The following is a 904749-nucleotide window of genomic DNA, read 5'->3' as shown; positions in this document are numbered from 1 at the left end:
ACGCTCAGATTTTTTCTGAGCGTTATTAGTATACTATTTTAATACCCTAATTAAATTAAACATCTTTTAGGCTGATTAATGAACATTTTTCAGTTTATATTCATGAGTGATTTTATGCTGCTTGTATACGCGTTTAAAACCGTTTCGTTCATAAAATAACTTCGCTTCGTCCGTGTCTGTATAGAGAACGAGACTGTCATAATAATTCTCTGCATAGTGAATAATTTCTTTTAAAAGTCGTTTGCCTATACCCCTTCTGCGAAACTGAGCTGAAACATAAAACCTCCTTACTCTTCCAGCGTTAACATACTGGCTGTAAGGATTTTGATTAAGGCCGGCTACGCCAATTAATTTGTTTTGTTCACCGTAAACTCCCCACAATTTTTCGCCTGTTTTGTTAAATACGTTTTGCCCGTTTTTATACTCCGCTACTAGCCTAGTAAGAAAGAAAAAGCCTTCCTCCTGGCTTTCTATCAACAGCTCTTTTATATCATGCTCCATAAGATACGTTAGCCTGATGATTCTCATATATCTCCTCTCCGTTCAGCAGGTGTCTTGTCTATTTCGATAGAATGCTTGTTATACATTAATGCTGCCATGCCTGTTAGAGCTGTCAATAGCAAAATGAAGCTTGAAAATAGATACACAAACCTTACCCCAAACAGATCGGCTACTGTCCCGACAAATGCGATGGAAAGTATAAACACCGCCTGTACAAGAGTTGATTTTGCCGCTATTACTTTAGGAAGCATCCCATTGCTGCAGGTATTTTGATAAATGGTTTCCTGAGCTACGTCTCGAAGCTGATAGGCAGGACCCATCATTATCAAGAGTACTAAAGCCAGATACGGGTTCGTTACTAGACCGTAAAAACCGGTTAAAACAGCATAACTGATTGAGCCTGCGAACATAAAAAGCAAAAGCCTTCCTTTTACCATAGAGGAGATTCGATACACAATAATTCCTCCGACTATGCTTCCAAAATAATACGCACCGTTTATATACCCCCACCACGCTTCTCCTTTTCCAAGCACTTCTTTCACAAAAGAAAGAGTAATAGCTCCAATCCAAATGCTTCCAACGAGTGATTCAATTATTTCCATTATAACGAGTGCTCTAATACGTTTATGTATCCATAAAAAACGCCATCCTTCCATTAGTTTTGCTACGCTTCGCTTTTCTGGTTGTTTATATGTGTGGGCTTCTTTTATAAACAGCAAGCAAACAAATGAGATCAATAGAAGACCTACCGTTATAAATAGAGACTGAGTGAATCCCGTTAAAGACAAAACGAAACCACCAAGCGACCACCCGGCAAATAGAAAAGTTTGATCAATTGTTGAAAGCAAGCTATTTGCCTGCATTCTTTGACTGTCACTCACTAAGCTGCGGACAACCGACGTTTTAAAAATAGTAAAAAAACCGTTAAAAAAAGAAATGATCCCAACAATGACAAAACACATCGCTAGTACTGTGACTGTAAATTCTTGTGTGAGTAGCATATACAATCCAGCGAGCATTCCTATTTGCATAACCTGTACAGCCCGCATAATATGAATAGATTTATATGTATCAACTAGTAGAGGTACGCTAAGGCCACTAAGGAGGCGAGCAAGCAAGCTCGTCATCGTAATCATCGATGCAAGAGCTGTTGAACCGGTGTTTTGATTTATATAGGAAGTGAGGGCCATTGTATAAAGAACAAAACCTACATTTGTGGTTACTTGACTTGCTGCTAAAAAATAAAAACGCTGAGTCAATTTTTTCTCCTTTCTGTTAGACATAACATGCAAAGGGATAATATATTTTGTTAATTTTTACCTTTCTAAACTATAACACTATTTGACGAAATCCAAAACTATCTATAATTTAGTAGATGGAGGTTTTTATGTTTAAATATAGTTTTCTTATTGTTCTTATTGCTTTTTTACTTATTAACTTTAACGGTCAGGAAAATCAAATTATAGGAGGCAAAATAAAAAAGGAACGAAGTGAGGTTTTCTTTGGCGAATACGACAGCTTTACGGGCCGCTACTCCCGGAGCATTAAACTCAAAAAAGGCGTAACCTACGCTTTTACGCTATCTAAAAACACCAAAAGCGGAGACCTGTCCCTGTACGTAGAAGATCCAAAACAGACACGATTTTTTGAAATGACTAATAACTCTCTTTCTTTAACACCTGAAAAAACGAGGAGATATCGTATTAATTTTGTAGGCTCTGAGCATAAAGGCTCTTTTCAGCTTTACTGGAAAAGCAGTAATCAAAAAGAGAGCGAAAAATTTGTGTAATACCATTTTAGACAACGCTTAAACGAGGAGGAATGGTTTATGATCATTAATCAAGCTGTCCTGTATACCCACTTATTGGACACAATGAAGGATTTTTATGTAAATTCTCTCGATTTTCCATTAACCGCCGCTTCACCGCGTTCTTTTTCCATCAAGGTTGGTGAAAGTGAGCTAACCTTTAAAGAAGGCTCTCTACATACAAAGCCCTTTTACCATTTTGCTTTTAATGTTCCAGCAAACCGCTTTATGGAAGCAAAGAAATGGGCTACTCAGAGAGTCTTCCTCAATACAGAAGAGAAGAAAGATGAGATTTATTTTGAAGCATTTGATGCTCATTCGTTTTATTTTGAAAATCCTGCTCATAATATTGTTGAATACATTTCCAGATATTCAGACTGCCCACCATCCAACGACCCCTTTTCTTCTAAGTCGCTTTTAAGCATAGGAGAAATCAACTTGACAACGCCTCATGTCCGCTCTGTAGGGACACAGCTTATTAACTCCGGTATCACCGTGCGCAACAACAGGCCGTTAAACGAGACCTTTAACTTTTTAGGAAGCGGCAGTGCATTTTTTCTTGTAGGGGCGCCTAAAAGACGGTGGTTTTTTTCGGACCGAGACTCTGAAGTTCATCCATTAACGGTGAAGGTCAATCATTCTTTAACAGTTGCGCTGGACGAAAAAGGAATGCTGAAGATTACGCAATAAATGATTGTTTTTTTAATATAGCCATGTAACAAGCGAACTTGTTACGTGGCTGTTTTTGTTCAAAATTCAGCACATACTCCCCCTATAGGTTTTGTATATAGTTTTCGATGTCCTTTCTATTCATCAGCATAAAAACCTTGCAATCCTCATCGTTTCTAAGCTTTTCAAACCGTTTTCTCATCTTTTTTTGCCGCTCTCTGTACGTCGTAAGAATAAATGTAAAAAATGACCAATCTACTTTTTCAGGACATCCTTTTGCCATATCTTCACGCGTTTTTCTTGCATATACAATCCTCCGCTTTATCACTCGGTACACACAAACGATTAGCGGAAGCTCTAAATAAATAATGGTATCTGCACGCTTCACTCGCAGGTCATACGAATTGCTGTAGTTCCCGTCGATAATCCAGCTGTCTTTTTTTACAATGTGCTCCTGCAATTCTCTAAAACTATCATTGTCTCTTTCCGTCCAGCCCGGCTGCCAATACAGGCTGTCTAAATGATGTACTTCTAGATCAAGCTTTTTCCCTAATTTCTTGGCAAATGTGGACTTTCCTACTCCTGGAGAAACGCCCATTACCAGCACTCTTTTCATCTCATCACCTTACCTTTTTAAAAAATAAAGCTAATTGAAGAGAAGGCAACTGTTTATACTGACTCGGTGTACTAAAAGCAGACTGCTGTATAAAGAAGCTTCATGTTAACAATTTTATTCGCATAATTTTCAGATAACATATAAACATTCATCATAAATTTCTGTATTCCTTCTTGCTTTGTAGTAAATAGGTTGCTTTTATTAATCGTTTCCTTTACCTTAAATGTGAGTATATAAAAGTAAGGTGAAAAAAATGAATGCATCTATGCTAAAGAGATTTTTACGAAACCTCGGGATTTTTATTTATATTGTCATCGCAGCTATTAATATTTACTTAACGAGAAATGACTTGGGCGATATGCTTACTCGCCTTGTGCTGTTGACTATTTTACTTCCTTTGTTTTTTAGTTTTGTGTATGCGTTAGGAAAATCACATTTTAAAAGACAAGAAGAGCTCGCTGAACAAGAGAAGAAAAAAGAGTAAAAAAAGCCTTTTATAGAGGGGGATTCCCCTTTCTAAAAGGCTTTTACTTTTTTTCATATAACTGAACATTAACTACATCAGGATTAACGTGATACTGCTTGGCAAGTTGATTTACGACTTGCTGAACCTCCTTCTTCTTATAGGAAGAAAGTTGTTCGGCGGGCAGAAGAACCAGAACTTGAGCTTCCGCATAGTCATTCAGCACTCTAACCTCTTGAAAACCATACTGCGTCAAAGCTGATTTTAACTCTTTTTCAAAGTCGGTGCTTTCTTTTGGGACAGCTATGGAGAACTGATTGTAAGAAACTAGCGAAACCTCTTTCTCTTCAGGCTTTGTATACACCGCCCAAGCAGTTGTCAGCACTGTGACAGCAATACCAACATTCAATATCCACACTTTCATACCATGAACGCCCCTTTTAATCGAGTTTGTTCATGATATGAAAAAATTTATTGGTTCATGCGTTATCTTCCTAGCCATCCTCCGTCTACGGCAAGCAAGTGTCCGTGAATATAAGCAGACGCATCAGATGCTAAAAAGACGACCGCTCCTTTAAAATCATCTAAATGTATATTTTTACAATTCTTTCTTACACTAAGAACTACTGATAAATAAAAGGTGGGAAGATGAATGAATCAAATTATATTATGGGGGATTCTTGTTATTCCATGGTTTTTACTGCTGCTCCTTGATAAACAGCGTGTTAAACGATTTTTTACTGTAGGGTTGTTTGCTGCATTAATGATGACAATCGCCTATCAAGTAGCAGAAAAAATGCACTGGTGGACGGTTCAAGAAAACGTATTTTTTCTTACTAGCATGGGAGCAACGATTTATTGCCTTCATATTGTGATTACGATCTTTGTCTTTTACCTTACGTATCCCGGATTTATCTTGTACATAATTGTTAACGTGATTTTGGATTTGATTCATGGTTATGTTATTGTTCCTTTTCTCGCTAAAATCGGGCTTTATAATCTGTATGATATCAGTCATTTTGGGCTTTTCCTTGTCATGACTACTGTAGCCATTATCCTTTACTTGTTTCAACGGCTGCTTTACTTTATATTTGAGGAAATCCCTGCATAAAAAGCCACAGCAAACGCTATGGCTTTTTAATCAATAAAAAAATGGAATAACCGTATCTCCGCGAATCGGTTCAACAGCCGCATGAAACCGAATTCGCAAACTTTTTGAAGTTTCGATGTCAGAGGCATCCATGACGTGAAAATGAATGTGGGGTTCGGATGAATTGCCGGAACTTCCACACCTTCCGAGCAGCGTTCCTTTACGAACCACGTCTCCTTTTTTCACAGAAACCGATCCTTTCTTCAAATGTGCAAGCACACTGTATTCTTTTCCTTCATGCTCAACGATAACGTGATTTCCTAAAGGCCTCTTTTTATTCGTGTGTCCAATTTCATTATCTTCTTGATCATCAACTGCTGTGATAACGACTCCTTCAAGCGGCGCTACAACTTTTTTTCCATAGGCATAGTAATCTTCGTTTTTCATTCCATCATTTTTATAGCTTTGCTTTCCTTTTCGCACGACTAAATCATACGCATACCTTTGGTTTTCGACTGGATGATGATAGTTCAACACCTCATGCTTTCCTCCCCAATAGACAAACCATTCGCTTTGAATCGGCATCGTATATTTGTTTGTACTCCATCGATCTCTCTCTGGCAATGATTCTATAGGAGCAATCACAAGTGCTTGTATAATGTCATGTTCATCAAACATGACGCTGATGAATTTTGTCTGCGTAGAATTTAACCAAATAAACTGCTCAATTTGAGGAGTTAAATAGAGATTTGTTTCTAGTCTGTAGAACTGTTCTCCTTGATTAAACGTTTTGCTCTGCTCTAAAAATTGCTGAAGCGAAACTTGACGTTTAAATTCTTCGCTTACACAATCATAAAGCTTCTTAAAGTCCCCTTGTGCAAATAAAGTTCCAAACTCTTCTCTGATGTTCACTTTTCTCTCTGTATCTATCATTGTAATCCACCCTTTTATATGTATTTCAATTTGTTTGAATTATCTATAAGTAATACGTTTTACGTTATAAAAAGGTTTCATTTTCCAGTTATTCTATTTCAAAATCTTCTTCTATGCCGTATTTACAATTTTCTCAATCCATTTTATACTTATTTTACAAATATTTGAAAAGAGGTGCAGCATGATGAAAATAACTTTAAATAAGAAAATCAAGCTGCCCCGAGTATGTGTTTTTGGCGCTTAGCTTTTAAGAGGAGATCATACAATGAAAGTAGCATTAGTACGTCATTACAAAGTAAACAAAGGGCTTCCAGAAAACCACCGCTTATCCACCGATGAACTAGTGGCTTGGTTTCAGGAATATGATGAATCAGATATTACGTATGGAGAGACTGATTTGAATAATATTGAATGGAAACGCTGTTTTTCAAGCGATATGCCGCGAGCACACAAAACGGCAAAGCATATTTATAAACAAGAGATCACTCTTCTTCCGGAACTTAGAGAAATACCTATGCCTATTATTCCAGTAAAATTTAAACTTCCTTTTATCCTCTGGGTATTGCTGTTTCGCATGTCCGGACTCATCAACAAACAAGCTCGTAAAGATATGGCTGAGACTAAGAGAAAAGTAGCAGCAGTGCTAGATCGCGCTATTTCCGAGTCAGAAGACGATTTGCTGATTGTCAGCCACGGAGGAATTATGAAGTTTATGCGTAAAGAACTTATAAAACGCGGCTTTAAAGGGCCTCGGTTTGATATTGCTGTTAACGGAAAGCTTTATCTTTTTGAAAAGCAATAGAATGAAACTTACTTGAAAAAGTCGCAGAGACTACTCTCTGCGACTTTTTAATAACCATTTTCTTCAATTGTTAATGCTTCACGCAAAGCGATATCTTTTCGGATATTATGAGCGATTTCACGCGTGATTTCTCCTTTTTCATAAAGTTCTTGCACCGTTTCCCGCTCGGTATGAAACGCTTTATAACATAAATCTCTCGTTGCTTTTTTACGTTTGCGTGAATTATACTCCGTACTCTCTTTTCTAAGTCTTGCCATGGATCTATGGTATTCACTAATGATAGCAAGTGAAATCATTCGATTTTCTTCGTTCATATTTTCTTTAATGACCTTTATTGCTTCTTCCATCATTTGAATACGTACTTTGTTCACTTTGCTTCTTCTTCGCAAACTTTGTTTTCTTAAAGCCTGCTTATTCGGTGAAAAAATTCGGACTAATAATAATAAAACTTTTTTAAACCTCATCCAGCTCACCAATAATTTGTACCTTACACGATTGGTTACAGCCATTTCAAGCTTGTGCGTATGTTCCAAACAAATATACGCTGTCTCACGGTCTATTTTTTCCTCTTTTAATAGCTTTTCCACCAATTTCCCCTTGGCCTGAAGAGCCAGCAATCGAATTTCTTCTTCATACTGTTTGTTTTCAGAGGCTTCTAAAGGATGAGTTTTAACAATGATGTTATTAATCGTTGTATTATACGTTGAAATTAACGAAAGGGCTGCTCCACGATTTTCCTCGGTCATTTCTCTTTTTAACCGCTGAATAGCAGCTTTGTGCACTTTGATGCGTGCTTTAACCTCTTTTGTATTGCGCTCAGACTTCTTCGGCGCCTTTTCTGTTTTCGCAATAACAGGTAAAAGAATGCTTGCCGCAACTAAGGTTAACAATATAACGCCTGCTGCTAGAAAAATAATCAGAGAGCGTTCCGGAAAATCACTGCCGTTATCAAGCGTATATGGAATCGAAAACGCTCCGGCTAACGTAACAGCTCCTCGTACACCTGAAACCGTAATAATGCCAATAGACCGAGGCTCAGGTTTTAGATGCTTGTTATTTTTGTAATACCAGCCTACTGACCATGACACCATCACCCAAATAAATCGTAGTACAAGCAAAAAGACAGTAATAATCAAAATATAAAGAAGCACTTGTCCATTATTAAAGTTTGGATCTTGAATAATTGCTTTCGCCACTTTTGGTATTTGCAGACCAAGCAGTACAAACACCAAGCCATTTAACAAATATAAAATAACCGTCCAAGTACTTTTTGATACTACTTTAAGCTGCTGGTTAGGTGATTCCTCTCGGTCGCGCTCAATCGCATGCACAATGCCGCCTGCTACAACTGCCAAGATTCCTGATAAATGAAAATGCTCAGCAATGTAGAAGACAACAAATGGAGTTAGAATTTGTATTAACATATGAATCGTAATATCTTCCATTCCTAAACGTCGAACAAGTACACGCAGTCTGATAATCAGAAAAGCGATAAATGCTCCTACAAACAAACCGCCCAGCGCTACCCAAAGGAACTGAAATGTAGCATCTACTATCGAAAAGACGCCCGTTACGGTAGCAGCTACTGCTACTTGAAACGCTACAAGACCAGAGGCATCATTCATCAGCCCTTCGCCTTCCAGCAAATGCATAATTCGCTTAGGCAGCTTTACTCGACTCGCCATAGCTCCAACTGCCACTACATCTGTTGGGGACAAAATAGCGGCTAGTGCAAATGCAGCCGGTAACGGAATGGAAGGAATGAGCCAATTGATTAGATATCCCCCTACTGCCACCGTTACAAAAACCAGTCCCAGCGCTAGTAATAAAATAGGTGTACGAAGCTTCCAAAGAGCAGCTCTTGACACGTTTTTTCCGTCATTAAATAATAGCGGGGCAATAAATAAAATAAAAAATAATTCAGGCTCCAAATGGACATCTCCGCCAAATGGCAAGATAGCAAGCCCTGCTCCCAAAGCTATTTGAACTAATGGAACAGGAATAAATGGTACAAAATGATTAATGATATTAGATAGACCAATCAAAGCCAATAAGACTAATATCGTCAGAAAAAATTCCATAAAAACAATCGACTCCTACTTCTATTTACATCCTTTTAAAGTTTCACGTTATCTCTTTTCGTTCATTTTATAGTGTTTAGTTTACGCTTTTTCTGCCAAAAAATGTTGCGGGTTATTAAAAAGTGCTCTTTCTTTTCGGTAAGTTTATTTCTACGGAGATTAAGGGAACAGTATACATGATATTCTTTATTTACCATATAAATCAGCTCATCAAACTTTTATAAAGGAGGTGTTCCCTTATCCGTTTCAACGGGGTAAGGAGATAAATTTGGAAACAGTAAATGTCATCTTATTCATCGTATTAATCATATTAACAGCCTTTTTTGTTGCAACGGAATTTGCCGTCATTAGGGTACGGTCGACTAGAATCGACCAGTTAATTGAAGAAGGAAACCGGAACGCTTTAGCAGCAAAAAAAGTAGTATCAAATTTAGATGGTTATCTTTCAGCCACACAGCTGGGCATTACGGTTACCGCACTAGGTCTAGGCTGGATAGGTGAACCTACGGTAGGTCATTTATTAGAGCCGCTTATTGACATGCTTCCTTTTGCTACATCACTTTCGCATGTTATATCTTTTGTTCTTGCTTTTTCGATTGTCACATTTTTAAATGTGGTAGCTGGAGAACTTGCACCCAAAACGGTGGCGATTCAAAAAGCCGAACAAGTGACGCTGTTATTTTCCCGTCCCCTTATTCTTTTTTCTAAGTTACTTTATCCGTTTATTTGGCTTTTAAACCACTCAGCCAGAGGCGTTGTCGGATTATTTGGCCTGAAGCCAGCTTCTGAAAATGAAGTAGCTCATAGTGAAGAAGAGCTTAGAATTATTTTATCTGAAAGCTATGAGAGCGGTGAAATTAATCAATCGGAGTTTAAGTTCATGAATAATATTTTTGAATTTGATAATCGTACGGCTAAAGAAATCATGGTGCCTCGTACAGAAATTGTTAGCGTATCAGCAGATGAAACGATAGAAGAATTCTTAAAAATGGCTAGAGTAGAGCAATATACTCGCTATCCAGTAGTTGTAGATGGAAACAAAGATCAAGTGGTGGGATTAGTTAATATTAAAGAAATATTAGCAGATTACATAAAAGAAGATGATATTAAACCACGTACCGTGCAAACGTATATGAAACCCATCATTCAAGTTATTGATTCCATCGCCATTTACGACTTATTGCTTAAAATTCAAAAAGACAGAATTCACATGGCCATCTTAATAGACGAGTACGGAGGAACAACAGGGCTTGTAACGGTAGAAGATATTTTAGAAGAAATTGTTGGTGAAATTCGTGATGAATTTGATGATGATGAAATACCGGACGTACACAAAATTAATGAAAATCACTACGTACTAGATGCGAAGGTGTTGATTGAAGAAGTAAATGATTTACTCGGAACAACTATTGAACAAGAAGATGTTGATACCATTGGCGGCTGGATGCTGACCGAAAAGTTTGATCTTGCTAAAGGTGATAGCATCAAAAACGAAAGTTTTTCATTTAAAGTCATTGATATTGAACATCACCATATTAAACGAATCGAAATAACAAAGGAAAAAAGTACGGATCCCAGCTGATTATCCGTACTTTTTTTGATGCTCTTTTTTCATTTGCAAGTACTCTTTATTCTCTCGTACCTCCTTCCATTTTTTCATAAAAATAGCCGCCGATTCTGCTTTTTGTTCATCAATTTGCCGTTCGTTACGCTCTCCGTCTTTGCTGTATTTCTTTCCGCCTTTGTAGTTCGCGTAGCGCCTCGATCGCGTGTATCCCATTTGGAGAAATTTCCGGGCCATGTCCATTCCAACAAAATCGCTTTTTTCTTTGTAGGTTAAAAAAAGTTGATAGATAGCATCCGCGGATTCCTCAGCAATTTCTGGTGTTCGAAAACGCCAATGAGGAAGAATTTCACTTTTATAGGGCTCAACAAGGAGAACTCCTTGTTCTCCTTTTCCTACTCTATATTTTTCAGGATGTTTTCTAAAATCGATATGTTCAAAGTCAAGTGAATAATCAAATGCCACAGCTCTCCCCTCCTTTTTGATCTCTACCCTTTACAAATGAATGATAAAACTTTTCTTAAAGAAGTTTTTCACATGCAGGTGCGGGTAATAATAGGTGGATAAGTATGGCTAACTTTTTTCTTCATACTAAAAGAAGTCCGAACTTATTAAATCATGATACGGGAGATTTCGTTATGTCAATAAAGCTACAGCAAAACCGAATAAAAGCTAATTTTTGGATCACTCCTGCTTTATACGGCATTATTGCTTTTGTCTTAGCTACTATTAGTACATTTTTAGATCGATATTTAACAGCTCATAAACAGTGGTTAAAATTAGTTCCTTCCGTGTTTCTAACGGATAAAGAGCTTGCTCATACTATTTTGAGCTCAGTATCAAATTCCTTATTAACGATGACGACGATTACCTTTTCTTCTGTTTTAGTGGTACTGACTACGTTTGTAGGTCAGTTTTCTCCTAGAACGATTCAAAATTTTAATACAGATGCCAAAACTCAGCGCGTGCTTGGTACTTTTATCGGTGGATACGTATACGTGCTTGTACTGCTCATTCAAGTTCGCAGCAACCAAGTCAGCAATACCTTTATTGTTCCTTCATTAGCCATCGTGGTAGCATTCATTTGCCTAGGGATGTTTGTATTTTTGATTCACCACGTCATTAACTGGATTAAAGTCGGAAATTTAATTTCAAACATTGCAAAAAAAACGATGCTTACCATTGAAGAGCGACGGCTAGAACAACAAAAGACCCCTGACTCAAAAAATGAAAAGCAGCTTAATTTTGATAGTGAAGAGGCGCTGCAAATCAAAAGCAACAAACAAGGCTATATTCAATATATTGAACTGAACCATTTAACAGCACTAGCAACCCGATCAAATGTCATTGTTAAACTTGCAAAAGCACCCGGCGAGTATGTAGAAGCGGATACCCCCCTGTTAACGGTGATCAATCACAATCAATCGTTAGATCAGGAAAAATTTCTTCACTGTTTGTTTATTACAAATGATCAAGAATCGATTCAAGATGTGAAGTTAGGGATTCAGAAGCTGAGTGAAATTGCATTGAGAGCTATCTCACCCGCTATTAATGATCCTGAAACAGCCATTAACTGCATTGAACAGCTCACGCAAGTGTTTATCAAACTTGGACAAAGCTATTCTTCTTCTCCTTATTATTGCGATGAAAAAGGATGCATTCGCGTCATGCTAGAAAAACCTTCTTTTATGGATTATTTGTACAAAGCGTTCTATCAAATTCGTCATTATGGAAAAGAAGATGTTTCCGTGATGTCTGCCGTCATTAAGGCATTAACCGTAATCGCTGAAACAAATCGCTCTGCCATCAAAAACGACGTCTGGTTTTTTTCTTCCTATATCGCAGAAGGGCTGCAAAAACAAGAGTGGCTTAAAATGGACAAAGAGTTTCTTAATCAGCTGCTCAAAAACCTTGCAAAAGCTTGTGAAAAAAAAGGCGCTTCTATGGTGATAGAATAAAAAAACAAAAAACGCCGCTCATCAACTGAGCGGCGTTTTTTTACGATATAAAGTGCTCTACCTCTTCTCTCTTTTTCACTATTATAAGTTTATCGTTATATGACGTACGAAGGATATGCAAAATTTCAGGTTTGCTTTGCTTTTCAAAATTCGCATTCTACTGAAACATTTTAATGAAAATAGAAAACGTCGGTGCGTAATTTACTTTTTCTATTTTAGCTTTTTGCAGAACATACCTTTTGATAATAAACCATATTCTTTTTAGATAATGGGTATCAAGAAAAATAATAAGGTCCGCTTCATTAAAACTTTCATTTACCCACGTATAGTGTACACCTTCTATAATCCATTCCTTTGAAGATGCAATATGATGTAAACACTTTTTTCTGCCTTCTTCACTTCTTCTTTTATCTCCTTCATATGTTCGTTCCCACATAATATTATCAAGTTCGTAGTGAGGAACTTTTAATCTATGGGACAATAACCGGGCAAGAGCTGTTTTTCCACTTCCAACGGATCCAACGATATGTATCTTTTTACATGGAGCTCTTTGAATACTTCATCTCTCCCTACTTCAAGCCTGTTTTTTTACACATATTGTATCATTCAAGTTCTTTTTCTCTAATGCAAACCAGAACGTTTTATGCTAGTATTTTATGGTACTTGACTGACAAAAGGAGTGAAAACACAGTGCCTAAAACCCTTTTTGGAAAACTTACGCTGTTTTGGATTGGACTATTTTTATTAATTACAGGTCTATTTTTTTATTATAAATATACAAACCAAGGGTTTACCGCTGCAGATTTATTCTTTCGCGTCTCTCCTCCCTTAGCTACTATTGGCTTCCTTTTAAGCGCAGCCGGACTATATGAAGAACGAGGAAAAAACAAGCTAATTCCTCTCGTTGTACTCACCATTAGTTTTATCATGCTTTGCCAAGCAGGCTATCACTTTATCCATATGCATACTCCACCGCCGCGCCCCTGACTTTGTCTCATTCTCATTTATAAAAAAGCTCTTCGTTTAGTATATTAAACGAAGAGCTTTACTCTCTATTCAAATAAACGCACAAGCTTTTTTGTATAGGGATGCCTGTTTTTATCAAATAGCTTTGCACGGTCAAATTGATCGATAACCTCGCCTTGCTGGATAACCATCATGCGGCTGCTCATAAATTTTACTGCTGCTAAATCATGCGAAATAAACAAATAAGATAGCTGAAGCGTCTCCTGCAAATCTTTTAATAAATTTAAAATTTTTGCCTGTACCGTAACATCAAGACTCGCTGTTGGTTCGTCTAATAGCACCAGAGACGGACCTACGCTAATGGCACGCGCAATCGCTACACGCTGAAGCTGTCCACCGCTGAGTTCATGAGGATAATTCAACGCATATTCTGCGCTAATCCCGACTTTTTCTAACAAATAAAAAGCGATTTCTTTTTCGTTTCTGCTCACATGAGATAAAAATGAAGGAACGATTCGCTGCTGCCGCAAAGGCTCGAGCAAAGAATCGATGATTTTTACTTTTGGATTAAAAGAAGCCGCGGGGTTTTGAAAGACAACTTGCATGCCCAGACGAGCTTGCTGCAGTTTTTTTCCTGTTAACCTGTGAAGAGGTTTCTCTGCAAACCATACTTCTCCCTGCTGAATTTCTGTTAACCTTAGCACACTTTTTACAAGCGTACTTTTTCCGCTTCCACTTTCTCCAACAATCCCTACGCATTCTCCTTTATCAATATGCAGGGAAACATTATTTAGCGCTTTAACGTCTTTATACTGTTTCACCAGCTGCTTGACGCGTAATATACTTTTTTCTTTCATACTTCACTCCTATATTAACACTTTTTTCTGCGTATCTAACAATCGATCAGGCGTTTTCTGTAAAGAAGGAATAGCGTTAAAAAGTTTTTTTGTATAAAAGTGATCCGGAGCGTGAAACAGAGATTCGATACTGTTTTCTTCCACGATCTCTCCTGCTAACATAATGGCTGCTCGGTCTGCATATTTCCGCACATGACGCAAATCATGGGTAATAAACAAAATGGCACAGCCTGTTTCTTCTTTCAGCTTATGCAGCAGCTGAAGAACTTCAGCTGCTGACACGCTATCTAAAGCCGTGGTTGGTTCATCTGCAATAATCAAGGCAGGCTTCATCACCAGCGCTAAAGCAATCGCTGCTCGCTGAAGCTGTCCTCCGCTCAGCTGAGAAGCATAGCTTTTATATACGCGTTCATCCGGTAGATTCACAGCTTTTAGAGCCTGAAAAATGGCTGCTTTCCTGTCTTTTTTAGACAGCTTACTATGTGTACGAATCGTTTCATCAAACTGCTTTCCAATTGTTAAAAAAGGAGTAAAAGCGCTTCGATAATCTTGAAAGATATACGAAATATCTTTTCCAAGGATAGGCGCATATCCTTCCTGCTTAAAAGTAATAGAGCCTCCTTTAAGCGTGACACCTGACGGCAGCAGTCCTCCTATCGAAGCAGCAGTGATACTTTTACCGCTTCCGCTTTCTCCAACGAGCGCCATCCACTGTCCTTGCTCGATTGTAAAAGAAACGTCTTTTACGATTTGTTTTGTTTTATTATGAATGGCTAGATGCTTTACTTCTAAAACGATGACGATCACCTCTTTTATCGATTAACTTGATATTTCCCTCGAATATATTCACCTAAAGCTGTAAACGTCAGCACCAATAAAATAATGGCCAAGCCTGGTATCAACATTAGTTGCGGAGCATTGTAAAAGTAGGCCCTGCCTTCATTTAGCATCGTTCCCCATTCCGGAGTAGGCGGCTGAGTCCCTAGTCCAATATAGGATAATGAAGCCATCATTAAAATAATTTTCCCTATATCCAGCGTAGCAAGAACAAGAATATGTCTTCCCACGTGAGGAAGAAAGTGGCGCAGGATTAAAGGTAGTGTTCCCACTCCGTTTAATTTAGCGATCAGCACATATTCTTTTGACTTTTCTTGAAGCACAATACTGCGCACTACCCTTGCATAACTAACCCACTTTACAATAACCATCGCAGCAATTAAGTTAAATAATCCAGGCCCTAGCATTCCGCTTAAGACGATGGCTGCAATATAGTCAGGAAAAGCTAAAAAAACGTCTACAATTCTCATTAAAAAGCGGTCTATTTTTCCTCCAATATACGCTGAAACTAAGCCAACAGGTACTCCAATCAAAAGAGAAAGAGCTAAGACAAGAAAACTAGTCCCAATTGTGGTCTGAGCTCCAGCTACGATTCGTGAAAAGAGATCTCTGCCTAAGTGATCAGTTCCTAACCAGTGATCACCGGTGGATTTTTGAAGCCGGTCTTGCATATTGACTTGTGTGGGATCCATCGGTGCTAGCTGACTTCCAAACATACAAAATAAAATAAGCGCAATACCACACACGCTTATCACTACAAAAGGAAGCTGCGGCTTTTTCACGTTTTATCCCCTCCCTTTACATAGAGCTGGGGATTTACATATTTGTAGCTCAAATCCACAAGTGAATTAATTAAAACAACAAACAGGCCCATCCACAAAATATATCCTTGAATGACAGGATAATCACGATTCATAATCGCATCAATAACTAATTTTCCAATGCCAGGATAAGCAAAAAGCACTTCAATAATGACCGTTCCTCCAAGCAAATTGCCTAAGCTCGTCCCTAAAATGGTAAGGATTGGCGTTAAGCTATACCGGAACGCGTGAAAAATAAAAATGCGACTTTCACTTATTCCTCTTGCTCGAGCGGATCGTACAAAATCTTGTTTCAGTCCTTCTAGCAGACTAGCTCTAATCATTCGCATATACACAGCGGACATGGCAAAACCAAGCGTTAAAGAAGGCAGCACAAGATGAGCTGCTGTGCCTGTCCCCATCGAAGGAAGCCATTGAAGACGCACGGAGAACAGCTGTATAAACAAAAGACCGAGCCAGAAGCTGGGAATAGACGCTCCAATTAAGGAAATACTTCTGCTGAGATAATCAATCCACTTATTCTGGTATAGTGCTGACAGCGTGCCGAGTGGCACAGCTATTAGCAGCATCACAACCAAAGATGCAGCTGTCAAGCGCAGCGTAGCCGGAAACTTCTCGGCTAATTCATCGATGACAGGCTCTTTTGTCATATATGAAGATCCTAAATCAAACTGAAAAAAGCGCTTCAGCCACTTTACATATTGAATATATACGGGTTCATTAAACCCTAGCTCTGTTCGCAAACTATTTATTTGTTCCTCAGAAACTGCCACATCATCTACGCGGAGCATTTGCTTAACTGGGTCTCCTGGAGCCAGCTTCATCAAAACAAAGCTGAGAAACGATAGGATAACTAAAAAAATGAGTAATTCTATTATTCTTTTACCAATTAATTTCATATCTATTTCACATCTAAATCCTTTGTTATCACATAGTATTCACTTTTGGTTGTAACCCAATTTTTCACATTGTCTCTATAGGCCACAAAATTATTCGGATGAACAATCGAAGAGTGCAGCGTTTCTTTTTCTGCTATTTCTCCTGCTTGTCTTGCTAACTCATTGCGCTGTTTTTGATCAACTGTTTTATTGAGTTTATTAATAATGGAAGTTAATGCTGGTTCATGGAAATGACCTACATTAAATGCTCCTCCCTCCATGTAAAGAGCATTAAAGAAGTATCCTGCATCTCCTCGCGGCGCGGTTACTAGACTATATGTAACGATTCCCCAATCATTTTTTGTTGTCATATACTCGTCCATATTTTCCACTTGTTGAATGTCTATTTTTACACCAATCTTTTTTGCTTCTGACTGAAGCATTTGTGACATTAAAGGCATTTCTGGACGATAAGGATATGTAACGAGCTTAAAAGAAAGCTGTTTTCCATTTTTTATTGCTTTTCCATTCTTGAGTATATAACCGGCTTTTTCTAAATATGTTTGAGCCTCACTTGGTCCATAGGTTTTCGTTTTAGGATCGTTCGAAAAATCCAAGCTATCTAAAAATGGACCTGCTGCTGGTGACCCTTGACCTGCGAGCGCTGTATCGACAACATCTTTTGGATTTAACAATACATCAAACGCTTTTCTCACATTTTTATCTTTAAACGCTTCTTGCCTTGAATTATAAAAAAGCATTTGATTTCTCAGGCTCGGCTGTATATCTACTACAATAGAAGAATCTTTTTTTAACGTGTTTAAGCTTTCAATAGCCGGACGGTATACAATATCGGCTTCACCTGATTGTAAAGCGGACGTTCGTGCATTTTCATCATCATTAAATGTTAACACAACTTCATCCAATTTTGGTTCCCCGCCCCAGTATTCTTTATATTTTTTTACTTTCATTTCATTATCCGGTTTAAACGAAGCTACTTTAAATGGCCCTGTTCCCACGGGTTTACTTTTTGTATCTGGAGCATCTACATCAATAATTGCTGTGTTTGGATGAACAAGTTCAGAAGGCAGCGTGGCAAGCGGCTCTGTTGTTGTAATGGTTAAGATTTGGCCACTGGCTTTCATTTCTTTAATTTTAAGTGCACTTTTCATTGCTTCGCTTTCTTTTATCGTTCTTTCTAACGAATGTTTCACGGCTTCAGCATTCAGATCCTTGCCATTTTGAAACGTAATCCCGGCTCTAATCTCAAACACCCAGGTCGTCCCATCATTTTCTGTTTTCCACTTTTTTGAAAGCCACGGTTCAATCTGTAATTGCTCATTAACTTTTACTAACGTTTCGGCAATACCGGCTCGTACAGTTGTATAATTTAACTGTGGATCGAGCGTGTCACTTGGAAAATTCGATACAAAAGTAAGTGATTTCTTTTCACTCTTTTCTTCGGTACTCGCAGAGTTAGCCGAACATGCCGCTAGCACACCTATCGCAGCAAGCGTTAAGCATAGCAAACTTATCCTTTTTCTCATATAAACCCCTCCTTTATTCAAAACTATCTTTCTTTTATGTACGGTTTTTAACTATAACTTCCCCCTTTTAAATCGTAACGATTATTATTATCATAAAAAGTTTAATTTGTTTGCCTTACTTTGTCAACAAAGGTTTTTAAAGGATATAGGCGCTCTAACACTTGTTTTCACCCATTATGATGATTAAATTTATTAATAACGCATACAAATGAGCATAAAAAAACAAAGCCTTCTCGAGGCTTTGTTTTTTTATGCAGCGTGTTTTTTTCTTTTATATTTCCACATCATATATCGATAACGAATCGTGCAGCCTATACAATATCCCATCAGCGCTACACCAGCAGCAAGAATCACCATTATACTAAATACGTAGCCGACAAGCGTATAACCCATTAAAAAGAAAATGAAAGCAACCCCCATACATATCGTTGCAATCCATTGGTTAAAAAGCTGCTGATCCCGGTCTTCCATTTGATAAGAAGAAGCAGGCTTTTTGAGAAGCGTTTTCCCTGCCATAATTACGGGATTACGCTTTGTTGCAAGTGTGACTACTCCAACGAGAAAAGGCAAAAGTAAAAGCCACTTTGCCGCAAGTAAAGCGATCAAAACCGTTATAACGATAAAGAGTTGATTAAGCTGAACTAATGGTTTGGGAATGCTCATGGAACTCCTCCTTCTTAAAACCTATTATACAAATTGGTTTACTAAATTAAAAGAAAAAGCACTCCAAATGAGCGATAAGACTCATACAAAAAAGTTACATAATTTCACTAACGTACTTTAAGATCAGTATCGTAAATAAAATCAAGACAACGTATCGTAAAGAACGAATTCGACGTTGAAGAAGACGTTTTACATGCCTTTTATTACGCATATGGGTTCTCCCTTTCGTATATTGAATTGTCTCTAGACACACTTATATCATACTTTTTGGGAGAACACCAACGTCAGAAAAAATTGCCAAGAACCACAGCATTATGCGCTTAGAAAGCCTTTTCCAATTACATCTCGTACATCGTGTACAATCACAAATGCTTCATCATCAATTTTTTTAATCAGCTTTTTAAGTTTAATAAGCTCTTGTTTATTAATGACCACATACAAGATTTCTTTTGATTCTTTTGTATAGTTCCCTCGACCGTTTAGAATCGTTACTCCGCGATCAAGCTGTTCATTGATTTGATCCGCTACTTCATTTTTGTTGCTTGAAATAACGGTAACGGCCTTTTTGGCATCGAATCCTTCAATAACGAAGTCAATTACTTTTGTTGTAATGTACAGCATGACGATTGTAAATAGTAGCTTTTCGATTCCAATAATAAAATAAGAAGCCAATACCACTAGCAAATCAACCATTAAAAGTGCATGACTGACTTTCCAGTTTAAAAACTTATTTAGGATTCGAGCAATAATGGCTGAACCTGCTGTTGTTCCACCAACTCGCAAAATCATCCCAATTCCAACGCCTAGCAGTACACCGGCAAAAACCATGCCAATGAGCTCTTCATGAAGATGAAGACCCCATCCTTCAGTTACGTGAAGAAAAATAGATGTAGCGATAATCGTAATCATCGTATAGACGATGGTTTTTTTCTCTAAAAATTTATACCCTACGATAAGCAAGATACCGTTTAAAATAAAGTTAGTGATGCCCGTTGAAAGATGCGTTGTATAATATAAAATAATTGATATACCCGTAACGCCGCCTTCACCTAGTCCTATTGGAATGACGAACATGTTAACTGCAAGTGAAAATACAAACGAACCTATTAATAAAAAGATGACATCTTTTACTGTTTTACTCATCGATTAAACCCTCCTCGGCATAAAAATTCACATAAAAAAGCCCCTTCTCCAAAAGAGAAGAGACGCTTATGTTTAGTTTTTATGTTACGTATTCTTAAATTGCCATGTATGACTATAATATGTTCACATACGTTTGTCAAACGGAAAGTTTATGCATTATGTGTAACCAAGACGATGAGTCATTTATCTTTTATGTATACTAGGAATGTTTTAATTTATTTAAACAAAGACGGATGCAGGAATTAGTTGACTCAATTAATTCTTTATCGCCTTTTTTCAATCGAATTTCTAACGCGCGTTGAAAATAGTGATGTGCTCTGGAAACAACCCGCTGATCAAGTAAACATTTTCCATAATGCTGATAGACAAAGTCTTCATATATGTGAAGGTCTTCATCTGCTTTTAATTGTTCAATGAGTAGCTGAAACGTTTCATTCGCTTTATCCCACTGTTCTTGCCAGTGATATGTATGTCCAAGTCGGATCGTATTCAAAAATTCACCTATTGTATCGGCATGTCGGTCATATAGATAAATGGCCAGCAGCAGATGTCTTTCACTGCTCGTTAATTCTCCAAGTATGCGCTCATATACACCAATATGTCCATATGTTTTAGCAGCGGCACACTCATCCTCTTCTTCGAGAGCTCGTTTCTTCAAATAGATAATTCCCTGCTTCATTTGGTGTGGGTTAACCGGAACTTCTCGAAGCTGTTCATTAAATCGATAACTCATATTAAACGGAAGATCTCTGATGTTCATGCACGCTCCTTTCATGTGGCACATCAGCAAACATACTTTCATGACCGCTTGCTTATGGTCCATTGGATGTAGGATTCTTTCCATTTTGATACGTTTACGCGATTTACAGGAAAGCTCAGCAAAAGTGCTGAGCTGTCGGTTCTTATTATTTTACTTATATATCCATTTTATCACAAAAAATACTACCGTAAAGATGCTCAGGCAGTCTTCATATAAAAAAATGGTTTTTTATCAATAAAAATGGTTTTATGCTCTTGAAAGCCTATACGCTGATACAATTTTTTGGCTTCTACGTTATTATATTCAACGTTTAACGATAAAAACATCTTACGCTTTTTGGCTTCTTGCTTGGCTACATTTAAAAGAGCCGTTCCTATCCCTTTTCCGCGGTAAGCTTCATCTACACATAGAGAGTCAATATAATAATCTCCATGTTCAGTTTCTATATCAATTTCCCACGCTGGATTATTAAGTTTAGCACGTACAAAACGCTTAACTGGTTCATAAAGCGTTTGTAACATACTTCCTTCGTAGCAAAGCATAAGTCCAACTACCTTCTCATCGACTTCTGCGACTGTAATATGATGATAGCTATAGCGATTCTTCTCAGACAGAATAAACGCTTTAAGTCTTAAAAGCGCTTCTTCATTCGTTGTAGCCGCCGTATGAGAGCGTGCAATACTGCCAAGCATGTCATAAAGTAATTCCGTTACAGCAGAAGCATCTTCTTTTCTTGCTTTCCTTATTTTCACGATTTTCAAACTCCCTTTATTCTCTTCGCTTGCTTTATTTGCAGCAAGACTTCTTACCTATCTACTTTAACACGAAAAAGAAAAGAAAGAAAAAATTAACTCCTAATCTTCCTTTCATTGTATAATTAATGTATATTTTCAAATGAATGGATGATGACTATGAAAAAACGCCGTCAGCAGAAAGATAATACGATGAGCGGGAGAGAACTTATAGCGGAGGTTCTTTTACAAGTGCCTCAGCTGCTCATATGGCCCGTGCGTCTTCTTATACGAATTGGTCGTTCTTTGTTGGATGGTATTTAGCCACTCCTATACAAACACTTACTGAACTCAAAAAAAAAAAGAAATTCAGCAGTTACTGAATTTCTTTATTAGTTTTTTGCTTTTTTGTATCCTGCTTCTTGTGCATCTTTTTCGGTACAAAACCAAATGACGTTGTTCATGGTTTGGTTGTAGTGTGCCCCTGTTGGCACGTGATAAATTTTAGAGTTTTGATTTCCTTTTATTTTACCTTCACAGCTTTCGGCAGATTGTGTATCTTTTTGATTAAAAGAAGACTGATTTTTTACAGCATCCGTATTATACCCTTTTTCCTGGGCATAGTTTTCAATGCTCCAGATTCCTTTTTCGCTTTTTCGAGCCAGCTCCTGTATTTTCTTAAATTCATCTACGTACTTTGTATTAGGAGGAAATACTGCTACGCGGGCTAGCCCTTTTGCTAGCAGCTCTTCATTATACAGCTCATTGTCTATCCATACATAAGCAAGCAAACGTCCATATTGATCACGCTCTTGCACATCAAATTCAAGGGTAATTTCCTGTCCTTCTAGTCTTTTTTTGGTGTAAGCAGATGCTTCAGGACCAAAGGGCTGTACGCCTAGTTTGGGATGCTTTGTTTCGGGGGTATCAACAAGAAGTAGTCGCACGCGATCTCTCTTTCCGTTCAGCATTTTCACTTTAAGCGTATCACCGTCCACTACTCTTTCTACCGTAGCTGCCTCACCTACTACGTCTTCACGACTTGCTTTAGAAGGACTATGATCGTTTTCTTGATCTGATGAACCTTCTACTTGAACTGCTTGTTTCGTATCGGTAGAAGATGTGGTTGAATGACTTGCCTGTTCATCGCTGCATCCAGTAAGAAGCAGCATAAACGTCGCAAGCATCGCGTAAATAATTGCTTTTATTTCTTTCAAAACCCGGGTCCTCCTTTAACACGTTCCCTATCTACTATATAAAAGTAAAATGATTTTATAAATAGTGTAAATCACCTAAAAACAAAAACTCGTGAAAATACCTTTCACGAGTTTTTTCGTGCAACTGTTATAAAAATTGCTTACCTGTTTTAAAGTCATTCTTTTAAATAGCATCTATTTTATTTTTATCTCACGAACACATTTTTCGTTTTAGTGTATCCAAATTTTTAATCATGAGGATATTTTACACTACAAATACATTTATCGTCTACCGGCTTATAAGAATAAGGAATAGCCGCACAAATAGAATAAGTGTGAATATTTCAATATAATAACCGGCTACCATGATTGCTATATTTTTGTAACATAAATAAGAGCCCTCATTAACAATAGCTAATAGGGCTCTTCAAACCTTTGTTATTACGATCGAATTTTTTGTTTGCGCATCCACTGGGTAGCGACCCACTTTTCTCCTTTTATAACAGGAGCTCCCCCATGGAGAGTACGGTCATTAAGTTCAGCATCACTATAAAAATATTCAAAGTACACGGCCATTCCTTTTGTCGGAGATACGGAAAGACCCAGCTTAGGAAAATAAGTTTCTCCTCCTTCTTCGACATCGTTTAAGTACATAACCAATGTACTAATACGGTTATTTTTAGATGCTTTACTTTCAGAAGTGAAATAATCGTGATGGGCTTTGTATTCTTGATCAGGCAAGTATTTTAAAATTTGAAGACCTTCAGCATATTCAATAGATGGTCCCATTATTTTAGAAAGTCTTCTTTCGATTTGATGTACAAGCTCGTTTTCGCTTTCGTCAAAAAACATGCCGCTGCTCGTTCGAATACTGTTTACTTCACGTGCAGCACCAATTTTTGATCGCTGCATTTTATCTTTGGATAGCTGTATAAGTTCGTCACATTCTTCGTTACTTAGTACATTTCCTAAAACTAAAACAAGAGGCTCTTCAAATCGAGCAACAATATTAATCTCTCTGTCTTCTAATTTAATTTTATTCCCTGTATGATTAAAAATCGTTTGTTCTTTCGTCAGTAAAGATGTATTAGTTGGAATCATCTTTTATCGGCTCCTCGAAATAGCTATTTTCCAATTTTTTACCCCCATTATATGTAAACGCTTACTAATAAGAATTATATCACGAATACGAAGTAAATTCTGCTAGCAAAGGAAATAAATAAAAAGAAGCCCCTTATATAACGAAGCTCCTTCATTTTTTCTTATAGATTTCACATGTAGTTTAAATACTTTAACTGTCTAAAAAACTCTTTTAATATAGAGCATCCGTATCAAAGGCTGCCTAAAATCATCGGTACACAAGTTCTTTTTTACTTAAATCAAGCATTTGTGCTGTAGAAGCATGAATTTCGTTAAAAAGCGCTGGATTTTCTACCAGTGACAAGCCGTAAGAAGGAATCATTTCTTTTATTTTTGATTCCCATTCTTCTATATGCTGCGGGAAACACTTTTCCAGCACTTCAAGCATGACATGAACGGCAGTCGAAGCACCTGGCGAAGCCCCGAGCAATGCAGCAACGGAACCATCAGCTGAACTCACAACTTCGGTACCAAATTGAAGAGTTCCTTTACCTCCGGCTTCCGTATCTTTGATTACTTGTACACGCTGACCCGCTACGACGATATCCCAGTCTTCGCTTTTTGCGTTTGGAATAAACTCGCGAAGTTCTTCCATACGCTTTTCATTTGACAACAGCACCTGCTGAATCAAGTATTTCGTTAACCCCATCTCTTTGACGCCTGCTGCTAACATCGTTAAGATATTATTCGGTTTTACAGAATTGATTAAATCCAAATTTGAACCCGTTTTTAAGAACTTTGGTGAAAATCCGGCAAAAGGTCCAAACAGCAGTGTTTTTTTGCGGTCGATATAGCGTGTATCAAGGTGCGGAACCGACATCGGCGGAGCGCCAACCTTTGCTTTTCCGTACACTTTCCCGTGATGCTGCGCTACAACTTCGGGATTATTGCATACCATAAATAATCCGCTTACCGGGAATCCTCCAATATGCTTGGACTCAGGAATACCCGTTTTTTGGAGTAAAGACAGACTTCCGCCTCCTCCTCCGATAAAAACAAAGTTCGCCGTGTGATATTCCTGTTTGCCGCTATGAATATCATGTACTTTTACTTCCCACGAGCCGTCTGCGGTACGTGTCAGATTTTCAACGCTGTGGTTATAGTTTATTTCTACGCTTTTACTTTTTAAATGTGTAAACAACATACGAGTTAAAGCTCCAAAGTTCACGTCCGTCCCTGAGTCGATTTTAGTTGCCGCAATTGCTTCAGTCGATGTACGGCCTTTCATAACAAGCGGCATCCATTCTTTTAGCTTTTCAGGACGATCCGAATACTCCATCCCTTGAAACAATGGATTATTTGATAGCGCTTCAAAACGTTTTTTCAGAAAGGATACGTTCTTTTCTCCTTGTACGAAACTCATATGAGGGATTGGCATAATAAACTCTTGCGGATGATGAATTAAATTACTGCTTACAAGATATGACCAAAACTGTCTTGAAAGCTGAAACTGTTCATTAATCCTCACTGCTTTCGTAATATCTATAGATCCGTCAGCTTGTTCAGATGTATAGTTCAACTCGCACAGTGCAGCATGGCCAGTCCCTGCGTTATTCCATTCATTCGAGCTTTCTTCTCCTGCATCTGCGAGTTTCTCAAATACTTTGATTTCCCATTCCGGCGCTAACTCTTTTAGTAAAGATCCCAACGTTGCGCTCATCACTCCGGCCCCAATTAAGATAACGTCTGTTTTTTTATATACATTGCTCATCACAATCTTCCTTATCTTTTATATTTTAAAAAAGCACCTTTTAGCAACACGCCTGTTCTACCTGACTCTCTACAGATTAAGTATGTCTGACAAGTTATCTGTCTTACATAATGGGCGTTTTTATACATACCCTTTCGTCTTGTCCTTTTTTAACATGCTCAATATCACTTCAGCGGTTTCTTCAACTGCTTTACCTGAGACATTAACAATAGGACAGCCAATGCGCTTCATAATTTTCTCAGCATAGTCCAGCTCTTCAAGGATTCGATCTACATTGGCATAATTGGCTTGAGACGCTAAACCTAAATTTTTTAATCGTTCTTTTCGGATTTCATTGAGCTTATCCGGTGTAATAACTAAACCAATACATTTATTTTTCGGAATAGTGAAAAGTTCATCAGGAGGCGTCACTTCTGGAACTAAAGGTATATTCGCTACTTTAAGACTTTTATGAGCTAAATACATAGAAAGTGGCGTCTTAGATGTTCTCGAAACACCAATCAACACTAGATCAGCTCGCTTGATACCTCTGAAGTCTTGTCCATCATCATATTTAACAGCAAATTCAACTGCTTCTACTCTTCGAAAATAGTTATCGTCTAACTTTCTCGTTAATCTCGGTTGAAGATTAGGCTTTTTATCAAAGGTTTGGCTAAAGGCTCTCATAAGAGGGGTCATTAAATCAATAGCTACAATTCCTTCTTCTTGTGCCTTTTGGTCAAGATACTGTTTTAAAGGTGGGATGACGATAGTATACGCAATGATGGCCTGGTTACACCTTGCTTCAGCAATGATATTATCAATATTTCCCTCATCTTCTACGTAAGAAGTATTTTGAATTTCAATATCTTCTCCACTAAATTGAGTTAAAACTGCTTTTACCATCAGCTCAGCCGTTTCACCTACTGAGTCGGAAACTATATAGACAATTTTTCTTTTATTCACATTAAATCTTCCTATTCTTTGATTTTAATAGTTTAATAACGCTAGTATTTTTCATTTAGCAGCTTACAAGATACACAATTTAATAGTAATGAATAGACAAATATGCTGGTCACTATGATTATAAACACTTTAACAAAACAATTAAATTAAGAATTTATGTCATACTAATTATAAAATAAAGCTAAATATGTTATACTATTTTCATTAAATGTTATATTAGCATTAAATATACGGAGATACAATCCCTTTTCTGCGCATTTTATAAAAAGTTTGAAGAAAGAAAAAGTTTAGATTTTAAAATATTTTATGCTTTGGCATGGTGGCACTCATCAGGGCTGAGAGGCGTTTTGCAGGGATAGTTACGAGGATAGTTATATAATTATGTTGTTTATAACATAATTTTTAAGTTATAGAAGATTTATTCTTGGCTATTCTTTTTAGCTAAGAGTGCTATAACTAAAAATAATGAACGGTTTACTTTTCACCTTATGTATACTAAAAACACCGCCTAAAAGACGATGTTTTGAATAGTTGGTTATAATGCATTGTCGTGAAATAGATTCATTTTTATAAAACGGGATTACTTCTAGCAGATTTTTGCAATAAAAGTTTAGAAAGATAATGAGATACGCCGTTTTCGTCACAGTTAAATTTCGTTACGTCATCGACAATTTCTTTAATATGATCCGGCGCATTTTTCATCGCTACGGCATAGCTGGCAAACTGAAACATTGGTAAATCATTGTTGCTGTCGCCAATTGCTAGAATGTCTTGCTCGGGCAAATTAAAATGTTTTAGCATTTGCTGAATTCCCGTTGCTTTATTTACGTTTGCCACCATCACTTCAACATTGTGTTTAGATGAAGTAGAAGTTGTAAAATCGATTTCTTTTTTAAGTTCTTCAAGCTCCTCTTTCCATTTATCGATATGCTCGTGCGTTCTTGCAAAGAAATAGAACTTTGAAAATTCACTTCCTTCTACGGAATCTTTCCAGTCAATCTCTTCTTTTATCGCTTGTTTACGAGAAAGCCATTCGTTAATTTCCACACTGTCTGGCTTTGGCTCTCTAATTTCATTTTCAACATATGGCTGATCTTGTTTTAACGTCACGCGAGGTGTGCCATACGGGAAAAGCTCGTAGTATACCTTGTTCGCTCTTGCTTTTTCAATAATAGTTTCCACCAATTGAAGTGAAAGCGAGTGCTGAAAGACTGCTTCTTTTCCTACGTACCCTGCCATACCATTTGACGTGATAAATCCATCCACTTGAAAGCCTTCAGGAACTAACTCTTCTATTTCATCAAACGCTCTTCCCGTAGCAATAAAAACAAAAATTCCCTGTTTTCGTAATTCGTCAATGGTTTCTTTTGTTTGAATACTTACTTTGTTGGAGCGATTTAATATCGTACCGTCCATATCTAAAAAAATTGCTTTAGGTTTTAACAACATATTTATTCCCCCTATTTGTAAAAAGAGTGTACTTGGCAAGTATAAACTTTTCCATTTTCAAACTCAATGAATGTACTTCGCTTTTCTCTTTTATAAAGCTACTATAATACTCTCCTTACATCTAAAATTGTACAAGCGCTATAAAGAAAGAATTTTAGATTTGCAATAAGCCTTTATATACTAATAGTTGGTTAGACTAATTTGATATAAAACAGCATCCACAAAAACGAATTTTCCTTTTAGCCTTTAGAGTATCGTTCAAAAAAGATATAATAAGAGTGTTACAGATTAAATACATACAGAGGAGGTCAACATGAACGAACCATCCAATTTTTCTCCTTACCTTATTAAACAAATCAGCGATGCGATCGATGACAATATCAAAGCAAAGTGCATAGACTTTTTATATGATTCTCATTCGTTCTTTTCGAATGAAAAAAATTTTATAGAAGACTACATTTTAAATATATTGCAAGATACGTTTGTTTTAGAGAATAAATTAATAAATCCTAAGGAAATAAGAAACCCGGCCTACAAAAGAAGACAATCAAATAAGAAAAACTGGCTGCAAACGTTAAAAAAAGATATTAAAGCCCAAAAGCCTAATCCTATTTTTGAAGACATTGAATTGGCCAAAAAAGTGATGGATAAAAAAGTGGATACCGAACACTTAAAAAAGCTGTTTGGCGTGGAAAAGCCTGAAGATATTTTAAAGATAAAGTTAAAAGAAGTAGAGACATGGGCTAAAAGTAAAAAAACAAATATTACCGATTTTCCTTATTTAGATTCAAAGATGAATTATCAAATAGAGAAAGCATTTCACACGGACTTTACTTTTTTAATTGCTGAAATCATATTAGAAAAATACAATGGAAATTTGAGTAACTGGATTGATAAACGATTGAATTCGTGGGTAGAGGCCCCTATCTTCTCAAATGAAAGTCACTCTCTTAAAACCAATATGGAAGTTAAAACAAACTCCCAAGAAGTCGTTTTATATAATGACTATAAAGTTGATGAAGAATATTTCATTCGCACCATTATCCCTGTCAATGATAATCAAACGGTTCTCTCCAAACGAAATATGGTTTTAGACCCAAAAGATTCTCAAATTATCCAGTTTGCTCTTTCACAGCGCGACGAGATGTTTTATAAAGAAAAAACGGTGACTCTTGATTTAGCGGATATCGTTAAAGAAATTTATAATTCAAAAGGTGTAAAAAACTATGAAGCGGTTGAAGCCCGCATTATGAAAATTGCCAGATACCACGTAGAAGGTGTAGCGAAGAAAAAAAATTCCAGAGATACAAAATTTGCGATAAACTTCTTCCAAAAAGCTGTTATTGAAACCGATGAAGTAACGGGCAGACGATATGCAACCATCGTATTTAGCGACGATACGCATCAAGGCTTTTTAAATCAGCAGTTTGTACAAATTTACAGTGACGTTATTAAAAAGTTTAAAGATAATTCGCTGTCTTCTTTACTGCTGTATGCATTTCAAAAAGAGCGATTAGATTGTTATTTACAAGAGAAGTCTTACACTCATTTTTACCCGTATCAATATTTTGCTTCAAAAGTTCGTTTTCGTTCAAAGAAAATTGATGTCAATCTAAAATTAATTAATGAATCTCTAGCAGAGTTTGTTAGCAATCAAGTACTGATCCAAAGTTATCAGCAAAAACTTCAAGGATTTGAAATCTCTTTTATTCCTCTTCAAAATTATGAAATTCAAGACTATTTTGGAGGAGAACATAGAGAAACATTGGAAGGGTAAATTGTTCCCTTCCTTTTTTATCTGATATTTTGCCACTTTCAGCTTATAAATACAAAATATCCCTCTAATTTTATTTCATAGTTTGGAAGTTTTGTCATTTTTAACGTACTAACCAGAAGCTTTTGCCGTTTTTTACGTACCTCTTCGCTTCTTTTGCCGTTTTTAGCGTACTAATTACTACCTTTTGCTGTTTTTGACGTACCACTCTGATTCTTTTGCCATTTTTGACGTACTAAATTCATTTTATTTACTCGTAATCACTTATTAATTGTTAATTATTCTCTTTTTTTCGTAAAACAATCCTACCTTTTGCCGTTTTTTACGTACCCTTTCACTACTTTTGCCGTTTTCTGCGTACTAAACATTGCTTTTCCCTTTATTATTGCCTTTTCAAACCCCATTTTTTATTTTTGTCGCAGCATATATAAAGCTTTTGCCATTTTTGACGTACCAAACGATAACTTTTGCTGTTTTTGTCGTACTACTAGGTCGTTTTTGACGTTTTTCACGTACTAAAAATAGCTTTTGCCATTTTTGACGTACTAATGAAATTCATTGTGTTATTTACAACGATCAGAAAAGTGGTTTTTTCCCCTTTTTTTAGGTGAATCGAGGTAGCTTTTGCTGTTTTTAGCGTACCATTCTTCACTTTTGCTATTTTTAGCGTACTATACTGAGACTTTTGCTGTTTTTTACGTACTAAAACGCATAAAGTTTTTTTTGATTTTTACTGATCGTAACAAACACTGTTCTACCGGCGCTTGCTTGCTTTTGCCGTTTTTGTCGTACTAAAAAACCTATACGCTGAACCCCTTGATATGACAGCATTCTTTGAACCTTTTGCCGTTTTTATCGTACTACTCGTTCGTTTGCGATTCTGTTTCTTATTGATATAATTTTCACAAGGTATTCTTTGTTATTTTACCCTAATAAATTATTGTTGATATGAAATAGATTGGAGGGATTCTCATGATAAAAAAAGAATTTGCGAAAATTGGAAAACAAATTATTCGCCAATTGTCTAGCACCGTAGAAAAATATAAAGATATTGAAGATCACATGGACCTAGACGCTCATGGGAACCCTACAATCAAAACAGTGGCAGAACATCACCGTTTATCTAAATCTCAAATTTCACAATTAATTTTTTATCACTTCCTTCACGTTGATGAAAGAGGTATTATTTGTGATGTTTCTGAAAAAGAGATTGCAGCCGCTTTGAATTGTACAGTTCGAACAGTTCGCAACAACAATGTAGCATTAGCAGAAACAGAATTAATTTCCTATTCTCGCAGCGGCAAAGGAATCAATATTTGTATTGTTCCCTACCCTCAATATTTTGAAGAACACGGCTTTGGGTTTATGGAATTAGAATATACTCGCTTTGAAGAACTTATTCTAATTGAAAACGTAAATGCCCTTCGCTTAGAGCTGCGCAAAGAATTGGTTTATGACAACGATACGATTAAGCGTCAGTTTAATCCTGGAGAAAACACTTCAAAAATTAGCTTTAATGACTATAAAATTTTTACGCCGAAATATACTCACTACAAGGGTATGATGCAAAAAATAGCTGAAACCCAGACGAGCGCATTTAAAACCGTTGTCCAAGGATCTACTATTTTCTTTGTTCTAAAAGACGGAGCTAAAAATGGCAAGATGTCAAAACAAGAAAAGAAAGATCAATACGATGCGGCGATTCGACGTACTATTGAAGAGACTTTTGTAAAATTATCTGGATACAGCACAGATTCTACAGGAATTGTTATGTCTTCATTCCAAAACGAAGACATCGCTGATTTGGTTCAGCTTTCTTTTGAATATGGTATTAAACGAGTGAAGTCTGCCCTTTATTCTCTGATTGAACAGGCCTTCTTCAGCCATGATGCTCAAGTCGTTGAAAATTACGGCGGGAAAATCCGTACGCTCATTCGAAAAGAGCTTTCAAAAAATCTTCAAGATCAAGTCCCTGCCGAACTTACAGCTTCATAAGGGGCTTCTTTGGCATGCCTTTTTTTTATTTTCTCTCCTTTTTCCTCTCTTTTTGATACAAATAGTACAAACAAACACTCATTTTTTCAGCTCTCCAATTCCATTATCCTATCTATATAAACGTAATGAGTGCAAATGAAGGATATTTCTTGTGTATAACTACGGAATATTGCTAAAAAAATACCTTCATACTTATCCACAAAAGAAAGAAAACATATTCAATTAATGTTATATCATCCTCTTTGTTATTAAAAACATCCCTTTTATTTTTTTATTAACGATGATTTCCAGGTTATTTACTCTTTAACACGACGATTTTTATCCACAATGGAAATAATTCATACTTTTAATAGAAATCTTCATACTATGAATTTTAAAATCCGTCTATTGCAGAAGAAAAAACATAGTGAATAAAATAGTTTCCATATCTATTGTTATAAAAAACATCCTTTAGCTAAAGGATGCTGTTCACAAAAAAGGTCTATTTTCCACACAGTTATTTATTGAAAAGTAATTTCCTCTCTAACCCTTGATATCATTGGGTTTTTACAGGATTTTTCTTTCTTTAATATCTGTATATAATGTTTGTTAATAAGATCTATACTAATCTCTGCTATAAGATTTTATTTAATATTTGTATAAAGAAATGTTTTAAAAATATCTATACCTGAGGATTTTCACTTTTTCTAAATTAAGGAGTTTTCATTACATATACCAAATACAAATAAATTAAAATAAAACAAAACAATAGTTCAAACGCCTCTTAATAAATTCTAGTAGTATATTTTTAAAAATAAATTATACTATTCAGTAGAGAAAATTTTATAAAGCAAGAAAGGGACTTAGTCATGAAAGACATACAGTGGGTACAGCAAACTTTATTTAATACCGGTAAGTGGATTGACATTAGTGAAGTAATTATAAAGATTATCTTGATTTTTATTATTGCTCAAATCGTTATCCGGTTTGCTCGTAGTGTAATTAATAAAATCTTTGATTTCAGATTTAAAACCAAGCTGCTGAGGTACAACGAACGTAAAGAAATAACGCTGAAAAAGCTTTGTCTGAGCATTGTCATGTACGTCGTGTATTTTATTGTACTTATCACATCTTTAGAAGCAATCGGAATTAATATGAAAGCTCTTTTAGCTGGTATTAGCGTAGCAGGATTTATTACAGGCTTAGGTGCACAAAATTTGATTAAAGATATTTTAAACGGTTTTTTTATTCTATTTGAAGATCAATTCTCAGTAGGAGATCACGTATCCATAAATGATACGAAAGGAACTGTTGAAGAAATTGGATTGCGCACGACAAAAATTCGCGGAGTTGACGGAGAGTTTTACTTCTTTGCTAATAGTAACATTACAAAAGTAGCGAACTATACGCTCGGTGAAATTCCCGAAGTACATAACCCTGAACAAATAAAAACTCGTGAAGAATAGCTTCACGAGTTTTTATTTACGACAGTTGTAAAGAATTGATCGTATGATGTAAGGTGATAATCTGCTTCGATGTCGTTATTTTGAAATGCACATGTTTTGATTCCAAGTTCACGGGCAGGTTTTAGATCAAGCTCGCGGTCTCCAATCACTAAATCGAGCTGATACTTATCGTGAAGATAGGCATAAGCGCCGCTATCAGGCTTTCGTTTATAGCCATCATCTTTTGTAATAATCTCCGTAAAATGGTGCTCCATATTAAAAAATGCCAGAATATCAAGAGTAGACTGTCTAGATTTATGCGTAACAATTACATTTGTATCCGCAAAGCTCAGTACGTCTTCTACGTGAGGAAAAGCAGGCTTATCTTTAGGGTTAATTTTCTGTTCGAGCACATGGAAGTGGTTATCAAACAAAGACTTTTCAATATTGAAATGCTTAATTGCTACGTCAGAAGATATTTTCATCTGCTTTAAAATATCTTCTTCTGAGATTGTTTGATCTGTTAGTAATTCTTTGAATGCTTTTACAATCGTTGGATAGGTATCAAAGATGGTTCCATCAAAGTCCCATAAAATATTCATTTTCACTGTCTCTCCTTTTTAAAAACGTAACGATTATACCAAATTTTTCATTGCTTGTCAGTGAATCATTTTATCGTCGTTGCATTTAAAGTAAAAAAACTCGTATAAAACGAGTTTTTTTACTTTATTAGCTGCTGCTGCACCCACTCCCGCAGCTAGAGCTTGAACAGCTGCTGCCGCTGTCATGATGGTGATGACCTCCATCGTTGTGGTGATGGTGGCGGTTGTCTTCCCAGGGGCTTGAACAGCTATACCCGCTGTAAGAGGCTGTATCTCCCGCATACATCGTCTTTTTATATAGCAGCAGCTCATTCATATGGCTTGAAAAGTTGGTGACTTTGTAGAGAGAATAAAAAACAAAGCCTTGAAGAAGAAGTTCGTTTGATACATTTCCTTTTTTAGCCGCTTTTTTAAAATAAGTTGATCCGCCTGCTTTTTTTCTTTTTCGTGCAGCAGTGACTTCTTCTTTTAACGTTTGAATCAGGGTTCTCTGCTGTTTTTCCCATTTGGCGTTTCTTAAAAAATAGCGATCTAGTAATTCATCTTCTGACAATCTTTGAAAATCTTGAAGCGTACTTTTATCAAGCGGATGCTGAAAAAATTTCCCCCAAAGCAGTCGGCTGTTACCCGTTATGTCAAACAAATGAGCATACATCCAATCAAAGAACGCTCGCTTATTCGGCTGTGGGGATGGAATTGTCTCTACATTTGGCTGGTGATGCAAAAAGCGGTTGAAAAAACGGTCTGTAAAACGTTCATAATCCACTGTAAACATAATCATTTCATGCCATACTTCATCCACTTTTGCACTAAACATCGGTACATCTTTGATGACTGCATTTAATAAAAAGTAGCGCTTCATCTCAAAAAACGTCCATTCCACTTCATCGTCTTTTGTATTTTTCCCTTTCATACGCTGTTTCACTTGCTGAACATAGGCTATCGGTAAAGAATCTTCTAGTGAATGAACAATATCTTCAAAACCATTACCTTTATGTATTCCGAGCTCATCTGGAAGCTCCTCTTTATACAAGCGAAATCCCCTTGGCTTTCCAATCCCTTTAATAATCAAAGCTAAAAGAATTACCGCTCCTACTATAATTGCTGCTATCATCTTCTTCCCCCTATACCGCGTCTATATATTCAATATTTTACCACATTCGTAAAATACAAAAAAAGAGCTCAATTAACTTGAGCTCTCGTCATCATCGGGTATCTCGTCTACCTTTTCTACTTTGACTAGACCTTTCGTGCTATATTCAAGATCAAAGTATGCTTTAACGATATCTCCTTTTTTCAAATTGCTTGGAATCGGTTCATTTAAATTTTTATCGGAAAATTTAATGCCCGTTCCTTCTTTTGTTGTTCCGCTGTATGTACCATTTTCGATTTTTTCAATAGTAATATAATACACTCGATATTTGTGCGCTTCCTCGTCGCCCTTTGCTTTTTCTTTAACGGTTTCTTGTTCAGGAAGCTTACTCAGTGTTTCTTGGGCCTGTTCAGAAGTCGGCTCTGCTGATCGATTTATGAATTGCATCACAACTAACACTAAACATATAACTACTAAAACTAATAATAATATCTTTTTTGCTGATAAAGACAATGAACTGTGCCTCCTTACACCTTTATGTATATCATGCTGCACACAAGAGATTATACACGATAAAGGATTAGAAATTGGGATAAATTCTATAAAAATAGTAAAAATATGAGAAAGTACCTAGAATTTTTTACGTTTTTCTGTACTTTTTTGAGATAAAAAAGAACTTTGGTACCTTATCCTTAAATTGTAACTGATTTGCTTCATTTTCGAAAAGAGTTTTGCCTATTTTGTCGTAAAAAAGTCATAATAAGAAGGAATATCACACCATATTGTCGAACGTATGTATATACTTATAATGAACTGCCGAACTGCTTTTCTCTACCCTCATTGTTGAGGCAATATGGCAACTGAAACAGCTTGCTGTTAAATTCAGATTACACATCTATACTCAGGAGGTGGAATGCAAAATGATGTTTGCACTTATTGTTGTGGTTGGTATCGTAGCACTTGGCGTAGCTAGCTTCTACGTCATTAAGCGGCCTCAAGGAGCTGTTGATCCTGAGGATCGCAAACCGCTTGTTTCTGTAAACGGGCATGTTAAATTTGCAGAAGGAATTAATCAAATTTCTATATCTAAAATTGACATGTACGATCAGCGTCTTGTTATCAATCAAGTAGCTATTATTCCATTTAACCGTATTCAACGAGCAGAATTTTCAAAGGTTGTCAAAAATGAAAAAGGCCTTCACGGAGCTCCTGTTCAACGCTATTTCGGTGAGTTAACCATTCATTTCACAGATAAGAACGGGCAAGAAACCTACATTCGCTGTGAAACACCGAAAAGAAATCAATTTCACCTCATCTACCAGTACGATTTAATGAAAAGACAATTAAATAAGCGTCTTGGTCTTGAAGATCAGCAGCCTTACCTTACTCTCCAAGAACCATACGAACTATAAGAGAAAACCTCCCTTTTTCACATATTATTTCACTTCCCTGTACATACTAGAAGCGAAACTGAAAATGGGAGGTCATTCCAATGGATTTTGTCCGTTTTTTGCAATATTTTTGTTCAATCGCCGGCGCTCTATGCTTAGCGTTTACCTACTATCACATGTTCAAGCGTGACGCTCCGGTTAAAAAAGAAGAATCACAACAAGGTGGAACTGACTAACGTTCACCTTGTTTTTTGTTTCCAGGCATGTGTACTTCGCATTTTGTGGTTGAAAGTTAGATTACTTTAATCATTTGTAAAATCACGGGTGATTTTTCTAAAGGAATATCCTCTGTGTTAATGATAAGAAGTCCTTCTTGGACGCTGTAATTGGAGGAAGGCTGTAACACACCGTTTATGAATAGATTACTGTATGAGTAGCTCTCAGGATCTAATATATGCTGAGCGCCGTATTCTTTTAACGCATCTTGATCTGTAAAGATGCGCTTGCTGCCTCCGGCTACCGTATAGTATTCAAAGATGCGAACTTTTTTCGGGAATATATACCTAAATTCCTGCTGAGGCAACACGGGAAGCTTAACAAAAGGTGTTGAACAAGAGGGTGCATACTGATCGCAGCCGTAAGATTTTTTCTTCAAGAAAAACTCTCCTTCACAGATGTACTTAGTTTAGTTATAGTTTTTAAGAATTAAATTTATGCCATTAAACCTATTCCTCAGAAGGAACAAATGCATATATTGAAGGATAGAACATGAAAGGAGGTAACACATTTATGCCTCTTCAAATTATGAAACTCGCTATAGCCGCTACTACCACTGTAACAGCCAGCCCAACCGTCTCACGCTTTTTCTATGCAGCCACTGCTACAACTACGGGTGCAGCTACTTTAACAATAGATGCCGCTGACTTTTTTGGTGATACAGGTGGCGCGGCTACTGCACTTCCAGCTTTAGCTACGGATAACAGCTATTACAATGTGTATATCAACGGCGTTTTACAAATGGCTGGCCTTTCCACATATACGCCAGGAGCTACAGGTGTCGGTTCTTTAGCTATTACTGTTCCTGCAGGATCTAGCATTTTAACAGGTTCTCCTATAGTTTTGGAAGTTGTTAACTTTGCTCCTGATTCTACAACTGATGTACAAACTTAAAAATAACTTGCTATCGTTTTATTTTAAAGCGTAATCGCGTGTAAGATATATAAAATCTCAGTTTTACAGAAATTTAGTATCACAATAAAAGCTTCTGCGCTACATCCGCAGAAGCTTTTATCATTGTTATTTATTTAATTCAAAACGCCCAGTTCCCTTTTCTAAACACAGGCTCGCTTGTACCGTCAGCTTTAATGCCGTCGATGTCCATTTCAGCTGAGCCAATCATGAAGTCAACGTGGGTGATGCTGTCGTTTTAGAGTGGAAAATTAGGGTTCTGTGACCAATTCGTGACCACTGTGTGACCAAAAAATTTAGGCTCTTAAGCTTGTTATTAAAGGTTTCCTTATGCTGAAGATATTTAACTTAATAAAAGGATTTTCCACTTAAAAGTATACTAGTCGCTGATAGCAGCTATAGTGATTGCGGTTTATATAAGCATATAATTCCTCATCCATCTTCTACTCCTCGTCATGTTCACAATCAAGTTTCCAGTGGAAATAAGCATTTTTAGCTAAACGATGCTGGTTATTTAGCACCGTTCTCTGTTGAGAGATGAAATTTTCTAATTGATGTAAAAGTGTTTCTACGAGTTCATTGAAATCGCTTGATAAAGCTGTTCCTTCTATTGAAATTTCCAATCCTTTAATTTTAGGAAGATTAACAAATCCAATTGATGTAAGTGGTATTTGTTTTCCTAAAATACCCTTTTTGTCAAACTTTATGGCTTTATTTCCAACTTGTTGAACTAATAATTCGTGGACATTAAGTTCTCCATTTTTAACACTGACATGGATTACAACCCCATCTTCTTTTATCTCATCCTTTGTATAAACTCGCTTAAATAATTCATTATATCTACCTAACTGCCTTCTAAAGCCTCTTAACTCTTGTGACAACCCTCTTCTGGGATTTTCCTCCTCTATTAATGGCATTCTAAACCATCCCCCTTTTTTTTAACTTAATAATTTATTCAACGACCTAATGTTTTTCACCTTCACCTTAAAAAGTTTTTTTTAGACTTAGATAACATTTTGTTCAATTCTAATATCAATAATATAAGTTAATTGCAAAGTCTCAATATTCAATTGGTTACATCCAAATCTGTTACTCATTTCATCAGAGAAGGTGGAATTACCTGTCACGTATTAAGATGCACGAAATATATCCTTGCTTAGCAAAAGCGTTACCTTCTTGAATTTCTTAGACAATCATAGCTGCTCGTTCAAACTCTCCAAATAAGCTAAAAATATTGAAAAACAACCTGCCTGATGGCGTGTCTTCTACTACTCACATTACCTTTATTCCTCTAGCGAATAGAGCCTTAACAGTTATAATAATTTCAAACTACTGACCTTGAATTTACAACTAATTTATTGACTGCCAGTAATGACTTAAGCACATTAATTAATTTAGGCTTATAGGTTTTATTTGTGACCTTCCCCTTAGATACATACTCGCAACCTTTCACTTGTAGAGATTGGATTCAACCACTTAAAAACATATCAATTCTACAGCAGGTGTAAAATCATCAAGGTTCATAGGTGTAATTAAGAATAAGCATGTGTGAGCATACAAAAAAGACATCCAAAAATGGATATCTTCTTTAATTTTATTGAAAAAAATTAAATTCTATAAATCATTCAAACTTTAATTTACTGTACCAAGTTTAATTAACCTTTCTTGGAGATATGTTCTCAAGCAAACTGGAGTAACGGCAAATTGCATCAAATTTGTTTTAAAATTATTCTTTCCAATTTGGAGTGGTAAATTTCTTTTTTCTATATTAAACTCATTAGGTTCGTTCATTTCTTGAATAATCTTTTTATATAATTCTAGTAAAATTTCTTCTATATACTTGCCTCTTGAATTGTTTAAAATATCCGCCTTTATATGATTTATTTCGAGTTCCATTTCTTCTTCCGTCACCTCGTACGGATTAATCGTAATGTTTCTTAGCATTTCTATATTTAAATTTGAAAACTTCTCCACCATAGTTAATTGTTTAATTTTTGATAAGGTTTTTAACTTTTTCAAATCTATTGAAAATCTTCTACCTTCTTGTAAATCTTTGTTCTTTTTATTTATTTGAATTGAATACCAAGCATTTATAATAACTATCTCTTCTAACCTATCAAATAGGTTTTGGACGTAATAATCCTTTAATATAGCATAATCCTCCAAATCTTTCCCAATAGATTTATTGGTGATACGGGAATGTGCTTCTAAAAAGCCCTCTAGGACGCTGACATTAGCATATAGATTTTCTATGGCATAACAAGGAGTTTCATATATTTCTCTTCCTAGTTTATTTACTTTATTAAAATCTCTATCAACAAAATATAAAGATATATTCTTAATTTCTACAAAATCAAACTTTATTTTATTAAATAACTTGATAACGTTATCCCTATTTCCACACCCTTTAGAAAATAGCCCCTTATTAATTGAGTGCATCTCTAACCACGTTCTAATTCGATTTGGATAATATTTAAAGTCATCTTTTCCTTCATAAAAACAAAATATAGTTTCATCTATTCCATGTTCTTTTTTTGATTGTACTAACTCTTGAAAAATAACCTCGATAGCATCCAACTCTCCCAGCATATCTTCAACTAGGTCACCCACACGCTCGATTCCGCTTTGGTTTTCTAATTCTGATATCATAGGGAATCACTCTACCTTGGTGTTACGATTTTTTTTTGTTTTAAATCTATTTAAGTCTTTGGCAAACACTTCAAATTCATTTTTAAATATAAATGGTGAGTGAGTGGTTGATATCAATAATGCTATTTTCCCCGAATTATATATGTCTTTGAGTATTCTTTTCTGCCATGCAATTGAGAGTGACAACTCTGGTTCGTCAATAATGTATATCATTGGTTTAGTGTCTTCTAAGTACAGTTCAGAAAAAATAGAGAGTATTTGTTTCTCCCCAGAAGATAGTTCGGAAAATGAAATTGGATTGTTATCTTCCAAATCATTAATTCTTATTCTAGGGGAAATTTCATCGTAAACTAATTCTTTATTAATGAGATATTTATTACAAACATCTTTAAATTCTTTAATTTTATTATCAATTTCCCTTTGGCTATCATATATTTTTATTAATTTATATATATAATATTCTAAGAACTCTTTATTGCTGTATTCACTAGTATTAAGGTTAGTTAAGAAATCATTCAACTTATCGTATTCTTTTATATTCTCTTTACCAATTCGTCCCAAAATAATCTTAGTTTTTTCCATCGTTATTTCTTTTCTCTGATTCTCAGAGATTGCCAATGTACTGTCACTTAGTAAATCACCTAATATCTCACCATTTATTTTGGAGTGCGTCTCAAATGCTTCTTTAGTTAGCCTGTTTGTAAGCCTGTTAATCCTTGATTCAACATCTTTTAATCCAAATTTTAAACTACTTTCTTCAAATTTCCCTTCAAATTCAATATCATCAGTGTATATCTCCCTTAATTCTGCTTCAACCCTTCTAAAAGTTGGTAGATATTTCACATGTTCTTTTAGATTTTCTTCTATTTTCTCATAACTTTCAGTATAACTATCTTTTAAATGATTTAAATATTTGTTGGCTCTCTTAATATCTTCCTTAGTATATTCTTTTTGATTCTTTAAATTTCTAAGATAAAACCGTATTACTTCTTCTGAAACCACTTCATCTTCCCTGAACATCACATAATCATGTAAAGTTTCTGGAAGATTCTTCTTGTTTGATAAGTATTCTGTGAAAAAATATTTTTCACTATAATTCTTTATCCATGAACTATCTTTCAAGTTCTTGTTTTTATTTTTCCTAATACTGACTACGTTATTGTTACCAAAGTCTAATTCAACCTTTTCAAAAGGCAGTTTATTAAGCGTTTCAGAATCCCTATTTAAAGCCGCAACGATTATTTTTATAATTGTCGTTTTTCCGTGACCATTCTCAGCAACAAAAATATTAATTTGTTCTTCAAAATTTATCTCATAGTCGTACTTGTTAAATAATCCTCGTATTTTTATACCTTTTAACGAACTCTCATTTTTAAATTCTTTTTTTGCGTTTATTCTTTGAATAATATCGTTTGCTAAGACATCATCTATTTCGGTCAAATCTTCAAATCCATATTCTCTACATATTATTCCGAATTCTTCATTGTCTACGTTTAATAAACGCTTAAAATTATCAATTAACATAAAAAACCTCCCCCTACTAAATTCAAAATATTGTATTCCAACAAAATTGTTACCATTTTGACTTGAGATTTCAGTCTACTTTTGAATTAAGTAATTAATATTTATTAAAATCTTATTAGATTTAAACACACGAACTAAAATCTACAAAACTTCAGCATCTACAAGGTCTATTCATTGTAAACCAAGCTCCACTCCTATATTTAATTTTAACTTTCCGATGAGTACTAGAACTATTACATATTGTACAATATTTTAGTCTTAATCTTTTATAAGCTTTACATGGACGTAATGTCGTTTGTTCGTCGCTTCTCACGTAAATTAAACTCTTCCCAATTACTTTTTTGTAAACATTCTTATTTTCCTCCGCACCATGATGAGGAGCTGTTACTATAGATTTTTCTTTTAAGTACACCTTGTTACTTTTTCTCCTTCCAGTAAATACAAAGTTTGAATCCGAGCAGAATAAAACATTTGGAAACTTTTTTCTTTCATACTTAAAAACTAATCCCATCCTATTTATTAGGGTTAAATCTAGGATTAAAGCTCCTAAGGACTTATATGGTCTTATTACTTTTACTTCTTCGCAATTTAAACCTATTAATGGATAGTTATGAACCTTATACTCTTTATGCCAGTGATTATACTTAAACCATCTTATTGTAGATTTCCCTTTCCTCTGCCTGCAAGCTTCCAACAGTTTCTTAATCCTGGGAAGAATTTTTGTATACACTTTTCGTAAATTAGCTCGCATTCTATAAGTCTTTTTTCTTTTATTGGTAGATACTGAAATCCCATCTTCTTCTTTAAAATCTTCTATTTCAGATAGTAACTCTTCATCATTCTCGTCTTCATATTCCGACTCATAATTATCAAAAAGGGCAGAGTATTCATCCAAATATCCTTCCGCTCCTGCAAATATACTAGGCAACCAAATTTCATTAATATCTATAGTTGATTTAATTAAACCTATTACACCGTTTAGGTGGTCTTCATCATAATGCGTACAAATAAGTATCTCTATATCCTGCTCTCCTATTTCTTCCTTTACCATTGCAGTTATTCCACTTTCATTAAATCCTCCATCAACTACATAATTATATTTATCATCTTTTAAGATGAACGAGTCTCCTTTTGAGACTGGCAAAGCAATAAATTCCATTAATAAATTTCCCTTTCCAAATTTATTAGTTATATAACCTTCCTCTGTTTAATTTATAAGGAGGTACTCTTTGTGCCACTTCATGTACTCTTGTTGACCCTCGTTCATCTCAATATTCATATTTTCATTGATATTAAGAAAAATCCTTGTGCCTTCATCTAAATAATCAGAAATTATAATTTTACCATCAGTATCAAAGCTGATATATCCCTTATCAAACAAAGCATCATGATTTGGACAAAGTAACAATCCATTATCAATATCTAACCGCTCTTGATGATTGGCTTCATTCCATGGTTTAATGTGGCTTGCTACTAAGAATTGTTCATTTGTAACACCACATAACCTGCATTTATTTTCAATTGCTAAAAGTCCTTTTTTAAAAGCAGATTGACCAATTCTAGATTTAATTACTTGTTCTCTTTCAGTTTCTGTTATGTCATCACTAATAAGATTTTTCATGTCGCTCTCAACACTAACTTTACTTTTTATGATGTCATGGCTATTATTCCATAGTTTCTGTAGTGTAATTGCATGTCTTTGTGATAGGAGGTAATTTGTTTGAGTTCTTTGTCTCAGTATAAGTAAATCTTTTAAAACAGGATGTTCAAGAAGGGATAATCTGTTTATAAATCCACCCTCCCACTTTACCTGTAAAACTTCCAATTCCACCGCTAAATATGGATTTTTCCACTCATCGGTATACCAGTAATTTTGCGCAGTTTCGTCATTGGTTCTTTCTACAGGCAAACTTATTACTTTAGCTTTAGCTAGTATTCCACCTGTGCCTCTATTATTTCCATCTGACCTCCACAAAAAGACTTCATCATCTAATTCAATTTTATCTAAAAAATGTTCTTGCCTTAATGACCACCAAATATACTTATGATTTTTAATGTAAGTATCAACATCAAAAAATCTTGGGTTTCCTTGAAATATCCATGTATTCATTGCACTCATTCCTTTATAGTACTGTTAGCTTAATTACAATACTAACTACTTAAATTTGTTCTCTCTATGCCATTTCATATACTGCTGCTGGCTTTCTTTCATTCTAATATTCATAGTTTCATTGATATTAAGGAAAAGCTTAGAATATTTATCCAAACTACTTGAAATTAAAATCAACCCATCTTTGTCAAAACTAATATGTCCTTTATCAAATAAAGCATCATGATTTGGACATAGTAGCAATCCGTTATTTACATCTAACCGCTCTCGATTATTTGATTTACTCCAAGGTTTGATGTGGCTTGCTACTAACAATCGTTTATCCGAGACACCGCATAGTCTACATTTCTTTTCTATAGCTAAAAGAGTCCTTTTAAAAATTGACTGTCCTATGCGTGCTTTAACAATCCAATCTTTTTCAGTTTTATCTAAGACAATTTGTGTTTCTAAGTCTTTCTGAAGTTTTAGAAAGCTCGTATTATGTAGGGGATTCACTTTCTCGAGTAATATGTTTACTTGTGAATCATCTAGGGGAAAAAACCTTCCATAATTTTTCAATTTTGATGAAATGGCTGCTTTTTCTGTTTGATTTGGAGAAGGTTTAAACTCAATGGATAATTCCTCTAGTAATGCCATGTTAACTTCTAAAGGAGTATCTAATATCATTGATTTATCTGGATTGCCAAAAACAATTACTTCATTCTCCTGGACGCTCTTCCTTAACAAGTGAGGATTTCTATAATTCCTCATGATTGAATTATCCTTTTTTGCTTTTTGAATTTCCAAAACCTCTGCCACTTCGTAAAATGCAGTGATACAGACCTTATCTTCTATGCTTCTGTTAAAAAAAAGAAAATCGCCTTTTAAAACTTGAGTTTTTAAAGTGTTCCCTCTGTTCTCTTTATCTCCATAAGTGTACTCTGAGAAAAGCGGGTCTTCTTCCCCTTCATTATCTTTTGGGTCTATATATTGGATTAGATAACTCGTCAAAGCATGCTCTCCCATCCGATTTAGAATTTTCTTAAACGAAGTCTGAACTGATTACTGTAAACAGATAACTTGTACTTTTATGGTCATCTAGGAATATTATACCACATCCTTTTGCATAAATATTATAAGATAAGAACAGGTGTTAAAACCTGTCCCCATAACCTATTATTCTATAAGCAATTTGTCTGTAACAAACAATAAAATCAAAGTTTTATTAAAAGTTGTGAGGCTATATTTTAAACTTTAGCGCAATCTAGTCGAACGCTACAAGAAAAAAAAGAGCCTCTCCAAGAGACTCTTCATTTAAATTAATCGTTTCTAATTCTTTTAAATAATTCAAGAGGGTGTTCTTTTTTTAATAGGATTTCTTACTTTAATAACTTATCCCATTCCTTACTTTCCTGTTCCTTTGTACAACCTAATTCATATTCAACCTTATCCATCAGCTCTTCTGCTTTAACTTCCCTTTTCAACTCTTCTCTAATAATCGTATCAAGCTTCATATGTTCCATAGCTTTATCACCGTATTTTTCTTCATACTCCTGAATCTCATCTTGAATATCTGCCATTGCCGCTTCATATTCATCTTCTCTATCAAAATTCTTAGAAGACTCAACATGTGGTTTGGCTACTACTTTTTTAACTTGCTGTTGGTCTTTAGAAACTTGAGTTTGCTTGGTTTGTTCTGTAGTAGTCAATTCTTGATGTTGTGCAGCATTCACATAAAGTTTACCACTATTATCATTCTCTTTCTTAATACTTCTTCCACTTCGTTGTTCTTTTTTGATGTTCTCTAAATCAATATTACTCATACCATGTAATTGGATATGAATCTTTCTAATACAGTCCACATATCTATCACTTTTAACTAAGGCTTGGTTTGGAGTTAGCTCCCTCCGCATTTCCATTTCCTCATTTTGTGCAATCAATTCATCTTCAGTCATATTAAATATTTCTAACAATTCTTTTGTATCTTCACCAATAGTTAAGTTCCTATTCTTAGGCTCTAAACTCCTATCATGCTTCTTTTGAGCATTTTCTACAACATAATTAAGCAGCTTGCTGTGGTATGCCTGTTCATTGTTAATCGAATTGAATGCATCAGCCTCAGAAGGATAATGTGCCTTAATAAACTCTTCAAAAGCATTTTTTTTTATAACTTTAATTTTTAATACTTCATAGATATATTGCAATAGCATTGCATTTCCATTAGCATCTTCTATATTCTCAAGATATTCAAGCCACTCAGCATTAAATACTTTAACTCTCTGGGTGTTCTTTAAATTAAGTGCTTCCCAAATATTTATTCTATGCTTTTTGAGCAATTCTACTTTAGCATTATTGATGTCATTTGCAGTATCCTTTTGTATTTGAATTGGCTCTTTTGAATTCTTCACTTTACCTTTCCATGAGGAAATAACTTTAATCAGATTCAAATCTTCTGCTTGGTCTAGTACAGTTTGTAAATGTCCTCTAACAACATTTTTTATCGTATATGCTAGGTCGTGGAATATCTGCTTTTCTCCACTCTCAATGATTCCTAATTCCATCATAAATTCATTGTATGGCTTGAGTGCTTCTTCACTGTATATCCCCTTCATAATATCTTGTTCAGAAGGTGATATAACTCCAAAGTGGGTCGCCCAAGCATTCATAGTTCTCGGCTTATCGTCTACATCAGCTATCTTACTCATCACCATAAGTGCTAAATGCATCGAGTGTGCGGGTGCTTGTCCTTTATTGAATTGGCGTCTGTCTTCTTTCTTAACCTTTTCTTTTCTTTTTTTATCTGTGTAAATGATTCGTTCTCTACCTCTTCCTTCACCCGTTTCTTTCACCACCTCATAATAGCATTTCATTTCTTTTATGAGGGATTCAAATTGCCGCTTATTCAAATTCCCTTTATTCTTTTTCAATGAGTTTATCTGATGGGGTGTAAACTTCTTAACAGCATTTGCTAGTGTCCATTTTTTCGCCACTTTATTACCTACTTTCTACATGTTTTTATTGTTGAATTTGACAATCAATTTCTGTGCAAGATTTGTCTTTATATATAATGTTAATATATATAGACAAATCTTGCACTGTTTATTTACTCTAGATTGGTTATAGTTTTACTAATTGTTTTAAGAGTTTTTAGTATTACTTTTTTGATTGATGCTATTTAATTCTATTTATTATTTATGATGTTTTATTGTGATAAGCAGTTTTTAATAAGTAAGAGCGTTGAGCGTTTCGAGACTTACTTTAGAAATGCTTATTGTTAAGGTGTTTTTAATGGATAAAACTCACGAAAAATCCGTATCGTATCGGAATATTTTACACCGTGTTGGTGTGATTGCGGGTGCTACATCGTCTTGAAGCAGAGAGTATATAATATGTTAAAATACACCACTCATCTCTGAATACCATCCCTTCTGCCTTCATAATGCCTTCAGATTATATGCCTTAAAATCCCAAACAGTGAGTAGTTGCCATTAAATACTTCATTTCGTAAAATAATGTTATATAAAGAAAGGAGTTAAAGCATGCCAACTTTTCAATATGGAACTACAGCTATTGAGTATGACATCGAATATACCGACGATAAAAAAGACGTATCTATCATTGTTGAATGGATGGAAGGTATTCGCATCGTAACTCCTAAAGGCATTACCAATAAACAACTTGAAGGAATTATACAAAAAAAAGCCCCTACTATTTTCAATAAGTTAAGAGAGATAAATGAGATAACAGAGCCACCTTTGCCAAAAGAATTTATCAGCGGTGAAAAATTTTCATATTTAGGGCGTAACTATCGATTAAAAGTATACAAAGAAAATGGATTAGAGAAAGCTGATTTAGCCTTTATGAGAGGAAGGTTTATTGCCACTGTTCCTTCTAAGATGGATAAAGTTGAAAAGAACAAACAGCTGCTTCAGTTGTTTAAGGATTGGTATCTTGAACATGGCACAGTGAAATTACAGTCGCGTTTAGAGCTATATTGCGCGAAGATGGGAGTTACTCCTCATAACGTTCAGTTAAAGGAACAAAAGTTTCGTTGGGGAACTTGTACATCAAATGGTAACATCTATTTAAACTGGAGAATTATCATGTCACCAATTTCTATTATAGACTATGTATTAGTACATGAATTAGCACATTTAAAGTATATGAATCATAGCAATGACTTCTGGAACTTTGTACGCTCCATCTTGCCTGATTACGAACAGCGTAAGGAATGGTTACGAGTAAACGGTCCTACTTTAACATTGGAATAGAAAAAAAGCCATCTGATTGAGATGGCTTTTTTTCTATTTTCTATAATGTACTACAGCCAAATCTATTAGTTGCTGTGTCAAACTTTCAAGTTTATCTTTTGGACAAGGGCTAACACGTAGTTGTTTCTTTATCTTTTTACGTATCTCACGCTTTACATCCTCTTTTTTTGTCCACTCCACAACTGTTTCTTCTAAAATAGTGTCTGTGATAAGATGGGTTAATGCTTTTAAGTCTTCTATATCCTCATAAGGAGGCATTTCGTTCTCCAACATCTGGTAAAATGGATACTGTTCACGAGTAAAACCATGTTCTTGACTCTTGTCTGCTGTATTACGCATATCATTTACAATATTGCGAAGTTCTTCTAGCATTTCCTCAATATCAGTTTGACGTTCTTTACGTCTTTGAAGTAATTCTTCAAGTCGCTCTTTTAAAGATGTATAATATACTGGGTTTTCTTCTAGCTTAACTCTAATCTCGTGACGAATAGCGTGTTCCATTTCGGCTGCTTTACCTTCTGGTGTTTTCTGTTCCTCTATACGTTTTTCAAACTTGCTGGAAAGAATGTCTATTGGCTCATGAACAACGTCAATTCCCACTGCTGCAAGATGCTCTTCTATAAGTTGCTTTACTTTCTCTCCGCAGTCACTGATATCCATCTTTTCTTCACGATAACGAGACTTAGCTAGCTGTCGTATCTTTCCTAAAAACTTTAAGTCCCCAATATAATCATGCGCTTTCGAGCTTGGCATAACCATATCCATACTTTCAGAGAATTTTTTAAAAGCTGTATCAAATTCATCCCGTATATCTTCTGGTTCTAACATTTGCAAACAAGATTCTAGATTATCTTTAGAAATATAGTCAAAAAAACGCATTGCAGCACGATGACGAGATTGTAACCTTGGTATTTCAGTATCAATACTTTGTAATGCCCCCTGTACGTCTTCCTGATTAAAGATAGCAAGTGCTTGTTCAAGGAACTTTGATACACCATAATAGTCTACAATCAAGCCATATGTCTTTTTATCATATGTACGATTTGTACGAGCAATAGCTTGAAGAAGGTTATGCTCCTTAATGGGTTTGTCTAAGTACATAACTTGTTCAATCGGGGCGTCAAACCCTGTGAGCAACTTATCACATACAATAAGGAAACATAGTTTATCATCAGATATTGGCTTCTTAAAACGAGCAATGATTTCTTTTTCTTCATCTTTAGATATATGATGTCTTTGAAGATGTTCTTTATCATTATGGCGTGCCGACATAATGATTTTCGACTCGTAATTACTTAACTCGTCTAACACCTCTTTATAAATGACTGCTGCCTCACGACTAATGGCTACAACTTGTGCTTTAAATCCGTTGGGTTGAATGCGGGTTTCATAATGCTCAATCATATCTAACACAATACGCTTAATCCGTTTACGTGAAGAAATAACAGCTTCTTCTGTCGCATACTTCTTCTTAATCCGTTCTCGGTCTTCTTCCCTGTATTCACGGAATTGTCTCTCAAATAGGTCGTCTAAGGAATCTCCTTGTACATGCAGGTCAACCATTCTTGCTTCATAGAAAATCGGAAGAGTTGCACCGTCTTCAACTGCTTGTTCAATAGTGTACTTATCAATATAAGGTCCAAAAGTTCGCTTAGTACTCTTATCTTCCTTATCAATAGGTGTACCTGTAAACGCTAAATAACAAGCGTTTGGCATGGCACTCTTCATCGTAGTTGCTAATCCGCCATACTGGGAGCGGTGGGATTCATCAATCATAACGAAGATATTCTCAGTTGTAGATAAGTCTTTAAATTCCTTTGTCTCTGCATCCTCTTGAAACTTCTGAACCAATGTCATGATAGTAGAGCCTGTACCTTGTTGAAGTAATTGCCTTAGTTGTGTAACCGTTTCAGCTTGTTGAGGATTGGAGAAACCACATCGACGAAATGTGTTTGTGATTTGGTCATCCAAGTCTTTACGGTCTGTTACTACAACAATGGTAGGATTTTTTAATTCTTTAATTCGTCGTAACTTAACAGCGAGGTATACCATTGTAAGAGATTTTCCGCTTCCTTGTGTATGCCATACAACGCCACCACGCTGGGTTTTATCTTCTGTATGTAAGATACGATTAATTGCTTTGTTTACAGCACGGAACTGCTGGTAGCGAGCAAGTTTTTTAATCGTTCGTCCTTCAACTGGCTCGTATATAATAAAATTGCGAATTAAATCTAGCAGGCTCTCCTTCGTGAGCATCCCAGTTGTTAGGATGTCCTGTGGTGTTGGGGAATCTCCTAGTTCAGCAACTGTGCTTGGATAAGGGTCTTTCCACTCACCATAATGCTGTACTTTTGCACCAATTGTCCCTGCTCTTGCACGGTCATTACTTGTGACAATCATAAATTGGTTGTAATGGAATAACTGCTCATGAGAGTTTTGATAACGGATAAGCTGTCTTACACCTTCGCCAATTTGTTCGTCTGGCTGCAGCATAGGACTTTTACATTCAATAATGACCAATGGTATCCCATTAACAAAAACAATAAGGTCAGGGCGAATGTTACCTTGTGCATTACTAATTGTGAACTGCTCCACAACAATAAATTCATTGTTTTCCGGCTTTTCAAAATCAATAAGCTTAACTGTCTGATTCTTTTTCCCTTTACCGAGGTCCTGTTGAATAGAAATCATGTTTACTATCATTTCATGAAACTTCTGATTTGCTTCCATTAAACTAGTTGATTCAATATGAGTGATAGAGCGAATGACTTTCGTTAGGTTTGTGTCAGTAAGCCAAGGATTTAATCGTAAAATGGCTTGGGTCAAACGTTCCTTTAATATGATTTCACCTCTGGTTTCTCTTTCAGAATCAATAAAAGGACTATGAAGGTGTTCATAGCCTAGTTTTTTTAATTGTGTAATCAAGCTGTTTTCTACTAACTCTTTTTCGTTCCATTTTTGTTTATTCATGACTATCTCTCCGATAACTCTTCTCTTTATCTTTCCTATACATCATGTACTGCATTAAAGAAGAAGGAAAGAAATGCCTAGCAGTATACTTTTGGCGTTCGTAAGTATGTATCCTACTAAAAATAAAGTCCTCAATATGTTCTAATGAAAAGGTTAAGAAAGTTTCTGTACTTTGAACCTCATATTCCGAAACAACGAGTTTCAAAAATTGTTTCCCATCATATTGCAACATAAAGTTACTTTCATTCTGCGTGAGCATTTCTTTTACCTCGAGTTCTGCAAAGCCTATTCTGTTAAGGGCATACTTCACTTTATGGTTATTAAAAGTTTTAGTGAGATTGGGTCTAGGTCCTGTTTTCACTTCACATAGCACTCCTGCTATGTCATATTCCTTTAAACAACTAAATAACTCCTCATCCCAATCATCGATACTACCACCTATTTTTTCTTTTACATATGGTAAACGTACTGCAAGTAAATCAGCATCTCCATTTCGATTATGCTGTGTTTGATGGTAGACAAAGTTATCTAATACAAAGAAACCGTTTAAACGTAAATACCAATATGCGAGTTCTTCCCCATAGTTTTTCATCCTTCCATCTCCTTATATCCCTTGAATACCTACAAATTATTTTTCTCCCTCAGTAAGAGAGGAAAAGGTCATATCTGGGTCGCCTTAGCTTTGCCCATTTTCACACGGACTTCTCCTACTAAAAGAGATTGCATAAGACCTTTTCTTATATCCCTTAGATGGATTAATCGCTTTAATTCTTTTTGTGCCTTTTTTTCGATATTATCTATAATCATTGTAACTTGCTTTTGTTCTAATTTTGAAGGAACTGCTATCTTAATTTTCCTTAAATTTTGCTGTGTTAGTTTTAATCTCGTAGCCCCTTGAATAGATAGATAAGGGGTAATGTCCCTATGCTCAAGAAATCTATATATCCATTCATTTGTTACACTATTTTTAGCTTTAAGTACATGAGCATGATTATTAACCCAACTTTTCTCTCTTACAATATTTGTCATTGACCATTCTCTAAATTTTTTAAAATGGTCTCCATCTTCCCCAATTAGTACAATTTCTTCATCGAATATAAAGTCATTAATATAATCTACAACACCTGTTGCTCCATAATAAGGAACTTCCCCTTGTATGTTTTCCCTAACTTTTTTACTAAGAGGAACACGTCTACTATCTAGTATTTCGCAACAATCTTCTATTGTAACAATTTCCCATTCGTCAGGAATCTTCCCAATCTCTGTTTGCTTAAATTTGGTATGGTCGATTCCTTTTGTAAATAATTGCTGCATTATGCCGACTTTTATTTTTTTGGTTTGGTCTATAATAGCTTCTGTTTTTTTTATTGATTCATCGATAGAAGAAAGAACTGAAACGATTCTTCGTTGTTCCCCTTTTGAGGGAAAAGGGATTTCAAGTTCCCTTATAATTTGTTGACTAATATTGGGCTGCGCTCCTCCAGCACCTAAAGCAGTAATTTTATCCTTGTTGGAAGTTAGTACATAATATAAAAATTCTGGTTCAATTTCCTCTTTTGTAATCAGCGCACAGCAAGCTTGGTTAGTTGCAGCTTCAATTTTTGTAATAGAAGTTTTACCAATGGTTGCGCCATACATAGCCATTAAAACAGCGTTTTTAGGGATAAGTTTAGCAGAGGATTGTTGTAATGCTAAATTTGTAATCTTTTCTTTAGTCTCAAAGATATACTTCTGATTCAATTCTCCTGTCTTTATCCAAGGTATCGTACCTTTTTCATAATACTCTTTTTTAGAACGTGAAGGAGTTCCACCACTTGTTGTCTCACAAACATCCTTAATTTTTTTTATTGTCCAATCAACGGGAAGGAGTCCAATAGTTGTTTTTTTCATATCACTCACAATATCCCAACTCCTTCAAGTACCCATACATAAGCATTTCAATTTCTTCCCGCTCTTTCTCCAACTTGCGCAGTTCAACTATTGTTTCAGCTACATCAATTTGTTCTTCCTCTTCTGTTGTGTCAATATAGCGAGCAATGTTTAAGTTATAGTCGTTTTCACGAATTTCTTCTATGTCTACTGAACGACAATACTTCTCCACTGCTTCATATTTGTCATAAGCCGCTACAATTTTTTTGATATCTTGGTCACGCAATATATTTTGGTTCTTCCCTTCTTGATAGTCTCTAGAACCATCTAAGAAGAAGACTTTATTTTTACGCTCTTTTGACTTGTTACGGTTTAGAATAAGGACACACGCTGGAATACCTGTTCCATAGAATAAACTTGAAGGTAATCCAATTATTGCCTCAATTAGGTCTTCTTCTATAATATCGTTACGAATTGTTCCTTCTGCTCCTCCACGAAAGAGAATACCATGAGGCATGACTACTCCAGCTTTCCCTTCGTGGTTTAGTGTAGTAACCATATGTTGAATAAACGCATAGTCTCCTGCCGTTTTTGGTGGTAATCCAAAGCGGAAACGACCATACTGGTCACTCTCTGCATCTTCACGTCCCCAGTTTTTTAAACTAAATGGCGGGTTAGCAATAACACGGTCATACAGAATAAGTTCTCCTTCTTCAAGTAATTTCGGGTCACGAATTGTATCTCCCTTTTCAATACGATGGTCGCTTAATCCATGCAACAGGAGATTCATTTTGCAAATAGCCCATGTATTAAGATTTCTTTCCTGTCCATGAAGAACAAGGTTACGAGGATTTCCACCTTTTCCTTTAATATAGTCTACAGATTGGATAAGCATACCGCCAGAACCTGCTGTAGGGTCACATACACGCATTCCTTCTTCAGGCTTAATTAGTTTAACAATCAATTCTACTACTTTACTTGGTGTGTAGAATTCTCCACCCTTTTTCCCTGCATCATCAGCGAACTGCTTAATGAGATATTCATACGCACGACCAAGCATATCTGGTTCTGGTAGGTTATCATTACTTAAGTCAATTTTTGAAAAATGTTGAATCAATTGAACTAAAAGATTGTCAGGTAACTTTCCTTTATCGTTAAAATCAATGTTTGCTAGTACCCCTTGTAACGATGCATTCTCTTCTTCTAGTTTTTCAAAAGCCTTATTAATAGCATCACCAATATCTTGTGTCTTGGAGCGGATATCATCCCATCTTGCTCCTTCTGGAACGAAGAATTGGTGTTCATCACGGTCGTACCACCCGTAATCATCTTTCTCTTCCTCTTCAATGCGTTTTGCTGTTTCCACGAATACATCATTCAGGCGTTTGAGAAATAGTAATCCGAATATATAGTTCTTATAATCAGAAGAGTCAATACTTCCTCTTAGTATATTTGCAGATTCCCATAAATGGGATTCAAGTTGTTGTAACGTCAATTTGTCCATGTTCTTTCCTCCATTGATACTCTATCTGTATCCACGTATTTGTGGATAAGGTTGTCTAGCTTCTACTATACCAAAATGAGGACATTATAACTATGCTTTTTCCTAATGGTAGAATTCTGTGTAGAATAAAGCTTTTAACACTAGAACTAATAAAAGCAATATTTTATTAGTCAGCTATCGTTTCGGAAGGTTTGTGACGTGTATGTATACCTACTATAGGTTATGCTTACAGAAAGAAGGCTGTAATATGTGGAAACTACCGCCCCTCTGCTTATCCTTCACTTTGAAAGGAAGAAGAGCATCCATATTAGACTCTCTTTCATCGTTGCTTATTCTACAGAAATTAGGCTCATATCAACATTTAAAACTTTCTCAAGTCAGGGTAAAACATTAGCTAAATAAGATTCATTAAACCTTTACATATTTTCTTTAATCCCTGTATGTTAAAATTACCTAAGGAAGCCTTTAATTACTACTAGCTTAAGAGCAATACAGGAGGCTCTTAAGATGCAAGGAAGTGTAAAAAAAGATAAAACAACAGGGAAATATTATTTCATAGTAGATATTGGTAGAGACGAACTAACAGGTAAACGAAGACAAAAGAAGAAACGTGGCTTTACAACGAAGAAAGAAGCGGAAAAAGCTTTAGCAGTTGTACTAAATGAGTTAAACTTAGGTACTTTTATAGAACCACAGCTAATTGATTTAGATAGTTTTATAAAGGAATGGTTTATAGAAAGACAGACACAGTTAGCTAAAAGTACATTAAAGAACCATCAGTGCTTATATCGAAATCACCTTAAACCTAAGTTAGGTCATTATAAGCTACAAGATTTGAATCCAATCGTTCTTCAAAAGTTTACTAACAGTTTGGTGGCTGATTCTTCTCTTAGTCACAATTCTATTCGGAAGCTTTTATTCCTAATGAATCAGCTGATGAAGAAGGCACATGGTTTAAAGCTCATCTCTGAGAACCCATTAATGCATGTGAATATACCAAGAGAAGTAAAATCAGAAATGAGCATTTGGGATTTGAAACAAGTAAATTACTACATTGCTAATGCTAAACAAAATAGATATTACACAATTGTTCTTATGGCTCTGCTTACTGGGATGCGAAAAGGAGAAATCCTAGGGCTACGATGGAGAGATATTGATTTTGAAAAACAGGTTATCTATATTAGACAAATCTATGACGGGTATGCAAAAGAACTTAAGGTGGGGGCTAAAACAGCGTCTGGTGTACGTTCTATTCATATTCCTGATATGCTTGTTAATCAATTGAAAAAAGAGCGTAAGAAAGTATTAGCTAATAAACTTAAACAAGGTATAGCCTATAATGATTATGACTTAGTGAACTGTACAAAGTTTGGCAACCCCTTAGATTCATCTACTTTATCGAAGAGATTTAAGAATCATGCTAAAAAACTTGGACTACCTGTGATACGATTTCATGATTTACGTCATACGCATGTAACAATGCTAATTCAGCAAAATGTGAATGTGAAGGTTATCTCCGAACGTGTTGGACACTCTTCCATTCAAATCACATTAAATCAATACAGCCACGTCTTGCCGAGTATGCAACAAGAAGTGGCTGATAAATTGAATACCTTATTCGTTAATATGTGACCAGCTTGTGACCAATCAAAAGGTTAAGGTGGTTAAAACCCTATTACATCAAGGTTTAATTCAAAACGCCCAGTTCCCTTTTCTAAACACAGGCTCGCTTGTACCGTCAGCTTTGATGCCGTCGATGTCCATTTCAGCTGAGCCAATCATGAAGTCAACGTGGGTGATGCTGTCGTTTGCTCCGTTTTGTGATAGCTCTTCTTTAGACATCGTTTTTCCACCTTCTAAACAGAAGGAATACGAGCTGCCGATGGCTAAGTGGTTGGATGCATTTTCGTCAAACAGCGTGTTGTAGAAAATGATGTTTGACTGAGAAATTGGCGATTGATGCGGTACTAAGGCTACTTCTCCTAAGTATTTGGCACCTTCATCTGTTTCAATTAGGTGCTTTAACGTTTCTTCGCCTTCTTCTGCTTTTACATCAACAATTTTTCCGTTTTCAAATGTTAGCGTGAAGTTTTCAATTAAGTTTCCTGCGTAGCTAAGCGGTTTTGTGCTCGTTACTTGACCATTTACGCCGTCTTTTTTTGGAAGTGTGAATACTTCTTCTGTTGGCATATTGGCCATAAACGAGTTGCCGTCTTCATTAACACTGCCTGCGCCAACCCAAATATGTTTGTCAGGAAGCTCAATTGTTAAATCTGTTCCTGGCGCTTTATAGTGAAGCTTAGCAAATCTCTTTTCATTTAAAATGTCTACTTTTGTATGTAATGAAGCGTTGTGCTCTTCCCATGCGGCTACTGGATCTTCTTGATCTACGCGCACAGATTTAAAAATAGCTTCCCACAGTTTTTCTTGCTGCTGCTCTTCTGGAACGTCAGGAAATACTTTAGCTGCCCAGTCTTTTGAAGGAACAGCTACGATGGACCAGCTGATTTTATCGGATTGGATCGCTTCACGGAATTTTTTCATTGCTTTTCCGCTTACTTTTTGGAACGCAGCAATACGTTTGCCGTCTACTCCTTTTAGTAAGTCAGGACCGCTTGAAATTACAGATAAAACAGCGCCTCCGTTTTTCACAAGCTCTTCTCTTGCTTGAGCTTTCCAAGCAGGAAATTCATTAAATACAGATTCATCCGCTTTTTCGTATTTCAAACGAACTAAATGATCGTCATGCCAGTCTACATCAACAGACTTTGCTCCGGCTTCGTACGCTTTTTTCGCAATTTCACGAACAAAATCAGCGGAAGAAATATCGGCATTAATGTTTAATACTTGCCCTTTTTGAATGTTTACCCCGACTTTTACAGCCAGCTCGGCGTACTTTTCAATATTGCGCTCAAACTGTTCCATAATTTATCTCCTTTACGTATATATTCTAACGACTTTATTGTATCATGAATAAAACATCAATTAAAAATCCTAGCCTATAGTTTACATAATATAATTACGTTATTTTACAGCAAAAGTTTGTTCTCGAAGAATCAGAACAAACTTTTGTCTTTCACAGATTCAGTTTTGTAGCCGAGCCGCTTCGAAATGTTCTTGCCTATATCAACCATGCGTTCTTGAAGATACGTTAATCGCTCATTTGTCATACGCATGGTAGCACCGGAAATGCTGACTGCGGCAACGACTTGACCAAGGTGATCAAAAATAGGCGCTGCGATGCAAGTAATTCCGTATTCATTTTCTTCTAAATCCAGCGCATATCCTTTTTGTTTTACTTCTGAAAGTTCTCGAAGAAAGCTTTCTTCATCTGTAATGGTGTGATCGGTATGAGCTGGTAAGCCTTTTCTTTCAAGAATGCTTGTTACCGTGTTAAGCGGTAAAAAAGCTAGGATAGCTTTACCGACAGACGTACAGTGCATAGGCGCTCTTTTCCCCACTTTTGAATGCATGCGCAGCGTCTGATTGCCTTCTAATTTTTCAATATACACTACTTCACCTTGATCGTAGACAACAAGATGAATAACTTCATTTGTTTCACTTTCAAGTTCTTGCAAAAACGGCTTTGCTTCCGTTCGTAGATCAATAGAATCTAAAAGTTTTGAACTTACTTCTAAAAACTTATACCCAAGCTTGTACCGCCCGTTTTCTTGATCTTGTTCAATATAGCCGTACTGAGCAAGAGTAGTTAGAATACGGTATACGGAGCTTTTGTTGATGTCCATTTGCTTTGCAATTTCTGTGACGCCTACCCCTTCTCTTTCCATGCTGACAATTGTGACGATATCCAACGCCCGGCTTACAGACTTCACCATATTTTCTCTCTCCATTTTTTTCTCTCCTTTATGTGTCGTGTTACTGCCGGGCATTTTTTATCACTCTTATACGTTTACACGTTCTTTCTCTGCAGCAAACGGATTTTGGAGGGTTCCAATTTCTCGGATGGTGCATTCAATGACATCGTTTGCGCTTACCAGCTCCGCGCCGACCGGACTTCCTGTTAAAACCACATCTCCCGGCTTAAGGGTCATAACAGTAGAAAGGTAAGCGATCATTTGCTCAACGGAAATAATCATTAAATCTGTCGAGCTATTTTGTTTTTCAACGCCATTTAAAAACGCTTTTACATGAATGGATTTAAAATCAAGCTCCGTTTCGATTACGGGGCCAAGAGGCGTAAATGAATCAAAGGATTTTCCAATAGTCCAGTGCCCGTCTTTATGAAAATAATCCGGAGCCGTTACATCGTTTCCAATTGTATACCCAAATATATAGTCCAGCACGTCTTCTTTTGCGATGTTCTTCGCTTCTTTTCCAATAATAACTGCAAGCTCGGATTCAAACTTGACGTGCTTAATCGCAGTTGGAATGACAATGGCCTCGTTTGGACCGATCACAGAGGATGTGGGCTTAAAAAAGAAGACAGGAATAGAAGGCACTTCTCTTGGCAGCTCCGACTTTGCAGCTGCATAATTTGCGCCTATTCCAATAATTTGATTCGGCTCTAAAGGAGCCAAAAGCCTTACTTCACTCGGTGAAAAAGTCTGCCCTGTATAGTCCCATTTCTCAAATATATTTCCTTTAATGACGCTGATCGTATCCTCTTTTAGTACACCTGTATGACGGCTATCTTGTACAGCGAACCTTACAAATTTCATAACATAGCTCCTTTTCCCATTTGCTTGATTTTAATAAGAATAGTAGATAGTCAGATTCTGAAGGTGTAAGTACAGCCTGCCATCCCTATGCTGACAGGCCGTTTGTTTTACTGTTTTATAGCTGCTTTTGCCTTTGCTTCGATACGGCGGCGATGTAAAATGGGCTCCGTATAGCCGTTTGGCTGATCATAGCCTTGAAATACTAAATCGCAGGCTGCCTGAAAAGCAATGGATGCGCTGTAGTTCGGTGCCATTGGCTGATACAGAGGATCATTTTCATTTTGTTGATCCACTACTTTTGCCATTCGCTTGAGCGTCTCCGTTACTTGTTCTTTTGTACAAATTCCATGATGAAGCCAGTTAGCTACGTGCTGACTGGAAATACGAAGCGTTGCCCGGTCTTCCATTAGCCCTACATTATTAATATCCGGTACTTTTGAGCACCCTACTCCTTGGTCGACCCATCTCACTACATACCCAAGTATTCCTTGAGCGTTGTTGTCGAGCTCCTGCTGAATTTCATCTTTGCTCCAATTTGGTTTTTCTGCCACAGGAATTTGCAAAATGTCATCTTGTAAATCAGCAGACTGAGTAAGCAATTCGTTTTGAACATCTCTTACATCAATTTGATGGTAGTGAAGAGCATGAAGCGTTGCTGCGGTTGGTGAAGGCACCCATGCCGTATTCGCTCCTGCTTTTAAATGCCCCACTTTTTGTTTAAGCATTTCCGCCATCATATCCGGCATTGCCCACATTCCTTTTCCGATTTGAGCGCGGCCTTGGAATCCGCTTGCTAAGCCTACATTTACATTAGACTGCTCGTAGCCTTGAAGCCATTTAGACGCTTTCATATCATTTTTACGGATAACAGCGCCCGCTTCCATTGAGGTATGAATTTCGTCACCTGTTCGATCCAAGAATCCAGTATTAATAAAAGCCACTCGGTCTTTTACTTCTTTGATACACGCTTTTAAATTAAGCGTCGTGCGGCGCTCTTCGTCCATTACGCCAATTTTAATCGTATGACGCTCAAGCCCTAGCATATCTTCAATTGAATTAAATAACGTGTTGGCAAAAGCCACTTCTTTGGAGCCGTGCATTTTCGGTTTAACGATATAGATAGAGCTCTTTTTAGAATTTTGATACGTGCCGTTTTTAAGCAAGGTGTGTTTGGCAATTAAACTAGTAATCACGCTGTCTAAAATACCTTCATAGATTTCGTTGCCGTTTCGATCTAAAACAGCGCTGTTTGTCATTAAATGCCCAACGTTTCGAACAAACATAAGCGAACGGCCGGACAGTGAAATCTTTTTCTTGTCGGGAGAAACATAAGTACGGTCTGGATTTAAACGCCTTGTCATGTTTTGACTTCCTTTTTTAAAAGTAGACGTCAAATCACCTTTCATTAATCCTAGCCAGTTGCGGTAAACATCTACTTTATCTTCTGCGTCTACTGCCGCTACTGAATCTTCACAGTCCATAATCGTCGTAAGAGCTGCTTCCATTAAAATATCTTTTACACCCGCATCGTCTGTTTTGCCAATCGAATCCGTACGATCAATTTGAACTTCAAAATGCAGGCCGTTGTTTTTGAATAAAAGAGCATCAGGGCTTTCTTCTTCTCCTTGATACCCTACAAATTTCTCTTCTTCCTGTAATTCTGTTAAACTGCCATCGTTTAATTGAGCGACAAGCCTTCCATTTTCAAGGCTGTACTGAACCACTTCCGCATGAGAAGACTGAACGAGCGGAACAATTTCATCAAGAAAATTCTTCGCAAACGCAATAACTTTTTCTCCTCGAATTGGATTGTAAGAACTCGTGCGCGAAGCTCCATTTTCTTCACTGATTGCATCAGTGCCGTAAAGAGCATCATATAGACTTCCCCAGCGTGCATTAGCAGCGTTAATAGCGTACCGGGCATTATTTACAGGTACAACAAGCTGCGGTCCTGCCTGGTAGGCAATTTCGCTGTCTACTCCTTCTGTACCAATAAGGAAATCGTCTGTCTTGTCTTCTAAATAGCCAATTCTCGTTAAAAACGATTTGTATTCGTTAAAGTCACCGTCAGGATTTTCTTGATGCCACGCATTAATTTGAGCTTGCAGCTGATCACGCTTTTCTAACAAACGTTTATTTACGGGTGTTAACTCGGTTACTAACGCTTCAAAATAAGACCAAAAATTTTCTGTACTTAGGCCGCTGTCCGGGAGAGCTTCCTCATTGATAAATTGATAGAGAACTGGAGCTACTTTCAGATTTCCAACTTGTTTGTAGTTTGTCACCGTCTGTTTCCTCCTCTTACTTCTTTACATTTTTAGATTTGGACGCGCTTTTATTTCTTTTTGCCAAAATGGTTAAGACGAACATATGCGGTGCTGTTTCTTATTGCGAAACAGCGTTTTATTTTTGTTAAAAAAATCATATCATCGAGCGAGTGTATTTTCAAGAATTTTCTAAAAATATTCTACTTTTTTCATTTCTTTTTTGACTTCAGCGCAGCGGCTCGGACTTGGAAAAAGCTTTCCTGCATTTAATAGATTTTTAGGATTAAATACTTCTCGTATATTCGTTTGTGCTTGAATTTCATCTTCATTGAAAACAAATCGCATTTCTTCTTTTTTTTCAATGCCCACGCCGTGTTCGCCGGTAATCGTTCCTCCTACTTCTGCACATATTTGCAAACATGCGCTTCCGGCGTCGAGTGCTTTTTCAGTTTCCCCTGGCTTTCTAGCATCAAATAATACAAGCGGATGTAAGTTCCCGTCTCCGGCGTGAAAAATATTGGCAATGCGAAGGCCAGATTCTTGGCTAATTTTGTTAATTCGCTTCAGCACTTGAGGCAGTTTGCTTCTTGGAATAACGCCGTCTTGTACGAGATAGTCAGGGGATATGGCTCCCATCGCTCCAAATCCTGTTTTACGATTTGCCCACCACCTCGCGCGCTCTTCTTCACTTTCAGCTACTTTCACTTCCCGTACGTTTTGTTTTTTACATACGTCTAAAATACGAAGGATTTGCTCTTCAATACCGGCTGAAATGCCGTCTACTTCAATTAATAAAAGAGCTTCAATATCTCTAGGGTGTCCGACTGGAAACGCAGCAGCTTCCACTCCTTCAATGGCGGTTTTATCCATCATTTCAAGCGCAGCAGGCACAATGCCGGCTGATATAATGTCTGATACCGCTTGACTGCCGTCTTCTACGCGGTCGAAATAGGCAAGAACCGTTTGTTTTGCTTCGGGGTTTTTCAAAATGCGCACCGTAATTTTTGTAACGATTCCTAACGTTCCTTCTGATCCCGTTAAAAGTCCTAATAAATCATATCCCGGTTCATCTGGAATACCTTGCTTGCCAAGTTCAATCACATCTCCATTTGGAAGCACCACCTCTAACCCTAAAATATGGTTGGTAGTTACCCCATATTTAAGACAGTGTGCCCCTCCTGCGTTTTCCGCTACATTTCCGCCAATGGTGCAGCAATATTGACTCGAAGGATCAGGTGCATAATAATATCCTTTTTCAGAGATTGAATTGGTTAATCTAAGATTAATAAATCCCGGCTCTACAACGGCACGCCTGTTTTCATAGTCGACGCTAAGAAGGCGCTTCATTTTCACTAAACTAATAACCACTTCATTATTAAGAGGAATCGCTCCCCCGCTTAGACCTGTGCCTGCTCCTCTTGCAAGAAAAGGCAAATCATGTTCATTGCAGTATTTAACAATGCTAGAAACTTCTTTCGTATTTTGAGGAAATACCACCGCTTTAGGCAAATGTCTATGAATAGTAAACCCATCGCAGTCGTACGCAAGCAAATCTTCTTTATGATGCAAAATAGAATGAGCATCTACTAGTTGAGAGAGATTTTTTACGTGAAGATCTTTTATTCTATTTTTCTTCAACACGATGTGCTTCCTCCTCTTCTTTTTGATAGGCCCACTCCAAAAGCTGTACCGTGTGAACAATTTGCTGACTTCGTCCATATTTTTTTACTCCTACTGCCATCTGCAGCATACATCCTGGGTTTCCCATTGAAATCATTTCTACGTCATGAGGCACGTGTTCCATTTTACTTTGAAGCACAGCCCCCGCCATATCAGGATTTGTTAAATTATAAATTCCTGCACTTCCACAGCATCGGTCCGCATTAGCCATATGAACCATTTCCACTCCCGGAATAGAAAGCAAAATATCTCTTGGTTCTTTCCTAACTCCTTGACCATGAGCTAAATGACAAGCATCGTGATACGTAATGCGCTTATGCAGCTTTGCCTGCGGGGGGCGATATCCCGTATCGTGAAGGTATTTTGAAATATCCTGGACTTTTTCAGCAAAGACTTCGGCTTTTTCAAGCCACTCTTGCTCTTCTTCTCTAAATAGTTCAGGATACTCTTTTAACATGCAGCCGCATCCTGCAGCGTTTACAATAACAGTGTCCGCATGTTGAAAAGCCTCTATATTTTTTTTGGCAAGCTGTCTTCCCATGTCTCGGTCTCCTGCATGAACGTGCAAAGCACCACAGCACGTTTGAGAGGGAGGAATAACAACGTCGTTTCCATTTCTTCTTAATACATTAAGAGTCGCTTCATTAATATCACTGAACATGACGTCCATGATGCAGCCGGTTAAAAAAGCCACTTCTGCTTTTCTTTCGGCTTTTGCTTTTAGAACGCGTTTCTTTCTATATTTTTTTCGAACAGAACGGGTAATTTTAGGCATTACATGTTCCATTTCTGCTAGATGTACTGGCATCATATTTAACATGCCAGTTGTGCGCATCACTTTTTGTATTCCGCTTTTTTGATACAGCTTCAATAAGCTTCCTGCAGCTTCTAAGCGATGAGAGTGAGGAAAAAGTCCCTTTAGAAAAAATTTGCTGATCATGCCTTTCCATCCCGTCAAAGGCATCGCCTGACGAATTTGGCCGCGAGCTTCTTCAATGAGTCCGCCAACGTCTACATTTGCAGGGCAAGCAGTTGTACAGGCCCGGCAGTCCAAACAGGCAAAAACAGGGTCTATAAACTGTTCATTCACGCTTATTTTTCCTTCTGCTACCGATTTGATAAGGTGCACGCGTCCTCTTGGTGAATGCTGTTCTTGCCCCGTTATTTCATAAGTAGGACAAGACTCCAAGCACATTCCGCAGTGTACACAATCCGCCCATTTTTTTTCGTCTGGCGCGTCTTTCCACAAATAATTGCTAACGCTTTGACATGGAGCATCTTTGATATCCGCTTTCGCTGAATTCACTTAGATTCCTCCTATAAATCGTTTATAGTTAAGCACATTTTTAGCGTCCACCTTCGCTTTAATTCCTGCTAGTAACGGAAAATGAGAAGGTTTTTCTCCCCATACATTTACTTTTTGACGCAGTATAAAAGGCAAATGTTTAACGACCACATATCCTCCGTACGTTTTAGCAGTTTCAGTAAATGAAGTGATAACGGAAAGAATGGCTTCTTCTGAGCCCTTTATGTAGACCGAACAAAGACCGTGTCCAACTCCTCCGTGTGCTTTTATCAGCATTGGACGGGACGTTTTTAATGCAGTACTTTTGTTTATTACATTGAGTACATTCATATTTGGTACGCCAATTTTTAGCACGGCTTCCGTTTCCTCTTCGGAAGAACAGTGTGCACCATTTGGACTAATGTTACTAAAAAATCCCCAAAATACCTCGGCTTCTTTTTCCTGCAGTACTTTTAAAATCGTATCAGACGGCTGAATGTTTTTGATGTAATTCTCTTGATAATGAACGGAACTTTCCACATCTTCAAAGCTAATTACAAGCGTAAACAAATGCTGCCCTATTATATCTTCAGCTAGAGAAGGACTTAATAATTCCAAGGAAACGGGCTCTATCATGGAGTCTAGGACTTTGCTAACAAAAGCATGGATTTCTTCGATGTTGCTCTTTGAAAAAGAAAGAAAAAGAACGCTTTGATATTTAGGCAGCGGACGCAGCTTTAACGTTATTTCGGATATAACGCCGAGCGTTCCCATTGAACCAATAAACAGCTTATTCATATCGTAACCAGCCACGTTCTTGACGACTTTTCCTCCGGAACGAACAATGGTTCCATCTGAATATACGACTCTCATGCCGATTACTGCATCTCGAGCTGATCCATAAGACAAGCGCTTTGGACCACTTTCATTCGCTGCAATAACCCCGCCAATGGTAGCGTAGTCTCCTAGAGCTGGATCAAGTGAAACTTGCTGATTGTACGTTTTTAAATACGTTTGCAGCTCTCCAAACGGCGTACCAGCTTTTACAGTAACCGTCATATCACCTACTGTATGTTCAACAATTCCGCTGTATTCAGTCAGCGAAAGCAAAAGGTCTGCTGTGTCTATAAGCCCGCCAAACCCTTTTTTTGTACCGTTCCCTTCAATGACGACTTTTTTTCCGTGTTCCGTCGCATACTTTAAAACGGCTGCTATTTCTTGTTCTGAAGTTGGCTTAACATGCAGAGACCCGTTATTTCCAAGGAAGTGATTCATATGCTGTTCTTCAAGTGTGGAAGGATGAGATAAAATGGATTTTAAATGACCTGGAAGCTTCGACGTACTCAATAAATTGACTCCTCTCGTTTTGTAATAGCAAACACCGTTTCACTAATAACATAAAGAAGTGCCATATATAATACGACTAAAAGTAGTAGATTAATAAGAAGAATAATTAGTAGAAAAGATGAAAAGATATATTTCAAGCGCTTACAATCATTAAATCACCTATTCTTGGGATTTTCAACCAGTATTTTCTTCTTATCAACAAAAAAATGTCCGTTTTTTAGAAAAAAAGTTTCTTTTAGTACTTGCCTATCACAAAAGGATTAGAATATAATGTAAGCGAATTCATTTTTACATAAGTCATCAGATGACCTTATCATCGTAGCTTTAATGGTTTCGTTTTACTAAATTCGTAGTTCACTAATTTGAAAATGAGGTGTTAGTTATGACATGGACACAGCAGTTCACTCCTGTAGGAAACAGCGTCATTTGGTCTTCATTAATCGCTTTGATTCCTATTCTTTACTTCTTTTGGGCTCTGGCTATTAAACGAATGAAAGGTTATATGGCTGGGATTACAACTTTACTGGTCGCACTTGCCGTTGCAATACTTGCTTATAAAATGCCGGCTAGCATGGCTTTTATGTCAGCAAGTCAAGGAGCTGTATACGGTATACTGCCGATTGGATGGATTATCATTACATCCGTTTTTCTTTACAAACTAACCGTAAAAACCGGTCAGTTTGATATTATTCGTACCTCTGTCGTATCTATTACAGAAGATCGCAGACTTCAAGCTTTGTTAGTTGCTTTTTCGTTTGGAGCCTTTCTTGAAGGTGCTGCTGGTTTTGGTGCACCTGTTGCGATTTCAGCAGCTTTGCTTGTAGGCCTAGGTTTTAATCCGCTGTATGCCGCGGGCTTATGTTTATTAGCAAACACAGCACCCGTTGCTTTTGGTGCAATCGGTATTCCTATCACGGCTATGGAAGGTCCTACTGGAGTAGCGGCAATGGAAATCTCTAAAATGGTAGGCCGCCAGCTTCCTTTTATTTCTGTATTTATTCCGCTGTATTTGGTTTTTGTAATGGCAGGATTTAAGAAAACAGTAGAAGTACTCCCTGCTATTCTAGTATCAGGCATCTCTTTTGCCTTTACCCAGTTTGTCAGCTCTAACTTTTTAGGACCGGAACTTCCCGATATTTTATCGGCACTCGTTTCACTTTTTGCGCTCGCTATTTTCTTAAAATTCTGGAAACCGAAAACAACGTTTCGCTTTCAATCTGAAAAAGCAGCACATGAAGTAGCTTCCGCTTCAGCTGAGCCAAGAGAAACTCAAGATCAACCCGCATTCACGGGGGCTCAAATTGCAAAGGCGTGGTCACCTTTTTTAATTTTAACGATCTTTATTTCTATATGGGGAATTCCTCAAATTAAAACCGCTTTGACAGGACATTATGAAGGAGCTAACGCTTTTTTGAGCGCTATCAATTCCATCGGACATTATTTAACGTTTATGCCAGAAGTACCTTGGTTAAATAATTTAATTTTAAATGGAAATGGAGAACCGATTGCGGCAGTGTATAAGTTAGAATTACTAGGCGCTGCCGGCACAGCTATCCTGTTGTCTGCTGTTGTCACAAAATTTATCGTCAACATCTCTTGGAAAGAATGGTTTATTACGTTTAACGAGACGTGCAAAGAATTAGCGTTGCCGCTGCTTACCATTATGTCAGTTGTAGCATTTGCTTACGTGACAAATGCTTCTGGAATGAGTACAACCTTAGGACTGCTGCTAGCTAAAACAGGCGCGTTATTTCCCTTTTTCTCTCCTGTACTCGGCTGGCTTGGTGTTTTTATTACAGGATCAGATACATCAGCCAACTTATTGTTCGGCAACTTGCAAAAAATCACGGCTACGTCTATTGGAATGGATCCGCTTCTTGCGCTTGCAGCAAACTCTTCTGGTGGAGTAACCGGTAAAATGATTTCACCGCAGTCCATCGCTGTTGCCTGTGCTGCGGTTGGGTTGGCTGGAAAAGAGTCCGATTTGCTTCGTTTTACGGTGAAGCACAGCTTATTTTTACTACTGATTGTCTGCGTATTAACATTTTTACAATCCAATGTATTATCGTGGATGATTCCTTAATCAAAAAAGCTTCCGCAGCTAGAGGTGACCCTCTGCACGGAAGCATTTTTCTTTTAGTTAAGATCGATTGATGGCATATACAACAAATAAAACTATATCTAGCAAAATCATCACAACACCGACAAGTAGCCAGATGTTTCCTTGAGTCTTTTTCTCTCCATCTTGCATTTCAAACGCTCGAATAGCAAATACAATTCCAAGCGTAAACACAAGGAAAAAAAGCTGACGGTAATCAAAAAACGACAGTACGACAAAAATTAAGGTAAAAAACACCATAATCATTTCTAAAATTCGATAAGGCTGCTTTTGACATGCTAATAATAGTTTCATTTCTTGACCTACTTTCATCCCGTTTCTAATAGCGTTATTTTACTATTAATTTTAAATGAGATGTTAGTGTTTCGAGCACTGTTCACTGTTTTGTAACAAAAAAGCGTACGTTAGTTAAACGCACGCTTCTTTTTTTATTCATTTACATTTGGATTCATCGGGTTATCCATCCCTGTTTTATCTTGAATTTTTTTATAGATAAAATACGTGTAGACGGCAATTAAAATGGAGAATGCCCACGTAACGGCCTGACGGAATACAATCATGTTCCCGTACCCTTCTACTCCGTACTTTTGAATCAATACGTATTTTACGATTGCTAAAAATACATAGCGACCTGCGAACAGTACTGTAAGCCAGTTCATCATTTTGAATAAATCGGGCTGGTGGAAGAGTTTTAGAGAGTCTTCTCGCTTATAGCCCATTAAGTAAGCCGTATCTACAAAGAAGTACAAACCAATTGGCTTTTTTATCACAATGGTAAACAGAACAACTACAGCCAGTCCAATCATAAAGTATACTTGATTGTTTAACATCGTTGCTGCGTTTCCTGAAATTAAATCAATAATGGTACGTGCCAGTAGCGTAATGACAATAAACAATCCTGTTACGTTAAACTGGCGATCTTTAATAAATGTATAAATGGTATACACAAACGCTGGTGCTGTTGAAAGCAAAATGGCATAGTAATCACCAATAATGTCTTTTCCTTGATTCCATATTAGGTAAGGAATAGCGATATAAAAAAGTAAATCAAACCATACTCGTTTTGTATTGTTCATATATAACTCCTTTAAAAACGTTGTTCCTGCTATTATATGGGATACTACGCAAGAAAAAAAGGCTTTTACCTGGAATGTTATGAAATTTTAATCATTTATGTTTAGATCCAAAGCGACAGGGAAAACGATTTCTAGAAAGACTTCAAGAATTATAAACATCGAAACACTTGAGCAGCAATACATGTGCCACAAGTGAAAAATGCTGAAAGGATTGATTCATTATCGCACTTCACCTAACGTACACGTCAGAAATGGAAAAGGCCATGCAGCTTTCTCACGGCGTGGGGTATGCTGAATATAGCCGTAAACTAGACAAACGTCTACAGGTGGAAAAAGAACGAGAAAAAGATTATCAGGCTAGCAAAGATATACTGCGTGATATTAACCAGCATCGATAATAAAAAGCCGCTTGCTACTCTTGGTAGCAAGTGGCTTTTTATTTACAAATGAACCAAAATTATACATAATAAGGAAGTGCGTGTATCAAAGAAAGGAACTTACTTATTATGATGGAAAAATTACTTATTATTTGTGTATTTGTAGGAATTATTCACATGATTGAAACACTAGCCTACTCTGTGAGACTTGCGGGCTTGAAAACTGGAAAACTAGTCGTGGCCCTATCTCTTTTTAATATTATTGTCATCGTTTCAAGAACAGCTAATATGGTGCAAGCTCCGCTGACCGGCAAATTAGGAGATGCGGTCCAGTCTAAAGAAGATTTGCCCCTTCTACTTCATCAGCTTCAAACTATCTTGGTCGCGGCTTCTATTGGGACAATCGCAGGTGCTCTTTTAATTCCTAGCTTTGTATCGATCTTCTCCCGCATGATTTCACACTTAGAAGTAGCGGGATCTGTACCCAAAATGATGAAAAACATTGCTTCCATACATACGCTGGAAAAAGCAAAAAAACACGTGAAGCGTCCTAGGTGGATTATGCTGTCTCAGCTGCGAATAGGCGGAGTGCCCAAGCGGTTGCTTCTTTTGAATTTAATGGCTACGACTATTTATACAGTAGGTGTTCTTTCCACTCTTTATGCTTCTACGCTCGAGCCTACCCTTTCTAAATCAATTCTGATGTCTTCTGGTCTTATTAACGGACTAGCGATGATTACCCTTGCTGTGTTTGTAGATCCGCAAGTAGCCATTTTAACTGAAAAGGTAATGAAAGGTGAATCTACTAAGCAATCTATGAACAAAATGGTTGGTACACTCGTCATCTCTCGTTTATGCGGGACAGTATGTGCCCAGATCCTCTTAGTCCCCGCTGCTCTTTATATTGCGTGGATTTGCAAATTAATTCCTTAGAAAAAAGACTTCGTTTCAGAAGTCTTTTTATACATATTCTACTTTTTTGTATCTATAAACAGCAGCGATTAAAAGAAAAAAACTGCTCATTAACGTAATAGCTACGGTATAGGTGACACTTTGTGACCAGTGCAATTGTTCAAGCAGACGAGCGGCGTATTGTGACAGCGCTGCAGGACTCCACTTTAATTGATTCGTAAACAAATTACTCGAAAATGAAAGTAACGCAATGATCAAAATGCTTACTCCAGCAATCCCTCCGCTTTGTAAAAGGAATGTTCCAGCTGCCACTAAAACGGACAAGATAAAAATCAGCCACAGGCTGTATAAAAGAAAGCTAACTAGCATATGAGTCCAATCCACATATGAAAATAAAAGATTTGTATAATACCATGCTGCTATATAGCTTATAAACGTTGAGCCAATGACCAGTACGATTTGCGCAGCCCATTTACTCATAATGTATTGAATGACGCTCACCGGTCTCATCATAACAAGTACAGCCGCATGATTTTGTCGTTCATTTGAAATCATATTCATGCTTGCGAGTACAATCAGTAAGGTCCCTATTGTGCTATATTGTGAAAGGACACCTTGCATTACTTCTTGACCGGTGGGCGTAGGAAGTTGAATAATTGCTCCTTTTGGTAAATTCCCTGCCATGTTAATGATTTGTGGCATATAATAATTCGTTAAAGGCTGTGTGATGCCTAGTAAAATTAGAGAGATTGGCAGCCAAATTCCTTTGCCGTTCGCAAATAATTCATGCAGTTCCTTTTTAAATAAGACTCCAAATGTATTCATTTGTTCATCACCTCTAGATACACATCTTCGAGAGAATGCTGTTTTCGTTCAAATAAAACAAGGTTTGCTTGTTGATCAACAAGCAGTTGAAGCAGCTGCTGGTGCTGAGATGTATCTTTTACACTTACAGTGGCTTTATAAGGAGAATGAAACAGCACCTGTTCACTTGGCAGACTGCTAAGTGATGCAGGGAGCTTTTCTTCTGTTTCAATCGTAAAAGTAGGAGACGTAAACTCTTGGCGCAGCGAACTCTTTGTTCCATTCCATTTCATACGTCCGTTTTTAATCATGATAATGTTATCGCATATTTGTTCTGCATCATGCAAAATATGGGTTGAAAATAGAATGGATGTATCCTTCTTTAATGCTTCGATAATCATTAGGACATCTTTTCTGCCTTCAGGATCCAAAGCCGAAACGGGTTCATCTAAAATTAGCAGTTCAGGTTTATGCAACAAGGCTTGCGCTAAGCCCAAACGTTGTTTCATTCCTCCAGAAAAGCCAGCAATTTTCTGCTTTTCCTTTCCTTTTAAACCTACAGTTTCAAGTACTTCATCTATTCGTTGGGAAAGCACATTCTTTGAAATATTAGATAAAAGACCTAAAAAAGTTAAATACTGCTGAGGCGTCATCCAATTAAAAAACGTAGGATGCTGTGGCAGAAAGCCAACAAATGACCGTACGTCTTGATGTTGTTTATCTTCAAAAGAAATTTTCCCTTTATTAGGTGCCGTAAGACCTGCAATCATATGCAGAGTAGTTGTCTTACCTGCACCATTAGGCCCTAACAATGCTACACATTTTCCTTTATCGAGATTAAATGAAAGGTTATCTACAACGGTTATATTGCGGTACGTTTTTGTCAGTCCTTCTACTTGCATAAACATCTTCGTTCCACCTCACTGTTTTTTACGTCCTAAAACAAAATATAAAACGGGACCGACTGTACTTACACATAAAATGATGAGTCCCCATAACCATTTTGGTCCGTTTGTCTCTTCTTGCTTTATGCAGCTTATCAATGCTGGAATCATTAAAAATAATTGTAATAATAGAATTGGAGCAATTAACAACCAGTTAATTTCATTCATTTATATCCCCCTTTTTTTTCGTGCTGGAAGCCAAATAATAAAAAACCAATAAAAAAGCGTTGGCATTGGAATTTGAATCAGTCCCCATATTCCCCAAAACCATGGATGGGCGCCGCGTTTTTTTGCATTGATAAAAAGGAGAAAGCTTTGAAGAAGAAGAAATGGCGAAATAAACAGAACCAAAATCCATTTTTCATTCATTATAAAAACATCTCCTTTTTCCGTTTATAGTGAAAGACGATAAAAGAAATAGGAGCAACAATGATCCCGATCACTTCAATGGCGATAAATAAGGCAGGTATTTGTAAAATAGCCGTTGCCATTACTGTTAAAATAACAAGTGCTGTTAATGTAAATAAGCATAACTCTTTCCGGAAAGCTTTTTTCTGCTTTTGTTTTTCAATAAGAAGTTGTTCTTTAATTACATGAAGAGAAATATGTTCATGACTTGCTAAACTCTCTAGCTGCTCCCAATCTTTTTTTAAAGAATGCAAGGGCTGATTGTCATTTTCTTCTCTCATTCTTTCCACTCCTTTCTCAGTATGTTTACTCCTTTATTTACTCTTGATTTGACCGTTCCTGCTCGCATATTCAGCATATGGGCAATCTCATCGTATGTGTATCCGTAATAATGTCGAAGCAAGACAGGAATTCGAAAGCGCGAATCGAGTTCATTAAAATCGGAAAACATCTCGCTCCATTCCACTCCTTTGTATTTAGCTTTCCACTGAAGCTGATGCGATAAAGACTGCTTTATTCGCTGAAGACTGCTTTTTTCACGTTTTTGCTTACGCAAATAATCCATGTACAGTCTTGAAGCAATGGATATCATCCAAGTCGAAAACTTTGCTTCATTTTTGTATGAAGAAAGATTCACGTAACACTTCATCATTGCTTCCTGACACAATTCACTGCATAAGTCCTCATCTAATGTCAGCTTTAAAAGGTATTTATATAAAAATGAATGATAGCGCTGAAATAATAATGAAAAGGCATCATCATCACCTTGTAATGCTTTTTGGACAAGGATGAAATCATCTTGTTCCAAAGCGGTCACCCCTCCTTTTTGTTTCATCACCTATATGACGCTTTAGCAATTGAAATCGTTCATTTTTTATATAAAAAAAACGCCCCGCAGGACGTTTTTATTTAGTACGAAGCATTTTTAATCCTTCTTCATCTTCTTCTAATGAATAGACTTCATCGTTTTTAGCGAATAAAACACCGTGGAAGATTTGAAGATCATCATCACAGGCCTCGCAAAATTCCTTTTCGCCTTCGTTCCAAAAGCTAAAGAGCGCTAGTTCATCACTTCGCACGCTTGCATATTTTTGATGAAATTCATAAATCATCATCGCGTAGTAGCGAAGCGCTTCTTCTTTTTTTTCAAATTCAATGGTTTCAATAATATCTTTTTCCCAGCCTTCTAAAAACAGCCAAGGTTCACAATCACTTTTTATTTTATGAACTCTCCATTTATCTGTCATGATTGAACATCTCCTTACTTACAGCTTACTTCTAAAAATTCTCTTTTCCTTATTATTCAGCAAAAATAACTTTGAATCAAGTAAAACGGAAAAAAACGCCTATTTTCAGGAAATAGACGCCAACAAGGTAGCTTAATTCGAACATCTTTTTTATATTAATAATAGCTCCTTAAACTATAAGGAACTAAACTGCCCGTATAGTACTGGGTAACAGGAGGGAAAACGCCGGCTGAAGGCGTAATTTTCCCCCACCAAGATGGTTTTTTGCCCCACCAGTTATCCATCGCTCCATCAGGTGACACGACAAATCCAATTGGACGTGCAAAAGAAGGTATAAAATACGGATAAAACGAATACTGAAAAGGCGTGTAGAAAGAAGAGTAAAACATCTCTCCTTATCCGTTTCCGAAGCCGTTTTGATCAGAACCATCCGGATCGAGCGTATTTGTATTAGAAAGTCCTGAATTTGTATTTACACAAATTCCTGTATTTGAAGACCCTGAACCTTGTGCAGTTTTACTGTTGCTTTTTGGAGAAACATAGTACGTGTCGCCAAACGTAACGACTCCTCCTGTAACGTTTGGAATCACTACATGGTTAATAACAATCGGCATTATCCTCACCCTTTTTATTTTCATCGTGATGTAATATATGAACGATTTATCAAAAGGGTTATAAATTAATGGATATAAATAAAAAATCCCCTTGCAGAATGGGGTATTTTTACGCTTTTACCTCTTTTTTAGAATGACTTAATTCATCTCGCAGAATATCAAAATCTCGTTCTGCTACTTCTTCAATCTTAGTATACAATTCACTCTCTGTTAAAAGTCCTTTTTCTTCAAGTAATTCGACAAGAGCCTTAAACTTGATTCTAGATAAAAGCATTTCGTTTACCGTGCTCTCTGTTGGCTTTTCATTTTTCACTTGTTCTTTTTCTTTAACAGGTTCTTGCTGCAGCTTCACCCTGAAAACAATATTTGTATGCTCTGTAATTTCAGGTGACTGATAAAATGTGCTATGCGAAATGTTTTTTAATGTTAGCGTTTCTTTTGTCTCCATATTTGTTACTTCAAAATACGGATCCTCAAAAAATGCATCATATTTATCATAAGCTGCTTTGCCTACAACCGAAAAAGAAAAGTTTAGCCTTTTCAACTCTTCACCTGTATTCGCATCAGTAATCATTTTTTCTTCAAACATATCAACGTGAAAATTTACGTTATTAATCATTAGTTGTGTCAATTCAATCGCCTCCTTCTTTATTAATACGACACGGAGTGACAAGTTCCCTGTTTTTTTATATAAAAAAACATCTCCCAAAAATGGGGATGTTTTTCAAGGAGCTAGAAAAATGCTTTTTTTTAGCTTTACAATTCTTCTTCTGCTTTGTCGTATTTGCGTTCGTGCGCCGTATCTTCTTCGTTATCACGAATGGTTTTTTGGAGCACAAAAGCAGACATGGTTAAGTATAAAGTTCCAACGGCATAATAACCTTTTACTGGTAATGATGCATCTAAGGTATAAATTCCTATAAACATAGCTAATAGTGCTGTAATGAAAGCTGTCCATGCTAAAAATGTAAAAGCTGCTGTATTACGCTTTTTCATCGTATGACCTCCTCTTTTCCTTTTTCTGTTAAGCGTCGCTTTCATTTTACATTGTAAAATAATTGTTGTCATGGGTATTTATAGTCAGTTACCCTTTTAATCAGAACAAGAAACGGAAGAATTTAGGTCTTACATCCTATTTTTATCTCAGAGCTTTTTCCCGAAGTGATTGTATATAGAAATTCTATTTAAAAGTACGTTTATTCGTTCTCATTGAGAAGTAGAAGACATTGTTTGTAAAGTTCAGTTAATCATTTCTATTACAACAAAAAAATCATCGCCGAGACGATGATTTTTTGTTTAGCCTTCAAAGTATTCTTTATAAAAGCCGCCGACTTGGCTAGTGTTATCAACAACAAAATAAAATTCTTCTGTTTCGTTTTTTACATCATATGTTTTTCCTGCTGTTAAAACATTTTCAACCACGAATTTTTTTGCATCTGTATGTATGCATTTTACTTGTTTAATTGTCGGACGATCGTTCCATTCTAAATGAATCATGTATGTACACTCCTTTGTTTTCATTCAAGATTCATTTTATCTTACTTGAAGTAAAAAAGAAACGGAGCGAATTTAAAAATTAAAAAATTCGCTCATGCACTTTTTTTTTGGCAACTGTTGCTTGTACAAACTGTGCCGTTTGTGCAACAATTGTGTCTTTATCAAAATCCATCGACGCAACATGGTAAGAGTTTCGAAGCATGTGCTGTCTTTTTTCTGCTGATTGAATATGGTTTAAGATATAAGCTGAATTCTCAGGGGGTACTACGTTATCAACGGTTGATGTTAGTACTAAAGCCGGGCACGTTACATAAGGTAAGCGTTCTTTTGTTTCGTCCATTAAAGAAAGCAGCTCACGCATAGAGCGCACTGGTACTTTGTCGTACGTAATTTCATGTACGTTTGGATCCTTAATATCAGGATGATCTTCTTTTAAATAACGAGGCGTATGACGAGAGCGGTAAGGCTCCATTGAAGGAATGGACGTCATAGCCGGATTGATTGCAATAACTCCGTCAAGATCTAATCCTTGGCTTGCTGTATGAAAGGTGAGAGTGCCTCCCATGGACTGACCCAAGATAAATACATGACGGCATTCTTGCTTCAAACGCTGATACCCATTTAAAAAGTCTTGCTTCCATTCCTCGTACGTTGTTTGTTCAATATCATAGTAGTGAGTACCATGTCCCGTTAGTCGCAAACCGTACACAGTAAAACCTTTTTCAGCTAATTCTTTTCCGATATATTCCATACTTTGAGGAGTCCCCATAAATCCGTGAGAAACAAGTATACCAATGTCGTTGCCTTTATAATAAAAAGATTCTGCGCCTTGAATTACGTCATAACGTTCCATTTTCTTCACCCTTTATCACAAATTTTCTGACTAAATGAACTATCTTTATAATACACCTATAATTCCTATAAGTCAACTGGGGTATTTATTTTTTTACGATTCAAAAAGAACGAAGCAAGAATTATCTCTTGCTTCGTTCTTTTTGAATATGTGGAAATACTAGCTCAGCAAACGTATACGCTTCTTCTAGATGCGGGTAGCCTGATAAAATAAACGTATCAATTCCTAGCTCTTTGTATTCTTTTAAACGATCCGCTACAATTTCAGGACTTCCAACAAGAGCGGTTCCAGCTCCTTCTCGTGCTAAGCCAATTCCAGCCCATAGATTCGGAGCAATCTCCAGTGCACTTCGATCTTTTGTGCCGCTGTGCAAACTTGACTGTGTTTTTTGGGCAGTGGAGTCAAATGAGGCAAACTTATCTTGAAACGCTTTGATCGTATCATCATTAACATGTTTAATTAATTTATCTGCAGATTCCCACGCTTCGTCTTCCGATTCTCTTACAATAACGTGGAGGCGAATACCAAAACGAATGTCCCTACCTTCGTTTGCAGCTTTTTCTTTCATCTCATCAATTTTTGTTTTAATCACTGCGGGTGGCTCTCCCCATAACAAATATACATCTGCATGCTTTGCTCCTACTTCTTTTCCTGCTGGAGAAGATCCACCAAAGTACAGCGGAGGATACGGTTTTTGGACAGGAGGCGATGGAATGTACGCGCCTGTTACATCAACATGTTTTCCTTTATAATCCACTTTTTTTCCTGCCATTACATCTCGCCAAATCGTTAAAAATTCATCTGTTAACTCATAGCGTTTATCATGACTTAAATAGTTACCGTACGTTGCTTGCTCCACAGGATCTCCTCCCGTCACAATGTTCAACATAAGTCGGCCGTTTGACATTTGATCGAATGTCGAAGCCATCCGTGCTGAAAGTGTGGGAGACATGACACCCGGGCGAAGTGCAATTAAAAACTTCAGTCGGTTCGTAACGGAAGCAAGTGCCGATGCAATCACCCATGAATCTTCACAATTTGAACCAGTAGGCAACAAAGCGCCGTCATATCCTAGATAATCCAGCCCGTGTGCGATTTGCTTTAAGTAGTGAATGTCACTTGTTCTGCTTCCTTCGGTTGTGCCTAGATAATGTCCGTCGCCTGCTGTAGGGAAAAACCATAAGATGTTCATTTCCATTTCCTCCTAAATATTCTCGTATTCTATATAAAGCGTTTTCATATTGTTTGTTCAATTCTTGTCCGCTAATTACAGAGATGCATTTTTATATTAGCGTATGTAATACAACTCTTTTTATTTATTAAATTAGTAAAATCATAATACCTCTTTAACCTATATGTCAAGTATGAATTGAGATAAAAAAACAAGAATTAAAAGTAATTCTTGTTCGCTTTATTTCCTCATACGTGAAGCCATCGCATTAGCAAGGGTTGATTTTGTTGATATATTTTCAAACGATAAACCTAAATGAGAAGCGGTAATCGCGATTTCAGGACGTACCCCAGAGATCGTTGATTCTACACCTATTAATTTTAATGCATCAATCAGCTGGAAAATCTGATGAGCAACCATCGTATCAACAATAACCACTCCTGAAATATCAATATAAAGGTGATTCACTTGCTGTTCAGCGCAGCGAGTTAGCGTATTTTCTAAAATTCGGCGCGCTCTTGCTGTGTCGATATCCCCAACAAGCGGAAGAATCGCAATATGATCGCTCAATGGAATAACTGGGGAACTCAGCTCATTAATCAGCTCTTTGTGTGCTTCAAGCAACCGCCTTGAATGCTGATGGTGCTCTTCAACAAATTTATAAACGGTGATATCAAACACGCGTACAATCAATTCGTTCCATTCGTCTAGTTCTTCTTGCGTAATATCTTGCTCATACTCTTCTACAAATTGATTTAAATATGTTAAATACTGTTTTCTAACTCGGAAAAATTCTCGAATAATATAATGAATAGGCGTTCTTACATGCTCTCCGTCTTCCGCAATCTTTAAAATCCACGTTTCAAATGAATCAAAAAATTCTTTTTCACTTTTTATAAATACATCGGCTATGTATAAATGAAATTCATTATTTTGACCTTTTAATACTGAAATGACTTCCGGATGAGTAGATGCATAAACCGATTCTGGGTCATTGTCTTCAATGCTTTCATACCATTCTTCCGTCAGTTGATCTGCATGTTTTAAGAAAAACATTCGAAGTGCTTCATTTTTATTCAAAACGATTCCCCTTTCCATACCAGCTACTACCATCATTATAATTCAACTTTTTCCCCCTTACTAGTTTTATAAAAAGAGAAGAAAGAAAATTTTTTAAAAAAATACGTGTAGTTTATGATTTTATGCTACATTGAAAATGGCTATAAAAACAAAAAGGAGTTTTCAAATGATACGAACGTTAGCTCTTACGAACGATGACAAACTTGTGAAACATATACAATTAGATCAGATTCACGACCCCTCTATTCAGTACTATTGGATTGACTTTAACTGCCCTTCTGAAGAAGAAGCGCTGCTGCTTCAATCATCTTTCCACTTTCATCCGTTAGCGATTGAAGATTGCTTTCATTTTCTGCAGCGTCCAAAACTCGATTATTATGAAGGATACAGTTTTTTTGTCCTTCATTCGTTAAATCGTCAAACGTTAGAAGCTGAAGAAGTTGACCTTTTTATCGGCGAAAATTATATGGTTACTTTTCATTTTCACCCGTCAGCTGCAATTGATAAAGTATGGGAAAAGCTGCTTCATACACCTTCGATTCAAGAAAAAGGGATAAGCTATCTTGCGTATTCTGTGATGGATAAAGTGGTAGATGAATATTTCCCCACTGTATATCAGATTGAAGATGAGCTGAATGATATAGAAAACATAGATGCAAAGAAATCCATCTCTGTTTTAATGGAAGATGTATTTACACTTCGAAGTGATTTGCTAAAAATCAGAAGAACCATTTTGCCTATGCGCGATTTATTGTACCGTGTTATAAATTCTGAGCGCCTAGATGTTCATCCTGAACAAAAAAGGTATTTTAAAGATGTCTATGACCACTTATTAAAATTAGCCGATATGATTGAATCAAATCGGGAAATGACGTCTGATATGCGCGATAATTATCTTTCTCTTAATTCAAACCGTATGAATTCAATTATGATGACACTGACTGTTATTTCATCTATCTTTATTCCCCTTACCTTTATCGTTGGCGTATACGGAATGAATTTTGAAAATATGCCTGAGCTAAAGTGGCACTATGGCTATTTCTTTGTGCTTGGCTTCATGGGACTGATAACACTTGGATTAATTCTATGGTTCAAGCGAAAAGGCTGGTTTAATACTGATAAAGAGTAGAAAGATTGAGACATAACGAAATCAATCAAATATAAAGACGAACAAATTGGATAAATGAGCTAGTGCTGTCAATTTCCGCGCAAGACTTCGCTTTTCGCGGGCGGCCGATGAGCCTCCTCGTCGCTTACACTCCTGCGGGGCCTCACCTGTTCAGCTTTTCCTGCAGGAGTCTTCGCCTTGCCTCTAATTAACAGTTATTACATACGGTAAATCTACGTTCACCATCACAATGAAAAAATCCGAACGAGTTGAATTCTCCATTAAGAATCTCGATTGATTGTTCGGATCTCCTTTCAACGAAAATACGTTTTTCCAGCTTCTTTTCTATGGAAAGATAACTAGTTATTTCCCGAAAATATCCATAAAATAATGTGCTTACGTTTCCTTTTTCTAAAAAGTTTCATAAGATAGTGAAAATAATGCTCAGAAAGGAGGCTGACGTAGTGGATACTAAAGGCGAACACTTGCTAATGGATGCGTTCGAATGCGATGAAGTGATATTAAACGACCCCTCACTTTTAAGGAGAATTCTTGTTGAAGCTGCACTAAATGCAGAGATGGAAGTTTTGCACTGTTACTTTCACCAGTTTACGCCCCAAGGCATTACAGGCATTCTCGTATTAGCTACCTCTCACTTGTCTATTCATACGTGGCCGGAGGAAAACTACGCTTCATTAGATTTTTATACGTGCGGAGACAAAGAAATAATTGAAATTGGTTATGCGTTGCTGAAGCAATTAGCTTCAAAAAAAGCTGTTGTGTATTCGATTTCTCGCGGAATTCAACACGCCGAAACTCCAACAAAAAATCGTCAGCATGCTGAAAGCACTCGTCTCCTCAATCGTGGAGATGACTCAGATCACGTTAGTCTACAGCAGATCTTATCAGGCCAGCATGACATTTTGTTTCATCAAAAAAACCGTATTCAAGATATTCAGCTGATTAAAGCATCTGATATTCGAATGTATTTGGATGAACAGCTGCAATTTAGTTCATTAGATGAACATGCGTACCATGAAGCTCTTGTACATCCTATCTTTGCAGCTTCCTTAAATCCTCGCCGTATTCTTATTCTGGGCGGTGGAGATGGTTTGGCTTTACGAGAAGTCCTTAAATATAAAGAAGTTAAAGAAATAGACCTTGTAGAAATAGATGCTGACGTTGTAAATGCTGCGATGAATGTAGAAGAATTAAAGAAGTTAAATCAACGCTCATTTGAAGATTCTCGTGTCACCGTTCATATTCAAGATGCTGTTGACTACCTCTCTTTGAATTCAGCGTGTTATGATATTATCATTATCGACTTTCCTGATCCTACTAACAAAAAAATAAGTGCGCTTTATACAAAAGAATTTTACGCACTTCTCCAACGTTCACTATCGCGCAGCGGCTTAGTCGTGTGTCAGTCAAATTCTCCTAGAGACACACCTATCGTTTTTTGGAGCATTAATAAGACGATGAAAGCTTCTCAGTTTTATACGTTGAGCTACCACACCATTATTCCCTCTTTTGGAGATTGGGGTTTTCACATCGGCTCGAAAACACCTTTGCCTGCCCCGATACTATCTACTGATGTTTCATCTACTACGCTGCCACCAGACTTTACTAAGCTAATGCGTTTTTCTCCCCATTCTCTTTCTAAAAAACAGTTTGCAGTTGTGAACTCTGCTGAGCATTTGGTTCTGCATAAAATATTTAAAAAAGAAGGCTTATATTTGTAAAAAAGAAAGCTTGGCTTATACATTCCTTTTCTTTTGACATACTAAAACAGTCTCGTCACCACTGTGCAACAGAAAGGATTGTTATGAGAAAAATTTCGGTTTTTGTTATCTTAGTGCTAACTGTTATTTTCCCTTCCCCCGCTTTTAGCCAAGTGAAAGTGCCAGTCCTGATTTACCATTCTATTGATGCCTACACAGGCCACGGGGAAAAAGAACTGTATGTGACGCCTGAAAATTTCGAGAAACAGCTTCTTTATCTTAAAAAGCAAGGATATACGCCGCTAACATTTGAAAAATGGCAGGAACTAAAGCGTGTGAAAAAACCTATATTTATTACATTTGACGATGGATATAAAAATAATCTTACTATCTTGCCTATTTTTCAAAGAGCAGCCAGCCCTCAATTTCATCCAGCGGCTACAATTTTTGTGATTTCAGATTTTATCGGCCGTCCCAACCGTTTGTCGCCAGCGGATTTAAAAAAATTTGTTGATTCAGGTTTTTTTTCTATTCAGTCTCATACCGCTACTCATCCGGATTTAACTAAGACGAAAAATTTATCCTATGAGCTAGCTGATTCAAAACGAAAAATTGAAGCCATTACGAGCAGGCCAGTTATTGCTGTTGCTTACCCCTATGGAAAGGTCAATAGCCGCGTAGTCGACGAAACAAAAAAGAATTATACATTTGGTCTTTCAACGATTCCAAATTTTTTTACTGAAAGCGGACAAAAGAATGAAAACTATCTTATTCCTCGTCTGTACGTCACGTATTCTACAACGATTGAAGATTTTGCTAAGCTGCTAAAAGGAAGCTAGGAGAGGCTAGGACAAAAGTATTTTAGTTAAAGGAAAATCCGAACGATGAATTGAGATTCTTGATAAAGAATCCAACTCGTTCGGATTTTTTATTGATAGGGTGAACGCAGGTTTTATGTATGTGAATGCTTTTAGCTGATGATTGGAGGGCAAGACGAAGACTCCTGCGGGAAAAGCGGAACAGGTGAGACCCCGCAGGCGCATAAGCGACGAGGAGGCTCACCGGCCGCCCGCGGAAAGCGAAGTCTTGCACGGAAATCAACAGCGGTGTCTCAAGCGATTTAGCTCATTTCTCCTATTTGTTCGTCTTTAGGTGAGATGAATGTAGTTTATGTCTCAGCCTCTTTTAAAATTTTGTTATTTCTAGTCCTCGCTCTTGCTGCCATTCAGCATAAAAAACTTCGCTGTATTCCTTTATTTTCTTGATTGCAAGCTGTTTTTTTAACCACTTTTCATCTACGTTGGCTTCTTTTAAATTGCCAGGCACTACTTTTCCATCCATGATTAAAGCGATAGGTAAATTGGTTTGAGAATAAGGGATGTTTAAATCATTTTTCGTTGGAGGGCCGAATTCGTGTTTAGGAGCGACGCTCACCTCTCCATTTGTTTCTAAAATGACGTATTCTGCTTCATACAGTGAAAAATACCCTTGCTGTCTCATTAGATGCTGAAGCTGATTCAAGTCCAAGTTGTTTTTCTTAAGCTCTTTATAAAGAATTTTCCCTTTATAAATAATCATTGAAGGCTTTCCTTCAAGAATTCCCCTAAACCCTGTAAAGGTTTGAGATAGCTTTGTCACTGCGTAGATCAAAAGCCCCCAAATCAAAACGCTATAAAGAATTTCAGTTAACTCTACTCCTTTTTCAAGAGCTGCATCCCCCACAATATTTCCCAGGACAAGCGTTGTAATAAAGTCAAACGGAGTGATTTGAGCAAACTGTGTCTTACCTAAAAGCTTCAGCATAATAAATAGCGCTAAAAATCCACATATCAGTTCAATCGCAATATCTTTATACATTGATACCCTTCCTCTATAGCAAGCATGTTATAGTATCAGTTTGTATCATATGTGAGAGTGATAAACCTGACTTTTGATTTTTCTTTCCTTCGTTCTCTAGTTATAGAACTTTTGATTAAACTTTTTTCTTACTTGCATAGGTTTCTAACGTTGCATATTGATTAAAAATGGATGCGGCTGCTTTTTTCCCTACATATCTAAGGTGCCATGGTTCGTATTTATAGCCGGTAACCTGCTCTTCGCCTTCAGGGTATCGAATAATGAATCCGTATTGATAGGCATTTTTTGAAAGCCAATGAGCTTCTGGTGTATCAGCGAAGCAGTCTGCTGCAGCACACATTCCACTTCCTCCCGTGACATCGATTGCTAGTCCCGTTTCGTGTTCACTTGTTCCAGGATAGGCGCTATAGGTGCGTGCTTGTTCTTCACCGTCTCGCGTTGCATAAAATGCAAAAAGCTCTTTTTGACGCTCGTAAGATCGATAACCGGATACACCAAGTAAGCTGATTCCCTCTTTTTCGGCATCTCGGAAAAGTTCTTCAAGTGCTTGTGCCGCAGACTTTCTAAGCATTCGTTTTTCTATTTTTTCGTTGAAGATAAATGGAACGTCAGCATAGACTAAATCGGAAGGCTGATAGGATTCAGGAAGCTGATGCTTTTTATTAACTAAAGCCGTAACGGATTCGGGATTCGCTATTACCACTGTTTCGTCTACATTAGGTTTCGTTAAAGATGAAGAAGCTGATGAGTTTTCTAGTTTTTGAGCCTGTCCATTTTTTGTAAATTCTCTGGCAGGCTTTGATGAAGAATTGTTTGTTCCGCACCCTGCTATCATCAGCGTAAAAGCTAAAGAACAAATAAATAAAAAGTATTTCATGATGTCTTACTCCTTTCAAACGGCTTTTGATGGGCTACAAAAGCCTGTAAAGAAAGGATAAAATATAAATGTTTCTGTTTGTTATTCAGTTGTTTCAAACTTGTAAACACTCTTAAAAAAATTTAAGGTGTAAAAAATAGAAATGAGGCTGAGACATAACGAAATGAACCCAACCCACAGACGAACAATCTGGATACACGATCTGGACTGCTTGCTCGAACGCTGTTGCTTTCCGTGCAAGGCTTCGCTTTCCGCGGGCGGCCGATGAGCCTCCTCGTCGCTCATGCTCCTGCGGGGTCTCATCTGTTCCGTTGTTCCCGCAGGAGTCTTCGCCTTGCCCTCCAACCAACAGCTAGAAGCACCTGCGTTCACCATGATTATAAAAAAAACACGAACTATTTATCCATTTTTGATAGATAGTTCGTGTTTCACTTTAATGAAACTACTTTTGTCTCAGCCTCATTTTAAAAAGATAATATACGTATGAACTTGATTTTGCGTAAAGCTCGATGCAACTAGTTTACTTCCTGATTGACTCCAGGCAAGCTGATCTGCAGCATAGTCTAAATTTACGTTTAAGTGTGTAACATCTCCTGTTAATCCATCTGCTATGAATATCCCTTTATCTCCCTCTTTTTCAGAAATAAAGTTATAAGCTAATTTCGAACCGTCGGGAGACCAGCTTACACCAAAAATTTGAGTGGACAGAGCAAGCTGAAAAGCTTCGGATCCTTTTAAATCTGTGATAGACAGCGTTCTCGTTTGGGCATCTTTTTGCTGAACGAGCGCTAATTGTTTTCCGTTTGGAGACGGGATAATAGAAACCACATTATCTCGGATTTTTTCAGGGTCCGTCTGTTCGTTATGAAGAAAAAAAAGCTGGTTGTTTACACCAATATAATAAATGCCACCTATTCCTTTAACTGCATCTAAGATTCGATCGTCTCTGTGCAACAGAGGTTCTGCTTCTCCTTTTACATTTGCTTTAGAAAGCTTTCCTTCCATTGTAATAAACATTACTTCTGAATTATTAAGCCACTCTCCGCTTGATGGATAGAGAAGAACATTCTTTATTTTAACTGTTTTTTTTGTTTGAACGTTCATTATATAACCAAATGTATCTTCGCCTTTTGCTACTTTGTAAAAAAGAAATTCACCATTCGGAGAAAGCTTTGCCGCATGTTGAATTTCATTGCTTGGATGCAACACAAAAGTAGACTTGTTTTTTAGATTATAAGTAGCTAGATTCTGTGCATATACCTTTTTGGGACCGAAATCGTTCGAACGAAATTGTTTGTTTTTTTTACTAACAATCATTGTGTTTTCGTTTAAAAATTGAAACGCCCTTACGCCGTTAATATCCTGAACGTCTTTCACTTCTATTTTTCCATCTTTATCTACTTCGTCCAATACAGTAATTTTCTTGTCGGGTTTTTCAACGGTTTCTCTGCGGCTTTCTTTTTGTCCGCATGATGCTAAAATAAGAAAAGTGCTTGCTATACATATCATTAATCTATACCGTTTCAATAACGGTTCACTCCTTTTAGCTAACTCATTTCTCTGTTTTCAAAGGAAACGACACTTTGAAAATCGTCCATTTAGAATCAGAATGATGCAGCTTGATAACGCCTTTTTGCTTTTCAGTTAAATCTTTGGCTAATGCTAAGCCAAGGCCTGTACCTCCGGATAAACGCGACCGATCTTTATTTACGGTGAAAAATGGTTGAAATAATTTTTCTTCTGCTTCGGGTGGAATCCCTATCCCGGTGTTAGCTACATCTACAATAATAGAATTCTCTAAAGTATAAGACGTTACTTCCACTTTTCCGCCTGGTTCATTATATTTAATAGCATTGTCAATTAAATTGATAAAAATGTGTATTAAGCTTTCACGATCAGCCCAAACAACTGCTTCTTTTATATTTGTATGAAGAGTCAAATCAAATTTAGCTGCTTTTCCTTTCATACGATCGCATATGTCTTCTAGAAGCCGCTTCAATTCAACTTGCTCTGGCCGCTGCTCGAAATCATATTTCTCAAGCGCTGAAAGTTTTAAGATTTTATCTACCATTTCATGAAGGCGATTCGTTTCTTTACGAATATTTTGCACGCCGTCTTCCGTAAGTTGAGGATCATCTCGATACATATCAAGTAAGTCAACATAAGCTTTGATCGATGTTAAAGGCGTCTTAAATTCGTGGCTGATGTTACCGATAAACTGCTTTTGCTGCTGTTCAAGAGACTGCAGTTTCGAAATAGCGAACTCAAGCTTTCTTTTTTCTTCATTCATTTGATCGATATTTTTTTCAATCGACGTACTCATAAAAAACAAGCCTTGACTGAGCTCCCCGAGTTCATCGCGCCGTTTGAACGGCAGGTCGGTTAAATAACGACCTTTTCGAATCTGCTGTGAAGTTTTTTGAAGGCTAGCAATAAGCGAAGCAATGCGGTAAAAATAAGCGTAGCCAATAAAAAAAGCTGCTGCTGCTGCAATCGTTCCCCAAGTACGAAATAGGTGCCTAATGTCAGCTATAAACTGCTGATTATTTTTTAGGGAATGGTCAAAACGAATGGCTCCAATAAATTGATTATCGATTGACACAGGTGCAAAGTAAATAAGGGAAGAACCCGAGATTTGATAGGCTATTTTTCCTTTCAAAGCATAGCTAAGCGTATCAGAAACATCCACATCTTTTTGGCCGATGGGAATAGAGCTTCCTGCTTCCTGTCCTTTTTGATTATATAGGACTGTTTGCATTCCGCTTTGTGATGCAATCGAAGATGCAAGACGCTGTCCTTTTTGCTGAAGAAAAGAATCTGTATTCAAAGACGGGTCACCGGTTACATAACTTTGATGAATCGTCTGCTCGGCTGCTTTGCTTTTTTGAATAAGTTCACTTTCTAGCTGATCACGCTGATTTGTCTCAATTCCTTTTAACACAAGTACGCTCAGTACGGTTACTGTTAAAATAATTAAAAAAGCAAGAACGAGCCCCATCTTAGCTTTTAGGCTGATTTTCATTCATTGATCCCTGCTGTCGCTTTATATCCAACCCCATATACCGTTTGAAGCAAATAAGGCTCTGCTTCTCCTACTTTTTTTCGAAGGCGCTGCATGTGAATGTCTACCGTACGTGTACCGCCTGCATAATCCATCCCCCAGACAAGATCTAGTAAATCTTCTCGTGTGTATACTCTCTCTAAATTGGCAAGTAATAAAGCAATAAGATCAAACTCCTTTGGTGTAAGCTTAACTAACTCATTGGCAACATGTAACGTGCGCTGAATTAAGTTCACCTTCACTTTTCCCACCGTGATTTCTCCCACAGCTTCAGGAGCTTCATTTTTTTCTATTCGCCGAACAAGCGCTTTAGCTCTAGCTACAAGTTCTCTTACATCAAACGGCTTGGTCATGTAATCATCAGCGCCTAACTCTAAACCTAGAACTTTATCGACGATATCATTTTTAACCGTTAACAAGATAATCCCCATTCCTCTTCGATTCTCAAGTTTTCGACATACTTCATAGCCGGTTAATTTCGGCATCATCACATCTAATATCATCACGTCAGGTTGAAAGCTTTTTACTTTTTTAAGTGCTTCTTCACCGTCAGATGCTGTGTCTACAATATATCCTTCGCGCTTGAAAGCATAAGATACCGCTGTAGCAATACTTTTTTCATCATCAACTACTAAAATCCTTTTATTCAATGTATCACGTACTTTCATTTGATATTTCTATTCGTCTATCTTATCAAACAGCTTTCCCAAAAACATCTCCAAGTTGTTTCGAAATTGTAAACAAAAATAAATAGATTGAGACATAACAAAATCAATTCAATCTAAAGACGAATAAATGGGGTCAATGAGCTTGACTGCTCGCTACACCGCGGTTGATTTCCGTGCAAGGCTTCGCTTTCCGCGGGCGGCCGCTGAGCCTCCTAGTCGCTTGCGCTCCTGCGGGGTCTCACCTGTTCCGCTTTTCCCGCAGGAGTCTGCGGCTTGCCCTCCAATCAAGCGCTAGAATAAACTAAACAGATGAAATCTATGTTTACCATGAACATAAAAAAATCCGAATAAAGTTGATTTTCCTTGAAAAATCTCGATTCATCGATCCAATTTTCTTTCAGCTAAAATCATGTTGTCTTAGCTTTTTATTAGCGTTATTATTCATTTGTAAAAGGCAGGATTTTATGAGTATTCAAATATTGATGAAGTAGATCTATACGCTGCTCGCTGCTAATAAAACCAATGTATCCATCCGGTCTAATAACGTATAGAGCATCTTTTTGAAGCCCTGCTTTCTTTAAGTAAGGGTTCCAAGAAAACTCGTGCAAGGAGAAGTCTTTTTCTTGCATGCTCTTTTTTAGCTTCTCTGCTGCTGTTCCATAGACATGTATTTGCCAGTTTAAAGACTGCAAAGATTCAAAATTCCCTTCTACATAAGGTAATCGATCACCACTTTGCACATTTTTCCCTTGTCCGCTGCTTAGGTCACTATTTCGATACTTAATGCGGATTTGAGATAAAATCGTAAATGCTTTGTGACGGGGATAAGGGAAACGAAATAAAAAGGATAGTACAGGCGGAAAGATATGCTTTCTAAAAAATTGACTCGTTTTATCTCGTGCCACCATTCGCTTAAAAGCGCGATCAGTTGTATTTACAAGCAGCTCTGCAAAAGGCAACCTTTCTTCTTCGTATGTATCTAATATGGAAAGTGCCGCTTTGCGTTGAAGGACAGCTGCTAATTTCCATGAAAGGTTGATTGCATCTCCAATTCCTGTGTTCATTCCTTGTCCGCCTGCAGGACTATGAATATGGGCCGCATCTCCACTTAGAAAAATACGTCCCTGTCGGAAACGACTTGCTACTCTGTGATGGATATGATATGTCGAGAACCAATTTATACCCTCAACCTGGGCACCAAATGTTCGTTGAATAAAAGCGTGAATGTTTTCAGCTTTTACATCGTTTTGATCCTCAAAAGCTGAAGGAATAATGCCGATCATTCGATACGTTCCTTTACTTCTAACAGGCATACAAATCAAAAATTCTTCATTACTAAATGAAATACTGATTTTTTGATCCTTCATCACTTCACCAGAGCCGTGAACATCCATCACATAAAAATGCTGTTTATATTTTTCTCCTTTAAATTCTATCTTCAGTTGTTTACGAACTGTACTGTGTGCTCCGTCACATCCACAAATATATTTAAAATAAGCGGTTTCCTCTTGCTGAGCTTTTAATAAAGCTTTTACCCCTTCTCCGTGTTCAGCTAGAGATAGTAACTCTGTCTTCCATTCTACTTCAATCCCAAGATTTTTTAATTTTTCAAGCAGAAACCGCTCGTGGTCATCCTGTGGAAATGTAAGAACAAAAGGAAAAGGACTTAATCCTTCTCCTAAAGATCCTAGATGAACTTTTGCTTTTATTTTCTTCTTTACTCGGACATATACATCTTCCATCTTAATCCCGCGTTTTATGACTTCATCTGCAAAACCGAACTGCTGATAAAATTCAAGGGTTCGCGGTAAAATAGCCATTGCCCGGGAGGCTTGCCCAGGCCCGGCGCTTCTGTCAATAATTCGAAAAGGAATGTTATGTCTGGCTAAATTGTAGGCCATAACGAGGCCAGTAGGGCCGGCACCAACGATTAAGATTTGTGGATTCATCATCATCTCTCCTTTTCATTCAGTTACAGTATCTTTTATATTGAGCGAGACTCCTCTTTATTTACAGAAGATACAGGTAAAGCAGAAGCAAACAGAGCACATAAACTTATTAAAGAGATAAGAGCTAGAGCAGATACAGAATGATTCCATGTCAGATGTTCTCCAAAGAAAAATAATTCTCTTACGCCATCTACCATAAATCTCATTGGCAGCAATGGATAAATCCACTCTCTATAAAAATCAGGCATAATTTCCGGGGCCATTGAAAGCAAAGGTGCGCCAAAAAATAGAACAATAACGAAAATCGGGAGTCCCTTTAGTCCTAGCCATGAAAGTACGGCTGATATCAAGGTGAAAAAACTGAAGTAAGCAATAGCTAAGAATAGTGCTGTATCCAAAAATGAAGGAACGCTTATTCCAACTACTTCAGCCAGCCACGATAACCCGAAACCAGCAGCTAAAGCAAGTATAACCCCAATGATTACGACTCCTACTTGGTTAACGATTTTCTCTTTACGAGAAGAAAACGTGATTTTTTGGATGCTGAGGAAGACAATTGCGGCACCGGCTATACTTGCCATCCACAGCGGCTGAAATAATGAAACGGGAGCATTTCCGTTGACACTATGAGTCCCTGTTTCGTTTACGTTTATCACTGTCTTTTGAATCGGTGCAGCGAGTGCTAATGCTTGGTTTGCACTTAGTTGCGTTCCGTTTTGTTCAAATCTTTTCACTAGCTGCAAGCGCATATTTTCATTCATCTTATCGACTGACCCGTTTAGCACCTGACTTGCTAGTGTTGAAGCAGCTGTATTCATTCCTTGATTCACTAATAATCTAATAGCAGGTGCATCAGGCTGAGCCGTCTGAAGAGTCGCCTGTTTTTTGGTGAAATCTTTTGGAATGATAAGCGCCCCATAGTATTTTTGATTATTTAACCCTTTTTCAACTTCTTTAGTATTTGGGACAAAAATCCATTTAATTAAAGATTGTTCAGTACTTGCCCGCTTCATATTTTGTTCCATTTGATTTCCTATATTTACATTACCCTTTGCTGGAACTGTCATTCCTTCGTCAGCATTTACGAATGCAATTGGCAAATTCTTAGGTGCTGAGCTTGCCGAAGGAATTAAGGTTAGAATAAAGATAAAAATAACAGCTACTACTATAATTGGTGAAAAATATATAAGCTTTTGATTACCTAATTTCATATAGATCTCCCCTTTATGTTTTAAGGATATACACGTTAACGAAAAGATAATGTACATGATGTTGATTAGTGATCACTATGTAAATTATAATGAATTTACCTGTATTCTCAATATGCAATAATAGCGGGAATGTCGATTACTTAACACAAAGCATATAACTGTTCATTATTAAAGAAAAAAGTAGGTGTTTAAAAGCTGTGGGGAATTCAAAAACAGATCGCAGAATTATTCGAACGAAAAGATTTATCCGAGATGCTTTGACAGAATTAATGGAGGAGAAAGGGTTTGAAGGCGTAACGGTCAGGGATTTGACGAAAAAAGCGGATATTAATCGCGGAACTTTTTATTTACACTACCAAGACAAATACGATTTGCTTGAAAAAAGCGAAAATGAAGTCATTCAAGAGATAAAAGAATTTATCAAAAAAGCAAATCCAAATGAGATTGTGTCTGCTAATTTGAAAGAACAGCCTTTACCGTTTATTATTGCACTTTTTGAATATATTCAAGAAAATGCGCGTTTTATGCAGGTTATGCTTGGTCCAAAAGGAAATCCTGGATTTCATCTTAAAATTAAAGAGGTCATGAAAACCAATATCCTGGAAAAATTAGAGCTTATGGATAATAAAACGCCTCCGCTTGTTCCACTTGAACATTTAATGTCTTATGTAACGTCAGCGCACCTTGGAGTCATTCAGCACTGGCTAGAACAAGATATGAAGCAGTCACCGCGAGAAATGGCTCTGACACTCGCTAGCATGACTTTTTTGGGTCCTGCTTATGTTGCAGGCATTAAGCGAACATAAAAGAACCTGCTATTCTCTAAGAAAATAGCAGGTTCTTTTTATTAACCTTCTAGTAATAAAGATTCTGGATCTTCTAATAGTTCTTTAACAGTAGCTAGGAAGCTTACGGCTTCTTTGCCGTCAACGATACGGTGATCGTAAGAAAGTGCAATGTACATCATCGGACGATTTTCGATACGCTCTTCATCAATTGCTACCGGACGAAGCTGAACTTTATGCATTCCTAAAATCCCAACTTGAGGCCCGTTTAAAATTGGTGTAGACATTAATGAACCGAATACGCCGCCGTTTGTAATTGTGAACGTTCCACCTTGTAAATCTTTTAATGCTAATTTGTTGTCGCGCGCTTTTTTCGCCAAATCAACGATAGATCCTTCGATACCAGCGAATGTTTTGCGGTCAGCATCACGTACAACTGGAACAACAAGACCGTCTGGAGCTGACACAGCAATACCGATATCATAGAATTTTTTAATTAATAACTCGTTTCCTTGAATTTCAGCATTTAATAATGGATACTTTTTAAGTGCTGCTACTACTGCTTTTGTAAAGAATGACATAAAGCCAAGTCTTACGTCGTGCTGTTCAAAGAATTTGTCTTTGCGTCGTTTGCGAAGAGCCATAACAGCAGTCATATCTACTTCGTTAAACGTTGTCAGCATAGCCGCTGTTTGCTGAACTTCAACAAGACGTTTGGCAATTGTTTGACGACGACGTGACATACGTTCGCGTTCAACAGGTTTGTCGCTATTTTCACTTGCCGCTGGAGACGGAGATACCGGGTTAGCTGGCTTACTTGCTTGTGCCTGCTGCTTTTGCTCATTTGATTTTTGGTCTGCATACGAATCAATATCATGTTTGCGCACACGGCCAAGAGGATCAGTAGTTGGCACTTGATCTAGCTTAATCCCGCGTTCTCTTGCTGCTTTGCGCGCTGCAGGAGAAGCAATTAGCCATTGTTTTTGATTTCCTTGCTGAGGCGCTTCAGCTGCTGGCGCTACTTCTTCAACAGTTTTTTGCTGAGCTGGAGCCGCTTCTTGTTTTGGTGCTTCCTCTGCTGGTTTTTCTTCAGCTTTTGGTGCTGCTGGTGCTGAAGCTCCTTCTTTCGCTTCAAGACGTGCAATTGTTTCACCAACTTGCACCGTGTCGCCTTCGCCAGCAAGAAGTTCCGTTAACACACCAGAGTCTTCAGCTGTAATTTCAACGTTAACTTTATCTGTTTCAAGTTCAACGATATAATCGCCTTTTTCAACGAAATCTCCTACTTGTTTTAGCCACTGTGCAACTGTTCCTTCAGAAATTGATTCTGCTAATTCCGGTACTTTAATCTCTCCCATGGTTCATTCCCCTTCCTTATCGTGTAACAACGTCGTTAGCAATTTCATTTTTAGTTAATGCATCTTGTAAAATACGTTCTTGTTCTTGTCTGTGAACTGTTGGATCTCCTTCAGCTGGACTTGAGCGTCTTGTGCGACCGATGTAGTCAACAGTAGCTCCTTCTGGTGCTACTTCACGCAGTCGATCTTCTACATAGTTCCATGCGCCCATGTTTTCCGGCTCTTCTTGTAACCAGACAATCTCTTTTAAATTTTTATAGCGAGCAAAGATTTCAGCAATTACGCGTCTTGGGAACGGATAAATTTGTTCTAGACGAAGAACGTGTAGCCAATCTTTATCATCTTCTGCTTTGTTTAAGCGTTCCGTTAATTCACTGCTGATTTTTCCGCTGCACAGAACGATTCGTTCAACTGCATCTTCTTTTTTGCCTAATCCAGGCTGTTCTACTACTAAGCGGAAAGAGCCTTTCGTAAACTCTTCAAGGTTTGACACACTAAAAGCATTACGAAGCAAACTTTTTGGTGTCATAACTACTAGCGGTCTTACTTCTTCGCGCTGTAAAATGGCAGCTTGTCGTCGAAGTAAGTGGAAATATTGCGCAGCGCTTGTTACGTTTGCGATTGTCCAGTTGTTTTCACCAGCTAGCTGTAAATAACGTTCTAGACGAGCGCTTGAGTGTTCTGGCCCTTGACCTTCATGGCCGTGTGGCAGCAATAAGACCATTCCAGATTTTTGTCCCCATTTAGCACGGCCTGCTGCAATAAACTGGTCAATAATAACTTGACCTGCATTGGCAAAATCACCGAACTGTGCTTCCCAAAGAACAAACGTTTCAGGAGCAAATACATTATAGCCGTATTCAAATCCAAGAACGGATCCTTCTGATAATGGACTGTTACGAATATCAAAGGAAGCGCTTACGTTCTTCATTGCGTGTAGTGGTGAGTAAACATCCCCTGTCTTATGATCATGAAGAACAAGATGTCTATGTGCAAACGTACCACGTTCAGAATCTTGGCCTGTAATACGAATTGGCGTGCCGTCTCTTAAAATCGTAGCAAATGCAAATGCCTCACCCAATGACCAATCTACGCTTTCATTTTCTTCAAACGCTTTGGCACGTTTAGATAAGATGCGATCAAGTTTTGGGAATACGTTAAATCCTTCAGGATATTTCACTAGCTCTTGATTCACTTCAAACAGCTCTTCTTTTGTAACAGATGTATCAATATCTGAAATTCCTTTGAAGACTGCTTGTGGCATTTCCATAATTCTATGTTGTTTTTCAGCTTTTGGCGGTACTTTCTCATAAGCTGCTTTTAACTTCGCTTGTAACTCTTCATTAATTTGATCTGCTTGACCGCTTTGAATAACGTTTTGTTCTTCGAGCTGCTTTGCATACATAGCACGAACGGTTGGACGTTTTGTCACAATTTCATACATCTTCGGCTGCGTTACAGACGGTTCATCCATTTCATTGTGGCCAAATCGACGGTATCCAATTAAATCAATCAAGAAATCTTTGTTAAAACGTCTGCGATACTCATAAGCAAAATAAGCAGCAGCTAAACAGGCTTCCGGATCATCCGCGTTTACGTGAACAATTGGAATTTCAAACCCTTTTGCTAAGTCACTTGCATATTTTGTTGAACGAGAATCGACGCTTTCTGTTGTAAATCCAATCATGTTGTTAGCAATAATGTGGATTGTTCCACCTGTTTGATAACCAGTCAATTGATTTAAGTTCAGCGTTTCTTGTACTATACCTTCACCAGGGAACGCAGCATCTCCGTGAATTAAAATCGCGAACGATTTTTTCACATCTTGTTTTGGGTATCCATTCACATCACGCTCATCTTGAGCTGCTCTTGTAAACCCTTCCACAACCGGATTAACAAACTCCAAGTGACTAGGGTTGCTAGCCAATGTCAAACGAGCTCGAACTGTGTTCTCTGCTTTAATTTGTTTGTCGGCACCCAGGTGATATTTTACGTCTCCCGTCCAGCCATAGTTGATACCGATTGAACCTTCTGAAGGAACTAATTCCTTGTTAGGTGCATGCTGGAATTCTGCAAAAATCATTTCATACGGCTTGCCTAATACGTGTGCTAATACATTTAAGCGTCCACGGTGAGCCATACCAATATTGACCGTTTTGGGGCTTGTTTCCACTGAGCGTGCAATCAGTTCATCTACAAGTGGAATTAGCATATCTACGCCTTCAATAGAAAAGCGTTTTTGTCCGACAAATGTACGGTGTAAAAATTGTTCAAAGCCTTCTACTTCTGTTAAACGCTTTAATACAGAAGTTCTTTTCTCATTTGAAAGAGGTTGGAAAATAGCACCTGACTCGACCATATCAGTCAGCCACTTATTCTCTTCCATGTTATGTACGTGATGGAATTCAAACGCAATGGTTTTTGTGTAGACATCTGTTAAATAGTTAATTGCATCTAAACCATTTTTGACGTGTGATGGCGCATTCGTACATAAAATATCAACCGGAATTGATTTTAAATCTTCTTGCGTTAAATTGTAATCTTCCAAGTGAAGCAAGACAGGATCTTTCTTCTCGCTTTCAAGAGGCTTAATTGACGCGTATAGATGACCATAAGCACGGATGTTTTCCGCTAGCTTAATAGCCGATGCAATTTTAGATGTGTTAGCTGAAGGTGCAGCCTGTGCGTATTCAGCTTGCTGAACCTGCTCACTTTCGTTTAATGGAGGAGCACCCCAATAATCAAATAATTCTTTTAAGTCTGGATCTACTAGATCTGACTGCTCTTCATATAACTCATACTGTTCTAATACATAGCCATAGTTCGGACCCAAAAATCCTTGCCAAGGCTCCCCTCTATTCGACGTTTCGTTACCCATGATAAAACCCCCAACGAGTTATAATAATTGTCGTACTCAACAATCTTTCCATTTTGAATGTCGATTACCTTATCGTCTGACATCTTTACAACGAGTGATAAATCTCACTGCGTGTGTATCTGATATCTGCTTATATTTTACCACTCTTTTACTCGTCAATCAAAATGAAATCGCTATATTTCTTTAATTTTTTTTACTTTTTTAATAGTCTTACTACTTTTTGAAAGCGTTTTATAAGTAAAGCTGATTAAAGGTCGAATCAGGTGTTAATTAATTGTTATTGACCTAGCTTTTGGCAAAATTAAATTGCTTGAAATATATTTTATGACCATTAAAAAAAGAAGCAGCGTTTTGCTTCTTTTTTTAAAACTCATCTACGATTTTTTCAACGTCTTTAAAATAACCATCATCTACTTCTGTAAGCTTGCTGCTTTTCGCCGCTTCGAGTAAATGAGTGAACCAAGTTAGTTCTACTTTCAAATGCATAATCGTGCGCATAATGATCGACAGATTTGCAATGGAATGATCCACCTTTTTAACTTGGTACAAATTTTGCATTTTTTCTAAATAAGCTGCCGTTTCCTCAATCTTTTTTTCTAAAGCAGAAGCCACTTTTTTTTGATCGACGTAAGAAGTAAATGAAAGAGCAGCATAAACAGGTCTATGCATATGCTCTTTTTTTAACAGCTGTTCAAAATAAAGGCGCTCAAATTCTTCTCTTCCTGCATCCGTGATAGAATAAACGGTCTTTTCAGGTCTGTTCGTCTCTCGAATCACATCGACTACTTTCACCAACTGATCTTTTTCGAGCGTATCAAAAGCGTAATATAAAGAACCGCTTGCAAGTTTAATATAGTGCTTCATTTGTCTTTCATTAATGGTTTGCTGAATTTCATAAGGGTGCTTATTTCCTTCCATTAATAAGCCCAGTATGACTAATTTAACACTCATAACACCTTTCACCTCTTGACATGCATCTTATTTAGTAAAAAAAGCACGAATAAATTCGTGCCTTTTCTATTTTTGAGCTGCAGGTTCCTTAGCTTCTACCCGCTTTTTAGGGGGAACTTCCACTCGTTCATTTCCCATTAAAAAGACAGTAATAATAGCTACTGCAATTGGAATAAGAGCAAGCATAAATGCATACGTGATCGATGTAGACATAGCATCAACAATCTTATCTAATATTTGAGGCGGAATGCTGTTTCGAGCGCTTGATTGAAAAACTGCACTCGGATCTCCTATTTGAGAGAATGCTCCTTGAGATCCATTTCCCATCCCTTGAAAATTGCGCTGCAGCTCATTTGTAAATGTATTGCTTTGAATCGTTCCAAAAATCGTAACTCCCAGCGTCATTCCTAAGGAACGCGCAAATGAGTTTGTGGAGTTGGCAGAACCTCTAAACTGTGGATCCAGCTTATGCGTTGACGAAGTTGGTAAAAGAGAAAAGCTAAATCCTACGCCAAACCCAGTCAAAATCATGAATACCGTTAGCATCCAACGAGGTGTATCAGGTTCCATTGTTCCTAATAAAAACATTCCTACTGCAAATGAAAAAACGGACATAATCATTAAGTTTCGAAAGCTTGTTTTTGTTAGAAAAATCCCGCCGATCGCACTTCCTGCTACCGACCCTAACATCATCGGAGTTAAAATTAAACCTGCATTTGTAGCAGAACCTCCGTAAACAGCTTGAACGAAAATAGGAATAAATACTGTTAAAATAATAAACGTTGCTCCGTATAAGAAAGCGAGAATTTGTGATGTTGCAAACAAACGGCGTTTGAACATCCAAAACGAAATAATCGGCTCTTGCGCGCGTTTTTCCACAAAAAAGAAGAGTGATAGCGCCACAGCAAAGATAGCAAAAAGAGATAAAATTTGCGGAGAAGACCACTCGTACTCTTTTCCTCCAAGCTCAAGAGCAAACATTAAACTGACTACTGAAATTACAAGAGTGGCTGCACCAGCCCAGTCAATTTTTTGTTTTTTATGACTTTTTGATTCTTTATAAAAGCGCACAATAAAAAATAACGATAAAAGTCCAATCGGCACGTTCACATAAAACACCCAGTGCCAGCTGATGTATTCCGTAATGTAGGCACCAAGAAGCGGACCAAATACGCTTGCTGAGCCGAAAACGGCACCCAATAATCCCGTCATTTTCCCGCGCTTTTCGGGAGGGAAAATATCAAATACAATGGTAAAAGCAATCGGAAGAAGCGCTCCTCCTCCAATTCCTTGAATCGCCCGGTAAATACTTAGCTGCACAATGCTTTGCGCTAGGCCACACAATGCAGATCCAAGTAAAAATACCGTCAATCCAAAAATAAAAAACCGTTTACGGCCGTACATATCAGATAGTTTACCAAATATCGGCATACCTGCCATCACGGCAACCATATAAGCGGACGTAACCCAAACAAACTTATCTAACCCGCCTAGATCAGAAATGATTTTCCCCATAGCCGTCGCTACGATGGTATTATCCATGGCTGACATGAAAATACCGAGCAGCAATCCTGCTACGATAAAACGAATATTTTTTTCTGATGAAACCATTTCAGTTCCTCCTTTCGCGTCATCTTTTTGATGAACAGAAATGATAGCTACTTAAATTATTATATTCAAATTTGAGTATTTTACAATCTTAAATGTGCTTTTTTAGAAATAAACATAAGAAAAGCGTAATGGGTCCATTACGCTTTTACTGTGAGCTGAGGCTCTAATTCAATCTCAACATTTCCTTGAATGGCTCTTGAAATCATACAGGATGTTTCTGCTTTTTTTATAAGTCGACTGATTTTTTCTTCTTGAGCCGCAAATTCAGATGTGATGATAACATGAGGTTTATGAATAATTTTTTCGTATGTGAATACACCATTCGTCACGTCCACAATAGCTTCTGATTCCATCGTTAAAGCCTCCTGACGGATTCCGCTTCTTTCGAACATCGCTGCAAGCGTGATGATGTAGCACGTGGCTGCTGCCCCTAGCAGCATTTCATCTGGATTTGTTCCCACTCCTGGTCCGTCCATTTCTGGTGGAATGGAAATTTTTGTTTTTAATTGTCCCGATTCAATTGTACCTACTTCATTTCGGCCTCCTGGCCAATTTGCTTGCAAATGAAAGTGATGTTTTGCCATAGTTAATCCTTCTTCCTTCTATATAATGATGTGTACCTAGCGTACCCTTTTTATGTATAAAATAAAAATGTTCTGCTTGTCACAGCAAAAAGACTGCTAAACAGCGCAGTCTTCGTTTTTTCTAGCTTAAAGGTACTTTCTTTTCGCTTTCAACGAAAGCTTTGATTAATGATGGCAGCCAGTCCTGCAGGTTTGTAAATGAATATCCCCAAAAGCTAGCTTTTTCATTGCTCATCGTCCAAGAATGATCTACTCCGTAAGGAGAACTATTTTCGTCTGTTAAACGAGAGGTTGTTTTTGCTGTTTTATTCGCTGCTTGTTCAATATATGAAAATAAATTTTTGAGCGAAATGGTACCATTTGCACAAGCGTTAATCGGCCCTTTTAGCTTCTGCTCTGCACACCAGACTAAAAATTCACCTGCTTCTTCCTGTGAAATAAAGTTCATTTCTGCTTCGATAGCCGGTACACCAATTTCTTCTTCATGCATAATTTTTTCTACGTGAAAACGTAAACGATCCGTATAATCATCTTTTCCCATTACAATTGGAAAACGCACGGCCGTTACCGAAAACGGTGCTTTTTGAAAGAATACAGCCTCGGCTTGGCGCTTTCCTTCTTGGTAGGAAATATTTTCACGACGTGTATATGAAATGGGATACTTGTATGGATCGAAATCTTCTTCATAACACGTTTTTTCTAAAGAACCGTATACTGAAAGAGTTGAGGTTAGTACATAGTGACTCGTACTATGACGAAAAGCTTCAACAGCAATAGCTGCGCCGTGTGAAGAATAACATATTTGATCGAAGATAACATCCCATTTTCGTCCTCGTGTTGTTTCGATTACAGAATCTTTTTCTACACGATCAAGAAAAATTCGATCAACTCGGTTGCCGAAATCATCCGGCGTTTTACCTCGCGTTGCTAACGTAACCTTTACTCCTTTAGAGAGCAACGTCTGAACTAAATTTTTTCCAAAAAAACGAGTTCCACCTAGCACAAGTGCTGTTTTCATCCTTTTCTCCACCTTTCGTATTTAATATGGATAACTATACCATTATTATCCAACTTTTTTGTTCATAAAGCTATAAATCTTTTCGCTTATTTTTTTGTATTTCCCCCTATTTTTTCGCCGCTGTCGTGTTAAGATGTACATATCTAACCAAAAGGAGCGAGAGTGATGAATCCTTCTCCACTTCCCCTTAACGAACGCCTTGCTGCTCTTGATATTATTCGGGGTATTGCTTTGTTAGGCATTTTCTTGGTGAATATCCCTGCTTTTGCTTCTCCGATATTTATTTTTCAACTGTACGATGTTCCTTATGAGTATAAAGGAGTAGATGCTTACATTGATTTATTCCTGCTGCTGTTTGTTCAAGGAAAGTTTTTTACGATTTTTTCTTTTTTATTTGGACTTGGATGCGGAATCTTTTTGCATAGAGCTGAAGAAAAGCATTACTTTGCCGCTGCTTTATGGTCAAGAAGAATGGCTTCCTTGCTATTAATCGGGCTTTTTCATCTTGTCTTTTTCTGGTATGGAGACATTTTGCATGTGTATGCTATTGGCGGTTTTTTAATGTTGTTTTTTTATAATCGAAAAACCAAGACAATTTTGCTGTGGGCAATAGGCTTGCTATGCTTTTTTTATCTTTTGGCTTGCATGCAGTTTTTTACTCCAGCACACGTCTTGCAGGAGGCTCAGCGGGAGTATAAAGTTTTACATGAACATGCCTCAACTCAATATTTATCCACCTACAGGCAAGCAGACTATTTATCTTGGCTGCTTTATCGTTTGAATGTTGAAGTGGTGCCTATGCTATTAAATCTACCGTTTTCTATCTTTCCCGTATTTTCTATGTTTTTATTTGGCTTATATACTGCTAAAAAAGGATTAGTACATAATATCGAACAAAATCGTTATTTTTTTAAGAAAATTCAGTTAATAACAGGTGCAGCAGGTTTTACTTTAACTATCATTCTTGCTATCTTAAAACTAGAAATTTTAAAATATGGACTCTATCAGCAGGCGGCCATTCACCTTTTTACAAGTTTGAGCGGCATTTTTCTATGTTTTTTTTATCTTACCACTTTACTGTTATTCCTGCAATTTTCTCCTTACGCTTGGATGCTAGGTCTTTTTAAGTATAGTGGAACAATGGCATTAACAACTTACCTTAGCCAAACTTTAATTTGCCTGTGGATGGTTCGATCCTTTGGTTTATACGGAACTCTTACCTTAGCAGAAAGCACGATTGTTTGTCTCATTATATATACACTCCAGCTTTTTTTTAACAAGTGGTGGCTTTATTATTTCTATTACGGTCCGTGTGAATGGTTATGGCGGAGCTTTACATACCGATCTTTCCGGCCTCTCAGACGGAATAGAAAATCTTCAGCTTAACAGCAAATCGGCCTTCAAGTTTGAAAGCCGATTTGTCTCCTTTACTGCAAAGGCGGTATGGTTATTCGTTTAATTCCATTTGTCTCAAATTCTCGTATATAATCCATTTCTCGATGGAAAATTTGCATAAAAACTTCATTTTTTATTTCTTTAATGGGTCCTATTTGTTCTATCACATCTCGCTTGGCCATGCGATAGGCTAGCGCTTCCCAAAACACTTCGTTATCGTATTCTCCAATAATATCTTGAAGAGAATCTTCATGTTCTTCTGTAAACATAATCTCACTGTTTAGCGAGTGAAAAGGTCCTTTTTCAAGGAAAGGCTCTGCGTGAGAAAACATTTGTTTTTCTATATCCGTATATTCTTGTGCATGCTCATCTTCCACTCCAGAACATGCTGTGACCATCCAGTTACCTAAATAAATTAAATCAAGCAGTTGAAAAAAGTGCGTCTCAGATAGTTGAAGTTCAATATCGTTTTTTACAGGAGCTTTTGACATAAGCGCGGATCTCTCCTTTAATTTTGAGGGTAGTTGCTACTAAATAAAATAGCTAAAAGGGTTAGTATGCAGGCTAGCAGGAAAACTGAAGAAATGGCTTCACCTCTTTTCTGTAGTGTAAAAATAGAGGTACTGACATCCAAAGAAGTGAATACGAAGGGTGTAAACTTATCATAATCGAAATAAAGACAAGATACAAGACTTTTTTACTAAATTTTCTGACTATTTTCGTCATAAATACCTATTTTTGTTTTGTTTATACTAGAAAGGTCCGAAAATTGTGTGCTGAGCTGCTCAAAATAAAAAAGCGCTGAACCAGGCGCTTTAACGGTGTAAAAAAATAGATAAACCAATAAAAAAAGCAGCTAAAATAAAATCAAAAATCCATTGCCACTTCTCACGTTTTAACAATACGTGCTCTACTCCTGATAACAGCGAACTTATACTAACCAAAACAAAAATAAAGCTTAATTGGTTAAACGAAAATTTAGTGACAAAATTTGATACAAGTATGACTGCTACGGTGATGAACAGTGCCATTTGACTTATAAGTACCCATTTAATTCTCTGTTTATATCCGTCTTTTAAAGCTTGTAATAAATCGTTGCTGATCACTCTCGCTAAACCCCTTTTGTATTCCTATCGTCAAAAGTAAGAACGCAGCAAAAAACGCTTATCTGCATCTTAACTACTTAGCAAAACTAGCTATTAAATCGAAACATAAATATCAACTTGACTGTACTCAGGATCAATACAGCGTTCATCATATAATTCAAAATCTATTTTATAGGCACGGTGATTTTTTTTAGCCCACTCGCGAATATAAGCCCAAGCTTCTACGACTACCTGTCTAGCTGGCCCGACAGCTGTTGTAAACACCATGTATTCACCTCCTGGGATGATGAACTCTCTCATATCATCTTTCAGTTCGCCGCCGGGTAAAACTTCATATCCAAGAGCAAATGTAAAATCCATTTTTTGATTGTATTCAAATTCTGTATAAAGAGCAAATGTATTACCATTTACTTTATTGGCGATTTTATTAGCTAACTGTTGTTTATAAAAAGTCTGCCAGTGCTCAGGAATAAGACCTGTGCCCGTTTCTTCCACAGGTTCATCTGTTCGAATAGGCACTCCTACAACAGTAAATTCATTTACCTTGACTACTTTTTGACTTACAACTAAGTCAGTCAACATATTGAGCCCCCTTAATTCTTCTTTTTCTGTAGTTACAATGAGGGAAATACTTCTTAATATGCATTTTATTTGTATTCAAAGAAAACGTCAACCTTTTATGCAAATCCCTTAACGAAGGGGCTGAAGATCATTCTTCTAAGCTATAAAAAAACGATTCTATTTTCTTTGTACACATCATACGTATAAGATACCCCTAATTTACAATAGAGTGAGGTAAAAAAATGAAGATCATTGAACTTGCCGAATTCATTAAAACAAGTAAAAAAACAACTAAACTTGCTCTCTCCTCTTCTACAGTACAGTATACATTAGAAACAGATGATTTGAAAATTGAATTAAAAACAGGCGGCACGAATAAGCGAATCGTGTTTTTTCGCATCTTCTTAAAAGGAACATACAAGGATTGGATTTGTTATCACCGGAACGAACATCATATTTACGAATTGTATCAAAATATTTCTTTATCCCCTCAACTGCAAAAGCAGCTTTTGTACGCTATTGCATCATAAAAAGAGCTGGCTTAGTTAGCCAGCTCTTTTTATTTATGCTGTAGCTTTGTAAATGAATGTTTGTGCGGCTTCACATGTAATTTTCCCTTTGTCCATTGAATCCCTCTATATAAATAGTACGAGCACCAAAAAACTGCTGGAACGATAAGTACGTAGGCAACGACACTATTTGTAAAGAAAGAAGAATCTATAGAACGAAGCAATCGATAGGTCTCATTTAATATACATATATGCACTACATAAATGCCAACTGAATTTTTCCCAACCTTTGAAAAGAATGAGTTTTTACCAAGACTTGGACTGCTCAATACGAATAAAAACAATGATGCGGATAAAAAGATTGTAGAAATAAAATAGTCTCCGGGCTTGCTGTGCTGGATGTTAACCAACCAGTAACGCTCGACGATCTCTAGCGCTGAAAACACAAAAAAGCTGGCTAAATAAATCATTGGCCTTACGTTTAGTACTGACAGAATTTGCTTGCCATAAAGGGCAAACATAGCTCCTAATACTGTATAGAACAAACCAAAGAACAGGGCATCTCTCGTTTGAAAAGAAAGTGGAAAAAATAAAGAATAAGACTGCCCAAATAACCCAGTTACATATAATACGGTGCTGATAAGCATTAATAAGCCAATCTTTTTCCATCGTTGAAATAAGAAAACGATGACAACAGCCCAAATTAATGCAATCAAGTACCAAAGCTGAAATCCACTTGTGTCACTTCCATAGTAAAAAATATCTTTGAATGTGATGGATGATGTTAAATAATCAGCTACTGCACCTTTTCGCTCTGCTAACGTTCCGTGGTTCTGAAATAAGCGCAGAACTACACCAAACAATAAATAAAAGATGAACCAACATGCATAAAGCTTTGAAATATTCCACGTGTATTTTTTTAAGTATGCAGAAGGCTTTGGATGTTTTTGAATTTTATTCATAAACAAATACCCTGATACAATAAAGAAAAAAGGAACCGCGAATCGTGCAAATGTGTCAACAATGACATCTAGCACATTTTCCTGGTTCCCTAAAAAGAAATCGTCATGTGATGGATTAACATGAATACAAACCACAAACACTGTAGCAAAAAACTTAATAAAATCAATTGAATAATTACGTTCCATCTTGTTGTCAGCTCCTTAAAATAAACTCGAGCTCTATTTTAGCATAATTATCCAAACGAGAAAGAGATTTTGGTAAAATTAACCTTATAGTCATGAAAAAAATTTCTTAACTTCCAATATTCTAGTCTTGTTTACTTGTATGATGTCTTTCAATATTCCAAATAAGTGATTCTAAAGAACTACAAAACAAAAAACAGATTACGCGTAACCGGTTTTTAAATTAACATTTTCCATGCAAACTTATTATCTTGTTTAATATCGACTTCTTTTTCATGCAAAGCCTGCACATGCTGTTTAATTTGTTTGAGAAACAGCATTACTTCCCCGCTTGATACGGCAGCTGAGTTGAGAGATAACGAATGTTTTTTAGCAATTTTTAATTCCTCGGTTTCCACCGAAATACTCACGTGGCGAAATAAGTGCCAAGGGTAGTAAACTGTTTTAAAAGATTTTGAGAAATAAATTCCTTTAGAACAAACGGTAATCCCCTCGGTTTTTTGAAGAGGATATGTATTTAAATGAGCTACAATTTTTTCTTTAGCAGGTAAATAGAGCCTGTTTCGCATCTCTTTTTCAACTTCTTCACATAGTTGCCCTTCTACCGACAACACATCTTTTGGATCAGGGGTTTGATGAATTTGAAAAGATGAACAAATAGAAGTTAATTCTTTTGAGGATACACACGGATATATATAGTCTTGACACATATATTCATGGGAATGAGTGCGAATAAATTTCTTGATTTTTTTTAATAGAGATACTAGCTTTCTAGCTGAGTAATCGTTTTGATTGACTTGAAATTTCTCCACCTCATTAAAACAAATCATTTCTTCTTTTCGAATGGTAATGGATTGAATGTTAGCGAACTCTTCCCATAACATTTTTCCTTTTTTCATCCCTCTGCTTTTCCAGTAAATCCCCTTATTTGTAAAGCAAATTCCCCTTTTATCTAGGCCTGCTATAAAAGAGCTGTGTAAATACGCAATTATTTTTTCTTGGGGCTGAAACTGAAAGTATTTGCTAGCCATTTTTTTGTAGAAAGTAGGTATTTGCATTACATAAAATTGACTTTCTCTATAGATTAAGCATAAGTCAGTCAAATAATTAGTTTTCAGCGTCGCCACGCTCTCACTTCCTTTTTGAGTATAAATAACCGTACCCATTTTTTTCTATTACTTTATAAACGTTTTTTAATGAAAAAAGTTTCAACTTTTTTCGTTTTTTATAAAAAAGCTTTAAATTGAAGCATTCCTTTTATCTAGGAGGTTATCTAATTACTCACTTATTCAATAATCTTATTTTAAACGTTCCCTACTTAATTAAGAAACTAAACCAGATAATAGCAATGCTTCCCTGCTTTATCCAAATCATCCGTTGTGAACAAAAACAAACCGCAGCGTTAAAACGCGATGCGGTTTGTTTTTTAAGCTAAATAAGCTTCTTTTATTTTTTCATTATGAATTAATTCCGTCCCTTTCCCTTGTAGAATAATTTCGCCCGTTTGAATTACATAGCCTCGGTGCGCGATTTGCAGCGCTTGATAAGCGTTTTGTTCAACGAGTAAAATCGTCATGCCGTTTTTATTTAACTCCATAATGATTTCGAATATTTGTTCTACGATGATAGGAGCAAGCCCCATAGAAGGTTCATCTAGCATAAGCATAGAAGGGTTCATCATAAGTGCCCGCCCGATAGCTAGCATTTGCTGTTCACCGCCACTCATCGTTCCTCCTTTTTGAGTCAATCTTTCTTTTAATCTTGGAAAATAGGTGAGTACTCTAGTCATGTTTTCTTCTATTACTTTTTTATTAGAAAGTGAAAATGCTCCGATCGTTAAATTTTCTTTTACCGTCATCTTAGGAAAGATCTTTCTTCCTTCTGGTACATGAGCTATTCCTAAACGGGCCGTTTGGTGAGGAGGGAATTTCGTGATGTGGGTGCCTTTATACATGATACTACCTGCTTTGACAGGAGCTTGACCGCTAATGGACTTTAATGTGGTAGATTTTCCGGCTCCATTGCTTCCGATAAGAGTCACAATTTCTCCTTCTTCTACATCAATCGTTATTCCTTTAAGTGCTTGAATTCCTCCGTAAAAGGTGTCAACTTCAGTTAACTTTAATAGCGTCATGTGCTTGTCTCCTTTCTTTCTATTTCCTCTGCCGCTCCTTTTCCTAAATAGGCTTCGATCACTTTCGGGTGTGTACGGATATGTTCAGCGTTTCCTTCTGCAATTTTTATTCCATGATCTAATACAATAATATGATCAGAAATTTCCATGACGAGCTTCATGTCATGCTCAATTAATAAAATGGTTATTTCACGGTCTTTTCGTATCGTGTGAATAAGATCCGTCAGCTCTTTTGTTTCACGCGGATTCATACCAGCAGCCGGTTCATCTAATAATAACAGTGAGGGTCTAGTAGCTAACGCTCTGGCAATTTCGAGTCGGCGCTGCGCTCCATATGATAAGTTATTGGCGACTTCGTTATATAAAGCTTCTAGCCCAACGTATTCTAACAGCTTATACGCTTCTTTTTTAGCTAATTTTTCCGCTCTTCTTGCTCGAGGTAAATTCAACAGTGTTTCAAAAGTGGTTGCTTTCAAATGGTTGTGCATCCCAACTAATACATTTTCTAACACCGTTATATTACTAAATAACCTGATGTTTTGAAATGTCCGAGAAATCCCTTGTTTTGATACGCTGTGAGGTTTTAGCCCTGTTATAGATTGACCATTTAATTTAATATCACCTGAGGTTGGCTGATAAACACCTGTCACCATATTAAAAAATGTAGTCTTTCCAGCGCCGTTTGGTCCTATTACAGCTGTTATTGAATTTTTTTGAATATCCATTGTTACGTCTTGATTGGCAATTAAACCCCCAAAGGTCTTGGTTACATTTTTTACTTCTAAAATAGACAATTTCTTTCACCTCTATAGATTGACGTTTTTCTCAGCCGTTGAAATCACAGGCTGTATTTCTTCTTCTTCAGCTTCTTCTTTCAGCTCTTTCAAATCGAACGTAGGCTGTTTAGCAGGAAGCAATCCCTGAGACCTGTATAGGGCAAATAGAATAAGAAGTCCGCCAAAAATAAATCGCTGCATTTTAGCTGGCGAAAGTGCATCTGGTATAGAGATAACCCCATTTAAACTCAGCTGATTAAACCAATCGGTGAGCTCCGTTAATACTTGAAGATTAAGAATGGTTACAACCGCCGCTCCAAGTATGACGCCTGGAACGCTCCCCATTCCTCCTAAGATAACCATGACTAAAATCGTGATAGATTCTAACAGCGTAAAGCTGGTTGGATCAACAAAGGTTTGCTTAGCGGCGAAGACCACTCCCATCATGCCTGAAAAAGAGGCACCGATAGCAAACGCAAGCAGCTTTGTTCTGACAAGGTGAATTCCCATCGCTTGAGCTGCAATTTCATTTTCTCGAACCGCTTTCCACGATCGTCCTACTTTAGAATATTCGAATCGCCGTACAATAAAAATAACCGCTGCTAAAATGACTAATACTACATAATAGAACTGACTTGGATATACTAAGTTAATCCCAAAAATAGAAGGCGGCGTCACGGAGGACAGCCCCATTGCTCCGTTTGTAATATTGATTGGTTTATCCAAATTGTTAAATACAATTCGAATAATTTCCCCGAATCCAAGCGTAACGATAGCTAGATAGTCCCCTTTTACGCGCAGCACAGGTATACCAAGCAGAACTCCAAATAAAGCGGCTATTAGGCACCCAGCAATAATAAAAAACCAAAAGCTTTCTCCTGATAATGGGTACGTACCAAAAGGCATAAAATTAGCAGCTTGATTGGTCGCAAAAATTCCATACGTGTAAGCCCCAACGGCAAAGAAAGCAACAAATCCCAAATCCAATAATCCGGCTAACCCCACTACGATGTTCAACCCAAGTGCCATAGCAATATAGATGCCTACTAGTGTAGATACTTCCATATATGATTCATAAGCAGGGCCTTGGCTAGCTGAAAAAGGAAGCAGCACAATTAAAATGACCCCTGCTATTAGCCATTTTAATTTACTAGAAAAAGACATAAAATACAGAAGTAATAATGAAAATAAAAGAAGTAAAAATGCGACAACGGACTTTTGGGCAAGCATTAAACTACCGCTTGTTGCAATTACATATATAAAAAATAGAATGATTTGCGCTTTTTTGTTTCCTTCAAGCCTACTCATTAATTTTTTCATCTTCATCACCTACACTTTTTCTGTAACGGCTTTTCCAAATAAGCCTTCTGGTTTAAAAATTAACACCAAAATCAAAATGGCAAATGCAAATACATCTTTATACTCTGCTCCTAAAATATTGCCGGTGATTGTTGATAAATTCGCAGCTGCAAACATTTCAAGAATGCCAAGCATTAGACCTCCAAACATTGCGCCTCGTATATTGCCTATTCCCCCTAAAACAGCTGCTGTAAAAGCCTTTAATCCTAATATGAACCCAATGTAAGGATCAATTGTTCCGTAATGAAGCGCAAATAACACACCGGTTGCGCCTCCTAGAGCCGAACCAATAAAAAAAGTAAGGGAAATGACTTTGTTTACATTAATGGACATGAGTGAAGCTGTATCAGGATCTTGGGCTACAGCCCTCATTGCCATTCCCCATTTGGTCCGATTGACGAAAATTTCAAGTCCGATCATTAAGCAAAGAGCAACAATTAACACTACGATAAACGTTACTTTAAATGTAGCATCATCAAATGATGATGAAAGAGAAGAAGCACTAATCGATACTTTGCCTGAAAATAAAGCTGGGGTATTAACAATATAGTTACCATTCTTAAGCTCCGTAATGAAGCGCACAAAATCCTGTAATAGAAATGACATTCCGATAGCTGTAATAAGTGTAATCAGTTTAGAAGACTTGCGCAGGGGGCGGTAAGCCACTCTTTCAATTCCCATACCAAGCAACCCAGTTGCAACACTCGTAATAAGAAGAACTAAAATTAACGTCACAACAGCTGGAAAAGCTGCAATCCAACCTACGCCTGTTAACCCTATTAAAATAGCGGTTCCGATAAAGGCGCCTGACATAAAAATTTCGCCGTGTGCAAAATTGATGAGTTCTAAAATGCCATATACCATCGTATAACCTAGGGCAATAATTGCATATACAGCTCCTAATGTTAGTCCGTCAATTAACACTTGCGGCAGCGTTTGTATAATATGAGCAAACATATAACCTCGTCCCTTTCGTCCTATAAAATCGATTTTAAGAAAAGAAAGGTACGGAACATCCATACCTTTCTTTTCTAAAGTTTACTGTGAGATTTCTCCTTCTAATTTAGCTGGGTACGAAGGAGCGTCAAACTTATAGATAAAGATTTTTGCGTATTTATTGTCTCCTTTCTCATCAAATCCTACCTGCGTAAGTTCTCCTTTGTATTCTGTAATATCGCGTACGGCGTCACGTACTGCTTCATGAGAAGGAAGCTTTTTATCATTGTCTTCAATGGCTTTTTGAATACCTTGAAGCATAACTTTCATGGAATCATACCCGTATACGGAGTATGACTCTACTTTTTTATTGAATTTCTTCTCATAATCTTTAGCGAATTTCGTCTTGGAAGCATCGCCTGCTACTGACGTAAGATACGTATCTTTTACAGCACCTCCGGCAATATCAACTAAAGTTGAGGAGTCTAAGCCATCCCCTCCCATAAACTTAGCGGTAATTCCTTTATCACGAGCTTGTTTAATTAAAAGTCCGCCTTCTGCATAAAGACCACCAAAATAAACGAGATCCGGCTTTTCTTTAGAGACTTGATTTAACACACCGTTAAAATCTTTTTCTCCAACCGTAATTCCTTCAAATCCAACAATTTTTGCTCCTTCTTTTTCAGCTGCTGTTTTAAAAGCATCTGCAAGCCCTTGTCCGTAAGCAGTTTTATCTTGAATGACAAAAATGTTTTTTGCTTTCAACTCTTTAACAGCATATTCAGCTCCCGCAGGACCTTGGAAGTCATCGCGCGCTACAATACGGTTAACCGTTTTTAACTTTCGATCTGTTACGTCCGTTGCTGTACTTGCAGGAGAAATCATTGGAATTGAGTATTTCTCATACGTTTCAGATGAAGGAATGGTAACCCCTGAATTTAAATGTCCTATCACTCCATAGACGGCTTTATCTGATCCGATTAACTGAGCGTTCGCTACGCCTTTTTTAGGATCGCCTTGATCGTCATACGGTACAAGCTGAAGTTTATATCCTAATTTTTCAAACGTATCTTTTTCTTCATCAAGAGCTAGCTGAGCTCCCAGTTTGATCGCTTCACCTAACGTCGCACTACCTCCTGACAAAGGGCTTTGCGTAGCAATTTTAATAACATTGCTGCCTTTGTCTTCTCCGGATGTACTGTTGCTCCCACAGCCAGCTACAAATCCTACAGATAAGACCGTTGTTGCTAAAATAGATAACATTTTTTTACTTAGCATGTAGTAATCGTTATAAAACGCGTAATAGCGGCTAGTCTTTTATAACGATTTTCCCTCCCTTTGTTTGCGTCTAGAACGCTTTTTATCTTTACAACAAATGTCATTTCTGAAAACGGTGAAACAGCTTGCTGTTTATGTACATCTTTTTTCACATCCTTTCATAATCGATTTGCTCTCATATATAAAGAGAAACTAATAAAAGTAAAAATATAGTTATTTTTTACTATTATAAAAGGATAAACAGCAGTATTTCACCAAACTTGTCAGTAATAATGACATATATTTTTATAATTTTCTTAATTTTATAAAAATAATTTTAATTATATTCACTTATTTTTTGCGATATACTTTTTGGCTATATATATAACAAAAAAGCATGTCACCATAAGGAAACATGCCGTGTAACTATTCAACCTAAAAAAGAGGTTGAGACATAACGAAATGAATCTAACCGAAAGACGAACAAATGAGATACATAGGCTGGACGGCTTATGACACCGCAGTTGATTTCCGTGCAAGGCTTCGCTTTCCGCGGGCGGCCGCTGAGCCTCCTCGTCGCTTGTGCTCCTGCGGGGTCTCACCTGTCCCGCTTTTCCCGCAGGAGTCTCCGCCTTGCCCTCCAATCAACTGCTAGAAGGAAAAAAACGAATAAAACGATAGGCACCATCACAAAAAAACGAACCACTCATTAAACATGTTGATGAGTGGTTCGTTTTTGACTTGGGCTAAACTACTTTTGTCCCAGCCTATTTTTATGACTCTTTGTTTTCCGCTTCTCCCAGAGTTTAACTATTGTTTCGTAATGCCTGTGATCCCTCTTCCCCTGTTCGGATCTTAATCGCATTTTTTAATTCATAAATAAATATTTTCCCATCTCCAGGCTGACCTGTATTTAGTACTTTTCTTGCTTTATCAACAACGTCAGATACCGGAACTTCGCACACCACAATTTCTACTTTAATTCGTGCGTGCATATTGTCTTGTTTTTTAACGCCTCTATAAAGCTCCGTAATGCCTTTTTGCAACCCGCACCCCAGCGCATCTGTAACTGTAATACCGCTAACGCCAATTTTCGCCAGTTCTTGCTTAAGCTCTTCAAACTTTGAAGGGCGTGTAATAATTTCAATTTTTGTTAAAACATCACTCACTGTGCCCACCCCTTTTACATATTCGATTCGTGATACGCTCTTTCACCGTGCAGCGTAATATCAAGCCCAAGCGTTTCTTCTTCTTGTGTCGCACGCAGAGATACAATTAATCCGACCACTTTAACAATAATGAAGGTAGCAATGCCGACAAATAGATACGTTGCTACGATAGCCACCAGCTGTTTCCAAAGTAGACTTGGATCTCCGTAGAATAAACCATTCGCACCGGCGTCATTTACAGAAGTTGTGGCAAATAAACCTGTTGCGATACCTCCCCACGTTCCCCCAATACCGTGAAGACCAAATGCATCTAACGCATCGTCGTAACCGATTTTCTTTTTAAGTGAGAAGATACCCCAGAAACAAACCGCTCCGCCGATAAAACCAATTACAATAGAAGCAAACGGTGTAACGAATCCACAAGCTGGTGTGATAGCTACAAGTCCAGCAATTGCTCCCGAAACGGCTCCAAGCAGCGTAGGTTTTTTATTGATAATCCACTCTACTACAAGCCAGCCGATAATTCCTGTTGCTGCCGCTGTATTCGTGTTAATGAAAGCCGTCATTGCAACGCTGTTAATAGTTAAAGAACTTCCAACGTTAAAACCAAACCAGCCGAACCAAATCAGCATTCCGCCTAAAAGAGTTAACGGTAAATTGTGAGGTGCTGCGGCATCGGCATTTTTTCTTTTTCCAACAACAAGAGCTAGAATTAATCCTGCTACACCTGACGAAATGTGAACGACGTTTCCTCCGGCAAAGTCAATAGCTCCTAGTTCACGAAGCCATCCGCCAACTCCCCAAACCCAGTGTGCAACTGGTGCATATACAAATAATGACCATAGGATAGCAAATAAGATAAATGCTGAAAACTTCATGCGCTCTGCAAAAGCTCCAGATATAATAGCTACTGTTAGTACAGCAAATGTCAGCTGAAACATCATAAACATATTATGCGGGATCGTAGCACTGTAGTCCCCGTTTGGAGTGAACCCGACTCCTTTTAATCCTACCCAGTCCAAGTTACCAATAAAAGCATTGCCACCGGTCGAAAAAGCTAACGAATAGCCTGCTACTATCCAAAGAACGGATATAACAGCTAAAGAACCTACGCTATACATCGCGGTACTTAGCATGTTTTTACTTCGAACCATGCCCCCGTAAAACAATGCAATAGCTGGTGTCATAATCCAAACCAATAATGCTGAAAAAAACATAAATACTGAATCGCCCATTTGCATGATGATTTCCCCCTTAAGTACGAATAAATAACCCCTAAATTTAATGTTAGATTATATAACATCTTTTGTTATGTTTACTATCATATTTGATTTATATGTATTTAGCAACTACTTTTTGCAAAATTATTCAGAAAACTTTTGTTTTTTTATACTGTTTTCTTTTTCTTGTGTATCCTCTTATGTACACATAAACTTAACAATTTTTATGCGTGTTAGAATTTCTCACATAAAAAATCCTCTTCTTGGAGTAGAAGAGGATTTTTCTTTACAAATACATATATACACTAGGCCCTAGAGGAATACCGAATACTGCAAAAATAAGCAACATAATAATCCAAATCCCTAAAAAAGCTAGAGTATAAGGAAGCATAAGTGAAATAATTGTGCCAAGTCCTGCCTTAGGCTCGTATTCTTTCATAAAAGCCAAAATAACAATCATGTATGGATTTAAAGGAGTAATTACATTCGTGGAAGAATCCGCTATTCGGTATGCTGCTTGAATAAATCCAGGGTTGTATCCTAACAGCATGAACAATGGAATAAAAATAGGTGCTTCTAGTGCCCATTGAGCGGAGCCGCTAAAAATAAGAAGGCTTAGAACAACAGTTAAAAATACAAAACCAACCACAACTGGAAGTCCAGTTAGATTTAGTGCTTTTAATGCATCCGCTCCTTCTACTGCAATCCACGTTCCAATATTAGTCCAATTAAAGTAAGCGATAAATTGAGCAGCCGCAAAAATAAGGACAATATAGCTAGCCATATCTTTCATCGAATCAGTCATATAAGCAGGTACATCTCTAGAACTTTTGATTTTCCCTACTGTTATTCCGTAAACAGAGCCAACTACCACAAAAAACAGCAGCGTGATCGGAATGATCCCATCTAAAAAAGGAGATGGAACAATTCCACCGTCTTCATTTCGTAGAGGAGAGTTGGGCCAAAATAAGAAAACAGCTAGTACAGCGACATAAATACATGTAGCAACGATACTGTTTTTTAATCCTTTTGCTTCTGCCTCACTAATTTCACCAAAATCATTGCGTTTTTTTCCTTTATAATAGCCTAGCCTAGGTTCTACAATCTTCTCGGTGACGATCGCCCCTATAACGGTCAAAACAAATACAGAAGCCGCCATGAAGTACCAGTTCGCTGCAGGACTGACAGCAGCGCTTGGGTCAATTGTTTTAGCAGCTTCAGTGGATATGCCTGATAACAATCCGTCGGTTCCGGATATAATAAGATTCGCTGTAAAGCCTGATCCTACCCCAGCGAATCCTGCTGCTAATCCAGCAAGCGGGTGCCTTCCTACTGTATAAAAAATCATTGCGGCAAGCGGAGGCACGATGACAAAAGCAGCATCTGCCGCTAAGTTGGCCATAATTCCTGTAAAAATGATGGCGTATGTAATAAGAGCTTTTGGAGCATTTAAAATCGTTTTCTTTATGGCCACTTCAAGCAGACCTACTTTTTCTGCAAGTCCGACTCCAAGCATCATAGCAAGTACAAGTCCTAGGGGCTTAAATTCAGTGAAATTGGTCAGCATCGATGTTAAGATATACTGAATGCCTTCATGCGACAACAAACTTTTAATTGGAAGAGTCTTGTTAGTACCGGGATGGACCACCGTTACTCCCATACTATTAATAGCAGCAGATGCTACTACGATAATAAGAGCTAAACATACAAACAAAATAAAAGGATCAGGTAGTTTGTTTCCGATTGCTTCTACCCTTCCTAATAGTTTGTCTAGAAAGGTTTTTGGGTGTGATTTTTGCTCTGTTTGCAAATTAGGTTGTGCCATGCTTTCTCTCCTTTTTCGTTTAGATTCTTTTTAGTTTTTTTCCTTTTAATTACCAAAAAGACTATTAGTACATAATAATCTGAATATTTATATTATTCAAGTATTATTTTGAAGGAATTTTTATTTATCTATTAAAACTAATAGCATTTAGATAAATAGAAAGGCAGAAGATATCTTTTTGATCGACAATCAAAAATGACAAAAAGCCCTCCGTTTAAAGAGAGCTTTTTGTTATTTCGCTATACTAGAGGAAGCAGACTCTTTTCCTGACTCATTAACAGCTGTTACATAGTAACGAGCTTGAGATGCGTCGGAGTCAGCAAAGCTTTTTCGCTCAAATTCCGAAACGCTGCCAATATGGACAAATGTTCCGCCTGGATTCTTTTTATACGTTTAACAACAAAAGTAAGTGTGGTCCCCTGTGCATCTCTTACGGTAATTTCATCGTCTTTTTTTAAGTTTTTTAGGTTGTAAAAGACGGCAGGGCCGGTTTTACTGTCTACGTGTCCCGCTAATACAGCATTTCCTTTCCCTCCAATCAACAGCTAGAAGCCACTCTATATATGAAACCTGCGCAATAAAAAAATCCGAACGAGTTGGATTCTCCATCAAGAATCTCAATTCATCGTTCAGATCTTCCTTCAACTAAACTACTTTTGTCTGAGCCTCTTTTTATCTTTACTTATTTAAAAAATTCCACATCACGCCGTTTACTTCTTGTGGCTTTTCATGCTGAGGGGCATGAGATGCTTCAGCTAATCGGTGAACAGATATGTTTGGCACATATTCTTCAATACCATCTAAGTTTTCAGGCATGAAAGTAGGATCTTGATTTCCCCAAATAATTTGTACCGGGATGTTTAACACTTCTTCTTCTAACGGAAACAAAGATTTTCTTTGAAGGTCTTCTTCTGTAAAAATCTTTAAATTGCGGTAATAACTTAGCATGGACAGCACAGAGCCATTTTCCCAAGAGTTCATGTATGCTTGAACATCATCAGCTGTTAGATATCCTTTTTTTACACCTGGGTCGATTACAAGATTACGCAAACCTGAGAAATTATCTCGTTCCATATAGTCCTGTGCTTCTTGTTTTTGAAACCATTTCATATATTCACTTGCTTTTTGCTGATTTTTATTTGTTCTAAGCTCACGCATAAATGTATAAGGGTGCGGACCGTTAAAAGCAATTAATTTTTGTACATATTCAGGGTAGCGATAAGCAAATGTCCAGCCAATTCCTGCTCCCCAGTCGTGTACAACTAGCGTGCAGGAGCTATATCCTAGACCTTCAATCACTTGGCGAATATCTTCTACTAATATATCAATTTCGTATGAGTCTAGTCCGCTTGGCTTTTCAGATAGATTATATCCTCTTAAATCTAAAGCAACTGTGTGGAAATCATTAGAAAATTCATCTATCTGGTGTCGCCAAATATGCGAAAAGTCAGGAAACCCATGAAGAAATAGCATAAGATCTCCTTGTCCCTTGCTTATGTAGTGCAAATTAACGCCATTTACGTTTATATACTGTTTACTCATTGTTCATTTCCTCCTTTATAAGTAGCTGTAGAGCAGTATAACGCTGTGGAAAATGAACGTCAATTCATTTGCTTCGTTCACTTCTTTTTAGTTCCTTTTATGAATATAGTTAATTATTTAGAGTGGATCTTTTTGAAGGAGTGATTAACAATGGCTCATATTTATTCAAAGGGCTGGTTTGTTCAACAGTTAAAAGCGGCCAATATCTCTAAAATCGATGGAAGAAAGCTAGAAAGTTACAAAACCTATATTCTTCGTAATTTATATGCTGAGCTTATAGAACAAGGTAAAATCAATGGCTAAAAGAGGTTGAGACATAACGAAATGAATCCCATTTAAAGATGAACAAATGGGATATATGAGCTGAACTGCTTGAGACACCGCAGTTGATTTCCATACAAGACTTCGCTTTCGGCGGGCGGCCGCTGAGCCTCCTCGTCGCTTTCGCTCCTGCGGGGCCTCACCTGTTCCGCTTTTCCCGCAGGAGTCTTCGTCTTGCCCTCCAATCAACTGCTAGAAAGATTTACACACATGAAATCTACGTTTGTCCTAACAAAAAAACGAAACACTAATCAAAAGTCTTGATCAATGGTTCGTTTTACATTTCGTCTAAAATATTTTTGTGCCAGCCTCTTTTTTTTACAGCGATTGCTCAATAAAAGATAATACGCGTTTTACATATTCTTTTTTGTATACGTGATAATTTTGAACGTGTTCTGCTTTATCAGTTTTCCAGAAGTGAAAAGCATCCGGGTGCGTTTTAGCCATTTTTTCACTTTCAGTGTAAGGAATTTTTGTATCTCCTGTACTGTGTATAAATAAAATTGGTCGAGGGTAAATATGCTCGACTGCTTTAATGGGACTAGCTTCAGCAGGATTTACATCTGCAATAACAGGAAGAATAGCAATTGTTAGCGGTGTAAACGGAAAGTTTGGTAAATGAGACCATACAGATAGATTTTCTTTTAAATAAGAGGTTAAATCGCTAAAAGGACTATCGGCTACCACTGCTTTTACGTCGTCATCTTGAGAAGCTGCTAATAAAGAAGTGGCTGCTCCCATTGAAATACCGTAGAGCACAATTGGCTCTTTTGTTGTTTCCTTCATTTTCTGAATAACACCTAATAAATCGAGCTGTTCTTTTACACCAATCGTCGTTTGATTTCCTTCTGAGTCTCCTGAATCTCTAAAGTCAAACATGACTACTCGATATCCCGCTTTTACAAATTCTTTACTCAGCGGCAGAAAGCCAGCTCCTTGTGCTTCACGGTTATTTCCGTATCCATGTGACATAATAATGGTCGCTTTTGGCTGTTCCGTTGGTTCAATCATCCATCCTTTTAAATGGGTTATTCCGTCTTTGCTCAAAAATACTTGATTGCTATAGTGCATGCTGTAATCCCCAGGATTTTTCACAGCAGGATGTTTATCTAGTTTTGTCAGGCTTATGCCTACATAAAGAGAAATTGCCGTACAAAGTACAAAACAAAGGATAACAAAGAATATCAGGCTGAGCCATATTGTTTTTTTCTTTTTGCTTGTATTTGTCTGTCGATTTAGAACTGGAGTCAAGCTCGTTCCTCCTTTTTATCTAAGATCATCTTTCCTATCCTTATTGCTGCTTCCCTTTTTCCATTTTAAAGCTAGCTCATCTATTTTATGAATAAAATTCGTTTTATTTTCCACATATTTTTCTGGTTCAAAGCGATAGCGATGCGCTAGTTCTATTTTCAACGCTTCGTATTCTTTTGCTGCATCAGGGTGAGTACGCAGATAATCTCGAAACCATATATGCCGATTAATTTCTGGGTGGCCTTTTTCATAAATATGAACATGATGCGTTCTTTCATTTCCGCCTTTTTGGAAGTATCGTCTTCCTTTTATGCCGTTTTCACCTTTCGCTTCGTAACCAAGCTGTTTCATCCTCTGATTATACGTATCTACTTTTTTTATATCTTTCACTTCAATAAGTAAATCAATAACCGGTTTTGCGCTTAAGCCGGGAACAGCAGTGCTTCCCATATGATGAACTTCTAAAACTTGAGCTGACATTATAGTTGTTAAGGTGGCAGCTTCTTTTGTAAATCCCTTTTCCCACGCGATATTATAGGGTGTCAGCTGAATTTCCCTTATAGACTTCATCTTCAATTCCTCCTCTTGCAACGAAAAAACTGCTTATTATAGAATAGCCTATAATAAGCAGTTTTTCATCATTTAACATGTTATTAAGTTTTATCTAGCAAACGCCTGCTTCGCTAAATTAACAATCGTCATATCATCCATTGGAGGGTTGTGAAGCCCGGCACGCACGTCTCTATAATAGCGCTGCAGCGGATTACTGCGCTGCAAGCTACGTGCTCCTACTATGCGCATGGCTTTGTCAACAACCGTACAGGCACTATTGGTAACTACGTGTTTGACAGCTGCTAACTCTCCCGCTAATGCTTCTCGGTTGCTGGTCTCATCCCATTTACTTGCCACGCTGTACATAAAATGACGCGCCTGCATAAGTTCAAGTTCCATTTCCCCTACTAAACGCTGCACATTTGGCAACTCGCTAATCGTCCCTTCAATACTATTAGGCGAATATTCTGTAGCAAATGCGACAGCATAATCTCTTGCTGCAATGGCTGTACCCATGTAGCAAGCTGGTATATGAAGCAGCCAGCCGCTTGGCTCATTCTTTTTAAAACCACCGAGGCGTTCAACAAGAAAGTCGTGTTTAATATCGACGTTTTCTAGCACAAGATCGTGACTTCCTGTCCCGCGCATTGCAATCATATCCCATGTTTCTTCTATTGAAAGTCCGCTTGTTTCACGAGGAATTAAAAATAAGCCGACCTCTTCTTCACCTTCAATGCTTGCTTTTACCAAAAAGTAATTTAACACTGGAGACATCGTGGTGAATGTTTTTCGGCCATTGATTCGCCAGCCTTCTTTTGTTTTTACGGCTGTCGTTTCCGGTTTTCCTCCTCGAGTAGGACTTCCTGTCTTCGGTTCAGTAGCAGCGGTGTTAATAAGTGCACCTTTTTCTATTTCTTTAAAAATAAAATCGAGCATTTGCTGATTCCAAGGCTGTTTTTCACGCAAGTCCATTGTAATCCCCATATGCCATCCAATACTAAGAGCTGTAGAAGCGTCTCCTTGAGCAATTAATTCTTGAAATAATAAAAAATCATAAAGGCGTAATTCATTTCCGCCATATTTGCTTTCGAGAGAAAGAAGTGTATAGCCGGCTTCTTTTAACTCTTGAATATTTTCAAAGGGAAACGTACCTTCTTCATCTATTTTAAAAGCTCGTTTCTTAAATTTTTCGACTAGAGGCAGCAATTTTTCATACGTAGACTCTTGATTTTTATTTACAAATGAAACACTCATTTGCTTCATCTCCTTTTTATATGACAGAGTGTCCCTATCGGATTAATATATAGTTCTTATCATAGCATACCTCACCTTTTCTGTGCATGTTTGGTGTGTTTATCTTTCTTATTGAATCTATTCTTTTTCCAATTTAATGGTCTGTTTTACCTACACATTCCATACATTTAATGGAATAAATAGAAAGGAATGGTGAGGATGAATCAATGTCCAAAATGCGGGGCCAGTGCAAGCACAAACCAATTATTTTGCAATAACTGCGGCTTTTCTTTCACCGTGTCGCCAGCTGCAGCTAAGTATAAAAAGAGCTGGTATATTGGCGGGGTTATTGCGCTTATACTTCTTTTAACTTTTGTATTTTATTTCTTTTTCTCTGGCTCAGAAGAAAAGACGGCTGACCGCTTTATTGAGGCATTAGAATCGAAAGATACAGCTGTGTTAAGAGAGTTATTAGATTCTTCGCAGTCTACTATAGTTATTAATGACACATCTATTCAAGCTCTGTTAGACGCAACTTCCGATGGTTCTATTTTACGAGACGTTGAAAATGATTTAAAAAATAAATCGAGTATCTACTTTACAATAAAAGAACAGAAACATTCACTACTCTTCAAAAAACAGTACGTGGTTGTGCCGTCATCATATTATATCTCCCTCACCACGCCAGAGGATGCAACGGTTACAGTCAATGATACAAAACAATCGATATCCAAGAATCAAACGCAAAAAATAGGGCCTTTTATGATTGGAAATTACCCGCTTACGGCTTCTTATGAAAGCTCTTACGGAAAACTTACAGACCAAACCACTGTAAATTTTCACCGGCAAAAAGAAGAAAATATATCTGTGGTATTTAAAGGGGCTTACGTTACAATCTCATCAAATAGAGATGACGCTATTTTATTCGTAAATGGAAAAAGCACGGGACTGCAGATGAATAGCTCATCACAAATAGGGCCTGTTGCCACGGATGGAAGCGTCACTGTTCATGCAGAAGTGCAAAAAGACGGCACAACGTTCAAAAGCAGTCCCTACACTATTCAAAGTGAAGAAAGTATTATGTTAAATATACAAACGCCACCCGTTGAAAAGGAAAAAACCGTCATAAAAGAACGAGAAGTGATCGTGCCTGGGCCGCGCTCTTATGCTACTTCAAGCTCTTATATTCTTCCTGGTTCGGATTCTTACAAATTAAGCTATAGTGATATTAGCAGTTTGAGCTCGAGTGAACTAAGGCTAGCTCGAAATGAAATCTATGCGCGGCATGGGTATGTATTTAAATCGAAAGATCTTCAAGCCTATTTTTATGAAAAGTCATGGTATACGCCTGATTCATCATTTAGAGATTCCTACCTATCAAGCGTTGAAAAATACAACGTTGATTTTATTAAATCATATGAGTAAGGTGGCCTCCCCTTTTGCACAGGGGAGTTTTTTTATTGAAGCGAGTACTTACTCCAACGTTTTTTTACATACCATAATCCCTATACACGTTAATAAATTTCTTATAGCCTTCTTTATTCTTTTCACTGTAAAATATAAAGTAGATGTACATAAACTTACTACACGCATAAGGAGAGATGGAGAATGAATGGAATTGGACGACTTCCACAAAAGCTTAATGGACATTTGATTTTAGAAAATATTCAAGAAACCATGATCATTGCAGATAAAGACTATCGTGTGCAGTGGATGAATGCAAGAGCAATTGAAACACTCCAGCCAGTACTCCCAATCTACCAGTTATCTCATATCGAAGAGTTAATTGGAAAGCATATGGACTTCTTTCATTCCAATTCTGAAGAAGCGGAAAAATTACTCACCTCTCTTCATACAACTTACAGAACGCGTATAACAATTGGCAGTCAATACGTAGCAGAAGCTGTGATTCACCCCATTGATACAAAAGACGGCGAGCGTTATGGCTACTTGCTTATGCTATTAGACTTTACAGATCAAGCCGAAGCAGAGCTTGAAAAAGAACGGTTAATTGAGGATTTGTCCACTCCTTTATTAAAGATATGGGACGAGGTTTTAGCTGTGCCCATTACTGGTAAGATGGATATAGAACGTGGAAAGAAGCTAACTGAAACGGTATTGGAGGCAGTTGTAAAAGAACAGGCGCGCTATTTGCTTATTGATTTATCTTCCCTTCATTCGTTAGATGAAGAACACGGTTATTATATTAACACGCTCCACGATGCTTTGCGTTTGATTGGTACCACTTGCCTTATTGTTGGTCTTTCTTCAAAAATGGCTCTGTCGCTTGTAGATTCTCAGTTTAATTGGCGAACATTTTCCACTGTCCAACAAAGCATCTCTTACATTTTAGAAAAAAAGAATTATCGTATTGCACCCATTTCATAAGCCCATCATATCATTAAGTAATCCTCTCTCAATCGCTTTTTCCTTCAATCGGAAAAGGCGATTTTAGTTATGAGGAATTGTGAACGTTTAGGCACTTATCATCATAGGATACATTAATCAACCATAGAAAAGGGTGAGAGCCTATGCCAAGTGTTATTAACATTTATAATTTAAAGATCAACAGTATCTCAAGCAACGGTTCTGTCAACATTGGCGAAGCACTCCATAACAGTCACACGGCTCATTCAAAATCCACTGGTACGAACTCTTCTTATGGCGATGTCTCACCTGCTTCCTCGAAAATGCGAAACATTTATATCGATCCTGATACAAATGACCAAACAGATATTGCAAACGTTGATCATGTCAATGGTTATCAGCAGTGATATAGGGCAATGCTTGTCAACAGCATGACGACAAACGGTGAATACATTCTCTCTGAACGCAATAGGCCGTTGGAGTAGAATGAATAAAAACAGTAAGGAGTCTCTTTATGCCTCTTCAAATTAACGTTTTTAATATCGTAACAAACGGTGTCACACAAAACGCAAATATTGATTTCGGTTCCACCATTCAAAACAGTCACACGGCGAACTCAAAGTTTAACGGCGCAAATTTCTCTTTAGGTAACTTCTCTCCTACTTGCTCTCAAATGAATACGGGCGTGTTAGATCCTGACGTAAGCGATCAAGATCAAATTGCAAACCCTTCAGCTCCAATTGGAAATCAAATTTAGATTTAACGATTTTGTCGTTTTACTTGGCACATTACAAGGAGGTGTGTAAATATGTTTCCATTTGGAAAGTCTCCGTTTAAAGGAATGATGGAAAATATCCCAAAAGGAATGGCATCTAAAGACATGAATAAATATATTCAGCAAATGATTTCTTCTACGATGTCCCATTCTTTTCCGGATTTTATGCAAGGAAATGAATTCTTTAAGCAAGCCCAAGACATGATGAAAGAACAGCAGGATGTGGGAAATGAAGGTCATGGACAACAGCTAAGAAGATTTGATTCAAACGTCATTAATACATTAGACGAATGCATTGTTCAGTTAAAAATTCCTAACCGCGATATTGTATCAAGCATTAAAGTCTATCATACTCCATACGTGTGTACGATTGAAGGAATAGATGGAGAAGAATCCTTCAAAGAAGAAATTCAGCTTCCTTGTTCGGTTCGCAAAAAAGGTACACGCGCCGTATATCGTTCCGGGGTGTTGGAAATCCGGATGCCTAAACATGTTAATATTCCTATGTCTCAAATAGACGTCCACGATTTAGATTAAAGTGGACGTTTTTTTCTGTTTTCATGCATACATATAAAATAGAAAGCGGCAAAAGGCCTTGTTTTATTTTTTTAAAGAAGGTGACAAATATGAATCATGGAAAGTTTAAAAAGTGGGCAGAAACGTTACAAGAAGAAAACCATACAAAATTTTGGGAAAAGATTTTTGACGATGATCCTGAAGAAAAGAATGATACGGAAGCAGATGCTTCTCCTCAAATTGTAAATGAGTATCGAGATTATCCTTTAATTGATGTATACGAATGGGCAAATCAACTGTTAGTTGTGATTGAAATACCCGGTGCTAAACGAACAGACGTCGAATTGACCATGCATGAAAATACTTTACACATATCCGGTTCATCTCTTTTAACGATGAAGGATGCAAATGTTCTTCACAAAGAAAGACGTGAAGGAACGTTTCAACGATCAATCATCCTTCCACCTGCTGTAGGGGAAGCGCCGTGTCACGCATCATTTAAAGATGGTCTATTGCACGTGAAATTTGATTTGTAATTTATTGTGCAGAACTATACGTAGCATGAAAGGCAGGGAATTTCATGTTTTCTAAGTGGTTTAAACAATCGCCTAAAATTGAAACAGTCCGTAAAATAAATCCGTCTTCCCTTCCAACCAAAAAAAAAGTAAGTCCCATAGACCAAAGCTCTAATCAAAAGCGGAAAGAATTACCCGAAAAGATGAAAACTAAAAAACAGTCTAATCTAAAGAAACCCCCTCAGCAGCCAAAGAAGTTGCCGAGCCAAACGGAGCCTAAGACATCTGATGAAGTTGAATTCACAAAACCTGTTCATTCGTCAGATTCAGCGCTGAACCTGCAGGGAATTATTGATCAAGTGACGCGTTTAACCGACGCGATTCCTAAAATAGAAGAGCTTCATCAGCAATTACATGAATCAGCTCATCTTATTCAATCATTGTCTCAACTGCACGAGCAAACAGCTCATTTACTTTCGACTATGCAGTCAGCTCCTAATTTCGAAGACATTCAAAATCAGCTCTCTGCGTTAAAGGAAGAATCGTCCAATACAGCTTTATATGAGATGGTGAAAACTCTTGACAAAAAGATTGATGAAGTAACTCAGCCAAAGCAGTCCATTGTTGTTGAAAAAATTATGGTCGAAAAAGTATTGTTAGACAAAATTGATCTTAGTAATAATTTTGGGCAGCTAGGCATTAAAGATTTGACCGGTCACTTAAACATCGGTACCACTTACAGCGCTGACTCTGATCAAGTGGATGAAGAAGTCAAAGACTTATTCTCTGTTAAGCTAAAAGAAAAAAAGATTGATGAACATACAACTGAGACAACGATGAGTTCAGGAGGTGAAACAGAAAAGCCTGATCACTCCGAAGAATAAAAAATGACCGCTACTGCTTATTTAAAGCAATTGTCGGTCATTTTTGTTTCCATAAATAGTTGTAATTCTTTCTGTAGGCGTTCCATTAAGAAAGCTGAAATTTCTTCTTGATTTTCTTCTTTATGATGAGATGATGCTACAACAATACGGCCTGTTTTTCCTAAGAAAGCCCGGTATTCAATTACCTTCATCGCAGCATGAAGTAAGTTCGCGTCCGAAAGCGGTGTATTTGTTAGTAGAACAATATTCATTTCATTCTCTTTTTGTCCATGTGTCAGTACAGTCAGCCACGAGTAACCTTTATCGTCTTTTAAGCGAACTTCATGACTAGATAAAGACGCAGATTTCCACGCCGTGTTAGAACTGCTTTGCTGTTGAACAATTTCTTGACACCAGTCTAGACCTGTTTCATTGGAACCCAGTGAAAGAGTTCTCAAAGGACGAGCAAAGGATAAACATAGCTTGCCCGGTTCCTTTTGCAACTGATACAACTCATGGAAGTCCGTCTCTGGATATTGATACGGCGGCACAAAAGCAATTTGCCGCTTGTTCACAGCGGGATGGTGAAATACATGCAAATCAACGCCATATACTCTTTTTAACGTAGCTGCATCCTGAAAAATGGCATCCATCCCCGTTTCTTCTACTCTTCCATCTTTCAATAATACGGCATTATCTGCAAACAGCGAGGCAATGTTGAGATCATGCAAAATGGCCAGAACCGTCAAGCTCATTTCCTGCTGTAACGTTTTTAACAGCTGAAGCAGTTCCATCGTATGTTTTACATCTAAGTGATTCGTTGGTTCATCAAGAAGTAAGTAGTCAGGTTCTTGCGCCAGTGCTTTAGCAAGTAAAACCCGCTGTTTTTCTCCACCGCTCAGCGATTGAAAGGTATGATTTCGATAGTGCCAGACGTTTGTTAATTTCATCACGCTTTCTACCACTTCTTCATCCTGTGCTGATACAGTGCTAAACAAACCTTTTGCCTGATAAGGATAACGTCCAAGTGAAACAATTTCTTGAACCGTAAATTCTAATCCAATTTGATTTTCTTGCGTCATGACTGCAACTTTTTGCGCCAGTTGTTTTGGTGAATAAGCCTTCACTGACTTCCCTTCTACCTTCACTTCTCCTGATTGAGTGGTTAATACATTCATAATTAAGCGAATAAGCGTTGTTTTTCCGCTTCCATTTGGTCCTAGTAAAGCAACAAAAGAACCTTTGTCTACGGTGAACGTGATGTCACGAACGGTCGGTTTCTGCTTATCGTATCCTCCCGTCACATTATATAGTTCAATCATGATATTCCTCTTTTCCGCATACGTTCTTTTACAAGCAGCAGCGTAAAAATTGGCGAACCAATTAAGGCGGTTACGACTCCAATCGGCAGTTCACGAGGTTCTAATATCGTTCTTGCTAATAAATCGGCTAAAACCAAATAACTTCCTCCGATTAAAATAGAAAGCGGCAGTACATGCTTATGATTAGCTCCCGCTACGAGACGCACTACGTGGGGAATAACTAAGCCAACAAATCCAATTGCCCCAGATACTGATACCGCAGCCCCGGTTAATACGGATGCACCTATTAAAATCATTCTTTTTTTCTTCTTTACGTCTATCCCCATAAATTGAGCGGATTGATCGCCAAATGCTAAGCCGTTCAGCTCTTTCACATGTAACAGCAGCATAATCGTACCGACTAAAAAGAACGGCCCTAAAATTTGAATATGCGACCATCCTCTCATTGATACGCTTCCCATTAGCCAATATAAAACCTGCCTTACATCTTCTTCAGGAGAAAGAGCTACAATTAATGAAATAAGCGCGCTCATAAAGGATGATAAAATAATCCCCGCTAAGATGATGGTTTCATTGGCCAAATTGCCGCTTGCGAGTTTCGTAATACCAAAAACTAAAAGAAGAGTAATAAAACCAGATACGATGCCGACTACAGGCAGCGTGAAGATAGACAAACCAAAAATACTCCAATGAAAATAAATTGCCATGACAGAGCCAAGGGTTGCACCTGAGGAAACTCCGATCGTATAAGGATCCGCAAGAGAGTTTCTTAATAGCCCTTGAAAGGCAGCTCCTGCTATTGAAAGCGAAGCTCCTACTAAAAATGCCACCAGTACTCTTGGAAAACGAATTTGCCAAATGATTAAATCCATGTTTTCCGGACCGTGATATAAGGATAGTCCGGTAAGGTGGCCAATAATAATTTTGATTGTATCTCCTACGGTTAACGAAACTGTACCAATAAATACTCCCATAATCACCGAAGTACATACAATAAATAAACTGACTATGTATAAAATAGATGCTTTGTTTAAAAAAATACGTTTAAAAATCAATACTTTCAGCTCCTCTAGGAAACGAGGCGTGATGTTTTACATTACATTAACCATTCATTTTCCTGTCCATAAACCATGTTTCCATCCTACATAGTATTGGAAACAATCATCTTTTATTTGTTACGAGTGCTAGACTGTTGAACTAGGCAACGTAGAATAGCGTACTAAAGTTCTCGGTGAAAAAACAAGCGAAAACCTCTACAAGCTACACTTTTTGTGCTTGCTCCGGGCTTTTATAGTTGTCTATTAAATGATACAGCTTTTCCATATCTATAGCTTCTCTCACATATGCTGCTGCTTTTGAAAAAGACTCCTCTTTTTGCAGGCGACTGTTGAATGTGTCCGTAATAGGCGGCAATTTTTTGTGTTTACGAATTTGATTAAGCAAAGCTCTGCGCAAAGAATCGTTATGAAATACATCATGAACATACGTGCCAATAACGTTGTCTTTAACCGTTCCTTCTTTTTCATGTTCTACCACTGCAAAAGCTTCCGTGGCGCTCTTAGAAACTGTCTTTCCCATATGAATTTCGTAGCCTTCAATCGAAACTCTTTCACCTTTTAGCTGGACATATCCAGAAACTCTTTCTGTTTTTTTGCTGGTTGTCATAACGGTTTCCACTGGAAGCAAGCCCAGCCCTTTAATGGATTCAATCCGAGATTCTACTGCATCAGGGTCTGTAATTGTCTCTCCTAGCATTTGATATCCCCCGCAGATGCCAATAACGTGAGCGTTCGTTGCGTTCAAGACTTGATTAATGGCTAGAGCCAGGCCGCTTTCTTGTAAAAACTGCGCATCTTCAATCGTATTTTTGCTTCCTGGTAAAACAATTAAATCAGGCGTACCTAGTTGTGATGGCTTGGTTACAAGTCTCACATGACAGTCTTCTTCTAAGCTTAGAGGATCAATGTCTGTAAAATTTGAGATGCGAGGATACGAGATAACCGCAATATCGATTTCTTTTAACGGATTCACAAGCGTTGAGTAATTTCTGAGTGATAGCGAATCTTCAGCGTCAATTTCCACGTCGTGCATATAAGGAATGACTCCTAGTACCGGAACACCCGTGTATTCTTCAAACCACTTCAACCCCGGTTTTAAAAGCTCTAAGTCTCCTCGGAATTTATTGATTAACACTCCAATTACTCTAGGTTTATGTTCATCTGGAAGCAATTGAAGAGTACCCACCAGACTCGCAAAAACCCCTCCTTTATCAATGTCTCCTACTAACACAACAGGGGCTTGGGCTATCTTTGCTACGCGCATATTTACCAGTTCCCGATCGTTCAAATTCACTTCAGCAGGACTTCCAGCACCTTCAATCACAATTCGATCATAATGATTGGCAAGCTCTTTATAAGACTCCGTGATAACGTTCAAACCTTCATTAAAAAATTCTTGCCGATACTGAAAAGCAAACATATTACGAAGCGGCTTTCCATGAACAACAATTTGAGATTCATGATCACGAGTTGGTTTAATTAAAATAGGATTCATATTGGTTGTTGCTTCTACTCCAGCCGCTTCAGCTTGAATTCCTTGCGCTCTTCCAATTTCTTTTCCATCCATTGTAATGTATGAATTAAGCGCCATATTTTGCGATTTAAACGGTGCAGTTTGATAGCCGTCTTCTTTAAAAATACGGCAAAACGCTGTAGCAATCATGCTTTTTCCAGCGTCTGAGTGCGTTCCTTGAATCATAAGAGGTTTTCCTTTTTTCACTTTTTCCACTCCCTATCACATAAAAAAACCTTAACTGTAAAAGTCAAGGTTTGGTCATGCGCTCATTAACACATTGTCTTGACTTATTTCTCCCACCGAAAAATAAGGGGTTTTTAAAAGCAGGTCTCCTGGCTTATGCTTCATTTTACTTCTGCATCCTTCCTAGTTTGACTAGTGGGTCTTTGCAGGTTCATCCACATTTACAGTAGCGGGGGCTGCACCGGATTTACACCGATTTCCCTATTATCCTCCTTAGAGGCACTTTTAAAATCATTTATTCTTTATTGTAACGAATTTTATAACCATTCACAATAACGATTTTCTTCTATTATTATATATTACTGTGTTTATACTTATTTGGGTCTCGTATGCTATAATAACAATTATTTTCCAAACATCTTATGAAATAGCTAGGAAGGTGCTCGTAGTTGAAGAAAAAAATCATTTATATCTTTATTAGTTTGCTTGTTCTTTACATAGCAATCATGTCTTTTTGTATGTATCAAACCGCTCATCAGCCTGTTCCGCAAAAAGCAGATTATGTGCTCATTTTAGGTTCGAAAGTAGACGGAGATCAAATGTCTCCTAGTTTAAAAGAACGAGCAAAAACGGCTTTATCTTATTTAAAGACTCATAAACAAACAAAAGTTATCGTAACGGGTGGAAAAGGATCCGATGAAGAAATTTCTGAAGCAGAAGCAGCCTATCGTTTTCTACGAAAAGAAGGAATTAAAAAGAATCGAATGATAAAAGAGGATCAGTCAACTTCTACTTTTGAGAATTTCACTTTCACTAAAAAGAAAGTTGATATTCAACACAAAAAAGTCGTGCTTGTTAGCAGTGATTTTCATTTATTTCGCGCCTCTATTATTGCCAAGCGTCAAGGTTTTGACGTTTATCCTTTAGGTGCAAAGACACCAAATTCAATTAAACTTCAATCCTACTTTCGTGAGTATGCTGCTATCTTAAAAACGTGGCTGTTTGATAAATAAATAGAGTACACCCCTATACAAACGAAAAACACGGCATGAATTCATGCCGTGTTTTTTATTAATCATCCGTATCGATAACTGCTTTTGGTAAACCCGTGTATTTCGCCCAGTAGAAAATACCGATTGAAACAAGAGCAATTAAAATTAAGTCAAGCGGGTTGCTTAGCACACCTTGTCCTCCACCAAATGAGCCTAGGTAAGAGATAACAAGCATAATAATATAATAAGCAACTAGCCACCAAGCAGATTTAAGCTGCTGTGCAAATTTTACAACGTCAGTTGGTACGTATTTCTTAAATGCTACGTAGATAACAACCATTAGAAGCTGTGATCCTAGAAGCCAAGAAATTGTCGTCCATCCTGACCAATATACGATGTATGAACAGAAGATAAATGACACAGGAGCAATAACGCTCATGCCTTTTAATTTGAAAGGCTTTTTAAGGTCTTTTGCATTTACTCTGAATGCAGCAGCTGAAATTGGCGCAATCGCATAAGACAGAATAAGTGCTACTGAACATACGTTTACTAGCGCTTCCCAAGAAGGAAATGGCAGTGTCCAGAATACGGACATTCCAAACGATAGCCATAGTGACGCACGTGGAATTCCTGTTTTCTTATCTACTTTTGAGAAACGTTTAAATAGTGTTCCATTACGAGACCAAGCATAAACTAAACGAGAAGTTGTATTCATGAAGATGTTCCCGTTACCGCCTGGTGATAAAATAGCATCAAAAATAACAAGCGTTACTAACCAGCCAAGGCCTAAAATAAGTGCAATATCTTTAAATGGTAAAGAGAATTGCTCTTGAATTGTTCCCCATCCTCCTGATAGCATATCAGCCGGAATGTTACCAATGAACAATACTTGCAGTGCTGTGTAAATAATCGCTGAAAGTACAATACAGATAATGAGCGCGATTGGAATATTACGCTGCGGGTTTTTAACTTCACTGGCTACAGAAACAATAGGGTGAAGTCCTAGGTAAGCAAACATAACGCCACCTGTTGAAATGGCTGCTTGAATACCATTAAAACCAAACGGAGTAAAATCGCCAGTTGTAAAGTTAGCTGATTTAAAGTGATAAGCTAACACGACGATAATTGTAAGAGGAACCGCATATTTGAACACAGATATAATAACATTTGACTTAGCAAATGCTTTTACACTTACGTAGTTAATGATAAAAAATAGCGTTAATAACGCGAACTGAAATAACCAGCCGATTGTAGTAGGCGATTCAGAACCATGTTTAGTTAGACCAGGAAGCCAAAACGCAACATACTGACGTACAGCCGTTACCTCGATGGCAATCAAACTTGTGTAAGCAATAATGGTAATGAATGAAATTAAGTAACCCACTAAATGACCATGTGAGTAAACCGGATAACGGATAATTCCACCGGTACGCGGCAGCGCTGCTCCAAGTTCAGCATACACTAAACCGATAAGTAAAATAATGACTCCGCCAATCAGCCACGAAAAACTTCCGGCTGGACCAGCCTTTGACGCTACGTTACTAACCGCAAATAACCAGGCGGAACCAAAAATAGCTCCCATCCCAATTAACGTTAGGTCAAGTAACGATATTGATTTTTTAAACTTTCCTTGATTTCCTTGATCAGACATAATATCCTCCTTTAAAATTTCCACTCCACATATCTACGCCCTTGCGTCCGATATGGGATTCTTTACATCATCCTCCTCTTACTAAGACCTCACAAGTGGATATGTTAACAAATATTCTCTAAAAAACCAAGTTAAAAACTTTATTTTTTTGTAAAACATCGTTGAATTGCTTATGTATAGCGCATAAATTCCACCGAAGATTTGAGGACTACTCCTCCTATTTAACCGCATTTTTCTTAGATTAAACATAAAAGAATATTCAAACTATTTATCGTAAAAAAAAGGGGCTGAGACATAACGAAATCAACCGCTAGAAGCAGCTACATACGTAAAACCTACGCTTGCCATACTAATGAAAAAACCCGAACGATGAATCGTTCGGATTTTGCTTCAACTAAAATAATTTTGTCCGTGCCTCTTTTTTTGCTTATTTAAATACTTTTACACGTTCAGTTAGCGGTTGAAATTCTTTTTCTCCCGCAGGTGACACAGGATTACCAAATGGCATTTGGGCAATTAATTTCCATGAGCCTGGAATATTCCAAGCTGCTTTTACTTCATCGTCAATCAATGGATTGTAATGCTGTAATGTTGCTCCTAGGCCTTCGAGCTCAAGCGCTGTCCAAATTACATGCTGCAGCATGCCTGATGATTGGTTAGACCAAACCGGGAAATTTTCGCTGTAAGATGCGAACTGCTTTTGCAGCCCTTCAACTACTTCTTGATCTTCAAAGAAAAGAACTGTTCCATAGCCGCTTCCGAATAAGTTCATTTTTTGATCCGTATCTGAAAAGTTTTCAGCTGGAACAATTTCACGAAGCGTTTCTCTCGTAATATCCCACACTTTATCGTGCTGTTCGCCAAATAAAACGACTACGCGTGCGCTTTGGGAATTAAATGCTGAAGGAGTATGTTTCACCGCAAAATTAATAATTTCTTCAATTTTTTCTTCTGATATTTTTACATTTTTATCAATTGCATAAATAGAACGTCGGTTTTTAATTGCTTCATAAAAATCTTTTCCAACCTGTTGTTGATCACTTGATTTATCAAATAATTTATCTAAAAAACCCATTTTCCACACTCCTAATTGTTTGTTTTTTTAAGCTTAAATTGCATGTTTATACCCTTCCCCCTGATAAAAGGAGATAAACAAGATATAATGAATTCTTATATCTCTAATTCGAGATATTAAACCAAAAAAATATTAATTGAAATTTAATTACTTTATGTAACTTACTTTACAATGATTATTTTGTTCTGTCAAGCGAAAATTATTATCTTTTTCTTTTCTTGATTATATGAAAAAAGACTGCTAAATACGACAGTCTTTTTTCGTAGATGCTTAATGTTCATAAATCATCTTTCGCGTCATTCCCCCGTCTACTACGAGGTTAGCTCCTGTTACAAAATCATTTTCGACGTTTGTTAAGTACATACACGCTCTTGAGATATCCGCTGGCGTTCCTACCCGATTAGACGGATGCTGCGTATGATCGATTTCACGAAGGCCATCGTAGTCAGATGTCTCAATCCATCCTGGAGAAATAGCATTTACCGTGATGTTGTCATCACCAAGCGAAATGGCAAGTGCATGAGTTAAAGCAACGATTCCTCCTTTTGTAGCAGCATAGGCTTCTGTATCTGGTTCAGACATTGAAGCTCTTGTAGAAGCTAAGTTTACAATGGAGCCTCCGCTTTCGTTTTTCCTCATCACTTTAGCTGCTTCGCGAGAACATAGAAACACGCTGCGCAGGTTCGTATTGATAATGTCATCCCATTCATCAACGGTTAGCTCATACGGTGATTTCCAGCGGGAAACGCCTGCATTATTAATCAAAATATGTATCGTTCCATACGTACTGACCGTTTTTTCAACGAGATGTAAAATGTCGCTTTCTTTTCGGACGTCTGTTTTTACAAAAATGGCTTCTCCGCCTTGTCTTTGAATAGCTTCTGCGTGACGCTCGCCTTCGGTTTCGTCCACATCTGCCAATACCACTTTTGCTCCTTGTTTTGCGTATGCGCGTGATACATCTTTTCCTATTCCATTCGCAGCTCCGGTAACAACAACAACTAAATCTTTAAATGACATAGCATCTCCTCCTTATACGCTTTATTCACTTTTTTCTTCGTCTTTAAACAAGTGATCCGTGACGAAAAGAGCAAACGTTTCAGCCGTTAACTTGCATCCAGAAGCTTTTGGGTGACCTCCTCCTCCAAGGTGCCCAACAATTTCTGCTAAGTTGATTTCGTCTTTTACTGCACGGAACCCAATCTTTTGCCGTCCCATGTCCACCATAACGGAAAAGTCGATATCTTCGTTTTCTAGACACAGTGCATTTCCTAGCTCAGACTGATATGTATCTGCAAATACAATCCCTGCGTTGTACGCTGTTTTATCAATTTCAACACTTTCTTTTATGATTTGTTTTTGTTTGTCATAAATATATTTTTCAATCTTTTTTTCTTCTGCTTCTAGTAAAATTTCGTGTTTGTCCGTAAACGTAAATTCTTGATTTTCAGAATGATACGATTCACGAAGCGTTTCTAGAATGGTTTCTTTAAATTCCTCATGCGGGATTAGATAATATAGGTGATTAAGGCGCTTTGCTTTCAAGTTATTTTCATGGAACCAGTCCCACGTATCAAATAAACGCACAAGTTCTACGTACTCATCAAGCAGCGCCGTTTTTTGGAGCATGTTGTGGCGCACTAAGTAGTCATAGAAAAGAGATGTAGCTGCCGTCTTTTTACCGTTTTCATCTTCTGCAATAACATGAACCCAATCGTATTTCTCAGCTAGTGGAAGAGCAGAGATATGATGGTCAATAAGAGTGATTTTCTGGCCTTTTTTTACCAGTTCATTTAATTTTTCCGCTACTTCCTCATTTACGCTAATATCCGTTATGTATAAAGCTGTGTCTCCATCGTTTTCTTCTTCAATAAAATGCGTCACTGTGTCATTGATGCGGCCAATGCTTACCGTGCTGTAATCAAAGTTGTCGTCGCCAAACGCTAACCGACCTAATAGTGCTGGACTTACCCCGTCTAAATCGTTATGTGAAATTAATTTTATTTTTGTCATTAATCAAAACTCCTTTATTTTCAGTTGCCTTAGTATATGTATCGGCTTGTATATTATAGCAATTTCAGCATAAAAATGCTGTCATTTACTTTGAAGAGAAGGAATATATTCGCAATAAACAAAAGCGAAGTAAACGTTTAGACTTAGACTTGCCTGTATCAAAAAAGAGTCAGACATAACTACATCGATTCAATCAACAGCTAGAAGCAACTACACACATGAAACCTACGCTCACTAATACCAATGAAAAAATCCGAACGAATGTGATTCTTTATCAAGAATCTCGGTTCATCGTTCGGATTTCCTTTTAAATAACCTACTTTTGTTCTAGCCTCTTTCCACTTACTCTAAATTGCTATGCTGCTTAAACGCCTGTTCATGGTCCGTGTGATTCAAATTCCCGTATTCTAAGCAAATGGTATCAAATACAACGTGAGCACATTGATCAAATAATGAGCCCAAAGGCTGAATAGAAGCGGCTTCATTTTCGCTTCGGTATTTGGTTGCAGCGGGAATGTGCAGCAGCTCATCGGTATGAGCAGTTAACGGTGATTCTGTACTAGCTGAAATCCCGATAACGGAACATCCTACTTCTTTAGCTTTTTTAGCTACACTCACCACTTGCTGTGTTTTTCCTGAACCAGATACGGCCACCAACACGTCACCTGCTGCAATCGAAGGAGTAATAGTCTCCCCTACAACGTATACTGTCGCACCTAAATGCATCAGTCTCATCGCAAATGATTTGCCCATTAACCCAGAGCGCCCTTCGCCTATAACAAAAATTCGTTTCGCTTGATAAAGTAAAAACGCTACTTCTTCTATTTGCGGTTCTTTTATGTGATTCATTACGGCCGTAATTTCGTCTAAAATTGTTTGTGTTTTTGTCATTATACGTTCCCCCTGCTCATAAATAAGTCTTGAAATTCAGCAGATGCCTTTGCCACATCCGCGCTTTTTGTAATCGCTGATCCAATAATCGCGACGTCCGCTTTCATTTGAAGTAATGATGCTGCTGAGGTTGAATTAATTCCTCCTGCTACTGCTATTTGGGCATCTGAATGAAAATACTGCCGCAAATTTATTTGACTCAGCGATTTCCCTTCTTTTTCTTGCTCGTCTTTGCTGATATGATGGCAAAAAATAGCGTTTCTATAAATACCTACTTGTTTTTGCGAGCTGCTTGACGTGTTTAATAAATCAACCATCATTTTTTTATTCCATTTTTCGCTGACATTTGCGCAAGTCTCTATCGTAGGTAAAGGTGATACGCCCATGACTGTTGCTATATCTGCTCCTGCTTGATAGCACATTGTAAATTCATACTCCGCGTTATCAATCGTTTTGATATCTGCTACAATCATCTTGTGCGGAAATGCCTGTTTGATTTTATAAATGCTTTCAATTCCATACTCTTTTATAAGAGATGTACCTACTTCAATCCAATCAACATAGGGTTCTGCCAGCTTGGCAAGGATAATAGCTTCTTCAATTGTGACGCGATCCAATGCTAATTGTATCTTCATCTTTCTTCTCCTCACTTTCTACTAAACCGGTTTAGTAACAGCGTAAAAAAAACTAATATTTTGATGAGCTAAAAAGAGCACGCCATAGGCGCTCTTTTTAGCTTAATGCGACAACGTTGTTTCTCGAATAATTAATTCACATTCATACTGGTACTCTTCATAAGCTATCTTTTCTTTCAAAATTTGTTTAATAAGTAAATCTGCTGCTTTTGTTCCCATGTCAAAAGCAGGCTGCGAAATCGTGGTAACGGCAGGCGTTGCTACATCTGCGTAAGGAATATTATCATAAACAATTAAAGATAAATCATTCGGGATATTAAATCCGTGTTGTTTAATAAATTTCTGCACTTCAATGAACACTAAATCGTTTCCAGCCAGCAGCGCTGTCGGCGGATTTTCGGCTGCAAATAGTTTCTCCAGCGCTTTTTGCATGTCCGCTTTTTTGCAGTTAATAATCATAAATTCATTTACAGGCATATTGGCTGATGTTAACGCTTCTTTGTACCCTTCTACACGTTCAATCCGGGGTGTAATAGTTAATGGTTCTGTAATAATCGCTATATGCTTATGTCCAAGCTCCAGCAGATGCAAAATAGCCTGTTTTGTGGCTTCTTGGTTGTTCGCCACTACGGATGGAATTTTTCCTTTTACATCATGAATTTTACGATCCATAATAACAACCGGATATTCTTCTTTGATCATCTGCTCATAAAGAGAAGTATTGGCACCCGTTGGAAATAAAATAAGGCCATCTACTTGCTTTGCTTTTAACATATTAATATATTTCTTTTCTTTATCAGGGTCATCATCTGCGTTGCAAATGATGGCATGTATATCTTGCGAATGGCAATAGTCTTCAATGGCACGAATGACTTCAGTAGAAAATCTGTGCATAATATTTGCGACAATAATCCCAATCATCGACGTTCGCTTTTGTTTTAAGCTCCGTGCTAGATAGTTGGGCTGATAGCCCAGTGTATCAATCGCTTCTTTAATTTTCTTTCGTGTTTCTTCGCCCATATATTCGTATCGCTTGTTAATGTATTGTGATACGGTGCTTTTGGAGACATTTGCTGCTTTTGCGACATCAAGCATAGTAACTTTTTGCATCATGATCCGTCCTTTTCATTCAATCCCTAAAATTATGCTACTCCTAGTGTAAACGAAAAAAACGAAAAAGGAAAAGCCTTCTTGATAGCAGAAGGCTTTATTTATTAAGCGTACGCAAGCCTAGCTTCTTGAATTTCATGAGTAAAACGTTTCGCTTCCCTTGTTACTTGAAGTAAGTATTCAGGAGTTGGAAGCTGCTTTCCATCCACTAATGTGCTTCCTGCTCCAATAGCAGCTGCTCCAGCTTTAATATAAGCTCCCGCATTCTCAGCCGTAACGCCGCCCGTTGGCATTAATGGAATGTGAGGAAGCGGTCCTGCTATATTTTTAAAATAAGCGGGACCTACTACGCTTGCCGGGAAGACTTTAATCATGTCCGCGCCGCATTCATACGCTGTTAGTATTTCAGTAGGTGTAAAAGCACCCGGAACGCTAATGACTCCGTATCTTTTAGCCGTTTTAATTGTTCGTTCGTTCACCGTAGGAGAAAAAATAAATGATGCTCCTGCCATAATGGCAATTCGCGCTGTTTCTTCGTCCAGAACAGTTCCTGCTCCAATAAACATTGAGTCGTCAAATTCATTTTTCAATTCTTTAATAACCTCTACAGCAGCAGGGTTTTCCATTGTGATTTCTAGGTTTGTTACTCCGCCTTCTTTTAACGCGTAGGCAAGCGGAATAATTCGCTCAGCGCTTGCTCCTCGAATGACCGCTACAATACCGCTACTTGTAATTTTCTCAATATGCATCTTAATTCTCCTTTTCTATCGTTACATTAAGCCGTTGTTTCAACTGGCTTTACACTTTGAACTTCTCTTGGCTTTTTCGTTGCGACAATGGTTAAAACCGCCGCAAGGAATAATGATCCAGCCATAAAGATATAGGAAGCGCCAAATCCTCCTGTTGATCCATTTAAAAATCCTACAATATAAGAACCGGCAAATGAACCAAGTGCCCCCATGCTATTAATTAAAGCCATTGCTCCTCCGGCAACATTACGCGGTAAAATTTCAGGAATAATCGCAAAGAACGGTCCGTACGGAGCGTACATCGTTCCTCCGGCGATAACGAGTAAAGCAAAGGAAAGCCAGAAGTTGCTTGTGCCAACTAAATAAGATCCGTAAAAAGCAAGCGCTCCTACTAATAAGAACGGCCATACAAATGCGCTTCGCTTTAAAAACTTATCTGACAGATATGAAACCGTTAACATTAATACAACTGCTAATACGTAAGGAACGGACGCTAACCACCCTGTCTTCACTATACTCATGTTAGGCGCTGCTTTAATAATAGACGGCAGCCACATAACAAATCCGTAGACGCCAATACTCCATAAAGCATATTGAATGCTTAATAAAATGACAGTACGATTTTTGAAAGCTTCTTTATAGCCTTTAACAGGTTTGATTCCTTCTTGTTCTTTTTGCAGCGCATCGTGTAAATCTGCTTTTTCTTTTTTCGACAGCCAGCCTGCATCTTTTGGCTCGTCGTTTACTAGTTTCCACCATAAAAATGCCCAAATAACAGCTGGAAAACCTTCTAAAATAAACATCCATCTCCAGCCAAACGATTCTAGCAAATACCCAGAAACAATAGACATCCAAAGAACGGTTGCCGGGTTTCCTAAAATTAAAAACGTGTTGGCTCTAGAACGTTCTGCTTTTGTAAACCAGTGGCTTAAAAACACGAGCATAGCAGGCATAACGGCACTTTCGACCACTCCTAAAGCAAACCGAATAACAAACAAAAATCCGACGTGGCTTACCATACCCGTAGCTGTAGCAAGTGCTCCCCATAAAATCAGAGACCAAAAAATCAGCTTTTTGGCGCTTTTATTTTCAGCATAGTGAGCGCCTGGAATTTGGAAAAAGAAATAACCTAAGAAAAAGAGCGATCCTAATAAAGACGAAATACCTGGCGTAATATGAAGATCTTCTGCCAGCCCTGCCGCTGCTCCAAACCCATAGTTTGCACGGTCTAAGTATGCAAGGCTATACGTAATAAATACGATAGGAATTAATCGAAGCCATCTTTTTTTTGCTAGCTGCTGTTTCATTATCACTTCACTCCTTGTTTTTGGGATTCCATATATCTTTGCAACTGCTGTTCAGTTGGATATCCGTCGTTATCTCCAGGGCTTTGTACAGCTAATGACCCAATAGCATTTGCTCTCCTTACAGACTGAGTAAGAGAATCATTTTGAAGAAGTCCGCTTAACAGTCCTACTGCAAAACCGTCTCCTGCTCCGACTGTATCCACTATTTGTTTCACTTTTATTCCTTCAACCATTCCTTGCTCTTCAGCCGTCTTAAAAAAGGCTCCTTGTTCACCTAGTTTAATAACGACAAGCTCTACGCCTGCATCTAAATAGTAAGAAGCAATGTCTTCTGGATTTTCGTAGCCGGTTAAGATTTTCCCTTCTTCAATACCCGGCAGAACGTAGTTTGCTTGTTTAGCAGCTTCATTGATTGTAACAACCATTTCTTCTTTCGATGCCCAAAGAGTGGGTCTAAGGTTTGGATCAAAGGAAACCGTTCTTCCAGCTGCTTTCATCGATGTAAGTGCATGTAGAGCAAAATCGCGCATACTTGCTGACACAGCAAGCGGTATGCCTGTCATATGCATATGTTTTGCCGCTAAAAAATAGTTTTGATTAAAATCGCTGGAGTGCAAGTGACTGGCTGCTGAATTTTTTCGGAAGTAACAAACTTCCGGATCTCCCACTTCCACTTTTGATTTAATTTGAAAGCCTGTTGCATGCTCGCTATCTACTAGTACACAATCGGTGTTGACTGACTCCTCTTGTAGCCGTTTCATAATAAACGTACCGAAAGGATCGTTGCCGACTTTGCTCACCCAGCCTGCGCGCAGACCGAGACGAGCAATACCAATTGCTACATTTGTTTCTGCTCCGGCCAGTTCTTTCGTATAATGCTTAATCTCATGCAGCGGTCCTGGTTGTTCTGCCATGAACATCGCCATTGCTTCTCCGAAGGTAATAACGTCTAATGAATTCATTGAACTTCCTCCTGTTCTGCTGCTTGCACCAATGAAATGAAGCCGGGGATTTGTTCCGGTTCATCAATTGGAAACTCTAAAGCTTTAAAAATCGAATGAGAAAACCCTTTCAAAATATCTTTCCACATTTCATTTGAATCGTTCGATATAGCGGTTGTCACTAGCTCTCCGCTGCTTTTTATGACGTGTTTAATATGAATATAGCCCACAAATGACCTTAGCATTTTGATTGCTTCCTGGGGTTGTTCATGTACATAAAGCCAATTACCAATATCAAACGTCATGGAAACAGGAACTTCGTAAGCGTTATCAAAAAATGCGTGCAGAGATGCTATGTTGCCTCCGTGACTGGTTTGATCGTTTTCTACAAATAGACGTAAAGCTGGAAATGCTTCTAATAGCTGCTGTAAATCTGCCATAGGCGATTGAGGCTGATAAAAACCAAGAGAAACTTTTACCCACTGAGCGCCAAGTGATACGGCTTCTTCAAGAATAGCTTTTAATTCTTGTGTGTTTAACTCTCCATTTTCTTTCCACAGTTCAATTGGAGCCGAATATACTGTAAAAAGCGGATATTTTTTTAATTCTTCGGCAATAAGCTCAATCTCTTGATCTACTTTTTTCATTAACTCTCTTCGAATTTCCACTCCATGTACTTGCTGCTCATGTATTTTCCCAATCATGGTGTGCTGAAAGCCTGTTGTTTCGAATGCATTTAACGGGATAATAATACTATTCATAAATCGACCTACCTTTCTTATTATACTAACTAACCACTTACTAAACCGGTTTAGTAAATCGATTTATCTAAATTATAAGACTATTGAAAGCGCTTTTCAAGCTTTTTTTATAAATTATAAAAAAAAGAAACAACACGGCTTTATGCCGTGTTGTTTCTTAGTGATCATCTGTGCTTTTTACTAGATTGCGATCTTGCTGGTAAATATCATAAATCAAAAAGCTAAAGCCATAGTACAAGACCATGATGACAACTGACTTCGTCATGATAAATAAAGCGCCTAGCCCGATACCAACTAACAGCGTCTGGACACTCAAACGGTCACGCTGAAAAGCTAGCTGTGATAGGAAATAACCAATACCAATTAAAATAGCCAACACCCATGTGTTTTCAATGGCTAATACATAGTGACTATATAAATAAAAGCTAGGAAAATAGACGGTGCTTTCTACGAAGCTGGAAATACCGCTGTATGCAAGCCACCACTTTTGCTCTCTTTCTGTTTTAGGAACGGTTGCCTCAATTGACGTGGGCATCTCCTGTTCCACAAAAACCGTTTCTCCATGATCTTTCATCCATTGAAGCATAATGGAAAGAATAATAAAGCCTGCAAAGATTAAAAGCAGCAAATATTCAATCCATGCTGGATACGGAGCCGTCCGGTGAATCGTATCCAGATATACTCCCTGCAATCCTAACATAGAAATTGGAACCCTATGGTATACCATCACCGCAATATAAAATAGTAAAATTAGCACATAAAAAAAGAACTGTTCTTTGTAGTAGCGAATTTTTTTGCCTTCTGAAGCAATTCGCTTAACAGTCACGCTCTCCAAGTACGGACGAATAATGCTTATGATAATAATAAGACACGTAAATACAATCATATAGTTATGTAATCACCTTTTCAACTTCATTATGTAACATTTTTTTCCATCCGCGAGAACAGGTGGTTAACAGCCTCTGTCCTTTCTTATAGTACCAAAAAACTAAACTTTTTGACAATCCTGATTTATCAATTAGGAAGATGAAATAAGCGTAGCTACATTGATGCCGCTAATTGTGACCATAGGAGACCCTCCTCCAGGGTGAGTCGTTCCTCCTACAAAATATAAGTTTTTAACATCTTTTGAGACGTTGCTTGGACGAAGAAAACTATCCATTTTCCGGTTTGAACTCACGCCGTACAAAGCGCCTTTAAATGCACCAAAGGTTTGTTCAATTTCATATGGAGTAACAATTCGTTCATGTACAAGCGAGGGCTCAATATCTAGACCAAACTGAGAAAGCTTGCGATAGACAACTTTTCTGTAAGCTTTCATTTTTTCTTGATTCTCTTCTTTTACAGCAGGGGCATTCACTAAAATAAATAAATTATCACCCGGAGCTACCGTGTTATCGGTATACGAAGAATTACAAACGTAAATGGTAGGGTCGGTTGGAAGCGTTTTTTGCTGAAATAGTTCATAGAATTCCTGCTTGTAATCCTGAGAAAAGTACACTTGATGATGAATCAGCTGAGAAAAGCGCTTCTTAACTGCTGCCATGATCACATAAGCTGATATGGAAGGCTCAAATTCAGCTGTTTTTTTGTTTTTAAAATGAGGTCTATCCTGCTCTTTTACGAGTGCCGGATAGGCTTTTAGCAAGTCCCCGTTTACAATAACAATATCCGCGTCTATCTTTTCTTCTCCATTCACTTCCACTCCGACAGCCCGTTTATTTTTTATGATTATTTCAGTAACGCTGCAGCTTGTATACAGTTTTCCTCCGGCTTTTTGGAACACATGCCCCAGCCCTTTTGCAATTCTAGTATTTCCTCCTTTTACATAGTACACCCCATCATTCATTTCTAAGTGTCCAATCAGTGAAAACGTAGCGGGTGATGTATAAGGTGAAGATCCGATATAGGTTGCATATCGATTAAATGCATTTCGAATGTTTTCGTTTCGAAAAAAACGCTGATGAAACGTATCTACTGTTTCAAACGGCCTTACTTGCAGCAATGCTTTTAATAATGAAGGGTTTGTGTAATCTTTCCACGATGAAAATGTCCGGTAGAAAAATTGGCTTTTTGCAATGTCGTATATTCTTTTTACTTCTTTTAAATAGGCAGGGTATTGCTCCGCAGCAAAGGGATCGAGAAGTTCAAGCTGCTGAATCATTTTTCTTTCGTCTATAGACATGGAAAATTGTGAGCCGTCGGTGAAAAAATTATTCGTATGATGGGTTAGTTTGACAAGAGGCATATAGTCTTCTGGACGTTCACCCGCTTGCTCAAATAACCACTGAAAAACTTCGGGCATTGTAATGGTATTAGGCCCAAAATCAAAAGAATACTCTCCTAGCTGCACAGGCATCATTTTTCCGCCTACATGCTCGTTTTTTTCCACAATTGTGACATCGAACCCTTTTGTTTGAAGAAGAACTCCTGCAGCTAATCCGCCCAATCCTGCCCCGACTATTAGTACTTTTTTCATTGATAATGCCTTCCTTTCCATTCATATCCCTGCTTTTTTCGTTCACGCTTCATGGAATGATTCATCAGCAGCATCAGCACAATTGCCGACGCGGGCATCGTACAAAACAAAAGCCCTTTTTGCTGAGCCGACCGGTCAATTAAAAACCGCTGAAAAAGCATAATGCAAAAAGGAAGAATCCAAAGCATGTTGCCTGTGAATACTCCTGCTATAAAAAAAGGAAGCGGCAGCACATAGTAACAGGCAAAAAAAACGCTTAGTACCCAAACTGCTTTAGCGGAGCGGCCCAGACCTACAAAGATGTTTTTAGCAAAACCGTTCCATACTTCTTCTGTTGTTTCATACATATAACAGCTAACATGAGAGGTAATATTAGCTAAAATGACGCGATGTTTCTTTTGCTTAAAAAGCTGGGCTAGGTGTACATCTTCTACTAGTGAAGATTTGACGGCTTCATGTCCTCCTACGGCCTCGTAAGCTTCTTTTTTTATAAACATAAAAGCGCCGTGAGCCGCTGAAGCTTTGCTCATCTTGTTACGATTAGCTACGACAACCGGTAAATAACTAAAAACAACCACATGCTGAAGAGGAACGACCAATGCTTCTAACCACGTTTTTACGGGAAAACGAGGGAAACCTGTTAAAAGAGCGGCTTTTGTCGCTTGTGCTGTGGCTAAAGTATGTTCTAGCGTACGTTCTTTTAGTTCTACATCGGCATCTACAAACAATAAATAGTCTCCATTTGCAGCTTGCGACAGCTGGTGACAGGCATGAACTTTTCCGACCCAGCCCTCTCTCAGCGCTTTTCCGTCTATGATGGTAAACCTCGGATCAGCGTGAATTGCTTTCAACAGCTGTGTCCGTGTTTGATCTGTGGACTGATCGTCTAGTATGACACATTCTAGATTGCTGTACGTTAATCCTTTAATAGAGGAAATGATTCGCTTTACATTTCGTTCTTCATTTCGCATTGGAATCAAAATAGAAATGAGAGGCTGAGGTGTTTTGGAATCCGGCTCGTATCTTTTTAATTTAGGCATTGCTTGAATATTTACAATGGTTAGAAGCAGCATAAAAATAAATAAAAGCATATAGTAAATCATTATTTCACCTTCGCTTTCCACCACGTTAACCATTCACTAAGCGTCTTTTTTCCTTTTAATAAAACCGTAAATTCCTCATCGTTTTCTTGGATTATTTTCTGTTTTTGATGATCGAGCTGAGCAGTGACTGCACCGCCTAGCGTGTTGGTTATCTCTTCTCTTGCCTTAGCTGAGTCGTAAAAAACAGCTTGCCCTACCCAGATAAAAAGCTCCGGTCGCTGATCATGGCGAAACGTATAATAATACGTAATGGGAATAACTTCAATGTCAGAATGCTTCTTTAGAAGAAAAGCAGGTCCTTCAGAAAAAGTTAACGGTCTTTTTTCAAGATGCTCTTCTTTTCCTTGAGGAAAAATAAGCACCGCTTTTTTCTCTTCTAACAGCTTACTGGCAAACCTTAACGATTCCACCGTATGCTTCGGAGACGCTGCATTTACTGAAAAAGCTCCGATTCGTTGAAAAAAAGGAAAATCCTTCATTCCTTGTTCGGACATCATAGCATATAGATCTGTTTTTAATACTGCGTTATTTAAATAAAATGTCACTAAACCGTCCCACCAGCTGGAATGATTAGCAATTAATAAAATTTTTTTATCTTTTGGGAGCCCTTCTATATGTAAATGAATACGATAAAATTGCTTTTTAAGCTGATATGTGACAAACAATTGAAAAAATCGCTCAAATATTGAGTTTTTCTTCGGGTAAATCATAGGCGAGTCTCCTTTTTATACACAATATAAAGGATAAGAAAAGGAATCATTGTCAGCCATACGACAAGCCACAGGCCATTTACTAACGCTACAATTACAAACATCATGACGACTGCACTATACAAAAACACCATTCTTCTTTCCCATACCGGCTCTTCTTCTTTAGAAACCTTAGCTAAAAAGAAATATACGACCAGCTGAATGAAGAAAGACAATAAAAACCAGCCGGAGAAATTTGATAAAGGAATATTATAATAAAAGCTGTCCCCTTCCCACACCCAATATTGTTTAACAACATAGGCAACGGGATCAATAGCCAAATCCATAATAACAGCAAAAAGCGAACTAATGACTGCATAGGCAATTCCACGGACAATAAACGGCAGTTCCATACGTTTCATAATTCCCAGAGCTAATATTCTGCTTGTGATCACAACCATAAACCAAGCTGAACCAATGGTCAGAGGAACCCCTAAAATTTTGGCGCCAAAATCTTTTTCATAATCGTAGGATCCAAATAAAAATCCATACTTAACACCTAGACTTTCGACATAAATAGATGCACCTGTCACAAATATTGCAACGAGCAGTGCCCGCCTTACTCCATAAGCTTTAGCTAGATAAATAAGAGAAAGAAGACTGCTCAAGTGTAAAAAAACCGCGTTTGCCCATTCTAACCATAAAGGCAGCAAATCGAAGGAAAGCAAGACGACTCCGCATACGTACCAAACGAGAAAAAAACGATAAATACCATTTGTGATCATCCTCTATCCACCTTCTCTCCAGCTTCTTTTTGTCAAAGTGCTATTATATAAGCTTGTACACATTCTCTCCATTTTCAATGTGCTCTTTTTTATGAGTAGTCCCCGCTCTCTTAAAGTTATGTAAAAACAGCCACTGTTAGTACGTTCCCTAAATAAGAGACTTTATTACTTATTTATAAACAAAAATAAAATAAACGTCCATTAAAATCTACTGATGTATAGATTGTAATGACGTTTATTTTTTCTTATGTATATACACTTCTAATAGCTTTTTGACAATGAGTCCGACAACAAGTCCGGGTATAACAGACAGCATAGGAAGCCAAATTGGTCCTATAAAAACACCGCTGATGGTTGTTACTGAGGAATACATAATGCCTACTGTAACAAAATAAGCACAGGAGACAAAAGGAATAAATGTAAATCTCGATGCTCCGTTTTCTGCTTCTTTAACAGCATCCCAAATTGCAAAAAAATATAAACATGGATAAAACATTAACCACTGCATGTTCATTACCTCTAGGGACTGCCTTGTTTCTCCTAAAAAGCTTAAGCGAATGCCTTCATTAAAATTTGCGCCCATATTAATGAGGAATTCAAGTACAATAAACAAAATTCCTTTTATATGTTTTTTGTTTAGTAATTGGCCAAAGCCCGGCAACGCAATGCTCCATAAAAGAGCTTCTAGTCTAGTCACGTTCTGTCCTAACATTTTGACGTATAAAAGAACTCCACAGCATGATATCAGTAGAAATTTTGTCCATAGTTATCAACCTCACAATAATTTACTCATAGTTTTTGTAAATGTAAAATTTTTATACTACATCTCCTTTAATATTTGTAACTTATTGTAAATTGATAAATAGTTTAGCTATTCGACCAGACATTTTCGTTTAGAATTTTCTGTTTATTAAAACAAAATCGTACGATATACTAGTTTTATACGTACGAAAGGATGAGAAAGCTGACATGGAAACAAGTTTTTTTTCAATTTTAATACTAGGGTTTTTTTTAGGAATCAAACATGCTCTAGAACCAGATCATATTATCGCTGTATCAACCATTGCTTCAAAAAGTAAAAAGCTGTGGCGTTCTTCGCTTGCAGGAGTATACTGGGGGATTGGCCATACGCTTACGCTGTTTATTTTTGGCATGATTTTAATGGTATTAAAAAGCAGTATTTCTGAACGTATGAGCATGTCACTTGAATTTTTAGTGGGCATTATGCTCGTTTACCTCGGTTTTACATCGTTTCTGTCTTACAAAAAACAAGTACATACGCATCACGAAAAAACGTCTTACTTAAAGTCATTAGGCGTTGGCTTTGTTCATGGACTGGCCGGAAGCGCAGCGATGGTTGTATTAACGATGAGCACCGTTACTCATGTATGGCAAGGTGCTCTGTACATTATCATTTTTGGAATCGGCACTTGTCTTGGCATGCTGTTATTTACCACGGTCATTGGAATTCCATTCGTTACAACTAAAAAACAAGTGACGTTAAACCGCTGCTTAATGCAGGTAACAGGCGCTGTCAGCATTATATTTGGCCTTTATTATATGTATAATTTAGGTGTAAGCGACGGATTGTTTAGCCTGTGGTTCTAAAAGCGAATGAGACATAACGAAAACAATTCAATCTAAAGATGAACAAGCAGGATAAATGATCTGAACTGCTTGTTCCACAGCTGTTGATTTCTGTGCAAGACGTCGCTTTGCCCTTTAATCAACGGCTAGAAGGAGCTACATACAGAAAACCTACGTTCACCCTAGCAATAAAAAAATCCGAACGAATTTGATTCTCCATTAAGAATCCAGCTCGTTCGGATCTTACTTCAACTAACATATTTTTGTCCCAGCCTCTTTAATACTTACGCAAAAGTGATACTTCAGCTTTTAGTAAATGCTGTCGGAACAATCCGTATACTTTAGTGATTATGTCTTCAACTTCTTGTGTACTAGCAGCTAATATTCGAATAGCACATCCGGGGATCGGAAGTGCGGAAGCTCCTACTTTACAGCCTGCCTCTTCGCACAGCTGATGTACTTTCGCTATAAATGCGTCGTCGGCGTTTGGATGAACAATGATAATCGATCCAAAATGAGTATACCCTTCCATTTTCATCATGCCGCGCAAATGGCTTTCTGGCTTCAAGTATAAGTGATCGTATACCTTCAGCTGCTCGTTTACATACAGTTTAAGCTTGGAACGCATAGAGGTATACTGAAACAGCTGCCCATCCGGCGACCACCCCGGAGTTATGCTGTCACACATAAACAAAGCAGCGTTTTGTGCCATACGAACCGTTATTTCTTGGACAAATGCAGCATTTTCATACAAAATAAGCGGGTCTGGTATATATTCCATGATGGCCTGTTCTTCAAGGGTTATACACGTTTCTTGTAAAACAGCTTCGTTCGGTGTTTTGTATACCTTTGTCGCAGATTGAGTAGTAGCCGTCAGCTGGGCATTTTTCTCTACCGTTATCATCGTTTTATACTTGTCTCCGCTTACGTATCCTCCGCCTACGTGAAGCATATAAACAAAAGGGGATTCAGGAGTCATGTAAATAGGTCTGGCAACTTTGAAAGCACCGTAATGGTACGTATCTTTAATAACGGTTCGCTCACTGTTTCTTTCTGCTCGAAGCTCTAAATAACCCGTGTAGCTCATGATTCAAGGCCGATTAAAAAGGCCTCTTTTTTAATCCATTCTATCACTTGGTCGAGCCCTTTATCTTCTTTTAAATTGGTGAAAACAAAAGGTTTGTGCCCTCTCGCTTGGATTGTATCTTTTTCCATTACTTCTAAACTGGCTCCTACATACGGGGCTAAATCTGTTTTGTTGATAATGAATAAATCAGATTTAATCATTCCTTGACCGCCTTTACGCGGGATTTTTTCCCCTTGTGCTACGTCGATGATATAAATCGAAAAATCAACGAGCTCTGGGCTAAACGTTGCGGCTAAATTATCTCCTCCGCTTTCTACAAAAATAAGTTCAACATCGGGGTGACGTTCCACTAACTCATCGATCGCAGCAAAGTTCATAGATGCATCTTCTCGAATGGCCGTATGAGGACATCCTCCTGTTTCTACTCCTACGATACGATTTTCTGGCAAAATACTGTTTTTTACTAGAAATTGCGCGTCTTCTTTTGTATAAATATCGTTTGTAACGACTGCCATGCTTAGCTGTCCTTCTAGTGCACGCGTTAATCGTTCTACCAACATTGTTTTCCCTGCACCGACAGGTCCACCAATTCCAATTTTAATTGCATTCATTTTTTACGCCTTCATCGTTAGAAGGCCTTCCCTCCTTTTTTATGACATGAACAATCGGACATGCAATTGTTCATGCTGCATTTGAGCGATTTCTAACCCTGGTGTCACGGCACCAAATTCCTCTTGATCCGCTTGTAAAATATGCTGAAGTGCTTGCTGCAGCAGCGGCTGAAAAAGAACGAGCGTTTTTTGTCCATCGGTTTGACCGATCGGTATGCCGCGAACAGCATTTTGAATTAACGAAGAAATGCTAGCGTACAAGTGACTTAAAATTGCCTCTTCTTTTGTGATATTTAACTGCAGGCTGGCTAACGCAAATACAACAGCAGGATGTCCATACGCCTTCTTTGCTTTTACCTCACTCATATACTTTTCTAAATAAGAGCCTTGAAATAACTCTAAGCAAAGTTTTAACATGCGCTGGCCCACGCGTCTTGTCCCTTCTCTTGTTTCTTTTGACAAAGCAAGAGCGTATAATTCATGATCCACTCTCATAATTTCGTTAAACTGGTCATGAGCCCCATACTCATAAGCCAGTCTGCATGCTAAGCCGTCCGTATACGTAAGCTGAACATCAAGGTATGTATGAAGCGCTTCTTGAAAGGTTTCTGTGTTGTAAATTTGATCTCGCTGAATATACGTTTCAAAGCCAAACGAATGTGAAAATGCACCGGATGGAAAATTTGAATCACATAGTTGAATCAGCGAAAGCAATGAATTAGTCATGACTGTGTCCGATATGCTTAAAAGCTTGTTTTACTTTTCTTTTTTCGCGCTTATAGGGAATATCAAGCTGCTGAAGCAATTCTTCGACTAAATAATCGTACTGTACGAGCATGTCTCCACCTTCAAACTGTGCCGGCAAATGTCGGTTGCCAAGCTGATGAGCAATTTCTCCCATTTGCTGAATATCAATCGGCTGAATGGTCAAAATATCGTCTGCCAGCACCTGCACAACAATCATATTGCTTTCATCCATAAACAGCACGTCGCCATCAGTGAGCTCGCGATTTTCTTTTAGACGAATTCCTAGTTCCTTACCGTGATCTGTTACAACGCGCTGAACGCGTTTTACTAAGTGATCACTTTCGATATATACCTTTTCTATATGCGGAGCCCGTTTTTCTAATGTTGCCATATTTCCGATAATTTTTTCGATTACCATTTCTTTCACCTCAAAATAAAAAGTATCGCTGCGCCATAGGCACAACTTCTGCTGCTTCACATGTAATCATTTGTCCATCTACTTTTACTTCGTACGTTTGGGGATCAACTTCAATTTTAGGCATTTCCCCGTTTAACTTCATATCTGTTTTTTTTAATTGACGAATATTTTTGACCGGTTTAAGCAGCTTTTGCAACCCCAGTTTCTCGCCCACTTTGTTCTCGTACGCTGCTTTTGACACAAACGTAAGAGACGTTTTAGCTCTCGCTTTTCCATAAGAAGCAAACATCGGACGGTATAAAATCGGCTGTGGAGTTGGAATTGAAGCGTTAGGATCTCCCATTAAGCTGTGTGCAATCAAACCGCCTTTTACAATCAAGTCAGGCTTTATTCCAAAAAAAGCTGGCTCCCATAGAACTAAGTCAGCCATTTTCCCTGTTTCTACTGATCCTACGTATTCGGAAATTCCATGAGCAATAGCTGGATTAATCGTATATTTAGCTACATAGCGTTTGACACGTGCGTTATCGCCAGCTTCGCTGTCACCATCAAGTTTCCCTCTCTGCTTTTTCATTTTGTCAGCTGTTTGCCACGTTCTTGTAATCACTTCTCCTACACGTCCCATTGCTTGGGAATCTGAAGAAATCATACTGAATACACCTAAATCGTGTAAAATATCTTCAGCTGCAATCGTTTCTTTGCGAATGCGAGAATCAGCAAAAGCGATGTCTTCTGGTACAGAGGGGTCAAGATGATGACATACCATAAGCATATCTAAATGTTCTTCAAGCGTGTTGACAGTATAGGGTCTTGTTGGATTAGTTGATGATGGAAGCACGTTTGGAAAGCTTGCCATTTCCATAATATCAGGTGCATGTCCGCCTCCAGCTCCTTCAGTATGATAGGTATGAATGACTCGATCGCCAATCGCTGCAATCGTATCTTCGACAAAGCCGCCTTCATTTAAAGTATCTGTATGAATCGCAATTTGAACATCGTACTCGTCTGCTACCTGTAAGCTTGTGTTAATGGCAGATGCCGTGGTTCCCCAGTCTTCATGAAGCTTTAGTCCAATCGCTCCTGCTTCAATTTGCTCAATTAAAGGCTCTTTCGCACTTGCATTCCCTTTTCCTAAAAAGCCAATATTCATTGGAAATGCTTCAGCGGCTTCAAGCATTCGTTCAATATGCCACGCTCCGGGTGTACAAGTGGTAGCTTTTGTTCCTGTGGCCGGTCCCGTTCCTCCTCCAATCATTGTTGTAACTCCAGAGGCAAGAGCAGTTTCAATTTGCTGCGGACAAATGAAATGAATATGTGCATCAATACCGCCGGCGGTTACAATTTTCCCTTCTGCTGCAATCACTTCTGTACTCGCACCAATGATGATGTCTACTTCATCCATCAGCAGGGGATTGCCCGCTTTTCCGATGGTTTGAATGAGTCCATCTTTTATTCCAATATCTGCTTTATATATGCCTGTATAATCAACAATAATTGCATTTGTCAACACTAAGTCCGCTGCTTCGCTTCGTGTTGCAAGAGGATGCTGCCCCATTCCGTCACGAATGACTTTTCCTCCGCCGAATTTTACTTCATCTCCGTACGTGGTGAAATCTTTTTCAATTTCAATAAATAGCTCTGTGTCTGCTAAACGAACAGCATCTCCAACGGTTGGTCCAAACATATCTGCATACTGACGTCGCGACATTTGAAAACTCATCTTATACATCTTCCTTTCTATCAGAAAGCGATCTGTTTGTTTTATTGTTAAGACCGTAGATTTCTCTTGTTCCGGAGAAAGCAACGAGATCCACCTCTTTTGCATCACCTGGTTCAAAACGAACGGCTGTACCGGCCGGAATATTTAAATGATAGCCAAGCGAAGCTTCGCGGGGGAATTCGAGCGCAGCATTCACTTCAAAAAAATGAAAGTGGGACCCTACTTGAACAGGTCGATCGCCTCTATTGATTACAGTCACGCTAATTGATTTCTTACCGTTATTACATGTGATTGGGTCTTTTTTTAAAAAATATTCCCCTGGAATCATATCTTTCCCTCCTCTTAACGAATTGGATCGTGCACAGTGACGAGCTTGGTTCCGTCTGGAAAGGTAGCTTCTACTTGAATATCATGAATCATTTCTGGAATACCTTCCATTACATCTTCTCGTTTTAAAATCTTGGTACCTTCTCGCATTAGCTGTGCTACCGTCTTGCCATCACGAGCTCCTTCCATAATTTCATATGTAATGATAGCTACTGCCTCGGGATAGTTAAGTTTTAATCCTCTTGTCTGACGGCGTCTTGCTAAATCTGCAGCTACGACAATCATTAATTTTTCTTGTTCTCTCGACGTAAGTTTCAATGAAAGCTTCCTTTCTGCTAATCTATTTTCTTATTAACATCAAATGTGATATTTTCTAACACAAATGCATAACTAATTATAGTAAATTTTCTGACAAAAAACAAAGAATTTATCTCTTCCGATAAAAAAAGATGAGCATATTTGCTCACCTTTTACTCTTCTGAAATCGCTTGTGTTTTCCATTTCTGCAGGTGTTTCCAGCCCAAACCTTCAGCTAGCTGACGTTTTGCATAGTCTACTCCTTTTTCAATAGAAGCTTCATAGCCAAATAGATAATAGCGCAAGCCAGCGTTTAATACTACTTGATTATAGACGTAAGTCAGTTCGGAAGAAGATTCACCTTCCAGAATGCGCGTCACATATTCCGCTTGTTTTTCAACACTTATTTTCTTTTCAAAGTGTTCTTCTTCCACAAACAGTCCGTATTCTTTTGGATTGACAATAAACGACTCCATCTCTCCTTCTGAGATAGTAAAAACAAAGCTGCTTCTATGTACAGGTACATCTTCTGATCCTTCTATCCCTTGTACCACGTATACGTGTTTGAAAGGCAGAGAAGCAAAAATAGGCACAATCTTATTAATGGCCGTGCGATGAAAAGCCCCCATCATTAAAGAAGAAGCATTCGATAAGTTTAGTAGTTTTTCAACCGTATTAATAAGTGTTCTTACACCAATTTCATAACGAATTTTTTTGATGCGACTAAGAGGATAAGAAATTGTTTCGGCATTTACAAAGCCAATTTTTAACGTTTCAAACACATGACCGATGTTTTCAATCGTTTGAGCTTGAGGAATCTGTAATGAATGAAGTACGTCTTCAATCGTTGTTCCAAACTTTGGAGGAAGTGCTTCTGTACAGTGTAAAAAAGCTGGCACACCTCTTTCAGCTAATAAAATCGATACAGGAATGGTCGCAAAAAATGAATTTCTCCCTGCATAAGGGCTTGCAAAATCAATTGATTTATCTTTTAACGGCTGAGACAGCGGTATTTCTTTTGTTTTTTCACGAAAAGCATGAACGAATCCCAATAGTTCATCTGCATTTTCAGTTTTAATACGTTCCGCAATAAAAAAAGCAGCGATCTGAGCATCCGTAGCTTGTCCAGAAGCGATTAAGCGAGCTGCTTCTTTTGCTTGTTCATACGTTAAGTCAGTTGATCCTCTTTTTCCGCGCGCTATTTCTTTGATAAATTGCTGCATATCGTACACTTCCTTTTTAACTGAATATTTGTACATTGTATCACATATTTTCTTTGTTCCTTAGATTATCTTCTATCAGGTACGCAAACTGCTAAAAAATATGAAATTAAAGGAAAAGTACTAGTTCTTTTATAACCTAATATAGTATAATCTATCTGCTATACTATTATTTGGATATTTGGGGGACTTTACAAATGAAAAAAGAGAAACTACTTGTACCATTTATAGCAGCATCCGTTTTAGTAGGAGCATCGGTGACAACGCCTGTTTTTAGTCACTCTGCTTATGCTGTTTCTTCTGTAAGCGTTTATCAAAAAGACGTTAATTCGCTAGCAGATTATTACGCGCCATTTTATAAAACCGTAGAAAAAAAGCTAAAAGAAATTGAAGGAATAAAAGATGACGAAAAAGCGTTAGCCGCATATGATCAGCTTGCGGATCAAATTGACCAGTTTCTAACAAAGACTGATAAAAATTACGCGATGAATCATCTTAATTCAGAAGCTGATCAGCTTCAAGGGTATTTATATGATAGTTTAATTGCTCTTTACAATTACATTGTGGATCTTGAAGACTATGCGTATGGAGATGTAAGTGACGCGGAATTTAATAAGATCTCTGCAAATTTCGAAAAAGAAATCAACGCATACAATACGCAATTTCAGCAAAAAGCGAAGAGCTATAAAACGAAGCGAAAAGTAACGTTTAACGCAAATATGAGTTATTTGCTTGATGAAGATATTCAACCTTCACCAACAGCTCCATCTACACCCGCTGATAGCAATGGCACCTACACGGTGAAAAAAGGAGACACGCTTACAGCAGTCGCTAAAAAGTACGGCATGACGGTAGCTGAATTAAAAAAATTAAACAATTTAAAAACAGATGCGCTAAAAGTTGGACAAGTGCTGAAAGTGAAAAGTGCAAGCGCACCTTCGCCGGCTCCAGCACCTCAAACTTCTGTTAGTACAAAACAGCAGCAAATTGTATCGTATGCCAAAACACTGATCGGAAAGCCATATAAATATGGAGGCACAACACCAAAAGGTTTTGATGTATCGGGGTACACACAGTATGTATATAAAAACGCGGGCTCGAATATTTCTATCCCCCGTACAGTAGCAGATCAGTATAAAAGCGGCACGGACGTAAAGCAAAACAGCCTGCAGGCTGGAGATTTAGTTTTCTTTAAAAACGGCAAGTCTGTTTCAGTTGTAGGAATTTACCTAGACAAACAAGAATTCATTTATGTCAGCAGCAAAGGCGTTAAAACGCAATCACTTTCAACAGCTTACTGGAAAAATAGCTATGCGGGAGCAAAGCGTATCATAAAGTAAAAAGAGGTGCCATAAGGCACCTCTTTTGTTTTACTAGCTATGTATTTCTATACTAGACTAGCAATTTTATAAAAAGCTTCTTAGTTCATAACCGTGATTTTAACAGATTTTCTTCCGAACTGTTGAGCATCACCTTCAGAAGGAACGAATACATCAATTCGATTGCCTTTAATTGCTCCACCTGTATCGGCAGCTACAGCTTCACCATAGCCTTCTACATAAACTTTCGAACCTAACGGAATAACACTAGGGTCAACAGCGATTACTTTTTGGTTTGGATTTGCTTTTAAATCCACTCCTGTAGCAGTTGTACCGCTACATCCAGCACAATTAGCCGTATAGGCAGTTGCTTCAACTGTCATTGATTTGCCGCTGGCTTGTTGTGACGATTCAGCAGGTTGTTGTTGTTCTTTTTGAGCTTGTTCAGCTTGAGCTTGCTGCTGCTCTTTTTGAGCTTGTTCAGCTTGAGCTTGCTGCTGCTCTTTTTGAGCTTGTTCAGCTTGAGCTTGCTGCTGTTCTTTTTGAGCTTGTTCAGCTTGAGCTTGCTGCTGCTCTTTTTGAGCTTGTTCAGCTTGAGCTTGCTGCTGTTCTTTTTGAGCCTGTTCAGCTTGAGCTTGCTGCTGCTCTTTTTGAGCCTGTTCAGCTTGAGCTTGCTGCTGCTCTTTTTGAGCCTGTTCAGCTTGAGCTTGCTGCTGCTCTTTTTGAGCCTGTTCAGCTTGAGCTTGCTGCTGTTCTTCTTGAGTTTGTTCAGCCGGCGCTTGAGCTTGCTGAGCTTCTGGAGCAGCTTGGGCTACTGAAGGACTTGATTGCTGAGCTTGGCCGTTTGGAGACTGAATTTTTAATTGTTCGCCAGGATAAATTAAATCTGACGTCAGTCCGTTCCATTCTTTAATTTGATCTACCGTCACGCCGTATTGCTGACTGATGGACCATAATGTGTTTCCTTGCTGAACTTTGTGTGTCATTTCTTTTATAGTAGCTACGTTTAATTCTTGATTTGGATAAATAATATTAGATGTTAAGTTATTTGCATCTTTTAGCTCGTCTACGCTCACGCTGTGCTTTTGAGCGACTTTCCATAACGTATCACCTTTTTCTACGTGATACGTTCCGCTTGTAGAAGCAGAAGCTGCACCTACAAATCCTGCTGAAAGGATTGCTGTTGTTCCTAGAGTAAATATAAATTTTTTCATTACGAATACCTCCTTATTTACTCAATGATTGAATGATATCATCCTCACATTTCACAGCCGTTACAGAGCCATGCTACTTTTATTACAAAACTTAACAAAACAGAACGTTTAATCGTAATATTTCTGATAATTTGGGTATATGATGAAACGTTTCTACTTTTTACTGCTTTTTATTGTTCTTTTTCCTAAAATAGCCGGATTTCTTTATCATTGCTGGGGGATATCTCTTCTTTTTTTATTGATTATTTAACGTGTAATTTAAGTTTTTTCATAACAAAAAAGAGGTTGAGACATAACAAAATGAAGCTAAGTTAAAGACGAACAACTCGTATACATGAGCTGAACTGTTTGTGGCACCGCCGTTGATTTCCGTGCCAGACTTCGCTTTCCTCCGCTTTTCCAGCAGGAGCCTTCGACTTGCCCTCCGATCAACTGCTAGAAGGAACTACATAAATGAAACCTATGTTCACCATAACAAAAAAAGCGAACCGCTCATCAAAAATTTTGATGAGCGGTTCGCTTTTCAATTCGGCTAAACTACTTTTGTCCCAGCTTTTTTATTTCTTGTTAAATCCTTGCTTTTCAACGAATTCTTTCATATACATACGCTTAGGATTGGAAAGCATTTCAGCCATTTGACCAGTCCATGTGTCTTGGCGTTTGCCATTTGTTCTTTCGTTGTAATAAGCAGAAATTTCTTCGTTATACGCTGTTAATTCTTTTTTCGTCTGCTCATCATTCGGCTCATATGTTTCTTCATGATACACATGTTTAAATGGTAAGCGCGGCTTTTTATCCGTAATACCCGCTGGATGCCCAACCGTTAGACCAAATAACGGGATTACATGATGAGGCAGTTTTAACACTTTGCTTACTTCTTCTAATTCGTTACGCAAACCGCCAATGTAACAAGCTCCAAGACCCATTGATTCAGCAGCAAGCGTTGCATTTTGTGCAGCAAGGGCAACGTCAATAATAGCTACCATAAACTGCTCTGTGCTTTCGAGCGCTGTCGATAAATCTTTTTTCTCCATTTCCGCAATGACATCATGACGATGAAAGTCAGCGCAAAATACAAAGAAGTGTCCATTTGTTTCTACGTAAGGCTGATTTCCTGCTAATTGAGCAAGCTTTCGCTTCGTTTCTTTATCTTTTACTCCAATAATGGAATACGCTTGAATATAGCTTGATGTGGAAGCTGCCTGTGCGCTTTCTACAATCGTCTGAATTTGCTCTTCGGACAATGGTTTGTCTTCATATTTGCGAATAGAACGATGATTTAAAATCGTTTCAATAACTGAGTTCATATTATAATCTCCTTTTACTTCATTTAACCTTCTACAGATGTTATCTCTACAGTTAGTTTATCGAATGTAAAAAGAAATAACCAATGTTCTGCTTAAAATTGATTTTGACTTGTCTCATATCGATACAGCTTAAAATGATCTGCAAGTACGCGGTCTACTTTTACTTCTAAGCTGTCTACATATTCGTCCATTCGTTTTATCAAACGGTTTCGTTTTACATCATTTTCTAAAATGTTCTTAAGCTGCTGTTCAAAGGCTTCAGCATCATTAAGCGGTATCAGCAGCTCTTTTTCTTTTAGATATTCAATGTTAATTTGTTCTTGACCAGGAAGAGATGAGTGAATAAAAATAGGTAGTCTCTTGTGAAGGGCTTCGCTAATTGTCACTCCCCCCGCTTTTGTGACAATGGCATCTGCTCCCTCATATAAATCATTCATTTTCTCTCTCGATTTTACATACGAGACCGCTTTAATTCTCGGGTGGTTTAATTTTATTAGTTCTTGATACAACTTTTTGTTTTTTCCGCACAGCACATAATACATATACGTACAGTTTTGCGGAAGCTGCTGAAGCATTTTGCGTACATTTCCAAGGCCGGAATTCCCTCCGGCAATCAGTATATGTTTCTGTGGCATGAGATGGTCAATCCGTCTTTTTAAAAACGCTTTATGAACCGGAATGCCCGTTACATAAATAGAAGACTCTTTTACACCGTGAACGTTTTGTAAAAACGCTTTTGTATCCTGATCAGGTACGCAGTGAAGTTCAATTCCATTTTTACCCCATACGTCGCTTACTAAGAAGTCGGTGTATACGTTTATAATAGGAAGATCAATGATTCCTTTTTCTTTTAACCCGCTTAATACACAGGAAGGAAAGCTGTGTGTACAAACAATGACATCCGGCTGCTCTGCATCAATTAATTTCTTCATATGGTATTCGATAATCGGCCACTTTTTCACAACAAAGTCATCCATCGTATGGTCGTTTTTTTTGTATACATGACCGTAATAAAATTTTTCAAACTGCTTTGGAAAAACAGAAATCCATTTCATGTATATCGATGAAATCATTTGTTCAAGCGGTTTACTCCAATAGCTTAAACAATCAATTTTTTGACAAATAACGTGCGAAAAACGCTCCATGATGGCATCCATAACGGCGTCTGCTACTTGGTGGTGACCAGATGGCATCTGAAAAAGCGGTAGAAATAAAACCTTCCTCATTGACCATCCCTCCTCTCAAGACGTTTTCGGTTTCTTTTTCTTTTTATAAGCAAGTAAATCACAAAAAAAGCTACAGCTCCCATAATGATATACGAAATATGAATCCGATCTCCTACGTAGTAACCTAGAATGAGAAAAGAAAGGACCCATACTAGACTGCCTACTACCGATAACAACAAATAAAGCAAAAAGGGATAGCGACTTATTCCCGCCATATATGGACTAATTTGACGCAGGCCTGGAATATATAAACCGAATAAAATAGTCCATATTCCATATTTATGGTAGCTGCCGCTTGCCGCTTCAATTTTCTCTTTGCTTAACCCTACGTATTTTCCGTATTTATCAAAAAACGGGGTTCCCGCATATCTTCCTAGCCCGTAAGCAGTAAGCATTCCAGTTATAACACCTAAAAAAGCAAAAAGAGATGATTCGTATAAGTTCAGCTGATGTTTGGCAATAAACATGCCTAATAATATTAAAAATGATTCTTCAGGCGCTGGAATTCCAACAATCCCGCAAAAAAGTACAAGTAAAATAACAATATAACCATAGGAATGTATATACTGAGAAATAATTGTTAAGTCCACTGCTCGCTCCTCTATTTACGATTGATCCATCAATTGCTGCATGGTTATACTTTCGTACCCTTGCTGTTTTAAATAAGGTAAAAATTCTTCTAGTGCTGCAATCGTCATTTCAGGTGCTTTTTCATCTGCTCCAGGGGTATCGCCATTATCGTGTAAAACAAAAATGGCTCCATCTTCTACTTTACGCATTAGTTTTTGAACTAATGCCGTTTTCGTTGTTTTTAATGTCCAATCCTGAAAGATTCCTGTCCAAATCACAAGGTGATATGGCTTGGCCATTGATAAACTGCTCATATTTAAATGTCCCCACGGCGGACGATAAAAAAGCGGCTTTTGATTTGTTGCTTTCTCTATAACCTGTGCACATTGATGAATTTGTCTTTTTAATTGCCAAGGTGTTTGCGTCCATGCACTCACATGACGATGATGATGTATAGCTACTTCATGTCCTTCATCGATCATCCTGTTTAAAATAGACGGGTGTTTTTCTCCTAGTTCTCCCACAATAAAAAAAGTAGCTTTCATTTCATGCAGTTGGAACAAGTCCAAAATTTTTGGCGTATAAACAGGATGAGGTCCATCGTCAAATGTTATAGCTATTTTATGCTTTTTTGCCCCTTTTATTATGACTGATGAATGATAGCGACGGTAAAGGGTTTGCGAAATAATGGTATATACACATATAACCATTAGAACGAAAAGTAAAACAATAAAAAAACGAGTCATATGCTTTTAACCATCCTTTTGAATTTAAATCCTGCATTTATTATAACGGTTTACTCAGACTTTGGTTTCATTTTTTTGTGACAGAAGCCAGGAATTTTAAAATAATTTGATACTTTACCTAAAAATAGCTATTCTTCAAGGATATACCGGAAATAAAATGATATCATAAAATTTCCCTTCATTCAGTAAAAAAAGTACTTTTTACCATTTATATCTATCTTTTGTACGATAACTTTCATTATTTTTAAAAAATAAAAAAACTTCCCGCACGAGTGCGGAAAGTTTTTAAATTAAAATTTTGATTGATACCATTTTTCAGCTGCTTCAATTTCTGTTCGTGTTAACTGATGGCCAAATGATTCCCAATGCACCTGTACGTCCGCTCCGGCTTTTTCTAAAAGCGCAGAAAGTTCTTCTGTTTCTGATGCTGGGCAAATAGGGTCGTTTGTGCCTGCGCCAATAAAGATAGAAGCGTCGGTCTTAGGCACTTCAATTCCTCTTCTTGGAACCATCGGATGAAGAAGAGCCGCCCCTTTTAAAGAATTCTCATAATGAAATAGCAAACTTCCTGCAATATTGGCACCATTTGAGTAGCCCACAGCTACGATGTTGTGTCGGTCGAATGAATATGTTTCAGCCGCTTCATCTAAAAATTGATGAAGTTCTTTTGTGCGTTCAATTAAATCTTCTATATCAAATATTCCTTCTTGTAAACGTCTAAAGAAACGGGGCATTCCGTTTTCTAGTACATTTCCTCTTACAGATAATACGGAGCAAGAGGAATCAATCATATCTGCCACAGGGAGCAGATCTTGTTCTGTACCTCCTGTACCATGCAACAGCAATAAAGTCGGTTTCGTCTCGTCCGTTCCTTTTTTAAAAATATGTTTCACGTATATACACTCCTTTTAAATATCTCGAATTAAAGATAATTTCATTATAAGAACTTTCGAAGCATTTGTAAAGGAACTACTGTCAAAGAAATACCTGTATGTTTTGCTGGCAGTATCACATAATACTGAATAACTTCATATAGCCATTGCTCATATGCAGCTAGGTATTTAATTCGTTTGACTTACAGCGGGGAAAGAAATATTCCACTTTTAGCTAAGTGCTCCCGTCAAAAGGTGGATAATGATTAAAACTCGCCCGTCCTCCTTCGTATAAAAAGTGCCCTAGTCTGATAAATTAGTTAATTTTTGCTTTATTTCGTTACTTTCAACAGATATCAGCATTTATACCCGAACGTACTAAATCTTATTTCTTATACGTGTTATAACAACTTTTTTCTATGAGAAACAGAACGTAAAATACCAGCTTGTTTTTTCATAAAGGGGAACAAAGCCCCGAATGGTGCTTTATACGACTTTATTTGACAAACACAAATTTATGGGTAAACTAAGTTCAGATGATTGTATTTCACTTCGTTTCAGTTTAATAAAAAAACGAAGCATCTGCGAGTAAGCAAAAAAAAACTGCGTAAAGAGCTATTTATGTCAATCATCTTATACCCTAAAAACTTACCTGCACTTGAATAATAGCCTTTATTAAACTTAGCGCGTCAGCTTGTGAACGTTAATACTTTATCACCCATCTCCCTGTTAAAAGGTTGAATGGGTCAACAAACTTCAGCATTCTTTACATAACGACCTTGTAAAGACGAAGAATGTAGCTATGTGTGAACATGGAATTATTACTTAGTGGAGTGAACCAACATGAGGAAATTTATTTTAGCCTTTTTAGTCGTTGTTTTAATTGTAATGCTAGGAGTTACCTATGTATTAAAGCAATTTCAGCAAACGGCTGATTTATCTTACTCGAAACTGCAGTCGGTTCAAAGTACGGTAGTCTATGACAAAAATGACCGTAAGATTGACGAATTGTATAAAACCGTTCCCCGTCAAAATGTTTCGAGCAATGAAATTCCCGATTATGTAAAAATGGCGTTTGTTGCAACGGAAGACCGTCGCTTTTACAAGCATTTTGGGATTGATTTACAAGGTATTGGCCGCGCCCTTTTTAAGAACATTGTAACAATGAGTAAAGCTGAAGGCGCAAGTACCATTACACAGCAATTAGCAAGAAATCTTTACTTATCTAGTGATAAGACCATTAAACGTAAAGTAGATGAAATGTTTCTATCGCTAGGCTTAGAAAGACAATTTACAAAAGATCAAATTTTGGAATTATATTTAAATCAAATTTATTTCGGAAGCGGTGTATATGGTATTGGTGCAGCTTCTCAGATTTATTTTAATAAGCCTGTATCAGATTTAACCGTAGGCGAAGCTGCGCTTTTAGCAGGACTGCCAAAAGCGCCGAGTACGTATTCACCAAGCAATAGTACAGAAAAAGCGACAGCCCGACGAAACGTTGTATTGAAACTGATGCATGACCAAAACGTTATTAGCGATACTCAGTATCAGCAAGCGTTAAATGAACGTGTAGTCGAGCCTAGTATTCCGGTTAAAAAACCGAACTCAAATCAAGCATTTATTGATTATGTAATTAAAGAAGCTGCTCAACAATATGGCGTATCTGCTGATGACCTTTATAAGGGTGGTTATGCCATTTATACAGATTTAGATCCTAATTTACAGGAATCGATTAATAACTCTGTAGCAAATCATACGTTCCGAGATGATGCCATCAACAGCAAAGTAGAGGTTGGAATTTCAGCTGTCAACCCTAAAACAGGTGGGATTTCAGCGATGTATGGAGGACGCAGCTATGAGCGAAACGGCTTAAACCGTGCTACAAGCGGCTATCAGCTTGGTTCAGCTATTAAGCCTTTAGCCGTATATGGTCCAGCCTTAGAAACTGGAGATTATACACCAACTTCACTCTTAAGTGACGAACGACAAGACTTTGGCGGTGGATATAGCCCTAAAAACGCAGAAGGTGAATATCAAAAGCATGTGACAATGCGTGAAGCACTTACTCGTTCACTCAACGTTCCAGCTGTTTGGCTTTTAAAACAAATTGGTATTGATACAAGCGCAAAATTTATGGAAAAAGCTGGACTTCCTCTTGAAGATGACGATAAGTCAAAATTAGGGCTTGCTCTTGGAGGAACGACGACAACGTTCTCTCCCCTTCAGTTAGCACAAGGATATACAACTTTCGCTAACAAAGGCGTCATGACTAAGCCTTACGCAATTCGAAAAATTGAGATGCGCGACGGTGAAGTGAAAAAGCCAGACATTCAGACAGAGCGAGTAATGAGTGAAGAAAATGCGGATACAATGACATCCATGCTGCAAGATGTTATTGAAAAAAGCTATGGAACAGGTGTTAACGCTCGTTCTTCACGAGATGCTGCAGGTAAAACTGGTACAACCAACGATGTCAAAGATGCTTGGTTTGTCGGGTATACCGATGATGCAGTCGTTTCTATCCATGCTGGCTTTGATAATGCTAATTCTACGCAAACAACGAAATATTTATCAGGCGGCGGCGGACAAGACCCTGCTACACTGTTTAGCTCAATTATGAATAACTGGTAACCAAAAAACCTCCAACTTCACTGTTGGAGGTTTTTTTAAGATAAATGCGTTTTATGCTTAAGTGAAAAAAAGGAAACGTTGATGACTTTGCAAATCGTTACATAATGCAGAACGGTCAAGACAACCACGCCACAGTTCATTCCGATAATAATTCCCTGCATGCCAATATTTGTTTGTGATCCTAAGAAAAACATCAGGGAAAAAGATACAATATGAGACCAAATCGTATGATAAAAAGCATCTTTTACATAGCCAAGTCCAATTAAATAAGCTTGAAGCGGGACGGCAAAGAAGTGAAAAAGAAAATACGGCCATAAAGCCTTTAGATAGTACACGGCCTCTGTAGAATGAAAAAACAAGTTAGTAAGAGGCTCAGCAAAGAAATACATCGCCACTATAGACGGAATCCCATATAAAAATGTCATTTGCATACTTTGAGTCAAAAGTCTTTGAAGCTGTTCTTCCTGATTTTTCGCATGAGCTTCAGATACAGCAGGTATTAGTGCTACTAAAAGAGAATGAGCAAAGAAAGCTGGAAAAAAGCCGATCGACATCGCTACCCCTGTTAGCATACCAAAATGCTGCGTGGCTCCGGTTAAAGTCATGCCCGATAAAACGAGCGCGTGTTTGATTAAAAACGGCTGAACAGCATTACATACCGCATTAAATAAACGCAGTCCCGTGGTCGGAAGTGAGACGCCTAACAGCTTTTTCCGAATCTCACTTGGAGAAAGCAGAGGTCTGTGCCCTCTTGATAAAACACTTAACTGAGTAACATACGTGATAAAAAAATAAAGCAAAATAACAGCTTCGGTTCCAATTAGCGTACAAATCGCAATAAACAGCGACATTTTAACATCTGTGAAAGCAAACATTTGAAAAACAACAAATAAAATCGTTAGCTGAAAGGCTTTGCGGATAAAATTAGACACAGCGATAGTCGTCATATTATTTTTACCCGTAAAATATCCACGAAGCACCGCTGAAAATGAAACAACCGGAATGAAACATAGTACAACCCATTTTAAGTAAGGATGATAGTGACTAAAAAATGGAAAGGCTGCTAATACGGCCAGTGTAATAAAAAAGATTCCCAAGCTCACAGCAGTCGCAAAAATGGTGGCATGCTTCATCATATGCTGATGTTCTTTGCGATGATGTTCAGCAAGAAATTTAGAAATAGAAATAGGCAGTTCTAAGTTAGCTACGGTGGCAATAAGAAAAATGATAGGAAGAACGGTCATGTACATGCCCATGCCTTCCCTTCCTAATTCTCTAGCAAGTACCATATTTACAAGAAATTCAATTAACTCTCCCGCAAAGGCAGCACCAGCTAAAATAAACGTTCCTTTCAAAAAAGTGTTCATCTCGTTATCTCCTCTATTTCCCGTCCTTTTTCATCACTACCTTTTCTCTCTATGTATATGACAAGCTCGATACGAATTATTTGTCTAATTGTATTTTTCGGTGTACAAGTTCTCGTATAATGTTCAACCTATGTGAAAAAAAACCGTTATATACCTTTTTTACATAGGAAATTCATTCATTTCTTATATTTTGGCTCTCAAAACTTACATAGAGAAAACAGGAGACCCAATGAGCCTGCTGATTGCTAACGGGAATAGAGCATGTTGTTTTAATGTAATAAATTCACATATTAGTTAAGCGTCTTTATTCATTATTTCCTGTGGATGCACTTCTTTTTTTGATACCGAGGCGTTTTTGCCTAGTACAACCGAAAAGACAACAATTATTGCTATAGCAAGAGTAAAAAGTGTAATTGATTCGCCTAGAAATAGAGCTGCAAACAGAATCATTAAAAATGGCTGTAAATATTGAACCTGACTAACTCTGGCTATTCCCCCCATCGCCATCCCGCTGTACCAAGCAACGTATGCTAAAAATTGACTCACTACTGAGAGATAAATCAAACTAACCCACGCTTGTAAAGGCGCATGAAGCATCTCAGCTGTAATGCTTAGTCCTACTGGAATCATAAAAAATGGCGCACCGATGATAATGGCCCAAGCAATCACTTGCCAGCTGCCTAATTCTCTTGCCAACACTCCTCCTTCTGCGTAGCTCAGTCCAAGTATCAGCACCGCTGCTAGTAAAGCTGCATCGGCAAACTGCAGTTGACCAAATCCGAGGTGAAGAGCATACACGATAACAGCTGCAGAACCAATCATGCTTGATATCCAGAATTTGAAAGAAGGACGTTCACCCCCTCTAAACATCGCAAAACCGGCTGTGGCTAATGGTAAAAGAGCGAGTTCAACCGCTCCGTGAGAAACAGGCAATGATTTCATTGCCCAGGAAGTGAGCAGAGGAAACCCTAAAACTGCGCCTAAAGCCACTATCAGCAGACTTTTAAATTGGCGAAGAGAAGGAATTTTTTCTTTTCGTACAATCAATATCACAGCTACTAAAATAGCAGCTACAGCTGTTCTTCCTAAACCGGCGACTGTCGTTCCAAAATACTCGACTGCAATGCTTGTAGAAGGAAGGGTTAAGCTAAAACAGATAACACCTACTACCCCGAGCAATAAGCCCATTTTCTCTCTCGTTTCTTTTTGCATCTTACCCTACCCCTGTCTTTTTATTTTTCAGAACTGTACCATTTTTCTAAAAAAAGTTCTGATATAATTAAAAGGATAGCGCAGGACAACTAGTAAAATAAATCATTCTTTTACCTATCTGTACGGGTACAAATTAAAGGAGTAGGACCTATGAGTTTGAAATATCTGAAAATCATGGAAGAAATTAAGCTTGGCCTAGCAAATGGATCGCTTACTGCAGGTGGTAAACTCCCTTCTGTTCGCCGACTCTCCCACCATTTTTCGTGCAGCAAGAATACCGTTATCAAAGCGTACAGCGAACTAGAAAAAGAGCATTTAATTTATTCTATTCCTAAAAGCGGCTACTACGTTGTGGGAGAATTTCAACATAAGACGAATAAAAATGAAGTGATTGATTTCTTGTCTGCTGGTCCAGATAAAAACGTTATGCCTTATCTTGAATTTCAGCATTGTATAAACCAAGCAATTGAATACTACAAAGAAGAGCTTTTTACATACTCTGACCAACAAGGCTCTTACTCATTACGGGCACAGTTAGTGAAACACTTGCAGAATTTACAGGTGTTCACTCAAGCTGAAAGGTTAGTTGTTGTATCCGGGTCGCAGCAAGCTCTTCACTTATTAGTTTCTATCCCGTTTCCAAATGGAAAAAATAATATTTTGATTGAACAGCCCACTTATTTCGGGTTTATCGAGTCTCTCACGCTGCACCAAACTACTACTTTTGGGATCGAGCTATCGATGGAAGGAATTGATCTTGATCATTTGGAGTACATTTTTCGAAACAATGATATAAAATTTTTCTATATTATTCCGAGATTTCACAATCCTCTTGGGCATTGCTATACAAATGTTGAGAAGAAAAAAATCGTGGAGCTAGCCGAAAAATACGATGTATATATAGTGGAAGATGACTTTTTGGGCGACCTTGATCTCGATGCAAAATCAGATCCTTTATTTTCTTTCAACCCTTCTGGACGAGTCATTTACATTAAAAGCTTTTCGAAAATCTTTCTTCCAGGGTTACGTATTGCTGCTGTCGTGCTTCCTTCGTTAATGAATAGCAATTTTTTACGATATAAATTCAGTTCAGATTTTAATAGTTCAGCGCTTTCCCAAGGTGCTCTTGAAATTTATTTAAAAAGCGGCATGTTTACTAGTCATCTTAAAAAGATAAAAGAGGTATACCATACAAAAATGCAAACTCTTGTAGAAGCATGTGATTCACTGCTACCCGCTCATACACATTTTTCTAAACCAACTTCAGGATTCTATTTATCCATTAGTTTGCCTGAGCATGTGAAAGTAAAACAGATCGTTCAAATGCTAAACGAGCAGCACATATATGTTGATGATGCCTCTAGATTTTTTTTACCAGAATATAAAAGAGACACTCTTCTCAGATTAAGCATCTCACAAGTAAATACGAATACGATCAAACGAGGAATTGAACAGCTGGCTCAGTGCATTACTTTAATTGATGATAGAAAACATCATCCTATTCCAAATAACCTTTTCCCCTTGTAGAATGGGAATTCAATGGACATACTAAACGAAAAGAAGCCAAGGAATTAGCATCCTTGACTTCTTTTATTTAACCGTAACGGTTATAAGAGGCATGTTATGCGTCCCTTTTGCAGAAACATGTGATTGCACGGTATATGTGCCAGGCTCAGAGAAAGATGTTTGTATTTCATATACACCTTCTCCTATTTGTTTAGGTTTTAACATCTTCCCTTTCCCTTCGCCATCTTTTTTCTCTATTTCAAATTCAATCATTTCAACATCATCATTTTTTACTTTTTCATCTCCATATGTAACTTCGGCTTTATAGATACCGCTTTCATTTTTCTGTAACGCCTCTGGACCTTGAAGATTTACGTCCAACGGTTTTGGCTGCTCAGCATTTGTGCTTTGAGCAGGTTCCTGACCACAGGCCGTTAAAAGTAAACAAAGACTGATTATAAATATACTTATTCTTTTTTTCATGTATTCATCTCCTTTTTAAACCTTTTGTTTAACTATAACGCGTATTGCAAAGAAAAAAATGAATTTTTCTAAAAAAGAAGTATTTTTAAAGATTTTTTAAGAAAAAAAGTTCATACTGATACTAACTAGTTTTTTCCAAGGAGGAAGAAAATGAATTCAGTTAAATCTCCAGCTAAAAAATCATGGCTACAGACATTAATTAAAAATAAAAGTGAGCGTAAAAAAGTGATCTTTATCTTTACTATCTCTTTTTTACTAGTTGTAGCAGGGCTTATTTACATCCCTATTTATAAACATTCCCTTCCACTCGATTCTAAAATATATGAAGGAAATTTTAAAGAGCTCGGTTCAATTGCACGAATTGGTTTCTTTGCAGCTTTAGCCATTTATCCTATTTTTTTATTATTGAAATGGAAACCGTTATCGCACATAAAAAAAGGAAATTTTGAGTTAAAACCGCTTATCCAATTTTTAGCCAAGTATGTTCGTCAGTGGCACGTTCCCATTGCTCTTATATCAACGGCCTTGATTATTTTACATGGTTATATGGCTTTAATAAAAGGATTTCAAGCAAATTTTACGTACTTTTCAGGAATTATTACCATGGCTGTTCTAGCTTGTTTACTCGTGATGGGCGTGAAGCGCTATAAGCGTACAGATAAAAAGTGGCATCTTAAATTTGCTATCTCTTTTTTGGTTTTGTTTATGATTCACGCTACCTTTTCATAACTTGCCATTGTTTAAAGTTTTTTTATATAGGGTACAGTTCACAATGAATACATGATATGTATCACTATACGTTTTACATCATTTAGGAGGTATAAACATGGCAAGAGTGTTAGCTGTATTATCAAGCGGATACGAAGAGAAAGATTATCACACAGGTTGGTGGGCAGAAGAATTATTTGCTCCGCTGCAAAAGCTTGAGGACGCAGGGCACACCGTTGATTTAGCCTCACCTTTTGGAGGTAAGCCGGAAGTAGACGTTCGAAGTATTTCAGAAGACTTTGATCCAGACGGAACGTATAAGAAATTATATGAATCAGGAAGAGCGGATCAGACAATGAAACTTGAAGAAGTAGATGCTGAGAACTATGACGTTATCTTAGTAGTAGGCGGCCACGGCGCTATGTTTGACTTAGCAAAAAATGTGGACTTGCATGCACTTATGAACAAAGTGTACGACAATGGAGGTATTTTAGCAGCTGAGTGTCACGGACCTTCTGTTTTTGCTTTCTTGAAAGGATCCGATGATGAACTGTTAATTAAAGGACTAGACGTAACTGGTTATCCTGATGAAATTGAACCGGAAGAAGTACTTCCCTTTTTACCATACAGTTTAGAACAAGAACTTCGTGAAGTGGCTAACTACATCCCTGAGATGGATAAAGAAGCATATGCTGTTTGGGCAAATGATCAAATTGTCACAAGCCGAGATCCTTTTTCTTCTGAGTTAATGGGTGATGAATTAGTTAAAAAGCTAAATAAATAAACTAAAAAAAGACTGCTTAAAAGCAGTCTTTTTTGTTTGTTCTATAGGGATGTTTGAAACTGCTGCTCTACCAAACGCCGGTAAAAAGAATGAGAGGCTAACAGCTCTTTATGCGTTCCGCTTCCTGTAACCTGCCCTTCTTCTATTACAACAATTTGGTCCGCATTAATGACCGTAGATAGACGATGTGCAATGACGAGTGATGTGCGTTCTTTCATTACCGTTTCCAATGACTCTTGCACAAGCTTTTCTGATTCGGAGTCCAAGCTAGCTGTCGCTTCGTCCAGTAGTAAAAACTGGGGATTGCGTAACAGCGCTCGGGCAATTGCAATACGCTGTCGCTGTCCTCCTGAGAGATTGATACCTCTTTCTCCAATCATTGTTTCATATTGATCTTCAAAGGACTGAATGAAATGATGAGCATTCGCTAACTTCGCTGCTTCTTCTATTTCTTCATCCGTCACATGCCGCTCTAATCCGTAAATGAGATTTTCTCGAATTGTTCCTGCTAAAATCGGAGAATCCTGCTGAACATAGCTAAACAGGTGACGCCACGAACGTAAGTTGACGTTTTGACTGTCTGTTCCATCCAAGAATATGCGCCCCGATGAAGGCTCATAAAAGCGTTCGATAAGCGAAAAAACAGTAGATTTTCCAGCTCCGCTAGGTCCAACAAAAGCGGTAACTTCTCCTTTTTTAGCAGAAAATGAAACTTCCTGCAATACTGGTTTATCTTCATATTGAAAAGCAACTTTATCGAACCTTAAACTCCCTACCTGTTCAAGCACTTCTCCATTTTCATAGTTCTCTTCTTTCTCAGCTAATATATCAAAGATTCTTTCTGAAGCTCCTTTAGTTTGCTGAAAGCTCGTAACAAATCGGGTAAGTGAACCAACCGGAACCATAATTTGAAAAAGGTAAAGAACAAAAGCCACCAGCTCTCCTGCAGTGATAAATCCCTCACTCACCCGGTATGCACCAAACCCGACGATGGCAATCATAACAGCGGTCATCACTGTGCTAATAACCGGTGTTATGATTGCTTCAATTTTAGCTCTCTTTACACCGAAGAGGTAGAGTGACTGAAACGATTGTAAGCCGGAATCAACTTCTTTTTTCTCTGAACCGGATACTTTAATCAAGCGGATTTCACTCAGCATTTGAGCTAAAAAAGCTGTAAGCTTGGACATTTTATCCTGCTGCTCACGTGAAATTTTATGTATTTTTCGCGCTAGCGGCATAACCAGTACAAACATAACGGGAATAACCGCTAATAAAATGAGCGTCATGGGTACATCAAGCGTAAATAAAATAACAATGGCAACGATAATAGATAAAATATTTTTAACAAAGTCAATCATTTCTGTTGACAATAAATTCATCACAATGGTTGTATCATTTGTAATGCGGCTTACCATTTCACCGGAACGGTTTTGGTCGTAAAATGAAACCGGAAGCTTTATGAGCTTGTTCCACACTTTATGTCTGAGTTCTTTTACAACACCTTGCCCTACTTGAGCAAGGAGATAAAGAGATACTGCGCTTGTCACCATTTGAGCAGCAAATAAACCAAGGAGCCCTGCTATAAGCTGCGGTGAGACGCCTACTGCAATTTTCTCCATCACTTCTTTAATGACAAGAGGGATAGAAAGCGACGCTCCGGTATTAATTAAGGCCAGTATGAACGAAATGATTAGCTTTCCTGTCGGAGGGTTCGTTAGCAACCATAATTTTTTAAATGAAAAATGAATTCCTTTTTGCGTATTCATCTTAGTTCCTTTCTAATTCTTTTAATAGGTGGTATACACACTTTAGGCAGACACCACACACTTTACCTTCAAAGTTCTATCTTATTTTACACCATTTCCTTTCTCAACCTGAACTTCTAAGCTTTTACCTATTTTTCAAACTCGTCTATACGAAAATGACAAGCTGGTCATATACTATAGTACACTGAATTCTTTTACTAGATGAGAGGTTGAATAAGGATGTCTGTTTATATTAAATCTATTTCTATTGGAACAATTTCTGGCGGGATCGTTATTTTTGGAAACGCAGGAAATATATCGCCTCCAAGCGGCTCTACGTCCGGCTCTGGTTCTAGCTCTAGCTCTGGTTCTAATTCCCAAATGCCGATGTCTCCTTCTCCGGGAAAAGACCCGAGAAATAATACAGCTTTTAATGGCTAATAAAAAAACAGTGAGATATTTCTCACTGTTTTTAGACTTGAATACTTGTCATCATCGCAATATAAAAAGCTAAAACAAACAAACCCGCACTTAATACGCTAAGCCATACTGTCTTTTTGTAAAAACAAATAAGTAAATACATAAAAAACAGCAGTGCGACAAATAAGAATAGGATTCCCACAATCGTTACGTGAAACGTTAGAGGGAGCGTCACTTGTTTCCCATAGATAAACGGAAGAATCGATGAATCCATTGCCATATGACTTGTATTAGTTGGCGGCGATTGCGTTACCATGATAGCTGTAAATAAAAAAATGATAAGCAAAATAATGCTTTCTGCTCGAATCCACATCACGGGCTTATATTCTGGATGTTTTATCGTTTTTTTCATAAGAAAGCCATTGATGACGGCAAATGCAAGCAGCGGAATAATCGTAATATGCTTTAGTAAAAGAGACTGCCCGTAATCTGTAGCCCATGAATTTACATAGTTGGACAGACCCATGATAATGACCATCGAAATGAACCCACTTAACGAAAGAAGCACAAAACAAGCGATTGCAAAAGGAGTAAACCAGCTTAAGAAACTTTTCCAATTGGAGGTTTCTTTTGAAAAAGCGGCAACAATCAGAACCACCCCTCCCCACAGTCCAACTGCTAAAATATGAAGAGAATGAGAAAGCATGCCGCTAAGCGCAGAAGCGGATGCTGCGTGACTTGCGTAGGCGATTCCTCCCACTAAGGCTACAGTCAGTAATGTATACATATGAGGGTGGCTCTCTATTGAAACAGCAACCATACATAAAATAGCAATCAGCACAACAAAGATCCAGGCGTGTCCCGTTCTTGTTTCCAATAATACAAGACGAACTGTTTCACCTAACCCTCTTATTTTTGAAAAAGATAAAATAATCTCAAGCGAATTTCCAACCGAAAAAATAGCGACAGCCGCTGCACTTGCAAGTAGCCATCGCTTTGATAATAAAATTGTTGGCTTTTTTGTAAGAGGTACATATTGCAGTACGGCAAATCCTAATAATAAGGAAAGACCTACGTATGTGAACCACTCAAAAACAGGCAACAAAATACTCATCTTTTTAAGCCTTTTTCTTTCTGAAGATTAAGAGTAATGCTCCAACCACCACTACAATAGCAATAATCATGATAACAAAAAACGATGAAGAATCATTGTTCTCTGTTTTTTCATCATTTGCTACTGCACTTTTTTGGTGCTGTTCGGATTGCGTGGCATCTTGCTTTTTTTCACTATCTTTTCCGGCTGCTTGAGTATTCTCTTCTTTCGCTTCATCTTTCACATCTACTTTAAAAGCAATCGAATCTTTCATTACATGACCATCTTCCCCTACAATTTCCCAGTCCACTGTGTAAGATCCGTTTTCAAGAGGCTGATCGAAAGAAGCTATTAAATCATGACCCTCTACTTTTTGCGATGCAAGTGAAATTTTTTGTCCATCCTTTGTAACGGTTACAGTACTGATTTTCTCGATATGTGTTTCAAAGGTTAATTTAATTTCTTTTAGAGGAGCTGTAACAATTGCACCATTTTCAGGCACGGTTGTTTGCACATGTGTATGAGCGAAACTAACTGTCGGAACAGCTAAAAAGCATGCTAAAAGTAAACCTATTATTTTTTTCATATTTATGACTCCCTATCTCTTTTTTCTTTTTTCATCATATCCAAAAATGTTTTTATGTAGACGTTTCCGAACACGATCTATTTTCCTAGTAAGTGTACTCCTTTTTTACTCAGTCTCACAATAACTATTACCAATTCGTTATAAAATGTTCACAAATCCTAGGAAAGATGCCGCTGTAATTTCTTGAATATTCTTTCAGGCTATCCTTGAATATAGTAAAATAGTTAAATAAGATGGCTGACTTTTTTCTAGCTTAAAATCCCATACAGAAAGGATAGAAACAATGAAAAAGTATACATGCCCTTGCTGTGGTTATCAATCGTTAGACAGTGATGGTGACTATGATATTTGTGAGATATGTTTTTGGGAAGACGATCCGTACCAAAAGCTGAATGCCAACGAATTAGGAGCCAACTCTATTTCTTTAATAGAAGCTCAGGAAAATTTTATAGTTTATGGAGCGTGTAATAAAGAAAGTTTACAGCACGTGAGAAAGCCTTCTGTTCAAGATGTAAAAGATTTTAACTGGAAACCTATTATAAGTCACGAATAGCAAAACTAGTTTATAAAAAAAGAATGCTTGCGAAAGCATTCTTTTTTTGATTCAGTAAGAAGTGGAAACGAATGTAGAAAGCACATTTGTAAACCTATAAAAAGTTTGAGTTTTAGAAGAAGCTCTTCCTTTTGAAGCGAATGAATGAAACATAGCACTTCGCAGCGGTTGGCTAATCTCTAATTGAATACTTTTCCCGGTACGATTTTTATTTGCAATATTTTTAGGGTTAATGCCTGCAATCTCATCGTGTCCTTTTGTAATCAGTTCCGCCGGAAATCCATTTTGATTTAATAATTGTGTTAATTTTTTTGCGCGCTCCCGGTCAGTCCCGCCCACAAAAATATGTTTTTCGTTCCCAGAATAACCGTGAAGAGATAAAACATTATCATACTTGCTTACCATTTTACGCGCTGTGGGCTCATCAAAATGAGTGCTTGTGAGGTGCAGGTCTCGTGACCCTTTCGACTTTAACGATTCGAATAGGTAAAGAGCATTTTGTTTGCTAAGCTCTTTGGCAATTTCGCTTGTCCCCCCTTCAATTCCTCCACCGTGTGGAGCAAAGATAAGGACAGGGCTTTTCGTTTCTTTAGTCGTCACTTTATAGCTAGCTGAAGACTCGTGCTGTGAGAGTTGCTTGAAATTTTGATATTTATCAGTTGATGCACTAGATGTGTCTTGAAAAGGTGAAATAAATAAAGCGAATAGACAGATACATAAGGTAGAGAAACTTACTAAACGATAGCTTTTCAATTTGTACTCCTACTTTCCATTGTGTAATAAGACCTAAAACATTAGAATGTAAAAAAATCCAAAAATAATATTATAGTAGTCTTATTTACTTATCGTTACAAATTATAGTTTATTAAATAGTTCTTACTACCTATTTATGTTATTTAAAAAAACTTCAGCGCATATTCACTGAAGTTTTTTTACTTTTTTTGTTTTTATTTATTTAAAGCAAGCGCCAAACTAATTTTATCCAGCCAAAGAAGGCGATCCATAAAGGTATGCTCAAAGATGTTCCCCACGCTAAACCAATTAAGAAGTTTCCTCTTTCAATCATACAAACCACTCCTTATGAACATTGTAGGTGAACAAGTACAATTCTATACCTTCACTATAACAGAAAGCGCTTTCATTTAATAGTAACTTACACGTTTTTAGTGCTATATTCATACAGAAAACCGGATTTTAAGTAGATAAAGGGCGATATATAAGAAAATGAATAATTACAAGATGTAAAAGTATAATACTCTACTTAAAAAAAAGAAACCTTCTTTGAAGGCTTCTTTTCTAGGTGTTTTTTATTGTTCGCCGCTGCGCTGCAAGCGATTCTCAATAAATAGGCGTTCAACAAATTTATTTAGCTGGGCTTGATACAAACGGCGCTCATCTAGCGTTTTTGCGTCTTGTATTTGCTGCTTAAAGCGTTTGATTTGCTGTCTTTGTTCAACCGTTACATGATGAGAAAGAAGCATAGGTCCCCCTCCATTTCACTAACGTTTGAATTAAGTAAACCAAGGTTTACCAAAACAAACAACAAACCTGTTAGCTTCTCTTACATAAATTTTTTACTCAGCCTCTTTAGCCCCAATTAATGCTAAACCTGGACCGTACGGCGTTGTATGAACATCTAACATTAATTCATCTGTATAAGGCACAATAGAAGCTTCCATTGCTACTTGTACTCCGTTAACTTCATATACTTCATCATTTTCAAAAGGCTCTTCAAAAGCTAACCCAATATTAGGGATTTCACAGCTAATTCCTTTGAAATACAAGCGAATTCCTGTTATCTCCTGCTCTTCAAGTATATTGTTAATTAATTGTTTTGCTTCTGGTGTAATATGCATAACTACCCTTCTTCCTTTCCATACTCTTGCTCTATCCTATCATATCTTTAAAGTTTTTAAAGAGAATAACTGCAATTTAAAAGCATTCTGATTATCATTTAATAATTATTATAAATAAGTATTGATTTTAATTTGATATTTGATATAATATAAACATAAGATAACAACAACTCATTAGGAGGCTATTAACTATGAATTTAGAAAACGTATTGAACCAACAAATTGCCGATTTTAACGTATTGTATACGAAGCTACATCGCTTTCACTGGTATGTAAAAGGGCCTCAATTTTTTACGCTTCATGAAAAATTTGAAGAATTCTATAATGAGACGGCGGACTATATAGATGAATATGCAGAACGATTACTAGCCATTGGAGGAAGCCCAATTGCTACAATGAAGCAATTTTTACAAGCAGCTACTCTTTCTGAAGATGGAAACGAGCAAACGAGTGAAGAAATGGTAGAAACCTTAATTAATGATTATATGCTACTTGTTAAAAACTTAAAAAACGCAGTTGAAAAAGCTGAAGCAGCATACGATCACGTAACAGCTGACTTATTCATTGGAACAATCGGCAACATTGAAAAACATATTTGGATGCTAAAAGCTGCTTTACCTGTAAAAACATCCGTAAACGCATAAAAAGAGCCTAACAGGCTCTTTTTTACGTTTGTTGATTTACTTTTTTTTGTCTTTGCAGCCACATAAAAAAAGACATATCATCGTGAATGTCATCTTCTAGCACAGCTTTATAGACATGATCACTCGTATAATAGCGATTATATCCGCTTTGCTGTTTGAAAAATAAAATGCATTCCCGCTTCTTTTCAGTGAGAAGTGATTTTAATAACTCTTGTTTCTCAACTTTGTCCTTCACGATATTTTCTGGAAGCACGGAAATATCAAGCTTCCACTCTTCTCCCTTCTGAATCATATACACACTCCACTGATGCTTATCTTTTTCATTAGCAAATATCATCTTATAAGGGTTAAAACGTTTTGTAAGCTGATACCCCATGTGAAAAATAGATTCTTCATCCATTTCATCATTTCCTACGTAAAAATTAAGGGTGCGATTTGTCATGACATTTAATGCAAAACTCTCCCCTGAGAGAGGACAACCATATTCTCTTAACAGATCCAATAAATGATTAGATACCACAAGTTGATGCGCTTCATGTTTTAATTCACTTGAGTATGACAGCAGCTCATTCATGTTTTTTGATTCCCCTATCTATAGATCGTGAATTGTTATTGATATTCGCTTTTTTTTTATAAAACCCTTTCACTTTTACTCTTTAATTAAATAACTAGTTGTAAATCAAGTTATGTAGAGCAACATTTTATGAATAAATCAAGTTTGAGTATAAAACCTGAAGAAGTTTAAAGACTATAGTCGATACCGATTTTAAGGAGGACTTAGTATGAATAATCACGAACTTCCTACAAACATGCAAACTGGAGCTATCCCCCCTCAATTGAACCATGGAGGGCATGAACTATTTGACGTTCATGAAACACTTGCCGGCTCGATTAATGTAATGGATCAGTTTATGATGTTTAGGCAATATGTAAAAGAACAAGAGCTGCTTGATATCATTGATCGGCAATATCAGTTTATTTTAAACGAATATAATTTAATCGTAGAAGCTTTTTCTACTGGTCAAAAGCCGGCCGGTTCTACACATGTGTATAACATGAAGCAGTCTAATGCCTTTGTTTATGGCTTAAAGCCTTCGCAGCCTAAAAAGCCGAATCAGTCCGTGGAGGAAATTAATGAAAAAGGCATATCAGGTCATATGCTAGGTCTAGTCAAGTCTCAAGCATCTCTTTTAACCATGACCGCTTTAGAAATAACAAATCCTGTTGTTCGCCGAATATTCGGAGACAGCGTTCCTAATTGGATTGAAATGGCTTATGAAATTTCTCTTTATCAAAATAAACACCATTATTATCAAGTACCGCAGCTTGCAAAGGAAGATATGCAGCAAATGATCACAAGTTTTGCAAAAGCCACTGCCTCTCCTCAGATGCCTAATAACCATAACCTGCATTAATTAAAAAGAGGCTGGGGCAAACGTATTTTAAGTAAAGGAAGATCCGAACGATTCACCGTTCGGATCTTTTCATTAGTATGGTGAATATAGGTTATGTTTAGAGTTGCTTCTAGCTGTTGATTGGAGGGAAAGGCGAAGACTCCTGCGGGAAAAGCGGAATAGATGAGACCCCACAGGAGCGAAAGCGACGAGGAGGCTCATCGGCCGCCCGCGGAAAGCAACAGCCTTTCACGGAAATCACCAGCAGTGTAACCAAACGACCCATACTAGATCATTTACTCGATTTATTCATCTTTAGATTGTACTGATTTCGTTATATCTCAATCTCGCTTTGTGTGTATATTTCAGAAAATGACAAAAAACTATGCATTTTGAATTATTTTCTGAATATTTGTAGTATTTTGATTAATTATGTATTATAATAAATTTAACCAATAGAAAGGAGTGAGAGATGCATCATATATATTCGGATTACAGTTAAAGGAGGTGTCATAACAAGCTCACAATACGTTTGCTAAAAGTCAGTTGAACTGTAGAACCGATATGTGATAGACCATGATGGTAAAGTTAAGGTTAATTCCCCTAAATGAACATGTAACATAATAAACTGCTTCTTATTCTTTTCAAAGATAGAAGCAGTTTTTTTATGTGCGCTTTTCTTTTCTGGATTTAATACATGTTTTCTCCACTTTGGCTAACACTTAAGATATACATTTACGTACAAGGTGGTGACTTTAATGATCGCCGTAAAATTACTATTAGTCGCAGTTTTAATTGCATTGACTGCTTTTTTTGTAGCGACAGAATTCGCTATTGTAAAAGTAAGAAGTTCAAAAATCAATCAGCTTCTAGAAGAAGGAAATAAAAAAGCCGTCTCTGCCAAACATGTTATTACGCATCTAGATGAATATCTATCCGCTTGTCAGCTTGGTATCACCATCACGGCTCTCGGGCTTGGTTGGCTTGGTGAACCGACGCTAGATCGGCTGCTTCACCCTCTTTTTATTACCTTCCATACAAATGAGCCGCTTGCTGGTATTTTATCTTTTGTTATCGCATTTGTTGTTATTACTTTTTTACATGTTGTCCTGGGAGAATTAGCTCCTAAAACGTTTGCTATTCAAATGGCTGAACAAATTACGCTGAACTTTGCAAAACCGATTATCGTGTTTTACAAACTTATGTATCCGTTCATTAAAATATTAAATGGATCAGCTCGTATGTTGACTAAGATTTTTGGCATAACGATGATTTCAGAAAATGAAGCTGCTCATAGTGAAGAAGAGCTGCGCATTTTGTTATCTGAGAGCTTCGAAGGCGGTGAAATCAATCAATCCGAATATCGATATATGAGCAAAATTTTTGATTTTGACGACCGTTTAGCTAAAGAAGTAATGGTTCCTCGTACGGAAATTGTGAGTGCTTCCAAAGACGACGTCGTAGAGGTTTTTTTGCAAATCGCAAATGTCGAAAAATATACGCGCTATCCAATTGTTGAAGATGGGGATAAAGATAAAGTAATCGGTCTCGTTAATATTAAAGAAATTTATAATGATATTGTATTCAACGAAAAAGACGGCACCAATACGTTAGAGTCATACGTCAAGCCTATTTTTAAAGTAATTGAAACCGTACCCATTCATGACTTGCTTGTAAAGATGCAAAAAGAACGTATTCAAATGGCTATTCTTTTTGATGAGTATGGCGGAACCGCTGGGCTTGTTACAGTAGAAGATATTATTGAAGAAATTGTGGGAGAAATTCGAGATGAGTTTGATACGGACGAAATTCCTTATGTACAAAAAATTAAAGACGACCATTATATTCTTGACGGAAAAATGCTCATTAGCCAAGTAAATGATTTACTCGGTACGGATATTAGCGACGAAGAAGTAGATACCATTGCCGGGTGGGTGTTAACCGAAAAGTTTGATGTGACCAAAAATGATATCATTCAGCATGAGCAATTTTACTTTAAAGTTCTGATTATAGAGGATTTTCACATTAAGTATATAGAAGTAAAAAAAAGAAAGAAGAAAGAAAAAAAGGATGATCATCATTAATCATCCTTTTTATTTATTCAAAATCCCTTTTACCAATCGTCTCCTCCATCAAAAAAATCTCCATCCAACAGATCCTCCCCGGCTTCTTCAATATCTTCTCCAATTTCACCAAGAGCCGAGTCTTCAAACATATCATCCATCAAATTCTCAATGAGCAGCCCGCCTAACATACCGGCTGCAAAGCCTCCCATTGCTCCTCCTAAACCGCTCATACGTGGGTGGTGTGAATGCTGATCATAGTGAGAAGGCTTATAATACTCATAGTCTCGAGGATTTTCCATCATCTCTTCCATCGCTTCTTCCAGCAAGCGAGCGATAGTGGATGGATGGCTTAGTTCATCATTTGTAAAAAAGAGTTCGTTTTTTATTTCCCTCTCTCGGCCGAAAGAAGGCAAATCTAGCTCCAATAACGCGCGAATACCTTCTCGTTCAATAGCTACCTCAAACTCAACCTCATTTACATACCCCTTTAAGAAGTCTGTAGGAAAAAATGCAAATTCTTGTTTGTATCCGTTAAATTTTCCTGAATGATGTTTTTCTCTAAACCCAAGCGCTTCAAAGCCTTCTACTAGCTGATATAAGCTTTTTGGAGCTTTAATGCGCACAGGGTCCCGGTCTGTTGAGTCTACTCCCCCTTCAATATCTAAGTGTGTCTTAAAGAAATAGCTGACGTTGCTCGCAGAGATTGGAAGATCCAAAGGTAAATGATATGTAAATGGAATTTCTTTTTTCTCGCCTTCATTAATTGTAAATGAAGAAGCTGCGCGCAGGCTTTCCACACGATGTGTATGCATTTGACCGCTTTTCATTTGAACTTCAAGCCAAAATTCAACATCAATTAAATTAATATGTTGCTGAACGTTTCCACCTTGGATGATAATAGCTCCTTCAATTACATGACCGAGCGTATAGGCCGTTTCATTTAGTCGTAAATCTACTTTGGCAGCTCCAACTCCAATTTTAGCAAACATTTTTTTAAACATTTTTTTTCCTCCTCCAAAATGCTCTTACTATATATACGAAGTATACCGTTTATAAGTTTCAACTTACAAAAAAAGAACTCAATTTCTTGAGTTCTTTCTGCTAAATCAACGCTTCATTTTAATTCAATTATTTATTAAATTAAAACACCCAGCCCCAACAGCAGCGACGTCTTTTACAACCGCCGTGGTTACCGCCATGACAACCACCGTGACCTCCGCCATAGTTACCGCCGTGACCTCCGCCGTGGTTGCCGCCATGACAACTGCCGTGATTACCGCCATGACTGCCGCCGTGGTTGCCGCCGTGACCTCCGCCGTGGTTGCCGCCATGACAACCGCCGTGATTACCGCCATGACTGCCGCCGTGACCTCCGCCGTGGTTGCCGCCATGACAACCGCCGTGATTACCGCCATGACTGCCGCCGTGACCTCCGCCATGGTTGCCACCATGATCTCCGCCATGGTTGCCACCATGATCTCCGCCATGGTTACCGTCGTGACCTCCGCCATGGTTGCCACCATGATGGCATTTTTTATGTCCAGAACGATGATCATCATCATGTTTAGGACAATGATCGTTATGCTTATAATCGTTATGACAGCATTTTCCTTCATGGCTACTTCTTGGATCATAGCCAGAAGTTTTGTAATAATACTGATTAGAACACCAGCAACAGTTCTTTTTGTTGTTGTAACTCACATAAACCATCCTTATCTATAAATAAGATTTATATAGGCAATTTTATACCTATATATAAATAGATTATGTAAACTAGTACAAGGAAGTGCATTGCTGTGGGCCATGACCTAAGCCTGTTTTTAGGAGTATGTACGGGGGAGATAAGACAAGAAAAAAAGCCATCTAGAGATGGCTTTTTTTATATTTGATTTTTCACTTTACTTGCGCTTTCTGCATAAAACTCGAGAATTTCTCTTCTTCTCACAATTCCAATAAATACACCTTGATCATCCGTTACAGGAACAAAATTTTGGTCAATTGCTTTTGAAAGGATGTTTTGAACTTCATCATATATAGCAACTGGGTTATAATCTTGATAGCGGTCAATCTCTGTTAATTTAATATTTTCCGTATCTTGAAAGCGATAGTCTCCTAGGCTTTTTAACTTCCAAAGAAGATCTCCTTCAGTAAGAACGCCCACATATTTACCATCATCGTCAACTAGCGGAACTGTAGAATAGCGATGATACTCCATTTTTTCAAGAGCCTGTCTTAATGTGGATTGAATATTTAGTGTTACAACATCACTTTTTGGTACTAAGAAAAATGCAATATTCATTTTTTAATCTCCTTTTCCTTACCCGCTCATCTTACAATTTCTATTTATTTTTTCAGTTTTCGGCTTATTTTAATGTTTTAATCATACAAAATGCAGCTCGCAGTTATCTTACATTTACAACTATAAGCTGTCAATCCTAAGCTATGTAATTTTGACTTCTTATTTTCTTTATTACAGTACCCGTTTTCTAAATAATCAAATCCTAATTTTTAGAAAAACACGTCTAGTTAAAATAATGGTTCCTGCAGCTGCTTCTTTATACTAATAAGGGCCGGAAGAGCTACTTTCAGCTCTTCTTCTCTGCGATAAGAACGCAACTGAACCTCATTATATGCTCTGTTTATACTTTTTGACTCATGAAAAAGTCCCACATGATTCGACTAGCGTTGGGGCCTTTAGGGTCTGTATAGCTGCCCGCTGAGTTCCCTCCTGACCATGCATGCCCCATTCCATTGATAATATATTTATCAATAGCCAATTCTCCCTTGCTGCTTTCGTAGCGATATGTTGTATAATCCCGTCCAAAGAGAATTTTTTCTTCTCTCGTTTTAACCGGGCTATCTTGAATCCATCCATCTATTCTTCCGTTATAAGCAAGATTATTCGTTGTAATCCACTGGTGAACCACTTGATCTGCATTGGCTACATTTACCGTAGAATCAGCGTTACCATGAAATACAATGAGCGGCAGTGGCTTTGCCCGTTTTCCCATTTGCTGATAAGCAATTCTTCCTTGTTTAACGGGGGAAGGGCCTTTACTAGCCATGACAGAATACGCATTAAATACGTTAAGAGCCGCCTGATATTCGATACCTGCTGACACACCTATTCCAGCAAACAGTTCTGGATACGTTACCCCCATAACGATGCTCATTGCTCCTCCTGCTGACAGACCGGCAATAAACACTTTATTTTTCTGAATAAAGTGCATGTTTTGGACTTTTTTTACAATCCCTGCAATAATAGCTGGCTCGCCAAACCCTCTAATTTGATGAAGAGGTTCAAACCAGTTCCAGCATTTATTCATATTTGAGTTAGAAGACTGCTGTGGATATACGACAATAAATTCTTTTTCGTCGGCGAGCTCGTTCATTTGCGTGCCTATTGCAAAATCATCTGCATTTTGTGTACACCCATGCAGCATAACCATTAGTGGGTAAGATTTTAAAATATGATAGGATTTAGGTAAATAGACCTTGAATTTTTTCCCTTTATGAGTATATGTTTTAAATGATTCAGATGACGCTTCTTGTTGTTCACTTGAAGACACAAGCGTTGACGTATTTATAACATTAGGTAGTGAACCCAACATGGTACCCCTCCTCTTTTTGTCAACGTTTTCATTTTTCTTCCCAATTACGTCCTGTATTACAATACTACATATTATTTCGTTTTTTTGCACGTTCTACATACTCTGAGAGTACAACTTGTTTTGGTTTTAAGCCGTTTTTATCTTCTTAAAATTTGGGATTTTTTTGCTATATATATACTTTATTACTATATATGAAAATTGTCACTATAATCATGAAAAAAGGACAAACATGCCGTTTGCCCTTTTATTTGGACCTTGATATTTAAATACCTTTTGCCGAATTAAGCCTCTATACTTTTATTATATGATGCTCCCTATCATTTATATGAATTTATTGCTCTTCATGTTTAAAACTGGAATCTTTTTTGTAGCAGTTAAAGTTTGAGGACATTCTCAAAATATATTTTATTTGCTAAAATCCGTTCATCGTTTGGACGAAATTTACGTGCTGCCTCGTTATGTTCATACCCTTCTTTTTGTTCACCAATTTTATCGTAGCAAACGGCAAGCTGCAGATGTGGAAGCCATGTTGAAAAAGAGGAATCTTGAAGAGCGAATGTTTTCATTCCGTTTTCATCTAATGCAGCTTTGTACCAATAAATAGCTCCATGAAAATTTTGTTTATTCATCAGTAAAAAGCCCAAACGGCAGCATGTCTCGGGCTTAGGAACTCCATAACTAAGGGCGTGTAGCACCCACTGTAGCTCCTGATCTTCTAATCCGAAATGATGGTAGCAGTCAGCAAGCTTATGACAAGCCTGAATATTATCTTCTACCCACCCTTTCCCTGTTTTTATAAATTTTGTATAATACTCAATTGCCTTTTCAAAGCGATGGTGATCAACCAGCTCATTAGCAAAATAAAATAAGTCTCTTGGAGTAAAAATGTGACCTTGAGCCTCCATAGTCTCATATATTCGAATATTGCGTTCCTGATCATGGCTAAGAGGTAGATGAGATACAGAAATGTTACTGTCATATAAATGCCCCCCTACTTCTAGATATTCATGCACGAAGCCAAACCATTTAAAGCCTCGTTCCCTTTTTACAAGGCGGTATCTACGCAGACTAGAAGTAACATGCTGATTTTCGTCAAAGGCCAGATTATACTGCATAGATACAGCATCTACACTTGAGTCTAACGTTTGTTTAAGATTTAAAAGCAGCTCTTGATCAGATTCCAGCAGGACATCATCTGCATCTAACCATAAAATATATTCTTTTGTTGCTTGTTGAAAAGCAAAGTTTCGCGCTGCAGAAAAATCATCAATCCAAGTAAAATTGAACACACGATCGGTAAATTGAGTAACTATTTCTTTTGTACGGTCAGTTGAGCCTGTATCTACGATATTGATTTCGTCCACAATACCTTTTACGGATTCGAGGCATCTTCTTATAACTCCTTCTTCGTTTTTAACAATTATACAAAGGCTAATCGTAATCATTCTTTTCCCTCCTTTTGCTTAAGTAGATGCTATTAGAGTAGATTCCTTTATTTTGCATACATTTTTTAGAAAACTATGGCAAAAATAAGACTTATCATATGGAGGTGAATAAATTGGCAAATATCCCAAAGGATACTGAGCCCTACTGGCGCGATCATTTAAAGTTTCCGACATACCCATCTCTTTCAGAAAATCGAAAAGTTGATGTTGTAGTAGTAGGAGGCGGTATTAGCGGTATTACAACAGCTTATTTATTACAAAAAGAAGGACTGAACGTGGCGTTAATTGAAGCTGATAATATTTTAAATGGTACAACCGGCCACACAACAGCAAAGATTACAGCTCAGCATGACGTTATCTACGATGAGCTGCTTTCACACATTGGCGAAGAAAAAACGCTGCTGTATTATAAAGCAAACGAACAAGCTCTGCAGTTTATGAAAAACTTAATTCAAACGGAAAACATTGACTGTGATTTTTCAGTACAAGATGCTTACTTATACGGAGAAACGCTGGAGTTTGATCATCGAGTTCGTAAAGAATTTCGAGCCTATCAGCGATTACATATTCCATGTGAATTTGCAACAGAGCTTCCTTTTAATTTTGATATTAGGGCAGCAGCTATTATGAAAGATCAAGCTCAGTTTCATCCGTTAAAATACTTGCTTCATTTAGTAAAAAAATTCACAGAAAGCGGCGGATTGATTTTTGAAAACACCGTAGCAACGGATGTAGAAGAAAGCACGTCGCCTACCGTCGTCACAAGAGACGGACATCGAATTTCTTGCAAATATGTAGTGGCGTGTTCACACTTTCCATTTTATGATGGAGCGGGCTTTTACTATACACGCATGTATGCCAAACGTTCGTATGTGTTAGCAGCAAAAGTTGAACAAGCTTACCCTGGAGGCATGTATTTAAGTGCTGATCAGCCTACTCATTCGCTGCGTTCAACAAAAGTTGACGGAGAAGAACTCATCTTAATTGGCGGAGAAGGCCACAAAGCTGGACAAGGAATTAATACTATGTTCCACTATGAGTCCCTTCAGAGGTTCGCCGAAGAAAATTTTACTGTTCAACATTTTCGTTATAAATGGTCTGCACAAGATTTATTTACGCTTGATAAAATTCCATATATCGGTCCCATTAAAGAAAGCAAGCCAAATATCTTTATTGCTACCGGATTTAAAAAATGGGGCATGACTCATAGCACCATTGCAGCACATATTATTCGAGATGCAATAACCGGAAAAGACAACCCATATGCAGAGTTGTATAATCCATCTCGTTTTTATGCGGATCCTAGCCTTAAGCATTTCTTTCGTCAAAATCTTGATGTGGCTGAACACTTTATTACCGGTAAGTTTTCAATGCCTGAAAAAGGACTGGATCAGCTCCAAAATGATGAAGGGTCGGTCGTATATGTAAACAGCAAACGTACGGGGGCTTATAAAGATCCTCAAGGGAAGCTTCACTGCGTCGATACTACATGCACGCACTTAGGATGTGAAGTGAATTGGAACGCTGGTGACCGGACGTGGGACTGCCCTTGTCACGGTTCTCGTTTTTCTTACGACGGATCTGTGGTAGAAGGCCCTGCTAAAAAGCCGCTTACACCAGTAAATGTCAATTCAAACGATAAAAAAAGCACGCCATAGGGCATGCTTTTTTTATCATTATCAATGGATTCACATTTGAGTTTACTCTTTACATCCTTCTTTTCTAAAGTATCGATTATACACCAAAACCATTGCATAAATGACTAAAAAAGAAAACGTAAAGATAATTAACCTTCCAGATTCAGGGACATGATCAAGATAGTCTGTTTCAAAAAACATAACAAACATCAAAAATGGCAATAAAAATAAAAACCAAATAAAATCTCGATCCATAAACATTTTTATAAAAAATAAAATGGCCCCGATGTAGACAATCATCAAAAACATAATCATTCACCAAATTCTATTTAATACTAGAGGTGTTGTAATGATTATATCGGATTTCTCCGGCGAAATATAGAGTCATTGGTTTTAATTTTATAAATTCCTTACAACTTTCAAACTGCTATTTTAACATAATAAGGGAATTTACTGCTGTAAAGACTCTAAGTGAGCAAAGAACTGCGGGTAAGAGACGGATACCGCGTCACGATTTTCAATAATTGTTTCCCCTTCCGCAATACAAGAGGCAACAGCGAGCATCATACCGATACGGTGATCTCCGTGGCTGTTTACATTTGCTCCGTGAAGTTTTGTGCCTCCGTGAATAATCATTCCATCTTCCGTGGCCTCAATATTAGCGCCCATTTTTGTTAACTCATTCACTACCGTATCAATACGGTTTGTTTCTTTGACTTTTAACTCTGCAGCATCTTTAATAACCGTGATTCCTTCTGCTTGCGTGGCAGCTAGTGCAATAATCGGAATTTCGTCGATTAAACGTGGAATTAAATCGCCGCCTACTTCTGTGCCTTTTAAATGAGAAGCTTCTACAACTAAATCTGCATAGGGTTCCGCTGTTTCTTTTGTTTCTTTGACTGTCTCTATCGAAGCACCCATATTTAAAAGCACATCTAAAATACCCGTTCGAGTCGGGTTCATCCCCACTTTTTGAATTTCAATACGGCTGTTTGCAATAATAGCCCCCGCTACTAAAAAGAATGCAGCTGACGAAATATCACCAGGCACTTCTACATGCGTTCCTTTTAACGTTTGACCGCCTTCAATTGAAACCGTTAAGCTTTCTTCTTCGACTTTAACACCAAATGCCTCTAGCATACGTTCTGTATGATCACGTGATTTCGCCGGTTCCGTTACAGAAGTTGTTCCTTCCGCCTGCAGTCCAGCAAGTAAAATAGCTGATTTTACTTGTGCGCTCGCAACGGGAGATGTATAGTGTATACCTTTTGCTTTCCCACCTCGTATAACAAGCGGTGTAAAATTAGCGTCTTTTCGGCCATCTAAATGAATATTCATATCACGAAGCGGACCGGTCACACGCTTCATAGGGCGTTTGGCAATAGATTCGTCTCCAATCAATGTTGAATGAAAGGGTGTATTTGCTAAAATCCCCATCATGAGGCGAATCGTTGTGCCTGAATTTCCAACATCTAAAATATCGGAGGGCTCTTTCAGCGCTTGTATACCCTTTCCTTTTACCACGACGCTTTGTTCATCAATCATTTGAATATCTACACCTAGTTTTTGAAAGCAGGAAATGGTGCTAAGGCAATCATCTCCTGGCAAAAATCCGTTAATCGTTGTTGTTCCTTCTGCAATCGAACCAAACATAACGGAACGGTGAGAAATAGATTTATCTCCTGGAATTTGAATCGTTCCTCGTAAAGCTTTTACTGTCACAATATCTCTCTCCTTTTATGCGTGAAGCGAATCACGAAATTCTTTGGCATCTGAAAAGTAATCAAATAATTCGTGACCGTCACCTTTTTCTACTAATAGTTTTACTTGTTCCATTTCTTTCATCCAGTCATCAAGCAATGTTAAAAGCATAGAACGGTTTTGTTTTAGTATATCTCTCCACATATGAGGATTGCTTGAAGCAATTCTCGTAATATCTCGAAAACCGCCTGCTGCCATTTCCGTGACAAGATGATTCTGTGCTGAATATCCTTTTACTTGTCTTACAAGACTGGTCGCAATCACATGAGGTAAATGACTGACAACTCCAGTGATTTGGTCATGAGTAGCTGCATCAAGCGGTACAAATTGTGCACCTGTAGGCTCTAGCAAATGCATAAGCGCATCTATTTTTTCTTTTTTCTCATTTTCAAACGGCGTTAAAATATAGCGCGCCGAACAAAATAAATCCGCTCGTGCATTGACTGCACCGCTCGTATGAGAACCAGCCATCGGATGCCCCCCAATAAATGAAATACGTTTCTTATTCAGCGCTTGGGCTGCTTTCATAATTTCACCTTTGGTACTTCCGACATCCGTTACGATAACCGTTTCTTTAAGCTTCCAAGTAGAAAGGTCGTGTATCCATGCTGTCGTGTACTCTACTGGAGTAGCAAGCACGATATAATCTGCTTGAGCTGCTTCTGTTTTTATATCTTCAGCTACATAATCAACGATACCTAGCTGGTTGGCTACTTGTACTTCATTTGTATTGATATCAGCTCCAACGACTGTGACGTGACGATGCTTCTTCATAGCTAGCGCTAATGATCCTCCAATAAGGCCGACGCCAATAAGTAATACACGTGTTTTCACCTTTCATTCTCCTCTATTCATTAAAATTGCTTTGCGTATTCTTCATGTTTTTTTACGTTTTCTTGAATTAACTGAATTCGATCTGCCCCAAATTGATCGATAATAGCAGATGCTAGTTCCCAAGCAATCACTGATTCTGCTACAACCGCTGCCGCCGGTACTGCACAGCTGTCTGAGCGTTCAATACTTGCAGCAAATGGCTCTTTTGTATCAATATCTACACTTTGCAGCGGCTTGTATAAGGTAGGAATAGGTTTCATGACACCTCGCACAACAATCGGCATCCCAGTTGTCATGCCTCCTTCTAAACCTCCAGCATTGTTCGTTTTACGCGTATAGCCGTTTTGTTCATCCCATAGAATTTCATCATGGACTTCACTTCCCGGTCTGCGAGCTGCTTCAAATCCTACGCCGATTTCAACGCCTTTAAACGCGTTAATGCTCATAATAGCAGCAGCTAGCTTTGAGTCTAACTTACGATCATAGTGCACGTAACTTCCCACTGCAGTAGGCATTCCTTCTACTACTACTTCCACTACGCCACCAATGCTGTCTCCATTTTCTTTTGCATCATCGATTGCTTTCATCATTTTCTGTCCCGCTTCTTCATCTAAGCAGCGAACAGGTGATGCTTCTGTTTTTTCCTGAAGTTCTGTCAGTGAATCATATGCCGTTTTTTCAGCTTTCACACCGCCGATTTCAAGTACGTGACATGCAATATTTACGCCTACAGCTTTTAGTACTTGTTTGGCAACTGCGCCTGTGGCTACTCGTACCGTCGTTTCACGAGCAGATGAACGTTCCAATACGTTTCGCATATCTCTGTGACCGTATTTAATCGCTCCATTTAAATCCGCATGACCTGGACGAGGTTTTGTAATTTGTCGCTTTACTTCTTCATCATGATCAACTGGATCAGCACCCATAATATTTCTCCAGTGAGTAAAATCTTTGTTTTCAACGACTAAAGCAATGGGTGAACCAAGCGTCTCACCGTGGCGAACCCCGCCTTTAATCTGAACTTGATCTTTTTCAATCTGCATGCGGCGTCCGCGCCCATGTCCCTTTTGTCTTCTTGCTAAATCTTCATTAATCTGTTCGGCTGTTAATTCAAGCCCTGCCGGTACTCCTTCAATAATCGCTGTTAATTGAGGTCCGTGCGATTCTCCTGCTGTTAAATATCTCATATTATCGATTCCTTTCTGTTATAAAAAATAAAAAACTCGCCCCTACGTCATAGGGACGAGTTTTTCTCGCGATACCACCCTAGTTGCAAACATTGCTTGCCACCTCGAATTGTTAACGATCCGCTGACCGCTCTGTAAAAGAGTACTCAAAGAGTGTAATTCGCTCACATTTGTGTACTGACTTCCACCAACCGTCAGCTCTCTGAGACAGGGAAATGTTTGCTACTAGTTTCTCATCACTGTATCACTATGAAATTAAGATAATTTTACTGCTGCACCTTTTAATTCTTCCATGAATTTGTGGAATTCAGGAATGTTCATTTGCTGTGCTGAATCTGATAGTGCTACTGCTGGGTCTGGATGAACTTCTGCCATTACAGCATCTGCGCCGATAGCAATCGCTGCTTTTGCACATGGTAATAATAAGTCTTTGCGTCCTGTTGAATGTGTTACGTCTACTACAACTGGTAAATGCGTTTCTTTTTTCAAGATTGGAACAGCTGAGATATCTAATGTGTTGCGTGTTGCACGCTCGTATGTGCGGATACCGCGTTCACAAAGAATAATGTTTCCATTTCCGCGAGACATAATGTATTCAGCAGCGTTAATGAATTCTTCAATTGTTGCTGCCAATCCACGTTTTAAAAGAATTGGTTTGTCTACAGAACCTGCAGCTTTTAATAGCTCGAAGTTTTGCATGTTACGTGCACCAATTTGAATCACATCTACGTAGTCTAGAGCCGTTTCAATATCTTGAGGAGAAACAATTTCACTGATAATCGATAGGCCTAGCTCATCGCCTACTTGACGTAAGATTTTTAACCCTTCCACTCCAAGACCTTGGAAATCGTAAGGTGATGTACGTGGTTTGAACGCTCCGCCGCGCATTAACGTAATGCCTTGTTCTTTAAGCGCTAAGCCCACTTCTTTTACTTGTTCGTAGCTTTCTACTGCACATGGTCCCATTACAAATTCTAAGTTTCCAGGTCCTACTTTTGTACCGTTGATGTCAACGATTGTATCTTCTGATTTCTTTTTACGAGATACAAGAAGTGCTTTGCGGTGATCGTCTTCTTGAAGCTCTAAGCTTGCTTTGAAAATTTCTTTGAAAATATGCTGAATTGTTGAAGCTTCGAATGGTCCATTATGGTTAGCTAAGATTTGATCTAACGATTTACGTTCACGAACTGGATCAAAGCGATTCACACCTTGTGTACCTTTTACTTTTCCGATTTCTTGTGCGATTTCACCGCGTTTATTTAATAATTCTAAAATTTCTAAATTTATTTCGTCGATTTGTCCTCGTAATTGTTCTAGTGATTTTGTCATTTTAAAAATCCTCCTTTGATTTTATTAACCTTGAACGGATCTTCTCGTTTAGTTTGTATTGAAAAATCCGTTTTACACCTACACAGCCGCTTATGCGGATATACAAAAAGTCCCTACTGATTGTATCAGTAGGGACGAATTGATCGCGGTACCACCCTAATTGCAAGCATTGCTTGCCTCTTCATTAAGATAACGGCTATTGCCGCTTTTGACTATCGCCAAAAGAAAGCTCCAAGAATGTAATTCGCAATCTCTTTTGTACTGATTCGCACCAACCATCAGCTCTCTGAATACAGGGAAGATTTTGCTACTATGCTCTTTTCATCGCTTGTAATGGATATAAAATTATAATGGGCCGAAATACAAAAAGTCCCTACTCACCCTTAAGATTTTTCTTAAGAGTCAGTAGGGACGAAAATTCGCGGTACCACCCTAGTTGCAAGCATTTTGCTTGCCTCTTCATTAAAATAACGGCTAGGCCGTCTTTTCCTGCTCGGAAAAGATGCTCAAGGAATGTACTTCGAAAAAATTTGTGTTCTGACTCGCAGCAACCGTCAGCTCTCTGTTACAGGGAAATTTTTTCTACTAGTGCTCCTATCAACGCTCAGTATTGACTATGTATGTGTACTTGGATAATCAGTTCCGATCGTTTGAAACTGTTTGTCGCTTCCAAGTTGTGTGTAATGTTGTGTGATGTTGATTTGTATTATGAATGGTTTTTTTATCTTCGTCAACACTTTTTATTAATTTTTTTTATTTTTTAAAAACCATAGCTCCTTCAAACCCATCTCTATCAAGAGTTTTGCTGCTCTAATTTTTTTCAAACTTGTATTCCATTTCAGATTCATATTCAATAAATCCATGTTTTTGATACAAGCTTTTTCCAGCGGAAGAAGCATTTAACCATATTCGATTTACACCATTTTTTTGGCAGTACTGCATCAAATGCTTTAAAATAGCTGAAGAATAGCCGTGCTTTCGGTGATCAAAAGCTGTATACATATTCATAACATATGCTTCTTTTCCTTGGAGGTTACTCGGTGAAGGCGGACGTATAAAAAAGACGATGCTTCCTGCTGATACAATTTCTCCATCCGCTTTTAAAATAGCCGTATAGCTATGTGGATTATTTATATTTGCAGTAAAATATTCTTCTGTAGCTTTTTGAAACAGCTCCTCGTTCCCGTTTAATTCTCCCAGTTCTTTCATGAGCAACATTCGCAGTTTAACCAAATCCTGAACGTTTTCTAGCGCTGCTTTTTCAACCATGGCTTCCCCTCTTTTCGTCTCTTTTACACAAAAAAACTCTCATTATTTGAGAGCTTCATTTAAGCAAGAAAAACAGCTCCGTATACGAGTGCTCCGACAATAACGAACGCTGGATGCACACGCAATTTTTCCAGTAATAGAAAGCTGGCTGCTACTAAAAATAAAGTTTGCCATATCCCTGAATCACCGTATGAATTCATAAAAAATTCATATGCCATCAAGCCCAGTAAAATGGCGATAACGGGACGAATGTAGTTCGTCATTTTCTTAACATTTGGCGAATCTTTATACTTAAATAATATTCGGAGTAAAATAACTAAAAGTAAAACCGACGGAGCAATCGTTGCAAAAAGAGCAATCACCGAGCCTAAAATCCCTGCCTGCTGATATCCGATAAACCCCGCCATTTTTGTTGCAATCGGACCAGGAAGCGCATTTCCAATTGCCAGCATTTCACTAAACTCTTTGACTGTAAGCCAATGATAGTGATCCACGACTTCTTTTTGAATAAGCGGAATCGACGCAGGTCCGCCTCCATAGCCTAAAATATTTGAAACAAAAAACGCCATAAATAGCTGAATATAAATCATACTGATTCCCTCTTCTGCTTGTGTTCAGCACTTTCGCCTTTTTTTCCTTTTCGTTTTAGCGGAATCCAAGCTGCCGCCATAAGAACAATAATAATGACCGCTGGATGGATATGGGCAAATTCCATTAATCCTAAGCTAATGATCAGTAAGATAATAGCTGGCGTCCATCCTAAACCAGACGTTGATTTTTTAAAAAAGTCCCACGTCATAACCGCGAGCATAACTCCCACTACAGGAACAACTGCTTTGGTCATGCCCATAACCCACGGCTGATCTTTAAATTGCGTTAAAGTTGTTAACAGCAATACCATTAAAAAAACGGTTGGAATAACGGCTGCAAATAAAGCTGTCCCGAGACCCAAAATACCGCCGACTCGATAGCCGATGTATCCAGCCAGCTTTGTAGCAATAGGCCCAGGCAGCGTATTGGCGATTGCTAATAAATCGCCAAATTCATCGTCATCCATCCACTTGTACGTATCGACCACTTCTTTTTTCACGAGTGGAATAGCTGAAGGTCCGCCTCCGTAGCCGAGCATACCTGAGCGAAAAAACGCTATAAAAATATCCAATTGTCGCATTTCTCGCGCTCCTTTCTCTGTGATCTAATAAGCAACGACCGCTCCGTCTGTTCGCGCTTCTGTGCCGCCGTATAATACACCGGTTTGTTCATCTCTTAAAATAATCTGTCCTCTTCCAAACGTATGTCTGCTCGTAGCCACATGAATATCATGCCCTTTGCGTTCTAATGCTTCTACAATATGTGAAGGCAGTTCTTTTTCCACAAGAACCTTTTTATGTTCAATCCACTGCCATCTTGGTGCATCTAAAGCTGCCTGAGGATTTAGATGGAAATCGATCATATTCATGACGACTTGCACATGTCCTTGAGGCTGCATGAATTTGCCCATTACACCGAATGGACCTACAGCGCTTTTATTCTTTGTTAAAAATCCAGGAATAATAGTATGGTAGGTTCTTTTTCCAGGCTCTAATCGGTTATGGTGCTGTGGGTCTAACGAAAAATTATGCCCACGGTTTTGCAGGCATATGCCCGTATTAGGTACGACAAGTCCTGAGCCAAAATCCATGTAATTACTTTGAATGAATGATACCATGTTTCCTTCTCCATCAGCTGTCGCTAAATAGATCGTGCCGCTATGAGACGGCTGTCCGGCTTCGGGAACAAGCGCTTTTTCGCCAATCAGCCCTCTGCGCTTGTTTGCATAAGAATCATTCAACAAATCTTCAACTGCTACTGTCATTTTATCAGCATCTGTAATGAATTTTTGTCCATCTGCAAACGCTAGCTTCATGGCTTCAATTTGCTTGTGATATGTATCGACAGAATCTTTGGCATCGAAAGAAAAGCCTTTTAGCGTATTTAAAGCTAAAAGTGCAATAAGGCCTTGGCCGTTTGGCGGAATTTCCCACACATCATATCCTCGGTAAGAAGTTGAAATTGGCTTCACCCACTCTGCTCTAAAAGCTGTTAAATCTTCTTTTGTTAAAAATCCGCCGTATTTTTTCGAAAAAGCTGCTATTTTATCAGCTAAATCCCCTCTGTAAAAAGATTCCCCATTCGTTTCGGCAATTTCAAGCAGCGTAGCAGCATGGTCCGGTGATCGCCACACTTCCCCTACTTTAGGAGCTGATCCATTGTTGGTAAACGTCTCAAACCAGTGCTTATATTCGTCACCTTTTAACGCGTGTGTAAATCGTTCAAACGCTCGTTCCCAATTGTACCCTAAAATCGGGGAGATTGGGAACCCTTCTTGTGCATACGAAATAGCAGGCTGCAGCACTTCTTTTAACGACAGTCGCCCAAAGCGTTTTGACAGTTCCGCCCACGCGCTGGGGGCACCTGGGACCGTAACAGGAACAAAACCGCGAGCGGGCATCTCTTTTATCCCCATGGCACGCAGAGCCTCAATAGAGATAGAAGCAGGAGCAGGACCGCTCGCGTTGAGTCCGTATAGCTCTTCATTGATCCACACAAGAGCAAATGCGTCTCCGCCAATTCCATTTGACGTAGGTTCTACAACCGTTAAACAAGCCGCGGAGGCAATAGCAGCATCTACCGCATTGCCTCCTTTTTTCAACATTTCAAGACCCGCCTGAGCAGCAAGAGGCTGACTAGTTGCTACCATTCCGTTTTTTCCAAACGTACACGTACGCTGCGATGCATAGGGGTGTGTAAAAAAGTATTCGCTCATAGAAAATCTCCTCTTTTCTTTATATGATGAATAAAACGAATCTTTACAGACTAGACAACGCTACCTCTTCCTCGTAAACTTCTAAAGCTGCTTGCAAAGCAGCACCTGCATTCACGCTTGCGCCGTTTCGAATAAGCACTGCTTCAAGACCAGCCAATGTAAAGAGAACGTTGTCTTTTCGACAGCTGTATCCCATTGTACCGATACGCCATATTTTTCCGTGCATCGGCCCAAAAGAACTTGCAATTTCAATTCCAAATTGTTCAAGAAGCGTAGAACGAACTGCCTCTCCGTCAATACCTGGGGGAATTAAAACACAAGTAACGGTTGGAACTTTTGAATGCTCATCTCCGAATAACGATAATCCCATTGCTTTAATACCGGCTACAAGTGCTTTTTCATGGAGGCGATGCCTTGCAAACCTTTCCTCTAATCCTTCTTCTAAAATAACGCGCAGCCCTTCTCTTAAAGCATAGAGCATCGACGTTGCTTCTGTGTGATGATTTAATCTGCGCTCACTCCAATAGTCTTGAAGCTGACTCAAATCAAAATAGTTGCTGATAATATTCGGACGCAGACGAACAGTTTGAGCATCTGCTTTTGTCGCAATTCCTTTTTCAACTTTTTTACGTTCCATAATAATTTTTTCTATACGATCATTGTACGTAATAGGTGCCATGCCGGACGGAACAGATAAACACTTTTGTGTACCTGCAATCAATGCGTCAATGTTCCACTCATCTACTTTTACATCCGTACCGCCAATAGTGGCTACTGCGTCGACGATAAATAAAACATCTTGGTTGCGGCATGCAGCACCAATTTCTTTAAGAGGCTGCATTCTTCCTGTAGACGTTTCACCATGAACCATTGCAACAATTTTCGGATTTACTTTTTTTATTTCACGGATAACTGTTTCAGGGTCAAATACTTCTCCCCATTCGCATTCAATATTGTGTACATCAGCTCCGTAGCGCTCGGCAATTTCCGTTAATAAATAGCCGAAGCGGCCGAAAATCGGGACGAACACTTTATCGCCAGGCTCAACTACACTTGCAAGAACTGCCTCAATCCCAGCTCTAGACGTTCCATCAACGGGAAAAGCCCATTTGTTTTTAGTTTGAAATAGTTCACGAAGCATTTCCATCGTTTCGTTCATAATGTGCGTAAATGCGGGGTCAAACTGACCTAAAATAGGTGTTCCTAATGCTCTTAATACGCGGGGATCTGCTTCTACGGGTCCGGGTGTCATAATCGTACGCGGCGGTGTATGAAGCTGTTTTGTTATAGTCATGTCAAATTCCTCCTAGTAGGCAAGTTTATATAATAGTTCTATTAAGACCTTTACTCCTTTTTCTAACTGTTCTCCTTTGGTGAATTCTTTTGGGGAATGGCTGATTCCATCTTGGCTCGGTACGAATAACAAACATGTTGGAACTCTTCGTCCGAATACCTGCGAGTCGTGTCCTGCACCGCTTACTAATTCTCGGGAGGAGATATTCTTTTCTGAGGAAATAATTTTGGAAAGTTCAGATAATTTTTCGCTCATGGCGACAGGTTTTTCATCCATCCAGCAGTCGATATTCACTTCTAAATCTCCCGCTGTTCGCTTTATAATTTCCTTCATTTCTCGTTCTGCCTCTTGTAAAACCTCATATTCATGATGTCTTATATCGACCGTGAATTCTACATATCCTGGTATTACATTCGGTGCATTTGGAGAAAGTGTAATTTTTCCAACCGTTACGTATAAAGCGTTATGATATTTTTCGCTCAATTCAATAAATGCTTTAGCAAGTTTGCAGCTCACATAAAATGCATCTTTTCTGATGTTCATCGGGGTTGTGCCCGCATGGTTACTTTCACCTTTAACAGATACTGTAAATCGTTTCTGCCCGACGATACTAGAAACAATTCCGATATCGCAACGAGACATTTCAAGCTGCTTTCCTTGTTCGATATGCAGTTCAATAAAAGAAGCGATGTCCGTGCGGTATGGCTCGCTGTGGAGGCTTTTTCCGAAATTGAGCTGCTTCATTGCGTCATCCAGCTTAACCCCTTCTTTATTTATAACATGTTTTGCATCACTTTTGCTGTGTAATCCATTCATATTACCTGATCCCCAATACGTAAGAGGAAATCTACTGCCTTCTTCTTCACAAAGTGATACGACCTCTAAGGTTTTTGTAGGGGAGCCATAATGCGCATATAGGTACTGCAGAGCAATGATACCTGCCACAACACCAAATGCCCCGTCATATTTTCCTCCGTTTATCACGGTGTCGATATGGGATCCTGTTAAAATAACTTGTTGTTCTGAACCCGTTCCTTGCAACCGTCCAAACAAATTTCCTACATCATCGTAATACGTTTTGAGGTGAAGCCCCTTCATTTTTTCTTCCAATGCTTTTTGAGCTGCATTCCACTGTTCCGTATATAAAAGCCTCGTGACGCCTTCTTTTTCATCTACCCCAAACTGTGACAACCAGCTAATGTTTTCTTCGATTTGCTGACAAAGCTTAGATTTTCCCGTCATATCTGCAACCATTGCTACCCCTCCTGCTATCTTCATTTTAAGAAAATGACCGATTGTTTTCATTGACACTTTCTACAATGATTTAGTGTTTTTTTGGCTGTTATCACTAAATACGTAAAGTTTTATATACGTCATTTTTTCTAACATTATATGTTATTTACTTTATCTTACAGGATTGAATACACTTCTTCATTAACAATTTATACATTTTTTTCTGAAAATTTTATTTATTTTAACTAAACTTTCTTATAAAATAAAAAGATAGATAAAGATACGCGCAGGGAAATGTGAGAATTTTTAACAAAAGGAGTAATGAATAATGGAACTACAAACTCTTTTACGCATTCCAATTTATGAAAAAGCATCTGTAGTAGCCGGGCAAAAAGGAGTCACCCGCAAAGTACATAACGTCAATATGATGGACGCACCCGATATTTTATCTTTTTTAAAAGAAGGAGAATTTTTAATTACAACGGGTTATCATTTCAAAGAACATGAAGAAAGCTTAGCAAAACTTGTAGAAGGAATGGCTAAAAAGAAATGTGCAGGATTGGCCATCAAAACGAAGCGCTTTTTCGAACACGTGCCTGCTTCTATTTGTCAGCTAGCTGATGAACTTCACTTTCCGATCATTGATTTCCAAACGGACGAAACGTTAGGAGCGGTTATTAACGAATCTCTCAGCTTTATTTTAGATAAAAAAACAGCCGAACTTCAGCAAGCGATGGTCACACATCAGCTATTTTCTTCGTACATCTTACAAGGAAAAGGCATTGAGAAAATTATGCAATCTATTCAAACGCTATGCAATGCTCACGTTGCCCTTTTTGATACCCATGGCCATGAACTCTTTTATACAAACAAACGCGAACCCTTTTCACTCCCGATGGAAGAAGCGGTAGCGGGCGCTAAGCAGCTGTTTTTACGAACGGTAAAATATACAACCTTTTCCTTTTTACACACAAAAAAAACCGTTACGCTTTTTCCGATTGCTACTCATACAAGAAAATACAGTTATTTACTTATTGAACACCAAGTTTCTGTATCCGCTTCGGCGCTCCTAACGATTGAACAAGCGACAAACGTTTTATCCTTCGAAATGATGAGACAGCAGGCTTTGTATGAAGCTGAACGGCGACGAAAAAACGATTTTTTCAATCAGCTTGTTAACAATTATTATAAAACGCTTGAAGATGCTTCCTTTCAAGCACAGATGATGGGCTTATCAGCAGGAAACAGCTATATTTGCGCCGTCGGGAAAATCCACTCTACATTCACGCCTTACAGCGATGATGATATGATCTATGAACTCCTTCACTATGAGTTATCAGCAGGTCATACAGAGGCCGTTTTGTTTTTTTATGACAATCTTTATATTCTTTTGTTTACACCTCATTCTCAACCGATGATTATAGAATGCTTGCATCGCTTGCAGGAAGCTGTTTACCGTCATTACGACAAGCGAATGTCATTTGGAGTTGGAAACCAAAGCCAATCCCTACTTACAATCGCTGACTCATATAAAGAAGCTGTTGAAGCTCTTGAAACCATCCATTTTAAAGATCAGTCGAAGCTTATTCAATTTTATCAGCCAAAACAGTTTAAAGAGCTGCTGAGGTTGCTTCCAGCAAACGATTTACAGGATTACTACTCTCAAACATTAGAAGGTTTGCTGCAGTACGATAAGAAAGATCGCTCCATCTTACTTGACACGCTTGAAACATACCTAAATTCCAATTGCCAAATCTCAGAGACTGCTAAGCAGTTATTCGTTCACCGGAACACGGTGATCTATCGAATTGAAAAATGCGAAGAATTATTAAAAAGACCTATTCACACGTCAGAGGAAACTCTTCGGCTGCGCGTGGCTTTTCAAATTTTTTCTCTTGTGCATGCTAATTAAGTATAAATACAATAAAAAACGCCTGAGTGGATACTCAAGCGTTTTTTATTGTATTGCATATTTTTTATTTTGCTTTTAATTTAGACTGTACTGATTGTAATTTCCCAGCCATCGTATGATTTTCTTTATCACGGCGATCATCAATTCGTAAATTTGTACATACGCGCTGAATGCCATTTTCAAAAGGTACTTCATGCATCTCTTGAACAATGTTTAGCAACGTGCTTAATTCCCCTTCAATCAATGTATTCATAGGGGTTAATTGATATGTAATTTCATCTTCATGCTTGGCCAACACTTTTTGAATATCAGCTACGTACTGACTCACGCTTGGCGTTTCCGTACCTACCGGAATAATGGTTACATCTACAATAGCCATGTTATACACTCCTTTTATTTGTTCCCTAGTTATCATACCAAATCGCGCAAAAATTTCCTACTTTTACGTTTATGGTGCATAGAAAAAAGGAATAGTTCTACAACTACTCCTTTTTGTTACACTCTTATAGGTAACGCTTTGCTCCTAAGTAACGTTTTGACCAGTAAGAGTTGCTTAGTGATGTGATTGTCACGCCTGTTGAAGAACCTGCATGCATGAATTGACCGTTCCCGATATAAATTCCAGCATGACTAGCTCCTGGTTGGTACGTTTCAAAGAAAACGATATCGCCAGGCTGAGGTGAGCTTACACGCGTACCAGTTTGATAGATGCTAGCAACTGTACGAGGAAGACTTACACCTACTGCATTGCGATATACATAGTTAAGGTAACCACTGCAATCAAAGCCTCCAGGCGCAGCTCCGCCCCAAACATAAGGTGTTCCCATAAAACGTTTACCATATGAAATAACTTTTGAAGCTGAGCTTGAGCTTGTGCTGCTTCCTGTTGATGTTGAAGGTTTTGAGCTGCTAGAGCTGCTTGAATTTAATTTATTCAGCGTATCTGGACCCGCTTCTCCGTCTACTAATAAACCATTTGCACGTTGAAATGATTTTACTGCACTTGTTGTAATTGAGCCAAAGTAGCCTGTTACACCAGCTGAGAAGTAACCTTTATTTTTTAGTTTTTGCTGAAGGCTGCTTACTGCTGAACCTTTCATACCTTGACGTAAAATAGTTGAGTTGCTAGAGCTAGAACCACCAGTTGAAGCGCTAGAACCGCCATTTTTTAATTTACTTAACGTAGCTGGACCCGCAATTCCGTCCACAGACAGTCCGTTTGCACGTTGAAATGCCATTACTGCATTTTTTGTAATTGAACCGAAGTATTGAGTCGTAGTTCCTTTAAAATAGCCTTTATTCTTTAGCTGCTGCTGTAAAGATTGTACATTTGGTCCAGTTGAACCAACGCGCAGCAATGAACTTGAGCTAATTGATGAACTTGATGAGCTTCCGCTTCCTAGCAGCTTATTAAATGTAGATGGACCTGCAATACCATCTGCAGATAAACCATTTGCACGCTGAAACGACTTTACTGCGCTAGTCGTGATTGAACCGTAATAGTTTGTTGTTGTACCGTATGTAAAATAACCTTTGTTTTTTAATTTTTGCTGTAATTCTTTCACATCTGAATTACTTGTTCCCGGGTGCAGCGTAGCATCTCCTAAAGCAGCTTCACTAATTGTAGGTACTACTGTTAAAGATCCACATAACGCTAACGAATATATCAACTTTTTCATAAAAAAAGGTTCCTCCAATGCCATAATCTACTAATCTATAAGACGTTTACATTGTAACAACACATTATTACAAAATAACATCACTAATATTACATTTATGTTACAGGAAACGACAGCAACACAGCTGTATGGTGTATATTGTCGTAGTTTATTGTCGTTTAGCACTTAATAAGTTCGACAAAAAAGCTAATATATTCCAATATTATTCCTTTTCCTACACTAATAATAGGTAAAAAATCACCCGTAACATTATCTTTATATTTCAAAAAAAACAATTTATTTTTTTTTGAAATGTGAAACTTTTTTTAAATTTATTCGTTTAGCGGATTTGTTCCCCTCTCTAGTAAAACAGTTTTTCTTCTAAAAATTTATATTATTTCCATATTAATGAATAAAAAAGCGAGGGCTGAAAAAAATAGTCTTGTTATGTTTGAAACAAGGAGGATTATTTTATGAGCCATAAAGGCATTCATGGTACAAATGTTAGCGGATCGGGTGACTCGGAAGACAAACGCTATGCAGCCGGAGAAAACGAGCAGACGCTTACAACGCGTCAAGGTCACCCCATTCGTGATAACCAAAATTCTCGAACGGTAGGAAACAGAGGACCTGCTACTCTTGAAAATTACCAGCTGATTGAAAAACTCTCGCATTTTGATCGTGAACGTATACCGGAACGTGTTGTTCATGCCCGGGGAACGGGAGCTCACGGATATTTTGAAACGTACGGAAAGCTTGGGGACGAGCCCGTTGAAAAATACACCCGCGCAAAAGTTTTTTCAGGAGCAGGCAAACAGACGCCCATTTTTGTGAGATTTTCTACCGTAACTCATGGAAAGGACTCTCCAGAAACAATGCGAGACCCAAGGGGGTTTGCTGTAAAGTTCTACACAGAAGACGGAAACTGGGATTTAGTAGGAAATAACCTTAAAATATTTTTTATCCGCGATGCTATTAAATTCCCTGATTTGATTCATGCTTTTAAGCCCGATCCTGTGACAAACCGTCAAGATACCGAGCGTATTTTTGATTTTATTTCTCACACTCCTGAGGCTATGCATATGATTACTTTTTTATTTTCACCTTGGGGAATACCTGCTAACTATCGGCAAATGCAAGGTTCCGGTGTTAATACATATAAGTGGGTAAACAAAGATGGCGATGCGTTTCTTGTGAAATACCATTGGGAACCAAAACAAGGAATTAAAAATTTGACCCAAAAGCAAGCAGAAGAAATTCAAGCTAAAAATATCAGTCACGCCACTCAAGACTTGTATGAAGCGATTGAGAGCGGTAACTACCCCGAGTGGGAACTTTGTATACAAATCATGGAAGATGGAGAGCATCCCGAACTGGATTTTGATCCCCTTGATGACACGAAAATTTGGCCGGAAGACCAATTTCCATTTCTTCCAGTAGGTAAAATGGTCCTAGATAAAAATCCAAGCAACGTATTTGCTGAAACGGAGCAAGTCGCATTTGGTACGGGTGTGCTTGTAGACGGGCTAGATTTTTCTGATGATAAAATGCTGCAAGGAAGAACGTTTTCTTATTCCGACACGCAGCGTCACCGGGTGGGAACAAACTACTTGCAGCTGCCTATTAACGCGCCGAAAAAACATGTAGCAACAAATCAACGCGACGGTCAAATGGCCTATCATGTAGATGCTGCTCCAGGTCAGAACCCGCACGTGAATTACGAGCCTTCTTCTCTTGGAGGTCTTCAAGAAGCGCATAACCATCCAAAACCTCATCAGCCTTATGTTGAAGGAAATGTAAAAAAAGAAAAAATTGATCGTACAAATGACTTTAAGCAAGCTGGTGAACGCTATCGTTTACTAGAGGACTGGGAACGTGATGAGCTTATTCAAAATTTAGTAGACGGCTTAAAATGTTGTCATCATACCGTTCAAACAAAGATGATTGAGCTTTTAACTCAATGTGATTTTGACTATGGCAATCGAGTAGCAAATGGCATTGGTCTTCTGATGCATGATGATGGTTCCCTAGAAATTGAAATGGGAGCAGAAATGACTCCTACATACGGGAAACTGCCAAAAGAAGGCGGTTCACCGTTAGGAAGCAACAAAGCTGCTGATGCGGTAGAAGAAGCTAATGAAAAAGGACACGATGCTCATCCTTATTAACAAAAAACATCCTGCAGCGACAGCAGGATGTTTTTTGGGTTAAACGCTTATGACCAAGTAACGGCAAACACGTGGTAGTCATTTTTTAACTGTGGCGCATCAATGGGTGTCCCGTGCTGATATCCTTGTTTCACTCTTTTAGGATGTAAGGGTTGAACCCATTCTTTCACTTGCTGTTTTGTACCATTTGCTAAAATATATACACAATCAGAAAATGCCCCGTCATTGTTTGGACTATCAACTTTTAGTACTTCCACTAACACATCTTGGACACACGTTTTTCTCTGAATACACATAAGCGTATGGTAGATAATATCAGCGGACACATCGTTATTTAAACGAAAGCCCACCTTTTTTTGTTCAAAAAAAGACGAGAATGAGACGATTGGTAATGTCTTTTTTTGTTCATACGCTTGAGATAAAATCTTGACAAGAACTTCTCCACTCAAGATGATCCCTCTTTCTAAAAAACGCTTCATCACAACATATGTGAGCATTGATTATGCTCATAGGATAATATATTATCATAGTTTAATTCTGTGGTGTTAGTCTTTTTTGGGGTTTTTACACTGGGAATTATACCCGCCTATTTCTTGCGTTTCCCTGACGTTCTCGCTACTAGCAACAGAATTATTAATAAAATAAATACCCCTGCCCCTACAAACATATCATACAAGAAATCAAGCATCATACTCCTCCTCTTCCTTCAAAAAAACGCTGTTAAAACCAAGCGTTTTAACAGCGTTTTTTCGTTAGATAAAGCCTAGCATATTAATAAATACAATGATAATTAAAACAGGTGCAATGTATCGAATAGCAAGAAGCCATAAAGAGAACCAGCGCTTCACATTCGTTGAACCGTGCTTAAATTCTTCAATTAGCACATCTTTTTTCATTTTCCAAGGAACAAAGATGGCGATTAAAAGAGCACCTAGTGGCATAAGGATATTACTTACAAGAAAATCGAAAGCGTCAAAGATGCTTTTTCCAAAGATCGATACGTCACTTAATAAACCATACGATAGCGCTGAAGGTATTCCTACCACGAAGATTAGCAAGCCCGAAATCCAAGATAGCTTTATACGCTTATGCTGCTCTCCTTTGGCTAAAGAAGCAACAATAATTTCTAACATCGAAAACGCAGATGTCAAAGTGGCAAATAAAAACAGCGCCAAAAAGAAAGTTTGAAACACAATTCCGAACGGAAGCTGTTCAAAAATAGAAGGCAATACAATGAATAAAAGACCTGGTCCTTCCGTCGGTTTTACACCCATTGAGAAGACCGCAGGGAAAATTGCCAGTCCTGCTAGTAAAGAAATCAAAATATTTAACGCTGAAATTGAAATAGCCGATTTTGGCAAGTTTTGCTGCTTAGATAGATACGAACTGTACGTAACCATAACTGAAACGCCTACGCTAAGCGAAAAGAATGCTTGTCCCATGGCAAACAAAATGGTTTGGGATGTAAGCTTTGAAAAATCTGGATACAAAAAGAAAGATACGCCTTCCATCGCCCCGTCTAATGTTAAAGAACGAATAATGATAATAATAAATAAAATAAAGAGAGCAGGCATTAAAATTTTGTTTGCTTTTTCAATACCATTTTGAATGCCTCTTGCGACTACAACAATTGTTAAAAGAAGAAAAACAAATTGAGAGATAACAGCACTTGTTGGATTAGCAATGGTCGAGTTAAATAAACTCCCGTAGTCCCTTACTCCATTCAGCTGACCCGTGACGCTTGCAAAAATATATTGTAAAATCCATCCTCCTACTACACTATAGAAAGATAATAAAATGAAACATGTAATCACACCTAAATACCCGATTCCTTTCCATAGAGAACCGGGAGCAACTGCATCATAAGCACGAATTGCTTCCTTTTGTGTATGTCTACCTAGTACAAATTCAGCAAGCAAAAGCGGCAAACCAATAATTGCTGTAAACAAGATAAACAGTAAAAAAAAGGCCCCTCCTCCGCTTGTTCCGGCTACATAAGGCAGTTTCCAAATGGCTCCGATTCCAATTGCGGAACCGGCAGATGCCAAGATAAAGCCGAGTTTTGATGTCCATTGTTCGTTTTGACTCATTTTTTCTCACCATTTTTCTTTATTTATTCTGATTTGTCATACTATATCATACAACCCTTCTATCGAAAAGGGTTTTTGTTGTTTTAACCCCCATCATGTGTTATGAATAGTATGTAGGTTTCATGATTTATTTTCGTAACTAAAAAAAGTTTGACAGTTAGAGGTACAAAAAATGACAAATCAGCAAGTAATACAGCAACAATTTTTAGATAAGTTCCTTGATTTCATCTTAGTAAAATGTCCAAACTGCGAACTATGTGCGCGAGTTGTAAAACTGGATAAAAAATTGAGCGGGTCAACGCACTCATGCACGTGTCCTCACTGCGGTTATCTAGACGTAACCAATGCTGATAGCCAAGGACCGTTAGAATTTTCTGAAGCATTAGATCCTTTTTTTCAGCTTCCGCTTTACTTAGAAACGATATGCCCTGAACGTCGACTATGGGCTTATAACTTAGATCACCTTCAGTATATTGAATCTTATATTGAAGTTAAAACATGCGGGGCTTGTTTCGACGAGCTGTCGGTTGAACATTCATTGCCGGATTGGGTAATTCATAAGCAGAAAGAAGCATTAAACGAAATTCAACGTTTAAAAGACACCGTCTTTTGCACATTCAAATGAAGATAGAAAAGAAACGTTGCCGAAGAGGCAACGTTTCTTTTCTTACGAAGAACTTTCTTCGGTAAGTTTTCTTCGGTAGTCTCCGGCCTTATCGAACTCTTTTGCGGTGCCGACGAAAAAGTAGGTTACCGTATGATTTTTGTTGCCTTGAGTCGTTCCATGAATCATCTTCCCCTGCTTCAATTGCTTTCGCTCTCCATTTTTATTTACATAGAAATATTTATTTCTTGCCCAGCCGCCGCCGCTTAAAAGCGTTTTGGTTTTCCCGACTCCCTGGTCATTTACTTTAAATACAGTGTAGTCTCCTTCTGTCTTGCTGGGATTTCCGTTATCTTTATCATATTCGACCATAACCCATCCTTTGTACCCTTCTGGTATAAGGAAAATGCTCGGTTGAGACGTTTCATCTGGGCGTCCACATCCAGCTGCGATTATAATCATTAAGCACAAAATGAGCCACCTTTTCACTTTTCCCAACTCCTTTCTTGATAAAAGACGTGCCTCTATACTGCTTTTAGTTTTTGTTGAAGGTAAGATTATATTCTTTTTGTATCCCTCAATTTTTTCCAGTTCATCCAATCAAATATGCTATATTTACGTATCGTTTGTCACACACTATTAGCAGGCGTTTACAATTTACATGGGAGGATAACAAAAATGAGCTATGTTTTTTTATTTATTTTGCTCTTTGTCATTCCGCTTTACACACAGCAAAAAATTGTTCGTGCCGACCGTGAAAATACACGTACATTATTACTAAGTAAACACGAGCAATCTGGATATAAAAAAAGCGATTCCCCGTAAAACAGGAATCGCCTTCTTTTAATATGTTAAGCTTCCGGCCACAATAAGACCGACGGCAACCGACGCTGCAAAAAGAGTTACTCCAACCGCTACATTTCCTTCTTCTACTTTTTTGGCTAGGCTCGTTTTAGGCGTCATGATAAATTCAATAACCCAATATGCCACTACTTGAGTAATGATACCTACTACTCCCCAAAGAGCTGCATCTACCAAATTTAAGCTGTTGCTCCATACAGTAAAAATGACAATAGCAAGCCCAATTCCTTTTCCCCATAACTTCAAAGCGACAGCCACATTGCCTTTTTTTATGAGTTCACGGTCATTAAACTTTGTTGTTAATTCAAATACCATAACTCCGATAAATAATAGCCCTAACCCTACCGCTACGTGAGATAAAAAGCTCCCTATACTAGCCCAATCAATCCATTGTGTCATTTTTATTCCCCTTTTCATTTTAATCCAATCGGCAAATAATACGATTCGTTATCCGTAATTTGATTTCCAGCTCGTATGCCTACTGCGCTTGCTTTTCCATTTAATAAAAAGCACCCGTACATGATATGGGCCTCTATTGTTTGCGTTTGAGTCTTCATCGTTGCAGTTGGCAATGGAATAAACTGTTGATACACAGCCGTGTATTCTTGATATGTCTTATGCTGATCTTCGTCTATTTTGATTCCATCTTTATTATAAATTTCAACGGTATCTCCCTCACGACCAAAAGATGGTTTCTTCACAAATGCTTGTTTTCTTTCAATAAATGGATCTTCTTCTAAATACGTTGGTAAAAAGTACGTTTCAATGATGTGATGCTCTTCTTTAGTGAAGAAAGGGTGATGTTGTTCATACAAAGCCCAAATGAGTGCTTGCACGGCTTTGGACTGCAGTAAAAATGCAGAAGGCGGGTTGATTATGGCTACTTTTTTTTGCTGCGCCAATGTTAAAAGCATATGTCCGACTTTTTCATGCGTGCTCGGATCTTCATCTTCAATTAAATGTTCAAGCGGATACGTTTGGCGATAAAGTACGTCTATTTTTTGTCCATATTGATCATACACGCCCGCTTCTATATGTTCACCTTCTTCCACTGTAAAGGAAGGGACAATTCGAAGCTGCGATAATGGAACGTATGTAGCATCTACATCGGCTAGCTTCATTAAATAAAGAGTCGTTAGCTTATCTTCTTCATGTGTATCATGAGAAGAAAAAACGACGTTTGGATAGTTCGTACTATCGAGCTCGTTATAAGCTTCAAAAATGGCGTGTTTTAATGCTAAAGCAAGCTTTTTTTCCTCAAGCTTATTAGGGTTTTTTACTTGAAAATGACGACAGACTAACTCATTTACATGAAATAATTCTTTAATAAACGTAGGCGTATCCGCATTTAGTTCTAAAAGCTTAATTTGATCAGTCGTAACAGCAAAATCAAGGCGCGAAATCACACTTTCTGTTTCCAGCGTTTTCAGTCGTAGGTACGGGAGGCTGTCTTTTGGAAATCCTAAAGAAAAAAGCGTCTGATCATCTAACGAACGAAGTAAAGGTGCAGTTTTAAAAAATAATTCCCCAATTTGATTTGCAGCTTCTTTAATAGAATCAATGATATGAGAAGAATTCATATGTACGTCATAAAGAGCATACTCTGTTCCATATAAATCGTGCCAAAAATCTTCAATTTCTTTATAAAACATTTCTCGCTTTTCCTTATGCATTACCCGCCAAAACCGCCTTTAGAGCCGCTCCCAATTCCAGATTTATACGAGCTGCTTGATTTAAATGATTTATAGGCCGATGATGAGGTCAGCTGTTTTTTAGAGCCGTAGTAGCGGCCTCCGTGATAATATGAGCCGCTGTGCGAAGAAGAAGAATCTGAACAGTAGTACGTTTGCGTATCTTCATCCCATTTCCACTTGTCACACGATTTATCTTTCGGTTTAGCTGGTCTTGCCTGATCAGTTGAACTACAGGCAACGAGCGATGTCATTAAAGCTGTGGTCAAAACCCCGGCCATCATTTTTTTTGTTTTTGACATTACGCCTTTCCCCCTTCATACGTTACGCCTGTTTTTGTTACGTATAAACTGTACACGCTGCGATCTTCATCAATTTCCGCAGAGTCTCTTTCCCATTCCCATCCATTATAGTAGGTATACACTGTTCCGATATAGCTTAATACGTCCAAGTGCGTATAAAATGAAGAGACGAATAAAATCGGATGTCCTCGAAGAGAATTCAGTTCGCGGACTTCTAATGTAATCTCTCTGTGATCATCTTCTGCTTGCTCTTTCGGTCCATGTTCATGTTCTTTTACATAAATAATATGTATATCATCTTCGACTGCAGATGAAGTTTGTTTATACGTTACTCCTTCTTTAACAAAAAATTCGCATTCTCTTCGTGCTAAAATTTGTTCAAGTTCAATAGATTGATAGTGATAAATAGATACAAATGTATCATCAAACTTTAGCAGTCGGTATTCTAACTTTCCCATTGTGCAACTCCTTTTGTGACTTTTTTGTGAACGTTCTTTAATAAATACGTACAGATTTTCAAAAAGTTTCAATTTTTCTCATATTAAAAGGTTTAGCTTTAAATAAGCTAAACCTTTATTTTTTTATCACATCTGTCACAACTTCATAACCGCCTGTGTATGGGTCGAATACATATTCAAGCATGCCGTTTCCACGATTGACTTTAAATAGATAACGGTATTTTTTAGGGCTGTCTTTTGCTGGATATACGTATTTTCCTTTTTGGAACTGACTTAGCAAGAGCTGTTCTCTTTGCGCAAGCATTTTTTTTGCTTCATTATAACCATACAGCGGGAGATTTTTGGCATAGAGAACCGGTACAAATACAAGCACAACGACTGAAATCGTAATAAGCCCTTGTTTAAACCACCGCATAAATCTCTTTGGATTTCGAGAAAGTAACATTGTGATGACAATTACTACTAACAAAGGAACAATATATACTTGAACATACGGAATGTTTGCAAATACAGGTCGATTAATCAATAAGACAATTACTTCGATAGCTGCTACTAATACTAAAATAAAATAGACCACTTACTCTTCACACCTCGACGATTCAATGAATTTTATATGTGTTAGAAAGTATTCCCACTCATGAATGAACTCGTCTATTGTATCATAAGACGCAAAAAAAATATCTACGGTTCTCTATTTTACGGAATTCAGATAATAAAAGAGATTAAGGCATAACGAAATCACCCCAATCTAAAGACGAACAAATGGGATAATGCGCTAATATGGATCCCTTGTTACACCGCTGTTGATTTCCGTACAAGGCTTCGTTTTCCGAGGGCGACCACTTCTGCCGGGTCTCACCTGTTCCGCTTTTTACGCATAAGTCCTCGCCTTGCCCTCCAGCCAACAGCTAGAGGCCACTACATACATGAAACTGCCTTCACTCTAACCATAAAAAAATCTGAACACATTTGATTCTCTATCCAGAATCAAACACGTTCAGATCTTTCTTTAACTGAGCTACTTTTATTCCATCCTTTTTATTATGAAACTTCTACGTTTCGATTTTGATTATATTTTTTTCCTTGTAACAGTGAGTAAATGATCGCTGCTGCCCACACGATAAGTATGAATGCATATACAGCTATCTGAGTAGAGCTGCTTGATACCCAAGTGTTTAAGAGTGTTCGAGCATTTGTTAAAATGATAAACCCACCAACAAGTGAACCAAGCAAGTGAGCCGGGATAATACGAACAAACCATGCAGCAATCGGAGCCGCGATAATTCCGCCAATCATAAGGGCGCCTACCCAGAACCAGTTTACCTGCTCCCAGCCAAGAGAGATTAAAAAGCCAAGTGTAGCCGAGACGGCAATAGCAAATTCACTTGTATCCACGGTTCCAACGACTTTCCGTGCTGTTGTGCCTTTTTTAGCCAGCAATACAGGCGTTGCTATCGGTCCCCAGCCTCCTCCTCCTGTAGCATCAGCAAATCCAGCAATTAATCCCAGCGGAATGGACTGTTTCGTCGATAAAGGTTTGGTGCTCTTTTCTTCGTTTGTTTTAAACGTAAATAAAAAACGAAATAACACATAAACTCCTAGGAGCAATAAGAATGTTGAAACGTAAGGTCTTACTGCATCTCCAGGTAAATTACTTAGAAAGCAGGCTCCTACAAAAGCTCCGATGGAACCTGGGATAATTAGTTTTAACACCATCGATTTATCTACATTTCCAAATTTAATATGCGAAACACCAGAAGCTGCTGTTGTTACAACTTCTGCTAAGTGAACAGATGCGGAAGCCACAGCTGGTGCAATTCCAAACGTTAAAAGCAGCGTAGTTGATGTCACCCCGTACGCCATTCCGAGTGATCCATCAATTAACTGAGCTAAAAAGCCAATAAGTGCAAACGTAATTAACTTTTTCATGTTGTCCCTCCACTTTCATCTTCTGTTAGAAAGCACAAAAAGGCCTCCAACAGTTGTTTGCTAGAAGCCTTCGGTATGTCCGATCAGCTGTCCGTTTTATGAATAAGTTGTTTATATTGTAATCCTAACTATTCCTAGAAGTCAACTGTGTTTTTAGTTTTTCTTTTAGTCTATGTACGTTGCTTGGTTATAGTATCAGTAAAATAAAATTCTTCTTGTTAAGTCAACAACATAAAAACGACCGCTCACTTAATAAGGGTGGTCATTTTTATGCGTATCTTGCCAGTGAGCTAGCACTTCAGGTGGCAAACTCACATCTTTATCTAATGACGTCACATCCATAGAAGCGGGCTCATCGCTATTTATCACTTTTTCTACCCAATCTGGCTGTACAACTAATGCTTGTTCAATCGTAATTAAAGCCAGCCCTTGCTCAAAAGCTTCTGCTACTTCTGTTGCCGTAAGTCCTCCTGTACCCACAAGAGGGACCCGGTGATTGACGTGCTTAATAATCGAAGAAAGCAGTGAACGATTTTCTTCCTTATTTAAGGTAGGTTCATGCAAAGCACTGATATGTAAATAATCGATTTCTGTATAAACAAGACGATCAATCCACTCAAATGTATCTTCCACTTTAGTTCCTAAATAGCCTTTTTCTTTGGGCGCTAATGTATATCCCACAATAAATGGTTTGCCCGCATGTGCTGCTCGACGCGTCACTTCACGAATAACTTCAAGTGCAAAAGTGAAGCGGTTTTCTGCGCTTCCGCCATAAGAATCACTTCGTTCATTGGCTTGCCTTGATATAAACTGCTGCAGTAAACATTCATTTCCCCCGTCAATTTCTACTCCATCAAACCCTGCTTCCATAGCTCTGGTGGTAGCTTCGCCAAACGCTTGAACCATATAAGTTATATCGCGCTCGGTCATTTGAACAGGCTTTTTCCCTTTACGTTTATGAGGCTTTTCACTTGGGCTAATGGCTTGCCACTTATTTTCCATTTCTACACACTTTCTGCCCCCGTGCGATAGTTGAAGAATCGCTTTAGCTCCTCTTCTATGAATCATTTGGGTTAGTTGATGAAGCTTTCGTATGACCTGATCACGATGAATTCCGATTTGACCATGTGCTACTTGGCCATTTTCTGTGATAAACGCGGGGCCGATAATTACCGTACTGACGCCCCCTACTCGTTTTTCGTAAAAAGACATATCAATATCAGATATTTCTCCGTTTTCCCGTGAAGCGTATGTGAGGATAGGTCCCATTGCTAATCGGTTTTTCATCTCAAGAGCATCAACAAATTTAAAATGTTTAAATAATTTTTCATAGGCTGTCTTCAATTAATTCACACCTTTTTTCCTTAGCTTACCCATCTAGAAGCTGAGTAGACATAGGCACAAAAAAAGAAATACCTTTGCCGGCATTTCTTTTTACGTCGTTTTTCTTATTTTTTTGACGGGGTAAAATACAAATTCGCTTTTTCCGACAATCCGTTTTTCATCAATAAGACCTAGACCGTTGCGGCTATCCATACTGTACAGACGGTTATCACCCATTACAAATACTTCGTTTTTAGGTATTTGAACGGGTTCAAAATCTCCTGTTAGCTCCATATCCATGTTGTTGGCAATTTGACGATTCGTTTTTAAATAAGGTTCACTTACTTTTTTATCATCAATATAAAGCTGATCTTTTTTCATTTCGATTTTTTCACCTGGCAGACCGATTACTCTTTTTACATAATGCTTATTCTTAGCCTCATCTTTAATAATCACAATATCTCCGCGGCGAATATCATGGAGCGAATACGACAGTTTATTCACAAACAAACGCTCTCCGTTATGCAGCGTTGGGTTCATTGAAGCGCCTTCTACAATATACGGAGAAAATAAAAATGCGCGAATCATAAATACTAGAGCGATAGCGAAGATAATAGTTTTGAATATGCTGCGTAATTGATCGCTTTTTGTTTTTTCCGTAGTCAATATACTTTGTCTCCTTTGTACAGCTCACTTTTCTTATGTAAAAAAGCAAGAAACCTCTTACTTTAACACTTATTCTAACTTAACCGTAGAAAGAACTGAAATCAAATGTTTTATGTTATGTAAAAAAAGAACCTCTAACAAATGTTAGAGGCTTACATTACGCAAGTTTCGTCTTTACATCTCTTATTATAACATTAATTATATAAAAAGAGACTACCTTTTATGTAAAAATTATGTTTTTTACGTAAACTTAACTAAATCTTCACATTTAAAGGCGCTTCTCCACGTATAAAAAGTTGAGAGATGCAATACTCTATAATCTCTCTTCGCCGCACGAGCCCAATAAAAATGTTTTGATCATCTACAACTGGTACAAAATTTTGTTCCGCCGCGCGTGACAAAATACTTTCCATTTCGTCATTAATGGTGATAGGTTCATAATCGCGATGCCTTGGGACCTCTTCAATTCGCAGGTGTTCCAGCTCATGGAGTTCTATATGTTCTAGGCTTTTTATTTTCCATAGCAAGTCTCCTTCTGCCAAAGTCCCTACATATTCTCCTTTTTGGTTAATGAGCGGTACAGAAGAGTAGCGATGATACTCCATTTTCTCCAATGCTTGACGGACAGTTGACCGTGTCGACAGGGTAACGACTTCTTTTTTGGGGAGTAAAAAGAACGCAATATTCACTCATATTCTCCTTTTATTATACATCCATTTTATTGTTATTGCTTTGCTGAATCTGAAACAATATGAATGTCGATGTTATGAGTCTGTCTCATAATCGTATTCACAATAGACCCTTTTCGAATCTCTTCCCACCTTGTCCTCGCTGATTGCCCTAGTAAGATTTGAGTAACGCGATACTGCTTGGCTACGTTCACAATCACTGCAGCTGGTTTTTGCTTTTTAGCTTCTTCAACAATTAGCGATGCGTGAAAGCGATCAGCAAATTCCTGCCACTGTTTGATTTGGGCTTTTTGCCTTTCTGTTTGCTCGCCTGTAAAAACATGGAGCAGCAGCAAATCTGCTTTCAATCGGTTTGCCATTCTCCAGCCTCTTCGAATCAATTTTTCAGCTGTTTCACTGTATTGAATGCATACTAAAATACGTTCGCAAATACCTGTTACGCCAATTTCATGGGAATGAATGAGCTTACCGTCCACTTCATCCGCTATTTCTCTAAGCGTTAATTCACGAAGGGCATGGAGATTTGCGAGCTTAAAAAAAGACTGCAGGCTTTGTTCAATTTTATGAACTTCGTATATTTTGCCTTCACGAAGACGCTTTTGCAGCTGTTCTGGCGTAACATCGACAAGCTGAATTTCATCTGCTTGCTGGATAAATAAATCTGGCACTGTTTCACGAACTTTTACCTGGGTAACAGCATATACGAGATCGTGCACGCTTTCCATATGCTGAATATTCATTGCTGACATGACTGAAACACCTTGGTTGAGCAGGTAAGAAACATCTTCAAAACGTTTTTTATGGCGGCTTGTCGGCACATTTGTATGAGCGAGTTCATCGATAATTACAACTTTTGGCCGCCTTCTTACAATCGCCAGCAAATCAAGCTCTTGTAATTCTTTTCCTTTATAAAAAATAGTTTCTTTTTGGATTACTTCTAGATTTCCAATCATCGCCTCAGTCTCATTCCTGCCGTGTGCTTCTACATATCCAACTACGACATCTACGCCTTCTTTGACTAAATCGTGCGCATCTTGAAGCATTTTATACGTCTTTCCTACTCCCGGCGCCGCACCGATGTAGAGTTTAAGCTTTCCGCGCTTCTGATCATGAAGTTCACGCAATAGTTCTTCCGGAGTTTTTCTTCGAAAGTATGGATGAGCTTCTTTTTCTTTCATTGTTCAGGCCCCTTTATCACACTCGCTTCAATACATGAAGCGAGTGCATGTAATTAGCGCTCTCGTTGAACAGCTAAATTTAGCTCTACTACATTTACTCGTTTTGCACCAAAAGCTCCTTGCTGAGTGTGTTCTTTGATCAGCTCTTTTAGCGTGTTGGTGTTAATATGCGCTGTTTTTGCTACGCGCTCTACTTGTGCATATGCAGCTTGTGGCGTAATATCCGGATCGAGTCCAGAAGCCGAATTTGTGACGGCATCAATTGGAATTCCGCCTTTTGGTAACTCGTTTTCTTTTTTCCACGCCGCTACTGATCTTTCGATACGATTCGTAAGATCTTTATTTGAAGGTGCTAAATTCAACGACCCAGATCCTGCCCCGTTATAATCGATACTAGAGACTCTGCCATGAAAAAATGCATTGCTCGTAAACTGCTGCCCTATCAGCTTAGAACCGATAACTTGATGCTTGTTTGAATAGATTAAGCTGCCGTTTGCTTTATTTGGAACAGCCGTCTGAGCAATGCCTGTCATCACAACAGGATAAATAAGACCACAAAGAATTATCATCATAATTGTTAAGCGAACAATAATGCTTCCCGTTCGTTCTGTTTGTATCATCGTTTCTTCTCCTCTACATTACAAATGAAAGTAGTAAGTCAATTGCTTTAATCCCAATGAAGGGAACCAATACCCCGCCTAATCCGTAAATGAACAAATTTTTTCGCAGCAGGGCGTTAGAACTCATCGGCTTATACGCAATTCCCTTCATGGCTAAGGGAATTAACAGCGGGATAATGACCGCATTAAAAATAAGCGCTGACAATACGGCAGATAGAGGTGAATTCAGCTTCATTACGTTAAGAGCTTCCATTTGCGGAATCGCCAAGGTAAACATCGCTGGAATAATGGCAAAATATTTAGCAACATCGTTTGCGATGCTGAATGTAGTTAAGGCACCCCTTGTCATTAATAGCTGTTTTCCAATCGAAACGACTTCAATAATTTTTGTGGGATCGGAATCTAAATCCACCATATTTGCTGCTTCTTTAGCTGCTGAGGTTCCGCTGTTCATTGCTAAGCCAACATCAGCCTGAGCAAGTGCAGGGGCATCGTTTGTCCCGTCACCTGTCATGGCAACTAGCTTTCCTTGCTGCTGTTCATATTTAATCACTTGAATCTTGTCTTCTGGCTTGCATTCCGCAATAAATTCATCTACTCCAGCTTCTTTTGCAATGGTTGCTGCGGTTAATGGATTATCTCCTGTACACATGACTGTTTTAATGCCCATTTTACGAAGTTCATCAAAGCGTTCTTTCATTCCTGGTTTTACCGTGTCTTTTAAATAAATCAAGCCGTAAATTTTATCATCAGCGGCGACGGCAAGCGGCGTGCCACCAGCTCCTGCAATTTCGTTTGCTTTTTGCTGCAAATCAGAGGGAATCTTCCCGCCATTTGACTCTACCCATGCCGTGACGGCGTCCACTGCCCCTTTCCGTACAGATACATTCTGTAGGTCAATGCCGCTCATTCGCGTTTCAGCTTTGAATTCTACAAACGTTCCCTGCGTTTTTCTAAGATCTTCTACTCCCATACGGTTTTGAATAAAATCAACAACTGAGCGCCCTTCTGGTGTTTCGTCGTAAAGAGAAGAAACAAACGCCCATTTGTAAAGTTCACGTTCGTCTGTGCCTTCTACAGTCGTTAATTGATGAGCCATTCGGTTTCCAAACGTAATGGTGCCGGTTTTATCTAAAATAATTGTGTTGATGTCACCAGCTGCTTCTACTGCTTTTCCTGACATGGCAATCACGTTAAACTGCGTAACTCGATCCATCCCAGCAATTCCAATGGCTGACAATAATCCTCCAATCGTCGTAGGAATGAGGCAGACGAGCAGTGAAATTAAAATAGCCGTGTCGAGCTGAAAATGTAAGTAGTTTGTAAATACAGGAAGCGTCACAACAACTAATAAGAAAATAATCGTCAGACTTGTTAAAACCGTATTTAGCGCAATTTCATTTGGCGTTTTTTGACGCTCTGCTCCTTCAACAAGCGAAATCATTTTATCTAAAAACGATTCACCTTGTTCACACGTAATTTTAACTGTAATTTCATCGCTGACAACTCTTGTACCTCCAGTTACAGAGTTAAAATCCCCGCCTGCTTCTTTCATAACAGGTGCCGATTCACCGGTAATGGCCGATTCATCAACAGATGCCAGTCCTTTAATGATTTCTCCATCTCCAGGAATCATTTCGCCTTGTGAAACGACGACGATATCTCCTTTTTTTAGTTGCGATGCCGATACTTGTATTATTTGCCCGTTTTGAAGTTTATTAGCTGTAATGTCACCTTTCGATTGCTTTAATGAGTTTGCCTGTGCTTTTCCTCGGCCTTCTGCTAATGCTTCTGCAAAATTAGCAAAAACAATTGTGAAAAATAACACGAGGGATACGGCAATATTAAAGCCTGCGCTTACTGTGCTTTCTCCGAAAAGGTCTGGAACAACAGCTAAAAAAAGCGTAATAACAAATCCGATTTCTACTACGAACATGATAGGGTTTTTTATCATCGTTCTTGGACTTAGCTTGATAAAAGCCTGCTTTACTGATTGAATAAAAATCGATGAAGTTTGTTTATCTACAGCACCTTGAATGTGACTGTTACGATCAAATTCAAGATTATTCGTAAAATTCCGTTTATTCATTATAATCCTCCGCTTTCTTAATTACAGTGTCAAATACTCAGCAACCGGCCCAAGTACAAGCACTGGGAAAAACGTAAGTGCCCCTACAATAACGGTAGTTCCAATTAAAATGCCGCTAAATAAAGACGTATCCGTTTTAAATGTCCCCGGTGTTTCAGGAACAAGCTGCTTAGATGCTAGTGAGCTTGATACCGCCAGCATCGTAATTAGTCCGAAGTAACGTCCAATATACATAACAATTCCCGTAGAAATGTTCCAAAACGGCGTTGCGTCACCGAGTCCTTCAAAACCAGATCCATTGTTTGCTGCTGACGATGTAAATTCATACAGTGCCTGACTTAAGCCGTGAAAGCCTGGGTTTGATATACCTTCTATTCCTAAATGAGTAGTGAGCGCTACGGCGGTTCCCCCTAAAATTAACAGCGGCTGCAGAATAAGCGTCACGGCGATTAGCTTCATTTCTTTTCCTTCAATTTTTTTACCTACGTATTCCGGGGTTCTTCCAACCATTAAACCTGATAAAAATACGGCGATGATGACGTACATCATGACATTCATAAATCCTGCTCCGACACCGCCAAATACAGTATTTAACATCATATTTCCAAGCGTTAACAACCCGGTAAGAGGCGTAAGAGTATCGTGCATCGCGTTAACCGCGCCTGTTTCACTTGCTGTCGTCACGATGGCGTACAGAGTTGACATACCGACACCAAACCGGACTTCTTTTCCTTCCATATAACCGCTCGCTTCATTTAGATGAAAAGCATCAAGTCTAGGGTTACCGCCCCACTCTGTTACAAACGCTGTGCTTAAGATAACGATAAACAGCATACTCATCGCTACAAACAAGATGCGACCTTGCTTACGCTGTCCGATCATTTTTCCGTACGTAAAAGGAAGTGCGGTTGGCAATAAAAGCATAAGGACAATTTGTAATACATTGCTCAACGCGTTAGGATTTTCAAATGGATGAGCCGAATTGACACCAAAAAACCCTCCTCCGTTGTTGCCTAGCTCTTTGATTGAAAGAAAAGAAGCAACTGGTCCCCTTGCTATTTGCTGTGTTGCCCCTTCTAATGTATGGGCAGTCACCGTTCCGCTTAACGTTTGAGGAACACCTAAAAACGCAAATAAAATGCCTGTTATAAAAGCGATAGGAAGTAAAACACGCGTAATTGATTTCACAAAATCAACAAAAAAGTTTCCCATTTCCTTCCCTGCCAACCCACGAATAAAAGCGATTGCTACTGCAAGTGCCGTTGCTGGTGCAGCAAACATCATAAATACAACGGCGGCCATCTGCGAGAAATAAGACAAACCTGATTCACCGCTGTAGTGCTGCAAGTTCGTATTTGTCATAAAACTAATGGCCGTGTTAAAAGCAAGGGCCGGATCCATTCCTTTGATGTGGCTTGGGTTAAGCGGCAGTACCCCTTGAAACCGGAAGATAAGATACACCACAAAAATCATAAACGTATTCGCCAAAACGAGAGCAAGTGCATATTGCTTCCACGTCTGATTATGCCCTTTAATTCCTGCCGCTTTAAACATCACCGATTCTATCTTCCCTATCAAGCTAGTGTTTTTATCGTTTGAAAACACATTCGCTATATAAATACCTACGGGCTTTGCAATAAGCGCTACAAAAACAAGCAGCAGCGCAACTGATAGTAGAAAAATCCCCACGTTTTATTCCTCCGCTTATTAAAATTGTTCTGGATTTAACAGTACATATACTAAATAAATTAAAACGAGAACTGAAATACCTAACAAAATGAACGACATGTTCACTTCTCCTCTCTTTCGTCTACTACATGAGACGACCAGCAAATAATTCCGTACATAGCAGCTGTTAATATGGCAAGCGTTCCAAGCATGATCATATCCAAGTTGCTCCCTCCTAACTGTTTCTTACCACCAATGATTAAGTGTAGTGACTGTTTCTGTGCGTAAAGCATCACGCCCAAGTGAGCTAGCTGCGAAAGGTTATTTTTGATTGTTTATTCCTCACGTATTGTTGATCTCGTTTTAAAAGCCCTACTATATCCTCTTTACGGTGCAGACATAACCTGCTCTCCTATTTTTTTCATTAAAAAAACCGCAGAAGAGAGTCCTCTTCCGCGGTTTAATGCACGACAAATAAGCCGTGATCGACACGAATTTTTTTACTCCCAAAACGCTTACGGAGTTAGCTGTCGGATTCGGGTTATGGAAGTAACCCTACTCAGTTAAGAGATTCACCCCTAGTACATACGTACAAAATATTGGGTCCCCCGCTCATAATTGATTAAGCGTATATTTGTTATTTAATTTTTAGGCTTAATTATGTTTTTTACTGCTGCGTTTAATACTTTGATTAGCTAACGTAGACAAATAGCGGTTTGCTAGATCAAAAGATTGCTGATCGCATATTGCTCGATATTCAATCATTTGAATCATTTGCTTAGATATATGCATCTTGACGCTCCTTTCACCTATATTTTGAAAGGAACGCGCTATCCGCTGTTATAGAAAACGACCACCATTACACCATCCTCTCTCTTAACGCTTACGAAGTTAGCTGACGGGTTCGGGTCAAGAAAGTAACCCTACTCAATTATGAGATTCACCCCTAATAATTGGGTCCTCCGCTCTTTCCCTCTCTTTCAGGAAAGACTCAGCGTTTCACTGTGGAACGTTTCATGAGAGTAATCTTACTCCTGTTAAATTTTACTGTCAACAACATTTTTTGAAATTTTAAAAGCTTTATTTTTTGCTGTTTATTCATTATTTTAAAATAATAGATTCAAAGAAAAAAAAGCGTTCTTATCTCCTCGATAAGAACGCTTTTTTTAGCTCATTTTCTCAATTTCATTTACAAGAATTGAAATGGCATCCGTTTTTGTTGCTTCACGCATTGTACGCTTCATCGTACTTGCCTGCTGCTGAAGCTCATTTACTTCACGCAAAAACAGCTCTTTTGTTAACTGTTCTTCTTCTACAACCATACAGTAGCCTTTTTTCTTAAAGGATTGTGCATTTAAAATTTGATCTCCGCGACTTTGTGCTTTTGATAAAGGAATAATCATCATCGGTTTATGAAGAGCTAAAAACTCAAAAATGGCATTGGATCCGCCGCGTGTAATCACATAATCAGTTGCTGCTAGAACATCCGGAAGCTGTTCATTTACGTATTCTAACTGACGGTAGCCCGACTCTTTTTCAAGGCTTGTATCAATATTGCCTTTTCCGCACAGGTGTACAATTTGAAATTTCTTTTGCAGTTCAGGCAAGGATTCTCGAACAATTTCATTGATGCGGCGTGCTCCTAAACTTCCGCCCATAATCGTTAAAATTGGGCGCTTATCATAAAAGCGAAGCCAGCTTTCCCCGTTCGCTGCGCTTCCGCTAAATAATTCTTTTCGAATAGGTGAACCAACAACCTGCACTTTTTCTTTTGGAAAATAGTTTGCCGCTTCATCAAAAGAAGTAAAAATTTTAGTGGCAAATTTCTGCGCAATTTTATTTGCCAGTCCCGGTGTTAAATCACTTTCATGAATGAACACGGGAATGTTTAGCGATTTAGCAGCCATTACAACAGGAACTGTGACAAAACCGCCTTTTGAAAACACAAGAGAAGGCTTTAGTTTTTTCAGCACGCGACGTGCATCGCCAACTCCTTTTGCTACTCGAAATACATCTTTTACATTTTCCATATCTACGTAGCGACGCAGCTTTCCGCTTGAAATTGCATGATATGGAACGTTTAATTTTGTAATTAATTCTTTCTCGATACCATTGTGAGAACCGACATAATGGATATCCCATTTTTCACTGTCTAATTCTTTCATAATGGCAATGTTTGGTGTTACGTGTCCAGCTGTTCCGCCTCCGGTAAAAACGATAACTTGCTTACTCATTTTTTCTTCCTCTCTTTACTTCACTTAATTGATCTGTTTTGACATCAATTTTTATCTGATCTTTTTAGCATGCAATCTGACATGTAAAACGATGGTTTTATTATAGCATTTTTCTTTTTACATATGTATGATAAGGCGTATAAAAGCATGCTATACTTTTCATAGGGAGTGATGATAATGAACAAATCTGCACCTGTAGTAAAAGGTGATACGGTGGATTCCGAAACGCGCTGCATGCACTACCGTACGGATAAAGATATTATTGCAATAAAATTTTATTGCTGTAATACATATTATCCATGCTATCAATGTCATAACGGACATGCTGATCATGATATTAAAACGTGGCCAAAAGCTATGTTTAATGAAAAAGCTATTCTTTGCGGAGTATGTAAACATGAGCTATCAATTCATGAATATTTAACCTGTAACTCGACTTGCCCTCACTGTCGTTCTTCTTTTAATCCCGGATGCAGCCTGCATGGACACATTTATTTTGAACAAAAAAGCTGAACAAAACGTCGTTCAGCTTTTAAAATAACTGCTCATCTATATTTAAAATGGAAGGAAGCAGACCTGGGAACAAGTCCTCAAGTTCTTCTAAACGCAAGGAATAATAGTGCTGCGTACCTTCTATACGTAGTTTGATAATTCCAGCTTCGCGAAGTACTTTAATATGATGTGATAGCGTTGATTTTGATACATTTAATTTTTGATAATACGAACAGGTCTGCTCCTTTCTTGTCGCTAAACACTGTACAATTCGCAGCCGGTTAGGATCACTCAACGCGTGTAAAATAGGCGTTAATTTAATTTCAGATTTCGGTGGTTGATAAGGTTTTCTCATGCTTAAAATATAACACAGCTTCTTTTGTGTATCAATGTTCGATAACTTTCGAACTAAACTCCTTGCACTGTTATTTAATTGGTGTTATAGTTTCATTGTTCGATGATATTCGAACTTATCTTCATTTTAATCATAAATTGAATGAAAGATCAAAAACAAAACAAATAATATAAAGCACCATCATTATTAAAGGAGGAATCACCCATGATTCATTTACAAGCTTCAATGAAAGTTAACCCAGCAAAAAGAGAAGAATTTTTAGAAAACGTACAAGAACTAATTAAGCATTCTTTACAAGAAGAAGGAAACAGCAACTATCAACTATTTGAAGATGCTTTTACACCTAACACATTTATGATGATTGAAGAGTGGAAAAGCGAAGAAGCAATTCAAGCACACAATAAATCAGCTCACTTCCAAAGTTTTGTAGCATTTGCTCAAACTGGCGTACTTGTAGCACCTTTAGATGTAAAAACATTACAAGGCTAAGAATAACTTCTTTGAAAGGATGACGCATCATGAATGAAGCAATTCGTACAATTCAAGATCACCGTTCTATCCGTCAGTATACAGACGAAGCAGTAAGCGACGAGCATTTAGATACGATTATCCAATCTGCTCAGTCAGCCGCTTCTTCTATTAATGGACAGCAAGTTACTATTATTAGCGTCCAAGATAAAGAAAAGAAGAAAAAACTTTCAGAGCTTGCCGGCAACCAAGCGTGGATTGACCAAGCTCCTCTATTCTTAATCTTTTGCGCAGATTTTAATCGTGCTAAGATTGCAGCTGAGCTTAACGATGCTCCTCTTGGCGTAACTGATGGGCTTGAGTCAATTTTAGTCGGAGCAACCGATGCTGGAATTTCGTTAGAAGCAGCAACAGTTGCAGCCGAATCACTCGGTTTAGGTACAGTCCCAATCGGAGGAATTCGCAGAAAGCCGCTAGAAGTCATTGAACTGCTGGATCTACCGGAATACGTATTTCCAGTAAGCGGTCTTGTGGTTGGACATCCGGCAGATCGTTCTGCGAAAAAGCCTCGATTGCCACAAGCGGCCGTGCACCATCGTGAAAGCTATAATCACGACTTAAAGTCATTGATTCAAGACTATGATGCTGAAATGGCAGAGTATATGAAAAACAGAACAAATGATGCAGATGACCGCAACTGGTCACAAACTGTATCAGCTATTTATAAAACCATTTATTATCCAGAAGTTCGAGCGATGCTTGAAAAACAAGGATTTAAATTCGAATAACCAAAAGCTGCGATGAACATCGCAGCTTTTTTATCTACTTTAACAGCGTGCTGAATAGACTAAAAGTAATACTCAATAAATGAGGTGTTGATATGGAGTTTATTTTAATTTGTAATTTTCTTTTAAGTGCAACCGCAGCGTTTTTATTGGTGCCGGCTGTTACAAAAAAGCACACTCTTCACGTGACTTTACTTTCTCTCCTTTTCCTCCTTTCAATTGTCCCGACTTTTCTTCTCGCTAATCCACATATCGGCGTTTTACCTTGGGCTATTCGAGACGGTCTTCTATTGTTCGCTGCTTTCCTTTTCTTTTATTTAACCTTCACTTTAAACAAATGGAAAACGCTTTTGTTTCTTCTTCTATTTTTATTGTCGATTGCTCCTCTTTCCTACGTCGTATATGATGAATTCACGCATACGTATATAGATGCCAATATTGGGCTTGGCCTAGGCTTTTTACTGACATGGCTCTTAACAGCTCTGTACAATATTTTGGCTATTCTTCGATTTTTTCGTCAGAAATCTCAGTAAACACATCAAAAGTTAACAAACAAACGAATAGTTGATTTTATTTAGTATACGCTAACAACTGCACAGTCCTTCTCTTTACATAAAGCTGTGTATACTAAAAAAGGAGTGATACTTGATGAAACGACTATTCGTAATGGTAGCAGTAATTGCCTTCTTGGCACTTAGCCGCATGTTAGTATTTGCCGCTGAAACACCTCCTGCTGCAGATGAGCGAACAGCTCAAAATGCAGAAGTTCGCATCGTTCATGCTTCACCGGATGCTCCTGCTGTAGACATTTTTGTGGATGACAAAGCTTTAGTAGAAGGAGCAAAGTTTAAAGATGTCTCCAACTCCCTGCCTTTGTCAGCTGGTTCTCATAAAGTAGAAGTATACGAAGCGAAGACAAAAGGAACAAAAGATTCCATCATTGAAGCTACCCTTGTTGTAGACGGTGGAAAATCGTATACAGTGGCCGCTGTAAATAAAGCAGAAAACCTTGAACTACAGGCTTTCACGAATAATAAGCAAGGAATGGATGGAAAAGCAAGCTTACGTGTTGCTCATTTATCTCCTGATGCTCCTGCGGTAAACGTAGGTCCTAAAGGTGCTGCTCCTTTATTTAAAGATCTGTCTTTTAAAAGCATTTCAGGTTATCAAGTAGTAAATCCGGGTTCGTATGATTTATCTGTTTCCACAGCAGATGGAAAAGAAGTACTAAGTCTTCCTGGAACAAATCTTCAAAGCGGTAAAAACTATACGGTTCTCGCAGTAAATACTGCTGACAAGCTTGAGACCATTGTTTTACAAGATAATTAATTAAAAAACGTCATTTCAATTGAAATGACGTTTTTTATAGACTGCGCTGAATAAATTCTTCTTTTTTGTACTCATAGGTAGAAATATCGTTCCACAATCGTTTTGAAAGCTCGTATTTCATACCTTCATATTTTTTTCTAGCACGTTCGCTCGAGCGTAACTGCTCCCTGAAATTAATTCGTTCATTCCAGTAAGGTGATTCACTGACCGTTACGTACACATGACTTCTTCTAGCATCATGCGGAATGAGCTTACGGGCATTTTTAGCTGTCATAATTGGAGGGTAGTGTGCAGCTGGAACGCCTTCTTTTAATAAGACAAACATCTCTTTTTCCGCTACATATACGTGGGATTTATTTTTTAATATAGCGCGCACTTCATTTATGTCTTCTTCACGTTTGACTCCGATTAAAATATCAACGATTGGTGAACCTGCCAATCCTGGAACGGACGTGCTTCCAATATGTTCGATGTCTACTGAAAAGTCTTTTAGTGTATTAAGCAACGCTTCTTTTTCCATTTGATACAAAAGCGACCACTTTGTTTCATACTGAACAATCTTTCGCATATCAGTTTCCACCCTTTCACTTTTTTATACTGTACCATGTTTTAAAGTAAAAAGAAAGAATTTTCTAACTATTTACTTTTAGTTTATGCTAAGAGCTTTACACCCCTATAGACAGGCTTTGTATTATTTTATATATTTTTGTTATTTTTATTCTACATGTTTCATAATTGTGGATGTTTCCTCCTTCAAAAGATAGATACGCTTTTATTTTCTATTTTTCCTCTATCATATTCACACTCAGCTGTTTTATACTATTTTACGTTTTTGCTAGTAGAAGACATATCCTCAAAATGCAGATGAACAAAGGATTAAAGGTCTTTAATATCGCTAAATTCCACCTTTAATATAATTATATTTTACATTAATGTAAAATTTTATAGTCAAGGATGGCAGATAGTTCAAATTCATTATACAATTGAATTTCGACATATAGTATGATGGATAATATCGGTATTATGAGATAATAGTAGATTTCACTCAAAATTTTGGACTATTTGCCGATATATGCTTTGTATACCAATAACCTTATGTTGAAATTTGTAATTTGCAAGGAGGAAAAAATGAATAAAAAACATGTCATGTACACAGCCGTTTCTTCTGTTCTTTTAAGCTCTTCATTGCTTTTTTTGCATTCAATTGATGCAGATGCAGCTGAATCGGCCAAAGTAACTGCTACATCGTTAAATGTACGTGCAACGCCTAGTACAAGCGGTGCTATCGTTGGAAAAATAACGAAGGGAAACACCGTTAATATAGTAGATGAAAGCAAAGGATGGGCTAAAATTACCTATAACGGTAAAGACGCTTGGATTTCATCTCAATACATAAATAAAACGCAAACAAACAGTACGTCTACCGAAAATTCAACATCGAAGTCAGCGATCGTTAATGCCAGCTCATTAAACGTTCGGTCTTCTGCAAGCACAAGCGCGTCCATCGTGACGAACTTACCGCGAGGTTCCAAAGTAACGGTGGTAAAAGTCAGCGGATCGTGGGCACAGATTAAAACGGCAAGCGGCCAAACGGGCTGGGTGGCAAGTCAGTACTTACAAGCAGGCTCGGATTCTTCTACGCCGACTAATGATTCAGGTTCTACGTCAGCCAAGTCAGCGACCGTTAATGCCAGTTCATTGAACGTTCGTTCTTCAGCAAGCACAAGCGCGTCTATCGTGACGAACTTATCGCGAGGTTCCAAAGTAACGGTAGTAAAAGAAAGCGGGTCGTGGGCACAGATTAAAACGGCAAATGGCCAAACGGGCTGGGTAGCAAGTCAGTATTTACAAGCAGATTCCGGACAGTCTTCACAAACAGCCCAGTCTATTCAAATTACAAAAGCTTCAAATTTGCGAAGTCAGCCGAGCTTAAATGCGGGAATCATTCGTGTAGCAAGAGCAGGTGAAAGATTCAAAAAAGTAAATGAAACGAATGACTGGGTGCAAATTCAATACTCTGCGAGTCAAACAGCATGGGTATCAAAAGGGTTAACAGCTGCGGCTGGTTCTACACCTTCAGCTAGTTTGCCTTCTCCTTCTGCTGCTTTAAAAGATAAAATTATTGTAGTAGACGCTGGGCACGGCGGATATGATCCTGGCACTTCAGGCAAGTCATCGATTGAGAAAAGTTTAGCGTTAACAACAGCAAAACTTGTGGCAAGCCGCTTAGCTAATGCTGGAGCAAATGTATTTATGACGCGTTCAAACGATACTTTTATCTCACTAAGCGGACGAGTGAACGTTAGTGAAGCAAAGCATGCAGATGCATTTATCAGCATTCACTATAACGCTTCTACTGCATCTTCTGCAAACGGCATCGCATCATTTTATTACAGTGAATCCAAAGATAAAGAATTAGCAAAATACATTCAAGAAAGCATGGCTGAAAACGCGCCTTCTATGAAGGATATGGGGGTTCGTTTTGGAGATTATTATGTTACTCGAGAAAACAACCAGCGGGCTGTACTTCTTGAATTAGGCTTTTTATCAAATGCTCACGATGAGCAAATTGTTTCTTCTAACGCGTATCAGCAGCAAATATCTACAGGTATTTACCAAGGAATTGCTCGATATTTTGCAGCTAATAAATAATAAAAGCCCTCATTATGAGGGCTTTTATACTACCAGCTTGCTTTTTTAACACCTGGAATTTGCCCTTTGTAGGCTAATTCCCTAAAAGCGATGCGTGACATTTCAAATTTTCTAAGGTAGCCTCTCGGACGACCAGTAACGCGGCAGCGATTATTTAAGCGCGTTGGCGAAGAATCTCTAGGCAATTTTTTTAACGCTTCGTAATCTCCTTTTTCCTTCAGCTCTTGGCGCAATTGCGCATACTTCGCTACCATCTCTTGACGCTTTTGTTCTTTTACAACTTTTGATTTTTTAGCCAAATTCTTTGTCATCCTTTCGATTTATTACTTTTTTATTTGAAATACGTAATCATTACGATTTAATTATTTTGAGCAAGTTACTCCTTTAATCTAATCATATTCTCTTCATTCTTTCAACTTATTTGCTTCCACATTCACATGTAGCCTCCCCCCAGGCTGCTGCATAAACATAAATAAAATTGTATGTCAAATGTAATTAATTCCTTCATCTCCTATATCATACAAAGAGCCCTAAATATTCCATATTGTAGGAGGATTTGTATTTACAGATAATATTTCAATAATATTACAGTTCATTTACATATTAATAACTTCGACAAATTTAGCGGTTATCTAGTATATAATCATCTTAGAAATTCCAAAAATAATATTTTGCGTACTCAATAAAATATAAAAGTAAAGGTGATTAAAAATGAAATCGACTGGTATTGTAAGAAAAGTAGATGATTTAGGTCGTATCGTAATTCCTAAAGAGTTAAGACGTGTTCTTGAAATAGATGTAAAAGATCCTGTTGAAATTTTTGTCGAAACAGATCGAATTATTTTAAAGAAATATGAGCCGAACGGTGCTTGTGCGATTACTGGCGAAGTATCTTCTGACAACGTAACAATCGCAGATGGCAAATTAACTTTAAGCCGCGAAGGTATGGAGTTATTGCTTGAAGAGTTAAAACAACGTAATTTCTAATAATAAGAAAAGCAGCTGCTCATATGCAGCTGTTTTTCTTATTGATAAAGTTTTTTCTTCGCTTTCTGATTTTCAAATGCTATACTCAGAAGCGAATACATAATAAAGGAGCCTTTTATCATGACAGTTGAACAAATGACCCATCACTTTTTAGCACATCGAAACGTAACTAATGAATTAATCAACAAAATTGAAGCAGGTCACTACGAATACAAGCCTGCCCCGACATCTATGTCCGCTTTTGACTTATCTACGCATATTTTAACATCCTTTTATGCATTTGCATCAGTGGTAAAATCCGGTGATTTATCTCCACTTGGTCAAAAAGCTGATTTTAGCGGTAAGTCATTATCAGATCTTTCAGCTGAATATACCCAAAAAACAGTAGACGTATTACGTTCACTAAGTGAAGATGATTTAAACAAGACCATTGACGCAACTGCAGCGTTTGGAAGAAAGCTTCCCGGAAGACAACTTTTACAAATGGCCATTGATCATGAAATTCATCATAAAGGAAATTTATACGTCTACGTACGTGAGATGGGTCATACAGATCTTCCTCTATTTGTTCAGTTCGGTTAATGGTTAGAAAATAGTTCGTGCTTGTAAGCGCCCAAGCTAGAAGTTTGGTGCGCTTTTTCTTTGGAGTTTTCGGCATAATAAGTAAGATATATGGTATAATTCTATCAATAACTTCATATCTACTATTCAAAGCTTGTTTCTTCTTATAAAACGATAGTCATCATCTTTTACAAAGGAGGAATCACTTCATGAGTCAAACTGTTAATCAACAAAAAATTGCTCAAGTGTATCATCTTCCGTTTGTTTCTTCATTTGGAGGAAGTGCTATGAACCTTCTTTCTCCTCAAGCTGGCGAACATATTTTAGATATTGGCTGTGGCACTGGCGAATTTATTTCGCAGCTCAATAAGCTTCATGTCCATGCAACAGGCATCGATTGCTCTGAAAATATGATTGAACAGGCTCGTCATCAGTACCCGACTCTATCCTTTGAACAGTTAAATGCCCTTAACCTTCCTTATTGCGAACAATTTGACGCAGTTTTTTCCAATGCAACTTTACACGACATCCGTCCCCCTCACCTTGTCATTAAAAACATTTACAATGCTTTAAAACCAAATGGCCGATTTGTAGCAGAATTTTGGGGAAAAGGAAACATGGACGAAATTTTCACAGAAATCATTCGTCAATTTAAAACGTTTGATATCCCTTATAACGATGTAGATTTCCCATGGTACTTTCCTTCTGTAGCTGAATATTCTTCTCTTTTGGAATCACAGAATTTTCAAGTCACCACGGCCATTCACTACAGCCGTCCCTTCTTGTTAAAAGGGGAAAACGGCTTGCGTAATTGGCTAGAAACAAATGCAGCCCCTCTTTTTGCTCACGTGACGACAGAAACTAAAAATGTCCTCATTACGCGCTTAGAAAATCGAATGCAAGATAAACTGTTTCAAAATGGATCTTGGCTAGCAGAAGCCAAACATATACGTGTACATGCTGTAAAACGAGATTAAAAAATGGACGTGATTCTATTCACGTCCATTCTCGTTAAAGTGTAGCCAATATCCTTTTCCTCGAATCACTTCGATTTCTAAATATGTTCCTATTTTTTTGCGAACCCGGTAAATCAGCGCATTCAGCTCTTCCGCTGCTACTAGAATTTCTCCATTTGACTCTACTCGTTCAGGCCAAACGCTTTTTTTTAATGCTTCTTTTGAAACAAATTGATTGTTGTATTCTAGAAGATAAGCTAAGCACGCGTATTCTTTATCTGACAGAATATACGTTTCCTCTTTTACTTTTACTTTCTGCAAAATTGGATCTAATGTGTAAAATGGTTTATTTATTTGTTTTAGCAAAGGTCCTAAATCGAGGGTTGCATCCATATCATCATTTCTAAATACTAAAGCTGCCTCTTCATTTGCTAAGGTAATGACATCCTGCTCTTTCAATAAACGAGGGGTTCCAGGCTGTAACTCTTCTCCATTTACTTTTGTCCCGTGTTTACTAAACAAATCTGTAATGAAAAAGGCATTGCTTTCGTAAGTTACTTCAAAATGCTTGCGTGAAATGTAAGCACTTTGAAAGGCCAGATAAGGCTCCCATTCTTCACTGCTTCGTCCGATAATACAGGCTTTATCTTTTGGAATAGGCACGGAAGCTCCTTCATAAAAAGGAGCACCGTTCCGAATAATCAACATACCGTCCATTGTTTGCTCACACTCTTTTTTAAAATTTTCTGACTCTTATCATGTAATTATAACACTCACATTTATTGAGATTTCTTCCAACTTTGGATAACATCATAGTATAGTCAGTTATATGATAAAGGTTGTTGCCATGTAAGTAAACCTTTAGAGCAGTCCTTTTCTAACTGAAAAAATACGTATTCTTTGCCCTGCTGGAACGGGGATACAATTTTTTTGTAAAATAATTTGATTTTTAGTAACTTTGACATATGTTCTCTCTTTTTAAAGCAGAGTAAAATAGGAAAATACGTGAAATATTTACATAATGGAGGAAAACCAATGGGACGTTTGCCAAAAGATAGAGAAATTCAAGCGATTAAACGACGCGTTGCACTGGTATTGTTGATTATTGGATCATTTATTCTAACAGGTGCTAGCTTTAGCATTTATTGGTTTATGATGTTAAAAATATAAGGTTTTTTTATAAAATAAAGAAAAAAGACATGGTTTTGTTGAATTGCTCCCATGTCTTTTTTAGGTTCATTCTTTCTCAGACACTCCCGCAGATTGAAACGTGGCCATATTGGCAATCATCAGTGAAGCCGAGTGCAGCAGCGGAAATGTAACAGCAGCTCCACTTCCCTCACCTAACCGAAGATTGAGGTTGAGGAGCGGTTTCTTGCCAAGAAGCTTCATTGCACACGCATGACCTTGTTCAACAGATTCGTGACTAGCAAACATATAGTCTCTTGCTTGTGTATTGATTTCTGTCGCTAGAAGGGCTGCAACTGTACAAATAAAACCATCTACCAAAATAGGAATACGGTGAGCAGCTGCCGCCAGCATAGCACCTGTCATCCCGGCAATTTCAAGACCCCCTATTTTACTGATAATATCAATTGGATCCTGAGGGTTGATGTGCCTGTTTTGCAGCGCTTCTTCAATCACGTTGACTTTGTGGCGCAGTTGTTCATCAGAAATCCCTGTGCCCATTCCTGCAAGCTTAGAGACTTTTTCTCCTGTCAATACAGCTAAAATAGCCGTGCTTGACGTAGTATTTCCGATGCCCATTTCTCCTACAATCAAACATTTAATTCCTTGGGCAATAAGCTCTTCAGCTTCTTCATATCCGACTTGAACAGCCAATTCTGCCTCACTGCGCGTCATCGCATCTTCTTTATAAAAACTTGCTGTGCCCAGCTTCACTTTGCGTTGTACAAGGTCCTTATGGGAAAGGTCAGAAGCAATGCCGATGTCAATCAGTTTGAACTGTGCATCTATTTGCTGACTAAACACGTTAATAGCTGCTCCTCCCTGCAAAAAATTCAGCGCCATTTGTGCCGTTACGTCTTGCGGATAAGCTGAAACTCCTTCTTTTACAATTCCATGATCGCCTGCAAATACGAGGACTCCTGGCGGCGTGACCGTCGGAAAAACTTCCCCGGTCATGGCCGCTAATTCAACTGCTATTTCTTCGAGTCTTCCAAGGCTTCCTATCGGTTTGGTTAATGTATCAATATAGCGTGCCGCTTTTTCGCCAGCGCTTGTTTGAAGCGGTGGAATATAAACGTTTATCATATGTACAGCTCCTTTATTTCAGCAAATGTCTACCGTTTAATTTAACAGGATTTTGTTTATTCTGGCTAGTCTTTTTTAAAGTAGATAATTGGATAGAGTTCCCAAGACTTAGTTATACTAGTAAGAGTTGCGTATAGGCAGTATTTTGAAAGGAAAGATTTTATGACAACGAAACAGCACAAAAAGGAAAAGGCAGGTCGGCTCATTTATCGCTACATTATGATGTTAATTGGGGCTTCCTTGGCTGCCGTTTCTATTGAATTATTTTTAGTCCCAAATTCCGTAATTGATGGCGGTATTATCGGTATTTCTCTAATTTTAGTTTACTTAACGAAATTGCCGTTCAGTCTTCTTATCATCATTTTTAATCTCCCTTTTTTATATAGTGGATACAAACAAATTGGTCGTAACTTCTGCTTTTCATCTATGTTTGCAGTCGTTGCTTTATCCATTGTAGAATCTCAATTGCACCATGTTCCAGCTGTAACATCTGAACCGCTTCTTGCTACTGTATTTGGCGGACTGCTGTTAGGAGCAGGTGTAGGAACGGTCATTCGTCACGGTGGAGCGTTAGACGGAACTGAGATTTTAGGTATTTTATTAACAAAAAAAATTCCGTTTTCTGTGGGCGAATTTGTGATGTTTTTAAATATCTTCATTTTCGCTTGGGCAGGGTTTGTGCTAGGTTGGGAACAGGCTATGTACTCGATCCTTACGTACTATATTGCTTCTAAAACAATCGATGCGATTATTCAAGGGCTTGATGAAACAAAAGCAGCTTTTATAGTTTCAAATCACTATGAAGAGCTATCAGACGCTATTACGCATCGTTTAGGCCGCGGCGTGACGAAACTGTATGGTAAAGGCGGATTTGAAGGTACAGAAAAAGAAGTCATATACGTAGTTGTGACGCGTTTAGAAATTACCAAGCTTAAAACCATTATTTCCGAAATAGATCCACATGCATTTACAACCATTATGGATACCCAAGAAGCGCAGGGTGGCAAATTCAAATCAGCCATCCACTAACTATACATAAGCGTGGATGTCCCTGAGCATGCTAATAGCTGACTACCCGTAAAGGAGCTCACCACAATGAAAGAACAAATGTCCAACTTATTTCACCAATTAAAACAGTCGGTTTCCGATGTATCTGATAAGTTATATGACAAAGTACATACGCTGCAATCATCACCAGGAGTGAGTGTGTTTGAACTATATGAATGGATTAAAGAAAACCCAAGCACAAGCGTACAAAAGCAAACGCTGCTCGGAATTTCGTACTCTTTCTATACACTCCACGCAGACGGCGTTTTTTTCTATATGGAAACGAAATATGATTATTTACTTTACATGACTATTTATAGTCCAACACGTCATTATTTCACCTATCATTCTTACAGAGATTCTTTATCAACCGTGACTCCCTTGGCGTTTCCTATTACTAAATAATAAAAAGCTCCTCAATCGAGGAGCTTTCTTTATATGATTATCTTCCTTTTCGGACTTTAAAGATAAACAGCGCAAGCAAAAAACCGCTCGTCGCAGTTACTATTTTCCACGCGTTTAAGATTGGATTTTTTTTCAAGGTCCTGCTCCTTCCTTGCGGCTATACTAAAAATAGGATGGCCGCCTTTCAAACAGCTAGTCCAACTTCCCCCTACTATTGATACGATCATCTAACATATAGCCCACCGACATTTTCATCAATTTCACTTTTCATACTATAACATATTTTTGCCATTTAGTAGAAGTCTTAAAAGTAAAAGCTGCACTTCTCTTAAAAAAAACGGTATTGAACCCCTGCATTTTCTTTACCGTTCATTTTTTGAAAAAGGTTTTGAGCAACTTTATTTTCACTGCTGCACTCAGCGGTCATCCCTGCAAACTCATACTTTTGAGAATAGGCCAAGCAGATCTTAAACAAACGTTCACCAATTTTATTACCTCTGTTTAAAGGAGATACGTACAAGTCTTTTAAGATCGCTGTTTCTTTAAAATAATAGGTGCTCCACGATACGTACACCGTCGCAAAACCTACTAGTTTCCCTTCTAATTCAGCAACAAACTGGATACCATAGGAAGGATTATTCAATAAGCGCTTAATATGTAAAGTTAAAGCTTTCCGGGAAGGGGCAGGCTGCTCACAGAATTTTACTATATATTCTTGCATTAACGTAGCCAGTCGCTCTCGATCAGTTTCAACCCCCTGTCGAATGACAACCATTTAATCACTCCTTTTAGCTCAACGCTCTTAACATAATTCGATAGCCATATTTTTTTTCCTTTTGTTTTCGTGAAAAGCTTCCTACTTTTACACAAGGGGTATTTAAAGCAAACAACCTTATACGGCTTATGGTTGAGGAGAGAAAATACGATGTTTTAAAAAAGGTTGCAAATAGCAAGCAACCTTTTTTAGTTAGCAAGCGCATAATTCCGTAAGAATAAACCTACACAGCCGCTGATTACAATCAGTCCTCCTGCTGTTAGAAACGCCGCCGTCACATTTAGCGAAGCAACAGCTCCAAGCAGCAGCACCGAAAGTCCAAACGTCACATATGAAACGCTCAGCGTAGCGGAAAGCACCTTAGAAAGCTTTTCTAAAGGAACGGCCGTTTGTGTAAGCGTGTAAGAACACGTAGCGCTTATTTGAAGGGCAATGCCAATAGCAAAACTAAGTAAAAGTGAAAGAAAAGGAGCAGACATCACTCCGAACAATAATGTAAAAAAACCTGATAAAAGACTGCCTAGTGTTACGATATGATAAAGACTTTTCTCTTGTTCAACTGAAATCTTCAACAAAACGAAACCTCCAAGAACCGTTCCAACAAAAAAACTGCTGTTGATATATCCCCACCAAGCTTCATTTTTATTTAATATCTCTTTCACAAACACGTAGACAATTGCTGATGCCCAAACGCCGGCAGCCATTCCTTCTAAAACCTCCATGACTAATAAAACCCGCAGGCGCGGATAATGCCAAATTAGTTTCCATCCCTCTTTTAACCCTTGTTTTTGCTTCGTTTTAGCAGAATGAGCGTTAATGCGAATGGCCTGCATAAATACAAGTGACAAACTGAATAACGAAAATGACAGCCATAAAAGGCCAGTAGCATCCCAGCTGATGATCAGAAAGCTTCCAAGCGGATAGGCTGCAATTTGAATCGTTTGATCGGTGACATTGAACATACTGTTCCATTTTAACAGCTTCTCTTTATCTACTAAATGAGGAAGCATAGAGCTTTGAACCGGAGCTGCCCACCCATCAAAAAAAGCAATAAGCGCCACGCAGCACAGCATGCTGATAAGCGACATATGCCACAAGAAAAACATAGACAAAACACTGGTCTTCAAGAGCTGAGACACAACAAGAATACGCTTAGCCCTGTAGCGATCTATAAGAAAAGGTACAGTAAAACTGCTCAAAAACTTAGCAGCCGTAATGGTAAACGGAATGCATGAAAGCAGCACAGGAGAACTATTTTGAGCATAAAGAATGCTGATTAACGCAACAATATATAATACATCTGCTAAATTGGCTTGGCTTTGACCAACCCATAAAAAAAGTACGGAACGATTTTTCACGACAATCCCTCTTTCTTTTTAGTATGACTGAAAAGAAAGAGAATCCTACACGTAATCAACCCCTTTATATAGCGGCTTGCTTTTATCGACTTATTACAATCGTATGCCTTTTACAAAACACAACTTATATATATATTAAAAAATACAAACAGTTAAACAGTATCGTAAAAAATCAAGAAATTGTCGTGAAAACGAAGTTAGATTAACTATAGAATATCAGAGTTATAGAATCAATACTTTTTACATAATTTTCTTTTTTCTTCTTCTTTACTTCTAAATAACCTAAGCTTGCCATATACATAGATGGACGAGTACTCCTATTAAAATTTAACGTATAGGGTGAGGAATATTTTTTCGAGAGTGGTTTCGATTTGCTGTGGCAGCTTATTAATTGGACTAGGGCTAAACGGATTTATTGCTCCGTATCACTTACTAGACGGTGGACTTATAGGATTTGGGCTTATCGTATATTATGTGTTTGGAACTCCTATCGGAATGTCCATTTTCTTTTTGAACGTACCTGTCTATTTATATGCTTTTTTTCGTCATCGTCAAAACTTTTTTTATGGAAGTATAGGTTTATTTGTTTCTTTTTTTATGACAGAATGGCTGTCTATTCTCGAAGGTACGCTGGAGCTTCCTTTGCTTTTTAGCTCATTGCTTGGAGGCGCACTCGTAGGAATGGGAATAGGACTGATGCTTCGCTACGGGATCAGTTCGGATGGGCTTGATTTAATTGCTATTATTGTATCAAAAAAATGGAAAATCAATATAGGAATAACCATTTTTATCTTAGACAGTACGATTATGATAGTGGGCTTACATATTATCGGATTTACTGCTTTTTGCTACTCCATGCTTGTTATTACGATGAGCAGCATAATGATTATGCTCTTTACTTCTCCACGATGGCTATCTTCATAAAAAAAACGCTGGAAGTTCCAGCGTTTCTTTATCTGTTTCCGACTATCATATTGATGTGATTGTGTAGAACCGTAATCGTTGAAGGTGTTGTCGTTTCTTTTTCTCCATCACAATCTACCGTTTTTTCAGGAGTAGTTTCGATATGGATTTCTTTTGCACGAAAATGCATAAGGTTGCTTTCAGGGTTAAGCTGTTCCTCATCAGGGCTTGATTGTAACCATGCCATAACCGGCTCGATTCCCATTTCTTTAATAACGAATACATCTAATAATCCGTCTTGAAATGAGCTGTTTCCTAGCATAGCACGAGTTCCTCCTAAAAAAGGACCGTTTCCAATTAACACCATAACAGCTTCTCCTTCATAGGAAGCTTTTTCGCTCGTCATTTTTAGTTGAAAAGGCTCTGCTTGATTTAAGGTTCTACCTACGCTCATGTAGTAAGAGAGCTTACCAAATTTCTCTTTATTTTCTTCTAAAATATTTTCAGATACATCAGCTACGAGGCCGGTTCCCCAAAAGTTTAAAAAATAATCTTCGCCATGTTTTCCAACATCCACTGCCTCCGTCTGCTTTTCTATAATTTGCTCCACTGCTTTTAAAGGATTTTGATTCATTCCAATTGCACGCGAAAAGTCGTTGCATGTTCCACCAGGTAAAATAGCAAATACAGGACGTTGCTGCAGCGGAGCAAGAGCATTGATGAGCTCATAAATTGTCCCGTCTCCTCCTGCTCCAATAATGACATCCGCTTTGCCTTCCAATTTTCTTACCAGATCGGCACCATCTCCAGGTTGCTCTGTTTTATATAAAGTAACCGTCTCAAATGCAGTGTTTAACCGATCACATATAAAGTCAATTTCATTCACTAATTTCTTGTTTCCTGCATTTGGATTCAAAATCACTGCTGCCTTCATCTTTCTCTCTCCTCTATTCATACTTCCGTTTCACCTTTTTTCCCTTTATTTTAAAAAAACAAACCTTTTCAAATATGAACGTTTTATGAAACCATTCCAATAGTACTTTTTTTACTTTCAAAACCTGCTATAATAATTTTCGGACTTGTATTAACAAAAGATGGTTATTGAGAGGAGCTTTCTATACGTGTCAATAAAATGCATGACGCAGCTATTTGCAAGTTGTTTTGTTTTTTTACTTTCCTCAGTCGCTACTTGGTATAACGGCTCTTCGATGCTTGAAGGACCTTTATCAGCTAGTTTGACCGGAGGGCTAACAAAGTCCTCGGCGGTTCATCACTATTCTCACATCGATTATTTGTTATATACAATTAAATTCCACCCTCAGTTTCCAATTATGATGATGGTGAGCGGAATTTATTTGATTGTATTACTATCTATTATTGGCTTCAAAAAGCGGTATGGATTGATTAGCTCCTGCTGTTTATGTATCACGGCTCTCTTATGCTACAGCAGCTACAAACTTTCACATACCCCTACCGAAGGTGAGCACGCCATGATTACCTCTAGCTTAGCTGCAGCAAGTTTATGCTTAGCAGTCGGATTATTCTATTTATTAAAACGATTTTATTCTCAAAAAGAATATATTTAACCATATGAAAAAACGTCGGATTTACCGACGTTTTTTATGTGAAAGCGAGTTTATTTATTGATTTTGTTCAACTGGCGTATAACCTATATAAGCAGACTGAGGTCGGTAAATACGATTATTTTCTGACTGTTCTACGACATGAGCTGTCCAGCCAACTACACGGCTTGCTGTGAAGGTTGGTGTGAATAGTTCAGACGGAAGCTCAACCGCTTTCATAACCGCTGCAGCGAAATATTCTACATTGGTATAAATGCCTCTACCCGGCTTGTATTCATTGAGTAATTCAATGGTTTTATCTTCAATTTTAACAATTAAATCAAATAGCCCGTTGTCTCCTGAGATTTGTTTCGATACTTCTTTTAATGCTTCTGCTCTTGGATCATGTGTACGATAAACACGATGACCAAATCCCATGATTTTCTCTTTGTTATCTAATTTTTTACGAACCCAAGGCTCAATATTCTCTTCACTTCCAATTTCATCAAACATGGTAATAACACCAGAAGGAGCTCCTCCGTGAAGCGGACCTTTCATCGCGCCAATTGCTCCGCAAATAGCTGAAACCATGTCAGATTCGGTAGATGAAATAACGCGCGATGAGAAAGTTGAGGCGTTCATCCCATGCTCAATTGTCAAAACAAAATATGCGTTCAGCGCAGTAACCAAACTTTGATCTGGAATTTCTCCGTTAATCATGTATAAATAGTTTGCTACATGATCCAAATGCTCGTTAGGCTCTACTACTTCTAAATCATTCATTTTACGATACCAATAGGCAATAATAGTAGGTGTGACCGCTGTAATGGCAAGCGCCTGCTCTTTTGTCGGAGGCCAGCTGTATGAAGGGTCTCCTAAAGCTGAGATACATGTGCGAAGCGCGCTCATCACTTCTGTATCTTTTGGCAAACAGTCCATTAACGCAACAATATTAGCCGGAAGCGTACGATGAGTCACCATTTTTTGTTTAAATGCTTTTAACTCATCATGATTGGGCAGCGTGCCGTTCCAAATTAAATAAGAAACTTCTTCAAAAGAATAATTGATCGCCAAATCTTTTGCCCAATATCCGCGATAAATCAGCTGACCTTTCTCTCCATCAACATGCCCTACTTTTGTTTCAGCTGCAACGATTCCTTCTAGTCCTTTAACGTATGTCATCTCAACCACTCCCCCAATTATTTTTAACAAACAGGCCCTTTTTTCTATGTACGGCTCGTTTGCAGAATGAATAGACTCACCTTAGTGGTGCACTATACCATTTTATTCCTCTTTCTTAATTGTCAGAACAGTATACAAAATGAACATTTCAACACGTGTTATTTCTGCGCTCGCGGCTTTGTTTTACGGGAGAAAAAAATATTTTTCTAGAATTTTCTTCGAGGGTGATTTTTTGTTAACGCTTACAAATATGCGGGTTTCTAACGTATTTAGAGGAATTTCATGTGCTATTTTTAGATGAATCACTATTCACTTCCTTATGTAAGAGTTTACATTTATTTGAATCATAAGTAAAATAGATAAATAGAATAAATAGTATGAAAACTAAGAATACTAGTGAGGAGAATTTATGGATATTCGAGAACTGCAACATTTCATGGAAGTAGTTAATCAAAAAAGTTTCACGAAAGCAGCAGCTGCAATTCATCTGTCTCAGCCAGCATTAAGTAAAATTGTAAAAAAACTAGAAGAAGAACTCGGCGTAGATCTTTTTGATCGCTCTACCCGAAAGCTGACTTTAACCGATGCGGGACAGATTGTGTATGGGCAAAGTCAAAAGCTAGTATCCACTCTTCACGAGCTGCATGCTTTGTTAGATGATTTACGAAATCTCCCTACAGGAGATATTAAAGTAGGAATTCCTCCTTTAGTAGGGACTGTTGTTTTCCCGATGATCGCAAAAAACTTTACATCAAAACATCCTCAGGTGAAATTAGAGCTTGTGGAGCTTGGCGCAAAGCGAATTGTCGAACTTGTAGAAAACGAACAAGTAGACCTTGGCATTATCGTGCTGCCTATTCAAAACCCTCTTTTTCACGTCTACCCGTTTATTGAAGAAGAGTTTAATTTATACATTCATCATGAGCATCCGCTGGCAGCTAAATCAATTGTTGCTTTGAGCGAGCTTAGAGAAGAGCCGTTTGTCCTGTTCAGCAAAGATTTCTCTCTTCATGATCGCATTATTCATGAGTGCATTCAAGCGGGTTTTCATCCAAAAATAGCGTACGAAAGTTCTCAATGGGATTTAATTATTGAACTAGTCGCTTCTGAATTAGGTATTGCAATTTTACCAAAGTCCGTGTTTCCAAAGATCAATAACCCTTTTATTAAAAGTATTCCAATTGCCGCACCTACTCCAATGTGGGAGCTAGGCATCATTTTGAAAAAAGATCGCTATATGTCATATGCTACACGGGAACTTTTATCCTTCCTAGTAGACCAAGACATCATTTTGCCGTCTCATACGATGTCAGCAAATTCATAATAAAACAGCCTCTTCTTTTATTAAGGAGAGGCTGTTAGTCATCTTTTATATCTTTCTTTAATCTTTTTTGTCTTGCGATCAACTAAAAACAAGTCAGCAAATGGCGACTTGTTTTACAGCTGCTTTTTGAATAGCACACTTTTTTTAAAATGTACTCTCAAAGCTTCACGATTGGCCATAAACACTCCTATTAAAATAAGAAGGCCTCCGCCAATAATAGAAGGCGTGATAGCTTCATTTAAGACTACATAACCGATTAACATCGCGATTAAAGGAGATACATACAACCAAGTAGATGGAAAAACCGGATTTGTTTGGGCGATTAGCCAATAATATAAGCCGTGTCCAGCAATTGAACCAACAAAAATTAAATATACAATAGACCATACTGCGTTCCAAGGCATAATAGTTGAAACATGGATCTGCTCTGTACATAAAGAAAGCACCAGTAGAAATATTCCCCCGTAAAACATTTGAATACCGTTAATTAAAAACGGTGACACTCCTTTTAGTTCATTTAACAAAGCTTTCGAATAATTGCTGCCTATGCCGTAAAATACCTCTCCTACTATGATAATGATACACCCTAACGTCCACGAATAAGACATAGTAGCTGTCACATTTGGAAGTGAAATACAAATAACACCGGTAAAAGCCAGAAGCAAAGCGAATAACTGCTCTTTTTTTAATTCCATTTTTCTTTGCATCACTTGAATAAGCAATATCATCATTGGGCCAGTAGCAGATAAAACAGCTGCAAGACCCGATGTCACATGTTGTTCTGCCCAATAGAGCGTTGAAAATGTCATAAAGGTCAAACAAAACCCTACCATCATCACTTTTTTTGAAAATAATAACGAGCGTCGAACTTCTTTTTTATATGCAAAGTACGAGATTACTAATATTCCTGCTAAAAGAAAGCGAGTTCCAGCTGAGAAAAGTGGAGGCATTCCCGCTTCAATCCCTAATTTAATAGTTAAGAATGTCGTGCCGAAAATAAAACAGATAAGTACGTAATTAATAATAATCATATATCTTCCTCCTTTAAACATGCCACGAGTATAAAAGAAAGGAAGTATAACAGTAAAACCTTCACTATAACAGTTGCTGTTTTTCCAGTTGCGCCCATGCTTATTTTGAGGTTAACTAAAGAAAAAGAATAGTTAGGTGACACAATGAGATTTAATGTACATAAAAAATCTTCCACCCCCATTTATCAGCAAATCTATGAGCAGATTCGTTATCGCATCCAAACGAGCATGATAAAACCTGGTGATCAGCTCCCTTCTTTACGCAAGCTATCACAAGAGTTAGAAATAAGCTTATTAACGGTACGAAAATCGTATCAGCTCTTACAAAAATCAGGATTAATCGTAATACAGTCAGGAAAAGGAGCTTTTGTTAAAGGGGTTACTAAACGTTCTTCCAAGGTATTAAATAATTTTTCATGGCAAGATGAATTAAACGTAAATATCACGCGCTCTCAGTATAGCTTAAATCGTGATCGTAAATATTATGATTTCTCTCAGGCTATTCTTTTCCCTCGTCTCCTTCCTAATCAGTTTTTAGCGCAAGAAATGCAAAGTCTGTTACGTGCCGATGAGCTTGTTTTAGCCACATACGGTCCAATTCAAGGAGATCGTGAGCTTCGCATAGAGCTTTCTTCTTATTTACAGAGAGAGCAAGGAATAAAAGCTGATCCTCATGAAATTGTGATTACAAGTGGCGCTCAGCAAGGTATTGATTTAATTGCTCAAACACTTTTAAAGCCAGGGGATACGGTTATAGTAGAGAGTCCATGCTACGGAGCTGCAATTGATGTCTTCACCAATAAAGGTGTTAACGTCATTTCAATTGAACTAGATGAAGAAGGAATACAATCTGATTTAGTAGAAGAAGTCTGCCAAAAAATAAAGCCTTCGCTTTTGTACGTAAACCCTTCTTTTCAAAACCCTACAGGTATACTAATGAGCAGACAGCGCCGCAAAGAACTAGTTGATTTGGCCGAATTGTATCACTTTTTTATTGTTGAAGATGATTCGTTTGGAGAGATTTATTTCGATGATATATCGGTGCCTCCACCGATCAAAACGTTTGATAAAAATGGGCATGTTTTGTTTTTGAAGGGGTTTAGTAAAACTTTGGCCCCAGGACTTCGAATTGGATTACTTTATGCACAAGGTTCTGTATTTGATTGGCTATATGCAGTTAAAGCATTGATGGATATTGGTAGTCCCTTACTAACTCAAAAAGCTGTGCTAGCTTTCTTACGCACTGAGCGAATGAAACAGCATATGGAAAAGTTGAGGACCGCTTTGCAATTGAGAAGAGATCATGCAAGCGACCTGCTTTCGCCTCTTTCCGACTACGTTCAATTCCAAGTCCCTAAAGGAGGCTTCAACTTATGGTTAAAACTGCCGCAAAATGTAAACACATTCGCATTATTAAAAAAAGCCCAGGAGCATAATGTTTGCTTTTTACCTGGTGAAGCTTGTTTCGTTCACAAACCTCCTCATGCTTACATTCGAATAAGCTACTCCCTTCTTAGTGATACTGATTTGAACATTGGACTTCAACGTCTTAATGCTATCCTTTCAGCTGAAATATAAAAAGAATGTTTAATTGTAAGCGAAGAAGTGTATACAGAAAGAGGAGAAGAAAGTTATTCTTTCTTCTCCTCCACTCTTTTAACTCACATTTTTATTCACAGCAATAATTTCACTCAGGTTATTCATATAAATAATTTGCTCACCAAACGTTCTATTTTTCAGAGCAGCCGTATGATGCGGCTTCATGCCAATAATATAGCATGTGATGCCCATGAGATAGAAGGACTGCATAAAGCCTGCAAAAGCTTGAATTCCTTCGGTCGTTAATATATCTAGTCCCCCAAAGTCAAATAGAAGCGTGGTGTAATTTCCTTCATGCGCAAAGTTTTGCAAAATGGACGTATTTTCAGCTACAAGAGCTGTATCTAAGTCTCCAAAAAGAGGTATAAGTCCTACTTTAGAGGATAATTTAATAAAAGAAGCGGACAATTGCTTAATTTTTTGTAATGATTTTTCAAGACGTTCTTTTTGTTCAAGCAGTTCAAAATCTGTATCTGCTAATCGTTTCCGATGGTCTTGAACAAGACTCGTTAGCTCTTGTATACGCTCATCTTGGCGAATACAAACTAAGTGACCTACATCACCATCCCATTGAATTAAGCATTCAAACAGTGAATAAGGCGAATCATTGGTTTGCATCACAAGTTCTACTTTCTGAATAGCCTGGCCTCGGCTTTGGACAAGCGTTTGCTCATCATGGGGTTCGTCTACAGACAATTCTCGAGAATCTTTTTGGCGCAAGCTTAAAAACTTTCTCGCCTTTTCTTGACTGAATACATCTACAAGATCTAAAAAATTAGCTGAAGGCTTAAATAAATGACCTGATTGTTGGGACCATTCCAAAATATTAAATTCAGTATCCACTAAAAAGTAAGGAACTGGAACATACTCAAGCATCGACATTAACTTCCACTCCTTTGTGATAACTGATTAACCAGTTATTTAGTTGGTGAAGATCCGGAATTAGGCGTGTATGCTCAGAACAGTAAGAACGGAAATCAATTTGAGAAACTAAGCGCCCTCCTACCATTACCGTTGGTCTTGGTTCTAATTTGTCCAAAGTTTTGGTGTATTCAGCAAGCCTCTCAATATGATAAGGGATGCTGACGGATAATCCTACCATGTGAGGCTTCCATTCTATAGCCATTTTCTCAGCGTATTCCAGAGGGAGATTGGCTCCTAAAAAGCGAGTATTCCAACCGTGTTCCTCAAACAATAAAGCCACCATCTTTAAACCAATGAAGTGCTGTTCTTGTTCCAAGCATAGAAGCAGTGCCCTTGGAGCGGTGTCTGAAGCGTGTCCCTGAATTTTTTTATAAAAGCGATAGCGAGTTAGCACATAATCACATGTCGTAGTTGCAACATGCTCATCAGCTACAGAAATGATATTTTCTTCCCACATATCTCCAGTTACTCGCATTGCGGTTGTAATTAAATTTTCATAAATATTTAGGCTGTTCTTTCCCTGTTGGATTTCTTCTAGCACAACTTCCCAAGCGCTGTCTTGATCACCAGCTAATAAATAGCCTACAAATTTTTGTACTTGAGATTTCATTGTTTCACCTCAGTAAACGTAAAGCTTTTAAGAAACTCTAATAAAAGCTTCTCGTCTCTCTTTTTCAAGATCGCCTAAAATGTATACTACTCTTAGACTAACACATGTTGCCAATAGCAACAACATAAAAATAGAATAATAACTTTTTATTTTACTATACTGAGTGAAATATGACTAGTATTTCTCTAAATTTTCTCCTTTCCTTTTTATTTATGAAAAACACCTCGGCATCTTGTACCGAAGTGTTTTTCAAGTTGTTATCATTTCGTTTGCTAAAGGAATGTAAGTGCGTCTCTTTCTCTTTTATGCATCTTTCCTTTTTTCCACGTTCAATAGACTTTTAAACATATGTATTTATGACTCTTCTGCTCCAACCATAATACTGATAAGATAGAGCGCTGTCATAACTGAGCCGACTGTATTGCATATCAAATGAATATATTGGCTGGTCACCATAAACAAGTATAAACTTAGCGACAGCAGCACCGTTCCGAACAAAAAAGACCATTTGAATAATGACAGTGGCCGCTTGAACTTTATACGCAAACAAAAAATGAGAATAAAGCCTGCTAGCGCCATCACAAAGAAACTAACATTAAATAAATTGATGGTTATCACATTTGTTCACACTCCCTTTGCCCCTGAAATTATTATAACATATTTTTCCTTATCTTCATTCTTTCTCTAGGAACAAACGCGTCGAAAATTGTTTTTTTGATGTGTTTATGTCACAATATTTTTATAAAAATTCCAAGGAATGAGGGAATGCATTGACTACACCTGAAGCTCAAGATTCAAAATGGTCCATTTTAAACAAAGCCCTTCATAGCTCACAATCTGGTATTATCGTGACGGACCCTTCTCTGCCTGATAACCCAATTATTTACCTCAACCAAGGGTTTTCCCTTATGACCGGCTATAAGGAAGAAGAAGTATTAGGGGAAAATTGCCGTTTCCTACAAGGTCCTCTTACAAACCCGCACCACGTCGATGAAATTCGCAGCGCTATAAGCCGCAATCAGTCAGTCTCTGTTACGCTTGTTAATTATCGAAAAGACGGCTCTTTCTTTCATAATCAGCTAACAATTGACCCGACATATATAGAAGAAGAAGATAAATACTACTTTATTGGTGTTCAAAAAGATGTAACAATAGAAATTACAGCTCAGGAACAGCTTCAGCAAGCTTTGGAAGAAGTTGAAAGGCTATCCACCCCTATCGTGCCAATAGAAGAAGGAATCTCTGTTCTTCCATTAATCGGAACGTTAAACGAACGTCGTATAGAAATGCTATTTAATAGCTTCACCTCGCGTAACACAAGCAGCAAAGATCGTTATTTAATCCTAGACGTCTCAGGGTTAGCGCAATTTAATGATTCATTCGGCCGTGATGTTCTCAATATTTACAATTGGCTGAAGCTCATGGGAACTCAGCTTGTTTTAACAGGAATTTCTCCTAACATGGCCATACATATGAGCACTATGGAAGATGATATGTCCTTTATTTTAGTCTATCAAAGCATTAAAGATGCCTTACCCAAGCTAAAGTTATAAGCACAAGAAGTGGTTCTGTATGAAAAATAGGTAAAATGCATGAATATGTTAGTTGAAAAATGTTTATTTTTTAATAAATTGGGTTTGAGAGTATACAGTTAGGGAAAACAAGGCGTATAGGAAAATAAATGCGCTTCATAATGGATTTATTTATAAGCATCCTCACTTTAGATCAGGGGATGCTTTTATGCCTTTATTTATAAATCAATTAGACTATACATATATATAAGGAGAGTCTTCATGCATAAAAATCAGGACTTATATCATTTTTTCAAAGAACATTCTCTTCAATTAACTGAAGACTGGTACAATCAGCTCGACGATAAAAATGAGTTCTCTGTCTATTCGAGTAAAAATCCAGCAATTGTGAAAGAACTTAAGCAGCAAAATCAAGATTATTTCCAGCATTTATTTGACGTGTTTATAAAGGATGAGGAATATTTTTTTTCGGATTTTCAGCAGTGGTCAATAGAACTAGCGCGTGATCCAAAGCATTTAAGTACGCCTCTTCACTTTATCGTTCGAGAATATTTTAATTCACAAAAAATTGCCGTTAATTACTTAAAGAAGTTTATATCTTTGCATTCGGATGAGATAAGCGTAGATAAGATATTTATGTGGTATGACATTATTGTTAAAGCGTTTGATTTATCTATTTACATCTTTATTCAAGAATATCATAAAAATACGCAAGAACAGCTGAACGCTCAGAAAGAGTTAATTAATGAATTAAGTTCTCCTGTCATCATGCTTCAAAATAAAGTTGCACTTCTGCCTCTTGTGGGGGATATTGGAACGGTCAAAAGTCAGTTTATTTTAGAAAATACACTTCAGCAATGCTCGGAAAAAGGCGTTGAACATTTATGTATTGACCTGCTCGGTGTAGCTACGATTGACACGATGATGGCACAAGAGATTTTTAATTTGGTAAAAGCTCTTCGTTTAATTGGTGTGCAAACAATTTTATCTGGAATTCGACCGGAAATTTCTCAAACTGCGATTCGTTTAGGGCTTTCATTTGAACATGTTAAAACTACTTCTTCTCTTGCACAAGCGCTTAATTCTATTAGTTAAGCATATGGCTCTCTATTACAGCATAGAGAGCCATATCTATGGCGTTTCAAATTTTACCGGGGTATAATAGACACGCCCGATTAGCTTTTTTCCTTTGTTATCCTTCCAGTCCGCTACGAGTATATACCGATCACTGCGAGAGGCAGAATCTACTGTAATAGCGGATGTTTTTTTTATGTCCTTTTTTTCTACTATGTTTTCATAAATAGACTGATTGCGAATTTGTTTGTAATAAAGCGCATTAGGTTTTTTACCATCTATTTTAATGGCCACTTGACCATCTTGAGAGACGGGAATACTATCTTTCATAACAATTTGTCTAAAATTTTTTCGTTCGCCAAAATCAGCTTCACATTCAGTCCAGCAAAAAAATAAAGGCTTGATGATGGCTTCTTTGCCTTCGGCTATTATTTTTATAGCGGGTGGATAAGGATCTTCAAGCGTTTCAGCTGTAGGAACCTGACATGCGGTTAATGAAAATAAACTAAATAGGATAACCACCACTTTTTTCATACTATGTCCTCCCTTTTTGCGAACGTGGTGCACGTAAGTGAGTGGGTGCATAGTATACTCTTTCGCCTGCAAGCAAAAGATTCCTTTTATAATCAACAAAAAAACAGCTGCCTATTTGTTTAGACAGCTGTTTCTTTCTATTTACTTAGCATGCTTATTTCTTTTTTCATATCTTTTTCTACATATTCCATTAAATCAGATACGTAGGTTTGGAGCGGTTTTGTTGCGTCTTTATGATCATTCATCGTTAATTCATAAATGCTATCGATATTATCAATCATCAGTTCCATATCATCGATGACGCCCGTATGCTTATACATCGTTTTCATCGTAGGATCAAGGGAAGCTAATTCATTATATTCATAGTTTATCGTATTTGAAATATCATCGAGTTCATTGATAAATTGCTTTTTGGTTTTTTTTTCGGCCATAAGCTGATTATACTCTTTAAAAGCAGTTTGAAGGTTTTTCTGAGAGGTAGTCAATACTTTCAGCTGTTCTCGTCCTAAATAATAATCATAAATACTAGTAACAGTAAAATATCCCCCAAATGTGAGCGCGATTCCGACAACCAAACCTATCCAAAACGTGCTCGTTTTAAAAAAATGTTTCATAATGACTCCTTTTATCTGTGTTCTATGTACAACACTAGCTCCTGCTGCTGCTTTTTCCTAGGATACACCAAAAACGAAGTGGAAGCTACACTTTTTTAAAATTTTGTCGAATTTTGTCTCTTATTTCGCAAGCTGCAGCACATTATGTTCCATCTCTATTTCTCCATCTGTATACATCAAATTCGTTAACCGCTGTAAAACCAAGTTTTTCATAGGCTGGCTTTCCTGCACTTGTAGCATGCAAAATACACGTATCCGCCTGTTTTTTTGCTTCAGTAAGAACTTCCTTCAAATATGCGGTGGCCAGGCCTTTTCTCCTCATATGTCTAGCTGTAGTGATACAGTACAAACCCGCTGTACCGTCATAAAAAAAGAGAGACCCAGCTACAGCTGGCCGGTTGTGATAAAGACCCAAATATAAGTGATATTGGTCAGTGTGCTGCATAAGCTCCCTAAACCTTTCAAGAAAGTCAGCTTGATATTCTTTTGGTTTTTGATAGCCGTCTATGTATACCGTTATCCATTCTTTCAATTCAGCTTCTGTGTGCACTCGCTTACATTGAAACCCTTCTACTCCTGTATATGCGTATTCTTTTTCTTGAATGTACTGAATCATTCCAATCCATTTTTCATAAGGAACAAATCCATTTTTACGAAGAACTGGCCTAAGGTTATCATATGAAGATGGACCAACAATCCATAGAGGTTTTTCCCCTTCCGCAGGGCATATCCCTAACGCAGGCTCAATATGATAGGTTCCTGCATATACGCCGCGATTGTAAGGAGGTGCAGAAATCCATTTGATTTCTGACGTATCCACCTTCACAGATTTCTTCGTATGCTGAAAATACATCCAGTGCTGAATCAAGTGCCGTTCTACTACATCGCTTTGATTTTTTATTTTCACTTCATGTCTCCTTTCTCTTCTAAACTATGTGCCGTTTTCTATTATATACTAATTAGTCTATTTTCTATGACTCTATCGCAGTTCGTAGATCCTTTTACAAGTTTTTTTTATTTTTTTTGCTATTCTATGAATAGTTTTCTTTTAAGTGGGGTACTAACCTATATAAGCAATACATCATTAAAAAGGAGGATGATATTTATGTCATTTTTATGGGCACTTATTGTAGGTGGTATTATTGGGTGGCTTGCCGGATTAATTACAGGAAGAGACGTTCCGGGAGGTATTATTGGTAACATTATTGCTGGTTTTATCGGTTCTTGGTTAGGTTCAGCTATCTTTGGAAGCTTCGGACCAGTTGTAGGTGGATTTGCTATTATTCCTGCTATTATTGGATCAATCATTTTAGTGTTAATCGTAAGTTTCATTATGAGAAAAATGCGTGGGAATCATAAACATGCATAACAAATTATTATATTAAAAAAAGAACCTCTGTTGAAAAAGAGGTTCTTTTTTATGTGAAAAATTCTTAAAATTTACTATTTTTAATTTCATAATATTGAAAAATAAACCTATTAATGTTAATTTAATCATAATCAATATTGAAAAACGAGGAATTAACATGCTGCTTTCAACTCATCAAAAAGACAAATCTATGTACCAAATACTAATAGAAGAAATCGAACAGACACGAACGTTGATGATTCAAACGGCTGTCCGTGAAGGAATGACAAGTCCTAACACACTTCAAATTAGTCAGTCATTAGATGCTTTATTAAATAAGCTTCAAATTTTCTTCTACCAATAAAAGCCCATGATATGGTTACGGGACTGACCCCTGATTTCGAGACAGGGATCAAAACACCTTTTAAACAGCCAGTTTTCGGTATTGTACCGGTGACTGGTTGTTTAGTTTTGTTTGAATACGGATATGGTTATAATAAGTAATATAATTTTCGACGGTTTGTTCTACGATGGCAGTCGTAGTACATGATAACTCGTCGAGGTAAAACGTTTCAGACTTTAGGATGGAATGAAACGATTCAATGGAGGCATTATCAGCTGGTGTCCCTTTACGGGACATACTCATGATGATGCCTCTTTCTTTGACTTTTTGTTGATACGCATAGGACGTGTAAACCGAACCTTGGTCGCTATGCAACGTACATCCTTCAGGCAAAGGAGGGAGTTGACTTAATGTATCTAAAACAAATTCTACGTTTTGGCAATCACCAATGGAGTACGCAATAATTTCCCCATTAAATAAATCTTGAACACTTGAAAGATACAACTGTTTGGGTCCAAAAGGCAAGTAGGTAATATCCGTAACCAGCTTTTGAAGAGGGCGCTCTGCTCGGAAATTACGGTTTAACACGTTTTCTACAACCTGATAAGGTTGTCCTGTTTGTTTCCGTTTTTTTCTTTTTACTCGGCATTGCCAACTGTATTTCTGCATAACACGCTGCACGGTTTTATGGTTGATACGCATGGTTTGATTGAGTAACGCTGTAATTTTTCGATATCCATATCGAAATTTATGGTTGCGGCACTGTTCACCAATTTTTCGTTCGATTCGTTTTTTTCTCTTCATTTCTTCTCGTTGCTCATTTTTCTGCCAACGATAATAAGTAGATCGAGGAACCCCTAGGCACTGACAGATTTGAGAGATCGGCAACTGCTTTTTTAATTCTTCCACTACATTCAATACAACTTCTCGTACCACTCCCTTTCCAATTCTTTGTACTTTTTTAACACGTCATTCTGTTGCTTTAAATATTGATTTTCAGCTTTTAACGTTGATAAAGCATCTTGAGAATGGGACCCCTTTTGATGGGTGTAGCTTTGCCCAACGGGCTGTGCTAAACGATAAGCTTCTCCATTTTTATGCCATCTCATCCATGTTTTAAGCTGCGTACGATTGCGAATCTGTAACGTTTCCATCACTTCTTTGACGGGGATTCCTGCCAATCGCATTTCAATTGCTTTTAATTTCACTTCTACTGGATAGCTTACTCTTGTCCCCATAGAAAAAACACCTCCAAGTTATTGTTAGGTACTACATACCCGTTTTTTAACTTAAAGGTGTTTTTTATTTGTCTCACTCCATGGGGTCAGTCCCTTACATACTCATGGGCTTTTGTGTTGTATTAGTCCGCTTGATTAACGTATTCCACTGCTTGGTGAAGGCTACTGAAAGTCGTAATGTCAGCCAAATCTAACCCCAAATTCACCATTGTCTGAGCAATTTCAGCACGAATCCCGCTTAGAACCACTTGAATTCCTAATAATCTTAAAGCACCGATTACTTTAAAAATTTGGTCCGCTACCATCGTATCAATAATTGGAACGGCGTACAAATCAATAATCAACCAATTTAGCTTATAGTCACTGCCGTGCTGTAGCGCATTTTCCATTAAAATTTGAGCACGATTTGTATCTAAATCGCCAACAAGAGGAATCACACCAATTTCTTTCGTAATGCGTACCACAGGAATTGATAGTTCATCAATTGCATAGCGCGCGGATTGGATTTTATTTGCAAAGTCGGTCATATATGATTTACTAACCCAGTGCACAGCCTTGTCCACTACTACGTTGAAACGAGAAATAACTTGATAAAAGGCATCAAATGTAAACGTCTCAGCTTTTGCTTCTTCTTTAATAATTTCTCCGATAACATTTCGGTAATAGCTGATTTCTTCTAATGCTACATCCAATGGAAGCTGAAGGACAACGAGTAAATTCGCTACTTCTCTTCCCCATTCCTCAAGCACTTCAAAGTTTTTTATATCATTTGTTGAGATAGAATCAGCATATATTTGAATTAAATGAACGCGCCACGGTTCTAATTGTTGTTGAATATCTTTGTCTTCATATTGTTTTTGTTTTGAGAACTCTTGTTTTTTTTCTAGAATTAAATTTGTAATGTGTTTAAGTTTTTCATCTAATAATAATGATTCCATATTGTTCTCCCGTTAAGAATTTGTTTATTTAAAATGATATCACAAATACCGTTAAAAAAAGTAAAACTAAGGGAAAAAGCTTTTAAAAATGAACCAGATGTCCCCTTTTGCGAATAGAATAAGCTAAATTGAATCTAAAACGTACATAAGCTGAACTTCTCTCCTTTATTTTATCGTTACTTTCACAGTGAATTCTCATACATAACTCTTCAATTTAATGTTGGGCTATCTTAGCATATATGATAAATAGATGAAAAAATGTAAAAGGGTTTGCAGCAAGCATGTCGCATGACAAAATGTGTTTTAGGAAAGACTGAAAAGGAATTCCCTATAAAAAGGAGGTTAGGTATATGTCATTTATTTGGACGCTTATTGTTGGAGGACTTATTGGCTGGCTTGCTGGTGTGTTAACAGGACGAGATGTTCCAGGTGGAATTATCGGAAACATCATCGCTGGGTTCATTGGAGCATGGTTAGGCTCTCTAATTTTTGGAGATTTCGGTCCAGAAATCGGCGGATTCGCAATTGTTCCTGCTATTATTGGTGCTGTTATTTTAGTCTTAATTGTGAGTTTTGTTTTACGCAAAATGCGTGGAAATAATAATCATCGACATGCCTGAATAAAAAAGAGAAATCAGCGTTTTGATTTCTCTTTTTCCTTTACTTCTTATAGCAAAATGTTTTAACAATGACGTACCTGTAAGTGTAATTCTTTATTGCTACATTTAAAAATTGCTGCTTGTCACCTCTCACATTTAATACTTCTACATCCTCGTATCAAGCGCGCTAGTAATGAGCAGCTTTGTACCTTCGAGATCCTCAAGCATATCGGTAAAGATAACTTCAATATGAACAGGTACAGCTTTTATTGGACATTGTTTTATAGCTGCTTTCTATTTCGGCTCTACTAATTCAATAAATGATCTTGCTTGTTTGCCATTTAACTGTGCGTAGTGTGTATCTGTAGCTAATTCAACGGTTTCGTTTCCTAAGTTGACCCACATCCGATAAGATTGTACCTTTATATCCTTTTTTGTTTCTACCGGTTCAAAGTGAAGAATGTAGTTAGGTTTTCGAATCATTTCAGCTTTTTCTTCTCTCCATGATACATCTTTTAACCACTGCTGCACTTTCTGCACTTGATTTTGATCTTTCATTTTAACCGCATGGCCATATTGATTATCGGCTATGTATTTTTCGATTACGAGCTTTTGTTCAACAGTACCGCTTGAAGCACTGCTTTGCTGACATCCTGTTATCACCCAACAAATAGCAATGAGAACAACTAATCCAGACCATACTTTTTTCATTTACATCTACCTTTCTTTTTGTAATTGAAATGAGATGTTCTTGCTGAATGATGCTACCAGCTGCTCGTTTTTAAATCTCTTTTTGCATTCTCTTTTCTTCATATAAATCCCTGCTTCATTTGCCTAAAAAAACTGAATCCCCGAAAGGATCCAGTTTTTCGTTACGATTCGACATCTTCTATGACATGAACAGCGCGAATAGCAGCGTTTACTTTTGTATGTTGAATGCGCTCTTTTGCTTCTTGTATAGTCATTGCCTCTACTTCTTGATAAAAAATCACGTTCGCCCATTCATATTCTACTGAATAACGATTTATTTTTTCCATACGGTACCCTCCTTATTGATGAACTAAAATTTGATCAATCAAGCCATATTCTTTTGCTTCATCCGCTGTAAAGAATGTATCTCGATCAGTGTCTTTTTTAATTGTTGAAAGCGATTGTCCTGTTCGTTCAGACAGAAGTTCATTTAGGTGATCTTTTAACCGCAAAATACGCTTCGCTCGAATCTCAATTTCAGCTGCTTGCCCTTTTGCTCCTCCTAGCGGCTGATGAATCATCACTTCGCTATTAGGAAGAGCAAAACGTTTCCCTTTTTGACCGCCCGCTAGTAAAAATGAACCCATAGATGCTGCTAGCCCTATACACAATGTGCTTACATCTGCACGTATAAGCTGCATCGTATCAAAAATAGCCATGCCCGCTGTAATAGATCCTCCCGGTGAATTAATATAAATGCTGATATCTTTTTCTGGGTTTTCTGCATCTAAAAATAAAAGCTGAGCGATAATGCTAGTAGCCACTTCATCCGTAACTTCACCTGTGAGCATAATCACTCGGTCGAGCAACAGCCTTGAATAAATATCATAGGCACGCTCTCCCTTGCTTGTTTGTTCCACTACATATGGAGTTAAGTTCATGTGACCGCCTCTTTCCACTGAATTAGTACGAGCAAATTTTTTCACTTTTGCACTGATTTCATGATTTAAAAATGAATCCCCTATTAAATCTTCGTCTGTAAATTTAATCATTAGAGAATGCCTTTCTTGCTGCATATGTAAGCGTTCATCCCGGTAAGTCACAGCAACTGCAATCTCCGCCTGTGGATATAAAACGGCCTCTTCTGTGTAAATCTCTATTAATAGAGGTTCGTCGTCGATATGTTTTACTTCGATTTGCCCCTGTTTGTTTTCCCGGTATCCATTTAAGTTTGTCGTTTTAAACAGACCTTCGGGGAGCTGAATATCAATCGTGATGTTTTTAATTTTTACTTGTGAACGTTCAAATGTAATACAAAGGTGGTTCATTCCTTCTTCTTTTTCCATCACTGATTTTGCCAAGGCCAATTTAATCATGCGATGAATGATCCTTTAAAATTTGAGTAACGGACTCAATTACTTTTTGCCGTACGTCCGCTGATAAATTTCGATTCATAGCTACAAACACATCTTCATTGACTTGATGCATCTCTTGGTTTTGAATCTGTCTACTTTGATAAAGAGGAAGCTGCGCACCAATGCTTTTCACTTCTTCCACACTCATTGAACGCAGCGTTTCTTGAATGGAAGCTAGTGACTCACCTGCTTTTGATAATGTCAAAACGGCTCGAAAGTAGTGAACGTGCTGATCTGTATACACGCGTTTATTCCCTACTAGCACCAGGGGAGGAACCATTTCTATTTGCGTGTAATACCGTACCGTGCGCAAGTTCAAGTCCGCACCTTCACTATTTAATAACTCCGTAATTTGCTTGCCTGTATACGAGTTCAAACAACCCCTCCTTATTAGTTACAGTTAACTGTTACAATGTCATTATACTGTAAATATCTTGTTTTTACAATTAAAACCATGGTAAATTTTAGATAAACCAGCTGAACATATAAAAAGAACAAAACAAAGAGCCGTGCTCTCTTTACTAACCGAAAAAACAACTGTGTATACTTAAAAAAGGAGAGAACATATGATGGGGAATCCAAGTGTAGATTGCTTAGGGTGTCGATTAGCAAATAACCAAGAAAAATCGCATATGATATTTGAAGATTCGTTTGTGACATGCCTGCTAGATCACAAGCCATTTAACGAAGGCCACCTCTTAATTCTTCCTAAAACACATATAGTGGAAATCGACGAATTTGATACTGAACACGTACTGGCCGTGATGAATGCAGCGAAGCTAATGACAAAAGCAGTGAAGACATTCTTTGTTCCAGACGCAGTTACTCTCTCTCAAAACGGGGGAATGTTTAACGAGTTAACTCATTTTCACATGCACATCGTTCCACGGTATCAAGAGGAGTGTTTCGGAGATTTTTATACGCAAATTCCCCAGTTTGCTGAAAAAGATGACGCTTTGGCTGCAACAGCTCAGAAAATGCGCCGCGTCATTCAGCAAATGTCTTTATAAAAAAAACGGCTTCCTTATGGAAGCCGTTCTTTTTACTGACGATCAAACAATGAACTTCCTGCAATACCAGGGTTCGTCATTTCAAATGGATTTAAAATGAGATCTAATTCCTCTTCTGTTAACACATCGTATTGAAGGCAAAGCTCACGAATTGGTTTTCCTGTTAAAATCGCTTCACGCGCAATACGCGATACGACTTCATAGCCTAAGTGAGGGTTAACAGCTGTAATAATTCCTACGCTTTTTTCTACATATTCTTTCATGCGCGTTTCGTTTGCTTCAATTCCTGCTAAACAGTGATCTGTAAAGCTTCTGAAACCGTTATTCATAATGCTGATTGATTGAAGCAAGTTAAATACAAGCACAGGTTCCATGACATTAAGCTCCATCTGACCTGCTTCTGAAGCAAGAGAGATCGTTTGGTCATTTCCCATTACTTGAAACGCAATTTGATTGATCAATTCAGCCATAACCGGGTTTACTTTTCCTGGCATGATTGAAGAACCAGGCTGACGGGCAGGAAGGCTGATTTCTCCTAGACCTGCACGAGGTCCAGATGCCATTAAACGCAGGTCATTTGCGATTTTAGACATGTTCGTCATGCAGATTTTAAGCGCTGCAGATACTTCTGTATAAGCATCTGTATTTTGAGTAGCGTCCACTAAATGCTCTGCATGCACAAGAGGCAGACCGCTGATATCGGCTAAGTGCTTGACTACATTTTCAATATAGCGAGGATCTGCGTTTAAGCCTGTTCCAACAGCTGTCGCTCCCATATTTACTTCATGTAAATGGTCACGCGTTGCGCTAATACGCTTAATGTCGCGCGCCAACACGCGGCTGTATGCTTCAAACTCTTGACCAAGACGAACGGGTACAGCATCTTGAAGGTGCGTACGGCCCATTTTAATCACGTGATCAAATTCTTGCGCTTTTCGTTTAAATACATCATGCATATCATTCATTGTAACAAGAAGTTTATTTAATAAGTTCAGCGTTGAAATATGGATAGCCGTTGGAAATACATCATTTGTTGACTGAGACATATTCACATGGCTGTTAGGACTTAATTTACCGTATTCACCTTTATTGTCTCCCATAATTTCAAGGGCACGGTTTGCAATAACTTCATTAGCATTCATATTCATTGACGTTCCTGCTCCACCTTGGATAGGGTCCACAATAAAGTATTCATGCCACTGACCTGCTAAGATTTCATCAGCTGCTTGCACAATCGCATTTCCAATACCTTCATACAAGCGCTTTGTATCCATATTTGCAAGCGCTGCCGCTTTTTTTACAATAGCAAGCGCTTTAATCATTTCTTCATGTACTTTATAACCCGTAATCGGAAAATTTTCTACGGCACGTGCGGTTTGTACACCGTAGTATACGTCTGCTGGGATTTGTTTTTCTCCTAGAAAATCAGCTTCTGTACGATATCCTGCTGTTTCTTGTTTCATAGCTGTACCTGCTTTCTTTTTTAATTAATATCTTCTGCAATCGATGTTTCCATCATCTTTTTAACTTGGTGAGGATCTTTGGTTTGTCCGAGCACCCACATTAATTTAGGAACAATGGCTTCTGTGTTCATGTTTTTTGAGCGAACGACGCTGTCATGATTAATCATTCGGCCTACTTCATAAATGCCCATGTCTTCTCCTTCTTCAAGACACTGAGTCGTAATGACAACGGATACACCGTGATTTGTTAACTCAACAAGCTTGGCTAAAATGTTACGAACTTGAAATGGAATGCCTCCACTTCCATAGCTTTCAACAACAACGCCTTGATATACATCCTTTAATCCATCGAAAAATTCGGGTTTAATGCCGGGAAACAGTTTAACAACCGCTACATCCGTACAAAGAGATGTATTAACCGCCAACTCTTCTTTACTAGAGCGAACGGATTTTGTATATTCCACCGCATTATCATGGATAGACGCCACGTATGGATAATTAATGCTTTCAAATGCATCATAACTTTTTGTACGAAGCTTGATTGCTCTTGTGCCTTGAATCACACGACCGTCAAAGACTACATAGACTCCGCCTGTTTCTTCACAAGCAAAGCGAATCGCATCTGCAATATTGCGCTTCGCGTCCGTTTTACTAAATGAAATAGGAATTTGAGATCCTGTAATCGCAATTGGTTTTTTAGAATGCTGAAGCATGTAAGAAAGCGCTGCCGATGTGTAGGCCATTGTATCAGTTCCATGGGTGATAACAAAACCATCGTATTCATTATAATGCTCTTCAATCGCTTTTGCCATCTCTATCCAACATTCTGGCTGCATATTTGTACTATCAAGATTCATAAGAGATTTGCTGTCAATTTGACAATGTTCATTTAAATCAGGTATGTAGCTTAGTAATTGATCTGGCTCCATTCCAGGAACAAGTCCATTTTCACCTTCAAGTGAAGCGACCGTTCCGCCAGTTGATAACAATAATAGTTTTTTCAAAACCGACATCCCCTTTGCTTAATTTCTGTAAAAAACCTGACAATCTATCAAATAAATTATATTCATTTCGCGTACTTCACCTGTAATTATAGTAACCCAAATTCAATAAATCAAGAGAAAAATTATTCGTTTCGCGTACACTTTTTTCTGCAGCAATGATATAATGAATAAAAATGTAAATTAGCTCACGGTTTGATTACAAAGATCTGCGCGCGAGCTGAATGCCTCGGTTTTTTACATACTACACCTACAAAGGAGCGTCATGAATGTTAAGCAGATTAGCTCAACTCAGGAAAGAAAAAAAATGGTCTCTTCAATATACAGCTGACCAGCTTGAAATCGCTAAAAGCACCTACGCAGGATACGAATCTGGCTATCGTCGTCCTTCTCTTGAAGCACTCGTTACAATCGCAGAACTATTTGATACATCAACAGACTACTTGCTAGGTAAGGAAAAGGAACCTTATTCTCCTTCAGATGCACCCATCGAATTAACATCGCCTCAAACTCATAGAATTACGGTCGACGGTGCGGAACTGTCTCAAGAAGAAATTCAGCAGCTGACGGCCTTTATTCGTGCTAAAAGACAAATTGAAAAAGAAACTGCACCTTCTTCAATGTAAAGAAGATTAGAAGCAGGTTGCTTCTAATCTTCTAGCTGCATTTCTAAATAGCCTACTACTTCTTTTGTTATTTCCTCTTCTGTTTCTTCCATCAGCTCCCCGGTTATCTTGCTGCCTGGGAGCTTCTTCGAAGAACGAATGCCCAAAAATGTGCGGACACAGTGCCAGATAGGAATAAAAAGACCATCTAAAAACTCATCTTTTTCTAAAATACCCACTTGAATAGTGGCGTGATAACCAGGGTGAAAAGGATTTTCCCCTTCACGGATCACATCTACAGAAAGCTGCATCCCTTTTTTTTCAAAAGCTTCTTTATATTGTGCATGTATTGATTTGAGAAGTTCTTGCACAGACCTTTCAACTGTATGTATATATTGTTCTAACTGCGGCGTAAATTGTTTTGCGGTGTATTCCATCTATCTCCCTCTTCCTTCGGTTCCCTATCCCTTATTTTAGCGACTTTCATTTTATTGTATCATAAGAAAAACGCTCATCTGTCTAGCAGAAAACCCCGCTTTTTGTAGAAAAGCGGGGTTCATACATACCTTTACTAGCAATAACTTACATTGCTTTATCTTGTTTAGAAGATGATTTTAATTTTTTATTTTTAGTTGGATCTGGCTCATTAGAAGACATGATAATGTTTCCTTCGCCGTTGCACACTTTGCACTTTATAAATCCAAATTTCTTACCGGCTCCTTGGCATTGTGGACAAACATATCGAATTGGCATAAACTGTACCTTCCTTCTTTCTAATTTATACCTGCGCATTGAAAGCGCCTGTGGTTAGTTTATAGTTTCATTATAAATTGTACCATTCACCCTATCAAGACGTGCCAAATTGCACATCTTTAATGGTAAGAAATCCTTCCTTTCTAAAATTCACCTAAAAAATGAGTCGATAGACAGGAGAATTTCTTTTCTTGTCAAAAGGCAATACGTCAGAGGAAGTTTCTTATTGGATATAATTAGCGAATCGCCGCGTTAAAAATTTTACTCTTTTTCTTGAAGCTAAAGGTTAAACAACCGTTTTGTCTCGAATTTCTTTTGAAATGGTTACGTCTTTCCAAAGCTGTTCGTATTTATAACCCGTTAAACTTTCACAAACCGCTTTCGCTTCAGGAGTAACGTCTTTCGCTCGGCCTCCCTTTTTTCTTCTTTGAATTTCAGTTAATAAGATTTTGTGATTTTCCGGACTTATTTTAAACCATATGGTTGCGATAATTCCAGCGAGAATCAAAATAGCAGGTACAATCATGAACAGCTTTTGCAAGCCGGCTAGTGTAGACGCTGACTGCTCAGCATTTGGTACATAGCCAATATTCTTTAAGGCAACACCAACAAGAAAAATCGCAAGCGCCTGAGAAGATTTTCGAATAAACGACATCAGCCCTGCATACACGCCTTCTCTTCTTTTTGTCGTAATCATTTCATCTACATCTGATACGAACGGCAGTACATTCCATGGAATCATAATCGCTCCAGAATGACCGCTTCCTAAGAAAAATGCTGCTAGATAAATAAGAACTAATGAGCTATCTGTTGTTAGGAAACTGAATAAAACAATGCCCGTTCCCCAGATGATCATGCTGAAATTATAGGTTAATTTATTTCCTAATTTGATGGCTATGTACGTAACAAGAGGAATAAATAGTACTTGTGTAATTTGCACAAAGCTCAGGGTATCTGCATAGATCGCTTCGCGCAGCATGTAATAGGCAATAAAATAAAAGAAAAGAGCATTAAATACATCCATTGCAATGTAAGATGCTAAATACATGGCAAGATACACGTTAAACGACTTATTTTTAAATGCACTTCCAAAACTGATAAAAAGCTGCTTAAATTCTAACCAAAAACCGTTTTTCTTTTTTCGTTCCACTACTTCTCCGCTATCCCATGTTCCTTTATAGACAAAAATCCATGGAAGAGCAAAAAGAAGACCAAAGATAATGCCCATGATTAAATATCCTTGTCCACCTGGAAACGCATCAATGATTCGTTTTGGGAAGAAAGCACCTAAAAATGAAGCGCCTTGTGAAAAGACCATACGTATTCCCGTCATTTTCGAACGAATGCTATAATCTGTCGTCATCTCTGCTGCTAGCGTATTGTAAGGAACCATGACCATACCAAACGCCGTGTTAAATAAAAGATAGGCTAAGATAAAATAGGTGTATTTGAACATATGCGAGCCTTCAATAGGAATCCACAGCATACTGAACGTGATGGCAACTGGAATGATTCCAAAAAGAAAAAAGACTCTTCTTCGTCCTTTTTTTGTCTGAAGATGATCAGATATGTACCCAATGGTTGGATCTAACAAAGCATCCCACACTTTTCCAAGAGCTACAATCGTTCCTGCTTCTACAGGAGAAAGCCCGACTACATCCGTTAAAAAAACCATAAATAATGTGCCGATAATAAAAAAGGATCCTCCGCCAAACAAATCCCCAAATCCATACGCTACCATATTACGAAAGCGCACTTGTTTTGTTTTCCCTTGCATATGCAGCCCTCCCCCTGAGTAAATAGACTAGCTTCTTTTGTTATTCACTTTTTTCTATTCTACTAAACTATCCCTTGAAAAATAAGGAATATGTCACCTTTTCTACTCAAAAGAATAAGATACTTTTTGATCCTATACACAGAAAAATGACTGAGTAAACCGTTTTTCTTTATCCTCAATATATAAGTTGACTTTTTTTGCACAGCTGTTATAATTCAACCCATCGCTTGTTATTCGACTATAAAATGCAAACTTGAACATTTGACATCTGAGCTGTTACGAATAAAATAATAAGTATGAAACCTATTGATATCTTCAAAGCACTATCCAATGAAACTCGATTAAATATATTAGAGTGGTTAAAAGAACCTGAAAAGCATTTTAAAGACAAACAAGCACATTTGCCTAAGGAGGTCAGCAGCAGAGGCGGTGTTTGCGTGGGAGATATTCAGGAAAAAGCTCAGCTGTCTCAGTCCACAGTGTCCAGTTATCTTTCCATGATGCAAAAAGCAGGTTTGTTAGAGTCAATTCGGCACGGTCAATGGACATACTATCGCCGAAATGAAGAAACGCTTCAAGAGCTTTCTTCATTCTTACGAAAAAAACTTTAACGAGTTTTTTTCACTTAGTATATCTATTTTTCTAGATATACAAATATAAAGAAATATTGGAGTGATAAATGTGAAGTTGTTGGTTTATTTAGTTGCGGTTCTAGGCGGCGCTGCTTTAAGTATGGAAGGCGCTATTGCCGGAGAACTCGGAAAAACAGTGGGAAAACTTGAAAGCAGTTATTATATTTTTATCATGGGAACGCTCATTTTAGGTCTGACCACTTTATTTGCTGGAAAAGGAGATTTACCTTACGTCTTAAAAGCACCTAAGTGGAATTTAACCGGCGGTTTATTAGGTACGGTTTATTTAACAATTCTAGTGATTAGTATCCCCTTTATCGGAATTGGCGTTTCAATGGTTGCGGTTATTGTGGGGCAAATGATTACAAGCATGATCATTGAGCATTTTGGTTGGCTTGGCAGCAGCAAAATTAAAATTAACAAAGAACGCGTAATGGCTATTGTATGTATGGGAATTGCGCTTGTACTTATTTTCTAGGAGGGTTTTACGATGAGTTTATTGATGGTGATACTTACCTTAATAGGAGGATTGACGCTAAGCGCTCAGTCTTCTATTAACGGCACACTAAGTAAAAAAACAGGTACGTTTGAAACAGCTTTTTTAACCTTTGCGACAGGTGCCATGATTTTAACGATTGTCGTTGTCTTCTTTGGGCAAGGAAACATTCTCTCCGTTTTTGATGTCCCTAAATGGCAGCTTACCTGCGCTTTATTCGGAGCATCTTATTTATTTCTAACGGTTTTAGCTGTACCTAAAATTGGTGTAACAGCAGCTAATATCTCAACTGTTATCGGTCAGTTATTTGCAAGTATGATTATCGACCATTTTGGCTGGTTTGGAAGCAAGGAAGTACCTTTTGATCTATCCCGCTGGATTGGTGTAGCGTTTATGTTATTAGCTCTTTATTTTATTTTTAAAGGCAATAAGAAAACAGCAGCATAAAAAGATCATGAAAATAGCCAAGTGTCTCCATAAAAGTGCACTTGGCTATTTTTTTGTGCGTAAACCGCATTTGAATTTTCAATCAATTATTTAGAACATATTTTATTTAAACTAAATTGATTTTAAATAAGGTAAATTCCACAAAAAAATTGTGCATACCTTCCTGCCTTTGTTCAAAAGATAAAGAGGCAGATCTAGAAAATCGGCTACATAAACGAACAGGTAAGGTGGGTTTTTTCGTGGGAAAATTTTTATTTTTAGCAGCATTTGTCTTTTTTTGTTTTACGCTTTCCATTTCCGCAGAAGAAAATATACCAGAAGAAAATATAGAATCACACGTAAGTCAGCCTGTTGTAAAAGACTTTATTTATCAATCTCTTGAACCTTGGGTACATCAAGATATTACTTCTCATTATGAGAAGGTTTACGGTAGACAGCATAAAAAAGTAAAAGTTCGTCCGATTAAAAAAGATGATATCGGGATACAAATGGGTGAAATACAGCCCGGTAAAGGCGGTAAGTTCACTCATATTGTGCGGGTGAAAATCTTAAACTTAAAAGTAAAACCCGAGGGAGAAGATGAATTTTTTGCAACGGATACGCTTATTTATAAAGTGAATATTAACGAACTTTCTGCTGAAAATGATGTAGAAAACGTCGTAAAACTACTTGAGTATAAACATCAAGAAAGATAAAAGTCCAATTCTTCCCCCCTTTTGAAGGTATTTATCCCTCTCTTCAAAAGGGGCTTTATTATGAAGCGTGTTTTCTCTTCAAAATTTCAGGGAATATAACTACCACTTATCCCCTAATTTTTTCATATTGCTAGTGCATAAGGTATGAACTTGATAACTTTTTGTCGGTTTTTATCTATTTCTGTAGGGTTTCCTGTAGGATGAAAAAGAAAGTAAAGCGCTTTAATTACCGTGACAGAAAGGTTGAGGATAGCTGTCCTATATAACTGGAAATCAATAGGTACCAAGAACTTCATGTAACGACAAAAGTTGACAACTAAAGATTTCAGAATAATAATAATAAAGCAACAATGTTTAATTGAAGGACTTATTTTACATGAAAGGTGTTAGTCAGATGAACAATTTACATCGAAGAATGGGAACATTCGCATTAACTATGACGGGACTTGGATCAATTATTGGTTCTGGCTGGTTATTTGGAGCGTGGCGAGCAGCTCAAATTGCAGGGCCGGCTGCTATTTTATCATGGGTCATTGGAATGGTCGTTATTTTATTTATTGCACTTTCTTACAGTGAATTAGGATCCATGTTTCCTGAAGCCGGCGGAATGGTCAAGTATACGCAGTACTCACACGGTTCGTTTATTGGTTTTATTGCTGCTTGGGCAAACTGGATTGCGATTGTATCCGTTATTCCAGTCGAAGCAGTAGCTTCTGTACAGTATATGAGCTCGTGGCCTTGGAAGTGGGCACAGTGGACAAGCGACCTCGTAGAAAAAGGAACGTTAACGGGCGAAGGATTAGCTATCGCTACTGTGCTATTAGTTATTTATTTTTTACTGAATTATTGGACAGTTGGACTATTTTCCAAGGCCAACTCACTAATTACTATTTTTAAAATTGTTATACCGGGACTTACAATTGGAGCACTTTTGTTTGTAGGCTTTCACGGTGAGAACTTCACTTCTGGAAGCAGCATCGCACCAAACGGCTGGGCTAGTGTGCTAACAGCTGTTGCTACGTCTGGGATTGTATTCGCTTTTAACGGTTTTCAAAGCCCCATTAATATGGCTGGAGAAGCAAAGAATCCTGGAAGATCTATTCCAATTGCGGTTGTAGGCTCAATTTTAGTGGCTACAGTCATTTATTTGCTTCTACAAATTGCCTTTATCGGGGCAGTAAATCCTTCTGATATTGCGAAGGGATGGAGTCATTTAAATTTTAACTCTCCATTTGCGGATTTAGCCATTGCGCTTAACATTAACTGGCTTGTCATTGTACTGTATGCAGATGCGTTTGTTTCGCCATCTGGAACGGGTATTACGTATACAGCTACTACTGCTCGAATGATTTATGGTATGGAACAAAATAAATATTTGCCAAGTGTTCTAGGACGCCTTCATCCTATTTATGGTGTTCCGCGTCAAGCCATGTTTTTTAACTTAGCTGTTGCTCTTGTCTTTTTGTTTTTATTTCGGGGCTGGGGCGTGCTTGCTGAAATTATTTCAGTTGCTACGCTTATCTCTTACATTACAGGTCCTGTTACAGTTATGACGCTAAGACGAACTGGCAGCGATTTATATCGTCCCCTTCGTTTAAAAGGATTAAGTATTATTGCGCCACTCGGCTTTATTTTTGCTTCTTTAACGTTATATTGGGCGCGCTGGCCGCTGACTGGACAAGTTTTGTTTATTATTTTAATCGGCCTTCCTATTTATTTTTATTATCAAGCAAAGGCTAAATGGAAAGGTTTTCGACAAAACTTCAAAGGCGGCGTATGGATGGTTGTATACTTACTTTGTATGATGACTATTTCATGGCTTGGAAGCGAAAAGTTTGGGGGCCTTAATGTCATTAAATATGGATGGGATATGGGAATTATTGTTGTTGTTTCTCTTCTCTTCTACACATGGGCTTTAAAAAGCGGCTTTAAAACTGAGTATTTAGAGAATGGAAGAAAAGTAAATGATGACTTAAAAGCAGCAGTGGCTGAAACAGCTGCTTCCAAAGAGTCATAACAAAAAGCACCTTGCTCATGCAAGGTGCTTTTTAGTGAGCAGTTCTAACTTTTTTCAGCACGTCTTCGATCGTCATTTGCTCTAAATGCCTGATTACGCTTTGCTCACTCTCTGTAAAAATGTCATCCATCACTGTTTGAATGTTTGATTTCACAATACAGTCAGCGTCAGGGTCGCCGCTGCACCAGTGAGGCTTCAGTGTTCCTGTCGATATAACTCGGTAAATCAACCCAAGACTTATTTCAGCAGGACTGCAACCTAAAGTATAACCGCCGCCTAGCCCTTCTTTTGTCCGAACCAAGTTGTTTTTTCTGAGTGTACTCATTATTTTCCGAACCCGTGCAGGATTGGTACAGATGTTATAAGCAATCGATTCACTGCTTGCTCTGTGATCTGGTAAATTCGCTAGGAACACTAAGCTGTGCACGGCAATGGTAAATTCACTGTTCATCTTCCATAAACCACCTTTTTTCTTTCTCTACTGTAACGTTAAGTGACACAGTTGGAAAAGTCAAGAGAGCAAGGAGGGAAAGAAGAACTGTAGTTTATTTATTCACGGTCTTCTTTTTCTATACTTCCTACTTCATTAGCTGAGTTGATTTCAAGGTATACCGTCTTTTCTTTTAAACTGCCTTTTTCTTCTTTTTCAAAATCTGTGCTTTTTTGATACGTTTTTTTGCCGTTTGGAACTTTTACCGTTATATGTTTGTTACTTTCTTCTATAAAAGTACCCACAATTTTACGCTCGTCTCCATCTTGTTCATACACGCCATTTTTATCTGCTTTTGCTTTTGGAGTTAATTCAATACTAGTTGCTTCTTGTTTAGCTGCGTCAATTTCAGCTTCTACTTCTTTATTAATCATGTCTTTTAGCTGTGAGCCTTCCACTTCCATCCTAGAGCTTTTTGGTACTTTAACGAGTTGATCATCGATATTCAGCGTCATTTCTTTTTCAGCGTCTTTTTTTAACGTACCGATCAAGTCAAAATCTTCATCTTTCCCCTTTTTAATGTTTGGGTCGCTCGAATACTGCTGTAGCTTGGTCAATTCTTGACGGTCTTCAATTGGCTTTTCTTCTGCTTTATGATTATCGGATTTTGTTTTATTAGCTGGTTCACCTGAACAAGCTGCCGCACTTCCAACCATACACATAGTGATTAAGAACATGATTCCTTTTGTTAGCTGTTTTTGCATATGTATTCTCCTTTTTCTTTTTTATTTCCACCTTTATACATATGTAAAACAAAAAAGTGAGACATAACTACATATAGGAAACCTACGCTCACCCTACCAATAAAAAAATCCGAACGGGTTAAATTCTCTATCAAGAATCAAACCCGTTCGGATTTTCATTTAACTAAAACACTTTTGTAATAGCCTCTTTTTTAAAGCTGCTGTTGCTTCAGTATATGATTTGCTTCTTCTAAGTAAGTCACATACGCCTGTACTTGTTTATCACCATAATTATCTAGTTCAAACAGCGCTTCTTGTATAAAATTAAAATTATCAATAATATGCTGTGTTTTCATGCCTCTGCTTGTGAGTAAATTATTTAACCATAAGGCATAGTCCGTAAAAATTTGCAGGTTGTCTAACTTATATGTTGTCTCAAGATACTTCATATGGTAGTGATTATCTTCATGACATCTTTCTTTGCCGCGCTCTCCGAATTTTTCGAGCAAAGAAGGTTCTAACTCGTAGATTTTCTCCGTTACTCTTTCGACGATCTTATTAACGGGAAGTGAGCTCATCGTGCCACCACTTTGTACTGAGAAACTTTTGGGATAACGGCTGCCAGTTCTTGATCAGGGTACTTTTTCTCTAAATCATGAATACGCTTGAAATCTTCGCTTCGTACCCAGCTTAAATAATTCTCTTTTGTATCAAATGTAAGCTGAACGGTGAGCTCCCCTGCTCGCTTATCGTTTTGAAGAAGTAGAAAGTCTACAAATCCTGGAGCCTCGTCGACTGATTTTGAACGATTTTTATAAATTCCAATCACTTCTTCAGCTTTTTCATCCGGTACATTAAATGTTGAAAATACGGTGTACATCTTTGTTCCTCCCTTTATGATACAAAACCTGGGTTCTTTTCTCTTTATTGTACATCATAAGGGAGATGAAATGGTGTTACGTTTAGATTTCACTGCGATTACAGCAGGTCTTTAACATAAAAAGCCCTTTGAAACAGCGTTTCAAAGGGCTTTTTTATCCGTTATTAGTTTTCGATTTTTGTTAATTGTTCTGTATGTGTTTTTACACGTGCAGGGTCAATTGTAATGCGGGCAACGCCTGAATCCATTGCCGCTTTTGCTACAGATTCTGCTACAGCTGGCGCTACGCGAGGATCAAATGGTCCAGGGATAACGTAATCTGCGTTTAGCTCTTCTTCTGTAATAAGGGCTGCAATTGCTTCAACAGCAGCTTTTTTCATTTCTTCATTGATATGAGTAGCGCGAACGTCTAACGCACCGCGGAAAATTCCAGGGAATGCAAGAACGTTATTTACTTGGTTAGGGAAGTCTGAACGACCTGTTCCAATAACAGCCGCTCCTGCTTCTTTTGCAGCGTCTGGCTTGATTTCCGGATTAGGGTTTGCCATCGCAAAGATAATTGCATCTTCATTCATTGATTTAACCATCTCTTGAGATAATGCATCTGCTGCAGATACGCCGATAAATACATCTGCGCCTTTAATTACATCGCTTAGCGTACCGCTTTCTTTGTTTACGTTTGTATAAGAAGCCACTTCCGCTTTTACTTTGTTCATACCTTGAGGGCGTCCTTCATAAATAGCACCTCTTGTATCACACATAATCATGTCACGTACGCCGTAAGAATAAAGAAGTTTTGTAATGGCAATGCCGGCAGCTCCTGCTCCGTTTAAGACGATTTTTAAGTCTTCCATTGATTTGTTTACAATTTTCAATGCATTTACAAGTCCTGCTACCGTTACGATTGCTGTACCATGCTGATCATCATGGAATACAGGAATATCTACTTCTTTTTTCAAGCGCTCTTCAATTTCAAAGCACTGTGGAGCTGCGATATCTTCTAAGTTAATGCCTCCGAAAGTGTGAGCCATTAATTTCACAGTTTCAACAATTTTATCTGTATCTGTTGTATCAAGGGCAATTGGGAATGCGTCTACGCCTGCAAAGCTTTTAAATAAAATTGCTTTTCCTTCCATAACAGGAAGTGAAGCTGCAGGTCCGATGTTTCCAAGGCCAAGAACAGCCGTACCATTTGTCACAACGCCAACCATGTTTCCTTTCATTGTGTAATCATACACTGTTTCTGGATGTTCATGAATTTCTTTACAAGGTTCTGCTACTCCTGGAGAGTAAGCTAAGCTTAAATCTTGAGCGTTTTGAACTTCAACTTTTGATTTAACTTCTAACTTACCTTGTTTTTCTTGATGCATATGTAGTGCTTGATCACGTAGTGACATAATTGTATTCTCTCCTTTTTTTCTATACATTTAAATTTTTTAATGAATTTATTTAACACTTGCTTTTTATCTCCATAATTGTAAGACAACCTGACCGAATAAATTCACTGCCAAGTGCCATTATGAAACAAGGAATATAAAAAGTAAACTATCTTGCTTAACCTCTTATGCGCTTTGTTAATATAAAGTCTGGACGCGGCGGCGACTCATGTTTGTCTCACTTTAAGTTGTCTGATATACAGACAACTTAGAAAGCATACAGCCGCTCACTATAGCGCTTTCAAATACGTTTCAGCAAAATCGACGGCTTTAGGCATTGAAAAGAAGTATGCACATGCTGAACCGATTTTTTCAGCTTTTATTCCTTTTGCTTCAATAAACGCTTCACCTATCTTTTCAAACAGCTCTTCTCGAAACTCTAATTCTTTATACGTCTTCCATACTCGCTTTCCTGCATCCATAACTGGAGATCCTTTTTGAATCACGTTTCGATATGGAATACGATATTCCGCTAGATGAAAAGAAGTATTGTTCCCAAACCCGACACCTAATAATAAAACAAAGGCATGTTTTTTGTAAAGCCTTTCAAGAGGAGAATTTTCGCCTAAACTGAATTCAAGGGGATGATCTCTTAAGATATCTTCGCTGTCCTTTCCCCAAGCGGCGAATGAATACATTGGATGGCTGCTTCTTCTTACGCCAGGGTATGTTCGAAAAGTTTCTACGATTTGTCCCATCCCGCTTGTTGGTGTGTACACTGGATCATATGCGGGCATCGTTTCCCGAATAGTTTCCCACCACTCTTTCGGCACAGCCGGATTGCCCCATTCTGATGGATCCGAAAGATCGACCGACTGTGACGGCATAACGATCGTTCCTCCCTCTGTCACTGTCTCCATTAAAGCTTGAACAACGGCTACTGAACCTCCGTTTACCCACCCTAATGAAGATAGCGAAGAATGAACCATGATAGTCATCCCTTGTGTTATGCCTAACCTGCGTAAATCTTCTTTTAATGTATCTTTCGTTCTAGGATGATCTGTTTCTTGGACAATGTGCTTCATCGTAAGCTCCTTACTTATAGTGCTGCTAGAATGTGTTGCCGAACTCTAGCAATATATGTAAAACTTATGTTTCCATAATAGTAAGAATAACAACAATTGTCAAATTATTTAAAGTAATAGAAAAACTTAGTTTTATTCATATCAGTTATCATACAACTGACTTGTTGGTAAGCTTTATTTCCTTCAATTATCTTACTATAATAACGGCTGATGAAGCTTTTCAATAAATTAAAAAGAAGAATATTCCTATAAATAAAAGAAATACTAATGAAGCTATACATATTTACCTATCACTATTTTCAGGAGGAATGTGTACAATGAGCACATCAAAACTTCCGCCGCTCACGTCCTCGGAGCTTGCTAACTTATGGATGACTTATCAGGAAAAAACGATGATTTTGAGGTTTTTAGAATATTTTCTGGAAGATAAACAGGATTACAAAGAACTTTTTGAGCTATATTACAGCCAATCTTTAAAAAGTGTAGCGCAAATTAAAGAAATATTTGAGAACGAAGGCGCTGTTATCCCAATTGGTTTTACGAAAGATGACGTGAATGTAGGAGTTCCTAAGCTATACGATCATATGTTCGAAGTTATGTATATACGCTTAATATCTCAAATTGAAACAGGACTGTTTGCTTTGCATTCGACCATGTCTTACCGAGAAGATATCCGGAATTTCTTCGTAGAGGCAACAGCAGAAGCACAGGGCATATACAATCAATCCACACAAGTATTGTTAGAAACGGGTGTCATCGCAAAACCCCCATACGTTTCTATGCCTAAGGAAGTCCATTTTGTCCATGCGCAAAATTATATAGGCGGATTGAGCTGGTTTAGCGAAAAAAGATCGTTGAATACCATTGAAGTGTCGCTTATTCAACATGCTGTTGATACAAATCTTGTAGGAATGCAGCTGATGATTGGTTTTGCTCAAGTGGCCAACAACAAAGAGGCACAGCAGCATTTTGTCAGGGGTATGAAGCTTTCGAAGAAAATTGAAACAGAACTAGGTGATATTCTACGCGATAGCTACATAGAACCTCCGGCTACTCATGCCGGAAAAGCGACGAATTCAACCGTTCCTCCTTTTTCAGATAAACTGATGATGTACAATACGAGTCTTTTGAGTACGTTCGGTCTGGGGAGTAACGCTTTAGGAGGAGCCTTTAGTTTAAGAAGTGATTTGCCATTAAAGATGCTCCAGCTTGCAAAAGACATTTACAGTTTGGCAAAAGAAGGCGGTAAAATTATGATTCAAAATGGATGGCTTGAAGAGCCTCCTCAAATTGAAGATCGCAATCAGTTAACTAAAAAATAGGTTCTTTCCTGCAGGAAAGCTAGCTGCTCTACGTGCAGCTAGCTCTATTTGTTTTTTTAGTATACTGTTTTTAGTGCTAGTACGTAACAAATGTTTGCGTTATTTAGAAGTTGTTTCTGTCTTTTTTTTAGTCGTTTAGCTCATATTTCTACTTAATTTATAACAGAAAAATAAAATAACAGGTATTTTCTCTGAGCTGACGAAATCTTTCTATATGAAATAGAGAGGAGAAAAGTATGTTTCCTATTCTTCGTACACCTCGCACTACACTGCGTGAAATAACAGAAGCGGATGCAGATACTATTTTTGACTGCTTCTCTCAGAAAGAAGTTATTAGATATTACGGGCAAGAAAAATTCACAACTATTCAAGAAGCTCGGGTTCTGATTGATATTTTTGCTGAAAATTACACAAATCAAAAAGGCATGCGCTGGGGAATTGAACGGCTCGATACGAGGGAATTAATTGGAACAGTTGGATTTAATCAGTGGAGCCAAAAGCATAAGCGCGCGGAAATTGGCTATGAGCTACACCCTCAGCACTGGGGTCACGGCTATGCTTCGGAAGCTGCTTCGGCTGTTATGGCTTATGGATTTGATACCCTTCAGCTAGTGCGGATTGGAGCTGTTGTGTTTCTTGAAAACAAAGCATCACAGCATGTGCTTGAAAAGCTCGGGTTTCAAAAAGAAGGAGTGTTAAAAAACTATATGTATCAAAACGGAAAAGCTCACGATACGTTTGTTTATAGTTCCCTGCCTACTACATAATAAAAAAGGATTCTTTTATTTAAAAGAATCCTTTTTCCTTTTATTTAAATGCCGCATACCCATCATCAGCCATGATGACACTGCCGTTTACAGCTCCCGCTTCTTCTAAAGAAAGCAAATAAACCATATCTGCAATTTGTTTTGGTGCAGTGAGCTCCCTGCTCATCGTTTTAGCTTTCATTCCTTCAATCATACCGTTGTCTTTATAGCCTTGAATAATGGGCGTATCAACAAATCCTGGTGCAATGGCGACGACGCGAATACCGTATTTAGCGAGATCTAGCGCAGCTGATTTCGTCATCATCACAACGGCTCCTTTTGTTGCGTGATAGGCATAGGTACCGGGTGAGGCTAAAAAGCTAAAAATAGAGGCTGTATTAATAATAACGCCTTTTATTCCTAACTCTCTCATTTTCCTGCCCGCTGCCATAATGCCATATGTAACGCCGTGCTGATTGACATTAATAATACGGTGATATTCTTCTAAGTCTTGATCTAAAATAGATGTTGGGCGTCCAATCCCTGCATTGTTGAACATCACATCAATTCGTCCAAATTTGTTCACCGTTTCCTCAATCAGTGCTTCTACTTCTTCGAACTTTGCGACGTCCGTTTTCACAAACAAAGCGCTGCCTCCAGCTGCTTCAATTTGTTGAAGCGTCTCTTTTCCTTTTCCTTCATCGTAATCAGCAATGACCACCGCGTCTCCTTTTTGGGCAAACTTTAAGGCCGTTTCTTTGCCAATTCCGCTTGCTCCCCCTGTAATAACCGCTACTCGTTTTTGCTGCATGTTTCTCCCTCCTTGGTGAAATTCCTTTCTTTTACATTATAGCATTCTTTTTTCTATGAGCCGTTTCTATTCATCACCTTATTGCCATGAAATTGGTTAATTTAAGCGTAGTTAAACGCCTTTTTTACTAAAAATCAGCATGTGTACAAGCAGTCTGTCATTTATTGCATTTACTATAGGGTAATGAGGTGATGGTTATGCATGAACACACAGGTAATGTATCTATTCCCCGTCCTCCGGATGTGGTGACAATTCTGTGGGAGCGAAATCCTTTGGAGAGACAAGCTCCTCGTACCATCGTAGAAGCAACGGTAATTGGCCGCGCAAATCCTTGCGGACGTTTGTTAGCTCAAGGTCAGCGCTACCGCACTGCAGCTCATTGTTTACTTGACAACGGCTTTGAACAAATTACTGCTGAAAGATTAGGGGTATTTGGAGTAGCTGTATTTGTTAGAGAATATTAAAATAGAAAAAGGGACTTTTCTGTAAGTTAGAAAAGTCCCTTCATACGTATTACGCGTGGAAATTCGTGCCGTCTGTTACAGCTTCGATTACACCAGCGCGGATGACAAAGTCACCAAAGTGCTCGCCTTCTTCTCTTTCTTTTGCATAGCGAGGAAGTAAGACGCGCAGTTCGTTTAAAATTTCTTCTTCACTGATATTTTCACGGTACATTTTGCTTAAGCGACTGCCATCAAACGCTGCTCCAAGATACATATTGTATTTGCCCGGTGCTTTACCGATAAAAGCAATTTCACCTAAAGCAGGACGTGCACAGCCGTTAGGACAGCCCGTCATACGAATGGTGATTTCTTTATCGCGAAGACCGTTTTCATCTACAATTGCTTCAATTTTCTCAAGAAGAACCGGGAGATAACGCTCAGCTTCTGCCATCGCAAGCCCGCAAGTTGGAAGCGATACGCAAGCTAATGAGCTGCGGCGAAGAGCCGAATAATGCTTGCCGTCAGTTAATCCGTATTGTTCAATCAAGTCGCTGATTTGCTTTTTCTTTTGAGTGGATACGTTCGCGATAATTAAGTTTTGATTGGCCGTTAAGCGGAAATCACCGCTATGAACTTTTGCAATTTCACGAAGACCCGTCATAAGCTTATAATCTTCAAAGTCAGCAATACGTCCACCTTGAACAAAAAGAGTAAAGTGCCATTTTCCTTTTACACCTTTTTCCCAGCCGTAGCGGTCGCCGTTATGATCAAAGTGATAAGATTTTGCTTCGTCTAAGCTCCAGCCTAGACGATTTTCAAGCTCTTCTTTTACCGTTTCTAATCCAAGACGATCAACCGTGTATTTAAAACGCGCATTTTTACGCACAGAGCGGTTTCCATAATCACGTTGAATCGTAATGATTTTTTCCGCTACTTCTAGAATTTGATCAGGTCGACAGAACCCAATCACTTTTGCAAGCTGAGGGTAAGTTGCTTTATCTCCGTGCGTCATACCCATACCGCCGCCGATTGCTATGTTAAATCCAACAAGTTTCTCGTCTTCTAAAATTGCAATAAAGCCAAGGTCTTGTGAATACACGTCAATATCGTTAGAAGGTGGAACAGCTACGCCAATTTTGAACTTTCTTGGCAAATAGAGCGGACCGTACATTGGTTCCACTTCTTCTTCCACTTCCGGTGTGCTGATCACTTTCTCTTCATCTAGCCAAAGTTCGTGGTACGCTCTTGTACGAGGCAATAAGTAATCACTTAATTTTTTTGACCATTCGAATACTTCAGCGTGTACTTCTGACTGATACGGATTCGGATTGCACATTACGTTACGGTTTACATCTCCGCAAGCTGCAATTGTGTCTAATAAAGAAGCATGAATTTCTTGAATCGTTTTCTTCATGTTCCACTTTAAAATGCCGTGCATTTGGAATGCCTGACGAGTTGTCAGCTTTAACGTTCCATTTCCGTATTTTTGTGCTAAATCATCCATCACTAGCCACTGTTCTGGCGTTGAAACACCGCCTGGCGTACGGACGCGAAGCATGAATTGGTAAGCTGGCTCTAGCTTTTGTTTTTGACGTTCATTACGAAGATCTCGATCATCTTGCAAGTAGCTTCCGTGGAACTTCATCAAACGATTATCGTCTTCAGAAATACCTGAGCTGATGCGGTCGAGCATTGTTTCTCCTAATGTACCGCGCAAATAATTACTTTCATCTTTTATGCGCTCAACGTCACTTGGAGGACCTTCGGGCGCTTTTAAAATTTTGTTTACCATGTTGAAAATCTCCTTTCAATCCTCAGTATACATCACGCTGATAACGTTTTTGTTTCTTCATTTCAGCAAGGTAACCTTCCGCCTGTTCACGGCTCATCTTGCCTTCTGTTTCGATAATTTCAACTAGCGTGTTGTGCACGTCGCGTGCCATATTTGTTTTATCTCCGCACACATAAAAAGATGCGCCTTCCTCTAACCATTGGAATAATTCTTTACTATGTTCGAGCATACGGTTTTGTACGTATACTTTTTCTTCAGTATCGCGTGAAAACGCCACGTCCATTTTTGTCAGTACGCCATCTTTTAACCACTTTTGCCATTCTGTTTGGTAAAGGAAGTCTGTTACGAAGTGCTGATCTCCAAAGAACATCCATGACTTTCCTTTTGCTCCTGTTTCTTCACGCTCTTGCATAAATGAGCGGAACGGAGCCACACCTGTACCAGGTCCTACCATAATAATTGGCGTTTCTTGATCTTGAGGAAGCTTAAAGTTTTTATTGCTTTGAAGGTATACAGGAATCGTATCGCCTGGCTGCAAACGTTCTGAACATAGAACTGAACAAACACCTTTACGCTCGCGTCCATGCGCTTCGTAGCGTACCGCTCCGATTGTTAGATGAACTTCATCAGGGTTTGCTGATAAACTGCTTGCAATCGAGTAAAGGCGCGCTGGCATTTTACGTAAAATGGCTACAAACTCTTGTGCCGATACGTTCCATGGGCCGAAGTCACGAACTAAGTCAATCACATCACGGCCTTGTGTGTATGCTTTTAATTCCTCACGATTTTCTACAAGCGCTTTTAACTTATCGTTTCCAGTAAGCTCAGCTGCTTGCTTTAAAAGCGGTTTTGTTAAAACGGTAATTTCAAAATTAGAGATTAGCGCTTCTCTAAGAGGACGCGTTTCTCCTTCTTTATTAACCGTTACACTTTCACTTGCATCCCACTTGAATTCGTTAAGAAGAAGATCAACAAGCTCCGGGTCATTTTCAGGATAAATACCCAAACTGTCTCCTGGTTCATACGTCAAACCTGAACCTTCTAGAGATAGTTCTAAGTGTCGCGTTTCTTTATTTGATCCGCGGCCGTTTAAGTTTAAGTTCTCAAGCACTTCTGCTTTAAAAGGATTTGTTCTTGAATATGGTGAAGTTCCTGCAGGAGCTTCCGCTGGAACAGCTGCCGAAGCGCTGTGTCCTTTTGCTTCGCTTAATCCGTCAATAACACCTTTAAGCCATTTATTCGCGGGCTCTTCAAAATCTAAATCACAGTCAACGCGCGGATACAGTCTTTCACCGCCAAGTTCTGCTAAGCGCACATCAAATTCTTTTCCTGTTTGACAGAAAAATTCGTATGAGCTGTCTCCAAGCGATAAGACAGAGAAACGGAAGTTCTCAAGTTTTGGTGCTCGACGGCCGTGAAGAAATTCATGGAAAGACAGGGCATTATCAGGCGGCTCTCCTTCTCCATGTGTACTTACGACGATTAATAAATTTTCAAGTTTCTTTAAATTATTTGGTTTGAAATCATTCATAGAAGATACAGTTACATTAAAACCTTTTGCTTCAAGCGTTTTGCCTGTATTTTCAGCAAGTCCTTGAGCATTTCCTGTTTGTGATCCGTAAAGAATCGTTACGTCTTTTGAAACCGTCTGTTTCGTTTGATCAGGCGCTGCTGTAGAAACGTCTGGCGTTCCTTCGGCAGACGTAGATTGAGATGCTGTTAAATAACCGCTCAACCACATTTTTTGTGCTTCTGTTAATGTCGGCAGAAGGCGATTAAGCAAATCTGCTTGTTCTTGATTAAAAGGGCTGTTTACTACCTTAAGTTGCAACACTGTCCACCTCACAAAAATATATAATTTAAATATGTATGCTTTTACGAATCATCTTCAACAACATTTAATACCTGTGTCTAATTAATCAATGATGTTTCCCTTCATACATTATTATTCCTATAGATTATATCAAATTTAATTATATAAATCATTAGAAAATTCTTATCAAATTCGTCTACCTGCATTTTATCGGAGAAGAATAAATTAGTAAAATACATATAATTGATAACTAGTATTAAGATCATTAATATTTGAAGCTGTCGTTACGTTTTTTATAAACGCAGTTACTTCTATATTTGCTCATTCTACATCCTTCACATAAATATGAATATTTTGTAATTTTTAGAGAAGTTTTGTAGAAACGGTTTTCTTTCTCATCAGAATGTTACATAATAAATGTAACATTAATCCTTTTAAAAAACACTATACGAAAAAGACAGTATATTCTGAAATTTAGGACATTTTATAGGTGAGCTAGCAACCTTTTATTCGATCTATTCATACACATTGAAGAATATAAAGGGAAGCTTGCAGTACATACAATTCCCTTTTGCTCATCTCAAATGAAAGGACTGGCTTTTAAATCAGGTAATCTTTTTTAAGGAGGCTTCTTGAATGTTTTTGCGAGAATTAACGAAAAGTGGGACGATAACTGTTTCTTACTATAAAGATGGAACGTTGCAAACGTGCAAAGGCCGCGTGCACAACTTAAATCTCCATCAGCAAATTCTATCCGTAAAAGACGAAAATGAAGCCGTTGTTTCCCTTTTGCTTTCTGATATTAAATCCATTCATTAGTATGTAAAATTAAGGAGGAATTACCATGTGGAAAGATAATAAGCAAGCGCTTACAGATTTTGTGTCAGAAGATAGGTTTGAACTGAACTTATATTTAACGTATTTACTTGATCAAATTTCGTATGACACGTCTAAACAATCCCCTTTTCTTCGTAAGCCCAATGAAACCACTAGTTGATATAGAAAAAAGCGCACAAATTTGTGCGCTTTTTTTAATGTGATGGCTCTACTTCAGCAATGCCTTCTTCTGGTTTTTCTTCGGCTTTTTTATTTGAAAGCTTGATCTGCCTTAAGAATAATGTGCATACCGCCCCTAAAACAATAAAAGCTAAGCCCATGAAAAAGACGCTGTGCAATGCGCTCATTAGCGAGGTCTTCAAAATTGGCACAATGCTGTCTGAAAGCGCAGCTGGGATATTCTTTAGCGCCTCAGGGCTAAACAGCATCTGCAGCACACTTTCAGGATTCGTATCAATCGCTTTTTTAAACCCGTCTGCAAAAGCACTTGCTTGAGCAGGCAATGTGTTTAAATATGGAACGAGTTTGTCAGTAAGAAGTGTACCTGATTTTGCATTCATTACCGCTCCTAAAATGGTAATACCGAACGTTCCTCCAATTGAACGGAAAAATTGACTTGATGATGTAACCACACCGAGCTCTTCTTTTGAAAAGCTTTCTTGAAGAGCAAGCGTTAAAATTGGCATCACAAGCCCCATTCCCAAACCGATTATGGCCATATAAGAAGTGGCAACAAGCTTGCTAGTATGAAGGTCTAATGTTGTTAATAAAAAGAACCCTCCTGCCATAATAAGCATACCCGTTACGATTTGAGGTTTGATTCCAACTTTATAAACAAGCTGCCCTCCAATAATACTCGTTACGATCATTGAAATCATCATCGGCGTCATAATGGTACCTGATTCCGAGGCGCTGACTCCAACGATTCCTTGCATAAAGAACGGAACAAACGTAATGGCTCCGAACATGCCGATGCTCATAAAAAAGCCAACGATATTTAAAAGCGTAAACGTTCGATTCTTAAATAAATACATCGGAAGAATCGGCTCTTTCGCTTTCGTTTCCACAATAATAAAGCTTATGATCCCAACAACAGCCAGTGTAAATAGACTAACAATTTGCCAAGAGTTCCAGTCGTAGTCTTTTCCTCCAAAGCTCAGGGCCAGAAGCAAGCTCACTACTCCGATAACCATTGTGAACATACCGGCTACATCGAATTTCACAGGTCCCGTATGTTTCTTTCCTTGAAGTCCCAGTGCAATAAAAACGGTAGCGAGTATCCCTACCGGCAAGTTGATGTAAAACACCCATTTCCAGTTCAGTGAATCAACAATCCATCCGCCAATTTGTGGACCAATGACAGAAGCAAGACCGTAAATTCCTCCAAATACTCCTTGAAATTTTGCTCGTGCTTTTCCTGTAAATAAATCACCGATTACAATCATTGCCATCGGCATCATAACGCCGCCGCCAATTCCTTGTAATGCACGGAATAAAATAAGCTCTGTCATATTATTTGCCATTCCACATAAAGCAGAAGCAACCATAAAAATAATAAGTCCTGTAACATAAATTACTCTGCGTCCTACTAAATCAGCGAGTTTCCCTGCAATCGGAACAACCGTTGTGGACGTTAATAAATAGGCTGTTGTCAGCCATGTCATCATGCTCAATCCACCAAGATCTCCTACGATTCTTGGCATAGCTGTTCCGACAATGGTTCCATCAAGTGCAGAAAAGAACATCGCAATAATTAAGCCAATTAATAAAAGCGTGCGCTTTGAATTTTTTTGATTTTCCATCGTGTGTCTCTCCTCTTTTTTGTTACTGCTGCTTCTCTTTATAAGAAGCAGCTGACGTTGCAAGCTTTTTCGTAATAGAAGCCATCATGGAAAGCTCTTCTTCTGTTAGATGCAAAAGATAGCGGTCCATAATGGCTTTTCGACTATTCAGCACATCTTCAAGCTTGCGATGCCCAAATTCCGTTAAGGTAATATCAACGACTCGTCTGTCCTCTTTATTATGTTCTCTTACAACAAAATTGTGCTGTTCGAGACGATCTACTAAAAGAGTCACGGCGCTCGGTTTGACATCCATCATTTCTGCAATTTGAGAAACCTTACTGCTCCCTACTTTCTTTAAATAAGAAAGAACAAATAGTTGCGTAGGAGTCATCTCATGCTCATTTAAACTCTCCATCATTTCGGGCTGCATTTTTTCAAATAGCACTTGAAGCGATGAACGAATCTCTCCAAGATACTGATTGCTTTTTGTCACATCTATTCCTCCAGGCTTGCTTATTTATTTCATGTTATAAATAGTTAATGCTAATTAAATATAAATGCATATAAACTAAAAGTCAATTATTTCTTTTTTAGTATTGACCCTTACGCTGCGTTATATTTTATAGTAGATTTCAGAAGGGAGATGAAAGAATGAACAGAAAAGTAAAAGAAGTTGCTGACTTAGTAGGAATCAGCGTCCGCACGCTGCATCACTATGATGAAATCGGGCTATTAAAACCTGATGCCGTTAGTGAATCCGGTTACCGGCTTTATTCACCGGCTAATCTGGATATGCTTCAGCAAATATTATTTTTTAAAGAACTTGGCTTCCCTTTAAAACAAATTCACGAGATTATAGCAGACCCGACGTTTAATCGCACAGAAGCGTTGATACTGCAAAAAAACATGCTGATTGAAAAACGCAGTCGGCTCGATCAAATGATCGTAACCATTAATAAAACGATTCAATATGAAGAAGGAGCGATTGAAATGAACGAAAAAGAGCGGTTTAAAGGACTGGATTTTTCGCATAACCCATACGAAGAAGAAGCACGGAAGCGCTGGGGAAACCACCGGGTAGATGAAGCGAATGAAAAAGTACAAAGGTTTTCACAAGAAGAGCAGCAGCACATGTCAAACGAATGGGAAAGTATCTACACTCACTTAGCTTCGCTTCGTGATCTGTCACCATCATCTACAGAAGCTCAAAAAGCTATTGCGACATGGTATCAATTTTTAAATGAGAACTTTGGAACGTATTCGTTAGAGGCTTTTAAAGGTCTTGGAGAAATGTATGTGCAAGATGAGCGATTTACAACCAACATTGACCGCTATGGAAAAGGATTAGCGAAATTTATGAACGAGGCGATGAGTGTATTTGCTGATGCTAAAAAACAATAAGCAAAAAAGATTTAGGTATAGCTAAACCATTCCAATCAACTTCTAGAAGGAATTAAATAGATTAAGCCCCTATTCACCATACCAATAAAAAGATCCGAACGATTCATCGTTCGGACCTTCCTTTAACGAAACTACTTTTGTTCCAGCCTCTTTTTATAAATGAAGCCCCATAAGCATTGTATTATAGTACACGCCATTTATATAGGTGTCTTTTTCTTTTAACCCTTCTGTTTGAAAACCTAGCTGCTTGTATAAAGCAACAGCTCTTTGATTATCTTCCCGCGTCACCAGTTCAATTTTTTTTGTTTGTTTATTCGTACGTGCCCATTCAATCAGCTCAATCATGAGCTGTCTTCCTAGCCCTAGCCCGCTATAAGCGTTCTCTACCACGATACCAAGGGTCCCCACATGCTTATTACGCGGGTTTTGAGACGAGGTGATGGATGCAATACTAATGATTTCCTCTTCTTTTTCAGCCACAACTATAAGAGAATTGTGCTCTCGTTTTACAGAAGCTAAAAATACTTCATACTCTGAAACAGGTCTAAGAAACTCCCCTTCTCCAAATGAAAGAAAATCACTTTCTCCGCCTACCCGGTTGTAAAAAGCAATCATTTTCTCTGCGTCTTTTGGCTCTGCTCCTCGAATAGTGACGCCTATTCCGTTCTTTAATATACGTAAACTCATATATCTATCTTCCTTTTAGTTAATCTGGTTTGCCTAGCTTAATTCTAGCGCTGTTTTTCTCTCCACTGATCTAACCACATGCGATTTCCTAAAGCCGTAAAATCATTTTCGTCGGCGTAGCGTTCGATGACGGAAAGCGCGTTGTCCTCAAGCATTGGTGAATAGCTCATAATTTCTAAAATATGATGTGCAGCCCATAGGTCGATTCGATAAGTAGGATTTGTCAGCAGTGTTGAAAATTCAAATAGCATGCCTGGATAATATAAATGAATGAGCTGCGCAATTTTTTTCATATCTTCTGCCGCTCGGTTGCCTTTTTTTACAGATTTTTTATCTCGATAATCGATTTCATAATGAAGTTTGGCGCTTTTTTGATAAAGATCAACTAGCGTTTCATACGTACGGTGTTTCCGCATTTCTCATCTTCCTTTGCTTCTAGATTTCCTCGTTTGAAGATGCTATAGTTCATTTTTAGGTTTCATATATTCAAATAAATGCAGCAAAAATATAATACTTCCGCCAATACACATCACAAAACTTAACGTAGCAGGATACTGAATAAAGAAACCGACCACACCAAAAATCAGCATAGCAAGCGCTCCTATCATCATAAACAGATGATAAGCCGGTGTATTTTCTTCATTATTCATACATAACTCCTTTTCACTATTTTTTAAGTTATTAAAAAGATATGACGCTTCTTTTGGACTATGATCTTTTATTTTGCTGCCGCTTTATTTCTTTAGCTTAGCACGAAGTAACGTGAAAAGGCCTCCTCCAAACATGACGCCACCCACAATTTGATACAGATGTATGTAGCTTTTTATCGTTTCAAGATAGAGATCCGTGTCTGCGTTCCCTTGACTTTCTAGCCATTTTTGACCCATGGCCTGCCCTGTTGCAACGCTTTTTAACAAAACGACCAGGCCTCCAAGCATCACAACAGCGGCGATAATAAGCTGCACCTTTTCTTTGTCATCTAGCATTTTTTTGAGCTCATCTGCCATATATATCTCTCCCATCCTTACCTTGTTATGTATCTACTTGTTTGTAATCATGCTGTTTTTTCTATTATAACGCTCAACTTGGTCATTATAACACGGTTTTGCCCTGCCTTTAGTCTCACTTTTCATAAATGAAGCCTTTTTGGTTCATACTATCTTTGAAACACAAACGTCTTTAACATCCCTTCATTATTTTTGAAGGGTTACTAATTGAGGTTGATACATGCTTATATTTTTAGGGATTTTTTTACTTTGTGCATCTGTTTGTTTAGTAGAAATACCTTATTTAAAAAAAGTGAACAATAAAAAAGAAAAGCGAATTTTTTGGAGTTTGTTCACAGTAAGTATTTTGATTGTTAGTTTAAAATACGGCGGTGTGGAAATCCCCAACCCCGGAGACGGCATTGCTTTTTTATTAAAACCTTTTAGTGATTTTTTGTTCAGTCTGCTGAAGTAAAAGGAAGTGAACAACATGCATAGTCAGATGAAATTATCCGCAGCACAGTTTCGAATACTCGTTATTTTTTATAGCTTAGGCGATACTATTTTAGTCGTGCCTGGAAGCTTAACGGCTGATTCTAAACAAGAGGCATGGATTTCAGCTATTTTAGGCGTAGTTGTAGGCGTTTTACTTGTATGGATGTATATCAAACTCTCTAGCCTTTATCCGAATAAAACCCTTATAGAACTAAACGAAGCCATTTTAGGCAAGTGGCTAGGAAAGTTTGTCTCTCTTTTATTTGTCGCTTCTACTCTTCTTTTTTGCAGTCAAGTTTTGTTTTACGTGGGCTCATTTCTAACAACTCGAATTATTATTCAAACGCCTATGCTTGCTGTTCATATTTTGTTTATGGGAATTGTGATTGTCGGTGTTCGGCTTGGCATTGAAACGATTGCCCGCTGTGCTGAAATTCTCTTTCCTTGGTTTGTTATTCCGTTTTTAATCTTAGTTTTTTCGATCTTCCCTCAAATTCATTATGAGAATTTGCAGCCTTTGTTAGAGGTGGGCGTTAAGCCTATTATCAGATCTATTCTGGTCTTTACAAGTATTACTTCTCTCACCTTTATTGTATTGCTAACCGTTTTCCCTGCTCACGTAGCGGAACCAGATCAGCGAAATCGCGCTTTTTTTACAGGAAGCTTAATCGGTGGAGGCATTATGATTATTATCTTGTTGCTTGGCATTCTTGTACTTGGAAATACGTATACACGTATCGCTTTATATCCAAGCTATGAGCTTGCAAGGCGGATCGAAGTCGCGGATTTTCTAAAAAACATTGAAGTCATTATGGCTATTATGTGGTTTTTATCTCTTTATTTTAAAACGTCTCTCTACTACTATGCGACCGTTTCTGGACTTGCTCAAATTCTTGAATTAAAAAACTACCGAATTTTAACTCTTCCACTAGGCATTATTGCCGTTACATTTTCACTTATCGTGTATCCAAGCATTCCATATGAACAAACGTGGGACCGAGATACGTGGATTCCGTACAGTCTGTTATTTGGGCTGTTTTACCCTCTTGGATTATTAATAGTCGGGAAAATCCGCGTAAAGCATTCGGCGTCTTTATCGAAATAAAAAGAAATTGAGACATAACAAAATCCATCCAATCAACAGCTAGAAAGAGCTACATACATGAAACTTAGGTACATCCTATCAATAAAAAAATCCGAACGATTCATCGTTCGGATCTTCCCTCAACGAAACTACTTTGTTTCAGCCTCTTTTAAAAGAACACGGTTATACTCACTAATCCATTCCACAGCATATGCAGGATCATAGATGGGAAAATAGATTTTGTTCGATAATAAATAATGGCAAAGACAAGTCCCATGACGGTAGCTGTAATCGGAAAGCCAATATGTAAAAGACCGAATACAAGAGCGGAAACGAAAATGCCCACAAGCACGTGGTGGCGTTTGGTTAAGAAACCACATAAAACACCTCTATAAAGCAGTTCTTCTTTAATAGGCGTGATAACTGCTACACTTATAAAAAATATCCAGCTTGAAAGCAGCGTTTCATTAAAACTGCCTTGATTTAAATCTTTTTGCTGCTGATCTGCGCTTTCTACGTTTAAAAATGAAAGCATCACGTACTGCACCGCGGCTACAATTAAAAAGCCTGCCACAATATATACATACGTTTTTCTTTCTTTTAATACTGAGAAGTTCCACATAGGCTTTAAAAATCTGCGCACAGGTCTATAAAGCACCGCAACTCCTAGAAAAAACGCTGCGTCTACGAGCAGAGCATAGGGTCCTTCTAATAAAATCCCTGTCATATTTGAACCCGTAACTTCATCGTAAACAGCTACTCCAATTCCGGCTATGATTTGCAGTCCAAAGCCCAACACGATAAATAGAAGCAATGTGAAGTAAGTAAACTCTTTTTTCTTTTTAGGCTTTAAAACTGGTTCTGAATTTGTTGATAACGTACTCAAAATAGCAACCTCCAAAAATGATTCTTTCTCTCTAGTGCTCTCAAAATTCTATCATAAACTCAGTTTAATTATGTTATTTTTTAGGAAAAAAGTTATATTTTTTCACATTTTATACACAAAGGAAGTGAGTTAAAAAATAAATGGGCTAACCAAATTAGTTGTCAACTTCCTTATATTTGATTACGCTTGAAGAAATCTTACCGAAAGTGAAGTGAAAAAATGGCAAACATTTTAATGATCAACTTTCCCGCTGAAGGTCACGTAAACCCAACGCTTGGAATGGTAAAAGCTTTTTCAGACCGAGGTGATACCGTTCATTACATTACGGCCGAGCGATTTAAAGAGCGCCTTGAAAACGCCGGGGCTATCGTACACACTCACCCAGACTTATTAAGCGGTGTATCCATCAGGCCTGAAACTCCTCAAGGAATCAACGCTTTTTTAAACATCCACATCCAAACTTCTTTAGATACGCTGAAGCTTGTTCATACATTATCAAAAAAAATTGAATTTGATTTTGTGTTCTACGACAAGTTTGGAGCAGGCGAATTAGTGCGTGATTATTTGCGGATTCCCGGCATTGTCTCATCTGCTTCTTTTTTAATGCCAAAAGGCCGCTTAGCAATGATGCCTCTTCATCCGGATTCAGGCGTTCCATTTCAGCCGGATGAACAAGCTCAGTACGGGCTCAGCTTGCTTAAAAATCAGTTTGGCGTAGAGCCTAAAAATCTGCTTCAATTTATGAACAATGAAGGCGAATTAACGGTCGTGTACACAAGCCGCTTTTTCCAGCCTCTTCATGAACATTTTGATGACTCATGTTTATTTATTGGGCCAAGCTTTCCACAGCGTCACAGCTCTCATGATTTTCCGTTAGAAAAACTAAAAGACGAAAAAGTTCTTTATATTTCAATGGGAACGGTACTTCATGATGTAGAAGGCTTTTTCAACCTGTGCATCGACGCATTTAGCGACTTTGATGGAAAAGTTGTGATTGCCGCGGGCGATCGAGCTGATTTTAAAAAAATTAAAAAAGCCCCGGAGCATTTTATTATTTCGTCTTATGTTCCCCAGCTTGACGTGTTAAAAGAAGCGGACGTTTTTGTCACGCACGGAGGCATGAACAGCGTAAATGAAGCTATTCATTTTAACGTACCGCTGGTCGTTTTACCTCATGGCAAAGATCAGCCTCTCGTTGCTCAAAGGCTCGTGGAACTAAACGCCGGGTATCGCTTAGCAAAAGAAACGGTAAATGCTTCTCTTTTAAGAAATGCCGTTGACGAAGTTGTCAGTGAAGATTCCTATAAAAAAGGAATTAAAGAAATTAACGCAAGTTTCCAAGAGGCATCTGGCCCGGCTGCAGCAGCCGAGCAAATTATCAATCACGTAGTGAAGCAACATTCATAAAGAAAAGGTGCACTGATGTGCACCTTTTTCTCATAAAAAAACCCATGTACAAACGGTATATACACCAATGATTAGAAAACTGACGACTGTAAGAAAAATCAACGCGCATCCAGCTACAATAAGCTTATCCCCTATCGTTTCTTCCTCCGGCGGTTCAATCAATTTTTCTATGACCGTACGCTGAGTTTGTGAGAGCATTTCCTGAATACGTAAATCGTGAATTTGCTCTTTGTCTCCTTTGAATTTTAATGCTCGTGCAATTACAGCTGGATTATCGCCGCACTTCTTTTCAAAGAGCAGACAAGCGCGAGTCATTTCCACTGTTTTTTCTTTTTCTAAATACCAGTAGCGCCCTGCCATTTGAAGGTCTTGAAGACGATAATAAATATCTCCGAGTTCTTTTCGCAAAGACAGCTCATTTGGATATGTAACGAGCAAACCGTGCAGGCGGTCTCTCACTTTTCCTAAGTTCCCTTGTTCAATGTCTCGATGAATATTTTGCCTTGTTTTTTTGGAAACTACATCCCTCATGCGCCTCTCCTTTTTTATCTTTTATACTCATTTTACTAAGCGTACAATGAACGATAGTTAATTTTTGAAAGAGCATGGTCATGAACAAAGACCTCCTACTCCTTTAAAAGAGAAAAAGCTGAAGAATAGAGGCGTTTCTTAAGCTTTATATACAATATACCCTGCTTTTTCATCTTCTTGTATGTTCAAAAGTAAGAGACCTATAGTTTGCGAAAGCATGTTAACAAAGCTATTCAAAAAAATTATGAATACAAATCCATATGACTGAAATAATCAAAAATATGACGTAAATCTGTAATCTTTATGCTATGAGTGCTATAAGCAACGATTATTTCAGCCAGCATAAGAACGAATAAAATGGCCAATAGCACTTTAACAAGCGGAAATTGTCGGAACTGAGGAGAAAAAAGCAGCTTACTGACTGTATACAAAAACAGCAGGATAAAGTAAATCATCATGGCATTTGTTGCCTGAAGGGGAACATTCCACACAAATATGTACACGCTGAATGTCAAAATTAAAATAAACGACATTTCTTTCCCGCTAAAAAAATCACTCATTGCGTAACACCTTTTCTTGTTCATGAATGAATAAGAAGTTATAAACTCACGAAACATTAACGTTATTTTTACAACAGTATACACGATTTTCCTATTAATTTCTATATACGGATGCATATACGGAGTGGCTTTTAGCGGATTGGGGTCATGTTTTTGAGTGCAATGGGTTATAGTAACAGGGAAAGCTAATAAAGGAGGTTTGAATAATGGAAAACACAAATGAATTTGTTCAAAAGCTGAACGATAATCAAGAAAAGCAGCTTAAAAATAAGCAGGGTCAAGCTACTGGCCACCCTGAGAAAAAACTTCCTAACAAACAGCATTAATGTTGTAAAAGTTGGCTGTAAAGACAGCCGGCTTTTTTTGTGAACATTTTTCGGAAGGCGAAATGTTTGAAGATAAAACAAATCCCCTGTTACAATAAACTGAACCCGCTGCAAAAACGTTCGCAGCTACACTTTCCTCTTAAGGAGCTGAATATAAAATGAGTAAATTTGAAAAATTATTCGAACCAACAAACATTGAAGCATTTGATTTACAAACTCGTACAGCAATGGCACCGATGACAAGATGCTTTGCTGATCCAGAGACAGGCGTAGTCGGTCAGGACGTTGTAGACTACTACCGTCGCCGCGCAAAGGATGGTATTGGCTTAATTATTAGTGAAGGAATTGTTATCAGCGAACGCGCAAAAGGAAATCCTGGCGTTCCGGGTATCTATACCCAAGAACAAATTGATTCATGGAAGCCTGTAACAGAAGCTGTTCACAAAGAAGGCGGCACGATTATCGCTCAAATTTGGCACGTTGGCCGCTTGAGTCATTCCGGGTTAATCAATGGACATAAGCCTCAGGCCCCTTCCGCTATTGCAGCACAAGGCCAAGTGCCTCGTTTCCGCAAGCCCTACGAAGAGCCTGAAGAAATGTCAAAAGAAGATATTAAAGAAGTTGTAGGACAGTACGCTCAAGCCGCTAAAAATGCCATTGAAGCAGGATTTGACGGCGTTGAAATTCACGGTGCTCACGGTTATTTAATCGATCAGTTTAATTCAGACTGGTCTAATAAACGCACTGATGAATACGGAGGCGACCTTGCAAAGCGATTAACGTTTATGAAAGAAGTGATTTCTGCTGTTATCGACGCCATTGGAAAAGAGCGCGTTGTGATTCGCTTCTCTCCTCATAAGCTTGATAAACCCGACTATCGCTGGGACGACACTGAAAAAGCTATTCAAACGTATACAGAAGCATTTAAAGAAACAGGAATTGAGATCATTCATCCGTCTATGCTGGATTTTTATGAAGATGTTCAAAACGGTCAAAATCTTTATGAAATTACGCGTAAGTACTGGGATGGACCGATTATCGGTGTAGGTGACTTAACGCCTGAATCAGCTGAAAAAGCGCTGCAAGCCGGCTGGATCGACGTAGCTGCTATTGGCCGCCCGCTTATTTCAAATCCTGATTATTTACAGCGTATTAAAAACGATGATGCTCTTGTGGAATACGATGCTAAAAAACATTTACCAGAGCTTATCTAAAAAAAAGCGCTCCGAAAGGAGCGCTTTTTTTTATTGGTTTACGTATGCCTGAACTTCTTGTTTCCAAATAGCATAGCCTTGGCCTTTTAAATGAAGACCATCAACCGTGAAATTACTTTTCAACTGATTATGTGTAGATACTTTCGAATACAGATCAATGTAAGAATCGTTGTGTTTCTTAGCCAGACGCTCTAAATAGTTATTTAATGCGATAACATCTTTATTGTCCACTGCGTCGCCACATTTTTTATTGTTAACGGGCAGTACACTTTGAATATAGACTTTTGTATTCGGTGATTCTTTATGAATACGCTCAAGAATTTCAGCATAATTGGCTTTGGTTTTTTTTACAGATTTTTGCTCATTTAAATCGTTAATGCCAATCATCAAGAAAATCTTTTTTGGCTTAGCATCTGTAATACTTTTTAGGCGATGCAATACCCCTTCTGTTGTATCATCAGCTACGCCTCGATTGACAATCTGCTTATTATGAAAAAGTTCGCTCCATTCAGAGCGCTGGGTAATGCTATCACCGAGAAATACGATTGACTCTTTAGGAATACTTAATTGCTTGAACAAAGTGGTCCGTTCAATGTAATAAGGATTATCTCTATAGCTTTGCTTAGACGAATTTTTAGATGACAGCGGATTTTTCATCGCGCTGCTGCTACTTGCATAAAAAGCAAAAACACCTATGAAAAGGACATTTAAGATAATGGAACTGATAAATACAACTTTCTTTGTTGAACTCACGAAAACGACACTCCTGTACTTTGTATGTTTTTTAGATAACTCTACGATGATATAGTAAAGCTTCCTGTTAACACTCTTTCCCTCCATACAAGACATTTAATCATTTTTTGTAAATAATGATTTTACATAAAAAAGAAGCGGCGCTCGAAAGCGCCGCTTCTTTTTCTATAATATAAGGGGTTAAAACGTACTTTTATTATAACATATAGTACATGGTCATATTTTCCTCTATTAGAAAATAGTTCTTATGTCGTTTCTTTTTCCAGCTGTTTTTCTCTTTTTACTTGTCTTGCGAAGAAGAGTTCGTATACAACTGGAATAATAATTAAGGTAAGAAGAGTAGATGACGCAAGCCCTCCGATCACCGTGATAGCTAAGCCTTTTGAAATCAGCGTTCCGCTTGATGTAGTAAGCGCCAGCGGAATTAATGCAGCAATGGTAGCAAACGCCGTCATTAAAATTGGACGCAAGCGCGTTTTCCCAGCTTCAATAAGGGCTTCACGGATTGTCATGCTTTTTTGTTCACGATTTTGGGTAATTCGATCTACAAGCACAATCGCGTTTGTTGTAACAATTCCAATCAGCATTAAGAATCCAATCATGACGCTGACGGACAGCGGTTCTTTTGCAAGTACTAGACCAACTAACGAACCGATTGGCACAAAAATGAGTGACGATAAAATGATAAATGGAATACGCGCTTTTCCAAACGTAACGAGCATTGTTAAATACACAAGGCCGATTGCTGTTAAAATGGCTAGACCTAGAGATTGGAAGACTTCTACTGTCTCGTCGCTTCCGCCTCCTCCGTCCAAGCTCACATCTTTCGGCAAGTCTAGCTTTTTCACTCCATCTACAACATCTTTGGTCACGGCTTGAACATCATCGCCTTTGATGTCTGCTTCTACTCGCGCAAATACTTTGCCGTCGAGCTTTTGAATAGAAGTGAACGTATCAATTGTACGAACGTCAGCGATATTTTTTACTAACACAGGCCCTCGTTCTGTAAATACTTGAAGATCTTTAATTTCTTTTACTGAACTAAGGTCTTTATCGTATGAAAGCTGAACCGCTCGTTTTGTATTATCTAATTTTAAGTCTCCGACGGATACTGGTTTGGTTTGATCAGAGATTGTACCGAGCAGCTGAAATCCAGATACTCCATACTCTGCGGCTTTATCAGGATCTACTTCTACTACAAGCTGCTTTTGCTTATCTGAGAAGTTATTTGTTACATATTTAAGACGTTTATCTTTGTTTAAGTGGTTTTCCACTTGCTTAGCTGCCTTTTGCAAGTCATCTAAGTTAGAAGAATATAAATCAACCGTTACGTTATTATTTGTAGGAGGCCCTCCTGTTGATGCTTCTTGTACATTAACCGTTGCTTTCGGTGATTCTTCTTTCGTGATGCTTTCCATTTTCTTTTGAACTTTATCAATAAACGTATCAACATTCACGCCTTCTTTTACATTCAAGAAATAGCCAACTTGGTTCGGGCGTTTTACACCTGTTGAAAAGTCGCGTGATCCAACTTCGGTGGTCACGTCTGAAATTTCGTTTTGGTCTGCAAACATCTTTTCAATTTTTAAGGATACATCGTTTGTTTTTTCAAGGGACGTAGATGCCGGTAATTGAACGTTGGCTTGAAGCATTTTTTGTTCTTCATTTGGAATAAACGTAAAGCCTAATGAAGGCACAAGCGCAAATGAACCAAACAGTAAAATAAAGGATAAAATTAAAATTTTAATTTTATGATTAAGCGACCATGCAATCGCTTTTGCATACCCGCGCTGCAGCTTTCCTTCTTTTTCTTCAGGCGGTACTTTTTTAAATGCAAACTTTGCTAGAATCGGCACGATTGTAATCGCTACAAGAAGAGATGCTAACAGTGAAAAAACAACTGTTAAGGCAAACGGCAAGAAGAACTCTCCTGTAATTCCTCCTACAAAGCCGATTGGCAAGAATACGACAACCGTTGTAATCGTAGACGAGGTAATCGCTTTTAAAATCTCTTTTGTGGACGATTCGACAAGCTCATTGCTCATGCCTTCTTCTGAACGGCGCACGCGTCTGAAAATGTTCTCAATAACAACAATACTGTCATCCACTACGCGCCCAACGGCTACAGCCATTCCGCCTAGTGTCATAATGTTAAGTGAAATATCAAGCTGGTTTAAGAAAATAGCTGATACTAACAGCGATAATGGAATCGATATAATCGCAATGATCGTAGCTCGGAAGTTACGCAAGAAAATCAGCACGGCGAGTGACGCAAATAATGCTCCGAGCAATCCTTCGCGCACTAATGTTTCAACAGACTTTTCAATACCGTCAGCTGAGTCAAAGCCGATTGCGTAGTCTAACTGATCGTCATATTTTTTCAAAATTTTCATCGTTTCGCTGGCCACTTCAACCGTATTGGCATCTTGTTTTTTTGTGATGGCCATCGACAGCGCATCTTTGCCGTCATAGCGCGTATATTCGCCTTGTTCCGTTACGGCTTCGACTTTGGCAATATCGCCAAGCTTCACAGGCTTTGCTTCAGGGTTCATCGTAGATTTCAGCTGAATTTTCTTTAATGCATCGATCGTCGCAACTTTTTCTTCTACTCGCACTGGAATTTGAAGCTCTTTTCCATTTAATGCTCCTGCTGGGAATGAAACAGCTTTTTGATTAATTTGTTCTTTCATCTCATCAAGCGTTAAGCCAGCTTGAGCTGCTTTTTCTTTATCGACCGTAATTTGTAAAAGGTCCTCTTTCACGCCGCCAACTGAGACGGAGTTAATACCTTGAATTTTATTCAATTCAGGAATCACTTCATCGTTTAATACTTTTTCAAGATTTGCATCATCTTTCGCAAACAGTGAAATGTTGAAAATCGGGAATGAACCAAATGAAAAACGGTTTACGTCTACATTTGATGACTCTGGTAAATCTAATTCTTTTATCGACGAGTTAATTTGCTGTTCAACTTTATCTAAATCCGTATTAAACGGGAATTCTAAATTAATAATACCGACGTTTTCGTACGATACGCTTTGTACGCTTTTAACGCCTTCAATTCCTTTCACTTGGTCTTCGATTTTCGACGTGACGCTTTCATTTACGTCATCAGGAGAAGCCCCGGGATACGTTGCTTCAATGGACAGCTGCGGAAATTCGATATTCGGCAGTAAATCAATTTTTAGTTTTGAAAATGAATATAGCCCCGCTAAAATAAGTAAAAATGAAACGATAAACACAGCTACCGCATTTTTTAAACTAAATCTCGTCAAAAAATTCATCTTTTTCCTCCGTTACGTAACTAAGTTATTTGAGAAACCTTCATCCTTTAATAGCTGCAGACCCGTTTTATTTTTTTTAACAATTTTAGAGTACCCGTGGGTCAGTTTTTTGCAAAAAAACTCACCTCCTTTCATGTGCTGATGAACTGTCTATACAAACTGAAATTTGATGGTCGCACGCTCCCCCTGGCAGCGAGATAAAGGAAAAGCCGTCTTGACCATATAAATCCCAACCTTCAAAAAAAGAGCTGTCGTGAAACATATCTAGCGCATAGCCATTAGAAAATGTAATTCGAAGTATACCGATATCTTCATACCACTGTATAGAGATAATGTGCTGGCCAAGCAGCAGTGCTTCGACTTGCTGGCGCTGCTCGGCAGAATGCAGCGATTTCCAGTCCGCTTGACCAAGCAAGATGCTGCGTTTGTTTTTTAGTCTCCATGGACATTCTGCCACAAGTCCACCTTTACTAAATCCAAGAGAAAACGGCAGTGTATTGTCAGTGTTCACCTTGGTTACGATTTGCTCTTGAAAATATGAAAAGTTAATTACTGTGCTGCTGTTATTCATCATATCCCTCCATTATCAACCAGTACCGATGAGTCATTTTTGGGTCTCAAAATAGCAGCCTTCAATGTATAAGTTCACAATGAACTCCGCATAGTTCATGATATCTTCTTCTGTTATATCATCATCGGAAACGATATCCATCCTGTACCCATTTAACATGCTGCAAAACGCTTGTGAGTGTAAAAAAGCATTTTTTATTTTTTGCTCTTCAATCAATTTAGCAACAAGTCCGTGATAATCCTCAAAAAATTGATGAAGACGACCCATCATTTCTGGCATTTGGTGAGGGGCTTGCCAAAAAGAGTCCGGATATTTTTTAGTTTCGTAAAAAAAGAGCAGGTGATGCTTCGCAACTGAATACAGCTTTTCATAAAACGTTTGACATTCATCCGTTCTTCGCTTTGCATGATACAAAAACTCATCAAACGAACGATTGTTCACAGCGATATAAAGCGACTCTTTAGACGAAAAGTACAAGTAAAGCGTTCCTTTAGATACACCCGCTAGTTTAGCAATATCAATCATTTTTGCTTCATAGTAACCTTTGGATCCGAACACTTCAAAAGCAGCATCTAAAATTTTCTCTCGCTGCTGTTTTCGGTTTGTCATGATAAAAAATCCTCTCATACGTTTTCGATACTATACATATAAAATAATTAAAATAACTTGTCAACACATAGTGTGCTCTTTTATCCATTGCATCACAAGAGTATGTCAGTTTTTCAAACCAAACACTTCTATAGAGCAAATTAAAGCGTTTTCGACTTTTTTGTGACAGATACAAATGATGCTTGTATATGAAGAGCTCGCTATGGTACATTTTTGTCATTGATACAGAAATTTATTCCGTCGTTACGGGAGGAGAAAACATGGTTCTTACATCACCAATCGGTCGCCTGCGTTTAGTAGGAATTTTAGAAGGAATTTCATTTTTGCTGCTGCTTGGCATTGCTATGCCGCTAAAATATGCAGCAGGCATACCCGAAGCTGTATCAGTTGTAGGCGCAGCACACGGTGCACTTTTTGTGCTGTACGCTCTTGCAGTCGTTCATGTAAAATTCGCGCATAAATGGTCAATCGGCCGCTCTTTATTTGCATTTCTTATGTCGGTTATTCCGTTTGGCCCTTTTATTTTAGAGCGCCAGCTGAAAAAAGAACAGTAAAAGAAAAGAACGTCACGGACATCATGTTTCCATGACGTTCTTTTTCCTTACTGTTCACCACTGTTTTCGCTGAAATGGTCAATCGTTTTCCACCACTTCAGTGAGTGAGGTTTTAATAGCATTCCAATTTCTTCTGGACTAATTTGCTGATCTATAATCATTTCATGCATTGCTTGAAAGAGTCCTGTTGTAACAGCTTCTTTCACATCAGCTTCACCTTCTATATACAGCTGTTCAATCGCTTCAAATACGTCCGGTTCACGCTGGAGCTGGCCATTATATTCAAGAGAGATTAAATGACCCGCAACACGGCTTAATTCATGCTGCAGCTCGTTTTTATCGTTGAGGTCCACTTCTTCGCTTGGCTCAAAAGAGGGGCAAGCTTCTTTTAGTAATGGAATAACATCTTGTTTTGTAATCATATCTAAATTCCCTGCCTTTGCATGTGTGACAAATTCTCTATTCTTTACCCTTTTCTCTTTTTCTATAAACTTGTTTTACAAAACTTTTCCGTTTTCTACAACTACTTCTCCTTTTTTCACTACGCAGTCAATATGATTTAAACCATACTGATATTGAAGGGTTCGATAACTAGAGACATTAAAAATCGCTAAGTCAGCCTGTTTTCCGGCTTCAATACTACCAATCTTATCTCCTTGATTAATAGCATGCGCTGCGTTAATAGTTGTAGCTACAAGCACTTCTTCAGGACTCATATTCATATTCATACATGCCAGGTTCATCACAAATTGCTGTGAAGTCGTTGGAGATGAACCTGGATTGCAGTCTGTAGAAAGAGCAACCGGAACGCCTAAATCGATCATTTTTCTAGCATCTGGCCATTTCATTCCAACAAATAAGGAATTCCCCGGTAAAAGTGTGGCTACGATCCGTTTTTCAGCCAGTTTCTTTAATCCTTCATCAGAAGCATACAAAAGATAATCTGCTGATATCGCTCCTACCTCTGCTGCGAGCTCCGCTCCTCTGCAGTATTCAAAGGGGTCGGCATGTATTTTAGGAAGCATGCCATGGCTTTTCCCGGCTTCGAGTATTTCTTGGCATTGTTTGAATGAAAAAGCATTTGGAAGACATACAGCATCATTAAATGCTGCAAGCTTATAAGAAGAGATTTGAGGAATCATTTCGTGAATAAGTAAATTGACATATTTCTGCGTATCTTTTTTATATACAAGAGGTACGACGTGTGCGCCTAAAAAGGTACTTACTACATCAACTGCGTGCGTATCATTCAGCATTTTCGCAATTTGCAGCTGTTTTAGTTCTGTTTCTAATTCTAACCCATACCCGCTTTTCACTTCTATAGTTGTGACTCCGTGAGCTAGAAAAGACGTAAGACGCTCATAGCTCTGCTGATAAATCCGGTACGCATACTCTTCCTGTGTTTGAACGACAGTGGAGTGAATACCTCCACCTTCTTCTAATAAATCCAAGTAAGAAGTTGGCCTTTCAAACCGCCTATAAAATTCTTCCTCACGCGAGCCAGCGTACACAGCGTGCGTATGGGGATCAATCAGACCCGGAGTCACAATTTTATGAGAAGCATCAATAATCGTTGCATCATTTCTTTCCCTTTCATATTTTTGTTCTAGCTCTTTTGTTGTACCTACGGTCACAATTTGATCTCCTTCTATCCAGACTGAGCCATTTTCAATCACCGTCAAGTTTCTCATTTCTTTTCCAGCTAAAGGACCTTTATTTTCTCTGGCCGTTACAACTTGCGAAGCATTTTTAATCCATAGCGCTTTTTTTGACATCGTTGAATTTCCCCCTTTTCTAGCGTGTACCACGTTTTGGGGCCTCATGTTTACCGTAAACTCATTTAGATTCACCTACACATTTCGCATCTCTGCCTTCTTTCTTGTAGGTAGAAATTTGAAAAAGCATGTCCATGGTCTGAAAAGCGTGTTTTTAAGTCTTTAAAGCTAGATAACTTATATTTTTTTCAATTATATACGCTTTTAGACCCTTCTTTTCTCCGTTTTCTTACTTATTGACTCTCATTTTATACAAATATATCCTTATATACTAAATCTTTTATCACATGTATTTTATAAACATCACGGCGAGTTCCCCTCAACAGGATAAATAATAGATTTCTAGGAATAGAACGTTTATAATATTCTTTGAAGTTTTACTTTTAGAAAGATTCACTAATGGAGGAAGAAATATGATTGTCAACTATAAAAACCAAGCAACCGGTCATCGCATGAATAACGGCTGGAATCTTTTCTACGCGTCAAACTTAACGATGTGGCGCAAAGACGAAAAGTATTTGCTTTTAGATGAAAACCAAGATGTGGTGATGATCTTTGGCTTTAAAAAAGACGAAATCATTCTAGATAAATTGCAAACGTGGGGCTATACATTTGGTGTCCATCCAGAGAAAAAACAAATTTCCTGCTTGCAGCGTCAAGAAGAAATTGGTGAATAAAAAGAGGGCTGAATTTCTTCAGCCCTCTTTTTTATTAATGGGTTTGTTGAAACATAGCGCTCAGCTGTTTTTTTTCAGATGGTTTGACAACATAATACCATGTACCATCTACCACTTGCCCTTCTCCTTTTACCGTTACAGTTTCGAAATCAGGCCGGCCATTCTTAATGATGTTATACATCGTAAATGCATCGCTGACATCAATATTCGTTCGAATATGCTTCTTTACAAGCGTGAGGAGACTTGGAATGTTTTTCACCGTTGACATGTTCATTCCTTTATCTAATAGGGCTTCCACTACTTGACGCTGTCGATTATTTCTTCCTAAATCTCCTTTTGGATCTTCGTGTCTCATCCGCACATAGGCAAGAGCTTTTTCGCCGTTCAACGCATTTTCTCCTTGGGGAAAGATAAATGAATCAAACACAAAAGGAAACGGGTTCTTAACGTTTACTCCGCCAAGTTCATCTACTACACCTTTAAAGCCTTCCATATTTACTTTCACATAATAATCGACATCGATATCTAAGAAGTTCTCAACCGTGCGCACGGTTAAAGGAATGCCTCCGTATCGATAAGCATGATTAATTTTCTCATCCGTTCCTTTTCCATCAATGTGCACGCGCGTATCTCTAGGGATCGGCATAACTTTTGCTTTATTGTGGCTCGTATCTAAGTTGACCACCATTAATACATCTGAGCGACCTGTATCTCCTGGCCTTTCATCTACGCCCATCACTAGTACATTAAACGAGTGAGGCTGCTCTTTAGCAGATGTTTGCTGTTGATAGGCAATTCCAAATCCAGCGGTTCCTAAGAGCAAAATACATGCCGCTAAGATCCCTATTTTGTATTTTTTCATTCATACGGTCTCCTTTACACATCACTTACTCTCTATATGCCTTAATGAATGAAAATTTATACCTTTTTAGAGAAATTTAAACACACGTCAAAAAAGCCTGCTTGTTGAGAAGCTGGCTTTTCACTAGTAGATTTTAGCCTGATTTTTGATGCACATCACGCTGTGCCCATTCACTTTCTAGCATACTCATTTCAATTAAGCTCCAGTACTGTCCATCTACAAGCCGAACATCTCGAAGAAGGCCTTCGCGTGTAAAGCCAATTCGTTCATAGGACTGAATCGCCCGCTCGTTAAAATCAAAGACGCCGAGCGAAATTCGGTGAAGACCCAGTTCTTCAAAACCGAAAGCTAACACTTTTTCAAACATGTGCGAGCAAAGCCCTTTTCCTCTATACTTTTCACCAAGCAGTACTCGGCCAATTCTTCCTGTTTTATGATAATAATCAATGTGAGCCAGAGAAATATGCCCAATAAGCTGTTCATTGTCATCTATGACGGAAAAAGCATAGGTAGAAGCACCATCTTCATTTGCATATCGAATGTAGTGTTTTAACTGTCTAGGAGTAAGCGGAAAAGAAAAGCTAGAGCCGCTCCACTGCACCATAAATGACTCGGAGGGAATCCAATCCATTAGCTGTTTAAAGTCTTTTTTGGAGAACGGTCGTAGAGCTATCACATAATTCTCCCCCTTATTATTTCTGACTTTTCTAAATATATTACATTTATCATAATAAACTGTCAACTGTCTATGTAAAAAAAAGCCATCATTTCGATGACTTATAGCTGTAATGCTTTTCTGAGAAGAGTTAAATCATGAGTAAATTCAAAAAAATAGGTTCTATTTTCATTGTCAAATACCATCATGATTGGTTTTTGGTTTGGTTCAAGAACAAAAATAACTTCACTTGCCAGCGTGTTGACCGCACTATTTTCAATTTTTACGGCTGGATCAAGAGGTACTTTGACAAGATAGCCTTTTTTAGGAAGCGGACTTGCCTTTTTATATAAACCAGTAATGGACGCAATACTTTTTTCGGCTTCTTTTTGAACACTTGGAGGTTTGGGCGTTGAACGAACGACTCTGCCCGTTTCAATTTGAAATACCTCTACTTTTGGCTGTTCAGCACTTACTGCTTGCGGAAAAATAAAAGCAGCGAATACGACGCATACAGCAACCCATTTTCGTATCATTTTCAGCACCTCTTTCCATTGTGGATGAGATGGAGATAAGAATGGTCGTCTCTTCTTATACTATGACCTATTTTTATGTATTTATTTCACTAAATGAATGCCTATACTTCCATGTTTTTGTCATGTTCTCAGAACTTCCTCTATACACTACTAATAAGGACACGCTGTATGAGGTGATAAGATGTCGTGGTTTGAAGCATTTATTTTGGGAATCATTCAAGGGCTTACAGAGTTTTTACCGATAAGCAGCACGGGGCATTTGTATTTAGGGCGCCACTTATTTGGATTAGACGATGCAGGATTGTATTTAGATACGATGCTGCATATGGGCACTCTGCTTGCTGTGTTTGTCTTTTATAAGCGTGAGCTATGGCATATTATTCGTCATCCCTTTAGCAAGCTTACAGGGCTCTTAGTGATAGGAACGATCCCTGCAGTGGCAATTGGTCTTTTGTTCAAAGACTATTTTGACAGTATTTCTAGATCTGGCTTAACGATTGGCTGGGAATTTCTTGCGACGGGACTGCTGTTATGGTTTGGTGATTCCGTAAAAAATGGCTATAAAAAAATGGATCATATTTCATACGGAGATGCCTTTTTTATCGGCTCGTTTCAAGCAGCTGCGATATTCCCTGCTGTATCCAGGTCAGGCTTAACGATGGTAGCTGCGTTAATGCGAAAATTAGACCGTGAAACAGCCGCTTACTTTTCATTTTTATTGTCCACTCCCGCCATTTGCGGAGCGGTGTTACTTCAGTTAAAAGATGTAGTCACAGGTGAAGTCGAGCAGCTTTCCGTTTTCTTTTTATTCGTCGCCACCCTTTCATCTGCTTTATTTGGTTATGTAGCGGTAAAATGGATGATCAATTATTTAAAGCATCATTCGTTAAAAACGTTTGCGATTTACGTTTGGGTATTAGGTGCAGTCGTGCTGGTTTGTCAGTTTACGGGGGTGTTTTAAGATGAAGATGAAAGTCCGGACGCTTTTTTTAGTATTGTTTTTTGCCGGCATTTTAGTCGTGACAAGCTATGTTGATAACAATTCCCAGCAGTCGTTTGACAGCTTAGCTCACCTTTCACTTGATGGAGGAGCTGTTGAAACCTCTGCAGATGAAGACGAGGCGGAACAATTAAATATGTCAGTCAAAGAAGTTCATGTTAAAACAGAAAAAAGAGGCGGATACCGAATTGAAGTGTACGAACAAGTAAATGTTTATAGCGATGATAAAGGAAAGGTAGTAAAAAAAGTTCCCACGGGAGAATATCAAACGTTGAAATATAAACTGAATGAAAAAAAATAAACCACTTACCGAAGTAAGTGGTTTTATTTTTAATGGTTAAAGTGAGCTGCAAGAATCCACAGTGTACCAACAACGATACAAAGTGCAATAAAGAAACTGTAAAGAATATTTGCAACCTGTACTTTACCATTTTCACTTTCAGTCATGTGCATGAACATTACTAGCTGCATTGCTGCTTGTAATAACGCTAGGATCATGATAAGAGTCATCGTAATGCTTCTTGATAGATCAGCTAGCACTACTAAACCAAGCGCTGCGAATGTTAAGGCTAGTGAAAGGATAAGCCCAAATACATGACTAAGCGGAAAACCTGCTTTTTGGCCTTGTTTATTTTCCATGTCTTATCCCACCAATCCGTTCAAGTATACAAGCGTGAAGATGAAGATCCATACAACATCAAGGAAATGCCAGTATAAACCGATAATAAATACTTTACGAGCAGTAACTGGTGTTAATCCTCGTCTTACTAATTGAATAATAATACTGATTGCCCAGAATACACCGACTGTTACGTGAAGACCGTGCGTTCCAAGTAGTGTAAAGAACCCTGATAAGAAGGCACTTGTTTGCATTGTTGCACCTTCGTGAACTGCGTACATGTAAAACTCACGAATTTCGTAGAAAAGGAATCCTCCACCAAGGACAAGCGTAATAACGAACCAAACTAAAAGTCCTTTTAAATCATTATTACGCATTTTAAAGATGGCAATTCCCATCGTGAAACTACTGAATAGTAGTAACAGCGTTTCGATCATAAAATCTTTAACAACGAACAGTTCTTCTGCAGTAGGGCCACCCGCTGTGCGCGTATGGTACGTTAAGTACGTTACGAACAGCGTAGAGAACAACGCGATCTCGGCACCTAAGAAAATCCAGAATCCAAGGATATTCAGGCGACTTTGTTCTTCTTGGTATTCTAACGGCAATGATTTATCTAAATGTCCTGCCATTATTTGTCACCCCCTGTAATTCCTTCAACCTTCTTGATTTCATCTACTTTTACATAGAAGCCCGGATCATAATCAAATGAACGAGCAAGCATACAAGCAAAAATACCTGCTAATCCAACGATTGCCATTGGAATCCATTCAAATACTAAGCCAAATCCACCGATAAACCAGAAAATACCTGAGATAAACGGCACACCAGAGTTGCTTGGTAAGTGAATTGGTTTTAAGTCTTCTGCTTTAATTTCTGTTTCATTACGTTTTTTCATGTGCCAGAATGCATCCATTTCTTTCACATGAGGAATTACTGCAAAGTTGTAAGCTTGAACTGGTGATTTAGTCCACCACTCAAGTGTACGACCATCCCAAGGATCGTTTGCAGTGTCGCGTTTGTTTTTCCATGCACTGTATAATAAGTTAACTACTAATACGAAGAAGCCAAGACCCATTAAGAATGCACCGATTGTTGAAACTAAGTTTAATCCGTTCCAGCCAAGGTTGTCTGCATAAGTTTGCATACGACGAGTCATACCGTCTAAACCTAGGAAGAATTGCGGGAAGAAACATACGTTAAATCCAACAACAAAAATCCAGAATGAAATTTTTCCTAATTTTTCGTTCAACGTGTGACCGAAAATCTTTGGATACCAGAAGTATAAACCTGCGAAACAGCCAAACACTGTACCAGAGATTAATACATAGTGGAAGTGAGCAATTAGGAAGTAACTGTTATGATATTGATAATCGGCTGATGCCATCGCAAGCATAACCCCTGTTACCCCACCGATTACGAAGTTTGGAATAAACGCTAATGACCAAAGCATCGCAGTCGTAAATTTGATACGGCCTTTATACATTGTAAAGAGCCAGTTAAAGATTTTAACTCCGGTTGGTACGGCGATTAACATCGTTGTGATTGAGAAGAACGAGTTAACTGACGGTGAGTTACCCATTGTAAAGAAGTGATGCACCCATACAAGGTAACTTAAGAATGCGATACCGACCATTGATACAACCATTGCTTTATAACCGAATAAGTTCTTACGAGAATGTGTACTGATAACTTCTGAGAAGACACCGAATACCGGTAAAATAACGATATATACTTCAGGGTGACCCCAAATCCAGAATAAGTTAGCCCACATCATTGGAAGACCGCCGTTAGCCATTGTGAAGAAGGCTGTTCCGAATACACGGTCAAGTGTCATAAGTGCAAGCGCTACTGTTAATACAGGGAACGCGAAAATAATAATAATTGATGTGATGAAGATTGACCAAGTAAACATTGGCATTTTCATCATTGTCATGCCAGGGGCACGCATTTTTAAGATTGTTACAAAGAAGTTGATACCAGTCATCAATGTACCAGCACCAGCAATCTGTAGTGAAACGGCATAGAAGTTATTTCCAATACCTTCACTAAATTCTTTACCTGCAAGCGGGAAGTAACTTGTCCAACCTGCATCAGGAGCTCCTCCGATTACGAAAGAAAGGTTAAATAGCATTGCTCCCATAAAGAATGTCCAGAAACTAATTGCGTTTAAGAACGGATATGCTACGTCACGCGCACCAATTTGTAATGGAACGATTACGTTCATTAGTCCGATAATAAATGGCATTGCCATGAATAAGATCATGATAACACCGTGAGCCGTGAAGACTCCGTTGTAGTGATGTTCATCTAAAATGTTCATACCCGGGAATGCAAGCTGCATACGCATCATGATTCCATCGATTCCGCCGCGGAAAAGCATTAATACAGCTGAAAGGATGTACATGACACCGAGTCTTTTATGGTCAACTGTTGTTAACCATTCTGTCCATAACCATTTCCATTTCTTGAAATATGTTAAGACAAAAACGATACCGATGACCGTCATAGCGATTGCTGCATCAGCAGCGTAAATCATAGGTTCGCCAGTGACGAAAAATTCATCTAGCTTCATTATGTCTTCCCCCAATCATTACGTTATTTAGTGTAATAAATGAATGTTATTCATGATTTGAGTGATCCATGTTTTCCATTTCTTCATTACTCGTTTTTTCGTCTTCTTTCATCTTGCTGTGATCATGTCCTGTACCACGTTCTAGCTCTTTGCCAGGAATGTATACATCTTTTGCATGGTCAATCCATTTTAAATGTGTACCGTTGTAAGTTTGACGACCAACAACGCCCGGGCTTAGGATTTGATCATATTTCTTTTCAGTCAATTTACCAGCTGTACCTTTTACGTCACTAACCCACTCTTTGAAGTCTTTGTCCGTTTGAGCTTGAACTTCGAACTGCATTTGAGTGAAATGTTCACCAGAGAAGTTAGCACTACGTCCCATATAAGAACCAGGCTTATCAGCTTCTAAGTATAATGGCATTGACATGTTGTTCATCGAATATTTTTGTCCGCCAAGTTCTGGTACCCAGAATGAGTTCATAGGCCCTTGAGCTGTTAACTCAAATTTCACTGGCGTATCCGCTGGAATGTTTACGTAGTTAACCGTCTCGATATTTTGTTCCGGATAACTGAAAATCCATTTCCAGTTTGCAGATGTAACGTGAATCACGATTGGATCTTTATCCTTTGATTCTGCCGGTACTTCTTCTGCAGAATAGATCGCTTTAACAGTTGGCACTGCTAATAAAATTAAGATGATGATTGGGAATGCTGTCCAAATAACCTCCATCTTTAAGTTACCTTCTTGCTCAGGTGGCTCATAGTCCATGTTTTCAGGTTTTTCACGATATTTGACAAGAACAAATATAAAAATAGCAAATACGACAACAACCACGATCAACATCATCCACATAGACCAAATGATTAAATCAGATTGCGTTTTTGCAACAGGACCTTGCGGGTTCAATACAGCAAGCTTTGAACAACCGCTCAAAAATACTAGTGAAAGCGCAGATAGTAAACCTACTAGCTTCCAAAATCCTTTTTTTGGTTTCACTTAAAACTCTCCTTTCTAACAACACATGATGCGAAGCCTATATTGATGAACATTCAAAATGCGCTATCTTTCGCTAGATAACGACATTTTTATACAGACTCTCTTCCCCCTTATTTGTAGGCCACTACTATTGTAATACAAAATGACATTTTTTTCGTCCCTTTTGCTTTATTTTTTTATATTAAAAATATTCTAATATAGTGACTGTACCAATGGGGTTAGAGTGCTTCAACCTTGCGATATTCTATCACATAATTTGGTATGAATAAATGTAAATAAAAGGATTCAGCTCCCATTTCTTAACTATTTCTTTAGGAATAACTGCAAAATTAGCTTTGTATGTTTGCTTCAACATTGATATATCAATACACATCGACATAATTGAATATTTTGTGACAAATTTTCAAAGAAAATGTGACGCCTTGTATGAAACTTATTTTGCCCGTTAATTCCCCTTTACTTTGTAGCAAATATTTGATTTTTTTGCTTAAAATTCTTTCTTTCGAAAATATGAACAAAACGTGAATTTTTTTAAAAAGCTTTTATTATAGAAAAAAGCTGCGTGTTATTCACGCAGCTCTTGATCCATAAATTCTTTAACCGTGATATCATCCCCTGCTTTATCTAGCAGCGTTGTCGTTGCTGGAAACGGATGTTTAATATGACTCGGTATCTTTTCATACAGCACAAAATAATCACTTTTTGGAACCGCGGCATCAATTGTATATGTATCGTGCACCAAAGCCGCCTTTACTCGCTCAATTTGTTTACTTCTATTTGTTCCGGTAAACAGCGCATATGTCCCTTTATTTGTATGGATATCATCATAATCCACTAAATTGCTCATTTTGGTACTGACTTCAATACGCAGGCGTTTGTTCCATCCTTGCTTCAATACGGCCATTCCTTCTTTATCACCAGGTATGGAGAATAAGGCTATGTATGTATTAGAGTGATCAACCCGTTTAAAATCTTGCAGCGTAATCTTTGCAGAACCATCAATACTTTCTTTATGCTCCCAATTTCGCAAATGCTGCTGCACACTTGCAGCATTGTTTTCAATCGGATATCGAATCATCTCATACGCAACAATTACAACCGCTATACAAATGAACAGAAATAGCAACCGCTTTATCTTTCGCACATCTATTCACCTTCCTTAGCTTACTCCCCTTTTATGTAATTGCCTAAATTATAACTTCCTATTAAACCTCTGTCTATGCACTAGGAGAACTACGTTTTTTTTTACCACAAAAGGGATTTTTCAAACCTTTTGTCATAAAAATACGCTAAAAGACTCAGTAGCTGTTGAACCAAAAGAAACCGGTCCCTGCCCCTCTTCTTATCTTCATAACAAAAAAAGATACCCATTTTGACACAGGTATCTTTTAGCTTATATATCACAGCTTTCCAAAAGGAAACCCTATAAAGGGTCATTTGCTGTTCTTTTTATTACACACATCTTTCCGCACACATGTATCCCTTGACCTGATACCCATGTTTTTTGAGCTGCCGAATGCTTAAATTTCGGGAAATGCTGTCAGGAACAATTACGACCACTTCTTTATATGGAATTTCCTCATGCTGTCTCTCTAAATAAGGAAGCGGAATATGAATTGCTTTTTGACAGGGGTTTTGTTTCATTTCATGAAAATGACGAACATCTACATACGAAACCGTTGTAGAAGCACAGTCGACGGTCGTCACTTTCTTTATTCCCTGCACCGGCACATAGCGTTTATAAAAACTGTAACAAATTAATAAAAGTAAAATACCTATGCTCATATATAGTATCGCCATGTTTTCCTCCCAATTAATTTCTATACCCCTGTATGTATACTATATTCAAAAGAAAGAATCAACACAGAAGCACTCTATCTCATTTCTCTCTGTAAGAAAAATGGTCTTTTTACACTTTATTATGAAACCACAATAAAGTGACGAAATCAATCATTATTTATTTTGATTTTTCGAAAGATTTAAATACTAGTAAACAGATCGTTTTTTCTTATTATAATGAAGAAACACAAAATTTTTATTTTCATTTCCCCTTTTCTTTCCCGTTAAAACTGCGGTTCGCTTATGAGTAATATAGTAGAACCAATGTTGCAAGAACGTTAGAAAAATGATCCTAAAAATGAACGATGCGAGATAGGATAGTATGAACACGTGAAGCGAGAGACTATATTGTGATTGGCTCAGAAAAATACGAGTTAACTTAAAAATGCGCTATACACAAAAAAGGAAAGCTTCGGAAACGAAAGCTTTCCTTTCTTAGATTAATCTCCATCAAGGTTTGCCCGACAATTGTTATGAGACAAAGAGGTACTTTGTGCTTCATGCTGGTTTTTCTCACCCTGCATTGTCATATCATCTTTTTCCGTTCTCCCTTTAGCGATGTGTTTAGTTTTATTTCCTTGGTTTAATGTCATGTTCATTCCCCTTTCTGGTGGATATAGTGTATGAAAATAACTCACACGCCATAAGAGGAAATGATATGAAAAAGCCACTCTTAAATTGAGTGAGCTTTCTGCCTAAAACTGCTTTTTCTTTTATTGCTGAATCCGCATGAAAGGATATTCTCTATTTTAAACGTTCGTTTCTCGTTCCTTAGTAAGCACCAAGCTTTTACGCTCTGAGGATAAATTTTATACACAATAATAAATCGCTGGGTCAAACATCCTTTATCGTCCATATAAATAATTTCAACAGGTCGTTTTGAAGAGTAGCTTTCTTGAAGTAGCTGTCGCATAGAATTCGCTCCTTTAATTTTTAGTTTACCGAACTTATGTTCTTTTTTTCAAGTGTTTTAAACTGAATAATTCTTTAGCTTTTACAGCTTAAAACGGGGAAAAGCATGGGGAAAATAATAAAAATCATACAAATATTAGGTAATTGTGATATGGTAAAAGGGATTACTTAAGTTGGGAGAGGTGCATGATGGAAAGTAACATACTTAAATGGATCCCCGTTCCTTACTTTCAATTAAATCAAGAAGGTGAAATCCTTCATTTTTCTAGTCAAGCACATTCTTATTTTTCTTCAGTCTCCAGTCTGTGGAGCATTATTCATAAAGACGACCGGAAACAAGCAATGTGGATGCTGTCACAGCACTCCTCATCTAACCCCATCATCAGGCATTTGCGTTTGAGAACGACCGATGATACATTTGCGAATTTTAAATGCACGATTCATTGGAAAAATGGTGTAGGGCATTTAGTATGTACCGAAAAGAAGAATGTCAAGGATCCGTTAGATGTTGTATTATCTGCTCAATCCTATTTAGAAAACTCGGACAAACGATTAAAAGAGTCGGACAAGGTGTTAAATAATTCAGCAGATTTATTATTTAACCGATTAAAACGCTAATTAAGTAAACAAAGTCTAAGCTGTATTCCATTATTTCTATCATTTTTAAAATCATTAAAAGGCTACCTACAGGGGTGGCTTTTTGTTTTGGCCTCATGTAAAGTCATTCTCTTTTCGCCCGCACCATTTAGTACAGAGTACATACACTAATAGGCATACTTTCCATATTTATTCTTCCTATATTTATGTTTTGCTCAGAAAAAAATTCCGAATAATCAATAAATGTTTGAACATTTTTCAAAATTGACATATATTATAAACAAACAATCATTTGAATGTTTGAATGAAGGAGGAAATTATGCCAAAAGACCGCTGTGATATTTATTGTTTTAATGAAGAAAAAGTGAATCGTATTAAGCCTGCTATCGATGCCGAAGCTGTTCAAGGTGTTTCTGCCCTGTTCAAAGCGTTAGGAGATGAAACGAGGCTTAAAATCGTCTTGGCTCTGTATAAAGGCGAGGAATTATGTGTATGTGACGTAGCCAATATTGTAGGCTCTACAGTTGCGACTGCTTCTCATCACTTAAGACTGCTGCGTAATATAGGAATTGCCAATTATCGCAAAGAAGGAAAGTTAGCTTTTTATTCTTTAAGAGATGCACATATTAAACAAGTAATTGATATCATGTTTGCTAAAAAAGAAGACGTAACTATTTAAGTTTTTCTTACCGTATAGGGAGTGGGACACAATGAAACACGAAGATAAAAAAAATCATCAGCATACCGGAAACTGCTGCAGCGGATCTTCTTCACCAGAAATTGAAAGCAAGACCTGCTGCTCCTCTTCTTCAGAAGCCGCATCTACTGAAGAGCCTTCTTCTTGCGGCACAAAGAGTCATGAACACAGTCACAGCTCCTGTTCAGATACGATTGCGTTAACGACCGATAAAAGCCAGCATTCCTGCTGCGGAGACCATGATATAGCAACAGGCGGCAACATAGAAGAAACGGCTGAATACCGCGTGTATGGAATGGATTGCCCTTCCTGTGCTGCTACCATTGAAAAAAGTTTAAAAACGTTAAACGATATTCAACATGTAGCAATCAACTACAATACAGGAAAGCTTCAAGTGGCGGCAACAAGCGAGTCAGCTCTGTCACTCATTCCAAACTCTGTGGAAAGACTGGGGTTTAGTATTGAGCCTATTCAATCAAACAAGAAAATGAAAACGTATTTGATTGAAGGAATGGACTGTGCAGCTTGTGCGAACACAATTGTGAATCATTTAAAAACAGTTCCTGCTGTCAAAGACGTACGCGTTAACTTTTCAACGGGAAAAGCACAAATTGAGCACGATAACGAAGCGGATGACATTATTAAAGAAGTATCTAAAGCTGGGTATACCGCTACTTTAATAACCAGCAGCAGGCAGCCTGCTGAATCTAGGCATCATAAAGGCCAAAACGGACCGATTGTTTTTTCGGGTATTCTCATCGCCTTAGGTTTTATCGGTTCTCATACAGGAATTGCTTCTTATATGACAACTGTACTGTACGCTATTGCTATGATTGTTAGCGGATATAAGCCGGCTAAAAGTGCTTATTACGGAATTAAAAGCCGTTCTTTAGACATGAATGTTTTAATGACCGTTGCAGCACTTGGAGCAGCTGTTATTGGTGAATGGCTTGAAGGTGCTACGGTCGTTTGGCTATTTGCTTTAGGCGTTGCTCTGCAAACAAGGTCGATTGAACAAACAAGAAACTCAATACGAGGTTTGATGGATTTAGCTCCTTCTGAAGCATGGGTGAAAGAAAATGGCCAGCTGATTAAAAAAGCAGCGGAAGATATTTCAATCGGTACTACGATTGTCGTAAAGCCAGGAGATCGAATTCCGCTAGATGGTGAAATTACAAACGGCGAATCCAGTATCAACCAAGCTCCTATTACAGGTGAATCTATTCCAGTTGATAAAGTAATCGGTGATGCTGTTTATGCAGGCACCATTAACGAAAGCGGATCGTTAGAAATTAAGGTAACAAAGCTAGTCGAAGATACGACGATTTCTAAAATTATTCATTTAGTGGAAGAAGCACAGGAGAAAAAAGCGCCTACTCAAGCATTTGTTGATAAATTTGCAACCATTTACACGCCTATCGTCTTTATTTTAGCTTTATTCATTATGGTCATCCCTCCCCTGTTTGATGGTGCATGGAGTGAGTGGTTTTACAAGGGGCTTGAATTATTAGTTGTGGCTTGTCCATGTGCGCTAGTCATTTCTACTCCTGTCGCTATTGTATCTGCGATTGGAAACGCGGCGAAAAATGGCGTGCTCATTAAAGGCGGGACGTTCTTAGAAAAAGCGGGTGCAATCAATGCGATTGCTTTTGATAAAACAGGAACGCTGACAGAAGGCAAACCAGCCGTTTCAGAGGTTGTTTCCCTTGCTACTGAAGAAAATCAGCTTTTAGCAATAACAAAAACGCTTGAAGATTATTCGAATCACCCCATTGCCCGCGCTATCGTGGATTATGCAGCGGAGAAGAAAGTCGTTTCTTTACAAGGATCAAATTTTAAAATCCTTACAGGAAAAGGCGTGCAAGCAACAATTCAAGAAACGGTTTATTACGCAGGTAATGCAAAATTATTCTCAGATTTAGAAACACCTCTATCCCACTGCTGGTCTCATATTGAAAAGCTTCAAAACGAAGGCAAAACGATTATTATTGTCGGAACAGCTAAAAGTGTTCTAGGCATTATTAGCGTAGCTGATACGATCAGACATACAACCGTATCTGCTTTAGAAAGCCTCAAACAAAACGGAATGCAGCAAATTGTGATGTTGACCGGTGATAACGAAGGAACAGCTAAAAGGATTGCCTTTGAGTCTCGGGTAGACCGCTATTTTGCTGATTTGCTGCCTGAAGACAAAGTAAAAGCCATACAGCAGCTTCAACATGAAGGGTATCAAACCGCTATGGTTGGAGATGGAATTAATGACGCCCCTGCCCTCGCAACTGCTGATCTTGGCATTGCAATGGGCGGTGCTGGTACTGATACGGCCATGGAAACAGCTGATATTGTCCTGATGGCAGACAATTTAGAAAAGCTTCCTCATACGATGAAGCTGAGCCGCAAAGCGTTAGCTGTCATCAAACAAAACATTTGGTTTTCTATTATTGTTAAAGTCATCGCCTTAGCCTTTATCTTCCCAGGGTGGCTTACTCTATGGATTGCCGTCTTAAGCGATACAGGAGCAGCGCTACTTGTTATTTTAAACAGTCTTCGCTTACTCAAAATGAAAAATTAAATGTAATCCATAAGCTTTCCAGCAGGCCTTGGAAAGCTTATTTTCTAGGAGGGTTTACGTGAATAACCGCTGGAATCAATTTATTTATAAGTGTTGGGCTCCTTTTTATGATGCGTTTTTTAATAACGGGATGTTTTATCGAGCCAGAAAAAAAGTCTTTCAAGACGTCCACTTTTCATCTGAACAGCGCATTTTATTTGTAGGTGTTGGAACGGGGGCAGATTTAGCTTTTATTCCTCATGAAGTAAATGTAACAGCCATCGACTATTCCAGTGAAATGCTTCAAAAAGCAAAAGATAAATACAAAAATCGATCTATAACCTTCCACCAAATGGACGCTCAGCAGCTAACATTCGACTCTTTTTCGTTTGATGTAGTTGTAGCAAGCTTAATTCTTAGCGTAGTACCTGATGCAGAGCAAGCTTTAAAAGAAATGACAAGAGTAGTAAAGCCTAAGGGAACTATTCTGATTTTTGATAAATTTGAAACTAAAAAGAAATCAGAGGCTTTTCCTAAAAAAATATTCCGCCCTTTCGTAAAATTACTGGGAACGGATATTGGACTCTCTTTTGAACATGTGTTTGAAGCAAGCCGGGATCAGCTTATCTTGAAGGAAAATTCAAGCGTCATGTTGAAAGGTATGTATCGGAAAATTATTTTGCAGAAAGTTGATGAATAAATTCAAAGACGAATGATGCCTGTTTAACATGATGGGTCTACATATTATTGTCTAGCTTTAATTGAAGAAAGGATGAACATTTTGATGATGAAATCAAAGGTCATAACAGTTGTCCTTGCAGCGAGCATGGTCTCCGGCTGCGGAAACGAAAGTGAAGAAAGTTCAAGCAGCAAACGTACAGAAGCAACACAACATGAAGAACATCAGCAGCACACATTAGGTGATAAACGAGAAGAAACAAAAAATAGTGAAACTCTTCCCTCTTTTCTGAGTGACAAGCCCGAAGATATGCAGCTTATTTATGCAGCCGCTGCTAAGCATCAAACCTTACTTGAAAACATTCCTTGCTACTGCGGATGTGGAGAAGAAGCTAATCATCAAAACAACTACGACTGTTTTATTTTTGAAAACAAAGGAAACGGCGCAGTGACGTGGGATGATCATGGAACAAAATGCGGTGTCTGTTTAGAAATAGCCGCTCAAGCTGTAGTAGACTACAGCAAAGGCAAAAGCATCGAAGACATTCGTCAAGAAATCGACGATAAATATAAGGAAGGCTATGCCACGCCTACTCCTACGCCCGAAGTATGATGTTTCAGTATAAAAATCAGTAAAAGACTTTGATTTCTTTATTCAAAGTCTTTTTTGTCCTTTTATTATCGGTTGATAAAATCTTATTTGACCTCACCTTTTTAAGTCCTTCTAAAACGCCATAATATAAAAATAACACATTCGGACGTTTATTTACTGAACCCTCAGGGAATATGCTTTCTAACACCCAAATATAACCATGAGAGGAGAAAAAAACTATGAGTAATTCTGTAGAAACAAATCATTCAGCAAAAGTTGAAGGAGCAATTAATTCTATGAGCGAGGAGAAAAAAGAGGATATTCTCTCTAGCTTCGAAGGATTTAAAAGTTATCTAGGGGACAAGGTCTCAAAAGGTGAAAAGTTAGGGATGAATGAGGAACAGCTGGCTAAAACAGCTCAAAAAGTAGCTGATTACCTTGCTAAGCATGAAGAGCCGCGCAATCGAGAGGAAAACCTGCTTCACGAACTGTGGAAGGTTGGAGACAAAGAACAGCAGCATCACCTTGCCCATATGCTTGTAAGATTAGTTCAATAAATAAAAAAGATGACACGCTGCCGTGTCATCTTTTTTATTTACAGATATTAAACAGCGGGAATGATAATTTGCTGGCCAATTTGTAATTTTGCAGGATCTACGCCGGGGTTTGCATCCTGCAGCTGCTGAACGGTCATGCTATATTTCTTCGCAATGCTATAAAACGTATCTCCTGCTTGTACAGTATACGTAGTGACAGGAAGAACAATTTGCTGACCAATTTGCAGTTTTGCAGGATCTACGCCAGGATTTGCATCCTGCAGCTGCTGAACGGTGATATTATACTTCTTTGCAATGCTATAAAATGTATCTCCAGATTGAATGATATAGAATGTAACTCCATTAGAAGGTAAGTTTAAATACTTAGCAATTCCACGCGCGTGCGCTTCGCCCACTTCCCGAAGAAACGTCGCGTTTTTTAATTTTTCAGCGTCGGCTGCCGTATCGATAAACAAGTTTTCTGTTAAAACAGCTGGCATATTTGTTTCACGCAGTACAGCGTAATTAGCCGTTTTTAAACCGCGATCTGCAATCGTCCCAAATTTGCGCATGGTTGGTAAAATCTCCGTGTGCAGCTCTTTTTGTAAAAGAGAAGATTGACTTCCCTCTTGTGATGGATACCGATACGTTTCGAATCCAGTACCTTCTCCAGCATTGATGTGCATAGAAACAAAAATATCCGCTCCCCATGCATTAGCCCGGTTCGCTCGATCTGATAATGAAACAAACACATCGGTTGAACGAGTTACTTGAACATCTACGGAATAGTTATGTTCTAAATACGCCCGCGCGTGTAGTACAAGCTGCAGCGTAATATCTTTTTCACGCAAATTATTTCCTAAAGCACCTGAATCTGTACCGCCGTGTCCTGCATCTAGCCATACTTTTTTCATATGAACCTTTCCTTTCAATCATAATATGAAAGAACTTGTGATTAACACTGGCTTTGCCTGATGTTTTATCTCTCATTCTATATATATATGTGATTGGACAAGAAGGGTTCGTCCCTTTAAAAATTGGAGAAAAATTACTCAAAAAACTGGATTTTGCTAGGCACTGGTGTTTTAAAGCACAAAATAAAGACGGCTAAATGAGCTAGCGTGAATCTCGTTACACCGCTGTTGATTTCCGTGCAAGACTTCGCTTTCCGCGGGCGGCCGGGGTGCCCCCTCGTCGCTTGCGATTCTGCGGGGTCTTACCTATTCCGCTTTTCGCGCAGGAGCCTTCGCCTTGCCCTCCAATCACCCAGCTAAAAGCGACTATATACATGAAACCTGCTTTTACCATAAACATAAAAAATCCGAACGAACTGGATTTATCTTTCGGATCTCCCTTTAACTAACCTATGTCCACGCCTTTTAATAGAGATAAAAAGCAGGTTCGCCATCTTATCTTCTGCTATTTCTCACTAAAAGCGATTTTTAAGCCAATAAGCGTAAAGATAGAGCCTTGCACGAGATTAAGCCGCTTAGACAGCGCTGGAGATTTCCGCAAAAACTCCCCTACTTTCCCTGCAAATAGACTAATTAACGTAAAAATAATCAGCGCTTGAACTAAAAATACAGCTCCATAAACAAGCATTTGCTGTGTGGCGTGTCCGGTTGAATGATTAACAAACTGAGGTAAAAGAGCAAGAAAAAAGAGCGAAACTTTTGGATTTAGGAGATTCATAATCACTCCTTTTTTATATAGCACCTTGTACTCAACAGCTTCTTTGTTTTCAACAGCGAGAGCGGAATCTTTTGCTGTAAACGTCTTATAAGCCAGATATAATAAATAAGCTGCTCCAGCGTATTTTACAATAGCAAACGCTAAAGCCGATTGATAGATAACAGCCGATAGACCCAATGTTGCTGCAGCTATATGACCAAGCAAGCCCGTACAAAGCCCTAATGAAGTCGAGATTCCTGCATATCTACCGTTTGATATGCTTTGTGCTAAAACAAATAAGTTATCAGGTCCAGGCATAACCGTAAGCAAAGCGGCTACGCCTAAAAAAGAAGTGATTGATACGATATCCATAAGTCGTTCTCCCCCTGCATGATTTTGCCCACCATTATAGCATTTTTTACTATCTAGTATTCAAAAAAATAAAATTTATCCACAAAAGAAGAGGCTGGAACATAACTAAATCAATCTAATCTAAAAACAAACAAATTGGATACATGAGCTGGACTGCTTGTGACACCGCAGTTGATTTCTGTGCAAGGCTTCGCTTTCCGCGGGCGGCCGGTGAGCCTCCTCGTCTCTTGCACTCCTGCGGGGTCTCATCCCTTCCGCTTTTCCCGCAGGAGTCTTCGCCTTGTCCTCCAATCAACTGCTAGAACCAACTATACACATAAAATCTATATTCAACATAACAACAAAAAAATACGAACTACCAATCAAAAAATAATTAATAGTTCGCATTTGACTTCAACTGAAATACTTTTGTCCCAGCCTCATTTTTACTACTTATTTAATTTGTTTTTCTATGATCTGTTCTTTAGCTGAGGCTGTCTGTGCTTCCGCTGCTTTCATTTCATTATTAACATCGATTGCTTCTTTTAAATACTCGGTTTTGTATCCGCTTTTAAGTGCCCAAGCATAAAAGAAAAGTGCAACAATTGCAATAAGACCCATATCCCAGCCGTATTTAATAATATTAAGTCCCCCGAACTTTTCACTTCCTATCCAAGAGATTGTCATCATACATAATAAGTAGACAATCATCCAAACGCCGGCTCGGAAGTTTTGACCAAAGCCTTTCCATTTTGATTTTGCTTGGTAGTAAAAATAAATTGGTAACCCTATTAAAATAATAAATAATACCTGTCCAGTTAACGGCCATCTTGCCCAGTAAAGAGTAAGTGAAGCAAAGATGAAGCCAAGAGGCGCTATTACATTTAACCCTTTTATACGTAAAGGTCTATAAAGCTCGGTCCCCGTTTTTCTTAACGTCATAGCTGTGATAGGACCAGTAAGGTATGAAATTAACGTAGCTACAGAAATAATTTCGGCTAATATTCCCCAGCCTCTAAATAAAAATAAAAAGATGAATGAGACAAATAGATTAAAAAACATGGCTTGACGAGGAACTCCATAAAGCGGATGAACTCGTCCCAATATATTCGGCAAATATTTATTTTTTTCCATACCATAAATCATGCGTGACGTGGTAGCTGTATACGTAATACCTGTTCCTGATGGCGATACAAAAGCATCGGCATATAACACAATAACAAGCCAGTTAATATTTAACGCAATTGCTAGATCGGCAAACGGCGAATTAAAGTTAAGATGACTCCATCCTTTTACGATTTCTGAAGGATTTACCGCTCCAATAAACGCAATTTGAAGCAATACATAGATCACGGTTGCAATTAAAATTGAGCCTACTACTGCAATCGGAATAGAGCGACCCGGATTTTTTGCTTCTCCCGCCATATTAATAGGGCTTTGAAAACCGTTAAAAGCAAACACAATCCCAGACGTAGCAACAGCTGTCAAAACGCTTGCCCATCCATTTGGAGCAACGCCTCCTGCAGAGGAAAAGTTTCCGCCGTGAAACCCTGCGAATAAAAGAGCACCAATTGTAAGCCCTGGAATCACAATTTTAAAAACGGTAATAAGTGAATTAGCTTTCGAAAATAAGCCTACGGTCCAGTAATTTAAAAGAAAATAAATGATTAATAGTCCTGTAGCAATAGCTAAACCTTTTCCGGTAAGAATCCCGTTTTCTACTAAACTGCCTGTCCATTTCGCCCACTCCCAAGGCCATGAACTCATATACTGAACAGAAGCAACGGCTTCAACAGGAATAACCGATACGATTGCAATCCAGTTTGCCCAAGCCGCAATAAAGCCCAGAAATGAGCCGTGCGAGTACTGCGTATACTTAACCATACCTCCTGCTTCTGGAAACATTGATCCTAGTTCACTGTAAGAAAGAGCTATAAATAAAATAACAACCATTCCAATAATCCAAGAAGCAATTGCTGCGGGACCTGCAATTTGAGCAGCTCTCCATGCCCCAAACAGCCATCCTGATCCAATAATAGATCCAAGACCAACCATCATGAGAGAAAACGTTCCCATTTTTCTATGTAAGCTATTCATGTATCTAACACCTTTCTTCTATATATTCTGAGAAGTGAGTCGTTAAGCGCTTTCATTAAATTTTAAAAAATAAAATTCATTTTGATCTCTAAAATGCTGCTTAAAAGTACTAACCAAAAGCTTTTACATTCATTCACACGTCCCCTTTCTTCATTTATTATTTGTTATTATATCATCATCAAGTTAAAAAGTACGCGTTTCGAATAAAAAATATTTTTATTTTTAGAATTTTATGCGTTTTCCCAATTAAAAGTGCGCGTTTAGAACACTAACATTCATAAAAGCAGCCTTTTCATTAAAGTGATATATAAACGATTTTGTTGCAATAACCAGAAAAAAAGCAAGATAAAATGAAGCGCTCATTTTACCTTGCTTTTTTAAGTTATTTCACAACAGCTAATACCGTTTCTTTAAAGCTGTTATAAACATACGACCACAGAGCCGGTTCCTCTTTATATCTTGTTCGTAACGAAGAAAAGACTTCTTTTTGCTTTTCTTCAAACGACGGATCTTCTTTTGAAGGAAGCGTGGCACGAAGCTCATCGACAATTTTCTGAACTTCGGGAGCACGGGGGCCCCACTTTCCAAGTAACGTACCTTCATTATTAAAAATTAAAATAATCGGAATAGCACGTCCTCCGTTTGTTAAGTGACGGTCAATTAATTCAGTGTCTGCATCTCGCAGTGCAACGCGCACATCAATACCAGCAGCTTCAGCTACTTTACGAATGATTGGGTTAATCATCATCGCATCTCCGCACCAATCTTCAGTAATCGCTAAGAAGTGAAGCTTGTGAGCCTTTAATTTGTCAGCCAGTCCATCTTTAGGAAGCTGAAATTGTTCATAAACAGCTAAACTTTCTTCTTTTAATGTACTCATGTCGTTCATATATGTTTGAATTGATTTTCCTTCTTCAAAATACTGCTGTTCTGTTTTCATCAAAATCCCTCTTTCTTTTTTGTATACGAATAGATGAGATGTAAAAATACGGTTTACTCTTTCCTCTACGCACTACTAGTATAGCTTTTAAGCACAGCGAATCAAAATATAAAAGCCAGCGCGTTTTTTTAATTCCGTTTTTTAGCCTGCGACAGGATTTACAAAACTTCAATTTAAAAACAGCACATTGAGATGTTATAAAAAAAGAGAATGGGGTACATGTACACTATCAATGTAACAAATTTTAAATCTTTGTGAATATTTGAGAATGTTTATTGTGTAACCGTCATCTTTTGATTATGATAATGATATGTTAGCTACTTGACTAAATATGGAGGATGAGGCAAATATGAATCAATCCCCGCATGAAAAGCGAAAAAAACGCAAACAGTTTGTAGAACGTTTAAGGCTAAAAGGAATCAAAATAGAGCTGACAAAACCGCGCTCTCACTTTTCTTCACTATCCTTACTAAAATCATAACTCGTAGCCACCTTTTTTTAAAGCGGAACGGTATCGAATTTCAACTATCTATGCTAATGCTTACATATCATTTCAAAAAGAACAGCTTCTAAGTGCTGTTCTTTTTTGATACTTTTTTATATTTCTGCTCTGTCAAAAAAAATTATAAACCTTTTTCTTTATTTCCTCTTTTTCTATCTGGGGCTTTCCTCTCCCTTTTATACGGGATTCTCAAAATCTATAGTTCTATAATTCCCTTAAATTACCACTATATTCAAGCTATATATAATATAAGTATATATTGTAAATTTATAACTCTTACTATATAATCTTGTAGAAAACGTAAAAAAAAGGAGAAAATTGATGAAAAAACTGGGGGCAATACTATTATCATTTCTGCTGTTTGTTGGCGTATTTCCAACGTCTTCATTCGCAGCCGCGTCAACATTTGACGCAGACTTCAACAAATATTTAAAATCGGTAAGCCAAACGCGAGGTTTTGAAGTAACCAAAGACGACGTTGAATATTCACTTTCACTGTATGACGATAGTCTTGAAAACTACGATACAATCGCAGATTTAGAAGATTTTCTAGGTGAACCGATTGCAGCTGACTTACATAACCTGCAAGATGTGTATGCAGATTTTGACTTAGACAAAACAAGCTTAAATGCGTTATTAAAAGAGAACGGCCAAAGCTTAGACGATTATGTGTATCTAGATGATTTATATGAGGATGTTGGCTTCTATCTAGAAGGCGACGACTGGTATGAAGATGATGAGTCATATGACGAAGAAGACGCTTCTTACGATGATGAATTAAGCGAAGAAGATTTAAGCGGCTTACTATCATTTATGCAATCCGAATTAGGCTTAACTTCAGAAGAGTTAAATCGAATTGAAGCACATTTTACATCGTTAGAAGATGAGCTTTCAAATGAAGCAACGCTTAACCGCTTAGATCAATTAGGCGAGCGCTTAGCGGCATTCGAAGATTTTGATACAGCAACCGAATTATCTGCTGATCAAATCGCTGAATTAATGTCTATTTATAAAGAAATGCTATCAATCTTCCATTTAGACGCTAAGTTTTCACTTGTACAAGGCGGAAATGAAAGACCGCTTTCTCTTACTGATTTAATCAACTTAGAAGAATTAAAAAATGCAAGTCTAAAAATTTCTCTTTATACAACAGACGGTAAATTTTTAGCAGACATGGTGATTACAGGTGATATGTTTAATTCTGATATCATCACAGACACAGGAAAAGAAGTAGAAAAATCTGCTGAAGCTGTAGCAAAACCAGCTCAAGCGCAAAAACCAGCAGTAGAAAAGAAACAAGAACCTGTAAAGAAACAAACGAATGGCGCTGTACAAAAAACCGTTAAAGGCGGAAAGCTTCCGGAAACGGCTTCTAATTATGTAACAAATGCATTAATTGGATTAGTGCTTGTAGCAGCTGGCTTTGTTCTTTTCCGCAAAGTGAGACGCGCATAAAATGGAACCAAGAAAAACAAGAAGAACAATCAATCGCAAAAAGCGGTTGATTGTTCTTTCCCTTTTAACCGCCGTCATTTGCTTTGGTCTTTGGTTTACAACAACAAACGCCTATAAATTTGCAAGAGGCTATTTGGCATTTAAAACAATGGATACAGAAGAACCAGCCGCAGCTTCAGTTTCTAAAAGCAAGGATTCTACAACAGCGGACTCTTCTGCTGAAGCTTCTTCTGTTGAAGCTAAAAAAGCGGTACACTCTCGTACTGCTGGATCGGAAAAAAAGCCGAAAGTGTCAAATGTGTCTTACCCGAAACAGCCGAAAATCGGTGATTTAATGGGAGAATTATATATTCCTAAATTAAACGCTAAGCTGCCGATTTATCACGGTACGAACGAAGATGAATTAGAAAAAGGCGTGGGTCATTTTGCAGGAAGCGTGCTGCCTGGTCAAAACGACAATTCTGTTCTATCAGGACATCGCGATACGGTTTTTCGTAAGCTTGGAGACGTGGGTGAAGGCGATTCGCTCGTGGTGAACACGGCAGCAGGCACCTTCACATACAAAGTGAACAAAGTACGAATCGTTGATGCGGATGACCGGACTGTTATTGTACCAAAGCCTAGAGCCACTTTAACCGTCAGCACCTGTTATCCGTTTAATTACGTTGGTTCAGCACCTGAACGCTATATTTTAGTCGCTCACCTTGTGTCATCAACAACAAAATAAAAAAGCTGTCCTTAAAAAGGCAGCTTTTTTTAATGAATAGATTTCATTAGTAAATCAAACCATATTTTCAGCGAAGTCGCCGTAATAACGATCGCTAAGATAACTTGCAGCGACGCTACCTTCGTCTTTTGCCCAACAAAAGCACCGATTGGAGCTGCTAGTAAGCTTGCTCCAATAATCATAAGCGCCGGAAGCAAAAGGACTTGATGCGTCATTACTTTACCAAATGTTGTTCCCATAGACGAAATAAACGTCACGGCTAATGAGCTTGCAATCGTTACGCGCACAGGAATTTTTAATACGGTAATCATAATAGGAACAAGTAAAAATGCGCCCCCTGCTCCAACAATCCCCCCGCAAATTCCAACTAAAAACGCCAGAGCTGCTGCCAAAGGTTTTGAAAATGTCACTTCGAATGAATCGGCCGCTGGATTATTTTTTTTGGGCATAAACATTAATCCTGCAGCAATTGTTGCCATCACGCCGTAAATGAAATTGATCATTCCTTCTGAAAACGAGTTTGATAGCGTTGAACCAATGAGACTGCCAACTAAGACGCTGATACCCATATATAAAATTAACGGTTTATTCAAATAGCCGCCCTTTTTGTAAGCAAGAGCTCCTGAAACAGACGCAAACAGCGACTGTACGGCTCCTATACCAGCTACTTCGTGCGCGCTGAACATTCCCACTCCTACAAGAGGCGGAACAAATAGCAGCAGCGGGTACAAAACAACTGATCCTCCAATTCCAAGCATACCTGCTAAAAATGACCCGAAAAACCCGAGTGCAAATACCGTTATTAATAGTTGTACATCCATGTTTTTACCACCTGCTTTTATCAATCCAATGTCATGTTTGTTAGAAAGTATGTATACATACAACGCCTTATCTCTTCTTCCATTGTATCACTGTATATGCTTCTTTTCTGTAAAAATATTGATAAAAGTGCTTTCAATTATTAATTTTTTTAATCATTAAAATCCTATCGACTTGATGCGTTATTTACTTTTAGCTCAAACTTCCTCGTTCTCCTCTCTGTTACTTGTGGTAGAATAAAGAAAAACTAGATGTTAGAACTGCCTACACGCTACGCTTATCTCAGCAGGCCCATCATCACAGGAGGCTTTCGTATGTTTGAATACAAAATTGATGACGAAGTTAGTTTGCATTTGATTGAATCAACTGACGCTTTCCCCTTGCTTTCTCTTATTAACGAGTCAAGACCTTACCTAAAAGAATGGCTCCCATGGGTAGATAGCATGCAAAGTATTGCTGACTATGATGAACTCATCCCTGAATGGAGAGCTCAATATTATAATAACCAAGGGTTCCAGGCCATCATTCGGTACTACGGAGAAATCGCCGGGATGATTGGTTTTCACGGAATTAATTGGGGAAACAAAAGTACAAGTCTTGGCTATTGGATTGGACATGATTTTCAAGGAAAAGGTATTATGACAAGAGCCGTACACGGATGCCTGAATTATGCATTTAATACGTTAAACCTTCATCGAGTCGAAATACGCTGCGGCGTTAATAACGAAAAAAGTAAAGCCATTCCTACGCGTCTAGGTTTTACAGAAGAAGGCATTTGCAGAGAAGGTGAATATCTATATGATCACTACCATGACCTTGTGATTTATGGCATGTTAAAACACGAGTGGAAGCAAGCCCCTTATGCTCCTTGGCTTCTTTCTTAAAAAGCAGGATCATTTGGACAAGCTATCGCTTGAACTGACTATATTGGAAAAATTAAAAAGAGGTTGAAGACATAACGAAATGAATCCAGCCTAAAGACGAACAAATGAGATACATGAACCGAACCGCTTATGACACCGCAGTTGATTTCCGTGCAAGGCTTCGCTTTCCGCGGGCGGCCGCTGAGCCTCCTCGTCGCTTGCGCTTCTGCGGGGTCTCACCTGTTCCGCTTTTCCCGCAGGAGTCTTCACCTTGCCCTCCAATCACCTGCTAGAAGGAACAAGACAGATGAAACTATATTCACCATAACAAAAAAAACGAACGGTTGATCACATGCTGATCAATCGTTCGTTTTTCACTTGGGTTAAAATCCTTTTGTCCCAGCCTCTTTTTTTTAGTTGAAATACTGAAGCTGTTCGCGGCGAAGCTTATCTTTTTGTTTGTCCGAAATCGAGTAGTCGTAGTTATAAATAGCTCCTTCCCAATCTCCATACATTGGATTTGGAAATACGATCAGCTTTTGGCCAAACGCTTCTTTTTGCTCCTCTACAAGCTTATTTCGATCGTTAATCGACTTTTTATCAAAGCCGCTAAAATCAGATAAATTATCCCCAAATAGCAGGACTACATTATGATTTGTCGCTACTTTTTGACGGCGCGTTTCTTTTCCTTCATCTTTTGGACCCGTTAATAGCACATGGTCTTTGGTTGCTTGAGGAATATGTAAATTCTTTAGGTTTTTAATTGTTGCCTCAAGCTGAGAAGTTGTACGGCCCGAAATATAGTAAATATCTACGCCTTTTTGATCCGCATACGTCAAGAAATCAACAGCACCTGGTACTGCTTTCGCTTTTGCTGCTTGCACCCACTCATCCCACTTATAAGGAAATCCTTTTCCAGTTTTGATTGCTGATGCTTGAAATGGACTATTATCAAGCACGGTCTCATCTAAATCCAAAATAATGGCAGGCTTTTTATCGGTACTTTTTGCAAGCGCCTCACCTAAACGAAGCTTTCCTGTATTATAGCCTTGGTAATACAAAGCTTTCATTTCGCCGGATGTTTGGTACCAAGCGTCGGCCATGATTTGCTGATCAGCGAGGTGTTGAGCGGGTTCTTTTTTCTCAGCAGACACTTCTTTTTCCTGCTGAGGGGCACATGCTGTCATTGAAAAAACAAGTACAGCCACCCCTGTCAACGCTGATAATTTTTTATTCATTTCGCATCCACTTCCATCTCTACATATTTTCATACTAATAATGTTATATATTACCTAAATTAAACAAAAAATCAACTAAAATCCGAATTATATTTTGATTTTAGTTAAAATTGTTCGTTTCAACTAATGTTTCCTCCCTTTTTTTAACCGTTATCCAAATATTTGTTTATACATTTTCCAAAATCCGTTTTTCTCATTCTTTCTTTGTAATCTTTTTTTAGAAACATATTGGTTTATCAATCATTCACTTCAAAAAAACTTAATAAATCTGAATTATCTAACTTTTTATCTTGTGTTAGATTCTCTCACAAAAATGCTTTTTTTTGAAAAGATATATAGTAAAATAGATTTTGTGAATTAAAAGACGGTGTTTTCTATCGAAAGTATTGTATAAATATACAAAAGGGGATGGAGATATGAATCACGTAAAACAATGGGGATGGATTACCTTTGGCTGTTTGTGCGTTGCCATCGGAATTCAATTTTTAACCGCTTCTAACCTCGTTATTGGCGGAACAGCAGGACTTGGAATCGTCCTGCAGCATTTAACCGGTATTTCATTTGGGGTATTGTTTTTTATTATCAATTTACCATTTTATTTTATGGCTCTTACACAAATTGGACTTCAATTTACGATAAAAAGCTTTATCAGCGTTAGCCTGATGTCAGTGATGTCCGATTTATTAGCTGCCAACTTTTCTTTTGCGCTTCCGCATCCGCTTGTAGCTGCGGTTGTGGGAGGCGTTATTGTCGGCATTGGACTGATTTTTTTGTTTCGCCACGGCTCTTCTCTTGGCGGAATCAACATGCTATGCGTGTTTCTTGATAAACGATTTGGCATTAATCCAGGTAAAACAATGCTTTTGACGGATGTGTTGATTGTAGGCTCTGCAACGGTGGTATTCGGCGTAGTTCAAGTTCTTTATTCGTTAATCGGTATCTTCATCATGACAGGACTGCTTGGACGCTACCACAAACGCTCGCCAATCGAACGAACTGGTGAACATATGGAAGAAGAAGCGAAACAGCAAACGGCTTCAACCATGTAAAAAAAAACGTGCGGGAATGATCCCGCACGTTTTTTTACGCTTATTCTGCTACTTTTACAAGCTGTTTTCCTAAGTTTGCTCCTTCAAATAAACCAAGGAACGCTTCAGGTACATTTTCAAAACCTTCTACAACGTTTTCGCTGTACTTGATTTTCCCTTGCTGCACCCATTCGCCTAACTGCTTAATGCCTTCAGGGAATTTCTCTGCATAGTCCGCTACAATAAAGCCTTTCATTAACGCACTGTTAATTAATAAAGGTGTTTGAACACGTGGCCCAACGTCTTGTTTTTCTAAGTTATACAGTGAAATTTGGCCGCAAAGCGGAATGCGCGCAAATTTATTTAATAAGCTAACAACTGCATCTGAAATCTCTCCGCCGACGTTTTCAAAGTAAACATCAACGCCATTAGGACACGCTTCTTTCAACGCTTCTTTCACATTTCCTTTTTTATAATTAATCACTTCATCAAATCCGAGCTCATCTTTTAAATAAGCAATTTTATCTTCAGAACCTGCGATGCCCACAACACGTGCGCCTTTAATTTTAGCGATTTGACCAACAACAGATCCAACAGCACCTGCTGCACCGGAAACGACTACTGTTTCGCCTTCTTTTGGCTGACCGATTTCAAGCAGTCCAAAGTAAGCTGTGAGACCAGGCATACCAAGAACCCCGATAGCCGTTGTAATTGGCGCTAGCTCTGGATCAACTTTCTGTAAGTTTTTTGCTTCTGCAGCTGAATAGCGTTTCCAAGGAAGCATACCTGTCACGATATCGCCTTCTTTAAAGCGATCTGATTTTGATTCCGTTACGCGTGCTACAATGCCGCCTGCAAGCGGTGCGTTTAGCTCAAATGGAGGAACATATGATTTTGTATCGTTCATGCGTCCTCTCATATATGGATCAACAGAAAGGTAAAGTGTTTGAACAAGTACCTCGCCTTCTTTCGCTGTAGGCATTTCAATTTTTTCGTATTTAAACGTATCTTTTGTTGGCATTCCCTTTGGGCGTTCTGCTAATAAAATTTGTTCATTCATCGATATCGCTCCTTTTTATTTCTCTGTTTTTTGTAAAATGTGCTAAACTTACCTTTGTTATTTTAAATTATATATTGTGCACAACGCAAAAAATATGATTGTGCAATAACACCGAAGGAGAAAAAGACATGGAGCTAATTCGCTGTAAAGAAGATGTTGTAAAAAAACTAAACGAGTTTGTTGAAGTAACTCCCCCCGTTATTTTGTTTGAAAAAGGCAATATGTATCCGATTAAAATGGATATCAACTACAACTGGATTGCCACGGACGAACAAGGTCATGAGCATATTGTCGCTTCAAACACAAAGAATGTGCAGGACGACTACTGGTTTAGCTACCATTTTGACTTATATTAAGGAGTTTCCCGGATTTACTCTTCATAAAACGTTATATAAATAAAGTGTTGCATCACCAAAAACAGCGCGCGAATTCCCGCGCTGTTTTTAAGTAATAAATAGAGCAACTTAAGCATGGGTTTAAAGCTTTGCTTATGTTCCATTTTCTGCATCGATATCTACTTAAGATTATGTTACAATCACGGTAAAGTAATTTATGATTGATAGAATAAAAGCTAGAGCTTGAAAAATTCGAGGTGGATTATGCAAGGTAAAGTTGTATATAAAGAAGGATTTTCAGTGATAGGCATAGCAAAAAACGGAGAGTATCAAAAAGAGAATCTTTTGAAGCAAATACTTAAAGAAAAAGAAATGATTAGCACTTCAAAAGAACCTCATATGGTTACAGGCATTTGCATGGCTCCGAAAAAAGAAAACTATTTTTATATTGCAGGGACAGAAGTTGCTGATACGGCCTGTATTCCAAACGGTATGAGCGTTCATACGTTTCCTTCGTTTACATACCTGCTGTTTAAACACAGAGGTCCCATTACATCGCTCGGGTCGACGTACAACAGCATCTGGAATGAATGGCTGCCGAACTCTCCTTACAGCATGATTGAAGGTCCTGCTCTTGAAATTGTAAATACAGCTATACACAGCAATTTATATAGTGATACATATGAAATGGATATTTATATTCCCATAAAGCTGGGACAATAAAAAAGGTGAACTTATGTTCACCTTTTTCCTATTTTTGCAGCTGTTTATATAAATGATAAAGAGTAAAAACGCACTCTGGATGACGCTCTTTATGGTTAAAAAAGCCGTGGGGAAACATGAGTGAAAGATTCCCTTTTTCAATTCCGGTCACATACTTGTTTTCCATAAGCGGATATTCTTTTACAACCCAGCGCGCTTCGTCAATAGTAGACGTAACCACTTCACCAAAGTATACGCCCATACACTCTTCGAATTCTTCTTTTGTCATCGAAAAATAGTCAAAACAATTGCTGTCTTCTAGATCATAGTAAAGAAGCTCTAATATTTTCAAACTTTCATCTGTAAAATCAACGGTGAATTCATCTACCGCTTTGCTTATTTCATGAATGTAATTCATGCACTGTTCGCGCACTTGATGATAGTAATAGCTAGCTTCAAACTGATGTTCACACGTTACTAACGATTCTCCGTATGATGCTGTTAGATCATGATGCTTGCTCATGCTGACACCTCCACGCTAAGCTTATGGAGCAAGTATAACATTAACCAAGCTGCTATTGAGCATCTTCCATCAACAACCTATCCGTGGCAAAATTAGGTTCACTTTTTGCTCATTATTCTGCCGTACACAAATCCTCCGCTAACAAGAAGAATACCGCTAATTAATACGCTGCTTAGAAAGATTTGCGAATGCATCAAGTGATTATACATCATCCACACGCTCATTTCGTCATCTCCTTTTGGCTTTTTTAACTAGTATCCCCGATTTTCTTGGCGCACATGCCGGCATTTTCACTGTTTTTTCATCAATTTTCTATATAGTTAAAGCCGTGAAGCCAACTATCTTTTTTCATCGTTTTACTCCTTAAAAAGCCTGCTTATGACTCTAAAGCAGGCTTTTTTTATAGAGTGAAACAAGTAATTAAGCCGTCTATCCCCACTAATTGTGCATAGTAAGGTATAATTAAAGATAGTTTCACTTTTCTAAAGTGAGAAATACATAGGAGACATCAAAGGAGACATGCAAATGACAGAACTCGAAAAAGCGAAAATTCAGCACCGAAAGCTGTCCAAGGGACAGGTATTTGGTAGGGCCATCGCTATTGCGATCGGTGCCCTGCTCATGGCCACAGGACTTGAAATTTTTCTCGTTCCAAACCACGTTGTCGACGGAGGAATTACCGGTATTTCCATCATGCTTTCGCATATTACTGGCGTAAATCTAGGAATCTTTCTTTTTGTACTAAATCTTCCGTTTGTATTTATCGGATACAAGCAAATGGGAAAAACATTTGCCCTTTCCACTATTTTTGGCATACTGGTTGTATCCATCTTAACTTCTATGTTTCACCATGTCCCCGCGTTTACCGCAGACGTTCTTCTTGCTACCGTTTTTGGAGGGATTATTCTCGGAATTGGAATTGGACTCGTAATTCGCTACGGCGGAGCGCTTGACGGTACGGAGATACTTGCCATTTTAATCAGTAAAAAAATTCCGTTTTCTGTAGGAGAAATTGTGATGTTTTTCAATTTCTTCATTTTAGGAGCAGCGGGATTTGTGTTCACGTGGGACCGCGCCATGTATTCCATCCTTGCGTACATCATTGCGGCCAAAGCCATTGATACAGTTGTAGAAGGATTGGAAGAATCAAAATCAGCTTGGATTATTAGTGATCATTCTGATGACATCGGCGATGCGATTAATGCGCGTCTAGGTCGAGGCGTTACCTATTTGCACGGTGAAGGTGCTTATACGGGCGATGATAAAAAAGTGATTTTCTGCATCATTACGCGCCTTGAAGAATCAAAGCTAAAAACTATTGTTGAAGATTTTGACCCTACTGCCTTTTTAGCCGTTGCAGATATTACCGAAGTCCGCGGCGGACGCTTTAAAAAACGAAACATTCACTAAAAAAACGCGCAGAAAGCATGATGCTTTCTGCGCGTTTTTTATGTAAAAGAGACTTTTTGAACCCGCTTAAACCATTCATAACAAAGAAGCACAATTAAACATAAGTCGATTAAATCGCCTCCGTAATACATCAGCATAGCCCCTTGCTGCGCCCCTTCCGCCGAGACGTACATAGGCGGGTGAGCGTACACATATTTTGATAAAATACCGTGAGCGGCAAGAGCAATTATTAATACGGAAGCTCGGTGCGTAAAGCTTTTCTGATGCGGCGAAGGGTCGATTGAAATCATCGATACGGTGAATAAATAGCCGGCTAAAAATAAGTGAATATGTACAGCGACATGCACGAAAAAAGAGTGATGCATCATGCCATACAGACTTGTTGTATAAAGAATCCAAAGTCCTCCTACGTTAAGAACAGAAGCTGTCACCGGACTGCTGATGAATCGAACAAACTGTCCTTTTAAAAGTTTTGACACTTTTCTGGCTGCATGAACCGGCAGCGTGCGAAGCAGCAGTGTAAGAGGTGCTCCTAACGCCATTAAAAGCGGAGCTAGCATACCTAAAAGCAAATGCCCCGTCATATGCGCGGTAAAGTCCATATGAGCACGGGCTGCGAGCGGTCCGGCTACAGAAGATATAGCGCATAAAATACCAAGTGTCCAGCTGGACGTCCTATATAATGACCATTTTCTATACGTTGCATTTGAAGACGCTACAGCCCACATGTATAAAAAAAAGGCAACGGCAAAAGGCAGAGCTAATAAGAGCTGAGACAATACTTCATATTTAATCATGATGTGCACCTTGTTTACGTGTAAACCATATTAAAATGATGCCAATAAGCAGCATCAAACATGCAAGTACATTCCACGTAATGTCGTAAGGTGCAATCTTCACTCCGTACCGGATTTGATGAAGTCCCATAAGCTTATGCTGCACGGTCCCGTCATAAAGCTGAAACGCCCCGGCTCCAAGCAATACTCCTCCTATCCACCTTTTCACCCACCAGCCGCCTCGGCGCCTGAGATCTGCCACCATAAAAAGTGATGCAATTGTAGCGAACCAGCTGAATGCATGAAACAAACCGTCCGACACTAAACCAGCGGCCGTTGTGGACTTATCATAAAAATGATGCCAATGAAGCAGCTGATGAAACACTGCTTCATCAATAAAAGCAACTAACCCTACGCCAAACAAAAAGCCTGACCAGCTATTTCGAGTGCGATGAACCACGCGCTGATTTGCAGTTGCTTCGTGTTTCTTTTCCATATATATACCTCCCTGGCAGCTCTTTAAGTTTATATCGATTCTAATGAACGTATACCCTATTAAAGAGAAATGAATCTATAATGTGGAAAAATAGGAGCTATATCCTAATATCGTTTTCACTATCTTTTCACCATAAAGGTATAGGATAGTATTTGCGAAGCCAATTAGCATATTTTTTCATAGTTTTACTTCCTTTCTAATGACCTGTTTCCCCAAAGCAGGTCTTTTTTATATCCCACTTCTCTTTTCACCATTTTTTCACCATAAAGGTATAGGATAGTACTTGCGAAGCCAATTAGCATATTTTTTTCATAGTTTTACTCCTTTTGAAGACCTGCTTCCCCAGAGCAGGTCTTTTTTTATATCCCGCTTCTCTTTTCATCATTTTTTCATCATAAAGGTATAAGATAGTACTTGCGAAGCCAATTAGCATATTTTTTCATAGTTTTACTCCCTTTCTAATGACCTGTTTCCCCAAAACAGGTCTTTTTTATATCCCGTTTCTCTTTTCACCATTTTTTCACCATAAAGGTATAGGATAGTACTTGCGAAGCCAATTAACATATTTTTTTCATAGTTTTACTCCTTTGTGAAGACCTGCTTCCCCAGAGCAGGTCTTTTTTTGTTTGATGTTTCTTTTCACTGTTTTTTCACTATTGGGCGTTAAGATAGTATATGTAAAGCCAATTAGCATATTTTTTCATAGTTTTACTCCCTTTCTAGTGACCTGTTTCCCCAAAACAGGTCTTTTTTTATTTTTTCTAAAAGCTTCCATCTTTTCACCGTTTTTTCACTTTTCTTTTGTATACTAAGTTTGTCAAAGCAATTTCATCATTTTTCATAAATGACCCCTATTTATTCCCCGCTTTTTGTGAGCGGGGCTTTTTTTATAAGAAAAGCATATTTTTCCCCTTATTTTTAAAAAAGCTTTTCTCTTTTCACCGTTTTTTCACTTTTCTTTTATATACTGTATCTTGTCAAAACAATTTCATCATTTTTCATAGATGTACCCTATTTGCACCCGCTTCTTGTAAGCGGGACTTTTTTTGTTTTCATACAAAAAAGCTTAACCCGTAGGTTAAGCTTTTTTCGTCTGCTTGCGAAGAACAAGCATCATAATCGTAATAATGGTAAACGCAATAAACGCTAAAAAAGGAATGGTGATAAATCCAAGCCAGTTAATATATTGACCTGAGCAAGGAACCCCGCTTGTACACGTTTCAAATGCTTTAAGAGCCGGTATCTTCTGCAGGCAATAATGATAGCCTGAAAGCGCCATACCAATCACCGAAAACGGCAGGACGTATTTGTAGATGAACGTATCATTCCGGTACACGGCTACACCTAGCACAAACGCGAGCGGATACATTAAAATTCGCTGATACCAGCAAAGTTCACACGGGATAAAGTGAAGAACTTCACTAAACGTCAAGCTTCCAAGCATCGCGATAAGCGCTGTAATCCATCCGAAAACCAAAGACTTGTTCATTATTTGTTCTCCTTAGCCGCATCTTTGACCATTTGATCAAAGTCATCGATTGTTTTTCCTTCGAATTTTTTGCCGTCTACATAAATGGTTGGTGTACCTGTGATACCTAAATCATTCGCTGTCTTCATATCTTGATCAAACCCAGCTCTTCCTTTTCCGTCTTTAAATGCACTCGCTACTTTTTTCGCATCAGCATCGCTAGATACTTCTTTCAGCGTCTCTTCTAAGTAAGATTCCGTTAAGACATCTTTCTTTTCGTCCGCTGCGTTTTGCTTTTTATAAAGAAGTTCATGGAATTTCCAAAATGTATCGTTTCCAAGCTCTTTGTATACCGTTTCAGCAAACTCTGCTGCACGAGAAGAGTCGTTGTTGATAAACGCATAGTTCATAAAGTAGAATTTGACTTTGCCTGTATCTACATAATCTTTTTGAATCAGCGGGAAAAAGGATTCCGTGAAGTTTTTACAAGCGGGACATTTGTAATCTCCAAACTCTACTACTTCTACCGGAGCTGACTCTTTTCCAAGATACGGCTGATTATCATATGTAAGAGCGGCCTTTTCATCTCCTCCGCCCTTTGACATATTAGAAAGGACGATTAACCCTAAAATACAGACCGCAATAATTCCAATCACCCAAAAAATCCACTTGCTCGAGGACGTTTGCTGATTGGGCGTTACTTTTTTCTTTTTCTTTGCTTTTGACACAATCTCATCTCCTTCTTTTCTTTCTCTCTTACAAACTTACAAAGCTGTTAGAGCTGTAAAAATTAGCGCACACAAAATAAAAAACACGTATAGCGACGTCAGCGTTAAAACAACAGGAGGCTGCATCGGCATTTTCGTTTCCGGATTTAAAATATATTGAATGCGATAATTAACCGACGTATCAGCAAACGACACGTGCGCACACGAGAGACTTGTCTGTCCCGTTTTAACCATTTTTAAAAGGGCGCTGCCGATGTGAGCAGATGTGCCATTTTTCACAATGGCATCTTGATCAGCCAGCACTTCACGCATGACTTTGAAACGTTTATGGCTCCATTTAATAAATGGAATATACCATAATGCAGAAGCAAGCGTGCTGAGTAAAAACGTTTTGAGCGGATCTTTGTTTGCAACGTGTGACTGCTCATGGTAAATAACAGCTTCTAGTTCATTTTCATCAAGCACCGAGAGCAACCCTGTAGACAGAACGATATGCGGTGTAAACAATCCCATTGTTAATGCAATGGGCTGATCTGTTGTTAAGACTGTTAAATTCTTTCCGTACGCTTTTTGCAGGTGAGCCGTTGTTGTTTCATTTCGCAGCTTCGTAATCATTTTACGGACTTTCCGCATTTGAATCACTTGCTTTACAGCTTTAATGAACAGTACAAACATCGTATGAAAAATAACCGCATTCAGCATGTATTCAATAAAAAACAAGCCGAAAAAGTGGGCTACTTTGTTACAAAGTAAAATTAAGTTAAACGATAAATTCCATCCAAACAGCAAATGCAGCACATACATGCCCATTTGCATAAGCAACGTCACGGCAATAAAAAAGCACAGGTTAAAAATAAGCTTAGAACGCTTTAGTATTCCTTGATTCATTGATTATTCATCCTTTTTTAACTGTTTGACTTTTGATTCGAGCATGCTTAACAGTGAATCATCCACTTCTTCTAGCGCATCAAGCATATGAGTAACAGCAAGCGAGCCAAATTCGTCGATCAATTCGTGCGTTAACTCTTTCGACTGAGCGTCTATAAATTCCTCTTTAGACAGAATCGGCTGATACATCGACGTACGTCCTTTTAAACGCTTTTGCAACACGCCTTTTTCCACCAATCGATTCATAACGGTCATAACGGTGTTGAAGTTCACTGCTTTTTCTTTCTCAAGCACGTGCTGCACATCTTTAATGGACATTTCACTTCCGTCCCATAAAGCCGTCATAATTTTTGCTTCAAGCGGGCCAAAAAAGCGATTAAGGCCGGTTTCGTTAAATTTGAATTTTTCAATTTTCATATTTGACACCTCACACTACTAATTGTAGTGTGAGGTGTCAAATCCGTCAACTTTTCCAAGACAACTGCCTTACAATTGTCATAATCACTTTTTTACTTCGTCGGTTAAATGCTGAATGGATAGCACAACTGTATCGAGCTTGGCTTCGATTCGGTGAAGTAAATAAAGCGTCACCACAACGGGAAAACCAACGTCTGAGACAAGCGTAAACCACTCTGTCATCTTCCTCTCTCCTTTTAAAAAAGCCCTTCGCACCGAAGTGGAAGGACTTTCATTTTTAAATCGTAAATTCGGTTACATTTCGCTCGACAATTTGGGCGCCTTTTCTGGCAACGAGCGCTCCGCCGCTTGAAGTAAAGACATCGCTTGCGATCAGCGCGTTCATTGCTGCTGCAATGACTGCTGCGTCTAACGTATCTTTTGGTGATTCAATCGATAGGCTTACTGCTTTTTGGGACTCATTTAAAAACTGCATCGTTAAAGTTTTCATACTCTACCTCTTTTCTTATTTTAAAAGTGAAAACGTGACAACTTCGTTGATTTCAACAAGCGGCAGCGACTGCAGGCTGGCAATGGTTTCACTTGCTGTAATAAGCGCATCTGCAGAACTTCCAGGCTGAATGTTCATATAGGATTTTGTCTTTAAATCGGGTTTTCCATCCTCTTTTATTCCTTGTTCTAATACTAAGCGAAGCTGGCTTGAATGCTGAATTTTTTCTGCCATCTTTTATTCCCCCTTTCACTTTATATATAGAAATGGAAATAGGAAAGAGGGATGATGGAAACATAAAATTTTTTGGTTTATAATGGGAGATAGTCTGAGTTAGAAAGAGGCTTTGGTAATGAGAAAGTGGAGCTTTTTATTTTTTGTTCTAGCATTCATGCATCCAGCTTCAGCACTTGCTGATGACGGTGCAGATGAAAAAAAGCTTGGTCCGTTTTACTACACGGTTTCTCATGATTATAGTCGAGAAAAATGGGATGTAGGGGTGTTAAATCAGCAAGACAAAACGAACATTCCTGAGACTGATTTGAACGATGAAACGCTAAAATTGTTTCAGCGTACGGTTGATGATTTAGCAGACCTCGCGATTCGATTTGCTGCTATGAGCGTACTGCTTGTGTGTTCACTCGCTGTTTTTACGTACTTTCGCATTCAAAAAAAACGCCCTTTTCTCCGCTTGTTTTTTATTTTTTCAAGCGTTGGCTTTCTATTTTGCGTCTATACATCATTGGAGTTATTTAAAAAAACTGAACAAGCAAAATCTTTATTTTACTTACTATGACTTGAAACCCAAAAAAACCAGCCGATCGGCTGGTTTTTTCATGCATTTCTTACGGTTATGTACTTCTGTTCATACGTCATTTCTTCCGTTTGCTTTTGCTGCTCCAAATGGTAATAAGCAGCGCATACTCCTCCTAACCCAGCCAGTGCTAGGACAATTAGAAGTATGGATGTCGCTTTTTTCATTGCCTTTTCTCCCCTTATGTTTAACCCTACCTAGCAACGGCATCCGTAAAAAAGAGTCCCCTTTCTCTTCTTTACTTGCTCATTACTTACGAAAGATATTATCATACTTTTTTTCACTTTTGTCATTTTTTTAGTTATTGTCAAAAAATTGTATATTTTATCCTTGATTTAACGAGTGTTTAAGAAAGTCAATGGACTGGTTTTTTGAAAGGCCAAACGCTGTCACGATATAATCAACGTAGGCAAGAAGCTCCAAATTCCCTCCCAATTTTGTCGTTTTAAATGATCGATTAAATCGGTATTGCTTTTTATCTGAAAAGACGAGCCCTTCTTCTTCTAAAAATGTTTGAAATTGCTCATGCGGAAAGTAAAGCACATCGTTTCGAACGTTCTCTAAGTCAATCACAATAATCATATCTTCCAGCTCTGCTTTTAATTCCATCATACAATCAATGTATCCGCCGATGCAGCTGATTAAAGATGTGAGAAAAAAGGGTCCGTTTATATATTGAAACTGCTCAAAAATCGTCTCATCGATGTAGCTTGAAATACTTGACTTTAATACGTCATGAATTTGTTTTGATTCTTCCATATACGGAATAGGTATATGAAACTTAGCTGATCCGTTATAAAACTGCTCCCACGCAATTGTTTTATCATACGCATCAATCACATCTGTGCTTCGAAAAATGATGGATTCCGCTGAATAAGAGGCTTTAACAAACGGTGTATGCAGCATCACCGTACTCTCGTCGTCCAACCGATAGTGTTTTGGCTCGCTAGACTTGCTTAAAATATATTGCTTTAACCGTTCTTCTTCCATTTGTTCAACTAAATGCAAATCATATAGTGGCAGCACGTACATATTACACATCCCGTAATGAATATAGCTTTTCCCGTGCATCGGCCATTTTCTGTTATAGATAGACAGTTCTTTTGTACAAAATTCCTCTATTCGCTGCGTTTGATCCTCGGATTTTTGATAGAGTCGATCTAAATGATAGCGATCATCGATTTCCGTAACGGGAGATGTGCCGCTTCCAATTCTTCTGTAAATTTTCCCGTAAGACATGTACGGAGGGTTCGGACCTTCGGGAATCCAAATAACAAAAACACCTTGCCCGGTGTGATCTTCAGGTGATAAAAAACGCGTAACGATACGAGGAATGGGATTGGTGACATCTTTCAGCATATTATTAATAAACAGCTCATATTCCTTGCGCTCGAGCAGGTTAATGGAATGGTCGTCTTCATCTACGCCAAAAATAAGCCACCCTCCTTTTTCATTGGCAAACGAAGCGATGATATTTGGAATTTTCCGTTTGACCGTTGAGCTTACTTCGCGCTTGAACTCAAGCTGATAGCCTTCTTCTAAATGTTTTTCCATCATGCGCTGCACATCTGAAAACTCAATTTCTCCAATTGTTTTTTTCTTTCCGTCTTCGCTTATAAATGGTGAATAAAACGATTCTTCGTTCACTTGTTTTCCCCTCCTCACCATTTCTATTTAACTTATCCATATGATGAGAAGTAAAAAGACAGTCATATTTCTTTGATTTTTTTCAAAAAACAAAGTTTTTACCAAATTAATCCTGTTTTATATTATGATAGAAAAAGAGGTGATTAACATGATTGAAGCAATATTTTTAGATCGAGACGGAACCATTGGCGGCAGTAATGACATTCAATATCCAGGTGATTTTCAGCTGTTCCCCCAAGCAAAGCAAGCGATTAAAGACATAAAGAAACAAAACATTCCGCTGTTTTCCTTTACGAATCAGCCCGATGTTGCAAAAGGAAAGGTAAAGAAATCACAGTTTATCTCTGAGCTTTTAGCTTTTGGGTTTGATGATGTTTACCTTTGTCCTCATGAAGATTCAGACAATTGTTCGTGCCGCAAACCAAGGACGGGCATGCTGCTACAAGCAGCCAAGGAGCACAGCTTAAATTTGGCTAACTGCATCGTGATTGGGGACCGGTGGAAAGACCTCGTAGCGGCCGATGCAGCAGGAGCACAATGTATTTTAGTGTTAACAGGAGCTGGACACGACACGTTACATGCACGGGAAAAATGGGCTGACGTACAAGCAGCTTTTATTGCATCCAACGTGCAGGAAGCTGTTGAATTTATTTTCACATCACAGAGTTCACAGCCGATACTACCGCATTCACATACTCGTTAAACAGCTGCTCATCCTGTAATAATTGTTCATACTGCGGAGTGGTGATTTCAAGCTGCAGTCCTTTATGCCGTTGATTGCTGTTGGCGATATTTCGAGGTGAAACGCCTTTTAAATGGACGGGCGTTTCACTGATCGGAAAATTCGAAAGCGCTTGACGCACCGCTTTTTCTAACTTTTCGTCTCTTCCTCCGATATAAGTTGTGCAGGCATCGCTGTAGGCACCGTGAAGAGAAATGGTGATCTCTGATTTTTTAACGAGATGACGCGCCATTTCTTCATCGTAGTTTGCAGACGTAATATGTAATTCAAACGGATTTTCTGCTTTCAGCGTTTTAAATACGTACACCGTTGCGTTCAGCTTTTCCGCTATTTTTTCCGCTACTTCTTCTGTCCCAATTTCCATCGTTCCCCCGTGAATCGCAAGCACGACGATTTCCCTCCGGCGAATGACACACTCTATTTCGTAATCGATTCCGGCTCGTTCACACTGAGATAATTCTTGAAAACTTTGATACACATCCCTCATCTGTTTCTTCACACCTTTCTTTGTTCTTTCGAATACCCAGGCTTTATTTTTCCTTTTTCTTCATATAGTAAAGAGATAAATCCTGTAATTCATCCTTTATTTTTCTTTTTATACTTTACTTGTTAGTGTGCGCAAAAAAAATTTTTGAAATTCGAAATAAAAGTATTGCCAAACAAACCGTCCAGACGGTAAAGTATTCTAGGGAAAATCAAAAAGGAGGAAATTCATGTGTCTACATATGATGATATATTGCTTGCGGCCACTCAGGTCGTACAGCGTGACGGCGTTGGAAAGTTAACGCTTGAAAAAGTAGCAAAAGAAGCCGGCGTCAGTAAAGGCGGTTTGTTGTATCACTTCTCTTCAAAAGATGAATTGATCAAGCAAATGCTCTATTCAGTCACAAAGCAATATGATGACGGGCTACACGTACAAATTGAACATGATGATGCTCCTGGCAAATGGAGCCGGGCTTATCTCGCTGAGACGCTTCATGACCTTCAGCGTGAACAAGCGATGAGCGCAGGGTTGCTTGCAGGTATTGCAACCAATCCTGAACTCCTGCAGCATTTTCAAAAGCAATACGAAAAGTGGCAGCAGCACATTGAACAAGACGACATTGATCCAGTCCTTGCTACCATTGTGCGCTTAGCAGCTGACGGATTATGGTTCAGTCAAATGTTTGGGCTCGCACCCGTGGATCCAGACATGCAAAAACAGATTCAACAACAACTTCGGAAATTAACAGAGGAGGGTTTTCGATGAAAGCCTATTTATTTTTAGCAATTGCAATTAGTTCAGAGTTATTTGGTACATCTATGTTAAAAGCATCAAACGGATTTACAAAATTTTGGCCTAGTCTTGGTGTTTTATTAGGATTTGGTCTTGCTTTCTATGCGCTTTCCACATCGCTTCAGCACATTCCACTCAGCGTTGCATATGCCATTTGGTCTGGTGTAGGAACTGCTGTGACAGCTGTGATTGGTGTAGTCATTTGGAAAGAAAGCGGCAGTCTTACGATGGTATTTGGCATCGTATTAATCATTGCAGGAGTCATTCTTTTAAATTTAAAATCAGTGGCTCATTAAAAAAAAGAGCCAGTAAATACTGACTCTTAAGCAAAGGAGGAAAATCGACTGTCTACTTATGAAAGTAGTATGTATCGTTTTCCTTTTTTTATACTCTTTTATAGATTAAACGGGTCTAGGAATTTAACAGATGGATATTTGTCCTGGAACAAACGCCATACAAAATCGTTTTCAAACATAAGAACGGCATGCTTATCACGATCTTCTACTAGCATTACGCGAGAATCTAGCATGCGATCTTCAATTGTTGATTTGTCTACCCATTTTGCAATGTTATGAGACATGCGCGTGAATTCAAGATCGACATTGTACTCACCTTTCATACGGTGTTCAAACACTTGGAACTGAAGTTCACCGACTGCTCCTAAAATATAGTCTCCAAAGAACGGCGTACGGTAAAGCTGTACGGCTCCTTCTTGTACAAGCTGATTAATCCCTTTTTCAAAGTGCTTGGATTTCATTGCATTTTTCGCACGAACTTTTACAAACAGTTCAGGCGGGAACTTTGGAAGAGCGTCAAATTCGAATACTTTTCCCTCTCCTACAATGGTATCGCCAATTTGATACGTGCCTGAGTCATACAAGCCAATGATATCCCCTGGATACGCTATGTCTACTGTTTCACGGCTTGATGCCAAGAACTGATGAGACTGCGCTAGCTTCATTTTACGGTTCGTTCTTGCTAACGTCACGTTCATTCCACGCTCGAATTTTCCTGAACATACGCGTACGAACGCAATGCGGTCGCGGTGAGCCGGGTTCATGTTCGCTTGAATTTTAAAGATGAAACCTGAGAAGTTTTCATCCGTAGGCTGAACGGTGCCATTTGTTGATTCACGAGGCTGCGGCGGTGATGTTAATTGTAAAAATGAATTAAAGAAAGACTGTACGCCAAAGTTTGCAATCGCACTTCCGAAGAAAACAGGCGTTAATAAGCCTTGCTTTACTTTTTCGATTGAAAAATCATTACCTGCTTCGTCTAATAGAGACAAATCATCCACTAAGCCTGGTAAATACATTTCATCGACGTGTTTTTTAATTTCATCGTCGATATTTTCACCGTCAAAGTCTGCAAAATAAGACTCTTTGTTTCCTTGATACACTTCAATTTGCTTTGAAAAACGGTCATACGTTCCTTGGAATCGTTTCCCCATGCCAATTGGCCACGTTACAGGGTATGATTCAATACCGAGTACATCTTCAATTTCTTCAAGCAGCTCAAGCGGCTCTTTTCCTTCACGGTCTAATTTATTGATAAATGTTAGGATGGGAATACCGCGCATACGACAAACTTTAAAAAGTTTAAGCGTTTGTGCTTCAATCCCTTTTGTTCCGTCAATAACCATGACCGCACTGTCTACAGCCGTTAAGGTACGATACGTATCCTCACTGAAGTCTTCGTGTCCTGGTGTATCCAAGATGTTAATAAAGTGATCTTTATACTCAAACTGCATAACACTTGATGTAACCGAAATTCCACGTTGTTTTTCGATTTCCATCCAGTCAGATGTAGCAAACTTGCCTGATTTTTTTCCTTTAACCGTTCCGGCTGAACGAATCATTCCGCCCAGTAACAGCATTTTTTCTGTTAACGTTGTTTTCCCGGCATCCGGGTGAGAAATAATGGCGAATGTACGACGTGAATCGACCATCGTTTCTTGAAGTTGGTTGCTCATACGTTTTAAAATCCTTTCTGCTCTACAATTCCTATTTTCATCATTTCATTATACGCTTTTTTTATACTGCGTGACTAGTTTTTTTCATATTTGAATACTTCTACAAAATCAAAGAAATCGTCAACAAGGTGTAAAAAGCGAACAAGAAAAGACCCCTTTTATAAAAGGGGCCTTCTCCCAGTTTAGTTTAACGAACGACCAGAGAAACGTTCTGCTGATCGGCTTAAACTTTATAAAAAAAATTACTTTTGAACGTTAGCAGCTTGTGGTCCACGGTTGCCTTCAACGATTTCAAATGTAACTTCTTGACCTTCTTCTAAAGTTTTGAAACCTTCGCCTTGGATAGCAGAGAAATGAACGAATACATCGTCTTGTCCTTCTACTTCGATGAAACCGAAACCTTTTTCAGCGTTGAACCATTTTACTTTACCTTGTAACATATCTCTTTTCCTCCTTGTGTGACAATCCACACATTGTGTATTACTCTATTCCTGCTCTTACAATAAGTCAAGACGAACACTTCGAACTATCCTTACCGAACAAAAATAAGCACCTTTATTGTAACAAATCCTCCAAAAAAATTCAAAGGAATTTGCACATTCTTTTTGTTTGCTTTTATCCCTTACCTACAGCCTTTCTGCCCCTTTTTAAGCAGCTGAATGTGAACGCATTATCAGCACTTCTTCTTGATGTTTTTTCTTGTATAACGATCCTTTAAATGGATAACGCTATAGAGATAGATACTCTTTCTATTTATGAGAAAGCAGGTGACATCCCAACTTATGGAAGACATTCTCATGTCCCTTCTTAGAACCTTTGTTTCTTTTATTATCTTGAGTGTTACAACTTTCCTGATTGGAAAACAAATTAACACGCATAATAATCATTTTACATTTGCGATGTCCATCATCATTGGGTCGTTCATCGCAAATATGGGATTTGATTTAAAATTAAAATTTCTGCCGATGTTCGCTTCTTTTGCTTTTCTTGTGGCCACTCATTTTCTTTTAGCATCAACAGCTTTAAAAAGCAGACGCTTGCGAAAATGGATTTCAGGTCGCCCGACGGTTATTATGGAAAAAGGAAAGCTTCTTGAAGCAAATATGAAAAAAGTCAAATATTCTATTGATGACTTGAATCAGCATTTACGAGAACTAGGAACGTTCAATATTGCTGAAGTAGAATTTGCTGTTTTAGAAGTAAGCGGAAAACTGTCGGTATTAAAGAAAACTGCTTATCAAAACATTGCCAAACAGGACGTTTTGTCTAAGCCGTTTAAAGAAATGAATTTACCGGTAGAGCTCATCATGGACGGAGAAATTATTCATAAAAATTTAACATCTCAATATACCGAACAGTGGATCAACCTTGAGCTTTCAAATCGTCAGCTTCAGTTGAACCAAGTGCTGTATGCAGTTGTGTCAACAAACGGCATGCTCTATGTAGATGAGTATAAAGATCAGCTGTCCGCTCCTACAGACAGAGAATAAGATTGAGACATAACTAAACGAGTTTGATTCTCCATCAAGAATCAAACTCGTTCGGATAAAATACGTTTGTCCCAGTTTCACTGTGCCATCTCTTCAATTGTTCCTTCTTTTAAGCCGTAGTAGTTCCGTTCAAATCGCTTTATTTCTTGATCATAGCGGCGTACTTTTGCATCGGCTAGCTGGCGGCTTTGTTTTGTTTCTTCAAGCAGCTCGACCTGCTGATTAATTTGAAAAATAGTCGTCGTCAGCTCGTCTTGATAATCATAAATTTCATTTTGAATATCCACGCATACGGGCAAGCGATTTGCTAAAATAAAGTCCGTCATTTGCATAAGCACTTTTTTACGCTCTACTTCTTTCACTTTGCTTTTGACGGCTCGTTCTGCAGAACGGAACGTCAGCCTTACTTTAGAGAAGAAGTCACCTTTAATCGAAAGCTTGCGCTGCAGTTCTTCTACATCTTGTTTTAATGATTCATGCTCTTCAATCATTTTTTGAAGCACAAGCCCTCCGTTTAATGATGTGAGCTCCATTTCATCAAGCTGATGGCGAATGGCTGTTTTGAGCGTTTCAATTTGCTTCACCGTCTTTTTCTCCGTAGCGCGGAGCTGCTTAACATACTGCTCTGTTTTGTAAATAAAGCTGTCTAACCGTTCACGGTCAAACAGTGACTGCTCTTTCTTTTTCATATAATCTTGATACGCTGTGTGTACAGATGACCACTTGATCAGCAGAGACTGATAATTCAACAGCTCATCCTGATGCTCAAGCTTGTACGTCCACATCAGCTGAACAACTACTAATAACAGCGGTAAAAAAGTTCCAGCTTCTTTGCGTTTTGCAATAATTTCATGACTTTCAAAGCTCGCCATTAAAAACAGAGGCGCATTCATACTAAATAGCAGTGCTGGCGGATAATTAACGGGAATAAAGATACTCATTACGGTTGCCATAAGGCTTGAAATAGCAGGGTATGCGTGCGGAGGAAGCTGTTTGTATAGCTCGATTGTCCCTTTTTTTTGCAGCAGTTTTACAAGTGCTTCCTGCTGATATTCTCCTAATGCATCAATCATTCTTTCCTGATACATGGGGGGCAGCTGTTCAATCCAATTCATCAGCTGCTGCTGAAACACAGCTTGCTGACGATTTGTAGCAATCATGTATTGCGAATCAATTAGATGAAAGAACAGTCGGATTTGATGGCGCATTACGTCTTCTAGCGTATGACAGCGTGCAATTGAAAACAGCTCATTGTATTTAGATACAAGCAAATTTCCAATGTTATCGCTTAACTCGTACAGCTCGCCATTTGTTGTAGCATGAGAAACGGGAAGTTCAAAAAACTTCGCCATTTCAAGCAAAATATGCAGATGCATGTCTACTTCAGGCTGTTTTTCAAGCAATTTCATTTCTTCTACCAATGATGCTTGAAAATCCGTATGCTCCGTTTGCTGATACTGTGCTGACATTTCCATATAAATGCGGTGGTCACATAACACATAAGCAGCTCTTAGGATATCGCCTTTAGACGTAAGCAACCCATACAATAACTGTTGTCCGTTCATCTTCACACCGTCCTTCATTAAATTTTCTTACTATAGCTTTCTATCATTTTATACTTTTTCTATAAATTCGATGCAATAGTTCAAATTTCCTGTTATCTTTCTTCTTGCTTCCTTAATACAAAGAGTGCCGTCCAACATGACATCAGTGCTGGCGGAATGGTCCAGGTCATATATCGCCACTCACCCGTCACAAGCGCCATAATGAAAAAGATGAGCGGAAAACCTATTAGTACTATGATAACACGTGCTCGGCTTACCGATTTTTTCATAGTGCATCGCCCCTTTTGTTCGTCCCTTATTCCTATAATACCCTTTCGCTTCTATAGCATTAAACACCTTTATAAACCGTTCGTACATTTCTTTGTTTTCTAGACAGTCTATGACATAAGTTTTAAAAAAGAACAGAGGATACCTCTTACTTTGATGAATCTCGTAAGCAGCTTTTATGTTTTGACAAGCTAAATCGAGAAAAATGTGTTATGGTAAAAGAAAATTTCGTTTTTACTACCTACATTGAAACGAAAGGGTTGATCGTATGAACATTTTTTTGATTGGCGCAAGCGGCAGGACCGGACAAGAAGTGATCAAGCAAGCGATTAAAAACGGACATTATGTAAAAGCTTTTGTGCGAAATCCATCTAAGCTTAAGGTAACGCATGCGAACGTACACATCATACAAGGCGACGTGCTTGATTATTATGAAGTGTGTCAGGCTATGCGAGGGTGTGATGCAGTAATTTCTTGTCTTGGAACCGAAAATCTAGGGCATTCTACCCTTTTAGTAGAAACGACAAATCTGCTGATTCAATGTATGAACGAAAACGGAATTCAGCGTATCGCCTACACGGCTTCTGCCGGAATCGACGGAGAAATTCCAGGCATGACGGGCTGGCTTGCTCAGCGTATTTTAAAAAATGTGCTTCGCGATCATCACGAAGCCGTAAAGCTCTTGAAGGTAAGCGGACTCGACTGGACCGTTGCTCGGCCAATGGGTCTAACGAGCGGTCCGTTAACTACTTATTATCGTATAGGAGAAGCTAGCATACCAGAAAACGGACGCAACATCAGCCGTTCTGATGTCGCTCATTTTCTTCTTCAAGCGGTAGAAAACAACAGGCACATAAAAAAATCACTAAGTCTTTCGTATTAAGTGTTCTAAAGGAGTGTTGATAGTGAACCTATCAAAAATTTTTCTAAAAATAAGCCTTGTACTTTTAATGGCATGCGTCTTTATTGAAGGTAATTTTCAGGTGACGCTTGGCATCTTTGCTGCTGTTTGCATGCTTGTCATCATTTTTGCCAAGCCTCTTGCAAAATCGCTGCTTCCTGCTAATAAAAAATCCGGAAAAAAAGACCGCGAAACATTAATGATGGTTATTGGTGTCATCGTTTTTATTTCAGGAAGCTTTTTTATTGCGTAGTAGCATTGTAAAGAAAACAGGCTTACATCCACATTTTTAATCATATAAAAGGCTGTGCTGTAAGTCGAATGTTCGGCTTATCACGCAGCCTTTTTTTAGTTTCATGAGGTCTCTTTTAGCAATAGCTTCTGTACCATTCCATTATTTAAGCAAATTACCTGCCAAACCCTCTTATGCTTTTTTCATCAGTTCACATAATATATGTAGAAGATGTCATAAGACAAGCGTCAAACGATTTCTATCTAGAAAAAGGAGGAAGATAAATGAAATGCCCCCATTGCGCTTATTCTAATCCGGAAGGGGTAAAATTCTGCTTAAATTGCGGCCATGAGATCGTGAAACATGACGAAAACTACAGCATATTCTACTTGTTTGCCCATCGTGTTGATAAAATTCCAAGAAATGAACGTTCGGTTGAACCTAAATTTCGAAATATATTCTCTCGAGTCTTTCGACAGCACAGTGAAATGGAAGCTGAACGGCTTTTTATTGTAGGAACAGGGCTTACGACTCCTAAAATAGAAGAAGTTGTAAATACATGGCCAAAGCCATGGCTTTTTGCAAGGGTCTTTCTTATTGCGCTTGTTGCATACTTAGGGCTGTATCTAGGCGTGAGCTTGTTCGAAAATATTAACTTCATACCCGGTCTTATTGTAGTTGGTGCTTTTGCAGTGCCATTTACTACGCTCATTTTCTTTTGGGAAATGAACGCTCCGCAGAATATTGCTATTTACAAAATTGTTTATGTCGTTTTTATTGGCGGAATCCTCTCACTTTTATTAGCACTTGTGTTTTACGATATTCTTGGAAATAACACAAACGTGATCGTAATTGGAATATGTGAGGAACTGGCCAAAGTTATCGCTGTTATTTATTTTGTGCGCAATCTTAAATATAGATATATCCTTAACGGCCTTCTTTTAGGAGCTGCAATAGGAGCTGGTTTTGCTGCTTTTGAAACCGCTGGCTATGCTTTGCGAGCACTTCTTTCCGGCAGCTTTCACATGCTTTATTCTACAATACTCTGGCGCAGTATTTTTGCTCCTGGAGGACATGTGGCTTGGGCTGCCTTGACTGGAGCTGCCGTCTGCATCGTGCAAGGAGATAAGAAATTTCAGTGGAACATGTTGATAAAACCAAAATTTCTCGGTGTATTTTTGCTTGTCGTTTTTATGCACGCTCTTTGGGACTCACCTATACTAGGTATTTTCCCAGCGGGACATACGATTTTAACGGTTATCTTATGGATTTTGGTATTCAGTATGATTCGTATTGGTCTAAAAGAAATCGCGAATAAAAAGTTGGAGTTGACCCACTACAAAGAAAAGCCTACACCCTCATAGGAAATATTCAGCGTGCGTTAAGCTGCTCGTTTTAACTTTTTATTACCTTTGTGTTTCATTTTAAAAATTGTTGTTACAAATTGTAAAAAACAGTATTCAAATTACCTGTACATGGTATGATAACCTCAATAACATGAAAGGGTGACTTGGTGGATGAACCTAACTGAAATTAAGCACATGATAGCAAATTTAGTAAATTATAAAGATAGCGACATTACTCATACTCTTGCCAATAGGTTTACACTAAGTTATTCAAAACAATTAAACAGTTTTCAAATCTGCGATATTGAAAACAATTTCATTTATCGTTATGAAGAACCAGAAACAGCTGCGTTAGCTCTGTTTAATATGATTCATAATCTTCCCAAGATCATGTATAGACATACTAATTCGTTTGAACAAGTTTAAAGCAGGCAAAAAAAGCTCATTTATTAACCAACATGAGCTTTTTTCTAGTTTTTGTCTATTTCAGTTATTTATAACCTTCTTCAAAAGAAGAATATCCTTTTTAATTGCCCGTCTAATTTCTTCAACTTTACAGCGTTTGTATTCTTGTACTAAGCGATAGAGCTCTCTTTTAAATAAAAATTCATCTTGTTGACTACTCATAGCAGCATGCCCCTTATTAGCTTTCAATTACAAGCGATTAAAGAAAGTATTCCCTTTTCTTCTGATAAAAAACAATTAAATGAACACACATTTCATCCGAAGTTTATAAAAACGGCCAGATGTTCTTGACTTTAGAGGAATAACAGCTCAAAAAACATAAAAAAACATTGACTACTAGCCCTCAGTCAATGTTTTTTAAACTACTTTAGTTCTAATTCATTAAAGCTAATTCGCATATTTTTATGCGTTCATGTCTCCTAAACCTGGAGCGTGCTCATTTGGCATTTCAGATAAGTGAGGAACGGGAAAAGCTTCCGGTGGAGGCGTTACGCTCAAGTCTCCGCCATTTCTGCTTGGCGTCTGTCCCTGGAATATTTCTCCCATTCGGTGCGGATCTAACCTAAAATCAAATTGCGTGTTATGATAGCCCATCTCCACAAATTTTCTGCATTCAGGGTATTTATTAATATCATAATTTGGTACAGGGAAAAGCTTGCCCCAGTCGATGCACAAAAAAAGAGCTGATTATAACCAGCTCCTTTTTCTCTATTACTTCTCTATACCTGCTTTAATTTCTTTAATCATGCCTGCCATTGACTCAAGGCCTCCTCCAGATAAATACCAAAGACCTGGATCAAGATACACAACGTGGTTGTTTTTCACTGCATTGACTTCTTTTACATACTCATTTTCAACAATTTGTTTGGCTGATGATTTTTCACCAATTGCTGCACCGCGGTCAACCACGAATAAGTAGTCCGGGTTTTGTTTAACTAAATATTCATATGCAATGCTTTGACCGTGCTTAGCCGATGGATCTAGGCTGTCGTCTGCTGGCTTGATACCGAAGACATCGTGAATTAATCCGTATTTAGAACCTGGACCAAACGCTGTCATTTTGCTATCATTCGCCATCATTACAAGCGCTTTTTTATCTAGTTTGTCCGCTTGTTTTTTCAAATCTGCAATTTGCTTATCAATTGCTGCTAGCTCTTTTTTCGCTTGATCTTCTTTATCAAAAATTTGTCCTAGTACTTTTGTGTTTTCTTTAAATGACTTCATATAGTGCTGGTTGTCCGTATCGATATAGATCGTCGGGGCAATTTTTGAAAATTCATCAAATGAATCTGCTTGGCGGCCTTGAATAATAATTAAGTCTGGCTTTAGTTCTGCAATTTTTTCAAAATCTGGCTCTTTTAAGCCACCTACATTAGCGTACTTATCATCTTGATACTTCGATAAATACTCCGGGATCGCTTGTTTTGGCAAGCCCGCTACTTCAACGCCTAGTTTATCTAGCGTATCAAGTGCACCCATGCTGAATACTACAACTTTTTTAGGGTTTTTTTCAATTTTAATTCCGTCTTTATTGAACTGATCGGTTACTGTTACCGTCTCTTTTTGCTTACTTTCTCCACCTGTTGTTTCTTTTGCTCCTTGATTACCGCAAGCAGCTACAACAATCGCAGTTAAGACTGCTACAAACATTACTAACACTTTTTTCACTTTTGTCACCTCATGAATAAATTTTATGAAAAATACACGCAAATACGCTGTCCGCCAACCGTTTCGATTGGAATATCCATATCGTATATATCCTTTAATACAGACGTTTGAATGATGGTTTCTGTTGGGCCTTCACGGATCACTTCACCGTTTTTAAGCGCCACGATGTAATCCGAATAGACAGACGCAAAATTAATATCGTGAATGACAATCACAATGGTTTTGCCTAAATCTTCTACGAGACGTTTCAACAGCTTCATAATTTCAACAGAATGCTTCATATCTAAGTTATTGAGCGGTTCATCTAAGAAGATATACTCCGTGTCCTGTGCGATGACCATGGCGATAAAAGCTCGCTGACACTGTCCCCCGCTCAGTTCATCTAAGTATTTATCTTGAATACTTTCAAGCTTCATATAGCTCAGCGCTTGATCAACCGCTTGTTCATCGCTTTTTGTTAACCGTCCTTTTGAATAAGGAAACCGGCCAAAATTGACGAGTTCACGCACGCTAAGCCTGATATTGAGCTGATTGGACTGTTTTAAAATACTCATTTTTTTGGCTAAATCCGAGCTGTCAATATTCTCTATATTTTTTCCTTCTATTGATATTGATCCTGAGTCGGCTTTAATGAGACGGCTCATAATTGAAAGCAGCGTACTTTTACCCGCTCCGTTTGGGCCGATAAATGACGTGATTTTCCCTTTTGGAATCACGACGGATGTTTTTTCTAAAACGGTTTTTTCTCCGTATGTTTTACTGACATTTGTTACTTCTACCATGATTTATTCTCCTTTAGCAGCAAATAAATAAAGTAAATTCCGCCGGCAAAGTCAATGATGACGCTCAGCGTGGTGCTGAAGGTGAACACTTTTTCAACGATAAACTCTCCTCCGACGAGGGCTATAACACTAAGCAGCAGTGATCCCATCATTAAATAGGTGTGCTTGTACGTTTTGAACAGCTCTCTCGCAAGGTTCACAACAAGCAGTCCAAGAAAGGTGATCGGTCCAACTAACGCTGTAGCCACTGAGACAAAAATGGCAATCACAATCAGCATTTTTTTGACAAGCCTGTCATAATCAATCCCTAAATTTACTGCATGTTCTCTTCCTAGCGACAGTACATCAAAAATGGATGTAAAACGCCATACGTAAATGCCAAGCAGGATAAATATGACGGCTGCTATGTATAGCAAATCAGTATTGACATTGTTAAAGCTTGCAAATGATTTATCTTGTACAACTTGAAATTCATTGGGATCAATCAGCATTTCCATAAATGAAGACATGCTTTTAAATAACGTGCCGAACACAATTCCAACCAGTAAAATAAAGAAAATATTCTTACCGGCTTTTTTGAACATCAGTATGTAAAGCAAGACCGAAAAAATAATCATCAGCGAAACGCAAAGAAGAAAGTTAAGATTTTTGTTCATGATGACAATATTCGTTGAGCCAAAAATGTACACAATAAACGTTTGCAGAAATAAATACAGTGAATCCAGTCCTAGAATACTAGGAGTTAGAATTCGATTATTGGTAATCGTTTGAAAGATAACGGATGAAAACGCAATGGCTCCTCCAGTTAAAACAATCGCAGCGACTTTTTCAATTCTTCGCGGCAGCGTGTACTGCCAGTAGCCTAAATCGTAGCTGATAAACAGCGCCGCTGATAAAATGGCCAGCGCGGCAAGAATGATAATTTTATGTTTGTTATGCATAACGACCTCTCCTTATCAGCATAAAAAGAAAGATCGCACTTCCTATTACACCTACCATTAACCCAATAGAGATTTCATAAGGGAAAATAATGACTCTGCCTAAAATATCGCACGCAAGTACGAACACAGCTCCAAGCAGCGCTGTATGAGGCAGGCTTTTGCGCAAATGATCTCCACGGTAAATCGATACGATATTTGGGATGATTAATCCTAAAAAAGGCAGCATGCCAACGGTCAAAATCGTAATCGACGTAATAAGCGAAACAATGACTAATCCAATGTTTACGATTTGTTTGTATTTCACGCCTAAATTGATTGAAAAGCTTTCTCCCATACCAGCAACCGTGAACTTATCTGCGTAAAGATAAGCAATTATTAAGAGCGGTATACTAAGGTATAAGAGTTCATATCTCCCTTTGACTACTAGCGAAAAGTCGCCTTGAAGCCATGAAGAAAGGTTTTGAATCAAATCGTATTTGTAGGCAATGAAGGTAGCCAAGGAACTTACGATACTGCCGAGCATTAAACCGACTAGTGGAATATAAATCGTATCGTTAAATTTAATTCTGTCTAGTATTCTCATAAACAATAGATTGCCCGCCAGTGAGAAAATGAAAGCAATGCTCATTTTTAATAGAGGACTTGCTGAAGCAAATACTAGTAGAGAAATCAACACACCAAGCCTTGCCCAGTCCATCGTTCCTGCCGTTGTTGGAGATACAAACTTATTTCGCGTAATTTGCTGCATAATTAATCCGCAAATACTAAGGCTCATTCCCGCCATAATAATACTCAAAAGCCTAGGAAAACGACTAAAAAACAGCGTTTGGCTTTCTTCTTTTGTTAAATGAAATAGATCCATCGCTGACAGATCTTGTACTCCTACAAAAAGAGACAAAATCGATAGTACAGCAAACACAAGAATTAACTGATAAAACTTCAACTTCCCTTGCTCCTTTCTTTCATCTAGAAGTCTAGTTATCTCCTCCTCTATCATATGTAAATGATTATCATTATCAATTGACTTCCTTTATCATATCATTATTCTCTAAATAATCAATGGTTTTCTCGAAATTTAAGCAAAAAAATACCTTAACAGATGGATCTGTTAAGGTATTTTAAGGTTCAATTAGACTTAAAAATCCAAACTATTAATATTAATAGTTTGGATTTTACTTTAACCAAGATACTTCTGTAGCAGACTCTTTGCATCAACATTACATATATATGAAATATATGTTTATATTTGAAAGAAATCTACTTATTTTGCAAATACATGGTTTCCGATAACTGCCGTTACTTGCTGCGTTGCAACCCATTGGCTTTCAGCGATTTTCGGATTATAGAAAAACAGCGCATCGTTTTCATGCGGGTTTGATAATGCTTCGCTTACCGCTCGTTTTGATTCTTCTGATGCAGGCTGATTAATTGCTCCATTTGCTACTGGTGAGAATTGATATACGCCGTTTCCTAGCTGCTGATAAATAACGTCGTGAATGTTATTTGGGAATTCTGGTGAAGCTACACGGTTTAATACCACAATTGCTACCGCTACTTTTCCTTGGTACGGCTCACCTTTTGCTTCTGCCTCTACTAATCTAGCTAGTAAATCTTGATCTTGTGCAGAAACCGATGTAGACGGAGCAGTTTGTGCCGGCGCCGGTGCTTCTCCTTGAAGTTTTAATGTTTGTCCGATGGTAATGATATCACTTTGTAAACCGTTAACAGCTTTTAACTGATCCACAGTCATGCCGTTTTGTGTTGCAATATGATATAACGTTTCGCCTTGTGCTACTGTATGTACAGATGTTGCCGGACTAGCGGCAGGTTGTGCTTGTCCCTGGTCAGGAATCGTTAATGTTTCTCCAACGTAAATCATGTCGTTTTGGCGGTTATTAGCACCTTTCAGCTCATCTACCGTAACCCCATTTTGTTGGCCAAGCCCCCACAAGGTATCTCCTTTTACGACTTTGTGCGAAGCTGCTGCTGATGCTGTTCCTTGACTTGCTAGAAATGCTACAGACGCTGCAGAAGCAACTGCCCATTTTTTTACACGTTTTTTACTCACAAAAACTACCTCCTAAAATTTGAACCTGTTATTACCTTAGCACATAGATTCGCCTTTTCATTAAAAAAAACAGTAACATTTGTTCTAATTGGATTAAGTTTCTTACAGTGCCATTCATTATGTTACAACTTTTACATGACCCTTAAAGAATATGTAGAAATATGACGATTTCATTGCGAAACGAGCTTTTTATCTGTTTACTTACATTCCTCTTTCTGTAAAAAACTTGTTTTAATTATGATTAATCTCAGAGATTAAAAGGAAAACAGCAGTCAAATAGAGAAATAGTGTAACTATTGAGGAATGATTCAGCGCTTCTTTGTCAATTTACGTTTGTTTATTAATAAAGGAGGTCTATTTGGATGTGTGCAAATAAAATGTATGTGACGTATAACACGGAAAAACCGGCTATTACAATTCAAGGAGCTTTTTATCATACGGGAGGAACGCAGGAAGAGTTTTTGCGGGAATTCAAGTACTGGCTTGAATCTCACGGCTGGTCATTTATGGGCGTAACAAATGAAACAACGATGACAACGGCGAACAAAGAGTTAAAAGAAACGATGGAGCAGCACAAAATAGAAGGCAAAAAAGTTCAAAGACTAGAAGATTTATAACGATTGCTTCTATGACCCTTCACACATGTCCAAACGCCAATACGTAAAAAAGCCTTTAGATGAGCTAAAGGCTTTTTTACATTAACGAGAAAGTGCGACCACCTTCTGATTTTCTACTCTCTCTTCAACAGGCTTTCTCATTTCTTTTTCCGTCCATACGCCAATGCGTTTTTGTCTTTTCCCAAGAGGCTGTTTTTCACATGCATAGCAAATTTCTGAAATATCATCAAAATGAGCTAACGACATCTTTATCCCTCCTTTTCTAAATATACACAGGCAAGTTAGTATGCTTCTTCCCTTATTTTCCAAAGCTAAACTGCTTCATCTTATATTTAAACAATTTATAAACAAACGGAATAAATAATTTCTACTTCATTATCATTTAGATTGTTTTATTTAGATATAGACGGGTAAACAAAAACTATCCCACCTCACACCCTGAAGTTTGAAACTGTCACATAAAAAAGCTGCTTTATATAAAGTAGCTTTTTTATGTTTTTACTTTTCCCAGCTCCATACGCGATAAAATTTATATAACATCTAAAAAAGCATTCTCACGATTAAAATTGCTGCTTGATGTGCAAATCCTGTAAGTGCTCAGCAAGCTTGTTTTCAAAAGATTCCAGTTAAACAAAAAACACCTGTAGCATTTTAAAAAAGATAAATGCTACAGGTGTTTGTGCATGAGTCATAATAACAGGCAGCGCTAACTCACATCTTTTTTACAAACATCGCGCTATGTTTTTGATACATCCCCGGTATTTGTTATAAAGCAAGTATGACAAATATCTTCAATGCCTGTACAACTGGTGATGATGTCTTTCTTTCCTTCTTTTTCAATAGAAGAAAGTTCTAGATTTACGAGCCGATCCGTCACAGGGCAATAGGCAACCCAACGTTTATTTTCTAGTCGTTCATCCATCCCATACCTTCACCTTCTTAGACTTTAAAGTAAAGATACGTGTAAGTACTGCTTCATAATTCATTTCATATCGGAGAACTATTTACTTTACCCTTTCCTTAAACATCCAAAACATGATTTTTAAGGAAATCATTTGTATAAAAATTTTAAGAGCAGCAGTTCATTTTTTGTATCGGTGAATAGTATGCATGGATTCGTTAAAATCTTTTATTAGACGATAAGGCTTGCTCACTAACCTTATAGGAACTCCAATTAAAAATTTATTTATATCTTTTTTATATTCTTTTGATACTCGGTTAGGTTTCGTAGAGACTGATTTTTAATGCCCCTCTCCTATTCCAAATACTTCTGCTACATGATTTTCTAATTTATGCTTGTAGTGATCAATGTTTGGATGTTTGACTACATCATGAATAGAGTAAGTGGGAAGTGGACTCATACCGACGTACTGATTCATTTTATGCAAATGCATAATGGCTTCGTCTAAACTTTCTCCTTCATAGAAAGCTTCGTCATTGTCGAAAATAGCTTCCGGCGCGTTCCACGTGAGAGAAAACATGTATTTTTTCCCCGTTAATAAGCCGCCTCGCCCGTATTGATTTGAACCTTTAAAGAAAATGTTATCCATATACACGCGATCAATATATTGCTTAAACTTTCCGGGAATGCTGAACCAGTAAATAGGCGTCTGCATAATCACAACATCAGCCCATAGCCACTTTTCAATTTCTTCTTCTACTTCGTAGCCTTTATCAACCACCGTTGTTTTAATGTCAAATTGATTAGTGAGTAAATGCTGCATTTCGTTAAAAATCGTCTGATTTAACTCTCCTTTTGACTTTTTATAATACTCGTGTCCATTAATCATTAATACGTTTTTCATGCTGACCTGCTCCTTTCCCAAATCCTTGCTTCTTTATCTTCATATATCTGTATACCCATAAAAATCACTTACCTATCAGTACTACCTCTTACTTTGAAGTAACATAAGGTCTAATTTACTAATTCTTTAGAAGATGTTTAACTTGCATAAAGCAAATCGTTTTTTAAAAATCAGTCCTTTTAATCCAATAAAAAAGGCCGGCGAATTAAATTTCGCCAGCCTTTTTCCCTTTTTTTATTTCGGTTCGCCTACTTCATTTAACGGATAGTAGCGAAACTGCACTTTTCCGATAACTGATTTTTGTGGAATGAAGCCAAAAGCTCGTCCATCATGACTTACAGGACGGTTGTCCCCCATTACAAACAGTGAATTTTTCGGTACCTTCACTTTGCCATCAGTTGCAGGCAGCGTTTGAAGCGTAAAATCTTCCGTGAATTTTTCATTAGGTGCAAGAGATTTTTTAGATTCTTTTAAATACGGCTCTTTATAAGCTTTGCCGTTAATATATAGAACGTCGTTTTTCATTTCTACCGTATCTCCTGGCAGTCCGATTACACGTTTAATATAATTTTCATCTGCATCCGGTGCATGAAATACAATCATATCAAAGCGATCAACATCACTGATTTTATTTAAAATAACGCGGTTTGAATCTTCAAACGTTGGATACATCGATTCACCGTGAACCGTAGTTGGTGCAAATAAAAAATGGCGAACTCCCACTACAATAACCAATGCAATAACAATGGACTTAATCCATGAAAACACTTCTTTTTTTACGTTATTTTTGCTCATCTCAAAACATCCCTTACGTCAAAATATACTTTCATCATAGCATCAAATAGAGGGAAAGTATAATAATAACCGAATAATCTTATTTATTGATCACCATTTGTCACTGTGCCTTGATGGAAAAACAAACGCCACTTTTCTTCTCTTTTTCGCCAAATAGAACTGCGAAGCGTCTTTTTTTCTGCCGTATGGTTCACAAGATGATAGGTAGTTAATACGCAGTCAGGAGACAATACGTCTATATGAAAATGAGAGATTTCGAATACATCTGGCGAAAGTACATGATTGGTATTGTAATCTTTTCGTTTCCATACCGTGCCCGAGCTGCCAAACTCCACGTAATCATCTGCTAGAATGTTTGAAAGCTCTTTAGCAGAGGTTCGTATGTCTGATTTTAAGTGCATGCATTCTAGCTCATAAAATGTTTGGATAGCATTCTCCATTTTTTATTCATCTCCTCTTACGCCTATTATAAAGAAATAACGCGTTATTTTCACTACAACCTCCATAATGAATACTGTCAGAAATGAATAAAACACTTTGTATCTATTTATTGTTTTCTATCTGTCTAGTAAAAATTTTCTGCAGGAGCTTTGCTTTTCATCTCAGAACCTATTGACTATTATTTTCATTTCATACAAAATTAACAATTGTGCATGGTTTACATGTTAATACAAGCAAAAAGATACTATTTTGCAATATTAAAGGAGGAACAACATGAACATCGGTACGATTAAAAGAGAAGCTAAAGCTTCTTTAAAAAATCGCTGGGGACTTGCGATTCTACTGACGGTGGTGACGTACGGAGTATATACGCTTCTGCCTATTCCATTTGAAATTGTGGCAAGCGGCGGCTATGACAATTGGATGAAAGATGAATCTGATTCGGCATCATGGATTTCAACTGCCTTTGCCATTGTCTTTTCGCCTCTTCTCATGGCGAACTACTGGGCATTTTTAGGTTTGGCGCGAGGTGAATCTGTCCAATTGGGACACTTGTTTAAAACATTCCAAGACTTCGGTCTCTATGTAAAGTCATTAGGAATATATGTACTCATGACTCTTTATGTGATGCTGTGGTCACTACTTTTACTAATTCCTGGAATTATCAAAGCACTGGCATATTCACAAACGTACTATATTTGTAAAGACAATCCTACTTACTCGATGAATCAAGCGATTACAGAAAGCCGCAGGTTGATGAATGGTTATAAAGGACAGTACTTCCTGCTGCTGCTAAGCTTCCTTGGCTGGTTTTTATTAAGTATTATTACACTAGGAATCGGCTTTTTATGGTCTATTCCATACCTTTCTGCTTCACTTGCTCGTTTTTATGAAAATTTGTTAAACGAACGCTCATCGCATGCTGAATAATAAAAAATCCTCTTCATCGTGAAGGGGGTTTTTTTATAAGAACACGGTTTGCATAAGTGAAGCTCTTATGTCATAAAGCTTACTAAGAGTATAGAAGAAAGGCAGGAGCTTATATGTATACTACAAGTGAAATTTGTCAGCAGTTTGGCCAGATTTTAAACGCTAAAAGCAAAGTTAGTCCAACAGGATGCTCAGTGTCGCTTAAAAGAAGCTTTCAAGCTCATGTTCAAGGGCGGAAAAGCAGCTCTGTCGTTCCTGTTGGTGTATCATTTGAGGCGATAGACGCACAGGGAAACGCGTTAAACTTGGCTGAAATTGCTATTTTACAAGAAGAAATCCCTCGTTTTACAGAAGCTGCTGCGCGGCAAGGTCTTATCGTAAGCGCTTTGCATAACCATTGGCTTTTTACAGAACCGGTCCTTATGTATCTTCATATTCAATCTGTAGAGCCTCCTTTACATTTTGCAAAAAAAATGGCTTTTTGTTTTACAATGCTCAAGAGTCTTCCCGTTCCCACAAATGAATAATTTATTGAATGCATCTCTCAAATACACTAGGGCGGTAAAAGATGTTTTTTGAAAAGCTACATAAAAACAAAAGCCCAGCACTTTCCTACAAGTGTTGGGCTTTTGTTTTACCTATTTTTCCGTATATCTTTTTCAATTTTCCGCAATGCTTTTTTTGATCCTCGCTGCAGATCATGCTGCTCTTTTCGATCTTTATAGCTAATAAATAATGAATCGAGGTCATAGCCTTCGGGATATAATTCAGCAGCTTTGATTTCAAGAGCTACTCGCTTAACGTTTACTTCAATTAACTCATTCTGATAGAGTACGACTATATTGTTTGTGTTGTCTTTAGACTTATACACAATCGCATGATTTTCATAATCTAACAGCTTGACTCGATCTCCCATTTGGTATTCAACACGGTCTTTTTTCTTTTCCTTCAAAATAGTTGGTTTTTTTATTTTATTTTCTCTGACAACTTCTGTATCATACGATTTGCTTTCCATATAGAACTTTGCTTTTTGTAAAATCTCTTCTTCTACCTTCATTTTCTTTGAAATCCAAAGCGCATTGCTTTCACCAGATGTGCCAATTAACAGTTGATACAGCGGTTCTAATGTTTTACTGTTGAACTGCATCGCGGCATTCATAAAGTCAGGATGAATTTCTGAGAAACGCTTAATTTCTCCGTAATGCGTAGTCGCGACCGTTATGCAGCCCATATGATAAAACTTTTCTAAAATTGCAATCGCAAGTGCAGCTCCTTCATTCGGTTCGGTGCCGCTGCCAATTTCATCGAATAGAAGCAGCGTATTGTTCGTTGCTTTTTGCAAAATAGCCGATATATTTTTCATGTGTGAGGAAAAGGTGCTCAGCGCATTTTCAATACTTTGGTTGTCGCCGATATCGACAAAAATATGCTCTAACAATGCAATTTCTGTTCCTTCATCAGCTGTAATATGAAATCCTAACATTGTAGCGAGCGTTAGTAGCCCAATCGTTTTTAAGACAACGGTTTTTCCTCCTGCGTTAGGTCCCGTAATAATTAAGCTTCGATAATTCTTGCCAATTTCGAAGTGAAGCGGAACAATTTTACCAGTTAACAGCGGGTGATATGCGCCTTTTAAATGAATATATCCATAATCATTAATTTTAGGTTCAATTCCATCTGCCTGTTTACTGTATTTTGCTTTGGCAAACACCATGTCGTATTGGCTAATTAGCTCTAAATTAATATGAATATCAGCTAGCGTCTCTAACACTAAACCTGTTAAAGACGCTAAAATTTGATATTCTTCTACCTCTTCTTCTGCTTTCAAAATCGCTAGTTCCGCATTCAGCTTTGTAATAGACGCCGGCTCTATGAACACTGTTGACCCTTTAGAAGATGTTTCAACAATCGTTCCTCCAACATGATTTTTATAGGATGCCTTGATCGGAATCGTATAGCGGTCTCCTTTTTTACTGATGAAGAAGTCTTGAATATACTCTTTGTTTTTACCGTTTCGTAAAAATTTCGCAAGCTGTTCTGAAATCTTAGCTTCCGTTCCTTCTATATGTCTTCTGATACGCTTAAGCTCTTTGCTTGCCGCAGCGTCTACTTTTCCGGCTTTGATCGCAAAATTAATTTCCTCTTCTATACCTGTCAGTTCTTTCATCGAATGGGCATAGGAACTTAAGAGCGAAGCAAAAAATTCTTTATCCACCATATATTGTTTTACTTTTCTACAGCCTTTTAAAAAATCGGATACGCGCATTAGCTCTTCGGGCTCTAAAATCATGCCTTTTTCAAGCTTTTCGATGACTCTTCCTATACCTGAGACACCTGATAGCGGAAGTGATTTCTCAGCATCTAGAAGTCTTCGTGCTTCCGTTGTTTCTTTAAGTCGGTTTTTTACTGTTTTAAGAGATGTGCTCGGCTGAAGTTTATCCATTAATTGTTTTCCCAGCTCACTTACGCAGTGAGATTTTACGATTTCTTTTAATTCCTGATACTGCAATTTTTCAAATGTCATCGTATTCATGGTTTTTCTCCTCACTATGATTTGTCATCACATATGAAGATACCTATTTATTAGAAGGCAATGAAAAAGGTAAATAAAAAAAAGCTGTGGTGATCCCACAGCTTTTTGCGTTCATAAGGTGTCTAAACACATATCACAAAAGAAAGCTCTGTAAAAACAAACGCCTCTTTCGGGACAAATGCCGAACCCTTTATAAAGCATTGTAGGTATCTTCATAGGCAGTGAAATAAATCCATAAGCAAATAAAGGGTACCTTCACTCTCCAAAAAATACCCGTCGTGCTTATTTAATTTATTTCATTCAATTGTTCCTATTTAGATACTACTCCGCTCATAAAAGCACCTCATCTATATTTTAGTTTTCATTGGCTTCTAATTTACACTCTTATCATACTATATGAAAAAGCGTGCGTAAAGGAGACAGTAAAAAAGCTCAAGAGCATAACTTGAGCTTTCATGACCAAAGAAAAAAACGAAGCAGCGCCATCATTCCAACTCCGCTAATAACGGTGATGGATAAGCTTTTGGTTTTCAGGGCAATCAGTAAGGTTGGAATGACTACGATAATGACGGGCCAGTTAATCTTTACACTGTCATTTGCTTGAATGATAAAATTTTCTACAACAAGTGCGGTTAAAATACAAATAGGAATATAGGATAGCCATTTTAATACGGGTTCTGGCAGCGCGATGTTACGTACAACTAAAAACGGAACAATGCGCGGAACTACGGTAACAAGGGCACACCCTAAAATAACGATGAGTGTTGGGTAGTGGATGCTCATTTATCCGTCACCACCCCAATTGTCGCTACAATAATTGTTGAAATCAATACAGCCACATGTGAAGGTACGAAAAAAGACAGCACAATCATAAGAATCGCCATATAAAGAATCAAACGTAAGTAATGATTAAGCTTTGAAGGTAACACGCTTTCGATTTGTAAAACAAGCAGAGCTAAAAACATAGCTGTTAAGGCAAAATCAAACCCAAAGGCTTCTGGATTTGATAGCAAATGACCAAAAATAGCTCCTGCCGTACAGGCAATAATCCAGCTGACGTAAGCCGTTATATTTAATCCGTTCATCCAGCGGTCATTAATTGGCTCACCTTTTGTAATTTTACTTGAAGATACCCCAAATGATTCGTCCGTTAGAAGGGCTCCAATTCCAACATTTTTTAATAACGAATATTTTGTAAATTTAGGCGCGACCGTAGCGCTCAAAAGAAAGTGTCGTAAGTTTACAATGAATGTTGTGAGAATAATGGCTGAAATCGAGCTGTTCGCAACCATCAGCGCACAAATAATAAACTGTGCTGCCCCGGCATACACGAGCGCTGATAATAAAGTAACTTCCATAACGGAAAGATGCGAGGATACTCCAACAATTCCAGCCGCAAGCCCTATACTTATGTAACCGAGTAGCGTAGGGATACAATCCTTAGCCCCTTGTCTGAACGTTAAGTCCCCTTCTTCTCTTTGCTGTACTGCTTTTTCTGCAATCACCGTACTCCCTCCTTTTCTGCTATATTATACATCTATACGTTATATTAAACAACGGTATGTTATACTATCTTTATAATCATTAAAGGAGTACAACAATGGACGCGATTCAAGATATTATTGCTAAAAATCTTGTTAAATTACGAAAAAATCGAAATATGACGCTTGATCAAGTTTCCGAATTAACCGGTGTTAGTAAAGCAATGCTTGCACAAATTGAAAAAGGTAAATCCAGTCCCACGGTTACCACGCTTTGGAAAATCGCCAACGGCCTTCAAGTCTCTTTTTCTGTATTTATGAAAGAAGACACTCCAGATGTGCAGAAAGTAAGCATAAAACAGTTAGATCCCATCACGGACAACAAAGGTGATTACTTAGTGTATTCTTTTTTTCCTTATCATCCGGAAAAAAAGTTTGAAATTTACATCGTCACATTAAAGCCTGGATGCGTGCACGAAGCGAAAACTCATTTAGGAGATGAATACTTACTTATTAAAGAAGGTGAATTAACGGTTCGTTTTGAAAATGAAGAACATGAATTAGTATCGGGAGATGCTCTGCATTTTTCAGGAAATACCTCTCACAGCTATATTAATTCTTCTGAAGAAGAAGCAAGCTTTTTTTTGCTTATGCACTACCCCGAATCATAAAAAAAGAGCGTACGGATCATCCGTACGCTCTTTTTTATGCTGCGTGGGCTTGTTCTTTTTTCATTTTTTTGTTTTTCATGTACCCAATTCCTACAACTGCAACGGTTAAGATGATTTGAACAGCGAGATGTAAAGCTGTGCTTGGAACAAATCCGCCGATAATTTTATCTTCAACAATCATTTTTCCAGCAGACCATGCGAGCATCGCCGCTCCAGCGTAAATGATAATCGGAAATTTTTCCATTGCTTTCATAATAAAGCTGCTTCCCCAAATAATAATCGGAATTGAAATTAATACACCAATCATAATCGGGACAAATTCGTGAGCTACACCTGCTAGAGCTAATACGTTATCTAATGACATGACCGCATCTGCGATAATGATCGTTTTAACCGCGCTCCATACCGTTGCTCCACCTTGAGGATTGTCGCCGTGATCGTGATTGTCCGCTAATAATTTATATGCAATCCACACTAGCATCAAACCGCCGACCGCTCCGATTAATGGTATTTTCAATAAAGGGACAATAATAGCCGCAAATAATAATCGAAGACCAATCGCGCCGCCTGTTCCAATTAAAATCGCTCTTTTTTGTAAATCTTTTGGTACATTACGAGCCGCCATTGCAATCACAATCGCGTTATCCCCGCTTAAAATTAAATCAAGAAAAATAATTTGCAGCAAACCTTGCACTGATACGCCAATTAGTTCCTCCATAGTTACCTCCACCTTCTCTTTTTATGTAACGTTTCTCCGCTAAATGTCCGAGCCTTTTCCTCCTTTTTTATAATTGAATACAAAAAAGACCCTTACCAAATAAGCGGTAAAGGTCTTGCTAACAACATAATGTCGCCAACAAAGCCGAGAGATAATCTCTGTAATGACGACTTTGCTGTTAAAGCTACTCCCCTTTAGGAGATACGTTCAATTATTTGTTTGTATTTACACCACTTATACTATAGCATCTCCTACATTCTGTCAATCGTTTTTTATGTAAAACGATTGTCAACGCTTTCTCTTTCAATCAATTCATAGTTAGAAAGTGTAAGCTTTTCGACTTCCTCTCCGTTGACTAGCTTAATGATTCGCTGTGCCCCCATTTGTCCCGCTTCTTTATAGTAATATTTTACGGTTGTTAAGCTGGGATGAATCACACCTGTAATTTCGTAGCCTCCAAAGCCGGTAATGGATACATCTTCTGGAACGCGCAGTCCGTTTAAATAAGCTGCCTTTAATGTGCCAAGCGCAATGTTATCGGTCGCACATACAATAATAGACGGATTAAATTCTTTCATCACAGCCGTAGCGGCCCCGATTGCATCGCTCATGTTAAAGCTTGTTTGATAACAGCGGATCTCGCAGTCTCTGTCTTTAAGACCTTCCTTTACGCCTTCTTTTCGCTTTACACCTACAGCTATGTCTTTTTCGGTTACGCCTAAAAAAGCAATTTTTTTATGTCCTTTTTCTCCTATGTACCTTCCAATGTCGCATGCAGCCTCGTAGTCTTGGTGAATTAAACTGTGGACTTCTTCATGCTGCTGTCCAATTAGCAAAACGGGAATTGAAATTGCGCGGAACGCTTCTAAATGAGCTTTAGTGATTTGAACGGCAAGCAGGATAATACCAGCTACCTTCTGCTTAGCCAGCGTATAAATATTTTCGATTTCTCTTTCTAAATCTTGATTAGAATTCGAAATAATCATTTGATAGTGGTGGTCTCTAAGTTCTTGGTCAATACCATCTAATGTGCGGGAAGTCGCAAAAGAACCCATGCGCGGAACAATGACACCGATGATATTTGTTTTTTTTGCTTTTAAGCTTTGAGCAAAAGCATTTGGGCTATAGTTTGTTTCTTTAATAATTCCTTCGATTTTTCGTTTCGTCGCATCGCTCACAGACCCTCCGTTAAGGTAGCGGGATACAGTGCTTTTTGCTACTCCTGCAAGCCGAGCGATATCTGCAATAGTTGTCATTCTCTCATCTCCGTATTTTGTTGCTGCTTCTTTCACAGTATACACGAATATCACGTGCATATTAAGTAACTGCTTTACTTTTTGATTCCTAAGCGGTATGATAACCTAAAAGTGGATAATCATTATCCACTTTGTACACATATAGCAGGAGATGATGTTTTTGCATATGAAAACAGGCGTTGAGCAATCGGTGTATGCTATTTTGCTGCTGACGTTTTTACCTGAAAAAGCGGTGCTGCCAGGAGATGTCATCAGCACTCAGCTTGGGGGTTCGCCTACGTATTTTCAAAAGCTTCTTCGCAAGCTGGTTAGCGCTGATTTACTTGCTTCCGTTCCTGGTAGCAAAGGTGGATTTCGCTTAAAGAAAACGCCGGAAGAAATTCGTATTTATGACGTATACGTAGCCATTGAAGGTAAACAGTCTCTTTACTCATCAAGCGGTATTTTTCACGACATGCTTAACTTAAAAGACAAAGATATTTGCTTATTATCCGATTTAATGGAAGAAGCCGAATCTTCGTGGCAGTCTATCTTAAAACGGCAAACCATTGCTACGCTCACAAATGAAATTCACAAAAAATGTCCGAAAGAAAACCTGGACATGTTAAAAGCAACAGTAGAAGAAAAAATGGTGCTGTAGCATTCAAAGGAGATCATCATGGAAAACTTAAATAGATATTTTGATTTATTCGATCAATCACGTACAAGCGAACAAGCGTTTGAAGAATTAGTAGGGCTTTTTTCAGACGATATCGTATTTGTCTTAAACGGCTACGAAAAGCAAGGCATTGAAAACTGGAAGCTTTTTGTGAAAATGGTGTTTAAAGAAAATGCTGATATTAAGCATATGTTCGAAGGCTGGAAAGCAGTTGAAGGTACTGATACGTTTGAAACGCCTTGGGCAGTATGCGGAAAACGTGCATCTGGCAGCGTCTTTACTCAAACGGGAAAAGATATTGCTAAGCTAGATGACAGCGGAAAAATCAGCTACTTAGAAAACGTACCTGATGATACGAACATGTTTGATACGTATAAAAACTAATATGTAAAAAGAAGGGCTCTTCTAGCCCTTCTTTTTTTACGGGGCAAATCCCTCTTGAGAAAGATAAATCATCGAAGAAGGATAAAATTTTTCAAAATAACGAATGGCTTTGACATGAATGTCTTTGTCATACCAGTCTAGGAAACCGTACTTCTCAAATAATTCCGGCATTCCTAGCCTTTTAGACGTTTTCCCTAAGGAACCGTCTCCTAAGTACAAGGTATCAATGCAAATTCGGTCCATCATTCCTTCTATTTTTTCAGGAAATTCAGGCGTAAAAGGAAGCATTGGAGCAATGGTTACTTGCGTTGAAATTCCGCTTTCTTTTACTTTTTTTAACGCGTTCATACGAAGTTTCATCCCCGGAGCATAAGGAGAAAAAATTTGTTTTACATCTTCTCGGTCCGTTTCAACAGTCATCGATACGCGAAGACCACATACGTTTTGAAGCTCTAAAAGCAAATCAATATCCCTCGTCACAAGCGGCGACCTGGTTTGAATCAATAAAAAATCAGGCGGATGATTGATCATCGTTTCTAAAAGGGCGCGCGTGATGCCTGCTTTACGCTCAGCAGGCTGATAGGGATCTGTCGCTGAAGACATAAAGATGCGCACCGGCTGCTCTTTTTTTCGCAGTTTTTGTATTTCTTTTTGATAGACTTCAGCTGCGTTGACCTTCAGCTCTAGCCATGTCCCCCACTCCATCTCTTTAAAGCGCTGAATTGGGAGCTCTCGCACGTAGCAAAATTTGCAGGAAAATGCACATCCGGCATACGGATTCAAGCTATGAGTATAACCAGATGCCAAAAAGCCGGTGGCTTTTGTTAAAATACTTCTCGAAACCACGTCTCTTTTGTTCATCTTTCTCACCTCGTTGTCCAATATATCAAGTTCACAAATGAAAAAACTACTTTCCACATGGAAAGTAGCCCTTTATGTTTTCAATTCATCAACTTTGATTTTCTTTCTTTTCACTTGTCGTTTCAAGTAAAGAGGTTAAATATGAATTTAACTCAAATTGGTCCTTCTCAATAAAATCAGATAATACCGGCTGCTCTTCTTTTCTCATCTTTCTCCACTCCTTTTGTTTTATATATATGTGTTTTCATTCATCAATGGATAAAAGTAATGTACTTAACTCTACCCGTATTAAAACAAAAATAATCATGGTATTTTATACTATTTTTAATTTATGCACGTTTTATTTGTATATTTTTTACAATGTGACGCACATTAATAGCAAGATTAGTAAACGTATAAACTTGATTAACAGCTCACTTTATATAAGGAGGAATAACAAACATGAATCATGAACAAAAATCCACGCTGTCTCCTGTTTCACAAGAGCAGCAAAGCCCCGATACTCAGCTAACGGAAAAAGAAGAGCGTATGCCGGAGTATACGCATACTTCGCTTAATCCAGACTCATAGAACGAAAAAAGAAATGCCTCGGCATTTCTTTTTTTATACTTTTACGATTTTCTTCGTTGATTAGGACATTGGAACAAATAGAGGTAAATACAATGAATACGACGAATGAGTACCATTATCTATTAATGACAAAGGAGAACGTGCATGAATAAAAAAGTAGTGGGGTTCGTTTATGCTCTTTTAACGGTGATCATTTTAAGCGCCTGCAGTACCGAAGAAGTTACGACAAATCACTCAGACCCGCAAGTTTCTGTTTCTACTACAGTTAAACCGCTGACGAAAAAAGAATTTAGTGAAGTTGGAACATCAGGGTTAACAAGCCCTTCAAAAAAAGATTTTCACAAAGTACATATGATCCTTACTTTACGCGGCACGGATTACCTGTCGAATATTCAAGTTAAGCTGCCTAACTATAAAGAAGCTTTTAATAACATAAAAGATGATCAGCAAATAAGATATTGGTTTGGCAGCGGTGCAGATGAAGAGCAAGAAAATAAAAACATCTATACAAGGGAATTTGTCCTTTATACGAAAGGCTTAAACGATAAGCAAATTAAAGAAATTTTAGCAGCAGCTAAGGTAAAGACGTCCTGGGTGGTAAAGGATACAAAAACGAAGAATCAAGAGGAATTTGCTGCTGGTAAAAACATAAAATTTGAAGCAAAATGATGAATGCACCAATTACCAAAAGCCCCCTTTATTAAAAGAGGGCTTTCTCTTATTATATGAAGAACGACTACCTTGTCTCCTGCAGCTAAAGATTCGGATGTGAGGCCCAACCTTCAGAATGCAGCATATTTCCCAGGCTATCTACCCGTTATAAACGCTAGCGCATGTTCCGGGTTTTGGCTCATAGTAACAATGATTTTTGTATTGACCAGAAGCAGGTTGATCGTACCAGGTTGGAGGGCATGGAGCGGATGGGTTAAAGTACCACAGGGCATATTTCCCCGGATGTTCTCTCCAATAATCCAAATTCTTTTTGGCTAACCTTTTTTCAACACTTCTTGCTCTTTGATAAAATACATTTCCTTTTTGAACAGCTTCAAACGAATAGTTGCCACCCTGCACCTGATAAATAACTTGCGGAACGGATCTTAAATTCTTGAAATCTAAACAGTTTGCTTTAAGACGATTGACAATGACATTTCCAACATACAGCATTCCTTGTTTTCCTTCGCCTTCAGCTTCTGCTCTCATCATCCTTGCCATTAAAGCAACGTCTGAATCTCGATAATTTACTCTTGGCATTTTCTCACCCCAAAAATATACTATGAAAAAAAGCCTGTCTTGATGTCACTGTCCCTAAAATAACAATAGCTGTATGTTAAATACACGATGAGCACACTGACACTACAGAAAGAGTTTTTATTACGAAAAGCTTATTCTTTTTTATAATAAAGCTGAGCAATTTGCCCGTACTGCTTCATATGAGTTAGCTTCAAGTTCATTTCGGGAATTCCTGGCTTAAACAATGGAATACCAGTTCCAAGCAAAACGGGAATAACCGATATAATAAATTCATCCACCCTCTTTGCTTTTAAGAAATCAGCCAGAATATCAGCCCCTCCCACCAGCCATATTTTTTTCGTATCTTGACTGAGGTTTTGGAGAAATGACGCCACGCTTTCGTTTATAAACTCTGCATACTGATCTTTTCCTTGAGCTGAGCGGCTAAACACGTAGCACTTTTTATCGAGATACGGAAACTCAGGTGTGAGCTTCAGCACGTGATCGTACGTAGCTTTTCCCATAACGACCCCATCACACGTTTGATAAAACGCTTCGTAGCCATTGTCTCCCTCTCCTTCTACGCTTTCCAGCCAGTCAATCTCTCCGTTTTCTCTTGCGATATACCCGTCTAAGCTTGCGGCAATATATACGATGATTTTTTTCTTCATTCTCTTTTCTCCTTTCAACTTTACTGTTTCTGTATGATATCATCTTAATACGACACTTTTTGTCATATTAAAAGAAAAAGGTGAAAATAAATGGCTAAGTCTAGACGGCTTGTTGATATGCTCATGTTTATTAATACAAAAAGAACGTTTACGGCAAAAGAACTAGCGGAGGAATTTGGTCTTTCCGTGCGGACCGTCCAGCGCTATTTACTGGACTTAAGTGAATTAGGACTGCCTCTTTACAGTGAAAAAGGACGGAGCGGCGGTTACAGAGTGTTAAAAAATCGTATCCTCCCTCCTATTTTGTTTACAGAAGAAGAAGCTATTTCTATCTTTTTTGCTTATCAAGCTCTGAACTATTATCATGACCTTCCGTTTGATGCAGAAATTCATGCAGCTCTTCAAAAATTTTATGTGTACCTGTCTGAGGAAACAAAGAAAAAAGTAGATAAAATGAGTGCTCATATTGCGTTTTGGAATCCTAAAAGAAACCTAGATACTCCTTATTTAAAAGAGCTGTTAGAAGCAAGCCTTGCAGGAAAATATATTGAATTTCTTTATGATTCAAAGGCGGGTCAAACAAGAAAACAAGTCAAACCCCTTGGAATTTATGCTCATAACGGTTTATGGTACTGCCCTGCCTATTCTTACGATAAGCAAAAAGTATTATTGTTTCGAGCGGATCGTATTCACTCGTTAAAGGTTTTAGAAAAAGACGAAAATATGTCTCTTACGTTAAAGGAATGGCTTGAAACAGAACCGGTAAACTCACAGCCGATTTCGTTAAAAGTAACCTTGACGCACGAAGGCGTACGTCAGTGTAAGGGAGTTCCATGGCTTGAAAATCATGTGAAGGTGGCGCGTGATGGGAATGGCTATATCGATACAATAACTGATGGAAATGAATTAAACTACATGGCTTCTTTTTTCTATACCTTAGGTGCTCAGGCCCTTATTGAAGAACCTCAGGAGCTAATTGAAAAAATTTGCTGTCACGCAGAAGAAACGCTAAGGCGCTATAAATGAGGTGGGGACAAAAGACGAATAAATGGGAGAAATGAATTTCGTATGGCTTGCATGTGACACCGCGGTTGATTTTCGTTCAAGACTTCGCTTTTCCCGCAGGAGTCTTCGCCTTGCCCTCCGATCAACCGCTACAAACCACTAAATAGATGAAATCTACGTTCACCCTATCAATAAAAAATCCGAACGATTCATCGTTCGGATCTTCCTTCAACCAACTAAACTACTTTTATCCTAGCCTCTTTTTAATTTACCCAGCCCACACGTCTTTTGCGTATCGGCCCTTTTCTTCTAGCTGCTGCAGCCATAAGCGAGCGTCTGCTTCACTTACTTCATAAACGTCAGCATAGCTTTTCATAAGCGTTGCTTCAACGTCAGGTGCCATTTGGCTTCCGTCTCCGCAAATATAGAAGTGCGCTCCTTGATCAAGGAGTTCAATCAATTTCTTCCCGTCTTGTTCCATCACGTGCTGAACGTATGTTTTCGGCTGATTTGGTACGCGAGAAAAAGCGGTATGAAGCGTAATGATGCCTTCATTTTGTGCATTTTCAAGCTCTTCTTGATACAGATAATCTTCATGAGGTGAACGGCATCCAAAGTATAAATGCGCTTCTCCAAGCGACTGTCCTTGTTCTTTTAACTGCTTGCGAGCCTGCACAAAACCTCTAAACGGCGCGACGCCTGTTCCCGGTCCGACCATGATAAGCGGCGTTTCAGAGTCTTTAGGCAGCGTAAATCCTGACTGCGGTGTGGAAACAAAGCACGTAATCGTATCTCCTTCTTGCAGATTGGCAAGATAGTTCGATGCAATTCCTTTATACTCTCCATATCCGCTCCATGCTTCTCCTGAAACAACGCTGACCGTGATGCTTGCTTGTTTTTCATCGACACGAGGTGATGAAGAAATTGAGTAATAGCGCGGGCGTATGCTTGGAAGAAGGGCAATAAATTCGCTGAATTCCATTTCACACGCCAGGTATTTTTCAAGCAGTTCAAGCATTGTTAAACGTTTTGCCAGCACTTGTTCTTTGTACGCTTGCTTTTCAAGCAAGGCTTCAAGCTCTACTTTATGCGGCGGGCAGACCGTTTTAGCAGCCATTGCGCGAAGCTGCGTGCGCGTAACAGGATCTTGAAGCTCCACGTATTGCAGAAGCTCTTCTACTGATACTGTTTTACCGAGTGGCAAATGAGCTAATTTTTCTTCTTCTGCTTCCAGACGGATTTGCTGTGATGCATCTAGGCCAAACCTTGCTGTTACACGGTTTACTATTCCTTCATAGTTGCGAGGAATAACACCTAAATGATCTCCTTCTTGATAAGAAGCTTCTTTTGGAAGTGCAATTTCAAGGTGTCGCGTGCTTCGTTCACTGCCTAGCTGTTGAAGTTCTTTGCTTGCTACGACGTTCGCTGAAAACGCACCGTGCATTTTCGCAAGCGGCATGTCCGCGGCGCTGTCGACAAATTGAAGTGAAAGAGTAGATTTATTATCTTCACTGTTTTCAATGTCGAGGTTAAAGTAGGCTGCTACATCACTCCACATATGTTCACGCCATTCTTCATATGTGCCTTCAAAGTCGTCGCTTGCATCTGCTTCACCGCGGTCAGCGATGTTTTCTGCTCCTTTAGCGGCAAGCGTTTCATCGATAAAAGCAGGCACTTTTTGATACGTAGTAGCCCAGTTTTTATCGCCGCATCCAAATACGGAGTAGCGAACGCCTTTTACGTCATCAGCAGACGCTTGGTCTAACCAGTCGACAAATTGCTTTGCGTTGTCAGGCGGATGTCCGTTATAAGAAGCCGTTACAATTAAAACAGCTCCTTCGCGCGGAAGATTTCCAGCGTGCGAATCAAGGGTAGCGACCTGTGGTGCAAATCCTTTGCTCATCGCAATATCTGCTAAATCACGCGCCGTTCCTTCAGCTGTTCCCATGTTCGAACCGTATAGCACAAGCAGCGGCGTATTATGAGCATTTTCTACCTTTTTGCGTACTTTTTTAGCAGACTGTTCCGTGCTAGGTGAAGGAATTCCCCCAAGCGGAATTTTTTTCGATTTTGCTTTTACCACAAAGCCTTCAGGTTTTAACGTTAAAGTTTCTTTAATATCCAGCTCGTAGTTTGTATGGTCTTCAAAGTCAAAATGTTTTAGCATCATACCAAGTACAAGCGTTGCTTCATGAAGAGCAAACTGCTGACCGATACACGCACGCTGACCGTTTCCAAACGGTTTAAACGCATGCTGCGGAATCGCACTTGGATTTTCAAAACGCTCTGGGCGGAACTCTTCCACATCTTCTCCCCAAATTGTTTTATCACGGTGAAGCTGAGGAATCAGAACCATTAGTTCATCGCCTTTTTCTAACGGATATTCTCCTCCAAGCACCGTATCTTCTTTTGCATATAGGGAAAACGCAGGAGCCGTTGGCCATAAGCGCAGCGCTTCGTTTAAGACCATGCCCACATATTTAAGCTGTTTGACTTGTTTGTAGCTTGGAACAGGATCTACAAGAACTCGTGCTGCTTCTTCTGCTGCTTTTTGTAATACATGTGGATTTTTCACTAAGAAATACAGCGCAAATGATAAAAGACCGCTTGTTGTTTCGTGTCCCGCAATTAAGAACGTAATAATTTGATAGCGAATGTTCTCGTCATCAAGCGGTTCGCCTGTTTCTGGATCTTTTCCATTTAGCATATGCGTTAACAAATCATCGCTTTGTTCACCGCTTGCTTTGCGATCTGCAATAATTTTATCTACTAGGTCGTTCATCACTTTGATATCTTCTTGAAACTGGCGCTTATTTTCATCGTAAGCTGGATCATCTGGATTTGCTCGCTGCAGCTTGTTCATCGCTTCATCTAGCGCACGAACCATACTTGTAATAAACGGATGCGGCTGATCTCGGTAAAAGCTGTTAAAGCGATAGTTAAAGCCGCAAAGACCGATTGTATCAAGCGTTAAACGCGTCATATCTTCCGGTACTTCAATATGCTCATCTGTATTTAGACGCTCCCACTTTTGAATAAGCTGTACGGCGATATCTACCATCATCGCATGATAGCCTTTCATTGCCTGCTGACTGAAGCTTGGAAGTAAGATATTATGCGCTTTTTTCCAATTTTTTTCGTGCGTCCAGCTTGTAAATAACCCATCTCCTGCAAAATCACGTACAAATTTAAGCGCTTGACTCAAGTTTTTATCAAAGCGTGATTCATCGCATGCTTCTTTAATTAGACGCTGACTTGATAAGTAACGCGTTACACGGCCAGGCGCTTCGAATTTAAAGATTTCTCCTAGTTCATCCGCAATTTTCATCAAAGTTTGAATCGGTTTATCTGTGTTTAATAACGGTAAGTTTTTAAGCTCTCCAAACGTTTTTGGCTGAGGCATTTCTTTAATTGTCATGTTATCCCTCTTTCACTTGTTAAGTTTCATGATTGTCTGCTAAGTGCTGCCCACAGACTCTCTTCTACACCTGTAAGAAGTTCATCAGTTAAAGATAAGTAGTCATTTTCAATCATTTCATATACTTCCATGAAACTTCCAAATAAAATAGCAATTAGCGCATTTTCAGGAAGATTCCTAATCACACCTTGCTTTTGTCCTTCTTTAAAAAACGTACAGACAAATTCTACTAGCTTTCGGTAGGCCGAATGGCTCTCTTCCGTTAAAAAAGCTCCTTGGCTGTGAGTTTTGATAAATCCGAGAGCGCGAGGATGGTTTTTAGTGAATGTCACCATACCTTCAAAGATATGATGAAACCCATCTCGGTATCCGTCCCTTTCGTTTGCCAGTCCGCTTTCAATGCACTGTAAAAACTCGTTGACATGCTGTTGAAATAATTCATTTACAAGGCTTTCTTTATTTTTAAAGTAGCGATAAATTGTTCCTGCTCCTACTTTGGCATTCTCTGCAATCATTGGCATCGTTGTTGCATCAAATCCTCTTTCTGCAAACAGCAGAAGTGAAGCAGAAAAAATCGCTTTTTGTTTTGTTGGAGTAGATTCCACTTTATCACCTCTTTCCAAAAACGGAATGAACGTTCATTCCGCTACAATTACAAGTATAAAAAACTGCTTCTTAATAGTAAAAAGATAACTAGACAAGTGGAAAGAAAAGGTCCTTTCACTCTAATTTTATACCATTTAAAGGTAAATAATGGAGTCTTTCAGAATATTTTATGCTTACAGAAAATTAGTCCAATTATACCCTCTATTAACATAATTTAACACAATCTATTAAGGGCAGAAGTTTAAAGGAAAAGCAACGTGGAAATAGAAAAGAGTTACACAAGGCGTAAAGGAGGATTAAAAATGAACCAAGCAAGAGTTATAGAATACGAGGAAATGCTTCGTTCAGCCATGCTTTCTAATAACGTAGAGTTATTAGAAGAATTACTTTCAGATGAGCTTATTTTTGTGAATCACCTTGGGCAATGGTTGTCAAAAGAGCAAGATATCAATGCTCATCGTTCAAAAAGTCTTGATATAGCGGGCATCGAAGTGTTGGAACAAGAAATTAAACTGTTTCAAGAACTTGCCGTTACCGTTACAAAAGTAGCGTTAAACGGGTCGCTTGCAACCGGTGAATCTATTGGAGGCGAATACTGCTATACGCGAGTTTGGAAAGATGTTGAAGGGAAATTAAAGGTTGTTTCTTGTCACTGCAGTTCTAGCGCATAATCATCGCTGCCATAATAAAAAACATCCCTCCTGTACTAAGAGGGATGTTCCTTTTGCTCGTTAAAAGATTTTCTTTCTGTCTATGTCATCTTTTAAAATCTCAACCGCCTCACGGAACCGCTGTGAATGAACAATCTCTCTTTCTCGTAAAAATCGTAAGCTGTCGTTTAAATCAGGATCATCTGATATATCAATTAACCATTGATATGTAGCTCTTGCTTTTTCTTCTGCCGCTATGTCTTCATAAAGATCTGCAATCGGATCTCCTTTTGCCTGTATATAAGTAGCTGTAAACGGAACCCCAGCAGCATTATTGTAATAAAGCGCGCTATCGTGGTTTACATAGTGCTCTGTTAATCGAGCTTCCTTTAGCTGCTCTGGCGTTGCATCTTTTGTTAGCTTATAAATCATTGTCGCAATCATTTCAAGATGTGCAAACTCTTCTGTACCGATATCGTTTAGCAGTCCAACAACTTTATCTGGAATCGTGTAGCGCTGATTCAAATAACGAAGTGCTGCTGCAAGCTCTCCGTCCGCTCCTCCGTACTGTTCCATTAAATATTTTGCAAGCGTTGGATTACATGTACTTACTTTCACTGGATACTGCAATTTCTTTTCATACACCCACATATAGTTCCCGCCTTTATCTGCTTATATTTGCCATGGCCAAGGGCTTGTTCCCCAGCTCCACTTTCCGTCTGCATAGCTGTTTCCATACTGCTGAAGCGGCCCGTACTTTGTCTCGAAGGTTCTTTTTAACTGCATAGCCTGCTGCGTGTATTCGTTAAACTGCTGCATAGCCTGCTGGTCATTTGGATGAGTATCTAAATACAGCGTTAATTCTACTAGTGCAAAATCAACGGCCTGTATTTCTTCTAAATCCCGGTAGTACTCTGGAGATAGTTTTTTCATTCTTCATCCCTCTTCTTATCTTTGTATGGATTTTCATAGTAGTCCCAAAAAGGCGGCCGCAGCGTTCTTTTTTTAGCGCTTTTTTCGGTGAAAATTGCTGCAGATTCGGCGGCTGAAATCCCATGTATAAGTGAGGCGGCGTAGAATAACATTTCACTCCTATCGGCCGGCAAGGATCATAGATACTATGGAAAGGTTGATAAGTCTTAACCGGTGTAAACATCTTTTTTGGATTGTTATCCACGAAAAGTCCTCCTCTAAAAACACACTCTGCTTTATCCTATTCAGCTTTTAGAGAGTTCATAAAGGAATTTACTTCCGACTTAGGAACGAACCTTTTCGTCATCAAAAAGGTTTATATAAAAACATGATAGTTGCCCAATCCCTTTAGGCAGCTTTCTCATATCTTATAAAATAGTGATAAAAAAAGAGGTGTTAAAAAATGGACATTAATTACATGGATTTTTATTCTTACTCAACAAGATTCCCTGGCCCTCAACTCCCTCCAGGCCCTCCTAGACCACCGGGCGGTTTACCTACACCTAGCCCGCAGCAAGCTCCGACTTCTCCTCCTCCGGCATTTATTCCGGCTCAACAAACGGCAACTCCATTTGCTGTTGACCCAGGAGCCATTTCTCTATGTCTATTCCGCAATACGTTCATATGGCTTAGAAACGGCTCTAGCTTCTGGTATTTTCCTATTTTTGTAGGACCGCGATCGGTTGCAGGATTTAGATGGAACGGACGTTTTTGGACCATTTTCGGTGTAGATACACGACAAATTGTTTCGTTTACGTGTTTTTAAACGTTAAGAAAAGAGATTGAGACATAGCTAAATCAATACAATTTAAAGACGATAAAATTGAATACATGAACTAGTATGGGTCGCTTGTGACACCGCTGTTGATTTCCGTGCAAGACTTCGCTTTCCGCGGGCGGCCGGTGAGCCTCCTCGTCGCTTGCGCTTCTGCGGGGTCTCACCTGTTCCGCTTTTCCCGCAGGAATCTTCTCCTTCTCCTTCTCCTTCCCCTCCAATCAACAGCTAGAAATAACTGAATAAATAGATGAAAGCTATGTTCACCATACTAATAAAAAAATCCGAACGAGTTGGATTCTCCATCAAGAATCAAACTCATTCGGATCTTCTAACTAACATATTTTTATCCCACCTTTTTTTGCCTACTAACCACTATTACACTATTGTTCTTATTCCAAAACCAATCAGCAGCACTCCGCTGAATTTCTGAAAAGCTTTTTGAAATCCCGGTTTTTCAAGCCACCTTTTCACGTAATCTATTACATACACCAAGATTAAAAACCACCCTACTGCTATAAGCGTCAGGAGAAAACCAAGCATCAGCAGCTGTTGATTTGTGTGTGCATCCAAGTTAATAAACTGTGGCATAAACGTAATATAAACTAGTACCGTTTTAGGATTAAGAAAATTACTAAGAGCCCCTTGCATATATGATTCTTTATAGCAGCGATTAGATGAAGACTTTACAGTTTTTGTTTCTTCTGAAACGGCCTCCAATGAGAGCGTATTTTTTGTCAGAAATATTCTGATGCCTAAATAAAATAAGTACGCTGCCCCTATGTATTTAATGGCATTAAATACATACACCGACTGCGCAATAGCAACAGACAAGCCAAGCACAGCAATTAACGTCCAAAACGTGAGGCCTGTAGCCATGCCGAGTATGGTAAAACGTCCTGCTTTTGCTCCGTGATGAAGCGTATTTTTCATAATAAGAATTGTATCAGCACCAGGTATCATCGACATAACCAGCGCCATCAGCATGTAAGCAGCTAAATGATCCACAGCTCTTCTCTCCCTTTTAAGCTATTACTAGCATCCTGTTTTCTTTTCACTTTCAAAGATTTTCATGTATTGTTTTGGTGTTAATCCAACCTGGCTTTTAAAAAATTTAGTCAAATGACTTTGATCACTGAATCCCGTTAAAAAAGATACGTCAATCGGTTTTTTTCCTTGCTCTAGCAGCTTTTTAGCCTTATTGATTCGAATTGTTTCCAAGTAGCTGTATGGAGAAATTCCTTTTTGCTTTGTAAAAGAGCGCAGCAGCCGGTATTTGCTCCATCCAATTAGCTGACTTAACTCATCCAGCGTGATCTTGTTTGTATAGTTGTCTTCCAAATAGCTGCAGATCGTTGTGATTTCATGGGACGTGTCAACAGCTGACGAAAGAAAAGAAAGATTTGAATGATCCTGCATGAGTTCTTCTAGCAAATATAAAAATAACTCTTCTTTCTTAAACTCCCGTTCACCATTTAAAATTTGCAAATGAAGCTCTTTTAAACTAGAGACAGCATCACTTATTCGTACCACACTGCTGTTAAAACGCGGAAGACTTTCACTTCCGTTAATGTCAAAAACAGCTTTTTTCATCGCGTTTGGCGTCACATTAATACAGCGATAATCAAGTGTTTTGCCGTCTATTTGTTCACAGCTATGGACATCATACGGATTAAACAGCAGCAAATCGCCTGGATTAATGATGTATTCTTTGCCTTGGCAAATTAAATGACGCTGACCTTCTTCAATAAATCCAATCACATAATACTCGTGAAAATGAGCAGGAAACTTTTGCATAATCCCTTTAAAACGATAAGCTTCAATATGTAAATCGGCGTCAACGTGCGCCGTGCGAATTTCTTTTACCATCAATGACCCCTCCTTGTCACATACTAAGCTTTTTAACCATACCATTCACTCAAAAATTTTTCTTGTATGATATTGCAGATGAGACTTTTCTCCATTACTTTTATCCGTTCAGCTACCGGTGGTACTAATCACTCTTAAGAGTGATTTCTCTTCTTTCCTCTAGTAATTTTCCGCTCAAATGATAAAATATAAACACATTTTATGGACGAAAGAAGGGATACCGTGAAATATAGACAAATTAAATGGCTGATTTTGCTTCTTCCAACTCTGACCATCGCGCTTTGGGAGTATGTTCGTCATGCCTTTTTGCTCCCTTACATCTCAATGGATATGGGAAATGTGCTTTCTCCACTCCTTGTCTTTTTTGTAACGCTCGTGTTTGTCCGCTATTTATTTTCTATTTTAGAAAAAATGCAAGAGGAACTAAGACAAGAAAAAGAAAAAAAAGCAGCACTTATTGAACGTGAAAAATTAGCTCGTGAACTGCATGATGGCATTGCGCAGTCGCTGTTTCTCCTATCTGTTAAAATGAACAAGTTCGGAAGAAAAAATAGATTAGAACAGGATTCTGACTTTATCCGGATGAAACAAACCCTTCAGCATGTCCATGACGATACGCGCCAAGCGATTACGAATTTAAAACACTCTCCGTCTGACTCTTCCGAAAGCTGGACCGAAAGCATTCATCAATACGTCGATGATTTAACACATACTCATTTACTAGATGTAAACCTAGATTGGAGACTGTCAGAAACAACGCTGTCCAGAAAAGAAAAAAACGAGCTGTTTGCTTGTGTAAAGGAAGCGGCTATGAACGTCATTAAACATGCAAAAACGAATAAAATCTGGATTACAGCCACTGAAACGGCCGGGGGATGGATTTGTGAAATTACAGATTTCGGTACAGGTTTTACGTCCGACTCTCTCAAGTCCGGTCTTGGTTTGCAAATTATGAAAGATCGTGCCAAGGACATGAACTGGAACTTTTCCATTGAGCGAAAACAGAACCAAACCATTGTTAGCATTAAAAAGGAGGTTACGTAAATGCAGCCGTTTCGTATTTTGATTGTAGATGATCATGCTCATGCGAGAGAAGGCATTCGCGATATTTTAGAAGAATATGAAGATTTTATTATTGTTGGCGAAGGAACCAACGGGCAAGAAGCCATTGAACTGACTGAAAAGTTAATGCCCGATATCGTACTAATGGACATTGGAATGCCTGTTATGGACGGTTTAGAAGCAACTAAACAAATTAAGCTTCAGTTTCCGTACGTTAAAATTGTGGTCATCACGGTTTCAGACGATATTACGGATTTATTTGATGCGCTGAAAAAAGGCGCACAGGGTTATTTGCTTAAAAACCTGCGGTCTGAAGTGTGGTACGACTATTTGCGTGCGTTCGCTTTAGACGAAGTTCCTATGTCAAAAGAAATTGCGTTTCAAATTTTAAAAGAGTTTCCGCAGGAAACATCGATTACAAAGCCAGACATTCCCCTTTCTGCACGGGAGCTTGAAGTGCTTCAGTTAGTGGCTAAAGGACTGTCAAACCGCGATATCTCGGCGCAGTTATTTATTTCTGAACACACGGTAAAAAGTCATTTGAAAAATATTTTAAGCAAGCTTCATTTAGAAAACCGCGTGCAGCTGACAAGCTATGCGTTTCAAAATGGCTTAATGAACTAACAGCTTTCACGAGCTGTTTTTTTATTAGCACCTTTCTCTCATAAGCCCCAACAATCACTCTAAGGAGTGATGGCTAATTCTCCCTTTCCTTCTATAATAAAAGCACGTTAGTTAGTAAAAAGGAGGAAAAGAGAAAAATGATGCAGGAAAAGAGAGAAGAATCAGCGAGTACAACTAAACAAAGCACGGAGCGTTCTCAAGGCCTGTACAAAACCATATGGCGCTGGCATTTTTATGCGGGTTTAGTGTTTACTCCGTTTCTTCTTATATTAGCTGTTACTGGGGGCGTGTATTTATTCAAGCCTCAAATTGAAGAAAGACTGTATCACGACTTGTATCAGGTGCAAGCTCAATCACAGTCCGTATCTCCTTCAGCACAAGTACAAGCTGTAAAAGAAAAGTATCCTGGTGCTACCGTGTTGACTTATCAACCAAGCGATCACTCTACTCGTTCTTCAGAAGTAGGAATTTCATTAAAAGACGATACATATACGATTTTTGTTAACCCTCACAATGGTCACATTATAGGAAAACTGGATGATTCGAGTCGCTTCATGAATCAAATTGAAGAGTTTCACGGAGAGCTGATGGCAGGAACAGCGGGTGATCGTATTGTAGAACTTGCGGCCTGCTGGGCAATTGTCTTAATTGTAACAGGCGCTTTTTTATGGTGGCCGCGCAAAAAAGACAAAATAAAAGGCGTGTGGATTCCTCGTTTTTCAAAAGGTAAAAATACACTGATACGTGATCTTCATGCGGTACCGGCCTTTTGGATTTCAGCTGGTATGCTTTTTCTCGTACTAACGGGCCTTCCGTGGTCAGGGCTATGGGGCAATGCCTTTCAGCAAATCGCCACAAACGCAGGCGTTGGATACCCTCCGTCTATTTGGGTAGGGAGTGCGCCTACTTCAACCGTGCAAACAAAAGATGTAGCGGACGTGCCTTGGGGAGCCGAAATGTTAGAAGTTCCAAGCTCCACAGCTCAGCAATATACAAAAGTATCGCTTGATGACATTGTAGATATTGCAAAAGAACAGCATATGCACGACGGCTATACCATTTCTATTCCGCAAGAACCTCAAGGCGTCTATACGCTTTCTGTTTTTTCACCAAGAGCTCAGGATGAAGCAACCGTTCACCTTGATCAATACACCGGCGCTGTGTTAGCCGATTATCGGTACGACAACTATGGATTTATGGGAAAATTGATTGCACTTGGTATTACGGTTCATAAAGGTACACAGTTTGGGTTTATAAATCAGCTTATGGGCCTCATTGTTTGTATCGGAATTGCTGGTATCGCCATCAGCGGAGCCTTACTGTGGTGGAAACGAAAACCAGCTAAAAACATGGGGGCTCCTAAAGTTCCTGAAGGAAATGCAATGCGCATCGTGACGTGTATAATCGTGGTGTTTGGTCTAGTCTTTCCTTTAGTTGGACTATCCTTGATTGTCGTGTGGCTTTTAGATTTCTTTGTCATCAAACGAATTCCAGCATTGAAGCGGTTTTTAAACGCATGATTTATGAAACGATGTGAGGTGCAGTAACAATGAACAAATGGAAAATGTCCGGACTAGTCATACTCAGTACACTTTTACTTTCCGCGTGCTCTGTAAACAGTAACGCAGATCAGCTCTACAAGCAGCCAAAGCCTCTGTCTGCGCATGTGATGATTCCTGAAAATATAGAGCCACAGAGCACACAGGTGTTAGAAGTGCACGTAATGCAAGAAAATAAAACGGTGGATGATGCCAAAATCGTTCAGTTTAAAGTGTGGAAAAAAGATGCTCCCGGTAAAGTTGAAACAGCAAAGGCACATTATGACGGCAGTATGTATAAAGCAAAAGCAACTTTTAAAGAGGATGGTATTTACTATATTAAAACGGATATTAACGCGCGCGGTGAGCACATCCTTCCTACTCAGCAAGTCGCAGTAGGCAAATTATCGAAAGAAGAGTTACGTTCACTGCAGCCAGCTGAAAACGAAACGCACCATCATCACTCTCATCATTAGACATAAGCTCACGTTCAGCAGCTGCACGTGAGCTTATGTTTTTCTTATGCATTCTAGCTAGTTCCATTATATGTTTTTACATTTTTTTCTTATTACTTTAAAATAAAAGTGATAAACGTTTTATAAAGGAGTTTTACAGATTGAAAAAAATTGTTTCTGGTATTTTAATTTTAGTATTAGCCGTTATTGTTATGATTGAAGGAAATCCGTTAGAGCAGAACTCTTCAACGAATACCTCCTACGATGAAGTAATTACCTTCCCTGCTGATCGTTACCCTGAAACTGCAGCGCACATTCAACATGCAATTGATAAAGGAAAATCGGCTGTTTGTACAATCGACCGAGACGGAGCTGAGGAAAACCGCCGTGAGTCTTTAAAAGGCATTCCGACTAAAAGCGGCTATGACCGAGATGAGTTTCCGATGGCCTTTTGTGAAGAAGGCGGAAGCGGTGCAGATATTGAATATGTAAAGCCTTCAGACAACCGAGGCGCCGGTTCTTGGATTTCACATCAAGTAGATGAGTTTCCAGACGGTACGAAGGTTTTAATTGAAGTGAAGTAAAAAGAATGGTCGTGATGACCTTTCTTTTTTTATATTAAAAGTCTGCAAAAAATGAAAAATTGCTCTTGCCTAAAGATACTCTTCACTTTTAAAATAAAAACGTGTGTGTTACATATATGCATCATTGTTTTATAGGAGGAATGAGTTTCTTGGACAATCTATGGCAGCAGCTACTCCCTGCCTCATGGCAATTAACTTTATTTATTTTCTTTTTTGTCTATATCTTGCGCTACAAACAAGAGAATAAATTCAGCATGCAGCTTCACGTGCTGCTTAAGTTTCTTTATGCCGTTATTTTGATTTTAAATGCGGTGTTGTTTTTAGTGGAAAGTCAGCGCGATTTTCTTTTTTATGCAACGCTTTTCATGAGTATCCTGACAATTATTTTGATGGAGTTCACGCTTTCTGCAAAAAAACAGAACGAGCTTGATTTTATTTCAGCCGTTTCTTGCTGTGTTCTTCCGATTTTTATTTCTTTACTTGAACTTAGTTAATGAACCAAAGGCCTCTGGTGATTCAGAGGCCTTTTTGATGTTATTGATCTTTGTTGTTACGGTCCATCATATCTTTTGGATCTTCTACAATATCTTCTGGGTCACGGTTGTTATCTTTTTCATCATCTCGATACATCTTGTCATTTTTATCTACGCCAGGCACGTTATTGTTGTTGTTCATATTGTCTAAGCCCGTGTTTACAAACGCTACGTATACTTTGTCGATTTTACTATCTGCTTCTCTCACACGATCCGCAATTTTTTGTTCAAAATCAGTTGAAACTTCATGGTAAGTATCGCCGTTATACGTTACGTTGTTGACCTTGCCCTTATCATTGTTGTCCGCTGCGTCATTTCCAGCTAGATCTACCGTTACATAGGCATTATTATTATCGCGAAGCACATATGCATCATCGACTTCCTTCATATCTTCTACATTTTGCGCTGCTTCAACTGACTTGGTCGGCTGATCTGTGTTATCCATTGGGATATTGTTATCAACCCCGTCGTTTGTAGAAGTGTTGCGTAAGTCATTTTGAGTATTGTCCATTGCGTTATTGTCCTTATTTCCTCCGCACGCAGCTAGGCCTGAAAGGAAAAGAACCGAAGAAGCAATGATAAGCCCTTTTTTCATTTTTTCCATCTCCTTAAATATAGTTTGCAGTCGTATTATGCTTAATTTTTGCAAAACTATTCAAAGCGAGACGGAGAAGTGACACACCATTTTTCTAAACATACCTAACACTGCTGGCAATACTAAGAGGAATTTTTAAGGTTGCAACTGTATTTATTCTCCTAACAGCTTTCGGACGGCTATTGACAGCGTGTTTATATGACGCTCTACGTTTGTCTCCTCTGCAGCTTGTTTCTGTCCATCTACGTTGTAGACCAGCGCTGGATTTTGCGTAATTCCGTTGATTGTCGTAGCCATAAAAGCTAGCAGATCAGCTGTTGGTACAGCCGGAGAGAAATTTTTCACTTCGATTTGTTCGGCGATAAAGTCATGAAGCTTTTTTTGAATATATTTAAGGTTAGATACTTCAACTAGCTGATCTTCAATTTTCATAAAACGCTGAGGGTCTTTTGAATACAACGCTACTAGTTCAAAGTAAATTTCTCCTCCTGCTGTCATTGATTCTTGGATATGCTCTCCAATATACATAATAAAATCATGCAGCATTTCAAAGGGATCTTTATTGGTCTGAAGCAGGGCTTCAATTTTATCTTTTACTTTATGGCTGACACTTTCTTGATTAAGAAGTCCGACAAATACTTCATCAAGGTTTGAAAAATATTTGTATACGCCTCCTTGACTCATTCCAGATTCCAGAACGATATCTCGCATGGCTACATCATGCACCGGTTTGCTCTTGCATACTCTTTTGGCGGCTTCTAAAATCTCTTGCTTCTTTTTTTCAGCGTATCCTTCCCTTACTTTTGGCATTTTTTTCACGCTCTCTTACTTTTTTATTTATTCCTGAATCTCTCGAGTGTATTAATAATTACCTGAGCTGCTTTTTCGGCTCCTTTTTCAGCTCGGATTTGTTTTCCGATTTCTTGTGCTTTGGATTGAATTTCATTAACTTGCGTATAGGAAATAGCTGCGGATAATTTTTCAGCCGTCAATTCTTTTCTCGGAATGGCTTTTGCTCCAGCTCCAAGCTCGTGAATTTTTCTTCCCCAAGCGAATTGGTCATTTCCATAAGGAATAATAACACTTGGAACGCCAGCTCGAAGGCCTTCGGCTGTTGTTCCTGCTCCTCCGTGATGAACAACGGCAGACATTTTAGGAAACAGCCACTCATGAGGAATATCTTTTACAAAGAAAATGTCTTCTGCTATCCCCTCCGTGTGATTCATTCCACTTCCTCCTGTATTGATGATACCTCGTTTCCCGGAGAGTTTTAAAGCTTTAATCACTAAAGCAGTCGTTTCGTCTGCGTTTTTTTTATCACCAACACTTCCAAATCCAATATAAACTGGCGGTTCTCCAGCCTTTAAAAATCTTTCCAGCCTCTCTTCCGGCTCATAGCTATGGTCACTGTCCATAAACCAATTTCCGTAGGAATGAACGTGTTGAGGCCAATCTTTAGATACGGAAAATACGGCGGGACTTGATGAAACAATGGTTGGGTTAGCTGCTGTACGCTGCTTTGGGTACGGACATGAAAAATCGTTAGGTCCTTCTCCATGCTGCTGAACCCAATATTTTTTTAAAGGACCACTTACTACCTTCCAAAATCCCCATTCAAAAATACGGTGCGTCAGCTTGTTATATGTTTTTCCAAACCGTGGTCGATCATAAAAGATCAACGCTGGATAATCTTTTGTTGGTGTCATTGGAAAAGGGCTCGCTAGAATGCTTGGTATATTCATCTCTTTAGCAGCAAAATAACCAATTGCTGCGCCTGGATGATATACAATTGCATCGGCTCCTTTACATGCTTTATGCAAATCTTCTTGTATATTAACCATCATACCCATCATCTTTTCATTTTTTAAGCTTGAAAAGAATTTGAGAGGATTGTCTGCATTAATCGCATCGTCTGCTGCTCCGCTCTCTATAATTTTAGAAACATCACCTCGAAGCATGGCATATTCGAATCCATACGACTCTATGAAATTTTGATAAGCTTCTGAAGCCGCAATTCGTACACGGTATCCTTTCTTTTTCAACTCTAATCCTAAAGCCATAAAAGGCTGGGTATCTCCTCGAGTTCCTGTTGTTAACATCGTAATAAGCATGATTTCAGCCCCCTTATATTAAAACGACAATGTTGTCGTTTTAATATAATGTACCTTTCTTGAATTAATCCGTCAATAAAAAACGACAATAATGTCGTTTTTATTGCTATCCTTTATTTTCCTAAGGCTCTTTTCGTAAAGATTGTTGCTTTTAATTATAACAAGGAAAAATTTACTTTTTATAGTAGTGTATAAAGAGAGGTTCATTCAGCAAACGGACAGTAATGTTGAATAAGATAGGGTTTACTTATCCTTGAATAAAATTTTTTCAAAACATCATAAAAGGAAGTGTGTAATATTGGGCAGTGAAAGTAAACTCACTATTTCTCCATTAAATAATGACTTAATAGAGGATATCAATATGACAAATGATTATTTTAAGCTATATGGTAGAGTTGTCCCCAGTTTACAATCAGGAAAGTGGTCTTATAAAGAAGTTCTTTTTGATGAAGCTAGAGAAACACGTTTTCCAGATGACAAACTTGATTGGAGCCGATATATAAACCGAGAGGATAAATCTTTGTTTTTAGCTTATATGAATACTACTTGCATAGGACAGATTAGAATAAGTAAGGATTGGAATCGCTTCTGTTATATTGAAAACATTGCTACTAAAAAAGATTATAGAGGCAGCGGCGTCGGAAAGTTGCTCTTAAATAAAGCAGAAGAGTGGGCAAAACAAAGAAAACTTATAGGAATGTCCTTGGAAGCACAAGATGATAATCTTGGTGCATGCAGATTTTATGTGAAACAAGGATTCATACTAGGTGGAGTTGACACACTAAAGCAGTCATATAATCCTACTATTGAAACCACTTTATACTGGTATAAGTTATTCAAGTAATAGAGGCTTTAGCGGAATAAGTAATAAAGTCGTGTCAATATAGGAATTTTAAAAGGTCAAGCTCGTCTTTAGTGAAGTCCGAAGACCTAGCATAGATGTTTTTAATCATTGAGCAACCGCCTCCTGAAAGAGTATCTTATCACCTCTTATCAGGAAATAATCTATGCGAAAAGAGCTTTCCCTACAGATAAGCCCGCTCTTTATAAAGAATGAAAAAAAGATGCTTCGCGTGTTAAACGAAGCATCTTTTTCTATTGCAGCTATGAATGTCTACCTACTTTTTTAAGTTAAACTGATCGTGAGGCAGCTAATTTCTCAATCGGGGCTTGTTCAATGTCTGCTGCTGATATATTCAGCAATTTTTCTAAAACAGCCGTTATGCCCTTATTTGTTTCATTACTTTTTTTGCAGTCATTAATATGCTGGTTTAATTGTTTTTTATAAGCCTCGGTATGAATGAGCCACTGACTTAAAAGCGCTTTTGTCGCCTTTCTTTCATCTTCGCTTTTAGCTCCAAATAAGCTCTCCATATCAGGTTCTTGAATAATTAGCTTACTAAAATCTTCGCTTACTGCAAGCCAAAAATAGTGCTTTTCGTATTCGTAATACCTGTGTTCTTTTATTGAACTACCCCCACTTAGCAAGCTTGAAGTGGGGGATTCCTAAAATCTCCAAAGACTTAGGAACCCTTCCTGTTCAACGCGGGCGGTTAGCCATACAAATTACAGAAGTGTCCGTTCAGGACAACCACGCATACAGCTCTTTCTATGTAAGCAAGTGCTTGTAGCGGGTACACCAACCTTCATTTGTATGGAATCGTTTGAACATCCTTGTAATGCACCCAAATCCTAGAAAATCGCTATCTGCTCCGGTAGCGTTAGTAAGTATTTGGTACAAGAAGTTCAAGGTATATATTACTTATGCAAAAGCTTTCTTTAAATGTTTACTTTCTTTTTCTGTTAATTCTTTATGTGTAAGATTGATGTTACCAGATGGTTTATTTACATCGAACAGTTGATAGAACATTTCCGTTCGCACATGTAACTTTTTATTTAGTGCCCACCACTGTTTCCAGTAGGGTAATGGATGACGTACAATATGATGACGAAGCACCTGTGGTGCTTTTTCTTTGTAGCCAAGACCTTTTCGCCCAATTGTATAACTGGCTGCTTGATGAATAGAGATACCAAATTTACGCATATATTTAAGTTTTCCCGTAATCGATGTGTACGCTGGATTCACTACCAGTACAGCTACCCCCATCTTTTGAGCACGACTTTTAATGGCTTGCGCCATTTTACGATAAGCAAACACACTTTTTAAACGGTTTGCCTTTTTGTTTCCATAGGCATCTCCAGTCTTAGAGAGTGTCGTGTCAATGTCTTCCATTATAATTAGCTTGTTCTTTTGAATAGCCACATCTACCAAAGCTATTGCTTTTGCTTCTAAAATTTTAGTTGATTGACCGTTTGTTTTTTTATTTAGCGTAAACGAGAATGTCCCACTTTCTAAAAAGTTGCCGTCCTTTGAAACATCTGTCCACGCAAAGTGGTCCGCGTTGCAATCTACACCAATGACGCCATCAGACGTGGAGAAGTTCACTAGTACTTCTTCTTCGACATCAAGTAAACATTTAATAATATAATAGTCGCCGTGATTTTCAACAGACCAAGAAATAGGCTTACCGTTCGCTTTTTTGTCCTTGCACTTCCGTTGACGAAGAACGGTTTGATTAACCTGTTCTTGCCCATAAGGGAAAACGACATTTGAAAACGTCACAACTTTTCCCGAAAGAGAAGTCATACGTAAGTCGTGTGTATCCGGCTGATAGGTAAAGACAAAATTGCCAGCTGCGGCATCTTTACGTCCCGAAATCAATACTTGTTTGTTTCGTGCAGCTAAAAAGAGTTCTTTCCAAGACTGATGATCTTGTACAAACTCTTTTTTCGTAAATTGGTGCTTAAACAACTTTTTCGAGCCAAAGACCACGCTAGAAATATGAGTGGCCAACTTCTCTTTTTTTTCTTCTAGACGAAAAAGGCGGTGTTCTAAACGCCCAATCTTTGCTTTTAGTTGTTTAATTTTGCGATCCAGATATTGATGCTCAAATAAGTAGGTATTCATCCAAATGAGAGAACAACTCTTACATTCTAGTGAAATAAGTCCACTAGAATGTAAAGCGTAGTTTGTATTTTTAGGAAACCGTAGGTTTCCTTCGACACAACTATCTTTTATCTTACGAAGAGTGGTCAAAAAGGAACGTTCTTTTTTTAGTTTGTTCTTTATCTTTTTAATCTTTTCGTCTGTTTGCTTGATATACAGCTTATTTAGTTCGGTTTGAGCTTTTAGGAGAGCTTGAGATTCGCGTACAATGCTGTTTGCGATGTAATCATTGACGCCAAACTTTCTCTTCACGACTAAGTGAATACTTTCCTTATGTAGTTCGCGTCCCCACCGTTTTTGACGAATGAGTGTTTGAAACGCAAAACGCTTGGCGCAATTAAATACCTTGCTTAACGTTACCATTTCATCTACTGTAAGGACGTTTATATCCTCTTTCCAAATACGCTTTGAAAAATACGCTTTCTTCATTTGTCTCCCCTCCCGAACTTACGTTCTATTATTTAGTTAATAGTTTATAACAAGATAGGGAAACATTTCAAACTCAAAGTCAAAAAATATTAAACAAGACCGCTTCATCCCCCACCTACTCGCTGGGCTACGCCTATTCCGCTCCTTGAGGTGGGGGTCTTCTCGGCTAAAATGATAAATTTGATAGAATTGTATGAAAGTAAAAACACACACAATATTTACATATGTGTCAGGTGAAAAATATCAAAAGGTGGAAGTACTATGAAAGCTCAACTAATGAAAATGTTTGAAGATCTATCTGCTTTTCGCATAAAAAAATCGCAAAACACTTTAAAAGCGAAAGGAAGTTTGACCTCTTTCTTTTAAGCTGCACATACGCCTTTAATGCGTAGCTACAGCAAGAAGTGTAAGCATCATATAGAGGTTAAAGACAGCCAATAAAACAAGCACAGTATAAACTAATTTTTTACCTGTTTTTCCTAAAAAGTAGACGTTTACTAAACTAAAATACACGCTTGCTGCGCATAAAACGAACGCAAGAAATTCCTCGCAGTCATTGGGCTTCATTTGAAAAGCTGGATTATAGTAAATTTGAAGATCGTTACTAACAGCGAACGGAACAGTCCACCACCTGATTAAAACCCCTATAAACATAAATATTCCAATTACATTTAGTGTAAACTGCAGCGTTCTCTCCTTTTTCACGCTTCTTTTTGTAGATTCTTTAAAGTTTGCCCGCATGCATTTCCCCCCTGATGTTTTTAACACAGTAACTGATTTGAGCAGACCTATATAGACGTTCCTTCTTTTAATTTTATACACGCTAGGTCTTACAGATGACATGATTGACATAGGAAAAGCTTCTTCCATTCATAAAGGAAGAAGCCTTAAATAATGAGACTATATTGATCAATGCTTTAGTTCACCTCTGTATTTTTTTCTATTACAGCTCTTACTACGATGACTTTCCCATTCCCTTCGCAGAATGCCCATTTTAATGCTGTCAAAATAGTTACCGTTTACGATACGTGCTTCTTCTTTTATGCCTATTTTTACAGCTGTTTTCATCATTCTGATATTGCCTGACCATGTGGACATACCAAGCCTGTGTAACGGTGTAGACTCAAATAAAAAATCAATCCACATGCGGTAAGCTTCCGTTCCATATCCTCCGCTCCAATAGTCTGAGTCGTAAATAACAATTCCGGTTTCCAGCCAGTTTGTATGCTTGTCCACCCAGTAACAGCTTACGGTGCCCACTGCTTTTTCATCAATGATGACCGCGAGGAGTCGAGGAACACCTGGAAAAAGTTCATACTCTTTGTCCCATGAGTTCATATATTCTTCTCTTGTCAGTCTTCCTTCTGATATATACGGAGCATTCCACTTTTTTGCTTCTTGGTTTTTTTCTTGGTATTTCCAGTAATAAAGTTCATTAACATCTTCCTGTGTCGCTTCTCTTAGCAACGTTTTTTCTCCTATTAGTTTTATCATGAGAGGCATCACTCCTTGATTTATAAAACAGCTCATTACGTTCTGTAGAAATAAAACGAATATGAATACACGTGTGTACAAGCACACCTTTGCATAACGAATAAAATATAGTAGTTATGATGAAAGGACTGAATCCTATAAAAAAATATTATTGCTACTACAATTCAGCAGATGGAAAATATTATGTAGAAAGCGATTATTCTTCTAAAAAGCGTTCTCGCAAGAAAAAACCATGCTGTGTAACCATTAATTATTATACAAATATTGCATATGAAGGCGGACAAATTGCTATAAACGGCGGGCAAAATGCGTCTCAAGGTGGACAAATTGCCAAAAACGACGGGCAAAATGCCAATCAAGAAGGACAAATAGCAGGAAAGTACGGGCGAAATAAACTGGTTGAATTTAATTTCACTAATGACAATGACGTGTAACTCATCCTGTTTTACATGTAAAACACCGAGAAAAATATATGTGCTCCCGGTGTTTTTCTGTTTCCTCTATTTATTATTCGCGTTTTCCATAACTGCAAAGTAGTTATCTTCACTGTCTGAAAAATTAAAGACTCGTCCTGAAGGCATAGATACGATTTCTCCCACTGTTACGCCTTTAGCTGTTAAATCTCTGTATAATTCATCCACATTCTCTGTAAAAAACATCAGTGAAGGAGTCCCGACATTTAATTCTGGCTGCATTTTTGCTATTAGCTGTTTGTTATGAAGGATAATGGTTGTTTCAGCATTCGCTGCCGGTGCTAGCTCAATCCACTTCATACCTTGTTCATTCTCTTGTTGGGAAATTACTTGAAATCCCATTTTATCTGTCCAAAACTTTACTGCTTGATCTTGATCGTTTACATACACCATAATTTGACCGACTTTTGTAATCATTGCTTTCACTCCTTTGATATAGATGAAATAATTTCTTTTGCTACTGTATCTGCCGACTTTTCCCTTGTGTAGATCGTTTGCTTTGCTAACTTTTGATTTGACGGATGCGTTACAAAATGTTTGTTAAGCTCAAAAACATCTTTATCATCTGTTATTTGATGCAGCCTTTGATGTAATATCTGTATGGACTCTTCTTTATCAACACTCGGAAGCAGTAAAAATAGAGACTGGTAAGGTTTTAACGTCTTTTCTACTTGTTGAAACAGCTTTATGTCTTCATACACCGAGTGACCGGCGCCAAAATCAATGACCGCATGCTTGTGCTCTTCTAGTATTCTTTTAACAGCATAGGCTTCAAACGGTTTCCAATAGGCGTACATGCCTTGAAATCCTTGTTTTTCTCGAATTTGTTGCTGTGTTTCTTTGCTGAATCCTATTTCCCGGTAGTAGGAAAATCGCACTTCATCCATTGAGCACTGAGGAATATTTAGTTTGGTTGCCACTTTTTCACCGACCGTCGTTTTTCCAGCGCACATAGGTCCAATGAGAATAATAGGGGTTTGCATATGCTCTCTCCTTATTTCACTTTCAATACAAACGCGTACGATGCATCTCCATTAGATACATTTTGTTGACTTTCATCCATCCACCACACTGAATATGAGTAGTAGTACGTGCCTGATTCAGAAGGTGCTTTCAGCTTATTTTTCTTCAGTGGTATTTCCACTTCATGGCTGTTTTGTATTTGTGCCATATGCTTTTCGTTGGGCTGCCGCTTATACTTGATAACAAGCGATAGCGATTCATTTGCTTTTACTTTAATCGGCTGTTCTGTTTTTAACAATTCTAAAGGGCCTGCTTTATCCACACACGTGCTTTCCCAGCAGTAAGTGCCAACTTTTGTTTCATAAAGATGGTTGCTTGCTTCGAGATACGCTTTTGGCGGGGATTCTTCAAGAAATCCACTGCTTGAACATCCTGTAAAGCTTGCCATGATAAGTCCACCTGCAGCTGTCTTCCATTTCTTCATCATTTCATCACCCTTTTACTATTTCTTCATTGTTCTGTTATCTCCTGTTTCTTACTTTCTAAATAGCATTGCTTTATTTTCAATACACGCTTTTTGATAAAATGGAATATGAATACCTAACTGATTTACTAATAAAGGAGTGAACGTATGGAGGCGCCAAACCGAGACGACAAATATGCACATGATGAAGAATGCAAAAAAGTGCTGCTCTTGTCAAGAGCAGCACTTTTTTAGACTTGCACGCTATTTGATTCTACTAATTTCCCATCTTCCATCCACACAACGCGATCGCATAAATCCAGCATTCTTTGATCATGCGTAACCATTACAGCTGATTTGCCCCTCAGCTTCACTTCATCTGCGAGCATTTGCACAACTGCTCTTCCTCGTTCTGAATCCAAGCTTGCCGTCGGTTCATCTGCAAAGATAATTTCAGGGTTATTCATCCACGCTCTTGCAATCGCTACCCGCTGGCGCTCTCCGCCGGATAGACTTTCAGGATAGTGATGTTTTCGATGGGCAAGCCCGAGCTTTTCAAGCAACTCATCCGCTCTTTGTTTTGCTTCTTTGTTTCGGTTTCCTTCTAGTTCCGTGACAAGAAGCAGCTGATCGCGAACCGTTAAATACGGGATTAAATTAGCTGATTGAAAGATAAAGCCAATTTTTTTAAGACGAATGCTGTTCATTTGCGCTGAAGACATGTTATTAATCTCGTCTCCGTCAATAATCACGCGTCCACTAGACGGTGAAAGCAGCGCGCCAGCAATGGATAAAAAGGTACTTTTCCCAGAACCAGAAGGACCGACAATCGCCACAAGCTCTCCGGCTTTTACACGCAGCGATAGATCATTTAACACGTCTACAGCGTTTTCTCCGTCTCCAAACGACTTGCTAACACTCTCTAAAACTAATTTTTCTTCACTCATTAAACAGCCCTCCCAATCGCTTCAACCGCATCTACTTTTGCTACGCGATACAGCGATAATAATGAACTCAGTACAGAAACAGCTACAAACAGCGCTGAACACCCTGCGATTAGCGATACGTCTAAGTGAAACGGCATCGAATCCGGCAATACGGCTGCTACTCCGTATGTCAGTCCAATACTAATAGCAAGACTGCATAAAGTTAACACAACTACTTGAGATAAAATCGTTCGCGCTAAATAGCTTGTTTTTGCTCCTATCGCTTTTAACACGCCAAACTGATTCATTTTTTGAAGCGTCATCACGTAGAAGAAAACGGCTAGCACAAAAGCGCCAATGATAAACAAAAATGCGACCATCATTAAAAGCGAGCCTTGTTCTTCTTGATAACCTGGAATTCCTTTTAACGCTTCATCTTTACTAATCACATCAATGTCAGAATCCTTTTTTTGAAGAGCATGTGCTTTTTTATCGTTCATGTTTAACACCACTGCATTAAACGCACCTGTGTTTTCAATTGTTTTCCACTCTTTAAGATTAATATGAATAACAGGCGCGTGACTAAACGACTGATTTTTTGTAAAACCAACAATTCTAAAGCTTTTTCCTGAAGCCGTATCTTTTATCGTATCACCTAGCTTTACTCCTTCTTCTTTTAGCGAAGAGTCCGCCACGGCTTCATGTTTCGCATCGTCCGTAATCATCTTCCCTTCTGTTACGTTCGGAGCTAAAAAGCCGCTTGTGCTTATGGCAAAAAACGAGGCGTCTATTTTTTTCGCTTTTCCATCATTTATAACGGCTGTCATCATCACACCAAGCGGCTCAGCTTTTTTCTTTCCGCTTAGTTGTTGAATATCTTCTGTTTTATTTATGGATAAAACAGAGCGCGTCAGGCGCTGATCCGCTTCTTTTTGAAGCACAACGTAATTTCCTTTCATTTCTTGAACAGCTGAAGCATTGTCAGAGGAAAGCCCCTTTGCTAAGCCCGATACAAAAAGTACAAGCCATACAATTAACACCATAATCACGCCAATGAGTAAGTAGCGCAGCTTCGCATGTTTTAATTCACGTAAAGCCAAAAACATCTTTCTTTCATCTCCTTTTTTCATTCTATTTAAAGTATAAAAACAGAAAATGAATGGAAGATGAACGGCTCATTACATTTTCGGAAGATAGACGTGAAAAGTGCTGCCTTTTCCTTTTTCGCTTTCAACGTGAATGGAACCTCCGTGCATTTCGACAATTTGTTTTACAATCGCTAAACCAAGACCGCTGCTTCCTTCCGTCCGACTTCTTGCTTTATCTTCTTTGTAAAAACGATTGAAAATATGCGGGAGGCTTTCTTTTGACATGCCGATTCCCGTATCTTGAAATTCTACGTGGCAATACGTGTCTTCCATACGAACGCGAAGAGACAGCGTCCCTCCTTCTTCTGTGAACTTTACGCTGTTTGTAATAAGGTTTGTCCACACTTGATGAAGCAGTTTTTGATCGCCTGAAATCATCGTGGAAGGAAGATCCATTTCAATGGCTAATTCTTTTTCACGCCAGCTCCACTCCGTCATAAACAGCACTTGCTTGATTTGAGCTGCAACGTCAAACGTCCTTTTGTCGATATGCTCACTTTCTTTATCAAGTGAAGCAAGCGTAAGCAGCTGTTTGCTGAGGGACGACATGCGCCGGCTTTCTTCTTCAATAATAGACAGATACTCATTTCTTTGTTCATCAGAAAGATGGGCGGAACGGAGCGTTTTTGAAAATCCTTGAATGGACGCCAGCGGAGACTGAATTTCATGTGACACGTTCGATACAAATTCCTGGCGCATCTCTTCAAGCTGCTCTAAACTTTTAGCCATTTCGGAAAAATGTGAAGCAAGCGCGCCGATTTCGTCTCGGCGCTTTACGTACAGCTCAACGTTGTATTTTCCTTTCGCCACTTGCTTTGTTGCTTCCGTTAGCTTGACGATTGGTTTTACTAAATAACGCGTGCTAATAAGTACAAACAAAATACTTAATACAATCATCAGCAGTAAAATGACCGAGAAAAAAATGCGCATTTCCCCGAACTGCAGCTGAATATCAGGGCGAATAAACAGCGCTTGCTGCTTGTTACCCTCTCCTTTTAACGGCACGCCGATGGTATTAGCTAACACATTATCAAAAAACCCCGTCACAAACACCTGTGAAGGAAAGTTTGCAATTCCGTGATACATTTTGCCTTCTAACACTTGTTTGACAGCACTCTTTTCTAAGCGCTGGTTTCTAAACTCTCGTCCGTAAAACGTCTCATGTCCAGTGCTGTCCACTACATATATTTGATAGCCAAGTTTACTAATATGCTGTAAATAAGACTGTTGATCTACGCCTCTATTGCTTTCGTAAAAGCTCGCAATGTCTTTTGCCATACGCGTAAGCTTTTGATCGTTATAAGGTTTTAAGCTGTACTGATAATAAACGTTCGCCACAATAAACGCGAGGAGACTGCTAAATACCATCACAGCAATCGTTGTCAGGACAATCCGCAAATAGAGCGTCTTCATTTTGCCGTCACCTCAAGCTTATAGCCGACGCCTCGAACCGTCGTAATGACAAAATCATCGGTATGTTCAAACCGCTCGCGCAGCCTTTTTACGTGTACATCGATTGTACGGTTATCTCCGTTAAAATCCGCTCCCCATATCAGATGAATTAATTCTTCTCTTGTGAAAATTCTTCCTGGATAGCTCGCGAGCTGAGCTAATAATTCAAATTCTTTCATTGGAAGAATGAACAGTCGTCCGCTGCAGTGCACTTCATAGCTTTTTCGGTCAATAGAGGTGCTGTTCAGCACAATCATCTTTTCATTTACCACTTCGTACCGGCGAAGCAGGGCTTTGATTCGGAAAATCAATTCTTTTGGTTCAAACGGCTTTGTCACATAGTCATCCGTTCCTGCTAAAAAGCCTTTTTCTTTGTCTTCAAGCTGATCTTTTGCTGTTAATAAAATAATGGGAAAATCATAGTAGCTGCGTATTTCTTCGCAAACTTCATATCCGTCTTTATGAGGCATCATAATATCGACAACGGCTAAATGAATGTGCTGCTTAGCAAGCAGACCCGAAGCTTCTTCCCCGTCTTTTGCTTCATGCACCATATAGCCTTCAAGCTGCAAATAGTGACGAACTAATTGCCGCATATGCTCATCGTCATCCGCCAGTAAAATGTGAATCATTTTTTCTACCACTCCTTTTATGAACCATTTAAAATGGCGGCCTTTTGGCCGCCATCATTTATTCTTTCACTTTCTATCTGTTTACTAGTGTAACCAAACGCCGTAGTCCTATTGCGTTTTTATTAGGGTAGAGACTTATTGTGAACAGCAGATGAACAGCTTGTTACAAAATCCATTCACCGCGCGCAATCATCTCTACTTTTCCGCCTACTTTAATGTGAAAAGTTTCTCCGTCATAACTAGCTTTTACATACAGCAGTGAAGGTCTTCCTATTTCGTATCCTTGTTCTACACATATGTCAATGGTTTGCTGATTAAAATAACCGTATTTAACTAAATATGCTGCCAAACAGCCGTTGGCGCTGCCGGTTGCTGCATCTTCTGGAACGCCGTAATAGTCCGCAAAATCTCGCACATTTACGTGATGATCTTCGTGATAGGTTTCCGGTGAAAAGACCATAATTGCTTTTGCTTCAGTGTTTTCTATCAGCTTGAAATATTTTTCTTTGTCTACGTTTATCTCTTTAGCTGCTTCTAATGATGTTAACGGGACAAGGATGACCGGCAGACCGGTGGATACTTCTTGAACGGGAAATCGCATATCGATATAAGCTTCATCAAGGTTTAACACGTCCGCCACCTGCTTTTTATCTAACACTTTCCCAAACGTCGGCTGACCTTGTGTCATCCACAGCACATCTTTTGGTTCATCATATGTAACAGGCGTAGGACCTGCTTTATAATGAAGAGTAAGCTCCTCTGTATCTTTTTCTTCTAGTTCTTCCCGGATAACATAAGCGGTACCAAGCGTCGGATGGCCTGCAAATGGCACTTCTTCAGTAGGCGTAAAAATCCGTACGTCATATTCTCCTTTTTGTGGAGAAGCCGACGTAATAAACGTCGTTTCAGAGAAATTAATTTCTTTAGCCATTTGCTGCATCTCTTTGTCTAAAAGGCTTCCGGCGTCTTTAAAAACTGCGAGCTGATTTCCCGTATATTTTCTCTGTGCAAATACATCAACAATGGAATACTGAATACTTTTCATTAATGTGTTCCTTTCTAAAGGGAATTTTTATGTATGAAGGGTCATTACGTTTTTCTTTAAAGCCTCATATTGCTCTTTATTCGTATCCATAAACGCTTCTTTCCGACTGGACAAAATGTCTGCATAATGGAGAGGCTCACGAAATTGTTCTTGTGTAAAATCATAGCGCTGTGCGTTGAGCTGATTATAGAAATGCCAGCCTTCTTTACACGGAGTTTTTAAAATATCTCCTCCTTTGATATCTTGAACGACAAGAGCTGTCACTCCGCACTGTCCTTTGGCAGGATTGTCAGCCGTCCACTTTGTGCTTGAATGAATTGACCACGATTGGTGCAGGGCTTTCTTTAAATGATTCATGCTCAAGCAGCTCCTTTTTCTTCAAATCTACCATATTATTCTTTTTTATGAAACTTCTTGTTGAAAAACCCATAGCACAAATATTCTTACTTTAAAAATAATTTAAGGAAGAATAGAAAAATACTAGAAATAATGTATAATAATAGAGTCATTTTAGATGACAGATTATAACCAATGAAAGGTGTTTTAAATGGAAGAACAAGCAGTAAATAAACTCGTTTCTTTTGAAGAAGAGCATAAAGTAGTTCGAACGAATACGTCTTATTATGATTTAAAATGGGGAAAAACAGCCAATCCAGCTAAAAGCAACACGTGGAACTGGGCAGCCTTTTTTCTGACAAGCGCTTGGTTTGCATACCGAAAAATGTATAAGCACTTTTTTATTTTAACGCTTATTGAGGTAATTTGGTTTTCCCTTTTGTGCTTTGTAGACATACCAGAGTGGTCCGATGCAATTGTATTCGGCGGTGCTTCACTTATTACGGGGCTATGTGCCAACCGCTGGTATTATAAGCACGTTAAAAACGTGTTAGCTCGAGCCGAAGCTCAGCCGGAGCAGCGGAAAGAAGCTTATTTGCAAATTAAAGGCGGCACTCACATCGGAATTGCTATTGGTTTAAGCATCTTAGCGCTTGTGATTAGTTTTGGAGTCGGAGCAGGATTATCATTTTTACCAACAAAAACGAATATTAAAGATGTAGTTCGCTACGGCGACGAAGCATCCACGCTTGAAACGTATACTGACCATCCAAAATGGAGCTACATCAAGCAAGAAGGCCGTCATCACGTTGTACAATTTACCGGCTACGATTATACAGAAAAAGAGCATGTGCGCATTGTATTTAACGTTTATTTGGATAAACAAATTTACGAATGGGACAAAATTTACATCAACGGCAAAAAGCTAAATAAAAAAGATGCGGAAGACTATGAATACTGGATTGAAGACAGTTCAGCATATTAAAAAGGTCAGCAAAAAAAGAAAGGATGAGTGCTTACTCTCCTTTCTTTTTTGTTTTATCTTAAAGCGTCAAAGGCAGCTTCACCGTCACTACTGTCCCGTTCTCATCACTTTCAATCGCAAGCGTACCATTATGTTCGTTGATGATCGTTTTACAAATAGAAAGCCCTAACCCCATGCCTGTTCCATCTTTTGTTGAGAAAAATGGATTTCCTACTTTATTAATAATGGATAGCGGAATCCCAGAACCGGTATCTTGAATGTCAATAAGAGCCCAATCTTCCCATTCTTTGATAATAAGATTTACTTCCCCGCGTTTCTTTTTCTCCATTGCTTCAATGGCGTTTTTCAAAAGATTCATAAACACTTGTCTCATTTGAGCAGGATCGATTGATACAAGCGGAATGGCTCCTTCTATTCTTACGTTCATTTCGACATTATACAGCGCAGCTTCACTTTTCAAGAAAGCAACGGTGTCATGAATAACTTCTACAATCGATACGATTTCTTTTTTGGGCGCTGTTGGCTGCGTAACAAGCAAGAAGTTATTAATGAGTTCATTCATACGGTCCAGTTCATCAAGAACAATTTTTTGAAAAGGCTCTGCCTGTTCATTTTCATTAAATAAAAATTGAATAAAACCGCGCACCGACTGCATCGGATTTCGAATCTCATGCGCTAACCCTGCTGCTAGCTGCCCTACCAGCGCCAGTTTATCAAGCTGCAGAATTTTCTCTTCAATTTTCGGCAAAACAGCCGCCTGATTTTTATAAATAATATGAGACAAAATACCAGCCAGCCGGTTTAACCCTTGAATTTCACTTTCGCTAAACTGATAAGGATCCGGATCGACCGCGCATAAAGTACCAAACATTCTCCCGTCTTCCAGCACAATCGGTGTTCCTAAATAAGAACCCACCCGGGCACCATCAATGATGGCTAAATTAGACGTTCTAACATCGCGTTTTGTATTGGGAATAACAAGGGGTTCATCACACGTGACTAAGTTGCATACCGCAAGCTCTAACGGCAGCGTCAGTCCATCCTCTACAAGGCTTCCCCCTTCTTTATTAAAGGCTTTCATAACTGAAAATTGTTCGTCGAAAATCCCTACAAACAGCGTCCTGCTTCCGACTACTTCGCTAGCCATCTGCAATACATCCCAAACGGCTTTTTCATTGATGTTCCTCTCTTCCATTACCTTAGTCACCTACTATTTAAATATAGACTGTTCTATTCTCTTATTCTCATTATAAATTTTAAATGTAAAAACGTATATCAAAATTTTAAGAACTCGTTTATTTCTTCTATTTCATCATTAGGGTTAAGGATAGCCAAGACTTGATGGTCTTCCCATATGCCGTTAATATTTACATTTTTTCTAGCAATTCCTTCCCTATGAAACCCTGCTTTTTCAAGTACGCGCTGAGAAGGCAAATTACGTGGCATGACGCCGGCTTCAATGCGGTGAAGATGCAGCTCTTCAAACGCATAGCCAACGAGCGCTTTTACGGCTTCTGTTGCGTACCCTTTTCCATTATGATGCTGATCTAGAAAATAGCCGATAAACGCGCTTTGTAAAGATCCGCGCAGCACTTGAAAAAGACTAATGGTGCCAATCAGCTTATTATTCTCTTTTTGAAAAAGTCCAAAATAGTATTCTTCATCGTTTTTTCTATTCTCTTCGTGACGCTGAATTTTTTCTACTTGGCTTTCCAACGTATAAAAAGAATGCTCTCGAATCATAGAAAACTGTTCAAAAAAGCCGCGATTGTCCTTTTGCAACCGAAGGCTGTCGTGCGCATCGCTGACAGCTAACGGGCGTAAATAAATAGCGTGACCCTCTATCATACTATGCCTCTCCTCTACTTCAAGAAATATATGTAAAAAAAGAAGGCTTTTTTAAAAACCTTCCATTTTCTCACATATTAAACTTTCCTTGTTTGAATGTAAAGTTCTAAATCACTGCTTTTCTGCGTTGTGATATGTTCTGCTATGATTTTAGCTAGCACCATATTATACACCGTTCCGTTATCTCCATATCCGCTTAGAAAGTAACAGTTAGGCATTTCGTCATATATTCCGATAAGGGGAAGGCCGTCATGAGTGCCTCCGTAATAAGCACTTATGTAATAATCAGCTTCGACTTGAAGATGAGGAAAAAGCTTATTGAACTCTTTTAAAAGTTTGTCTCTTTTATGAACGAGTTTAGCATCACGTTCTTGCGGTACAATCGTACTTTCATCAAGACCGCCTATAATGACTCGATTATCGGAAGTTGTTCTCATGTAAATATACGGTCGAGCGGTTTCCCAAATTAAATTTCGATTTTTCCATCCTGTAAACTCCTTTACAGGAGTCGTAACGATAGCATAGGAACTTGTGAGTACAGCTTTTTTCTCTCTCTTAAATTCTTGATTTTCATAGCCTCCTGCCATAATGACATGTTTAGCTTTGATTTGTGATTTATTTTTAGTGAAAAATACAGCTTCATCTTTTTCTAACTTTTGACCGACAATTTCTGTTTCTTCAAACATCCGAACCCCATGCTGTTTTCCATACTCCAACAGACCGAGTGTAAAGCTGTAAGGGTTCAGCTCTGCATCATTTTTAATAAGCATTGCCATTCGTTTTTTAAATCCATAGTCTTTTTCAATTTGTTCTTCTGATAAGATTTCAGCTTCAAATCCATGCTTTTGCATATAAAAGTAGTCTTTATTTATCTTCGTGATATCTTCTTCATAACTTGCATAATACAAGCTGTCTCTTCTTATAAATTCTGCATTAATCGGAAGCTTTTTAGCTGCTTCCTCAATATCTGTAATAGCCTGTTCGCACAGTTTATAATGACGGACTGTTTTTTCTTCTCCAAACGTGTTGACTAATTCGTAAAACAATTTATCTCCTAAATATTGAATAAGAGAGGTATTTACAATTGTACTCCCATGCCCTGCTTTACGTTTATCAACAACCACAACATCAAGTCCCTGCTCACATAAATAGTAAGCACATTGTGCACCTGAACTTCCCCCTCCAATAATAAGAACATCGCACTCAATATCTTCCTCTAGAGATGGGTATACAGGCGGCTTTACTACAGTTGTCTGCCAATAAGGGTTTCCAGATAATAAATCCATGCAACCGCCTCCTTTCTTCTCTCTATTATGCCCAATATAAGCTAATTTTTGCATGCAGCAGGATGAAAGTATGTTGGTTAAGCTTTTTGAGGATAGTAAGCAGGTTATTAACGTAGAGGTCAGGTGATTAAAGAAGCCATTCATTAAACTAATCTTCTATACAATAGAATTAATCATGACTCTTAATACCATGAGCATATAAAGTGCACGACTAAGGTATTGGTAAACATCATGTCGTGATCTTCTGCTTTAGACACAGCCCCCCAGTAAGTGCGTAAATATATAACTTCTTTACTACATAAAAATTCCACGCAAAAACCACCTGAAAAATCACCAGGTGGTTTTTTATATTAAGTGGGGTACACGCTCTGATTAACTGTGGATGGATATAAAGCCTTACGTTCCAAAACAGACTTCTTTATAGAAAAGAATGATGTGAAAAATATTTCTTCTGAGATTTTTCTTTTACTTGCGTTTAACAGCCGCAGCCAAATCCATAACCGCCGTAGCCGCCATAGCCGCCATACGGGTAACCACCGTAACCGTAGCCGCCGTAGCCGCCATAGCCATATGGTGATAACAGTGAGCCTGCTACTAGCCCTCCTGCTAATCCTCCTAAAAAGGGACCTCCAAAGCCAAAGCCGAATGGTCTGCCAAAGCCAAAACCAAACGGGCGTCCGAAACCAAACGGTCTGCCAAAGCCAAATGGTCTGCCAATAAACCTTTCATCTGCGTGTTGAAGTTGATGATGATCTTGAGCGTACATAGTAGGTAAAAAATGCATTTCTGAATTCATAAGAGAAACCTCCGTTTTTTTGTTTTTTTGCTTTCACCCAAGAATATGCATTTACCTAGTCGCTGTCTTGGGCAAATATCTTGGTTATGCTGAAAATAAGGGAAAAGAATTACGAAAAAACACAAATTACTAGGTTTATATGAAAATGAGCTTGATTTTTCTTTAGTACCTAATACATACAAAAAGGAGCGGATCCTGACTTAGAATGCTATACGGAAAGTACTAACGTGTTTATTTCATAGTAAAAAATAAGAAGCCGAAGAAAAAATTCTTCGGCTTCTACTTCATTATGTACGCAGGCTAAGGAGGAAGTTGTATTAGCCTGCGTCGTTATAACATGGGGGCTCATATATGAGATCTTGGGATGATTCATCCTATGTAGAAAGCGAAAAAAAGTACCGTGTCCATCTTATTTTCTTATCTTTTTTTGTTTTCATTCAAATCATTGGATATTTTTGGAGCACTTTTGCATTTCAGGCATATGTTAAAAATGTACTCAGAACTTGGAGGTGAAATATATGGGCTTCTATGGTGGCTGTGGTTATGGCGGTTACGGTTACGGCGGCGGCTGCGGATTTGGCAGTGGCTTTGCTTTAATCATCGTATTATTCATTTTATTAATCATCATCGGCTGTGCTTGCTGGGGAGGATTTGGCGGTTGCTAATCATTAGAAATAATGATGAACAGCTTCATTTCCACTAATTTTTTTACCAAAAGCTAGCTTTCCACTTTATTATGAAAAAGCAGTGTCCACATAATGGGCACTGTTTTTAAATGTGCTTATGAACCAGGTAATAATAAGACTAACCATTATAAAAAAATAGATTTTTTTAATCTGCCGTTTCTTGTCTGCTTCTTTCCATCACCTTATTTTTCTTGTTCTTACTTCCTTTTCTTCTACATATTAATAGATAAAAAGATTAATTAAAAAGAGAGTCACTCTGCAACTCTCTTCCTGCTCTATGTAGATGCTAAACATTAAACAAACGTTTTTTTCAAGACAACGCGCTGATCATTTACAGTATAGCCGTTTCTTTCATAAAAAGCCTGTGCAGCTCCTCCAGTCGCCGTCAAGAGATACAAGCTGTTGATATCGTGTCTTTGAAGTTCGTTCTCAAACCGGCTTAGGATAGCTGAACCGTACCCTTTTCCCTGCGCGCTTGCGCTGACGCAAAGATCGGCGACGTAAAAGGTCATACCGCTGTATGATTTTTTCGCGTGCCCTGCAATCATTCCAATCAACTCTCCTTGGTCATAAAATAAATAGCCCATAAATTTAGGTGTGTTCAGTAAATCAGTCAGCCTTTCTCTAGCTGATTTCTCTGTCCACGGTTCATTCCAAGGTTTTTTTGTAAATACATTCATATACAAGTTAATGCACTGCTGCATATTCTCTTCAGTGAGAGGTGCTACTTTTTCGATCATTTTTACGCTTCCTTTTTTATTTAGTTTGAAGGCTTGTTAACAATTCGCTCGTACATTTCCGGCAGGTGCTTAATTTTATAATCAATCGTCTCAAGCTTGTGATGGATTTCTTCGATTTCTTTTTGTACCGCTTTTTTATGATCCATCAACATTTGCAGACTTTTATCAAGCACGGCATTTTCAAGCGTACAGTTTTCAATAAGCGTCCGAATGTCCTTGATTTGCATACCTGTGCTTTTTAAACAGCAAATTAAATCGATCCATTCAATATCTTGTTCTTTAAAAATACGATTCCCTGACGCTGTACGATCTAAAAATGGAAAAAGCCCTTCTTTATCATAATAGCGAATGGTATAAATTGTCACGTTCAATTTCTTTGCAACTTGTGAAATGGTATACGTCATACTGCTTCCTCCTACACCTTAAACTTCTCACAAAAACATGATGAGTTTGTCTTGACCTCTAGTTATCTCGAGGGTTTATTCTTTTATAGTCTTCTTCATTGAGCTCTTTATGCTGCAGATTTTTTGTACAAGCAGCAAGCAACATATATTTAAACCTGAAAGGATGAATACGATGAATACTGCTCACATGATTCTTACCATTGTAATTGGCGGTTTTATTGCCTTTTTGTTAGGTTTTGGCGTCACAAAAATAATTGAGCTGCTGCTAAATCTTTTTCTAGCTTAACCAGTAGTTCTTAACGTAAAACGCAGGTAACTCCGTTCCATGTTCGAACGGAGTTACCTGTTTTATTTTAGAGACTAAAGCGCTTAAGGCACCATGTTGCCAGCGGCTTTATAAATATCGTACCATTCTTGGCGTGTTAACTTGATTTCTGAACCTTTGCTTGCATCTTTCATACGCTGAATATTTGTCGTACCAAGTACTACTTGAATATTTGCAGGATGCGTTGTAATCCACGCAACGGCAATCGCTGTATTCGTCACGCTATATTTACTTGCGATGCGATCAATTACTTCGTTTAGCTTTCCAAATTTCTCTTTATCACCTAGGAAAGGACCTTCAAAAAATCCGTTTTGGAACGGCGACCACGCTTGAAGCGTGATATCGTTTAAACGGCAATATTCAAGCACGCTGCTGTCGCGGTTAACAGCTTGATCAATTCCCATGTTTAACGAAATACCAGAATCAATGATTGGCGTATGTGCGATGCTGAACTGCACTTGGTTTACGACAAGCTTTTGGTTAATATATTTTTCAAGCAGCTGAATTTGCGCTGGGTTGTGATTCGATACACCAAAGTGACGTACCTTTCCGCTGTTTTGCAGTTCGTTAAATGCTTCTGCTACTTCTTCAGGGTCCATTAGTGGATCTGGACGATGCAGTAATAAAAGATCTAAGTAATCTGTTTTTAAACGCTCTAAGCTGCCGTTAACAGAGTCTATAATATGCTTCTTTGAAAAGTCATAGTAATTTTCCGCTGCGTTAATGCCGCATTTGCTTTGAATCACCATTTTTTCACGAAGACTTGGGTTCATTTGTATAGCGTTTGCAAAATATTCTTCGCATTGTCCTACATAATCAGGACCGTAAATATCAGCATGATCAAAAAAGTTAATTTCTTCTTCCATCGCTGTGCGGATTAGCTTCTCTGCTTCTTGTAAAGAAAGCTCTGTTAAACGCATGTTTCCCATAATTAAATTTGATACGTGTAAGTCAGTATTAGCAATTGTATGATACTTCATGTAAAGCCCCTCCTTGAAATGATACTACTACAAGATAAACCATAGAGTTAACTCTAGGTCAAGCAGAAAGAATAAAAATTTTTGCAAGGAGCAGCGGTAAAACACCCTATCTTTTTTGGTAAAAAGATGAAATACTAGGTTGTGGTGTGATAAAAGTCACTGCCGCTTTGCATTTGATTTAGTAGTATATGTTACGTTCTTTTCTTCCTTTTTATCAAAGCTTATTTCATAGCAATACATTAATTTATCAGGCAAAGGAGTTTATCACCATGGAGAAAACGAAAACAAAACAATTCGAAATACATTATTCCGTTCTAAAAGATGAAGCCAAAATCAAAGGAACTTTTGTAGTAGAAGCTGCTAAAAACCGAGACGACGCATCAAGACTTGCTAAATTAAATGTCTCTACAAAAGAAAGAGTGTTTATTCAATATGTAAAGATTTTAAAAGTCAAACGAGTGTCCACAGATTCGGTGGCAAAGTGACATTGGTTTGCTTCTTCTTTTAGCAAGCCCCTATTTATGCTGAAAGTGTCGTCTCAGAAGATGCTTGTTTCGTTCGTGTAAGTAATAGAACTAATCCAATAATACAAGCTGTGCCAGTCCATTGATAAAAACCAAAAGGCTCTTTCAGCCAAACAACGGTTGTAATAACAGCGGCTAAAGGCTCTAAACTTCCAAGCAAATTCGTTTCTTTAGGTAAAAGACTTTGCAGGCTTTCTACATAAAACCAAAAAGCAAGCATCGTGCCGAAAATAATGACAAATAAAAGATAGACATAGACTATTGGTGATAAGCTTGACACCTCTAGCTTCTACGGAGAATGAATAAAGCTTATGACGCTTCCCCCGATTACCATTGCCCAGCCAACGATAACAAGCGAACTGTACTTTTTAATCAGCGGCACGGCATACAGCGTATAAAATACTTCTACACCTGACAACACTCCTCAAACAGCGGCAGATACAGAAACGGAGCCGTTTGTTAGTAAAAAGAAGCTGCACATCTCATCACTAAAAAACGGCGGGCAATCACCCCGCCGTTTGTTATGAACTCTTTTTACTCGTTGATTTTGCATCAGAAATTTTCCCTAAGAAAAACCCGTCTACTTCTGCTATTTTTCCTCTCCAAAAGATCTTGCCTTTTGAAGGAGTGGATTTACTGTCTCCACAGTAGATCTTTGTATTTTTCAAATGAATAAAATGGGCTTCTGCTTCTCCGTTTGATTCGCTCGCTTCGCTTGCTAAAGAGAATTGTTCGCTTAGTGCCTGAGCCACTTCGCTGCCTTCTTCAAACGTTTCGCTTAAGTAATCAAAGTATTCTTTTGCTGAAATCATGGTACCGGAAATCACAGCGCCGTTTACATTTAATGAAATATCAAGTGAAAAGCCGTGTTTATTAGAAGCTTTCACAAAGTATTCAAGCGTATTGTCTTTAGTTGAAAAAGAAGGGCCTGTACTCATGTATTTCTTTCCTCCTTTACGCCTTAGGCTGTTGTGTCGTCTTCACTAGAAAGAGATGTTGCGTCATCATCTTCTTCATCCGTGTTTTTCTTTGCTTTTGTATTTTTTGATTTTTTAGCTGTTGACTTTTTTGGCTTCGCTTCCTTTTTTTCTTCTTCGCTTTCATCTTCTTCGTCTTCTTCTGTTTTTACTTTTTTATTTTTTTTGTTTGAACGAGAATCTTCCTCTTCTTCCTCGCTGTCTTCGTCACTTTCACTTTCTTCTTCCTCTTCTTGCTCATCTTCTTTTTTATTCTTTTTACGAGGCTTAGATGTTTCTTCTTCGTTTTCATCGTCCTGCTCGTTTTCTTCGTTCTCGTCATTCTCTTCTTCGTCAGAATCTGTATCTTCCGCTTCTTCGTCTTGATTTTTATTGAGGCTAAGCTCAACAAGCATGTTCATTTTTTCTTCAAGCTGTGATAAACGGTCTTGAAGAGTTTGATTTTCTTCTTTTAACTCGTCGTACTCTTGAACGTTATCGTCTTCTGTTTCGCTACTAGAAGAATTTACGTTTTCTTCATCATCTTTTGATTTATCTTTATCTTTTTTAAACAAGCTTCCCGCAGATGTTTTCAGGCTGGCCACGCTGCTTTTTGATTTTTCTTTTACCTTTGTTCCTAAATCGGATGCTTTGCTTTTTAATTCGTCTGTATCAATGCGGTCAAGAAGACTTTTTCGATTTTCAGGAGTCGATACATATCCAATCGTTGCACCGATGATGCCTCCTGCTACCGCTCGTTTGATTGGCCCGCTGCTTGTTGTTTTGCTTGCTTTTGAATCGGTCTTTTCTTTTGAACCGTTTTCCTTGTTTTTGTTTTCCTTGTTTTCTACCTGTTCGTTATTTAATTTAGTTTCAGTTGCCATTGTAAATCCCTCCATTTTTTAAGTAGCGTACAGTTTTTAACGTTCTTTTTCTATTTTTTCTTCAAGCGTTTTTAACCGCTCATGCAGCATTTTATTTTCTTCTTCGAGCGCTTTACTATTGGCTCCTTTTGAACTGAGATACGGATCATTTTCCCACCAGTCCATGCCGATTTCTTTTGCTTTATCAACCGAAGCCACAATCAAGCGGATCTTTATCGTTAATAGCTCGACATCTGCAATTCCTACGGTGATGTCCCCCGCTATAACGACTCCTTTATCCAAAATCTTTTCGAGCACATCTACAATCGTACTTGACTGCATATTATGTTCGACTGCCATACTGTTCCTCCTACTGACCGCTTAAAGCAGGCTGCCTAGCGGTCCAAGATCAATATTTAAATCTTCTGCGTCCAGACCGAACACCTCTTTCAACTCGTCCATTTTTTCTTCTAAGTTCATTAGTGCAATTCCTAAGTTTTCAATTTGTTCATCCGTCAACGTTCCACCCTCCACCCGCCTCATGGCATGACGTTCAACGATTTGCCTCAATAGCTCAATAACTGTCATCACAAGCTGCGCTAAGCCTTGTTCAGCTTGATCAGGATCCAAGTGGATTCGTCCATTTGCTTGGCTGACCGGTTGCATCCATTAATTCCTCCTTTTGTTTATCAAATTGTTCAGAAGTGATGGGTTTGCGATTTCCTTCTTTTGCTTGTACAAGCGTTTCAACCGAAGAAATAAGCACCCGCAAATCCAAATACACTAAATCGACGCCGGCTATGGAAATGATTAAGTCTCCTTTAATAGCGACTCCTTTATCTAAAATGACATCTAAAATATCAATAAGAGCAATATCTTTATTCTCCATGGATTGTTTAAGAGACATAATGTTAATTCCTCACTTTACGCAAAGCTCGAGAAATGATAGGGCGGCCATGGTCCCGTCACTTCAAATTTCCAGCCTTTATTTTCAAGCTTTTGCTGAAGCTCTTCTATTTCGTTTACGAACTTAGTGATCTGCAGAGATGGGAGAAGAAACACGCTGTTCCATGCCATCTGTTCAGCTGCGCCCGTTACATCCTTGCTCCAATTCTTTTTAACAGAGTCATAAAGCGATAATTCTTTAAGCTTGTCATGTATCTCTTCACATACGTTATTTTTGTGAAGTTCTAATTCTTTTTCAATCAGCTGATCTATTTTTTTCTTTTCAAAAAACTGTCTTCCTGGTGATAAGTGACTAATTTCTTCTTTTTTCGCTTTCACGCTTTCATTCGTTTCGCTGATTCCTTTTTTAAGCTCCGTATCATCACAGTAAATCTTCACGTTCCACTCTTCATTTCCTTGAAGCAGCGTCAGTGAATTCTCTAGCTTTTCTTTGTTAAGCTCAATAGCTGCCTGCAGACTTTCTTCACTTTTATAAATGGTGCAAAATTTTAATGGAATGATCGTAAATTCTTCGTACAAAGCGGCTACCGTTTCGTGATGGTGAAACGCTTTTTCCTGCAGCCAGCTCATGTCCTGCTCCATTTTTTCTTTAATCACTTCTTCTGAATAGCTGTCAGCATCCAGCTTAGAAACGACAGCCGTCACCTGATCAATCGTTATTGGGTACAGTGAATGTTCTCCGTCAAACCCTTTATAAGATGGAAACGGCTCTATGGCTGCTGCTTCTTTTGTTGGAATTAAACCGTATAAATACAGTAATTCTCCCATCTAGGATTCCTCATTTCTTTTTTTTGTTAGCTCTTCCCATTGTTCAATTTCTCTGCGCTTCGCGATTTCGTACCTCATTAACAATTCATCTTCTTTTTCTTGAAACGCTTCTTCCGGAATTTCACCAAGCTCAAACATCATTTGAAGCTGAATGAGTTTTTGCTGAATCGTCGGAAGGTCATATAGCTGTTTATCAGCTTCTTCCTGTACTTTTTCGCCGATTTTCACTACAAGATTAATAGGTGCGGTTACTAATTTGTGAAGCACGTTATTTCTCTTCTACTTTTAGGCGAATGTTTACAAAATTATAAGCAGGCCAAGGACCGCTGTAATGAAAATCGGCTTTGTCTTTCCAGTTTTCATGCGCTTCATTCACTTTTTCATCAAACTTCGCTTCATCTTCTCGGTTAATTAAGAAAGACGCGTTTAAAAGCATCGTTTCGCCCGTTGGCTCATTTGCTTTTGCCGCTTCCGCTGCTTCTTCAAGCGGAGAAAACACATCTGCCTTAACTTCTTTTTGCAGGGAAGTAAACATCTTTTGAGCCATTCCCCCAAGTTGAATGCGCTCATAATAACCCGCTGCTTCTGATTTTCCTTTTACGGATGCTGATACTTTTTCAAGTTCAGGATTTTCGTTTACTTTTTTCTCAAGCCATTCTTTTTTCCCAATTACTTTTAAACCGACTTCAATTTTTCCTTTGATCGCTGGAAACAGTTTTTCAAACTGCGGATAAAGGTTTTCCAAAAGAACTTTTACGTCTTCTTTTGATTTGAATACATTCCCAAAGCTGATTGGAATAACCGTATCGTTCTTGTCCATAATCGCTGCTACTGCGTTTTGATGCATTAATAAATTTTGGCGATTAGGATGATAAATTTTCATCGGTACTTCAGCTGCTACCATCGCCGCGTCTTTGTAGCGAATCAAAAACGTTTCAGCTTTTGTTCCTTCTACTTCTACCGATCCAAAATCTGCGTCTTTATCCGTTTGAATGGCGCTAAAAATATAAATACCTGTTTCGTTTGTTTCACTCATGTTTTCAAGCTCCTTTACTTTTCTTCAGTGTCTATATTCTTACATTCTTCTAAAATGATTTTTTCGGCTTTGCTTTTTGCATTTTTTTCATCCAAACATTTGGTAAGCGGATGATGCAAAATATCCATACATAACGTTTGAAAATCTTCGTCATTTCCATCGATAGCAATGTCTTGCTGCGTGGAAAGGGTAGCGATCATAAGCGAAGCCCGCAGGCTGAGTCCGCTGCTGTTTTCGTCTCCAGAGCGGCTTCGCACGTTTGTGACGAGCGTTACAATTGTGCGCGCTTCGTCTTCTTCTACGTCCGTTTTTTCCGTTAAAATCGCTGTCTCTCTGTCGATGTCTTTATAATCAATAAACATGGTAATTAACCTGTCAAGAAGCGCATCTTGCGTATCATATACGCCGGCATACTCAGCTGGGTTGCTTGTGAAGATGACGCGAAAATCAGGGTGCACGCGCACAAAAGGATCGGTCATTTTTACTCCATACAGCGGCAGCACGCCTTCTTCTAATATTGATAAAAAGATATTATTCGTTGCAGGCTTAGACCGAGTAAATTCGTCGTAAATCAGCGTATAGCCATTTTTTACAGCTTCAAGCAATCGCCCATCCTGCCAGTTTTCACTCACTTGTTCATCTTTTTTATAAACAGAACGAACATACTGATCAATCACTTTTTTGCTCGTGTATCCCGTAAAATCGCCAATTAAATCTTTGTTGTTGAGCTCGTGATTCCCGTGCATCAGCATTACAGGACGCTTTCTCTTTTTAGCAAGCGCTCGCGCTAAAGAGGTTTTGCCTCCGCCGGCAGGACCTGTAAAATGAATGGAATAGCCGGATTTTAAATAGCTCAGCGCTCTTGAAAGAACCTCTTTTGTCTCGTCATCTTGTATAAAAGCTCCACTGCCTTTTTTCCTTTTGTCTGTTAAGACGGTCATTTTTACGTTCCTCCTGCCATCTTATCGTTTATGCTTCAATGCCAATGGCGCTTCTATATCTGACGTCGAGTCGTTTGAATGAAATGACTTCTTTTTCTTTATTTAAAAAGCACTCGTACGTTCCGAGCATTTCATCTTTGGCGTATTTTTTCATATATTCTCGTTCTTCAATGACTTCAACAATAACTCTCCAGCCTTCATCTTCAGTAGCTTCCACCGAGGTAATTTTATGAGGAGGAGCTACGTGTTCACCGAAAAAGTCGTTCACGGCTTGCATAATTTTTTTAATTTCCATTTTTAGTAGCCTCCAATAGTTAGATCTAAAAGCTGGAACCACCCTCAAAAAAGGAAGGTTCCATACCACTTCATATTAAATACTAAAACGCGGCTGTCCTTCACTTGAATTTGAACGTTCAGGAAGACCGTTTTCTTCTACGTCGTCACGAAGAAGCCCTACTGCTTCTGCGTAGCGTAACCACGTATCAACACTGGCAATAACCACTCGCGCTTCAATCGTTAAAATTTCAATTCCTACAACAGAAACCCTTGCAAAAGCATCAATAACAATTCCTTTATCTAAAATACGGTCAATGACTTCTGCTAAACTTGAACTATTAGTACTTTTTTGAATAGACATATCTCATTTCTCCTTTCGCTCATGATCCCATTGTTTTTAAATCAGTAGATGATTTAATATCATTGGAACTTTTAATCTTAGTAGAGCTTTTAATATCCGTTGCTTTTTTAATCTGATTTACACCTTTTATTTTCCGCTTATTTTTTGACTTTTCTTTATCGTCTGAAGAAGAAACTTTTTCTTGAAAGTTTTCTCCAGCTTCTTTCACATCGCTAAGCTTATCTTTTACTGATAGTAAGACGTCTTGAAGCTTATCTTTTGCTTCTTCTCCTTTGCCGTGTACCTTTTGTGAGTTTTTCTCTTTTGTTTCCTGCAGTTTTTCTGACGCTTTATTTGCTTTTTCCTGCAGTTTCCCTTCGGTTTTTTCGACAAACTTTTCTTTTGCTTTTTCTTTAACCTTTTCTTCTACTTTTTCCTTAACAGGTTCAGGCGTGTGCTCAACTATTTTTTTTCCCGCTTTTAGTGCTGCTTTCCCCACATCTTTTTTATCCATGAAATTCCCCTTCAGGACGGATGTCTTACTTCTTCGCGTCCATGAGTTTGTTTAGCATCTCTTCAATGCGCTGCAGCTGGTCGTTCATATTTTTATTTTCTTCTTTTAACTCTTCGTACTGTGACGTTTCCATTTCTGCGCTTTTGCTGGCTTCTTCCTGCGAATCTCCCTGTTCATTTGACGTATCTTCTTTTTTCTTTTTAGGAGCCAGCAGCTTGCTTAAATTGTCTTTTTCAAGATAGCCTGTAGCTGTCTCTCTTAACGCTCCCATTGCTTGCTGCGTTAAAATATCCTGTGCGTTTCGCCTTAACTCTTGCCCTGTTGCACGTATAATTTCTGATTGTCCTAAGCGGCTGAGTACTTTTTTACTCGTTTGCGGACTTGAAAGAAGGCCAATTCCCGCTCCTACTACGCCTCCTAAAATGGCAAGATTTAAAGAGTTTTGTGTTTTTTCTTCTTGCTGCTGATTTTGTTGTTTTTCATTTTGATCAGTTGTTGTCATGTTCCATCCTCTTTTCTCTTATTATTATTTATTTAATGAATCTTCTAATGATTAAAAGACTTAAAAGCTAAGCCCTGCTCCTCGCTCCTCTGTTCGGCCAGGCAGCCCTTCTTCTTCTACTTTGTCGGTTAATAACCCGACGGCTTCTGCGTAGCGAAGCCACGTATCAACACTGGCAATAACGACTCGTGCTTCAATCGTTAAAATTTCAATTCCTACGAGTGATACTCGAGCAAAAGCATCGATGACAATTCCTTTGTCGAGAATTCGATCAATCACTTCTGCTAAACTTGAACTATCTGTACTTTTTTGAATACTCATTTTTAGCAGCTCCTTTCGAAATTTAACTAAATGAATGATGCTACTAAACAACCTGCTTAACTTTTTTAGTAAACATACTTTTGAAATATACTTTTTAACCATCTTTCAAACATGAATAATTTGCTAAAAATTAATTCCTAAAAAATAATTAGAAAATTATTCTACTTCGTATAATAGTTTACAGTTAATTTATGGATGTGTTTTACGCGAAAATCCCGTTGTTAAAGCTTTTACTGAAATTAAAATTCCAAAATAAAACAATAAATACATTATTGTTACAATAATATTACATTATAATTTAAGGCATATTATTTTCAGGATACCCTGAAATAATTTGATGTTTTTAACTATTATGGAATATTATTGTGAGTTAAGTTCACTTAAATAAAACGAGCGCATAAAAAAAGCTGTCGCACTGCGACAGCTTTCTCTTACATATCATACGTTCTATAAAATCATTCCTGTTAAAGGCGCTTTCGGGTTTCCATCATGATCGGAGTCTTCTTTATCTACTAAAACAAGCAAGCTGCCTTCTTTGACTGAATCATTATATTGTTCGGCCTGCTGTTTTGGAATTCCCATACCGACTAAAATACCAGACAGACCTCCTACGCTCGCACCAGCTGCCGCACCTGTTAATGTAGCTACAATCGGACCAGCCGCTACAATTGGGCCTATTCCCGGGATTGCAAGAGCGCCGGCACCTGCTAATATTCCGGTCAAGCTCCCTAGCGTACCTCCGGTAAGTGCTCCAGTTGCTGCCCCTTCTGCTTTTGTATTCGTTTCTTTGTGAACTTTTTTGGTCTTTTTATGTTTGCCGATGATAGATATTTCTTCTGATGTATACCCTTCTTTTTTCAAACTCTCTACAGCTTGAATTGCTTCTTGTTCCGTTTCGTATACCCCCACAACATTCTTTGCTTTTGCTTCCATACTATCTCCTCCTCATTAATGTTGTGTGTACCCGGGAGTATGGCTTTGAAACGTTTTAAAGAGTAAGTATTTCTAAATAAATAACGCCAAATCACTTGTCATTTAGTGACTTTCTTCTCTTCTTACCGAACAGCTTTGCATAACAAAGCCCTAAGAAAATAGGCGCTCTTAGGGTTTTGACTTAAGCAGCTGCCGGATTCTTTTTCACAAACTTCATGAACAATAAGCGAACTAGAGGTCCCATGATGAGAAGCTGAAGCGGGTAGGCTACGATAAAGTTTTTCATCACGATCAATGCATAGCTTGAAAGAAGCGGCTCTCCGTCTAAACCTTTCGTAAGTGACATCGTAATTAATCCGTATACAGACATGGAAAGCACCATTCCAATAACCATACATGACGATAAAATCAACACGACTTTTAACTGTTTAGACTTATCAAACGGCAGTGAAAATGCAACTTTTTTTGCTACGGGACCTACTAAGAAAGTTTCGATAATCATGGCAACTACAAATGTGATAACCAAGTTCAAAATACCTTCTGCGAGTGTGATATGCCCGATGACATCATTCATTAACATGTTATACATCGTCATCACAAGCACCATCCCTCCGCACATCATCATTCCAAAATACATACTTTCTTTTTTAGTTGTTGGCACATTCCTCATCCTTTTCATCTTTTTTACTTGGCTTAGTATAGCTTTTTATCTTCCTTCTTCGTAAGTGAACATTTTGTGAACATTCATCTAAAAAAATGCCCTGTGACCATAAAACAGTCACAGGGCATTTTTTTAGACTTAAGCGGCTCGTGCTCTTTTTTTGAGGAGGGCTGAGTATGGCAAATTACTCTAGTCTACATCGTTAATAAATGTTTGGAGATTTAACAAAAAACCCCCGCTTTATGGACTAAAGCGGGGGTTCACTTTATAGAGATTCCGTGTGCGACCCGGGCGGAATTGGCGTTTGGGTTCGAAATACTTTTTCCCATTTTGAGACGACGATACAGGCAATGGCGTGGCCTGGAACATTGACTCCTGTTCTGGCCATATCCATGATGCGGTCCACTCCTGCAATAATTGCGACTCCTTCAGCCGGAAGACCTACTGCGTTGGCTGTAGCTAAAAGCACAACAAGTGAACCTGACGGGACAGCCGCAATTCCTTTACTTGTCATCACCAGTATAAGCATCATAAATAATTGCTGAGTTAATGGCATATCGATGTTAAAAGCCTGTGCTAAAAAGACGCATGAAACGGATAAATATAGCGTGGAGCCATCACAGTTTAACGACAGGCCCGACGGAATAACGAACGACACCACTCGTTTAGGGCATCCGTACTTTTCCATCCGCTCCATCAGCTGTGGCAGCACCGTTTCTGTACTTGTTGTTGAAAAGGCAATAAGAAACAAGTCCCAAATCATTTTGAATACTTCAAAATAGTTGAATTTGAACAAAAACCCAACAAGCGGAAATAAAACAAATAAAATAATAAAAAGACCCAAAAAGACGGTTCCAATTAGCTTCAGCATTGGAAGCAGAAGTACAATGCCGTATTGCCCTACAGATGCGGCCATTAGCGCTAGTACACCAAGAGGCGCTGTGACCATAACAATTTGCGTTAGCTTAAACATAATTTTAGCGGTGGATTCAAAAAATTTCATTGCCGGTTCGGATGCTTTACCAACTCCTGAAGCGGCAACACCGAATAAAATAGCAAAGAAAATCACAGCCAGCAAATCATTTTTTGCCATCACATCGACGATATTCGTTGGAATGATGTTTAAAATCATTTGTTTAAAGTCCACGACTTTGTCGGTGTACTGAGACAACTCACCGATATCTTTTTTAACAAGATGAGAAAGATCAAGACCTACTCCGGGCTTTAGCAAATTAACTAACAGAAGTCCCAGTGCTAACACGAGAGTAGTAATCACTTCAAACCATATAATCGTCTTTAAGCCTAGACTCCCCATTTGTTTCATACTGCCGCTTCCCGCAGCACCTATGACGATGGTTGAAAAGACAATCGGCACCACAATCATTTTAATGAGGCGGATAAACCCGTCCCCTACCGGTCTTAAAGCCATCCCGAAGTCCGGAAAGAAGTGCCCGATAACAGCTCCAATTACTAATGCAATTAAAATTTGAAACGCTAAAAACTTTTTCACATTTCTCCCTCCCTTTTGTCTTCATGAAACGGATATCCATTCCATTAATATCCAAATCCTCAGACACTTTAAGTAAGTTCGGGACATTTGACTAAATTCCTTCTAAAATAGACAAAATGGTCTATATATTTCACCTTACCCGTTAAAATGCATAAAAAAAGTCAGGATGAAAGTCTTCTTCATCCTGACTTTTTTTATTGTTATGCTTTTTTCACAAACTGAGATTTTAAGCTCATTGCTCCAAATCCATCAATTTTGCAGTCGATGTTATGATCGCCTTCTACTAAACGAATACTTTTTACTTTTGTTCCGATTTTTACAACCGATGAGCTTCCTTTTACTTTTAAGTCTTTGATGACAGTAACTGAATCTCCGTCTTTTAAAGCATTACCGTTTGCATCTTTTACAGTAAGCTGTTCTTCCGTGCCTTCTGCTTTTTCATCTTGACCCCATTCATGCGCACACTCCGGGCAGATGAACAGGTTTCCATCTTCATATGTATACTGTGATTGACAGCTTGGGCAATTAGGTACATTCATTTTCTTTTCCTCCAGCAGCAGCTCGTAGCCAATGGTACGATTACGAGATTACGTTTTTTCTCTGTTTTATACTGTCACATTTTTATACGTTTAACAAGCTTTTCTATTTCCTTGCTGCTGATGTTTTCTTTTCCAAATAAGTGAGCCGATAAACAGAACAAAACCCGCTCCAAAGACAAGAAGCTGATCTAAATAAAAGTCCCCTGTTTTTACATACCGTATAATAAATAACCCTCCAAACATGAGCATCAGCATACATGAAAACCGAATGAGGTATGAATTGATTTCCATTTTTCATTCCTCCTTTTTGTAAGACTTTTTGTTACGAAAAAAACACGAACCATATGCCGAATGTAACCGCATATAACGGTAAAATGACGGCTAGTTTTCGCTTCCACCCTCTAAAAAAAGAAGAATTACGAGGCGCAAACCAAAGCTCTAACGTGCCGTATAACAAAAGTGCTCCCGCTGCTAGTATCGCAATCACAGTCTCTCCTAACTCCATACATACTCCTCACTTTCATTCTACGCACTTGAAGCTAAGCGCAGCGTATATAGTAAGTCTCATCATTATAAAAGAGCTTATAATCGTGATGCATACGAACTTTGAATACTTTTTCAACCATACATTTATTACCATTATATCATAATAAAAGCATTTTTGAGACTTTTTATACATGTAAATTATTGTATAATGAAAAGTAGACATAGAGAAAAAAAAGGGGGGATTTTTTGAAGAGAACTCAGCTTATTTTTGTTATTACCCTGCTTATTGAAGCTGGATTAACCTATGCGTGCTCATCATTTTTGTCTATTCGTTTTATGGAGCTTATGTTTTTTAGCGGACTTTTGTTTTCAGCTTTGACTTTTTGGTTTTCAAGCAGCGGAAGCAACAGCGCTCATTCTCACTATAACACTCACTCCATGAGGTTAATGTCTGGAGCCAATATTGAACATAATTCGTTTCGTTTGCGTTGGACGGCTTATTTTCTTGCTTCTTTAAGCTTTACGGGAGTGGGCCTGATTTTTTTTATTCTGCTGCTGACGGACGTTATTCCTCCAGTAAGCTAAAAAACCTGCTCTTTACAGAGAGCAGGAACTTACGAGAACAGCTTGAGAAGCAGGCATTTTCGCCTTACTTTATTCGCAACAGCTTGAGTCACATGATCTTTTAAAGGCCGAGTCAATATTCGTTTCAGCGGATGTTTTAGCATCCGTTTGCTCACAGGAACTTTAAAAATAATGCTGAGAACTACTGTTGCAAAAACCGAGAGCAGCAAGACGACAAAAGGCTTTTTTTGAAACCATCTCGAGAAGATAAGCATCATTACATAAATAAGTGCTGACCACCCTAAATGCCAGCCGTGCCTAAAGGTAATGGCTTTGCATCTGAGTCCAATCCATTCTACAAATGAAGCTGTACATACCCATTTTGTAATATACTTTACCTGTTTAAGAAGTGTAGGCGGATAAGTAGCTAAGAACGACAAAACCATGAGAGGCGTAATAAACATAAGGTGTAAAATACGCAGTACTTTTAATGAAAGATGAGAAGATTTAAAATCCCAAAGCAACTTATCGTTACATAAAAAGTAATAAAGAATATTAAAAAAGCTCACGTATAAAACCCCAGCATAAAGCTCGTGAATTTTTTTCCACGTTTTCTTTTGGATGTTTTGAAAAATCAGCCATAGAAGGATAGAAATATGCACCTTTGTTCACCTCTCTAACGTCGTTTTTAGAACCAATGTTATTTTATTTTCATTTCGTCCTGCTTCTTTTCAATTTTTCGAATCCATCCAATCAGCATTCGGTTAAGGTACGATTTTAACGTTACGCTAATAAAGGTGTGGTACCACATCCAGCCTGTTTTCCATTCGATGAGCTTCGTTCGTTTTTCAGCCCATAATTCAATAAAAAACATGGGAATCGTAAAAAGCACAATTTTATATAAAATCTTTAACCCTTTATCGTGATATGTAGCCTGATTAATCATAACGGATATGCTAGGATACAGTAAAAAGTCGAACAACACATTAATTCTAAACTGTTTTTTCAGTAAGCGAGTTGGATATCGAAGAAGGCCATGAGAGACAATAAATTTATCAATAATCCCATTTGTTAATGCATTAAATGCATAAGCCAGCAGCCAGTCTTTGATCAGTGGTTTTCTAAATAAAAAAGGGAGCATTCCCAGCCCTATAATCAGCATTGTACGTAAAAAATTCACTTCAAATTTTTTATTACTCATAACCTTTTCGCTCCTTTCACCAAGTGTTGTTAGTATACCTTCGTGTCGATTGGCAGCTTAAGACGGTTGTTCTAATCACGTTCTCTTTACGTACATGTTTGTTTTAGTTTTCAGTTCTTTGGAAAGATTTATACATATGGTTGAGACATGAAAAAAGCCTAGCTCTACTCAGTACGGGCTTTTTTCTTGATCTATTTTGTTCTTACCATCCAGCCACAAATCCGTCCGTTCGAGATTCACTTCCTCCGCATAATACGCTGCTTTCAGGATCTCTCCAAATAATCTGTCCGCGCCCAAATGCCATAGAATCCACGGCTATTTCAATTTTATGTCCTTTTCGTTCAAGCGCTTGTGCTACATACGAAGGGAAATTTGGCTCAACAAGCACGGTTTTATCTTTTTTCCACTGCCATCTTGGCGCGTCTAAAGCGGCTTGAGGATGAAGCTGAAAGTCAATCGTATTCATGACAACTTGCATATGTCCCTGCGGCTGCATAAACCCGCCCATCACGCCAAACGGTCCTACAGGTTCATTATTTTTAGTAAGAAAGCCTGGAATAATGGTATGAAACGTTTTTTTGTTCGGGGCAAGGCAGTTATCGTGATTAGGATCCATCGAAAAATTGTGACCGCGGTTTTGCAAAGTAATTCCCGTTTCTGGCACTACAATTTCAGAACCGAAGCCCATCATCTAATTACTTTGAATAAAGGCTGGAAGCAAAGCTTATCTCAGCGTTCTAACACTTCTTTTAAGCTTTATCCAAAGCTCAACCACTTTTTCACAGAAGGAACCGGTGAAAAAAGCACGCCCGATGAATATGCTGTTTCAGCCAACATTCCTTCTTATGTCATTGATGATATTGTCAAATGGGTTCGTGAAACGCAAGAGTAAAGAAACAAGGCGCTGTTTTATCAGCGCCTTGTTCTCTTATTCATTAAACCTTCCCATTACAACCGTACTATAGTACTTGCCGTCAGACAGCAGCTTGTCATTTTTTAATACTCCTTCTATTTCAAATCCGAACTTTGTATATAAATCAATCGCTTTTTTATTGGTCTCTAACACATTTAGCGTCATTTTCTTCATGCCCGCGCTATCTGCCCATAATATAGACTGCTGTAAAAGCTCTTTGCCAATTCCGTATCCCCAACATTCTTTTGCGATGCATACGCCAAACTCTACTTTGTGGGCAAATCGTTTCAACTCATTACCTTCGCATCTTGAAAACCCGACAACTTCATTATGTACAGTTGCTACTAAAAATAAGTTTCGTTTACTTTCTGTGTCACGTTGAATGAGTTTTTTAAAATCGGATTCGTCCATATACCCTTCTCCTGGTTCACGATCTAAGTTTTCCGTTTCTCCGTCTACCTGAACTCTTAGGTGAGACAGTTCGTCTGCATCGCTAGTGTCAGCTGAACGAATCATGTACTGAAGTCCTTTTACATGGTAAATCTGCTGGTTGATGACCATCGTATTCCTCCAAGCGTCTTTCATAAATCTATCAATTGAATTTAATTTCCTTTAATATAAATAGTATACATAAAGAAAGAGAGCTGAACGAGTTGCTTTGGTTACTGCTTTTAATTCTATACGGTATTTACAAGTTCTATAAATCAAGAAGACCGCTAACGAAGTTTGGTCATTTTTATGAGAAAGCGTTTGAGCTAGAAGAAAAAAAGCGCTATGAAGATGCTCTTGATATACGCAACCAAGGGATCGAACTCCATACCCTTACCGATTTAGAACGAGCTGATTTACATTTAGCAAACGGGCGTATGCTTTTGAAACTAAAGCAGTATGAACAAGCAACGAAACACTACGACGCCTCATTTAAACTAGCCAAATATGAAAAATTCCCTTACTCAGAAGGATTTGACGAAGTCATTGAAGCTTACTTGTATGCAGGGCGTAAAGAAGATGCGCTAATCATTACTAATGACATGTTAAAACGGCAAAGCTACGATCAAAAATTTAAGAAGCTAGAGCCTTTAAAAGAAAAGCTTCTTTCACATGAAGGATCATGGTAAAATTAAACAAATGAAAGCGTATTATTCAGAGCGATTGAGGTGAGCATAATGGTCATAACGGTTATTGTAGGAGTGCTGGGTCTAATTGGTTTAATCGCAGCAGGATTTGCGACGAATTATAAAGATACGAAGTAAGATGTCGTAGAGAAGAGTGGGTGGGACAAACGTAGTTTAGTTGAAAAAAGATCCGAACCATAAACCGTTGGGATCTTTTCATTGTGCTGGCGAACGTAAATTTAATCTATGTAGTAGCTTCTAGCTGTTGGTTGGAGAAGAAGACGAAGACTCCTGCGGGAAAAGCGGAACAGGTGAGACCCCGCAGGAGCGTATGCGACGAGGAGGCTCAGCGCCCGCCCGCGGAAAGCGAAGTCTTGCACGGAAACCAACAGCGGTGTCACAAGCGACCCATACGAGCTCCTTTGTCCTTTTTTTCGTCTTTAGATTGGAGTAATTTTATGTCTAAATTTTTTTAACGAGCCAATAGCTTTTCTGTTATGCGCAAAAACATCTTTACGCCCACTTCAAGCGAGGCTTCATCTACGGCAAACTTCGGATGATGATGAGGGTATACGATGCCTTGTTCTTCATTTCGCGCTCCAATGTTAAAAAATGCTCCTTCCGTTTCCTGCAGGTAAGCTGAAAAATCTTCTCCTCCCATCTTAGGAGACAGCGTCTTTACACGGTCTTTTCCGTATTCTTCAATGGCTGTTTCTTCAATTAACCTTGTAATTTCTTCAGAGTTAATGACAGGGTGATAGCCTTTTTCATACGTAAACGTGTACTCTGCGCCGTAGGCTTCTGTTAATCCTTTTACAATTCGGTCAATTTGTGCTGGAACTTTTTCTCGCAGAGCCGCGTCAAAGCTTCGAACGGTACCGTTAAGCTCCACTTTATCAGGAAGTACGTTGTGCGTAGTTCCTCCATGGAATTGTGTAACCGATACGACTAATTTATCGATTGGATTCGTCGTTCTTGAAACAATGGTTTGAAGGTTCGTCACAATTTGCGCTCCTACAACGATGGCATCAACTGCTTCATGAGGCGCTGCGGCGTGCCCTCCTTTTCCTTTAATCGATATGTTAAACGTGTCAGGCGAAGCCATCATAGGACCTGCAAGTACGCCAATTTCTCCGACGGGAAGCCCAGAATTCAAATGCGTGCCAATTACGTAGTCCACACCTTCCATCACGCCTTCTTTCACAAGTTCCTGCGCTCCCCCGGGCAGCAGCTCTTCTGCGTGTTGAAAAATCAAGCGAATTTCTCCTTTAAATTCATTTCCTAATTGAGAAAGAACAGAAGCTACTCCTAATAAAATAGCCGTGTGACCGTCATGTCCGCATGCATGCATCACGCCTTTATGAACCGAGGCAAATGCAAACGTGTTTTCTTCTTTAATCGGCAGCGCGTCCATATCCGCTCTAATCGCAACTACTTTCCCCTGTTCTTTTCCTATTAATCTAGCCATCACGCTTGTTGGTGTAGGACGAGTAATGATAAAGCTTCCAAACGAACGAATCGTATCTTCAACAAACTGAGACGTTTGGTGCTCTTGAAACGATAATTCAGGATAGCGATGAAAATGTCTTCTCCACTCAATTACCTGCTTCTTCAAGCTTTCTGTGACGCTGTATTCACTGATTGATTTGACTGTCATAACAAACTCCTCCTTCGTTTGACTATACTCATAAGTCAAATTAGTTTTTTGAATACTTACTTTTATTCCCGCAAAACTACAGCTACATTTCCTATTTTACGTCCAGTTTCTACATATTCATGAGCTGCTGGAATTTGTTCTAAAGAGTAACATCTATCAATCACTGATTTAATCTGCCCTTCTTCCATCAGTTTTTTAAGAAGCAATAAATCATCCGTCTGCACTTTAGCAATTCCTTGCCCTTCGACCGAAACAAAGCGTCCATTTAAGGCTAACGATTCCTTGCACTGATTTTTTATGATTTTTCCAACAGCATCAAAGATAAGGTCATATCTTTCTTCTTTTTTAGTAAAATCTTCGTGTTGGTAGTCGATGACGCGGTCTGCTCCTAAAGACTTTACTAATTCACTATTTTTAGCACTGCACACGCCTGTCACTTCAGCTCCGTAATAGCTGGCAAGCTGTACAGCGGCAGTTCCTACGGCACCTGAAGCACCGTAGATAAGCACTTTTTTCCCAGCTTGAATGTTTCCTTTTCTAAAAAAATGCAGAGCCGTCGTGCCGCCGAAAGAAATTGAAGCGGCTTCTTCATAGGTTACACCCTCTGGCTTTACGGCTATTGTCCCCTTTTCTGGTAGGCAGATATATTCCGCATATCCTCCAAACTTCATACCTGTCATCGCAAAAAGCTGATCGCCTTTTTTGAACTGTGTTACGTTCTTTCCGACTTCCTCTACTTCTCCAGCCAGCTCAACGCCTAGTATTGATTGTCTAGGTTTTCGTAACCCTAAAACCATTCGCATAGGAAGCCACAATAGCAGTGGACTATTAAAGCTTCTCACTCTGCAGTCGCCCGATGTGACCGTGGTTGCATGAATTTTTATCAGTATTTCATTTTCTTTCGGAATAGGCTTTTCCACTTCTTTAAGCTGAAGAACATCTGGTTTACCATACTTTGTACATACCATTGCTTTCATAACAGCTCTCCTTTTCTCGCTAGAGTTCAACGTATGTTTATAAACTATGCTCAGCGAGGGCTATTCTTTCACATTTTAAAAAGAACACCTATGAATCTACTAACATATATGGTAAATAAAAGGATATTACTATAAAATGAGTATAAAAACAGAAAGTGTGGTAAGTACTTTTGTTTAAACTTCTTTTAATTGAAGATGATATAACCCTGTTTAATGAACTAAAAGAGCGGTTGGAGCAATGGTCGTATGATGTTTATGGCATCCGTGATTTCAGTAACGTTATGCAGGAGTTTAGTGAGGTAAAACCTGATTTAGTGATTATGGATATTCAGCTGCCGAAGTATGACGGATTTCACTGGTGCAGAATGATTCGTTCTCATTCAAAAATCCCTATCATCTTCCTATCTTCACGTGATCATCCTTCTGATATGGTAATGTCTATGCAGTTTGGAGCAGACGACTTTGTGCAAAAGCCGTTTCATTTTGATGTGCTTGTAGCAAAAATACAGGCTCTTCTTCGCCGCGTGTATAACTACAGCGTTGAACAAGTAAACCTTCTTTCGTGGCAAGGCGCAACGATTGATTACGAAAAAAATAAAGTATCAGCGGGATCTACTGCTATTGATTTAACCAAAAATGAAATCTTTATTTTAAAATGCTTAATACATAAAAAGAATACGATTGTAAGCCGAGATGAACTGATTAATAGTTTGTGGGAAGATAAACGGTTTATCAGTGATAATACGCTGACGGTAAACGTCAATCGCCTGCGAAAAAAATTAGATGAAATTGGACTGGGAACTTTTATTGAAACAAAAGTCGGCCAGGGCTACGTAGCCATTGAAGAGGAACGCTATGATTAAACTCTTTATTCGCGAGCGTCTAAGCTGGATCCTTTTCTTTTTTATCATACATTTTTTTATGCTATTTATCGCGTATATTGATGAATCCATTCCTCTGTCTTCGATTCTTTATATCGTGTTTTTATCATCGATTATCTTTCTTATTTTCTGCGTCTTCCGCTACCAGAAAGAAACGAAATTTTACCAAGGGTTAAAAGATGAAGAAGACTTCTTTGATTCTTCTACTCTTTCTCATCCGCTGCGCCCCTTTGAAAAGATTGTTCAGCGAAATCTAATGCAACAATTAGAACAAGCGAAAAAAGATGGCGTGCAAACTCAGCTGCACGTGACGCAGGAAAAAGATGAACTGTTAGCTTGGATTCACGAAATCAAAACGCCGTTAACTGCGATGCATTTAATAATTGAACGCTTAGAAAATCGAGAAGTTAAAGCAAACTTGACGTTCGAGTGGCTACGTATTCACTTTTTACTTGATCAACAGCTGCATCAAAAGCGCATTTTCTTTATTGAAAATGATATGTATATTGAACATCTAGATTTAGAGTCCCTTATTTTCACCGAGATCAAAACGCTGCAAGCTTGGTGCATGCAAAAAAATATTGGGTTTGATGTGGACCTACAGGCAGAACGTGTACTGTGTGACGCAAAGTGGCTTTCATTTATTATGAGACAGCTGTTAACAAACGCAGTCAAGTACAGTGAAGAATCTGATGTGATGATTAGAAGCTACGAGCACCACGGTCAAGTATACATCGAGGTAAAAGATAACGGACGGGGCATTTCTCCTCAAGATATGCCGCGCATTTTTGAGAAAGGTTTCACCTCCACTACGCAGCATGAAGACAGCCGTGCCACAGGCATGGGCTTATATCTTGCTCAAAAAGCTGCGCACGCTCTTTCTATTCACATTGGCGTGCAGTCTGCTCTTAATGAAGGCACAACGTTTACACTTGCCTTTCCTAAATCAAATGATTTTGTGGATATGAAAAGCATGTGACAAAAATGTCACATGCTTTCGTTATTTGTTCGGTGAATCAAAGGAAAAGCTAAAGCCCTTTTTCTATAATAAACGTATCAGATCAAAGGAGTGAATACATATGAACATATTAGAAGCTACTAATATTCATAAAAGCTACGGAAATAAGTTTAACAGACAAGAAGTATTAAAAGGTGTAGATGTTACCATTATGAAAGGAGAATTTGTAGGAATTATGGGCGCTTCAGGCTCAGGTAAAACAACGCTTCTGAATGTCCTTTCCTCTATTGATAAGATCAACGGCGGAACCATCAAAATTGAAGGAAATGAAATTAGCAAAATGAAAGAAAAGCAGTTAGCGAACTTCCGAAAAACACATTTAGGCTTTATTTTTCAAGACTATAACTTGCTCGATACGCTGACAGTAAAAGAAAATATCCTCTTGCCTCTTTCTGTTGCAAAAACTCCTTCAGCAGTAGCTCACAAAAAATTTGACTCGCTAGCCAAACAGCTCGGCATCTATGAGCTAAAAGACAAATATCCAAGTGAAATTTCAGGAGGACAAAAGCAGCGTACTTCCGCTGCAAGAGCCTTTATTCATGAACCAAGCATGATTTTTGCTGATGAGCCCACGGGTGCTCTTGACTCAAAAGCGGCCAGCGATTTGCTAAACAAACTGACCGAGCTTAATGACAAAAGAAGCGCAAGTATTGTTATGGTAACGCATGACCCAGTGGCAGCCAGCTACTGCAGCAAAGTCATTTTTATAAAAGACGGACAAATTTATACGCAGCTGTACAAAGGTGATCAAACGCAAAAAGCCTTTTTTGACGATATTATGAAAACTCAAGGCGTGCTAGGCGGAGTTCAACATGAACATTAATCAGCTGATTTTCCGCAACTTCAAAAAGAATGTAAAAAACTATTATTTATACGTTTTTGCACTAATTTTCAGCGCAGCTTTATATTTTGCTTTTGTCACGCTGCAGTATGACCCCGCTCTTGATGCAACCAAAGGTTCCATTAAAGGAGGCGCAGCGGTTCGGGCCGCTTCTGTTTTACTTGTAGCTATTGTTTCTATCTTTCTATTATATGCAAATACGATTTTTATTAAGCGGCGCAGTAAAGAAATTGGCTTATTTCAGCTAATTGGCATGACCAAAACAAAAATTTTCCGTATTTTGACCGCTGAAAATTTTATGCTGTACTTTAGCTCGCTGATTATCGGTATTTTAATTGGATTTTCGTTTTCAAAAGTAATCATTATGGTTTTATTTAAAATTACGGACACCAAAGGCATTGCCAAGCTTCACTTCTCAGAAGAAGCTTTGATTCAAACGCTTATTGTGTTCAGCGTCATCTATTTGTTAATCATGACGATGAACTATCTTTTTATTAAAAGACAGACCATTTTGGCTTTATTCCGAGTTACTTCATCAACAGAAAGCAAAACAAAAAAAATCAGTATACTTGAAATTATTATTGGAATTCTTGGAATGATCTTTATTGCTTCCGGCTACTATATTTCTGCTAAATTGTTTGACGGATCTTTTACAAGCATGAATGCTTTGTCCATCGCAATGGTATCTATTTTAGCTTCAGTTATCATAGGTACTTACTTGTTTTATAAAGGCTCGGTTCGATTTTTATTAAATCTCATGCGAAAAAGCAAAAGAGGCTATTTGTCAATTAACGACGTATTATCTCTTTCTTCCATTATGTTTCGCATGAAATCAAATGCACTGTTGCTGACGGTTATTACAACCGTATCGGCTCTGGCTATTGGCCTATTGTGCTTGAGCTACATCTCTTATTATTCTGCTGAAAAGTCGGCCGAAGATTATGTGCCTAACGATTTTTCTATCAATAATACAAAAGACGCTGCTTCGTTTAAAGCCGCGCTGGATCGAAAGAAAATAGCATATACGGAAAAAAAGATCGACGTCATCCAAGTAAAAGCAAACGTAAAAAACATCTTAGAAAATGAACTAAAAAGTCCAATGGTGGACTCGTCGGCTATGACGATTCCAATGATTAGTGAAAAATCAGTTAATGGCTTAAATCTAGCTCAAAATGAAACCTTGTTTACCGGCTATAATAATATGCTTCAAAAAACAATGGCATTTAAAGATTCGGGACAAATTGAGTTAAAAGGAAAGAAAAAAGTAATTTCCCAAAAGTATGTAGGATTAAATCGAAAATTTCTCCTATCCATTTATTTTACAGGGGGCGGTTTGCCTACTGCCATTGTAGATGATGCTGTATTTAATGAGCTTAAACAGAATGCAGACCCTTCTATTCAAAAAGAATCGTCTATCTACACTGGAGTGGACATATCAAATGAAGATAACTTACAAAAAGCAAATGAGCTTTTCGGAGAAATGAAATTTAGCAATAACAGCTTAAATGATTCCCGTATGGATATGATGCGGAGCCAAAAGCAGACTATGGGTCTAATCATGTTCATTGTTGCTTTTTTAGGACTGGCATTTTTAATCACATCAGGGTGCATTCTTTACTTCAAGCAAATGGACGAAAGTGAAGATGAAAAGCCGAACTATACCATTCTTAGAAAGCTAGGTTTTACCGAAAAAGACTTACTAAACGGAATAAAAATTAAGCAGCTCTTTAACTTCGGCATCCCGTTAATTGTAGGCTTGCTTCACAGCTATTTTGCCGTACAATCCGGCTGGTTCTGGTTTGGAACAGAGGTTTGGACACCAATGATTATCGTCATGATTGTCTATACGGCTCTGTACTCTATTTTTGGTATTTTATCTGTTCTTTACTATAAAAAAATTATTAAACAAGCTCTCTAAAAATAAAAAGCACAAGCTATAGCTTGTGCTTTTTATCTTTAAATGCCATTAATTGCTGACATTTTCTTTATTTCCCTTATTGGCTGCATGTAAAAAACCTTCTAGTCGCTTTTTGACAAACGGCCACTCGTCGTCAATTATACTGAAGATAACCGAATCTCGTACGTATCCATCAGGTAAAACCATATGTTTTCTGCTGACACCTTCCTGCGTGGCACCCAAGCGTTTAATAGCCTTTCTAGATCGATTGTTTTGCACATCCGTTTTAAATTGAACTCTATGAAACTTCAGCTCCTCAAAACAGTGTTTTAATAATAAATACTTACACTCCGTATTAACTCGCGTTCGCCACACGGATGGATGATACCACGTCCACCCTATTTCTACGCTTTTGTTGGGAAGTGATATATCTAAAAATCTTGTGCTTCCTACAATCGAATGTGACTCTATATCAAACACAGCAAAAGGCAGCTCTCTTCCCTCTTGTTTGGCTTTTAAAGCACTTTCAATCAGCCGTTTCATATCACTTAGACTATGAACTTTTACCGGGAGATGCTTCCAAATTTCTTTCGGTTTTGCAGCTTCATAGAGTCCTTGCTCATGCATTTTTTCAAGCGGTACTAGCTTTACTGCTGTTCCTACAAGTTCAACTGACTTTAGCATAATCTCGCTCCTTTTCGATACGTCTAAAGAAAATGTTAATACATGTATATGTACTGAAAAAGGGTCAGTTTCTGCTTATTGTAAGGTATCACTTTCAGAATACATAGCTAGTGATTAGCTAATTGTTTTTCGAGAAAATCACTTATTGTTTGGAAGGCTTGGTCTGCTGATTCTTTATTAAAGGCTTTTGAAAAAGGATTCATAAACCCATGAAATCCATAAAACTTTTTGATTTCCAAAAGCGGCTCTCTTTTTTGCTTCAATGAATTTATTAAACAGTCTACATTAAATGTTTGCTCTTCAGCAGGAAAAATAAGAAGAGTTGGACACACAGGACGTCTATTTATATAGTCTCTAATGCGAGATCCGTAACAGCCAATCACAAAGTCACAAAAATTGTTTTCACTGCATAGCCACGATATTGTGGCTCCTACACTAAATCCTATGACCCCTACTTCTTCATATTCTTGTTTTAGCTGAATTAACATGTTATTGATTTGTCTTGAACCCTCATCAATACCGATGTTTTGAACAAAGTTTTGATAAGCCATGTCTTCTTCTTCATAATGATAAGGAACGTCTTTAGATAATAAGTTAGGACAGATAATATCTGCCTCTAACTTAGACAATTTCTCTTTCATAAACTTCATATGATCGTTCACACCGTATATTTCATGAATTAATAAAATTGCTTTATTTGATTTTTCCATTTCTTTTATAAAACAGTCGTTTCCCTTGTCAATTCACGATGCAATACGTCTCCCATGCGCTTCATGCCTTCAACGATTTGTTCAGCAGACATATTAGAATAATTCAAGCGCAGCGCGTTGTTTCTTGTTCCGTTTGGAAAGAATGGTGTTCCCGGAACACAGGCTACGTTATTTTTTAGACATTCTGAAAAGATATGTGCTGAATCGATTCCTTTGGGCAGTTCCACCCAAATAAACAATCCGCCTTCTGGCTTACTGTAAGACAAATTCTCCGGGAAAAATTCTTCAATGCACGATAACATTTGGGTACATCGCTCTTTGTATACAGCTTTAATTTTTTGAATGTGCTCTTCGATATCATAAAGCTCCATATACTTAGCCGTTACCCGCTGAGCAAAGCTGTCCGTATGCAAGTCAGCCACTTGCTTAAACGCTACGTACTTATCAATAAAAGCTTCATCTGCACATACCCAGCCAATTCGAAGACCAGGTGCAAAGATTTTAGAAAATGTGCTGATATAAATAACTCTGCCTTCTGTATCAAAATGCTTAACCGGCGGCAGCGTTTCTCCTGCAAATCGGACTCCTCCGTACGGATTATCTTCTACAATCAGCACGTCATAGGCGTTTGCAAGCTCGATCATTCTCTGACGTCTTTCCCGCGTTAATGTGCGCCCTGTAGGATTTTGAAAATCTGGGATTGTATAAATAAATTTAGCATGCGGATTTTCCTGAAGCTTTTTCTCTAGCTCTTCCATAATCATTCCGTCTTCGTCCATGTCCACTTCTACAAACGTCGCATTGTAGGATTTGAAGACGTTAATAGCTGCTAGATACGTTGGACTTTCACAGATTACCACGTCTCCGTCATTAAGAAACAGTCTTCCGGTAAGATCGATTGCCTGCTGAGATCCGGACGTAATTAAAATGTTTGAAACCGTGGACTCGATGCCGATATGCTTCATTCGTGTAGAGATGGCTTCTCTTAAAGGAATATAGCCTTCAGTTGTACTGTATTGAAGCGAAGCGGCTCCATCTTCATTTAATACGGCGCGGCACGCCTCGTTCATTGCTTCAACGGGAAATAGTTCCGGTGCGGGAAGTCCTCCTGCAAATGAAATCACTTCTGGTCGTTCCGTGACTTTTAAGATTTCGCGTGTTTCAGAGGATTTTACAAGACTAGCTCGTTGGGCAAATTTATCTTTCATTGATGATCATTCCTTTTTTAGATTTTAAACTTTTAACATTAATTATTCGAATAGTCAGAAAAATAACTGTGGACAATTACCTTTATGAAATCAGACAGTTACCGTGCAAGATGCCTTTTTAACAGACAACTAGCATTCGCACCCTCTCTGACTCTCCCTTTCTCCTTTCAATATATTTTTCTCATTCACTATCTGTAATACAAATCAAAGGTCGTACGATAATTATGGCCTTGTGTTTAATGTATGTTAAAAAGGATAACATAAAAATCAAATAAATAAACAATAAATTCTACAAATTCTTAATTTTTTATACAAATATATTTATCTTAGTAAACTATTTTGTAAGATTCCTTCCCTTTTCATTGACCTACCGTATAAAACCCTTTATAATCCTTATTAACTCGATAAGATTTAAAGGTTTTAATACAGGAGTGATGAAAAGTGAAATGGTTTCATTTACTGTTTAATGAACGATGCCCAAAATGTAAGCAAGTGTTAAATACATCAAAATCCAATGCCCTTCGCTCTACTGTTGTGAAAGTATGTCCGTCTAACCACTATCAAAAAGAATTTCATCCTGCGCTTGAAACGTATGTGGAAAGTAATGGAACAATATAAAAAAAGCTATGGGAATCCATAGCTTTTTTATAGTAGCCCCCACCAAATCTTAATTGCCGTTGCTAAAATTAAACCGGCAAGAATCCACTGAAGCACTTTTGTATTCATTTTCTGACCAACTTTTGCACCGATCGGAGAAGCAATGAGGCTTGCAGCAACTAAAATAAGTGCCGGTATAAATGGGACTTGATGCGTCACCAGCTTTCCAACCGTTGAACCAATGGAAGAAATAAAGGTAACGGCTAGTGAAGTTGCGATGGTAATCCGAGTTGGGATTTTAAGCACTACGAGCATGACAGGAACTAAAATAAAGGCCCCTCCTGCTCCTAATACTCCTGCTACGGCTCCGATAAGCAGCGATAAAATAGAAGCTAACCCTTTGTTAAATTGAAGCTCGCCACTTTTAATTCCATCTAAGTTTTTCTTTGGAATAAACATCATAATAACCGCAATAAGAGCTAAAACCCCGTACACAACGTTTAATCCTTCTTCACTCATATAATGCGAGCTATAGCTTCCGAGCATACTCCCAATTAGAATGTTGTTCCCCATATATAAAATTAATGATTTGTTTAAAAATCCGCTTTTTCGATACGCCCATACGCCGCCTATTGTCGCAAAGAATACTTGAACAGCTCCTGCACCTGAGACTTGATGAGCTGTTAATGCTCCTACTCCTACTAATGGAGGAATATATAGCAGCATCGGATAATTAATCACAGAACCGCCAATACCGACCATACCGGAAATAAACGACCCAATAAATCCAATAAGAAAAAGCGTGATGATAAATGTAAGATCCATCTATAGTCGCTCCGTTTCATATAAGGAAAGGGTATCTTTTACAAGAGATACCCTTTTCATTCATTATTCCTTACCCTTTTTTAATCCAAAATTTAAGAACGTCGCCTTCTTCTGTATGAACAAGCTCGTGACCGCCAGATTTTGCCCAAGCTGCAAGGTCATTTTTCGCCCCTTTATCCGTTGCGTGAATTTCTAACACTTGACCTGCTTCTAGTTCATTCATTGCTTTTTTTGTTTTAACAATCGGCATTGGACATGCCAGCCCTTTTGCGTCTAGTACTTTATTTGATTCCATTTCTCTCTCTCCTTTGTTTAAGCTGAATTTTTTACTTAGCGAATCGCACAGCGGTTTGGTCCAATTTCCATTTCACGCTGTTTTTCTTCATCTGGACTTACTTTTCCCATATTAGTTTCACGGATTTCTTGATACGCATTTGGCTGCGGCGGTAAATTATCTGTTACTAAGTGTCTGAACTCTGCTTCGTCTTCAATATTTAAGCCGTGATTTTTTGCAAACAAAGTACCTAACTTTTCAGCTACGCTGCCGTTGTCATTTAGCTCATCAATAATCATAAAATGAGCTGGAAGTACGATTAACTCATCTGATAATGCTTTATAGCGTTTATAAAGCGTCTCGCGCAGATCGCCTACCCAGTCTTCAGCCATACCAGCTAAATCAGGACGTCCAATTGAATCGATGAACAAAATATCACCTGAAAGCAAGTATTGATCGTCTACGATAAAAGAAGTTGATCCAATCGTATGACCCGGTGAATAAAGAGGCTGAATCGTAATCATTGTGTTACCAATCACGACATCGCTGCCTTCTTCTAAAGCGTTGTAGTCAAACATCACTTCTTCTGCATCTTTTGGAGGAAGCCAGTACGCCGCATTTGTTGCTTCCGCAATAACTCTTCCTCCTGAAATGTGATCTGCATGAAGGTGCGTATCAAACACATGCTTAATTGTGACTCCAAGTTCTTTGGCAAAGTTAATATACACATCCGCCATACGCGTCGCATCAATAATAGCAGCTTCACCGTTTGATACGATCATATAAGATAAGCACCCTTTACCGATGCGAACAAACTGATAAATTTCTCCGCCGTCTTTTAAATTACCGACTTTAACAGGCTCTAAATATTCACTCCATGCTTTCATACCGCCTTTTAGGTACGATACTGTAAGACCAGCTTCTGAAAGCATTTCAGCTACCATCACGGATGAACCTTCTTTGGCGCAGACAACTAATACTTCTTTATCAGAAGGGATTTTTTCTAAGATTTCTTCTACTCCGTCTAAAAGATCGAAGTATGGAACATTTAAATGATCGAAGTAATGACCTTCAATCTTCCAATCGCTAAAATCACTTTCGTTACGAACGTCCAAGATAAATAGCGGTTCTTTATTAATAATTTTAGATGTAACTTCTTTTGCAGTAAGTACATTTACTGTCATATTAAAATACCTCCTTAGGTATATGAAATATCAAAATTTTTTAATCCATTATGATTCATTGGTTATTCTACTTTACCCGTCCAGTCACGCATACCAGGAACTACGTTAATTAAATTTTTAAATCCTTGCTTTTTCATCGTTTGCCCTGCCATTTCACTTCGTCTTCCAGAGTGGCAAATAATATAAATTTCATCTTCTTTATTTAGTTCATTCGAACGTTTTTCTACTTCACCAAGCGGAATATGAACAACGCCTGGAATATGAGCTTCATCATATTCTTCTACTTCACGAACGTCTAAAATATGAAGGTGTTCATCATTCTCTACTTTTTTCGCAAATTCTTCTAATGAAATTTCAGGAATTGGCGTTATGTTTTCTTCGGCGCCGCCTTTACGAAGAAAGTGATGAAGAACGTCACCTTCTGTCTCGGTACCTAAATACTCATGACCTGTGCTTTTTGCCCACGCTTGTAAGTCAGCCGTAGAGCCTTTATCCGTTGCTTCAATTTCTAGTACTTGACCTGCTTCTAATTCATTCATTTTCTTCTTTGTTCTTACGATTGGCATTGGACATGATAATCCTTTTGCATCTAATACGAAGTTTGCTTGCATCATTTCTTTTTCCTCCTTGGTTTAAATACTAGTAGGGGTATATTTTCCTCTAAAAAAAATTAGACCGTTTCCCCTTTCCAATCCATCATTCCGCCTGTCATATTCGTTACACTATAGCCTTGCTGCTCAAGAAAACGAGCTGCCATTCCGCTTCTGCCTCCAGAACGACAGACGACAATGTAGTTCTTTGTTTTGTCTAACTCATGCATACGGAATTCCAATAAAGGAAGCGGGATATTTAACGCGTTTGGAATTTTACCTGTTTTTACTTCCTCTACTTCACGCACATCTAAAATGTGAATTTGTTCTTGTTTTTTTACTAATTGTTCTACTTCTTGTGCTGCTATTGTCTTCACGCTACGTCTCCTCCTTCTTGATTTATCTCCACGTATTCATGCCGCCTTTAACGTTGGTGATGGATGTAAAACCTTGCTTTTTCAACAGTTTACTTGCTTTCATACTTCTCATTCCGCTTTGACAAATAACGAATACTTCTCTGTCTTTTGAAAGCTGGCCTGTTTGCGCTGGCAGTTCTGATAAAGGAATGTTTCGAAATCCTTTAATATGTTTGGTACGAAATTCATGCGGTGTTCGCACGTCGATAAACTGGTTATTTTTATTTTTTAACTTTGCTTTTAACTCCGCTGTGTCTATTTGCTGAATACCTTTTACAGGTGCAAAACGCTGATATAAAAACCACAGCAGAAAGATGATAATAAGCGCATTGATAATCATATTGACCCTCGCTTCATGAGTTATCTTTTAGATAAATAAGTTTACGTTTCCGTCTTCTGCGTCGGCTAAATACGCCGCTACGCCTGCATATTCAATATTATCTAGCAGTTCTTTTTCCTGTAACCCTAGAAGATCCATCGTCATCGTACAAGCCACTAGCTTCACATCTTGTTCCTGTGCCATTTCGATAAGCTGCGGCAGCGTTAGAGCATTATGCTTTTTCATTACGTTTTTAATCATTTTAGGTCCCATACCTGCAAAGTTCATTTTAGATAAGCCCATTTTATCCGCACCGCGCGGCATCATTTTGCCAAACATCTTTTCTAAAAATCCTTTTTTCACCGGCACCATTTCTTCTTTACGAAGCGCATTCAATCCCCAAAACGTATGGAATATCGTCACTTCATGGTCATAAGCGGCCGCTCCGTTGGCAATAATATAAGCTGCCATCGCTTTGTCATAATCACCGCTAAATAATACAATTGTTGTTCGTTTCTTTTGTTCAGTCATGTTGTTCCTCCTCTTACCCTATGGGGTATAATTGATTCTAAAAAAATTAGCCTTTTTGAATGTAAAAGATAAATGTACTGCCTTCTTCTTTAAAATCAATAAGCTCGTGTCCTGTTGATTTTGCCCAAGCTGTTAGATCACTTTTAGCACCTTTATCTGTCGTTTGCACTTCTAATACTTGGCCTGTTGTTAAAGTATCCATTGCTTTTTTTGTTTTTACGATTGGCATTGGACAAGCTAATCCTTTTGCATCTAGGACATGATCGATTTTCATAGTATTTCTCTCTCCTTTTATATACATATACCTGTAAGGGTATATTATACTAAATAATGATATTCGTCAACCTTAAACAAGGTGACAATTATTAACGACTTTTCACTAAAAGCTGTACAGCTTCTTTCACTAAACCTTCCGTTGGCTCTCCTTGCTGAAGGCTCTCTCTGACGCACTGTTCAAGATTGCTGCTCACAATAACTCCCATTGTGCGATCAATGGCACTTCTTGCAGCAGATAATTGAGTCACGACGTCTCGGCAGTCTTTTCCTTGCTCCATCATGCTAAGCACGCCTTTTAGCTGCCCTTCAATTCGGCGCAGGCGATTTTTCACTTGTTGATTATACTCCATAATCGAATACCCCTTTCTTTCCTTTACTTTTACACGCTGCTAACTCATAGCTGCGTACTTCAAAACCTTTTTTTCGTAAGAACCGTACGCTTAAATTTAACTCCACTCTATCTCCGGCAATCAGATGAACGCTGCTCTGTGGAATTTCTGAATAAAAGCGTTTGAGATACGCATACGGAATAACTATACTAATCGAATCGCGAACTTCATGATAATTACGAATATCTACAACCGTTCGCCCAAGTTCTTTTGCTTCAGATTCACGTATGCACTGTATTCCTTTAACGGGATAATAACGTCTGTATGCAATAAATAAAATGGCAAGCAACAATACTGCTATATAGAGCATAACAATCACCGCCTTGCTATCAATTTGATGTTGTTTACACGCTCTATATTATACCCCTATAGGTATATTGTCAAGCAAGAAAATTATATTTAATTTTTGCTTGTTTACATAGTTACTTTACTGCGAACTATTTCATTTTATACAGCTTAAACATCATGAATGGTGGTCTTTAATCCGCTTTATTTGTGTACCCCTTACCCTATCGACCAAACATATTCTTCATCATCGTCGCTCGTATACAGCGCTGAAAATTAAGCTCACTGCATCATTCACGTCTACACACAAAAGGTCCAGTTCCCAAGGAGAACCGGACCTTTTGTGGTAAAAAGCTGATTAGCTTTGATGATAAATATTATGCCATTGATTCCACGAACTGTGTGGATGCTGCTGGTGCCACTGATTCCATGGCACATATGGATTTTGCTGATGCCACTGATTCCATGTACCGTGCGGATACTGCTGATGCCACTGATTCCAAGGTGTGTATGGATGTTGTTGATGCCATTGATTCCACGTGCCGTGCGGATACTGTTTATGCCACTGCTCCCAAGGTACATGAGGATGTTGCTGATGCCACTGATTCCACGTGCCTTGAGGATGCTGATGATGCCATTGTTCCCATGGAATATAATGTTGCTGTCCTTGATGCATATTTCGTCAACTCCTTTTCCTTTGCCACATCATATGTTCTTTTTAGAATTTAGAGCTTATCTATTTTAAAATATAGACGTTTGATTAATTATGAATTAAATTACATATTTCTTGTCTTTACTTATAGACATGAGCTCTTGTTTTATAAGTGGAAACACACATTTATCTAGAAGTATAGAATGAATATTTCTTATGATTCACCTTATTGCTAATAATATTTCTTTAAGAGGTCTATGTGTTTTGGGATGCATTTGTCTTCCCGTGAAAAAAGCTAAAAAAACACCTTCTCGAATGAGAAGGTGTTTTGGGATTAACCTACGATATTATAACCAGCATCTACGTGTACGATTTCTCCCGTTACGCCGCGTGAAAGGTGGCTCAGTAATACAACTGTCATGTCGCCAACTTCTGCTTGCGTTACGTTACGCTTAAGAGGCGCTTTTTCTTCAACTTTGTGAAGAATTTGGTTAAAGTCAGAAATACCTTTCGCTGCAAGCGTACGAATTGGGCCTGCTGAAATCGCATTTACGCGGATATTGTCTTTCCCTAAGTCTAATGCTAAGTATTTTACTGAAGACTCAAGTGCTGCTTTCGCTACGCCCATTACGTTATAGCCTTCAACTGCGCGCTCTGCACCAAGATAGCTCATCGCTACAAGAGAACCGCCTTCTGTCATAAGAGGTTTTGCTGCTTTCGCTACCGCGATAAATGAATAAGCGCTTGTATCTTGAGCAAATGCATATCCGCTTCTTGATGTATTAATGAACTCGCCGTTTAAATCTTCTGAGTGAGCAAACGCAACAGAGTGAATTACTCCGTGAACTGTGCCTGCTTCTTCTCCGATTTTTTTGAAAGCTGCTTCAATGCTTTCGTCGCTGTTTACGTCACATTCTGCAATTAATGTTGCTTGAATTTCATTTTTTTCTAGCAGCTTGTTCAATTTTCCTAGTGAACGTTCTTTACGGTATGTAAAAATTAAGTTTGCTCCTACTTGGTGAAGGGCCTTTGCAACACCCCAAGCAATACTTCTGTCGTTGGCAACTCCCATAATTACAATGTTCTTGTTCTTTAATTGTAGTAAATCTTCCATATTATCCTCCAAAAAAAATTAGTCATCATCGATGACTAATAGGTAATTGTATAGCTTTATTATAGCACAAAGATGCGCTTAGTTCCTAAGAGTCTTATGAAATATCCGTTTTTGGTTTTATAAATAACTTTTTACTTGTCCGAATTTTGCAGCCATGCTTGCGTTGTTTCAGCAAATTTTTTGGCTGCAGGTGAGAGATGATAACGAGTAGCCAGACCAATTGAACGGTAGCTGTCCACTTGAAACGGAATGGCCCGCAGCTCTTGCGGAATGGAATCTAAAAGCATTTCGGGTAAAATACTAATGCCTAAGTGATGCGTAACCATCGATAAAATAGCACTTTCATCCATTAACTCAAAGCGAATTTCAGGCTGAATGCCACGTTCTTCAAACAGTTGCTTAATATCATGATAACCGCCGTACGTCGGCATAATAAACGGTTCTTTCTCTAAATCTTCAAAAGAAACGGTTTTCTGATGATATAGAGCACTTTGATTTGATACGACACACAGCAGTCGATCTTTTTTTAAAGAAATAATATGAAATTGACTTGAATGCGTAATGTTAATAAAGCCGCAGTCTATTTCTCCGCTCAGCAGCCACTGTTCAATTTCAAGGTAGTCGCCTTCTTTGAGCTGAATTTGAATGGCCGGATAGCTTTTTTCCATTAGCTGAATAATTTCAGGAAGCCATTTAGTCGACACGCTTTTAAAAATACCGATTTTAATGGTTCCTTTTGCAAGACCCAATAGACTGGCTGCTTCTTGATGAACTTTTTCATTTTCTTGCAGTACCTTGCGAATGGCAAGAAGCATCGTTTCCCCTTCTGTCGTTAAAGTAATACCCCCCCTATTTCGATTTACAAGCGAGAAACCAAATTCCGATTCGAGATTTGTAATGGCATGACTAACCGCTGACTGCGTGAGCGCCAGCGCATCTGCCGCTTTTGTAAAGCTTTGCAATTCGGCTACTTTGTTTAAAATTTCGTATTTTACTAAGCTCATTTTCTCCCACTCCAACATGAATTTAATTCACGTTCATCATTATAAAGATTCATTTTATTAATATCAAATTCCTTTGTATACTGTGAGTACATGATAAACAATGGAGGGTTGAACGTGAGTTACCGCACACGAGCAAATATGATGATGGCTGGTGTAAATATATTTTGGGGCATGTCGTATGTGTTTATGAAAATGGGGCTGAGTTCACTCGGATCATTTACCATTATTGCGCTTAGATGTTTGATTGCTTTTTTCATTGCCGGGCTGTTTTTCTATAAGCCTTTACAGCAAATTACGCGCAAAACAATTGGATCATCCGCTATTTTAGGCTTTTTACTGTTTTCCGTTTTTTCATTTGTCACGTTTGGCGTCAGCATGACGTCTGCTTCAAATGCCGGATTTCTTGTCAGTTTAACGGTCATTTTTGTTCCATTGCTCAACTGCGTGTTAGTGAAGAAGCTTCCTTCTTGGCCGATTGGGCTTGGCATTATCACTACCCTAACCGGTATAGGTGTTCTAACTTTAAAGCACTCCTTTCATATGAATGCTGGTGATTTACTTTGCATTGGAACCGCACTATGTTATGCCGTTCATATTACGCTGACCGGCACGTTTACGAAAAATGAAAACCCAATTGCTCTCGGCATTTTACAGCTAGGATTTGCTGGGTTGTTTGGACTGCTTTGCAGCTTTTTATTTGAAGACCCGAGCATTCCCACTACTTTATCATCATGGATTGCGATTTTAGGTCTTGGCGTTCTTTGCAGCGCGATCGGATTCATTTGTCAAGCCATTGCGCAGCGCTACACAACTCCTACTCACACAGGACTTATTTTTGCAACAGAGCCTATTTTTGCTGCGCTGTTTGCCGTTCTTTTTTTGCATGAGCTGTTTACGCTTAAAGAACTGATTGGTTCTGTTATTGTGGTTGCGGGGATTTTAATTGCTCAGTTAGACAATTTGCTACTTAAAAAAAGAATTCATTATCAAGAGACCTTGCCAAAGTAAAAGCCGCTAGATTCCTTGACCTAGCGGCTCACTTTATACCTTGTATGTATAAAACTTTTTATCTACGTTCATCACCGGGAAATTCTCAGGCAGCTTTTCTTTTTCTATATGTTGAAACCCATTTTTCTCATAAAAGCGATGCTCAGCCCTATATTGTAATGTCGTTCCTAAGTATATTCTTTCCACTTCTTTCTCTTTTGCCCACGCGATGGCTGTATGCAATAAACGGTGAGCTGTTTTGAAGGTGGCTCCTCTATAAGACTTTGCTACAAACATTTTCCGTAGCGCTACTTGACGGCTTCCAATGTCTATTAAAGCTACGCTTCCCACTACTTTTTCGTTGCAAACAGCAACCCAGAAGTTTCCGTTTCCCTGTTGATAAAAGCTTTCGATTTCAAACAAATCAGGCTGATCTTTTTCCGTTATCGGAATGTGGTATTCTTGCTGCTGAATATGAAGAATTAAATCCACTACTTGCTGTTGATACTTGCTCGTATATGGCTGAATAATGATACTTTCACTCAAAACCTCCACCGCCCCGAATAAGTTTACTCCACTTTGTTTTTAATTAACTTTAATAATGCACAACTTATGTTAACTACAAAACCAATCATAGCACCTGCAAGAATTGAGAGACGGACACTTTTTTTATAAAACGTGACTCGTTGCTTGTAAAAAGAACTGAGACTGTTCGTAGTTATACGTTACTTTTGAAAAATCAAACGGCTGTCCGTTAGCTAAGTGAAAGAGTGTTTCAATAAATAATTTAGGATCTCCTTCTTTTAATCCTAGGTACTTCGCTTCTTCTCCGTTCAGCTTGCCGACGTGAAGATATAGATCAGAAAACCCGATTTTTAAGCCAAGTCCTTCTTTAATGTAATGAAAAATAGACTGAGAAACAATTTCGTTATTCAAGTACGTAACGATGGATTTATTATAAAAAGATTCTTCTAGACAAAGCGTCTGGCCGTTAATATACCGTACTCTTTTTACATAATAGACGTCACTATTTTCTTCTATGTTTAAATTTAACGCGGCTTCTTGCGTCGGCTTTCGTACATCTAACTCAATCACTTCCGACGTTAACTGAAAATCTTCAAGTTCACTCGTAAATCCTTGATTGGAAAGCAAGCCAATATAGCCTGTTCGTTTATGGCGACGGACAAAAATGCCGCTTCCTCTCACTTGAAAAACAACGCCTTTTTTCTCTAGCAGATCTAAGGCTTTTGTTACGGTACTTTTGCTCGCCTTAAACTGCGCCATCAGCGTTTCTAATACAGGCAGCTTTTCTCCTTGCTGAAGCTTGTGTTCTTCAATATAGGTTTCAATTTCAATTGCAATTTGTTGGTATTTGATCATAGCTATACCTCTTTACTGAATTTATCTCAAGAATAACACGATTATACCATAATCTAACTCCATGCCATAAACTTAAATTGTTTATTGACTATTATTTTATTTGGGTATTGATAAATTGTATCGATACAATTATACTGAAAGCGTATACTCAACAAGGGGGTTGAACATATGGGAGGGAAAATTAGAGATTATCACAAGCTTGCAGCAGACATTTTAGATGCGGTAGGCGGCGAAGAAAATATCGTAAGCGCTACACGCTGTGCTACGAGGCTGCGAATTGTGTTAAAGCGCTCGAAGCCAGAAGCCAAACGTAAGGTGTCTTCTATGGCTGGTGTCATTACGGTTGTTGAAAACAGCGGGCAGTTTCAAGTTGTTATTGGACAGCACGTGGGAGACGTTTATGAAGAGTTTGCTAGTTTAGTAAACTTGGATACCACAGAGGAACAATCTGAAAACAAAGGAACAATCTTAAATCGTGTGATTGCTACGATGTCTGCTGTGTTTGCGCCGTTTGTATACATCTTGGCAGCAGCAGGAATTTTACAGGGTTCGTTAATACTTATTAATTTGTTTTCGGATAGCTTTGCAAAAACGGGCACATATCAAGTATTAAGCTTCATTTCGTGGGCACCGTTTGTTTTTTTACCTATATTTATCGCTATCACAGCATCCAAGCATTTTAAAACCAACACCTACATCGCAGTGGCGTGCTGTGCCGCATTAGTCAGTCCAACATGGGCAGAAATGGCAGCCAAAATTGCCGACGGAAGCAGCATTACGTTTTTAGGTCTTTCTCTATCGGAAACGGTCTATACTTCTTCTGTTTTACCGCCTTTATTTTTAGTATGGATTTTGTCTTATCTTGAAAGGTTCCTAAACAAAAGCATTCATGAAGTCGTTAGACCGCTGTTTGTCCCATTTTTATGTATGGTAATTATGGTTCCAGTAACAATTTTACTTATTGGTCCTGTTACTACGATGGGTGCTAACGGAATCGCTCACGGCTATAACTTTTTAGCTGAAAACGTACCTGCTTTAGCTGGAGCAATCATTGGAGGGTTCTGGCAAATTGTTGTTATCTTTGGAGTACACTGGGGAATTACGCCGATGGTACTTGCAAACTTTGATTTAAACGGCAGAGATTCATTTCAAGCGTATCAAACAATTGCCGTGGTGGCTCAAGTCGGAGCGGTGCTTGGGGTTATTTTAAAAGCAAAAAGTCAAGAAGCACGCAAAGTGAGCATATCAGCTGGAATAACAGGATTGTTTGGCATTACCGAACCAGCCATTTACGGCGTAAACTTACGTTTTAAAAAGCCGTTTATCTTTGGATGCATTTCAGGTGCTATTGGTGCCGTTGTAGCAAGCTTCTTTCACCCTTATTACTTTGCTTACGCAGGATTACCGGGCCCGCTGACTGTTGTAAACGGTATCAGTCAAGACTATCCGATGTCGATTTGGGGAATTTTAATTGGATGTGCCATTGCAATCATTCTTCCCGTTGTGCTTATTCAAGTATTTGGTTACGGAGAAGATGCAGCAAAAGAAGCAGCTGATGCTCCTTTAAACGAAGTAGCTGTCAGCAACCCTAACGACAATGAAGAAACAATTAGCGCGCCGTTTAGCGGAAAAGTTATCCCTCTTTCTAACGTACCGGACGAAGTATTCAGCTCAGGTGCGATGGGAGAAGGATTAGCGATTGATCCTTCAGATAATAAGCTTTATGCACCTTTTGACGGAACGGTTGTCATGGTAGCCCCAACAAAGCACGCCATCGGCCTTCGTTCAGAATACGGCGTTGAGCTGCTTGTTCATATTGGATTAGATACCGTTACATTAGACGGCAAGCCGTTTACGCTGCATGTAGAAGACGGTGTAAAGTTTAAAAAAGGCGATTTACTCATTGAATTTGATAAAGAATTTATTGAAACACAGGGATTACAAACGATTACGCCGGTTATTATCACCAATTCAAGCGCTTATCGAGAAGTAATTGTTGAAGATGTTGAAAATAGCGGGCTGAATCAAACATTATTTACTGTAGTGAAATAAGGAGGAACTAACAATGACAAAGATGCCAAAGAATTTTTTATGGGGCGGCGCATTAGCAGCTCATCAATTTGAAGGTGGATGGAACCAAGGCGGAAAAGGACCGAGCGTAGTAGACGTTATGACTGCAGGTGCGCACGGTGTGCCGCGACAAATCACCGAAACAGTAGAAGAAGATAAATTCTATCCAAATCACGAAGCAATTGATTTTTATCACCGCTACAAAGAAGATATCGCGCTGTTTGCAGAAATGGGCTTAAAATGTTTGCGTACATCGATTGGCTGGAGCCGTATTTTCCCTAAAGGCGATGAAGCTGAGCCAAACGAAGAAGGACTAAAATTCTACGACGATGTATTTGATGAACTGTTAAAGCACGGAATTGAACCGGTTATTACGCTGTCTCACTTTGAAATGCCCCTGCATTTAGCTCGAGAATACGGCGGATTTAGAAGCCGAAAAACGGTAGATTGCTTTGTGAAGTTCGCTGAAGTTTGTTTCGACCGCTATAAAGATAAAGTCACGTACTGGATGACGTTTAATGAAATCAACAACAAAATGGACGTAAACAACCCTCTATTCTTATGGACGAACTCAGGCGTTTCTGTAAAGCCTGGTGAAAACGCAAAAGAAGTGATGTATCAAGCGGGACATCACGAACTGCTGGCAAGCGCTCTTGCCGTATCAAAAGGAAAAGAAATTAATCCGAATTTCCAAATCGGAGCGATGGTGTCACACGTGCCAATTTATCCGTATTCTTCAAACCCTGAAGATGTGATGTTAGCAGAAGAAACAATGAGACAGCGCTACTTCTTCCCTGACGTTCAAGTTCGCGGCTACTACCCAAGCTATGCGTTAAAAGAATTCGAACGAGAAGGCTATCATATTCCCTTTGAAGAAGGCGACGAAGAAATTTTACGAAACGGAAAAGTTGATTATTTAGGCTTCAGCTATTACATGTCCACAACGGTTAAAAGCGACGTGGAAGCTGACAATACGGGCGATATCGTAAACGGCGGATTGCCAAACGGCGTAGCAAATCCTTATATCAAATCAAGCGATTGGGGTTGGTCGATTGATCCAACGGGCTTGCGCTATACGTTAAACCGCTTCTACGACCGCTATCAAATTCCGCTGTTCATCGTAGAAAACGGATTTGGCGCCATTGATACGGTTGAAGAAGACAGATCCATTCATGACGCATCGCGAATTGAATATTTAAAATCGCACATCGAAGCGTTAGAAAAAGCTGTGACATACGATGGTGTTGATTTAATGGGCTATACGCCGTGGGGAATTATTGATATTGTTTCCTTTACGACAGGCGAAATGAAAAAGCGATACGGCATGATTTATGTCGACCGTGACAACGAAGGAAACGGATCAATGAAGCGCTATAAAAAAGATTCCTTTAACTGGTATAAACATGTAATTGAAACAAATGGTGAAGAACTATAAAAAATTAGAAAAGATGGGCTCCTGAGTGAAGACACAGGAACCCATCTTTTTTAGTGTAAGAATAAATGCAAATTTCTTATCTCGGTTTATCTACTAGCTGTGTTTGCGCAATTTCCGTTTGCTTAATTCCCGCTCGTTGAATTTCATCCGCAAACGATTCATGTTTCAGCGTTTTGATTACCTTTTCGCTTCCATCTCGAAGAGTATACACTCTAAATTCATACATACTCTGCCCTCTCCTTTAAGCTATGATTGATGCGATACATTAGATGCGCTCCTATTAAAAGCAACTCATAATAGAGGTAACTTTTTCTCTTCTTTACTTTACCCACTTTTTAGGAAACTAGACAAAGAGATTTAATCTGACGCTATAAAAGCCTTTGCGGAAAGCAAAGGCTTTTGTCGATGGAATGTTAGGATTCAAAAATGGTTCCTTTTTTAAATTTTGAACGTTTAAAAGCAAATTTCGTCAAAAGAATATAAGAGATTCCTGCGACTACCACTCCTATAATCCAGCCTAAATCAACTTCGATAAACGCAGCGCCTGCACCGATGAGCATCGCAAGCATGGCGCACGGATTGTAGCCGGAAAACGGTCCTTTTTCTTGATACAATTCTTCTACGTTTACTCTTTGTTTCCTTAAAATATAGTAATCCACTAGTAAAATAGAAACAATTGGACCTAAAAAAGCAGAGTAAATTAAAATGAACAGCCCAAGTCCTGCAGCTGACGAATCTTGAACAAGCACCCAAGGGAATGAACAGAAAGCAAGCAGTCCAGTAATGGTCACCGCCACTTTATAATTTGCTTTTGTCAGCAGCGTAATCACATATGTAGGCGGAATAATATTTGCCACCATATTTACGGCAATCACGCCAATCACAATAAAAGCTGATACAGCGACGGTAATATAGGAATTATCCACTACAACCGCAAACGCTTTAACAGGATTGGATATGCCCGTAGCAGAAGCAAGCATTGCTCCGATTGTCAGAACGAATCCGTAGGCTACTAGAATGGGTGTAAAGTATAAGAACCCACGCTTTGTGTCACTGATTCCTGGCTTCAGTTCTCTAGAGTAATCGGCTGCGCTTAGAAAAATTGCCGCATAATTGCCCATAAACATCATAATGAAAGAAAAGAACGGAAGTCCCCATGAACCTTTTGTATGTACCCACTTCTCCCCTACTACTTCACTATGAGAAGTTAAAAGAACGCTAAATACGTAAACTAGGCCAAGCAATATGATGATTGAAGCAAGCATCTCTACCCATTTAACCGCGTGGAAGCTGTACAGGGAAAGCACAATTTGCAGCAGCTGAATGATAATAAAACAAAGAACAAGATTATCAAAAGACCCTTTGCTCACAATTTTCCCGATTTCGTTTAAAGCGGTACCGCCTGTCCAGCTTTGGAAACCATACCAAATGATAGCTGGAATACCTCGTAAAAGAGAAGATATAACGGATCCTTTTATTCCAAAAGACATTCGAAGCTGCATCACATACGGTATGCCCGTCTTATAGCCGATTCGATCGTTCAAGACAAAAAAAGTAGAAATAATACCAATGGCAATAATCGCTGCCACAAACGTTTGAAAAAGATTTAATACCGCAGTACCTGCAATTACCAAGCTAGCCCCAAGCGTCATATTCCCTAAATTAACGCCGTCTCCAATCCACATAAACATATAGGACAACGGAGTTAGCTTTCGATCACTTTCCGCTTTTGGCTTTAGTGACGGATCAAGACTTCTATCTTGATAAGAATGCACCTCTTCTATAACGGAACTTGTTGCATTTGTAGACACTATACACTCAACTCCTTTTTATGATGTTTCCACTCTCACTTCTAACATTAGATGTAAGTTAACTTAACATGTACATAGTGTATACGAATTTTAACGCAAGTTCATTATTATTTATGTGAATTTTCTGATATTATTTTGTGCGATTTGACTAATTTTTATGGAGGGTTTACGTTTTTAACGGAGGAAAAACTTTTATAATAAATACCTTTTTATTTCTTGCTTTATATAGGCTATTTACACATGTATCTATAAAAAAAAATTTTTTTACTAAATTCCCAATTTATTGTGATAAAATAATTAGGTCATTAGTCATATGATTAATTAGATAATATATACGAAATATAGGGAGAATGTAAAGATGGAAACTCACCAACTTATTAGAAATTTAGAATGGACTAAAAATCTAGTAGCAGAAAAAAATGGGCTTGAAAATAAGACCGACATCGCCAAAGAAGAAATAGAAAAATTAAGGGGCCATTTCCCTTTTAAATCTTGGACCAGCCCTCTTAAGAAACGATACTGGGCTATAGCGATTACTGGCATTAGTGCAAGCAATTATTTAAAGGAGCTGTTCCCTCCTCTTAAAACCTTTGATAATGTTTGGTTGACTGGTATATACAATCGTTTAAATCCAGTTGAGGGAAATTTCATGGGTGGAGTAGATGACCTATTCTATGCAATTATTATATTACTAGCACCTTACTTTATCTCAATGTCAGTGATAAGACTTCTAACTAATGCGTTAACAAAACCATCTAGATTACATAAAGCTAATAGAAATGAATCTTTAGTAAAAGAATGGAGTGTTCGATTAGAACATATTACAAAAGAACTAAAAAATGAATCTGTAATTATGAGTGAGAACCACTTAAATGTAAATGCATTGGACTTCTTCTTGAATTCTTTAAGGGAAGGAGAGACTACTACATTACAAGATTGTGTACGAGTATATAATCAAGATAAAAGAATGAAAAATCATATTGATCAAATGCGGGCCAATATTGAAGCTAGTGTGTCTGCTAGTATTGAAAGTGTTACGAATTATTATGATTCTGAAATGGACTCAATGAGTAGCAAAATTGATGACTTAGAAAGAGAAAATAGTTATCTTCACCATAATCGTTATTAACTATTATAAAATCAAAAGAACCTCACTTGATGACGGAGAGGTTCTTTTTTAATACAATTTCTAAACAATAATGTACGTCTTTGTTTTTACTTCTCTTTTTTTAACTAGAGATATAATTTAATTATTTAAGAACAGTGCACCATCTTTGCATTTGCTGTAAGGCATATCATTTTCTATTTATGAGTGACTCTCAAATCCTTGACCGCTTGTTTAGCCGCTTCTGCAATCAGTTTATCATTATACTCCGCATCTTTTCCCGTACGATTGGAAAGGATCGCAAGAACAATTGGATCTCCTTTCGGCGGCCAAAGGATGGCAATATCATTTCGCGTCGCGTATGAGCCTGCGCCTGTCTTATCGGCTACTTCCCAGCTTTTCGGCACGCCCGCTCGTATTAACGCATCCCCTGTTGTATTTCGTTTCATCCAATCCGTTAGAAGTGCACGCTTGTCTTCAGGAAGTGCCCCTCCAAGTACATACGTTTGAAGACTTGAAGCGAGTGCTCTTGGTGTACTTGTATCGTGGGTTTCTCCTGGATTCACTTCATTTAAATCCGGTTCAAAGCGCTCAGGCAGCGTCACATCGTCTCCTATGTTTTCTAATGCTTCTTTAAATCCGTCCGGTCCGCCCAGCTGCTGCAGAATTAAGTTCCCTGCCGTATTGTCGCTGTAGCGAAGCGATGCATCCGCGAGTTCTCGAAGAGTCATACCTGTATCAACATGTTTTTCTGTAATTGGGTTATAGTTCACAAGGTCATCACGCGTATAAAAGATTCGCTCGTTGAGATCTTCGATTGACTTCTGCTGTAAAAGTGCACCGACAGCAAGCGCTTTATGAGTAGACGCATAAGCAAAACGCTCATCCGAATGATACGTTACCGTTTTATTGGTACCGGTATCTAATGCAAAAACGCCAAGATTCGCATCATATTTGTCTTCAAGCTTAGCAAACTCTTGATCACTCTTTGTTTCTTGTCTTTGACATTTTACCGTTTCAGCATGTACCTCGCTGCTTGAAAAGCTTACAGCCGCCGCGCACGACAGAGCGAGTACAGGCATCATTTTTTTAAGCTTTGAAGTACGAAACATCTCTTTCCATGTCTTCATTACCCTTCAACACCTTTCCAAAAAGTATTTAGTATGTATTCTCTTAGGTAGAGATTACCAACAATGCTATTTTATCAATTGTTTATCCTTACAAACATGATAGCTTTATCACATTTGTATAATAAAAGTGTCTCACACTGAAGATGCGCAGTATAAAAATCGTAAGTATTTTAAAAAACAGGCGGTGTGACTGAGAATAAAATCACCGCTTTCTCCTCAAACGGATTATCCCATTTGTGCTTCAGATGCGAAGGGATTTTGACGCTGTCTCCTTTTTCTAGCACGTATACTTCCTCTTCTAAAGACACCTTAATTTTTCCTTCTAAGACATATGCCACTTCCTCCCCTTTATGCGCTAAAGGAGATTCTGATGAAGACTTCATCGGCGGTACTTCCATGATCGCCGTAGCTAGATTTCCCGTAAAGTCTGGCGATACTAGCGAATACGTTAACTCTTTTACTTTCATCGTTTTACGCTCGTTCGACCGTACGACTAAATGAGAGGTGTTTATTTCTTCAAGTAAAAAGCTGAAAGTGGGAACATCGAGGCATTTAGCTAAAATTTTAAGCGTTGAAATGGACGGATTAGCTAATCCCCGTTCAATTTGACTTAACATAGACGGCGTAATCTCCGCTAATTTGGCTAATTCTCGACTGCTTAGCCCCTTTGCTTTTCGAAATTTCTCTACTTTTTTTCCAATATCTATGTTTTCCATGATGATTCCTCCGTAAAAGATGTTTAATTATATTTAATTTTATTAAATTAAACTTAATAAACGGCGTTACTTATGTTAAATTAGATTTAATAAATAAAATACAGTTTAATACTATCACAGTAAGGAGGAAGAAAAAAATGAACGACATCTTCACTTTTTTGATTCTCACATTATTTGTTATTATGAGTCCTGGTATTGATACTGCTCTTATTACCAAACGAACGATGGCAGATGGACAAACGGGCGGCTATAAAATGGCATTAGGCTTAGCGAGCGGCTCTTTAGTTCATACACTCGCCGCCGCGTTTGGTTTATCTGCTCTTCTCCTTCAGTCAGCTCTTGCATTTCAAATCGTAAAATACGCAGGAGCCCTTTACTTAATGTACTTAGGAATCTCTGCCTTCCTTTCTAAAAAAAGCAATATACCTTCTTCTGAAAAAGAGGAGCAGTCAAAAGAAACATCCGCTTTTCGTCAAGGCCTTGTCTCAAACGTTCTTAACCCAAAAGTAGCGGTATTTTTCTTAACTTTTTTACCTCAATTTGTTCAAAATGATCAAAACGTAACTCTTCAATTACTTCTGATGGGAATAACGTATACGATCCTTGCTATCACGTGGTTTTTCGTATTCGTCTTTTTTATTAACTACTTACGAAAATGGCTCACAACACCTAGCGTTCAGCGCTTTATGGATAAAGCAACGGGCGTCGTGTTAATCGGGTTTGGATTAAAGCTTGCTTTTGAAAAACATAAATAACAAAAGTATGTTAGTTGAAGAAAGTTCCGAACGAGTTTGATTCTTGATGGAGAATTAAACTCATTTGGATTTTTTTATTGTGATAGTGAACGTAGGTCTAATCAGGTGCTTCTAGCTATTGATTGGAGGGCAAGACGAAGACTCCTGCGGGAAAAGCGGGAATGGCGAGACCCCGCAGGAGCACACGCGACGAGGAGGCTCACCGCCCGCCCGCGGAAAGCGAAGTCTTGCACGGAAATTAATGGCGGTGTCACAAGCGGTTCAGTTCCTCTATCTCGTTTGTTCATCTTTAGCTGGAATTAATTTCGCTATGTCTCAATTTCTTTTATTATTTATACACGTCAGGTTCATAGAGATAGACTTTAAGATCAAGCTTTCCATCCGAAGAAACGAGTATTCCTTCCGCTTCAAGTGAAAGTTTTTGAACAACGTACATTTCTTCGTCTTTAAATCCAATTTCTCCTTTAGAATTAATGACTCGGTGCCAAGGCAGTTTATGTTTTCTGCTCATCGAGTGCAACACTCGCACAACTTGCCTTGCACCTCGCGGACTACCAGCCAGGCCGGCAATTTGTCCGTATGTCATTACTTTCCCAGATGGTATTTGTTTAATAAGTGCTACTGCTCGTTCTGTAAAACTCAAGTCGCTCCTCCTTTCGTTTCTTCTTTAGTACAACATTACCATATTAAATAAACAGTGAAGTAATCACTCGATTTTTCTTCAGCAACATTATAAGATAATAATAAGAGGTACGCTCATCATTGTTCAACATACTCCAAACAAATGCTTACTGATTATTTCCTATTCTTCAACTAACAAATCTTTGTGCGAGTGGCAGCTTATACCTCATTTATGACACTGTGATTATAAAAACGTTACAGAAACCAACACAGCAAGGTACGTAGAAGCGTTACATGATAAGATATACAGTAAAGATACTAGTACAAATTCAAATTGATGCTGACGAATAAGTAATCATTTAAAAAGTGGTGAGAAAATGACAAAATGGCTTAGTGTAAAAGAGTTATCTGAAGAAACGAGTATTCCTACTTCAACGATTAGAAGATATATAGATAAATTCCAATATTTCTTTATTCAAAAAGAGGATCATCGACCAAAACAATATGAAGCTGCGGCTGCGACCGTTTTACTGAAAATTAAGCAGCTTTATGATGAGGGCTGTCAAGCAGAAGAAATCAATGAAGCGCTGCAAAAAGAATTCTCTTTGACTACAAGCGAGGATCAAGCTGCCGTGTCTCTAGAAGAAGCCGAAGACAAAGAGGACACAGAGAACACAGCAGAAGCAGCCGACCCGCCCGCGGCCGACGACCAGCAGCCGACACCTCCCGAACAGCCGGTACAGCCTTCACCCCAACAAGAGCCTGATACAAAACAAATTCTTCAGGAAAAAGATAAGCAGCTTATTCAATCTTTGCGTAAAAGCCTGCGTGAACAGCAGGCCATTTCAGAATTAGTAGAAGCTTCAAAAGAAACCAGCGTAGTAGGTAAAAAAAGATCGATTTTAAAACGGTTATTCAAACGAAAAAAGGACTGAGTTTGTAAACGAGTCTAGGCTACGAAACACCTTTATTTCTGGTCATTAAATTTATGTAAAACAAAGTTTCTAAACTGTTTAACAGCCGGTGATAGATATCTTCCTTCAATCCATGCTAGTCCAATTACTCGGTGGCAGTTGGCTTTAGCTAATGGGATTTTCACTATTTTACTTTGATCGATTCCGTGTAAATCTGGAAGGATAGAAATTCCTAAACCGGCTCCTACAAGTCCCGCTACGGTGTCAGCTTCCTCTCCTTCAAACATAATGTGAGGCTTTTCCCCTGTCTCTTCAAATAACTGCTCAAACGTAAGACGAAGAGAAAAACCTTCTTTTAAGTGAATAAAGGATTCTTCAGCAATTTCTTCTAGTGCAATACTTTCGCGATCAGCATACAGGTGATTTTTCGGTACGATCACAAACAGCTCTTCACTCCAAAGATGATGCCACTTAATGAACGATTTCTCTTCCATAGGCGCAATCAAACAAAGATCCAGTTCACCGAGCTCCAGCTGCTCAAGAAGAACATGAGAAGGACTTTGCCTCAGCTGAAAATTCACCTTAGGATATAAACTGCGAAACGAAGCGATTAAATCTGGAATTAAATCTGTGCTGAGCGTATGTAAAAATCCAAGTGACACCTGCCCTTTCTCAGGATCTAGCAACGCTTGAATTTCCTCTTGGCCTTTATCAAATTCTTTCATCATATTACCTACACGCTTCAAAAAAAGTTTACCGTATTGATTCAATCGAATGGATCGTCCTTGCCGGTCAAATAGCGGTGCTCCTACTTCTTCTTCAAAGCGAGCAATTGAACGACTGAGCGCAGGCTGCGTAATTAACAGCTCTTCTGCTGCGCGCGTCATATGCTGCGTGCGTGCTAGTGTTTGAAAATATTTAAACTGCTGCCACTCCACTTCGTACCATCTCCTTATCAAGGTACTTCATTCATTACACAGATACATGGAAAATGTAATTATAATGAATTATACATTATAATTAGAGGATGCTACTATAAAAAATGGAAACATACTAGAGGATGTTTTTAGTTCATCTTGACGATTGCTGTATACGGCACTTATAAAATTTTATAATTATCATTTTTTAGCAGAAAGAAAAATTTGTCCTGAAACGTAAGGAAAGTTATTAAAAAGCTAACTGAGATATCATAGTAAATTCACATCAAAAAGACCTTTCTATCACAATCAAAGAAAGGTCTTTTTTGAGAATGTAAAACGCATTTTTTCTTGTATGTACCTCTTAAAGTAAACTTTTTAAAGTTTAACTCGTTCTACTAACTGCAGCAGTTCATCATTAGGTCCGTAAAATAAAATCATACGGCCGCCTTCAAGCGTTGGCTGAGGCTCAGATGATAAAAATTCAATTCCTTTGCTCTTATAATGTTGAATCGCCTTATTTATATCCTCTACGGTAAAGGCAAGGTGATTAACAACCCCTCTTTTGTTGTATTCGCCAATCGGATCAATATCTCGAATGAGCTCAATTTCGATACCCGGCTGTTCTTCAAGATACAAAAAAGCCATCTCTCTTTTTTCGGTAGATCCTTGAAGGCGAACTTTAAAACCAAACATATCCCCGTAGTAGTGAATCGTCTCATCCATATTTCCAACAATAATTGCTGTATGCTCCATTTTCTTAATCATGAATATTCTCCCTTTCCCCGTATTTAGTAAGTACAAGTAAACTATACCGCAATTTAGGCAATATGTATTTCCATATACCTTGAATCCTCATACTATGGTTAGGAAAATTCAAGCACTCTATCAATGAGTCGGCTATGATTTAAAAAATAACAAACAAAAAACAAACCTCATTGGTTTGTTTTGGTTACTTATTTTATAGTCAGTCTCTGTTTCAACAACGTTCGATAAGCCATGTTTTGTACCTTTGTACTGCAAACGATTTTACTCTCGTACTCAGGCGGTAATCATCTATCTACGATTACACATGTAACCGTCCGTCTCTCCGTTTGATTCCTTAGAGACAGTTCCCCTACCATTGTTTGGGTTTCTCGCTCGTGGGGTTTACCGCGTTCCACCTTTGCTGTTTCCAGCAAAGCTTCGTCACTGTGGCACTTTCAGGGATACTCGACCATATCCGAAGACTTAGGTGGTTTTTCCCGCCGTCAGCTAAGCTATAAGCCAAGCTGCCCTAGCTTATTTTTTCACTAGGCACGAACACTACGGGCATCTCAGCACCGTGCGAGCATGGACTTTCCTCTACATCAAAAGATGCAGCGATTACCTGAACGTTGTTTCAGATCGTGTATGAGTAGTATATGCTTTTTAATAAGCCGAATCAAATGTAACTTTTGGTATGGATGCCATTTCAATTCTTACAGCAAATTAAATAAAATAACTTGTTTCTGTACAATCTTTTTAGTAGATGAAACATCGGTAAGCCTAAGAAATATTCTCTTCATCCATTTCTACGGGGGATACTTTGTTTCTTTGTAGAATATTCTATAAGCTACATAAAAAGATAACAGAGGTGATAATACATGAACGCTGAGTTAAAATTTGATTTTCATACCCATCACGACCGATGCGGACATGCTCGCGGAACGATTCGAGATTATATAGAGGCATCCATTGATAAAGGCCTTGATATCATTGGAATTTCGGATCATTCTCCTTATTTTGCGAGCGAAGAAGACCAGCCGTATCCTCATATTGCGATGGGAAAAAGCGCATTTTCCGGATACGTAGCTGAGATTTTGAAACTAAAAGAAGAATATAAAGAGAAAATTGAAGTGCTGTTAGGCGTGGAGTCTGATTTTTTTCCCGAGCATGCAAAAATATACCAAAGCCACTATAAAAAATATCCGTTTGACTACATAATCGGCTCTGTCCATCAAGTTGAAGAAATTAGCATCTTTCATAAAACGCGCTGGGAAGGACTTTCTCAGCAAGAAAAGCAGCGCACGAAAGAAACGTATTATCGATTGATCGAAGAATCCGCCCGAAGCAGAATGTTTCAGATTCTTGGCCATATTGATGCCATGAAAGGATTCTATCCCTCCTTTTCTTCTATCGAGACAGCTGTCATTGATCAGACGCTAAAAGTGATTTCAGCACATGACATTGCTATAGAAGTGAATACATCAGGCAAAACCAAAGACTGCGGAGGCTGGTATCCTGCAGATGATATTTTGGAAAGAGCCCTGCACTACGGGGTACACATTACATTTGGTTCTGATGCTCATGACCCAGAGCGTATTGGCGACGACTTTGAACTAGTAAAAAAGCGTCTTAAAGAAATCGGCTTTACAGATTGGGTCTTTTTCAGACAGAAAAAAATGCAGGTGACACCTTTGTAAAACGTAAATAGACTCACAATAAAAATATGCCTGAAGACACGGAGATGAAGGACATCTCTTGTTTTCAGGCATGTGTTTTTTACTGAGAAATTTTGACTTTTGTAGCTGAAGATAAATCTTCTCCATTTGTCTGAATCACTTGTTTATACCAGTAAAAAGAATCTTTTTTAGATCGTTCAAGCGTACCATTTCCTTCATCGTCTTGATCTACGTAAATAAAGCCGTATCGTTTTGACATTTCGTTTGTTGACACACTGATTAAATCAATAGGTCCCCACGCTGTATAGCCCATTAAGTCTACACCATCTTTGACGGCTTCTTTCATTTGTTCAATATGCTGTCTTAAGTAATCTACACGATACGGATCATGAATCGAGCCGTCTTCTTCTACTTTGTCATGAGCTCCTAACCCATTTTCAACAATAAACAGCGGTTTGCCGTAACGGTTATGAAAATCTTGTAACGTATAGCGAAGTCCTTTCGGATCGATTTGCCATCCCCAATCGGACGTTTGAAGATGAGGATTTTTTACACTTCCTGCAATCATATTTCCTAGGACATTGTCTTCTTCGCTTTGAGTTGTGACAGAAAGAGACATATAGTAGCTAAATGAAATAAAGTCAACAGGATATTGTTTGATAATCTCATCGTCCCCTACTTCTTTTACGATTTGAATGTTGTTTTCTTTAAAGTAGCGCTCCATTACCTTTGGATATTCTCCGCGAACTTGAACATCTGTAAAAAATAAGTTCAAGTCATTTTTATGCTGAGCTAGTAAAATATCGTCCGGATGATTCGTAACAGGATACGTTGTCATACGCGCAAGCATACACCCTACTTTTACATCTGGAATAATTTCATGAGCTAACTTAGTGGCAAGTGAACTCGCAACAAACTGATGATGCGCCCCTTGATACGCAATTTGTTCCGTTGACTGATTTGGAACATTTTCAACTAAAATACCGCCGCCTGTATAAGGACTATGCGTAATCACATTAATTTCATTAAACGTCAGCCAGTATTTCACCTTGTTTTTATAGCGTGTAAACACCGTTTCGGCGTAGCGTGTATAAAAGCCAATTAGCTTGCGGCTGTACCAGCCGTTGTATTTACGCGTAAGCTCCAGCGGCGTTTCATAATGCGACAGCGTCACTAATGGTTCAATGCCGTACTTTAACATTTCATCAAATAGGTTATCGTAAAATTGCAACCCTGCTTCGTTTGGATTCATATCATCTCCATTAGGGAAAATTCTCGCCCAGTTAATCGAAATACGAAGCGTTTTAAACCCCATTTCTGCGAACAGTGCGATATCTTCTTTATAGCGATGATAAAAGTCGATAGCCGTACGTTTCGGAAAACGATCGTTTATTTTGTTGTTAAGCACATCTTCAATATAATCTGCTTTTACATCCATTGAATAACCAGTTCGCTCGTCTTTTGGGACAAATCGGATCATATCTGCCGTAGACAGCCCTTTTCCATCAACGTCATAAGCCCCTTCAATTTGATTAGCAGCTGTTGCTCCTCCCCATAAAAATCCTTTTTTAAATACAGTATCATTTGTTAACATAGTCCCCACGTCCTTTTTTCATATTTTTATTAAAAATAGCATTTATTTTACTACAGAAAGTAGCTGTTCCCCTTCAAAAATTGGACCTATTTCGTTGACCGGCAGTACATCTAAATACTCTGCGGTGTTTGTGACAATAACCATCGTAACGGTTTCGAATCCAGCTTCTGCAATCGCATGTCGGTCAAATTCAACTAGCGGCTGCCCTGCATTTACATGATCTTTTTCTTTCACCAGCGCCTTAAAATGCTTTCCTTTTAAAGAAACGGTATCAATTCCAATATGAATTAAAATTTCCTCTCCGTCCTCTCCTTTAATGCCAATTGCGTGTTGAGAATCAGGCAACACCATAATCGTTCCAGCAATAGGCGAGACTACGCGGTTGTCACTCGGTTTAATCGCAATTCCTTTGCCCATAATTTCTTGAGCAAATGTTGGATCTGACACTTGATGCAGCGGAACCAGTTCGCCGTGCAACGGAGAGAAGACGCTTTTCGTTTTACCGCCTTTTTTCTCTTCTACTGCTAGAGAAACATTTTGCAGTGGCGCTTCTTCTTTGAAAGGATGTTCTTCAAGTTTTATTGTATTTTTTTCAGGTTCTTCTGAAGCAATATCTTTAAATCCAAGAGTGAGTACTAAGACGGCTGGTAAAATAACGGCCGCTGCCGCTAAAGCCACAGCGACAATCAAATTGCCTGCTGCTCCGCTTGGATCTGCAAACGTAGGAATCGCAAATACTCCGACTAATCCTCCTAATGTAAAAGCTTTAAATCCATACCATCCGGCAAAGCCACCGAGCAGTGCACTAGATGCCATAGCGTAATAAAAAGGCTTTTTTAACTTCATGTTTACCCCGTACATAGCGGGCTCTGTAATTCCAATAACAGCTGAAATGGCTGATGAAAACGCAACTTGTTTTAAATCTTTATTTTTGGTTTTTAACGCTACTCCAAAAGCCGCTCCTCCTTGAGCAAGGTTGCTGATATACATCATCGGCATCAAAACATTGTCAAATCCATACACTTTTAGATTTTGAATCGCGATTGGACCTATTGCATAGTGCATACCCGTCATAATAATAAGAGGCATAAGACCTGCCAGTAAAAGACCCGCAAGCGGACCGGCTGTTTCAAACATCCATGAGAACATAATGGCTAACCCGTCTCCCATATACGTTCCAAGCGGACCGATTACCCATAGCGTAATAGGTGCGGCGATTAGAAGTGCAAGCAATGGTGAGAACATGACCGTAACAGTAGCTGGCATCCATGAGCGAACAAATTTATATACATACTTTAATAGCAGCACACCTAAAATAATCGGTATTACACTAGACGTATAGTTAACGACTGGAATGGATATAAAATTGATTCCAAATAACGTGAATTCTTTTATTTTCGTAATACCTCGCGCTGCATCTACAAAGGTCGGATACAGCATGGCAGCTGCTAAAGCAAGCGCTAAGTATTCATTTGTTTTAAACTTGCGAGCTGCTGAAACTGCTAAGAAAAATGGCAGAAAGTAAAAGACTCCGTCTCCGATTGCGTTCAGCACTGCGTACGTATCGCTTTCTATGCTCAGCCATCCTAGGGTAGCAAATAAAGCGACAAAAGCTTTTAGCATACCTGCACCAATAAGCGCTGGTAAAACAGGAGTAAAGATTCCTGAAATGCTATCCATCACAAGTGAAACAACGCCTTGTTTTGTGCCGCTTTTCTCCTCAGCAGCGCTTCCGCTGCCTACCAAAGGTTCAACTTCTTCAAAAACTTCAGCCACTCTGTTTCCAATAATGACTTGAAACTGATCTCCAGAAAACTGAGCGCCCATCACTCCTTTTATTTGCTTAATTTCCTCCACCTGGACTTTGTTCTTATCATGAAGATTAAAGCGAAGTCTCGTCACGCAGTGCCAAGCCTGGTTAACATTCTGTGCTCCACCGATTTTATCTACTACTTGTTTAGCCGTTTCTTTATATGAAGTCATTTATATCCCTCCTTTTTTCAATAAAAAAACCCAAACAGATCACCGCATGTTTGTAACATGCAAATGTCTGCTTGGGTAATGCCTGATCGAGTCAGTAACAATCCTCCAAAGAAGAACAATTATTCAGTTTCTACTAGATTCGTCACCCGCCAAATGTGTAGCGTTAAGTAAAGCTTTTCATCTGACGTTAAAGACCAACCATGCTGTTTACGAAGTAAATTAGCCACTTTTTCAACAGCTTTATATGCTTTTTCATACTTTGTTTTTACGACATCCAGCAGCGTAGCATCAACTTCCGGAGAAACATGTGGGTTCTGATCTAGCTGACGTAAAACAAAAAATCGTAGATGCGTGACAAAGCGAGAATAGTTCATGGATTCTTCGTCAAGTTTGAGCTGAAAATGATATTGAACAACATCGATAATTCGATTAATCACTTCAGTCATCTTCATCGTTTCTTCCACTTTTGCTTGTACATTCTGTGCGTTTACAAAATGATAGGTAAGAAACGTTTCTTCACTTTTAGGAAGAAGCACATCAAGCCGGTCATACACCAGTCGAATTGCGTTAACAGCCGCATTATACTCTTTCGGATAAAGCTTCTTGACTTCCCAGCGGCTTGGCTGCGCGTATTCAAGGCCATTATGGCTTCGTTCAATCGCAAAATTCAAGTGATCCGCAAGGGTCAAGTGAATATTGGTACGAAAAGGCTCACCTATTTCTCTTTCTGCTTGCTTGATTAATTCGACAGAAACCTCGAGAATTTCTGGTTTGATGCTCTCTAAAATTTGAGCCAGCGGTCGACGAATATTGGACGACTCCGCCACAAACTTTCGTCGAATGACAGCCTTATCAACGGGATCACCTTTTTTCTTTTGGAAACCGACGCCTGTTCCCATGATGACCCATTCTACATTAGAGGAGTCTTTGACCAATGCTACGTTATTATTAAATACTTTAACAAATTTCATAGATGCTTCCCCCACATCAGAACAAACGTAAAAATCCCATCTTAAAAACACATGAACACATCACGTATTTTTAACACAGGTAATGCCTGATCGAATCAGTAACAATCCAGTTTTAAGTTATTACTGAAATTATATTCTATCATGAAAGCGATGTCAATATATAAGATACTGAATTTTTAATAATTTACTAGTGAAAGAGAAATAATTCTTATAGACTATCCATCTACTTCTTTCGCTGCTACTAAATCCCTAATAAAACATCCACATTTTATTTCAACTGTGCTACATTTAACTAAAAATGCTTTCTTAATGAGGGATACAATTGTGAATTTAGATTTAACAGCTTATATAACGCTTATCTGCACGTCCGGTGTTCTTAATTTATACTTATGTTTTTACGTATTTATTAATCGTCACCACTACGCTAACATCGCGCATTTATTTATTCTTCATACGGGCTTCACCACCGTTTATTGTATTGGTGCGGCATTTAGCTTACTATCCGTTAACCTTGAGGAAATGAAATTTTGGACCGTCATTCAATACGTGGGCATGCCTTTTTCACCTCCTGCAGGACTGCTGTTTGTTATGCAGTATGTCGGCATAAAGGTAAGGAAAAAACATATTTTTGCCCTTTTTATCATTCCGTTTATTAGTTTGATCATGGTCGCAACAAATAACTGGCATCAACTTCATTACCGAGTGTTTGAAATTGACCCAGTTTTAGGTGCTCCTTACGTTCATCAAGAAATTGGACCATGGTACACGATTCACGGCATGTTCATTTTTTCGTCTATGTTCGTTGCTTTTTTGCTCGCCGTTTACCGATGGAAGGAAACAGCCAAAGCTTATCGCCTGCAGTTAATTGCATTAATGGTCGGGCAATTAGTCCCTATCGTTACAGCTTTTGTCTATTTAATGGGCTTTACGCCGCAGGGAATTGATCCAGTTCCGATGGTTTTATGGGTTTCTTCTTTCTTATATTTATGGTCCATTAACTCATCGCGTATGTTTACGGTCATGCCCGTTGCTAAAGACGCGATATTTAACAGCATCAATGACGGTGTTATCGTGCTTGATGAAGCTTACAGATTAATTGAATTTAACTTAGCATCTAAGAACATGTTTCCGCAGCTGAAAAAAGCGATGTTTGGAAAACGTTTTGCTGATATTTGGTTCACGCTATCGGACAGTTCATTTCCTTTTACATTAGAAAATAAAAAAAGCAGTCAAGAGCTGCAGCTTTTTTCTGCGGATCAATCTCAGTATACGTATCAAGTTCGCACCTCTCCTTTGCAGTATGCTAACAACAGTCACGGCTTGCTGCTTATTTTTACGGATATCACGGAGCTAAAAAGACTTCAGCTAAAGCTTGAAAATCAAGCTTATTACGATGAGCTGACGCAGATTTATAATCGCAGGGCATTTTTTCAGCACAGCAAGCAAGCATTTGATGAAGCAAAAAAGTCCGCATCTTCTTTCGCACTTCTTTTACTTGATATTGATTATTTTAAAAAAGTGAACGATACGTATGGTCATTATACCGGCGATCAGGTGCTTGTACATGTCGTAAAAGCCTGTCAGTCTGTATTACCGCAAGGAGTCCTTTTTGCTCGGTACGGCGGTGAAGAATTTGTACTCGCGCTAAAGGGCTATACTTTATCCGAAGGCGAAACGCTTGCCGACCAAATTCGCCGTCACGTCGAGACTCAGCCCTTACTAATTAATGAAGAAACCATTTCTGTTACGCTAAGTCTTGGAGTAGCACAAGCGGAAAAACAAGAAAATGAAACGTTAGATGATCTGTTGAATAAGGCAGATATCGCCCTGTACGCTGCCAAACAACATGGACGCAACCAAGTACGTGTATATAAAGAGATAAAAGAAATCTTAAAAAGAACCTAAACAGCACTGTTTCGGTTCTTTTTGCTTTTGACTACTATTCTTTCATTTATCAAGTGAAAGTGTTAAAATACTTGATTTTATCTATGTATTTGCGAGTAGATTATCCTATAAACTATACGTAGATCAAAAAAAGGAGAGATACAGATGAAGATTACACATATTCGTAACGCTACTCTAATTGTTGAATACGGAGGAAAAACGTTTTTAATTGATCCTATGTTAGCGGAAAAAGGCACTTACCCTCCTTTCCCAAATTCGATCAGACAAGATCAAAACAACCCTTTAGTGAACTTACCGATATCCGTTGAAGAGATTATTGATGATGTAGATGCGGTTATTGTCACTCATCTCCATTTAGACCATTTTGACGATGCGGCTAAGCAGGCTTTGCCAAAAGACATCAAAATGTTCGTTCAAAATGAAGAAGATGCCGCAGCAGTAAAAGAAGCTGGTTTTAAAAATGTAGAAGTACTTACGCAAAACACGGTTTTTGAAGGCGTTGAATTAATCAAAACAAAAGGTGAACATGGAAGAGGAGAAATTTTAAAGCGTACTGGTTTAGTGTGCGGCGTTGTTTTTAAAGATAAGAGTGAAAAAACCCTCTATGTAGCTGGAGATACGGTATGGTATTCCGCTGTTGAAGAAGAAATCAATACACATAAACCAGAGATCATTGTCGTAAACGGGGGCGATAATCAATTTTTAGAAGGCGGTTCTCTTGTGATGGGGAAAGAAGATATTTACGAAGTACACAAAGCGGCCCCTCATGCTACGATTATTTCTGTCCATATGGAAGCTGTAAATCACTGGACGTTATCAAGAGAAGAGTTAAAAAGCTTTATCAAAGAAAAAGAAATGGCCTCTCACGTCTTTGTTCCAGATGATGGTGAAGTTTATACTTTTTAAGTAAAAGAGATTAAGACATAACAAAATCATTCCAATCTAAAGACGGACAAATGAGATCGCATGGATTGCTCGCTTATGACACCGCTGTTGATTTCCGTGCAAGGCTTCGCTTTCCGCGGGCGGCCGGTGAGCCTCCTCGTCGCTTGCGCTCCTGCGGGGTCTCATCCCTTCCGCTTTTCCCGCAGGAGTCTTCGCCTTGCCCTCCAATCAACAGCTAGAAGTAACTAAATTGAGTAAACCTATCTTCCCCCTACTAATAAAAAAATTTGACCGATTCATCGTTCAGATCACCCTTCAACTAATATACTTTTACCCCAGCCTCTTTTTATAGCCTTTTCATTTATCAAGTAGTAGTCGTAGTAGCAACCGCTGAAGTGCTCGCAATAACCGCTAGCATAGCTGCTTGCTGAGCTTGAATAATCGTTTCAATCGTTGTATAGATGCCTGTTTCGACCAGTCTAGAATCCTGCAGCTTTTCACTGATAACCAAATTAACCGCCAGCATAACATTGATGTCTTTCTGCCATTTAAAAAGTTTGTCTGCGTTTAGCTGTTTCACTACTTCATAGATAATTTCAATTTCAGCTTCCGGTTTTTCAAACAATGCTAATAAGCCAATGACCGGGTAATGCATTGCTTTTACTTTCATACCTGCCGATTCACAGGCTTCTTTTACTGATACGCACCTTTCAATAAGGGTATCTCCATGTAAGTTTTTATCGATTGAAAGAATATGACTTAAAAATTGAAGGTCATTTCCTTTTTTAAATCCATACTGCGCCAATGTCGTATAGAAGTGTTCAATTTCATGCATCAAATCATCAACAAATTCGCTCGTTTCAGCTAATAGCACAGCAAGAGGTACATCACCGCTTGATGTAAGGAAGAGATGCTTTTTTTTCATACCTTGATAAATTTCTACTGACCTTCGAACCATTTCTTTATGACTTCGACTTGACTCATTCGACAGCATAGCCGAAGCCGCGATATACGTAAATGCGCCTCTAGTAAATCCGCCTTCTACCAATTGATCATATACATCCAGAAATCCATGAAACGTTTCTTTTGGATTCTCATAGCGAGTATCTAGCATGGCTGCGATCGTAAATCGCTGCGATGATTTTAACGTAGAAAACATCCCTACTTGATTTTTAATATAGTCACTTAACTCCACATAATCCTGAAGCTCGAGAGATTTACCTTTCACTGCATACATAGAAGCGATAGCCATAAACTGCTTGTGATCTGCCACTTTCCATTTCAGTTCATTTTTTAAGCTGATATAAAAATCTCTATACTGATTTACTTTTTGTTGAATCGTTTCCGGGAGCATATCAACACGTCCTTTATTTGTCGTTAGCTTATATACGTAACACTTCAATAAAAGTTTCAATATTTGGCAAACGTCCTATGCATTTATTACATACAAAAAAGACCCCGGAATATTCCCAGGTCTTTTTCGTTCAGTTCTATCTATTAACCTCTTCCCGCTTGGAAAGAAGGATATTTTGTCATACCGCCATCAGCAAATAGTGTAATACCTGTTACGTAGCTTGCTTGTGATGATGCTAAGAATGCTGCAACTGATGCGATTTCTTCCGGGTTGCCGATATAGCCCATTGGAATCATGCTTTCTACGTCTGCACGCTGTTCTGGATCTGCGAATTTTTCAGCGTTGATTGGCGTATCGATTGCACCTGGCCCAATGTTATTTACGCGGATACCTTTTGGCGCATATTCAAGAGCCAATGTTTCCGTCATTAGTTTCATGCCGCCTTTACTTGCTGCATAGTGAACAAATAGTGGCCAAGGAATCATTTCGTGAACGCTGGACATGTTAATAACGTTTCCTTTAATGTCATTTTCAACAAAATATTTAATCGCTTCGCGGCTTCCTAAAAACGCGCCTGTTAAGTTTGTATCGATTACTTGATTCCAGTTTTCTAATGATAATTCATGTGAAGGAACTGGGTTTTCAACACCAGCATTGTTAATCATAACGTCTAATGTGCCAAACTCTTTAACAGCTGTTTCTACAAGATTCACAACATCTTCTTCTTTTGTTACGTCGCCTCGAACAATAATTGCTTGACCGCCAGCTTGTTCAATTTCTTTTTTTACTTCTAGCGCTTCGTCTTCATTGCTGCGGTAGTTTACAACTACTTTTGACTGCTCTTGACCAAAACGAACGGCCATTGCGCGACCCAATCCTTTTGATCCGCCTGTTACAACTACTACTTTATCTTTTAAATCTGTATACATCTTAAAGTCCTCCTACTTTTCCTGCGTGATATGTCTTGCTATACTGTACTAATTATAAATACAGTTTAGGTTTTAAAAAGAGAATAAACACTTTTCTATCTCTTCTTTCTCAAACTGTCATTCATTTAAAAAGTAACAAATTCACTTTTGTTTCTTTCTGTTACTTATCGTAACCAAGAGAGATAAAGTAGTCAAACTTTTTGTTTTATCATTTCTTTTTTCCTTACTCTCTTTATAATTGTTTGTTCCCTGGAGAATGAGTCTTCACACTTCCAATTAACACCACTTCAAAAGTTTAAACTTTTTCCCTTGCAATTCTTAAATCAATGTATTATATTGTTGATGTATCAATTATTGATATGTCAAACAATTGTCCGCAATCAAAAATATGGAAATGATAATAAATAAGTTTAACGCCTAGAAAGAAAGGGATAATGACTATGACTACAAAAGACTTTAACGAAATTGCTTTAAAACGCCGTTCAATTAAAAAATATGATCCTTCAGTAAAAATCAGCCGTGAGGAAATGGAGGAAATTCTTACAGAAGCTATGCGCGCTCCTTCTTCTGTTAATATGCAGCCGTGGCGCTTTGTTGTAATTGAAACGCCGGAAGGCAAAGAAAAGCTAGCTAAACTTGCGAAATTTAACAGTGAACAAGTTCATACATCTTCAGCTGTTGTTGCCGTGTTTGGTGACATGAACAACGTTGAATATGCAGATGAAATTTTCGGCAAAGCAGTAGAGCTTGGCTATATGCCTCAGGATATTAAAGAACAGCAGCTAAATTTCTTTAAGCCGATTTATGAAAACATGCCAAAAGCAGATATGAAAGACATCGTTTTGATTGATTCAGGTCTTGTATCTATGCAGCTTATGCTTGTTGCTCGCGCTCACGGGTATGATACAAATCCAATCGGCGGATACGAAAAACACTTAATCGCAGAAGAATTCGGTTTAGATAAAGAACGTTATCTTCCAATTATGCTTATCTCAATTGGGAAAGCAGCAAGCGAAGGCCATGCTTCTTACCGTTTACCGGTCAATACGGTTACAACTTGGAAATAAGCAGCAGCTAGTTCTATTTAATAAATAAAGAGCTAAAAATGTGAAGTAAAAGGAGACTTTCTGATGAACAACTATCAAGAACTTACAAAAAAACAGCTTTCATTCTTTAATAGCGGTAAAACAAAAGAAGTTGCGTTCCGTATCGAAACGCTAAAGAAATTAAGAGAACTTGTTGTGCGTCATGAAGACGACATTTTAAAAGCAGTAAAAGCTGACCTTAACAAACCAGAATTTGAAGCAAAACGTGCGGAAGTTGGTCTTGTGCTAAGCGAAATCGACTTTGCAGTTGAGAATCTGGCAGAATGGGCAGCGCCAAAAGAAGTAGAAACACCATCTACTCACGCAGGAGCAAAAAGCTACATTTATCAAGATCCATACGGTTTAGCTCTAGTGATTGCACCTTGGAACTATCCGTTCCAACTTGCTGTATCACCAGTAGTGGGCGCGATCGCTGCAGGTAACTGCGTGGTGTTAAAGCCTTCTGAATTAACACCTCATACATCAAGCCTTCTTGCTAAGATGTTTAATGAAAACTTCCCTGAAGAATACTTGACGGTAGTCGAAGGTGAAGTGGAAACAAGCACGGCTTTATTAAAAGAAAACTTTGATTACATCTTCTTTACAGGAAGTACAATGGTCGGCAAAATTGTAGCAGAAGCTGCAGCTAAACATTTAACGCCTGTTACGCTAGAACTAGGCGGAAAAAGCCCTACAATTGTACACGAAGATGCTAATATTGAAGAAGCAGCTAAACGTATTGCGCGCGGTAAATTTGCAAATGCTGGTCAAACTTGCGTAGCGCCAGACTACATTCTTGTTCAGCGAAATGTAAAAGACGAGCTGCTAGCTAACCTAAAAGAAGTCGTAACAAACACGTACGGCGCAGATGTTTCACAAAACCTAGACTTCCCTCACGTAGTGAGCGAAAAGCATTTTGATCGCCTTAGCAGCTTCTTAACAAACGGAGATATCGTTTTTGGAGGCAAAACGGATCGTTCTCGTCTGTTTATTGAGCCAACTGTTCTTGACAACATCTCATGGGAAGACGATGTGATGCAAGATGAAATCTTTGGACCAATTCTTCCAGTCATTGTATACGATGAAATCTCAGAAGTAATCCAAGCAATCGTAAAACGTCCAAAACCATTGGCACTTTATCTTTTCTCTGAAGATGAAGCAGTTCAAGATCACATCTTAAACAGCGTGTCATTTGGCGGCGGTTCTATTAACGACACAATTAACCACATGACGTCTCACTACCTTCCATTTGGCGGTGTTGGTGACAGCGGAATGGGTGCGTATCACGGAAAAGCAAGCTTTGATACATTTTCACATGCTAAAAGCATCTTAAAGCGTTCAAATAAATAAAGAAAAAGCCGAAGTCAGCGTCTGTCTTCGGCTTTTTTTATTCTTTCATTTGTTTGGCGATTTGTTCATACTGCTCTTCTTTTTTTGTGGAAACCGCTAAATCGCAAAGAATATGTAAAAAATATTTTTTATCTTGAACAAATAAATACTCTTCTTCAAAGCCTTTAGAAATGTATACAGCAAACTCCCAGATGTCGTCATAATAAGCTGGTCCAATGGCCTCAGCGAGATTTCCAAGCGTTTTGAGCAGCTCCATCGTAATGATAATATTCCGTCTCGCATAGTGCCGGATATTCGCAAATCCATCATATAAAAAGTCCTCAAACTTTTTGTCAGGGATCACCATTCGTATCACGCCTTTATCATCAACTAAGTAAGAAGAAAATTGACTCGCGGCACAAATTTCCCGAAGAATATCGCTAATTTGGTGAATGGAGTTAACTGCCGTTTTGAAGTCATCATTTCCTAGTGATTTAATCGCCATCTCCACAAACTTGGTAATAATATACGTCGTGTCTTGAATATCAGTCTGAGATTTCCCTACATGGATATATTGGTGAAAGACGGTACAATCCATTTCATCGTGCTCCGTCGAATCTCTATGCCAATAATAAAACAATACGGTTCCGCTGAGCACATAATCCCCTACTTCACGCTCCATTTTTATCACTAAATTATGCTCTTTGGCACAGTGAATCAATTGGCTGTAGTTCAACGTTTGAATATAGCCAGATGTTTGAATACATACCGGCTTTTTCTCTCCTTGTGGAAAGGAAAATTGTTCGCTATGACTAGACTGCGTTCGATGAATCTCCAGTTCCTCGCGAATCGTTGTTTTAATCGCTTTTATGGACGCTGTTTTCATCGATTGAGTCATATGATTTACTTGCAGCCACTTAACAGAATGATTAATGAAGTAGACAAACGTGCCCGCACTAAAAACAGACAGGGCTGTCGTCACAAACGGAATCGCAAAATATCCGTCTACTTGAGAGCTGTTTAAAAAAAGAAAGACAAAAAGTGTATACAAAAAACTCCCTATAAAAATACCTAAAATTCGCTGAGTAGACTTAGAAGAAGCAAAGTTTTTTAACACGCGAGGAGAAAACTGAGCTGCAAATGATGTAAACACAACAAGCATTAAATTAAAGGTAAATGTGGTAATCGATAGAATCCCGGGCATAATCGTACTCACTAACGTATTCGTTAAATCCATGTTGATTGAAAAAAATGACGGAACCTTCTCTCCTACTTTGCAATAATAGTCAAGAAACAGCGTCAGTGCAGCTAAAAGAACAGAAAAGAAAGCATAAATTAAGGGACTAAACCAGATTTGACTAGTTAACTCATCTTTAAACGCACGAGGAGAAAGCTGTTTCCTTGCAGCTATCCATCTAAATGTATTCATATAAAACCTTCCTTTTTATTTGTAAATCTCTAACTTTTTTCTTAGTTCCCTAATTTTTTTTGATTATGCTTATACAATGGAAAAAATCTATTTTTTAGCTATAAACATACAAACAAAAAATCCGAACGCGTTGGATTCTCAATCAAGAATCCATCTCGTTCGGATCTGCTTTCAACTAACCTAATTTTATCTCAGCCTCTTTTTACTCTTATCTGTTTACCAGCCCCGGCTCGCTCCGCCGCCTCCAGAGCTGCCGCCTCCACCTCCTCGAGGACCGCTTCCACTGCCGCCACCTCCGCCGCCTCTTCCTCCAAACATCACAAGGAAGTTTAGAAGAAATTGCGTAATTGCTCCTTTAAAAAAGACGAAGTCAATGATAAGTAAGCCCACAATAACGGCTGCAATCAGCAGCGTTTGAAGGGTTGTGAAATGAACACCGCTATCAGAAGGAGGAGCTGCTTTTGGCACTTTTTGTTCAAAATCTGTTCCTAAATCATACTCTTTTACGACTTGGTTATAAACAGCTTTGTATGTGCTTTCTAGCGCCGTATCGTATTTTCCGTTTTTTAAGTTAGGAATAGCATAAGAGTCAATGATTTCTCCAGATTTGATATCGGTGATAGCTCCTTCTAACCCATACCCTACTTCGATTCGAATTTTTCGTTCTTTTTTAGCGAGCAAAATAAGAACGCCATTGTTCAGCTTTTTATCACCAAGTTTGTACTTTCGAAACGCTTCATTTGCGTACTCTTCTACATCCGAATCACCTAATGAATTCACCGTAAGAATCGCTACTTGAGCTTTCGTTTCATCATCTAACTTTCTGCCCATTTGATTGATATCCGCTTTTTCCTGGTCATTTAACAGATGAGCAAAATCTTGAACGTAAATATCGCCTACCGGATTTGGGATATCAGGTGCAGCAAAAGCAACGCTTACCGTATTACATAAAAGAGATAATAATAAAGCAAACGAAGCAAGAAATTTCATCACTTATCGCTCCCGAAATCAACTTTCGGCGCTTGTTTTTCTTCATTTGTTACTTCAAAATATGATTTTTCATCAAACCCAAACGTGCGCGCGAACATGTTTTTAGGAAATCCCTTAACGGATTTATTATATTTTGCAACTTCATCATTATAGTCTTTACGCGCTACAGCGAGTCGATTTTCCGTTCCTTCTAAGCTATCCATCAAGCTTCTGAAGTTTTCATTTGCTTTTAAATCCGGATACTTTTCAACCACTACAAGCAGGCGATTTAATGCGCCGCTTAATTGCTGATCCGCATCAGCTTTATCTTGAGGCGTTTTCGCTCCCGCTAGCTGCGCTCTTGCCTGAGTGACTGAATCAATTGCTTCCTGTTCATGCTTAGCGTAGCCTTTTACCGTTTCCACTAAGTTAGGAATTAAATCAGATCGTCTTTTTAGTTGGTTATCCACTTGGGAAAATTTATTATCTACATCTTCCTCTGCGCTAACGAGGCCATTGTAAGAGCTTACTCCGTAAATTACAATGAGCACTAACACAACAATCGTAGCGATCAAACCTTTGTTTCTCAATGTATTACCTCTTTTCTTCATCAAAATTATGTATCTATTTACTAGTACGAATCATACCCTAAAAAGATTCATTTTTTGCCAATTTTATTAAGGTTAAACAGATGAACTAGCATTATAATGTGTCTAGAGCGCTTCTTTTTATAGTTTCTCCTCTTCCTTGCACATGTCATACCTTACCACCTTTTTATCACTAATATAAAGGAATTAGTTTTATCGTACAACAATGGAAAAGGTCAGAAGCTTGTCCAGTATGCGCCTAGAAAAAAGACAAGCTAACAAGCAGCTTATAACCTTATTTGTTATAAGCTACTCATTTTTATATCTGATTGCCATATGCGTTATCAACATTCGCAACAGCGGTTTGATCAAATATATCTGCATCCATATTTGTGTTTTTCATTCGAGCACAAGCAGCTGAAATGTCTCCATATGTTGAGTTGATTCCAACAGATTTAACATCCGCCGTGTGTCCGTTGTGAAGAACTTCTCCAAAATTCATCGATCCGTTTCTCGCCATACCATTAATTCTCGTGTTACAGATGTTAATAACTCCTGCCATGACCATACCACCTTTTCTTAAGCTGAATTCGTACATCGTATGCTGTGACAAGCCTATGTGTGAAAAGTTTTCAAGAAGTGAAAAGCAAGGTACAAACATTCAAACATTAGTGAATTTATTCATTTCACCCTGCTTCACCCAAAGTTTCCACATGTTTTTATGCTTTTTCTGTTACAATAAATGCATAAGTTATTTTTCATCCATATTGTTTGAAGGAGGATACGTAATATGGACGAACCAAAAGATATTCAACCTAAAGTAGAAAAAAGTTTCGAACTGATTGGGAAGAAGTGGACAGGATTAATCATTTATGTGCTCATGAGCGGTCCTAAACGCTTTAGTGAATTAAATGAAAGTATACCAGCCTTAAGCAGAAGGCTTTTGACAGAACGAATTAAAGAGCTTGAAGACCACGGAATTGTTGTCCGAAATGTTATTCCCGACCGCCCTATTCGTTCTGAATATTCGCTGACTCAAAAAGGAACAGAGCTAGGCAAAATATTAGGGCCGATTAGCCAGTGGGCAGAAAGCTGGGTCCAAGATTAATAAAACTACTCCATAGAAAGGATGAGCATCATGGCAAATGTTCTCTATATTACTGCACACCCTTTAGCTGAAGACGAATCACTTAGCATGGCTGTAGGGAAAGAATTTATTGACGTGTATAAGCAAACACATCCAGAAGATGATGTGGTTCATTTAGATTTATATCAAGCAGATATTCCATACTTAGATGCAGACGTATTTAACGGCTGGAAAAAGCTTCGTTCTCACTCTTCCATCCAGGATTTATCAACGGATGAACGATTAAAAGTGGGACGATTAGCCGAACTAGGCGGACAGTTCGTACTCGCTGACAAATATATTTTTGTCACGCCAATGTGGAATTTCTCCGTTCCTGCGATTATGAAAACGTACATTGATGCGATTACCGTGTCAGGTAAAACCTTTACATATACAAAAGAAGGCGCTCAGGGATTGCTTAAAGGAAAAAAAGCGATTCACATTCAATCCCGCGGAGACGTGTATTCAGAAGGCCCTGAAATGGCAAGAGAAATGGGTCATCGCTATTTAGAAATCATGATGGACTTTTTTGGAATTGAAGCGTTTGAAAGCATTATTATTGAAGGGCAAGTAAAATTCCCAGATCAAATTCCGCAAATCAAAGAAAAAGCACTCCAAAAAGCCCATTCAATGGCCAAAACGTTTTAAATTCAATAGAAATCAAAAAGACCTCGAAGCAGATCGAGGTCTTTTTCTTTACTCTTCCCTCCCTTATATTTCCCTTGAAATAATGATCACCTTCCTGCCCATTTTACGCTGAAAATAGATTTAAACGAAAGATGAAACGCTGTTATTTTTTGTTACTATTCATAACGCACGTAACAAAAATATATTATTTTTCTTTTTCGTTTTTTAATTATCTACGTTCAAAAAAGATAGTTTCTCTAAATGAATAACGTTTAAAATCACGCTTTAAACAGAAATAAACCTTTGTTTTTAAAGGGTTTATCTACAAAACCCAAAAGCGTAATACTCTTAAAAACGTTTGTGAATATGATAAAATCCAATAAAAAACCTTTGACTAAATTCGTTACGTAAGTTACTATTAATAACGTAGTAGATGTTTTCGAACATATTATCTTTAATTCATGAAACAACATTTATATATTGAAGACGGAAAGGTGAAAAGAATTATGGCAAAAGTATTATATATTACAGCAAACCCTAACGATGCTACGCAATCATTCAGTATGGCTGCGGGAGACGCATTTATTAATGAGTATAAAGAAGTAAATCCAACGGATGAAGTAGTTCACGTTAATTTATATCAAGAACATATCCCTCACATCGACGGCGATGTATTCAGCGGATGGGGCAAACTTGGAAGCGGCGCAGAATTTGACGCGCTTACTCCTGAAGAACAGCGTAAAGTTGCTCGCTTAAACGAGTTAAGTGACCAATTTGCTCAAGCAGACAAATATGTATTTGTTACACCAATGTGGAACTTCTCATTCCCACCAGTGATGAAAGCATACTTAGATGCTGTAGCAGTAGCTGGAAAATCATTTAAATATACAGCAGAAGGTTCTGTTGGTCTACTAACAGATAAAAAAGCGTTCCATATTCAAGCAAACGGCGGTATCTACTCTCGCGGCCCTGCTGGTGAACTAGAAATGGGTCACCGCTATATGCGCATTATGATGAACTTCTTCGGTGTTCCTTCTATCGGAAGCCTATTTGTAGAAGGACAGGCTGCAATGCCAGATAAAGCACAAAAAATTAAAGAAGACGGTATTGCTCGAGCTAAAGAAGCTGCACGTACGTTCTAATAACAAATATAAGCATAAAAAAAGGAACATCTCCCCGTGTTCCTTTTTTTATGCTTGCCATTATATCTTTGCTTCCTCGCGCAGCAGCGAATAAACATATGTATCAAACGGGATATTGTTTTGGTACAGGTACTCTCTTAACGTCCCTTCTTTTTTAAATCCTACTTTGCTTAACAAAGCGATAGATCCGCTATTTTGCGTAAATACAATCGCTCCTATACGATTTAATTGAAGTTCGTGGAAACCATAAGAAATCGCTTCATGAACGGCTTCTGTTGCGTATCCTTTGTTCCAATACTCCGGAAAAAGAGCATAGCTTACGTTTGCTTTCTTATGCCCAGGAGACCACTCTTGAAATCCTATTGTTCCAATCAGCTTCTCTTTTCCTTTTAGCTGAATCCCCCATTTAATTAATTGCTTTTCTTCGTAGCCTTTGGAAAAATTCTTAATGATTCCCTTTACTTGGTTGATCGATTCTAAAGCTTCTTGCCCGTAATAGCGCAGCACCTCTTCATCAGAAAAGCATTCTAAAATTTCACCCGCATCATCTTCTACAATTTTTCTTAATATCAGCCGTTTTGTCTCTAATTCCGGAAACATTTTCTTCCCTCTTTTCTGCGCACCTTATCTATCTACGGTAAACCATACTATTCTCCTCTCAACTAGCAATATCCTGCTAAAACTTTCCCCGAGAGGACTCATTTCCTATCCAAATAGTCGATTTACAGCGGAGATAGTGGTATTTTATATAGTGGGCATAAGTTGATTTTTATCAGCACAGAGGCGGTGAACGTAGAAATGAACCAAGATAAAGAATTGCTGTCCACGATACACGCTCTTCAAAAAGAGCTGCAGCAAGAAAAAGAAAACCGTGCGTATATGCAAAAAGATATGGACGAACTCAGAAGCGCTTTATTACAATCAGATCAAGTAAAACAAAACTTAATTGATCAGCTAGAAAAGAAAGTTGATTTGATTTTAACGTTGATTCAAAAAGGAGACGCATAAAGGAATGGATTTTTTTAAAAACAGCAAAATACTATACACTATTGTAGCACTTGTGATTGCCCTCATCGCTGTATTTACCAACAATTCGCCTATTTCCCTCATTCAGCAGCATGAAAACTCAAACAGCACGTCGAGCAGTACGTCGGACACTACATCAAGCAACGAATGCTCAGCTGAGACTCAAAGCGACAGGTTATTTACCGGCAAAGAACTTGTCTTACAAGAAGGAAATGATAAATACGGATATTGCCACATTATCGCGCATATGCAAAAACCAGGCGTTGACAACTATCAAGGTAAAAGCCAATTCAGTAAGTATTTAAATGAAAAACAAGCGATGTCTGTTGCTGAAGAAGTCATCAACGAAGGCGAAGACGGCACCAACAATAAATCTGGCAACTACGTTAAAGAAAAGTATATTAGTTCTTTAAACCAAGAAGTTAGAGTTGTGTATACTGACTACAGAGGCAAAGACTACGACTACAGCGTAACGACCATGTATCCAATTGGTCATTAATAATAATGCAGTGAATAAAAGCAGGCCCATGCCTGCTTTTTTTGATTTTACCTCTATTTATAATTTACACCTTTAAAAAAGTCTATTTAAATTTACAGTAGCATTTTTACCTCTTGGACATATTTTAAATATAAAAAAGAAACAGCCCCCTGCTTCTTTTTTAGAAAGAGGTTAAAAAATGAGTAACAAGTACAGAGTCAGAAAAAACGTATTGCATCTTACCGTCACGGAAAAAAGAGATTTTATTCGTGCTGTGCTCATACTAAAGGAAAAAGGAATATATGACCGCTATATAGCATGGCATGGCGCAGCAGGTAAATTTCATACGCCTCCGGGCAGCGATCGAAATGCAGCACATATGAGTTCTGCTTTTTTGCCATGGCATCGTGAATACCTTTTACGATTTGAGCGTGACCTTCAGTCAATCAATCCAGAAGTAACGATTCCTTATTGGGAATGGGAAACGGATGCACAAATGCAAGATCCATCACAATCAAAAATTTGGAGCACAGATTTTATGGGCGGAAACGGAAATCCCAAAAAAGATTTTATCGTTGATACCGGTCCGTTTGCAGCTGGGCGCTGGACGACGATCGATGAGCAAGGAAATCCTGCTGGAGGGTTAAAACGTAATTTTGGCGCAACGAAAGAAGCACCTACACTCCCTACTCGAGATGATGTTCTTAATGCTTTAAAAATAACTCAATATGATACGCCGCCTTGGGATATGACGAGCCAAAACAGCTTTCGTAATCAGCTTGAAGGATTTATTAACGGGCCGCAGCTTCACAATCGTGTACATCGCTGGGTCGGCGGACAGATGGGCGTTGTTCCTACTGCTCCAAATGATCCGGTTTTCTTTTTACACCACGCAAATGTAGATCGTATTTGGGCTGTATGGCAAATTGTTCATCGCAATCAAAACTATCAGCCGATGAAAAACGGGCCTTTCGGTCAAAACTTTAGAGACTTCATGTATCCTTGGGATACAACTCCAAAAGATGTTATGGACCATCGAAAGCTTGGGTACGTATACGATATAGAATTAAGAAAATCAAAACGTTCATCATAAGCATTTCTAGAAACAGCGGTATACAATCAAAAACAGGTAACCCCCTTCCCTTCTAACATAGCTCCAAAAGCCACAAACACCGTAAAACTCACCGCTTTATCTCCCCATTCAGCATAAAATATAGTTAATTAACCATAATTGGGCTGTGAATAAGCTTCATATAAGGACCTTGGAACATATGAATAAGTTATCAAAGCTTTATAAAAGTTTTATAAACGAAGGGAAGATATTAAAATGCATAATAACGTAAACGCACCTTTTAGTTCTAATGAAAACATGCCGTTCTCACCTGCTATGGCTCACCACGCCTACACTGCTCCTGCTTATGATCATATGATTCCACACTGCGGATATACAATGCCGGACTATGGATATATGGTTCCTGAATGTGGATATAGCGTTCCTTGCCACAGAGGTAGTGGTTTTGCCATTATCATCGTACTGTTTATTTTACTCATTATTATTGGTGCATGTGGTTTCAATTTCTGCCACGATGAGTGTTAACCCAAAAAACTCCAGTACAAACACTGGAGTTTTTTCATATCTTAATCGCTGCAAACCTTATAGCGTTTCATCTAAATCTAGCGGTCTCAGCTTCTCTTCAATTTCTTTGCGCTTAGGTTCTAAAAATGGAGGCAGTGCTAATGTTTGCCCCATCGTTTCAAGCGGTTCATCGGTCGCAAACCCAGGTGTGTCGGTTGATAATTCAAATAAAATGCCGTTTGGTTCTCTAAAGTATAGTGCTTTGAAATAGTATCTCTCTACTTTACCGGAATTCGGCAGGCTGTTTTCGTTTAACCGACTTGCCCACTTGTCGTATTCTTCTTCATTTGGAACACGGAAGGCAACGTGATGAACGCCACCGCGCCCCAGACGAACTTTTGGCAAGTCAGGTCTTGTTTCAATATGAACTTCGGCTCCGCTTCCGCCTTCACCTGTTGCATAAACCAAAATATCCTCTTGATTTTCTACAAAAGATGGATAAGAGCTCACGTAGCGAAATCCCATAATGTTTGTCAGTACGTCAACCGTTGGGTCTGCCGCGCCTACCGTTAGCGTAACTGGCCCTAATCCGATAATCGCATGTTCTAACGGAATATCTTCACGCTTCCACGGGACGCCGGCTCTTACGCCTTTTTCACCGTTGTCTGCGACAAGAAGCAAGCGTGTGCCTTCAAAATCTTTAAATGCTAACGTGTCACGATTAGCTCTTTTAGCTATTTCTTCATATTCTACTCCGTACTGCTCAAAGCGCTCTTTCCAAAAGTATAAAGAATCCGTACTTTTAACACGAAGCGACACGGTTGAAATGTCAGATGCACCTTCATGTGTTCTTGCAAGCCCCGGGATATCAAAAAACGTTACTTCCGTTCCTGGCGTCCCTTCTCCATCTGCATAAAATAGGTGGTAAGACTGCGTGTTATCTTGATTCACCGTTTTTTTTACTAATCGCATGCCTAACACTTTGGTGAAAAACTGATAGTTTTTCTCAGCTTTCCCCGTCAAAATAGATACATGGTGCAATCCTAACAATTCCATTTTCTTCGCCTCTTTTCATAATATATACGCGTTTTAAATCCCAACGAAAATATCTTTAAATAAATCATCTTTAATTAAAGATAATTTTAAAGGATACACAGCCTATTTGTCAATAACAAGAAAATAGTTGTGAATATAATAAAAAAGAAACTAAACGCACCGTTAGCTTCTTTTTATTTTGCCTTAATGAGTGTATTATCTTTTCAAATAGATCTTACTTTTTAAGTACATGCTGCACATTTTGTTTCATCAGCTCGGCCACTTTTTGTTCATTCTCACGAGACGTCTGCTCTAACTTTTCGATGACTAGCTGCTGTCTTTCTACTGAATGATTTTGACTTAGCTTTTGCTTGCCTTCCATGTTTGTAATATCGATTTTAAATCCAACGATTCCTTTACTTAAACCATTTATATAAGCAGAATCAACTTCATTTACTGTATATGTACTCTTCGGGCTTTCATACTTCGCTACCATCTTGCTCAGCAGTCCAAGCAGCTCTTTAGGTTCTTCAATCATTTTCATCGTGCCATACACGTGAACAGCTTCGTAATTCCATGTCGGCACAGCTTGATTCGTTTCATACCAAGACGGTGAAATGTAGCAGTGAGGCCCTTGAAACACAACTAAAATTTCTTGATTTTCAGCATCTTTCCACTGCTGATTCGGACGTGCAAAATGCCCGGATAAAGTTCCTTCTTTACGGTTTAGCATCAGAGGCAAATGAGTAGCATAAGGCTTTTCGTGATGATACGAAAATAGAGTAGCAAATCCATTATCTTCAATAAAATCATACATGATTTGTTCATCATTCATTTTGAAATGCTTTGGAATATACATAGGCGCTTCTCCTTTATCTTTTATTTAATCAAAGATACACTACTTATACGTGTTTGCAACAGCGTCAGTTATGAACTTTTTAGGGAGGTCAGCAACTTATGAATCGATTTTTTATGAAGTTTATGCTACACTGCTGTGATGTAAACCGCTGATTTTTATACATTATTATTTAGCACATGATGCAATTAAATATCAGTTCACTGAACAAGGAATTGAGAAACAAAAAAAGAAGCGCTCGTTTAAAGCAGCTCCTTTTTTTGTTCATCTATATAATTGAGGATTTTTTTCTCTTTTAATAGGTCCACCTTTGGCCATATGCCACTCAATGACGCGGTCGGTTAAGCGATCATATACATCGTCTTCCAAATACGGATCTTCTGTAGAAGTGAGCAAGATGTGAATATCAGCTTTTATTTCTGCTAAAACAGCTGAGCTAAATACCGCAGGGGCATTTAATACGTCTAATATATATAACACCAGCATCTCAAATCCTTTATCCCAATTGGCATTTCCGTTGCCTTGGGCTTCACAGCGAAGCTTTTCAATAGCTCGAATGACCTCTCCTTCTACAACATCCGACTGCCCGCTTTTCGGAACATGTTTTAACCATATTTCCTTTGCTTCGTCAAAATATTTCATTCTCTACTCCTTTCTTCAGAACTTTATTCCTTTTTGCTTCTTTGATTCATTGCCGTTCCAAACACAACGCCTAATGATGTCCCAATCGCAATACCAAACCCGATATTATCCATTAACATTCCAAGAGAAGCCCCCATCGCAACGCCCAAGCCTAATCCTACTCCTAGATAATCAGTAGCTTTCTTTTCTTCAGACAAAAAATCACTCCTTTTTGCTACCATTTTATTTATACCTTTTATACGTAAAAAACACATGAAAAGTTTCATAAAAATGGAAACAAAAAAAGCAGTCACTTTAACTGCTTTTTACATAATTAGCTGATGAACAGCTTCTCCGAGCATTAAAATAGACCCCAGTATGCAGATTACCCGAATACATACATCGTTTTACGTGCAAACTGCTCAAACGATATGCCAAAGCATTTTTTAGCTATCCAGTACAGGTGGATAAGAAGCCCTCTAATCCGGACCGGCTTCATTGATTCATCAGATAATGATCGAGATAAAGAAAGGGTGATTAACCCTGCCATCATAAAAAAACTGCTATCGCTATGTGTAAAATAGAACTATCCATCCGTTCCCTTCTTTTTCCTTTTTTATACCTATTATTTTAGCATAAAGGCACGTGAAAATGGACGTGCAGAAAAATACAAACAACTCAACAGGGAAAGGTATCCAAACCTTAAGAAAAGGGCAGTTTAAAAATAAAAACACTTTTCTTACTTAAAAAGGATGGATCACGTTGACAACCAATCAAAAGGAATATCTTGAAAAAATACATAGCATACAGGAAAACCTCTCCAAAACGTGGATGGACTATTGGCACCACTACTCAAGTCCAAGCTCTTGGCAGTTTTGGGTGACCTTAGGCGCTTTTATCTTACCTTTAGTCATTCTCTATTTTTTAATTGACCGAAAAAAAGCCTTTCACTTAGGGTTTTATGGATTTAACGTACACGTTTGGTTTCACTATAGTGATACCGCTGGCGTTTATAACGGGCTTTGGACGTATCCTTATCAAATGAATACCGTTATACCCGTAAGCTTTAGCTTAGATGCTTCGCTTATTCCCGTTGCTTTTATGCTGCTTTATCAATGGACACTCAATCATCATAAAAATTATTATTTATATGCAACTACTCTTTGTTTGTTTTTTGCTTTTATTTTTAAACCATTATTAACAGGAATTGGCTTTTTCCAGCTGCATGAATGGGCTACTTACGGTTATTTATTTGTATTTTATCTCGGTGTCATACTGCTATCAAAATGGATTACCAATCTGTTTCTTTATTTTGAAAAACAGCATTCAATAAGATAAGTGTCCTCAATAAAAAACGTAAGCATCTTCAAAAGACCTTACGTTTTTTGGCTTGTTTTCTTCACTAGTTGTCTGCTGCCTCAAAAACAGCGTGCTTTTCTTACTGTTAATTTAGAACATGCTGCATCTAGCAATCATAAAACTTCTTTTACTAAGGACGATTTTTCTAAGCTCTGCTTAAATTAGCGTTGTATAAGTCCATTAAACTGCTTAAATCATCTAACAGCGGGCAGTGACCTACACCTTTCATAATTTTTAACGTCGCATTTTCCCCTATTCCTTTTGCGATGTCAGATGCATCTCTTGTCGAAACCATCTTATCTTCATCTCCTTGAATAACCATCGTAGGAATCGTAATTTTTCCGACTTCTCCTGTCCCTTGAACGACACCGTTAAAATCGTTTGAAATATTAAATCTCATCAGTGCGTAATTGATATCAATTAAATTTCGCTGCTTGATCGTTCCTTCTAAATATTTTTCAAATTGATCAGCAGACGGCTTATTTTTTGTATATAAAAATTGACGCAGCATCATTTTTAAGAACCATGTGTTTTTTGTTTCTTTTGCGTTTTCGACCATTCTAAATGCTTCTTTTACTTCTTCTTTGGTTTGTATAAAGTTGTTAGGAATAGGCAGTTCTAAAAACGTTCTTCTTGGAATGGGGTAGCCTTTGATGTTGACGGAGCTTAAGAGAATTAATTTTTTGGCATCATTCGGATAATCAATCACATATTGCATAGCGACTGCTCCTCCTAATGACCACCCGCTTATTGTAAAAGCAGACAACTTTAAAGCATCTGCAAACAGTTTGACATCATCTGATAAGTCTTTAATCGTGTGGATAGGTGTATGATAAGTGGAGTCTCCAAATCCTCTTAAATCGATCGCATAAGCTGTGATATGTTCTGGAAGTTCGTTCATCAACACATCCCAGTTAAGGGAAGAATTCATGTTTCCGTGAATTAACAAAAGTACCTCTTTTCCGCCTTTTTTCATTCGGTAATTGAGTATTTCTCCATTCGGTAATTCTACTTTTGCTTGTTCTAAAGCAGATACGGTCATCGCTATTTTCCTCTTTTCTTATATAATTAGAACGATCGCTAGCATTTATTTTTTAATACCCTATTTATCAAGATTTAAGCAGTTAAAAAGAAGTTGTGCAAAAGCCAACATAATGCTATGTTATTCTGTTTGCTAAAAAAGACAGCCAAATACGCGATTTGGCTGCCTTTTTATAATGAAGAAATATACGAATGAGCAACAAGGCCATTACTTTTTCGGGGCGTCTAATGCTTGATAGGCAAGCTGATATTTCCCGCCTTCAGCCACTTCTGCATGGTATAAAGCTTTAAGAGCAAAGTTTTTTTCTAGACTGTGCTCTTTCATCAAACCGTTCAGCTTACCTTGCAGTTCCTGATTGTCTTTAATGAGCTGCTTCATCTGTGATTTTAAATATTTCATGGTGTTTTCCGCTCCTTTCACTTGATAAACCTTCATCAAGTATATCACTTAAGGATAGGATAATGGTAAAACAAGTTACGATTGAGCGATTAAATTTGTACCGCTCTATTCTTTAAGCGCGCTACAAGCGGAACAACGATGATACCCGCTATCACAACTTGCATCACATTTCCTGGTACAGAGCCAAGCGGAACGATCCAGTTACCGTAAAGAATCACTTCGGCAAAATAGTAGCCGACGACTTTTACAATCAGCGCTGCAACAACTGCCAGCGTGTTGACAAGCGCTCTTTTACCAGGTGCTTTTTCTGAGATAAGACCTGCTAAAAAGCCCATTGCCCCTACAATAATAAACGTAAACGGCGCCCATGCTGTCCAGCCGGAGATGAGGTCGAATAACCCCATTCCAAAAGCTCCTGCGATGGCTCCTGTTTTTTTACCGTAAAGAAAAGCTGCTATAAAAAGAGGAACGTTGCCTAAATGAATGAGGCCTCCGTTACCCATGATTGGAAGCTTGATGTTGATAAACATTGTCGCTACAAACGTCAGTGCGATAAAAAGCGCATGCATAGATAAAGCTTTGATTTTGGTTGATTCTCTTGGTGAGTATGTTGAATTCATCTGTTGACCTCTTTCTTTTTTTACTACTATCATACTCCTAATTACATACTTAATAAATACGTAAAACTATTTATTTAGTAAGATATATCATTCTAGCAGCACAAAGGGATCGTCCAACTTCAAAAATTATCCTATCCGTTCTGAAAAAATAAAGCTGACTCTGCTTCCTTTAGCAGACTGCGGCGCCTAATTTTGTTATGGTAAAGAGTCTGTTCGGGCATAATATGAGCAAATCGTTCTTTTTCAAGAGTTGACGAAGGCTGATAAATATGAGAAGTTATATGTTTGTAGAAATGAATGGAATAACCTAGAATTCCAGCGAAACCTGTTACTATAATTGTACTGATATTAACCAAGTTCGTTCAGATTGTGGCAGTCATGATTTTTACATACAGCAAGCAAGTTATAGGAGGAGCAAGAATGGATAATAACGATATTTTAATTAGATTACGATATGCCTTGGATTTAAAAAATACAGAAATGGTAGAGATCTTTCATCTTGGCGGAGTAGACGTAACAAAAGAAGACGTATTAAAGATCCTTACGAGAACACCGGACGAAGAAGACGAGGATGCAGTTCAGGCGGACGAACACATCACGTGCAGTAACAGTATGTTAGATTCTTTTTTAAACGGTTTTATTACCTTTAAAAGAGGAAAACAAGACCCTAAACCAGGGCAAGCACCGCCAGCGCCGGTTCAAAGCAATCAAAATATGTACAACGTCTTATTAAAAAAAGTAAAAATTGCTTTGTCCCTAACCAGTGAAGAGATGTTAGAAGTATTTGATGACGGTGGCATCCGTGTATCTAAAGCAGAATTAGGTGCTTTATTACGAAAAAAAGGCCACAAAAATTACAAACCGTGCAAAGAAAATTTTGCACGAAAATTTCTAAGAGGCTTAACTGTACAATATAGAGGATAACATGATACACACTTTTTCAAATCAGAGTATCCATTACGAAATACGATATAAAAACCGAAGTTCTTTTGCGATTAAAGTAGACGGATACGGCATGGTCGAAGTCCTTGCTCCTAAAGAAACGTCTACTGAACAAGTACGTATGTTATTAGAGAACAACTGGGCATTGATTCAGCAAAAAATAAACGAAATGAAAGATAGAACGCATGGACCAAAGAAAAAAGTCTATGAACACGGAGAACGCTTTTTGTATGTAGGAAAAAACTATCCGATACAGATTCATCACGATTCGACCATTACAAAGGATTCTGTAGTGTTTGAAGCGAACACGCTTCAGATTTATGTCAATCAGCACGACGATGAAGCGATAAAACAAGCGCTCAAACGCTTTTACTATCAACAATGTAAAGCGCTAGTAACCAAGAGTATCTCCTCCTATCAAAAACATTTTAAAACAAAGCCGCGCTCCATTTCGATTTCCGATAGCAAAAAAGCGTGGGGCACGTGTGATTCCAAGCGTCAGCTAACCTTTAACTGGCGGCTGGCAATGGCACCGCAGCACGTCATTGATTACGTAGTCGTTCATGAAATGTGCCACATGGTTCATATGAATCACGATCGGTCCTTTTGGCGTCTTGTCGGGAAAATCATGCCCGATTATCGTGAACAAGAGAACTGGCTGGAAATGTCGAACTGGGAAATGACGGTGTAGTACCGCTAAATAAAAAAGAGCAGAAGCCCCAGAGGCATACTGCTCTTTTTTTATCTTTAACTATAGCGATATTTTCTTAAATCTTTTAAAATAGAAATTTCTTTTAATAATTCTTCTCCGACGTTTGTTTCTAAAACCATTTTTCTTTCTAGTTCTTTGTCAACCAATCGCTTTACGGATAAGACATCCGTTCCTTCTAATAAAATCTCTTCTTTTGAATTAAAGTGTTTGTGAGCGACTAGCTGCATGCCGTAAGAATTATATAATAATGTATATCCAGCAATCCCTGTTGTGGACTGATACGCTTTTGAAAAACCGCCGTCAATAACAATCATCTTTCCATTTGCTTTGACCGGGTTTTCTCCTTCAATTTCTTTAACTGGCGTATGACCATTAATAATATGACCGTGATCAGGATTCAGATTAAATTCTGCGAGAATGTTTTGGCAGACTTCCTCATTTTCCCGTAAATAGTAGTATGGATTCTTCTTCTCTTTATGCGTTGTTTTATCACTTATAAAATATCTTTCAAACGTTGTCATTGCACGTTTCCCAAAGAGTGATGAATATTCTCCTGTCCATAGGTACCAGACCATATCTGTTGCCAAATCATCCGTTTCTTCAGGATGTGCAAATGCCTCTTGCAAATAATGTTCAAACACATCAAGCAAGTTACGGCCTGCATACGTTTTATCTTCTATCGTCATTTTTTCCATGTTTCCTTCTTCATCTAAAGGAATGCAGCCGTGTATTAATAAGTTTCCGTTGTATTTTAAATAAAGGCTGCCTTTTTTCATCAGAAACTTCATATGTCTCGCCAGCTTTTCCGAATGCTGCACAGAAAGCAGCAGTCTTTCCATTACCTGCTCTTCTTCTTCTAATAGCTGATCAGGCTGCGCCGGATTAACCGTTGCAAAGCAGCTGTTTTCTAGCGGATACGTGTTTCCGTATATCGTAATTTCATTTTTATCGTAATCAATTTTTTCAAGCAACAGCCTTTCCGACATATTAAAGAAAGGACGTCTTTTTATAATCGGACTTTCAAGCTTGAACTGAATCATCGCAATGGCCTGATGAATTTTCGTAATTTGTAATCGCTCGTGATCGGATAGTTTGTCACTCGAGCTTACTTTTGGTCTAAAAGCAGGATTATCATCATAATATTTCTCCGCCAGGTTAAGAAGCGGTCTAAGGTTAATGCCATATACATCTTCAATAATATCTAGATTGTCGTATCTCGCGCAGATACGAATAATATTGGCAAGACACACTTTTGAACCCGCAAAAGCGCCTAGCCATAGCACATCGTGATTTCCCCACTGAATATCAACAGAGTGATAATTAATGAGCGTATCCATAATTTTATCCGGCTCAGGTCCACGGTCATAAATGTCCCCTACTACGTGCAGATGGTCCACAACCAGCCTTTGCGTCGTATAAGCAAGTCCTATAATAAGCTTATCGGCTTGTCCTAGAGAAATAATCTGCTGAACAATCTTTGTATAGTACTGTTCTTTATTTGTAAATTCATCCGTTTTATATAGCAGTTCTTCAATAATGTACACAAATTGAGCCGGCAATGCTTTACGCAGTTTAGAGCGCGTGTATTTAGAAGAAGCGTACGAAATGAGATTAAGCATGCGATCAATGATTTCTTTATACCATTGATAGAGTTCCTTTTTGTTTCGAAACTGCGCTTTAATCAACGGTAATTTTTCTTCAGGATAATACACTAATGTCGCAAATTCATTGATTTCTTTGTCAGATAATACATTTTTAAAAAGGTCTTTGATTTTCTCTTTTACATTTCCTGAACCATTTCGCAGCACGTGCTGAAAGGCTTGATATTCGCCGTGTAAATCACTGACAAAATGTTCGGTCCCCTTTGGCAGATGAAGAATAGCTTCAAGGTTAATAATTTCGGTTACCACTTTTTCTTCCGTATCATACTTTTGTGCAAGTAAATCTAGATATTTTGTGTTCAAAACTATGTATCCCCTTTCAACGTTCACCATTTAGTATAATCACCGTCATAACCCTGTAAGATAAATTGTGATTATAATGTTACGCACCTCTTATTTAACTCTTTTCTCTCCATGCCTCACCTCTTTATTTTAACCTATTTTACGTATAGGTAAAATGGTATAAAGTCTATTTGTCTATAAAGATTTCCCGTTCTTTCCCCTTACCTCATAGAGAAAGTTATACTATAAAAAACCTGCTGATCTCAGTCAGCAGGTTCGATACATATGAAAGAAGCGCACATAATCAAGAAAGTTTACTCCGACTTCTACACAATAACAGATTTTTTCTTTCCTAGCTGTGAGATATCTCACAGCGTTAAGACCTTGCTGATGTTACAATAAAAATGACCTTTCTGAGACAGGAAAAGTCATCCTTTGTATTATATAAGAATCATCATTCTGTTGAATCTCTGTTCTTTTATGTTCAGAGATTTTTTCTGTTGGATGAAGAGAAAAATCCTCACATTAATGTCTGCTGATACCTTATCCACCTTAATTCTGACCGTTTCACTTTTTTAGCATATCTCGTTTTAAAACCCTCCGCTCACTAAACAATTTAGCTATACAACGGGCGCCTTGTACTAAATGAATTTTACGATATAAAAAAGCAGCGGATGTAAAACATCACGCTGCTTTTCTTATCTCTACACTCCAGCCTAAAAGTGAATTATTGTAAAGTGTTCGTACGAATGTAGTGATTTGTGAACTTAGTGAATATTATTCTTTCTGAAATTACCGCCTTTAACTTCCGCTACGTCATATACCGTAACAAAAGCCGTTGGGTCAATTTCATTGATAATTTCTTTCATTTTGCTTTCTTCCAAGCGGTTGATTACGCATGTGATTTCCTTAAATTTTTCATGAGAATAACCGCCGTAAGCTTCTTTGTATGTAGCGCTTCGACCTAAACGATCACGTATTGTCTCTACCATTAATGCAGGCTGAGAAGTGATAATCTGGAAGGTTTTCGATCCGCTTAACCCTACCTCTACGATGTGAATAACTTTGGATGCAATAAAGTATGCAATTGCAGAAAGAATCGCGCCTTGCAGACCAAATACTAATGAAACGAAAATAAATACAAATGCATTTAAGAACAAAATAAGATCACTTGTTCCAAACGGCAGTTTTCGAGAAAGCAGCACGGCCAGCATATCGATGCCATCTAAGGCCCCGCCGTTACGAAGTGCAATTCCCATTCCAAACCCAAGGATAATACCGCCAACAACGGTTACGAGTAGTGTATCTCCTTCAATAATTGCTGGAGTGTGATGCATGAGGCTAGTACCGACAGCTAATGAGACAATTCCGAGGATTGAAAATATGGCAAAACTTTTCCCAATTTGTTGATACCCTAACCATACAAAAGGAATGTTGATAACGGCGATGAGCACCCCAAGTGGCAAGCCAAATAGGTTTGAAGCAACGATGCTAATGCCTGTTACCCCTCCATCTGAAACATGGTTTGGAATTAAGACAGTTTCTAAGCCGTAAGCTGCAATAATTCCTCCGATAATGACCATTAATGCTCGGAAAGCAATTTTTAGCCGCTTAGGCCTGTGATGTTTTTTAGTTGTGTTCATATAATTCCTCACTTTTAAATGTTTTTTACTATTCAAGTGTACCACAAACATTCTCTTTATTTGAACTAAGGAGGCTTACGTATCGTTTTTTAGCTCACATAGTGCAAACATAGATAAAAGAGAACTTCTAGCTGTACAGACTCTATCCTTGCAATAAGTCCCTATTTCTGTTAAGTTTAAGAAGAATTATTTTTGTTCGGTAAAGATTGATAAGTTACATAACTTTCGTCTATAGATTTGAGCAAGGATAGTAACACAATGTGTGCGTGTCACACTAGGAGGCAACAATTATGGAACAAGGTAAAGTAAAATGGTTTAACGCAGAAAAAGGTTTTGGATTCATCGAACGCGAAAACGGAGACGATGTATTTGTACATTTCTCAGCAATCCAAAGCGAAGGCTTCAAATCTTTAGACGAAGGTCAAGCAGTTACATTTGACGTAGAACAAGGTCAACGCGGCCCTCAAGCTTCTAACGTTCAAAAAGCGTAATCCATCATAAATATAAAAAGACAGACTCCATGGAGTCTGTCTTTTTCATTTCTTTTAAAATGTCATAATAAAACCCTATCCACTGAGGAATAGGGCTTATTAATACAAAAATAGTAATGGGTAATACAAATGGTAAATTCAGTATAGCACAGTATAGACAAAATCCAAACTATAAATCAATATTTATTCATGTTTCATTAATTCTTCTTCAAAGAAAAACGTACTTGGATATTTATCCACTGTATAAGAGTATCTTTTCATATTTTTTACGTAATGGCTTTTTAAGATGATCACTCTTTCATTAGATGCTTTTATATTTACAATTTCTCCATTAGAAAATAAGCTTACACTCATATTCCTCATCCTCTCTCGTATCAAAAATAATCAAATTTTTAACTTTATTTATCGGGAAATATAATGTGTTAATCCAGCGAAGGATAGTTATTTTTGAGACCTTCAGGCGTATATGTACTCCTAAAGCATACAGCTCTATAACCATAAGGGGGTTTTTTCTATTTTTTTGGGACACGGGATTTTACATATAGGTAGCTCTGCTTTAATAGCATTTTGTCTTCCAATGTCTATACTTATTTTTTAAGTAATCTTTTTAAATTATTAAAATCCAAAGCAAAAAGACCCCTATGTGGAGTCTTTTTTAGTTTTAATTATGCTACTTTATGAACGTTAGCAGCTTGTGCTCCACGTTGGCCCTGTTCGATGTCAAACGTTACTTTTTGACCTTCTTCTAATGATTTAAAGCCTTCGCCTTGAATAGAGCTGAAATGTACGAATACATCGTCTCCGCCTTCAATTTCGATAAAGCCGAAGCCTTTGTCTGCATTAAACCATTTCACTGTACCTTGTTCCATAATAGTGCCTCCTGGTGTGGAATACTCCACGCTTGTATTACTACCCTTGTCCAACCATACTATCTTAAGATAAAAAATTCTATGGAAGAGATTTCTCTTCTCTCAATCTTATACCGAACAAAAATAATTAACTTAATCGTAACATACAGAATCAAAGATAGCAAATACAGGGAATGGGATAAATGATTGAATGATAAAAAGAGCCTTCTCTATGCGATACAAGGAGAAGGCTCTTTTTCAGTGTTCATATTTTGCGCAGCAGTTAATGCAGCAGCTGCTGTTTATTTACTTTATTTTTCTGTTTGCTCTGTGTGCCACCATAATGAATCTTTTGGATTTTCGACCGCTTCATTGTACTCAGACTTAGAAGCAACTGTAGGGTATGAACCTTTCAGTGATTTTCCTGCCGTGTTCGTAAACAGGAACAAGATTACGAAAAATCCGATGATGCTCACAATCGTTAAATAGAACGCTGGAGCTAAATGATTGCCCGTTGCGTGAACTAACCATGTCGCAACTAATGGCGTCGTTCCACCAAAGATAGAAACTGAAACATTAAACGTAATCGCTAATGTTCGGTAGCGAATATCTGTGTAGAACATCGTTGGCAGCGTTCCTGGCATTGTTCCTTCATACGTAGCAAGTAAAACACCTAGAATAAGAATACCGATTGAAACAAAGATTAAACCGTTTAGATTGATTAAATAGAACGAAAAGGCTGACAGTAAGCTCAATCCGCCTAAACCGATTAAGAAAACTTTCTTGTTTCCGATTTTGTCGCTCAGTTTTCCAAACATAAGAGCAAGCGGCACCATTAAAATCATAACTGCCGTAATTAATACCGTACCAACTGTGTTTGATAAACCAATAATTTCATTCAAATAAGAAGGCATGTACGATAATAGCATATAGTTTGTAATGTTAAAGAAAGCCACGGCTACGAAACAAACAAACACATCTTTTTTGTGATTTTTTAAAATAGAGAGGAAGCTTTCTTCTTCAACTTCGTCTTCGTTGGAAAGTTCATTTTCAAAAATAGGTGTTTCCCCTAAACTTCTTCGTAAATAAAAACCAATAAGTCCTAAAGGCAATCCTAATAAGAAGGGAATTCTCCAGCCCCATGAGGCCATCTGTTTATCCGAGAGAACAAAAAACAGTAAGCTGGCTAGTAGTGAAGCAAGAATATAGCCAACAAGTGTACCGATTTCTAGTCCACTTCCAAGCACATTTCGCTTATTGTCTGGAGACGATTCTGCAATATACACCATCGCACCAGCATATTCGCCACCAGTTGAAAAACCTTGAATGATTCGTGCAATTAATAAAAGGATGGGTGCCCATATACCGATTTGATCATATGTAGGTAACAACCCAATGAGTAATGTGGAAAAGGCCATTAAAATAATGGTGGTGGTTAAAACGACTTTCCTTCCTAACTTGTCCCCGATTTTACCGAATATAACACCGCCTAATGGACGCATTAAAAAGGCAATCGCAAATGTGGCAAATGTGAACACTAATTTGAGCTGATCATTTTCAACTGCGCTAAAAAAGTTTTGACTAATAATTACGGCTAAATATGAATACAAGCCAAAGTCAAACCATTCCATCGCGTTTCCTACCCCTGTAGCAAAGACGCTTTTTTTAGCTTTGTCAATATCTACGACGTTAATTTTTTTCTTGTTAAACTTCATTTCATTACGTCACCTCCGCGGTATACGATTATACAAGACTGAGTAGTAAAGTCAAATTTGACTTACTGTATTTCACACTTAAATGTGTTGGAACACTTCTTATTTTTAAGTAAAAAAAGAAAACTATTCATGTGATGTTAAATATTAAAAAAGGTTATGGCTAAGGGGGTTAGAGCCAAAAAAATGCTGAAGAATGAACGTTGATAAAGAAATTAATTAAAGCTAAAATAAATTTTTTTATTTCAGCCCAAATCAAGTAGCAATTCACCTCCACTAAAGAAGCAATCTTTATCAAACATAGAAAACGCTTTCTACGGGGCTTCACTCGTCGAAATAGTACCTTATCGTTAAAAATAAAGTATTTAGTTTATAATGTGCTTGGCAGTAATTTTTAATCAGATTATCTTACAATTATTGTTATAACCTGTTAGCTATTAGGATTCAAAACCTGACCGAGTTGTGTTGTAAGGATAGAATTCAACTTTTTTCTCCGTATCACCGTTCATGACTTCGTATAGATCTTCTCTTGCAAAAGCAAGCTAGTGTCCAATGTGACTTTTGGCATATTCTTCAAGTAGTATGATATAGTAATTGCACTCAACTCCTTCATCAAGCTGTTTTTAGGGCTATAAAGATGCTATCTTTCTTCTTTCAAATACCCTCTTAGACGAACTTTAAACCTAAACGTATCCGTATAGTTTTGAATATAAAGATTCACAAATATTACAATTATTTACACAAAATAAATATTTGACATTTTATCTAAGATAAATGAAAACAATTTATAAGTCGTTTTTTCTCGTCTTCGTTCTAAAACGAAAGAGAAACTAGTGGCTACATTCTTGGGCTTTATCGCATTCTTAATGACAATAAATCACTCTTTATGATAGGTCACTTTTCTTTAACTGAAGTTACCTTTATACCTGTAAATTTGTGTAAAGACCCTAAGAAGGGACTTATAACATGTTATAAGTCCCTTCTTAGGGATCCCAACCTTTTATCTCACCTGCCTCTGCTTTCAAAGAAACTTACTGATACAAAATAGAACCCTATTTTTAGCTTTCTTTTTTATAAGTAATACTCGTTTGTCCTTCGATACTCACAGGCACTTCACCAACCAAGGTAACTCGTCTCATCACGCGGTGCTTTTCTCCGTAGTCATTAATTGCATAATGCTGGGTTGCCCGGTTATCCCAGATAGCAATATCACCCGCTTTCCAGTGCCAGCGAACTGTGTTTTCTAATCTTGTTACATGATCTTGCAGAACCGAAAAAAGATGATTGGAATCCGAAGAAGATAGCCCTTTGATTTTTTTCACAAAATGTCCTAACACTAACGTACGCTCTCCCGTTTCGGGGTGAATTCTTACAACTGGATGTTCTGTTTCATAGACAGTAGAAGCGAATACTTTACGATGACGTTCCAAATCTTCTTGTGAACGATTAGGATGTCTTCCACCATAATCATAGTCATTCGTATGCACCGCCCAAAGTTGATCAGCTAGGTGACGAAGCTCCGAAGGGAGGTTTTGATAGGCAACTGCTGTATTTGCCCAAACTGTATCTCCTCCTGCTTCTGGGACAACTACGGCTCGAAGAATAGATGCCTTTGGGTATGTATCGATGAACGTTACATCGGTATGCCAAGAGTTAGCTCGTCCCCCTTGTTCAGAATCAAGTTCAAATAAATAATTGCTGCCTTCTTTTATAGGAACGGTAGGATGTGCTTCTGGTTCACCAAATAACGCAGCGAAAGCCTCTTGTTCAGCATCGTCAATATGCCCTTGTCCTCTAAAAAAGACCACTTTATGCTTTAGCAGAGCTTCGTTAATGGCGCTGACTGTCTCAGCATCTAAATTCGAAGATAAATGCACTCCTTTTATTTCTGCTCCAATGTGACCAGCGATAGGCTGTACTTCTAAAACTGAATTTTTTGCTGCGCTTTTGCTAACTGTACTCATGATACGTCCTCCTCGTAAGTTCCCTAGAAAGAGAGCTTTCATTTTTTAATAACAAATTTATTTTCTTGAATATAGCCGTATTCCCAAAAAAGCAAAAAGGACCAGTCTATTCGCTTGAGCGATAGTCTGGCCCCAGTTGCCTGGTAGCATTCAGCTTCAATTCATAGTAAATCAATTTGTTTAATTGAATAATAGATTACCAGTTAAAATAAGTCAATATATTTAAAAAAGTCTAAATTTCACGTTTACTATTTCTTATATTGAATGAGTGAAAACAAAAAATAGACCCCCGATTAGACGGAGATCTATTTAGGTGTTTCTTGCTTTATTTTTTAGTAAGGCTGCCATTTCGCTCTAAAACAGGGACTTCGATGTCTACCGTATTTGGATATTTAACGCCAAGTCCTGTATTTAAAGCAACAACCGTTTCGTTTTCTTTAATCCATCCTTCTTCTCGCAAACGGCGTGCAGCTAAGAATGTAGCAGCGCCTTCCGGACAAATGAACGAACCTTCAAGCTGTGCAACCTTTTTTTGTTCCTCCACAATCTTATCTTCGTCCACTGCAATCGCACATCCATTTGTATTGTATACGGCTTCTAAAACAAGAAAGTCTCCGATTGCTTTTGGTACGTTGATACCAAAGGCAATGGTTGAAGAATCCGGCCAAAATTCAGATTCTTGTTTTCTTTCATTCCATGCTTTTACAATAGGCGCACAGTTTTCAGCTTGTACCGCAACTAGGCGAGGCAGATCACCTTTAACCCAGCCAAGCTCTTTTAATTCATTTAGCGCTTTATAGATTCCGATTAAACCAACTCCTCCTCCTGTTGGATATAAAATCACATCAGGAAGATTCCAAGAAAACTGTTCAGCCATTTCTAGGCCCATTGTTTTTTTACCTTCGATTCGGTACGGCTCTTTAAGCGTAGAAGCATCATAAAGACCCCATGATTTTATAGCCTCACCGACAATTTTGCCAGCATCACTGATGAGTCCATCTACTAAGTAAAGGTCAGCTCCAGCGACAGCACACTCATTTCTTGTAATAACAGGTGCATCTTTTGGCATCACAACGGTTGCTTTTATGTCAGCACGTGACGAATACAGCGACCAAGCAGCTCCGGCATTGCCATTTGTAGGCATCGCTAACTGTTCAACGCCCAGTTCTTTTGCTTTTGACACCCCCACAGCGGCGCCTCTAGCTTTAAATGATCCCGTTGGAATAATGCCTTCATCTTTCATATATAAGTTTGTAATGTCCATTTCTTTCCCTAGCTTAGGCATTTTTATAAGCGGAGTCATCCCTTCTCCTAAGGAAACGACGTTTTTAGGATCTTCTACTGGAAGCAGTTCATGATATCTCCATAGATTTGGTTCTCTGCTTTGGACATCTTCTGGACTTAGATTGCCTTTTAATCTCTCTAAATCATACGCTACTAATAAAGGTGAACCACATTCACATAATTGATGTTTTTCTTTGGGACTATATTCTTTTTTACATTTAGGACAATGTAAGTGAGAAACATAACTGAACGGCATCATACACACTCCTTTAAGTTCGGTAAACATAATATCTTATATAAAATATAATTTATAGTATTTTTATCAGAATTGTAAGTTATAATTTACCTATCATTTTATGGAATATTTAAAAAAACCTATTAAATTAGGGTTTTTATACTTCTTTCTACGTTAGTTATATTACTATTCTAGGATTAATCTCAGTAATTTTAAATAAAAACGCGAAAAACAAACGCAATTCATACTTTAATTATAGGAATAATTATTTTAGACCTTTTAGCAAATACACTTATGTAAGAAACAGTGACTGCCCTTCGGATTTCAGCACCGAAAACTTTACTATTATTCAGAACGGAATTTCTTAGCAAAACCTTTCTTCAACTATTCGGCAATGTGTCTACTTACAGAACTCTTTCCAGCTTTTATACATATGTTTAACTTTGCCAAAGTATCTTTTTTATAAGATGTTGACATTTTAGTAAGGTACCTTTATTATTTGATAAGGTACCTTATCTTTTTGAGAAGATAACATTTTTTGTGCAGATAAGGATAACGTTAAATTAGCAAGGAGGCTTTTATCATGAATGAAAGAGATAACGAATATTTACACGAGCAAGATTTAATTGATCAATTTTTCAGGTTCCAGAGACAGCTGGCAAGATATCAGCGATACTACTTCATCAACAGAAGAGATGCTGGAGCATTAGGTGATCAGCACCGAGGGCAAGGACGGATATTAAAATTACTAAAATTGCAGCCTAAAACTACACAAAAAGAGCTGTCGTACTTACTGGACATGAGGCCTCAGTCAATAGGTGAATTACTTGGTAAGTTAGAAAGAAAAGGTTACATTGTTCGTACACCATCTGAGAAAGATCGACGAGTACTTTCCGTTGAGTTAACAGAAGCTGGACTAGAGGCTATCGAGGCTACGGAGGAACAAAACAATAACTCCGGCATCTTTGATGTTCTTTCAGAAGAAGAGCAGGATACTCTTTCACATTTAATGCAGAAGTTAAATACTTACTTAGACGAAGAAATGTTAAAACAAGGTCATGATGAAGGCCAAGAATTTCGACATCCTAATGATCTGCGAGGATTTGGACCTCACCATAGATTCTTTGGTGGTGTTCCAGAGCACGGGCCAAGGGGCTTTGAGCGTGGACCTTGGGGAGGCGGTGCTGAATCTAGAACACCGAGATTTAGAAATCGAAACCCCCGAGAAACTAATAGAGATAATAACGAGAAATAATTCACATGCTGTTTAGTGACTATTTCTACTAATTTCACGAGAGGAAACGCAATATGGAAAACATCTCAAATGTTGGAGAACAAGTTTTAAATAATAAAAACAATAAAATATTAGTAATGACTGGATTAATGATTGGAATTATTTTTTCTGAGCTTGATGAAACGGTTGTGAATACAGCCATGCCAACGATTATACGTGATCTTGGCGGATTATCTATGTATGGCTGGGTTGCAGGCATCTATATGCTAGCGCTATCTGCTTTTATGCCTATACTAGGGAAATTAGCCGATTTATTTAGTCGAAAAAAAGTCTACTTCGCTTCTATGGCTTTTTTTATCGGTGGCTCCATTATATGCGGGCTTTCTCATTCCATGATTATGCTTTTAATTGGACGAGGAATTCAAGGACTTGGCGCGGGTGGCCTCATGCCATTAGCCATGACGATTTCGAGTGATTTGTTCCCCGTTGAACAACGAGCAAAAGTTCAAGCGTTTATGGGTCCAGTTATGTTTATCCCTATGCTCTTAGGGCCGTTAATGGGAGGCTTTTTTGTAGATCAAGCAAGCTGGCACTGGATTTTCTTCGTAAATATTCCAGTAGGATTAATAGCAGTTATTTTTTTAGCAAGTGGGTTAAAAGAAACACATGAAAGAAAAAAAGTAACGATTGATTGGGCTGGAGCCATTATTCTGGTAGCTGCGATCATTTCGTTATTAATTACGCCTGTTTTAGTCGAGAACGAAGGATATGCGTGGAGCTCTCCATTCATCATTTCGCTACTATGTGTAGGCGTACTTTTAATTGGACTTTTCATTTGGGTAGAATCAAAAGTGGTTGAACCTATCGTACCGCTGCATCTATTTAAAAATCGTAATATTTTAGTATTATCACTGCTTGTTTTTACTGTAGGCTGTGGATTAATGGGATCATTCTCATCTTTCCCTTACTTTGCACAAAACGTATTAGGCCTTACCCCTACGGAATCTGGGTATTTAACTTTGCCCATGATGGTAGGTGCTGTTGCAACTTCAATCGTTTCTGGGTTTCTATTAACAAAAGTTCGGTACCGCGAATTGTTTGTAATTTCTTTCATTATGCCTGTTATTGGCTTTTATTTATTTTCTAAATTAAATATTAGCACCACTACCCTGCAGGTCATCATTTTCTTTTTTATTACCGGTCTTGGCTTAGGCGTCATGTTTGGCGGAGATAACTTAATTGTTCAAGAATCTGTAGAAAAAGAACACAAAGGAATTGCATTAGCAACCGTTCCATTGTTTCAGTCTATTGGCGCAACTGTGGGAGTAAGTATGTTTGGGACGCTATTATCTTCCACACTTACTTCAAAGCTAAGTAGTTTAGGTGATGAATTGCCAAAAAGTATGGCAGATAATATGAATAGCCTGGCAGCAGGAGGAATTCCAAACGGTCTTACTCCAGAATTATTTATAAAAATCAAAGTTTTATTTATTGAATCATTTCAACATATCTATACTTACGCATTTGTGCTTACAATCATTTCCTTTGTTTTATGCTTCTTTCTAAAAAAAGAAGTGCTATCTTCAAAACCAGAAGAGGAATAAAAGAGATTCATACTTTAGTCAAAAGTATATTTGCATAACAGTCGTTCCCAAAAATGAAAAAGCCAATTCGAATTTAACTCGAATTGGCTTTTTTTATCAATAGATTAAAAATTTTACTTTAGTTATTTCGGAGTCATATTACTATCAGCTGTACTCTTGATTGTTCTTTCTTTTTCTTAAATAGATTTATTCGCACTCTCTTTCTTAAAGACTCCGATTAACAGCGTAACGAGTCCTACTAAAAAGAAAAACGGAAACAATAACATCATTAATGCAACTCCCGCAAAACCTTCTTCCTGGCTAATCGCAAACAAAATTGAAACGACCCATGAAAAGAATGGAGCTATAATCAATATGATTGTTGTTCCCCACACTATATATTTTCTTTTAGCTGATTTCCCTTGGCATAGTCCACCTGCAAACATAAGACCTAATACTAAAATCGTTAATGCAACTCCAATTGCCATTTCATCACCGCCTCTAGCAGCCATTTTCTCTTTTACTTTACATCGTTTTCTTTTTTGCCTCTTGGACAGAAATGAATACGCTTGTAACAACAAGTAAGAGTAAACCTTCTCCGATAATTATTAAACCTTTTATCTGAATGTCTAGAGCATCAAACCCGCTTATTTTCCCAAAAGAGTAAAGAAGTAGAAATAAACCAAATAATACAGTAACGAAAGAAATAACCAGAACGGCTATTCTATTGTTAAACATCATACTTCCAAAAAGGATTATCACAAATATGATACTAATGGCCATGCAATTATTAAGAATGAAAGACATAAGCATCCCCTTAAATACCTTTTTATTTCATTAATCTTACTCAAACCTAAACCCAATCCCACCGTCTACAATAATATTTTGCCCTGTAACAAAAGATGCGTCGTCCGAAAGAAGCCACTTTACTGCTTTTGCCGCTTCAAGCGGATCACCAATTCTGCCTAGCGCATTGAGCTTTTGATAGGATTCATTGAGCTTTACTTTTTCCTCTGAAGATAAATCTGAAGATCTTTCTTCTAACATAGGCGTACGAAATGCACCTGGGCAAAAAGAGTTAATTCTTATATTTTGATGACCATATTCCTGAGCAACTGATTTTGTTAAAGCGATCACACCGCTTTTCCCAGCCGCATATACGCCAGTCCCTGCTGAACATAAAATAGCGTCCATTGACGACGTATTCACAATGACCCCGCTATTTTGTTTGGTCATTACCTGCAGCTGATATTTCATACAAAGCCATACACTTTTTAACGTAACGTTTATTAAATGGTCAAAGTCTTCTTCTTTGAATTCATGGGTAGCATTAGAAGCTGCCTCCGTGTTAGCCGCATTATTAAAGCCCACATCAATTTTTCCAAATGTAGAGTATGTTTGGCACACGAGATTTTTGACATCTTGACTATTCGTTACATCCGTTTTGATAAAAAGAGAGTGAGGAGACCACTTTCTTAATACAGAAAGAGCTTCTTCTCCTTTTTCACTATTTCTAGAAGCAATCACGATATGCATGCCCTCTTTTGCGAGTAATTCCGCTGTAGCTAAGCCAATCCCCGACGTTCCACCCGTAATGATCCCTACTTTTTCTTCAAACATATAGTTCTCCCCTTTTGCGTTTAATGAAGTCCCAACAAATTAAATTTAGTAGCATTAGCCATAGAAGTTATTCAGCTTTGGGTAGATTAATACCTGCTTCGAAACACTAAAAAGAGAGTGGGACACAACTAAAGCAATTCAATCTAAAGGCGAGCGAATTGGATACATGAGCTAGTTTGGGCACTCGCTACATCGCTGTTGATTTCCATGCAAGGCTTCGCTTTCCGTGGGCGCCCGCTGAGCCTCCTCGTCGCTTACGTTCCTGCGAGGTCTCACCTATTCCGCTTTTCCCGCAGGAGTCTTCGCCTTGCCCTCCAATCAACCGCTAGAAGCACCTACTCACATAAACGAAACCTACGTTCATCACAATAACAAAAAATCCGAACGAGTTTGATTCTCCATCAAGAATCTCCATTCATCGTTCAGATGTTTCTTCAACTAAAATACTGTTGTTGAAGTCTCTTTTGATTAGCTACTAATCTGATGTTGAGAAACAGATAAAGTAGATTTTCGGTTCCATAAATAGAAGGCATATCCGCTTAAAAATAGAAGCAGCGCGTAATTAATAAGTAAAGAATCGTTAGCGTTGACAGGGATTGTAAACTGGAGAAAATTATTTAAGCCGTGAAATACAATCGTAATTCCAATCGATTGACCGTGAACGATCAGTAAAGCCAAGACCAACCCAATAACAAATGCAAATAAAATTTGAAAAATCGTATTTGCTACGGATTGACCGCTTAGCATATTCAAACTGTGCGTAAAGGCAAATAGAAACGATGATAGAAGAACCGCCACTTTATAGCTTTTTGATAGCAGCAAATTAAGGATAAACCCTCTAAATACCATCTCTTCTACAAATGCTATGACTAGAGTTTGGGTAAGCAAAATAAGAACAAGATCTGCAATGGAATTTCCGTATACACCTTTGTTACCAATGAGGATAATAAGCAAATACAAAAGAAGCGGAGAAAGAAACGGGATTCTCGTTCTAAACGACATGTTTTGTTGAAAGAAGAAAAAATGCGGCCACTTTTTTGCTTTTGTTAGATAAAATGCTATTCCAATCGCCAAAGGGACGATTCCTAAAAACTGAAGATAATGTGTAGTAGGATGCGTCATGCTCACGTATGCACCGTTTACTACAAACCAAAAGATAACTAAGATTTCTAGGCCAATAACTTTCCACAAAAGCTTTGACTTGATCATCACTACACCACCTTTCTGCTTTAGGTTTCATTGATAACCTATACTATTCGTTTTAAGGATTTTATATGTTTTCACCCTTTTATCCTTGTTCATAAAAATCCTTTTTGATATCTTGCAAAAGTTTTAAGATACCTTTATAAAAACAAGCAATTAGCATTCCAGCGATGTTGGTCACCATCGTGATTGTAAGATTGCCGATGATCAGGCTAAGTAAAGTACCAAGAAACATGATGCCTATTCCAATATAAAAACCTGGGTGAAACAGTTCATCGTCATCTTCTTTTTCTTCTTCAATAATGTTTATTCTACTCTGTAATGTAGCATCATTTTTAATAAACTCATTAATAGTTGTTCCATAGATGTCGCTTAAGTTTAAAAGTTGCTGGATATCAGGGTAGCTTTTATTATCTTCCCATTTATGTATGTTTTGTATAGGTACACGCACCTGCGTAGCAACCTCTTCTTGAGACATTTTTTGTTCTTCTCTTAATTTTTTTAATTGATTTCCTAACCTCAACTCATTCACCTCTATAACTGTGGCAGCTTGTAAACAAAATCTGCTTGCACTACGTTTTCTCGTTTTCTACAATTCTAACATATTGTGGTAAAAAAGAAAGAAACAGTAATGAGACGTATAAACCATAAAACGACACCACTAAAAAATAGTGAGAATTCTCATGTGTAAAAAATGAAAGAATGCACTTTTATCTCCCTCCTTTCATTGTTTATACTAAATAGTGTATTGTACGAACGTAGAAATAAAAAAGGAGGCAAAATTACGATGGAAATGCTGCTTATTTATCTATTTGTTATTGCCCTTATTGGACTCATTATTTGGAGAAAGATGAAAAAGAAAAATAAGCCCATTAAAAAGAATGGACTTGGTATATTAGCACCTATTTTTCTCATATTGATTGCATTTTCCCTTAGTCTAAGTCAGCTGATGCACATACCGGGCCAGCTCTTTCACTTACCTCCCTACTGGGAAATGCTGATTGCTGGTGTATTAGGTGTTATATTCGGACTCATTATGCTTAGCCAAACAGACTATGAAGTAAGAGAAGACGGCTTCATTTACTCAAAGCCAAATAAAAATTTTAAATATGTGATTATTGCTATTATCTTCATAAGAATGGCTTTGAGCCAGTACTTTAAAGGCTTAGATTCCATAGACTTCGCGGTCTTAACGATGACATTAGCTTTTATATATATTGTCATTTGGCGAGTTGGCAGCTATTTAAAATTCCGTAAACTAAATGGTGATAATTACAGTGTAAATGCTGGGTAATTATCAATATAACTAGTCCTTCTTCCTGTTTGGAAAGAAGGATTTTTTGTCATAGTGAGTAAAAGGCCCGCCTGTTGTGTAAGACAACATATATATTGTATAATGCAATATGTGTTTTTTTATAACAGAAGTCTATATATAAAAACAGATTATATTAAAACTGTACCTAATCACCCGCTGTTTGATTTACGGGTATATGATGAAAGGAATCATACTATGACATTTATCAATTCTGTAACAGGCCCGGTCCATACGTCCGAACTAGGGCTAACGTTAATCCATGAACATATGCGCGTTCGTTCTGAATCTGTTCACGCACAGTTTCCTCATTTATATGATGAAGAACAAGAAGTTGCAAAAGCAGTGGAACAAGTAAATCGTGCGAAGAAGCTTGGAGTTAACACAATCTGTGATCCTACGGTGATGGAACAAGGACGTGATATTCGTTTTATTGAAAAAATTGCCCGTGAAACGGACACTCAAATCATCGCAGCCACAGGAATTTATACGTATAACTACATCCCTACTCACTTTCAAACTCGTGGCATTGACTACATGGCAGATCTGTTTGTTCGAGACATCGAAGTTGGCATTCAAAACACGTCGATTAAAGCAGGTTTTCTAAAATGCGCCACAGATGCACCTGGCGTAACGGCTGATGTAGAAAAAGTAATGCGTGCCGTAGCACGAGCTCATAAAAAAACGGGCGTGCCAATTATGACCCATTCACATCCTGCAAGCGGCACAGGCTTAAAGCAGCTTGACATCTTACTGGATGAAGGCGCTAATCCAAATCAAATTCTGATTGGACATACGGGAGATACGGATAATCTCGAGTATATTTCAAACATATTAAGTCAAGGTGCCTTTATCGGTATGGACCGCTACGGCCTGACTAGAGAATGTTCAACTGAAAATAGAAATAATACGGTCATCCAGTTAGCTAAACAAGGCTATTCAAACCGCATGTTTCTCTCACAAGACTACTGCTGTACAATGGATTGGTTTCCAGAAGGCGTAATTGAAGAACGTTTTCCAAAATGGTCAATGAGCTTTGTGTTAGAAGAAGTCGTGCCGGAATTAAAAAGAAAAGGCGTAACCGAACAGCAGATTCAGCACATGCTTTTTGATAACGCCCGCTGCTGGTTTGAAGGAAAGTAATTGGGACATCCCTTTTTATTACTACTAAAACCCCCACTCTCCAGGCTTAAAGTGGGGGTTTTTCCATGTATTATTATATGCTTCCATTAACCTGTTTTTCTTAATAGCTTTTGTTTTTCGCGGCTCTTTTTCACCATAAAGTGTATACCACATAAGCACAACCCGACGGCTATTCCAATTGTCAAGTTTGTAAACACCGTTAACGAAAATGTCGTAAGTAAAACCAGTGAATGAAATGATTTTTCTTTTATCACCTTTGCAAACTGTTCTTTTTTACTGATATTCCATGCTACGACCATCAAAACTGGCGCAAGACTGGCAAGCGCAACGTACGAAGCGTACGGGGCGAGCACTAGCAGCACAATTAATACAAAGATAGCATGCGTAATGCCTGCAATTGGGGAAGAAGCGCCGTTTTTAATATTGGTAACCGTTCTTGCAATCTCTCCTGCCGCGGGAATACCTGAAAACATCGGCGTCACCATGTTTACGATTCCCTGGCCAATCAGTTCTTTTTTGCTGCTGTGCTTTGATTTTGTCATTTCATCCGCAACGCGAGCTGTCAGTAAAGACTGTAACCCTACAAGTATAGCAATCACAAACGCAGAAGGTAAAAGAGTGACAACCCTCTCCACTGTTATATCTGGAAACACTGGCGCCGGGAAATGACGAGGTATCTCTCCGTAAATGGAACCAATGGTTTCAAACTGATTGGAAAAGAAAAAAGATGCCAAGCCCGTTGATACAATGATTCCAAGTAAATAGGACATCCCCAGCGACTTAGGTGAAAAGTAAAGAACAATTAAAATCGTAGCTAAGCACAATCCTGCTGTAGCGATACTATAGATGTTGATGAAGTGTAAATTACCAAAGATCTCTTTTATATTTAAATGAAAATACTGATATTTTTCAATAGCGTGCAGCCCGAGGAAGTTTGGAATCTGCCCGCTAAAGATAATCAGCGCAATTCCTGACTGAAATCCTACAATAATAGATGACGGAAAATACTTGATTAAAGCTCCTACTTTGCAGAGCGCAAAGATAATCAGGAGAATTCCGGACATAAAGCCGGCAATTAATAAGCTTTCATAGCCATATTGCAGCACAATTCCTAATAAAACAGGAACAAACGCACCAGTAGGTCCGGCAATTTGAAACCTACATCCACCTAAAATAGCAATTAGCAAGCCCGCTACAATCGTTGTATAAAGTCCTGTAACAGGCGATATTCCAGAAGCTATCGCAAATCCTAACCCTAAAGGTATAGCTATAATGCCAACAACAATACCCGATAGTATATCTTTCTTCAAATGCTGCAAGGAGTAATTTCGAAAAACCTCTAGATTCATAAGTGTACATCAGCCTCCATTTTAAGTAGTGAGGTTACCCATTCGTATTTTGGTCATACAACCTTATTTAGCTTTGATCTATTTAAAATAAGGTGGGCTACTCGATTACTTTTATCTTAAAGGAGACAACTTACAAAAAAATAAAGAGGAAATTAGAAGTTTCTTAGCAAGTTATTAAAATTTTCTTAAAAATTCTTGCTATTTATTCTTTTAGTTATTTTTCAGATAAACTGTGGTTCTTAATTATAAATAAAGCAAGATAACTAGACCCTATAGTAACTATAGAGTCTATGTGGGCGGGCGATGAGCCTCCTCGTCGCTTGCGCTCCTGCGGGGTCTCATCTGTCCCGCTCTTCCCGCAGGAGTCTTCGCCTTGCTCTTCAATCAACTGCTAGAATAATAATACTTTAAAAAATTCATGATAGATAACAGGATGACTAACATAATTAAAAATCCTTCTATTAATATCCTTCTCCCTTCTTTTGGGGATTTCTTTTGTTTGTTATGGGCATAAAAAATCAGTTTTCGAAAGGCAACGTGCAGTAAAATGATAAAAAACAACATACCAATCTTTAAGAGAATTAACAGGTCATCACATCCTTTTTAACAAACAAAATAAAGAACGAACGGCCAATTGGTAAATAACTCAGCTATGAAACTTTTTATGTTCTTTGTTCTTTTGATACTCTACAAAAAATGAGACTGGGACTGCTCCAATACCTATTCCTATGGAAATAAACAGCGCCTGGTTTAGCTGAAGACTCGTATTTGCTGCTGCTTTACTATAAATCATAAAACATACGAAGCTTAAAAAGCCTATAGCTAAAGGAATGAGCGCGTGCTTGTACCATTTCATTTTAGTAGCCTCCTCTCTTTTTCAACCCGCCTAGCTTGATAGTGGCAGCATTCTTTTAGATTGAGGGATACACTCAACATTATGTATCAATCATCTTTTATAAAAAGTGACTTCCTAAAATAAAGCTGACTAAAAGAACGATTACAGCTACTCCTCTCAACATATAACTTTGACTTTCACTCAAAGGTTTACCCCTTCTTCCACTTATAACAAGGTGAATGTAAAAAAGATAAAAAGAGAAAAGAAATCCCATGCCTGCTGCCATAGCTATGACCATTTCCAAATTATCACATATCCTTTTTCTTCCTTTTCCTTCTTTTCTTCTTGTTAAACAAGTTTAGCCAAATAGTCAGCATTGCCTCCCTAGAACATACGAGTCCTCTTGAAATCATACAAAAATAAAAAAGGCAGGATTTCTCCTGCCTTTTTGCATATGTAATTCCTCTTCACTATGTCAACTCGGCGCTTTTAGCGAGCATAAAAGCAGAGATACTAAACAAAACAATCAATAAAGAAGCGGCATGTAACAGTAAAAAAAGAAATTTTTGACCGCCTCTAATGAAGAGCGAATAAATCATTCCTAGGATTGTTACTAAGATTAAAAGTGCTGCTGCTATTTTAATTACTATAGCAAAGAAAGCTCCCGCAAATACAATTGACGGAATAAAAGACGCTACAATAATGATATACAAAATCAGTGTAGCAATAAAAGCGTTTTTTGATACGTTTGAAGCCTGTTTAAACGAATTCCCCATATAATCTCCTTTCTCATTTTAAAACTGCATCTTTTACTATAATACAAGTGTATAGAGGACACAATTAACTTTTGTGAAAACCTTAATAAGTTAAGCTTGATCACCAATAATATGGGCTATATTTTTGAGATCTTGTTTGCTTAGTTTATCAAATGTTGTGGCTGTTTTGTTGTTTGAATTATTTGTTGACAAATAGCCTTGAAGAACGCTTTGTAGTCTTTACTTTAAAATCAATTCATACTAAAACTCTCTCTTCCGATAGATAGACAGCGCAATAAAGTAAGAAGCAATATACATTACCATCCCAAAGAGAGTATATAAGATAGGAACATGCAAAGAAGAAGCGATCGGTAAGCTTGATGCTGCTAATATTTCAACTATATACCCAACAGCTCCCTGTAAAGCAATCGCAACGAAGAGGCCTCCCATGCCCCCTCCAAGTACTATTCCATCAGATTTCTCTGCTCCGAATACGTAAAGAAGCGGATAAGCAAGTGCACCGGCAAAAAGTACGATAAATGTACCAAACGAAACGATATTTGCTATATCCTCTACTTCACTTTGAGAAATAAGCGAATACATTGAGAAAACACCATAAGATAGGATGGTTCCGCTGACGACAATTAAAAAGTAAAAAACATAGTGGCTTTGCACCACATTTTTTCGACTAATCGGAAGAGTAAGCACGTATTTGTCATAGCCGGTTTTACTTTCTAATTTGATCACTTCAAGCGCTGGCATTGCCATTAATAAAATAATTAACATCGCTATAATACGGTAAAATGAAGGATCCGCAAAATAAAAGATGACCGCAGAAATAACTATGGCGAGCGCTGTGTAAGTCAAAAAGCTTCGGTGAATGAGGTAGTAGTTCGTTAACAATAGACCTCTCATTTACGTTTCACTCCTCGTTAAAAGCACGCTTAGTTCTTCCATAGACATCGGTTCAGTTATAGTTTCATCTGGCAGCTGATGCTTATCTGATACGAGTACACGGACAGATTTATCATACGTTCTTTTTGCCACTACTACATCTTTAGGAAGTAAGTTCAGCTGTTCTTCATTCATAACGGCAATTGCATACTCTTGAAAAACTTTCTCTTTTTCTTCATTTAATAAGATTTCACCGTTTTTAATCACAACAAGATGGCTCGCGATTTTTTCGACGTCGCTCATAATATGAGATGAAAGCAGTATTCCGCTGTTCCCATCGCTGACAAAAGCTTTTAATTCATCTAATATCTGCTCTCTAGACGAAGGATCCAATCCTCCTGTCGCTTCATCTAACAGCAATAGTTTAGCACCGTGAGACAGCGCTACCGCTAGAGATAATTTCATAGACATGCCGCGTGAAAACGTATGTATTTTTTTATCTTCTGGCAATGAAAAAGAATGAATCAACCGGTGAAAATTAGCTTCTTCCCAAGAATTAAATAGTTTCTTAAAAACGTTGTTTAACTGTTTTATCGTTAAAGAAACCGGCAGATTAATCGCATCAAACACGACTCCAATGTCTTCTTTAATCGTCGCATCTTTATTTAAATTGTCTTCACCAAATATTTCGACCGTACCGCTATCTCTCGAAATTAATCCTAGTACTGCTTTAAACGTCGTCGATTTCCCTGCTCCGTTATCACCAATAAATCCAACAATCGATCCAGGAGGTACATTAAATGAAACATCTTTTAAAACCTCATTTTGGCCAAACGATTTTGCCATGTTTCTAACTTCTAAAAGATTTGTCATTTGCTCACTTCACTTTCTCTATTGGTAGAGTTAGGTGTAATCTTAGAAAGTAACTGATTTAGTTATTTTGACGGCACTTTAAATCACCTTTTATTTACAAAAATGACTATTTAATACCAATTATAGCTAGTAAACTAGAAAAAGTCGATGATAACATAAAGGTTTGCTGCCCCTTCGTTTGTTTTTGATGACCGTAATATGTATGACAACATCTGCCTGTACTATTCTTGCCTGAGCTATTTAGCAAAATCACAAATAAAAAAAGGATCTGCTATAAAAGATCCTTTTTTCTTCACTATAATTGATGACCCTGCTTTTTTTCTTTTTCACTTAATACATAGTCGGTTATAAAACCAAGAATAAGTCCGATGGCTACCGGTATCAAACCGCCTTGTGCTTCCATTTGAAAATTTTCCGGTTCATTTACATAAATCCATTGAACTGAAAGCAACGAAATATGAAATGTATTTCCGATGAAAAATAAAAGTGCTATCGTTCCAAGCGTTACGCCGAATGAAATGATGTATTTCTTCACTGTACCCCTCCTTTCATTAAAAGGCTGCTCCAAGCAAAGCAACCTTTTAATTTCTTTATTTTGCTTCAAGCACTGCCTTTTCTTGAAAAACCTTTTTTAATACAAGAGATTGAAAGATCATAAACAAACTGCCCGTCATCCAATACAAGACGAGACCTGACGGTGAAAATATCCCAAAAGAAAGGACCATGACAGGCGAAAGAATTTGGGCTAGCAGTGCGTGGGATGAATTCATTCCTTCTACGCCTGTTTGCATAACTCTTCCCTGTAAGTACGTAGCAACCGCTGCAACGATTGGAAGAATAAAATACGGATCCGAGTGCCCTAAATCTAGCCATAAAAAGGACGATGCGCTAATCTCATCTATTCGTCTAATCGCATAGTACACGATTGAAAAGACAGGAAGCTGAACAAGTAAAGGAAGGCATCCCATAAGAGGATTGGCTCCATTTTCTTTAAGCAGTTTCATCATTTCACGCTGATATTGCTGCTGACTCTCACTATCCTTATCTTTGTACTTTTCTTTTAGCTCTTGAAGCTGAGGCTGTATACGTTTATTGCTCAGCTGATTTTTATATTGAAGAATGTTTAAAGGCGCCAGCAGCATACGCACGCCCACCGTCACAAGCATAATTGAAAAACCAATACTTTGATGAAGCCACGTATTTCCTATAAATAAAATGAGCAGTGAAAAAGGATAAATAAAATAGTGATCAAAAAAGTGAGTGTGCGAACTTTGAATAACGTTTGATGAATCACAGCCGGCAAGTAGAAAAATGGAAACAAAAATAAAGAAAAGCTTCTTTTTATGTTTTAACATTTATATTCCTCCAGTATTTTTTAGTTAAACGAAAAAAATACTGGCGAATGCGGACCTTCATCATCTTGTTCACCTATTGCTTCTTGTCTGTGAACAGAATATATAAATTTAAATTTGTAATACACGCAGCATATGAGATCCTGAGCGCTTAAAAGATTCACGTTTTGTATAAGATACATATCCGTTTGCTGCAGACAAACATGCTTATGTATTGTTTGAAATGTAGCTAGTTTAATAGCAGCATGCACAAAGAATGCCGTCATAATCGCAAATGATAAATACACTAAAGCATCCGGTATAAACAATTCCATTTATTCACATCCTTATGGATTATTGTATCATATTTTCCTTAATTTAGGTTAAATGTTTTATGAAGCAGATTTAATCTAAGGTAGCCCGCAAAATCGATTTCCTTATAGGAGTCAAAAAATAAGTTTCTTTTTGTAGCTGTCATTATACGGTTGATGAAATGACGTATAGACAATATACCGGGACACATATAATTCTAAAAATTTCTACTTTTATTAGTAAAAAGGATATTATTCCTTTTTATGGTATAATCAAAAAATATCATTTATAGGGAGTGAATCTATTGGAAACTAATACAAAACCTCAAGTAAACACCAACTCTATTGTTTCTCTAACTCTAGGTATCCTATCCATTTTTATTCCAATCATCGGGTTTATTACAGGTATTATCGGCATTATCCTCTACAAAAAAGCATCAAATCAAATAGCTGCTTCCAATCAAGGCGGTAAAGGACTCGCAATTGCAGGATTGATTTGCAGTATGGTAGGCGTAATTTCTCAGCTGTTCTTTGTATTGGGGATTATTACGTTTATGTTTGCGGGCACGACGGTTGACTATGAATAAAACAGGTAAATTAAAAAATGTAAGAAAAACGTGGTTTAGATAAGATTATTCAAATTTCTACATGAAAGAATAAAAGCTTGATTTTCGACTATCCGAAGATCAAGCTCTTAAAATTTAAACGTTAACTATGACTCATTGTTACTAGACCTATAGCTTTTAATGTAAATTGCAAAGGAGAATACAAAATTAAATCTATCGTTGAATCTAGAATAAAAGAAATAGTGATTGTTCTACTTACTTTACTGCTAGTCATCTCTGTGTTGATTAACTGTTCTAGCTATTTTAATAGTACTGAAATAAAAATGTTGACCTCAAAGTGTTATGATAACGGCGGAGACACGATAGTAGAAATACATAATCCAATTACCAATGACTATTCTTTTGAATGTAAATAGCTGAGTTAAAAAACAGCTGGTCACTTAACAAGATTTTTAAAAGAGGGTTAACGATTTAACCCTCTTTTATACGTTAAAATATAGACGTATCAAGTCAATAAGGAGCTTTTTATGAAACATGTCATATTAGGTATCTGCGTCTTTGTATATGCAGTACTACTAGACTACCTAAAATATAACTACGGTCTTAACCTTATAGGAAAGGTGCTAATACTGTCCGTTTTAACTGGAGTTACGTATAAAATTATTGAAAAGATATACGGGAACAGAGCAGCTACACCAAAGGACGAAAGGTAATTTTGAGCGGGCTTACGATTTTGATTATTACTGCAGCATGCTTACTAAAGGTTCTCTACACGAGAACCTTTAGTAGTACTTTTATGTACATGCTATGAAAAAAGATTGCCGATGAAGATAATAAATCCCGTCACTAGAGTTAATCCAGCACTAATTACTACTGTCAAAATACTTCTCACAGCCGATACCCAATTGTTTATTCCAAAGAACCCTGCGATGCCGGTAAAAAATAGAATAATCGCTACACAAAAATTTATATTTAATAATGAAGGGTGATTAAAAGCGAAGAAAAATAAACCAACCCACAGTAACGACAAAATAAATGACCAAAAGTTAATGATTCGTGCCACTCCAATTAGCCTTCTTTCTATTTGAAATCTCTCTGTTTAAAACAGCTTAAATTATTTATTTCAAATCTGTTTTTAAACGCTGCAAGAAAAAGTCACATACTTCCATTTGAATACACTGCTTCTTTAAACTGCACAATAAATATTCTAATTCAAATTCCTGATAAAAAATGTTAGTCACATACATTTTTAATTCTTCTAGCGTAGGTGGTGTCGGCGCATATACGTTCTCTAACGAAAGGGCAAATTGAGAGAACAGCTGATCATTTTGATAAAAGACGGAAATGTCTTCACCTTTGATTCGGCAGCTAAACACACCTAGTATTTTTAAAAATGCCTTGACTTGGTTTTCTTCAAATTCATGATCAATCGCAAACATAAAAAAAGGATGTTCCTCTGCGTTGATCATGTGCTTCATGAGACTCATTTGATATTTTAGTAATTTTACTTCTTTTACTACGTCCAACTTCTTCCCATCTTTCTTAAAAAATGATTATATTATACTCTGTGAATTTTACCATAATCTAGTAGTGCCAATAAACCGTTTGTAGGAGATCACTTTGTAATGAATGGAATAATAAGGTATATTATAATAAATGGGAATAATTTCATAAATTGAAAGCGAGGATACATATGGTACTATTAATGATTGCTGCTATTATCGGGGTGTCCGTCATTTTGGATTACTTTATTTTTGACTATGAAGATAAGCACTGGGGCTGGTTGAAGAAAGCTTCTAAACCCGTTAGAAGAAGTGTTATTGGCTGTTACTTACTGATGTTGTGCGTTATTTATTTTGGTTTGAGTCTTCCGTATATTAAGCCTTTTTTGTAAATATCAGTGCGGTTAGCCTATAACTCTTATCTAAAAGTTATAGGCTAACCAACTCATTTAACCACCACTACAAATTGTTTATCTTCAAATGTAAACAGCTCCCCTAATTCATAGATATACTTCTTTTTGTCTAATTGATAATGCTTTCCAAAATACAGGGTTTTTAAGTTAATACTCGTGTCTAGACTTGAATCTTTTTCTTTTGCTTCATCACCGTCTAAACACAAATATAATTCAATGTGACAGCCCTCTATCAGCTGTTCTTCAATATAAGTAAACAACTCTCTTATTGATTTAGAATGTGCATCACAAGATAATTCATAGATATATGGCAAGGTAAATACATGCTTTATGTCGCTATACCCGTCGGTTAAACGATTAACACTAATACCGTACGCATCTTCTTCTTTTTCATAGATTGTAATCAACTTTTCTTTTGTGCCAAAACTCCCTGTAGGCAATTCATAGGGAGATCCTATATAGTGATGTACGGTCATATTCGTCACTTCGCTTTCTCATTGCTTATGTAAAATACTATCATTCTATCACTCTTATTAAGATTACATACAAATACAAGGAAAATATGTATAATAAAACCAGGAGGTGACAACATGAAGAAACTACTGCCTTTTTTATTTTTAGCCGCTCTTTACTTGTACGACTCTTCATACAATCATACTGCTTTTTTACATAAACCGGTTGTTTCTGCGTTTTTATACGTAGGTGCTATTTTAATTTGTGCGCTATTATTTGTAAATGTAAAAAAAGATCGAGCTGTTTAAACAAGGAGATTACTATGAGCTATAAAATTGTATTTTTTGACGTAGATGGAACTCTTACGCATCATGAAAAAGGGACGATCTCCGCTAAAACTCGAGAGATTGTAAAAAGCCTAAAAATTAAAGGATTAAAAGTCGTAGCCGCGACAGGCAGGCCTTTATCTCTCTGTGAAGAAATTAGAGAATTAGGTATAGATACGTTTATTACCGCAAACGGCGCGTTTACTGTACATAATGAAGAAGTCATTCATAAGCTGTCCATGGATAAGCACGTTACGCGTGAAGTCTTTGAATACGCGGCATCAGAAAAGCACGGACTTTCATTTTATACAAAAGAGCTCAGCATGAACGGGATCAAAGATGATAATATTTTAAAAGCCCTGAAGGAAACGTTATCGCTCAGTGATTATCCTCAAATTAATGAGCGTATTTATGATGAAGATATTTATTTAATGTGCTTGTATGCCGATGACAAAACCGCCGAGCAGTATGCACAGCGATTTCCTCATTTACTGTTTAAAAGGTGGCACCCTTTTATCGTAAGTGTTCTTCAAGAAGAAATCACAAAATCGGTAGCTATCCTGAAGGTTTTACATTATTTTAACATCCATCAATCTGACGCCATCGCATTTGGAGACGGAGAAAATGATATTGATATGATAGAATTAGCCGGCCTTGGAATTGCGATGGGCAACGGATCTGATAAGTTAAAAAACGCCGCTGATTTTGTTACGAAGAAATCCGGTGAAAACGGAATTGAGTTTGCCCTTAAAAATTTTGGCATTTTATAAGAAAGCAGTACGCCTAGATAATTTATCTAAGCGTGCTTTTTTCTCTCCATAAATGTTTCAGGATGTAGCTCCTCGGATTGAATGACAATGGCCGTCATGCCTTCTTCACTTCCCGACGTATGCCACTCTCCTTTTTCCCACAGTGCTGCTTCTCCACGTCTAATGGGTATTCGTTTTTGATTCTCTCCTGTTACCCACCCTTCACCTTCGACTACGATAAACAGCTGAGCGATAGGCGCTGGGTGGTGTCCTACCGTTCCTTCTCCATCTATATACATATAGCCAATCGTAGACGCTTCGTTTGTTTGAATCATTTTTACGTAAGTAGCTAAATGCGACTGATATTTTTCTACATTTTTGCCGTTTTCTTTGCTGCATGTATAGATTTTCAATGTGCACCTCTTCTTTGTTCATTACGATTTTTTATTTATTTTTATTGCGTTTAAGATACTCGGGCGGAGAAACAGACTCAACGAGTAAAGCACCGTCTAGCTGATCACGCGGTACAAATAAAGTCGGCATAGTACCGCTTTCTAAAAAGATCGTTTTAGTGAATATCCATTTGTTGTCTGAGTTTTTTTCAAGCTGTGAGAAATCTGTAAATAACGCCGGTGACTGCACTTGATGCATGTAATCTTCTAGACTTTTTTTAGGCGGCTTCTCTATTTTGTATGGCTGCCCTGTATCCGTATGTATTTCACCTTCGTACATAAATAAGCCTAAGTAATAAGACTGTTCCTTTATTTCACTAGAGACAATTGCTCCTAGAGGTTCAAATCCCGTAAACGTTTTGTATTGCTTAAAAATATGAAGGTTATGAGCCCAGATAATGATCTTTTCATCAGGATACAGCTCCTGACAAATCCACTCTAGATTTTCTTTCATTCTTTTTTCTCTTACTTTTTTATAGGTTCGGTGGTTATGGTGAATATGGTTAATAAAATATAAGCGATTTTGCAGGCATCGAATAATTATTTTAACTTTACATACAAGCTCTTGATTTTCAAGATACAAAACGTATTCTTCATGTAGATAAGCTTCTAAGTCCGCTATTACTGCGCTTGCTTTTTCTTTAAACTCTTCAAACTCATGCAGCATTTCTGCTGGGACTTTTTTTCTTCTCGCTTTATATTGCCCTAGCTGGTAGTACCATTTATATACGCCTGCTTCAATGTATTCTATCTTTTCTATCACGTCTTCAGACACTACGGGACTCAGCTGCTGAACAAATTTTATGAAAAGATCAGGATTAGAAGAAGGATTAATATCTATTCCTATTAAACTTAAATCTGATTTTTTCATTAGCTGAAACAAAGACAGATTTTCTTTTGTTGCCCATAAAGAATAAATCGCGTTTTTTAAAAAGTCTTCATCTGTAAACTCTTCCTTTAACTCATTAGCGCTATGGCATTCCGCTAATCCACTTTCAAATGCCAGTACGGTAAAATTCATTTCTTTATGTAGAAATTCTATTATTTTTGACTTCATCATATTATGTTCTCTTATGTTATGACCGTTTTCCCCTAACCACACAACTCTCTTATCTTTTACGATATGACGGAGAAATTCAAACTCTTGCGGCGTACATTCAGTTGGTTTGCTTAAATGGATTGAGTTTTCAGATAGCCATTCTATAGAGTTTAAATACTTCTCTTTTCCTCTAAAAAAAATTCCCATACCCTATCCCCCTTTGCTGCATTACCTATTACTTCCATCTTACTAAAATACAGCTAACACTTCACTATTTATGTCCAGTAGCTGATCATTAGCAAAAAGACCTTATATATCTATAAGGTCCTAGCTTTCTAGAATCTTAGATTAATCCCTTCTGAGCTTTCTCCAAACGTTCTTTGACTATTTTCTTAAACGCATGAGAATCATCTACGCGAATGGCCACCTGCTGGTATTTCTTTTTAATTCCCATAAAAAGCGTCGCCTCTACTGGAGATTTTAATGTTAGTAAAAGATCAGGATGCACGGTTTCAAAATCGCGTGCGATAAATTCAATCGTGGTGTTAGGTACTTTTTGCTCGAGAATGTGAGCGTCTTCTACTATCTCAGCAATGTCTCTAAATGGTATCTCCATACGCTTAGCTAAACCAAATGAAATGTATAGACGATCATCTTCAACTCGTAAAGGGTTAAGCCTTAATGCCTGAATGTCTCCTATGAAGAAAACAATGCTATAAATATTAAGGATCAGTAAAACGACTGAAAGAATGATAGACGTATTGTGTAGCAGCCAGTGAAGCCCTAATGTTTCAATGACAATCGCATGAATAATCATAATTTGAAACGTGACAAAACTTGAGCGTTTATACAGGGTAAAGGTGTTGGCTTCATCATTCGGCTTCTTCTTCCACGTTCCAAACGCATAGTAAAACATCAGCATTTCTGAACACAGTATGTGGATAAAAGTTTGTTTGGGGAACTTTTCGTTTATAGCCCGCGAAAAAGAAAATAAAAGCGGTAAAGAGCTTGATCTGATCCTTCTTAAAATAGGCGGTACGTTTTTAATTAGCATAAACAGCAGTGAAAGTTCAAACAAAATAAGCAGTCCTTCTATGCCAACCCCTAGCCACATAACCGACTGAAAAGAAGCCAAATATTCACTTGGAATGATAAAACGCGCAGCCACGAGGCCTGTTGCCATTAATACAATAAAGTACTTTAGACTGAACTTACGTTGCCAAGCTAGAAATAAGAGCGGAGCCACAAGGCTTAAGTCTAAAATAGAACCTACTACTACTCCGTTGAAATCACCAGGCAACGACTGAAGTCCAAAAGAAGAATGATACAACACGTAATTTGAACTTATTACTAACAGCAGTAAAAAAAGAGCGACAAAAGAAACTGTTTTTTTATGAAGAACCAAACAACCCACCTCACTTTTAGTTGGCGAAACATTACAATTCCTGTTACTTCCATTTTAGCAGTGTAGTTGATTTAAGTCACTTTGTAACATGGCTTTGTGTTATAAAATCCATTTAAAGATATCGACTTTTTTATCGTTATTACCTGAAATTGTCTGAAGAAGCTTCCACCCTCTGTTTTGGTAGTATTCAGAGGCGGTTTCAGTCTTTAAATAAAGCTCTTGATATCCTAAGCTCTTAATTACCTTTAATCCTTCTAGTATGAGAGTTTGACCAACACCTCTACTGCGATGTTGGGGCTTTATGTACAAGGAAGCAAGCCAAGGTTTGTATACATCTTGTGTTTTTAAGTCGTTTTCAAAAATTGATACGGTCCCTAAGCACGCTTCTCCTTCTAGCGCAATGAGTGTAAGAGGCAAATCATCTTTCTTTGTGTGTGAAAAGAAGGTTACAGCTTCTTCAAAAGTCATGCTGCTAGTTGTTGGTTCCACAAATTCTTTATAAATCATAGCGGCGACTTCTTTAATATAATCAGGATGATTAGACAAGAAATCAACTGTCACGGTTTTTCCTCCGCGTCTTAATGGTTCTCCTCATTTCCATATGCACGCCCTTTCTTTTTCAAATGCTAGACACGTATTCCGCTATATGAAAAGCCTTTAACATCTGCAATATATTTTAGATTTCAACTTTTATTGCTGTAGTTCATGAGTATTCTGGAAACAGACTTTAAGCTATCTCCTTCAAAAGATAATTTGTAGATATCAGGCATCTGTAAGCTCTTCCAAAACTCAAAATCATACTTTGCATCAAAATAATTCATGATTAACACCATGATGTTTCCATGCGTTCCAACAACAATATTTTTTCCTTGATACTTTTCTAAAATGTTACAAATACATGCTATGCCTCTTTGCTGAGCTATGATATTTGACTCTCCTCCTGTTAGAGAAAATAAAGGATCTTTCCACACTTTTGTGATTGCTGTTTCGAAATCTTCTAAAGGATCCGAGCTTAATTTTCTTTCTTTTAGATCATATGCCAGTTCAATATCTAAATTGAATTGATTAGCAATTCCTTCGACTGTTTGAACAGCTCGTTGATACGGACTGGAAATCACAAGATGTATCTCTTCGTTTTTAAGTGAACTCGCAATTTGCTCAGCGTCTACCATTCCTTTTTTTGATAAAGGTCTATTCACTTCATCAGGTGTATATATCGAATGAGCATGCCGGATCAAATATAAATTTGTCACATTTTCTCTCCTCTTAAAACTGTTGTGTATGTATAATTCATCTTTTCATGTTAGAAGCGCCCTACATCTCAAAAAAGCTATGCCTTTCCACTCTACAAACCCTAAGCGAAAACGTTTGATACCATTCTGTTTTTCCTTTGTGCTGGGCTGCACGGTGGGCTGAGTTTTCTTTCCACATTTTGATTGATTCTAAAGAATCCCAGTATGAAATGGTAATGCCTAAATCTTTGTCCCTGGCACTTTCTATTCCTAAAAAGCCTTTTTGATTAGATGCAAGCTCTACCATTTTGTCTGCCATGATTCCATAACCCTTCTCACCTTCCGTTCTTTCAGACGCGAAAATGACAGCATAATAAGGGGGCTCAGGGGTTTTAGCAATTCCAGACATATTGATTTCCTCCTTTAAATAAAGTCAAATTAATAACAAAAAGAGTCTAATGTGAAGACTCTTTTACTCTTGATACGTAGAAGCTACTACTTTATATTTTTTCACTTTTGCTAGTTCTTTATCAGGGATTTCCGATGAAGTAGCGTCAAAAGGAATGGATTTTCCAGGATTCAGCTGCGCTTCTTCGGATTGAAATATAGTTCCTATAAACTCATTTTGTTTTCCATATAAGGCTCCACCAACCAGAATATATTCAGTAGATTCTTTGGTATTGTTTGTAGCTGTTCCGTTGATATGTAGGATGTGATTCTCTTTTTCCTGACTCATTGCGTCGCCTTTAATTTTCAAGCTCTGTACATTACTTGCAGGTTTTATCGGATTAATCTTGACCTTTACATTATATGTATCTGGTTCTTTATTAATAATTCCTTCCGCTGAAATGTACCCTTCCTCGCCCGGCTTTAGTACATAGGGAGCAAGATGAACGTCGGGGTCACTTGGAATAATATGCGGATCAAGGACTTTTCCAGTTTTGTTTACATATTTTATTGTTGTATCGTTTACATTAAGCGTTTTGTCACTTTCATTTTTTATAACCGCAGAATAGCTCAGTACGTTATTATGAGTGATCGAATCTGCAAGTGTATAACTTTTTTCTTCTACTATTTTTATTTTTTCATCCTTTGTTTTCTCTTTCTTATGCTGGGCAGTGTCCGTTTCCTTGTTGCATCCAGCCAGAATGAACAAGAATGCTAGGAGTATTCCTAGCAGCAGTCTTACTTTCATGATGATTCCTCCGTTTAATACTATTTTTTTCACAAATTCCATTATAATACTTTTTTGGATTTATCTAAAGGGGATTTCACACCTAATTAGAATTTGCTAAAACTATAATTAGATAAATATTCCATTTATATGATATAGTCTTTATATGTAAGTAATAAACAAAGAGAAATGGAGTTTCAACATGAGGAACATAAGCAAGATAACAGCTGGGACCATTACGATAGCTTTGGCGCTTGGATTAATGGGGTGCAGTCACACGAGTTCAAACAATGAAAGCATAGATGGAAGCGAGGAAAAAAAAGAGCTGGCCATAGAGCTGAAATTTCTGCAAAACGAGTCCGAACGCTTAATCAATAAAGACGGAAAGATAGAAGATAAAACGTTTCAAAGCTATAAAAACGATTTTAACCTGCTGTCTGCGTCTATTAATAGTACGTCAAAAGTAGAAACACAAAGTGATAGCGAACTAAAAGAAAGCATAGCGCAATTAAAAAGAGATGTAGATGCATTAACAGAAAAAGAATATGTAAAATCTTATAAAAGATTTAATTCAAGCAAGACTATCTATGAAGTTACGCTCATGAACAATATGCATGACGTTATAGATGCAACAAAAACGTGGGAAGGAAGCAATAACGTGTCAGATTCATTTGATGATAAACACTTCCATTCTTCTGAAGCACAAATAAAAAAAGATATGGGGCCTGCGATTGATCATATTAACACCGTATCTAAATATAAAATAGAGCTCATGCAAGACGAAATCCAAAAGCATCGCGATAGTTTCACCCAGCTGCAGCTCGAACAATTAAAAAAAGCAACTTATAATTTTAATTTATCTCTCAACGATCAAATTAAATCGATTCAATTCTATCAACCTATAAGTGGAGATTATAATGTAAGCAGAAACTTTAGCTATGATTCCTATGATAAATATACGAATGCCTGTGTATACATTACCGACTTTGAATCTAATTTAGGAATTGCTAAGGCCGGTGAGTTTTAAAAAAACCTCTCTAAAATTAGTTTTAGAGAGGTTTTTTTGCTGTATTCATTACAAGCGCTAGTTCTTTATATCTTTTAACGCTCTATAAGCATTTGCTTCTCCTGAACCAAATAAAGCGTCATGTCCTTTTTTTCCATAGTCAAAAGCTGTTTGCTTAATACGTGCTGTTACTTGAGCGGGTTTATACTCAGGATGAGCGGCTTTAAGAACTCCTGCAATTCCAGCTACTTGAGGAGTTGCCATGGAAGTACCGGCGTTTAACTCATAGGAAGCCCCTAAATAAGTCGGCCATGTACTTAGGATTAAATTGCTTGGATCAGCCGCTGCTGGATCATTGGTTTTGGCATATTTCTCTCCCAAATCCCCTCCTGGAGCCGCTACGTCAATAGCACTGTTTCCATAATTAGAGTAGAAAGCAAGCTGCTGAGTAGACCATTTTGTAGAAGCCGAGACATTAATCACTCCTGGCATTTGTGCCGGCACGACAGTTGCAGGACCTTTGAAACTTATTCCATACGGTTCATACAGGGTATTTAAAAAGTCGTTTACTTCCTTTTTATTATCTAAATTCAAACTTTCATTTCCGCTACCGGCTACGACCGTTACGTCATTTTTCACGGCGTACTGAATAGCTCTTTTCCAAAGCAGCGTTTCAGCGATTGATTTATAGCTTTCTCCTTCAATAGTCATTTTGTTATTATTATAGAAACGAAGAGACATATTAATAACATCGACTTTATCATTGGTTGCGGCAATAATTCCGTCTATAATCCAAGCAGGCATTCCAAGAGCTTGCTTTGAGTACAGTACGCGATAAGAACGTATTCCTAGTTCTGGTCCTACTCCTTTTACTTTTCCATTCGCTCCGATGATCCCAGCAACATGCGTACCGTGTCCATTGCGATCTTTTATATCTGCGGGATCCCCAGTTTCCGATTCGTCCATTCCGGCCGGAACAAGATTACGTCCGCCTAGTATATTATCTTTTAAATCAGGGTGAGACTCGTCAATACCCGTATCAATAACTCCCACCACTGCTTTATGAGTTGTACTACCATCTTTATTTTTATATCCGCCTGTTTCTACATCATAAGATTTTCCGCCATTTGTCACTCGTTGAATATCCCACTGAGAGTCCCAATAATTCTCTGCATTCTGTGAGCTGATAATACTAGACTGATAGTTGTAAAGACTATATGCTGTTTTTTCCAATCTTAGAGGAATTTCCCTGTTGGCAGCTTCGATTGAAGAATTACCTTTTAAATTGTTAAGAAAAGAAGCCTGTTCAGATTGAGCTTCTATTCCTCCTACTTCAGGCAGAGCTTTGGTGACTTTCCCACCTGCTTTTTGGATAATCTCTTGATAGTTGTCTGGTAATCCATTTTTAAAAGCAATTGTGTATGTGTTACTTATCTTTTGATCTTGACTCTTAGCTTGAGTAGGAACTCCGCCAACGGCAAACACTCCTGCTCCTACCGCAAATGAAAGCACCGTATGTAGAATTTTTTTTTGCATATGTCCCCTCCTATATATGGAAATATTTATCATATACTATCTTATTACACAACCTTTAAAATTCCAAGTTTTTCTAATAGATTACGATTATTTAAAATAAGACTTGGATTATATTTCATAAATAATAACCAAAATAAGGGATTTAAAAGAGCTTTATAGCTCATTTACCGCCTAAAAAAACCTTATTAGTTGATGTATCAAGTAATAAAGAGTAAAGTTTTCCTATAATAAAGATTAAAAGCGAAAGGATGAATAAGATGTTTAAAGACGGTTATGTAAAAGTGAATGATGTAAACCTTCATTACGTAACAAAAGGTGAAGGCGAGCTTATGCTGTTTTTACACGGATTCCCTTACTTTTGGTACACGTGGCACCATCAGTTAGAAGAGTTTTCGAAAGATTACCGCGTGGTAGCTGTAGATATGCGAGGCTATAATTTATCAGATAAGCCAGAAGAAATTTCTTCTTACAGCATGCCCCTTTTAATGGAAGATGTAAAACAGTTAATTGAAGCATTTGGTGAAAAAGAATGTGTGTTAGTGGCACATGATTGGGGCGGCGCTGTTGCATGGGCATTTGCTTATACATATCCGCAGTATGTCAAAAAATTAGTCATGTTTGATGCACCGCACCCTTACACATTTATAAGAGAGCTTGCTGAAAACCCTGCTCAGCGGAAAGCAAGCAGCTATATGAGCTTTTTCCAACAGCCAAATTCTCAGGATGAGCTACTCGCGAACAATAGTGAAAAGTTAAGAAACATGCTGACGGAGCCCGGCATCAAAAAAGGCTACTTAACTAAAGAAGAAGAAGCTAAATACGTACAGGCGTGGAACCAGCCGAATGCGATGAAATGCATGCTTAACTACTACCGTGCTTCTTCCCTTTATCCGTTTGAAGAGCGCGTTCATAAACCTGTTGCCCTGCCGCATAAAGTATTTCACTCTCCAACTTTAATTGTATGGGGAAATGCGGACGAAGCGTTTGAAAACAGTAATTTAGATGGAATTGAAGAGTACGTTCCAAACGTAACGATTCACCGCTTAGACGGTGTAGGACATGCGCCTCAGCATGAGCAGCCCCAAAAGGTGAATGAATTTATGAGAGACTTCTTACGCAAATAAAACCGAAAAAGACCGAAAAGTACAGGATACAACGGCTTTGCAGTCTTTTTTATAGATTATAAAGTATATTATCAATTATTCATTTCTATTATTGGATTATTTTTCAACGTTTCAACAGATGTACATGGGGTATAAATTTTACTGTACAGATGCAGTCCCCCAAAGGAACATGTACATTTCTTTCTTACTTACCCTTTTTGGAACTCTCTTTTTTGAGGGTTCTTTTTTTATGCATTTACTCTTTCTCTATCGGAAGAACAATCTTAAACAATGCTCCTCCCGTCTCCTTGTTATCGGCTGTGATGCTTCCTCCGTGGTTTTTCACAATGGAATGAGCAATGTAAAGACCTAGTCCCAAGTTTCCGTGGCCGCTTGTTCTCGACGCATCTTCTCTGTAAAACTTTTTAAACAGCTGTTCTTTGTTCGATAGTGTAAACCCAGGACCCGTATCATATATTTCAAAGATTACTTCGTTATAATGAATGAGGGTATTCCAAACTATCTCCCCTCGTTCAGGCGTGTAGCGAATACAGTTTGTGATGATATTATCTAATACTTGAGAAATGCGTTGAGGATCTCCGTAAAATTGATTGGATGCATCTTCTACACTAATTAAAGATACAAATGCAATCTCTTTTTTTTGACATAAAAGCTGAAACTCGTCCGCTTTCTCATGAACAAATGTATAGATATCAATAGGTTCCCGTTTTACAGTAAAGCCCGGATTTTCTATGACAGATACTTCTTGTAGCTGATTTAATAGTTGAATCGAACGCTGTGTATTTGTGTAGATCGTATGTAAATATCGATTAAGCCTCTCCCGGTCCTTTTTGCTTCCTTCTACTAAGATTTCCGTATGTCCATGAATAATCGTAAGAGGCGTTCGTAAATCATGCGCAATCGCAGCCGTCATATCTTTGCGGTCTTCTTCTAGCTGCCACTGTTTAGATAGCGATTGCTTTAATTCTTTTCGCATTTCTTCAAAGGCATGCAGCAGCTGACTTAATTCTTTTGCGTCTTGAGTCACGGACAGCGAAAAATCTAAATTATTATGCTGAATATTTTTGGCTGCGGTCATCAGCTCATTAAAAGGCCGTTCAATTTTTTTGCTAAATCGTCTTCCAAACAAATAAGCAAACAAATAAAAGTAAAGAAACGGGCTGGCTAACGATAAAAACGTTACAAGCGCAACAATCCATTTAATATTTGGATTAGCCGAAGCCACATTTAATTGATATCTTAGAGCAATCGCCCCGTTTACTTCGTCTTTTGAATTAAAAAGCGGATAGACTTTTATAATATATTTACCTGAATGAATATTTGTATTGACCTGAGAATAAAGATCCCGTTTATTTTTTATGTATGAAGTGGACATGGATCCATACACGATTTCTCCTTCTTTATTTATAATTTGATAATCCATTCCTTCTAGCGGAATCACCGCTTCTACTTGGCTTTGAACATCTTTCGAAAGAAGCTCATCCTCTTTTTTATTCACAAACTGCAAAATATCAGGAATTTGTTTTTCATAATAATTTGCTGGATTCAGTGCTCCGGGCATAAGAAACCAGTTCACTAAGATGACAATTCCCCACGTTAAAAGCGTCGCAAGCAGGCTGTACAGCAAAATCAAATGAAAAGATAAAACAAACTGCGCTTTTAACGTCGCCCGGTTCATCCATTTTTTTATTTTACCCATTTGTAGCCAATTCCCCAAACCGTTGAAATGTAAGGCGTTTCGTCATACTTTAATAGTTTTGCTCTAATTTTCTTCACGTGTTCTGTAATCGTAGACGAATCTCCTTCCGCGTCGTAGCCCCAAATTTTTTCATACAGCTGCTCACGTGTAAACACCTGACCTGGATGAAGAGCGAGGAAATGAATAACCTCAAACTCCCTTGAAGTAAACGGAATCACTTCATTGTTATGTAAAATTTGATAGCCGTTTAAATCGATAGTTAACTCTCCAAAATGAAGCCTGTTATAGGAGTTGCTGCTAATTCTCTGTTCTCGGCGCAGATGGGCATAAATGCGGGCTTTTAGTTCTTTCATACTGAAAGGCTTAACTAAATAATCATCTCCACCGACTAATAGTCCTTTTACCCGGTCCTGCTCCGTTTGCTTTGCGCTTAAAAAGATGATGGGACATGATATGCTTTTTCGGATCAGTTCACAAAGAGCAAAGCCGTCCATACCTGGCATCATCACATCCAGCACAATTAAGTCTGGATTTATTTTTAGCTTTTTTAACGCTTCTTGCCCTTCGTAAGCGAACAACACCTCATATCCTTCATCACTCAGCGCATCTTTCATAAATGAAATAATGTCTTTTTCATCATCTACTAACAAAATTGTTTGCTTCATCTCCAGCTCACCCTACCCATTCTTTCTTTTTCCATACGAATAGGTTTATTATAAGGCTAATAAGCAAAATTGGAAATAATAGGTTTACTAAAAATTCAGAGTTTGGCTTGCTTAATTCATGAAAAACAGAATCCGTTACGGAGAAAAAGAAGCTTAATTTATCTGACACATACACGCTTCCAATCAAAGCACCAATAGTTGCTACGTAAGATAAAATGGAATTAGGCATAAGAACACTCATAATACTCCCGATGCTAATAACCGCTATAAAGATACAAAAACAAATCCCGTAAAATTTGAGCGAATATAGCAACGCCCCTAAAGTCCCTAGCGTATGTCCGCCTAAAAACGTCGTTTCATTTACATGAGGCATAGCTATTTTTCCAAGGCATGTCCCCACTACCCACGTAATACAAAGAATAATAAAAACTAGTAAACATTGAACCGCCCACTTTACAAAAAACAGCTTCAAACGATGATGCGGTCGAATTAATACCATACGTAGCGCTCCGGACGTGTACTCGCCGTTAAAACTATCTGCCACAAACATAGGAATAACAATAAACGTAATCACAAACGATAGGTCTCGAAGAAGCAGCGGTGCTGCATTTAAAGAATCAATTTTCACATCATGCTCTGCATCAAAAAACGAAATGCCTCCCCTTTGAAAGAAAATGAACCAAATAAAAGCAAGTAATCCTATGTACACACCTAGTACCACCGCTGTCTTTTTCCGTTTGAACGTTCGCTCTAATTCACTGATAAAAAGTCCTGTCATCATGTCTTCTCTCCTTTTATAGAAATGATTCTTTTTTTCGAATAGCTAAATACGTTAAACCACCAAAGAATAAAATATAAAATCCTAACACGCCAAAATTCCACCCTACAAACTGCGGTTTTTCCGCCATCATGACTGTAATGCCCTGCCATTGAATCATCGGTACGGAAGTAAAAAACAGCTGTCCAAAGAGCTCTTCACTCATCCACTGCCTAAATCCTCTTAATAAAGTCGGGTACGAAAACGAGATTAGTATAAAAGCCACGCCGATTCCAACAGCCGTAGTGGTCGTTTTACTGATAACAGAGATAAAAAACAGCACACAGCATATCGCAATCGTCGTTAAGTAGGCATATCCATAGAATACAAGATTATATACTAGCGCTTCTTTTATGCTAAAAGCATGACTGTGATAAAATACAAAGTAGCTTTGCGGGTGTTCAAATATCAGAAAGCCTATCACATAGCTCATACAAAAATACGTAATAAAAAACAGTAAATTAAACAGCAAAATCACTGCGGCTTTTGCTATGATAATTTCTTTAAACGAATACGAGCGGATCATGACCATTCGCAGCTGTCCGGATCTGTACTCTTCAGTAACAACGAGCGTAATAAAAACTAAAAACATTCCATTAAAAAGGGTAAATAACATTTCGGCTAAGCTCAGTACAGGAAAGTTTCCCGCAAACGTATACTGTGGTAAATCGACTGTGAGTGCTCCGTTTTCTTTTTGGAGATAGGAAGAAGCGACCAATAGCACCACCGGCACTAATAGAAAGGTCAGCCACGTCACTTTTCGTTTCCAAAGTCTTTCCCACTCCGCTACTAACAGCTCCTTCATTGTGACACCAGCTCTACAAACGCATCTTCAAGATTTTTACCAGATGCCAGCTGATCTAAAGCGCCGTCCCACATTAGCTCTCCTTCTCTCATCACCACAATTTGATCACACACTCGCTGTAATTCATCCAGCAAATGACTAGAAATCAAAATCGTTTTGTTATAATCGCGTTTTAACGTAAAAAGCAGCTCGCGCAGTTCACGTACGCCCATTGGATCTAAGCCGTTGGCTGGCTCATCCAGTATTAATAAGTCCGGGTCGCCTAAGAGCGCTTGAGCAATGCCAAGCCTTTGCTTCATCCCAAGAGAATACGTTCGAACTTTATCATTTTCCCTGCCGGTTAATCCTACTATATCAAGCACTTCTTTTACTCTTTGCTGCCTCTCTTGTTTTGTCGAAAATGAATGCAGTCGAGCTAAATTTGTCAGGTTTTCTTTTCCTGTCATATAAGGAAAAAAGATGGGGGACTCTACAATCGCACCAACGCTTTGCAGCGCTTCTTTTCTTTGTGAAACAATATGTTTATTATTAATAAAAACTTCTCCCCCAGTTGGTTTAATCAACCCCGTCAATAAACGAATTAACGTCGTTTTACCAGCTCCGTTTGGCCCTAGCAGTCCGCATATTTCCCCTTCGTTAATTTGAAACGATACTTCTTTTACTAAGTGGCGACGCCTTACTTTTTTTGAAACGCTTCTTACCTCTAAAATAATATTTTTCATATTAAATCCCTCCTACACGTAGTATAGGAGGGATTTATAAAGGATTTATAAAGTTTATAAAAATTATTGTACAGGTTTTTTAGCTAAGATATAGGATACCACTGCGAATAAAAGCAAAAACATGGATAAAAACACATAGCCCGCACCTTCAAAGCCTCTTACCTCTACATAGCTAATATAAAAAAGAACAGCGGCAGCAATAACGGTTAGCATTGAAGGAATCATTCTAATGACCTTGTTCCACTTCATCTTTCTGAACAGCCAGGTTACAAGGAGTAAAAGCACACCTAGCAGCAGTGCAATAAGTAAAGGACCGCCTATCATCATCGTCTATCAACCTTTCAAAATATCTGTTATTGAGGAACATACATAGAAAAATTTTTAAGTGTTGTGTTTAATTTAGTTTTTTATTCCCTTTTCCATAAATCACAACTGTGTAAGAATCACCTTTCACTTTATTTTTCATTTCTTTTGTTTTAAGAAATTCATCGATAATTCCTTTAAGTTCATCGGCAAATTTCTTATTATCTTCGGAAACGCTTAATGAAGTGTAGATAAATACTTGTGGTTCGGGATGAACAGAATAGCCTACCATCTTTACATGATATTTCTCTTTTCCAAATAAGTCTTCACCCACATCCGTAACAATAGTTCCCCATCGATTGTCTTGGTCACGTTTCTTAAGGTTTATTTTCTTTATTTTTATGGAAGCATTCTCTGCCTTATTCTCAGCGAGAACAGCCTGAATGAGGGCTTTTATTTCTTCTACTCTCTTTTCTGTATCAGGAATTTCCAGTTCTACTCTTGGCGGAGATTTAAAACTAACGTTAGCTATTAAAAAGTCATAATGATGCTTCTCTAATTCTATAGAAATATCAGTTTGAATCTTTTCAATTTTTTTCTCTTGTGCATTCGGTTCCGTATAGACATACGGCTCCATTCTTTCAATTTTAAACGTATAGGCATCATATTGCCTTTTAGACAAAATGTTGGTTGCAATATCAGTTATGTCTCCTCGAACCTTATTAAAATACTTCTCCGAACCTTCTACCGATACAACTAATTCTTTTTTTCCTCCATAATAGGTCTGCCCCACGCTAGCCGTTTTATATCCCTTTTTCTCAAGCTCTTGATACAATACATCGGCTACAGGCTTTTGCTTAAAAATCTGTCCTAAATAAGGGATTTTAGCAGCTACTTGCGCCATTGCTGGAGAAACAAATGCTGAACTAATGAATGCTCCGCTCAAAAGAAAGAGAGCAATACCACAATATACAATATTTCTTAAAAAGCGATTTTGTTTTATAGAAAATAGATTTCTTTTAGACTTTACAGGTGGTAAAGATTCTAATTGATTTATTGTTTCTAAAAGCCTTTGTTTATGCTCTTGCTTTCTCGTTGGTTCCCAAATCAACTCCTCATTCAATTTTCCTAGTGAATTGTCATCTATATAAGAATTAAACGGTTTCTTCATATACATATCCATCCTTTACTAACTGCTTTCTTAAAGCAGGAATTGCTCTGAACTGCGCTGATTTTACTTTGCTTTCAGACCACCCTAAAATAGTCGCTGTATCTTTAACAGAAAAACCTTGAACTTTGCGCAGTAAAATAACTTTACGATGTGAATCTTTAAGCTTTCCTAACGCTTGATACAGCTCTAAAGAGGTTTCTTTAAGCTCAATCATCTCTTGAGGTAAACGAGCATGATCCTTTTTCGAAAGAAGAAAGTCTTTTAAAAGACTAGTAGGCTTTTGTTTTCGAAAATAATCCATCATTACATTATGGGCAATACGAAACAACCACGTCTTTTCACTAGCGTTTTGCTGAAATAAATCATAAGAAAGATAGGCTTTTACAAATGTTTCGTGAGCTAAATCTTCAGCCTGCTGATAATCTTTTACAAGCATCAAAATAAATTTTAATAAGGCGTCACTATGTTCGTCATACCAACGCTCAATCTCTTCTTTTTTCGTATTTTCCAATGTTCTGACCATCCTTTTAACTAATATTCGTTACTTAGACGTAATCTATAAAAAAAAGTTGTGGTTTTTATTTACAAAAATAAAAAAGCTCTCCTGTGCAGAAAGCTTTTACTATCACAATCTATGAAATTTTCAGCTAACCAGCAGCTTACGGTTCCGAAATTCCATTCGCAATTGCTAATAAAAAAATCAAGCCAGAAAGCAACACAAAAAAGGTGCCATTTGCTATAATACTAAACCACACAACGCTCGGCTTTTTTGTTCGAACTCCTAAAGCTAATGCCACAATAAAGCCAACATCTATCGCAAAAAACAGCCACAGCAGAATGGTCAAATCACCGGTTTCACTTGGAAAAATTGAATTTTGGGGAAGCAGCCGATTTGCAAAAAATACAACAAACGCGGCCGCCAGCAAAATAACGGTTAATCCAATCGGTTTATTTTCTTTTGATATACTCATTTTGAATATCCTCCCAACTAAAAGGAATAATACCATATTACATTTGAATTTTTGTGAGTTTTAGTAAAAAATCCAGCACACAAAAACGCTTGGACATTTCCCAAGCGTTTTTTCGTCTATTTATTTATCTGAAATACCCGACTGCATTTCGTAATTTCTTACGAGCATACTGTTTGATTTTAGCATTCCAAACTTTTCATAATAAGGAACTAAGTCATCATCACAACACAAATCCACCATATAAATATCATCAAGCTCTTTTAACATTAGCTTTACTAACTCTTTGCCTATGCCTTTACTTTTATACTCTGGTAAAACTTCAAGGAACGGAATATAGGCAGATAGAACTCCATCGCTGATTGCTGTTATAAACCCAACCGCTTGATTAGTATTTTCATCTAGCGCAATGACCACTTTACTGCTGTTTTTCAACAGTTTTAAGTGAGTTTGTGGATTTGGAGGGTTGGGCCAATCCACAAAAAAACCTTTCAACATATCAGATGAAATTTCATTAAGACAATTTTTATATATCATTATATATCAACTCCTAATTTATTTTTTTGTAATTAGGCAGATGATATATCAATAGTAAAGTAACAAAACAATGACCTCCAAACATTTCTCCAGCTACTATAAGATATTCGACTTAAAAACAAAAAACCCCTTTTACTGTACACTGCTTTGTAATAATCACGATCAACTATTTACCTCAGATAAATTATATTCTTCAAATCAACTACCCTGTCAGTAATACCTAAACGCTGTGCAGCAGTATGCGATTTGGTTTTAGAATTGATATGATATTTCTATTGTTTCTCTATAAAAACTGAACTACTTGGATTTTTTCTATGCCCTCTTTATTCATCTGGCACATACTCTAAAATGTCACCTACTTGTCTTAGACATAGCTCATTCCAAATATTCTTCCGCTAGGGTGCGTTTTAAATAACGAGCCATTCCGGTTTTCATTTTCCGAAATCCTGCTCTTTTATAAAACTCGTCATTGCCTGATGTGGATACAAGATGAACACATGAAATATCATCAAGCTGAGCAAGCAGGTTTTCTATAATTTGCTGTCCGATTCCTTTGTTTTGATACTGCTCGTCAACCACAACATCATAAATCGCAGCATTAAACACACCGTCTGAAAGAGCTCTGCCAAACCCTGCTATGTTATCTTCATCATAAGCAATCGCTACTACGTTGCTTGATTGAAATACTTTTTTTATTTTTTCATCATCATGGTTCTTCCACCCTACGGAGTGGTAAATTTCTTTCATTCTCGACCACTCAACATTTTCTATAGAACTGGAAAGGGAAATTTTCATAAAACCTACTCCTTTTATTTTTATATAAACTATTTCTGTTTTCAAAAACAAAAGTCCTTGGTGGATCATTCATTTATCTTTCAAATCATAACGAGTATTAAGGGTATAAAAACATATATTCAATATATAAATGTAGACAAAAATAAAAGTTCAAATCATATCCGATTTGAACCTAAAATAAATACTCAATTTATAGACTCCCTAAAAAATGAATAAACTTCTTAAGACTTTGAGAACGCTGCTTTCCTTTCTTTACTACAAAATCAATTTGAACGTCTTCTAAAAGCTCTTGATAGTGAATGCTTTGTATATCACTACGAGAATTTACTACGCTAGCGGGGACTACACTCATTCCAAGTCCATCACGGACGCCTTGTAAAATAGCTTCTAATGAATCGAATTCCATAATATTGGCTTTATGTATATGATGTTCTTTTGAAAACTCTAATAGTCTGTTTCTATAGATGCAGTTTACATCACTATTGATGAGTATCGTTGGTTGGTCTTTTTCTTCCCTAGCTTCATGTAGAGGTGAGATAAGCACCATTTTTTCTGCATAGTGATAAACCGTTTCAAACTGAGCCTCATTATAGGTACCGCTAAGAAACAGTCCGTCAATTTCTCCGTACGAAAGCATTTCTTGCAAGACTTGTTTTCTATCTGTTTTTATTTTAACTTCAATATTTTGGTGTTCTTTCAGAAAAGATGAGAATAAAGAAGGAATTTTAATAGCAGAAACCGTCTGCGAAGCCCCGATAATTAAAGATTTTCTAAACTTGTTGGGATTAACTTCTGCCTTAGCCTCGTCCATTAACAATAAAATACGCTGGGCGTAGTTAAACAAAGCTTCCCCTTTACCTGTTAACGTGACTCCTCGATTCGTACGTATCAATAATTTGGTGTCTAACTCTTCCTCTAGATTTTTAATCCGCTGGCTAATATGCGGCTGCACATATCCTAATAACTCCGCAGCTTTTGATAGTGACTTTGATTCTGCGACACATTTAAAAATTCGTAAGTCTTGGCTTTCCAATCTCAATTCCTCCGTTGATATCATTTTAAATGATACCTCTCTTAGTATTACCTATTATATCCTTTTTCTCATCGAAGATATAATAAAAGATGTTAAGAGAAAGGAAGGTTTATAGAAATGATCGATTTTAAAAATAAAGTATTTATTATTACGGGCGGCGGCACTGGCGTAGGTAAAGCAACCGCTTTAAAGTTAGCCGATAAAGGCGCAAAACTTGTGATAAACTACAGCAACTCAGAAAAGGAAGCTAAAAAAGCTGTGGAAGAGATTGCTGAAAAAGGCGGCATCGCGTTTGCTTTTAAAGCGAATGTAGCCAACGAGCACGAAGTGAATGAAATGATTCATCAAACGATTGCACAATTTGGACGATTAGATGGTTTAGTGAATAACGCTAGTATTACCGCTCAAATTCCCATGCATGACTTAGAGTCTGCAACGGATGACGTATGGGACTCTTTATACGATGTAAACGTAAAAGGCATGTTTCACTGTGTAAAAGCAGCCGTTCCACATATGAAAAAGCAAAAGTCAGGGGCGATTGTTAATGTAGGAAGCGTTGCGGGTACAACCGGCATCGGCTCGTCTATTCCCTACGCAGCAACAAAAGCTGCGATTCATACGATGACAAAATCGTTAGCGATCGCACTGGCACCCCATATTCGAGTAAACTGCATCTCTCCCGGTGCAGTCGACACAAGGTGGTGGTCTGGCAACGAAGATAAAATGTATCAGCTGGCAGGAAATTTACCTCTTCAGCGCATTTCTTCTCCCGAAGATATCGCAGATGCTATTCTGTTTCAGTTAAAGCAAGAGTCCGTGACCGGCCAAGTGTTTACGATTGATAACGGACAAACTCTTTAAGCATATATGAATATTCCTAAAAAACAAACCCCGCTACTAGCAAGAACTAATAGTGGGGTTCTAACAAGGCTACTGATTTTATCATTCTTTCCCCAGTGAAAACCCTTCAAACAGCCGGCCCCCATGTGGTTCTAACACTTTATCCACCAGTTGAATTACTTTATCTTTATTTCCTGTTTTATAAAAGGTATCAAATGCCTCCACAAACTCTTTACTAAAGCGTTCATTATAGTGATTCAAAGACCGTACAATCCATTTAGAATCCCCGATCCAATGACCGTTTGTTCTTAACACAAATTCGTGCGTTATGTAAGCGAGCGTGTTGGCAATAAAAAGTGCTTCACCTGTATTTGAAGAACCAATTAAATCATCCAAGGCATCGCTTATAAAATATCTTTTTAAGCTAATCGTCTCTTCCGGCCATTTTTCCGGGCCTTTTTCTAGTAATTGTTTCGCTTCTTTTTTTATAGACTGCACGACTCCTTTATCCGCTAAAATAATTCCCTCGGAAATCATTCTTGGCAGTGACGGTCTAGCCCTCTTACAGTCGCTTTTAAAAAAGGCTTGGTATGAAGTCAGATTATGGGCAAAAACTTCAATGGCCCATCCAAATTCAATGAGTGATTCTCTAAAAGAAGAAGTAAAATCCTCATCAAAAATAACAAGATCAAGGTCGGACGTATGTGTAGCTTCTCCTCTCACCACGCTTCCGGCGAGTAATGCGCCTTGACAATTAGGGTAATGCTTAGAAATAAATCGTGTAGCTGCTTGCAGCGGTTCTAACTTTTTTAGCTCTTTCATCGTATTCCTCCAGAAAATGATATCTGTATTGTTTTTCTGGTTAGGGAGTGGAAATTCCTTTAAAAATAAGTGCTTATTTATTTAACCTTCCTGAACATGTGTACCGTATTTCCTTTTAGTTACCATCATTTAAATGACTAGTAGAAACGATTGCTGCTCTCCATACATTCATAAATGACTCTTTTATCCAAATTACCTCTTGCCTTAAAGTCAACTTTAACGACTAAGCTAGTTTTATAGTTTTTAAAATACAAAAAAGGGGAAATACAATGATGATTAAAAGAATGACGGTGCAGCTTTCTGGAGGACTTCAAGCTAGACATACGGCTTTATTTGCACGCGAAGCTTGCTCGTTTCAAAGTGACATTTTTCTTGCGAAAGATGGAAAATGTGTAAGTGGAAAAAGTATCATAAAGGTCATGGCTTTAGCTGTTAAAAAAGGAGATGAAATAACGTTACTGACAAATGGAGCGGATGAACACGCCGCAGCTCGCGCCCTTGAAGAGTTTCTTTTAACTAAACATAGATAAAAAGCTGCTACACTATCCCTTACTCTCTTTTTTCATAAAATCATAGAAAGCAAAATTTTTTTTAAAAAAACTCTTGCTTTAAAGTCGACTTTAACGTTTAAGCTAGTGTTGTAGCTTTTAAATACATCAAATGACGAAAGGATTGTGTTTTTACTTATGTGTAATCAACATATAACAACATCACGTGTTTTAAGTGCGCCGCATGCAAAGGCAAAATTCGAGAACACGACAATTGAACGCAGAGAACTGCGAGCAGACGACGTTTTAATTGATATTAAGTTTAGCGGTATCTGTCACTCTGATATTCATAGTGCATTTGATGAGTGGGGCGGCGGGATGTTCCCGATGGTTCCTGGTCATGAAATCGCAGGAATAGTTGAAGCGGTTGGAGAAAACGTAACAAAATACAAGGTTGGCGATCGCGTTGGCGTTGGATGTTTCGTTGACTCTTGCGGAGAGTGCGAGTACTGTGTAAACGGTGACGAGCAATACTGTACAAAAGGCGTTGTTCAAACGTATAATTCATTGGATTATGACGGAAACCGTACATACGGCGGCTACAGCCAAAAAATCGTCGTAAAAGAAGGATTCGTTGTTCGTATTCCTGATAATTTAAGTATGGATGCAGCAAGTCCTCTTCTATGTGCAGGGATTACAACATTTTCTCCGTTAAAGCACTGGAATGCTGGTCCTGGTAAAAAAGTGGCGATCGTGGGAATGGGTGGTCTTGGACATGTAGCGATTCAATTTGCACATGCAATGGGTGCTGAAGTGACGGTATTGAGCCGTTCTAACAATAAAAAAGAAGAAGCTCTAAGCTTTGGTGCAGATCATTATTTTGCAACAAGTGATGAGGCAACGTTCACTGAATTAGCAGGTCGCTTTGACCTTATCTTAAACACGGTATCGGCTAACCTGAACGTGGATCAATACTTATCATTACTTCGCGTAGATGGAACGCTTGTTAACGTTGGTGCACCGGCTAACCCAGATCAATACAGCGTATTCTCGCTTATCATGGGACGTCGCAGCATTGCGGGTTCACTTGTAGGCGGCATTCGTGAAACACAAGAAATGCTTGATTTTGCGGCTGAACACGGCGTTGCTCCTATGATTGAAGTTATCCATGCAAATCAAGTAGACGAAGCGTACGAGCGCGTTCTTCGCAGCGACGTTCGCTATCGATTTGTTATTGATATCTCTACACTGTAAGTTTAGAAGAAAAGCGGGCAGCTAATTGAATTAGCTGCCCGCTTTTTATTCTTTATAAAATAAGAAAAACAAACGATAAATTAGGCTTTAGATGAAAGTTCTTCCTGATACTTTTGTTCTAATTTATCATAGTAGTCAATTTTCGTTTCAACTTTTCTAAAAGCTGCGTCCAGCTCTCTTTGTTTTTCCATCATTTTCTCTCTATGCTTTTCAAATATCTCCTTGCGCAAACCGATTGTATCATCACCTTTCTGTGTTAATTCAACAATCTTACGCAATTCTAAAAGAGAGATGTCCGTTTTCCGTAAGCAAATAATAAATTCTAGCCATTCGATATCGGACTCGCTAAAAATACGATTCCCGTTTTCATCTCTTTTTATAAAAGGCAAAAGCCCTTGCTGTTCGTAGTATCGAAGCGTGTGCGTAGGCAGCCCTACCTTTGCAGCGGCCTCTTTAATATGATATTCCATTCCACTATACCCTCCATCGCCATTCTTCGTGCGGCGTTCGCTTTATGTATCTAAGCTTCCCTTTTCACGGGTGCTTTCAACTCATTTTCTAGGTTTCTACTATACAATATATATAATAGATTCCGCTATTTTCTTTGCTATGAGGTAACTGTATAAATAGTATCATAAACACTAAAGTAAACGTTAAGGCAACTTATAAAGAGCTGCCGTGAAGTCAGCAGCTCTTTTCATTTTTATATAAAATACGATTAATCTGCGGCCATCACTTTACTTAGTTCATTTAATAAATAATCAAGGGTTTGACTGATTCGAACTGTATTACGACTTGTAAGACCTTCTGTAAGTCCTAACATAACCATGTGCTCTCTTGCTGTTTCGATTTCTGTCATTAAGACTTGCATGACAACTCCTTTATACCACTTCACAGCTCATCACCCCTTTTTACTATACATATATCTCATATGCGGTAATCTTAAACCTATCATACAGGTTTTTGGGGGTGAATAGCGAGTTTTAGACCTTCAACAGTTGTATTTTTTATAAAGTAAATATACTAATATACTTATTGAAATAGAAAGTATCACTCCACTTTCTGCTAGAAATTAAGAAAAAGGCCTCCCAAATGGAGGTCTTTTCTTATTTCTTATAAAGCAGTCTAATACAAAGCCTTAGCCTCTAAAATATTCTCTATAATACGAACCTTTCTCACACTCTATCTCATAGCGCAGCCTAGTTTGCTTTCTGTAAAGCTCTTCGGACAGCTCATTAAATTCACCTTCTGTGATAGATCCATGAATTAAATTGTTGAATAAATTATTAAGATGTTCAGTTAATTCTTGAAGTTTTTTTTCTTTCAATGAACGTCACCCTTTAAAATAATTTTCATCTTCTAAAATTATATCAAATAAAACGTTTTCATACGATATATTTTTTACTGAATTATCGTATTAAAGTGATGAAAGTATTTTTTAACGACCAAAAAACAGGCGAAGAGCTCAGATAAATCATTAATCACATGATTTCAGCAAAAAATAAGCGCATAAAGACCGCGGACAAAAAGGCAAATGGTATCAACCGTTTTGACAAAAGCATAGGATGAAAAGAAAAATCAAACGAGAAAAGGAGAATGAGTATGCACTATACACCTTATTATCATCAGTGGCAGACCCCAGTGTACTACGGCTGGCACCCATATAGTTATTATGTGCCGAATCACTATCACACCAGCGAACAATTTCAGCAAAGAAACGGTAAATTAAAGGACTACGGCCCAAGGCCGTTTGTTATTAACATTAATGAAGCGTCAAAGCAAAACAATACGTACCGCACTGCTTTATGGACGGGAACACATTTACAAGTGACGTTAATGAGTCTCAAGCCCGGTGAAGATATCGGCTTAGAAATCCACCCTAACGTTGATCAATTTCTGCGCATTGAACAAGGGCAAGGCGTTGTTCAAATGGGCAAAAGTAAAAACAACCTAACCTTTAAACGAAAAGTCTACGATGATGATGCGATATTTATCCCTGCCGGAACGTGGCATGATCTCACTAATACAGGTACCACTCCGCTAAAGCTTTACTCCATCTACGCTCCTCCAAACCATCCGTTTGGCACAGTTCATGTGACAAAAGCAAATGCCTTAGCTGAAGAACATTAACTAACATAAGCTCGCTAGAAAATCGGTGTACTGCGTTTTCTAGCGGGCTTTTTTTAACTTGCTATACATAAAGGATTTTATAGCCAAGGAAAGAATTAATTATAGAATAAACTAATCTTTTTAAACAGCTTAAAATAACTGAAAGGCAAACGGGCTATGAAATTATTTTATAAAATTCCCAAATCAAACGTAAATCCTTCTCTTAAACTAGCAAGAAAAATTCTATATGTATCTGTAGAAGCAGTCATTATGACCATGCTTGTGATTAAATCTTTTACTGTGGCCTATGAAAACGACATAAATTTAATTCTCAGGCAGCTAAATGAACTAAAGCTTCGATTGGCGGATTTGGCATAAACGAATCGTTATTTTGGTTTATGATAAAATGCAGTATTGGTACCATCGTTACATTTGATATTTGCTTATATTTTCGAAAAAAGCTAAAAAGAAACAAAAAAGAGTTATGATTTATACGCTAAAGCCTTTACATTGGACCGCTGTTAATTTCCGTGCAAGGCTTCGCTTTCCGCGGGCGGACGATGAGCCTCCTCGTCGCTTGCGCTCGTGCGGGGTCTCATCCCTTCCGCTTTTCCCGCAGGAGTCTTCGCCTTGCCCTCCAATTAACAGCTAGAAGCATCTAAACACATGAAACCTACGTTCACCGTACCAATAAAAAAACCCGAACAAGTTGGTTTCACATTCAAGAATTAAACTCGTTCGGACCTTTCTTCTACTAAATTACTTTTGCCCCAGCTCCATTTTAAATAGAAAAATAATAAAAGTAGAGGCATATCACGCCTCTACTTTCTGTTTAGAAATCTACATCGATATCTTCTTGAATGGTTCCGGTCACTTTTTCACTTTTAATTAACTGACCTTCTTTAAATGTTTCTTCTTCCTCATTTTTAACGGGTTTCAGTTGCTTATAAGAAGGAGCTGACGCAGAGCCAAGCTCTTTTTTAAGCAAATGAATTTCGCCTAACAGCTCGGTTCTTAATGAATGGACTAACGATTGAAAATCTTCTTCCCTGCTGTCTTTCTGCCCGTTTTGTTCCACAAGCTTCGCTACATAATCCTGAAGTTCATTTGCCTGCTTAGACTCATACTCCTCACGATTTGCAGCAAGACGTGAATTCATTTCTTTTTTTAGTAAGTCAATTTCGCCCAACAGCTCTTTTCGAAGTGAATGAACGAGCGTTTCTACATCCTCTTCTTTACTCGTTTTTTGCAAGTCTTGCTGTATGAGTCTTACTATATAGTCCTGAAGCTCGTTTGCCTGCTGTTTTTCTTTCAGAAATGAAGACACTTCTGACGGAATGTTAGCAGTTTCAATTGTAAAATTTGCACGTTCATCTCTATTACTTACGGTCTTTTCCCTTACTCCCATCATATCTGCTGATAGATTCCCAGCTGTCAGAAACGCATTTGATAGTAAGTAAAATGGTGCAGCCATTTGGGAGCTTAGCTGACCGTACCAATCGTCTAATGCTTCCTTAAGGCGAGTGTTTTGATGACTCATATATGCTCCCCCTTTTTAAACGTGAACCGCTGCGTTTGTTTCATGTCTGCTTAAAATTTCAAGACCGTATAAATTTAATTTGCGTGTCTCCGGCAAGAAAAGATGATTTTCTTCTCTAATTTCTTCCCCGTACATGTTATCAATCTGCTCTGCAATAAACTGTTGAAGGATAGGAGCCAGTCCTCCAATATAAATATATTTATAGACTTTATCTTTTGGCGATGGAAATAGATTTTCAACTTTCGTTAATAAAATTTGCGTGTATTCTCTAAGCGAAGCGTGAATAGGCTCCGTGAGATCTACCTTTTTCCCGCTATTGCCGTCTCTTTGCTCCATTTTTGCTTTATGGATATTGGCAATAATAAATTCTTCTAATGAACGAACATCATCAAAATACTCAAGCAGCTTTTCATTTCTTAGCTTTTCAATATGCTTCAAATATGAAATATCCGTAAGACACTTCAACGAATTTCTGCTTTTAGGAGCTTGAAGTCCTGCAGGAAGAAGCGCAAGGTCAACCGTACCTCCTCCCAAATCTACAATTAGCGTTTCAAAATGTTTGAATGCATTTGCTTCTTCTCTATCTTGTAATTCAAAATCTTTTTTGATCGCCCAGCGAGCCACTTCGCTTTCAATACGGCATTTGCTCGTTTCAATGTTCACAGTGAGCGTTTTTTCTAACCCAGGAGTCAATACCGTAACCGTATGCTCTCCTTGAAAACGTTCGGCCATCTTCTGCTGCATTTCACTGAATTTATTTGTTTTCTTAAGCAGCCAAATCGGAAGCATAGTCGAGAAATAATTAATCGTCACACTATTATCCTCTTTGTCTTTTCCTTTAAGTATGTTGTAATAAGCAACTGAAGCTAAAAACATCACATAAGGAATATCAGATTCAGTTTTATTATGTAACTTATTAATATGGATATTGCCTAGCACGTGCTTCTCTGCTGCGTCTCCTACTAAATAATACTTTTCTACTCCTTCGATTGTGGTAGAAATCAGTAAATTTTGAAGAAGTAATTCCGGTTCATTTACACTTGAAGGAAAATGACCCTCTGCCTGATCTTTTGTGATTTCTACTACGTTTGTAGGAATTTCATAGTAATAACCATCCACTAGCGTTTGAAAAATTGAGTTACCAAAATCAACGTTTTGACGTTTGATATCCATCCTTGTTTCTCCCCTTTATCTTTTCGTGACAACACTAATAAGTATATATTTTCCTCATTTGTTTGTCTAAGTATTTAAATAATTTATGTTATTCGAAATTGACAATTAATTAATTTTAGACGGCTAATGTAATTGAAAAGCACTTGAGATGCTTCTTTTTACCAGTACCCATTTTTACAAGGAATGTAACATGTGACGCTGTGACTTCCCCTTAATTTTTTTGCAATATAAGCCCTCCAATCACCAGCTAGAAGCAGCCACAGCCACATACATGAAACCTGCGTTCACCATAACAACAAAAAAATCCGAACCATCAATCAGATTAATAGTTCGGATTTAACGTCAACTAAAATATTTTTGTTCCAGCCTCTGGGCTTTTTTATTTATTAATAACGCCATTTGTCTTTTTTTCTTTGCGGATTTTCTGTCATTTTGCTAAAGCCTATTTCTTCAAGGCCTTTTTCTAACGTCGCTCTTGTTTTGATTGTTCCAAAATCGACGCCTAAATCCACAACGGTTTGCGCGATTTCTGGACGTATTCCGGTAATCATCGTTTTAGTGCCGATAAGCTGTAAGGCTTTTACAATTTGAAAAATATTGTCCGCTACCATCGTATCGACGATAAGAACACCTGAAATATCAAATATTAAATAACTCAGCTGCAGCTGAGCGCTTTTTTCTAAAGCCGTTTCCATAATAAGCTGCGAACGATGCGTATCAATTTGTCCAACGATCGGCATCACAGCGATTCCTTCAGAAAGGGGAACGATGGGAACTGATAATTCTTCTAGCGCTGCGTAAGCGCGTTTTATGGTTTCCGTATTATGTTCTTCATAGATTTCGACAAATATATGATTAAGCTCATCAAGCATCGGATCAATTTTTTTACTTACATCAAGCATCGTAATAGGAGCAAACTGCTTCTGCTGCAACTCTTCTGTAAAAACACCCCATATCACTGTTCGAAACAGCGCGAGCGATTTTAACGTTTGACTCAAAGAAAGTCCGTTTTCCACAGCCACTTTTCCTATATCTGTACCCCACTGAACGATTTTCTTTAAAACGACCGAGTGCTCTTCGAATAGCGACTCGCCTAAATACTCAATGAGTTCTGCTCTCCATTTTAAAACTTCGCTTTCTTCGTGGTAAACAAGCTTCCGCTTATATTCAGAGTCCATCAGATCAGAAAATTGTATCGCTAATTCCTGTTTATTATCGATAATTTTCTTCCCTATATATAACAACTCATCCCTCATTTTTTTCTTTATCTCCTTTAGTTAGCAGAATTAACGATTACATTTTATAACAATAGTTATATCACATACAATATAAAAATATAACCGAATTAAAAAAATTGTTAAGCCCTCCCTATTTACTTTTATCCCTACTCTTCTAATCGGTATAACTACCACGAACATGATTGAAATTTCAGCGTTTGGGTAAAAAAACTATTAAGAATTAATTTCTATACTTATAAGGGGGATTTTTCAATGAGCAAACATAAAGGAACCGTTAAATCATTCAACGAATCAAAAGGATCTGGATTTATCACACCCGAGGACGGATCAAAAGAAGTGTTCGTTCACTCCAATGCGATCGACCGTGAGGAATATAAAAACCTGTCAGAAGGTCAAAAAGTAGAGTTTGAAATTCAAGAAGGAGCTAAAGGACCCAGCGCTATAAAAGTACACCCAGTAGACTGATAGAGTGGTTATTCATGTAGTATTGATTAGCAAATACAAAGTTTCAGGCAGATTTCTCCATCAATCTTTTTGAACAAAAAATACCTCTTAGACTTTTTCCTAAGAGGCGTTCATTTATATTATTTCTATTAATGTCGGCCGGTCTGCGCTTGGGCAATAACCTTTCCATCTGAACTATAAACAAATACAACAGCTAAGGAATTGTACGGGTCTTTATCCCATAATTGACTTGTATAACATGACGTCTCCCCTTTGTTTACCATGCCGTTTCCACCGGAACTGTTACAGAATGTTCTAGCATTAGAGGAACTCGAAGAGCCTTCATATCTGTACGTTCCGACGTTTGCATACCCGTCGTAAGGGGAGTTATTATAAAATTTTACATATCCCCATGCTGTATGGCAATAAGCGCTTCCCTTTAACTGCACATAACCGATTTTTACACCGCTTTTATAAATATACTTCGTTTCATAAGTAATGGGACTTTTGCTTGCACATCCTGTTGTGTATGGATTTGAACCATCATACGATAATGCAGATGCCTTACCCGTAGGTCCAACGCCAAGAAATAAACCAAAAATCAGGAAAAAGAGAACTCCGATATTAAAGACTTTCTTCATCAAAAACCATCCTCCTTTATTTCGTTGACAAACACAACTATCATTTTATTTTAATTTGCAGAATTTTACATCAAACTATACTACTGTTACATCATAATAAATAGCCGTGTTTTTCTGGAGGAATATGGTTTAAGCTAGTTATTTTTGCTGATAAGGCCTGCCATCCTGATGAGCTATATAACAGATTGCTTCCTATTTGGGACCGCAACGTAAATCATGAGAATATAAACACGCACAACAAACAAAAAAGCGCGTTTTGAAAAAGAGAATTCAAAATGCGCTTTTGCTATTTTATATGGTTAATCTTTTCGTGTTGGACAAAATGTTTACTACTAATCTGCTGCTAAAGCTATCTTGCTTAAAAAGTACACTTTTTCTCAGCTATCACTATCCGCTTGCGTCGAAACTTGCCAAGTTACTCCGAATTTATCTGTTACCTGTCCATATAACGGACTCCAAAAAGTTTCTTGAAGCGGCATGATTGCTTCGCCGCCTTCTTGCAACTTTGCGAATATTTCTTTTGATTTTTCCGCATGATTTACCGTGATGGCTAAAGTAACTTGTGATCCAAGCTGATAAGGCTGACCTGGAAACGTATCAGAAAACATCAGGTCAGTATTGCCAACTTTTAAATGTGCATTTAATATAAGGTCTTTGGCTTCTGCTGGAATAGGAGACTCTGGATTTTGGGGCATCTCTCCAAAAGTTTGAACACTAATCACTTGTGCATCTAACGCATTCTCATAAAATCTAACTGCTTCTTGACCATTCCCATTCAAAACTAAATAAGGGTGGATTCCTAAAATCATACTGAGCACCTCTTTTTACATTTTGTGTTACTATTTCCTTTCTATTTATACAACAACCATATTTCTGTATCCTGCTCTATTCAACCAATAATTTCTAAAATGATGCGCTTTATTTTTGCTTAACATCCCCGTTAGTGTGTGATATCCATAACAAACTAACTCTTGAGTACTTTCTCAAACAAGAAGCTACCTCGCTCCAATGCCAATGAAACGAGGTAGCTTCTTTTATACATAATTAATCTTAGTTCTGCACTTTACGGCCACTTCTTCTCAAATTAAAGTTATTTCGTAAAGACTTATCCCTTTTTCATTGCTTAATTCCGTAATATTCTTCAAGCGTAATTCCTTTACTCTTAATCGCCTGCGCCACTGGTTTGCCTACATATCGCAAATGCCACGGCTCATATTTATAGCCGGTTACCGCGTCTTTCCCTTTTGGATAACGAATAATAAATCCGTATTCTGCTGCGTGGGCATCGAGCCAAGTTGCTTCTTTTGTTCCGCCAAAGCAGTCTTGAGCAGCACATGTACCGTCTCCTTTTGTTACATCAATTCCAAGACCCGTTTCATGTTCACTCGTGCCTGGCAATGCGCTATAAGTTGCCGCTTTATCATAACCGTCTCTTTGAACATACGAACTAAAAAGCGCGCTTTGCGTTGCATGTGAACGGTAAGCCGAGACGCCAAGAAGGGTAACGCCTTGTTTTTTCGCACCCGCAAACAACTGTGCAATAGCAGCGGCTGCTTCACTGCGCATTTTTTTCTTTTCCGTTTGTTCTTTGAATGTAAATGGAATCGTTGTATATACTAAATCTTTCGGAACGTAGTTTTCCGGAAGCTTGTTTTGTTTATTCACAACAACTTGGATGCTTTCAGGGTTCGAAACCACTTTCATGTCAGCTAATGCTCGTACGTATTGACCGCTTACATAGCCAACTTTACCTTGATACGTAATTTTCAGCCAGCCGTTTGCTGCTTTAGCCGTTACGTCTAGCTGTGTGCCGGCTTTAAGTGTTGCGATAACCGCACCAGAAGTTGAAGCAGTTGTTCGAACATTTAAATTCGCCGTTGCCACATAGACAGAAGCCTCCGGAGTTGGAGCTGGAGCCGGTTCAGAAGAACCCGTTGATTCCTTTACGTACTGCGTGCTCACGTAACCCGTTTTGCCTTGATAGCTCACTTTTAGCCAGCCGTTCGCTGCTTGTTCTGTCGACGTTAGCTGCGTGCCTTGTTTGACCGTTACAACAATCGCGCTTGACGTCGATGGACCGCTTCGAATATTTAAATTTGCCGTTGTTACATAGGTTTTGGTCGTTGAACTCGCTGACTTTTTAACATACTCACTGCTTACGTAGCCCGTTTTGCCTTGATAGCTTACTTTCAGCCAGCCGCTTGCTGCTTGTCCAACTACCGTTAGCTGCGTGCCTTGTTTGACCGTTGCAATAATCGCGTTGGACGTCGATGGACCGCTTCGAATATTTAAATTCGCTGTTGTTGTATATGTTTCCGCAGCTGCGCTTGCTACAGTTGGCTCACCCGTAAAATGTAAAGAATGAAGACCTAGAGTTCCTGCCCCTACAAGTGTAAAAGCAAGACCTGTTACCGCTAATTTTTTGTAAAATCTTTGTTTGTTCACTTCTGTCATTTTTTATACCTCATTTGCAAAATATAATAGAAATATATGCTGCTAGTTTAATAGGTTAAGTGAAAACAGGATCCGATGTTTAAGCTCAACCTTAACTAAACAACATTAAGTAAAATTATTCGACGTCTAGAGGCTTACCATTACTTCGTTCCAGCTAGCACGTACTTTTAGAATACCGGATAATCGTGTCAAAAGTATATCAAAATATTTCAAACTTGTTTCCAAACTGATACATTTTCAACAAAAATAGAATAATAGAGCAAAAACAGCAAAAAAACCCTTACGTTTACGCCCAACTGCTTAGGGTAAAAAACAATTAAAAACAAAGATTGAGATGGTGATAAAATGAACACGGCAACGGATTTTTCCTCAACTGCGTTTCGAGAACCTCACACATTAAAACAGCATATTTTTGATACGCTTCATTTCTACTACCCCGCTTGTATTGACAAGAAAAACGGCGGGTATATCCATGAATACTACGACGACGGCACCGTCAACAACACGCATTCAAAGCACTTGGTAAGTACGGCGCGCTTTATTTATATCTTCAGTGTAGGAGCCCTTTTAGACGGACCGGATTGGTGCAAAGAAGCAGCTCAGCACGGCATTCGTTTTCTACAAAACAACCATTATGATAGAGAGCATGGCGGGTATTTTTTTGAAATAGCCGATGACGGAGAAGTAAAAGATGATTCTAAACAAGCATATGGCCACGCTTTTGCTCTTTTAGCTTCTTCCATCGCATATCAAGCCAGCATTTCAGAAGCAAAAGAAACAATTGAACAAGTATATGACGTGATGGAAAAGTACTTTTGGGAAGATGCGCACGGCTTTTATCGAGACGAATGGGACGCATCGTGGTCAGCTTCTTCTTTCTATCGCGGCCAAAATGCAAATATGCACATGTGTGAAGCGATGCTTTCTGCCTTTGAAGCAACAAGAGATAAAAAATACTTAGACCGAGCGTACACGCTTGCAAAAGGCGTTACGCAGCAGCTTGCTGAACGATCTGGAGGCATGATTTGGGAGCATTATGATACAAACTGGCAGCCGGATTGGGACTACAATAAAAACAATACAAAAGATGAATTTCGTCCGTACGGCTTTATACCAGGACATCAGTTTGAATGGAGCAAGCTGCTTTTATGGCTTGATCGGCACCGTTCGGAAAACTGGATGACAGAACGTGCAAAGTATTTGTTTGATAAGGGCTGGAACCTAGGCTGGGATGCTAAGTACGGAGGTCTTTACTTTGCGCTGTCTCCTCAAGAAGAGGTCATTGACCCGGATAAAAACTACTGGGTGATGGCCGAAGCCATTTCTGCGGCTTCACTTCTCGGGGTGAAAACCGCAGACAGCGGATATTGGAAAGCATACGACGCCCTGTTCTCCTACTGTCAGAAACACTTTATCGATTACACACATGGAGGCTGGTATCAGCTGTTAAATCAGCAAAACGAACGCTACAGCTCGAAAAAAAGCCCGGCTCCTAAAGCCGATTATCACCCTGTGGCAGCCTGCTATCAAACGCTGATAGCGCTGAATTCTCGTTAAGATCACAATAACAAAGAAACCGTTTTCTTCCAGATGCGTTTATTTTTTTTATTTAAGGGAATTTACTTACTAACAATCAATGTTTCTACAATTCAGAAAAAGCTCGACTATATATATGCAAGGAGTGAGGACGATGTATTTTTACGCGTTAGCACAAGGAACAGATTCTGGAGATCCAGTAACACTGCATCATGAGAAGAAATTTTCGAAAAAAGAATTTTTAGAGATGTTTAATGAAGCATTAGATGAGTTGGATACGCATCCAGCTCCAAGCGCTGTCGGTGAATACCTTTGCCGTGCGTACGGATTTCAAGAAATTGAAATCGAGACGGGAGTTGTGTGCTACTGCGCTCCTTTTAGAAAGCTAGACGACTCGGATATTATAGAAGATCGTACGTACATGGACGCCACGACCGGAACACTAAAATACAACTAATCAAAAAGAAAGGTTGGATGCGTGTGAAGACCGTACAGAACATTTATCGAACGAGTGAAGCTGTACCAGAATCGGGCGCTTACATTTGTGCGGAAGGTGAAATTAAACTCTTTCAAAAAGATGATCTTTTTACACCTTGCCCACACACACGTGAATCAACGACGTGGAAGCCTGTAGATGATGCCTTTTCAACCGGAGAATTGGTTCCGCAAACCGGTCGCTATACCGACGAAAACGGCAATCAAGTAAAGCTAAAAGAAAACGATTTATTTCCAAGATGCCTTCGTTCAGGTGAGCCTACGACGTGGAGGCGAGGATAACAAACAACAAAGAGGCTGGGACAAAAATATTTTAGCCCAAGTGAAAAACGAACCATTAATCAACATGTTTGATGAGTGGTTCGTTTTTTGTGATGGTAAATATAGTTTGATCTATTTTGTTCCTTCTAGCAGTTGATTGGAGGGCAAGGCGAAGACTCCTGCGGGAAAAGTGGAACAGATGAGACCCCGCAGGAGCGCAAGCGACGAGGAGGCTCAGCGGCCGCCCGCGGAAAGCGAAGCCTTGCACGGAAATCAATTGCGGTGTCATAAGCAGGCCAGCTCATGTATCTCATTTGTTTGCCTTTAGGTTGGATTCATTTAGTTATGTCTCAACCTCTTTTATTAAAGCTTATTTAAAAAATGAATTCTTTTTTCTTCCTTTTAACAGATCGCCCGTCCATCCTTTCATTCGTAAATAGAGATAAATGGCCACGGTCGAAAGGACAATTAAAATGAGTGCGTAGATATAACCGAATTTCCAATCAAGCTCTGGCATCCCTTTGAAGTTCATTCCCCAAAGGGCTCCAAAAGCGGTTAAAGGTGTACTAATTGCTGTTAAAAGCGTTAAAGCTTTCATAATCTCATTTCCTCGATGAGTAGACACAACTTCTTCTAATTTAATTAACGCGTCAAATTCTTTTTGATATTGTTCAATCAGCGTTAAGCCAATTTCAATTTTTTTACACATCCGCTGATATTCGACCGTTTGGGTAATTTTTTTATGAAACGCTTCTTCTATTCCCATGGTGACTTCTCGAACAGAACTGATTAAATTTGTCCATATAAGCAGATCATAGCGCGCTTTGTGAATTTCATCTAACACGTCGATGTTATTATTATGGCGCACTTCCCACAGAAGCTCTCTGAAATGACTTTCAAACTGATCAAACCCATTTAAGTGTTTTTTCATAATTTCGCCTAAAAGAATAAAAAAACTTTCCGCTGTGTTAGCAGACTGCTTCATGCGTTCAATCATTCGTTCATGATTGGTGTTCTCGAGGATTTTCAAATCGATTCCTGCCGTTATAATAAACTCCTCGGTAATATAAAAATGAAACGAATCGTAATTTTTTTGATCAAACGACTTCTTATGATAAATTAGTGAACCATAAATAAGCTCACTTTCTCCTATTACATCTACTTGAATATGATTAGAATTTTTCTTTTGAAGCTGCTGGCAAAACCATTCATCTCTTGGATACTGATAGTCTTTGATTATATCAGCTATTCCATCTGCTTCTTCTAAATCAAACTGATACCATTTCCACTGATCGTTCGTCACGGTATTCATACTTTCCCTCTTTCCCCTTTTATTAGAATTTTTCCCTATATACAATCACTTAAAACCTAACACAAAAAATAAACATACATTTCATATCCATCTTTATAAAAAAGGTGCTATAATAAATACGTTGCGCACCTGCGTGATGCTTTATCAGTTTGAGAGGAGAATAACAGTGAAGAAAGATATCGCTTTACGTTCTTATCTGCTAGAAAGTGCACCAACTATGACGGAAGAATGGTATGAATCTTTGGACAAAAAATCTTCTGAAGGCGTATATACCTCTAATGATCCTGACGTCATTCAACGCTTAAAAGCGCAAAACTATGAATTTCATTTATATATTAGCAACGTCTTTATAGAAGATGAAAAAAGCTTTTTTGAATCTTTTAACACGTGGCTAAATAAAGTTGCCAAAGACCAACAGCATCTCAGAACCCCCATTCAAAGTATTATTAAAGAATTTATGAACGTCCGCAAACAATACTGTGAGTATATTCGCCGGTTTGCAGAACTTCATGATGACATCACTCAGCAGCACCTCGATGTTTGGAATGAAAAAGTAGTAAGGGTATTTGATATTATTATTTTAAAATTCATTACAGAAGCGCAGGAATATGCCTCAAACCGCCTCCGCTCTCAGCAGGAAATGATTCATGAATTAAGTTCACCTGTTATTGTGATTAAAAAAGACGTGGCTCTTTTGCCATTAGTCGGCGATATTGATACGGCAAGAGCCAAAATGATCCTAGAAAGCACGTTAAAACAGTGTGCAGAGAAGCAAATCTCTCATTTGTATATTGATTTGTCAGGAGTTGTGATGATCGATACAATGGTCGCGCACGAGCTGTTTCAGCTGATAAATGCGCTTGATTTAATCGGCGTTAAATCGATTTTATCGGGCATTCGTCCTGAATTAGCCACTACTGCGATGCAGCTTGGTTTAAATTTTGACCATATACGAATTAAATCGAATCTTGCTCAGGCATTAGAAGATGATTCAAAAATTGTAATTGCTTCTAGCACTCATTAATATAGGGATACAAACAAAAAAACAGCCCGAGAAGGCTGTTTTTTTATTTTCTATGATGAATGTTTTCAGAACCTGATTCATCTTTCGTTTTCGTTTTATTCTTCTCTTCTTTTTGTTCAAGTCTTATGTCTTCCAACGGCATAGGATCGACCGTTTCTTCTTCTTTAAAACGTTCAAACAACGTTTCGTCTTGATCTGTTACACGCTGTTCCGTTTCATCTCTTTTTTTTGGTGTATTTGAAATAGATCTTTTCTGGCGTTCTCCCATCTTTTCTCCTCCTTTATATAGGTGAAGCAATTATGTGTTCATGAAATCTCCACCGTTGACATGAAGCGTTTGACCCGTCATATAAGATGAATCATTTGAAGCTAGCAGCACATAACAGCCCACGTGCTCCACAGGATGTCCAGGTCTGCCCATCGGCGTATCTGTACCGAATTCTCCTACTTTATCACCTGAGAAAGTAGATGGAATAAGCGGTGTCCAGATTGGTCCCGGTGCTACGGCATTAACGCGAATGCCATCTTTGACAAGCGCTTGCGCCATACTGCGCGTAAAGCCGTTAATTGCTCCTTTTGTCGCCGTATAATCGATCAGCTGAGGATTTCCGCGGTAAGGATTAATCGACGTTGTATTAATGATCGCACTGCCTTTTCCTAAGTAATCAAGCGCTTTTTTCGTAAAATAAAAGTATGAATAAAAGTTTGTTTTGAACGTTCGTTCAAGCTGTTCACTCGTAATTTCTTTAATGCTTTCTTTTGGGTGCTGCTCTCCTGCATTGTTCACAAGGATATCAAGCTTTCCAAGCTCACTCACTGTTTTTTCTACCGCTTCGTTACAGAACGATTCGTCTCCTACGTCTCCCGCAATCAGCAGGCATCTTACACCTTCTTCTTCAATGCGGGCTTTTGTTTCCTCGGCGTCGCTATGTTCGTTTAAGTAAACGATGGCTACGTCCGCTCCTTCTTTCGCATAAGCAATGGATACAGCTCGTCCAATTCCGCTGTCTCCCCCAGTAACTAGCGCTACTTTTCCTTTTAATTTTCCTGTACCAATGTAATTGTCATCCTCATAAATAGGGAGAGGATTCATCTCACTTTCGATACCCGGCTGGCGGTCTTGCGTTTGCTCGGGCTGGCCTTGTGTTTGTTGATCTTGTAAATTCATTTTAATCTCCTCCTATTTTTGATGGAACTTTTTAGTATAGTCTAGGTTTAGCCTTCTGTTTTGAAGTTCAAACATCTTTTTTTAAAAATTTATGATGTTTCTATTCTCTTTTACTATCTGAGAAAATTCATAGAAAACAAGTTTAAAGTTGGAAACAAAGGCTACAGAATGAGTAGAAGATGTATTTCAGAAATATCTTTTATCAGGAGGTTTGGTTGGTGTATGAAACACATCCAAGTAGCAAAAAACCAAGAGGAGGCAACCTGCGTCATCCATTCTTTTTTAAAAAAAGGATTTACAAGCAAAGATATTTACCTGCTGGCCTACGATAAAGAATGGGCTCATAATTTAACGGACGCAACACGCACCAAAAAATATAGAATGGCAGAGCAAGGTATTTTTGAAACAGCGGTCAATATGCTTCTTTCAAGAGAAGATGAGCTTCTTTCAAAGATGGCTTCGCTCGGTTTATCTAACCGCGAGGCAAACCGGTATATAGAAGAGATGAAACAAGGTCATATCGTGGTGATTGGCGCACAGAGTCAATCCATTCCCTACTAAAATAGCGGAAACGTTTTTTATCAGCTTATAAGGGTATTTAGTAAAATAAACCATTTTTATCAAGGAAGGAAGTTATGACAATGTTAAATTATTTAGGTATTCATATAGGCTCTCTTTACTTTCCTACAAGTATTCTTCTTATTACACTTCTTGTATTAGCAGGATTTTTTATTTATTTCTTTTCTAGAAAAAGAAAAAATCGACAGCAGTCACGTGATCATAATGAAAAAGCGTGAAGTCAAGCTCCACGCTTTTTCATTATTTACGGGATTCTTTTTGCAAAGGCGATTTTTCAATGGAACGCGTAAAGCGGTAAACATCAAGTTCTTGTCCTACCTCTGAAGGCAAATACCCAAACGTTGTGAAGCTGTCCACTGATTCCGGCTCAAGCGATAGAGACAATAAATTGTTTTGAGGCTGAGATGTTAAAAAGACGTAGCTTCCTTTTGGGAACGTCACCGTTTTTTGCTTCACGATTGTTTGCACGTCTACATTTGGTTTGTTTTCGTAGGCTTCATTTTCAATGCGGCTGCTCACATTATACGCTTCTACTGAAAGAGCTGTTTCTTTCGTTAACTTGAAGCCTTTTACCCCTTGTCCCTGCAGTTTTGCTGCTAAATCTTCATGTCCTGGCTTTAAAATATAAGCAGTTGGACGTTCGCGGACAAGCGTCGGCGTTGCTTTCTTTGCACTGTAGTACGTCACAGGAATCTCTTTAACAGACGCGCTTTCCACATCAACCATTTCTAACGTGGAGTTTGGTATTTTTTTATTTTCGCTGTTCACAACAATTGGGTCATGGTCATTTACATTTTTTCCTTTTTTGACAAGCGCCGCTTTTTCTTTTTCAATCAGCGCTTTAATTTGTTTGGCATGAGCGGCTGTTTGCGTAATCAGCTTTTCTTGCGTAGCAATTTGCGCACTCACTCGCCGCGGAAAATCTTCTCGTCCAATGCCAATTCCTCTGCTTTCCACTAAAAACGAAAACGATGGATACAAGCCTAGTGAGTTTCGGCCAATTCGCGGTTCAACTGAGCCTTCTTCTACTTCAAGCTGCCCTTGTTTATTCACTTGAGACGTATAGTATACTTCTCCTGAATATCCTTGCTTTTCAATTGCTGTAAGCGTGCTGTTCACAAACAGCTCATCAGAAACGTCGCGAATGCGCTGCGGAATATTTAAGTTTCGACCGGACTGCAGTAAAATATCGTGATACTTCCACACGCCTTCTTTACCGATATTTTTAAATCCGCTGCTGTACGGCGTATATTCATGAGCGTCAATGACGACTTCTGGTGAAAAACGGTTAAATTCAGCTCGTACGCTTTGCACTTCCGGACTTTCAAGCTTTATGTAGTCGCGGTTTCCATCTAAATTATTTGCTAGCTGACGCTTGAATGCATAAGATCCGTCTGGATTAATGCGCGGCACAATCACGATGTTCACTTTATTTAACACATCTTTTCCAAAGTCTTCTGTCAAACGCGTTGCCACAGCGAGTACGGATTCACCGCTTGCCGGTTCATTACCATGAATTTGACTTTGAAGCCAAATCGTTGGCTTTTTGGATGTCTTTCCATCAGCAAACTTCTTTTCCTTTGAAAAATATAGAGCCGGAATGTCTCGTCCTTGCTGTGACTTTCCGATAATCTTCAGCTTTACGTACGGACTTTTATGAGCAAGCTTTTGGACATAGCTCATCATTTCTTCTTGAGTCGTAAATGCGTCTTGTCCTTTCATAAATGCCGGCGTTGCTTCATTCACCTTTATTTCCGGATAAAGCGCTTTAATTTTTTCCGGCTGACTATAGTCTTTTCCGTAATAAGGCATCTCAGCTTGTACCGCAAGCGGCGACAGCAATAATCCAATCGACAAAATCGCCGGCACGGCCGTTCGTTTTACAGTTTTTTTCATTCATTTACTCCTCCCCATCCCTTTAGTTAGACATTTTAAATTTTTAAAATATTTAAAATGTTACATAAATAATTATACCGTTTAAGGAAATAACTTCAAGATAAGGAAGATGAACCTTTTTAACTATTTTAACGTAGGAGACGAGTTCTTTTTTATAACAAAAAGATTGGGACATAACACAATCAATTCAATATGAAGACGACCAATCAGGGTAAATGATCTAAACCGCTTTTCCCGCAGGAGTCTTCGCCTCGCCCTCTAATCCACTGCTAGAAGCAGCTGCATACATAAAACCTACATTCACCGTGATAATAAAAAACACGAACTATTAATCAATGTTTGATCGATAGTTCGCGTTTAAAATTAACTAAGATACTTTGGTCCAAGCTTTTACTCTATCACAAAGTCCGCTTCTGCTTTTACCACTCCGTTTACAATAACAGACAGCGTATGCGTACCGCTGTAATGTTTTCTTGTGCTTAAATCTTTAAACGCATGCTTTCTTGTGACTGTCAGCGTTTGGCCTGCTTTTGCTTGAACATTTTTTAGCATAAACACTTTTTGAGTGCGGTTTCCTTTTGCTTTTACGTAATGAACTCCGTACTCTATGCGAAGCGGCATGTTTTTTTCTACCGATAGTTCAAAGGAAAAGTTAATGCTATCACCTATCGTAATGACATGCGGCTGTAAGCTAAGCTCTGTGACAATTACGCCTGGGTCATCTCCATAGCCAAAAAGAGACAGAGCTTCAGGGTCTCCTTTTTTCAGCAGTGAACGGCACGCATGTTTAACAATCCAGTCGGTTTTAACGTCTTTTCCGTACCAGCTTTTCATCACATTAAGCATCCAGTCTTTTTCTATGTAAGAAATATCATTTAAATGATTGGCTACGCTTTTGCGAACATAAAGCGATTCATCGCATTTTAACTGCTCTAAAATCGGCAGCGTTTGTTTTGGATCTTGCTTTAACGCAGGTACTGATTGTCCCCACGGAAGTCTAGGCCGGCTCCCTTCGCTTGCTAATCTGCGAATATGATGGTTTTCATCTCCTGCCCATTCAATCATTTGCTGGAGCATTCGTTTTTGATCTTGAATTAAAAACGGACGCACCGCAAATTCTGATGTGGAAAACGGCGTAAAAAAAGCGAGTGCTTTTATTGAAGCTTCCCAAGCGTTCAATCCGTACAGTTCAACATAATCTGGAAAAATCGTGCCTTGAAGTCCTCCTACCGTTGGAGCCACTTTATAGAGAATATGAAGCGCTTCTTCATATTCTGCAGGAAGCACTTCATGCATGGAAAGCGTAATTCTTCTCATGCGCTCTTTCAGCCCTAAGTCTTCCCAGTCTTGTTGAAAAACCAGCTCATGAAACGCTTTTTGATCAAATGAACTCATTTCACGTAAAAAAGTGTCGCTCAAGTGCGTAATCAACTCTTTATTAAATACGCTTTTACGTAACTCTTCAGCCATACTTATCCCTCTTTTCCAGGCAGTATTTTATTTTCTTTTGAATAAAGCGCCCGCTCGTACATGCCTTTTTTAAAAATTTGCATGAACAGCTGCTTATTTTTAACTTCTTTAAATCCGTACTGACTGTACAAACCGTGAGCATCTTTTGTAGCGAGTAAAATTTTTCGTACGTGTTGAATCGGCTGATAGCGAATCATCTCTTGTATCAGCGCTTTTCCTAGCCCGTTGCCTCGCGCGTGCGGAAGAATAAACACATCCGCCAAATAAGCAAACGTCGCAAAATCTGAAATAATTCGTCCAAACCCTACTTGTTTATCGCACTCATCATACACGCCAAAACAAACGGAGTGTTCAATAGACGTTTGAACAAGATGAAGCGGAATTCCTTTTGCCCAGTATGATTCATGATGAAGGTACGAGTAAATGACATCTATATCAAGCTTTTCTTTATCTGTATGTATGGTAAACTGATGATTTTCTTTCATGCTGCATCCTCCTTGCTTCTCTATCATAGCACAAATGTTCGCCATAGAAAAAAGCCTTTTATAGAGAAAAGGCTTTTTTCGTTAGTATGATATTTTTTTAGTAACGGAAGGTTTTTTTCGATAGCGTCTTCCCACTATGTAAATAAGCGGACTGCAAATAAATCCAATATGCTCTCTCCTTTTACGTCCTTCTCTTTTATCTCTTCGGTTAACATATCTGTTTTTTAACAAAATACCCCTTTTTATTTGCCAACTCTTTACTTACATGATGCATATGCTCCATATTAACAAGCGCATACTAGCTGTAGAAAAGGAGGCGAATAGTCAGTGGAAAATGCTCGAATTAGCGGATGGCAACTGTTTGTGTTAATTACGCTCTTTGAGATTGGCAGCGCCTTTTTAGTCGGCTTAGCGATGGACGCTAAGCAAGATGCTTGGGTTGCCATTTTAGTTGGTATGATCAGCAGCTATGCACTCATTTTTATTTATTATCGCTTGCACCGCTATTATCCAGATTTAGCTCTGACGGAGTACATTGAAAAAATTATTGGAAAAGTGCCGGGACGCGTACTGGCTTTTCTTTACGTATTATATTTTGCTAACGGAGCCGCGCGGGTACTGCGCGATTTCGGCGCGATGCTTCTTACTTTTGTCTATCCTGACACGCCGCTGTTTATAGTGAACGCTTTACTGATGCTCGGAATTATCTATACGGTTCGCCAAGGAATTGAAGTGATGGCACGTTCGGCGGAACTGCTGTTTTTCTTCATTTACGTACTCGCCGTCGCTGGCTTTATTCTTATCTTCGTTTCTGGCCTTCTTGATTTTTCAAGCCTAAAGCCGATGCTTGAAAACGGTATTTCTTTAGTGCTGAGAGTTGCCTACAGCCAGACGCTGTATTTTCCTTTTGGAGAAGTCATTGTATTTGCCATGATTTTTCCTCATACAAAAAATGTAAAAAAGACCGCATTCATTGTATTCAGCGCAATTACGTTAAACGGTATTAACCTTATGATTACAATGATTGTGAATATAGGTGTGCTGGGCGTTACCTTAACATCGAGATCTGCTTTTCCACTTTTAAGCACTGTTCAAAGCATTCAATTCGCAGGTTTTTTAGAACGGCTTGATGTGTTTTTTATGGTGGCTTTAATCACAGGCGGCTTCTTTAAAATCGGTCTGTTTTTCTATGCCACTGTGCTGGGGCTTTCCCACGTGTTTGAGCTTAAAAACCCGTCACCGCTTGTATTTCCAGTCGGCTTAGTCGTCTTGTTTTATTCATTGTCTCTTGCTCAAAACTATTTCGAACACGTATATGAAGGGTTAAAAATCATTCCGTTCACTTTACATCTTCCGTTTCAAATTGTCATTCCTGCTCTTTTACTCGTAATCGCATTTTTAAGAAATCGAAAAAAATACAGTCCGTCCCTGTGAAAAATACCGCAGAAAATTCATAGTATGTCCATTTCTCTATTGGATTTAATCTCCTAAAATTATACAATATAGTCAAGAAGCCAAAAGGAGAACCAATATGATTGGATTAATTCTTTCTATTTTAATATTTAATATTCTTGCTTTTAAAACAAACAAGCGCTTCACAGCAAATCAAATTGTACACATTTGGATGTTCACCATTGCTGCTCAGCATATCTTTGACGTCTTCATTAATTTCAAATTTCACGGCTACTGGTATTTTACACAAGAGACAGACTGGCAAGGTATTTTTGCCTATACTGTTCTCATTCCGCCTGTAAACATGCTTTTTCTTACCTACTATCCTTTTGCCGGGACACTCACAAAAAAAGCCGCCTATATTTTACTTTGGTCGGTTGCCGTTTTACTTTATGAAGTAGTGGCCCTTCTCCCTGCTCCATGGGGTTATTTTCACTACGGATGGTGGACGTGGTGGTATTCGCTTCTGCTAAATCCGCTGCTGTTTTGGATGGTGGTGCAGTATTACCGGTGGATGTGTAAGTTGGAGAGGAAAATAACAAAAAGCCTTTAGAAAATAAAGGCTTCTGCATCTTATTTAGCAGTAAAAATTTCTTTATCCACTAATTTATTCACGTCCACTTCTTTTGACAATACATCTTCTTCTTTAAATACATCGGCTACTTTCTGTACAGCACGTATATCCTTTTCTTCAAAAGGTCTTACTTCAGCATTTACTCGTCCATTAATTGTTCTTGAAACGTCATTAGGCAACCTCGTAATATTAGAATACAGTTTAACGTACTTCTCTTTGTTTTGATTTTCCCATTCCCATGCTTTTGAAATTCGTTTAATGACGTCTTGAAGTGCTGCTTTTTTTCCAGGATCCTGTAGTGCTTTGTCTGAAGCTGTGATAAACCCTAATCCTGTATTAATACCTTTGCCATTACGCAATACTCTTCCTCCGTTTTTCTCAGCAATCGCTAAATACGGATCAAAAGTAGCCCATGCTTCTAGCTGGCCAGCTTTGAAAGCTGCTGCGGCATCAGTAGGAAGAACAAACTTGACATTAACATCTTTCGTAGACAGGCCTTCTTCTTTTAGAGCTTCAATTAATAAATATTGTGCAATGCTACCTTTTGCAGATGAAACTACGACTGTCTTTCCTTTTAAATCCTTTATCGACTTAATTGAAGAATTTTTCTTAACCAATATTCCTACAGCTTCGGGAGAAGATACGCTAGTAGCAATAATTTTTAATGGCACTTTCGAAGCTGCGGCTGCGAGTACCGGCGTATCTCCGGCAGGAGCTGTATCTACTGATCCAGCTTTTAATGCTTCAAATAAGGGAGCCGCACCTTGAAAACTCGCCCACTTTACTTTATATGGTGTACCTTCTAGCACTTTAGAAGCTTCTACTTTGGCCTTCGTCATTCCAGCTTGATCTCCTAACACAATCGTTACTTTTGACAAATCTACCGTCTTTTTTCCTGCTGTTTCCTTTGTCTCACTGCAGCCAGATAAAATAGATATAGTTCCTATAGTAAGAATGCTTGCTACTAAAATCCTCTTAGATAGGTTTTTCTTTGCACAATCTAAAGCTTTTTGAAGGATGTTCATATGTACTTATTCTCCTTTTCATCATACTTACTTAGGCATTGATATTCTTATATCAATGCCTAAGCTTTTTCTTTTATTTAGTTTAATATATCCGGTTCCTCATCAAGTAGCTTATACCATAGCTGTTGAAAGTTGAACCAGCCTCCGGACGGACTGCTTACTTGAGAGTGCGTCAAAACAGCCGTTTCATGATCGATTGGAATAGGTTTTCCTGCTGCTTCGGCAAGAAGCTGAGCATGGCAAGCTCGGTCCATAGCAATAAACCAATAGGCTGCTTCATCTACGCTATCTCCAACCGTAAGAAGCCCGTGATTTCTTAAAATAACGCCCTTATGTTGCTGAAGTGCATCAGCAATGCGTTCACCTTCACTTTTCTCTAATACTACTCCAGTAAAATCATCAAATAAGCCGTGATCTTGATAGAATACACACGAGTCTTGGGTAAGAGGATCAAGCAACCTTCCTAAAGACGACCATGCTTTACCATAAAGGGAGTGAGAGTGGGCAGCAGCAATTACATCTGGTCTTGCTTGATGAATTTGCGAGTGAATTGCGATTGCTGCTTTGTTAATTGGACGATCTCCTATGACGACATCTCCGTTGTGATTAACAAGATGCAAATCACTAACTTTCATTTGTCCAAAATGTACACCAAGTGGATTTACCCAGTAATGATCTTTTTTCTCAGGATCTCGAACTGTTATATGCCCCGCGACCCCTTCATTAAATCCAAATTGATTAAAAATTCGAAATGCACCTGCTAGTCTTTCCTTACGATGTTGGCGCTCTTCCTCTACATTTTGAAATGTTGGCTGGTTATAAATTGACGCTGCTTTCGTTGACATAATCATCCACCTTTCCGAATATTCCGTTTTTTTATTTCGAATGTATTTTTTCTACGTCACTATTTAATTCACTTGTCCAAAACTTCTTAACATCTATTTCTTCCTTTAGAAGTGACTCTGAATAAAATGTATCTGCTACATCTTGTTCCGACTTAATTTGCTCAGTATTGATAGGAGTAATAATGCTTGGACGTTGTTCTTCCCCTTCTTTCAGTGTTGTCAATGCCTGGCTAACTGGCTGATGTGTATTTATTGCGACCACTTTTGCCCATTTCTCTTCGTTTTCTCGTGTCCATTTATGAGCTTTTTGTAATCGATCTAGCAGGTCAACTAATGCTGCCTTTTTATTTTTATCCTCGAGGAGCTTAGGCGGTACGGTAATAAGGAAGTTTCCAGACAGAATGTCTTTACCACTTGCTATCGTTTTTGCTCCTTTTTCATGAGCAGATATAATAGATACGCCATAGCTTGCAAATGCGTCTACATTTCCTCCCAAAAGCGCTGTAAGCCCATCAGATGTAGAAAGTTCCACTGGCTTAATGTCTTTCCACTCTAAACCCTCTTCTTTTAGCAGCTTGAGCAGAAAATAATGAGCCGTTGTATTTTTTACATAAGCAACTTTTTTTCCTTTTAAGTCAGCTACACTTTTTACTGAAGAATTTTTGGGAACAACTACTTCTTGATTTAATGTATTACCTTCTTGTACAGCAACTACCTTGAAGTTCCCGTTTCCTTCAGATAAATTAGCAAATATAGGAGGAATTTCGCTGGATAGTGAAAAATCAATATGACCGCCTGCCATTGCCTCAAGCTGAAGGTTCCCACCTTGAAATACGCTGTAATCGATTTTATATGGTGTATTGTCTAGCCCAGCTGCCTTTAACTCCTCTTCAATACTGCTCCATCCTGTTTGCGCTACTCGTAACGTTACATCAGAGAGTTCATTTTTTTCTGGTTGACTAGCAGAGCTTTTTTGATCACAAGCAGTCATCAAGCACCCTATAAATATGGTTAGTAACAGAAGCATGAACCGAAGAAGAAAAAGTCTTTTTTTCATTTGAACACTGGTCACCCCTTTAACCTTCATACTTTATTGCACGCTCCTTTTATATTCTCTTCTCATTTTTTAGGAGACCAGTACGAATTTTGAACGTCAATTTTTTTTGTAATTAATTTCATTTCTAAAAGGTCATTTGCCTGATCTTGAAGGTCATCTGCAGCTTTTTGATTCATAAATTGAACATCAGCTGGCTTTTTCTTTAATATCTCTTGCCAAGTTTCAACTGGAATCTTGGTAGCATCGGATACTAATTCAGCTGCTTCCTTAGGATTTTTATTGATTTCTTTTCCAACCTTTTGAAGTTCTAATACAATTTGTTTTGTTGCTCTCGGATTATCTTTTACAAAATCCTCGCCAGCTACATAGAAGGAACGAAAGGAAACAAGCCCAGTAGCATCAGATAACACGCGATTTCCCTTATTTGCAGTTGTTGTAAAGTAAGGTTCCCATATAACCCACGCATCTACTTGTCCTTGAGAAAAAGCAACACTGGCTTCTGGTGGATTGAGATAGACTGGATTTATATCGCTCTCTGTCATCCCTTCCGACTTCAGCGTTTTTAACAACAAGTATTGGGAGATTGAAGCTTTATTAAAAGCAACCTTCTTACCTTTAAGATCTTTAATAGTTTTAATAGACGAATCATTCTTTACTAAAATGCCTTCGGATTCAGGCACAGAAGGTTCACTTGCAATATATACAAAATCAAGCCCTCTTGCTTTTCCAAATAAAGAAGGAGAATCACCTAAACTACCAATATCAATACTCCCTGCATTCAACGCTTCTGCTACTGCAATTCCTGTATTGAACTCATACCATTTCACTTTATATCCTAATTTCCCTAAGTTCTTTTCCAGCAGCTGCTTTTTCTTTAATAACAGCATAGGTGCAGACTTTTGATATCCTACTTTTACGACACCTTTTCCTTCTACTGATTGATTTCCTGCTGTTGTTTCTTTACCTCCTCCACATCCGGTTAAAGCTAGGAGCAACAGCACAATAATGGTTGTTGCATAAAATCTTTTTTTTGGGATCATCTTAAATCTCCTCTAGCTTTTCAGCATTTATTTTGCCTAGTGACGTACTTTTTTCTTATTATTTTGCACATATCGACCGAATCGGTCGATAAAATCTCCTTCTAGCACAGAAGCACGCATCAGCTCATGAAAAGACTCGCCTGAATGACAAACCTCTTTTATTGTTTGAGTTGTGTACGGTGGAACATTTGCTAGGATTTTTGCCCATTTTAAAGAACTCTTTTGACCAGTTTCTTTATCCGCACACAGTTCGTGAACTAAGCCATACTCTAAAGCTGTTTGTCCATTTATCTTCTTACCTGACAATGCTAAAAAACGAGCTTTGGAAGAGCCAATTTCATTAACCAAACGCTGTGTCCCTAAAACCAATCCAAACTGCGGACCGGGAAATCGAAAGTATGCTGCTTCACTGGCAATGCGTACATCGCATGAAATGGCAAGATCAGCTCCTGCTCCAAAGGCATACCCATTTACAAAAGAGATCGTGGGAACAGATAAATGGATTAGTATATCAAATAGCTCCGATAGTTTAGTGAAAAAATTGCTTGCTTCTTCATTGCTTAACCCTTGAATAAACTGTAAATCCACGCCTGCACTAAAAGCATTAGATACTTCACTGTTTAAAATCAGTGCACCTACTGTTTTATCTTCTGAAACCTCCTCTAGGGACTGCTTAAGTTCTTCATATAATTCTTGATTAATAGCATTAAGGTTATGAGGCGCGTGTAAGGATAAAATAACAATTTTTTTAGATGATGGCTGGTGATTTACCGTTACATTGACATATCTCATAGCTTCTCCTTTTTAACCTTTACTCGTTGGGTAGTACAATTGCACTGGGCTCGATTTCAGTCAATGGTAAGTCCGTGACTAACTGAATATTTTTGTCCTTTAACAGCTGTTTAAACTCTGCAAATCCGGTATTAGCACTTACTCGGTAATAATGAAAACCTTTCGACTTGGCGCTGTCGTAAGATAATTCACAAAGCATGCTAGGAGGTGCTGCTAGAACTGTTATACCCTGACTTTCAGCCCATTTGACAACCGCGCCTCTCTTTCCTTGGCTCAAATAAATAGAGGGATTTGTAAAATCTTCCGTTTTTTCTGTTTCAGTATTGTATAACCGGATAATGTCCCCTTCCACAATAGGAACAATTTTTTCTGTCTTGCTATTAAGTACAACGGCTACTTGCATTACACTCTTCTCCTTTTATACGGTCGTAGCATCTTCTAAAAGCGACGACGTTTCTTTTTTCATAACTCTTGCTAATACTTTACTTTCTAGTTTCCCAAAGGAATGACTTCCTCTTTCACGAGGCCTTGAAAGGGGAATGCGTAAATCCATCGCAATCTTTCCTTCTTCAATTAAAATAACTCGATCAGCCAGTGTAATAGCTTCTGATACATCATGAGTTACTAAAAGAGCTGTAAAGCGCTGTTCTTGCCATATTCCTTCAATCAGTTCCTGCATCTCAATACGTGTTAACGCATCTAATGCACCCAACGGCTCATCTAGTAACAGCAGCTTAGGCTGAGTGGCTAATGCACGGGCAAGTGCGACTCGCTGGCGTTGCCCACCAGACAAAACAGATGGCCACTCATTTGCTCTGCTCTCTAGTCCTACTTGCTTAAGAGAAGTTAATGCCTTCTCTTTCCACTCGCCTTTCAACCCTAAACTAACACCTACATTGGCTACAATCTTTTCCCATGGCAATAGTCTTGAATCTTGAAACATAAACCGAGCATGGGGATTAATTGAATGTAACTTTTCCCCATTTTGAACGATCTGTCCACTTGTTTCTTTTTCTAACCCTGCAATATGCCTTAATAACGTACTTTTTCCACATCCACTTTGTCCGACGATAGCGACGAATTCGCCAGGCGCTATATCTAAATCAATGCCTTTTAAGACTTCAACATCTCCAAAGAATTTCTTTAAATGCTGTATTTGTAATTGAATTCCTCCACCTTTATATTTCATATTTGCTCGCTCCTTACTTTACGATTTTTGATAGTTTGGATTCCATTTCAATAGCTTTACTTCTAATAGCTTTGCTAAAGAATCAGCAACTTTTCCTAAAATGGCATATAGCAAGATAGCAACAATAACAATATCAATTTGCATGAATTCACGGGCATTCATCGCCATGTAACCAATGCCAGAATCAGCTGCTACGGTCTCTGCTACAATTAATGTCAGCCACATAATCCCTAAGGAATAACGGATACCAACTAAAACGGATGGAAGAGCTCCTTTAAAAATCACTCGTACTAGAAGTTTATTTTTACTTAGGCCATATACTTTTCCCATTTCAATTAGAGATTTATCAACAGAAATAATTCCATGATACGTATTCACATAGATTGGGAAAAACACACCAATTGCTACCAAAAAGATTTTTGCCTCTTCTCCAATCCCTAACCACAAAATTACTAAGGGAATAAGAGCTAAATGCGGAATATTCCGAAACATTTGAATGGTTGTATCCAAGTGTTTTTCTGCAATGGGATATACTCCGTTTACAATTCCTAAAATAAGACCAATACTTCCTCCAATGGCGAAACCGATAAATGCTCGACTAAAGCTCACTTTAATATGATTAAACAGCTCTCCAGTTTGAACAAGATGAATTGCACTATATAAAATATCAAGTGGAGAAGGAAGTGTTTCTTTTGATACAATACCTGTAGTCGAAAATAATTCCCAGAGTGCAATTAATAGAATTGGTAAAACCCAAGGAGCTATTCGCTTGCTGTAAATGTTTGTTTTTTTGTTATTCACAATTAGACCTCCTTTACTTTACCATCTTACAAGCGAACGCTTGATTGCTTTTCTTTTAATCGATCGTTCACTTTTGGAATAATTTCTTTACCAATTGCTTCAATGACTTCTAAATGAGGAAACCCTCTTAGTAATACTTTTTCGAACCCTAAATCTACATACTCTACTACTCGATCAGCTATTTGATCTGGCGTACCCACTAATGCAATAGAGTTACCACTTAAAACTTGGGTTAATCCAGCCCACAGATTGGGGCCAATAATAAAATCTTTTTCTTTTGCTTCTTCCATTAATTTATCTAACCTTTTATGACCGACAGATTCATCTTTTAATCTAAATTTCTTTTTACTTTCTAAGCTACTTTCACTTACTTTACTAATCAGATTGTGGGCTTTCTCCCATGCTTTTTCTTCTGTCTCTGCTGTAATAACTTGAAGAGAAACTGAATACTTCAGCGCTCTTCCTTCTTTGGCTGCTAAATGTTTCATCTCTTCGATTCGAAGCTTTGTATCTTCTAATGTTTCTCCCCACAACATATAAACATCAGCTAATTTAGCAGCCACTTGCTTACCAGCTTCAGATGCACCACCCATAAAAATTTCAGGTCTTGGTTGTTGGACGGGCTTTGGAAAAAGAGATGCATTTTTAATGGAGTAATATTCCCCTTGATGATTTACTACATCTTCGGTAAACAACCGTTTCAAAATATGAACAAATTCTTCCGTTCTTTTATAGCGTAAATGGTGTGGAAGACTATCTCCATCTCTTTCTAGATCAGCTTGTGAACCTCCAGTAACAACATTAATAATAGCTCTTCCGTTCGATAGATAATCAAGTGTAGCAAATTGTTTTGCAAAAACTGTTGGGCTAATAAAGCCTGGCCTTGCTGCATATAAAAACTTTAAATCTTTAGTTGATTGTATTAAAGAGGAAGCTACAATTGATGCATCTAGACATTCTGCTCCTACTGGAAGAAGCAGCGCTGAAAACCCGGTCTGCTCAGCCATTTGCGCAATTTGATGATTGTATTTAAAAGAGGGTTCAATGTCCCATGGAACTCCAACATATTTTCCATCTCCTGCTGTAGGAGACATAGTAAGTATTTCAACCATTTTCATTCCTCCAATATCATATTATTTATATACGAATAGTATGTTTTAAAATAAACTTAGACCTTTATTGATGTTTTCTTCCATTCTTGTAAAACCTCACTTGTGTGTTCGCCAAGTAAAGGAGGCTTTCGATATACGGAGAATTCGTAACCTTTAACTTTTACCGGAAATCCTACTGTTGGTATAGATGAACCATTTGGTAGTGGTAAATCTCTAACAATATTTAATGACTGTGCCATAGGGCTAGCTAATGCTTCAGAAAAATCATTTACTGGAGCTGATGGAACGCCTCTCTGGTCAAACTCGGCTATCCATGATTCAGCTGGCTTTGTGCTAAACACTTTCTGCAAAAGGGCTGCCAGTTCTTTTTGATTTTTAGCACGTGCTGTTTGATTCACAAATCTAGGATCTGTAAACAATTCTTCTAGCCCAGTTACTTCACATACTGCTTTCCAAAGTTTATTATTACCAGCCGCAATGACAAATGGTTTGTCACTTCCATAGAATCCTTGATAAGGAGCATTGCGGGGATGCGCAGTTCCTAATCGTTTTGGCGATTTCCTGTTGCCAAAGTATTCACTCGTTTGCAAAGCTGAAATACCTAATACACTTCCTAACATAGAACAATCAATTTGAGTACCTTCTCCTCCTCTTTCAACATTTAAAACGGCTGCTGTAATTGTATATGCAGCGTACAATCCTACAGCAAAATCGGCTACTGGCACACCGCATTTAACTGCTTCTCCATCTTCTTCACCAGTGACGCTCATTAATCCACTTATTGCTTGAACCGTTACATCAAAAGCACCTTTATTAGCATAAGGACCTTCTTGCCCATACCCTGAAATAGAGCAATAGATTAGCTTAGGATGAACACTAGCTAAACTCTCATAATCCAATGCAAACTTCTTTAATACTCCTGGACGAAAGTTTTCTATAATTACATCAGCTTGTAAACAAAGTTCCCTTAAAGTTGCTAATTGCTGTTTATCTTTAAAATCAATACTAATACTTCTTTTATTTCGGTTTAGTGATGAAAAGTTAGCACTGTACTCTTCTTCTTCATTTTTTACAAATGGTGGCCATAGCCTCATGCCGTCTCCTCCATTTGGATTTTCAACCTTAACAACGTCTGCCCCCAAATCAGCTAACAACATTCCTGTATATGGACCGGCTGCAATTTGGCCGAATTCGAGAACGCGTATACCAGATAGTGGTTGTTTACTAGGTAACTTCATTTCACTGTTCCTTTCTTTTCATAATTTGACTATCTCTTAATTCAACTTAATCAATCAACTTACTGTGTTTTCACAAAGTATATATTACTTTCCTGGATTTGTATAATTGATAAATTCGAATAGTTAATTCAAAAAAAATGAATTAACCAAAATAGAGCTATTAAAAATGAGTCTTTATAAGACGAATCAAATTCTCGACGGCCGTTCCATTGGTTACTGTGTTTATTTTTCTTAAGATACCTGTAGTTACACCAATTTTGAGATCAGAGATCTTTTTTATTTCTGTTCCTGGCGGTGGATTTTTCACCATAACATCAGGCACTACAGCAATCCCAAACCCCACTTGTACATATTCTTTTAATGCAGACATGCTGTTCACTTCAAGTCGAATGTCAGGACTAACACCAGCTTCCACCAACGATTTCTCCAAACTGATTCGGTAATTGCACACAAACCCGCTCAAAAGAAGGCGTTCTCCTTTGAAATCAGCAAGTTCTACTTGATTTTTCACAGCTAACGGATGATTTTTAGGTACTAACAGGGATACTTCTTCAATAAAAAGCGGCTCAAATAATGTTGTATGATCCAAATTAGGCGTATTGCAGATAGCCAAATCAAGCTCTCCTTCTTTAATCATCTTTGTTAAGTTCTGTGTATTATCAATTTGGATACTTAATTGAACATTAGGGTATCTTTCATTAAACGGCAGTAAGATGCTCGGCAAGCGAAAAATCGCCATGGGCTCAATGGCTCCTACCCGCACTTTACCAGCTTCTCCATGAAGCCATTGCTGCATAGTATCTTGTACGTACTCCAAATCTCTTAATAAAAGGTCTGCTTTCTCATGAAAAAGCCTCCCTGCTTCTGTTAAATGTATTTTTTTCCCTCGTTCAATGAGCTTTACGCCCAAATCTGATTCGAGTTTTTGTATTTGCATCGTAACCGTTGATTGTACGTACTTTAACTCTTCTGCTGCTTTTTGAAAACTTCCTAAGCGCGCAATAGTTTGGAATGTTTTAATCGTTCGTAAATCCATTTACTTGCTACCTCCTCCTTTATAGATAGCTCAAAAACCTACAGCAACTACTTCGTTATTAGTTATCTAGTAAGTAAGTTTTATCACTTCTTTAGCTATTTACTTTATAAGTCAAACCCCTTTGATGTCTACAAAAATCACGTTTGAATTAGGTATTAAAATAAAACAATTCATTTTTATTGAATAATCAATTCTTTTTTTTCAATTATACAAAAGGTTCTTTTCCCTTTATCATGTTAACTAAGTTTTTGGTTTTATATGACATATCTCTACTCAATTAAAGCTTAAGGAGGAATAACATATGCCAATTCATTCCCCTATGAAAAGATCAATACAAGAACAAGCTTATCTATTAGCAGCTGAATTTCAGAAAACGGCCATTCAGCGCGACAGGGAAGGTGGAAATCCGAAATGGGAGCGAGACCTTATTCGAAAAAGTGGATTGCTGAACCTTTTAACTCCCGAAAGGCTGGGTGGAATGGGTAAAACTTGGGGAGATGTGTGTGAAGTTGTACAGATTTTTGCTCAAGCAGACAGCTCGCTAGCGCATGTATACGGCTATCATTTCCTTAACCTGACAACTCCTTACTTTTATGGAACATCGGAGCAATCAGATTTTTACTACCAACAAACAATTCAACAAAATCTCTTTTGGGGCAATGCCTTCAATCCTATTGATTTAAATCTTTTTGCTACAAAAAAGAATTCAAGCATTTTGTTAAACGGAAAAAAAACCTTTTGTTCTGGAAGTGCAGACTCTGATTATTTAATTGTATCTAGTATTTTTGAAGAGACCGAGATTCCATTAATTGCAGTCATACCAACTAACCGTCAAGGCATTGAAGTTAACGGTGACTGGGATCATTTTGGACAGAGGCAAACAGACAGTGGGTCCATTACATTTAAAAATGTGCCTGTTTACAAAGAAGATATTCTAGCAGCTGTTCCACCGAACGATGAATTTTTAAGCATCCGATCAAGCATTGCTAATTTTCTTATTTCACACATTATGTTAGGGGTTACAAAAAGCGCCATCAACGAAGCCCTACAATACGTTTCAACGAAGACGAGAGCTCGTTTTGCCCAACATTCATCTGCCATAGATGACCCTTACATTCAAAGACATCTTGGAAAATTCCACATTCAATACGAAGCAGCTGAATCGTTAATTTCCCAAACTACTGCTGCATTTCAAGAGGCTTGGGAGAAAAGTTGGAACCTTACAGAAAAAGAAAAAACCAGCATTCAAAATTCTATAGGGGTAGCTAAAGCATTTATTACTACAGCAGGATTAGATATTACCTCAAGAATCTTTGACGTCATGGGTAGCAGAGCAACGTCTAACACGTACCGCTACGATCGCTTCTGGAGGAATATTAGAACCCTATCCCTGCACGCCCCTATCGATTATGAAATTCAGCGCCTTGGCACCTGGACGCTGCAAAATTATAAAAACCACCTTGACCTGGAGGAAAATCAATGACTATTTCAACACACATTAAAAAATTAGAAGTTGCCATTCGCAACGTCTTACAGCAAACAAGCTTAGAAAAAGAAGTTGTGGAACAACTCAAACCTCACTTTGACTTATTTTTAAAAACAAAAGATTTATTGCCCGCTACATATAGACAGCCTAAGAAAAATAAATATAGCCAGTTCTTGTTATATAAACCAGAGGATGAAGCTTTTTCAATCGTTGGTTTCGTATGGGGACCTGGACAAACCGCTCCTATACACGATCATTTAGTATGGGGATTGGTTGGGATATATGAGGGAGCAATTGAGGAAACAAGGTACCAAAGAGTTAAAAGCGAACAAGACAGCTACGCCTTAAAGAAAGTGGAGGTAGTAACAGCTAAAGCTCAGGATATTTCGTATGTATATCCTCCGAATAGAGATATACACAGTGTCCGTAATCCATTTACTGAACCCGCTATTACCATTCACCTTTACGGAACAGATATTGGTTTACAGAAGAGACATATTTATGATGAATCTGCTTCTTCTAAAAATATCGTGACGGCTCATGAAAATGAAGTCCCACTGTACACGTAATATTAGTCTATAGAGCAATAAAAAAACGATAACCACAAGGGCTATCGTTTTTTTTATTATTGAGATACCATTACTTTTTGGCGAACGTGCTCTAAGTGATCACGAACCGCTTCTGCTGCTTCTTCTGGCTCTCCATTTTTAATCGCTTCAAAAATACGCTCATGGTCGGCATCCGTTTGCTTGCGATTTTCTTTTTGGCTTTTATTTAACGAATAAGCAAGCGCTTTTCGATACAAATGACCTAAATCTTCTACAGCATGAAGAAGGAATGAATTATGAGCAGCTTTTACAATATCATGATGGAAACGATAGTCCGCTTCATGTCCAATTTCTTCACTGTTATGAACCGTCTTTTTAAATGCTTCTAACGATTCTTTAATTTCAATCAGTTCTTCATCCGTACGGCGCAGCGCGGCTAAGCTTGCTGCCTGCGACTCGATGATAATACGCATTTCAATTAATTCAAGAACCTGATCTGCTTCAACCATTTCAAACGTCATTGGATCAAGCATACCCACTAAGTTTACACGTTTTACGTAGCTTCCTCCGCCTTGTCGTGATTCAATTAATCCGCTGGCAGAAAGAACGCTTAGCGCTTCACGAATTGGTGCGCGGCTCACTCCAAACATTTTGGATAACTCATGTTCCGACGGCAAACGAGACTCTGGCGGGAACGTTTTCTCTTTAATCATCTTTTTTAATTGATCAAGCACTTGACTAGATACTTTTTTACGCTCAATAGGTACAAACATACTTCTATTCCTCCTCCAAGTAATTATCTCTCTCTTTTTTTTAGTTTTCATCGGACCCAGATTAACTATGTGTATTCCGATTTATGTAAACGCTTCAATCTTTGTATTACAAGTATACATTATTTCAATTCAAATGTGTTGATAAAATTTTACTATTATTGTTATTATACCATGAAAACAAGTTATAAATGAATAACGATTCATGGTTTTTTGACATAATACCACTATCTTACATATAATCCGTATACAATCATAATCGCCGCGTCCGCTAACGCATGGCTAATAATTGCCGCTTCGGCACCATATCGCTCCCTTATACACGCCCACATTATACCTGCTAAAAAAACGCCTGCAGCCGAGATCCAATTAAAAGGAAACGCAAAAACGGGCAGAATAATAAACAGGTGATAAAGCGCATAAAAGCTTGATGTAACAATACTTGAAGCAGGTAAAGACCGATGCTTCTTCACTTTATTCTGTATATATACTCGCCAATACATTTCTTCTAAATAAGGATTAATAAAAATCAAAATGACGGCTAAAATGATCACTTTCCATCCGCTAAATCCCCATATTTGCAAAACCGCTTGCATATCTTCTGCATGAAAGATTTTACCAGAAAAAAGCAGGCTGCTTCCAATTATCACAGCGGCACATAGAACTCCGCTCAGAGTTCCCACATACAGAGATTTTTTTGTAAGCGCTACCTTCAAGTTAATTTTATTATTCGCATATAAAATCATAAACATCCAGCCGTAAAAGCAAACAAATGTTACCAACACATTTTGGATAAGCCACAAACCGAAAAAAACAAAGATTGTAGGCATGAACAGCAAAAACAAAAATTTTATCATGTTTATGGCGCACCTTCTTTAAGAGCCGCTTTTCTTTTACCTAGTAAACCTTTCGTGTTCAAAAGGTTTACTATCTTTTATCTTATAAAAGTCCGGGGGTATTTTCAATTATTTTTTAATTCTTGCTCCAGCTCACGAAGACTTTCAGCAAGCTTTTTCTTTTCTTCTTCAAAGTGAGCATCGTCTTTAAAAGCAGGAGCTGAAGGTTCTGGCTCTTCATTTTCTTTTAGCCAATCCGGCGTCATTTCCTTGCGAATCACCCGCTTTTTATTAGCACATGCAAGCGGCTTTTCAGCCTGTTGACTCGCAAGCACTCGCTGCGATGTTACATAATGCTTATGAAAAAGATGCTGTTTAATGTAGGCAAACGCTCGAATGGTATCGCCGCTGTACTTAGGCTTGTAGAGATCAAATGCTTCCTGCAGTCCAGATAGCGCCTCTTCTACAGGTATTTCGCTTTTTGCGACTTCGTACATATGCTTTAAATCACTGGCTGAAGGATACATCCCTCGGTTTCTTCTAGCAATAAAAGCGGCTTCCAACGTTTGGACGTAAGCGTCATGCGCGTCTTCTTCTCTTTTTATTTGATTTGTATTTTTTGCTGTAGTCTCTGTTAATGAAGCCTTCACAGTGAGTGAATCCGCTGCTTCAATTTGACTTTCCCCTTCTGTCAAATTGACATCTTCGAGCTCTTCAAATTCATCGCTTGGCATAAGCTTTTCTAATTGCTCATAATCAATTCGGTACCAGACCGTGTTGTTAAATTTAGAGCGGTTGTATTTCCCTTTTATAATCAAGCCTTCTTTTTCAAGTTTTGAAATGATGCGTTGAATCGTTGAAAGCGACCAAAACGGAAACTGCTGCAGCCACTGCTGATTGGTGTTGTATACCCACGTATATCCGTCCTGTACGTTTACGCTTTTTTCAAGCCAGTAGTGAAGCTGCTGAAGAAACAGCGCTCCGTTCACTCCTACTTTGACTGCAAGCGCCGGCAGTACGATTAACGGCTGATCTTTTAATAATAATTTACTCATTGCGTCATCTCCTTTGTTATGTAAAATGGCTACTATATATATACAAAGAAAACGGAAAAACGGGGATGCCACCTTTAAATTTATGTTAAAATATAGAAAAAAACGAGGTGAGCAGATGATACGTCAAGGGAGAATTGGTGATGAAGCGGGCATTGCCCACGTACACGTAGAAAGCTGGAAATCGACTTATAAAGGACTTGTTCCGGATTTTTTTTTAAATTCGTTGAACGCTGAAAAGCGAAAAGCCGTCTGGAAAAAACAGCTGGAATCAAATTCTGTTTTCGTTGCAGAAGAAAACGGTCAAATTGTCGGCTTCGCTTCTTATGGTAAAGAAAGAACCAACAAGCATCCTTCCTATACTGGAGAACTGTATGCCATGTATTTACTCACAGAGCATCAGCGAAAAGGAATTGGAAAAGCGCTTTTGCATAAAATAGCGCAAGAGCTGGTAGACCAAGATATACATACGATGCTCACATGGGCTTTCGAAGAGAACGGCGCCTGTCAATTTTACGAAGCGCTCGGGGGAAAAAGAATCGATCAAGCGGACGTGATCATTGACGGCAGATCTCTATCTGAAGTGGCTTTTGGATGGAACACGCTTAAAAATTTGTAAGACAACTCTCTGGACAGATTTTTTTCTTCACGGTAAACTGTTTAGTTGGTATAAAAAGAAAGGATGACTTACCGTGACGAATTCTACTTATCGAAATATTATTTTGCTCGTTCTTTGTGTCACAGCGGGTATCGTCGATGTGATTGGCTACTTAAGCCTTGGCCATATCTTTACGGCAAACATGACCGGAAACATCGTGCTGCTTGGATTAGCAATTGGAAACTCGCTTGAAACAACTGTTTTTCATTCCCTCACAGCTTTAGGAGGCTTCATTGTAGGAGTTGTAGGAGCTGCAATCCTTGTTGGAAACAAAGAAAAAACGTTTTGGCCTAAAGCCGTAACGATCGCGCTTGGAATAGAAGGATTACTTTTACTTGTTTTTGCACTTTTATCTTCGTTTTCTCCTTCTTTACATGTAACTTACTTATTTATTTTCTTATTAAGCTCAGCAATGGGACTTCAAACAACGGCGGCTCGAAAGCTTGGCGTAGCCGGAATTTCAACAACTGTATTAACAGGGACGCTTGCTAACTTTTTTGAAGACGTAACGGCACGTTTGCGCAGCCCTCGCTATCGCAAAACGTTTACAACCGACGCCATTCTTCGCGCGCTGTCTCTTGTACTTTACTGCTTTGGCGCTGTTATCGCCGCACTTGCAGAGCCTGCTTATAAATTTGAAATTATTTGGCTGCCCATTGTTATTTTGTTAGCTATTATCATTTTTGTCAGCACGAAGTTTCGTTCTGATTCAGAAAAAAAATAATAATGATAAAGACCCGTTTCGATAAAGAAACGGGTCTTTTATTTTCCTGACAGTGCCGCTAAAACGCCAAGAATGATTGCCGCTGCAGGTCCTACAATGAATAGTCCAATTAAAATCGATCGTATGGCTTCCCATAATGACCGCAAAGGACCTTGCTTAGACTCTGCTTTTTCCACTCTTTCCTCTAGGTGTTCGACTCTTTGCTGAAGCTTCGCTAATTCCTGCGTAACATCTATTTGTTCGCTCATCGCTCAAGCTCCTTTTCACTCTACATTACCATATACTTCCTTACTAAAACTACTATTTATTTGTGATTACTTCAATGCCGATTTCGCGGTAAGCATTTAACACGGTTTCGTTCACATGTTCTTCTGTAATGAGCCAATCTAGTGAGTTTGCTGAGCTGAACGTGTACGTTGACGATGTATTGAGTTTTTTCGCTGTTACAATAGCCGCTACTTCACTCGCACTTTTAATCATTTGGCTTTTAATGTGCATTTCTTCAAGCAAAGGAATGCTCATGCCGATCTTAGGATCGATTGCGTATACGCCTAAAAAACAAAGATCCGCTCGAATTTGTTTTAACGTATCAACCACGCTTTGTCCTACCGTGACCATCGATTCTTTTCGAAACGTTCCTCCAAGAGAAACAACTTCTACAAAGTCATGTTCCGCTAGTGCGACGGTAATTAACGGACTGTTTGTAATAACCGTAACGTTTAAATTTTTTGGAAAAGCTTTGACGAGCTGAATATTTGTTGTACTTCCGTCCATCAGCAGCACCTGCCCGTCTTTAATTAACGGAAGCGCCGCTACGGCAAGTGAATGCTTAACATCCATCAATTCACGTTTTCGCTCCCTGTAATCCACCGCAGACGTGGAACGCGGAAGCGCTCCTCCGTGTACGCGCTGCAGCAGACCAAGCGCGTCCATTTCCCGCAGATCTCTGCGGATTGTATCTTCTGAAACATTCAGCGTTTGGCTAAGCGTGGTAGCCACAATTCGCCCTTCTTTTTCAAGCAAATTCATAATTTGTTTGCGTCTTTCTTGTTTTAACATTGCTTGTTCACCTGTTTTCTTTCTGCTTTTTACTTTATTATACTTGTTTCTTTTGTAAAAACAATGTAAAAACGCTTGATTATCAGTGTTTTTTCGTTTATTGTAGGATAAACAAGATAAAACACGTAAAAACAAGTAATAATAGTCAAAGGGAGAGATAGTTTATGAAGATGATTTTTACAGATTTAGATGGAACGCTTTTAAATAGCAGCAGTGAAATTAGTACAATTAATGCAGAAGCAATTAAAAAAGCGCAAAAACACGAAGTTGAAGTCGTGGTTGCTACAGGGCGCGCTTATTTCGACGTGCAGGAAATTTTAAAAAAAGCTGAGCTTTCAAACCTGTGGGTGATTGCCGCAAACGGAGCGACTATTCATGACCCGAACGGACACCTCAGACATTCTGTTCCAATTGATGCACATCACGTAAAAGAAGCGCTTCAGTGGCTGGATGCAAACGAGTTTTACTATGAAGTGTTTGCAGAGCACGCGATTTATACGCCAAACTCAGGCCGTGAGCTGCTGGCCATTGAAATTGACCGAGTCAAAAGCGCCAATAAAAATGTGGATGAAGAAAGACTTCATCACGCAGCGGCTAAGCAGTACAGCCAAACGGGGTTTGCCTTTGTTGCATCCTATGAAGATATTTTAAATACAAACGCTGAGCTTTATAACGTACTAGCTTTTTCATTTGATGATGAAAAACGACAAAAAGGCTGGGATCACTTTAGCAAGCAGCATGATATGACACTTGTCTCTTCCGCTGATCATAACTTTGAACTGGAACACAAAGACGCGTCAAAAGGAAACGCATTAACATACGTTGTCAAAGAGCTTGGCGGCTCTCTTCATGATACCATTGCCATTGGAGACAGCTTTAACGACGTATCGATGCTCCAGACGGCTGGAAAAGGAATCGCTATGGCAAATGCGCATGCGGAAATTAAAGCGTTAGCTGATGATGTTACATTAACGAACGATGAAAACGGAGTAGCTTCCGTTATTGAAAAAGTGTTAGAAGCACAGCTGGAAGCACATTAAAAAAACGCTTGGCATTTGCCAAGCGTTTTTAACTGATCATGCGGTAAATACCGACAAACCAGCTAAACAGCGCAACTAGAAACAGCAGCCATGCGCTGGTTTTTTTTCTTTTTTGCCACTCAATTGCTCCTAAAACTAGCATGGTAAACCCGAGCAGTATATTTAAAAACGAAAGGAACTGGTAGCTGTGAGTAAGCATAATATAAAGAGCCAGTCCAACGGTAATAATTGAAAAAATAAGCTGTAATGCTTTTAACAAAAAATCTCTCCTTACTTGTAATTCACGTCTTCATTTACACACGTCACTAAAGGCTTTTTCTCAAGGCCTAAAAGCAAGTTCTGTACGGCTAGATCTGCCATGCGATTGCGCGTTTCGTACGTAGCACTTCCAATATGCGGTGTTACCAGCACATTTGAAAGCTGCAGCAGCTTATGATCTGCCGGAAGCGGTTCTGGGTCTGTTACGTCTAGAGCGGCATACGCAATTTCTTCATTTTTCAGCGCTTCGTACAGTGCTTCAGTATCCACTAATCCTCCGCGCGCTGCGTTCACAAAATACGCGCTGTTTTTCATGGCTTTAAACTCCGCTTCTCCAAACATCCCTTTGCTTTCATTTGAAAGCGGCACTAAGCATACGATACAATCAGCTGTGTGAAGCAGTTCTTCAAACGAAAGGTATACGGCATCAAGCTCTTTTTCTGCTTCATGCTTGCGGCTTCGGTTGTGGTAAACGATGTTCATTCCGGACGCTTTTGCTCGTCTGGCAACGGCGCTTCCAATATCGCCCATTCCAACAATACCAAGCGTTTTTCCAAATAAATCAACGCCGAATACCGTTTCCCAGTTTCCTTGCTTCACTTTTTCATAGCCTTCATGAATGCGGCGAGCTGCTGACAGCAAGAGACCAAACGTTAAATCAGCCGTCGCTTCTACTAACACGCCTGGCGTATTGCTAAACGGTACGCCTTTTTTGGTACATGCTTCGACATCTACACTATCATACCCCACACCCGATTGAGAAATAACGCGCAGGTTCGGCGCTGCTTCTAACAGCTCTTCATCCACTGTAATGTGTCCGATATTAAAAAAGCCGTCGGCGTCATGAAGCCAGTCGCGCAGCGTTTCTTGCGGAATCTTTCCTTCTCCTTCCCACATTTGAATATCGCAGTGCTCCGCTAGCTTTTCATAAGCATTTGGCCACGTTTTTCCAGACATAACAACTTTGTATTTCCCCATGTGTATCTCTCCTTTTCCTTGTTCACTCATATGTATGAATAGAAACTAGCTATTCTATCATAAGCCTACTATAAAGATGAAACTTTTTCCATTCAGTAATCGTATTTATAGTAAGGGGGAATACGAATGTTTGAAGATGAAATGATATTTGAAGATGATCCGTCCGGAGATGACATTGTTTTTGAAGGTGATGCTGACCTAAGCGGAGGCGCTTTTTTTCCAGACGATGCGTTATTTAACGGAATGTCTACGTTTGTTATGCTATTTTTTATTATTGTTATTGGTATTTTTCTATTTTCTATTTTTAAAGGAATCAGCACGTGGAGTAAAAATGAGCAGTCTCCTCGTCTATCTGTAAAAGCAAAAATTACGGGCAAACGGACAAACGTCCATCACCACAACAGTCACGCTCACGAACATCACCACTCTCACACGTCTACAACTTACTATGTAACCTTTCAGTTTGAAAGCACCGACCGCTCTGAATTTACTGTTTCAGGCAGCGAATACGGCATGCTTGCAGAAGGCGATGAAGGAATGCTGACCTTTCAAGGAACTCGTTTTTTGGATTTTCAAAGAAATCTCAGTGAAGAACATACAGATGCTTAGCCTATGATCTCTTGCTTTTAGAGGTCTTTTTTACTGTAGGAATGCATTCCGACCTATTTGTGCCCTTTTTACATGATGGAAGAACGTTATTGACCACAAAAACATACCGTGTAACACATTCATGTAAACAGGCAGGTGATTTTATGTATTCTCCTTATTCAGGCAGCGGCCTCTACTACGGACATTACGGCGAAGCCCCTCATTCGCACCCTATTCAAACAATACTGGCGCAATACTGGCACGAAACCCACTATCCAGGTCCACACAAAAAATATGTACACGTGTATTATCTTAACCCTTCTTCTCTTCATTATTATCCAACCTATCGAAGGTTTTTGTAAAAAAATGGTGTTTTAATTGAACTTTTTATTGTAAAATTAATCCATATACTTGTTTATTGAAAAGGAGGTTAAAAACAGTGCGTAATTCTACAGCAAAAAATAGTGTGATAGTCACCACTTTGCTTTCCGCCCTATTTTTCTGCTTCATTTTGGTTCTTGGTTCGCTTTCTCCTCTAGCAGATTCAGGCCCCAACGTTAATACGTTCGGCTCAACTGGGCTGTGGTTATCTCTTGGCATGGTTCTATTTTTATACTTATTGCCTTTAGCTTTTTATATGTTGGGAATGCATTTCTTAAAATTTGTGATGGCCGCTTTTTGCAGCATTGGACTTTTAATCGCTGCTAGTACTCTATTACTGATGCCGGCTCTGTTTTTATTCGGATTAGAAGATTTCTCAGGAAGCTTATCTTCAATTATAGGAATAATGATTTCTTGTTTAGGTTTGCTGATTACGAATATTGTGTGGTATGTTGTTGCGTTTAAAAGACCGTCAGCTACCGTACAGGAAAGCGTTTAAAATGGTAAACAGGTTGCATACTAATTTCAGTTATAAACGAACAAATTGGAGAGATGAGCTGAAACGCTTGTGACACCGCTGTTGATTTCCGTGCAAGACTTCGCTTTCCTCGGGCGGCCGGTGAGCCTCCTCGTAGCTTCCGCTCCTGCGGGGTCTCACCTGTTCCGCTTTCCCCGCAGGAGTCTTTGTCTTGCCCTCCAATCATCAGCTAGAAGCAGCCATATACATGAAACCTTCCAATAAAAAATTCCAACGAGTTGGATTCTCCACCAAGAATCTCAATTCATCGTTCTAATCTTGCTTCAACTAACATACTTTTGTCCCAACCTCTTTTTATAGCTTGGTAGGCAAGTAGTGCAAATACATATCTAAGCAGTCTTCGTACTGCGACAACACGTCCATTGTTTTTTTATGAGGTTTTGTATAAATAACTGGATAGTCGATTTCACCCCATATAGAATTCACTGGAAAAGCTAATTTTTCTTTTTTCAGCGAAAAGTCAGCCTGCACTCCTTCTTTATTTCCTCTCGCGTCTAATCGAATCCATCTATCTTCACTTTTAATGTAAACTGCATTTAAGGCATGAATACAGTAGCCTGTGTCTATCGTATCTCCAAGTATCAGCCTTTGATAACAAAAGCCTGCAGGAATCCCTTCTGCACGCAGCAAAGCAGCTAATAGATTACACTTGCTGTAACAAATTCCTTCTTTTTCTTTTAAAGCCTCTAAAGCGGTTTTCGTGATGATTTTGCTTTGAATATCCCAGGAATGAGATACTTCATCTCTCACAAACTCATATGCTTTTTTTATATACGCTAGGGAAGAATGAGGCAAGCCGCTTTTGAGTTCACGTACCTTTTGTTGAATCAAAGGATGTGTAAAGTTTACTTCAGGAAGTTCTTGCGTATAGTCTTCTTTTTCCAACGATTCACAAATTAATTTCATTTACTTTTTCCTCCTCTTATATTCACAGTATGTTTTTTTATACATAATATTGAATTTTATTACATATTTTTATATAATGAAAGACCACTTAAACGGAAAACGATAGCAGATACAAGATTGAAAGAGGTTTTGTTTTTGGTGACGTTATTTTTAACAAATGTGCTGCTCGGTCTTTCGATTGCCCTTCCCGTTGGTACGGTGACGATTGAAATGACAAAGCAAGGTTTAAAAAACGGGTTTCTTCACGGATGGGTTGTTGGACTTGGAGGCATGACGGTTGATTTATTACTAATTGTGCTGCTTTACTCTGGACTAGCTTCTTTTTTATCGGCTCCTTTTATCCAGCTTATGATGTGGCTTATAGGGGCACTTTTTCTACTTTATATTGGCTATGACAGCATTAGACACGCGGATCATGACATAACGGATCCTGGAGAACACGTAAAAAAGTCCTTTGCATCTTCTTATGTGAACGGAATCTTTGTTGCCATTTCTCCTAGCAATCTCATTTTTTGGCTAAGCGTGTTTGGAACGGTGCTGACCAACTCGCTTCAATCCTCTCATTCTTTTCATTTCCTGCTGATTGCTGCGGGGATATTAACAGGGATTTTAATTCATGACTTAGGCTTAATGACGATTGTCTCTGGAACTAGAAAAGTGCTGAATAAGATTTATATCAAATGGGTTTCTATTGCAGCTGGATGCATCTTAATTGGTTTTTCATGCTACTTTCTTTACCGGTTTATTGGGAATCTGCGCATGTACTTTTAATGTTTCTACATATTTTATGACTTACTAAATCCCCTCTTTATCTAGTATAGAGAGGGGATTTTTATAATCTAGCAGGGACTATCAGACAAAAAGTTCACAATTTCGTCACATTTCTATTGATTTTTTTCTCTTTTTATACGAAAATATAAAAAAGGGAGGAAATATCATGAAAATCAAAAAAGCACTTCGCATCTTTATTGGATCAAACGTTCTTGTATTATTAACATTCGGCCTTCTTCCAGCACTATTGGTTAACCCTGATATTGACCTAATTCAATCATTTATTAATTATATAGGCAAGGATTAATTCCGCTTTAAATAGTCATAATTTTCAATCTATTATTTCAATAAAAAAAGACAGCGCAGGCTGTCTTTTTTAGTAGGCTTGAGAAAACTTATTTCACGTTTATTTAGTTGAAAACAGCTTTTTAACATCTACTTTTTGATCTTTAGCAATCGTATACGTGGCCTGTTTTTTATCTTCAAAGCTAAACGCTTTTATGTAGTCATTATCGTAAATCGTTAATCCGTACGCATCTTTTCCATTTTCGACGATTTTCACCCAGTAAGCCTGGTCAAATTTTGGGTCGAGCTCCTTGCTTTTTTTTACTTCTAGCTGTGATAAAGAACGTACGATCTCTTTCGTCTTCTTTTTATCGTCTATTACACGTTTCCCTTCGTCTGTATCTATTTCAATACGCGTAACGTTTGCTTGGTCTACTTTTATGACGTCTTTTAATTGATAGGCTTTCCCTGTATATGTAAAGTAAAATACTGCGATAAATAAAAGTGCAGCTATAATAATTGTTCTTTTTTTCAAAAGGAACCTCCTTTTCCATATCACGCTGCATTCAGGTGATACATCTTTTTATTCCTCCAGTTCCGCAGCCTTTTAGTAGAATGCTGCTTCCTACAAGTAAACTATACGTTAATCCCGGAACAGGAAGTACTAACGTTACCATCAACAGTAACATGCCCGTACTTGTAAGAGCTACTCCGGCAGCTCGATTTTTCATTCATTTCACCACCGTTGCTCTGTAAATCTTTTATATAAAGCGATCAAACTATATTTGATTTCTTATTCGCTTATTAGCTATGTACTTTTCGCTTGTAATAAACGAGGGTCCAAAAATATACGCATATTCCTACTAGTAAAATTGTGGCTTCCCAGCCTCTTTCACCGGTTTTAATAAAATCATAGGAGGACCAAATTAACAGCGCTACCGTATAAAATAAAAAGCCGTTTCGCGCCGCTTGCTTAATTTCAAACTTTTCCATTTCATCCGCTTTTTTTACTTTCACATTATCTTCTCCTTTTCAACTAAATCATGATTTTCTAAATAAAAACAGCTCATCTACCGTTGCTCCCAGCTCCTCAGCCAGCTGAAAAGCAAGGGTCAAGCTTGGATCATACTTATTGTTTTCAATTGCATTAATCGTTTGTCTCGATACGCCGCATACTTTTGCCAGTTCGTCTTGAGACATCCGTTTGATTTTACGCAGTTCTTTAATTCGATTTTCCACCATTCATCACTCATCTCTAAAATGTAAAAAACTTTTTACATCCATATCTTATATTATTTTTCTTGTTACTGTCAAATATGTTTGACAAAGTAGAGTCTTTTACATAACTGAAATAGAGGTTAGAACAAGTAGGTTAGTTGAAGGACAATGCGAACGAGTTTGATTAAGAATTCACCTCGTGCTAATTTTTTATGGGTATGGTAAACGTAGGTTTCGTGTATGCAGGTGCTTCTAGCTGATGATTGGAGGGCAAGGCGAAGACTCCTGCGGGAAAAAGCGGAACAGGTGAGACCCCGCAGGAGCGCAAGCGACGAGGAGGCTCAGCGGCCGCCCGCGGAAAGCGAAGCCTTGCACGGAAATCATTAGCGGTGTAACAAGCAATTCATAGTAGTAACATTAAAGCTTCTTACTCATATTAAACCACTGGACGCCTGCATGCTGAGACTCGGCAACGCCTTGATTCACATATTCGTTTTTTTCGTAAAAAGGAATCAATTCTTCTTTGCACGTTAAGGTAATCGTTAAGCGCTGTTTGCTCCGCGCTTGTTTTTCAAATTCTCTTAGCAACTTACTCGCAATTCCTTTGTGATGATGCTTGGGATTTACGACAATCCCTAAAATACTTTGATGACCGCCTGTCTCAGGATTTGAAATCGTTTTTTCAAACAAATCATCCGTGATAAACGGAGCTGAAATGACGGGACCGTTCACATATCCGATTATTTCTTCATTTTCTTGGGCGATGATAAACGTATCAGGAATGGTGTTGATCCGCGTGATAAATGCATCTTTTGAGGCAGCTTCTTCAGGTGTAAAGCCTTTGTTTTCTAACGTAATTAATTGGTTTAAATCTTTTTCATCCACTTGTCTTATAATCATTGGAACGTTTCCTCTCATTATGTATTTCTCTTTTTTCTCTAAAAGCTTCTATTACATATAACTATCTCTTTCTACTATATATAAAAATGCCCAAACAAAAAAGGATTGACCTCTGCATCATACAGAATTCAACCCTACTTCGCTTTTTAATTAACGTCTTGATTATTTGATAAATGCACCAAACGGCTTGCCCACCGGAAGCACAACTCGACCGTAGTGAGTATTTAATACAGCCGCTGCAGATCCATAGAATGAAAACAGAGCAATTAATAGCTCTGAAACTGCTGCTAGTAAGTGCGTGTACTCATATGCCACACCAAATGTACTTAGCGATAATCCAATGAATAAGAAATCGATTAACACAAAAATAATAAATAATACTTTATGAGTGCCCATTGCTCCAACTGTCATAAAAACGCTGAAAATCAAGTAGCCGACAAAAGCAAATGCGAGCTGCTTCGGATCCGCTTCTTTTGCGAGCGCTTCCCCAAATGCTCCAAGCTGAATAAGCCATGTCATAGCTACACCTAGCCAAAATAACCCGAAGGCACCAAAAGCAGTTGCGCCGAAGGTATTATTATGTTTGAAATCTTGCATAGACGCGATTAACTGTCCTATTCCGCCTAAAAAAATCGCCCATGGCAATACCAATGAAACACCATCGGTTACCCCAAGCTTTTGAAACGATGCAACAAGTGTTACCATGGCAAGTCCGAATAGACCTAGCGCTGATGGATCCGCTGTTACAATTTTAACGTGCTGCGTGCTGTTGTTACTCATGTTGTACCTCCCTGATTTTAAAAACACCTTTAAAAAGATACAAAAATGTACGGGAAGTGTCAATGGATATTTTTGGCCTTTTAAAATCCCATAAGACCAAGCAGTGTAGCGGTTACACTGCTTGGTCTTTAATTTCTTATCATTAAACGTTTTGTAATAAATTTTGTCTGGTTTGTTTTGCAGACTCAACCATCACTTTTAAAGCTTCAACCGTCTCGCTGATTCCTCTTGTTTTAAGGCCGCAGTCGGGATTAATCCAAAACAATGCAGGATCAAGTACCTGCAGAGCGCGGTCAATGTTTCGCTGAAGCTCTTCAAGCTTCGGTACGCGCGGGCTGTGGATATCATACACGCCAAGTCCGATTCCTTGATTGTACGTATGTTTTTCAAACGCATAAATTAATTCACCGTGGCTTTTAGACGTTTCAATGGAAATCACGTCGGCATCAAGCGCTTTGATGGCATCAATAATCTCTTCGAATTCTGAATAGCACATATGCGTGTGAATTTGCGTCTCGTTTTGCACCGATACCGTGGCTAGTTTAAATGCATACACCGCAGCGTTTAAGTAGCTGTTCCAGTTTTCTCGTTTTAACGGCAGTCCTTCACGCAGTGCCGGTTCATCTACTTGAATCATTGAAATGCTCTGACTTTCAAGTGCTTCTACTTCTTTTCTAAGAGCAAGCGCAATTTGATTTGCGACGTCATAGCGCGGGATATCATCACGCACAAACGACCAATTTAAAATCGTAATCGGACCCGTCAGCATTCCTTTAACCGGCTTATTTGTTAGAGACTGTGCGTAGACCGTTTCTTTGATCGTCATCGCCTGCTCATACGATACATCTCCGTAAATAAGCGGCGGCTTCACGCAGCGAGAACCGTAAGATTGCACCCAGCCAAACTTCGTAAACTGAAAGCCTCCTAATTTTTCACCGAAGTACTCAACCATGTCCGTACGCTCAAACTCTCCGTGCACAAGGACATCTAAGCCGATGTTTTCTTGAATTTCAATCCATTTTTTTATTTCCTCGTTAATGTACGCTTCATATGCTTCATCGCTTAACTCGCCTTTACGCCACTTTAAACGCTCTTTTCGCACTTCTTTTGTTTGCGGGAAGCTTCCAATCGTTGTCGTGGGAAGAAGCGGCAGTTGAAACGCTTCTTGCTGAACGCGTTGACGTACGTCAAACCGCGCTTGTCGCTCTGCTTTATAGCTGTGCAGCTGCTTCAGCTCTTTTTGCACGTCTTGATGATTTCGAAAAGATGATCCATTTAATGCTTGAATTGCCTGTTTGCTTACGCTTATTTCTTCTTCTATTGCTTCTTTTCCTTGCCGCACCGCTTTTGTTAAAAGCGTGATTTCCTTTAGCTTTTCATCTGCAAAAGACAGCGCATTTTTTAACACTGGCTCAATGGTTTCTTCATTTTTCACCGTAACGGGAACATGTAGTAGACTTGATGAAGGCTGCAGAATCAAACGATCTTTTGATACGGCTTCTTCAATTTCACTGATCGTTAAAAGCTGTTCGTCCAAATTTTCACGCCAAATGTTTCGTCCGTCAATCACTCCCGCTGCCAGCACTTTATCCGTTGGAAAACCATATTTATTAAGCGCAGTGAGATTTTCTCCTCGGTCATGTACAAAATCTAAGCCGATTCCTTCAACAGGAAGAGACACAACTTCTTTATAGTGATCAACGCTGTCAAAATACGTTTGCAAAATGACTTTTACATTCGGTGCCGCTTTTTTCAAAGTTTGATAGACTTCTTTGTACAGCGCCAGGTCTTCTTTTGATAGCGTTGTAGCTAAAATTGGCTCATCTATCTGCACCCACTCTACTCCTTCTGCCTGCAGCTCCGCTAAGATAGTTGCATAAAGCGGAACAAATTGTTTAACTACTTCTTTAAACTCGCTTTTTTTATATCCTTTTGACAGCTTCACAAATGTTACTGGACCTAAGATCACGGGCTTGCCTTCAATATTCAGCTTCTGTTTTGCTTCTTTGTAAAATTGAAGCGGGCGATTTTCTACAAGTGACGGCGTACATTCCTCAAGCTCCGGTACGATATAGTGATAATTTGTGTTAAACCATTTTATCATCGTAGAGGCTACCGCACCTTTTGTTCCTCGGGCGATGTCAAAATACGTTTCAATCGATACCGGCCCTCCGTCATAATCAAAGCGCTTTGGCACTAGACCAAACATAGCGGCTGTATCTAACACGTGATCGTATAAGCTAAAATCGCCGACTGGAATCAATTCAATTCCTGCATCACGCTGTTTTTTCAGATGCCCCAGACGAAGAGACTCAATTTCCTGCAAAAAGATATCTTTCTCTAGTTTTCCTGCCCAAAACTGCTCAAGCGCTTTTTTCCATTCTCGTTTTTCACCAATTCTTGGATAACCTAAGTTTGAACTTTTTACACTGCTCATTTTTTCCACTCCCTGTATATTTTTTATCGGTAAACTAAAAAATCTCTCTTTTCGAAATGAAAAGAGAGATGATACGCATACTTAACTAAAGTTGAGATAGCCTGTTTTTCTCAACACGTATTCCTCACTCCTCTCTATATCCCGTAGAGCTTAAGTGCATACAACAGGCAGGTCTCCTGACTTAGGTTCATCGCTTCCTATCCCTTCCCATTTCAACATGAAACAGTGGTTAATAAGTTGCTCCCCATTACAGTGGCGGGACCGCGCCGGCTTTTCACCGGTCTTCCCTTTTAAGCTGCGTACATTCGTTACACAGCACCTGATGCATTTTTATAAAATTGTTCATTCAAAACATATTCACATAAAATAAAAAGCCTCTCTATCATGAATAGAGAGGCATAGTATCTATGAAATCCTCTCTTATTTTTCAAAGCTGTACGCTTTGCAGGATGTAGCACCTTTTCAACAAGACTGTTAAATGGTTGCCGGGCTTCACAGGGCCAGTCCCTCCGCCTCTCTCAATAAGAGTTTTAATTATTTATAATATTTTGAATGTAGAGTCATCTTAACACCTTACATTTATGTTGTCAAAAGAAATTTCAAAAAAATTAGTTTTTAGGAGGCGTTGACGCTAATTTTTGCCTTAACAATTTGTAATCATCTTTTCGATGTGTTTCGATCAAGTCTTTTGCTCCTTGGTGATATCCTGACGAATAAATGTACTCTACCGCTGTTTCGATAAGCTTTCTCTTTTCCTCAGCACACTCACGATCCATTAAAGGGAACAGTCTACCTAAAAGGTCATTTAAATCTTCCTTAATAAAACGATCAAGTCCTTCTTGCATCTTTTCGTTTGCCATTGTAGCTCCTCCATTTGCTGTGTATGTTCTAAGCCTCTATAAACAGGCATTTCACTGTAAATTTTGAGATAAAGTTAAGTCATTAAACAGTATATCAAGTGAATGTTTTTCTTCAATTACATATGTAATACAAATATATGACAAATATAGAGAATATATCATCATTCATTATCTATTATAACGTTTGACTGAGCCTTCTGCTACAAGGTTTCGTACGGTTTCCCAAAAGAGGTTGAGACATAACGAAATGAATCTAATCTAAAGGCAAATGGGATACATGAGCTGAATCGCTTGTTGCCCCGCAGTTGATTTCCGTGCAAGGCTTCGCCTTGCTCTCCAATCAACTGCTAGAAGAAATGAAACAGCTGAAACCTGCGTTCACCATAAAAAAACGAACCACTAATCAAACACTTTGATTAGTGGTTCGTTTTTCACTTCAGCTAAAATACTTTTATCTCAGCACCTTACAATTAAAACATTTACGACAATCAAACATATTTATTACGCTCAACCGGACTTAAAGAATTTCTTTCAGAACGAGCTGCCATGTCCGTTTCAATTTGCTCTAGGCTGCGTCCTTTTGTTTCAACAACTACAAAACGTATGAAGAATAATCCGAGAATACAAATGATCCCGAACGTTGAAAAGATAACGCCCAAACTAAACTGATCAGCTAAAATTGGGAATACAAGCCCTACTGCAAGCGATCCTGTCCAGTTAAAAGCAGATGAAATCCCAGCACCGATTCCGCGTACAGAAAGCGGGAAAATTTCTCCTACAATGATCCACGTAAGCGGCGCCCAAGAAAACGCATAGCACAGGATAAAGCAGCAAAGTGCAATTAACGTAACCCAGTTCACGACGGATTCATTAACGCCTACTGCTCCAAGAATAGCCGGTGTGAAAAAGGAAAGAGCCATTCCCGCTCCGCCAATTGTAAGAATGGTACGGCGGTTGAATTTATCAACAAACTGCAGAAAAATAAGTGTTGTCACGACAAAGATTACCCCAACAATGACCGTAAAACCAGCAGCTACCTGTGGCGCTAAACCAACTTGACGGGCAATGCTTGTTGCATAATAAACAATTGAGTTTGAGCCTTGAATCTGCTGAAAAGTTGCCATTCCGACACCGATAATTAAAGCTAGACGAAACTTTTTCTGAAACAGCTGTTTAATGCCTGATTGTTCATGCACAGCTACGCTTTCAATTTCAGATACTTCAGCTTCGACTTCAGCTGCTGAGGAACGAAGCGTGCGCAGTACTTCACGCGCTTTATCTGCCATTCCGTTTTTAATTAAGTAGCGAGGTGACTCCGGAAGCTTGATCATTCCGATGCATAAAACGATCGCAAAAATACCGGCACTGCCAAGCATAAGTCGCCAGCTGTTTGGAACCGGCTCAAAAATAAAGGCTACGATATAGCTTAATAATAATCCAATTACAATCATTAGCTGATTTAAACCTGAAAGCTTTCCGCGAATATGTGCAGGTGCGATTTCTGACATATAGGCAGGAACTAACGAAGAAGCCGTTCCTACTGCTGTACCTAAAAAGACGCGCGCAATCGTTAACGTAATTTCCTCTGGTGCAATCGCGGAACCGATGGAGCCTAAAAGAAAGATGATAGACGAAATTAAAATTAACTTTCTTCGTCCAAACTTATCGCCTAATAATCCGCTTAAAATGGAACCGATAATGGCTCCTCCCATTAGCGACGAAACCACAATTCCCAGCCAGAGCGGACTTAAATGAAACGCTTCACGGATATGACCTTCTGCACCAGCAATAATTCCAATATCATAACCGAATAAAATACCGGCAAATGAGCCGAAGAAGAAGATAAACTTACTTGATACTTTACTCATGATTATAGATCCCCTTTGTATTGTCTTAGTTTTGCTCCCTACCACACAAATTTAAAACGCTTTCATTTATTCTTAAAAACGGCGTTCTTTTACTAACGCTATATTTTCACTTCCAAGGAAGCAGCGCTCCCTCGGAAATGTGAATGCTTACTTAATAATGACGTACTCTAGATCAACAAGCTTTGCATAGCTGACGATTTGATCCGTCGTCAAATTTAATGAAAGAACCGTATGATGGCCTCCTCCGTTTTCAATCCACGCTTTAACGCCGTCTTGGAAGTTCGGCTTAATGTTCCAAAGCACGCGCGCTACCGGAAGATTTGGAGCTGGAACTTCCGGCTCAAATGCCGATACTTCGTTAATTAACAGCTTGTAATGCGTACCGAAGTCAGCCATGGAAACGACTACGCCTTCTCCTTGTTTACCGTCAAACACTAAGCGGGCTGGGTCTTCGCGGTTACCAATACCTAGCGGAGAAACGATTAGTTTTGGCTTGTTTACGGCTAGCGTCGGGTCTACTTCAAGCATGTGTGATTGAAGCACTGACTCACGTCCGGGTGCTAATTCATACGTGTAGTCTTCCATAAAGCCCGTTGACTGATTACGGCTCATTACTTTAAGCAAGCGGTCAAGCGCGGCTGTTTTCCAGTCTCCTTCACCGGCAAATCCGTATCCCTGTGCCATCAAACGCTGTACGGCTAGACCAGGAAGCTGTTTCATACCGTATAGATCTTCAAAGTTAGTCGTAAAGGCGCTGTAGCCTCCTTCATCTAGAAAACGTTTAATCGCAATTTCATAGCTTGCCTGTACTTTTACGCTAGACTCCCAGTCTTCTGCAGAATAATCACCGTAGACAAATTCGTACGCGTCGGCATATTCAGCAAACAAATCATTGATTTCTTCTTCTGTAACGGCATTTACATATTGAACAAGGTCACCGATTCCGAAGTAGTCAACCGTCCAGCCAAATTGAATTTGTGCTTCAATTTTGTCTCCTTCCGTTACGCCGACGTTGCGCATATTGTCACCGAAACGCGCAACTTTAATGTTGAAGCTTTCGTTATAAGCAGCGGCCACGTCCATCCACTGTGCAATTTGCTGCTGTACGTCGGGGCGCTCCCAGTAGCCTACTACGATCTTATTTTGCTTGTTCAAACGCGCGTTGATAAAGCCATATTCACGATCACCGTGAGCGGACTGATTCAAGTTCATAAAATCCATATCAATCGTTTCCCAAGGAATGCTTTCGTTAAATTGTGTTGCCAAATGAAGCAGCGGTTTTTGCAGTAGCTTGGTACCGCGAATCCACATTTTTGCAGGCGAGAACGTATGCATCCACGTGATTACACCGGCAACTTCATCTCGGTAATTCACTTCTTTCATCATGCTTGTAATTGTATCAGCACTCACAGCTAAATCTTGCAGAACAATCGGATAAGGCAAGACACCGCTTTCATTTAAAGCATCAGTCATGCTTTGCGCGTGTGCTTTAACTTCTGCTAGTGCTTCTTTTCCGTAAAGATGCTGTGAACCAACAATAAACCAAAATTCTTTTTGAGCTGTTTTTAACATGATAATCCCCTTTTCTGTATGTAAGTCTTTTATTGTCCTTGCCCGTAATACGCATTTTGTCCGTGTTTTCGTAAATAATGTTTGTCTAATATACGCTGCGGCAGCTCTTCAGCCAGCCCGTTTAATTTTTGTGTAAAGAAGTTCATTTTGGATACTTCGTCTAGTACGACGCTGTTCATTACCGCCGATTTGGCATCTTTTCCCCACGTAAACGGCCCGTGCCCTTGAAGTAAAATACCAGGAACCGCTAACACATCTAAGCCGCGCTCTTCAAATGTTTCGATAATCACCTTGCCCGTTTCCACTTCATATCCGTCATTCACTTCTTTTTCGGTCAAAAAGCGTGCGCACGGTACGGAACCATAGAAGGTATCGGCATGAGTCGTTCCCATTGCCTGCACATCAAGCCCTGCTTGAGCCCAAATGGTCGCCCACGTTGAATGCGTATGGGCAATACCGCCAATTTGCGGATAATGTTTATAGAGTACCGCATGTGTCAGCGTATCAGATGACGGATTAAGCTCACCTTCTACCACGCGGCCATCTAAATCAACGACTACCATGTCTTGCGCCGTCATTTTCTCGTACGTCACACCGCTTGGTTTAATCACAAACAAACCGCTGTCTCGATCAATGGCACTTACATTTCCCCACGTGTACTTGACCAGTCCGTGTTTTGGCAAATCGACATTTGCTTGAAATACTTCTTCTTTTAATTTATCTAGCACACTAACTCCTCCCGTTCTTCGCTATGGTGCTCTGCGGCTGCTTTTTCAATCACTAGCCCTTTTTTATATCTTTTAATAAATGCTTCAAATCCTTTTACGTCGAGTTCGTCAGGATAAATTTCTTGTGCGGTCACTTCTTTAAAGACTTTATCATCCAAGAAATCTGCTAAACTTTCATTCTCACTTTTATTGAGCATATAAGAAGAAAGAATAGCCATTCCCCACGCGCCGCCTTCTCCAGCTGTGTCCATGACGGAAACAGGCGTGTTGATTGCCGCTGCCATCATTTTCTGACCGACTACCGGCGTTTTAAATAATCCTCCGTGCGCTAAAATACTGTGAATCTTTACGTTTTCTTCTTTGACTAAAAGATCCATCCCTATTTTTAAAGCGCCAAAAGCTGTAAAAAGATGTGTACGCATAAAGTTTGCTAGATTAAAATTGCTTTTTGCTGAACGGACAAATAGCGGACGGCCACTTTCCACTCCGGTAATATTTTCACCTGAGAAATAGCCGTAGCTTAGCAAGCCCCCTCCATCAGGATCAGCTTCTAGCGCTTTATTTAACATCACTTCGAATAATTTATCCGACTCTACTTTTTGTCCCATCGCCTCCGAAAATTCGCGAAACAATCCGAGCCAGGCGTTTAAGTCGCTTGAGCAGTTATTCGCATGAACCATGGCAACTGGACTGCCGCTTGGCGTAGTAACTAAATCAATTTCTGGATAAACGTTTGCAAGCTTTTTGTCTAGGACAATCATCGCAAAAACGGACGTTCCTACCGAAACATTTCCCGTGCGTTTTCTTACGCTGTTTGTCGCCACCATTCCCGTTCCCGCATCTCCTTCTGGAGGACAAAACGGAATGCCCGGCTGCAAATTTTTTGATTGATCTAAAATACTAGCCCCAATGGCTGTTAATGTACCTGCTTGCTCGCCTGAAGTATGAACTGCAGGCAGAATATCTGATAGTTGCCACGGATATCCTTTGTAAGAAATGAGCTCATCAAACTGCTTCATCATATCTTCACTGTAATTTTGCGTGCGTTCATCAATTGGAAACATTCCCGAAGCATCTCCAATGCCAAGCGATTTACTGCCCGTCAGCAGCCAGTGAATATAGCCGGCTAGCGTTGTTATGTAATGGATGCGCGGCAGATGTTTTTCTTGATTGATAATTGCCTGATACAGATGCGCAATGCTCCATCGTTCAGGAATATTAAATTGGAAATGTTCAGTTAATTCTTTTGCTGCTGCGCTTGTTGTTGCATTACGCCACGTTCGAAACGGAACAAGCAGCTCACCCGTTTTATCAAACGCCATATATCCGTGCATCATAGCTGAAACGCCGATGGAGCCAACTGTTCGAATCGTGATTCCGTAGCTTCGTTCTACTTCTTGCTTCATTTCACGGTAAGCACTTTGCAAACCTGTAATAATATCGAGTAAGTTGTACGTCCAAAAACCGTCTTCTAAGAGATTTTCCCATTCATAACTTCCAGATGCGACCGTTTCAAAGTTTTCATCAATCAGCACCGCTTTAATACGAGTAGATCCAAGTTCAATTCCAAGAGACGTTTTTCCTTTAGCAATTGCTTGTTTTATGCTTTCTTGAGTTGTTTTCACGTTTAATCTCCTTTCTGATAGCTATAAAGATACCTATAGCAGTAAGGAAGCGCTTTCCGTTTTATGTAACGCTGTTTGAATTTGTTAACAACTTAAGTATATTTATTTGTACGTACATTTGTCAACATAAAAATTATATATGCACACAAATATTCAAAACACCCTACTCTTCCCTTCTTGAACTTTTAAAAAGCCGGTATCCAATCCTTAAATCGTTTCCCTTTCGATTAAAAACCAAGGAAATCTTTTCATTTATTCACGTTCATGATAAAATATGTCCATACAAATTTTACACATAAAAAAAGTTGAATGTATACAACTACGAAAGAAGTGAAAACATGAAGCCAAAATATCAGGTGATTATTGAAGATATAAAAAGCAAAATTCTTTCAGGCGATTACAGCATCGGCGAACAAATCCCGACTGAATCGGCCATGCAAGAAACGTATGGTGTCAGCAGACATACGGTTCGAAAAGCCATTTTAGAGCTGTCGAATGAAGGATTTTTAAGAAGCGAAAAAGGATCTGGCACCTATGTGAGCAATCAGTATCAATCCAAATCTAGCGGGGCTTCTGCCAACAAAACAATCGGTGTAATTACCACGTATATTTCCGACTATATTTTCCCTTCTATTATTCGCGGAATTGAAAGCAGATTAAATAAAGATAATTATTCGCTGCTGCTGGCTAGCACGAATAATGATGTGGAACAAGAAAAAAAAGCGCTGGAAATGATGCTTTCCTACGGAGTAGACGGCTTAATTGTTGAACCTACAAAAAGTAATTTGTACAATCCAAACATCTCTTATTATTTATCATTCAAAGAACAAGACGTTCCGTTTACGATGATTAACGCCTACTACGAAGAATTGGACGTTCCGTTTTTTTGTCTAGACGACGTTCAGTCAAGCTACCTTGCCACAAACGAATTAATTTCAAAAGGCCATACACAAATTGGGCTCATCGCAAAAATGGATGACCTGCAGGGAAAGTACCGAATGAAAGGCTACATAAAAGCGCTCGGTGAAGCAAAGCTCCGCTTTCAGCCTGAGCATATTTTGTCTTTTAACACCGAAACAAAGCTCGATTTGTATGCTAATTTAAAAGAGTTTCTCACTGAAAACCAAGACGAAATGACCGCTCTTGTCTGCTATAACGATGAAGTCGGGTTAGAAGTCGTAAATGTATGCAGACAGCTTGGCATTTCTATTCCGGACAAGTTGTCAATTATTGGTCAAGACAATTCGTACATCGCTAAAAATGCGACGATTAATTTAACAACGTTAACACATCCGCAGGAACAAATGGGACACGATGCGGCGGATTGGATCATTAAAAAGCTGCAGGGCAAAAAAGATTTGCCAAACGAAACTTACTATCAGCCTGTGTTAGTTGAAGGAGAAACGATTAAAGAATTAACTGCAAAGCGTGATGAAGTGCGTTGAGAGAAGGCTTCCTTAGAGGTCTATAAAACTTCTTATGAGATAAGGGGATGCACATTATTGCATCCCCTTCTTTATGTAACGATTCCCTTTATAACGGAGCCTGAACGTTGATATATACTCCTTTTTCTATCCTTTGTTTCACTTGCTCTATTACTCTTTTAGCGGTAAGTGATAACTGAGATACAGGAGCCGCTCCCTCTGAACCAATGACGAGAGGATCAACCCAGCGCATTTTTGTCGTTTGGTGAACATCATGACAAGACGCAGTGCCTGTTTCTACTTTGCTGTTAAAAAGAGCAGATAACATCCCTTCAATGCTGCTATCTCCAGCATTTTTCAGCAACCGAACCACATCGTCATCCTGCTTTAAAAAATCTTCTATAGATAAAATATCTTTTTGCAAAGCGAGCTTGATAATTTCCGTCAGCTGATGATTTCCAAACATATTAAGCGGATTCATAAAAAAGCCAATCACTTCTTTGTAGTAAGCATCCACAAACCACTCTGCCGCTGCTAAATTACTGCATGCCATTTGTCCATTAAATACGACAAGCTGATCCGAAAAAGCATGCACTTCTTGTAAAGTAATCTCCCCGCATACGTACAAATCCCGCAGCGTATAATCCACGCGGTCAGCGCATAAGTGCGGAGCGTTCTGTTCGAGCAGCGTCCACTGGCTTTCATCAAGCAAGATATCTCGCCAGTTTAAACCGGCGCTTTTTAAAATAGGAGGAATAGATGACCCGGTCACAATTTGTTCGTAAATCGTTTCATGATAATTTTCTTCTTTTTGTTCCAAAACATAGTCAATCACATGAGAAAATGCCGTATGTGAAACATCATGTAATAAAGCCGCTATTTGCTCTTCCAAAGAGCCTCCTAGCCTATGTACAAGCATCATCGCACCAACGGAATGATCATATCGAGTAGTATTCCATTTTTCATTTACAAACCGGCTCGCTCCGCCTTGATAAATTCCTTTTAAACGCTGTACGGGATCACTTTGAATGAGTTCTAAAAGAACGCCGTCTGCTTCAAATTTCCCGTACAGCTCATCATAAAGTATGAGCATATTTCTCTCTCCTTTTACTAGCTATTTTGGACGTATTTTAATCTAACATGAGACATCGCAGGGTTCCATTTGCCTGTAACTAAAAACGACCTCGTCTTACCAGAGGTCGTTTTTTATTATTCACTTGACGCTTTAATTCGATCAAAATACTGCTTCGCAGGAAGCAAACCAAGATTTTTTTCTTTACGTATATATTTAATAACATCAACGTCTCTTCTGCCATTTCGAATCAAAAGATTGACTTTATTTTCAAAAGCCTCGTCTTTCTCTATTTCTAGCTGCTTCCACTCTTCATCTAAATCACGTTTAGGTGTTTTGAGCAGGAATATCACTAGTATAACAAGAACGCTACTTGTGGTGATATAAAGCCAAAGCCAATCGAGAAACCAGCTGTTAATCACATTCACTATGATAAGAATGGTGAAACAAGAGTATAGCCTTGTTTGATACTTATTAGCTTTTTTTGAATTTGTTTTGCTGAAAAATAACCCCACAGTCAGTCCCCTTTTAGCAATCTATCTGCACGTTTTGTCTATTAATTTCTCTTGTACACGAAATGAATCTACATCATACAAATTACCATTTAACCTAACAAATAGCAATCAAGTTCACCCTATCATACTCTTTATCTCATTGACTACTCATAAAAAATACAGGGCTTTTTGCAAAGCCCTGCACTTTTATATCATATTTAAATAAGATTGAATGCTTTTACCACTTGAGCAACCGCAAACGTAACCCCAATCGCAATCACTGTTGGAATCGCAAAAGCAAGAAACGTCCACTTGACATTTTTGGTTTCTTTATAAATATTCACAAGCGTCGTTCCGCATGGAAAATGCAGGAGCGAAAACAGCATCATATTAAGAGCCGTTAGCCACGTCCAGTGGTGATCAAGGAAAATTTGTTTCAGTCGAGTCGCATCTTCAATTTCAATTAATGAGCCTGTTGATAAATACGCCATCAGTAGAACTGGTACAACAATTTCATTAGCTGGCAAGCCAATGATAAAAGCAGCTAGTATATAGCCGTCTAGCCCCAGCGACTTAGCGAACGGATCAAGAAACTGAACGAAGTGCATTAAAATACTTGTGTCACCGATATAGATATTAGCCAATACCCACGTTAACACCGCTGCGGGTGCTGCAACAATAATTGCGCGTTTTAACACAAACAGCGATTTATCCAGCGTCGCACGCACAATTGTATCTACAAATTTTGGCTTACGGTAAGGCGGGAGCTCTAGCGTATAGTGTGTTGGTACTCCGCGCAGCGCCGTTTTAGACAGTGCCCATGATACGAACAGCGTCACAACAATTCCAAATAACACCGTTCCGACTACCACAAGCGCCGTTACGAAAGTTTTAGCGCTTCCCGTAAAGCCTGTTGCCATAAATAAAGAAGCTAACAAAATCAGCGTAGGCCATCTGCCGTTACACGGAACAAAGTTATTTGTTAAAATCGCCATCATACGTTCACGCGGCGATTCAATAATACGAGTCGACATAATCGCTGCGGCGTTACATCCAAATCCCATCGCCATCGTCAGTGACTGCTTGCCGTGTGCGCCTGCTCGTTTGAACAGACGATCCATATTAAACGCTACGCGAGGCAAGTAGCCGTAGTTTTCTAAAAGGGCAAACACCGGGAAAAAGATGGCCATTGGAGGCAGCATCACGCTAATGACCCATCCGGTACCGCGAAACAGTCCTAGTACAAGAATTCCGTTCAGCCATTCCGGCGCATGCATCGCTTGAAAGAAAGCTGTTAAATACCCTTCCGCCCAGCCAAATCCTTGTGCGATTAACCCAGAAGGAACGTTTGCGCCGGCTATGGTGATATAAAAGATGACCGATAAAATGCCAAGCATAATCGGAAAGCCCCAGATTGGTGAAGTGAAGACTTTATCTAGCTTTTCTGTGCGCTGAAGCTTTGAGCGGTCTTCGTACACCACTGATTTTTTACATATTTGCTGTGAAGACTGATAAATACTTGCGACCATATTTGAACGATGATCTTTTTCTTTTTCCTGCTGGGCATAGCGCGTTAATTGTTCCATGGCTAATGAGTTTTCAGGAGTTAACGGATTTCCCATATGCGCTGTTCCTCCTTTCTGTGTGACTGATGTCTTGCTGACGCTGCTGAATCGTTTCTAAAAATGACGTGTCTCCATCAAGAACCCGTAAAGCAATCCAGCGCAGAGGAAATTGATTTCCCACAATAGAAGCGACTTGAGGTTCTAGCTCCTTTAGTGACGCTTCAATTTCTTTTGTGTACTGCACCTGGTAAGGATTAAGCTTTACTTGCCCTCGCACGACTCCTTCAATCGCATCTAGCAAATTTGTAATCCCTTTTTTATTGCGAGCTGATATAGGCACAACCGGTACGCCTAACGATTCAGCGAGCTTTTTTTCGTTAATTACAATTCCTTTTTTCTTTGCTTCATCCATTAAGTTCACGCAAATCACGACGTTTTCCGTCATTTCCATTACCTGCAGCGCTAGATTAAGATTTCGTTCCATCGCCGTTGCATCCACCACAACAACCGTCACGTCAGGTCTTTCAAATAAAATATAGTCACGCGCTACTTCTTCATCCGCCGAGTTTGAATAAAGTGAATACGTTCCAGGCAAATCGACGATTGTGTAGAGCTGCTGGTGATGTTCAAACGTCCCTTCTGCTTTGGCCACGGTTTTTCCCGTCCAGTTTCCCGTATGCTGCTTAAGACCGGTTAATCCATTAAATAACGTACTTTTTCCTGTGTTCGGATTTCCCGCTAATGCAATACGATACTTACTCATCGTCGTCACCTACTTTTTTCACATAAATTTTTGAGCTTTCTTCTTTTCTGAGACCAATCGTTGTATGACTGACTTGATAAGCAACAGGATCTCCTAACGGGCTTTTTTGAAGCACTTTGATAATTGCTCCTGGAATAAATCCTAAATCTAACAAGCGTCGCTTTAAGGCACCTTCGATTTCGATTCGCTCTAGCTGTACCGTTTCACCTGTCGTAAATGTAGACAATGGATAATTATTTACACTAGCCATCTATTTTTCGTCCCTTCTCATTTTTTACCTAAGGTTATGTTTTTTTCATCAGACCAACTTTTAAGGTAAAAAAATATGCTCGTTGATTTTTAATAGGGTATTCTGCTGGTGCAGAAAAATGAACATGTCAGCATCATTTATTTAAAATTTTCAGTTTTCACTTGTCATGATACCGAAAGTTTACCACAGGAAACTTTTTTAGTCTAGGGTAAAATACTGTGTTTTTTCTTATTTCTACTGAAGGCATAAAGTGCGCCGATCTATTTTATTTAATCATTTAATAAGAGGAATCAAGTCGAAAAATAATTTAGTAAAAACGAATTGATAAAAGTGAAAAACTGTAAAAATATGCTATACTAGTGAATGGGTTTTTTTGAAAATAAAGTATTGATTAGTTTTAAAACCTACAAAAATCACTTTAGGGGGCTTTTATGAAAAGGTTCAAAAGGGTTAGCGCAGTTGTTTTAGGTTTGGCTTTGTTATTCTCACCGCTTGCTCCGCAAACAGTTGCAGAAGCAAAAGTCGTGTGGGGGAATCAGGAACTGGTTAAAGGGCAAATAGGACGCGTTACCGTTTTAAAGAACACGAATCTTTACAACATTAAAAACAACAAGTTAGTAGCAGCTAGAAAAGTGACAAAAGGGCAAGTATTTCGCGTGTATTCTGAGTCAAGTAAATTTGGTGGTCTGTATGGGGTATCAAAGGGTACCTATGCTCAAAAGTCATCAAGTATTAAGTATGAAAAAGCGCCTAGTGACAAAATTCAAGCATTAGGAGTAACGGTTACGAAGAAATCTTTAGCAAGCAACATTAGCTATCCGCAGGTATCCGGCCTTATCAATAAACCATTTGAGGCTAGCTATAATCGAAAGTTTTTAAACATTGCTAAGGAAGCACAAAAAGAACATAACGAACTAAAAGAACAAGAGAAGGAAGACCGCAAAAACGGTTGGGCACCAGGTCCTTATTCTCGTAATATGACATACTCTGTACCTTACAACCAAGATAATATTTTAAGTGTTGCTATTACGAATGATGCGTACGCTGGCGGCGCTCACGGCAACACTTGGATTGATACTTATAACTACGATTTGTTAAAAGCTCGACAAATTAACTTAAAGGATATTATTAACAATAACACTAAGTTAAATAAAGTTAATAACTATATTCGCAATGAAATGATCGCTCGTAATAAAAAAGGTGCTCAATTCTGGGTTAATGAATTTAAGTCTGTAAACTTAAAAGAAGATCAGTTTTACTACACAAGTGGCGGAATTGCCATTATATTTGGTGAGTATGAGTACGGCCCGTATTCTAACGGCATTCATACGTTTAAAATTCCTTCCAGCGTTTATAAATAAGATAGTCGTACAGAAAAACATAAAAAAAGAAGCATGCGAACCATCAGTTTACATGCTTCTTTTTCTTTTTTTCTGCAGAATAAGCGGAGCAAAAAAGAAAGGTAAGCCCTATTCCGCTTCTTATAGCCTAGGAAAAACCGCTTTTAGAAGTATTTTTATAGCGCTTGAAAAAGTGAAATGGTCAAAACTAACGTCAGCAAGGAGCCTGCGGATGTTAACATCATTATCTTTCGGTTACTCTGATTTTTTTCAGGTTTTAAAAACTCTTGAATGGCTACAAACCAGATAACAAAAGTGATTAAAGAAAGTATCCCCATAGACATACGAGCATCTCCATTCATATATGTATTTAAATTTTTAACGCATCTAACCAACAAACTTTCCAGACCAAGTTACTAAAATAAATGCCACTCCTCATCCAATATTAACATAAAATCCCATAATCCTTTAATGCATTGTGTAAAACCATAATATTTTAAAAAACAGGCCCTTTATAAAACACTCTTTTGAACTGAAAATAGACATACAGCTGTCTTTGTCTATTCTCCATTTTACAAATGATATACTTATTTATAGAAAAACCTCTCAGATCTCATCAAATACTTACTCTATTTTCAGAGAAAGAAAGCTTACATTGTGAGGAGGAAACGACATGATTAAAAAATTAGACCATTTTGTACTAACGGTAAAAGACGTTGAAAAAACCATTCACTTTTATACGGTTATTTTAGGCATGCAAAAAGAAACATTCGGAGAAGGAAGAATAGCGCTTCGTTTTGGTGAACAAAAAATAAACTTACATCAAGCGGGCCATGAATTTGAGCCAAAAGCAAAGCACCCTCTTCCGGGTTCCGCTGATTTATGTTTTATTACAGAAGAAAAAATCGAAAGCGTAATTAGTCATTTACAAAAACATGATGTAGAAATTGAAGAAGGACCCGTTAAACGAACAGGTGCCGTAGGTCCGATCGTTTCTGTTTATGTAAGAGATCCTGATCACAATTTGATTGAATTATCCAATTACGTAGATTAAAGCAACCCTATAAAAAGAGAATGCACGAGGCATTCTCCTTCACATGGCTATATAAGCCGCTTCTTCAACTATAAGCTTTACTCTTTAGACTTACCTACCTCTACCTTTTTCGTAAACATTTTCATGTCACCGTCTACCGTAACGTGAGCGGTAATCATATATTCGCCGTCTTCTTTAAACGTATAGTCCGTGCTGTATACACCTTTTCCTTCATGCGGTGCTTTTGTCATTTCTTGATTGATGTAGCCTTCTTTTTCAACTTGGAACTGCACGTCATCGGCGTTTTCCACTTTTTTATCTCCTTGCGTCACAAGGACTTTAAGCTTGACTTGTTCATTTGCTTGAATTGATTCCGGTACTTCAATCGTTCCTTTTACTTCTTTTGAACGTGAATCATTTGCCTTTGAACAGCCTACTATAGCTATCATTAAAACGAATAATACGATGCTGAGTTTTTTCATTATGTTGTTCTCCTTTGTTATGTAAATGTGAAGTCTTCCTGCAATTTCATATTATACCCATTTATCCGGTAAAAAGAGAAAAAATGCTTATTGTCCACATAAAGTTCTTATTTCTACAGTAGCTTTTGCATCTTTTCATTTCTCTACTCGCCCTTCGCTTCACAAAAAAAGCTGAAGAAGCTTATTGCCTTCTCCAGCTTTGCCTTTATCTCTGCGGTTCTTCTAACGTGTACGATGAGAGTGCGTTTTCTACCCATCTTACAAAATCTTTGCTTGCTCCCCAATCAATATTTAATATTCCTTCTGCGCTTCCTGAAGGAATACACTTTACTTTGTTTGGACCGGACACATTTTCTAAAATAATCGTTAGTGATCCCCTGCCGCCGGTGCGGAAAAAATAGCGTTCAAACACAAGCGTACACATCTGCTTACCGTCTCCGAGATCATAATATTCCTTGTATAATAAGTCACTTTCGGAATTATTTGCGTTCACAAGCTTCTTTGCTCCATCAAAAGGAAGCAGCGTCGTTTTAAACTCAATTACTTTTTCCATCACTCAATCCCCTTTCTATCGCAACAGATATGTACTACTTCTCTTTTTCCCACTAAAAAACCTGCCGCTTCTCTTTATGTACAATATGGTACAATAGAAGAAAAAGAATTGTTTGAACGGAAAAAGGAGCATGCAACCTCTATGAATACACGAGATCAACTTATCCAAAATGTGGTTTCCACGATGCGAAACCAAACGAAAAAAATGCAGCTATCGGTTATCCCCACTTTAAAATCATATATTCCTTTAAATGAATTTTTAGCGCTTCGCCTGCTGTATAAAGAAGGCAATCATATCGTTTCTGAGATTGCAGAGCATATGCACATCTCAAACAGCAGCATGACGTGCGTCAGCGACCGTCTCATGGAAAGAGAATTTGTCACGCGCGTACGCAGTCAAAAAGACCGCCGCGTTGTCTACTTATCCATTACGGATAAAGGAAAAGCGTTTGCAGAAGAAATGGAAAAAGTACTCACCCAAGAATATGGTGAAAAGCTTAGCCATTTTACGGATGAAGAATTACAGACGTTTCTTCGCTTGTTAAATAAAATGGATATCTAATACAAAACCAGATGCACGCTAAGCAGGCATCTGGTTTTTATTTTGGTTAGTTGTTGTTTACCTTCAAATTAAAGGCGTCTGAAGTTAAATCTTTTGACCAGCCTTTTTCATGATCACTTACATATGGAATAAATCTAAGCATAATGACGTCTTTATCATTTCGGTACTCTTCGTCCATCTCTATCACTGTGTCTGTACCTCCTCCACTGCCGCTTTCAGAAAGATTTCTTCCGTTTTGGTCTTTTATGTCTACACCGACATCCGTTCCGCCTCGGATACTTCCTTTTGATGCTGCAAACGTATAGTGCATTTTAATAGAAACAGGCGATACGCGAACTTCTTTGATCGACAATACGCCTTCTATTCCATTTTCTTTAATCGGAATTTCCTTGTTTAACGGATACACTTTAGTATCAGCGATGATTTTCGAGCCGTTTACGCTAGTGTGTACCGTCCAATTCCCTTTAATTTCTCCGTACGAATCCCGATAGTTTCCGCTTTTCGTCTGACCAGGATTTTTTTCAAATTCGAGGCTTGTGAACTGCGCGCTGATTTGATAGTTTTTGTTTGAATCAATATGATCTAGCACGTTGTAGCCTTCCACATCGATTTTCCCGTCTCCGTTCGTGTCCGCTTGCGTTAGTTTTAAAGCGTACAGATAGTTCCAGCTTCCGTCTTTATTTTTAATGGTTTCATTTGTAATGCTTGAAGCAGAATCAAAAAACGACATATTGCCAATTTTCACGCGCAGCTCTCCCGGTCGAATTGGGGTGTTTTGGTTAAGTCCTAGTGCGGTTCGCCTAAATTCATCTGCGCTGATCGTCAGCCCAAGCAGCACCTGTCCGTCATCAAGCATTAGTTCATTTACTTTTACTTCAATACCTTGGTCCGTTGCCGTTTCATTTACCGCTTTTTTATAGCTGCTCAAGCTGCCTTCAGGCTTGTTCATAAGCAGCTCAATTTGCTGGCCAAGTTGCTGACTGATTCGCACAGCCGATGCCCATACCGTTTCGTTTTTTATCATTACAGTCGTCACGGCAAGCAGCAGCACCGCAGCGGCAATCAACGGACGCGCTTTTTTCTGCGCCGGCTTTATTTCACGTTTTAAACGTTTTTTCATTCGCTTTTTCTCGTTTGCCGTTAGCTCGATTTCTTCATATTCATCAACATCTACAGAAGATCCGTTTAATAAGTCATATTGATTTTTCATCTTTGTCCCTCCTTATTTCTCATTTAAAAATGGCTTTTAATTTTTTTCGTCCGCGCGACAGCCGGTTGTATAAATTGCTGATGGTGGTCTCTTGTTTTTTAGCAATTTGCTTCAGCTCGACTTCCTGTAAGTAATACGCTTTAAACAGCTCGCGGTCTCCTTCACTTAAGTGACCTAAAAGTTCTTCCACGTCATTTGTTTGAACGTTATGAACTTCTGGTGTTTCACCAAATTCTGCTTCGCCAAGCGCTTCGTGCTGCGTTTTTATGTATTTTCGCTGATAGTCAATCGCTTTGTACTTTGCAACAGCCGCCACCCAGTTTTTAAACGTATTTTTCTCCGAATCAAAGCGGTGAATATGATGCCACACCGCTAACAACACGTCGTTTACACACTCTTCTTCATAGCTTTTTAACGTGCCTAGATGCTTGCGTACAATGGCCGTAATTAATCCTCCGTACTGATCGATTAACAGCTCTAATCCTTTTTCTTTTTTCTGCGTTATACACGCAACAATCCAGTCATCTTCCATGACATTGCTCCTTTCCGCTTGTTTTTACATCTATTAATACGAATTCTTTTTATAAAACCTATCAATCTTCCTAAATTAAATGAAAAATAAACTTGTTCAGCATTCCTCGCGCTGGTAAAATAAGCTAAAACCTTTGAAGGAGGCTGCTATGATTACCTATCCTTTTCTTACATCTAACCCAACCATCGGCATAACCGCACCTTCTTCTGGTGTACCTCAAGCTCTTCATTCCATGTTTTCTTTATCGTGTGAAAAGATGAAGGAAAAAGGCTTTTCTGTTATACCAGGAGAAACCGTTTGGACGCAGCATAAAGCAAAATCCGCTTCTCCTAAAAAACGTGCAAATGAGCTTCAAGCCATGATTACTGATGAAAACATTGATATCATTATCCCGCCTTGGGGAGGCGAGCTGCTGATTGAAATTCTTGAACATCTCGACTTTACGAAATGGAAAACAAAATGGGTGCTTGGTTACTCTGACACCAGCGTTCTTTTGCTGGCTATTACACTTAATACCGGGATTGCAACGGCTCATGGAACCAACTTTGTGGACTTGCGAGGAGAATACTGGGACCCAACAACTGTGATGTGGCAGCAGGTGCTGACGACCAAAAAAGGAGAAAGCGTGGTTCAAGTTTCTTCTGATCGCTATCAAAAAGAATGGCAACATGACAACCCGTCACCGTGCGTGTTTCATTTAACCGAACAAACCGCTTGGAAGCATACAGGATCAAGCGACGTGCACATCGAAGGGCGACTGCTCGGAGGATGTATTGACGTAATCAGACATTTAGCGGGCACTCCTTTTGGAGACGTAAAAGCTTTTCGAGAAAAACATATTCCTGCTGAGCCGGTCATTTGGTACTTTGACAACTGTGAACTCACGACCGCTGACCTTCGCCGTTCACTTCTTCAGCTTAAGTTAGCGGGCTGGTTTGATAACTGCTCAGGTATTTTATTTGGCAGAAGCAGCGCTAATGAACCTGTTGATTCCTACGCCGCTGCAGATGTGTATCATGACCTTGCCTCTGACTTACATATTCCAGTTGTCTATGACATCGACTGCGGCCACCTCCCGCCTCAGCTCACGCTTATTAACGGCGCGTATGCGAGTGTTAACGTAGAGAAGAACAAAGGCACAGTTGTCCAATACTTTACGTAAAAAAAGAAGCTTGTATAAAAGTAGTTTGATTGAAGGAAGATCCGAACGAACTTGATTCTTAATGGAGAATACAATTCGTTCGGGTTTTTTTATGGGTATAGTGAACGTAGGCTTGTTTCATATTTCATATATGTAGGTTTTTCTAGTGCTTGATTGGAGGGCAAGACGAAGACTCCTGCGGGAAAAGCGGGACAGGTGAGACCCCGCAGGAGCACACGCGACGAGGAGGCTCACTGCCCGCCCGCGGAAAGCAACGTCTTGCACGGAAATCAACAGCGCGTTATGTCTGAACCTTGTTTTACATATCTCTCATCAACACTAAAAACGAAGCAAACATGAAAAAAGTTGCACCAAGCCACGAGTGATAGTGCTCTTTTTGATTTCTGTCAAACTTCCATTCTTCGAAACCTCGAAGCACGTACAGGAGAAACAAGAAAAGAAACATAAAAACGGAGGTGTAGGCTGGCGGTATAACAAAGATCAGCACTAAAAACGAAGCAAGCATCACCATTTCAATTGTAATAAACAGCGGACGCCTTCCTTTAAAGCTTCTCCAATAACTTTTTGTCATCTTTGTATGCAGCTTTTTTCGCAGGCAAAAATCCATAAAGACATAGACGACTGCCAGAATCAACAAATACACAAGCGTCATTTTCATTCCTCCTTCCGACCAAAAATATCCTTATACTTCCATTTTAAAGAACTTTACACAAATTTCAAGCGTCTAAAAAATCTTTACACAACTTATTAGTGCAAGCATTCATATATTTAAAAATCGCTAATATATTGACTAATGTACAGGTTAAATTCTCTGTATAAACTCACCTAGAGGGGGACATCAAGTTATGAGAATAAAAGAAGTGAAGCAAGGTGCACTCGCAGCGCTGAAAAACCGCTGGGGATTTGCCGTACTGCTTACGTTCGTCACGTATCTAATTGCTGCCGGTATTCCAGGACTTATTGACTTTTTAATCAACGGATTTCCAAGCGGGTCTGAAACCGAATACTCTCAGTCTACCTTAGCTAATATTGTATCCCTGCTGCTCGTACCGCTCTTTTTCTCTTACTACTGGGTGCTATTGCGTCTGGTGCGAGGAGAAAGTGTACGTGTAGGAAACGTGTTTGATTCGTTTTCATCTGCAGGATTATACTTTAGAACACTCGGACTTTACTTGTTAACGATTATTTATACCGTGCTATGGAGTATTTTATTAATCATTCCTGGCATCATCAAAAGTCTTGCCTATTCACAGGCTTACTACGTATTCCGCGATAACCCAGATTATTCGGTCAACCAGTCCATTACTGAAAGCAGACGGTTAATGAACGGCTACAAGTGGACCTACTTTTTACTGATTTTAAGCTTTATCGGCTGGGGCATTTTAAGTATGATTACGCTTGGTATCGGGTTATTATGGCTCGTTCCGTATGTAACGACTTCGCTTGGCGTATTTTATGAAAAGCTAAAAGCAAATGAAGCAGAAGTTGCTGAATAAACGAAAAACCGTATTCGAGTTGCGAATACGGTTTTTTTATGGATAGCTTTACGCCGCCTGGTCTCCTCCATCAGAGGGCTTAAACTTTTGATTCTTCGCTTTTTTATTCACTAAATAAATACTGATAATAATAAGCACCAGCCCTACAAGAAGTGACGACGTAAACGGTTCGTCTAAAAAGAGCGTGCCAATGACAATTGAAATGATTGGAACAAGAAAATTAAACGACGCTACTTTGCTGGCCTCTCCTTTACTGATTAAATAAAAATAAATGAGCCACGCAACGGCAACAGAAAACAGTGCTAAAAATAAAAGCAGCAGCATAGATGATGAATTCCACACCATATGAGACCATCCTTCCACTTTGCTGCCAGCTGCTGTCATAACCACTCCGCCGACAAGACTTTGAACGGTAATAAGCCAAATGCCATCTACACTGTCGCTAATACGCTTGATATAAACGGTTCCAATCGCCCAGCTCAGTGCCGTAAGGACAGCTAAAAGAATTCCAACGGCTGAAGCATTAGCAGATAATTCTCCCGTGCTGATGGTAGCTACACCTACAAAGCCAAGAAGCAAGCCCCCTATCTTCACAGCGTTCATGCTTTCTCCAATCCACAGCCATGCAATGATGCCGATGAGCACCGGCTGCAAGTAGACAATAACGCTGAAGACCCCTGCTGGCATAAACATAAGTCCAATCGTTTGCAGACCGTAGAATAAGATTGAATTAAATAGACCTGACACCATATATTTACGCCAGTTTTGCTTCCAGTGAAGCTGTTTATATCTTGGCAGTGCGACCGCTAATAGGATGATTCCCGCACTTAATGACCGCAGTCCAGATAACAAAATAGGCGATGAATAGCTAAGCGCCAGCTTCGACATCGGCCACGTTAATCCCCAAATCAGTACAAGAGCAGCTAAAAGAATTCCATTAATAAAAGATGATGACTGTTTCATACAACAACCACTCCTACATATATGAATGTAAATGATTCACGCGTTCATTCCTCCTTGTATACTACGCTTCTTTTTTACTCACTTCAACTGGATGCTTTTGATGTAATTTATGTATAGCAGTTATAGTAACTGAGTTTCTTTTATGACAGCGTATCTTTCTTCTCTATATGTTCATTTAGAAAAAAATAAAGTGCATCGCTAGTAGCGATATCATTTTTTACCTATAGCTTTTATACATCCTAAAAGCCTTGAAGCCATTCAGCTGCTGGGTTTCTGCTCCCTTTTTTCATTTAGCTTACATATTTTCTAATAAATCTATGAATCTCCTAAACATTTCTACCTAGATAAATTGTCAGAATTATTACAGAGAAGGTGACAATTCTACTTATATCGCTCTTTAATATTAAAACTATGTTACAAAATGTCGTAATTTGGAATTAGATGTTTACTTTTCCTGTCAGGATTGATAGACTCACAGTTGTGAATAAAACAAGTTATGGAAAGGGAGAAAGAACATGCTAAAGAAAGCAAATCGTACAGTTATGAATATGGGGTTAGCAGCATTACTTGTTCCCGCTGCCCTAACATTTAGCACAACTTCAGCAAGTGCAAATGACGGAGGCGCTGCACCAGCACCCGTACAAGAAAAGGTAACGCCAAGCGTACCTCAACAACAAGCAACTACTACTAATCAAAAAGTCATCGTAAACGTGAGTGCGTTAAATATTCGTCAAGGAGCTAGCTTTTCATCTCCAGTCGTTGGAACTGCAACACAAGGTCAAGAGTTTGCTATTTTAAAAGAAGCAAACGGCTTAGTTGAAATTGCACCAAACAAATGGATTTCAAAAAGCTCAAGCTATGTAACAATTGCATCAGGCAAACCAAGCGCAAGCCAAGTAAAAGGTGTAAGCACATCAACTCCTTCTACTTCTACAGCATCTGCATCTACATCTGCATCTACATCTGCATCTGCAGCACAAGAAACAAGCACACCAGCACCGGCTCCAACAACAAGCACGGCTTCTGGAAGCACAGTAAATGTTGCACGTAGTTTAGTAGGATCACCTTACCAATGGGCAGGAAACACACCAAGCGGATTTGACTGCTCAGGCTTTATCGCATACGTGTTCAACCATAGCGGTCACAGCATTTCACGTACAAGCGTAGCCAACTATTGGAACATGGCGACAAAAATTTCGTCTCCGCAACCAGGCGATCTAGTATTCTTCCAAAACACATACACAAGCGGACCATCTCACATGGGAATCTACATCGGAAACGGCCAAATGATTCATGCTGGTTCACACGGTGTAGCTGTAGCTGACCTAGATGTTTCTTACTATCAAGATCATTTCTTAGGATACGGACGCTTCTAAGAAAAAAATGCCCTCTAATCGTTAGATACGTTCTAACGATTAGAGGGCATTTACTTTTTATCGCTGCGCGACGGAAAGCGCCTTTTCAATGCGCGTTTGAAATTTATTTTTCCAGTCTTCAGCTAGCTCAGCCACTTCTAAAGCCCGCTTCATCCCTTCTACATCTTTTGAATGATGGAAATATAAATCAAGCGTAAACCAAACGGATACTTGGTTTGGATGAGCTTCAATCAATTTTACTTCCGCATCTTGCGTAATTGTACCTTCTTTCAGCACGCGGCAAAGATAGCCGGTATAGCTTGTCTCAATCATTCGTTTTAAAAGACCTTTAACGCCCGTTCGCTTTGTAATCGTGTCGCATGGATTTCGCCCTTGCGTCACTTGAATAACGGCGTCTCCCACTTGATAAATGTCTCCAATGCATACGTCTTTTTCAACCATGCCTGATAGGACAAGATTTTCTCCAAACGCAGACATCGGCAGCTCCGTATCAAACTCTTCGTTCCATTTTTTATAGTGCTCATACGGATACACGCACACCGCACGATCCGGTCCGCCGTGATACTTTAAATTCGCAACGCCGTCGCCTTGAAACCCTTCTTTTGCTAAAAACGTTTCGTCTACTTGCTTCTTGCATATGCCTGTGCGCATTTCTTTGTCAGGACTGTATGCCATTTGTTCAGGCATTCCGGTTGCTAAATGGATCAGCTTTCTCTCGGGTGTCGTCATTATGTTTACACCTCTTTTATCATTTTTACTAGTTTACCACAATCATAGCCTTATTTGCGCGATGTGCTAGTTAGCTCTCTTAGCGGTTTCCACTTTAGCCCCAGTGCATAATTAATAGCCGTAGCTGCTACAAATCCAAGCACCACGCCTGAAACGGTGGGCATAAATAAAGATGGAAGTACTGCTACGCAAGCTAGTGTTACCACAAAATTTCCGGTATATGACCATTTTGGATTCTTTGAAAAAAATGTTTGAATCGTATTCATCGTTAACTCCTTTATACAATTGCTTTATAATCCCTCATGAATATTCTACCATTAAAAAGGAAAAATTTCTCTTAAACAGCGTATGATAAGTGATTTTGTCTCTTTTTTACTTCTCATGCTGGAATTCCAAGAATCGGAAGTATCATAAATTTTTAAAAATATTTCACAATTATATTAAAAATATCTTCATTTCCCCTTTTTCTTTTGTTCGAAATGATTTAAGATAGTAGAGGCTGTCGAAATATAAGTTATTATGTCAGCTCTGCATGTTTCTTTACATAATAGCACATAGTAAATATTATTTTACAATTACGTCATTTTTTACAATGGCCTAAAAAATTTTGCCCATTTTTAACAAAAATGGCGTAAAAGTTCCGTTTTTGTATAAAATAGAGGCCGATTTACATAGTCATTTCTATGCACGTCCCTCTTTTATAAATATAGAATACATGTAAGGAGAAAAGTAAATGTCAATTTTAATGGGAATTATCGGGATTGTAATTATCTTAGCAGTTGCATTCCTCATGTCGAACGACAGAAAACTTATCAACTATAAAGGCATCGCAGTTATGCTGGTTATCCAGCTTGCTATCTCTGCTTTTATGATGAATACATCGATTGGTCGCAAGGTGCTTGACTTTATCACAAGTGTATTTACAAAGATCTTATCATTTGGTAACGACGGAATTTCGTTCGTGTTTGGAGATCTTGCAGGAAAAGGCATTTTCTTTATCCAAACGTTAGTTATGATTGTATTCGTTTCAGCATTATTAAGTATTTTAAACTACTCTCGTATTTTACCCTTTGGGATCAAATATATCGGAGGACTTGTTTCAAAAATTACCGGACTTCCCCAAATTGAAAGCTTCACAGCCGTGAACGCAATGATTTTTGGTGATACAACGGCGCTAATTGCGGTGAAAAACCACATCGGAGGTTTAACACCAAACCGTTTATTTATCGTTACAACAACATCATTAGTATCGGTTTCTTGTTCAATTCTAGGCGCATACATGCAGATGATTCCGGCGGAATACGTATTAATTGCCCTTCCGCTAAACGTATTTTCTGGCTTAATCGTTTCTTCTATCGTTGCACCTGTAAAAGTAGAAGATGAAAACGAAGTCGATATCAAAGCACCTGCTAAGCAAGGCACGCTGTTTGAAGCAATCGGTGACGGAGCACTAGACGGCGGACGCGTTGCGTTAATCGTAGCAGCGATGCTTGTAACGTACGTTGGTCTTTTAGCATTAGTGAACTACGTATTAAACGGCGTAATCGGATTAACTGTTCAAGACATTTTAGGCTATATCTTCTACCCAATTGCCTTTATCATGGGTATTCCGGCAGATGAACTAATGAGAGCCGGCGGCGTAATGGGAACAAAAGTAGTAGCAAACGAATTCGTTGCCATGCTTGACTTCCAAAAAATGATGCCTCACCTTTCTGAAAAAACGGTCGGTATCGTATCAGCTTACTTAATCTCATTTGCAAACTTCAGCTCAATCGGGATTGTTCTTGGTACGATCCAGGCAATCAACGGCGAACAAGCCTCACGCGTTGCGAAATTCGGCTTGAAGATGCTGTTAGTCGCTACAATGGGATCGATTTTAACAGGTATTATGGTTGGATTGTTTATTTAATAGAAAAGCACTCACCAAAGTGAGTGCTTTTTTGTAATGACCCGTCCGGGATTCGAACCCGTGTTATCTTTTTAAAAGGATAATTTCTTGACCACTTGGCCAACGGACCAGATAAAATTATAAAATGGCAGAGAAGAAGGGATTCGAACCCTCGCATCGCGTTAACGATCTACTCCCTTAGCAGGGGAGCCCCTTGAGCCACTTGGGTACTTCTCTGTATGGATCTCCCACTGAGATACTGTGGAATAATAGTAGGCCTAAGTGGACTTGAACCACCGACCTCACACTTATCAGACTTGGGCTCTACCAAAATGAGCTACTTCCCGTTTATGGCGCGCCCGAGAGGAGTCGAACCCCTAACCTTTTGATCCGTAGTCAAACGCTCTATCCAATTGAGCTACGGGCGCTTCCTAAAATGATGCGGATGAAGGGACTTGAACCCCCACGTCATAAGACACTAGATCCTAAGTCTAGCGCGTCTGCCAATTCCGCCACATCCGCATGTGAAACATGGTTGCGGGGACAGGATTTGAACCTGCGACCTTCGGGTTATGAGCCCGACGAGCTACCGAACTGCTCCACCCCGCGATAATAACAAAGATATAATGGAAGAGGAAGAGGGATTCGAACCCCCGCGGGCTTTGACACCCCTGTCGGTTTTCAAGACCGATCCCTTCAGCCAGACTTGGGTATTCCTCCATATTTCAGGTTCGATGGTGGACCTTGTAGGACTCGAACCTACGACCGGACGGTTATGAGCCGTCTGCTCTAACCAGCTGAGCTAAAGGTCCTTTCTAAGTTCTCTATTAGAATGTGGAAAGGGCAACCGGATTTGACCGGTGATAAAGGTATTGCACACCTTGACCTTACCACGTAGCTATGCCACCAATAAGTATAGAAAGAATTTACAGTAAGTCGCGTTTATTCGTATGCTACCCGATCCTTATGAAACATGTACTAGTAATTTAATAATTAATATCTGTTTCGCTACCAACAAAAATTATTTTACCTTATAATTTCGTAGAAGTCAACATCTATGTAAGTTGTGTTTTAATACTTAATTTTGCAATTATTAAGTAGGAACATACACCTAAATAAAAAAACTCTGTAACAAGAATCATGATTCTTGTTACAGAGCTTATTTTTATAAAAAGGTTTGCGTAATCGCATTTTCTAAATCTCTTGTAGAAGATTTTAGGTATCGTTTTGTAACATTCACATCAGAATGGCCTGCTAGTTCGGCAACTGTTGCAATATCTATCCCTTTCTTAACTAACTCATGACAGAAAGTGTGGCGTAATTTATGAGGATTTACATTATATTTTTTTAACATGTACTGAACCGTACGTGCAGACATTCTTCTATCAAAATTAGAGACAAATAAAGCTTCATGATTAGAATCAAGTGAATCAATATACTTCTTTAAACTATTTCTTGCTTCTGTAGAAAGAGGAACAAGTCGCTTTTTAGACCCTTTAGCATTACGGATAATTAAAAAACCGTCAGATTTGTTAATCTTTACGTCTTTATGATTCAAAGCACAAATTTCTGATACTCGAACCCCTGTATGTAATAAAGTATATACAATAGCAATATCACGAAGGTTTCCCTGTTGCTTTACTTCAGATAAAAGACGGTCAAGCTCACTTGCTTCTAATGACTGTGGTACAACCTCGTTATTTTTCTCTTTTCGTTTACGTTCAATATTTTGAACAATTTCTGGTTTTTCAAGAAAGCGTGCAAAAACGCTAATTGTTACAAAAGCTTTTTCTATAGTCGACGCACTTTTATTATTAGATTCAAGGTTAATCATATAAGTTTGGACATTATTTTTTGTTACTTGCTCTAAATGTCTACCTTCACTTAGAAGCCATTCATGAAATTGGTTTAGCACTGCTCGATAGGTTTTAATCGTATTATCAGATTTGCCTGACTCTATTAACCATTGGCTAAAGTCATCAATCAATGGAATAACTTCTAGGCTATTTTTTTCCACTCTAAATCCTCCTACATATACTAATAAATTACATAAAACATAACATTTAATTTCGTAGAAATCAATTTACACGAAATTAATATACAAAAAAACAGCCCATCATTGATATGATGGGCTGTTTTTTTGCCTGACAACGTCCTACTCTCACAAGGACAAAGTCCCCACTACCATTGGCGCTAGAGAACTTAACTTCCGTGTTCGATATGGGAACGGGTGTGACCTCTCTGCTATTGCCACCAGACTTATTAAAGATAGTTTTCTTAACACTAAATAAAAATTGCTAAGTAAAAACACCGTGCACCCGTCATTGACATGATCAAATAAGCGTTACTTGTACAGTTAGCTCGACCGGGTTGTGCTGCAACACACAGAAGAATCTACTTATGGCTGCTTCCTTCCGGACCTGACCATGTTCATAGGTTTCTGTTGTGCAGGACCTAGTTGTCAACACCACTTGTCCAAGTCAGACCTTACCTGACTCATACCTCTGTTAGGAATTAAACCCTGCTAAGGCGGATTGCAGGTTACAGGGCACCGCCATCTCCCCGTCTAGCACGGTATGTATAGTTAAGGGATTCCCACCTATGTCGTCCTCCCAATCTGTTTTGTGAACCCGCGATCTCGCAGGTCGGTTTCCGCATATTAACGTTTCAGCGATCCTGTGTCAAAGACAGGCATGGCATCAGTCAACAAATGTAGGAATCCCAAATAAACAGTACGGTTCAAAACAAATAGGGCATAACGTGCATCGTAGGATAAGTATTTAATGTGTTTATTGATGATATAGATTATCCTACAATAAAATTTCGTAGAAGTCAACATAAACGAAAAAATGACTCCTAGCCCTCAATGTTTTCTTATTTGCTTGATTTACTGTTGTTGGGAAGGAATTTCTTTGAAAGATCGAAGTTATAAGGAGTCGTGTTTCATTATATTGAGTCCTCCATTTAAAAGTAAAGTTCATTACGGTTAGATTTTTATACATCCTTGATCTAACACTACTTTTCTAACGTGGTTATTTTTTCTTCTCATCTTCTCTCCATAAAAATGAGAGAAAAATAAAAAAAGCCTACATAAAACGGCTTTTTTATTCTAAGAGTAAATTATTGTTCTGTTAGTTCAGTTATAGAAACACTTTGCTTATTATTTGGTTCATCCAGGTTATGAATTGTAGCTACCCCATTGTGTTGGTCTACATGCTCAATGTAAATACTTTTCCCGTTATATATTACATTGGCCATGTCCACTGAATCGGCAATTTCTTGTGCTCTTTGTGCATCCACCTTTATCTAGCCTCCTTTTTATTTATGACAGTGAAAGTATTTGTTTTTAATTAATTTTTATGCATTTAATTCCTCTATATAAAATCAATTTTAATTTTTTCAAATGAGACATTAAGCAGTAAAAAAGCTATCTCGTTCATAATTTGAGATAGCTTTTCATTTTATTATTCACTTTAATCTTCTTCTGGAATCTTAATTAAAATGGCTATAGCTATTGTTGCCAAAAATATAACCCCTAAAGTTAGCAATAGACTCGTACTCATATGCCTCATCTACCCTTCTCTCTTCATCCCTATGATTCCATTTTAGCAGAGGAAATTAGGTAATAAAACTGGAAATGATAGCGTTTTACTAAAAAATTATACATGTTAAAATAACGTAGTTGTTTTAACTCAACCAATGTATTCAATTTTTAGCTTGAGTAGAGCACGCTACCTCTTTCCTATTTTGGGTAGCCCTTTTTTTATCGTGATAAAATAAAATGTTGGTTTGGATTATATTTCTTCCTACCCTCGGTTTACATTCGTTATTTACGAATCTGTTCAATCTCTTCTTCTGTAAGCTCAGTTAATTCAGATATTATTTGATTATCCATACCTTTTTGCAGCATTCTTAACGCTACTCTCTTAATAGCTCTTTTTCCCCCTTGTTTTTCAGCTTTTTTTAATGTCAATTTTTCCTCTACTTGGAATTCCTGGTTTACTTCATAAGTCATTAACATTTGTGGATCCTCAGTTACACGTGCCCATTCATTCATCGCATTTTTCAACGTTTGATCTTTCTCCATTACAACTTCCTCCAAAAATGAGTAAAATCTTCATCTCTTGACATATTAAACAACAGTAATTGTTTTACTAATTATGTGTCCTTTTTACGATCCTATTCTCACCTATTCCAAAATCAAATTAATCCCATAAAGCTTGTCCGTCCACCCTAAAACTCAAAAAGAATAATTACTGCATTAGGTAAGACGTAGGTAGTAATGTAAGATGTGCTCGGTTGTTTATATGCTGGGGTTCCCCTAGCGGCAAATAGGGCTTCAATTCAGAAACAACTAACAAATTTTTTATTTAATTTATATGTTTTTTCTTATAGTTGCACATATTAAAAACAATACTAGATGAAAGCGAGATGAGATAAGTAATGTCAAAACAAGGGATACAGAAAAAGAATCAAACAAGAGAGCAAGTAGAGAAGCAAGATAAAAGAAATGATGTTGAATTAGGCAATGAATTTCAAACTGGCAACACAAGTTCCCAGAGCCAGAAAAAAAGTGGACGCCAAGTAAATAAAAAATAAATTTAACCTTTCGAGGATAATAAGAAACCTCAGTTCAAATGTATGACTTGAACTGAGGTTTCTTTTATAGAGTGAAGAAGACTTATATGAAAAACAGGCACTAAGCTAAAGAGAATTTGAATTCTATTATGAAAACAGAATTCAAATAAAAAGAAAGTATTTCACATTAGATAATCGTTAAGTATTATAACAAAATAAAAAAGTGTAGCTTAACATAACCATTCTTTCCGAAACTTATAATAAAAACATTTTTTTATGAATACGGTATTATCTTATATCTCTTGCTATATTTATCCTCAAATTTTCTAACCTGATTTTCTGTATAAAAATGTGCTACTTTATACCCGTCGTTATTATAGGCTTCTGCGATTCTAAGAGGTTGTTTAACATCTTTTTTTTGGATAGTAAGTCGGCATTATGCTCGATATACGATTATAAGTCAGAACACCTGTATTTTTGCTTTTTTCACGATTTAATTGAAGAAAAAATTGCGCACTATAAAAAATTAGAGACAGTGGAAAACCAACAATCTTAATAAATATAAAAAAGAACTTGAAACACATTTTTCAAGTTCTTTTCATAGTACCTAGGCTAACATCAAACAGAAGGTGCTGGATTTATATATTTAATAGAGACCCACCTAATACTCTATCTATAACTTCTTGACTAGATGTATGACGCTTAACAGCCTGTAGATGTAAATATCGATCTCCATATGGAAAATCTGAACTAAATTAACGTTCTCTGAGGTATTTCTTTTATAGCCAAAGACAAGGCGTATATTGTATAAAATGGGTTTTGCTATAGGACTAATATAAAATGATGTCTAGTTATTGTATTATTACTGCTAGGCTGTTTATACACTAGTAATTTCTATTTCTTCAATATTTGGCAGTGCTTCAATTGCTCCTATCTTTGTACATACCAGCGCTCCAACTCGGTTTGCAAATGCAATAATGTCGAGTAACTGCTCGAAATCATTTTTAATGGATTTGATATTCTGTGTATTAGCTAATTTGAACAACGTTGCACCTACAAAAGCATCCCCAGCTCCTGTAGAGTCAATTGACTTAATAGGAATACTCTTCACTAGTTCTTTTTTTCTACTATTAGATATCAATGTTCCCCTTTTTCCAAGAGTAACTGCTACAATTTTAGCTCCCATTTTATGTAGGGTATCAACACCTACTTCATGATTCTTAATGCCTGTGATAATCTCTAATTCTTCATCACTTACTTTTACAAAATCACTTAAAGCAATAGCTTTCTTTGCGATTGAGATGAAATCAATTAATCTTCCTTTCCATAAATCTCTTCGATAGTTAGGATCAAAAGAAATAAACTTTCCTTCCTCTTTAGCACTAGAGATAAGGCTTAAATAAGTTTCACGGAATGGAGAAGTTAACATTGCCGTAGCTGAACCAAAATGAAGGATTTCAGCTTTATTTATTTCATTTAGGTTAATGTCCTCCATTGTCATTAAAGCGTCAGCTCCCCTATGAAATACAAAGTCTCGCTCACCATTTTCTTGTAGGGACACAAAAGCTAGGGTAGTTGCTACCTTTTCATCCCAAGCAAGCATCGAAGTATCTACGTTTAATGAATTTAAGGTTTCTTCTAAAAAGTAGCCAAATGGGTCTTTACCTACTTTACCACTAAATGATGCATTACCCCCTAGTTTTGCTATGGTTGCGCATACATTTGCTGGTGCTCCACCGGCATTTTTTAAAAATTGGCGTCCCTCTATTAAATTGGAATTAATATTGCTACAAAAGAAATCAATTAATAATTCTCCTACACAAACAACTGGAGCATTTTCACTTATGCTATTTTGCACTTATATCACACTCATTTACTTAGATTTTTTCTCTAAATCCAAAATCATTTTATTATATATTTTTTCAGTTAAAGGATAAAAGCAGATTATTAATACAGAAAATAAAATGAAAATTCCTGGCACTAGAGCATTCATATTTTTTATAGCATTTAAGGAAGCTACGGTTTGTTCTGCATTAGCTACATAGCCTGCTATCCCCAAATAGATGGCTGAGAATGATCCAGCAAGTGCAACCCCTAACTTATTAGTAAAACTCATTAAGGAAATAACAACACCATCTGCTCGAACTCCAGTTTTCCATTCAGCATAATCTACACAATCGGCAACCATCCCCCAAGCTAGTGTGTTTAGTGGAGTAGTAAAGAATCCCGAAGCAAACAGCCAAAATAAAATTAAAGCAATTGAATCAAAAGAAGTAAATTGGAGTCCTATATATGAAATAAGAGATACTGTAGCTGATACAATCATTACACTCTTTCTACCCCATTTATCAGAGAATAAAGGAATAAATAAGTTACTAATTAGCGCAGCTCCAAAAAATAAAACAGTGCCCCAAAATACTAATTCCTTTTGATGAACATTGTAAGTAAAATAGTAAACCATTGTACTAAGTTTAATATTAAAGCCAATAGCAAATGCCAAGAAAGACGAAACTAGTACTAGTAGTGGTTTGTTTTTAAACAAAACAGATAAAGTTACTTTAAGTCCATGTTTTTTGCTCTTTTTAGGAGCAATGCGCTCGCGTACTGTAAAGAAGCTAAACAGATTTAAAATTATACTTACAGCAGCATAGACTAGAGCAGTCATCTGAAATCCAAATTCTTGATTTTTGCCTCCAATAGCTGTTACAAGAGGGGTTGCGCATGAAATGGAAAGGAGGATTCCTACATAAACCAATATCATACGAGTAGTTGTTAAAACTGTGCGTTCCTGAACATTATTAGTAATTCGTCCTGTTAAGCTATTAACTGGAATCGTTTGCATACTAAACGTCATCCCTAATAAGATATAGGTAATATACATATATATAATATTTCCAGTTGACCCTAAGTGAGGGTTGGTAAAACATAGGATAGTGAAGAAAGCAAAAGGAAGTGAGACCCATAACAAATATGGTCTTGCTTTTCCCCAACGTGTATTAGTTTTATCTAAAATAACTCCCATTATAGGGTCGCAAATAGCATCTAGAACTCGTACTACTAAAAATAGCGTTGCAACAGCTGCAGGATGGATACCTCCGACATCAGTATAATAAAAAAGTAGATAGGCATTAACGAATTGAAAAACAATATTATATGCCATGTCTCCCGATCCATATCCAAACCGTTCTAACCAGGATAACCTAGGAATAGAATTAGGTTTACCTTTACTTTCAGCCTCTAATATTTGTGATTGTTCTGCGTTTAACATAGGTAATACCTCCAGAATGCGTTTTCAAAAATATGTTAAGAAAGCTAGTAGAGAGTCCGTATTATAAACATTTACCTTAAAGAAAAAACAGATGCGGTTTAGTTGCAAATGTCCTATTTTAACTCCCCATCTGAAAATTAAAAGTTCAAGAATCTCGTCATAAATATCAACTAGAAATCTAGCTTTCAAGTATAATGTTTTTATTCGTTTGGATACACTATAATTTTTAAACATTCGTTTTTAAAATTTAGTGCTCTCTCCATCGCTTCACGTGTGCCGGCTAACGGATATCTATCTGTTACAAGATTCTTTGTGTCAATTGCACCGGAAGTAAGAAATTTAATTCCTTTTGGATAAGTGTTGGCATAGCGGAAAATACCATATATATCAATCTCATTATCAGCAATAAATGGTACATCGAGTGGAATATCGCTTTGAGAAGGTAAACCTACGATTGCTAATTTCCCACCACGACGAATTGAAGATAGTGAAGATTGTAATGCTTTTGGATTCCCTGCAGTCTCCCATGCAACGTCAACGCCTATGTTATCAGTAATATTTTTAATTTCATTAAGAGGATCTTTCTCTCTAATATTAATAACATGAGTTGCCCCCATTCGTTTTGCTGCCTCAAGACGCAATGGTTCTAAGTCTGTTGCTATTATTGTACTTGCTCCAAATGCTTTCGCTGCTGCTACAGCCATTAACCCTACCGGCCCCATTCCCATAATCGCAATCGTTGACCCAGGCTGAAGTTTTGTTCTCGTCGCTGCATGGATACCAACTGAAAAAGGCTCTATTAAGGCAGCATCTTCATAGGAAAGGGAATCCGGGATTAAAAAGACAAAATCCTGACGCATTTTTATATATTGAACAAAGGCACCATCAACTGGTGGTGTTGCTAAGAATTGAACATCTGGACAAAGGTTGTACCTTCCCTCTTTGCATGCTTCACAATGTCCACAGGTTACTCCTGGTTCAACGGCTACGCGATCCCCTACTCTAAATCTTTCAACAGTTGATCCAATAGCTACAACCTCACCTGAGCACTCATGTCCAAGGATAAATGGTTTTTCTACTTTGTATTTACCAATTCTACCCTGGGTATAATAATGTAAGTCTGAGCCACAAATTCCTACAGCCATTACTTTAATTAAAACTTCATTTTCATCAATTTGTGGTATAGGCAATGTTTCAATACTGATTTCTCTTGTGCCGTGCATGACAGCTGCTTTCATAGTTTTAGGTAAGTTGTTATTCATCAATAATTTTCCTTTCTTTAATAGAAATTCTATATAAATCCATAACGTAAAAATAAATATGAATTTACTTTCAACTCATAAATTTCTAATGCACTTGACTGTTCCTTAAACATATTTTTATTATTATGTAAATGCATACATTTTAGAGTTTTTTATTACATGAGCTAATTTTACCTGCTAACATCACACCATTAATAGCCTTTTATACTGTCTAAAAGTACAGTAACACTGTACTTTTCTTTTTATATACATACAAAGATATAGCGTTAAAATAAAGATAATAGGAGGTGTAAGATTCTCATGGCTGAAATTGAAGATCGGAAAACATTTGCAGAACTGTTATCTTTGGGTGTTAAAGAACTAAAACTTCACCCTGATTATAAGATTAAAAGGAAAAAAGGCGAAGATAGCTCACTAGGACAATCTTATATAGCTAATATCGCAAATGAACTAGGTGTATCTCCCAATACAATTAAAAGTTGGATAGGTCAGATGGGATTAAAATATATTCCTGGTCGTATTGACGATGGAAAGCTCTTCGGCATCATATGGATAATATTTAAAAAAACGGATATAGATATCAGTTGGTTCTCAAAGCTGATGGAAACAACTTCTATACCCACTCTTAAACCTGCTTTACCAGCTTGGGTGTCTTCGTGTCTGGAAAAGGCAAAAATATTAGGGGCGGACAACTCATTTGGTGCACCCCTTAATAAAGATATTGAGGAAGTAGTAAAAAAAATATTTCATAATAAACTTCAGACTGAAGCTGCTACTCCAAAGGAACATTTTACAATACATAACTTACCAGCACGCTGGTCAGGAGTTTTTATTGGAAGACACTTTGACCTGGAGGCAATTCGTCAGTGGGTAATTTCCCCTTCTCCATTATGTTTAATTTCCGGATGGGCTGGTATTGGAAAAACAACTCTTGCTCTTGAAGTAGCATATGCGTGTATTCAGAAGAATTATAGGGAAACAGAAAGCCTTGAGATGGATTGGCCAAACCTCAATTCTATAGTATGGTTTAGTGCTGACTGGAAGGGACTAACCTTTAGTGATTTTCTAAATACAATTGCTTACCAACTTGGACGGATAGAGCAAATCAACCGATCCATTGACGAGAAACGTTTTGTGGTTCGCAATGCATTAGCTAATTATGCAAAAGAAAAACCTGTATTACTTGTGATTGATAGCATCGATACAGCTGAAAGTGAAATTTATGAATTTATTACTAATCTTCCACAAGGCGTTAAAGTATTACTCACATCTCGCGAGAATCTACAGCAAAAATATAGAAACAACTTTAGAGATATAATAACCATTCAACTAAAGGGACTGGAAAAGGACGATGCTCTTAACTATCTTTCTTACGAAGTAAAACAACATATGAAAATGTCTAATTCATCGAACAAACAAGAACAAATGAAACAGTTATTAAATAGCCCTCTTGAAACTCGTGAACAACTCATTTCAGCTACTGCTGGAAATCCTAAAGCTATCGCTCTTAGTATAGCTTACATTGCAGATGATGACATTCCTGCTCAGCAACTTATTCAGGAACTAGGAAAAGCCGGTTACTCACTGTTGGAATTATTTGATTTTCTTTTCGGACGCACATGGGAGAAATGTAATGAAGATACTTTACATCTTTGGAAAGTGTTATGCTTTTTCAGCAAACCTCCTGACGAGAAAAGTTGGGCAACAGCGGCTGGACTAGACGCTCGAAAATTCCATTTTGCTGTTGATCAAATGAAATTATTTGCGCTTATCCAAGGAGAACGTATAGAAGGAAAAATCCATTATCTAGGTCATCAAACCGTAGTAACATATGGTGAACAACGATTGTTAGAAGATAAACAATTTGAAAATGTAGCACGTAAGCGTTGGAGCCAATACTATATCCAATATTTAGACAACTATTTAAAACGGGATCTTCCGGATTCGATTTATTGGAGTTATTTGCTTGGTCGTGATTTAGAGGAAATTAAGAAAGAATGGCCAAATATACTCAAGGTTATAAAATGGGCAAACGAATCCGATCAAAAAGAGCTTTTGATTGAACTGGTATTTCGCATAAGCCATTTTCTAAGTCGAATTAATTTACCGTTAAGGATTAAATATGGAAAAATAGCAGCTGATTATGCAAAACAACTTAGAAAACATACCTATGAGGCATTTTTTAGAATTGATACATTGGGTTGGGCATTGATGGAGGTCAATAACCTAGATGGTTCCCTACTACAAATAGATTCCGGTCTAAAAACACTAGATCAGTTAAGCTCAGACAGGTCTGATGTTTACGATTTGAAAGCTTGGGGACTTGCCTTAAAAGCAAGGCTCTTGTTGAAGAAAAATAATCCTAACAAAGCAGAATGTATTCTTGAAGAAGTTAGGGAGATCTTCACTACACAGGTGATTCAACATAGAATTTCATTAGTGCGAGGTGATCTATGTATGGTCTATAAAAATTATGGAGCAGCAATCCGATTATATGAAGAAGCTAATGAAATCAGTTTAATATATGGAGGAGAAAAGACCATTGAAGCTTACTTTAATTTAGGTGTAGCTTATGTCATTTGTGATATGCTTGAGGAAGCAGAAAAATGCTTTAATAGCCTTCTTTATCAGAAAGACAAAGCCAACCAAATTGAATTAATATACTATCACTATGGGATGGCCCAATTGCTATTACGAAAAGGAGAGAATATAGAGGCTTTACAATCTATCCAAGAAGCTATAAACCTTATCGATTCTTGGGGACCAACCATTAGTATTCGAAAAGAAGTAGAAGAATTCAATGAAGTTATTAAACATAATATTAGAGAGAATTAAGTAAAACAGCCACTTGTATGAAACAAGTGGCTGTTTGTTTGAATGTAGTGCTTCAATTAGGTTGAAATTTATCTGGCCTCTTATTTCTTCCAAGTTGATCACTCTTTTCTATTTGGCTTTCATTAGACTAACGCAATTACATCTATATAAAAGGATTATGTTAAAATTACTCTGGTTTCTCCACTAGTTGCATCTGAAAAATTTGAGTTGCTTGAATACCCCTTAAATTTGCTCGTGGTTATACTTATAGAATTAGTTACACTTTGATATATAGCTTAATTAATGGCTTCAAGGGCTTGTTTCAAATAATCCATTTCAGAGGTTATATCATCTATTTTTTGGTTTAACTGACTTACTTTATCAAGAGTATTCTGTGCATCCAATAAATTAATTTCTAACATCAAACGGCTTGCTTCACTCTCGAGTTCTAGTCTCTTTGCAAATAATACCTCACGCTTTTTTATAATTTCAGATTTTAAATTTTTAATATTGCTTTCTTTCATACTTCTACCTCACTAACTTGTAATAACAGTATTTTATTGAGATGTAAATTTCCCTATATAATTTAATAATTACCTATAGGGAGGTTTATGACATAGTTAAAGCTGCCTTTTTTACTTACAGGAAAACCACATTTATTTCGCATTTACATAAGATGAATAATAAGAACCCATTAAAATAAATTCCATTATTCACTTTCTTTGGATGGCGTTCATAAGTTCTTGGTGTTGACATTCAGATACATACTGAGTGTTCAAAAGCTTCCCTAACTGTTAAAAATAAATGTAAAATTCCATAATAAGGGAAATTTTAAATCATTTAGTTTTTTTTGCAGGAAAAGAAAGCGAAGTATATAAAAATAACAGTATGCATTAAAAAGTGTTAAGAACATTTTATTATCATTTTCTATCAGCACGAGAGCAATATTGAGAAAAGAGCTTATATAAGTCCGTGTCTTAAGTATGCCTATTATATAGAATGGGTTACTTAGTAACTAAGGGAAGGTGATTTATATGTTAGGGGAAGAAGATTTAAAAGTAAATTGTATATCAGCTGCTATAGGTTTACTCATCCAACATAACATTATCACTCACCAGGAACTGGACAAACTAACTAAAACAAATTATCACGTTTTTTATCATTTTCTCATGGATAAGCTAATTGAAGAAGAGTTTAGTAAGGATAGAGTTGTACAAACATAAATGCTTCAACAAAGAAAGAACCGCAAGATTAAAAGAAAAGATCTCCTATTTCAAATGTAATTCTTATAGGGCCCCTTACATATTAGACATATATAATATGTAAGGGCTTTCTTATTTATCAAAGCCTCCTATAGTTTAAATGTATTTCTTCACAATCTATCATTTGATCAAAGGAACTCTGCCAATAATGTTACAAAAAAAGTCCTCTCCTCGTTTCAGAAAAAGAACGTATATTCAGTGAATTTCACAAGCTACTTCCAAGTCTGATCCAGTTTATCTGAATAAAAATGTAAGGCTTTTTTATAACTTAGTATTTCATTGTCATTTGTCGTATGTAGTAAGCATTTCAGTAACAGTTCCATCGCTTGATTATGTTCTTTTAAATTGTACAAGGTCATAGAATAAAACACTTTAATTACATGATTATCTGGGAATAATTCCATCCCTTTTAAAAATATATCTTTTGACTTTTCATATTCCCCTAAGGCTCTATATGTGCTGCCCAACCCCAATACTGCACCTTCCATATCCTTAGAAGGTAACCCTATCTTTATGGCATTTTTGTAAAAGGGCACTGCCTTTTCTTCTTCTCCTAATATGTCAAAGCTCCAAGCACATTGATAGTTATATAAAGCATCGTCTGGACATTCCTTAACTAATTCACTTAGCAATTCGTTAGATTCTTTGTGATTTCCATTCTTTCGTAACGCTAATGCTTTATCAAGTTTGTTATTCATTACTTAGATCTCCCATCCTACTTTTCCCACTACTTATCTCTTAACATCCTTCCATATCCAGAAATTCAGCTTATTCGTTCACTTTATCGAGGTCTATTTCTTGCTTTAACTACCCTTAATGCTTAATTTTTAAAGGCTAACCCATTGGCCTGCAAAGCTGTTCTAAGTTTAGGTAAAGAAGCCGGCCCCATGCCATGAAATTGTAATATCTCTTTTTCACTAAATGTTGATAGCTGCTGCAAAGAAGTTATCCCCTTGCTTTCCAATACTCGTCTTGCTGGTGCTGATAGCATGGAAAGAAATCCATTGTCAGGTTTGCGTTCTTGCTCGCAAGTTGGGCAGGTCGGACAGCTACTGCTTTTATAATATTTGTGTCCTTTATGACAGATTCTTAGATTTCCTTTTTGGTTTTTCATTTTTAACCTCTCCTTTTCTAAAGAACTTTTTTAGCTTTTCTCCCCTGCCACTTCTTCAATGGATGATTTATGAAGGAACAAAACATCCTACGTATAGTAAACTAATTATCATTAAATGCTTGTTAGTCTCGTTTCAGGTAGTGCAGCTCCATTACAAATTATGCTAACACCTTACATGTTTGCGTTTGAAACCAAGCCTTCCTTTATCTATATCCTTTTGAATGCTTTCGGAAGCAAGAAGAATACTACTTTTTTTCTTATCCTTCTTAACTTCGACTGGACCTACTGCCCTTGCCGTTTCAAGCGCCTTCTCATGAAGTGGCAAATATGAAACACCGACTGTATAGATAAAATTATTCATAGCCGATTTCGTTAGATCTGGAGAATCGTGAATCGTATTTTCCACTTGATTAAGCATATCGGCAATCTTGCTTGTGCTAAATTCATCGTCAGGACGATTACCCAAAAGCCAGCAGTAACAACTCCATCCTGCCGACATTTTAAGTTCTTCATCGCTTATCACCCATCTATCAGCAACAACTTGCGCAAAATCGGTTTCTGACAACGTTACTGCAACTACATAATCGGACAGCATGTAAAAATACGCTTTATCGATCCAACGCTCAAAACCCTCCGCAGTCATCTCTGTTGGGTCTGCAATGATACCAGCAAAATACATAGCATCGTAATTGCCAGACGCATAAAGCTGCTCGGCTAAAGCCTGATTTTTCTTGATTTTCTTTGCAATCGGCTTCATTTTTCCTGTTGCCACCCCAAAAAGTGGATCGCGTGCACCATTGTTTATATAAGTCTTTTTAATTCGTTCCGTACCAAGCGCTTCAAGTTCTTCCATAACCATTTCAAAGTCCACCGTTCTGCACCCTCCTTCTTCTCCATTCATAATCTGCTTTTTATTTCCGCCAAAAAGTTGAACAGTCTTTCTTATCTAAGATATTAAACTCGATTATTTTTTTAAGTAATTCATAGTTTACTGGCTCAGTCCATAGAATTCGAAACAAGCCTTTGGTAGCGCTGTATCCAGCCTGGGCAATGTCATGCTTAAAGTGCACAATGCCTGTTTCTTCAGGTGAAACGCTCAAATGATGTTTCGCTGAGGCAAAGCCGACGATGAATGTTCCATGATCAGTAAACATTGGCGTATTCCATTTAATTTGTGGTTCCAGATTCGGGAAAGTATTAGCAATCCAAGCCAAAACCTCCTCTATTCGGTCACGGTGGTCAGGGCTATCTATACGCGCTAAATATTCTGCAAAAACTTCCATAGCATTTTCTCCTCAAATAAAAATTTTTTAAATTTACTCTACTTTTACACAAATGGAACATCAATCAGTTCACTTAAACTTATTTAATTTTCAATTCGAAATTGGCCATGTTTTAAATAAAATGTACTAATCATTTAATCCTTTTCCATTAAGAATGTTCGGAATGCATTTTTCAATCCTTGATTCTCGAGTCTTAGATTGTTTGGCCGCAGAAAAATGAAGAATATATGCTCTTTGCCGTCCTGGAGTCAATGTAGTAAAAGCCGTTTTTAAAGCAGGTATTTCATCAAATTTATGCTGTAGCTCTTCAGGAATAATGAGTTCTTCAGGCTTTTTAGCTTTGACTTTTAATCCGGCTTTTTCCACCTCAATAGCCTCATAAATATAAGCTTTCAAGATGGCTTCCTTTTCAACTATTTCTTGCACATTGGCAAACCGAATTTGTCGCGCCCCTTGTACATTCTCCGTTTGCTGGATTAGAATACCGTGAGAATCTTGTAACAGAGCACCTTTAGGAAACAGCAGTGCACAGTATTCTTTGAATCCATGTATCAAAACAATGTTTTTTTTCTCAAACGTGTAACAAGGGTTCATCCATTTATAATCTTCGCTCAACTCACAGTCAAGAACAATCTTTCTCAACGTCTCATATTCTTCTTTCCACTTTTTAGCTTTAGTTAAAAATTCATCAACCTTAGGATTCATTTTACTATTTGTCATCAAGAAACACTCCTATTCAATTTTTTAATCTGTCGCTCTAGAAATCATACAGTCAACCTTCAATTCATTTAATGGTGTTACTATTCTTCAAATGTAGGAAATGCCCTTCTTCAATTGACTTGATAGTTATTAAAATTATAAACATTTTAAGTGAATTTGCTCACTATAAAAAACGAACATCAATTAGTTTACTTAACCGCATTTTATTCTTTAATTTACATATGTCATCTATGAAGATAAATAAATTACTAAGAGAACCAACAAACTGAATAAATCCTGTCTTTGTTATGCATTGGCCTCTCTTATAGTATGTAAGATAGACTTGTTTATTTGTATGTTAGGCTTCAACCGATACCACTCTAGGAGTACAGTTTTAAGAATTTTTGGTGGGACAAATTATTCAGTTCAACAAAATATTCTAATTGCCATTTTTGTGTTTCTATAGCTTGTGTGCTAGTTGGTTTATCCCATATTGGATACACTCTAATAGCCATTTTACCTTTTGTGGTCTCCGTTTTAAGGATTTTTTGTTTTAAAAGAACTTCTTTTGGAAAAATGAATTGTCCAAATCTATTTGTACTAGTGAAGGTATTAATAACTAATAGATCGGTAGCTTTTCCATACGAAAAGGCCTGGTTTTTATGAGTCGCATCTTTTTCCCAAAAGGATACAAACTGCCCTACCTTGTTAGGGGTAGTTTTCGCCACCCTAAATCGTACAGATTTTGAATTTAACTGAAAGATACCAGCGCCATAAGCTGAATTCTGAGCTTCTTCTCGAATAGCTTTTATAGCGAAGGGATTGGGTTTATAAAAATTCTCATTTACATAGGTTAACGCCTCATAAAATTTCATTGTTTTTACCTCTTATGTTTATAGGCTTCTTCAATTAATAATAAGTGGTTTGTATGTCTTTCCTCGAAATTGCGTCTAAATATCTTAAATATTCCAAAATGTTATAGCAAAGCTATCCTCACCCTATAACACCTCTTGATCCCTCAAGCGTTGCTACCCTCTTAATGTAGTGAATATGCTACATATTAACTACATTTTTTTACTCTTGTTCTTGATCTCTTTGTATTACTGAAATACTTGGAGGTTCAGTTGAAACCACATCAATTATGTGATTTAAAGCATGTATCCCATAGTGTTTAAACGGGCCAGGATGTATATCGTCAGCTATGGTACCAACTTCAATAAAATCTAGATATCTGGACTTTGAATAAACTGCAAAAGCGCTTCCTTTATACATTTCATACTCATCTATTACAGTAAAACTTTCGTTTCTAACAGAGTATGCAATGTACCAATCAAATGTAAGTCGAATGATAGGAAGTGCGTAATCCACATCAATAGAGGCATATGAAGAAAAAGTGCTTTCTCCTGTTATCTCTTCAGCTGCATTTCCATTAATTTTGCAACGTTCAATATCCACTATTAACGCGTTATCCTCAGGTTCAAATATAGAGTTTAAATAAATACAGCCTTGATATTGAAGCAGTTTAGAGTAATTCATAAAGCCCTCCTTTTTTAAACTAAAGCATCGAGTGAGTTCAATAACAAGTAAAAAAGCGTTCATTCTTGGATTACATCTATTCAAAAATCCCTAACTTTAAACGAACTAGCAAAAAAATGACGCGTTATTGGTTCGCGGCAAGATTGTCTAAACTTTAGAAAATTATAGGCAGGAAGTTAGGATTTATTTTATCTTGAATATGATCTTTCTATGATCCTGCTTTATACGTTTCAAGCGCAGCTCTATTTTTCTATCTAACATTTTATGTGCGGTTTGGAAAGTTACACATATGAACAGTAAGATAATAGCAATAATTATAGCGTCTGGCACTTGAAAGCAAAAACATAATACTGCTAAAAGAAAAGATATAGTACAAGTAAAGTTGATTATCCATTTTTTATTTCTATGAGCTTGAAGACTTTTTTCAAGCAGCTGCTTTTGTCCTTCTTCCCTTTTTATATCTTCTGAATTATTGAGTGTAGAGTTCAATGTTATTTCTCCTTAGAAAACTAATTTTGTATAATTTGTATATTGGTTATCTTTTCCCTTTAAGATGATAGTATAGTTGGGGCTTCTAAAGAGAAAGCCAAATTTAATCAATCGTTTTGGCAAGCACATAGGCTTCTTTTACGCTGATTACAATATCCTCCAACAAGCTCATTTTCTCCTCTTCTTCAACGTTTGCGTTTAATAGAAAAAAATAAAGCACGGAATACCTTCATGTCGGTGCATATAATGACTCTATTTGGCAGCTACTCTTAATCGATCCAAGGAAACCATCAAAAAAGAACATTCGTTCTCTATATTATACAAGAACAAATGTTCTCTTTTCAATAAAAACTCTAAAGTTTTCCGAATTATTCCTATGAATAACGTCGAATTTATTATTTTATTAAAAAAGAAACACCTTATATATCTAGAGAAAGATATCGAGATAACGAAAACAAAAAAACATGAGAAAATGTTCTACAAAGCAAAATTTCGGAATGAAATAATCAACAAAATTTGCCATAATAAGTGAAGTAAGGAGGTGTATTATGTTTCGATTGTATGGAGCCTTAATTGGGCTTAGTTTAATTTGGGGTTTATCTTTTGTATTTATGAAGTGGCTGCTCCCCTCAGTTGGTATATGGGGAATTGTATTTTTTCGTTGTCTAGCAGGTGCAATCATCTTGCTCCCGTTTCTATGGTGGAAGCGTAGAGAAGTTAAAGAGAAACTGCCCTGGAAAGCGTTGATTGTTGTTGGTATATTTAACTGTGGTTTAGCCTGGGGATTAATTTCTTTAAGCGAAACTGAGATAAACAGTACGACTGCCTCCATTCTGAATGCAACCACTCCAATCTGGACAGGTCTTATCGGATTTATTCTTTTTTCTTATCGACTTACCGGACGTCAGTGGATCGGTATTCTTATCGGTTTTTTCGGGATACTCGTCCTTATGGATTTTCAATTTGGTCAGATTTTTGGGAACGGGTTTGTTGGAATTGGAACAATGCTTGTTGCCTGTATCTGCTATGGGCTTGCTGGGCAGTTAACAAAACGGTTTCTGTCTGAGGTGAGCGTGCTAACTATAACAACCTTCACCTTACTGACAGGTGCTATCATCGGTTTAGTTGGGATGTTGATTACCGAACCATTCAAATTAGATTTGTTGATTCATCCACTTCCGATTCTAGCAATTGTGGGTCTCGGCTGTTTTGGCTCAGGATTGGGTCAGTTAATCTATTTTTATATCAATAAAAATGGTGGCCCTGAATTAGCAGCGACGGTTACTTACCTGATCCCTGCCTCGGCCATGGTATGGGGTTATGTACTACTAGGAGAGACAATTACTCCAAACGTAGTCGTTGGACTACTTATTATCTTTACTGGCGTTTATCTTTCATCTAGGAAATCAAAAGGTAAAACTCCGCATGTCACTCTTGTTGGCACTAAACCAAATTAAGTAAGTAGATTCTATAATGTGAGTCTTTAAAGTTATCTTCGAGAGAGGAATTAAGAAACTGAAAGACTACGGAATATCATATATTTCAAATGAAATTCATCATATGTGATGATAAGACGTAATTCTAGTTGTTCAATCTTGTTTAAAAGGCAGCCCTCTATTTGGCTGCCTTTTTTATTTCAAGGCAGAAAATAATTTTAAAATTCCCTGCTAGTTATGCCATGCAACACAACAACAAACAAAAACGCTGAATTTATATATGTAACAGATTCGAGATATTTCCACCCAACACTCTATCTGCAACTTCTCCGCTAGATGTATGACGCTTAACGGCCTGTAAATTTAAATATGGATCTCCATATGAAAAATCTGAACTAAATAACGTTCTTTGGGGTATCTCTTTTATAGCCAAAGACAAGGCGTATGTTGTATAAAATGCAGATATATCTAAGTAAGCATTTTCAGTGTTTTTTATCAGTTCTATCGTTTTTAGCCAATGAATTCCGCCCATATGCCCGTATATAACCGGCACATTTTCATATTTTTGAGTGAGAAGAAATAATTTTTGAATATCCTTTAAATTCAAAGGATGAAAAGTATGTACCCAGATAGGCAAAGACAGGAAAAACCAGTTAAATTCTTTTTAAAATCGATTACGATTGTAGAATTTGACATACTTTGATCTAGCCTACTTAATCGCTTCAAGCGCCTGTTTCAGATAATCCATTTCAGAGATTATATCGTCTATCTGTCGGTTTAGCTGATTTACTTTATCAAGAGTATGCTGTGCATCCAATAAATTAATTTCTAACATCAAGCGATTTGCTTCACTCTCAAGGTCTAATTTTTTTACAAATAATTTCTCATGCTTTTTTACAATTTCATATTTTAAATTCTTTATATTGTTTTCTTTCATACTTTCACCTCACTGTTATGAATTTCGTATGGATAAATAATTAATTTTTGTTTATTTACGAAACTCTAACTATGCCGATGGATATTTCTTACTGATGCTTAAGAAAGCTTTTATGAAAATTCTCAAGAAGTTCACATGCCTCTAATGACAAAGAAATGGCTAAATACTTAGGATTGTGAAACTTTCCCCATCCACTATCACCTCCGAATTTTATAGCTTTGTCTTGTAAATGCTTCATTATTCTCCTCCATTAAGAGATATATTCTAACCTTGCTTATGTTCTAAGGTTTAATGTAACTATCAGTTATAATTCTTTTTCTTTAAATAGGGTCACATAGACAATCAAAAATCATTTTATATTTACACTACATAAGGCATATGCGTTCCATCTATATAATCGTTTGGAAAAGAGGAAACTTAATATCCTCTTTTTCAGCTAATTAACAAGTCAATAATTCAAGAAAATTCTTAGCTAACTCCTATGCTTAAAAAACTTACATATAAACAAAATATATCCAGATCAATTTAAACGTTTTTTATACCTTTAATATAATGATAGAGCCTACTATCTATGCTTTTCTCCATAATCATATTCATATGAACAACTGGAAGTTCTTTGTTATTTTTATCCTTCATTACAGCTTGTTGAACAGTATTTTTATCTGGAATAGCCTTACCTAAATAATAAAAATCGCTTCCTTCATCATCATCTTTTTTTACAAAAATATGAATATCAATATTATTTGTTTTTGCCTCAATAATCTTTTTTACTTCCTCTGACTTTAATGATCTGTTGCTTCTTGTATACCATTTTAATACTTCTCGATCCAAAAACTCATCGCCATACGCTACACTAGCTTCTACTTCTTCATTCTTATGATATGTAATGAAGATTGGACACGTATTGTATTTAGTTTTATAACCATACATAGTTGAACTTTCATCACTAGTCCAATTCAAAAGCTTACATGCATCTCTTCTTGTATATTTCTCATACAATGTTAGAGGCTCATTACATTGGTAAGACTTATTTTTTTCTGCTGCACTTCGGACAATATCTGTAATCATATTCTTGAAGTAGTTATTTGAATTTAAGCTTTTAGCAATATCCTTATTAAACACAAAGTACTTGTTTTCATCTAAAACAATAATAGGCTGTTCTCCATATTTAACCTTGTACACTTGTGTAAAGAATGATAAGTTAAAAATATTTTGTACTGAAGTTAGTGTATTTTCATCTACCTGACAATTAGATTCCTCTAAGAGATAGAGATACTTGTCAAAACTAATTTTCCCTTGATGTAATAATGTATCTAATAATAAGATCTCATGCTTACGTTTTCCATTTAATACTTCTAATGAACACATTGTTAGAACTTTGTTTTCGTACTCCGTTAACTGAGGAACATTTTCTTTAATTTTCACCAAAAATTGTTGATAGTTTGAGTATTTATTTACAATAACCATAGGATCGATTGAATGGTTTGCTACAAAATCATATAAATAGGGTATTCTACCAATCCTATTTTTCAACTCGTTGAAAGCCTCTTTTAATTGTTTCATCTCAGTTAAATTAGTATTATTAATAGCTTTAAAAATATGTTTTTTAGCTATTTCTTCAAAGTTAACTGTAGAAACTCCTTTAATATAACTTGTATCTTGCATATGTCTACGTATATTATCTTTGTTCTGCGATTTATCTCCCGAAAGAGCGATAGGAATTAAATAATTGTTTCTGTAATTCCCGATAAAATCTATAATTGTAACGAATTCTTTTAAAATATGTTTACGAAGTCCTCTTCCTAATTGTTGAATGAAAACTATACTTGACTGAGTTTTCCTTAACATAACAACTTGGTTAATACTTGGAATATCAACTCCCTCGTTAAAAATATCCACAGTTAAAATATAATCAAGCATACCGTTTTCTAATTGTTTTACTTGCTCTTCTCTCACTTTCTGAGAAGTGTCACCAGTTAATGCAACTGTACGAAACCCTCTCTTGTTTAATTCACAAGACAACTCTTGTGCCTCGTCTTTTCGACTACAGAATATTAACCCCCTAACTTTATCACCAGAAAAACCATAATATTGAATCTTTTCAATCATATGATTTATACGTTCTTTCGTAACAAGCTTTGACAAAATTGTAGTATCATCAATCAATTGTCCATTATATTCAAGATCTGTCACCCCAAAATAATGGAATGGACAAAGCATGTCCTCTTCAAGCGCTTCTTGTAGACGAATTTCATAAGCAATATTGTAATCAAATAGCTCATAAATATTAAAATCATCTGTACGTTCAGGAGTAGCAGTCATTCCCATAAAGAACTTAGGTTCAAAATAATTGATTACTTTATGATAAGACTTAGCACCTGCTTTATGAACTTCATCTATTAAGATATAATCAAATGTTTGAGGATCAAATTGATGCAGGGTACCATCTTTTGAAATACTTTGAATCGTAGCAAATAAATATTTAGCCTCTATTTGCCTATTAGTGCCGGATAAAATACCAAAGTCTTCATCCTGGCCACCAAGTACCTTTTTAAAGTCTGATTTTGCTTTATTTAATATTTGCTCTCGGTGAACAATAAATAACATACGTTTAGGATTAAAGCTTTTCACATCAAATGCTGAAAGGTATGTTTTCCCTGTTCCAGTTGCTGAAATAATTAATCCTTTCTTTTTACTAGCTTTTCGAACGGCCTCAATCTCTTGCAAAGCTACTTGTTGCATTTTATTTGGCACAATCCTTTGATTTTCTTCAATAGGATTGTTTTCATATAGGATAGAGACACCTGTCACCTGAGGTACTACCTTACTATAGGCAGCTTGAAGGTATACCTTTTCATAATCAGCAATCCATTCCTCCTTTAAAGGTTGAGAACTTCTCCAAACTTCTTCAAATTGATGCTGAAAGCTTTGGACAATTTCACCATCTTCATGTGAAGTTAACTTTATATTCCATTCATAATTCAGTTTAAGGGCGTGGGCAGTTAGGTTAGAGCTCCCTACAATTAATGAATAATATATATTATGTTTAAACACGTACCCTTTCGAATGAAAACCATGTAAATTGGTCAATTTTACTTCTACATTTGTAATCTTAAGTAATTCTCTAAATACCTTAGGTTGATTGAAATTTAAAAATGTTGATGTTAATATTCGACCTTTAATTCCTTTTCGTTTAAGATCCAGCAAATGAGATTTGAGCGTAGCTAAGCCACTTTCTGTAATAAAAGCAACTGAAAAAATAAAAGACTGACATTTATCAAGTTCTTCTAACAATGAAGTTAAGACATATTCATTATTTTTTACATCATTAATTAATAGTTTAGGTGTATAGCTCCCCGATTTAGTGTGTTTTTCATTAATGAATCCCTTATGTAAAGATGCTTCTAAGCTTTGAGTAAAATCCACTGCGTATTCTCCATTCAATATTAAATATTTAATTTAATTGTAATGTTCATTATTTTCCAGGGCAAATTTATATAAATCTAAAAGAGCTATTCACCAAAGTAAATAGCTCTTTTAGATTTTAACCATTTTAATTCATCAGAGACGCCTTTGCTAATTTCTCAATGGCAGGAATATCTGCAGGTGCCCACTCTAAAGAGCTTAACTCATTTGGAGGTAACCATTTAATTGATACATGCTCAGTTAGAACTGGATTTCCTTCAATAAGTTTGCAATAGAAAGTAGTTAAATGAACGATTCCAAAATCATATTCATAAACAGTATGTTCAACTTGTTCACCAATATGAACTTTACAATGCATTTCCTCATTTATTTCACGTCTTAACGCGTCTTGAGGAGATTCCCCTTCTTCTATTTTCCCACCAGGAAATTCCCATTTGTAAGCCAATGCTTTAGTTGGACCTCTTTGCGCACATAAGATCTTTTCATCTTCAACGATTACTGCCCCAACAACATAAATATCCTTCTTCATTACATTCTCCTTATATAGAAAATATATGATACCCAATTGTCACCTTAAATAAAATTTGGATATCTTTCTCTATTATAACTTAAAGAAAAAAACCTATCATCAATCCTCAAATTTCCAAGGAGTTTCAAGCATAGTGAAGAATTGAATCTACGATAAGAAGGAAGTTCAATCCCTTTTACTTTATGAGCAATAAGGACCCTGTTTTCAGATTTAAGGCATTAATTCTGCTAAAGTTATTGTTCCTACTTTCTTATTGAAAAATGATGGAACTATGGATTGAACTCTCTGGTTAGAAGAAAGAAAAAAGAAGCCAGAATCCAAATTGCTAATAAAAAAATAAGAGGTTTAATTTAAAGAAAAAACGGGAAAACAGCACCCATTTAAAACTAGTTTAATTCAATAAAATAGATAAAAGCAATAATATTGTCATATAAAATAGAAGAAATTGACGAATAAAGGGAAAATGTAGCTAACGACCCAGATTATTGTTGAAGTTGCCAGAAAAAGAGTTTAATATGAAATTGTTAGCAAATCTGACACACAAATATTGGGGGTAGGAGAAATGAAAAAAGTAACATTTGCTTTGGCGGCAGCGTTAACATTTGGGGGAATTGGTACCGTAGCAACTACAGCATCAGCAGAATCAAACGGTTTAGATAAAGACTGTTCTGATTTTAAAGGTAAGCCCTACCAAGAAGTAGTAGACTACTGGAATTCAAAAGGTTACACAGCAACAAACGATCCGGAGAGATTAGATGGCTGGGGTAACAAAGTAGACGATGGTATTCCTTGTGAAGCTCCATCTGACTATGATACTTCTAAGATTAACGGCATTGGCAAGAAAGAAGAAGCTACTTCAGAGGAAACAACTAAAGAAGAGACTACTACAGAACAATCCACTGAAGAACAACCTGCAAAAGAAGACACTGCTACTAAAGAAGACAATTCTTCTTCAGAGCAAAAAGCTACTTCAGACAAAAAAGAAGGCGAAGAGCTTCCTGAAACAGCAAGTAATAATCCACTTGGTGTAGCAGCTGGTTTAGCTGTTGCAGCTGCTGGTGTGGTAGTATTTACTCGTCGCAAAAATTCAAAAGCATAATATAAGGATATATAAAATAAAAGGGACGGGATTATTCCTGTCTCTTTTTTATAGAGGTGCAGCTATATGAGAATATTAGGCATTTGTCTATTTGTGATAGGTATTTCCCTAGCTGGCTATTCATTCTTTGAGTGGAACTTAGGAAGATCATCTTCAGAGACTTTATCTCAGAAGGAAATAAACCATTATGAAGTAAAAGAAAAAGAAGATGTAGGCCCACAAAGTACTGAAGTAAAACAAGAAGATTCAACTAAAAATGTGGATCTAGAGGAAGTCGATACGATGTCTCCAGAGAAAATGGAAGATTATAATTACAACAAAGGTCAAAAAGTAGCGAATCTTGTTATTCCTAAACTCGAATTAAAATATTCAGTGTATTGGGGAACAGATGCTGATACCTTGAAAAGAGGCGTAGGGATGTTTGTTAGTGATTTAACTACTACTCCAAAGGGAATGGGACACACAGTATTAAGTGGGCACCGCGACACCGTATTTACAAGGCTAGGTGAACTTAAAACGGGTGACAATCTAATTGTAGAATTTGATAATAAACTTTATAAATACCAAATTAAAAAGATATGGATTACACATAAAGAAGATCGGACAGTAATTGTTCCTAAAGATAAGTCTACGCTTACACTAACAACTTGCTATCCATTTGATATAATTGGAAAAGCACCTGATCGCTACATTATTCAAGCTGAAATGATAAATAACTAAAAGCGACTTACCATTAATAGGTATGTCGCTTTTTATTTTATTCATCTAGCTATTAAATTTGTTGAAGTTGAGTCCAATCAGTAATTAACTTGCCATCTATAACATCCTTTATAAGAATATCAATTAACAAGGAGTATTATATATCTTATTTAACAATGTTTTGAGTTGTTTAACCTCTTCATCACTTAATTGACGCGTAACAAAGAGATGAGCGTCTTTAACTAAAGGCGAAAGGGTCTTCTTTATCTCTTCCCCTTTTTCTGTAAGAAACAGATAATGTAAGCGACGATCTCGTTCACTGAACGTTCTTTTTATGAGTCCTTTTCCCTCCATCGCATAAATCATTTCTACGATAGTTGTTTGTTTTTTATCAATCGCTTCTGCTAGTTCTTTTTGAGTGTCTAGAACGTTAATAATGCTCCATCGCACTGGAGTCATGCCATAGGGCTTGAGCTTTTGCTTAAAATAATTCATTACTTTTACATCTGTACGATGAATAAGATGGCCTGTTAAATCAAGTAAATCCATAACGTCACCTCTGAAAGATAGAAAAATATAAGGCTTTATTAGTAGGCTATACCCACGCGTGATTTTATGTAATCGCTACTTTTTATTTGGCTAAATGTAAATTCTGCTGTATCTGACACGGATATTTCAGTCCCGCCCTCTGGCAAAAAATCATCGTCCACGCAATATTTACCTATGCTTTCTCCATCCGGCAAATACGTAGGACAGACAATCGTCCAGTCGAGGCTGGATTGTTTTAGCATAGTGTAAACTTTATGATGTTCTTTTGCTGCACGTACTGGCCTCCCTTTTGATTTCCTTAACTGATAACGCATTGATTGTGGAGTGCTTCTGCTTTGTAAGATACCAGCAGTTCCTATAGTGATAATCCGTTGTATGCCTTCCCTTTTCATTGCCTCGATAATCAGTGGCATACTTTCTGATAAAGTAGTGGTCCCATCGTTATTTAGTGCACTAATCACTACGTCAATCCCACCTATTGAACGGACAATATCATCTTCGTTTAAAACATTCCCTTGAATAATCGTTAACTTTTCATTAGTTATTTGGATCTTCTTTGGAGTGCGAACTAATACCGTAACGTGATGTCCGTCACGAAGAGCATGCTTCACTATTTGACTTCCAACTCGTCCAGTTGCACCTAAAATTAAAATATTCATGAGAACGAACCTCCAATAGTACTCTATACTTTAAAAGTTGTTAGATGATCTTTTTCAACAGCTAAAATAAAAACCACGAAGTAGATCGCGGTTTTTATTTCGCAGGTACCCCCTCTACTTTAACCTTAGCTGGTTTCGTGATTTTCCAACCTAGCAGGATAACAATGAAACCCATCATTATAAGAAGATATAATGTAGGAACAAAACTTCCTAGATAATCATGAAGAAATCCAATTATAAATGGACCCACCGAACCAATCATATATCCAATTGCTTGAGTCATTGCTGACCAATTACTTGCTTCTATAGGTGAAGCTGTCTTATCTATTGGTAACAATAAAGTTAGCGAGACAAGACCGCCGCCACCAATTCCTAAACATATACTTGAAATAATAGGTGTTACGTTTGTAAAACATAAAAGAGATAAACCAACAATCACACCGAGTGTAAAGAATGTAATCCAAAATCTTTTATTTGGCAGTACTCTCAGGAGACTAGGCAATAAAAGAGTAGCTGGCAGCTGTGCAATCATAGCTATTGTACCTGCAAGACCACCGAATGCCGGCGTCCACCCTTTTCCCTCTACAATGGCTGGTAGCCATGCTGGAAAACAATAAAATAACAGAGTTACAAGTCCTACAAACGACGTTAATAACCAGGCCTCTTTATTTTTTAATGGCAAGGAAGCCTTCCTCTTTTGTGCAAATTTGCTTGTAGGAGTATGAGATTGTTTTGTGACCATCAACCAAAGTGAAGAGCGAATAAAGCAAAAATACTCCAGAATGCTAATCCATTTTTCCATGAATGATTGAGCCAGTGTTGAAGCGGTGTCGTTAGCCCAATGGAAATAGATGCACCCACTACCATTGAAGTAGAATATATGCCTATCATCGATGCTGCCTTCTCTGGAAAGTAGCTTTTGATGAAACCAGAGAGCAAAGGACTTACAACACCAATTCCTGCACCAATTAATAAAGCCGTTATTAATAGGTACAGTGATGAATTTGTAAAGACACGTAGAACGGATGCCTTTATCCAAACGGCTCGTGCCCTTTTTACTGATGAAGATGCTTATGTATCAAAAAGAAAGGAATGGTAGAATGCCATTTGTAGTAGGTTATGGAATTGCAGTCATAGGAGCGATGATAGCTTATCAACTAAGCAAGGGAAAAACGAAAAAAAGACAATACATTGTTTGGAGAATAACGCTAATGTTAGCTATTTCACCCTTTTTGTCTTTCGCAATTGGTTTAACATACGCAGTTATTACAGAAAACGGATGGGCAGCCTTAATAATGTGGTATATCTTTCCGGTAATTTTCGTAACAGGACTTATAGTGTTATTGATTGGTATTTTCCAGAAAAAAGAACAAAGAAAAGAAGCAGATCTTTAATTAAAGGTCTAGTTCAGTTATTAATTTTATACTTCTGGATTTTTGATTGGGAAAAGTTAGTTACTCAGATTGGTTTAATTACTTGGATCGTTTCAATTGTTTTAGGAATCGTCATATATTTTATCTATTTAAAGTTATCTTTAAAAGATAAGAGCAGTATAGCTAATAAAAGAGTTGTATTATGTTCTACCCTATTAACGATTGCATTGGCTATGGGTGCCCTGCTAATTGAATTTGTTACAAGTTCAATGCTTTAAATATCTTTTGACTACCTATATTATGTTAACTAGAAAGGAATAGCTACTGCCATAGCATCAAATGCTGTTCCGATTACTAAAGTATTAAAAATTAAAAAAGCTGTTAAAGTTGCAGGTGGTGCAACTAAATTTGCTAACAAACTTGTTAAATCTTATGATTACTATTCAAGAATTAAAAAGCCTGGTCGCAGAGTTGCTAAATACTCCAAAACAACAGCTATAAAATTGGCGTTGAAAAAGACAGCTAGAGCTACACCCGATGCTTTTGACGCATTATACGCGAAAAAGCTACCTTTGGGGAAGATAGCTTTTTTCTACTGATAAATAAATTAGGTTGTAAGTGGAGGCCTAAAAGACTTCTTAAGTAGTTTGCTCATTATATAAGTTTTTATCAAAGTTATTTTATTACTCAATTGGACCAAGCATCTGTTGGGCCATATCTTTATACTCTTGCATCCCAGAGCTTTTAGCAAACTCAGCAACCGTAATCGCCTGTGTTGTTGATAACTCTATTATATGCTCTTTCATAAGGGGCCACGCTTTCCCACCTGCTTTCTCGTATGCAGTAATAGCTTTTTCCAATCCAACTTCTCCAGTGAATAAATAGTGAGCAAGGAAATCACGAGATACATCTGTAACAGCTACTTCGGTCCAATCTATTAAGCCAGTGACCTCTGCTTGGTGATTAATCAAAATATGCCCCGGATGAATATCGCCATGGCTAAGACCGGTATAGTTTGGCCACATATCATCATTAGCTACCCAGGCCTCCCAACGATTTAACAGATTATTACGCACCTCATATTCATCTTTTACTTTTTGCATTTTTTCTTTCATTAACTCTCTTGCTTCAGTTGCCGTATAAATCTTAATACCAGCCTTCTCTACTACGTTTGTTGGCAGTTGATGTAACTCTGCTAACATGCGCCCGAATGATTCGTAATATGTGGACGGAATATTTTCTATATCTAAAACCCACTCGTAATCTTGAATTTCAGGATTAATGGTACCCACAGGCACTCCGTCTAATGCTTTATAAGCAATGAGTTCATCGGTGAAAATTTCCCAATCGGGTGCTTGAATAATTGCATATCGATTTACAACATCTAAAACCATCTTTTCTTGATTGGCTTTTGCCATAGAGTCTGGTCTGCGCGGGATTCGTAAAATCCATTTTTGTCCCTGCTCATCCTCTACATGAGCAACTTGAAAATCTAAGCCTGATTCATTCAATTTTATTGTTTTTTCGATTACATTTAGGCCTTTTCTTTTCGCTAATTCTTTAATTTTTAGTTTATTCATCTTAATTATCCCCCTATAAATGTTCAAGTTTTTTTCACTTTGTTCGTTGCCCTTTTATTCTCTACAGCTCTTCTTCTCACAACTAATGTTATTAATTAATAGCTATTTATCAGTATAGATCAACAGTTAGAAACACAAAAAAAGCTGCAGAAATCTCTGTCTGCAGCTTAAAGTAAACAAGTATCAACGTCCATGTACTCAGTAATACCTTGAAGAAACCATAACAGTGGATTGTTTAAGGAAAATGAGTACATTTTTAGGTATAACAAAAGAAAGATAGATGAACCCACCTTTTCTCATGTCACACATTGCTATGTCCGTTGAAGATTATTAAAAATGGACAGACTAATCCTGTTTACTCTGCAAGTATTAAAACAGAGCCTTTGAACATATTAAATTAATTGTTCAAAGTACGGATACGCAATCTAATTGAAGCAGTCATTTTTAATAATCCTCCTTATTGTAGAATGCTTTCATTTTATAACATAAAATTATTATTTTCAATTCCCCGATAAAAGTCTATTTTACTTATCTAAAAGGTCTATTGCTAGAAGTAAGGTTTGCACGAGAATTAACATATTAAGTGGTACTTATCAAAAGATATACTCTATAAAGATTTATACTAATACTCTTTCGACAATACGTTTTATGTTAACTAGAAGGAAATATATAAATATATACTTTAACACCGGTACATATAGGGGAATTAAGTATGGGACTATCTTTTTATAATGCCCAAATATGTTTTGAAGGTATAATCTGCGGATCGTTTATAGAAATAAGAATTACTTTCATAGCTTTGTTCGTTATATATGCAGCTTACGAAGCAATTTATAAAAAATAAGTAATGCATTCAAAAAAGCGCCCTTTTTATTTAAGAAAGGCGCTTCTACAGATTCTTTATCCTTCAATCACAAAACCAATTTTCCCTAATTGTTCCCCTTTTTCTAATCGCACAAATGCTTCTTCATATTGATCAAGTGTATACATTCTATCAATGACTGGTTTGATGTTATGAGTTGTAATAAACTCGATCATTTCCTTGTATTCTTTCCCACTCCCCATTGTAGAACCTAATAAATTATATTGTCCATAAAAGAAAGTTCGCAAATCAAATTGAACAACATCCCCGGCAGATGCACCAAAAGTAACAATAGTGCCTCCTTTTTTTAGCTGTGCAAGAGATTTGTTGAAGGTAGCTGCTCCTACGCATTCGATGACAAGGTCCACTTTCTCCCCCTCAAGCGCTTTCTCCCAATCTCCATTACTATCAATTGCCTTATCTGCTCCAAGTTCAAGGGCCTTCTGCCTCTTTTCTTCAGACCGCGACGATACATATACGGTCGCTCCTGTAGCCTTTGCAAGTTGCAATAGAAGGGTTGCAACCCCACTTCCAATACCTGGGATGAACACCTTCATTCCTGATTTCAATTCACCTCTCGTAAAGAGTGCTCGGTATGCAGTAAGCGCTGCTAATGAGATAACACCTGCTTCTTCCCAACTTAAGTGGACTGGCTTTGGAACCACATTCTCTGCCGGTATAACCACATATTCAGCAAAAGTTCCATTGGATGGATGACCTAATACTTGAAAACTATCTGGAGGTGCCGGCGTATTCTCCTTCCAGCCAAGACCTGGATTTATTATAACTTCATCCCCTACTTGAATGTTTACAACTTCTTTCCCTACTTCGTCAACAATCCCTGCACCATCTGACCCGAGTACTAAAGTCCCCTCTGTTGGTTGATGACGATTAGTTACAAAAAGGTCACGGTGATTTGTGCCAACAGTTTTAAGTTTAATCCTTACCTCACCTGCAGCAGGATTTGGTGAATCAATATCACGTATTGAAAGTCCTTCTAACCCAAGTTTTTCTGCATGAATTAATGCTTTCATCTAAACTCACTCCTATTAAATGTTTCTTATGTGAATCATTTTTTAGAATTTTATGATTTCTTTGACACCCTAGTATAAGACCAATTACCAAAATTTCAAAGAATGCTTACCTTCTTGTGACTAACCCTTTTCTTTATTGTATTTGAAAATTGGCACTAAAACTTTACATTATTAATTTAGGGCTTTGGTTCCGGCTATAAACTGATGCACTGCTTTACACCATTTTAAAGATTGATTTTTTGTGCTTTTTGAATTAGCCAAGATACTTTTTGAGCCTTTTTAATCCTATTTTCAACTCATCTAATGAGCGTGTAGAAGAAAGCGCAATACGCACATACTTGTTCGGTGTAGTCGGTCCACTGAGAAAACGATCAGAATGAAAAACTCGAATTCCATGTTTCTTCAAATCTGCTTCCAACTGCACTGGATTACTATGCTCTCCAATAGAAAGCCAACGATAAAAACTAAGAGGATGTCCGTTTAGCTCTTTTTGAGGAAAATATTCTGAATAAATATCATTTGCTGACTGGGCAAGCTGTTGTTTCTGGGAAACAATTTCATGAGCCTTTCCTGATAAGATAAGCTCTGTGATAACCTCCGCATCTAAAGAGGAGGTTTTTACATTAATATTAAAAATAGCCTGTAAAATTTTCTTGCGGAACGCATCTCCATAGACCATATAGGCGACTCGTAACCCTGAGCATATTGACTTAGAAGTACCGCAAATATAAACGCTTTGTTCTGGAAGTAAATTGAACATTGGCTGCTGATAATCAGAAATAATACCTGCCGTCAGAAATGCATGAATATCGTCCTCAATCAAGATTAAACGATGCTTACGAATGACCGTCGCTAATTCTTGCTTTCGAAAATCTGACATCATAACTGTAGTAGGATTACAGCAAGATGGCATAAGAAAGATGCCATGAATATTTAGTTGAGTACACTGCTTTTCAAGTTCTTCTGGCAGCATCCCAAACTGATCTCCAGGAATGGGCACTAACTGAATATGAAGCATTTTTGCCAACTCAATAAAATTCGAATAAGTGTATAAGTCAGTGGCAATTCGATTACCTGGCTTAAACAGTGCGGTCAATGTAATTGTTAATGCATTTTGCGCGCCAGAAACAATCGATATATGATCTTGGTCAGCTTGAATACCAAAAGATTCCATCCAGTTTAGTCCTGCAGTCTTTTGATGTGAAATACCGGTCGGATCATTATAATTGAGTAACTGTTCCAAGTAATTTTTGCTCACAACCTTTTGAATCTCCTCTGCTACAATCCAATTAGTCTGCTCAAATGAAGCTACCAAACCAAAGTCGATACAGTTTGTGATTTTATCTCTAGAAATGGTAATAGAACGAGCAGCATTAGGAGAAACAAACGTTCCTTTTCCAGTAACGGCATATATTAATCCCTTTACCTCGCATGCTTTATAAGCGCGAGTAATAGTAGTGAAATTTAAATCGAGAAAATCTGCTAATTCCCTTTGTGGAGGCAGCTTTGTTCCCGGTGCTAAAAAGCCATTTATAATATCTTGTTCCAGTAATGCCGCAATAGATTCGTAAAAAGGACGCTTTAGAGCTTTTTTGTCGGGTTTCCACGACATCGGATAATTATCGAATGAGTTTACTGGCATAGTTCACCTCTATTATCTATATATTCCAAACAATCCTATCCTTTAATGTACGGGGTGCTCCTCAAAATATTTTATCTTGTAAAAAACATTCTTCTCACACTTTGTGACTGGTACAAGAAGCAGTACCAGCCATAAAAGCTTGCCATTTCATCATAATATAGAATCGGGGCAGTTATATAAAGAGAATTGTAATACATACAATTCTCTTATTTTTTGTATGGTTTGCATGTGTTAAATTGAAATAAATCTAGTTAAGGTGTGAGTTACATGAAAGAAAAAAATAAGAAATGGAATGCATGCCGTGCTGCTTTTCCTTATACATTTCCTATTTTGACAGGGTTTATATTTTTAGGAATTGCTTATGGAATCTACATGCATTCATTGGGCTTTAGTGCTATTTATCCAATCATAATGAGCTTCACAATATTTGCAGGATCCATGGAGTTTATTGCAGCCAATTTATTACTGGCTCCATTTAATCCAGTTAATGCCCTTTTTTTAACGTTAATGGTAAATGCCCGCCACTTATTTTATGGTATCTCCATGTTAGATACATATAAAGGAACTGGAAAGAAAAAGCTTTATTTAATTTACGGACTGTGTGATGAGTCTTTTTCAATCAATTGTGCGGTTGATATTCCAAAAAACGTGGACAGAGGCTGGTTTATGTTTTTTGTGACATTCCTTAATCATTGTTATTGGTTTGTAGGAGCAGCAATTGGTGGGCTTTGTGGTTCTCTTGTCAAGTTCAACACAGAAGGAATAGAGTTTGTCATGACGGCTCTCTTTATTGTCATCTTCATTGAACAGTGGAGAAAAGAGAAAAAGCACCATAGCGCTCTCGCTGGCCTTGGACTTTCAGCCATAAGCCTTCTTATTTTTGGTGGAAACCATTTTATTATTCCAGCTATGCTTATGATTCTAACGATACTAACCTTTTTGAAAAAACCATTAGAGAAAGTAGAGGTCACAGCATGACGATGAGTTTAATGCAGCAGGTTATTACGGTCGCTATGGTTGTCTTAGGCACAATGCTTACAAGGTTTCTGCCGTTCATTGTTTTTCCGGCGAATAAACCCACACCAAAGTATGTTCAGTATCTCGGGAAAGTGCTACCCTCAGCAGTAATAGGGCTACTAATCATTTATTGCTTTAAAGATGTGAGTTTACTATCAGGTAGTCACGGTATCCCAGAGCTTATTGGAGTGGCGATGGTTGTACTGCTTCATTCTTGGAAGAGAGAGATGCTCCTCTCTATAGCAGGAGGAACGATTATCTATATGATTTTGGTGCAAATGGTTTTTTGATAAATTTATTTCTACAAAGTTTGATGAAGAATTCTCTTCTTTTATACAGCTAAAATAAAATGAATTATATTTCATCAGAGTACCGATAAGCCGGATCATGTTAACTAATTTTGTAGAAGATATACAGTTAAAATAAAGATCTTATGATTGTATTGCTTCAGTCAAATTTAACTTTTTGATCAATTCTTCAGTTGTTAAAACTTTGGCAAACTCATTATCTAAAGTTGCTAATGACACAGTATGTATTTGTTCAGCTGGATAATATGCATTATCTGCTCCTTTTATTGCAAATGCAGCTGTGGCATCTGATACGAGATACGTTTCAAATACTAAATTATCACTCATTCGAGTAAAAGTTGATACACAATGTGGAGTTGTTAATCCTACTATTACGACTTTTTCTATTTTGTTTTCTTTCAAATGGTTCTCAATCCCCCTTATTTTTTCTGAATATTTTAACATTTTTATAGATATATGCCTTTAAGATGGTATAATATAGAGAACGTCAGTTCGGGAGGCTTAATATGCAAACAAAAAAAGTTTATATTTATGTATTTAATACAATGTCAGATTGGGAGTATGGATATTTAATTGCTGAACTAAATTCAGGAAGATATTTCAGGCAAGGTTTAGCCCCTTTAAAAGTAATGACGGTAGGAGTTAATAAAGAAATTATTAAAACAATGGGGGGGCTAAGTATACAGCCTGATATTTCTCTTGATGAGTGCACTCTTCTGGATAAAGATCTTTTAATTCTACCGGGAGGAAATACATGGAGTGAGGAGATTCATCAACCTATATTGAAAAAAGTTGGGGAAGTTTTAGAGCTTGGTACTATTGTAGCTGCAATTTGTGGTGCTACTGATGCCCTTGCAAATAGTGGATACTTAGATTCTAGAAAGCATACGCTTAATAACTTAGAATATACACAAATGGTCTGTCCTAATTATAAAGGGGAGAAGTTGTATGAGATGGGACCTGTAGTATCCGATAATAACATGATTACTGCTTCAGGAGTAGCACCTCTAGAATTCGCGAGGGAAGTATTAAAAAAATTAGATGTATTTGCATCAAATACATTAGATTCATGGTATAGCTTAAATAAAACTCAGAAGTCCGAATACTTTTTTCAGTTAATGAGCTCATTATAGATTCCTAATTATATACAAGGTCGATTACAATAATTTTCTTTTTTATTTTTGTAGATACCTATAATCCGTTCTATGGTAACTAGAAAGAAACAAAAAGAAGCAAGCACGCTGTGCTTGCTTCTTTTTGTTTGACCGAAATTCATCGCAAATAACAGCATACCTAGCATAAGAATGACTGGAATTAGCACAAGAGAGATCAAACTAAAATATTTCGTTAGTCCTCTCTCCTGTTTTTCCAGAGCTATTACTCCACATGAAAAGCCAGTCAGATAAATTGTGACTCCTAAATATAATCCTCGTAGATTACTCAAAAAGCTATTACTTTTCTTTTTTATAGAAAAATGTGAAATAATTGTATACTTTTTCACTGCTCATACGTTATAAGACAGGAAGGAGGAAAAACACTTGAAAAATCGGTTATCAAACGATCAAATAAAAATTGTTATGAATCAACTTTACTTATATTTAATTAAACAAGGTGTAAACCAAGAAACAGCTAAAGATATTGTTCAAGAAGCTGTTTGCAAACTACTTCTTCATCTTGAATCGATTGATACCGATAAATATAAATCATGGCTTTTTAAAGTAGCTATAAACTTATATTACGATTACTGTCGAAAGAACAAAAAATCTCAGTACGTGGTAGTAGAAGATTACCTTATTACCAATGAACGATTAATTGAAGAGATGATGATTGTACAAGAAAATCAGCTTTTAGTAAGAAGCACACTTAAAAAGGTATCTCCCACCTTTAAGCAACTGCTTCTTTTAAAGTACGAGCTAGAGTGGTCTTATAAACAAATTGCGGAATATGTAGATATGAAACCTGAAACTGTGAAAACGTATTTAGCTCGTGCTAGAAAAACATTTAAAGAGATGTATAGGAGAGAATGTAATGAAGAAAACGAATGATGAGTTAGATTCTATTTTTGATGAAAAGTCTTTACATAGAACGTTGAAAAAAGCAAAGTATAGAGCAATTTTACGAACAGTTTTTATCTCTGCACTCGTAGTTAGCTTTGTTATTGGTTTATTTGTCAAAGGAAATAATTATTTTATTGCCTCAGAAGGAGACAAGATTACTGATCAGATAATTACTGAAAATCAGGTGAGGATGTCTCCAAACACATACACTAACACTGATAGTATTTCAATTGGAGTTTTAAAGGGAACTATTAAGAGTGAAGCATTTAAAGTAATTGAAGACAAAGTGATACCTTGGGGGACAGAAGAAGTAACGTATGATTTATTTGGAAACATGAATGCATCATTCTCCATGAGTAGTACAATTGTCAATGACACGACAATTTATCATATTCCTAATGGGCAACGTGAGATGTTATTTTATGTACCCAAATACAAATATAAGTTGTATGCGAATGACTTTAAAATGATTAAAGATTATCCAAATGACAAGTACATGGAGATGGCCATATCTTTCAATAAAAATTACACATTAAAAGAAGTACAAAAGATGCTGCCTACATCTGCTCACCAAACATGGTATTGGGTAGATAACTATGCAAAGTCTCCTGGTTACAGGGGTGATCCAGAAAATGGATCATGGTTATTAGGTATTTCTAAACCATCACCACAATTAGGAGCAAAACTAGCGACCACTAAAATTAAAACAGAAGCAGACTTTTTGAATGAGCTCCAAAAAACAGATCCAGGAGAAGCTAAAAATCTAAAAAACAAACAGAAAAATGGACTAATTATAGGCGTAGTTGTTACAGGAACAAAAGAAGAACTGCTTTCCCTAAGAAATGAACCGTATGTTAAAGCAGCTAGTTTAGGAGCAGTAGTTGATAAATATTAAGTTTTAGGAACTTGTAACGAGGAAACAATAGTTAAACATATACTTTAACACTGATATGTATAGGAGTGTTAAGTATATGCGTATCTTTTTATAATGGTCAAATATGCGTTGAAGGGATAATTTGCGAATCGTTTATAGAAATAGGAATTACTTTTATAGCCCTATTCGTCACATATGTAGCTTACGAAGTAATCTATAAAAAAGACCGTCCATAATTTCTAAAATTATGGACGGTCTTTCATTTGCTTATTCGTTAATCTTGACTAAACGTAAATCGCTCTTGATAGTTTCTATCGCTATCTTTTTCTTTCCATGTGATCACTACTTCTAGCTTTTTAGCTTTTTCAGAAAGTGGAAAATTCGCAAAGTAAAAAGGTTCTTTATCGTCTCTATTTAATGTTTCTCTTTCTGAATTAACAATTCCATATTTACTAGTAGAGTTTTCTTCGTCTCTAAAAAGTTCAATTCTTACATTAGATGCATCATTTTTAATACTTTTAATTGCCATGCTATACGTTTGATAAACACCTTTTTTAGCTTTTATAGCATGTGGATCGTTATTTTTTGCTTTGTCTATTTCAACAGTCCATTGGTCAGATTTTTGAGTGTTAGGAAGTTGATTAAAAGTTAAAGCACTGGCTTGTATATTGTTATTGAAAACAAAAAGTACAACAGCTAATGAAAATAAAAATAAGTAATTTTTCATTTATGTACGCCTCTCATTATTTTTAGTTGGACTTATTGTTCTCTTTATAATCGCAAATATTCAGAGTCACTTTTGAGACCCTTTTCTTACTTAGTCAGCACACTTGTCCCAATTAAAAGGTTCTAGCTCAAGCTTAGCTGCTTTGATTTCATCAACTGTCATAACAACCCAAATATTCCCCATTTTATTTAATTCTTTTAATACGTTATTTCCGTCAACTCTTTTATAAAGAAAATATCCTCTTGTGCCTTTTAAACCATTCTCCAAAAACAATCTCATTGATCCAATGCTACCTCCGACAAATAAGTGTTGCAATGAGATCTGGTCAGAATGGTCATTGATGTTATCGCCTACTTTTAAATCTAATTCTCTGTTTGTGAATTCCTGAAACCCAGATAAATCTAAGCTATAACTTTTAACGATATCTTTTAGCACCCTATCATCAAGTTTTTTACGATACTTTTCAAATTCCTCGCTACAAGCTTTCTCGGGTCGATTTCTTTCTTCCGTTGAATTGGCAAATACAGTTCCGTAATTTGTGCCATAAGCGTAGATACCAAGTATCAGCAGTAAAAGAACTGCCCTTTTATTCATATAACTCACCCTATATTCATATTTTGTTGTGTTTTTGCCCAGTTGCGTTGTGGCTATCCTTCTGTTTTCCTGAAGTAAATACTGCTTTGATTTCATCATAATAAATATGTATTCAATAGGAGATAGTAACTAAAAAATGCGAGGAAATATCATGAAAAAACTTATTTTAATTATAGTCTTGTCGTTTGTAGCACTTGCTTATCCATATCAAGCTAATGCCAGTAAAATGCCTTGTAGTTCGATATTAGAGCCTGTAGACAAACATTTAAAAAACGCCAAAGGAACGGCTCTAATTTACAAAGTACAATTGAATCCACCCAGTTTTGCTCGAACAAACATTAGTATTATGGCTGTTCACCTTCCTCACCCTTCTACTTATGGTAGGTATGATCAATATGAAGGATTTGCATCCATCCCAGGTTATATTAGCTGGCGTTTTAAACTTTATTCTACACCTGAAGAAGATGGCGTTACGTGGGCGGGAAAGTTCGATTGGATTACGGAAGAGATGAAAAATGTCAAGATACAGGTGCGCCCTTCAAATTCTAAAACAGAAAAATTAGGATCACCAGTTTTACAGAGTACCCTTTCGTCTTGTAATTGAGCTAAATAGCTTAAAACGAATCGTTTAGTTTAATACATGCTCATTCAATATTTCTAAATCAATATTATGTAGGTGATTAAGATGAAGAAAAAGATATACATTTGTTTATTTCTTGTAGGACTAGCCTTTACATACGGTGAAAGTGCATCTGCCACCTTAGATAAGCAGGAACTGTATGAAGAAAGTTATCCGAAAATTGGTTATCAATCAGTAGATAATGCGTTATTGGCATTTGAGCGTCACTTTAAGAAAGACGTAATCCTACCTCTTAGAGTTCCATCTCTTCCTTTTACTCATTGCTTGGGGCGCTTTAGTGATTTGCAAGGTACGATTAACGACTCATTTGATTTAGAATGTGTTCATGATCAAATTCCAGAAAATCATTACACAATTGAAATTAGGCCTAGTAAGCATAAAATACAGTTTACGAATAAGCACATAAAAAGATCCTATCTTCTTAAAGATGGACAATCAGCTCATTATATAGAAAATTCAGGATCCGAGATGCTTGTTTTCGAAAAAGCCAATTGGCAGTATCTGCTTAGTATTGATAAGAGAGTTTCAAAACAAGTATCGATCCAATCTCTTATTGAAATAGCTAATTCAATTGATTATTCAACCAAAAAGAAAAAACTACTATAGTGATGTGAATTTTACGACTCAATAATTAATAAAAAGAAACCTTTGTCCATATTGGCAAAGGTTTTTCAAATTTATTGGGTTAGGGGGAATACGTTAGTAGTTTGGCTATATTTATAGATTAATATACAGTGTGATTTATAATGTTGGTATTTAGTAAAGTCTCAATATATGGGAGGTGGCAAGATGGATGAACTTTAAGATTTACTGTCTTACGGGATTTTAATGAAGCCTACTTCTTATTCCAAGTTACAATTAGCTATTGAAGAGTTAACATCGGAGGAGTGGTTTAGAGAGTTGTATAGGATTCCACCTTATAATTCTGCTGTTTGGAAAGATAAAACGATAAAGAATGTCCTCATAAATCCCGAGCAAGTGAAGTTGATAAAGCAGCACCAGAATTATGCAATGGAATTTATTAACCTCGTCAAAGAATCAGCCAAATAAAACAGAATAAACCTACTGGGCCACTGTAGGTTTTTCTGTTTTATGCTATTAATACTTCACATTAAAATTTCGATGATTCCATATACGTTGGATAGCTTGCTCAGTTTATAAAATTCACCCTAATTTGCGTTTGAATTCTTTACTAGCAAGGAAGTAAGCGATGACCATGATACCTAGGCACCAGGCAAGAGCACTCCAGATATCGTTGCCAACAGATCCTTCATACAAGAGTGCACGAATCGTATTCACGATTGAAGTCACGGGCTGGTTCTCGGCGAATGCACGAACAGCTTTAGGCATCGTTTCAGTGGGAACAAAGGCGGAACTAATAAAAGGTAGGAAAATCAGTGGGTACGAGTAGCCTGTGGCTCCTTCCATAGATTTCGCTGTCAGTCCTGGAATAATGGCCAACCATGTCAGGGCTAGCGTAAACAGCCCGATTATCCCGGCTACCGCGAACCAATCTAGGATATCAGCGCTGGAGCGGAAACCCATCAAAAGCGCGATGAGGATAACTATTACGATAGTAAGCGCATTGGAAACAAAAGATGTCAACACGTGAGCCCATAATACCGAGGACCGTTTAATAGGCATAGTAATAAAACGGGCCATCAGTCCACTTTTTACATCATTAAATAGCCGCAAGGAAGTGTAAGCGACGCCGGATGCGATAGCCATCAGCAAGATTCCTGGTAATAAATAATTGACGTAATTGGCTGTTCCTGTATTTATGGCACCCCCAAATACGTAGACAAACAGTAGCATCATCATAATTGGCGTAATCGCCACCGTAATAATCGTATCCGGGCTGCGCATAATAGTGCGCATCAAACGTCCTAGTAATACAGCTGTATTGTTTTTCATTTACATTTCCTCCTTTTTGCCGATGATTGCGAGGAAGATTTCTTCCAATGTTGGCTGTTTCTCAATGTGTTCCACTTTTGCTGGGGGGAACATCTCTTTAAGTTCGGTAAGGGTACCGGTTTTGATGATTTTTCCGCCATGTAGGATGGCTATCCGATCTGCCAGTTGTTCAGCTTCCTCCAGGTACTGAGTCGTGAGCAAGATGGTCGTACCACCGCCAGCAAGCTCTTTGACGGTGTTCCAGACTTCAATCCGGGCTTCCGGATCAAGTCCGGTCGTCGGTTCGTCGAGAAAAATAACGGCTGGCGCCCCAATCAGACTCATAGCTATATCAAGTCGGCGCTTCATTCCACCGGAATATTGATTCGCCCGGCGATTGGCTGCATCGGTCAAGCTGAATCTTGCAAGAAGATTGTCAGCTACTTCATTAGGATTAGATACCCCTCGCAATTTGGCGATCATTATCAGGTTTTCCTTCCCAGTCAGCATGCCGTCTAACGCCGCGAACTGCCCCGTTAGGCTGATGTTCTGGCGGACGTCAGCCGGTTGACGTTGGACGTCAAATCCGCAAATACTTACTTCGCCGCTATCAGCCTTCATCAGTGTTGAAAGAATGTTAACTGTCGTCGTCTTGCCTGCTCCATTTGAGCCCAGCAGTGCAAAAATTTCACCGCGCTGTACCTCAACATTCACCCCTTTTAAAACTTCTTTGTCTTTAAAGGACTTTTTTAACTCTTTTACAAAAATCACTTTATTTCTCATACGTTTTTCCTCCTTTTAAAAGCTCCACAAGCTGGCTTGCTAGAACTGTCATGCTGTAACTAAGCTGAGCGTCTCGTAGAGCTAGATTTTTGACACCTTACTATTCAGTCTGACTTATATTCTGTATCACTTAGTACTGAGTTTAAAAAATGACTGAATAGCAAAAGCAACAATCTATACTTGCAACTAGCTATTCAGTCGATGTTATTGATTAAATTTATTTTTTCCTAATCGTTCCTTAATACTCTGATTCAAATCTTCACGATACTTAACCATATAAGTTTTAGCATTTGCCACTAGTTCATCAGCAAAGGAAGCCACATCGTCTCCAGTAATTTCGAGCACCTGTCTACCTTCTGCAGCACCTTCTTCGAATAAATCAATTAATTCATACTGCATGTGTAGCATATCCATTCCGTTGCCCGATGAGAAATTCCACATGTAGTTTTGAATTTTTTTAAATACAAACTGATAGTCCTCTGGCAAGGCTTCAACCCGTGCCATCATCATTTTATACTCTTTTTTATCACCAATCATTTTTTTGAATATTTCCAGCATGTCATTTTTCCTCCTTTTTATAAAGCTTCATAAGATGCTTTAAAACTATCCGACGGTCTATCTTATGAAGCTAGTTTGACTTCAAGACGTTGATTTTTGATGATACAAAATCCCACCTTTTCCAAAACAGCTCAAGCTCCTTGTAGCCCGCCTCATTAAGCGAATAAAATTTGCGGGGTGGGCCCATATCTGATGGTTTTTTTTCTATATTCACAAGTTTTTTCTTTTCTAATCGTACGAGAATAGTGTAGACCGTCCCTTCCACAACCTCGATAAATCCAAGCTCGTTCAGACGGCGTGTAATTTCATAGCCATAGGTTTCATGGCGGCTGATAATTTCTAACACACAGCCTTCCAGCGAACCCTTCAGCATTTCAGTTAAATTTTCGATCTTCAGAACCTCCTCTATATTGTCTGACTTATATTCTGTATTACTTAGTACCAAGCCGATTTTTACTTAATAACTTTTAAAATTAAGCTATTAAGTAATACTTAGTATATGTAGATTGTAATACTTAGTACCGGGCATTTCAACTATTTTTTAAAATATTTTAAAAAATAGTTATGCTTTTTATTATAGAAAAACCATTTTTTATCAAAATGAGTTACTTCTGTTAGTACATTGCCTTCCTTCTCATTAATCCTCAATCTCAATTCCAGCTTGTTCAAATGGTTCCAATACTTCTGGATCGCACATGGAAATATAGTCCACTGCTTTTAGATTCTTTAAGTTCTGAAACCCTTCAACAGATAGTACGTCAAATAAACTGTCTTCTCCATCCCAGTCTGGCTTTAGAATATGATAAATTTCATTACCTCCATCAAAGCAAAGGCATTCAACCTTTTCCAAATCACTCTTTTCCAGAGTTAACTCTTCTAAATAATTCCTGATTTCAACAATTGGGCCAGCACCAGAATACCATTCGAAATTATTTGTATACTTATCTTTTAAGTCGGTTAATTCTTTTAGAAATAATGGCTCTTGATCTAATAAAGCTTCAATAACCACTAATTTAAAATTAAAATCTTTAAACATTCCACTTTCCCCCATTTTGCTACCTCCGATTTTATCTCTGTATTAGGCTTGCAATCGCCCCTGCACTATTCGTATTATAACAATCATCTATAAACAAAACCTGCGTTTTCATATATGTTTTTCGTTTTTATTATTTTCTCGTTGACGGCACAACTGAACCAAACATTCAACCACAACTTAGTTGACTTTACTTTTATTCCGTGTTAATTTGTATATGCAAATGAAGAAAAGGAATGATTACATGAATAACGAAGAAGAACAAATATTAATACACTGTCTTTACTTTACAGCTAGCCGATTTGCTCGTAACATTACAAAATTAGCTGAAAAAACATTTGATTTTGGTGACGTCGCTCCTTCCTATCTTTACATGATTATGATTGTAAAGTTTCATCCGGATATCACGCAGAAAGAATTATGCCACAAGTTATCGATTGCCCCTTCTACAAGTACGAGGTTTATTGATAAACTTGAAAAATTAAAGCTTGTCGTCAAAAAAATGGATGGAAAGCAGACGCGGATCTCTTTAACGGATGAAGGAGAAAAAGTGTATCATCAGTTTCGCGTTTCTTTAAAAGAATTGTTTACTAATTACTCAGAAATATTAGGAGATGAATTTAGTAAAGACTTAAGTAAAATGCTGCATGAAGCGAGCAATAAGTTAGAGAAAGAATCGTAATTTTTTTACCCCTTCATTTGCATATACAAATATAATGGGAGGATTCAATATGTCTGAAAAACTATTACTAATTGTTGGTTCTGGTCCAGGGATTAGCTTAAATACAGCAAGAAAATTTGGAAAAGAAGGATTTAAAGTGGCTATGATTTCCCGTAGTATGGACTCCTTACAGAGATATGAAGATGAACTTAAAAACGACGGAATTATAGCAAAAGGATTTCCAGGTGATGTCTCTTCTGAAGAATCCTTAAGAAAAGCCATTGATAAAGTAATTAAAACTTATGGAAAAGTTGATGTTCTTTTATACAATGCTGCTTCAGGAAGACCTGGCAAACCAACAACATTAAGCGCTGATCAATTAGTGGAAGATTTTAAAATCAGTGTAGCTGGAGCTCTTACTGCTGTTAAAGAAACAGTTCCCCATATGCAAAACGGTGCTATTTTATTAACAGGCGGCGGATTAGCTCTTCATCCATATGCTGACTATTCTTCATTAGCGATTGGAAAAGCGGGCATTCGTAACTTAGCATATAGCTTGAATCAAGAACTTGCTTCAAAAGGAATTTACGTTGGAACGTTGACTATTAAGGGTTTTGTTGAAGAAGGAACGTACGTCTCACCTGCAAATATTGCTGAGACCTTCTATCACATGTTTGAAAACCGAAAAGACGTAGAGGTCACTTTTGAAGAAAAGTAAAAATTTTTAACATATCATTTGTATATACAAATATAAAAGGAGTTTAGTTATGAAAAAAACATTAGTTATTGTTGCACATCCCAATTTAACCACTTCAACCATTAATAAAACATGGAAAGATCGCTTGAGTCAAGAGAGCGACATTACTGTTCATGATTTATATGCCACATATCCAAACGGTACTATTGATGTTGCTTACGAACAACAATTGCTGCTTGAACACGAACGGATTGTGTTTCAATTCCCGCTCTACTGGTACAGCAGTCCTTCTTTATTAAAGGAGTGGCAGGATGTTGTTCTTAGTTATGGTTGGGCATACGGATCTGAAGGCACAAAATTGCATGGAAAAGAGTTTATGTTAGCCATTTCAACAGGCGGACCTGAAGCAGCCTATCAAGCTGGTGGATCTAACCTTTTCAGCATGAGTGAACTAACCAAACCGTTTCAAGCAACAGCAAACTTGACCGGTATGCGATTTTTGCCTTCTTTCATAAAACAAGGAGTACGTATCTTAACGAACGAACAAGTCCATGAAAGTGCTGAGGAGCTGGTACGTCACTTAAAACTTACTTTTTAAGTGATGAGAATTAAAAATTGTAAAGTAGAGGAAAAAATTAAAAAGACTAACATTAAAAACCTTAAAGCCGACACTTACTATTGTTATCACGGTGGGAAACTCAGTTTAACATGAAGAGTTAAACATGATCTCTTGAATGAGACAGCTTTCTTATTTATTCGTTGATCATGCACAACATTTTGTATAAGCTGTTAGAGAAAATAAGCGTTACCCATAAAAGAGCAACCCTTCAAAGGTTTGCTCTTTTTTTGCTTGCATAAAATTCAATAAACTCTTTTTTTGATAATGGCTTTAATTCTTCCTGTTCAGCTCTCATTCTTTCTTCAAGTTCATCTACCGTTGTATCTGCAATATTTTCACCTTTATGCCAATACATATAACGGTTTCTCATCTCGATAAACCTACACTTAGCTGCAAAATCCTCCAGAGAAAAAATACCGTAACCTGTATTTTCTCTTTTAGTGTGTTCAAATACGTAGATCGTTTCTTCCCCGTCGTTCGATAATTCATCGTTCTCTATTACAAAATATTTTATCGTATCACCTTACTCTTAGATTTATAGGATAGTGTATAGAAACTGTTGTTCTCTTGCTATATACAGTTAGTTAGTATGATAAAATCATAGAAACTAGAAAAGATTGTAATGGGAGTTAATTATGAAAAATAAAGATTTTTTATTATCAATTGTTTTCAATGTATTTTTAGCTTATCTATGGATCTTTTTCATTTATTTAATTTTTGATTTTGTTCAGTTAAAGGAGAATGCTTTGTTGCTTGGACTAGCACTCGCATCCATAGGCACTCTACTCTTCGCAGAGGTAATAAGAAGAGTTAATCCCTTTGTGACATATAAAATTACTCACCCTGTAAAAATTGCGGGATTTATATCTTTTGGGTTGATTGCTAGTACGAATCTATATTGGATAAGTTTTTGCTAGTTATACTAACAGCCTTTAGATTGATCAATCTAAAGGCTATTTTGATTGTTGAAACAGGTATTATATTCGCTCCAACTTATTTTTTTACTTCGTCCAAAGTAGCTTTAATAATATTAATAATGACCTGAGGTTGATCAACATGAAGAAGGTGCCCTGCGCCCTCCACAACAATATGTTTACTTTTCTTTGACAAGCGTGTAAGGTCTCTTTGAAATAGATTCCAAGCTGCAAAGGATTCAGCTGTATGATAAGACTGTAGGCCAGCGCTCACAACTATAAGGGGGACGTCTCCCAAAGATTGAACTTCACTTATTTGCTCAAAGCTTTTTTCAATATCACCTATAGAACCTTCGACTGAAAACTGGCTAAAATAAATAGACCTCATTTCTTCAGTAAATAATGGCGGCATAATTTTATTTTGGTCTTCATGACAGGAATCTAAAAGGATTATTCCCGCTACTTCTTCAGGATATGTACTAGCGTATAATCTTACATTTGCCCCTCCAATTGAGTGACCTACAAGTACGTATGGTGGCTTAATATTGGCATTTTGTAAAAGAATATGTAAATTTCTAACGGACTGGTTACTGTCTTTTAATCTAGCGTCTTGTTCACTTTCTCCCAAGCCTGATCTATCATAGATAAAGAACTGAGCAAATGTTGATATTTCCTCTTTAATTGGATTCCAGTAATCACAAGTGCATCCATATCCAGACTCAAATATAATTGTTACGTCTTCATTTTGTTTTTCAAAAAACTCGTAATAAAGTTTAATACCGCCAATATCTTGCATTTTTCCTGTTTTAATTACTTCTTTCATATAAAAAGCCTCCAGATATATTCACATTTTGATAATTCATTCACTTTATAAATCTTATTATTTAAAAAAGAGTATTGCCAAAGATATCCTACTAAAAAATAAGTTTGATTCATAAACCAAAAGAATTAGTTAGCATTACAAGAGTTTCTTTTGATAGCAATAGCACTCATGCACTCTATTGTATTCACGAATAACCCTTTCCTTTTCAGGTCCTGTATAATGGGCAAATACCTGAACTGGCTGTAAATGGTGGACTGAGCTACTAATTGTTTTTTTTATTTCCGTAGGTCTTTCAAGGAATACATGCAAATAGGATGTCCTTACTTTGAAATTGTTTTTTAAATACCATTTATTTACCCAGTTATCATCTCGAGTCCACGCTTCAAGATAAGTGATTCCTAGCTTTCTAACTCGATTTTCTGCTTCATAAAGTAGTTGATTGGCAATACCTTTACGACGAAAATCTGGGTGAACGGCAAGGTGCCAGATCATACCTCCAAGCCTGCTCTCTAAACCGGAACAAACCGTGCCTTTTTGAGATTCACATTCAACATCAATAAGTCCCACAATTTGTTTATTTTCTACAGCCACTAGCTCAACAGCTGAATTTTTGTATTTCTCTTTCACTCTAAGAACGTTATCAAAATAAGCAGTGTTCAAGAACGATAATACTCTACAGTGAACCCATTCAGTTTCATCTGTTTCTTTATAATCTCTTATATACAAGGAAAGCCTCCTAAACTTATTGATCTCTTAAGGAGACTTTTTCTCTTATCACTAATAAAATCCCTTTTTAATAACAAAAGTTTTATTTAGTCGGATAAGAAGGCAGCACTATTACGGATACTCGCTTGTCTGGATAATTTTAAAGTAAAAAATTTAATTCTCATTTTTTAATCAATACATTCGTAGGTCATTTTAAGATTTAAATCAACCGAAAAGATAATAGATTTTTTACACAGAATAAAAGTTCGTAAACGCATGTCTTTTCAGTTCATATGCATTGTAACCTTAACTATTCAACATCAAAGCGAGCTATTAAAATAGTTAATGCTAAAAAAGCTAAGTTTCTTAATCCTATGAACAAGAAACTTAGCTTTATCTTTTATTTAGATACTTTGATAACTGTACCATTTACATTGATTGCTTTGATTTTTGATAAATCTAACGGAGAAGAAGGTAGAAATTTAGCTTTAACGCTTTTATTATCACTAAAGTTTTGTAATGAGTCGAGTGATTGAATGCTTCCATTTTTCATTTTCACACTCACTTTTATGTTATCAGTATCTTTAAATTGGCCTTTTCCATATAGCGTTACACCTAGAGATGAAAGGGTCATTTTAGTTGCTTTCCAACTGCCCAAGTCTTCATTAAAGTTCAGGCTTTTTTCATTTTCTACAGAATGGAGTTTAAATGTAGTGCTCCAATCACCTTTTGTAAAATTACCGTTAGATACAAGGTGTCCCATCAGCTTTAACTTACTAAGATCTTCATTATTTACATCAAAAATATATTCTACATATTTATTTCCGTAAACGGTTTTCCCTGATTTATCTACTCCGTAATGGACGTTTGAAGAAGCATTTATCTGCTTTCCAAAGGAATCAACTAAGTAAAAATCTCCGTGGCTATCTATATCGTCGTCGGACCATTTTGTTTGAACGTGAAGTTGACCATCCACAAATCCAATGTTGGATACATGCATAAATTTTATTTTTGGCAGAGAAAGAATGTTTTCATTAGGTTTTAAGATTTCTATCTTTTCACCTTTTTCAAGTTTATCAAACATCTCTCCACCACCTCCAGACGTACTATCTGAGTTAAGAGAAACTGTCGCTACTTCTTTATTTTTTAAATCTGCTAAGTGAGTGTCTACATGAATACCATCATGGTTATGCTTGTGGCTAAGGAAAGAGCTTATTCGCAAATTGATTTTTTTATGATTAAAGTTTGTGCCTCCGTTTGCTTGAACTCGTAACGTCGCTGTGTTTGTATCTTTATCGTAGTCAACAATTTGGCTATTAAACATATGCCCTTCAGTTAGTGTGTAATCATAAAGGTCCAACGTTTTGTCTATGCGGTTACCGGTTAAATCTTGCATCGTAACATAAATAACAGCCATTTCATCATCATTCATGGCACCTATAACCTTCATTTTTATTCCTTTATCTTCACTAGTGGTTTCAATAGGCTGAAGAAGCAAGGCAATGTCGGGACTAACAAGAGATAGTAAGTGGTTAAAACTTGGAAAGGCCGTGGCACTTACACCTGTAGAGCCTATAAGGAATAAGGCTGCGGCAGCCGGAAATACAATTGCTTTTTTAAATGTTCTTCTTGGTTGCTCTGATTTAGCCTTTTCTACACCGAGTTTGGCTCTCCTATGTAATTCTTTTGGAATTTCAATTTGTTCAAGTTCTTGTTTTAGTTTATTCTTCATAAATACCAACGCCTTTCACTTGTTTACGAAGTTTAGCTAAAGCACGATATAAAATAGATTTTGCCGTGCCCAAAGGAATGGTTAACGTCTCAGCTATTTCCCTAAAAGAATAGCCTTCATAAAACCGTAAAATAATAACACTTTTTTCATCTTCATTTAATTCTTCTACTAGTTGGTGAAGGGACAATGTAAGGGGAATATCTTCAATGTCTGAACCGATGATTTCCTCATGTTCTGGATGTAATTGAACGACCTTGCTATTTTTTCTTAGATGATCGATTGCGCACCTAATGGTAATCTTGATTAACCATGTCTTAAAGTATTCAGGCTTTTTTAATGTATTTACCTTTTTAAAAGAACGGTAGGCTACTTCTTGTACTACATCGAGCGCATCATCCTTATTTTTGACATATACATAAGCCATTCGATAAATATCTTGTTCATATGTCTGAAAAAGCTTCAAAAAAGCTTTATCATTACCTTTTTGAGCTTTCTTAACGATCCTAATAATTGAAATCCTTCCTCTCTTCTTTTTCCTTTTATACTTATTAGACAAAATTACTTGGCATTTGGCTTAAAGTTTTAATAAAAAAAATGAACTAGCGGTATAAAAAGACTCTAATTACCTTTTAGTCAAGGTGTTTTTGACTAAGAGCATGGTAAAGATTATAGAAAATATAAAAAGCTATCCCGCCATTGGCAACCGAGATAGCTTTCTAGTAGAAATGCATTTAATTTTCTTTGTTTATTGTTTTCATTCTTCCGTTTATTAAAGATAGTATAAGCTGTAGAATTTTTGTTGTAATGGTATACATTAATGATTTACTACTTACCTAAATCCCATTTAATAAGGTGGCCTGCGTGGGTAAGGCCTCCTCCAAATCCGTAGAGTAAGAGAACATCTCCATTTTTTAATTTCCCGTCGTTTATCCCTATTTGTAGTGCTAGAGGAATGGAAACGGAAGAAGTGTTTCCCATGTACTCAACACTAGTTAATGTCTTCTCAACTGGAAACTCTGATCTTTCACATATAGACTCAATCATTCGTAAATTGGCACTGTGTGGAACGAACCAATTTACTTCTTTCTTTTGTAGATTTGCTTGTTCTAGCAATTCAGATATACCTAAAGGAATTGTTCGAGATGCCCACTTATATACTTCCCTTCCGTTTTGCACCATCTTCCCACTCGAACTCAAAGGTTGTCCATGCATAGTAGTAGATAAATTGGTTCGGTATACATGTTTACCTCCTTTTCCATTTGTACCGATATGCGTAGCAATAAAACTCGGGCGTTCTACGTCACTTTCGACCAAAACAGCTGCAGCTCCATCCCCAAATAGGACACATGTAGTGCGATCTGTATAATCTGTAACCTTTGATAACGTTTCTGCAGTTACGATTAGGACTTTATGATGAAGTCCTGATGTAATAAAAGCGTTTGCCATGTGTAATCCGTATGTAAAACCAGCACAGGTAGCGTTAAAGTCTAAAGCCCCGGTTGTAAGAATATCAAAGTAATCTTGTATTTGGGCTGCTACGCTTGGAAATGCATAGTCCGGTGTTGTAGTTGAGACAACGATACACCCTACATCCTTTAACTCTTTCTGATATTGCTCCACTAAGTTTTCAATTGCTTTAATAGCTAGGTCAGAAGAATATTCGTTTTCATCAGCAATTCTTCTTTCCCTCATGCCAGTTCGTTTCAAGATCCATTCATCGTTTGTATCTACAATTCTTTCTAAATCGTCATTGGTAAGTCTTTTTTCTGGTACATATGTACCTATTGCTGTAATACGTGCAGTTGATTTCATTGTATTCACCCTTCTCTTATTTATTACCAAGATATATAAATTGATATTAGTACTAGGTACTAATAAAGTCAATGATTTTATATGAAAAAATTGTAAATTAAATTCATTCAAGCTTAATGATAAAAATATAAACCTCTCCCGAATTATACCTGGAAGAGGTTTATATTTAGTAAGCTTATTAGAGGGTTAAGGTAATGACCATATGCATAAAACCCAAATTTTTTTATTCATTCATTTTATTATTTCTCTTGCATCAAACCTTTATAAATAAGGGATCTATAAAAAGCTGTATAAACGATAAACTCAAAAGGCGAACAAGCCCTTGAGTACCAAGGGTTTGTTTTTTGCATGAGTTCCGGAAAGAGTGATTATGTTAAGTATGAGTATAAAGATAAGTCATACCAATCAAAAGTTATCCAATTCAAGTCTGTTTAACCAGTTATGAACTAATTCGTTAAATACATCAGTTTGTTCAATTTGTAGGTTGTGACCAGCCATATCAAGCACTGCAAAAGTTGCCCTTGGGTAATCTTCGATTAGTTGCCACGCATCATGATATCCCACTACATTATCCTGACGCCCTGTTATAATGAGTGTGGGATGCTCAAGTTTAAATGAAATATCAAAGGTAAAGCCATATCCATTTTGACGAATGCTGCTTACAAATTCATGATTTGTTTGTTTAGAAGGAAGTAAAATTTCATTTTGAAACCTCTCCCATTCAGTTTGACCTTGGACTACCCCCATGGAACAAAATTCATCAGCCTCCTCTGGAGACAAACGTGATATCAAGTCGTTGTCTTTCTTTAGAACAGTCTGTTGGGGCACCACTCTTTCATCATATTCAGGTATAATCAATGGTGCCATTAGTAGTAATCCACGAACTTTGTCCTGACGTGAACGAACTATACCTCTGGCAATGTATCCTCCATATGAATTGCCACAAACAATAAACTGTTGGTCAGGTATAATTTCGTCCAAAAGACATAATATCGCTTCTAAAATATTATCAGAGTTCTGAATAGACAATTGAGGCTCAGAATTGCCCATCCCTGGTAAGTCTATGTATATTCTCTTCCAATGGCTTCGTTTCTCGAATAACGGTTCCATTGCATTTAACATCACTTGATGGTCAAGTGTCCACCCATGCAACATAACGATGGGATATCCATCTCCAATTACTTTATAGTAAATCGACAAATTTTTTTCCCCTTTCTGTGTATGACAAATGTATCTGCATGAACATTTGATTTTTCCATACATATATTGTAATCTTAACAAAATTTCTTTTGAAAATGGATTTATTTTGATTATTGTATAACCATTAGTTTATTGGTTTATCTATGAATCTGTATTAATATCTAAAAAAGAGAAAAAGAGCACCGGTAAGTGATTAGGTGCTCTTTTTTGTTCCTAAAAAGCACATTATGTGAACTGAACAAGTATAGATTATACAGTCTAAAAACAGAAGGAACTACTGTCCCTCAACAGTAGTTCCTTGTTGTAATATAAATGCATTTTGGATGATCTAATTTACCTGAAGTAGTTTATACAGAAAGAATGATTGACGAATGACTCACAGAGACAGATTCTTTTTTAGTTATTTACTAACTTCCACTACGAATGGAACTATAAAGACTTTGTTACTACGCTGAAACTCTCCCCAAATTTTATAGACGCCAGGTGAAGGAAATGTGGTATGGAACATAGCTTTAGATCCTTTTATCCTTTCATCCATTGGGTGTACGTGCAGATATTTTGTTGCGTCTTGATTTAGAATGACAACGTGTCCTACAGCTCCAAGGTATGGTTGTAAATCCTGAATAGGCTGTTTGGTTTTAGCGTCTTCAAAATGAAAATTTAGCATAGTTTCCTCATTCGCTTTTAGCTGGCTATCTATTTTAAGAGACACTTGATTTCCATCAACAGTTTTTAATAATTTCTTATCAGGTATAAGGCTAACAGGAGCTGATGTATTTCCCTTAACAGAAACCGTATGCATTTGAACTGTATCCGATTGTCCTTTCGGTACAAAGTCAGCAATTAATTTAAATGATCCACCCTGAGTAAACGTAACAGGTACTGTAAAAACACCTTTTCCCTTATAAGTAGGATGGATGTGTTGATATTTTGACAAGTCTTTGCTTGCAACAATCAGATGCATTTTCTTTTCATGATTTACCTCAAATTCGGAAATAGGCTTCCCTTTATTATCTTTGATTGTGATTGTTAACTGATTGGTTGTATTAGCCTGAGGATAATGTTCAAACTTCCAATCGGTTTGTACGGCAACTTGTCGTTTTTCTTTTGAAGAATCGTTATGGTCCATGTTTGCCATGTCGTGTTTCATCTGCTTATATTCAGAATCCTTATTACATGCTACCAAAGAAATCATAGTTAAGAGAGATACCGCGACAAATAGTAACTTTTTCATATATACACCCTTTCATTGTAATAAGTACTGCTGTCCACCATTTATATCAAATAGATGTGGAGAAACTGTGCAGATCTATCCATACAAGTATAGCCTCTATACCCAAACACAGAATTAAGTAAAAATCGATAAGTAATTACGTAAACTTACTTATAATAAATTGTGTTTAATAAAAATAAGAAATCTTAAAAGGCATGCGTATTAATACGCATGCCTTTTAAGTGAGCTTTCATAAAAAATCCCAAAATATAAATACCAGATAATGCTTATAGGGTTTGTCAAGAATTATTTTATCAAATAAATGCCGATTGTTAAATATGGAAATATAATCAATTAAATAGGTTCATTTGGATAATATTGGTGAATTAGATGCAATTACATAACTAGAAAGGTGTGTAAAATGACTATAAACTATACTTCTACTGACGGTATATTTGATACTGTTTCACAACGTTAATGAGATTAAATTTACTCCTTCTTACGAACTTCCACTAGAAATAATTTTTTATCAAAGACTCCTCTTTTATCAGCTTTATGTCGTCTAACTGTCTCCAAATCTTCGATGGAAAATCCATGACACTTTGTTAATCCATAGATTACTTCTAATAAATCTGCAAGTTCTTCTATAGCCTCATTTGAGTTAGAAGCTGCTAAATACTCATTTAATTCTTCCTGACTTTTCCTTTGAAGTTCTATTATATAATCCTGTTCTGTTAAAACTTCAACCACACACTCGCCTTCGGATTCTTGGATAATTTCGGGTATGCGGTCTCTAATTAGTTTATTATAAATGGTCATATATCTTATCTCCTTTATAATTAGAGTGTTTACTATACAGACGTAGCAGAACTATCTAAACAAAAAAACAAGCCTTTGAAAACAAATGCTTGTTTTTGTTTAGAACTTATTAATATAAACTGTTAGAAGGTATTTTCATCTGTATCTACATTGATTAGTTTTTCACATTCAACAACACGTTTCATTGCTTGAATGTGTCCTAAATGATTGGATTCATGTAATACGGCCAAACCTGCTAATTCTTCAAAAGTTTCAAATCCCATAAATGGTTTTTGAAGTGTTTTCTTTAATTGGTCATTTGGAATTTGCTGAAGACGAATGGCCTGATCCTTGAGCTGAATAATCAATTCGTATAAGCTAGGCACCTCATCCTTCCAATCAGCTGGTTTTGTACCATTATCAAACAATTCGATATAGTTTGCTGGAAGGTAAGTCGTTTTTTCTGGAAAGCCAAACATTAATTGCTCAGTGAATGTTAATACATGGCCAACATGCCAATGAATTGTATTGTTAAAACCATCTGGCTGAACACTCGCTACTTCTTTAGAAATAGATTCTACATTTCTTATAAAGTAATCCTTTGCCACTTTAAACTGCTTAAATACTAATTCATTCATATAGTCTCACTACCTTACAATCATTATTTTTTACTTTAATATTCCTATACAGGTATTTGATATTTAGGTGAGAAAGAACGTAATCTCACAACAGAATGCTTTAAATATCTAACTAGCTGATTTATTTCATCTTCAGTGGTTAGTGCTCCTATACTTATACGAATTGAGCTTCTAATCTCGTCATCTGTCTTTCCAATTGCTTTTAATACATGTGAAAGTTTTGATGAAGTAGAGCTACATGCGGAAGCAATAGATACACAAATTCCCAATTCATTTAACATACTGGCTAAGGATTCCCCTCTAATCCCAGAAAATTGAATGTTTATCGTGGAGGGAACATTAGCATGTATGTCTCCGTTTATTAAACAATCCTCAATTTCTGCTTGGAGATTAGTTAAGAATAAGTCACGTAGATACTCTATCTTTGTAATATTAAAGTATAGATCTTCTTGAACTATTTTTGCAGCAATCCCAAAACCGACAATACCTGCTACATTTTCTGTTCCAGAACGCATACCAAATTCTTGAGATCCCCCAAGGATAAGAGGAGGAATATTCACATCTTCACGTAAATATAAACACCCTACTCCCTTAGGTCCATAAATTTTATGTGCTGACATGGATAAACTATCAACTGGAAGTTCCTTTAAATTAACTGTTATTTTCCCAACTGCCTGCACTGCATCGCAATGGAAATGAATATTGTGCTTTTTACACAGGTTACCTATTTCTTTTATAGGCTGTATAGACCCAATTTCATTATTTACCATCATGACTGTAACAAGAACGGTTTTGCTAGTTATAGCTCTTTCGATATCATTAAGATCCACAATACCAGCCGAATTGACAGGTATTGTGGTAATTTGAAATCCATGATGCTTTCTTAAGTAATCACAAGTTTTTAAGATAGCTGGATGTTCAATTGCACTTGTAACAATATGTTTCCTCTTTGAATTTTTAGCTGCTATGCCCTTTAATATAGTGGAATTTGCCTCAGATCCACCACTTGTAAAAAATATATTACTATCCTCAACACCAATAAGATTAGCTATATCTTTACGTGCTATTTCAATGGCCTCTTTAGCGCGATACCCTATAGAATAAGTACTCGACGGATTTCCAAAATGATTTTGAAGATACGGTAACATACCTTCTAGTACTCTTGGATCAATAGGAGTAGTGGCATTATAGTCAAAATAAATAGGTGTATGCATTGTTAAAATGCACCTTCCCCTTCAACCAGAAATTCTTTCTGTTCAAATTTCTTTTTTGTTGGATTTGCGCACTGATTTAGAATATTTAAAGCGATATCAACACAATGAAGCTGTGAAGGTTCTAACTCACCTAACCATTCAACAACATCATCGCGTATAATAGACGAAATTTCAGCTTTAGACATACTAACTATTTTTTCTGAAACAATACTTGCTGTAGCAATAGACGTAGAGCATCCATAAGCTCTATAAGCTACATCGGAAATAACCTCTTGGTTTAACCTTAAATACATGTGTACTGTATCACCACAAATAGGATTACTGATTTCGATCACATAGTCCGCATCTGTAAGTTCACCAATATTCCTAGGATTCATAAAATGGTCACAGATTATATCATTGAACATTTTAAATTCCTCCTTTGACAGCCATGCCTTTTTCTTTTTCTTCGATAAACTTTTCAAGGTTAATTGCACAACAACCTACTTCTACGCCTGGCATCCTTGAAATATATACTAACGTCTGTCCATTACGACCACATTCACAAGATGTATCTTTTCTTAAATAGCCAACATCTTCTGTCAGAATGAAGCCTGGATAAGAAATAGAAGTTGGGTCATAAATAGCAATAACACCTCTTTCCCCATATTCAACTTCTTCTAAGACATTGTGTGGATTACGCATAGAAACGTGAACCCATGGTGGAATATGTTTTTCTTGTTTATGGCATTCTACTGCAAGCATATTAGCTTCTACTAATCCATACATATCCCTGACATTGTACGGTTGAAGACCCAAGTATTCATGACATAGCTCATTAAATTCTGCTCGTGGAATTTCTTCACCAGTGAACCTTTTCCATCCTCCAAGCGTAATAATAAAGCTGTTTTTTTCTAAATTAAGTTTAATATTGCGATCCATACAATATTTAATTAATCTATATACTAAAAATGGAGGACCTACTATGTGTCTAGTGTGCTTTCCATCCCAACTCTGTAAGACTTCTACAGCCTTTTCAGGGTTGAATGTTATCTTTTTCACTAAATTAACGCTACCATCTAATAAACCAGCAAAAACGTTCAGTGCTTTTACCATTCCCATTTCAGGCATTTCTTCAGTTGGTGGGAAAAGGAATAATCCCATCCCTCGGGAGAACTTAAAGAACTCTCTATAAGTGGTTACAACACTATCAAATGCACTATCCATTGTTAAACGGTCACGACGAGATACACTAGGAATACCACTTGTCCCTGTACTTCTCATTTCGAATTCAACTTCGTTTAATTTCGATGTCATAAGAAGATGAGAATCGCATTGTTTAAATGTTTGAACTGGAATTAAAGGGATTTTTGCTAAATCATTAAAACCCCTTATATCCTGAGGGCTGACGTCTTTCTTCTTACATAAATCACGATAAAATTCGTTGTTTTCATAATGATAGTTAAAGTTATCTGCGATAACGCTGCCTTTATATTCATTTACTGTATCAAAAGGCATTTTATAAAGGTTATGAGCACTGCCGACTAACGTATTTAATGGGGATAATCCTAGTTCTTTTAACTGAGTAGATAAGTTCATTTAATAGCCTCCCTAGTCTTCTGAGCTTGTATTTGTTTTACTAACAAGACAACGTCCTCAATCGTTTTACACCAGCCATAGTCCTCAGTTGGAATGCTAATATCTAACTTTTGTTCTAAATCTAAAACAAGTTCTAAACGATCAGTTGAATCTAGCGATAAATCTCCGGACAAATTGCTATCCATTTTAATATCCGTTTCTTTTAAAGGTGAAAAAACTAAAATAGACTCTCTTATCATCATAAAAATCTTATCGTTTTCCATAGTTAGGACCCCCACTAAAACTTTTCATATCAATTAAGTTATATGATTTGCCAAGAACTTGGCGTCTTCCCCAACCCCTAATAATAAGGCGGAACCTCGTCGGTATTGCCATGATAACCCTAGAAAGTAAAGACCCTTTTCTCTTGTTATGCCTCGATCATGATTCACATTATTATTTTTATCAATTATATTAGGGACTTCAATCCATTCATAATCATTGTGGTAACCAGTGGCCCAGACGATATTCTCTGGTTGGACCTTCTCGCCATTTTGACAAATTAAACTCTTACCGTCTGCCTTTGAAACTTTTGAAACCTGTTTAACAGCTCCTCTACTTAGCAGTGGTTTTAACTCTTTCCCTATAATTGGATCATTTTTTTTCATAAACTGCCCTAATTTTGAATGGATAGTTGCTTTTGATACTCCAAGCACTTGGAACCACCAAAAAATACTCCTGTTCAGTAATGTATAGGGTAGGAATTTCATTCGTTTACCTACAGATAGATAAACTTCTCTGTTTTCAGCTAACTCCGTTGCAATTTGTACCCCTGAATTACCAGCACCCACCACTAAAGTCGTTCCTTCCTTTAATTGAGTTGGATTTTTATAATGGGCTGCATGAATCTGAAAAATGTCTTTTGAGACATCTTTCTCAATATCTGGTACAAAGGGTTTTTGAAAGGGACCAGTCGCAACTACTATATTTTTCGCTACGTAATTTCCTTTACTGGTAACGAGGTGAAACTTCTTATTTTCTTTAAATAGATTAATAACCGATGTATTCAGTTGGACTGGAAAATCATAATAACGACTGTAGTTTTCTAAATAATCCGCAATCTCATCTTTGTTAGGGTAACCATGTGGTGGCCCTTCTACGTTCATTCCCGGTAGAGCACTATGAGATCTAGGTGTAAACAAGGTTAAAGAATCGTAACGATGACGCCAAGAGTCCCCAACTCTACTATTAGAATCTATAATTAAAAATGAAAGAGATTTTTGTTTTAAATAATAGCCAATAGCTAGTCCTGCTTGCCCAGCACCAATTACAATTGTGTTATATGAATTTCCCATTTAACATCCCTCCTTCAACAATAGTAAGTACATTATGCATAGTAGGATGAGTTTATTAGAAAAGAGGGAAAAGAACGAATTTAATTATGCCAAACCTCTAAACCATTATTTAAATACGCGTTTTTACAAGCACTTCTTTGGATTTTCCCACTAGATGTTTTTGGTATACTGCTAGTCTTTAAAAGGGAAATAGTGTATGGTTGAACTTCATGTTCCTCCATTACTTGTTGACGGATGTTCCTTAAAACACTGTCTAAATAACCTTTTAATTCTCTTTCATTGTGTGGTCTAGGCCTATATTTACGTTCAATTTCGGCAACTATAATCAACTTTTCTTCCCCATTAATATCAACAGAGAACGCAGCACTGGCTCCTGAAATAATAGTTTGATCTGCTTTTTCCACAGTTAATTCAATATCTTGTGGGTAATGGTTTTTCCCTCTTAATACAATGACATCTTTTAGTCTACCTGTTACAAAAAGTTGGCCTTCATGAAAAAATCCTAAATCCCCAGTTCGTAAAAAGCCATTTTCATTTGTGTCTTTTACTGTATTATTAAACGCATAATTTGTTTCTTGTTTCCGTCCAAAATATCCTTTTGCTATACTGTCTCCTTTAACCCAAATTTCACCTATTTCATTTGATGCACACTTGGACAAGGAATCAGTATTAACAATTTCTACTTTCTGATCAAGCCAAGTCATACCACAACCAACTAATTTAACTGAATTTTCAGAATTTATAGGTCTCTCTATAGCTTTATTTTCTAAAAGATTTTCTTTGCAAAAGCCTTTGGAGACAGGTTTTGTTAATTTTTCATTACCTGTTATAAATAAAGTTGCCTCAGCCATACCGTAGCACGGAAAAAATTGATTTAGTTTAAAATTACAATCTTTAAAAGCCTGGGCAAACTTTTGAATAGTTTCATACCGCACGGGTTCAGCCCCATTAAAAGCAACTTCCCAACTACTCAAATCAAGCTGCACCTTTTGTTCATCTGTAATCTTTTTTAGACATAAGTCATAAGCAAAATTGGGTCCACCACTAATAGTTGCTTTGTACTTTGAAATAGCACTTAGCCATCGAAAAGGTTTTTGTAAAAAATCCATTGGCGACATAAATACACATTTAGCCCCAAGATATAGTGGTTGTAGAATGTTACCTATTAACCCCATATCATGATACATTGGTAGCCAACCGAGCATGACTGTATCCTCGTTATGCTGACAAGCTGCTTTAATCATGGCTTCATTGTGCAAAATATTACCGTGAGTGACCATCACTCCTTTAGGAGAAGATGTAGATCCTGAAGTATATTGTAAAAAAGCTAAAGATTCTTTATCTACCTTTGGTTGTGACCACTGATCCCGATAATCATGAGATATATCGTCAATCGGAATCCACTTTAGATTCATATTTGATAGTTCATCTGAGAAATGAAAACTTATTTTTGAATGCAGTTGAGTAGTTGTCAAGATGATATTAGTAGCTGAATCATCCATAATTGCTTTTAAACGTTCCATATTTCGACTTAACCCCGGAGGGTACACGGGTACGGGTATTACATTCGCATAGATACATCCTAGAAAGGCTTTAACATAGTCTATCCCCGATGGATACATTAAAAGAGCTCGTTGTCCTTCTAAACCTAAATGTTGTAGGTAAGCAGCGATTTGCTTAGCATACATATGAAGTTCTTGATAGGTAATATTAGTTTCATCTTGGTTATCATTAGATAAAAATGTGTAGACTACTTTTTCAGGATGTATCATCACTTTATGTGATAACAAGTCTATCATTGAAGAATAATTACTTTTTGGAATAGTAGGATTGTCTATCAACTTTCCCATGCGGTCTACACCTCTTTTTAGTGTTCTAAAATCACAAAATCACAAATTCTACTCTCTTTCAAAGGCATTGATGGCATTTACGCTATGACTAATTGCAGCACCAGCTTTAAGTGCAGCTGCTACAGTCACTGCTTCTAAAATCTCATCCATAGTTCCACCTAGTTTTTTATACTTAGCTACATGAGCTTCAATGCAATATGGACATCCTGTTGTATGAGCCACGGCAATAGCAATCAACTCTTTTGTTTTAGGAGGAATCGTACCCATATTAAAGACTTCATGTTCAAACTGCATAAATTTTGCTGCAACCTTTGGCGACCTTTCCTTTAATTCACCTAATCTATTTAAATATGATTTTTTATATAAAGTATCGTCTGACATCTTTTATTTCTCCCCTCATTATTTAAATATAAGTAACTATCATGAAGAATAAAACAAACTACTTTAAAATAATAAAAACTTATTTAATCGACGGACGACTTTCCCACCCCTTTTTCTAAATGGTAAAATTTTACTAATTCTAAATAGAAGAAAATTAACCTATAATTACCTCTATTTGTAAAAAAATCAGCTACAAATGGATTCTACAAACAATATTTTGGGTTGTCAATTACTTTATTCGAAATTTAAGAATAATTTAATAACTATTTTACAAGACTTTTAGGAGGTAAAATAAAGGCTATTTATTCACTAGGATAAGTACAATATTATACTTAAAATTATATTAATAAAGTCAAAGCAAGACTTATTTCAGGAGGTATTTTTGGGAAGTTTTTAAAAAATAAGTGGACTATAAGATATAAGAAAGTTTAGATGTTTTTTTAGAGCAGATGAATCTTTATTTAAAAGTGAGAAATTCACTATGTATAATATGTCTCTATAACACTCAAATGCTTTTTTGAATGTTAAAACATATGATAACGCTACCATTTTCACCAAAAAAGAGTGTTACAAAAAAATTTTTTAAAAAATGAAATTTATATTTGGAAATGAAGGTAAAAGCTGAGAATGATAGTGTGAGGGATTATATCTATCTGCATTCAAGATCTCTTCTAGAAGTTATCCTAGATATAATCCCATTTTTTATAAAAGCCTAGGTGATGCTACTGTTTTTAAAATTGCTTATTGAAGTAAGTTTGGAACTCTTTACAAGTTAAATTTTATCTTATGCTTCAATTTCAAAACCTGAGGACTGTAATGGACCAATTGTAATTAAGCTAACTAACTGCACTGCCATATGTTTAGGAGAGTAGACTAAATCATTATTAATCCACCATTCTACAGTACCAATCAATGCTGAAGAAATGAAATGTATTAATAATTCTGGAGGAGTTGAAAATTTTTGTTCTTGTAAATTTATTGTGGCGAATTCTTTTCTGAATTTCTCTAGGATAACCCCTTTCATTTTGCCATTAAATCCATGTACCCCTTTTTCACTCAACATAATTTGATAAAAAGTAGCATGGTGGAAAATATTTGTGAATATAGCTTCAATCATTGATTGAAACTGTGATATTTTCACCCTTTTCTTTTGAATGTATATACAAGGGTTAATAATATCTGTTAGTTCCTCAAAAACTTCGTCAATTAATTTATCCACCAAATCTTGCTTATCTACATAGTGAAGATAAAAGGTAGCCCTGTTAATTAATGCATTGTCTGCAATATCCCTAATGGTAATAGATTCATAGCCTTTCTCTTGAATTAAATCAATAAACGATTCTTTAATCATTTTTCGTGTTCGAATAACACGCAAGTCTGTTTTCTTTAACATTTTTTCATCACCTGTCTATGATTTCATTTTTAATTAACACTCAGGACTCATGTGTTGTATATATAACAAATAGCGCAATATTGATTATTGAGTATGTGAGAATAAGGAATATAATTACATTGTATATAACAGGGCGTTTCTTATGCAACGCTCTGTCGATGAAAACATGATGTTCAGGAGGGAGATTACGTGTGCGTATTTAAGAGTTTTTTTTCACAAAAAAGATTTTGGGGGAGCTTACTAGGAATTATCATTGTCGTTATGATTTTCAGTATTGCTTTCATAGGATCAATTGTTAATCCCACTCCGAAGGACTTGCCTGTTGCATTGGTGGTAAATGATAAAGGTGCTGAACTGCCTAATAAGACAAAACTAAATGCTGGTGAGGAATATAGAGAAGCGTTACTAGATAATAAAGATATTCCCTTTAAGTGGTCAGTGATTGACACAAGAGAAGACGCTATCAGTGCAATGAATGAAAAGAAATACTATGCGACTATTGTCATTCCAGAGAGCATGTCTCAACAAATTATGTCACTTCAATCCCCTTCACCACAAAAGCCAGAGGTAGAGGTAATTATTAATCAAGGAATGCATTACACGGCTGCTAATACAACAAAACAGGTTATCGATCAATCGCTTTCTAAAATAAATGGTCAAATTCAGGATACAATTTTTACCCAGTTAGAAGCTAAAAAAGCTACTATTACTCCTTCGCAAGCAAAACTTTTGAGCAGCCCTTTACTTGTGAAGAATGAAACCATTAACGAAGTTGGAGATCACACAGCCAATGGGAATGCTCCTGTTTTATTTACACAGATAATATGGATCGCGGTCATTATTAGTTCTGTTATTCATTTTGTTATTATGAAGAAGGTTACAAATGGCCGTATAAGTACCCGATCTGTTTTAGCTCAATTAGTTGCAGGACTACTATTTGCAACAGCCATTGCTTCTACAGTCCTTTTATTTACTGATAATGTATTAAACGTTAAGATATCTGACTTCCAGGCAACATTCTTATTTTTACTTTTTACTGCATTTATGTTTTATTTACTTCAAAACGCTATTTTAAATTGGTTAGGATTAGTAGGGGTTCCACTATTTATCTTACTTTTTCTCTTCTCAATTCCGGTATTAAATTTACCTCCAGAGTTTCTACCTACAGTAACTCAAGATTGGTTTTATTCATGGGTTCCCTTTAAATATAGTGTAGAAGGTCTACGTAACATCTTCTACTTTGAAGGGCATGCTATCGAAAGCTATTTATTTGTTCTAGGAATGATAGGTGTGGCTTCATTTATAATCATGTCACTTTCTATACTCAAAACAACAAGTAAAGAAAAACCAATGGTAGCTGTAGAAAAGTAATTTTTATTTATTAATAAAAAAAGACCTTGAGAAGAGCAAGATATATAACTTACTCCTCTCAAGGTCCTATTTGTTTTAATTAATCTTTTGATATCTTTAATTACATGTAAGCTATAAGCCTATACTTGATCTTAAACTTCAGAAGTTGGTGTTGGTTTTTCATAACCACTTTTATATAAGTCTACGTATGAAGCCTTAGCATATTAATGTGTGAATATATATAATACAGTAGTAAGTCGCATTGCAACGTAAGAGCCGACCCAAATATTTTGAAAGGAATGTAGCTCCTAGAAGGTGAAAATGAAAGAATGGTCATTCAATCTGTTTTTTCATATCAATTAATTGTTGTAATAAAATTTTTTCTCCTTCTGAGCTTAGCACGATATTACCTAGATACACTTTATTTTTATCACTTACCTTACCAGTTATAGCACAGGGTTTACTTTCACCACATTTTTCGATAATTATTGCTTCATTTTCTATAGACATTTCCACATGACTCTCACTGCCTTTTATCCCTAAGGATCGTCGTAGTTCACTAGGGAATGTGATACGTCCAAATTTGCCTAGACCCTTAATCAGCCCTATTTTCTTCATTTCCTCACTCCTAATTTAAATTATCTTTCAATTTAATAATGGTTATTAATTAATTGTATTTTGGTGACAAATTATCTCCACAAGAGAATTTTTTACTGGAGTAATTCCAATCTCGAAAATGTATTATATTACCTTTTCACCTCATTATCTTTTTCTTTTAATAAAATTAATATATGAATTTAAACTAATAACAAAGATTTATTAACCCTCATTTTATGATACAAACTACAGAATTAAACAAAAATCTACATAAGAAAACCAATAATATCCATTAAATTATTTATATGTAAAAAAATATTTAAATCCATATATGATAACATTAAATGTATCTATATCTAAATAATGGATAATACGCACTTCTTTCTTATCGAATCATTCACAAAAAAAATAATTTAGAAAATTTTTAATTTTTGTCGTTTTCTGTATGATTATATAGTTCCTAGTATAAATTAAAGATACGATGTCGCTGGAGAAAAATGAAAGCGTTTAATACTAGTTTATCTTTTCTTAGTTCCACTTCAATGGAGTGAAGATATTTATAAACTAACTACAGAAAAAAAGTTGCTCTCATTGTATCCTTATTAATGACTTAAAGGAGTATCACTATCTCTTCGAATTACGCTGATGTATCCACTCCTTTTGAAGCTAAGCAGACTACGATATCTACTATAATCCTTCCCTTACAAAGAAAGGGATTTTGGAGGATGTAATAGTCTTTCTATAATTACTACAACTTATATGAGAGAGGTTAAAAAATGAATCATTTACATCGTAGGATGGGAACTTTTTCTTTAACAATGGTTGGACTAGGTTCAATCATTGGTTCAGGTTGGTTATTCGGGGCATGGAGAGCAGCTCAAATTGCTGGACCTGCTGCTATTATTTCCTGGATTATCGGTATGATTGTTATTTTATTTATTGGACTTTCTTACAGTGAGCTTGGATCTATGTTTCCAGAAGCAGGAGGTATGGTTAAATATACACAATATTCTCATGGATCATTTCTTGGATTTATTGCTGCTTGGGCAAACTGGATTGCTATTGTATCTGTTATCCCAGTTGAAGCTGTTGCCTCTGTACAATACATGAGTTCTTGGCCCTGGGAATGGGCAAAGTGGACAAGTAGTTTAGTGAAAAATGGCACGCTTACTTTACCTGGATTAGGCATTGCTTCTGTTTTATTACTTATTTATTTCTTACTAAATTATTGGACAGTAAGTCTCTTTTCCAAAGCAAATTCACTCATCACAATCTTTAAGATAGTGATTCCTGGCTTAACAATTGGATCACTTTTATTTGCCGGTTTTCATAGTGGAAATTTTACGTCTGGAGAAGGCATCGCGCCAAATGGTTGGGCAAGCGTACTAACGGCGGTAGCAACGTCCGGTATTGTATTTGCATTTAATGGTTTTCAAAGCCCTATTAATATGGCTGGAGAAGCAAAGAATCCTGGGCGTTCTATTCCATTAGCTGTAGTAGGATCGATTCTAATTGCTACCGTTATTTATATCTTATTACAGGTTGCGTTTATTGGAGCAGTTGACCCTTCTATGGTTGTTCATGGATGGAGTCACCTTAATTTCAACTCTCCATTTGCTGATTTGGCTATTGCTTTAAGTATTAACTGGCTTGTTATTGTATTGTACGCTGATGCATTTGTTTCACCTTCTGGAACGGGAATAACCTATACTGCTACCACATCTCGTATGATATACGGTATGGAAAAAAATAAATATTTACCTGGTGTTTTAGGGAAATTGCACCCTATTTATGGTGTGCCACGTCAAGCAATGTTTTTCAATTTAGCCGTATCATTCATTTTCTTATTTCTATTCAGAGGTTGGGGTGTATTAGCTGAAATTATTTCAGTTGCGACATTAATCTCTTATATTACCGGGCCTGTTACAGCCATGACGTTAAGAAGAACGGGGAAAGAATTGTACAGACCATTACATCTAAAGGGATTAAGTATTATTGCGCCATTAGGTTTTATATTTGCGTCATTAACTCTTTATTGGGCGAGGTGGCCACTTACAGGACAGGTGTTATTCATTATTATGATGGGTCTTCCTATTTACTTTTATTATCAAGCAAAGTTGAAATGGAAGGGGTTCCAGAAGAACTTCCTAGCTGGACTTTGGATGGTTACTTACTTATTATGTATGATGGTTATTTCATATTTAGGAAGTGAAAAGTTTGGTGGAATAAATGTTATTCGATACGGTTGGGACATGCTTATCATTACATGTTTGTCTCTTGTTTTTTATGTTTGGGCTGTAAAGAGTGGATTTAAAACAGAATACCTCAAGGAAGCCACCAAAGTAAATGAAGAAATGAGATTAAGGGAGAGAACAATAAAATCTCAATTAGATAAAGAAAAAGCTGTATAAAAATTGGTTTCTAGTACAAGTATTTTATAAGTATGTGGAGATAGTTGTTATGTTGAAAAATAAGGTAGGAAAGTTAAAAACCTTTACGGTAGACTATTCTATATTAAAAAATAATAAAATAATTAATAATTCCATAGTCATGCAATCCATTAATGATCCAGATGAAATTGTAAGGTTAGCTAAATTGGATATATCTACAAAAGAAAGAGTGTTCATTCAAAATGTAAAGATTTTAAGATTTAAGTCCATCCCATCTCATGAACATAATTTAGAATAGAAGAAACTCTTCCAAAAGGGAATTTGCTTACAACAGCAAAAGCTTCTTTTGACGATGTTATTGAGATATTTTACTTGTCTTATTAGATGCCTAGGGCATCTTTTTCTCTTTTCTCATATGTTCGAGGGCTATAGGAAGAGTCGAATTCCTATCTATCGTAATGCCGCGAGAAGTCAAAACATGAAAAGGCCGAAAAGTTTTCTAAAAAACACTGTACATTCTTTCGGCCTCTTGTTTCATTTATATAACAATAGTGAAAGTTGTTATTTTATGGAGGTTTTATATGTCGGATAAAGTACCATTTTCATTTATAGTAGTTATTGGTTTAATGTTATTTGCTCTATTCTTCGGGGCAGGAAATTTAATTTTCCCACCAATGCTTGGTCAATCAGCAGGAATAAATATTTGGTCAGCTAATGCCGGATTTTTAGTAACCGGAGTTGGTTTACCGTTACTTGGTGTGTTAGCATTTGGTTTTTCGGGAAAAGATGATGTCCAGTCACTAGCGAGTCGCGTACACCCTGTGTTTGCTCTTGTGTTTACAACCGTACTTTATTTAGCGATTGGTCCTTTATTTTCCATACCAAGAGCAGGAACCGTTTCTTTTGAGATAGGCGTCAGACCTTTCTTGGCGGAAGATCTAGGCCACATACCTTTATTTATTTTCACCATAATCTTTTTTAGCATCACATGCTTTTTCTCACTAAATCCCGTTAAAACTATCAATATTATCGGAAAATTCCTAACGCCTATTAAGTTAATATTTATTGGAATGCTTGTAATGATGGCTTTTATTCATCCGATTGGGGATTTTCAGGCACCTACGAAGAACTATAAAATTCACTCATTTTTCAAGGGATTTCAGGAAGGTTATTTAACAATGGATGCTCTTGCAGCTTTTGTTTTTGGAATTATTATTATTAATGCTATTAAAGAAAAAGGCGCAAAAACAAAAAAACACATTATGACTATTTGTGCAAAAGCAACAGGAATTGCTGCGATTATCCTAATAACCATTTATACGGCTCTTTCTTACATGGGTGCTTCAAGTGTAGAAAAACTTGGATACTTAGATAACGGAGGTACTGTTTTGGTAAAAGTCTCGAATTATTATTTTGGAGCTTACGGTGGAATATTATTAGGATTAATGATTACTGTAGCTTGTTTAACAACTAGTGTAGGACTTGTTGCTTCTTGTTCTTCATTCTTTTATAAACTATTTCCAAAGGTACCTTATAAAATACTTGCTATTAGTCTATGTGGTTTTAGTGCAATCGTTGCTAACATCGGGTTAACGCAGTTAATTGCTATTTCTATACCTCTATTAACAGCTATTTATCCATTAGCTATTGTATTGATATTCTTAACTTTTTTTCATCCTTTATTTAAAGGAAAAACTGAAGTTTATCAAGGGAGCTTACTTTTGACATTTATTATTAGTCTATTTGATGGATTAAATACGGGTGGTATTCACATTTCATCTATTAATAGTTTCTTTATTAGAGTTCTCCCTATGTATAAATTAGGACTAGGGTGGATTGTTCCAGCTATTATTGGGGGATTAATAGGTTTTAGCATAGTACAAGTAAAAATCCTTCTTAATTACAGGTCATCTAGACTGAATAAATAATAAATATTCTGATGTAAAGGTTATATCCATTTGAAAATAGGAGAAAATCATCAAAAGGAAGCTTTGTTCTTATTGAGCAAAGCTCCCTTTTTGACGAGTTTCTTCTGTCTTGAACGGGGTTCATTTTGTCTTAGAGCAAATCTCAGCATCTAGTTTATTAGATAACTTTTTAAATCATCAAATGAGTTCGAGTATTTGTGTTGGTTATTTTTAATCACTTTTACTTTCGTCCTAGTATCAGCGCGGCTTGCTTTAAAATATCATTCTCCATTTCTAATTGTTCATTTCGTTTGCGAAGCTCCATCAGTTCTTTTTGTTCCTCGGTCAGGTTATCTTTTCCTTTAAACGAACCAGATGTTTGACTTTGCTCTACCCACTTATCTAAAGATGAAGGAGTCAAGTCATATTCACGAATAATCTCTTGTCTCGGTTTTTCGTTCTGATAAAGCTGCACCATTTGTTGTTTAAATTCCTCCGTAAATGTTCGACGTTCTCTTCTGGTCATTGTAGATGCTCCTTTAGTATATTATCTGTAGTCTACTTGACCTTAAAAATTATGTTTTAATAGATATTGGAAATATTTATCAAAATGAACGGGGACTGTTTAGATGCATGATATAAAATTTAATTATTTAACTGACTTATGCTCAAGGTATCAACAAGACAAATTTTTCATTGAAGAAATTCCTCTCTCTGTTTTATCCAAGTTAAATAAAAGGTTTAATATTTCAAGTGAGGAGGAAGTAATTGCTTTTCTCGACTGTACGATATTTGGATCAGGGAAAGTCGGTGTATGTTTTACCGATAAGGGGTTAAGGTGGAACAATCTAAGTGGTGAATTAGGCAATATTGAATGGACTGAATTTGGTAAAGTAAATCAGATTACAGTCCAAAATAATATCGAAGTTCATTTCGACAATAGAAAAGCATGCTTAATAGGTGGAGGAAATACGTATCCAATTTCATTATTTATAGAACTTTTGACAAGTATAAGAGATTTCTTAAACGAATATTCGTATGAATTACTTGTAAAACCGCACAATGTATCTTCTTCTGTAACGTATAACGACTTAATGAATATAAGTACATTATTTGAGAAATACGAAGAAGCTTTTGAGCCTAATAATGGTCTGTTAGTAGATCAACATATTCCTTCAGATTTGAAAAAGAAAATAATAAAGTATTTTAATTTACAAGCTAATAAAGAGATTGTTGCTTTTTTATGTACGTTCCCTTTAAAGAAGACAGACGGGATTATTATTGGTGAAAATGGAATTTATTTTAGAGAAACATTCGTCTCTCTTTATTATCCCTGGTATGTATTTCGCACTTTGCCTTTATATTTATCAGAAGATGAGCTTATTATTGGGAAAGATAATATTTTTCATCTCACTCATGCCAAAATGGAAGGTACAGAGATTCTACTTTTTCTAAAAAAAATTCAGGAGTATGCTAATTCTGCTTATGAGAATGTTCCTAACGGAGTTGACCTCTACTCTGCTAACGCTAAAATTTAAAAGTTACGCTATATAAACCCACTTCATAATAAGATGAGACTCTGAAGTGGGTTTTTGACGCTTCCTATAAGGAACATTATGGTAACTAGATTTGTATATATTATTTATGTAACAAAAGTACATATTAACCTTTTTGTGGTAAAATGTTCAATGTTGTTATTTTTACATATTAACTACACTATTTAAAGTTATTTATGGAGGGCATTTTATATTGAGAAATACTTTAAAGATACTATCAATCCCTTTAATTTTAGTACATTTATTAATTTTATATTTCTGGATTTTTGATTGGGAAAAGTTAGTTACACAGATTGGATTAATTACTTGGATTGTTTCAACCGTTTTGGGGATTGTTATATATTTTATTTATTTAAAGCTATCTCTAAAAGATAAGAAAAGTATAGTTAATAGAAGAATTGTATTATGTTCTACCTTATTAACAATTGTATTAGCTATGGGTGCTTTGCTAATTGAATTTGTTACAAGCTCAATGCCTTGAGGGTTCTCTAACTACCTAGAACCTGATTATAGTAATTGAAAATAAAGATGTATTTTTTTATTCCAGGAGGCGAGAAGACTTTGAATATGGGCTTAGGAGTTATATTAATATTTCTTGCAGTTATTTTTATTTTATGGGGTTTGTTCTCACGTAAGCAAAAGTATAAAATCATCAGTAATGCATTGTTAATGGCAGGAACAATTGCTTTATTCATTAGTATTCTATTACTAACTGGAATATATGATCCATATGCTAATCATATTAAATAGAAATCGAATAAGAAGAAGCCTTTCTAGTATGAAAGGCTTCTTCTTATTTGATTTCTGATAATCTGGATTATGTAAACCAAATTTTAATGTGGTATCCATGAGTATATTGGAAAAGATTTAAACTATTATTTGGGTCAGGTTAGTTTATTATAGAGAATAGTTAAAAGTAACAATTTTAGTGTAGAAAGTTATATGAAAAAGTGGTGGTTTGTCTGTGAGATTAGAAGGAATGATTCTACTTGCAGTTGCAATTTTATTAATTTTATTAGGAATTTATCTATGGACAAAAGGGGACTCGAGAGAACCATTTTGGGAAGCTTTGTCTAAAGTAATGGGAAACATCTTAGTCTGGAACTTACCAGTTTTTACGACTTTTCGTGCTTGGTCTGTATTTTTATGGCTGATTGGAATTGGCATATTTATGATATTTATGTGGGCAAAGATTAGTAATTGGTTTTAGTAAGATTATAATTCCTAACTGTAATATAAATATAAAAAAGCTATGGGAACCTATAGACTCCTGTAGCTTTTTTATATTCCGATAACAGGTTTTATGTTAACTAGAGCTCTGGATATCAATTGTTTTTTTCTTTTAAAAAGAGTAAAGACCAAGTAAGATCATGTTAATTTTTAGAGTTAACATCTTTCCCCTTTTCCAAACTATTTCGTTGGATATAGGCGCCATAATAGGCGTCTTTTTTTTTGCACAAAAAAGGCAATTCACTACGTTTTCATGAATATAAATAGAAGAATAATGAAGAAAGGAAGGGTGTGAATGATAAGAAAGTTATCTATTCCTATTTTAACTTTAGTGATCCTATGGACAATTATTCTTTGCATAGAAAAACAAGTTATGGTGGCCTGTTTTCTATGGGTCGTTTATAGCGCCTTGCAATTTTTTCGAAGGGAATAATTTTTATCTTCTACATAAAGATTTTTAGGAAAGTATATGAATCGTACATAAGAGGATTTCTAATAGATCTTTGTATTCCTTTAGCAATACTACAAACTCAACCTCCTTCCATAAACAAAAGACACTGGCTCTTAACCAGTGTCTTTTGTTTATAATTTTATTTTATGCTCAATAATTTTTATAGAAATGTCATTCATACAAATCATTAGATACTTTTCAGTTCCCTCGGATCTGTTACTTTGTGTTTGTATTTCTTTTCAAATTTATTAAACATGGATATATTCGCTAGTACTCCTACAGCAAACATAAGCAATGTAAGAGAAGAACCACCATAACTTACAAAAGGTAACGTTACACCTGTGATAGGAAGAAGTCCCGTTACTGCTCCTAGGTTAACAAATGCTTGAATGCCAATCATAACGGAAATACCGATAGCTAATAAGGCACCAAAAGGATCGTTGCATCTTTTAGCAATTTTTAAGCCTTGTAAAATAATAAAAAATAGCAACCCTAATACAAGTAACACTCCCCAAAAACCTAACTCTTCAGCAATAACTGCCATAATAAAATCTGTATGAGACTCAGGTAGATAACCAGCCTTTTGAATGCCTTGGCCTAACCCTTCACCTGATAGTCCACCAGTTCCTATAGCTAGGTAGGAGTTAACCAATTGGTACCCATCCCCTTGCTGATTCGCAAATGGATGGAGAAACCCAGTAAAACGAGCTAAACGAACAGGAGAAAAAACGGTGGCCATCTGTCCTGTTACTAATAAAACGATGAGCATAACAAATATTCCTACTACTCCTAACAGAGCAATCTTTAGCATGGATTTTCTAGAGATCCCTGAACATAAAACAATCGCTGCAACAGTTCCTAAAATAAGGAGAATTCCACCGTAATCGGGTTGTAAAGCAATTAAGAAACAAATAAAAAACACGATAAGGATAGGCGGAATAATAGCACGCTTTAAATCGTTTATATACTCTTGTTTATTTGCAAAAACAGCCGATAGATATACAATAATTGTTAGTTTCGTAAATTCTAGTGGTTGTATTCTAATCGGCCCCAGTATAAGCCAACTTTGTGCATTCCCGGCGGTATGGCCAAAAATAAGGACCAAAGCAAGAAGCGTAATTACTGTTACTAATAAGATTTTTAACACTTTTTTTTCTCGATAAATTTTATAGGGAATAAAAGCAGAAACACAGAAAAAGAAGAAGCCTGCTATAAGGGCAAGTTTTTGCTTTTGATAAAAATAATCCCCTTCAACACCGTAACGACTAACAGCCGTTACCATACTAGCACTGTAAACCATGACTAATCCGATGAGACTTAGAACAATTAAGGCTACAATAAATTTGTAATCATAACATTTTACTATTTTCTTAAACATAAAAACTCCTCGTTCCTTGCAAGTGTAAGATTCTTATTTTCATCATAAAAAAAAGATTCTTAGTAAATTATATAGAGTAAAAAGAACACTCAATAATATAATAACAGTTCCTCGCGCTTTGTGCTTTCCTACGATATAATCATTTACACCATGCAATATAAAAGATACTGAAACCATAAGAACAGCTATATTGTACCAGTAATCGCTATCAAACAGCCAAGCTATACTCATACAAATAAGCAATACAATTAACGTTGCATTTCGAATTCGGTTATCAATAAAAATTTGTGCGTATTTCATAAAAATCTCCCACTGCTATGTCTTTTCTTATATAGTTACGTTTTATTCTTTTCTATCCGTCTCACCTTATTTATTAGCTTATATTATACTTAGACAATTCCATATTTAAGATTAATAATCCTCTTTCTTCCAACGAGTTTGAATATATAGAACGTTTTGATATGTGATAAGTTGTTTTGCATGTTTTAATCATAGAGAATAGGATAGAGAAAACAATAAAAAATGAATCCTTTCTTTTTTCTCCTATCCGTTATTATACAGATAAATTGATTTTAGTACTGTTTGTACTTAATTTAAATATGAAAAGAGGCTTATTTAGTATTCTCACACTTCAAAGTGAGAAATAAGGAGAATTACTATGTTTTTAACTACTAAAGATAATTTCTTTCATTTCTTAATACTGGATATCATCCTTAGTTTCCTCCTCCTTTGTTTTATTATTTTTATAGATAAATATTTTGGGGAAAATAAAGATACGGATAAAGAGAAGAAAAGAAAATATCAGAAAGATTTTATTATCTTGTTAGCAATGGGATTAATCGTTTATTTTATATAGCATACTATGCACTAGATAATTTTTAATCATATGGAGGAGTTGTAGCATGATTCGAACAATCGCTATTACACAAGACCTACACGTCAAAGAAGATGTGCCCCTTGCTCACTTATCTGATTCCTCAATTAAATGGTTCTGGGTAGATCTTGCCTCTCCTTCTGAAGAGGAAGCAAAAGTATTAGAGACATTTTTCCACTTTCACCCTTTAGCTATCGAAGATTGTCTTCACTTATTACAACGCCCTAAACTTGATTACTATGAGGGGTACAGCTTTTTAGTTCTTCATTATTTAAATAGCCACAAATTAGATGTTGAAGAAGTAGACTTATTTATCGGAGACAATTATTTAGTAACCTTTCACCTTAAACCATTACTCAGTATTGAAACCGTACAACAACGTCTTTTACAACATCCTAGTGGATTTAATAAAGGAGTGTCCTATATTGCTTATGCGGTTCTAGACCAATTAGTGGATGATTACTTCCCAATTGTGTATGAAATTGAGGATAAATTAAATGAAATTGAAAGCAGAGATGCAAAAAAATCAATTGCTTTACTGATGGATGATGTTTTTGATATCCGAAGTGATTTATTAAAACTCAGAAAAACTATCCTTCCTATGCGTGATCTGCTATATCGCATTATTAATTCTGAACGTTTACATATACCTGCAGAGCAGAAAGCCTATTTTAATGATATTTACGACCATTTGTTAAAATTAACAAACATGGTGGAAGCCAATCGAGATATGACATCTGATATGAGAGACAATTACCTTTCAATTAATGCTAATCGGATGAACTCCATTATGATGACGTTAACGATTATCTCCTCGATTTTCATCCCCCTTACATTTGTCGTAGGGTTATATGGGATGAACTTTGATCATATGCCTGAACTTCACTGGCATTACGGATATTATATTGTTTTAGGAATTATGGCTTTAATGACAATTGGTATGATTCTTTGGTTTAAACGAAAAGGCTGGTTTAATGTAAATAAATAACATCAACAATATGCTCACTTATCTTCTAAAAATGGTTAATTAAAAGCAGCCCCAAAGAATGGGGCTGCTTTTTTAAGCTTTCCGACAATTATGAACATGTTGACCAAAGCATATATTTAAAGGAGATTTTTTAGCCAATAAGAATCTTTTCTTCTGCATACCGAATTTTAGATTGCTTATTTGAGCGAATTGCAAGCACAAAACCAATGGTAAGAGGCCCCACTCTGCCAATAAACATCATAATCGTAATAAGAATTCGTCCGGTAGGACTTAAGTCGCCTGTAAAATTAGCACTTAATCCAACTGTTCCGGAAGCAGAGAACGTTTCAAACAAAAGAGTAGACATATCTACACCTTTTTCTGTGATTGTAAGTAGAAAGAAAATAATAGAAACAAAAATAATTCCAGAAGTAGCAATAGAAAAAGCTCTATAAACAAGCGATTTAGGAATTCGGCGTCGAAAAACATTAATCTCTTCTTTATTTGTCAATACTGACCATAAAGCAAATAATATTAAGACAAACGTCGTTATTTTAATTCCACCGCCTGTTGAGCCTGGGGCTGCTCCAATAAACATAAGCCCCATCATATACACTTTTGAAGGTAATGTGAGTGCCCCAATATCCAAGGTATTAAAACCAGCAGTACGGGGAACTACTCCTTGAAAGTAAGCTGCCCACCATTTATCGCCCATGCCCAATTGACCTAAAGTATGAGGGTTATGATATTCTAAAGCAAAAATAATGAGTGTGCTCACGACATTTAGGAGGATAGTTGAAACTAATACAATTTTAGTATGAAGAGAAAACTTCCTTATGTTTCGTTTTCGAAAAACATCTGCAATGACAAAGAATCCAGTCCCTCCTATTATAAAGAGTAACGTAATCATAATATTTACGGTTGGATCTCCTACCCATTTACTTAAATTATCTGATTCCAAACCAAATCCTGCATTGTTAAAAGCCGATATAGAATGGAATATCCCATAATAGATTGCTCTTCCCCAGCTCATTTCTTGAGACCAACGAATAGCTAGGATAAGCGCTCCAATACCTTCCACAGCCAATGTAATTAGAACAACACGTTGGACTAATGCAATAACGCCCTGTAGGGAAAAAGCATTTAGAGATTCCTTAAGTATTAATCTTTGTTGTAATCCAATTTTTTTACCTAGCACAATAAACATCAGTATACCAATAGTCATGAATCCCCAACCACCAACTTGAATGAGAACAAGTAGAATGAGCTGTCCAAATAAAGTAAATGTAGTACCGGTATCTACCACAGCTAGTCCTGTTACACATACAGCAGAAGTGGCTTCAAAGAGAGCATCAATAAAGCTTAAATGATGTCTATCGCTTGTAGCAGCAGGAATCATTAATAAGCCGGTTCCTAATAATATTAATCCTAAAAAACCTACGAACAAGATACTTGCAGGTTCTAGGTGCTTCACTTTATGTTTTTTGCGTGACTTAGAAATTATCATATTACATTCCCTTCAAAATGTTTTGAGTAAAGGCTTATTATATATCATACCCATTTATTCGAAAATATGGTGATTGTTTTTATCGCATCCATAGCTTCCAAGTACAGGTTTTATGTGAACTAGAAATGTATACCTTATACATTGTGTCCTCAAAAAGAGCTGAATTTTACTTTCTAGACATTAACTTTCCTTATACGATATAATATGAAATATGAGAATACCTAATCATCCATCAGTTGAAAGTTTACAGTTATCTAAAGTATTTCACGCTTTAAGTGATTCAAATAGATTGAGGATTGTAAAAAGTATAGCAACAAAAGGTGAAGAAGTTTGTACGTATAAAAGAAGTAAGTTTCTGTAAAGTGTTGAGAATTAATGTTCATTTTTATTAAGATGCTCAGCTGTTTCAAAATAGCATCTGCGTACGATTCCTGTTAAATAACATATTCAAAATCTCTCAACCCAATAAAATTTGTCATACAAATTTAGTTTTTCATCTTCACAACAAAAATAGTTTGTGATATACTTCACATGTAAGGATGTTCGTAACGAACTAACAAACTCTTGAATGTAAAGTAGAAAAAGCTATTTCACTCCGATGCCAATACGATTGAAATAGCTTTTTTATGTTCTTATTTCGAAAACCCCCACTATTTCTGCTGCTATGGCCTTCTATGAAGTTTATTAATCTTGTTAAAAAATCAGCTAAACAAACCTTCAATTGTTAAATTAAAGGTTTATTTCTATATATTGTGTTATACTTTTAAACATGTATTACGGTTGTAGAGGAGTTTTAAATTGAAACAAAAAGAGATTTTTTCGTGGATTAAATCCATTATTATTGCCTGTTTTCTGGCTTTTGTGGTAAGGGAGTACCTATTTACACCTATAGTAGTAGACGGTGAATCGATGATGCCGACTTTAAAAGATAGTGAACACATTATTCTTAATGAAGTAGGTAAAAATAAAGTAAATAATATAAAAAGATTTGATATTATCGTTTTTCATGCTACAAAGGAAAAAGACTATATTAAAAGAGTCATTGGTTTACCTGGTGATCATATAGAATATCGCAATGACACGCTATATGTAAACGGTAAAAAATATGAAGAGCCTTATTTAGACCAATATAAAAAAGAAATAGCAACAGGCCCATTAACTGAGGATTTTAAACTTGAAGATTATACAGGCAGCAAAACAGTTCCAGAGGGCCAATTATTTGTTATGGGAGATAATAGAATGTATAGCTTAGATAGCAGATCCCCTAAAGTAGGAACAATCTCCGTAGACAAAATCGTAGGAAAAGCCAAATTAACTTATTGGCCTTTAAAAGAATTTGAATGGATTAAGTAAAGTCTACTAAAGCTCCCTTATGAAAGGGAGCTTTTTCTATTTCTTTGCCAGTCCGTCACATGAAATGAAGCATTGTTGCTTTAAGTTCCACACTAACTGCAGCATCTGTTTAAATTCACTTTTCCTTATATTTTCTGCGAAAGTGGGAAATAGCTGCTGCTCCTACACCAGCAATCAAAATTGAAAAAATAGTAGATAGCGTATCATTGGCAACAAACGTCTTTACCAAAAATGCAGATAGAAAAATAGCTACAAAACCTATTCCTAAATATGAAAGATTAATAATTGATCACTCCAGCTATAACGTTATTCCTATGTAAAAGGTTTTACAATTAAAAACATGATGAACATAATAACGGTAAATAAAGCCCCCTGAAGAACAAAGTTAATTGGTTTATGAGTATCTTCATTAGCCTTTACAAACAGCTTGGACCCTCTTGTATACATCACTAATTTTGTACAAAGACTAAATAAAACGCCTGCAATGATTGAAGCAATTGCTATTTTCAAGATATGAATTCACTCCTTTCTAACATAACAGAAGGATGTCCATAACTTAACATAAACACCTAAATAATACAAAAATCCAAGAATCATCGGAAGTAGTCTTTCCACTTTCTATGCCGCTACTGGTTAACTGTCCTACCTTATTTTTAAACATAATTTTGATTTTTTTATTATTGCTTTGCTACTAAATTTAATGCTGCAGATGCCTTTGGCCACCCCACGTAAAAAGCCATATGGGTTATTAATGCGATCATTTCTTTTTCAGTGACGCCATTCTTTTTTGCCAACTGCAGATGAAAAGGCATTTGTTCGGTGTTTCCGATGCTGATCAAAGCAGAAAGTGTACTCAAACTTCTTTCTTTTGAGGTTAAAGTTGGGTCTCTCCACACTTCCCCAAATAAGATATGTTCTCCATATTTCACAAAATCCGGAGCGAGATCTCTCATCTCGTTCAACAGCTTAGAATCAATACCCCTATTCATATTTATTGTGCCTCCTTTTGATTAACCATTTGTGCAATTCCTTGCCCAAATGACCAGTTTTCAAGAGATGTCTCGTTTAACGTAATAAAAATATCGTTTGTAGAAATAGCTAAGTCAGTGTGAAGTCCCTCAGCAATGGATTGGTATAGCTTCTTTTTCTGTTCGACCGCTCTTCCTTGCCCGCACGTAATGGAGATATAAATCATGTTATCTGTTCTTTTTTCTCCCCTTTCTAAGAGATACTGTGAATTATAGAAAAAATGCTGAGATGGATACGGTAAAAATAGTTGAAAATAATCATCTTTTGGGATGTGAAAATGTTGGATTAAAGACTGATGAATATGATTGCTTATTTTTTCTAATTTCTTATCGTTTAATTGATGTTCAGGATAATAAACGTTCACAAATGGCATCTATCATCTTCCTTTCTATATTTAGTTTACTTCCAATATCTTCATTTGTATAATTGAAAATATGTCGTATAAGTATCAAAAAATCCGATAGAGATGGGGTGAGAAAGTGGAAATTAAAGAATTAATGACGTTTAAAACAATTGTGGCAGAAGGAACGTTTTCACTTGCAGCAAAAAAACTAAACTATGCCCAGTCTACCGTCACCACTCATATAAAAAAGTTAGAAAAAGATCTTGGATTTCTTTTATTTGAACGAGGCTGGGAAGCAACATTAACAAAGGAAGGTACGTTATTTGTAGAAGAAGTAGATAGCTTGTTGAAGCACTGGGAGTATTCCATATCTCAAGCTCAGCGTATAAGCAAAGAGGAAAAAGGAACCATCAAAATAGGGTTATCAGAATCGATCGCTCAAAGATTGATGCCAGCTATATTAAACTATTTAAATGACGAAAAACCTTACATACACTGCGATTTTACCATTGGAAATACGGCACTTTTATCAGAACTATTACGTCAAGATAAACTGGACTTTGCTGTTTGCGGAGAGAATACAAATATTTCCAGTTCAACTTTCACCCCGCTTGGTAAAGAACAAATTCAATTTATTGTTAATACACCTAACCATCCACTACTGAAACAGGAAACAGTAGGAATAGCCGATATTATTCACTATCCCATTTTAATTGGAGAAAATAGCTGTTATTACTATCAATCTGTTAACCACTTTTTAGCAGAGAATAATTTAACCTTTAAAACCGTTTACAGCTGCAGTGCCCTGCACCTCATTCCAGAAATGATGTTTGCACATGCAGTGGGGATTATTCCTAGAGGAACTAGTTTGAAGCCAACTAACATCCCGTTTAAAGTACAAGGGTTTGACCCTCAAATGCCTATAGGACTATTAATCTCTTCTAAAAAAAGAACCTATTTGAGTCAGACAAAAAAGAGTATTATAGAGGTAATTAAGTCTACATTATCGTAGATGGAAACTTGTTTAACGTAATGAATTTATTCATGAAAAATCCTTTGCTTCCAAAGCAAAGGATTTTTTGTAGTTATAGAGAGCTTTGTCCCTTTTACAGATTAATATAATAATCATTCACTATCTCTATCATGGGCATAGTTTTTTGATAAGCTTTCTCTGAAATCCTGAGGAAGAGTCATGTTTCTAAAATTTAAACCAATTAATTCTTCAACTTCTTCATTTAAATAGGACCATTTAGATGGTGACGTCATTAAATGGTCTAACAAAATAGATTTATTAAAGCTTATCACACATATATCTAAGCTCCGCTCTCCCCATATCGCCCATTGCTTAGAAGAAGAAAACCATACCACTTTCTCTGAATGATAGTAAGGAGCATCGGCAGGGCTATCCTCCGGCCCAATTTCTAAGACATTCCTATACTCTTCACTTGATAAAGAAATAGGAAGCTGCAAATAATTAAAATAGCCAAACTCTTTATAAAAATAATCTTTGGGATGTGGATCTAAAACAGCAACTGTAACTTCTTTTTCATTAAAGATTTTTGTTAAATATTGCACGGTAGGCCAAAAATCCTCACACATGCTCCAGTAGAACTCTTCAAATAAGTAATAATCACACCTTTTGCTAAATACTTGATCAGGCAATTCCTTATTCGTGTTAAAGATATTTTTCAAATTTTTATTCTTGGATTGAAAGTCTTGGATATCTTTAATGAAAAAATTTGTGGGCTTCACAGTTTAGCCTCCTTTTTTTATTAACTGGGCGTATGTTTGAACGGCGCGATGTTATCAACCTCGCATCTTAGTTCATAAAATTGCATGATTAAGGGGTGCACATTGGAATCATATCTTAAAGCTTCCAATGTTCTCTTGCCTAACCTTCTATCTACTAATGCAAGAGCTTGAAGAATAATATTCTTAGAATTTAATGCTCGATCAATGTTCAGCTGAGGATACTGGATAAAAGCGTCATAAACATGTTCAGCGTTAAAAACGCCTCTATGTTCTAGAATACTTGCAGTGTAGTCCATATCATTTACCTTGCCAATAAATTCTGGGAAACATTCATATAAACACTCTGGAAAGGGTTTGCTTGTTTTTCTCTTCACTTCCTCCCAGAGTTTATCATGTTCCATTAAATATTCTGCTGAAGAAGCATTAAAAACTTCCTTTTTATCTAAAGTAATCCAAATACGCGTCTGCTCTCCACAAGAGACGTTATATTTAGTTAAATGAATACTCAATCTATGCTTCAACTTATCGCAGGTTAAATTCCCCATATCTTTCTTTACTTTTGTCCATTTCATACTATCCTTGTACTCCTATTCTCTCCTAAAACTATACGATTTGGCTTATAGAAACATATTATACAAGAGCACCTGATTATCTGATGCTCTTTTTATTTACTTTTTTTCTCTTTTTCACCAATAGAATTACAATTATCATGAGCAAGCCTAAAATTCTGAGTGTGAAGTGAAACAGATAGAAGACGTTCTATGTTGTGTACCCGATAATGAATTGACCTCCAAATATCATAAAGAATGATAGTCCCGGATATAACGGAGGATTTTCTATAATGTAACTTTTAATTTTGTTCATTCAATTCACTATTCTCTTATAATTAGCACTACAATTAGTGGATAAAAGAAAAGAGAGCATTGAGAATTCTCAGTGCTCCCTTTTACATTAGATCCAAAGAGTCTCCTTCTGGATACAAGGCGATATATTCCTCGTCTTCAGGATTTAAATAAGCTATTTTTACCCCTTCAAGCAAATTGTTGTCCTTTAGTTCTTCTATAATTGTTTTCGTTGCCTTTTCGACATCTATCACGTAGTTGAGAATATTAGCTGTACCACTGCCTATATCTCCACCATCACAAGAACCATTGCCTGTCCAGCCTAAACATTCATTCATTAAATCCTCAACCTGATGTCGCTTTTTAAGAGTTTCTTTCATTTGGTCTTCTTCATAACTATACTGAATAACAAGTTCGAATAGCTCATCTTCATCTAAATAATCGTAGCCTTGATCAGCTTTTTCTTCTGCTAATTCATTCATCACCTTTTCTGCCTTTTGAGATAGCGATAGTTTCTTTTCCTCAGTCTCACCAGTATCTCCAATGGCACCGTAATGAATAATAAGCATTTTACCATCTTGCCAAACTTCCCAATACGACACTTCAGCATCACTTTGTTTAACCATCTTAATCATAGCTAGCACCCCATATCATCTAAAAAATAACTCTTTAACAAGCAATTACAATAATTATTGTATATGGTAATTTCCGTTATTTCTACTGAAATTTCAATTCCAATCTTTATATAACAAGAAAAAAGCACTACCTAATTTCAATGGTTAGTGCTTTTTTGAACTATTTGCAACGTATATTAGATAATCTTTATTTATATCGCCTTGCTGAAAAAAATTGAACAATTGGAAAGATAACTAATGAAAGACATATAGCTGCGAATAAAGATATATTACCGAAATCATTTTTTCTAACAAAAATGATTCTATCTACTATCCAAAGAATAAATAGAGCTATTGTTAGGATATGATAACTTGTTTTCGCACTTATAGTGGCAACTTTCTTACCCATTTCATCTTTTTGAACTTTTCTATCGAATCCCCAGGTAGCAAATTGAAACACACTAGTTAAAACTATAACTATTCCTATAACCCCGGTTACCCCTATGGTATATCCATTTTTCTCGTTTATACATCGTTGATCTACCAATATTTTAGTCCCTTCATAAAGAGTAGTTCTTGTATGAAAAGCGAATCTTTTATTCAGATGCTCGCCTGGTTCAAAACAGTCTCTGCCTACGACTTACCCTAAATCACCTATTCACCCTCTATCAAAGCAATAAAACTTGTCATACAAATTTAGCTTTTCATCTTCACAACAAAAATAGTTTGTGATATACTTCACATGTAAGGATGTTCATAACGAACTAACAAACTCTTGAATGTAAAGTAGAAAAAGCTATTTCACTCCGATGCCAATACGATTGAAATAGCTTTTTTTATGCTCTTATTTCCATCACCCCATCCTTTCTGTTGCTATACTGGGTTTAATCTAGTCCTCTAAAAGAAGTAGTAAGTTCTTGATTAGTAAGGATAAAGATAAAGATAAACATAATACTATTAGATTTCCGATACGAAGCATTTACAACCATCTGTCACCTTTCTTTAAAAAATGATAAATCAAAAAAAGTTAAGCTAAGAGCCATAGCGAAAGGTATACTAAGGTCATACATATCGATTTGGGATGATCGAAACATATAGTTAAAAATATAGATAGCAGCACTAAAGGAAATGAACAGCCCAACAAACTTCAATAGTCGCTTTCTTAGTTCAAACCATTTTACTTTTTTGATGTTACTAATCAACAGAATCGTCCAATAAAACGATATGATGATAATAAATATAACGTATACTACTATAAATCCAAACGAAAATGAATTATCAATATCCATATATGTAATAAAAGATATAATAACCGTACTTAGCACACACAGCGTACAGATGAGAGATGTAACAGTGCTTTGTTTCATTATACCCCCTCCTCCTTCTATCCTTCATCTTACTATCCCATTTTTAAAAAAACTCATTTCCCTTTTGAAACGATTATCTAACATTCTACAAAGTTTGCAACAAATTTTGTGTATTCATCCTAAAAGAGTTGTAGCATCCTATATAGAAAAATAGCTAGGATTTACATCTGTATGTCTAAAGCAGCCATACAAATAACAGCGAGTTTCCAATGTAGGTTCATACTTTACAACAGGAGCTTTTCCCCAATACACTTCTTTAACCGTATTTTTAATGAAAGCAATCTCTTCTTTTGTCACTTCTTTGTATTCTACTTTAAACTCTTCTTCCTCATCTGGATCTTGAAGAACTTCTTGCATTTCTTTTTCTTTTCTTTGGATAGTCTTAGAAGCAAGTTCTTCAATTTGTTTTGTTTTTGAAAGCTTCCATAACGAATGAAAATAAGTCGGAAAGAACTCTTCTGAATAAAATTCCCAATCTAACTTGCAGTAGATATTAACAACCTCTTCATAATCCTCCAGAATATAATAGATCTCTGCTATATCAGCTTCTAAATCTTCTCCTTCTTTTTTACTCAGCAGCAGCAGCTCTTTTACAGCTTCTTTTGCTTCTGATTCCCTTCCCAAATGCGCTAGACAAATTCCATAGCTAAGGAATGGAAACAAACTATCGTTGTTAGAAGATCGCAGTAAGTGCGCTTTACGAAAACATTCCGCTGCTTCAGATAGCCTTCCTTTTTTGTAGTAGCATAACCCAAGATTATTTAGATTTTCTAGTGAAGGAGTTAAAGTGATGGCTTCTTCTAATATACCAATTGCTTCTTCATACTTTCCACTTGCTTCTGCATGTGAAGCGCAACCTTTTCAAAATCTATTTCATCATACTTGCTCATAGTCATACTCCTTTTAAATAGCAAACGTAAAAGCCGCCTCGATTTGTCAGATAAGGCAGCTTTTACGAGAAATTTAATATAGAATCTGTTTTATTATGAATAATAGTATACTTTTCCGATAAACACTATATTTTCCTGTAAAGACCCTCTCGTCTGTGCAGAGAATATAGTTAACTATAAATTTAATGATAACTATGATTTAGTTATTTATCATCATCTATCTCATTTTATAAAATGTAGCCACTGGTCTACTCTACTATAATTGAATGTCTGAAATGTTGAATACTAAAGAAAGGAAATGAATAATGGTTGGTCTGTAGGAATGTATCAATCTTATTCGTCTAAAGATGACCATAAAAATAAAAGTAGGCATTGTCATGAAGTTAATAAGGTTGTTGCAAGAAAATTACAGTTAAAACACTAAAGCCAAAGAAATGTATAGCCTTCTATGGCTTTTTTTACTACTGGTAAATCTGCGTCAGTCTCTAGTTTAAAAAATCCCGTTTATATTGAACAGCAAGATATATACCGGAAGCAATGAATGCAATGGAATATTTAAATAAGAAGAAAATTTGCCACATATATTCTTTTGGGAAAATCAAATCGCATAAAATGACTCCACACAACATAATGAGGGCACTTTTTAAACTTATTTGAGTTGTTCTTTCGTCAGCCTCCCCCATTTTTTTATAAAATACATATACTAAAATCAATCCAGCTATAAGCGATATGATACCGATACCAATAAGAATATTCCAGTTACTAGTTGATTGTTCTGTCCAGGTTCTCAAAGGAGTAAAAATGGCATTTCCTATTTTGTCAGTTATCATTTTAATCCCTTCCTTTCACATAACTAAAAATATCGTTAACATCTACGTTAAAGAAATCAGCTATTCGAAAAGCTAAAACGAGAGAAGGCGAGTAATTATTCTTTTCCATTACATATATCGTTTGTTTAGATACGCCCACTGCGTCAGCCAATTCTTTTTGAGACATCCTGTTTAAAACTCGGTGCTCATACACTTTATTTTCAACGTAGTCACCATTTTTTTCTTTCAATGTAATCACCTTCCTTTTTTTGACTACAAATCCATCATACACTAAACTTATATAAAGGTAAAGTAAACTTATACAAAAGATAAATATTATTATACATTTTAGGAAAATAAAAAGAGTTAGACTCTTAGCAATGAATCTAACCCTTTTTCTATTTCAACATCAAAAAATAAAGTACTCATTTCCTTTTACTATTTAGAAAAGATTTATTTTCTTTTCTTCGTTAAGACCAATATTTGTTGATTAGTTGAATCCCATTAAATTTTTCACCTGTTGAACATTTTCTAAAGAAGTTAATTTTTCTAATAGTAAAAAGGCCACGTCAAACCCGGTGCTCGGGTTTGATGAAGTAATGATATTGTGATCTACGACAATATAATCATCTTGAACAAGTGCGCCCAATTCTTTTAACTGTGCCCTTCTTATACTTTTAGGGTGATTATAAGTAGTAGCTTTCTTCCCTTCAAGGATTCCACTTTTTCCAAGTGAAAGAGCGGCAACACAGACACTGGCTATAGGTTTTCCTGCTGAGTGAAATTCTCGAATAACCTGCAGGAATCTCTCATCGTAAGCATCTTCATAAAAATTTGCTTCTTCAAAACCACCGGGTACAGCAAGCGCATCAAATTCTTTTACATTAATATCTGATACTAGCATTTCCGGTATCACAGTAAAGTTCCATGTACATGTTAGTTTTGGATGTAAGCCCGCTGTGATTAGTTCAGTCGTGCCGTCTCCCTCAAATTTATTCCATCCAAATACATCTGTAAAAACGCTTGCTTCTACAGCTTCAAATCCATTTGCTAAAAGCAATAATATTTTCTTCATAGAATCATCTCCTTTCAGTAAATTTTATGAAATATTTATGCGATGTTATATACAAATAATTAGGTTATTTCTAAAGATAACTTTACTAAATGAGGTAATTACTTGATAATAATTAATAAAAAAAGGTTGACGATAAAATGGACGCAATAGATAAAAAAATACTTCATGAACTGCAGGCAAATGCTAAGATTTCAATGAAAGAATTGGCTCAAAAAGTTTACTTATCTTCCCCTTCCACCATTGAACGAGTGAGAAGATTAGAGGAACAAGGGATTATAAAAGGCTATAAAACAATTGTTGATGCAGAAAAGTTAGATAGAAATATAACTGCGTTTGTTTTATTTGAGACAACAAGATGTAAGGATCTTGCGGCGTTTTGTAGCGTTCATCCTGATGTAATGGAATGCTATCGTGTAGCTGGAAAAATAAGTTACATAGCAAAAGTATGTACAGAGTCCGTGCATACTTTAGAAGAATTTATTGATAAAGCTATGGAGTTTGGTATACCATCAACAAACATCGTTTTATCATCACATACGAATATGGAACTTAAATTATCCCAAGATACTAGCAACGAATAACGTTTAAAAAGTATGTTTATTTATTTGTCCATTAACAGTATTCAAGTCGATTTTTCAAGAGAGCTAAATCAAAAAAAGTTCATATATAAGCTTGTTATAATAAGGATTATTGTTAAAGGTAAGGAGGAGTATAAGTGCAAATAAAAACACATGAAAGACAGTCATTTTATGCCGGATGTCAATTCGTGGATATAGAAGATCAAACAAATGAACACGTCTTGCCTCTGCTTATTATGTACCCTACATATAAAGAAGAAAAAGTTGAAAAGATGGGACCTTACACGATAAGCGCTGCGCAAGATGCTCCACTTTCAGACGGATCATTTCCTTTAGTCATTATTTCTCATGGCGATGGAAGCACGCCTCTTGCTTATCGAACCATTGCCCAGTTTTTAGCACGTAATGGTTTTATTGTAGGAATACCTCAACATCCGTTTAATAATCGAGAGAATAATACGCTATCTGGAACAATAGATAACCTTAAAAACCGGCCTACCCATATACGTACTGTAATCGATTTGTTTTTAAAAGAAAGTTCCTTTTCTACATCCATTAAATCAAATAATATTTCTCTTATTGGCCATTCAATGGGAGGATATACGGCTCTTGCTGTGGCAGGTGGAGTCCCCACTTCTTTTCCTTCTGAGTCTCCTGATCAAAAGCCTTACTGTTTATCTGTTGATCATGATAAACGTGTTCAATCACTGATTCTTTTAGCACCAGCCGCCGGATGGTTCAGAGAAAGAGGAGCGCTTGAAGACGTAAATACACCTATTTTAATGATTACAGGTGAAAAGGATACGATTACTCCTTCTTTTCACGGGGAATTTGTATTAAATGGCGTTTCTGATGTGGAAAAAGTTCAGCATATCGTTGTAGAAAATGGAGGACATTTTTCATTTCTCAGCCCATTTCCCGACTTTATGAAGTCTCCTACCTTCCTCCCTTCTCAGGATCCGGAAGGCTTTAATCGCAAGGAGTTTCATGAGGACCTGCAAAACGCTATATTGGACTTTTTATTACATTCTTTTTAACAGATTAGTCAGTTGTACCACCTTTTCTTTTGAAGCAATTATATCTAGAAAGAAAAGTTAAAATCCCTTAGAAACTGATGAGCTTCTAAGGGATTTTCATTTCCTATGAGGTCCATGACGCTAGTCTCCTTCTTTCTTTTTTTAAAAGCAGCCAGTATTCACAAATAAATGTTTCAAAAATTCAAAAAACATAACACACGATCTTATTAATCTGTAATAATTAAGAAATAGAGATATATAGAAAAAGTGCTGCTTATTGAATTGATATTTTTACTCTTTTACAGAATAAAAGGGGGATTTACAATATGGCTTTAAAAAAAGGTCAGCTAACCGGACATTTATTCTTGGCTAAACTTATTACACAGTACGCAATGATTCATCAAAAAACGGTAGGCCCCGTAGCTGAAGAATATATTAAACAACTTGGTATTCGTACTGGAGAGTGGATGGAAGGCTTTTATAGCGATAAGCATGAAAAGTGGACGGTAGAGGAATATGCAGAAGTTATAATTGACCTTAAAAATTCAATTGGAGGTCACTTTGAAATTGTTTCCGTTCATCCAGACCATGTGGTTGTAAGCGCTACCCAATGTCCATTTGGCGACGTCGTACAGGATGCTCCTCATTTGTGTAAGATGACGTCTAGTGTGTTTGGAGGAATTGCAGCTCGTAAATTTGGCTATGGAAAAGTGAGCTTGCGCCAGCGTATTGCTCTTGGTCATCCAATGTGTGAAGTTGCTATATATTTTACAAAACACAGTGAAGAAAATGGAGATGTGTATGAAGATCTTCCTGTTACGCCTTCTTATGGTAACCCTTTTGATTGGGAAGAGGAAACAATTCATATGCTTAATCAAGAACTTCGAAGAAGCGATGAAATGATTGAAACCCTTCTTGCTGAATTAGAAGAATTACGTAAATAGTATTTCATTACCACACTTAACTATTAAGACATTTTGTTCTAGTTAGAGAAGCAAAACAAGATGTAGAAAACAAAGAGCAGCCTTTAATTGAAGGTTTGCTCTTTGTTTTCACCACTCATTTTAATTATTATGGTAAGCAGAAAAAAAAAAGTAAAAGTTATTATAGCTATTTAGGGATTTTCTTTGTAACCTTATGCTTACGAATCAGATGAGTCACCCTAAAGAATCCTTGAAGCGGTCAGAATGCCTTTGTTAGTTGCATGAACTGATAATGAATGGATTGACGATACTACTTCAAGCTCTTGTCTATCATTTTTCATTTCTCGACTTTTTTGTAAGGCACTGCATGACTTTCTTGCTTGCGTATACTGGCCAAGATCATTATCAGTAATACTAAACCAATACCAACCATAATGGTGGTTTTTCCCCCGAAATGAGCTAGCCCACTCAAGAATAGTCCCACTATACCGAAGTCTGAATCTGAAAATGTAGCATTTGATAGACCCAAATCTCCCAACACAGGTATTAATAGAATTGGCATGAAACTGATTAAAAGGCCGTTCACAAATGAGCCTAAAATCGCACCTCGTACACCACCCATTGCATTTCCAAACACCCCTGCAGCCGCACCCGTAAAGAAGTGAGGTACTACACCTGGTAAAATAATGATTCCTCCCGATAAAACTAGTATTAACATACTAACAATACCGCCTAAAAAACTTGAAAAGAAACCAATTAATACAGCGTTTGGTGCATAAGTATATATAATTGGAACATCTAATGCTGGCTTTGAATTTGGCACAATTTTAGAAGATATTCCTTTAAATGCTGGTACAATTTCAGCTAATACCAATCGTACACCAGCTAAAATGACGAAAACGCCGGCAGAAAACATTCCTGCTTGAAGTACCGCAAATAAAATATAGTTTTTTCCGTCACTTAATTTACCTTCGACATAACCAGGCCCCGCAAAAAGAGCGACAATAACGTAGAAAATCGCCATAGTTAATGCAATACTAACTGTACTGTCTCGTAAGAAGCCGAGCCCTTTTGGAAAGTTAATTTTTTCTGTTGATACAATCTCTTTCTTTCCCTTTACAGCCATCCCCACGAGACCACCAACTGCAAAACCAACTGCTCCAGAATGTCCTAATGCCACATTATCATTACCTGTTAGTTTACGGATAAAAGGCTGAACGAGTGCTGGAGAAAGTGTCATGAAAATCCCCACCGTTAAAGCACCAAAGAGAATTAATGAAAACGATGTAAAACCACTTACGGATAAAATGATGGCAATCATACATGACATGTACAAAGTGATATGTCCTGTCAGAAAAATATATTTAAATCGTGTAAAACGAGCAATCAGCAGGTTTACAATCATACCAAAAAACATAATTAATGCGGTCGAAGAACCATATTTACTCAGTGCAATCGCAACGATGGCTTCATTATTTGGAACGACACCGTTTACGTTAAATGCTGCTTTGAACATTTCTCCGAATGGAGCGAGGGCTTGCTGAAGAATCCCTGCACCTGCTGTAATAACCAGGAATCCAACAAACGTTTTTGTTGTTCCTTTTAGTGTATCTGAAAGATTTTTCTTTTGTGCAAGTAGACCTACTAGAGCAATTATGGCTACTAAAACTGAGGGTTCACTCAGAACGTTAATTAATACATTTAACACCTGATTCATCTCTATCACCTCTCAATTTCTTTACAGTAGATTTTTTTCTTGCAGAACCCCTGTTAACTTGGCGCGTAATTCTTCTAAATCAATAATATTATCCAAAATTACGACGTTTCCTAAGCTTGCACCGCCTTCTGCAATATCTTTTGCAAGGAAGAACACGTCTGCATCCTCTGGTGTTGCAGAACCTAAATCAGAATGATTGACTTCTACGCCGCTTACTCCCATCTCATTCAACAACTGTTGAATATTCATTTCTACCATAAAACTTGTTCCTAATCCTGATCCGCATACTGTTAAAATTTTCATTATTCATCTTCTCCTTTTTTTCGCATCATAGCTATAATTTCAGCTGAAGTTTCAGCTTCTTTTAAACGTTTTAATGAGTCTTCATTTACTAAAAATGAGGTCAATTCTGCCAGCGCTTTTAAATGTAATTTGTTATCAATGGCTGCTAGACAAATAAACAAGTCAATTGCATGTTCTTCTTGGTTCAGTAACAAAACTGGTTTCTTCATTCGTAGAAGGGACATACCAAGCTCTTGTACACCTTGTTCTGGCCGGGCATGAGGAATAGCTATCCCTTTCCCTATATGAATAAAAGCTCCCATTTCTAAAACTCTATTAATCATTGCTTGAGTATAGGCTGAAGTAATATAATGCTGTTCTTCCAAAGGTTTTGCTGCTAGTTGGATTGCTTCTTCCCACTCTAGAGAAGCGTCAGAGAATTGAATCTTATCCTCTGTTAAAAGTTCAGAAAGCATAGGGGCGTAACTCCTTTCACGTGTATGGCTCTGTCTTAAATGTTTCGTTAAATCTTCATAAAGCGATTTTTCATTTTTAATAGTTGCATATTTTCGTATGGTCGCCATTAACTTATCCATTGGGATAGTTGATTGAACCGGCAAATTGAAATCAGCTGCCACAGCCTGCTGCAAATAGTTTTCCTCTAGCGCTGTTAATAATGGGCGTGTTAAATAAACAGGCTTGGATGATTCCAAATAAATAGTTGAAAAAATCATATCGTAACTGTCCGGTGACAGTTTTTCGATTTCTGCAGCCGAATATGATTCTGTAAAATGCAATTTTGGAAACAATTGTCGTAATTGCGTTCGCAGCATCATAGAGGAACTAATCCCGTTTGGGCAAACGATTGTGGCTTTATACACTTTAGGTTTAGCCTCTAGTTTTCGAACATGCCCACCGAATAAAATCGTAAAATACCCTATCTCTTCATCTGAAATACATTTTCCCGTATATTCAGAAAGTGGCTTCAACGCCTGTTTAACAAATTCAAAGAGTACACCGTGCTCTGTTTTAATTGTGTCAATCAACGGATTTGATAATGGTACTTCACAGATGATTCTAAAATAGGCTGGTACCAAATGTTTATATAAGAGCGATTTTAAAATATGCCTTTCCTTAAATGGTACTAATATTAAGCGCTCTACTTCTGAAATAATAGTACTCGATACAAGGTCAAGCTTTTCATCAATATGGAGCTCTTCTATATTCTGCATAGCAGATAACAATTGAACCGTTAGATAGATAACCTCTGCTTCAGGCACTTCATCAAATAAATAAGCTGATAGCTCTTCCCCCATTTTTAGTAAGGGCTGTTCTTTCATTAATTTAATTTGCTTGATTGGTAGAATCAGTTTATGATGCCCTGACCTGCACTGTAGAAATAAGAGTTCATAAACTAGCTGATCTAGCCGGTTACTAACAAAATCAATCCGATATTTTTCAGCTAAATCATTTACGTTCTCTCTAATTGCTGAACCTGTATTTTCATAATTCCAACTATTAAGAACCTGCTTCATCCCTGAAATGCCCATTGGCAATTGCAAAAGTGTTCCAATACAAATAGTTGCAAATCGACGCTTAAGCCTCTCTTCTCCCTCTAGGTGAAAGCCATCTGTCCGGTTATAAGATAACTGGATACCTTCTTTCTCACAATACGAACGAAGCTTTTTAATATCCGCTAGTGCTGTATTCCTGCTTACCTGCAGAAAAGACTGATAATGTATATTTGCTATCGCCTCTTTTCGAATATACGTGTATAAATAAATTAAGTATATCCGCTCAGTCTCTTGAAAAACTGACTGCTGACGGTTAAGCGATGTTCCTTCTAGTTTCCAATAGTTTTTAATTCTTTCATCAACCTTAAATTCTATATCAATCACTTGAATTTTCGGTAAATCTAAATTGCTTAATGCATTGTTCAACTTATCAAGCGTATAAGCAAATTGTCGAGGTGATAAATTTATTTGAAGTCTCAACTCCGGAATTGATAACTTCGGGTAATTAATCATCTGCTCAAGCAGCTGCAATGTTTTATGATCAAACATCTTATTATCCTCCTCATGTTTATTATAAAATAGAAGTGTTAGCGATTACATAACTGTTCAATCCAATCTTTGTTGTCGTTTTAGAATAGCCATTGGGCTGAAGGTTATATTTTCCATTTAAAAGTTTAATATAACGCACCACAGAATGACAAACGTTTATTTTTTGATTTTTATCTTTTAAATCTATAGTAAAGCAATTTAAATGACCTCCCTTACTATAGTAAGCTTTTCTATCGGCGTAAAAAAACAAAAAAGAAGTGACCCTTTGGTCACTTCTTCTGTTCATTAACTATTTGCCGAGCTGTTTTTACTTATCAAACATTCACTTACATTCAGTCTCGTAAAAATGACACCAGCGCTTCGTTAAATTCGTGTGCATGCGTTGCATTTAAGCCGTGTGGACCGCCTTTTATTAAGGCTAATTTGGAACCAGGAATGGCTTCATGTGTTCGCTTTCCGCTATATTCAAATGGAACGATCTCATCTGAATCACCGTGAATAATAAGAGCAGGTATTGTAAATTTGGCTAAATCGTCTCTAAAATCCGTTTTGCTGAAAGCAGCTATACAGTCTAGTGTTCCTTTAGGCGATGCGGCTGCTGCAATATCCCGGTTGTACAGTCGAAATGGTTCGCTGACTAAGCCCTTTCCGTCTTCAGCTCCAAAAAATGTTTTTGTAAAATCATCAAGAAAAGCTAAACGATCATTTTTTACGCCGTTTTCAAATTCTTGAATGCCTGCGTCATCTAATGCTCCTTCAGGATGAGCTTCTGACTTATAAAGAAATGGTGGTACAGCTCCTGCAAATACGGCTTTTTCTACTCTATCTGTGCCGTACGTTCCTACATAGCGAGCTACTTCTCCGCCGCCCATTGAAAACCCGACTAGTGTCACATTTTTTAAATCCAAATGTTCTAGCAGCTGATGTAGATCAGCAGCAAATGTATCATAATCGTAGCCGTCCCATGGCTGAGAAGACTTTCCGAATCCTCGACGGTCATACGTGATGACTCTGTGTCCAGCCTCAATAAGAGCCGGAACCTGATATTCCCAAGACCGTCCGCTTAGTGGCCAGCCGTGAATTAAGACAACCGGCTTTCCTGTCCCATGATCCTCATAATATAGTTCAATAGGTGCTTCGTTTTCTGTTCCTACCGTAATTTTTGCCATTTTGCTACCTCCATTATATAGTCGTTCTTTATTTGGTTAAGTAGTCGTAACCCTAGCGTAGATCATAAAAAAGATGGCTAATTCTCCTATAATAACAGTGCTGGGAACAATCAGTATTAAGTTAACAATAAAAAATACCGCTAAAATTCCTAAAAACAACCCTAAATGATACACTTTCAAACGATGTTCTTCGAATCTATATTGGTGAAAAACAAGAGTCGTTGCCATGAAATAAAGCAGCACGGAGCCGAATACAAAATATAAGCTGAATGTGTACTGAACTTCATGTAAAAACATGAGCTTAATCGATGCTGCAATCATGCTTAGAGACATGAGGATAAGTAAGTGTCCGTAAATAATCGTTTGTCCGGCTCTTTGGATAGATTTGTTTACTTTCTTTTCTACGTTTTCAAAGTACTGCCACCACATAGCGATGATCAGGACAAATGAAATAACCGCAAATAAGATTGTATTCCAGTCCCCTTTTTGAGGCTGTATCACAGCAAGAATGCTGACAACGGATTCTCCAAACAAAATTAATGTCAGTAACGCAAAGCGTTCTAACAAATGAGCCGTGTTGGTCGGTAATTTCGCCAGTCGCTTATGTCCTAAAATAGGTAAAATCATGTCCACTGCAATTCCTGTATATAACACGGCGTAGCGGACCCATGAATCAAAAAAGAGCGACAGAAGCGAGATAACAATCCCAATTCCAAAGCATGTTCCTAAAAACACAGCAACTTTTTTTCTCTCACTCTGTTCAAATTTTTGGACAATAAGATATTGAATCGAGGTTAACGCTCTTAGCCCGATATAGCCAATCAAAAAAGACACGTAATATTGATCAAAATCTACGGACAGGCTTGAGATCATGATAAGAACAAACAGCATTTGAAAAATCATAAAGATGCGCTGATGCAAAAAATCTTGTCCAAATCGATTGATAAACATCGTTTGTCCCGTCCACGCCCACCATATCGGAATAAAGATCAGTACAAACTTTAACAAATACTCTCCATGAATATACCCTTGTTCAACGTGAAGCAAAACATGCGTAGCAGTCGCAACGGCTGCCACAAATAACAAATCATAAAAAAGCTCCAGCCACGTAACTTTTTTTTCTTCCACTACTCCGCATCCCTTCCTATCATCTATCAAGCTGTCGTTAATATACTTTATTTTATATACAAGAGACGCATATTTCATGACAGGTAGCGTAGTAAAAGATAGGTGAGCCAGCTGTTCATCAGTCGGCTCACCTATCTAACAATTACTTTTATGTCGTTACGTTTTCTCCGTCACATAAATGATCCACAGATGCCATTCTACTTTCATGTCTTATATGTAAAGAGAACGACCTTTAGCAAAATGAAGCTCCGCTATGTTAGACACTTTGCTTGGTGAAATCGCGCTGTGCTCCTCTATAGCTGCCCATTAAGTTTTGATAACCAGGAAGATGACTAGAAATTAAATTGCCAAAACCTTCAACGTCGTTGCGCCAGTCACGCTGCAGCTCGCACGCTACGCTAAACCAGTTCATAAGCTGTGCGCCCCCGTGAGCCATACGCGTTAATGCTGCATCTGCGACTTGCTTATTAAACGTTCCGGAAGCATCCGTCACAACAAACACTTCGTAGCCTGCTTTAATGGCAGAAAGTGCAGGAAAAGCAACGCAGACATCTGTCACTACACCGGCGATAATCAGCTGTTTTTTCCCGGTCGCTTTAATGGCTTTAACAAACTCTTCGTTGTCCCACGCGTTAATTTGTCCAGGACGAGCTATTTTTGGCGCATTAGGAAACAGATCAACGAGTTCTTGCATGAGCGGGCCGTTGGGTCCATTTTCAAAGCTAGTTGTTAAAATAACCGGTAAATCAAAGAATTTAGCTGTATCACCAAGAGCTAATACGTTGTTTTTAAATTCATCAACACCATAGTCACGTACAAGGCCGGAAATAAGCCCCGTTTGGTGGTCAACTAAAAGCACGGCAGCATCATCTTTTGAAAGGCGAGAGTAAAGATCAGACATTTTATAATCCTCCTTAAATTAAGGCAAGTAAGGATACATGTACCTCTTCCATTCCTTACAAGCGATCTATAATTTGAACGGTTTTTTGGATTTCATTTATGATCTGTTAGGTAAAACATGTATAGAAAGAAAAGCTATTTCTGAGGTGAAGGTTCGTGAGGTGTGTTCTCTCTCTTAATCTAGAACAGGAACAGGCGCTTGATCAACCCAATGAATGAACTGCTGTAGGTAGCGCTGAAGATAACGTTTTGTTGATTCATCGGTTAGTACTTTTTGTTGAGCATCAACTTTTTCATGAACTTGCGAAATCAGCATTTTTTGAAATGGTAAAACGTTGACTTGCATAGCTTCCAGTACTTCTCTCGTTTGCATTTGAGCAAAAGCCGTACCGAAGCCTCCTGGAGTTGCTCCAATTAGGCCAACTGGTTTTCTGTTTAAAACAGAAGAGGTCCGAGGTCTTGATGCCCAGTCCAAGGCATTTTTTAACACTCCGGGAATTCCTGAATTGTACTCTGGACTAACTATAATAACGCCGTCAACATCTTGAATCGCAGCTCTAAAGGATGCGACAGATTCTGGTGATCCGTCAGCTTCTAAATCTTCATTAAAAAAAGGCAGGCTGCTTATTTCAATCCAGCGATATTGAGCTGAGTCATCTAATGTAGTCAATGACTCAGCAATCATTCGGTTATACGAATTCTTTCGTAAGCTTCCACAAATAAGACCAATAGTTTTCGTCATCTATTCACCTCCTTACTTGGAATTAATTTCATATTACCACGGTGTTTCAAATATAGATATTAGTTTTATATATAGATAAATTAATTCCTTCTTTATACCTAATGTAGGATTGAACTAGCGTTTTACTATTACTAAAAGAATTCTTTCATTAAAATTTAGTCTAATTCTCTCACTTCAAAAGGAATCAAAGCTCTTTCAATTTGATCTCGATGGGTTTCGTACTGTTCAGGCAGCATGAGTTTTTCTCCCATTGTTTCAAGTGACTCATCATGAGCAAAGCCTGGAGGATCTGTTGCAATTTCAAATAGAATTTCTCCGTGCTCCTTAAAATAAATCGCATTAAAGTAATTTCGATCTCGAACAGCCGTTACTCCGTATCCGCTGTCGGCTACGTATTTCTGCCATTCTGATTGATCTTCATCATCTTTTGCTCGCCATGCAATATGGTGAACCGTTCCAACGCCCATTTGCCCGCGTCCAATCGTTGTTAATTTTAAATCAATCACATTTCCAATGTCAGCTGATGATTGAAAACGTATAAAATCTCCTTCTTGCCCTACTTTTTGTAGACCCATTACGCTTTCTAATAACTGAGCTGTTTCATGAGGCTTAACAGATAATAACGTAGCCCCTCCGAATCCTTTAATAGCCACTTCAGGTTTAATTTCACCGACTTGCCACGTATTCTTTTCTCCTTCTTCTCTTTCCACAATCTCTAGATGTAAACCATGAGGGTCGTCAAACTCTAAATACTGTTCTCCAAATCGCTCCATCTTTGTAGCTGGAACCCGAAACTTAGCTAATCGCTGTTCCCAAAAGTCCATCGCACCTTTTGGCACCACATAGGAAGTTACGCCAACTTGCCCGTCACCTATTTTTCCTTGTCGTGCATTTGCCCACGGGAAGAATGTAATAATCGTTCCTGGTTTTCCCCCTTCATTCCCAAAGTAAAGATGATAAGTTCCTGGATCATCAAAGTTTACCGTTTGTTTGACCAAGCGTAATCCTAACACGCCCGCATAGAAATCAACATTTTCTTGAGGATGACCTACAATCGCCGTGATATGATGAATACCCGCTGTTTTTTTACTCATTACTACCATCTCCTTCGATACATTTTTCGTCATATGTTTCGTTATCCCTCTTAAAATTACAACTATTTATCATAAATATCTCGAATTCGAGATATTAGTCAAAAAATAAAAGCGTCTTTCTTATTCAACCCATTTTCTCTTTTAGAAAATAAACGTATCTAGTGCATAATAACCTGGTCCTGCAATTGCTACACCGATTGCTACAACTAACAGCGTAAGATTATATTCATACCCATTTTGTGTTGCCCAGTATCCATTCGGACCGTGTACTTTCACAATCGCCATGACCATTGTTCCGGCAATCAAAAGCGCTCCTAGCGGTGTAAGAAGTCCTGCAGCAAATAAAGCTCCGCCTACTAGCTCGGATAATCCAGCCATTAACGCCATTCTAACACCTGGCTTCATTCCGATGGATTCAAACCAGCCGCCCGTTCCTTTTAAGCCGTGGCCGCCAAACCATCCAAATAATTTCTGAGTTCCATGTGCCATAAAAGATAATCCAATAACTAAACGTATTAACAATAAACCAATGCTCACCATTTTTTATTCCTCCTATTTTTTCATCACTTTAAAATCTCGAATTAAAATATCTTGAATTAAGGATAATTATAAAATCATATGGTTCCACTGTCAATATAAATTTTTATATTTTTTTGTAGCTAGTTGAAACGCTTAACGACGTATTAAAAACATATTCATGATTTTATATGGATATGAGCGTGGGAACGGAAAATATAATGGGTGGACTTTGCTGTTTCTTAATCATATTAAAAAAGTAAGCAATGATATAAAGTCATCAGGATGAGTAGCGGGAGCATTGCAAAGCGTATCGCGTATGACCCAAGTTCTAAAAATAATTAAGCAAGGTTTATTTACTTTTCTGTGAAATATAAAAGTAATATCACTTATTCATACAAAAATGCACCCTACAAATGTAGCAGGATGCATTTCACTCAGTTTTCTGTATCTTTATTATTTTTTCTGCTGAAAAGTTCCTTAACACACTCAAATGATTAGAAAATATTCAGCAGTTTCTATTGGTCCAATTCCTTCAAGTACATAACTTGAAAATACCTCTAAATTTTAATAATAGGCAGCTGAAATAATAAGAAATTAGTTTAGCTGAATACTTCTGATGACTCTAAAATAGCCATAACGCTTTGTACGGATTCGATTGAACGTTTTAACCCTTCATTTTCCTTTTCCGTTAAAGGAAGTTCAATGATATGTTCAATTCCATCTCCTCCTAGGATTGTAGGTACACCCAGGTAAAGATTATTACAGCCATATTCACCTTCTAGATAAGCTACGGAAGGCAGAATTCGCTTCTTATCCTTTAGAATCGCTTCTGCCATTTGAACCATAGAAGCAGCAGGAGCATAATAGGCACTTCCATTTCCAAGCAGGTTAACGATTTCTCCTCCACCTTTGCGCGTTCGCTCTACGATAGCTTCTATCCGTTCAGGTGAAATGATTTTTTCAAGTGGAATTCCTCCAGCATACGAATAACGGACTAATGGCACCATATCGTCTCCGTGTCCGCCTAAAACAAACCCTGATACATCTTCAACAGAGATATTTAATTCTTGAGCAACAAATGTATTAAAGCGGGCTGTATCTAATACACCAGATTGGCCTATTACTCTATTTTTAGGGAACCCGGTGGTTTTATAGCAAACGTAGGTCATTGCATCAACTGGATTACTTAATACAATAATATAACTGTTTGGTGCATGCTTTTTTACATTTTCCGATACTTCTTTCATAATTTTCGCGTTTGTTGAGACTAGGTCGTCACGACTCATTCCCGGTTTTCTTGGAAGTCCTGCAGTAATTAATACTAAATCTGCATCCTGAATGTCCTCATAGCTAGATGTTCCCTTAATATTAGCGTCAAATCCTTGGACCGGGCTTGCCTCTAACATATCAAGTGCTTTTCCTTTAGTCGGGTTAGTCTGGGAAGGAATATCAACTAACACTACGTCTCCAAGTTCTTTTTGTGCCATCATTAATGCTGCTGTGGCCCCTGTAAATCCCGCTCCAATTACAGCTATTTTTTTACGCTTAAATGCCATGATTTATCCCCCATTCCTCGTCGTTTATATGTATGCTATTCTACTTTTTGATCTTCTTCTACAGCAGCAGAATCTGCTTTTGCTTTATATTGAATACTGGATTTTGTTTTAGCAGCAGATGATTTTTTAGTCGCTTTATTGTCTTTAGGTGTCTCCTTTGACTGCGATTCTTTATTTTCATCTTTTAATAGGCTATTTCCAACCTCTTCATCAGGATGGGGAATTACATGCGCTGACACTAATTCTCCAACGCGAGCCGCTTCTTCTTTTCCCATATCTACAGCTGCTTGTACTGCACTAACATCACCTTCAACTAACACTGTTACAAGGGCTGCATCCACTTTTTCTTGCTTCACTAAACGGACATCAGCTGATTTTAACATCGCATCCGCTGCGACAATTGAACCTATTAAGCCTCTTGTTTCAATCATGCCAAGAGCTTTAGCCATTCTCTCCACCTCTTTCTATATCAACAGAATCTATAATCCCGATAATAATTGCATCAATGGGTAATGGAGTGTCGGATGCCATATGTGCTGCGGCACTTCCTTGAGTAACCATTACCTTATCACCAATCCCGGCTCCAATACGATCAACTGCAATAAAAGAAGAGTCGTTATTCGATTTATTTAAAAGTTCAGGTTGAACAACTAAAAACTTTAAACCGCGTAAGTTATCTTCTTTTCTTGTTGCCCAGACGTTACCAATTACTGTCCCTATTTTCATAAAACATCCGCTCCCTCTACGTCTATCACGCAAATTTCTTTTCCTAATTCTCTTGCTGTATCGCGCGCTAAAGGAGTGATAATCGTTTTAGGTGAAACAGTAATTTTTTCTTCTTCTACTAATTTCACATGTCTTTGGGTTAGCACTCGTTCTGTAAATGATAAAGAGTGTCTGTTTAAGCCTGATTGCAAAAATCTCTCAAATGATTGGATTTTTACCCCAAAGCTTTCTAATGTATTTTTACAAGCAATTAAATGTGCTGCATATTTGTTGTTTACTGGTTTTTTTTGATTACTGGACAGCAAAACGCTTCCTAAAGTTACAGAAGGAATGAGTGAAACAGAAATTCCTTCTAGCAAAGCCTCAGCCAAAAGATAACTTTCTAGTGTATCTGTCATACCAAGAGCCCCTTTTACTAGCAGGTCCTGCTTTGCTTCTGCAAATAAAATACCTTGTATATCTTTTGGAAGGTTTTCTTTTTGGTCATCGCCATAAACCAGTGTCCAGCTTGTTTCTAACTTTTTGATTTGAATTGGATCAATTTCCGCCGACTCTTTCACAATCAGCAGCTTTGGCTTTACGTTTAGGGGCTGCTTGTCTGATTTATCTAATCGTTTTAAAACTTCTACTACAATTTGTTCAATCAGAGCATGATTGTTCATAAAGCTTCCTCGTATAGAGAAAGAATCCCTGTAGCTCCGGTAGAAATTAGCCCAGCATTCGCTTCATCTGTATCAATATGCATTTCAAGCTTAAACTTTGGCGAAACTCGAATTAATACACGTTCGAGCGTAGTAGGTCTTTCTCCTTGAGAGGTAATGCGAACACACTGACCATTTTTCACACCATAAGCTTCAGCATCATCCGGCGTCATATGAATATGAGCTCGTGCAATGATTAAGCCTTTTTTCTTGTAAATGCTGCTCTTTGGTCCAACTAATGTAATCGCTTCTGAATTCTTTATATCTCCAGACTCACGTAGTGGAGGAACAGAACCAAGTTTAATTGAATCTGTTTTACTGACCTCCACTTGAGTTATACTCCTTGCTGGACCAAGGACTCGCACCTTTTCGATGCTTCCTTTAGGTCCCACAATAGTAACTGTTTCATTAGCTGCAAATTGCCCAGGCTGAGACAGGTCTGATTTTTTTGTTAGCTCATACCCTGCTCCAAAAAGAGCTTCTACATCTTCTATACTTAAGTGACAGTGTCTAGCAGATACAGCCATTGGGACTGTATTGCTTTGCTTGGCTGTTTGACTTAACTGCTGAACAACCTCTGCTACAATCGATTGAATGGCCTGCTTATTCATGCGCTATGCTCCTAACTTTTTAAGCTTATAGTTCACTATCAATTTTTGGTAAAATACTTTCTAATTCATTGTGTGGGCGTGGGATAACGTGAACGGAAATAAGTTCTCCAACGCGCTGTGCAGCTGCCGCACCAGAATCTGTTGCTGCTTTTACCGCACCTACGTCACCGCGTACTAAAACCGTTACAATTCCTCCACCTACGTGAACTTTACCAACTAAATGTACGTTTGCTGCTTTTACCATTGCGTCTGCTGCCTCTACTGATGCTACTAATCCTTTTGTTTCAATCATTCCTAATGCTGTTAGTTCTCTTGCCATTTTTAATTCCCCCTAATTAGTTTGTTTGATATTTTTGAAGTGCTTGATTAACCATTTCAGCAATTGCTGCCGAATCAATTGGTCCCTGTGGCTTTAATTGATTCATAACTTCGTTGACAATTTCCTGTACGTCTTGATGATCTTTTGTATCTGATGAAGCGGAGTTAAAAGATAGAGATGGTTTTGGAATTGTCACCTCTTTTGTACCATAAGCCATTCGCTTAATATTTAATAAATGTCGAGCGGTCACATTGTCTGATGTAATGTTACCTCCGAACGAACCGCATCCTAATGTAAAGGAAGGCTTAAGCCCAGTGGTACCACCCACAGCTCCCACTGACGAGAGTGTGTTGACCATCAATCTTGAGACCGGCATTTCAAGAGCAAACGTTTTAGCTACAGCATCATCGTTTGTATGAAGCGATAAGCTGTGACCTCTTCCTCCAAGGTTTAATAAGCTTAAACATAATTCCCTTGCTTGTTCGTCGTTCTTAGCTGTATACAATGGGAAGATAGGTGCTAGCTTTTCAATTGAAAATGGTACATCCTTGGCCACCTTTGTTTCTTCAGCAACTAAGATGCGTGTATCAGAAGGTACTGTAATACCTGCCATTTCAGCAATTTTCACAGCACTTTGACCAACAATATTTGGATTAAGCTTCTTTGGAATCGGTGAAATCACTTTTTCCATCTTGGCTTTCTCTTCTGAATTTAAAAAGTAGGCTCCATTATTCTTTAATTCTCTAATAGCCATTTGTTGAATATTAAGATCGACAACAATTGCTTGCTCGGTTGCACAGATCGTGCCATTGTCGAACGTTTTGCTATCGACAATCATTTTTACTGCTTGGTCAACCTTCGCAGTTTTTTCAATATATACAGGTACATTTCCTGGACCTACACCATAAGCTGGTTTCCCAGAACTATACGCTGCGCGAACGAGACCACTTCCGCCTGTTGCTAAAATTAAATTCACATCTTTATGCTTCATTAATTCATTGGTTGCAGCCATAGAAGGATTGGAAATCCAACCAATAAGTCCTTCTGGAGCTCCCGCTTCAACTGCTGCATGTGCACAAATTTTAAGCGCTTCCACTGTACAGTTCATTGCTCGGGGATGAGGGCTGACCACTAGAGCATTTCTAGTTTTCAAACTAATTAATGTCTTGAAGATAGCCGTTGAAGTTGGGTTAGTTGTAGGAATAATTCCAGCAACAACTCCAAAAGGAGAGGCGACTTCTAGCACTTTGTTCGCTCTATCTTCGTGAACAATCCCTACTGTTTTTTCATTTTTAATTGATTCATAAACAGCTCTAGATCCTACCTCATTTTTGATTTTCTTATGTTCTACAACACCCATTCGCGTTTCTTCCACTGCCATTTTCGCTAATTCTAATGCTTTAGAATAGGCTGCTTCGGCAACTCGTTCAACAATGCGATCTACTTGTTCTTGTGAAAAATTCAAGTATGCCTGCTGTGCGGCTTTTGCCTTTTCCACTGCATCCCGCATCTCTTGTAAAGATTGAAGATCTTGATCAAACTGCATATCCAACAACTCCTTTCTACTGTCTATAAGCTTTTTAGTAATGAACTGGATTTCTTGCAATGTCTAAAATAGCCTGGCGAAACGCATCAGCAGCTGCTTGACAGGCTGATTGAGATCCTGTTAAAAACCCACCGCCAAAATTTGTTTCAGAAGGAGGGCCAAAAAATTTCACAAGTTCTACATCAGCTGCTTTAAGCGCTACATCAAGTCCATACATAGCCTCTAGTGGAGGGGCAATTAAATAAGCTAGTGGTTCGCCAATATCGATTCCTGCTTCTTTAGAAAGATAAGAACCTGTTCTTGCCACCACATGTGCATACAGCGCGTGATTTTTCTCTTCATCTAACGCTTCAAAATAGGCATCTGATTCTGTCACTTGTAAAACAGCATCAATGCCAGCTTTAACTTCATCTGGACTCGGACCCGCTAATACCCCAATCATTTCACCTGATAGCGGACCTGACGCATGGGCAGCGCCAGCATAAAAGGAACGGGCATAAGCTACCTCAACGTCTGCTCTTTTAGTGGCTTCATCTAAAGCTGTATAGCCTACGTCATCGATACTTGATGTAAACATGGCTAAACTTCTATGGTAAGGCTGCAAGTTAAACTGTTGAACTAAGGCGTCATCCACATTTGGAATCACACGAACAGCTAAAATGTCAGCATGGATACGTGTTAAAGCCACTCTTATTCACCTCTATTGTTCTTTTTGAACAAGCGATACTCCGCTAGCTTCATATTTTAAAATTTTTTGAACCAATGTACCGAGATAAGCACCCGCTTCAACTGGAGGAATACCGCCTTTATGAATATTGGAAACCACCATTCTCTCAGCTTCGATCATTCCTTTTTTCGGTTCATAGCATAAATAGGCACTTAAAGATTCTGCGCTTATAAGTCCCGGGCGTTCTCCAATCAAAAGTACCACCACTTTTGGCGTCAGAAGTTCACCAATGTCGTCCATTACAGCAACTCGACCTTTTTCTATGTAAAACGGAACGCCTACATCTAAACCTGCGCTTTTTAAGGACTGTTGAAGAGATAGGTAAACATCTTCGACATTTTCTTCAATGGACTTGGAGCTTAAACCATCAGAAACAATAATTTGAACAGTTGGTGATTTGGTACATCTCTCTTGAATGCACTTTTTTGCTTCGTCTGATAGCTTTCGTCCATAATCCGGCCGGCGAATGTATACTTCTTTATCCGTTACCTGAGTATTTACTTTAAATAAATTCAGCCGTTTTAAAAGGTCATCGTTCACATTGCCATACACAGCGTCAACGGCTGCTGCATGGTCATAGCGGAATTTCAGCCATGTTTCTGTCCGCGGACGTAAACCTGCTCTGCCAATCCCGATTCGGGCAGGTGTTTTCTGAATCAATGTATCTAATTCTTCTTGATTCACTGGATTTTTAATACCCGGAACCTGCTGCTTTGGTTCAACGTTCTCTTCCTGCTGAATAGGCATTTTACTTTCAGGCAGAGATGTTGAATCATTTTCTTGAATATTCGGAAATTTAATTAATTCCTTTGCCGACTCTTCTTCTATCACTTCAGCTAGAGGTTCATTAATTACCTTCGTATTGGCGTTGGATGTATGAGCCCAAAAAGCTACGCTGCTTTGACGTTCGTCAGTGGGAGAACTTTGTTCGAAACTAGATTGTTTTTCTAGCTTTTCAACAATGGATCGTGTAATTTTTTCAATCAATTCAGGATTCATCCTCTTTATCACCTACCTTGTAAAAATACTTGGATCTCCTGCGTATTTACTTAATTTCCCTTGTTCAAAAATCCCCATTTTCTCAAGCCATTCTGCAAATAAAGGAGAAGGCTGTTTCCCCATCGTTTGCCTCAAAGTCGCTACATCGTGGTAGCTCATTGATTGGTAGTTAAGCATACAATCATCACCCATTGGTGTTGCGATAATAAAATTAACGCCTGCAGCTGTTAGCAATACACCTAGATCTTCAATATCATTTTGATCTGCTTTGATATGATTGGTGTAACAAATATCTACACCCATCGGAATTCCATGCATCTTTGCCATAAAATGATCTTCTAAGCCTGCGCGAATAACTTGTTTATTGTTATATAAGTACTCCGGTCCAATAAAGCCGACCACGGTATTTACAATGTAAGGGTCATAATGACGTGCAAATCCATAGTTACGCGACTCTAACGTTAGCTGATCCATTCCAAAGTGCGCTTCAGCTGATAGCTCAGAACCTTGTCCTGTTTCAAAATATAAGCGCTGAGGCCCTGTTCCTGTTCCATGACTTTTAGCTAATTGATTCGCCTCTTCTAATAAGGCAGCGCTGATTCCAAATGAGCGGTTAGCTGCTTCTGTTCCCGCAATACTTTGAAAAATCATATCCGCTGGTGCTCCTTGTTCAATGGCTTTCATCTGAGTCGTAACATGAGCTAAGACACAGTTTTGAGTTGGAATCTCCCAATCATTCATAAAATTTTTTGTGGCGTGGAGCAGCCTTTTTACACTTTCAACTGAGTCATCTACAGGATTAATACCAATAACCGCGTCTCCAATTCCGTAAGACAGCCCTTCTTTTAAAGAAGCAATCATTCCTTCTACATTGTCTGTAGGATGATTAGGCTGCAGTCTAGAAGCTAAGACCCCTTTTTGGCCAATAGTAATATTACATTTTGTTAAAATCTCCATCTTATTCGCTGCGTGAACTAAATCAAGATTTGACATTAGCTTTGCTACTGCAGCAATAATTTCACTATTTAACCCTCGACTAATCCTCTTTAAATCCTCACCCGTTGTTTCATCACTTAAGATATACTCTCTAAGCTCTGCTATGGACCAATTTTTCATTGTTTGATAGATAGGTTCATTTACTTGACTCTCAATAATTTGAGATACTTCGTCTTCTTCAGGTGAGATCATTGGGTTTTCGCGAATATCAGCAAGTGTTAATTCGCTAAGCACCTCTTTTGCTGCAATTCTTTCTTGAACGGTTTCTGCAGCTAAACCTGCCAGCCGGTCACCAGACTTTTCTTCATTTGCCTTAGCAAACAAATCTTTCAAATCAGAAAATTGATAAACAGCACCTAAATAATGTGTATGTAACTTCACCAATGAAGCCCCCTTTCTTATGAGTGGAACGTAAGGGTTTTGACTACTACCGGTACTACGCTTGTTTGTAGCAATTGGCCAATATCTAAGTAGTCACCGTGTTCCACCTTAATTTGATCAATACAAATAATGCTTTGCGAAGAATCTTGAGCAACAAGCGTTTGGCCCAATACCTTGGCATGATCGCTCTCAAGAACAATAATGAGCGGCTGATCTCTTTTGTTTTTTTGTTTCACCGCTTCTAGCAGACCTTTTGCTAATTGTTGAATATCTCGAAATCCTACGTACGGAAGCCCAGATAAGTACAAGGCAAAATTTTGTCCCTCCTGCTGCGGGTCATGTATCTCAATTGCATCTTTTACAGCATCCTTCAAGTGATGAACACTTTTTTGAAACCCATCCTTAAACGAAATTTGATAAACAGGTACATTTCGTACAGGTAAATCTTTGGTTTCTACTTGAATCGTGGCTCCACTGATTTCAGTCGTTTGTGTACCAGCACCAAGAACGGTTGCGCGAACGGTTTCATCAGGCTGAATCCATGACCATCCTTTCAAACTCTGACTACCCCTTAAAGAGTCCGCAAGCATCATTCCTATGTCGTGGTAAGGAGCTTGTTCAAAATCTTTAGACTCATATTGATAGAGGCACTCACTGATTCCACCAGAAAACATAATGACATCAATTTCTTCTTTCCAATTTGGTTCATGACCTAAAAGCAGTACCTTGTCTTCTGCAGTCATGGTACGTGTTAGCATTCTACTAATCACGTCAGCCATATAATTTGTTATTTTCTTTACCTCTTCTTCCACCAGTACATCACCTGTTGCAAGAGTACTATTCCACTCTCTTAATAGGTTTCTAACAGGTGGCGAAATACTGCTGATTTTATCTTCCGAAAACTCTATCAGCCTGCCTCCTATGTGCAGTGTGCAGGTTCCACACAGCCTTCCCATTCGATAAACTGCTACATTAGCTGTTCCCCCACCAATATCTATATTGGCAATAGTTTTGCTCATTTTTTTAGAATATTGATAAGCTCCTGATCCTTTTGCTGCAATAATTCCCTCTAAATCAGGACCCGCAGTTGCAACTAAAAACTCCCCCGCATGATTTGATAGATGGTGAATCATTTCTTCCGCATTTTGCTTAGTTGCTGTTTCACCTGTAATAATCACGGCACCTGTTTTAATATCTTCAGATCCAACGTTTGCTTTATCATACTCATTTCTAACAAGCTTCTCTATTGCTTCAATATCAATCGTTGTTGATGTGAGAAGTGGTGTTCGATAAATCGGGCTGCGATGAATAACTTCTTTATCAATAATCTCAATACGCGGCAAGTGTGTTCCTCCTGCCATATTCATCAGAGAAAATTTGCTTAACACAATTTTGGTTGTGCTTGTTCCTATATCAATTCCTGCGCTGATAATCTCCTCTTTTAGCGGTTCGTATTGTTTCATACCCCTCCACCTCATCAACCTTCAATCAGCAAAAGGTTTTATTCATTACTGATTGCTAATTAGTCGTGTTTTAGTCAAATAAAAAAGGCACCTCATACGAACTATCTCCTGAAAGATAGCTGTATAAGGCGCCTTTGCCCGTAATTTTTTTGTATATTTAGAATATAACTGATTTTTTATAAATTGTAAAGGCTTTCATTAAAAAATAATAGTTTTCGATTTCCAATTATCACTGCACTCTTTCATCTCTTGTAGAGACTGACACTGTACCAAAGCTCGAACCTCTTCAAGCCCTTCTTTGTTGCGGGAAGAAGTAACAACAATAGGACCATTTACAACTACTTGCCTTGCTTTTTTAATCGCTAAGCTCACATCAGCATCTTTTGCATCACTTTTTGTAATGACCCCAATAGCTAACTTATTAATGCCTGTACTAAAATTAGGCGGAAAGACTGTCTTTTTCTTGGTGGCGTCCTGCAAATATAACACATGTGTAACTTCAAGAGCGGTTGCCATAATATTTTTATAAAAAAAAGGATTTTCAACATATTCTCCAGGTGTATCAACGATCCAATCATAATAGATTAAAGCTTGTGTTTTAACTGCCTCTACCGGCTTTCCAAGCAGAGCATTTGTTAATGTCGATTTGCCGGCACCAATTGAACCAATGAGCATGGCTCTATTTTTTTTATGCATAATTCTTCCCTCCTATACTATTAGGATTTTGTAATAATTGAAGGCGTGTACCCTAATGTTTCGGAGAGAAAACGATTAATTTCTCTCATTGCCATATCTACTTCTGAAACGCTTCCCACAATAACAAGGCTTCCTGTAAAACGATCTAAAAAACCTAATTGAACATGTGCAGCTTTTGTAGCCAAATCACCGGCAATGATAACCGTCTCGCTTGGAGTTAATGTTAGAATGCCTAGAGCTCCTTCTTGCTGTATACCTAATTTTTCAAACATATCCGGATCTGGATTTGCAATTAAATGGCTCAATGTAATTTGTTTTCCCGGCACAAACTCTTGAATAAAACGCTTTTTTTCTTCACTCATAAAAAATTACCTCTCCCTTATCGTATAAATTCTATACAATGCTTACATCACTTGTGTCTTACTGCTTTTTTCTTCTACCTTTTCATTTTCTTCAGCTGCTGAACTTAAGTACTCGTCTTTTCCAATAATGCCTGCTTCGCGATCCTTCTTTTCTAGCTCTAAGGCTTTTGGAACAGATAGCCAATATGCTAAACCAATGCCTATTACACCTGCAGAGAACTTCCCGATAATAACTGGAAGAATTAATGTCGGTTGGAAATTGGCTGTAAAAGACAAATGATCTCCTAATAAGAATGCCGAGCAAACTGCAAACGAAATATTAATAACTTTGTCTTTTGGAGGCATGCTGCGAATAAGCTTAAACATCGCTAAAATATTAGCAATTGTAGCTAAAATACCTGCACTGCCTTCTTTACTTAATCCAAGTTTTTTCCCTACAGCTTCAAGCGGCTTTCCTGCATATTTTTGAAGCAAATAAACCATAGGAAATGCACCAGCAAGCATGATGCCAATATAACCTGCTGTTTCTAGCGCACGGAATTGATCCGCTTTATCAGCCATGATCGGATGAAATCCCCAGCTTCCAAATAAATGAGAGAATAGGCCCGTAAAAATTTCAACAATGGAGAAAACAAGAACTAGCTTAATTCCGGCATCCATAATACGCCCAAACCACATAAATCCTTTAATCATCAAATCTGGCAAGAAATATAGTCCTACCGCTAATAGCACAACAAATAATAAAAGTGGAGATAAATTCAAAATAATTTTCAAATAACTTATCGTAAACTCGTATGTTGAATCACTTGTAGTGGAAATAATTTTACGCACATCAGAATTGGTTACCATAATTAAAACACTTGAAATAAAAGCCCCAATTGGAATCGTTAACACACCTGACATGACGCCGAGCGCCATATATTTGTGGTCGCGTTTATCAAGCATGGCCAGTCCTACTGGAATCGAGAATACAATGGTTGCTCCGGCCATAAATCCTACTATCATGGCCATGACCCATCCTTCATACGACTCTTTTAATACGTGTGCTAATTGATACCCTCCCATATCCGTTGCTAAGATAGAGGTTGCTGCGATAGCAGGATCTGCCCCAATAGCTGAGAAAAAAGGACCGCATACCGTACTAATAAACCACGAAAGATATGGAGTTGCAGCCATGATACCAGCCGCTGGTATAAAAATATACCCGATAGAATGCAACCCTTCCATGAATTGCTTTCCTAATCCTTCATCACTATTTCTAATCGCAGCAATAGCCCCACACACTGCACAAGTCATGATAATATAAATCACGATTTTCCCAATGATAACCACACCCAATTCCCCCTATATGATGATTTTTATTTAAATAGATAATAGTTTAACTATTTCTATCTATTTAAAGCGTATGAAGTAACTTGTTAAGAGCTTTGCTACTATAGAAAGATTAAAATTGTTCCCTTAAAAAAGACAAAAAGGTGCCAGGTGGTTTTTTATCACTTAAAACCACTAAGCACCTTTGCTCAAACTATTTACTTGTACAGTGAGGTTAAGTTCCATATTTCTCAATGATGTGTTTTGCTAACTTCTCTAGTGTAACCTGCTTTTTCATGCTAATAGTCCGCATTTTTTTGAAAGCACGATCTTCTGTTAAATTATATTTATTCATTAAAATTCCTTTTGCTTTTTCAACGATTTTTCGTTTCTTCAGTTCATTATTCATTTCCTGAACTTTTTGCTCATACATTTTTGCATTTTCTGCTTGCTGTAGAGCGATTTCAACTGCTGGAATTAAATTTGATTCAGCTATCGGTTTTACTAAATAGCCTACTATATTCGCTTTTTTTGCTTTATCAATAAACTCCCTCTGGCTGTATGCTGTCAACAGCAGAATAGGAATATTATATTTATTTGAAATAATTTCACTTGCCTTTAGTCCATTTAACTTAGGCATTTTTATATCCATAATAATCAGATCTGGCTTTAGTGCAAAAGCTAATTCAACCGCTTTTTCTCCATCTCCAGCTTCTCCTACTATTTCATAACCATTATCAGAGAGCATCATTGATAAATCTAGTCGTACAATTGACTCATCTTCAACAATCATAATTCGTTTAGTCACGGTGTCCGCCTCTTTCTAATGGGAACCTAGCTGATGCCATGGTGCCATTTGCAGTTCTCTCAATCGAAAATTGACCAGATAAATCGTGAGTGACCATCATGGTAACTATATCTAATCCTAAAGATGGTTTGGCTTTTTTTGAGTACCCAACACCATTATCTTTAATTGTAACCTCTATCTCACAGTTATTCTGTTGAAAAGAAACGTGAACCTTACCTTCTTCTCGCCCCTTAAACGCATGTTTCATACAGTTTTGAATGAGCTCATTAATAATTAATGCTATGGAGACAGCTTTATCCGACTCTGTAAAAAGCTGAGTGCCCGAATATTCAATTGAAATATTTTTATTTTCATCCGTAGAGCTATACACTAGCATATTACCAATTTTCTCAATCAAACTAAGAATATCTACATTGTCTACACTAGAGTTGGAAAGAATAATCTCGTACACAGAAGCGATACTTAAAATCCGGTTAAGACTCTCGACAAAATGAGCCTTGCTTTCTTCAGGAAGACCCCTTCTCATCTGAAGCCTTAATAAACTCGCAATAGTCTGTAAATTATTTTTGACGCGATGATGAATTTCTTGAATCATGACTGATTTGACAACAAGTTCTCTTTCTCGCTCTCTAAGTTCAGTCATATCTCGAAATGTAATAAAAGCACCATTCGTTGGGTTTTCTTGTTTTAAACTAACTTTTTTGACTTGAAACACCTTATTTAAAATAGTCACTTCGTGCATAAACAACTTTTCTGGATGATAAAATAACTCTTCTAAACAAGGGAAATATTCGATGATTTGATTCCCTGTCTTACATTCTGAGGAACAAACTTCAGAAACCAAATTGAAAGCAGCAGAATTAAAATATAGAATGTTTAAATTAGGGTCAATAAAGAAAAGTGCCTCTCCAATAAACTCTGGAATAAGCGAAGCATTTTCTGTCATCTCCATTAAAATTTCGCTTAATGTATCATTTGTATTTGATAACGTTTTCATTTTTTCTTGACGTTCAACTACTTCACTAATATCTTTCTCCATAATCAATGTAGCAATTACACGATTATTAAATCCTTTAATAGGAACCACACTTTGTTCTACCGTTTTTCCTTCTTGTGTTAAGGCACGATTTAAAGACATCGGTTTTCCATTTCGCAGCGTGTAAAATACTGCTGGTTCAAACGCTTCGTACACAAATTTCCCTGCGACTGGACGTTCATAAACTGACGGTGCAGTTTCTGGTGCAGCTTCTGCCACTACAACTGCATGCTGTCCTTCTTTTGTTAAACAATCAATAAACACATTTGCTCGGTTTAAATCAGCAATAAGCGGCAAATTTTTAGCAACTTCATCAATCTTTTGGATATCGACTTCTGCTAAATTTGTATGAAGCCTGCATAAAGAATTTAAGGATAATGTATGAGTCATATGTAAACTCCTAGCTGCTTTTAAACATGTAAGCATCAAAATATTAGAATATAATAAATATTATATTTTTCTGAACTTTTTTTGTCAATGTCTCATTTTGATGGGAAAATATTTACCTTATGAAGGAAACCTTATTTCTTTTATGCCTTGTCACTTCTTTTTCTAAAGGTAAAAGTGGACGATCGTGGTCTATCTGCCAGTTGAATTCGCATAGATATAGTCCCTGGGCTTTAAAGCTTTTTACGTAAAAATTAGTATTCTGTTATTTTGTTAGTAATAGCTTATGATAGTGAGTTTTGGATTTTTTAAAAAGATAAAATCAACTACAGAGCTGCTTAATAAAAAGAAATACTTAATAAAATCAAGTAGCAAAGGGGCGTTTTAATACGATGTCAGTGTGGATAGGAATATGGATTACTATGTTTATTTCCATATTTCGGGGTACACACTCCAGATATAGGTTAAATAAGAAAAAGAAAGAAGCAGAGAAAAAAAGAGATCATACAGCACGATAGCAAACTGTATGATCTCTTTTTTTAGCCTTTTTTACATCTATATAGACGAATAAGGCTTTATTTTTACACGCGGGTAGGCACTTTGCAAAGCTACATCATAGTCTAACTCTTACCTCCGTACCGTCAGTAGCTTTGACATCTACTAGTACCATTCCCTTATGTTTCTTCAGTTCCTTAACAATAGGCTTTAGCATGCTTTTATCTATTATCGGAAAAGTGAAATTCAGCCCTTTTCTTTTAAAATGTTCTTTTGTCCATTTATCCGCATGCTTCTGGATAAATTTTGAAAAAGCAACGCTAATAGCAATGTTTAAAAGAGCATATGGAACTGGAATGCTAAATCGAACATCTTTTGTTTTCACTTTTACATGAATCATAAGCGAACCATTACTCAATAATGACTGAAACGGTATCGCCGTTTGCCGATTTAATATCAACAATTTGACCATCTAACTCATTTTCAATTGCTTCAACAATCAGGTTTATGTCTATATCTTTTACATATTTTTCTGATTGAGGAATACTCGCTGCGATGCTGTGTCCAGCCATTAATACCAGCTTGACAAGTTTGATAGGCAAATTAACCTTCACATTATCGTTTTCAGTTGACACAACTCGAATTTTTAACGTTTTATCTAAATAAGCAGTCGGTTTTTTTAAAAGCTTATTGCCTGTTTCTTCTTTTTCTTTTAATACTTGAATTAGTTCTGATCCCTTTTCTGCATCAATTTTTCCTTCTTGAACCATTGTTAACACTTTTGTAATTTCCTCTTTCACAAAAATCCCCTCCCTATTCTTCTTTTAAGAGCTTGATGGCTTCTTCTGCCGTAATTTCACCATTTTCTAGCATAGACACAACTTTTTTCTCGTCTACCTCATTTTTCTTCTTTTCTACATATCCAAGAGATGAAATGATGTCAGTAAGCTTGCCTCGAACGGTTGGATACGAAACTCCCAGTTCCTTTTCCACTTCTTTGATATTTCCTCTGCATGTTAAAAACACTTCTACAAAATGAAGCTGATCACTTGATAAGGATGCCAGCTTAGATAATTCAAACTCATTTTCAATCGTCGTGTGACAATGGGTGCACTGCAGCTTTGTAATTTTTAATGTTTCATTGCAGACAGGACAATTTGTAAGTACTTTATAAGCCATAATCAAATCTCCTTCTTTTAGTTAATTTGATTATACAACAATTATTTAATATTAAAAACAATAAAATTAAATAATTTTAATAAATAAGTTAAAAATTTAAATATAAATTTAAATAATATTAATAATCTGTTTTAACTCACCCACAAAATCAAATAAAAAAAGAGAAGGATAAAAAACCTTCTCTTAAACTACATAATTGTTTTTTAACTATCATTCAATCACTCTATTTATCCTGCAATTTGAGCCCTAGTAAAAGTCCCATTTATATTTCCTTCTACAACGATACTATGTCCTGCAAACATATCTCCATCAGAAAAATAAAAATCAAAATCTCCTTCTGGATAAACGGATATAGTGTCTAAACTCATAAAATCCATAAACATTTCTTCTGTAATTTCCTCTATTTCATCCTCTTCTTGCAGCCAATCATTTGCTAAATCGACCAGTTCCGCTGCGGCATACATTCTAATTTTTTGGCTCCATTTATCCTCCTCCTCAAAAAGTGTGTGTGCTGTCTTCAGCGCAGACTTCATCATACTTTCATCTTCATGCCAGTCAAAATACAGCTCGCACTGTTCATTCGCCCAAGCAATGTTTCTTTCAAAAACTTTAATACTTTTTTCAAGTGTAAACTTGCCAAGCTTTTCATCATGATAATAAATCGGCTTCACTGATTTTTTTACTATCGTTTCTAACTCTCCGTCTTCATACTCTGGTTCCAGAATGTTAACGAGCATCATTGAATCCGTTCCCGTACGTACTTGTAGCTTTACAACGGTATTACTTTGCAGTAGATTCATTGCTTTTTCCACTTCTTCCTCGTCCACTAACCATCTAAGCTGTATCTCTTCTTTCTTGACTGCTTCATTTTCCTCTAAACTTTTCCATGCAATTAAATCAATTGATGCTGTCCATAAAGTCTCTCCACTGGACATTCCAGCACCAATCCCTACTGAACCTGTAACCGCTGCTATGTCAATTACTTCTTCTGAGAATCCTTTTTCAAATTTCTTTTTTTCACTGAATTTACTCATTTAATGTACATTCCCCTCTTTAACTGCTTTTGAAAAATTCGCCCTAAATATATAGTTACAAACTGATATGTCGTTCTCTACTCTTGTTTTTTATAGCGGTCCACCTTCAAAACCAATAGGCCATCCGCTCCTGTTAAATTTTACTTTATATTGAAATACATTGGGGTAATCCCCATAAACAAAACCTAAAGAAAATCCTGCAAGAATATGTCCGTCAAAATTTAAAAGCCGCCCAAAACTTACAGCGGACAGATAATAGACACTAAATTTTTGTGCAGAAATGAACTGCTTTAAATACTCGAATGACCTTTTAAGATAGATATGTAATTGTTTCAATATACAATCCGCCATTGCAACGAATTCCTCATATGGCTTTTCACTATTTCCCTCTACCGTAATTTCAACTTCTTGCCATTCTCCTATATCCGTACTCCAAAACCATTGCCTTGTAACTGGGACTTCAGCTTCATTTTCATCAATTGGTTTAGATAGAACAAGCTTTTGATACCCATTTTGTTTAAAGTTAGAGATTGTATAGGTTCGTTCAGAGAACTCAAGATCACTCATTTATTCCTCCTCCCTTCTATGTTTTTACTTCTATGTAGAAATATGTTTTTGACTTACTACGTTTAATTTTAGTACTACATAAAGCGAACATCAATTAGATTACTCAGCCTCTTTCAATAAAAACTCTTACGTTTTTCTGATTACTGTTACTATAATAAGAGATAAGCACATTACCTATAAATTATGAGGTGGAGGGTTAACCAATAAATAAGAAAATCGCTAATATTATTATCTTTTTTGTGTGGTTCCTGTTTTTGTTCCTTCTATGGATCATCTTCTCTTTTTCTAAAGGCCAAGGTGGCCAATGGTGGTCTATGTACCATTTGAACGCGAATCAATATGGTCCTTGGGCTTTAGAGATTTCTTATATAAAGATTAGTGTTGCTGCTGTTATTTCGTTAGTAATAGCTTATATCGTGAGTTTTAGGTTTAAAAGCAAAAGATAAGATTAATTCCATCTTTTCACCTTTTCAAATAAATACTGCACTCCATATAACAAATATGCTTTATAGTGAAGGTAGATAAAAAATTGAAAATGATTTAATCGGTTTAGACCTACAATTTTCAACCTTTTAAGAACATCAATAAAGTAAAAAGCAAAGATTCCATCAACTACAATATTCAGTAGTAAAAACTTCTTAAAGTTTCCATACGAAGATTTAAGCAGCCACATTGAAAGAGGCATATAAGGTCCAATACTAAAAGGAAGTTCATCTTTTATAAACGAATCTTTTTTATCATAAAATTTCCACCACTTCCTCTGATGCCCATACAAATGATTAATAATTTCAAAGATAATAATAAAAATCCCTGCTAACGAATAACGTCTTATGCTGCGTTTTCCTATAAACAACAATGATAACCATGGAATTGCTATTATAGATAAGTTAAATCCTAAGTGTTTTCTTGATATCATAAGTGAACTCACCTCAATGTACTTCATCTAGTTCTTCTTATAGTGTCCGCCTATCACAAAAAAAAAACACAAACCATCTATAATGGTCTGTGTTTTTTATTAATGTGCTTTTTGTTCAACATTAACTCTCTTGATAAAGAACGAGATAACCAATCCAACAATTGAAACAATAATCGCAAAGATGAACGCATGCTGAACACCGTTGGTAAAGGCAAGAACTTGATTTAATGGATCCATTTTATCTGATACCGTCTCAAGGAAGCTTCTTGAACCTGATGAAAGAATGGAAATTCCAACAGCTGTTCCAATTGCGCCGGAAACCTGCTGTAAAGTGTTCATAATCGCTGTTCCATGCGGGTACAGCTCAGGTGGAAGCTGGTTTAATCCGTTTGTTTGAGCCGGCATCATAATCATCGAAATGGCTATCATAAGCGCAATGTGCAGAGCAACGATAAACCCTGTTGACGTTTCCAGCGTTACGGTTGAAAAACCATACATGGTGCCGGCTACAATCACAAGACCAGGGATAACTAACCATTTGGGACCAAAGCGGTCAAATAATCCGCCCATAACCGGTGAAAGAATTCCGTTAATCACTCCTCCAGGAAGAAGCATTAGACCAGCGGCAAAGGTTGATAAAGCTAATGATGTTTGTAAGTATAAAGGTAAAATCATCATCGCAGACAGCAGTACCATCATGCAGACTAGAATTAACAGAAGACCGATTGTAAACATCGGATACTTAAAGGCTTTAAGGTCTAGCATTGGCTCTTTCATCTTCGTTTGACGAATAGAAAATGCAACTAATGCAACAGTTCCAATCACAAGAGTTAGAATAACCTGTAGACTTCCCCAGCCCCCGCCTTCTCCAGCGCTGCTAAATCCAAATACGATTCCTCCAAAACCTATTGTTGAAAGAACAACAGAAATCATATCGATTTTTGGCTTCGTTGGTGTGGTAACGTTCTGCATAAAGAAAGCTCCAAACACTAAGGCAACAAATAATAGCGGAAGTGAAATCCAGAAAATCCAGTGCCACGTTAATGTTTTTAAGATTAAGCCTGATACGGTTGGGCCAACAGCTGGCGCAAACATAATAACAAGGCCGATAATCCCCATTGACTTTCCACGTTTATGCGGCGGGATAATAACAAGAATCGTGTTGAACATAAGCGGTAAAAGTAAAGCAGTTCCAACGGCTTGCACGACACGGGCAATCATGAGTACCCCGAACGTTGGTGCAATAGCTGCAATAAATGTTCCAATGATGGAGCAAATTAGCGATGCTATAAAAAGCTGTCTGGTCGTAAATCGTTGAAGAATAAAACCTGAAATAGGTACCAAAATTCCTAACGTTAATAGATACCCTGTTGTTAGCCATTGTGCCGTTGTTTCGTGAATACCAAAGCCTGAAATTAGCTCTTTTAACGCCATATTTAGCGCTGTTTCACTAAATAAACCGATAAACCCGGCAATAAGAAACGACGTAATAATCGGCAGCACTTTGATGTTAGAGCCTTCGGCTACTGTTTGTTGATTACTCATATTAAATTGTCTTCCTCTCTTTTACATACTCTTTTTGGTGAATTTTTCTATCTTAATGATAAGTTGATTAGCAGACAAACAATACATACCGATATAAAGATTAGCAATAAGTTTAAGACATTGTGCTGATTAAGCTTTTTCTTTCTCTTCTCTTTTGCCCGGGTTGCTTTTTGTCTTCTGAATTCGTTTCTTTCCACAGATACCTCTCTCTCCATTTCATTTCTAAATTACGTATGTAAACTGTTTCCCATTTATGTATATGCTTTTTCAATAAGCAAGATAGAACTAAAAAATGAAAAGAGGAAAGGCACTTATTTATACCATTCCCCTGCACAAAGGAAAAATGAATTTTCACTTTGTATACCAGGAATATTGTAACACAGCTATAAGCACTGTTTCTATCTAAAATATACTAAATAATGATATCTATATACCTAACTCAGTTCCCTCGCGATAATTAAAATTTGTTTCTGTTATTTCATTAGCAATGACACATATAGTGATTTTTGAATGTAATAGAAGTGCTGTTTATGTTCATTGGCTACTATGTATATTCTCTGCTTCACAACGTAATTTATAAAAATCCTGAACGAATGTGTTTTCTTCTAAAATAGATTCTTTCATTTTACGTAAAGTTCTTTTTCCTACACGGCGGTCCAGCATACACAATATTTTTATTAACATGTCATTCGACTTTAAAGATAATTCAATTGGTGAATTAAAATATTCCTCTAAAGCAGAAAAGAAATCATATTGTGCATAAATACCTTCCGTTTTTAATTGTTCTTGAGCTTGTTCTTGGATTGCTCGATTATTAAAAACATTATCATAAGTAAAATCGTCTAACTGAATACGAATATCTCTTTCTCTATAATATTCTTCTTTTTCAGCAGTAATCGTACACATATTTAACATTTCTACTTTATCAACAGTTATAACAGCCCTACCTAACTGGTCATGTGCTTTTCGATAATTAATCACTTGAAAATCTACTCTTGAATGCAAAGATTCGCATACAAAACTCAGTAAACGTTTCTTTGCTTTGCTCCATTTTGGTTGATACAGCAATAAACTCCCTCCCTTTCAACCTATTAAATTTTACCATTATAACATATCTGTGGTAGTAAAAAAGAAGTATATGCAAAAATTAAAAGAGCAAACTCCCTTGCACGTGAGTTTGCTCTTTCTCTTCTTTATTCAAAATTCTTCAGTTTAACTTATTGTCCCATATCCTTCATCCTTTTAAGAGCTTTTCTATATTCTTGATCTCTCATATGCAGCATTTTATCAGGAGAAGGTTTAGGCTGGCCAAACTTTTTCAAAGCTTCTCTATACTCGCTGTCACCAATGACTTGATTCGCAACAATCTCTTTAGGCGAACGCTCAAAAACGGGAGTAGCTTTTTTACTGTGAACCTCTTCTGTACTCAGCTTTTCTTTATTTTTTTCTTTATCATGCGGCTTGTGAGCCAGCTTGTGTCCCTTACCTGTTAAAAACATCAAAAACGAGAGAATGAATACCACAATGCTCAATACACACGAAAACGTAGAAAAGGTATGATACGTAATGATTTCAGATTTTACATGTAGAGACTGAGTAAAATTTTCTTTACTAGCAACCTGGCTCTCTGCACTTACCGTCGCAAGGTTATCTTTATACACCTTTGCAAAAACAATACTGCTGATTACAGGAATGACTGCAGATACTGTAACTCTTATAAATTGAACCGTGACCATTCGAGGGACTAAACTTGGTAGCGGTCCGCCTAAAGCAGCACCCATCAGACCTGCAGCGACTGTGAATCCTACTCCTGCGATTAAAGCTGCGAAGCTACTAACAAAGAGAAAAGCTGAAGCCTGACCGTCCAAATACATCCACTGTATGCTTACTCCCATAATAATAACGGCTCCTATAATACCTAATACCCCCGGCCCGACTTTATCATATAATACGGCACTTAATATGGCCGCAATCAGTATCCCCGCAAAAAGCCCGATATAGATCAGTGAAATGTCTCCTTTATCAAAACTAGATCCGCTTTTAAGCAATCCTTGTAAGGATAAAAGAGTTAAACTCATACTAATATTGCCTATAACGGCGATCAGGATTGCAAGAGCTGGTTTTCGAGAAGCCACTAATCGAAAGGGAATTAACGGATTTTTAATATGCCATTCTGCTATAAATAAAAAACATAAAAAAATGATGCTTCCTACTATGCCTATCCATACATAAGTAGATGCCCATCCTGATTTTTGGAGATTAAGTAATGTAAACGTAATAAATGCGGTAACCATAAACATTAACGCTACACCGATGATGTCAAATGGTTCATGATGTTTGTGCTGTTGCTTGGCATGATCATTTGTTAGAAATTTGTAGCTGAAGCCTATTCCCAGTAAGGAAAGTACGGCCGCTATATAAAATAACCATCTCCAGTGTCCGTAGCTGTTCACTAACATTCCGAGAAAAATACCGACAACGCTAGATCCATAAAATCCGCCAATAAGAATTAGTAATGCCAAGTTCCGTTTATGAATCGGAAAAGAAAGAACCAGCATTGGAATCATCATCATAAGTGCTAAACCCGTTCCTGTCCCTTGTAAAAAACGACCAATGCCCATTCCTAAAAAGCTGTTAGAAGCAATACTTACGATAGCTCCTATAAGAAACAAACACATCGAAAGAACATAAGTACTCCTCTCCCCTAGCTTGTGTCGAAGAATCGGTCCAAACGGAATGCAAAATGCAAAGCTTATAACCCCCATTAAAACCGGTGTTATCGAAATATAAGATTGATTGTTAAACGTTTGTTGGAGAATTTCACGTATAGAATTTAATGACGTGTTTAACATTAAACCAGGACCAATAGCTAAAACTGCCAGTAAAGAAATCCCCCAGTGTTTTTCTATTTTCATACTACAATTCCTTTCTGCCTTCTATGATTGTAAAAAACTAAAAATAATATCTTTCTTTGAACAAACTAAAAAATAAAGCTTCAGTAAGGAAGCTTTATTTTATTTTCTAGGCCTGCCACTCGAATTGGCCCTAGAAGGGTTAAACGGGTTAATTTATCAGCCATAAATGCAGGGCTAAATTTCATATCGCTTTCTAACCAAGAACAAATGACACCTATATGAGCTGATGTGATATAGCTAATCAGGATATCTTTAGGAATATCCAGTCCATCCTCTGCTTCTCCAATCGAAGAGATTAGCTCTCCGTACACTCTTTTCTTTACAATTTCCGTCATATGACTTCTGAATTGAGGCAATCCTCGGTCACTTAGCATGACTTTAAAATAATCAGCGTGTTCGTAGATAAATTCAAAAAGCTTTAAGAAAGAAACAGACTCATCTTTTTCTTCTACTTCTGAGGAAGCCTCGTTATTTTGTTTAGGCTTTACCTGCTCTATTAACTCTTCTAAAACTTCATTCATAATCTGAACAAGAAAGTCTTGCTTATCTTGATAATGTAAATAAAATGTTCCTCGCGTTAATTCCGCTTTTTCCGTAATTTCTTGAATCGTAATGGACGTGACGTCTTTCTCCTTAAGAAGTTCGACTAAAGCGTCTCTTAAGTATTTATTTGTTCTTTTTATCCTAGGATCTACTTTTGTTTTTTTAGTCATAGTTGATCTCCTTGTATCACTTTTATTAATACATACGATGGACTATTTAAACTATACTGTATCGTCAACATACATTTTATACATAATGTAAACTAATGAACATCATGTATATTAAGTCTCACAAAGTATTGCCAATCTGTCAATATCAAAAATGGGTGCAGAACAAATCATTCCGTTGTTAGACACCGGTGGCGTGAACTCCAGAGTGAAATCTTTTGTAAAAACGTTCAAAAGAAATGGTATTAGAAATGAAAGAATAGTAAAAATTGATATTATGGAGGTGTTTTCTTATGAAAAAGTTTGAAGTAACGTTTCATTTAATCAATGGTGAAATCAGTCATATAGTTGAAACTAAATCACTTATTCGTGCAAAGAACTACATACAGTATAGATTTGAAGATAAAAGTAAAGTATTGGATTTGGCAAATGACTTGGTACTCGTTAAAAGCAACGTTCAATACTTTACCGTAGCTGAAAAAGAATAAGTAACGATATAAACGGGGCATGAATTGCTTGTTACACCGCTGTTAATTTCCGTGCAAGGCTTCGCTTTTCGCAGGCGGCAAGTGAGCCTGCAGGAGTCTTGGCCTTGCTCTCCAATTAACGGCTACAAGCACCTACATTCCCCCTCATAATAAAAAAGATCCGAACAGCTTATCATTCGGATCTTCCTTCCACTAAACTACTTTTAAGCTCTTTTCTCGCTATTTTTTCACCCAGTTGTCATTACTATCCTTTTTGTACTTTGTTTTTACCGCATTCCACGCAACTTTATGCGCCGTAGCTTCTTCTTTATATTCGTCACTAGCTGAGTTAAATGCTTCTTTATAAATTTCCTGAGCATGATGAGGAAGGTTATCTTTTACTCCATCAGGCAATTCTTTTAATGAATTGTAGGGCATATAGTATTCCTCCTTGAAAACGTCTTTTACTACTGATTTACCTGTTCTTAATGAGTATAAACATTTAATAAACTCTGAAAACGAATTGGAGTTTTGACTCTATAAAAAAGAACAGCACCTCTCTAGGAAGCCTGTTCTTCAAGTGAATCTAACTACCCTTTAAAAATCAGCGGGGGAACGCCCTTACTTAAGTTCCATTTACTTAAGGTAATCAATTCAATTTCTTGATCAGCAAAGAAACAAACATCTTTTGCATTGTTTCCAGGATAGATTCTGCTCGTGATCACTTTCTCGCCTTCATTAATAAAAACTTCAATTGAAACCTCGTAAGAAAAAATAATAAAAGATTTTATCGATTTGACTTGATTTTTAATTGTAGTAGTAGCATTAGAGGGGATTTTTGTACACTATCTCTTTTAATACTTAATCATAGTAGGGTGATTCAAAAAAGTAAAAAGAGCTGGATATCAGCTCTTTTTACAAAATAAACTTATTGCGGTATTTTCACTTTAAAAGGTTTAAATTTGACTGGTTTTAAAGAGCCACCTTTAAAACCTATATCTCTTGACTCGCCGTTTTCATCGAATTCAACTCCTCCCCCGTCTGTTGGAAGAGATAAATAAGGAGTAACGGTTAATTCAGTAACATGTGAGTCAATTGGATCAAACTTTTTATTACTCTTAAACACTAGGTTATCTTTCACTTTTTGACCGCTTGCTCCACCTGAATGGCTTGTAATTTCCTTTCCATCTTGATCAACTACTTGGAATTCTATATCTCCAGCTCTGCTTAGTTCAAAGTCCTCTCCTTTTTCAGAACTCTCATAAGATATATTCATACCTGTTTTACTTAAAGATAAGTCCTTAACATTAAGAGTGATGCCATCAACATTCTGTAATTGATTAATAGGAACCTTCTTAATATCCGTAATTTTTTTGATTGGATTTGAGAAATACCACGTTTCCCCATTTTCACCGTGTAAGATTAATCCAAGCTCAAAAGCATTTGGCATATCTTCGGATACGTTTATCTCCTGAATGGCCGTTCGAGTTGTGGCTGATTGAACTTTTTCTTCATATCCACCCGCAGATCCGTTAGGTGATTTTCCATTTATGGTAAAATCCATACCGCTACCAAAATAATATTCTCCCAATTTTTTTTCTGATTTTATGATATAACTAAGGCTAATGCCACTTTGGTCGTATAAAATTTCATCAAGCGTAACAGATATTCCATTAACAGTTTGGGTCTCTCCAACCTGGCTGGTCAGTCCATTTTTTTGAGCTTGTTTCAAACCAACGGAATTAGAATCTGCAAAAACAGAACCAATAAGAGGTATTTGAGACAAAGTGCTTGCTAAAGCTGGAGATTGATAAGAAGAAGCAACTAATAGTCCAAAAGCGACTGCCACACTAGACAAAGCATATAAGCCTTTCCTTTTTTTATTACTGATTTTATGGCTATATTTATAACTTACCTTGTTACCACTCATTTGTGATTCTGCTTGACTGATACCTGCTTGAATAGCTGACCGAACCTGTTCTTGTGGGAAATTTTCTACTTGCTCATGAGATTCTTTCATTTAATTTATAGCTCCTTTCTAATTCACTTCTCAATTTTTTCTTTGCTCTACGTAGATACGTTTTTACTGTACCAACCGGTTTTTCCATCACGTCCGAAATATCCTGAATGGATAGATCATGGTAGTAAAATAAGATAATAGACGTTTGATAAGATGAATTAAGTTTAGATAATGCCTCAGTTAAATGAAAAGATTCAATTTCTTTTTCTTGTTTTTCATCTAACCTCTTTAATAATTCGTGTTCTTCATAAGGTACGATTTGTTCTCGTTTCTTTAATAGCTTGTAACACTCTCGGATAAGGATTTTAAATAGCCAGGTTGAAAAATATTCTGCTTCTCGCAAGTGACCTATCGCCAGAAAGGCTTTACATGCTGTTTCTTGGATAACATCAAGAGCATCTTCCTTTGTTCTAACATAAGAAAGAGCTTTATAATAAAGCATTTTCTCTTCTTGAAAAAGCAGCTCTTCAAAAGCTCTGCTGTCTCCGTTTATTGCTTGTTTTACTGTATGTATATTATGTTTCACAGTATTATCACTCCCCTCATTAATTAGAGTCGTCTCAACAAGCAAAAAGTTTCACTATCTCCATTTTTTTCAAAAAATATTTTATTTTTACTATCTATAAAGCAAAATATCAGCGATAAATCCCCTATGCTCTTGTGAAAACGATTCGTGACATCAGTACATGCTGCATGAGAAGAATGGTGTGCTCCAAGTTTCAAGTTACTTAGATAATTGGATGAATAAGTCTGTTATTTTGGATAAAACACATATCCTTTGTTTTATAACTAAAAGCATCATTATTTCTGATCCTCTTGCAGTAGTCATTTCTCGAATAAATAAATTCAAAGCCTTGCAATCCACATACAAGAACGAAGAACAAGATGTTGTACTTACATGACAGTACGTGGAACTAAAAGTACGTATCTTTCAAAGGAGATTATAAACAAAAAATAGAACGCTTTCATTTCTTATTCTATTCAATTGTTTTCTTTGTTAAAATGACATTATAGGGATTATAGCAGAAGGGCAGATGGGACATATGAGTACAAATCTATTGATCACTTTAGGGGTTATATTTCTGACAACAGTTGCTATCACTATTTTAATTAAGATTCCTGAAGAGGAATAAACTACATCATAAAATAAAAAGCCACCTCATTCTTTTGACATTAAAAAGTGAGATGGCTTTTTCGAATGTTAAGCATTGCAAAAGTTTAAGAAAGATTAGGTCTATAAATAATTATAGCATATTAATTGAAAGGTTGTCATACAATTTTAGATAGAAAGAATCCCCTTCTAGTAAGGTATATATGGAAACATTGTGTGAAAAAACAAGAATTTTACTATGCCGTTTCTGTACATGCTACATTTTAAGGAGTTCATATGATAGTTAATTAAAAAAGAACTCCACTTATGGGAATTAATGATATAATTACCTCTAACTGTATAAGAGGTGATTTTGTTGATAGAAGATTTAATTGGAGGAACACTACTATTTTTGCCTTCCAAGAAAACAATTGCTGCTAAAAAGAAAGTTAGTCTATTACGTAAGCAAGAATGGTTTAGAACTGCTTAACTGAGGAAGGATCTACGAACAATGAAAAAATCGAATAAAGATCATTTACTTTGGAACATGTTAAAGCTGTGGATTTCTATACCTAGAAATATTCGTGTAGCATTTCTTTGGGCTTTTATTTTAGGAATCTCTTACTTGGGGTGGGTCAAGCTAGCCCACAGATTTATTTAGCATTAGTGATTTACCTTACCTCTACTAAAATTCATTTTAAGCAAACAAGAAGACTAGAAAAGATAAAAAGCTGAACTAAGTATAAAATTAAAGGAGAACTGCCTTGAGTCGCTTTATAAAACTAGTTGTTACATCCCTTTTATCTACTGCTATTTTTAGTGCTGTCTACGGGATAATCAGCTTAACACCTGAAAGTGAAAAAGAACCTAATATTTATTACTTCAGCTTTACAGATACATTCGTATTTACATTCATGTATACTTTACCCGTTTATATAGTTGTTGGAATTATTTGTTCCTATCTAATTGATATGCTAGCACATAACATGCAGACAAGAAAAATGTACTTTTCTAAGCTATTAATGTACTCGTTAGCAGGAATAGTTCCTGGTTTAGCATTTTACTTTCTGTTTGAAGGAATTCAGTTAGATTATCAATTGTTATTTTATTTTTTTGCTCTAGGTATTCTTGCAGCTAATACTTTTTATCATACTTTGCTACTTATAAATAAGGTTTTTAACAGAAAGAAAATTTAATTAAGGTTTGCTTTTGCTTCTAACGCAAACGTACATTATGATACAGAAGGATTTTCATATATATTATAAAAAAGAATAATTTCAGAAAGAGGAAAATGTGTGAAACGTAGTCGTTTGTTGCTTTTATCGTTAATGAGTAGTTTGCTAGTTATTCTAGTATCATTGTTCCAGTGGGATCTGGTGGATATGATAACGGAATTTTTAATGTTACCTGTTTGGTTATTTGTCTATGCCTTTTTTATCATCATAACTGTATGGGCATTGATTCACCTTTTTAAAAATAGAAAGTGGCAGCCGTTTGTTATTCAGCTCATCACTATCGCATTATGGTTCTTCTTTCCCTTTACTCAAGTCAACTTGGATTTGAACTTTAAAATCCACCAGAATAAAAGAGAAGAAGTTGCGGCTAAAATAGAAAATGGCGTGATTAAACCTAACGTACCCGATAGTCCATCTCTTATTCAATTGCCAAAAGAGTATACTCAATTGTCTAAAGGCGGAGGCGACATTGAAGTAGAAATAAAAGGAAAGTCGACATCAATTCTTTTCTTTACGTACCGCGGGATGCTAGACAATTTCTCAGGATTTGTTTATGACCCAAATGATCATAAACCTTCAAAAAGCGATTTTGACGGAGATTTTAAACAGATAGAAAAAGTACATAAGAACTGGTATTATGTATCTTCTTATTAAAAATAGATACTGCTTAAAAACTGGCTCCAAATCGTTAGACACTGTCTGACAATTGGGGCCGGTTTTTAATTTTCATTCTTTAATTCAAGCTCTCTACTTCAGAATACCGTTTTTTGTCTACACGGTCAAAGTAAGCTTGTTCAAGAATTTGCATATAATCAGCCTCGGTAATTAAGCGGACGTTACTTGGCGTTGAGTTGTTTTGCATAGCCAACTTTACAATGCCCGGAAAGTCTTCTTTCTTTACACCCTCTAGCTCTTTTAATTTAGGAATATTTAATGATTCTGTTAATTCTATAATTCCTTGAATTAATTTTTCAACAGCTATTTCATCTGAATCTGAATCTTTGGCAAAACTCATATACCTTGCTAATTTAGCATGCAGCTGCTTATTCTCCATAGAATTAAATTTTAATACATATGGTAAAAATACTGCGTTAGCAACTCCATGCGGGGTATCATAAAGCCCTCCAAGCGCTTCTGCTAAGCAGTGTACCGAAGCAACATCTGCAGATCCGAAACACAAGCCAGCTAAGAGACTTCCTTCCAGCATATCTTGACGAGCCGCTTCATTTTTACCATCGCGGAAAACGATAGGTAATGCCGAAACAATCGTTCTCATTGCTTGAGCCCCAAGCGCTTGTGATATAGGATTTGTTACTTTACACGTATAACCTTCAATCGCATGAACGAGGGCATCAATGCCAGTCGCAGCCGTAACAGAAGGCGGAAGACTTAATGTTAGTTCAGGATCAAGAATCGCCAAGACAGGTCTTAATGTACTATGTTTGAGCGTCATTTTTCGATGTGTAGATGCCTCGGTAATAACAGCAGAACGAGTAACCTCTGATCCTGTACCTGAAGTAGTTGGAATACAAACCACTGGTGCGATGTTTGAATACAGAAGTCGGCCGTCTGCATAGTCAGATGGTTCTCCGCCGTTTGGACCGCACAGCGCAATAGCTTTTCCTGTATCCATCGCACTCCCGCCACCAATGGCCACAACTGCCTCCGCACTAAAGTCACGGAATAACTTAGCACCTTCCAAGCAGTTCGTATCTCGAGGGTTTTGTTCAATTGAATCAAATACCAGCACTCGGTAACCAGAAGCCTCCAAGGCAGTTACAATTGGTGAAACTAATCCCGCACGAACCACACCAGGGTCACTCACGACTAAAATTGATGAACCGATATTTAAAGATGTCAGCATTTCTGGTAATTCTCTAGCTTTCCCCATTCCTACCTCAATTCGAGTAGAACAAAAATAGTTATAAGATTTCATTTATACCCCTCCCGTTGTCTAAAATCAAATACATACCTTAAGAAGCACTATTTTTTAAAATTTCATCATGGCCGGTAAGCTTACTTGTTCCATTCTGAAGCTAATATCCCCATAAAATATGTATCTACGTACTTCCCATCCACATAGGCATGGTTTCTTAATTTTCCTTCGGTAACAAAACCAATTTTTTCATACAATGCAATGGCCTGTTCGTTTATTCCTCTTGTGGTTAAATAGATTTTATTTAGACGAAGCTGTTTAAACCCTAGATCAATCATTTGCTCCATAGCCATTCGACCATATCCGTGACCTCTAGATTCTGAAGATAGGAGAATTCCTATACTAGCTCTTCCATGTCCATGGTCTATATCCTTCAGAAATACCCATCCAACTAATTCTTTTTTATCGTTTTCAATTCTTAAAATTAAATCGTTGTTCATTCTTTTCTTTTCTACTTCTTGTACTACCTCTTCATAAGTTAAAGGTGTTCTGCCTATCATTCGTATTGCCCGTTCATCATTTAACCATTTATGTAAGTATTGAATGTGAGTAGTTTCAAATGGCGTAAGATGTATTCTTTTTGTACTCATTGATTTATCTTCTCCTTTTAAAAAGAGTTAACCACAAATTAAAATTCATTCCATACTTGATTCCATAAATGTTGCTGACAAAGGTAAATGTGTATTTCTACTTACGATATACAACAGCCAAATTAAAATAAGTAGGTGCATAATTGGATCAAGCCATTAATCTGTTTAAATAGAACACTTTTGTATATAATTCTGGAATCAATAAAAAAACCCTCTCTTACATTTTACGTATAGTTAATCTTTGTCTTTAATTAGTGTTAATTCATCGGTTTGAGCTATTAAATCAATTATCTTATTTCCTTTTTCATAATAAGTCGAGGCCCCTTCTCGGTCCCTTTCCTTCCATCCTTTTGATTTAATCACTAATTTATATCCTGACGGGATGCCGTTTTCTTCAGAAGCTTTAGACCAATCATACATGTTTACACGTTCTTTTCCTTTTACTAACTTTGCATTTTTAGGGACAGGGAAACCGAAAAATTTATCAGATGGGATATAGGCAAAGAATGTAACAAAATAGAAAATTACCGCTCCCATTAGTAAAATTCCAGTAACAGTGATCGTCACGGCTTTTTTCAACTTATTGCCCTTCTTTCAATGACATTTTTACAATGAGATGGATCTTATTGCATTAAGATTCCTGTTGTTTTAGATTTAAGCACCTTTTTGTACATTAGTCTTATATAGCTTTTTCAACCAGGAATAAAGAATACATTCGCTAATTATAAAGATAAGAACGCTTATAAACGTAGTCGCTAAAAACTCAAAGACGTTAAGAATAGACATAGAGTGTCCCCACCACCAATATCTAAAATCCATTCCAAACAAAACGAAATGAATAAAAAGAGAAATTGCCTGAACTTCCCCTACTGATCTATGAGATTTTATAATAAGTATCCTTCCAGCAAAGAAACTAATTATAAAAGATAGAATAATAAATACAAAATAAAGAGAACTAGTCAATAAGGCTTCCTGTGGTGAATACATTTCAGCCTCCTTTTTATTGATTATTTTACCATTAATTATAATTAAAGGAAGTTGTTTTTAAGGATTTGCACCTTAAGAAATATTTAAATAGAAAAAGAATCCTTTTGTAGCGTTGTTGACACATTGTTTCTCAAAAAACAGGATCAATTTTTCTCTAATCTAAGGTTGTTCCTTCTGATAAACCCTATTACGTTATTCCGATGTAATAGAAGAAGGATTTTTACTTTTTAAAATAGAATAGTTCCTTAAAGAATCATAAAGGAGTTGATTTCATGCCTAAACAAATAAAGGATAGAAAAGAAATAAAACTTTTGGATTCTCAAATTTATTTATGTGATGAAATTAAAAAGTTGTTGAGGAAAAAAGAAAAAAGAAGTCTAGCCTTTGAACAAGAGTACACAGAACATGATATATTACACATTGCTTTAAACAGATTAATGAGTGAGTTAATCTCTAGACATTAAAAATTTCATCTATTATATTTGATATTATTCGAAATAGATAAGTTTCATATAAAAATAGACAGAATATTTCATCATTATCTTTACTTTGTAAACGCTTTCGTTTATACTAAGTATAGGTTGGATGGCATGAGTGGCTGTCATAGTATTTAGCGTAGGCGGGGCTGATACGAGGGAACAGGACATAGAAGAAATGTCCTTTTTTGTTTGGGCAATATTTCTTAGAAACTAGAAAATATTATAAAATGCTTTCAAACATTTTTTTTATTTAGTATGCCCTATCCAGTCTGGAAATTGAAAACGACCACCTCTTCACAATCAAAAGAGGTAGCTTTTTTTAAAATTGAATGAACAGCAGTCGTTAGATAATGCTTTACTGCATCTTAAGTAAGTTGCTTAATTTAATAAACTGTATTCGTAGACAACATATTCATCGCTTTTTCTAACAGTAAAATATCTTCTTCAACCATTCTTTTCACATCGTCGAGATCAAGTTGAATATATTCTTCTTTTAAACGTTCTAATTCCCTGACAAACAGAGTTCCCGTATAGTACCTATAATTTGTCACTAATATTTATCCCCTTTGTGTGCTCTTAATATATGTAATTCCCCTTTACTTAGATTAACAACTAATAAAAGCAAGATTTTTTCAAAAAAATCCTTCTCTGATGTAGGCAAAGGATTTTTAACTTTATTAGAATAGGAAAAATACGTTATTAATGTGGTCAGATTTGTAGTTTCATATACATACAACGTTTTATCGTTCTACTTTGCTTTTAAATCAAATTTATCTTCTTTACCATTCCATTTTATTGTTACATGAAAAGGAGCGCTGCTGCTTTGAGTCGCACATCCGCTGCAGCTCCCATTTAAATTAATTTTTCCTCCCGTCTCGTCATCCGTACCTGATAATTTGCTTGTTTCCCCTTCCACGACATAAGAAACTTTTCCTACTTTCTCTTTGTCTTTTCCTTTATAGATAATACTGCCTTGTCCGTTTTCAGTATTCTCTCCTTTATTTAAAAGATACAAAGCTTTCCACTGATCCCCTTCCCCTTCAAAACGCATGCTTTCTTCCTTACTCCCACAGCTACTCAATACTAATAAAAGAATAGACATGAATCCTAAAAACAACAAATTTCTTTTCAATTTTGAATCCTCCTACACGGTAAAAAAGCAGCCATATTATCCTATTAGGTAAATTTTTATTACTATCTGGCCTTTTTTTAAGTAATTTAAAGTGAGTTATTTTTCAATATGTTCTCCTGTTATTGGAATAAAACCATTTTTAAATAAAGCGTACCATTCCTCTAGTTCTTTACTCTTTAAAACATTTAATTTATTTAAAATGTCCTTCGAAAATTCTAATGCACCGCTTCCATTAGCTGTAATTAGACAGCCATCACTAACAGATTGTTTTTCTATATAATTTTCATCCCCTCGATAATTAGGTGCTCCTTCTTTCAAATAAGGTAATGAATTACCTGTATGTTTATTCTGATCAAGAAACCCATAGTTCCCTAAAAAGGTCGTTGCATCACAAATCGCTGCAACCGGAATGTTACGTTCAAAACAAAAGCTCACCAGTTTCTTTACCTGATGATTTTTCTCTTCTCTCCATCCCGTTCCCCCAGGCATAATTAACATCGCAAAGTCCAGTTTAAAAGGAAAGTCTTTTAGGCTGTAATCTGGAAGAACGGTCAATCCTCCCATTGAAGTTTTAGGGTGTTTGTCGATTGCCATTGTCTGAACTTGAAATCCTGTTCCCTGTTTATTTAACTCAGCTGCCACATAACTGGCTTCCCAATCAGCAAAACCATCTGTAATAAAGACCATCACTTTTTTCATACATACGCCACCCCTAATTCTTGATTAGAAATATAACTAAGTACATGATCAATCACCTATTTTAATTTACCACTTTATATATATAGTGTAAAATAGAACCAATATCAAAGTATTACGTTTAAGAACATCTACCTATAATTGAACAATGTTTCCATCTAAATCATGGTTTCTCTTCTTCTATTAAAGGGAATTAAACCCTAAAAGTGAACCTTAAAAGGAGACCAACATGGTTACAATTGAATCAATCATAATAGGTATTGTTTTTATCCTCATTCAATTATACGCATTAACAATTGTCGAACGTTCTCCAATCGGAGAGCAAAAGCTGCTCTCATTATCAGGCGGTGTAGCTATTGCCTACGTATTTATTTATATCTTACCGACGCTTCATAAGAAACAAGAAGAGTTTGGAGGGTCGCTAGCCCTTGATACTGAACTATATTTTCTTGGTCTTCTCGGCTTACTCGTCTATTTTTCGGTGTATTCATTTGCTCAGACAAAAGCAGCCACTCACCTAACGGAACTGACCGTGTACATGGTACAGGCTAGTTTTTTTATGGTTTATTCTTTTATCATTTCTTATGTCGTATTTTCAACCGATGTTAAGCGCGTTGAATCAGTATTTTACGGACTGGCTATCAGCCTTCATTTTATCGGGTGGTCTTACCATCTAGGAAAAAAACATAATCGCTTACACAAAACTAGAGGTCGCTATATGCTGGCCGGAGCAACTTTTCTTGGGTCCATTCTGGGCGTCTTCGGTCCCTCATCAGGACTGCTTATCGAGTCGATGATTGCTTTTAGTTCAGGTGCAATGTTATTTAACGTGATCAGTAAAGAACTTCCTTATGAAAAACATGCGCATTTGCCTACCTTTTTAATCTCATCTCTTATCTATGCGGCTACAATGATTTCGTTAAAAGCTTTTTTCAATTGGTAGCTGCGTGCGCGTGTTTTCACAAAACAAAAAGAGCAGCCTTAAAGGTTGCTCTTTTAAAATATGGTTTTTATCACTAGATATACTGCAGCAATCGATGCAAGAACGATAAGTACATTCAAAATGCGATGTTGAGTAGCTAAGTGGCCTCGCTTGATTTCTGCACGAGTCAATGGTTTATTTTCATCGTGATTTCCACTCACTCTATTACATCTCCTATCCTGTTTAGTTATTGGTTCTGGAAATTTAAGCAATAAGCTGATCTTTGTCAGCTGCTTCTTCCTTTTTTATCTTCCCTCTACATAAGATATAAAAAACACTAAACATAACAATCGACCAAATAAGATTAGCTCCTGGCTCAGTGTTAGCTACCTTAAACAAACTCGGTATAGATCCGAAAACAGAATCGTCCGTTGTAAGGAACAGAGCGAGAAACATGTTGTTGGCTGCGTGTGCGCCAATGGTAATTTCTAAGCTTTTTGTTTTAATCGCGATATATGTAAGAGCAAAACCAGCTACAATATAATCTAGTCCCACCAATATAATGGATTTATTCATTTCAGGATTAGCAAAATGTCCTATAGAGAACATTAGTCCGACAATAATCGCAAGTAAAATTGGACGCTTCACTTTCTTACTCACCCATTGAAGAAGAAGCCCTCTAAAAAACAGCTCCTCTGTTGTTGTTTGAATAGGTACTAACAAAAGCGTAATCAGTACTAACAGGCCATACTCTTTTAAACTTACATGATTCCATGAATAATCCGAGTGGTTAAACACGACATCAATTAATTGTGAAACGATTAGTAACAGGCTAAAAGCTCCAAAAGACCATATTACTTTCTTCCAATTCACACGTTTGTTAGCAGTGATTAATGATTTCATTTTTCGTTTGTGAATAAAACGAATCCCGATCCATAAACCAAAAATCCAGCATATGTACATAATATGAGACAACAGAAAATCAAGATTAGCATTGATTCCTACAGCTACTCCGCTATCAAAATCAACATATGATTTTCCACTTTCATCAGCTGCAACCATTATCATTTCAGCAATAATATAAATAACTGATCCTAACAGCATAAACACAGAAGCAAGGATTGTTGTACTTACATAACGCTTCCAGCTATTTTTTCCTTCTTCCACATTTAAATAGTTTTTCATTTTATTCTTACTCCCTCAGCCTTCTCTTCTCAATTACATCGTTCTTCTCTACTTCGTTGTTGTCTAGGCAGTGTAAAAATCTATTAGGACCGGAAGTCCTGCAATTATGTTAACTACCGCCTGCTTTTTACCTTTGAAGATAAGGAAATAGACTGACAATATGAAGAAATCACAACTCTACCCATTACCTCTTTATATAAAATTTAGCGTCTTAAAAGCCGTTAAAAAACAGCTTCTTCTAAAAGAAGACTCGACACCAAGTCATCGTTAACCTTTATATCCTGCTCATATGTGCCCGCATACACATAATTTTGAAGAAAATACTTGCTACTCAAGAATATATATCCTAGAACAACTAAAATAAATATTTTTTTCAACATCGTCCTCACCTTTTTATCCAAAGTTTTCCCCTCACGGATGCTACCACAACCGCTAAGGGCTTATCTATAAACAGCTTTTCATTTTTTAAAATTAGCTACCATTCTATCTAACATCGCAAAATGTATATAAGTTACAAATATATTACATTATTATTACAAATGTAACAATTACATTATAACTAAGAAAAAGAGGATAATCAATATGAAGTGTTCAGTAAGACTAATAAAATTGCTAGATTAATATGATGCGTGTAAATAAATCAAAAACATGTTGGAAAAGACGTTTGTTATTAAACAGGAATATTTAAAGAACAAAAAAAGCAAACTCCCTACCATTAGGAGTTTGCTTCTTTTATTTAAGAGTTTTTATAACCTCTTTCATCTTGACACTCTTCTAAAGGAGTGATTAGATATATATGTTAACTTCTTTAAAAATAAAGTTAACTTATTTTATCGTCGGTGGTGAGAGTGTATTGTATTGGGAAGAAGATATTAAAAGAGAACTTGCCTATTTAGATGAAATTTTTCAAAAACGGCACCTTGTTACGACAGAATTTGCTGAAGAACCATGGCTTACAGTCAATGGACGTAAAATGTTAAACCTTGCCTCTAATAACTATTTAGGCTACGCAGGAGATAAGGGGCTGAAGAAAACAATGAGTGCTGCGGTGATGACGTATGGAGTAGGAGCAACAGCTTCACGCTTAATAGTAGGAAATCACTCTCTTTATGAGACAGCAGAAAGAGCACTTGTTAATTGGAAGAAAGCTGAGGCAGGACTTATTATCAATAGTGGTTATAATGCAAACCTAGGAATCATCTCAGCCTTGGTTCCGCGTAATGGCTTCATCTTCAGCGATAAGTTAAATCATGCAAGTATCATTGATGGAGCCCTACTGAGCCGTGCAAAACTGCAGCGCTATCGCCATAACGATATGAACCACCTAGAAAATTTATTAAAAAAAGTTCCCTTAGATTCACGGAAGTTAATTGTAACAGATACTGTTTTCAGCATGGATGGTGACTTTGCCAAGCTCAAGGAACTTGTTAAATTAAAAGAGCAGTATAACGCACTATTAATGGTTGATGAGGCTCACGCAAGCGGTGTATACGGAAAAAATGGTGAAGGATATGCGCATTTTCTTGATCTGCAAGATAAAATTGATATTCAAATGGGAACGTTTAGTAAAGCCCTAGGCTCATTTGGAGCTTATGTTACTGGAAAACAGTGGCTCATAGATTATTTGAAAAATAGAATGCGAGGATTCATTTATTCAACTGCTCTTCCCCCTGCTATACTCGGTGCAATAACGGCTGCGATTGAAAAGGTGCAACAAGACACAGAGCGTCGCGCACTTCTTCAAGAACATGCATTATTTTTTAGAAAAGCACTTACATACGAAGGATTCAACACGTGCAAAAGTCAATCTCAAATCATTCCAATTTTGACGGGAGAAAACAAAAGAACAATGCAGTTTGCAGAGCGTTTACAGAAAGAAGGAATTGCTGCTATTGCAGTTAGACCCCCTACTGTTCCTGAAAATAAAGCAAGAATTCGTTTTACTGTAACAGCAGACCATACTCGCGAAGATTTAGAGTGGGCCATAAGAAAAGTTTCTCTAATTGGAAAAGAAATGAGTGTGATCCAATGAAACAATCCACTATCATAATATTTCCGGGATGGGGAATGGAAAAAGCAGCGTTTCACCCAATCATAAAATCATTATCTACTATATGTAACGTTTTGTGTATAGATTGGAGAGGTGTAAAAGAACTAAGTGACTTTAAAGAACGTGCAATCCAATTGCTTACTTCTACTCAAGGTACTGTTTATTTAATGGGTTGGTCATTAGGTTCCCTTATAACGCTTGAACTTGCAAGTTTATACCCTAACAAGATAGAAGGACTCATATTAATTGGCGGAACTAGTCGCTTTACAAACGACGTGCATAATACATTTGGATGGGAGCAGCGCATCGTTGAACGTATGAAAAAACAGCTACAGCGCAATAAGGAAAAAACACTTACTGCATTTTATAACGCTATGTTCCCTAAATCTGAAAAAGAAGAAGAATTTCATCATCAATTTATGGAAGTTGTTCAGCGTGATTATCAAGGAGACAGTACGTACTCCCTCCTTACAGGGCTGGATTATTTACTTCAAAAAGATGTTAGAATGCAACTCAATCAAATTCAAACTCCTTGTTTGTTGATCCATGGAAGAGATGATCAAATATGTTTACCTGAGTCTTCTTCTTTCATAGCTGAAAGAATTGGTGGAAAAGCGCAGCTGTGCATTCTAGAAAAAGCTGGTCACATTCCTTTTTTTACGAAGCCTCAGCCATGTACGCAACTTATAGAGAAATTTCTTGAAAAGGAGCTCATTTATGATTAATAAGCAACTTTTAAAGAAAAGATTCAATAATCATGCTAAAACTTATGATGCTTATGCCGATGTACAAAAAAGCATGGCAAACCAGTTAATAGATCAGCTTTCCACCACTTTCTTTAACCAGAAAATAGCTATTCTTGAAATTGGCTGCGGCACGGGTTATTTAACACAATTATTGTGCGAAAAATTTCCTAAGGCTGCTATTACAGCAGTTGATTTGTCATCAGGAATGATTGAGTTAGCAAAGAAAAAAGTAATGGAAGATCGAGTTTCATTCATATGCGGAGATATCGAGGAACTAAGTATAGAAAGACATTATGACCTTATTATTTCGAATGCAACATTTCAGTGGTTTAATAGTCTTCATACGACAATAAAAAAATTGTATAAACAACTTAATCCTACAGGCAGCCTGCTATTTTCAACCTTTGGTAATCGTACATTTGAAGAGCTTCATTCATGCTACAGCCATGCGAAACAAAAGCTCGGTCTTTTCAGTAATAGTTCACCTGGCCAATCGTTTTTTTCTCTTGAAGAGTTGTCTCAAGTTTGTGAACAAGCATTAGTTCCGTTGAGAGAACATCCATTTAAACTATCAAAAATGGAGAAACTAGAGGTTCAATACTTTCCGACGGCTCAGGCATTTTTTACATCAATAAAAAAGATTGGAGCAAGTAACAGTAACGAGGAAAACTACTGTCAACGCCCTTCGTTTTTTCGTGAATTAATCAACCTATATGAAAATGATTATCGTAATGAGAACGGAATAAAAGTAACCTATCATTGCTTAATGTTTAATATTACAAAAACGATCCAATAGCTAATCCTGCCCTGGCTACTCTCTAGAAGTGATGGATTGCCCCCAGTAAAAAAGGGTACTCTTCTATTTAGAAAAGTACCCTTAAATAATCAATTAGATCTAATTAACTTACTGTTTTTTTTAGAAACTAACTCAATAACATTTGTTATACCTTGCTCGTTGTACCCTGTTTTTAATAACTGTATTTGACCACGTTCAGATAAATTTGTAAAAATGATTGGTGTAACAAGTGATTTAGCATTTTCCTTAATGTAGTTTAGATCTATTTTTAAAAGCGGGGTTCCTTGTGTAACCTTTTCTCCCTCTTCAATTAGGCATGTGAACCCTTTCCCATTCAAGTTCACTGTTTCTAACCCTACGTGAATTAATAACTCTAGACCCTGATCTGTTTTTAAACCTATGGCATGTTTTGTAGGAAAGATGCTAACAACCTCCCCATTGATAGGAGAAACAAGAGTATTATTAGTTGGTTCGATGGCAAAACCATCTCCCATCATCTTTGAAGAAAAAACGGCATCAGGGACTTCTTCTAGAGGCACAATATATCCATCAAACGGAAGTTTGAATGCGCTTCCTAAAGTTGTATCGTTCATTTCTTTTTTCTCACCTGTTGCAGCAACTTCAGTTTTTGTCTTCGCTTCAGGTACTTCTTTGTTATTAGAGCCTTCTGTAATTGCCTCTTTTGGTATGCCAAATAAATATGTGCAGATGAATCCTCCAGCATATCCTGCAAGTAAGCCGATGATATATTTCAGCCATAAACCATGAGCAATTAATGGAATTAAAGCTAGGCCAGATGGACCGATAGCAATGGAACCAACGTTTCCGAACATTCCAATTACAGCTCCTCCAATTCCTCCACCGATACAAGCAGTAATGAATGGGCGTCCTAATGGAAGAATAACTCCATAAATAAGTGGTTCTCCAATACCTAATATTCCGACAGGAAGAGCCCCTTTAATAATGGTAACAAGTGATTTATTTTTACGACAACGAATCCAAAGTGCTAAAGTTGCACCTACTTGTCCAGCACCAGACATTGCAAGAATCGGAAGCAAGATGGTCATACCAGCTGTGTTAATCATTTCAATATGAATAGGGATTAATACTTGATGCAGACCTAGCATCACCAATGGTAAAAATGCCACTCCTAGTACAAAACCTGCAAAAACCCCTCCACGTTCAAGTGTCCAATCTATTCCACCAATTAAATTACTAGAAATTAGACCTGCAAAAGGCATAATAAAGAAAATCGTTAGCAATCCAACAATCAGGAGAGCAATTGTAGGTGTAACAATAATATCGATTGCATCGGGAATAAATCTACGTAAGAATTTTTCTAAAAATGAGAGTAACCATACAGCAATCAAAACTCCGATAACCCCGCCTTGCCCAGCAGTTAAGGGCTGATCGGTAAAGATATTCATAATAGGAAGCTCTTCTGTAACTCCCGTTAAAAGGGTAATACCTCCAATAACCCCACCTAAGGCCGGAGTAGCACCAAACTCTTTTGCTGCGTTAATACCTACATAAATAACTAAATAGCTGAAGATTGCATTTTTAATAACATTAAGAATCGTAACGTATTGTTGCCAAGTGTCTTTATCAAGGTCTCCCGCGGTTATACTATTGGCTAAAATCGAAGCAATGCCAGCTATTAAACCTGCGCCTACGAAAGCTGGGATTAAAGGTATGAAAATGCTTCCAACTTTCCGTAAAAAATTTTTAAATGGCGTATTGTTTTTCTTTTTTAGCTCAGATTTCATATCTGCACCTTTTGACGTCAAACCTTCAGGTGAAGCTTTTTCTTGTGAAGGAGCTGCAGAATCTTCTTGAAGTACAATACCAAATTGTTCAGCAACTTTCGTAACTACTCCTGGTCCTAGAATAATTTGATACGTATCATCATCGACAACTCCTACCACTCCTTTCACTTGTTTTATACTCGCTTCATCAATTCTATTATGATTCACTGGGGTGACTCGGAGTCTTGTCATACAGTGTGTATAATTCGCTATATTAGAACTGCCTCCAAGAGCTTGAAGCAGTTCTTTAGCTGTTTGATGATGTTTACTCATAGTTGTTTCCATCTCCCTTATATTTTCGCACTTAATTAACGATTGCTTGACGGATAAATCCTTGGGTTTGTTCTAAACGATGTAAAGATTCCTCGTATGAAAGGCCTGTTAAAATCATGACTATAGCAAGCTTAGAATTACAATTTGCTTTTGCTAAGTACTCTTCTGCCGTATCATACGTGCATGAAGTTGCTTCCATCACAATTCGTTTTGCGCGCTCTACAAGCTTTTCATTCGTCAGCTGCACGTCTACCATTAGATTTCCATACACTTTTCCGATACCTACCATAGAAGCTGTCGAAAGCATGTTACAAACCAATTTTTGTGCTGTTCCAGCTTTCAAGCGAGTAGAACCTGTTAATACTTCAGGACCATTTACTACTTCAATTGCAATATTTGCTACTTTTCCAATATCAGAACTTTTATTGCAACTAACTGCTATTGTTTGAGCTTCAATTGAGTTAGCATATTCTAATGCTCCAATGACATAAGGTGTACGACCACTTGCAGCAATCCCCACAACAATGTCCATCTTAGTAAGTCGAATATTTTGTAAGTCTTCCATGCCTAACTCTTTACTATCTTCTGCTCCTTCTACTGCTTTGATAAAGGCTTTTTCCCCGCCAGCAATTAAGCCTATTACTTCATCTGGGTTCGTACCAAATGTAGGCGGACACTCAACAGCATCAAGCAAGCCGATGCGGCCACTGGTTCCTGCGCCGATATAAATAAGGCGCCCCCCTTGTTTCTTAGCTTTTATAATAGCTTCTACAGCTTTCGCAATAGAAGGAAGTTCTTTTTTTATCGCACTCGCAACTTTTTCATCTTCTTCATTCATGGTTGTAAGAAAATCCAAAATAGACATTTCATCTAGATTCATTGTTTTTTCGTTACGTGTCTCAGTAGTTAAATGTTCAAGCATTACTTATCCATCCTATCTTTGTTTTTGTTTGAAATCGTTCTCAAGTACAGAATAACGTCTTTGAAATTAAATTTCAACAATTATTTTAAAATGTTAAAATTTAATTTCAGAAACTATAGTAATATGTGACTTTGGACAAACATCATATGCCTGAATTTTAGTAAATAAGACAACTCTCGCCGTATAAATATCAAGCATGTCTTATATCAATAATGACTCCTTCCCTCCTGCAGCAAGGATTTTTTTTACATACGTTCCTATTAAAATCATTATTTTCATCCCTATATAGAAACTACCTTATGTTAAATGAGTAAAAAAGCGAAAAATTTTCTATTTTTTAGAACAGAATAGTTCCTTAAAAGGTTATAAAGGAGCCGAACTCATGTCTAAACAAATGGAAGATATAAACGAAATAAAGCTTTTAGATTCCCAAGTTCACTTATGTGAGGAGATTAGAAAATTGTTAAGAGAAAAAGAAAAAAGAAATCTACCTTTTATACAGGAATCTACAGAACACGATATCGTGCACATTGCTTCAAACAGGCTAATGAGTGAATTAATCTCTAGACACTAAATATATAGGAGCGCATTCATCAAGCAGACGAATAACTAATGACAAAGCAATCTGGATGCTACTAGACTGCTTTACCCCTTTCTGAAATCCGTTTTATGTTTATATCATGTATCTTAAAAAACAGAAAAAACAAGAAGGATCTCATAAGAATAATGCGTTTATCTATTTATTCTTCGTGCGGACAAATGATTGGATATTTCAAACTCAAATTACTAATAATACCGTTACATGTCTTTTGCGTAAAAGGAGCTAAGTAACGATGGAACTGAAAAGAATAATAGGCGTCACCTTTTTATCAAGCGTTATCTTATTTTCGGGACCTTTATCACTGGTCAATGCATCAGTAGATGATTCTAAAATGACTGTAAAACATTCAGTGAAAGAAGAGCTGCCCAATATAAAGATTTTGGCCACTGGAGGTACGATTGCAGGTTCTTCTGAAAGCAGCACAGACACAACTGGATATGAATCAGGAGCTCTTAACATTAAAACAATTATTAAAGCTGTTCCTCAGTTGAAAAAGCTAGCGAATGTAAGCAGCGAACAGGTCGTAAATATCGGAAGTCAAAATATAAATAACAGCATTTTATTAAAGTTAGCCAAACGAATTAATACACTATTAGCTTCTAAGGACGTTGATGGAGTGGTCGTGACACATGGATCTGATACGATGGAGGAAACGGCTTATTTTCTAAATCTGGTAGTAAAAAGTGAAAAACCGGTGGTTGTGGTTGGTTCAATGAGACCCGCTACCGCTATAAGTGCAGATGGACCGCTAAACTTATATAATGCAGTGAAAATTGCTTCTACAAAAGACGCACGAAATACCGGTGTTTTAGTAGCGCTCAACGATCGAATTGGTGCAGCTCGTTATATAACAAAAACACATACAACGGCAGTAGATACGTTTAAATCCCCTGAACAAGGATATGTAGGAGAAATAGCTGGAGATAAGGTAATATTTTATAACAAACCAACTCGCAAGCATACAACACAATCAATATTCGATGTATCAAAATTAGATAAGCTTCCTCAAGTAGATATCATATATGGGTATCAAAACGATTCTAGGAACTTTTATGACACAGCCGTAAAAGCTGGAGCAAAAGGAATAGTCGTTGCAGGAGCAGGAAATGGACTGCTATCCGATGCTGCCCTAACAGGTGCTAGAGATGCGGTAAAAAAAGGCGTAGTTATTGTTAGATCTAGCCGGGTAGGAAGCGGAGTTGTGACACATGAAAAATCAGATGATAAAGATACGTTTGTGACATCCGATTCGCTAAATCCACAAAAAGCCCGTATTCTTTTAATGCTTGCTTTAACGAAAACAACGGATCCTCAAAAGATTCAAACCTACTTTAATGAGTATTAAATCAAAAATATCTGTCATCTCTGTTTTGGCTAAATTTTTTTAAGAACAATCGGTAATGACAGCTTATAAGCAGGACATAAAGAGGTTGAGACATCACTAACATACTTTTATCTCAGCCTCTTTGAATTAAGAAAGAAACCATCAGCAGGTCCCTTATTCATTTCCCCAGTTCTTGCTTTCCATAATTAAATGATTTGAGGTGCCGTCTAGTACACGCCACACCAAAGTCTTGCCTTCTATAACCTTTAACTCGATAATGCCCTCTAGCTTATTGGTATTCACATGGACGCGTCTCTCATTTATTCTTTGCGCACTTTTTAACCTTGTTCCAAATGTTGCAGGACTTTCTTCCGTTAGCTTTACAATTACATCTATCATACGTTTGTCAGAAACATAGTTTTCGCTGTTTTCATAGTTTTTATCAGCAGGTTTAATAGCATGTTCTAACCCATTTTCGTACTGACGCCAATCAACAATTAAAAAAACCGCAAATACGAAAGACACTGTGAGTAACAAGCCGTAGGCAATATATCGTTTCATTTATTTTTGCTCCTTTCGCAGGAATAGGTTGTATCAGAAAATAGTATCGTACCACTTTACGAAATATTCCTTTTTTAAGAAAAAATAAAAGAAGTTATATTTTTTATAGACCTTCCCTGCTCAAATTACAAGAACCAAGAGAGATTTGTATACGGCTCATTTTTAGCTGCCACTATTACTTTACTTCACCATAAACTAAATCAAAAAAGATTCCACTCATCAACGTTCAATGAGTGAAACCTTTTTTGATTATCGGCGGCTAGCTGTGCCTCTTCTTTTTTGCAGACGAGCTTTGTGCCGTAGAGCCAACAGGCTACTTTGTTACGGAAATACTGCCGTTATGAGTAGCTAGTTTAATAATATTCTTTCCTTTTCCAATAACAGCGTCCCTATCATATTTATTCAGAATATCTACTTTTCCATTGTCCACGGAAACGTTAAATTGAACGTTACTTGGTTCTTTTTCCGTCGTAATCTTAATCTTTCCATTGTTCGTTTTAAAGTCAATATCTCGATCAAGTTCTTTTGTTTCAAGAGCGATGCTTCCGTTATATGTTTCGCTTTCTAAACTACCTTCCACGTTACTCAGCGTTATTTTCCCGTTATTTCCTTTTGCTTGAACCGTTTTTGCTGCAGCATTTTTTATGCTTGTAAGTCCATTGTGTACGCTGGTGTTCAAGTTTTGTGAATCAATGTCCTCTAATTCCACACGTCCATTGTTTGCACGAATGGAAACATCTGCTGCGCGTACTTTTTTAACAGATACATACCCATTGTTGCTGGAAATCCCCAATGAATTATACTGTTTTTCAGGCAGATAAACGTTGATGGATAGCGGTTTTAATATACTAACAATGTCAAAATTGACCCAGCTGCGCTGTTGTTCATTATAGGAGATGAAAAGCGTTGAATTTTTAACGGCAGTAGTGAAGTCTCTTTTTATGTTAGGAGATGTTTCGCCTTTTAATGTTACTTTAATATTATCGCCTTTGATAGGGTACACATGAACCCGGGTATTATCCGTATCGATGTTTACCTTGGATACTTGATTGCTGTTGATCGTTTTTTCTTTTGAAATAGGTTCAGGATCAATAGCACGATAAGTAATGAGACTTCCTATAATCCCAACCAGGACGAGAATACCTGCAAGAATGGAGAGTTTCTTTTTATTCAGCACGTTTTAAACCGCCTTTCACCAGTGATACATTGTATTTTAGATAACGTACAAAGCCTTTTATAGCTAGCTTCGTTACAACTAACATACCTAGCATAATAAAATAGCCAATTCCGCAAAATGCTAAAGACATAAAAAGGTTAAAGAGAAAAAAGCCGCTCCAATGTACAATAGCCTCACCGAGAACTAGAATAGGAGATAGCAAGAAACATAGACCTATGGCCCAAGCTGACAAAATGAAGCCAGCTAATGCCACGGCGGGCCCAAGAACAATTACTACATTAAAAAAAGCTAAACCAATTACGGCCCAAGCGGCTCTTAAAATATTTTGAGTTGTTGCCTTAGCTGTTGCTTGCTCAACGTGGTAATCTGCCAGCAATTCTTTAGCTATTTGATTTGGAGAACCTAGCGACGTTACAATTTCTTCTTCTGTTTTTCCTTCTTCTAAGCCAATGGAAAAATGTTCTTCATAATCTTGTAAAATATCTGCCCGTTCTTTTGAAGACAATGGTTTTAAGGATTCATTTAATTGCTGTAAAAAACTACTCTTTGACATTGTTCACACCTTCTTTAATTAATTGATTAACACCTCTTGAAAACTCGTTCCACTCATCGACAAGTTCATATAAATAATCTCTTCCTTTATCTGTGAGCTGATAATACTTTCTTGAAGGACCTTCTGTAGATTCTTTTAGGTACGTTGTGAAGTATTCTTCTTTTGTTAACCGGCGCAGAAGAGGATATACCGACCCTTCTGATATTTCAATTTGATCGGAGATTTTTTGAACTAGTTCATATCCATAACGGTCTTTTTTATCAAGCAGCACAAGGACACAAAGCTCTAAAACTCCTTTTTTAAATTGCACGTTCACTGTTCTTCACCCTTTTCTTTTCACAGTTCACTACTGTTTATTGTATAGTACTGATTTATAATTACTTCCTAATAATTACAATATATCATCAGCTATTGTTTATTGCAAGGTACTGTTTAATATTTTTTCAACCTTTAACCATTTTTACAGTCGTAAGGTGTTTTTTATAAAGCAAGATTCAACCTTCTTTTCTAATTAGCTTGTAGATAAAACTATTTTAACGTACCCAAAAGAAAAAGTAGTCTATAGCTATAGACTACATAAACGAAATCCGTCTATGCTATTTCTCCTTAGCCTGTTGGATAAATAAAAAGAAAACCGTTATTAAAATAAAATAAGTTAGAGGTTTTTTGAAAACGTCCCCTCCTAAAGCTAATTGTAATAAAATCCATAAGGCAAATATCACTAGTATGGCTGGTTCCAGTCAGTTGCGGCCTTAGACTATAGGTTTATTTCAGCGTTGATATATAATTGTATTTATTTTTTACTTTGAGTAGATCTTCTTTGCTCAAACTTCTTCTCCTGATAGCGTTGGTAGAACCAAATAGCAATAGCTAGCCAGCAGCCACTAGCAAAATAGCCTCCAATAACGTCGCTAGGATAATGCACGCCTAAGTAAATACGACTAATACCTATTGCTAAAATCATTATAATGCTAATAATGATTAAAAGTGTACGTCCCCAGCGAGTAGAAATATGACGCCAGAGCAAAAATGAAAGGACGCCGTAAACAGCAAAAGCACTCATAGCATGCCCACTTGGAAAGCTATAACCATTGATTTCGATTAATCGATGGAAATCAGGACGTGCACGATGAAAAAGTAGTTTTAGCAGCTCATTGAGGATTGGAGAACCTACAATAATCGCGATAAATAAAATAAGCTCCGTTCGATGTTTTAATACTTTATAGAGAAAAAACAAACTAAAGAGAGAAATAACTGCAACAGATGGCGTAGAGCCAATAAAAGTAAAGCATTTCATAATAGTCGTTAGCCCAGGAGTTTCGAACCCTTGAATCAGCGATATAATAGACCGATCAAATGCGACAATTTTTGATCCACTAATTAAAAGAGCCATCCCACTAAAACAAATAAGGGACAATATGCTTAACATAAAAGCAAGTGTAAATTGAAATTTCAACTTCATCCTAGACACCTCTAATTTCTGTCCTTTATCAAGTTACTTTTGATGAAATGTGATACGATAAGGTCTTTTTATTACTAGGTTTTAATGTTTCTTTGCTTTTGAAGTTAGGAGTATTAAAAATAAGGGCGTTGTTTTATATACACATTTATAGAGAGTTATTAAACAGAGGCAATACAACCGTTACATTTGTTCCTTCGCCTTCTTTACTCTCTATATTAATCGTACCGTGGTACTTTTCAATCCATCGCTTGGCTATAGCCAGTCCTAAGCCAAGTCCTCCTTGTTTTCTGCTCCTTGCCTTATCCACTCGGTAAAATCTATTTAAAATATAAGGTATATCCTCTTCTGGAATTCCAATTCCTTTATCCATTACTTTAAGAGATACTTTTTCATTGATTAGAGAACAGTCTATAACGACCTCTTTCTCTTCCTTCTTAGAATACTTGACTGCATTATCTAACAAAATAATTAGTATTTGTTCTAGATGGCGAGAAGAAATATTCACGTACAGATTTTCATGTGAGTGTCTTATTTTAAACTCATAGTTGTTATACAGTACTTCAAAATTCCTTACAACATGTTGAACAGTGGCCAATACGTTAATAGGTTCAACATCTACAGGATTTATCAGACTATTTTCAGCTCGGGATAGCTCTAATAATTCTTGCACAAGATTCGTTAAACGCTCTACTTCTTTCAGACTGGATTTCAAGGATTTATCTAATACTGCTGTATCATTTTTCCCCCAGCGATTTAACAATGTCAAATGTCCTTGGATAATGGCTAACGGAGTTCTTAATTCATGTGAAGCATCCTCTACAAACTGTTTTTGCTGTAAAAAGGAGTCTTCTAGGCTATCCATTAACTCATTAAATAAACTGCCTAATTGAGCAAACTCATCGTTTTTTTCATTAACTGGAACTCGTTCCTCAAGGCCATTTGTTTTTATTTTTTTCATCGTCAATGTTAACGCTTGAACGTTAGATAGTATTTTCTTTGCTAGAATGGTTCCACCTAGAATACTAAAGATTAGTGAGCCTATCCCTGCAGCAAGCATTAATAAAAAAATCTTGTCCATAAAAACATCGGACATCTCCATATTTCTTACAATTTCAACCGTTCCAGTGAAGTTGTCGGTGACAATTGGAGAACGAAGAACGAGTAGACGTTCATCGTGGTTTCGAATCACTTTATACTCTTGGTGCTTCACCGTTTTCGGTTGCTCCCAGTTTGGTGAAACATTGTTTGAGGTACTGGTTATAATGTTCCCTTTCTTATCAAGAACACGAATCAACTGATTCTTTTCATTAATTTTCGATAAGTATCCTTCACTGTTTTCAATTTGTTTTAAGGATAAGGGTTCATCATCAGATTGAATAAAAGCGAGAACCTCGTTTAATTGATGAATACCATTTTGCTTCTCATAATTTAAAATACTATTATCGATCACAATATATTGAAAGAGGTTGTAAGAGAGAAAAAGAAAAAATAAAAACATGGAAGACCATAAAGTTATCTTCCACCTTATAGGTAAGTCTTTTATATATTTTATCCATTTTCTCATTTAAACATCACGCATCACGTATCCAACCCCTCTGATGGTCTGAATATATAACTCTTTGTCCTCTACACTTAATTTGTTTCTTAAATATCTAACATATACATCTACAACATTCGTTTCAACAACTGAATCGTACCCCCACACTTGCTCTAGAAGTATGTCTCTCGTTAATACTTTGTTAATGTTACGCATAAAAATGGCTAGGAGTTCAAATTCTTTATTCGTGAGTTCAATTAGTTTTTTTTCTTTTATCACTGTTCTTGATTCCAAATCAAGTTCAATATCTTTAAATGTTAATAGTAGCTTCTGATCCAGCATCTTGTTGTTTTCTTGACGTCTAAAAATGACTCGCATTCTTGCAAATAATTCTTCAATTGCAAATGGTTTGGACAAATAATCGTCAGCTCCATTATCAAGCCCCATTACCCTGTCCATGACACTATCCTTAGCTGTGAGCATAATAACAGGAGTATCCTTAGTTGTTCTTAGTCTTCTGCATACCTCAATTCCATTTAATCCAGGCATCATTAAATCCAATAATATAATATCGTACTTCTGCTTGGTTGCTTTATCTAAACCAGTACGACCATCGTAAGCTACGTCAACTAAATATCCTTCATATTTTAGTTCTAATTCTAAAAATTCTACTAATCCTTCTTCATCCTCTACAATTAGTACCTTTTGCATATAAAGTACTCCCCTTTGTCTAAAAATTAAAAATGTAAAAACTGCTTCTACAAATGAATATGAGTACTAGTACTATATCCCTCAATTTTGAAAGATAATAAGAAGAAATATGAAATAAGTTTTCTATGACTTTCTTCTTTAATGAATCATATAAAGTTGCTTTCCTTGTTTCTTTAACTTTCTTTAATGGTGTATCCTATACCTCGAACAGTCTCAATAAGTGAGGGACTAAATCCTTCTTCAATTTTCTTTCTCAAATAACTTATATAAACATCAAGTATATTTGTATCTCCTTCGTATTCATATCCCCATACATTTAGTAAGATTCCTTCACGAGTAACCGTCTTATTTTTATGGATGACTAAGTAAATTAATAAATCATACTCTTTAGGGGTTAAGCTGATTTTTTGCCCAGCTCTAGTTACTTCTCTTGATTCAGTATTTATAACCATATCTTCAATTAATAATAACGAGTCTTTTTCTACCTTATTCCTAATAACAAGGTGCTTATAACGTAGTAAAGAACGTATCCGAGCCAGCAATTCTTCTGTTTTGAATGGCTTAGTTATATAATCATTTGCGCCATGATCTAACCCTAGTATTTTGTCTAGAGTTGAATTGCGAGCTGTCAAAAGAATAATAGGCACGTAATTCTCTCTCTTTCTTACTTTACGCAAGACCTCTATACCACTCATTTCCGGTAGCATAATGTCAAGTAAAATTAAATCAAACATATTTGATAAGGCCATTTCGAGACCATCTCTTCCATTGTTTTTAATTTTCACTTGGTAACCTTCATGTTCAAGTTCCATTTTTAATATATTGCCTATTTCTACTTCATCTTCCACAATTAAAATACTTTCTTTCATCTAACTAACCCCTCTTTTCAATCTCTATATTTTTGCTTTGCATATCGATCGCTCTTTCCAATAATAAAGAGAAGTGTACAGCTATCACAAACCAACATCTCAGTGGACAATAGGAAATTTTAAGTGCTGAACATAAAAACATAAGATAAAAGACTTCTATTAGAATGTGATATTAAATTCCCTACCCATTGTTCTTTGCTTTAATAACAATTACTTCACTAATATCATTAAAGTTGGATGAGGGTTTCACAACGGCCAATTGCGTTAGTCCATATTCATCAGGCTTTACTTTGATGACTTTTCCTAAGGCTAATTTCCCTTGAAAGATTGAACTGATAGGAGAGGTTTGAACTTTATCTCCTACATTAACCTCAGCCTCACTAGGGATTTTTCTAATAATTAAATTACCTTTTTTATCATCGTAGCCTTCTAATGTTCCATTCACGCTTTTCCTATCCTTTAACATTACCGCCATACGATTTGTCCTAAGGTTTGAGCTAATTAGTTCTACAATAGAGGTTGACGAAAAAACTTTGGATACCTTCCCAATGACTCCATTTGTACCTAGCACATTCATATCTATTTTTAACCCCTGCTTCTTTCCTTTATCAATTGTTAATTCATTGTTCCAGTTGTTCGTTGAGCGGCCAATTACGGTAGCTGTTACAGGATTATAGGTTTTTACCTGATCTTCTGTTTTTAAAATTTTTTTTAAGACTTTATTTTCATATTCCAACTTATAAGCATTTGCTTCCTCTTGGTTTTCAGTGGCTAGCTTATTCTTTAAGATAGAGTTTTCTTTGTAAGTGGAAAATAATTGACTCACTTGTTGAGGTTCACTCCAAGAAAGCTTGTCTAAAGAAAGTAAGCTACCTTTGTACAAGGTTCCAACAAAAATAAGTCCTCCTACAGTAAGAATCCCTCCTATCAAAATATATGTATGTCTTTTCTTCTTTCTTTGAAAACGTATCAAAATGGCACCTTCCTACCAATAGTCATGCTATTTATAATGTTACTAGCTGCTTCTTAAAAATTTCTTAAGTATTATCATCTTTGACCTCTTAACAACTATTCAACGTTCTCCTTCTTTTAATGAATTGTACTTATTTTCTAGTTTCAAAAGCTGAAGGCATAAAGTTATGTTTAAAAAACTTGGCTCACATAATTTAAATTTAATACTGTGTAATGAAATTTAAATGAAATTAAAATGAGAATTCGATAAAAAATAAATATTTTATTTTTATAAAAACATCATGGTGCAACAGAGTTGATAAAACATTTAATTAAAACATTAATAAAAAGTTTTTTATAAAAATCTCATTAAATTCTTATTTATTTTTCATTTTGATTTTAGAAAAAGACTGTACAGTTTGAATTACAGCGATGAAGCTTTTAAAAAATTTCTTTAAGAAAAACTTTAGGCAAGTGTGCCGTTTATTTAAGAGAATAAACAGTTAGCACAAGAAGGAGAGAAAAATTAAAAATGCAAACATCTTCGCCAATGAATAAAATTGCTCAAATTACCCTTGTTTTTTGGATTATGAAGATTTCTGCTACGACACTGGGTGAAACCGCAGGTGACTTGTTAGCACAAACATTAGGAGTTGGATATGCAGTTAGTACGCTAATCTTTTTTAGCATATTTTTAATTACGCTTGTAGCTCAACTAAGCTCTAAGAGGTATATTCCGGCCCTTTATTGGACTGTTATTCTGTCAACTAGCGTAGCTGGCACAACTATGTCTGATTTTATGGATCGTACACTGGCATTAGGTTACGCAAAAGGCTCGATGATATTAATCACTATATTGTTGTCGATATTTGCATACTGGTATTTTAGCGAGCGTTCATTAAATATCAACTATATTAGAAACCGCAAGGCTGAAATACTTTATTGGATTGCCATCCTTTTCTCAAACACATTAGGTACAGCTTTAGGCGATTTTTTGTCTGATACGTCTGGCCTTGGATATATAGGTGGAGCTATTTTAATTGGCAGCTTACTAGCATTCATTGTTATATGTACCTTCTATACAAAGATTTCTCGTGTATTTTTATTTTGGGTAGCATTCGTTTTGACTCGCCCTTTCGGAGCAACATTTGGAGATCTTTTGACAAAGCCACATGAAAAAGGTGGTTTAGACTTAGGTACGGCAGGCTCTTCTCTAGTCCTAGCCTCCATTCTTATTGCCTTTATGATTCATACGACATTTAAACAAAATAACGTAAGCTCAGAACAAGCGCTGTAGATTTTCTTTTTTATTTAATACATTACAAAACCCATAAAAAGAAAAAATCTAACGAAGTGACTAATTGCATGAACCACCTCTTTTTCGCACATACTCGTAAGGAGGTGGTGTTTATCGTTAATCAGTTAGAAGTTCTTACCCAGCGTGTTAATGATAAACCATACGATTACTGGCTTCATCATGATTTATTTAGTGCTCAATGGTGGCTAATTATCATTTTAAGTGCGCTTTTCTATTCGTTTTTTATCTCCTCATTGACCGACAACGAATAATATTTATTCTCTTAGTATTTTTCATTAGCTTTGTTTTAGTTGGCACTGTGGATGAACTTGGAAAGTTCTTTGGCGTATAGAGCTACCCTCATCAATTATTGGTCTTTACTCATCGTTTTCATTCCGTTGATTTTGCAGTTATCCCGGTTATACTTACATTAGTTTACCAATTCTTTAGCAAATGGAAGTTTTATTGGATTGCCTCTCTTATTGCTTCAGCTTTTATCGCTTTTATTGGAGTGCCTATATTTACTTTTTTCCATTTATATGATTTGAATCATTGGAATACATGGAAGGCATTTATAACCGTCTACCCAATTGGATTGTTCGTCAAAGTCATTAGTGATTTTATCTACTCCAATCAACACCAGTAGCATCTTCCTTAATGACTGTTGCTCTATATGAACAAATGAATAGCAGAAAGATATACTATATATTAAACCCAAACAAGTAGGTTCCTCTCCTAAAACAAACGACTAATATGACTGTTAGTCGTTTGTTTTATTTCCTGTATGTACAATATTCTATGAAGCATATTAATTGCAGACACAAAAAAAGCTCACCTTAAAAGGTCAGCCTAAATAGGGGAGTTCTATAGAAAATGTTGTATTGCATTACTGATATTTATACTAGCATCTAATAGTGAAAAATTGGTGAAATGTTCGTCTCACTTATCTTTTTAAAAATTTCTTTTTTAAAAAATGAAGTCTACGTTTTAAGCTCTCATTATAAAAGCGTGAACTCGTGACAGGCCACGCTTTTATACATCTATATTCCATTAAGATCTATGAAAGTTAACCGGTCTCTAATCATCGCTTACTCGTTCAACCCTGCTATTTTTAGGTACGTCTCTTTTATCTTCAATCGCACCCGTATGAAATATGCAGCTATGCAAATTTTTCAGCGTTAGTTATTCATGAATCTTCCATCCATTTAAAGTCTTAGCCGTATCGGCGGTAAAATGATCAATGATGTCACTTTTTCCGCTATCCATAGCAGTAATGTCTGCCATATCTTCATCACTTAAATTAAAATCCCAGATGTTAAAGTTTTCAGCAATACGTTCTTTATGAACAGATTTTGGAATGGTAACTACACCACGTTGAATATGCCAGCGCAAAATCACTTGTGCGAGTGTTTTTCCATATTTTTCTCCAATACCGGAAAGTAATTCATTTTGGAAGATATTATTAACGGTTTATCGCCAGATGACACTAACCCTAGCGAATGGGAGTTGGTACATGCTAATAAAACATCCAAAGGCTCTTAACATCACCTCTATACCGGCAGTAAAAAGACTTATCTACCATACCGTATAGATAAGCCTTTTTACTTCATTTGTTTGAGCTAGACCGCTGCGCTGTCAGTTTAGAGTTTGTGAAAATTCCCCCTGCAGTTCTTTTAAAAACGCATTTGCCGCAGCTGAAAGAACATGATGCTTTTTCCACACAATATTTAAACCTGATTCAAGTCTTGGCTGTAACGGCCTGAAACAAAGATTGCTAGTAGTAGACGTATTGACTATTTTATCAAGTGTTATGGCATATCCAACGCCTTCTTCAACCATAATCGCCGCATTATAGGCAAGATTGTATGTAGTAACGATGTTTAATTTATGAAAGTCTTCGCCAAACCAATCCGAAAATTCATTTTTTGAAAATGTCTGCTTCATGGCCTGTCGTGAACAGATTAGTGGAGCGTTTAATAAATCCGCAGCTTGAATGCTTTCTTTGAGGGCAAGAGGACTGTCTCTTCTCATCACAACGCCCCAAACATCTTTGGCAGGCATATTAAGATAATTGTATTTTGAAATATCGGCTGGCTGAATTAAAATACCGAAATCAAGCAATCCCTTGTCAAGCCGTTCCGTTATATCTTCTTCGTTTCCGCTGTAGAGGTGATATCGTATATTTGGATAACGTAACTGCACATCTTTTGCTACTCGTGCAATATGTTTCATTGCTTCTGTCTCCCCGCCCCCTATATAAACATCACCACCTATTGTTTCTTCCATCGAACTAAATTCCGCCTCTAATTTATCCACCATATTAACAATTTCTTCTGCCCTGTTTCGCAGATGCATTCCTTCATCTGTCAAAATGATACTGTGACTGCTGCGAATAAATAGTTTTTTACCTAACTCTTGTTCAAGGTCTTTTAATTGTCTAGACAGAGTTGGCTGTGTCACATGCAAAACATCAGCGGCCTTCGTGATGTTTCTTTCTCTTGCAACCGCAAGAAAATACCGCAAAACTCGAATTTCCATATCCCTCTCTTCCTTTCATAAGCTTTAGTATATACACTCCAGAAATGCTTATCAAATATATCATGATATAAGATATAAGTATTTTTTATATCCAAAAGAAGCCGGTAGAATAAATAACAAAGAAGTTCAACCTTTAATTATTAAAAGTGGAAAGGAGCTTAAAATGCAAAAGCTGTTGTGTCTGTCTTCTATCTTAGTAACAAGCCTTGCCCTCGCTGCTTGTAGCAACAATAATTCATCTGCAGCGGACGGAGATCATAATACAAGTAATCCTTTAAACCAAGCACCAGAACAACTAAAAGAAGATTCTATTTCAGATACAAAAATAAAATTAACGTTTAACAACAAAGAAGTATTCGTCAGGATGTACAATAACCCAGCTAGTATGGCTTTTTTAGCTCAACTGCCTTTAACCATAACTTTTGAAGATTATATAGGTAAAGAAAAAGTTAGTATTTTACAAAAAAGATTATCAGCAGATGATGTACAAGCTGGAGATCTATCAAAAAAAGGCGACTTTGCTTATTACGCTCCTTGGGGAAATGTAGCTATTTTTTATAAAGGTTTCGAGGATGCTACAAATGACCTTATCATACTAGGTCAGATTGAGTCTGGAAAAGAAAACGTTGAAAATATTCATGGTGATTTTACAGTTACCATTGAAAAAGTGACTAAGTAAAAACATGACAATTGCTCTTTAAACAGCCCGCTTTGAAGCAGTTAGAACAGAACGCTTTTTAGAAAGAAGGAAATTGATTTTATGTCTAAACAAAATAAGCTACTTATATTTGTCTTAACCTTAGGAGCTTTCGGGATTATAAATACCGAAATGGGGGTTATAGGGATACTGCCCTACATTGCGGATCACTTTCATATCGGTGTATCAAAGGCCGGATGGCTGGTGAGTCTCTTTGCGCTTACTGTATCAATATCTGGTCCAACGATGCCGTTACTCTTTTCAGTAGTCAACCGTAAGAAAGCGATGTTGCTTGTACTTGGTATTTTCGTTTTAGGTAACATTATCTCTATATTCACCACTAACTTTGCTATTGCCATAATTGCGCGTGTGATTCCAGCTATCTTTCACCCAATTTATTTTTCAGCAGCTTTTACAATGGCTGCGAACTCAGTCAGCAAGGAAGACGCTCCAAAAGCCGTTTCAAAAGTCTTTATTGGCGTATCTGCAGGTATGGTACTTGGTGTACCAATCGCAAGTTTTCTTGCAAGCACAGTTTCATTTCAACTATCAATGACGTTTTTTGCTGTTATTAATGCTATTGTATTTATTGCTACATGGGCATTCTTCCCTTCTATGCCCGTTAAAGAAAGACTTTCATACGGAGCGCAGCTAAGCGTATTACAAAAACCTATTACTTGGCTTTCTATTATTGCCGTCCTTTTACTAAATTCAGCAGTATTTGGGGTTTACAGTTATCTTGCTGAGTATCTTAAAAGCGTTACGAACATCTCTGGACAATTAATTAGTTTCATGTTGATTCTATTCGGTGGGGCAAATATTTTCGGAAACATTATCGCAGGGAAGTTACTTACGAAAAACGCCATTAAAACTGTAGTCGTTTTCCCTTTCGCATTGGGAGTCGTTTACATCATTTTATTCTTCATCGGACAGTTTACTTGGCCTATGGCTATCATGACTTTAGTTTGGGGAATATTTGCTGGTATAGGAACGAATATTAATCAATATTGGATTTCCTCCGCAGCTCCAGAAGCACCTGATTTCGCAAACGGACTATTTTTAGCGTCCGTTAACTTAGGAACAACGATTGGTACAGCTGTGGGTGGACTATTTATATCAGGAATGGGTACACAATATGTTGTACTAGTGGGGATCTTGTCATTAGTATTGAGTGTACTATTCATTTTACCAAGAAGCTACATCCAGCGTCCTGTAAGGTAACTTCCAAAATAAGACATCAGCACAACTTTCTTTCGGGATCCCATCCCTAGCAGGTTCCCTTTGTTTTCTTTTATTACATCTATGAAAAGCAGCAATCCGTTCTAATCAATGCTTACAGCATTAATAAATAAAAAATGGAGGACTTGACATGGAAAAATACACTAAAGTGGCACTTGTCACCGGCGGAAATCGCGGTATTGGATATGAACTAGTGAGACAATTGGCGATGGATGGTTTTAAAGTTATTTTGACGAGTCGAAATTCAGAAACCGGACGTAAAGCCGTGCAAAAACTTAAAGACTCTCATCTTGAGGTTTCATATGTGGTGATGGATATAAGCAATGAAGCCAGCATCCTCAAAGCTGCAGCTACAGTAAGTGAACAATATGGACGATTAGATGTATTGATTAATAATGCGGGCATATATTTGGATAAAAATCAAAAATTAGTCAATATGGAGCCTTCTATTCTAGAGAAAACGCTGGCAACGAACTTCTTCGGTGCCTACCATGTAATCCGTTCCTTTATACCTCTCATGGAACAGCAATCCTACGGAAGAATTATTAATGTTTCCTCAGAATATGGAGCCATGAGTGAAATGTCATCTCCAGGAGTAGGCGCTTATAAGTTATCTAAGCTTATTCTAAATGGCTTAACGCAATTAATAGCTGTAGAAAGCACCAAAGATATCAAAATTAACGCAGTCGATCCGGGATGGGTAAGCTCAGATATGGGTGGACCATCAGCTCCAAGAACGCCGCAGCAAGCTGCTCGTTCTATCCTTTGGTTAGCAACGATTGGAACTGAAGGACCTTCCGGAGGCTTTTTTAAAGATGAAAAACAAATCGATTGGTGAATGTTTAGAGCTTTAAGTACCTCCCCTATGATATTTTGAATTTATAATAAAAAACCTACGGATTATTACCAATAATCCGTAGGTTTTTTTGTTTCTAGCATATATGCAATCTATTATTTTATGTTGTTATATTGCTCATCCGTTACTGGTTCTAACCATTCCGGCGTACCGGCAGTGATGGCAATGTGTTCAAACCAGCTGTCTTTTGCAGCACCATGCCAATGTTTTACACCGTCATGTGTAACAACAACATCTCCAGCTTTTAAGAATTGTGCAGGTTTTCCTTCTTCTTGGTACCAGCCTTCGCCACCTGTTACTAATAAAAGCTGAAATCCATCACGATGAATATGCCAGTTATTGCGGCATCCAGGTTCAAAGGTCACATTTCCAACTCCGACATTCACTTTGGGATCCGCGATTAATGTTTGAAGATAGCTTTGTCCAACAAAAAATTGTGCATACGCTTCGTTTTTTTCTCCTACTGGGAAAATAACGCCATTTTTTACTTCTTCATGTTTTGCCATTTTGATTCCTCCAGTAATATCATTCATAGTTGTATGTCTTGGCTCATTCATTGCTATTACATGTTTACTTCAACTTCCCCCCAAATACCGGGAAGTAGCTATGCTCACCATAATCCTGAATAGGTTCGACATTTTTCAAAATTTCCATATTTGCATCACTAATCACAAAATCAAGCTCTGCATTGATTCTCATACGATCTGGGTTTGCAGTCTTAGGAATGACTGCAAGACCAAGCTGAATATCATAGCGTAGGCAAAGCTGCGCGACAGATACCCCATATTTATCAGCTTTAACTTTATCGATGGCATTTAACGTTTTTGGAAAACCAATGTATGGTGCACACTGGTAAACAGCTTCTTTAATTTCTACAGGTGTTAGACCAACACTCAGCGCTGCGCTAACATGTGCTATTAGTTGAGGCAACGTCTGGTTAGTAGCCAGAACTACCAATGTAATTAGCTCGCGCTCCTTGTAATCTAGCTCACCTTGATAAAAAACTTCTCCAAAAATAAAATGGCTTAGAATGTCCTGAAAATCCGGATCGGTAACATGTGTAGCTGGAACACCATCGCCAAACAGCTGCTTGTATTTTTCTATACTCCTGTCAATGCGGTTCACAAACATTCCTCCTATTGAAGTTCATTTTTCTATAGTTTTAAAAGTATCTACCTGTCTGCTAAAAATCAACATTGATTGATTAATCAACATCTGTCTATAATTATAAAAGCAAATAAGATCCTTTCAATCGCTAATTAAAGGCGATTCGTTGATTACTCAACAAATGAAGAGATATTGTTGAATATCTTTAAAAAAAGTGAGGTTTTAAAGTGGCTAAAGTCGATAGAAGAATACTCAAAAGCCAAGAGGCTATAAAAAAAGCAGTTACTGAGTTAATGACCCAAAAACGATTTGATGACATTACCATTCAGGACATTGCTGACAAAGCAAACGTTAACCGAGGCACAATTTATCTTCACTACATGGATAAATACGATTTACTAGATAAGATGATTGAAGAGCATATGAACAATCTCGAGGAACTATGCCATTCGGCTGCTGATATGACGTTTCAAGAAGGAAATTATATTTGGTTTGAATACTTTGAGCGCCACCACCTGTTCTTTTCCACCATGTTAGAAAGTAAAGGCGCACATTATTTTCGCAGCCGTTTTCTCGAGTTAGTCATCCAAGAGTATAGTCCTGAAGTTGATATAACTAAAGGTGAAAACGAAGGGTTAAGTAAAGAAGTTGTTGTTCAATTCTTTGCCTCAGCTGTTGTAGGGACAGTAGAATGGTGGTTTAAAAATGGCATGCACGTTCCAACCGATGTCATAGCTGAGCAAACTGGCATATTGTTAGATCGGAATTTAGAATAATTTATTGCGTTTTTAAAAGCAATTAAATAACCTGGACTCTACAGAGGAACCAGGTTATTTATAAATAGTACTAAAGCACGGAGAATAAGCGCCGAAATATATTTTGATTCATCTAATGAATGAAAGACGCAGAAAAGCTATTAAACGAAAATGAAGTAGCTTTCCCCCCAGCTCTGCCTGAACGTTCAAAAGCAGGTTTGGATGATATTCTATGCAGAGCACGTTTTCAAGATCCAGAAGTCGCAGCGGCTATCTTCATGGAGATAGCCGCTGATATAGTTGCTTATAGCTAATTAATTGGCTCGTCTATTCGGAAAGATATTGCAGCGATGTTTGATCAAATTCACAGATTACAAACAATGAGCTTTCTATAAATACAAAAAATATTTCTTAGCAAATAGGGACATTACGATAACTAACTTTATCTATGACATACATATTAGTTAATTGATTTAATCCCATATTCTAGGTCGATCAACCTCCATGATTCTCAAATACTGTAAGAGTTGTCCAGCGTGTACGGATTCATGATAGCCTATCCGCATCAACATATCCCCTAAAGAACGAATATAACCAACATCTGAACGGTCTATTTGAATGTTAGTTAAATCTTCTTCAGAAAAAGTAGTAATCATGTCTAAAAATTGTTGGTGGTATGATGCTGCAAACTCCAATTCATCCTTTATAGATTGTAAGGGTCTTTTTTCAAAAGGAGAATCAAATTCCTTTAAGCTGCCCAAATTTTTGATAGCTAGATGATAATAGTATTCTGACTCCAAGACATGACGAACCATTTCTATGCATGTCATAGCTTCTTTATCTGGCTTCCAATCGAGTTTATCATCAGGAATTGCTTGCCAAACCTTTATACTTCTTCTTCTAATCTCTTTTATATTTAATACTATTGCGTCTGTTCCATTCATTTCCATCCCTCCTCTTATCATCATTTTACATGATTTCCCCAAAACAAAGAGGTGAATTTTTAACTAAACTTATTTCAAATATTCATGGTTCTTATGCTGAGTATAATAACTTTCATATTTTAGAAATTGTATCTTCAATTCTTTTATGTAAAAAATTCCATAAACGCTTAGTAACAAGCTGTAAACCATTGGTTAACACAGCAGGTATTAGTACTAATCACTATACATGTCCCTGTTTAACAAATAAAAAAAGCTAGCATAAAGCTAACTTTTTTAAGTTAGAGATAAAGGCAGGCTAATAATTAGCAACCGCCAAATCCTCCCCAACAAGCACAGCCAATAATGATTAATAAGATAAACAGCACGATAATTAAAGCAAAACCACTGCCACCGCCGTAACCGCAGCCGCCGCCATAACCATAGCCACAACCTCCGCCATAACCGCCAAAGAACATAAACTTCACCTCCTTCTTCTTCATACATTTAGCATATGATGAAAAACGAAATGTGCTCCACGAAGTGGATAGACTACGTTTTATATCACTATAAATAAAAAAATAATAACCTTTTAGTTTCTTTTACATACAATGAAGCATCCTCAGATCCCACCCATATATGAGTTTTACTCCCTCTGCAATAGATTGTTTGAATTCCGCCCAATCAGTTCTATTGCGTATAAGAGTCCCCCCACAACCTAGAATAAAAAAGTCTTTCTCAAATTAGAGAAAGACTTTTTTATTGTTATTAATAGCCAAATCCGCGGCCGTAACAGCTGCATCCAATAATGACAAGAAGAATAAACAGGACAACTAATAAAGCAAAACCAGAACCAGCTCCACCATAACTAGACATACAAACACCTCTTTTCATGGTATTTAACTAAAGGAAAAAACTTTAAATATACATGGGTTAAGGTATTATATGTAGACATAGCTCATATCGATTGGATTTTGGTCTAAAATAGGCTACTTTGTTTAACAATAGCTAAATAACATCCTAAATTTCACATAGTAAAAACCCTTCATTGCTAGGGACTGACCCCTGATTTCGAGACAGGGATCAAAACACCTTTTAAACATGCTTTGTGATAGTAAGAATGAGGTGTTCTTTAGTTCATTCTGACAGGAGTAGAAGGTTTTTAATGTGAATTATTCCTCAAGATTAACATCCATCGTTCCGTTATCAATATTATTTAAAATGGTTTTGTTTTTATCGTCTAATTCATTGCGTAAAAGTGAATTACGCGTCGCTTCGTATAAATCGTAGCTTCTTTCATCAACTGGAGAATTATGATCTTCACATATCATTTTTTCTGATTCTTTAGATTGATCTGCCATATCAGTCACCTCCTCTGTATATTATGTGAGTTGGTTAGAAAAAACATAAGAACTTTATCTGGCTACTGTTGGGTAAGGTTTAATCAACGGTTAGCTGCTTCTGTGCATTGTGTTTACATATGACCTAGTATTAGGTAGACACAACCGTTTCTTGAGCATGCTTTTGGATGATTTCTGGAACTTCCAGCAATGAATTAACGGTTATCAATTTACCTTTTGGCGCAATATCAATTTCAACTTGGTTGTAGCTCCACTCCAGTTCAGAAGGTACGTGAATCGCATGTATTCCAGCTTCTACTGCCGGTCTTATATCGGTTTTTAATGAATTGCCAATCATCCAAGTCTTTTTTGGATCGTACTTAATTTGGTTTAGTATTTCTTTTAATGCAGGTGTATCTTTTTGTTCAGAAATAAACACTCTTTTTTCAAAGTATTTAGCTAGCTCTAGCTGAACAATTTTTCTACCTTGATTTTCCTCATCTCCACCTGTGTGTAAGTAGAGATTATGTCCTTGTTCTTTAAGCTTATCTAATACTTCATACATATTTGGCAAGGGTTCTATCGGTACTTCAAATACACTTTGACCGATTTTTTTGATTCTTTCGACTCTCTCGTCATGGATATCTTGATGATTTTGTTCATTAAAAAATAAATAAGTAGCTACTAATGATTCTGGAAAACGGGAAGAGTGAAGGCCATATTTTTCGATACTTTTTAAATCTATCTCTAACTGCTTTTGTTTTATTTCTTCCTTAGTCAGATTCTCAAACCACTCCTGCAATTGAGCCACAAAAGCATTTATGGTGTCTCTAAAATATTTATTACAGTGAACAAGCGTATCGTCTAAATTAAAAAGTAAGGTTTGCTTCTGCATTTCGTTAAATCCTTTCTACAATGGATGTACGGACAGTATATATGAAAAAACACTAACCACTTTTATTACCTATCCACACCTAAAACCAAGATAAAATCTCAAATACGTTAGGAATAAGCAGTTGATTTACTATGCTGAAATGAGAATATTTAGTGGAAAGATCCTTCTAGCATATAAAATAGAAGGATCTTTTTATAAGATAAAACGCTGCAGGATATTCCTGCTAATAAATATAACGTTCAAAATGTTCTCTATTCATATTTGTTTTAAACGTAGAGGTACTCAGTCCTGAACGATTTATTAGCGGTTGGTTGCCTTCGTTTTCTTTAGGTATATTCATTTCAAGACCTTGTATAGTGAAAGGATCATACATATACGTTGTTCGTTCAGTTTCTGTATGCGACATGAACTTCACCTCTATTAATAGTCCTCATTTTTTAAAATCATGTTAACTCGTTTACAGCAGATCCTCTAATAAAAATATCTACGTTTCATAGGTCTTTTCGCTAAAAAAGATCCACCGTTTTTTACTTTTTTTTATTAAGTTGTAATTTCTTGTGGCTCTTCGCCTTCAAGGTCAGTAAAGAAATTTTCCAAGGTTTCCCTTGGGTCAAGAGCACGTCCGTCTTCTTCGACAACACGGTTAAGCGTAGGATCATTATTGCTATCTTTATTTTTATAGTTGTTATAATCAACTCTTTCTGCAATTCCTGAATTATCAACGCCTTTAAAGTCTTTCTTTGGCATAAAAACACCTCCTAGCCCTATTGTTTGAAAATCTGAAGATAAAATAAGTGGAAGGTTAAGTTATATTTTTATTTCCCGAGAATTAAATAGATACTTGTTGCTAAGAGACATGTACAACATGCTTAATTGTTTTACGAAATGGAGAAATTAAAACGTCAAAACTTAATTTACAGAGGTAGAATAACTAAACACAATTCTTAAAATAGCTATAAAAAGCAATCATTTTTATTAAGCCAAAGACTAACTCTTTAAAGAGTTAGTCCTTTGTCATTCAACTAGTATACACATGAACATGAAAAAAGAATGACAAATGAACTGTCATTCTCTCTCCTACACATGACAAGCGTATAGTTTTCTTCACAAGGAAATGAAATATGTAATTCCACTTTTCACAGCGTAACTTGTTTCTACTCTTTAGTATCATTAAATGATAAGGGCCTAAACATCCACCAATTACCATGTATATACTTCTTGGCCTCTAGGAAACTTAAGGAAAACAAGGAGGTGACACAACATGGCAAACAACAAAAGCAGCAACAACAACGAATTATTAGTATACGGTGCTGAACAAGCAATCGATCAAATGAAATATGAAATCGCTAGCGAATTTGGTGTAAACCTTGGTGCTGATACAACTGCACGTGCAAACGGATCAGTAGGTGGCGAAATCACAAAACGTCTTGTGCAATTAGCTCAGCAACAACTTGGCGGCGGACGCTTCTAAGACAACTTTATAATTGATGGCTGAAGGAAGAGTGGGTATCCATTCTTCCTTTTTGTACGAATAAAAAAAGAAGGAGAGATTATATGCAGCAAAATCAACCGGCTAACGAAAATGCTGGTTTTACTGAAAAATCAGCAGCTTCTGCAACAAATGCACAACAAGTAAAACAAGAAATCCAAAGAGACGTAAATGAAGGACAAGGTGCAATGACTTCTCGAGAAGCAGGCGCAATGCGCGATTAAAAAAACACTTTAAGCAGTTTTTAATCACAGACTCTTTGTATAAGAACCTATAAAAGTACCTCAATTAACCGAGGTACTTTTAGCAGTCTACTCTATTTCGACGGGGGAGATACTGTGACTTCGGGTGTGTTTCATCAGGTCCATGCTGGTGAAACACAAAGGCAAACGGTCTAATCCCCAATATATAAAAGGCGAGCCTGCCTTGTCCGCCTGAAAAATAATTAGTTTGTATTTTGTCCCTCGCCATTCAGCCCTTCTTTTATGTACCCGTTAACCTGACTATTTGAAAGCAATCCAATATGTCCAATGCCATAAAGTTGAATATATTTCTATATCTTGAACAAACGAGTCAAGACGCCGTGAAGCATCTAACCACCTCTTTATCAACATAATACTAATTTTCAGAAACAACATGTAAAAAAGCTCTTTATGAAAAAACAAAGAGCTTTTTCTTGTCCACGAATTCTCTATTCCGATAAAGATTAAGTGGATATCAGTGGATTGCATAAAATAAATAAACAAGACCATATTAAATATTGATGATAGGTATAAAAAGTATATTTCCTTCCAATCCATAGGAGATCGTAAATGAATAATTATAAAAATGACAATACTGCAAGACGCTATATTGCTCACGTTAGTATATTTGGAACGACTCAAATCCATTTAAGAAACCCCTATATTGTTGCTTGGTGGTCAGCAGCTTTTCCTGGTTTTGGACACTTACTACTCTCTAAATACCTTCGCGGCTTTGTGTTATTTATATGGGAGGTCGTCATAAACCTTAAATCTCATGTAAATTTAGCGATGATTTATTCTTTTCAAGGAAACATTGATATGGCCAAAGACGTGCTTAATACAAGATGGCTTCTTATTTATATTCCTGTTTATATTTTTGCTATATGGGATAGTTACCGAACAACCGTTGATTTAAATAAAATATACGTGTTAGCTGAAAGAGAAAATCATCGGTTCAACTCCTTTAGTATAGGAGCCATGGAAATAAACTATTTAGATAAACGGAATCCCATCCTATCCGTTGCCTGGTCCTTTTTGATGCCGGGTCTAGGACAACTCTATATTCATCGGATCATTGGTGCTTTCTTTGTCATCATTTGGGCAGTCGTTTTCTTTTATTATTCTCATCTACTTGAGGGGATTTCTCTGCTATTTTTAGGAGAAATAAAACAGGCTACCTCCGTTTTGAATAAAGAATGGCTGTTATTTTTCCCTTCTCTATATGGTTTTGCTACCTTTGATTCCTATATGAATACCGTTGAGAATAATAAACTTGTGGAAAGAGAGCAAAAAAACTTCTTCGAGAAAACGTATCAACATCCAAGCTTTTGTATTGTGAAAGGAAAAAAGGTGGAGTGAAAATATGCAGATCTTTTCTACATTCGAATACTCCAGTTACATAGAATTAGCTGTTTCGGAGCTAGAAAGAAAAGGAATAAAGAAAAAAGATATATTTATTGTTCCTCTTAATAATCGAACAGAAGATCGCCGGATTTTTGATAGCCTTCATCGAGCAGATGGAGTTTCTCTCATTGATTTAGGAATGGCTCTAGCCACAGCCTTTTCAGTTATTGGGGCAAGCGTTGGTTTTAAACTAAGCTGGGGCCCTATTTATTGGGGGATTATTAGTGCTTTTATCGGATTTATCTTAGGATTAGGAATTAAACTATTTATATTTAAAGTAATTAGAAAAAATCAACGAATTCTACGTGGCAAACATTCAGAAGTCATACTCATTGTTGATTGTCATGCTGGAGACGCCGAAGCGGTTGAACAAACTTTGTGGAAAAACCTTGCCCTAGGTGTTTCAAAAGTCAGATCTGATGGCTTATAAAAATAAGTCATCACCGTCCAATATAATATCGAGGTATAGGATGAATGAATTACTATTCAGGATTAGAGATAACTTCCTTAACGCATTGAGGGAGTTTTTCTGTTTTTAAGCTGTATAATCTTTAGTTAGCATAATGTAATTTATTAGAACCAAAAAAGCTTTTAAAAAGAGCTTTTTTGGTTCTAACATATGTTAAATGCCACTCTACCAACCTCTTTGATTTCGTAATGTCGTAATATGAGCAACATGATGCTTTCCATGCCAGGCATAAGTAGCTATTAATTGCTCAATCGTCACTTCTCCGTTTTCAGGATGGTGGATCATTTTCTTCAAATCTTTTTCATCAAGTGAGCTTAAAACTTTATGAAGACGCTTATGTAAAGCTGAAAAAAGTTGAAGAGAAACTTCTATTGGTAAATCATTATCAGGCAGAGTTGACCAAGCTACTTCATCATAGGCCTTAATAGTAGGTGCTTGCTCTGTTAAGCCTAATTTAAAACGAGTATAAGCATTCATATGTGAGTCAGCTAAATGATGGACAACTTGACTTAATTTCCAACCGCCTTCTCGATAAGGCGTAGCTAACTGCTCGTTTGTCAGCCCTTCTACAGCATAAGCTAATTGCTTTGGTGCATCTCCAATGTCATGAATCCAACCTTGAATATCTTCTTTTTGAATATTTTCCTTCACGGTAAATTTCCCAATAGGATATTGATTAAACATACTTCTTCCTCCCTTTCTAGTTTTGTTAATATATAGTATAGCACTCTACTTTAAAATAAACTTGAATATTCAGAATAAAAACAGACAGATAAAGTGTTAAAAATAAATAAAAAAAGACCTTCAGCGATGAGAAGATCCTTTTCGGATATTTGCTTTAAGCGCTTGTAATCTTGATTGAGAATCATTTGTTTGCCTAATCGCTTTTTCCACGATGTACTGATATCCATATAAAACAACAGCTAAAACCGTAGTCATTCCCCAGTACATGCTTGGCGACATCCTTTTCATTTTAAATATACCCGCTTTTTTCAAGGCACCGCCAAAAGGGAAAATATTAAACCAGTCTAACACCGTATTGGCAAATATGTATTTTAGAAAAGAGCCGTATGTTAGCTTAAATATCCAAAGCGTTCCTATTAAGTGAGGACCTAAAATATAAGTAAAATCTATCGGTGCCTTAGGAAATAAAGGATTGTTGTTTTTAAACCATTTTTTCTGATTAGCAATAACGGTAAACACAATGATGAATAAGTTAGCGAAAGTAGCTACAGGCAAAAAGCGGACAAATGATTTTGTTCCTATAAAAGGCGCGGTTAACCATGGAAAGATTAGCACGGCTAAAGAAATGATCAATTTTCTTTTGTACTTACGCATGAATTTTCTCCTCAAACTGTAGTTTCGGAAATATTATTACCTAAAACTGAAAGTTTATGTAATATGCCACAATGATTTCAAGCAAAGATAACCCAGCTAACGATGACATACGTATATTTCTAAAGGGTTCTACTGTTGCACTTTATAATGGTGAACCTTGATAAAGAAAAAAAGCAAAGAGAATGTTCTCTTTGCTTTTTTGGCCTTTATGCTAGTTTATATATCCTGAGTTTTCATTTTATTTAATTCATCTTGCTGCTTCTTTTTAAAAATCTTTCTTCCTTCTTCCCATTCGATGAGAAATATACTTAAACCAAATAAAAGCAATAAAATTAATTTGATTGGGTGATTTATTTGGTGAGCTGTAAATATCCATCCGCAGTATACTAAGTAAGCTGTTGGCATAATCGCTCCCCAGTATACGCTCGCCCGAGTAGATAAAAAGTAATGAACGGCACATATCAGTACAAAAAATAACAAATGATGAGGCATGATTTAATCTCCCTTTCAAAGATTCCTTTATATATCCTGAGTTTTCATCTTATTTAATTCATTTTGCTGCTTCTTTTTATGAGAATCTCTTCCTGTTCCCCAGTCCACAATGAGTATAGACAACACAAAAAGGATTGCTAAAGGAGCTTTTATAGGATGATCCATTAGTATTTGATGATTCGTAAACAATCTCCATCCACAATAGGATAGAAAAGCGGTTGGAACGATAGCTCCCCAATACACACTCGCTCGAGTAGATAAAAAATGATGACCTAAAATTGCAATAGCAATAACTACGATCGTACTCCAATCAGACATTACTTAATCCCCTTTTCACCTTTATATTTCTCTATAATCAGCTTGGCATCTTCTAAGCTAATGCGCTCTTCAATAGCAAGCTTTTTAACAAGGCTAATTAATTCTTCTTTATCATGTTCTTCATTTATCTCAATCTTTTGTATTAAACGATCCAAACGTATACGAACAGTTGGATAGGACACTTCGTAGTCTTTTGCAAGCTGTTTTAAAGAACCTGAATTTAATACAAATTTTCTTATAAATTCTACATCATCACTTTCTAACGACAGTATCCACGAAGGAACATCTCTATTATCCATATATAACCACCTCTTCCTTTTTTTAATATACCATGAACTTAAATAAAGTTAAAGTGTTTTTTAATAAAATTAAAAACACTAATAAAATAAAGTTTCGTTTTATTAGTGTTTTTAGTTTATATAGCGTTTATTTCTAGTGACGATGGCATTAGAATCCAATCTTCAAAAAAAGAAACATCTAGCCTTTAAAGACTAAATGCTTCTCCTCCTTTACACCTTATAGATTTCATTAGACGACAGCCAGTCAACGAATTGATGATACGGATAATATGTAGTCCCTTTCAACTCTATTTTTGGAGCTCCGGGATATTTTGTTAACAGTTCTTCAATTTCACCTTTACTTAAGTTAAAGTGATAGTGTAGATCTTTTTCTTTAATCAAATAAGGATATTTTGATTTCCTTTGAGGTTTACTAAAATTTTTTAAACCATCGCCTATAAAATAACCAAGGGCAGCTAAACCTAAAGCCAGCCAAAAAAAGTTCATTTCCAAAGCAGGATACCCCCAAAACATTTCTAATAAATACATTCTAGCGTAAGATCTCTACAAATTAGCCAGTTTTTCATCAGCTATAAACTTCATAAGTATACCTGCCCCTGAAACATTTAATAATATGCTGCTTCCTAAAATAACACCATATAATAATCCAGCTATATGTAATGTTAAAGCTAAAATTAAAAAGACTGTTCCTGCGCCGACTAAAAGTAAACCCAAGCTTCGATTATACACCTATTTCACCACCAAAAAAGTAAATATAGTTATATTTTAACATAATTATATTTATTTTACTGATTAAAGGAATCTTTCTATTTTTATGCTGTATACGACATGCAAAGCTAGTCACCCTAGTAATTTACAATAAGGAAAAAGAAGGGGCAGCTAAGCTATGTTAGTTTCCCCTTCTTTTTGTAACTCCAGTTTTCATTAAAAACCCTGCGGATACAATACAGGCAGCAGATAAAAGCAACCCTGTTAATCCCTGTTTTAAAATAAACCCAAAGATTATAATAGAAAATGATCCTAAAAAGAACATCAACTTGACTAAAACATTTCTTTTGCTCATTTATCCAATCATCTCGATTCTATATACAAATAATACATATAGTTACTCCCTCTGTTCTCTTTGTCCAGCACTCCAAGCTAACGCTAATATAGAAACCGTTACCACTACTGCAGTCACCATAACTATATCCACCTCTTCTTCCTTATAATTACATTTTAACATAGTTTTAGAGTACTGTTTGAACGGAGGTTATACGAAACTAACTAGTATAAAACGGATTACCAGCACAAAAAGAGCACCCAATTACTATAAGTGCTCCTTTTTTAGGTATTAGTACGATTAGACCCCTGTCCTACTACTTTACTTGGTAATAACCTCTGCAAAAAAACGAGTTCTTCGGTTTAATAGCAATTAAAAATGAGTTATAGATATCTGAGCCAGAAATGAATGTATTTATCCAACACACAAATAATAGAATTGATTTGATATTTCCTGATACATAGAACGATATAATAGCAGGAACTACCGATAATACAACAAAAGGCAAGCTCATAAAAAGCCAATATCTCGTTTTGGATAGAACGGCATTTGTGCTTAGCCAGAAAAATATTCCGCTAAAAGTTAAGCTCATATCACCTTTTTTACGAATGACTAACACGTGTAGACATTCGTGAGCAACAAAGACAGCGATGCCTGTCATGATGAGATAAAATAGATTGATACGAGTAAAGCCTGCTCCAAAGAAATAAGGTATTGATAGAATAATAATCTGAAGTAAATATACAAACTTCATATAGTGTTTTCGATACCACGTATTCTGGATAAAAGGTGTCCATTCAGAAAAGTTCATGCTTATTTGTGGCAAGTGGCGAAACCAAATGATAATAGGCGTTCCCTCTCCTTCATGTAAACTTCCGCTAATTTCATTAACATAAAATCTCCTACTCTATATTAAGCTTTATTATTTAAATACTGAGTAAGTAAATGAACTGCGCTGTCTTGTTTTTTCTCTACTGCAACCTCTAAAGGTGTTTTCCCATCATCTTTTTGTATCTCGATATCTGCACCTTTTTCGATGAGAAGTTTAATCATATTTTCATCTCCTAGCAACGAGGCCTCATGAAGGCTAGTCCACCCACCGCTTTGTTTTGCATTTACATCTGCGCCTTTTGTAAGCAACAAGTCTACAGCTTGAATTTGCTTATTTGCTACTGCTGCATGAAGAGGCATGTTTTCATTCGAATTTTTAGCCTTAATATGAATATCCGCCCCTAGCGACAACAATAACTTAGCACTATCCATTTGCCCAAAATAACAAGCTAAATGTAAAGGTGTCCATCCATCTGAATTAAAAGCGTTAAGTAAAGATGGCTCTTTATTTAATAAAGCTTTTATCTCTTCACTTTCTCCATTCACTGCAGCATTTGTTATTTGATCAATATATTCCACTTTACATCCCCCTAATATATAGAAATACCTTGATTATATTTCCATTTTATCATAGCTTAGTGGATGAACACGATATACAAACTCAGTTATATAAGTAAGAAGGACGATAAGGAATACGATGATAAAATTAATAATCATGGTTCCTTTAGGTAAGAATGGAGAGTTGATATGAAAACAACTAATAGCGAAGAGCTAGACGTCCAATGGTATGGAGTAAAGGTTCTTTATAAGTACTTAATAGTCGGTAAACCTAATATAGAAAAGATTGACCAAAATTATGAAGAACATCAGATATTTGAAGAAAGTATTTTATTAATTAAAGCCCAATCATTTGATCAAGCCTATGAAATTGCAGAAAAGAAAGCAAAAGAATGTGAAGACAGCTATACCAACGTTTATGATCAGACTGTGAATTTCCAATTGATTGAGAGTTTAGATGCCTTCCTCTTATTTGAAGAAGATGAGTTCCCAAGTGGTACGGAGGTATATTCACGTTTTTTACATATACCTAAAGAAGAAAGTTTAGCTAATGTCTTATCTAGGCACTATCCAGAAGTTACAGAAGATGAAACAGAGCGGATACGAAAAAACTTCATTTTAAGGAATAGAGATTTTAATTAAAAATTCATATTAAATATAAAAACAAGATGTATACGATATACGAACTTGATCAACATAATGTACTAACTTAAAACATAAGGAAGAGACGCCACTTGCTTTAAATGGCGTCTCTTCTTTTAAAATATTTGAGTAAAAGCTACAATTAAAATCGTAATCCCGCTTATCAACGTTCCGCATTGACCCAATGTAAAGCTGCCGATTTGCACATTTGCTGCTTTTTGCCCCACCATTACTCCTAGCCATACCGTTATAAAACTACCAAATGCTGATGTAAGGGATATGGCTAAAGGTGACAATCCAAGTAAACCCGCTCCTAGACCGTTTGTAAGTGCATTGGCGGAAAGTGCAACACCTAGCACACTGCTTTCAATCCAGCCAATATATCGTACGTTTTCTTGACCTGTACTTTCTAATTCATCAATACCGTTATTTCTTTGAGATCCTACTAATAAAATAATTCTAATTCCAATTAGCGTTAATAATACGACGGCTACAATAACATGGAACACTCCCGGTAAGATTGTTGAAATCCACTTGCCAAACATAATTCCCACCATGCTAAAGAGGAAACAAATAGCCGCTATTAGTAAATTAGAAAGCCATCTTATCCTGATTTTTCGTACTCCATAAGATATTCCTACACCAAAGTTATCTATACTTGATGATAGGGCAAAACCTAAAATGAATAACCATTCCATTTTGTATTCTCCTTTTGATGATAATATTGAGGAAATTTGCTTACTTGTTGCATATATTGTTGATAAACCTTCAATAAAATGATTACTGCGCGTTGAAAAATATGAAGAGGTGACTCGCGATGTCTAAGATTCAAAATGACCAAAGCCTTGGTTTGTTGTTACGGTCTTTATTAAAGGAAAATGCTTTATCTATGCGGAAGCTCAGCTCACTTACGGGGATCGATACGGCAACTATTTCACGGATTATAAACGGAAAGCAGCAAGCAAATCTACATCATTTAAAGCAATTTGCGCACTATTTAAACACTCCTCTTGAAGCATTAATTGACCCTGCTGGAGCTGCTTCAAATACTACAGAAAATGAAGTAGAAACAGGCATTCATTACTCCATTGATAAAATTCAAGAAATACTTAAATCTTTTAATATAGTGGATACAAACTTTACGATTGAACGTGTAAAACAAGAACTAACAAAATATGAGCAATATGCACAGACCGACGAAGGACACAGCATGATTATAAATAACTTTCAATCCAAAATAGAGCAAGTAGGCAGCGTTGGCACTTTCATTGATCAACTAAAGCAAATGTATCTTGAATATTGTAACGAAGAAACCTCAGCTGCCAAGCGCTCTACATTAGGAAGTGCGCTATTGTATTTTATTTTGCCTACCGATATTATCCCAGACTACGTCTTTCCAATCGGCTATTTAGACGATGCAATAGCTGTACAACTAGTGATGAATCAACTTACGGAATAAAGACTGAGTTTTATTAAGGGAACTGAACGCGGCATGCAGCTATTTACTGTGAAAACGGAACTTTTTCTGAACGATGAGCAGGTAAATACTCTATTGCTTTCTTTAATTTAGATAATTCCTTTGGCACAATCTTTTTGATGATTTTTTCTTTTTCACATGGTTCGCATGACTCATGGTTACATCTATGCGCACACATACCTAAAGGAATTTTCTCTCCTACAAATGGATCTATATAGACTCCATTTTCAAATAGCTTACTCTTAATAAGATTTTCATTTTGCAATCTGCAGCAATTAACACAATAGTACATTTGTTTTCCACTCTCTTTCTTATACTTGATTTTGAAACATCTTATGAGAACGAATCAACAGAAGTGCTTGTTCCTACAATAAAAATTGAAAAAATCTCAATAGGCGTTGATAACTACTCAACACACGGCACTTACAAACATATAGTTCAATAATGACATCATAGAGAGTGTCATACATTGAGGAGGGACAGTGGTGAAAACAAGAGATATTATTAACGCTGTAATCGGTATTTGGTTTGTTATTGCCCCTTGGATGCTTGGGTTTTCATACGATACAGGGGCTACTTCAGCAAGTATTGTATTTGGAAGCCTTCAAGTGATTATGTCTTTTTGGGGAGTTACTAAACCCGGATGGAATTCATGGCAAAATTGGATTTCGCTCATTACCGGATTATGGTTTATTCTTTTTCCCTTTACTTATTCATTAACAGACGGGGTGCTTTGGTCTAGCGTCGTACTTGGGTTAATGACCGTATTACTTAGTTTATGGAGCTTGAACTCTAAAGCAAGATTAAAATTAAAAGCTGTAAGTTAAAAAGCGAATAACATCCCACTTTTTGCTGAAACTACTCAAGATACCGCAACGTATCGACTATGTAAGAAATAATTCTCCTAGCAGAAAAGCTCCCTACGGAAATAGAGAGCTTTTTCTGCTGTTTATGTAAAGCGTACACAGGTTTAGCCAGCGTAACGTACTTTACAGAAAGCTATAAAAGAGAAAAGGTAGATCACATTTGCGATCTACCTTTTCTCTCCATTACGGAGTCATCATTACTTTTTTAACACGGGTATCCATATTTCACTTTTAAAGGTTGGCGACGTTACATTTTTATGTTCATTCCATAAGATTTCCGGTCCTTCTACTTGTTCATAATTTGAGGATGGAAACCATTCTGAATAAATTCGTCCCCATACATCTTGTAATGTGTCAGGAAATGGTCCGACTGCTTCGAATACAGCCCATGTTCCAGCTGGCACTTCAAGTTGTACTAAATGATTGGGACAATCCTTAGTTGTGGCTACACCGATATAATGGTCCAGCTGCCCTTTTTCCTCCATTCTCCCTTCAGAAAAGTTCACAGATGCACTAAGCAAACCTAATGGTGTAACATTAGAAAGTTCTTTTAATTTACGTATTGTTTCATCGTTCAAGCTTTCCCACATAGCAGCAATCTTTGGGTTAACTCCATGAAAAATTATCGGAACTCTTTCTTTAATACCAACGATATGAAAGGCCTCTTTTTCCTCAATTCGATAATTCATTTCATTTCCTCCTTTAATTGATAACTGAAAGGTCATTTTTGGAAATGCTTTAAGTGAACTCCCATTTTTTTTAGCTTCCGAAGGAGTTATACCGTGTAGATTTTGAAAAGCCCTTGTAAACGAATCCGGTGAGCTGTAATTGTACTTGATCGCAACATCAATGACTTTGATGTTACTATCTTTAAGTTCAAATGCTGCAAGTGTAAGTCGTCTTCGGCGAATATATTCTGATAAAGTAATACCTGCAAGAAAAGAAAACATTCTTTTAAAGTGATACTCAGAGCAAAGAGCCAGCCTTGCTACTTCTCTAAAATCGATATCATTGGTTAAATTCTCCTCAATATAGTGTAAAGCTCTATTCATATTTCTAAGCACATCCATTTGTATGACCTCCCTTATTATCAGAATAGCAGGATTTGAATAAGGCTATCCGACATTTCATGCACAGTTATGCAGGCTTTTTCCTTCTGTTCATAAGTTCCTACAAACGTAAACAAGCTATTCAAAATGCAATTTCAGCTAGCATAATAACTTTAGAAAACAACAAATAAAGAGCCTTAAATTATAAGCCTCTTTATTTGTTCTCTATTTACGTGTGTTTTCAGTAGTAAATCCCAACTAAAATATCAATTACACTGCATCTGTCATTATATATAAATTGGATGGGATAATTTTGTTTTCTAAAATTAAGTATGGATGGCACTTCATTAAAGCAAGTTTAAGAACTTCTGGTACTCTCTCTTCATCATAAGCACATACTAAATGTAATCCGCCTTTATTTACTAATTTGTCTGCTTCATTCTCAAACTCTTCTAAAATAGGTACAATTCCTTCTTGCTGTCCCCATTCTACATGAGCCCATATTTGAAAAGATCTATTGTTTTTATAGAAGGGATCTAAGTGTCGAGAGAGATGTTCAAAGATGATAGCAGGCTGAAAACTCCCACTTGAACAGTAATAATCAAAATTATTAATAGTATGTATATATGTTAATTGATCTTCAGTTAGAATTTCCTCTAACTTTTCAAAAATTAATGGAATTAATCTTTCACTTTCTATAACTAACGTATGCCTCTCCTGTTCAATTCCCGACACAATATAAGAGACAAGATTATCTAAGTAACTTCTCATGTCGTCAATATTATAGTAAATATGAACGCTTTCATTATTCTGTATTAATTGAGCAAACTGATTTTTCAAATATGTACGCTCCCTTATATAAAATCAACCTAAATTTTAAGCCTCTTAAAATAGTAAATTATCTATTCATTAGAACAATTCTACGCTTTGCATTCTTGTCTGTCAAAGCTAGATGTTTTCCCCTTTGTTTTAGAGTGTACGGCTGCTTTTAGAACAGTGTATCCATATCGATTGCAAAGGGTATAACATTTGCGGCAATTATTCTGGCGCCTTGACTAAAGAATACTATACCCCTTTTCAAATACGATTAAACCCTAACAAGAAATAATGACAGAATTAAGTTTACTTATCCTTTCAAATAAATTTTCGCGTAGCATGGATAAAAGCACCGCCCATCTATTTTTTAGTTTGTATAGCCTAAAAAATAGCTATCATAACACGCGTTACAAGTAGAAAAAAGATCTTAAACTTCTAGCGAAGTTCAGGATCTTCAAATAAAAAGCTGTTATTTTTTTAATGTTATAGGTACACAAATATCACAATAATCAATCTCATTGTTGTCACCATAATATCGTTCAAAGATTGGCCTCGGATCAACTTCATAACCCGCTTCTAACAAGCCAGAAAAAATGGTAGCCCACGCTTTTTGAATTTCTTCTGCAGTATGCTTAACTTTGTATATTGCATACTGTCCCCCTACTAATTGATCTTCACTAAAATCATCGTCAACGTGATATTCACTAGAAATGACGATACCGGCATCATAGCGACAATTCTCAGGAGCTGTTTCTTCAGGATTGTCCCGTGCGATGCTCAGAATTATTGAATCTTTAGTAAACAATCCCTTCTTTTTAGCCAAACGTTTTAACTTCTCCATCACTTTAACATTATGAGGACCATATGGCCCAACTTGTCTCACATATGCAATTCGGTAATTTGGTAAAGTATCAATCTTCATATTCATCTCACTCTGCCCCTTTTTCATCAATATTTACTACAATGAAAAAGTTATCACTATTTAAAAAGATAATCACTTAATTTTTTAAAAATTTACCATTTATATAAACACAGTTTATATAAGCGCGGTTCTAAGCATAAAAAAGGAGCTCAAGAACTATCGAACTAGTCCTTGAGCTCCTCCTTTTACCCAATGTTCTGGGATTGCTAAAGCAGACGGCAACTTTGTATGTACATTTCCCTTTGCCGCATTCACTTGTGCCTGAGTAAGAAAAATACTTCCTGTCAGGTCGGCACCGCTCAAATCAGCATCCCTAAAGTCTGCACCAATAAGATCAGTTAATCGGAGATCAGCATCTCTAAGATCAGCAGCTATAAATAACGCTCCCTTTAAATTAGCTCCTCTAAAATTAGCTCTTCTTAGCTTAGCACCGATATAGTCACTACTACGCTTGAATTTCTTTCCCAACTTTTTATTAGATGTTTTAGGACGCACCAATTCACTTGTACGTACAAGCAAGTCCTTCACTTTCATTCGATGTTCATGTACATCAATTTTTAAAATATCCTCTGGGCTTTGTTTGATCAGGCTTTCAGTTTCTTCAAAAGAAATTTTCAAATCATTGTGAATTGGTTTTGTAGCTTGAAATTGGAGTGCCTCACTTAAATACCACAGCATTTCATGCAGCTGCTGAACAATAGGAAATACCTCAAACATTTCTTTAGCCCTTGTTTTGTTAGCTCTCCAATCATTTCCTATATATATAACTTGAGAAACTCTTTGACCTGCACCAAAACATTCATACCCCACACAGCCTTTGAATCCCGTAGTGATAAGGTTTTTATGAATGGAACATGAATAGTTTGACTGTAAATGACGACAAGGGGTCGCGCCATCTTTATTAAATGCGAAATCAGCAGATTGTGCATAAGGTAAAGCTACGCAGCACAAACCAAAACAACTTGAACAGTTGGAACGTAAATTATCTCGAATATCATTATTTATTTCTAATTTATTAGACAAAACAACCATTCCTCTCATGTTAATAGCGACCAAAAGGAAAATAAAGTTAATTTCACCTTATATTTAATGTGTAAAATACAGATTTTTTTTAGTAAATTCTTTCGTAACCCTTAAAGAAAGTTAACTATTTACAGTACCTTCTATTGCTAATAAATACATTATGCTATCAATCCCAAGCCCTGTATCTATAAGCACAGCTTTATTTTCTCCGATAAGCAAAAAAGAATGGACTTTTTCCCAATGCCCATATTCGCTAATGGCATAAGTTTTATCATCAATCGTTTGCACTGTAAACCAAGAATCTTTAATCATATAACAGGTAGTGACTTACTACTCAGTTCTATATTTATACGATTATGTCCTCTCAAAACCTTCAATTATTCAGAAAATAGAATGTATGCCATATGCTGCTTCTAAGTATTAAAAAGAGCATCTAATCACCACATTAGATGCTCTTTCTTTTTCCCTTTGTTTATTCATTAACAGACAAAGTACTTTCGTCTAGCTGTTTTAAATAGTTACGAAAACGAATTTTCGGATTTAATTCTGTATTTGTAATATGCTTTACATAGCGAATTGAACTTTGACTAATATCATAGTCACTAATTTTATTGGAACGATATTCTACAAAAGGAGGAAGGTAGGTCATGCCAACTAAACTAGCAGATGCCTGGAACGGCTTTGTTATTTCGCTTACTGAAAATAAATTATACCCACCCGCTTGATAAGAATGTTCAGGCGAACCGATGGAAATAGCCAGCACCCACTCCTTTCCCGTCAGCTTCGTTCCACCAGGACCATGAGCCCATCCAAAGGTAAATACTTCATCAAACCACTGTTTTAAAAGTGGCGGACTGCTGTACCAGTACAATGGAAACTGAAAAACAATACGATCATGAGCAAGAAGCAGCTGCTGTTCAACTTTCACATCAATGGGTTGATCACAATATGTTTCATAAAGATCATGAACCGTTACATCCGTTTGCTTCAAAGCTGATTCCTTCCATTTTTTATTTACTCGAGAAGATTCAATATGTGGATGTGCAATGAGTACTAATGTTTTCATATATAGACCTCCTTGTTATTTTTGGTATGATTATATTGTATATTTTGTAATAAATTAGAGGAAGTACGCACATTAATTAAACATAGTATAAAACTGTATACTACAGGGAGTGAAAATGGATGAGAAACCAAAAAGTAGGCTTCGATTATTCCCCCAGTAAAGTCGGGTGCCCGGTCGAAACCACATTAGACGTAATAGGTGGAAAATGGAAAGGGATTATACTTTATCATCTCATTGATGGAAAGAAGCGTTTTAATGAGTTCCGAAAACTATATCCTGCCATTACACAGCGCATGCTGACTTTACAATTAAGAGAGTTAGAAAAAGACGGGATTGTTCACCGTGAAATCTATAAAGAAATCCCCCCAAAAGTAGAGTACTCCCTAACCGAATTCGGAAGATCTCTCGAACCAATCATTTTGCTTATGAAAGACTGGGGAGAAACGCATAAGAACAGAATTATTAATGCGAGAGCAATAGAAAAAGAAGAAATTTAAATATAAATTATATTTATTAATAGATTCGTGTACTTTAGATATGGCCTATACACGAGTAGTTACTGTAATGTAATAAGCTAAAAAAGTGCTTGGATAAATATTATCCAAGCACTTTAAAAATTAATTATGTATGACTTTTCTTTTTAATTTGTACACCTGTATAAATAGAATTACCTATTAATATTGCGGTTCCTAGAAGCCAGCCCACCGTAGGAGAGTGCTCGAATACATCTCTCAAAGCCATTCCTAAAGAAATAGCTGCTATTCCTAGCATTAATAAAAGTACAGTAATGCTTTGCTGTCTTTGCATATATGCCACCTCAGATGCTTTTTTTCTAATCTAATCATTGTTTTCCTGGTTGCTTTTTTTTCCCTACAATCCAAGCTAAAGATAAAATTGAAACAGTTACAACTGCTGCCGTTAACATCCCTATATCCCCCTCTTATTCCTTATAATTACATTGTAACACACTTTTAGAACAGTGCTTACACATGCTTATTCTATCTAGACTTTGTTGCTTTAAAAGTATAATCGGTACAAAAAAGCCCTATTTTTAGGGCTTTTCATTTTAATACATATAAAGCGTACCTCTCTTCATTAGAAAATCCAAGTTTACTAGCTAATACTTTCGATGCTTTATTATTATTATCGCAATCCCAAGCAGGCATAACACTCTTTTCTAAACACTTATTTATAAACTCTTGACCTACTATCTTTCCCAGTCCTTGTCCTCTATAGCTAGGATTAGTCACAATATCGATTTCAGCTATTGTTCCACTATGAAAGATCGACACACATTCGGCGACAATGTTTTCTTTATGGATAACACAAACTCCTAATCCGTTTTTCAGAAAATGACTTTCTGATCCCCAGTAATCCACTATATATGATTCATTAAAATTCTCACTTTTTCTTAAAGCGTCAGAGTTAAAATCTTTTAACTCATAAAGATCGGGAAGGGTATACCTAAAAGGAACTTTTGAAGGAACAAATCTATACTTAGAACGTATCATTTTCTTTAGGTAAGGTTGGAAAGTCTCGTCAAAAAAAGCCTCCCAGTCGGTCGATGGAGTAAAAACAGTAAAACGTTTTTCCTTACCATAAACATTCTCAACGAAGTAACGATAGAGAGAATTATTAAACACTAAGTCATTTCCTTGACCAAATACATAATAGTCGCCTGCACGTATTCTAAGAAATCCTGACGTTGGCTTCATACTATCATTTACGTACACAGATCCTTCAATCACATGATTAACGACAGAAAAAGCAAATGTAGGAGTCTTAAATGACGCTTTCAAAATGTTATGTATCTTATCATAATCTTTTGGTTCTAGACAATACATTTTATCTACTCCTCCTTAATAAAGTATATGTTTATCTAGTTCTTTCTAGTTAACACAAACATGTCATAGGCTATTTAAAAAATTAACTTTCGCTATACTTCTTTAGTAAGTAAATAAGAAGGATGTTGTAACCCCGTGGGTTTATAAAACTCATCATGCGTGTATTTAAACCCTAGTTTATTCAGCAATCTTGCAGAGTCTCTATTTTTTGGGTTATGCCCAGCAAATAAACTGTTTACCTCAAGGTTAGTAAAAGAGTAATCTATGACTGCTTGACTTGCTTCTTGAGCTATTCCCTTTCCCCAATAAGCACGTTTTAAGTGTATGCCAAACTCTAGAGTTTTACCTTGAATATTGTAAGGTCGCACACCGCAGCAACCTACATGTTCGTTCGTTTGGAGTAAAAAAACAGGCCAGTACTGAATGTTATGTTGACGATACATATCTATTTCTCTATCAAGTCTATTTCGTACTTCCTCGACAGACATTTTTCCATTTGCCACAATAAATTTCGTTACGTTTTCATCTCGCCAAAGAGAGTTTGCATATTTAACATCATCACTATGCCAAATGGAAAATCCTAACCTTTTCGTTTTCAAGAAATACTCTCTCATATACGTATCCTCTTCTCTTTTTACGTTTATATATTTGTTAATTAATACCACACAAGATTATTTTACTGTAAACTGAATACTATACTTTTTAGATTTACCAATATCTAATTTATTAAAATATCGTAAATCAACATTTTAATAGGAGGAACTTATGATATCACTTCATAGAAATTTAAAATTGCGTGATTTAGAAATCTTCCATGTATCAAGAAATGGAAGAATTATATCTTATGTAGTTATTGAAGACACTCGAAATCCATTTACAGAAGAAGATAAAAAACTAGATCCGTTATGTTATATGGATGCAGAAGATATTGACGCAATTTTAAACGTTTTTAGGATTTCGATCATTAATGATGAAAAATTAAACGAAGAAGATTCAGACCTTATAACGTCGTTCTTTTCAGATTTTGTTAATAATACAAATTTAACAAACTTTATTATTAAGGAATACATTCAAGAAGATTTGTATGATCATGAAGTTAATCTAAAATTCTTCAATAAAATGTTAAAGAATATAGGTTCAAATTATAGTATTGAAGAACTTGATGAAATCAACTGGATTTATTTATCTCAGGATTAAGACCGTGTACACAAACCACCCTCTTAGGCACACAGCAAAAAAGAGAACCCTTAGGGAAGTAAGAGTTCTGAAAAAGTCACTTTTATAGAATATGCAGCTTTTTATACATCCTTAATTTAGTTGATTTTTCATTAGGAGGACCAATTAAATCGATGAATTAAAAGCGCACCTCTTATTCATATGTTAGAACACATCAAAAGTATTATTTATATTTTAAAATATGTTATAGTTTAATTCCAATAATCGTTCACACTTGAATACGTGTGAATGAACCCTTACAAAAAGCAGCCTCGCTTGCCAATGCCGAGGCTGCTTTTTCTTATTTTCCAAGGACTTTTGTCTTAAAAATGGGTGTATCCCCTGCGAACAAATACTTAGAAATCACATATTATAATATATCTTCTAAGTGAAGGAGGTATGCTATTATAGAAAACTTAGTTAGCTATATTAAAGATTTAGGCTTTCCAATTGCCCTGTCTTTTTACTTACTTGTTCGCATTGAAAGCAAATTAGATCCAATTACAGAGCTGCTTCAAGTTCTTATTGAAAAAAAGGACAAGCAATAAGCAGACTGCTATTTTTATATCCAAAGCGAACTCGTGCCTTCGTTTTCAAGATGCAGTACGTTCACTTCTGTTCCTTTATCATACCCATGCTCTCCGCCTGGAAGAACAATCAAGGCGTTTGCTGCAGCTAATGACGAAATAGCGCCTGACTTGTCCATTCCAACTGGCGTTACAACAAGCCTTCCGCCTTCGTCTGTAATTTCTCCTCGCACCATTCTCGTAAATGCATTAGGCTCTTTAAAACGTCCGTTTAACACCGCTTTTGTTTTATGTAAATGAGGCAGTGGTGAATGTAAAAAGCTGCGAACAATTGGACGAACAAACAGTTCGAACCCGACATAGCAAGCAGATGGGTTTCCTGATAATCCAAACAGCAGCTGTCCGTTTCGTTCTGCGACTGTTGTGACGCTTCCCGGTCGCATCGCAATTTTGTTAAACAGCACATTGGCGCCAAGCTTTTCATAAATAGCCGGTAAATAATCATAGTCGCCAACGGATACTCCGCCGGTTGTCAGTAAAATATCCACTTCTTCAAGCGCTTTTTCTACCGCTTCATAGCAGCGGTCAAAATCATCTTCAAGCTTCCCTAAATATTTCGGAATTCCCCCGCTTCTTACGATTTGTGCAAGTGCCATATAGGAGTTGCTGTTGCGGATTTTCCCTGGTTCTAGCGGCTCGTTCACATCAAGCAGTTCGCTTCCTGTTGTTAACACGCCAACCACTGGCTGCTTCACCACGGCTACATCCGCATAGCCAAACGTAGCTAAAAAAGCGGTGACGCCCGGATTGATGCGCGTTCCTTTTGAAACGAGCACGTCTCCTTTTTTTGTTTCTTCTCCTTTTAATGCAATGTGTTCCCACTTTGAAGCAGGCCGGCTTAACGCCATATACGTTTTGCCTTCTTTTTCATACGACTTCGTTACTTCAAGCATCACAACCGCATCACATGAATGAGGCACTTGTGCTCCTGTCATAATACGCACTGCTTGAAACGGCTTTAGTTCTTCTTCAAAAACAGAGCCAGCGCCGATTTCACCTACAACTTCGAACTCTACAGGATGTTCAATTGAGACTTCTATGCAGTCTTGCGCTCGAACTGCAAAGCCGTCATAAAGCGATTTATTAAAATGAGGCACGTTTTGGTCGGCGACAATATCTTCTCCTAAATAGCGTCCGTAGCTTTCGGTGATCGATACGCGTTCGATGCTGCCTTTTCTTTTATATGTCATGACTTTTTCAATTGCTTCAGGAATTGAAATAGGTGTTCTGCTTTCTAACATACATTCTTCACTTCCTTTATGTCTGTTCACTTTTTGCGCTATGGTGTAAAATCATAGCATATCTCACTATTTCTATCATACAACAAAATTTACTGAAAAAGGATGAAAACACCGATGTCTTCTTTTACACATTTTAATGACCAAGGCCGTGCCAACATGGTCGATATTAGCGAAAAATCTATCACTCGCCGCGCTGCAACCGCTCGTTCAAGCATACTTGTTAACAAAGGAATTCACGAAGCCATTGTAGAACATAAGATCGGAAAAGGCGACGTGCTTGCTGTCGCACAAGTAGCGGGAATCATGGCTGCAAAACGCACGTCTGACATTATTCCGATGTGTCACCCCCTTTTATTAAAAGGCGTAAACCTTTCATTTGACTGGGATACAAGCAATGATCAATACCGTTTATTAATAGAAGCAACTGTTAAAACGGAAGGCTCAACGGGCGTTGAAATGGAAGCTTTAACAGCCGCTTCTGCCTGCGCTCTAACCGTTTATGATATGTGCAAAGCCATTGATAAAGGCATGATTATCGGCGAAACGTATCTGCTTGAAAAATCAGGCGGCAAAAACGGTGACTACAAGCGTACGGAAGCGTAAAGGAGGTACATAATGAGCGTACATGAACATAAATCTAAAGCAACTCAGCCCGTTCGCTGCAAAGTCATTACGGTATCCGACACACGTACAAAAGAAACCGATAAAAGCGGTGCGCTGATGATCCAACTTCTGAAAGAACATGACATGCAAGTCGCTTCCTATGAAATTGTAAAAGACGACCAAACGTCGATTCAACAAGCGATACTTGCCGGATGCAGTGATGAGGACATTGACGTTGTTCTCACAAACGGCGGGACTGGCATTACAAAACGAGACGTTACGATTGAAGCCGTTCAAGCGCTGATTCATAAAGAAATCGTTGGGTTTGGCGAGCTGTTTCGCATGCTGAGCTACACCGAAGACATTGGCAGCGCAGCGATTATGAGCCGGGCAATTGCCGGGACGATTAACGAAAAAGCCGTTTTTTCTACACCAGGATCAAGCGGTGCTGTTCGTCTAGCTATGACCAAACTGATTTTGCCTGAACTTCGCCACGTTGTGTGGGAATTAAACCGCCAGCGCTGACAAAATGCCTATGCGCGTGCATAGGCATTTTTATTAATCATAGTCTTTATGTACCCACTCATCTTCTGGAATGCCTAAATCTTCTCCAGAAAAACGCTCTTCTTTAAACGGATCTCCTCTAAGATGAAAGCCGTTTTGCTCCCAAAAGCCAGGATGATTTTCATCAATAGCTTCAAAGCCTCGAAGCCATTTAACACTTTTCCAAAAGTACAAATGCGGAACAACCAATCGCAGCGGATATCCGTGCTTAGCTGTAAGCGGCTCTCCGTTAAAGGAATGAGCGAGAAGAATATCGGCTCTCAGTAAATCTTTTACTTCAATATTTGACGTATAGTCATTATCTCCGTGCAGCATGATGTATTTACTTTTCAACTCCACGCCAACTGCTTTTAAAAAGTCTGTAAACAGCACGCCCGTAAATTCATTATCAAGTCTTGTCCATCTCGTTACGCAGTGAATATCACATTTCACCGTTGTTTGCGGCATGTTCAATATATCTTGATACGAAAGCGTCACTTCTTTGTCTACCAACCCAAACACGCGAAGCGTCCACTCCTCTAAGTTATACTCCGGCACGTCGCCTTCATGCAAAATAGGAAAGCGCTCTGTCACTACTTGCCCCGGAGGCACTCGTCCTTCATACTTTGGATCAATTTCTGGTGTTTTCATTCGTTTAATACGGTCTGCTTTGTTCAAATAATCACCTCGTTGTTTTTTGTACATAAAAAGCCCTTCCTTAAATAAATAAGGAAGAGCTTTGTTTCAGCTTCTTCCTTATCTCTAAGAGCGATACACTCTTAAGGATTTGGCACCATTCTGTCATAGACAGCGGTTGCCGGGTTTCACAGGGCCAGTCCCTCCACCTCTCTTGATAAGGAAACAAATTGTATTTGTTTTATGTAATAAAGTCAGTATTAAGCTTTTTGTCATAATTGTCAATATTATTTTTCTTTTTCGCCAAAAAACTTTAAAAACAGATAGGGTTATAAGGTTTTAGTCTACTAAAATACCATATAAAGCCTTTACCCTTCTCCATCAATCATCGTATACTTCCTAGCAAAGCGCTTGTAGTAAATTTGCTCATCCTCTTGTCCATCGTTAAAAACAAGTCGGTTATGATCAATATCTTTTTCTTTTAACACATAGCCTTTTTCGTTCATCATATGAATATATTCATCTAAATGTCCTTTTTTCACCATATAGTGAAGAGCATCATCTGAATCCGTAGTCTCTTCTACATCTTGACTTCCCACTTCTAATTTGAATACGGCTTTTGCCGTTTGAATGGGACGGTAGTCTCCAAACATCTTTTCCCAGTTTAGTAGCACCAGCGCGCCGAAGATTATGATACCTCCTCCAGCGGCTACGGTTAGTAAGAATCGTTTTGACACTTCTTTCTCTCCCTTACATTCTTTTTCTTCTATTTAATACAACAGATTGCCCTAAACTTGTTTTGACGCCAAGTCCTAGATACACGACAGCACCTAAAGCAATTGAAATACAAGATGTGCTAATCGCAAGTGAAGATGCAGACAGCTTATTTTCTAAAAAATAGTGAGAAGTATAATTGCCGATAATCACAGCGGCTGACATCACACTTACTAATAAAACAGGTGTCAACGCAGCTTGTCCCAGTGATTGAACTCGGTAAGAAATAGATTTTTCAATTAAATAGAAGTTATATATAACCGATACACCATACCCTCCGTAAGTCGCGACAACCGGTCCAATTTCTTTTAAGCTTGAAACCAACAGTACGTTTAATACTATCTTCACAACAATTCCTAAGCCCAAGCCTAAAATTAGCTTCTTTTGTTGATTAATTCCTTGGAGAATGGCGGCTGTTACGGTAAAAAGAGCAAAAAGAATCGCAGCAGGCGCATACCATTGTAAAACAACTCCACCGATTTCAGGACTGTTTTTCGCTCCAAAAATCATCATATATACCGGCTTACCCAATAAACAAAGCCCTACCGCAGCAGGAAGAGTAAAAAACAACAGCAGCTGCAGCGTTTTTGTAATCTTTCCTTTTACTTCCCGTAAATTTCTTTGCACAAAAGAAGATGTAATGCCCGGAATTAGCGACATGCTGAAGGCAGTCGCTAACGATACCGGCACCATCACCAAAATTTGCGCTAATCCAATGACGGAGTTAATCGTTTCAGCCTTAGCTTGTCCATATCCTATTGATTGAAAAAGCATGTTAATCGTAAACGTATCAATATTTTGATAGATAGGAATAGCTAAACCAACTAATACAAACGGAACAGCGTACGTCACAAGCTCTTTGAACATTAAAGAGAACGGAACGGATTTATTATTCTTTCCGCTGTTCACTTCTTTTATAATCAACCGCTTGCGCTTCAAATAAACCGCTCCAAGAATCCCAATTCCCCCTACGCCTCCAATAAACGCTCCAAACGTACCGATTCCAACAGCTTTTGTCATTGTGCTATGAAAAAGGTGAATAACAGCGTATGCTCCTACTAAAATGAACAACACTCGCACTATTTGTTCAATAATTGTACTTAGCGCGGACGGTCCCATAGACTGGTTACCTTGAAAGTAGCCTCGTAATAGACTCATAGGCGGGATAATAATTAAAGCAAAGCTTACCATTCGGATGACGTACACTACGTCTTTTTGACTATTTCCTGAGGAATCTTTTCCGTTAATAACTAGTTCAGCGAGCCACGGTGCCATCGTATAGAGGACTAAGAAACCTATTATGCCCGTTATCGTCATTAATAGAAGTCCTGCTTTTAACAGATCTTGTCCCGCACGGTAGTTTCCAAGACCGTTATATTTCGATACATACTTAGAAACAGCAAGCGGAAGACCCATTGTCGACAAGCTTAGCATCAATGTATATGGACCGTATGCATACTTATAAAGTGCATAACCTGACGTTCCCACTAAGGCTGTGAAAGGAATAATATAAATAAAGCCTAAAATCTTTGTTAACAAAGAAGACGCTGTTAATAAAAGCGTACCTCTCATCAAATTTTTTTCCATACATCAAAACTCCAGAAATAGATATTATATTTTTAACAAATACTTGATTTATTGTATCATAATTACAATTATTATCCAGTTTTTTATAAAGCATTAGAACCTTCTTCATATTACGTTTTTTTACCTAATAAAGGAATATAAACCACTCTTTTCCCCTATGATAAATGAATCGTTTTCTGCTTTTTGCTTTACCTGACGTTTACATTCTAAAAGACGTGTTACATTATATATATATATCAGTTACCAACTCAACTAAGACTCCTTGACTATTCTGGCCTACCTTCTCTTTTAGGTAGACTGAGGTTGCTAAATCGTTATATATAGGAGGAAAAAATCATGAAAATGAAACAACGACTATCAAAAGCAGCTGCTGCTGCAACGATTACAGGAATTGCTGCGTTTGGATTTGCTCCTGTCGCTCAGTTTGATACACCAGCCCACGCAGCTACATCTCAAGAAGCAAGCAGTCAAAGTCAAACAGCTGTAAAAAATATCAACGAAATTTATAACGCCGCAGTAAAAGGTGAAGTGCCGCGATTAACAGCAGACTTTAAAATTGGCAAAACCCTGCGTCAAGATGTTCGAGATCAGTTTGGTCCTCCACCTGAAGGTTCATCAAATAACTTTGACTACTATCATGCGGAAATGGGTCATCCTGGATACGCATTTGGCTATGACCAAAATAACGTCATCAACGAAATTCGCTATTTTGGTACGAATGTAGAGCGTCAAACAAATCTAGGGTCCATCACGCAAGCTAACTTAAAGAAAGAATTAGGTCAGCCGAACTTTACAAGCAAAGTAAAAGGTGATGGTACGACTCAAACGAAGTACACCTATCACGCCGGCGCCTATGATCTTGAATTTATTTTTGATGATAGCAAAACATTAAATCACGTTAATTTAGTTAAAAAACCTTAAGTAATAGAAAAAGTAGCAGACAGGCTGCTACTTTTTTTCATGAAATAAAACTAAGGCGGAATCGGCTACGTGTTCATACCCAATCTCCATATAAATCTTGTTAGACGTAGGATTTGTCATATCTGTGTATAGGCTTGTTGTTTGAAACCCTTCGTCTAGCATAAGCTGAGAAAGTGTGGACACACAGCTTGAGGCATAGCCTTTTTTACGTTCTTCCCGCGGCGTGTATACAAAGTTAATCGTAATGTTATGAGTCGTTGGACGCGTAGCATTGGCAATCGACACATACTTGCCGTTCACTTCCCATAAAAATAGCCGTTCTGCTTTAATAAAAGCTTCTCCTGTTTTGGCAGCTTGTTCCTTTGATACAGGCTCTCCAATGACGCCCATAAACTCCCAAATCCATTCTGTCACGAGCGGAAGATGCTCCAACCTTGCTTTTACCAGCACTCCGTCCGCTTCCGCAGCTTTTTTTACTTTGTCTAACCGGTAAATGCGCTGATCCATTTTTAAAGAAGCTTTTTGATTTTTTAGCGCTGCTAGTTTTTGAGAAAGATATAAAAGCGTTTGTCTTTCTCCAACTAAGCCAGGTATGTCGATTTCTTGTAACAGCTCCACCGCTTGGCTTAGTTCACCCTCCGTTAGCTTCTGTATTTGAGACAGGATGATTTGCTTAGGATGGGTTTGCAGTAACACAAGCGCAGCACGGCGGTCTTTTAAAATAACACCCATAAAATTTGGTTTGCTGCTTTCATTTAAGCTGTGTAAAATGCCGAGCGCTAAGTTATGAAGAACTTCATTCTTTGATAAAAGCGGCTCTACTTGGTTTTTAAATTCCTGCACTTCTCTATATCTATGTAACTGGATCATTTTCTTTCTACCTCCGCAAATGCTCTTACCGGAAACGTTCCGGCTCCTTTTATTTTAGGAGGCACGGCGTAAAATAAAAAGGACCCCGTTAGTTGATCTAAGTGACATAAGTGTTCAGCAATTACAATGTCCGCTCCTAACAGCAGCGTATGAGCTGGTCTTGCTTTTCCTTTTGTATCGTCAATATTCATCGAATCAATTCCAACAAGAGCCGGCTGTTGAGACACTAAATAAGCTGCCGCGCTTTCCGTTAAGTATGGATGGTTTTCTAAATAATCATCTGTATTCCAGTAGCGATCCCATCCCGTGTGAATTAATACTGCTTTGCCTTTTACGTCTATATGTTGAAAGTGAGATTCATCAATAGCCGTTAAAGTCGGATCGACTGAAACGACTATTCCTTCCAGTCCGGCTGTTTTATCAATAGCCGTTTGAGCTAAATCAGTTCCGTCTTTGTATCTATGAAACGGCACGTCAATATATGTACCTGTATTCGTGATCATTTCAACTTTACCGATTTGAAATTCAGTCCCTGGTTCATAAAGCTTTCTAGACTCTTCTCGGCTTAAATAGTCGCAAATGATCGGTGCTGGCAAGCCTTTATGTGTGATAACTCCGTCTTCAATGATGTGGCTTAGATCAATATACGTTCTTTTCTTCATACCTTCACCGGCTTTTTCAATATTCAGTAAAAATATTCTAACATAAAAAAGCTCTTCCTAGTTTCCTAGAAAGAGCTTTTTTTAGAGAACGTTACTAACTTGATAAACACACATCGTACGTATGCTTTGTGTAAACAAACCCTTCAAAAATAAGGCGGGCTGTACGCACTACTTTGATTCCTTTAACCTGTCCATCCTTTGCATCCACGCTGGTTTCCATAATTCCCATCGGATGAGCAAGTCGAACAGTATCGCCTTTTAGTTGAACCATTTCTGACAGAAGCGTGCCTTTTGTATAAATAGCTGCTGTCGTACAAATCGCTCCTGTAATCGCAAGCGTTTGATGCGGTTTTTGCATCGACATCATGCGAATTAATACGTCCATTTGAGAAGCAGATTTTTCTCTTCCAGTTCCGTCACGGTGGTCCATTGGAGGAGAAATAATAGTCATTTTCGGAACAGCTGGTGATAGTTTAGTTGCTTTGTCTCGAGGTGCAAGCCCCGCTTTTTCCGCTGCAATGGAGCGAATTTCTTCAAATAGCTTCAGCTGTTTTTCCGTGTATTCATGCGGAAGTTCTGTTCCCTTTAGGCCAATATCCGCTGCTTTCACAAATACAAGCGGATTTCCTACATCAACAATTGATGCTTTTACTGTCCCGATGGATGTTTGCAGAAGATCAATAGCGTTCCCGGTCGGAAGCAGTTTTCCGGTAACGGCTCCTTCTCCGTTTTCAAACGAAAGATAAATGGGTGAACCCGTACCTGGCACTCCAGGAATCATACACGATCCTTCTGTTTTCACTTTCCCGTTTTCTACTTCTACTTCCGCTACGATTACTTTTTTGGTATTTGTATTATAGATCCGCACTTTAGTCACGGGTTCCACAGCTTGTACAAGTCCTTGTTCAATTGCATAAGGTCCGACTGCTGAGGAGATATTGCCGCAGTTTCCTTTAAAATCAACGAGGGATTCGCTGATGCTGACCTGCGCAAACGTGTAATCTACGTCAGCTTTCTCTAAATCTGATTTTTTAATAATCGCGATTTTACTCGTCAGCGAATTGGCTCCGCCCAGCCCGTCAATTTGACGTTGATCCGGACTTCCCATTATATCTAGCAAAAACGGTTCCCAATCCGATTTGTTTACAGGCATTTCTTCATGATTAATAAAGACCCCTTTACTCGTTCCACCTCTCATAACCGTTACAGGAATACGCGTCATCTTAATCACCTTTCTCCCCTACTAACAAACGCCGAGGCGTTCATCAAACCATTTTATTTTTTTACTATTTAGAACCGGTTCATTTGCCATTTATCGTATAATAGAGGTGGTCATAAGTAAAATACATAAAATTTATTGTCTTTTTAAAAATTTTTTTATAATCTAAATACAAGGGGGAATTAGGATGGATCAAAAAGATTGGATATTAATTAAAACGCTTCATGAAGAAAAGAACATTACGCGAACGGCTGAAAGACTCTACGTATCGCAGCCTTCTTTAAGCTACCGCCTTAAAAATCTTGAAGAAGAATTTGGCGTGACGCTTTTTTTCAAAACGAAAAAAGGAATTGAGTTTACATCTGAAGGTGAGCATCTCGTTCGCTATGCGGAAAATATGTGGAAGCAGCTGCAGGAAACAAAAGACAGCATGCGTAATATGAGCGAAACCGTTACGGGCACGCTTCGCTTAGGAGTATCGAGTAACTTTGCACAGCATAAACTCCCAAAGATTTTAAAACAATTTTCTCTTCACTACCCAAATGTACAGTTCAGCGTCAATACGGGCTGGAGTACGCAAGTTATGAACCTATTAGACTCTTCGCGTGTGCACGTTGGTATTTTACGAGGCAATTACCCGTGGAACGGAGAAAAATCACTGCTGACGAAAGAACGGCTCTGCTTAATTTCGAAAAAAGAGATTGCGATCAATGACTTGCCGAACTTGCCTTATATTAACTATAAAACCGATACGTCGCTAAAAGATCTCATTCAAGACTGGTGGCATGACAAGTTTTCAGAGCCTCCGTTTGTGGCAATGGAAGTTGACCGGCAAGAAACGGCCAAAGAAATGGTCAAAAATGATTTAGGCTTTGCAATTTTACCTGAAATTTGCCTTCACTCCAGCGACAACTTATATACATACGGACTTTCGTACCGAGATGAATCACCTTTGCTTCGAAACACGTGGCTCATGTATGATCCTTCTTACTTGAATTTATCGGTCGTGAAAGCATTTATTGACTTTTTAAAGCTAAGTGAAAAATAAACCAAAAGCTAAAAAGTTTGCGTCTTGGAAGAACCTCCCTTTTGGACCAAGCTTTTTTCTAGACTACTATTATAAAAATTTTTTATGAACTTTCTAAAAAAACCTATATTTCCTTTATTTTTAAAAATGTACTAACATGAAAACAAGAAACATCAGCGGGAGTAAAGAGCGGCTTTAAAAATTCTTAATAATCAAACTACGACTCATACATGGGGATGAGAGATGTTAGTCACGTTTTTTTACTCTAAAAGAAAACGCTTTCAGAGAAAAGAGGGAAAATAAAGGAGGTTGTTTGAATGCTAGCACTACTAGGTTTTACAATGATTATTGTCTTTACGTATCTCATTATGTCAAAAAGGATGTCTCCTATCGTAGCTTTAATGGTCATTCCACTTCTTTTTGCCGTGATTGGAGGGTTTGGCAAAGGCGTCGGAGACATGATGCTAGAAGGATTAAAACAAGTAGCTCCGTCAGCTGCGATGCTGCTGTTCGCCATCTTATATTTCGGGGTTATGATTGATGCCGGCCTGTTTGATCCATTAATTAAGCAGCTGTTAAAAATCGTAAAAGGCGATCCGCTTAAAATCGTCATCGGAACCGCTCTTCTATCGCTTTTAGTTGCACTAGACGGAGACGGCACAACCACTTATATGATTACGGTTTCTGCTCTTCTTCCACTTTATAAACGCCTGAATATGAGTCCGTTAGTGTTAACGACGGTTGCGATGCTTTCTCTTAGTATTATGAGCAGCATGACGCCTTGGGGAGGACCGGCTACTCGTGCGATTGTTGCCCTTCATCTCGATGCATCAGATTTCTTTATTCCACTTCTTCCCACGTTAATTGGCGGAGCTTTGTGGGTGATTTTTACGGGCTATATTCTTGGAAAAAAAGAGCGCAGACGACTTGGTGCTATTGACATCGAGCAGTTTGAATTAAAAAGCTCGCTTGCTTTTGCTGAAGACGCGTCTTTGACTTCTCAAGAAGATATTACACAGCCTAAAAAAATCTGGATTAACTTAGCTTTAACCATTGCACTTATGGTCGTATTAGTTTCTGGTATTTGGTCCGTTTCTGTTTTATTTATGATTGGTTTTGCGCTTGCTCTTATGATTAACTATCCAAAACTTGAGGATCAAAAAGAACGTTTAATGGCTCATGCAGGCAACGCACTAACCGTTGCAGCCCTTGTTTTTGCAGCCGGTATTTTTACAGGAATACTATCCGGCACTAAAATGGTTGACGAAATGGCAAGCCTGTTAATTCATTTAGTTCCTGATTCACTCGGTTCGTTTTTACCGACAATCGTTGCTTTAACAAGCATGCCGTTTACATTTGTGATGAGTAACGACGCTTATTACTTCGGTGTTTTACCAATATTCGCTGAAACAGCGGCTTCTTACGGAATTGATCCGATGGAAATCGCGCGAGCTTCAGTACTCGGACAACCTGTTCATCTGTTAAGTCCACTCGTTGCGTCTACTTTCTTACTTGTAGGTATGGTAGGTGTTGATCTTGGTGAACATCAGCGCTTTGCATTTAAATGGGCCGTTTTAACGTCTCTTGTTCTGATTGTCCTTGCTATTGTCACAGGCGCACTTACACTATTTTAATAGGAATAAAAGCCGTTATGGCTTTTTATTAATAAATTGATAAATGATGGGTGGAGGTACTTCTAAAATGTATGTAATTACGTGTTATGTCAGAAAAGGTGAGATGAGAATGTACGAGTTTGATAGCAAAGAAGAAGCCCTTTCTCAGCTCAAAAACCTGAAAGGCTGCACCATTCTTTCAGAAGTTGTTTACTTTAATGATTCATCGGTTATTCCGGTAGCCATTTAATTATGCACCACTCAACCCTATAGGTACAAACTTGATAAGCTTCCTTTCGCTCAAAAGGAAGCTTCTTTTTTATGTTCTTCTCAAGCTCCGGCCCACTTTTCTCTCATCAACGTTTTGTTACGTCTGGTTCGTTTTGTTTCCTTGCTTCAATCATATCAATAATTTGATTTGTATGTGGAGTTAGCACTGAGCATTTTTGATAGAAGGCTCCGTCTACAACAAGCAGCTCTTCATCCATCCCGCAAAACTTGCAGCGGAGCTCTTGTGGTCCTGCGTAGGATGTGTGATAGACACTATCGTTAAAGATGGTGTAAAAAGTATCTCTTTGCTGGGTATCGTAAAAGCTATATTGCTGGTTAGCGTCATCCCGGTAGTTAACTCCATAGTTCCGGTCGAATTCTTCTTGAGTAAATCTATCCTGTAAAAGTTCATTTTGTACTAGTTCTCTTAAACAGCACTCTATTTCTTCATAGTTAAATGAACAATTGTGTACGTAAACATTTAGTTCTTCAGTGCTGTTCTCTTTTACCATCACTTCACTGCCGCAAATCTTACAGGGGTGTTTGGGACGCTGTTGATCAAAGTAAGAGAGCGTTTGTACTTTTTCCACTTCTATTTCATCGTTCGTCTTTTTGAATTTGATTTTTACATTTTCCGTTTGACTGACGCTTTCGTTATACAACAGCACTTCGTATTCATCTATATTCTTTCCATTTTCTTTTCGACTCAAATGCTCCATTACTTCATACGAAGAAATAGTAAAAAACTCTTTAAAATTCACCACTAACATGCATCCTTCCAAAAAATTTACGTTCTCTATGTACCTGCTCTATACTACCATTTTTTCAAAGGCTCGCACCACTAAACGAACTTGTTTTAGATTCGTGCATGTATAGCAGTTCATTATAACTCCCAAATATCCGATCGCTATTTTACATTCACATCAAATAAATAAGTTGCCTTTCCATGAGGCCATTTCCCAGATACTTCATAAAGATAGTAACCACTCTTTGAAGACACTTCAATATAATTATTTTTTATCGTAATTTTTTCTTTTTGATTGTTTTGATTTAGTTGATAGACGGTAAGTTTTGGATTGTTTTTTAGTAGAATTTTAACTTTGGTATCTTTCTCTAGCGTAAGGTCATCAAATTCTTTAGCAACCTCTTTTGGTGAGTAAGAATCCGTTTTGGTTATGTGCGCACCATCGTCACCGTTCCATTCATATTCTCCTACTCGCATTTCATACTCTTTGTCATTAACCACAATGCTTCCTGACACTGGAACTTGTTCATCATTAGGTGTGGATACATTTACCTTTTCTTGGTTGCAACCAACTAGTAAGAAAAATAATAGCGCCGTACCAGCTACTTTATTCATACTTCCCCTCCTCTTGTTTTTCATCATAAATACACAATACCAAAAATAACCATAAGAGAAAATATTAAAAAATCTTCACAATTATGATTTACACTACCCCTTTTACAAGGAGGATTTCATGAATACGTATATAATCATCAGCATTGGCGTTGTTGCCAGCGCATTTTTATTTCGGAAATATCGAAAGCAAGTCGTTGAAATATATACAATCAGTGAATTTATTCACGCTAAAAACGGCGCGGTCGCTACAAGCTCCACGTGGCTTGAAAAGTTTTTTAAAGAACCTTACGCTACCGGACCAAACTATGAAAAAACAGAGGATGACGTTAGCGAGGATGGAGATGGGGATGGGGATGGCGGAGAATAACTAAAACAAAAAAGAGATTGTGATATAACTACATCAACCCCATCTAAAGATCAACAGATTGGATACATGAGGTGGACTGCTTATTATACCGCTGTTGATTTCCGTGCAAGGCTTCGCTTTCCGCGGGCGGCCGCTGAGCCTCCTCGTCGCTTCCGCTCCTGCGGGGTCTCACCTATTCCGCTTCTCCCGCAGGAGTCTCCGCCTTGCCCTCCAATCAACAGCTAGAAGCATCTAAATGGATGACACCTACGCTCATCTTACCAATAAAAAATCCGAACGAAGTTGATTCTCCATCAAGAATCTTCACCGTTCGGATCACCCTTCAGTTAGAACACTTTTGTCCCAGCCTATTTCTTATTAATCATCGCTGCCTAAAATACCAAAAAAGCGAAGCAAGTTGATGAATAGATTAATAAAGTCTAAATAAAGAGATAGTGCCAGCAGTGGAACAAGCTCTTCTGTAATTTCACCGTGCTTCATTTTATTGAAATCATACAGCACGTAAAGTGAGAAAACGATGGTACCAATCACTGAGAATGCCATGAGTCCAGGCGTTGTTAAGGGACTAAACAGCGAGAAAATGCTGATACAGACTAGTGCTAACAGCGCCACTAATAGGAAGCTGCCTAAAAACCCTAGATCTTTTTTTGTTTTTGCGCCAATTACACCCATCACCGTAAAAATAACAAACGTGCTTCCAAACGCATAAAGAACGACTTGCGCCCCCGCTACTGATGCATAGTAGCTGACAATCGGAAACAGCGTGATGCCTGATATAAATGAAAAAGCATATGTAAAGCCATATCCTACGCTTTTTTTCTTTCGTAACATAAATGCGGCAACCAGCATCACAATTTCAGCAATCGCTAACGGAAGGAAATAAGCCGGCGGCACATATTGACCTACATATAAGCCAACTGTTGAAATAAATAACGAAAAAATAAATGTTACTAATACTTTTTGAAACAGAGACCGCTGCTCTACTCCAATCACTTCTTGCATGTGTAAAACCTTCTTTCTAAAATCTGTTATATTTTATATAATACCTACCTTTTAAAGAAAAATAAAGATAATACTAAGGTCTTTTTTCTTATTTTTATAGACAAAAAAGCATAGACGCTGCAGCCTATGCTTCTTTGTCACCACTTTATTTTGGCAAGAGAATACCGTCAATAATTCCATACTCCTTTGCTTCTTCAGCACTCATAAAATAATCTCGTTCCGTATCGTTTGCCACTTTTTCAACCGGCTGTCCCGTTCGTGTTGATATGATTTCATTAATATGCTGCTTCAATTTTAAAATCCGCCGAGCGCTAATTTCAATTTCAGTCGCCTGCCCTCTAGCCCCTCCTAGCGGCTGATGAATCATAACTTCACTGTTCGGAAGTGCGTAGCGCTTTCCTTTTGCTCCTGCTAGGAGAAGCAGTGCGCCAAAAGAAGCGGCCATGCCCGTGCAAATCGTTTGAACATCCGGCTCGATGTACTGCATGGTATCATAAATCGCAAACCCTGCTGAAGTGGAACCTCCGGGGCTGTTAATATAAAGTGAAATATCTTTTTTAGGATCATCTGCCGCAAGAAACAGCAGCTGCGCGACCACGCTGTTGGCAATATGATCATTGATTTCATCACCAATTAAAATAATTCGATCTTTTAACAGCCTCGAATAAATATCATACGAACGTTCACCGCGGTTACTTTGTTCAATTACATATGGAATCGTACTCATATATATCCTCCTTATCACACGTAATACGGCTATGCAGCCATGCAGAGAGTGCACGTCGGAGTATACGTTGGTTTTTGAATGACGCTTTTTAAGGAAGGCAAAGCCCGAATCAAAAGTGCTGGGTCCTGCGCTTCTAACGTTTTATAAAACAGTTCTGACAGCTCTTTACGCTCTTTTTCATCCCAAAAAGAATCTGTAGAAAACGGCTCACCGCCTTTTTCTAACCGCTGCTTAGCACGATGTAAATTGCTTTTCACCGCTGTTTCTGACGTTTGTAAAATCAACGCTATTTCTTTTAGCTGATAGTGAAAGCCTTCTTTTAAGAAAAAGATAACCGCTTGCTTTGGCGTAAACTGACTAAGGAGCAGCTCGACCGAGTATCCTTTCATATCAAACGCCTGCTTGCCGTCTTGTTGGTCCAAAACTTCTTCTGCGGCTATTACTTCACGCTTTCGTTTTCTCAGCAGATCAATCCAGTGGTGATACGCAATTTTATTTAACAGCGCGGAAGATAGCTTGTGCTCTTCACCTTTATATCGCTGAGCTTTTAAAAACGTTTCTTGGGCAATATCGTCTCCGTCCCACGCATTTTGCGTTAAAAAACGGCAGTACTGCTGCAATTTTGGGTAATGCTCGTTCCAGCAGGCATCGTTAAAGCTTTCTGTTTGTGTTTCAATTTTTTTTGAATGTGACATGATTTTCACTCCTTTTGCACTCTCTATTTACTAAACGATTAAAGGAAGTTCAAAAGATACGGGGAATCAAACTTTTTTACACATTATACGCTTAAGCAGCCGTTTTTTTGTATTATAATGAAGATACTTTTATCTGAGGAGTCTAAAATTATATGCGAAGAAGACGATTATATGGCAAGAAGAAAACGAAAAAACTTCACTATAAAGACTTAACCTGTGAACACCCTCAGCCCGCTTTGCCTATGAGCTATACAAGTGAAGCTCCTTTTTACTATTATGACGCGTCAGACGATGAAAGACAAAACGACTTTGAACTATATTCAGAGATTTGTATCATGAATCAAGAACATTTTTTCGTAAGAGGCTGTGTTGAAATTCCTGTTCTTAATGAAGAAGAATTTTTCACTTGGAACATATGGGTTTCTTTAAGCGAAGAAAATTTTCATCGAATGATCGATTTATGGGAAAGTGACAAAAGAGAAAATGAACCGCCTTATTTCGGATGGTTTTCAGTTTCAATTCCAGGCTATCCCGAAACGTTAAATTTGAAAACAAATGTGCATACAAGACCTGTTGGAACAAGACCGCTCATCGAGTTAGAGCCAACCGATCATCCTTTAGCCGTCGAGCAGCGGGAAGGGATAACGCTAGAGCGAATCAAAGACATACAAAAACAATTGGCTACCTATTAAAAAACCAAGACAGCCCCAGACTGTCTTGGTTTTTTACCTTTATGGCATGCGCTTTGCTCCGTAGTATTTAGGCGCCCAGTAGCTGTCTACTTTATAGTTTGTAATTTTCACACCCTCAGATGTGGATACGTGAACGACATAGTCATTTCCAATATAGATAGATGGAATAAGTGAACTTCCTTCAAAAAAGACGAGATCTCCTGGCTTCAAGTCAGATTGTGAAATGGTTTCTCCTGCTTCCCACTGCTGACTCGCATAGCGCGGAATGTCTTTTCCAGCTGCTTCTTTATAAATGTATCGAACAAAACCAGCCGTATCAAAGCCTGTAGAAGGACTTGTCCCACCTTGTGCGTAAGGTACTTCTCCTACATATTTAAGAGATTCCGTCACAAATGGATTGTCTTTTGACAGCGATAAGTCATCGTAGCGCCTTGCTCCTGCGTACTTAGACGTCCAGTAGCTGCTTGTCAGGTAATCCACCGTCACATTTTCGCTGCGCTTGGCATGAATAAACTGATTGCCGCCTGCATAAATGCCGACGTGTGAAATCCCTTCACGATACGTATCTTTAAAAAAGATAACGTCTCCTGGCTTTAAATCTGTGCGAGCAACTTTTTCTCCAACTTGCCACTGCTGATCGGTTGATCTCGGAAGGTAGACGTCCGATGCGTGCTGAAATACATACGCCACAAATGCAGAGCAGTCAAAACCGTCCGTTGGAGAATCGCCTCCAAATACATATGGCGTGCCGAGATGTTTTAGCGCTTCTGCAATCACTTCATTATCTTTTGCAATTTCCGGTGCTCCTGTAATGCGCTTTGCTTTGGCAAAATGTGATGACCAATAGGCACTGCTTGAAATGTTTTTCACCACGACTTTTCCGTCTGAAGAAGATGCATAAATCATCTCATCGTCTCCGATATAAATAGCGGCTACGTTCACTTCACCGTTTTCATCCGTGTCAAAAAACAATACATCGCCTGCCTGCAGCTCGTTTTTATCGACGTCTGTTCCAAGCTCTGACTGTTCTTTCACGGAACGAGGCAGCGTTGTGTCAAGCGCTTGCTTAAACACATATTGAACGAAGCCAGAGCTGTCAAACCCTTCGCTTAGCGTCTCTCCTCCAGGTGTATAATCGGCTCCTTCATACGTTTTTGCTTTGTCAGCAATCACGTTTTCATCTGTGGCAGCCTGTACTTGCACAGCTTTTTCTGCAGGAAAAGCGCCTTCATAAAAAGTGGCAAGACTAAGCCCTAACGCTGTGACCATAAGAGGTTTCATTACTTTCATCTTTGTTCTCCTTTGTTTTTTATTTCATCCAAGAAGTTTTATATGTAAATGGTTCCTCTGTTAAAGTATGGTGCAGATGGATAAGAATTGGCTAGTACCTTTTGACTTAAATATGCTTCCCTTCCAAAGTCCTGTAAAAAATCCATAAAAAAACTCGGCGCATATTACGCCGAGCTTTTTTATTTCATGCCCACTTGGATATTTGCTGCTTTTTGTTTTTGACGTAAATTTGCAATCCACTTGTAGTAAAGTGTAATCAAGAGAACAAAAATACCAAGCGCAAAGTATAGTTTTGAATACCCTAAAGCACCTGCTGCAATTCCTAATACAAATGAACCAACCGCAATACCGCTATCATAAAACGTAAAGAACGTGGCAGTTGCATATGCGCTTCGGTGAGCAGGCGCCGCTTGAATTGCAAGCGTTTGGAAGCTAGGAAGCAGCGTTCCGTAGCCCAGCCCTACTAACGCACCTGAAAACAGCAGCATCCAAGAAGAATGTGTAAAGCTTAAGCTAAATAGACCAATCGCAAAGACAATACACGATGGAATAATCACAATGTTTGGTCCAGATTTATCAAATAATCTTCCTGTAAACGGTCGTGAAATCAGCATCGCAGCTGCGAATACGACAAAGAAAAAGCTTGCTGTTTTAATCAATCCAAGCGACTGTGCGTACACAGAAATAAAAGAAATAATACTTGCATACGAAAAAGAAACGAGAATACCTACAGATGAAATCGGCATGGATTTCTTTTCAAACAAATCGCTCAGTGAAAATGATTTCTTTACTGACGGAGCAGCGTTTTCTTGAAGATTTTTGACCATCATTCCGCACAGCCAGCCAACGAGCATAATCACGCCAAATACAAGGAAAATAATGTTGTATGCCATGTATTGATGAAGCGTTAATGCTAAAAACGGCCCTGCAACAACGGCTAAGTTCATTGACATTCCGAAGTAGCCAAGCCCTTCTCCTCGTCGTTTAGCGGGAACTAAATCCGCTGCAATCGCTCCGGTGACGGTTGTTGCTAAGCTGAATGAAATTCCTTGAAAGAAGCGCAGTAATAAAAGCACGTTAAAATGGTGGATGAACATATATAAGAAGGAAGAAAGCGCAAAAATGAGGGTACTAAATACAAGCGTTTTTTTCTTTCCAATGTTTTCAATGACTTTCCCTGAAAATGGTCTAACAATAATCGCAGATAATAAAAAGATGGTAACAACAAGCCCTGCCTGCGTACTCGTGCCTTCTAAGGCGTCTAATACATAAATCGGCAGCAGCGTTAGCGATGCATAAAACACGACAAAAATAAAAAAGTTGGTAATTGCAATGCTGATAAAGCTTTTAGTCCAGATTGGCTCCTGCTGGTTCTTCATTCATTTCACCCTTTTCTGTAGATTTACAAATTTTCTTTAATAACGAAATAAGCTGATCTTGTTCGCTGTCGGATAAAGCAATCAGCAAATTTTCTTCTAAACGCTCAATTTCTTGCTGAATTTCCGGAAGCTTTTTCTTCGCTTGAGGAGATAAATAAACGATGCGCTCTCGTTTATCACTGCCTGCTTTTCGAACGATCCATCCGCTTTTTTCAAGCCTTGTTAACGTGCGGGTCACCGTTGGCGCTTCGACATTTAAATACTGCCAAATCTCCGTTTGCGTCATTGAGCCGAATCGCTTTAAACAAAATAAAATTGAATACTGTGAGCTGTATAGCCCGTACGCTTTTAACACTTCATTTACTTCTTTAATAGACAATCTCGACTTTTGATGAAGCTCATGAAACACCAAGTTATTCACTTTTCCCACCTCACCTTTTCATTTTATTTACCTAGGTAACTAATTGTTCTTTTATTAGTATATGTGCTGCTGCTTGATGTGTAAAGGCGGCTAAAAAGAGCGAAAACCAGCTTTTTTCTCTCTTTTTCTACTAATGATTTACGCTTTCACTTCTGTTTTCTTATTCTTTTGCATCACGAAACTTTTTGTATATATTTACATGCACCTGCAAACTCTGTTAAAGAAGACGAAACAATATGCGGGAGGCTGGTATATGTTTTCACTGCGCGGCGATGCTCATAAAGTCTACCTTAAATTGAAAAAAGCGGCTCATCAAAACCAAAACGCAGAAGAAATTGATGAATTAGCGGAAATGGAAGAAATCCGGCAGCTTTACCTTACGCTCGACAGCGCTACTTTGCGAAAGGTGTATTACCGAATGACCAAAGAAAAAAACGGCTCCGGCGTCATCCCTATCCTTGTTTCTGCCTTGCCTTGGCTCTTTTTTTTATTTTCGCAGCGGCTGCAGCAATTTTTATTTAAAGACGGCAGCTGGCTTTGGATTATTTTTGTCGTGCTGTATGTTTTTATTCTCATTCCAAGCGTGTTTCTTCATTTCCGTGAACAATCGTGGGCTTCTGTTCATATTGAAATTATTCAAGACATTTTAAAAGACCGTGAAAAAGAGCCGAAACCCCTTTGAGGTCCGGCTGTTTTTTGCCTATTATGAAATAGCTTGTCTGCTTTCTACGTCTCGACCTAACTTTCTTTTGATACGCTGCAGCGCGTTGTCAATTGACTTGACGTGCGTATTTAATTCTTTCGAAATTTCAGCGTATGAATGGCCATCCATATACAGCGTCAATGCTTTTCTTTCCAATTCACTAAGTGTTTCCGCAATTTTTAACTCGCGGTCTTCCACTTTTTCTTGATGAATCAGCACCGCTTCCGGATTAGCAATTTGATCGCCAGGAATCATATCCATCAGCGTATAGTTTGATTCTTCATCATACAGAGGCTTGTCCAATGAAATGTACGAATTTAACGGACCGTGCTTTTGACGAGTAGCCGTTTTAATCGCCGTAATAATTTGTCTTGTGATACATAACTCCGCAAAACCTTTAAAAGATGTTAGCTTGTCTTCATTAAAGTCGCGAATTGCTTTGTACAGTCCAATCATTCCTTCTTGGACGATATCTTCTTTTTCAGCACCAATCAAAAAGTATTTTCTTGCTTTACCCCTCACAAGATTTTGATACTTGTTGATTAAATACTCCAATGATTTTTCGTCTCCGCTGTGAACCATTTCAACCAAAACATGATCTTCTAACATAGCATAATTTTGAACTTTTTCAATTACGATGCCTACGCTCACTCATATCCCCCCGTTACACTTAGTTGAGTTTTGATGTGTTCTAAACTGATGCATGATCTACTTGTTACGACGCTACTGCAATACGGTCCAGAAACGTAAAAAGCGTACAGAGTAAACTGTCGCTTTCCTCTCTCACTTTATGCTCCCCTGCATCTTTCTATAATCTATTATAAAGAAGTATAACCGATAAAAATCAAAAAGGTTGTCGAAATATGAAAGTGTTTGCAAAAAAAATCAATTTTTATAGAAAATTCACACAAATCACTTTATTATTTCATATAGTGACAGCAATCTGTCAAAAAAGCAATAAAAAAATAATTCCATATTAAATAAACTTACTCAAGCAGAGTAAGTCGAAGTTGCAGATGATACTGCGCATATAGGATTAGTTGCCTTCCGGCTTATCAGCATTTTTTGTTCCCTTGCTTTTATAAGGCTTCGCATTTTTCTTCTTTTTTGCACTCGCCTGCCAGCGGTTCCACCCTTTTTTGCCGGTGCCTCGCCCCGTGCCGCCTTTACCTTTTGCTTTACTCATACGTATTCCTCCGTTACCTGCGTGTTTGCTACAATAAAAAAAGACCCCGTCCAAAGTCGGAGTCTTTTTTGGATTGCATAAAATTATGCTTTTACAACGTTAGCAGCTTGTGCACCGCGTTGACCTTGCTCGATGTCGAAAGTCACTTTTTGACCTTCGTCTAAAGATTTGAATCCGTCGCCTTGAATTGCGCTGAAATGTACGAATACATCTTCTCCGCCTTCAATTTCGATGAAACCGAAACCTTTTTCTGCATTAAACCATTTTACTGTACCTTCAGTCATACTATTTCCTCCAGTGGTGGAATTATTCCACGCATATATTACTACCCTTGCTCAATCGTACTATTTCCAGATAAAAATTTCTATTGAAGAATATTTCTCTTCTTTCAATTTCATACCGAACAAAAATAATTAACCTTAGTGTAACATATCAATTTAGAAATAGCAAGTTTCTGTTCTAAGACAGACTATATCCTAATTATGTATCTGCTAAAAGCCTACGGGGCAGCTTTGAGGTTACCAACATTTCTGAATTATGATGCGGCAGAAGGTTTTTATATTGAGCTAAACTTATCGTCTGCACAAATGCACAAAAAATCTTTTATTTCATCAATTTGTTTTCTGCTCGTTCCAAAGCCTTGTAATGGAAACGTTCTTCTTTTGGAGATCAATTTGATATACATCGGGATTTGTTAAACGCGACCATTCACTAAACCCAAACTTCGGATCAAAATATCTGAGGATTAACGTCATCAAATTGCCGTGCGTAACAAACAGAGTCGTTTTCTCTTTTTCATTCATTACTTCTTCAAGCAGCTCCAAGACGCGGGCCGTGGCTTCTTTCGTCGATTCTCCTCCGTCTACCTTAAAGTCTATGTCATCAAAAGTTTTTTTCAATACTTCTATCCAGTTGAAAAGAGGCTGTCCGCTTAAACGCCTTTCTTCTAGCCTTATATTTATATGAAGAGGCAGACCGGTATCTTTTGCATAAGGTTCAATTGTTTGAACGGCTCGTTTGTACGGACTTGAAATAATTTTATCAATGGGATAACTCAGCTTGTTCAAATAACCTATTAACTGCTGGGCCTGCTGTATGCCTTGTTCCGTCAATGATGCTTTTGCTTCTTGCCCTTCTGCTTCACAATGCCTAACTAATAACAAAGTTTTTATTCATCTTCCCTCCACGCACAGAAAAATAACCATTAATTACAAAATAAGATAATAATAGTATATAATGATACGTGATTTATAGCTAAGGAGGAACCACATGATTCGTGAACGATCACTTTTAATAAAAGGACTCACCTTTTTACTAGCTGTTTTTATTTTAAACATCCCTTTTCCTAACTCAACGCCGCTCAGTCATTCTGTCTTTTCTTTTTTAGGTCTTCCCCTCTATGGAAATGAAGATACAATGACGGGAATTCAATATGCTAGCAATGCGTGGGGAATTATACTTTTACTTGGTCTTTTTGCCCTTTACAAAAGTTTAAATCGGCATCGTTTAAAACTTACAATTTTAGCTGCGTTTATTGTCATATCGGGTCCTGGTCATATGGTTGAAGCGATGCAAAAGACCGTATTACCAGGTATGTATGCCGTTTCTTACGATGCGGAAAACAGCATTTGTACATTTGAGAGAAATAAAAAAGAAACCGTATTAACGGGCACCTGTGACCTTTCATTTGAAAATCACAGCTCAAAGCCTATTACATTTGAAGTAGCACTAGATGAACGCTCCTATTTTAAAGAAGATACCCCTTTTTTAGTGATGATGAATAAGCCTAAGCTTCATACTGTTAGGTTGGAACCAAAAACGTATCAAACTGTCGAAATCACTTCATCTGTCAAAGCAGCAGACTTTCCTTCTAAAATCTTTATGAGTGAAGTAAACGTCTTTCACATCAACATTTATCAAAACGGAAAAAAACGTTATTTATAAGCATAGAAAAAGCCCTTATAGGGCTTTTGAAATGAGTGAATTACCAGCCCAAGCCTCCGCCGTAGCAGCTGCAGCCGATGATCACTAATAAAATAAATAATACAACTAATAAAGCAAAACCAGATCCATGACCATATCCAGCGTTTCCAGACATAAGAACACTTCCTTTTCTTTATTTACTCTTTCCTCAAGAAAAATGCAGCTTGCATTTCGCTTGAGTTGGATTATCTTATGCCTGAACACGCCGATTTGACTCTGGTTTTTTCTTTTTTCTTTTTCCTTCTTGCCATGCACCTCATCAATAAAAGAAGAAAACACCCTAAGAAAAGCGCTGACTTCGCTTCTTCTCCTCTGTCCAAAAGAGATTAAGACATAATTAAATCAACCCAATCTAAAGACGAACAAATAAGATACATGAGCTGAAACTTACGTTCACCATACCAATAAAAAAATCCGAACGCGTTACATTCATCGTTCGGATCTTCTCCTTAAACTAAAACGCTTTTCAGCCTTTCTTACAAAATCATTTATTTCACTAGCTTACGCCTTTCAGAAGACCGTACTTCCGTACGTTTACCGATACCTAGTACATAGTAGCTCAGCACAACAATAGCTAAAAAGATAATGCCGACAATCAGCGATATGCGCGTTTCATCATTAAACCACATGCCTACAAGCACCATAAGTAAAAATGCGATGGTTACGTAGTTCGTCACAGGAGCAAAAGGCATTTTAAATGGATGTTGGTCCATCGCCGCTCCTTTTGCTTTTCGAAAACGAATTTGACTGATAAGAATCACAAACCACGGAATCATACCTGGAAGCACGCTCGCACTGTACACGTACACAAAAACGTTTGGCGGTGCAATATAGTTTAAGACAACGCCCGCAGCTAAGCCAATCATTACCGCAACAGTACTATAAATAGGCACACCGTTTCGAGAAACCTTTGTAAAAAAAGCCGGAGCCTGACCGTTTACACCTAGCGTGTAAAGCATACGTCCCGCACTAAAAATTCCGCTGTTGCACCCAGACATTGCCGCTGTGATGACAACAAAGTTGATAATGCCCGCCGCTGCTGTAATTCCTACTTTAGCAAATGTAGAGACAAAAGGACTGCCAAGCGAATCCAGCTCGTTCCACGGATACACCGTTACAATCACAAAGATGGCGCCGATATAAAAAATTAAAATACGCCAAATTAAACTTTGAATTGCACTTGTTAACGTTTTTTTAGGGTCTTTTGCTTCTCCTGCTGTAATTCCAATAAGCTCTACTCCTTGATAGGCAGCAATAACAAGCGACAGGGCAAAGAAAAAGCCTGACCATCCGCCTGTAAAGAAACCGCCGTTTGCCCACAAATTCGACAGACCAAGCGCTTCGCCGCCGTTTCCAAGACCAAAGAAAATAAGGCCAAGACCGGCAATAATCATGAGAACAATCGTAACAATTTTAATCATTGCAAACCAAAACTCAAACTCTCCAAACGATTTCACCGAAATTAAATTGGCCCCACCCAGAATGACCATGGCGACAATTCCCGGAACCCACGCCGGTAAATGCGGGAACCAGTACTGCATATAAGCTCCGACTGCAATAATCTCTGCCATGCCGACAATTACCCATTGAAACCAGTTGCTCCAAGCCGTGATGTAACCAGCTAACGGATGAATATATTTATGACCAAATGTCGCAAACGAACCCGTACTTGGCTCTAAGTAAAGCATTTCCCCCATTGCACGCATAATAAAGAAAATAAAAACGCCGCAAATAGCATACGCAAGCAGGACGGATGGCCCCGTCCATTTAATGGTGCTTGCTGAACCCATGAATAACCCTACCCCAATCGTTCCTCCAAGAGCAATCATTTGGATATGACGAGATTCAAGCCCTCTTTTTAACTCTTTGTTTGCCAATTTACTTCCCCCTAGCCCCTCGTGATGATTTTCTATTCTATTAAGAAATTCTTTTATTCCCCTGTCCTGATAGAGAACTATCATCTTTTTTCTTTTTCATAAAGAAGTACGAACATACCACAAATACAGCAATCAGCAGCGTGAGATAAAACTGAGTGCGAAGTGAATCAATAAATGCCATCGCAATAAAGATACTTGTGATTGCCGCAATCGTTCCATACGTTAAATAAGGAAACAGCCACATTCTGATTTTTAAGGCTTCCGGCTTTTCTTTTTCGTATTTCTTTCTCATGCGAAGCTGTGAAAAAGCAATAACAAGGTACACAAGAAGCGCTACGCCTCCCGATGCGTTTACTAAAAATAAAAAGATTTTATCGGGTGAAAGATAGTTAAAACCAACGCTGATGTAAGAAATCACGGTACATCCTACAATGGCATTGAACGGAATGCCTTTTTTATTCACTTTCAAAAACATGCGCGGCGCGTCTCCTTTTTGCGCCATTGAGTAAAGCATACGAGAACTCGTGTATAGACCTGAATTTAAGCAAGACAAAACGGCAGTCAGTACGATAAAGTTCATAATTTGAGCCGCTGCCGGAACGTTTACCAACTCTAATATCGAAACGAACGGACTTTTCATCAAGCTTGAAGAATCCCACGGAAGGATCGTTACTAAGATTAAAATCGACCCAAGATAAAAAATTAAAATACGATAAATAACGGTATTTGTTGCGATAGTGATCGCTCGCTCAGGCTGAGCCGATTCTCCAGCGGCTGTTGCGACAATTTCTGTTCCCATAAAAGAAAACATCACAATCGCCACTCCTAAAAAGACGGAGCTGATTCCATTTGGAAGAAATCCGCCTCTGTGAAGAAGGTTCGATGCTCCCGGAGACTCTACTCCCGGTATTAAACCGAGGATGATCGCTCCTCCTAAAAGTAAAAACAGCACTAAACTAACTACTTTAATAAGCGAAAACCAGTATTCAAATTCACCAAATGATTTAACAGAGTATAAGTTCGTTAGTGTTAATAAAAACGTCAGGATGAGACTCACGCCCCAAGACGGTAGAGATGGAAACCAATATTGAATAATTGTTGAGCCGGCAATCGCTTCAACAGCAATAACAATTACCCAGAAAAACCAGTACAGCCAGCCGATTGTGTAGCCAGCCCACGGCCCAAGAGCTTCTCTCGCATAGGTCGCGAACGATCCACTTGAAGGATTAGCCGTAGACATTTCCCCCAGCATTCGCATAACTAAAATCACCAGCAAACCGGCAAACGCGTACGAAAAAATGGAACCAGGACCTGCTGCGTTAATGAGTGATCCGCTTCCAATGAACAAACCGGCACCAATGATTCCTCCTAAAGAAATCATGGTTATGTGTCGAATTTTTAATTCTTTTTTTAACTCAGGCGGTTGATGACTCATGTTAAAATCCTCCTCATAAAAACCGTCATTTAAAGAATTACACGTTCTTCGCATCGCGCGTTAAATATGTAAGCCCTTACAATATTGTGGACAAATAACTGCCGTTTTCCTACCCTCCCTCTATCTGTACATTCAAATGAAGCCTTCACTTAACGCAAAAGATAGCTTCATTCGACAAAATTACTTTTCGAATTATATGATAATTTATTTTGAACAACTTTGTCTATTGTTTTTTTGAAAGGAAGATCATTTTCATTTACTAACGATAAACTCTTTCTTCTATCGTAAATCTTTACTTCAAAACATCTTTTATTATACTTTACCAACACTCCTTTCTTTCGTTTTGTTCAAAATCACTATAAAAACCATAGATTCATTGGATCTTTAAACAAAAGTGTTTATTTTTTAAAATTTTTGAACATTTTTGTTAAAAAACTATGTACAAAACGAGAATAAGGTGATTATAATACAGGTATAGGGTGTTGGAATATTAATTATGTTGAAAATTTTCTAAAAAAGGGGTAATGAAAATGAACACAATGAATATTAACGAAATCAAACAATACAAACACGAACCTTTCACAGACTTTACGATTGCAGAAAACAAAGATGCGTTTGAATCAGCACTAGAACTTGTACAATCAGAGCTTGGAAAGGACTATCCTCTTGTAATTGGCGAAGAATTAATTACAACAGAAGAGCAAATCCAGTCAATTAATCCAGCTAATAAAGCAGAAGTTATTGGCCGCGTGTCAAAAGCAGATCAAGACTTGGCTGAAAAAGCAATGCAAGCAGCACTTTCTACCTTTAATACGTGGAAAAAAGAAGCGCCAGAAGCTCGCGCTGACATTCTTTTCCGTGCAGCGGACATCATTCGCCGCCGCAAGCATGAATTTTCAGCTTATCTTGTAAAAGAGGCAGGAAAACCGTGGAAAGAAGCAGATGCTGATACAGCAGAAGCAATTGACTTCCTTGAATACTACGCTCGCCAAATGGTGCAGCTAAAGGACGGCGCGCCTGTTGAGAGCCGCGAAGGTGAAGAAAATAAATTTAACTACATTCCGCTTGGTGTCGGCGTTATTATTTCACCGTTTAACTTCCCGCTAGCGATCATGGCAGGAACAGCAGCAGCAGCAATCGTAGCAGGAAATACGGTTCTATTAAAACCGGCTAACAACACACCGGTTATCGCAGCAAAGTTTGTAGAAGTAATGAAAGAAGCTGGCCTTCCAGACGGCGTACTGAACTACGTACCGGGAAGCGGAAGCGAAATTGGCGACTATTTAGTAGATCATCCAAAAACACGCTTTGTTTCATTTACGGGCTCTCGTGAAGTAGGCTGCCGCATCTATGAACGCGCAGCAAAAGTACAGCCTGGTCAAATCTGGCTAAAACGCGTTATTGCTGAAATGGGCGGAAAAGACACGGTCGTTGTAGATAAAGATGCTGATTTAGATTTAGCTGCTTCTTCTATTGTATATTCAGCATTTGGCTTCTCTGGACAAAAGTGTTCAGCGGGCTCTCGTGCAGTTGTTCACCAAGACGTGTACGATATCGTTCTTGAAAAAGCAGTTGCGCTGACAAAAACATTAACAATGGGCAGCCCTGAAGATGTGAACACGTATATGGGACCTGTGATTGACCAAGCTTCTTTCAACAAAATTACAAAGTACATTGAAATCGGTAAAGAAGAAGGCCGTTTAATGACGGGCGGAGAAGCAGATGATTCAAAAGGCTACTTCATTCAGCCTACGATCATTGCAGATGTAGATGAAAAAGCACGTTTAATGCAAGAAGAAATCTTCGGCCCAGTCGTAGCATTCTGCAAAGCGCGCGACTTCGATCATATGATGGAAATTGCGAACAACACAGACTACGGTTTAACAGGTGCCCTTCTTTCAAATACGCCTGAGCACATCGAGCGAGCAAAAGAAGAGTTCCACGTCGGAAACCTTTACTTCAATCGCGGTTGTACAGGTGCCATCGTTGGGTACCAGCCGTTTGGCGGATTTAATATGTCAGGAACAGATTCAAAAGCTGGCGGTCCTGATTACTTGATTCTGCACTTACAAGCAAAAACAACAAGCACAACGCTTTAATACTCAGTAGAGCAGCCTTAGGCTGCTCTATCTTAAAACAACAAGGGATTTTTTCTATAGGGGGAGATATTTATGTTAGCAGAGGTATCTAAAAATGTGTTTCTTCACGCTTCCCAAAATAAAGCGCTAAACAAAGCGGCGAAAAAATGGGGTCTTCGCTTTGGTGCAGCTCAAGTGGTAGCTGGCGACACAATTGAACATGCGATCAAAAAAGTACGGGAACTGAATGAAAAAGGACTTGTTTGTACGCTTGATCATTTAGGGGAATTTGTTTCAAGCAGAGAAGAAGCCATTGAAGCGACTCAATATAATGTCAGAACGCTAGAAGCTATGGGCCAAGCCGGTGTAACGTGCAACTTATCTGTCAAAATGACGCAGCTTGGTTTAGATATTGACCGCAATTTTTGCGTTGAGAACATGCGCCGTATTGTTGAAACAGCGAAAAAATACGATAACTTTGTTCGAATTGACATGGAAGACTATGCCCACTGTCAAATGACGCTAGATATTTTACGAGAGCTTCGCGAGACGTTTGATAATGTCGGAACGGTTATTCAAGCTTATCTTTTCCGCGCTGAACAAGATGTAAAAGAGTTAAAAGGCATTCCTCTTCGATTGGTAAAAGGCGCGTATCAAGAATCACCAACCGTGGCGTTTCAAGACAAAGCCCAAATTGACGAGAACTATATGCGAATTATTGAAGAGCATTTGCTGAGCGGAACATACACGGCCATCGCATCTCACGACCACAATATTATTGCAAAAGTAAAAGAGTTCGCTCACAAAAACAACATCCCGCGCACGCAGTTTGAATTTCAAATGCTATACGGATTCCGAACGGATATGCAGCTTAGCCTTGCAAAAGAAGGCTATACAATGCGCGTATACGTTCCATTTGGCAACGACTGGTTTGGCTACTTTATGCGCCGCTTAGCAGAAAGACCGCAAAACGTCGCATTTGCTTTAAAAGGTTTCTTTTCTAAATAAGCATTCATTTAGTAAGTTTCGTAATGAAAACGCTATCATTTCTTTGTGCCCTTTGTAGATGCTTCTGCAAAGGGATTTTTTTATACGATTTCTCTTCCCTTTCAGTATGTAGTAAGGTAAAATAAAGATACGAACAAACGTTCTTTTTATTCCAACCAAAAAGGAGAGTACATATGAATCCTCTGTCAAAATTAGCACTGCCTCCTAAGCTAGAACCTTACCGAAAAGAAATCGAAAAAACATGTAAGCCTTACATCCACATCAATACGGTCATGAACAGTCCAAAATTATATGAAAGCAAGTTTGGCGGCAACCCTTACCTTCCCCTAGAAGCAAATCATCCTCTTGATTCTCAGGGCAAGCCGATGCTCCTGATGGCACAAATCAATTTTTCTGAAGTTCCTTCCTATGAAAATATGCCCATTCAAGGCATGCTTCAATTTTTCATTTGCGGGGCTGATAACAAAAGCAGCGGTGATGTGTACGGTCTTGATTTCGACCATCCTACGGCTCAAAAAGACTTTCGCGTCGTTTTTTATGAAGACGTAACAACCGACGAAAACAAGTTAACAACCGATTTTACGTACCTAGAGGACGTTGACCGAGATATGTTCCCTATTCCTCAAGAAGTAGGTTTACAGTTTGAAATAAGAATCGAACCCGTTTCCCCTACTGACTATCGATATAATGATATAGAATCAGGTTTATTTGACGATGAAGAAACGGAAGAAATCTACTGGGATGAGCTTACGGGTGAGTATCATAAAATGGGCGGATACGCTTTTTTCACTCAAAGCGATCCTCGAGACTACGATGAAGCACTGCGAGCATACAACGTTTTGCTTCTTCAATTCGCCATGGACGACGAAGCGGATATTATGTTTGGTGATGCGGGAGTGGCCAACTTCTTCATTAAAGAAGAAGACCTTCGCAACCGTAACTTTAGAGATGTTTTGTACAACTGGGACTGCTGTTAAAAAGACGCCCTCTTAGAAAAGTATCTAGGAGGGCTTTTTTTCACATTATTATTTCTATTCAGCCTGTTTTTTCGGCTCTTGCAGCATTCAGCGTTTCTTTAAACTGCTTTAGCGCTTTTACATCTGCAAATGCGCTTGTAGGAATAACGTATCCGCTCATTGCATTAACAAGGATAAAGATATGTTCATCGGTTTCTCTAATTTGAGTGATGCTTGACCAAGGAGTCTTCACTTCTCCTTTTGAGCTTTTCTCTACCAAGCCATCTTCCGTAACCATTATAGTATGCTCACCCGTCAGACTGCTGTTACCTTCTTCATTCATCACCTTTATAATGTTCTTTTTAATACTGCCGTAAAAATACTTCGGATAAAATAAAAACCACAGCACCGTAAGCAGCGCAAACGCTGCGAACATGCCAACTAAAAACTCTCCTTCAATCCACGAAACAAGCAAAGGAATAAGAAGAAAAATAAGCGACATCCATCGCTGAACTCTCAGCACTTTTTGTACTCTTTCCGAATGTTGAGCGTGATGCATGTTAAAAGCTACGTAATCATCTTTGGTTAACGTATAGTGATATTCCATATTAATCTCCAATTCTCTTAAATAACAACAAAATAAAATATACCTCATTTGGTGTTATATGTATATAAAATAATAAGTTTTTCTTATGAAACACATCAACTTTTTATCATTTATTTACAGCTATACATCACGTAAACTTAACTAGTACTCTACCATTTAGGGAGGAATGTTTATGACTTTTACACTGACGCATATTGATCATATTCAGCTAGCTGCACCACCGAATTCAGAAAGCGAAGCACGACACTTTTTCGGAACTGTTCTTGGATTAACAGAAGTCGAAAAGCCGGAAAGACTAAAAAAGCGCGGCGGCGTGTGGTTTGAATTTGGTTCTTATCAGCTGCATATTGGTGTTGAACCTGCCTTTTCACCTGCAAAAAAAGCGCATCCAGGCTTTCACGTTAAAAATCTACCTGCGTTCAAAGATCATCTGACTAGCTTCGGTATTTCTTTTATAGAAGACCAAAACATTCCCGGCGTCGAAAGAATTTACGTGGCGGATCCTTTTGACAACCGAATGGAGTTCTTAGAGAAAGTAAATCTCCCTTTTTCTAACTGAATGTTTGACAAAACAAGAGCTCTTATTTAAGAGCTCTTGTTTTCTTTTGGTCCTTCTTTTTGCTTTTCTTTCCACAGCATGTACAGCAATAGCCCCAGCAAACAAAATGCCACGCCAAACATCGTTAAAGGAAATAAAAATGTATTAATAAAATGATGATAGATCCATGAATCATTCATCTAACCAGCTCCAATACGCACCGTTTTTTTATAGTATGCCCTACTATAACCTTTTTTATATTGTGTTAAATATTATGGTTTCTATCATATTTCTATTTCTTTTTAATAGAGTAAATAGTAGATACATAACATTCTCCTCTTAGAGTTCTCATCCGCTGATTTCAAAATTTTATTAGAGGAGGCTTACTCTATGAAAAACAAGTTCACTGAAAAGCCTAAAAAGCTTTTTTGGATTCTTTCTTATAAATCATTAATTATCGCTATACTATTTGTTCTCTTAACATCTGCCGCTATTTTTACCGTCACGTATTCAACTCTTCAGCATACGCTGCGCTCGAACGTTGTCTATCAAGCACTATCAAATTATAAAGCCCAAAGCTTGTTCTACTTCATGCATACGGAAAATCATCATTTCTCTCATGCCTTTGAAGAAGATTTCTCTCCGCCTCCTCTCTCTTCTGTCGCTCTGCAGCTGGCGACGAACATTCGTGTGGCAGATACAAGAAGTCTATTTGGATCAGAACTGCCCGGCTTTTCTATTTTTGATTCCCACATTCTGTTAGCCGGTGAAGGAACGGATTATACCACAATTCCCCATGAATCGGCTCCTCCGCTCGAAAGCATTTCAGGAGAGCGTGATTTGGATCCTGCTGAAAGCAAAACGTACGAAGAAAGCAAAAAACAGTCTCAAACACAGGCCAAGCAAAGCACGGGAGACAGAAAAGTTGTGTACATCTACCACACGCACAGCTGGGAATCTTATTTCCCTTTGCTTGGTATGCAAGGTGAAGCAAACGAAAATAAAGCAGTTGATAACAAAACCAACATCACGCTCGTTGGTCAAATGCTAGGAATGGAATTAAAAGCAGACGGAATCGGTTCGGAAGTAGATACAACTAATATGACACAAAAGCTGAATGAAAAAGGCTGGGGTACAGGACGAGCCTATATGATGTCTCGCAGCGTGGTGGAAACGGCTCTTCAGCAAAACAAAGACGTCGATTATTTAATTGATATTCATCGAGATTCACTGCGCCAAGAAAAAACAACGGCTGCTATTAACGGCAAATCATACGCTAAAATGATGATTGTATTAGGTGAAGCGAACCCGAAATTTGATGAAAACGTGAAAATGGCCAAAGCGATTCATGAAAAGTTAGAGGAAAAATATCCAGGCCTTAGCCGCGGAGTATTAAGCAAGAAGAAAACAAGCGGCAATAATGGGTTATATAATCAAGACTTATCCGACCGCTCCATTTTAATTGAAGTCGGCGGCGTCGATAACAATATGGAAGAACTCACAAACACTGTCAAAGCCTTTTCTGATGTGTTCAGCGAGTATTATTGGCAAGCTGAAAAAGTGAATGCGCAGTAAATAAAAAGAGGCTGGGACAAAAGTATTTTAGTTAAATTGAAATATGAAATATTGATCGCGATTATTTATTAATAGTTCGTATTTTTGTTGTTATGGTAAACATAGGTTTCATGTATGTAGGTACTTCTAGCGGTTGATTGGAGGGCAAGGCGAAGACTCCTGCGGGAAAAGCGGAACAGATGAGACCCCGCAGGAGCGCAAGCGACGAGGAGGCTCATCGGCCGCCCGCGGAAAGCGAAGCCTTGCACGGAAATCAACAGCGGTGGAACAAATGATCCATACGAGCTACTTTATCCCATTTGTTCTTCTTTAGATGGGATTGATGTAGTTATGTCTCAACCTCTTTCGTTTTTATGAGTGTCACGCTTCTCTTTTTCACATGCAAAGCACACAAGCTTCCCTTCAACAACCACACCGTTTAAAAATCCCTCTAAACAGTACACGTTCTTTTGACATACGGTGCAGATTCCAACGTACTCTTTCACGACTTTCTCACTCCTTCCATACGATTAAAAACCATAAAAAAAGCTCTATTAAAGAGCTTCTTTCCGTACATAGGATTTTCCTTCATTTCAACAAACGGCTCATTTCTTCAGGAGAAAGCGGCTTATCAAATATATAGCCTTGACCGATATGACAGCCTTGTTCCGTCACAAACTGCAATTGTTCTTCGTTTTCTATTCCTTCTGCAGTGAGATCAAAGTTAAGTTTTTTTCCCATTTGAATAATCGTTTCCACCAGCACTTTTCCAACTTCGTCTAAGTCGTCAATAAATGATTTATCAATTTTTAACGTATTAATCGGCAAGTGTTTCAAATAGCTAAGGGATGAATAGCACGTTCCGAAATCATCCATCGCCACTTTTATCCCTAGACTCCGCAGGCGGTTTAGCACTTTTTTCGATTCTTGACTGTTTTGAATGATGCTTTCGGTGATTTCAAGTTCCAGAAAGTGCGGCTCAAGGCCCGTTTTTTGCAAGATTTGTTCAATCTCCGCTACGAATCGTGAGGACTTCAGCTGAATAGGTGATACGTTCACTCCTATTTTGCTCGCTTTTGAATTCAGCTCCGTCCATGCTTTCATTTGCTTGCACGCTTCTTCTAACACCCACTTGCCAACGGGCACAATTAGACCCACTTCTTCTAAAATAGGCAAAAATTCATTTGGATAGACGGTACCAAATTTTGCGCTATTCCAGCGGATAAGCGCTTCTGCCCCTATGACATCAGACGTTTTCAAATCGATTAACGGCTGATAAACGAGCTGAAACTCATGTCTTTCGAGCGCATACTTTAACTCATTCTCCATGCTGATTGTTTTAATTATTCGTTCATTAGATGAAGACGAACTCATTTCATATGTGTTTCGTCCATTCCGTTTTGCTACATACATCGCAATATCTGCTTGCTTGATCAGCCTGTCGATTAGTTCATCTGCGTCTTTGGGACTAATATGCTGCTGACATTCCTTTGAAAATAGGCTGATGCCAACGCTTGTAGAGGTTAGCACTTTATCTCCGTCTATATAAAAAGGAAGCGACATTTCTTTTACAATCTGCTCGGTCATTTCTTCAATTTCCTCAACATTTTTTAGTGAATGCAGCACTAAAATGAACTCATCTCCCCCGTGTCGCGAGATAAAATCAGAGGAAGGAATACATTTTTTTAACCTTTCTGCTACGCGCCTCAGCAGCACATCGCCGTGATGATGGCCAAGCGTATCATTTATTGATTTAAAGCGGTCTAAATCTAAAAATAAAATGGCCAGCAGTTCAGGAGATTCTCGATTTAAAAGCAGTTTTTTCAGCTGCTTGTTTAACCAGTAGCGATTAGGCAAATTGGTTAAAGGATCATAATAAGCCATTTGCTTAATTTTTTCTTCATATGCTTTTCGTTTTGTAATATCATTGCGAATCGATACGTACTGATACGGCTTGCCCCGCTCATCTAAAAAAGGAACAATGGTTGTATCCACCCAGTAGTACGAACCGTCTTTTGCCTTGTTTTTTATTTCTCCGTGCCATACCTTGCCGGACCTGATCGTGTTCCACAACTCTTTAAAAAACAAGTTTGAATGATGTTTAGAGTTAATAATACGATGATCTTGACCGAGAAGCTCATGTCTTTCGTACTTAGAAATTTCACAGAATTTATCGTTCACGTGATTGATGAATCCGCGGCTATCCGTAATCGCTACGATCGATGATTCATTTAACGCAAGTTCAATATCATTTAGTTTTTTCAGCGCTTCTTTAAATTTATATTCAAAATGCCTGTTTTCCATAGCCTATACACCTTTATCAAAATTTTAACGATAAAACAAAACCCATGACGAAATGATAGAGAGGAATCGTGAATAATGAATACAATTTAACCAGCAACGGACAGCGAATTGGTTTGTCCGATTGCCTTACATTATTAAAATAGCAAGCGTAGGATCGCTGTTTTCCTCTTTTCACCTTCACAAACTTCTTACACGCAGTTTGTAAAAGGATTGATAGATAGTTTCGTTTATCCATATCTTTTATCACAACTTTTCTATGGTACCATTAAAATGATTTTTATAGAAATGAAAGTGTACTTTCTTCACGTAATTGACATACCTTTTGATGGTGAACAAAAAAAGCCTCTGCTTTAGACAGAGGCTTTTTTCACTTTGTTCTTACGAGCTTGTACGCGTCAGCCAAGGAAGAATAAGGTCTTGAAAGGTTTTATTGTATACAACAATTCGATTAAGATAATAAGGATCGTTGTCTTTTGTAATAAGGTGCGGCGCTAGGATAGCTGCTTGGTGAAAACCAGCATTTTTCACAATCTTAGCTACGTCATCATTTGTATTGCCGTATGGATATGCAAAGTAAACCGGGTCTATTCCTAAATGGCTCTTAATCGTTTCTTTGCTTTTTCGTAAATCTTCAGCAAACGCGCTGTATTTAGAAGGCGTCAGAAATAAAGGCTTGTCTTCTTCCAAACGGTGCATGTCATATGTATGCGAACCGATTGTCGCAAGGCCGCTGTCTTTCATTTCTTTTAGCTGACTCCACGAAGCCATATTTAAATTTTGGAAATCCGTTGCCCCCACTTGTCCTGCGATTACATATAGCGTAAACGGAATGTTTTCCTTTTTTAAAATGGGAAACGCGTTTTGATACACGGTACGGTCAATATCATCAAATGAAATCCAAACGCAGCGTTTTGGAAACGTGCCTTTTTGCTGATACGTTTCAATATCTTTTGGCGTAACAAACGTAGCGTCAAGTTCCTTAAGCTTTTTTAACTGATGTTCAAAATCATTGCTGTAGACGCTGTACTCCGTCAGTTCATCAGACTTTGTAACTGAGCTGACAATTCGATTAAACCAATTATGCTTGCGCACGCGATGATAGTTTAAGCCTAAGCATCCGTTCGTCTCAAGCGCTGGCTCCACGGTCGTTGTTGCTTTCGCCTTGTCTTCCCAGTTCACTACTTTAAAGAAAATAAAGCCAACTACCGCTGCCGCAATCAAAAGAAAGAATACATATTTCTTCATGCGCGCTTCCTCTCTTCAGTATGTTTTAACGGATTAACATCAAACTCGATGTACTGTGCACGCTGAAGTTCTTGAATTTGCTCCTTGGATAAAAGCTCAAGACGCTCTAAATCTTTAATACTCGTATACGCCGGCTCTTTTCGTCGGTTTAAGCTTCCAAATCTCTTTTTATTGTAGGATCTCCATAAAAACAGAGCCAGGAAAAAGAAGCAAAAAATAGCGAGTCCAATTACTAAAAACGTTCGAATTTCGCCGTTTGTCGTTTTGAACGCAATTTTTAATATCCCGCTGTAACGGTCATTTACGCCGATAACAGCTGAAAGGAAAAACCAAAGAACAATGGCACAATAGAGCCAAAAAACAGATGAAACAATGATGCTTATCACTAATCGAGCAAGAGGCTGTTTGGCTTGAATCATGATTTGCTCTTCGTTAAGCCGCGGTCTGGACTGCTCCATGTAGCATAGCCTCCTTTCACTCTAGATCTGATAGCACGAGGAAATGCGCCCACTACCACAATCGTATTCACAATCCAGTAAAGCGCTGGGTACCATGCAGCCCATACGTAATACCGCTTCACGTTGTCGTATTTCGAATCAATTTTCAGCGCAATAAACAGCTGAATTAAGCTCATAAACACAAGGGAAAATGACGTGAACGTAAACCAAAACAGCATGTCTTGAGGACTGCTCGCGGTAACAAGCAGCATTAGAGTCACAAACAGCCATGCGAACGACCAAAAGGTACTGATCCACTGCTCTAGGTATACAATCCAAATTCTGCGCTGCTTCCATTTCAATAACACTTTCCAGTGGCGAAGCATTACCTCTTGCCCGCCTTGAGCCCAGCGTACTCGCTGCTTCCAAATTCCTTTTAAGGTTTCAGGCACAAGCATCCAGCACAGTGCCCGCGGTTCGTAGCGGATATCCCAAAAGCGCTGCTGCAGCTTCCAGCTCACGGCGATATCTTCCGTAATCATATCGCGATCCCACAGCCCGACGTCCACAAGTGCTTTTTTTCGAAAAGCTACTACTACGCCTGAGACCGTCATTACTTTTCCTAAAATTCGCTGTGTTCGTTTAATAGAACCGATAATAGAAGAATACTCAACTAGCTGAATGCGACTCAGCAGTGTATTACGGTTTCGAATGCGCGGATTTCCGGTAACGGCTCCCAGCCGTTCCCCTTTATGAAGAAAATGATGGATTAGATAATACGGAGCGTCTTGATCTAAAATAGCGTCGGAATCTAAGCAGATTAAAAACTCAGCTTTAGATGCGTGCGCACCTAAATGTAACGCGTTGGCTTTTCCTTTATTTTCATAAAGCTGAATCACACGAACTTCAGGGTGATTTCTGCTGATTTCCTTTAAAATATCAGCTGTTCCATCCGTGCTTCCATCGTTAATAAGGATGATTTCTTTAGACGGATAATCTAACGCCAAAAGGTGCTTAAGCGTTTCTTCAATCGTCTCTTCTTCGTTATAGCAAGGCACTAAAAAGCTCACTAACGGCCAATCAATTGTTGAAAAATCAACTTTAGGATCTCGGTCACGATAGCGTATGTAAATAAACGTGCCTGCAATCCAAAATAAAGACATAATAAATGGATACCAGAATACAAAGCTCGCAAGCTTTTCAAATCCAGGTATTAATACGTGTTGCATATTCATTTTTCTGACTCCTTCACACCAATTAAAATTGCACAGAGTGACAATTTTATCACTAAATTGGTTAAATAGAACATAGTAATTTTAACCATCTAAAAAAAGATACTTTTAAACTACTTTTATTCCTATATTATACAACCCTTATATGTAAGTAAGAAGCACTAATAAAGGATGGGCAAGTTACCTACTTAAAGAAGTGACATATAGTATCACTGTAGATTTCTTTCACCGTAAAAAACGTGATGGTTGCAGGTAGTATACGAAAGAAACCCTTTCCCTGAGGAGGAATAACAAATATGAACGAACAAATTCAAAAACTGCTCAATAACTTAATTCAACTTGAACACGTCTCTTCGACTTTGTACCTAGCTATGTCTAACTATATGAATCGATTAAACTATAAAGGAATGGGCAGCTGGCTGCGTCTGCAGTCTGAAGAAGAACGCACTCATATGCTAAAGCTTATTGACTATTTAGTTGACCGCGGCGGAACAGTTGAATTAAGTTCTTTACCTGCTCAGCCAAGTGAGTTTGGGACACCGTTAGAAACGTTTCAAAAAGTACTGGAGCATGAGAAGTTCGTCACGAATTCTTATCGCCAAGCGTTTCAGTTTATCAGCCAAGCGAATGACCCTCAAACGTTAGTCATCGTGCAGGACTTTTTACGAGAACAAGTCGACGAAGAAGCTCAAGCTCAAACGATTGTAGACCGCTTAAAAATCGCCCAAAATAACCCTGCAGCTATTTTTATACTCGATCAAGAACTAGGACAGCGAAAAGCTGCGCCGGCGGGCGGAGCACCAGCGGGTGGAGCAGCTGCGCAAGGTTAAAAGCGCAGAAGAGTGTAGAACAATGTGCAGAACCAATAACACAACGCCCGTTTCCTTGTTTCGAGTTGGTATTCATCACGGCTATTATGGCTATCCGCCTAATGTGTATAACGCTATTCAAAGGCTTATGAATCAATATATGCATCAGCTTCACTATCATCGACCTCAATATGTTCACGTCTACTACGTGCACCCTTCTCTTATTCACTACTACCTTCACTAAGTTGAGGAGAATAAAAATTTTGCTTCTTGAAGAAATTCACCGTTTCTCTACCCTAATTCAGGAATCTCAATCAAAAATATGGATATTTATGCTAATATAGATTTTGTTAATCAAATAAAGAAACAATTATTAGCGGGGTGTCATATGGATAATCAATACGTTGTAGGTTGGGGAACGGTGGCTTTAATTAATGCCGGATTAGCGCAAGGTAAAAATCGAACGGGTCTGAACTGGTTCTTATTATCTCTTGCTTTAGGACCGCTTGCTACCTTCATCTTACTGCTGATTGAAAAACGATAAAAATTGGTTCAAAGCTCATTGCTTTGAGCTTTTTTCTTTATTCTTCAACTATAACCGCTCTTCAAAACAAGTAAAAAAGCTCCGCTTGAAATTTTTTTCTAGACTTAATATGCATAAATCTATTCATCATTCAGCGTAAATCCGGCTGCATTTTGTTAATAAAAAACCTATTCTTTAGAAAAGGAAGGAAGCTTCTTTTTAAATCTTTGTTTCTGACAATAAAATCAAAAGAAAGAAAAACGCTTTTATTCTATGCTTTTCTAATTAACAGATTAACTGTTTTCTACAGATGATGACCATTTACACGGGACAGCTGTGCATCTACTGAATGAGGTCAAACTTCCTGTATTTCTCAATCTGTAGAATGAATAAATACTCATTTGCTTCATTTGACAAAGAAATAAATGCTGTGTAATTTAAGTAACATACCCCATCTAAAATGTTTTTAGAAAGGATTAAGTAGCAAGATGCGTACAAAAAAAGAAGAGCGTATAATTGACGAAATGGGAAGAGTATCCCTTCCTTCTTTGTTTATGCAACTAACAAAACTCGAGACGAACGACAAAGTTTTTTTACGGAGCTGTGATGATTGGATTATTATCGATCATCATGATGAAAATATCCCGGTTCCTTCTCATATCTTCATTCGAACAATTGACCATATGGGTAGAATAGTCATTCCAAGATCCCTGCGAGATGACTATGAACTTAAGCCCTTTGATTATGTAGAACTATACGTGGTAGAACAGCAAATTGTTATGAAAAAAAGAGACGAAAAATCGATAGCGCTTTCACAAAAACCTACGGCGTCTCCTCCTTATTATGCAACATTAGCCGGCCGGCAGATTCAGCTCACTTCTGAACTTTTAACGTCCGTCGAATTAGATGCAAACATGGAGGTTCAATTTTTTATTAACAAAGAAAATAACATTGTGATTCAGAAATATGAAATGAATTTTGGTAAGAAAACGAATTTAACATTTACAGCTCAATCTCGAAAAATTGATGACCGCTTTCGACTTACTATTCCTAAAAAGCTGCGAGATGATTTCTCCATCCACTCAGGTACGATGTTAAAAATCAAGACAGGTAATAAGCAGCTCATTTTAGAAAAAGTGGAGAATGAAAAAGAGATTAGCAGCGTATTATCTCAGCAAATAGACGCAGCAATTGTTGAAAAATTACGGAAATAAGAACGACGCCAAAAACAAATGGTTTCCTACGATTTCAAAGCAAAAGCTAAGAGTTACGCATAGACTGACCCTTTCTATACTCAACTCTTAGCTTTTAGACTTATCTTTTTATTTCTTTATAGATTGTCTCTACTGGATAATCGCTAAAGCGGCTCATCCACTCTTTTACTGTGAGTGTGATACGATCTCGATATGCGGGATTATTCGTGTAGAATTTCACTTTGTCACTGTCAACAATTAACGCTACGTAATAATAGCCTTGCTTATCATATTCAATGATCCCTTCCATAAGCGTGTACAAACCGGTTACTCCACCTGATAGCGCTGTTGCTCCTAAGCCGTCTAAATCTTTTTCTTCATGGACGATTTGAAAGTTATCAACAAGCGCTTCGTAGTCATTTCCTACAAGTTTTTTCACATTTTCATCCTGTTCACTTGGAAGGATATCGAGTTCTGATAAAGTCTTCGTATGTTCTGTGATCTTTCCTTTTTTATACGTGCCGTCAAAAGAAACATTTAACCCGCCGTAATAGGAACAGCCGGCAGTAGCATCAACTTTGATTTCTTTTTGACTTAACGTGAAGTTTAGTACGCATTCAGTAGCTTCTTCCGTGTCTTTATAAATAGCTTTATTTCCTTCCACCTCTGCTTTCCCTTCTATTCCTCCTGCATGCGCACCGTATGCTGCACCTATTGTAAAATCAAAAGAGCCGCTTGTTGAATTAGTGATGGTTAACCCTGCTTCTTGATGATGAATGTCTCTTGACCATTCTCCGTCATAGCTTCCGCTACTTTGCTTCGATTGTGCCGATGCTTTGATTGAATCAGTGTTCTCTGCCTTAGAAATATCCTTTAAGCGTAATTGATCACCCGACCATACCGCTGAATATACCCAATCATACTCCTTTATCGTTTCCGGACCATTAGGCTGAACAATCATAATCACTTCATGGGTTTGGATATCATAAGCAGAGTCTGCTTTTTTAAAGTCAACCACTTCATAATCTACTAATCTTTCTTGAATTCCTTTGCCATGTAAATGACTAATTAAAGACTGCTGATCTCTATAAAGAGAACTTCCTTGCACCAGATAGCTGTTTACTTCTTTGAAAGAACCGTTGTTGATTCCTTTTATTAAACCTTGCAAATATGACTTGATTAATACATTAGCCGTTTGTTTTGTAGGGGTAGATACGTTGATTTCATCTTTAACAGAAGCTGTAGTACTTGTTGAAGGAGTGCTTGACTTTTGATGGTTGCCCTTTTCCTGATCATCATTTTGCTCCGATGCGTGAATAGCACTTTCTTTTTGTTCAAGATGTTGAGCACTTGAAGTAATGCTTTCTTTTTCGTCGCGGGAAGATACCTCATTTTGCTGACAGCCGCTTATAAGTAAACTAACCGACAGCAAAATACTAACCACACTGATGCTTATAGTGGAACGTTTCATGACTTCTCCTCTTTTCTTCTCTAGTTACACAGAACGATTCATTAACACTACAATTATACTAAAATAAAACATAATTTCCATATATATTCAAATTGTTGTAAATAATTTGAATATATGATTATAATGAGGTACTTTGCATAGAGGAGGCTGATTTAGTTGAAGATCTCAACAGGAGCTGAATTTTACGATAATGACGAGACGTTTTTGGCCTATACACAACGCCGGCAGCAAAAAGAAAATGCCAACGATACGATTGAAAAACCGGCCATTTTACAGCTTCTAGATGATGTTACAGATGCAGACGTTTTAGACTTAGGGTGCGGAAACGCTGGATTTGGCGCGGAGCTTCTTGAACAGGGATGTTTCTCTTATACCGGAGTAGACGGCTCGATTAATATGATAAACGCGGCTCAGCAACAGCTTTTAAACTATCCAAATGCAAGAGTGCTCCATGAATCGATGGAGCATTATACTCCACCACGCACCGAATACGATTTGGTTACTGCAAGACTGTCTCTCCACTACATGGAAGACTTAGCCTCCATTTTCACTAAAGTGAATCAAGCACTCAAACCTGAAGGAAGATTTATTTTTTCCGTTGAACACCCAGTCATTACTTCCACTTTGCAGCCTTCCGCTCTGCGCACAAACTGGACGGTGGATAACTACTTCTCAATGGGATTCCGTCAGCAGCACTGGATGGGCGGATACGTTCAAAAGTATCATCGCACGCTTGAGGAGTACTTTTCTTTGATGCAGCAAAGCGGCTTTACGGTCACAAACTTAAAGGAAGCGTGCCCTCAAAAAGAACACTTTGACAATGTTGAAACTTACGAGCGTCGAATGCGTATTCCTTTGTTTTTACTAATGAGCGGCGTGAAAAATAGATAAACTAAAAATGCTAAGAAAGATCTTAACTAGTCTTTCTATAGGTAGAATCCATGTGTAGTCATTTTCAATTATTTGACCAAAAAAAGCACCAGACCCTTTGTTAAGGAAACAAAGGGTCTGATGCTTTTTTAAAGAAAAGTTTACTTAGCGTTTGTACTAATATAGCGTTTAATTACTTCATAAACATAGTCTTGACAAGCTGCTGCTGTGTTTGGATTATATTTTCCACCGTTTACTTTGTTGTTAGATAGCACTCTGATACCTAAGAATGGAACGTCATAGCTTCCTGCGATTTGTGCTGCCGCCGCGCCTTCCATTTCTTCTACAGACGTCCCGTACTTAGTATGGAACCACTTAATTCGATCCACTTCGTTATTCCACGTGTCTGCTGATCCTATCGTTCCTTCAACTACTTTTCCTTTTTTATATGTATCTTTTACTGCATTTGCAGCCGCCAGTAACTTCTTATCGCCTTCATAATAGCGAGCTTTTTCAGCATCAGGATCTTCGCCAGCACTTCCTTCAGAAGCCATTAAATCCATGGGCTTCCAAGCAGCAGGATCTATTCCTTCGCCTTCTTTTTTATCTTCGGTTTTTAAAGAGCCTATATTCGTTGCTCGCTTTCCTAACACAATATCAAACACGTTCAGGTTTTCATCATGTCCGCCTGATGTTCCTTGATTGATAATTGCTCTAGGATGGTATTTTTCTATAGCTATCGCTGTAGCAGCTGCCGTGTTTTCCATTCCTTTTCCCGTTTTAACTACGATGACTGGATAATTATCGACAGTTCCTTTGTAAAAAACAAAATTCCCTGACTTCTCTTCTTTTACATTTTCTAATTTTTTAGCGAATTTCTGCGCTTCTATCGGCATCGGCCCTTGAACAATAATAGGCTTCTGCTTCTGTTTATCTTCAGCTTCCTTTTTTAAAGCTGTGTTACACCCGGCAAGTACAGATAATAATAAAACCATACCAATGGTAAATAAAGCCCCTGTTTTTAACATCTTGTTTTTCATAGATTGATACTTTCACTCCATTTCATTTTGCTGTTTCATACACTCGATGATCGGACAAAAGCAAAAAACATAGAACATTTTTGATCGTCTACGTTTTTTAGAGTCAAAGTATAAAAAATTAAGCATGGAATAAAGCTTGTGTCTGGATAAACCGAACATTTTTATACTTTAACTCGTAGTCCAGTTCTTTGAATGGGAACCAGGTAGAGACACTCAGACCATATTTCTAAGCATATACGAGCAATATTTTTCACTTTTTAAATGTATCAAATACAAAATGGTTATTCAATATAAAAAGCGAATATTTTAATATTATTTATATAAATTGTTCGTCTTTAACACATTCTCACTAAATATATTACAAATCCCTATCTCAAAACAAAAAAAGAGGCTGAGACATAACGAGATGAATCCAATCTAAAGACGCACAAATGGCATACATGAGCTGAACCGCTTGTGACACCGCAGTTGATTTCCGTGCAAGACTTCGCTTTCCGCGGGCGGCCGGTGAGCCTCCTCGTCGCTTGCGCTCCTGCGGGGTCTCACCTGTTCCGCTTTCCCCGCAGGAGTCTTCGTCTTGCCCTCCAATCACCTGCTAGAAGGATCTAAACAGGTGAAACCTACGTTCGCCCTAACAAAAAAAACGAACCACTAATCAAAAATTTTGATCAATGGTTCGTTTTTCACTTCGTCTAAAATACTTTTGTTCCAGCCTCTTTTTCTACTTACTATTTACCGTTCTACCTTCATTTAACGTTTATTGGCAGCGGTGCATGAGCCGCTACAAGCTTCTGTTCACGCATTTCTTCCCAGAAGGCTGCCGGAATGACGGTGTTTAATGCAGCTTTATCTTCAGCAATACGCTCTGGACGACTAGCGCCAGGAATAACAGCAGCAACCGCTGGATTAGCGAGTGAAAATTGGACAGCAGCAGCTTTAATGCTAATCTGATGACGATCTGCAATCGCTTTGATTTTTTCTACTTTTTCCATAATGTCTGGAGATGCTTTTTGATATTCAAAATGTGTACCTCCAGCAAGAACGCCTGAGCTGTACGGTCCACCGACAACAATGTCCATATTATGCTTTACAGCTTCGGGCATCACTCGCTGCAGCGCACGTTCATGATCTAATAACGTGTAACGGCCAGCCAGCAGCGAGACATTCGGCTTTGCTTCTTCCAGCTCCAGCATGATTTCAATTGGTTCTACTCGGTTTACTCCAAGCCCCCATCCTTTAATAACTCCTTCTTCACGCAAGCGTGTAAGCACACGAAATGCGCCCGTTCTAGCAGACTCAAATTGTCCTACCCACTCATCTCCATAAAAATCTTGCGCGACATCATGAATATACACAAAGTCCAAGCGATCTGTTTTCAAACGGTTTAAACTTTGCTCGATCGAACGAAGAGTTGCATCTGCGCTGTAGTCATTGATAATTTTATTTTTACGGCCAAATTCAAAAAGTCCGCCTTTTTCTCCCATATCACGTGAAGATGTGTCTTCTAGTTCATCTGAAATGACGCGACCTACTTTCGTACTTAGCACATACTCATCGCGATTTCTTTTTGATAGTGCTTCACCAAGGCGCATCTCCGCTAAACCAGCTCCGTAAAGAGGGGCTGCGTCAAAGTAGCGAATCCCGCTTTCCCAAGCAGCATCGACCGTTGCAATGGCCTCTTCTTCTGGAATATTACGATACATATTGCCCAGTGGTGCTGTTCCAAAGCCTAATTTTCCTTGCAGTATCTCTCTCATATTCATAAAACCTCCTGATATTTTTGTAACTCTATTTTAGAAATTTATCAGTATGAGGGTAAACTCAACCACTGATCTATTCATTAAATGTCATATTATCCCCTGACAAAATTTATTATGAAGCATATACACAATAAAAAAAAGTACGCACTTCAAAGTAATATGGGAACTAAAAAGTAACCTACTAAGGAGCAAATGAGTTTTTCAGACTCTCCTTTTATTTATGTACTTTCTACTTCTTACTCATGCAAACAAACATTGTGCATACAATAAGCAGAAAGCTACTTTATAAATGAGGTGAGTATTTTGAGAGATGAATACTTCAAAAAAATTGAAGATAAGCTCGATAAGCTTGATGAAATGGACGATTCCACAATGAAAGAAGAACAAAAAGATGAGTATTTTCAAAGTCTGCTAAATGATATGGATGATTTGTTAAAAGACATGCGCCAGAGAGAAAAAGACTCCGACCATCTTGTCAGTGAACATATGAAAACGGTTAATGACATATTTGATAACGCAATCAAAAACTTAAAAAAAGACCGAAATTAGCGTTACAATGCTTCTACTTCTTTTTAATATACTGATTTTTCTGTTTTTTAAATATAAAAACATAGAATTTCATATGTAAAAATGGTATTTTCAGTATACGCAAACTGTAGGAGTGAAAAGAGGAATGAAAAACGGTCACTTTAAAGAACGAGTAAAAACGAAGGAAGAGCTTCGCCGTATAGTCGGCGCGCCTAACAAATTAGCACATCAAAAAATAATTTCTTATTTAGATCGACACTGCCGGGAATTTATTAAACATTCCCCTTTTGTCATCATCGCTACAGCTGATCATAAAGGAATTTGCGACAGCTCTCCGCGAGGTGATTATGCTGGTTTTGTACAAGTAGTGAATGAGAAAAGGCTGTTGATTCCAGAGAGGCGCGGCAATCAAAAAGTAGATTCACTGGAAAATATTTTATCTAACCCTCAAATAGGGATGCTTTTTTTGATTCCAGGCGTAGAAGAAACGCTGAGGGTGAACGGCAGAGCTTGCATTGTAAAAGACAAAACGCTGCTTGAAACAATGACGGTTCACAACGAAACTCCGCTGCTCGCTATCGGCGTTGAAGTACAGGAATGCTTTCTCCACTGCAGCAAAGCGTTCAAGCGATCAAAACTGTGGAATCCAGAATCTCGGGAAAGAGTCGAAACGCTTCCTTCCGCAGCTAAAATAGTCGCAGAACATGCAGGCTTTTCCACTCTAGAAAGCCGTACCAATCCCGAAGAAAACAAAACTCAGCACCTCTATGAAAAAAAGCCGCTATAATGCGGCTTTTGTCATTTTACCATCAGAAACAGTATACCTCCGGCAATGATTAAAACTGGTAACAAAGCAAGAAGCACGCCTTTTTTGAACTTCCTATGTATTCATGATCACCATAAGCGCGGCCTGATCTAAAATCTACTTTCACCTGAGATTCTTCTTTTTTATATTCTTTTTTCATCCTCTTTGCCTCCTAGCGGCAGTTGAGCGTCAATTTGCTTATTTAAACTGCACCATAGGGCAACTATTTCTTCCATGGGCGTAGCTTGATAGTGCTGCAGTTCTACCCATTCATTTAACTGAACAATCGTCGTTTCCATGTTCATTTCTCCTTTAAGCACGTTTTTTCAAAAACCTTCCCCATATAATATTCATCGACTGATTTTTCATCTACAACGAGTGAACATACTTTTTTCCCTTCTATTTCAAAACCCATCTTTTTATACAGCGAAATGGCCGGTTCATTGTGGGTCATAACCGTTAGCTCCACTCGTTTAATGCCGCTCTGCGCTGCCCATTTCTCCATTTCCTTAAACAACGAAGTGCCGATGCCCCGGTTTCCGTAAGATTGAAGTACGCCAACAGCTAAGTATGCGCTGTGTTTTTTTCGGTTAACGCTTCCGCCAATCACAGATAAATGTCCGACAAGCTGTCCGTCTTGTTCCGCCACTAAAATGGTCGAGTTCGGCATCTTTAAAAAAGCTGTAATCATTTTTTTCTGCTGTTCAAGCGTAGTCGCACGCTCATTTTCTTCGTACAGCATATATGCTGTTTCTTTATCAAGCTCTTTATTTAACGCTAAAAAAGCGGCTGCATCGGAAGCTAAAATTTCTCGAATCACGTTTACCCCTGCTTTCGTCAATAGTAGTTAACTAGAAAAGAACGTTAATAAACGGATGATATCCTTACACACGTGCTGAACGTTTTCCAAGAAAAGCAGTGAAGATAAAACATATACTAAAAGCGACGGCTGAAACGAAAAAGCCAAGCATCCACCCTAAAGCTCGCATAAACGTATCTTCATTGGGATACAGAGGCTTAACGCTTAGCCACTGGATCACCATAATCAATGCCACTATCAAGTAAAAGCTGCTTCCTGTTAAAGCCATTTTAAGACGATTTTTAAATGACCCTGTCCATGCTGCACTAAAGGCGCTCCACGTAAAAATACTTACAATCGTCGCTAAAAACATAAGAACAATATGTAGATAAGGGATATCTGTAAACATGAGAAGATAGAGTAAAAATATTGTAGTACCAAAATATAAAGCATTAATGCCAAACAAATAGCCTCCGCTCAGCCAGTGATTTTGATTTTGAAACCACTTTTTCTTGCTGAGACGTTCTACCACTCCGCTCGGCATCCACAGCGTACGCGAAAAAATAATCATCGCCAGCACAAGTACCATGCCAGCTAAAAAGAATATTGACACCTTTTTACCAGCCTTTCTATTCAAAATAAATATGGTTAATTATACTATTAATAACAAAATTAAACTATGGTTTTCTTTACTAATAAAGAGGCTTAGACATAACAAAATTACTCCAACCTAAAGACGAACAAATGGGATAAATAAGCTGGACTGGTTGTTACACCGCTGTTGATTTCCGTGCAAGGCTTCGCTTTCTGCGGGAGTCTTCGCCTTGCCTTCCAATCAACAGCTAGAAACTATTATATACATGACACCTACGTTCACCATACTAATAAAAAAACCGAACGAAGTTGATTCTGTATTAAGAATCTCGATTCATCATTCGGATCTTCTTTCAACGAAAATACTTTTGTCACAGCTTTTTTTCTACGCCTATTTACATTCTTCCTCCGGTAAACGGATTGATTTCCCCTGTTAAATCACGTCCTGCTTTCTTTTCTTCGTGTGCGATGCGCTTGCCAATCGCAATTTTATTCCAAATTAGTGGCACCCAAATACACGCTCCGAACAAAATCATCCAAAAAAGTTCTCCCATTTCTTCCACCCTTTCATATTCTGCTTTTATTTTGAAGACAATAAGAAACGCGTATACACTTTTTATTCTTGATTTGAATCACTCATACCGTATGAAAAGAAATACACTAGGATTGATAAAGCCATTCCGTAAACGGTCCAAGCCGCTAGTAAAATGGCGTACTGATGATTGATAAAAAACACTCCGCTTGAAATCAGCAGCAGGATAAAACTAATCCATTTTACTTTTTTCATTACTCTATCCCCTTTACTTAACCTTTTACAGTAAGTTTCTTATTGTCTACTTGTTATTACGGACAAACTGTATAAAAGTTCCATATTTTTAAAATAAACGGAAAATAATTTGATAAAACGTTCAACTATCGATTATCATATACCTTAAAGTAAGCTTTACGATTCATAAGTAGGAGTGAACAACCTTGTCTTATAGCATGAAAGAAATGAATGAAAAAACCGGGCTTTCCGCACCGACTTTACGCTACTATGAAAAAGAAGGAATCCTTCCTTTTATAGAGCGTGATGAAAATGGAAAGCGCCTCTATAATGATACGAATATTGAATGGATCCGTTTTATTTTGGCTCTGCGCTCAACGGGCATGCCGCTTGCAGAAATTAAGCGCTACGTAGAGCTCTATAAACAAGGCGAAAGCACGATTAAAGAACGAAAAAACATGATGCTTCAGCATAAAGAAGCGGTGGAAGAAGAAATGGCTAAAACCTTTAAATATCTTGAACAAATTAACTATAAGCTCTCTTTGTACGACTCGCTAGAAGCAAGATTAACGCAAAAAGAAATTAAAATTTAAACACAAAAGTCCGCAGGTGTACCTGCGGACTTTTTATTAATACAGTGAATTTACGGTATTCAACAGCTCTTCTGACCATGTCCAATCGCTGATTTCAACCGCATCTGTTACGTGGTGCAATTTACTAGCTCCGATAATGCTTGACGTTACAGCAGGCTGATTCAATACCCATGAAAGAGCAAACTGAGACAAACTTACTTCATTTTGTTCTGCTAACTTGCGATACTGCTCCACCAGCTGAAAGTTTTGGTCTGTAAAGTAGTTTCGCAGCAGCTTTTCACCATGCGCAGCGCGGCTTTCTGGCGGCACGTCATTTGGTGTTTTATATTTTCCTGAAAGCATGCCGCGCGCTAACGGACTGTATACCATGACGCCTACACCTTCAGACTGACTAAACGGCAGCAGCTCTTGTTCAATTTCACGAGAGAGAAGATTGTACTGAGGCTGAACGGAAATAAATTTTTCAAGATTCATTTTGTCACTAATATGATGAGACTTTGCGATTTGCCACGCGGCATAATTTGAGCAGCCAATATAACGAACTTTGCCTTGACGAACTAAATCATCTAGCGTGCGAAGCGTTTCTTCCATAGGTGTATGGTGATCAAAAAGATGAACTTGATAAAGATCAATGTAGTCCGTCTGCAGTCGTCGCAGCTGATTATCCACTTCTCTCATAATATGTGTACGTGAAAGACCTTTATCATTTTTGCCTTTTCCTACGGCAATGCCGACTTTTGTTGCAAGCACAACATCATCTCGTTTTCCTTTTAACGCACGTCCAATAATTTCTTCAGATTCCCCTGTGCCATATCTAAACTCTTCATCCTGCCCTTTTCCGTAATAGTTGGCTGTGTCAATGAAGTTAATTCCGTTGTCAATGGCGCTATGTAAAATAGCTGCCGACGCTTTTTCGTCAATCCATCGTCCAAACGCCATAGTACCTAGACATAAATTTGATACTTCCAGACCTGTTTCTCCAAGCTTTCGATATTGCATCGATACCCTCTCCTTTTTATAGCTGTCTTTACTCTCTCTTATCATACACCTTAACGTCCACTTTAAGACAAGCCTTAAGCGTGCGTGCATATACAAAAAACTGCTAGGAACAGGCAGTGCTTCTAGCAGTTTTTTGTTTCATTTTCCGCTTATTTTTTTGTAATTCGCTTCTTCAGTATACATAATATGGTAAGATAAATCATAGCTTACTCGTTATCAAAACTACATTAAGCTGCCGCTGTTAAAATAACGGCGATTCCATTAAAACAAGCGTGAATGATCATACTCGGAAGCAACGACTTTGTTTTTTCGTACACCCATGCAAACACGAGACCTGATAAAAAGTTAACGGGCAAGGTATTGTACGTTGGAATATGCACTAGCATAAAGATAAACGAACTTCCCACTAATCCAAACACAATTCCTCCTTTACGTTTCAGCCATGTATAAAAAAATCCTCGGTAAATAATCTCTTCATAAAAAGGTGAGATTACAGCAGCTGAAACAAAAGCAAGTATAAATGAAAACAGCGACAGGTCCTGCTGTAAACTGGCTGTTTTTTTATTTTCATACGTCATACCAAACCATTCCATTAGCACAACAATTGCCACGCTTCCTAAGATCAGCACAAAAAGCCAAAAAAGAATGCGCGGCCAGTGCCGTTTTGAAAACGATTGAAAACCAATTTTTCTATCACCAGCCTGAACCATCAGCCCATACAGAGCTGATAAAAACACAGCTGCCATAACAAACCCAGTAGCTGTTCCAGCATAAAGATCATTTTTAAACAAGGAATGTAAAGCATCCTGCAATATACCTTCAATTAAGATAGGCACACCAACAAACGTGACGACCAGCATAATTACAAATGATTTTATTGTCCATAATCCTTGATTTTTTTGTTTCAATTTACTTCGCCTCCCTTTTACATATATTCAGTGTAAAAGGTGACGTGACGTTACCTGCAAGCATTTTTTTTGGAGGGGTTAAAAATGATTTATTTTTCTACTGGGCAAGCCGCTAAAAAATTAGGCCTCACGGTGCGTACGCTCCGTTACTACGATCAAATTGGCTTGCTTCATCCATCGTCAAAATCAGAAAATGGAAAACGCTCCTACTCAGAAACGGATTTAGTCACACTAGAGAAAATTACTTTGTTAAAAAACTTAGCTGTTCCTTTGCGAGATATTGAACTTATTCTTCACAAAGTGAGTATCGATGAACTTCTAGCCATTCATCAGCAAAAACTTCAGCAAAAAGCGATGGAAATTCAACAAGCTTTAAAACATACTCACACGCTTCGCAACAGTATAAAAATAGAAGGTGAATTAAACTGGAAGCAGCTCCTTCCTTTAGTTGACAATGAAACTAATATCAAGAGCAGCTGGACGGATCTGCTTTCGCTTTCTTTAGAAGAAAGCGAGATTCTGCAGCATGATCTGCCTAAAATGGAGCATGCGAGTGCGGATAAATGGATTAACATCATAAAACGAGTTCAGCTTTGCTTAAAGCATCAGCGTGCACCTCAATCTGAAGACGGACAGCTGATTGCAGCTGATATACTGCTTTTATCGAGTGAGCTATTTGGCCCTCATACGGCTTTAGAAAAAGCCTTTTGGGATGTTCGCAAATCTCCTGAGGCATCAAGTTCACTTAATCTCTACCCTATTGACAGCGAAGTCCTTCAATTTATTGAAGGTGCGATTATTTTTTACGAACAACACACAAAGGAATGAAGGTATTGAAAAAAGAAAAGCTGTTTGCTAATTCTTCTTATAAAAAATTATTTATTTCAAGCACTGCGGCAAGCTTTGGAGATTTATTTGATATGTTCGCGGTGATGACGCTTTTTACATACGTGTGGCACGCAAATTCTCTCTGGATTACGCTTATTCCTGTCGCGTACGCTTTGCCTAGCATCCTGCTAAGTCAAGCAGCAGGAAATTTAGCGGACCGCTGCGATAAAGTACAGCTGATGTTTCTGTCTGAACTAGTCCGTCTTCTGTTCACGTGTCTGTTATTTTTCACAAATGAACCGCTTTTGGCACTTGGGGTGCTGACGCTGCGCTCGATGAGTTCTGTTATGAAAGTGCCCGCACAGCTCGCTTACGTTCGAGAAGTGGTCAAACAAGAGCAGCTGCTGCAGGCTTCTACTTTACAAAACATTATGTTTCAAATTGCCAAAGTTGTGGGGCCGTTTCTCGGAGCCGCCGCGCTGACGATTACAACGCCAAAAGCATGCATTTTAGTTAATGCCGCAGCTTGTATGATTTCTATTTGGGTGCTGTTTTCACTTAAAAAAGCAGGTAAAAATATTCAAGGGCAAGCTGCTCGTTCTTCCCATCCACCGAAAAAAACGTACTCAAACGGCTGGAAAATCGTTTTTCAGCACTCAATCCTTTTACGCGCCGTTATTTTGTTTCACCTTTCGTATTTTGTCGTGATGCTTGTTGACGCTCAAATTAGCATCTTCCTACGAGATGTGCTGCCTCACCATCCGGAAATGCTCGGCTGGCTGCTTTCTGGAATCGGACTGGGAGCGCTAGCAACAGGAGTGTATCTTAATAGAAAAAAACAGGTTCACCATCCATTTAGACTTTTATCACTCGGCCTGCTTCTATTTGGAGGGGCTTTATTTTTCATTAGCTGCTTTAATCCAGCCGTTATGTCACGCTATTTCATTTTGATTGCTGCACCTATTGGAGGGGCCGGAGTTGGGCTTAATTTACTGCTGTTTAACTATATCGTTCAAACATACAGCGACAAGAAACACCTCGGAAAAGTGTACGGATTCATTAACACCTTAACGAGTGCCGTTTTACTTACTGCTCCTCTTCTTGGAGGCATGGTCGTAAAGCTTGCAGGTGCTCAGACGACTTTTTTAACGGCGGCAATCATCATCGTAAGCGTTGGATTTATAAGTATGCTGATGCCGCTGCGTGATAAACGGGAAAGGAACGTTCAGATTGACGCATAAAAAACAGCTTGAGGTTATACCTCAAGCTGTTTTTATAGACTTCTGTTCATCAACCAGCGGCTACATAAATCAAAGCAGCTAATACGTTCGGTACTGCAATAGCTCCAAATCCTTTTGCATCTTCAACTCGGCTCACCTTGCGCGTCTTTTTGGCTGAAAAGAATGTGCCTGTACTTCCTAGCACGATACTGTCAATAAGGTATGCCAAAGCTAAAACCAGCGATACTGCCCCCATTGTGCCTGACACAAAATAGAGATAGCTCCACTTCCCTGTAAAAGCAGCAAGAGCAAGAACAATCCCGACCATCACGATTCCTGCTATAAATCCTTTTTTAATCATTGCATTCCTCTTCCCTTCCTACTCCTCAAATTTTACCATATACTTCTTTTTTTGTATGACACCTTACATTTCATTCTACTACACTCACATTTTATGGTAAAATTAGTAAGAGAGGTGGTACATATGAAAAAACGTCAAGGAATCACGCTGCTTTTATTTATACTCGGAGCAGCCTCTATTTCTTTTGGGATGGCTTTAAAAAATATCTTTCCTTATTCCCCTGCAGCCGGCTGGATTCTAGGGACGCTGCTTTTGCTAGGAAACTCATTTTATACGAGAAGATACTTACATAAAAGGTCAATTAAGAAGTAAATATCCGCCCCGAGCCGTATATACAAACCTTCATTCGGTTATGGTAAAATAGATAAGCAAAAACTGGATGTAAGGAGATTTTGAGTTTGAAAACAGGATTAATATCTGGCATTATATCTTTAATTATTGTGATTATCATTTCTATTACAGCAGGCAACTGGCAGTATATTTACTATATTTCAGGCCCTCTTGGCATATTACTTACGGCAATTGCACTCGTAACCTTACTGGATACATTTCGATTTGAAACGAGAGGACCTTACTTTACCCCGGTCCGGCAGCGAGAGGATACAGAATGGATGAAACGTTTTATTATTGCAGCTGTTCCTCATTTAGTTGCTTCATGTATTTGTATTTTATTTTTATAGAGCTCAAAAAAAGGTTAAAACATAACGAAATGACTCTAACCTAAAGACGAACAAATGAGATACATGAGCTGAACCGCTTGTTACACCGCAGTTGATTTCCGTGCAAGGCTTCGCTTTCCGCGGGCGGCTGCTGAGCCTCCTCGTCGCTTGGCTCCTGCGGGGTCTCACCTCTTCCTCTTGTCCCGCAGGAGTCTTCGCCTTGCCCTCCAATCAACTGCTAGAAGGAACGAAACAGATAAAACTATATTCACCATCATAAAAAAAACGAACCACTAATCAAACATGTTAATTAGTGGTTCGTTTTTCACTTGGGCTAAAATACTTTTGTCCCAGATTCTTTTCTCATTTACGAAATGCCGCGGGACATGCCGTAATAATCAATGCGGTAGTCCACAGATCCTTCTGCAAATACATTTACAGCTGATTTGGAATCTTTTTTCGGGAATACCCTGGAAGTGAAGACAATTTTGCCGCCGTTTATATAAATTTCGACGATGCTTTTGTCGACAAATACGCGAACATCGACTTCGTTTGACGCTGTCCATTTTTCAGAGCGAACCACACCATATTCCGTTGCATATTGATGGTGGAATGAGGAGCGGTCGAGTCGCACTTCTTGCTTTTCTGTATCAAACACGAGGCGAAGCTCTTCTTCTTTACTATTAAACAGCTCTAAACCAAACTGTTTGGCCCCTATCTCCCGGAACGTCATATTGATTTCATATGCATTGTTTGTTGCTTCATCAATAATCACTTCTTCATTTTTTAGCGTTCCTCTAAAATGAACCGCTTGATCTCGAAGCTTATTTAGCTCTTCTACAGGCTTTTGAACAAGTTCATTTCCTTCAAGCGAAAGCTCACGAGGAAGCGTTAAGGCATGAGCCCATCCATATTCGTCTGACGGATAGTCAACGTCTGGGTTTCCAATCCACGCAAACAGCAAGCGACGTCCGCTTTCATCTTGGAACGTTTGCGGTGCATAAAAGTCAAACCCTTTATCAATTTCACGGTAATACTCCATTTCAAACGTTAAACTTTCCACATCAAATGTTCCAACCGCGTAAATCACATTATAAATATTATGAAAATCGTGGCCATCCGCTTTGATTCCTTGCGGTGAAAAGACAAACACATCTTTTCCGTCCAGTTTAAAGTAATCCGGGCACTCCCACATATAGCCAAAGTCAGGAAGCGATGTTTTAACTTCGCCTTTAAATGACCACTGAAGCGCATCGCTTGATTCATACACAATTAATGCGCCCGTCTCGTTTTCACGCTGAGCGCCTAGCAGCATATAATATGTATCATTTTCTTTCCATACTTTCGGATCACGCACATGTCCTGTATACCCATCAGGAACGCCTCGTACCGCTGGATTATGCGTGTATTTTTCTACACTTCCATCCCTGTTTAGCATCGCGATACACTGATTAGCTGAACGTGAGCCGTCTTCGTATTTTACATTCCCTGTATAAAACAGCAGCCCTTGACCATCTTTTTCGATCGCGCCGCCTGAATATGCGCCGTGCGATTCATATTCTTCCGTTGGCGTTAGGGCAACCGGAAGGCGTTCCCACGTTACTAAATCCGTAGATTTCACATGAGCCCAGTGCTTCATTCCATGCATCGCACCGTACGGATACCACTGATAAAACACGTGATATTCACCGTTTAATTGAACCAATCCGTTTGGATCATTCATCAGCCCGTACTGTGGATGAATATGATAAATCGGCTGCCAGGTGTCTTTGATTGCTTTGTCTTTTAATGCTTCTAACTCTCCAGATTTCGCTTCTAAAATCGTTCTGTACTTCGATTCAGCCATTTCTTCAATCCCTCCAGCATTTAAAAAAAGAGAACGTATTCTCCTTGCACTCTATGATATAAAATTTCAAGTGAAAATGCTACCAAAGAACGAATGTTGTCGTTTTCTTGTGTCGGATTTTATAGATAAGTTTTTTTCTGTTTTTACAGCAGAAAAGAAGGTTTTTCTGTCAGGTGGTTGAATACTATATACAATCAAATTTCACCAGCCTGTACGAGCGTCCGACGGCACTTGCAGATTTTTTTAGCGAATCATTTGCGTTTTGCAGGAAGTATTCAACAAAATGGTAAACCCTTCATATTACATATTATAAAAGGAGGAAATGTCATGACAAAAGAAAACGTAAAAGAAACAGTGGGTAAAGAAACAAAAGGTGGAAGCAAAGAGTTATTAGTCGGCACGTTAGTAGGTAGCGTAGTGGGTGTAACAACAGCTTTACTAGTAGCGCCAAAGTCAGGAAAAGAGCTGCGTGCTTCTATTCAAGACGGAGCGAATCAAGCACTTGCTAAAACAGGTCAAGTGAAAGAAACGGTATATGCAAAAGGCCAAGATCTCAAACAGCGCACGGCTCGCCTTTCACAAAAAGTCTCCGAACAGTCTTCGCAAGTTGTCAACAAAGTGAAATCTCTGCGCACTGTTAAAGAACAGCCGCTTGCAGAAACGGCTGCAGCAGAAGAGCTTGAAACGACAGAAATCGTTCAAGATCCTGTTCTTGAAGCTGAAGCGGTGCAAGAAGAATTAAATACAATTACGCAAGAAGTAAGTGACTTAGAACAATCTGTCGATGAAACAAGACGTTAATAACAAGCTGTAGAGATATCTCTACAGCTTTTATGTATATTCGCTACCCTTCCTTCCATCCTTCAAAAAAATAGCCCCCGTACGGACAAGGCTCTGATTCCGGCAGTTCTTCATAACGCTGTCCGCTGTAATACTTCGCCAGCACAATCTTAGGCTTAAAAGCCGCTACCACTTCACTGTCTTCTTTCTCCGCTCCGCTTTCTCTCATCAAACAAAAAATATCCATTCCGGCAAACTCTCCGTACCCTTGATAGCACGACTCATAATAAACTTTACCAGGTGTCACCAAATAACACTCCCGCTGCCACGACGGCTGCTTACTGTAGACACTCGCAATACTTATTCCACTCACTGCACACTTCCAGCTGCAAATTCCAACCATACAACGCCTCCAACGACTTGATAGTCTATTCATCTACAACTTTTGATGAAATCAAACATTCTTTAAAATGTACAGAATTCTCTTTTCCACTTAAAAAACTGCATTTCCAGATATCCATCCGCCGTAATTTCACCACCAATGGTTTGCCTACGTGAATTTGCTTATCACCAAGAAACTGCACTTCACACCCCAAACAAACTCCCTATTCTCTCTTCAGCCTAAAAACCACACTACCTGATACCCTGCCCCCTTGATTTCTCCCAAAAAGGTCCACCTATGCGGAAGTTGGCAGCCCGCAAGGGAGGACAACTTCCGCATAGGTCTAGCACTTTATACTTGGCTGCACTTTAGCCAAGTATAAAGTGCTACATCGATAAAAATATAAAAAAGGTCTGATAAATCGACCATTTCTGGTGATTATCAGACCTCAAGTTTTTCTGCATTTGAGCGGCTTATTTGCTGTTCAAGCGATTTAGCCAACAGTACGATTTCATGATCTACATATTTTGTTTTGATTTCTTCGATTTCCATTAATGTTTTAGAAAAGCTTTCTGCGTTATTTCCCTGTCTGTGCTGCACATCTTTAAAGAAATCAAGCAGTGCCTCGTTAGACTGCGTTGGACGGCTAAAATCAATCGTGTACATTTTGTACCCCAGTGTTAAATTTGTTGTAGTTGTCATAATTATTTCCCCCATTCTTCCTATAGTGATATATCTTCTACTCTTTACCCTTTAATTCCTTCTTTTTAACCTAAATTAATTATTTTTTTCAAAAAAACTTCCCATTATAAGAAAAAACACCCTTATAACAAGGATGTTAGAGTATTCTTCCCTTCGGTACAATTCCAGATGCAAAGTCATCTTTGAACTTAAAGCTAGCAGAATTGTTTTCCGTTAGAAAATGTATTTCCCATTTAAAGACCGGATATTCGGGCTTGTACATTTCGACTTTTTGATCGGGATTTTCTTCTAATCTTGCAATTACTCGTTTGAATCCTTCATATGCAATCCACCAATCGCTTCCGGTTTCATCGGTAATAAAACAAATAGAACCGTCAATTAAATGAAGGTTTTGCTTAATATCATCAGCATTTGTAAAATACGCATTTCCAAACGTTTGAAGACAGTGATTGCAATAACCTGCTTTGCCTCCGTCTTTATAAATCCAGTGCGCAATTGGCTCACTGCAGTCTTTACACGTATTCGTCACTTCTTGAAGAAATGTTTTTCCGCTCCACTGTTCCTTTTCATCTTCGAAAACGGTCCATACTAAATAACTTTCCGTTTGTTCTGAAATAAAAAGGCGAAACGGCTCGTCTCGATGCCAAAAGTGAATATTTTGTTCGTCTGATTCTTCAAAGTCAATGACAAAATTATCTCGTTCTAATATATGTCGAATAACATTGGTTAAAAAGGTAACATCCATACAAGGACCTCCCGTACTAAGCATAGCTTCTAGTAATATAGCGTTTATGAGTTAAAACATATCACGCGCGCTGAAATAACGTCAATGATTACCTCTTGCTTTCTCCGAAAACTGGAAAAGAAATGGTCAAACGCGTTATAATGGTAGTCATGTTGAAACGGAAAGGAGATTTTATGAAGTTTACCGTTCAATCAACTGCACTTTTTCTTCTCTTTTTTATTTGTTTAAGCGGCTGTTCTGATAACGCCGAGCAGTCAAAAAAGCCGGCCGGCTATTTAGTTCAAGGGCGCATTTTAGAAGTGAAACAGGATGAAATTCTTATTGCAAACGTCATTCCGCGAGATACTGCGCTTGACTATACAACAAAAGAAATACTTGGTTCTAGCGATGTACAGCCTATTTATGTAAAAGTTTCAGATGATCAGACATACAAAAAAGGACAGCTCGTTAAAGCATGGCTCAAAAAAGACAAAAGCGTTCAGTATTCCGTTCCGGCAAAAGGCGAAGCTGTTGAAGTCAACATTTTAAAACAGCCGTAGAAAAGCTCCTGTTACGGGAGCTTTCTTCGTGTCAGCTGACGTCCGGTCCGATTCATTTTATGCTGTTCAAAATCCCACTTTTCTAAAAAACGCTTTGCGGATATATAACCAGATTCATATAAAAATTCGATTTCTTCTTCCTTTAAGGCAAAATCCGTTGCCGTAATCACACCGGTTGGAATTTGCACCGTTCGTTCTTTTGTCTCCGCGTTCAAATACCGCAAATCGTGAGCTTGCAGCATCGTCGTAAACATACTTTTAAATAAATGGACCGGGGTCGGAATAATAGCGGCTGTATCAATTTCTTCTTTTACAAATCGAAAACCAAATGTCGGGAAACGCGGATGCTCCGTATCAAACAGCCAAATCGGAAAATTGCTTAAAAGCGCTCCATCGACAATGTATGACCTCTTGAACCCTTTGGACTTCCAGATGACGGGACGAAAGAAAAAAGGAATGGACGCACTCATCATCACGGCTTGTGAAATCTTCATATCGCTTCGCTGCATTCCGTAGCGAGGCAAGTCGTCAGGCAGCACAAGCATCTGTCCGTTCGAAATGTCTGAGGCAATAATTTTCAGCTTATCTGCCGGCAAATCCGCAAACGTTTCGATTCCTTTTTCACGCAGCAGACCATGCACCCATTTTTCCAAATAATCATTTTTATAGAAACCTAAATGAACCATTAGTTCAATCAAGTTTCCAATCAAAGGAATTCGGTTAATGATCGTTTTCCCGCGAAACTTAGCATAGTCCATGTTTTGAAGCTCCCTGCGAATTTCACTGCTTTTATAGCCACTCGCTAAAAGTGCCGCAATTAACGCTCCGGCTGACGTACCTGCTAAACGCTGCCATTCTACATTGCTTTCTTCCATCGCTTCAATCGCACCCGTGAATGCAATTCCTCGAACGCCTCCCCCTTCAAATACAGCATCTGCTTTCACATTTCCCCCTCCAATACCACTCTCTACTTTTTATATACCCTTTTTTTATATTCAGGGTTTCATTACTCCATACCTTTTATTTTCCCAACAAAGAAAAGACTGTTTCTTTAATCGAAACAGTCTTTTCTTTACAGTCGCTTTATTACCATTCGGTAGTAATTCATTGTCAGCCAGTAGAAAAAGAAATAAATAATCCCGTATACTGCATCCGCTATTAAAACAGGGACTATCAGACTTTCACCGGTTAGGTTCGTAATGACCTTTAGCGCAAATAGACTGTGCAAGATGCCAATCACTAAAGGCAAACCAAACGTAAACAGCTGCTGCTTTCGAACGGCGCTCATCATTTGAGATACTGAAAACCCAAGCTTACGCAGAACTTCAAATCTTTTGCGCTCTTGTTCCGCTTCGGAGATTTGCTTAAAATAAATAATACTGCCCGTTGCCATCAAAAAGACGAGCCCCAAAAACCCTCCAATAAAAATAAACAATCCTTTACTCATTAAGCCTGCCTGAAACACATCATAGTATGAAGTACGTCTTTCGCCAGCTTCTTTTGCGATTTGATGATAGTTCTTAGCAAGTTCATTTTGTTTGTTTCCATCACCTGTATTAAATACGTAGACCGCTTGCTTTTGTCCAGCTTTTAAAAGCTTGTTAAATGTATCGTGGTTGACTACAAACTGATAGCCGGCACTGTCAGAATCAAGAATGAGCAAAGGCTCGGATTTAACGACTTTTAAAGCAAGCTCTTCTGATTTGTTCAGCTGCACAGCTGCGGTTTTACCTGTACTAGGCTTAAACACTTTTCCTTTTGCCATTGAATCAAAAATAACGGTTTCGTTTGCACTTAGCGCAGGAACCGAAACGCCATTTTTCCGCACTTCTTCTTCATCTAAAAAGCTGATTTGTTCCCTATCTTTATAGTAGCCCGATGTAATAAATCGAAAATCCGATAAATCAGCGGAGTGCTTCACGATATGATAGACATACCGATTTGATTGGATATCTAGCTCATCCAGTACATCCATAAATTCTTGCGCTGCTTTTTTGCTGTGCAGCGTATAGTCATAAGGCTGCATGCTTCTGGCGTCGGCTTTTGTGTTATAGTACGAGGAATACGTCACACCAACTGCTACAAGTGTAGTAGCCGACAAGATCGTAATTAGGGTTAACACTCGTGCGTTTGCTTTAATTCGATACATCATAGTAGAAACGCTTAGCATATTTGCAAACGAATAATATCGGCTTGCATGCTCTCGGTAAAGTCCCATCAGCCACTCAATTGTGGCTTTAAAAAGTAAAAATGTACCGAAAATGACCGAGAACAGTACAACGGCTACAATTAGAAAAAACTTAGGCGTCACAATGTTTCCCGATGAAAGGTAGTACCCATAGCCAACGAGTAAGATACCCAGTCCTCCCACTACAATTGAGCGTTTCGAATTCATTTTATTTATGCGCTCACTTTTGCTTTCTGCTTGAAACAGATCTAATAGCGTATAGCGGTACATAATAAAATAGCCTTGAAACGATATAAAAATGGTAACAATCAAAAACACTACGGCTGTTTTTAAAACCGCTTGAAGAGAAAATGTGAGCGTAATAGAAAGCGACAGTCCCATAAGCTTTAGTAAAAACAGCACAAACAGCCTTGAAAACACGGTACCTAGTAAAATACCGACCACCAAAGAAAAAATCCCCAGCAGCATATTCTCATAGAAAATCATTTTCCCAATCGTACGCTTTTCAATACCAACTAAATGATACAGCCCGAGCTCTCTCTTACGCTGTCTGATAAAAAATGAGTTTGTGTACCAAATAAAGACAACAATAAAGGTAAGGAGAACGTAGTTTGAAGCATTAAAAATGCCCTGCAGCCTCAGCTCTTCTCCAATCACCTTTGAAATCGATTGGTCGTACTGAAGCGTAGCAAACACATAGTACACAATAATACTAAAAATCATTGAAAAGAAATAAAGGCTGTACCGGCTAATATTTTTGCGCATATTCTTTTTAACAAGATCAAATACGGTCATAGCCTTCACCGCCTAATGCGCCTTGAATGTTCATAATTCGTTTGAAAAATGCTTGTCTCGTTTGTTCGCCTTTAAACAGCTCCGTGTAAATTTGTCCGTCTTTAATAAACAGCACGCGGCTGCAGTAGCTTGAAGCCAGCGGATCGTGCGTCACCATAATAATCGTGGCACGGTCTTCTTGATTTAATTGCGACAGCTTTTCAAGCAGGCTTGAAGCAGCTTTTGAATCAAGAGCTCCGGTAGGCTCATCGGCGAAAATAACAGCTGGATTCGTAATCATTGCTCTCGCTGCTGCAACGCGCTGTTTTTGTCCGCCAGAAATCTCATACGGATACTTATCCGCTAGCTCATAGATGCCTAGTCGCGCTGCGGTGTCTTTCAGCTTCGCTTCCATCTCTTTCTTAGACATTTTTGTAACCGTAAGCGGCAGAAGAATATTTTCTTTTACCGTTAACGTATCCAATAAATTATAATCTTGAAAAATAAACCCTAAATGATTGCGTCTGAAAGCAGACAGCTTCTTATCTTTCATGAGCGCCACGTTTTCTCCTTGAATCCATATCTCGCCATCTGTGGGACGGTCAATCGTTGAAAGAATGTTCATCAGCGTCGTTTTTCCCGCTCCGGATGGTCCCATAATACCGACAAACTCTCCTTCTTCGACTGTAAAATCAATTCCTTTTAGCGCTTCGTATACATTTCCTCTTGATCCAAACGTTTTGGTTACATTTTTCCCTTCAAGAACAATGCTCACTTTTCCTCCTCCTTTCGTTCTTTTGTAGGCCACACGCTTTTCACCCGCTGCGGCAGCTCATTTTTTGTTATAATGTCATATTTCCGAACTTCATTGCCTCGAACGAAAAGGTCAATAACCGTTCCTTCTTTTAACTGTTTAATCGTTGTAAACGTTTGAAACGTTGTTTGTCCTTTTTCGTTTATCACTGAAATTGTATATTGAACTCGTCCATACTCATCCACTTTTTTTGCTTCTTTTGGGATAATCCCGTATTGATGCTCCGTTGCGGCTTTTTGATAAATCTTTACTCCTCCTATACCTGCTCCTACAACCAAAAGCAGAGCTAAGAGGCTAATCCACTTTCGCTTCATGTACGTTCCCTCCTTGTGTATAACTCTATCTTACTTTGAAACAAGGAAAGATTCGTTTGAAGCAGATGACAATCTCATCGTGCAATCTTACATTTTTGAAAGGTTATCAAAAGAATTCGGTTTGTAGAAGGTCAGAATCACCGTGGTTCCTTCGTGTAAAAGTGAATTCACTTCTATTCGATGGCCAAGAGCATCTGTAATTTTTTTTAAAAAATACAGCCCTAGCCCCGTAGCTCCCTTCGTTTTTCTTCCAGCATTTCCTGTGAATCCTTTTTCAAAAATCCGGGGAAGATCTTGAGTTGGAATCCCTTTCCCTTGGTCAGCGATAAATAACTTTACGTACTTTGGCGTTTCTTCACTAAAAAAAGAAAGCTTTCCTTCCAGAGGGCTATATTTAATGGCGTTAGACAGCACTTGCCTCACAACAAACTGCATCCACTTTGGATCAGTGTGCACCAGTATGTCTAGATTTTTTTCATCAATATGCAGTTTCTTTTCAATACACCATTTTGAGAAGTACGCAACGTTTGGAAAAACAAGTTCACTTAGCGACACTGCCTGCACCTGATAATCTTTTTCTAAGTACTGCAGGCGTGCAGAATATAAATTCTGATCTACTAATCCGTCAATTTTCATCCACTCATCTTCAATATCCTTTAGCCAAGGCCATTTATAAAGCTCTGTACGATGAGCATTAATAAGCAGCTTCATTGCAGTAAGGGGCGTCTTGATCTCATGAACCCAAGTCGTTACATATTCCTGTTGCTCTCGCTGCTGTACGTGAAGAGCATGAGTTTGTCTGCGATACACACGATCTATATGCTGCAGCAAACTCAGCATGTCTTCATCTGCTTTTGTTCGAACATATGGCTGCATTTCTTGTAAATCGTACGCATCATTCCGCAGCATTAAGCTTAATTTTTTTAAGAATCTTCTTTCTTTTACTCCTCTCCATAAAAGAAACAGAATCAGCAGACACAGCGTTAAAAGATTCAAATACCAAAACGAAGTGGACGACACCTTAATATCATACTCAAGCAGCAGCAGAGCATCGATTACACTCAGCCATAGAAGAACAAATAAAATCCAGCTTAGTCTTTCTCTTAAAAAACTTTTCCACATCTTAATTCACCAAATATCCTTGGCCTTTTTTGGTCACAATTTTATCATTCAGCCCGATTTCTTCCAGCTTGGTGCGAATGCGTGTGATGTTGACAGAAAGCGTATTGTCACTTACAAATTTCTCATCTTCCCATAATCTTCGCATAAGCTCTTCTCGCGATACAATCTTGCCTCGTTCTTCCAAAAGAAGCCGTAAAATAAAAAATTCATTTTTCGTTAAATGAATTTCTTGATCGTTGTAATGCAAACTTCCTTTTTTTAAGTCTAGCACCGCGCCGTTCCACTCGATAACGTCTGAAATCGTGTCTCCATATGAATACGTTCTGCGCAGAAGCGCCTGCACTTTAGCAACAAGAACATCTAAGTTAAACGGCTTTTGAATATAGTCATCTGCCCCAACATTCATTGCCATAACAATATCCATTGGATGTTCACGAGAGGAAAGAAAGACGATAGGAGTTTTTGAAACTGTACGTATTTGCTGACACCAGTAAAACCCGTCATATACAGGCAAATTCACGTCTAAAATAACAAGCTCTGGGCTTTCTGCAATAAATACTTCCATTACCTTTTGAAAGTCTTCTACTCCAGCCACTTCAAATGACCACTGTTCAAATTTCTCTTTTACTAATTCATATATTTTATCATCGTCTTCTACAATTAAAATTTTCATACATTCACCTCTGTATTGTCCTATATATTATGTATAACCCACTGTTGAATACTCTCTTAAAAGCTCACCTAATTCATTAGCATGACAGCAATTTTCTTAAAAATAAACCATTTATTTCTTTAAAACGAAGAATGAACGAGTATTATCGTAGTGTAAACTTGTATATGTTACAAGTTTCTCTGTTCAAATACTACAAAATAATGACAATATCGTTAATAAGTAATCTTTAAACTCCATTAAATGCTCATTTTTTGTTACTATAGTATATAAGATGAAAACTTAAACTAATTTGACATGTGGATATGTAAAAAGGAGCTAGTTATCAATGAGTGTACCCAACAAATTACGCGACAACGCAATGGTGATGTTAAAAGAGACAAGCCGAACATTTTTTATTCCAATTAGCCACTTGCCGGCAGAATTGCAGGATGCAGTAGGATCTGCTTACTTATGTATGAGGGCAATTGATGAAATTGAAGATCACCCTGAGCTAGAAGCCGGTGTAAAAAGCCGCTTGCTTTACGCCATTAGTGACCTGTTAAAAAAGTCTTTTAACGAAGACGAGTACATGGCATTAGTAGGCCCTTATCAAGCTGATTTACCTGACGTAACGCTTCAGCTCGGCAACTGGATTGCGCTTTGTCCGACTGGAGTTGCAGATCAAGTATTAGATGCAACTTCTATTATGGCCAAAGGAATGGCCGATTGGGTAGAAAAAGACTGGCATATTCAAAATGAAGCGGATTTAGATGACTATACGTTCTACGTAGCTGGTCTAGTAGGTGTGATGCTTAATGACATTTGGAAATGGTATGACGGCACGGAAACAGACAAAGACTTAGCTATTGCGTTTGGACGCGGCTTGCAGTCTGTTAATATCCTGCGTAATACCTCGGAAGATTCAGAGCGCGGAGTCAGCTTCTTTCCTAACAATTGGAGCAGAGAAGATATGTTTGCCTACGCTCGCCGCAATCTTTCACTAGGAAAGAAATATTTAGAAGATGTTAAATCGCTTCCGATCCTTCATTTCTGTAAAATTCCGTTAGCGCTTGCTGATGGAACATTAAACGCCTTGATGAAAGGAAAAGAAAAAATGACGCGTGACGATGTAAATAAAACGGTAAATGAAGTTGTGGATATGTAAAAACGAAAGCACGGAGCCCCTGGACTCCGTGCTTTTTATATCTCTACCTGCAGACTTTCATATAAAGCGACTATTTCTCCTTGTATAATAGGGTAGTGTTTCAGGGTCGGAACACTTGAAAGCTTTGGCGCTCGTTTTTGCTCAGCTGCTGCAGCTAGCTGAGCAAATGTTTCCTGAAGCTCTCGTTTCTCCGTTTCTGACAGCTCATACCCTTCAAACGACGCAAGAAGCATATAACCTAACTGCTGTGTAGCGACAACGGCAGGCCACAATCCTTCCAGTTTGACGGCCGTTTTAGAATATTCTCCAATCACATTATCGTACAGCGCCCGAAGATTAACGAGTTCGCCTTGAAGCTTATTTCTTTCTCGTTTAATTCTTTCTTCATCTTGTTCGGTGCTTAGCATTTCTAAAAACTGTCCTTCTTTTCGTATCACATCTCCGAGCAAATACGGCAAACGAAGTGAAGAAGCTCGTTTGAAAATTAATACCGTGCCGACCACTCCAATAACAGAACCAATGACAATATCAATCACTCGAGCAGACGTAAAATAGCTAATCGCTTTATCCGGATGACCGCTTTCAGCAATTAAAAGAGCATTGGGTGTGATAAAGAGCGTGCCGAGCGCGTAGTTTTTAACAATTACAATTTCAATCGTCGACTGAAGCACAAAGACAATGAGCGCAATGACGATTCCCGTTGGTTCAAGCATCAGAATCCCGGTTCCAATTAAAATACCTAAAATGGTTCCGACAGAGCGCTGAATACCTCGCTGAACCGTTGCACGAACGGTTGCTCCAAGCATCACTCCCGCGCACGTAAGCGGAATCCAGTAAGACCTCGGAATATTTGTCGTGTAGGCAACGGCTGCGGCGATGATCATAATAATTCCGTAGCGCAAAGCATTTTTAAGTACATACGAACGTTTGTGAAAAGCAGCTTTTAACCGTGTTTTTACGCTGCCTTGTGAAAATTGAATATACTCCGTTTCTTTTAATTCTTTCATTTGAAGAACGTCATTTACATCCAATAGCAATGTGCGCAGCTCTTCTTTGATGGACAGCTTTTCAATTTCTTCACGCACGTCTCGAATTTTTTTATGTTTTTTTAACGTGGCCATTTCAGATGCGAACGTTTCAATCACCGCTTGTGCTTTTTTAGAAACAGCTGGATTAAAATCGTTCGCAGCGGCCATCACAAAGATAAACAGCCCTTCGGCTTTTTGATTTAATAAAAACAGACGATGCGCAAATGATGATTTTTTTCGATTAATTTTCGCTTGTTTCATCGCTGTTTCCGCTGCTCGAAGCTCGACAACCGTTTTATGCTGCTCGGCGTGAAACGATTCCGTACCAAGAGACCCGACAAATGAAGCTAGCTGCCTGTACGCTTTCGCCACAGCGGCAGTTTCAGGTCCGCGCGGGTTAATAAGCCAGCCGCTCATGCTAATACACCAAGATAGTGTCCCTCCTAAAAAAACAAGTCCTGCGTGCAAAAAAACAGCCTGCAAATTCGGCGCTGGAATGCTCGTGCTCACCGCAAATGAAAGGACAAAAAACATGGCAGAAGGTCCTGGAATTTTTAACGCTCCGAAAACATAAACCGATACAGCTCCAATCACACCAAATAAAATAGTTTTCATCCAAGCTACGTCAGCAAATAATGAGCCGAGTGTAAAGCAGAGCGTAACGCCAAGCAAAGCTAAAAATAACTTAACGGCACGCTGCGCATAAGGCTCATCTTTTGTATATAAATATGTAAAGCCTCCAATGCTTGCAATGAGTCCGTACTGCAAATGATCAAACAAAATTCCTATTAAAATCGGCAAACTTGAAGACAAGCCTGAGCTGATCCCTCTTACCCACGGAGAAGAAGCGTGGTTAAAGCGAAAAGCAGCTTTGATTCCCGGCGCTTTTGGAGAAGCCTCAATTTTATGATGAATTTCCGTATGATTATATGTTGGTGACTTTTTGTCATCACTCACCTTGACCTCCTCCTTTCTCTCCATATATCTTTCCTGTTCTTAAAACGAGATAAACCTAAAAAACCGCTGTTCCTATCCGTATTGTGTTTAGGAACAGCGGTTTTTATCCTTATGAGCAGCGTACAGTGAAAACAAAAAGCAGATGAAACGAATGTCTCATCTGCTTTTTACTAACAGCTCTACTGCTTCTTTTACTAAGTTTTCCGTGTTCTCGCCTTTTTCAATGCTTTCTCTTACGCATTGTTCAAGATTGGTGCTGACAATAACACCCATCGTGCGATCAATTGCGCTTCTGGCTGCTGAGAGCTGTGTCACAATGTCACGGCAGTCTTTTCCTTGTTCCATCATATTTAAGACACCTTTTAACTGACCTTCAATACGTTTCAAACGATTTTTAACTTGCTTATCATATTCCATCATACTACTACCTCCGCTCATGCATGATTGCGTTTCTTGCTTTTAAGCTGTACGCAAGAAGTAAATGTATACACAACTTTATACCTATTAGGGTATGATGTCAAGTAAAGGAAGTATACTCTTTTTTGCACTGCTGAGATTTCTTTTCGTTACCTACCTCTTCACACTCCATTTAACCTGACTGGTAAGCAGGTTCACAATAAAAAGTATAATTCCCGGAATATTACGCAGCCTTTTTACTCCTTACAGATAAGACAAAAAGATCATTTTTACATAAATGTTAATACTTGTTTACACCGTATTTATTGTCCTGTAATCTAAACTTAGCAATCTGAGAGTATAGTTAAGCTGTAAAAACGACTTACACTGGAGGTTTGAGATGGCTACATACGGGAAAAAATTAATGGCAAGTCTATTCATTATCATGGCATGTATTTTAGGATTTATGGGACATGCGGCTTTTTTAGCTCCTGAAAAAACGGAAGCTGAAGTAAACTATGATGCGACGCTTTATTTTCCGTTAGACCGATATCCTGAAACGGGTGATCATATTCGTGACGCAATTGCCGCTGGGCACTCTTCCGTTTGCACGATTGATCGCGACGGTGCTGAAGCGAACCGAGAAGAATCCCTGAAAGGATATCCGACAAAAACAGGTTATGACCGTGATGAATGGCCAATGGCTATGTGCGAAGAAGGCGGAGCAGGAGCTGACATTCGCTATATTTCACCTTCTGATAACCGCGGAGCCGGCTCATGGGTTGGAAATCAGTTAGAACAGTATCCAGATGGTACACGCGTACAATTTATCGTGCAATAATAGCAGAACAAGCTTTATTTTGAAGAGGTGAAATCATGAAAACAAAATGGAAAGAACAAGAGCTAACCATGTCTTATCATCAGTTTACGCTATTTCAAAAAGGACAGCCAAAGCCCCATCACGACTGGAGTGATGAAGATATTCAAAAAGGATATGTCGCAGACGACAAAGCTATTTCATTTGAAGCCGTATCGAACACAAAAGCCATTATTGAAGTGTGGGTAAACGAAACTCCAGACGCATCACGGGCTGAAAAGACCACTCGCCTTCCTTTTCACGTCGAAAGCGATGGGATTGAAATCAAAAGTGTCCTATCTGAAACCTTAAGCTATGATATTCCAAACGGGTATTATTACGTCACATGCCTGACCATTCCTCTTCAAGAAAAAACAAACTCAGGCCTTTATTTAGTGAAGTATTTGCTGCATTTTGAAGGTCAGTAATAAAAAGAAGGCAGCCTACTGGCTGCCTTCTTTTTATTGACCTTGATAGTCATAGGTTTCTTTATTTGATATAAACGGGCTGATTTCACCAAGTGAGAACAAGTGCAGCTCATGCATCGCTCTTGTACATGCTGTATAAAATAAATTACGCTCGTATTCATCTTGGTAACATTCACTCGATGCATTGTAAATGATGACGGCATCGAATTCAATTCCTTTTGCTAAGTAAGCTGGCAGAACAAGCATGCCTTTTTCAAATGAACTTGTTTCTTTTGTCAGCAGCCTTGCAGACATCGCTTCAGGCAGTGCTTGGAATGCCTGAAGACTTTCCTCAGCTGTTTTGGCAATAACAGCAATTGTTTTATAGTTTTGCTGCTTCAATTCATTAATTTTGTGTATAATTGCCTCATGCAACTCTTTGACGTCGCCTGTAGCCGCCACGGTCGGTTTCGCTCCATCTCGATTAAACGGCTCGATTAAATGACCGTTTGCCACCATATCCCTTGAAAACTCCACAATTTGACGTGTTGATCGGTAGCTTCTCGTAAGAGTCAGCGTTTCTGCTTCTTTCTCTTCGTACAGTTCGCTTGAAAGAATGGTCGGTGCGTTCAAGGCGTGCGCATAGATCGCTTGATTCAAGTCTCCAAGCAGCGTCATTCTGGCATGCGGAAACAGCTCTTTTAAAAACGCCAGCTGAAAAGGTGAATAGTCCTGTGCTTCATCAATAAACAAATAGCGAATGACAGGATTGGCTTTGCGCCCTTCAATTTGATCTTTTATATATAAGTAAGGCGTTACGTCTTCATAAGACAGCTTCATGTTCATGACTCTGTGCACCGTGTTTTTAGCAGTGTCTTCCCATCCCTCTACGTGGGAAAAAAGGTGATTTCTTTCAAACAGCTGCATATAGATACGGCGAATGTCGATAAATTTAAGCTGCTTGATGGCTTGCTTAATAAATTTCATTTTTTTAGCTACAACCGCTTTGGCTAAATATGCTTGTTCCCGGTCGAAATCATCAAATGAGCTTTCCGTATAGCCTTCCTTTTTCTGCAGGTGCTGATAGGCCTCCACATAATCTTCTTTTTCCAAAAGCTGAATTTCTTCTTGAACCCAATCTTTTTTGCGCTCAAGTTTTTCAAGCTGATTAATGAGTTTAAGCGCCCATTCCGCTACGAGCTGCATCCTGTTAGGTATGGAAATTTCCGTATCAAGCGAATAGAAATAAGACAGCAAACGCCGAGCAGATAACACGATTTCGCCGCGAAACTTAATGTTTTTAAAAATGATGTCTTTAGTAGACAGTTCTTCAATATAGGCATCTGCCTGCTTTTTAAATTCACGGCTTGCTTTGTAGCGAATTTCCTGCATTTTTTGCTTTTTTGCCGCAGCATCTTTTTCCGTTAGCAAATATTCGATTTGAACGAACAAGTCCTCCACTTCAAACTCGTTTCCTAACCGGCCATCGGCATATTGCTGAAACGTTGTTTGTTTCATATTGTCTTCTCCAAGCTCCGGAAGAACGGTTGAGACGTAGCTGTTAAAAAGCGGATTTGGTGAAAACAGCATCATGTTTTCTGCAGTCAGCTGCTTTCGGTGATGATAGAGAAGATAAGCCACGCGCTGAAGAGCTGCAGAGGTTTTACCGCTCCCTGCTACCCCTTGAACGATCAGCACTTTATTTTTTTCATTTCGAATAATTTGGTTTTGTTCTTTTTGAATGGTCGCTACAATACTTTTCATTTGACTGCTTGCATTGTGTCCGAGCACTTCTTGAAGCAGCTCGTCTCGAATGGTAATCCCTGTATCAAACATGCTTTTAATTACGCTATTTTCGATAATAAACTGACGCTTTAGCTTCATCTCGCCTTTAATCGCTTCACCTGGCGTTTCATACTGTGCTTTTCCAGGCGAATAATCATAATAAAGACTCGAAATAGGCGCACGCCAATCATAAATTAAAAACTCTTCATCTTTTTGATCCATTAAAGAGCCCACGCCCACATAAATAGCTTCCGCTTCTTTTTCACCATTTTCTATAAAATCAAAACGCCCAAAATAAGGGGATTGCGTTAGTTTTTTTAATGTTTTTAATTGATCATACGCTTGTCTATGGGTAATTTCACGTTCAGCTAAAAGTTCTGCCTGCTGCTTAATGCTCGTAAATGTCTCAATCACGTCATCTGGCTCATCCATATTAACCGTAACATCGTCCCAAAACGTGCTTCGCAAATCGACAATTTCACCTTTTACGTTTCCTACGCTTTTGCCTATCTTTTCAGCTTTTTGGCTGATTTCTTCTACTACCCAATCAACTCGCTGCTGTTCTTCTGTTAAATTTTTATCTTTCACTTATCCACACCCCTTACACACGTTACCCGATAACAAAACTTGTTACCGGGTAAAAGCGATCATTGTTTATTTTTTCAGAGTCTACATACTTCCCTACTAAGTTCGTAAATCCCTGCTATGTAACCATATTATGTCTTAATTTCCACCGTTAGTATACTGAAAAATCATGAGCTCCACAACAAAAAGGGCTGAGAAACTCTCAAGCCCCTTATCTTTATAAGTTGTTCCTCTACTTATTAGCTATTACTGTTTCCAAAAAGTTAGCATATGAATGATGGCTGTCACCACTTCTACTCCTTGAAACGCCAGTAAACCTGCTGCTGCCGCTGTAAACAATCCGACTACCGCTTCTTTAAAAATGAATGGCATTGATACCAGCTCCTTTGCTTATTTAAAATAAGTAGATTTGTTATCATTCTACTCCTTTTTTCAGAATTTTCAATACCATTTTGTCAATGAAATAAAATAAAAGCGCTTTCACTTTATAGGAAATAAAGTGAAAGCGCTTTTTAAGCTTCCTTTTCTAATGCATTGAGCGCAAGTGAATATTCTAATCCTTTCCCTTTTTGCACAACGTGCTGCACTTTTCCCATGTTGCATGCTTCTTGCGCACTAACAGTCATACCGTTTGTTAACTTGAGCTGCACAGGTTCTTCCGCAATTCGTACGTCGCATGCTAAAGCTAACTCATACCCTCCGCCAAACGTAAAGTTTGTAAGAAGCGCAATCGTTTGTTTGGCACTGCATGAAATACGCTGAAAAATCGCTCGAGCTGCTACTGCATGAATCGGCTGATAAAGCCTTCCTGTTTCTTCTCGTAGGAAAGAGGTTGTTCTATGATCTCCGTTCATTTTATAGTACTCTCCCATGAATACAATAGATCCAACCGACGAATCGTGCTGCAGCTCATTCATCGTTTCTTGCAGCTCATACATAACTTCGCTGTTCAAACGATTAAGCATCGACTGATTCATTCGTATAACCGCCACATGATTTATTTTTTCTACTTTGATAAATCTTTTCATCGTTCCTCCGCCCTTTCCCCTGTCGTCCTTTATAAATAAAGCGCTTTCAAAATATTTCGCTTTTTAATAGAAAAGTTATTTTCATAGTTTCATCATACAACAAACTCATAATTATTTCCATTACTTTTTTAATTTTCCGTCAATAATCCCATGAATCATTTCCATGTTTTTATCAAATAAGACGTGCTATAGTATAAACAGCACAAATGCAGCTGAACTCACTGATAAAAGGAGTAATCACTATGAAATACGACTTAACAAAATGGGAGCCTCACGGCTATTCTTGCCCTGTGGAAGCAGCCGTTGATGTAGTCGGAGGCAAATGGAAAAGCGTCATTTTATATCAATTATCTAAGGAACGCCGGCGCTTTAATGAACTGCGCAGACTCATTCCTGGCGTAACGCAGCGAATGCTCACGCTGCAGCTTCGCGAACTCGAGCGCGACGGAATTATCCACCGCGAAGTCTATAAACAAGTTCCGCCTAAAGTAGAATATTATTTAACGCCTTTTGGAGAAACTCTCATCCCTATTATCGAGCTGATGTTTCAATGGGGATATAATCATACCGATAAAATTGCTGAAGCGAGAATTCAGGCAGAAAAAGAGTAAAAAGCACGCAAAGCGTGCTTTTTTTATACATGTTTTCGAATCAATAATTCTTTTAACCCATACACAAATGTGCTTTCAATCGGCTTTAACTCAAATGACGGGCTCCAGTCCATATGCGGATAGCGGTCAATCAGTTCAGCCAGCATAACTTTTGCTTCTATTCGAGCAAGCGGTGCTCCTAAGCAAAAATGAATCCCTCTTCCAAATGCCATATGGATATTTGGCTTTCGATCGATTTGAAATACATCCGGGTCTTCAAAGTACTGGGCATCTCGGTGCGCGGATCCCATCCATGGAACGACGTGTTCGCCCGCTTTTAGGTTCTTGCCTGCAAGAGTCACATCTTCTTTTACGATTCGGTGAAGAGCCTGAACGGGTGAACGATAGCGAAGAACTTCTTCAATCGCAGAAGGTAAAAGTTCTTTTTCTCGTTTGAGTCGTTCAAAAGAAGCTTTATCTTCCATTAAACAATAAATCGTATTTGAAATTAAGTTCGTGGTTGTTTCGTTGCCTGCAATCAGCAGCAAAATGGAAAACCCGACGATTTCTTCATCCGTTAGCTGCTTCCCTTCTTCTTTTGCCTGAAGAAGCACGGAGATAATATCATCCCCTGGATGCGTGCGTTTTTCTTCAATGATTTTATAAAAATAAGTTTCGAGCTCATCATTTGCTTTCATTTTATCTTGCTGCAATTTTTCGAGCGTTTCGCGTTCATTATTCGACGGACCCGCTACGATAATATCCGACCAATCTTTAAACTGACGCTGATCTTCTATCGGCACGCCTAAAATATCGGCAATTACCATAACCGGAAGCGGATAGGAAAGATGCTCGACTATATCAATATCTTCAAGATGCTCAACTTCTTGTAATAATTCGTGTGTAATACGCGCAATTTTAGGCTCCCATGCTTTCATTGCTTTAGGCGTAAAAGCCTTATTAACAAGCGCTCTCATTTCAGCATGCTTAGGCGGATCAATATTAATTAGGCTCGTTCCTAGAGCAGTTTGTCTTTGGTTTTGTGGAGGTCTTCGATCAGAAGAAAAAATATTCTTTTGTTCTAGCACTTCTTTGACCCCGTCATAGTGAAAAACATCCCATACCTGCCTTTCTTCATCCCATTGCACAGGCGCGCTGTTTCTCATCTCTTCATACCATGAAAAAGGATTAAAGCGCTCTTCTTTTGATTGAATTGTATTCACTTGACGGACAATTCCGTTTTCTCTTTCGGTTTTCATGTTAAAACCTCCCCGTATCGTTCAAATAGAATGACTATGTAGTCATCTATGACCAAATAGTACCATATATACGAATTTTCTTAAAAATGATAGCTGTATATTTTAGTAAAAATGAATCGATAGAAGGATATTTTTTACCAAAAAGGGTAGGCGCATAGCGCCTACCTTTTTAAGAATAATGTTTTTCTGGTTTTTGTAATCGGTTGTCTAACGCGTACGCGCCGCTTCCTGCTAGAATCATATGAAGCGAAACGACAAAAAGGGCAACCTCAAGCTCATAGCCGCCTGTAAAACCAGCACCGCTTTTCGCTGTAAAAATAGCGCCAATCATCACAATCGCAAACAAGACACCGATTAAACGCGTTTGAAATCCAAGAATCATAGCGGCTCCCCCTACGAATTCAATAACCGCAACCGCATAAGCGAAAAACGCAGGAATGCCCATGCTGTGGAAAAAACCGACCGTATTATCAATACCGCTTTGGAATTTGCCAAGGCCATGAATAAAAAACGTTAGCCCTAACATAAGACGAAGTAAAAACGTTCCAAGCTGATAGCTTTTCATTTCTTTTCCTCCTTTTTTACTTTTGTCTGCACATGTAACAATTTTAGTTACAACTGTGAACAAATTCAAGGGGTTAGAACAGAAAAACAAGATATCAGCAAATTTCTTTATCTCATTTTAAACGTTTCTTTTGGAAGTAAGGCAATACTCCCTGCTCAGTCGCGCTGAAGATACGATAGAAATGCAAAAATATGATCCTGAATAATGAGTTCTGCCGTAGGAGAATGGCTCTTTAATGATAGGTGTTCAGAATATCGAAATCGGTTAAATTTATTTACATCAACATGGTGAACGGCCTGCACATGAAAATCTTCTATTATCGCTTTTACTTGGGCAAGAGGCGGTATTACAAGAGACTGGAGTCCAATTTTTTGCAGGCACTCTCTGCTTATAGCATGAGGAACAGCTGTCATCGAGCTCATTAATAAATCTTTTCTTCCTACCGTCTCATTTAACACGTACTTCCACCCCTGCACAACATGCGTGAGCTTCGCTTCATCTTCACATACGTTTAAAGCTACATCAACGCCGCTCGCTACCGCTGAAGCAAACGGATACAACTCTTGAGCTGAAAGAACAAAATCCCCGTCTATAAAGAGAAGTATATCTCCCGTTGCTGCAAGGGCCCCCGCAGCTCTTCCGCAATCATGCCCTAAGCGCTTATCATAGACGAGGGTTTTGACACCCATTTCTTTGGCATACGCCTCCGACTGATCAGTGGAACCGTTAATCACGACAATGATTTCTAACGGCTCAAGTTTTCTTGCTTCTGCAATCACTTGTTTGATTGTTTGTTCTTCGTTGCAAACCGGAACAATAACAGACAGCTGTTTGCCTCCATAAAAAGAAGATAATTTCCCCCAGCCGTGCTCCACAACTGGAATGGGATGCGCAAGCATATCCACTCGCTTTTTAAGATTTGACTCCAGCGTATAGTATGTTTGAAGAAGCTGCTGATAGGATTGAATTCGCTCTTTGCTGCGCAGCGGGCGATCAAACGGACGAAAGCTTCCTTTCCCCTGTGTTTCAATCGACATAGACATGCTTACTCGGTGCTGTGTTAAAAATGTCACAAATAAAGAAAGAGGAGGCAGCTCCCAGTAGTTTTTCAACACGCTTAACTGTACCCCGTAAGGCGCTTTTAAATAAGCGTTGGCACGATGAGGCTTCCCAATCGCATGATGTAAAACCGTACTCCACGTCAGCTCGCTCCGGTTAAAAGCATTCATTTTCGTTTTTCCCCACTTGTTTAGTACCACATCGCTATATTCAAATAACAGCGGCTGAACAAAACGCTCAAGCTCGGAAGCCGAAAGAACAATATCTCCGTCTACAAATAAGACGGCATCTCCTTTGGCAGTCTTTGCTCCTTCCATTCTCGCTTCATGTGGAGACATACGCTTTTCTATTACTTTTACCGTGCACCCCTCTTCTTTCGCTATCTTCACTGAAGCATCCGTACAGCCATTTGCGACCACAATAATCTCAAGCACGTTCACTTTTTTAATTTGCTTAAGCACGTTTTTTAACATTTCTTCCTCATTGTAAACGGGCAGAACGACAGAAAGAGTTTTCATTGATATCCCCCTAAAAAAAGAACCACTGAACAATTCAGCGGCTTCATTCATTTAAAATACCTCTTGTATCCACAACTTTTTTTGCGTATTTTACAATCGACCAATCGATTTGACTGTGATCGGTTAACACAAGTACAACATCGCTTTTTTCAACTTCTTCTTTTGTCAGCGGGACAGATAAATACGTTTGTTTATTTAATATAGCGGAGTCAATGTAAGGGTCATGATACGTCAGCTCATATCCTTTTACTAAAAGACCTTCACATACCGTCAGCGCCGGTGATTCACGCATATCATTTACGTCTTTTTTATACGCCATGCCTACAACAAACACGTGTTTCTCATTTGCTGCCAGCTGCTTTTCAACACGTCTAATTACTTTATTTGGCATTTCTTCATTAATATGATGAGCAGCTTCAATAAGTTCGCTCGTTAACCCATTTTGCTTTAGTTTCCATAAAAAATAAAGCGGATCAACGGGTATGCAGTGTCCTCCAATTCCGGGACCTGGATAATACGGTGTGAACCCAAACGGCTTAGTAGATGCCGCCTGTAAGACCTCATGAAAATCAATCCCTAATTCTTCGCACAGTTCATTTGTTTCATTCACCAACGAAATATTGACAAGGCGCTGAATGTTTTCAAACAGCTTGCACATTTCCGCTACTTTTGGAGAAGAAACAGGTACGACTTGCTGAAAAATACTTTCATAAAACGTCTGCACGTGATAAAGGCAGTCTTTGCTGTAGCCGCTAATCACTTTTGGAATATACTCAATGTCGTACGACTTGTTTGCTGGATCGACTCGCTCTGGAGAGTAAGCTAAATAAAAATCAACTCCCGCTTGCAAATCAGACTCCTTTAAAATAGGTAAAACGACTTCTTCAAGCGTGCCTGGATAGGTAGAGCTTTCATAAATAACGGTTTGTCCTTTTACCATATGTTCTTTCAAAAATGTAGATGCGCTAATAACGGGTCCTAGGTCTGGGTTATGATTCTCTGTAATAGGAGTTGGCACGGTCACCACTACATAATCGCATGCTTGAAATGCGGAAATACCTTTTTTCAGTTCATATGCTTGAAAGTTTTTCTCACTTTGAATCACATCATTACGTACATCTGGAATATAGCTTTTCCCTTGTTTTAGCGCTTCAATTTTCCGGACGTCAATATCAAGTCCAATCACGGTGTAGTTTTTCTTAGCAAACAAAAGAGCAAGCGGCAGTCCCACATACCCTAGACCAATAACGGCAACTCTTTTATTCATTCTTCAACACCTCAAACAAAAGATCATGTCTTCGTATGTCAGGAAGAAATTCGCCTCTTTCACTAGTTTGGCCAATATAATATGCAAGGGCCTCAACATAATCTCCTAAAATGCGCTGCGTTGATGCCGCCAAACCTTTGACTTTCATGTGCTCCTTTCGAATCCGATTTGTCCGCGCCACATCTACAAAATGAACAGGCTGAACCGTAAAGCCGTACATGATACTTTTTAATTGAAATAAAGGCGGAATAATAAGAGATTCGTAGCCCACTTTCTCCATTACATCCCGTTTAATTGCATGCGGAATCGCCGTCGTTGTATTAATCGTTAAATCAGGACGTTTGCAAACAAGATTAAGGAAATATTTCGCCGCACTTACCGAGTGAATAGGATGCACTTCGTCAAGCAGACACTCTAAATTATTAAGCACTACATCAATTCCTTGATCAGCAGCTTCTAAATACGGACGTAAATTTTCCGCAGAAATAACAATATCTCCGTCTATGAACAAGCAAACTTCACCGCTGCTGTACATCGCACCGATTGCTCGAGGTACATTATGCCCAAGCCGCTGCTTGTAATGAAGAACAGTAGCTCCGGCTTCATTAGCTCGCTTAACCGTTACTTCATCGGCTCCGTTGGCAACCACTATGACCTCTTCCACTCCGGCTTTTTTTACTTCTTTAATCACGCTTGAAATCGTTTCTTTTTCTTCCCCTACCGGGATAACAGCGCTGTACTTAACGCCTGCTTTCCGTTTTACATTTGGTGTATAAGCTGAAACAACTTCTCGATTTCGATCGCCGTCTGTTAGTCCGCCTCTTATTCCTTTTTCTTCGATAAGATGAGCTAACGCTTTAATGTGATCTCCAATAATATAAGTAGTGGAAATAGGAAAAGGGGAATGGGTGGGAATGGTTTTATGAGTGTTTCGAATTTTGTTTGTATAAATAACGTCTGAAGAATACGGTGCAACAATTGACATTCCTTTTAAAAGAGCAATCGTTTGAGCGAGGGGGGGATGAGCTAAATTCTCATATCCAATTTCAGCAGCCGATGTTTTTTTTATGGCATGAGGAATGGCTGTTAATGCTTGAACGGATAAATCTTCACGCTGCAAGCATAAGTTCAGCATGTATTTTGCAATAGAAACAGAATGAGGACGCACCTTGCGTTTCATAATCCACGTAAGGTCGTTTAATGCTATATCATGACCGATTTCTATAGCTTGCGTATATTTTATTAGCTCTTGATGAGGAACCGCGATATCTCCGTCCAAAAAAAGCAAAATTTCTCCTTTTGCTTTTTTAGCCCCAATGGCTCTTCCAATATTAATGCCAAGAGCTTCCTCATAATAAATGACGCGGCAGCCTGCATCCTCGGCAATTGCCTTAGTTCCATCACTAGCTCCATTTACGACGGCAATAATCTCAAACGGCTTTATTTTTTGAACTTCTTTAATTACAGGTAATAATGAATCTGCTTCGTTACAGGCTGGAATAATCACTGATATTTTCAAACTTACTCAACTCCGCTGAAAATTCGAACATAGGTGATGGCTACCTGTGGAATGGTTACGTCCGTTGGCTCACCATATGAGCTTGATGTACGCACAACAGCCGCTGCGTCCGTAACAGCAAGCAGTGTTCCATTAATAATGTCAATAGCTGTGATAATTTGCACAAATGAGCCGACATTTTCTCGTAATGCATGTTGAAACATACTTTTCTCTCCTTTCGTTTAAGCGCTTTGAATAGTAACAATGCTTGTAAATGGAAGTAATACCATTGATGTTGAAGACTCTAATAATTCTAAATAATCACCTCCTACAAACGTCACAACACCTTCGAGTGAACCAGCCGTTGTTTCAATCACAACTTCTTGTCCGATATACTGCTCGGCAATTTCTCTAAAAGGTGATTCTTGAGATTCTTTAATAATACTTATTACATATTCTTTAAACGTGTCAGAATAAACGACTTCTTCTACTGCTTTTTTTATGTTTTCCTGAATAAATTCAGCAAATTGATTTGAAAACAACAGGTGTTTTATCTTTTCTATATAGCGACGGTAACAACAAAAAAACATAAAGTTTGTTCCTCCTTTTTATACTGCTATCCCTTCAAATTACCTATAACCATTGACGTAACTTAAGAGATCACTTTACCAATATATACAAGCTGTATCATAAAGGTGACAGAACTTTTATCATATTTTTATACAACTACGCACATGACCAGCCCGTTTTGCATAAGATTATTTCCTACTTCCTTCTCCCTAATGAAACCCAAACTCAAAAAAAAGACAAAGCTCTTAAGCTTTGCCTTTTTTATCTATTAAATGATAAATCAGTTGGCTGCAATACGCTTTGCTCCTATATAGCGCTCTTTCCAATAGCTTGAATTTTTATCGCTAATTGTAACGCCTTTAGAAGACGATGCGTTAATAAATTTTCCGTCTCCAAGATAAATGCCTGCATGAGAAGGGCCTTCTTTGTACGTTTCAAAGAACACAAGATCTCCTACCTGCGGTTCACTTACATTTTCACCTGCTTTATAGATATCTTCAACCGTTCTGGGAATATCAACGCCTACACTTTCTTTATATACATACTGAAGATATCCGCTGCAGTCAAATCCTGAAGGTGTAGTGCCGCCCCATTTGTACGGCGTGCCCATTAAAGATTTTGCTTTGCTGATTACTTTATCCGTATTCACTTCTGATTCGCCTTCTACAACGCCGCCTTTACCTAATGCATTGTATGTATTCTCTCCAACAACTCCATCTGCTTCTAGGTTGTGTTTCTCTTGAAAAGCCATAACCGCTTTTTTTGTTTCATAATTAAAATAACGCGATACTTCGCCTTTTAAAAATCCTTTATCTTTTAACACCGTTTTAACTTGTTCAACATCATCATTTGTCATCCCTTGTTTTAAAACCGTGTCGCCAAACGCAGCGTGTCCCATTGCCGGACTTGCAAATAAAGCTCCTCCTACAAGAAGCGCCGATAGCATTTTTTTCATTTCGTTTCCTCCCCGAATCATGTTTTAAGCACCGTACAACCATACCATCTGCGGATAACAATTCAATTAATAGAAGATAACAATTTGATAACAATCTTCTTAAACAGCCTCAACTCTTGGATGTAAAACGCCGAAATATAAGAAGAAGAGAAAACAACTATTCTAGCAAATAAAGGTGATAAACATGAATTGGTTTAAACGAAACAAAGCGCACGCCGAAGCAGCGGCTGTCGAATCCATCACTGTAAAGCTTCATGTATCGGACCCGATGATAAAAAAGCAGATTAACATGATTTCCTTAACAGCAGAGGATCTCGAACGGATTGCCAGATTTCAAGTTCACGCGCTGAATGCCATCGAAGAGATCGTGAACGATTTTTACAAAGCTATTGGCGAACAGGCCCATTTGGTTGCGATTATCGAAAAGCACAGCAGCGTCCATGCATTAAAACAAACGTTAAAACGGCATATTTTAGAAATGTTTGATGGACAAATAGACGATGCTTTTGTGGCAAAACGTCAAAAAATTTCCAAGATGCACGTTAAAATTGGACTTGAGCCAAACTGGTATTTGTGCGCATTTCAAAATTTATTTACTTCGCTTCTTTCAGTGTGTGAACGTGCGATGGAATCAAAAGAAGAATGTCTGGCTTTTATTGCAAGTATGAGAAAGCTTATTAGTCTAGAACAGCAAATTGTATTAAAAGCCTATGAGCTTGAATATGACGAGCAGCGCGCTGGACTTCAGACTCAAAAAGAGAAAATTCAGCTAGAAATCTCGCGTACATCATCTATCCTTTCTTCGTTATCTGAAGAAACGAAGACGTTTATGAATCAAATGCACAGTCAGTCTTCTGACGTCGTTTCTTATGCAAACAAAAGCTCTGAACTAGCAGAAGTCATTGAGAAAGAATCTGTTACAAGTCAAGCAAAATTAAAAGAAGAACAAAACATGCTTGGAAGCATACAAAAAAATACGTCGCTCATTCAAAACAAAATGAAAACGCTCGAACATACATCACAGCAAATTCATCAAATTGTTTCGATTGTTACTTCTATTGCTGAGCAAACGAATTTACTAGCATTAAACGCTTCAATTGAGTCTGCTCGAGCGGGCGAGCATGGAAAAGGATTTGCAGTGGTGGCACAGGAAGTACGGAAGCTTGCAGAAGAAACGAAGAAATCTATTGCCAATATTTCCACTTTTATCGGAGACATTCAAAAACAAATCGAAAGCGTCTCGGCATTAGGCGAAGAAGTCGCTACATTAACAAAAGATACGGCTGACAATATGAACAACATTACTTCTTTTTTCACGAACGTTCTTAGCATAACAACCGAGAACAAACAGCAAACCGTTCTAACAAAAAAAGAGCTTGAAAAAATAGCTGACGTAATGAAGCAGCTGTCTCTGCGAATTGAGAAGATGGCCCATTCCTCGGAAGAACTTGAACGGTTAACTGAAAAAAATTGATATGCAAAAAAGCCTTCTCAGCTTGCACAAGAAGGCTTTTTTATTTTTTTAAGCTAGCGGGCTCTTGAGAAGAACGTTCGATAAACTGGACAAAATCCTCTCCGTATATGCTTCGAATCAGAGCCGTCAGTTCCACAAAGTCAGGCAGCTCTCCGTAAACATCTCGCAGCGGCATCGCTCCTTGAAACAAAGGATTTTCAAGAGGGTTATAATCCTCAAGCGTTTTTAAAAACATCTTTTTGCCTTCTTCTGTGAGCTGTACGTATGTATTCCGCTTATCTTTCTCATTTTTAGAAAGGGTAAGATAGCCTCGCAAGTGCAATTTTTTTGCAAAGTTAAAAGCTGTGGATAAATGCATGACGCCTAGCTTTGAAATGTCGGTCATCGACGCAATTTCCAGCTGATAAGCAATCCCCAAAATGTGATGCTCATTAATGCTCAGATCGTACGGCTTAACCCACTGCTCCCAATCCTTTTCAGTAGACTTCCAAAGAGCTTTGCTTACTTGCATCACAAGCTGATTAAACAGCATGGCATCTTTAATTGTATCTTGATTTAACGTGCGTTTCACCTCTTCACTTCCTCTCTAGAAATGCAACCGATCACATCATTTTCTCCTAAGACTTTATAAACAAAAAGAATGAAAATATATACAAAATATTATACATGATTGCTTATATATTTCAACTTATTTTGCATAAAAATAAATTTTAACGTTTCTTTATGTAAAAAACAGGCGTGAACATTCAGCGTCCACGCCTGTTTTTTAATGAATATACCGTTTACCAACCAGAAGGTTTGAAATAACGTCCGTTGGAATTTCAAACTCAACGTTTCCCATATATCCTGGGGCGACTTTGTATTTATCAAATACAATTCTAAGCTTATGATCTTTTGTAATGTAGAAGGTTTGATTTTCAGCAATCTCTTTAAAAGGATCCATATCTTCTTCAGTCAGCCAGTAGATTTTGCCTTCTTCATGTTTCATTTGATCTTTCATTTGCTGTTTAATATTTTCACTAATGACCTCTATATAGCTTTTATCTTTGAACAAACTTGGAAGCGTAACGAGCACTTCGTGTTTTTTATCAATCGTGTCGTACTGATTGACGCTCGACGTTGAAGCTCTCGATTGTTCCACATATCGATGAACCACAAGCAAATCATCGGTATCCGTCATAATATCATAGCCGCTGCTGACAGCCACGTTTCCTTTCTCTCCTTTTTGTAATGTTTTCATTTCTTTTTTAAACTGTTCATACAGCTGCTCGTTTTCTTTTATATACTTTTCATTCAAGCTTGTTTGAAGACCTTTGTTTTCCAAGCCTGAAATCGATGGTGTTTTCACGTCAATACGAGAATGCTTTTCTTCTTGCTTTAGTTCATCAAATGTGATCACTTCTACTACTTTTCCAAGCACAGGAATTTTTGCCATTGCATTTGCCGCGTCTGGACTCACATTCACCGTTGTGATAAAAATCATCGCTGCTGCCGCAATTGCGCTCGGCCAAATATAGGATTTCTTTTTACGAGGATGTGAAGAAAGTGCCTTTGCAACAACATCATCTAATTCCTCTGGAATAGGAATGTCATGATACTGCTTCTTTAACTTTTCTATTTTTTCATTCATTGTTCTAAGTCCTCCTCCGTCATAGTAATCCGCAACAGGTTCAACGCTCTGTATAGCCTTGTCTTGACCGTATTTACATTTTCCTCAATGATTTCCGCAATTTCGTCCATTTTTAAATCTTCGAAAAAACGCAGAATAATAATGGTTTTATATTTAAGCGGCAGCTGATCCATTGCTTGCTTTAAATCGATATCTTCATACTGATCTTCACGTCCGCTGCTCAAGTACTCAAGCGCTTCATCTTCCATAAGCGTTAAACGTTTATGCTTGCGCAGGAAATCGATTGCTGTTCGTACAACAATTTTATAAAGCCAGCTTTTAATCGATTGAATATCCTTGATACTGTCCATTGAAATGAGTGCTTTTTTAATCGATTCTTGCACAATATCAAGCGCATCTTCTTGATTTTTTACATAGCTGAAAGCAAGCCGGTAAAAATCCGCTTTATGCTCGGTTACGCACGCTACGAGCACCTGATGTGCATCATGTTTTTTCATCGTCTTTCATACCCTTCTATTTTCTCTTGCTGAAGTACATCTATAAGGTAGACGGAATGAGTAGAAAAATAGTTTGGTTTTTTTTAAAAAAAGTAAAACTAAATGATGGTCTCATGCGTCTATTAGGTAGATATATACAAAAAGGGGAATATTACTACATGAAAACCATGGGCTACAAACGTATTTTGACACTGCTTGGATGCTGTATTTTGTTTCTTGGTACAGCAGGGTATATCGTCAAAGCAAACAGTACAGAGAAAAAAACGGCAAATATTCAAACAGATCAAACCTATCCAAACGTTGAAATTCAAACACTAGTTAAAGACCTTACCGACGGAGGCTATGCCATTAGCTACCCTTCCTTTGGTAAAAAAGAAATCGATCAATCCATTCAAGCTTACGTAACAGATCAAGTGGCACACTATGAAAAAAAGCTGAAGAAGCAGTCAAAAAAGAAAAAATCTGAATTAACGATTACATACAAAATCGTCCATTACAGCAAGCAAACGCTAAGCGTTGTCTTTGATGAATATGAATCTGTAAATGGAGAGAAAGGAACTTCTTCTCTCAAAACCTTTACCTTCGACCTGCCTGCTCAAAAACAAATGACATTAAAGGATTTATTTAAAGAAGATGCAAACTATTTAGATCGCCTGTCGGCTATTTCATATGCTGAATTAAAAAAACAAATGAAAACAGCTGATTTTGACCCGGACCTTCAAAAAGGAACTCAGGCAGCTAATCAAAATTTCAGTCAGTTTGCGCTGCTTGAAAACAGTATTGTGATTTATTTTAAGCCTTATCAGCTAGGTACTGAACAAACGAAAACCAAAACAATCGCTATCCAAAAAGATTTATTTAAAGACATGCTGAGCGATGCTTACAAAGACGAAGCAGCAAATAAAAATAAAGTCAAAGAAACGCCTCCAAAACATATCGTTAACGAAATGCCGCAGCAAGGAGCGCCTATTGATCCAACTAAAAAAGTCGTTGCGATGACCTTTGATGATGGACCTAACCCTTCATCTACCAATGTGATTTTAGATGGATTAAAAGAAGTGAACGGGCACGCTACCTTTTTTGTGTTAGGGAGCCGCGTTCAATATTATCCTGAAACAATCGAACGTATGGTCAAGGAAGGCAACGAAGTGGGAAATCACTCTTGGGATCATCCTCAGCTCACACGTTTGAACGAAGCTCAGGTCAAACACCAAATAGGCGATACCCAAGCGCTCATTAAACAAGTGAGCGGCTATGAACCACTGCATGTACGCCCTCCTTATGGAGCCGTGAACGCAAATGTAAGACGTTATATCGGAAATGTTGGCGTGACTCTATGGGATATCGACCCCGAAGACTGGAAATATCGAAACGTTCCTCACTCCGTTCAAGCAGTTATGAGCCAAGTCGGAGACGGAAAAGTTATTTTAATGCATGATATTTATCAAACAAGTGCCGAAGCAGCGGTTGAAATTATGAAGCAGCTTCACACACAAGGGTATCAGCTTGTTACGATTTCACAGCTAGAACAAGTAAAAAAAGAGCGGGAGCACCTGCATTTGCAGTAGCAGACGAACGCGCTGCAGCCATTAGGATGGCTGCAGCGCGTTTGTTTTTTTCATGCGATGTTTAATAAATGCTATACAGAGCAGCGTAAACGGAATCACTACGTGAAAAGGGATAAAAAGCAACACCGGCATAATCGTTAGCCCTTCTTTTAAATGCTCTTGAAAATTACTTGCAATCGTCAAAGAAAAAAATAAAATCACCGTGCCCACAGGATATGTCAGCGCAGAAGGTCGTTTCACCTTAAACAGTGTGGAAAGTCCAACAATCACGGCGTAAAAAAAGACGCTGATTTTAACAAATCCTCCGATGACTAATGCAATCATAAAAAACACGTCCAGCCGTTCTAAAAAATCAGCTACCCTAATGCTCTCTACCGTACTTAAAAGCGGAAAGACTGACCTGTTAGTCAATCCTATCCCTAATACACTAACATTAATCGCCATTGTAATTGCTAAATTAATGCCGCTTAACACAATGCCGCAAAGGCCTACAAGCTTTACTTTTTTAGGATCTTTTACATATGGAAAAATCATCGTAAACACAACAGCTTCTCCGTACGGAATATACAGAGTCTGAGTAGCCACCGTTTTCAAAACCGGCCAAATCCCATCTCCAAGTATCGGTTTTAAAGAGGTAAAATCAATTAAGCCTGAAACAAAAATAAGCACAAATCCTGCTACAGCCAAGATATACATCAAAATAAACATTAGCTCTCCTGCCCGAGCCACTACTTCAAGTCCTTTGTGCACGGTATAAATAATCAACAGCATCAGCATCGCGTTCACCACAAACAAAGGGCTGTCGGGATAGCCAAATGTCAGCAGCATTTCTCCAAAATCACGAAGTACGCGAGCGGCAGCATATGAGAAATGGAGCAAATATAAAAAGGCCAGTACGGACCCCAAGACTTTCCCTAACAGTTTTTGCATATATTCCGTAGGTAACATAGTAGGGTAGTATCTATACAGGCCGTAGTAAATAAGGTAAAGCAACAAGCTCCCAAACATACCGAGTAAAATAGCAAGCCAGGCGTCTTGTTTTGCATCCATTGCAAGCGGAATGAGCAATGCGCTTCCATGTTCAAAAAGGACGATTAAAATAAAAAACTGCACAGAGCTAATTTTCACTTTTTCCACTCATTGCTCCCTCCTGTTTACTGTCGTTGTTTTACCGCATCAGACATAAACGACTTGTTTCGCAAGCCTGCTCGTCTTACATACGCTTCTACTTTCACATCCATCTCCACTTCAGGAAAATACACATCGCTCCACTCGTGCTGAAGCCTTTTCCACTGCCTCGGATAATTTTCGTGCACGACTTCTCCAAATCCCACAACATCCGTCTGTTTTTTTTGAGCAAAAGCAAACGCTTCTTTTATTTCGTTTTCAATCGCTGCTTCTATTTTTTTTTCAATATTAAGAATCACAAATGGATTTTTAATATCTACAGGTACTTCCATTTCACCAATATCTCCTTCTACCCTAGTTCTTACAATCATCTTTGGTTTGCCATTCACCATATTTGCACTCACGTTTGTTCGCTGACGGACGACTTGATAAGCAATAGCTTTCTTTTTATCTTTCCATGAAATATTCACATCTGTTCCCTGCACTTTATCCCGCAGCCACATCACGCCTCGCGCTTTTTTTCCATATAAAAATGTAATCAGCCTGCCATCTTTAAACATGCCGAGTCCTTCTGCACGAAGAGTCGATTCAGGAGCAGTTTGCTGAAGATTTTGCAGCGTTTGGGCTTTTTGAGCGCTACCTCTTATTCCAAACCCTGACATCAGCGCTTGACTTCCAGGAGATTCGAGGTTTTTCATAACTTCTTGAGCCGATACTTTCATATGTTCTCCCCACTTTTGTTCGGTGAGCTCCAGCGTTTTAAGGACTTTATTAGCTGGAATTTTATCAATTGGCGTAAGAGATTTTACAAAGCTGGAGGCTTTTACGCCGTTTGCAATGACCATATCAGATGTAATTCGAAATTCCGGATCTCGGTCAATGGCATCAATAATGACATCAATGCCTTCCGTTCTCGCTAGACTTTCTCCGATAACAATTAAGTTTGTATGAGCGTAGTACAGTCTTCTTGATACCGTGCTCGATGCTCTTCTGCTTGCTTCCACTAAGTTTGCTCCTTTTGCTCCGTATACAGAAACAGACGGACTTTGTGTACCTCCGCCGCCTCCTTGAAGACCGCCGGCTACGTTGCCTGGATTAATAATTTGCAGCGTGATTTGATACTGACCATCTTTTGTTTTATCAATTCCCATCGCTGCGACAATCGCTAAATCGGTTAATTCCTTACTGCTCCAGCAGCTTGAAAGAAAGCAAATCGTAAACGCCATTACTGTACATAAGAGCCCTTTACGCATCATTTTGATCGCCTTCTTTCACAGTAGTGTTTGCCATTCCTCGGCTTTTAGGAGGCATCGGCCGCTGATCGTCTCCTTCTCTCACCATATTTCCACTGCTAATAAGCCTTGGTCTTTGTCTAAGCATCCACCACGGCATGCGAACAATGGTATCACCTGAGTTGCTCGGAATAAACGGAGCAAGAGGCGTCATATATGGAACGCCAAATGAACGCAGACTGCAGAGATGAACAATCATCATTAAAAAGCACAGAATAATGCCATAAAACCCAAAAGTAGCTGCTGCAATCATAAAAACAAAACGAATGAGCCGTGCGGAAATCGCAATGGCAAAAGAAGGTGTAGCAAAGCTTGCAATCGCCGTCATCGCCACAACAATAACCATTGCTGGAGATACAATCCCCGCTTGAACCGATGCTTGCCCAATCACGAGCGCTCCTACAATTGAAACTGCAGAACCGATCGCCCTTGGAAGTCGAATACCGGCTTCTCGCAAAATTTCAAATGTGACTTCCATAATAAGCGCTTCAACCAAGGAAGGAAATGGAACATCTTCCCGCTGTGCAGCAATGGCAATGAGCAGCTTCGTCGGAACCATTTCCTGATGAAAAGTTGTGATCGCTACATACGTAGCCGGTGCAATTAGTGAAATAAAAAAAATAAGAATGCGTAAAAAACGAATCGACGTTGCAATATCAAAGCGCGAATAATAATCTTCAGGAGACTGAAAAAACTGAATGAAGACAGCCGGTGCAATCAGCACAAATGGCGTTCCGTCTACAAAAATCGCAATACGCCCTTCTAACAAATTTCCTGCAACGATATCGGGACGCTCCGTGTGATACATCGTAGGAAAAGTAGTGTACGTTTGGTCTTCAATAAGCTGCTCCACATAGCCTGATTCTAAGATGCTATCGATATTAATTTGGTTAAGACGCTGCTTTACTTCTTTTACGATTTTGTCATTGGCAATTCCATTAATGTACATCATTGAAACGTCTGTCTGCGTTACTTTCCCAATTTTCATCGTTTCTACCCATAAGTCGGGCGATTTGATAATTCGCCTAACCATGGGCATGTTTTTAGCAATCGATTCCGTGAACCCTTCCTTCGAACCCCGAACGACAAGCTGTGTAGTAGGCTCTTGAATCGAACGCCACTCTCCGCCTTTCGTACCTGCACTCATTGCATGGTTGTTTCCATCTATCAAAATAAGCGTGTCTCCTGACATCAAGGCTGGAAAAACTTCACTCCACGTATGTAAAATCGCAACGTCTCCAATTCCTACTACATCTTCTTTTAATAACGTAAAGGCGTTTTGAGGCGTTATTGGTTCAGAAAACACGTCATCTTTCATCATGGTGTCTACTAAAAGCTCTTGAATAGACTGATTGTCTACAATCCCGTCTATATAGATAACAGCTGCTTGAATGGCTGCCCGTTCCCCGATTTTTATATAGCGGATCACCATATCCGAGCTGTTCCCCGTTCGCTTTTTTATGTTGGCTATATTACCTTCAAGCGACTGCATCAGCAGTTCTTGTTCCTCCGGTAGCGAACTTTCTGTTTCCTTTTTATTGTCTTTGCTTTTTTTATTTTTAAATAAAGAAGGCACGATTAAAAACACCTTTCTTTTCTTTTTTTTAGCTTTTTCCAAATAAATGCTTTGTATGCAATTTTTAATAGAGCAATCAAAGCGTAAGACAAAAAAAATAACAAAAACTATCGGTAGAATGTTTTTAAGAAAAAAAACAAAAACGGAGAGTGAGACGTATGAAAATCGTTTGGATATCAGCTTTGCTATTAGGATGCTTAATGGGATTTTCTATCGGAGTGGATATGATGCAAGGATTTAGTTTTTCCATGGCCTTACAAAATGCCTACAGTCCGTTTCGTGTTATGGAGTTCGCCGAATTATTTGTTCTTTTTTTCCTTTTATTCTGTTTTGTAGCTGAAATATTTTACCGATCATACAGAGTAAAAAAGGCAAAACAGCGCCAGAGATAAAACTCTGCGAAAAACACATATTTCTCCTTTTTACCACCTATTCTCCTTCTCATTTAAATGTTATAATTTTCATAATTGGAAAAACTTTTACACGCCTTTCTACATAGAAAGCTGTACGTTTAAACTACAAAATAAACATTGACTTTGAACTAAAAGGTGAAGAAATGATGAAAAAAAAATTAGCCGTTATTAGTACAGCTTGCTTACTTATTCTTGCAAGTGATCCCATCCCTTCTTATGCTACTCCCGATTCCCCGGATTCCTCTTCCGATGTTTTGGACCAGTCAACAGACGTGGATACAACTGAAGATGTAAAAGCTATTTTTGACTCTCTCTATCAAGAAGGCTATTCGCTTGGAGAAGAAGATGGGTACGCACAGAAAAAATTCGAACAGTTTGATCAAACAACAGGGCTGGACAAATCTTCAGAAGAATTCACGTGGTTTATGATGGGGTATACGGTAGGATATAAAAAAGGTCAGCAGCAAAAAGAGGAAGAACTTAAGACTGAACAAGAAAATGAAATGGCTGCCGGCGAAGAGGAAGGCTATCAGCAAGGCGTCCTTGATTACAAACATGCTACTATTCAATCAGAAATCGACCCTTTCCCTTCTAAGTCATCCGACTGGAATAAAGGTTATGTTCAAGGCTACAAAAAAGCTATTTCTTTAATGGACTTATCTGTTAAAGCAAAAAAAGAAGGCTATGACCAAGGTCTTGAAAATGATTCAATGAGTGTTCCGAGCATGTATGATGATGAGGATGTCACACGTCAGGCTTTTACAGAAGGCTTTGAAACCGCTCAAGCCGAAGTGCTGAAGCAGCAAAAAAAGCAGTTTGAAAAGCAGGGCTACGTACAAGGTTATCACGACCTTCCACTCGAAGTACCTGCAGAAGCAGAAGGCGAATTGCAAACAGCCTTTGAGCAAGGATATGAAAAAGGACAGAAACAAAAACAAAAAGACGTAAAAGCAGACGGATACGACTCAGCTTTCACTTATCAGACCTATAGAGCGCCTAAAAGTCTTCAGGACAAGCCTCAACTAGAAAAATGGTACAAAGCAGGTTTTTATTCGAATAAAGATGTGAAATCTTTACAGCAAAAAGCTTATAAAGACGGCTGGAAACTCGGAAAAGAAATGAGCGTTCCGAAAAAATACAAGCAAAATAAAGCTGCGGTGGCAATGTACAAGAAATATTTTGAACAAGGCCAAAAAAAGCAGGATAAAACAGTAAGTCATATCCTGCTCGGCAGCGGTATTGTTCTTACACTGGTTGCCCTTATCACGCTATGGAGACTTCGCCGCCGTAAAAATGAAGAAACAACACTAGATAGCTAAAGACAAGTACATAAAAAACCCGGAAAATCGTGATTTTCCGGGTTTTTATGTTAAATAATCATTCGTTTATTTTCCGCAAGCTGAACTTCTTGCTCTTGTTTTGACTGATTTTGTTTTCGAATTTTCAAATAATAATAAACATAGCAACCTATAAAGAAAATACCTCCGCAGTATAACGCCATTCGCTGCTCGGGATCAAACGCAAGACTGATCATAACGATACAGTTCGTAATAAGCGCTACGATAGGAAGAACCGGATAAAGAGGTGTTCTAAATTTCAGATCTTCTACTTTTCCACCTTTAGCCACGTAAGCACGACGAAACGCAAGCAGTGAAGCTGTAATCGCAATCCAGCCAATTTGAGCGCCAAGTCCAGCGAGTGAAATCAACCATACAAAAACGGTTTTAGCTGCCACTACGCTTGAAAGCAGCGAAAAACATGAAATCACAAGCGTAATTAATAGTGCATTAAACGGAACTCCTCTTTTGTTAACTTTTCCAAGCGCAGGACTTGCCATTCCTTCTCTTGAAAGAGAATAAAGCATACGTGTAGCCGCGTAAAATCCAGAGTTTGCGACTGAAAGAAGAGCTGTTAAAATGATAAAGTTCATAATATCCGCCGCGTAAGGTACACCTACACTGTCTAACACAACAACAAACGGACTTTCTACGACCCCTGCTTTTTCACGAGGAATCATGCTTGCTAGGACAAACACGGATAAGACGAAAAAGAAAAGCGTACGCCAAACCGTTTGCTTGATCGCTTTTGGAATTGTTTTTTCCGGATTTTCACTTTCTCCTGCCGCAATTCCAATCAATTCTGTTCCTTGAAACGAAAAGTTCACCGTAATCATTGTAATCAGCAAAGCCGTTACGCCATTTGGAAACAGCCCTTCGGCAAAGAAGTTTGATAGAAGCGGTGCTTCCTGTCCGCTTTTCATATCAATGAGTCCAAACATTGCCGCTCCACCTACAACAATAAACATAATGATGGCGAAAATTTTAACGCTTGAAAACCAAAATTCTGTTTCACCAAATGCTTTAGCTGAAAGTGCATTTAGTGAAAAAATTAACGCTCCAAAAATGGCGCACCATAACCAAACGGGCGAGTCTGGGAACCATCTTTGCATTAATTGCCCAGCAGCTAAGAACTCAAGTGCCACCGTTACTGCCCATCCTAGCCAGTACAGCCATCCAATCGCAAAACCGGTTGCAGGGCCGATAAATTTAGTGGAGTACGTTTGAAACGATCCTGCAACTGGCATAGCAACGGATAATTCTCCAAGACACAGCATCGTTAGATACATAATGATTCCTCCTACTAAGTAGGAAATCATTGCTCCCATCGGACCTGCTTCATTGATGGTATAACCTGAACCAAGGAAAAAACCGGTACCGATACATCCTCCTAGTGATATCATAAAAAGATGCCTTGTTTTCATCGTTCTTTTTAATTCTCCTGGCTGCCCCTGTGGAATATTCATCCCATTTCCTCCCTTTGCTGCATAAAAATGAAATCGCTTTCATTTTTTTAGGTTTATTTTGTTTTTATAGCCGCTTATTAGGTAGCTCTTCATGACTGAAGTCCATTGATTCCGGATGATTTTCAAATGGCGCCACCCCCGTAGCGAGGATGGCAGCCGCTTAGCCCTGCATGACCGTTTCTTGGATCATAACAGATTTTCTCCACACGATACCTATAAGTAGCTTTTTCTTATAAAAGCTTATCGCCAAACAATGAACTCATTAACGCAACTGCTACTTCTGCAGTTTTGTTATGCTGATCTAAAATGGGGTTCACTTCTACAAATTCAGCGGATGTCACCATGTCTGCTTCCGCTAGCATTTCCATTGCTAAATGACTTTCTCGGTAGCTGATGCCGCCTTTTACAGGTGTACCTACGCCTGGTGCATCATCCGGATCTAAGCCGTCTAAGTCCAGCGACAGGTGCACGCCGTCTGTACCGCTTAAATAATCAATCGTTTCTTTCATCACTTGCGTCATACCTAAACGATCAATTTCGTGCATGGTATACACTTTAATTCCTTTTTCTTTAATTAACTCTTTTTCACCATCATCTAGTGAGCGTGCACCGATAATAACTAGATTTTCAGGTTTAATTTTTGGGGTATACCCTCCAATATTTAAAAGTACAGGATGTCCAATACCCAAGCTCACCGCTAACGGCATGCCGTGAATATTGCCTGATGGAGATGTTTCAGCTGTGTTTAAATCACCATGAGCATCATACCAAATAACGCCTAAATTTTCTGAACCTTTCGCGACTCCTGCAAGCGTTCCAATTGCAATGCTGTGGTCTCCGCCTAATATTAACGGAAAGCGGTCTTGCTCTCTCACTTCTTCAACTCTTGCAGCAAGCTGTTCATTTCCGCTGGCTACAGCCGCTAAGTTTTTTAGATTCGTATTTTTATCTACATCTGCACGCTCTTTAATTTCTACTTTAATATCGCCTTCATCGTGTACGGTATAGCCAAGAGCTTCTAAGCGTGTATTCATGCCTGCATAGCGAATCGCGCTCGGCCCCATGTCTACACCCCTTCTTGTTTGTCCGTAATCCATGGGTACACCGATAATTGAAATGTCTTTTTTCATTTTCTATACCTCCGTTGCATTTTATTCTGTGTGAAGTAAACATAGGTGGTTATTTAACTATGTATTTTTTTCATTGATACAGCCCCTCATCTATTTCTTATGCAAAAATGATGCCAACTTTGTTTGTAGCATTCTATCAGTCTTTTTATCACGGGTTTTCTTACACATGCCAAAAAAACTGTCGATTTCTACAACTTTTTGGCAAACCGCGCAAATTTTTTTGTCGTTTGGTTTAAAATCGCCAATTTTATTTGCTTTCATAAAAAATGAGGTGGCGACATAACAAAATCCATTCAATTTAAAGATGAACAAATGGGATAAAGGAGCTAGTATGAATCGCTCGTTACACCGCTGTTGATCTCCGTGCAACAGCTAGAAGTAACTACACACAGAAGACCTACGTTTGCCATACCAATAAAAAAATCCGAACGAGTAGGATTCTCCATCAAGAATCTCAATTCCTCGTTCGGATCTTCATTCAACTAAACTACTTTTTTCCCAGCCTATTTTTTAATTTGTAATAACGTCTCCGTCTTCATCATCGCCGGCATCGTCTTCACCAGGATCTTTTTCTAATGAGACCACTTTCTTTTCGTCATCCCATTTCACTTTGTAGCCAAGTGATTTGGCTACTTTGATAACTGATAAATAAGAGTGATGATTTGGTTTATACAGCTTTAAGTCACTCGAATCAATGACACCTAAGCCTAACAGCAGGCGATCGGACTGAACGTAAGGCTTTCCATCAATCAGCTTCACTTGCTTATCAGTAAATGGATAAACGGCACGGTTGACTTCAACTGTAAACTCTCCTTTTTTCTCTTCTTTAATTGGTTTTGGCTGTTTAGATACATATTTAATTGCGTCTACTCCTAATACCGTGCCTTGGCGCGTATTATCAGCGCCTCCGTACATTTTCCCTGTTTCATAGTCATAGATAACCGCTTGAACGTTTCCAATATGCTCAGGCTTTTCTTCAAACGCATGTCCTTTAGCCATCATTTCAAGAATTGTATCTTGGCTAAAGCCAGGTTCCCATCTTACGGTTGGATAGCCGCCTGAATAAATACGAGGTGTTAAAATCGCTTTTTGAATTGGCATCTTGTGGTCAATAACATTCATAATCGTTTCTGCTACAGACGCAATAATGGTGGGTCCTCCCGGTGAACCAATTGCCATGAACGGCTTTCCGTCTTTTAACAGCATCGTTGGAGACATACTGCTTCGAGGACGTTTTTTAGGCTCAACCTGGTTCACGCCTCCCGGAGTGGCATCAAAATCCGTCATTTCATTGTTAAGCATAAATCCGTAGTCAGGAACCATAATTCCTGAACCAAAAACTTGTTCAATGGTAGTCGTGTAAGAAACCATGTTTCCCCATTTGTCTACAACAGAGAAATGAGTCGTTTGGCCGATTGGATTTTCTTCCTTTACTGTTGCTTTATTTGGATTTTCTTTTCCTTCATATTTCCAAGGATCTCCTTCTTTGACATTAGGCGTTGCTTTGTTTGGATTAATTAATTTACGACGTTCTTTAATATAATCTTCATCTAACAGTCCTTTTTTCGGTACTTCGTAAAAGTCTTCATCTGCCATATACGCCGCGCGGTCCGCGAAAGCTAAGTGCATCGCTTCCGTTAAATGCTGCAAATACTGAGGCGTATTGGAACCCATTTTTTCTACATCATAACCTTCCATTAGCTTTAAAATCTGCTGCACGGTTAATCCGCCGGAGCTAGGAGGAGCCGCACTGACCACATCGTAGCCTCGGTAAGTTGTTTTGACCGGCTCACGTTCTTTTACAACGTAATTTTTCAAATCATCCATGGTCATGCTTCCATCGCGTTTTTGAACTTCTTTAACAAGCGCTTTTCCAATTTCTCCTTTATAAAGAGCGTCTGCTCCTTCTTTTTGAATAAGCTTTAATGTTTTAGCAAGATCCGGCTGAACAAGCTTATCTCCTTCTTTTAACGGCTTGCCATTCGGCACGAATACATTACCGGCCGTTTGGTATCTTTCAAGCTTGTCCACATTTTCATCAATGTACTGAGCCATCGACCAATTTACTTTGATTCCTTGCTCTGCTTGAGTAATAGCTGGTTTAATAACATCTGATAAGTCCATTGTTCCATAATCTTTAAGGGCTGTTTCTACTCCTTTTAGCGTACCAGGAACTCCAACTGCTTTTCCTGTTATATGACGCTTACTGAAAGGGATAACTTTTCCTTTTGAATCTAAAAACAGCTTAGGCGTGACATCAGCTGGTGCCATTTCACGGCTGTCTAACATCGTAATTTTATCTTTCTTTTTTTCATAAATCATCATAAAGCCGCCGCCGCCGATACCTGACATCATCGGTTCCACAACGTTTAGAGATAACTGAATGGCAGCTGCCGCATCCACAGCGTTTCCGCCTTCAGCTAAAACTTTCCTTCCCGCTTCAGCAGCCAGCGGGTGAGATGCCGCTACAATTCCTTGTGTAGCACCTCGTTTCATTGAATGGTCGACACCCGGAACTTCAGCAGCAGCTGGTGTGACAACTAAACTTAAACTAAATAATGCAATAACCAACATCTTCATAATCTTCATCTGGGTCTCCTCCTTCAAATAAATTATTTCACATCGTCTAAAACGATGGATTTCACAAAGAATAAATTGGTTTATTATGATATTTTTTACATGTATGTATAAATAAAAAGCAAAGTAAATCAGACCTTTGCTTTTTTAGTTAGTCGCATGTTTAACTTTTCTCTCTATCCTTTTACAATTATCTATATTTTCTAACAATTTATCCATAGGCTGATAGTTTCTTACTATTTTTGGAATTATGTAGACTGAATGCTCTAATAATGTAGAAAATCTAGCAGTTAAGAAGTCGTTGGACTTACATGCACTTCTTAAAATTTTTATAAATATTCTTATTGTTATATAAAAAGCAATTCTTTATGAAAATCAGCATATATTTCCTCAAGACCAAAAATAAAACAGGACTTTTGATTCACCGTCCTGTTTGCAGCATGTTTTCGACTTTTTTAATATCTCCGTGAGTAGGATTGATTTCCCGGGCATAGGCGATTTGTTCTTTCGCTTTTTCCATTTCTTTTAATTGAATATAGGTTTTGGCGAGTTCGAGCGGCAGCATAATCCCTTCAAAACCAAGATCTTGCGCCCGATGCAAATAAGACAGCGATTTTTCGTAATTCCCTCCAAACATAAGCGGAGTTTCCCGGTATTTTATTCCTCGAACGAAGTGCGCCAAGCTTGAAGATGGATTTAATGTTAATGCCTGATGAAGAGCTCGGTCCATTTCTAAATTTAATACCATTTTTTCAAAGATAATTGATTCTTCGATTTGCTTTGCTAAACAAACCGCTAAGTAACAGTACAAATCAGATGCTTGAGGTTTTTTCTTCATTTCTTGTTGAATTTCGCGTTTGATCTCTTTCCACTTTCCCTCTTCTAGCTGATTCATGACGTATTGTGCATGTATTCCCACCTGTTTGCCCTCCTTTTCTTCTTATCATAAAGGATTTTTACGAAAATGAAAAAAGTAAGTGTTCTTCATTCTTCTCAAAAGATCGTTACCGTTAAAAAATAGGCAAATTTCTCAATCACTTAACCCAATTAGTACATAGGATATAGAGACTTTTATTAAAGGAGGTTACACATATGGGCGCAAAAGGCGGTTTTGGTTTTTCATTTATCGTTGTTTTATTTATTCTATTAGTAATCGTAGGGTGTTCTTGCTACTATTAATTTCTAAAGAGGATGAACATCATTCATCCTCTTACGACAAAAAAAACCATGCTTTCGCATGGCTACATACCGATTAGATGAATGAGTAGAGGAACTCATTGTTCGGCAATATTGAAGAAATTTTTGGTTTTTACTTCCGCCTAGTATGCCCTTTTTGACGGGGGCCATGCGTAAATAAAGTTAACGTTTAAAAGCGAAAGCCAGACGCACCTACAATAACAAGTAAAACAAATAACACAACGATTAACGCAAAATTTTGTTTTCCCACGTACCATCCCTCACTTCCTGTTATCTACTTTTAGTGTATGCAACAGCTTGGCAAAATGTTTAGGACAGGGGTGCGGATTTTTCCAACGAGAAAAACCTTCAAATTTCGCCAAAAAAAGTGAATCATATTTTTGTTTCTTTCGTTATATATAGTAAGAGATTTTTTACTATAAAAAAGGGGGACCTTTAATGCGCCGACATTCCAAATTGCCCATTGTTCTTGTCTTTGCCTTCTTTTTATTCATCGCAACTGTTTTGTGCGTAACCTCTTATATGTCTTGAACGTATAAATAATATAAAAAAATCGCCTCATCGAAGGCGATTTTTCTACCCTAGCATTATATCTTCGTTTGGATAACGAACGGCTTCACGCTTTTGCTTAGATAATGAAAACGCAAGCGTTAATGGCCCCACTTTTCCTAAAAACATGATAAAAACAATAATCACGCGGCCAAAGTATGAAAGTTCAGGAGTCGCTCCCATCGATAAGCCTACTGTTCCAAACGCAGAAACAACTTCAAACATAATTTTTACAAACGGCAGATTTTCCGAAATATTTAACAGAAAAATGGCCCCAAACACAAACATAATCGAAATCATCGTGATGGCTAGTGCCTTAAACACGTGAAGAGGAAGAAGTCGTCTCTTTAACAGCACAATATCTTCCCGGCTTCGTAAAAATGCCCATACAGAAAAAACAATCACCACAAACGTTGTTAGTTTAATACCGCCTCCTGTTGACGCACTTCCTGCACCAATAAACATTAATAAGACCATTAAAAAAACCGTTGCGTCATGCAGGTGAGCTAAATCAATTGTATTAAATCCAGCGGTTCTTGTCGTTACCGCTTGAAAATAAGAAGCCCATACTTTGTCTCCTAATGATAAATTTCCGAGCGTATGCGAATTGCTGTACTCTAAGAAAAAAATAAAAAGCATGGCAATCACATTAATCGCAAACGTGCTGATAATCATAATTTTTGAATGCAGCGTTAGTTTTTTATACGATTTTTTCACCCACATATCAGCAAGAACGGTAAACCCTAACCCGCCAATGATGAACAAAAAAGAAATCGTTATGTTAATAATAGGATCTCCAACATACTGCACTAAGTTATCAGACAGTAGTCCAAACCCTGCGTTATTAAAAGCTGAAATTGAATGAAACAAGCTAAAGAACAGCCCCTTAGACCATCCGAATTCCGGAACCCAGCGTATCGCTAAAAAAATAAGTGCAATAAACTCAATTAAAAATGAAAAGATAAACAGCCTTTTAACTAGCAGGACAACTCCGCCGACGCTCGTTTGATTTAATGCCTGCTGAACGAGCATACGCTCTTTAAATCCAATTTTTTTACCTAGCATCATAAAAATCAACACGGCAAATGACATAATGCCAAGACCGCCTATTTGAATTAACAGCATAATGATTGTTTGACCGATGACGGTAAAACGCGTACCTGTATCTACGACGGCTAAGCCGGTCACTGTCATAGCGGAAGTAGATGTAAAAAGGGCGTCTACCCACCGGATTGGCTCAGTAGTAGAAACAGGCATCATCAATAGAAGAGCACCAATAATAATTCCTCCGCCAAAAATGGAGACAAGCAGCTGCGGAGGGGTGAGTTTAATGATTTGTTTTTTCATCAGTTAAACTCCTTCTTCTTCAAAACGGTTCAAATCGCGATTATGTCCGATAACAATCAGCATATCTCCTTGTTCAATTATTTCATGCGCGGTAGGCGAAATCACCATTTCCCCGTCTTTTCGCTGAAAGCCGATAATGTTGCAGCCGTACTTGGCACGAATGTTTAAATCAAACAGCGTTTTATTATGAAGTTTCTTAGAAGCGACAATTTCGACAATACTATAATCCTTTGACAATTCAATGTAATCGATGATTTTTTCTGACACCACGTGATGAGCAATACGCTTAGCAATATCGCGCTCTGGATGAATAACTTTGTCCGCTCCTATTTTTTCGAGCACTTTTTGATGATACATATTCACTGCTTTTACCCATACTTGCTTAACGCCCATATCTTTTAAAAGCATCGTTGCGAGCACACTTGCTTCGATATCATCTCCAAACGAAATAAGCGCATGATCAACATTGCGGATACCTAGCCCCTTTAAGCTAGCTTCATCAATCGCGTTTGCTTGGACAACATATGTAGCTGAGTTGCTAAATTTATTTACTACCTCCTGATTGCGGTCAATAGCGAGCACATCCACATCCAGATTAGCAAACTCTTCAACCAAACTGCCTCCAAAACGACCTAATCCCAATACAGCAAACTGTTTTTTCATAGTGTATTTATTCCTTTCTTCAACTGCTGTGTGTTCTCTTAGCTTATACTTTTTCTAAAAAATTACATCTTTTTCTTAAAAAAAGCGCAAAAAAACACAGGAAGGCTCCTGTGTTTTTCCACACTCTTCCCCCTCAAAACGCTTGCGAAGTTAGCTGTCGGGTTCGGGTTTTAAGAGTAACCCTACCTTTTTAAGGATTCACCCCGGAGCACAATATGTGCGTAAATAATGGGTCCTCCGCTCCGTAATGGATTAAGCGATTTTTATTCAAATGTCTATGATCTATTTTTTAGAATAATCGATTCGATTCATGATACGTTTCACTTCACGAAAGCTATCTTACTCCTGTGAATTTTGTCTGTCAAGATATTTTTAGCGAAGACCTCACTTGCGCTGCAAGCTGCAAAAATCATATAAATCTAAACTGACAATCATTTTGTGAAATTGATCAAATAAATTAATAACAGCCAAAAGCTCTAACAGCTGCGTATCACTGTAAAATTTCTTTAATTGATCCATATCAGCATCGGTCAACTCCCTTGGACGCACCCGGTATACATCAATAAATCGAAACAGCAGCCGATCTTTTTCTTCCAGCTCTTTTTCTCTTAACACTTTTTGATTAAGCGTCTCATCCCCTACATATGACATGCTCATACACGTCTCACAGCCGTTAACACCTGCTAGATAAAGCCTAATTTTTTCCTTAGTCTCTTTTCCTACTATATCGCTGTTCCAAAGCGTGTCGTAAAGCTCATCATACAATCTTTTTACATGCGGAATTAAATTCAGTGCTTTTTCAAAATTTGTTCCCTCTTCGTTTGCTAACAAAACTCTTGCCATTTTTTACTCACTCCTTTTTAATTATTATAGTAAGAAAAACGGAAATTTTAGATTACATATAAAACATCTTAGCTACTATTACTAATCAAATGAAACGTTAATGAGAAAGAAGGTTTTCAATTGAAAATTGATGAAATTGATTTATCGATTTTACAGGCGCTGCAGCAAAACAGCCGCCTTTCCTTACGAGAGCTAGGAAAACAAATTAACCTGTCTCCCCCTTCGGTGGCAGAGCGAGTAAGGCAGCTAGAAAGCTTTGGCGTTATAAAAGGATATACGATTGATATTGATTATGAAAAGATGCACCTGCCTGTATCGTGTTTTATTGAAGTAACTATGAAAAACGGCGAGCACGAGCGTTTTAAACGATTTATTTCTCAGTATCCCTACGCTTTATTCTGTGAACGCATCGCCGGGCAAGCCTGCTTTATTACAAAGCTTCAGCTTCCCCACCTGCACGTACTCGAACAATTTATTAACGAAATTACACCTTATGCTAAAACGATTTCACACATCGCCCTTTCTCACGTGGAGATGTCTCCTGGATTACTGAGCCATTTAAAAGATGAAAAGTGATTGAAACGTAACGAAAGCAATCCAATCGAAAAGCGAACAATGGGATCAATGGAATCAATAAGCTCGTATGAATCACTTTTGACACCGCTGTTGATTTCCGTGTCAGTCTTCGCCTTGCCCTCCAATCAACAGCCAGAAACAAATAAATAGATTAAACATACGTTCACCATACTAACGAAAAGATCCGAACGATTCATCGTTCGGATCTTCTTTCCACTAAACTACTTTTGTCCCAAGCTCTTTTATTCGTCCAACAGCATAAAAAATAACCCTCCAAAGCTGGAGGGTATAAATTTTCCGAATAATGAAAGTTTTACAACTTCATTTTATCAGGTGACGACATTTCTGTCTACTTAAAAATGTAAAAGAGCTCTCTATTAATAGAAAGCTCTTTTACCTGCTTGCTTTTTGAAAACAATCAATCTATATAAAAGGGAACTACCTAAGGTTGAAAGTCACGTGGAACCTTGGCAGTTCATCCTGGATATACCGGTTGATATGATTCAAAACAAGTTCTTTCATCATTTCTTCTTTGACTTCTGATTCCGTTTTTTTATCTTTTTGTTTTAAAATAAGAATATAATAGACTTTACCCATTTTAATGGGCTCACTACTCTCTCCGATGTGCTGTTTTTTTAAAACATCTATAAAAGAGGGAGATAGACTTGAAAGCTTTAGATTATCAGCATTCTCTATTTTGCTGATTGTCTGGACATCAGCATATTTTTTTTGAACGTCTTCAAGAGATGTTCCTTTTTGCAGTTCAGCCGCAGCGGCGTCGGCATCATGTAAAGTGGAAAAATCCAGCTGTGTAAAAGATACGCGCGTTAGATCGTTTTCAATACGTTTATAGTAAGCAGTTAGTTCATCAGACGTAATTTGTTTACGGAAATATTCTTCTAATTTAAACTGATTTGTTAGCTGGTTGGTTACATCACTAGAACGAATATTTAACACTTCATAACCTTGTTTTCTTGTATCCTCGTCATATGAGCGTTTAATTTGCTTCCACATATCCTCAACTTGTTTTTGTACTTTATCGCTTGTCTTTAGATGCGAAATTAAGATTTTTTGCATAACAAGCTGCCGCAATAACTCTTTGCGGTAGCTTGTATCATTTAGCGGAGCATCTGGATTTAAGAACCCTTCAACGGCTAAAAAACGGTTGAATTCAGCTCCTGTCACCTTGCCTCCCTCATACGCTGCCAGTTCTTTGGTAGAAGATAGCTGACTAATTTCTACAGAAGGAAACATCGTGTTTGAATGCTTCCCTCCGCAGCCGGTTAAAAATCCGAACGCTGTTAATACTGCTAGCAGCAGCTTTAACGGTGTTGAATTCATCCATTGTTATCCTGCTGTTCTGAAAGCTTCAGAGAAATGGTTTGTTTTTTTCCATTTCGATATACGTCTAATTTTACCGTGTCTCCTACTTTACGTTTTGTGTATAGATATTGACGTAAATCACTGGATGTTTTGACTTCATTTCCATCGATGGCAACAATCACGTCTTTTGATTGTAAACCTGCATCAGAAGCAGAAGAGAATGGTTCA

The 904749-nt window shown here is 37.8% G+C and carries 1040 protein-coding genes, 7 tRNA genes, 1 rRNA gene, 3 other RNA genes, 14 pseudogenes, 8 riboswitches and 3 other annotated features (1 of these 1076 cut by a window edge); of the genes and pseudogenes, 314 read left to right on the top strand and 751 right to left on the bottom strand.

The annotated features are described in order from the left end of the window. Positions 1 to 75: 75 nt before the first annotated feature. Together MMB69_RS10310 and MMB69_RS10305 are read right to left on the bottom strand one after the other, a co-directional pair. Positions 76 to 528, bottom strand: coding sequence for a GNAT family N-acetyltransferase (locus MMB69_RS10310; protein ID WP_221784865.1), 453 nt, complete (start codon positions 526 to 528; stop codon positions 76 to 78). Further along, positions 525 to 1760: an MFS transporter gene (locus MMB69_RS10305; RefSeq protein ID WP_277447651.1), complete on the bottom strand. Its 1236-nt coding sequence runs from the start codon at positions 1758 to 1760 to the stop codon at positions 525 to 527. Before MMB69_RS10305 ends, MMB69_RS10310 begins: the two co-directional genes overlap by 4 nt. A gap of 128 nt (positions 1761 to 1888) precedes the next feature. Here MMB69_RS10305 and MMB69_RS10300 point away from each other — a divergent pair, with 128 nt between their 5' ends. Together MMB69_RS10300 and MMB69_RS10295 are read left to right on the top strand one after the other, a co-directional pair. Further along, positions 1889 to 2290 (top strand): hypothetical protein, encoded by a 402-nt coding sequence (locus tag MMB69_RS10300; protein ID WP_277447650.1) that lies wholly within the window; start codon positions 1889 to 1891, stop codon positions 2288 to 2290. A 39-nt stretch (positions 2291 to 2329) separates the two neighbouring features. Next, positions 2330 to 2998: a glyoxalase gene (locus tag MMB69_RS10295; RefSeq protein WP_277447649.1), complete on the top strand. Its 669-nt coding sequence runs from the start codon at positions 2330 to 2332 to the stop codon at positions 2996 to 2998. Positions 2999 to 3080: 82 nt separating this feature from the next. Here the strand turns inward: MMB69_RS10295 and MMB69_RS10290 are convergent, their stop codons facing one another. Continuing rightward, entirely contained in the window at positions 3081 to 3593 is a 513-nt protein-coding gene (locus tag MMB69_RS10290) for a P-loop NTPase family protein (RefSeq protein WP_028412932.1), read from the bottom strand. A 253-nt stretch (positions 3594 to 3846) separates the two neighbouring features. On the opposite strand from MMB69_RS10290, the gene MMB69_RS10285 reads away from it, so the two are divergent. Then, positions 3847 to 4077, top strand: a complete 231-nt coding sequence (locus MMB69_RS10285) for a hypothetical protein (RefSeq protein WP_013057513.1) — start codon at positions 3847 to 3849, stop codon at positions 4075 to 4077. A 43-nt stretch (positions 4078 to 4120) separates the two neighbouring features. On the opposite strand, the gene MMB69_RS10280 is transcribed toward MMB69_RS10285, so the two are convergent. Further along, entirely contained in the window at positions 4121 to 4480 is a 360-nt protein-coding gene (locus MMB69_RS10280; RefSeq protein WP_277447648.1) for a hypothetical protein, read from the bottom strand. A gap of 62 nt (positions 4481 to 4542) precedes the next feature. Beyond that, on the bottom strand, positions 4543 to 4710 hold the full coding sequence (locus MMB69_RS27295) for an SDR family oxidoreductase (protein WP_372452336.1): 168 nt from the start codon (positions 4708 to 4710) through the stop codon (positions 4543 to 4545). Between MMB69_RS27295 and MMB69_RS10270 the strand changes: the two genes are divergently transcribed. Beyond that, the gene (locus MMB69_RS10270; RefSeq protein ID WP_277447647.1) at positions 4709 to 5167 is read left to right on the top strand and encodes a hypothetical protein; all 459 of its coding nucleotides are present in this window, start codon (positions 4709 to 4711) and stop codon (positions 5165 to 5167) included. The two genes, MMB69_RS27295 and MMB69_RS10270, sit on opposite strands and share 2 nt — an antisense overlap. A gap of 30 nt (positions 5168 to 5197) precedes the next feature. On the opposite strand, the gene MMB69_RS10265 is transcribed toward MMB69_RS10270, so the two are convergent. Beyond that, positions 5198 to 6079 (bottom strand): M23 family metallopeptidase, encoded by an 882-nt coding sequence (locus MMB69_RS10265; protein ID WP_277447646.1) that lies wholly within the window; start codon positions 6077 to 6079, stop codon positions 5198 to 5200. Positions 6080 to 6344: 265 nt separating this feature from the next. On the opposite strand from MMB69_RS10265, the gene MMB69_RS10260 reads away from it, so the two are divergent. Next, the gene (locus tag MMB69_RS10260; protein ID WP_060746841.1) at positions 6345 to 6881 is read left to right on the top strand and encodes a histidine phosphatase family protein; all 537 of its coding nucleotides are present in this window, start codon (positions 6345 to 6347) and stop codon (positions 6879 to 6881) included. A gap of 47 nt (positions 6882 to 6928) precedes the next feature. On the opposite strand, the gene MMB69_RS10255 is transcribed toward MMB69_RS10260, so the two are convergent. Beyond that, entirely contained in the window at positions 6929 to 8962 is a 2034-nt protein-coding gene (locus MMB69_RS10255) for a Na+/H+ antiporter (RefSeq protein ID WP_221784856.1), read from the bottom strand. 268 nt (positions 8963 to 9230) lie between these two features. Between MMB69_RS10255 and MMB69_RS10250 the strand changes: the two genes are divergently transcribed. After that, complete coding sequence (locus MMB69_RS10250) at positions 9231 to 10544, top strand: hemolysin family protein (protein WP_221780332.1); 1314 nt, start codon at positions 9231 to 9233, stop codon at positions 10542 to 10544. Here MMB69_RS10250 and MMB69_RS10245 read toward each other — a convergent pair whose 3' ends face one another. After that, the gene (locus tag MMB69_RS10245) at positions 10545 to 10991 is read right to left on the bottom strand and encodes a DUF4385 domain-containing protein (RefSeq protein ID WP_277447645.1); all 447 of its coding nucleotides are present in this window, start codon (positions 10989 to 10991) and stop codon (positions 10545 to 10547) included. A gap of 104 nt (positions 10992 to 11095) precedes the next feature. Between MMB69_RS10245 and MMB69_RS10240 the strand changes: the two genes are divergently transcribed. Together MMB69_RS10240 and MMB69_RS10235 are read left to right on the top strand one after the other, a co-directional pair. Then, positions 11096 to 12484, top strand: a complete 1389-nt coding sequence (locus tag MMB69_RS10240; RefSeq protein WP_277447644.1) for a DUF2254 domain-containing protein — start codon at positions 11096 to 11098, stop codon at positions 12482 to 12484. Positions 12485 to 13174: 690 nt separating this feature from the next. Then, positions 13175 to 13471 carry a hypothetical protein gene (locus MMB69_RS10235; protein ID WP_221784852.1) on the top strand — a complete coding sequence of 99 codons (297 nt, stop codon included), beginning with the start codon at positions 13175 to 13177 and terminating at the stop codon, positions 13469 to 13471. Between the two features lie 65 nt (positions 13472 to 13536). Here the strand turns inward: MMB69_RS10235 and MMB69_RS10230 are convergent, their stop codons facing one another. From MMB69_RS10230 to MMB69_RS10190, 9 genes are all read right to left on the bottom strand, one after another. Continuing rightward, positions 13537 to 14307, bottom strand: coding sequence for an ABC transporter ATP-binding protein (locus tag MMB69_RS10230; RefSeq protein WP_264407788.1), 771 nt, complete (start codon positions 14305 to 14307; stop codon positions 13537 to 13539). Between the two features lie 9 nt (positions 14308 to 14316). Continuing rightward, positions 14317 to 15114, bottom strand: coding sequence for an ABC transporter ATP-binding protein (locus tag MMB69_RS10225; RefSeq protein ID WP_277447643.1), 798 nt, complete (start codon positions 15112 to 15114; stop codon positions 14317 to 14319). Positions 15115 to 15119: 5 nt separating this feature from the next. Continuing rightward, a complete protein-coding gene (gene nikC, locus MMB69_RS10220) occupies positions 15120 to 15926 on the bottom strand; it encodes a nickel transporter permease (protein WP_277447642.1) in 807 nt (268 codons plus the stop codon). Beyond that, positions 15923 to 16864: a nickel ABC transporter permease gene (gene nikB / locus MMB69_RS10215; protein WP_264407793.1), complete on the bottom strand. Its 942-nt coding sequence runs from the start codon at positions 16862 to 16864 to the stop codon at positions 15923 to 15925. The genes nikC and nikB overlap by 4 nt, the downstream gene beginning before the upstream one ends. Positions 16865 to 16866: 2 nt before the next feature. Continuing rightward, the gene (nikA, locus tag MMB69_RS10210; protein WP_264407795.1) at positions 16867 to 18390 is read right to left on the bottom strand and encodes a nickel ABC transporter substrate-binding protein; all 1524 of its coding nucleotides are present in this window, start codon (positions 18388 to 18390) and stop codon (positions 16867 to 16869) included. A gap of 249 nt (positions 18391 to 18639) precedes the next feature. Further along, complete coding sequence (locus MMB69_RS10205; protein ID WP_264407797.1) at positions 18640 to 19053, bottom strand: DUF4395 domain-containing protein; 414 nt, start codon at positions 19051 to 19053, stop codon at positions 18640 to 18642. 312 nt (positions 19054 to 19365) lie between these two features. Then, on the bottom strand, positions 19366 to 20196 hold the full coding sequence (locus MMB69_RS10200) for a YitT family protein (protein ID WP_121945371.1): 831 nt from the start codon (positions 20194 to 20196) through the stop codon (positions 19366 to 19368). 199 nt (positions 20197 to 20395) lie between these two features. Beyond that, positions 20396 to 20956 (bottom strand): hypothetical protein, encoded by a 561-nt coding sequence (locus MMB69_RS10195; protein ID WP_034651039.1) that lies wholly within the window; start codon positions 20954 to 20956, stop codon positions 20396 to 20398. Positions 20957 to 21153: 197 nt separating this feature from the next. Beyond that, positions 21154 to 21708 (bottom strand): GNAT family N-acetyltransferase, encoded by a 555-nt coding sequence (locus MMB69_RS10190; RefSeq protein ID WP_013057535.1) that lies wholly within the window; start codon positions 21706 to 21708, stop codon positions 21154 to 21156. Between the two features lie 159 nt (positions 21709 to 21867). Here MMB69_RS10190 and MMB69_RS10185 point away from each other — a divergent pair, with 159 nt between their 5' ends. Further along, on the top strand, positions 21868 to 22011 hold the full coding sequence (locus MMB69_RS10185; protein WP_158307786.1) for a hypothetical protein: 144 nt from the start codon (positions 21868 to 21870) through the stop codon (positions 22009 to 22011). A 68-nt stretch (positions 22012 to 22079) separates the two neighbouring features. Here the strand turns inward: MMB69_RS10185 and MMB69_RS10180 are convergent, their stop codons facing one another. The 5 genes from MMB69_RS10180 to MMB69_RS10160 form a co-directional block, all read right to left on the bottom strand. Then, entirely contained in the window at positions 22080 to 22904 is an 825-nt protein-coding gene (locus MMB69_RS10180; protein WP_277447641.1) for a thermonuclease family protein, read from the bottom strand. A 420-nt stretch (positions 22905 to 23324) separates the two neighbouring features. Continuing rightward, the gene (locus tag MMB69_RS10175; RefSeq protein WP_264407801.1) at positions 23325 to 23984 is read right to left on the bottom strand and encodes a 2OG-Fe(II) oxygenase; all 660 of its coding nucleotides are present in this window, start codon (positions 23982 to 23984) and stop codon (positions 23325 to 23327) included. Between the two features lie 247 nt (positions 23985 to 24231). Beyond that, on the bottom strand, positions 24232 to 25734 hold the full coding sequence (locus tag MMB69_RS10170) for a malate:quinone oxidoreductase (protein ID WP_221784843.1): 1503 nt from the start codon (positions 25732 to 25734) through the stop codon (positions 24232 to 24234). A 120-nt stretch (positions 25735 to 25854) separates the two neighbouring features. Further along, entirely contained in the window at positions 25855 to 26679 is an 825-nt protein-coding gene (locus tag MMB69_RS10165) for a pyruvate, water dikinase regulatory protein (protein ID WP_221784842.1), read from the bottom strand. A 567-nt stretch (positions 26680 to 27246) separates the two neighbouring features. After that, entirely contained in the window at positions 27247 to 28128 is an 882-nt protein-coding gene (locus MMB69_RS10160; protein WP_221784841.1) for an HAD family hydrolase, read from the bottom strand. A gap of 313 nt (positions 28129 to 28441) precedes the next feature. Between MMB69_RS10160 and MMB69_RS10155 the strand changes: the two genes are divergently transcribed. From MMB69_RS10155 to MMB69_RS10145, 3 genes are all read left to right on the top strand, one after another. Continuing rightward, positions 28442 to 29905 carry a hypothetical protein gene (locus MMB69_RS10155; protein ID WP_221784840.1) on the top strand — a complete coding sequence of 488 codons (1464 nt, stop codon included), beginning with the start codon at positions 28442 to 28444 and terminating at the stop codon, positions 29903 to 29905. Between the two features lie 969 nt (positions 29906 to 30874). Continuing rightward, a complete protein-coding gene (locus MMB69_RS10150; protein WP_221784839.1) occupies positions 30875 to 31897 on the top strand; it encodes a hypothetical protein in 1023 nt (340 codons plus the stop codon). 848 nt (positions 31898 to 32745) lie between these two features. Continuing rightward, positions 32746 to 33342: a mechanosensitive ion channel family protein gene (locus MMB69_RS10145; RefSeq protein WP_129710273.1), complete on the top strand. Its 597-nt coding sequence runs from the start codon at positions 32746 to 32748 to the stop codon at positions 33340 to 33342. 2 nt (positions 33343 to 33344) lie between these two features. Here MMB69_RS10145 and MMB69_RS10140 read toward each other — a convergent pair whose 3' ends face one another. The 3 genes from MMB69_RS10140 to MMB69_RS10130 form a co-directional block, all read right to left on the bottom strand. Continuing rightward, positions 33345 to 33923, bottom strand: coding sequence for an HAD-IA family hydrolase (locus MMB69_RS10140; protein ID WP_221784838.1), 579 nt, complete (start codon positions 33921 to 33923; stop codon positions 33345 to 33347). 127 nt (positions 33924 to 34050) lie between these two features. Beyond that, positions 34051 to 35037 carry a glycine-rich domain-containing protein gene (locus tag MMB69_RS10135; RefSeq protein ID WP_277447640.1) on the bottom strand — a complete coding sequence of 329 codons (987 nt, stop codon included), beginning with the start codon at positions 35035 to 35037 and terminating at the stop codon, positions 34051 to 34053. 72 nt (positions 35038 to 35109) lie between these two features. Beyond that, positions 35110 to 35529 carry a hypothetical protein gene (locus MMB69_RS10130; protein WP_014459592.1) on the bottom strand — a complete coding sequence of 140 codons (420 nt, stop codon included), beginning with the start codon at positions 35527 to 35529 and terminating at the stop codon, positions 35110 to 35112. Between the two features lie 407 nt (positions 35530 to 35936). Between MMB69_RS10130 and MMB69_RS10125 the strand changes: the two genes are divergently transcribed. Both MMB69_RS10125 and MMB69_RS10120 read left to right on the top strand, forming a co-directional pair. Next, positions 35937 to 36428 carry a hypothetical protein gene (locus MMB69_RS10125; RefSeq protein ID WP_277447639.1) on the top strand — a complete coding sequence of 164 codons (492 nt, stop codon included), beginning with the start codon at positions 35937 to 35939 and terminating at the stop codon, positions 36426 to 36428. Positions 36429 to 36508: 80 nt separating this feature from the next. Then, positions 36509 to 36643 (top strand): DUF4184 family protein, encoded by a 135-nt coding sequence (locus MMB69_RS10120; RefSeq protein ID WP_162258467.1) that lies wholly within the window; start codon positions 36509 to 36511, stop codon positions 36641 to 36643. A gap of 56 nt (positions 36644 to 36699) precedes the next feature. Here the strand turns inward: MMB69_RS10120 and MMB69_RS10115 are convergent, their stop codons facing one another. Further along, the gene (locus MMB69_RS10115; RefSeq protein ID WP_260506787.1) at positions 36700 to 37062 is read right to left on the bottom strand and encodes a DUF4183 domain-containing protein; all 363 of its coding nucleotides are present in this window, start codon (positions 37060 to 37062) and stop codon (positions 36700 to 36702) included. Positions 37063 to 37196: 134 nt separating this feature from the next. Between MMB69_RS10115 and MMB69_RS10110 the strand changes: the two genes are divergently transcribed. Further along, positions 37197 to 37577: a DUF4183 domain-containing protein gene (locus MMB69_RS10110; RefSeq protein ID WP_071273549.1), complete on the top strand. Its 381-nt coding sequence runs from the start codon at positions 37197 to 37199 to the stop codon at positions 37575 to 37577. A 139-nt stretch (positions 37578 to 37716) separates the two neighbouring features. Here the strand turns inward: MMB69_RS10110 and MMB69_RS10105 are convergent. The 8 genes and pseudogenes from MMB69_RS10105 to MMB69_RS10070 all read right to left on the bottom strand — a co-directional run. Further along, a pseudogene (locus MMB69_RS10105) lies at positions 37717 to 37833 on the bottom strand (aminopeptidase); the annotation flags it as partial. A gap of 205 nt (positions 37834 to 38038) precedes the next feature. Further along, on the bottom strand, positions 38039 to 38512 hold the full coding sequence (locus MMB69_RS10100) for a hypothetical protein (RefSeq protein WP_047750636.1): 474 nt from the start codon (positions 38510 to 38512) through the stop codon (positions 38039 to 38041). A 715-nt stretch (positions 38513 to 39227) separates the two neighbouring features. Beyond that, entirely contained in the window at positions 39228 to 40244 is a 1017-nt protein-coding gene (locus MMB69_RS10095; protein WP_047750635.1) for a DUF4435 domain-containing protein, read from the bottom strand. A gap of 6 nt (positions 40245 to 40250) precedes the next feature. Next, positions 40251 to 41768 carry an AAA family ATPase gene (locus tag MMB69_RS10090; protein ID WP_047750634.1) on the bottom strand — a complete coding sequence of 506 codons (1518 nt, stop codon included), beginning with the start codon at positions 41766 to 41768 and terminating at the stop codon, positions 40251 to 40253. A gap of 151 nt (positions 41769 to 41919) precedes the next feature. Then, entirely contained in the window at positions 41920 to 42927 is a 1008-nt protein-coding gene (locus tag MMB69_RS10085; RefSeq protein WP_047750633.1) for an MBL fold metallo-hydrolase, read from the bottom strand. A gap of 48 nt (positions 42928 to 42975) precedes the next feature. After that, the gene (locus tag MMB69_RS10080; protein ID WP_047750632.1) at positions 42976 to 43878 is read right to left on the bottom strand and encodes an HNH endonuclease; all 903 of its coding nucleotides are present in this window, start codon (positions 43876 to 43878) and stop codon (positions 42976 to 42978) included. Positions 43879 to 43923: 45 nt separating this feature from the next. Next, on the bottom strand, positions 43924 to 44868 hold the full coding sequence (locus tag MMB69_RS10075) for an HNH endonuclease (RefSeq protein ID WP_277447638.1): 945 nt from the start codon (positions 44866 to 44868) through the stop codon (positions 43924 to 43926). Between the two features lie 368 nt (positions 44869 to 45236). After that, the gene (locus MMB69_RS10070) at positions 45237 to 46847 is read right to left on the bottom strand and encodes a hypothetical protein (RefSeq protein WP_047751832.1); all 1611 of its coding nucleotides are present in this window, start codon (positions 46845 to 46847) and stop codon (positions 45237 to 45239) included. Between the two features lie 549 nt (positions 46848 to 47396). On the opposite strand from MMB69_RS10070, the gene MMB69_RS10065 reads away from it, so the two are divergent. Next, positions 47397 to 48128, top strand: a complete 732-nt coding sequence (locus MMB69_RS10065) for a M48 family metallopeptidase (protein ID WP_047750630.1) — start codon at positions 47397 to 47399, stop codon at positions 48126 to 48128. Between the two features lie 33 nt (positions 48129 to 48161). Here the strand turns inward: MMB69_RS10065 and MMB69_RS10060 are convergent, their stop codons facing one another. The 4 genes from MMB69_RS10060 to MMB69_RS10045 all read right to left on the bottom strand — a co-directional run bounded on the left by MMB69_RS10060 (position 48162) and on the right by MMB69_RS10045 (position 54471). Further along, positions 48162 to 51098 carry a type I restriction endonuclease subunit R gene (locus tag MMB69_RS10060; RefSeq protein WP_047750628.1) on the bottom strand — a complete coding sequence of 979 codons (2937 nt, stop codon included), beginning with the start codon at positions 51096 to 51098 and terminating at the stop codon, positions 48162 to 48164. After that, on the bottom strand, positions 51091 to 51690 hold the full coding sequence (locus tag MMB69_RS10055; RefSeq protein ID WP_047750627.1) for a hypothetical protein: 600 nt from the start codon (positions 51688 to 51690) through the stop codon (positions 51091 to 51093). The genes MMB69_RS10060 and MMB69_RS10055 overlap by 8 nt, the downstream gene beginning before the upstream one ends. A 68-nt stretch (positions 51691 to 51758) precedes the next feature. Beyond that, positions 51759 to 52988, bottom strand: a complete 1230-nt coding sequence (locus tag MMB69_RS10050) for a restriction endonuclease subunit S (RefSeq protein WP_277448050.1) — start codon at positions 52986 to 52988, stop codon at positions 51759 to 51761. Between the two features lies 1 nt (position 52989). Further along, the gene (locus tag MMB69_RS10045) at positions 52990 to 54471 is read right to left on the bottom strand and encodes a type I restriction-modification system subunit M (protein WP_047750626.1); all 1482 of its coding nucleotides are present in this window, start codon (positions 54469 to 54471) and stop codon (positions 52990 to 52992) included. Between the two features lie 507 nt (positions 54472 to 54978). Here MMB69_RS10045 and MMB69_RS10040 point away from each other — a divergent pair. Next, on the top strand, positions 54979 to 56103 hold the full coding sequence (locus MMB69_RS10040; RefSeq protein WP_047750625.1) for a site-specific integrase: 1125 nt from the start codon (positions 54979 to 54981) through the stop codon (positions 56101 to 56103). 60 nt (positions 56104 to 56163) lie between these two features. Here MMB69_RS10040 and MMB69_RS10035 read toward each other — a convergent pair whose 3' ends face one another. From MMB69_RS10035 to MMB69_RS10005, 7 genes are all read right to left on the bottom strand, one after another. Further along, positions 56164 to 57396: an aminopeptidase gene (locus MMB69_RS10035; RefSeq protein WP_025751295.1), complete on the bottom strand. Its 1233-nt coding sequence runs from the start codon at positions 57394 to 57396 to the stop codon at positions 56164 to 56166. 131 nt (positions 57397 to 57527) lie between these two features. Next, a complete protein-coding gene (locus tag MMB69_RS10030; RefSeq protein ID WP_221784836.1) occupies positions 57528 to 58322 on the bottom strand; it encodes an IclR family transcriptional regulator in 795 nt (264 codons plus the stop codon). Positions 58323 to 58373: 51 nt separating this feature from the next. Next, the gene (locus MMB69_RS10025; protein WP_221784835.1) at positions 58374 to 59150 is read right to left on the bottom strand and encodes a fumarylacetoacetate hydrolase family protein; all 777 of its coding nucleotides are present in this window, start codon (positions 59148 to 59150) and stop codon (positions 58374 to 58376) included. A gap of 107 nt (positions 59151 to 59257) precedes the next feature. Further along, positions 59258 to 61435, bottom strand: a complete 2178-nt coding sequence (locus MMB69_RS10020) for a malate synthase G (RefSeq protein ID WP_221784834.1) — start codon at positions 61433 to 61435, stop codon at positions 59258 to 59260. 171 nt (positions 61436 to 61606) lie between these two features. After that, the gene (locus MMB69_RS10015) at positions 61607 to 63058 is read right to left on the bottom strand and encodes an FAD-linked oxidase C-terminal domain-containing protein (RefSeq protein ID WP_221784833.1); all 1452 of its coding nucleotides are present in this window, start codon (positions 63056 to 63058) and stop codon (positions 61607 to 61609) included. Further along, positions 63042 to 64403, bottom strand: coding sequence for a (Fe-S)-binding protein (locus MMB69_RS10010; protein WP_221784832.1), 1362 nt, complete (start codon positions 64401 to 64403; stop codon positions 63042 to 63044). Before MMB69_RS10010 ends, MMB69_RS10015 begins: the two co-directional genes overlap by 17 nt. Then, entirely contained in the window at positions 64404 to 65729 is a 1326-nt protein-coding gene (locus tag MMB69_RS10005; RefSeq protein WP_221784831.1) for an FAD-binding oxidoreductase, read from the bottom strand. Positions 65730 to 66111: 382 nt separating this feature from the next. Between MMB69_RS10005 and MMB69_RS10000 the strand changes: the two genes are divergently transcribed. Next, entirely contained in the window at positions 66112 to 67812 is a 1701-nt protein-coding gene (locus MMB69_RS10000) for an L-lactate permease (RefSeq protein WP_264407809.1), read from the top strand. A 57-nt stretch (positions 67813 to 67869) separates the two neighbouring features. On the opposite strand, the gene MMB69_RS09995 is transcribed toward MMB69_RS10000, so the two are convergent. Together MMB69_RS09995 and MMB69_RS09990 are read right to left on the bottom strand one after the other, a co-directional pair. Then, positions 67870 to 68142, bottom strand: coding sequence for a hypothetical protein (locus MMB69_RS09995; protein WP_264407811.1), 273 nt, complete (start codon positions 68140 to 68142; stop codon positions 67870 to 67872). Positions 68143 to 68276: 134 nt separating this feature from the next. Next, on the bottom strand, positions 68277 to 68924 hold the full coding sequence (locus MMB69_RS09990) for a VC0807 family protein (RefSeq protein ID WP_013057564.1): 648 nt from the start codon (positions 68922 to 68924) through the stop codon (positions 68277 to 68279). A 251-nt stretch (positions 68925 to 69175) separates the two neighbouring features. Here MMB69_RS09990 and MMB69_RS09985 point away from each other — a divergent pair, with 251 nt between their 5' ends. Both MMB69_RS09985 and MMB69_RS09980 read left to right on the top strand, forming a co-directional pair. Further along, on the top strand, positions 69176 to 69322 hold the full coding sequence (locus MMB69_RS09985) for a YuzK family famiily protein (protein ID WP_014459567.1): 147 nt from the start codon (positions 69176 to 69178) through the stop codon (positions 69320 to 69322). 108 nt (positions 69323 to 69430) lie between these two features. Next, a complete protein-coding gene (locus tag MMB69_RS09980; protein ID WP_115654213.1) occupies positions 69431 to 70234 on the top strand; it encodes a lipid II flippase Amj family protein in 804 nt (267 codons plus the stop codon). Positions 70235 to 70261: 27 nt separating this feature from the next. Here MMB69_RS09980 and MMB69_RS09975 read toward each other — a convergent pair whose 3' ends face one another. The 15 genes from MMB69_RS09975 to MMB69_RS09905 form a co-directional block, all read right to left on the bottom strand. After that, on the bottom strand, positions 70262 to 71038 hold the full coding sequence (locus MMB69_RS09975) for an ABC transporter permease (RefSeq protein WP_221784829.1): 777 nt from the start codon (positions 71036 to 71038) through the stop codon (positions 70262 to 70264). Next, positions 71035 to 71925 (bottom strand): ABC transporter ATP-binding protein, encoded by an 891-nt coding sequence (locus MMB69_RS09970; RefSeq protein ID WP_221784828.1) that lies wholly within the window; start codon positions 71923 to 71925, stop codon positions 71035 to 71037. The genes MMB69_RS09975 and MMB69_RS09970 overlap by 4 nt, the downstream gene beginning before the upstream one ends. Before the next feature lie 12 nt (positions 71926 to 71937). Next, on the bottom strand, positions 71938 to 72129 hold the full coding sequence (locus tag MMB69_RS09965; RefSeq protein WP_014459563.1) for a PLD nuclease N-terminal domain-containing protein: 192 nt from the start codon (positions 72127 to 72129) through the stop codon (positions 71938 to 71940). Continuing rightward, positions 72130 to 72330 carry a transcriptional regulator gene (locus MMB69_RS09960; RefSeq protein WP_115654216.1) on the bottom strand — a complete coding sequence of 67 codons (201 nt, stop codon included), beginning with the start codon at positions 72328 to 72330 and terminating at the stop codon, positions 72130 to 72132. It abuts the gene before it with no gap. After that, positions 72330 to 72650 carry a YxlC family protein gene (locus MMB69_RS09955; RefSeq protein ID WP_115654217.1) on the bottom strand — a complete coding sequence of 107 codons (321 nt, stop codon included), beginning with the start codon at positions 72648 to 72650 and terminating at the stop codon, positions 72330 to 72332. Before MMB69_RS09955 ends, MMB69_RS09960 begins: the two co-directional genes overlap by 1 nt. Next, a complete protein-coding gene (gene sigY, locus MMB69_RS09950) occupies positions 72647 to 73204 on the bottom strand; it encodes an RNA polymerase sigma factor SigY (protein ID WP_223260193.1) in 558 nt (185 codons plus the stop codon). The genes MMB69_RS09955 and sigY overlap by 4 nt, the downstream gene beginning before the upstream one ends. Positions 73205 to 73274: 70 nt before the next feature. Then, positions 73275 to 73616: a DUF1033 family protein gene (locus MMB69_RS09945; protein WP_013057574.1), complete on the bottom strand. Its 342-nt coding sequence runs from the start codon at positions 73614 to 73616 to the stop codon at positions 73275 to 73277. 155 nt (positions 73617 to 73771) lie between these two features. Continuing rightward, the gene (locus MMB69_RS09940; protein WP_115654219.1) at positions 73772 to 74005 is read right to left on the bottom strand and encodes a hypothetical protein; all 234 of its coding nucleotides are present in this window, start codon (positions 74003 to 74005) and stop codon (positions 73772 to 73774) included. A gap of 6 nt (positions 74006 to 74011) precedes the next feature. Further along, entirely contained in the window at positions 74012 to 74230 is a 219-nt protein-coding gene (locus tag MMB69_RS09935; protein ID WP_013083687.1) for a spore germination protein, read from the bottom strand. Between the two features lie 109 nt (positions 74231 to 74339). After that, positions 74340 to 74861, bottom strand: coding sequence for a hypothetical protein (locus MMB69_RS09930; RefSeq protein WP_221784826.1), 522 nt, complete (start codon positions 74859 to 74861; stop codon positions 74340 to 74342). A 125-nt stretch (positions 74862 to 74986) separates the two neighbouring features. Beyond that, the gene (locus MMB69_RS09925; RefSeq protein ID WP_013057577.1) at positions 74987 to 75226 is read right to left on the bottom strand and encodes a YiaA/YiaB family inner membrane protein; all 240 of its coding nucleotides are present in this window, start codon (positions 75224 to 75226) and stop codon (positions 74987 to 74989) included. Between the two features lie 300 nt (positions 75227 to 75526). Then, the gene (locus tag MMB69_RS09920) at positions 75527 to 75727 is read right to left on the bottom strand and encodes a DUF6501 family protein (RefSeq protein WP_221784825.1); all 201 of its coding nucleotides are present in this window, start codon (positions 75725 to 75727) and stop codon (positions 75527 to 75529) included. Between the two features lie 79 nt (positions 75728 to 75806). Continuing rightward, positions 75807 to 76580 carry an alpha/beta hydrolase gene (locus MMB69_RS09915; protein WP_115654222.1) on the bottom strand — a complete coding sequence of 258 codons (774 nt, stop codon included), beginning with the start codon at positions 76578 to 76580 and terminating at the stop codon, positions 75807 to 75809. A 121-nt stretch (positions 76581 to 76701) separates the two neighbouring features. Further along, complete coding sequence (gene ssuD, locus MMB69_RS09910; protein WP_221784824.1) at positions 76702 to 77772, bottom strand: FMNH2-dependent alkanesulfonate monooxygenase; 1071 nt, start codon at positions 77770 to 77772, stop codon at positions 76702 to 76704. A 219-nt stretch (positions 77773 to 77991) separates the two neighbouring features. Further along, positions 77992 to 78867 (bottom strand): STAS domain-containing protein, encoded by an 876-nt coding sequence (locus MMB69_RS09905; RefSeq protein ID WP_372452267.1) that lies wholly within the window; start codon positions 78865 to 78867, stop codon positions 77992 to 77994. Between the two features lie 130 nt (positions 78868 to 78997). Here MMB69_RS09905 and corA (MMB69_RS09900) point away from each other — a divergent pair, with 130 nt between their 5' ends. The 4 genes from corA (MMB69_RS09900) to MMB69_RS09885 all read left to right on the top strand — a co-directional run bounded on the left by corA (MMB69_RS09900) (position 78998) and on the right by MMB69_RS09885 (position 82784). Further along, complete coding sequence (gene corA, locus MMB69_RS09900) at positions 78998 to 79960, top strand: magnesium/cobalt transporter CorA (protein ID WP_221784822.1); 963 nt, start codon at positions 78998 to 79000, stop codon at positions 79958 to 79960. A 443-nt stretch (positions 79961 to 80403) separates the two neighbouring features. Further along, on the top strand, positions 80404 to 81681 hold the full coding sequence (locus MMB69_RS09895) for a polyamine aminopropyltransferase (RefSeq protein WP_277447636.1): 1278 nt from the start codon (positions 80404 to 80406) through the stop codon (positions 81679 to 81681). Between the two features lie 83 nt (positions 81682 to 81764). Next, a complete protein-coding gene (locus MMB69_RS09890) occupies positions 81765 to 82499 on the top strand; it encodes a polysaccharide deacetylase family protein (protein ID WP_221784820.1) in 735 nt (244 codons plus the stop codon). A gap of 138 nt (positions 82500 to 82637) precedes the next feature. After that, positions 82638 to 82784, top strand: coding sequence for a hypothetical protein (locus MMB69_RS09885; protein ID WP_221784819.1), 147 nt, complete (start codon positions 82638 to 82640; stop codon positions 82782 to 82784). Positions 82785 to 82845: 61 nt separating this feature from the next. On the opposite strand, the gene MMB69_RS09880 is transcribed toward MMB69_RS09885, so the two are convergent. The 9 genes from MMB69_RS09880 to MMB69_RS09840 all read right to left on the bottom strand — a co-directional run bounded on the left by MMB69_RS09880 (position 82846) and on the right by MMB69_RS09840 (position 91283). Beyond that, complete coding sequence (locus MMB69_RS09880; RefSeq protein ID WP_063247748.1) at positions 82846 to 83517, bottom strand: DUF421 domain-containing protein; 672 nt, start codon at positions 83515 to 83517, stop codon at positions 82846 to 82848. Positions 83518 to 83632: 115 nt separating this feature from the next. Continuing rightward, a complete protein-coding gene (locus tag MMB69_RS09875) occupies positions 83633 to 84394 on the bottom strand; it encodes a M15 family metallopeptidase (protein ID WP_221784818.1) in 762 nt (253 codons plus the stop codon). 112 nt (positions 84395 to 84506) lie between these two features. Next, positions 84507 to 84743, bottom strand: a complete 237-nt coding sequence (locus MMB69_RS09870; protein WP_269871543.1) for a hypothetical protein — start codon at positions 84741 to 84743, stop codon at positions 84507 to 84509. A gap of 110 nt (positions 84744 to 84853) precedes the next feature. Beyond that, positions 84854 to 85921, bottom strand: coding sequence for a TolB family protein (locus tag MMB69_RS09865; RefSeq protein WP_221784816.1), 1068 nt, complete (start codon positions 85919 to 85921; stop codon positions 84854 to 84856). Positions 85922 to 85946: 25 nt separating this feature from the next. Continuing rightward, on the bottom strand, positions 85947 to 87416 hold the full coding sequence (locus MMB69_RS09860; RefSeq protein ID WP_221784815.1) for a sensor histidine kinase: 1470 nt from the start codon (positions 87414 to 87416) through the stop codon (positions 85947 to 85949). Further along, entirely contained in the window at positions 87413 to 88105 is a 693-nt protein-coding gene (locus MMB69_RS09855) for a response regulator transcription factor (protein ID WP_221785110.1), read from the bottom strand. The genes MMB69_RS09860 and MMB69_RS09855 overlap by 4 nt, the downstream gene beginning before the upstream one ends. 171 nt (positions 88106 to 88276) lie before the next feature. Next, positions 88277 to 88411, bottom strand: coding sequence for a hypothetical protein (locus MMB69_RS09850; protein WP_260506868.1), 135 nt, complete (start codon positions 88409 to 88411; stop codon positions 88277 to 88279). Positions 88412 to 88560: 149 nt separating this feature from the next. Then, positions 88561 to 90072: an FAD-dependent monooxygenase gene (locus MMB69_RS09845; RefSeq protein ID WP_260506785.1), complete on the bottom strand. Its 1512-nt coding sequence runs from the start codon at positions 90070 to 90072 to the stop codon at positions 88561 to 88563. A gap of 35 nt (positions 90073 to 90107) precedes the next feature. Next, on the bottom strand, positions 90108 to 91283 hold the full coding sequence (locus tag MMB69_RS09840; RefSeq protein ID WP_221784814.1) for a YhgE/Pip domain-containing protein: 1176 nt from the start codon (positions 91281 to 91283) through the stop codon (positions 90108 to 90110). 197 nt (positions 91284 to 91480) lie between these two features. Between MMB69_RS09840 and MMB69_RS09835 the strand changes: the two genes are divergently transcribed. After that, positions 91481 to 92089 (top strand): TetR/AcrR family transcriptional regulator, encoded by a 609-nt coding sequence (locus MMB69_RS09835; protein ID WP_221784813.1) that lies wholly within the window; start codon positions 91481 to 91483, stop codon positions 92087 to 92089. A 41-nt stretch (positions 92090 to 92130) separates the two neighbouring features. Here the strand turns inward: MMB69_RS09835 and odhB are convergent, their stop codons facing one another. The 6 genes from odhB to MMB69_RS09805 form a co-directional block, all read right to left on the bottom strand. After that, positions 92131 to 93426, bottom strand: a complete 1296-nt coding sequence (odhB, locus tag MMB69_RS09830) for a 2-oxoglutarate dehydrogenase complex dihydrolipoyllysine-residue succinyltransferase (RefSeq protein ID WP_014459542.1) — start codon at positions 93424 to 93426, stop codon at positions 92131 to 92133. A gap of 16 nt (positions 93427 to 93442) precedes the next feature. Next, on the bottom strand, positions 93443 to 96304 hold the full coding sequence (gene sucA / locus MMB69_RS09825; protein WP_277447635.1) for a 2-oxoglutarate dehydrogenase E1 component: 2862 nt from the start codon (positions 96302 to 96304) through the stop codon (positions 93443 to 93445). A gap of 363 nt (positions 96305 to 96667) precedes the next feature. After that, entirely contained in the window at positions 96668 to 97255 is a 588-nt protein-coding gene (locus MMB69_RS09820) for a PadR family transcriptional regulator (protein ID WP_028412866.1), read from the bottom strand. 66 nt (positions 97256 to 97321) lie between these two features. After that, positions 97322 to 98866, bottom strand: coding sequence for an MDR family MFS transporter (locus tag MMB69_RS09815; RefSeq protein ID WP_025751265.1), 1545 nt, complete (start codon positions 98864 to 98866; stop codon positions 97322 to 97324). A 137-nt stretch (positions 98867 to 99003) separates the two neighbouring features. Beyond that, a complete protein-coding gene (locus MMB69_RS09810) occupies positions 99004 to 99450 on the bottom strand; it encodes an OsmC family protein (RefSeq protein ID WP_269871544.1) in 447 nt (148 codons plus the stop codon). 121 nt (positions 99451 to 99571) lie between these two features. Continuing rightward, positions 99572 to 100468, bottom strand: a complete 897-nt coding sequence (locus MMB69_RS09805) for an NAD-dependent epimerase/dehydratase family protein (protein ID WP_269871545.1) — start codon at positions 100466 to 100468, stop codon at positions 99572 to 99574. 165 nt (positions 100469 to 100633) lie between these two features. Here MMB69_RS09805 and MMB69_RS09800 point away from each other — a divergent pair, with 165 nt between their 5' ends. Further along, entirely contained in the window at positions 100634 to 101854 is a 1221-nt protein-coding gene (locus tag MMB69_RS09800; RefSeq protein WP_264407836.1) for a DUF418 domain-containing protein, read from the top strand. Between the two features lie 41 nt (positions 101855 to 101895). Here MMB69_RS09800 and MMB69_RS09795 read toward each other — a convergent pair whose 3' ends face one another. The 3 genes from MMB69_RS09795 to MMB69_RS09785 all read right to left on the bottom strand — a co-directional run bounded on the left by MMB69_RS09795 (position 101896) and on the right by MMB69_RS09785 (position 103551). Then, positions 101896 to 102354 (bottom strand): hypothetical protein, encoded by a 459-nt coding sequence (locus MMB69_RS09795; RefSeq protein ID WP_153254556.1) that lies wholly within the window; start codon positions 102352 to 102354, stop codon positions 101896 to 101898. Positions 102355 to 102678: 324 nt separating this feature from the next. Further along, on the bottom strand, positions 102679 to 102969 hold the full coding sequence (locus MMB69_RS09790; RefSeq protein WP_013057601.1) for a hypothetical protein: 291 nt from the start codon (positions 102967 to 102969) through the stop codon (positions 102679 to 102681). 93 nt (positions 102970 to 103062) lie between these two features. After that, positions 103063 to 103551 (bottom strand): GyrI-like domain-containing protein, encoded by a 489-nt coding sequence (locus MMB69_RS09785; RefSeq protein ID WP_264407839.1) that lies wholly within the window; start codon positions 103549 to 103551, stop codon positions 103063 to 103065. 221 nt (positions 103552 to 103772) lie between these two features. Here MMB69_RS09785 and MMB69_RS09780 point away from each other — a divergent pair, with 221 nt between their 5' ends. Then, positions 103773 to 104060 (top strand): hypothetical protein, encoded by a 288-nt coding sequence (locus tag MMB69_RS09780; RefSeq protein WP_028409073.1) that lies wholly within the window; start codon positions 103773 to 103775, stop codon positions 104058 to 104060. Between the two features lie 29 nt (positions 104061 to 104089). On the opposite strand, the gene MMB69_RS09775 is transcribed toward MMB69_RS09780, so the two are convergent. The 13 genes from MMB69_RS09775 to MMB69_RS09715 all read right to left on the bottom strand — a co-directional run bounded on the left by MMB69_RS09775 (position 104090) and on the right by MMB69_RS09715 (position 117402). Then, entirely contained in the window at positions 104090 to 105187 is a 1098-nt protein-coding gene (locus MMB69_RS09775) for an acyltransferase (protein WP_264407840.1), read from the bottom strand. A gap of 215 nt (positions 105188 to 105402) precedes the next feature. Beyond that, positions 105403 to 106311: a hypothetical protein gene (locus MMB69_RS09770; protein WP_264407842.1), complete on the bottom strand. Its 909-nt coding sequence runs from the start codon at positions 106309 to 106311 to the stop codon at positions 105403 to 105405. Between the two features lie 299 nt (positions 106312 to 106610). Then, the gene (locus MMB69_RS09765) at positions 106611 to 107318 is read right to left on the bottom strand and encodes an ABC transporter ATP-binding protein (protein WP_264407844.1); all 708 of its coding nucleotides are present in this window, start codon (positions 107316 to 107318) and stop codon (positions 106611 to 106613) included. After that, the gene (locus tag MMB69_RS09760) at positions 107315 to 108112 is read right to left on the bottom strand and encodes an ABC transporter ATP-binding protein (protein ID WP_264407846.1); all 798 of its coding nucleotides are present in this window, start codon (positions 108110 to 108112) and stop codon (positions 107315 to 107317) included. The genes MMB69_RS09765 and MMB69_RS09760 overlap by 4 nt, the downstream gene beginning before the upstream one ends. A 12-nt stretch (positions 108113 to 108124) precedes the next feature. Beyond that, positions 108125 to 109414: a branched-chain amino acid ABC transporter permease gene (locus MMB69_RS09755; RefSeq protein ID WP_264407848.1), complete on the bottom strand. Its 1290-nt coding sequence runs from the start codon at positions 109412 to 109414 to the stop codon at positions 108125 to 108127. A 9-nt stretch (positions 109415 to 109423) separates the two neighbouring features. Then, positions 109424 to 110410: a branched-chain amino acid ABC transporter permease gene (locus MMB69_RS09750; RefSeq protein WP_153254687.1), complete on the bottom strand. Its 987-nt coding sequence runs from the start codon at positions 110408 to 110410 to the stop codon at positions 109424 to 109426. Between the two features lie 81 nt (positions 110411 to 110491). Beyond that, positions 110492 to 111667 (bottom strand): branched-chain amino acid ABC transporter substrate-binding protein, encoded by a 1176-nt coding sequence (locus tag MMB69_RS09745; protein WP_277447634.1) that lies wholly within the window; start codon positions 111665 to 111667, stop codon positions 110492 to 110494. A gap of 489 nt (positions 111668 to 112156) precedes the next feature. Beyond that, positions 112157 to 112294 (bottom strand): hypothetical protein, encoded by a 138-nt coding sequence (locus MMB69_RS09740; RefSeq protein WP_264407853.1) that lies wholly within the window; start codon positions 112292 to 112294, stop codon positions 112157 to 112159. 158 nt (positions 112295 to 112452) lie between these two features. Next, entirely contained in the window at positions 112453 to 112815 is a 363-nt protein-coding gene (locus MMB69_RS09735) for a P-II family nitrogen regulator (RefSeq protein WP_013057611.1), read from the bottom strand. Positions 112816 to 112829: 14 nt separating this feature from the next. Further along, on the bottom strand, positions 112830 to 114056 hold the full coding sequence (locus tag MMB69_RS09730) for an ammonium transporter (protein ID WP_013057612.1): 1227 nt from the start codon (positions 114054 to 114056) through the stop codon (positions 112830 to 112832). A gap of 265 nt (positions 114057 to 114321) precedes the next feature. Beyond that, entirely contained in the window at positions 114322 to 115860 is a 1539-nt protein-coding gene (locus tag MMB69_RS09725) for an AbgT family transporter (RefSeq protein ID WP_277447633.1), read from the bottom strand. Between the two features lie 284 nt (positions 115861 to 116144). Beyond that, on the bottom strand, positions 116145 to 116402 hold the full coding sequence (locus tag MMB69_RS09720) for a class F sortase (RefSeq protein ID WP_260506784.1): 258 nt from the start codon (positions 116400 to 116402) through the stop codon (positions 116145 to 116147). A gap of 136 nt (positions 116403 to 116538) precedes the next feature. After that, positions 116539 to 117402, bottom strand: coding sequence for an alpha/beta fold hydrolase (locus MMB69_RS09715; protein ID WP_277447632.1), 864 nt, complete (start codon positions 117400 to 117402; stop codon positions 116539 to 116541). 150 nt (positions 117403 to 117552) lie between these two features. Between MMB69_RS09715 and MMB69_RS09710 the strand changes: the two genes are divergently transcribed. Continuing rightward, positions 117553 to 117705, top strand: coding sequence for a YflJ family protein (locus tag MMB69_RS09710; RefSeq protein ID WP_013057618.1), 153 nt, complete (start codon positions 117553 to 117555; stop codon positions 117703 to 117705). On the opposite strand, the gene MMB69_RS09705 is transcribed toward MMB69_RS09710, so the two are convergent. The 4 genes from MMB69_RS09705 to MMB69_RS09690 form a co-directional block, all read right to left on the bottom strand. Beyond that, positions 117664 to 117912 carry a hypothetical protein gene (locus MMB69_RS09705; RefSeq protein WP_277447631.1) on the bottom strand — a complete coding sequence of 83 codons (249 nt, stop codon included), beginning with the start codon at positions 117910 to 117912 and terminating at the stop codon, positions 117664 to 117666. The genes MMB69_RS09710 and MMB69_RS09705 overlap by 42 nt on opposite strands. Positions 117913 to 118041: 129 nt before the next feature. Next, on the bottom strand, positions 118042 to 118974 hold the full coding sequence (locus tag MMB69_RS09700) for an alpha/beta hydrolase (protein ID WP_221784799.1): 933 nt from the start codon (positions 118972 to 118974) through the stop codon (positions 118042 to 118044). 15 nt (positions 118975 to 118989) lie between these two features. Further along, complete coding sequence (locus MMB69_RS09695; RefSeq protein WP_269871553.1) at positions 118990 to 119544, bottom strand: GrpB family protein; 555 nt, start codon at positions 119542 to 119544, stop codon at positions 118990 to 118992. 90 nt (positions 119545 to 119634) lie between these two features. Continuing rightward, entirely contained in the window at positions 119635 to 120780 is a 1146-nt protein-coding gene (locus MMB69_RS09690; RefSeq protein ID WP_221784797.1) for an acyl-CoA dehydrogenase family protein, read from the bottom strand. Between the two features lie 198 nt (positions 120781 to 120978). Here MMB69_RS09690 and MMB69_RS09685 point away from each other — a divergent pair, with 198 nt between their 5' ends. The 7 genes from MMB69_RS09685 to MMB69_RS09655 all read left to right on the top strand — a co-directional run bounded on the left by MMB69_RS09685 (position 120979) and on the right by MMB69_RS09655 (position 125816). After that, entirely contained in the window at positions 120979 to 122184 is a 1206-nt protein-coding gene (locus MMB69_RS09685) for a TcaA 3rd/4th domain-containing protein (protein WP_277447630.1), read from the top strand. A gap of 183 nt (positions 122185 to 122367) precedes the next feature. Further along, on the top strand, positions 122368 to 123147 hold the full coding sequence (locus MMB69_RS09680) for an STAS domain-containing protein (protein WP_013057624.1): 780 nt from the start codon (positions 122368 to 122370) through the stop codon (positions 123145 to 123147). Between the two features lie 143 nt (positions 123148 to 123290). Next, positions 123291 to 123533 carry a spore germination protein gene (locus tag MMB69_RS09675; RefSeq protein WP_013057625.1) on the top strand — a complete coding sequence of 81 codons (243 nt, stop codon included), beginning with the start codon at positions 123291 to 123293 and terminating at the stop codon, positions 123531 to 123533. A 107-nt stretch (positions 123534 to 123640) separates the two neighbouring features. Beyond that, complete coding sequence (locus tag MMB69_RS09670) at positions 123641 to 123883, top strand: spore germination protein (protein WP_013057626.1); 243 nt, start codon at positions 123641 to 123643, stop codon at positions 123881 to 123883. A gap of 51 nt (positions 123884 to 123934) precedes the next feature. Continuing rightward, a complete protein-coding gene (locus tag MMB69_RS09665) occupies positions 123935 to 124438 on the top strand; it encodes an Hsp20/alpha crystallin family protein (protein ID WP_028412845.1) in 504 nt (167 codons plus the stop codon). A gap of 89 nt (positions 124439 to 124527) precedes the next feature. Next, the gene (locus tag MMB69_RS09660) at positions 124528 to 124953 is read left to right on the top strand and encodes an Hsp20/alpha crystallin family protein (protein ID WP_028412844.1); all 426 of its coding nucleotides are present in this window, start codon (positions 124528 to 124530) and stop codon (positions 124951 to 124953) included. A gap of 44 nt (positions 124954 to 124997) precedes the next feature. Further along, entirely contained in the window at positions 124998 to 125816 is an 819-nt protein-coding gene (locus MMB69_RS09655; RefSeq protein WP_048019032.1) for a hypothetical protein, read from the top strand. 17 nt (positions 125817 to 125833) lie between these two features. On the opposite strand, the gene MMB69_RS09650 is transcribed toward MMB69_RS09655, so the two are convergent. The 3 genes from MMB69_RS09650 to MMB69_RS09640 form a co-directional block, all read right to left on the bottom strand. Next, positions 125834 to 127117, bottom strand: a complete 1284-nt coding sequence (locus MMB69_RS09650) for an ABC transporter ATP-binding protein (RefSeq protein ID WP_033579427.1) — start codon at positions 127115 to 127117, stop codon at positions 125834 to 125836. Further along, a complete protein-coding gene (locus MMB69_RS09645; protein ID WP_028412841.1) occupies positions 127114 to 128172 on the bottom strand; it encodes a FecCD family ABC transporter permease in 1059 nt (352 codons plus the stop codon). Before MMB69_RS09645 ends, MMB69_RS09650 begins: the two co-directional genes overlap by 4 nt. Before the next feature lie 205 nt (positions 128173 to 128377). Next, complete coding sequence (locus MMB69_RS09640) at positions 128378 to 129904, bottom strand: cobyric acid synthase (protein WP_277447629.1); 1527 nt, start codon at positions 129902 to 129904, stop codon at positions 128378 to 128380. Between the two features lie 92 nt (positions 129905 to 129996). Then, positions 129997 to 130176: riboswitch (cobalamin riboswitch) on the bottom strand. Positions 130177 to 130323: 147 nt separating this feature from the next. Between MMB69_RS09640 and MMB69_RS09635 the strand changes: the two genes are divergently transcribed. After that, positions 130324 to 130887 carry a YdcF family protein gene (locus tag MMB69_RS09635; protein ID WP_049165300.1) on the top strand — a complete coding sequence of 188 codons (564 nt, stop codon included), beginning with the start codon at positions 130324 to 130326 and terminating at the stop codon, positions 130885 to 130887. A 58-nt stretch (positions 130888 to 130945) separates the two neighbouring features. Here MMB69_RS09635 and MMB69_RS09630 read toward each other — a convergent pair whose 3' ends face one another. The 17 genes from MMB69_RS09630 to MMB69_RS09550 all read right to left on the bottom strand — a co-directional run bounded on the left by MMB69_RS09630 (position 130946) and on the right by MMB69_RS09550 (position 147752). Further along, a complete protein-coding gene (locus tag MMB69_RS09630) occupies positions 130946 to 132517 on the bottom strand; it encodes an APC family permease (protein ID WP_028412838.1) in 1572 nt (523 codons plus the stop codon). 427 nt (positions 132518 to 132944) lie between these two features. Next, a complete protein-coding gene (locus MMB69_RS09625; RefSeq protein ID WP_277447628.1) occupies positions 132945 to 133592 on the bottom strand; it encodes a nitroreductase family protein in 648 nt (215 codons plus the stop codon). A gap of 270 nt (positions 133593 to 133862) precedes the next feature. After that, positions 133863 to 134612, bottom strand: a complete 750-nt coding sequence (locus MMB69_RS09620) for an SDR family oxidoreductase (RefSeq protein ID WP_243494832.1) — start codon at positions 134610 to 134612, stop codon at positions 133863 to 133865. Between the two features lie 21 nt (positions 134613 to 134633). Beyond that, positions 134634 to 135605 (bottom strand): DHH family phosphoesterase, encoded by a 972-nt coding sequence (locus MMB69_RS09615; protein ID WP_277447627.1) that lies wholly within the window; start codon positions 135603 to 135605, stop codon positions 134634 to 134636. Between the two features lie 342 nt (positions 135606 to 135947). Next, the gene (gene hxlB, locus MMB69_RS09610; RefSeq protein WP_277447626.1) at positions 135948 to 136496 is read right to left on the bottom strand and encodes a 6-phospho-3-hexuloisomerase; all 549 of its coding nucleotides are present in this window, start codon (positions 136494 to 136496) and stop codon (positions 135948 to 135950) included. After that, a complete protein-coding gene (gene hxlA / locus MMB69_RS09605) occupies positions 136496 to 137131 on the bottom strand; it encodes a 3-hexulose-6-phosphate synthase (protein ID WP_277447625.1) in 636 nt (211 codons plus the stop codon). The genes hxlB and hxlA overlap by 1 nt, the downstream gene beginning before the upstream one ends. Before the next feature lie 102 nt (positions 137132 to 137233). After that, complete coding sequence (locus tag MMB69_RS09600) at positions 137234 to 138244, bottom strand: LacI family DNA-binding transcriptional regulator (protein WP_277447624.1); 1011 nt, start codon at positions 138242 to 138244, stop codon at positions 137234 to 137236. A 101-nt stretch (positions 138245 to 138345) separates the two neighbouring features. Further along, the gene (locus MMB69_RS09595) at positions 138346 to 138990 is read right to left on the bottom strand and encodes a bifunctional 4-hydroxy-2-oxoglutarate aldolase/2-dehydro-3-deoxy-phosphogluconate aldolase (RefSeq protein WP_014459503.1); all 645 of its coding nucleotides are present in this window, start codon (positions 138988 to 138990) and stop codon (positions 138346 to 138348) included. Between the two features lie 26 nt (positions 138991 to 139016). Continuing rightward, positions 139017 to 140297 carry an MFS transporter gene (locus MMB69_RS09590; RefSeq protein ID WP_028409101.1) on the bottom strand — a complete coding sequence of 427 codons (1281 nt, stop codon included), beginning with the start codon at positions 140295 to 140297 and terminating at the stop codon, positions 139017 to 139019. A gap of 2 nt (positions 140298 to 140299) precedes the next feature. Next, the gene (locus MMB69_RS09585) at positions 140300 to 141259 is read right to left on the bottom strand and encodes a sugar kinase (RefSeq protein ID WP_264407877.1); all 960 of its coding nucleotides are present in this window, start codon (positions 141257 to 141259) and stop codon (positions 140300 to 140302) included. Next, positions 141256 to 141999: a sugar phosphate isomerase/epimerase family protein gene (locus tag MMB69_RS09580; protein ID WP_264407879.1), complete on the bottom strand. Its 744-nt coding sequence runs from the start codon at positions 141997 to 141999 to the stop codon at positions 141256 to 141258. Before MMB69_RS09580 ends, MMB69_RS09585 begins: the two co-directional genes overlap by 4 nt. A 157-nt stretch (positions 142000 to 142156) precedes the next feature. Then, positions 142157 to 142885 (bottom strand): hypothetical protein, encoded by a 729-nt coding sequence (locus MMB69_RS09575; protein ID WP_277447623.1) that lies wholly within the window; start codon positions 142883 to 142885, stop codon positions 142157 to 142159. A gap of 132 nt (positions 142886 to 143017) precedes the next feature. After that, on the bottom strand, positions 143018 to 144478 hold the full coding sequence (locus tag MMB69_RS09570; protein WP_221784782.1) for a phytoene desaturase family protein: 1461 nt from the start codon (positions 144476 to 144478) through the stop codon (positions 143018 to 143020). Further along, positions 144475 to 145614: a glycosyltransferase family 2 protein gene (locus tag MMB69_RS09565; RefSeq protein ID WP_260506783.1), complete on the bottom strand. Its 1140-nt coding sequence runs from the start codon at positions 145612 to 145614 to the stop codon at positions 144475 to 144477. The genes MMB69_RS09570 and MMB69_RS09565 overlap by 4 nt, the downstream gene beginning before the upstream one ends. Beyond that, on the bottom strand, positions 145581 to 146291 hold the full coding sequence (locus MMB69_RS09560) for a lysophospholipid acyltransferase family protein (protein WP_221784781.1): 711 nt from the start codon (positions 146289 to 146291) through the stop codon (positions 145581 to 145583). Before MMB69_RS09560 ends, MMB69_RS09565 begins: the two co-directional genes overlap by 34 nt. Further along, positions 146288 to 147055 carry a carotenoid biosynthesis protein gene (locus MMB69_RS09555; RefSeq protein ID WP_221784780.1) on the bottom strand — a complete coding sequence of 256 codons (768 nt, stop codon included), beginning with the start codon at positions 147053 to 147055 and terminating at the stop codon, positions 146288 to 146290. The genes MMB69_RS09560 and MMB69_RS09555 overlap by 4 nt, the downstream gene beginning before the upstream one ends. Before the next feature lie 235 nt (positions 147056 to 147290). After that, positions 147291 to 147752 (bottom strand): hypothetical protein, encoded by a 462-nt coding sequence (locus MMB69_RS09550; protein WP_269871565.1) that lies wholly within the window; start codon positions 147750 to 147752, stop codon positions 147291 to 147293. Positions 147753 to 148024: 272 nt separating this feature from the next. On the opposite strand from MMB69_RS09550, the gene MMB69_RS09545 reads away from it, so the two are divergent. Then, the gene (locus MMB69_RS09545) at positions 148025 to 148663 is read left to right on the top strand and encodes a HoxN/HupN/NixA family nickel/cobalt transporter (RefSeq protein ID WP_221784778.1); all 639 of its coding nucleotides are present in this window, start codon (positions 148025 to 148027) and stop codon (positions 148661 to 148663) included. 256 nt (positions 148664 to 148919) lie between these two features. Here the strand turns inward: MMB69_RS09545 and MMB69_RS09540 are convergent, their stop codons facing one another. From MMB69_RS09540 to MMB69_RS09505, 8 genes are all read right to left on the bottom strand, one after another. Next, a complete protein-coding gene (locus MMB69_RS09540; protein ID WP_221784777.1) occupies positions 148920 to 149729 on the bottom strand; it encodes an urease accessory protein UreD in 810 nt (269 codons plus the stop codon). After that, positions 149726 to 150340, bottom strand: coding sequence for an urease accessory protein UreG (ureG, locus tag MMB69_RS09535; RefSeq protein WP_013057654.1), 615 nt, complete (start codon positions 150338 to 150340; stop codon positions 149726 to 149728). Before ureG ends, MMB69_RS09540 begins: the two co-directional genes overlap by 4 nt. A 39-nt stretch (positions 150341 to 150379) precedes the next feature. After that, the gene (locus tag MMB69_RS09530) at positions 150380 to 151066 is read right to left on the bottom strand and encodes an urease accessory protein UreF (RefSeq protein WP_221784776.1); all 687 of its coding nucleotides are present in this window, start codon (positions 151064 to 151066) and stop codon (positions 150380 to 150382) included. Beyond that, positions 151059 to 151505, bottom strand: a complete 447-nt coding sequence (gene ureE, locus MMB69_RS09525; protein ID WP_050689807.1) for an urease accessory protein UreE — start codon at positions 151503 to 151505, stop codon at positions 151059 to 151061. The genes MMB69_RS09530 and ureE overlap by 8 nt, the downstream gene beginning before the upstream one ends. 10 nt (positions 151506 to 151515) lie before the next feature. Next, entirely contained in the window at positions 151516 to 153225 is a 1710-nt protein-coding gene (gene ureC, locus MMB69_RS09520; RefSeq protein ID WP_221784774.1) for an urease subunit alpha, read from the bottom strand. 1 nt (position 153226) lies between these two features. Further along, positions 153227 to 153553: an urease subunit beta gene (locus tag MMB69_RS09515; protein ID WP_013083758.1), complete on the bottom strand. Its 327-nt coding sequence runs from the start codon at positions 153551 to 153553 to the stop codon at positions 153227 to 153229. 14 nt (positions 153554 to 153567) lie between these two features. Next, positions 153568 to 153870 carry an urease subunit gamma gene (locus MMB69_RS09510; protein WP_013057659.1) on the bottom strand — a complete coding sequence of 101 codons (303 nt, stop codon included), beginning with the start codon at positions 153868 to 153870 and terminating at the stop codon, positions 153568 to 153570. 152 nt (positions 153871 to 154022) lie between these two features. Continuing rightward, complete coding sequence (locus MMB69_RS09505) at positions 154023 to 155072, bottom strand: anthranilate phosphoribosyltransferase (protein ID WP_221784773.1); 1050 nt, start codon at positions 155070 to 155072, stop codon at positions 154023 to 154025. 194 nt (positions 155073 to 155266) lie between these two features. Between MMB69_RS09505 and MMB69_RS09500 the strand changes: the two genes are divergently transcribed. Then, a complete protein-coding gene (locus MMB69_RS09500; protein ID WP_277447622.1) occupies positions 155267 to 156409 on the top strand; it encodes a C40 family peptidase in 1143 nt (380 codons plus the stop codon). A gap of 80 nt (positions 156410 to 156489) precedes the next feature. Here MMB69_RS09500 and MMB69_RS09495 read toward each other — a convergent pair whose 3' ends face one another. From MMB69_RS09495 to MMB69_RS09470, 6 genes are all read right to left on the bottom strand, one after another. Then, positions 156490 to 157602, bottom strand: a complete 1113-nt coding sequence (locus MMB69_RS09495) for a 3D domain-containing protein (protein ID WP_277447621.1) — start codon at positions 157600 to 157602, stop codon at positions 156490 to 156492. Positions 157603 to 158159: 557 nt separating this feature from the next. Next, positions 158160 to 158909 carry an oxygen-insensitive NADPH nitroreductase gene (gene nfsA, locus MMB69_RS09490; RefSeq protein WP_153254509.1) on the bottom strand — a complete coding sequence of 250 codons (750 nt, stop codon included), beginning with the start codon at positions 158907 to 158909 and terminating at the stop codon, positions 158160 to 158162. 92 nt (positions 158910 to 159001) lie between these two features. Then, a complete protein-coding gene (locus MMB69_RS09485) occupies positions 159002 to 160135 on the bottom strand; it encodes an MGDG synthase family glycosyltransferase (protein WP_013057664.1) in 1134 nt (377 codons plus the stop codon). Continuing rightward, on the bottom strand, positions 160132 to 160725 hold the full coding sequence (locus MMB69_RS09480; RefSeq protein WP_221784771.1) for a DedA family protein: 594 nt from the start codon (positions 160723 to 160725) through the stop codon (positions 160132 to 160134). The genes MMB69_RS09485 and MMB69_RS09480 overlap by 4 nt, the downstream gene beginning before the upstream one ends. 15 nt (positions 160726 to 160740) lie before the next feature. Beyond that, positions 160741 to 161451 (bottom strand): polysaccharide deacetylase family protein, encoded by a 711-nt coding sequence (locus MMB69_RS09475; protein ID WP_221784770.1) that lies wholly within the window; start codon positions 161449 to 161451, stop codon positions 160741 to 160743. Between the two features lie 290 nt (positions 161452 to 161741). Next, positions 161742 to 162344 carry an alpha/beta hydrolase gene (locus MMB69_RS09470; protein WP_221784769.1) on the bottom strand — a complete coding sequence of 201 codons (603 nt, stop codon included), beginning with the start codon at positions 162342 to 162344 and terminating at the stop codon, positions 161742 to 161744. Positions 162345 to 163166: 822 nt separating this feature from the next. On the opposite strand from MMB69_RS09470, the gene MMB69_RS09465 reads away from it, so the two are divergent. Continuing rightward, positions 163167 to 164957, top strand: coding sequence for a transglycosylase domain-containing protein (locus MMB69_RS09465; protein ID WP_028412808.1), 1791 nt, complete (start codon positions 163167 to 163169; stop codon positions 164955 to 164957). A 35-nt stretch (positions 164958 to 164992) separates the two neighbouring features. Here the strand turns inward: MMB69_RS09465 and MMB69_RS09460 are convergent, their stop codons facing one another. Then, the gene (locus MMB69_RS09460; protein ID WP_028409125.1) at positions 164993 to 166324 is read right to left on the bottom strand and encodes a polysaccharide biosynthesis protein; all 1332 of its coding nucleotides are present in this window, start codon (positions 166322 to 166324) and stop codon (positions 164993 to 164995) included. A gap of 294 nt (positions 166325 to 166618) precedes the next feature. Beyond that, positions 166619 to 167536 carry a DMT family transporter gene (locus tag MMB69_RS09455; protein WP_269872023.1) on the bottom strand — a complete coding sequence of 306 codons (918 nt, stop codon included), beginning with the start codon at positions 167534 to 167536 and terminating at the stop codon, positions 166619 to 166621. Positions 167537 to 167686: 150 nt separating this feature from the next. Between MMB69_RS09455 and MMB69_RS09450 the strand changes: the two genes are divergently transcribed. Continuing rightward, positions 167687 to 169063, top strand: a complete 1377-nt coding sequence (locus MMB69_RS09450) for an aminotransferase-like domain-containing protein (RefSeq protein ID WP_277447620.1) — start codon at positions 167687 to 167689, stop codon at positions 169061 to 169063. 63 nt (positions 169064 to 169126) lie between these two features. Here MMB69_RS09450 and MMB69_RS09445 read toward each other — a convergent pair whose 3' ends face one another. Beyond that, positions 169127 to 169525: a FixH family protein gene (locus MMB69_RS09445; RefSeq protein ID WP_221784766.1), complete on the bottom strand. Its 399-nt coding sequence runs from the start codon at positions 169523 to 169525 to the stop codon at positions 169127 to 169129. A gap of 150 nt (positions 169526 to 169675) precedes the next feature. Between MMB69_RS09445 and MMB69_RS09440 the strand changes: the two genes are divergently transcribed. Together MMB69_RS09440 and MMB69_RS09435 are read left to right on the top strand one after the other, a co-directional pair. After that, positions 169676 to 170254, top strand: coding sequence for a hypothetical protein (locus MMB69_RS09440; RefSeq protein ID WP_221784765.1), 579 nt, complete (start codon positions 169676 to 169678; stop codon positions 170252 to 170254). A 97-nt stretch (positions 170255 to 170351) separates the two neighbouring features. Continuing rightward, the gene (locus tag MMB69_RS09435) at positions 170352 to 171017 is read left to right on the top strand and encodes a type 1 glutamine amidotransferase domain-containing protein (protein WP_221813391.1); all 666 of its coding nucleotides are present in this window, start codon (positions 170352 to 170354) and stop codon (positions 171015 to 171017) included. Positions 171018 to 171058: 41 nt separating this feature from the next. Here MMB69_RS09435 and MMB69_RS09430 read toward each other — a convergent pair whose 3' ends face one another. Next, on the bottom strand, positions 171059 to 172786 hold the full coding sequence (locus tag MMB69_RS09430; RefSeq protein ID WP_269872021.1) for an ABC transporter ATP-binding protein: 1728 nt from the start codon (positions 172784 to 172786) through the stop codon (positions 171059 to 171061). Between the two features lie 219 nt (positions 172787 to 173005). Between MMB69_RS09430 and MMB69_RS09425 the strand changes: the two genes are divergently transcribed. Then, the gene (locus MMB69_RS09425) at positions 173006 to 173206 is read left to right on the top strand and encodes a hypothetical protein (RefSeq protein WP_269872020.1); all 201 of its coding nucleotides are present in this window, start codon (positions 173006 to 173008) and stop codon (positions 173204 to 173206) included. Positions 173207 to 173237: 31 nt separating this feature from the next. On the opposite strand, the gene MMB69_RS09420 is transcribed toward MMB69_RS09425, so the two are convergent. Beyond that, positions 173238 to 174299 (bottom strand): copper resistance D family protein, encoded by a 1062-nt coding sequence (locus MMB69_RS09420; RefSeq protein WP_260506782.1) that lies wholly within the window; start codon positions 174297 to 174299, stop codon positions 173238 to 173240. A gap of 4 nt (positions 174300 to 174303) precedes the next feature. Then, the gene (locus tag MMB69_RS09415; protein ID WP_269872019.1) at positions 174304 to 174864 is read right to left on the bottom strand and encodes a copper resistance CopC family protein; all 561 of its coding nucleotides are present in this window, start codon (positions 174862 to 174864) and stop codon (positions 174304 to 174306) included. A gap of 283 nt (positions 174865 to 175147) precedes the next feature. Here MMB69_RS09415 and MMB69_RS09410 point away from each other — a divergent pair, with 283 nt between their 5' ends. Beyond that, positions 175148 to 175417, top strand: coding sequence for a CPCC family cysteine-rich protein (locus tag MMB69_RS09410; protein ID WP_013057680.1), 270 nt, complete (start codon positions 175148 to 175150; stop codon positions 175415 to 175417). A 51-nt stretch (positions 175418 to 175468) separates the two neighbouring features. Here MMB69_RS09410 and MMB69_RS09405 read toward each other — a convergent pair whose 3' ends face one another. From MMB69_RS09405 to MMB69_RS09395, 3 genes are all read right to left on the bottom strand, one after another. Beyond that, complete coding sequence (locus MMB69_RS09405) at positions 175469 to 176170, bottom strand: poly-gamma-glutamate hydrolase family protein (protein WP_221784761.1); 702 nt, start codon at positions 176168 to 176170, stop codon at positions 175469 to 175471. Positions 176171 to 176724: 554 nt separating this feature from the next. Next, positions 176725 to 176898 (bottom strand): hypothetical protein, encoded by a 174-nt coding sequence (locus MMB69_RS09400; protein ID WP_013057683.1) that lies wholly within the window; start codon positions 176896 to 176898, stop codon positions 176725 to 176727. A gap of 93 nt (positions 176899 to 176991) precedes the next feature. Further along, positions 176992 to 177273, bottom strand: coding sequence for a Fe-S cluster assembly protein HesB (locus tag MMB69_RS09395; RefSeq protein ID WP_277447619.1), 282 nt, complete (start codon positions 177271 to 177273; stop codon positions 176992 to 176994). A gap of 191 nt (positions 177274 to 177464) precedes the next feature. Here MMB69_RS09395 and MMB69_RS09390 point away from each other — a divergent pair, with 191 nt between their 5' ends. Continuing rightward, positions 177465 to 177917 carry a Dps family protein gene (locus MMB69_RS09390; protein WP_195782774.1) on the top strand — a complete coding sequence of 151 codons (453 nt, stop codon included), beginning with the start codon at positions 177465 to 177467 and terminating at the stop codon, positions 177915 to 177917. 22 nt (positions 177918 to 177939) lie between these two features. On the opposite strand, the gene MMB69_RS09385 is transcribed toward MMB69_RS09390, so the two are convergent. Beyond that, complete coding sequence (locus tag MMB69_RS09385) at positions 177940 to 178491, bottom strand: hypothetical protein (protein ID WP_277447618.1); 552 nt, start codon at positions 178489 to 178491, stop codon at positions 177940 to 177942. 208 nt (positions 178492 to 178699) lie between these two features. On the opposite strand from MMB69_RS09385, the gene MMB69_RS09380 reads away from it, so the two are divergent. From MMB69_RS09380 to MMB69_RS09370, 3 genes are all read left to right on the top strand, one after another. Further along, on the top strand, positions 178700 to 179332 hold the full coding sequence (locus MMB69_RS09380) for a spore coat protein (RefSeq protein ID WP_221784758.1): 633 nt from the start codon (positions 178700 to 178702) through the stop codon (positions 179330 to 179332). 116 nt (positions 179333 to 179448) lie between these two features. Continuing rightward, positions 179449 to 179640 (top strand): hypothetical protein, encoded by a 192-nt coding sequence (locus tag MMB69_RS09375; protein WP_277447617.1) that lies wholly within the window; start codon positions 179449 to 179451, stop codon positions 179638 to 179640. 429 nt (positions 179641 to 180069) lie between these two features. Next, positions 180070 to 181395, top strand: coding sequence for a hemolysin family protein (locus tag MMB69_RS09370; protein ID WP_153254422.1), 1326 nt, complete (start codon positions 180070 to 180072; stop codon positions 181393 to 181395). A gap of 29 nt (positions 181396 to 181424) precedes the next feature. Here MMB69_RS09370 and MMB69_RS09365 read toward each other — a convergent pair whose 3' ends face one another. From MMB69_RS09365 to MMB69_RS09345, 5 genes are all read right to left on the bottom strand, one after another. Further along, on the bottom strand, positions 181425 to 182378 hold the full coding sequence (locus MMB69_RS09365) for a sporulation protein (RefSeq protein WP_221784757.1): 954 nt from the start codon (positions 182376 to 182378) through the stop codon (positions 181425 to 181427). 123 nt (positions 182379 to 182501) lie between these two features. Continuing rightward, a complete protein-coding gene (locus MMB69_RS09360; RefSeq protein WP_277447616.1) occupies positions 182502 to 182993 on the bottom strand; it encodes a hypothetical protein in 492 nt (163 codons plus the stop codon). 263 nt (positions 182994 to 183256) lie between these two features. Beyond that, on the bottom strand, positions 183257 to 183676 hold the full coding sequence (locus MMB69_RS09355; RefSeq protein ID WP_013057690.1) for a CBS domain-containing protein: 420 nt from the start codon (positions 183674 to 183676) through the stop codon (positions 183257 to 183259). Positions 183677 to 184016: 340 nt separating this feature from the next. Continuing rightward, positions 184017 to 184988 (bottom strand): extracellular catalytic domain type 1 short-chain-length polyhydroxyalkanoate depolymerase, encoded by a 972-nt coding sequence (locus MMB69_RS09350; RefSeq protein WP_016764703.1) that lies wholly within the window; start codon positions 184986 to 184988, stop codon positions 184017 to 184019. Positions 184989 to 185362: 374 nt separating this feature from the next. After that, entirely contained in the window at positions 185363 to 186433 is a 1071-nt protein-coding gene (locus MMB69_RS09345) for a glycosyltransferase (protein ID WP_221812727.1), read from the bottom strand. Positions 186434 to 186546: 113 nt separating this feature from the next. On the opposite strand from MMB69_RS09345, the gene MMB69_RS09340 reads away from it, so the two are divergent. After that, on the top strand, positions 186547 to 188091 hold the full coding sequence (locus tag MMB69_RS09340) for an FAD-dependent oxidoreductase (RefSeq protein WP_277447615.1): 1545 nt from the start codon (positions 186547 to 186549) through the stop codon (positions 188089 to 188091). A 42-nt stretch (positions 188092 to 188133) separates the two neighbouring features. Here MMB69_RS09340 and MMB69_RS09335 read toward each other — a convergent pair whose 3' ends face one another. From MMB69_RS09335 to allC, 11 genes are all read right to left on the bottom strand, one after another. Next, on the bottom strand, positions 188134 to 188379 hold the full coding sequence (locus tag MMB69_RS09335; RefSeq protein WP_013057694.1) for a hypothetical protein: 246 nt from the start codon (positions 188377 to 188379) through the stop codon (positions 188134 to 188136). Positions 188380 to 188520: 141 nt separating this feature from the next. Beyond that, the gene (gene aroA / locus MMB69_RS09330; protein WP_221784356.1) at positions 188521 to 189792 is read right to left on the bottom strand and encodes a 3-phosphoshikimate 1-carboxyvinyltransferase; all 1272 of its coding nucleotides are present in this window, start codon (positions 189790 to 189792) and stop codon (positions 188521 to 188523) included. 15 nt (positions 189793 to 189807) lie between these two features. Then, entirely contained in the window at positions 189808 to 190665 is an 858-nt protein-coding gene (locus MMB69_RS09325; RefSeq protein WP_050689831.1) for a prephenate dehydrogenase, read from the bottom strand. A gap of 20 nt (positions 190666 to 190685) precedes the next feature. Next, on the bottom strand, positions 190686 to 191852 hold the full coding sequence (aroC, locus tag MMB69_RS09320) for a chorismate synthase (RefSeq protein WP_221784355.1): 1167 nt from the start codon (positions 191850 to 191852) through the stop codon (positions 190686 to 190688). A gap of 48 nt (positions 191853 to 191900) precedes the next feature. Continuing rightward, positions 191901 to 192101, bottom strand: a binding site (T-box leader). Positions 192102 to 192107: 6 nt separating this feature from the next. Continuing rightward, entirely contained in the window at positions 192108 to 193181 is a 1074-nt protein-coding gene (locus tag MMB69_RS09315; protein WP_013057698.1) for a bifunctional 3-deoxy-7-phosphoheptulonate synthase/chorismate mutase, read from the bottom strand. A gap of 127 nt (positions 193182 to 193308) precedes the next feature. Beyond that, positions 193309 to 193515 (bottom strand) — a binding site (T-box leader). Positions 193516 to 193585: 70 nt separating this feature from the next. Next, positions 193586 to 193791, bottom strand: a binding site (T-box leader). 200 nt (positions 193792 to 193991) lie between these two features. After that, the gene (locus tag MMB69_RS09310; protein ID WP_221784354.1) at positions 193992 to 194450 is read right to left on the bottom strand and encodes a GNAT family N-acetyltransferase; all 459 of its coding nucleotides are present in this window, start codon (positions 194448 to 194450) and stop codon (positions 193992 to 193994) included. A 59-nt stretch (positions 194451 to 194509) separates the two neighbouring features. Next, the gene (locus MMB69_RS09305) at positions 194510 to 195040 is read right to left on the bottom strand and encodes a chromate transporter (RefSeq protein WP_028409146.1); all 531 of its coding nucleotides are present in this window, start codon (positions 195038 to 195040) and stop codon (positions 194510 to 194512) included. Beyond that, positions 195037 to 195621 (bottom strand): chromate transporter, encoded by a 585-nt coding sequence (locus tag MMB69_RS09300; RefSeq protein ID WP_013057701.1) that lies wholly within the window; start codon positions 195619 to 195621, stop codon positions 195037 to 195039. Before MMB69_RS09300 ends, MMB69_RS09305 begins: the two co-directional genes overlap by 4 nt. Before the next feature lie 24 nt (positions 195622 to 195645). Next, positions 195646 to 197256 (bottom strand): gamma-glutamyltransferase, encoded by a 1611-nt coding sequence (gene ggt / locus MMB69_RS09295; protein ID WP_221784353.1) that lies wholly within the window; start codon positions 197254 to 197256, stop codon positions 195646 to 195648. A 43-nt stretch (positions 197257 to 197299) separates the two neighbouring features. Further along, complete coding sequence (locus tag MMB69_RS09290) at positions 197300 to 198550, bottom strand: pyridoxal-phosphate-dependent aminotransferase family protein (RefSeq protein WP_221812729.1); 1251 nt, start codon at positions 198548 to 198550, stop codon at positions 197300 to 197302. A 12-nt stretch (positions 198551 to 198562) separates the two neighbouring features. Beyond that, a complete protein-coding gene (gene allC, locus MMB69_RS09285) occupies positions 198563 to 199804 on the bottom strand; it encodes an allantoate deiminase (protein ID WP_277447614.1) in 1242 nt (413 codons plus the stop codon). A 307-nt stretch (positions 199805 to 200111) separates the two neighbouring features. On the opposite strand from allC, the gene MMB69_RS09280 reads away from it, so the two are divergent. Beyond that, the gene (locus MMB69_RS09280) at positions 200112 to 201695 is read left to right on the top strand and encodes a PucR family transcriptional regulator (RefSeq protein ID WP_221784350.1); all 1584 of its coding nucleotides are present in this window, start codon (positions 200112 to 200114) and stop codon (positions 201693 to 201695) included. 64 nt (positions 201696 to 201759) lie between these two features. On the opposite strand, the gene MMB69_RS09275 is transcribed toward MMB69_RS09280, so the two are convergent. Next, the gene (locus MMB69_RS09275; RefSeq protein ID WP_013083795.1) at positions 201760 to 202074 is read right to left on the bottom strand and encodes an MTH1187 family thiamine-binding protein; all 315 of its coding nucleotides are present in this window, start codon (positions 202072 to 202074) and stop codon (positions 201760 to 201762) included. A 124-nt stretch (positions 202075 to 202198) separates the two neighbouring features. Beyond that, positions 202199 to 203374, bottom strand: coding sequence for a C40 family peptidase (locus tag MMB69_RS09270; RefSeq protein ID WP_025751189.1), 1176 nt, complete (start codon positions 203372 to 203374; stop codon positions 202199 to 202201). A gap of 452 nt (positions 203375 to 203826) precedes the next feature. Here MMB69_RS09270 and MMB69_RS09265 point away from each other — a divergent pair. After that, a pseudogene (locus MMB69_RS09265) lies at positions 203827 to 205351 on the top strand (catalase); the annotation flags it as partial. Positions 205352 to 205568: 217 nt separating this feature from the next. On the opposite strand, the gene MMB69_RS09260 reads toward MMB69_RS09265, so the two are convergent. Further along, positions 205569 to 205970 (bottom strand): hypothetical protein, encoded by a 402-nt coding sequence (locus tag MMB69_RS09260; protein WP_013057709.1) that lies wholly within the window; start codon positions 205968 to 205970, stop codon positions 205569 to 205571. 303 nt (positions 205971 to 206273) lie between these two features. Continuing rightward, entirely contained in the window at positions 206274 to 207611 is a 1338-nt protein-coding gene (locus MMB69_RS09255; protein ID WP_029714612.1) for a sodium-dependent transporter, read from the bottom strand. Positions 207612 to 207783: 172 nt separating this feature from the next. On the opposite strand from MMB69_RS09255, the gene MMB69_RS09250 reads away from it, so the two are divergent. Further along, positions 207784 to 208236, top strand: coding sequence for a hypothetical protein (locus tag MMB69_RS09250; protein ID WP_221784347.1), 453 nt, complete (start codon positions 207784 to 207786; stop codon positions 208234 to 208236). Between the two features lie 42 nt (positions 208237 to 208278). Here MMB69_RS09250 and MMB69_RS09245 read toward each other — a convergent pair whose 3' ends face one another. Beyond that, the gene (locus MMB69_RS09245) at positions 208279 to 208704 is read right to left on the bottom strand and encodes a DUF6843 domain-containing protein (protein WP_014459441.1); all 426 of its coding nucleotides are present in this window, start codon (positions 208702 to 208704) and stop codon (positions 208279 to 208281) included. A 189-nt stretch (positions 208705 to 208893) separates the two neighbouring features. On the opposite strand from MMB69_RS09245, the gene MMB69_RS09240 reads away from it, so the two are divergent. Further along, a complete protein-coding gene (locus tag MMB69_RS09240) occupies positions 208894 to 209040 on the top strand; it encodes a hypothetical protein (protein ID WP_221784346.1) in 147 nt (48 codons plus the stop codon). 18 nt (positions 209041 to 209058) lie between these two features. Here MMB69_RS09240 and MMB69_RS09235 read toward each other — a convergent pair whose 3' ends face one another. The 16 genes from MMB69_RS09235 to MMB69_RS09165 form a co-directional block, all read right to left on the bottom strand. Next, positions 209059 to 209475, bottom strand: coding sequence for a DUF350 domain-containing protein (locus MMB69_RS09235; protein WP_153254876.1), 417 nt, complete (start codon positions 209473 to 209475; stop codon positions 209059 to 209061). Between the two features lie 14 nt (positions 209476 to 209489). Further along, the gene (locus MMB69_RS09230; protein ID WP_277447612.1) at positions 209490 to 210749 is read right to left on the bottom strand and encodes a glutathionylspermidine synthase family protein; all 1260 of its coding nucleotides are present in this window, start codon (positions 210747 to 210749) and stop codon (positions 209490 to 209492) included. Next, complete coding sequence (locus MMB69_RS09225) at positions 210749 to 211069, bottom strand: hypothetical protein (RefSeq protein WP_153254878.1); 321 nt, start codon at positions 211067 to 211069, stop codon at positions 210749 to 210751. The genes MMB69_RS09230 and MMB69_RS09225 overlap by 1 nt, the downstream gene beginning before the upstream one ends. After that, positions 211069 to 211527, bottom strand: a complete 459-nt coding sequence (locus MMB69_RS09220; RefSeq protein ID WP_221784344.1) for a hypothetical protein — start codon at positions 211525 to 211527, stop codon at positions 211069 to 211071. Before MMB69_RS09220 ends, MMB69_RS09225 begins: the two co-directional genes overlap by 1 nt. Before the next feature lie 115 nt (positions 211528 to 211642). Then, positions 211643 to 212104 carry a hypothetical protein gene (locus MMB69_RS09215; protein ID WP_013057717.1) on the bottom strand — a complete coding sequence of 154 codons (462 nt, stop codon included), beginning with the start codon at positions 212102 to 212104 and terminating at the stop codon, positions 211643 to 211645. Between the two features lie 464 nt (positions 212105 to 212568). Continuing rightward, entirely contained in the window at positions 212569 to 213456 is an 888-nt protein-coding gene (locus tag MMB69_RS09210; RefSeq protein ID WP_013057718.1) for a sulfite exporter TauE/SafE family protein, read from the bottom strand. 249 nt (positions 213457 to 213705) lie between these two features. Continuing rightward, entirely contained in the window at positions 213706 to 214800 is a 1095-nt protein-coding gene (locus tag MMB69_RS09205; protein ID WP_221784343.1) for an oxidoreductase, read from the bottom strand. Positions 214801 to 214890: 90 nt separating this feature from the next. Further along, a complete protein-coding gene (lepB, locus tag MMB69_RS09200) occupies positions 214891 to 215445 on the bottom strand; it encodes a signal peptidase I (RefSeq protein WP_028412768.1) in 555 nt (184 codons plus the stop codon). A gap of 254 nt (positions 215446 to 215699) precedes the next feature. Continuing rightward, complete coding sequence (locus MMB69_RS09195) at positions 215700 to 216134, bottom strand: CBS domain-containing protein (RefSeq protein ID WP_221784342.1); 435 nt, start codon at positions 216132 to 216134, stop codon at positions 215700 to 215702. Between the two features lie 35 nt (positions 216135 to 216169). After that, on the bottom strand, positions 216170 to 217312 hold the full coding sequence (gene kdpDN / locus MMB69_RS09190) for a KdpD-like non-kinase potassium sensor (protein WP_221784341.1): 1143 nt from the start codon (positions 217310 to 217312) through the stop codon (positions 216170 to 216172). A gap of 53 nt (positions 217313 to 217365) precedes the next feature. Further along, the gene (kdpC, locus tag MMB69_RS09185; RefSeq protein ID WP_277447611.1) at positions 217366 to 217932 is read right to left on the bottom strand and encodes a potassium-transporting ATPase subunit KdpC; all 567 of its coding nucleotides are present in this window, start codon (positions 217930 to 217932) and stop codon (positions 217366 to 217368) included. 13 nt (positions 217933 to 217945) lie between these two features. Continuing rightward, positions 217946 to 220021, bottom strand: a complete 2076-nt coding sequence (kdpB, locus tag MMB69_RS09180) for a potassium-transporting ATPase subunit KdpB (protein ID WP_277447610.1) — start codon at positions 220019 to 220021, stop codon at positions 217946 to 217948. A 21-nt stretch (positions 220022 to 220042) separates the two neighbouring features. Then, positions 220043 to 221704 (bottom strand): potassium-transporting ATPase subunit KdpA, encoded by a 1662-nt coding sequence (kdpA, locus tag MMB69_RS09175; RefSeq protein ID WP_221784364.1) that lies wholly within the window; start codon positions 221702 to 221704, stop codon positions 220043 to 220045. 24 nt (positions 221705 to 221728) lie between these two features. Next, a complete protein-coding gene (gene kdpF / locus MMB69_RS27290; protein WP_063611563.1) occupies positions 221729 to 221809 on the bottom strand; it encodes a K(+)-transporting ATPase subunit F in 81 nt (26 codons plus the stop codon). Positions 221810 to 222187: 378 nt separating this feature from the next. Continuing rightward, positions 222188 to 222328, bottom strand: a riboswitch (cyclic di-AMP (ydaO/yuaA leader). 15 nt (positions 222329 to 222343) lie between these two features. Next, positions 222344 to 222481 (bottom strand): hypothetical protein, encoded by a 138-nt coding sequence (locus MMB69_RS09170; RefSeq protein WP_221784338.1) that lies wholly within the window; start codon positions 222479 to 222481, stop codon positions 222344 to 222346. Positions 222482 to 222553: 72 nt separating this feature from the next. After that, positions 222554 to 222696, bottom strand: a riboswitch (cyclic di-AMP (ydaO/yuaA leader). Positions 222697 to 222855: 159 nt separating this feature from the next. Continuing rightward, a complete protein-coding gene (locus MMB69_RS09165; protein ID WP_029714620.1) occupies positions 222856 to 223923 on the bottom strand; it encodes an undecaprenyldiphospho-muramoylpentapeptide beta-N-acetylglucosaminyltransferase in 1068 nt (355 codons plus the stop codon). A 177-nt stretch (positions 223924 to 224100) separates the two neighbouring features. Between MMB69_RS09165 and MMB69_RS09160 the strand changes: the two genes are divergently transcribed. Next, positions 224101 to 224436, top strand: coding sequence for a CHY zinc finger protein (locus MMB69_RS09160; protein ID WP_050689852.1), 336 nt, complete (start codon positions 224101 to 224103; stop codon positions 224434 to 224436). 19 nt (positions 224437 to 224455) lie between these two features. On the opposite strand, the gene MMB69_RS09155 is transcribed toward MMB69_RS09160, so the two are convergent. Further along, positions 224456 to 224770: an ArsR/SmtB family transcription factor gene (locus MMB69_RS09155; protein WP_221784336.1), complete on the bottom strand. Its 315-nt coding sequence runs from the start codon at positions 224768 to 224770 to the stop codon at positions 224456 to 224458. A gap of 204 nt (positions 224771 to 224974) precedes the next feature. Here MMB69_RS09155 and MMB69_RS09150 point away from each other — a divergent pair, with 204 nt between their 5' ends. The 4 genes from MMB69_RS09150 to MMB69_RS09135 all read left to right on the top strand — a co-directional run bounded on the left by MMB69_RS09150 (position 224975) and on the right by MMB69_RS09135 (position 227352). Continuing rightward, positions 224975 to 225259 (top strand): putative quinol monooxygenase, encoded by a 285-nt coding sequence (locus tag MMB69_RS09150; RefSeq protein ID WP_013057729.1) that lies wholly within the window; start codon positions 224975 to 224977, stop codon positions 225257 to 225259. A gap of 29 nt (positions 225260 to 225288) precedes the next feature. After that, a complete protein-coding gene (gene nfsA / locus MMB69_RS09145) occupies positions 225289 to 226026 on the top strand; it encodes an oxygen-insensitive NADPH nitroreductase (protein WP_277447609.1) in 738 nt (245 codons plus the stop codon). A gap of 92 nt (positions 226027 to 226118) precedes the next feature. Continuing rightward, entirely contained in the window at positions 226119 to 226556 is a 438-nt protein-coding gene (locus tag MMB69_RS09140; RefSeq protein WP_277447608.1) for a hypothetical protein, read from the top strand. A 115-nt stretch (positions 226557 to 226671) separates the two neighbouring features. Continuing rightward, the gene (locus tag MMB69_RS09135) at positions 226672 to 227352 is read left to right on the top strand and encodes a DUF4397 domain-containing protein (protein ID WP_221784332.1); all 681 of its coding nucleotides are present in this window, start codon (positions 226672 to 226674) and stop codon (positions 227350 to 227352) included. A gap of 34 nt (positions 227353 to 227386) precedes the next feature. Here the strand turns inward: MMB69_RS09135 and MMB69_RS09130 are convergent, their stop codons facing one another. Beyond that, a complete protein-coding gene (locus tag MMB69_RS09130; RefSeq protein ID WP_028412757.1) occupies positions 227387 to 227920 on the bottom strand; it encodes a GrpB family protein in 534 nt (177 codons plus the stop codon). Between the two features lie 560 nt (positions 227921 to 228480). Here MMB69_RS09130 and MMB69_RS09125 point away from each other — a divergent pair. Beyond that, positions 228481 to 230004: an N-acetylmuramoyl-L-alanine amidase family protein gene (locus MMB69_RS09125; RefSeq protein ID WP_277447607.1), complete on the top strand. Its 1524-nt coding sequence runs from the start codon at positions 228481 to 228483 to the stop codon at positions 230002 to 230004. A 29-nt stretch (positions 230005 to 230033) separates the two neighbouring features. On the opposite strand, the gene rpsN is transcribed toward MMB69_RS09125, so the two are convergent. After that, positions 230034 to 230303, bottom strand: coding sequence for a 30S ribosomal protein S14 (rpsN, locus tag MMB69_RS09120; protein ID WP_013083817.1), 270 nt, complete (start codon positions 230301 to 230303; stop codon positions 230034 to 230036). A 412-nt stretch (positions 230304 to 230715) separates the two neighbouring features. Between rpsN and MMB69_RS09115 the strand changes: the two genes are divergently transcribed. From MMB69_RS09115 to MMB69_RS09105, 3 genes are all read left to right on the top strand, one after another. After that, positions 230716 to 230991: an AbrB/MazE/SpoVT family DNA-binding domain-containing protein gene (locus MMB69_RS09115; RefSeq protein WP_013057736.1), complete on the top strand. Its 276-nt coding sequence runs from the start codon at positions 230716 to 230718 to the stop codon at positions 230989 to 230991. A 120-nt stretch (positions 230992 to 231111) separates the two neighbouring features. After that, positions 231112 to 231573: a DinB family protein gene (locus MMB69_RS09110; RefSeq protein ID WP_221784328.1), complete on the top strand. Its 462-nt coding sequence runs from the start codon at positions 231112 to 231114 to the stop codon at positions 231571 to 231573. A 188-nt stretch (positions 231574 to 231761) separates the two neighbouring features. Continuing rightward, positions 231762 to 232529, top strand: a complete 768-nt coding sequence (locus MMB69_RS09105) for a class I SAM-dependent methyltransferase (RefSeq protein WP_221784327.1) — start codon at positions 231762 to 231764, stop codon at positions 232527 to 232529. Positions 232530 to 232544: 15 nt separating this feature from the next. Here the strand turns inward: MMB69_RS09105 and MMB69_RS09100 are convergent, their stop codons facing one another. Further along, positions 232545 to 233225 (bottom strand): FHA domain-containing protein, encoded by a 681-nt coding sequence (locus MMB69_RS09100; protein WP_221784325.1) that lies wholly within the window; start codon positions 233223 to 233225, stop codon positions 232545 to 232547. A 288-nt stretch (positions 233226 to 233513) separates the two neighbouring features. On the opposite strand from MMB69_RS09100, the gene MMB69_RS09095 reads away from it, so the two are divergent. Continuing rightward, positions 233514 to 233678 carry a hypothetical protein gene (locus MMB69_RS09095; RefSeq protein ID WP_221784323.1) on the top strand — a complete coding sequence of 55 codons (165 nt, stop codon included), beginning with the start codon at positions 233514 to 233516 and terminating at the stop codon, positions 233676 to 233678. A gap of 66 nt (positions 233679 to 233744) precedes the next feature. On the opposite strand, the gene cobT is transcribed toward MMB69_RS09095, so the two are convergent. Further along, a complete protein-coding gene (cobT, locus tag MMB69_RS09090) occupies positions 233745 to 234782 on the bottom strand; it encodes a nicotinate-nucleotide--dimethylbenzimidazole phosphoribosyltransferase (protein ID WP_221784321.1) in 1038 nt (345 codons plus the stop codon). 162 nt (positions 234783 to 234944) lie between these two features. Here cobT and MMB69_RS09085 point away from each other — a divergent pair, with 162 nt between their 5' ends. Then, positions 234945 to 235811, top strand: coding sequence for a YitT family protein (locus MMB69_RS09085; RefSeq protein ID WP_013083822.1), 867 nt, complete (start codon positions 234945 to 234947; stop codon positions 235809 to 235811). Between the two features lie 66 nt (positions 235812 to 235877). Continuing rightward, positions 235878 to 236234 (top strand): hypothetical protein, encoded by a 357-nt coding sequence (locus tag MMB69_RS09080; RefSeq protein ID WP_050689861.1) that lies wholly within the window; start codon positions 235878 to 235880, stop codon positions 236232 to 236234. 328 nt (positions 236235 to 236562) lie between these two features. Here the strand turns inward: MMB69_RS09080 and MMB69_RS09075 are convergent, their stop codons facing one another. After that, positions 236563 to 237009 (bottom strand): GNAT family N-acetyltransferase, encoded by a 447-nt coding sequence (locus MMB69_RS09075; RefSeq protein WP_269871701.1) that lies wholly within the window; start codon positions 237007 to 237009, stop codon positions 236563 to 236565. 188 nt (positions 237010 to 237197) lie between these two features. Then, positions 237198 to 238367 (bottom strand): MFS transporter, encoded by a 1170-nt coding sequence (locus MMB69_RS09070; protein WP_269871700.1) that lies wholly within the window; start codon positions 238365 to 238367, stop codon positions 237198 to 237200. A gap of 360 nt (positions 238368 to 238727) precedes the next feature. Between MMB69_RS09070 and MMB69_RS09065 the strand changes: the two genes are divergently transcribed. Continuing rightward, positions 238728 to 239291: a YitT family protein gene (locus tag MMB69_RS09065; protein ID WP_029322703.1), complete on the top strand. Its 564-nt coding sequence runs from the start codon at positions 238728 to 238730 to the stop codon at positions 239289 to 239291. Positions 239292 to 239319: 28 nt separating this feature from the next. On the opposite strand, the gene MMB69_RS09060 is transcribed toward MMB69_RS09065, so the two are convergent. Then, positions 239320 to 240204, bottom strand: a complete 885-nt coding sequence (locus tag MMB69_RS09060; protein WP_269871699.1) for a diacylglycerol/lipid kinase family protein — start codon at positions 240202 to 240204, stop codon at positions 239320 to 239322. 187 nt (positions 240205 to 240391) lie between these two features. On the opposite strand from MMB69_RS09060, the gene MMB69_RS09055 reads away from it, so the two are divergent. Then, on the top strand, positions 240392 to 240856 hold the full coding sequence (locus MMB69_RS09055) for a DUF4306 domain-containing protein (RefSeq protein ID WP_223260182.1): 465 nt from the start codon (positions 240392 to 240394) through the stop codon (positions 240854 to 240856). A gap of 54 nt (positions 240857 to 240910) precedes the next feature. Here MMB69_RS09055 and MMB69_RS09050 read toward each other — a convergent pair whose 3' ends face one another. Next, a complete protein-coding gene (locus MMB69_RS09050; protein ID WP_016764746.1) occupies positions 240911 to 242014 on the bottom strand; it encodes a citrate synthase/methylcitrate synthase in 1104 nt (367 codons plus the stop codon). A 409-nt stretch (positions 242015 to 242423) separates the two neighbouring features. Here MMB69_RS09050 and MMB69_RS09045 point away from each other — a divergent pair, with 409 nt between their 5' ends. After that, entirely contained in the window at positions 242424 to 243338 is a 915-nt protein-coding gene (locus MMB69_RS09045; protein WP_013083830.1) for a LysR family transcriptional regulator, read from the top strand. Positions 243339 to 243451: 113 nt separating this feature from the next. On the opposite strand, the gene MMB69_RS09040 is transcribed toward MMB69_RS09045, so the two are convergent. Continuing rightward, on the bottom strand, positions 243452 to 244369 hold the full coding sequence (locus tag MMB69_RS09040) for a DMT family transporter (RefSeq protein ID WP_277447606.1): 918 nt from the start codon (positions 244367 to 244369) through the stop codon (positions 243452 to 243454). 144 nt (positions 244370 to 244513) lie between these two features. Between MMB69_RS09040 and pdxR the strand changes: the two genes are divergently transcribed. After that, the gene (gene pdxR / locus MMB69_RS09035; RefSeq protein WP_277447605.1) at positions 244514 to 245947 is read left to right on the top strand and encodes a MocR-like pyridoxine biosynthesis transcription factor PdxR; all 1434 of its coding nucleotides are present in this window, start codon (positions 244514 to 244516) and stop codon (positions 245945 to 245947) included. Positions 245948 to 246025: 78 nt separating this feature from the next. On the opposite strand, the gene MMB69_RS09030 is transcribed toward pdxR, so the two are convergent. The 3 genes from MMB69_RS09030 to MMB69_RS09020 all read right to left on the bottom strand — a co-directional run bounded on the left by MMB69_RS09030 (position 246026) and on the right by MMB69_RS09020 (position 248120). Next, positions 246026 to 246850, bottom strand: coding sequence for an STAS domain-containing protein (locus tag MMB69_RS09030; RefSeq protein WP_221784307.1), 825 nt, complete (start codon positions 246848 to 246850; stop codon positions 246026 to 246028). Next, positions 246837 to 247502 (bottom strand): cobalamin B12-binding domain-containing protein, encoded by a 666-nt coding sequence (locus MMB69_RS09025; protein WP_221784305.1) that lies wholly within the window; start codon positions 247500 to 247502, stop codon positions 246837 to 246839. Before MMB69_RS09025 ends, MMB69_RS09030 begins: the two co-directional genes overlap by 14 nt. Before the next feature lie 354 nt (positions 247503 to 247856). Next, a complete protein-coding gene (locus MMB69_RS09020; RefSeq protein ID WP_269871696.1) occupies positions 247857 to 248120 on the bottom strand; it encodes a hypothetical protein in 264 nt (87 codons plus the stop codon). 152 nt (positions 248121 to 248272) lie between these two features. Here MMB69_RS09020 and ytvA point away from each other — a divergent pair, with 152 nt between their 5' ends. Together ytvA and MMB69_RS09010 are read left to right on the top strand one after the other, a co-directional pair. Beyond that, positions 248273 to 249055: a YtvA family blue-light photoreceptor gene (gene ytvA, locus MMB69_RS09015; protein WP_221784301.1), complete on the top strand. Its 783-nt coding sequence runs from the start codon at positions 248273 to 248275 to the stop codon at positions 249053 to 249055. Between the two features lie 240 nt (positions 249056 to 249295). Continuing rightward, entirely contained in the window at positions 249296 to 250129 is an 834-nt protein-coding gene (locus MMB69_RS09010) for an STAS domain-containing protein (protein ID WP_221784299.1), read from the top strand. A gap of 36 nt (positions 250130 to 250165) precedes the next feature. On the opposite strand, the gene MMB69_RS09005 is transcribed toward MMB69_RS09010, so the two are convergent. The 3 genes from MMB69_RS09005 to MMB69_RS08995 all read right to left on the bottom strand — a co-directional run bounded on the left by MMB69_RS09005 (position 250166) and on the right by MMB69_RS08995 (position 252163). Continuing rightward, on the bottom strand, positions 250166 to 250642 hold the full coding sequence (locus tag MMB69_RS09005; protein ID WP_269871695.1) for a hypothetical protein: 477 nt from the start codon (positions 250640 to 250642) through the stop codon (positions 250166 to 250168). 137 nt (positions 250643 to 250779) lie between these two features. Beyond that, complete coding sequence (locus MMB69_RS09000; protein WP_221784295.1) at positions 250780 to 251256, bottom strand: hypothetical protein; 477 nt, start codon at positions 251254 to 251256, stop codon at positions 250780 to 250782. A gap of 142 nt (positions 251257 to 251398) precedes the next feature. After that, a complete protein-coding gene (locus MMB69_RS08995) occupies positions 251399 to 252163 on the bottom strand; it encodes a GNAT family N-acetyltransferase (protein ID WP_221784294.1) in 765 nt (254 codons plus the stop codon). 198 nt (positions 252164 to 252361) lie between these two features. Here MMB69_RS08995 and MMB69_RS08990 point away from each other — a divergent pair, with 198 nt between their 5' ends. Together MMB69_RS08990 and MMB69_RS08985 are read left to right on the top strand one after the other, a co-directional pair. Next, positions 252362 to 252625 (top strand): GlsB/YeaQ/YmgE family stress response membrane protein, encoded by a 264-nt coding sequence (locus tag MMB69_RS08990; protein ID WP_013057762.1) that lies wholly within the window; start codon positions 252362 to 252364, stop codon positions 252623 to 252625. Positions 252626 to 252782: 157 nt separating this feature from the next. Continuing rightward, on the top strand, positions 252783 to 252968 hold the full coding sequence (locus MMB69_RS08985; RefSeq protein WP_221784292.1) for an aspartyl-phosphate phosphatase Spo0E family protein: 186 nt from the start codon (positions 252783 to 252785) through the stop codon (positions 252966 to 252968). A gap of 60 nt (positions 252969 to 253028) precedes the next feature. Here MMB69_RS08985 and MMB69_RS08980 read toward each other — a convergent pair. Both MMB69_RS08980 and MMB69_RS08975 read right to left on the bottom strand, forming a co-directional pair. Continuing rightward, a protein-coding gene (locus MMB69_RS08980; protein WP_277447604.1) for an IS3 family transposase occupies positions 253029 to 254185 on the bottom strand; the annotation gives its coding sequence in 2 pieces (ribosomal slippage) (positions 253029 to 253912 and positions 253912 to 254185; 1158 coding nt in all). A 122-nt stretch (positions 254186 to 254307) separates the two neighbouring features. Continuing rightward, complete coding sequence (locus MMB69_RS08975; RefSeq protein WP_221784290.1) at positions 254308 to 255123, bottom strand: STAS domain-containing protein; 816 nt, start codon at positions 255121 to 255123, stop codon at positions 254308 to 254310. A gap of 350 nt (positions 255124 to 255473) precedes the next feature. Here MMB69_RS08975 and MMB69_RS08970 point away from each other — a divergent pair, with 350 nt between their 5' ends. Beyond that, positions 255474 to 255743 carry a GlsB/YeaQ/YmgE family stress response membrane protein gene (locus MMB69_RS08970; RefSeq protein ID WP_013083843.1) on the top strand — a complete coding sequence of 90 codons (270 nt, stop codon included), beginning with the start codon at positions 255474 to 255476 and terminating at the stop codon, positions 255741 to 255743. A gap of 273 nt (positions 255744 to 256016) precedes the next feature. Here MMB69_RS08970 and MMB69_RS08965 read toward each other — a convergent pair whose 3' ends face one another. The 4 genes from MMB69_RS08965 to MMB69_RS08950 form a co-directional block, all read right to left on the bottom strand. Then, entirely contained in the window at positions 256017 to 256433 is a 417-nt protein-coding gene (locus tag MMB69_RS08965) for a YhfM domain-containing protein (protein WP_221784288.1), read from the bottom strand. Positions 256434 to 256594: 161 nt separating this feature from the next. Further along, the gene (locus MMB69_RS08960; protein ID WP_165574957.1) at positions 256595 to 256759 is read right to left on the bottom strand and encodes a hypothetical protein; all 165 of its coding nucleotides are present in this window, start codon (positions 256757 to 256759) and stop codon (positions 256595 to 256597) included. A 12-nt stretch (positions 256760 to 256771) separates the two neighbouring features. Next, the gene (gene clpP / locus MMB69_RS08955) at positions 256772 to 257353 is read right to left on the bottom strand and encodes an ATP-dependent Clp endopeptidase proteolytic subunit ClpP (RefSeq protein ID WP_221784363.1); all 582 of its coding nucleotides are present in this window, start codon (positions 257351 to 257353) and stop codon (positions 256772 to 256774) included. A gap of 427 nt (positions 257354 to 257780) precedes the next feature. Beyond that, positions 257781 to 258203, bottom strand: a complete 423-nt coding sequence (locus MMB69_RS08950) for a MerR family transcriptional regulator (RefSeq protein WP_221784286.1) — start codon at positions 258201 to 258203, stop codon at positions 257781 to 257783. 193 nt (positions 258204 to 258396) lie between these two features. Here MMB69_RS08950 and MMB69_RS08945 point away from each other — a divergent pair, with 193 nt between their 5' ends. Next, on the top strand, positions 258397 to 258837 hold the full coding sequence (locus MMB69_RS08945) for an HIT family protein (RefSeq protein WP_277447602.1): 441 nt from the start codon (positions 258397 to 258399) through the stop codon (positions 258835 to 258837). A 32-nt stretch (positions 258838 to 258869) separates the two neighbouring features. Here the strand turns inward: MMB69_RS08945 and aspA are convergent, their stop codons facing one another. Continuing rightward, complete coding sequence (gene aspA, locus MMB69_RS08940) at positions 258870 to 260300, bottom strand: aspartate ammonia-lyase (RefSeq protein WP_014459383.1); 1431 nt, start codon at positions 260298 to 260300, stop codon at positions 258870 to 258872. Between the two features lie 20 nt (positions 260301 to 260320). Beyond that, positions 260321 to 261304: an asparaginase gene (locus MMB69_RS08935; RefSeq protein WP_221784282.1), complete on the bottom strand. Its 984-nt coding sequence runs from the start codon at positions 261302 to 261304 to the stop codon at positions 260321 to 260323. A gap of 266 nt (positions 261305 to 261570) precedes the next feature. Here MMB69_RS08935 and MMB69_RS08930 point away from each other — a divergent pair, with 266 nt between their 5' ends. After that, a complete protein-coding gene (locus tag MMB69_RS08930; protein WP_277447601.1) occupies positions 261571 to 261927 on the top strand; it encodes a helix-turn-helix domain-containing protein in 357 nt (118 codons plus the stop codon). A gap of 23 nt (positions 261928 to 261950) precedes the next feature. On the opposite strand, the gene MMB69_RS08925 is transcribed toward MMB69_RS08930, so the two are convergent. The 3 genes from MMB69_RS08925 to MMB69_RS08915 form a co-directional block, all read right to left on the bottom strand. After that, the gene (locus MMB69_RS08925; RefSeq protein WP_277447600.1) at positions 261951 to 262343 is read right to left on the bottom strand and encodes a hypothetical protein; all 393 of its coding nucleotides are present in this window, start codon (positions 262341 to 262343) and stop codon (positions 261951 to 261953) included. 145 nt (positions 262344 to 262488) lie between these two features. Further along, complete coding sequence (locus tag MMB69_RS08920) at positions 262489 to 262659, bottom strand: hypothetical protein (RefSeq protein ID WP_013057775.1); 171 nt, start codon at positions 262657 to 262659, stop codon at positions 262489 to 262491. A gap of 286 nt (positions 262660 to 262945) precedes the next feature. Next, complete coding sequence (locus MMB69_RS08915; protein WP_057235234.1) at positions 262946 to 264436, bottom strand: MFS transporter; 1491 nt, start codon at positions 264434 to 264436, stop codon at positions 262946 to 262948. A 296-nt stretch (positions 264437 to 264732) separates the two neighbouring features. On the opposite strand from MMB69_RS08915, the gene MMB69_RS08910 reads away from it, so the two are divergent. The 5 genes from MMB69_RS08910 (at position 264733) to MMB69_RS08890 (ending at position 268723) form a co-directional block, all read left to right on the top strand. After that, the gene (locus tag MMB69_RS08910) at positions 264733 to 265047 is read left to right on the top strand and encodes an ArsR/SmtB family transcription factor (protein ID WP_013083854.1); all 315 of its coding nucleotides are present in this window, start codon (positions 264733 to 264735) and stop codon (positions 265045 to 265047) included. A 70-nt stretch (positions 265048 to 265117) separates the two neighbouring features. After that, the gene (locus tag MMB69_RS08905; RefSeq protein ID WP_028409192.1) at positions 265118 to 265546 is read left to right on the top strand and encodes a DMT family transporter; all 429 of its coding nucleotides are present in this window, start codon (positions 265118 to 265120) and stop codon (positions 265544 to 265546) included. A 12-nt stretch (positions 265547 to 265558) separates the two neighbouring features. Further along, positions 265559 to 266011, top strand: a complete 453-nt coding sequence (locus MMB69_RS08900) for a DMT family transporter (protein WP_013057779.1) — start codon at positions 265559 to 265561, stop codon at positions 266009 to 266011. 239 nt (positions 266012 to 266250) lie between these two features. Further along, positions 266251 to 266706, top strand: a complete 456-nt coding sequence (locus MMB69_RS08895) for a hypothetical protein (protein ID WP_277447599.1) — start codon at positions 266251 to 266253, stop codon at positions 266704 to 266706. A gap of 394 nt (positions 266707 to 267100) precedes the next feature. Continuing rightward, positions 267101 to 268723, top strand: coding sequence for an APC family permease (locus tag MMB69_RS08890; protein WP_277447598.1), 1623 nt, complete (start codon positions 267101 to 267103; stop codon positions 268721 to 268723). A 31-nt stretch (positions 268724 to 268754) separates the two neighbouring features. Here MMB69_RS08890 and MMB69_RS08885 read toward each other — a convergent pair whose 3' ends face one another. The 6 genes from MMB69_RS08885 to MMB69_RS08860 all read right to left on the bottom strand — a co-directional run bounded on the left by MMB69_RS08885 (position 268755) and on the right by MMB69_RS08860 (position 273237). Continuing rightward, positions 268755 to 269174: an Rrf2 family transcriptional regulator gene (locus MMB69_RS08885; RefSeq protein ID WP_221784274.1), complete on the bottom strand. Its 420-nt coding sequence runs from the start codon at positions 269172 to 269174 to the stop codon at positions 268755 to 268757. Between the two features lie 98 nt (positions 269175 to 269272). Continuing rightward, entirely contained in the window at positions 269273 to 269917 is a 645-nt protein-coding gene (locus MMB69_RS08880; RefSeq protein WP_269871691.1) for a hypothetical protein, read from the bottom strand. A 191-nt stretch (positions 269918 to 270108) separates the two neighbouring features. Beyond that, a complete protein-coding gene (locus tag MMB69_RS08875) occupies positions 270109 to 270474 on the bottom strand; it encodes a hypothetical protein (protein WP_025751140.1) in 366 nt (121 codons plus the stop codon). Beyond that, on the bottom strand, positions 270471 to 270776 hold the full coding sequence (locus tag MMB69_RS08870; RefSeq protein WP_013057785.1) for an antibiotic biosynthesis monooxygenase family protein: 306 nt from the start codon (positions 270774 to 270776) through the stop codon (positions 270471 to 270473). The genes MMB69_RS08875 and MMB69_RS08870 overlap by 4 nt, the downstream gene beginning before the upstream one ends. A gap of 164 nt (positions 270777 to 270940) precedes the next feature. Then, positions 270941 to 272173, bottom strand: a complete 1233-nt coding sequence (gene ystJ, locus MMB69_RS08865) for an NADP-dependent malic enzyme (protein WP_014459372.1) — start codon at positions 272171 to 272173, stop codon at positions 270941 to 270943. A 269-nt stretch (positions 272174 to 272442) separates the two neighbouring features. Further along, positions 272443 to 273237 carry an AAC(3) family N-acetyltransferase gene (locus tag MMB69_RS08860; protein ID WP_269871690.1) on the bottom strand — a complete coding sequence of 265 codons (795 nt, stop codon included), beginning with the start codon at positions 273235 to 273237 and terminating at the stop codon, positions 272443 to 272445. Positions 273238 to 273554: 317 nt separating this feature from the next. Between MMB69_RS08860 and MMB69_RS08855 the strand changes: the two genes are divergently transcribed. After that, a complete protein-coding gene (locus tag MMB69_RS08855; protein WP_221784268.1) occupies positions 273555 to 274559 on the top strand; it encodes a DUF3231 family protein in 1005 nt (334 codons plus the stop codon). 236 nt (positions 274560 to 274795) lie between these two features. Continuing rightward, positions 274796 to 275326: a GNAT family N-acetyltransferase gene (locus MMB69_RS08850; RefSeq protein ID WP_221784266.1), complete on the top strand. Its 531-nt coding sequence runs from the start codon at positions 274796 to 274798 to the stop codon at positions 275324 to 275326. Positions 275327 to 275366: 40 nt separating this feature from the next. Here MMB69_RS08850 and MMB69_RS08845 read toward each other — a convergent pair whose 3' ends face one another. Continuing rightward, entirely contained in the window at positions 275367 to 276116 is a 750-nt protein-coding gene (locus MMB69_RS08845) for an SDR family NAD(P)-dependent oxidoreductase (RefSeq protein WP_269871688.1), read from the bottom strand. Positions 276117 to 276313: 197 nt separating this feature from the next. Here MMB69_RS08845 and MMB69_RS08840 point away from each other — a divergent pair, with 197 nt between their 5' ends. Continuing rightward, positions 276314 to 276580: a hypothetical protein gene (locus MMB69_RS08840; protein WP_269871687.1), complete on the top strand. Its 267-nt coding sequence runs from the start codon at positions 276314 to 276316 to the stop codon at positions 276578 to 276580. Positions 276581 to 276629: 49 nt separating this feature from the next. On the opposite strand, the gene cysI is transcribed toward MMB69_RS08840, so the two are convergent. Together cysI and MMB69_RS08830 are read right to left on the bottom strand one after the other, a co-directional pair. Next, positions 276630 to 278351: an assimilatory sulfite reductase (NADPH) hemoprotein subunit gene (gene cysI / locus MMB69_RS08835; protein ID WP_277447597.1), complete on the bottom strand. Its 1722-nt coding sequence runs from the start codon at positions 278349 to 278351 to the stop codon at positions 276630 to 276632. 22 nt (positions 278352 to 278373) lie between these two features. After that, positions 278374 to 280182: an assimilatory sulfite reductase (NADPH) flavoprotein subunit gene (locus tag MMB69_RS08830; RefSeq protein ID WP_214988391.1), complete on the bottom strand. Its 1809-nt coding sequence runs from the start codon at positions 280180 to 280182 to the stop codon at positions 278374 to 278376. Positions 280183 to 280800: 618 nt separating this feature from the next. On the opposite strand from MMB69_RS08830, the gene MMB69_RS08825 reads away from it, so the two are divergent. Continuing rightward, a complete protein-coding gene (locus MMB69_RS08825) occupies positions 280801 to 280983 on the top strand; it encodes a YolD-like family protein (protein WP_013083869.1) in 183 nt (60 codons plus the stop codon). A gap of 25 nt (positions 280984 to 281008) precedes the next feature. Then, positions 281009 to 281161, top strand: a complete 153-nt coding sequence (locus MMB69_RS08820) for a hypothetical protein (protein ID WP_013057796.1) — start codon at positions 281009 to 281011, stop codon at positions 281159 to 281161. A 34-nt stretch (positions 281162 to 281195) separates the two neighbouring features. On the opposite strand, the gene MMB69_RS08815 is transcribed toward MMB69_RS08820, so the two are convergent. After that, positions 281196 to 282803, bottom strand: a complete 1608-nt coding sequence (locus tag MMB69_RS08815; RefSeq protein ID WP_277447596.1) for an MDR family MFS transporter — start codon at positions 282801 to 282803, stop codon at positions 281196 to 281198. Positions 282804 to 282825: 22 nt separating this feature from the next. Then, on the bottom strand, positions 282826 to 283278 hold the full coding sequence (locus MMB69_RS08810; RefSeq protein ID WP_221784258.1) for a MarR family winged helix-turn-helix transcriptional regulator: 453 nt from the start codon (positions 283276 to 283278) through the stop codon (positions 282826 to 282828). Between the two features lie 158 nt (positions 283279 to 283436). Here MMB69_RS08810 and MMB69_RS08805 point away from each other — a divergent pair, with 158 nt between their 5' ends. After that, positions 283437 to 284186 (top strand): MerR family transcriptional regulator, encoded by a 750-nt coding sequence (locus MMB69_RS08805; protein WP_277447595.1) that lies wholly within the window; start codon positions 283437 to 283439, stop codon positions 284184 to 284186. A gap of 153 nt (positions 284187 to 284339) precedes the next feature. Here MMB69_RS08805 and MMB69_RS08800 read toward each other — a convergent pair whose 3' ends face one another. The 4 genes from MMB69_RS08800 to MMB69_RS08785 all read right to left on the bottom strand — a co-directional run bounded on the left by MMB69_RS08800 (position 284340) and on the right by MMB69_RS08785 (position 285880). Next, entirely contained in the window at positions 284340 to 284873 is a 534-nt protein-coding gene (locus MMB69_RS08800; RefSeq protein ID WP_269871682.1) for a GNAT family N-acetyltransferase, read from the bottom strand. Between the two features lie 44 nt (positions 284874 to 284917). Continuing rightward, positions 284918 to 285289: a hypothetical protein gene (locus MMB69_RS08795; protein ID WP_116738915.1), complete on the bottom strand. Its 372-nt coding sequence runs from the start codon at positions 285287 to 285289 to the stop codon at positions 284918 to 284920. A 42-nt stretch (positions 285290 to 285331) separates the two neighbouring features. Beyond that, on the bottom strand, positions 285332 to 285523 hold the full coding sequence (locus MMB69_RS08790; RefSeq protein ID WP_014459359.1) for a hypothetical protein: 192 nt from the start codon (positions 285521 to 285523) through the stop codon (positions 285332 to 285334). Between the two features lie 84 nt (positions 285524 to 285607). After that, positions 285608 to 285880, bottom strand: a complete 273-nt coding sequence (locus tag MMB69_RS08785; protein WP_221784253.1) for a hypothetical protein — start codon at positions 285878 to 285880, stop codon at positions 285608 to 285610. Between the two features lie 220 nt (positions 285881 to 286100). Between MMB69_RS08785 and MMB69_RS08780 the strand changes: the two genes are divergently transcribed. Together MMB69_RS08780 and MMB69_RS08775 are read left to right on the top strand one after the other, a co-directional pair. Further along, complete coding sequence (locus MMB69_RS08780; RefSeq protein WP_014459357.1) at positions 286101 to 286334, top strand: hypothetical protein; 234 nt, start codon at positions 286101 to 286103, stop codon at positions 286332 to 286334. A gap of 15 nt (positions 286335 to 286349) precedes the next feature. Continuing rightward, the gene (locus tag MMB69_RS08775; RefSeq protein ID WP_277447594.1) at positions 286350 to 287459 is read left to right on the top strand and encodes a GerAB/ArcD/ProY family transporter; all 1110 of its coding nucleotides are present in this window, start codon (positions 286350 to 286352) and stop codon (positions 287457 to 287459) included. Between the two features lie 148 nt (positions 287460 to 287607). Here the strand turns inward: MMB69_RS08775 and MMB69_RS08770 are convergent, their stop codons facing one another. Further along, on the bottom strand, positions 287608 to 288324 hold the full coding sequence (locus MMB69_RS08770; protein WP_221784251.1) for a CPBP family intramembrane glutamic endopeptidase: 717 nt from the start codon (positions 288322 to 288324) through the stop codon (positions 287608 to 287610). Positions 288325 to 288543: 219 nt separating this feature from the next. Between MMB69_RS08770 and MMB69_RS08765 the strand changes: the two genes are divergently transcribed. Continuing rightward, positions 288544 to 289731 carry a macrolide family glycosyltransferase gene (locus tag MMB69_RS08765; protein ID WP_277447593.1) on the top strand — a complete coding sequence of 396 codons (1188 nt, stop codon included), beginning with the start codon at positions 288544 to 288546 and terminating at the stop codon, positions 289729 to 289731. 30 nt (positions 289732 to 289761) lie between these two features. Here MMB69_RS08765 and MMB69_RS08760 read toward each other — a convergent pair whose 3' ends face one another. Both MMB69_RS08760 and MMB69_RS08755 read right to left on the bottom strand, forming a co-directional pair. Next, positions 289762 to 290262, bottom strand: coding sequence for a DUF6584 family protein (locus MMB69_RS08760; protein WP_277447592.1), 501 nt, complete (start codon positions 290260 to 290262; stop codon positions 289762 to 289764). Positions 290263 to 290504: 242 nt separating this feature from the next. Continuing rightward, on the bottom strand, positions 290505 to 290822 hold the full coding sequence (locus MMB69_RS08755) for a hypothetical protein (RefSeq protein ID WP_014459353.1): 318 nt from the start codon (positions 290820 to 290822) through the stop codon (positions 290505 to 290507). A 206-nt stretch (positions 290823 to 291028) separates the two neighbouring features. Between MMB69_RS08755 and MMB69_RS08750 the strand changes: the two genes are divergently transcribed. Together MMB69_RS08750 and MMB69_RS08745 are read left to right on the top strand one after the other, a co-directional pair. After that, positions 291029 to 291148 carry a DUF4023 domain-containing protein gene (locus MMB69_RS08750; protein ID WP_115654312.1) on the top strand — a complete coding sequence of 40 codons (120 nt, stop codon included), beginning with the start codon at positions 291029 to 291031 and terminating at the stop codon, positions 291146 to 291148. A gap of 173 nt (positions 291149 to 291321) precedes the next feature. Then, a pseudogene (locus MMB69_RS08745) lies at positions 291322 to 292362 on the top strand (alkene reductase); the annotation flags it as partial. Positions 292363 to 292392: 30 nt separating this feature from the next. Here the strand turns inward: MMB69_RS08745 and MMB69_RS08740 are convergent. The 4 genes from MMB69_RS08740 to MMB69_RS08725 all read right to left on the bottom strand — a co-directional run bounded on the left by MMB69_RS08740 (position 292393) and on the right by MMB69_RS08725 (position 297579). Beyond that, on the bottom strand, positions 292393 to 293115 hold the full coding sequence (locus tag MMB69_RS08740) for a GDSL-type esterase/lipase family protein (protein WP_098524741.1): 723 nt from the start codon (positions 293113 to 293115) through the stop codon (positions 292393 to 292395). Positions 293116 to 293360: 245 nt separating this feature from the next. Then, a complete protein-coding gene (locus MMB69_RS08735; RefSeq protein WP_277447590.1) occupies positions 293361 to 296399 on the bottom strand; it encodes an efflux RND transporter permease subunit in 3039 nt (1012 codons plus the stop codon). A gap of 121 nt (positions 296400 to 296520) precedes the next feature. Beyond that, positions 296521 to 296970, bottom strand: coding sequence for a DUF6188 family protein (locus tag MMB69_RS08730; protein ID WP_277447589.1), 450 nt, complete (start codon positions 296968 to 296970; stop codon positions 296521 to 296523). A 33-nt stretch (positions 296971 to 297003) separates the two neighbouring features. Continuing rightward, positions 297004 to 297579: a TetR/AcrR family transcriptional regulator gene (locus tag MMB69_RS08725; RefSeq protein WP_221784242.1), complete on the bottom strand. Its 576-nt coding sequence runs from the start codon at positions 297577 to 297579 to the stop codon at positions 297004 to 297006. Between the two features lie 260 nt (positions 297580 to 297839). Between MMB69_RS08725 and MMB69_RS08720 the strand changes: the two genes are divergently transcribed. Beyond that, positions 297840 to 298133: a DUF3817 domain-containing protein gene (locus MMB69_RS08720; RefSeq protein ID WP_013083888.1), complete on the top strand. Its 294-nt coding sequence runs from the start codon at positions 297840 to 297842 to the stop codon at positions 298131 to 298133. A 47-nt stretch (positions 298134 to 298180) separates the two neighbouring features. On the opposite strand, the gene MMB69_RS08715 is transcribed toward MMB69_RS08720, so the two are convergent. Continuing rightward, positions 298181 to 298555 carry a DUF7674 family protein gene (locus tag MMB69_RS08715; protein WP_269871134.1) on the bottom strand — a complete coding sequence of 125 codons (375 nt, stop codon included), beginning with the start codon at positions 298553 to 298555 and terminating at the stop codon, positions 298181 to 298183. Between the two features lie 75 nt (positions 298556 to 298630). Further along, the gene (gene hutI, locus MMB69_RS08710; RefSeq protein ID WP_221784239.1) at positions 298631 to 299908 is read right to left on the bottom strand and encodes an imidazolonepropionase; all 1278 of its coding nucleotides are present in this window, start codon (positions 299906 to 299908) and stop codon (positions 298631 to 298633) included. A gap of 413 nt (positions 299909 to 300321) precedes the next feature. On the opposite strand from hutI, the gene MMB69_RS08705 reads away from it, so the two are divergent. Further along, a complete protein-coding gene (locus tag MMB69_RS08705) occupies positions 300322 to 300585 on the top strand; it encodes a hypothetical protein (protein WP_013057818.1) in 264 nt (87 codons plus the stop codon). Positions 300586 to 300619: 34 nt separating this feature from the next. Here MMB69_RS08705 and MMB69_RS08700 read toward each other — a convergent pair whose 3' ends face one another. From MMB69_RS08700 to MMB69_RS08690, 3 genes are all read right to left on the bottom strand, one after another. After that, complete coding sequence (locus tag MMB69_RS08700; protein WP_269871135.1) at positions 300620 to 301447, bottom strand: LCP family protein; 828 nt, start codon at positions 301445 to 301447, stop codon at positions 300620 to 300622. 133 nt (positions 301448 to 301580) lie between these two features. Further along, a complete protein-coding gene (locus MMB69_RS08695; RefSeq protein ID WP_116514105.1) occupies positions 301581 to 302123 on the bottom strand; it encodes a GNAT family N-acetyltransferase in 543 nt (180 codons plus the stop codon). A gap of 101 nt (positions 302124 to 302224) precedes the next feature. Continuing rightward, entirely contained in the window at positions 302225 to 302638 is a 414-nt protein-coding gene (locus MMB69_RS08690) for a hypothetical protein (protein WP_277447588.1), read from the bottom strand. 181 nt (positions 302639 to 302819) lie between these two features. Between MMB69_RS08690 and MMB69_RS08685 the strand changes: the two genes are divergently transcribed. Beyond that, a complete protein-coding gene (locus tag MMB69_RS08685; protein WP_221784233.1) occupies positions 302820 to 303599 on the top strand; it encodes an undecaprenyl-diphosphate phosphatase in 780 nt (259 codons plus the stop codon). A 1-nt stretch (position 303600) separates the two neighbouring features. After that, entirely contained in the window at positions 303601 to 303939 is a 339-nt protein-coding gene (locus tag MMB69_RS08680; protein ID WP_221784232.1) for a hypothetical protein, read from the top strand. A gap of 29 nt (positions 303940 to 303968) precedes the next feature. Here MMB69_RS08680 and qoxD read toward each other — a convergent pair whose 3' ends face one another. The 7 genes from qoxD to MMB69_RS08645 all read right to left on the bottom strand — a co-directional run bounded on the left by qoxD (position 303969) and on the right by MMB69_RS08645 (position 310264). Next, complete coding sequence (gene qoxD, locus MMB69_RS08675; RefSeq protein ID WP_013057824.1) at positions 303969 to 304277, bottom strand: cytochrome aa3 quinol oxidase subunit IV; 309 nt, start codon at positions 304275 to 304277, stop codon at positions 303969 to 303971. 3 nt (positions 304278 to 304280) lie between these two features. Next, complete coding sequence (qoxC, locus tag MMB69_RS08670) at positions 304281 to 304889, bottom strand: cytochrome aa3 quinol oxidase subunit III (protein WP_013057825.1); 609 nt, start codon at positions 304887 to 304889, stop codon at positions 304281 to 304283. Beyond that, complete coding sequence (qoxB, locus tag MMB69_RS08665; protein WP_013083896.1) at positions 304889 to 306832, bottom strand: cytochrome aa3 quinol oxidase subunit I; 1944 nt, start codon at positions 306830 to 306832, stop codon at positions 304889 to 304891. The genes qoxC and qoxB overlap by 1 nt, the downstream gene beginning before the upstream one ends. 46 nt (positions 306833 to 306878) lie before the next feature. Further along, positions 306879 to 307832 carry a cytochrome aa3 quinol oxidase subunit II gene (gene qoxA / locus MMB69_RS08660; RefSeq protein WP_013057827.1) on the bottom strand — a complete coding sequence of 318 codons (954 nt, stop codon included), beginning with the start codon at positions 307830 to 307832 and terminating at the stop codon, positions 306879 to 306881. Positions 307833 to 308397: 565 nt separating this feature from the next. Next, entirely contained in the window at positions 308398 to 308976 is a 579-nt protein-coding gene (locus MMB69_RS08655; RefSeq protein ID WP_025751110.1) for a hypothetical protein, read from the bottom strand. 308 nt (positions 308977 to 309284) lie between these two features. Beyond that, positions 309285 to 309632, bottom strand: a complete 348-nt coding sequence (locus tag MMB69_RS08650) for a rhodanese-like domain-containing protein (protein ID WP_221784230.1) — start codon at positions 309630 to 309632, stop codon at positions 309285 to 309287. A 479-nt stretch (positions 309633 to 310111) separates the two neighbouring features. After that, positions 310112 to 310264: a hypothetical protein gene (locus tag MMB69_RS08645; protein WP_221784228.1), complete on the bottom strand. Its 153-nt coding sequence runs from the start codon at positions 310262 to 310264 to the stop codon at positions 310112 to 310114. Between the two features lie 508 nt (positions 310265 to 310772). Between MMB69_RS08645 and MMB69_RS08640 the strand changes: the two genes are divergently transcribed. The 6 genes from MMB69_RS08640 (at position 310773) to MMB69_RS08615 (ending at position 316255) form a co-directional block, all read left to right on the top strand. Further along, positions 310773 to 311201, top strand: a complete 429-nt coding sequence (locus MMB69_RS08640; RefSeq protein ID WP_277447587.1) for a PAS domain-containing protein — start codon at positions 310773 to 310775, stop codon at positions 311199 to 311201. A gap of 298 nt (positions 311202 to 311499) precedes the next feature. Continuing rightward, positions 311500 to 311859: an ArsR/SmtB family transcription factor gene (locus MMB69_RS08635; protein WP_013057833.1), complete on the top strand. Its 360-nt coding sequence runs from the start codon at positions 311500 to 311502 to the stop codon at positions 311857 to 311859. A gap of 31 nt (positions 311860 to 311890) precedes the next feature. Further along, positions 311891 to 314449 (top strand): heavy metal translocating P-type ATPase, encoded by a 2559-nt coding sequence (locus MMB69_RS08630; protein WP_277447586.1) that lies wholly within the window; start codon positions 311891 to 311893, stop codon positions 314447 to 314449. 58 nt (positions 314450 to 314507) lie between these two features. Further along, positions 314508 to 315128: a class I SAM-dependent methyltransferase gene (locus tag MMB69_RS08625; protein WP_277447585.1), complete on the top strand. Its 621-nt coding sequence runs from the start codon at positions 314508 to 314510 to the stop codon at positions 315126 to 315128. An 84-nt stretch (positions 315129 to 315212) separates the two neighbouring features. After that, positions 315213 to 315719, top strand: a complete 507-nt coding sequence (locus MMB69_RS08620; RefSeq protein WP_277447584.1) for a PCYCGC motif-containing (lipo)protein — start codon at positions 315213 to 315215, stop codon at positions 315717 to 315719. A 218-nt stretch (positions 315720 to 315937) separates the two neighbouring features. Next, positions 315938 to 316255 (top strand): DUF3243 domain-containing protein, encoded by a 318-nt coding sequence (locus tag MMB69_RS08615; protein WP_013083905.1) that lies wholly within the window; start codon positions 315938 to 315940, stop codon positions 316253 to 316255. Between the two features lie 47 nt (positions 316256 to 316302). Here the strand turns inward: MMB69_RS08615 and MMB69_RS08610 are convergent, their stop codons facing one another. The 6 genes from MMB69_RS08610 to MMB69_RS08585 form a co-directional block, all read right to left on the bottom strand. Further along, entirely contained in the window at positions 316303 to 317148 is an 846-nt protein-coding gene (locus tag MMB69_RS08610; RefSeq protein ID WP_221784220.1) for an N-acetylmuramoyl-L-alanine amidase family protein, read from the bottom strand. Positions 317149 to 317365: 217 nt separating this feature from the next. Further along, the gene (locus tag MMB69_RS08605; protein ID WP_221784366.1) at positions 317366 to 317524 is read right to left on the bottom strand and encodes a hypothetical protein; all 159 of its coding nucleotides are present in this window, start codon (positions 317522 to 317524) and stop codon (positions 317366 to 317368) included. A gap of 129 nt (positions 317525 to 317653) precedes the next feature. Continuing rightward, complete coding sequence (locus MMB69_RS08600) at positions 317654 to 318277, bottom strand: LysE family translocator (RefSeq protein ID WP_013057840.1); 624 nt, start codon at positions 318275 to 318277, stop codon at positions 317654 to 317656. A gap of 115 nt (positions 318278 to 318392) precedes the next feature. Beyond that, positions 318393 to 318572, bottom strand: coding sequence for a hypothetical protein (locus MMB69_RS08595; protein WP_221784218.1), 180 nt, complete (start codon positions 318570 to 318572; stop codon positions 318393 to 318395). 137 nt (positions 318573 to 318709) lie between these two features. Then, positions 318710 to 320353: an APC family permease gene (locus MMB69_RS08590; RefSeq protein WP_277447583.1), complete on the bottom strand. Its 1644-nt coding sequence runs from the start codon at positions 320351 to 320353 to the stop codon at positions 318710 to 318712. 382 nt (positions 320354 to 320735) lie between these two features. Further along, positions 320736 to 321293, bottom strand: coding sequence for a thioredoxin family protein (locus MMB69_RS08585; protein WP_221784214.1), 558 nt, complete (start codon positions 321291 to 321293; stop codon positions 320736 to 320738). 349 nt (positions 321294 to 321642) lie between these two features. Between MMB69_RS08585 and MMB69_RS08580 the strand changes: the two genes are divergently transcribed. The 3 genes from MMB69_RS08580 to MMB69_RS08570 all read left to right on the top strand — a co-directional run bounded on the left by MMB69_RS08580 (position 321643) and on the right by MMB69_RS08570 (position 323977). Further along, complete coding sequence (locus MMB69_RS08580) at positions 321643 to 321774, top strand: hypothetical protein (protein ID WP_013057845.1); 132 nt, start codon at positions 321643 to 321645, stop codon at positions 321772 to 321774. Between the two features lie 342 nt (positions 321775 to 322116). Next, complete coding sequence (locus MMB69_RS08575; protein WP_221784212.1) at positions 322117 to 323250, top strand: processed acidic surface protein; 1134 nt, start codon at positions 322117 to 322119, stop codon at positions 323248 to 323250. Between the two features lies 1 nt (position 323251). After that, complete coding sequence (locus tag MMB69_RS08570; protein WP_277447582.1) at positions 323252 to 323977, top strand: class D sortase; 726 nt, start codon at positions 323252 to 323254, stop codon at positions 323975 to 323977. 29 nt (positions 323978 to 324006) lie between these two features. On the opposite strand, the gene MMB69_RS08565 is transcribed toward MMB69_RS08570, so the two are convergent. Next, on the bottom strand, positions 324007 to 324798 hold the full coding sequence (locus tag MMB69_RS08565) for a sulfite exporter TauE/SafE family protein (protein ID WP_013057848.1): 792 nt from the start codon (positions 324796 to 324798) through the stop codon (positions 324007 to 324009). A 312-nt stretch (positions 324799 to 325110) separates the two neighbouring features. Here MMB69_RS08565 and MMB69_RS08560 point away from each other — a divergent pair, with 312 nt between their 5' ends. After that, entirely contained in the window at positions 325111 to 325680 is a 570-nt protein-coding gene (locus tag MMB69_RS08560; RefSeq protein WP_013083913.1) for a GNAT family N-acetyltransferase, read from the top strand. 127 nt (positions 325681 to 325807) lie between these two features. Here MMB69_RS08560 and MMB69_RS08555 read toward each other — a convergent pair whose 3' ends face one another. Both MMB69_RS08555 and MMB69_RS08550 read right to left on the bottom strand, forming a co-directional pair. Further along, positions 325808 to 325945 carry a hypothetical protein gene (locus MMB69_RS08555; protein ID WP_193377160.1) on the bottom strand — a complete coding sequence of 46 codons (138 nt, stop codon included), beginning with the start codon at positions 325943 to 325945 and terminating at the stop codon, positions 325808 to 325810. A gap of 127 nt (positions 325946 to 326072) precedes the next feature. Next, complete coding sequence (locus MMB69_RS08550; RefSeq protein ID WP_277447581.1) at positions 326073 to 326897, bottom strand: 5'-nucleotidase, lipoprotein e(P4) family; 825 nt, start codon at positions 326895 to 326897, stop codon at positions 326073 to 326075. Between the two features lie 416 nt (positions 326898 to 327313). Here MMB69_RS08550 and MMB69_RS08545 point away from each other — a divergent pair, with 416 nt between their 5' ends. After that, entirely contained in the window at positions 327314 to 327946 is a 633-nt protein-coding gene (locus MMB69_RS08545) for a YitT family protein (RefSeq protein WP_098248079.1), read from the top strand. Between the two features lie 40 nt (positions 327947 to 327986). Here MMB69_RS08545 and MMB69_RS08540 read toward each other — a convergent pair whose 3' ends face one another. Continuing rightward, a complete protein-coding gene (locus MMB69_RS08540) occupies positions 327987 to 328985 on the bottom strand; it encodes an NADP-dependent oxidoreductase (RefSeq protein ID WP_277447580.1) in 999 nt (332 codons plus the stop codon). A gap of 128 nt (positions 328986 to 329113) precedes the next feature. On the opposite strand from MMB69_RS08540, the gene MMB69_RS08535 reads away from it, so the two are divergent. After that, positions 329114 to 329341 (top strand): hypothetical protein, encoded by a 228-nt coding sequence (locus MMB69_RS08535; protein WP_251621645.1) that lies wholly within the window; start codon positions 329114 to 329116, stop codon positions 329339 to 329341. 243 nt (positions 329342 to 329584) lie between these two features. After that, complete coding sequence (locus tag MMB69_RS08530; protein WP_264407949.1) at positions 329585 to 330043, top strand: GyrI-like domain-containing protein; 459 nt, start codon at positions 329585 to 329587, stop codon at positions 330041 to 330043. A gap of 28 nt (positions 330044 to 330071) precedes the next feature. Here MMB69_RS08530 and MMB69_RS08525 read toward each other — a convergent pair whose 3' ends face one another. Next, positions 330072 to 330545 (bottom strand): hypothetical protein, encoded by a 474-nt coding sequence (locus MMB69_RS08525; RefSeq protein WP_221784203.1) that lies wholly within the window; start codon positions 330543 to 330545, stop codon positions 330072 to 330074. 98 nt (positions 330546 to 330643) lie between these two features. Then, entirely contained in the window at positions 330644 to 330769 is a 126-nt protein-coding gene (locus MMB69_RS08520; protein ID WP_016764808.1) for a hypothetical protein, read from the bottom strand. Positions 330770 to 331070: 301 nt separating this feature from the next. On the opposite strand from MMB69_RS08520, the gene MMB69_RS08515 reads away from it, so the two are divergent. After that, the gene (locus MMB69_RS08515) at positions 331071 to 331955 is read left to right on the top strand and encodes a YitT family protein (RefSeq protein ID WP_028409242.1); all 885 of its coding nucleotides are present in this window, start codon (positions 331071 to 331073) and stop codon (positions 331953 to 331955) included. Positions 331956 to 331993: 38 nt separating this feature from the next. Here MMB69_RS08515 and MMB69_RS08510 read toward each other — a convergent pair whose 3' ends face one another. The 9 genes from MMB69_RS08510 to MMB69_RS08470 form a co-directional block, all read right to left on the bottom strand. Then, positions 331994 to 332752 carry a cytochrome c oxidase assembly protein gene (locus MMB69_RS08510; RefSeq protein WP_277447579.1) on the bottom strand — a complete coding sequence of 253 codons (759 nt, stop codon included), beginning with the start codon at positions 332750 to 332752 and terminating at the stop codon, positions 331994 to 331996. Then, complete coding sequence (locus tag MMB69_RS08505; protein WP_277447578.1) at positions 332745 to 333227, bottom strand: DUF2243 domain-containing protein; 483 nt, start codon at positions 333225 to 333227, stop codon at positions 332745 to 332747. The genes MMB69_RS08510 and MMB69_RS08505 overlap by 8 nt, the downstream gene beginning before the upstream one ends. Before the next feature lie 1078 nt (positions 333228 to 334305). After that, positions 334306 to 334716 (bottom strand): disulfide oxidoreductase, encoded by a 411-nt coding sequence (locus MMB69_RS08500; RefSeq protein WP_221784197.1) that lies wholly within the window; start codon positions 334714 to 334716, stop codon positions 334306 to 334308. Continuing rightward, positions 334716 to 335423 carry a DsbA family protein gene (locus MMB69_RS08495; RefSeq protein WP_277447577.1) on the bottom strand — a complete coding sequence of 236 codons (708 nt, stop codon included), beginning with the start codon at positions 335421 to 335423 and terminating at the stop codon, positions 334716 to 334718. Before MMB69_RS08495 ends, MMB69_RS08500 begins: the two co-directional genes overlap by 1 nt. 36 nt (positions 335424 to 335459) lie before the next feature. Continuing rightward, the gene (locus tag MMB69_RS08490; RefSeq protein ID WP_098598593.1) at positions 335460 to 336311 is read right to left on the bottom strand and encodes a M56 family metallopeptidase; all 852 of its coding nucleotides are present in this window, start codon (positions 336309 to 336311) and stop codon (positions 335460 to 335462) included. A gap of 3 nt (positions 336312 to 336314) precedes the next feature. Beyond that, a complete protein-coding gene (locus MMB69_RS08485) occupies positions 336315 to 336728 on the bottom strand; it encodes a BlaI/MecI/CopY family transcriptional regulator (protein ID WP_028409248.1) in 414 nt (137 codons plus the stop codon). Between the two features lie 84 nt (positions 336729 to 336812). Then, positions 336813 to 336950, bottom strand: a complete 138-nt coding sequence (locus MMB69_RS08480; RefSeq protein WP_013057866.1) for a YvrJ family protein — start codon at positions 336948 to 336950, stop codon at positions 336813 to 336815. Between the two features lie 55 nt (positions 336951 to 337005). Next, on the bottom strand, positions 337006 to 337218 hold the full coding sequence (locus tag MMB69_RS08475) for a DUF2922 domain-containing protein (RefSeq protein WP_264407955.1): 213 nt from the start codon (positions 337216 to 337218) through the stop codon (positions 337006 to 337008). Between the two features lie 15 nt (positions 337219 to 337233). Further along, positions 337234 to 337452, bottom strand: a complete 219-nt coding sequence (locus tag MMB69_RS08470; RefSeq protein ID WP_013057868.1) for a DUF1659 domain-containing protein — start codon at positions 337450 to 337452, stop codon at positions 337234 to 337236. A gap of 118 nt (positions 337453 to 337570) precedes the next feature. On the opposite strand from MMB69_RS08470, the gene MMB69_RS08465 reads away from it, so the two are divergent. Beyond that, the gene (locus MMB69_RS08465; RefSeq protein ID WP_221784191.1) at positions 337571 to 338014 is read left to right on the top strand and encodes a hypothetical protein; all 444 of its coding nucleotides are present in this window, start codon (positions 337571 to 337573) and stop codon (positions 338012 to 338014) included. Between the two features lie 38 nt (positions 338015 to 338052). Here MMB69_RS08465 and MMB69_RS08460 read toward each other — a convergent pair whose 3' ends face one another. Beyond that, entirely contained in the window at positions 338053 to 338199 is a 147-nt protein-coding gene (locus MMB69_RS08460) for a hypothetical protein (RefSeq protein ID WP_013057870.1), read from the bottom strand. A gap of 157 nt (positions 338200 to 338356) precedes the next feature. Further along, a complete protein-coding gene (locus MMB69_RS08455) occupies positions 338357 to 339679 on the bottom strand; it encodes an AlbA family DNA-binding domain-containing protein (RefSeq protein ID WP_264407958.1) in 1323 nt (440 codons plus the stop codon). A 148-nt stretch (positions 339680 to 339827) separates the two neighbouring features. On the opposite strand from MMB69_RS08455, the gene MMB69_RS08450 reads away from it, so the two are divergent. Beyond that, a complete protein-coding gene (locus MMB69_RS08450; RefSeq protein ID WP_221784188.1) occupies positions 339828 to 340382 on the top strand; it encodes an HAD-IIIA family hydrolase in 555 nt (184 codons plus the stop codon). Here the strand turns inward: MMB69_RS08450 and MMB69_RS08445 are convergent. Next, positions 340333 to 340908, bottom strand: coding sequence for a poly-gamma-glutamate hydrolase family protein (locus MMB69_RS08445; protein ID WP_221784186.1), 576 nt, complete (start codon positions 340906 to 340908; stop codon positions 340333 to 340335). The two genes, MMB69_RS08450 and MMB69_RS08445, sit on opposite strands and share 50 nt — an antisense overlap. A gap of 228 nt (positions 340909 to 341136) precedes the next feature. Here MMB69_RS08445 and MMB69_RS08440 point away from each other — a divergent pair, with 228 nt between their 5' ends. Together MMB69_RS08440 and MMB69_RS08435 are read left to right on the top strand one after the other, a co-directional pair. Next, the gene (locus MMB69_RS08440; RefSeq protein WP_221784184.1) at positions 341137 to 341670 is read left to right on the top strand and encodes a TetR/AcrR family transcriptional regulator; all 534 of its coding nucleotides are present in this window, start codon (positions 341137 to 341139) and stop codon (positions 341668 to 341670) included. Then, positions 341667 to 341993: a DMT family transporter gene (locus MMB69_RS08435; protein WP_013057875.1), complete on the top strand. Its 327-nt coding sequence runs from the start codon at positions 341667 to 341669 to the stop codon at positions 341991 to 341993. The genes MMB69_RS08440 and MMB69_RS08435 overlap by 4 nt, the downstream gene beginning before the upstream one ends. Before the next feature lie 98 nt (positions 341994 to 342091). Here MMB69_RS08435 and MMB69_RS08430 read toward each other — a convergent pair whose 3' ends face one another. Both MMB69_RS08430 and cspD read right to left on the bottom strand, forming a co-directional pair. After that, positions 342092 to 343669: a peptide chain release factor 3 gene (locus tag MMB69_RS08430; RefSeq protein ID WP_221784182.1), complete on the bottom strand. Its 1578-nt coding sequence runs from the start codon at positions 343667 to 343669 to the stop codon at positions 342092 to 342094. A gap of 242 nt (positions 343670 to 343911) precedes the next feature. Next, the gene (cspD, locus tag MMB69_RS08425) at positions 343912 to 344109 is read right to left on the bottom strand and encodes a cold-shock protein CspD (RefSeq protein WP_013057877.1); all 198 of its coding nucleotides are present in this window, start codon (positions 344107 to 344109) and stop codon (positions 343912 to 343914) included. A 327-nt stretch (positions 344110 to 344436) separates the two neighbouring features. Between cspD and MMB69_RS08420 the strand changes: the two genes are divergently transcribed. Beyond that, entirely contained in the window at positions 344437 to 345159 is a 723-nt protein-coding gene (locus tag MMB69_RS08420) for a DUF421 domain-containing protein (RefSeq protein ID WP_277447576.1), read from the top strand. A 77-nt stretch (positions 345160 to 345236) separates the two neighbouring features. On the opposite strand, the gene MMB69_RS08415 is transcribed toward MMB69_RS08420, so the two are convergent. Beyond that, positions 345237 to 346724, bottom strand: a complete 1488-nt coding sequence (locus tag MMB69_RS08415; RefSeq protein ID WP_277447575.1) for a hypothetical protein — start codon at positions 346722 to 346724, stop codon at positions 345237 to 345239. Positions 346725 to 347259: 535 nt separating this feature from the next. On the opposite strand from MMB69_RS08415, the gene MMB69_RS08410 reads away from it, so the two are divergent. From MMB69_RS08410 to MMB69_RS08400, 3 genes are all read left to right on the top strand, one after another. Continuing rightward, on the top strand, positions 347260 to 347874 hold the full coding sequence (locus tag MMB69_RS08410; RefSeq protein ID WP_034267848.1) for an NAD(P)-dependent oxidoreductase: 615 nt from the start codon (positions 347260 to 347262) through the stop codon (positions 347872 to 347874). Positions 347875 to 347896: 22 nt separating this feature from the next. Next, positions 347897 to 348145 carry a hypothetical protein gene (locus MMB69_RS08405; RefSeq protein WP_221784177.1) on the top strand — a complete coding sequence of 83 codons (249 nt, stop codon included), beginning with the start codon at positions 347897 to 347899 and terminating at the stop codon, positions 348143 to 348145. Positions 348146 to 348408: 263 nt separating this feature from the next. Beyond that, positions 348409 to 349488, top strand: coding sequence for a PrsW family intramembrane metalloprotease (locus tag MMB69_RS08400; RefSeq protein WP_221784175.1), 1080 nt, complete (start codon positions 348409 to 348411; stop codon positions 349486 to 349488). Between the two features lie 468 nt (positions 349489 to 349956). Here the strand turns inward: MMB69_RS08400 and MMB69_RS08395 are convergent, their stop codons facing one another. From MMB69_RS08395 to MMB69_RS08365, 7 genes and pseudogenes are all read right to left on the bottom strand, one after another. Further along, a complete protein-coding gene (locus MMB69_RS08395) occupies positions 349957 to 350097 on the bottom strand; it encodes a hypothetical protein (protein ID WP_221784174.1) in 141 nt (46 codons plus the stop codon). Positions 350098 to 350337: 240 nt separating this feature from the next. Then, positions 350338 to 350610: pseudogene (locus tag MMB69_RS08390) on the bottom strand (manganese catalase family protein); the annotation flags it as partial. Between the two features lie 36 nt (positions 350611 to 350646). After that, positions 350647 to 351585 carry a siderophore ABC transporter substrate-binding protein gene (locus MMB69_RS08385; RefSeq protein WP_260506694.1) on the bottom strand — a complete coding sequence of 313 codons (939 nt, stop codon included), beginning with the start codon at positions 351583 to 351585 and terminating at the stop codon, positions 350647 to 350649. Positions 351586 to 351626: 41 nt separating this feature from the next. Continuing rightward, complete coding sequence (locus MMB69_RS08380; RefSeq protein ID WP_013057889.1) at positions 351627 to 352385, bottom strand: iron ABC transporter ATP-binding protein; 759 nt, start codon at positions 352383 to 352385, stop codon at positions 351627 to 351629. After that, positions 352379 to 353326: an iron chelate uptake ABC transporter family permease subunit gene (locus MMB69_RS08375; RefSeq protein WP_264407967.1), complete on the bottom strand. Its 948-nt coding sequence runs from the start codon at positions 353324 to 353326 to the stop codon at positions 352379 to 352381. The genes MMB69_RS08380 and MMB69_RS08375 overlap by 7 nt, the downstream gene beginning before the upstream one ends. Then, positions 353319 to 354269: an ABC transporter permease gene (locus tag MMB69_RS08370; RefSeq protein ID WP_013057891.1), complete on the bottom strand. Its 951-nt coding sequence runs from the start codon at positions 354267 to 354269 to the stop codon at positions 353319 to 353321. Before MMB69_RS08370 ends, MMB69_RS08375 begins: the two co-directional genes overlap by 8 nt. 318 nt (positions 354270 to 354587) lie before the next feature. Then, positions 354588 to 355394 carry a cell wall hydrolase gene (locus MMB69_RS08365; RefSeq protein WP_013057892.1) on the bottom strand — a complete coding sequence of 269 codons (807 nt, stop codon included), beginning with the start codon at positions 355392 to 355394 and terminating at the stop codon, positions 354588 to 354590. Between the two features lie 362 nt (positions 355395 to 355756). On the opposite strand from MMB69_RS08365, the gene MMB69_RS08360 reads away from it, so the two are divergent. Further along, positions 355757 to 356011 carry a hypothetical protein gene (locus MMB69_RS08360; RefSeq protein WP_013057893.1) on the top strand — a complete coding sequence of 85 codons (255 nt, stop codon included), beginning with the start codon at positions 355757 to 355759 and terminating at the stop codon, positions 356009 to 356011. A gap of 81 nt (positions 356012 to 356092) precedes the next feature. Here MMB69_RS08360 and MMB69_RS08355 read toward each other — a convergent pair whose 3' ends face one another. The 5 genes from MMB69_RS08355 to MMB69_RS08335 all read right to left on the bottom strand — a co-directional run bounded on the left by MMB69_RS08355 (position 356093) and on the right by MMB69_RS08335 (position 359051). Then, complete coding sequence (locus MMB69_RS08355; protein ID WP_013057894.1) at positions 356093 to 356257, bottom strand: hypothetical protein; 165 nt, start codon at positions 356255 to 356257, stop codon at positions 356093 to 356095. Between the two features lie 490 nt (positions 356258 to 356747). Then, complete coding sequence (locus MMB69_RS08350; protein ID WP_277447574.1) at positions 356748 to 356933, bottom strand: hypothetical protein; 186 nt, start codon at positions 356931 to 356933, stop codon at positions 356748 to 356750. A 319-nt stretch (positions 356934 to 357252) separates the two neighbouring features. Next, the gene (locus MMB69_RS08345; RefSeq protein WP_264407969.1) at positions 357253 to 357816 is read right to left on the bottom strand and encodes an NAD(P)H-dependent oxidoreductase; all 564 of its coding nucleotides are present in this window, start codon (positions 357814 to 357816) and stop codon (positions 357253 to 357255) included. Between the two features lie 234 nt (positions 357817 to 358050). Beyond that, positions 358051 to 358611: a signal peptidase I gene (lepB, locus tag MMB69_RS08340; protein WP_025751067.1), complete on the bottom strand. Its 561-nt coding sequence runs from the start codon at positions 358609 to 358611 to the stop codon at positions 358051 to 358053. An 83-nt stretch (positions 358612 to 358694) separates the two neighbouring features. Beyond that, positions 358695 to 359051: a nuclear transport factor 2 family protein gene (locus tag MMB69_RS08335; RefSeq protein ID WP_221784166.1), complete on the bottom strand. Its 357-nt coding sequence runs from the start codon at positions 359049 to 359051 to the stop codon at positions 358695 to 358697. Between the two features lie 274 nt (positions 359052 to 359325). On the opposite strand from MMB69_RS08335, the gene MMB69_RS08330 reads away from it, so the two are divergent. Together MMB69_RS08330 and MMB69_RS08325 are read left to right on the top strand one after the other, a co-directional pair. Further along, positions 359326 to 359982: a DUF975 family protein gene (locus MMB69_RS08330; RefSeq protein ID WP_013057906.1), complete on the top strand. Its 657-nt coding sequence runs from the start codon at positions 359326 to 359328 to the stop codon at positions 359980 to 359982. Between the two features lie 113 nt (positions 359983 to 360095). Next, positions 360096 to 360509 carry a DUF1259 domain-containing protein gene (locus MMB69_RS08325; protein WP_013083952.1) on the top strand — a complete coding sequence of 138 codons (414 nt, stop codon included), beginning with the start codon at positions 360096 to 360098 and terminating at the stop codon, positions 360507 to 360509. A gap of 107 nt (positions 360510 to 360616) precedes the next feature. Here MMB69_RS08325 and MMB69_RS08320 read toward each other — a convergent pair whose 3' ends face one another. From MMB69_RS08320 to MMB69_RS08310, 3 genes are all read right to left on the bottom strand, one after another. Next, complete coding sequence (locus MMB69_RS08320) at positions 360617 to 362515, bottom strand: endonuclease MutS2 (protein ID WP_264407972.1); 1899 nt, start codon at positions 362513 to 362515, stop codon at positions 360617 to 360619. A gap of 453 nt (positions 362516 to 362968) precedes the next feature. Then, entirely contained in the window at positions 362969 to 363298 is a 330-nt protein-coding gene (locus MMB69_RS08315; protein ID WP_057235064.1) for an AzlD domain-containing protein, read from the bottom strand. Continuing rightward, positions 363295 to 364020 carry an AzlC family ABC transporter permease gene (locus MMB69_RS08310; protein ID WP_221784160.1) on the bottom strand — a complete coding sequence of 242 codons (726 nt, stop codon included), beginning with the start codon at positions 364018 to 364020 and terminating at the stop codon, positions 363295 to 363297. The genes MMB69_RS08315 and MMB69_RS08310 overlap by 4 nt, the downstream gene beginning before the upstream one ends. A gap of 95 nt (positions 364021 to 364115) precedes the next feature. Here MMB69_RS08310 and MMB69_RS08305 point away from each other — a divergent pair, with 95 nt between their 5' ends. Next, positions 364116 to 364667, top strand: coding sequence for a helix-turn-helix domain-containing protein (locus tag MMB69_RS08305; RefSeq protein WP_264407973.1), 552 nt, complete (start codon positions 364116 to 364118; stop codon positions 364665 to 364667). Positions 364668 to 364701: 34 nt separating this feature from the next. Here the strand turns inward: MMB69_RS08305 and MMB69_RS08300 are convergent, their stop codons facing one another. Both MMB69_RS08300 and MMB69_RS08295 read right to left on the bottom strand, forming a co-directional pair. After that, positions 364702 to 365385 carry a TerC family protein gene (locus MMB69_RS08300; protein WP_014459272.1) on the bottom strand — a complete coding sequence of 228 codons (684 nt, stop codon included), beginning with the start codon at positions 365383 to 365385 and terminating at the stop codon, positions 364702 to 364704. Positions 365386 to 365657: 272 nt separating this feature from the next. After that, a complete protein-coding gene (locus MMB69_RS08295) occupies positions 365658 to 366641 on the bottom strand; it encodes a LacI family DNA-binding transcriptional regulator (protein WP_221784156.1) in 984 nt (327 codons plus the stop codon). 160 nt (positions 366642 to 366801) lie between these two features. Between MMB69_RS08295 and MMB69_RS08290 the strand changes: the two genes are divergently transcribed. Further along, positions 366802 to 367281, top strand: a complete 480-nt coding sequence (locus MMB69_RS08290) for an RrF2 family transcriptional regulator (RefSeq protein WP_013057917.1) — start codon at positions 366802 to 366804, stop codon at positions 367279 to 367281. A gap of 18 nt (positions 367282 to 367299) precedes the next feature. Further along, entirely contained in the window at positions 367300 to 367683 is a 384-nt protein-coding gene (locus MMB69_RS08285) for a nuclear transport factor 2 family protein (RefSeq protein ID WP_277447572.1), read from the top strand. A 36-nt stretch (positions 367684 to 367719) separates the two neighbouring features. Here the strand turns inward: MMB69_RS08285 and MMB69_RS08280 are convergent, their stop codons facing one another. Next, positions 367720 to 368544, bottom strand: coding sequence for an SPL family radical SAM protein (locus MMB69_RS08280; protein WP_264407976.1), 825 nt, complete (start codon positions 368542 to 368544; stop codon positions 367720 to 367722). Between the two features lie 441 nt (positions 368545 to 368985). Between MMB69_RS08280 and MMB69_RS08275 the strand changes: the two genes are divergently transcribed. Both MMB69_RS08275 and MMB69_RS08270 read left to right on the top strand, forming a co-directional pair. Further along, positions 368986 to 369114, top strand: a complete 129-nt coding sequence (locus MMB69_RS08275) for a hypothetical protein (protein WP_255219776.1) — start codon at positions 368986 to 368988, stop codon at positions 369112 to 369114. A 144-nt stretch (positions 369115 to 369258) separates the two neighbouring features. Then, positions 369259 to 369783, top strand: coding sequence for a hypothetical protein (locus MMB69_RS08270; RefSeq protein ID WP_257041321.1), 525 nt, complete (start codon positions 369259 to 369261; stop codon positions 369781 to 369783). A gap of 141 nt (positions 369784 to 369924) precedes the next feature. Here MMB69_RS08270 and MMB69_RS08265 read toward each other — a convergent pair whose 3' ends face one another. Both MMB69_RS08265 and MMB69_RS08260 read right to left on the bottom strand, forming a co-directional pair. Continuing rightward, positions 369925 to 370365, bottom strand: coding sequence for a cell wall hydrolase (locus MMB69_RS08265; RefSeq protein WP_013057931.1), 441 nt, complete (start codon positions 370363 to 370365; stop codon positions 369925 to 369927). A gap of 131 nt (positions 370366 to 370496) precedes the next feature. Further along, positions 370497 to 371015, bottom strand: coding sequence for a dihydrofolate reductase family protein (locus MMB69_RS08260; RefSeq protein ID WP_277447571.1), 519 nt, complete (start codon positions 371013 to 371015; stop codon positions 370497 to 370499). Positions 371016 to 371105: 90 nt separating this feature from the next. Here MMB69_RS08260 and MMB69_RS08255 point away from each other — a divergent pair, with 90 nt between their 5' ends. Continuing rightward, the gene (locus MMB69_RS08255) at positions 371106 to 372041 is read left to right on the top strand and encodes a helix-turn-helix transcriptional regulator (RefSeq protein ID WP_221784147.1); all 936 of its coding nucleotides are present in this window, start codon (positions 371106 to 371108) and stop codon (positions 372039 to 372041) included. 247 nt (positions 372042 to 372288) lie between these two features. On the opposite strand, the gene MMB69_RS08250 is transcribed toward MMB69_RS08255, so the two are convergent. Both MMB69_RS08250 and MMB69_RS08245 read right to left on the bottom strand, forming a co-directional pair. Continuing rightward, positions 372289 to 375438 carry a bifunctional cytochrome P450/NADPH--P450 reductase gene (locus MMB69_RS08250; protein ID WP_277447570.1) on the bottom strand — a complete coding sequence of 1050 codons (3150 nt, stop codon included), beginning with the start codon at positions 375436 to 375438 and terminating at the stop codon, positions 372289 to 372291. A 26-nt stretch (positions 375439 to 375464) separates the two neighbouring features. Beyond that, a complete protein-coding gene (locus tag MMB69_RS08245) occupies positions 375465 to 376043 on the bottom strand; it encodes a TetR/AcrR family transcriptional regulator (protein ID WP_221784146.1) in 579 nt (192 codons plus the stop codon). Between the two features lie 303 nt (positions 376044 to 376346). Here MMB69_RS08245 and MMB69_RS08240 point away from each other — a divergent pair, with 303 nt between their 5' ends. Then, entirely contained in the window at positions 376347 to 376715 is a 369-nt protein-coding gene (locus MMB69_RS08240) for a nuclear transport factor 2 family protein (protein WP_221784144.1), read from the top strand. Between the two features lie 60 nt (positions 376716 to 376775). Here the strand turns inward: MMB69_RS08240 and cotJC are convergent, their stop codons facing one another. The 3 genes and pseudogenes from cotJC to MMB69_RS08225 form a co-directional block, all read right to left on the bottom strand. Beyond that, positions 376776 to 377345 carry a spore coat protein CotJC gene (gene cotJC / locus MMB69_RS08235; RefSeq protein WP_269871151.1) on the bottom strand — a complete coding sequence of 190 codons (570 nt, stop codon included), beginning with the start codon at positions 377343 to 377345 and terminating at the stop codon, positions 376776 to 376778. A 21-nt stretch (positions 377346 to 377366) separates the two neighbouring features. Next, positions 377367 to 377627 carry a spore coat protein CotJB gene (locus MMB69_RS08230; protein ID WP_269871152.1) on the bottom strand — a complete coding sequence of 87 codons (261 nt, stop codon included), beginning with the start codon at positions 377625 to 377627 and terminating at the stop codon, positions 377367 to 377369. After that, positions 377624 to 377850 (bottom strand): annotated as a pseudogene (locus MMB69_RS08225) (spore coat protein CotJA). The gene MMB69_RS08230 and the pseudogene MMB69_RS08225 overlap by 4 nt, the downstream one beginning before the upstream one ends. Positions 377851 to 378069: 219 nt before the next feature. Here MMB69_RS08225 and MMB69_RS08220 point away from each other — a divergent pair. After that, the gene (locus MMB69_RS08220) at positions 378070 to 378432 is read left to right on the top strand and encodes a transporter (RefSeq protein WP_221784139.1); all 363 of its coding nucleotides are present in this window, start codon (positions 378070 to 378072) and stop codon (positions 378430 to 378432) included. Positions 378433 to 378474: 42 nt separating this feature from the next. Here the strand turns inward: MMB69_RS08220 and MMB69_RS08215 are convergent, their stop codons facing one another. The 3 genes from MMB69_RS08215 to MMB69_RS08205 all read right to left on the bottom strand — a co-directional run bounded on the left by MMB69_RS08215 (position 378475) and on the right by MMB69_RS08205 (position 380310). Beyond that, positions 378475 to 378666 carry a hypothetical protein gene (locus MMB69_RS08215; RefSeq protein WP_277447569.1) on the bottom strand — a complete coding sequence of 64 codons (192 nt, stop codon included), beginning with the start codon at positions 378664 to 378666 and terminating at the stop codon, positions 378475 to 378477. A gap of 153 nt (positions 378667 to 378819) precedes the next feature. Further along, positions 378820 to 379449 carry a LysE family translocator gene (locus MMB69_RS08210; protein WP_277447568.1) on the bottom strand — a complete coding sequence of 210 codons (630 nt, stop codon included), beginning with the start codon at positions 379447 to 379449 and terminating at the stop codon, positions 378820 to 378822. A gap of 27 nt (positions 379450 to 379476) precedes the next feature. Then, positions 379477 to 380310: an AraC family transcriptional regulator gene (locus MMB69_RS08205; protein WP_269871155.1), complete on the bottom strand. Its 834-nt coding sequence runs from the start codon at positions 380308 to 380310 to the stop codon at positions 379477 to 379479. A gap of 222 nt (positions 380311 to 380532) precedes the next feature. Here MMB69_RS08205 and MMB69_RS08200 point away from each other — a divergent pair, with 222 nt between their 5' ends. The 6 genes from MMB69_RS08200 (at position 380533) to MMB69_RS08175 (ending at position 385067) form a co-directional block, all read left to right on the top strand. Then, positions 380533 to 381354 (top strand): sensor histidine kinase, encoded by an 822-nt coding sequence (locus MMB69_RS08200; RefSeq protein WP_277447567.1) that lies wholly within the window; start codon positions 380533 to 380535, stop codon positions 381352 to 381354. Then, a complete protein-coding gene (locus MMB69_RS08195) occupies positions 381355 to 381996 on the top strand; it encodes a response regulator (protein WP_277447566.1) in 642 nt (213 codons plus the stop codon). It begins immediately after the preceding gene. 137 nt (positions 381997 to 382133) lie between these two features. Beyond that, complete coding sequence (locus MMB69_RS08190) at positions 382134 to 383516, top strand: PepSY-associated TM helix domain-containing protein (RefSeq protein WP_277447565.1); 1383 nt, start codon at positions 382134 to 382136, stop codon at positions 383514 to 383516. Between the two features lie 29 nt (positions 383517 to 383545). Continuing rightward, positions 383546 to 384010 carry a FixH family protein gene (locus MMB69_RS08185; protein ID WP_269871159.1) on the top strand — a complete coding sequence of 155 codons (465 nt, stop codon included), beginning with the start codon at positions 383546 to 383548 and terminating at the stop codon, positions 384008 to 384010. 140 nt (positions 384011 to 384150) lie between these two features. Next, positions 384151 to 384573 carry a NucA/NucB deoxyribonuclease domain-containing protein gene (locus MMB69_RS08180; RefSeq protein ID WP_013057949.1) on the top strand — a complete coding sequence of 141 codons (423 nt, stop codon included), beginning with the start codon at positions 384151 to 384153 and terminating at the stop codon, positions 384571 to 384573. Positions 384574 to 384722: 149 nt separating this feature from the next. Further along, complete coding sequence (locus MMB69_RS08175) at positions 384723 to 385067, top strand: DUF1516 family protein (RefSeq protein WP_028414497.1); 345 nt, start codon at positions 384723 to 384725, stop codon at positions 385065 to 385067. A 40-nt stretch (positions 385068 to 385107) separates the two neighbouring features. Here MMB69_RS08175 and MMB69_RS08170 read toward each other — a convergent pair whose 3' ends face one another. From MMB69_RS08170 to MMB69_RS08160, 3 genes are all read right to left on the bottom strand, one after another. Further along, the gene (locus MMB69_RS08170) at positions 385108 to 385701 is read right to left on the bottom strand and encodes a hypothetical protein (protein ID WP_013057951.1); all 594 of its coding nucleotides are present in this window, start codon (positions 385699 to 385701) and stop codon (positions 385108 to 385110) included. Between the two features lie 153 nt (positions 385702 to 385854). Beyond that, positions 385855 to 386511 carry a TetR/AcrR family transcriptional regulator gene (locus MMB69_RS08165; protein ID WP_269871160.1) on the bottom strand — a complete coding sequence of 219 codons (657 nt, stop codon included), beginning with the start codon at positions 386509 to 386511 and terminating at the stop codon, positions 385855 to 385857. A 23-nt stretch (positions 386512 to 386534) separates the two neighbouring features. Further along, entirely contained in the window at positions 386535 to 387812 is a 1278-nt protein-coding gene (locus MMB69_RS08160) for a glycosyltransferase (RefSeq protein ID WP_269871161.1), read from the bottom strand. Between the two features lie 298 nt (positions 387813 to 388110). Between MMB69_RS08160 and MMB69_RS08155 the strand changes: the two genes are divergently transcribed. After that, positions 388111 to 388656, top strand: coding sequence for a GNAT family N-acetyltransferase (locus MMB69_RS08155; RefSeq protein WP_269871162.1), 546 nt, complete (start codon positions 388111 to 388113; stop codon positions 388654 to 388656). A 287-nt stretch (positions 388657 to 388943) separates the two neighbouring features. Here MMB69_RS08155 and MMB69_RS08150 read toward each other — a convergent pair whose 3' ends face one another. From MMB69_RS08150 to MMB69_RS08135, 4 genes are all read right to left on the bottom strand, one after another. Then, a complete protein-coding gene (locus MMB69_RS08150; RefSeq protein WP_269871163.1) occupies positions 388944 to 389300 on the bottom strand; it encodes a hypothetical protein in 357 nt (118 codons plus the stop codon). Between the two features lie 274 nt (positions 389301 to 389574). Then, positions 389575 to 391248, bottom strand: coding sequence for an IS200/IS605 family accessory protein TnpB-related protein (locus tag MMB69_RS08145; RefSeq protein ID WP_269871164.1), 1674 nt, complete (start codon positions 391246 to 391248; stop codon positions 389575 to 389577). 381 nt (positions 391249 to 391629) lie between these two features. After that, positions 391630 to 391989 carry a hypothetical protein gene (locus MMB69_RS08140; protein WP_277447564.1) on the bottom strand — a complete coding sequence of 120 codons (360 nt, stop codon included), beginning with the start codon at positions 391987 to 391989 and terminating at the stop codon, positions 391630 to 391632. Positions 391990 to 392157: 168 nt separating this feature from the next. Further along, positions 392158 to 392742, bottom strand: coding sequence for a GNAT family N-acetyltransferase (locus MMB69_RS08135; RefSeq protein ID WP_277447563.1), 585 nt, complete (start codon positions 392740 to 392742; stop codon positions 392158 to 392160). Positions 392743 to 392861: 119 nt separating this feature from the next. Here MMB69_RS08135 and MMB69_RS08130 point away from each other — a divergent pair, with 119 nt between their 5' ends. Next, a complete protein-coding gene (locus tag MMB69_RS08130) occupies positions 392862 to 393176 on the top strand; it encodes a hypothetical protein (protein ID WP_277447562.1) in 315 nt (104 codons plus the stop codon). Positions 393177 to 393242: 66 nt separating this feature from the next. Here the strand turns inward: MMB69_RS08130 and MMB69_RS08125 are convergent, their stop codons facing one another. From MMB69_RS08125 to MMB69_RS08085, 9 genes are all read right to left on the bottom strand, one after another. Continuing rightward, positions 393243 to 393632: a VOC family protein gene (locus MMB69_RS08125; protein ID WP_277447561.1), complete on the bottom strand. Its 390-nt coding sequence runs from the start codon at positions 393630 to 393632 to the stop codon at positions 393243 to 393245. A 5-nt stretch (positions 393633 to 393637) separates the two neighbouring features. Continuing rightward, on the bottom strand, positions 393638 to 394198 hold the full coding sequence (locus MMB69_RS08120; RefSeq protein WP_277447560.1) for a shikimate kinase: 561 nt from the start codon (positions 394196 to 394198) through the stop codon (positions 393638 to 393640). 11 nt (positions 394199 to 394209) lie between these two features. Next, positions 394210 to 394665 carry a hypothetical protein gene (locus MMB69_RS08115; RefSeq protein ID WP_277447559.1) on the bottom strand — a complete coding sequence of 152 codons (456 nt, stop codon included), beginning with the start codon at positions 394663 to 394665 and terminating at the stop codon, positions 394210 to 394212. 227 nt (positions 394666 to 394892) lie between these two features. Further along, positions 394893 to 395588, bottom strand: a complete 696-nt coding sequence (locus MMB69_RS08110) for an ABC transporter ATP-binding protein (RefSeq protein ID WP_277447558.1) — start codon at positions 395586 to 395588, stop codon at positions 394893 to 394895. Further along, on the bottom strand, positions 395588 to 396673 hold the full coding sequence (locus MMB69_RS08105) for an ABC transporter permease (protein ID WP_277447557.1): 1086 nt from the start codon (positions 396671 to 396673) through the stop codon (positions 395588 to 395590). Before MMB69_RS08105 ends, MMB69_RS08110 begins: the two co-directional genes overlap by 1 nt. 72 nt (positions 396674 to 396745) lie before the next feature. Next, a complete protein-coding gene (locus MMB69_RS08100) occupies positions 396746 to 398128 on the bottom strand; it encodes a sensor histidine kinase (RefSeq protein WP_277447556.1) in 1383 nt (460 codons plus the stop codon). After that, positions 398125 to 398799 carry a response regulator transcription factor gene (locus MMB69_RS08095; RefSeq protein ID WP_028414515.1) on the bottom strand — a complete coding sequence of 225 codons (675 nt, stop codon included), beginning with the start codon at positions 398797 to 398799 and terminating at the stop codon, positions 398125 to 398127. Before MMB69_RS08095 ends, MMB69_RS08100 begins: the two co-directional genes overlap by 4 nt. A gap of 163 nt (positions 398800 to 398962) precedes the next feature. Next, entirely contained in the window at positions 398963 to 399844 is an 882-nt protein-coding gene (locus MMB69_RS08090; RefSeq protein WP_277447555.1) for a PhzF family phenazine biosynthesis protein, read from the bottom strand. Between the two features lie 27 nt (positions 399845 to 399871). Beyond that, positions 399872 to 400201: a YunG family protein gene (locus MMB69_RS08085; protein WP_277447554.1), complete on the bottom strand. Its 330-nt coding sequence runs from the start codon at positions 400199 to 400201 to the stop codon at positions 399872 to 399874. 190 nt (positions 400202 to 400391) lie between these two features. Between MMB69_RS08085 and MMB69_RS08080 the strand changes: the two genes are divergently transcribed. Further along, the gene (locus MMB69_RS08080) at positions 400392 to 401165 is read left to right on the top strand and encodes a DUF2628 domain-containing protein (RefSeq protein WP_269871176.1); all 774 of its coding nucleotides are present in this window, start codon (positions 400392 to 400394) and stop codon (positions 401163 to 401165) included. Between the two features lie 58 nt (positions 401166 to 401223). On the opposite strand, the gene MMB69_RS08075 is transcribed toward MMB69_RS08080, so the two are convergent. The 4 genes from MMB69_RS08075 to MMB69_RS08060 all read right to left on the bottom strand — a co-directional run bounded on the left by MMB69_RS08075 (position 401224) and on the right by MMB69_RS08060 (position 405095). Then, the gene (locus MMB69_RS08075) at positions 401224 to 402360 is read right to left on the bottom strand and encodes a GAF domain-containing sensor histidine kinase (RefSeq protein WP_221784096.1); all 1137 of its coding nucleotides are present in this window, start codon (positions 402358 to 402360) and stop codon (positions 401224 to 401226) included. Between the two features lie 80 nt (positions 402361 to 402440). Continuing rightward, entirely contained in the window at positions 402441 to 403013 is a 573-nt protein-coding gene (locus tag MMB69_RS08070) for a GNAT family N-acetyltransferase (protein ID WP_221784094.1), read from the bottom strand. Between the two features lie 77 nt (positions 403014 to 403090). Further along, positions 403091 to 404299, bottom strand: a complete 1209-nt coding sequence (locus MMB69_RS08065; protein WP_221784092.1) for an NAD(P)/FAD-dependent oxidoreductase — start codon at positions 404297 to 404299, stop codon at positions 403091 to 403093. 475 nt (positions 404300 to 404774) lie between these two features. Further along, entirely contained in the window at positions 404775 to 405095 is a 321-nt protein-coding gene (locus MMB69_RS08060) for a hypothetical protein (protein ID WP_221784090.1), read from the bottom strand. A 518-nt stretch (positions 405096 to 405613) separates the two neighbouring features. Here MMB69_RS08060 and MMB69_RS08055 point away from each other — a divergent pair. Then, a complete protein-coding gene (locus MMB69_RS08055; protein ID WP_013057978.1) occupies positions 405614 to 405760 on the top strand; it encodes a YjcZ family sporulation protein in 147 nt (48 codons plus the stop codon). Between the two features lie 314 nt (positions 405761 to 406074). Here MMB69_RS08055 and MMB69_RS08050 read toward each other — a convergent pair whose 3' ends face one another. From MMB69_RS08050 to MMB69_RS08040, 3 genes are all read right to left on the bottom strand, one after another. After that, positions 406075 to 406521, bottom strand: coding sequence for a GNAT family N-acetyltransferase (locus MMB69_RS08050; RefSeq protein WP_221784089.1), 447 nt, complete (start codon positions 406519 to 406521; stop codon positions 406075 to 406077). Positions 406522 to 406541: 20 nt separating this feature from the next. Further along, complete coding sequence (locus tag MMB69_RS08045) at positions 406542 to 406925, bottom strand: MerR family transcriptional regulator (RefSeq protein ID WP_025751010.1); 384 nt, start codon at positions 406923 to 406925, stop codon at positions 406542 to 406544. A gap of 369 nt (positions 406926 to 407294) precedes the next feature. Next, positions 407295 to 408230 carry an aldo/keto reductase gene (locus MMB69_RS08040; protein ID WP_028414523.1) on the bottom strand — a complete coding sequence of 312 codons (936 nt, stop codon included), beginning with the start codon at positions 408228 to 408230 and terminating at the stop codon, positions 407295 to 407297. Positions 408231 to 408499: 269 nt separating this feature from the next. On the opposite strand from MMB69_RS08040, the gene MMB69_RS08035 reads away from it, so the two are divergent. Then, the gene (locus tag MMB69_RS08035; protein WP_014459209.1) at positions 408500 to 408715 is read left to right on the top strand and encodes a hypothetical protein; all 216 of its coding nucleotides are present in this window, start codon (positions 408500 to 408502) and stop codon (positions 408713 to 408715) included. A 34-nt stretch (positions 408716 to 408749) separates the two neighbouring features. On the opposite strand, the pseudogene MMB69_RS08030 reads toward MMB69_RS08035, so the two are convergent. From MMB69_RS08030 to MMB69_RS07930, 21 genes and pseudogenes are all read right to left on the bottom strand, one after another. After that, positions 408750 to 409226: pseudogene (locus MMB69_RS08030) on the bottom strand (EamA family transporter); the annotation flags it as partial. A 49-nt stretch (positions 409227 to 409275) separates the two neighbouring features. Beyond that, a complete protein-coding gene (gvpU, locus tag MMB69_RS08025; protein WP_013057987.1) occupies positions 409276 to 409692 on the bottom strand; it encodes a gas vesicle accessory protein GvpU in 417 nt (138 codons plus the stop codon). Between the two features lie 23 nt (positions 409693 to 409715). Beyond that, positions 409716 to 410594 (bottom strand): GvpT/GvpP family gas vesicle accessory protein, encoded by an 879-nt coding sequence (gvpT, locus tag MMB69_RS08020; RefSeq protein WP_277447553.1) that lies wholly within the window; start codon positions 410592 to 410594, stop codon positions 409716 to 409718. A gap of 36 nt (positions 410595 to 410630) precedes the next feature. Continuing rightward, positions 410631 to 410933: a gas vesicle protein gene (locus MMB69_RS08015; protein ID WP_277447552.1), complete on the bottom strand. Its 303-nt coding sequence runs from the start codon at positions 410931 to 410933 to the stop codon at positions 410631 to 410633. A gap of 21 nt (positions 410934 to 410954) precedes the next feature. Continuing rightward, on the bottom strand, positions 410955 to 411239 hold the full coding sequence (locus MMB69_RS08010) for a gas vesicle protein K (RefSeq protein ID WP_013057990.1): 285 nt from the start codon (positions 411237 to 411239) through the stop codon (positions 410955 to 410957). Further along, entirely contained in the window at positions 411193 to 411480 is a 288-nt protein-coding gene (locus tag MMB69_RS08005) for a gas vesicle protein (protein WP_013057991.1), read from the bottom strand. The genes MMB69_RS08010 and MMB69_RS08005 overlap by 47 nt, the downstream gene beginning before the upstream one ends. Before the next feature lie 17 nt (positions 411481 to 411497). After that, complete coding sequence (locus tag MMB69_RS08000; RefSeq protein ID WP_277447550.1) at positions 411498 to 412307, bottom strand: GvpL/GvpF family gas vesicle protein; 810 nt, start codon at positions 412305 to 412307, stop codon at positions 411498 to 411500. Then, a complete protein-coding gene (locus tag MMB69_RS07995; protein ID WP_013084016.1) occupies positions 412308 to 412574 on the bottom strand; it encodes a gas vesicle protein GvpG in 267 nt (88 codons plus the stop codon). Position 412575: 1 nt separating this feature from the next. Beyond that, entirely contained in the window at positions 412576 to 413343 is a 768-nt protein-coding gene (locus MMB69_RS07990) for a GvpL/GvpF family gas vesicle protein (RefSeq protein WP_277447549.1), read from the bottom strand. Positions 413344 to 413357: 14 nt separating this feature from the next. Then, positions 413358 to 414284, bottom strand: coding sequence for a gas vesicle protein GvpN (gene gvpN / locus MMB69_RS07985; protein ID WP_269871184.1), 927 nt, complete (start codon positions 414282 to 414284; stop codon positions 413358 to 413360). Between the two features lie 28 nt (positions 414285 to 414312). Then, complete coding sequence (gene gvpO, locus MMB69_RS07980) at positions 414313 to 414579, bottom strand: gas vesicle protein GvpO (RefSeq protein ID WP_013057996.1); 267 nt, start codon at positions 414577 to 414579, stop codon at positions 414313 to 414315. Positions 414580 to 414654: 75 nt separating this feature from the next. Beyond that, complete coding sequence (gene gvpA / locus MMB69_RS07975; protein ID WP_013057997.1) at positions 414655 to 414921, bottom strand: gas vesicle structural protein GvpA; 267 nt, start codon at positions 414919 to 414921, stop codon at positions 414655 to 414657. 19 nt (positions 414922 to 414940) lie between these two features. Next, positions 414941 to 415414: a gas vesicle protein GvpQ gene (gene gvpQ / locus MMB69_RS07970; protein WP_221784075.1), complete on the bottom strand. Its 474-nt coding sequence runs from the start codon at positions 415412 to 415414 to the stop codon at positions 414941 to 414943. Between the two features lie 25 nt (positions 415415 to 415439). Continuing rightward, positions 415440 to 415916, bottom strand: coding sequence for a GvpT/GvpP family gas vesicle accessory protein (gvpT, locus tag MMB69_RS07965; RefSeq protein WP_221784073.1), 477 nt, complete (start codon positions 415914 to 415916; stop codon positions 415440 to 415442). 60 nt (positions 415917 to 415976) lie between these two features. After that, the gene (gvpA, locus tag MMB69_RS07960; protein WP_013058000.1) at positions 415977 to 416237 is read right to left on the bottom strand and encodes a gas vesicle structural protein GvpA; all 261 of its coding nucleotides are present in this window, start codon (positions 416235 to 416237) and stop codon (positions 415977 to 415979) included. Positions 416238 to 416684: 447 nt separating this feature from the next. After that, a complete protein-coding gene (locus MMB69_RS07955; protein WP_221784071.1) occupies positions 416685 to 417170 on the bottom strand; it encodes a general stress protein in 486 nt (161 codons plus the stop codon). A gap of 181 nt (positions 417171 to 417351) precedes the next feature. Next, positions 417352 to 417831 (bottom strand): DUF2798 domain-containing protein, encoded by a 480-nt coding sequence (locus tag MMB69_RS07950; protein ID WP_277447548.1) that lies wholly within the window; start codon positions 417829 to 417831, stop codon positions 417352 to 417354. Between the two features lie 265 nt (positions 417832 to 418096). Then, entirely contained in the window at positions 418097 to 419341 is a 1245-nt protein-coding gene (gene gltP, locus MMB69_RS07945) for a glutamate-aspartate/proton symporter GltP (protein ID WP_277447547.1), read from the bottom strand. Between the two features lie 200 nt (positions 419342 to 419541). Further along, complete coding sequence (locus MMB69_RS07940; RefSeq protein ID WP_221784065.1) at positions 419542 to 419880, bottom strand: zinc ribbon domain-containing protein YjdM; 339 nt, start codon at positions 419878 to 419880, stop codon at positions 419542 to 419544. A 90-nt stretch (positions 419881 to 419970) separates the two neighbouring features. Continuing rightward, a complete protein-coding gene (locus MMB69_RS07935; protein ID WP_014459191.1) occupies positions 419971 to 420171 on the bottom strand; it encodes a hypothetical protein in 201 nt (66 codons plus the stop codon). 31 nt (positions 420172 to 420202) lie between these two features. Beyond that, positions 420203 to 420385, bottom strand: coding sequence for a hypothetical protein (locus MMB69_RS07930; protein WP_277447546.1), 183 nt, complete (start codon positions 420383 to 420385; stop codon positions 420203 to 420205). Positions 420386 to 420612: 227 nt separating this feature from the next. Between MMB69_RS07930 and MMB69_RS07925 the strand changes: the two genes are divergently transcribed. Beyond that, a complete protein-coding gene (locus tag MMB69_RS07925; protein WP_269871189.1) occupies positions 420613 to 420951 on the top strand; it encodes a hypothetical protein in 339 nt (112 codons plus the stop codon). A gap of 29 nt (positions 420952 to 420980) precedes the next feature. Here MMB69_RS07925 and MMB69_RS07920 read toward each other — a convergent pair whose 3' ends face one another. From MMB69_RS07920 to MMB69_RS07910, 3 genes and pseudogenes are all read right to left on the bottom strand, one after another. Beyond that, positions 420981 to 421592 (bottom strand): CBO0543 family protein, encoded by a 612-nt coding sequence (locus MMB69_RS07920; protein WP_115654402.1) that lies wholly within the window; start codon positions 421590 to 421592, stop codon positions 420981 to 420983. A gap of 38 nt (positions 421593 to 421630) precedes the next feature. Next, a complete protein-coding gene (locus MMB69_RS07915; protein ID WP_269871190.1) occupies positions 421631 to 422131 on the bottom strand; it encodes a CBO0543 family protein in 501 nt (166 codons plus the stop codon). A 202-nt stretch (positions 422132 to 422333) separates the two neighbouring features. Continuing rightward, positions 422334 to 422819, bottom strand: a pseudogene (locus MMB69_RS07910) (gamma-glutamyltransferase); the annotation flags it as partial. Between the two features lie 24 nt (positions 422820 to 422843). On the opposite strand from MMB69_RS07910, the pseudogene MMB69_RS07905 reads away from it, so the two are divergent. Next, positions 422844 to 423023 (top strand): annotated as a pseudogene (locus tag MMB69_RS07905) (alpha/beta fold hydrolase); the annotation flags it as partial. Positions 423024 to 423059: 36 nt separating this feature from the next. On the opposite strand, the gene MMB69_RS07900 reads toward MMB69_RS07905, so the two are convergent. Further along, positions 423060 to 423605 carry a GNAT family N-acetyltransferase gene (locus tag MMB69_RS07900; protein ID WP_269871191.1) on the bottom strand — a complete coding sequence of 182 codons (546 nt, stop codon included), beginning with the start codon at positions 423603 to 423605 and terminating at the stop codon, positions 423060 to 423062. A gap of 92 nt (positions 423606 to 423697) precedes the next feature. On the opposite strand from MMB69_RS07900, the gene MMB69_RS07895 reads away from it, so the two are divergent. Together MMB69_RS07895 and MMB69_RS07890 are read left to right on the top strand one after the other, a co-directional pair. Further along, entirely contained in the window at positions 423698 to 424162 is a 465-nt protein-coding gene (locus MMB69_RS07895; protein WP_221784054.1) for a hypothetical protein, read from the top strand. Positions 424163 to 424424: 262 nt separating this feature from the next. Next, positions 424425 to 424613: a hypothetical protein gene (locus tag MMB69_RS07890; RefSeq protein WP_221784052.1), complete on the top strand. Its 189-nt coding sequence runs from the start codon at positions 424425 to 424427 to the stop codon at positions 424611 to 424613. Between the two features lie 18 nt (positions 424614 to 424631). Here the strand turns inward: MMB69_RS07890 and MMB69_RS07885 are convergent, their stop codons facing one another. Then, entirely contained in the window at positions 424632 to 425816 is a 1185-nt protein-coding gene (locus MMB69_RS07885; RefSeq protein ID WP_269871192.1) for an amidohydrolase, read from the bottom strand. 62 nt (positions 425817 to 425878) lie between these two features. Beyond that, positions 425879 to 426793 (bottom strand): NAD(P)-dependent alcohol dehydrogenase, encoded by a 915-nt coding sequence (locus MMB69_RS07880; RefSeq protein ID WP_277447545.1) that lies wholly within the window; start codon positions 426791 to 426793, stop codon positions 425879 to 425881. A 170-nt stretch (positions 426794 to 426963) separates the two neighbouring features. On the opposite strand from MMB69_RS07880, the gene MMB69_RS07875 reads away from it, so the two are divergent. The 4 genes from MMB69_RS07875 (at position 426964) to MMB69_RS07860 (ending at position 431451) form a co-directional block, all read left to right on the top strand. Then, on the top strand, positions 426964 to 427656 hold the full coding sequence (locus tag MMB69_RS07875; RefSeq protein ID WP_221784046.1) for a response regulator transcription factor: 693 nt from the start codon (positions 426964 to 426966) through the stop codon (positions 427654 to 427656). Further along, positions 427649 to 428653: a sensor histidine kinase gene (locus MMB69_RS07870; RefSeq protein WP_269871194.1), complete on the top strand. Its 1005-nt coding sequence runs from the start codon at positions 427649 to 427651 to the stop codon at positions 428651 to 428653. The genes MMB69_RS07875 and MMB69_RS07870 overlap by 8 nt, the downstream gene beginning before the upstream one ends. A gap of 100 nt (positions 428654 to 428753) precedes the next feature. Continuing rightward, positions 428754 to 429515 (top strand): ABC transporter ATP-binding protein, encoded by a 762-nt coding sequence (locus MMB69_RS07865; protein ID WP_269871195.1) that lies wholly within the window; start codon positions 428754 to 428756, stop codon positions 429513 to 429515. Then, positions 429505 to 431451: an FtsX-like permease family protein gene (locus MMB69_RS07860; protein WP_277447544.1), complete on the top strand. Its 1947-nt coding sequence runs from the start codon at positions 429505 to 429507 to the stop codon at positions 431449 to 431451. Before MMB69_RS07865 ends, MMB69_RS07860 begins: the two co-directional genes overlap by 11 nt. Before the next feature lie 48 nt (positions 431452 to 431499). Here the strand turns inward: MMB69_RS07860 and MMB69_RS07855 are convergent, their stop codons facing one another. The 3 genes from MMB69_RS07855 to MMB69_RS07845 form a co-directional block, all read right to left on the bottom strand. Beyond that, the gene (locus MMB69_RS07855; protein ID WP_264408038.1) at positions 431500 to 432114 is read right to left on the bottom strand and encodes a GNAT family N-acetyltransferase; all 615 of its coding nucleotides are present in this window, start codon (positions 432112 to 432114) and stop codon (positions 431500 to 431502) included. A 107-nt stretch (positions 432115 to 432221) separates the two neighbouring features. Then, complete coding sequence (locus tag MMB69_RS07850; RefSeq protein ID WP_481861867.1) at positions 432222 to 432764, bottom strand: dienelactone hydrolase family protein; 543 nt, start codon at positions 432762 to 432764, stop codon at positions 432222 to 432224. A 65-nt stretch (positions 432765 to 432829) separates the two neighbouring features. After that, the gene (locus MMB69_RS07845; RefSeq protein WP_264408040.1) at positions 432830 to 434032 is read right to left on the bottom strand and encodes an aminotransferase-like domain-containing protein; all 1203 of its coding nucleotides are present in this window, start codon (positions 434030 to 434032) and stop codon (positions 432830 to 432832) included. A 441-nt stretch (positions 434033 to 434473) separates the two neighbouring features. Here MMB69_RS07845 and MMB69_RS07840 point away from each other — a divergent pair, with 441 nt between their 5' ends. Then, positions 434474 to 434650 carry a hypothetical protein gene (locus MMB69_RS07840; protein WP_264408042.1) on the top strand — a complete coding sequence of 59 codons (177 nt, stop codon included), beginning with the start codon at positions 434474 to 434476 and terminating at the stop codon, positions 434648 to 434650. 27 nt (positions 434651 to 434677) lie between these two features. Here the strand turns inward: MMB69_RS07840 and MMB69_RS07835 are convergent, their stop codons facing one another. The 13 genes from MMB69_RS07835 to MMB69_RS07775 all read right to left on the bottom strand — a co-directional run bounded on the left by MMB69_RS07835 (position 434678) and on the right by MMB69_RS07775 (position 442488). Then, positions 434678 to 435454 carry a sulfite exporter TauE/SafE family protein gene (locus MMB69_RS07835; protein ID WP_264408043.1) on the bottom strand — a complete coding sequence of 259 codons (777 nt, stop codon included), beginning with the start codon at positions 435452 to 435454 and terminating at the stop codon, positions 434678 to 434680. 70 nt (positions 435455 to 435524) lie between these two features. Continuing rightward, positions 435525 to 435749 (bottom strand): sulfurtransferase TusA family protein, encoded by a 225-nt coding sequence (locus tag MMB69_RS07830; protein ID WP_264408045.1) that lies wholly within the window; start codon positions 435747 to 435749, stop codon positions 435525 to 435527. A 35-nt stretch (positions 435750 to 435784) separates the two neighbouring features. Continuing rightward, positions 435785 to 436912 carry an MBL fold metallo-hydrolase gene (locus MMB69_RS07825; RefSeq protein ID WP_264408047.1) on the bottom strand — a complete coding sequence of 376 codons (1128 nt, stop codon included), beginning with the start codon at positions 436910 to 436912 and terminating at the stop codon, positions 435785 to 435787. Between the two features lie 62 nt (positions 436913 to 436974). Next, complete coding sequence (locus MMB69_RS07820; protein ID WP_277447542.1) at positions 436975 to 437526, bottom strand: sulfurtransferase TusA family protein; 552 nt, start codon at positions 437524 to 437526, stop codon at positions 436975 to 436977. A gap of 56 nt (positions 437527 to 437582) precedes the next feature. Beyond that, on the bottom strand, positions 437583 to 437879 hold the full coding sequence (locus tag MMB69_RS07815; RefSeq protein ID WP_269871205.1) for a rhodanese-like domain-containing protein: 297 nt from the start codon (positions 437877 to 437879) through the stop codon (positions 437583 to 437585). A 22-nt stretch (positions 437880 to 437901) separates the two neighbouring features. Continuing rightward, entirely contained in the window at positions 437902 to 438258 is a 357-nt protein-coding gene (locus tag MMB69_RS07810) for a rhodanese-like domain-containing protein (RefSeq protein WP_277447541.1), read from the bottom strand. Positions 438259 to 438285: 27 nt separating this feature from the next. Then, entirely contained in the window at positions 438286 to 438768 is a 483-nt protein-coding gene (locus tag MMB69_RS07805) for a DsrE/DsrF/DrsH-like family protein (RefSeq protein WP_013058040.1), read from the bottom strand. Between the two features lie 46 nt (positions 438769 to 438814). Then, positions 438815 to 439042 carry a sulfurtransferase TusA family protein gene (locus MMB69_RS07800; protein ID WP_028409366.1) on the bottom strand — a complete coding sequence of 76 codons (228 nt, stop codon included), beginning with the start codon at positions 439040 to 439042 and terminating at the stop codon, positions 438815 to 438817. Positions 439043 to 439133: 91 nt separating this feature from the next. Further along, a complete protein-coding gene (locus tag MMB69_RS07795; protein ID WP_047932200.1) occupies positions 439134 to 439394 on the bottom strand; it encodes a metal-sensitive transcriptional regulator in 261 nt (86 codons plus the stop codon). Next, complete coding sequence (locus tag MMB69_RS07790) at positions 439384 to 439743, bottom strand: sulfurtransferase (protein ID WP_277447540.1); 360 nt, start codon at positions 439741 to 439743, stop codon at positions 439384 to 439386. The genes MMB69_RS07795 and MMB69_RS07790 overlap by 11 nt, the downstream gene beginning before the upstream one ends. A 333-nt stretch (positions 439744 to 440076) precedes the next feature. Further along, positions 440077 to 440394 carry a hypothetical protein gene (locus MMB69_RS07785; RefSeq protein WP_028409369.1) on the bottom strand — a complete coding sequence of 106 codons (318 nt, stop codon included), beginning with the start codon at positions 440392 to 440394 and terminating at the stop codon, positions 440077 to 440079. 310 nt (positions 440395 to 440704) lie between these two features. Continuing rightward, entirely contained in the window at positions 440705 to 441484 is a 780-nt protein-coding gene (gene fabI / locus MMB69_RS07780; protein WP_025750965.1) for an enoyl-ACP reductase FabI, read from the bottom strand. Between the two features lie 131 nt (positions 441485 to 441615). Continuing rightward, positions 441616 to 442488: a LysR family transcriptional regulator gene (locus tag MMB69_RS07775; protein ID WP_277447538.1), complete on the bottom strand. Its 873-nt coding sequence runs from the start codon at positions 442486 to 442488 to the stop codon at positions 441616 to 441618. Positions 442489 to 442602: 114 nt separating this feature from the next. On the opposite strand from MMB69_RS07775, the gene MMB69_RS07770 reads away from it, so the two are divergent. Continuing rightward, complete coding sequence (locus MMB69_RS07770; protein WP_277447537.1) at positions 442603 to 443496, top strand: DMT family transporter; 894 nt, start codon at positions 442603 to 442605, stop codon at positions 443494 to 443496. Positions 443497 to 443529: 33 nt separating this feature from the next. Here MMB69_RS07770 and MMB69_RS07765 read toward each other — a convergent pair whose 3' ends face one another. Both MMB69_RS07765 and MMB69_RS07760 read right to left on the bottom strand, forming a co-directional pair. Beyond that, positions 443530 to 444021 (bottom strand): GNAT family N-acetyltransferase, encoded by a 492-nt coding sequence (locus MMB69_RS07765; protein ID WP_277447535.1) that lies wholly within the window; start codon positions 444019 to 444021, stop codon positions 443530 to 443532. 123 nt (positions 444022 to 444144) lie between these two features. Further along, positions 444145 to 444855 carry a GntR family transcriptional regulator gene (locus MMB69_RS07760; RefSeq protein WP_013058049.1) on the bottom strand — a complete coding sequence of 237 codons (711 nt, stop codon included), beginning with the start codon at positions 444853 to 444855 and terminating at the stop codon, positions 444145 to 444147. A gap of 168 nt (positions 444856 to 445023) precedes the next feature. On the opposite strand from MMB69_RS07760, the gene MMB69_RS07755 reads away from it, so the two are divergent. Together MMB69_RS07755 and bglA are read left to right on the top strand one after the other, a co-directional pair. Then, complete coding sequence (locus MMB69_RS07755; RefSeq protein ID WP_277447534.1) at positions 445024 to 446907, top strand: beta-glucoside-specific PTS transporter subunit IIABC; 1884 nt, start codon at positions 445024 to 445026, stop codon at positions 446905 to 446907. Positions 446908 to 446920: 13 nt separating this feature from the next. After that, positions 446921 to 448360, top strand: a complete 1440-nt coding sequence (gene bglA, locus MMB69_RS07750) for a 6-phospho-beta-glucosidase BglA (protein ID WP_269871211.1) — start codon at positions 446921 to 446923, stop codon at positions 448358 to 448360. A gap of 76 nt (positions 448361 to 448436) precedes the next feature. On the opposite strand, the gene MMB69_RS07745 is transcribed toward bglA, so the two are convergent. Continuing rightward, positions 448437 to 448586 carry a hypothetical protein gene (locus MMB69_RS07745; RefSeq protein ID WP_013058052.1) on the bottom strand — a complete coding sequence of 50 codons (150 nt, stop codon included), beginning with the start codon at positions 448584 to 448586 and terminating at the stop codon, positions 448437 to 448439. Between the two features lie 187 nt (positions 448587 to 448773). Next, positions 448774 to 450171, bottom strand: a complete 1398-nt coding sequence (locus MMB69_RS07740) for an NCS1 family transporter (protein ID WP_257042247.1) — start codon at positions 450169 to 450171, stop codon at positions 448774 to 448776. Between the two features lie 358 nt (positions 450172 to 450529). Here MMB69_RS07740 and MMB69_RS07735 point away from each other — a divergent pair, with 358 nt between their 5' ends. Beyond that, positions 450530 to 451300, top strand: coding sequence for a hypothetical protein (locus MMB69_RS07735; RefSeq protein WP_277447532.1), 771 nt, complete (start codon positions 450530 to 450532; stop codon positions 451298 to 451300). A 173-nt stretch (positions 451301 to 451473) separates the two neighbouring features. On the opposite strand, the gene bla is transcribed toward MMB69_RS07735, so the two are convergent. Both bla and MMB69_RS07725 read right to left on the bottom strand, forming a co-directional pair. Further along, the gene (bla, locus tag MMB69_RS07730; protein ID WP_277447531.1) at positions 451474 to 452406 is read right to left on the bottom strand and encodes a class A beta-lactamase; all 933 of its coding nucleotides are present in this window, start codon (positions 452404 to 452406) and stop codon (positions 451474 to 451476) included. Between the two features lie 170 nt (positions 452407 to 452576). Next, a complete protein-coding gene (locus MMB69_RS07725) occupies positions 452577 to 453122 on the bottom strand; it encodes a cupin domain-containing protein (protein ID WP_269871215.1) in 546 nt (181 codons plus the stop codon). Positions 453123 to 453259: 137 nt separating this feature from the next. Here MMB69_RS07725 and MMB69_RS07720 point away from each other — a divergent pair, with 137 nt between their 5' ends. Continuing rightward, complete coding sequence (locus tag MMB69_RS07720) at positions 453260 to 453877, top strand: LysE family translocator (RefSeq protein ID WP_269871216.1); 618 nt, start codon at positions 453260 to 453262, stop codon at positions 453875 to 453877. A 328-nt stretch (positions 453878 to 454205) separates the two neighbouring features. Here MMB69_RS07720 and MMB69_RS07715 read toward each other — a convergent pair whose 3' ends face one another. Next, positions 454206 to 454520, bottom strand: coding sequence for an MGMT family protein (locus tag MMB69_RS07715; protein WP_269871217.1), 315 nt, complete (start codon positions 454518 to 454520; stop codon positions 454206 to 454208). 355 nt (positions 454521 to 454875) lie between these two features. Between MMB69_RS07715 and MMB69_RS07710 the strand changes: the two genes are divergently transcribed. After that, on the top strand, positions 454876 to 455433 hold the full coding sequence (locus MMB69_RS07710) for a MerR family transcriptional regulator (protein ID WP_269871218.1): 558 nt from the start codon (positions 454876 to 454878) through the stop codon (positions 455431 to 455433). Between the two features lie 32 nt (positions 455434 to 455465). Here the strand turns inward: MMB69_RS07710 and MMB69_RS07705 are convergent, their stop codons facing one another. From MMB69_RS07705 to rnpB, 3 genes are all read right to left on the bottom strand, one after another. Continuing rightward, the gene (locus MMB69_RS07705; RefSeq protein ID WP_277447530.1) at positions 455466 to 456350 is read right to left on the bottom strand and encodes a LysR family transcriptional regulator; all 885 of its coding nucleotides are present in this window, start codon (positions 456348 to 456350) and stop codon (positions 455466 to 455468) included. 357 nt (positions 456351 to 456707) lie between these two features. After that, complete coding sequence (locus MMB69_RS07700) at positions 456708 to 457097, bottom strand: VOC family protein (RefSeq protein WP_277447529.1); 390 nt, start codon at positions 457095 to 457097, stop codon at positions 456708 to 456710. Between the two features lie 220 nt (positions 457098 to 457317). Beyond that, positions 457318 to 457706, bottom strand: an RNA gene (gene rnpB / locus MMB69_RS07695) — RNase P RNA component class B. Positions 457707 to 457954: 248 nt separating this feature from the next. On the opposite strand from rnpB, the gene MMB69_RS07690 reads away from it, so the two are divergent. After that, positions 457955 to 458773, top strand: coding sequence for a histidinol-phosphatase (locus MMB69_RS07690; RefSeq protein ID WP_277447528.1), 819 nt, complete (start codon positions 457955 to 457957; stop codon positions 458771 to 458773). Positions 458774 to 458852: 79 nt separating this feature from the next. On the opposite strand, the gene MMB69_RS07685 is transcribed toward MMB69_RS07690, so the two are convergent. The 3 genes from MMB69_RS07685 to MMB69_RS07675 all read right to left on the bottom strand — a co-directional run bounded on the left by MMB69_RS07685 (position 458853) and on the right by MMB69_RS07675 (position 463300). Next, entirely contained in the window at positions 458853 to 460346 is a 1494-nt protein-coding gene (locus MMB69_RS07685) for a glycoside hydrolase family 1 protein (RefSeq protein WP_277447527.1), read from the bottom strand. A gap of 42 nt (positions 460347 to 460388) precedes the next feature. Further along, positions 460389 to 462329, bottom strand: coding sequence for a beta-glucoside-specific PTS transporter subunit IIABC (locus MMB69_RS07680; protein ID WP_277447525.1), 1941 nt, complete (start codon positions 462327 to 462329; stop codon positions 460389 to 460391). Positions 462330 to 462448: 119 nt separating this feature from the next. Beyond that, positions 462449 to 463300 (bottom strand): PRD domain-containing protein, encoded by an 852-nt coding sequence (locus MMB69_RS07675; protein ID WP_221783988.1) that lies wholly within the window; start codon positions 463298 to 463300, stop codon positions 462449 to 462451. Positions 463301 to 463624: 324 nt separating this feature from the next. Here MMB69_RS07675 and MMB69_RS07670 point away from each other — a divergent pair, with 324 nt between their 5' ends. Beyond that, positions 463625 to 465205 (top strand): histidine kinase N-terminal 7TM domain-containing diguanylate cyclase, encoded by a 1581-nt coding sequence (locus tag MMB69_RS07670; protein WP_277447524.1) that lies wholly within the window; start codon positions 463625 to 463627, stop codon positions 465203 to 465205. 144 nt (positions 465206 to 465349) lie between these two features. After that, complete coding sequence (locus MMB69_RS07665) at positions 465350 to 466111, top strand: MBL fold metallo-hydrolase (protein ID WP_277447522.1); 762 nt, start codon at positions 465350 to 465352, stop codon at positions 466109 to 466111. A 73-nt stretch (positions 466112 to 466184) separates the two neighbouring features. On the opposite strand, the gene MMB69_RS07660 is transcribed toward MMB69_RS07665, so the two are convergent. The 3 genes from MMB69_RS07660 to gdh all read right to left on the bottom strand — a co-directional run bounded on the left by MMB69_RS07660 (position 466185) and on the right by gdh (position 468373). Further along, a complete protein-coding gene (locus tag MMB69_RS07660; protein WP_221812747.1) occupies positions 466185 to 466322 on the bottom strand; it encodes a hypothetical protein in 138 nt (45 codons plus the stop codon). Positions 466323 to 466454: 132 nt separating this feature from the next. Next, on the bottom strand, positions 466455 to 467444 hold the full coding sequence (locus tag MMB69_RS07655; protein ID WP_221785463.1) for a DUF4003 family protein: 990 nt from the start codon (positions 467442 to 467444) through the stop codon (positions 466455 to 466457). Positions 467445 to 467587: 143 nt separating this feature from the next. Then, complete coding sequence (gene gdh, locus MMB69_RS07650; RefSeq protein ID WP_034650269.1) at positions 467588 to 468373, bottom strand: glucose 1-dehydrogenase; 786 nt, start codon at positions 468371 to 468373, stop codon at positions 467588 to 467590. Positions 468374 to 468813: 440 nt separating this feature from the next. Here gdh and MMB69_RS07645 point away from each other — a divergent pair, with 440 nt between their 5' ends. After that, positions 468814 to 469440: a nitroreductase family protein gene (locus tag MMB69_RS07645; protein ID WP_221785462.1), complete on the top strand. Its 627-nt coding sequence runs from the start codon at positions 468814 to 468816 to the stop codon at positions 469438 to 469440. A 63-nt stretch (positions 469441 to 469503) separates the two neighbouring features. Then, on the top strand, positions 469504 to 470808 hold the full coding sequence (locus MMB69_RS07640) for an aldehyde dehydrogenase (RefSeq protein ID WP_221785461.1): 1305 nt from the start codon (positions 469504 to 469506) through the stop codon (positions 470806 to 470808). A 37-nt stretch (positions 470809 to 470845) separates the two neighbouring features. Here the strand turns inward: MMB69_RS07640 and MMB69_RS07635 are convergent, their stop codons facing one another. The 4 genes from MMB69_RS07635 to MMB69_RS07620 form a co-directional block, all read right to left on the bottom strand. After that, positions 470846 to 472216 carry a DUF2254 domain-containing protein gene (locus MMB69_RS07635; protein WP_048019533.1) on the bottom strand — a complete coding sequence of 457 codons (1371 nt, stop codon included), beginning with the start codon at positions 472214 to 472216 and terminating at the stop codon, positions 470846 to 470848. A gap of 216 nt (positions 472217 to 472432) precedes the next feature. After that, the gene (locus tag MMB69_RS07630) at positions 472433 to 473206 is read right to left on the bottom strand and encodes a TPM domain-containing protein (protein WP_221785460.1); all 774 of its coding nucleotides are present in this window, start codon (positions 473204 to 473206) and stop codon (positions 472433 to 472435) included. Next, positions 473206 to 473775, bottom strand: coding sequence for a LemA family protein (locus MMB69_RS07625; protein ID WP_221785459.1), 570 nt, complete (start codon positions 473773 to 473775; stop codon positions 473206 to 473208). The genes MMB69_RS07630 and MMB69_RS07625 overlap by 1 nt, the downstream gene beginning before the upstream one ends. A 316-nt stretch (positions 473776 to 474091) precedes the next feature. Continuing rightward, positions 474092 to 474334: a spore germination protein gene (locus MMB69_RS07620; protein WP_221812748.1), complete on the bottom strand. Its 243-nt coding sequence runs from the start codon at positions 474332 to 474334 to the stop codon at positions 474092 to 474094. Positions 474335 to 474562: 228 nt separating this feature from the next. Between MMB69_RS07620 and MMB69_RS07615 the strand changes: the two genes are divergently transcribed. The 3 genes from MMB69_RS07615 to MMB69_RS07605 all read left to right on the top strand — a co-directional run bounded on the left by MMB69_RS07615 (position 474563) and on the right by MMB69_RS07605 (position 476667). Beyond that, on the top strand, positions 474563 to 474880 hold the full coding sequence (locus MMB69_RS07615; protein ID WP_013058076.1) for a winged helix-turn-helix transcriptional regulator: 318 nt from the start codon (positions 474563 to 474565) through the stop codon (positions 474878 to 474880). A gap of 30 nt (positions 474881 to 474910) precedes the next feature. Continuing rightward, complete coding sequence (locus MMB69_RS07610; protein WP_028414603.1) at positions 474911 to 475546, top strand: FMN-dependent NADH-azoreductase; 636 nt, start codon at positions 474911 to 474913, stop codon at positions 475544 to 475546. 485 nt (positions 475547 to 476031) lie between these two features. Further along, positions 476032 to 476667, top strand: coding sequence for an FMN-dependent NADH-azoreductase (locus MMB69_RS07605; RefSeq protein ID WP_277447518.1), 636 nt, complete (start codon positions 476032 to 476034; stop codon positions 476665 to 476667). A 60-nt stretch (positions 476668 to 476727) separates the two neighbouring features. Here MMB69_RS07605 and MMB69_RS07600 read toward each other — a convergent pair whose 3' ends face one another. Beyond that, a complete protein-coding gene (locus tag MMB69_RS07600) occupies positions 476728 to 477267 on the bottom strand; it encodes a GNAT family N-acetyltransferase (protein WP_277447517.1) in 540 nt (179 codons plus the stop codon). Between the two features lie 162 nt (positions 477268 to 477429). Here MMB69_RS07600 and MMB69_RS07595 point away from each other — a divergent pair, with 162 nt between their 5' ends. The 4 genes from MMB69_RS07595 (at position 477430) to MMB69_RS07580 (ending at position 479768) form a co-directional block, all read left to right on the top strand. Continuing rightward, positions 477430 to 477675 (top strand): hypothetical protein, encoded by a 246-nt coding sequence (locus MMB69_RS07595; RefSeq protein WP_260506923.1) that lies wholly within the window; start codon positions 477430 to 477432, stop codon positions 477673 to 477675. Between the two features lie 4 nt (positions 477676 to 477679). Next, a complete protein-coding gene (locus tag MMB69_RS07590) occupies positions 477680 to 478192 on the top strand; it encodes a hypothetical protein (protein WP_221785456.1) in 513 nt (170 codons plus the stop codon). 178 nt (positions 478193 to 478370) lie between these two features. Then, entirely contained in the window at positions 478371 to 479264 is an 894-nt protein-coding gene (locus MMB69_RS07585; protein WP_221812753.1) for a tyrosinase family protein, read from the top strand. A gap of 294 nt (positions 479265 to 479558) precedes the next feature. Then, entirely contained in the window at positions 479559 to 479768 is a 210-nt protein-coding gene (locus tag MMB69_RS07580; protein ID WP_372452358.1) for a YjcZ family sporulation protein, read from the top strand. A gap of 57 nt (positions 479769 to 479825) precedes the next feature. Here the strand turns inward: MMB69_RS07580 and MMB69_RS07575 are convergent, their stop codons facing one another. The 5 genes from MMB69_RS07575 to MMB69_RS07555 form a co-directional block, all read right to left on the bottom strand. Next, positions 479826 to 480803 (bottom strand): ring-cleaving dioxygenase, encoded by a 978-nt coding sequence (locus MMB69_RS07575; RefSeq protein ID WP_221812754.1) that lies wholly within the window; start codon positions 480801 to 480803, stop codon positions 479826 to 479828. 214 nt (positions 480804 to 481017) lie between these two features. Then, positions 481018 to 481641 (bottom strand): FMN-binding negative transcriptional regulator, encoded by a 624-nt coding sequence (locus MMB69_RS07570; protein ID WP_277447515.1) that lies wholly within the window; start codon positions 481639 to 481641, stop codon positions 481018 to 481020. Positions 481642 to 481902: 261 nt separating this feature from the next. After that, positions 481903 to 482280 (bottom strand): hypothetical protein, encoded by a 378-nt coding sequence (locus MMB69_RS07565; protein ID WP_277447514.1) that lies wholly within the window; start codon positions 482278 to 482280, stop codon positions 481903 to 481905. 23 nt (positions 482281 to 482303) lie between these two features. Next, positions 482304 to 482477 carry a glycine zipper domain-containing protein gene (locus MMB69_RS07560; protein ID WP_221785451.1) on the bottom strand — a complete coding sequence of 58 codons (174 nt, stop codon included), beginning with the start codon at positions 482475 to 482477 and terminating at the stop codon, positions 482304 to 482306. A 167-nt stretch (positions 482478 to 482644) separates the two neighbouring features. Continuing rightward, the gene (locus MMB69_RS07555) at positions 482645 to 482812 is read right to left on the bottom strand and encodes a hypothetical protein (RefSeq protein ID WP_277447512.1); all 168 of its coding nucleotides are present in this window, start codon (positions 482810 to 482812) and stop codon (positions 482645 to 482647) included. A 209-nt stretch (positions 482813 to 483021) separates the two neighbouring features. Here MMB69_RS07555 and MMB69_RS07550 point away from each other — a divergent pair, with 209 nt between their 5' ends. Beyond that, complete coding sequence (locus MMB69_RS07550; RefSeq protein ID WP_277447511.1) at positions 483022 to 483597, top strand: CBO0543 family protein; 576 nt, start codon at positions 483022 to 483024, stop codon at positions 483595 to 483597. Positions 483598 to 483763: 166 nt separating this feature from the next. Here the strand turns inward: MMB69_RS07550 and phaZ are convergent, their stop codons facing one another. The 3 genes from phaZ to MMB69_RS07535 form a co-directional block, all read right to left on the bottom strand. Beyond that, positions 483764 to 484660: an intracellular short-chain-length polyhydroxyalkanoate depolymerase gene (gene phaZ, locus MMB69_RS07545; RefSeq protein ID WP_221785448.1), complete on the bottom strand. Its 897-nt coding sequence runs from the start codon at positions 484658 to 484660 to the stop codon at positions 483764 to 483766. 207 nt (positions 484661 to 484867) lie between these two features. Then, the gene (locus MMB69_RS07540; protein WP_013058089.1) at positions 484868 to 485059 is read right to left on the bottom strand and encodes a hypothetical protein; all 192 of its coding nucleotides are present in this window, start codon (positions 485057 to 485059) and stop codon (positions 484868 to 484870) included. Positions 485060 to 485148: 89 nt separating this feature from the next. Beyond that, positions 485149 to 485679, bottom strand: a complete 531-nt coding sequence (locus tag MMB69_RS07535) for an ECF transporter S component (protein WP_221785447.1) — start codon at positions 485677 to 485679, stop codon at positions 485149 to 485151. A 420-nt stretch (positions 485680 to 486099) separates the two neighbouring features. On the opposite strand from MMB69_RS07535, the gene MMB69_RS07530 reads away from it, so the two are divergent. Continuing rightward, a complete protein-coding gene (locus MMB69_RS07530) occupies positions 486100 to 486603 on the top strand; it encodes a YehS family protein (protein WP_277447508.1) in 504 nt (167 codons plus the stop codon). 1 nt (position 486604) lies between these two features. Next, positions 486605 to 487312, top strand: a complete 708-nt coding sequence (locus MMB69_RS07525; RefSeq protein ID WP_264408105.1) for a M48 family metallopeptidase — start codon at positions 486605 to 486607, stop codon at positions 487310 to 487312. Between the two features lie 56 nt (positions 487313 to 487368). Here MMB69_RS07525 and fbp read toward each other — a convergent pair whose 3' ends face one another. After that, the gene (gene fbp, locus MMB69_RS07520; protein ID WP_277447507.1) at positions 487369 to 489297 is read right to left on the bottom strand and encodes a fructose-1,6-bisphosphatase; all 1929 of its coding nucleotides are present in this window, start codon (positions 489295 to 489297) and stop codon (positions 487369 to 487371) included. Between the two features lie 746 nt (positions 489298 to 490043). Next, positions 490044 to 490919 (bottom strand): YitT family protein, encoded by an 876-nt coding sequence (locus MMB69_RS07515; protein WP_013058095.1) that lies wholly within the window; start codon positions 490917 to 490919, stop codon positions 490044 to 490046. 290 nt (positions 490920 to 491209) lie between these two features. Here MMB69_RS07515 and MMB69_RS07510 point away from each other — a divergent pair, with 290 nt between their 5' ends. Further along, on the top strand, positions 491210 to 491410 hold the full coding sequence (locus MMB69_RS07510) for a cold-shock protein (RefSeq protein WP_013058096.1): 201 nt from the start codon (positions 491210 to 491212) through the stop codon (positions 491408 to 491410). A gap of 183 nt (positions 491411 to 491593) precedes the next feature. Here MMB69_RS07510 and MMB69_RS07505 read toward each other — a convergent pair whose 3' ends face one another. The 5 genes from MMB69_RS07505 to MMB69_RS07485 form a co-directional block, all read right to left on the bottom strand. Continuing rightward, the gene (locus MMB69_RS07505) at positions 491594 to 491764 is read right to left on the bottom strand and encodes a hypothetical protein (RefSeq protein ID WP_221785443.1); all 171 of its coding nucleotides are present in this window, start codon (positions 491762 to 491764) and stop codon (positions 491594 to 491596) included. Positions 491765 to 492075: 311 nt separating this feature from the next. Beyond that, on the bottom strand, positions 492076 to 492279 hold the full coding sequence (locus tag MMB69_RS07500; protein ID WP_013056405.1) for a cold-shock protein: 204 nt from the start codon (positions 492277 to 492279) through the stop codon (positions 492076 to 492078). Positions 492280 to 492569: 290 nt separating this feature from the next. Then, positions 492570 to 493973, bottom strand: a complete 1404-nt coding sequence (locus tag MMB69_RS07495) for an MFS transporter (RefSeq protein ID WP_221785442.1) — start codon at positions 493971 to 493973, stop codon at positions 492570 to 492572. A 1055-nt stretch (positions 493974 to 495028) separates the two neighbouring features. Beyond that, a complete protein-coding gene (locus tag MMB69_RS07490) occupies positions 495029 to 495934 on the bottom strand; it encodes a TauD/TfdA dioxygenase family protein (RefSeq protein ID WP_221785441.1) in 906 nt (301 codons plus the stop codon). A gap of 325 nt (positions 495935 to 496259) precedes the next feature. Further along, positions 496260 to 497474, bottom strand: a complete 1215-nt coding sequence (locus MMB69_RS07485) for a threonine synthase (RefSeq protein WP_221785473.1) — start codon at positions 497472 to 497474, stop codon at positions 496260 to 496262. A gap of 562 nt (positions 497475 to 498036) precedes the next feature. Between MMB69_RS07485 and MMB69_RS07480 the strand changes: the two genes are divergently transcribed. Then, positions 498037 to 498708 carry a MarR family winged helix-turn-helix transcriptional regulator gene (locus MMB69_RS07480; protein ID WP_264408107.1) on the top strand — a complete coding sequence of 224 codons (672 nt, stop codon included), beginning with the start codon at positions 498037 to 498039 and terminating at the stop codon, positions 498706 to 498708. 53 nt (positions 498709 to 498761) lie between these two features. Further along, the gene (locus tag MMB69_RS07475) at positions 498762 to 500291 is read left to right on the top strand and encodes an MDR family MFS transporter (protein ID WP_221785439.1); all 1530 of its coding nucleotides are present in this window, start codon (positions 498762 to 498764) and stop codon (positions 500289 to 500291) included. A gap of 176 nt (positions 500292 to 500467) precedes the next feature. On the opposite strand, the gene MMB69_RS07470 is transcribed toward MMB69_RS07475, so the two are convergent. The 5 genes from MMB69_RS07470 to MMB69_RS07450 all read right to left on the bottom strand — a co-directional run bounded on the left by MMB69_RS07470 (position 500468) and on the right by MMB69_RS07450 (position 503625). Continuing rightward, positions 500468 to 500758, bottom strand: coding sequence for a hypothetical protein (locus MMB69_RS07470; protein ID WP_221785438.1), 291 nt, complete (start codon positions 500756 to 500758; stop codon positions 500468 to 500470). A gap of 355 nt (positions 500759 to 501113) precedes the next feature. Continuing rightward, entirely contained in the window at positions 501114 to 501890 is a 777-nt protein-coding gene (locus tag MMB69_RS07465) for an SDR family NAD(P)-dependent oxidoreductase (RefSeq protein ID WP_221785437.1), read from the bottom strand. Between the two features lie 187 nt (positions 501891 to 502077). Continuing rightward, positions 502078 to 502212: a hypothetical protein gene (locus tag MMB69_RS07460; protein ID WP_260506921.1), complete on the bottom strand. Its 135-nt coding sequence runs from the start codon at positions 502210 to 502212 to the stop codon at positions 502078 to 502080. A gap of 146 nt (positions 502213 to 502358) precedes the next feature. Continuing rightward, positions 502359 to 503099, bottom strand: coding sequence for a CPBP family intramembrane glutamic endopeptidase (locus MMB69_RS07455; RefSeq protein WP_221785436.1), 741 nt, complete (start codon positions 503097 to 503099; stop codon positions 502359 to 502361). A 79-nt stretch (positions 503100 to 503178) separates the two neighbouring features. Continuing rightward, a complete protein-coding gene (locus MMB69_RS07450; protein ID WP_277447497.1) occupies positions 503179 to 503625 on the bottom strand; it encodes a helix-turn-helix domain-containing protein in 447 nt (148 codons plus the stop codon). A 255-nt stretch (positions 503626 to 503880) separates the two neighbouring features. Here MMB69_RS07450 and MMB69_RS07445 point away from each other — a divergent pair, with 255 nt between their 5' ends. After that, positions 503881 to 504387, top strand: coding sequence for a CcdC protein domain-containing protein (locus tag MMB69_RS07445; protein ID WP_221785435.1), 507 nt, complete (start codon positions 503881 to 503883; stop codon positions 504385 to 504387). Between the two features lie 216 nt (positions 504388 to 504603). Then, on the top strand, positions 504604 to 505548 hold the full coding sequence (locus MMB69_RS07440) for a phosphotriesterase family protein (protein ID WP_221785434.1): 945 nt from the start codon (positions 504604 to 504606) through the stop codon (positions 505546 to 505548). An 86-nt stretch (positions 505549 to 505634) separates the two neighbouring features. Here the strand turns inward: MMB69_RS07440 and MMB69_RS07435 are convergent, their stop codons facing one another. From MMB69_RS07435 to MMB69_RS07400, 8 genes are all read right to left on the bottom strand, one after another. Beyond that, positions 505635 to 506897, bottom strand: a complete 1263-nt coding sequence (locus tag MMB69_RS07435; protein WP_221785433.1) for a SulP family inorganic anion transporter — start codon at positions 506895 to 506897, stop codon at positions 505635 to 505637. A 646-nt stretch (positions 506898 to 507543) separates the two neighbouring features. Further along, a complete protein-coding gene (locus tag MMB69_RS07430; RefSeq protein WP_221785432.1) occupies positions 507544 to 507753 on the bottom strand; it encodes a hypothetical protein in 210 nt (69 codons plus the stop codon). Between the two features lie 449 nt (positions 507754 to 508202). Then, on the bottom strand, positions 508203 to 508508 hold the full coding sequence (locus MMB69_RS07425; RefSeq protein WP_221785431.1) for a hypothetical protein: 306 nt from the start codon (positions 508506 to 508508) through the stop codon (positions 508203 to 508205). A 240-nt stretch (positions 508509 to 508748) separates the two neighbouring features. Continuing rightward, positions 508749 to 509402, bottom strand: coding sequence for an ABC-2 transporter permease (locus MMB69_RS07420; protein ID WP_221785430.1), 654 nt, complete (start codon positions 509400 to 509402; stop codon positions 508749 to 508751). Then, the gene (locus MMB69_RS07415) at positions 509403 to 510254 is read right to left on the bottom strand and encodes an ABC transporter ATP-binding protein (protein WP_221785429.1); all 852 of its coding nucleotides are present in this window, start codon (positions 510252 to 510254) and stop codon (positions 509403 to 509405) included. A 295-nt stretch (positions 510255 to 510549) separates the two neighbouring features. Continuing rightward, positions 510550 to 510789 carry a hypothetical protein gene (locus MMB69_RS07410; RefSeq protein WP_277447496.1) on the bottom strand — a complete coding sequence of 80 codons (240 nt, stop codon included), beginning with the start codon at positions 510787 to 510789 and terminating at the stop codon, positions 510550 to 510552. A 55-nt stretch (positions 510790 to 510844) separates the two neighbouring features. Then, positions 510845 to 511609: a membrane protein insertase YidC gene (gene yidC / locus MMB69_RS07405; protein WP_277447495.1), complete on the bottom strand. Its 765-nt coding sequence runs from the start codon at positions 511607 to 511609 to the stop codon at positions 510845 to 510847. Positions 511610 to 511629: 20 nt separating this feature from the next. Then, positions 511630 to 511920 (bottom strand): hypothetical protein, encoded by a 291-nt coding sequence (locus MMB69_RS07400; RefSeq protein ID WP_221785426.1) that lies wholly within the window; start codon positions 511918 to 511920, stop codon positions 511630 to 511632. A gap of 281 nt (positions 511921 to 512201) precedes the next feature. On the opposite strand from MMB69_RS07400, the gene MMB69_RS07395 reads away from it, so the two are divergent. Beyond that, entirely contained in the window at positions 512202 to 512483 is a 282-nt protein-coding gene (locus MMB69_RS07395; protein WP_277447493.1) for a DUF4190 domain-containing protein, read from the top strand. A 784-nt stretch (positions 512484 to 513267) separates the two neighbouring features. Here the strand turns inward: MMB69_RS07395 and MMB69_RS07390 are convergent. After that, the gene (locus MMB69_RS07390; protein ID WP_098113676.1) at positions 513268 to 513525 is read right to left on the bottom strand and encodes a hypothetical protein; all 258 of its coding nucleotides are present in this window, start codon (positions 513523 to 513525) and stop codon (positions 513268 to 513270) included. A 55-nt stretch (positions 513526 to 513580) separates the two neighbouring features. Next, on the bottom strand, positions 513581 to 513988 hold the full coding sequence (locus MMB69_RS07385; protein ID WP_221785424.1) for a DUF1878 family protein: 408 nt from the start codon (positions 513986 to 513988) through the stop codon (positions 513581 to 513583). Between the two features lie 167 nt (positions 513989 to 514155). On the opposite strand from MMB69_RS07385, the gene MMB69_RS07380 reads away from it, so the two are divergent. After that, the gene (locus MMB69_RS07380) at positions 514156 to 514356 is read left to right on the top strand and encodes a hypothetical protein (protein ID WP_277447492.1); all 201 of its coding nucleotides are present in this window, start codon (positions 514156 to 514158) and stop codon (positions 514354 to 514356) included. 53 nt (positions 514357 to 514409) lie between these two features. On the opposite strand, the gene MMB69_RS07375 is transcribed toward MMB69_RS07380, so the two are convergent. Next, positions 514410 to 514853, bottom strand: a complete 444-nt coding sequence (locus MMB69_RS07375; RefSeq protein ID WP_264409256.1) for a hypothetical protein — start codon at positions 514851 to 514853, stop codon at positions 514410 to 514412. A gap of 114 nt (positions 514854 to 514967) precedes the next feature. Between MMB69_RS07375 and MMB69_RS07370 the strand changes: the two genes are divergently transcribed. Both MMB69_RS07370 and MMB69_RS07365 read left to right on the top strand, forming a co-directional pair. Beyond that, positions 514968 to 515138: a hypothetical protein gene (locus MMB69_RS07370; protein ID WP_221785422.1), complete on the top strand. Its 171-nt coding sequence runs from the start codon at positions 514968 to 514970 to the stop codon at positions 515136 to 515138. A 14-nt stretch (positions 515139 to 515152) separates the two neighbouring features. Further along, a complete protein-coding gene (locus tag MMB69_RS07365) occupies positions 515153 to 515926 on the top strand; it encodes a Cof-type HAD-IIB family hydrolase (RefSeq protein ID WP_277447491.1) in 774 nt (257 codons plus the stop codon). Between the two features lie 26 nt (positions 515927 to 515952). Here MMB69_RS07365 and MMB69_RS07360 read toward each other — a convergent pair whose 3' ends face one another. From MMB69_RS07360 to MMB69_RS07330, 7 genes are all read right to left on the bottom strand, one after another. After that, positions 515953 to 516318 carry a cupin domain-containing protein gene (locus MMB69_RS07360; RefSeq protein WP_277447490.1) on the bottom strand — a complete coding sequence of 122 codons (366 nt, stop codon included), beginning with the start codon at positions 516316 to 516318 and terminating at the stop codon, positions 515953 to 515955. Between the two features lie 31 nt (positions 516319 to 516349). Beyond that, complete coding sequence (locus tag MMB69_RS07355) at positions 516350 to 517603, bottom strand: erythromycin esterase family protein (RefSeq protein ID WP_277447489.1); 1254 nt, start codon at positions 517601 to 517603, stop codon at positions 516350 to 516352. Positions 517604 to 517739: 136 nt separating this feature from the next. Continuing rightward, the gene (locus MMB69_RS07350; RefSeq protein WP_481861866.1) at positions 517740 to 518810 is read right to left on the bottom strand and encodes a beta-carotene 15,15'-monooxygenase; all 1071 of its coding nucleotides are present in this window, start codon (positions 518808 to 518810) and stop codon (positions 517740 to 517742) included. A gap of 90 nt (positions 518811 to 518900) precedes the next feature. Beyond that, positions 518901 to 519362, bottom strand: coding sequence for a GNAT family N-acetyltransferase (locus tag MMB69_RS07345; protein ID WP_221785419.1), 462 nt, complete (start codon positions 519360 to 519362; stop codon positions 518901 to 518903). Between the two features lie 122 nt (positions 519363 to 519484). Beyond that, positions 519485 to 520054 (bottom strand): histidine phosphatase family protein, encoded by a 570-nt coding sequence (locus MMB69_RS07340; RefSeq protein ID WP_264408128.1) that lies wholly within the window; start codon positions 520052 to 520054, stop codon positions 519485 to 519487. A 61-nt stretch (positions 520055 to 520115) separates the two neighbouring features. Continuing rightward, positions 520116 to 520442, bottom strand: coding sequence for an antibiotic biosynthesis monooxygenase family protein (locus tag MMB69_RS07335; RefSeq protein ID WP_277447487.1), 327 nt, complete (start codon positions 520440 to 520442; stop codon positions 520116 to 520118). A gap of 63 nt (positions 520443 to 520505) precedes the next feature. Beyond that, the gene (locus MMB69_RS07330) at positions 520506 to 521228 is read right to left on the bottom strand and encodes an FxLYD domain-containing protein (protein ID WP_277447486.1); all 723 of its coding nucleotides are present in this window, start codon (positions 521226 to 521228) and stop codon (positions 520506 to 520508) included. Between the two features lie 181 nt (positions 521229 to 521409). Between MMB69_RS07330 and MMB69_RS07325 the strand changes: the two genes are divergently transcribed. After that, complete coding sequence (locus MMB69_RS07325) at positions 521410 to 522234, top strand: hypothetical protein (protein ID WP_221785416.1); 825 nt, start codon at positions 521410 to 521412, stop codon at positions 522232 to 522234. Positions 522235 to 522291: 57 nt separating this feature from the next. Here MMB69_RS07325 and MMB69_RS07320 read toward each other — a convergent pair whose 3' ends face one another. Continuing rightward, complete coding sequence (locus MMB69_RS07320; protein ID WP_277447485.1) at positions 522292 to 523749, bottom strand: S8 family serine peptidase; 1458 nt, start codon at positions 523747 to 523749, stop codon at positions 522292 to 522294. Positions 523750 to 524006: 257 nt separating this feature from the next. On the opposite strand from MMB69_RS07320, the gene MMB69_RS07315 reads away from it, so the two are divergent. Continuing rightward, positions 524007 to 524873, top strand: coding sequence for an alpha/beta fold hydrolase (locus tag MMB69_RS07315; RefSeq protein WP_277447484.1), 867 nt, complete (start codon positions 524007 to 524009; stop codon positions 524871 to 524873). A gap of 235 nt (positions 524874 to 525108) precedes the next feature. Here the strand turns inward: MMB69_RS07315 and MMB69_RS07310 are convergent, their stop codons facing one another. From MMB69_RS07310 to MMB69_RS07255, 12 genes are all read right to left on the bottom strand, one after another. Continuing rightward, positions 525109 to 526572, bottom strand: coding sequence for a sensor histidine kinase (locus MMB69_RS07310; RefSeq protein WP_277447483.1), 1464 nt, complete (start codon positions 526570 to 526572; stop codon positions 525109 to 525111). Continuing rightward, entirely contained in the window at positions 526560 to 527237 is a 678-nt protein-coding gene (locus MMB69_RS07305; protein ID WP_264408135.1) for a response regulator transcription factor, read from the bottom strand. Before MMB69_RS07305 ends, MMB69_RS07310 begins: the two co-directional genes overlap by 13 nt. A gap of 7 nt (positions 527238 to 527244) precedes the next feature. Beyond that, positions 527245 to 528018 carry an ABC transporter permease gene (locus MMB69_RS07300; protein WP_264408137.1) on the bottom strand — a complete coding sequence of 258 codons (774 nt, stop codon included), beginning with the start codon at positions 528016 to 528018 and terminating at the stop codon, positions 527245 to 527247. A 13-nt stretch (positions 528019 to 528031) separates the two neighbouring features. Beyond that, entirely contained in the window at positions 528032 to 528859 is an 828-nt protein-coding gene (locus tag MMB69_RS07295) for an ABC transporter permease (RefSeq protein WP_277447482.1), read from the bottom strand. Then, positions 528856 to 529581 (bottom strand): ABC transporter ATP-binding protein, encoded by a 726-nt coding sequence (locus tag MMB69_RS07290; RefSeq protein WP_264408141.1) that lies wholly within the window; start codon positions 529579 to 529581, stop codon positions 528856 to 528858. The genes MMB69_RS07295 and MMB69_RS07290 overlap by 4 nt, the downstream gene beginning before the upstream one ends. 63 nt (positions 529582 to 529644) lie before the next feature. Next, positions 529645 to 529908 (bottom strand): YesK family protein, encoded by a 264-nt coding sequence (locus MMB69_RS07285; protein ID WP_264408143.1) that lies wholly within the window; start codon positions 529906 to 529908, stop codon positions 529645 to 529647. Positions 529909 to 529975: 67 nt separating this feature from the next. Next, positions 529976 to 531055 carry a DUF4030 domain-containing protein gene (locus MMB69_RS07280; RefSeq protein ID WP_277447481.1) on the bottom strand — a complete coding sequence of 360 codons (1080 nt, stop codon included), beginning with the start codon at positions 531053 to 531055 and terminating at the stop codon, positions 529976 to 529978. Then, on the bottom strand, positions 531039 to 531566 hold the full coding sequence (locus MMB69_RS07275; protein WP_264408146.1) for an RNA polymerase sigma factor: 528 nt from the start codon (positions 531564 to 531566) through the stop codon (positions 531039 to 531041). The genes MMB69_RS07280 and MMB69_RS07275 overlap by 17 nt, the downstream gene beginning before the upstream one ends. Before the next feature lie 148 nt (positions 531567 to 531714). Then, complete coding sequence (locus MMB69_RS07270) at positions 531715 to 532026, bottom strand: hypothetical protein (RefSeq protein WP_277447480.1); 312 nt, start codon at positions 532024 to 532026, stop codon at positions 531715 to 531717. A gap of 120 nt (positions 532027 to 532146) precedes the next feature. After that, positions 532147 to 532560, bottom strand: coding sequence for a GNAT family N-acetyltransferase (locus tag MMB69_RS07265; RefSeq protein ID WP_264408150.1), 414 nt, complete (start codon positions 532558 to 532560; stop codon positions 532147 to 532149). Between the two features lie 375 nt (positions 532561 to 532935). Further along, the gene (locus tag MMB69_RS07260; protein WP_269871260.1) at positions 532936 to 533355 is read right to left on the bottom strand and encodes a GNAT family N-acetyltransferase; all 420 of its coding nucleotides are present in this window, start codon (positions 533353 to 533355) and stop codon (positions 532936 to 532938) included. 190 nt (positions 533356 to 533545) lie between these two features. Then, positions 533546 to 534388 carry a LysR family transcriptional regulator gene (locus tag MMB69_RS07255; protein WP_277447479.1) on the bottom strand — a complete coding sequence of 281 codons (843 nt, stop codon included), beginning with the start codon at positions 534386 to 534388 and terminating at the stop codon, positions 533546 to 533548. A 117-nt stretch (positions 534389 to 534505) separates the two neighbouring features. On the opposite strand from MMB69_RS07255, the gene MMB69_RS07250 reads away from it, so the two are divergent. Next, the gene (locus MMB69_RS07250) at positions 534506 to 535249 is read left to right on the top strand and encodes an SDR family NAD(P)-dependent oxidoreductase (protein ID WP_277447478.1); all 744 of its coding nucleotides are present in this window, start codon (positions 534506 to 534508) and stop codon (positions 535247 to 535249) included. An 81-nt stretch (positions 535250 to 535330) separates the two neighbouring features. Here the strand turns inward: MMB69_RS07250 and MMB69_RS07245 are convergent, their stop codons facing one another. After that, complete coding sequence (locus tag MMB69_RS07245) at positions 535331 to 536050, bottom strand: nucleotidyltransferase domain-containing protein (protein WP_264408156.1); 720 nt, start codon at positions 536048 to 536050, stop codon at positions 535331 to 535333. Between the two features lie 269 nt (positions 536051 to 536319). Between MMB69_RS07245 and MMB69_RS07240 the strand changes: the two genes are divergently transcribed. Together MMB69_RS07240 and MMB69_RS07235 are read left to right on the top strand one after the other, a co-directional pair. Continuing rightward, complete coding sequence (locus MMB69_RS07240; protein ID WP_221785400.1) at positions 536320 to 536580, top strand: HPr family phosphocarrier protein; 261 nt, start codon at positions 536320 to 536322, stop codon at positions 536578 to 536580. A gap of 156 nt (positions 536581 to 536736) precedes the next feature. Beyond that, positions 536737 to 537792, top strand: coding sequence for an NAD(P)-dependent alcohol dehydrogenase (locus MMB69_RS07235; protein WP_277447477.1), 1056 nt, complete (start codon positions 536737 to 536739; stop codon positions 537790 to 537792). Positions 537793 to 537872: 80 nt separating this feature from the next. On the opposite strand, the gene MMB69_RS07230 is transcribed toward MMB69_RS07235, so the two are convergent. The 3 genes from MMB69_RS07230 to MMB69_RS07220 all read right to left on the bottom strand — a co-directional run bounded on the left by MMB69_RS07230 (position 537873) and on the right by MMB69_RS07220 (position 539119). Next, positions 537873 to 538262 (bottom strand): MerR family transcriptional regulator, encoded by a 390-nt coding sequence (locus MMB69_RS07230; RefSeq protein WP_221785399.1) that lies wholly within the window; start codon positions 538260 to 538262, stop codon positions 537873 to 537875. A gap of 248 nt (positions 538263 to 538510) precedes the next feature. After that, positions 538511 to 538687 (bottom strand): aspartyl-phosphate phosphatase Spo0E family protein, encoded by a 177-nt coding sequence (locus MMB69_RS07225; RefSeq protein WP_223260221.1) that lies wholly within the window; start codon positions 538685 to 538687, stop codon positions 538511 to 538513. Between the two features lie 243 nt (positions 538688 to 538930). Continuing rightward, positions 538931 to 539119: a hypothetical protein gene (locus tag MMB69_RS07220; protein ID WP_013058178.1), complete on the bottom strand. Its 189-nt coding sequence runs from the start codon at positions 539117 to 539119 to the stop codon at positions 538931 to 538933. A gap of 275 nt (positions 539120 to 539394) precedes the next feature. Between MMB69_RS07220 and MMB69_RS07215 the strand changes: the two genes are divergently transcribed. Further along, positions 539395 to 539922: a cupin domain-containing protein gene (locus tag MMB69_RS07215; protein WP_221785398.1), complete on the top strand. Its 528-nt coding sequence runs from the start codon at positions 539395 to 539397 to the stop codon at positions 539920 to 539922. Positions 539923 to 540733: 811 nt separating this feature from the next. On the opposite strand, the gene MMB69_RS07210 is transcribed toward MMB69_RS07215, so the two are convergent. The 3 genes from MMB69_RS07210 to MMB69_RS07200 all read right to left on the bottom strand — a co-directional run bounded on the left by MMB69_RS07210 (position 540734) and on the right by MMB69_RS07200 (position 543870). Beyond that, positions 540734 to 541441 (bottom strand): hypothetical protein, encoded by a 708-nt coding sequence (locus MMB69_RS07210; RefSeq protein WP_221785396.1) that lies wholly within the window; start codon positions 541439 to 541441, stop codon positions 540734 to 540736. 15 nt (positions 541442 to 541456) lie between these two features. Beyond that, positions 541457 to 542614 (bottom strand): ParM/StbA family protein, encoded by a 1158-nt coding sequence (locus tag MMB69_RS07205; protein WP_221785395.1) that lies wholly within the window; start codon positions 542612 to 542614, stop codon positions 541457 to 541459. Between the two features lie 386 nt (positions 542615 to 543000). After that, positions 543001 to 543870 (bottom strand): STAS domain-containing protein, encoded by an 870-nt coding sequence (locus MMB69_RS07200; RefSeq protein WP_277447476.1) that lies wholly within the window; start codon positions 543868 to 543870, stop codon positions 543001 to 543003. Between the two features lie 234 nt (positions 543871 to 544104). On the opposite strand from MMB69_RS07200, the gene MMB69_RS07195 reads away from it, so the two are divergent. Beyond that, positions 544105 to 544317, top strand: coding sequence for a cold-shock protein (locus MMB69_RS07195; protein ID WP_033580178.1), 213 nt, complete (start codon positions 544105 to 544107; stop codon positions 544315 to 544317). A 128-nt stretch (positions 544318 to 544445) separates the two neighbouring features. Here the strand turns inward: MMB69_RS07195 and MMB69_RS07190 are convergent, their stop codons facing one another. The 3 genes from MMB69_RS07190 to MMB69_RS07180 form a co-directional block, all read right to left on the bottom strand. After that, a complete protein-coding gene (locus MMB69_RS07190; protein WP_260506931.1) occupies positions 544446 to 544937 on the bottom strand; it encodes a YjfA family protein in 492 nt (163 codons plus the stop codon). A 377-nt stretch (positions 544938 to 545314) separates the two neighbouring features. Beyond that, the gene (locus tag MMB69_RS07185; RefSeq protein WP_277447475.1) at positions 545315 to 545746 is read right to left on the bottom strand and encodes a VOC family protein; all 432 of its coding nucleotides are present in this window, start codon (positions 545744 to 545746) and stop codon (positions 545315 to 545317) included. A 307-nt stretch (positions 545747 to 546053) separates the two neighbouring features. Continuing rightward, positions 546054 to 547391 (bottom strand): SH3 domain-containing protein, encoded by a 1338-nt coding sequence (locus MMB69_RS07180; protein WP_277447474.1) that lies wholly within the window; start codon positions 547389 to 547391, stop codon positions 546054 to 546056. A 345-nt stretch (positions 547392 to 547736) separates the two neighbouring features. Here MMB69_RS07180 and MMB69_RS07175 point away from each other — a divergent pair, with 345 nt between their 5' ends. The 4 genes from MMB69_RS07175 to MMB69_RS07160 all read left to right on the top strand — a co-directional run bounded on the left by MMB69_RS07175 (position 547737) and on the right by MMB69_RS07160 (position 549974). Continuing rightward, on the top strand, positions 547737 to 548948 hold the full coding sequence (locus tag MMB69_RS07175) for an AGE family epimerase/isomerase (protein ID WP_277447473.1): 1212 nt from the start codon (positions 547737 to 547739) through the stop codon (positions 548946 to 548948). A gap of 133 nt (positions 548949 to 549081) precedes the next feature. Further along, positions 549082 to 549384, top strand: coding sequence for a hypothetical protein (locus tag MMB69_RS07170; protein WP_013058189.1), 303 nt, complete (start codon positions 549082 to 549084; stop codon positions 549382 to 549384). 17 nt (positions 549385 to 549401) lie between these two features. Next, positions 549402 to 549704 (top strand): hypothetical protein, encoded by a 303-nt coding sequence (locus MMB69_RS07165; RefSeq protein ID WP_016764991.1) that lies wholly within the window; start codon positions 549402 to 549404, stop codon positions 549702 to 549704. 132 nt (positions 549705 to 549836) lie between these two features. Next, the gene (locus MMB69_RS07160) at positions 549837 to 549974 is read left to right on the top strand and encodes a hypothetical protein (protein WP_221785386.1); all 138 of its coding nucleotides are present in this window, start codon (positions 549837 to 549839) and stop codon (positions 549972 to 549974) included. A 79-nt stretch (positions 549975 to 550053) separates the two neighbouring features. Here MMB69_RS07160 and MMB69_RS07155 read toward each other — a convergent pair whose 3' ends face one another. Next, positions 550054 to 550995 carry a magnesium transporter CorA family protein gene (locus MMB69_RS07155; RefSeq protein WP_221785385.1) on the bottom strand — a complete coding sequence of 314 codons (942 nt, stop codon included), beginning with the start codon at positions 550993 to 550995 and terminating at the stop codon, positions 550054 to 550056. Between the two features lie 166 nt (positions 550996 to 551161). Here MMB69_RS07155 and MMB69_RS07150 point away from each other — a divergent pair, with 166 nt between their 5' ends. Further along, a complete protein-coding gene (locus MMB69_RS07150; RefSeq protein WP_221785384.1) occupies positions 551162 to 552019 on the top strand; it encodes an STAS domain-containing protein in 858 nt (285 codons plus the stop codon). 43 nt (positions 552020 to 552062) lie between these two features. Here the strand turns inward: MMB69_RS07150 and MMB69_RS07145 are convergent, their stop codons facing one another. After that, on the bottom strand, positions 552063 to 552287 hold the full coding sequence (locus MMB69_RS07145) for a hypothetical protein (protein WP_028409498.1): 225 nt from the start codon (positions 552285 to 552287) through the stop codon (positions 552063 to 552065). Between the two features lie 30 nt (positions 552288 to 552317). Further along, positions 552318 to 553187 carry an SDR family oxidoreductase gene (locus MMB69_RS07140; protein WP_176343685.1) on the bottom strand — a complete coding sequence of 290 codons (870 nt, stop codon included), beginning with the start codon at positions 553185 to 553187 and terminating at the stop codon, positions 552318 to 552320. Positions 553188 to 553409: 222 nt separating this feature from the next. Between MMB69_RS07140 and MMB69_RS07135 the strand changes: the two genes are divergently transcribed. Together MMB69_RS07135 and MMB69_RS07130 are read left to right on the top strand one after the other, a co-directional pair. Continuing rightward, positions 553410 to 553748, top strand: a complete 339-nt coding sequence (locus MMB69_RS07135) for a YflT domain-containing protein (RefSeq protein ID WP_269871872.1) — start codon at positions 553410 to 553412, stop codon at positions 553746 to 553748. Between the two features lie 74 nt (positions 553749 to 553822). Then, a complete protein-coding gene (locus MMB69_RS07130; RefSeq protein ID WP_277447472.1) occupies positions 553823 to 553984 on the top strand; it encodes a hypothetical protein in 162 nt (53 codons plus the stop codon). 22 nt (positions 553985 to 554006) lie between these two features. Here the strand turns inward: MMB69_RS07130 and MMB69_RS07125 are convergent, their stop codons facing one another. From MMB69_RS07125 to MMB69_RS07115, 3 genes are all read right to left on the bottom strand, one after another. After that, on the bottom strand, positions 554007 to 555662 hold the full coding sequence (locus MMB69_RS07125; protein WP_277447471.1) for a M14 family metallopeptidase: 1656 nt from the start codon (positions 555660 to 555662) through the stop codon (positions 554007 to 554009). Positions 555663 to 556052: 390 nt separating this feature from the next. Next, entirely contained in the window at positions 556053 to 557132 is a 1080-nt protein-coding gene (locus MMB69_RS07120; RefSeq protein WP_277447470.1) for a DNA alkylation repair protein, read from the bottom strand. A 2-nt stretch (positions 557133 to 557134) separates the two neighbouring features. Beyond that, positions 557135 to 557617 (bottom strand): GNAT family N-acetyltransferase, encoded by a 483-nt coding sequence (locus tag MMB69_RS07115; RefSeq protein WP_277447469.1) that lies wholly within the window; start codon positions 557615 to 557617, stop codon positions 557135 to 557137. A 327-nt stretch (positions 557618 to 557944) separates the two neighbouring features. On the opposite strand from MMB69_RS07115, the gene MMB69_RS07110 reads away from it, so the two are divergent. Together MMB69_RS07110 and MMB69_RS07105 are read left to right on the top strand one after the other, a co-directional pair. Next, positions 557945 to 559051 (top strand): GerAB/ArcD/ProY family transporter, encoded by a 1107-nt coding sequence (locus MMB69_RS07110; RefSeq protein ID WP_277447468.1) that lies wholly within the window; start codon positions 557945 to 557947, stop codon positions 559049 to 559051. Positions 559052 to 559148: 97 nt separating this feature from the next. After that, a complete protein-coding gene (locus MMB69_RS07105; RefSeq protein ID WP_221785377.1) occupies positions 559149 to 559622 on the top strand; it encodes a hypothetical protein in 474 nt (157 codons plus the stop codon). 20 nt (positions 559623 to 559642) lie between these two features. Here the strand turns inward: MMB69_RS07105 and MMB69_RS07100 are convergent, their stop codons facing one another. The 11 genes from MMB69_RS07100 to MMB69_RS07050 all read right to left on the bottom strand — a co-directional run bounded on the left by MMB69_RS07100 (position 559643) and on the right by MMB69_RS07050 (position 569778). Beyond that, positions 559643 to 560668 carry an ABC transporter substrate-binding protein gene (locus MMB69_RS07100; RefSeq protein WP_277447467.1) on the bottom strand — a complete coding sequence of 342 codons (1026 nt, stop codon included), beginning with the start codon at positions 560666 to 560668 and terminating at the stop codon, positions 559643 to 559645. Between the two features lie 77 nt (positions 560669 to 560745). Then, on the bottom strand, positions 560746 to 561555 hold the full coding sequence (locus MMB69_RS07095) for a class II aldolase/adducin family protein (protein WP_264409257.1): 810 nt from the start codon (positions 561553 to 561555) through the stop codon (positions 560746 to 560748). Beyond that, a complete protein-coding gene (locus MMB69_RS07090; protein ID WP_277447466.1) occupies positions 561545 to 562600 on the bottom strand; it encodes an ABC transporter substrate-binding protein in 1056 nt (351 codons plus the stop codon). The genes MMB69_RS07095 and MMB69_RS07090 overlap by 11 nt, the downstream gene beginning before the upstream one ends. 32 nt (positions 562601 to 562632) lie before the next feature. Further along, the gene (locus MMB69_RS07085) at positions 562633 to 563610 is read right to left on the bottom strand and encodes an aliphatic sulfonate ABC transporter substrate-binding protein (protein WP_221785374.1); all 978 of its coding nucleotides are present in this window, start codon (positions 563608 to 563610) and stop codon (positions 562633 to 562635) included. 36 nt (positions 563611 to 563646) lie between these two features. Next, positions 563647 to 564402, bottom strand: coding sequence for an enoyl-CoA hydratase/isomerase family protein (locus MMB69_RS07080; RefSeq protein ID WP_277447465.1), 756 nt, complete (start codon positions 564400 to 564402; stop codon positions 563647 to 563649). A 19-nt stretch (positions 564403 to 564421) separates the two neighbouring features. Then, entirely contained in the window at positions 564422 to 564805 is a 384-nt protein-coding gene (locus MMB69_RS07075; RefSeq protein WP_146274387.1) for a hypothetical protein, read from the bottom strand. Between the two features lie 15 nt (positions 564806 to 564820). After that, complete coding sequence (locus MMB69_RS07070) at positions 564821 to 565591, bottom strand: ATP-binding cassette domain-containing protein (protein ID WP_098548964.1); 771 nt, start codon at positions 565589 to 565591, stop codon at positions 564821 to 564823. Between the two features lie 18 nt (positions 565592 to 565609). Then, positions 565610 to 566392, bottom strand: a complete 783-nt coding sequence (locus tag MMB69_RS07065; protein WP_146274389.1) for an ABC transporter permease subunit — start codon at positions 566390 to 566392, stop codon at positions 565610 to 565612. 26 nt (positions 566393 to 566418) lie between these two features. Then, positions 566419 to 567504: an LLM class flavin-dependent oxidoreductase gene (locus tag MMB69_RS07060; RefSeq protein WP_269871878.1), complete on the bottom strand. Its 1086-nt coding sequence runs from the start codon at positions 567502 to 567504 to the stop codon at positions 566419 to 566421. A 56-nt stretch (positions 567505 to 567560) separates the two neighbouring features. Further along, positions 567561 to 568742 carry a CaiB/BaiF CoA transferase family protein gene (locus MMB69_RS07055; RefSeq protein ID WP_264408178.1) on the bottom strand — a complete coding sequence of 394 codons (1182 nt, stop codon included), beginning with the start codon at positions 568740 to 568742 and terminating at the stop codon, positions 567561 to 567563. Between the two features lie 160 nt (positions 568743 to 568902). Next, a complete protein-coding gene (locus MMB69_RS07050) occupies positions 568903 to 569778 on the bottom strand; it encodes a LysR family transcriptional regulator (RefSeq protein ID WP_264408179.1) in 876 nt (291 codons plus the stop codon). A gap of 301 nt (positions 569779 to 570079) precedes the next feature. Here MMB69_RS07050 and MMB69_RS07045 point away from each other — a divergent pair, with 301 nt between their 5' ends. Both MMB69_RS07045 and MMB69_RS07040 read left to right on the top strand, forming a co-directional pair. Then, a complete protein-coding gene (locus MMB69_RS07045) occupies positions 570080 to 571261 on the top strand; it encodes an acyl-CoA dehydrogenase family protein (protein WP_277447463.1) in 1182 nt (393 codons plus the stop codon). Beyond that, the gene (locus tag MMB69_RS07040; RefSeq protein ID WP_176343670.1) at positions 571258 to 571833 is read left to right on the top strand and encodes a cysteine dioxygenase family protein; all 576 of its coding nucleotides are present in this window, start codon (positions 571258 to 571260) and stop codon (positions 571831 to 571833) included. The genes MMB69_RS07045 and MMB69_RS07040 overlap by 4 nt, the downstream gene beginning before the upstream one ends. A 56-nt stretch (positions 571834 to 571889) precedes the next feature. Here the strand turns inward: MMB69_RS07040 and MMB69_RS07035 are convergent, their stop codons facing one another. From MMB69_RS07035 to MMB69_RS07025, 3 genes are all read right to left on the bottom strand, one after another. Beyond that, on the bottom strand, positions 571890 to 572585 hold the full coding sequence (locus MMB69_RS07035) for a FadR/GntR family transcriptional regulator (protein ID WP_013058211.1): 696 nt from the start codon (positions 572583 to 572585) through the stop codon (positions 571890 to 571892). A 224-nt stretch (positions 572586 to 572809) separates the two neighbouring features. Further along, positions 572810 to 573439, bottom strand: coding sequence for a CPBP family intramembrane glutamic endopeptidase (locus tag MMB69_RS07030; RefSeq protein ID WP_277447462.1), 630 nt, complete (start codon positions 573437 to 573439; stop codon positions 572810 to 572812). A gap of 104 nt (positions 573440 to 573543) precedes the next feature. Further along, a complete protein-coding gene (locus tag MMB69_RS07025) occupies positions 573544 to 574473 on the bottom strand; it encodes a hypothetical protein (protein ID WP_277447461.1) in 930 nt (309 codons plus the stop codon). Positions 574474 to 574588: 115 nt separating this feature from the next. Between MMB69_RS07025 and MMB69_RS07020 the strand changes: the two genes are divergently transcribed. Continuing rightward, positions 574589 to 575089, top strand: a complete 501-nt coding sequence (locus MMB69_RS07020; RefSeq protein ID WP_277447460.1) for a GNAT family N-acetyltransferase — start codon at positions 574589 to 574591, stop codon at positions 575087 to 575089. Positions 575090 to 575162: 73 nt separating this feature from the next. Then, positions 575163 to 575852, top strand: coding sequence for a YoaK family protein (locus MMB69_RS07015; protein ID WP_264408191.1), 690 nt, complete (start codon positions 575163 to 575165; stop codon positions 575850 to 575852). Positions 575853 to 575890: 38 nt separating this feature from the next. On the opposite strand, the gene MMB69_RS07010 is transcribed toward MMB69_RS07015, so the two are convergent. Together MMB69_RS07010 and MMB69_RS07005 are read right to left on the bottom strand one after the other, a co-directional pair. Next, a complete protein-coding gene (locus MMB69_RS07010) occupies positions 575891 to 576100 on the bottom strand; it encodes a hypothetical protein (RefSeq protein ID WP_264408194.1) in 210 nt (69 codons plus the stop codon). A 52-nt stretch (positions 576101 to 576152) separates the two neighbouring features. Continuing rightward, on the bottom strand, positions 576153 to 576911 hold the full coding sequence (locus tag MMB69_RS07005) for a DeoR/GlpR family DNA-binding transcription regulator (protein ID WP_269871884.1): 759 nt from the start codon (positions 576909 to 576911) through the stop codon (positions 576153 to 576155). Between the two features lie 164 nt (positions 576912 to 577075). Between MMB69_RS07005 and MMB69_RS07000 the strand changes: the two genes are divergently transcribed. After that, positions 577076 to 577951, top strand: a complete 876-nt coding sequence (locus MMB69_RS07000; protein WP_277447459.1) for a Cof-type HAD-IIB family hydrolase — start codon at positions 577076 to 577078, stop codon at positions 577949 to 577951. A gap of 28 nt (positions 577952 to 577979) precedes the next feature. Here the strand turns inward: MMB69_RS07000 and MMB69_RS06995 are convergent, their stop codons facing one another. Beyond that, positions 577980 to 578210: a YczI family protein gene (locus MMB69_RS06995; protein WP_277447458.1), complete on the bottom strand. Its 231-nt coding sequence runs from the start codon at positions 578208 to 578210 to the stop codon at positions 577980 to 577982. Between the two features lie 11 nt (positions 578211 to 578221). After that, positions 578222 to 579187: a 2-hydroxyacid dehydrogenase gene (locus MMB69_RS06990; protein ID WP_277447456.1), complete on the bottom strand. Its 966-nt coding sequence runs from the start codon at positions 579185 to 579187 to the stop codon at positions 578222 to 578224. Between the two features lie 126 nt (positions 579188 to 579313). Here MMB69_RS06990 and MMB69_RS06985 point away from each other — a divergent pair, with 126 nt between their 5' ends. From MMB69_RS06985 to MMB69_RS06975, 3 genes are all read left to right on the top strand, one after another. Then, entirely contained in the window at positions 579314 to 579796 is a 483-nt protein-coding gene (locus tag MMB69_RS06985; RefSeq protein WP_277447455.1) for a DUF2500 domain-containing protein, read from the top strand. Between the two features lie 89 nt (positions 579797 to 579885). Further along, positions 579886 to 580137, top strand: coding sequence for a hypothetical protein (locus MMB69_RS06980; RefSeq protein ID WP_277447454.1), 252 nt, complete (start codon positions 579886 to 579888; stop codon positions 580135 to 580137). A 77-nt stretch (positions 580138 to 580214) separates the two neighbouring features. Next, positions 580215 to 580655, top strand: coding sequence for a DUF5391 family protein (locus tag MMB69_RS06975; RefSeq protein WP_277447453.1), 441 nt, complete (start codon positions 580215 to 580217; stop codon positions 580653 to 580655). On the opposite strand, the gene MMB69_RS06970 is transcribed toward MMB69_RS06975, so the two are convergent. Next, positions 580633 to 580860: a hypothetical protein gene (locus MMB69_RS06970; RefSeq protein WP_277447452.1), complete on the bottom strand. Its 228-nt coding sequence runs from the start codon at positions 580858 to 580860 to the stop codon at positions 580633 to 580635. The two genes, MMB69_RS06975 and MMB69_RS06970, sit on opposite strands and share 23 nt — an antisense overlap. A 128-nt stretch (positions 580861 to 580988) precedes the next feature. Then, a complete protein-coding gene (locus MMB69_RS06965; protein WP_277447451.1) occupies positions 580989 to 581600 on the bottom strand; it encodes a transglutaminase-like domain-containing protein in 612 nt (203 codons plus the stop codon). A gap of 138 nt (positions 581601 to 581738) precedes the next feature. Here MMB69_RS06965 and MMB69_RS06960 point away from each other — a divergent pair, with 138 nt between their 5' ends. Both MMB69_RS06960 and MMB69_RS06955 read left to right on the top strand, forming a co-directional pair. Continuing rightward, complete coding sequence (locus MMB69_RS06960) at positions 581739 to 582371, top strand: LysE family translocator (RefSeq protein ID WP_277448049.1); 633 nt, start codon at positions 581739 to 581741, stop codon at positions 582369 to 582371. Positions 582372 to 582537: 166 nt separating this feature from the next. After that, positions 582538 to 582678: a hypothetical protein gene (locus MMB69_RS06955; RefSeq protein ID WP_013058226.1), complete on the top strand. Its 141-nt coding sequence runs from the start codon at positions 582538 to 582540 to the stop codon at positions 582676 to 582678. 99 nt (positions 582679 to 582777) lie between these two features. On the opposite strand, the gene MMB69_RS06950 is transcribed toward MMB69_RS06955, so the two are convergent. From MMB69_RS06950 to MMB69_RS06935, 4 genes are all read right to left on the bottom strand, one after another. Next, positions 582778 to 583191, bottom strand: coding sequence for a DUF5301 domain-containing protein (locus MMB69_RS06950; protein ID WP_277447449.1), 414 nt, complete (start codon positions 583189 to 583191; stop codon positions 582778 to 582780). A 31-nt stretch (positions 583192 to 583222) separates the two neighbouring features. Then, entirely contained in the window at positions 583223 to 583387 is a 165-nt protein-coding gene (locus MMB69_RS06945; RefSeq protein WP_013084226.1) for a hypothetical protein, read from the bottom strand. 73 nt (positions 583388 to 583460) lie between these two features. Further along, positions 583461 to 583673: a hypothetical protein gene (locus MMB69_RS06940; RefSeq protein ID WP_028414716.1), complete on the bottom strand. Its 213-nt coding sequence runs from the start codon at positions 583671 to 583673 to the stop codon at positions 583461 to 583463. A gap of 24 nt (positions 583674 to 583697) precedes the next feature. Next, positions 583698 to 583898 carry a helix-turn-helix transcriptional regulator gene (locus MMB69_RS06935; protein WP_129703309.1) on the bottom strand — a complete coding sequence of 67 codons (201 nt, stop codon included), beginning with the start codon at positions 583896 to 583898 and terminating at the stop codon, positions 583698 to 583700. A 239-nt stretch (positions 583899 to 584137) separates the two neighbouring features. On the opposite strand from MMB69_RS06935, the gene MMB69_RS06930 reads away from it, so the two are divergent. Beyond that, positions 584138 to 584269, top strand: coding sequence for a hypothetical protein (locus MMB69_RS06930; RefSeq protein WP_259345520.1), 132 nt, complete (start codon positions 584138 to 584140; stop codon positions 584267 to 584269). Positions 584270 to 584291: 22 nt separating this feature from the next. Here MMB69_RS06930 and MMB69_RS06925 read toward each other — a convergent pair whose 3' ends face one another. From MMB69_RS06925 to MMB69_RS06890, 8 genes are all read right to left on the bottom strand, one after another. After that, the gene (locus MMB69_RS06925) at positions 584292 to 584792 is read right to left on the bottom strand and encodes a GNAT family N-acetyltransferase (RefSeq protein WP_277447448.1); all 501 of its coding nucleotides are present in this window, start codon (positions 584790 to 584792) and stop codon (positions 584292 to 584294) included. A 144-nt stretch (positions 584793 to 584936) separates the two neighbouring features. After that, positions 584937 to 585554: an acetate uptake transporter gene (locus MMB69_RS06920; RefSeq protein WP_013058231.1), complete on the bottom strand. Its 618-nt coding sequence runs from the start codon at positions 585552 to 585554 to the stop codon at positions 584937 to 584939. Positions 585555 to 585696: 142 nt separating this feature from the next. After that, on the bottom strand, positions 585697 to 587991 hold the full coding sequence (gene metE / locus MMB69_RS06915; protein ID WP_277447445.1) for a 5-methyltetrahydropteroyltriglutamate--homocysteine S-methyltransferase: 2295 nt from the start codon (positions 587989 to 587991) through the stop codon (positions 585697 to 585699). 149 nt (positions 587992 to 588140) lie between these two features. After that, positions 588141 to 588329: riboswitch (cobalamin riboswitch) on the bottom strand. Between the two features lie 79 nt (positions 588330 to 588408). After that, positions 588409 to 588519, bottom strand: a riboswitch (SAM riboswitch). Between the two features lie 80 nt (positions 588520 to 588599). Further along, positions 588600 to 588851: a hypothetical protein gene (locus MMB69_RS06910; RefSeq protein ID WP_057273687.1), complete on the bottom strand. Its 252-nt coding sequence runs from the start codon at positions 588849 to 588851 to the stop codon at positions 588600 to 588602. 488 nt (positions 588852 to 589339) lie between these two features. Continuing rightward, positions 589340 to 590719: a sugar porter family MFS transporter gene (locus MMB69_RS06905; protein ID WP_269871894.1), complete on the bottom strand. Its 1380-nt coding sequence runs from the start codon at positions 590717 to 590719 to the stop codon at positions 589340 to 589342. 147 nt (positions 590720 to 590866) lie between these two features. Continuing rightward, positions 590867 to 592291 carry an L-arabinose isomerase gene (araA, locus tag MMB69_RS06900; protein WP_269871895.1) on the bottom strand — a complete coding sequence of 475 codons (1425 nt, stop codon included), beginning with the start codon at positions 592289 to 592291 and terminating at the stop codon, positions 590867 to 590869. 29 nt (positions 592292 to 592320) lie between these two features. Beyond that, entirely contained in the window at positions 592321 to 593019 is a 699-nt protein-coding gene (locus tag MMB69_RS06895) for an L-ribulose-5-phosphate 4-epimerase (RefSeq protein WP_013058237.1), read from the bottom strand. Then, complete coding sequence (locus MMB69_RS06890; protein ID WP_277447442.1) at positions 593013 to 594644, bottom strand: xylulokinase; 1632 nt, start codon at positions 594642 to 594644, stop codon at positions 593013 to 593015. Before MMB69_RS06890 ends, MMB69_RS06895 begins: the two co-directional genes overlap by 7 nt. A gap of 338 nt (positions 594645 to 594982) precedes the next feature. Between MMB69_RS06890 and MMB69_RS06885 the strand changes: the two genes are divergently transcribed. Next, entirely contained in the window at positions 594983 to 596089 is a 1107-nt protein-coding gene (locus MMB69_RS06885; protein ID WP_277447441.1) for a GntR family transcriptional regulator, read from the top strand. Between the two features lie 88 nt (positions 596090 to 596177). On the opposite strand, the gene MMB69_RS06880 is transcribed toward MMB69_RS06885, so the two are convergent. From MMB69_RS06880 to MMB69_RS06860, 5 genes are all read right to left on the bottom strand, one after another. After that, entirely contained in the window at positions 596178 to 597161 is a 984-nt protein-coding gene (locus MMB69_RS06880; RefSeq protein WP_277447440.1) for an HD domain-containing protein, read from the bottom strand. A gap of 116 nt (positions 597162 to 597277) precedes the next feature. Beyond that, on the bottom strand, positions 597278 to 597655 hold the full coding sequence (locus MMB69_RS06875) for a hypothetical protein (RefSeq protein ID WP_221785350.1): 378 nt from the start codon (positions 597653 to 597655) through the stop codon (positions 597278 to 597280). Positions 597656 to 597852: 197 nt separating this feature from the next. Beyond that, positions 597853 to 599220, bottom strand: a complete 1368-nt coding sequence (locus MMB69_RS06870) for a nucleoside recognition domain-containing protein (RefSeq protein ID WP_481861880.1) — start codon at positions 599218 to 599220, stop codon at positions 597853 to 597855. Positions 599221 to 599233: 13 nt separating this feature from the next. Beyond that, on the bottom strand, positions 599234 to 599962 hold the full coding sequence (locus MMB69_RS06865; protein ID WP_277447438.1) for a FeoB small GTPase domain-containing protein: 729 nt from the start codon (positions 599960 to 599962) through the stop codon (positions 599234 to 599236). Next, positions 599955 to 600212, bottom strand: coding sequence for a FeoA family protein (locus MMB69_RS06860; protein WP_013084241.1), 258 nt, complete (start codon positions 600210 to 600212; stop codon positions 599955 to 599957). Before MMB69_RS06860 ends, MMB69_RS06865 begins: the two co-directional genes overlap by 8 nt. 431 nt (positions 600213 to 600643) lie before the next feature. Here MMB69_RS06860 and MMB69_RS06855 point away from each other — a divergent pair, with 431 nt between their 5' ends. Beyond that, positions 600644 to 601573 (top strand): DUF3298 and DUF4163 domain-containing protein, encoded by a 930-nt coding sequence (locus MMB69_RS06855; RefSeq protein WP_264408214.1) that lies wholly within the window; start codon positions 600644 to 600646, stop codon positions 601571 to 601573. Positions 601574 to 601728: 155 nt separating this feature from the next. Here the strand turns inward: MMB69_RS06855 and MMB69_RS06850 are convergent, their stop codons facing one another. After that, positions 601729 to 601896, bottom strand: coding sequence for a hypothetical protein (locus MMB69_RS06850; RefSeq protein ID WP_277447436.1), 168 nt, complete (start codon positions 601894 to 601896; stop codon positions 601729 to 601731). Positions 601897 to 602225: 329 nt separating this feature from the next. Between MMB69_RS06850 and MMB69_RS06845 the strand changes: the two genes are divergently transcribed. Further along, complete coding sequence (locus MMB69_RS06845) at positions 602226 to 602606, top strand: VOC family protein (protein ID WP_221785347.1); 381 nt, start codon at positions 602226 to 602228, stop codon at positions 602604 to 602606. A gap of 77 nt (positions 602607 to 602683) precedes the next feature. On the opposite strand, the gene MMB69_RS06840 is transcribed toward MMB69_RS06845, so the two are convergent. Then, the gene (locus MMB69_RS06840; protein ID WP_028414740.1) at positions 602684 to 603067 is read right to left on the bottom strand and encodes a FixH family protein; all 384 of its coding nucleotides are present in this window, start codon (positions 603065 to 603067) and stop codon (positions 602684 to 602686) included. Positions 603068 to 603272: 205 nt separating this feature from the next. Then, on the bottom strand, positions 603273 to 603620 hold the full coding sequence (locus MMB69_RS06835; protein WP_028409537.1) for a DUF6054 family protein: 348 nt from the start codon (positions 603618 to 603620) through the stop codon (positions 603273 to 603275). Positions 603621 to 603761: 141 nt separating this feature from the next. Between MMB69_RS06835 and MMB69_RS06830 the strand changes: the two genes are divergently transcribed. Next, the gene (locus MMB69_RS06830; protein ID WP_154990043.1) at positions 603762 to 604181 is read left to right on the top strand and encodes a MarR family winged helix-turn-helix transcriptional regulator; all 420 of its coding nucleotides are present in this window, start codon (positions 603762 to 603764) and stop codon (positions 604179 to 604181) included. 46 nt (positions 604182 to 604227) lie between these two features. On the opposite strand, the gene MMB69_RS06825 is transcribed toward MMB69_RS06830, so the two are convergent. Next, positions 604228 to 605391, bottom strand: coding sequence for a DUF4179 domain-containing protein (locus tag MMB69_RS06825; RefSeq protein WP_277447434.1), 1164 nt, complete (start codon positions 605389 to 605391; stop codon positions 604228 to 604230). A 19-nt stretch (positions 605392 to 605410) separates the two neighbouring features. Next, on the bottom strand, positions 605411 to 605923 hold the full coding sequence (locus MMB69_RS06820) for a sigma-70 family RNA polymerase sigma factor (protein WP_277447433.1): 513 nt from the start codon (positions 605921 to 605923) through the stop codon (positions 605411 to 605413). Positions 605924 to 606071: 148 nt separating this feature from the next. Here MMB69_RS06820 and MMB69_RS06815 point away from each other — a divergent pair, with 148 nt between their 5' ends. Then, a complete protein-coding gene (locus tag MMB69_RS06815; protein ID WP_277447432.1) occupies positions 606072 to 607085 on the top strand; it encodes a S66 family peptidase in 1014 nt (337 codons plus the stop codon). Positions 607086 to 607234: 149 nt separating this feature from the next. Continuing rightward, positions 607235 to 607375: a hypothetical protein gene (locus tag MMB69_RS06810; protein WP_277447431.1), complete on the top strand. Its 141-nt coding sequence runs from the start codon at positions 607235 to 607237 to the stop codon at positions 607373 to 607375. Positions 607376 to 607383: 8 nt separating this feature from the next. Here the strand turns inward: MMB69_RS06810 and MMB69_RS06805 are convergent, their stop codons facing one another. Next, a complete protein-coding gene (locus MMB69_RS06805) occupies positions 607384 to 607737 on the bottom strand; it encodes a DUF4181 domain-containing protein (protein WP_277447430.1) in 354 nt (117 codons plus the stop codon). A 193-nt stretch (positions 607738 to 607930) separates the two neighbouring features. Between MMB69_RS06805 and MMB69_RS06800 the strand changes: the two genes are divergently transcribed. Continuing rightward, positions 607931 to 608581 (top strand): DUF975 family protein, encoded by a 651-nt coding sequence (locus MMB69_RS06800; RefSeq protein ID WP_221812772.1) that lies wholly within the window; start codon positions 607931 to 607933, stop codon positions 608579 to 608581. 48 nt (positions 608582 to 608629) lie between these two features. Here MMB69_RS06800 and MMB69_RS06795 read toward each other — a convergent pair whose 3' ends face one another. After that, on the bottom strand, positions 608630 to 609544 hold the full coding sequence (locus MMB69_RS06795) for a DMT family transporter (RefSeq protein WP_277447428.1): 915 nt from the start codon (positions 609542 to 609544) through the stop codon (positions 608630 to 608632). 515 nt (positions 609545 to 610059) lie between these two features. Here MMB69_RS06795 and MMB69_RS06790 point away from each other — a divergent pair. Beyond that, complete coding sequence (locus MMB69_RS06790; RefSeq protein WP_277447427.1) at positions 610060 to 610920, top strand: C40 family peptidase; 861 nt, start codon at positions 610060 to 610062, stop codon at positions 610918 to 610920. Positions 610921 to 610977: 57 nt separating this feature from the next. On the opposite strand, the gene MMB69_RS06785 is transcribed toward MMB69_RS06790, so the two are convergent. Both MMB69_RS06785 and MMB69_RS06780 read right to left on the bottom strand, forming a co-directional pair. Then, positions 610978 to 611649 carry an MOSC domain-containing protein gene (locus tag MMB69_RS06785; RefSeq protein ID WP_221812775.1) on the bottom strand — a complete coding sequence of 224 codons (672 nt, stop codon included), beginning with the start codon at positions 611647 to 611649 and terminating at the stop codon, positions 610978 to 610980. A 50-nt stretch (positions 611650 to 611699) separates the two neighbouring features. Beyond that, positions 611700 to 611915 carry a hypothetical protein gene (locus MMB69_RS06780; RefSeq protein WP_277447426.1) on the bottom strand — a complete coding sequence of 72 codons (216 nt, stop codon included), beginning with the start codon at positions 611913 to 611915 and terminating at the stop codon, positions 611700 to 611702. Between the two features lie 467 nt (positions 611916 to 612382). On the opposite strand from MMB69_RS06780, the gene MMB69_RS06775 reads away from it, so the two are divergent. Beyond that, positions 612383 to 613558, top strand: a complete 1176-nt coding sequence (locus MMB69_RS06775) for a NupC/NupG family nucleoside CNT transporter (protein ID WP_025750788.1) — start codon at positions 612383 to 612385, stop codon at positions 613556 to 613558. A gap of 125 nt (positions 613559 to 613683) precedes the next feature. Here MMB69_RS06775 and MMB69_RS06770 read toward each other — a convergent pair. From MMB69_RS06770 to MMB69_RS06710, 13 genes are all read right to left on the bottom strand, one after another. After that, positions 613684 to 613774, bottom strand: a tRNA-Ser gene (locus tag MMB69_RS06770). Between the two features lie 114 nt (positions 613775 to 613888). Next, positions 613889 to 613965: transfer RNA gene (locus MMB69_RS06765), tRNA-Arg, on the bottom strand. A 12-nt stretch (positions 613966 to 613977) separates the two neighbouring features. Then, a tRNA-Leu gene (locus MMB69_RS06760) sits at positions 613978 to 614059 on the bottom strand. Between the two features lie 10 nt (positions 614060 to 614069). Continuing rightward, positions 614070 to 614146, bottom strand: a tRNA-Met gene (locus tag MMB69_RS06755). Between the two features lie 18 nt (positions 614147 to 614164). Continuing rightward, positions 614165 to 614257, bottom strand: a tRNA-Ser gene (locus MMB69_RS06750). A gap of 15 nt (positions 614258 to 614272) precedes the next feature. After that, a tRNA-Ile gene (locus tag MMB69_RS06745) sits at positions 614273 to 614349 on the bottom strand. A gap of 23 nt (positions 614350 to 614372) precedes the next feature. Further along, a tRNA-Cys gene (locus tag MMB69_RS06740) sits at positions 614373 to 614445 on the bottom strand. 257 nt (positions 614446 to 614702) lie between these two features. Further along, positions 614703 to 615554: a tyrosine-type recombinase/integrase gene (locus MMB69_RS06735; RefSeq protein ID WP_269871529.1), complete on the bottom strand. Its 852-nt coding sequence runs from the start codon at positions 615552 to 615554 to the stop codon at positions 614703 to 614705. 125 nt (positions 615555 to 615679) lie between these two features. Continuing rightward, a 5S ribosomal RNA gene (gene rrf, locus MMB69_RS06730) occupies positions 615680 to 615795 on the bottom strand. Positions 615796 to 615847: 52 nt separating this feature from the next. After that, positions 615848 to 616112: signal recognition particle sRNA large type (gene ffs / locus MMB69_RS06725), an RNA gene on the bottom strand. A gap of 13 nt (positions 616113 to 616125) precedes the next feature. Continuing rightward, positions 616126 to 616314, bottom strand: a non-coding RNA gene (gene ssrS / locus MMB69_RS06720) — 6S RNA. Positions 616315 to 616657: 343 nt separating this feature from the next. Continuing rightward, positions 616658 to 616837 (bottom strand): small acid-soluble spore protein H, encoded by a 180-nt coding sequence (locus MMB69_RS06715; RefSeq protein WP_277447425.1) that lies wholly within the window; start codon positions 616835 to 616837, stop codon positions 616658 to 616660. A 526-nt stretch (positions 616838 to 617363) separates the two neighbouring features. Beyond that, a complete protein-coding gene (locus MMB69_RS06710; RefSeq protein ID WP_277447424.1) occupies positions 617364 to 617624 on the bottom strand; it encodes a hypothetical protein in 261 nt (86 codons plus the stop codon). Positions 617625 to 617980: 356 nt separating this feature from the next. Between MMB69_RS06710 and MMB69_RS06705 the strand changes: the two genes are divergently transcribed. Continuing rightward, a complete protein-coding gene (locus tag MMB69_RS06705) occupies positions 617981 to 618136 on the top strand; it encodes a hypothetical protein (RefSeq protein WP_013058266.1) in 156 nt (51 codons plus the stop codon). An 856-nt stretch (positions 618137 to 618992) separates the two neighbouring features. On the opposite strand, the gene MMB69_RS06700 is transcribed toward MMB69_RS06705, so the two are convergent. The 3 genes from MMB69_RS06700 to MMB69_RS06690 form a co-directional block, all read right to left on the bottom strand. After that, positions 618993 to 619973: a carbohydrate kinase family protein gene (locus MMB69_RS06700; RefSeq protein ID WP_277447423.1), complete on the bottom strand. Its 981-nt coding sequence runs from the start codon at positions 619971 to 619973 to the stop codon at positions 618993 to 618995. Positions 619974 to 619988: 15 nt separating this feature from the next. Further along, entirely contained in the window at positions 619989 to 621383 is a 1395-nt protein-coding gene (locus MMB69_RS06695; protein ID WP_221812780.1) for an MFS transporter, read from the bottom strand. 200 nt (positions 621384 to 621583) lie between these two features. Beyond that, positions 621584 to 622645, bottom strand: a complete 1062-nt coding sequence (locus MMB69_RS06690) for an NAD(P)-dependent alcohol dehydrogenase (protein ID WP_277447422.1) — start codon at positions 622643 to 622645, stop codon at positions 621584 to 621586. Between the two features lie 300 nt (positions 622646 to 622945). On the opposite strand from MMB69_RS06690, the gene MMB69_RS06685 reads away from it, so the two are divergent. After that, positions 622946 to 625480: an NACHT domain-containing protein gene (locus MMB69_RS06685; protein ID WP_277447421.1), complete on the top strand. Its 2535-nt coding sequence runs from the start codon at positions 622946 to 622948 to the stop codon at positions 625478 to 625480. Between the two features lie 275 nt (positions 625481 to 625755). Here MMB69_RS06685 and MMB69_RS06680 read toward each other — a convergent pair whose 3' ends face one another. Further along, positions 625756 to 625983 carry a hypothetical protein gene (locus MMB69_RS06680; RefSeq protein WP_221812783.1) on the bottom strand — a complete coding sequence of 76 codons (228 nt, stop codon included), beginning with the start codon at positions 625981 to 625983 and terminating at the stop codon, positions 625756 to 625758. 510 nt (positions 625984 to 626493) lie between these two features. Here MMB69_RS06680 and MMB69_RS06675 point away from each other — a divergent pair. Beyond that, entirely contained in the window at positions 626494 to 626682 is a 189-nt protein-coding gene (locus tag MMB69_RS06675; RefSeq protein WP_014458940.1) for a hypothetical protein, read from the top strand. Between the two features lie 251 nt (positions 626683 to 626933). Here MMB69_RS06675 and MMB69_RS06670 read toward each other — a convergent pair whose 3' ends face one another. The 8 genes from MMB69_RS06670 to MMB69_RS06635 form a co-directional block, all read right to left on the bottom strand. Further along, positions 626934 to 627419 carry a tetratricopeptide repeat protein gene (locus MMB69_RS06670; RefSeq protein WP_277447420.1) on the bottom strand — a complete coding sequence of 162 codons (486 nt, stop codon included), beginning with the start codon at positions 627417 to 627419 and terminating at the stop codon, positions 626934 to 626936. Positions 627420 to 627541: 122 nt separating this feature from the next. Then, complete coding sequence (locus MMB69_RS06665) at positions 627542 to 627835, bottom strand: RNA polymerase alpha subunit C-terminal domain-containing protein (RefSeq protein WP_277447419.1); 294 nt, start codon at positions 627833 to 627835, stop codon at positions 627542 to 627544. A 163-nt stretch (positions 627836 to 627998) separates the two neighbouring features. Then, positions 627999 to 628706: a DNA alkylation repair protein gene (locus MMB69_RS06660; protein ID WP_277447418.1), complete on the bottom strand. Its 708-nt coding sequence runs from the start codon at positions 628704 to 628706 to the stop codon at positions 627999 to 628001. A 40-nt stretch (positions 628707 to 628746) separates the two neighbouring features. After that, positions 628747 to 629118: an iron chaperone gene (locus MMB69_RS06655; protein WP_277447417.1), complete on the bottom strand. Its 372-nt coding sequence runs from the start codon at positions 629116 to 629118 to the stop codon at positions 628747 to 628749. Between the two features lie 126 nt (positions 629119 to 629244). Next, positions 629245 to 629838 carry a YdeI/OmpD-associated family protein gene (locus MMB69_RS06650; RefSeq protein WP_277447416.1) on the bottom strand — a complete coding sequence of 198 codons (594 nt, stop codon included), beginning with the start codon at positions 629836 to 629838 and terminating at the stop codon, positions 629245 to 629247. A 359-nt stretch (positions 629839 to 630197) separates the two neighbouring features. Further along, the gene (locus MMB69_RS06645) at positions 630198 to 630692 is read right to left on the bottom strand and encodes a MepB family protein (RefSeq protein ID WP_221812789.1); all 495 of its coding nucleotides are present in this window, start codon (positions 630690 to 630692) and stop codon (positions 630198 to 630200) included. A 199-nt stretch (positions 630693 to 630891) separates the two neighbouring features. Further along, positions 630892 to 631353, bottom strand: a complete 462-nt coding sequence (locus MMB69_RS06640; protein ID WP_264408270.1) for a hypothetical protein — start codon at positions 631351 to 631353, stop codon at positions 630892 to 630894. A gap of 183 nt (positions 631354 to 631536) precedes the next feature. Then, entirely contained in the window at positions 631537 to 631842 is a 306-nt protein-coding gene (locus tag MMB69_RS06635) for a hypothetical protein (RefSeq protein WP_064471965.1), read from the bottom strand. Positions 631843 to 632390: 548 nt separating this feature from the next. On the opposite strand from MMB69_RS06635, the gene MMB69_RS06630 reads away from it, so the two are divergent. After that, entirely contained in the window at positions 632391 to 633299 is a 909-nt protein-coding gene (locus MMB69_RS06630) for a DMT family transporter (protein WP_269871509.1), read from the top strand. A gap of 253 nt (positions 633300 to 633552) precedes the next feature. On the opposite strand, the gene MMB69_RS06625 is transcribed toward MMB69_RS06630, so the two are convergent. The 5 genes from MMB69_RS06625 to MMB69_RS06605 all read right to left on the bottom strand — a co-directional run bounded on the left by MMB69_RS06625 (position 633553) and on the right by MMB69_RS06605 (position 638170). After that, positions 633553 to 633915 carry an amidohydrolase family protein gene (locus MMB69_RS06625; protein WP_277447415.1) on the bottom strand — a complete coding sequence of 121 codons (363 nt, stop codon included), beginning with the start codon at positions 633913 to 633915 and terminating at the stop codon, positions 633553 to 633555. 72 nt (positions 633916 to 633987) lie between these two features. Continuing rightward, complete coding sequence (locus tag MMB69_RS06620) at positions 633988 to 634215, bottom strand: hypothetical protein (protein ID WP_164796082.1); 228 nt, start codon at positions 634213 to 634215, stop codon at positions 633988 to 633990. 88 nt (positions 634216 to 634303) lie between these two features. Then, positions 634304 to 634453 (bottom strand): nucleoside triphosphate pyrophosphohydrolase family protein, encoded by a 150-nt coding sequence (locus MMB69_RS06615; protein ID WP_416234888.1) that lies wholly within the window; start codon positions 634451 to 634453, stop codon positions 634304 to 634306. A gap of 287 nt (positions 634454 to 634740) precedes the next feature. Beyond that, a complete protein-coding gene (locus MMB69_RS06610) occupies positions 634741 to 637641 on the bottom strand; it encodes a DEAD/DEAH box helicase (protein ID WP_277447414.1) in 2901 nt (966 codons plus the stop codon). 127 nt (positions 637642 to 637768) lie between these two features. Continuing rightward, entirely contained in the window at positions 637769 to 638170 is a 402-nt protein-coding gene (locus tag MMB69_RS06605; protein WP_164796084.1) for a (deoxy)nucleoside triphosphate pyrophosphohydrolase, read from the bottom strand. A gap of 562 nt (positions 638171 to 638732) precedes the next feature. Between MMB69_RS06605 and MMB69_RS06600 the strand changes: the two genes are divergently transcribed. Beyond that, on the top strand, positions 638733 to 639269 hold the full coding sequence (locus MMB69_RS06600; protein WP_269871505.1) for an LPXTG cell wall anchor domain-containing protein: 537 nt from the start codon (positions 638733 to 638735) through the stop codon (positions 639267 to 639269). A 66-nt stretch (positions 639270 to 639335) separates the two neighbouring features. Beyond that, positions 639336 to 639989, top strand: a complete 654-nt coding sequence (locus MMB69_RS06595; protein ID WP_269871504.1) for a class D sortase — start codon at positions 639336 to 639338, stop codon at positions 639987 to 639989. 123 nt (positions 639990 to 640112) lie between these two features. On the opposite strand, the gene MMB69_RS06590 is transcribed toward MMB69_RS06595, so the two are convergent. The 4 genes from MMB69_RS06590 to MMB69_RS06575 all read right to left on the bottom strand — a co-directional run bounded on the left by MMB69_RS06590 (position 640113) and on the right by MMB69_RS06575 (position 642067). Continuing rightward, a complete protein-coding gene (locus tag MMB69_RS06590; RefSeq protein WP_277447412.1) occupies positions 640113 to 640517 on the bottom strand; it encodes a MarR family winged helix-turn-helix transcriptional regulator in 405 nt (134 codons plus the stop codon). Between the two features lie 38 nt (positions 640518 to 640555). Further along, a complete protein-coding gene (locus tag MMB69_RS06585) occupies positions 640556 to 641176 on the bottom strand; it encodes an NAD(P)-dependent oxidoreductase (RefSeq protein WP_277447411.1) in 621 nt (206 codons plus the stop codon). Positions 641177 to 641270: 94 nt separating this feature from the next. Further along, positions 641271 to 641918, bottom strand: a complete 648-nt coding sequence (locus MMB69_RS06580; protein ID WP_333473945.1) for an MFS transporter — start codon at positions 641916 to 641918, stop codon at positions 641271 to 641273. Further along, entirely contained in the window at positions 641918 to 642067 is a 150-nt protein-coding gene (locus MMB69_RS06575; RefSeq protein WP_269871501.1) for a hypothetical protein, read from the bottom strand. The genes MMB69_RS06580 and MMB69_RS06575 overlap by 1 nt, the downstream gene beginning before the upstream one ends. Before the next feature lie 28 nt (positions 642068 to 642095). On the opposite strand from MMB69_RS06575, the gene MMB69_RS06570 reads away from it, so the two are divergent. Both MMB69_RS06570 and MMB69_RS06565 read left to right on the top strand, forming a co-directional pair. Beyond that, on the top strand, positions 642096 to 642275 hold the full coding sequence (locus MMB69_RS06570) for a hypothetical protein (protein WP_269871500.1): 180 nt from the start codon (positions 642096 to 642098) through the stop codon (positions 642273 to 642275). Between the two features lies 1 nt (position 642276). Continuing rightward, positions 642277 to 642570, top strand: coding sequence for a hypothetical protein (locus MMB69_RS06565; protein ID WP_277447410.1), 294 nt, complete (start codon positions 642277 to 642279; stop codon positions 642568 to 642570). A gap of 662 nt (positions 642571 to 643232) precedes the next feature. Here MMB69_RS06565 and MMB69_RS06560 read toward each other — a convergent pair. From MMB69_RS06560 to MMB69_RS06550, 3 genes are all read right to left on the bottom strand, one after another. Continuing rightward, a complete protein-coding gene (locus MMB69_RS06560; RefSeq protein WP_277447409.1) occupies positions 643233 to 644129 on the bottom strand; it encodes a macrolide 2'-phosphotransferase in 897 nt (298 codons plus the stop codon). 900 nt (positions 644130 to 645029) lie between these two features. Then, positions 645030 to 646025, bottom strand: coding sequence for a zinc-binding dehydrogenase (locus MMB69_RS06555; protein ID WP_277447408.1), 996 nt, complete (start codon positions 646023 to 646025; stop codon positions 645030 to 645032). Between the two features lie 253 nt (positions 646026 to 646278). Further along, entirely contained in the window at positions 646279 to 647667 is a 1389-nt protein-coding gene (locus MMB69_RS06550; protein ID WP_277447407.1) for an aminotransferase-like domain-containing protein, read from the bottom strand. A 267-nt stretch (positions 647668 to 647934) separates the two neighbouring features. On the opposite strand from MMB69_RS06550, the gene azlC reads away from it, so the two are divergent. Then, entirely contained in the window at positions 647935 to 648645 is a 711-nt protein-coding gene (gene azlC, locus MMB69_RS06545; RefSeq protein ID WP_277447406.1) for an azaleucine resistance protein AzlC, read from the top strand. Beyond that, positions 648642 to 648974, top strand: a complete 333-nt coding sequence (locus MMB69_RS06540; protein ID WP_221786177.1) for a branched-chain amino acid transporter permease — start codon at positions 648642 to 648644, stop codon at positions 648972 to 648974. The genes azlC and MMB69_RS06540 overlap by 4 nt, the downstream gene beginning before the upstream one ends. 141 nt (positions 648975 to 649115) lie before the next feature. On the opposite strand, the pseudogene MMB69_RS06535 reads toward MMB69_RS06540, so the two are convergent. Further along, positions 649116 to 649406: pseudogene (locus MMB69_RS06535) on the bottom strand (isochorismatase family protein); the annotation flags it as partial. A gap of 92 nt (positions 649407 to 649498) precedes the next feature. Here MMB69_RS06535 and MMB69_RS06530 point away from each other — a divergent pair. The 3 genes from MMB69_RS06530 (at position 649499) to MMB69_RS06520 (ending at position 651944) form a co-directional block, all read left to right on the top strand. Beyond that, a complete protein-coding gene (locus MMB69_RS06530; protein ID WP_221786178.1) occupies positions 649499 to 650125 on the top strand; it encodes a type 1 glutamine amidotransferase family protein in 627 nt (208 codons plus the stop codon). Between the two features lie 405 nt (positions 650126 to 650530). Further along, a complete protein-coding gene (locus MMB69_RS06525) occupies positions 650531 to 651037 on the top strand; it encodes an RNA polymerase sigma factor (protein ID WP_277447405.1) in 507 nt (168 codons plus the stop codon). Next, the gene (locus MMB69_RS06520) at positions 651021 to 651944 is read left to right on the top strand and encodes an anti sigma factor C-terminal domain-containing protein (RefSeq protein WP_277447404.1); all 924 of its coding nucleotides are present in this window, start codon (positions 651021 to 651023) and stop codon (positions 651942 to 651944) included. Before MMB69_RS06525 ends, MMB69_RS06520 begins: the two co-directional genes overlap by 17 nt. A gap of 253 nt (positions 651945 to 652197) precedes the next feature. Here MMB69_RS06520 and MMB69_RS06515 read toward each other — a convergent pair whose 3' ends face one another. Both MMB69_RS06515 and MMB69_RS06510 read right to left on the bottom strand, forming a co-directional pair. Continuing rightward, positions 652198 to 652650: a hypothetical protein gene (locus MMB69_RS06515; RefSeq protein WP_277447403.1), complete on the bottom strand. Its 453-nt coding sequence runs from the start codon at positions 652648 to 652650 to the stop codon at positions 652198 to 652200. 90 nt (positions 652651 to 652740) lie between these two features. Then, positions 652741 to 653244 carry a hypothetical protein gene (locus MMB69_RS06510; protein ID WP_277447402.1) on the bottom strand — a complete coding sequence of 168 codons (504 nt, stop codon included), beginning with the start codon at positions 653242 to 653244 and terminating at the stop codon, positions 652741 to 652743. 151 nt (positions 653245 to 653395) lie between these two features. Between MMB69_RS06510 and MMB69_RS06505 the strand changes: the two genes are divergently transcribed. Both MMB69_RS06505 and MMB69_RS06500 read left to right on the top strand, forming a co-directional pair. Further along, on the top strand, positions 653396 to 653848 hold the full coding sequence (locus MMB69_RS06505) for a YoqH family protein (RefSeq protein WP_277448048.1): 453 nt from the start codon (positions 653396 to 653398) through the stop codon (positions 653846 to 653848). Positions 653849 to 653929: 81 nt separating this feature from the next. Beyond that, entirely contained in the window at positions 653930 to 654490 is a 561-nt protein-coding gene (locus tag MMB69_RS06500) for a hypothetical protein (protein ID WP_277447401.1), read from the top strand. 558 nt (positions 654491 to 655048) lie between these two features. Here the strand turns inward: MMB69_RS06500 and MMB69_RS06495 are convergent. The 5 genes from MMB69_RS06495 to MMB69_RS06475 form a co-directional block, all read right to left on the bottom strand. Further along, positions 655049 to 655798: an ABC transporter permease gene (locus MMB69_RS06495; RefSeq protein WP_277447400.1), complete on the bottom strand. Its 750-nt coding sequence runs from the start codon at positions 655796 to 655798 to the stop codon at positions 655049 to 655051. Beyond that, positions 655799 to 656560 carry an ABC transporter ATP-binding protein gene (locus MMB69_RS06490; RefSeq protein ID WP_277447399.1) on the bottom strand — a complete coding sequence of 254 codons (762 nt, stop codon included), beginning with the start codon at positions 656558 to 656560 and terminating at the stop codon, positions 655799 to 655801. It abuts the gene before it with no gap. A 204-nt stretch (positions 656561 to 656764) separates the two neighbouring features. Continuing rightward, positions 656765 to 657118 (bottom strand): DUF1048 domain-containing protein, encoded by a 354-nt coding sequence (locus MMB69_RS06485; protein WP_277447398.1) that lies wholly within the window; start codon positions 657116 to 657118, stop codon positions 656765 to 656767. A 70-nt stretch (positions 657119 to 657188) separates the two neighbouring features. Further along, positions 657189 to 657509: a PadR family transcriptional regulator gene (locus tag MMB69_RS06480; RefSeq protein ID WP_028414817.1), complete on the bottom strand. Its 321-nt coding sequence runs from the start codon at positions 657507 to 657509 to the stop codon at positions 657189 to 657191. Between the two features lie 246 nt (positions 657510 to 657755). Then, on the bottom strand, positions 657756 to 658169 hold the full coding sequence (locus tag MMB69_RS06475; RefSeq protein WP_277447397.1) for a DUF6892 domain-containing protein: 414 nt from the start codon (positions 658167 to 658169) through the stop codon (positions 657756 to 657758). A gap of 226 nt (positions 658170 to 658395) precedes the next feature. Between MMB69_RS06475 and MMB69_RS06470 the strand changes: the two genes are divergently transcribed. Genes MMB69_RS06470 through MMB69_RS06460 form a run of 3 tightly spaced genes read left to right on the top strand, consistent with a single transcriptional unit; the run spans position 658396 to position 660107 of the window. After that, on the top strand, positions 658396 to 658833 hold the full coding sequence (locus MMB69_RS06470; protein WP_014458900.1) for a MarR family winged helix-turn-helix transcriptional regulator: 438 nt from the start codon (positions 658396 to 658398) through the stop codon (positions 658831 to 658833). Positions 658834 to 658882: 49 nt separating this feature from the next. Further along, the gene (locus tag MMB69_RS06465; RefSeq protein ID WP_028414818.1) at positions 658883 to 659530 is read left to right on the top strand and encodes an SDR family NAD(P)-dependent oxidoreductase; all 648 of its coding nucleotides are present in this window, start codon (positions 658883 to 658885) and stop codon (positions 659528 to 659530) included. Between the two features lie 49 nt (positions 659531 to 659579). Next, complete coding sequence (locus MMB69_RS06460) at positions 659580 to 660107, top strand: NAD(P)H-dependent oxidoreductase (protein ID WP_277447396.1); 528 nt, start codon at positions 659580 to 659582, stop codon at positions 660105 to 660107. Between the two features lie 229 nt (positions 660108 to 660336). On the opposite strand, the gene MMB69_RS06455 is transcribed toward MMB69_RS06460, so the two are convergent. Next, entirely contained in the window at positions 660337 to 660498 is a 162-nt protein-coding gene (locus tag MMB69_RS06455) for a hypothetical protein (RefSeq protein WP_269871484.1), read from the bottom strand. A 265-nt stretch (positions 660499 to 660763) separates the two neighbouring features. On the opposite strand from MMB69_RS06455, the gene MMB69_RS06450 reads away from it, so the two are divergent. Then, positions 660764 to 661045 carry a hypothetical protein gene (locus tag MMB69_RS06450; protein WP_277447395.1) on the top strand — a complete coding sequence of 94 codons (282 nt, stop codon included), beginning with the start codon at positions 660764 to 660766 and terminating at the stop codon, positions 661043 to 661045. Positions 661046 to 661121: 76 nt separating this feature from the next. Here MMB69_RS06450 and MMB69_RS06445 read toward each other — a convergent pair whose 3' ends face one another. The 17 genes from MMB69_RS06445 to MMB69_RS06365 form a co-directional block, all read right to left on the bottom strand. Next, positions 661122 to 661865 (bottom strand): alpha/beta fold hydrolase, encoded by a 744-nt coding sequence (locus tag MMB69_RS06445; protein WP_277447394.1) that lies wholly within the window; start codon positions 661863 to 661865, stop codon positions 661122 to 661124. A 135-nt stretch (positions 661866 to 662000) separates the two neighbouring features. Next, a complete protein-coding gene (locus MMB69_RS06440; RefSeq protein WP_277447393.1) occupies positions 662001 to 662591 on the bottom strand; it encodes a GNAT family N-acetyltransferase in 591 nt (196 codons plus the stop codon). A 379-nt stretch (positions 662592 to 662970) separates the two neighbouring features. Then, the gene (locus MMB69_RS06435) at positions 662971 to 664302 is read right to left on the bottom strand and encodes a DUF4179 domain-containing protein (protein ID WP_277447392.1); all 1332 of its coding nucleotides are present in this window, start codon (positions 664300 to 664302) and stop codon (positions 662971 to 662973) included. Beyond that, positions 664292 to 664765 carry an RNA polymerase sigma factor gene (locus MMB69_RS06430; protein WP_416234887.1) on the bottom strand — a complete coding sequence of 158 codons (474 nt, stop codon included), beginning with the start codon at positions 664763 to 664765 and terminating at the stop codon, positions 664292 to 664294. Before MMB69_RS06430 ends, MMB69_RS06435 begins: the two co-directional genes overlap by 11 nt. A gap of 362 nt (positions 664766 to 665127) precedes the next feature. Continuing rightward, positions 665128 to 666114 (bottom strand): ketoacyl-ACP synthase III, encoded by a 987-nt coding sequence (locus MMB69_RS06425; protein WP_277447391.1) that lies wholly within the window; start codon positions 666112 to 666114, stop codon positions 665128 to 665130. Positions 666115 to 666519: 405 nt separating this feature from the next. After that, the gene (locus MMB69_RS06420; RefSeq protein ID WP_264408325.1) at positions 666520 to 667314 is read right to left on the bottom strand and encodes an alpha/beta fold hydrolase; all 795 of its coding nucleotides are present in this window, start codon (positions 667312 to 667314) and stop codon (positions 666520 to 666522) included. A gap of 400 nt (positions 667315 to 667714) precedes the next feature. Then, entirely contained in the window at positions 667715 to 668548 is an 834-nt protein-coding gene (locus MMB69_RS06415; protein ID WP_277447390.1) for a hypothetical protein, read from the bottom strand. A gap of 468 nt (positions 668549 to 669016) precedes the next feature. Further along, the gene (locus MMB69_RS06410) at positions 669017 to 669346 is read right to left on the bottom strand and encodes a nucleoside triphosphate pyrophosphohydrolase (protein WP_269871478.1); all 330 of its coding nucleotides are present in this window, start codon (positions 669344 to 669346) and stop codon (positions 669017 to 669019) included. 122 nt (positions 669347 to 669468) lie between these two features. Continuing rightward, the gene (locus MMB69_RS06405; protein ID WP_277447389.1) at positions 669469 to 669963 is read right to left on the bottom strand and encodes a DinB family protein; all 495 of its coding nucleotides are present in this window, start codon (positions 669961 to 669963) and stop codon (positions 669469 to 669471) included. A gap of 44 nt (positions 669964 to 670007) precedes the next feature. Next, complete coding sequence (locus MMB69_RS06400; protein ID WP_277447388.1) at positions 670008 to 671177, bottom strand: cysteine desulfurase family protein; 1170 nt, start codon at positions 671175 to 671177, stop codon at positions 670008 to 670010. A gap of 2 nt (positions 671178 to 671179) precedes the next feature. Then, the gene (locus MMB69_RS06395) at positions 671180 to 671584 is read right to left on the bottom strand and encodes an iron-sulfur cluster assembly scaffold protein (protein WP_098334625.1); all 405 of its coding nucleotides are present in this window, start codon (positions 671582 to 671584) and stop codon (positions 671180 to 671182) included. A 1-nt stretch (position 671585) separates the two neighbouring features. Then, complete coding sequence (locus MMB69_RS06390) at positions 671586 to 672755, bottom strand: LuxE/PaaK family acyltransferase (protein ID WP_277447387.1); 1170 nt, start codon at positions 672753 to 672755, stop codon at positions 671586 to 671588. Then, positions 672752 to 673018 carry a phosphopantetheine-binding protein gene (locus tag MMB69_RS06385; RefSeq protein ID WP_221786209.1) on the bottom strand — a complete coding sequence of 89 codons (267 nt, stop codon included), beginning with the start codon at positions 673016 to 673018 and terminating at the stop codon, positions 672752 to 672754. Before MMB69_RS06385 ends, MMB69_RS06390 begins: the two co-directional genes overlap by 4 nt. Before the next feature lie 33 nt (positions 673019 to 673051). Beyond that, a complete protein-coding gene (locus MMB69_RS06380; RefSeq protein ID WP_277447386.1) occupies positions 673052 to 674089 on the bottom strand; it encodes a flavin-containing monooxygenase in 1038 nt (345 codons plus the stop codon). 80 nt (positions 674090 to 674169) lie between these two features. Beyond that, positions 674170 to 675939 (bottom strand): fatty acyl-AMP ligase, encoded by a 1770-nt coding sequence (locus tag MMB69_RS06375; protein WP_277447385.1) that lies wholly within the window; start codon positions 675937 to 675939, stop codon positions 674170 to 674172. Positions 675940 to 675987: 48 nt separating this feature from the next. Further along, on the bottom strand, positions 675988 to 676320 hold the full coding sequence (locus tag MMB69_RS06370) for a carboxymuconolactone decarboxylase family protein (RefSeq protein WP_221786212.1): 333 nt from the start codon (positions 676318 to 676320) through the stop codon (positions 675988 to 675990). Between the two features lie 784 nt (positions 676321 to 677104). Then, complete coding sequence (locus MMB69_RS06365; protein WP_221786213.1) at positions 677105 to 677713, bottom strand: TetR/AcrR family transcriptional regulator; 609 nt, start codon at positions 677711 to 677713, stop codon at positions 677105 to 677107. 189 nt (positions 677714 to 677902) lie between these two features. Between MMB69_RS06365 and MMB69_RS06360 the strand changes: the two genes are divergently transcribed. Then, complete coding sequence (locus MMB69_RS06360) at positions 677903 to 679084, top strand: YhgE/Pip domain-containing protein (protein ID WP_221786214.1); 1182 nt, start codon at positions 677903 to 677905, stop codon at positions 679082 to 679084. Between the two features lie 312 nt (positions 679085 to 679396). Here MMB69_RS06360 and MMB69_RS06355 read toward each other — a convergent pair whose 3' ends face one another. Continuing rightward, entirely contained in the window at positions 679397 to 679681 is a 285-nt protein-coding gene (locus tag MMB69_RS06355; protein WP_269871470.1) for an AbrB/MazE/SpoVT family DNA-binding domain-containing protein, read from the bottom strand. A 755-nt stretch (positions 679682 to 680436) separates the two neighbouring features. Here MMB69_RS06355 and MMB69_RS06350 point away from each other — a divergent pair. The 3 genes from MMB69_RS06350 to brnQ all read left to right on the top strand — a co-directional run bounded on the left by MMB69_RS06350 (position 680437) and on the right by brnQ (position 683978). Beyond that, complete coding sequence (locus tag MMB69_RS06350; protein ID WP_221786216.1) at positions 680437 to 682071, top strand: APC family permease; 1635 nt, start codon at positions 680437 to 680439, stop codon at positions 682069 to 682071. A gap of 49 nt (positions 682072 to 682120) precedes the next feature. Continuing rightward, complete coding sequence (locus MMB69_RS06345) at positions 682121 to 682348, top strand: hypothetical protein (protein WP_097813550.1); 228 nt, start codon at positions 682121 to 682123, stop codon at positions 682346 to 682348. A gap of 283 nt (positions 682349 to 682631) precedes the next feature. After that, positions 682632 to 683978, top strand: a complete 1347-nt coding sequence (gene brnQ / locus MMB69_RS06340; protein WP_221786217.1) for a branched-chain amino acid transport system II carrier protein — start codon at positions 682632 to 682634, stop codon at positions 683976 to 683978. A gap of 182 nt (positions 683979 to 684160) precedes the next feature. On the opposite strand, the pseudogene MMB69_RS06335 reads toward brnQ, so the two are convergent. Beyond that, positions 684161 to 684483, bottom strand: a pseudogene (locus MMB69_RS06335) (transposase); the annotation flags it as partial. A 103-nt stretch (positions 684484 to 684586) separates the two neighbouring features. On the opposite strand from MMB69_RS06335, the gene MMB69_RS06330 reads away from it, so the two are divergent. The 4 genes from MMB69_RS06330 (at position 684587) to MMB69_RS06315 (ending at position 686723) form a co-directional block, all read left to right on the top strand. After that, complete coding sequence (locus MMB69_RS06330; RefSeq protein ID WP_277447384.1) at positions 684587 to 685495, top strand: hypothetical protein; 909 nt, start codon at positions 684587 to 684589, stop codon at positions 685493 to 685495. Positions 685496 to 685706: 211 nt separating this feature from the next. Continuing rightward, on the top strand, positions 685707 to 685994 hold the full coding sequence (locus MMB69_RS06325) for a hypothetical protein (protein WP_277447383.1): 288 nt from the start codon (positions 685707 to 685709) through the stop codon (positions 685992 to 685994). 86 nt (positions 685995 to 686080) lie between these two features. After that, positions 686081 to 686263, top strand: coding sequence for a hypothetical protein (locus tag MMB69_RS06320; RefSeq protein ID WP_277448047.1), 183 nt, complete (start codon positions 686081 to 686083; stop codon positions 686261 to 686263). Between the two features lie 214 nt (positions 686264 to 686477). Next, a complete protein-coding gene (locus MMB69_RS06315) occupies positions 686478 to 686723 on the top strand; it encodes a hypothetical protein (protein ID WP_277447382.1) in 246 nt (81 codons plus the stop codon). Between the two features lie 658 nt (positions 686724 to 687381). Here the strand turns inward: MMB69_RS06315 and ftsW are convergent. Together ftsW and MMB69_RS06305 are read right to left on the bottom strand one after the other, a co-directional pair. Continuing rightward, complete coding sequence (gene ftsW, locus MMB69_RS06310; RefSeq protein WP_221786222.1) at positions 687382 to 688572, bottom strand: putative lipid II flippase FtsW; 1191 nt, start codon at positions 688570 to 688572, stop codon at positions 687382 to 687384. A 42-nt stretch (positions 688573 to 688614) separates the two neighbouring features. After that, positions 688615 to 688872, bottom strand: coding sequence for a hypothetical protein (locus tag MMB69_RS06305; RefSeq protein ID WP_098325100.1), 258 nt, complete (start codon positions 688870 to 688872; stop codon positions 688615 to 688617). 602 nt (positions 688873 to 689474) lie between these two features. Between MMB69_RS06305 and corA (MMB69_RS06300) the strand changes: the two genes are divergently transcribed. After that, the gene (gene corA / locus MMB69_RS06300) at positions 689475 to 690434 is read left to right on the top strand and encodes a magnesium/cobalt transporter CorA (RefSeq protein ID WP_221786223.1); all 960 of its coding nucleotides are present in this window, start codon (positions 689475 to 689477) and stop codon (positions 690432 to 690434) included. A 130-nt stretch (positions 690435 to 690564) separates the two neighbouring features. On the opposite strand, the gene MMB69_RS06295 is transcribed toward corA (MMB69_RS06300), so the two are convergent. After that, positions 690565 to 691920 (bottom strand): TrkH family potassium uptake protein, encoded by a 1356-nt coding sequence (locus MMB69_RS06295; protein ID WP_277447381.1) that lies wholly within the window; start codon positions 691918 to 691920, stop codon positions 690565 to 690567. A gap of 798 nt (positions 691921 to 692718) precedes the next feature. On the opposite strand from MMB69_RS06295, the gene lepB (MMB69_RS06290) reads away from it, so the two are divergent. Next, positions 692719 to 693273, top strand: coding sequence for a signal peptidase I (gene lepB, locus MMB69_RS06290; RefSeq protein WP_277447380.1), 555 nt, complete (start codon positions 692719 to 692721; stop codon positions 693271 to 693273). Between the two features lie 312 nt (positions 693274 to 693585). Here lepB (MMB69_RS06290) and MMB69_RS06285 read toward each other — a convergent pair whose 3' ends face one another. The 3 genes from MMB69_RS06285 to MMB69_RS06275 all read right to left on the bottom strand — a co-directional run bounded on the left by MMB69_RS06285 (position 693586) and on the right by MMB69_RS06275 (position 694675). Then, the gene (locus tag MMB69_RS06285) at positions 693586 to 693783 is read right to left on the bottom strand and encodes a hypothetical protein (RefSeq protein WP_277447379.1); all 198 of its coding nucleotides are present in this window, start codon (positions 693781 to 693783) and stop codon (positions 693586 to 693588) included. A 167-nt stretch (positions 693784 to 693950) separates the two neighbouring features. Beyond that, on the bottom strand, positions 693951 to 694262 hold the full coding sequence (locus tag MMB69_RS06280) for a carboxymuconolactone decarboxylase family protein (RefSeq protein WP_277447378.1): 312 nt from the start codon (positions 694260 to 694262) through the stop codon (positions 693951 to 693953). 2 nt (positions 694263 to 694264) lie between these two features. Further along, the gene (locus tag MMB69_RS06275) at positions 694265 to 694675 is read right to left on the bottom strand and encodes a tautomerase family protein (protein WP_277447377.1); all 411 of its coding nucleotides are present in this window, start codon (positions 694673 to 694675) and stop codon (positions 694265 to 694267) included. Positions 694676 to 694781: 106 nt separating this feature from the next. On the opposite strand from MMB69_RS06275, the gene MMB69_RS06270 reads away from it, so the two are divergent. Continuing rightward, positions 694782 to 695657 carry a LysR family transcriptional regulator gene (locus tag MMB69_RS06270; protein WP_277447376.1) on the top strand — a complete coding sequence of 292 codons (876 nt, stop codon included), beginning with the start codon at positions 694782 to 694784 and terminating at the stop codon, positions 695655 to 695657. 113 nt (positions 695658 to 695770) lie between these two features. Here MMB69_RS06270 and MMB69_RS06265 read toward each other — a convergent pair whose 3' ends face one another. From MMB69_RS06265 to MMB69_RS06225, 10 genes and pseudogenes are all read right to left on the bottom strand, one after another. Further along, complete coding sequence (locus MMB69_RS06265) at positions 695771 to 696397, bottom strand: hypothetical protein (RefSeq protein ID WP_277447375.1); 627 nt, start codon at positions 696395 to 696397, stop codon at positions 695771 to 695773. A gap of 20 nt (positions 696398 to 696417) precedes the next feature. Beyond that, entirely contained in the window at positions 696418 to 696969 is a 552-nt protein-coding gene (locus MMB69_RS06260; protein WP_277447374.1) for an SF0329 family protein, read from the bottom strand. 374 nt (positions 696970 to 697343) lie between these two features. Beyond that, complete coding sequence (locus tag MMB69_RS06255; RefSeq protein WP_277447373.1) at positions 697344 to 697874, bottom strand: WGR domain-containing protein; 531 nt, start codon at positions 697872 to 697874, stop codon at positions 697344 to 697346. A gap of 187 nt (positions 697875 to 698061) precedes the next feature. Then, the gene (locus tag MMB69_RS06250) at positions 698062 to 698400 is read right to left on the bottom strand and encodes a hypothetical protein (RefSeq protein ID WP_277447372.1); all 339 of its coding nucleotides are present in this window, start codon (positions 698398 to 698400) and stop codon (positions 698062 to 698064) included. 445 nt (positions 698401 to 698845) lie between these two features. Beyond that, positions 698846 to 699220, bottom strand: a complete 375-nt coding sequence (locus MMB69_RS06245; RefSeq protein ID WP_277447370.1) for a hypothetical protein — start codon at positions 699218 to 699220, stop codon at positions 698846 to 698848. A 138-nt stretch (positions 699221 to 699358) separates the two neighbouring features. Continuing rightward, positions 699359 to 699844 carry a hypothetical protein gene (locus MMB69_RS06240; RefSeq protein ID WP_277447369.1) on the bottom strand — a complete coding sequence of 162 codons (486 nt, stop codon included), beginning with the start codon at positions 699842 to 699844 and terminating at the stop codon, positions 699359 to 699361. A 63-nt stretch (positions 699845 to 699907) separates the two neighbouring features. Beyond that, positions 699908 to 700012, bottom strand: a pseudogene (locus MMB69_RS27285) (tetratricopeptide repeat protein); the annotation flags it as partial. A gap of 583 nt (positions 700013 to 700595) precedes the next feature. Further along, entirely contained in the window at positions 700596 to 700940 is a 345-nt protein-coding gene (locus MMB69_RS06235; protein ID WP_277447368.1) for a DUF2178 domain-containing protein, read from the bottom strand. 1 nt (position 700941) lies between these two features. After that, positions 700942 to 701169, bottom strand: coding sequence for a helix-turn-helix transcriptional regulator (locus MMB69_RS06230; RefSeq protein WP_028414839.1), 228 nt, complete (start codon positions 701167 to 701169; stop codon positions 700942 to 700944). Positions 701170 to 701409: 240 nt separating this feature from the next. Continuing rightward, positions 701410 to 701994 (bottom strand): DJ-1/PfpI family protein, encoded by a 585-nt coding sequence (locus MMB69_RS06225; RefSeq protein ID WP_264408336.1) that lies wholly within the window; start codon positions 701992 to 701994, stop codon positions 701410 to 701412. A gap of 137 nt (positions 701995 to 702131) precedes the next feature. On the opposite strand from MMB69_RS06225, the gene MMB69_RS06220 reads away from it, so the two are divergent. The 3 genes from MMB69_RS06220 (at position 702132) to MMB69_RS06210 (ending at position 704532) form a co-directional block, all read left to right on the top strand. Further along, positions 702132 to 702575: an Lrp/AsnC family transcriptional regulator gene (locus MMB69_RS06220; protein WP_221786231.1), complete on the top strand. Its 444-nt coding sequence runs from the start codon at positions 702132 to 702134 to the stop codon at positions 702573 to 702575. 134 nt (positions 702576 to 702709) lie between these two features. After that, on the top strand, positions 702710 to 703609 hold the full coding sequence (locus tag MMB69_RS06215) for an alpha/beta hydrolase family protein (protein ID WP_277447366.1): 900 nt from the start codon (positions 702710 to 702712) through the stop codon (positions 703607 to 703609). Between the two features lie 305 nt (positions 703610 to 703914). After that, positions 703915 to 704532, top strand: coding sequence for a methanogen output domain 1-containing protein (locus MMB69_RS06210; protein ID WP_277447365.1), 618 nt, complete (start codon positions 703915 to 703917; stop codon positions 704530 to 704532). A gap of 316 nt (positions 704533 to 704848) precedes the next feature. Here the strand turns inward: MMB69_RS06210 and MMB69_RS06205 are convergent, their stop codons facing one another. The 35 genes from MMB69_RS06205 to MMB69_RS06035 all read right to left on the bottom strand — a co-directional run bounded on the left by MMB69_RS06205 (position 704849) and on the right by MMB69_RS06035 (position 738114). Further along, the gene (locus MMB69_RS06205; RefSeq protein WP_221781106.1) at positions 704849 to 706228 is read right to left on the bottom strand and encodes a PTS ascorbate transporter subunit IIC; all 1380 of its coding nucleotides are present in this window, start codon (positions 706226 to 706228) and stop codon (positions 704849 to 704851) included. 21 nt (positions 706229 to 706249) lie between these two features. After that, positions 706250 to 706531: a PTS sugar transporter subunit IIB gene (locus MMB69_RS06200; RefSeq protein WP_028414844.1), complete on the bottom strand. Its 282-nt coding sequence runs from the start codon at positions 706529 to 706531 to the stop codon at positions 706250 to 706252. Further along, positions 706531 to 708573, bottom strand: coding sequence for a BglG family transcription antiterminator (locus MMB69_RS06195; protein WP_277447364.1), 2043 nt, complete (start codon positions 708571 to 708573; stop codon positions 706531 to 706533). Before MMB69_RS06195 ends, MMB69_RS06200 begins: the two co-directional genes overlap by 1 nt. A gap of 332 nt (positions 708574 to 708905) precedes the next feature. After that, positions 708906 to 709742 (bottom strand): alpha/beta fold hydrolase, encoded by an 837-nt coding sequence (locus MMB69_RS06190; RefSeq protein ID WP_277447363.1) that lies wholly within the window; start codon positions 709740 to 709742, stop codon positions 708906 to 708908. Between the two features lie 36 nt (positions 709743 to 709778). Continuing rightward, positions 709779 to 710870, bottom strand: coding sequence for a low temperature requirement protein A (locus tag MMB69_RS06185; protein ID WP_277447362.1), 1092 nt, complete (start codon positions 710868 to 710870; stop codon positions 709779 to 709781). 256 nt (positions 710871 to 711126) lie between these two features. Next, positions 711127 to 711771 (bottom strand): isochorismate family cysteine hydrolase YcaC, encoded by a 645-nt coding sequence (gene ycaC, locus MMB69_RS06180; RefSeq protein WP_098248964.1) that lies wholly within the window; start codon positions 711769 to 711771, stop codon positions 711127 to 711129. Between the two features lie 174 nt (positions 711772 to 711945). Continuing rightward, positions 711946 to 712512, bottom strand: a complete 567-nt coding sequence (locus MMB69_RS06175) for an NADPH-dependent FMN reductase (protein WP_028409904.1) — start codon at positions 712510 to 712512, stop codon at positions 711946 to 711948. Between the two features lie 155 nt (positions 712513 to 712667). Then, on the bottom strand, positions 712668 to 713606 hold the full coding sequence (locus tag MMB69_RS06170; protein WP_277447359.1) for a ring-cleaving dioxygenase: 939 nt from the start codon (positions 713604 to 713606) through the stop codon (positions 712668 to 712670). A gap of 141 nt (positions 713607 to 713747) precedes the next feature. Next, positions 713748 to 714146 carry a DoxX family protein gene (locus tag MMB69_RS06165; RefSeq protein ID WP_013084346.1) on the bottom strand — a complete coding sequence of 133 codons (399 nt, stop codon included), beginning with the start codon at positions 714144 to 714146 and terminating at the stop codon, positions 713748 to 713750. 578 nt (positions 714147 to 714724) lie between these two features. Beyond that, entirely contained in the window at positions 714725 to 715681 is a 957-nt protein-coding gene (gene mdh / locus MMB69_RS06160) for a malate dehydrogenase (protein ID WP_078082069.1), read from the bottom strand. A 35-nt stretch (positions 715682 to 715716) separates the two neighbouring features. Then, positions 715717 to 716130: a BMC domain-containing protein gene (locus MMB69_RS06155; RefSeq protein WP_013084349.1), complete on the bottom strand. Its 414-nt coding sequence runs from the start codon at positions 716128 to 716130 to the stop codon at positions 715717 to 715719. Beyond that, positions 716123 to 716407: a EutN/CcmL family microcompartment protein gene (locus tag MMB69_RS06150; protein ID WP_013058362.1), complete on the bottom strand. Its 285-nt coding sequence runs from the start codon at positions 716405 to 716407 to the stop codon at positions 716123 to 716125. Before MMB69_RS06150 ends, MMB69_RS06155 begins: the two co-directional genes overlap by 8 nt. Beyond that, on the bottom strand, positions 716404 to 717069 hold the full coding sequence (locus MMB69_RS06145) for a hypothetical protein (RefSeq protein WP_277447357.1): 666 nt from the start codon (positions 717067 to 717069) through the stop codon (positions 716404 to 716406). The genes MMB69_RS06150 and MMB69_RS06145 overlap by 4 nt, the downstream gene beginning before the upstream one ends. Further along, the gene (locus MMB69_RS06140; protein WP_277447356.1) at positions 717066 to 717719 is read right to left on the bottom strand and encodes a phosphate propanoyltransferase; all 654 of its coding nucleotides are present in this window, start codon (positions 717717 to 717719) and stop codon (positions 717066 to 717068) included. The genes MMB69_RS06145 and MMB69_RS06140 overlap by 4 nt, the downstream gene beginning before the upstream one ends. A 25-nt stretch (positions 717720 to 717744) precedes the next feature. Further along, complete coding sequence (eutM, locus tag MMB69_RS06135) at positions 717745 to 718038, bottom strand: ethanolamine utilization microcompartment protein EutM (protein ID WP_013058365.1); 294 nt, start codon at positions 718036 to 718038, stop codon at positions 717745 to 717747. Positions 718039 to 718054: 16 nt separating this feature from the next. Continuing rightward, positions 718055 to 719584 (bottom strand): acetaldehyde dehydrogenase (acetylating), encoded by a 1530-nt coding sequence (locus MMB69_RS06130; protein ID WP_277447355.1) that lies wholly within the window; start codon positions 719582 to 719584, stop codon positions 718055 to 718057. A gap of 34 nt (positions 719585 to 719618) precedes the next feature. Continuing rightward, complete coding sequence (gene eutL / locus MMB69_RS06125; RefSeq protein ID WP_264408362.1) at positions 719619 to 720272, bottom strand: ethanolamine utilization microcompartment protein EutL; 654 nt, start codon at positions 720270 to 720272, stop codon at positions 719619 to 719621. Between the two features lie 12 nt (positions 720273 to 720284). Then, positions 720285 to 721310: an ethanolamine ammonia-lyase subunit EutC gene (eutC, locus tag MMB69_RS06120; protein ID WP_277447354.1), complete on the bottom strand. Its 1026-nt coding sequence runs from the start codon at positions 721308 to 721310 to the stop codon at positions 720285 to 720287. Between the two features lie 12 nt (positions 721311 to 721322). Then, positions 721323 to 722687 (bottom strand): ethanolamine ammonia-lyase subunit EutB, encoded by a 1365-nt coding sequence (locus tag MMB69_RS06115; RefSeq protein ID WP_277447353.1) that lies wholly within the window; start codon positions 722685 to 722687, stop codon positions 721323 to 721325. 17 nt (positions 722688 to 722704) lie between these two features. Further along, positions 722705 to 724150, bottom strand: a complete 1446-nt coding sequence (locus MMB69_RS06110; RefSeq protein WP_277447352.1) for an ethanolamine ammonia-lyase reactivating factor EutA — start codon at positions 724148 to 724150, stop codon at positions 722705 to 722707. 198 nt (positions 724151 to 724348) lie between these two features. Further along, positions 724349 to 724846, bottom strand: coding sequence for a EutP/PduV family microcompartment system protein (locus tag MMB69_RS06105; RefSeq protein ID WP_277447351.1), 498 nt, complete (start codon positions 724844 to 724846; stop codon positions 724349 to 724351). 20 nt (positions 724847 to 724866) lie between these two features. Continuing rightward, positions 724867 to 725208, bottom strand: a complete 342-nt coding sequence (eutS, locus tag MMB69_RS06100) for an ethanolamine utilization microcompartment protein EutS (RefSeq protein ID WP_013058372.1) — start codon at positions 725206 to 725208, stop codon at positions 724867 to 724869. A gap of 42 nt (positions 725209 to 725250) precedes the next feature. Beyond that, positions 725251 to 726540, bottom strand: coding sequence for an ethanolamine utilization protein EutH (gene eutH, locus MMB69_RS06095; RefSeq protein ID WP_116514438.1), 1290 nt, complete (start codon positions 726538 to 726540; stop codon positions 725251 to 725253). Between the two features lie 214 nt (positions 726541 to 726754). Next, complete coding sequence (locus MMB69_RS06090; RefSeq protein ID WP_192995004.1) at positions 726755 to 727327, bottom strand: ANTAR domain-containing response regulator; 573 nt, start codon at positions 727325 to 727327, stop codon at positions 726755 to 726757. Beyond that, a complete protein-coding gene (locus tag MMB69_RS06085; RefSeq protein WP_264408369.1) occupies positions 727320 to 728753 on the bottom strand; it encodes a sensor histidine kinase in 1434 nt (477 codons plus the stop codon). The genes MMB69_RS06090 and MMB69_RS06085 overlap by 8 nt, the downstream gene beginning before the upstream one ends. A gap of 610 nt (positions 728754 to 729363) precedes the next feature. Next, the gene (locus MMB69_RS06080) at positions 729364 to 729645 is read right to left on the bottom strand and encodes a hypothetical protein (RefSeq protein ID WP_277447348.1); all 282 of its coding nucleotides are present in this window, start codon (positions 729643 to 729645) and stop codon (positions 729364 to 729366) included. A 10-nt stretch (positions 729646 to 729655) separates the two neighbouring features. Continuing rightward, a complete protein-coding gene (locus MMB69_RS06075) occupies positions 729656 to 730045 on the bottom strand; it encodes an SHOCT-like domain-containing protein (protein ID WP_221786241.1) in 390 nt (129 codons plus the stop codon). Positions 730046 to 730058: 13 nt separating this feature from the next. Further along, positions 730059 to 730424, bottom strand: a complete 366-nt coding sequence (locus MMB69_RS06070) for a DUF2089 domain-containing protein (RefSeq protein ID WP_221786242.1) — start codon at positions 730422 to 730424, stop codon at positions 730059 to 730061. 227 nt (positions 730425 to 730651) lie between these two features. Continuing rightward, complete coding sequence (locus MMB69_RS06065) at positions 730652 to 731458, bottom strand: DUF2262 domain-containing protein (protein WP_277447346.1); 807 nt, start codon at positions 731456 to 731458, stop codon at positions 730652 to 730654. Between the two features lie 90 nt (positions 731459 to 731548). Next, the gene (locus MMB69_RS06060) at positions 731549 to 732025 is read right to left on the bottom strand and encodes a hypothetical protein (protein WP_277447345.1); all 477 of its coding nucleotides are present in this window, start codon (positions 732023 to 732025) and stop codon (positions 731549 to 731551) included. Positions 732026 to 732473: 448 nt separating this feature from the next. After that, a complete protein-coding gene (locus tag MMB69_RS06055) occupies positions 732474 to 732941 on the bottom strand; it encodes a hypothetical protein (RefSeq protein ID WP_277447344.1) in 468 nt (155 codons plus the stop codon). 99 nt (positions 732942 to 733040) lie between these two features. Then, positions 733041 to 734486, bottom strand: a complete 1446-nt coding sequence (locus tag MMB69_RS06050; RefSeq protein WP_221786248.1) for a DHA2 family efflux MFS transporter permease subunit — start codon at positions 734484 to 734486, stop codon at positions 733041 to 733043. Between the two features lie 534 nt (positions 734487 to 735020). Next, positions 735021 to 735554, bottom strand: coding sequence for an SF0329 family protein (locus MMB69_RS06045; RefSeq protein WP_277447343.1), 534 nt, complete (start codon positions 735552 to 735554; stop codon positions 735021 to 735023). 149 nt (positions 735555 to 735703) lie between these two features. Beyond that, positions 735704 to 737401, bottom strand: coding sequence for an MFS transporter (locus MMB69_RS06040; RefSeq protein ID WP_277447342.1), 1698 nt, complete (start codon positions 737399 to 737401; stop codon positions 735704 to 735706). Positions 737402 to 737481: 80 nt separating this feature from the next. Continuing rightward, on the bottom strand, positions 737482 to 738114 hold the full coding sequence (locus MMB69_RS06035) for a TetR/AcrR family transcriptional regulator (protein WP_116740227.1): 633 nt from the start codon (positions 738112 to 738114) through the stop codon (positions 737482 to 737484). A 290-nt stretch (positions 738115 to 738404) separates the two neighbouring features. Between MMB69_RS06035 and MMB69_RS06030 the strand changes: the two genes are divergently transcribed. After that, the gene (locus MMB69_RS06030; protein WP_014458846.1) at positions 738405 to 738599 is read left to right on the top strand and encodes a hypothetical protein; all 195 of its coding nucleotides are present in this window, start codon (positions 738405 to 738407) and stop codon (positions 738597 to 738599) included. A 219-nt stretch (positions 738600 to 738818) separates the two neighbouring features. Here MMB69_RS06030 and MMB69_RS06025 read toward each other — a convergent pair whose 3' ends face one another. The 4 genes from MMB69_RS06025 to MMB69_RS06010 all read right to left on the bottom strand — a co-directional run bounded on the left by MMB69_RS06025 (position 738819) and on the right by MMB69_RS06010 (position 741124). Beyond that, a complete protein-coding gene (locus MMB69_RS06025) occupies positions 738819 to 739016 on the bottom strand; it encodes a ChaB family protein (protein ID WP_033580050.1) in 198 nt (65 codons plus the stop codon). Positions 739017 to 739168: 152 nt separating this feature from the next. Further along, on the bottom strand, positions 739169 to 739333 hold the full coding sequence (locus tag MMB69_RS06020; RefSeq protein WP_277448046.1) for a GH32 C-terminal domain-containing protein: 165 nt from the start codon (positions 739331 to 739333) through the stop codon (positions 739169 to 739171). Positions 739334 to 739506: 173 nt separating this feature from the next. Beyond that, positions 739507 to 740598: a DUF4179 domain-containing protein gene (locus tag MMB69_RS06015; protein ID WP_277447341.1), complete on the bottom strand. Its 1092-nt coding sequence runs from the start codon at positions 740596 to 740598 to the stop codon at positions 739507 to 739509. After that, complete coding sequence (locus tag MMB69_RS06010; RefSeq protein WP_277447340.1) at positions 740582 to 741124, bottom strand: sigma-70 family RNA polymerase sigma factor; 543 nt, start codon at positions 741122 to 741124, stop codon at positions 740582 to 740584. The genes MMB69_RS06015 and MMB69_RS06010 overlap by 17 nt, the downstream gene beginning before the upstream one ends. A gap of 1328 nt (positions 741125 to 742452) precedes the next feature. On the opposite strand from MMB69_RS06010, the gene MMB69_RS06005 reads away from it, so the two are divergent. Continuing rightward, complete coding sequence (locus tag MMB69_RS06005; RefSeq protein ID WP_277447339.1) at positions 742453 to 742884, top strand: hypothetical protein; 432 nt, start codon at positions 742453 to 742455, stop codon at positions 742882 to 742884. 99 nt (positions 742885 to 742983) lie between these two features. Then, entirely contained in the window at positions 742984 to 743577 is a 594-nt protein-coding gene (locus MMB69_RS06000) for a hypothetical protein (protein ID WP_269871442.1), read from the top strand. Positions 743578 to 743656: 79 nt separating this feature from the next. Here MMB69_RS06000 and MMB69_RS05995 read toward each other — a convergent pair whose 3' ends face one another. From MMB69_RS05995 to MMB69_RS05980, 4 genes are all read right to left on the bottom strand, one after another. Beyond that, a complete protein-coding gene (locus MMB69_RS05995) occupies positions 743657 to 744859 on the bottom strand; it encodes an iron-containing alcohol dehydrogenase (RefSeq protein ID WP_277447338.1) in 1203 nt (400 codons plus the stop codon). An 80-nt stretch (positions 744860 to 744939) separates the two neighbouring features. Further along, positions 744940 to 745449: a GNAT family N-acetyltransferase gene (locus MMB69_RS05990; protein WP_277447337.1), complete on the bottom strand. Its 510-nt coding sequence runs from the start codon at positions 745447 to 745449 to the stop codon at positions 744940 to 744942. A gap of 234 nt (positions 745450 to 745683) precedes the next feature. Further along, complete coding sequence (locus tag MMB69_RS05985; protein WP_277447336.1) at positions 745684 to 746028, bottom strand: hypothetical protein; 345 nt, start codon at positions 746026 to 746028, stop codon at positions 745684 to 745686. Positions 746029 to 746103: 75 nt separating this feature from the next. After that, positions 746104 to 746436, bottom strand: a complete 333-nt coding sequence (locus tag MMB69_RS05980) for a hypothetical protein (protein ID WP_277447335.1) — start codon at positions 746434 to 746436, stop codon at positions 746104 to 746106. 272 nt (positions 746437 to 746708) lie between these two features. Here MMB69_RS05980 and MMB69_RS05975 point away from each other — a divergent pair, with 272 nt between their 5' ends. After that, positions 746709 to 746900 (top strand): hypothetical protein, encoded by a 192-nt coding sequence (locus MMB69_RS05975; RefSeq protein ID WP_277447334.1) that lies wholly within the window; start codon positions 746709 to 746711, stop codon positions 746898 to 746900. A 398-nt stretch (positions 746901 to 747298) separates the two neighbouring features. Here MMB69_RS05975 and MMB69_RS05970 read toward each other — a convergent pair whose 3' ends face one another. The 3 genes from MMB69_RS05970 to MMB69_RS05960 form a co-directional block, all read right to left on the bottom strand. After that, on the bottom strand, positions 747299 to 747466 hold the full coding sequence (locus tag MMB69_RS05970) for a hypothetical protein (RefSeq protein WP_221786259.1): 168 nt from the start codon (positions 747464 to 747466) through the stop codon (positions 747299 to 747301). A 197-nt stretch (positions 747467 to 747663) separates the two neighbouring features. Continuing rightward, complete coding sequence (locus tag MMB69_RS05965; RefSeq protein ID WP_277447333.1) at positions 747664 to 748047, bottom strand: hypothetical protein; 384 nt, start codon at positions 748045 to 748047, stop codon at positions 747664 to 747666. A 96-nt stretch (positions 748048 to 748143) separates the two neighbouring features. Then, positions 748144 to 748746 (bottom strand): type 1 glutamine amidotransferase family protein, encoded by a 603-nt coding sequence (locus tag MMB69_RS05960; protein WP_277447332.1) that lies wholly within the window; start codon positions 748744 to 748746, stop codon positions 748144 to 748146. A 226-nt stretch (positions 748747 to 748972) separates the two neighbouring features. On the opposite strand from MMB69_RS05960, the gene MMB69_RS05955 reads away from it, so the two are divergent. After that, positions 748973 to 749686 (top strand): hypothetical protein, encoded by a 714-nt coding sequence (locus MMB69_RS05955; RefSeq protein WP_269871435.1) that lies wholly within the window; start codon positions 748973 to 748975, stop codon positions 749684 to 749686. 53 nt (positions 749687 to 749739) lie between these two features. Here the strand turns inward: MMB69_RS05955 and MMB69_RS05950 are convergent, their stop codons facing one another. Together MMB69_RS05950 and MMB69_RS05945 are read right to left on the bottom strand one after the other, a co-directional pair. Continuing rightward, positions 749740 to 749886 carry a hypothetical protein gene (locus MMB69_RS05950; RefSeq protein ID WP_277447330.1) on the bottom strand — a complete coding sequence of 49 codons (147 nt, stop codon included), beginning with the start codon at positions 749884 to 749886 and terminating at the stop codon, positions 749740 to 749742. Between the two features lie 43 nt (positions 749887 to 749929). Then, positions 749930 to 750850, bottom strand: a complete 921-nt coding sequence (locus tag MMB69_RS05945) for a CPBP family intramembrane glutamic endopeptidase (protein ID WP_269871433.1) — start codon at positions 750848 to 750850, stop codon at positions 749930 to 749932. Between the two features lie 853 nt (positions 750851 to 751703). Between MMB69_RS05945 and bioF the strand changes: the two genes are divergently transcribed. From bioF to bioC, 3 genes are read left to right on the top strand one after another with little or no spacing between them, the layout of a single operon-like run. After that, positions 751704 to 752882, top strand: a complete 1179-nt coding sequence (gene bioF / locus MMB69_RS05940; RefSeq protein WP_481861879.1) for an 8-amino-7-oxononanoate synthase — start codon at positions 751704 to 751706, stop codon at positions 752880 to 752882. Further along, positions 752879 to 753625 carry an alpha/beta fold hydrolase gene (locus MMB69_RS05935; RefSeq protein WP_277447328.1) on the top strand — a complete coding sequence of 249 codons (747 nt, stop codon included), beginning with the start codon at positions 752879 to 752881 and terminating at the stop codon, positions 753623 to 753625. Before bioF ends, MMB69_RS05935 begins: the two co-directional genes overlap by 4 nt. After that, positions 753618 to 754442 (top strand): malonyl-ACP O-methyltransferase BioC, encoded by an 825-nt coding sequence (gene bioC, locus MMB69_RS05930; protein ID WP_277447327.1) that lies wholly within the window; start codon positions 753618 to 753620, stop codon positions 754440 to 754442. Before MMB69_RS05935 ends, bioC begins: the two co-directional genes overlap by 8 nt. 89 nt (positions 754443 to 754531) lie before the next feature. On the opposite strand, the pseudogene MMB69_RS05925 reads toward bioC, so the two are convergent. From MMB69_RS05925 to murQ, 3 genes and pseudogenes are all read right to left on the bottom strand, one after another. After that, positions 754532 to 754993: pseudogene (locus MMB69_RS05925) on the bottom strand (PTS sugar transporter subunit IIA); the annotation flags it as partial. 120 nt (positions 754994 to 755113) lie between these two features. Further along, positions 755114 to 756520, bottom strand: a pseudogene (locus MMB69_RS05920) (PTS transporter subunit EIIC); the annotation flags it as partial. Positions 756521 to 756551: 31 nt separating this feature from the next. Beyond that, entirely contained in the window at positions 756552 to 757442 is an 891-nt protein-coding gene (gene murQ, locus MMB69_RS05915) for an N-acetylmuramic acid 6-phosphate etherase (RefSeq protein ID WP_277447326.1), read from the bottom strand. 382 nt (positions 757443 to 757824) lie between these two features. Between murQ and MMB69_RS05910 the strand changes: the two genes are divergently transcribed. Together MMB69_RS05910 and MMB69_RS05905 are read left to right on the top strand one after the other, a co-directional pair. Continuing rightward, entirely contained in the window at positions 757825 to 758016 is a 192-nt protein-coding gene (locus tag MMB69_RS05910) for a hypothetical protein (RefSeq protein ID WP_221786268.1), read from the top strand. Between the two features lie 259 nt (positions 758017 to 758275). Further along, positions 758276 to 759388, top strand: a complete 1113-nt coding sequence (locus MMB69_RS05905) for a type II asparaginase (RefSeq protein ID WP_277447325.1) — start codon at positions 758276 to 758278, stop codon at positions 759386 to 759388. Between the two features lie 153 nt (positions 759389 to 759541). Here the strand turns inward: MMB69_RS05905 and MMB69_RS05900 are convergent, their stop codons facing one another. The 10 genes from MMB69_RS05900 to mreC form a co-directional block, all read right to left on the bottom strand. Continuing rightward, positions 759542 to 759928 (bottom strand): hypothetical protein, encoded by a 387-nt coding sequence (locus tag MMB69_RS05900; RefSeq protein ID WP_277447324.1) that lies wholly within the window; start codon positions 759926 to 759928, stop codon positions 759542 to 759544. 313 nt (positions 759929 to 760241) lie between these two features. Beyond that, the gene (locus tag MMB69_RS05895; protein WP_269871385.1) at positions 760242 to 761105 is read right to left on the bottom strand and encodes a DUF4097 family beta strand repeat-containing protein; all 864 of its coding nucleotides are present in this window, start codon (positions 761103 to 761105) and stop codon (positions 760242 to 760244) included. Then, positions 761095 to 761658: a DUF1700 domain-containing protein gene (locus tag MMB69_RS05890; RefSeq protein WP_264408400.1), complete on the bottom strand. Its 564-nt coding sequence runs from the start codon at positions 761656 to 761658 to the stop codon at positions 761095 to 761097. The genes MMB69_RS05895 and MMB69_RS05890 overlap by 11 nt, the downstream gene beginning before the upstream one ends. Further along, the gene (locus tag MMB69_RS05885) at positions 761645 to 761974 is read right to left on the bottom strand and encodes a PadR family transcriptional regulator (protein WP_028409849.1); all 330 of its coding nucleotides are present in this window, start codon (positions 761972 to 761974) and stop codon (positions 761645 to 761647) included. The genes MMB69_RS05890 and MMB69_RS05885 overlap by 14 nt, the downstream gene beginning before the upstream one ends. 280 nt (positions 761975 to 762254) lie before the next feature. Further along, the gene (locus MMB69_RS05880; protein WP_277448044.1) at positions 762255 to 762398 is read right to left on the bottom strand and encodes a hypothetical protein; all 144 of its coding nucleotides are present in this window, start codon (positions 762396 to 762398) and stop codon (positions 762255 to 762257) included. Between the two features lie 53 nt (positions 762399 to 762451). Then, positions 762452 to 763120 (bottom strand): phosphatase PAP2 family protein, encoded by a 669-nt coding sequence (locus MMB69_RS05875; RefSeq protein ID WP_277447323.1) that lies wholly within the window; start codon positions 763118 to 763120, stop codon positions 762452 to 762454. Positions 763121 to 763265: 145 nt separating this feature from the next. Then, positions 763266 to 764684 (bottom strand): HAMP domain-containing sensor histidine kinase, encoded by a 1419-nt coding sequence (locus tag MMB69_RS05870; protein ID WP_277447322.1) that lies wholly within the window; start codon positions 764682 to 764684, stop codon positions 763266 to 763268. Then, entirely contained in the window at positions 764685 to 765368 is a 684-nt protein-coding gene (locus tag MMB69_RS05865; protein WP_063247122.1) for a response regulator transcription factor, read from the bottom strand. Positions 765369 to 765541: 173 nt separating this feature from the next. Next, a complete protein-coding gene (locus MMB69_RS05860; RefSeq protein WP_028414892.1) occupies positions 765542 to 766237 on the bottom strand; it encodes a response regulator transcription factor in 696 nt (231 codons plus the stop codon). Positions 766238 to 766418: 181 nt separating this feature from the next. After that, positions 766419 to 767210: a rod shape-determining protein MreC gene (mreC, locus tag MMB69_RS05855; RefSeq protein WP_277447321.1), complete on the bottom strand. Its 792-nt coding sequence runs from the start codon at positions 767208 to 767210 to the stop codon at positions 766419 to 766421. 510 nt (positions 767211 to 767720) lie between these two features. Between mreC and MMB69_RS05850 the strand changes: the two genes are divergently transcribed. Both MMB69_RS05850 and MMB69_RS05845 read left to right on the top strand, forming a co-directional pair. After that, the gene (locus MMB69_RS05850) at positions 767721 to 768485 is read left to right on the top strand and encodes a COG4705 family protein (RefSeq protein WP_277447320.1); all 765 of its coding nucleotides are present in this window, start codon (positions 767721 to 767723) and stop codon (positions 768483 to 768485) included. A 107-nt stretch (positions 768486 to 768592) separates the two neighbouring features. Next, positions 768593 to 768757, top strand: coding sequence for a hypothetical protein (locus MMB69_RS05845; protein WP_221786280.1), 165 nt, complete (start codon positions 768593 to 768595; stop codon positions 768755 to 768757). A gap of 910 nt (positions 768758 to 769667) precedes the next feature. Here the strand turns inward: MMB69_RS05845 and MMB69_RS05840 are convergent. Then, positions 769668 to 769883 carry an aldo/keto reductase gene (locus MMB69_RS05840; RefSeq protein WP_372452311.1) on the bottom strand — a complete coding sequence of 72 codons (216 nt, stop codon included), beginning with the start codon at positions 769881 to 769883 and terminating at the stop codon, positions 769668 to 769670. A gap of 237 nt (positions 769884 to 770120) precedes the next feature. After that, positions 770121 to 771023 (bottom strand): LysR family transcriptional regulator, encoded by a 903-nt coding sequence (locus MMB69_RS05835; protein ID WP_221786281.1) that lies wholly within the window; start codon positions 771021 to 771023, stop codon positions 770121 to 770123. 163 nt (positions 771024 to 771186) lie between these two features. Between MMB69_RS05835 and MMB69_RS05830 the strand changes: the two genes are divergently transcribed. The 3 genes from MMB69_RS05830 (at position 771187) to MMB69_RS05820 (ending at position 773797) form a co-directional block, all read left to right on the top strand. Continuing rightward, entirely contained in the window at positions 771187 to 771702 is a 516-nt protein-coding gene (locus MMB69_RS05830) for a cyclophilin-like fold protein (protein ID WP_221786282.1), read from the top strand. An 81-nt stretch (positions 771703 to 771783) separates the two neighbouring features. After that, on the top strand, positions 771784 to 772941 hold the full coding sequence (locus MMB69_RS05825) for an MFS transporter (RefSeq protein ID WP_277447318.1): 1158 nt from the start codon (positions 771784 to 771786) through the stop codon (positions 772939 to 772941). A gap of 148 nt (positions 772942 to 773089) precedes the next feature. Further along, a complete protein-coding gene (locus MMB69_RS05820) occupies positions 773090 to 773797 on the top strand; it encodes an SDR family oxidoreductase (RefSeq protein ID WP_221786284.1) in 708 nt (235 codons plus the stop codon). A gap of 113 nt (positions 773798 to 773910) precedes the next feature. Here MMB69_RS05820 and MMB69_RS05815 read toward each other — a convergent pair whose 3' ends face one another. Both MMB69_RS05815 and MMB69_RS05810 read right to left on the bottom strand, forming a co-directional pair. Beyond that, a complete protein-coding gene (locus MMB69_RS05815; RefSeq protein ID WP_214987364.1) occupies positions 773911 to 774321 on the bottom strand; it encodes a cupin domain-containing protein in 411 nt (136 codons plus the stop codon). 64 nt (positions 774322 to 774385) lie between these two features. After that, positions 774386 to 774940 carry a carboxymuconolactone decarboxylase family protein gene (locus MMB69_RS05810; protein ID WP_277447317.1) on the bottom strand — a complete coding sequence of 185 codons (555 nt, stop codon included), beginning with the start codon at positions 774938 to 774940 and terminating at the stop codon, positions 774386 to 774388. A 209-nt stretch (positions 774941 to 775149) separates the two neighbouring features. Here MMB69_RS05810 and MMB69_RS05805 point away from each other — a divergent pair, with 209 nt between their 5' ends. Both MMB69_RS05805 and MMB69_RS05800 read left to right on the top strand, forming a co-directional pair. Then, the gene (locus MMB69_RS05805; protein WP_029323560.1) at positions 775150 to 775698 is read left to right on the top strand and encodes a TetR/AcrR family transcriptional regulator; all 549 of its coding nucleotides are present in this window, start codon (positions 775150 to 775152) and stop codon (positions 775696 to 775698) included. Positions 775699 to 775817: 119 nt separating this feature from the next. Further along, positions 775818 to 775991 carry a hypothetical protein gene (locus tag MMB69_RS05800; protein ID WP_277447315.1) on the top strand — a complete coding sequence of 58 codons (174 nt, stop codon included), beginning with the start codon at positions 775818 to 775820 and terminating at the stop codon, positions 775989 to 775991. A gap of 159 nt (positions 775992 to 776150) precedes the next feature. On the opposite strand, the gene MMB69_RS05795 is transcribed toward MMB69_RS05800, so the two are convergent. The 7 genes from MMB69_RS05795 to MMB69_RS05765 form a co-directional block, all read right to left on the bottom strand. Further along, positions 776151 to 776621 carry a DinB family protein gene (locus tag MMB69_RS05795; protein ID WP_098249014.1) on the bottom strand — a complete coding sequence of 157 codons (471 nt, stop codon included), beginning with the start codon at positions 776619 to 776621 and terminating at the stop codon, positions 776151 to 776153. A gap of 302 nt (positions 776622 to 776923) precedes the next feature. Continuing rightward, on the bottom strand, positions 776924 to 777076 hold the full coding sequence (locus MMB69_RS05790) for a YjcZ family sporulation protein (protein ID WP_013058439.1): 153 nt from the start codon (positions 777074 to 777076) through the stop codon (positions 776924 to 776926). A 289-nt stretch (positions 777077 to 777365) separates the two neighbouring features. Next, a complete protein-coding gene (locus MMB69_RS05785) occupies positions 777366 to 777473 on the bottom strand; it encodes a YjcZ family sporulation protein (protein ID WP_016766356.1) in 108 nt (35 codons plus the stop codon). A gap of 296 nt (positions 777474 to 777769) precedes the next feature. Beyond that, on the bottom strand, positions 777770 to 777958 hold the full coding sequence (locus MMB69_RS05780; RefSeq protein WP_221786291.1) for a hypothetical protein: 189 nt from the start codon (positions 777956 to 777958) through the stop codon (positions 777770 to 777772). Between the two features lie 130 nt (positions 777959 to 778088). Further along, positions 778089 to 778832, bottom strand: a complete 744-nt coding sequence (locus MMB69_RS05775; RefSeq protein ID WP_277447313.1) for an HAD family hydrolase — start codon at positions 778830 to 778832, stop codon at positions 778089 to 778091. A gap of 223 nt (positions 778833 to 779055) precedes the next feature. Beyond that, positions 779056 to 779238, bottom strand: a complete 183-nt coding sequence (locus tag MMB69_RS05770; protein ID WP_098112452.1) for a hypothetical protein — start codon at positions 779236 to 779238, stop codon at positions 779056 to 779058. A gap of 134 nt (positions 779239 to 779372) precedes the next feature. Beyond that, positions 779373 to 779579: a hypothetical protein gene (locus tag MMB69_RS05765; RefSeq protein ID WP_221786294.1), complete on the bottom strand. Its 207-nt coding sequence runs from the start codon at positions 779577 to 779579 to the stop codon at positions 779373 to 779375. A gap of 514 nt (positions 779580 to 780093) precedes the next feature. Here MMB69_RS05765 and MMB69_RS05760 point away from each other — a divergent pair. Both MMB69_RS05760 and MMB69_RS05755 read left to right on the top strand, forming a co-directional pair. Next, positions 780094 to 780303, top strand: coding sequence for an alpha/beta-type small acid-soluble spore protein (locus MMB69_RS05760; RefSeq protein WP_047750082.1), 210 nt, complete (start codon positions 780094 to 780096; stop codon positions 780301 to 780303). Positions 780304 to 780386: 83 nt separating this feature from the next. Continuing rightward, the gene (locus MMB69_RS05755; protein ID WP_277447311.1) at positions 780387 to 780545 is read left to right on the top strand and encodes a hypothetical protein; all 159 of its coding nucleotides are present in this window, start codon (positions 780387 to 780389) and stop codon (positions 780543 to 780545) included. Between the two features lie 221 nt (positions 780546 to 780766). Here MMB69_RS05755 and MMB69_RS05750 read toward each other — a convergent pair. Beyond that, a pseudogene (locus MMB69_RS05750) lies at positions 780767 to 780868 on the bottom strand (esterase); the annotation flags it as partial. A gap of 265 nt (positions 780869 to 781133) precedes the next feature. On the opposite strand from MMB69_RS05750, the gene MMB69_RS05745 reads away from it, so the two are divergent. Beyond that, positions 781134 to 781922, top strand: a complete 789-nt coding sequence (locus tag MMB69_RS05745; RefSeq protein ID WP_277447310.1) for a hypothetical protein — start codon at positions 781134 to 781136, stop codon at positions 781920 to 781922. 4 nt (positions 781923 to 781926) lie between these two features. Next, complete coding sequence (locus tag MMB69_RS05740) at positions 781927 to 782397, top strand: hypothetical protein (protein WP_277447308.1); 471 nt, start codon at positions 781927 to 781929, stop codon at positions 782395 to 782397. Between the two features lie 204 nt (positions 782398 to 782601). Here MMB69_RS05740 and MMB69_RS05735 read toward each other — a convergent pair whose 3' ends face one another. The 9 genes from MMB69_RS05735 to MMB69_RS05695 all read right to left on the bottom strand — a co-directional run bounded on the left by MMB69_RS05735 (position 782602) and on the right by MMB69_RS05695 (position 787335). Further along, positions 782602 to 783120, bottom strand: coding sequence for a YfiT family bacillithiol transferase (locus MMB69_RS05735; protein WP_264408413.1), 519 nt, complete (start codon positions 783118 to 783120; stop codon positions 782602 to 782604). A gap of 120 nt (positions 783121 to 783240) precedes the next feature. Further along, positions 783241 to 783774 carry a hypothetical protein gene (locus tag MMB69_RS05730; RefSeq protein ID WP_277447307.1) on the bottom strand — a complete coding sequence of 178 codons (534 nt, stop codon included), beginning with the start codon at positions 783772 to 783774 and terminating at the stop codon, positions 783241 to 783243. A 216-nt stretch (positions 783775 to 783990) separates the two neighbouring features. After that, complete coding sequence (locus tag MMB69_RS05725; protein ID WP_063247136.1) at positions 783991 to 784266, bottom strand: hypothetical protein; 276 nt, start codon at positions 784264 to 784266, stop codon at positions 783991 to 783993. 27 nt (positions 784267 to 784293) lie between these two features. Beyond that, positions 784294 to 784584 carry a hypothetical protein gene (locus MMB69_RS05720; RefSeq protein WP_277447306.1) on the bottom strand — a complete coding sequence of 97 codons (291 nt, stop codon included), beginning with the start codon at positions 784582 to 784584 and terminating at the stop codon, positions 784294 to 784296. Beyond that, positions 784584 to 784883 (bottom strand): DUF2089 family protein, encoded by a 300-nt coding sequence (locus MMB69_RS05715; RefSeq protein WP_063247138.1) that lies wholly within the window; start codon positions 784881 to 784883, stop codon positions 784584 to 784586. Before MMB69_RS05715 ends, MMB69_RS05720 begins: the two co-directional genes overlap by 1 nt. 210 nt (positions 784884 to 785093) lie before the next feature. Continuing rightward, positions 785094 to 785375, bottom strand: a complete 282-nt coding sequence (locus MMB69_RS05710; RefSeq protein ID WP_277447305.1) for a DNA-binding protein — start codon at positions 785373 to 785375, stop codon at positions 785094 to 785096. Between the two features lie 51 nt (positions 785376 to 785426). Continuing rightward, positions 785427 to 785612: a hypothetical protein gene (locus tag MMB69_RS05705; RefSeq protein WP_098112447.1), complete on the bottom strand. Its 186-nt coding sequence runs from the start codon at positions 785610 to 785612 to the stop codon at positions 785427 to 785429. Between the two features lie 629 nt (positions 785613 to 786241). Continuing rightward, entirely contained in the window at positions 786242 to 786736 is a 495-nt protein-coding gene (locus MMB69_RS05700) for a DUF3267 domain-containing protein (protein WP_221783841.1), read from the bottom strand. A gap of 101 nt (positions 786737 to 786837) precedes the next feature. Then, positions 786838 to 787335, bottom strand: coding sequence for an ankyrin repeat domain-containing protein (locus MMB69_RS05695; RefSeq protein WP_221783809.1), 498 nt, complete (start codon positions 787333 to 787335; stop codon positions 786838 to 786840). Between the two features lie 168 nt (positions 787336 to 787503). Here MMB69_RS05695 and MMB69_RS05690 point away from each other — a divergent pair, with 168 nt between their 5' ends. Next, positions 787504 to 787956 carry a DUF4288 domain-containing protein gene (locus MMB69_RS05690; protein WP_209367526.1) on the top strand — a complete coding sequence of 151 codons (453 nt, stop codon included), beginning with the start codon at positions 787504 to 787506 and terminating at the stop codon, positions 787954 to 787956. A 116-nt stretch (positions 787957 to 788072) separates the two neighbouring features. Here the strand turns inward: MMB69_RS05690 and MMB69_RS05685 are convergent, their stop codons facing one another. Further along, positions 788073 to 788654, bottom strand: coding sequence for a manganese efflux pump (locus tag MMB69_RS05685; RefSeq protein WP_277447304.1), 582 nt, complete (start codon positions 788652 to 788654; stop codon positions 788073 to 788075). A gap of 119 nt (positions 788655 to 788773) precedes the next feature. Between MMB69_RS05685 and MMB69_RS05680 the strand changes: the two genes are divergently transcribed. Next, positions 788774 to 789415 (top strand): DUF1232 domain-containing protein, encoded by a 642-nt coding sequence (locus tag MMB69_RS05680; protein ID WP_182421240.1) that lies wholly within the window; start codon positions 788774 to 788776, stop codon positions 789413 to 789415. Positions 789416 to 789458: 43 nt separating this feature from the next. Here MMB69_RS05680 and MMB69_RS27280 read toward each other — a convergent pair whose 3' ends face one another. Further along, complete coding sequence (locus MMB69_RS27280; RefSeq protein ID WP_014458786.1) at positions 789459 to 789725, bottom strand: DUF3973 domain-containing protein; 267 nt, start codon at positions 789723 to 789725, stop codon at positions 789459 to 789461. Positions 789726 to 789918: 193 nt separating this feature from the next. On the opposite strand from MMB69_RS27280, the gene MMB69_RS05675 reads away from it, so the two are divergent. Continuing rightward, positions 789919 to 790260, top strand: a complete 342-nt coding sequence (locus MMB69_RS05675) for an SPW repeat protein (protein ID WP_264408419.1) — start codon at positions 789919 to 789921, stop codon at positions 790258 to 790260. A 236-nt stretch (positions 790261 to 790496) separates the two neighbouring features. Here the strand turns inward: MMB69_RS05675 and MMB69_RS05670 are convergent, their stop codons facing one another. The 6 genes from MMB69_RS05670 to MMB69_RS05645 all read right to left on the bottom strand — a co-directional run bounded on the left by MMB69_RS05670 (position 790497) and on the right by MMB69_RS05645 (position 795175). Next, positions 790497 to 791369, bottom strand: a complete 873-nt coding sequence (locus tag MMB69_RS05670; RefSeq protein WP_269871373.1) for an AraC family transcriptional regulator — start codon at positions 791367 to 791369, stop codon at positions 790497 to 790499. A gap of 249 nt (positions 791370 to 791618) precedes the next feature. After that, positions 791619 to 792188: an MEDS domain-containing protein gene (locus tag MMB69_RS05665; RefSeq protein WP_064472004.1), complete on the bottom strand. Its 570-nt coding sequence runs from the start codon at positions 792186 to 792188 to the stop codon at positions 791619 to 791621. A 445-nt stretch (positions 792189 to 792633) separates the two neighbouring features. After that, on the bottom strand, positions 792634 to 793092 hold the full coding sequence (locus MMB69_RS05660) for an AraC family transcriptional regulator (RefSeq protein WP_269871372.1): 459 nt from the start codon (positions 793090 to 793092) through the stop codon (positions 792634 to 792636). A gap of 150 nt (positions 793093 to 793242) precedes the next feature. Continuing rightward, positions 793243 to 794109, bottom strand: a complete 867-nt coding sequence (locus tag MMB69_RS05655) for a pentapeptide repeat-containing protein (RefSeq protein WP_048019289.1) — start codon at positions 794107 to 794109, stop codon at positions 793243 to 793245. Between the two features lie 120 nt (positions 794110 to 794229). Next, positions 794230 to 794421: a hypothetical protein gene (locus MMB69_RS05650; protein WP_221783802.1), complete on the bottom strand. Its 192-nt coding sequence runs from the start codon at positions 794419 to 794421 to the stop codon at positions 794230 to 794232. Positions 794422 to 794581: 160 nt separating this feature from the next. Further along, entirely contained in the window at positions 794582 to 795175 is a 594-nt protein-coding gene (locus tag MMB69_RS05645) for an NAD(P)H-dependent oxidoreductase (RefSeq protein ID WP_221783800.1), read from the bottom strand. Positions 795176 to 795294: 119 nt separating this feature from the next. Here MMB69_RS05645 and MMB69_RS05640 point away from each other — a divergent pair, with 119 nt between their 5' ends. After that, entirely contained in the window at positions 795295 to 795672 is a 378-nt protein-coding gene (locus tag MMB69_RS05640) for a winged helix-turn-helix transcriptional regulator (protein ID WP_013058468.1), read from the top strand. A gap of 124 nt (positions 795673 to 795796) precedes the next feature. Here MMB69_RS05640 and MMB69_RS05635 read toward each other — a convergent pair whose 3' ends face one another. The 3 genes from MMB69_RS05635 to MMB69_RS05625 form a co-directional block, all read right to left on the bottom strand. Beyond that, positions 795797 to 795982 (bottom strand): hypothetical protein, encoded by a 186-nt coding sequence (locus tag MMB69_RS05635; protein WP_221781044.1) that lies wholly within the window; start codon positions 795980 to 795982, stop codon positions 795797 to 795799. 254 nt (positions 795983 to 796236) lie between these two features. Continuing rightward, positions 796237 to 797019 (bottom strand): GNAT family N-acetyltransferase, encoded by a 783-nt coding sequence (locus MMB69_RS05630; RefSeq protein ID WP_221781043.1) that lies wholly within the window; start codon positions 797017 to 797019, stop codon positions 796237 to 796239. Between the two features lie 92 nt (positions 797020 to 797111). Then, positions 797112 to 797633 carry a GNAT family N-acetyltransferase gene (locus tag MMB69_RS05625; RefSeq protein ID WP_221783798.1) on the bottom strand — a complete coding sequence of 174 codons (522 nt, stop codon included), beginning with the start codon at positions 797631 to 797633 and terminating at the stop codon, positions 797112 to 797114. A 151-nt stretch (positions 797634 to 797784) separates the two neighbouring features. Here MMB69_RS05625 and MMB69_RS05620 point away from each other — a divergent pair, with 151 nt between their 5' ends. Together MMB69_RS05620 and MMB69_RS05615 are read left to right on the top strand one after the other, a co-directional pair. After that, on the top strand, positions 797785 to 798216 hold the full coding sequence (locus tag MMB69_RS05620; RefSeq protein ID WP_221783796.1) for a terpene synthase: 432 nt from the start codon (positions 797785 to 797787) through the stop codon (positions 798214 to 798216). Between the two features lie 422 nt (positions 798217 to 798638). Beyond that, complete coding sequence (locus tag MMB69_RS05615; RefSeq protein ID WP_308124326.1) at positions 798639 to 798782, top strand: YvrJ family protein; 144 nt, start codon at positions 798639 to 798641, stop codon at positions 798780 to 798782. Between the two features lie 14 nt (positions 798783 to 798796). Here the strand turns inward: MMB69_RS05615 and MMB69_RS05610 are convergent, their stop codons facing one another. Continuing rightward, a complete protein-coding gene (locus tag MMB69_RS05610) occupies positions 798797 to 800062 on the bottom strand; it encodes a molybdopterin molybdotransferase MoeA (protein ID WP_221783794.1) in 1266 nt (421 codons plus the stop codon). 114 nt (positions 800063 to 800176) lie between these two features. Here MMB69_RS05610 and moaC point away from each other — a divergent pair, with 114 nt between their 5' ends. Together moaC and MMB69_RS05600 are read left to right on the top strand one after the other, a co-directional pair. Then, positions 800177 to 800665 (top strand): cyclic pyranopterin monophosphate synthase MoaC, encoded by a 489-nt coding sequence (gene moaC, locus MMB69_RS05605; protein ID WP_221783792.1) that lies wholly within the window; start codon positions 800177 to 800179, stop codon positions 800663 to 800665. Between the two features lie 12 nt (positions 800666 to 800677). Then, on the top strand, positions 800678 to 801190 hold the full coding sequence (locus MMB69_RS05600; RefSeq protein WP_221783790.1) for a MogA/MoaB family molybdenum cofactor biosynthesis protein: 513 nt from the start codon (positions 800678 to 800680) through the stop codon (positions 801188 to 801190). Positions 801191 to 801223: 33 nt separating this feature from the next. Here the strand turns inward: MMB69_RS05600 and MMB69_RS05595 are convergent, their stop codons facing one another. The 3 genes from MMB69_RS05595 to MMB69_RS05585 all read right to left on the bottom strand — a co-directional run bounded on the left by MMB69_RS05595 (position 801224) and on the right by MMB69_RS05585 (position 804205). Next, entirely contained in the window at positions 801224 to 801886 is a 663-nt protein-coding gene (locus tag MMB69_RS05595) for a sulfite oxidase-like oxidoreductase (protein ID WP_221783837.1), read from the bottom strand. Between the two features lie 75 nt (positions 801887 to 801961). Then, a riboswitch (SAM riboswitch) is annotated at positions 801962 to 802068 on the bottom strand. Between the two features lie 144 nt (positions 802069 to 802212). Then, positions 802213 to 802581: a hypothetical protein gene (locus MMB69_RS05590; protein WP_221783788.1), complete on the bottom strand. Its 369-nt coding sequence runs from the start codon at positions 802579 to 802581 to the stop codon at positions 802213 to 802215. 13 nt (positions 802582 to 802594) lie between these two features. Next, positions 802595 to 804205 (bottom strand): putative polysaccharide biosynthesis protein, encoded by a 1611-nt coding sequence (locus MMB69_RS05585; protein WP_277447303.1) that lies wholly within the window; start codon positions 804203 to 804205, stop codon positions 802595 to 802597. Positions 804206 to 804541: 336 nt separating this feature from the next. Between MMB69_RS05585 and MMB69_RS05580 the strand changes: the two genes are divergently transcribed. Next, on the top strand, positions 804542 to 805126 hold the full coding sequence (locus MMB69_RS05580; protein WP_221783784.1) for a YjgB family protein: 585 nt from the start codon (positions 804542 to 804544) through the stop codon (positions 805124 to 805126). A 27-nt stretch (positions 805127 to 805153) separates the two neighbouring features. On the opposite strand, the gene MMB69_RS05575 is transcribed toward MMB69_RS05580, so the two are convergent. From MMB69_RS05575 to MMB69_RS05565, 3 genes are all read right to left on the bottom strand, one after another. After that, entirely contained in the window at positions 805154 to 805996 is an 843-nt protein-coding gene (locus MMB69_RS05575) for a GNAT family N-acetyltransferase (protein WP_277447302.1), read from the bottom strand. Next, on the bottom strand, positions 805993 to 806658 hold the full coding sequence (locus MMB69_RS05570) for a cyclase family protein (protein WP_277447301.1): 666 nt from the start codon (positions 806656 to 806658) through the stop codon (positions 805993 to 805995). The genes MMB69_RS05575 and MMB69_RS05570 overlap by 4 nt, the downstream gene beginning before the upstream one ends. A gap of 94 nt (positions 806659 to 806752) precedes the next feature. Next, a complete protein-coding gene (locus MMB69_RS05565) occupies positions 806753 to 807880 on the bottom strand; it encodes a 2-methylaconitate cis-trans isomerase PrpF family protein (protein ID WP_264409265.1) in 1128 nt (375 codons plus the stop codon). A gap of 184 nt (positions 807881 to 808064) precedes the next feature. Here MMB69_RS05565 and MMB69_RS05560 point away from each other — a divergent pair, with 184 nt between their 5' ends. Then, the gene (locus tag MMB69_RS05560; protein ID WP_221783778.1) at positions 808065 to 808925 is read left to right on the top strand and encodes a LysR family transcriptional regulator; all 861 of its coding nucleotides are present in this window, start codon (positions 808065 to 808067) and stop codon (positions 808923 to 808925) included. Positions 808926 to 809221: 296 nt separating this feature from the next. After that, positions 809222 to 810538 (top strand): CitMHS family transporter, encoded by a 1317-nt coding sequence (locus MMB69_RS05555; protein WP_277447300.1) that lies wholly within the window; start codon positions 809222 to 809224, stop codon positions 810536 to 810538. 335 nt (positions 810539 to 810873) lie between these two features. Here the strand turns inward: MMB69_RS05555 and MMB69_RS05550 are convergent, their stop codons facing one another. Together MMB69_RS05550 and MMB69_RS05545 are read right to left on the bottom strand one after the other, a co-directional pair. Beyond that, on the bottom strand, positions 810874 to 811551 hold the full coding sequence (locus tag MMB69_RS05550; protein WP_277447299.1) for a hypothetical protein: 678 nt from the start codon (positions 811549 to 811551) through the stop codon (positions 810874 to 810876). Between the two features lie 143 nt (positions 811552 to 811694). Continuing rightward, the gene (locus MMB69_RS05545) at positions 811695 to 812147 is read right to left on the bottom strand and encodes a hypothetical protein (RefSeq protein WP_264408430.1); all 453 of its coding nucleotides are present in this window, start codon (positions 812145 to 812147) and stop codon (positions 811695 to 811697) included. 118 nt (positions 812148 to 812265) lie between these two features. Between MMB69_RS05545 and MMB69_RS05540 the strand changes: the two genes are divergently transcribed. Continuing rightward, a complete protein-coding gene (locus MMB69_RS05540; protein WP_277447298.1) occupies positions 812266 to 812514 on the top strand; it encodes a hypothetical protein in 249 nt (82 codons plus the stop codon). An 83-nt stretch (positions 812515 to 812597) separates the two neighbouring features. Here the strand turns inward: MMB69_RS05540 and MMB69_RS05535 are convergent, their stop codons facing one another. The 4 genes from MMB69_RS05535 to MMB69_RS05520 all read right to left on the bottom strand — a co-directional run bounded on the left by MMB69_RS05535 (position 812598) and on the right by MMB69_RS05520 (position 814938). Then, entirely contained in the window at positions 812598 to 812732 is a 135-nt protein-coding gene (locus MMB69_RS05535; RefSeq protein ID WP_255256922.1) for a hypothetical protein, read from the bottom strand. A 139-nt stretch (positions 812733 to 812871) separates the two neighbouring features. Continuing rightward, positions 812872 to 813516: a Bax inhibitor-1/YccA family protein gene (locus MMB69_RS05530; protein WP_014458757.1), complete on the bottom strand. Its 645-nt coding sequence runs from the start codon at positions 813514 to 813516 to the stop codon at positions 812872 to 812874. Between the two features lie 145 nt (positions 813517 to 813661). After that, positions 813662 to 814243, bottom strand: coding sequence for an ATP-dependent Clp endopeptidase proteolytic subunit ClpP (gene clpP / locus MMB69_RS05525; protein WP_221783772.1), 582 nt, complete (start codon positions 814241 to 814243; stop codon positions 813662 to 813664). A gap of 29 nt (positions 814244 to 814272) precedes the next feature. Continuing rightward, on the bottom strand, positions 814273 to 814938 hold the full coding sequence (locus tag MMB69_RS05520; protein ID WP_277447297.1) for a sigma-70 family RNA polymerase sigma factor: 666 nt from the start codon (positions 814936 to 814938) through the stop codon (positions 814273 to 814275). Between the two features lie 152 nt (positions 814939 to 815090). Between MMB69_RS05520 and MMB69_RS05515 the strand changes: the two genes are divergently transcribed. Next, on the top strand, positions 815091 to 815630 hold the full coding sequence (locus MMB69_RS05515) for a DUF2199 domain-containing protein (RefSeq protein WP_264408433.1): 540 nt from the start codon (positions 815091 to 815093) through the stop codon (positions 815628 to 815630). A 39-nt stretch (positions 815631 to 815669) separates the two neighbouring features. Here MMB69_RS05515 and MMB69_RS05510 read toward each other — a convergent pair whose 3' ends face one another. From MMB69_RS05510 to MMB69_RS05500, 3 genes are all read right to left on the bottom strand, one after another. Further along, on the bottom strand, positions 815670 to 816920 hold the full coding sequence (locus tag MMB69_RS05510) for a C40 family peptidase (RefSeq protein WP_221783767.1): 1251 nt from the start codon (positions 816918 to 816920) through the stop codon (positions 815670 to 815672). A 179-nt stretch (positions 816921 to 817099) separates the two neighbouring features. Further along, the gene (locus MMB69_RS05505) at positions 817100 to 818299 is read right to left on the bottom strand and encodes an MFS transporter (RefSeq protein WP_277447296.1); all 1200 of its coding nucleotides are present in this window, start codon (positions 818297 to 818299) and stop codon (positions 817100 to 817102) included. After that, complete coding sequence (locus tag MMB69_RS05500) at positions 818268 to 818720, bottom strand: MarR family winged helix-turn-helix transcriptional regulator (protein ID WP_221783764.1); 453 nt, start codon at positions 818718 to 818720, stop codon at positions 818268 to 818270. Before MMB69_RS05500 ends, MMB69_RS05505 begins: the two co-directional genes overlap by 32 nt. A gap of 253 nt (positions 818721 to 818973) precedes the next feature. On the opposite strand from MMB69_RS05500, the gene MMB69_RS05495 reads away from it, so the two are divergent. Continuing rightward, positions 818974 to 819402, top strand: a complete 429-nt coding sequence (locus MMB69_RS05495) for a hypothetical protein (RefSeq protein WP_260506660.1) — start codon at positions 818974 to 818976, stop codon at positions 819400 to 819402. Between the two features lie 21 nt (positions 819403 to 819423). Here MMB69_RS05495 and sigH read toward each other — a convergent pair whose 3' ends face one another. The 4 genes from sigH to MMB69_RS05475 all read right to left on the bottom strand — a co-directional run bounded on the left by sigH (position 819424) and on the right by MMB69_RS05475 (position 821772). After that, the gene (gene sigH / locus MMB69_RS05490; protein ID WP_013058500.1) at positions 819424 to 820074 is read right to left on the bottom strand and encodes an RNA polymerase sporulation sigma factor SigH; all 651 of its coding nucleotides are present in this window, start codon (positions 820072 to 820074) and stop codon (positions 819424 to 819426) included. Between the two features lie 385 nt (positions 820075 to 820459). Further along, positions 820460 to 820615, bottom strand: coding sequence for a DUF3934 family protein (locus MMB69_RS05485; RefSeq protein ID WP_162837669.1), 156 nt, complete (start codon positions 820613 to 820615; stop codon positions 820460 to 820462). A gap of 77 nt (positions 820616 to 820692) precedes the next feature. Continuing rightward, the gene (locus MMB69_RS05480; protein WP_013058502.1) at positions 820693 to 820893 is read right to left on the bottom strand and encodes a cold-shock protein; all 201 of its coding nucleotides are present in this window, start codon (positions 820891 to 820893) and stop codon (positions 820693 to 820695) included. A 327-nt stretch (positions 820894 to 821220) separates the two neighbouring features. Then, positions 821221 to 821772: a histidine phosphatase family protein gene (locus MMB69_RS05475; protein WP_260506659.1), complete on the bottom strand. Its 552-nt coding sequence runs from the start codon at positions 821770 to 821772 to the stop codon at positions 821221 to 821223. 106 nt (positions 821773 to 821878) lie between these two features. Between MMB69_RS05475 and MMB69_RS05470 the strand changes: the two genes are divergently transcribed. Continuing rightward, positions 821879 to 822553, top strand: coding sequence for a hypothetical protein (locus MMB69_RS05470; RefSeq protein WP_221783760.1), 675 nt, complete (start codon positions 821879 to 821881; stop codon positions 822551 to 822553). A 40-nt stretch (positions 822554 to 822593) separates the two neighbouring features. On the opposite strand, the gene MMB69_RS05465 is transcribed toward MMB69_RS05470, so the two are convergent. The 3 genes from MMB69_RS05465 to MMB69_RS05455 form a co-directional block, all read right to left on the bottom strand. Beyond that, positions 822594 to 822707: a YjcZ family sporulation protein gene (locus tag MMB69_RS05465; protein ID WP_098999647.1), complete on the bottom strand. Its 114-nt coding sequence runs from the start codon at positions 822705 to 822707 to the stop codon at positions 822594 to 822596. Positions 822708 to 823080: 373 nt separating this feature from the next. Then, positions 823081 to 824469 (bottom strand): amino acid permease, encoded by a 1389-nt coding sequence (locus tag MMB69_RS05460; RefSeq protein ID WP_016765133.1) that lies wholly within the window; start codon positions 824467 to 824469, stop codon positions 823081 to 823083. A gap of 40 nt (positions 824470 to 824509) precedes the next feature. Then, the gene (locus MMB69_RS05455; RefSeq protein WP_013058507.1) at positions 824510 to 825904 is read right to left on the bottom strand and encodes an amino acid permease; all 1395 of its coding nucleotides are present in this window, start codon (positions 825902 to 825904) and stop codon (positions 824510 to 824512) included. A 530-nt stretch (positions 825905 to 826434) separates the two neighbouring features. Between MMB69_RS05455 and pruA the strand changes: the two genes are divergently transcribed. The 3 genes from pruA (at position 826435) to MMB69_RS05440 (ending at position 829967) form a co-directional block, all read left to right on the top strand. Continuing rightward, on the top strand, positions 826435 to 828003 hold the full coding sequence (gene pruA, locus MMB69_RS05450; RefSeq protein WP_221783758.1) for an L-glutamate gamma-semialdehyde dehydrogenase: 1569 nt from the start codon (positions 826435 to 826437) through the stop codon (positions 828001 to 828003). A gap of 72 nt (positions 828004 to 828075) precedes the next feature. Then, complete coding sequence (locus MMB69_RS05445) at positions 828076 to 828990, top strand: proline dehydrogenase family protein (protein WP_221783756.1); 915 nt, start codon at positions 828076 to 828078, stop codon at positions 828988 to 828990. Between the two features lie 173 nt (positions 828991 to 829163). Then, positions 829164 to 829967 carry a YwqG family protein gene (locus MMB69_RS05440; RefSeq protein WP_269871364.1) on the top strand — a complete coding sequence of 268 codons (804 nt, stop codon included), beginning with the start codon at positions 829164 to 829166 and terminating at the stop codon, positions 829965 to 829967. A 58-nt stretch (positions 829968 to 830025) separates the two neighbouring features. Here the strand turns inward: MMB69_RS05440 and MMB69_RS05435 are convergent, their stop codons facing one another. Further along, the gene (locus tag MMB69_RS05435) at positions 830026 to 830553 is read right to left on the bottom strand and encodes a YcxB family protein (protein ID WP_221783753.1); all 528 of its coding nucleotides are present in this window, start codon (positions 830551 to 830553) and stop codon (positions 830026 to 830028) included. A 172-nt stretch (positions 830554 to 830725) separates the two neighbouring features. Here MMB69_RS05435 and MMB69_RS05430 point away from each other — a divergent pair, with 172 nt between their 5' ends. Further along, complete coding sequence (locus MMB69_RS05430; protein ID WP_221783751.1) at positions 830726 to 831112, top strand: VOC family protein; 387 nt, start codon at positions 830726 to 830728, stop codon at positions 831110 to 831112. Between the two features lie 26 nt (positions 831113 to 831138). On the opposite strand, the gene MMB69_RS05425 is transcribed toward MMB69_RS05430, so the two are convergent. Beyond that, positions 831139 to 831291, bottom strand: a complete 153-nt coding sequence (locus tag MMB69_RS05425) for a hypothetical protein (RefSeq protein WP_221783749.1) — start codon at positions 831289 to 831291, stop codon at positions 831139 to 831141. 190 nt (positions 831292 to 831481) lie between these two features. Between MMB69_RS05425 and spoIIP the strand changes: the two genes are divergently transcribed. Both spoIIP and MMB69_RS05415 read left to right on the top strand, forming a co-directional pair. Next, positions 831482 to 832666: a stage II sporulation protein P gene (gene spoIIP, locus MMB69_RS05420; RefSeq protein ID WP_025750039.1), complete on the top strand. Its 1185-nt coding sequence runs from the start codon at positions 831482 to 831484 to the stop codon at positions 832664 to 832666. 133 nt (positions 832667 to 832799) lie between these two features. After that, on the top strand, positions 832800 to 832979 hold the full coding sequence (locus MMB69_RS05415) for a hypothetical protein (protein ID WP_260506658.1): 180 nt from the start codon (positions 832800 to 832802) through the stop codon (positions 832977 to 832979). 22 nt (positions 832980 to 833001) lie between these two features. On the opposite strand, the gene MMB69_RS05410 is transcribed toward MMB69_RS05415, so the two are convergent. From MMB69_RS05410 to pgaC, 5 genes are all read right to left on the bottom strand, one after another. Further along, a complete protein-coding gene (locus MMB69_RS05410; protein WP_269871362.1) occupies positions 833002 to 833151 on the bottom strand; it encodes a hypothetical protein in 150 nt (49 codons plus the stop codon). 82 nt (positions 833152 to 833233) lie between these two features. Continuing rightward, positions 833234 to 834949, bottom strand: coding sequence for a putative bifunctional diguanylate cyclase/phosphodiesterase (locus tag MMB69_RS05405; RefSeq protein WP_277447295.1), 1716 nt, complete (start codon positions 834947 to 834949; stop codon positions 833234 to 833236). Positions 834950 to 835327: 378 nt separating this feature from the next. Then, positions 835328 to 836194, bottom strand: coding sequence for a polysaccharide deacetylase family protein (locus tag MMB69_RS05400; RefSeq protein WP_264408445.1), 867 nt, complete (start codon positions 836192 to 836194; stop codon positions 835328 to 835330). Beyond that, entirely contained in the window at positions 836191 to 836652 is a 462-nt protein-coding gene (pgaD, locus tag MMB69_RS05395) for a poly-beta-1,6-N-acetyl-D-glucosamine biosynthesis protein PgaD (RefSeq protein WP_221783741.1), read from the bottom strand. The genes MMB69_RS05400 and pgaD overlap by 4 nt, the downstream gene beginning before the upstream one ends. Then, the gene (gene pgaC / locus MMB69_RS05390; RefSeq protein ID WP_221783740.1) at positions 836610 to 837866 is read right to left on the bottom strand and encodes a poly-beta-1,6-N-acetyl-D-glucosamine synthase; all 1257 of its coding nucleotides are present in this window, start codon (positions 837864 to 837866) and stop codon (positions 836610 to 836612) included. The genes pgaD and pgaC overlap by 43 nt, the downstream gene beginning before the upstream one ends. Positions 837867 to 838159: 293 nt before the next feature. On the opposite strand from pgaC, the gene MMB69_RS05385 reads away from it, so the two are divergent. From MMB69_RS05385 to MMB69_RS05370, 4 genes are all read left to right on the top strand, one after another. Then, positions 838160 to 838693: a ferritin gene (locus MMB69_RS05385; protein WP_057273824.1), complete on the top strand. Its 534-nt coding sequence runs from the start codon at positions 838160 to 838162 to the stop codon at positions 838691 to 838693. A gap of 22 nt (positions 838694 to 838715) precedes the next feature. Beyond that, positions 838716 to 838916 carry a hypothetical protein gene (locus tag MMB69_RS05380; RefSeq protein ID WP_141425866.1) on the top strand — a complete coding sequence of 67 codons (201 nt, stop codon included), beginning with the start codon at positions 838716 to 838718 and terminating at the stop codon, positions 838914 to 838916. Between the two features lie 144 nt (positions 838917 to 839060). Further along, the gene (locus MMB69_RS05375) at positions 839061 to 839216 is read left to right on the top strand and encodes a hypothetical protein (RefSeq protein ID WP_277447294.1); all 156 of its coding nucleotides are present in this window, start codon (positions 839061 to 839063) and stop codon (positions 839214 to 839216) included. A gap of 467 nt (positions 839217 to 839683) precedes the next feature. Continuing rightward, the gene (locus tag MMB69_RS05370; protein WP_221783736.1) at positions 839684 to 840409 is read left to right on the top strand and encodes an AbrB/MazE/SpoVT family DNA-binding domain-containing protein; all 726 of its coding nucleotides are present in this window, start codon (positions 839684 to 839686) and stop codon (positions 840407 to 840409) included. A 100-nt stretch (positions 840410 to 840509) separates the two neighbouring features. Here the strand turns inward: MMB69_RS05370 and MMB69_RS05365 are convergent, their stop codons facing one another. Continuing rightward, complete coding sequence (locus MMB69_RS05365) at positions 840510 to 841859, bottom strand: TcaA NTF2-like domain-containing protein (RefSeq protein WP_221812516.1); 1350 nt, start codon at positions 841857 to 841859, stop codon at positions 840510 to 840512. A 156-nt stretch (positions 841860 to 842015) separates the two neighbouring features. Here MMB69_RS05365 and MMB69_RS05360 point away from each other — a divergent pair, with 156 nt between their 5' ends. After that, on the top strand, positions 842016 to 842750 hold the full coding sequence (locus tag MMB69_RS05360; protein WP_221783732.1) for a class I SAM-dependent DNA methyltransferase: 735 nt from the start codon (positions 842016 to 842018) through the stop codon (positions 842748 to 842750). A 140-nt stretch (positions 842751 to 842890) separates the two neighbouring features. Here MMB69_RS05360 and MMB69_RS05355 read toward each other — a convergent pair whose 3' ends face one another. From MMB69_RS05355 to MMB69_RS05345, 3 genes are all read right to left on the bottom strand, one after another. Next, complete coding sequence (locus MMB69_RS05355) at positions 842891 to 843769, bottom strand: 5'-methylthioadenosine/S-adenosylhomocysteine nucleosidase (RefSeq protein ID WP_264408451.1); 879 nt, start codon at positions 843767 to 843769, stop codon at positions 842891 to 842893. Between the two features lie 156 nt (positions 843770 to 843925). Beyond that, positions 843926 to 844029: riboswitch (purine riboswitch) on the bottom strand. A gap of 113 nt (positions 844030 to 844142) precedes the next feature. Beyond that, positions 844143 to 844361: a hypothetical protein gene (locus MMB69_RS05350; protein WP_264408452.1), complete on the bottom strand. Its 219-nt coding sequence runs from the start codon at positions 844359 to 844361 to the stop codon at positions 844143 to 844145. Between the two features lie 154 nt (positions 844362 to 844515). Next, the gene (locus MMB69_RS05345) at positions 844516 to 845526 is read right to left on the bottom strand and encodes an aldo/keto reductase (protein ID WP_277447293.1); all 1011 of its coding nucleotides are present in this window, start codon (positions 845524 to 845526) and stop codon (positions 844516 to 844518) included. 306 nt (positions 845527 to 845832) lie between these two features. Here MMB69_RS05345 and MMB69_RS05340 point away from each other — a divergent pair, with 306 nt between their 5' ends. Together MMB69_RS05340 and MMB69_RS05335 are read left to right on the top strand one after the other, a co-directional pair. Continuing rightward, a complete protein-coding gene (locus MMB69_RS05340) occupies positions 845833 to 846078 on the top strand; it encodes a hypothetical protein (protein WP_221783725.1) in 246 nt (81 codons plus the stop codon). 124 nt (positions 846079 to 846202) lie between these two features. Next, positions 846203 to 846844 carry an MSMEG_1061 family FMN-dependent PPOX-type flavoprotein gene (locus tag MMB69_RS05335; RefSeq protein WP_277447292.1) on the top strand — a complete coding sequence of 214 codons (642 nt, stop codon included), beginning with the start codon at positions 846203 to 846205 and terminating at the stop codon, positions 846842 to 846844. Between the two features lie 49 nt (positions 846845 to 846893). On the opposite strand, the gene MMB69_RS05330 is transcribed toward MMB69_RS05335, so the two are convergent. The 6 genes from MMB69_RS05330 to MMB69_RS05305 all read right to left on the bottom strand — a co-directional run bounded on the left by MMB69_RS05330 (position 846894) and on the right by MMB69_RS05305 (position 849042). Then, positions 846894 to 847022, bottom strand: coding sequence for a nucleic acid/nucleotide deaminase domain-containing protein (locus MMB69_RS05330; protein WP_264408457.1), 129 nt, complete (start codon positions 847020 to 847022; stop codon positions 846894 to 846896). After that, positions 847006 to 847161 carry a hypothetical protein gene (locus MMB69_RS05325; protein ID WP_260506657.1) on the bottom strand — a complete coding sequence of 52 codons (156 nt, stop codon included), beginning with the start codon at positions 847159 to 847161 and terminating at the stop codon, positions 847006 to 847008. Before MMB69_RS05325 ends, MMB69_RS05330 begins: the two co-directional genes overlap by 17 nt. Positions 847162 to 847163: 2 nt before the next feature. Continuing rightward, positions 847164 to 847682, bottom strand: a complete 519-nt coding sequence (locus MMB69_RS05320) for a GNAT family N-acetyltransferase (RefSeq protein ID WP_277447291.1) — start codon at positions 847680 to 847682, stop codon at positions 847164 to 847166. A 64-nt stretch (positions 847683 to 847746) separates the two neighbouring features. Continuing rightward, positions 847747 to 848274 (bottom strand): hypothetical protein, encoded by a 528-nt coding sequence (locus MMB69_RS05315; RefSeq protein ID WP_269871356.1) that lies wholly within the window; start codon positions 848272 to 848274, stop codon positions 847747 to 847749. 376 nt (positions 848275 to 848650) lie between these two features. Next, positions 848651 to 848809: a hypothetical protein gene (locus MMB69_RS05310; RefSeq protein WP_162213596.1), complete on the bottom strand. Its 159-nt coding sequence runs from the start codon at positions 848807 to 848809 to the stop codon at positions 848651 to 848653. 62 nt (positions 848810 to 848871) lie between these two features. Further along, a complete protein-coding gene (locus MMB69_RS05305) occupies positions 848872 to 849042 on the bottom strand; it encodes a hypothetical protein (protein WP_176551730.1) in 171 nt (56 codons plus the stop codon). Positions 849043 to 849227: 185 nt separating this feature from the next. On the opposite strand from MMB69_RS05305, the gene MMB69_RS05300 reads away from it, so the two are divergent. Then, positions 849228 to 849614: a MerR family transcriptional regulator gene (locus MMB69_RS05300; RefSeq protein ID WP_277447290.1), complete on the top strand. Its 387-nt coding sequence runs from the start codon at positions 849228 to 849230 to the stop codon at positions 849612 to 849614. 36 nt (positions 849615 to 849650) lie between these two features. On the opposite strand, the gene MMB69_RS05295 is transcribed toward MMB69_RS05300, so the two are convergent. Then, positions 849651 to 850613, bottom strand: coding sequence for an aldo/keto reductase (locus tag MMB69_RS05295; RefSeq protein WP_264408460.1), 963 nt, complete (start codon positions 850611 to 850613; stop codon positions 849651 to 849653). A gap of 227 nt (positions 850614 to 850840) precedes the next feature. Further along, positions 850841 to 851521 carry a CPBP family intramembrane glutamic endopeptidase gene (locus MMB69_RS05290; RefSeq protein WP_221783712.1) on the bottom strand — a complete coding sequence of 227 codons (681 nt, stop codon included), beginning with the start codon at positions 851519 to 851521 and terminating at the stop codon, positions 850841 to 850843. A gap of 84 nt (positions 851522 to 851605) precedes the next feature. Between MMB69_RS05290 and MMB69_RS05285 the strand changes: the two genes are divergently transcribed. Both MMB69_RS05285 and MMB69_RS05280 read left to right on the top strand, forming a co-directional pair. Beyond that, the gene (locus tag MMB69_RS05285; protein WP_277447288.1) at positions 851606 to 852349 is read left to right on the top strand and encodes a MerR family transcriptional regulator; all 744 of its coding nucleotides are present in this window, start codon (positions 851606 to 851608) and stop codon (positions 852347 to 852349) included. After that, the gene (locus MMB69_RS05280; RefSeq protein WP_260506654.1) at positions 852346 to 853590 is read left to right on the top strand and encodes an MFS transporter; all 1245 of its coding nucleotides are present in this window, start codon (positions 852346 to 852348) and stop codon (positions 853588 to 853590) included. Before MMB69_RS05285 ends, MMB69_RS05280 begins: the two co-directional genes overlap by 4 nt. Before the next feature lie 49 nt (positions 853591 to 853639). Here MMB69_RS05280 and MMB69_RS05275 read toward each other — a convergent pair whose 3' ends face one another. Continuing rightward, complete coding sequence (locus MMB69_RS05275) at positions 853640 to 853930, bottom strand: hypothetical protein (protein ID WP_221783709.1); 291 nt, start codon at positions 853928 to 853930, stop codon at positions 853640 to 853642. Positions 853931 to 854053: 123 nt separating this feature from the next. Here MMB69_RS05275 and MMB69_RS05270 point away from each other — a divergent pair, with 123 nt between their 5' ends. After that, on the top strand, positions 854054 to 854242 hold the full coding sequence (locus MMB69_RS05270; protein WP_221783708.1) for a hypothetical protein: 189 nt from the start codon (positions 854054 to 854056) through the stop codon (positions 854240 to 854242). 86 nt (positions 854243 to 854328) lie between these two features. Continuing rightward, positions 854329 to 854610 carry a hypothetical protein gene (locus MMB69_RS05265; RefSeq protein ID WP_028414975.1) on the top strand — a complete coding sequence of 94 codons (282 nt, stop codon included), beginning with the start codon at positions 854329 to 854331 and terminating at the stop codon, positions 854608 to 854610. A 40-nt stretch (positions 854611 to 854650) separates the two neighbouring features. Here MMB69_RS05265 and MMB69_RS05260 read toward each other — a convergent pair whose 3' ends face one another. Together MMB69_RS05260 and MMB69_RS05255 are read right to left on the bottom strand one after the other, a co-directional pair. Further along, positions 854651 to 854824 (bottom strand): hypothetical protein, encoded by a 174-nt coding sequence (locus tag MMB69_RS05260; RefSeq protein WP_269871428.1) that lies wholly within the window; start codon positions 854822 to 854824, stop codon positions 854651 to 854653. Positions 854825 to 854956: 132 nt separating this feature from the next. Beyond that, the gene (locus tag MMB69_RS05255) at positions 854957 to 856435 is read right to left on the bottom strand and encodes a glycoside hydrolase family 32 protein (protein WP_277447287.1); all 1479 of its coding nucleotides are present in this window, start codon (positions 856433 to 856435) and stop codon (positions 854957 to 854959) included. A gap of 327 nt (positions 856436 to 856762) precedes the next feature. Between MMB69_RS05255 and MMB69_RS05250 the strand changes: the two genes are divergently transcribed. After that, complete coding sequence (locus MMB69_RS05250) at positions 856763 to 857236, top strand: YtxH domain-containing protein (RefSeq protein ID WP_171776728.1); 474 nt, start codon at positions 856763 to 856765, stop codon at positions 857234 to 857236. 43 nt (positions 857237 to 857279) lie between these two features. On the opposite strand, the gene MMB69_RS05245 is transcribed toward MMB69_RS05250, so the two are convergent. The 3 genes from MMB69_RS05245 to MMB69_RS05235 all read right to left on the bottom strand — a co-directional run bounded on the left by MMB69_RS05245 (position 857280) and on the right by MMB69_RS05235 (position 859044). Next, on the bottom strand, positions 857280 to 857618 hold the full coding sequence (locus MMB69_RS05245; RefSeq protein WP_221812522.1) for a hypothetical protein: 339 nt from the start codon (positions 857616 to 857618) through the stop codon (positions 857280 to 857282). 420 nt (positions 857619 to 858038) lie between these two features. Next, positions 858039 to 858299 carry a hypothetical protein gene (locus MMB69_RS05240; RefSeq protein ID WP_016765166.1) on the bottom strand — a complete coding sequence of 87 codons (261 nt, stop codon included), beginning with the start codon at positions 858297 to 858299 and terminating at the stop codon, positions 858039 to 858041. A gap of 136 nt (positions 858300 to 858435) precedes the next feature. Continuing rightward, positions 858436 to 859044, bottom strand: coding sequence for a hypothetical protein (locus MMB69_RS05235; protein ID WP_221783703.1), 609 nt, complete (start codon positions 859042 to 859044; stop codon positions 858436 to 858438). Positions 859045 to 859217: 173 nt separating this feature from the next. On the opposite strand from MMB69_RS05235, the gene MMB69_RS05230 reads away from it, so the two are divergent. Next, entirely contained in the window at positions 859218 to 859583 is a 366-nt protein-coding gene (locus tag MMB69_RS05230) for a DUF3221 domain-containing protein (RefSeq protein WP_016765167.1), read from the top strand. 11 nt (positions 859584 to 859594) lie between these two features. Here the strand turns inward: MMB69_RS05230 and MMB69_RS05225 are convergent, their stop codons facing one another. From MMB69_RS05225 to MMB69_RS05200, 6 genes are all read right to left on the bottom strand, one after another. Further along, entirely contained in the window at positions 859595 to 860527 is a 933-nt protein-coding gene (locus MMB69_RS05225) for a patatin-like phospholipase family protein (protein ID WP_221783701.1), read from the bottom strand. Between the two features lie 128 nt (positions 860528 to 860655). Beyond that, positions 860656 to 862566, bottom strand: coding sequence for an ABC transporter permease (locus MMB69_RS05220; RefSeq protein WP_277447286.1), 1911 nt, complete (start codon positions 862564 to 862566; stop codon positions 860656 to 860658). Next, a complete protein-coding gene (locus MMB69_RS05215) occupies positions 862553 to 863320 on the bottom strand; it encodes an ABC transporter ATP-binding protein (RefSeq protein ID WP_221783697.1) in 768 nt (255 codons plus the stop codon). Before MMB69_RS05215 ends, MMB69_RS05220 begins: the two co-directional genes overlap by 14 nt. Continuing rightward, on the bottom strand, positions 863317 to 863673 hold the full coding sequence (locus MMB69_RS05210) for a DUF1093 domain-containing protein (RefSeq protein WP_221783695.1): 357 nt from the start codon (positions 863671 to 863673) through the stop codon (positions 863317 to 863319). The genes MMB69_RS05215 and MMB69_RS05210 overlap by 4 nt, the downstream gene beginning before the upstream one ends. 87 nt (positions 863674 to 863760) lie before the next feature. Continuing rightward, positions 863761 to 864795: a sensor histidine kinase gene (locus tag MMB69_RS05205; protein ID WP_277447285.1), complete on the bottom strand. Its 1035-nt coding sequence runs from the start codon at positions 864793 to 864795 to the stop codon at positions 863761 to 863763. Position 864796: 1 nt separating this feature from the next. After that, a complete protein-coding gene (locus tag MMB69_RS05200; RefSeq protein ID WP_221783692.1) occupies positions 864797 to 865468 on the bottom strand; it encodes a response regulator transcription factor in 672 nt (223 codons plus the stop codon). Between the two features lie 325 nt (positions 865469 to 865793). On the opposite strand from MMB69_RS05200, the gene MMB69_RS05195 reads away from it, so the two are divergent. Next, complete coding sequence (locus MMB69_RS05195) at positions 865794 to 866612, top strand: squalene/phytoene synthase family protein (protein ID WP_221783690.1); 819 nt, start codon at positions 865794 to 865796, stop codon at positions 866610 to 866612. A 35-nt stretch (positions 866613 to 866647) separates the two neighbouring features. Here the strand turns inward: MMB69_RS05195 and MMB69_RS05190 are convergent, their stop codons facing one another. After that, positions 866648 to 868597: an FUSC family protein gene (locus MMB69_RS05190; protein ID WP_221783688.1), complete on the bottom strand. Its 1950-nt coding sequence runs from the start codon at positions 868595 to 868597 to the stop codon at positions 866648 to 866650. Between the two features lie 156 nt (positions 868598 to 868753). Further along, positions 868754 to 869014 (bottom strand): metal-sensitive transcriptional regulator, encoded by a 261-nt coding sequence (locus MMB69_RS05185; protein WP_013058561.1) that lies wholly within the window; start codon positions 869012 to 869014, stop codon positions 868754 to 868756. 445 nt (positions 869015 to 869459) lie between these two features. Between MMB69_RS05185 and MMB69_RS05180 the strand changes: the two genes are divergently transcribed. Beyond that, entirely contained in the window at positions 869460 to 869834 is a 375-nt protein-coding gene (locus MMB69_RS05180; protein ID WP_223269005.1) for a NucA/NucB deoxyribonuclease domain-containing protein, read from the top strand. A 35-nt stretch (positions 869835 to 869869) separates the two neighbouring features. After that, positions 869870 to 870277, top strand: coding sequence for a competence protein ComJ (comJ, locus tag MMB69_RS05175; protein ID WP_221783686.1), 408 nt, complete (start codon positions 869870 to 869872; stop codon positions 870275 to 870277). A gap of 33 nt (positions 870278 to 870310) precedes the next feature. Here the strand turns inward: comJ and helD are convergent, their stop codons facing one another. The 3 genes from helD to MMB69_RS05160 all read right to left on the bottom strand — a co-directional run bounded on the left by helD (position 870311) and on the right by MMB69_RS05160 (position 873654). After that, on the bottom strand, positions 870311 to 872629 hold the full coding sequence (gene helD, locus MMB69_RS05170) for an RNA polymerase recycling motor HelD (RefSeq protein ID WP_221783684.1): 2319 nt from the start codon (positions 872627 to 872629) through the stop codon (positions 870311 to 870313). 243 nt (positions 872630 to 872872) lie between these two features. Further along, the gene (locus MMB69_RS05165) at positions 872873 to 872998 is read right to left on the bottom strand and encodes a hypothetical protein (RefSeq protein WP_014458690.1); all 126 of its coding nucleotides are present in this window, start codon (positions 872996 to 872998) and stop codon (positions 872873 to 872875) included. Positions 872999 to 873138: 140 nt separating this feature from the next. Next, positions 873139 to 873654: an enoyl-CoA hydratase/isomerase family protein gene (locus tag MMB69_RS05160; protein ID WP_221783682.1), complete on the bottom strand. Its 516-nt coding sequence runs from the start codon at positions 873652 to 873654 to the stop codon at positions 873139 to 873141. A 242-nt stretch (positions 873655 to 873896) separates the two neighbouring features. Between MMB69_RS05160 and MMB69_RS05155 the strand changes: the two genes are divergently transcribed. Next, on the top strand, positions 873897 to 874265 hold the full coding sequence (locus MMB69_RS05155; protein ID WP_014458688.1) for a winged helix-turn-helix transcriptional regulator: 369 nt from the start codon (positions 873897 to 873899) through the stop codon (positions 874263 to 874265). Positions 874266 to 874288: 23 nt separating this feature from the next. On the opposite strand, the gene MMB69_RS05150 is transcribed toward MMB69_RS05155, so the two are convergent. The 8 genes from MMB69_RS05150 to MMB69_RS05115 form a co-directional block, all read right to left on the bottom strand. Then, on the bottom strand, positions 874289 to 875503 hold the full coding sequence (locus MMB69_RS05150; protein ID WP_277447284.1) for a cytochrome P450: 1215 nt from the start codon (positions 875501 to 875503) through the stop codon (positions 874289 to 874291). A gap of 169 nt (positions 875504 to 875672) precedes the next feature. After that, a complete protein-coding gene (locus MMB69_RS05145; protein ID WP_277447283.1) occupies positions 875673 to 876068 on the bottom strand; it encodes a DoxX family protein in 396 nt (131 codons plus the stop codon). A 155-nt stretch (positions 876069 to 876223) separates the two neighbouring features. Next, complete coding sequence (locus tag MMB69_RS05140) at positions 876224 to 877645, bottom strand: glycosyltransferase family 2 protein (RefSeq protein ID WP_221783677.1); 1422 nt, start codon at positions 877643 to 877645, stop codon at positions 876224 to 876226. A gap of 43 nt (positions 877646 to 877688) precedes the next feature. Beyond that, positions 877689 to 878912: a nucleotide sugar dehydrogenase gene (locus MMB69_RS05135; protein ID WP_221783675.1), complete on the bottom strand. Its 1224-nt coding sequence runs from the start codon at positions 878910 to 878912 to the stop codon at positions 877689 to 877691. Next, entirely contained in the window at positions 878905 to 880431 is a 1527-nt protein-coding gene (locus MMB69_RS05130; RefSeq protein ID WP_221812530.1) for a glycosyltransferase family 2 protein, read from the bottom strand. The genes MMB69_RS05135 and MMB69_RS05130 overlap by 8 nt, the downstream gene beginning before the upstream one ends. Before the next feature lie 2 nt (positions 880432 to 880433). Next, complete coding sequence (locus MMB69_RS05125; RefSeq protein WP_221812531.1) at positions 880434 to 880634, bottom strand: hypothetical protein; 201 nt, start codon at positions 880632 to 880634, stop codon at positions 880434 to 880436. A gap of 18 nt (positions 880635 to 880652) precedes the next feature. Then, positions 880653 to 881000 carry a DUF2642 domain-containing protein gene (locus MMB69_RS05120; protein WP_221783669.1) on the bottom strand — a complete coding sequence of 116 codons (348 nt, stop codon included), beginning with the start codon at positions 880998 to 881000 and terminating at the stop codon, positions 880653 to 880655. Positions 881001 to 881260: 260 nt separating this feature from the next. Further along, positions 881261 to 881935 (bottom strand): C40 family peptidase, encoded by a 675-nt coding sequence (locus tag MMB69_RS05115; protein ID WP_043978437.1) that lies wholly within the window; start codon positions 881933 to 881935, stop codon positions 881261 to 881263. Positions 881936 to 882119: 184 nt separating this feature from the next. Here MMB69_RS05115 and MMB69_RS05110 point away from each other — a divergent pair, with 184 nt between their 5' ends. Beyond that, complete coding sequence (locus tag MMB69_RS05110; protein WP_277447282.1) at positions 882120 to 883409, top strand: globin-coupled sensor protein; 1290 nt, start codon at positions 882120 to 882122, stop codon at positions 883407 to 883409. Between the two features lie 40 nt (positions 883410 to 883449). Here MMB69_RS05110 and MMB69_RS05105 read toward each other — a convergent pair whose 3' ends face one another. The 3 genes from MMB69_RS05105 to MMB69_RS05095 form a co-directional block, all read right to left on the bottom strand. Continuing rightward, complete coding sequence (locus MMB69_RS05105; protein WP_013058578.1) at positions 883450 to 883980, bottom strand: HTH-type transcriptional regulator Hpr; 531 nt, start codon at positions 883978 to 883980, stop codon at positions 883450 to 883452. Positions 883981 to 884175: 195 nt separating this feature from the next. After that, the gene (gene rsiV / locus MMB69_RS05100; RefSeq protein WP_277447281.1) at positions 884176 to 885039 is read right to left on the bottom strand and encodes an anti-sigma-V factor RsiV; all 864 of its coding nucleotides are present in this window, start codon (positions 885037 to 885039) and stop codon (positions 884176 to 884178) included. After that, entirely contained in the window at positions 885036 to 885536 is a 501-nt protein-coding gene (locus MMB69_RS05095; protein WP_221783662.1) for an RNA polymerase sigma factor, read from the bottom strand. The genes rsiV and MMB69_RS05095 overlap by 4 nt, the downstream gene beginning before the upstream one ends. Positions 885537 to 885694: 158 nt before the next feature. On the opposite strand from MMB69_RS05095, the gene MMB69_RS05090 reads away from it, so the two are divergent. Beyond that, entirely contained in the window at positions 885695 to 887104 is a 1410-nt protein-coding gene (locus tag MMB69_RS05090) for a polysaccharide deacetylase family protein (protein ID WP_221783661.1), read from the top strand. 21 nt (positions 887105 to 887125) lie between these two features. On the opposite strand, the gene MMB69_RS05085 is transcribed toward MMB69_RS05090, so the two are convergent. From MMB69_RS05085 to MMB69_RS05075, 3 genes are read right to left on the bottom strand one after another with little or no spacing between them, the layout of a single operon-like run. Then, the gene (locus MMB69_RS05085; protein WP_221783659.1) at positions 887126 to 888241 is read right to left on the bottom strand and encodes a GerAB/ArcD/ProY family transporter; all 1116 of its coding nucleotides are present in this window, start codon (positions 888239 to 888241) and stop codon (positions 887126 to 887128) included. A gap of 17 nt (positions 888242 to 888258) precedes the next feature. Beyond that, a complete protein-coding gene (locus MMB69_RS05080) occupies positions 888259 to 889488 on the bottom strand; it encodes a Ger(x)C family spore germination protein (RefSeq protein WP_277447280.1) in 1230 nt (409 codons plus the stop codon). Beyond that, entirely contained in the window at positions 889478 to 891100 is a 1623-nt protein-coding gene (locus MMB69_RS05075; RefSeq protein WP_264408466.1) for a spore germination protein, read from the bottom strand. Before MMB69_RS05075 ends, MMB69_RS05080 begins: the two co-directional genes overlap by 11 nt. 158 nt (positions 891101 to 891258) lie before the next feature. Here MMB69_RS05075 and MMB69_RS05070 point away from each other — a divergent pair, with 158 nt between their 5' ends. Both MMB69_RS05070 and MMB69_RS05065 read left to right on the top strand, forming a co-directional pair. Then, complete coding sequence (locus MMB69_RS05070) at positions 891259 to 891492, top strand: YczF family membrane protein (protein ID WP_050689902.1); 234 nt, start codon at positions 891259 to 891261, stop codon at positions 891490 to 891492. A gap of 167 nt (positions 891493 to 891659) precedes the next feature. Continuing rightward, the gene (locus MMB69_RS05065) at positions 891660 to 892832 is read left to right on the top strand and encodes a hypothetical protein (RefSeq protein ID WP_269870260.1); all 1173 of its coding nucleotides are present in this window, start codon (positions 891660 to 891662) and stop codon (positions 892830 to 892832) included. 50 nt (positions 892833 to 892882) lie between these two features. Here MMB69_RS05065 and MMB69_RS05060 read toward each other — a convergent pair whose 3' ends face one another. The 4 genes from MMB69_RS05060 to MMB69_RS05045 form a co-directional block, all read right to left on the bottom strand. Further along, the gene (locus MMB69_RS05060; RefSeq protein WP_043978423.1) at positions 892883 to 894316 is read right to left on the bottom strand and encodes an amino acid permease; all 1434 of its coding nucleotides are present in this window, start codon (positions 894314 to 894316) and stop codon (positions 892883 to 892885) included. Between the two features lie 230 nt (positions 894317 to 894546). Continuing rightward, positions 894547 to 895446, bottom strand: a complete 900-nt coding sequence (rocF, locus tag MMB69_RS05055) for an arginase (protein WP_013058586.1) — start codon at positions 895444 to 895446, stop codon at positions 894547 to 894549. A gap of 510 nt (positions 895447 to 895956) precedes the next feature. Beyond that, complete coding sequence (gene ggt, locus MMB69_RS05050) at positions 895957 to 898035, bottom strand: gamma-glutamyltransferase (protein ID WP_269870261.1); 2079 nt, start codon at positions 898033 to 898035, stop codon at positions 895957 to 895959. A 409-nt stretch (positions 898036 to 898444) separates the two neighbouring features. Next, positions 898445 to 898942: a tetratricopeptide repeat protein gene (locus tag MMB69_RS05045; protein ID WP_221783651.1), complete on the bottom strand. Its 498-nt coding sequence runs from the start codon at positions 898940 to 898942 to the stop codon at positions 898445 to 898447. Between the two features lie 173 nt (positions 898943 to 899115). Between MMB69_RS05045 and MMB69_RS05040 the strand changes: the two genes are divergently transcribed. Further along, complete coding sequence (locus MMB69_RS05040) at positions 899116 to 899202, top strand: YjcZ family sporulation protein (protein ID WP_016765201.1); 87 nt, start codon at positions 899116 to 899118, stop codon at positions 899200 to 899202. A gap of 187 nt (positions 899203 to 899389) precedes the next feature. On the opposite strand, the gene MMB69_RS05035 is transcribed toward MMB69_RS05040, so the two are convergent. The 4 genes from MMB69_RS05035 to MMB69_RS05020 form a co-directional block, all read right to left on the bottom strand. Continuing rightward, positions 899390 to 899470: a YjcZ family sporulation protein gene (locus tag MMB69_RS05035; RefSeq protein ID WP_016765202.1), complete on the bottom strand. Its 81-nt coding sequence runs from the start codon at positions 899468 to 899470 to the stop codon at positions 899390 to 899392. Positions 899471 to 899796: 326 nt separating this feature from the next. Continuing rightward, positions 899797 to 901116 (bottom strand): TrkH family potassium uptake protein, encoded by a 1320-nt coding sequence (locus tag MMB69_RS05030; RefSeq protein WP_221783649.1) that lies wholly within the window; start codon positions 901114 to 901116, stop codon positions 899797 to 899799. Positions 901117 to 901119: 3 nt separating this feature from the next. Next, positions 901120 to 901779, bottom strand: a complete 660-nt coding sequence (locus MMB69_RS05025; protein WP_013058591.1) for a potassium channel family protein — start codon at positions 901777 to 901779, stop codon at positions 901120 to 901122. 124 nt (positions 901780 to 901903) lie between these two features. Continuing rightward, positions 901904 to 902048: riboswitch (cyclic di-AMP (ydaO/yuaA leader) on the bottom strand. A 115-nt stretch (positions 902049 to 902163) separates the two neighbouring features. After that, complete coding sequence (locus MMB69_RS05020) at positions 902164 to 902622, bottom strand: carboxymuconolactone decarboxylase family protein (protein ID WP_221783648.1); 459 nt, start codon at positions 902620 to 902622, stop codon at positions 902164 to 902166. Between the two features lie 120 nt (positions 902623 to 902742). On the opposite strand from MMB69_RS05020, the gene MMB69_RS05015 reads away from it, so the two are divergent. Beyond that, positions 902743 to 903198: an Lrp/AsnC family transcriptional regulator gene (locus tag MMB69_RS05015; RefSeq protein ID WP_221783646.1), complete on the top strand. Its 456-nt coding sequence runs from the start codon at positions 902743 to 902745 to the stop codon at positions 903196 to 903198. Positions 903199 to 903636: 438 nt separating this feature from the next. Here MMB69_RS05015 and MMB69_RS05010 read toward each other — a convergent pair whose 3' ends face one another. After that, entirely contained in the window at positions 903637 to 904539 is a 903-nt protein-coding gene (locus MMB69_RS05010) for a peptidyl-prolyl cis-trans isomerase (protein ID WP_221783644.1), read from the bottom strand. After that, positions 904536 to 904749, bottom strand: the end of a protein-coding gene (locus MMB69_RS05005; RefSeq protein ID WP_013084577.1) for a S1C family serine protease. It continues 1061 nt past the right edge of the window; the window shows 214 of its 1275 coding nt (coding positions 1062-1275); its start codon lies off the right edge, out of view; the stop codon is at positions 904536 to 904538. The genes MMB69_RS05010 and MMB69_RS05005 overlap by 4 nt, the downstream gene beginning before the upstream one ends.

The organism is Priestia sp. P5 (assembly GCF_029522155.1).
GTDB classification, from domain to species: domain Bacteria; phylum Bacillota; class Bacilli; order Bacillales; family Bacillaceae_H; genus Priestia; species Priestia megaterium_E.
Note: the sequence above shows the minus strand (reverse complement) of the source record. Positions and strands in the feature narration are given on the sequence as shown.

Excerpts from the sequence above, each read along its gene's own strand:
- MMB69_RS08280 (WP_264407976.1), bottom strand. The coding sequence starts at position 368,544 with ATGAACAAAAGAGACGTGGTTTCGAGAAGTATTTTAACAAAAGCCACC.
- MMB69_RS06110 (WP_277447352.1), bottom strand. The coding sequence starts at position 724,150 with ATGAAACAATACGAACCGCTAAAAGAGGAGATTATCAGCGCAGGAATT.
- MMB69_RS07305 (WP_264408135.1), bottom strand. The coding sequence starts at position 527,237 with ATGAAGCAAACAATTTTGTTAGTAGATGATGAAAAAGACATTATTTCA.
- MMB69_RS09280 (WP_221784350.1), top strand. The coding sequence starts at position 200,112 with ATGGAACTACAAACTCTTTTACGCATTCCAATTTATGAAAAAGCATCT.
- MMB69_RS08685 (WP_221784233.1), top strand. The coding sequence starts at position 302,820 with ATGTCGTGGTTTGAAGCATTTATTTTGGGAATCATTCAAGGGCTTACA.
- MMB69_RS10290 (WP_028412932.1), bottom strand. The coding sequence starts at position 3,593 with ATGAAAAGAGTGCTGGTAATGGGCGTTTCTCCAGGAGTAGGAAAGTCC.
- MMB69_RS10050 (WP_277448050.1), bottom strand. The coding sequence starts at position 52,988 with ATGAAAAAAACAACTATTGGACTCCTTCCCGTTGATTGGACAATAAAA.
- MMB69_RS07680 (WP_277447525.1), bottom strand. The coding sequence starts at position 462,329 with ATGACTTCATATAAAGAAACGGCTAAACAAGTAGTAGATAAAATCGGT.
- MMB69_RS09805 (WP_269871545.1), bottom strand. The coding sequence starts at position 100,468 with ATGAAAACAGCACTTGTGCTAGGTGGAACTCGTTTTTTTGGAAAAAAT.
- MMB69_RS10155 (WP_221784840.1), top strand. The coding sequence starts at position 28,442 with ATGAACGAACCATCCAATTTTTCTCCTTACCTTATTAAACAAATCAGC.
- MMB69_RS05070 (WP_050689902.1), top strand. The coding sequence starts at position 891,259 with ATGAAAATCGTTTGGATATCAGCTTTGCTATTAGGATGCTTAATGGGA.
- MMB69_RS05155 (WP_014458688.1), top strand. The coding sequence starts at position 873,897 with ATGAAATACGACTTAACAAAATGGGAGCCTCACGGCTATTCTTGCCCT.
- MMB69_RS10125 (WP_277447639.1), top strand. The coding sequence starts at position 35,937 with ATGATGTTTGCACTTATTGTTGTGGTTGGTATCGTAGCACTTGGCGTA.
- MMB69_RS07425 (WP_221785431.1), bottom strand. The coding sequence starts at position 508,508 with ATGGGGAATTCGTTTAAACAGGCTTCAAACGTATCAAAAAACGCTTTT.
- MMB69_RS05495 (WP_260506660.1), top strand. The coding sequence starts at position 818,974 with ATGTTTTCACTGCGCGGCGATGCTCATAAAGTCTACCTTAAATTGAAA.
- MMB69_RS07685 (WP_277447527.1), bottom strand. The coding sequence starts at position 460,346 with ATGTTAACAAATGATACTGTATTTAAAAAAGGATTTTTATGGGGAGGA.
- MMB69_RS05025 (WP_013058591.1), bottom strand. The coding sequence starts at position 901,779 with ATGAAAAAACAGTTTGCTGTATTGGGATTAGGTCGTTTTGGAGGCAGT.
- MMB69_RS09570 (WP_221784782.1), bottom strand. The coding sequence starts at position 144,478 with ATGAAAAAAGTACTAATAGTCGGGGCAGGATTGGGCGGATTAGCTGCA.
- MMB69_RS05505 (WP_277447296.1), bottom strand. The coding sequence starts at position 818,299 with ATGAAGAACCAGCAGGAGCCAATCTGGACTAAAAGCTTTATCAGCATT.
- MMB69_RS08785 (WP_221784253.1), bottom strand. The coding sequence starts at position 285,880 with ATGGCAGATGAGCTCAAAAAAATGCTAGATGACAAAGAAAAGGTGCAG.
- MMB69_RS09165 (WP_029714620.1), bottom strand. The coding sequence starts at position 223,923 with ATGAGTAAGCAAGTTATCGTTTTTACCGGAGGCGGAACAGCTGGACAC.
- MMB69_RS05470 (WP_221783760.1), top strand. The coding sequence starts at position 821,879 with ATGATTCGTGAACGATCACTTTTAATAAAAGGACTCACCTTTTTACTA.
- MMB69_RS08460 (WP_013057870.1), bottom strand. The coding sequence starts at position 338,199 with ATGAAAAAAGCGACATCCATACTTCTAATTGTCCTAGCACTGGCTGGG.
- MMB69_RS07735 (WP_277447532.1), top strand. The coding sequence starts at position 450,530 with ATGGAAACTCACCAACTTATTAGAAATTTAGAATGGACTAAAAATCTA.
- MMB69_RS05670 (WP_269871373.1), bottom strand. The coding sequence starts at position 791,369 with ATGGATGTGCTTAGAAATATGAATAGAGCTTTACACTATATTGAGGAG.
- MMB69_RS10240 (WP_277447644.1), top strand. The coding sequence starts at position 11,096 with ATGGCTAACTTTTTTCTTCATACTAAAAGAAGTCCGAACTTATTAAAT.
- MMB69_RS05790 (WP_013058439.1), bottom strand. The coding sequence starts at position 777,076 with ATGTTCTTTGGCGGTTATGGCGGAGGTTGTGGCTATGGTTATGGCGGC.
- MMB69_RS07435 (WP_221785433.1), bottom strand. The coding sequence starts at position 506,897 with ATGAATCTAGAGGTTTTTCGAAATTACTCCTTGCAGCATTTGAAGAAA.
- MMB69_RS07125 (WP_277447471.1), bottom strand. The coding sequence starts at position 555,662 with ATGAAAAAAACTGTAAAACGAACGGCCGTGCCGGCGATTTTGTCGATT.
- MMB69_RS08840 (WP_269871687.1), top strand. The coding sequence starts at position 276,314 with ATGCATGAACACACAGGTAATGTATCTATTCCCCGTCCTCCGGATGTG.
- MMB69_RS09430 (WP_269872021.1), bottom strand. The coding sequence starts at position 172,786 with ATGAATACGCAAAAAGGAATTCATTTTTCATTTAAAAAATTATGGTTG.
- cysI (WP_277447597.1), bottom strand. The coding sequence starts at position 278,351 with ATGGTAAACAAAATTTTAAAAGCGCCCGAAGGTCCTCCAAGTGACGTT.
- kdpF (WP_063611563.1), bottom strand. The coding sequence starts at position 221,809 with ATGTCGTTCATTTTGTTAGGTATTTCAGTTCTCGTTTTAATTTATTTA.
- MMB69_RS06840 (WP_028414740.1), bottom strand. The coding sequence starts at position 603,067 with ATGAAAAAACTCAGCATCGTATTATTCGTTTTAATGATAGCTATAGTA.
- MMB69_RS07575 (WP_221812754.1), bottom strand. The coding sequence starts at position 480,803 with ATGGAATTGTTAGGATTGCACCATGTATCTATTTTGACGGGGAAAGCT.
- MMB69_RS08305 (WP_264407973.1), top strand. The coding sequence starts at position 364,116 with ATGGACGCGATTCAAGATATTATTGCTAAAAATCTTGTTAAATTACGA.
- MMB69_RS08880 (WP_269871691.1), bottom strand. The coding sequence starts at position 269,917 with ATGCAAAAACAGCTAACAAAAGGAATCATGTTCTTAATCACTATGTGT.
- MMB69_RS07640 (WP_221785461.1), top strand. The coding sequence starts at position 469,504 with ATGAACAACTATCAAGAACTTACAAAAAAACAGCTTTCATTCTTTAAT.
- MMB69_RS06835 (WP_028409537.1), bottom strand. The coding sequence starts at position 603,620 with ATGGAAAAAGTAATTGAGTTTAAAACGACGCTGCTTCCTTTTGATGGA.
- MMB69_RS06865 (WP_277447438.1), bottom strand. The coding sequence starts at position 599,962 with ATGAGTAAGTATCGTATTGCATTAGCGGGAAATCCGAACACAGGAAAA.
- MMB69_RS08900 (WP_013057779.1), top strand. The coding sequence starts at position 265,559 with ATGAGTTTATTGATGGTGATACTTACCTTAATAGGAGGATTGACGCTA.
- MMB69_RS09565 (WP_260506783.1), bottom strand. The coding sequence starts at position 145,614 with ATGGTTAACGTGGTGGAAAGCGAAGGTGAAATAATGATTTACTATATG.
- MMB69_RS05760 (WP_047750082.1), top strand. The coding sequence starts at position 780,094 with ATGGCAAACAACAAAAGCAGCAACAACAACGAATTATTAGTATACGGT.
- MMB69_RS06520 (WP_277447404.1), top strand. The coding sequence starts at position 651,021 with ATGAAGAAAACGAATGATGAGTTAGATTCTATTTTTGATGAAAAGTCT.
- MMB69_RS09560 (WP_221784781.1), bottom strand. The coding sequence starts at position 146,291 with ATGATTTACCCGAAGAAAAACTCAATATTTGAGCGATTTTTTCAATTG.
- MMB69_RS07935 (WP_014459191.1), bottom strand. The coding sequence starts at position 420,171 with ATGGAAATCAATTCATACCTCATTCGGTTTTCATGTATGCTGATGCTC.
- MMB69_RS08605 (WP_221784366.1), bottom strand. The coding sequence starts at position 317,524 with ATGTATATAGTCGCTTTTAGCTGGGTGATTGGAGGGCAAGGCGAAGGC.
- MMB69_RS08845 (WP_269871688.1), bottom strand. The coding sequence starts at position 276,116 with ATGCAGCAAAAACGAGTAGCGGTTATTACAGGGGGAGCAAGCGGAATT.
- hxlA (WP_277447625.1), bottom strand. The coding sequence starts at position 137,131 with ATGAAGATACAATTAGCATTGGATCGCGTCACAATTGAAGAAGCTATT.
- MMB69_RS07420 (WP_221785430.1), bottom strand. The coding sequence starts at position 509,402 with ATGAGAGGTCTATTGTTAACGAACTACTACCTCATTCACCGAAGCTTT.
- MMB69_RS08090 (WP_277447555.1), bottom strand. The coding sequence starts at position 399,844 with ATGAAAAGTATTCAGTATTCCATTGTTGATGTATTTGCACAGAGAAAA.
- MMB69_RS08190 (WP_277447565.1), top strand. The coding sequence starts at position 382,134 with ATGATGCAGGAAAAGAGAGAAGAATCAGCGAGTACAACTAAACAAAGC.
- MMB69_RS09155 (WP_221784336.1), bottom strand. The coding sequence starts at position 224,770 with ATGAGAAAACCTTATCAACCACCGAAATCTGAAATTAAATTAACGCCT.
- MMB69_RS09160 (WP_050689852.1), top strand. The coding sequence starts at position 224,101 with ATGAACAAATCTGCACCTGTAGTAAAAGGTGATACGGTGGATTCCGAA.
- MMB69_RS06885 (WP_277447441.1), top strand. The coding sequence starts at position 594,983 with ATGAAGCCAAAATATCAGGTGATTATTGAAGATATAAAAAGCAAAATT.
- MMB69_RS08400 (WP_221784175.1), top strand. The coding sequence starts at position 348,409 with ATGAAATGCCCCCATTGCGCTTATTCTAATCCGGAAGGGGTAAAATTC.
- MMB69_RS07035 (WP_013058211.1), bottom strand. The coding sequence starts at position 572,585 with ATGTTTGTACCTATTGAGCGTAAAAAAGTATCTAGTCAAGTGCTTGAT.
- MMB69_RS06665 (WP_277447419.1), bottom strand. The coding sequence starts at position 627,835 with ATGAAAAACCAAAAAGGAAATCTAAGAATCTGTCATAAAGGACACAAA.
- MMB69_RS05380 (WP_141425866.1), top strand. The coding sequence starts at position 838,716 with ATGTGCAGAACCAATAACACAACGCCCGTTTCCTTGTTTCGAGTTGGT.
- MMB69_RS06425 (WP_277447391.1), bottom strand. The coding sequence starts at position 666,114 with ATGAAATCAACTGCACGTATTACAGCAATAGGTACATATGTACCAGAA.
- MMB69_RS06200 (WP_028414844.1), bottom strand. The coding sequence starts at position 706,531 with ATGAAAATTTTAACAGTATGCGGATCAGGATTAGGAACAAGTTTTATG.
- MMB69_RS07030 (WP_277447462.1), bottom strand. The coding sequence starts at position 573,439 with ATGATAAAATTTTTGTTTTTGCTGTTCATGCCTACAATCTTTGTTTTT.
- MMB69_RS06395 (WP_098334625.1), bottom strand. The coding sequence starts at position 671,584 with ATGTTCAATGATATAATCTGTGACCATTTTATGAATCCTAGGAATATT.
- MMB69_RS07115 (WP_277447469.1), bottom strand. The coding sequence starts at position 557,617 with ATGAAAGAAAATCATCAGTTTACCATACATACAGATAAAGAAAAGCTT.
- MMB69_RS05990 (WP_277447337.1), bottom strand. The coding sequence starts at position 745,449 with ATGAGTACAAAAAGAATACATCTTACGCCATTTGAAACTACTCACATT.
- gvpU (WP_013057987.1), bottom strand. The coding sequence starts at position 409,692 with ATGAGTACAGGCCCTTCTTTTTCAACTAAAGACAATACGCTTGAATAC.
- MMB69_RS06210 (WP_277447365.1), top strand. The coding sequence starts at position 703,915 with ATGGCTTTAAAAAAAGGTCAGCTAACCGGACATTTATTCTTGGCTAAA.
- MMB69_RS09580 (WP_264407879.1), bottom strand. The coding sequence starts at position 141,999 with ATGAATAGTATTATTATCCCGTTAAATGCATTCGAAACAACAGGCTTT.
- MMB69_RS06390 (WP_277447387.1), bottom strand. The coding sequence starts at position 672,755 with ATGAACTTATCTACTCAGTTAAAAGAACTAGGATTATCCCCATTAAAT.
- MMB69_RS07415 (WP_221785429.1), bottom strand. The coding sequence starts at position 510,254 with ATGACAAATCTTTTAGAAGTTAGAAACATGGCAAAATCGTTTGGCCAA.
- ureC (WP_221784774.1), bottom strand. The coding sequence starts at position 153,225 with ATGAGTTTTCAAATGTCGCGACGTCAGTATGCAGATATGTTTGGACCA.
- MMB69_RS05775 (WP_277447313.1), bottom strand. The coding sequence starts at position 778,832 with ATGCAGAAGCAAACCTTACTTTTTAATTTAGACGATACGCTTGTTCAC.
- MMB69_RS10060 (WP_047750628.1), bottom strand. The coding sequence starts at position 51,098 with ATGAATAAACAAAAATGGAACGAAAAAGAGTTAGTAGAAAACAGCTTG.
- MMB69_RS09450 (WP_277447620.1), top strand. The coding sequence starts at position 167,687 with ATGAGTTTGAAATATCTGAAAATCATGGAAGAAATTAAGCTTGGCCTA.
- eutM (WP_013058365.1), bottom strand. The coding sequence starts at position 718,038 with ATGGCAAGAGAACTAACAGCATTAGGAATGATTGAAACAAAAGGATTA.
- MMB69_RS09085 (WP_013083822.1), top strand. The coding sequence starts at position 234,945 with ATGACAACGAAACAGCACAAAAAGGAAAAGGCAGGTCGGCTCATTTAT.
- MMB69_RS05635 (WP_221781044.1), bottom strand. The coding sequence starts at position 795,982 with ATGCAAAGACAGCAAAGCATTACTGTACTTTTATTAATGCTAGGAATA.
- MMB69_RS08735 (WP_277447590.1), bottom strand. The coding sequence starts at position 296,399 with ATGAATTTTTTGACGAGATTTAGTTTAAAAAATGCGGTAGCTGTGTTT.
- MMB69_RS07830 (WP_264408045.1), bottom strand. The coding sequence starts at position 435,749 with ATGGAATCAAATAAAGTACTAGACGCAAAAGGGCTGGCATGTCCAATG.
- MMB69_RS09150 (WP_013057729.1), top strand. The coding sequence starts at position 224,975 with ATGATTCATTTACAAGCTTCAATGAAAGTTAACCCAGCAAAAAGAGAA.
- MMB69_RS06190 (WP_277447363.1), bottom strand. The coding sequence starts at position 709,742 with ATGGCAAAAATTACGGTAGGAACAGAAAACGAAGCACCTATTGAACTA.
- MMB69_RS07105 (WP_221785377.1), top strand. The coding sequence starts at position 559,149 with ATGATTGGATTAATTCTTTCTATTTTAATATTTAATATTCTTGCTTTT.
- MMB69_RS08160 (WP_269871161.1), bottom strand. The coding sequence starts at position 387,812 with ATGCTTATTACGATGTTAACAACAGGAACTCGAGGAGATACCCAGCCT.
- MMB69_RS08730 (WP_277447589.1), bottom strand. The coding sequence starts at position 296,970 with ATGAATAACAGCAGCACAGTAATTAACTTTTCATATTTTCAAGAGCAA.
- MMB69_RS08570 (WP_277447582.1), top strand. The coding sequence starts at position 323,252 with ATGGAACCAAGAAAAACAAGAAGAACAATCAATCGCAAAAAGCGGTTG.
- MMB69_RS08870 (WP_013057785.1), bottom strand. The coding sequence starts at position 270,776 with ATGTACACCGTATTTTCAACATTTAATGTACCGGATGAAAAAGCTGAA.
- MMB69_RS09955 (WP_115654217.1), bottom strand. The coding sequence starts at position 72,650 with ATGAGAGAAGAAAATGACAATCAGCCCTTGCATTCTTTAAAAAAAGAT.
- MMB69_RS09400 (WP_013057683.1), bottom strand. The coding sequence starts at position 176,898 with ATGCTTCTTTCTCATCATGTAACGGTTGAACAAAGACAGCAAATCAAA.
- MMB69_RS06655 (WP_277447417.1), bottom strand. The coding sequence starts at position 629,118 with ATGGAAGTTTTTGCAGAATATTTAGCGCGTATAGATAGCCCTGACCAC.
- MMB69_RS07290 (WP_264408141.1), bottom strand. The coding sequence starts at position 529,581 with ATGAAAAATATTATTTTAGAGGTAAGAAGCGTTTCAAAAAAAGTAAGG.
- MMB69_RS08635 (WP_013057833.1), top strand. The coding sequence starts at position 311,500 with ATGCCAAAAGACCGCTGTGATATTTATTGTTTTAATGAAGAAAAAGTG.
- gvpA (WP_013058000.1), bottom strand. The coding sequence starts at position 416,237 with ATGAGTATTCAAAAAAGTACAGATAGTTCAAGTTTAGCAGAAGTGATT.
- MMB69_RS05995 (WP_277447338.1), bottom strand. The coding sequence starts at position 744,859 with ATGAAATCTTATAACTATTTTTGTTCTACTCGAATTGAGGTAGGAATG.
- MMB69_RS05770 (WP_098112452.1), bottom strand. The coding sequence starts at position 779,238 with ATGTCGCATACAGAAACTGAACGAACAACGTATATGTATGATCCTTTC.
- MMB69_RS07455 (WP_221785436.1), bottom strand. The coding sequence starts at position 503,099 with ATGATCAAGTCAAAGCTTTTGTGGAAAGTTATTGGCCTAGAAATCTTA.
- MMB69_RS06220 (WP_221786231.1), top strand. The coding sequence starts at position 702,132 with ATGGACGCAATAGATAAAAAAATACTTCATGAACTGCAGGCAAATGCT.
- MMB69_RS08540 (WP_277447580.1), bottom strand. The coding sequence starts at position 328,985 with ATGAATGAACAAATTTTATTAGCAGAACGCCCAAAGGGAATGCCAACA.
- MMB69_RS06400 (WP_277447388.1), bottom strand. The coding sequence starts at position 671,177 with ATGCATACACCTATTTATTTTGACTATAATGCCACTACTCCTATTGAT.
- MMB69_RS06040 (WP_277447342.1), bottom strand. The coding sequence starts at position 737,401 with ATGAAAATAGAAAAACACTGGGGGATTTCTTTACTGGCAGTTTTAGCT.
- MMB69_RS09380 (WP_221784758.1), top strand. The coding sequence starts at position 178,700 with ATGAATAATCACGAACTTCCTACAAACATGCAAACTGGAGCTATCCCC.
- MMB69_RS08465 (WP_221784191.1), top strand. The coding sequence starts at position 337,571 with ATGAGAAAGTGGAGCTTTTTATTTTTTGTTCTAGCATTCATGCATCCA.
- MMB69_RS05120 (WP_221783669.1), bottom strand. The coding sequence starts at position 881,000 with ATGTTTTTTTGTTGTTACCGTCGCTATATAGAAAAGATAAAACACCTG.
- MMB69_RS06025 (WP_033580050.1), bottom strand. The coding sequence starts at position 739,016 with ATGCCCTACAATTCATTAAAAGAATTGCCTGATGGAGTAAAAGATAAC.
- MMB69_RS08000 (WP_277447550.1), bottom strand. The coding sequence starts at position 412,307 with ATGGGAGAATTACTGTATTTATACGGTTTAATTCCAACAAAAGAAGCA.
- MMB69_RS09775 (WP_264407840.1), bottom strand. The coding sequence starts at position 105,187 with ATGGAACGTAATTATTCAATTGATTTTATTAAGTTTTTTGCTACAGTG.
- MMB69_RS06680 (WP_221812783.1), bottom strand. The coding sequence starts at position 625,983 with ATGAAAGAAAGCAATATTAAAAATTTAAAATCTGAAATTATAAAAAAG.
- MMB69_RS06445 (WP_277447394.1), bottom strand. The coding sequence starts at position 661,865 with ATGAAAGAAGTAATTAAAACAGGAAAAATGCAAGATATTGGCGGTATT.
- MMB69_RS08355 (WP_013057894.1), bottom strand. The coding sequence starts at position 356,257 with ATGTCGTTAGCTCATTTTGATGATATTTCAGAAATTTGCTATGCATGT.
- MMB69_RS06405 (WP_277447389.1), bottom strand. The coding sequence starts at position 669,963 with ATGAATGAATTAGTATTTAAGCAGTTTAAAGTGGCAAAGGATTACTTT.
- MMB69_RS09660 (WP_028412844.1), top strand. The coding sequence starts at position 124,528 with ATGAATCATGGAAAGTTTAAAAAGTGGGCAGAAACGTTACAAGAAGAA.
- MMB69_RS07515 (WP_013058095.1), bottom strand. The coding sequence starts at position 490,919 with ATGAACACAACTAAAAAACATCACAGGCCTAAGCGGCTAAAAATTGCT.
- MMB69_RS06595 (WP_269871504.1), top strand. The coding sequence starts at position 639,336 with ATGAGAATATTAGGCATTTGTCTATTTGTGATAGGTATTTCCCTAGCT.
- MMB69_RS05820 (WP_221786284.1), top strand. The coding sequence starts at position 773,090 with ATGGAAAAATACACTAAAGTGGCACTTGTCACCGGCGGAAATCGCGGT.
- MMB69_RS05040 (WP_016765201.1), top strand. The coding sequence starts at position 899,116 with ATGGGCGCAAAAGGCGGTTTTGGTTTTTCATTTATCGTTGTTTTATTT.
- MMB69_RS05065 (WP_269870260.1), top strand. The coding sequence starts at position 891,660 with ATGAAAAAAAAATTAGCCGTTATTAGTACAGCTTGCTTACTTATTCTT.
- MMB69_RS08385 (WP_260506694.1), bottom strand. The coding sequence starts at position 351,585 with ATGTTTGTAGCAGTCTTAACTGCGATTGTTGTAGCTGCTTGCGGTAAT.
- MMB69_RS08165 (WP_269871160.1), bottom strand. The coding sequence starts at position 386,511 with ATGCCAAAAGTAAGGGAAGGATACGCTGAAAAAAAGAAGCAAGAGATT.
- MMB69_RS05465 (WP_098999647.1), bottom strand. The coding sequence starts at position 822,707 with ATGTCTGGAAACGCTGGATATGGTCATGGATCTGGTTTTGCTTTATTA.
- MMB69_RS07900 (WP_269871191.1), bottom strand. The coding sequence starts at position 423,605 with ATGGTCATCAACCAGCAGATTTACCATGTAAAAGGACTTCAGTACATG.
- MMB69_RS08890 (WP_277447598.1), top strand. The coding sequence starts at position 267,101 with ATGAACAATTTACATCGAAGAATGGGAACATTCGCATTAACTATGACG.
- MMB69_RS10085 (WP_047750633.1), bottom strand. The coding sequence starts at position 42,927 with ATGGAATTTATTGCTTTGCCAGTCTCAAAAGGAGACTCGTTCATCTTA.
- MMB69_RS09715 (WP_277447632.1), bottom strand. The coding sequence starts at position 117,402 with ATGAGTAAACAGTATATAAACGTAAATGGCGTTAATTTGCACTACATA.
- MMB69_RS08580 (WP_013057845.1), top strand. The coding sequence starts at position 321,643 with ATGAATCAATCCCCGCATGAAAAGCGAAAAAAACGCAAACAGTTTGTA.
- spoIIP (WP_025750039.1), top strand. The coding sequence starts at position 831,482 with ATGAAAAACAAGTTCACTGAAAAGCCTAAAAAGCTTTTTTGGATTCTT.
- MMB69_RS07675 (WP_221783988.1), bottom strand. The coding sequence starts at position 463,300 with ATGAAATTTGTTAAAGTATTTAATAATAACGTAGCATTGGTCAAAGAC.
- MMB69_RS05980 (WP_277447335.1), bottom strand. The coding sequence starts at position 746,436 with ATGTATTCACCACAGGAAGCCTTATTGACTAGTTCTCTTTATTTTGTA.
- MMB69_RS08690 (WP_277447588.1), bottom strand. The coding sequence starts at position 302,638 with ATGATACGAAAATGGGTTGCTGTATGCGTCGTATTCGCTGCTTTTATT.
- MMB69_RS07325 (WP_221785416.1), top strand. The coding sequence starts at position 521,410 with ATGAGGAACATAAGCAAGATAACAGCTGGGACCATTACGATAGCTTTG.
- MMB69_RS09755 (WP_264407848.1), bottom strand. The coding sequence starts at position 109,414 with ATGAAAAAATTAATGAGTAGGCTTGAAGGAAACAAAAAAGCGCAAATC.
- MMB69_RS06175 (WP_028409904.1), bottom strand. The coding sequence starts at position 712,512 with ATGACGAAAACTATTGGTCTTATTTGTGGAAGCTTACGAAAGAATTCG.
- MMB69_RS06550 (WP_277447407.1), bottom strand. The coding sequence starts at position 647,667 with ATGCCAGTAAACTCATTCGATAATTATCCGATGTCGTGGAAACCCGAC.
- MMB69_RS09240 (WP_221784346.1), top strand. The coding sequence starts at position 208,894 with ATGAGCTATGTTTTTTTATTTATTTTGCTCTTTGTCATTCCGCTTTAC.
- MMB69_RS06560 (WP_277447409.1), bottom strand. The coding sequence starts at position 644,129 with ATGAATAAACTAAAAATTAAAGAATTAGCGAAAAGAAAAGGCCTAAAT.
- MMB69_RS09595 (WP_014459503.1), bottom strand. The coding sequence starts at position 138,990 with ATGCATATTGAGAAAATTACAAGTAGCGGTATTGTAGCGGTCATTCGA.
- MMB69_RS08725 (WP_221784242.1), bottom strand. The coding sequence starts at position 297,579 with ATGACAAACCGAAAACAGCAGCGAGAGAAAATTTTAGATGCTGCTTTT.
- MMB69_RS05365 (WP_221812516.1), bottom strand. The coding sequence starts at position 841,859 with ATGAAACGTTCCACTATAAGCATCAGTGTGGTTAGTATTTTGCTGTCG.
- MMB69_RS06170 (WP_277447359.1), bottom strand. The coding sequence starts at position 713,606 with ATGAGTAAAAAAACAGCGGGTATTCATCATATCACGGCGATTGTAGGT.
- MMB69_RS07775 (WP_277447538.1), bottom strand. The coding sequence starts at position 442,488 with ATGAGCTTAGTAAAATACGAAATTTTAAACAAAGTAGCCGAATTGCAA.
- MMB69_RS08010 (WP_013057990.1), bottom strand. The coding sequence starts at position 411,239 with ATGCAACCGGTCAGCCAAGCAAATGGACGAATCCACTTGGATCCTGAT.
- MMB69_RS06365 (WP_221786213.1), bottom strand. The coding sequence starts at position 677,713 with ATGTTAAAGAAAACAGACTTGCGTGTTATTCGAACACGAAAAATGATT.
- MMB69_RS09650 (WP_033579427.1), bottom strand. The coding sequence starts at position 127,117 with ATGATTGAACTATATAATGTGACGGGAGGATACGATAAGCAGAAACCG.
- pruA (WP_221783758.1), top strand. The coding sequence starts at position 826,435 with ATGAACACAATGAATATTAACGAAATCAAACAATACAAACACGAACCT.
- MMB69_RS10160 (WP_221784841.1), bottom strand. The coding sequence starts at position 28,128 with ATGTTGTTAAAACCTAAAGCAATTTTTTTAGATATGGACGGTACGATA.
- MMB69_RS05090 (WP_221783661.1), top strand. The coding sequence starts at position 885,695 with ATGAAAACCATGGGCTACAAACGTATTTTGACACTGCTTGGATGCTGT.
- MMB69_RS07600 (WP_277447517.1), bottom strand. The coding sequence starts at position 477,267 with ATGTTTCCGGAATTAGAGACAAAACGGCTGATATTAAGAAAAATTGTA.
- MMB69_RS08045 (WP_025751010.1), bottom strand. The coding sequence starts at position 406,925 with ATGACGTATACCATTTCACAAGTTGCAAAGAAATTGAACGTGACAATT.
- MMB69_RS05620 (WP_221783796.1), top strand. The coding sequence starts at position 797,785 with ATGATATCACTTCATAGAAATTTAAAATTGCGTGATTTAGAAATCTTC.
- MMB69_RS07795 (WP_047932200.1), bottom strand. The coding sequence starts at position 439,394 with ATGGAGTATAATCAACAAGTGAAAAATCGCCTGCGCCGAATTGAAGGG.
- aspA (WP_014459383.1), bottom strand. The coding sequence starts at position 260,300 with ATGAAACAAGAAACAGCAGGATATCGTACAGAAGCTGATTTTCTAGGA.
- MMB69_RS08255 (WP_221784147.1), top strand. The coding sequence starts at position 371,106 with ATGGCTAAGTCTAGACGGCTTGTTGATATGCTCATGTTTATTAATACA.
- MMB69_RS06320 (WP_277448047.1), top strand. The coding sequence starts at position 686,081 with ATGGGCTTAGGAGTTATATTAATATTTCTTGCAGTTATTTTTATTTTA.
- MMB69_RS10280 (WP_277447648.1), bottom strand. The coding sequence starts at position 4,480 with ATGAAAGTGTGGATATTGAATGTTGGTATTGCTGTCACAGTGCTGACA.
- MMB69_RS10000 (WP_264407809.1), top strand. The coding sequence starts at position 66,112 with ATGACATGGACACAGCAGTTCACTCCTGTAGGAAACAGCGTCATTTGG.
- MMB69_RS07820 (WP_277447542.1), bottom strand. The coding sequence starts at position 437,526 with ATGATGCAAGCAAACTTCGTATTAGATGCAAAAGGATTATCATGTCCA.
- MMB69_RS05455 (WP_013058507.1), bottom strand. The coding sequence starts at position 825,904 with ATGAGTCATCAACCGCCTGAGTTAAAAAAAGAATTAAAAATTCGACAC.
- MMB69_RS07335 (WP_277447487.1), bottom strand. The coding sequence starts at position 520,442 with ATGTCTGGAATTGCTAAAACCCCTGAGCCCCCTTATTATGCTGTCATT.
- MMB69_RS09940 (WP_115654219.1), bottom strand. The coding sequence starts at position 74,005 with ATGTTTTACTCTTCTTTCTACACGCCTTTTCAGTATTCGTTTTATCCG.
- pgaC (WP_221783740.1), bottom strand. The coding sequence starts at position 837,866 with ATGAATATGCAACACGTATTAATACCTGGATTTGAAAAGCTTGCGAGC.
- MMB69_RS07180 (WP_277447474.1), bottom strand. The coding sequence starts at position 547,391 with ATGACAGAAGTGAACAAACAAAGATTTTACAAAAAATTAGCGGTAACA.
- nfsA (WP_277447609.1), top strand. The coding sequence starts at position 225,289 with ATGAATGAAGCAATTCGTACAATTCAAGATCACCGTTCTATCCGTCAG.
- MMB69_RS05335 (WP_277447292.1), top strand. The coding sequence starts at position 846,203 with ATGAAAAACGGTCACTTTAAAGAACGAGTAAAAACGAAGGAAGAGCTT.
- MMB69_RS08205 (WP_269871155.1), bottom strand. The coding sequence starts at position 380,310 with ATGGTAAAAGAAATTCGCACGGCGCACGTTGACGCCGATTTACATATT.
- MMB69_RS06155 (WP_013084349.1), bottom strand. The coding sequence starts at position 716,130 with ATGGCTAAAGCTCTTGGCATGATTGAAACAAGAGGCTTAATAGGTTCA.
- MMB69_RS05960 (WP_277447332.1), bottom strand. The coding sequence starts at position 748,746 with ATGAAAAAAGTGATGGTCTTTATTACAGATGGTTTTGCTGATTGGGAA.
- MMB69_RS09880 (WP_063247748.1), bottom strand. The coding sequence starts at position 83,517 with ATGTATAAAGATATTGCGATTGAACTGATATGTGGATTTTTAGCGCTA.
- clpP (WP_221783772.1), bottom strand. The coding sequence starts at position 814,243 with ATGAGTACGATTCCATATGTAATTGAACAAAGTAACCGCGGTGAACGT.
- MMB69_RS09360 (WP_277447616.1), bottom strand. The coding sequence starts at position 182,993 with ATGAAGGAAAATGCTGTCATAACGATTATAAGCATAACGATCATTGTC.
- MMB69_RS09515 (WP_013083758.1), bottom strand. The coding sequence starts at position 153,553 with ATGATTCCAGGGGAATATTTTTTAAAAAAAGACCCAATCACATGTAAT.
- pgaD (WP_221783741.1), bottom strand. The coding sequence starts at position 836,652 with ATGGAGCAGTCCAGACCGCGGCTTAACGAAGAGCAAATCATGATTCAA.
- MMB69_RS07465 (WP_221785437.1), bottom strand. The coding sequence starts at position 501,890 with ATGTTTGAAGAAAAAGTAGGGATCATTACGGGTGGAACGTCGGGGATT.
- MMB69_RS07665 (WP_277447522.1), top strand. The coding sequence starts at position 465,350 with ATGAAGATTACACATATTCGTAACGCTACTCTAATTGTTGAATACGGA.
- MMB69_RS06815 (WP_277447432.1), top strand. The coding sequence starts at position 606,072 with ATGATTACCTATCCTTTTCTTACATCTAACCCAACCATCGGCATAACC.
- MMB69_RS09765 (WP_264407844.1), bottom strand. The coding sequence starts at position 107,318 with ATGACGCTATTAAAGTTAACTGAAGTTGACACCTTTTACGGAGGAATT.
- MMB69_RS10145 (WP_129710273.1), top strand. The coding sequence starts at position 32,746 with ATGAAAGACATACAGTGGGTACAGCAAACTTTATTTAATACCGGTAAG.
- MMB69_RS10090 (WP_047750634.1), bottom strand. The coding sequence starts at position 41,768 with ATGTTAATTGATAATTTTAAGCGTTTATTAAACGTAGACAATGAAGAA.
- MMB69_RS06465 (WP_028414818.1), top strand. The coding sequence starts at position 658,883 with ATGTCTGAAAAACTATTACTAATTGTTGGTTCTGGTCCAGGGATTAGC.
- MMB69_RS05975 (WP_277447334.1), top strand. The coding sequence starts at position 746,709 with ATGCCTAAACAAATAAAGGATAGAAAAGAAATAAAACTTTTGGATTCT.
- ureE (WP_050689807.1), bottom strand. The coding sequence starts at position 151,505 with ATGGTAATCGAAAAAATTATCGGAAATATGGCAACATTAGAAAAACGG.
- MMB69_RS10135 (WP_277447640.1), bottom strand. The coding sequence starts at position 35,037 with ATGATAGCAGCAATTATAGTAGGAGCGGTAATTCTTTTAGCTTTGATT.
- MMB69_RS05900 (WP_277447324.1), bottom strand. The coding sequence starts at position 759,928 with ATGAAACGATATATTGCCTACGGCTTGTTACTCACAGTGTCTTTCGTA.
- MMB69_RS08990 (WP_013057762.1), top strand. The coding sequence starts at position 252,362 with ATGTCATTTTTATGGGCACTTATTGTAGGTGGTATTATTGGGTGGCTT.
- MMB69_RS07755 (WP_277447534.1), top strand. The coding sequence starts at position 445,024 with ATGGGAGGGAAAATTAGAGATTATCACAAGCTTGCAGCAGACATTTTA.
- MMB69_RS06030 (WP_014458846.1), top strand. The coding sequence starts at position 738,405 with ATGAAAAAGTTTGAAGTAACGTTTCATTTAATCAATGGTGAAATCAGT.
- MMB69_RS05700 (WP_221783841.1), bottom strand. The coding sequence starts at position 786,736 with ATGAACTTTTCTGAATGGACACCTTTTATCCAGAATACGTGGTATCGA.
- MMB69_RS06015 (WP_277447341.1), bottom strand. The coding sequence starts at position 740,598 with ATGAAAGAATCTCATGAGCAAGTAGAAAATTTCCCACAAGAACAGGTT.
- MMB69_RS09860 (WP_221784815.1), bottom strand. The coding sequence starts at position 87,416 with ATGAAAATCAGCCTAAAAGCTAAGATGGGGCTCGTTCTTGCTTTTTTA.
- MMB69_RS08265 (WP_013057931.1), bottom strand. The coding sequence starts at position 370,365 with ATGCCAAGAGTAAATTATCGAGATTCAGACGTTGCTTTAATGGCAAGG.
- MMB69_RS07200 (WP_277447476.1), bottom strand. The coding sequence starts at position 543,870 with ATGAGGGATGAGTTGTTATATATAGGGAAGAAAATTATCGATAATAAA.
- MMB69_RS05355 (WP_264408451.1), bottom strand. The coding sequence starts at position 843,769 with ATGAAAAACAAGATGTTAAAAACAGGGGCTTTATTTACCATTGGTATG.
- MMB69_RS07710 (WP_269871218.1), top strand. The coding sequence starts at position 454,876 with ATGACAAAATGGCTTAGTGTAAAAGAGTTATCTGAAGAAACGAGTATT.
- MMB69_RS06305 (WP_098325100.1), bottom strand. The coding sequence starts at position 688,872 with ATGAAATACGCACAAATTTTTATTGATAACCGAATTCGAAATGCAACG.
- MMB69_RS07800 (WP_028409366.1), bottom strand. The coding sequence starts at position 439,042 with ATGAAAATCGATCATGTCCTAGATGCAAAAGGATTAGCTTGTCCAATG.
- MMB69_RS07610 (WP_028414603.1), top strand. The coding sequence starts at position 474,911 with ATGGCAAATGTTCTCTATATTACTGCACACCCTTTAGCTGAAGACGAA.
- MMB69_RS05115 (WP_043978437.1), bottom strand. The coding sequence starts at position 881,935 with ATGAAAAAAATGCTATCGGCGCTTCTTGTAGGAGGAGCTTTATTTGCA.
- MMB69_RS05740 (WP_277447308.1), top strand. The coding sequence starts at position 781,927 with ATGCAGATCTTTTCTACATTCGAATACTCCAGTTACATAGAATTAGCT.
- MMB69_RS05730 (WP_277447307.1), bottom strand. The coding sequence starts at position 783,774 with ATGCGTAAGTACAAAAGAAAATTGATCATTTCTTTAGCCGTGCTAATC.
- MMB69_RS08565 (WP_013057848.1), bottom strand. The coding sequence starts at position 324,798 with ATGGATGTACAACTATTAATAACGGTATTTGCACTCGGGTTTTTCGGG.
- MMB69_RS08550 (WP_277447581.1), bottom strand. The coding sequence starts at position 326,897 with ATGAATAAAAAATTATCAGCGTTGACAGGGGTGGCTGTACTTGTTTTT.
- MMB69_RS06910 (WP_057273687.1), bottom strand. The coding sequence starts at position 588,851 with ATGGCAAACGAAAAGATGCAAGAAGGACTTGATCGTTTTATTAAGGAA.
- MMB69_RS06990 (WP_277447456.1), bottom strand. The coding sequence starts at position 579,187 with ATGGGGAAATACAAAGTTGTTATGTCTGGAAAAACGTGGCCAAATGCT.
- MMB69_RS06130 (WP_277447355.1), bottom strand. The coding sequence starts at position 719,584 with ATGCAGTTTGATCAAGATCTTCAATCTTTACAAGAGATGCGGGATGCA.
- MMB69_RS08505 (WP_277447578.1), bottom strand. The coding sequence starts at position 333,227 with ATGGAAAAGAAACACGAAGCAACTGCAAATCAGCGCGTGGTTCATCGC.
- MMB69_RS06165 (WP_013084346.1), bottom strand. The coding sequence starts at position 714,146 with ATGGTGAGCATTGGTTTATTGTTAATACGTTTAGTTATTGGATTATCT.
- MMB69_RS08275 (WP_255219776.1), top strand. The coding sequence starts at position 368,986 with ATGAATCATGAACAAAAATCCACGCTGTCTCCTGTTTCACAAGAGCAG.
- MMB69_RS07485 (WP_221785473.1), bottom strand. The coding sequence starts at position 497,474 with ATGCCGTTCAGTTATGTTTCTCACTTACATTGTCCTAAATGTAAAAAA.
- MMB69_RS09350 (WP_016764703.1), bottom strand. The coding sequence starts at position 184,988 with ATGTTGGGTTCACTACCTAATGTTATAAATACGTCAACGCTTGTGTCT.
- MMB69_RS05870 (WP_277447322.1), bottom strand. The coding sequence starts at position 764,684 with ATGAGAAAATGGATAAAATATATAAAAGACTTACCTATAAGGTGGAAG.
- MMB69_RS05510 (WP_221783767.1), bottom strand. The coding sequence starts at position 816,920 with ATGAAAGTAATGAAACCTCTTATGGTCACAGCGTTAGGGCTTAGTCTT.
- MMB69_RS09630 (WP_028412838.1), bottom strand. The coding sequence starts at position 132,517 with ATGTCTGATCAAGGAAATCAAGGAAAGTTTAAAAAATCAATATCGTTA.
- MMB69_RS07440 (WP_221785434.1), top strand. The coding sequence starts at position 504,604 with ATGACATTTATCAATTCTGTAACAGGCCCGGTCCATACGTCCGAACTA.
- MMB69_RS05370 (WP_221783736.1), top strand. The coding sequence starts at position 839,684 with ATGCGTACAAAAAAAGAAGAGCGTATAATTGACGAAATGGGAAGAGTA.
- MMB69_RS05235 (WP_221783703.1), bottom strand. The coding sequence starts at position 859,044 with ATGGATGTTACCTTTTTAACCAATGTTATTCGACATATATTAGAACGA.
- MMB69_RS06150 (WP_013058362.1), bottom strand. The coding sequence starts at position 716,407 with ATGAAAATAGGGACAGTAATTGGTAACGTCTGGGCAACAAGAAAAGAA.
- MMB69_RS05780 (WP_221786291.1), bottom strand. The coding sequence starts at position 777,958 with ATGGCAGATCAATCTAAAGAATCAGAAAAAATGATATGTGAAGATCAT.
- MMB69_RS06370 (WP_221786212.1), bottom strand. The coding sequence starts at position 676,320 with ATGTCAGACGATACTTTATATAAAAAATCATATTTAAATAGATTAGGT.
- MMB69_RS08430 (WP_221784182.1), bottom strand. The coding sequence starts at position 343,669 with ATGAGCAACCAACTTCAAGAAACGATGGTCGATTCACGTCGTACATTC.
- MMB69_RS06330 (WP_277447384.1), top strand. The coding sequence starts at position 684,587 with ATGCATGATATAAAATTTAATTATTTAACTGACTTATGCTCAAGGTAT.
- metE (WP_277447445.1), bottom strand. The coding sequence starts at position 587,991 with ATGAGCAGTGTAAAAAGTTCAAACTTAGGTTATCCAAGAATTGGTGAA.
- MMB69_RS08335 (WP_221784166.1), bottom strand. The coding sequence starts at position 359,051 with ATGGAGAATGCTATCCAAACATTTTATGAGCTAGAATGCATGCACTTA.
- MMB69_RS07835 (WP_264408043.1), bottom strand. The coding sequence starts at position 435,454 with ATGGATCTTACATTTATCATCACGCTTTTTCTTATTGGATTTATTGGG.
- MMB69_RS09620 (WP_243494832.1), bottom strand. The coding sequence starts at position 134,612 with ATGTCATTTAAAGATTTAGTTGTTGTTGTTACCGGAGCTGCGAATGGA.
- MMB69_RS05345 (WP_277447293.1), bottom strand. The coding sequence starts at position 845,526 with ATGAGAGAGATACTGCAAGGAAAATTAGGCTTTGGAACAGCACCACTG.
- MMB69_RS07590 (WP_221785456.1), top strand. The coding sequence starts at position 477,680 with ATGGATTTTTTTAAAAACAGCAAAATACTATACACTATTGTAGCACTT.
- MMB69_RS09745 (WP_277447634.1), bottom strand. The coding sequence starts at position 111,667 with ATGCTAAGTAAAAAAATGTTATCTATTTTAGCAACAACGGTCTTATCT.
- MMB69_RS08170 (WP_013057951.1), bottom strand. The coding sequence starts at position 385,701 with ATGAAAAAAGGGCTTATCATTGCTTCTTCGGTTCTTTTCCTTTCAGGC.
- yidC (WP_277447495.1), bottom strand. The coding sequence starts at position 511,609 with ATGTTAAAACATAAAAAGAAGCTTTTCTTTATTTTTGTTTCCATTTTT.
- MMB69_RS05630 (WP_221781043.1), bottom strand. The coding sequence starts at position 797,019 with ATGTATTGTCTAGAACCAAAAGATTATGATAAGATACATAACATTTTG.
- MMB69_RS06575 (WP_269871501.1), bottom strand. The coding sequence starts at position 642,067 with ATGATAGGCATATATTCTACTTCAATGGTAGTGGGTGCATCTATTTCC.
- MMB69_RS06060 (WP_277447345.1), bottom strand. The coding sequence starts at position 732,025 with ATGAGTGATCTTGAGTTCTCTGAACGAACCTATACAATCTCTAACTTT.
- MMB69_RS06255 (WP_277447373.1), bottom strand. The coding sequence starts at position 697,874 with ATGATTAAGATGGTTAAACAAAGTGATGCTGAAGTGTCGTATTGGGAA.
- MMB69_RS05145 (WP_277447283.1), bottom strand. The coding sequence starts at position 876,068 with ATGAAAAGCTATCAGCTTGGAACGTTTTTACTTCGTCTTATGTTAGGG.
- MMB69_RS07355 (WP_277447489.1), bottom strand. The coding sequence starts at position 517,603 with ATGGGAATTTTTTTTAGAGGAAAAGAGAAGTATTTAAACTCTATAGAA.
- MMB69_RS08515 (WP_028409242.1), top strand. The coding sequence starts at position 331,071 with ATGACAGAACTCGAAAAAGCGAAAATTCAGCACCGAAAGCTGTCCAAG.
- MMB69_RS07825 (WP_264408047.1), bottom strand. The coding sequence starts at position 436,912 with ATGACAGTAAATGTACTTACTGCAAAAGAAGTTACATCTAAAATTATT.
- araA (WP_269871895.1), bottom strand. The coding sequence starts at position 592,291 with ATGTTAAAAACAGCTCAAAAAGAATTTTGGTTTATTGTTGGTTCACAG.
- MMB69_RS05305 (WP_176551730.1), bottom strand. The coding sequence starts at position 849,042 with ATGAAAAAAGTAAAATGGATTAGTTTTATCCTGCTGCTGATTTCAAGC.
- MMB69_RS08380 (WP_013057889.1), bottom strand. The coding sequence starts at position 352,385 with ATGGTAGAAGTAACAAATGTCAGTAAAACATACGGAGAAAAAACCGTT.
- MMB69_RS10030 (WP_221784836.1), bottom strand. The coding sequence starts at position 58,322 with ATGGAGAGAGAAAATATGGTGAAGTCTGTAAGCCGGGCGTTGGATATC.
- MMB69_RS06580 (WP_333473945.1), bottom strand. The coding sequence starts at position 641,918 with ATGGTCACAAAACAATCTCATACTCCTACAAGCAAATTTGCACAAAAG.
- MMB69_RS10265 (WP_277447646.1), bottom strand. The coding sequence starts at position 6,079 with ATGATAGATACAGAGAGAAAAGTGAACATCAGAGAAGAGTTTGGAACT.
- MMB69_RS08075 (WP_221784096.1), bottom strand. The coding sequence starts at position 402,360 with ATGGAAGAGAGGAACATCAATGAAAAAGCCGTTTGGGATGTATTGCAG.
- MMB69_RS07615 (WP_013058076.1), top strand. The coding sequence starts at position 474,563 with ATGGACGAACCAAAAGATATTCAACCTAAAGTAGAAAAAAGTTTCGAA.
- ggt (WP_221784353.1), bottom strand. The coding sequence starts at position 197,256 with ATGAGCGAATACTTTTTTACACACCCCTATGCATCGCAGCGTACGTGT.
- MMB69_RS09780 (WP_028409073.1), top strand. The coding sequence starts at position 103,773 with ATGAAGATCATTGAACTTGCCGAATTCATTAAAACAAGTAAAAAAACA.
- MMB69_RS09845 (WP_260506785.1), bottom strand. The coding sequence starts at position 90,072 with ATGAATCCACAAATCTTAATCGTTGGTGCCGGCCCTACTGGCCTCGTT.
- MMB69_RS07805 (WP_013058040.1), bottom strand. The coding sequence starts at position 438,768 with ATGACTGAACAAAAGAAACGAACAACAATTGTATTATTTAGCGGTGAT.
- MMB69_RS07430 (WP_221785432.1), bottom strand. The coding sequence starts at position 507,753 with ATGAAATGGTACAAGCACGCGCTCATTCCTTTAGCTATAGGCTTTTTA.
- eutS (WP_013058372.1), bottom strand. The coding sequence starts at position 725,208 with ATGAGTGAAGAAAAAAAGCGTTTTATTCAAGAGTTTGTGCCGGGAAAA.
- MMB69_RS05435 (WP_221783753.1), bottom strand. The coding sequence starts at position 830,553 with ATGGAATATCACTATACGTTAACCAAAGATGATTACGTAGCTTTTAAC.
- MMB69_RS07480 (WP_264408107.1), top strand. The coding sequence starts at position 498,037 with ATGAATGAAAGAGATAACGAATATTTACACGAGCAAGATTTAATTGAT.
- MMB69_RS08815 (WP_277447596.1), bottom strand. The coding sequence starts at position 282,803 with ATGGAAAATCAAAAAAATTCAAAGCGCACGCTTTTATTAATTGGCTTA.
- MMB69_RS08295 (WP_221784156.1), bottom strand. The coding sequence starts at position 366,641 with ATGACAACTATTGCAGATATCGCTCGGCTTGCAGGAGTAGCAAAAAGC.
- MMB69_RS06795 (WP_277447428.1), bottom strand. The coding sequence starts at position 609,544 with ATGAAACAGTCATCATCTTTTATTAATGGAATTCTTTTAGCTGCTCTT.
- MMB69_RS06860 (WP_013084241.1), bottom strand. The coding sequence starts at position 600,212 with ATGGCTAGTGTAAATAATTATCCATTGTCTACATTTACGACAGGTGAA.
- MMB69_RS06590 (WP_277447412.1), bottom strand. The coding sequence starts at position 640,517 with ATGGATTTACTTGATTTAACAGGCCATCTTATTCATCGTACAGATGTA.
- MMB69_RS06705 (WP_013058266.1), top strand. The coding sequence starts at position 617,981 with ATGTCAAAACAAGGGATACAGAAAAAGAATCAAACAAGAGAGCAAGTA.
- rsiV (WP_277447281.1), bottom strand. The coding sequence starts at position 885,039 with ATGAATGAAAAAATAGAAAAGTTAAAGAAGCAGTATCATGACATTCCT.
- MMB69_RS06345 (WP_097813550.1), top strand. The coding sequence starts at position 682,121 with ATGTTGAAAAATAAGGTAGGAAAGTTAAAAACCTTTACGGTAGACTAT.
- MMB69_RS08945 (WP_277447602.1), top strand. The coding sequence starts at position 258,397 with ATGGGGAATCCAAGTGTAGATTGCTTAGGGTGTCGATTAGCAAATAAC.
- MMB69_RS07530 (WP_277447508.1), top strand. The coding sequence starts at position 486,100 with ATGGATAATAACGATATTTTAATTAGATTACGATATGCCTTGGATTTA.
- MMB69_RS07370 (WP_221785422.1), top strand. The coding sequence starts at position 514,968 with ATGAAGAAACTACTGCCTTTTTTATTTTTAGCCGCTCTTTACTTGTAC.
- MMB69_RS06195 (WP_277447364.1), bottom strand. The coding sequence starts at position 708,573 with ATGTTTGATCATAAAACATTGCAGCTGCTTGAGCAGATGATTAATTAC.
- MMB69_RS09730 (WP_013057612.1), bottom strand. The coding sequence starts at position 114,056 with ATGCAAATGGGCGATTCAGTATTTATGTTTTTTTCAGCATTATTGGTT.
- MMB69_RS09050 (WP_016764746.1), bottom strand. The coding sequence starts at position 242,014 with ATGACATACGTTAAAGGACTAGAAGGAATCGTTGCAGCTGAAACAAAA.
- MMB69_RS07005 (WP_269871884.1), bottom strand. The coding sequence starts at position 576,911 with ATGTTAAAACAAGAAAGACGCAAACAAATTATGAATTTGCTTGAAAAA.
- MMB69_RS05205 (WP_277447285.1), bottom strand. The coding sequence starts at position 864,795 with ATGTGGAAAAGTTTTTTAAGAGAAAGACTAAGCTGGATTTTATTTGTT.
- MMB69_RS10230 (WP_264407788.1), bottom strand. The coding sequence starts at position 14,307 with ATGAAAGAAAAAAGTATATTACGCGTCAAGCAGCTGGTGAAACAGTAT.
- MMB69_RS08185 (WP_269871159.1), top strand. The coding sequence starts at position 383,546 with ATGAACAAATGGAAAATGTCCGGACTAGTCATACTCAGTACACTTTTA.
- MMB69_RS05955 (WP_269871435.1), top strand. The coding sequence starts at position 748,973 with ATGGTTACAATTGAATCAATCATAATAGGTATTGTTTTTATCCTCATT.
- MMB69_RS09355 (WP_013057690.1), bottom strand. The coding sequence starts at position 183,676 with ATGAATATTGCATTTTTCTTAGTACCAAAAAGTGATGTTGTAACACTA.
- MMB69_RS06790 (WP_277447427.1), top strand. The coding sequence starts at position 610,060 with ATGCTAAAGAAAGCAAATCGTACAGTTATGAATATGGGGTTAGCAGCA.
- MMB69_RS09140 (WP_277447608.1), top strand. The coding sequence starts at position 226,119 with ATGGAGTTTATTTTAATTTGTAATTTTCTTTTAAGTGCAACCGCAGCG.
- bglA (WP_269871211.1), top strand. The coding sequence starts at position 446,921 with ATGACAAAGATGCCAAAGAATTTTTTATGGGGCGGCGCATTAGCAGCT.
- odhB (WP_014459542.1), bottom strand. The coding sequence starts at position 93,426 with ATGGGAGAGATTAAAGTACCGGAATTAGCAGAATCAATTTCTGAAGGA.
- MMB69_RS08195 (WP_277447566.1), top strand. The coding sequence starts at position 381,355 with ATGCAGCCGTTTCGTATTTTGATTGTAGATGATCATGCTCATGCGAGA.
- MMB69_RS08130 (WP_277447562.1), top strand. The coding sequence starts at position 392,862 with ATGAAAGGACTGAATCCTATAAAAAAATATTATTGCTACTACAATTCA.
- MMB69_RS08780 (WP_014459357.1), top strand. The coding sequence starts at position 286,101 with ATGCTTATATTTTTAGGGATTTTTTTACTTTGTGCATCTGTTTGTTTA.
- MMB69_RS08975 (WP_221784290.1), bottom strand. The coding sequence starts at position 255,123 with ATGGAATCATTATTATTAGATGAAAAACTTAAACACATTACAAATTTA.
- MMB69_RS07470 (WP_221785438.1), bottom strand. The coding sequence starts at position 500,758 with ATGGCAATTGGAGTTGCATTAACGATTTTAGTATTAGGTCTTATGTTT.
- MMB69_RS08535 (WP_251621645.1), top strand. The coding sequence starts at position 329,114 with ATGGAGCTAATTCGCTGTAAAGAAGATGTTGTAAAAAAACTAAACGAG.
- MMB69_RS08450 (WP_221784188.1), top strand. The coding sequence starts at position 339,828 with ATGATTGAAGCAATATTTTTAGATCGAGACGGAACCATTGGCGGCAGT.
- MMB69_RS06955 (WP_013058226.1), top strand. The coding sequence starts at position 582,538 with ATGAAAATCAAAAAAGCACTTCGCATCTTTATTGGATCAAACGTTCTT.
- MMB69_RS07300 (WP_264408137.1), bottom strand. The coding sequence starts at position 528,018 with ATGATGACAGGACTTTTTATCAGTGAATTAGAGCGAACGTTCAAACGG.
- MMB69_RS07655 (WP_221785463.1), bottom strand. The coding sequence starts at position 467,444 with ATGCTCCCGGAAACGATTCAACAAAAAGTAAATCAGTATAGAGATTTT.
- MMB69_RS08110 (WP_277447558.1), bottom strand. The coding sequence starts at position 395,588 with ATGAGTGAAGAAAAATTAGTTTTAGAGAGTGTTAGCAAGTCGTTTGGA.
- MMB69_RS09905 (WP_372452267.1), bottom strand. The coding sequence starts at position 78,867 with ATGATGGTAGTAGCTGGTATGGAAAGGGGAATCGTTTTGAATAAAAAT.
- MMB69_RS06630 (WP_269871509.1), top strand. The coding sequence starts at position 632,391 with ATGTTTCGATTGTATGGAGCCTTAATTGGGCTTAGTTTAATTTGGGGT.
- MMB69_RS07310 (WP_277447483.1), bottom strand. The coding sequence starts at position 526,572 with ATGGGTAAAATAAAAAAATGGATGAACCGGGCGACGTTAAAAGCGCAG.
- MMB69_RS07025 (WP_277447461.1), bottom strand. The coding sequence starts at position 574,473 with ATGAGTAAATTATTATTAAAAGATCAGCCGTTAATCGTACTGCCGGCG.
- MMB69_RS09475 (WP_221784770.1), bottom strand. The coding sequence starts at position 161,451 with ATGACTCGTTTTTTTATTGTTTTACTTTTCGTTCTAATGGTTATATGT.
- MMB69_RS05560 (WP_221783778.1), top strand. The coding sequence starts at position 808,065 with ATGGATCAAAAAGATTGGATATTAATTAAAACGCTTCATGAAGAAAAG.
- MMB69_RS06495 (WP_277447400.1), bottom strand. The coding sequence starts at position 655,798 with ATGAAAAACAATACAGCTGTATTACTAGGACGTTTGATGCGCACTATT.
- MMB69_RS07010 (WP_264408194.1), bottom strand. The coding sequence starts at position 576,100 with ATGAGCGAACAAATAGATGTTACGCAGGAATTAGCGAAGCTTCAGCAA.
- MMB69_RS09045 (WP_013083830.1), top strand. The coding sequence starts at position 242,424 with ATGGATATTCGAGAACTGCAACATTTCATGGAAGTAGTTAATCAAAAA.
- MMB69_RS09170 (WP_221784338.1), bottom strand. The coding sequence starts at position 222,481 with ATGCATATATCTAAGCAAATGATTCAAATGATTGAATATCGAGCAATA.
- MMB69_RS06085 (WP_264408369.1), bottom strand. The coding sequence starts at position 728,753 with ATGACTCATACATTATCCTTAAATTCTTTATGCAGGCTTCATACAAAT.
- mdh (WP_078082069.1), bottom strand. The coding sequence starts at position 715,681 with ATGGCATTTAAGCGTAAAAAAATAGCTGTAATTGGAGCGGGATTTACA.
- MMB69_RS08345 (WP_264407969.1), bottom strand. The coding sequence starts at position 357,816 with ATGAAAAACGTATTAATGATTAATGGACACGAGTATTATAAAAAGTCA.
- MMB69_RS06460 (WP_277447396.1), top strand. The coding sequence starts at position 659,580 with ATGAAAAAAACATTAGTTATTGTTGCACATCCCAATTTAACCACTTCA.
- MMB69_RS08530 (WP_264407949.1), top strand. The coding sequence starts at position 329,585 with ATGCAAGGTAAAGTTGTATATAAAGAAGGATTTTCAGTGATAGGCATA.
- MMB69_RS07620 (WP_221812748.1), bottom strand. The coding sequence starts at position 474,334 with ATGGCAGGAGTTATTAACATCTGTAACACGAGAATTAATGGTATGGCG.
- MMB69_RS05280 (WP_260506654.1), top strand. The coding sequence starts at position 852,346 with ATGAAGGTATTGAAAAAAGAAAAGCTGTTTGCTAATTCTTCTTATAAA.
- MMB69_RS08615 (WP_013083905.1), top strand. The coding sequence starts at position 315,938 with ATGAGTAATTCTGTAGAAACAAATCATTCAGCAAAAGTTGAAGGAGCA.
- MMB69_RS06235 (WP_277447368.1), bottom strand. The coding sequence starts at position 700,940 with ATGATAACTGACAAAATAGGAAATGCCATTTTTACTCCTTTGAGAACC.
- MMB69_RS07540 (WP_013058089.1), bottom strand. The coding sequence starts at position 485,059 with ATGAAATATTTAAAATCACAGATGAAGCAGCTCATTAAAGACAATCAG.
- MMB69_RS10055 (WP_047750627.1), bottom strand. The coding sequence starts at position 51,690 with ATGAAAAACTATGGGGAAGAACTCGCATATTGGTATTTACGTTTAAAC.
- MMB69_RS09005 (WP_269871695.1), bottom strand. The coding sequence starts at position 250,642 with ATGAAAAAAGTGGTGGTTATCCTATTTAGTTTATTTTCATTAACCGCA.
- corA (WP_221786223.1), top strand. The coding sequence starts at position 689,475 with ATGATTCGAACAATCGCTATTACACAAGACCTACACGTCAAAGAAGAT.
- MMB69_RS09460 (WP_028409125.1), bottom strand. The coding sequence starts at position 166,324 with ATGAACACTTTTTTGAAAGGAACGTTTATTTTAGCTGGTGCTGCCTTT.
- MMB69_RS09075 (WP_269871701.1), bottom strand. The coding sequence starts at position 237,009 with ATGGTTGTCATTCGACAGGGGGTTGAAACTGATCGAGAGCGACTGGCT.
- MMB69_RS05890 (WP_264408400.1), bottom strand. The coding sequence starts at position 761,658 with ATGTCAAAGAGTAGTTTTTTACAGCAATTAAATGAATCCTTAAAACCA.
- MMB69_RS07070 (WP_098548964.1), bottom strand. The coding sequence starts at position 565,591 with ATGAAATATAAAGGTGGAGGAATTCAATTACAAATACAGCATTTAAAG.
- cobT (WP_221784321.1), bottom strand. The coding sequence starts at position 234,782 with ATGATAAACGTTTATATTCCACCGCTTCAAACAAGCGCTGGCGAAAAA.
- MMB69_RS09840 (WP_221784814.1), bottom strand. The coding sequence starts at position 91,283 with ATGAAATTAGGTAATCAAAAGCTTATATATTTTTCACCAATTATAGTA.
- MMB69_RS07175 (WP_277447473.1), top strand. The coding sequence starts at position 547,737 with ATGAACACGGCAACGGATTTTTCCTCAACTGCGTTTCGAGAACCTCAC.
- MMB69_RS08765 (WP_277447593.1), top strand. The coding sequence starts at position 288,544 with ATGGCAAACATTTTAATGATCAACTTTCCCGCTGAAGGTCACGTAAAC.
- MMB69_RS05545 (WP_264408430.1), bottom strand. The coding sequence starts at position 812,147 with ATGAATAAAGTAGCTGGTACGGCGCTATTATTTTTCTTACTAGTTGGT.
- lepB (WP_025751067.1), bottom strand. The coding sequence starts at position 358,611 with ATGAGCAAAAATAACGTAAAAAAAGAAGTGTTTTCATGGATTAAGTCC.
- MMB69_RS06505 (WP_277448048.1), top strand. The coding sequence starts at position 653,396 with ATGAAAAAACTTATTTTAATTATAGTCTTGTCGTTTGTAGCACTTGCT.
- MMB69_RS09225 (WP_153254878.1), bottom strand. The coding sequence starts at position 211,069 with ATGTCAAAAACAAAAAAAATGATGGCCGGGGTTTTGACCACAGCTTTA.
- MMB69_RS08825 (WP_013083869.1), top strand. The coding sequence starts at position 280,801 with ATGTTTTTGCGAGAATTAACGAAAAGTGGGACGATAACTGTTTCTTAC.
- MMB69_RS05255 (WP_277447287.1), bottom strand. The coding sequence starts at position 856,435 with ATGGCTGAATCGAAGTACAGAACGATTTTAGAAGCGAAATCTGGAGAG.
- MMB69_RS08375 (WP_264407967.1), bottom strand. The coding sequence starts at position 353,326 with ATGCATAACAAACATAAAATTATCATTCTTGCCGCGCTGGCCATTTTA.
- qoxC (WP_013057825.1), bottom strand. The coding sequence starts at position 304,889 with ATGGCAGGACATTTAGATAAATCATTGCCGTTAGAATACCAAGAAGAA.
- MMB69_RS08795 (WP_116738915.1), bottom strand. The coding sequence starts at position 285,289 with ATGCGGAAACACCGTACGTATGAAACGCTAGTTGATCTTTATCAAAAA.
- MMB69_RS08650 (WP_221784230.1), bottom strand. The coding sequence starts at position 309,632 with ATGGCGATACTATATATGAGCATAGGTATTTTACTTTTATTAATTTGT.
- MMB69_RS08270 (WP_257041321.1), top strand. The coding sequence starts at position 369,259 with ATGAATAAAAAAGTAGTGGGGTTCGTTTATGCTCTTTTAACGGTGATC.
- MMB69_RS07210 (WP_221785396.1), bottom strand. The coding sequence starts at position 541,441 with ATGAGTCATCAAAACACTCGCCTTAAGGAAGCATTAGACGATTGGTAC.
- MMB69_RS09980 (WP_115654213.1), top strand. The coding sequence starts at position 69,431 with ATGATGGAAAAATTACTTATTATTTGTGTATTTGTAGGAATTATTCAC.
- MMB69_RS08700 (WP_269871135.1), bottom strand. The coding sequence starts at position 301,447 with ATGAAAAAATACAAAATAGGGATCTTAGCGGCATGTATTTTGCTCTTA.
- MMB69_RS06225 (WP_264408336.1), bottom strand. The coding sequence starts at position 701,994 with ATGAAGAAAATATTATTGCTTTTAGCAAATGGATTTGAAGCTGTAGAA.
- MMB69_RS10195 (WP_034651039.1), bottom strand. The coding sequence starts at position 20,956 with ATGAACATCAGAGATCTTCCGTTTAATATGAGTTATCGATTTAATGAA.
- MMB69_RS05720 (WP_277447306.1), bottom strand. The coding sequence starts at position 784,584 with ATGTCTGATTGGAGTACGATCGTAGTTATTGCTATTGCAATTTTAGGT.
- MMB69_RS07915 (WP_269871190.1), bottom strand. The coding sequence starts at position 422,131 with ATGAGTAATAAAAAATTTGAAGTGAATTTTTTACGTACAATGCTGATT.
- MMB69_RS09540 (WP_221784777.1), bottom strand. The coding sequence starts at position 149,729 with ATGAGCTACACGGGTTATTTAGAGCTTCGAGCAGAAAGAAACAGTGAG.
- MMB69_RS07845 (WP_264408040.1), bottom strand. The coding sequence starts at position 434,032 with ATGAAAGATAAATTTGCCCAACGAGCTAGTCTTGTAAAATCCTCTGAA.
- MMB69_RS07245 (WP_264408156.1), bottom strand. The coding sequence starts at position 536,050 with ATGAAAGAGCTAAAAAAGTTAGAACCGCTGCAAGCAGCTACACGATTT.
- MMB69_RS08800 (WP_269871682.1), bottom strand. The coding sequence starts at position 284,873 with ATGAGTTTACGTATATTAAAGAACGGAATAGGCGTCACTATTCGAGGA.
- MMB69_RS05250 (WP_171776728.1), top strand. The coding sequence starts at position 856,763 with ATGACAAAAGAAAACGTAAAAGAAACAGTGGGTAAAGAAACAAAAGGT.
- MMB69_RS09415 (WP_269872019.1), bottom strand. The coding sequence starts at position 174,864 with ATGAAAAAAATAATAGGTTTACTTTTAGCATGCTTTTTAGCTGTTCCG.
- MMB69_RS05625 (WP_221783798.1), bottom strand. The coding sequence starts at position 797,633 with ATGAGAGAGTATTTCTTGAAAACGAAAAGGTTAGGATTTTCCATTTGG.
- MMB69_RS07130 (WP_277447472.1), top strand. The coding sequence starts at position 553,823 with ATGACAATGTTAAATTATTTAGGTATTCATATAGGCTCTCTTTACTTT.
- MMB69_RS08500 (WP_221784197.1), bottom strand. The coding sequence starts at position 334,716 with ATGAACAAGTCTTTGGTTTTCGGATGGATTACAGCGCTTATCGCGATG.
- nikB (WP_264407793.1), bottom strand. The coding sequence starts at position 16,864 with ATGAAATTAATTGGTAAAAGAATAATAGAATTACTCATTTTTTTAGTT.
- MMB69_RS09495 (WP_277447621.1), bottom strand. The coding sequence starts at position 157,602 with ATGAAAAAATTTATATTTACTCTAGGAACAACAGCAATCCTTTCAGCA.
- MMB69_RS08125 (WP_277447561.1), bottom strand. The coding sequence starts at position 393,632 with ATGATTACAAAAGTCGGTCAAATTATGGTGTATGTAAACGATCAAGAT.
- MMB69_RS05795 (WP_098249014.1), bottom strand. The coding sequence starts at position 776,621 with ATGAATGGAACAGACGCAATAGTATTAAATATAAAAGAGATTAGAAGA.
- MMB69_RS09100 (WP_221784325.1), bottom strand. The coding sequence starts at position 233,225 with ATGGACGGTATGTTGATTATTCGGAACGGTGCTCCTTTTTATGAAGGA.
- MMB69_RS09920 (WP_221784825.1), bottom strand. The coding sequence starts at position 75,727 with ATGATTCATTTAGAATGGAACGATCGTCCGACAATTAAACAAGTAAAA.
- MMB69_RS09390 (WP_195782774.1), top strand. The coding sequence starts at position 177,465 with ATGAATTTAGAAAACGTATTGAACCAACAAATTGCCGATTTTAACGTA.
- MMB69_RS09985 (WP_014459567.1), top strand. The coding sequence starts at position 69,176 with ATGGAAAAGGCCATGCAGCTTTCTCACGGCGTGGGGTATGCTGAATAT.
- MMB69_RS05210 (WP_221783695.1), bottom strand. The coding sequence starts at position 863,673 with ATGAAGCGAAAGTGGATTAGCCTCTTAGCTCTGCTTTTGGTTGTAGGA.
- MMB69_RS09975 (WP_221784829.1), bottom strand. The coding sequence starts at position 71,038 with ATGAATACATTTGGAGTCTTATTTAAAAAGGAACTGCATGAATTATTT.
- MMB69_RS05815 (WP_214987364.1), bottom strand. The coding sequence starts at position 774,321 with ATGGCAAAACATGAAGAAGTAAAAAATGGCGTTATTTTCCCAGTAGGA.
- ureG (WP_013057654.1), bottom strand. The coding sequence starts at position 150,340 with ATGAATGCAATTAAAATTGGAATTGGTGGACCTGTCGGTGCAGGGAAA.
- MMB69_RS06530 (WP_221786178.1), top strand. The coding sequence starts at position 649,499 with ATGCAAACAAAAAAAGTTTATATTTATGTATTTAATACAATGTCAGAT.
- MMB69_RS06905 (WP_269871894.1), bottom strand. The coding sequence starts at position 590,719 with ATGAGTAAAGTATCAAGTAAGTTTATCTTCTTCTTCGGCTCATTTGCC.
- ycaC (WP_098248964.1), bottom strand. The coding sequence starts at position 711,771 with ATGTCTGATCTTTACTCTCGCCTTTCAAAAGATGATGCTGCCGTGCTT.
- gvpN (WP_269871184.1), bottom strand. The coding sequence starts at position 414,284 with ATGACCGTCTTAACAGACAAAAGGAAAAAAGGCAGTGGAGCTTTTATA.
- MMB69_RS09335 (WP_013057694.1), bottom strand. The coding sequence starts at position 188,379 with ATGTTTTTGATGATTGTCTACATCGGGGCCATTTTATTTTTTATAAAA.
- MMB69_RS06645 (WP_221812789.1), bottom strand. The coding sequence starts at position 630,692 with ATGAAATTTTATGAGGCGTTAACCTATGTAAATGAGAATTTTTATAAA.
- MMB69_RS08055 (WP_013057978.1), top strand. The coding sequence starts at position 405,614 with ATGGGCTTCTATGGTGGCTGTGGTTATGGCGGTTACGGTTACGGCGGC.
- MMB69_RS08050 (WP_221784089.1), bottom strand. The coding sequence starts at position 406,521 with ATGATCGAAAAAGTAGCACCTCTCACTGAAGAGAATATGCAGCAGTGC.
- MMB69_RS07295 (WP_277447482.1), bottom strand. The coding sequence starts at position 528,859 with ATGAAGGAGCTGTTAGTAGCGGAGTGGGAAAGACTTTGGAAACGAAAA.
- MMB69_RS08470 (WP_013057868.1), bottom strand. The coding sequence starts at position 337,452 with ATGGCAGAAAAAATTCAGCATTCAAGCCAGCTTCGCTTAGTATTAGAA.
- MMB69_RS07510 (WP_013058096.1), top strand. The coding sequence starts at position 491,210 with ATGGAACAAGGTAAAGTAAAATGGTTTAACGCAGAAAAAGGTTTTGGA.
- MMB69_RS09530 (WP_221784776.1), bottom strand. The coding sequence starts at position 151,066 with ATGACTAATTCATTGCTTTCGCTGATTCAACTATGTGATTCAAATTTT.
- MMB69_RS10270 (WP_277447647.1), top strand. The coding sequence starts at position 4,709 with ATGAATCAAATTATATTATGGGGGATTCTTGTTATTCCATGGTTTTTA.
- MMB69_RS06945 (WP_013084226.1), bottom strand. The coding sequence starts at position 583,387 with ATGAAAAATCGAGCTGCCGGAGTAGCTCTTACAAGTACGGGCATGTTA.
- MMB69_RS06935 (WP_129703309.1), bottom strand. The coding sequence starts at position 583,898 with ATGGTGGAAAATCGAATTAAAGAACTGCGTAAAATCAAACGGATGTCT.
- MMB69_RS06470 (WP_014458900.1), top strand. The coding sequence starts at position 658,396 with ATGAATAACGAAGAAGAACAAATATTAATACACTGTCTTTACTTTACA.
- MMB69_RS08135 (WP_277447563.1), bottom strand. The coding sequence starts at position 392,742 with ATGATAAAACTAATAGGAGAAAAAACGTTGCTAAGAGAAGCGACACAG.
- MMB69_RS07855 (WP_264408038.1), bottom strand. The coding sequence starts at position 432,114 with ATGCTAAAGTCAGTTGAACTTGTAGGAACAGCAGTAAAGCTAGTACCG.
- MMB69_RS08260 (WP_277447571.1), bottom strand. The coding sequence starts at position 371,015 with ATGAAGAAAAAAATCATCGTATATATTGCCGCAAGCTTAGACGGGTAT.
- MMB69_RS08300 (WP_014459272.1), bottom strand. The coding sequence starts at position 365,385 with ATGGAGGAACTAATTGGCGTATCAGTGCAAGGTTTGCTGCAAATTATT.
- MMB69_RS05935 (WP_277447328.1), top strand. The coding sequence starts at position 752,879 with ATGAAACAATCCACTATCATAATATTTCCGGGATGGGGAATGGAAAAA.
- MMB69_RS07885 (WP_269871192.1), bottom strand. The coding sequence starts at position 425,816 with ATGACAGTCAAATCAATCAGTGAATACAGCGTCACAGAAAGCTTGAAG.
- MMB69_RS07745 (WP_013058052.1), bottom strand. The coding sequence starts at position 448,586 with ATGTATGAATTTAGAGTGTATACTCTTCGAGATGGAAGCGAAAAGGTA.
- MMB69_RS07725 (WP_269871215.1), bottom strand. The coding sequence starts at position 453,122 with ATGGAAAACATAGATATTGGAAAAAAAGTAGAGAAATTTCGAAAAGCA.
- MMB69_RS06605 (WP_164796084.1), bottom strand. The coding sequence starts at position 638,170 with ATGAAGAAGGATATTTATGTTGTTGGGGCAGTAATCGTTGAAGATGAA.
- MMB69_RS08325 (WP_013083952.1), top strand. The coding sequence starts at position 360,096 with ATGTATACTACAAGTGAAATTTGTCAGCAGTTTGGCCAGATTTTAAAC.
- MMB69_RS06870 (WP_481861880.1), bottom strand. The coding sequence starts at position 599,220 with ATGGAACAATTAACGCGCTATGCCCAGCAGGAAAAAGAAAAAGATCAT.
- MMB69_RS06695 (WP_221812780.1), bottom strand. The coding sequence starts at position 621,383 with ATGTTAAACGCAGAACAATCACAAATATTAGAGGCTGAAAGTAAAGGT.
- MMB69_RS10110 (WP_071273549.1), top strand. The coding sequence starts at position 37,197 with ATGCCTCTTCAAATTATGAAACTCGCTATAGCCGCTACTACCACTGTA.
- MMB69_RS06510 (WP_277447402.1), bottom strand. The coding sequence starts at position 653,244 with ATGAATAAAAGGGCAGTTCTTTTACTGCTGATACTTGGTATCTACGCT.
- MMB69_RS09290 (WP_221812729.1), bottom strand. The coding sequence starts at position 198,550 with ATGACTATAACAAAACAGCTTCATACACCGCCGCGTACGATTATGACA.
- MMB69_RS09655 (WP_048019032.1), top strand. The coding sequence starts at position 124,998 with ATGTTTTCTAAGTGGTTTAAACAATCGCCTAAAATTGAAACAGTCCGT.
- sucA (WP_277447635.1), bottom strand. The coding sequence starts at position 96,304 with ATGGGTAACGAAACGTCGAATAGAGGGGAGCCTTGGCAAGGATTTTTG.
- MMB69_RS05385 (WP_057273824.1), top strand. The coding sequence starts at position 838,160 with ATGAACGAACAAATTCAAAAACTGCTCAATAACTTAATTCAACTTGAA.
- MMB69_RS05800 (WP_277447315.1), top strand. The coding sequence starts at position 775,818 with ATGAAAGACGCAGAAAAGCTATTAAACGAAAATGAAGTAGCTTTCCCC.
- MMB69_RS06800 (WP_221812772.1), top strand. The coding sequence starts at position 607,931 with ATGAGAATAAAAGAAGTGAAGCAAGGTGCACTCGCAGCGCTGAAAAAC.
- MMB69_RS05220 (WP_277447286.1), bottom strand. The coding sequence starts at position 862,566 with ATGACCGTATTTGATCTTGTTAAAAAGAATATGCGCAAAAATATTAGC.
- MMB69_RS06435 (WP_277447392.1), bottom strand. The coding sequence starts at position 664,302 with ATGAAGAATAAACTAAAACAAGAACTTGAACAAATTGAAATTCCAAAA.
- MMB69_RS09420 (WP_260506782.1), bottom strand. The coding sequence starts at position 174,299 with ATGAGTATTTTGTTGCCTGTTTTTGAGTGGTTCACATACGTAGGTCTT.
- MMB69_RS08680 (WP_221784232.1), top strand. The coding sequence starts at position 303,601 with ATGAAGATGAAAGTCCGGACGCTTTTTTTAGTATTGTTTTTTGCCGGC.
- MMB69_RS07135 (WP_269871872.1), top strand. The coding sequence starts at position 553,410 with ATGAAACACATCCAAGTAGCAAAAAACCAAGAGGAGGCAACCTGCGTC.
- MMB69_RS10045 (WP_047750626.1), bottom strand. The coding sequence starts at position 54,471 with ATGGACAAATTGACGTTACAACAACTTGAATCCCATTTATGGGAATCT.
- rocF (WP_013058586.1), bottom strand. The coding sequence starts at position 895,446 with ATGAAAAAAGACATTTCAATTATCGGTGTACCCATGGATTACGGACAA.
- MMB69_RS07690 (WP_277447528.1), top strand. The coding sequence starts at position 457,955 with ATGAACGCTGAGTTAAAATTTGATTTTCATACCCATCACGACCGATGC.
- MMB69_RS09425 (WP_269872020.1), top strand. The coding sequence starts at position 173,006 with ATGTCTGTTTATATTAAATCTATTTCTATTGGAACAATTTCTGGCGGG.
- MMB69_RS08915 (WP_057235234.1), bottom strand. The coding sequence starts at position 264,436 with ATGCAAGGGAAAACAAAACAAGTGCGCTTTCGTAATATGGTAGCGTAT.
- MMB69_RS06830 (WP_154990043.1), top strand. The coding sequence starts at position 603,762 with ATGAATACACGAGATCAACTTATCCAAAATGTGGTTTCCACGATGCGA.
- MMB69_RS09785 (WP_264407839.1), bottom strand. The coding sequence starts at position 103,551 with ATGTTGACTGACTTAGTTGTAAGTCAAAAAGTAGTCAAGGTAAATGAA.
- MMB69_RS08315 (WP_057235064.1), bottom strand. The coding sequence starts at position 363,298 with ATGAGCATCCACTACCCAACACTCATCGTTATTTTAGGGTGTGCCCTT.
- MMB69_RS05440 (WP_269871364.1), top strand. The coding sequence starts at position 829,164 with ATGAATCCTCTGTCAAAATTAGCACTGCCTCCTAAGCTAGAACCTTAC.
- MMB69_RS08065 (WP_221784092.1), bottom strand. The coding sequence starts at position 404,299 with ATGGATTTATTATCTGGAAACCCTTATTGGCAGACAACTGTAGTAAAG.
- MMB69_RS07445 (WP_221785435.1), top strand. The coding sequence starts at position 503,881 with ATGGAAATGCTGCTTATTTATCTATTTGTTATTGCCCTTATTGGACTC.
- MMB69_RS05650 (WP_221783802.1), bottom strand. The coding sequence starts at position 794,421 with ATGATTAAAGATTCTTGGTTTACAGTGCAAACGATTGATGATAAAACT.
- MMB69_RS09445 (WP_221784766.1), bottom strand. The coding sequence starts at position 169,525 with ATGAAAAAAAGAATAAGTATATTTATAATCAGTCTTTGTTTACTTTTA.
- MMB69_RS08525 (WP_221784203.1), bottom strand. The coding sequence starts at position 330,545 with ATGAGCAAGCATCATGATCTAACAGCATCATACGGAGAATCGTTAGTA.
- MMB69_RS06985 (WP_277447455.1), top strand. The coding sequence starts at position 579,314 with ATGTTTGAAGATGAAATGATATTTGAAGATGATCCGTCCGGAGATGAC.
- MMB69_RS05160 (WP_221783682.1), bottom strand. The coding sequence starts at position 873,654 with ATGAAAAGATTTATCAAAGTAGAAAAAATAAATCATGTGGCGGTTATA.
- MMB69_RS07850 (WP_481861867.1), bottom strand. The coding sequence starts at position 432,764 with ATGAAGTTTATGAAAGAGAAATTGTCTAAGTTAGAGGCAGATATTATC.
- MMB69_RS06970 (WP_277447452.1), bottom strand. The coding sequence starts at position 580,860 with ATGATTGGAGGGCAAGACAAAGACTCCTGCGGGGAAAGCGGAACAGGT.
- MMB69_RS09485 (WP_013057664.1), bottom strand. The coding sequence starts at position 160,135 with ATGAGGAAGGTTTTATTTCTACCGCTTTTTCAGATGCCATCTGGTCAC.
- MMB69_RS08100 (WP_277447556.1), bottom strand. The coding sequence starts at position 398,128 with ATGAAGACGCTCTATTTGCGGATTGTCCTGACAACGATTGCTGTGATG.
- MMB69_RS07375 (WP_264409256.1), bottom strand. The coding sequence starts at position 514,853 with ATGACCGTACATCACTATATAGGATCTCCCTATGAATTGCCTACAGGG.
- MMB69_RS08320 (WP_264407972.1), bottom strand. The coding sequence starts at position 362,515 with ATGAATACGATGACATTTGAAAAATTGCAGTATCAGGAATTAAAAGAA.
- MMB69_RS05755 (WP_277447311.1), top strand. The coding sequence starts at position 780,387 with ATGCAGCAAAATCAACCGGCTAACGAAAATGCTGGTTTTACTGAAAAA.
- MMB69_RS09130 (WP_028412757.1), bottom strand. The coding sequence starts at position 227,920 with ATGCGAAAGATTGTTCAGTATGAAACAAAGTGGTCGCTTTTGTATCAA.
- MMB69_RS08640 (WP_277447587.1), top strand. The coding sequence starts at position 310,773 with ATGGAAAGTAACATACTTAAATGGATCCCCGTTCCTTACTTTCAATTA.
- MMB69_RS06105 (WP_277447351.1), bottom strand. The coding sequence starts at position 724,846 with ATGCATAAAAAAAATAGAGCCATGCTCATTGGTTCAATTGGTGCCGGC.
- comJ (WP_221783686.1), top strand. The coding sequence starts at position 869,870 with ATGAAAACAAAATGGAAAGAACAAGAGCTAACCATGTCTTATCATCAG.
- hutI (WP_221784239.1), bottom strand. The coding sequence starts at position 299,908 with ATGTCAAAAAAAGCGCTATGGATTAAAAATGCTTCGCAAGTTGTAACG.
- MMB69_RS05785 (WP_016766356.1), bottom strand. The coding sequence starts at position 777,473 with ATGTCTAGTTATGGTGGAGCTGGTTCTGGTTTTGCTTTATTAGTTGTC.
- MMB69_RS07990 (WP_277447549.1), bottom strand. The coding sequence starts at position 413,343 with ATGAGTGAAACAAACGAAACAGGTATTTATATTTTTAGCGCCATTCAA.
- MMB69_RS09310 (WP_221784354.1), bottom strand. The coding sequence starts at position 194,450 with ATGGTTGAAAAAGCAGCGCTAGAAAACGTTCAGGATTTGGTTAAACTG.
- MMB69_RS09545 (WP_221784778.1), top strand. The coding sequence starts at position 148,025 with ATGGAAACAAGTTTTTTTTCAATTTTAATACTAGGGTTTTTTTTAGGA.
- MMB69_RS05325 (WP_260506657.1), bottom strand. The coding sequence starts at position 847,161 with ATGGAAACGACGATTGTTCAGTTAAATGAATGGGTAGAACTGCAGCAC.
- MMB69_RS09625 (WP_277447628.1), bottom strand. The coding sequence starts at position 133,592 with ATGGGTTTTTTAGATAAATTATTTGATAAATCAAGTGATCAACAACAG.
- MMB69_RS07085 (WP_221785374.1), bottom strand. The coding sequence starts at position 563,610 with ATGATCCCAAAAAAAAGATTTTATGCAACAACCATTATTGTGCTGTTG.
- MMB69_RS09935 (WP_013083687.1), bottom strand. The coding sequence starts at position 74,230 with ATGCCGATTGTTATTAACCATGTAGTGATTCCAAACGTTACAGGAGGA.
- MMB69_RS09965 (WP_014459563.1), bottom strand. The coding sequence starts at position 72,129 with ATGAATGAAATTAACTGGTTGTTAATTGCTCCAATTCTATTATTACAA.
- eutC (WP_277447354.1), bottom strand. The coding sequence starts at position 721,310 with ATGAATCCTGAATTGATTGAAAAAATTACACGATCCATTGTTGAAAAG.
- MMB69_RS09665 (WP_028412845.1), top strand. The coding sequence starts at position 123,935 with ATGTTTCCATTTGGAAAGTCTCCGTTTAAAGGAATGATGGAAAATATC.
- MMB69_RS09885 (WP_221784819.1), top strand. The coding sequence starts at position 82,638 with ATGATTGGAGGGCAAGACGAAGACTCCTGCGGGAAAAGCGGAACAGGT.
- MMB69_RS08545 (WP_098248079.1), top strand. The coding sequence starts at position 327,314 with ATGAATCACGTAAAACAATGGGGATGGATTACCTTTGGCTGTTTGTGC.
- MMB69_RS05095 (WP_221783662.1), bottom strand. The coding sequence starts at position 885,536 with ATGAAAAAACATGATGCACATCAGGTGCTCGTAGCGTGCGTAACCGAG.
- clpP (WP_221784363.1), bottom strand. The coding sequence starts at position 257,353 with ATGAACTTAACTCCATATGTAGTGGAACAAACAAGCAAGGGAGAGCGT.
- MMB69_RS07565 (WP_277447514.1), bottom strand. The coding sequence starts at position 482,280 with ATGAAATATTTTGACGAAGCAAAGGAAATATGGTTAAAACATGTTCCG.
- MMB69_RS06690 (WP_277447422.1), bottom strand. The coding sequence starts at position 622,645 with ATGAATAACAACTTACCTAAAACTATGAAAGCAGCTGTCATGCACGGC.
- MMB69_RS05680 (WP_182421240.1), top strand. The coding sequence starts at position 788,774 with ATGTCTAAGATTCAAAATGACCAAAGCCTTGGTTTGTTGTTACGGTCT.
- MMB69_RS08480 (WP_013057866.1), bottom strand. The coding sequence starts at position 336,950 with ATGACAGAGTGGTTTACGCTTGTCTCAGACGTTGGTTTTCCCGTTGTG.
- MMB69_RS07020 (WP_277447460.1), top strand. The coding sequence starts at position 574,589 with ATGATACGTCAAGGGAGAATTGGTGATGAAGCGGGCATTGCCCACGTA.
- MMB69_RS08395 (WP_221784174.1), bottom strand. The coding sequence starts at position 350,097 with ATGAGTAGTCAACAAGATGAATTTTTATTTAAAAGAGAGCTCTATCGC.
- MMB69_RS09235 (WP_153254876.1), bottom strand. The coding sequence starts at position 209,475 with ATGACACAATGGATTGATTGGGCTAGTATAGGGAGCTTTTTATCTCAC.
- MMB69_RS06965 (WP_277447451.1), bottom strand. The coding sequence starts at position 581,600 with ATGAAATTAATTTGTGAATCGTTGGAAAAAGAAGACTATACGCAAGAA.
- MMB69_RS06650 (WP_277447416.1), bottom strand. The coding sequence starts at position 629,838 with ATGACAAATAGTAAAATGAATCCTAAGGTTGATGAATTTTTAACTAAA.
- MMB69_RS05600 (WP_221783790.1), top strand. The coding sequence starts at position 800,678 with ATGAGCGTACATGAACATAAATCTAAAGCAACTCAGCCCGTTCGCTGC.
- MMB69_RS07285 (WP_264408143.1), bottom strand. The coding sequence starts at position 529,908 with ATGATGATAGGCGGTCCTTTACTTATTGCACTGCTGCTAGGTGTGCTT.
- MMB69_RS05520 (WP_277447297.1), bottom strand. The coding sequence starts at position 814,938 with ATGTCACATTCAAAAAAAATTGAAACACAAACAGAAAGCTTTAACGAT.
- MMB69_RS07630 (WP_221785460.1), bottom strand. The coding sequence starts at position 473,206 with ATGAAATTTCTTGCTTCGTTTGCTTTATTATTATCTCTTTTATGTAAT.
- fabI (WP_025750965.1), bottom strand. The coding sequence starts at position 441,484 with ATGGAAGATTTACTACAATTAAAGAACAAGAACATTGTAATTATGGGA.
- phaZ (WP_221785448.1), bottom strand. The coding sequence starts at position 484,660 with ATGACCGTATCTGCTTTAGAACAAGCAAAAGTAGAATTACCGAATGGA.
- MMB69_RS05020 (WP_221783648.1), bottom strand. The coding sequence starts at position 902,622 with ATGGCAAGAGTTTTGTTAGCAAACGAAGAGGGAACAAATTTTGAAAAA.
- MMB69_RS07870 (WP_269871194.1), top strand. The coding sequence starts at position 427,649 with ATGATTAAACTCTTTATTCGCGAGCGTCTAAGCTGGATCCTTTTCTTT.
- MMB69_RS06355 (WP_269871470.1), bottom strand. The coding sequence starts at position 679,681 with ATGAAGAAAATAGGGCTGATTAAGGGTCTAGGCAAATTTGGACGTATC.
- MMB69_RS07050 (WP_264408179.1), bottom strand. The coding sequence starts at position 569,778 with ATGGATTTACGAACGATTAAAACATTCCAAACTATTGCGCGCTTAGGA.
- MMB69_RS07645 (WP_221785462.1), top strand. The coding sequence starts at position 468,814 with ATGACTACAAAAGACTTTAACGAAATTGCTTTAAAACGCCGTTCAATT.
- hxlB (WP_277447626.1), bottom strand. The coding sequence starts at position 136,496 with ATGACAAAAACACAAACAATTTTAGACGAAATTACGGCCGTAATGAAT.
- MMB69_RS06855 (WP_264408214.1), top strand. The coding sequence starts at position 600,644 with ATGAAAAGGTTCAAAAGGGTTAGCGCAGTTGTTTTAGGTTTGGCTTTG.
- MMB69_RS09385 (WP_277447618.1), bottom strand. The coding sequence starts at position 178,491 with ATGAATGAGCTGCTGTCATACTCAAGTGAATTAAAACATGAAGCGCAT.
- MMB69_RS05565 (WP_264409265.1), bottom strand. The coding sequence starts at position 807,880 with ATGACGCGTATTCCTGTAACGGTTATGAGAGGTGGAACGAGTAAAGGG.
- MMB69_RS05445 (WP_221783756.1), top strand. The coding sequence starts at position 828,076 with ATGTTAGCAGAGGTATCTAAAAATGTGTTTCTTCACGCTTCCCAAAAT.
- bla (WP_277447531.1), bottom strand. The coding sequence starts at position 452,406 with ATGAAGACATGGAAAGAGATGTTTCGTACTTCAAAGCTTAAAAAAATG.
- MMB69_RS08220 (WP_221784139.1), top strand. The coding sequence starts at position 378,070 with ATGGACATTAATTACATGGATTTTTATTCTTACTCAACAAGATTCCCT.
- MMB69_RS05585 (WP_277447303.1), bottom strand. The coding sequence starts at position 804,205 with ATGGAAAAAAATTTGATGAGAGGTACGCTTTTATTAACAGCGTCTTCT.
- MMB69_RS05660 (WP_269871372.1), bottom strand. The coding sequence starts at position 793,092 with ATGAATATGAAGATTGATACTTTACCAAATTACCGAATTGCATATGTG.
- MMB69_RS08805 (WP_277447595.1), top strand. The coding sequence starts at position 283,437 with ATGAACAGAAAAGTAAAAGAAGTTGCTGACTTAGTAGGAATCAGCGTC.
- MMB69_RS06485 (WP_277447398.1), bottom strand. The coding sequence starts at position 657,118 with ATGCTGGAAATATTCAAAAAAATGATTGGTGATAAAAAAGAGTATAAA.
- MMB69_RS09690 (WP_221784797.1), bottom strand. The coding sequence starts at position 120,780 with ATGAGTGTTTCATTTGTAAATAAAAATCAAGAGTCTACGTATGAAAAA.
- MMB69_RS05555 (WP_277447300.1), top strand. The coding sequence starts at position 809,222 with ATGCTAGCACTACTAGGTTTTACAATGATTATTGTCTTTACGTATCTC.
- MMB69_RS05835 (WP_221786281.1), bottom strand. The coding sequence starts at position 771,023 with ATGGAAATTCGAGTTTTGCGGTATTTTCTTGCGGTTGCAAGAGAAAGA.
- MMB69_RS08410 (WP_034267848.1), top strand. The coding sequence starts at position 347,260 with ATGAACATTTTTTTGATTGGCGCAAGCGGCAGGACCGGACAAGAAGTG.
- MMB69_RS07265 (WP_264408150.1), bottom strand. The coding sequence starts at position 532,560 with ATGATATATAAAAATTGTCTTAATGAAATTTCATCTGATATGTTGAAA.
- MMB69_RS08120 (WP_277447560.1), bottom strand. The coding sequence starts at position 394,198 with ATGCAAACCCCTATTATTCTCATTGGACCTATGTGCGCTGGAAAAACG.
- MMB69_RS06515 (WP_277447403.1), bottom strand. The coding sequence starts at position 652,650 with ATGAAAAATTACTTATTTTTATTTTCATTAGCTGTTGTACTTTTTGTT.
- MMB69_RS05735 (WP_264408413.1), bottom strand. The coding sequence starts at position 783,120 with ATGTTTAATCAATATCCTATTGGGAAATTTACCGTGAAGGAAAATATT.
- MMB69_RS07215 (WP_221785398.1), top strand. The coding sequence starts at position 539,395 with ATGCACTATACACCTTATTATCATCAGTGGCAGACCCCAGTGTACTAC.
- MMB69_RS05640 (WP_013058468.1), top strand. The coding sequence starts at position 795,295 with ATGAGAAACCAAAAAGTAGGCTTCGATTATTCCCCCAGTAAAGTCGGG.
- MMB69_RS08520 (WP_016764808.1), bottom strand. The coding sequence starts at position 330,769 with ATGAGCGTGTGGATGATGTATAATCACTTGATGCATTCGCAAATCTTT.
- nikA (WP_264407795.1), bottom strand. The coding sequence starts at position 18,390 with ATGAGAAAAAGGATAAGTTTGCTATGCTTAACGCTTGCTGCGATAGGT.
- MMB69_RS05195 (WP_221783690.1), top strand. The coding sequence starts at position 865,794 with ATGAGTGTACCCAACAAATTACGCGACAACGCAATGGTGATGTTAAAA.
- MMB69_RS09275 (WP_013083795.1), bottom strand. The coding sequence starts at position 202,074 with ATGGCTATTGTAGATGTAACCATTATTCCGGTAGGTACGGAAACGCCA.
- MMB69_RS06710 (WP_277447424.1), bottom strand. The coding sequence starts at position 617,624 with ATGGAGAAAGATCAAACGTTGAAAAATGCGATGAATGAATGGGCACGT.
- MMB69_RS05825 (WP_277447318.1), top strand. The coding sequence starts at position 771,784 with ATGTCTAAACAAAATAAGCTACTTATATTTGTCTTAACCTTAGGAGCT.
- MMB69_RS08330 (WP_013057906.1), top strand. The coding sequence starts at position 359,326 with ATGAACATCGGTACGATTAAAAGAGAAGCTAAAGCTTCTTTAAAAAAT.
- MMB69_RS06825 (WP_277447434.1), bottom strand. The coding sequence starts at position 605,391 with ATGAAAAATCAATATGACTTATTAAACGGATCTTCTGTAGATGTTGAT.
- MMB69_RS09600 (WP_277447624.1), bottom strand. The coding sequence starts at position 138,244 with ATGATGCAAAAAGTTACTATGCTTGATGTCGCAAAAGCAGCAAATGTC.
- gvpT (WP_221784073.1), bottom strand. The coding sequence starts at position 415,916 with ATGACAACAACTGATCAAAATGAAAAACAACAAAATCAGCAGCAAGAA.
- MMB69_RS07525 (WP_264408105.1), top strand. The coding sequence starts at position 486,605 with ATGATACACACTTTTTCAAATCAGAGTATCCATTACGAAATACGATAT.
- MMB69_RS05330 (WP_264408457.1), bottom strand. The coding sequence starts at position 847,022 with ATGAAAAAAGAATATAAAAAAGAAGAATCTCAGGTGAAAGTAGATTTT.
- MMB69_RS09890 (WP_221784820.1), top strand. The coding sequence starts at position 81,765 with ATGAGAAAAATTTCGGTTTTTGTTATCTTAGTGCTAACTGTTATTTTC.
- MMB69_RS07060 (WP_269871878.1), bottom strand. The coding sequence starts at position 567,504 with ATGGTTGAAATACTTACTATGTCTCCTACAGCAGGAGATGGAAAATAT.
- MMB69_RS09810 (WP_269871544.1), bottom strand. The coding sequence starts at position 99,450 with ATGGCAAAACATCACTTTCATTTGCAAGCAAATTGGCCAGGAGGCCGA.
- MMB69_RS07400 (WP_221785426.1), bottom strand. The coding sequence starts at position 511,920 with ATGGAATTGTTTATACCGGATGCTTTAGTGTATTTATCATTTGCGATT.
- MMB69_RS08705 (WP_013057818.1), top strand. The coding sequence starts at position 300,322 with ATGATTGTCAACTATAAAAACCAAGCAACCGGTCATCGCATGAATAAC.
- MMB69_RS07790 (WP_277447540.1), bottom strand. The coding sequence starts at position 439,743 with ATGCTCTATATAGCAGTATTGTTGCTTGCCATTTTATTTATTGCATAC.
- MMB69_RS08855 (WP_221784268.1), top strand. The coding sequence starts at position 273,555 with ATGAGCACATCAAAACTTCCGCCGCTCACGTCCTCGGAGCTTGCTAAC.
- MMB69_RS09990 (WP_013057564.1), bottom strand. The coding sequence starts at position 68,924 with ATGAACAATACAAAACGAGTATGGTTTGATTTACTTTTTTATATCGCT.
- pdxR (WP_277447605.1), top strand. The coding sequence starts at position 244,514 with ATGAGATTTAATGTACATAAAAAATCTTCCACCCCCATTTATCAGCAA.
- MMB69_RS10255 (WP_221784856.1), bottom strand. The coding sequence starts at position 8,962 with ATGGAATTTTTTCTGACGATATTAGTCTTATTGGCTTTGATTGGTCTA.
- MMB69_RS06585 (WP_277447411.1), bottom strand. The coding sequence starts at position 641,176 with ATGAATATTTTAATTTTAGGTGCAACTGGACGAGTTGGAAGTCAAATA.
- MMB69_RS08415 (WP_277447575.1), bottom strand. The coding sequence starts at position 346,724 with ATGAACGGACAACAGTTATTGTATGGGTTGCTTACGTCTAAAGGCGAT.
- MMB69_RS07145 (WP_028409498.1), bottom strand. The coding sequence starts at position 552,287 with ATGGGAGAACGCCAGAAAAGATCTATTTCAAATACACCAAAAAAAAGA.
- gvpQ (WP_221784075.1), bottom strand. The coding sequence starts at position 415,414 with ATGGATAAAAAAGATGTGGGGAAAGCAGCACTAAAAGCGGGAAAAAAA.
- MMB69_RS07810 (WP_277447541.1), bottom strand. The coding sequence starts at position 438,258 with ATGATTATCAATGCGCTTATTATCATCTTTCTGCTGTGGTTTTTATAT.
- MMB69_RS06555 (WP_277447408.1), bottom strand. The coding sequence starts at position 646,025 with ATGAAAGCATTAATTCATGCAGAAAAACTTGGGTTAGAAGGACTTTCA.
- MMB69_RS10040 (WP_047750625.1), top strand. The coding sequence starts at position 54,979 with ATGCAAGGAAGTGTAAAAAAAGATAAAACAACAGGGAAATATTATTTC.
- MMB69_RS05405 (WP_277447295.1), bottom strand. The coding sequence starts at position 834,949 with ATGGAAAACAGGCATTTTGAATATAAATTTAAAGAAGCGCTGAAAAAA.
- MMB69_RS08960 (WP_165574957.1), bottom strand. The coding sequence starts at position 256,759 with ATGGAAAAAATAAATCGTTATTCAGTAGAATATGAATGGGCGAACGTG.
- MMB69_RS06205 (WP_221781106.1), bottom strand. The coding sequence starts at position 706,228 with ATGAATCAGGTGTTAAATGTATTAATTAACGTTCTGAGTGAACCCTCA.
- MMB69_RS09255 (WP_029714612.1), bottom strand. The coding sequence starts at position 207,611 with ATGAGTCAAAACGAACAATGGACATCAAAACTCGGCTTTATCTTGGCA.
- MMB69_RS07315 (WP_277447484.1), top strand. The coding sequence starts at position 524,007 with ATGTTTAAAGACGGTTATGTAAAAGTGAATGATGTAAACCTTCATTAC.
- MMB69_RS10260 (WP_060746841.1), top strand. The coding sequence starts at position 6,345 with ATGAAAGTAGCATTAGTACGTCATTACAAAGTAAACAAAGGGCTTCCA.
- MMB69_RS09465 (WP_028412808.1), top strand. The coding sequence starts at position 163,167 with ATGAGGAAATTTATTTTAGCCTTTTTAGTCGTTGTTTTAATTGTAATG.
- MMB69_RS07570 (WP_277447515.1), bottom strand. The coding sequence starts at position 481,641 with ATGTATATTCCAAAGCATTTCAAAATGAATGATGAACAAATCATGTAT.
- MMB69_RS06600 (WP_269871505.1), top strand. The coding sequence starts at position 638,733 with ATGAAAAAAGTAACATTTGCTTTGGCGGCAGCGTTAACATTTGGGGGA.
- MMB69_RS08930 (WP_277447601.1), top strand. The coding sequence starts at position 261,571 with ATGTTAAGCAGATTAGCTCAACTCAGGAAAGAAAAAAAATGGTCTCTT.
- MMB69_RS06065 (WP_277447346.1), bottom strand. The coding sequence starts at position 731,458 with ATGAGTAAATTCAGTGAAAAAAAGAAATTTGAAAAAGGATTCTCAGAA.
- MMB69_RS05685 (WP_277447304.1), bottom strand. The coding sequence starts at position 788,654 with ATGGAATGGTTATTCATTTTAGGTTTTGCCCTATCATCAAGTATAGAT.
- MMB69_RS07230 (WP_221785399.1), bottom strand. The coding sequence starts at position 538,262 with ATGGAATATCATATTAAAGAGGCCGCTGCAAAGGTAGGGCTGCCTACG.
- ftsW (WP_221786222.1), bottom strand. The coding sequence starts at position 688,572 with ATGTTTAAGAAAATAGTAAAATGTTATGATTACAAATTTATTGTAGCC.
- MMB69_RS08750 (WP_115654312.1), top strand. The coding sequence starts at position 291,029 with ATGGAAAACACAAATGAATTTGTTCAAAAGCTGAACGATAATCAAGAA.
- MMB69_RS05275 (WP_221783709.1), bottom strand. The coding sequence starts at position 853,930 with ATGATTAAAAAAGGATTTATAGCAGGAATCGTGATGGTCGGGATTGTT.
- MMB69_RS10080 (WP_047750632.1), bottom strand. The coding sequence starts at position 43,878 with ATGAATACATGGATATTTCAAGGAAACCCAAGATTTTTTGATGTTGAT.
- MMB69_RS05285 (WP_277447288.1), top strand. The coding sequence starts at position 851,606 with ATGATTTATTTTTCTACTGGGCAAGCCGCTAAAAAATTAGGCCTCACG.
- MMB69_RS08490 (WP_098598593.1), bottom strand. The coding sequence starts at position 336,311 with ATGAATCAAGGAATACTAAAGCGTTCTAAGCTTATTTTTAACCTGTGC.
- allC (WP_277447614.1), bottom strand. The coding sequence starts at position 199,804 with ATGGTTGCAGATATGACGGGAAAATCTAAGCTTTGTCAGCAAATCGAA.
- MMB69_RS08105 (WP_277447557.1), bottom strand. The coding sequence starts at position 396,673 with ATGTTTTTGGCTTTACGTGAATTAAAACATGCGAAGCTGCGCTACTTA.
- MMB69_RS10150 (WP_221784839.1), top strand. The coding sequence starts at position 30,875 with ATGATAAAAAAAGAATTTGCGAAAATTGGAAAACAAATTATTCGCCAA.
- MMB69_RS08560 (WP_013083913.1), top strand. The coding sequence starts at position 325,111 with ATGTTTGAATACAAAATTGATGACGAAGTTAGTTTGCATTTGATTGAA.
- MMB69_RS06925 (WP_277447448.1), bottom strand. The coding sequence starts at position 584,792 with ATGAGAGGAAACGTTCCAATGATTATAAGACAAGTGGATGAAAAAGAT.
- MMB69_RS06920 (WP_013058231.1), bottom strand. The coding sequence starts at position 585,554 with ATGAGTAACAACAGCACGCAGCACGTTAAAATTGTAACAGCGGATCCA.
- MMB69_RS07040 (WP_176343670.1), top strand. The coding sequence starts at position 571,258 with ATGACTATTTCAACACACATTAAAAAATTAGAAGTTGCCATTCGCAAC.
- MMB69_RS05745 (WP_277447310.1), top strand. The coding sequence starts at position 781,134 with ATGAATAATTATAAAAATGACAATACTGCAAGACGCTATATTGCTCAC.
- MMB69_RS08485 (WP_028409248.1), bottom strand. The coding sequence starts at position 336,728 with ATGAAAATTGAAAAATTCAAATTTAACGAAACCGGCCTTAATCGCTTT.
- MMB69_RS07170 (WP_013058189.1), top strand. The coding sequence starts at position 549,082 with ATGTATTTTTACGCGTTAGCACAAGGAACAGATTCTGGAGATCCAGTA.
- MMB69_RS08970 (WP_013083843.1), top strand. The coding sequence starts at position 255,474 with ATGTCATTTATTTGGACGCTTATTGTTGGAGGACTTATTGGCTGGCTT.
- MMB69_RS05150 (WP_277447284.1), bottom strand. The coding sequence starts at position 875,503 with ATGAAAACCGAAAGAGAAAACGGAATTGTCCGTCAAGTGAATACAATT.
- brnQ (WP_221786217.1), top strand. The coding sequence starts at position 682,632 with ATGTCGGATAAAGTACCATTTTCATTTATAGTAGTTATTGGTTTAATG.
- MMB69_RS05530 (WP_014458757.1), bottom strand. The coding sequence starts at position 813,516 with ATGCAAGAAGTGATTGGAGTAGAGCAGCGGTCTCTGTTTCAAAAAGTA.
- MMB69_RS05515 (WP_264408433.1), top strand. The coding sequence starts at position 815,091 with ATGCGAAGAAGACGATTATATGGCAAGAAGAAAACGAAAAAACTTCAC.
- MMB69_RS09370 (WP_153254422.1), top strand. The coding sequence starts at position 180,070 with ATGATCGCCGTAAAATTACTATTAGTCGCAGTTTTAATTGCATTGACT.
- MMB69_RS05245 (WP_221812522.1), bottom strand. The coding sequence starts at position 857,618 with ATGGTTGGAATTTGCAGCTGGAAGTGTGCAGTGAGTGGAATAAGTATT.
- MMB69_RS08435 (WP_013057875.1), top strand. The coding sequence starts at position 341,667 with ATGAAAGCCTATTTATTTTTAGCAATTGCAATTAGTTCAGAGTTATTT.
- MMB69_RS05230 (WP_016765167.1), top strand. The coding sequence starts at position 859,218 with ATGAAGTTTACCGTTCAATCAACTGCACTTTTTCTTCTCTTTTTTATT.
- qoxB (WP_013083896.1), bottom strand. The coding sequence starts at position 306,832 with ATGAAGCTAGATGAATTTTTCGTCACTGGCGAACCTATGATTTACGCT.
- MMB69_RS10200 (WP_121945371.1), bottom strand. The coding sequence starts at position 20,196 with ATGAGTAAAACAGTAAAAGATGTCATCTTTTTATTAATAGGTTCGTTT.
- MMB69_RS06615 (WP_416234888.1), bottom strand. The coding sequence starts at position 634,453 with ATGAAGCATTTACAAGACAAAGCTATAAAATTCGGAGGTGATAGTGGA.
- MMB69_RS06685 (WP_277447421.1), top strand. The coding sequence starts at position 622,946 with ATGGCTGAAATTGAAGATCGGAAAACATTTGCAGAACTGTTATCTTTG.
- MMB69_RS06140 (WP_277447356.1), bottom strand. The coding sequence starts at position 717,719 with ATGAATAAGCAGGCCATTCAATCGATTGTAGCAGAGGTTGTTCAGCAG.
- MMB69_RS07785 (WP_028409369.1), bottom strand. The coding sequence starts at position 440,394 with ATGCATCAAGGACAGCAACATTATATTCCATGGGAACAATGGCATCAT.
- MMB69_RS05645 (WP_221783800.1), bottom strand. The coding sequence starts at position 795,175 with ATGAAAACATTAGTACTCATTGCACATCCACATATTGAATCTTCTCGA.
- MMB69_RS09925 (WP_013057577.1), bottom strand. The coding sequence starts at position 75,226 with ATGAAAAAGCGTAATACAGCAGCTTTTACATTTTTAGCATGGACAGCT.
- MMB69_RS07165 (WP_016764991.1), top strand. The coding sequence starts at position 549,402 with ATGCGTGTGAAGACCGTACAGAACATTTATCGAACGAGTGAAGCTGTA.
- MMB69_RS09040 (WP_277447606.1), bottom strand. The coding sequence starts at position 244,369 with ATGATTATTATTAATTACGTACTTATCTGTTTTATTTTCGGCACGACA.
- ystJ (WP_014459372.1), bottom strand. The coding sequence starts at position 272,173 with ATGTCACTACGTGATCAAGCACTACATATGCATCAAGAAAAACAAGGT.
- MMB69_RS09680 (WP_013057624.1), top strand. The coding sequence starts at position 122,368 with ATGAATGGAATTGGACGACTTCCACAAAAGCTTAATGGACATTTGATT.
- MMB69_RS07240 (WP_221785400.1), top strand. The coding sequence starts at position 536,320 with ATGATGATTAAAAGAATGACGGTGCAGCTTTCTGGAGGACTTCAAGCT.
- MMB69_RS07500 (WP_013056405.1), bottom strand. The coding sequence starts at position 492,279 with ATGGAACAAGGTACAGTGAAATGGTTTAATGCAGACAAAGGCTTCGGC.
- MMB69_RS05270 (WP_221783708.1), top strand. The coding sequence starts at position 854,054 with ATGAAAAAACGTCAAGGAATCACGCTGCTTTTATTTATACTCGGAGCA.
- MMB69_RS05905 (WP_277447325.1), top strand. The coding sequence starts at position 758,276 with ATGGAACTGAAAAGAATAATAGGCGTCACCTTTTTATCAAGCGTTATC.
- MMB69_RS07045 (WP_277447463.1), top strand. The coding sequence starts at position 570,080 with ATGCCAATTCATTCCCCTATGAAAAGATCAATACAAGAACAAGCTTAT.
- MMB69_RS06805 (WP_277447430.1), bottom strand. The coding sequence starts at position 607,737 with ATGACGCTTGTGTATTTGTTGATTCTGGCAGTCGTCTATGTCTTTATG.
- MMB69_RS07235 (WP_277447477.1), top strand. The coding sequence starts at position 536,737 with ATGTGTAATCAACATATAACAACATCACGTGTTTTAAGTGCGCCGCAT.
- MMB69_RS09960 (WP_115654216.1), bottom strand. The coding sequence starts at position 72,330 with ATGAATGAAAAATGGATTTTGGTTCTGTTTATTTCGCCATTTCTTCTT.
- MMB69_RS06380 (WP_277447386.1), bottom strand. The coding sequence starts at position 674,089 with ATGGGAAATTCATATAACACAATTGTAATTGGTGCTGGGCAAGCAGGA.
- MMB69_RS05375 (WP_277447294.1), top strand. The coding sequence starts at position 839,061 with ATGGATAATCAATACGTTGTAGGTTGGGGAACGGTGGCTTTAATTAAT.
- ssuD (WP_221784824.1), bottom strand. The coding sequence starts at position 77,772 with ATGAACATCTTATGGTTTTTCCCTACAGCAGGCGACGGACATTATCTA.
- MMB69_RS06880 (WP_277447440.1), bottom strand. The coding sequence starts at position 597,161 with ATGCTCATACTTTATGATGAGCTGTACGGGAAATTTGAAGCAGACGGC.
- MMB69_RS08820 (WP_013057796.1), top strand. The coding sequence starts at position 281,009 with ATGTGGAAAGATAATAAGCAAGCGCTTACAGATTTTGTGTCAGAAGAT.
- MMB69_RS07580 (WP_372452358.1), top strand. The coding sequence starts at position 479,559 with ATGGCTCACCACGCCTACACTGCTCCTGCTTATGATCATATGATTCCA.
- MMB69_RS09000 (WP_221784295.1), bottom strand. The coding sequence starts at position 251,256 with ATGAAACATTTTTTTAAAACGAGCACGTTTTGGATAGGTTTGGTTGTC.
- MMB69_RS09115 (WP_013057736.1), top strand. The coding sequence starts at position 230,716 with ATGAAATCGACTGGTATTGTAAGAAAAGTAGATGATTTAGGTCGTATC.
- MMB69_RS08860 (WP_269871690.1), bottom strand. The coding sequence starts at position 273,237 with ATGAAGCACATTGTCCAAGAAACAGATCATCCTAGAACGAAAGATACA.
- MMB69_RS06640 (WP_264408270.1), bottom strand. The coding sequence starts at position 631,353 with ATGAATTACTCTAAACTGCTTCAATATCAAGGCTGTATTTATTTAAAC.
- MMB69_RS05060 (WP_043978423.1), bottom strand. The coding sequence starts at position 894,316 with ATGAATATTCCACAGGGGCAGCCAGGAGAATTAAAAAGAACGATGAAA.
- MMB69_RS08085 (WP_277447554.1), bottom strand. The coding sequence starts at position 400,201 with ATGAATCATTTAAAGAAAGCCCTGCACCAATCGTGGTCAATTCATTCA.
- MMB69_RS08645 (WP_221784228.1), bottom strand. The coding sequence starts at position 310,264 with ATGACATTAAACCAAGGAAATAAAACTAAACACATCGCTAAAGGGAGA.
- MMB69_RS08445 (WP_221784186.1), bottom strand. The coding sequence starts at position 340,908 with ATGAGGGATGTGTATCAAAGTTTTCAAGAATTATCTCAGTGTGAACGA.
- MMB69_RS07535 (WP_221785447.1), bottom strand. The coding sequence starts at position 485,679 with ATGAATTCAACATACTCACCAAGAGAATCAACCAAAATCAAAGCTTTA.
- MMB69_RS10300 (WP_277447650.1), top strand. The coding sequence starts at position 1,889 with ATGTTTAAATATAGTTTTCTTATTGTTCTTATTGCTTTTTTACTTATT.
- MMB69_RS06565 (WP_277447410.1), top strand. The coding sequence starts at position 642,277 with ATGCCATTTGTAGTAGGTTATGGAATTGCAGTCATAGGAGCGATGATA.
- gdh (WP_034650269.1), bottom strand. The coding sequence starts at position 468,373 with ATGTATACAGATTTAAAAGATAAAGTAGTAGTTGTAACAGGCGGATCA.
- MMB69_RS10175 (WP_264407801.1), bottom strand. The coding sequence starts at position 23,984 with ATGATTCCAACTAATACATCTTTACTGACGAAAGAACAAACGATTTTT.
- MMB69_RS05135 (WP_221783675.1), bottom strand. The coding sequence starts at position 878,912 with ATGAATAAAAGAGTTGCCGTTATTGGTCTAGGGTATGTGGGACTGCCG.
- MMB69_RS05610 (WP_221783794.1), bottom strand. The coding sequence starts at position 800,062 with ATGTTAGAAAGCAGAACACCTATTTCAATTCCTGAAGCAATTGAAAAA.
- MMB69_RS09590 (WP_028409101.1), bottom strand. The coding sequence starts at position 140,297 with ATGAAACAGCAGCTAGCAAAAAAAAGATGGCTTCGATTAATTCCTATC.
- MMB69_RS09695 (WP_269871553.1), bottom strand. The coding sequence starts at position 119,544 with ATGAAGTCTATAAGGGAAATTCAGCTGACACCCTATAATATCGCGTGG.
- MMB69_RS08240 (WP_221784144.1), top strand. The coding sequence starts at position 376,347 with ATGAACCAAGCAAGAGTTATAGAATACGAGGAAATGCTTCGTTCAGCC.
- MMB69_RS07090 (WP_277447466.1), bottom strand. The coding sequence starts at position 562,600 with ATGAAGGTTAAAGGGGTGACCAGTGTTCAAATGAAAAAAAGACTTTTT.
- MMB69_RS10100 (WP_047750636.1), bottom strand. The coding sequence starts at position 38,512 with ATGCCATTAATAGAGGAGGAAAATCCCAGAAGAGGGTTGTCACAAGAG.
- MMB69_RS05910 (WP_221786268.1), top strand. The coding sequence starts at position 757,825 with ATGTCTAAACAAATGGAAGATATAAACGAAATAAAGCTTTTAGATTCC.
- MMB69_RS08475 (WP_264407955.1), bottom strand. The coding sequence starts at position 337,218 with ATGAAAACTTTAACGATGCAGTTTTTAAATGAGTCCCAAAAAGCAGTA.
- MMB69_RS06050 (WP_221786248.1), bottom strand. The coding sequence starts at position 734,486 with ATGAGTAATCAACAAACAGTAGCCGAAGGCTCTAACATCAAAGTGCTG.
- MMB69_RS09365 (WP_221784757.1), bottom strand. The coding sequence starts at position 182,378 with ATGTTTAAAAAAATGTTTGCTAAAATTGGAGTTGGAGCTGCCAAAGTA.
- MMB69_RS09010 (WP_221784299.1), top strand. The coding sequence starts at position 249,296 with ATGCATAAAAATCAGGACTTATATCATTTTTTCAAAGAACATTCTCTT.
- MMB69_RS06145 (WP_277447357.1), bottom strand. The coding sequence starts at position 717,069 with ATGAACAATCATGCTCTGATTGAACAAATTGTAGTAGAAGTTTTAAAA.
- MMB69_RS09685 (WP_277447630.1), top strand. The coding sequence starts at position 120,979 with ATGAATCAATGTCCAAAATGCGGGGCCAGTGCAAGCACAAACCAATTA.
- MMB69_RS09750 (WP_153254687.1), bottom strand. The coding sequence starts at position 110,410 with ATGTTTGCTCATATTATACAAACGCTGCCGCAAGTGTTAATTGACGGA.
- MMB69_RS05180 (WP_223269005.1), top strand. The coding sequence starts at position 869,460 with ATGGGACATGCGGCTTTTTTAGCTCCTGAAAAAACGGAAGCTGAAGTA.
- MMB69_RS07505 (WP_221785443.1), bottom strand. The coding sequence starts at position 491,764 with ATGAGTGTAAGCTTATTTTCTAATGGAGAAATTGTAAATATAAAAGCA.
- MMB69_RS07930 (WP_277447546.1), bottom strand. The coding sequence starts at position 420,385 with ATGGAGTTAGGAGAGACTGTGATTGCGATACTAGCAGCGGGAGCACTT.
- corA (WP_221784822.1), top strand. The coding sequence starts at position 78,998 with ATGATACGAACGTTAGCTCTTACGAACGATGACAAACTTGTGAAACAT.
- MMB69_RS07155 (WP_221785385.1), bottom strand. The coding sequence starts at position 550,995 with ATGAATACCGTGACGAACGATCAGTGGAAATGGTATCAGTTTGATTTA.
- MMB69_RS07865 (WP_269871195.1), top strand. The coding sequence starts at position 428,754 with ATGAACATATTAGAAGCTACTAATATTCATAAAAGCTACGGAAATAAG.
- MMB69_RS06035 (WP_116740227.1), bottom strand. The coding sequence starts at position 738,114 with ATGACTAAAAAAACAAAAGTAGATCCTAGGATAAAAAGAACAAATAAA.
- MMB69_RS08585 (WP_221784214.1), bottom strand. The coding sequence starts at position 321,293 with ATGAAAACAGAACAGCAGTATTTTGAAGAAGGAAAATCAATTCAAACA.
- MMB69_RS07860 (WP_277447544.1), top strand. The coding sequence starts at position 429,505 with ATGAACATTAATCAGCTGATTTTCCGCAACTTCAAAAAGAATGTAAAA.
- MMB69_RS09030 (WP_221784307.1), bottom strand. The coding sequence starts at position 246,850 with ATGTCGATGCTTGAGTATGTTCCAGTTCCTTACTTTTTAGTGGATACT.
- MMB69_RS05125 (WP_221812531.1), bottom strand. The coding sequence starts at position 880,634 with ATGTTTCAACATGCATTACGAGAAAATGTCGGCTCATTTGTGCAAATT.
- MMB69_RS09345 (WP_221812727.1), bottom strand. The coding sequence starts at position 186,433 with ATGATTACGATTAGCCTTTGTATAATTGTTAAAAACGAAGAAGGAGTT.
- MMB69_RS07585 (WP_221812753.1), top strand. The coding sequence starts at position 478,371 with ATGAGTAACAAGTACAGAGTCAGAAAAAACGTATTGCATCTTACCGTC.
- MMB69_RS08600 (WP_013057840.1), bottom strand. The coding sequence starts at position 318,277 with ATGGATATCGTATCAATCACTTCTTTTTTAGGCGTAGCCGCTTTGCTT.
- MMB69_RS06540 (WP_221786177.1), top strand. The coding sequence starts at position 648,642 with ATGACGATGAGTTTAATGCAGCAGGTTATTACGGTCGCTATGGTTGTC.
- MMB69_RS09555 (WP_221784780.1), bottom strand. The coding sequence starts at position 147,055 with ATGATCACAAATGGTATTTATCGTTTTTTTCTCGTTTGGTACGTATGC.
- MMB69_RS08250 (WP_277447570.1), bottom strand. The coding sequence starts at position 375,438 with ATGACAATTAAAGAAATGCCTCAGCCAAAAACGTTTGGAGAGCTTAAA.
- MMB69_RS06850 (WP_277447436.1), bottom strand. The coding sequence starts at position 601,896 with ATGTCTATGGGGATACTTTCTTTAATCACTTTTGTTATCTGGTTTGTA.
- MMB69_RS07080 (WP_277447465.1), bottom strand. The coding sequence starts at position 564,402 with ATGAGATATGTCAATGTAACGGTAAATCACCAGCCATCATCTAAAAAA.
- MMB69_RS09230 (WP_277447612.1), bottom strand. The coding sequence starts at position 210,749 with ATGCATAAGGAAAAGCGAGAAATGTTTTATAAAGAAATTGAAGATTTT.
- MMB69_RS07270 (WP_277447480.1), bottom strand. The coding sequence starts at position 532,026 with ATGAGTATATCAAAAGAAAATAAACCGATTGGATTAACCGTTATTTTG.
- MMB69_RS07000 (WP_277447459.1), top strand. The coding sequence starts at position 577,076 with ATGAAGATGATTTTTACAGATTTAGATGGAACGCTTTTAAATAGCAGC.
- MMB69_RS09915 (WP_115654222.1), bottom strand. The coding sequence starts at position 76,580 with ATGGAACGTTATGACGTAATTCAAGGCGCAGAATCTTTTTATTATAAA.
- MMB69_RS10205 (WP_264407797.1), bottom strand. The coding sequence starts at position 19,053 with ATGAGCATTCCCAAACCATTAGTTCAGCTTAATCAACTCTTTATCGTT.
- MMB69_RS06490 (WP_277447399.1), bottom strand. The coding sequence starts at position 656,560 with ATGAGAAATAAAGTGATTTTTGTAAAAGAGTTAAAAAAGTCCTTTAAA.
- azlC (WP_277447406.1), top strand. The coding sequence starts at position 647,935 with ATGAAAGAAAAAAATAAGAAATGGAATGCATGCCGTGCTGCTTTTCCT.
- gvpT (WP_277447553.1), bottom strand. The coding sequence starts at position 410,594 with ATGGCAACTGAAACTAAATTAAATAACGAACAGGTAGAAAACAAGGAA.
- MMB69_RS07320 (WP_277447485.1), bottom strand. The coding sequence starts at position 523,749 with ATGCAAAAAAAAATTCTACATACGGTGCTTTCATTTGCGGTAGGAGCA.
- MMB69_RS07205 (WP_221785395.1), bottom strand. The coding sequence starts at position 542,614 with ATGGATATCAAACGTCAAAACGTTGATTTTGGTAACTCAATTTTTCAA.
- MMB69_RS06450 (WP_277447395.1), top strand. The coding sequence starts at position 660,764 with ATGAAAAATAAAGATTTTTTATTATCAATTGTTTTCAATGTATTTTTA.
- MMB69_RS07120 (WP_277447470.1), bottom strand. The coding sequence starts at position 557,132 with ATGGCTGAAGAGTTACGTAAAAGCGTATTTAATAAAGAGTTGATTACG.
- MMB69_RS27280 (WP_014458786.1), bottom strand. The coding sequence starts at position 789,725 with ATGTACTATTGTGTTAATTGCTGCAGATTGCAAAATGAAAATCTTATT.
- MMB69_RS08790 (WP_014459359.1), bottom strand. The coding sequence starts at position 285,523 with ATGAATAATGAAGAAAATACACCGGCTTATCATCTGTTTATGATGATA.
- MMB69_RS05850 (WP_277447320.1), top strand. The coding sequence starts at position 767,721 with ATGCAAACATCTTCGCCAATGAATAAAATTGCTCAAATTACCCTTGTT.
- MMB69_RS08720 (WP_013083888.1), top strand. The coding sequence starts at position 297,840 with ATGGTTCTTACATCACCAATCGGTCGCCTGCGTTTAGTAGGAATTTTA.
- MMB69_RS08510 (WP_277447579.1), bottom strand. The coding sequence starts at position 332,752 with ATGATTAAATATGAAGTATTGTCTCAGCTCTTATTAGCTCTGCCTTTT.
- MMB69_RS08620 (WP_277447584.1), top strand. The coding sequence starts at position 315,213 with ATGATGAAATCAAAGGTCATAACAGTTGTCCTTGCAGCGAGCATGGTC.
- MMB69_RS06675 (WP_014458940.1), top strand. The coding sequence starts at position 626,494 with ATGTTAGGGGAAGAAGATTTAAAAGTAAATTGTATATCAGCTGCTATA.
- MMB69_RS06070 (WP_221786242.1), bottom strand. The coding sequence starts at position 730,424 with ATGGCTTATAAAGTACTTACAAATTGTCCTGTCTGCAATGAAACATTA.
- MMB69_RS09300 (WP_013057701.1), bottom strand. The coding sequence starts at position 195,621 with ATGCGACAATTGGATATTTTTATAGCGTTTTTTCGCTCAGGTATGCTC.
- MMB69_RS06350 (WP_221786216.1), top strand. The coding sequence starts at position 680,437 with ATGAATCATTTACATCGTAGGATGGGAACTTTTTCTTTAACAATGGTT.
- MMB69_RS09395 (WP_277447619.1), bottom strand. The coding sequence starts at position 177,273 with ATGCATATTACACCAGAAGCAAAACAATTAATTAACAATATACTTGAA.
- MMB69_RS07475 (WP_221785439.1), top strand. The coding sequence starts at position 498,762 with ATGGAAAACATCTCAAATGTTGGAGAACAAGTTTTAAATAATAAAAAC.
- MMB69_RS09435 (WP_221813391.1), top strand. The coding sequence starts at position 170,352 with ATGGCAAGAGTGTTAGCTGTATTATCAAGCGGATACGAAGAGAAAGAT.
- MMB69_RS09875 (WP_221784818.1), bottom strand. The coding sequence starts at position 84,394 with ATGAAATACTTTTTATTTATTTGTTCTTTAGCTTTTACGCTGATGATA.
- MMB69_RS07700 (WP_277447529.1), bottom strand. The coding sequence starts at position 457,097 with ATGATTAAGAAAATGGAGCATACAGCAATTATTGTTGGAAATATGGAT.
- MMB69_RS06245 (WP_277447370.1), bottom strand. The coding sequence starts at position 699,220 with ATGAAACAAAGCACTGTTACATCTCTCATCTGTACGCTGTGTGTGCTA.
- MMB69_RS07190 (WP_260506931.1), bottom strand. The coding sequence starts at position 544,937 with ATGAAGAAAGTCTTTAATATCGGAGTTCTCTTTTTCCTGATTTTTGGT.
- MMB69_RS09135 (WP_221784332.1), top strand. The coding sequence starts at position 226,672 with ATGAAACGACTATTCGTAATGGTAGCAGTAATTGCCTTCTTGGCACTT.
- bioC (WP_277447327.1), top strand. The coding sequence starts at position 753,618 with ATGATTAATAAGCAACTTTTAAAGAAAAGATTCAATAATCATGCTAAA.
- MMB69_RS06670 (WP_277447420.1), bottom strand. The coding sequence starts at position 627,419 with ATGAATAACAAACTTGATAAAGCATTAGCGTTACGAAAGAATGGAAAT.
- MMB69_RS08630 (WP_277447586.1), top strand. The coding sequence starts at position 311,891 with ATGAAACACGAAGATAAAAAAAATCATCAGCATACCGGAAACTGCTGC.
- MMB69_RS05400 (WP_264408445.1), bottom strand. The coding sequence starts at position 836,194 with ATGAAGAAATATGTATTCTTTCTTTTGATTGCGGCAGCGGTAGTTGGC.
- MMB69_RS09060 (WP_269871699.1), bottom strand. The coding sequence starts at position 240,204 with ATGAAGGCAGCAGTGATTTTGAATCCAAATGCAGGAAACAAGAAATTA.
- MMB69_RS06820 (WP_277447433.1), bottom strand. The coding sequence starts at position 605,923 with ATGGAAGATGACTGGATTGTTGCGTGTATAACGCAGAAAAAAGAAAAA.
- MMB69_RS09440 (WP_221784765.1), top strand. The coding sequence starts at position 169,676 with ATGAATTCAGTTAAATCTCCAGCTAAAAAATCATGGCTACAGACATTA.
- MMB69_RS08360 (WP_013057893.1), top strand. The coding sequence starts at position 355,757 with ATGTGTGCAAATAAAATGTATGTGACGTATAACACGGAAAAACCGGCT.
- nfsA (WP_153254509.1), bottom strand. The coding sequence starts at position 158,909 with ATGAACTCAGTTATTGAAACGATTTTAAATCATCGTTCTATTCGCAAA.
- MMB69_RS05865 (WP_063247122.1), bottom strand. The coding sequence starts at position 765,368 with ATGCAAAAGGTACTAATTGTAGAGGATGAAGAAGGATTAGTAGAATTT.
- MMB69_RS09585 (WP_264407877.1), bottom strand. The coding sequence starts at position 141,259 with ATGAATTCATTAGACGTTATTACCTTCGGAGAAGCAATGGCGATGTTC.
- MMB69_RS06385 (WP_221786209.1), bottom strand. The coding sequence starts at position 673,018 with ATGGAAAACGATAAGATTTTTATGATGATAAGAGAGTCTATTTTAGTT.
- MMB69_RS08140 (WP_277447564.1), bottom strand. The coding sequence starts at position 391,989 with ATGCGGGCAAACTTTAAAGAATCTACAAAAAGAAGCGTGAAAAAGGAG.
- MMB69_RS09505 (WP_221784773.1), bottom strand. The coding sequence starts at position 155,072 with ATGCAGCAATTTATCAAAGAAATAGCGCGCGGAAAAAGAGGATCAACT.
- MMB69_RS09305 (WP_028409146.1), bottom strand. The coding sequence starts at position 195,040 with ATGATTTATATTCAGCTATTTATGGCGTTTTTTGTTTCAAATATTTTA.
- MMB69_RS05765 (WP_221786294.1), bottom strand. The coding sequence starts at position 779,579 with ATGCCAAAGAAAGACTTTAAAGGCGTTGATAATTCAGGAATTGCAGAA.
- MMB69_RS09575 (WP_277447623.1), bottom strand. The coding sequence starts at position 142,885 with ATGATTGTATTTACGTGTCTTATTATTATCATAAGCATTATTCGTCCG.
- MMB69_RS05580 (WP_221783784.1), top strand. The coding sequence starts at position 804,542 with ATGAAAATGAAACAACGACTATCAAAAGCAGCTGCTGCTGCAACGATT.
- murQ (WP_277447326.1), bottom strand. The coding sequence starts at position 757,442 with ATGCTTGAACATTTAACTACTGAGACACGTAACGAAAAAACAATGAAT.
- MMB69_RS08610 (WP_221784220.1), bottom strand. The coding sequence starts at position 317,148 with ATGAAAAAAGTATGGCTAGATGCAGGACACGGCGGTACAGATTCAGGT.
- MMB69_RS07260 (WP_269871260.1), bottom strand. The coding sequence starts at position 533,355 with ATGAAAATTTCCCTTTCCAGTTCTATAGAAAATGTTGAGTGGTCGAGA.
- MMB69_RS09125 (WP_277447607.1), top strand. The coding sequence starts at position 228,481 with ATGAATAAAAAACATGTCATGTACACAGCCGTTTCTTCTGTTCTTTTA.
- MMB69_RS10120 (WP_162258467.1), top strand. The coding sequence starts at position 36,509 with ATGGATTTTGTCCGTTTTTTGCAATATTTTTGTTCAATCGCCGGCGCT.
- MMB69_RS08350 (WP_277447574.1), bottom strand. The coding sequence starts at position 356,933 with ATGGATGAACGACTAGAAAATAAACGTTGGGTTGCCTATTGCCCTGTG.
- MMB69_RS05200 (WP_221783692.1), bottom strand. The coding sequence starts at position 865,468 with ATGAAAATTTTAATTGTAGAAGACGATGATAAAATATATGAATTAGTA.
- kdpDN (WP_221784341.1), bottom strand. The coding sequence starts at position 217,312 with ATGAAAGAAAAAGAAGCTCATCCATACTTTCGAAGAAAAACTCCGGAA.
- MMB69_RS09110 (WP_221784328.1), top strand. The coding sequence starts at position 231,112 with ATGACAGTTGAACAAATGACCCATCACTTTTTAGCACATCGAAACGTA.
- MMB69_RS05030 (WP_221783649.1), bottom strand. The coding sequence starts at position 901,116 with ATGAAAAAACAAATCATTAAACTCACCCCTCCGCAGCTGCTTGTCTCC.
- MMB69_RS08070 (WP_221784094.1), bottom strand. The coding sequence starts at position 403,013 with ATGATAGAGGGTCACGCTATTTATTTACGCCCGTTAGCTGTCAGCGAT.
- MMB69_RS07075 (WP_146274387.1), bottom strand. The coding sequence starts at position 564,805 with ATGCAAGTAGCCGTTGTACTTAATAGCAAGACAGAAAAAATTGTTCCT.
- MMB69_RS06260 (WP_277447374.1), bottom strand. The coding sequence starts at position 696,969 with ATGAAATGGACAAAAGTAAAGAAAGATATGGGGAATTTAACCTGCGAT.
- MMB69_RS06415 (WP_277447390.1), bottom strand. The coding sequence starts at position 668,548 with ATGAAAAAGTTACTATTTGTCGCGGTATCTCTCTTAACTATGATTTCT.
- MMB69_RS06620 (WP_164796082.1), bottom strand. The coding sequence starts at position 634,215 with ATGAAAGAAAACAATATAAAGAATTTAAAATATGAAATTGTAAAAAAG.
- MMB69_RS10185 (WP_158307786.1), top strand. The coding sequence starts at position 21,868 with ATGAAAAAACGCCGTCAGCAGAAAGATAATACGATGAGCGGGAGAGAA.
- MMB69_RS07195 (WP_033580178.1), top strand. The coding sequence starts at position 544,105 with ATGAGCAAACATAAAGGAACCGTTAAATCATTCAACGAATCAAAAGGA.
- MMB69_RS05860 (WP_028414892.1), bottom strand. The coding sequence starts at position 766,237 with ATGAAAGAAAGTATTTTAATTGTGGAAGATGAAGTAGAAATAGGCAAT.
- MMB69_RS05480 (WP_013058502.1), bottom strand. The coding sequence starts at position 820,893 with ATGACTGAAGGTACAGTAAAATGGTTTAATGCAGAAAAAGGTTTCGGT.
- MMB69_RS07330 (WP_277447486.1), bottom strand. The coding sequence starts at position 521,228 with ATGAAAGTAAGACTGCTGCTAGGAATACTCCTAGCATTCTTGTTCATT.
- MMB69_RS09500 (WP_277447622.1), top strand. The coding sequence starts at position 155,267 with ATGAAAAAAGAGAAACTACTTGTACCATTTATAGCAGCATCCGTTTTA.
- ggt (WP_269870261.1), bottom strand. The coding sequence starts at position 898,035 with ATGAAGATTATGAAGATGTTGGTTATTGCATTATTTAGTTTAAGTTTA.
- MMB69_RS07380 (WP_277447492.1), top strand. The coding sequence starts at position 514,156 with ATGGTACTATTAATGATTGCTGCTATTATCGGGGTGTCCGTCATTTTG.
- MMB69_RS09025 (WP_221784305.1), bottom strand. The coding sequence starts at position 247,502 with ATGAAATCTCAAGTACAAAAATTTGTAGGCTATTTATTAGCTGGTGAT.
- MMB69_RS08850 (WP_221784266.1), top strand. The coding sequence starts at position 274,796 with ATGTTTCCTATTCTTCGTACACCTCGCACTACACTGCGTGAAATAACA.
- MMB69_RS05430 (WP_221783751.1), top strand. The coding sequence starts at position 830,726 with ATGACTTTTACACTGACGCATATTGATCATATTCAGCTAGCTGCACCA.
- MMB69_RS06845 (WP_221785347.1), top strand. The coding sequence starts at position 602,226 with ATGATTAAAAAATTAGACCATTTTGTACTAACGGTAAAAGACGTTGAA.
- MMB69_RS10140 (WP_221784838.1), bottom strand. The coding sequence starts at position 33,923 with ATGAATATTTTATGGGACTTTGATGGAACCATCTTTGATACCTATCCA.
- MMB69_RS09945 (WP_013057574.1), bottom strand. The coding sequence starts at position 73,616 with ATGACAGATAAATGGAGAGTTCATAAAATAAAAAGTGATTGTGAACCT.
- MMB69_RS05575 (WP_277447302.1), bottom strand. The coding sequence starts at position 805,996 with ATGATCCAGTTACATAGATATAGAGAAGTGCAGGAATTTAAAAACCAA.
- MMB69_RS07185 (WP_277447475.1), bottom strand. The coding sequence starts at position 545,746 with ATGATTTTAGGAATCCACCCTTATTTAGTTTTGAATGGGAATGGTCAA.
- MMB69_RS08985 (WP_221784292.1), top strand. The coding sequence starts at position 252,783 with ATGCTGCTTTCAACTCATCAAAAAGACAAATCTATGTACCAAATACTA.
- gvpO (WP_013057996.1), bottom strand. The coding sequence starts at position 414,579 with ATGGAAATTAAAAAAATTATGCAAGCCGTGAACGACTTTTTCGGTGAA.
- MMB69_RS06500 (WP_277447401.1), top strand. The coding sequence starts at position 653,930 with ATGAAGAAAAAGATATACATTTGTTTATTTCTTGTAGGACTAGCCTTT.
- MMB69_RS08910 (WP_013083854.1), top strand. The coding sequence starts at position 264,733 with ATGAAACCTATTGATATCTTCAAAGCACTATCCAATGAAACTCGATTA.
- MMB69_RS08230 (WP_269871152.1), bottom strand. The coding sequence starts at position 377,627 with ATGAAAAAACTATCTCCAGAGTACTACCGGGATTTAGAAGAAATACAG.
- MMB69_RS06780 (WP_277447426.1), bottom strand. The coding sequence starts at position 611,915 with ATGAATACGATTCAAACATTTTTTTCAAAGAATCCAAAATGGTCATAT.
- MMB69_RS09210 (WP_013057718.1), bottom strand. The coding sequence starts at position 213,456 with ATGAAAAAGTTAATTACGTTTGCACTTATTGGCTTTTTAGCTCAGTTA.
- MMB69_RS09800 (WP_264407836.1), top strand. The coding sequence starts at position 100,634 with ATGAATCCTTCTCCACTTCCCCTTAACGAACGCCTTGCTGCTCTTGAT.
- MMB69_RS05240 (WP_016765166.1), bottom strand. The coding sequence starts at position 858,299 with ATGACAACTACAACAAATTTAACACTGGGGTACAAAATGTACACGATT.
- MMB69_RS06375 (WP_277447385.1), bottom strand. The coding sequence starts at position 675,939 with ATGGGAAAGTTGATAGACAATCCTACTATTCCAAAAAGTAATTATTCT.
- MMB69_RS06280 (WP_277447378.1), bottom strand. The coding sequence starts at position 694,262 with ATGAATAGGGGTATTGATTCTAAGCTGTTGAACGAGATGAGAGATCTC.
- MMB69_RS09270 (WP_025751189.1), bottom strand. The coding sequence starts at position 203,374 with ATGAAAAAGTTGATATATTCGTTAGCGTTATGTGGATCTTTAACAGTA.
- MMB69_RS07100 (WP_277447467.1), bottom strand. The coding sequence starts at position 560,668 with ATGAACATCCTTCAAAAAGCTTTAGATTGTGCAAAGAAAAACCTATCT.
- MMB69_RS05185 (WP_013058561.1), bottom strand. The coding sequence starts at position 869,014 with ATGGAATATGATAAGCAAGTTAAAAATCGTTTGAAACGTATTGAAGGT.
- MMB69_RS10170 (WP_221784843.1), bottom strand. The coding sequence starts at position 25,734 with ATGAGCAATGTATATAAAAAAACAGACGTTATCTTAATTGGGGCCGGA.
- MMB69_RS05080 (WP_277447280.1), bottom strand. The coding sequence starts at position 889,488 with ATGATGCGTAAAGGGCTCTTATGTACAGTAATGGCGTTTACGATTTGC.
- MMB69_RS05140 (WP_221783677.1), bottom strand. The coding sequence starts at position 877,645 with ATGAAAACTCTTTCTGTCGTTCTGCCCGTTTACAATGAGGAAGAAATG.
- MMB69_RS06080 (WP_277447348.1), bottom strand. The coding sequence starts at position 729,645 with ATGATTCATGTAAAAGTGAAAACAAAAGATGTTCGATTTAGCATTCCA.
- MMB69_RS07955 (WP_221784071.1), bottom strand. The coding sequence starts at position 417,170 with ATGGAAGCAAAAGCAAAGAATGTTGTGGGGGTATACGAAACGGAACAA.
- MMB69_RS10295 (WP_277447649.1), top strand. The coding sequence starts at position 2,330 with ATGATCATTAATCAAGCTGTCCTGTATACCCACTTATTGGACACAATG.
- MMB69_RS06775 (WP_025750788.1), top strand. The coding sequence starts at position 612,383 with ATGTCAATTTTAATGGGAATTATCGGGATTGTAATTATCTTAGCAGTT.
- MMB69_RS09455 (WP_269872023.1), bottom strand. The coding sequence starts at position 167,536 with ATGCAAAAAGAAACGAGAGAGAAAATGGGCTTATTGCTCGGGGTAGTA.
- MMB69_RS08575 (WP_221784212.1), top strand. The coding sequence starts at position 322,117 with ATGAAAAAACTGGGGGCAATACTATTATCATTTCTGCTGTTTGTTGGC.
- MMB69_RS09615 (WP_277447627.1), bottom strand. The coding sequence starts at position 135,605 with ATGACAAAAATAAAATTAATTTCACATAACGATTTAGACGGGGTAAGT.
- MMB69_RS09995 (WP_264407811.1), bottom strand. The coding sequence starts at position 68,142 with ATGAAACTATTATTAGCATGTCAAAAGCAGCCTTATCGAATTTTAGAA.
- MMB69_RS08715 (WP_269871134.1), bottom strand. The coding sequence starts at position 298,555 with ATGATTACAAAACAAGATGTTATTCCATTACTAAAAGAAGCTTGCCCC.
- MMB69_RS05725 (WP_063247136.1), bottom strand. The coding sequence starts at position 784,266 with ATGCCTCATCATTTGTTATTTTTTGTACTGATATGTGCCGTTCATTAC.
- MMB69_RS09220 (WP_221784344.1), bottom strand. The coding sequence starts at position 211,527 with ATGGGAAAGTTAGAATACCGACTGCTAAAGTTTGATGATACATTTGTA.
- MMB69_RS07365 (WP_277447491.1), top strand. The coding sequence starts at position 515,153 with ATGAGCTATAAAATTGTATTTTTTGACGTAGATGGAACTCTTACGCAT.
- MMB69_RS09670 (WP_013057626.1), top strand. The coding sequence starts at position 123,641 with ATGCCTCTTCAAATTAACGTTTTTAATATCGTAACAAACGGTGTCACA.
- MMB69_RS08145 (WP_269871164.1), bottom strand. The coding sequence starts at position 391,248 with ATGAAGAAAGCGTATTTTTCAAAGCGTATTTGGAAAGAGGATATAAAC.
- MMB69_RS09815 (WP_025751265.1), bottom strand. The coding sequence starts at position 98,866 with ATGGTTTCATCAGAAAAAAATATTCGTTTTATCGTAGCAGGATTGCTG.
- MMB69_RS05165 (WP_014458690.1), bottom strand. The coding sequence starts at position 872,998 with ATGCCATTCATTTTTAAAGAAGCGGTAGTCGGATTGTTTACAGCGGCA.
- MMB69_RS06295 (WP_277447381.1), bottom strand. The coding sequence starts at position 691,920 with ATGATAATTTCTAAGTCACGCAAAAAACATAAAGTGAAGCACCTAGAA.
- MMB69_RS08590 (WP_277447583.1), bottom strand. The coding sequence starts at position 320,353 with ATGAATAGCTTACATAGAAAAATGGGAACGTTTTCTCTCATGATGGTT.
- MMB69_RS08760 (WP_277447592.1), bottom strand. The coding sequence starts at position 290,262 with ATGAGGGATGTAGTTTCCAAAAAAACAAGGCAAAATATTCATCGAGAC.
- MMB69_RS07635 (WP_048019533.1), bottom strand. The coding sequence starts at position 472,216 with ATGAATACATTTAGATGGATAGCTGCAAGGAAACAGCTTTCTCCTCGT.
- MMB69_RS08035 (WP_014459209.1), top strand. The coding sequence starts at position 408,500 with ATGGAGAAAACGAAAACAAAACAATTCGAAATACATTATTCCGTTCTA.
- cspD (WP_013057877.1), bottom strand. The coding sequence starts at position 344,109 with ATGTTACAAGGTAAAGTAAAATGGTTCAACGCTGAAAAAGGTTTCGGT.
- MMB69_RS05690 (WP_209367526.1), top strand. The coding sequence starts at position 787,504 with ATGAAAACAACTAATAGCGAAGAGCTAGACGTCCAATGGTATGGAGTA.
- MMB69_RS05945 (WP_269871433.1), bottom strand. The coding sequence starts at position 750,850 with ATGAAAAACTATTTAAATGTGGAAGAAGGAAAAAATAGCTGGAAGCGT.
- MMB69_RS07495 (WP_221785442.1), bottom strand. The coding sequence starts at position 493,973 with ATGAAGTTTAACAAGAAAAAAATTAACGTCGTAGATATTGACAAAGCT.
- MMB69_RS08920 (WP_013057775.1), bottom strand. The coding sequence starts at position 262,659 with ATGCCAATTCGATATGTTTGTCCACAATGCCAAGGAGCCGGTAAGAAA.
- MMB69_RS10035 (WP_025751295.1), bottom strand. The coding sequence starts at position 57,396 with ATGGAACAGTTTGAGCGCAATATTGAAAAGTACGCCGAGCTGGCTGTA.
- MMB69_RS07140 (WP_176343685.1), bottom strand. The coding sequence starts at position 553,187 with ATGAATTTACAAGATCAACAAACACAAGGCCAGCCCGAGCAAACGCAA.
- MMB69_RS08115 (WP_277447559.1), bottom strand. The coding sequence starts at position 394,665 with ATGATGAAGAAATGGAAGACAGCTGCAGGTGGACTTATCATGGCAAGC.
- MMB69_RS08005 (WP_013057991.1), bottom strand. The coding sequence starts at position 411,480 with ATGTCTCTTAAACAATCCATGGAGAATAAAGATATTGCTCTTATTGAT.
- MMB69_RS05010 (WP_221783644.1), bottom strand. The coding sequence starts at position 904,539 with ATGAATTCAACACCGTTAAAGCTGCTGCTAGCAGTATTAACAGCGTTC.
- MMB69_RS06275 (WP_277447377.1), bottom strand. The coding sequence starts at position 694,675 with ATGCCATTTGTGAACGTTTATTATCCTGAACATCAATTAAACGATAAG.
- MMB69_RS09250 (WP_221784347.1), top strand. The coding sequence starts at position 207,784 with ATGACAAATCAGCAAGTAATACAGCAACAATTTTTAGATAAGTTCCTT.
- MMB69_RS09315 (WP_013057698.1), bottom strand. The coding sequence starts at position 193,181 with ATGACAAAATCACTAGAACAATTACGAGGACAAATCGACGAAATAAAT.
- MMB69_RS07280 (WP_277447481.1), bottom strand. The coding sequence starts at position 531,055 with ATGAAGAAACCGTTTAATTCTTATATAGATGACAATTCACTAGGAAAA.
- MMB69_RS05715 (WP_063247138.1), bottom strand. The coding sequence starts at position 784,883 with ATGGATAATAGAGATGTTCCTTCGTGGATACTGTCGTTAGAAAGTGAT.
- MMB69_RS09970 (WP_221784828.1), bottom strand. The coding sequence starts at position 71,925 with ATGTTTATGCAAGTAGAAGGACTGACAAAAACGTACCGCAATATAACC.
- MMB69_RS09795 (WP_153254556.1), bottom strand. The coding sequence starts at position 102,354 with ATGTCAAAAGCTCCTGTAAAAAACGATATTGAACTTCAACTATCTGAG.
- MMB69_RS05540 (WP_277447298.1), top strand. The coding sequence starts at position 812,266 with ATGAATACGTATATAATCATCAGCATTGGCGTTGTTGCCAGCGCATTT.
- MMB69_RS08755 (WP_014459353.1), bottom strand. The coding sequence starts at position 290,822 with ATGAGTGATTTTTTTAGCGGGAAAGAAATGTCGTTTATTTTAATTTTG.
- MMB69_RS08875 (WP_025751140.1), bottom strand. The coding sequence starts at position 270,474 with ATGAGCTCACTTCCCGTTAATAAGATCGTCGAAAGAGTAACGGAGAAA.
- sigY (WP_223260193.1), bottom strand. The coding sequence starts at position 73,204 with ATGAAACAAAAAGGAGGGGTGACCGCTTTGGAACAAGATGATTTCATC.
- MMB69_RS09675 (WP_013057625.1), top strand. The coding sequence starts at position 123,291 with ATGCCAAGTGTTATTAACATTTATAATTTAAAGATCAACAGTATCTCA.
- MMB69_RS08040 (WP_028414523.1), bottom strand. The coding sequence starts at position 408,230 with ATGAAGTATCATACAATTGCTAATACTGACTTACACGTATCAAATTTA.
- MMB69_RS09710 (WP_013057618.1), top strand. The coding sequence starts at position 117,553 with ATGGCTCATATTTATTCAAAGGGCTGGTTTGTTCAACAGTTAAAAGCG.
- MMB69_RS09725 (WP_277447633.1), bottom strand. The coding sequence starts at position 115,860 with ATGGCACAACCTAATTTGCAAACAGAGCAAAAATCACACCCAAAAACC.
- MMB69_RS05310 (WP_162213596.1), bottom strand. The coding sequence starts at position 848,809 with ATGGGAGAACTTTTTTGGATGATTTTGTTCGGAGCGTGTATTTGGGTG.
- MMB69_RS09105 (WP_221784327.1), top strand. The coding sequence starts at position 231,762 with ATGAGTCAAACTGTTAATCAACAAAAAATTGCTCAAGTGTATCATCTT.
- MMB69_RS05425 (WP_221783749.1), bottom strand. The coding sequence starts at position 831,291 with ATGAATGATTCATGGATCTATCATCATTTTATTAATACATTTTTATTT.
- MMB69_RS05875 (WP_277447323.1), bottom strand. The coding sequence starts at position 763,120 with ATGAAGTTGAAATTTCAATTTACACTTGCTTTTATGTTAAGCATATTG.
- MMB69_RS10310 (WP_221784865.1), bottom strand. The coding sequence starts at position 528 with ATGAGAATCATCAGGCTAACGTATCTTATGGAGCATGATATAAAAGAG.
- MMB69_RS06055 (WP_277447344.1), bottom strand. The coding sequence starts at position 732,941 with ATGATATCAAGAAAACACTTAGGATTTAACTTATCTATAATAGCAATT.
- MMB69_RS09410 (WP_013057680.1), top strand. The coding sequence starts at position 175,148 with ATGAAAAAGTATACATGCCCTTGCTGTGGTTATCAATCGTTAGACAGT.
- MMB69_RS07605 (WP_277447518.1), top strand. The coding sequence starts at position 476,032 with ATGGCAAAAGTATTATATATTACAGCAAACCCTAACGATGCTACGCAA.
- MMB69_RS05570 (WP_277447301.1), bottom strand. The coding sequence starts at position 806,658 with ATGAAGAAAAGAACGTATATTGATCTAAGCCACATCATTGAAGACGGA.
- gvpA (WP_013057997.1), bottom strand. The coding sequence starts at position 414,921 with ATGTCTATTCAAAAAAGTACTAATAGTTCAAGTTTAGCAGAAGTCATT.
- qoxD (WP_013057824.1), bottom strand. The coding sequence starts at position 304,277 with ATGGAAAATAAACAAGGCCAAAAAGCAGGTTTTCCGCTTAGTCATGTA.
- MMB69_RS05830 (WP_221786282.1), top strand. The coding sequence starts at position 771,187 with ATGCAAAAGCTGTTGTGTCTGTCTTCTATCTTAGTAACAAGCCTTGCC.
- MMB69_RS08885 (WP_221784274.1), bottom strand. The coding sequence starts at position 269,174 with ATGAACAGTGAATTTACCATTGCCGTGCACAGCTTAGTGTTCCTAGCG.
- MMB69_RS09080 (WP_050689861.1), top strand. The coding sequence starts at position 235,878 with ATGAAAGAACAAATGTCCAACTTATTTCACCAATTAAAACAGTCGGTT.
- MMB69_RS06410 (WP_269871478.1), bottom strand. The coding sequence starts at position 669,346 with ATGACCATTTATAATAAACTAATTAGAGACCGCATACCCGAAATTATC.
- MMB69_RS09820 (WP_028412866.1), bottom strand. The coding sequence starts at position 97,255 with ATGAGTGTTAAATTAGTCATACTGGGCTTATTAATGGAAGGAAATAAG.
- MMB69_RS08095 (WP_028414515.1), bottom strand. The coding sequence starts at position 398,799 with ATGATTCACATTTTACTGGCGGATGACGATGAGCATATGCGGCAATTA.
- aroC (WP_221784355.1), bottom strand. The coding sequence starts at position 191,852 with ATGAGATATTTAACAGCAGGAGAATCGCACGGACCTCAATTAACAGCG.
- MMB69_RS07055 (WP_264408178.1), bottom strand. The coding sequence starts at position 568,742 with ATGAAGTTACCTAGTAAACAACCACTATCTGGTATACGCGTTCTCGAA.
- MMB69_RS10025 (WP_221784835.1), bottom strand. The coding sequence starts at position 59,150 with ATGAAATTTGTAAGGTTCGCTGTACAAGATAGCCGTCATACAGGTGTA.
- kdpC (WP_277447611.1), bottom strand. The coding sequence starts at position 217,932 with ATGATACAAACAGAACGAACGGGAAGCATTATTGTTCGCTTAACAATT.
- MMB69_RS07720 (WP_269871216.1), top strand. The coding sequence starts at position 453,260 with ATGAACGACATCTTCACTTTTTTGATTCTCACATTATTTGTTATTATG.
- MMB69_RS07940 (WP_221784065.1), bottom strand. The coding sequence starts at position 419,880 with ATGAATGTACCTAATTGCCCAAGCTGTCAATCACAGTATACATATGAA.
- MMB69_RS08285 (WP_277447572.1), top strand. The coding sequence starts at position 367,300 with ATGGAAAACTTAAATAGATATTTTGATTTATTCGATCAATCACGTACA.
- MMB69_RS08775 (WP_277447594.1), top strand. The coding sequence starts at position 286,350 with ATGCATAGTCAGATGAAATTATCCGCAGCACAGTTTCGAATACTCGTT.
- kdpB (WP_277447610.1), bottom strand. The coding sequence starts at position 220,021 with ATGAATAAACGGAATTTTACGAATAATCTTGAATTTGATCGTAACAGT.
- MMB69_RS07250 (WP_277447478.1), top strand. The coding sequence starts at position 534,506 with ATGATCGATTTTAAAAATAAAGTATTTATTATTACGGGCGGCGGCACT.
- MMB69_RS10095 (WP_047750635.1), bottom strand. The coding sequence starts at position 40,244 with ATGATATCAGAATTAGAAAACCAAAGCGGAATCGAGCGTGTGGGTGAC.
- MMB69_RS07760 (WP_013058049.1), bottom strand. The coding sequence starts at position 444,855 with ATGATCAAATACCAACAAATTGCAATTGAAATTGAAACCTATATTGAA.
- MMB69_RS08015 (WP_277447552.1), bottom strand. The coding sequence starts at position 410,933 with ATGGCAGTCGAACATAATATGCAGTCAAGTACGATTGTAGATGTGCTC.
- MMB69_RS07555 (WP_277447512.1), bottom strand. The coding sequence starts at position 482,812 with ATGATGGCAGGGTTAATCACCCTTTCTTTATCTCGATCATTATCTGAT.
- MMB69_RS07880 (WP_277447545.1), bottom strand. The coding sequence starts at position 426,793 with ATGAAAGCAATGGTATGTACAAAGTATGGTAAACCAGATGTTCTTCAG.
- MMB69_RS05110 (WP_277447282.1), top strand. The coding sequence starts at position 882,120 with ATGAATTGGTTTAAACGAAACAAAGCGCACGCCGAAGCAGCGGCTGTC.
- MMB69_RS06455 (WP_269871484.1), bottom strand. The coding sequence starts at position 660,498 with ATGAGAAACCGTTATATGTATTGGCATAAAGGTGAAAATATTGCAGAT.
- MMB69_RS10065 (WP_047750630.1), top strand. The coding sequence starts at position 47,397 with ATGCCAACTTTTCAATATGGAACTACAGCTATTGAGTATGACATCGAA.
- MMB69_RS08060 (WP_221784090.1), bottom strand. The coding sequence starts at position 405,095 with ATGAATTCAGAAATGCATTTTTTACCTACTATGTACGCTCAAGATCAT.
- MMB69_RS06785 (WP_221812775.1), bottom strand. The coding sequence starts at position 611,649 with ATGACGACACCCGAGAGAAAGCTGATCCATTTAGCAACCGGAATGCCT.
- MMB69_RS08965 (WP_221784288.1), bottom strand. The coding sequence starts at position 256,433 with ATGAAAAAAGTATGGTCTGGATTAGTTGTTCTCATTGCTATTTGTTGG.
- moaC (WP_221783792.1), top strand. The coding sequence starts at position 800,177 with ATGTCTTCTTTTACACATTTTAATGACCAAGGCCGTGCCAACATGGTC.
- MMB69_RS06475 (WP_277447397.1), bottom strand. The coding sequence starts at position 658,169 with ATGGGGGAAAGTGGAATGTTTAAAGATTTTAATTTTAAATTAGTGGTT.
- MMB69_RS07490 (WP_221785441.1), bottom strand. The coding sequence starts at position 495,934 with ATGAGTACAGTTAGCAAAAGCGCAGCAAAAAATTCAGTTTTAGAAGTA.
- MMB69_RS08925 (WP_277447600.1), bottom strand. The coding sequence starts at position 262,343 with ATGGAATACACCGCAAAACAATTTACGCCGCAGTTAGAACAATATATA.
- cotJC (WP_269871151.1), bottom strand. The coding sequence starts at position 377,345 with ATGTGGGTGTATGAAAAGAAATTGCAGTATCCAGTGAAAGTAAGTACA.
- MMB69_RS08080 (WP_269871176.1), top strand. The coding sequence starts at position 400,392 with ATGGAAGAACAAGCAGTAAATAAACTCGTTTCTTTTGAAGAAGAGCAT.
- MMB69_RS05295 (WP_264408460.1), bottom strand. The coding sequence starts at position 850,613 with ATGCAATATCGAAAGCTTGGAGAAACAGGTCTGGAAGTATCAAATTTA.
- MMB69_RS10285 (WP_013057513.1), top strand. The coding sequence starts at position 3,847 with ATGAATGCATCTATGCTAAAGAGATTTTTACGAAACCTCGGGATTTTT.